Source organism: Lysinibacillus sp. FSL L8-0126, from assembly GCF_038630385.1.
GTDB lineage: Bacteria > Bacillota > Bacilli > Bacillales_A > Planococcaceae > Lysinibacillus > Lysinibacillus fusiformis_D.
This window is the reverse complement of the sequence record NZ_CP152028.1, coordinates 3,285,989-4,208,734: the sequence shown is the minus strand read 5'-3', so window position 1 is coordinate 4,208,734 and position 922,746 is coordinate 3,285,989. Positions and strand designations below refer to the sequence as shown.

At 37.4% G+C, this 922,746-nt stretch carries 860 protein-coding genes, 24 pseudogenes, 2 CRISPR repeat arrays, 14 riboswitches and 4 other annotated features (1 of these 904 running past the window's edge); of the genes and pseudogenes, 441 read left to right on the top strand and 443 right to left on the bottom strand.

What is annotated here, in order from left to right; genetic code table 11:
* From MHI34_RS20405 to topB, 8 genes are all read left to right on the top strand, one after another.
* On the top strand, positions 1–814 hold the 3' portion of the coding sequence (locus tag MHI34_RS20405; protein WP_249663923.1) for an AMP-binding protein. The gene continues 425 nt to the left of window position 1, outside the view; the window shows 814 of its 1,239 coding nt (coding positions 426–1,239); its start codon lies off the left edge, out of view; the stop codon is at positions 812–814.
* Positions 811–1,068 (top strand): petrobactin biosynthesis protein AsbD, encoded by a 258-nt coding sequence (gene asbD / locus MHI34_RS20400; RefSeq protein ID WP_036127419.1) that lies wholly within the window; start codon positions 811–813, stop codon positions 1,066–1,068. Before MHI34_RS20405 ends, asbD begins: the two co-directional genes overlap by 4 nt.
* Positions 1,069–1,081: 13 nt before the next feature.
* Positions 1,082–2,050, top strand: coding sequence for a DUF6005 family protein (locus MHI34_RS20395; RefSeq protein ID WP_089932327.1), 969 nt, complete (start codon positions 1,082–1,084; stop codon positions 2,048–2,050).
* A complete protein-coding gene (locus tag MHI34_RS20390) occupies positions 2,047–2,871 on the top strand; it encodes a sugar phosphate isomerase/epimerase (RefSeq protein WP_058844991.1) in 825 nt (274 codons plus the stop codon). Before MHI34_RS20395 ends, MHI34_RS20390 begins: the two co-directional genes overlap by 4 nt.
* Positions 2,872–3,452: 581 nt before the next feature.
* Positions 3,453–4,211, top strand: coding sequence for an ABC-three component system protein (locus MHI34_RS20385; protein WP_342503882.1), 759 nt, complete (start codon positions 3,453–3,455; stop codon positions 4,209–4,211).
* Positions 4,208–4,441, top strand: a complete 234-nt coding sequence (locus MHI34_RS20380) for an ABC-three component system middle component 7 (protein WP_342503881.1) — start codon at positions 4,208–4,210, stop codon at positions 4,439–4,441. Before MHI34_RS20385 ends, MHI34_RS20380 begins: the two co-directional genes overlap by 4 nt.
* Entirely contained in the window at positions 4,425–6,032 is a 1,608-nt protein-coding gene (locus tag MHI34_RS20375; RefSeq protein WP_342503880.1) for a DUF2326 domain-containing protein, read from the top strand. The genes MHI34_RS20380 and MHI34_RS20375 overlap by 17 nt, the downstream gene beginning before the upstream one ends.
* 1,765 nt (positions 6,033–7,797) lie before the next feature.
* Positions 7,798–9,927, top strand: coding sequence for a DNA topoisomerase III (gene topB / locus MHI34_RS20370; RefSeq protein ID WP_342503879.1), 2,130 nt, complete (start codon positions 7,798–7,800; stop codon positions 9,925–9,927).
* 146 nt (positions 9,928–10,073) lie between these two features.
* Here topB and MHI34_RS20365 read toward each other — a convergent pair whose 3' ends face one another.
* On the bottom strand, positions 10,074–11,021 hold the full coding sequence (locus MHI34_RS20365; protein WP_342503878.1) for a WYL domain-containing protein: 948 nt from the start codon (positions 11,019–11,021) through the stop codon (positions 10,074–10,076).
* Between the two features lie 111 nt (positions 11,022–11,132).
* On the opposite strand from MHI34_RS20365, the gene MHI34_RS20360 reads away from it, so the two are divergent.
* Positions 11,133–11,591, top strand: coding sequence for a VOC family protein (locus MHI34_RS20360; RefSeq protein ID WP_342503877.1), 459 nt, complete (start codon positions 11,133–11,135; stop codon positions 11,589–11,591).
* A gap of 43 nt (positions 11,592–11,634) precedes the next feature.
* On the opposite strand, the gene MHI34_RS20355 is transcribed toward MHI34_RS20360, so the two are convergent.
* Positions 11,635–12,246, bottom strand: a complete 612-nt coding sequence (locus MHI34_RS20355; protein ID WP_036117321.1) for a TetR/AcrR family transcriptional regulator — start codon at positions 12,244–12,246, stop codon at positions 11,635–11,637.
* A gap of 204 nt (positions 12,247–12,450) precedes the next feature.
* Here MHI34_RS20355 and MHI34_RS20350 point away from each other — a divergent pair, with 204 nt between their 5' ends.
* The 13 genes from MHI34_RS20350 (at position 12,451) to MHI34_RS20290 (ending at position 22,484) form a co-directional block, all read left to right on the top strand.
* Positions 12,451–13,203 (top strand): glucose 1-dehydrogenase, encoded by a 753-nt coding sequence (locus tag MHI34_RS20350; protein WP_036117323.1) that lies wholly within the window; start codon positions 12,451–12,453, stop codon positions 13,201–13,203.
* A gap of 599 nt (positions 13,204–13,802) precedes the next feature.
* Complete coding sequence (locus tag MHI34_RS20345; protein WP_036117325.1) at positions 13,803–15,164, top strand: aspartate kinase; 1,362 nt, start codon at positions 13,803–13,805, stop codon at positions 15,162–15,164.
* Between the two features lie 102 nt (positions 15,165–15,266).
* The gene (locus tag MHI34_RS20340; protein WP_036117327.1) at positions 15,267–15,452 is read left to right on the top strand and encodes a hypothetical protein; all 186 of its coding nucleotides are present in this window, start codon (positions 15,267–15,269) and stop codon (positions 15,450–15,452) included.
* A 202-nt stretch (positions 15,453–15,654) separates the two neighbouring features.
* Entirely contained in the window at positions 15,655–16,335 is a 681-nt protein-coding gene (locus MHI34_RS20335; protein WP_342503876.1) for an adenosylcobinamide amidohydrolase, read from the top strand.
* Positions 16,335–17,291 carry an adenosylcobinamide-phosphate synthase CbiB gene (cbiB, locus tag MHI34_RS20330; RefSeq protein ID WP_036117330.1) on the top strand — a complete coding sequence of 319 codons (957 nt, stop codon included), beginning with the start codon at positions 16,335–16,337 and terminating at the stop codon, positions 17,289–17,291. The genes MHI34_RS20335 and cbiB overlap by 1 nt, the downstream gene beginning before the upstream one ends.
* Entirely contained in the window at positions 17,278–18,372 is a 1,095-nt protein-coding gene (gene cobD / locus MHI34_RS20325; RefSeq protein WP_058845015.1) for a threonine-phosphate decarboxylase CobD, read from the top strand. The genes cbiB and cobD overlap by 14 nt, the downstream gene beginning before the upstream one ends.
* Entirely contained in the window at positions 18,369–18,977 is a 609-nt protein-coding gene (locus MHI34_RS20320) for a histidine phosphatase family protein (protein ID WP_342503875.1), read from the top strand. The genes cobD and MHI34_RS20320 overlap by 4 nt, the downstream gene beginning before the upstream one ends.
* A 13-nt stretch (positions 18,978–18,990) precedes the next feature.
* The gene (locus tag MHI34_RS20315; protein WP_271913121.1) at positions 18,991–19,566 is read left to right on the top strand and encodes a bifunctional adenosylcobinamide kinase/adenosylcobinamide-phosphate guanylyltransferase; all 576 of its coding nucleotides are present in this window, start codon (positions 18,991–18,993) and stop codon (positions 19,564–19,566) included.
* 21 nt (positions 19,567–19,587) lie between these two features.
* Complete coding sequence (gene cobS / locus MHI34_RS20310; RefSeq protein WP_342503874.1) at positions 19,588–20,364, top strand: adenosylcobinamide-GDP ribazoletransferase; 777 nt, start codon at positions 19,588–19,590, stop codon at positions 20,362–20,364.
* Positions 20,337–20,933: a histidine phosphatase family protein gene (locus tag MHI34_RS20305; protein ID WP_249645782.1), complete on the top strand. Its 597-nt coding sequence runs from the start codon at positions 20,337–20,339 to the stop codon at positions 20,931–20,933. Before cobS ends, MHI34_RS20305 begins: the two co-directional genes overlap by 28 nt.
* The gene (locus tag MHI34_RS20300) at positions 20,885–21,277 is read left to right on the top strand and encodes a bifunctional adenosylcobinamide kinase/adenosylcobinamide-phosphate guanylyltransferase (protein ID WP_036129029.1); all 393 of its coding nucleotides are present in this window, start codon (positions 20,885–20,887) and stop codon (positions 21,275–21,277) included. Before MHI34_RS20305 ends, MHI34_RS20300 begins: the two co-directional genes overlap by 49 nt.
* Positions 21,278–21,309: 32 nt before the next feature.
* Positions 21,310–21,804, top strand: a complete 495-nt coding sequence (locus tag MHI34_RS20295; protein WP_058845017.1) for an ECF transporter S component — start codon at positions 21,310–21,312, stop codon at positions 21,802–21,804.
* Positions 21,801–22,484 (top strand): hypothetical protein, encoded by a 684-nt coding sequence (locus MHI34_RS20290; RefSeq protein WP_231745128.1) that lies wholly within the window; start codon positions 21,801–21,803, stop codon positions 22,482–22,484. The genes MHI34_RS20295 and MHI34_RS20290 overlap by 4 nt, the downstream gene beginning before the upstream one ends.
* 198 nt (positions 22,485–22,682) lie before the next feature.
* On the opposite strand, the pseudogene MHI34_RS20285 reads toward MHI34_RS20290, so the two are convergent.
* Positions 22,683–22,811: pseudogene (locus MHI34_RS20285) on the bottom strand (daunorubicin/doxorubicin resistance ABC transporter ATP-binding protein DrrA); the annotation flags it as partial.
* A 206-nt stretch (positions 22,812–23,017) separates the two neighbouring features.
* Here MHI34_RS20285 and MHI34_RS20280 point away from each other — a divergent pair.
* From MHI34_RS20280 to MHI34_RS20255, 6 genes are all read left to right on the top strand, one after another.
* A complete protein-coding gene (locus MHI34_RS20280) occupies positions 23,018–24,751 on the top strand; it encodes an ABC transporter ATP-binding protein (RefSeq protein WP_342503873.1) in 1,734 nt (577 codons plus the stop codon).
* Positions 24,748–26,559 (top strand): ABC transporter ATP-binding protein, encoded by a 1,812-nt coding sequence (locus tag MHI34_RS20275; RefSeq protein WP_089932301.1) that lies wholly within the window; start codon positions 24,748–24,750, stop codon positions 26,557–26,559. The genes MHI34_RS20280 and MHI34_RS20275 overlap by 4 nt, the downstream gene beginning before the upstream one ends.
* A 41-nt stretch (positions 26,560–26,600) precedes the next feature.
* Complete coding sequence (locus MHI34_RS20270; RefSeq protein ID WP_036129019.1) at positions 26,601–27,020, top strand: DUF1801 domain-containing protein; 420 nt, start codon at positions 26,601–26,603, stop codon at positions 27,018–27,020.
* A gap of 464 nt (positions 27,021–27,484) precedes the next feature.
* Positions 27,485–28,465: an alpha/beta hydrolase gene (locus tag MHI34_RS20265; RefSeq protein WP_089932299.1), complete on the top strand. Its 981-nt coding sequence runs from the start codon at positions 27,485–27,487 to the stop codon at positions 28,463–28,465.
* 1 nt (position 28,466) lies between these two features.
* Positions 28,467–29,138, top strand: coding sequence for a response regulator transcription factor (locus MHI34_RS20260; protein ID WP_101966595.1), 672 nt, complete (start codon positions 28,467–28,469; stop codon positions 29,136–29,138).
* Positions 29,135–30,133, top strand: a complete 999-nt coding sequence (locus tag MHI34_RS20255) for a HAMP domain-containing sensor histidine kinase (protein ID WP_101966596.1) — start codon at positions 29,135–29,137, stop codon at positions 30,131–30,133. The genes MHI34_RS20260 and MHI34_RS20255 overlap by 4 nt, the downstream gene beginning before the upstream one ends.
* A gap of 33 nt (positions 30,134–30,166) precedes the next feature.
* Here MHI34_RS20255 and MHI34_RS20250 read toward each other — a convergent pair whose 3' ends face one another.
* Positions 30,167–31,036, bottom strand: a complete 870-nt coding sequence (locus MHI34_RS20250) for a DMT family transporter (RefSeq protein ID WP_101966597.1) — start codon at positions 31,034–31,036, stop codon at positions 30,167–30,169.
* 151 nt (positions 31,037–31,187) lie between these two features.
* On the opposite strand from MHI34_RS20250, the gene MHI34_RS20245 reads away from it, so the two are divergent.
* Positions 31,188–31,748, top strand: coding sequence for an XRE family transcriptional regulator (locus MHI34_RS20245; protein ID WP_036128998.1), 561 nt, complete (start codon positions 31,188–31,190; stop codon positions 31,746–31,748).
* A gap of 38 nt (positions 31,749–31,786) precedes the next feature.
* Here the strand turns inward: MHI34_RS20245 and MHI34_RS20240 are convergent, their stop codons facing one another.
* Positions 31,787–32,644: a LysR family transcriptional regulator gene (locus MHI34_RS20240; RefSeq protein WP_101966775.1), complete on the bottom strand. Its 858-nt coding sequence runs from the start codon at positions 32,642–32,644 to the stop codon at positions 31,787–31,789.
* Positions 32,645–32,788: 144 nt separating this feature from the next.
* Between MHI34_RS20240 and MHI34_RS20235 the strand changes: the two genes are divergently transcribed.
* From MHI34_RS20235 to MHI34_RS20215, 5 genes are all read left to right on the top strand, one after another.
* On the top strand, positions 32,789–33,997 hold the full coding sequence (locus tag MHI34_RS20235; protein ID WP_036128996.1) for an MFS transporter: 1,209 nt from the start codon (positions 32,789–32,791) through the stop codon (positions 33,995–33,997).
* A gap of 29 nt (positions 33,998–34,026) precedes the next feature.
* Positions 34,027–34,407, top strand: coding sequence for an SRPBCC domain-containing protein (locus tag MHI34_RS20230; protein WP_036128994.1), 381 nt, complete (start codon positions 34,027–34,029; stop codon positions 34,405–34,407).
* A 109-nt stretch (positions 34,408–34,516) separates the two neighbouring features.
* Complete coding sequence (locus MHI34_RS20225; RefSeq protein ID WP_230594005.1) at positions 34,517–35,239, top strand: toast rack family protein; 723 nt, start codon at positions 34,517–34,519, stop codon at positions 35,237–35,239.
* A 400-nt stretch (positions 35,240–35,639) separates the two neighbouring features.
* A complete protein-coding gene (locus tag MHI34_RS20220; RefSeq protein WP_036128993.1) occupies positions 35,640–36,164 on the top strand; it encodes a hypothetical protein in 525 nt (174 codons plus the stop codon).
* 26 nt (positions 36,165–36,190) lie between these two features.
* Entirely contained in the window at positions 36,191–36,919 is a 729-nt protein-coding gene (locus MHI34_RS20215; RefSeq protein WP_342503872.1) for an alpha/beta fold hydrolase, read from the top strand.
* A 196-nt stretch (positions 36,920–37,115) separates the two neighbouring features.
* Here the strand turns inward: MHI34_RS20215 and MHI34_RS20210 are convergent, their stop codons facing one another.
* The gene (locus tag MHI34_RS20210; protein WP_342503871.1) at positions 37,116–37,586 is read right to left on the bottom strand and encodes a hypothetical protein; all 471 of its coding nucleotides are present in this window, start codon (positions 37,584–37,586) and stop codon (positions 37,116–37,118) included.
* A gap of 1,055 nt (positions 37,587–38,641) precedes the next feature.
* Between MHI34_RS20210 and MHI34_RS20205 the strand changes: the two genes are divergently transcribed.
* From MHI34_RS20205 to MHI34_RS20195, 3 genes are all read left to right on the top strand, one after another.
* Positions 38,642–39,040 carry a hypothetical protein gene (locus tag MHI34_RS20205; protein WP_230594003.1) on the top strand — a complete coding sequence of 133 codons (399 nt, stop codon included), beginning with the start codon at positions 38,642–38,644 and terminating at the stop codon, positions 39,038–39,040.
* A 215-nt stretch (positions 39,041–39,255) separates the two neighbouring features.
* Positions 39,256–39,801, top strand: a complete 546-nt coding sequence (locus tag MHI34_RS20200; protein ID WP_089932291.1) for a histidine phosphatase family protein — start codon at positions 39,256–39,258, stop codon at positions 39,799–39,801.
* A gap of 488 nt (positions 39,802–40,289) precedes the next feature.
* On the top strand, positions 40,290–40,856 hold the full coding sequence (locus tag MHI34_RS20195; protein ID WP_036128987.1) for a hypothetical protein: 567 nt from the start codon (positions 40,290–40,292) through the stop codon (positions 40,854–40,856).
* Positions 40,857–41,579: 723 nt separating this feature from the next.
* Here the strand turns inward: MHI34_RS20195 and MHI34_RS20190 are convergent.
* The 3 genes from MHI34_RS20190 to MHI34_RS20180 are packed head-to-tail and all read right to left on the bottom strand — an operon-like array spanning position 41,580 to position 45,446.
* The gene (locus MHI34_RS20190) at positions 41,580–44,051 is read right to left on the bottom strand and encodes an ABC transporter permease (protein WP_342503870.1); all 2,472 of its coding nucleotides are present in this window, start codon (positions 44,049–44,051) and stop codon (positions 41,580–41,582) included.
* Entirely contained in the window at positions 44,051–44,866 is an 816-nt protein-coding gene (locus tag MHI34_RS20185) for an ABC transporter ATP-binding protein (protein WP_340834063.1), read from the bottom strand. The genes MHI34_RS20190 and MHI34_RS20185 overlap by 1 nt, the downstream gene beginning before the upstream one ends.
* Entirely contained in the window at positions 44,832–45,446 is a 615-nt protein-coding gene (locus tag MHI34_RS20180; RefSeq protein WP_330493900.1) for a sigma-70 family RNA polymerase sigma factor, read from the bottom strand. Before MHI34_RS20180 ends, MHI34_RS20185 begins: the two co-directional genes overlap by 35 nt.
* A gap of 106 nt (positions 45,447–45,552) precedes the next feature.
* Here MHI34_RS20180 and MHI34_RS20175 point away from each other — a divergent pair.
* The 15 genes and pseudogenes from MHI34_RS20175 to MHI34_RS20105 form a co-directional block, all read left to right on the top strand.
* Positions 45,553–45,792, top strand: a pseudogene (locus MHI34_RS20175) (hypothetical protein); the annotation flags it as partial.
* 149 nt (positions 45,793–45,941) lie between these two features.
* Entirely contained in the window at positions 45,942–46,379 is a 438-nt protein-coding gene (locus tag MHI34_RS20170; protein ID WP_342503869.1) for a hypothetical protein, read from the top strand.
* Positions 46,380–46,541: 162 nt separating this feature from the next.
* Positions 46,542–48,224 carry a methyl-accepting chemotaxis protein gene (locus MHI34_RS20165; RefSeq protein WP_342503868.1) on the top strand — a complete coding sequence of 561 codons (1,683 nt, stop codon included), beginning with the start codon at positions 46,542–46,544 and terminating at the stop codon, positions 48,222–48,224.
* A 71-nt stretch (positions 48,225–48,295) separates the two neighbouring features.
* The gene (locus MHI34_RS20160) at positions 48,296–49,252 is read left to right on the top strand and encodes a hypothetical protein (protein ID WP_036128965.1); all 957 of its coding nucleotides are present in this window, start codon (positions 48,296–48,298) and stop codon (positions 49,250–49,252) included.
* Positions 49,253–49,361: 109 nt separating this feature from the next.
* A CRISPR array of direct repeats spans positions 49,362–50,559; the repeat unit is 28 nt; unit sequence TTTAAATTCCACTTAGTTAATGAAAAAC.
* A gap of 888 nt (positions 50,560–51,447) precedes the next feature.
* Positions 51,448–52,185 (top strand): CRISPR-associated endoribonuclease Cas6, encoded by a 738-nt coding sequence (gene cas6, locus MHI34_RS20155; RefSeq protein ID WP_089932280.1) that lies wholly within the window; start codon positions 51,448–51,450, stop codon positions 52,183–52,185.
* Between the two features lie 12 nt (positions 52,186–52,197).
* Complete coding sequence (locus tag MHI34_RS20150; RefSeq protein WP_230593999.1) at positions 52,198–53,901, top strand: Cas8a1 family CRISPR/Cas system-associated protein; 1,704 nt, start codon at positions 52,198–52,200, stop codon at positions 53,899–53,901.
* Positions 53,894–54,772, top strand: a complete 879-nt coding sequence (gene cas7i / locus MHI34_RS20145; RefSeq protein WP_036128961.1) for a type I-B CRISPR-associated protein Cas7/Cst2/DevR — start codon at positions 53,894–53,896, stop codon at positions 54,770–54,772. The genes MHI34_RS20150 and cas7i overlap by 8 nt, the downstream gene beginning before the upstream one ends.
* Positions 54,773–54,784: 12 nt before the next feature.
* On the top strand, positions 54,785–55,519 hold the full coding sequence (gene cas5b, locus MHI34_RS20140; RefSeq protein ID WP_036128959.1) for a type I-B CRISPR-associated protein Cas5b: 735 nt from the start codon (positions 54,785–54,787) through the stop codon (positions 55,517–55,519).
* Between the two features lie 46 nt (positions 55,520–55,565).
* Positions 55,566–57,794, top strand: coding sequence for a CRISPR-associated helicase/endonuclease Cas3 (locus tag MHI34_RS20135; RefSeq protein WP_036128957.1), 2,229 nt, complete (start codon positions 55,566–55,568; stop codon positions 57,792–57,794).
* A 33-nt stretch (positions 57,795–57,827) separates the two neighbouring features.
* Positions 57,828–58,340, top strand: a complete 513-nt coding sequence (gene cas4, locus MHI34_RS20130) for a CRISPR-associated protein Cas4 (protein WP_036128955.1) — start codon at positions 57,828–57,830, stop codon at positions 58,338–58,340.
* Positions 58,337–58,927, top strand: a complete 591-nt coding sequence (gene cas1 / locus MHI34_RS20125; RefSeq protein WP_230593997.1) for a CRISPR-associated endonuclease Cas1 — start codon at positions 58,337–58,339, stop codon at positions 58,925–58,927. Before cas4 ends, cas1 (MHI34_RS20125) begins: the two co-directional genes overlap by 4 nt.
* Entirely contained in the window at positions 58,834–59,322 is a 489-nt protein-coding gene (gene cas1, locus MHI34_RS20120; protein ID WP_329808711.1) for a CRISPR-associated endonuclease Cas1, read from the top strand. The genes cas1 (MHI34_RS20125) and cas1 (MHI34_RS20120) overlap by 94 nt, the downstream gene beginning before the upstream one ends.
* A gap of 1 nt (position 59,323) precedes the next feature.
* Positions 59,324–59,587 (top strand): CRISPR-associated endonuclease Cas2, encoded by a 264-nt coding sequence (cas2, locus tag MHI34_RS20115; RefSeq protein ID WP_009371077.1) that lies wholly within the window; start codon positions 59,324–59,326, stop codon positions 59,585–59,587.
* Between the two features lie 287 nt (positions 59,588–59,874).
* Positions 59,875–61,660: direct repeats of the CRISPR family, unit length 28 nt; unit sequence GTTTTACATTAACTAAGTGGAATATAAA.
* Positions 61,661–61,929: 269 nt separating this feature from the next.
* On the top strand, positions 61,930–63,459 hold the full coding sequence (locus tag MHI34_RS20110; protein WP_230593995.1) for a right-handed parallel beta-helix repeat-containing protein: 1,530 nt from the start codon (positions 61,930–61,932) through the stop codon (positions 63,457–63,459).
* Positions 63,460–63,916: 457 nt separating this feature from the next.
* Complete coding sequence (locus tag MHI34_RS20105; RefSeq protein ID WP_036128950.1) at positions 63,917–64,108, top strand: hypothetical protein; 192 nt, start codon at positions 63,917–63,919, stop codon at positions 64,106–64,108.
* A gap of 62 nt (positions 64,109–64,170) precedes the next feature.
* Here the strand turns inward: MHI34_RS20105 and aac(6') are convergent, their stop codons facing one another.
* Entirely contained in the window at positions 64,171–64,605 is a 435-nt protein-coding gene (gene aac(6') / locus MHI34_RS20100) for an aminoglycoside 6'-N-acetyltransferase (RefSeq protein ID WP_036128947.1), read from the bottom strand.
* 122 nt (positions 64,606–64,727) lie between these two features.
* Between aac(6') and MHI34_RS20095 the strand changes: the two genes are divergently transcribed.
* Genes MHI34_RS20095 through MHI34_RS20085 form a run of 3 tightly spaced genes read left to right on the top strand, consistent with a single transcriptional unit; the run spans position 64,728 to position 66,602 of the window.
* Entirely contained in the window at positions 64,728–65,324 is a 597-nt protein-coding gene (locus MHI34_RS20095; RefSeq protein ID WP_036128946.1) for a class I SAM-dependent methyltransferase, read from the top strand.
* Positions 65,325–65,350: 26 nt separating this feature from the next.
* Positions 65,351–65,926 carry a DNA-3-methyladenine glycosylase I gene (locus MHI34_RS20090; RefSeq protein ID WP_036128944.1) on the top strand — a complete coding sequence of 192 codons (576 nt, stop codon included), beginning with the start codon at positions 65,351–65,353 and terminating at the stop codon, positions 65,924–65,926.
* On the top strand, positions 65,916–66,602 hold the full coding sequence (locus MHI34_RS20085) for a DUF1963 domain-containing protein (protein ID WP_036128942.1): 687 nt from the start codon (positions 65,916–65,918) through the stop codon (positions 66,600–66,602). Before MHI34_RS20090 ends, MHI34_RS20085 begins: the two co-directional genes overlap by 11 nt.
* Here MHI34_RS20085 and MHI34_RS20080 read toward each other — a convergent pair.
* The gene (locus MHI34_RS20080; protein WP_036128940.1) at positions 66,596–66,904 is read right to left on the bottom strand and encodes a hypothetical protein; all 309 of its coding nucleotides are present in this window, start codon (positions 66,902–66,904) and stop codon (positions 66,596–66,598) included. The two genes, MHI34_RS20085 and MHI34_RS20080, sit on opposite strands and share 7 nt — an antisense overlap.
* A gap of 72 nt (positions 66,905–66,976) precedes the next feature.
* On the opposite strand from MHI34_RS20080, the gene MHI34_RS20075 reads away from it, so the two are divergent.
* Positions 66,977–67,180 (top strand): hypothetical protein, encoded by a 204-nt coding sequence (locus tag MHI34_RS20075; RefSeq protein WP_170829805.1) that lies wholly within the window; start codon positions 66,977–66,979, stop codon positions 67,178–67,180.
* A 161-nt stretch (positions 67,181–67,341) separates the two neighbouring features.
* On the top strand, positions 67,342–67,641 hold the full coding sequence (locus MHI34_RS20070; RefSeq protein WP_036128937.1) for a hypothetical protein: 300 nt from the start codon (positions 67,342–67,344) through the stop codon (positions 67,639–67,641).
* 116 nt (positions 67,642–67,757) lie between these two features.
* Here the strand turns inward: MHI34_RS20070 and MHI34_RS20065 are convergent, their stop codons facing one another.
* Positions 67,758–68,282, bottom strand: coding sequence for a hypothetical protein (locus tag MHI34_RS20065; protein ID WP_036128935.1), 525 nt, complete (start codon positions 68,280–68,282; stop codon positions 67,758–67,760).
* A 237-nt stretch (positions 68,283–68,519) separates the two neighbouring features.
* Here MHI34_RS20065 and MHI34_RS20060 point away from each other — a divergent pair, with 237 nt between their 5' ends.
* The 4 genes from MHI34_RS20060 to MHI34_RS20045 all read left to right on the top strand — a co-directional run bounded on the left by MHI34_RS20060 (position 68,520) and on the right by MHI34_RS20045 (position 70,108).
* A complete protein-coding gene (locus MHI34_RS20060; protein WP_036128933.1) occupies positions 68,520–68,906 on the top strand; it encodes a hypothetical protein in 387 nt (128 codons plus the stop codon).
* 87 nt (positions 68,907–68,993) lie between these two features.
* Positions 68,994–69,614 carry an SDR family oxidoreductase gene (locus MHI34_RS20055; RefSeq protein WP_036128931.1) on the top strand — a complete coding sequence of 207 codons (621 nt, stop codon included), beginning with the start codon at positions 68,994–68,996 and terminating at the stop codon, positions 69,612–69,614.
* Positions 69,615–69,629: 15 nt separating this feature from the next.
* On the top strand, positions 69,630–69,812 hold the full coding sequence (locus MHI34_RS20050; protein WP_036128929.1) for a hypothetical protein: 183 nt from the start codon (positions 69,630–69,632) through the stop codon (positions 69,810–69,812).
* Between the two features lie 140 nt (positions 69,813–69,952).
* Positions 69,953–70,108, top strand: a complete 156-nt coding sequence (locus tag MHI34_RS20045) for a hypothetical protein (RefSeq protein ID WP_170829804.1) — start codon at positions 69,953–69,955, stop codon at positions 70,106–70,108.
* A gap of 183 nt (positions 70,109–70,291) precedes the next feature.
* Here MHI34_RS20045 and MHI34_RS20040 read toward each other — a convergent pair whose 3' ends face one another.
* Positions 70,292–70,492 carry a hypothetical protein gene (locus MHI34_RS20040; protein ID WP_036128927.1) on the bottom strand — a complete coding sequence of 67 codons (201 nt, stop codon included), beginning with the start codon at positions 70,490–70,492 and terminating at the stop codon, positions 70,292–70,294.
* 145 nt (positions 70,493–70,637) lie between these two features.
* On the opposite strand from MHI34_RS20040, the gene MHI34_RS20035 reads away from it, so the two are divergent.
* The 4 genes from MHI34_RS20035 to MHI34_RS20020 all read left to right on the top strand — a co-directional run bounded on the left by MHI34_RS20035 (position 70,638) and on the right by MHI34_RS20020 (position 73,604).
* Positions 70,638–70,973: a hypothetical protein gene (locus MHI34_RS20035; protein WP_036128925.1), complete on the top strand. Its 336-nt coding sequence runs from the start codon at positions 70,638–70,640 to the stop codon at positions 70,971–70,973.
* Positions 70,957–71,595, top strand: coding sequence for an O-methyltransferase (locus tag MHI34_RS20030; protein WP_036128923.1), 639 nt, complete (start codon positions 70,957–70,959; stop codon positions 71,593–71,595). Before MHI34_RS20035 ends, MHI34_RS20030 begins: the two co-directional genes overlap by 17 nt.
* A gap of 60 nt (positions 71,596–71,655) precedes the next feature.
* Positions 71,656–72,213: an isochorismatase family protein gene (locus MHI34_RS20025; RefSeq protein ID WP_036128921.1), complete on the top strand. Its 558-nt coding sequence runs from the start codon at positions 71,656–71,658 to the stop codon at positions 72,211–72,213.
* A 506-nt stretch (positions 72,214–72,719) separates the two neighbouring features.
* Positions 72,720–73,604, top strand: a complete 885-nt coding sequence (locus tag MHI34_RS20020) for an AraC family transcriptional regulator (RefSeq protein ID WP_342503867.1) — start codon at positions 72,720–72,722, stop codon at positions 73,602–73,604.
* A gap of 12 nt (positions 73,605–73,616) precedes the next feature.
* Here MHI34_RS20020 and csaA read toward each other — a convergent pair whose 3' ends face one another.
* Both csaA and MHI34_RS20010 read right to left on the bottom strand, forming a co-directional pair.
* Entirely contained in the window at positions 73,617–73,949 is a 333-nt protein-coding gene (csaA, locus tag MHI34_RS20015; protein WP_271913174.1) for a chaperone CsaA, read from the bottom strand.
* An 89-nt stretch (positions 73,950–74,038) separates the two neighbouring features.
* Positions 74,039–74,215, bottom strand: a complete 177-nt coding sequence (locus tag MHI34_RS20010) for a hypothetical protein (protein WP_036128914.1) — start codon at positions 74,213–74,215, stop codon at positions 74,039–74,041.
* A 242-nt stretch (positions 74,216–74,457) separates the two neighbouring features.
* Between MHI34_RS20010 and MHI34_RS20005 the strand changes: the two genes are divergently transcribed.
* From MHI34_RS20005 to MHI34_RS19985, 5 genes are all read left to right on the top strand, one after another.
* Complete coding sequence (locus tag MHI34_RS20005; RefSeq protein WP_342503866.1) at positions 74,458–74,742, top strand: DUF5316 domain-containing protein; 285 nt, start codon at positions 74,458–74,460, stop codon at positions 74,740–74,742.
* A 1,045-nt stretch (positions 74,743–75,787) separates the two neighbouring features.
* Complete coding sequence (locus MHI34_RS20000) at positions 75,788–75,997, top strand: hypothetical protein (RefSeq protein ID WP_230593831.1); 210 nt, start codon at positions 75,788–75,790, stop codon at positions 75,995–75,997.
* 105 nt (positions 75,998–76,102) lie between these two features.
* On the top strand, positions 76,103–76,411 hold the full coding sequence (locus tag MHI34_RS19995) for a hypothetical protein (RefSeq protein ID WP_036122729.1): 309 nt from the start codon (positions 76,103–76,105) through the stop codon (positions 76,409–76,411).
* A gap of 102 nt (positions 76,412–76,513) precedes the next feature.
* A complete protein-coding gene (locus MHI34_RS19990; protein WP_051891658.1) occupies positions 76,514–76,933 on the top strand; it encodes a hypothetical protein in 420 nt (139 codons plus the stop codon).
* Between the two features lie 103 nt (positions 76,934–77,036).
* On the top strand, positions 77,037–77,858 hold the full coding sequence (locus tag MHI34_RS19985; protein ID WP_036122725.1) for a DnaD domain protein: 822 nt from the start codon (positions 77,037–77,039) through the stop codon (positions 77,856–77,858).
* A gap of 133 nt (positions 77,859–77,991) precedes the next feature.
* Here MHI34_RS19985 and MHI34_RS19980 read toward each other — a convergent pair whose 3' ends face one another.
* The gene (locus MHI34_RS19980) at positions 77,992–78,669 is read right to left on the bottom strand and encodes an aminoglycoside phosphotransferase family protein (protein ID WP_342503865.1); all 678 of its coding nucleotides are present in this window, start codon (positions 78,667–78,669) and stop codon (positions 77,992–77,994) included.
* Between the two features lie 362 nt (positions 78,670–79,031).
* On the opposite strand from MHI34_RS19980, the gene MHI34_RS19975 reads away from it, so the two are divergent.
* Positions 79,032–79,808, top strand: a complete 777-nt coding sequence (locus tag MHI34_RS19975) for an N-acetylmuramoyl-L-alanine amidase (RefSeq protein WP_058843075.1) — start codon at positions 79,032–79,034, stop codon at positions 79,806–79,808.
* A gap of 106 nt (positions 79,809–79,914) precedes the next feature.
* On the top strand, positions 79,915–80,199 hold the full coding sequence (locus tag MHI34_RS19970) for a hypothetical protein (RefSeq protein WP_036122715.1): 285 nt from the start codon (positions 79,915–79,917) through the stop codon (positions 80,197–80,199).
* A gap of 41 nt (positions 80,200–80,240) precedes the next feature.
* On the opposite strand, the gene MHI34_RS19965 is transcribed toward MHI34_RS19970, so the two are convergent.
* The 5 genes from MHI34_RS19965 to MHI34_RS19945 all read right to left on the bottom strand — a co-directional run bounded on the left by MHI34_RS19965 (position 80,241) and on the right by MHI34_RS19945 (position 83,128).
* Positions 80,241–80,831 (bottom strand): copper amine oxidase N-terminal domain-containing protein, encoded by a 591-nt coding sequence (locus MHI34_RS19965; protein ID WP_058843076.1) that lies wholly within the window; start codon positions 80,829–80,831, stop codon positions 80,241–80,243.
* 364 nt (positions 80,832–81,195) lie between these two features.
* On the bottom strand, positions 81,196–81,387 hold the full coding sequence (locus MHI34_RS19960; RefSeq protein ID WP_271913183.1) for a DUF2975 domain-containing protein: 192 nt from the start codon (positions 81,385–81,387) through the stop codon (positions 81,196–81,198).
* A 5-nt stretch (positions 81,388–81,392) separates the two neighbouring features.
* Positions 81,393–81,548, bottom strand: coding sequence for a hypothetical protein (locus tag MHI34_RS19955; protein WP_342503864.1), 156 nt, complete (start codon positions 81,546–81,548; stop codon positions 81,393–81,395).
* A 100-nt stretch (positions 81,549–81,648) separates the two neighbouring features.
* The gene (locus MHI34_RS19950) at positions 81,649–82,356 is read right to left on the bottom strand and encodes a DNA alkylation repair protein (RefSeq protein ID WP_101966605.1); all 708 of its coding nucleotides are present in this window, start codon (positions 82,354–82,356) and stop codon (positions 81,649–81,651) included.
* A gap of 151 nt (positions 82,357–82,507) precedes the next feature.
* Positions 82,508–83,128: a hypothetical protein gene (locus MHI34_RS19945; RefSeq protein WP_101966777.1), complete on the bottom strand. Its 621-nt coding sequence runs from the start codon at positions 83,126–83,128 to the stop codon at positions 82,508–82,510.
* Positions 83,129–83,558: 430 nt separating this feature from the next.
* On the opposite strand from MHI34_RS19945, the gene MHI34_RS19940 reads away from it, so the two are divergent.
* From MHI34_RS19940 to MHI34_RS19920, 5 genes are all read left to right on the top strand, one after another.
* Positions 83,559–83,741, top strand: a complete 183-nt coding sequence (locus MHI34_RS19940; RefSeq protein ID WP_342504492.1) for a hypothetical protein — start codon at positions 83,559–83,561, stop codon at positions 83,739–83,741.
* Positions 83,742–83,926: 185 nt separating this feature from the next.
* Positions 83,927–84,145 carry a hypothetical protein gene (locus MHI34_RS19935; protein ID WP_080717073.1) on the top strand — a complete coding sequence of 73 codons (219 nt, stop codon included), beginning with the start codon at positions 83,927–83,929 and terminating at the stop codon, positions 84,143–84,145.
* 532 nt (positions 84,146–84,677) lie between these two features.
* Positions 84,678–85,715, top strand: a complete 1,038-nt coding sequence (locus tag MHI34_RS19930) for an aminotransferase class V-fold PLP-dependent enzyme (protein ID WP_342503863.1) — start codon at positions 84,678–84,680, stop codon at positions 85,713–85,715.
* A gap of 94 nt (positions 85,716–85,809) precedes the next feature.
* Complete coding sequence (locus MHI34_RS19925; RefSeq protein ID WP_342503862.1) at positions 85,810–86,361, top strand: DUF1697 domain-containing protein; 552 nt, start codon at positions 85,810–85,812, stop codon at positions 86,359–86,361.
* Between the two features lie 22 nt (positions 86,362–86,383).
* Positions 86,384–86,593: a hypothetical protein gene (locus MHI34_RS19920; protein WP_089932275.1), complete on the top strand. Its 210-nt coding sequence runs from the start codon at positions 86,384–86,386 to the stop codon at positions 86,591–86,593.
* Positions 86,594–86,866: 273 nt separating this feature from the next.
* Here MHI34_RS19920 and MHI34_RS19915 read toward each other — a convergent pair.
* From MHI34_RS19915 to MHI34_RS19900, 4 genes and pseudogenes are all read right to left on the bottom strand, one after another.
* A pseudogene (locus MHI34_RS19915) lies at positions 86,867–86,976 on the bottom strand (hypothetical protein); the annotation flags it as partial.
* Between the two features lie 38 nt (positions 86,977–87,014).
* Entirely contained in the window at positions 87,015–87,212 is a 198-nt protein-coding gene (locus MHI34_RS19910) for a hypothetical protein (RefSeq protein WP_340808884.1), read from the bottom strand.
* A gap of 124 nt (positions 87,213–87,336) precedes the next feature.
* Positions 87,337–88,209: a DMT family transporter gene (locus tag MHI34_RS19905; protein WP_342503861.1), complete on the bottom strand. Its 873-nt coding sequence runs from the start codon at positions 88,207–88,209 to the stop codon at positions 87,337–87,339.
* A 524-nt stretch (positions 88,210–88,733) separates the two neighbouring features.
* Positions 88,734–89,012 (bottom strand): DinB family protein, encoded by a 279-nt coding sequence (locus tag MHI34_RS19900; RefSeq protein ID WP_342503860.1) that lies wholly within the window; start codon positions 89,010–89,012, stop codon positions 88,734–88,736.
* 154 nt (positions 89,013–89,166) lie between these two features.
* Between MHI34_RS19900 and MHI34_RS19895 the strand changes: the two genes are divergently transcribed.
* Positions 89,167–90,138 (top strand): arsenic resistance protein, encoded by a 972-nt coding sequence (locus MHI34_RS19895; RefSeq protein ID WP_080717071.1) that lies wholly within the window; start codon positions 89,167–89,169, stop codon positions 90,136–90,138.
* Positions 90,139–90,229: 91 nt separating this feature from the next.
* Positions 90,230–90,373, top strand: a complete 144-nt coding sequence (locus MHI34_RS19890; RefSeq protein WP_342503859.1) for a hypothetical protein — start codon at positions 90,230–90,232, stop codon at positions 90,371–90,373.
* A gap of 268 nt (positions 90,374–90,641) precedes the next feature.
* Here MHI34_RS19890 and MHI34_RS19885 read toward each other — a convergent pair whose 3' ends face one another.
* From MHI34_RS19885 to MHI34_RS19875, 3 genes are all read right to left on the bottom strand, one after another.
* Positions 90,642–90,815, bottom strand: a complete 174-nt coding sequence (locus tag MHI34_RS19885) for a hypothetical protein (protein ID WP_186436082.1) — start codon at positions 90,813–90,815, stop codon at positions 90,642–90,644.
* A 1,018-nt stretch (positions 90,816–91,833) separates the two neighbouring features.
* Positions 91,834–92,481 carry a pentapeptide repeat-containing protein gene (locus MHI34_RS19880; protein WP_342503858.1) on the bottom strand — a complete coding sequence of 216 codons (648 nt, stop codon included), beginning with the start codon at positions 92,479–92,481 and terminating at the stop codon, positions 91,834–91,836.
* Positions 92,482–92,558: 77 nt separating this feature from the next.
* On the bottom strand, positions 92,559–93,494 hold the full coding sequence (locus MHI34_RS19875) for a bile acid:sodium symporter family protein (protein ID WP_036122672.1): 936 nt from the start codon (positions 93,492–93,494) through the stop codon (positions 92,559–92,561).
* Between the two features lie 1,117 nt (positions 93,495–94,611).
* Between MHI34_RS19875 and MHI34_RS19870 the strand changes: the two genes are divergently transcribed.
* The 8 genes and pseudogenes from MHI34_RS19870 (at position 94,612) to MHI34_RS19835 (ending at position 100,188) form a co-directional block, all read left to right on the top strand.
* Positions 94,612–94,764 carry a hypothetical protein gene (locus tag MHI34_RS19870; protein WP_244504817.1) on the top strand — a complete coding sequence of 51 codons (153 nt, stop codon included), beginning with the start codon at positions 94,612–94,614 and terminating at the stop codon, positions 94,762–94,764.
* A 12-nt stretch (positions 94,765–94,776) separates the two neighbouring features.
* A pseudogene (locus MHI34_RS19865) lies at positions 94,777–95,493 on the top strand (hypothetical protein); the annotation flags it as partial.
* 37 nt (positions 95,494–95,530) lie between these two features.
* Positions 95,531–95,980, top strand: coding sequence for a hypothetical protein (locus MHI34_RS19860; protein WP_101966611.1), 450 nt, complete (start codon positions 95,531–95,533; stop codon positions 95,978–95,980).
* A gap of 19 nt (positions 95,981–95,999) precedes the next feature.
* Positions 96,000–96,920, top strand: a complete 921-nt coding sequence (locus MHI34_RS19855) for a tetratricopeptide repeat protein (RefSeq protein WP_101966612.1) — start codon at positions 96,000–96,002, stop codon at positions 96,918–96,920.
* On the top strand, positions 96,913–98,199 hold the full coding sequence (locus MHI34_RS19850; RefSeq protein WP_342503857.1) for an ATP-binding protein: 1,287 nt from the start codon (positions 96,913–96,915) through the stop codon (positions 98,197–98,199). Before MHI34_RS19855 ends, MHI34_RS19850 begins: the two co-directional genes overlap by 8 nt.
* Before the next feature lie 480 nt (positions 98,200–98,679).
* Positions 98,680–98,934 (top strand): hypothetical protein, encoded by a 255-nt coding sequence (locus MHI34_RS19845; protein ID WP_340812693.1) that lies wholly within the window; start codon positions 98,680–98,682, stop codon positions 98,932–98,934.
* A 219-nt stretch (positions 98,935–99,153) separates the two neighbouring features.
* Complete coding sequence (locus MHI34_RS19840; RefSeq protein WP_342503856.1) at positions 99,154–99,549, top strand: pyrimidine dimer DNA glycosylase/endonuclease V; 396 nt, start codon at positions 99,154–99,156, stop codon at positions 99,547–99,549.
* A 15-nt stretch (positions 99,550–99,564) separates the two neighbouring features.
* A complete protein-coding gene (locus MHI34_RS19835; protein ID WP_342503855.1) occupies positions 99,565–100,188 on the top strand; it encodes an HAD family hydrolase in 624 nt (207 codons plus the stop codon).
* Between the two features lie 566 nt (positions 100,189–100,754).
* Here MHI34_RS19835 and MHI34_RS19830 read toward each other — a convergent pair.
* Positions 100,755–101,393: a hypothetical protein gene (locus MHI34_RS19830; protein WP_342503854.1), complete on the bottom strand. Its 639-nt coding sequence runs from the start codon at positions 101,391–101,393 to the stop codon at positions 100,755–100,757.
* Positions 101,394–101,624: 231 nt separating this feature from the next.
* Between MHI34_RS19830 and MHI34_RS19825 the strand changes: the two genes are divergently transcribed.
* Both MHI34_RS19825 and MHI34_RS19820 read left to right on the top strand, forming a co-directional pair.
* A complete protein-coding gene (locus tag MHI34_RS19825; RefSeq protein WP_342503853.1) occupies positions 101,625–102,002 on the top strand; it encodes a hypothetical protein in 378 nt (125 codons plus the stop codon).
* Between the two features lie 8 nt (positions 102,003–102,010).
* Complete coding sequence (locus tag MHI34_RS19820) at positions 102,011–102,391, top strand: hypothetical protein (RefSeq protein ID WP_230593824.1); 381 nt, start codon at positions 102,011–102,013, stop codon at positions 102,389–102,391.
* 35 nt (positions 102,392–102,426) lie between these two features.
* Here the strand turns inward: MHI34_RS19820 and MHI34_RS19815 are convergent, their stop codons facing one another.
* Together MHI34_RS19815 and MHI34_RS19810 are read right to left on the bottom strand one after the other, a co-directional pair.
* Positions 102,427–102,633 (bottom strand): hypothetical protein, encoded by a 207-nt coding sequence (locus MHI34_RS19815; RefSeq protein ID WP_340811007.1) that lies wholly within the window; start codon positions 102,631–102,633, stop codon positions 102,427–102,429.
* Positions 102,634–102,828: 195 nt separating this feature from the next.
* Positions 102,829–102,951 (bottom strand): YjcZ family sporulation protein, encoded by a 123-nt coding sequence (locus MHI34_RS19810; protein WP_139149510.1) that lies wholly within the window; start codon positions 102,949–102,951, stop codon positions 102,829–102,831.
* A gap of 266 nt (positions 102,952–103,217) precedes the next feature.
* Here MHI34_RS19810 and MHI34_RS19805 point away from each other — a divergent pair, with 266 nt between their 5' ends.
* From MHI34_RS19805 to MHI34_RS19780, 6 genes are all read left to right on the top strand, one after another.
* Positions 103,218–103,376 carry a hypothetical protein gene (locus MHI34_RS19805; protein WP_170829801.1) on the top strand — a complete coding sequence of 53 codons (159 nt, stop codon included), beginning with the start codon at positions 103,218–103,220 and terminating at the stop codon, positions 103,374–103,376.
* 225 nt (positions 103,377–103,601) lie between these two features.
* Positions 103,602–103,889 (top strand): RNA polymerase alpha subunit C-terminal domain-containing protein, encoded by a 288-nt coding sequence (locus MHI34_RS19800; RefSeq protein ID WP_058843090.1) that lies wholly within the window; start codon positions 103,602–103,604, stop codon positions 103,887–103,889.
* Between the two features lie 18 nt (positions 103,890–103,907).
* On the top strand, positions 103,908–104,468 hold the full coding sequence (locus MHI34_RS19795; RefSeq protein WP_058843091.1) for a DUF4256 domain-containing protein: 561 nt from the start codon (positions 103,908–103,910) through the stop codon (positions 104,466–104,468).
* Positions 104,469–104,642: 174 nt separating this feature from the next.
* Positions 104,643–104,876, top strand: coding sequence for a DUF3953 domain-containing protein (locus MHI34_RS19790; RefSeq protein WP_036122630.1), 234 nt, complete (start codon positions 104,643–104,645; stop codon positions 104,874–104,876).
* Positions 104,877–105,349: 473 nt separating this feature from the next.
* Positions 105,350–105,547 (top strand): hypothetical protein, encoded by a 198-nt coding sequence (locus MHI34_RS19785; protein WP_342503852.1) that lies wholly within the window; start codon positions 105,350–105,352, stop codon positions 105,545–105,547.
* A 125-nt stretch (positions 105,548–105,672) separates the two neighbouring features.
* Complete coding sequence (locus tag MHI34_RS19780) at positions 105,673–106,104, top strand: hypothetical protein (RefSeq protein ID WP_271913226.1); 432 nt, start codon at positions 105,673–105,675, stop codon at positions 106,102–106,104.
* 200 nt (positions 106,105–106,304) lie between these two features.
* On the opposite strand, the gene MHI34_RS19775 is transcribed toward MHI34_RS19780, so the two are convergent.
* Positions 106,305–106,637, bottom strand: coding sequence for a hypothetical protein (locus tag MHI34_RS19775; protein ID WP_340808897.1), 333 nt, complete (start codon positions 106,635–106,637; stop codon positions 106,305–106,307).
* A 579-nt stretch (positions 106,638–107,216) separates the two neighbouring features.
* Between MHI34_RS19775 and MHI34_RS19770 the strand changes: the two genes are divergently transcribed.
* The 4 genes from MHI34_RS19770 to MHI34_RS19755 all read left to right on the top strand — a co-directional run bounded on the left by MHI34_RS19770 (position 107,217) and on the right by MHI34_RS19755 (position 110,863).
* Positions 107,217–107,348, top strand: coding sequence for a hypothetical protein (locus MHI34_RS19770; protein WP_330494035.1), 132 nt, complete (start codon positions 107,217–107,219; stop codon positions 107,346–107,348).
* A 396-nt stretch (positions 107,349–107,744) separates the two neighbouring features.
* Positions 107,745–108,788, top strand: a complete 1,044-nt coding sequence (locus tag MHI34_RS19765) for an Ig-like domain-containing protein (protein ID WP_058843093.1) — start codon at positions 107,745–107,747, stop codon at positions 108,786–108,788.
* 359 nt (positions 108,789–109,147) lie between these two features.
* The gene (locus MHI34_RS19760) at positions 109,148–109,624 is read left to right on the top strand and encodes a hypothetical protein (RefSeq protein ID WP_342503851.1); all 477 of its coding nucleotides are present in this window, start codon (positions 109,148–109,150) and stop codon (positions 109,622–109,624) included.
* Between the two features lie 447 nt (positions 109,625–110,071).
* Positions 110,072–110,863, top strand: a complete 792-nt coding sequence (locus tag MHI34_RS19755; protein WP_342503850.1) for a toll/interleukin-1 receptor domain-containing protein — start codon at positions 110,072–110,074, stop codon at positions 110,861–110,863.
* Between the two features lie 1,344 nt (positions 110,864–112,207).
* Here MHI34_RS19755 and MHI34_RS19750 read toward each other — a convergent pair.
* Positions 112,208–112,360 (bottom strand): hypothetical protein, encoded by a 153-nt coding sequence (locus MHI34_RS19750; protein ID WP_342503849.1) that lies wholly within the window; start codon positions 112,358–112,360, stop codon positions 112,208–112,210.
* Between the two features lie 891 nt (positions 112,361–113,251).
* Between MHI34_RS19750 and MHI34_RS19745 the strand changes: the two genes are divergently transcribed.
* From MHI34_RS19745 to MHI34_RS19725, 5 genes are all read left to right on the top strand, one after another.
* Complete coding sequence (locus MHI34_RS19745; RefSeq protein ID WP_342503848.1) at positions 113,252–113,812, top strand: hypothetical protein; 561 nt, start codon at positions 113,252–113,254, stop codon at positions 113,810–113,812.
* Between the two features lie 21 nt (positions 113,813–113,833).
* Positions 113,834–114,751, top strand: coding sequence for a hypothetical protein (locus MHI34_RS19740; RefSeq protein WP_342503847.1), 918 nt, complete (start codon positions 113,834–113,836; stop codon positions 114,749–114,751).
* Positions 114,752–115,451: 700 nt separating this feature from the next.
* Positions 115,452–115,883 carry a BrxA/BrxB family bacilliredoxin gene (locus MHI34_RS19735; protein ID WP_036122610.1) on the top strand — a complete coding sequence of 144 codons (432 nt, stop codon included), beginning with the start codon at positions 115,452–115,454 and terminating at the stop codon, positions 115,881–115,883.
* On the top strand, positions 115,871–116,659 hold the full coding sequence (locus MHI34_RS19730; RefSeq protein WP_330494033.1) for a class I SAM-dependent methyltransferase: 789 nt from the start codon (positions 115,871–115,873) through the stop codon (positions 116,657–116,659). Before MHI34_RS19735 ends, MHI34_RS19730 begins: the two co-directional genes overlap by 13 nt.
* A gap of 727 nt (positions 116,660–117,386) precedes the next feature.
* A complete protein-coding gene (locus MHI34_RS19725; RefSeq protein WP_330494031.1) occupies positions 117,387–117,725 on the top strand; it encodes a hypothetical protein in 339 nt (112 codons plus the stop codon).
* Positions 117,726–117,894: 169 nt separating this feature from the next.
* On the opposite strand, the gene MHI34_RS19720 is transcribed toward MHI34_RS19725, so the two are convergent.
* A complete protein-coding gene (locus MHI34_RS19720) occupies positions 117,895–119,691 on the bottom strand; it encodes a UvrD-helicase domain-containing protein (RefSeq protein ID WP_342503846.1) in 1,797 nt (598 codons plus the stop codon).
* Positions 119,692–120,405: 714 nt separating this feature from the next.
* On the opposite strand from MHI34_RS19720, the gene MHI34_RS19715 reads away from it, so the two are divergent.
* The 19 genes and pseudogenes from MHI34_RS19715 (at position 120,406) to MHI34_RS19625 (ending at position 143,999) form a co-directional block, all read left to right on the top strand.
* Complete coding sequence (locus MHI34_RS19715) at positions 120,406–121,209, top strand: nucleotidyl transferase AbiEii/AbiGii toxin family protein (RefSeq protein ID WP_058843099.1); 804 nt, start codon at positions 120,406–120,408, stop codon at positions 121,207–121,209.
* Between the two features lie 470 nt (positions 121,210–121,679).
* A complete protein-coding gene (locus tag MHI34_RS19710; protein ID WP_342503845.1) occupies positions 121,680–123,635 on the top strand; it encodes an AraC family transcriptional regulator in 1,956 nt (651 codons plus the stop codon).
* Positions 123,636–124,211: 576 nt separating this feature from the next.
* Positions 124,212–124,799 (top strand): hypothetical protein, encoded by a 588-nt coding sequence (locus MHI34_RS19705; protein WP_342503844.1) that lies wholly within the window; start codon positions 124,212–124,214, stop codon positions 124,797–124,799.
* A gap of 309 nt (positions 124,800–125,108) precedes the next feature.
* On the top strand, positions 125,109–125,669 hold the full coding sequence (locus tag MHI34_RS19700; RefSeq protein ID WP_342503843.1) for a hypothetical protein: 561 nt from the start codon (positions 125,109–125,111) through the stop codon (positions 125,667–125,669).
* 847 nt (positions 125,670–126,516) lie between these two features.
* Positions 126,517–127,476, top strand: coding sequence for an ETX/MTX2 family pore-forming toxin (locus MHI34_RS19695; RefSeq protein WP_342503842.1), 960 nt, complete (start codon positions 126,517–126,519; stop codon positions 127,474–127,476).
* A gap of 505 nt (positions 127,477–127,981) precedes the next feature.
* Positions 127,982–129,028 carry a Fic family protein gene (locus MHI34_RS19690; RefSeq protein WP_058843103.1) on the top strand — a complete coding sequence of 349 codons (1,047 nt, stop codon included), beginning with the start codon at positions 127,982–127,984 and terminating at the stop codon, positions 129,026–129,028.
* Positions 129,029–129,739: 711 nt separating this feature from the next.
* Complete coding sequence (locus tag MHI34_RS19685) at positions 129,740–130,402, top strand: response regulator transcription factor (RefSeq protein ID WP_058843104.1); 663 nt, start codon at positions 129,740–129,742, stop codon at positions 130,400–130,402.
* The gene (locus MHI34_RS19680) at positions 130,395–131,840 is read left to right on the top strand and encodes a HAMP domain-containing sensor histidine kinase (RefSeq protein WP_342503841.1); all 1,446 of its coding nucleotides are present in this window, start codon (positions 130,395–130,397) and stop codon (positions 131,838–131,840) included. The genes MHI34_RS19685 and MHI34_RS19680 overlap by 8 nt, the downstream gene beginning before the upstream one ends.
* 85 nt (positions 131,841–131,925) lie before the next feature.
* Entirely contained in the window at positions 131,926–133,662 is a 1,737-nt protein-coding gene (locus MHI34_RS19675) for a methyl-accepting chemotaxis protein (RefSeq protein WP_342503840.1), read from the top strand.
* A 232-nt stretch (positions 133,663–133,894) separates the two neighbouring features.
* Entirely contained in the window at positions 133,895–134,974 is a 1,080-nt protein-coding gene (locus MHI34_RS19670) for an EAL domain-containing protein (RefSeq protein WP_342503839.1), read from the top strand.
* A gap of 643 nt (positions 134,975–135,617) precedes the next feature.
* Positions 135,618–135,740 (top strand): annotated as a pseudogene (gene rpmG / locus MHI34_RS19665) (50S ribosomal protein L33); the annotation flags it as partial.
* A 177-nt stretch (positions 135,741–135,917) separates the two neighbouring features.
* Positions 135,918–136,061 (top strand): annotated as a pseudogene (locus MHI34_RS19660) (GTP-binding protein); the annotation flags it as partial.
* 634 nt (positions 136,062–136,695) lie between these two features.
* Entirely contained in the window at positions 136,696–138,297 is a 1,602-nt protein-coding gene (gene nikA, locus MHI34_RS19655) for a nickel ABC transporter substrate-binding protein (protein WP_101966619.1), read from the top strand.
* A 5-nt stretch (positions 138,298–138,302) separates the two neighbouring features.
* Positions 138,303–139,241 carry a nickel ABC transporter permease gene (gene nikB / locus MHI34_RS19650; protein WP_101966620.1) on the top strand — a complete coding sequence of 313 codons (939 nt, stop codon included), beginning with the start codon at positions 138,303–138,305 and terminating at the stop codon, positions 139,239–139,241.
* Complete coding sequence (locus MHI34_RS19645; protein WP_036122528.1) at positions 139,241–140,047, top strand: ABC transporter permease subunit; 807 nt, start codon at positions 139,241–139,243, stop codon at positions 140,045–140,047. Before nikB (MHI34_RS19650) ends, MHI34_RS19645 begins: the two co-directional genes overlap by 1 nt.
* Positions 140,048–140,063: 16 nt before the next feature.
* Positions 140,064–140,924, top strand: coding sequence for an ABC transporter ATP-binding protein (locus MHI34_RS19640; protein WP_058843109.1), 861 nt, complete (start codon positions 140,064–140,066; stop codon positions 140,922–140,924).
* Positions 140,921–141,736 (top strand): ATP-binding cassette domain-containing protein, encoded by an 816-nt coding sequence (locus MHI34_RS19635; protein ID WP_051891653.1) that lies wholly within the window; start codon positions 140,921–140,923, stop codon positions 141,734–141,736. The genes MHI34_RS19640 and MHI34_RS19635 overlap by 4 nt, the downstream gene beginning before the upstream one ends.
* Positions 141,733–142,938, top strand: coding sequence for an MFS transporter (locus MHI34_RS19630; RefSeq protein WP_051891652.1), 1,206 nt, complete (start codon positions 141,733–141,735; stop codon positions 142,936–142,938). Before MHI34_RS19635 ends, MHI34_RS19630 begins: the two co-directional genes overlap by 4 nt.
* 452 nt (positions 142,939–143,390) lie before the next feature.
* Entirely contained in the window at positions 143,391–143,999 is a 609-nt protein-coding gene (locus MHI34_RS19625) for a YpjP family protein (RefSeq protein ID WP_036122522.1), read from the top strand.
* Between the two features lie 374 nt (positions 144,000–144,373).
* Here the strand turns inward: MHI34_RS19625 and MHI34_RS19620 are convergent, their stop codons facing one another.
* Together MHI34_RS19620 and MHI34_RS19615 are read right to left on the bottom strand one after the other, a co-directional pair.
* The gene (locus tag MHI34_RS19620; RefSeq protein ID WP_342503838.1) at positions 144,374–144,664 is read right to left on the bottom strand and encodes a DinB family protein; all 291 of its coding nucleotides are present in this window, start codon (positions 144,662–144,664) and stop codon (positions 144,374–144,376) included.
* Between the two features lie 628 nt (positions 144,665–145,292).
* Positions 145,293–146,036 carry a hypothetical protein gene (locus tag MHI34_RS19615; protein ID WP_342503837.1) on the bottom strand — a complete coding sequence of 248 codons (744 nt, stop codon included), beginning with the start codon at positions 146,034–146,036 and terminating at the stop codon, positions 145,293–145,295.
* Between the two features lie 981 nt (positions 146,037–147,017).
* Between MHI34_RS19615 and MHI34_RS19610 the strand changes: the two genes are divergently transcribed.
* Entirely contained in the window at positions 147,018–147,542 is a 525-nt protein-coding gene (locus MHI34_RS19610; protein ID WP_036122515.1) for a hypothetical protein, read from the top strand.
* Positions 147,543–147,671: 129 nt separating this feature from the next.
* Here MHI34_RS19610 and MHI34_RS19605 read toward each other — a convergent pair.
* Both MHI34_RS19605 and MHI34_RS19600 read right to left on the bottom strand, forming a co-directional pair.
* A pseudogene (locus MHI34_RS19605) lies at positions 147,672–147,827 on the bottom strand (alpha/beta hydrolase); the annotation flags it as partial.
* Between the two features lie 526 nt (positions 147,828–148,353).
* Positions 148,354–148,752, bottom strand: coding sequence for a hypothetical protein (locus MHI34_RS19600; protein WP_036122512.1), 399 nt, complete (start codon positions 148,750–148,752; stop codon positions 148,354–148,356).
* 664 nt (positions 148,753–149,416) lie between these two features.
* Here MHI34_RS19600 and MHI34_RS19595 point away from each other — a divergent pair.
* The 5 genes from MHI34_RS19595 (at position 149,417) to MHI34_RS19575 (ending at position 155,057) form a co-directional block, all read left to right on the top strand.
* A complete protein-coding gene (locus MHI34_RS19595) occupies positions 149,417–150,310 on the top strand; it encodes a TetR/AcrR family transcriptional regulator (RefSeq protein WP_089932218.1) in 894 nt (297 codons plus the stop codon).
* Positions 150,311–150,851: 541 nt separating this feature from the next.
* The gene (locus MHI34_RS19590) at positions 150,852–151,298 is read left to right on the top strand and encodes an HTH domain-containing protein (protein WP_342503836.1); all 447 of its coding nucleotides are present in this window, start codon (positions 150,852–150,854) and stop codon (positions 151,296–151,298) included.
* A 318-nt stretch (positions 151,299–151,616) separates the two neighbouring features.
* Positions 151,617–152,933: a spore germination protein gene (locus MHI34_RS19585; protein ID WP_342503835.1), complete on the top strand. Its 1,317-nt coding sequence runs from the start codon at positions 151,617–151,619 to the stop codon at positions 152,931–152,933.
* Positions 152,930–154,021 (top strand): GerAB/ArcD/ProY family transporter, encoded by a 1,092-nt coding sequence (locus MHI34_RS19580; RefSeq protein WP_058843117.1) that lies wholly within the window; start codon positions 152,930–152,932, stop codon positions 154,019–154,021. The genes MHI34_RS19585 and MHI34_RS19580 overlap by 4 nt, the downstream gene beginning before the upstream one ends.
* Positions 153,999–155,057, top strand: coding sequence for a Ger(x)C family spore germination protein (locus tag MHI34_RS19575; protein ID WP_089932215.1), 1,059 nt, complete (start codon positions 153,999–154,001; stop codon positions 155,055–155,057). The genes MHI34_RS19580 and MHI34_RS19575 overlap by 23 nt, the downstream gene beginning before the upstream one ends.
* Before the next feature lie 65 nt (positions 155,058–155,122).
* On the opposite strand, the gene MHI34_RS19570 is transcribed toward MHI34_RS19575, so the two are convergent.
* Entirely contained in the window at positions 155,123–155,776 is a 654-nt protein-coding gene (locus MHI34_RS19570) for a FusB/FusC family EF-G-binding protein (protein WP_342503834.1), read from the bottom strand.
* A 359-nt stretch (positions 155,777–156,135) separates the two neighbouring features.
* Between MHI34_RS19570 and MHI34_RS19565 the strand changes: the two genes are divergently transcribed.
* The 9 genes from MHI34_RS19565 to thrS all read left to right on the top strand — a co-directional run bounded on the left by MHI34_RS19565 (position 156,136) and on the right by thrS (position 163,557).
* Complete coding sequence (locus tag MHI34_RS19565; RefSeq protein ID WP_342503833.1) at positions 156,136–156,774, top strand: class I SAM-dependent methyltransferase; 639 nt, start codon at positions 156,136–156,138, stop codon at positions 156,772–156,774.
* Positions 156,775–157,417: 643 nt separating this feature from the next.
* A complete protein-coding gene (locus MHI34_RS19560; RefSeq protein WP_342504491.1) occupies positions 157,418–157,816 on the top strand; it encodes a MarR family transcriptional regulator in 399 nt (132 codons plus the stop codon).
* Complete coding sequence (locus tag MHI34_RS19555) at positions 157,816–158,163, top strand: DUF3147 family protein (RefSeq protein WP_036122492.1); 348 nt, start codon at positions 157,816–157,818, stop codon at positions 158,161–158,163. Before MHI34_RS19560 ends, MHI34_RS19555 begins: the two co-directional genes overlap by 1 nt.
* A gap of 15 nt (positions 158,164–158,178) precedes the next feature.
* Complete coding sequence (locus tag MHI34_RS19550; RefSeq protein WP_058843178.1) at positions 158,179–158,664, top strand: GNAT family N-acetyltransferase; 486 nt, start codon at positions 158,179–158,181, stop codon at positions 158,662–158,664.
* A gap of 48 nt (positions 158,665–158,712) precedes the next feature.
* Positions 158,713–159,177 (top strand): hypothetical protein, encoded by a 465-nt coding sequence (locus tag MHI34_RS19545; RefSeq protein WP_342503832.1) that lies wholly within the window; start codon positions 158,713–158,715, stop codon positions 159,175–159,177.
* A 134-nt stretch (positions 159,178–159,311) separates the two neighbouring features.
* The gene (locus MHI34_RS19540; protein WP_089932209.1) at positions 159,312–159,818 is read left to right on the top strand and encodes a hypothetical protein; all 507 of its coding nucleotides are present in this window, start codon (positions 159,312–159,314) and stop codon (positions 159,816–159,818) included.
* A 121-nt stretch (positions 159,819–159,939) separates the two neighbouring features.
* Positions 159,940–160,506: a hypothetical protein gene (locus MHI34_RS19535; RefSeq protein WP_342503831.1), complete on the top strand. Its 567-nt coding sequence runs from the start codon at positions 159,940–159,942 to the stop codon at positions 160,504–160,506.
* 12 nt (positions 160,507–160,518) lie between these two features.
* The gene (locus tag MHI34_RS19530) at positions 160,519–160,878 is read left to right on the top strand and encodes a hypothetical protein (protein ID WP_058843181.1); all 360 of its coding nucleotides are present in this window, start codon (positions 160,519–160,521) and stop codon (positions 160,876–160,878) included.
* Between the two features lie 762 nt (positions 160,879–161,640).
* Positions 161,641–163,557 (top strand): threonine--tRNA ligase, encoded by a 1,917-nt coding sequence (thrS, locus tag MHI34_RS19525; protein WP_342503830.1) that lies wholly within the window; start codon positions 161,641–161,643, stop codon positions 163,555–163,557.
* A gap of 129 nt (positions 163,558–163,686) precedes the next feature.
* Here the strand turns inward: thrS and MHI34_RS19520 are convergent, their stop codons facing one another.
* Positions 163,687–164,157: a hypothetical protein gene (locus MHI34_RS19520; RefSeq protein WP_058843184.1), complete on the bottom strand. Its 471-nt coding sequence runs from the start codon at positions 164,155–164,157 to the stop codon at positions 163,687–163,689.
* A gap of 174 nt (positions 164,158–164,331) precedes the next feature.
* Positions 164,332–164,502, bottom strand: a complete 171-nt coding sequence (locus tag MHI34_RS19515; RefSeq protein WP_036122469.1) for an aspartyl-phosphate phosphatase Spo0E family protein — start codon at positions 164,500–164,502, stop codon at positions 164,332–164,334.
* Between the two features lie 902 nt (positions 164,503–165,404).
* On the opposite strand from MHI34_RS19515, the gene MHI34_RS19510 reads away from it, so the two are divergent.
* Genes MHI34_RS19510 through MHI34_RS19500 form a run of 3 tightly spaced genes read left to right on the top strand, consistent with a single transcriptional unit; the run spans position 165,405 to position 166,905 of the window.
* Positions 165,405–165,992: an SMI1/KNR4 family protein gene (locus tag MHI34_RS19510; RefSeq protein WP_058843185.1), complete on the top strand. Its 588-nt coding sequence runs from the start codon at positions 165,405–165,407 to the stop codon at positions 165,990–165,992.
* Complete coding sequence (locus MHI34_RS19505) at positions 165,989–166,477, top strand: GNAT family N-acetyltransferase (RefSeq protein WP_051891650.1); 489 nt, start codon at positions 165,989–165,991, stop codon at positions 166,475–166,477. Before MHI34_RS19510 ends, MHI34_RS19505 begins: the two co-directional genes overlap by 4 nt.
* Positions 166,474–166,905 carry a GNAT family N-acetyltransferase gene (locus MHI34_RS19500; protein ID WP_271913291.1) on the top strand — a complete coding sequence of 144 codons (432 nt, stop codon included), beginning with the start codon at positions 166,474–166,476 and terminating at the stop codon, positions 166,903–166,905. The genes MHI34_RS19505 and MHI34_RS19500 overlap by 4 nt, the downstream gene beginning before the upstream one ends.
* Before the next feature lie 14 nt (positions 166,906–166,919).
* Here the strand turns inward: MHI34_RS19500 and MHI34_RS19495 are convergent, their stop codons facing one another.
* Positions 166,920–167,657 (bottom strand): class I SAM-dependent methyltransferase, encoded by a 738-nt coding sequence (locus MHI34_RS19495; RefSeq protein ID WP_342503829.1) that lies wholly within the window; start codon positions 167,655–167,657, stop codon positions 166,920–166,922.
* A gap of 530 nt (positions 167,658–168,187) precedes the next feature.
* On the opposite strand from MHI34_RS19495, the gene ccsB reads away from it, so the two are divergent.
* Positions 168,188–169,357 carry a c-type cytochrome biogenesis protein CcsB gene (ccsB, locus tag MHI34_RS19490; RefSeq protein ID WP_058843189.1) on the top strand — a complete coding sequence of 390 codons (1,170 nt, stop codon included), beginning with the start codon at positions 168,188–168,190 and terminating at the stop codon, positions 169,355–169,357.
* Positions 169,358–169,738: 381 nt separating this feature from the next.
* Here the strand turns inward: ccsB and MHI34_RS19485 are convergent, their stop codons facing one another.
* The 3 genes from MHI34_RS19485 to MHI34_RS19475 form a co-directional block, all read right to left on the bottom strand.
* Positions 169,739–169,939 carry a cold-shock protein gene (locus tag MHI34_RS19485; RefSeq protein ID WP_036122451.1) on the bottom strand — a complete coding sequence of 67 codons (201 nt, stop codon included), beginning with the start codon at positions 169,937–169,939 and terminating at the stop codon, positions 169,739–169,741.
* 228 nt (positions 169,940–170,167) lie between these two features.
* On the bottom strand, positions 170,168–170,794 hold the full coding sequence (locus tag MHI34_RS19480) for a response regulator transcription factor (protein ID WP_036122449.1): 627 nt from the start codon (positions 170,792–170,794) through the stop codon (positions 170,168–170,170).
* Positions 170,769–172,967, bottom strand: a complete 2,199-nt coding sequence (locus tag MHI34_RS19475; RefSeq protein ID WP_089932200.1) for an ATP-binding protein — start codon at positions 172,965–172,967, stop codon at positions 170,769–170,771. Before MHI34_RS19475 ends, MHI34_RS19480 begins: the two co-directional genes overlap by 26 nt.
* Positions 172,968–173,156: 189 nt before the next feature.
* Here MHI34_RS19475 and MHI34_RS19470 point away from each other — a divergent pair, with 189 nt between their 5' ends.
* The 12 genes from MHI34_RS19470 (at position 173,157) to MHI34_RS19415 (ending at position 183,770) form a co-directional block, all read left to right on the top strand.
* Positions 173,157–174,074, top strand: coding sequence for a hypothetical protein (locus tag MHI34_RS19470; RefSeq protein ID WP_101966626.1), 918 nt, complete (start codon positions 173,157–173,159; stop codon positions 174,072–174,074).
* A gap of 89 nt (positions 174,075–174,163) precedes the next feature.
* Positions 174,164–175,141, top strand: coding sequence for a thymidylate synthase (locus tag MHI34_RS19465; RefSeq protein WP_036122437.1), 978 nt, complete (start codon positions 174,164–174,166; stop codon positions 175,139–175,141).
* Between the two features lie 87 nt (positions 175,142–175,228).
* Positions 175,229–175,507 carry a hypothetical protein gene (locus MHI34_RS19460; RefSeq protein ID WP_244504823.1) on the top strand — a complete coding sequence of 93 codons (279 nt, stop codon included), beginning with the start codon at positions 175,229–175,231 and terminating at the stop codon, positions 175,505–175,507.
* Positions 175,508–175,552: 45 nt separating this feature from the next.
* On the top strand, positions 175,553–175,759 hold the full coding sequence (locus MHI34_RS19455; protein WP_036122432.1) for a hypothetical protein: 207 nt from the start codon (positions 175,553–175,555) through the stop codon (positions 175,757–175,759).
* 107 nt (positions 175,760–175,866) lie between these two features.
* Positions 175,867–176,280 (top strand): Rrf2 family transcriptional regulator, encoded by a 414-nt coding sequence (locus MHI34_RS19450; RefSeq protein WP_342503828.1) that lies wholly within the window; start codon positions 175,867–175,869, stop codon positions 176,278–176,280.
* Between the two features lie 70 nt (positions 176,281–176,350).
* A complete protein-coding gene (locus tag MHI34_RS19445; protein WP_342503827.1) occupies positions 176,351–176,980 on the top strand; it encodes an NAD(P)-dependent oxidoreductase in 630 nt (209 codons plus the stop codon).
* Between the two features lie 154 nt (positions 176,981–177,134).
* Positions 177,135–178,553 carry an aspartate ammonia-lyase gene (gene aspA, locus MHI34_RS19440; protein WP_036122404.1) on the top strand — a complete coding sequence of 473 codons (1,419 nt, stop codon included), beginning with the start codon at positions 177,135–177,137 and terminating at the stop codon, positions 178,551–178,553.
* Between the two features lie 174 nt (positions 178,554–178,727).
* On the top strand, positions 178,728–179,972 hold the full coding sequence (locus MHI34_RS19435) for a methyl-accepting chemotaxis protein (RefSeq protein ID WP_342503826.1): 1,245 nt from the start codon (positions 178,728–178,730) through the stop codon (positions 179,970–179,972).
* A 605-nt stretch (positions 179,973–180,577) separates the two neighbouring features.
* Complete coding sequence (locus tag MHI34_RS19430; protein WP_036122398.1) at positions 180,578–180,958, top strand: PH domain-containing protein; 381 nt, start codon at positions 180,578–180,580, stop codon at positions 180,956–180,958.
* Between the two features lie 217 nt (positions 180,959–181,175).
* Positions 181,176–181,649, top strand: coding sequence for an 8-oxo-dGTP diphosphatase (locus MHI34_RS19425; protein WP_342503825.1), 474 nt, complete (start codon positions 181,176–181,178; stop codon positions 181,647–181,649).
* A gap of 464 nt (positions 181,650–182,113) precedes the next feature.
* On the top strand, positions 182,114–182,314 hold the full coding sequence (locus tag MHI34_RS19420) for a GNAT family N-acetyltransferase (RefSeq protein WP_342503824.1): 201 nt from the start codon (positions 182,114–182,116) through the stop codon (positions 182,312–182,314).
* Positions 182,315–182,635: 321 nt separating this feature from the next.
* A riboswitch (cobalamin riboswitch) is annotated at positions 182,636–182,820 on the top strand.
* A 227-nt stretch (positions 182,821–183,047) separates the two neighbouring features.
* Positions 183,048–183,770 carry a hypothetical protein gene (locus tag MHI34_RS19415; RefSeq protein ID WP_342503823.1) on the top strand — a complete coding sequence of 241 codons (723 nt, stop codon included), beginning with the start codon at positions 183,048–183,050 and terminating at the stop codon, positions 183,768–183,770.
* 37 nt (positions 183,771–183,807) lie between these two features.
* On the opposite strand, the gene MHI34_RS19410 is transcribed toward MHI34_RS19415, so the two are convergent.
* Together MHI34_RS19410 and MHI34_RS19405 are read right to left on the bottom strand one after the other, a co-directional pair.
* The gene (locus MHI34_RS19410) at positions 183,808–184,182 is read right to left on the bottom strand and encodes a hypothetical protein (protein ID WP_342503822.1); all 375 of its coding nucleotides are present in this window, start codon (positions 184,180–184,182) and stop codon (positions 183,808–183,810) included.
* A 91-nt stretch (positions 184,183–184,273) separates the two neighbouring features.
* A complete protein-coding gene (locus MHI34_RS19405) occupies positions 184,274–186,211 on the bottom strand; it encodes a translation factor GTPase family protein (protein ID WP_342503821.1) in 1,938 nt (645 codons plus the stop codon).
* A gap of 182 nt (positions 186,212–186,393) precedes the next feature.
* Positions 186,394–186,581, top strand: a riboswitch (cobalamin riboswitch).
* A 162-nt stretch (positions 186,582–186,743) separates the two neighbouring features.
* Between MHI34_RS19405 and MHI34_RS19400 the strand changes: the two genes are divergently transcribed.
* The 3 genes from MHI34_RS19400 (at position 186,744) to MHI34_RS19390 (ending at position 190,524) form a co-directional block, all read left to right on the top strand.
* Complete coding sequence (locus MHI34_RS19400; RefSeq protein ID WP_342503820.1) at positions 186,744–187,736, top strand: ABC transporter substrate-binding protein; 993 nt, start codon at positions 186,744–186,746, stop codon at positions 187,734–187,736.
* A 50-nt stretch (positions 187,737–187,786) separates the two neighbouring features.
* Positions 187,787–188,464 (top strand): precorrin-3B methylase, encoded by a 678-nt coding sequence (locus MHI34_RS19395; protein WP_036122382.1) that lies wholly within the window; start codon positions 187,787–187,789, stop codon positions 188,462–188,464.
* Positions 188,465–188,535: 71 nt separating this feature from the next.
* On the top strand, positions 188,536–190,524 hold the full coding sequence (locus MHI34_RS19390; RefSeq protein WP_036122379.1) for a S9 family peptidase: 1,989 nt from the start codon (positions 188,536–188,538) through the stop codon (positions 190,522–190,524).
* Positions 190,525–190,621: 97 nt separating this feature from the next.
* Here MHI34_RS19390 and MHI34_RS19385 read toward each other — a convergent pair whose 3' ends face one another.
* Both MHI34_RS19385 and MHI34_RS19380 read right to left on the bottom strand, forming a co-directional pair.
* Positions 190,622–191,818, bottom strand: coding sequence for a class I SAM-dependent rRNA methyltransferase (locus MHI34_RS19385; protein ID WP_036126168.1), 1,197 nt, complete (start codon positions 191,816–191,818; stop codon positions 190,622–190,624).
* A gap of 62 nt (positions 191,819–191,880) precedes the next feature.
* Positions 191,881–192,798: an alpha/beta hydrolase gene (locus tag MHI34_RS19380; protein WP_036126166.1), complete on the bottom strand. Its 918-nt coding sequence runs from the start codon at positions 192,796–192,798 to the stop codon at positions 191,881–191,883.
* 161 nt (positions 192,799–192,959) lie between these two features.
* Here MHI34_RS19380 and MHI34_RS19375 point away from each other — a divergent pair, with 161 nt between their 5' ends.
* Positions 192,960–193,436, top strand: a complete 477-nt coding sequence (locus MHI34_RS19375) for a dihydrofolate reductase (RefSeq protein WP_036126163.1) — start codon at positions 192,960–192,962, stop codon at positions 193,434–193,436.
* 58 nt (positions 193,437–193,494) lie between these two features.
* Positions 193,495–193,989, top strand: coding sequence for a hypothetical protein (locus MHI34_RS19370; protein ID WP_058843199.1), 495 nt, complete (start codon positions 193,495–193,497; stop codon positions 193,987–193,989).
* Between the two features lie 13 nt (positions 193,990–194,002).
* Here the strand turns inward: MHI34_RS19370 and MHI34_RS19365 are convergent, their stop codons facing one another.
* Positions 194,003–194,638 (bottom strand): hemolysin III family protein, encoded by a 636-nt coding sequence (locus tag MHI34_RS19365; RefSeq protein WP_036126159.1) that lies wholly within the window; start codon positions 194,636–194,638, stop codon positions 194,003–194,005.
* Positions 194,639–194,913: 275 nt separating this feature from the next.
* On the opposite strand from MHI34_RS19365, the gene MHI34_RS19360 reads away from it, so the two are divergent.
* From MHI34_RS19360 to msrB, 5 genes are all read left to right on the top strand, one after another.
* Complete coding sequence (locus MHI34_RS19360) at positions 194,914–195,756, top strand: DegV family protein (RefSeq protein WP_036126157.1); 843 nt, start codon at positions 194,914–194,916, stop codon at positions 195,754–195,756.
* A 433-nt stretch (positions 195,757–196,189) separates the two neighbouring features.
* The gene (locus MHI34_RS19355; protein ID WP_230593921.1) at positions 196,190–197,119 is read left to right on the top strand and encodes a GDSL-type esterase/lipase family protein; all 930 of its coding nucleotides are present in this window, start codon (positions 196,190–196,192) and stop codon (positions 197,117–197,119) included.
* Positions 197,120–197,123: 4 nt separating this feature from the next.
* A complete protein-coding gene (locus MHI34_RS19350; protein ID WP_036126152.1) occupies positions 197,124–197,705 on the top strand; it encodes a YpmS family protein in 582 nt (193 codons plus the stop codon).
* 12 nt (positions 197,706–197,717) lie between these two features.
* Entirely contained in the window at positions 197,718–198,251 is a 534-nt protein-coding gene (gene msrA, locus MHI34_RS19345) for a peptide-methionine (S)-S-oxide reductase MsrA (RefSeq protein WP_058843200.1), read from the top strand.
* Positions 198,244–198,672, top strand: coding sequence for a peptide-methionine (R)-S-oxide reductase MsrB (msrB, locus tag MHI34_RS19340; RefSeq protein ID WP_036126147.1), 429 nt, complete (start codon positions 198,244–198,246; stop codon positions 198,670–198,672). The genes msrA (MHI34_RS19345) and msrB overlap by 8 nt, the downstream gene beginning before the upstream one ends.
* An 855-nt stretch (positions 198,673–199,527) precedes the next feature.
* On the opposite strand, the gene MHI34_RS19335 is transcribed toward msrB, so the two are convergent.
* Positions 199,528–201,369 (bottom strand): methyl-accepting chemotaxis protein, encoded by a 1,842-nt coding sequence (locus MHI34_RS19335; protein WP_342503819.1) that lies wholly within the window; start codon positions 201,367–201,369, stop codon positions 199,528–199,530.
* A 251-nt stretch (positions 201,370–201,620) separates the two neighbouring features.
* On the opposite strand from MHI34_RS19335, the gene MHI34_RS19330 reads away from it, so the two are divergent.
* Together MHI34_RS19330 and deoD are read left to right on the top strand one after the other, a co-directional pair.
* Positions 201,621–201,833, top strand: a complete 213-nt coding sequence (locus MHI34_RS19330) for a YozE family protein (RefSeq protein ID WP_036126142.1) — start codon at positions 201,621–201,623, stop codon at positions 201,831–201,833.
* Positions 201,834–202,046: 213 nt separating this feature from the next.
* Positions 202,047–202,754 carry a purine-nucleoside phosphorylase gene (gene deoD, locus MHI34_RS19325; protein ID WP_036126140.1) on the top strand — a complete coding sequence of 236 codons (708 nt, stop codon included), beginning with the start codon at positions 202,047–202,049 and terminating at the stop codon, positions 202,752–202,754.
* Between the two features lie 421 nt (positions 202,755–203,175).
* Here deoD and MHI34_RS19320 read toward each other — a convergent pair whose 3' ends face one another.
* The 3 genes and pseudogenes from MHI34_RS19320 to MHI34_RS19310 form a co-directional block, all read right to left on the bottom strand.
* Complete coding sequence (locus MHI34_RS19320) at positions 203,176–203,415, bottom strand: hypothetical protein (protein ID WP_036126137.1); 240 nt, start codon at positions 203,413–203,415, stop codon at positions 203,176–203,178.
* 311 nt (positions 203,416–203,726) lie between these two features.
* Positions 203,727–204,077 (bottom strand): hypothetical protein, encoded by a 351-nt coding sequence (locus MHI34_RS19315; protein WP_271913324.1) that lies wholly within the window; start codon positions 204,075–204,077, stop codon positions 203,727–203,729.
* A gap of 306 nt (positions 204,078–204,383) precedes the next feature.
* Positions 204,384–205,298: pseudogene (locus tag MHI34_RS19310) on the bottom strand (beta-propeller fold lactonase family protein); the annotation flags it as partial.
* A 521-nt stretch (positions 205,299–205,819) separates the two neighbouring features.
* Here MHI34_RS19310 and MHI34_RS19305 point away from each other — a divergent pair.
* The 5 genes from MHI34_RS19305 (at position 205,820) to MHI34_RS19285 (ending at position 211,474) form a co-directional block, all read left to right on the top strand.
* Positions 205,820–207,418: an AraC family transcriptional regulator gene (locus tag MHI34_RS19305; protein ID WP_036126134.1), complete on the top strand. Its 1,599-nt coding sequence runs from the start codon at positions 205,820–205,822 to the stop codon at positions 207,416–207,418.
* A gap of 118 nt (positions 207,419–207,536) precedes the next feature.
* The gene (locus MHI34_RS19300) at positions 207,537–208,505 is read left to right on the top strand and encodes an ABC transporter substrate-binding protein (RefSeq protein ID WP_170829868.1); all 969 of its coding nucleotides are present in this window, start codon (positions 207,537–207,539) and stop codon (positions 208,503–208,505) included.
* Between the two features lie 545 nt (positions 208,506–209,050).
* Positions 209,051–209,473 (top strand): GNAT family N-acetyltransferase, encoded by a 423-nt coding sequence (locus tag MHI34_RS19295; protein WP_342503818.1) that lies wholly within the window; start codon positions 209,051–209,053, stop codon positions 209,471–209,473.
* A gap of 77 nt (positions 209,474–209,550) precedes the next feature.
* Positions 209,551–210,204, top strand: a complete 654-nt coding sequence (locus tag MHI34_RS19290) for a DUF2306 domain-containing protein (RefSeq protein WP_342503817.1) — start codon at positions 209,551–209,553, stop codon at positions 210,202–210,204.
* A 232-nt stretch (positions 210,205–210,436) separates the two neighbouring features.
* Positions 210,437–211,474, top strand: coding sequence for a serine hydrolase (locus tag MHI34_RS19285; protein ID WP_089933647.1), 1,038 nt, complete (start codon positions 210,437–210,439; stop codon positions 211,472–211,474).
* Positions 211,475–211,910: 436 nt separating this feature from the next.
* Here MHI34_RS19285 and MHI34_RS19280 read toward each other — a convergent pair whose 3' ends face one another.
* Positions 211,911–212,216 (bottom strand): hypothetical protein, encoded by a 306-nt coding sequence (locus MHI34_RS19280; RefSeq protein WP_089933644.1) that lies wholly within the window; start codon positions 212,214–212,216, stop codon positions 211,911–211,913.
* Positions 212,217–212,428: 212 nt separating this feature from the next.
* On the opposite strand from MHI34_RS19280, the gene MHI34_RS19275 reads away from it, so the two are divergent.
* A complete protein-coding gene (locus tag MHI34_RS19275) occupies positions 212,429–212,953 on the top strand; it encodes a GNAT family N-acetyltransferase (protein WP_036126121.1) in 525 nt (174 codons plus the stop codon).
* A 28-nt stretch (positions 212,954–212,981) separates the two neighbouring features.
* On the opposite strand, the gene MHI34_RS19270 is transcribed toward MHI34_RS19275, so the two are convergent.
* Positions 212,982–214,151 (bottom strand): Ger(x)C family spore germination protein, encoded by a 1,170-nt coding sequence (locus tag MHI34_RS19270; RefSeq protein WP_340834195.1) that lies wholly within the window; start codon positions 214,149–214,151, stop codon positions 212,982–212,984.
* Between the two features lie 145 nt (positions 214,152–214,296).
* On the opposite strand from MHI34_RS19270, the gene MHI34_RS19265 reads away from it, so the two are divergent.
* Positions 214,297–215,091, top strand: a complete 795-nt coding sequence (locus MHI34_RS19265) for a PhzF family phenazine biosynthesis protein (protein WP_058844455.1) — start codon at positions 214,297–214,299, stop codon at positions 215,089–215,091.
* A gap of 326 nt (positions 215,092–215,417) precedes the next feature.
* Here MHI34_RS19265 and MHI34_RS19260 read toward each other — a convergent pair whose 3' ends face one another.
* Together MHI34_RS19260 and MHI34_RS19255 are read right to left on the bottom strand one after the other, a co-directional pair.
* Positions 215,418–216,794 (bottom strand): MATE family efflux transporter, encoded by a 1,377-nt coding sequence (locus MHI34_RS19260; protein ID WP_058844454.1) that lies wholly within the window; start codon positions 216,792–216,794, stop codon positions 215,418–215,420.
* A gap of 20 nt (positions 216,795–216,814) precedes the next feature.
* Positions 216,815–217,294, bottom strand: coding sequence for a DUF6530 family protein (locus MHI34_RS19255; RefSeq protein ID WP_058844453.1), 480 nt, complete (start codon positions 217,292–217,294; stop codon positions 216,815–216,817).
* Positions 217,295–217,583: 289 nt separating this feature from the next.
* Between MHI34_RS19255 and MHI34_RS19250 the strand changes: the two genes are divergently transcribed.
* From MHI34_RS19250 to MHI34_RS19230, 5 genes are all read left to right on the top strand, one after another.
* The gene (locus tag MHI34_RS19250; RefSeq protein WP_139149525.1) at positions 217,584–217,886 is read left to right on the top strand and encodes a hypothetical protein; all 303 of its coding nucleotides are present in this window, start codon (positions 217,584–217,586) and stop codon (positions 217,884–217,886) included.
* 453 nt (positions 217,887–218,339) lie between these two features.
* Entirely contained in the window at positions 218,340–218,678 is a 339-nt protein-coding gene (locus tag MHI34_RS19245; protein WP_342503816.1) for a hypothetical protein, read from the top strand.
* Between the two features lie 1,102 nt (positions 218,679–219,780).
* Positions 219,781–220,218, top strand: a complete 438-nt coding sequence (locus MHI34_RS19240) for a hypothetical protein (protein WP_036126107.1) — start codon at positions 219,781–219,783, stop codon at positions 220,216–220,218.
* Positions 220,219–220,308: 90 nt separating this feature from the next.
* Positions 220,309–220,824, top strand: a complete 516-nt coding sequence (locus MHI34_RS19235; protein WP_271913334.1) for a matrixin family metalloprotease — start codon at positions 220,309–220,311, stop codon at positions 220,822–220,824.
* Between the two features lie 51 nt (positions 220,825–220,875).
* Positions 220,876–221,457, top strand: a complete 582-nt coding sequence (locus tag MHI34_RS19230) for a hypothetical protein (RefSeq protein WP_342503815.1) — start codon at positions 220,876–220,878, stop codon at positions 221,455–221,457.
* Positions 221,458–221,557: 100 nt separating this feature from the next.
* On the opposite strand, the pseudogene MHI34_RS19225 reads toward MHI34_RS19230, so the two are convergent.
* Positions 221,558–222,905, bottom strand: a pseudogene (locus MHI34_RS19225) (IS3 family transposase).
* A gap of 345 nt (positions 222,906–223,250) precedes the next feature.
* On the opposite strand from MHI34_RS19225, the gene MHI34_RS19220 reads away from it, so the two are divergent.
* Positions 223,251–226,334 carry an ATP-binding protein gene (locus MHI34_RS19220; RefSeq protein ID WP_342503814.1) on the top strand — a complete coding sequence of 1,028 codons (3,084 nt, stop codon included), beginning with the start codon at positions 223,251–223,253 and terminating at the stop codon, positions 226,332–226,334.
* A gap of 20 nt (positions 226,335–226,354) precedes the next feature.
* On the opposite strand, the gene MHI34_RS19215 is transcribed toward MHI34_RS19220, so the two are convergent.
* Positions 226,355–227,293 carry a DMT family transporter gene (locus tag MHI34_RS19215; RefSeq protein ID WP_180957799.1) on the bottom strand — a complete coding sequence of 313 codons (939 nt, stop codon included), beginning with the start codon at positions 227,291–227,293 and terminating at the stop codon, positions 226,355–226,357.
* A 147-nt stretch (positions 227,294–227,440) separates the two neighbouring features.
* Here MHI34_RS19215 and MHI34_RS19210 point away from each other — a divergent pair, with 147 nt between their 5' ends.
* Complete coding sequence (locus MHI34_RS19210; protein WP_036126093.1) at positions 227,441–227,935, top strand: Lrp/AsnC family transcriptional regulator; 495 nt, start codon at positions 227,441–227,443, stop codon at positions 227,933–227,935.
* 134 nt (positions 227,936–228,069) lie between these two features.
* On the opposite strand, the gene MHI34_RS19205 is transcribed toward MHI34_RS19210, so the two are convergent.
* Positions 228,070–228,243, bottom strand: a complete 174-nt coding sequence (locus tag MHI34_RS19205; protein ID WP_170829867.1) for a hypothetical protein — start codon at positions 228,241–228,243, stop codon at positions 228,070–228,072.
* A gap of 84 nt (positions 228,244–228,327) precedes the next feature.
* On the bottom strand, positions 228,328–229,170 hold the full coding sequence (locus tag MHI34_RS19200) for a copper amine oxidase N-terminal domain-containing protein (protein WP_058844448.1): 843 nt from the start codon (positions 229,168–229,170) through the stop codon (positions 228,328–228,330).
* Between the two features lie 134 nt (positions 229,171–229,304).
* Between MHI34_RS19200 and MHI34_RS19195 the strand changes: the two genes are divergently transcribed.
* The 3 genes and pseudogenes from MHI34_RS19195 (at position 229,305) to MHI34_RS19185 (ending at position 230,798) form a co-directional block, all read left to right on the top strand.
* On the top strand, positions 229,305–229,469 hold the full coding sequence (locus MHI34_RS19195) for a hypothetical protein (protein ID WP_180957800.1): 165 nt from the start codon (positions 229,305–229,307) through the stop codon (positions 229,467–229,469).
* Positions 229,470–229,646: 177 nt separating this feature from the next.
* Positions 229,647–229,884, top strand: a pseudogene (locus tag MHI34_RS19190) (GNAT family N-acetyltransferase); the annotation flags it as partial.
* A 5-nt stretch (positions 229,885–229,889) separates the two neighbouring features.
* Complete coding sequence (locus MHI34_RS19185) at positions 229,890–230,798, top strand: DUF2268 domain-containing putative Zn-dependent protease (RefSeq protein WP_342503813.1); 909 nt, start codon at positions 229,890–229,892, stop codon at positions 230,796–230,798.
* 53 nt (positions 230,799–230,851) lie between these two features.
* Here MHI34_RS19185 and MHI34_RS19180 read toward each other — a convergent pair whose 3' ends face one another.
* Together MHI34_RS19180 and MHI34_RS19175 are read right to left on the bottom strand one after the other, a co-directional pair.
* Positions 230,852–231,331, bottom strand: a complete 480-nt coding sequence (locus MHI34_RS19180) for a DinB family protein (RefSeq protein ID WP_036126081.1) — start codon at positions 231,329–231,331, stop codon at positions 230,852–230,854.
* Positions 231,332–231,420: 89 nt separating this feature from the next.
* Positions 231,421–232,038, bottom strand: a complete 618-nt coding sequence (locus tag MHI34_RS19175; protein WP_036126079.1) for a LysE family translocator — start codon at positions 232,036–232,038, stop codon at positions 231,421–231,423.
* A 148-nt stretch (positions 232,039–232,186) separates the two neighbouring features.
* On the opposite strand from MHI34_RS19175, the gene MHI34_RS19170 reads away from it, so the two are divergent.
* From MHI34_RS19170 to MHI34_RS19160, 3 genes are all read left to right on the top strand, one after another.
* On the top strand, positions 232,187–232,426 hold the full coding sequence (locus MHI34_RS19170; protein ID WP_170829865.1) for a DUF3953 domain-containing protein: 240 nt from the start codon (positions 232,187–232,189) through the stop codon (positions 232,424–232,426).
* Positions 232,427–232,498: 72 nt separating this feature from the next.
* Complete coding sequence (gene fabZ / locus MHI34_RS19165) at positions 232,499–232,924, top strand: 3-hydroxyacyl-ACP dehydratase FabZ (RefSeq protein WP_249645693.1); 426 nt, start codon at positions 232,499–232,501, stop codon at positions 232,922–232,924.
* Between the two features lie 388 nt (positions 232,925–233,312).
* The gene (locus MHI34_RS19160; RefSeq protein ID WP_036126074.1) at positions 233,313–234,056 is read left to right on the top strand and encodes a polysaccharide deacetylase family protein; all 744 of its coding nucleotides are present in this window, start codon (positions 233,313–233,315) and stop codon (positions 234,054–234,056) included.
* 42 nt (positions 234,057–234,098) lie between these two features.
* Here the strand turns inward: MHI34_RS19160 and MHI34_RS19155 are convergent, their stop codons facing one another.
* The gene (locus MHI34_RS19155) at positions 234,099–234,365 is read right to left on the bottom strand and encodes a hypothetical protein (RefSeq protein ID WP_036126072.1); all 267 of its coding nucleotides are present in this window, start codon (positions 234,363–234,365) and stop codon (positions 234,099–234,101) included.
* Between the two features lie 728 nt (positions 234,366–235,093).
* Between MHI34_RS19155 and MHI34_RS19150 the strand changes: the two genes are divergently transcribed.
* The 7 genes from MHI34_RS19150 to MHI34_RS19120 all read left to right on the top strand — a co-directional run bounded on the left by MHI34_RS19150 (position 235,094) and on the right by MHI34_RS19120 (position 245,560).
* Positions 235,094–236,608, top strand: coding sequence for a S41 family peptidase (locus tag MHI34_RS19150; protein WP_249645691.1), 1,515 nt, complete (start codon positions 235,094–235,096; stop codon positions 236,606–236,608).
* A 68-nt stretch (positions 236,609–236,676) separates the two neighbouring features.
* A complete protein-coding gene (locus MHI34_RS19145; RefSeq protein ID WP_342504490.1) occupies positions 236,677–237,579 on the top strand; it encodes a CobW family GTP-binding protein in 903 nt (300 codons plus the stop codon).
* A gap of 444 nt (positions 237,580–238,023) precedes the next feature.
* On the top strand, positions 238,024–238,710 hold the full coding sequence (locus MHI34_RS19140; protein WP_036126066.1) for a CAP domain-containing protein: 687 nt from the start codon (positions 238,024–238,026) through the stop codon (positions 238,708–238,710).
* A 251-nt stretch (positions 238,711–238,961) separates the two neighbouring features.
* Positions 238,962–241,916: an EAL domain-containing protein gene (locus MHI34_RS19135; RefSeq protein WP_342503812.1), complete on the top strand. Its 2,955-nt coding sequence runs from the start codon at positions 238,962–238,964 to the stop codon at positions 241,914–241,916.
* Between the two features lie 119 nt (positions 241,917–242,035).
* Positions 242,036–243,469 carry a spore germination protein gene (locus tag MHI34_RS19130; protein ID WP_342503811.1) on the top strand — a complete coding sequence of 478 codons (1,434 nt, stop codon included), beginning with the start codon at positions 242,036–242,038 and terminating at the stop codon, positions 243,467–243,469.
* Complete coding sequence (locus MHI34_RS19125) at positions 243,466–244,494, top strand: GerAB/ArcD/ProY family transporter (protein WP_340834217.1); 1,029 nt, start codon at positions 243,466–243,468, stop codon at positions 244,492–244,494. Before MHI34_RS19130 ends, MHI34_RS19125 begins: the two co-directional genes overlap by 4 nt.
* Positions 244,484–245,560, top strand: a complete 1,077-nt coding sequence (locus MHI34_RS19120) for a Ger(x)C family spore germination protein (protein ID WP_036126053.1) — start codon at positions 244,484–244,486, stop codon at positions 245,558–245,560. The genes MHI34_RS19125 and MHI34_RS19120 overlap by 11 nt, the downstream gene beginning before the upstream one ends.
* Before the next feature lie 42 nt (positions 245,561–245,602).
* On the opposite strand, the gene MHI34_RS19115 is transcribed toward MHI34_RS19120, so the two are convergent.
* Positions 245,603–246,949, bottom strand: a complete 1,347-nt coding sequence (locus MHI34_RS19115) for an MATE family efflux transporter (RefSeq protein WP_342503810.1) — start codon at positions 246,947–246,949, stop codon at positions 245,603–245,605.
* Positions 246,950–247,121: 172 nt separating this feature from the next.
* Between MHI34_RS19115 and MHI34_RS19110 the strand changes: the two genes are divergently transcribed.
* The gene (locus MHI34_RS19110; RefSeq protein ID WP_036126049.1) at positions 247,122–248,198 is read left to right on the top strand and encodes an undecaprenyldiphospho-muramoylpentapeptide beta-N-acetylglucosaminyltransferase; all 1,077 of its coding nucleotides are present in this window, start codon (positions 247,122–247,124) and stop codon (positions 248,196–248,198) included.
* A gap of 81 nt (positions 248,199–248,279) precedes the next feature.
* Here the strand turns inward: MHI34_RS19110 and MHI34_RS19105 are convergent, their stop codons facing one another.
* The gene (locus MHI34_RS19105; protein ID WP_036126046.1) at positions 248,280–248,828 is read right to left on the bottom strand and encodes a GNAT family protein; all 549 of its coding nucleotides are present in this window, start codon (positions 248,826–248,828) and stop codon (positions 248,280–248,282) included.
* Positions 248,829–249,369: 541 nt separating this feature from the next.
* Between MHI34_RS19105 and MHI34_RS19100 the strand changes: the two genes are divergently transcribed.
* From MHI34_RS19100 to MHI34_RS19060, 9 genes are all read left to right on the top strand, one after another.
* Positions 249,370–251,397 carry a diguanylate cyclase gene (locus MHI34_RS19100; RefSeq protein ID WP_036126045.1) on the top strand — a complete coding sequence of 676 codons (2,028 nt, stop codon included), beginning with the start codon at positions 249,370–249,372 and terminating at the stop codon, positions 251,395–251,397.
* A 113-nt stretch (positions 251,398–251,510) separates the two neighbouring features.
* Positions 251,511–252,185, top strand: a complete 675-nt coding sequence (locus tag MHI34_RS19095) for a response regulator transcription factor (RefSeq protein WP_058844437.1) — start codon at positions 251,511–251,513, stop codon at positions 252,183–252,185.
* Positions 252,182–253,567 carry a HAMP domain-containing histidine kinase gene (locus tag MHI34_RS19090; RefSeq protein ID WP_342503809.1) on the top strand — a complete coding sequence of 462 codons (1,386 nt, stop codon included), beginning with the start codon at positions 252,182–252,184 and terminating at the stop codon, positions 253,565–253,567. Before MHI34_RS19095 ends, MHI34_RS19090 begins: the two co-directional genes overlap by 4 nt.
* Positions 253,568–253,799: 232 nt before the next feature.
* Complete coding sequence (locus tag MHI34_RS19085) at positions 253,800–256,625, top strand: 2-oxoglutarate dehydrogenase E1 component (RefSeq protein WP_249645686.1); 2,826 nt, start codon at positions 253,800–253,802, stop codon at positions 256,623–256,625.
* A gap of 94 nt (positions 256,626–256,719) precedes the next feature.
* The gene (odhB, locus tag MHI34_RS19080; protein ID WP_249645685.1) at positions 256,720–257,979 is read left to right on the top strand and encodes a 2-oxoglutarate dehydrogenase complex dihydrolipoyllysine-residue succinyltransferase; all 1,260 of its coding nucleotides are present in this window, start codon (positions 256,720–256,722) and stop codon (positions 257,977–257,979) included.
* Positions 257,980–258,321: 342 nt separating this feature from the next.
* A riboswitch (Lysine riboswitch) is annotated at positions 258,322–258,508 on the top strand.
* A gap of 118 nt (positions 258,509–258,626) precedes the next feature.
* Positions 258,627–259,484 (top strand): transporter substrate-binding domain-containing protein, encoded by an 858-nt coding sequence (locus MHI34_RS19075; protein WP_036126033.1) that lies wholly within the window; start codon positions 258,627–258,629, stop codon positions 259,482–259,484.
* Between the two features lie 170 nt (positions 259,485–259,654).
* Positions 259,655–260,380 (top strand): amino acid ABC transporter permease, encoded by a 726-nt coding sequence (locus tag MHI34_RS19070; protein ID WP_036126030.1) that lies wholly within the window; start codon positions 259,655–259,657, stop codon positions 260,378–260,380.
* Between the two features lie 12 nt (positions 260,381–260,392).
* Positions 260,393–261,124 carry an amino acid ABC transporter ATP-binding protein gene (locus MHI34_RS19065; protein WP_036126028.1) on the top strand — a complete coding sequence of 244 codons (732 nt, stop codon included), beginning with the start codon at positions 260,393–260,395 and terminating at the stop codon, positions 261,122–261,124.
* A gap of 264 nt (positions 261,125–261,388) precedes the next feature.
* Positions 261,389–261,586 carry a DUF6501 family protein gene (locus MHI34_RS19060; RefSeq protein WP_036126026.1) on the top strand — a complete coding sequence of 66 codons (198 nt, stop codon included), beginning with the start codon at positions 261,389–261,391 and terminating at the stop codon, positions 261,584–261,586.
* A 47-nt stretch (positions 261,587–261,633) separates the two neighbouring features.
* On the opposite strand, the gene MHI34_RS19055 is transcribed toward MHI34_RS19060, so the two are convergent.
* Complete coding sequence (locus MHI34_RS19055; RefSeq protein WP_342503808.1) at positions 261,634–262,701, bottom strand: toxic anion resistance protein; 1,068 nt, start codon at positions 262,699–262,701, stop codon at positions 261,634–261,636.
* Entirely contained in the window at positions 262,698–263,348 is a 651-nt protein-coding gene (locus MHI34_RS19050) for a 5-bromo-4-chloroindolyl phosphate hydrolysis family protein (RefSeq protein ID WP_342503807.1), read from the bottom strand. The genes MHI34_RS19055 and MHI34_RS19050 overlap by 4 nt, the downstream gene beginning before the upstream one ends.
* Before the next feature lie 406 nt (positions 263,349–263,754).
* On the opposite strand from MHI34_RS19050, the gene MHI34_RS19045 reads away from it, so the two are divergent.
* Both MHI34_RS19045 and MHI34_RS19040 read left to right on the top strand, forming a co-directional pair.
* A complete protein-coding gene (locus tag MHI34_RS19045; protein ID WP_271913365.1) occupies positions 263,755–263,964 on the top strand; it encodes a hypothetical protein in 210 nt (69 codons plus the stop codon).
* Between the two features lie 107 nt (positions 263,965–264,071).
* Positions 264,072–264,593: a hypothetical protein gene (locus MHI34_RS19040; RefSeq protein WP_058844433.1), complete on the top strand. Its 522-nt coding sequence runs from the start codon at positions 264,072–264,074 to the stop codon at positions 264,591–264,593.
* A 152-nt stretch (positions 264,594–264,745) separates the two neighbouring features.
* Here the strand turns inward: MHI34_RS19040 and MHI34_RS19035 are convergent, their stop codons facing one another.
* A complete protein-coding gene (locus tag MHI34_RS19035; RefSeq protein WP_342503806.1) occupies positions 264,746–265,027 on the bottom strand; it encodes an acylphosphatase in 282 nt (93 codons plus the stop codon).
* Between the two features lie 45 nt (positions 265,028–265,072).
* Positions 265,073–266,800 (bottom strand): methyl-accepting chemotaxis protein, encoded by a 1,728-nt coding sequence (locus MHI34_RS19030; protein WP_036126005.1) that lies wholly within the window; start codon positions 266,798–266,800, stop codon positions 265,073–265,075.
* An 88-nt stretch (positions 266,801–266,888) separates the two neighbouring features.
* Between MHI34_RS19030 and MHI34_RS19025 the strand changes: the two genes are divergently transcribed.
* The 3 genes from MHI34_RS19025 to MHI34_RS19015 all read left to right on the top strand — a co-directional run bounded on the left by MHI34_RS19025 (position 266,889) and on the right by MHI34_RS19015 (position 268,876).
* The gene (locus MHI34_RS19025) at positions 266,889–267,209 is read left to right on the top strand and encodes a DUF1033 family protein (RefSeq protein ID WP_342503805.1); all 321 of its coding nucleotides are present in this window, start codon (positions 266,889–266,891) and stop codon (positions 267,207–267,209) included.
* A 221-nt stretch (positions 267,210–267,430) separates the two neighbouring features.
* Entirely contained in the window at positions 267,431–267,631 is a 201-nt protein-coding gene (locus tag MHI34_RS19020; RefSeq protein ID WP_004230088.1) for a cold-shock protein, read from the top strand.
* A gap of 753 nt (positions 267,632–268,384) precedes the next feature.
* A complete protein-coding gene (locus tag MHI34_RS19015) occupies positions 268,385–268,876 on the top strand; it encodes a DUF1232 domain-containing protein (RefSeq protein ID WP_089933600.1) in 492 nt (163 codons plus the stop codon).
* A 52-nt stretch (positions 268,877–268,928) separates the two neighbouring features.
* Here the strand turns inward: MHI34_RS19015 and MHI34_RS19010 are convergent, their stop codons facing one another.
* Together MHI34_RS19010 and MHI34_RS19005 are read right to left on the bottom strand one after the other, a co-directional pair.
* Entirely contained in the window at positions 268,929–269,753 is an 825-nt protein-coding gene (locus tag MHI34_RS19010) for a serine protease (protein WP_342503804.1), read from the bottom strand.
* A 58-nt stretch (positions 269,754–269,811) separates the two neighbouring features.
* Positions 269,812–270,438, bottom strand: a complete 627-nt coding sequence (locus MHI34_RS19005) for a hypothetical protein (protein WP_342503803.1) — start codon at positions 270,436–270,438, stop codon at positions 269,812–269,814.
* Between the two features lie 169 nt (positions 270,439–270,607).
* Here MHI34_RS19005 and MHI34_RS19000 point away from each other — a divergent pair, with 169 nt between their 5' ends.
* The 3 genes from MHI34_RS19000 to fabF all read left to right on the top strand — a co-directional run bounded on the left by MHI34_RS19000 (position 270,608) and on the right by fabF (position 272,980).
* Complete coding sequence (locus MHI34_RS19000) at positions 270,608–271,078, top strand: DinB family protein (protein WP_342503802.1); 471 nt, start codon at positions 270,608–270,610, stop codon at positions 271,076–271,078.
* Positions 271,079–271,159: 81 nt separating this feature from the next.
* Complete coding sequence (locus MHI34_RS18995; RefSeq protein WP_058844428.1) at positions 271,160–271,717, top strand: TetR/AcrR family transcriptional regulator; 558 nt, start codon at positions 271,160–271,162, stop codon at positions 271,715–271,717.
* 27 nt (positions 271,718–271,744) lie between these two features.
* Positions 271,745–272,980: a beta-ketoacyl-ACP synthase II gene (gene fabF / locus MHI34_RS18990; protein ID WP_089933587.1), complete on the top strand. Its 1,236-nt coding sequence runs from the start codon at positions 271,745–271,747 to the stop codon at positions 272,978–272,980.
* A gap of 450 nt (positions 272,981–273,430) precedes the next feature.
* Here the strand turns inward: fabF and MHI34_RS18985 are convergent, their stop codons facing one another.
* Entirely contained in the window at positions 273,431–275,035 is a 1,605-nt protein-coding gene (locus MHI34_RS18985; protein ID WP_036125988.1) for an ATP-binding cassette domain-containing protein, read from the bottom strand.
* 333 nt (positions 275,036–275,368) lie between these two features.
* Here MHI34_RS18985 and MHI34_RS18980 point away from each other — a divergent pair, with 333 nt between their 5' ends.
* From MHI34_RS18980 to MHI34_RS18965, 4 genes are read left to right on the top strand one after another with little or no spacing between them, the layout of a single operon-like run.
* Positions 275,369–275,812, top strand: a complete 444-nt coding sequence (locus MHI34_RS18980) for a phage integrase N-terminal SAM-like domain-containing protein (protein WP_342503801.1) — start codon at positions 275,369–275,371, stop codon at positions 275,810–275,812.
* Positions 275,779–276,129, top strand: a complete 351-nt coding sequence (locus MHI34_RS18975) for a tyrosine-type recombinase/integrase (protein WP_342503800.1) — start codon at positions 275,779–275,781, stop codon at positions 276,127–276,129. The genes MHI34_RS18980 and MHI34_RS18975 overlap by 34 nt, the downstream gene beginning before the upstream one ends.
* Entirely contained in the window at positions 276,107–276,289 is a 183-nt protein-coding gene (locus tag MHI34_RS18970; protein ID WP_342504489.1) for a tyrosine-type recombinase/integrase, read from the top strand. The genes MHI34_RS18975 and MHI34_RS18970 overlap by 23 nt, the downstream gene beginning before the upstream one ends.
* A gap of 50 nt (positions 276,290–276,339) precedes the next feature.
* The gene (locus MHI34_RS18965) at positions 276,340–276,843 is read left to right on the top strand and encodes a phosphoribosyltransferase (protein WP_342503799.1); all 504 of its coding nucleotides are present in this window, start codon (positions 276,340–276,342) and stop codon (positions 276,841–276,843) included.
* Positions 276,844–277,124: 281 nt separating this feature from the next.
* Here the strand turns inward: MHI34_RS18965 and MHI34_RS18960 are convergent, their stop codons facing one another.
* On the bottom strand, positions 277,125–278,840 hold the full coding sequence (locus tag MHI34_RS18960; RefSeq protein ID WP_342503798.1) for a flagellin: 1,716 nt from the start codon (positions 278,838–278,840) through the stop codon (positions 277,125–277,127).
* A gap of 1,046 nt (positions 278,841–279,886) precedes the next feature.
* Between MHI34_RS18960 and MHI34_RS18955 the strand changes: the two genes are divergently transcribed.
* The 3 genes from MHI34_RS18955 (at position 279,887) to MHI34_RS18945 (ending at position 283,547) form a co-directional block, all read left to right on the top strand.
* Positions 279,887–280,180: a hypothetical protein gene (locus MHI34_RS18955; RefSeq protein ID WP_342503797.1), complete on the top strand. Its 294-nt coding sequence runs from the start codon at positions 279,887–279,889 to the stop codon at positions 280,178–280,180.
* Positions 280,181–280,826: 646 nt separating this feature from the next.
* Positions 280,827–281,066, top strand: a complete 240-nt coding sequence (locus tag MHI34_RS18950; protein WP_342503796.1) for a recombinase family protein — start codon at positions 280,827–280,829, stop codon at positions 281,064–281,066.
* 594 nt (positions 281,067–281,660) lie between these two features.
* On the top strand, positions 281,661–283,547 hold the full coding sequence (locus MHI34_RS18945; protein ID WP_036125984.1) for an FAD-dependent oxidoreductase: 1,887 nt from the start codon (positions 281,661–281,663) through the stop codon (positions 283,545–283,547).
* 166 nt (positions 283,548–283,713) lie between these two features.
* Here MHI34_RS18945 and MHI34_RS18940 read toward each other — a convergent pair whose 3' ends face one another.
* On the bottom strand, positions 283,714–284,904 hold the full coding sequence (locus tag MHI34_RS18940; RefSeq protein ID WP_036126019.1) for an MFS transporter: 1,191 nt from the start codon (positions 284,902–284,904) through the stop codon (positions 283,714–283,716).
* 138 nt (positions 284,905–285,042) lie between these two features.
* Positions 285,043–285,342, bottom strand: a complete 300-nt coding sequence (locus MHI34_RS18935) for a metalloregulator ArsR/SmtB family transcription factor (RefSeq protein ID WP_271913570.1) — start codon at positions 285,340–285,342, stop codon at positions 285,043–285,045.
* A gap of 113 nt (positions 285,343–285,455) precedes the next feature.
* Positions 285,456–285,674 (top strand) — a binding site (T-box leader).
* A gap of 38 nt (positions 285,675–285,712) precedes the next feature.
* Between MHI34_RS18935 and argS the strand changes: the two genes are divergently transcribed.
* The 4 genes from argS to recQ all read left to right on the top strand — a co-directional run bounded on the left by argS (position 285,713) and on the right by recQ (position 291,857).
* Positions 285,713–287,392, top strand: a complete 1,680-nt coding sequence (gene argS, locus MHI34_RS18930) for an arginine--tRNA ligase (RefSeq protein ID WP_342504488.1) — start codon at positions 285,713–285,715, stop codon at positions 287,390–287,392.
* Between the two features lie 151 nt (positions 287,393–287,543).
* The gene (locus MHI34_RS18925) at positions 287,544–288,719 is read left to right on the top strand and encodes an MFS transporter (protein ID WP_342503795.1); all 1,176 of its coding nucleotides are present in this window, start codon (positions 287,544–287,546) and stop codon (positions 288,717–288,719) included.
* Between the two features lie 254 nt (positions 288,720–288,973).
* Positions 288,974–290,077 (top strand): hypothetical protein, encoded by a 1,104-nt coding sequence (locus MHI34_RS18920; protein WP_058844425.1) that lies wholly within the window; start codon positions 288,974–288,976, stop codon positions 290,075–290,077.
* Between the two features lie 7 nt (positions 290,078–290,084).
* Positions 290,085–291,857 (top strand): DNA helicase RecQ, encoded by a 1,773-nt coding sequence (recQ, locus tag MHI34_RS18915; protein WP_058844424.1) that lies wholly within the window; start codon positions 290,085–290,087, stop codon positions 291,855–291,857.
* Positions 291,858–291,911: 54 nt separating this feature from the next.
* On the opposite strand, the gene msrA (MHI34_RS18910) is transcribed toward recQ, so the two are convergent.
* Positions 291,912–292,433, bottom strand: coding sequence for a peptide-methionine (S)-S-oxide reductase MsrA (msrA, locus tag MHI34_RS18910; protein WP_082673741.1), 522 nt, complete (start codon positions 292,431–292,433; stop codon positions 291,912–291,914).
* 174 nt (positions 292,434–292,607) lie between these two features.
* Here msrA (MHI34_RS18910) and MHI34_RS18905 point away from each other — a divergent pair, with 174 nt between their 5' ends.
* From MHI34_RS18905 to MHI34_RS18895, 3 genes are all read left to right on the top strand, one after another.
* Positions 292,608–293,558: an LCP family protein gene (locus MHI34_RS18905; protein ID WP_036126458.1), complete on the top strand. Its 951-nt coding sequence runs from the start codon at positions 292,608–292,610 to the stop codon at positions 293,556–293,558.
* A 64-nt stretch (positions 293,559–293,622) separates the two neighbouring features.
* The gene (locus tag MHI34_RS18900) at positions 293,623–294,822 is read left to right on the top strand and encodes an AI-2E family transporter (protein ID WP_058844423.1); all 1,200 of its coding nucleotides are present in this window, start codon (positions 293,623–293,625) and stop codon (positions 294,820–294,822) included.
* 91 nt (positions 294,823–294,913) lie between these two features.
* The gene (locus MHI34_RS18895; protein WP_340811108.1) at positions 294,914–295,279 is read left to right on the top strand and encodes a cupin domain-containing protein; all 366 of its coding nucleotides are present in this window, start codon (positions 294,914–294,916) and stop codon (positions 295,277–295,279) included.
* Positions 295,280–295,350: 71 nt separating this feature from the next.
* Here MHI34_RS18895 and MHI34_RS18890 read toward each other — a convergent pair whose 3' ends face one another.
* Positions 295,351–296,526, bottom strand: coding sequence for an aminotransferase class I/II-fold pyridoxal phosphate-dependent enzyme (locus MHI34_RS18890; protein ID WP_342503794.1), 1,176 nt, complete (start codon positions 296,524–296,526; stop codon positions 295,351–295,353).
* An 821-nt stretch (positions 296,527–297,347) separates the two neighbouring features.
* Between MHI34_RS18890 and MHI34_RS18885 the strand changes: the two genes are divergently transcribed.
* Positions 297,348–298,163, top strand: coding sequence for a hypothetical protein (locus tag MHI34_RS18885; protein WP_342503793.1), 816 nt, complete (start codon positions 297,348–297,350; stop codon positions 298,161–298,163).
* A 44-nt stretch (positions 298,164–298,207) separates the two neighbouring features.
* Here MHI34_RS18885 and MHI34_RS18880 read toward each other — a convergent pair whose 3' ends face one another.
* Entirely contained in the window at positions 298,208–299,002 is a 795-nt protein-coding gene (locus tag MHI34_RS18880) for an enoyl-CoA hydratase/isomerase family protein (RefSeq protein ID WP_342503792.1), read from the bottom strand.
* 366 nt (positions 299,003–299,368) lie between these two features.
* On the opposite strand from MHI34_RS18880, the gene MHI34_RS18875 reads away from it, so the two are divergent.
* A complete protein-coding gene (locus MHI34_RS18875) occupies positions 299,369–300,244 on the top strand; it encodes a site-specific integrase (RefSeq protein WP_342503791.1) in 876 nt (291 codons plus the stop codon).
* Between the two features lie 43 nt (positions 300,245–300,287).
* Here MHI34_RS18875 and MHI34_RS18870 read toward each other — a convergent pair whose 3' ends face one another.
* The 3 genes from MHI34_RS18870 to MHI34_RS18860 form a co-directional block, all read right to left on the bottom strand.
* The gene (locus MHI34_RS18870; protein ID WP_036126429.1) at positions 300,288–301,142 is read right to left on the bottom strand and encodes a transglutaminase family protein; all 855 of its coding nucleotides are present in this window, start codon (positions 301,140–301,142) and stop codon (positions 300,288–300,290) included.
* Positions 301,143–301,203: 61 nt separating this feature from the next.
* Positions 301,204–302,169, bottom strand: coding sequence for an alpha-E domain-containing protein (locus tag MHI34_RS18865; protein WP_342503790.1), 966 nt, complete (start codon positions 302,167–302,169; stop codon positions 301,204–301,206).
* Complete coding sequence (locus tag MHI34_RS18860) at positions 302,123–303,613, bottom strand: circularly permuted type 2 ATP-grasp protein (RefSeq protein WP_058844420.1); 1,491 nt, start codon at positions 303,611–303,613, stop codon at positions 302,123–302,125. Before MHI34_RS18860 ends, MHI34_RS18865 begins: the two co-directional genes overlap by 47 nt.
* Before the next feature lie 76 nt (positions 303,614–303,689).
* Between MHI34_RS18860 and MHI34_RS18855 the strand changes: the two genes are divergently transcribed.
* The 7 genes from MHI34_RS18855 to proS all read left to right on the top strand — a co-directional run bounded on the left by MHI34_RS18855 (position 303,690) and on the right by proS (position 310,765).
* A complete protein-coding gene (locus tag MHI34_RS18855; protein WP_271913417.1) occupies positions 303,690–304,103 on the top strand; it encodes a hypothetical protein in 414 nt (137 codons plus the stop codon).
* Positions 304,104–304,578: 475 nt separating this feature from the next.
* On the top strand, positions 304,579–305,541 hold the full coding sequence (locus MHI34_RS18850; RefSeq protein WP_036126422.1) for a tyrosine recombinase XerC: 963 nt from the start codon (positions 304,579–304,581) through the stop codon (positions 305,539–305,541).
* A 57-nt stretch (positions 305,542–305,598) separates the two neighbouring features.
* Positions 305,599–306,093, top strand: coding sequence for a DinB family protein (locus tag MHI34_RS18845; RefSeq protein WP_058844467.1), 495 nt, complete (start codon positions 305,599–305,601; stop codon positions 306,091–306,093).
* Between the two features lie 175 nt (positions 306,094–306,268).
* Positions 306,269–306,418 carry a hypothetical protein gene (locus MHI34_RS18840; protein ID WP_036126419.1) on the top strand — a complete coding sequence of 50 codons (150 nt, stop codon included), beginning with the start codon at positions 306,269–306,271 and terminating at the stop codon, positions 306,416–306,418.
* Positions 306,419–306,635: 217 nt separating this feature from the next.
* Positions 306,636–306,806 (top strand): hypothetical protein, encoded by a 171-nt coding sequence (locus MHI34_RS18835; protein WP_058844418.1) that lies wholly within the window; start codon positions 306,636–306,638, stop codon positions 306,804–306,806.
* 391 nt (positions 306,807–307,197) lie between these two features.
* Positions 307,198–308,904, top strand: coding sequence for a GGDEF domain-containing phosphodiesterase (locus MHI34_RS18830; protein WP_271913421.1), 1,707 nt, complete (start codon positions 307,198–307,200; stop codon positions 308,902–308,904).
* A 69-nt stretch (positions 308,905–308,973) separates the two neighbouring features.
* Positions 308,974–309,193, top strand: a binding site (T-box leader).
* Positions 309,194–309,328: 135 nt separating this feature from the next.
* Positions 309,329–310,765 carry a proline--tRNA ligase gene (gene proS / locus MHI34_RS18825; protein ID WP_058844416.1) on the top strand — a complete coding sequence of 479 codons (1,437 nt, stop codon included), beginning with the start codon at positions 309,329–309,331 and terminating at the stop codon, positions 310,763–310,765.
* A 27-nt stretch (positions 310,766–310,792) separates the two neighbouring features.
* Here the strand turns inward: proS and MHI34_RS18820 are convergent.
* Positions 310,793–311,171 (bottom strand): annotated as a pseudogene (locus MHI34_RS18820) (NUDIX domain-containing protein).
* Positions 311,172–311,351: 180 nt separating this feature from the next.
* On the opposite strand from MHI34_RS18820, the gene MHI34_RS18815 reads away from it, so the two are divergent.
* From MHI34_RS18815 to MHI34_RS18795, 5 genes are all read left to right on the top strand, one after another.
* Positions 311,352–312,038, top strand: coding sequence for a diphthine--ammonia ligase (locus MHI34_RS18815; protein WP_036126409.1), 687 nt, complete (start codon positions 311,352–311,354; stop codon positions 312,036–312,038).
* Positions 312,039–312,629: 591 nt separating this feature from the next.
* Entirely contained in the window at positions 312,630–312,956 is a 327-nt protein-coding gene (locus tag MHI34_RS18810) for a metalloregulator ArsR/SmtB family transcription factor (RefSeq protein ID WP_080717129.1), read from the top strand.
* Positions 312,953–313,363 (top strand): SRPBCC domain-containing protein, encoded by a 411-nt coding sequence (locus MHI34_RS18805; protein WP_036126406.1) that lies wholly within the window; start codon positions 312,953–312,955, stop codon positions 313,361–313,363. Before MHI34_RS18810 ends, MHI34_RS18805 begins: the two co-directional genes overlap by 4 nt.
* Positions 313,364–313,467: 104 nt before the next feature.
* Positions 313,468–316,635, top strand: a complete 3,168-nt coding sequence (locus tag MHI34_RS18800) for an ATP-binding cassette domain-containing protein (protein ID WP_340808995.1) — start codon at positions 313,468–313,470, stop codon at positions 316,633–316,635.
* Between the two features lie 163 nt (positions 316,636–316,798).
* On the top strand, positions 316,799–317,752 hold the full coding sequence (locus MHI34_RS18795; RefSeq protein ID WP_058844414.1) for a nucleoside hydrolase: 954 nt from the start codon (positions 316,799–316,801) through the stop codon (positions 317,750–317,752).
* 1 nt (position 317,753) lies between these two features.
* Here the strand turns inward: MHI34_RS18795 and MHI34_RS18790 are convergent, their stop codons facing one another.
* Genes MHI34_RS18790 through MHI34_RS18780 form a run of 3 tightly spaced genes read right to left on the bottom strand, consistent with a single transcriptional unit; the run spans position 317,754 to position 321,523 of the window.
* Positions 317,754–318,878 carry a Ger(x)C family spore germination protein gene (locus MHI34_RS18790; RefSeq protein ID WP_271913426.1) on the bottom strand — a complete coding sequence of 375 codons (1,125 nt, stop codon included), beginning with the start codon at positions 318,876–318,878 and terminating at the stop codon, positions 317,754–317,756.
* Positions 318,865–319,986, bottom strand: coding sequence for a GerAB/ArcD/ProY family transporter (locus MHI34_RS18785; RefSeq protein ID WP_036126393.1), 1,122 nt, complete (start codon positions 319,984–319,986; stop codon positions 318,865–318,867). The genes MHI34_RS18790 and MHI34_RS18785 overlap by 14 nt, the downstream gene beginning before the upstream one ends.
* 16 nt (positions 319,987–320,002) lie before the next feature.
* Positions 320,003–321,523 carry a spore germination protein gene (locus tag MHI34_RS18780; protein WP_101966651.1) on the bottom strand — a complete coding sequence of 507 codons (1,521 nt, stop codon included), beginning with the start codon at positions 321,521–321,523 and terminating at the stop codon, positions 320,003–320,005.
* A gap of 463 nt (positions 321,524–321,986) precedes the next feature.
* Between MHI34_RS18780 and MHI34_RS18775 the strand changes: the two genes are divergently transcribed.
* The 4 genes from MHI34_RS18775 (at position 321,987) to MHI34_RS18760 (ending at position 325,576) form a co-directional block, all read left to right on the top strand.
* Entirely contained in the window at positions 321,987–322,871 is an 885-nt protein-coding gene (locus MHI34_RS18775; protein ID WP_101966652.1) for a GNAT family N-acetyltransferase, read from the top strand.
* Between the two features lie 174 nt (positions 322,872–323,045).
* A complete protein-coding gene (locus tag MHI34_RS18770) occupies positions 323,046–323,588 on the top strand; it encodes a glycoside hydrolase family 73 protein (RefSeq protein ID WP_101966653.1) in 543 nt (180 codons plus the stop codon).
* Between the two features lie 12 nt (positions 323,589–323,600).
* A complete protein-coding gene (locus MHI34_RS18765; protein ID WP_342503789.1) occupies positions 323,601–324,239 on the top strand; it encodes a response regulator transcription factor in 639 nt (212 codons plus the stop codon).
* Positions 324,236–325,576, top strand: a complete 1,341-nt coding sequence (locus tag MHI34_RS18760) for a HAMP domain-containing sensor histidine kinase (protein WP_342503788.1) — start codon at positions 324,236–324,238, stop codon at positions 325,574–325,576. The genes MHI34_RS18765 and MHI34_RS18760 overlap by 4 nt, the downstream gene beginning before the upstream one ends.
* 477 nt (positions 325,577–326,053) lie before the next feature.
* On the opposite strand, the gene MHI34_RS18755 is transcribed toward MHI34_RS18760, so the two are convergent.
* The gene (locus MHI34_RS18755; protein WP_342503787.1) at positions 326,054–327,256 is read right to left on the bottom strand and encodes an MFS transporter; all 1,203 of its coding nucleotides are present in this window, start codon (positions 327,254–327,256) and stop codon (positions 326,054–326,056) included.
* 142 nt (positions 327,257–327,398) lie between these two features.
* Between MHI34_RS18755 and MHI34_RS18750 the strand changes: the two genes are divergently transcribed.
* Both MHI34_RS18750 and MHI34_RS18745 read left to right on the top strand, forming a co-directional pair.
* Entirely contained in the window at positions 327,399–327,953 is a 555-nt protein-coding gene (locus tag MHI34_RS18750) for an XRE family transcriptional regulator (protein ID WP_036126370.1), read from the top strand.
* Between the two features lie 562 nt (positions 327,954–328,515).
* Entirely contained in the window at positions 328,516–330,045 is a 1,530-nt protein-coding gene (locus MHI34_RS18745; RefSeq protein ID WP_036126369.1) for a DHA2 family efflux MFS transporter permease subunit, read from the top strand.
* Between the two features lie 519 nt (positions 330,046–330,564).
* Here the strand turns inward: MHI34_RS18745 and MHI34_RS18740 are convergent.
* Positions 330,565–331,479: a C40 family peptidase gene (locus MHI34_RS18740; protein WP_340834337.1), complete on the bottom strand. Its 915-nt coding sequence runs from the start codon at positions 331,477–331,479 to the stop codon at positions 330,565–330,567.
* 413 nt (positions 331,480–331,892) lie between these two features.
* Here MHI34_RS18740 and MHI34_RS18735 point away from each other — a divergent pair, with 413 nt between their 5' ends.
* Positions 331,893–332,216, top strand: a complete 324-nt coding sequence (locus tag MHI34_RS18735) for a DUF4304 domain-containing protein (RefSeq protein ID WP_330493315.1) — start codon at positions 331,893–331,895, stop codon at positions 332,214–332,216.
* Positions 332,217–332,221: 5 nt separating this feature from the next.
* On the top strand, positions 332,222–332,440 hold the full coding sequence (locus MHI34_RS18730; protein ID WP_342503786.1) for a hypothetical protein: 219 nt from the start codon (positions 332,222–332,224) through the stop codon (positions 332,438–332,440).
* 61 nt (positions 332,441–332,501) lie between these two features.
* Here the strand turns inward: MHI34_RS18730 and MHI34_RS18725 are convergent, their stop codons facing one another.
* On the bottom strand, positions 332,502–333,125 hold the full coding sequence (locus tag MHI34_RS18725) for a YitT family protein (protein WP_101966655.1): 624 nt from the start codon (positions 333,123–333,125) through the stop codon (positions 332,502–332,504).
* A gap of 124 nt (positions 333,126–333,249) precedes the next feature.
* Here MHI34_RS18725 and MHI34_RS18720 point away from each other — a divergent pair, with 124 nt between their 5' ends.
* Positions 333,250–333,768, top strand: coding sequence for a GNAT family N-acetyltransferase (locus MHI34_RS18720; protein WP_271913436.1), 519 nt, complete (start codon positions 333,250–333,252; stop codon positions 333,766–333,768).
* 48 nt (positions 333,769–333,816) lie between these two features.
* On the opposite strand, the gene MHI34_RS18715 is transcribed toward MHI34_RS18720, so the two are convergent.
* Entirely contained in the window at positions 333,817–334,434 is a 618-nt protein-coding gene (locus MHI34_RS18715) for an FMN-binding negative transcriptional regulator (protein ID WP_101966656.1), read from the bottom strand.
* A 168-nt stretch (positions 334,435–334,602) separates the two neighbouring features.
* On the opposite strand from MHI34_RS18715, the gene MHI34_RS18710 reads away from it, so the two are divergent.
* Positions 334,603–336,018 carry a PLP-dependent aminotransferase family protein gene (locus tag MHI34_RS18710; protein WP_101966657.1) on the top strand — a complete coding sequence of 472 codons (1,416 nt, stop codon included), beginning with the start codon at positions 334,603–334,605 and terminating at the stop codon, positions 336,016–336,018.
* Between the two features lie 219 nt (positions 336,019–336,237).
* Here the strand turns inward: MHI34_RS18710 and MHI34_RS18705 are convergent, their stop codons facing one another.
* From MHI34_RS18705 to MHI34_RS18695, 3 genes are all read right to left on the bottom strand, one after another.
* A complete protein-coding gene (locus MHI34_RS18705; protein ID WP_036126354.1) occupies positions 336,238–336,603 on the bottom strand; it encodes a hypothetical protein in 366 nt (121 codons plus the stop codon).
* A 229-nt stretch (positions 336,604–336,832) separates the two neighbouring features.
* Positions 336,833–337,570 (bottom strand): DUF3888 domain-containing protein, encoded by a 738-nt coding sequence (locus MHI34_RS18700; RefSeq protein ID WP_036126352.1) that lies wholly within the window; start codon positions 337,568–337,570, stop codon positions 336,833–336,835.
* A gap of 162 nt (positions 337,571–337,732) precedes the next feature.
* The gene (locus tag MHI34_RS18695) at positions 337,733–339,214 is read right to left on the bottom strand and encodes an Lsa family ABC-F type ribosomal protection protein (RefSeq protein ID WP_342503785.1); all 1,482 of its coding nucleotides are present in this window, start codon (positions 339,212–339,214) and stop codon (positions 337,733–337,735) included.
* Between the two features lie 554 nt (positions 339,215–339,768).
* A riboswitch (cobalamin riboswitch) is annotated at positions 339,769–339,948 on the top strand.
* A 178-nt stretch (positions 339,949–340,126) separates the two neighbouring features.
* Between MHI34_RS18695 and metE the strand changes: the two genes are divergently transcribed.
* The 9 genes from metE (at position 340,127) to MHI34_RS18650 (ending at position 349,553) form a co-directional block, all read left to right on the top strand.
* A complete protein-coding gene (metE, locus tag MHI34_RS18690) occupies positions 340,127–342,424 on the top strand; it encodes a 5-methyltetrahydropteroyltriglutamate--homocysteine S-methyltransferase (protein WP_342503784.1) in 2,298 nt (765 codons plus the stop codon).
* Between the two features lie 171 nt (positions 342,425–342,595).
* Positions 342,596–342,789, top strand: a riboswitch (cobalamin riboswitch).
* Between the two features lie 387 nt (positions 342,790–343,176).
* The gene (nikA, locus tag MHI34_RS18685) at positions 343,177–344,790 is read left to right on the top strand and encodes a nickel ABC transporter substrate-binding protein (RefSeq protein ID WP_340809006.1); all 1,614 of its coding nucleotides are present in this window, start codon (positions 343,177–343,179) and stop codon (positions 344,788–344,790) included.
* Positions 344,791–344,860: 70 nt separating this feature from the next.
* Positions 344,861–345,814 carry a nickel ABC transporter permease gene (nikB, locus tag MHI34_RS18680; RefSeq protein WP_342503783.1) on the top strand — a complete coding sequence of 318 codons (954 nt, stop codon included), beginning with the start codon at positions 344,861–344,863 and terminating at the stop codon, positions 345,812–345,814.
* Between the two features lies 1 nt (position 345,815).
* On the top strand, positions 345,816–346,628 hold the full coding sequence (locus MHI34_RS18675) for an ABC transporter permease subunit (RefSeq protein ID WP_036126340.1): 813 nt from the start codon (positions 345,816–345,818) through the stop codon (positions 346,626–346,628).
* Between the two features lie 11 nt (positions 346,629–346,639).
* Positions 346,640–347,413, top strand: a complete 774-nt coding sequence (locus MHI34_RS18670) for an ABC transporter ATP-binding protein (RefSeq protein ID WP_340809008.1) — start codon at positions 346,640–346,642, stop codon at positions 347,411–347,413.
* Positions 347,414–347,423: 10 nt separating this feature from the next.
* The gene (locus MHI34_RS18665; RefSeq protein WP_342503782.1) at positions 347,424–348,224 is read left to right on the top strand and encodes a dipeptide/oligopeptide/nickel ABC transporter ATP-binding protein; all 801 of its coding nucleotides are present in this window, start codon (positions 347,424–347,426) and stop codon (positions 348,222–348,224) included.
* Positions 348,225–348,496: 272 nt separating this feature from the next.
* Positions 348,497–348,862: a DUF2089 domain-containing protein gene (locus MHI34_RS18660; RefSeq protein WP_141904351.1), complete on the top strand. Its 366-nt coding sequence runs from the start codon at positions 348,497–348,499 to the stop codon at positions 348,860–348,862.
* A gap of 13 nt (positions 348,863–348,875) precedes the next feature.
* Entirely contained in the window at positions 348,876–349,262 is a 387-nt protein-coding gene (locus tag MHI34_RS18655) for a hypothetical protein (RefSeq protein WP_036126329.1), read from the top strand.
* A 9-nt stretch (positions 349,263–349,271) separates the two neighbouring features.
* Positions 349,272–349,553, top strand: coding sequence for a hypothetical protein (locus MHI34_RS18650; protein WP_036126328.1), 282 nt, complete (start codon positions 349,272–349,274; stop codon positions 349,551–349,553).
* A 55-nt stretch (positions 349,554–349,608) separates the two neighbouring features.
* Here MHI34_RS18650 and MHI34_RS18645 read toward each other — a convergent pair whose 3' ends face one another.
* On the bottom strand, positions 349,609–350,082 hold the full coding sequence (locus tag MHI34_RS18645; RefSeq protein WP_342503781.1) for an NUDIX hydrolase: 474 nt from the start codon (positions 350,080–350,082) through the stop codon (positions 349,609–349,611).
* A 248-nt stretch (positions 350,083–350,330) separates the two neighbouring features.
* Positions 350,331–350,526: riboswitch (cobalamin riboswitch) on the top strand.
* Positions 350,527–350,718: 192 nt separating this feature from the next.
* Here MHI34_RS18645 and mmgD point away from each other — a divergent pair.
* The 34 genes and pseudogenes from mmgD (at position 350,719) to MHI34_RS18475 (ending at position 390,335) form a co-directional block, all read left to right on the top strand.
* Positions 350,719–351,840, top strand: a complete 1,122-nt coding sequence (mmgD, locus tag MHI34_RS18640; RefSeq protein WP_036126326.1) for a citrate synthase — start codon at positions 350,719–350,721, stop codon at positions 351,838–351,840.
* 98 nt (positions 351,841–351,938) lie between these two features.
* Positions 351,939–353,372 (top strand): 2-methylcitrate dehydratase, encoded by a 1,434-nt coding sequence (gene prpD, locus MHI34_RS18635; protein ID WP_342503780.1) that lies wholly within the window; start codon positions 351,939–351,941, stop codon positions 353,370–353,372.
* 174 nt (positions 353,373–353,546) lie between these two features.
* Positions 353,547–354,461, top strand: a complete 915-nt coding sequence (prpB, locus tag MHI34_RS18630; RefSeq protein ID WP_036126321.1) for a methylisocitrate lyase — start codon at positions 353,547–353,549, stop codon at positions 354,459–354,461.
* Between the two features lie 44 nt (positions 354,462–354,505).
* Complete coding sequence (locus tag MHI34_RS18625; RefSeq protein WP_342503779.1) at positions 354,506–356,173, top strand: acyl-CoA dehydrogenase family protein; 1,668 nt, start codon at positions 354,506–354,508, stop codon at positions 356,171–356,173.
* Positions 356,174–356,189: 16 nt separating this feature from the next.
* On the top strand, positions 356,190–356,975 hold the full coding sequence (locus MHI34_RS18620; RefSeq protein ID WP_342503778.1) for an enoyl-CoA hydratase-related protein: 786 nt from the start codon (positions 356,190–356,192) through the stop codon (positions 356,973–356,975).
* 14 nt (positions 356,976–356,989) lie between these two features.
* Entirely contained in the window at positions 356,990–358,054 is a 1,065-nt protein-coding gene (locus MHI34_RS18615) for an enoyl-CoA hydratase/isomerase family protein (RefSeq protein ID WP_342503777.1), read from the top strand.
* Between the two features lie 135 nt (positions 358,055–358,189).
* Positions 358,190–358,378, top strand: a riboswitch (cobalamin riboswitch).
* A gap of 199 nt (positions 358,379–358,577) precedes the next feature.
* Positions 358,578–358,778, top strand: coding sequence for a hypothetical protein (locus tag MHI34_RS18610; RefSeq protein ID WP_036126310.1), 201 nt, complete (start codon positions 358,578–358,580; stop codon positions 358,776–358,778).
* Complete coding sequence (locus tag MHI34_RS18605; RefSeq protein ID WP_342503776.1) at positions 358,765–359,430, top strand: hypothetical protein; 666 nt, start codon at positions 358,765–358,767, stop codon at positions 359,428–359,430. The genes MHI34_RS18610 and MHI34_RS18605 overlap by 14 nt, the downstream gene beginning before the upstream one ends.
* Positions 359,431–359,713: 283 nt before the next feature.
* Positions 359,714–359,892: riboswitch (cobalamin riboswitch) on the top strand.
* Between the two features lie 113 nt (positions 359,893–360,005).
* Positions 360,006–360,230, top strand: coding sequence for a glutaredoxin (locus MHI34_RS18600; protein ID WP_271913469.1), 225 nt, complete (start codon positions 360,006–360,008; stop codon positions 360,228–360,230).
* Positions 360,227–360,586, top strand: a complete 360-nt coding sequence (nrdI, locus tag MHI34_RS18595; protein WP_141904342.1) for a class Ib ribonucleoside-diphosphate reductase assembly flavoprotein NrdI — start codon at positions 360,227–360,229, stop codon at positions 360,584–360,586. The genes MHI34_RS18600 and nrdI overlap by 4 nt, the downstream gene beginning before the upstream one ends.
* Positions 360,583–362,676, top strand: coding sequence for a class 1b ribonucleoside-diphosphate reductase subunit alpha (gene nrdE, locus MHI34_RS18590; protein WP_340811127.1), 2,094 nt, complete (start codon positions 360,583–360,585; stop codon positions 362,674–362,676). Before nrdI ends, nrdE begins: the two co-directional genes overlap by 4 nt.
* Positions 362,664–363,632 (top strand): class 1b ribonucleoside-diphosphate reductase subunit beta, encoded by a 969-nt coding sequence (gene nrdF, locus MHI34_RS18585; protein WP_036126298.1) that lies wholly within the window; start codon positions 362,664–362,666, stop codon positions 363,630–363,632. Before nrdE ends, nrdF begins: the two co-directional genes overlap by 13 nt.
* A gap of 11 nt (positions 363,633–363,643) precedes the next feature.
* Positions 363,644–364,081: a dUTP diphosphatase gene (dut, locus tag MHI34_RS18580; protein WP_330493306.1), complete on the top strand. Its 438-nt coding sequence runs from the start codon at positions 363,644–363,646 to the stop codon at positions 364,079–364,081.
* 380 nt (positions 364,082–364,461) lie between these two features.
* A complete protein-coding gene (locus MHI34_RS18575) occupies positions 364,462–365,919 on the top strand; it encodes a M1 family metallopeptidase (protein ID WP_342503775.1) in 1,458 nt (485 codons plus the stop codon).
* A gap of 202 nt (positions 365,920–366,121) precedes the next feature.
* Positions 366,122–366,796 carry a copper amine oxidase N-terminal domain-containing protein gene (locus tag MHI34_RS18570; protein WP_101966664.1) on the top strand — a complete coding sequence of 225 codons (675 nt, stop codon included), beginning with the start codon at positions 366,122–366,124 and terminating at the stop codon, positions 366,794–366,796.
* Between the two features lie 519 nt (positions 366,797–367,315).
* Positions 367,316–368,440 carry an ABC transporter gene (locus MHI34_RS18565; protein ID WP_342503774.1) on the top strand — a complete coding sequence of 375 codons (1,125 nt, stop codon included), beginning with the start codon at positions 367,316–367,318 and terminating at the stop codon, positions 368,438–368,440.
* 16 nt (positions 368,441–368,456) lie between these two features.
* Positions 368,457–369,668: an ABC transporter permease gene (locus MHI34_RS18560; protein ID WP_342503773.1), complete on the top strand. Its 1,212-nt coding sequence runs from the start codon at positions 368,457–368,459 to the stop codon at positions 369,666–369,668.
* 11 nt (positions 369,669–369,679) lie between these two features.
* Positions 369,680–370,606, top strand: coding sequence for an ABC transporter ATP-binding protein (locus MHI34_RS18555; protein ID WP_342503772.1), 927 nt, complete (start codon positions 369,680–369,682; stop codon positions 370,604–370,606).
* A 258-nt stretch (positions 370,607–370,864) separates the two neighbouring features.
* On the top strand, positions 370,865–371,371 hold the full coding sequence (locus tag MHI34_RS18550; RefSeq protein ID WP_342503771.1) for a MepB family protein: 507 nt from the start codon (positions 370,865–370,867) through the stop codon (positions 371,369–371,371).
* Positions 371,372–371,633: 262 nt separating this feature from the next.
* Positions 371,634–372,230, top strand: coding sequence for a hypothetical protein (locus MHI34_RS18545; protein ID WP_342503770.1), 597 nt, complete (start codon positions 371,634–371,636; stop codon positions 372,228–372,230).
* Positions 372,231–372,423: 193 nt separating this feature from the next.
* Positions 372,424–372,750 (top strand): hypothetical protein, encoded by a 327-nt coding sequence (locus MHI34_RS18540; RefSeq protein ID WP_036126277.1) that lies wholly within the window; start codon positions 372,424–372,426, stop codon positions 372,748–372,750.
* Positions 372,735–373,034, top strand: coding sequence for a hypothetical protein (locus MHI34_RS18535; RefSeq protein WP_058844398.1), 300 nt, complete (start codon positions 372,735–372,737; stop codon positions 373,032–373,034). Before MHI34_RS18540 ends, MHI34_RS18535 begins: the two co-directional genes overlap by 16 nt.
* A gap of 381 nt (positions 373,035–373,415) precedes the next feature.
* Entirely contained in the window at positions 373,416–374,876 is a 1,461-nt protein-coding gene (locus tag MHI34_RS18530) for a serine hydrolase domain-containing protein (protein ID WP_058844397.1), read from the top strand.
* A 325-nt stretch (positions 374,877–375,201) separates the two neighbouring features.
* Positions 375,202–376,552 (top strand): annotated as a pseudogene (locus MHI34_RS18525) (IS1182-like element ISBsp5 family transposase).
* A gap of 464 nt (positions 376,553–377,016) precedes the next feature.
* Positions 377,017–377,555 (top strand): annotated as a pseudogene (locus tag MHI34_RS18520) (GntR family transcriptional regulator).
* Between the two features lie 21 nt (positions 377,556–377,576).
* Complete coding sequence (gene accD / locus MHI34_RS18515; protein WP_340811133.1) at positions 377,577–378,425, top strand: acetyl-CoA carboxylase, carboxyltransferase subunit beta; 849 nt, start codon at positions 377,577–377,579, stop codon at positions 378,423–378,425.
* Positions 378,418–379,374, top strand: a complete 957-nt coding sequence (locus MHI34_RS18510) for an acetyl-CoA carboxylase carboxyltransferase subunit alpha (RefSeq protein ID WP_036126268.1) — start codon at positions 378,418–378,420, stop codon at positions 379,372–379,374. Before accD ends, MHI34_RS18510 begins: the two co-directional genes overlap by 8 nt.
* A 541-nt stretch (positions 379,375–379,915) precedes the next feature.
* On the top strand, positions 379,916–380,572 hold the full coding sequence (locus MHI34_RS18505; RefSeq protein ID WP_342503769.1) for a TnsA endonuclease N-terminal domain-containing protein: 657 nt from the start codon (positions 379,916–379,918) through the stop codon (positions 380,570–380,572).
* Positions 380,556–382,460 (top strand): hypothetical protein, encoded by a 1,905-nt coding sequence (locus MHI34_RS18500; RefSeq protein ID WP_342503768.1) that lies wholly within the window; start codon positions 380,556–380,558, stop codon positions 382,458–382,460. The genes MHI34_RS18505 and MHI34_RS18500 overlap by 17 nt, the downstream gene beginning before the upstream one ends.
* Positions 382,461–382,478: 18 nt before the next feature.
* Complete coding sequence (locus tag MHI34_RS18495) at positions 382,479–383,471, top strand: ATP-binding protein (protein WP_342503767.1); 993 nt, start codon at positions 382,479–382,481, stop codon at positions 383,469–383,471.
* 6 nt (positions 383,472–383,477) lie between these two features.
* Positions 383,478–384,863, top strand: coding sequence for a hypothetical protein (locus MHI34_RS18490; protein ID WP_342503766.1), 1,386 nt, complete (start codon positions 383,478–383,480; stop codon positions 384,861–384,863).
* Positions 384,864–385,385: 522 nt separating this feature from the next.
* The gene (locus tag MHI34_RS18485; RefSeq protein WP_342503765.1) at positions 385,386–386,972 is read left to right on the top strand and encodes a TOPRIM nucleotidyl transferase/hydrolase domain-containing protein; all 1,587 of its coding nucleotides are present in this window, start codon (positions 385,386–385,388) and stop codon (positions 386,970–386,972) included.
* Entirely contained in the window at positions 386,957–387,973 is a 1,017-nt protein-coding gene (locus tag MHI34_RS18480) for a hypothetical protein (protein WP_342503764.1), read from the top strand. Before MHI34_RS18485 ends, MHI34_RS18480 begins: the two co-directional genes overlap by 16 nt.
* A gap of 115 nt (positions 387,974–388,088) precedes the next feature.
* Positions 388,089–390,335: a protein kinase gene (locus tag MHI34_RS18475; protein WP_342503763.1), complete on the top strand. Its 2,247-nt coding sequence runs from the start codon at positions 388,089–388,091 to the stop codon at positions 390,333–390,335.
* A gap of 141 nt (positions 390,336–390,476) precedes the next feature.
* On the opposite strand, the gene MHI34_RS18470 is transcribed toward MHI34_RS18475, so the two are convergent.
* Positions 390,477–391,472, bottom strand: coding sequence for a DGQHR domain-containing protein (locus MHI34_RS18470; protein ID WP_342503762.1), 996 nt, complete (start codon positions 391,470–391,472; stop codon positions 390,477–390,479).
* 132 nt (positions 391,473–391,604) lie between these two features.
* On the opposite strand from MHI34_RS18470, the gene MHI34_RS18465 reads away from it, so the two are divergent.
* The 3 genes from MHI34_RS18465 (at position 391,605) to MHI34_RS18455 (ending at position 393,813) form a co-directional block, all read left to right on the top strand.
* A complete protein-coding gene (locus MHI34_RS18465) occupies positions 391,605–391,964 on the top strand; it encodes a helix-turn-helix transcriptional regulator (RefSeq protein WP_328017063.1) in 360 nt (119 codons plus the stop codon).
* A gap of 245 nt (positions 391,965–392,209) precedes the next feature.
* Complete coding sequence (locus MHI34_RS18460; RefSeq protein WP_342503761.1) at positions 392,210–393,274, top strand: NAD(P)-binding domain-containing protein; 1,065 nt, start codon at positions 392,210–392,212, stop codon at positions 393,272–393,274.
* A 92-nt stretch (positions 393,275–393,366) separates the two neighbouring features.
* A complete protein-coding gene (locus MHI34_RS18455; protein ID WP_342503760.1) occupies positions 393,367–393,813 on the top strand; it encodes a MarR family winged helix-turn-helix transcriptional regulator in 447 nt (148 codons plus the stop codon).
* A gap of 138 nt (positions 393,814–393,951) precedes the next feature.
* On the opposite strand, the gene MHI34_RS18450 is transcribed toward MHI34_RS18455, so the two are convergent.
* On the bottom strand, positions 393,952–394,371 hold the full coding sequence (locus MHI34_RS18450; protein ID WP_342503759.1) for a universal stress protein: 420 nt from the start codon (positions 394,369–394,371) through the stop codon (positions 393,952–393,954).
* Between the two features lie 12 nt (positions 394,372–394,383).
* Complete coding sequence (locus tag MHI34_RS18445; protein WP_342504487.1) at positions 394,384–395,820, bottom strand: SulP family inorganic anion transporter; 1,437 nt, start codon at positions 395,818–395,820, stop codon at positions 394,384–394,386.
* A gap of 89 nt (positions 395,821–395,909) precedes the next feature.
* On the opposite strand from MHI34_RS18445, the gene MHI34_RS18440 reads away from it, so the two are divergent.
* From MHI34_RS18440 to MHI34_RS18390, 11 genes are all read left to right on the top strand, one after another.
* Positions 395,910–396,458, top strand: a complete 549-nt coding sequence (locus MHI34_RS18440; RefSeq protein WP_099805675.1) for a recombinase family protein — start codon at positions 395,910–395,912, stop codon at positions 396,456–396,458.
* Between the two features lie 343 nt (positions 396,459–396,801).
* A complete protein-coding gene (locus MHI34_RS18435; protein WP_342503758.1) occupies positions 396,802–397,128 on the top strand; it encodes a metalloregulator ArsR/SmtB family transcription factor in 327 nt (108 codons plus the stop codon).
* The gene (arsB, locus tag MHI34_RS18430) at positions 397,121–398,179 is read left to right on the top strand and encodes an ACR3 family arsenite efflux transporter (protein WP_342503757.1); all 1,059 of its coding nucleotides are present in this window, start codon (positions 397,121–397,123) and stop codon (positions 398,177–398,179) included. The genes MHI34_RS18435 and arsB overlap by 8 nt, the downstream gene beginning before the upstream one ends.
* A gap of 12 nt (positions 398,180–398,191) precedes the next feature.
* On the top strand, positions 398,192–398,611 hold the full coding sequence (gene arsC, locus MHI34_RS18425) for an arsenate reductase (thioredoxin) (RefSeq protein WP_342503756.1): 420 nt from the start codon (positions 398,192–398,194) through the stop codon (positions 398,609–398,611).
* A gap of 1 nt (position 398,612) precedes the next feature.
* The gene (gene arsD, locus MHI34_RS18420) at positions 398,613–398,972 is read left to right on the top strand and encodes an arsenite efflux transporter metallochaperone ArsD (protein ID WP_089932857.1); all 360 of its coding nucleotides are present in this window, start codon (positions 398,613–398,615) and stop codon (positions 398,970–398,972) included.
* A gap of 1 nt (position 398,973) precedes the next feature.
* On the top strand, positions 398,974–400,743 hold the full coding sequence (arsA, locus tag MHI34_RS18415; RefSeq protein WP_342503755.1) for an arsenical pump-driving ATPase: 1,770 nt from the start codon (positions 398,974–398,976) through the stop codon (positions 400,741–400,743).
* Positions 400,740–401,021, top strand: coding sequence for a Fe-S cluster assembly protein HesB (locus MHI34_RS18410; RefSeq protein WP_036124835.1), 282 nt, complete (start codon positions 400,740–400,742; stop codon positions 401,019–401,021). Before arsA ends, MHI34_RS18410 begins: the two co-directional genes overlap by 4 nt.
* Before the next feature lie 71 nt (positions 401,022–401,092).
* Entirely contained in the window at positions 401,093–401,314 is a 222-nt protein-coding gene (locus MHI34_RS18405; RefSeq protein ID WP_342503754.1) for a hypothetical protein, read from the top strand.
* Positions 401,315–401,422: 108 nt separating this feature from the next.
* Entirely contained in the window at positions 401,423–402,778 is a 1,356-nt protein-coding gene (locus MHI34_RS18400) for an NAD(P)-binding domain-containing protein (RefSeq protein WP_342503753.1), read from the top strand.
* A 58-nt stretch (positions 402,779–402,836) separates the two neighbouring features.
* Positions 402,837–403,319: an N-acetyltransferase family protein gene (locus tag MHI34_RS18395; protein WP_342503752.1), complete on the top strand. Its 483-nt coding sequence runs from the start codon at positions 402,837–402,839 to the stop codon at positions 403,317–403,319.
* Between the two features lie 117 nt (positions 403,320–403,436).
* Positions 403,437–403,772: a helix-turn-helix transcriptional regulator gene (locus MHI34_RS18390; protein ID WP_342503751.1), complete on the top strand. Its 336-nt coding sequence runs from the start codon at positions 403,437–403,439 to the stop codon at positions 403,770–403,772.
* Positions 403,773–404,245: 473 nt separating this feature from the next.
* Here the strand turns inward: MHI34_RS18390 and MHI34_RS18385 are convergent.
* Positions 404,246–404,746: pseudogene (locus MHI34_RS18385) on the bottom strand (flavoprotein); the annotation flags it as partial.
* A 311-nt stretch (positions 404,747–405,057) separates the two neighbouring features.
* Here MHI34_RS18385 and MHI34_RS18380 point away from each other — a divergent pair.
* Together MHI34_RS18380 and MHI34_RS18375 are read left to right on the top strand one after the other, a co-directional pair.
* Positions 405,058–405,204 (top strand): YrzI family small protein, encoded by a 147-nt coding sequence (locus tag MHI34_RS18380; protein WP_080717122.1) that lies wholly within the window; start codon positions 405,058–405,060, stop codon positions 405,202–405,204.
* Positions 405,205–405,765: 561 nt separating this feature from the next.
* Positions 405,766–406,194, top strand: a complete 429-nt coding sequence (locus MHI34_RS18375; protein WP_036126241.1) for a HEAT repeat domain-containing protein — start codon at positions 405,766–405,768, stop codon at positions 406,192–406,194.
* A 724-nt stretch (positions 406,195–406,918) separates the two neighbouring features.
* Here the strand turns inward: MHI34_RS18375 and MHI34_RS18370 are convergent.
* Complete coding sequence (locus tag MHI34_RS18370) at positions 406,919–408,280, bottom strand: amino acid permease (RefSeq protein WP_101966689.1); 1,362 nt, start codon at positions 408,278–408,280, stop codon at positions 406,919–406,921.
* Between the two features lie 78 nt (positions 408,281–408,358).
* Positions 408,359–408,610: a binding site (T-box leader), on the bottom strand.
* 212 nt (positions 408,611–408,822) lie between these two features.
* Here MHI34_RS18370 and MHI34_RS18365 point away from each other — a divergent pair.
* Complete coding sequence (locus tag MHI34_RS18365; RefSeq protein WP_058843557.1) at positions 408,823–409,098, top strand: YqhV family protein; 276 nt, start codon at positions 408,823–408,825, stop codon at positions 409,096–409,098.
* 1,222 nt (positions 409,099–410,320) lie between these two features.
* A complete protein-coding gene (locus tag MHI34_RS18360) occupies positions 410,321–411,199 on the top strand; it encodes an epsilon-toxin family protein (RefSeq protein ID WP_036126233.1) in 879 nt (292 codons plus the stop codon).
* A gap of 100 nt (positions 411,200–411,299) precedes the next feature.
* On the opposite strand, the gene MHI34_RS18355 is transcribed toward MHI34_RS18360, so the two are convergent.
* The 3 genes from MHI34_RS18355 to MHI34_RS18345 form a co-directional block, all read right to left on the bottom strand.
* A complete protein-coding gene (locus MHI34_RS18355; protein WP_342503750.1) occupies positions 411,300–412,298 on the bottom strand; it encodes a hypothetical protein in 999 nt (332 codons plus the stop codon).
* Positions 412,285–412,635: a PadR family transcriptional regulator gene (locus tag MHI34_RS18350; RefSeq protein WP_036126229.1), complete on the bottom strand. Its 351-nt coding sequence runs from the start codon at positions 412,633–412,635 to the stop codon at positions 412,285–412,287. Before MHI34_RS18350 ends, MHI34_RS18355 begins: the two co-directional genes overlap by 14 nt.
* Positions 412,636–413,020: 385 nt before the next feature.
* Entirely contained in the window at positions 413,021–415,102 is a 2,082-nt protein-coding gene (locus MHI34_RS18345; RefSeq protein ID WP_342503749.1) for a serine hydrolase domain-containing protein, read from the bottom strand.
* A 574-nt stretch (positions 415,103–415,676) separates the two neighbouring features.
* Between MHI34_RS18345 and MHI34_RS18340 the strand changes: the two genes are divergently transcribed.
* Both MHI34_RS18340 and MHI34_RS18335 read left to right on the top strand, forming a co-directional pair.
* On the top strand, positions 415,677–416,198 hold the full coding sequence (locus tag MHI34_RS18340; RefSeq protein WP_342503748.1) for a YwhD family protein: 522 nt from the start codon (positions 415,677–415,679) through the stop codon (positions 416,196–416,198).
* Complete coding sequence (locus tag MHI34_RS18335; RefSeq protein WP_036126223.1) at positions 416,198–416,434, top strand: ferredoxin family protein; 237 nt, start codon at positions 416,198–416,200, stop codon at positions 416,432–416,434. Before MHI34_RS18340 ends, MHI34_RS18335 begins: the two co-directional genes overlap by 1 nt.
* Positions 416,435–416,695: 261 nt before the next feature.
* Here MHI34_RS18335 and MHI34_RS18330 read toward each other — a convergent pair whose 3' ends face one another.
* The 4 genes from MHI34_RS18330 to MHI34_RS18315 all read right to left on the bottom strand — a co-directional run bounded on the left by MHI34_RS18330 (position 416,696) and on the right by MHI34_RS18315 (position 419,501).
* Positions 416,696–417,514 (bottom strand): radical SAM protein, encoded by an 819-nt coding sequence (locus tag MHI34_RS18330; RefSeq protein ID WP_342503747.1) that lies wholly within the window; start codon positions 417,512–417,514, stop codon positions 416,696–416,698.
* 29 nt (positions 417,515–417,543) lie between these two features.
* On the bottom strand, positions 417,544–418,077 hold the full coding sequence (gene adaB / locus MHI34_RS18325; protein ID WP_342503746.1) for a methylated-DNA--[protein]-cysteine S-methyltransferase: 534 nt from the start codon (positions 418,075–418,077) through the stop codon (positions 417,544–417,546).
* On the bottom strand, positions 418,061–418,699 hold the full coding sequence (locus tag MHI34_RS18320; protein ID WP_342503745.1) for a bifunctional transcriptional activator/DNA repair enzyme AdaA: 639 nt from the start codon (positions 418,697–418,699) through the stop codon (positions 418,061–418,063). Before MHI34_RS18320 ends, adaB begins: the two co-directional genes overlap by 17 nt.
* 88 nt (positions 418,700–418,787) lie before the next feature.
* Entirely contained in the window at positions 418,788–419,501 is a 714-nt protein-coding gene (locus MHI34_RS18315) for a 2OG-Fe(II) oxygenase (protein ID WP_036126214.1), read from the bottom strand.
* 156 nt (positions 419,502–419,657) lie between these two features.
* On the opposite strand from MHI34_RS18315, the gene MHI34_RS18310 reads away from it, so the two are divergent.
* The gene (locus MHI34_RS18310; protein WP_342503744.1) at positions 419,658–420,569 is read left to right on the top strand and encodes a DNA-3-methyladenine glycosylase; all 912 of its coding nucleotides are present in this window, start codon (positions 419,658–419,660) and stop codon (positions 420,567–420,569) included.
* A gap of 157 nt (positions 420,570–420,726) precedes the next feature.
* Here MHI34_RS18310 and MHI34_RS18305 read toward each other — a convergent pair whose 3' ends face one another.
* The 4 genes from MHI34_RS18305 to MHI34_RS18290 are packed head-to-tail and all read right to left on the bottom strand — an operon-like array spanning position 420,727 to position 424,962.
* Positions 420,727–422,214 carry a sodium:solute symporter gene (locus MHI34_RS18305; RefSeq protein ID WP_036126203.1) on the bottom strand — a complete coding sequence of 496 codons (1,488 nt, stop codon included), beginning with the start codon at positions 422,212–422,214 and terminating at the stop codon, positions 420,727–420,729.
* Position 422,215: 1 nt separating this feature from the next.
* The gene (locus tag MHI34_RS18300) at positions 422,216–422,422 is read right to left on the bottom strand and encodes a DUF3311 domain-containing protein (RefSeq protein ID WP_036126201.1); all 207 of its coding nucleotides are present in this window, start codon (positions 422,420–422,422) and stop codon (positions 422,216–422,218) included.
* A 30-nt stretch (positions 422,423–422,452) separates the two neighbouring features.
* Positions 422,453–423,742, bottom strand: a complete 1,290-nt coding sequence (locus MHI34_RS18295; protein WP_342503743.1) for an amidohydrolase — start codon at positions 423,740–423,742, stop codon at positions 422,453–422,455.
* Positions 423,743–423,771: 29 nt separating this feature from the next.
* Positions 423,772–424,962: a MalY/PatB family protein gene (locus MHI34_RS18290; RefSeq protein ID WP_342504486.1), complete on the bottom strand. Its 1,191-nt coding sequence runs from the start codon at positions 424,960–424,962 to the stop codon at positions 423,772–423,774.
* A gap of 256 nt (positions 424,963–425,218) precedes the next feature.
* On the opposite strand from MHI34_RS18290, the gene MHI34_RS18285 reads away from it, so the two are divergent.
* Complete coding sequence (locus MHI34_RS18285; protein WP_340809038.1) at positions 425,219–425,686, top strand: MarR family transcriptional regulator; 468 nt, start codon at positions 425,219–425,221, stop codon at positions 425,684–425,686.
* A gap of 103 nt (positions 425,687–425,789) precedes the next feature.
* On the opposite strand, the pseudogene MHI34_RS18280 reads toward MHI34_RS18285, so the two are convergent.
* The 6 genes and pseudogenes from MHI34_RS18280 to MHI34_RS18255 form a co-directional block, all read right to left on the bottom strand.
* Positions 425,790–426,281 (bottom strand): annotated as a pseudogene (locus MHI34_RS18280) (Type 1 glutamine amidotransferase-like domain-containing protein); the annotation flags it as partial.
* Between the two features lie 750 nt (positions 426,282–427,031).
* Positions 427,032–427,241: a hypothetical protein gene (locus tag MHI34_RS18275; RefSeq protein ID WP_230593923.1), complete on the bottom strand. Its 210-nt coding sequence runs from the start codon at positions 427,239–427,241 to the stop codon at positions 427,032–427,034.
* A gap of 187 nt (positions 427,242–427,428) precedes the next feature.
* Complete coding sequence (locus MHI34_RS18270; RefSeq protein ID WP_342503742.1) at positions 427,429–428,868, bottom strand: PLP-dependent aminotransferase family protein; 1,440 nt, start codon at positions 428,866–428,868, stop codon at positions 427,429–427,431.
* A 133-nt stretch (positions 428,869–429,001) separates the two neighbouring features.
* A complete protein-coding gene (gene hemL, locus MHI34_RS18265) occupies positions 429,002–430,294 on the bottom strand; it encodes a glutamate-1-semialdehyde 2,1-aminomutase (RefSeq protein WP_244504838.1) in 1,293 nt (430 codons plus the stop codon).
* Between the two features lie 182 nt (positions 430,295–430,476).
* Positions 430,477–431,019 carry a pyridoxamine 5'-phosphate oxidase family protein gene (locus tag MHI34_RS18260; RefSeq protein ID WP_058843546.1) on the bottom strand — a complete coding sequence of 181 codons (543 nt, stop codon included), beginning with the start codon at positions 431,017–431,019 and terminating at the stop codon, positions 430,477–430,479.
* A gap of 421 nt (positions 431,020–431,440) precedes the next feature.
* Positions 431,441–434,554, bottom strand: coding sequence for an MMPL family transporter (locus MHI34_RS18255; protein ID WP_342504485.1), 3,114 nt, complete (start codon positions 434,552–434,554; stop codon positions 431,441–431,443).
* Positions 434,555–434,781: 227 nt separating this feature from the next.
* On the opposite strand from MHI34_RS18255, the gene MHI34_RS18250 reads away from it, so the two are divergent.
* Entirely contained in the window at positions 434,782–435,363 is a 582-nt protein-coding gene (locus MHI34_RS18250; protein ID WP_036126188.1) for a TetR/AcrR family transcriptional regulator, read from the top strand.
* Positions 435,364–435,741: 378 nt separating this feature from the next.
* Here MHI34_RS18250 and MHI34_RS18245 read toward each other — a convergent pair whose 3' ends face one another.
* From MHI34_RS18245 to MHI34_RS18235, 3 genes are all read right to left on the bottom strand, one after another.
* Positions 435,742–436,740, bottom strand: a complete 999-nt coding sequence (locus MHI34_RS18245; protein WP_342503741.1) for an NADP-dependent oxidoreductase — start codon at positions 436,738–436,740, stop codon at positions 435,742–435,744.
* A gap of 31 nt (positions 436,741–436,771) precedes the next feature.
* The gene (locus tag MHI34_RS18240) at positions 436,772–437,116 is read right to left on the bottom strand and encodes a metalloregulator ArsR/SmtB family transcription factor (RefSeq protein WP_036126183.1); all 345 of its coding nucleotides are present in this window, start codon (positions 437,114–437,116) and stop codon (positions 436,772–436,774) included.
* A 173-nt stretch (positions 437,117–437,289) separates the two neighbouring features.
* The gene (locus MHI34_RS18235) at positions 437,290–437,886 is read right to left on the bottom strand and encodes an SCO family protein (protein ID WP_036126181.1); all 597 of its coding nucleotides are present in this window, start codon (positions 437,884–437,886) and stop codon (positions 437,290–437,292) included.
* A 584-nt stretch (positions 437,887–438,470) separates the two neighbouring features.
* On the opposite strand from MHI34_RS18235, the gene MHI34_RS18230 reads away from it, so the two are divergent.
* From MHI34_RS18230 to MHI34_RS18210, 5 genes are all read left to right on the top strand, one after another.
* Positions 438,471–438,806 carry a DUF485 domain-containing protein gene (locus MHI34_RS18230; RefSeq protein WP_058843543.1) on the top strand — a complete coding sequence of 112 codons (336 nt, stop codon included), beginning with the start codon at positions 438,471–438,473 and terminating at the stop codon, positions 438,804–438,806.
* A complete protein-coding gene (locus tag MHI34_RS18225) occupies positions 438,807–440,360 on the top strand; it encodes a cation acetate symporter (RefSeq protein WP_342503740.1) in 1,554 nt (517 codons plus the stop codon).
* 481 nt (positions 440,361–440,841) lie between these two features.
* On the top strand, positions 440,842–441,180 hold the full coding sequence (locus MHI34_RS18220; protein ID WP_036125957.1) for a DUF485 domain-containing protein: 339 nt from the start codon (positions 440,842–440,844) through the stop codon (positions 441,178–441,180).
* Between the two features lie 8 nt (positions 441,181–441,188).
* Complete coding sequence (locus MHI34_RS18215) at positions 441,189–442,733, top strand: sodium/solute symporter (protein ID WP_342504484.1); 1,545 nt, start codon at positions 441,189–441,191, stop codon at positions 442,731–442,733.
* Between the two features lie 96 nt (positions 442,734–442,829).
* Complete coding sequence (locus MHI34_RS18210) at positions 442,830–443,006, top strand: hypothetical protein (protein ID WP_170829828.1); 177 nt, start codon at positions 442,830–442,832, stop codon at positions 443,004–443,006.
* A 23-nt stretch (positions 443,007–443,029) separates the two neighbouring features.
* Here the strand turns inward: MHI34_RS18210 and MHI34_RS18205 are convergent, their stop codons facing one another.
* The 7 genes from MHI34_RS18205 to parE form a co-directional block, all read right to left on the bottom strand.
* On the bottom strand, positions 443,030–443,779 hold the full coding sequence (locus MHI34_RS18205; RefSeq protein ID WP_141905741.1) for a TatD family hydrolase: 750 nt from the start codon (positions 443,777–443,779) through the stop codon (positions 443,030–443,032).
* Positions 443,769–444,518 (bottom strand): ABC transporter ATP-binding protein, encoded by a 750-nt coding sequence (locus MHI34_RS18200; protein ID WP_342503739.1) that lies wholly within the window; start codon positions 444,516–444,518, stop codon positions 443,769–443,771. The genes MHI34_RS18205 and MHI34_RS18200 overlap by 11 nt, the downstream gene beginning before the upstream one ends.
* The gene (locus tag MHI34_RS18195) at positions 444,493–445,266 is read right to left on the bottom strand and encodes an ABC transporter permease (protein ID WP_271909947.1); all 774 of its coding nucleotides are present in this window, start codon (positions 445,264–445,266) and stop codon (positions 444,493–444,495) included. The genes MHI34_RS18200 and MHI34_RS18195 overlap by 26 nt, the downstream gene beginning before the upstream one ends.
* Complete coding sequence (locus MHI34_RS18190) at positions 445,266–445,556, bottom strand: thiamine-binding protein (RefSeq protein WP_036125941.1); 291 nt, start codon at positions 445,554–445,556, stop codon at positions 445,266–445,268. The genes MHI34_RS18195 and MHI34_RS18190 overlap by 1 nt, the downstream gene beginning before the upstream one ends.
* Position 445,557: 1 nt before the next feature.
* Positions 445,558–446,553, bottom strand: coding sequence for an ABC transporter substrate-binding protein (locus MHI34_RS18185; RefSeq protein WP_058843539.1), 996 nt, complete (start codon positions 446,551–446,553; stop codon positions 445,558–445,560).
* Positions 446,554–446,706: 153 nt separating this feature from the next.
* Positions 446,707–446,817, bottom strand: a riboswitch (TPP riboswitch).
* Positions 446,818–446,936: 119 nt separating this feature from the next.
* Complete coding sequence (gene parC / locus MHI34_RS18180) at positions 446,937–449,375, bottom strand: DNA topoisomerase IV subunit A (RefSeq protein ID WP_058843538.1); 2,439 nt, start codon at positions 449,373–449,375, stop codon at positions 446,937–446,939.
* Complete coding sequence (parE, locus tag MHI34_RS18175) at positions 449,372–451,348, bottom strand: DNA topoisomerase IV subunit B (protein WP_036117619.1); 1,977 nt, start codon at positions 451,346–451,348, stop codon at positions 449,372–449,374. The genes parC and parE overlap by 4 nt, the downstream gene beginning before the upstream one ends.
* 559 nt (positions 451,349–451,907) lie before the next feature.
* Here parE and plsY point away from each other — a divergent pair.
* The 6 genes from plsY to MHI34_RS18145 all read left to right on the top strand — a co-directional run bounded on the left by plsY (position 451,908) and on the right by MHI34_RS18145 (position 457,156).
* A complete protein-coding gene (plsY, locus tag MHI34_RS18170; protein ID WP_036117616.1) occupies positions 451,908–452,510 on the top strand; it encodes a glycerol-3-phosphate 1-O-acyltransferase PlsY in 603 nt (200 codons plus the stop codon).
* A gap of 19 nt (positions 452,511–452,529) precedes the next feature.
* Positions 452,530–452,820, top strand: a complete 291-nt coding sequence (locus MHI34_RS18165) for a HesB/YadR/YfhF family protein (protein WP_036117611.1) — start codon at positions 452,530–452,532, stop codon at positions 452,818–452,820.
* Positions 452,821–452,972: 152 nt separating this feature from the next.
* The gene (locus MHI34_RS18160; RefSeq protein ID WP_036117608.1) at positions 452,973–454,514 is read left to right on the top strand and encodes a spore germination protein; all 1,542 of its coding nucleotides are present in this window, start codon (positions 452,973–452,975) and stop codon (positions 454,512–454,514) included.
* Positions 454,515–454,539: 25 nt separating this feature from the next.
* Positions 454,540–455,739 carry a Ger(x)C family spore germination protein gene (locus MHI34_RS18155; RefSeq protein ID WP_036117605.1) on the top strand — a complete coding sequence of 400 codons (1,200 nt, stop codon included), beginning with the start codon at positions 454,540–454,542 and terminating at the stop codon, positions 455,737–455,739.
* 4 nt (positions 455,740–455,743) lie between these two features.
* On the top strand, positions 455,744–455,977 hold the full coding sequence (locus MHI34_RS18150) for a hypothetical protein (RefSeq protein WP_036117602.1): 234 nt from the start codon (positions 455,744–455,746) through the stop codon (positions 455,975–455,977).
* A gap of 30 nt (positions 455,978–456,007) precedes the next feature.
* Positions 456,008–457,156, top strand: a complete 1,149-nt coding sequence (locus MHI34_RS18145; RefSeq protein WP_089932808.1) for an endospore germination permease — start codon at positions 456,008–456,010, stop codon at positions 457,154–457,156.
* A gap of 40 nt (positions 457,157–457,196) precedes the next feature.
* Here the strand turns inward: MHI34_RS18145 and metA are convergent, their stop codons facing one another.
* Positions 457,197–458,132, bottom strand: a complete 936-nt coding sequence (metA, locus tag MHI34_RS18140) for a homoserine O-succinyltransferase (RefSeq protein ID WP_036117598.1) — start codon at positions 458,130–458,132, stop codon at positions 457,197–457,199.
* Positions 458,133–458,241: 109 nt separating this feature from the next.
* Positions 458,242–458,352, bottom strand: a riboswitch (SAM riboswitch).
* 149 nt (positions 458,353–458,501) lie between these two features.
* Here metA and MHI34_RS18135 point away from each other — a divergent pair.
* Positions 458,502–458,927, top strand: a complete 426-nt coding sequence (locus tag MHI34_RS18135) for a nucleotide excision repair endonuclease (RefSeq protein ID WP_170829836.1) — start codon at positions 458,502–458,504, stop codon at positions 458,925–458,927.
* Between the two features lie 52 nt (positions 458,928–458,979).
* Here MHI34_RS18135 and MHI34_RS18130 read toward each other — a convergent pair whose 3' ends face one another.
* On the bottom strand, positions 458,980–459,366 hold the full coding sequence (locus tag MHI34_RS18130; RefSeq protein WP_330493291.1) for a hypothetical protein: 387 nt from the start codon (positions 459,364–459,366) through the stop codon (positions 458,980–458,982).
* 21 nt (positions 459,367–459,387) lie between these two features.
* A complete protein-coding gene (locus MHI34_RS18125; protein ID WP_089932801.1) occupies positions 459,388–460,170 on the bottom strand; it encodes a TrmB family transcriptional regulator in 783 nt (260 codons plus the stop codon).
* 126 nt (positions 460,171–460,296) lie between these two features.
* On the opposite strand from MHI34_RS18125, the gene MHI34_RS18120 reads away from it, so the two are divergent.
* On the top strand, positions 460,297–461,067 hold the full coding sequence (locus MHI34_RS18120; protein ID WP_089932798.1) for a TSUP family transporter: 771 nt from the start codon (positions 460,297–460,299) through the stop codon (positions 461,065–461,067).
* A gap of 42 nt (positions 461,068–461,109) precedes the next feature.
* On the opposite strand, the gene panF is transcribed toward MHI34_RS18120, so the two are convergent.
* The 15 genes from panF to MHI34_RS18045 all read right to left on the bottom strand — a co-directional run bounded on the left by panF (position 461,110) and on the right by MHI34_RS18045 (position 477,883).
* The gene (gene panF, locus MHI34_RS18115) at positions 461,110–462,555 is read right to left on the bottom strand and encodes a sodium/pantothenate symporter (protein WP_330493290.1); all 1,446 of its coding nucleotides are present in this window, start codon (positions 462,553–462,555) and stop codon (positions 461,110–461,112) included.
* Positions 462,555–462,818 carry a YhdT family protein gene (locus MHI34_RS18110; RefSeq protein ID WP_330493289.1) on the bottom strand — a complete coding sequence of 88 codons (264 nt, stop codon included), beginning with the start codon at positions 462,816–462,818 and terminating at the stop codon, positions 462,555–462,557. The genes panF and MHI34_RS18110 overlap by 1 nt, the downstream gene beginning before the upstream one ends.
* A 311-nt stretch (positions 462,819–463,129) precedes the next feature.
* Positions 463,130–463,672 carry a short-chain dehydrogenase gene (locus MHI34_RS18105; RefSeq protein WP_330493288.1) on the bottom strand — a complete coding sequence of 181 codons (543 nt, stop codon included), beginning with the start codon at positions 463,670–463,672 and terminating at the stop codon, positions 463,130–463,132.
* A gap of 48 nt (positions 463,673–463,720) precedes the next feature.
* Positions 463,721–465,193: an AMP-binding protein gene (locus MHI34_RS18100; protein WP_036117579.1), complete on the bottom strand. Its 1,473-nt coding sequence runs from the start codon at positions 465,191–465,193 to the stop codon at positions 463,721–463,723.
* Between the two features lie 13 nt (positions 465,194–465,206).
* Positions 465,207–465,938, bottom strand: coding sequence for a 3-oxoacyl-ACP reductase FabG (fabG, locus tag MHI34_RS18095; protein ID WP_101966704.1), 732 nt, complete (start codon positions 465,936–465,938; stop codon positions 465,207–465,209).
* Complete coding sequence (locus MHI34_RS18090; RefSeq protein ID WP_342503738.1) at positions 465,922–466,833, bottom strand: alpha/beta hydrolase; 912 nt, start codon at positions 466,831–466,833, stop codon at positions 465,922–465,924. Before MHI34_RS18090 ends, fabG begins: the two co-directional genes overlap by 17 nt.
* Before the next feature lie 12 nt (positions 466,834–466,845).
* The gene (locus MHI34_RS18085) at positions 466,846–467,850 is read right to left on the bottom strand and encodes a 3-oxoacyl-ACP synthase (RefSeq protein ID WP_342503737.1); all 1,005 of its coding nucleotides are present in this window, start codon (positions 467,848–467,850) and stop codon (positions 466,846–466,848) included.
* Positions 467,847–468,863, bottom strand: coding sequence for a branched-chain amino acid ABC transporter permease (locus MHI34_RS18080; RefSeq protein WP_342503736.1), 1,017 nt, complete (start codon positions 468,861–468,863; stop codon positions 467,847–467,849). The genes MHI34_RS18085 and MHI34_RS18080 overlap by 4 nt, the downstream gene beginning before the upstream one ends.
* Positions 468,860–469,732, bottom strand: a complete 873-nt coding sequence (locus MHI34_RS18075) for a branched-chain amino acid ABC transporter permease (protein WP_036117683.1) — start codon at positions 469,730–469,732, stop codon at positions 468,860–468,862. The genes MHI34_RS18080 and MHI34_RS18075 overlap by 4 nt, the downstream gene beginning before the upstream one ends.
* Before the next feature lie 15 nt (positions 469,733–469,747).
* Complete coding sequence (locus MHI34_RS18070) at positions 469,748–470,455, bottom strand: ABC transporter ATP-binding protein (protein WP_089932777.1); 708 nt, start codon at positions 470,453–470,455, stop codon at positions 469,748–469,750.
* Entirely contained in the window at positions 470,430–471,206 is a 777-nt protein-coding gene (locus MHI34_RS18065) for an ABC transporter ATP-binding protein (RefSeq protein WP_036117677.1), read from the bottom strand. Before MHI34_RS18065 ends, MHI34_RS18070 begins: the two co-directional genes overlap by 26 nt.
* A 61-nt stretch (positions 471,207–471,267) precedes the next feature.
* On the bottom strand, positions 471,268–472,506 hold the full coding sequence (locus tag MHI34_RS18060; protein WP_036117673.1) for a substrate-binding domain-containing protein: 1,239 nt from the start codon (positions 472,504–472,506) through the stop codon (positions 471,268–471,270).
* Positions 472,507–472,803: 297 nt separating this feature from the next.
* Entirely contained in the window at positions 472,804–473,337 is a 534-nt protein-coding gene (locus tag MHI34_RS18055) for a GNAT family N-acetyltransferase (protein WP_058843530.1), read from the bottom strand.
* 217 nt (positions 473,338–473,554) lie between these two features.
* Positions 473,555–476,740, bottom strand: coding sequence for a BTAD domain-containing putative transcriptional regulator (locus MHI34_RS18050; protein ID WP_342503735.1), 3,186 nt, complete (start codon positions 476,738–476,740; stop codon positions 473,555–473,557).
* A 162-nt stretch (positions 476,741–476,902) separates the two neighbouring features.
* A complete protein-coding gene (locus MHI34_RS18045; RefSeq protein WP_036117665.1) occupies positions 476,903–477,883 on the bottom strand; it encodes a diaminopimelate dehydrogenase in 981 nt (326 codons plus the stop codon).
* A 283-nt stretch (positions 477,884–478,166) separates the two neighbouring features.
* On the opposite strand from MHI34_RS18045, the gene MHI34_RS18040 reads away from it, so the two are divergent.
* Positions 478,167–478,484 (top strand): hypothetical protein, encoded by a 318-nt coding sequence (locus MHI34_RS18040; protein ID WP_036117662.1) that lies wholly within the window; start codon positions 478,167–478,169, stop codon positions 478,482–478,484.
* Between the two features lie 80 nt (positions 478,485–478,564).
* On the opposite strand, the gene yeiL is transcribed toward MHI34_RS18040, so the two are convergent.
* On the bottom strand, positions 478,565–479,227 hold the full coding sequence (gene yeiL, locus MHI34_RS18035) for a transcriptional regulator YeiL (protein WP_036117659.1): 663 nt from the start codon (positions 479,225–479,227) through the stop codon (positions 478,565–478,567).
* A gap of 97 nt (positions 479,228–479,324) precedes the next feature.
* Here yeiL and MHI34_RS18030 point away from each other — a divergent pair, with 97 nt between their 5' ends.
* The 4 genes from MHI34_RS18030 to MHI34_RS18015 all read left to right on the top strand — a co-directional run bounded on the left by MHI34_RS18030 (position 479,325) and on the right by MHI34_RS18015 (position 482,392).
* On the top strand, positions 479,325–480,476 hold the full coding sequence (locus tag MHI34_RS18030; RefSeq protein ID WP_342503734.1) for an MFS transporter: 1,152 nt from the start codon (positions 479,325–479,327) through the stop codon (positions 480,474–480,476).
* 325 nt (positions 480,477–480,801) lie between these two features.
* Positions 480,802–481,182: a hypothetical protein gene (locus MHI34_RS18025; RefSeq protein ID WP_036117654.1), complete on the top strand. Its 381-nt coding sequence runs from the start codon at positions 480,802–480,804 to the stop codon at positions 481,180–481,182.
* Positions 481,183–481,206: 24 nt separating this feature from the next.
* Positions 481,207–481,515 (top strand): hypothetical protein, encoded by a 309-nt coding sequence (locus MHI34_RS18020; protein ID WP_036117651.1) that lies wholly within the window; start codon positions 481,207–481,209, stop codon positions 481,513–481,515.
* Positions 481,516–481,882: 367 nt separating this feature from the next.
* Positions 481,883–482,392, top strand: coding sequence for a DinB family protein (locus MHI34_RS18015; RefSeq protein ID WP_058843526.1), 510 nt, complete (start codon positions 481,883–481,885; stop codon positions 482,390–482,392).
* 208 nt (positions 482,393–482,600) lie between these two features.
* Here MHI34_RS18015 and MHI34_RS18010 read toward each other — a convergent pair whose 3' ends face one another.
* Entirely contained in the window at positions 482,601–482,888 is a 288-nt protein-coding gene (locus MHI34_RS18010) for a hypothetical protein (protein WP_058843525.1), read from the bottom strand.
* Between the two features lie 156 nt (positions 482,889–483,044).
* The gene (locus MHI34_RS18005; protein ID WP_058843524.1) at positions 483,045–483,572 is read right to left on the bottom strand and encodes a GrpB family protein; all 528 of its coding nucleotides are present in this window, start codon (positions 483,570–483,572) and stop codon (positions 483,045–483,047) included.
* 375 nt (positions 483,573–483,947) lie between these two features.
* Between MHI34_RS18005 and MHI34_RS18000 the strand changes: the two genes are divergently transcribed.
* Positions 483,948–484,418 (top strand): DUF2975 domain-containing protein, encoded by a 471-nt coding sequence (locus MHI34_RS18000; protein WP_058843523.1) that lies wholly within the window; start codon positions 483,948–483,950, stop codon positions 484,416–484,418.
* A gap of 202 nt (positions 484,419–484,620) precedes the next feature.
* Here the strand turns inward: MHI34_RS18000 and MHI34_RS17995 are convergent, their stop codons facing one another.
* Both MHI34_RS17995 and MHI34_RS17990 read right to left on the bottom strand, forming a co-directional pair.
* Positions 484,621–485,805 carry an oxalate decarboxylase family bicupin gene (locus MHI34_RS17995; protein ID WP_058843522.1) on the bottom strand — a complete coding sequence of 395 codons (1,185 nt, stop codon included), beginning with the start codon at positions 485,803–485,805 and terminating at the stop codon, positions 484,621–484,623.
* A 225-nt stretch (positions 485,806–486,030) separates the two neighbouring features.
* Positions 486,031–487,464, bottom strand: a complete 1,434-nt coding sequence (locus MHI34_RS17990; RefSeq protein WP_058843521.1) for a PLP-dependent aminotransferase family protein — start codon at positions 487,462–487,464, stop codon at positions 486,031–486,033.
* 111 nt (positions 487,465–487,575) lie between these two features.
* Between MHI34_RS17990 and MHI34_RS17985 the strand changes: the two genes are divergently transcribed.
* The gene (locus MHI34_RS17985) at positions 487,576–488,178 is read left to right on the top strand and encodes a LysE/ArgO family amino acid transporter (protein WP_058843520.1); all 603 of its coding nucleotides are present in this window, start codon (positions 487,576–487,578) and stop codon (positions 488,176–488,178) included.
* Positions 488,179–488,798: 620 nt separating this feature from the next.
* Here the strand turns inward: MHI34_RS17985 and ileS are convergent.
* The 5 genes from ileS to MHI34_RS17960 all read right to left on the bottom strand — a co-directional run bounded on the left by ileS (position 488,799) and on the right by MHI34_RS17960 (position 494,859).
* Positions 488,799–491,891, bottom strand: coding sequence for an isoleucine--tRNA ligase (gene ileS / locus MHI34_RS17980; protein WP_342503733.1), 3,093 nt, complete (start codon positions 491,889–491,891; stop codon positions 488,799–488,801).
* A gap of 60 nt (positions 491,892–491,951) precedes the next feature.
* Positions 491,952–492,190 (bottom strand) — a binding site (T-box leader).
* A gap of 249 nt (positions 492,191–492,439) precedes the next feature.
* Positions 492,440–492,616, bottom strand: coding sequence for a DUF2785 domain-containing protein (locus tag MHI34_RS17975; RefSeq protein WP_231744999.1), 177 nt, complete (start codon positions 492,614–492,616; stop codon positions 492,440–492,442).
* A gap of 258 nt (positions 492,617–492,874) precedes the next feature.
* Positions 492,875–493,015 carry a hypothetical protein gene (locus tag MHI34_RS17970; protein ID WP_231744998.1) on the bottom strand — a complete coding sequence of 47 codons (141 nt, stop codon included), beginning with the start codon at positions 493,013–493,015 and terminating at the stop codon, positions 492,875–492,877.
* A gap of 54 nt (positions 493,016–493,069) precedes the next feature.
* The gene (locus MHI34_RS17965; RefSeq protein WP_058843692.1) at positions 493,070–493,717 is read right to left on the bottom strand and encodes a hypothetical protein; all 648 of its coding nucleotides are present in this window, start codon (positions 493,715–493,717) and stop codon (positions 493,070–493,072) included.
* Between the two features lie 698 nt (positions 493,718–494,415).
* Entirely contained in the window at positions 494,416–494,859 is a 444-nt protein-coding gene (locus MHI34_RS17960) for an Lrp/AsnC family transcriptional regulator (protein ID WP_036120896.1), read from the bottom strand.
* A 141-nt stretch (positions 494,860–495,000) separates the two neighbouring features.
* Here MHI34_RS17960 and MHI34_RS17955 point away from each other — a divergent pair, with 141 nt between their 5' ends.
* Positions 495,001–495,585, top strand: coding sequence for a DJ-1/PfpI family protein (locus MHI34_RS17955; protein WP_036120893.1), 585 nt, complete (start codon positions 495,001–495,003; stop codon positions 495,583–495,585).
* Between the two features lie 280 nt (positions 495,586–495,865).
* Here MHI34_RS17955 and MHI34_RS17950 read toward each other — a convergent pair whose 3' ends face one another.
* Together MHI34_RS17950 and acnA are read right to left on the bottom strand one after the other, a co-directional pair.
* A complete protein-coding gene (locus tag MHI34_RS17950) occupies positions 495,866–497,356 on the bottom strand; it encodes an S-layer homology domain-containing protein (RefSeq protein WP_058843691.1) in 1,491 nt (496 codons plus the stop codon).
* Between the two features lie 191 nt (positions 497,357–497,547).
* Positions 497,548–500,253: an aconitate hydratase AcnA gene (acnA, locus tag MHI34_RS17945; protein WP_036120887.1), complete on the bottom strand. Its 2,706-nt coding sequence runs from the start codon at positions 500,251–500,253 to the stop codon at positions 497,548–497,550.
* A 668-nt stretch (positions 500,254–500,921) separates the two neighbouring features.
* Between acnA and MHI34_RS17940 the strand changes: the two genes are divergently transcribed.
* Positions 500,922–501,125: a hypothetical protein gene (locus tag MHI34_RS17940; RefSeq protein ID WP_058843690.1), complete on the top strand. Its 204-nt coding sequence runs from the start codon at positions 500,922–500,924 to the stop codon at positions 501,123–501,125.
* Between the two features lie 106 nt (positions 501,126–501,231).
* Here MHI34_RS17940 and MHI34_RS17935 read toward each other — a convergent pair whose 3' ends face one another.
* The 7 genes from MHI34_RS17935 to MHI34_RS17905 all read right to left on the bottom strand — a co-directional run bounded on the left by MHI34_RS17935 (position 501,232) and on the right by MHI34_RS17905 (position 506,910).
* Positions 501,232–501,654: a hypothetical protein gene (locus MHI34_RS17935; protein WP_036116903.1), complete on the bottom strand. Its 423-nt coding sequence runs from the start codon at positions 501,652–501,654 to the stop codon at positions 501,232–501,234.
* Positions 501,655–501,663: 9 nt separating this feature from the next.
* Complete coding sequence (locus MHI34_RS17930) at positions 501,664–502,317, bottom strand: DUF4258 domain-containing protein (protein WP_089932753.1); 654 nt, start codon at positions 502,315–502,317, stop codon at positions 501,664–501,666.
* A 400-nt stretch (positions 502,318–502,717) separates the two neighbouring features.
* Positions 502,718–502,885: a hypothetical protein gene (locus MHI34_RS17925; protein WP_342503732.1), complete on the bottom strand. Its 168-nt coding sequence runs from the start codon at positions 502,883–502,885 to the stop codon at positions 502,718–502,720.
* Positions 502,886–503,270: 385 nt separating this feature from the next.
* Entirely contained in the window at positions 503,271–503,636 is a 366-nt protein-coding gene (locus MHI34_RS17920) for a phage tail tube protein (protein WP_170829827.1), read from the bottom strand.
* A 253-nt stretch (positions 503,637–503,889) separates the two neighbouring features.
* Positions 503,890–504,657, bottom strand: coding sequence for a hypothetical protein (locus MHI34_RS17915; protein ID WP_058843688.1), 768 nt, complete (start codon positions 504,655–504,657; stop codon positions 503,890–503,892).
* A gap of 66 nt (positions 504,658–504,723) precedes the next feature.
* The gene (locus tag MHI34_RS17910) at positions 504,724–504,960 is read right to left on the bottom strand and encodes a hypothetical protein (protein ID WP_036116996.1); all 237 of its coding nucleotides are present in this window, start codon (positions 504,958–504,960) and stop codon (positions 504,724–504,726) included.
* Positions 504,961–506,058: 1,098 nt separating this feature from the next.
* Positions 506,059–506,910, bottom strand: coding sequence for a LysR family transcriptional regulator (locus MHI34_RS17905; RefSeq protein WP_271910046.1), 852 nt, complete (start codon positions 506,908–506,910; stop codon positions 506,059–506,061).
* Positions 506,911–507,044: 134 nt separating this feature from the next.
* On the opposite strand from MHI34_RS17905, the gene MHI34_RS17900 reads away from it, so the two are divergent.
* The 4 genes from MHI34_RS17900 (at position 507,045) to MHI34_RS17885 (ending at position 508,779) form a co-directional block, all read left to right on the top strand.
* Positions 507,045–508,013 carry a DMT family transporter gene (locus tag MHI34_RS17900; RefSeq protein WP_342503731.1) on the top strand — a complete coding sequence of 323 codons (969 nt, stop codon included), beginning with the start codon at positions 507,045–507,047 and terminating at the stop codon, positions 508,011–508,013.
* Between the two features lie 23 nt (positions 508,014–508,036).
* Positions 508,037–508,171 (top strand): YrzO family protein, encoded by a 135-nt coding sequence (locus MHI34_RS17895; protein WP_080717008.1) that lies wholly within the window; start codon positions 508,037–508,039, stop codon positions 508,169–508,171.
* Positions 508,172–508,401: 230 nt separating this feature from the next.
* Positions 508,402–508,524 carry a hypothetical protein gene (locus MHI34_RS17890; protein ID WP_255358790.1) on the top strand — a complete coding sequence of 41 codons (123 nt, stop codon included), beginning with the start codon at positions 508,402–508,404 and terminating at the stop codon, positions 508,522–508,524.
* A gap of 138 nt (positions 508,525–508,662) precedes the next feature.
* Positions 508,663–508,779, top strand: a complete 117-nt coding sequence (locus tag MHI34_RS17885; RefSeq protein ID WP_082673696.1) for a YjcZ family sporulation protein — start codon at positions 508,663–508,665, stop codon at positions 508,777–508,779.
* A gap of 1,015 nt (positions 508,780–509,794) precedes the next feature.
* Here the strand turns inward: MHI34_RS17885 and MHI34_RS17880 are convergent.
* The 5 genes from MHI34_RS17880 to MHI34_RS17860 form a co-directional block, all read right to left on the bottom strand.
* A complete protein-coding gene (locus tag MHI34_RS17880) occupies positions 509,795–510,670 on the bottom strand; it encodes a cation diffusion facilitator family transporter (protein WP_101966709.1) in 876 nt (291 codons plus the stop codon).
* A gap of 354 nt (positions 510,671–511,024) precedes the next feature.
* On the bottom strand, positions 511,025–511,768 hold the full coding sequence (locus MHI34_RS17875) for an SDR family oxidoreductase (protein WP_342504483.1): 744 nt from the start codon (positions 511,766–511,768) through the stop codon (positions 511,025–511,027).
* A gap of 238 nt (positions 511,769–512,006) precedes the next feature.
* Positions 512,007–512,663 (bottom strand): hypothetical protein, encoded by a 657-nt coding sequence (locus tag MHI34_RS17870; RefSeq protein WP_058843683.1) that lies wholly within the window; start codon positions 512,661–512,663, stop codon positions 512,007–512,009.
* Between the two features lie 46 nt (positions 512,664–512,709).
* Entirely contained in the window at positions 512,710–513,183 is a 474-nt protein-coding gene (locus MHI34_RS17865; RefSeq protein ID WP_141905657.1) for a GNAT family N-acetyltransferase, read from the bottom strand.
* Positions 513,184–513,513: 330 nt separating this feature from the next.
* Positions 513,514–514,971 carry a methyl-accepting chemotaxis protein gene (locus MHI34_RS17860; protein ID WP_342503730.1) on the bottom strand — a complete coding sequence of 486 codons (1,458 nt, stop codon included), beginning with the start codon at positions 514,969–514,971 and terminating at the stop codon, positions 513,514–513,516.
* A gap of 137 nt (positions 514,972–515,108) precedes the next feature.
* Between MHI34_RS17860 and MHI34_RS17855 the strand changes: the two genes are divergently transcribed.
* Complete coding sequence (locus MHI34_RS17855) at positions 515,109–516,071, top strand: MBL fold metallo-hydrolase (protein ID WP_342503729.1); 963 nt, start codon at positions 515,109–515,111, stop codon at positions 516,069–516,071.
* A 236-nt stretch (positions 516,072–516,307) separates the two neighbouring features.
* Here the strand turns inward: MHI34_RS17855 and MHI34_RS17850 are convergent, their stop codons facing one another.
* The gene (locus MHI34_RS17850) at positions 516,308–518,125 is read right to left on the bottom strand and encodes a DNA ligase D (RefSeq protein ID WP_101966711.1); all 1,818 of its coding nucleotides are present in this window, start codon (positions 518,123–518,125) and stop codon (positions 516,308–516,310) included.
* Positions 518,126–518,232: 107 nt separating this feature from the next.
* Here MHI34_RS17850 and MHI34_RS17845 point away from each other — a divergent pair, with 107 nt between their 5' ends.
* The gene (locus tag MHI34_RS17845) at positions 518,233–519,054 is read left to right on the top strand and encodes a Ku protein (protein ID WP_058843681.1); all 822 of its coding nucleotides are present in this window, start codon (positions 518,233–518,235) and stop codon (positions 519,052–519,054) included.
* Between the two features lie 30 nt (positions 519,055–519,084).
* Here MHI34_RS17845 and MHI34_RS17840 read toward each other — a convergent pair whose 3' ends face one another.
* Complete coding sequence (locus MHI34_RS17840) at positions 519,085–519,606, bottom strand: AAA family ATPase (RefSeq protein ID WP_058843680.1); 522 nt, start codon at positions 519,604–519,606, stop codon at positions 519,085–519,087.
* 175 nt (positions 519,607–519,781) lie between these two features.
* Positions 519,782–520,312, bottom strand: a complete 531-nt coding sequence (locus MHI34_RS17835; protein ID WP_036117023.1) for a dihydrofolate reductase family protein — start codon at positions 520,310–520,312, stop codon at positions 519,782–519,784.
* Between the two features lie 100 nt (positions 520,313–520,412).
* Here MHI34_RS17835 and MHI34_RS17830 point away from each other — a divergent pair, with 100 nt between their 5' ends.
* The 3 genes from MHI34_RS17830 (at position 520,413) to MHI34_RS17820 (ending at position 523,807) form a co-directional block, all read left to right on the top strand.
* The gene (locus MHI34_RS17830; protein WP_058843679.1) at positions 520,413–521,363 is read left to right on the top strand and encodes a YafY family protein; all 951 of its coding nucleotides are present in this window, start codon (positions 520,413–520,415) and stop codon (positions 521,361–521,363) included.
* A gap of 97 nt (positions 521,364–521,460) precedes the next feature.
* Positions 521,461–522,501 carry a DUF418 domain-containing protein gene (locus MHI34_RS17825; RefSeq protein WP_058843678.1) on the top strand — a complete coding sequence of 347 codons (1,041 nt, stop codon included), beginning with the start codon at positions 521,461–521,463 and terminating at the stop codon, positions 522,499–522,501.
* A gap of 442 nt (positions 522,502–522,943) precedes the next feature.
* Positions 522,944–523,807 carry a PhzF family phenazine biosynthesis protein gene (locus MHI34_RS17820; protein ID WP_058843677.1) on the top strand — a complete coding sequence of 288 codons (864 nt, stop codon included), beginning with the start codon at positions 522,944–522,946 and terminating at the stop codon, positions 523,805–523,807.
* Between the two features lie 162 nt (positions 523,808–523,969).
* On the opposite strand, the gene MHI34_RS17815 is transcribed toward MHI34_RS17820, so the two are convergent.
* A complete protein-coding gene (locus tag MHI34_RS17815; protein WP_058843676.1) occupies positions 523,970–524,824 on the bottom strand; it encodes a hypothetical protein in 855 nt (284 codons plus the stop codon).
* 825 nt (positions 524,825–525,649) lie between these two features.
* Between MHI34_RS17815 and MHI34_RS17810 the strand changes: the two genes are divergently transcribed.
* Positions 525,650–525,895: a hypothetical protein gene (locus MHI34_RS17810; RefSeq protein WP_036117032.1), complete on the top strand. Its 246-nt coding sequence runs from the start codon at positions 525,650–525,652 to the stop codon at positions 525,893–525,895.
* Between the two features lie 54 nt (positions 525,896–525,949).
* Here MHI34_RS17810 and MHI34_RS17805 read toward each other — a convergent pair whose 3' ends face one another.
* Positions 525,950–526,342: a RidA family protein gene (locus MHI34_RS17805; protein WP_340834394.1), complete on the bottom strand. Its 393-nt coding sequence runs from the start codon at positions 526,340–526,342 to the stop codon at positions 525,950–525,952.
* Between the two features lie 680 nt (positions 526,343–527,022).
* Positions 527,023–528,036 carry an alpha/beta fold hydrolase gene (locus MHI34_RS17800; protein ID WP_249645996.1) on the bottom strand — a complete coding sequence of 338 codons (1,014 nt, stop codon included), beginning with the start codon at positions 528,034–528,036 and terminating at the stop codon, positions 527,023–527,025.
* Positions 528,037–528,165: 129 nt separating this feature from the next.
* Here MHI34_RS17800 and MHI34_RS17795 point away from each other — a divergent pair, with 129 nt between their 5' ends.
* Positions 528,166–529,050, top strand: a complete 885-nt coding sequence (locus MHI34_RS17795; RefSeq protein ID WP_058843672.1) for a LysR family transcriptional regulator — start codon at positions 528,166–528,168, stop codon at positions 529,048–529,050.
* Positions 529,051–529,251: 201 nt separating this feature from the next.
* Here the strand turns inward: MHI34_RS17795 and MHI34_RS17790 are convergent, their stop codons facing one another.
* The 8 genes from MHI34_RS17790 to MHI34_RS17755 all read right to left on the bottom strand — a co-directional run bounded on the left by MHI34_RS17790 (position 529,252) and on the right by MHI34_RS17755 (position 536,384).
* Complete coding sequence (locus tag MHI34_RS17790) at positions 529,252–529,809, bottom strand: GNAT family protein (protein WP_342504482.1); 558 nt, start codon at positions 529,807–529,809, stop codon at positions 529,252–529,254.
* Positions 529,810–529,969: 160 nt separating this feature from the next.
* Positions 529,970–530,251, bottom strand: coding sequence for a hypothetical protein (locus tag MHI34_RS17785; protein ID WP_036117048.1), 282 nt, complete (start codon positions 530,249–530,251; stop codon positions 529,970–529,972).
* 237 nt (positions 530,252–530,488) lie between these two features.
* The gene (locus MHI34_RS17780) at positions 530,489–530,674 is read right to left on the bottom strand and encodes a hypothetical protein (protein WP_036117050.1); all 186 of its coding nucleotides are present in this window, start codon (positions 530,672–530,674) and stop codon (positions 530,489–530,491) included.
* Between the two features lie 559 nt (positions 530,675–531,233).
* A complete protein-coding gene (locus MHI34_RS17775; protein ID WP_036117053.1) occupies positions 531,234–532,439 on the bottom strand; it encodes an EAL-associated domain-containing protein in 1,206 nt (401 codons plus the stop codon).
* A gap of 536 nt (positions 532,440–532,975) precedes the next feature.
* Positions 532,976–534,079 (bottom strand): hypothetical protein, encoded by a 1,104-nt coding sequence (locus MHI34_RS17770; RefSeq protein ID WP_058843669.1) that lies wholly within the window; start codon positions 534,077–534,079, stop codon positions 532,976–532,978.
* 14 nt (positions 534,080–534,093) lie between these two features.
* Positions 534,094–535,410 (bottom strand): SPFH domain-containing protein, encoded by a 1,317-nt coding sequence (locus tag MHI34_RS17765; RefSeq protein WP_340811311.1) that lies wholly within the window; start codon positions 535,408–535,410, stop codon positions 534,094–534,096.
* Between the two features lie 162 nt (positions 535,411–535,572).
* Positions 535,573–535,947, bottom strand: coding sequence for a DUF423 domain-containing protein (locus MHI34_RS17760; protein WP_089932718.1), 375 nt, complete (start codon positions 535,945–535,947; stop codon positions 535,573–535,575).
* 11 nt (positions 535,948–535,958) lie between these two features.
* The gene (locus MHI34_RS17755; protein ID WP_338651282.1) at positions 535,959–536,384 is read right to left on the bottom strand and encodes a thioesterase family protein; all 426 of its coding nucleotides are present in this window, start codon (positions 536,382–536,384) and stop codon (positions 535,959–535,961) included.
* A 796-nt stretch (positions 536,385–537,180) separates the two neighbouring features.
* Here MHI34_RS17755 and MHI34_RS17750 point away from each other — a divergent pair.
* Together MHI34_RS17750 and MHI34_RS17745 are read left to right on the top strand one after the other, a co-directional pair.
* A complete protein-coding gene (locus MHI34_RS17750; protein ID WP_342503728.1) occupies positions 537,181–537,432 on the top strand; it encodes a hypothetical protein in 252 nt (83 codons plus the stop codon).
* Positions 537,433–537,952: 520 nt separating this feature from the next.
* A complete protein-coding gene (locus MHI34_RS17745) occupies positions 537,953–538,579 on the top strand; it encodes a DUF4352 domain-containing protein (RefSeq protein WP_036117064.1) in 627 nt (208 codons plus the stop codon).
* A 789-nt stretch (positions 538,580–539,368) separates the two neighbouring features.
* On the opposite strand, the gene MHI34_RS17740 is transcribed toward MHI34_RS17745, so the two are convergent.
* Positions 539,369–539,602, bottom strand: a complete 234-nt coding sequence (locus MHI34_RS17740) for a DUF3953 domain-containing protein (RefSeq protein WP_036117066.1) — start codon at positions 539,600–539,602, stop codon at positions 539,369–539,371.
* A gap of 452 nt (positions 539,603–540,054) precedes the next feature.
* On the opposite strand from MHI34_RS17740, the gene MHI34_RS17735 reads away from it, so the two are divergent.
* Positions 540,055–540,570 (top strand): hypothetical protein, encoded by a 516-nt coding sequence (locus MHI34_RS17735; RefSeq protein WP_036117068.1) that lies wholly within the window; start codon positions 540,055–540,057, stop codon positions 540,568–540,570.
* Between the two features lie 312 nt (positions 540,571–540,882).
* Here the strand turns inward: MHI34_RS17735 and MHI34_RS17730 are convergent, their stop codons facing one another.
* From MHI34_RS17730 to MHI34_RS17720, 3 genes are all read right to left on the bottom strand, one after another.
* Positions 540,883–541,140, bottom strand: a complete 258-nt coding sequence (locus tag MHI34_RS17730; protein ID WP_230593737.1) for an N-acetylmuramoyl-L-alanine amidase — start codon at positions 541,138–541,140, stop codon at positions 540,883–540,885.
* A 692-nt stretch (positions 541,141–541,832) separates the two neighbouring features.
* Positions 541,833–542,342, bottom strand: a complete 510-nt coding sequence (locus tag MHI34_RS17725) for a ClbS/DfsB family four-helix bundle protein (protein WP_036117070.1) — start codon at positions 542,340–542,342, stop codon at positions 541,833–541,835.
* A 207-nt stretch (positions 542,343–542,549) separates the two neighbouring features.
* Positions 542,550–543,269, bottom strand: a complete 720-nt coding sequence (locus tag MHI34_RS17720) for a hypothetical protein (protein ID WP_340809108.1) — start codon at positions 543,267–543,269, stop codon at positions 542,550–542,552.
* A 398-nt stretch (positions 543,270–543,667) separates the two neighbouring features.
* On the opposite strand from MHI34_RS17720, the gene MHI34_RS17715 reads away from it, so the two are divergent.
* Both MHI34_RS17715 and MHI34_RS17710 read left to right on the top strand, forming a co-directional pair.
* The gene (locus MHI34_RS17715) at positions 543,668–544,471 is read left to right on the top strand and encodes a MerR family transcriptional regulator (RefSeq protein ID WP_036117073.1); all 804 of its coding nucleotides are present in this window, start codon (positions 543,668–543,670) and stop codon (positions 544,469–544,471) included.
* Positions 544,472–544,488: 17 nt separating this feature from the next.
* Positions 544,489–545,133, top strand: coding sequence for a DUF1295 domain-containing protein (locus MHI34_RS17710; RefSeq protein WP_058843659.1), 645 nt, complete (start codon positions 544,489–544,491; stop codon positions 545,131–545,133).
* A 542-nt stretch (positions 545,134–545,675) separates the two neighbouring features.
* Here the strand turns inward: MHI34_RS17710 and MHI34_RS17705 are convergent.
* Entirely contained in the window at positions 545,676–546,551 is an 876-nt protein-coding gene (locus tag MHI34_RS17705) for an aminoglycoside phosphotransferase family protein (RefSeq protein WP_342503727.1), read from the bottom strand.
* Between the two features lie 630 nt (positions 546,552–547,181).
* On the opposite strand from MHI34_RS17705, the gene MHI34_RS17700 reads away from it, so the two are divergent.
* Complete coding sequence (locus tag MHI34_RS17700; RefSeq protein ID WP_036117079.1) at positions 547,182–547,517, top strand: helix-turn-helix transcriptional regulator; 336 nt, start codon at positions 547,182–547,184, stop codon at positions 547,515–547,517.
* Positions 547,518–547,712: 195 nt separating this feature from the next.
* On the opposite strand, the gene MHI34_RS17695 is transcribed toward MHI34_RS17700, so the two are convergent.
* The 6 genes and pseudogenes from MHI34_RS17695 to MHI34_RS17670 all read right to left on the bottom strand — a co-directional run bounded on the left by MHI34_RS17695 (position 547,713) and on the right by MHI34_RS17670 (position 551,450).
* Entirely contained in the window at positions 547,713–547,856 is a 144-nt protein-coding gene (locus tag MHI34_RS17695; protein WP_340809110.1) for a hypothetical protein, read from the bottom strand.
* 557 nt (positions 547,857–548,413) lie between these two features.
* A complete protein-coding gene (locus MHI34_RS17690) occupies positions 548,414–548,782 on the bottom strand; it encodes a hypothetical protein (RefSeq protein ID WP_036117082.1) in 369 nt (122 codons plus the stop codon).
* 257 nt (positions 548,783–549,039) lie between these two features.
* Positions 549,040–549,519 (bottom strand): GNAT family N-acetyltransferase, encoded by a 480-nt coding sequence (locus MHI34_RS17685; RefSeq protein WP_342503726.1) that lies wholly within the window; start codon positions 549,517–549,519, stop codon positions 549,040–549,042.
* A gap of 579 nt (positions 549,520–550,098) precedes the next feature.
* The gene (locus tag MHI34_RS17680) at positions 550,099–550,299 is read right to left on the bottom strand and encodes a cold-shock protein (protein ID WP_004225195.1); all 201 of its coding nucleotides are present in this window, start codon (positions 550,297–550,299) and stop codon (positions 550,099–550,101) included.
* Positions 550,300–550,573: 274 nt separating this feature from the next.
* A pseudogene (locus MHI34_RS17675) lies at positions 550,574–550,687 on the bottom strand (short-chain dehydrogenase); the annotation flags it as partial.
* Positions 550,688–550,727: 40 nt separating this feature from the next.
* Positions 550,728–551,450, bottom strand: a complete 723-nt coding sequence (locus MHI34_RS17670) for an SDR family NAD(P)-dependent oxidoreductase (RefSeq protein ID WP_101966723.1) — start codon at positions 551,448–551,450, stop codon at positions 550,728–550,730.
* 296 nt (positions 551,451–551,746) lie between these two features.
* On the opposite strand from MHI34_RS17670, the gene MHI34_RS17665 reads away from it, so the two are divergent.
* The 3 genes from MHI34_RS17665 to MHI34_RS17655 all read left to right on the top strand — a co-directional run bounded on the left by MHI34_RS17665 (position 551,747) and on the right by MHI34_RS17655 (position 555,648).
* Positions 551,747–553,168, top strand: a complete 1,422-nt coding sequence (locus MHI34_RS17665) for a VanZ family protein (RefSeq protein ID WP_342503725.1) — start codon at positions 551,747–551,749, stop codon at positions 553,166–553,168.
* 129 nt (positions 553,169–553,297) lie between these two features.
* Entirely contained in the window at positions 553,298–553,810 is a 513-nt protein-coding gene (locus MHI34_RS17660) for a hypothetical protein (protein ID WP_342503724.1), read from the top strand.
* Positions 553,811–554,484: 674 nt separating this feature from the next.
* Entirely contained in the window at positions 554,485–555,648 is a 1,164-nt protein-coding gene (locus tag MHI34_RS17655) for a Ger(x)C family spore germination protein (RefSeq protein WP_036117094.1), read from the top strand.
* Between the two features lie 836 nt (positions 555,649–556,484).
* Here MHI34_RS17655 and MHI34_RS17650 read toward each other — a convergent pair.
* Both MHI34_RS17650 and MHI34_RS17645 read right to left on the bottom strand, forming a co-directional pair.
* Positions 556,485–556,697: a hypothetical protein gene (locus MHI34_RS17650; RefSeq protein ID WP_340809114.1), complete on the bottom strand. Its 213-nt coding sequence runs from the start codon at positions 556,695–556,697 to the stop codon at positions 556,485–556,487.
* Positions 556,698–556,983: 286 nt separating this feature from the next.
* Entirely contained in the window at positions 556,984–557,148 is a 165-nt protein-coding gene (locus MHI34_RS17645) for a hypothetical protein (RefSeq protein ID WP_244504829.1), read from the bottom strand.
* Positions 557,149–557,479: 331 nt separating this feature from the next.
* On the opposite strand from MHI34_RS17645, the gene MHI34_RS17640 reads away from it, so the two are divergent.
* The 4 genes from MHI34_RS17640 to MHI34_RS17625 all read left to right on the top strand — a co-directional run bounded on the left by MHI34_RS17640 (position 557,480) and on the right by MHI34_RS17625 (position 561,016).
* Positions 557,480–558,673 (top strand): Ger(x)C family spore germination protein, encoded by a 1,194-nt coding sequence (locus MHI34_RS17640; protein WP_342503723.1) that lies wholly within the window; start codon positions 557,480–557,482, stop codon positions 558,671–558,673.
* Positions 558,674–558,979: 306 nt separating this feature from the next.
* Positions 558,980–559,846: an effector binding domain-containing protein gene (locus tag MHI34_RS17635; RefSeq protein ID WP_036117097.1), complete on the top strand. Its 867-nt coding sequence runs from the start codon at positions 558,980–558,982 to the stop codon at positions 559,844–559,846.
* A 15-nt stretch (positions 559,847–559,861) separates the two neighbouring features.
* Positions 559,862–560,443: a GNAT family protein gene (locus MHI34_RS17630; RefSeq protein ID WP_036117099.1), complete on the top strand. Its 582-nt coding sequence runs from the start codon at positions 559,862–559,864 to the stop codon at positions 560,441–560,443.
* Between the two features lie 141 nt (positions 560,444–560,584).
* Positions 560,585–561,016 (top strand): hypothetical protein, encoded by a 432-nt coding sequence (locus tag MHI34_RS17625; RefSeq protein WP_036117101.1) that lies wholly within the window; start codon positions 560,585–560,587, stop codon positions 561,014–561,016.
* Between the two features lie 97 nt (positions 561,017–561,113).
* Here MHI34_RS17625 and MHI34_RS17620 read toward each other — a convergent pair whose 3' ends face one another.
* Positions 561,114–561,959, bottom strand: a complete 846-nt coding sequence (locus tag MHI34_RS17620) for an alpha/beta hydrolase (protein WP_342503722.1) — start codon at positions 561,957–561,959, stop codon at positions 561,114–561,116.
* A 591-nt stretch (positions 561,960–562,550) separates the two neighbouring features.
* Here MHI34_RS17620 and MHI34_RS17615 point away from each other — a divergent pair.
* Positions 562,551–563,036 carry a tetratricopeptide repeat protein gene (locus tag MHI34_RS17615; protein ID WP_058843653.1) on the top strand — a complete coding sequence of 162 codons (486 nt, stop codon included), beginning with the start codon at positions 562,551–562,553 and terminating at the stop codon, positions 563,034–563,036.
* A gap of 34 nt (positions 563,037–563,070) precedes the next feature.
* Here the strand turns inward: MHI34_RS17615 and MHI34_RS17610 are convergent, their stop codons facing one another.
* The 5 genes from MHI34_RS17610 to MHI34_RS17590 form a co-directional block, all read right to left on the bottom strand.
* Positions 563,071–563,289, bottom strand: a complete 219-nt coding sequence (locus MHI34_RS17610) for a DUF3955 domain-containing protein (RefSeq protein ID WP_330493275.1) — start codon at positions 563,287–563,289, stop codon at positions 563,071–563,073.
* 350 nt (positions 563,290–563,639) lie between these two features.
* The gene (locus MHI34_RS17605; RefSeq protein WP_340811333.1) at positions 563,640–564,683 is read right to left on the bottom strand and encodes a phosphotransferase family protein; all 1,044 of its coding nucleotides are present in this window, start codon (positions 564,681–564,683) and stop codon (positions 563,640–563,642) included.
* Between the two features lie 12 nt (positions 564,684–564,695).
* A complete protein-coding gene (locus tag MHI34_RS17600; protein ID WP_036117118.1) occupies positions 564,696–565,472 on the bottom strand; it encodes an SDR family oxidoreductase in 777 nt (258 codons plus the stop codon).
* Entirely contained in the window at positions 565,469–566,704 is a 1,236-nt protein-coding gene (locus tag MHI34_RS17595; RefSeq protein WP_342503721.1) for an acyl-CoA dehydrogenase family protein, read from the bottom strand. Before MHI34_RS17595 ends, MHI34_RS17600 begins: the two co-directional genes overlap by 4 nt.
* A gap of 673 nt (positions 566,705–567,377) precedes the next feature.
* On the bottom strand, positions 567,378–568,271 hold the full coding sequence (locus MHI34_RS17590) for a LysR family transcriptional regulator (RefSeq protein WP_036117124.1): 894 nt from the start codon (positions 568,269–568,271) through the stop codon (positions 567,378–567,380).
* Positions 568,272–568,411: 140 nt separating this feature from the next.
* Between MHI34_RS17590 and hutG the strand changes: the two genes are divergently transcribed.
* Together hutG and gltS are read left to right on the top strand one after the other, a co-directional pair.
* Positions 568,412–569,377, top strand: coding sequence for a formimidoylglutamase (gene hutG / locus MHI34_RS17585; RefSeq protein WP_340834431.1), 966 nt, complete (start codon positions 568,412–568,414; stop codon positions 569,375–569,377).
* On the top strand, positions 569,374–570,558 hold the full coding sequence (gene gltS / locus MHI34_RS17580; protein WP_058843652.1) for a sodium/glutamate symporter: 1,185 nt from the start codon (positions 569,374–569,376) through the stop codon (positions 570,556–570,558). The genes hutG and gltS overlap by 4 nt, the downstream gene beginning before the upstream one ends.
* Before the next feature lie 48 nt (positions 570,559–570,606).
* On the opposite strand, the gene MHI34_RS17575 is transcribed toward gltS, so the two are convergent.
* From MHI34_RS17575 to MHI34_RS17560, 4 genes and pseudogenes are all read right to left on the bottom strand, one after another.
* A complete protein-coding gene (locus tag MHI34_RS17575; RefSeq protein WP_342503720.1) occupies positions 570,607–571,869 on the bottom strand; it encodes a polysaccharide deacetylase family protein in 1,263 nt (420 codons plus the stop codon).
* A 474-nt stretch (positions 571,870–572,343) separates the two neighbouring features.
* The gene (locus MHI34_RS17570; RefSeq protein ID WP_342503719.1) at positions 572,344–573,180 is read right to left on the bottom strand and encodes a D-alanyl-D-alanine carboxypeptidase; all 837 of its coding nucleotides are present in this window, start codon (positions 573,178–573,180) and stop codon (positions 572,344–572,346) included.
* A gap of 128 nt (positions 573,181–573,308) precedes the next feature.
* Positions 573,309–573,470, bottom strand: a pseudogene (locus MHI34_RS17565) (histidine phosphatase family protein); the annotation flags it as partial.
* A 233-nt stretch (positions 573,471–573,703) separates the two neighbouring features.
* Positions 573,704–575,392 (bottom strand): AAA family ATPase, encoded by a 1,689-nt coding sequence (locus MHI34_RS17560; protein WP_342503718.1) that lies wholly within the window; start codon positions 575,390–575,392, stop codon positions 573,704–573,706.
* A 93-nt stretch (positions 575,393–575,485) separates the two neighbouring features.
* Here MHI34_RS17560 and MHI34_RS17555 point away from each other — a divergent pair, with 93 nt between their 5' ends.
* The gene (locus tag MHI34_RS17555; protein WP_342503717.1) at positions 575,486–575,917 is read left to right on the top strand and encodes a hypothetical protein; all 432 of its coding nucleotides are present in this window, start codon (positions 575,486–575,488) and stop codon (positions 575,915–575,917) included.
* 33 nt (positions 575,918–575,950) lie between these two features.
* Here the strand turns inward: MHI34_RS17555 and MHI34_RS17550 are convergent, their stop codons facing one another.
* The 4 genes from MHI34_RS17550 to MHI34_RS17535 all read right to left on the bottom strand — a co-directional run bounded on the left by MHI34_RS17550 (position 575,951) and on the right by MHI34_RS17535 (position 578,837).
* On the bottom strand, positions 575,951–576,877 hold the full coding sequence (locus MHI34_RS17550) for a WYL domain-containing protein (protein WP_342503716.1): 927 nt from the start codon (positions 576,875–576,877) through the stop codon (positions 575,951–575,953).
* Between the two features lie 707 nt (positions 576,878–577,584).
* Positions 577,585–577,899, bottom strand: a complete 315-nt coding sequence (locus tag MHI34_RS17545) for a YbjQ family protein (RefSeq protein WP_036117142.1) — start codon at positions 577,897–577,899, stop codon at positions 577,585–577,587.
* Positions 577,900–577,901: 2 nt separating this feature from the next.
* Positions 577,902–578,390 (bottom strand): nucleoside 2-deoxyribosyltransferase, encoded by a 489-nt coding sequence (locus MHI34_RS17540; RefSeq protein ID WP_058843648.1) that lies wholly within the window; start codon positions 578,388–578,390, stop codon positions 577,902–577,904.
* 12 nt (positions 578,391–578,402) lie between these two features.
* Positions 578,403–578,837: a GNAT family N-acetyltransferase gene (locus tag MHI34_RS17535; RefSeq protein ID WP_342503715.1), complete on the bottom strand. Its 435-nt coding sequence runs from the start codon at positions 578,835–578,837 to the stop codon at positions 578,403–578,405.
* A gap of 192 nt (positions 578,838–579,029) precedes the next feature.
* Between MHI34_RS17535 and MHI34_RS17530 the strand changes: the two genes are divergently transcribed.
* Positions 579,030–580,196 (top strand): immunity 26/phosphotriesterase HocA family protein, encoded by a 1,167-nt coding sequence (locus MHI34_RS17530; protein WP_342503714.1) that lies wholly within the window; start codon positions 579,030–579,032, stop codon positions 580,194–580,196.
* 113 nt (positions 580,197–580,309) lie between these two features.
* Positions 580,310–581,344, top strand: a complete 1,035-nt coding sequence (locus MHI34_RS17525) for a YdcF family protein (protein ID WP_089932684.1) — start codon at positions 580,310–580,312, stop codon at positions 581,342–581,344.
* Positions 581,345–581,405: 61 nt separating this feature from the next.
* Here MHI34_RS17525 and MHI34_RS17520 read toward each other — a convergent pair whose 3' ends face one another.
* From MHI34_RS17520 to MHI34_RS17485, 8 genes are all read right to left on the bottom strand, one after another.
* Positions 581,406–581,873 (bottom strand): hypothetical protein, encoded by a 468-nt coding sequence (locus tag MHI34_RS17520; protein WP_089932681.1) that lies wholly within the window; start codon positions 581,871–581,873, stop codon positions 581,406–581,408.
* Between the two features lie 19 nt (positions 581,874–581,892).
* A complete protein-coding gene (locus MHI34_RS17515) occupies positions 581,893–582,360 on the bottom strand; it encodes a DUF4259 domain-containing protein (RefSeq protein ID WP_036116920.1) in 468 nt (155 codons plus the stop codon).
* Positions 582,361–582,583: 223 nt separating this feature from the next.
* Positions 582,584–583,384: a hypothetical protein gene (locus MHI34_RS17510; RefSeq protein WP_036116923.1), complete on the bottom strand. Its 801-nt coding sequence runs from the start codon at positions 583,382–583,384 to the stop codon at positions 582,584–582,586.
* 13 nt (positions 583,385–583,397) lie between these two features.
* Positions 583,398–584,102 carry a DUF4274 domain-containing protein gene (locus MHI34_RS17505; RefSeq protein WP_036116926.1) on the bottom strand — a complete coding sequence of 235 codons (705 nt, stop codon included), beginning with the start codon at positions 584,100–584,102 and terminating at the stop codon, positions 583,398–583,400.
* A gap of 15 nt (positions 584,103–584,117) precedes the next feature.
* Entirely contained in the window at positions 584,118–585,779 is a 1,662-nt protein-coding gene (locus MHI34_RS17500; protein ID WP_342503713.1) for a DUF6138 family protein, read from the bottom strand.
* A gap of 68 nt (positions 585,780–585,847) precedes the next feature.
* Positions 585,848–586,909 (bottom strand): suppressor of fused domain protein, encoded by a 1,062-nt coding sequence (locus MHI34_RS17495; protein ID WP_036116930.1) that lies wholly within the window; start codon positions 586,907–586,909, stop codon positions 585,848–585,850.
* A gap of 277 nt (positions 586,910–587,186) precedes the next feature.
* Positions 587,187–587,735, bottom strand: coding sequence for a hypothetical protein (locus MHI34_RS17490; RefSeq protein WP_036116978.1), 549 nt, complete (start codon positions 587,733–587,735; stop codon positions 587,187–587,189).
* Between the two features lie 789 nt (positions 587,736–588,524).
* Positions 588,525–588,974 carry a hypothetical protein gene (locus MHI34_RS17485; protein ID WP_342503712.1) on the bottom strand — a complete coding sequence of 150 codons (450 nt, stop codon included), beginning with the start codon at positions 588,972–588,974 and terminating at the stop codon, positions 588,525–588,527.
* A 248-nt stretch (positions 588,975–589,222) separates the two neighbouring features.
* Between MHI34_RS17485 and MHI34_RS17480 the strand changes: the two genes are divergently transcribed.
* Positions 589,223–589,684, top strand: a complete 462-nt coding sequence (locus tag MHI34_RS17480; RefSeq protein WP_058843643.1) for a MarR family transcriptional regulator — start codon at positions 589,223–589,225, stop codon at positions 589,682–589,684.
* A gap of 21 nt (positions 589,685–589,705) precedes the next feature.
* Positions 589,706–590,887, top strand: coding sequence for an MFS transporter (locus tag MHI34_RS17475; protein ID WP_058843642.1), 1,182 nt, complete (start codon positions 589,706–589,708; stop codon positions 590,885–590,887).
* 337 nt (positions 590,888–591,224) lie between these two features.
* On the opposite strand, the gene MHI34_RS17470 is transcribed toward MHI34_RS17475, so the two are convergent.
* Positions 591,225–592,997 carry an oleate hydratase gene (locus MHI34_RS17470; protein ID WP_036116942.1) on the bottom strand — a complete coding sequence of 591 codons (1,773 nt, stop codon included), beginning with the start codon at positions 592,995–592,997 and terminating at the stop codon, positions 591,225–591,227.
* A gap of 1,138 nt (positions 592,998–594,135) precedes the next feature.
* Positions 594,136–594,609 carry a peptide-methionine (S)-S-oxide reductase gene (locus tag MHI34_RS17465; protein WP_036116946.1) on the bottom strand — a complete coding sequence of 158 codons (474 nt, stop codon included), beginning with the start codon at positions 594,607–594,609 and terminating at the stop codon, positions 594,136–594,138.
* 760 nt (positions 594,610–595,369) lie between these two features.
* Here MHI34_RS17465 and MHI34_RS17460 point away from each other — a divergent pair.
* Complete coding sequence (locus MHI34_RS17460; RefSeq protein ID WP_271910102.1) at positions 595,370–595,588, top strand: hypothetical protein; 219 nt, start codon at positions 595,370–595,372, stop codon at positions 595,586–595,588.
* Between the two features lie 719 nt (positions 595,589–596,307).
* Entirely contained in the window at positions 596,308–596,784 is a 477-nt protein-coding gene (locus MHI34_RS17455; protein ID WP_342503711.1) for a GNAT family protein, read from the top strand.
* Between the two features lie 218 nt (positions 596,785–597,002).
* Here MHI34_RS17455 and MHI34_RS17450 read toward each other — a convergent pair whose 3' ends face one another.
* Positions 597,003–597,296: an ATP-binding cassette domain-containing protein gene (locus MHI34_RS17450; protein WP_180957808.1), complete on the bottom strand. Its 294-nt coding sequence runs from the start codon at positions 597,294–597,296 to the stop codon at positions 597,003–597,005.
* A gap of 563 nt (positions 597,297–597,859) precedes the next feature.
* Between MHI34_RS17450 and MHI34_RS17445 the strand changes: the two are divergent.
* Positions 597,860–598,450 (top strand): annotated as a pseudogene (locus MHI34_RS17445) (phosphotransferase); the annotation flags it as partial.
* Between the two features lie 163 nt (positions 598,451–598,613).
* On the opposite strand, the gene MHI34_RS17440 reads toward MHI34_RS17445, so the two are convergent.
* The 5 genes from MHI34_RS17440 to MHI34_RS17420 all read right to left on the bottom strand — a co-directional run bounded on the left by MHI34_RS17440 (position 598,614) and on the right by MHI34_RS17420 (position 605,447).
* Positions 598,614–598,964: a hypothetical protein gene (locus tag MHI34_RS17440; RefSeq protein WP_036116956.1), complete on the bottom strand. Its 351-nt coding sequence runs from the start codon at positions 598,962–598,964 to the stop codon at positions 598,614–598,616.
* Positions 598,957–599,289 (bottom strand): YolD-like family protein, encoded by a 333-nt coding sequence (locus MHI34_RS17435; protein ID WP_089932669.1) that lies wholly within the window; start codon positions 599,287–599,289, stop codon positions 598,957–598,959. The genes MHI34_RS17440 and MHI34_RS17435 overlap by 8 nt, the downstream gene beginning before the upstream one ends.
* 13 nt (positions 599,290–599,302) lie before the next feature.
* Positions 599,303–600,562, bottom strand: a complete 1,260-nt coding sequence (locus tag MHI34_RS17430; RefSeq protein WP_340809134.1) for a UV damage repair protein UvrX — start codon at positions 600,560–600,562, stop codon at positions 599,303–599,305.
* Positions 600,559–600,780, bottom strand: coding sequence for a transcriptional regulator (locus MHI34_RS17425; RefSeq protein WP_342503710.1), 222 nt, complete (start codon positions 600,778–600,780; stop codon positions 600,559–600,561). The genes MHI34_RS17430 and MHI34_RS17425 overlap by 4 nt, the downstream gene beginning before the upstream one ends.
* A gap of 491 nt (positions 600,781–601,271) precedes the next feature.
* Positions 601,272–605,447, bottom strand: a complete 4,176-nt coding sequence (locus MHI34_RS17420) for a S8 family serine peptidase (protein WP_342503709.1) — start codon at positions 605,445–605,447, stop codon at positions 601,272–601,274.
* Between the two features lie 1,021 nt (positions 605,448–606,468).
* Between MHI34_RS17420 and MHI34_RS17415 the strand changes: the two genes are divergently transcribed.
* Together MHI34_RS17415 and MHI34_RS17410 are read left to right on the top strand one after the other, a co-directional pair.
* Complete coding sequence (locus tag MHI34_RS17415; protein ID WP_036129120.1) at positions 606,469–607,149, top strand: cupin domain-containing protein; 681 nt, start codon at positions 606,469–606,471, stop codon at positions 607,147–607,149.
* A 95-nt stretch (positions 607,150–607,244) separates the two neighbouring features.
* On the top strand, positions 607,245–607,721 hold the full coding sequence (locus MHI34_RS17410) for a DUF3231 family protein (protein WP_058844181.1): 477 nt from the start codon (positions 607,245–607,247) through the stop codon (positions 607,719–607,721).
* Between the two features lie 45 nt (positions 607,722–607,766).
* On the opposite strand, the gene MHI34_RS17405 is transcribed toward MHI34_RS17410, so the two are convergent.
* The gene (locus MHI34_RS17405; protein ID WP_058844180.1) at positions 607,767–610,373 is read right to left on the bottom strand and encodes a cation-translocating P-type ATPase; all 2,607 of its coding nucleotides are present in this window, start codon (positions 610,371–610,373) and stop codon (positions 607,767–607,769) included.
* 231 nt (positions 610,374–610,604) lie between these two features.
* Positions 610,605–611,795: an MFS transporter gene (locus MHI34_RS17400; RefSeq protein ID WP_036129111.1), complete on the bottom strand. Its 1,191-nt coding sequence runs from the start codon at positions 611,793–611,795 to the stop codon at positions 610,605–610,607.
* A gap of 74 nt (positions 611,796–611,869) precedes the next feature.
* Positions 611,870–611,969: riboswitch (purine riboswitch) on the bottom strand.
* Positions 611,970–612,129: 160 nt separating this feature from the next.
* Here MHI34_RS17400 and MHI34_RS17395 point away from each other — a divergent pair.
* Positions 612,130–612,333 carry a hypothetical protein gene (locus tag MHI34_RS17395; RefSeq protein WP_342503708.1) on the top strand — a complete coding sequence of 68 codons (204 nt, stop codon included), beginning with the start codon at positions 612,130–612,132 and terminating at the stop codon, positions 612,331–612,333.
* 34 nt (positions 612,334–612,367) lie between these two features.
* Here the strand turns inward: MHI34_RS17395 and lepB are convergent, their stop codons facing one another.
* From lepB to MHI34_RS17380, 3 genes are all read right to left on the bottom strand, one after another.
* Positions 612,368–612,928, bottom strand: a complete 561-nt coding sequence (gene lepB, locus MHI34_RS17390; RefSeq protein WP_338654622.1) for a signal peptidase I — start codon at positions 612,926–612,928, stop codon at positions 612,368–612,370.
* Positions 612,929–613,162: 234 nt separating this feature from the next.
* A complete protein-coding gene (locus MHI34_RS17385; RefSeq protein WP_036129103.1) occupies positions 613,163–613,273 on the bottom strand; it encodes a hypothetical protein in 111 nt (36 codons plus the stop codon).
* 323 nt (positions 613,274–613,596) lie between these two features.
* Positions 613,597–614,538: an LCP family protein gene (locus MHI34_RS17380; RefSeq protein WP_058844179.1), complete on the bottom strand. Its 942-nt coding sequence runs from the start codon at positions 614,536–614,538 to the stop codon at positions 613,597–613,599.
* 297 nt (positions 614,539–614,835) lie between these two features.
* Here MHI34_RS17380 and MHI34_RS17375 point away from each other — a divergent pair, with 297 nt between their 5' ends.
* Both MHI34_RS17375 and MHI34_RS17370 read left to right on the top strand, forming a co-directional pair.
* Complete coding sequence (locus tag MHI34_RS17375) at positions 614,836–615,924, top strand: aminopeptidase P family protein (protein WP_342503707.1); 1,089 nt, start codon at positions 614,836–614,838, stop codon at positions 615,922–615,924.
* 14 nt (positions 615,925–615,938) lie between these two features.
* Positions 615,939–617,141 carry an aminotransferase class V-fold PLP-dependent enzyme gene (locus MHI34_RS17370; protein WP_058844177.1) on the top strand — a complete coding sequence of 401 codons (1,203 nt, stop codon included), beginning with the start codon at positions 615,939–615,941 and terminating at the stop codon, positions 617,139–617,141.
* Between the two features lie 23 nt (positions 617,142–617,164).
* Here MHI34_RS17370 and MHI34_RS17365 read toward each other — a convergent pair whose 3' ends face one another.
* The 5 genes from MHI34_RS17365 to MHI34_RS17345 all read right to left on the bottom strand — a co-directional run bounded on the left by MHI34_RS17365 (position 617,165) and on the right by MHI34_RS17345 (position 623,722).
* Positions 617,165–617,938, bottom strand: coding sequence for an IclR family transcriptional regulator (locus tag MHI34_RS17365; RefSeq protein ID WP_058844176.1), 774 nt, complete (start codon positions 617,936–617,938; stop codon positions 617,165–617,167).
* A 726-nt stretch (positions 617,939–618,664) separates the two neighbouring features.
* Positions 618,665–619,099 carry a MarR family transcriptional regulator gene (locus MHI34_RS17360; protein ID WP_036120548.1) on the bottom strand — a complete coding sequence of 145 codons (435 nt, stop codon included), beginning with the start codon at positions 619,097–619,099 and terminating at the stop codon, positions 618,665–618,667.
* A gap of 25 nt (positions 619,100–619,124) precedes the next feature.
* Positions 619,125–619,880 (bottom strand): SDR family oxidoreductase, encoded by a 756-nt coding sequence (locus tag MHI34_RS17355; protein ID WP_036120550.1) that lies wholly within the window; start codon positions 619,878–619,880, stop codon positions 619,125–619,127.
* A gap of 369 nt (positions 619,881–620,249) precedes the next feature.
* Positions 620,250–621,983: an ABC transporter ATP-binding protein gene (locus MHI34_RS17350; protein WP_058844584.1), complete on the bottom strand. Its 1,734-nt coding sequence runs from the start codon at positions 621,981–621,983 to the stop codon at positions 620,250–620,252.
* Positions 621,980–623,722: an ABC transporter ATP-binding protein gene (locus tag MHI34_RS17345; protein ID WP_342503706.1), complete on the bottom strand. Its 1,743-nt coding sequence runs from the start codon at positions 623,720–623,722 to the stop codon at positions 621,980–621,982. Before MHI34_RS17345 ends, MHI34_RS17350 begins: the two co-directional genes overlap by 4 nt.
* Positions 623,723–624,440: 718 nt before the next feature.
* Between MHI34_RS17345 and crcB the strand changes: the two genes are divergently transcribed.
* The 3 genes from crcB to MHI34_RS17330 are packed head-to-tail and all read left to right on the top strand — an operon-like array spanning position 624,441 to position 625,491.
* Positions 624,441–624,803, top strand: coding sequence for a fluoride efflux transporter CrcB (crcB, locus tag MHI34_RS17340; RefSeq protein WP_330493260.1), 363 nt, complete (start codon positions 624,441–624,443; stop codon positions 624,801–624,803).
* A complete protein-coding gene (locus tag MHI34_RS17335) occupies positions 624,800–625,129 on the top strand; it encodes a CrcB family protein (protein WP_342503705.1) in 330 nt (109 codons plus the stop codon). Before crcB ends, MHI34_RS17335 begins: the two co-directional genes overlap by 4 nt.
* 14 nt (positions 625,130–625,143) lie before the next feature.
* Entirely contained in the window at positions 625,144–625,491 is a 348-nt protein-coding gene (locus tag MHI34_RS17330; protein WP_342503704.1) for a hypothetical protein, read from the top strand.
* Positions 625,492–625,797: 306 nt separating this feature from the next.
* Here the strand turns inward: MHI34_RS17330 and MHI34_RS17325 are convergent, their stop codons facing one another.
* The 12 genes from MHI34_RS17325 to MHI34_RS17270 form a co-directional block, all read right to left on the bottom strand.
* Entirely contained in the window at positions 625,798–626,553 is a 756-nt protein-coding gene (locus tag MHI34_RS17325; protein WP_036120565.1) for a class I SAM-dependent methyltransferase, read from the bottom strand.
* A gap of 14 nt (positions 626,554–626,567) precedes the next feature.
* A complete protein-coding gene (ablA, locus tag MHI34_RS17320; RefSeq protein WP_036120568.1) occupies positions 626,568–627,956 on the bottom strand; it encodes a lysine 2,3-aminomutase in 1,389 nt (462 codons plus the stop codon).
* On the bottom strand, positions 627,946–628,734 hold the full coding sequence (locus MHI34_RS17315; protein ID WP_342504481.1) for an alpha/beta fold hydrolase: 789 nt from the start codon (positions 628,732–628,734) through the stop codon (positions 627,946–627,948). The genes ablA and MHI34_RS17315 overlap by 11 nt, the downstream gene beginning before the upstream one ends.
* A gap of 2 nt (positions 628,735–628,736) precedes the next feature.
* Positions 628,737–631,934, bottom strand: a complete 3,198-nt coding sequence (locus tag MHI34_RS17310) for an AMP-binding protein (RefSeq protein WP_342503703.1) — start codon at positions 631,932–631,934, stop codon at positions 628,737–628,739.
* 22 nt (positions 631,935–631,956) lie between these two features.
* Entirely contained in the window at positions 631,957–636,813 is a 4,857-nt protein-coding gene (locus tag MHI34_RS17305; RefSeq protein ID WP_342503702.1) for an amino acid adenylation domain-containing protein, read from the bottom strand.
* Positions 636,814–636,835: 22 nt separating this feature from the next.
* The gene (gene fabD, locus MHI34_RS17300; RefSeq protein ID WP_342503701.1) at positions 636,836–638,089 is read right to left on the bottom strand and encodes an ACP S-malonyltransferase; all 1,254 of its coding nucleotides are present in this window, start codon (positions 638,087–638,089) and stop codon (positions 636,836–636,838) included.
* Between the two features lie 41 nt (positions 638,090–638,130).
* Positions 638,131–641,979: a beta-ketoacyl synthase N-terminal-like domain-containing protein gene (locus tag MHI34_RS17295; protein WP_231745075.1), complete on the bottom strand. Its 3,849-nt coding sequence runs from the start codon at positions 641,977–641,979 to the stop codon at positions 638,131–638,133.
* On the bottom strand, positions 641,957–643,270 hold the full coding sequence (locus MHI34_RS17290; protein ID WP_058844580.1) for an MFS transporter: 1,314 nt from the start codon (positions 643,268–643,270) through the stop codon (positions 641,957–641,959). The genes MHI34_RS17295 and MHI34_RS17290 overlap by 23 nt, the downstream gene beginning before the upstream one ends.
* Complete coding sequence (locus MHI34_RS17285; protein ID WP_342503700.1) at positions 643,267–650,670, bottom strand: condensation domain-containing protein; 7,404 nt, start codon at positions 650,668–650,670, stop codon at positions 643,267–643,269. The genes MHI34_RS17290 and MHI34_RS17285 overlap by 4 nt, the downstream gene beginning before the upstream one ends.
* Positions 650,663–651,385, bottom strand: coding sequence for a 4'-phosphopantetheinyl transferase superfamily protein (locus MHI34_RS17280; protein WP_342503699.1), 723 nt, complete (start codon positions 651,383–651,385; stop codon positions 650,663–650,665). The genes MHI34_RS17285 and MHI34_RS17280 overlap by 8 nt, the downstream gene beginning before the upstream one ends.
* Positions 651,386–651,875: 490 nt before the next feature.
* Positions 651,876–652,454 (bottom strand): TRIC cation channel family protein, encoded by a 579-nt coding sequence (locus MHI34_RS17275; protein ID WP_036120593.1) that lies wholly within the window; start codon positions 652,452–652,454, stop codon positions 651,876–651,878.
* Positions 652,455–652,705: 251 nt separating this feature from the next.
* Positions 652,706–653,626 carry a helix-turn-helix transcriptional regulator gene (locus MHI34_RS17270; RefSeq protein WP_036120596.1) on the bottom strand — a complete coding sequence of 307 codons (921 nt, stop codon included), beginning with the start codon at positions 653,624–653,626 and terminating at the stop codon, positions 652,706–652,708.
* Positions 653,627–653,788: 162 nt separating this feature from the next.
* On the opposite strand from MHI34_RS17270, the gene modA reads away from it, so the two are divergent.
* A complete protein-coding gene (gene modA / locus MHI34_RS17265) occupies positions 653,789–654,574 on the top strand; it encodes a molybdate ABC transporter substrate-binding protein (RefSeq protein ID WP_342503698.1) in 786 nt (261 codons plus the stop codon).
* 3 nt (positions 654,575–654,577) lie between these two features.
* Complete coding sequence (gene modB, locus MHI34_RS17260; protein ID WP_036120602.1) at positions 654,578–655,234, top strand: molybdate ABC transporter permease subunit; 657 nt, start codon at positions 654,578–654,580, stop codon at positions 655,232–655,234.
* Between the two features lie 36 nt (positions 655,235–655,270).
* Here the strand turns inward: modB and moaD are convergent, their stop codons facing one another.
* The 5 genes from moaD to MHI34_RS17235 are packed head-to-tail and all read right to left on the bottom strand — an operon-like array spanning position 655,271 to position 658,780.
* Positions 655,271–655,504: a molybdopterin converting factor subunit 1 gene (gene moaD / locus MHI34_RS17255; RefSeq protein ID WP_141903735.1), complete on the bottom strand. Its 234-nt coding sequence runs from the start codon at positions 655,502–655,504 to the stop codon at positions 655,271–655,273.
* On the bottom strand, positions 655,497–655,976 hold the full coding sequence (locus MHI34_RS17250) for a molybdenum cofactor biosynthesis protein MoaE (RefSeq protein ID WP_058844577.1): 480 nt from the start codon (positions 655,974–655,976) through the stop codon (positions 655,497–655,499). The genes moaD and MHI34_RS17250 overlap by 8 nt, the downstream gene beginning before the upstream one ends.
* Positions 655,973–656,491 (bottom strand): molybdopterin-guanine dinucleotide biosynthesis protein B, encoded by a 519-nt coding sequence (mobB, locus tag MHI34_RS17245; RefSeq protein ID WP_342503697.1) that lies wholly within the window; start codon positions 656,489–656,491, stop codon positions 655,973–655,975. The genes MHI34_RS17250 and mobB overlap by 4 nt, the downstream gene beginning before the upstream one ends.
* A complete protein-coding gene (gene glp / locus MHI34_RS17240) occupies positions 656,461–657,747 on the bottom strand; it encodes a gephyrin-like molybdotransferase Glp (RefSeq protein ID WP_304438528.1) in 1,287 nt (428 codons plus the stop codon). Before glp ends, mobB begins: the two co-directional genes overlap by 31 nt.
* A 16-nt stretch (positions 657,748–657,763) precedes the next feature.
* A complete protein-coding gene (locus MHI34_RS17235; protein WP_342503696.1) occupies positions 657,764–658,780 on the bottom strand; it encodes a thiazole biosynthesis adenylyltransferase ThiF in 1,017 nt (338 codons plus the stop codon).
* A 108-nt stretch (positions 658,781–658,888) separates the two neighbouring features.
* On the opposite strand from MHI34_RS17235, the gene MHI34_RS17230 reads away from it, so the two are divergent.
* Genes MHI34_RS17230 through moaC form a run of 3 tightly spaced genes read left to right on the top strand, consistent with a single transcriptional unit; the run spans position 658,889 to position 660,445 of the window.
* Complete coding sequence (locus MHI34_RS17230; RefSeq protein WP_036120634.1) at positions 658,889–659,383, top strand: MogA/MoaB family molybdenum cofactor biosynthesis protein; 495 nt, start codon at positions 658,889–658,891, stop codon at positions 659,381–659,383.
* Positions 659,380–659,970: a molybdenum cofactor guanylyltransferase gene (locus tag MHI34_RS17225; RefSeq protein WP_036120637.1), complete on the top strand. Its 591-nt coding sequence runs from the start codon at positions 659,380–659,382 to the stop codon at positions 659,968–659,970. The genes MHI34_RS17230 and MHI34_RS17225 overlap by 4 nt, the downstream gene beginning before the upstream one ends.
* The gene (moaC, locus tag MHI34_RS17220) at positions 659,963–660,445 is read left to right on the top strand and encodes a cyclic pyranopterin monophosphate synthase MoaC (RefSeq protein WP_036120641.1); all 483 of its coding nucleotides are present in this window, start codon (positions 659,963–659,965) and stop codon (positions 660,443–660,445) included. The genes MHI34_RS17225 and moaC overlap by 8 nt, the downstream gene beginning before the upstream one ends.
* Positions 660,446–660,494: 49 nt before the next feature.
* On the opposite strand, the gene moaA is transcribed toward moaC, so the two are convergent.
* From moaA to MHI34_RS17205, 3 genes are read right to left on the bottom strand one after another with little or no spacing between them, the layout of a single operon-like run.
* Positions 660,495–661,511 carry a GTP 3',8-cyclase MoaA gene (gene moaA, locus MHI34_RS17215; protein ID WP_036120644.1) on the bottom strand — a complete coding sequence of 339 codons (1,017 nt, stop codon included), beginning with the start codon at positions 661,509–661,511 and terminating at the stop codon, positions 660,495–660,497.
* Complete coding sequence (gene fdhD, locus MHI34_RS17210) at positions 661,512–662,330, bottom strand: formate dehydrogenase accessory sulfurtransferase FdhD (protein ID WP_036120647.1); 819 nt, start codon at positions 662,328–662,330, stop codon at positions 661,512–661,514.
* A gap of 12 nt (positions 662,331–662,342) precedes the next feature.
* Positions 662,343–662,690 (bottom strand): DUF2294 domain-containing protein, encoded by a 348-nt coding sequence (locus MHI34_RS17205; RefSeq protein ID WP_036120650.1) that lies wholly within the window; start codon positions 662,688–662,690, stop codon positions 662,343–662,345.
* 575 nt (positions 662,691–663,265) lie between these two features.
* Between MHI34_RS17205 and fdhF the strand changes: the two genes are divergently transcribed.
* The 3 genes from fdhF to MHI34_RS17190 are packed head-to-tail and all read left to right on the top strand — an operon-like array spanning position 663,266 to position 667,745.
* On the top strand, positions 663,266–666,202 hold the full coding sequence (fdhF, locus tag MHI34_RS17200; protein ID WP_036120653.1) for a formate dehydrogenase subunit alpha: 2,937 nt from the start codon (positions 663,266–663,268) through the stop codon (positions 666,200–666,202).
* A 4-nt stretch (positions 666,203–666,206) separates the two neighbouring features.
* Positions 666,207–666,686 carry a DUF1641 domain-containing protein gene (locus MHI34_RS17195; RefSeq protein WP_058844573.1) on the top strand — a complete coding sequence of 160 codons (480 nt, stop codon included), beginning with the start codon at positions 666,207–666,209 and terminating at the stop codon, positions 666,684–666,686.
* Positions 666,687–666,698: 12 nt separating this feature from the next.
* Positions 666,699–667,745, top strand: coding sequence for an Mrp/NBP35 family ATP-binding protein (locus MHI34_RS17190; protein WP_058844572.1), 1,047 nt, complete (start codon positions 666,699–666,701; stop codon positions 667,743–667,745).
* A 48-nt stretch (positions 667,746–667,793) separates the two neighbouring features.
* Here MHI34_RS17190 and MHI34_RS17185 read toward each other — a convergent pair whose 3' ends face one another.
* From MHI34_RS17185 to MHI34_RS17170, 4 genes are all read right to left on the bottom strand, one after another.
* Positions 667,794–668,084, bottom strand: coding sequence for a hypothetical protein (locus MHI34_RS17185; RefSeq protein WP_036126901.1), 291 nt, complete (start codon positions 668,082–668,084; stop codon positions 667,794–667,796).
* Positions 668,085–668,220: 136 nt separating this feature from the next.
* Positions 668,221–669,327, bottom strand: coding sequence for a PA2928 family protein (locus MHI34_RS17180; RefSeq protein WP_036126903.1), 1,107 nt, complete (start codon positions 669,325–669,327; stop codon positions 668,221–668,223).
* A gap of 23 nt (positions 669,328–669,350) precedes the next feature.
* Positions 669,351–670,181, bottom strand: a complete 831-nt coding sequence (locus tag MHI34_RS17175) for a CbrC family protein (RefSeq protein ID WP_342503695.1) — start codon at positions 670,179–670,181, stop codon at positions 669,351–669,353.
* Between the two features lie 30 nt (positions 670,182–670,211).
* Positions 670,212–670,520 carry an antibiotic biosynthesis monooxygenase gene (locus MHI34_RS17170; protein WP_036126906.1) on the bottom strand — a complete coding sequence of 103 codons (309 nt, stop codon included), beginning with the start codon at positions 670,518–670,520 and terminating at the stop codon, positions 670,212–670,214.
* An 87-nt stretch (positions 670,521–670,607) separates the two neighbouring features.
* On the opposite strand from MHI34_RS17170, the gene MHI34_RS17165 reads away from it, so the two are divergent.
* Positions 670,608–671,294: a winged helix-turn-helix domain-containing protein gene (locus tag MHI34_RS17165; RefSeq protein WP_058844570.1), complete on the top strand. Its 687-nt coding sequence runs from the start codon at positions 670,608–670,610 to the stop codon at positions 671,292–671,294.
* A 28-nt stretch (positions 671,295–671,322) separates the two neighbouring features.
* Here MHI34_RS17165 and MHI34_RS17160 read toward each other — a convergent pair whose 3' ends face one another.
* From MHI34_RS17160 to MHI34_RS17085, 16 genes and pseudogenes are all read right to left on the bottom strand, one after another.
* Entirely contained in the window at positions 671,323–672,189 is an 867-nt protein-coding gene (locus MHI34_RS17160) for a DMT family transporter (RefSeq protein WP_101966748.1), read from the bottom strand.
* Positions 672,190–672,403: 214 nt separating this feature from the next.
* Entirely contained in the window at positions 672,404–673,339 is a 936-nt protein-coding gene (locus tag MHI34_RS17155) for an alpha/beta hydrolase (protein WP_036126917.1), read from the bottom strand.
* A 166-nt stretch (positions 673,340–673,505) separates the two neighbouring features.
* Complete coding sequence (locus tag MHI34_RS17150; RefSeq protein ID WP_342503694.1) at positions 673,506–674,867, bottom strand: HAMP domain-containing sensor histidine kinase; 1,362 nt, start codon at positions 674,865–674,867, stop codon at positions 673,506–673,508.
* Positions 674,864–675,538 carry a response regulator transcription factor gene (locus MHI34_RS17145; protein ID WP_058844595.1) on the bottom strand — a complete coding sequence of 225 codons (675 nt, stop codon included), beginning with the start codon at positions 675,536–675,538 and terminating at the stop codon, positions 674,864–674,866. The genes MHI34_RS17150 and MHI34_RS17145 overlap by 4 nt, the downstream gene beginning before the upstream one ends.
* Before the next feature lie 157 nt (positions 675,539–675,695).
* Positions 675,696–676,484, bottom strand: coding sequence for a lipid II flippase Amj family protein (locus tag MHI34_RS17140; protein WP_340809829.1), 789 nt, complete (start codon positions 676,482–676,484; stop codon positions 675,696–675,698).
* A 619-nt stretch (positions 676,485–677,103) separates the two neighbouring features.
* Positions 677,104–678,042, bottom strand: a pseudogene (locus MHI34_RS17135) (phosphatidylinositol-specific phospholipase C domain-containing protein); the annotation flags it as partial.
* Between the two features lie 350 nt (positions 678,043–678,392).
* Entirely contained in the window at positions 678,393–679,517 is a 1,125-nt protein-coding gene (locus MHI34_RS17130; protein WP_036126924.1) for an HBL/NHE enterotoxin family protein, read from the bottom strand.
* 39 nt (positions 679,518–679,556) lie between these two features.
* Positions 679,557–680,786, bottom strand: coding sequence for an HBL/NHE enterotoxin family protein (locus MHI34_RS17125; RefSeq protein WP_340811405.1), 1,230 nt, complete (start codon positions 680,784–680,786; stop codon positions 679,557–679,559).
* Between the two features lie 46 nt (positions 680,787–680,832).
* Positions 680,833–682,146: an HBL/NHE enterotoxin family protein gene (locus MHI34_RS17120; RefSeq protein ID WP_058844565.1), complete on the bottom strand. Its 1,314-nt coding sequence runs from the start codon at positions 682,144–682,146 to the stop codon at positions 680,833–680,835.
* A 703-nt stretch (positions 682,147–682,849) separates the two neighbouring features.
* Complete coding sequence (locus tag MHI34_RS17115) at positions 682,850–684,115, bottom strand: MFS transporter (protein ID WP_342503693.1); 1,266 nt, start codon at positions 684,113–684,115, stop codon at positions 682,850–682,852.
* A 214-nt stretch (positions 684,116–684,329) separates the two neighbouring features.
* Complete coding sequence (locus MHI34_RS17110) at positions 684,330–685,517, bottom strand: MFS transporter (protein ID WP_036126945.1); 1,188 nt, start codon at positions 685,515–685,517, stop codon at positions 684,330–684,332.
* Between the two features lie 221 nt (positions 685,518–685,738).
* Complete coding sequence (locus tag MHI34_RS17105) at positions 685,739–686,608, bottom strand: metal ABC transporter permease (protein WP_089932599.1); 870 nt, start codon at positions 686,606–686,608, stop codon at positions 685,739–685,741.
* The gene (locus tag MHI34_RS17100) at positions 686,605–687,477 is read right to left on the bottom strand and encodes a metal ABC transporter permease (RefSeq protein WP_036126949.1); all 873 of its coding nucleotides are present in this window, start codon (positions 687,475–687,477) and stop codon (positions 686,605–686,607) included. The genes MHI34_RS17105 and MHI34_RS17100 overlap by 4 nt, the downstream gene beginning before the upstream one ends.
* Positions 687,478–687,488: 11 nt before the next feature.
* Positions 687,489–688,217: a metal ABC transporter ATP-binding protein gene (locus MHI34_RS17095; protein ID WP_036126951.1), complete on the bottom strand. Its 729-nt coding sequence runs from the start codon at positions 688,215–688,217 to the stop codon at positions 687,489–687,491.
* Positions 688,218–688,226: 9 nt separating this feature from the next.
* The gene (locus MHI34_RS17090; RefSeq protein ID WP_036126954.1) at positions 688,227–689,141 is read right to left on the bottom strand and encodes a zinc ABC transporter substrate-binding protein; all 915 of its coding nucleotides are present in this window, start codon (positions 689,139–689,141) and stop codon (positions 688,227–688,229) included.
* Positions 689,142–689,661: 520 nt separating this feature from the next.
* A complete protein-coding gene (locus MHI34_RS17085; protein WP_089932598.1) occupies positions 689,662–690,270 on the bottom strand; it encodes a TetR/AcrR family transcriptional regulator in 609 nt (202 codons plus the stop codon).
* A gap of 162 nt (positions 690,271–690,432) precedes the next feature.
* Between MHI34_RS17085 and MHI34_RS17080 the strand changes: the two genes are divergently transcribed.
* Together MHI34_RS17080 and MHI34_RS17075 are read left to right on the top strand one after the other, a co-directional pair.
* Positions 690,433–691,170: an SDR family NAD(P)-dependent oxidoreductase gene (locus MHI34_RS17080; RefSeq protein ID WP_089932596.1), complete on the top strand. Its 738-nt coding sequence runs from the start codon at positions 690,433–690,435 to the stop codon at positions 691,168–691,170.
* Between the two features lie 126 nt (positions 691,171–691,296).
* Positions 691,297–692,325, top strand: coding sequence for an S-layer homology domain-containing protein (locus tag MHI34_RS17075; RefSeq protein WP_036126958.1), 1,029 nt, complete (start codon positions 691,297–691,299; stop codon positions 692,323–692,325).
* A 22-nt stretch (positions 692,326–692,347) separates the two neighbouring features.
* Here MHI34_RS17075 and MHI34_RS17070 read toward each other — a convergent pair whose 3' ends face one another.
* The 4 genes from MHI34_RS17070 to MHI34_RS17055 form a co-directional block, all read right to left on the bottom strand.
* Positions 692,348–693,247, bottom strand: a complete 900-nt coding sequence (locus tag MHI34_RS17070) for a LysR family transcriptional regulator (protein ID WP_101966751.1) — start codon at positions 693,245–693,247, stop codon at positions 692,348–692,350.
* Between the two features lie 486 nt (positions 693,248–693,733).
* Positions 693,734–694,273 carry a flavodoxin family protein gene (locus MHI34_RS17065; RefSeq protein WP_089932594.1) on the bottom strand — a complete coding sequence of 180 codons (540 nt, stop codon included), beginning with the start codon at positions 694,271–694,273 and terminating at the stop codon, positions 693,734–693,736.
* A gap of 269 nt (positions 694,274–694,542) precedes the next feature.
* On the bottom strand, positions 694,543–695,169 hold the full coding sequence (locus MHI34_RS17060; RefSeq protein WP_340809157.1) for a nitroreductase family protein: 627 nt from the start codon (positions 695,167–695,169) through the stop codon (positions 694,543–694,545).
* Between the two features lie 26 nt (positions 695,170–695,195).
* Positions 695,196–695,600, bottom strand: a complete 405-nt coding sequence (locus MHI34_RS17055; protein WP_036126965.1) for an Ohr family peroxiredoxin — start codon at positions 695,598–695,600, stop codon at positions 695,196–695,198.
* A 144-nt stretch (positions 695,601–695,744) separates the two neighbouring features.
* Here MHI34_RS17055 and MHI34_RS17050 point away from each other — a divergent pair, with 144 nt between their 5' ends.
* Both MHI34_RS17050 and MHI34_RS17045 read left to right on the top strand, forming a co-directional pair.
* Positions 695,745–696,194 carry a MarR family transcriptional regulator gene (locus MHI34_RS17050; protein WP_342504480.1) on the top strand — a complete coding sequence of 150 codons (450 nt, stop codon included), beginning with the start codon at positions 695,745–695,747 and terminating at the stop codon, positions 696,192–696,194.
* 557 nt (positions 696,195–696,751) lie between these two features.
* On the top strand, positions 696,752–697,195 hold the full coding sequence (locus MHI34_RS17045) for a hypothetical protein (RefSeq protein ID WP_340809158.1): 444 nt from the start codon (positions 696,752–696,754) through the stop codon (positions 697,193–697,195).
* Positions 697,196–697,359: 164 nt separating this feature from the next.
* Here MHI34_RS17045 and ade read toward each other — a convergent pair whose 3' ends face one another.
* Positions 697,360–699,105, bottom strand: coding sequence for an adenine deaminase (gene ade, locus MHI34_RS17040; RefSeq protein WP_058844558.1), 1,746 nt, complete (start codon positions 699,103–699,105; stop codon positions 697,360–697,362).
* A 94-nt stretch (positions 699,106–699,199) separates the two neighbouring features.
* A complete protein-coding gene (locus MHI34_RS17035) occupies positions 699,200–699,622 on the bottom strand; it encodes a pyridoxamine 5'-phosphate oxidase family protein (protein WP_036123581.1) in 423 nt (140 codons plus the stop codon).
* Positions 699,623–699,787: 165 nt separating this feature from the next.
* Between MHI34_RS17035 and MHI34_RS17030 the strand changes: the two genes are divergently transcribed.
* The 3 genes from MHI34_RS17030 (at position 699,788) to MHI34_RS17020 (ending at position 701,440) form a co-directional block, all read left to right on the top strand.
* Positions 699,788–700,414 carry a membrane protein gene (locus tag MHI34_RS17030; RefSeq protein ID WP_036123571.1) on the top strand — a complete coding sequence of 209 codons (627 nt, stop codon included), beginning with the start codon at positions 699,788–699,790 and terminating at the stop codon, positions 700,412–700,414.
* Between the two features lie 110 nt (positions 700,415–700,524).
* Positions 700,525–700,848 carry a PadR family transcriptional regulator gene (locus MHI34_RS17025; RefSeq protein ID WP_058844556.1) on the top strand — a complete coding sequence of 108 codons (324 nt, stop codon included), beginning with the start codon at positions 700,525–700,527 and terminating at the stop codon, positions 700,846–700,848.
* Positions 700,835–701,440 carry a DUF2812 domain-containing protein gene (locus tag MHI34_RS17020; protein WP_058844555.1) on the top strand — a complete coding sequence of 202 codons (606 nt, stop codon included), beginning with the start codon at positions 700,835–700,837 and terminating at the stop codon, positions 701,438–701,440. Before MHI34_RS17025 ends, MHI34_RS17020 begins: the two co-directional genes overlap by 14 nt.
* Before the next feature lie 48 nt (positions 701,441–701,488).
* Here the strand turns inward: MHI34_RS17020 and MHI34_RS17015 are convergent, their stop codons facing one another.
* Both MHI34_RS17015 and MHI34_RS17010 read right to left on the bottom strand, forming a co-directional pair.
* Positions 701,489–702,124, bottom strand: a complete 636-nt coding sequence (locus MHI34_RS17015) for a 50S ribosomal protein L25/general stress protein Ctc (RefSeq protein ID WP_058844554.1) — start codon at positions 702,122–702,124, stop codon at positions 701,489–701,491.
* A gap of 147 nt (positions 702,125–702,271) precedes the next feature.
* Positions 702,272–702,976 (bottom strand): YjjG family noncanonical pyrimidine nucleotidase, encoded by a 705-nt coding sequence (locus MHI34_RS17010; protein WP_058844553.1) that lies wholly within the window; start codon positions 702,974–702,976, stop codon positions 702,272–702,274.
* A 276-nt stretch (positions 702,977–703,252) separates the two neighbouring features.
* Between MHI34_RS17010 and yfkAB the strand changes: the two genes are divergently transcribed.
* On the top strand, positions 703,253–704,365 hold the full coding sequence (gene yfkAB, locus MHI34_RS17005; protein WP_058844552.1) for a radical SAM/CxCxxxxC motif protein YfkAB: 1,113 nt from the start codon (positions 703,253–703,255) through the stop codon (positions 704,363–704,365).
* A gap of 442 nt (positions 704,366–704,807) precedes the next feature.
* Here yfkAB and MHI34_RS17000 read toward each other — a convergent pair whose 3' ends face one another.
* Together MHI34_RS17000 and MHI34_RS16995 are read right to left on the bottom strand one after the other, a co-directional pair.
* Positions 704,808–705,800, bottom strand: a complete 993-nt coding sequence (locus tag MHI34_RS17000) for an LLM class flavin-dependent oxidoreductase (RefSeq protein ID WP_036123551.1) — start codon at positions 705,798–705,800, stop codon at positions 704,808–704,810.
* Between the two features lie 75 nt (positions 705,801–705,875).
* Positions 705,876–706,301 carry a hypothetical protein gene (locus MHI34_RS16995; protein WP_036123548.1) on the bottom strand — a complete coding sequence of 142 codons (426 nt, stop codon included), beginning with the start codon at positions 706,299–706,301 and terminating at the stop codon, positions 705,876–705,878.
* A 215-nt stretch (positions 706,302–706,516) separates the two neighbouring features.
* Here MHI34_RS16995 and MHI34_RS16990 point away from each other — a divergent pair, with 215 nt between their 5' ends.
* The 5 genes from MHI34_RS16990 (at position 706,517) to MHI34_RS16970 (ending at position 711,578) form a co-directional block, all read left to right on the top strand.
* Complete coding sequence (locus MHI34_RS16990; protein ID WP_036123545.1) at positions 706,517–707,284, top strand: TSUP family transporter; 768 nt, start codon at positions 706,517–706,519, stop codon at positions 707,282–707,284.
* Positions 707,285–707,437: 153 nt separating this feature from the next.
* Complete coding sequence (locus MHI34_RS16985; protein WP_036123541.1) at positions 707,438–707,956, top strand: sigma-70 family RNA polymerase sigma factor; 519 nt, start codon at positions 707,438–707,440, stop codon at positions 707,954–707,956.
* A complete protein-coding gene (locus tag MHI34_RS16980; protein ID WP_036123538.1) occupies positions 707,949–708,839 on the top strand; it encodes an RsiV family protein in 891 nt (296 codons plus the stop codon). Before MHI34_RS16985 ends, MHI34_RS16980 begins: the two co-directional genes overlap by 8 nt.
* Before the next feature lie 148 nt (positions 708,840–708,987).
* Positions 708,988–710,112 (top strand): endospore germination permease, encoded by a 1,125-nt coding sequence (locus MHI34_RS16975; protein ID WP_036123536.1) that lies wholly within the window; start codon positions 708,988–708,990, stop codon positions 710,110–710,112.
* The gene (locus tag MHI34_RS16970; protein WP_036123533.1) at positions 710,112–711,578 is read left to right on the top strand and encodes a spore germination protein; all 1,467 of its coding nucleotides are present in this window, start codon (positions 710,112–710,114) and stop codon (positions 711,576–711,578) included. Before MHI34_RS16975 ends, MHI34_RS16970 begins: the two co-directional genes overlap by 1 nt.
* A gap of 55 nt (positions 711,579–711,633) precedes the next feature.
* Here MHI34_RS16970 and MHI34_RS16965 read toward each other — a convergent pair whose 3' ends face one another.
* The 3 genes from MHI34_RS16965 to MHI34_RS16955 form a co-directional block, all read right to left on the bottom strand.
* Positions 711,634–712,053, bottom strand: a complete 420-nt coding sequence (locus tag MHI34_RS16965) for an SRPBCC domain-containing protein (protein WP_036123529.1) — start codon at positions 712,051–712,053, stop codon at positions 711,634–711,636.
* 238 nt (positions 712,054–712,291) lie between these two features.
* A complete protein-coding gene (locus MHI34_RS16960) occupies positions 712,292–712,516 on the bottom strand; it encodes a PepSY domain-containing protein (protein ID WP_036123527.1) in 225 nt (74 codons plus the stop codon).
* A 121-nt stretch (positions 712,517–712,637) separates the two neighbouring features.
* A complete protein-coding gene (locus tag MHI34_RS16955) occupies positions 712,638–714,398 on the bottom strand; it encodes an ABC transporter ATP-binding protein (RefSeq protein WP_271910157.1) in 1,761 nt (586 codons plus the stop codon).
* A gap of 416 nt (positions 714,399–714,814) precedes the next feature.
* Here MHI34_RS16955 and MHI34_RS16950 point away from each other — a divergent pair, with 416 nt between their 5' ends.
* Both MHI34_RS16950 and MHI34_RS16945 read left to right on the top strand, forming a co-directional pair.
* On the top strand, positions 714,815–715,576 hold the full coding sequence (locus MHI34_RS16950) for a TerC family protein (protein WP_036123522.1): 762 nt from the start codon (positions 714,815–714,817) through the stop codon (positions 715,574–715,576).
* A 201-nt stretch (positions 715,577–715,777) separates the two neighbouring features.
* Positions 715,778–716,287: a ferritin gene (locus MHI34_RS16945; RefSeq protein WP_036123519.1), complete on the top strand. Its 510-nt coding sequence runs from the start codon at positions 715,778–715,780 to the stop codon at positions 716,285–716,287.
* A gap of 190 nt (positions 716,288–716,477) precedes the next feature.
* Here the strand turns inward: MHI34_RS16945 and MHI34_RS16940 are convergent, their stop codons facing one another.
* From MHI34_RS16940 to MHI34_RS16905, 8 genes are all read right to left on the bottom strand, one after another.
* The gene (locus tag MHI34_RS16940; protein ID WP_342503692.1) at positions 716,478–717,659 is read right to left on the bottom strand and encodes an iron-containing alcohol dehydrogenase; all 1,182 of its coding nucleotides are present in this window, start codon (positions 717,657–717,659) and stop codon (positions 716,478–716,480) included.
* Between the two features lie 17 nt (positions 717,660–717,676).
* Positions 717,677–718,531, bottom strand: a complete 855-nt coding sequence (locus MHI34_RS16935) for an N-acyl homoserine lactonase family protein (protein ID WP_058844592.1) — start codon at positions 718,529–718,531, stop codon at positions 717,677–717,679.
* A 12-nt stretch (positions 718,532–718,543) separates the two neighbouring features.
* The gene (locus tag MHI34_RS16930; RefSeq protein WP_342503691.1) at positions 718,544–719,965 is read right to left on the bottom strand and encodes an aldehyde dehydrogenase family protein; all 1,422 of its coding nucleotides are present in this window, start codon (positions 719,963–719,965) and stop codon (positions 718,544–718,546) included.
* Positions 719,966–720,059: 94 nt separating this feature from the next.
* On the bottom strand, positions 720,060–721,058 hold the full coding sequence (locus MHI34_RS16925; protein WP_058844548.1) for a LacI family DNA-binding transcriptional regulator: 999 nt from the start codon (positions 721,056–721,058) through the stop codon (positions 720,060–720,062).
* Positions 721,059–721,139: 81 nt separating this feature from the next.
* A complete protein-coding gene (locus MHI34_RS16920; protein WP_342503690.1) occupies positions 721,140–722,360 on the bottom strand; it encodes an RtcB family protein in 1,221 nt (406 codons plus the stop codon).
* A gap of 490 nt (positions 722,361–722,850) precedes the next feature.
* A complete protein-coding gene (locus tag MHI34_RS16915; RefSeq protein WP_342503689.1) occupies positions 722,851–724,701 on the bottom strand; it encodes a dynamin family protein in 1,851 nt (616 codons plus the stop codon).
* Positions 724,702–724,988: 287 nt separating this feature from the next.
* Complete coding sequence (rbsK, locus tag MHI34_RS16910) at positions 724,989–725,873, bottom strand: ribokinase (protein ID WP_342503688.1); 885 nt, start codon at positions 725,871–725,873, stop codon at positions 724,989–724,991.
* Positions 725,874–726,117: 244 nt separating this feature from the next.
* A complete protein-coding gene (locus MHI34_RS16905) occupies positions 726,118–726,558 on the bottom strand; it encodes an Lrp/AsnC family transcriptional regulator (protein ID WP_036128330.1) in 441 nt (146 codons plus the stop codon).
* Between the two features lie 236 nt (positions 726,559–726,794).
* Here MHI34_RS16905 and MHI34_RS16900 point away from each other — a divergent pair, with 236 nt between their 5' ends.
* Positions 726,795–728,003 carry an MFS transporter gene (locus tag MHI34_RS16900; protein ID WP_101966764.1) on the top strand — a complete coding sequence of 403 codons (1,209 nt, stop codon included), beginning with the start codon at positions 726,795–726,797 and terminating at the stop codon, positions 728,001–728,003.
* A gap of 376 nt (positions 728,004–728,379) precedes the next feature.
* Here the strand turns inward: MHI34_RS16900 and tnpA are convergent.
* Positions 728,380–728,855, bottom strand: a pseudogene (gene tnpA / locus MHI34_RS16895) (IS200/IS605 family transposase).
* Between the two features lie 588 nt (positions 728,856–729,443).
* Between tnpA and MHI34_RS16890 the strand changes: the two are divergent.
* On the top strand, positions 729,444–731,156 hold the full coding sequence (locus tag MHI34_RS16890; RefSeq protein WP_342503687.1) for a methyl-accepting chemotaxis protein: 1,713 nt from the start codon (positions 729,444–729,446) through the stop codon (positions 731,154–731,156).
* Positions 731,157–731,294: 138 nt separating this feature from the next.
* Here MHI34_RS16890 and MHI34_RS16885 read toward each other — a convergent pair whose 3' ends face one another.
* The 10 genes from MHI34_RS16885 to MHI34_RS16840 form a co-directional block, all read right to left on the bottom strand.
* Positions 731,295–734,525 (bottom strand): collagenase, encoded by a 3,231-nt coding sequence (locus MHI34_RS16885; RefSeq protein WP_342503686.1) that lies wholly within the window; start codon positions 734,523–734,525, stop codon positions 731,295–731,297.
* 506 nt (positions 734,526–735,031) lie between these two features.
* Positions 735,032–735,622: a 3-isopropylmalate dehydratase small subunit gene (leuD, locus tag MHI34_RS16880; protein ID WP_058844543.1), complete on the bottom strand. Its 591-nt coding sequence runs from the start codon at positions 735,620–735,622 to the stop codon at positions 735,032–735,034.
* Positions 735,623–735,653: 31 nt separating this feature from the next.
* On the bottom strand, positions 735,654–737,063 hold the full coding sequence (gene leuC, locus MHI34_RS16875) for a 3-isopropylmalate dehydratase large subunit (RefSeq protein ID WP_271910172.1): 1,410 nt from the start codon (positions 737,061–737,063) through the stop codon (positions 735,654–735,656).
* Positions 737,064–737,080: 17 nt separating this feature from the next.
* A complete protein-coding gene (gene leuB, locus MHI34_RS16870; RefSeq protein WP_342504479.1) occupies positions 737,081–738,181 on the bottom strand; it encodes a 3-isopropylmalate dehydrogenase in 1,101 nt (366 codons plus the stop codon).
* A 368-nt stretch (positions 738,182–738,549) separates the two neighbouring features.
* On the bottom strand, positions 738,550–739,584 hold the full coding sequence (ilvC, locus tag MHI34_RS16865; protein WP_036123296.1) for a ketol-acid reductoisomerase: 1,035 nt from the start codon (positions 739,582–739,584) through the stop codon (positions 738,550–738,552).
* An 85-nt stretch (positions 739,585–739,669) separates the two neighbouring features.
* On the bottom strand, positions 739,670–740,185 hold the full coding sequence (ilvN, locus tag MHI34_RS16860) for an acetolactate synthase small subunit (protein ID WP_036123293.1): 516 nt from the start codon (positions 740,183–740,185) through the stop codon (positions 739,670–739,672).
* Positions 740,182–741,948 (bottom strand): biosynthetic-type acetolactate synthase large subunit, encoded by a 1,767-nt coding sequence (gene ilvB / locus MHI34_RS16855; RefSeq protein WP_058844541.1) that lies wholly within the window; start codon positions 741,946–741,948, stop codon positions 740,182–740,184. Before ilvB ends, ilvN begins: the two co-directional genes overlap by 4 nt.
* Positions 741,949–742,431: 483 nt before the next feature.
* Positions 742,432–744,102 carry a dihydroxy-acid dehydratase gene (gene ilvD, locus MHI34_RS16850; RefSeq protein WP_036123280.1) on the bottom strand — a complete coding sequence of 557 codons (1,671 nt, stop codon included), beginning with the start codon at positions 744,100–744,102 and terminating at the stop codon, positions 742,432–742,434.
* 372 nt (positions 744,103–744,474) lie between these two features.
* A complete protein-coding gene (locus MHI34_RS16845) occupies positions 744,475–745,797 on the bottom strand; it encodes a D-arabinono-1,4-lactone oxidase (protein ID WP_342503685.1) in 1,323 nt (440 codons plus the stop codon).
* Positions 745,785–746,960, bottom strand: coding sequence for an amino acid deaminase/aldolase (locus MHI34_RS16840; RefSeq protein WP_342503684.1), 1,176 nt, complete (start codon positions 746,958–746,960; stop codon positions 745,785–745,787). Before MHI34_RS16840 ends, MHI34_RS16845 begins: the two co-directional genes overlap by 13 nt.
* Before the next feature lie 766 nt (positions 746,961–747,726).
* Here MHI34_RS16840 and MHI34_RS16835 point away from each other — a divergent pair.
* Complete coding sequence (locus MHI34_RS16835) at positions 747,727–747,984, top strand: GlsB/YeaQ/YmgE family stress response membrane protein (RefSeq protein WP_036123271.1); 258 nt, start codon at positions 747,727–747,729, stop codon at positions 747,982–747,984.
* Positions 747,985–748,019: 35 nt separating this feature from the next.
* Here MHI34_RS16835 and MHI34_RS16830 read toward each other — a convergent pair whose 3' ends face one another.
* The gene (locus MHI34_RS16830; RefSeq protein WP_058844538.1) at positions 748,020–748,718 is read right to left on the bottom strand and encodes a lytic transglycosylase domain-containing protein; all 699 of its coding nucleotides are present in this window, start codon (positions 748,716–748,718) and stop codon (positions 748,020–748,022) included.
* A gap of 204 nt (positions 748,719–748,922) precedes the next feature.
* Here MHI34_RS16830 and mscL point away from each other — a divergent pair, with 204 nt between their 5' ends.
* The 3 genes from mscL to MHI34_RS16815 all read left to right on the top strand — a co-directional run bounded on the left by mscL (position 748,923) and on the right by MHI34_RS16815 (position 752,528).
* Entirely contained in the window at positions 748,923–749,312 is a 390-nt protein-coding gene (mscL, locus tag MHI34_RS16825) for a large conductance mechanosensitive channel protein MscL (RefSeq protein ID WP_036123266.1), read from the top strand.
* A gap of 936 nt (positions 749,313–750,248) precedes the next feature.
* On the top strand, positions 750,249–751,364 hold the full coding sequence (locus MHI34_RS16820) for a methionine biosynthesis PLP-dependent protein (RefSeq protein ID WP_141903673.1): 1,116 nt from the start codon (positions 750,249–750,251) through the stop codon (positions 751,362–751,364).
* A 3-nt stretch (positions 751,365–751,367) separates the two neighbouring features.
* Positions 751,368–752,528, top strand: coding sequence for an aminotransferase class I/II-fold pyridoxal phosphate-dependent enzyme (locus MHI34_RS16815; RefSeq protein WP_340809164.1), 1,161 nt, complete (start codon positions 751,368–751,370; stop codon positions 752,526–752,528).
* A gap of 137 nt (positions 752,529–752,665) precedes the next feature.
* On the opposite strand, the gene MHI34_RS16810 is transcribed toward MHI34_RS16815, so the two are convergent.
* Positions 752,666–753,094, bottom strand: a complete 429-nt coding sequence (locus MHI34_RS16810; protein WP_036123251.1) for an NUDIX domain-containing protein — start codon at positions 753,092–753,094, stop codon at positions 752,666–752,668.
* Positions 753,095–753,166: 72 nt separating this feature from the next.
* Here MHI34_RS16810 and MHI34_RS16805 point away from each other — a divergent pair.
* Positions 753,167–753,649 (top strand): annotated as a pseudogene (locus tag MHI34_RS16805) (GNAT family N-acetyltransferase).
* Positions 753,650–753,683: 34 nt separating this feature from the next.
* Here MHI34_RS16805 and MHI34_RS16800 read toward each other — a convergent pair.
* From MHI34_RS16800 to MHI34_RS16725, 16 genes are all read right to left on the bottom strand, one after another.
* Positions 753,684–754,562 carry a YwqG family protein gene (locus tag MHI34_RS16800; protein WP_342503683.1) on the bottom strand — a complete coding sequence of 293 codons (879 nt, stop codon included), beginning with the start codon at positions 754,560–754,562 and terminating at the stop codon, positions 753,684–753,686.
* A 31-nt stretch (positions 754,563–754,593) separates the two neighbouring features.
* Positions 754,594–754,932, bottom strand: a complete 339-nt coding sequence (locus tag MHI34_RS16795; protein ID WP_036123245.1) for a cupin — start codon at positions 754,930–754,932, stop codon at positions 754,594–754,596.
* Between the two features lie 20 nt (positions 754,933–754,952).
* On the bottom strand, positions 754,953–755,489 hold the full coding sequence (locus MHI34_RS16790; RefSeq protein WP_340809167.1) for a hypothetical protein: 537 nt from the start codon (positions 755,487–755,489) through the stop codon (positions 754,953–754,955).
* 118 nt (positions 755,490–755,607) lie between these two features.
* Positions 755,608–755,760, bottom strand: a complete 153-nt coding sequence (locus MHI34_RS16785) for a YpzG family protein (RefSeq protein WP_004231380.1) — start codon at positions 755,758–755,760, stop codon at positions 755,608–755,610.
* Positions 755,761–755,889: 129 nt separating this feature from the next.
* Positions 755,890–757,872, bottom strand: a complete 1,983-nt coding sequence (locus tag MHI34_RS16780) for an AraC family transcriptional regulator (RefSeq protein WP_271910190.1) — start codon at positions 757,870–757,872, stop codon at positions 755,890–755,892.
* Positions 757,873–758,034: 162 nt separating this feature from the next.
* A complete protein-coding gene (locus MHI34_RS16775; RefSeq protein ID WP_036120141.1) occupies positions 758,035–758,352 on the bottom strand; it encodes a DUF3784 domain-containing protein in 318 nt (105 codons plus the stop codon).
* An 11-nt stretch (positions 758,353–758,363) separates the two neighbouring features.
* Positions 758,364–759,644: an alpha/beta fold hydrolase gene (locus tag MHI34_RS16770; RefSeq protein WP_340811434.1), complete on the bottom strand. Its 1,281-nt coding sequence runs from the start codon at positions 759,642–759,644 to the stop codon at positions 758,364–758,366.
* A 13-nt stretch (positions 759,645–759,657) separates the two neighbouring features.
* On the bottom strand, positions 759,658–760,662 hold the full coding sequence (locus tag MHI34_RS16765) for a DUF5808 domain-containing protein (protein WP_342503682.1): 1,005 nt from the start codon (positions 760,660–760,662) through the stop codon (positions 759,658–759,660).
* Between the two features lie 83 nt (positions 760,663–760,745).
* Positions 760,746–761,123 carry a GntR family transcriptional regulator gene (locus MHI34_RS16760; RefSeq protein WP_342503681.1) on the bottom strand — a complete coding sequence of 126 codons (378 nt, stop codon included), beginning with the start codon at positions 761,121–761,123 and terminating at the stop codon, positions 760,746–760,748.
* Positions 761,124–761,678: 555 nt separating this feature from the next.
* The gene (locus MHI34_RS16755) at positions 761,679–762,056 is read right to left on the bottom strand and encodes a carboxymuconolactone decarboxylase family protein (RefSeq protein ID WP_036120128.1); all 378 of its coding nucleotides are present in this window, start codon (positions 762,054–762,056) and stop codon (positions 761,679–761,681) included.
* A 204-nt stretch (positions 762,057–762,260) separates the two neighbouring features.
* The gene (argH, locus tag MHI34_RS16750) at positions 762,261–763,640 is read right to left on the bottom strand and encodes an argininosuccinate lyase (protein WP_342503680.1); all 1,380 of its coding nucleotides are present in this window, start codon (positions 763,638–763,640) and stop codon (positions 762,261–762,263) included.
* Between the two features lie 80 nt (positions 763,641–763,720).
* Positions 763,721–764,914 (bottom strand): argininosuccinate synthase, encoded by a 1,194-nt coding sequence (locus MHI34_RS16745; protein WP_058844532.1) that lies wholly within the window; start codon positions 764,912–764,914, stop codon positions 763,721–763,723.
* A 293-nt stretch (positions 764,915–765,207) separates the two neighbouring features.
* On the bottom strand, positions 765,208–766,017 hold the full coding sequence (locus MHI34_RS16740) for a type II CAAX endopeptidase family protein (RefSeq protein ID WP_036120119.1): 810 nt from the start codon (positions 766,015–766,017) through the stop codon (positions 765,208–765,210).
* 78 nt (positions 766,018–766,095) lie between these two features.
* Positions 766,096–766,890, bottom strand: coding sequence for a MerR family transcriptional regulator (locus tag MHI34_RS16735; protein ID WP_058844531.1), 795 nt, complete (start codon positions 766,888–766,890; stop codon positions 766,096–766,098).
* A gap of 108 nt (positions 766,891–766,998) precedes the next feature.
* Positions 766,999–767,754 carry an SDR family NAD(P)-dependent oxidoreductase gene (locus tag MHI34_RS16730; protein ID WP_058844530.1) on the bottom strand — a complete coding sequence of 252 codons (756 nt, stop codon included), beginning with the start codon at positions 767,752–767,754 and terminating at the stop codon, positions 766,999–767,001.
* A gap of 8 nt (positions 767,755–767,762) precedes the next feature.
* On the bottom strand, positions 767,763–768,752 hold the full coding sequence (locus tag MHI34_RS16725) for an MBL fold metallo-hydrolase (protein ID WP_342503679.1): 990 nt from the start codon (positions 768,750–768,752) through the stop codon (positions 767,763–767,765).
* A gap of 347 nt (positions 768,753–769,099) precedes the next feature.
* Here MHI34_RS16725 and proC point away from each other — a divergent pair, with 347 nt between their 5' ends.
* On the top strand, positions 769,100–769,903 hold the full coding sequence (gene proC, locus MHI34_RS16720; protein WP_101966769.1) for a pyrroline-5-carboxylate reductase: 804 nt from the start codon (positions 769,100–769,102) through the stop codon (positions 769,901–769,903).
* Between the two features lie 48 nt (positions 769,904–769,951).
* Positions 769,952–770,962 (top strand): NADPH dehydrogenase NamA, encoded by a 1,011-nt coding sequence (gene namA, locus MHI34_RS16715; RefSeq protein ID WP_340809179.1) that lies wholly within the window; start codon positions 769,952–769,954, stop codon positions 770,960–770,962.
* A gap of 50 nt (positions 770,963–771,012) precedes the next feature.
* Here the strand turns inward: namA and MHI34_RS16710 are convergent, their stop codons facing one another.
* Both MHI34_RS16710 and MHI34_RS16705 read right to left on the bottom strand, forming a co-directional pair.
* Positions 771,013–771,291, bottom strand: coding sequence for a DUF1450 domain-containing protein (locus MHI34_RS16710; RefSeq protein ID WP_080717045.1), 279 nt, complete (start codon positions 771,289–771,291; stop codon positions 771,013–771,015).
* A 112-nt stretch (positions 771,292–771,403) separates the two neighbouring features.
* Positions 771,404–772,285: a LysR family transcriptional regulator gene (locus tag MHI34_RS16705; protein ID WP_338651410.1), complete on the bottom strand. Its 882-nt coding sequence runs from the start codon at positions 772,283–772,285 to the stop codon at positions 771,404–771,406.
* 122 nt (positions 772,286–772,407) lie between these two features.
* On the opposite strand from MHI34_RS16705, the gene MHI34_RS16700 reads away from it, so the two are divergent.
* Together MHI34_RS16700 and MHI34_RS16695 are read left to right on the top strand one after the other, a co-directional pair.
* A complete protein-coding gene (locus MHI34_RS16700) occupies positions 772,408–772,605 on the top strand; it encodes a DUF2332 family protein (protein WP_342503678.1) in 198 nt (65 codons plus the stop codon).
* A 7-nt stretch (positions 772,606–772,612) separates the two neighbouring features.
* Entirely contained in the window at positions 772,613–772,957 is a 345-nt protein-coding gene (locus tag MHI34_RS16695) for a DUF2332 family protein (protein WP_342504478.1), read from the top strand.
* 60 nt (positions 772,958–773,017) lie between these two features.
* Here the strand turns inward: MHI34_RS16695 and MHI34_RS16690 are convergent, their stop codons facing one another.
* The 26 genes from MHI34_RS16690 to MHI34_RS16565 all read right to left on the bottom strand — a co-directional run bounded on the left by MHI34_RS16690 (position 773,018) and on the right by MHI34_RS16565 (position 796,462).
* Complete coding sequence (locus MHI34_RS16690) at positions 773,018–773,584, bottom strand: NADPH-dependent FMN reductase (RefSeq protein WP_342503677.1); 567 nt, start codon at positions 773,582–773,584, stop codon at positions 773,018–773,020.
* A 13-nt stretch (positions 773,585–773,597) separates the two neighbouring features.
* Positions 773,598–774,653: an LLM class flavin-dependent oxidoreductase gene (locus MHI34_RS16685; RefSeq protein WP_342504477.1), complete on the bottom strand. Its 1,056-nt coding sequence runs from the start codon at positions 774,651–774,653 to the stop codon at positions 773,598–773,600.
* Positions 774,654–774,669: 16 nt separating this feature from the next.
* Positions 774,670–775,611 (bottom strand): ring-cleaving dioxygenase, encoded by a 942-nt coding sequence (locus MHI34_RS16680; protein WP_036120093.1) that lies wholly within the window; start codon positions 775,609–775,611, stop codon positions 774,670–774,672.
* A gap of 52 nt (positions 775,612–775,663) precedes the next feature.
* Entirely contained in the window at positions 775,664–776,107 is a 444-nt protein-coding gene (locus MHI34_RS16675) for a MarR family transcriptional regulator (RefSeq protein ID WP_036120090.1), read from the bottom strand.
* A 98-nt stretch (positions 776,108–776,205) separates the two neighbouring features.
* On the bottom strand, positions 776,206–776,826 hold the full coding sequence (cdaS, locus tag MHI34_RS16670; protein ID WP_036120087.1) for a sporulation-specific diadenylate cyclase CdaS: 621 nt from the start codon (positions 776,824–776,826) through the stop codon (positions 776,206–776,208).
* Positions 776,827–776,916: 90 nt separating this feature from the next.
* A complete protein-coding gene (locus tag MHI34_RS16665) occupies positions 776,917–778,296 on the bottom strand; it encodes an MDR family MFS transporter (RefSeq protein ID WP_036120084.1) in 1,380 nt (459 codons plus the stop codon).
* An 83-nt stretch (positions 778,297–778,379) separates the two neighbouring features.
* The gene (locus tag MHI34_RS16660) at positions 778,380–778,961 is read right to left on the bottom strand and encodes a TetR/AcrR family transcriptional regulator (RefSeq protein WP_036120081.1); all 582 of its coding nucleotides are present in this window, start codon (positions 778,959–778,961) and stop codon (positions 778,380–778,382) included.
* A gap of 114 nt (positions 778,962–779,075) precedes the next feature.
* Positions 779,076–779,306 carry a hypothetical protein gene (locus MHI34_RS16655; RefSeq protein ID WP_036120078.1) on the bottom strand — a complete coding sequence of 77 codons (231 nt, stop codon included), beginning with the start codon at positions 779,304–779,306 and terminating at the stop codon, positions 779,076–779,078.
* Between the two features lie 305 nt (positions 779,307–779,611).
* Entirely contained in the window at positions 779,612–780,544 is a 933-nt protein-coding gene (rnz, locus tag MHI34_RS16650; RefSeq protein WP_036120075.1) for a ribonuclease Z, read from the bottom strand.
* A gap of 98 nt (positions 780,545–780,642) precedes the next feature.
* Entirely contained in the window at positions 780,643–781,479 is an 837-nt protein-coding gene (locus tag MHI34_RS16645) for a class I SAM-dependent methyltransferase (RefSeq protein WP_036120072.1), read from the bottom strand.
* Positions 781,476–782,975: a cobyric acid synthase gene (locus tag MHI34_RS16640; protein ID WP_036120068.1), complete on the bottom strand. Its 1,500-nt coding sequence runs from the start codon at positions 782,973–782,975 to the stop codon at positions 781,476–781,478. The genes MHI34_RS16645 and MHI34_RS16640 overlap by 4 nt, the downstream gene beginning before the upstream one ends.
* 277 nt (positions 782,976–783,252) lie before the next feature.
* Positions 783,253–783,789, bottom strand: a complete 537-nt coding sequence (locus MHI34_RS16635; protein ID WP_058844520.1) for a cob(I)yrinic acid a,c-diamide adenosyltransferase — start codon at positions 783,787–783,789, stop codon at positions 783,253–783,255.
* Positions 783,790–783,802: 13 nt separating this feature from the next.
* Positions 783,803–784,363 (bottom strand): nitroreductase, encoded by a 561-nt coding sequence (locus MHI34_RS16630; RefSeq protein WP_036120059.1) that lies wholly within the window; start codon positions 784,361–784,363, stop codon positions 783,803–783,805.
* Positions 784,364–784,397: 34 nt separating this feature from the next.
* A complete protein-coding gene (gene cobA / locus MHI34_RS16625; protein ID WP_036120058.1) occupies positions 784,398–785,165 on the bottom strand; it encodes a uroporphyrinogen-III C-methyltransferase in 768 nt (255 codons plus the stop codon).
* Positions 785,162–785,800 carry an NAD(P)-dependent oxidoreductase gene (locus tag MHI34_RS16620; RefSeq protein ID WP_058844589.1) on the bottom strand — a complete coding sequence of 213 codons (639 nt, stop codon included), beginning with the start codon at positions 785,798–785,800 and terminating at the stop codon, positions 785,162–785,164. Before MHI34_RS16620 ends, cobA begins: the two co-directional genes overlap by 4 nt.
* The gene (locus MHI34_RS16615; RefSeq protein ID WP_089934743.1) at positions 785,793–787,160 is read right to left on the bottom strand and encodes a cobyrinate a,c-diamide synthase; all 1,368 of its coding nucleotides are present in this window, start codon (positions 787,158–787,160) and stop codon (positions 785,793–785,795) included. The genes MHI34_RS16620 and MHI34_RS16615 overlap by 8 nt, the downstream gene beginning before the upstream one ends.
* Positions 787,161–787,171: 11 nt before the next feature.
* Complete coding sequence (locus MHI34_RS16610) at positions 787,172–788,293, bottom strand: cobalamin biosynthesis protein (RefSeq protein WP_089934741.1); 1,122 nt, start codon at positions 788,291–788,293, stop codon at positions 787,172–787,174.
* Complete coding sequence (cobM, locus tag MHI34_RS16605; RefSeq protein WP_036120052.1) at positions 788,286–789,071, bottom strand: precorrin-4 C(11)-methyltransferase; 786 nt, start codon at positions 789,069–789,071, stop codon at positions 788,286–788,288. The genes MHI34_RS16610 and cobM overlap by 8 nt, the downstream gene beginning before the upstream one ends.
* Complete coding sequence (gene cobI / locus MHI34_RS16600) at positions 789,071–789,778, bottom strand: precorrin-2 C(20)-methyltransferase (protein ID WP_058844517.1); 708 nt, start codon at positions 789,776–789,778, stop codon at positions 789,071–789,073. The genes cobM and cobI overlap by 1 nt, the downstream gene beginning before the upstream one ends.
* Positions 789,771–790,991, bottom strand: coding sequence for a precorrin-6y C5,15-methyltransferase (decarboxylating) subunit CbiE (gene cbiE / locus MHI34_RS16595; RefSeq protein WP_089934739.1), 1,221 nt, complete (start codon positions 790,989–790,991; stop codon positions 789,771–789,773). The genes cobI and cbiE overlap by 8 nt, the downstream gene beginning before the upstream one ends.
* Positions 790,948–792,081, bottom strand: coding sequence for a cobalt-precorrin-5B (C(1))-methyltransferase (locus MHI34_RS16590; protein WP_036120040.1), 1,134 nt, complete (start codon positions 792,079–792,081; stop codon positions 790,948–790,950). Before MHI34_RS16590 ends, cbiE begins: the two co-directional genes overlap by 44 nt.
* Complete coding sequence (locus MHI34_RS16585; protein WP_058844515.1) at positions 792,081–792,740, bottom strand: precorrin-8X methylmutase; 660 nt, start codon at positions 792,738–792,740, stop codon at positions 792,081–792,083. Before MHI34_RS16585 ends, MHI34_RS16590 begins: the two co-directional genes overlap by 1 nt.
* Before the next feature lie 12 nt (positions 792,741–792,752).
* Positions 792,753–793,514, bottom strand: a complete 762-nt coding sequence (gene cobK, locus MHI34_RS16580; RefSeq protein WP_089934737.1) for a precorrin-6A reductase — start codon at positions 793,512–793,514, stop codon at positions 792,753–792,755.
* Positions 793,511–794,404, bottom strand: a complete 894-nt coding sequence (locus tag MHI34_RS16575) for a sirohydrochlorin chelatase (protein WP_089934734.1) — start codon at positions 794,402–794,404, stop codon at positions 793,511–793,513. Before MHI34_RS16575 ends, cobK begins: the two co-directional genes overlap by 4 nt.
* 14 nt (positions 794,405–794,418) lie before the next feature.
* Entirely contained in the window at positions 794,419–796,086 is a 1,668-nt protein-coding gene (cobJ, locus tag MHI34_RS16570; protein ID WP_058844512.1) for a precorrin-3B C(17)-methyltransferase, read from the bottom strand.
* Between the two features lie 4 nt (positions 796,087–796,090).
* Positions 796,091–796,462: a (2Fe-2S) ferredoxin domain-containing protein gene (locus tag MHI34_RS16565; RefSeq protein WP_036120017.1), complete on the bottom strand. Its 372-nt coding sequence runs from the start codon at positions 796,460–796,462 to the stop codon at positions 796,091–796,093.
* A gap of 146 nt (positions 796,463–796,608) precedes the next feature.
* Positions 796,609–796,791, bottom strand: a riboswitch (cobalamin riboswitch).
* 257 nt (positions 796,792–797,048) lie between these two features.
* A riboswitch (cobalamin riboswitch) is annotated at positions 797,049–797,234 on the top strand.
* 142 nt (positions 797,235–797,376) lie between these two features.
* Between MHI34_RS16565 and MHI34_RS16560 the strand changes: the two genes are divergently transcribed.
* The 5 genes from MHI34_RS16560 (at position 797,377) to MHI34_RS16540 (ending at position 803,886) form a co-directional block, all read left to right on the top strand.
* A complete protein-coding gene (locus MHI34_RS16560; protein WP_036120014.1) occupies positions 797,377–798,123 on the top strand; it encodes an energy-coupling factor ABC transporter permease in 747 nt (248 codons plus the stop codon).
* Positions 798,124–798,126: 3 nt separating this feature from the next.
* Positions 798,127–798,399, top strand: a complete 273-nt coding sequence (locus tag MHI34_RS16555) for an energy-coupling factor ABC transporter substrate-binding protein (RefSeq protein WP_058844510.1) — start codon at positions 798,127–798,129, stop codon at positions 798,397–798,399.
* Positions 798,400–798,405: 6 nt separating this feature from the next.
* Positions 798,406–799,179: a cobalt ECF transporter T component CbiQ gene (gene cbiQ, locus MHI34_RS16550; protein WP_342503676.1), complete on the top strand. Its 774-nt coding sequence runs from the start codon at positions 798,406–798,408 to the stop codon at positions 799,177–799,179.
* The gene (locus MHI34_RS16545) at positions 799,176–800,012 is read left to right on the top strand and encodes an ATP-binding cassette domain-containing protein (protein ID WP_340809188.1); all 837 of its coding nucleotides are present in this window, start codon (positions 799,176–799,178) and stop codon (positions 800,010–800,012) included. The genes cbiQ and MHI34_RS16545 overlap by 4 nt, the downstream gene beginning before the upstream one ends.
* A gap of 373 nt (positions 800,013–800,385) precedes the next feature.
* Entirely contained in the window at positions 800,386–803,886 is a 3,501-nt protein-coding gene (locus MHI34_RS16540; protein ID WP_342503675.1) for a S8 family peptidase, read from the top strand.
* A 101-nt stretch (positions 803,887–803,987) separates the two neighbouring features.
* Here MHI34_RS16540 and MHI34_RS16535 read toward each other — a convergent pair whose 3' ends face one another.
* Together MHI34_RS16535 and MHI34_RS16530 are read right to left on the bottom strand one after the other, a co-directional pair.
* The gene (locus MHI34_RS16535) at positions 803,988–804,428 is read right to left on the bottom strand and encodes a GNAT family N-acetyltransferase (RefSeq protein ID WP_036119982.1); all 441 of its coding nucleotides are present in this window, start codon (positions 804,426–804,428) and stop codon (positions 803,988–803,990) included.
* Between the two features lie 115 nt (positions 804,429–804,543).
* Positions 804,544–805,632: a glycosyltransferase family 4 protein gene (locus MHI34_RS16530; RefSeq protein WP_058844508.1), complete on the bottom strand. Its 1,089-nt coding sequence runs from the start codon at positions 805,630–805,632 to the stop codon at positions 804,544–804,546.
* Between the two features lie 256 nt (positions 805,633–805,888).
* Here MHI34_RS16530 and MHI34_RS16525 point away from each other — a divergent pair, with 256 nt between their 5' ends.
* The 3 genes from MHI34_RS16525 to MHI34_RS16515 are packed head-to-tail and all read left to right on the top strand — an operon-like array spanning position 805,889 to position 808,401.
* Positions 805,889–806,488 carry a glycosyltransferase family 2 protein gene (locus MHI34_RS16525; RefSeq protein WP_036119976.1) on the top strand — a complete coding sequence of 200 codons (600 nt, stop codon included), beginning with the start codon at positions 805,889–805,891 and terminating at the stop codon, positions 806,486–806,488.
* Between the two features lie 30 nt (positions 806,489–806,518).
* Positions 806,519–807,547 carry a polysaccharide biosynthesis protein gene (locus MHI34_RS16520; RefSeq protein WP_058844588.1) on the top strand — a complete coding sequence of 343 codons (1,029 nt, stop codon included), beginning with the start codon at positions 806,519–806,521 and terminating at the stop codon, positions 807,545–807,547.
* The gene (locus tag MHI34_RS16515; RefSeq protein WP_058844507.1) at positions 807,544–808,401 is read left to right on the top strand and encodes a sugar nucleotide-binding protein; all 858 of its coding nucleotides are present in this window, start codon (positions 807,544–807,546) and stop codon (positions 808,399–808,401) included. The genes MHI34_RS16520 and MHI34_RS16515 overlap by 4 nt, the downstream gene beginning before the upstream one ends.
* 55 nt (positions 808,402–808,456) lie before the next feature.
* On the opposite strand, the gene MHI34_RS16510 is transcribed toward MHI34_RS16515, so the two are convergent.
* Genes MHI34_RS16510 through MHI34_RS16500 form a run of 3 tightly spaced genes read right to left on the bottom strand, consistent with a single transcriptional unit; the run spans position 808,457 to position 811,914 of the window.
* Positions 808,457–809,209, bottom strand: coding sequence for an alpha/beta hydrolase (locus MHI34_RS16510; protein ID WP_058844587.1), 753 nt, complete (start codon positions 809,207–809,209; stop codon positions 808,457–808,459).
* Positions 809,210–809,229: 20 nt separating this feature from the next.
* Positions 809,230–810,468 (bottom strand): DNA polymerase IV, encoded by a 1,239-nt coding sequence (locus tag MHI34_RS16505; RefSeq protein ID WP_036119957.1) that lies wholly within the window; start codon positions 810,466–810,468, stop codon positions 809,230–809,232.
* Between the two features lie 48 nt (positions 810,469–810,516).
* On the bottom strand, positions 810,517–811,914 hold the full coding sequence (locus tag MHI34_RS16500; protein ID WP_058844506.1) for a PLP-dependent aminotransferase family protein: 1,398 nt from the start codon (positions 811,912–811,914) through the stop codon (positions 810,517–810,519).
* Positions 811,915–812,042: 128 nt separating this feature from the next.
* On the opposite strand from MHI34_RS16500, the gene MHI34_RS16495 reads away from it, so the two are divergent.
* Positions 812,043–813,206: a PLP-dependent aminotransferase family protein gene (locus MHI34_RS16495; RefSeq protein ID WP_036119952.1), complete on the top strand. Its 1,164-nt coding sequence runs from the start codon at positions 812,043–812,045 to the stop codon at positions 813,204–813,206.
* 100 nt (positions 813,207–813,306) lie between these two features.
* Here the strand turns inward: MHI34_RS16495 and MHI34_RS16490 are convergent, their stop codons facing one another.
* The 5 genes from MHI34_RS16490 to bioD form a co-directional block, all read right to left on the bottom strand.
* On the bottom strand, positions 813,307–813,429 hold the full coding sequence (locus MHI34_RS16490) for a hypothetical protein (protein WP_255358819.1): 123 nt from the start codon (positions 813,427–813,429) through the stop codon (positions 813,307–813,309).
* Between the two features lie 371 nt (positions 813,430–813,800).
* Positions 813,801–814,796, bottom strand: coding sequence for a biotin synthase BioB (gene bioB / locus MHI34_RS16485; RefSeq protein ID WP_036119950.1), 996 nt, complete (start codon positions 814,794–814,796; stop codon positions 813,801–813,803).
* On the bottom strand, positions 814,793–815,386 hold the full coding sequence (locus MHI34_RS16480; protein WP_036119947.1) for a biotin transporter BioY: 594 nt from the start codon (positions 815,384–815,386) through the stop codon (positions 814,793–814,795). Before MHI34_RS16480 ends, bioB begins: the two co-directional genes overlap by 4 nt.
* Positions 815,379–816,755 carry an adenosylmethionine--8-amino-7-oxononanoate transaminase gene (bioA, locus tag MHI34_RS16475; RefSeq protein ID WP_036119945.1) on the bottom strand — a complete coding sequence of 459 codons (1,377 nt, stop codon included), beginning with the start codon at positions 816,753–816,755 and terminating at the stop codon, positions 815,379–815,381. The genes MHI34_RS16480 and bioA overlap by 8 nt, the downstream gene beginning before the upstream one ends.
* On the bottom strand, positions 816,736–817,440 hold the full coding sequence (gene bioD, locus MHI34_RS16470) for a dethiobiotin synthase (protein ID WP_249645928.1): 705 nt from the start codon (positions 817,438–817,440) through the stop codon (positions 816,736–816,738). Before bioD ends, bioA begins: the two co-directional genes overlap by 20 nt.
* Positions 817,441–817,704: 264 nt before the next feature.
* Between bioD and MHI34_RS16465 the strand changes: the two genes are divergently transcribed.
* Entirely contained in the window at positions 817,705–818,172 is a 468-nt protein-coding gene (locus MHI34_RS16465; RefSeq protein ID WP_058844503.1) for a hypothetical protein, read from the top strand.
* 305 nt (positions 818,173–818,477) lie between these two features.
* Positions 818,478–819,167, top strand: coding sequence for a response regulator transcription factor (locus MHI34_RS16460; RefSeq protein ID WP_058844502.1), 690 nt, complete (start codon positions 818,478–818,480; stop codon positions 819,165–819,167).
* Between the two features lie 30 nt (positions 819,168–819,197).
* Here MHI34_RS16460 and MHI34_RS16455 read toward each other — a convergent pair whose 3' ends face one another.
* The 3 genes from MHI34_RS16455 to MHI34_RS16445 form a co-directional block, all read right to left on the bottom strand.
* Entirely contained in the window at positions 819,198–824,333 is a 5,136-nt protein-coding gene (locus MHI34_RS16455) for an ATP-binding protein (RefSeq protein ID WP_342503674.1), read from the bottom strand.
* Positions 824,334–824,814: 481 nt separating this feature from the next.
* On the bottom strand, positions 824,815–825,843 hold the full coding sequence (locus MHI34_RS16450; RefSeq protein ID WP_089934716.1) for a beta-carotene 15,15'-monooxygenase: 1,029 nt from the start codon (positions 825,841–825,843) through the stop codon (positions 824,815–824,817).
* 99 nt (positions 825,844–825,942) lie between these two features.
* Positions 825,943–826,836 (bottom strand): AraC family transcriptional regulator, encoded by an 894-nt coding sequence (locus MHI34_RS16445; RefSeq protein ID WP_036119929.1) that lies wholly within the window; start codon positions 826,834–826,836, stop codon positions 825,943–825,945.
* A gap of 107 nt (positions 826,837–826,943) precedes the next feature.
* On the opposite strand from MHI34_RS16445, the gene MHI34_RS16440 reads away from it, so the two are divergent.
* Entirely contained in the window at positions 826,944–827,867 is a 924-nt protein-coding gene (locus MHI34_RS16440) for a DMT family transporter (protein ID WP_340809201.1), read from the top strand.
* Between the two features lie 154 nt (positions 827,868–828,021).
* Positions 828,022–829,074: a Cj0069 family protein gene (locus MHI34_RS16435; RefSeq protein WP_271910223.1), complete on the top strand. Its 1,053-nt coding sequence runs from the start codon at positions 828,022–828,024 to the stop codon at positions 829,072–829,074.
* Positions 829,075–829,103: 29 nt separating this feature from the next.
* On the opposite strand, the gene MHI34_RS16430 is transcribed toward MHI34_RS16435, so the two are convergent.
* From MHI34_RS16430 to MHI34_RS16420, 3 genes are all read right to left on the bottom strand, one after another.
* Positions 829,104–829,736, bottom strand: a complete 633-nt coding sequence (locus tag MHI34_RS16430; protein WP_036119920.1) for a LysE family transporter — start codon at positions 829,734–829,736, stop codon at positions 829,104–829,106.
* 117 nt (positions 829,737–829,853) lie between these two features.
* Entirely contained in the window at positions 829,854–830,597 is a 744-nt protein-coding gene (locus MHI34_RS16425; RefSeq protein ID WP_036119916.1) for a hypothetical protein, read from the bottom strand.
* An 87-nt stretch (positions 830,598–830,684) separates the two neighbouring features.
* Entirely contained in the window at positions 830,685–832,403 is a 1,719-nt protein-coding gene (locus MHI34_RS16420) for a methyl-accepting chemotaxis protein (protein WP_342503673.1), read from the bottom strand.
* Positions 832,404–832,605: 202 nt separating this feature from the next.
* Between MHI34_RS16420 and MHI34_RS16415 the strand changes: the two genes are divergently transcribed.
* The 3 genes from MHI34_RS16415 (at position 832,606) to nspC (ending at position 835,570) form a co-directional block, all read left to right on the top strand.
* On the top strand, positions 832,606–832,812 hold the full coding sequence (locus tag MHI34_RS16415; RefSeq protein WP_036119912.1) for a hypothetical protein: 207 nt from the start codon (positions 832,606–832,608) through the stop codon (positions 832,810–832,812).
* Between the two features lie 392 nt (positions 832,813–833,204).
* Positions 833,205–834,434, top strand: coding sequence for a saccharopine dehydrogenase family protein (locus MHI34_RS16410; RefSeq protein WP_036119909.1), 1,230 nt, complete (start codon positions 833,205–833,207; stop codon positions 834,432–834,434).
* On the top strand, positions 834,431–835,570 hold the full coding sequence (nspC, locus tag MHI34_RS16405) for a carboxynorspermidine decarboxylase (protein WP_036119906.1): 1,140 nt from the start codon (positions 834,431–834,433) through the stop codon (positions 835,568–835,570). Before MHI34_RS16410 ends, nspC begins: the two co-directional genes overlap by 4 nt.
* Positions 835,571–835,908: 338 nt before the next feature.
* Here the strand turns inward: nspC and MHI34_RS16400 are convergent, their stop codons facing one another.
* A complete protein-coding gene (locus tag MHI34_RS16400; protein ID WP_036119903.1) occupies positions 835,909–836,397 on the bottom strand; it encodes a CheW domain-containing protein in 489 nt (162 codons plus the stop codon).
* Positions 836,398–836,422: 25 nt separating this feature from the next.
* Positions 836,423–837,538: a M20/M25/M40 family metallo-hydrolase gene (locus MHI34_RS16395; protein ID WP_089934711.1), complete on the bottom strand. Its 1,116-nt coding sequence runs from the start codon at positions 837,536–837,538 to the stop codon at positions 836,423–836,425.
* A gap of 341 nt (positions 837,539–837,879) precedes the next feature.
* Between MHI34_RS16395 and MHI34_RS16390 the strand changes: the two genes are divergently transcribed.
* A complete protein-coding gene (locus MHI34_RS16390; RefSeq protein WP_342503599.1) occupies positions 837,880–838,386 on the top strand; it encodes a helix-turn-helix domain-containing protein in 507 nt (168 codons plus the stop codon).
* Complete coding sequence (locus MHI34_RS16385) at positions 838,371–839,225, top strand: IS3 family transposase (RefSeq protein WP_342504450.1); 855 nt, start codon at positions 838,371–838,373, stop codon at positions 839,223–839,225. The genes MHI34_RS16390 and MHI34_RS16385 overlap by 16 nt, the downstream gene beginning before the upstream one ends.
* 418 nt (positions 839,226–839,643) lie before the next feature.
* Here MHI34_RS16385 and MHI34_RS16380 read toward each other — a convergent pair whose 3' ends face one another.
* From MHI34_RS16380 to mce, 3 genes are all read right to left on the bottom strand, one after another.
* A complete protein-coding gene (locus MHI34_RS16380) occupies positions 839,644–840,597 on the bottom strand; it encodes a hypothetical protein (RefSeq protein ID WP_058844039.1) in 954 nt (317 codons plus the stop codon).
* Between the two features lie 107 nt (positions 840,598–840,704).
* Positions 840,705–842,252 (bottom strand): acyl-CoA carboxylase subunit beta, encoded by a 1,548-nt coding sequence (locus tag MHI34_RS16375; protein ID WP_340809203.1) that lies wholly within the window; start codon positions 842,250–842,252, stop codon positions 840,705–840,707.
* 5 nt (positions 842,253–842,257) lie between these two features.
* On the bottom strand, positions 842,258–842,671 hold the full coding sequence (gene mce, locus MHI34_RS16370; protein WP_141903613.1) for a methylmalonyl-CoA epimerase: 414 nt from the start codon (positions 842,669–842,671) through the stop codon (positions 842,258–842,260).
* A 125-nt stretch (positions 842,672–842,796) separates the two neighbouring features.
* On the opposite strand from mce, the gene prli42 reads away from it, so the two are divergent.
* Complete coding sequence (gene prli42, locus MHI34_RS16365) at positions 842,797–842,892, top strand: stressosome-associated protein Prli42 (RefSeq protein ID WP_155273190.1); 96 nt, start codon at positions 842,797–842,799, stop codon at positions 842,890–842,892.
* Positions 842,893–842,914: 22 nt separating this feature from the next.
* On the opposite strand, the gene MHI34_RS16360 is transcribed toward prli42, so the two are convergent.
* The 10 genes from MHI34_RS16360 to MHI34_RS16315 form a co-directional block, all read right to left on the bottom strand.
* Complete coding sequence (locus MHI34_RS16360) at positions 842,915–843,877, bottom strand: aromatic acid exporter family protein (protein ID WP_308221985.1); 963 nt, start codon at positions 843,875–843,877, stop codon at positions 842,915–842,917.
* Between the two features lie 199 nt (positions 843,878–844,076).
* Positions 844,077–844,517, bottom strand: a complete 441-nt coding sequence (locus MHI34_RS16355) for a BrxA/BrxB family bacilliredoxin (protein ID WP_036122837.1) — start codon at positions 844,515–844,517, stop codon at positions 844,077–844,079.
* A 148-nt stretch (positions 844,518–844,665) separates the two neighbouring features.
* Complete coding sequence (gene meaB, locus MHI34_RS16350) at positions 844,666–845,763, bottom strand: methylmalonyl Co-A mutase-associated GTPase MeaB (protein ID WP_036122834.1); 1,098 nt, start codon at positions 845,761–845,763, stop codon at positions 844,666–844,668.
* Positions 845,763–847,916 (bottom strand): methylmalonyl-CoA mutase, encoded by a 2,154-nt coding sequence (gene scpA, locus MHI34_RS16345; protein ID WP_036122829.1) that lies wholly within the window; start codon positions 847,914–847,916, stop codon positions 845,763–845,765. The genes meaB and scpA overlap by 1 nt, the downstream gene beginning before the upstream one ends.
* Positions 847,913–849,616, bottom strand: coding sequence for a methylmalonyl-CoA mutase family protein (locus MHI34_RS16340; protein WP_342503672.1), 1,704 nt, complete (start codon positions 849,614–849,616; stop codon positions 847,913–847,915). The genes scpA and MHI34_RS16340 overlap by 4 nt, the downstream gene beginning before the upstream one ends.
* 121 nt (positions 849,617–849,737) lie before the next feature.
* A complete protein-coding gene (locus MHI34_RS16335; protein ID WP_058844037.1) occupies positions 849,738–851,075 on the bottom strand; it encodes a dihydrolipoamide acetyltransferase family protein in 1,338 nt (445 codons plus the stop codon).
* A gap of 170 nt (positions 851,076–851,245) precedes the next feature.
* Positions 851,246–852,229, bottom strand: a complete 984-nt coding sequence (locus MHI34_RS16330; protein ID WP_008179931.1) for an alpha-ketoacid dehydrogenase subunit beta — start codon at positions 852,227–852,229, stop codon at positions 851,246–851,248.
* Positions 852,229–853,245: a thiamine pyrophosphate-dependent dehydrogenase E1 component subunit alpha gene (locus tag MHI34_RS16325; RefSeq protein ID WP_036122822.1), complete on the bottom strand. Its 1,017-nt coding sequence runs from the start codon at positions 853,243–853,245 to the stop codon at positions 852,229–852,231. Before MHI34_RS16325 ends, MHI34_RS16330 begins: the two co-directional genes overlap by 1 nt.
* Positions 853,246–853,331: 86 nt before the next feature.
* On the bottom strand, positions 853,332–854,759 hold the full coding sequence (gene lpdA, locus MHI34_RS16320; protein ID WP_036122819.1) for a dihydrolipoyl dehydrogenase: 1,428 nt from the start codon (positions 854,757–854,759) through the stop codon (positions 853,332–853,334).
* A 185-nt stretch (positions 854,760–854,944) separates the two neighbouring features.
* Positions 854,945–856,039: a Glu/Leu/Phe/Val dehydrogenase gene (locus MHI34_RS16315; protein ID WP_048392303.1), complete on the bottom strand. Its 1,095-nt coding sequence runs from the start codon at positions 856,037–856,039 to the stop codon at positions 854,945–854,947.
* A 386-nt stretch (positions 856,040–856,425) separates the two neighbouring features.
* On the opposite strand from MHI34_RS16315, the gene MHI34_RS16310 reads away from it, so the two are divergent.
* Positions 856,426–856,662, top strand: coding sequence for a DUF2627 domain-containing protein (locus MHI34_RS16310; RefSeq protein ID WP_004231186.1), 237 nt, complete (start codon positions 856,426–856,428; stop codon positions 856,660–856,662).
* Between the two features lie 46 nt (positions 856,663–856,708).
* Here MHI34_RS16310 and MHI34_RS16305 read toward each other — a convergent pair whose 3' ends face one another.
* The 15 genes from MHI34_RS16305 to nusB form a co-directional block, all read right to left on the bottom strand.
* Entirely contained in the window at positions 856,709–857,437 is a 729-nt protein-coding gene (locus tag MHI34_RS16305; RefSeq protein ID WP_058844035.1) for a glycerophosphodiester phosphodiesterase, read from the bottom strand.
* Positions 857,430–859,001, bottom strand: a complete 1,572-nt coding sequence (locus MHI34_RS16300) for a FapA family protein (RefSeq protein ID WP_058844034.1) — start codon at positions 858,999–859,001, stop codon at positions 857,430–857,432. The genes MHI34_RS16305 and MHI34_RS16300 overlap by 8 nt, the downstream gene beginning before the upstream one ends.
* A gap of 313 nt (positions 859,002–859,314) precedes the next feature.
* The gene (locus tag MHI34_RS16295) at positions 859,315–859,515 is read right to left on the bottom strand and encodes a hypothetical protein (RefSeq protein ID WP_342503671.1); all 201 of its coding nucleotides are present in this window, start codon (positions 859,513–859,515) and stop codon (positions 859,315–859,317) included.
* Positions 859,516–859,935: 420 nt separating this feature from the next.
* The gene (spo0A, locus tag MHI34_RS16290; RefSeq protein ID WP_036122798.1) at positions 859,936–860,727 is read right to left on the bottom strand and encodes a sporulation transcription factor Spo0A; all 792 of its coding nucleotides are present in this window, start codon (positions 860,725–860,727) and stop codon (positions 859,936–859,938) included.
* A 370-nt stretch (positions 860,728–861,097) separates the two neighbouring features.
* On the bottom strand, positions 861,098–862,045 hold the full coding sequence (locus MHI34_RS16285) for a SpoIVB peptidase S55 domain-containing protein (RefSeq protein WP_036122795.1): 948 nt from the start codon (positions 862,043–862,045) through the stop codon (positions 861,098–861,100).
* Positions 862,046–862,168: 123 nt separating this feature from the next.
* Entirely contained in the window at positions 862,169–863,860 is a 1,692-nt protein-coding gene (recN, locus tag MHI34_RS16280) for a DNA repair protein RecN (protein ID WP_058844032.1), read from the bottom strand.
* Between the two features lie 33 nt (positions 863,861–863,893).
* A complete protein-coding gene (gene argR / locus MHI34_RS16275; protein WP_004231170.1) occupies positions 863,894–864,343 on the bottom strand; it encodes a transcriptional regulator ArgR in 450 nt (149 codons plus the stop codon).
* Positions 864,344–864,443: 100 nt separating this feature from the next.
* Entirely contained in the window at positions 864,444–865,262 is an 819-nt protein-coding gene (locus tag MHI34_RS16270) for a TlyA family RNA methyltransferase (RefSeq protein ID WP_036122784.1), read from the bottom strand.
* Positions 865,262–867,163: a 1-deoxy-D-xylulose-5-phosphate synthase gene (gene dxs / locus MHI34_RS16265; protein WP_036122781.1), complete on the bottom strand. Its 1,902-nt coding sequence runs from the start codon at positions 867,161–867,163 to the stop codon at positions 865,262–865,264. The genes MHI34_RS16270 and dxs overlap by 1 nt, the downstream gene beginning before the upstream one ends.
* A 163-nt stretch (positions 867,164–867,326) precedes the next feature.
* Positions 867,327–868,208 (bottom strand): polyprenyl synthetase family protein, encoded by an 882-nt coding sequence (locus tag MHI34_RS16260; RefSeq protein ID WP_342503670.1) that lies wholly within the window; start codon positions 868,206–868,208, stop codon positions 867,327–867,329.
* 3 nt (positions 868,209–868,211) lie between these two features.
* The gene (gene xseB / locus MHI34_RS16255; protein WP_008179899.1) at positions 868,212–868,445 is read right to left on the bottom strand and encodes an exodeoxyribonuclease VII small subunit; all 234 of its coding nucleotides are present in this window, start codon (positions 868,443–868,445) and stop codon (positions 868,212–868,214) included.
* Positions 868,442–869,800 carry an exodeoxyribonuclease VII large subunit gene (gene xseA, locus MHI34_RS16250; protein ID WP_342503669.1) on the bottom strand — a complete coding sequence of 453 codons (1,359 nt, stop codon included), beginning with the start codon at positions 869,798–869,800 and terminating at the stop codon, positions 868,442–868,444. Before xseA ends, xseB begins: the two co-directional genes overlap by 4 nt.
* Before the next feature lie 232 nt (positions 869,801–870,032).
* Positions 870,033–870,848, bottom strand: coding sequence for an undecaprenyl-diphosphate phosphatase (locus MHI34_RS16245; RefSeq protein WP_058844030.1), 816 nt, complete (start codon positions 870,846–870,848; stop codon positions 870,033–870,035).
* Between the two features lie 133 nt (positions 870,849–870,981).
* Positions 870,982–871,836: a bifunctional methylenetetrahydrofolate dehydrogenase/methenyltetrahydrofolate cyclohydrolase FolD gene (gene folD / locus MHI34_RS16240; protein ID WP_058844029.1), complete on the bottom strand. Its 855-nt coding sequence runs from the start codon at positions 871,834–871,836 to the stop codon at positions 870,982–870,984.
* A 31-nt stretch (positions 871,837–871,867) separates the two neighbouring features.
* Complete coding sequence (nusB, locus tag MHI34_RS16235; RefSeq protein WP_036122758.1) at positions 871,868–872,251, bottom strand: transcription antitermination factor NusB; 384 nt, start codon at positions 872,249–872,251, stop codon at positions 871,868–871,870.
* Positions 872,252–872,673: 422 nt separating this feature from the next.
* Here nusB and MHI34_RS16230 point away from each other — a divergent pair, with 422 nt between their 5' ends.
* Together MHI34_RS16230 and MHI34_RS16225 are read left to right on the top strand one after the other, a co-directional pair.
* On the top strand, positions 872,674–873,534 hold the full coding sequence (locus tag MHI34_RS16230; RefSeq protein ID WP_058844028.1) for a MerR family transcriptional regulator: 861 nt from the start codon (positions 872,674–872,676) through the stop codon (positions 873,532–873,534).
* 167 nt (positions 873,535–873,701) lie between these two features.
* The gene (locus MHI34_RS16225; RefSeq protein ID WP_058844027.1) at positions 873,702–874,871 is read left to right on the top strand and encodes an MFS transporter; all 1,170 of its coding nucleotides are present in this window, start codon (positions 873,702–873,704) and stop codon (positions 874,869–874,871) included.
* Between the two features lie 99 nt (positions 874,872–874,970).
* On the opposite strand, the gene MHI34_RS16220 is transcribed toward MHI34_RS16225, so the two are convergent.
* Both MHI34_RS16220 and MHI34_RS16215 read right to left on the bottom strand, forming a co-directional pair.
* Positions 874,971–875,381 (bottom strand): Asp23/Gls24 family envelope stress response protein, encoded by a 411-nt coding sequence (locus tag MHI34_RS16220; RefSeq protein WP_036122753.1) that lies wholly within the window; start codon positions 875,379–875,381, stop codon positions 874,971–874,973.
* Positions 875,382–875,506: 125 nt separating this feature from the next.
* Positions 875,507–875,833, bottom strand: a complete 327-nt coding sequence (locus tag MHI34_RS16215) for a nucleoside triphosphate pyrophosphohydrolase (protein ID WP_036122750.1) — start codon at positions 875,831–875,833, stop codon at positions 875,507–875,509.
* A 105-nt stretch (positions 875,834–875,938) separates the two neighbouring features.
* Here MHI34_RS16215 and MHI34_RS16210 point away from each other — a divergent pair, with 105 nt between their 5' ends.
* On the top strand, positions 875,939–876,247 hold the full coding sequence (locus MHI34_RS16210; protein ID WP_271910251.1) for a hypothetical protein: 309 nt from the start codon (positions 875,939–875,941) through the stop codon (positions 876,245–876,247).
* An 832-nt stretch (positions 876,248–877,079) separates the two neighbouring features.
* Here the strand turns inward: MHI34_RS16210 and MHI34_RS16205 are convergent.
* From MHI34_RS16205 to MHI34_RS16120, 18 genes are all read right to left on the bottom strand, one after another.
* Entirely contained in the window at positions 877,080–877,844 is a 765-nt protein-coding gene (locus tag MHI34_RS16205; RefSeq protein ID WP_342503668.1) for a hypothetical protein, read from the bottom strand.
* 269 nt (positions 877,845–878,113) lie between these two features.
* A complete protein-coding gene (locus MHI34_RS16200) occupies positions 878,114–878,515 on the bottom strand; it encodes a hypothetical protein (protein WP_036122743.1) in 402 nt (133 codons plus the stop codon).
* Between the two features lie 372 nt (positions 878,516–878,887).
* The gene (locus MHI34_RS16195) at positions 878,888–879,100 is read right to left on the bottom strand and encodes a hypothetical protein (protein ID WP_342503667.1); all 213 of its coding nucleotides are present in this window, start codon (positions 879,098–879,100) and stop codon (positions 878,888–878,890) included.
* A gap of 74 nt (positions 879,101–879,174) precedes the next feature.
* Positions 879,175–879,387 (bottom strand): hypothetical protein, encoded by a 213-nt coding sequence (locus MHI34_RS16190; protein ID WP_342503666.1) that lies wholly within the window; start codon positions 879,385–879,387, stop codon positions 879,175–879,177.
* Between the two features lie 569 nt (positions 879,388–879,956).
* Complete coding sequence (locus tag MHI34_RS16185) at positions 879,957–880,682, bottom strand: site-specific integrase (RefSeq protein WP_342503665.1); 726 nt, start codon at positions 880,680–880,682, stop codon at positions 879,957–879,959.
* Positions 880,610–881,002, bottom strand: a complete 393-nt coding sequence (locus MHI34_RS16180) for a hypothetical protein (RefSeq protein ID WP_058844024.1) — start codon at positions 881,000–881,002, stop codon at positions 880,610–880,612. Before MHI34_RS16180 ends, MHI34_RS16185 begins: the two co-directional genes overlap by 73 nt.
* Before the next feature lie 52 nt (positions 881,003–881,054).
* Entirely contained in the window at positions 881,055–882,422 is a 1,368-nt protein-coding gene (gene accC / locus MHI34_RS16175) for an acetyl-CoA carboxylase biotin carboxylase subunit (protein WP_089934541.1), read from the bottom strand.
* A 14-nt stretch (positions 882,423–882,436) separates the two neighbouring features.
* On the bottom strand, positions 882,437–882,940 hold the full coding sequence (accB, locus tag MHI34_RS16170) for an acetyl-CoA carboxylase biotin carboxyl carrier protein (RefSeq protein WP_036116828.1): 504 nt from the start codon (positions 882,938–882,940) through the stop codon (positions 882,437–882,439).
* 200 nt (positions 882,941–883,140) lie between these two features.
* Positions 883,141–883,695 (bottom strand): SpoIIIAH-like family protein, encoded by a 555-nt coding sequence (locus MHI34_RS16165; RefSeq protein ID WP_036116826.1) that lies wholly within the window; start codon positions 883,693–883,695, stop codon positions 883,141–883,143.
* Positions 883,696–884,055: a hypothetical protein gene (locus tag MHI34_RS16160; RefSeq protein WP_244504886.1), complete on the bottom strand. Its 360-nt coding sequence runs from the start codon at positions 884,053–884,055 to the stop codon at positions 883,696–883,698.
* Positions 884,056–884,322: 267 nt separating this feature from the next.
* The gene (locus MHI34_RS16155; protein WP_036116822.1) at positions 884,323–885,234 is read right to left on the bottom strand and encodes a stage III sporulation protein AE; all 912 of its coding nucleotides are present in this window, start codon (positions 885,232–885,234) and stop codon (positions 884,323–884,325) included.
* 12 nt (positions 885,235–885,246) lie between these two features.
* Positions 885,247–885,624 (bottom strand): hypothetical protein, encoded by a 378-nt coding sequence (locus MHI34_RS16150; RefSeq protein ID WP_036116820.1) that lies wholly within the window; start codon positions 885,622–885,624, stop codon positions 885,247–885,249.
* A gap of 5 nt (positions 885,625–885,629) precedes the next feature.
* Positions 885,630–885,839 carry a hypothetical protein gene (locus MHI34_RS16145; RefSeq protein ID WP_012295089.1) on the bottom strand — a complete coding sequence of 70 codons (210 nt, stop codon included), beginning with the start codon at positions 885,837–885,839 and terminating at the stop codon, positions 885,630–885,632.
* Between the two features lie 89 nt (positions 885,840–885,928).
* Positions 885,929–886,933, bottom strand: a complete 1,005-nt coding sequence (locus MHI34_RS16140; RefSeq protein WP_036116814.1) for a nitronate monooxygenase — start codon at positions 886,931–886,933, stop codon at positions 885,929–885,931.
* 203 nt (positions 886,934–887,136) lie between these two features.
* Entirely contained in the window at positions 887,137–887,694 is a 558-nt protein-coding gene (gene efp, locus MHI34_RS16135; RefSeq protein ID WP_036116812.1) for an elongation factor P, read from the bottom strand.
* 17 nt (positions 887,695–887,711) lie between these two features.
* Positions 887,712–888,773 (bottom strand): Xaa-Pro peptidase family protein, encoded by a 1,062-nt coding sequence (locus MHI34_RS16130; RefSeq protein ID WP_342503664.1) that lies wholly within the window; start codon positions 888,771–888,773, stop codon positions 887,712–887,714.
* A gap of 2 nt (positions 888,774–888,775) precedes the next feature.
* Positions 888,776–889,210, bottom strand: coding sequence for a type II 3-dehydroquinate dehydratase (gene aroQ, locus MHI34_RS16125; RefSeq protein ID WP_036116808.1), 435 nt, complete (start codon positions 889,208–889,210; stop codon positions 888,776–888,778).
* Between the two features lie 122 nt (positions 889,211–889,332).
* Complete coding sequence (locus MHI34_RS16120) at positions 889,333–889,761, bottom strand: hypothetical protein (RefSeq protein WP_230593729.1); 429 nt, start codon at positions 889,759–889,761, stop codon at positions 889,333–889,335.
* A 147-nt stretch (positions 889,762–889,908) separates the two neighbouring features.
* Between MHI34_RS16120 and MHI34_RS16115 the strand changes: the two genes are divergently transcribed.
* Positions 889,909–890,841 carry a DUF1385 domain-containing protein gene (locus MHI34_RS16115; RefSeq protein ID WP_036116804.1) on the top strand — a complete coding sequence of 311 codons (933 nt, stop codon included), beginning with the start codon at positions 889,909–889,911 and terminating at the stop codon, positions 890,839–890,841.
* Between the two features lie 52 nt (positions 890,842–890,893).
* Here the strand turns inward: MHI34_RS16115 and MHI34_RS16110 are convergent, their stop codons facing one another.
* The 11 genes and pseudogenes from MHI34_RS16110 to MHI34_RS16060 form a co-directional block, all read right to left on the bottom strand.
* Positions 890,894–891,364: a hypothetical protein gene (locus MHI34_RS16110; protein ID WP_036116802.1), complete on the bottom strand. Its 471-nt coding sequence runs from the start codon at positions 891,362–891,364 to the stop codon at positions 890,894–890,896.
* Positions 891,364–891,570 (bottom strand): helix-turn-helix transcriptional regulator, encoded by a 207-nt coding sequence (locus MHI34_RS16105; protein ID WP_036116800.1) that lies wholly within the window; start codon positions 891,568–891,570, stop codon positions 891,364–891,366. The genes MHI34_RS16110 and MHI34_RS16105 overlap by 1 nt, the downstream gene beginning before the upstream one ends.
* Before the next feature lie 380 nt (positions 891,571–891,950).
* Positions 891,951–892,889, bottom strand: a complete 939-nt coding sequence (locus tag MHI34_RS16100; RefSeq protein WP_342503663.1) for an alpha/beta hydrolase — start codon at positions 892,887–892,889, stop codon at positions 891,951–891,953.
* A gap of 328 nt (positions 892,890–893,217) precedes the next feature.
* On the bottom strand, positions 893,218–894,774 hold the full coding sequence (locus tag MHI34_RS16095) for a hypothetical protein (RefSeq protein WP_330493202.1): 1,557 nt from the start codon (positions 894,772–894,774) through the stop codon (positions 893,218–893,220).
* Between the two features lie 665 nt (positions 894,775–895,439).
* Complete coding sequence (locus tag MHI34_RS16090) at positions 895,440–896,387, bottom strand: rhodanese-related sulfurtransferase (RefSeq protein ID WP_089934547.1); 948 nt, start codon at positions 896,385–896,387, stop codon at positions 895,440–895,442.
* Positions 896,388–896,690: 303 nt separating this feature from the next.
* The gene (locus MHI34_RS16085; RefSeq protein ID WP_089934549.1) at positions 896,691–896,963 is read right to left on the bottom strand and encodes a hypothetical protein; all 273 of its coding nucleotides are present in this window, start codon (positions 896,961–896,963) and stop codon (positions 896,691–896,693) included.
* Positions 896,964–897,294: 331 nt separating this feature from the next.
* Positions 897,295–898,422, bottom strand: a pseudogene (locus MHI34_RS16080) (ribonucleotide-diphosphate reductase subunit alpha); the annotation flags it as partial.
* Positions 898,423–898,781: 359 nt separating this feature from the next.
* Positions 898,782–899,435, bottom strand: a pseudogene (locus MHI34_RS16075) (ribonucleoside-diphosphate reductase); the annotation flags it as partial.
* 228 nt (positions 899,436–899,663) lie between these two features.
* Positions 899,664–900,545 carry a DUF559 domain-containing protein gene (locus MHI34_RS16070; protein WP_089934554.1) on the bottom strand — a complete coding sequence of 294 codons (882 nt, stop codon included), beginning with the start codon at positions 900,543–900,545 and terminating at the stop codon, positions 899,664–899,666.
* A gap of 93 nt (positions 900,546–900,638) precedes the next feature.
* A pseudogene (locus MHI34_RS16065) lies at positions 900,639–901,436 on the bottom strand (ribonucleotide reductase N-terminal alpha domain-containing protein); the annotation flags it as partial.
* A 198-nt stretch (positions 901,437–901,634) separates the two neighbouring features.
* Complete coding sequence (locus MHI34_RS16060) at positions 901,635–902,465, bottom strand: biotin/lipoate A/B protein ligase family protein (RefSeq protein WP_036122964.1); 831 nt, start codon at positions 902,463–902,465, stop codon at positions 901,635–901,637.
* 212 nt (positions 902,466–902,677) lie between these two features.
* Here MHI34_RS16060 and MHI34_RS16055 point away from each other — a divergent pair, with 212 nt between their 5' ends.
* Positions 902,678–903,064, top strand: a complete 387-nt coding sequence (locus MHI34_RS16055) for a rhodanese-like domain-containing protein (RefSeq protein ID WP_036122960.1) — start codon at positions 902,678–902,680, stop codon at positions 903,062–903,064.
* Positions 903,065–903,638: 574 nt separating this feature from the next.
* Positions 903,639–903,715, top strand: a riboswitch (glycine riboswitch).
* Positions 903,716–903,879: 164 nt separating this feature from the next.
* Entirely contained in the window at positions 903,880–905,217 is a 1,338-nt protein-coding gene (locus tag MHI34_RS16050) for an amino acid permease (protein ID WP_141905485.1), read from the top strand.
* A gap of 33 nt (positions 905,218–905,250) precedes the next feature.
* Here the strand turns inward: MHI34_RS16050 and MHI34_RS16045 are convergent, their stop codons facing one another.
* The 12 genes from MHI34_RS16045 to MHI34_RS15990 all read right to left on the bottom strand — a co-directional run bounded on the left by MHI34_RS16045 (position 905,251) and on the right by MHI34_RS15990 (position 922,591).
* Complete coding sequence (locus tag MHI34_RS16045) at positions 905,251–906,216, bottom strand: glutaminase (protein ID WP_058844017.1); 966 nt, start codon at positions 906,214–906,216, stop codon at positions 905,251–905,253.
* Positions 906,217–906,300: 84 nt separating this feature from the next.
* Positions 906,301–907,716, bottom strand: coding sequence for a M20 family metallopeptidase (locus tag MHI34_RS16040; RefSeq protein WP_089934562.1), 1,416 nt, complete (start codon positions 907,714–907,716; stop codon positions 906,301–906,303).
* 17 nt (positions 907,717–907,733) lie between these two features.
* A complete protein-coding gene (locus MHI34_RS16035) occupies positions 907,734–908,954 on the bottom strand; it encodes an MFS transporter (protein WP_089934563.1) in 1,221 nt (406 codons plus the stop codon).
* A 333-nt stretch (positions 908,955–909,287) separates the two neighbouring features.
* Positions 909,288–910,589, bottom strand: coding sequence for a hypothetical protein (locus tag MHI34_RS16030; protein ID WP_342503662.1), 1,302 nt, complete (start codon positions 910,587–910,589; stop codon positions 909,288–909,290).
* Positions 910,590–910,751: 162 nt separating this feature from the next.
* Entirely contained in the window at positions 910,752–913,619 is a 2,868-nt protein-coding gene (locus tag MHI34_RS16025) for a hypothetical protein (RefSeq protein ID WP_340811513.1), read from the bottom strand.
* Between the two features lie 180 nt (positions 913,620–913,799).
* Positions 913,800–916,859, bottom strand: a complete 3,060-nt coding sequence (locus MHI34_RS16020; protein ID WP_342503661.1) for a hypothetical protein — start codon at positions 916,857–916,859, stop codon at positions 913,800–913,802.
* Between the two features lie 216 nt (positions 916,860–917,075).
* A complete protein-coding gene (locus MHI34_RS16015; RefSeq protein WP_342503660.1) occupies positions 917,076–919,418 on the bottom strand; it encodes an ATP-binding protein in 2,343 nt (780 codons plus the stop codon).
* Positions 919,402–919,560, bottom strand: coding sequence for a competence pheromone ComX (gene comX / locus MHI34_RS16010; protein ID WP_058844011.1), 159 nt, complete (start codon positions 919,558–919,560; stop codon positions 919,402–919,404). Before comX ends, MHI34_RS16015 begins: the two co-directional genes overlap by 17 nt.
* A gap of 279 nt (positions 919,561–919,839) precedes the next feature.
* On the bottom strand, positions 919,840–920,232 hold the full coding sequence (locus MHI34_RS16005) for an SMI1/KNR4 family protein (RefSeq protein WP_342503659.1): 393 nt from the start codon (positions 920,230–920,232) through the stop codon (positions 919,840–919,842).
* Positions 920,233–920,267: 35 nt separating this feature from the next.
* Entirely contained in the window at positions 920,268–921,209 is a 942-nt protein-coding gene (locus MHI34_RS16000) for an ADP-ribosylglycohydrolase family protein (RefSeq protein WP_342503658.1), read from the bottom strand.
* Positions 921,210–921,854: 645 nt separating this feature from the next.
* Positions 921,855–922,238 (bottom strand): hypothetical protein, encoded by a 384-nt coding sequence (locus tag MHI34_RS15995; RefSeq protein ID WP_036125675.1) that lies wholly within the window; start codon positions 922,236–922,238, stop codon positions 921,855–921,857.
* Between the two features lie 203 nt (positions 922,239–922,441).
* Positions 922,442–922,591 (bottom strand): hypothetical protein, encoded by a 150-nt coding sequence (locus MHI34_RS15990; RefSeq protein WP_342503657.1) that lies wholly within the window; start codon positions 922,589–922,591, stop codon positions 922,442–922,444.
* Between the last annotated feature and the right edge of the window lie 155 nt (positions 922,592–922,746).

The following is a 922,746-nucleotide window of genomic DNA, read 5'->3' as shown; positions in this document are numbered from 1 at the left end:
TTCCTTGACAAATTCGGTTGTTGCTTGTCCAGTAACTCATTCCTATGGCTTCATTTGTGGTGTTTTGGCTTGCCTAAGAAGGGGAGCAAAGCCAGTTATTATTACAAATAATAACCCTAAGTATATTTTGAAAAAGCTAAAAGAATATCCTCAACACATACTCTATGGGGCCCCAGCGTTACTTTATACATTAAGTCGATTATTACCGATGGGTGAACAATTTGATCGTGTTATGACGTCAGGAACTTTGATGCCGCATAGCTGGCTGACAACATTAAGAGAGAAATCTCGCCAAGTACTCCAGCAGTATGGCTGCTCTGAAGCAGGCTGTGTTGCGATTCACCCTAATGTGGAAGATCCGAAAGAAATGGGCTACCCACTTCCTCATGTAAAGGTAACAGCCGGTGATAAACAAACACCGAGCGAAATTATTATTGAATTGTCGACACAAACGATTTATACGAAAGATCTTGGCTATATAGAAGATAATGTTCTGTCTTTTCTAGCAAGAATAGATGACACGATTAATGTAGCAGGCTTGAATGTGTATCCGCAAGAAGTGGAAACCGTGTTAATGGATGACCCAAGAATAGTCGAAGCAGTTGTATATAAGAAACAAGATAACCTGTCAGGAGAGCGGGTATGTGCACTATATGTGTCTACTGAACCAATCGATAATATGGAGCTTCGAGAATGGTGCCGAAAATTTCTAGCTCCACATCAAGTTCCAATAGAGTTTTTGCCTGTTCAAGAAATTGAAAAGCTGCCTAATGGAAAAATAAGTAGAAAAAAACTTGGAGGCATACCAGTATGACGCGACAACAATTGATTCAGAGCATCTATGATATTATGGAAAATTCATTAGAGTTGCCGACACTGTCTTCTTTCAATGAAGATGCCCGATTAAATGAGGATTTGTATATGGATTCCATTATGGTCCTTCAACTGATTCTTCATATAGAGCTGGATCTTGGCATTGCCATCCCCGATGAGGTTCTCGTTCCTAAAGATTTCAAAACAGTAGGAACATTAGCAAGCTTTTTAGAAAAACAGCAAAAGGTAGAATAATCGGAGGCCAAAAATGATAAAAGTTCATTGTTTTGTAAGCTGTGTTTGTGAGGTTATTAAGAAAACGAAAGGTGTCGATCATAGGCCCTACTATTTTGGGGTATGGGACGCTGATTTTGATGTGCTTGATAATGGTGTGCTAACATACCATTCGGATCAAATCGATCATGATTTCTTTCAAACATGGTATGAAATGCTCTATGGCATCAAGCTTTACAAATGGTATGACGAAAAGCAGTCTAAACAAGAAAATATAAACAAATTGCTAGGGCTAGTAGAGAATAAATCGCCACATCAGCATGTGATGGTGATGCTGGATTTATCGATGCTGCCAGAGCGAGAGAATAAATTTCATCAACGTCCATTCCCTCATTATGTGATGCTAGAATCGACCGAAAATGAAGAAGAGTGGTTTATGTATGACCCTGATTTTCGCTGGGAAGGAATTTTACCGAAGGAGCGAATTTTAGCTGCAATCCAAGAGCCAACTGTCAAAGGTGGCTATTACTTTGATTCTGAGACGATTATTGCTCCTACTACAGAGACGGTTGAAGCCTATTTTAATACATGCATCAAGCTTGATTGTAATCCGTTGACAGATGCCGTTACCGAAATTATGAAAAAGTCTATCGCAGGAAAAGAACGTCTGTCAAAACTACCGACGGCCTTAAAGCAATTGCCAGTTATCGCGATTAGAAAGTATGCATATGAGCATGCATTTGCATTTTTTTGGGAAGCACTTGGGCGAGAAGAGGAAGGCTTTGACACATGGTGTGATGAAATTGAGCGTCTAGTGACTGGCTATACAACGATTCAGTATCGAGCGATGAAGCTGGCGATGACGCAAGATTTGTTATTGGTGGAAAATATTTTTGTGAAGTTAGAAGAACAAAATCAGCTTGAGTTCAAAATCAAGCAAGGATTACAAGAATGTTTTCAAGCATGGTTAACATTACAGCACAAGAAAGAGGTCATGTTATGAAACTATCAATTTGTACAATCTCATTTCGGCACCATCTCCACTCGATGGAGCAATTAGCTCAATTTGCTAAAACACAAGGCTTTCAAGGAATCGAGCTCTGGGGCATTCATGCAAAGAACTTGGCAGATGAACCTCATTATGGAGCAGATTGGCTAAGCTCCTACGGTTTGGAAACGAGCATGCTTAGTGATTATTTGCCATTAGATGCACCCGTTTCGGAGATGATGGCTGAAACAGAAAGATTATCTGCACTTGCCAAGCGCTGGGGAACAAATAAAATTCGTACATTTGTAGGAAAGCAAGGCAGCTCAGACACGAGTAAGAAAGAAAGGGTAGAACTTATTGTCAGACTTACAATGCTCTGTGATTATCTTGAGTCACAAGGACAAAACTTGCTGGTAGAAACTCATCCAAATACATTAACAGATAATCTACCTTCAACCATGCAGTTACTTGAAGAAACGAATCACTCAAGCCTACGAGTGAACTTTGACGTTTTACATATATGGGAATCAGGAATGAACCCGATTGTCGCCATGAAGCAACTACGTCCTTATATCTCACATTTTCATTTTAAAAATATTGCCTCACGTGCTCAACTAGATGTTTTTTCACCAAACAATGTGTATGCGGCAGCAGGGTCTAGGGAAGGAATGGTTCCTTTGTTTGAAGGTGCTATTGATTATGGTGAATTCCTAGCAGAAGCAGTTTCAACGATGGAGGTAGATGCATCATTGGAATGGTTTGGATCGAATGTGATGAGCGTATTAGCAAAAGATAGTCAAGAGGTTAAGAAGGCGTTGCAGTTGGTGCAAATATAGTGTAAGGCTGTACTAGGTTTCCACGAGATAAAAATAGAGATTGGGACAGCCAAAGTTTAATAATCAAAACAATTAATCGAAGCCATGGAAAATCTAAATTAGATAACTCCATGGTTTTCTTTTTAGTAAACGACAGTAACTAAAGAAAATAACAGTTAATAATCAAACTACATTCCTCCTATCACTAAACAAGTAGATAGCCATTCAAATGATATTAAGTTTGTCAGGAATATGATTAAAATAGCAATCATGTGAACAATTAAAATAGTAAATTCGGTGATACTAAAGTAAAAACTTAGCTGTGTATATAAAGCTGTAAGTCCTCATTTTCTGCATTATATTTTAGAGATAGCTATGGAAAAGAGCAATATTATTTTCTATATTTTATTTAAGCAATATAAATTTTAAATCATACTTATAAGTGTTTAACTAATTTTATAGTAATTAGCAAGGTTGTTAAGGAGTAGGTATGACAGCCTAGTTCTTTATGTGGTATATTATTGTTGGAAAAAGAAGTATTTGGATGGTTTTTGTGTAATAATATATATTACTGTAGTTATAAAGGTGGTGCGATGATTTAAATGCCTGATAGAAAGAAGCTTACCCCAAATGAGAATGCAATATTACTTGCAGAAGTTGAAAATATGTGTCCTTTATGCACGAAGCCACTTATGTATGAAAAAGGTGGGAAAAAACATAAATTATTTGAAGGTGCACATATATATCCACTTAATCCCTCAAAACAAGAAATAGAATTACTGAAAAATGAGGAAAAAATACATGAGGATGTAAATAACCTAACAAATTATATTGCTTTATGTACTGATTGCCATACAAAATTTGATACTCCTAGAACAGTTGAGGAGTATAGGTTGTTATTGAGCATTAAGAAAAATATATTGGCTAAGAGTGAGACAAGAGCAAAATATGTTGATTATCAAATTGAATCAGAAATAAAAGAAGTCATTACAATGCTTGTAGAGGAATTTAATGAGGCTGAGCTTAAACCATTGGAATTACATGCTTTAAAGTTGGATGAAAAAGCAAATGAGACATTGGCAAGAATAACAAAAATGAGGATAAGAAATGAAATTACAGAATACTATTATTATATTAAAGAGCAATTCGCTCAATTAGATAGCCAATACCCAAGGTCATTTAATGCAATTGCCTCACAAGTAAGTGCATTTTATATAAGTCTTAGCAGGATTGAGCCCTCTCAAGAAGTTATTTACGGTCAACTTACTGAGTGGCTCTCTAAAAAGACTAGCAACAGTAATTTAGGTGCTTGTGGAATTATTATTTCTTTTTTTGTTCAAAATTGTGAGGTGTTTTCATGATAGTGCCTAACAAGGTAATTAATTTTAGTGAGTCAATTATTGGGAAAATGCCATTTATCCTTAAATGTTTATCAAAAGAAGAAATGACTGTAAAGGAATTGTTCTTTGATACACAAGATTACTTTGATGATATAGATGAGTTTATTTACGCACTTGATGCTTTATTTCTACTTGATGCGGTTACAGTAGATTTTGATAAAGGAGTAGTTACATATGTTAATAAGGATTAAGAGTGCAATATTTTCTGAGGGAACAATAGAGTTTCATGAGGGTTTAAATGTAATATTAGGTGATAATAATGGTTCTAACTCTATTGGTAAATCAACTTTATTAATGATTTTGGATTTTATCTTTGGGGGGAATACATACACTTCTCATAATAGTGATGTAGTAACAAACTTAGGACATCACTATTTTGGAGTCACTTTTAAATTCAACAACAAAGGGTATCATTTTGTTAGGGGTACAGAAAAACCAGATATAGTGTATAGAAGCAACAAAGATTATGAAAATCTCCAAGAAATCTCAATAAATGATTATACAAAGGAACTAAAGCTCCTCTATGGATTAGAATCAGACCAATTAACCTTTAGAGCTGCTGTTAGTACTTTTTCTAGAGTTTGGGGGAAGGAAAACTATAGTGTTAAAAAACCCCTACATAGCTTTCCACAAGAAAAGTTTATTCAAACTGTAACAAACTTGATTAAGCTTTTTAATAAATATGATGTTATTGAAATGCATGATAAGGAGGTAAAAAACCTAGAAGAGCAAAAAAAAGTCTTAAACAGTGCAGGAAAACATAAATTGATTCCTAAGATTACTAAAAAAGAGTTTACAAAAAATGAAAAAGATATTGAGTCTCTTCGAAAAGACATAGAGAGATTAGGAAAAAATGTCTATAGTCCATCAGGTGATATTCAAGAAATTGTATCTGATGAAATGATTAACATTAGAAAAGAGAAGAAAAAACTCATAGAGGAAAGAGAATATTATATCTCTAGATTAAATAGGACAACAAGAACTATAAAAAGAGCAGCAAATGCTGGTTTTGAGTCCCTCCTAGAATTTTTTCCAAGTGTAAATCTAGAAAAATTGCAGAATATAGAATCATTTCACCAGGGTATTAGTTCTATTCTTACTGAAGAGTTAGAAAATGCAAAAAAAGAGTTAGCAAGCAAAATAGATGAGTTAGAGAAAGAAATAAATATAACTATTGCAAAGCAAGAGCGGTTATTAAATCCTGATGAAGAACTTAATGTATTTATTGATAGCTTAATTGAATTGTCATCAAGGCTAAAGAACCTCCAACTAGAAAATCAGTATTACACAAAGCTATTAGGGATCAAAGGTAATATTGAAACCAAAAAAGGTGTACTTGAAGAGTTAAAAGAAAAAATAGTTAAAGAAATTAATACAGTTATAAATACCAAATTGAAAGAGATAAATGATTTAATACATGAGGATAAAAGAACTGCACCTGAACTAAATTTAACTTATAGTAAATATGAGTATGAATTTTTTGATAATACGGGTACTGGAAAAGCATATACCAATTTAATAATTTTTGATTTAGTTATTTTAACACTAACTAAAATACCTTTTATTATGCATGATTCTTTTCTATTCAAGAATATTGAAAAAGAAGCAGTTGAACAAATTATCAAATTATACAATTCAATGTCAAAACAAGTGTTTATTGCCATTGATGTTATTGATATGTACAATAAGGAAACTCAGGAGATATTAAAGGATAAAAAAGTAATCCAATTAACTAAAGATAAATTATTGACTACTTTAGACTGGAGAGATAACAAAAAATAAATATTAATGAGAACTAGTTAATCCTAATAAATTTGGATTGCCAACACTAACTGGATAAAATTTATGAGGGCTGTCGTTTGAATTCTACAGGCGTTAAATAAATAGCCCAGTTTCCCGAAAATACGGATGACAATTATCTAGTTAAAAAGCGAGCTATTCAAGGGACGTGAAATGTTGCGAATTTGGTTTCAAACACTTTAAATGTCCCTTCGGCTACAGCGATGTTATAAGGGTAGCCAAAAGTGAAATACAGCAGCAAGTTAGAGGGAGGGCACATTGCTTTTCCTTTTTTTATTGTTAATACATAGATGCATTGTATGTAATAAAGGCTTTCATAGGAGAGGGATGGGATGAGTTTTAATCAATTAAAGGTGGCGGAAATCGAAGGAATCTTTTTAAAATCTATGAGAATGCTTGTGAACTAATAGAGGAGGCCGAGTTTTTATATAATAATCAAGAGGTTATTTATGTACTTATATTGCTTTTGAAGAATTTGGGAAGTTACCAATGTTGAATACAGCTGTATTAAATGTTAATCAAGGAATAAAAACGGACTGGAAGAAACTTAGTAGGAGAATAAGAGGCAATAAAAAGAAAATTACTCAAAGTTGCACTGCAGTATTATATGTTTATAATCAGAATAATTAAAATTGAAAAGACCTATGTAATTGGAAATGAAATACAAATTAACCCTCTTGAAATGATGAATTATACTAAAAGCCCAGATAGGATTGAGGATATAAAAAACTCAGTATATGTCATTGTTATTAAATGACTATAAAAATAGCAGCTGATATACAAATTTTAATATAGGAATCTTTTTAAAGCCTAGTGAACGCATAGATAAAGAAACTTGTGAATATGGTTTAATACTTGCATATATTCAAAAAAATTCATATCAATGGTTAAAAGATTATTCGAAGTCTAATTATATTAAGAAGGAATGGGAAGAAATTCATAAGTATTTTAACTCTGTTAATATTAATAAAAATTAAAAAGAAGGAACTATTATTTGTTTCATCAGTTTTTGTAAAGATAATTACCTAATTATCCACCTTAAGGTAGTATTTTGCTTCTCTAATTAAATTTCCTCAAAGTTATCAATCTTCTCAATGGTTCGTGTAACTTTCTTTATTTGAGTAGAGGGATCCATGATCTCCTATCTATTTTTAACGATGTTAATTTCATTTTTACGAGCTGAGATTGTATCCTCTAAAACTTTCGGGATAAGGATGATATCAGTAGTTGGGTAGCAACAAACCTAATCTTGAAACCTGAAAGCCCGTTTTTTAACAAGGGAATGCTTACAGTTAAACGTAGTAAAGAAAAGAATATTACCTTACAAAATCTTTATAATATGGTTAAGCTTTTGACAAAAAAATCTATACTTAAGAAACTTCCGAAAGAGAAGAAGCTTAATTTATGTTTATTTTATTTCGATACAATCAAAGAGTTGTTCCCTGATGAATGGGATGATAATAAGCTTTATCGAATGGCACATATTTCATGTTTAAATGTATTAGCGTTAGTTAAATCACAGCCGCCTAATTCCGTCAAATTTTCAAGAAGCTAAACGAAATCGATTGGCTTGCATCAACCATTTGAAGGGTCCTTTTAGTTCATAGATTTTAATAAGTGATATTTTTAATTGTTTAAAGTAAAATAGTAGTAAGGTATTCACCATCAACTCAACTAATCTGATTAGTTGAGTTTTATGTTTTTATAGAAAAGCTACGAAACTATTTTAAAGAAGATGTGATGATCAATGGGGAAAATCGCCATTTTGGCAGAGAAGCCATCTCAAGCAAGGGCTTATGCAGATGCATTTAAAATAAAGAAAAAAGAGAAAACATTTATTGAACTGGAACCTTGTTCAACTTTTCCTAATGGTGCAGTCATTACCTGGGCAGTGGGTCATCTTGTTGAATTAAAGGAACCAAAAGAATATCAGAAGGAATGGGAGAAATGGTCACTGGGATCATTACCGATCATTCCACAAAAATTTGAAGATAAAGTTGTCTCTAAAATGTATACACAATTTCATGCAGTCAAAAAAATCTTTAATGATCCGCAAGTAACCATGATTTATAATGGCTGCGATAGTGAACGTGAGGGTTCAAATATCTTCTACTCCCTTTTAAAAATGACGAAAGTCAATAAGCCTGTTAAACGATTATGGATCAATTCATTAGAGGTTGAGGAAATTCGAAAAGGTTTTAATCATATGCAAAGTAATGAGCGTGATTTGCTCATGTACCAAGAAGCAAAAACACGTCAAATTAGCGATTGGTTAGTAGGGATGAACTGTAGTCGCCTCTATACGCTACTTTTACAAAAAAAGGGCTTTAGGGGCAGTATCTCCATCGGACGTGTGCAATCACCAACCGTCTATTTAATTTATAAAAGACAGCAGGAAATCGAACATTTCAAGCCTGAAAAATTTTATGAAATTGAAGGGGTTTTTACAGCACAAAATGGTGTATATAAAGGGAAGGCAAATTTAAAAACAAAAGAGCGTGCAGAGGCTGTGCAATTATTGCAACAGCATGGGATTGAACCGCTGGATACGGGTCTAATTACAAGTGTAACGAACAAAATGAAGCGGATCGCACCACCTAAACTACATGCGTTATCAACATTACAAGCTGCTGCCAATAAACGTTGGAAATACAGTCCATCGCATGTGTTGAAACTTACGCAATCACTTTATGAGAAAAAGCTCGTTTCTTACCCGCGTACCGATTCACAGCTCATTACACATCATGAGTTTGCCTATTTAAATGACTCATTGGCCAACTATCAGCAGCTCGTGGGAAAGTCATTTCATGCAATCAACCGTGGGAATAACAAACGCTACGTCGATAATGCCAACGTTGGGGAGCACTATGCTATTATCCCAACGAAAAAAGTGCCGACAGAAAAAGCGTTACAATCCATGAATGCGGATGAACGAAATATTTATTTTGAAATCGTCAATACGACACTCGCTATGTTTCACCAAGATTATCAATACGACGAAAAAACGATCATAACGAATGTCAAAAACGTTGCGTTTAAAACGGTAGGGAAAACAGAGCTCGTAAAAGGTTGGAAAGAATTGTTTTCAAGTGAGAAAGAGTTGCAGGAGCGTGAAGAGTCGTTACCTGTTGTTTTCCAAGATGAGATGGTACAAAGTATGGTTTCTATTTTAGAAGGCACGACAACGGCTCCTAAGCCTTATACAGAAGGTCAACTCATTACGATGATGAAAACATGTGGTAAATCGGTTGAGGATGAAGAGGAAATCGAGGTGCTGAAGTCGATTGAAGGTATTGGGACGGAAGCAACTCGTAGTGGCATTATCGAGACGATTAAAAAGCATGGATTTATTGAAGTACGAAAAAATATCGTGAGTATTACGCCTAAGGGTGCGCTTTTATGTCGAGCAATTGAAGGAACATTACTGTCAAGTCCATCGATGACGGCAAAATGGGAAATTTATTTACATAAAATTGGTCATGGAGAAGGGTCAGCCAAACATTTTATTGAAAGCATAGGCAAGTTTATTAATCAATTAATAGCGGAAGTGCCTAAACAGTTAGAGTCACTTACAATTGAAGCGGAGCAGTTTAAACCAGCTGTTGTGAAAGATATTGTGATGTGTCCGACATGTAAAGTAGGAAAAATAGGTTTGCGTAAAAGTTTTTACGGTTGTTCGAATTATAAAAATGGTTGTAAGCAAACGTTTCCAGGAAGGCTATTAGGAAAAAAACTAACGGAGAAGAATATTCATGATTTATGTAAGATTGGTAAAACAGCTGTGATGAAAGGGTTTAAATCAAAGAGTGGCAAACAATTTAATGCGTCACTCCGTTTGGTAGAAGGGAAAATTGAATTTGAGTTTAATGAAAAGTAAAGCGGGGGAGCTTTATGATCTATGGTGCAAAAAAACTGATCAATTGAATTCATTTTATAGCTTTTGCTAACGGTCTTATGTGGATCGAGCAATATAGACAGAAAACCCGAGCTAGTCAAATCATATAGTTCGGGATTTTTTATGGGCTAATGTGAGGTTAATTTTTGATAGTGATGAAGGAGATTCTCTACTTGGTCTTGGATTATTTGTTGTAATGCTTTGGGCTTCACGGAGATAATATGCTGACCATACCTCATAAAATAATTGCCGATAAATGTTTCTTCTCCTGGGTTGTAAAAGCCCTTAATTACAGTTTTATCATCCATTTCTAGTGTCATAGAAGGGTAATGTTCTTTATAAAAAATATCCTTTGCCTGTGCTGAAATTTCTACCTCAAATGCAATACGTTTCTTTGGTTGATCCATTTCTAATGACCGATTGATTAGTGCGTCTAGAGAAAAGTGCATGCTACTATCTATTATTTCAATGGACGTTATTTTATCACATCTGAAAACCTTCACTTTCTTCGTATCCACTTCTATGCCAGTTACATACCATTGCCCAAATTTAGCAGATATTTCGAAAAATTGAACATAGTAATCTTTTTGCTCATTATTTTTTTGATATTGAAATTGACAGCCATATTCATGAAGAATACTCATTAAAATCTTATCTAAAAAAAGACTAATATGATGATGTTGGTTAGCTTCAAATTGCAGGACTTTTTTCATTTGATGCATCTGTTCTACTTGATGTTTAGACAGACAGCTTTCAAATTTTTCATTTAATTGATTAACACTTAGATGAAAAGGTGTTGATTGGTAAGATTCTAATGTTAGCATAGCAAAGTACAAAGCATACACCTCATCCAATGTAAAAACAATAGGGGATAATAGCCTGTTTTTTAAGATGCCATACCGTCCATGTCTTCCATGTTCAGCAAAAATCGGCATGCCTAATTGCTCTAAAGAATGAACATCACGTAGCGCTGTACTTTTAGAAATGCTGTAGGTAGTCATTAAATCCGTTAAATTAAAAAATTCCCGACCATTTAAGTATCTAATCATATCATTAAGTCGTTCTGATTTTTTCATGGCTATCTCCTTAAAAGGTGTCATGTTTTGATACCTTTATATTCTAAAATAAGGGTTAGGTAATATCAATGGAGTTATTATCTAACTATTTTACTAAGGGAGATTGATACGATGAGTGCCACACTTGAAGTCGCTATTTTTTTATCCATGAACGGAAAGGCAAAAGAAGCTATCCAATTTTACAAAGAACATTTGAATGCGGAGGAACTGTTGCTTGTGACATATGAGGATATGGCAAAACGTGACAAGACAATGCGTCTTACAGAAGAAAATAAACAGCATATAGCACATGCTGTTTTATTAATTGGCAAAACAAAGCTAATGCTAGCAGAAGCTACAATGGATGTTACGGAACATTATGTAGTAGGAAACCATTCCTCATTATGTATACAGAGGGCAGACCTAGAAGAAATGGAGCATTTTTACAAGAGCTTAACGTCAGATGAAAGAGTAAGAATCATTGTTCCGTTATCCAGTAATGTTTTTAGTAAAGCTTATGGCATTATCGAAGACCCGTTCGGCATTCAAATACAATTAATGTTTGATGAAAGATTACTAAATGGCGCATAGGTAAGTCCTTTGGGTATGGGCTTAACCTATACCCAAATCTTCTTTACTTTTCAAAGGGGTTGTCAATATAAGGCCCTTTAATGGTAATACGCATGAGCTGGGTCGCCATAAATTTTGGTGTATACGGCATATCATGTTCCAACCACCAAACAATCACTTCAAGAAAGGCAGCGGCATAAAACCGTACAGCCATCTCACGGGGCACTGTTAGCTTTTGATCGTTAGGCTCCATTATTTGAATGCCACTTGAGACGAAATTGATAATAATGTTTTTCAAACCATCAGAGAAATAAGGGATATTCTTTTCCGTGAGATAAACCTTATAAAGCTTACTATTCAGCGCTATCTGTTCAAATAAATGCATAAATGTCTCGTGAGGCTGGTCATAATTTGGTAATAAATCAAAATCCTTTTTCTCCTCAAAGTTTGGACGAATACTACTGACAAGCTCATGCAAAGTTTCTTCTGAGCTTTGATAGAGGAGGTCCAGCTTATCACGGTAATGTAAATAAAAAGTGGCACGATTTAATGTGGCTCGTTGTGTAATATCTTGAACTGTAATCTTCTCATAGCCTTGTTCATCAATTAATTCCACCAGTGCATCTCTTAATAATTGGCGTGTTCGGATGACGCGGGGGTCCATTTTTTTCGACATTTTTATGCTCCTTGTATCAAATTTTCTATTTAAACAACAGATTTATTGTGAATGTTGTGTAAGCATCATAACAGGTTTTTGTGTTGTTTGCCCTTTTTAAATAGCGAGTTATAATTATATTAACGACACGGTGTCGATAATACAACTGGTTGTTAACGTGTTCACGAATTGTTCATTTATTATAGAAGGAAGGAAGTTTTTATTATGGGTCGTTTAAATGGAAAAGTAGCAATTATTACAGGAGCAGCGATGGGGATGGGTGCATCCGAAGCAAAATTATTCGCACAAGAAGGCGCAAAGGTAATTGCAACAGATGTGCAAATCGAGCCATTGCATAACTTAGTTAAAGAAATTAAAGAAAATGGTGGAGAGATTATGGGGCTTTCACATAATGTCACTTCAGAAGACGAGTGGAAAGCAGTAATTGCGGAGGCTGTAAAGGCTTACGGCAAAGTCGATATTCTTGTCAACAATGCAGGCGTTTCATCACCAAAAACGATGGCTGACATGGAAATGGCTGAATGGAATAAAATTATGGATATCAACCTGAATGGCTGTGTTATTGGTATGAAATACGTGATTCCTGAAATGCAAAAAGCGGGCGGCGGTTCAATCATTAATATTTCTTCCATTGGCGGAATCGTTGGGATGGCTGGTACAAGCCCCTATACAGCAGCAAAAGGTGCGCTGCGTGTACTTTCTAAATCGGCTGCTATCGAATACGGCAAAGACAAAATTCGCGTGAATTCTGTGCACCCAGGCATTATCGTCACACCGATGACAGCACCGACAATGGTAGAGGGAGGCGCACTACCATTCTATCAAACTTACACACAACTACCATATTTCGGTGAACCGGAAGATGTAGCCTATGGTGTAGTCTTCCTAGCATCTGACGAATCTCGTTTCATGACAGGCGCAGAGCTAGTGATCGATGGCGGCTGGACAGCCATGTAATCCAATAGCACAAGTAAAACTAGGCATCACATAACGTGAGCCTAGTTTTTTTATGTAGAGGAAGGCGGCTGCTCACGAAAGAGTGTTGCATCCAAGCAATTGAGCGAGAACTTCAATGATTAATAGAATACTCGCGGAAGGAAGAGGAATACTCGCGGAAGGAAGAGAAATACTCGCGGAAGGAGGAGGAATACTCGTGGAAGGGCAGGAAACTCTGTGAATGAGCGATAACGCCCTTGAAATCAAGCGTTAAAACTCTGCTCAAGTCGTCTTTTTTACATATAAAATAGCACAAACATAGTGGCTGTTTGTGCATATCATAGTTGGAGTAAGCGTTTTCTTCATTATATAGAAGAAAGTCAAAATGGAAAATTTCACGAATATGTGAATGTCACGAAAAAAAATTCATAAAAACCTTAACTATTTCATGCGAAATCCGTATAATAAATCAAACAGTACGAAAATTGTCCATATTTCTCGATAAATTGCGTGAATTTTTTAAATTGTATTGACGTAGGAAACGATAATTTGTACACTGTGTACATTCAATTGTTTTTTGGAGGAATACAATTAATTTGAAAAGTTAGGATTTGATAGATATGATCGTGTGTAAATTTGGTGGAACATCTGTAGCAAGTGCAGAACAAATTCAAAAAGTGGCAAACATTGTGAAATCTAATCCGGCACGTAAGATTGTTGCCGTTTCAGCACCAGGGAAACGTTCTGATGACGATATAAAAGTAACAGACCTATTAATACAATTAGCAAATGCAGCGTTACAACATGAGAATACGGAAGAAAAATTGCAAACTGTTGTGAATCGTTTTCGAGCGATTGCAGATGGTTTGGGATTAGACCATGCCATTTGTGACGTAATTGCGGAAGATTTACGTGAACGTGTACAAGGTGACAAAACGAACGTGGAATTATTCATCGATAGTATTAAAGCAGCAGGTGAAGATAATAATGCCAAGCTGATAGCAGCTTACTTTAATGCCATTGGTATGCCCGCACGCTACATTAGTCCAAAAGAAGGTTTAGTGGTCAATGATTTGCCTGAACGCACATTTGCTTTACCCGAAGCGTATGCTAATTTAGCCCCTTTAAAAGATACAAAAGAAATTATTGTGTTCCCAGGGTTCTTCGGTTACACTAAAGCGGGCGTATTGCGAACATTTGACCGCGGTGGCTCTGATATTACAGGTTCCATTTTAGCAGCAGCCGTTGAAGCGGAGCTGTACGAAAACTTTACGGATGTGGATTGTGTGTTCTCTGCGAATCCGAAAGTTGTCAATGATCCAGTGGAAATTAAAGAAATTACGTATCGCGAAATGCGCGAATTATCATATGCAGGCTTTTCAGTGTTCCATGATGAAGCGTTAATGCCTGTCTACAAGATTGGGGTGCCCGTTAACATAAAAAATACAAATAATCCATTAGCCCCAGGTACTCGTATCGTACCAAGCCGTCCTGCAACAGGTCGTCCCGTTACAGGAATCTCGGCAGACAGTGGCTTTTCAACTTTATATGTTTCTAAATATTTGATGAATCGTGAAGTAGGCTTTGGACGAAAGCTGCTCCAAATTTTAGAAGATGAGAATATTTCTTATGAACACACACCGTCTGGCTTAGACGATATTTCTGTCATCATGCGTTCAAATCAACTAACTCCAGAAAATGAAGCACGTATTATTAGTCGTGTGAAAGAAGAGCTACATGCTGAGTATGTAGAAATGCGTCACGGTTTTTCGATGATCGTGATTGTTGGCGAAGGGATGCGTCATAATACAGGTTTAGCTGCCCGTGCTGCCACAGCGATTTCAGAAACTGGCGCAAATATTGAAATGATCAATCAAGGTTCTTCTGAAGTCAGCCTCGTATTTGGGGTCCTTCAGGAATATGAAAACCGTATTTTACAAGCGTTATATGAAGAGTTTTTTGCTCATGCGAAAGCAAAATGACACAATCATCACTAATCCAAGTGTTTCTTGCTTGGATTAGTGTTTTCTTTTTGCTTAGAATACGGTAAAATCGAGGGCGTACATAAGTTGGGAGGGTTTTTCGTGAAGAATTTAACAATTGGGATGCTTTTCTCCATCCTTGGGATACTTTTTGTCTGTTTAACGATTATGGATATTTTACCGTCATCGACCAAAACAATGAAAATTGTTTACATTGGCATTGGCTGGGTCTTTATTATTATAGGCTCTGTGATCCGCTTTAAAAATCTCAAACAAAAGCAACAATAACGCCTTGAAATTGGAATTGTGACAATAGCCAAAGTTATGATACAATTTCAAAGAAAATAAATAATTTGAGTATTATGAAGTTGTTATTCTGTACATACGTTCAGAAGGTTCAAATTTGAATAAAGAATCGACAGTACAAATTCTTCTTTGTAAGAATTTGTTTTTTTTGTTCCGTAACTATCTCGTGCGAGGAGGCGATGAAATGCCTATACTGACGAAAGACCATATTCAACTATTTGATCATTATGTTGCTCTTCAAACAGCTTCACCTATGAAGGTCGTATCCTCCGCCATGCATAATCCAGGCTTTGGACATTATACGCATCTCATGAATCGAACAGTACCCATTACTTATGATGAACGGCAACCCCATCAGGAATTACAGCAATTTTTGCAGGCACAGGGCTTTCCGCTCCACAACACTGTAGCCATGATGACGGCCGTTCAGGCCCAATTTGCGACCATTCGCGACTTTACATTTGAAGGCATCCAACTTGTCATTATGATTACTGCGGGGCTAGGTAATGCGGTCGATATTACACGTGCTTTTCATCGGGAGGAGCAGTACCATGCAGGGACGATTAATGCATGGGTGCTCATCAACGGAAAGCTATCGGATGAAGCACTATTTCAGGCAATGATTTCAACAACAGAAGCCAAGGTGAAGGCGTTAGTGGATGAAGCTATTACAGACCCAACAACAGGTACGCAAGCTACAGGTACTTCTACCGATAGCTTGCTGATTGCCTCCACAGAAGAGGGGGACTACCATCAGTATGCAGGCCCCATTACGATGCTCGGCAAGGTCATTGGCTATGGCGTCTATGAAACGATGCGTGAGGCTGTAAGGAAATACAAAAAAGATAAAGAGGAGAGAGCTTGATGATTGCTATCGTAATTGCCTGTATCATAGGGCTTGTTTTCGATTTATTAGTAGGAGACCCTCCAAAGCTTTCCCATCCTGTACGCTGGATTGGACATTTGATTCAATCGCAAACAGCTCTATGGAATAAGGGCAAATGGCGAAAGCTGCGTGGGATGGTGATGGCACTTGCTGTTGTTGGGACGACCATGTTTATAGTGACATTGATTCTGCTCCTTAGTTATCAGGTAAGTATCATTTTTGGCATTCTAGTAGAAGGGCTTCTCATTGGGATTGGACTGGCACAGCGTAGCTTGAAGGAGGCGGCAATGGCTGTCTATGAGCCGCTTGTCAAAGGTGATTTTGCGGAAGCGCGTGTCAAGCTGTCGTGGATTGTTGGACGTGATACCGAGAAGCTGGATGAAGATGAAATTGTGCGTGGTGTGGTAGAAACGGTTTCTGAGAATACAAGCGATGGCGTGACAGCACCGCTCTTTTATGCCTTTTTATTTGGGGCAATTGGGTTATGGGGCTATAAGGCTGTCAATACATTAGATTCGATGGTCGGCTATAAAAATGAAAAATACAAAGACTTTGGCATGTTCTCTGCCAAGCTTGATGATGTGCTGAATTTTATTCCAAGTCGTATTACAGGCTTGCTAATTGTGCTTGGCACAAAAAATGAAACAAATTATTCGCTTGGCAAGCGTTTAAAGCGATGGGCACAGGATGCGAAAAAGCATCCAAGTCCAAACAGTGGCTATTTAGAGGCAGCGACGGCTGTGCAGCTCGGTGTACAGCTTGGTGGAAAAAATACGTATAAGGGTGTTGTCTCTCATCGAGCAATTATGGGAGAAAAATTAGTTCCTTTAACAAAGGAGCATATTGCTACATCTATTCTTCATATGCGTATTGCCACAGTTCTCTTTACGCTTGTCATGCTAGCAGTGGAGGTGTTCATTTATGCCATTACCTAATCACGGAGCAAATCCGCATAATGTGTATCAGCAATTAGGCTTAACTATGCCTGAAGTAGTGTATGATTTTAGTGAAAATGTGAATGCCGCGGGACCGCCATCCTTTGTGGAGGCACGGTGGCGTACATTTTATCCGCTAATTCAACGTTATCCAGATCCTGATGGAGAGCCCTTTTTAACGAAGGTTGCAGCTTTTCATCAAGTGGCAAAGGATACGATTCTATTAGGTAACGGGGCATCAGAGCTTTTTAGTGTGCTAGCAAGACGCTATGCGAAAAAGCGTGTCATCATTGTGCATCCGACTTTTTCTGAATATGAGCGAACATTGCGTGCAGTGGGTGCTGATATTGTGCCCGTTTTGGTGACAGACTTCATCGAGTACACATTACCTATGGAGCAGCTACAGCATGAAATGATGGAGGCAGACGCAGTTTATATTTGTACACCTAATAATCCGACGGGCGTCCTGCCGAAAAAAGAAGATTTACTTGCCTTAATAGAGCATGGAGCTGCCGTTAACTGTGAGCTTGTCATTGATGAAGCCTTTATGGATTGGGTAGATGAGGCGTATTCGCTAATTCATAATAGTACACAACAACCGCATGTCATTGTCGTACGTTCGATGACTAAAATGTATGCGATTCCAGGTTTACGTCTAGGTTATTTAGTTGCACATGCTTCCATTGTAAGCACTTTAAAGGACATGCTGCCGCATTGGAATTTAAATGCCTTTGCGCTTGTTATTGGTGCGAGCTGTTTAGATGAACAGCATTATTGTCAGCAAGCCATTAGCTATGCGACAGCGCAAAGAGAATGGCTGCATCGTTATTTACAAGAAAACGGCTGTCAAGTAACCAATAGCGTTACCAATTATGTGTGCTTCTCACTACCAAAAACACAGCAGGCAGATACCTTTTTCACCTATTGTCTAGCACAAGGTATTGTCCTGCGTCATACGAAAAATTTTCAAGGTTTACAGGGTGAATGGTTCCGTATTGGAATAAAAGATATTGCGGCCATGACTTCTTTACATAATTGTCTGCAAGCTTGGTTTAGCGCAAATAAGGGGAGAGAAAAGTGACAACTTTTTATCTAGTAAGACATGGGGAAACACAATGGAATCAAGAGCAACGACTACAGGGGTGGCTGGATTCACCATTAACAGAAAACGGTAGAGCAGCGGCTGAACGGCTACACAAGCAACTGCAACAGATCCCTTTTGCTGCTGCTTATTGTAGCTCAAGTGGTCGTGCGAGGGAGACGATGGCTATTCTCACAGCTAATCGCCAGCTGCCTATTGTCTATGAAGATGATTTACGAGAAATCTATTTAGGGGAATGGCAAGGTCATACCATTGAGGAGATAATGGCGACGAATAAGCTGGATTATGAGCTATATACAAACTATCCAGCACAGTTTGTTGCTACTCATACCGAAAGCTTCGGCGCTGTGACAGAAAGAGCGATGTTTACACTCAAAAAAATAGCAGCCCAATATCGGGATGAATCAATCCTTATTGTCTCTCATGCCGTCACCATTAAATGTATTATCAACGCCATTTTACAGCACAGCATTAGTGAGCTGTGGACAGCGCCATATATTCATGGGACGAGTGTAACAGTGATTGAACGACAAGCTCAACAATGGCTTGTCCAAGATATCGGTAATTTGCATCATTTACAATAGGAGGTGCCTGAAAATGCCACTCATTTTTATTACAGGTGGTGTGCGTAGTGGTAAATCTCATTTTGCTGAGCAAGCAGCGATGCAGCAATATCAAACGCAGTTTAGTACTGCAAAACGTTTGATATATTTGGCTTCTGGTCTTGCTGTAGATCGTGAAATGGAGAAGCGGATTCATCGTCATCAGGCAGATCGACAGGCACAGCCTATCCAATGGCTGACGGTGGAGGCCCCATATGCGATAGCAGAGGTGTTTGAGACACTTCAAGATGGGGATGTGGTGCTGTGGGATTGCGTCACAACTTGGCTGACCAATGCTTTTTATGAAGGCTATGACAGTGGGACACCGTGTGTACAACGGCCTGGGTGTTTAGAAAATAAGCTACAGATTGTTAAACAGGCTATTCAGTCACTACTAAAGAAGAACATGGCTTTTTTTGTTGTCTCCAATGAACTGTTTGATGAGCCACCTTATAATAGTGATGAAGTAGAATTATACCGACGAACACTCGGACAATTCCATCAATGGTTCGTTGCAATGGCACAGGAGGCCTATGAGATGAATGACGGTATTGTGAAGAGGTGGAAATAAATCGAGAAAGAGGGCAAGACGATGAAAAATTTTTGGCATAGCCTGCTATTGGCATTTCAATTTTTTACGGTTTTGCCAGTACATAAAGAGTTACCATTAACGAGGTTCACCATCACAGGCATGTTCGCTTGCTTACCGTGGATAGGGGCTTTGATGGGGACGACGGTGGCAGCCGTGCTGTATAGTCTCACGCAGTGGACCGCAAGCAGTGAAGTGATGCTAGCTTTTATTGTCATAGGGCTATTTGCTTTATGGACAGGTGGTTTACATTTAGATGGCTTTATCGATATGGGCGATGCCTATTTTTCTTATCGAGATCGAGAGAAACGATTGGAGATTTTAGATGATCCTCGTGTAGGGGCATTCGGGGTATTGTCTGTCGTGTTTTTATTAATGGGTAAATTTGTCATTCTACATGAGCTATTTGTACAGCAGCAATTCGCTTTATGGATGGTGTTATATGTGCCATTTCTAACGAGGGTGGGTATGAGCTTTTATTTTATGTCACTCCACTGCTCAAAGGAAAAAGGCCTTGCCTATTTTTTTAAGTCTCATATTAATGCCAAGCTATTGCAAATATGGTTGCTGTTATCGCTTCTCTTAGCTATGACGGCTGTATTTGTCTTTACTGAGTTCTCTCTGCTACCCATTATATTAGTGATCGTTTTAGCCATTGCGCTTTTTATTTTTCGCCAATTTACGTTGCGTAATTTTGGTGGCGTATCAGGTGATTTACTAGGTGCATCGATTGAAGGGATGGAGGTTGTGCTATGGGTGACATTGTTACTGTGTGCTTAATGAGGCATGCACCAACGAAAGAAAATTTAGAAAAGCGCTATCTTGGTTGGACGGACGCACCATTAGCAGCGACAACCGAGCTTGCTGTTGTAGATGCGAATGTCGATAAGGTTTATGGCAGTGATTTACTACGCTGCCGAGAAACAGCGGCTCATTATTTTCCGAATGCAAGCTACCAGACAGAGCCACGCTTTCGTGAGACAAACTTTGGTGCGTTTGAAGGGCAAACTTATGAGGAATTAAAAATGAATGCCCATTATTGTGCATGGCTTGACGATCCGATTCACACGCCCCCACCACAAGGCGAAGCGTTTGATGATTTTGTAACGCGTGTTATAGACGGCTTCAACCATTTACCAAAGGATGAGGATCATTATTATTTAGTTGTTCATGGCGGGGTCATTCGTGCGTTACTCGTTGCTTTTGCCCCAACAGAGCAGCCTTTTTGGTCCTATCAAGTGCCACATGACAAACAATTTGTTTTAACGTTTTCAAGAAAGGCTTGGGAGGAGGGAGCAAGATGCATGTCTTTATCGGAGGCGCCTATAACGGCAAAACCGACTATGTGAAGGGTTTGTATGAACAGCATCAGATGGTAATGCTTGATGGCGAATTACCAGAGGTGGCACCAGCCTGTGATGTCCTCGTCATAAAAAATTTAGAAAAATGGCTCGTGACACAAAATTTGGAGGAAGATGAACAAGTGGTTCAAACGGTGCTAGCAACAGTACAGACATTGGAACAACAATGTAGATTAGTGCTCATTGTCACGGATATGGGGCGTGGTGTTGTGCCGATGGAAAAGCAAGCACGTCTACTAAGAGATTCATGTGGTCGTTTATACCAAGCTTTGTTCAAGGAAGCAGAGCAAGTTGTACGAATTTGGTATGGATTGGCTGAACAGCTGAAATAAGGTAAACACTCAGATAGAAAAGAGGAGAAGGCATGGAACGACAAAGATTAAGGAAATGGATATTGACGGCAATGGTAGCGGCCATTTGTGCTGTAGGGGCAATGATTAAAGTGCCAACATTTATTTCAACGGCGGCTCTAGACTCGGCTCCAGCCTTTTTAGGGGTTGTCTTTTTATCACCGCTACTAGCAGGTGTCGCTGGGCTGATCGGTCATTTTATTACAGCGCTCACGGCTGGATTTCCACTAGGTCCTCTACATCTACTAATTGCCGTAGAAATGTTGATGGTTGTCTGGATCTTTGGTGTGATGCATAAAAAAGGCATGCATTTTTGGAAATGGCCCGTTGCCCTAGTATTAAACGGCATTGTGGCGCCACTTCCGTTTTATTTTATTATTAGCCCAGCATTTTTCTGGGGAGCGTTAGGGAGTATTCTGATGGCAACGGTAATCAATTTAGTGATTGTCGCTGTGGTTATGCCCGTTTTGTCAAAGGTTTTTGTGCGTAAGGAAGGTCGTGTACAGTGAGAAATGCGATGAAAGTAGGTTCGTTGGTTGCGACAATGGATAATGCGGCAGCCATTGGGGAAAAACCTCAGGATATTGTGTCTGCATCCGATCAATTGACAGCCTATATGACGGCACGTGTATCGTTTTTAGAGCAGCTTGCCGCGCAGGCATTGCCCATCCAAATACTACTTGCTAATTTTTCTGGTGATGCCGCATGGTCACGCTATGAGAAAGGCATTCAGCAAGTGTTTGAAGAGGCGGGTCTTACATGTCCAGCCATTGCAGGTAGTACAGAATCCAATATGCCCACACTGCAGTCAGGTTTAGCTATTACGATGCTAGGGGAGAGCCAACAGCGCTGTGCATTTGACCATGAACAGCTTAGCTGGTACACCTATGGCTTGCCACTTGTGGGCGAGGAAGTGTTGGCGCAGCCTGAAGATGTTGCACAGTTGCAGCCAATTTTTCAGGCATGGCGAGCGGAAATGGTTCAGCAAGTATGGCCCGTTGGATCAAAGGGGCTGCAAGGAGAATTCGCCCGTCTATTTAGGGGGCAGCGTGTTGAAAGTTCTATTGATTGTACAAAATCCGCAGGGCCCTGCACGGTCATTTTGCTAGGCATTGATCCTAATAAAGAGCAACAGGCACAAAAGCTTTTCCTGCAAAACTTCGAAAAACTACACATCACTACACTGTAACAGGGCTTGCTTCGAGCAATGGTCATCCTAAGTAAATGCAAGGAGCATGGCCAGGAAAACGCAGCTTTATTGGCATAACAATGGGAACGTCCACATCCGGGCGTTCCCTTGTTTTTTACAAAGCTTTTATTTTCAAGGTTTATGTCCTGCGCATATAAGCACGTAGTGTGAGAGGTGCCAAGATTGCCACCATCACTACACACCGTAGATGCTTCCAGCACGAACGTTCAAATCGACACCATCAGCAGCACGATTATTTCCAAAAAGCTTAACCAAACCAGTGGCTTCAATTGCCCACTCGACATTCGTTGCTAGTGATGCTCCCATGGAATTTCCCCTTATATCTACAAACAGATCATACATGACATCAATGAACTGAATATTAACTGGCTAAAAATATGCTAGATAGCACCTAACTTAAATGATTGATAGGGTTGTAAATATTACGAGACCCGAAAAATTATTGCCAAATGGGAATGATTTTTAGTTATAATGAGGAACGAATGGGATTTAAATAGAACGGAGACGAATGTATGCAGGTAGTTAAACAGTTAGGGCAGTATTTGGGGCCTTATAAATTTTTCACTTTGATTGCGCCGTTATTGATGGTGCTAGAGGTGACGATGGATTTAATTCAGCCAACCATCATGCAGCATATGATTGATACAGGGATTGTCAATGGGGATAATCGTTATGTATTGACTATGTTTGTCTGGATGCTTGGTAGCGCAGTGCTGGGGCTTATTGGTGGAGTCGGTTGCTCGTACTACAGCTCGAAGGCTGCGATTCATTTTGCATCGGATGTTCGACAGGCTCTTTATGAGAAGATGATGACGTATTCAGCCAAGGAGCGGGATGCGTTTACGACAGGGAAGCTGATTACGATTTTAACAAGTGATGTGGAAAGTATTCAGCGCGCGTTTATGATGACGCTACGTATTTTTGTGCGTGGGCCGTTGCTTTTTATCGGAGCAGTGATTATCGTGTTTGTGACAGCGCGTGAGCTTTTTTCCATCCTTCTCATTATCGTGCCATTGTTGATGATCGCCATGTATTTTTTTACGAAGTATTCAGGTGTGCTGTATCGTCGTGTTCAGGAGGCGATTGATGGGGTCAATACGAAGCTACAGGAAAATTTGGCGGGTATTCGTGTGGTCAAAGCGTTTCGTCGTGAGACACAGCAGGTGGCACAATTTGGAGAATTAAATGAGGCGCTGACAAAGCGTTTCATCACTGCAGAGCAAATCGTAGGGGTACTTGTGCCCTTTACGATGTTTATTGTCAATCTGGGCATTGTAGCTGCACTTTGGCTTGGGGCCATTAAGGTAGAGGCGGGTACTTTGAAAGTTGGGGTCATTCTGGCGTTTATCAACTATTTAACGATTATTTTAAATGGCTTAATGTCTTCTAGTATGGTGCTAATGCAAATTGCACGAGCATTGCCTTCAGGCGAACGGATTGTGGATATTTTAAATAAAGACATTGCGGTGAAGGAATCGGAACAGGCGATTTCTGCATCCATACAAGGTGCGATTGACTTCGATCAGGTGAGCTATCGATACTATGATACAGCAGAGGATGTCCTCAAAAAAATTTCGTTTTCTGTAAAGCCTGGGCAAACGTTAGGCATCATTGGAAAAACAGGTAGTGGTAAATCAACGCTAGTAAAGCTGCTTCCTCGCTTATTTGATCCAACAGATGGTGAAATTCGCCTAGATGGCAGACCACTCAAATCGTATGCCCTCGCTACATTACGTGCGCATATCGGCTTTACCTCCCAAAAAGCGTTATTGTTCTCTGGAACGATTGAAGAAAATATTCGACTCGGCAAGGATGAAGCGACAGCCGAGGAAATACAACAGGCAATAGAGGCAGCCTGTGCGAGTGAATTTGTGGAGCGACTTGATAAAGGCTTAGCCCATGAATTGTCACAGGGAGCTACAAATTTATCGGGCGGGCAAAAGCAGCGCCTTGCTTTAAGTCGTGCATTTATTCGTAAGCCTGCCATTCTAGTGCTAGATGATACTACCTCCGCGCTCGATAGTGCGTCGGAGCAGCATGTGCAGCAGGCTATTGCCACACAGTATCAAGACACAACGACATTGATCGTAGCGTCGAAAATTGCCTCGATACAGCAGGCTGATATGATTTTGGTCTTAGAGGATGGCGATATTGTTGGGCAAGGAACCCATCAGCAGTTACTACAAGCCAATACGCATTATCAAGCCATTTATGCGTCGCAGCAAAAGGTTGGTGAACAGGAATGAGTCAAAATCAACCAAAGCAAATGAATTTTGGACGTGGCCCACGTATCGGAGGGCCATCTGAGAAGGCGAAAAATCAAAGAGCAACACTGTTCCGAATATGGCATTATGTCAAACAGCAAAAAATAGGGATGTTTTTAGCCATCTTTTTTGTCGTTGCTTCTACCTTTTTAAGTCTAGCAGGGCCCTATTTGATTGGGCATATTATTGATGATTATATTATGAAAAAGGATATCGACGGCACGATCCGTTTAGGTATCGTCTTAGCTGTTATTTTTACAGTAGCATCTATTCTGACATGGCTGCAAACCTATGTCATGATTCATGTGGCGATGAAAACAATTCGGACATTGCGGCTGGAACTGTTTCATAAGCTTCAAACGCTCACATTACGATTTTTTGATCAGCGTGCACTTGGTGATTTAATGAGCCGTGTCACAAATGATATTGATAATTTAAATACGGCCCTTGCGCAAAGTGTGACGCAAATCGTGTCATCTATTTTAACTGTCATTGGTGTCAGTATTGCGATGTTCACATTGAGCTGGCAGTTAGCCATTGTGACATTGATTATTATTCCGCTTATTGTGTTCACGACCAAGCAAATTATTAAGCGCAGTAGTAAAAATTATGCAGCAAGGCAACGGGATCTTGGCAGGCTGAACGGCTATATTGAGGAAATGATTACGGGTGCGGAGGTCCTCACGCTTTTTGGGAAGGAGCAGCAAACGATTGATACGTTTCATCAGCAAAACGAAAATCTGCGAAACTCCGCCCAACGTGCAGAAATTACCTCTGGCTTATTAGGACCGATTAATAACTTTATGAATAACTTGGGCTTAGCCGTCGTTATCGGAACGGGTGCCTTTTTAGCCGTGAAGAGCATCATTACAGTTGGGATCATTGCCGCCTTCGTGACGTATACACGGCAATTTTTCCGTCCGCTTAATCAGTTATCGAATCTGTTAAATACCTTTCAGTCGGCCATTGCTGGTGCAGAGCGTGTGTTTGAGATTCTAGATGAACCATCCGAGGTAGTAGATCAGCCTCATGCCATCGAGGCAACATCGCTCAAAGGGGATGTTATTTTCCAGCAAGTATCTTTTAGCTATGAGCCAAATAAGCCTGTGTTAAAAAATATTCACTTCCATGCCAAGGCAGGAGAGACCATCGCTCTTGTTGGTCCAACAGGCTCAGGGAAAACGACGATTATTAATTTACTGACGCGTTTCTATGACGTGGATCAAGGGGAAATTTTGATTGATGGGCACAATATCGAACACTATCAAATGGCGACCATTCGCCAAAGAGTAGGCGTAGTTTTACAGGACACGTATTTGTTCTCTGGCACCATTCGTGAAAACATTCGCTTTGGGAAGCTAGATGCCACAGATGAAGAGGTCGTGGAAGCGGCGAAAATTGCAAATGCCCATCACTTTATTAAATATTTACCAGCCCAATACGATACACCTGTGCAGGCAGGTGGCGCTAATTTAAGTCAGGGACAACGCCAGCTCATCGCCATTGCTCGTGCTATTTTAGAGAATGCTGATATTTTAATTTTGGACGAAGCGACATCGAGTGTGGATACGCAAACAGAGGTCGATATTCAAAAAGGCTTACAGCATTTGATGCAGGGACGCACAAGCTTTGTCATAGCCCATCGTTTAAAAACAATCGAGAATGCCGATCAAATTCTCGTCATTCAACAGGGGGAAATTGTCGAGCAAGGTAATCACCAAACGTTAATGCAGCAGCAGGGCATTTATCGTCATCTCCAGCAAAAATTATTGTTAGAGCAGGTAGAATAGGGAATAATAAAGGTACATCTTCCAGAAAGCGAGGGATAGACATGTATGAATTAAAAATGAAAGAAACAGATGCAAGTGTCATTGAATTTATTGAAAATGTGGACCATCCACAAAAACGAGAAGACGCCTTTCGGTTATTGGACATTTTTACAGAGGTCACAGGCTATGAAGCCAAAATGTGGGGACCGAGTATTATCGGCTTTGGTAGCTATCATTATAAATACAAAACAGGCCATGAAGGGGATGCACCCCGTGTTGGCTATTCCCCACGCAAAGCAAAAATTAGCCTGTATTTTGCCCCAGGTGATGAGCGAGAGCAGCTATTACAGCACTTTGGCAAGCACACAACGGGGAAAGCCTGCGTGTATATTAATAAGCTTGCAGATGTGGATGAAGACATCCTAAAAGCCCTTATACAACAAACCATCGACTTTGTACAAAAAAACTATCCAGATGCTTAATACTAAGAAAACTGTCTATCTCAATGTAGGCAGTTTTTTTATGGAATCACTGAAACGTATATATACAGGAGACGTCTAAAAATACTAACAAAAAAGAGGGTGTAACATTATTGCGGCCTTCATTGTATTGAAATAAAAGGAAGTGGTAAGAGCGGTGATACTAGATATTACAGAGAAGTTAAAAAAAGTAAACAGATGATATTTAGAGATAGCTAGTCCAAATGCTTTAACAGTGTCCTATTATACTACTAATGATTTTACTATTGGAATAAAGTGTCCATTTAGACTACAGGTACTTATAATGAATCGTTCAAAGCTATGCAGCCATCTGGTGCCGATATTCAATCGGGGTCAGATGGCTGAGTCATTTTAGGAAGTGTGCAACTATAATTTTTCTCCAAAAATTAATTAGAAATTTATTTTTAATGTGTATCCTTGCAAGTATGAACGGAGAGGAGCTACGTATGAAGAAATTAAAGAAATTATTGGTATACATAGGAGCATTAATCATGCTTGGAATGGTGGTTGTTTGGATCTACCATTATTATTTAGTACAGAAGGAATCTGCTATTTTACAAAATAATGGCACACTAGTAGACGTCGACGGTCATCAAATTAATGTCTATCAGGAGGGAGTTGGCGAGGACACGTATGTATTTATGGCAGGCTCAGGTATTGCAGCCCCAGTGTATGAGTTAAAGGGGCTGTACCGTAAGTTTTCACAGCACCATCAAATAGCCGTAGTGGATCGAGCTGGCTATGGTTATAGTGATGTAGCCCATGATGCAAGAGACATTGAGACAATCCTAGCGCAAACACGAGAGGCTCTGCTACAAAGTGGTCTTCAGCCTCCTTATATACTCGTACCACATTCCATTTCAGGGCTAGAAGCCATTTACTGGGCACAAAAATACCCCGAAGAAGTAAAGGGAATCATCGCGCTGGACATTGGTTTACCTAGTCAATATGTAAAGCATCCAATGGGAACCGTCGATAGATGGATGGTGAAGGGGATGAGTCTAGCAACTAGAATGGGTTTACACCGACTTCTGCCATCACAGGTCTATAATCCGCAAGTATTGAAAATGTCCTTTTTAACAGCAGAGGAAAAGAAAATGTATCAGGCATTGTCCTTTAGACAGTTTTTTAATGAGGATATGAAAAATGAGCTGTTACAGGTCTATGAAAATAGTTTACAATCAGAACAGCTTCCAAAGCCGCAAAACACGCCAATCTTGCTGATTGATGCCATTGCAGAAGACAATAAAGATTCGCAATATACGAAGCAGAAAAGGCAGGATTATGCAGACTTTGCACAGCAATTCACCTATGCACAGGTGGAAGAGGTCAGTGGCACACATAGTATTTATCTTTATCAACCCGATGAAATCTATCAACTAGCCATGATATTTATGAAAACGAATGCTGATAAGAAAGGTCGATAATATGAAAGGATTTACCATTTTAATTGTAGAAGACGATCAAATGATTGGGGATTTGCTACAAAAAATACTACAGCGAGAAGGCTATGAAGCGATTTGGAAAACAGATGGTCGAGACATTATGTCACTCATTCAGCAAGTGGATTTAGTCATTATGGATATTATGCTGCCAGGAGAGGATGGCTATCAATTAAGCAAAAATATTAAACGATTAGGCTTAAATATCCCCATTATTTTTCTATCGGCACGAAATGATATTGATAGTAAGCTAGAGGGCTTAACGGTCGGGGAGGATTATTTGACAAAGCCATTTGACCCGCGTGAGCTTTTGCTTAGGATGCAAAAAATGTTGAGCCAGCAATATGGTACATTGACGCAAATCCAGCATTTATTTATTGATGGGGAGCGGCGTAAAGTGTTTAATCAAAATCTTCATGATGAAATTGCATTGACAGCGACAGAGCGGAAAATGTTCTTTTATTTATTTGACAATCGAGACAGAGTGTTAACAAAGGATCAATTTTTCGACTATCTTTGGCCACTGGATGAACGCAATCATAATATTCTCAATGTCCATATTAAAAAGATTCGAGCAAAGTTACATGATCCAGCAGGCGGCATTGTGCAAAATATTTATGGAGAAGGGTATCGTTTGAATACCTACATCAAAAAATGACCTTAAAAACGAAATACCGTACTTTATTATTTTTGGCGATTGCTAGTGTACCAATTGTGTTATTAAGCATTAGTGTGGCTATAGCTCTTGTTTATGACAAGGTCTTTAAATTGAAAAATGAAGGCATTCCGTTTCATGAATCCTTTGCCTATCCTATTATGCTCGTAGCGTTTGTGCTGTCATTAGGACTGTTAGCATTATTATTCTCAACAACTATCCATTCTTTATTGTCAAAAATCACGATGCTCAATAAAACGATACGGGAATTAGCTAGTAATGAACGGATACCAAATACGTTAACAATTAGTAGTGAGGATGAAATAGGACAGCTTATGCAGTCTGTCAATCTCTTAATTGAGCGGACGACTTACCGAGAATTAGAGTTAGCGCAGCAGCAGGAGCTCCAAAAAGAGCTGCTGCAAAAGTTACGACATGACATCCATACGCCCTTGACGGCCATACGTTTACAGTTATTTTTTCTAGAAGATCAATTACAAGGGCAGCCGAAATTGGTGGAATCCTTAAATGCACAAATCCACTATATAACGAATTTAACAAATGCATTTCAGTTACAAGCCTTTGATACAAGTGAAAATTCCTTTGTTGTCCAGGAGGAAATCCAGCTTGCACAGCTACTAGAAACGATGATGAAGAAGTGGCGTTATTTATATCGCATGCAAAACATAGCCCTGCATTTTCACCATGACGACCCACATGCTATTTGGATTAGCAATGAATTATGGCTACAACGTTTATTTGATAATGTCTTCCAAAATACATTAAAGCATGCCCAAGCAACTAAGCTAGAGGTTTCGATAAAGAATGGTCAAGTGTTCATGTGTGATGATGGAGTCGGCTTCGAGCCTGATGCCGATTATGCAGGACTTGGGCTCAAAATTATACAGGACATTGCCAAAACATTGAACATCGACGTTTCATTACAATCAAACGACACGGGGACTTCCTTTGGCTTTGCCCAAAAGTCCCTGCAATAACAAAACAACGGCAGCCTTTGCCGTTGTTTTGTCTTAATGAGATTTTCGTTGTTGCAGTAAAAAGAGCGCAAGTCCTAGTAAAATGACGATAATGCCGATCCCTTGTTGAATAGAAATCATCTCATCTAAAATAAAATAAGCTAATATACATGTACCGATCGTTTCGCCTAAAATGCTCATCGAGATAACGGTTGTACTTAACCATTTCAATAGCCAATTAAAAATGGTTTGCCCAAAAATCGTTGCAATAACGGCTAATCCTACAAGAGACCACCAAGTGGATGCTGAATAGTCGAAGAACGATTCCTGCATAAAGAGGGCGTATACCGCTAAGAAGATGGAGCTGCTTCCATAGCCAATGATCGAATAAGGAACAAGTGATAAATCCTTGCGAACAGATTGTCCGATAAAAAAGTAGGCCGTAATAATACCTGCCGCTATAAAGGCAAGGATATCGCCATAAAGAGCTTGTCCACTAATCTGGAAATCCTGCCAGCCGATGATGAAACAACCGATAATGGCTACGCAACAGCCAACAATTGCTCCTTTAGAAAAACGTTCTTTAAATAAAAAATAGCTTCCCACTAAAGAGAATAAAGGTTGTAGTGTTACAATGACTGTTGAACTAGCCACCGATGTGTAGTTTAATGATTCAAACCATAAGACATAGTGACAGGCTAAAAATAATCCTGATAAAATGCCCAGTCCCCACTGTTTTTTGGAGAGGCTCGTCATTTCCTGTCGCAATCCCTTTTGCGCTAATAAAAAGGGGAGTAGCACTAGTAGCGCAAAAAATAATCGATAAAAGGCCGTAATGGCTGGTGGCGCATCGGCAAGCTTGACAAAAATAGCTGAAGTCGATAATGCAAAGACAGCAAAAAATAAAGAGATGTAATAAAACATGATGAACTCCTATGTATTTGTTTATAATAATAAACAAGATTAATAATATTGCCTAACCTATTATAGTGTAGTCTTCCTCAATAAAATAGGGTTTTTAGAATATCAGCACAAAACTAGAAAAATACACATTATGATAAAAAGGAGTCGTGCCATGCAGTATCATCAATTAGGACAAACCGTACTAAGTTATCGGAAGAAAAATGGTATGACCATTAGAGAGTTTGCAGATTACGCAGGCATTAGTACTTCTTTAATTAGTCAAATCGAACGTGGACAAGCGAATCCATCGTTAAGTGTGCTGGAGTTAATTGCAAAGGCTTTACATGTACCATTGTTTACACTTTTTATTCATGATATCGATACAAGTACACTTATTTCACGCAAGCACAACCGCAAAAAAATATATCGAGAAAACAAGGATCATATTGTCTATGATGTATTAACACCTGACTTTATGAAAGCTCGAATTGACATGCTCATGATGGAATTAAATCCACACGCAGTGACCACGGAAAGTCATTATTGTCACAATGATAAAGAAGAGATAGCAGTGATGATGAGGGGGCAAGGCTATGTAGAGCTAGAAGGAGAAGAGTATGAGCTATTGGAAGGGGATGTTGTGCGGATTCCGCCGAATGTTCGACATCGTTTCCTCAATAAAAGCAATGACAGCATCCACGTATTATTCGTTCTAACACCTTCATTAATATAGAATAAGCAAGGACTAGCGAAGCCTTGCTGTATTCGATACTATTCCGTTTCAAGCAAGGACTCTATTACCTGCTTTAATTGCATAATAGAGGAATGCTTGCTGTCGTTTTCATGATAAATAAAGACCGTTTCAATTACTTTATTGAGATCATCCATGTCATAAAAGTGCAGGTCAGGGCAATGATAAAGTGCCAATAATTTCGTATTTAAGACTGCAATCGTATGCTCAATTTCTAAAAAATCAAGAATACTACTAACGGATTTAATTTCTTTCATTGTGAAAGGAACTTGCTTCATTGTTAGCCATTGTGCCAATGCATGTGTATACATACAGCCTTTACTTAAGACGAGTAGTGTTACTGGCGTTCGTTGCTCAAAATCGATGACATGAGAAGGGCTTGAAATGACCTCAAATGTTTCTGACGCAATTAGATCATAGTTTAAATCGGCATACTGTTTAGTTGGATTACTAGTCAGTGCACAATCCAGCTCAGCATTATGTACTTTGTGATTTAAAGATGTACTTGATTCGACAGTGAAATCGACATCAATTGGACTATGACTCGTTTGGAGTTCGTTCATAATGGATGCACCATAAATTTTAATGGTTGTATGAGAAGTTCCAAAATGGAGGCTCGTTTGAGCAGGTCCGATCATTTGTAAAAATTCTTCATAGTTTTGGGCAACCTGTTTTAAAAATTGTAAATAATGGCTACCTACCTCCGTCAGCTTTAAACCTTGTGGTGTTCGTTTAAAGATCTCCTGTCCAATTTCACTTTCTATTTTTTTTACCTTCGAAGTTAAGGCAGATTGTGTATAATTAGTGATTTCAGCGGATTTACTTAAGTTTTGCCTTTCTAAAAGCTCTATTTTTAAGGCAATGTCTTCAATGTTCATATTGTTCGTCACACACCTATTAAATTTTTTGATAGCTGCTATCATTTTCCTCCATTTTACGTATGCTATCAGTCAACGTAAACTCTAGGTAGCGACAAGGTATACTGCATAAATAAAGCGGTATCAACCTGATGGAGGGTTAACATGCATACATATTATCAATGGGTTATTTTACTAGTGGCTACACTGTCACAGACAGCTTCAACCTTTGTCACCTATGGGATGGGGCCAGTTGCCTCTTTTTATCAAATGGAATGGCACTTAACGTCCTTTCAAACTGGACTGATTGTTTCAGCCGTCAATATAGGGCCGATTTTCTCCATGCTGTTATTTGGCTACCTTATGGATAAAAAAGGAGAAAAGCGGATTATTGGATGGGGCTCCGTTATACTGGGCCTGTCAGCCTTCCTGTTAATACCTGTGAACCATTATACGACATTGCTCCTCGTATTAATAGTTGTTGGTATCTGGTATGGTAGTGCACAAACTGGCGGCAGTACCGCTATTGTGAAGTGGTTTCCAGATAAGCATCGTGGGCTTGCTATTGGTATTCGCCAGACAGGTATCCCCATTGGTGGGGCACTTTCTTCTATTGTACTAACGTATTTATATCAACAGCACCATCTGTCCACTGTGCATTTGGTACAGGGGTTAGTGGCGATAGGTGGGGGACTTTTATTTTTACTGCTGTATCATGAACCAAAACAGCACGTAACCGTTGCCGCAAATCCTATTTCCTTTAAAGAAAAGATGATGGCTATTCAACATAATCGAGCGCTCTATCCTCTATTTTTTGTCGGCATTGTCATGATGTCCTTACAAATGGTCATCATTGCTCATTTTATGAGCTATTTACATCAAGAGGGCGGCTATACATTAACAGAGGCAGGGAGCTATTTAAGTTTGATTTTGCTGGGAGGCATGCTAGGGAGAATTGTGCTTGCTTGGCTGGGTGACCGATATTTCGCTCATAAACGTGCGTCATTGTTAGTGCTTGTCATGGTTGCCACATTTATGATGATTGGCTGTTTGCCCTTTGTCATACATGGGAAGAGCTTGATGATTATTTTTTGTGGTGTGTTTGGTTTTTTAGCACTCGGCTGGTATTCCTTATATATTACCTGTGTCACCGAGCATTCTGATCCTCAAGCTGTGGGACTTACCGTGAGTGCAGCTTTAACGATTAATCAATTTTTTATTGTCTTAGCACCAACGTTGTATGGTTTTTTAGTTGCTGTTTTCTCAAGTCATCAAATAGCCTTGGATTTCATGGCCATGTTCATCATCATTGGGGCATTTCATTTATACCGAACATCCCAAAGTAGTCTATCGTTTGAAAATTCGGTAAAATAATGGAAAATAGAAAAAGGTGGTAATGGTGAATGACCAGTTCGATTTGGATTGATGCGAAAATAGATAGCGTGTGGCAAGCGATTACAGAGGAACAACTCCTCTCGCAATGGTATGCACCAGGCTCCACCTGGGATATCCCTAAACTCGCAGATGGTGAAAAGATAACGTTTACGTTAATGCCTAATGCGCATAATCAGCTATCTGAAAAGCTACCTATGCAGCTCACGATTCAGCACGTAAAAAAACATGAGGAGTTTTCCTTTTACTTAGAGGTGCCGGAAACGTTGATTGCCATTACGCTAGTACAACAGCACGAGGGGACAACTGTAAGCATTAACTCACCAGGCTATGAGGCTTCGCTGGCTAATTTAAAGGCATTGCTGGAAGGGGGAGATATCCCTTATCAGTAGCGAACCCTACGTCTTAGGTCTTAGATAAATTTCGAGCGCAGGGTCGTATTTTAAAAGGTTGACTCCTATATAATGAAATTATTGGTAGATTATATGGTGGGAGGAAATCATGTTGAAAAAATTAGTTGGTTTAGGTGTCATAATGGGTACATCTGTATTGGTCTTATCGGGGTGTTTCTCCTTTATTCCAAACAACAAGATGCGAGAGGAAGCCATCTTGGTAGAAAAGGATAAAGTGAAAGCATTAGAGGTAGACATTGATCTAGGTGTTGGTGAACTGACAGTATCGAGCGGTGCGAAGGAATGGGTAGAGGGCAAGGCCGACTATAATATTAAAAAGCTAGCCCCACAGGTAGACTATGATGTCCACGGCGATACGGGAGAAGTGGATATTCAGCATAAAGGCTCTACAAAGCTAGGAATCTCAAATATTAAAAACACTTGGGCAATCCAACTGAATGACAGTATCCCGATGGATTTGACAGTTGAAACAGGCGCATCCCTTGCAAACCTAGATTTACAGGGGCTCCAGCTGGAAAAGCTTGATATTGATGCAGGTGTCGGTGATGTAACGGTTAATTTAGGTGGCGATTGGAAAAAGAGCTTTAAGACATCGATTGAAACGGGCGTCGGTCAAACAACCGTTATTTTACCATCAAAGGTTGGTGTCAAATTAACGACAGAGAAGGGCATCGGATCTTCAAATATAGAGGGTCTTGTATCCAAAGGCCAGGGTGTCTATGTCAACGAAGCCTATGACAAGGCAGATGTTGTGCTAGAGGTTCATTCGGAATTGGGTGTCGGAGATATTACCTTTAAATTAGATCAATAAAGGAAAATGTAGTAGGCTACTTAAAATACAGTAGTCTACTTTTTGTATGGCCAAAAAAATAAATAAAAGTGAAACCTTTTGCTTGGATAAAAGACTCTAAGTATGGAAGGAGGGGAAACAAGTATGGAACAAAGCCTTTGATCCAATAGCACAACACGTTGAAAAATTAATCATTACGCCTTATGTTTCCATTCCATCAGGAGGTGGGAGCGTTCAAATAGACGCTGATGGCAAAGAAACACATATCCCATTCAATCCATCAGCCTATAAAGAAGTGAAGTTCCAACCATTTACAGTAGAAGTACCCAAACAATAATAGGAGCGTCAAATACATCCTTTGTATTTGGCGCTTATTTTATGGTAGCTTTAAGAAAGTTATTGTTTTGAAGGAGCGAAAGTCGTGAAAATTTATACATACAAGCAACCAGCAGCTATCGAGTCAACAGAGGCCATCCAAATTATCAATGAAGCAGGGGAGGTATCGTCCACTGTTCAACGTGTTTATTCCAATGCTCTAAAAAAAGCATTTGACCGCACGATGGACTATCGTTATTTTGTTCGCTTTGATGTCAATGATCGCAACGGTCGACCACTTTTTACGTGTAAAAAAGTATCCCGTCGTGGGCGCGTACATTTCAGAGGCAAGGATTTGGTGTCAGGCAAAGACTATATGATTGCCTATGATGGCTGGCAAATCATGATTCCTGATTTACTGATTACAAATGGTGAACAGCAAATCAAGCTCAACAAAGAAATGGAGGGCTGGTCTGTATTTACAGTGAATGAGCAGCCTATCGCACGTTGGCAAGCTACTTTCTGTGAGACGCATTTTGATATTACGCTAGAAATTGAAGACAGTAGTCCCATTCAGGAGGAAGCCTTTTTTATTGCGATAGGACAGGCAGTATTGTTTGTGGGAGCATAAACGAATTCGAGAAAGGGCTTGATTGTGTGCTGAAGATACTACCAGCGAAAGAAATTTATTTACAGGGAAACGAGCATGCCGTATTACTTTTACATTCTTTTACAAGTCATACAAGAGATATGAAGAAAGTAGCCACTTCATTACATGCACAAGGCTACACTTGCTATGCACCATTATACCGAGGACACGGTCATACCCCAGAACAGTTATTACACTATCAGGTAGACGACTGGTGGCAGGATGTAGTCAATGCCCACCAATTTTTATTGAATGAAGGCTATCAGAAAATTTCGGTCATTGGCTTATCCATCGGTGGCATTTTTACTTTAAAGCTTGCCCAATTCGAAAAGCTATCACAAATCATTGTCTTATCAGTACCAATTGATAAGGAGCCAGCGCAATTAAAACAAAGAATAATTGATTATGCCTACAATTATAAAACGATAGAGGGCAAATCAGCGTCTCAAATTTCACAGGAAATGGAGCCATTTCACCACATGGCGTTAGATGCTATGAGCGCATTTCAACAGTTTATCCAAGCAACGATGCAGCAGCTTGATAGAATTACCGTTCCTATCGCTATCTACTACGGTGAACGCGACGATGCATCATATGCACAAAGCGCTGAAACGATTTATCAACATGTTCACTCTTCCACTAAGCAGATGAGGGGCTTTGAAAACGCTAAACATTTGATGACATTAGGCCGGGATCGAGATGAAATCATACAGGAGATAATAGATTTTTTGGAATAAATGCTAATGGAGGAATGTTGCAGGACATACCAAAATGCCTTTTTGCCAAGCATCCTGAATATTTTTGAAAAATAATTCTATATTAAGGGGTTTTCAATAGAATACATAATTATTTTAAAAACATGTAATAGCTTTTGATAAAATTTGAAGGAAACCTAATTTTTGCGGGTTTCCTATTCTTATTAAGTAACAAATTTTACAATGTAACCACATTATTTTTAGACAGGATTAAATAGCAGTTATTTGATTCCCGCTTATAGTGTCCTACATGAAATTCATTCAGGTTTATTAAATCCTTTAAGTATTTTGGGACAGGGCAATTCCAATTGATATTTTCTATTTTTAGTGGAAAATTGTCTTCATTAGGATTGGGCGTATGAATATAGACTGAATCCAAACCACAATCTTCATCTACTAACTCAATCCACAATTGATATGGTTTTCCGAGTGTTTCAAGCTTTTCTAATAAACTGTTATGTAAGGCTATATAGGCTTTTATATGCGTTCTTCGTATTTTCAAACTGGTATTCCCCAATCCATAAAAATCAAGATGGGTGTGCCACAAATCAAACCAACCTTCTTTGCCAAAGTCTAAATCATATTGCTCTGCTACTGTTTCTTGCCATAAGTTACGGAAATAACGCTTTTTCCCACGAAACTTTTTCAAAATGATTGTTCCCCATTTAAACATGTTTTTAACTTTTTGAACCCCTCTACACGAATGCTTGTTCTTGTGTTGATTATAGCAAGGATTCGAGCGTGCATCCAATATCAAAATTTTCCTTGAACAGAGCATTTTGAAAACCTGATGTGCAATTCATAACAATGAACAGAAACGATTCTGTCTGCTATGGTGACGATATTGTAATTGGTTCTGGTGATAGAGGTTTTATCAAAAAATTGCAAGAGGAGACGAGCTGATTCAAAAAATGAAGTTTTAAATTATCATTATTTTTTCACTAGGCATTTTTAAAAATTGAAAAAACGGTTTCATGCTATTTCATCGTATTGACGGGACTTCGTATTGGGCCAAAACGTAATAGTTGTAGAATGGATTCATGTTCAGTTAATGGTGCACGCTAGTTGAAGAAATGGTAACTATAGTGTGTTCGATGTTTAGTTTATATAACAGAGTTTTGCGAAAATTATCGTTGTATGCTACATTCAAAATGCTCATATAACTTGTGCTGGTATCTTTAATAGTTAAAAACAGAGTAATGTTGCATAGTGCCTTCAATCATATTGGGGGCATTTAGGCGACACAGTTCCAAAAGGTTCCTATCAATTACTCGGCTACACAAATGTAGCTCTGCTCGTCATTCCAGAGGAAAATGTAGTAGCAGTAAGAATGTTCAACCGTTATGGTTCATCTGAAGGATACGATTATCTAAACGACATTCGGTCTTTTGGAGATACTGTTTATAAATGTTCCTTAAAGACAAGTACAACCCAATAATGGTAGGTGTTTCAGATTCGACGACAGCTCCCAAAAAAGGTTGGAAATTAATATTAGACTTTGGTAAATTAGAGCTTTTTTATTATTTTACTAAAGGTGGCATTAATTAAATAACAAGAAAGAGGTATCCATCTCATATGAGGTGATCTTTTTTATTTAAACGGTGTCAAGATGCAAGAGTTGTGGAACGGATTCTTATTCAACTAACGAAGCAGTTTAGTTGAATATGTAACTTTTGGTAGACAATTGGTGTCTATATAAAAGAGGTGGGTGGATTGAAAATAAAAAAATTATTCTATGGTTTGATCGCATTAGCTTTATTCATGATTACAGGATGCAATATTCAAGGAGGAACTACAACAGTATCAATTGACAGTATAGATGCCGAAGAAGTTTTAACATTAGATTCTGATGCTGATATTTTCCAGTATGATGGAGTTATCTACAAAACTAATATTGATTGGGTTGAAGAATTGTCTTTAACAAAAGATGTTCAAATCAGTGAAATAAAAACAAAAAATGATGCTAATACAGATTTTAGAGATGAGATGTCGAATAAACTTCCTGTTGGTACAAAGATTTTTTCTACCAAAGAACGAGGAGATATTTTAATTGTTGAATCTGAAGGACAAATCAAAAAATATCTTGCAATTGTTGAAGGGTAAGCAAAGTATCTTGTTCAACAAGCGTGGTGCGCTAATTGAATAGCTAGAATGATGTATCCATCTCATACGAAGTGGTCTTTTTTATTTATACATGGTCAAAACGTAAGAGTTGTGGCAACGGATTCTTGTTCAGCTAACGACTCGGGTTGTGTTAGAAGGAAAATTAATGACAATCATAGAAACTTACTTATAACACCTAATTGGGAGGGGCATGTATGACAAAGGAAATTTATGTTGTGAGACATTGTGAAGCAAGGGGACAAGCTGCTGAAGCACAGCTAACAGAACAAGGAGAAAAACAAGCAGAATTATTAGTGAGGTTTTTTTCCAATAAAAAAATTGACCAAATAATTTCAAGCCCATTTTTACGTGCTATTCAATCAGTTGAGCCTATAAGCCAGAAAAAAAACTTAAAAATAGAAATAGATGAGCGTTTGTCAGAACGTATCCTTTCTACAACAGATTTACCTGATTGGTATGAAAAGCTGAAAGAAACATTTAATGATGCAGAGTTAAAATTTGAAGGAGGAGAATCAAGTCAAGAAGCAATGAATCGAATAGTAAATGTAGTAGATGACGTTTGTAAAAGTGAAATTGAAAACACATTGATAGTTACGCACGGTAATATCATGTCGTTATTGCTAAAAAATTTTAATAATGACTTTGACTTTGAATGTTGGAAAAATCTTCGTAATCCAGATGTTTTTCAATTATGCTTAACAGAAAATGAAGTAAATATAGAACGAATATGGCAAGGTTAAACGACAATAAAATAGTAGGTTTTATTTCGCTAATGGGGCCTTTAACTGAATAGCTAGAAAGATGTCCCTATCTCATAATTAGAATTTTCACCTTTTCATCCAATGTCATTCTCAATTGTTAGGATAAAACCAATAGATGCACCCAATCGTTAGGGAAAATCTAATGACTGAGGTGCATGTTTCTTTCTAAATTAAAGGATCTTTTGTTTTTGTTTCTCCAGTTGGATTCTTTCGTATTCCACCTCTAATTCTCTGTGTTTAATCAAATACTCTTTTTTTATTTGATACACCTTAATCACACTGAAAATCGCAATAATAAAGGCAAATACAAGCATTAATAATTGTATATTTGAGAAATACAAAAAAACACCTCACTTTCTTTATATATTATACATTTATCTGGATATTATGTATAATGAAGTTAATATTACATTATCCATTAATGTAATATTTTAACATAAATAAATAAAACAAGGAGGTTTGCTGTGATGAAGAAGCTTCAATTTTTTATTTGCGGTTTGATTGTTACGTTGATTGTTGCTACAATTTTTCCGAATTTTGCGAATGCTAATGAATTTGGACGTAAAGAAAGTGCTTTAGCCGAATCCATCTACTATAACTTGGCTACACAAACATTAGAGTTTGATGAAGAAGCTGCCCAGGAATTATATCATTTCTCAGATGAAGAATTAAATTATTACGAATCTCTCGAATCACTATCTCCTAATGAGGTTCATCATAAACTTTTAACCTTTGGGCTAGACATGGAAAATTACGATGGTACAATCCTTTATAAAGAAAATGAAGATGGAGAAGTAACACCATATGCTGTTATCGCATGGCTTGCCGGAATTGGTTTGGTTTCTTTCATAGGCTATTTCTTCTGGGACCGATACTTGACACATAAAGAAAAAATGAATTACATGAATAAATGCTTTGCACAGGGTGGCAACCCCATCATTGACTCAAGAGATGATGCTGGTTTAAATGGACAAACCAATGCGACGGAGGCTAGAAAAATCGGTGGTTATAATTTTGCTTGCCAAAAACCATAACCTTCGATGGAATGGGCAACTCGTCGAAAAAATGACGAAACGAATGTGAGAGCCCTTCAAAATCTGAATTTTGAACAGCAAAGACAACGAGGCTGGGACATAACTCATTTATTTAGAAAAAGCAAAAAATGAATGTTATTTTTGTGATTTATTAAAGTTTATGTGTTCTAATTACGCAAAAAAATGTTAGACCAAACTTGTAAATGGTCTAACATTTTTTCTTTTGTCCCAGCCTCGTTTTCATAGTGTTGAAAAACAAAACTATCAATAGCATTTTTGTGAGAGGTGAGAGGTGAGAGGTGAAAAAGGATTTCCGTTGCAGGCTACTTGCTTTTTCTTGTGGGCGAGCGCCGAGCCGCTTCGTGCAGGGGATCGCCTGTCTCGCTATCCCACGGGAGTCAAGTAGCCTTCCACTTCAACCCACAAAAATGGTACCTTTTTAGCAAAGGTTTTCAACTAAAGTGAAAGTATTCATTACTCTTTATGGAAGGGTGTTGTCACGCATCACTTCTCCACATGGAAAATAAGAACCTATCCTTTCTCTCGTCATACAAATAATGGGCTATTTTGTTCACTACGGCTCATCGGACGCCCCCTGGAAAGGACGCTGGCGGAGCGGAAATCACCCGCTCACCTTGCCAAAGGTTCTTTTTCTGCTATTGACATCACCTTTTTTCAACAACAATAACAACAGCCCTTCTGATATAGAAGGGCTGTTGTTATTTAGATTTCCACGATTTCATTCGCTAATTTTTGTCGGCTAATCCAATAGCCTTGGAGCGTAAAGACAATAAGTGTTGCTATTAAGAAGGCGCTGCTTGTGATGCCTAATGTTAAGTAGTCATAGGACATCGGAGAGCTTTCATCAATGAATCCCAGCATTCTTGTTAAAATAAGTCCAATAAACGTGCCGACAGTGAGGCCATATAGCACAAACGATAGGACTTGCGTCAAAATAAGTTTTATTAAACCATTTGGTGATAAGCCTATCAATCGCTGAATGACATAGTCACTACGTTTAGTATAAATGGTATGCAGTAATGTTTGCAGTACACCAAGGACAGTAGCGACAATTAATAGTACAAAGACGCCGACAAATAGGCTCCAACGTTGGAAGAACATTTCACGGGATTGCTCCATCATGGTCACTTTATCCGTAAATTTCAAGGCTGGCCAGCGCTCTTCTAAGAATGACAGGTCAGACAATGCTTGCTCAGGGTTAGTCGTTTCGACCATAATGTCTTCAATGATTGTGTGGTCCTGAGAAGTGAGGAAGGATGACCAATCCACGATTAATTCTGCGTAGTGAAGAGGTGCATCAATAATTCCTATAATTTGTAATTCACCTGTTGGCCGATCCTGCTGTGCAGCAACATCATAGGAGCCTATTGTAATACGATCACCAACCGATAAATGATGACGATTCGCCAAGCTTTTTGTCACTAACAGTCCATCCTGTAAAGGGCCCTCGATTTTTGGCAACTTCCCTAATTGTCCAAATTTCTCGATATCAATGGTTGTATAGTTCTCTGGTAGCCATTCATCGCCGAGTTGCAGGGCAATGTACGCATTATTACTTTGTGCATAAGCATACTGCACGCTTGGCAAGGCCTCCATTTCCTTAATAACTGCGGGTGTAAGGGTTGGATCATTTAATTCATTATTGATTTTTACAGCGGTTTCGTATTGTGATTCGGTGAAGGCTAGGTCATTATGCTGTAACGTTTTCATTAACGAGCTACCAAAGGTTAAAATGACCATTAACCCAATAATGCTGAGCACAATCGGCCTATTTTTGCGTACTTGTGGCATGACTTGCTGGCACGCTAAATAGGCTTCCTTGCCAAACACTGCACGAATCGGCTTTAATGCAACCTGAAGGAGGGCTGTAAACAGATAGGGGATGAATAACAGTAAAATCCCACAAATCAAGATCGTTCCGATTAAAATCAAGAGTGCTCCTTGATTGCTTCCTGTTCCTGTCAGTTGTGCTTGCAACAAAAACAAAACAGCGATAATTCCTCCAATGCCGACCATGATCGTTTTCCATTTGGTCCAACGAAGACGTAAATTTTCATTGTCTGTTGCGATTTGTAATGGCAATAATCTGGCACTTTTTGCTACTTGCCATTGTGTCATTACCTGAAGAATCAAGAAGCTCGAAAGTGCGATCACAATCACAAAAGGAAGAGGAAGCTCTGTTCTAGCATTTGGTAAATGTAAGAGGCTAATCAATTGTGGTAGCCAAATTTTTATTACCAGTAAGCTCATCGTTGTTCCGAGCATAACCCCAAAGCAAATAATAAGTGATAATTGTAGTTTGACAATGCGCCTAACTTGCTGCACTGATGCACCGAGAGCACGTAAAATCATCAGCTGTTCTTTAATTTTATAAAATAATAGCTGGAAAGTGGACAGTAATAAAACACTTGCAATGAGTAAAATAAAGACAGCTAGGACAATCATAAAAATCATTAAGCTTTGTAAATTTCTTTTAAACAAATCATAATCACTCATGACATCTACACGAAGAGTTTCATCAAGTTGCTTGATCTCTGTGCCAACTGCCTTAGCAAGGCCATCCTCTGTTTTAATAAGTGCAAACATACCAGTAGTTTGTGGCTGACTATTATTCATCCATGTTTTCACAATGGTATTTGGCAACAATATGATATTAGGGCTATCCGTACCTTTCATCGTTGGTAAAATTTCTCGGACAATAAAATTCTTCGTTTGAATATGAATGGTGTCTCCGACGTTCTTCTTGAAAATACGTGCCACATTTTCTGAAATAATGGCATCGTTCGGACCAAGATTCATCTCGAAATGATAGCGGCTTTTCACAAGGTCATCATTTTCTACGCCAACGGTATAAAAGGTTGTGCTTTTTTCTTGCTCAACCTTTGTGTGAGCTAAAGATACATTAGACACTTGGGTGACACCTGCTAGGCTGGAAAGTAACTCTATTTGTTGTGTCGTTAACAGCTGATGTTGATCTGGATTATAGCCGACCATTATATCCATTTCTCCGTACAAGGCTTGGATGTCAGCCTTCATTTGATTATGGGCGTTTAAAGCGTAGACACTCATCGTCATCACAAGGCAAATGGAGATGGTTATAATGCTAATACTCGTTAGGACATTTGTCCAAGCGGCACGAAAAAGTTTTAGGGCAACGGCACGCATTGTAAACATTATCGCTCCCCCCTCGTAGCCTGCTTAAATTTCATTAAAATACAATCCAAATCCTCTTCATTTCGCTGGTTTTGATAGGAGTCTACAATCGCACCGTCATGGAAGAACAACACCCGATTGGCATAGGTAGCAACATAAGGGTCATGAGTGACAAGTAAAATCGTTTGTTGACTCTTTTTTTGAAGCTCAACAAGCAACTCCAATATCTCATCCGTCGTATTGACGTCCAGCGCTCCTGTTGGCTCATCAGCTAGCAAAATAGGCGGATTTGCGATAATGGCACGAGCAATAGCAACCCGTTGCTTTTGTCCTCCTGATAGCTCATGTGGTCGATGCTTTGCCCAAGCGCCGATTTTCAGTTTTTCCATCATGTGCTGCACGCGCACTTTAATGTCCTTACTAGAAACATCATTTAAAATAAGGGGGAGTGCAATATTATCTTCCACGGATAAATCTTTTAACAGATGAAAGGATTGGAAGATAAAGCCGATATTTTCTTTACGAAATTGCGATGCTTTGGGCTCTTGATATATATCCTGAGCCTCCTGACCAAATAAAAATAATGCCCCGTCTGTTGGTTCATCAATCGCACTAATCATATTCAGTAGGGTACTTTTACCAGAGCCGCTTGTCCCCATAATGGCCACCATCTCTCCTTGATAAATGGTGCAATGGATATTTTTTAAGGCGTTCACGGTGTGATGCTTTTGCTGATAAATTTTGGACATCCCTTCAACACGTAACACTTCCGTTAAACGTCCTTCAGGGATGGGTATTGCATTAATGACTTCTTTCAACGGATTGAACCCACTCATCAAGATATGCCCCCTTTAATTGTTGTCGTAATGCTTGCAAGCCACGGCGAATATGTGTTTTGACGGTGCCTTCAGGGCATTGTAAAATCGCTGCAATATCCTTGACGGAGTAGTCCTGATAAAATCGTAGCAATAACACCGTTTTATACTTTTCCTCAAGCTGGCAAAGAGCCTGCCATAAATCCAGCTCTTCCTCGATATATGTAGGAGATGTACTTTTTAAATCCTCTAAGGTTTGTGGTTCGACAAGCTGAACCTTCTTTTTCTTGGCTATATAGGTTTTACAGCAATTGATCATAATGCGGGTTAGCCAAGTGGTAAAATAGTGCGGCTCCTTTAATTGTGCTAAGCCCTCAAAGGCTCGAATAATCGTTTGCTGAAAAACTTCTACGGCGTCGTTTTCATTTTGTACATAGACATAAGCCATACGATAAAGCTTATGCTGCTCCTGCTCAATAAGCTGATAAAACGCTTGCTCATCGCCATGTTGGGCTAAGGCTACAAGAGATTGTTGCGTGGTTGTAATGAAAATCGCCTCCTTTTCGACTATTAGACTCGGCAAGTCGTCATTTCGATTCAAGTTTTTTATTTTTAGGAAGAAACTTAATAAGCATACCCATTTAATAGAAGGTTAGCAATTTACTGCTATAATGATAGTGGTTTAATCGAAAAAAAGGAGTGAGTTTATGAGCAAAAAACCTATTTATGTCGAGATAGCCATCCATGCTCCTATAGAAAAAGCATGGGATTATACACAAAATCCTCAGCTGCATGAGCAATGGGATTTACGGTTTACATCCATTACATATATACCGAAAAGAGCATCTGAGGAGCCACAGCGTTTTACCTATGAAACGAAGATCATACCAGGTTTACAGGTTAGTGGCTGGGGAGAAAGCAAGGGGGAGCATCATAAAGAAAATGGCATCATTGACCGCTTCGCATCGGATGACGATATGGGGGATTCCTTTTTTACAAATTGATTATCATATTGAAAGAAATAAGGTAGATTGGCAGGAAATGACTAGTTCAAACGAGAAGGTCCTTATAGAGTCAACTAAAAAGGAGTGATGGTTTGCGTTTAACAAAAGGAATTACTGGTTTTGATGCCGAGCATTTAATCGAGCAGGATATGCGTACGTTTCAGTCAATGGTGTACCATTTAGTGACAAGTGAACAGCGAGCAAAAGTAAGACAATTTATCGATGAACCTCCCTTTGTCTACATGCAGGCAATGGTGGACTTAGATGGGGAGAAGCTGACAATTCTTCATCATCGATATATGCCCTATATTGCGTTTGCGAAGCAGGATGAGGAGCTTCCCTTTACATTTTTATCAAAGCCTCGGCTACACAAATATTTCCCCATGCGTAAATGCTTAGAAGCGACTACTCTTATGACATTACTATCAAAGGATCAGGCTTTACATAGCTTATCAGTGACGGAATGGCAGTACATCGCTTATTTTAATAGCCAAACGATTGGCGACGTTATGTTTAATGCTTGGGATTGATTGTAGTCCAATATACTCAAGACGAAAGATGCTATAAAAAACACTATATTGACCAAGTTATTTCTGGAAATCTAGTGAAAATTCCTAAAGCCACCAATCCTTCTTGTTAAATGGTAGATTACTATTTATGGAATAGATATGGAAAATAAGGAGTTTTTGCAGATGAAGTTCAAAACAATCAGTCGACGCATTGTTTTTTCCTTTAGTATTGTCATCGCCATCATGATAGGCTACATTGCGTACAACTATTATGCCATCACACAAAGCAACAATGCGACAGAACAAATTGTTCAGCAAGAATTACAATTATTAATTGCAGATTTTGAGCAAGCACAAACAATCGATTTAAGAATAGCGGCAGTTAGAGGCTATGTACTGTCTGGTAATGAAAGATATAAAGAGATTTTCCAAGATAATGTGGCGAAGGCAGCCGACAACGAGGAAAAACGATCAGCACTCACAACCTCAGGTGAATTCGGGAAATATGCGCAAATGGCAAAGGAATGGAATCGTTATATTGAACAACAAGTATTTGCAGTATATGACAAGGGTCAAACCGAGCTTGCTATCCAAAATTTAACGAAAATGGATGACACGGCAACCGCGATTCGTGAGGGCTATGAAGGGTTAGCGGCGCAACGAAAGCAAGCCATTAATGAGGTAGGCACGGACATGATTGCTGCTGGTGAAAATAAACAGCTAATTGCGATTGTCGTAGGTATTTTCATTGTCCTGCTAGCCGTGATGATTGAACTACTAAGTGCCCGTGGTATTTCAAGACCCATTATTACATTAACAGAGCGTATGCAACGAATGACGAAGGGGGATTTAAGCGAGCCCCCTTTACCTATTCAATCAAAGGATGAAGTGGGCCAGTTGATGGAAGCGACCAACACAATGGCAGATATTTTAAATCAACTCTTGAAACATATTCAAACAGTGTCGGATGAGGTAGCGGCTCACAGTGAGGAGCTTTTGCAGTCAACCACGGAGGTAAAAGCAGGTACAGAACAAGTTGCCCATACTGTTACAGAAATCGCCAGCGGTACAGAACGACAGGCAAACCATGCAGCAGATGTCGCTTCCTCCATAAACGACTTTGCTGTCAAAGTAACGACTGTTCATGACGGCAGTAAAGACGTTCAACAATATTCGCAGGAAGTCAAAGCTTTAACAGAAGAAGGTAGAGATGCCATGACCTCTTCCACAAAGCAAATGGAAGCGATTCAGCAGATGGTAAAGGACGCGGTGGATCAAGTAACTGTTTTCAGTAAACAAACACAAAAAATTTCTAAGCTTGTAGCGGTCATTCAAAATATTGCGGCACAGACAAATTTATTAGCACTGAACGCAGCGATTGAAGCGGCCCGAGCTGGGGAACAAGGAAAGGGCTTTGCAGTAGTAGCCGACGAGGTTCGCGCATTAGCCGAGCAGGTGGCCTTCTCCGTTGATGATATTACAGCTATCGTAAGAGCTATTCAGGATGATTCAAGTACAGTGACCTCCTCATTAGAGCAGGGCTATGGAGAAGTAGAAAAAGGCACAGCGCAAATTGCCACGACCAATACAACATTCTATCGTATTGCAGATGCGATCGATGCCATTGCAGCAAGCATTAATGGGATGTCCTCCGATTTACACGGGGTTGTTCACAATACTGTCACGATTCACCAATCTGTCGATGATATTGCGGCTGTCTCAGAGCAGTCAGCGGCAGGTATTCAGGAAACATCGGCGACCATTGAGCAGGCTGCAAGCTCTATGGAGGAAATGAAACATAGTGCCGAGCATTTAGCAGAAATGGCCGAACAATTAAATGGCCTCATTCGTCGCTTCAAACTATAGAAAATTGCGCTTGATTTCAAACTTCCAACACATTTACGCTGTATACTATTGCATTGGAAGGTGGAATCATTTTGAGAAAATATTTACTTTTATTATTAATGAGTACTTTATTCATGGCACCAGTTGCCTATGCCCATACGATGGATAAAAGTACACTATTCACAGATGTCCCTGAAACAGCCTCCAATATTCAGGACATTATGGTATTACACAGTATTGGGCTTCTTGGGTACAATGGCAAAGATATGGCTTTAAACCCAACAGACAACTTATCACGCAAGGATTTTGCAGGCTGGGTAGGTGGCTTCTTTGGCCTAGCAGGATCGACTGTAGATGAGCTAGCACAAGCAGCACAAAAAGAGGATTACGTTTCTTCCTTAGAGGGGGACCTTACGTACAAAGAAATTAATACTGCCCTTTTTCATCATAAACTAGAACTAGCGAATCCAGATGCAACCATGACAAAAGAGGAGTACATTGCGTTCTTAACAGAGAACCTAACATTTGATATGGGTGGTCATACGCTTATTCAAATGGGCGGCTTTGCAGAAGGACCAACAGGTACTATTGAAGATGTCGTAACAGGTGACGAAACAGGGCTCATCATTGGTGGTAAAACATACATGCTGTCAGGACACCCGCGCATCTTTGCTGATTCAACAGATGCCAAAAACTGGGTAGGTCAACAACTGGAACGCTCTATTTTCACAACAGCAGGAGATCATCATCATGGTCATGACGGTGGTCAAGAAGAAAGTCACGGGGATCATGCAGAGGGGCACGGCGACAGCCATGAACACGAAGCAGCAGCCTCGAATGAAGCTACTCTACAATATGTGCAAATTAGCTCCGCACAAGTAGCAAAAGAGGACGCCAAAGAAGTGCAGTCAGCGAATGCCACACCAAAAGAACAACAAACAGCCGCAGCAGATGACACTACATCCAACTCAAATACAGTATGGATGATTGCCATCCTAGTAGTTCTAGCAGCCATTTTTGCTATTGTTTTTGTGAAACGAAAAAAATAAAGCAAATTTTAAGAACCAGCAATGATCGAGGAAATTCGGTTATTGTTGGTTTTTTTAACAGGGAATTTTATTTATACAATAAATTTTAAGGATTTAAAAAATTTTAAGGATTTAAATTCCGCTTAGGTAATAAAAAATATCGTCAGTTGGACAATATCTTCCTATCCTATTCTGATTTAAAACCCACTTAGTTAATGAAAAACTGTGATTCAAATATTTAAAGAAAAGACTCGTTTCTTTATTTAAAATCCACTTAGTTAATGAAAAACGAAGCTCGTACTATAGCACTTCGCACAATATCCATATTTAAAATCCACTTAGTTAATGAAAAACCTTTTTGCCATGCCCTGTTATCATTTTCAAATCCTTGATTTAAATTCCACTTAGTTAATGAAAAACTTTTCCTATTTCAGCTGAAGCTTGCAATATTAAATTTATTTAAATTCCACTTAGTTAATGAAAAACTTAAGAATACGTTACGATAAGTGAAGTCATACGTTCTTTAAAATCCACTTAGTTAATGAAAAACAACATACCAGGCAAAACGCACGAATTGTTTTATGACACTTTAAATTCCACTTAGTTAATGAAAAACCATATTGGAAAAGCGATCGCGCTAGGGCGAGCACTCTTTAAATTCCACTTAGTTAATGAAAAACTCTACAGTACCTGTTAATGCTATCGTTCAACCTACACTTTAAATTCCACTTAGTTAATGAAAAACGCCACTATTAAAGCTGTAGCAGCTGCTTATAGCAAATTTAAATTCCACTTAGTTAATGAAAAACGCGCGGACGTTGATGCATTGATGTTATTCATGGAGATTTAAATTCCACTTAGTTAATGAAAAACATACACGGTCGAGAGTTTAAGCGAAATGAAAACAAATATTTAAATTCCACTTAGTTAATGAAAAACCAAGTTGTGCGTGTACTTGATCAAATCGCTATCGATAATTTAAATTCCACTTAGTTAATGAAAAACCAGAACGCGGTGAGGTAGTCGTTGGTGAATTATAATTTAAATTCCACTTAGTTAATGAAAAACGAAGCTTATTCTTTAACGTCTCTAAGCTCAAAAAAGAATTTAAATTCCACTTAGTTAATGAAAAACTGCTAGTTCAGAACCTATTAAACATGATGTGATTAAATTTAAATTCCACTTAGTTAATGAAAAACGATTACGAGATGAATGGCAACAAACCTATGATGCAATTTAAATTCCACTTAGTTAATGAAAAACTTTACCTCGAAGGACTAACATGCCAGTAAACGCATCATTTAAATTCCACTTAGTTAATGAAAAACTCACCTTAATCATAATCAAAAAAACCTTATTTTTCAACGCTTTATCGGGTTGTATGTTGCGACCAATATCATTTTTTTGCAGTCAATCGGTAGTCCAGAAATTTTCCTTTGTCATTCAAGTGCCTCAACGCTCGGCATGGGAAGCTTTGAAGGGATTTAATGCTGTAAAATGATTCACTGCAATTTTATATAAAGAGGGGAGAATCCGTTCCATTCAAGTAATAGTTCATGACGAGCACATGCTCATAGGGGGTTTTGTTTCTACGTTAAATATTTTCATGCTTTATAAATTTGCCTTACTCGTGTTACCTCCCCATCATGAGAAATCGGCGTATACTTAGTGCTTTTACCCTTCAATGTGAATTTCATATTTGGGGAGGGATATAGGCTCTTGGTTGCTACTAGTTACTGTGAGTTTTTTATTAGATGTAGTTGAAGAGGGTACAGGAAGTTAAATGAAGTTTAGTTAGAATCACTAATCGTAATCAGCTAAGTAAAAAACCTACTCGAATTAGTCTCAAGTAGGCTCTTTTGCTGTCTTTTTTAAAGAAAGTAAGAAGTTGGAGTAAGTAAATTTCCACATAGTTAATATAAAATGAGATAATTCTCTGAAAAATTAAACCTTATTTGAAAATATATATTTAAATTCCACTTAGTTAAACGAGACTTTTCTATCTTATCAAGAATAGAGAAGGAATTAAATAAGAATAAAATCCCAAATTATATTTTAATCCTATATAGTTTCAATATAAGTTGTAATTTTCAAATAATATTGACTTGTTATAAAAAACAAATTAATATAAATGTAAGCCTACTCACGAATCCCCCTAAATTTAATTAAATTATATTTGCGAGTAGGCTACGAAAATAAAAAGGAGGTGAAGCCAGATGAAGTTGCAGATTACTATGGAAGCGGAGAAAATACCTAAGCATTATCACTTTTTAGCTGGGAGTATAGTTAAAGCTGGACTATCTTCGTTCAATCCAGAATTAAAGGAAAGTTTGTATAGCTTTGAGGAACATCAAGCTAACAAGGCGATGCGTCCTTTCACAGGAGCGATTTATTTAAATGGTTATACGCTAGAAGGTGATGAATTTATCATCCATCAAGACATTCGTATGACCATTTCTTCTTCTGATATAAATTTTATGATAACACTTTATAATGGCTTACTTGAGCATCAGCAAATGCAATATAAGTCATACACCGTACACATTAAGCATGTTAAATTTTTATCTGAAAAATTGCCTACAAAATCTCAAGCTCTATTTAAAACAAACAGCACCATCATTATTAAAGATAAAAACAATCAATATTTAAATATTGATGATCCTAATTACGAGAAGGAATTGAATTATGCGGCGAATGAATGCCTAAAATCTGTTGCTGGGCGAACATTACATGAGCCACTTGTTTTTACACCAGTCATGATGCATAAAAAAGTTGTGCAGTTAAAGCATGACAAGTTTAAAAATTTAAATGAAAAAGGAATTCTTTATTTGAATGGTTTTGAGGGAAGTTTTGTACTAGGAGGACATCCAGAAGATTTAGCTTTATTAACACAGACGGGTATCGGTTTTAGAAGATCACAAATGCTAGGCTGTATTGAAATGGTGAATGAATAGGAGGTGAAGTGAATGATTGAACTACAGTTAGATGAAACAATTTACAATGCAAGTATTTTGGGACTTTGCCGTGTATTTGACTATGCAAAACTAGAGTATAGTAAGAGCGATCATCAGACTATTAGTTTTCCAGAAAGCAATTTAACGAACTTTGAAGAACATTATTTTGCCTATTTATCTGCTCAATATGGACATGAAACAAATTACTATAAAATGACTAATCCTAATATTGTTGAATTTTTATTAAGAGCGAAAACTGATATTGGAGATGAAAAAAACTTAGAACGGCTCAATGCCCATATTGAAAAAGTGAAGTACTGGCTGTCATCGAATAGTTATAAGAATGTCTATCCATTTCTTTCTGCGATTCCATTTGATTTTTTGGAGGCTGCGAAAAGTTTAAAAAAGGTAACACAGAGGAAAAAAGAAACCTTGGAACAAATACAGCCGCAAATTGTAGATGCTGTGGACGCATTACTACAAATTGTCGAGCATTTAAAGCATAAGGATGCAAAGCGATCTATCATCCCACGTGTCCTTACATATCAAGTTATTCAAAGTTTTTGGTCCAATGTTTCCTTTCTAAATAGCAATGCGAGTAAAAAGGATCTCTATGATGAATATTTTAATTACTTCATCAAACCTGCTCAAGATTTTCTAACGTCAAAGAAAGATGAAAAAAAGTACGAAAAAAATAAATTAGCATGTGCGTGCTGTGACAATAAAATGAAGTCTATCTCAGAGGCATTTGATCTTACTTGGGTACAAAATTTAGGGGTTGATGGGGCAAGAAAGTCCTCGCATTATTGGAATCATCAGCGCAATTTATTTATTTGTCCAATCTGTAATATTGTGTATAGTTGTCTACCATTAGGTTTCACATTGAAAAATGGGATAGGTCTCTTTATCAATAGCAATCAATCCATTGTCGAGTTATTAGCTTACAATAAAATCCAGTTGCGCAATGATAGAGGAGAAGAATACACACGCGATAAGCTGGAGGAAATGGCCTATTCAAAAATTATCAATGAAATGTATCAACACGCAGAAAACAAGAAGAATGTAGAAATTGATAATATCCAGATTGTTAAATATGACAAAAATAATGAATCCAGACCTTATACATTCAATATGTTATCCCGTGACAAAGCACAGCAGCTATATGATAGCCGGAATGACTTCCATTACTTGACGGGGAAATTTGTTAAGGAAAAAGGAGACTATATAAGCCTCTATCAAGAAGTTATTCGACGTTTTTATAATGGACAGCGTTTTAGTGATTTACTCTATCGTTTAATACGTTTAGTAATCGATGATAAATATGCGGATACTTTTTCTATCTACAAAATTCTGAAAATTTCAAATCATGGGTTAAAGGGAGGTTCACATTATATGACAGATAAAGAGTTAAGAAGTATTCGGATTAGCGGCTACGAATTAAGAAAAGTATATCGAGGTCAAGAAACAAAATTAAATGCTATTTCGCACCGTTTGTTAAATGCGTTAAAAGTAAAAAATCCTAATAAATTTATGGAAACAATTGTACAGGCGTATAGCTACAAACGCCATGAAAAATTAGGTATACCCATATTTTTCACAACAACACTAAGTGATATTGAAAAATTCCAAACAATTGGCTACGCATTTTTAATAGGATTAAATGGAAAAGATTTCGAAAAAGAGGATATGGCAAAGGAGGAGCAAGTAAATGAATAAAAAAGGATTAACAGTCAGTATGATAGTTGAAGCAGAAAGTGCCAACTATGGTGAGGGTGTTGGGAACGTTGCTTCTTTGAAAAAAATTTCCCGTGGAGATCATGAAGTGTACACGTATATTTCACGTCAAGCATTGCGTTATAACATTGTCGATCAAATGGATATCAATCATACGCCATTGGGTATGGATGGCTCCGTTATTCAATTTCACCCAGAGGCAACAATCGCAGATTATCCTGAAATTGATTTGTTCGGCTATATGAAAACGGTAAAGCCAACGAAAACTCGTGCTGCCGTGGTACGCTTATCCAATGCTGTCGCATTGGAAAGTTATAATACAGATTTAGAATTTTTAACGAATAAAGGGTTGTTTGACCGCCATAAAAGTGCAACGGCTAATGAGGAATTAAGAGGTGGAAATATTGCACAAAGTGAAATTCATAAATCCTTTTATGCTTACACACTGACGGTGGATTTAGATAAGATTGGGATTGATACAAACGATCAAATCGAAATTCCATTAGAGAAACGTGCTGAGCGTGTGATTTCTTTATTACGTACATTAAAATTTTTATATCGCGATATAAAAGGGCGTCGAGAGAATTTAGCGCCAATTTTTGCGATCGGTGGTGTCTATGATTTAAAAAATCCATTTTTCGAAAATCGGTTAAAGCTTCAAAATAATAAGCTTGCCGTTGCAACGGTTGAGGGAATTTTAGCATTGGATTCACATATTCAACAACATACACATGTTGGCTTAGTCAAAGGATTATTAGCAAACGACGAGGAAATTGAGCAAAGTTTACAAGCCAAACCAATGGCAGACTTCTTCGCGCAGTTAGAGCAGGCTGTATCAGACTATTATAAGTAAGCAGGTGAACATATGAAGGGGATTCGGATTGAGGCTTATCAGAACCTAGTGAACTACAAAAAGCCTACGAGTTTTCAATTAAAGGAATCATATCCACTGCCCCCGTACTCGACTGTTATTGGCATGGTGCATGCGGCATGTGGCTTTACAAGTTATGTGCCAATGCAGGTGAGTATTCAGGGGAAATATCATGCAAAGGTCAATGATTTATGGACGCGCTATGAGTTTGCTGGTAGTTCGTATAAGCAAGGCCGCCATCAGTTGAAAGTGGAGTTATCAGATGGAAAAGCACATGGGATTATACGGGGTGTTTCCACAACAGAGCTATTAGTAGATGTCGAACTAGTATTGCATATTGTACCAGAGGACAAGCAATACATTCCAATCATTATCGACGCACTAAAATCACCTGCTGAATATTTATCACTTGGTAGACGCGAGGATTTATTACAGATTAATGTGGTGAAGGAAGTAGAAATAGAGATTCAAGAAATGGAAGAAGACAAGGAAGTTAATTTTGATATTTTTATTCCGCAATCGATGACCAAGAGTGATATTTATGGAAAAGTCGGTACATCCTATCGTTTAAATAAAACTTATAAATTATTAGAAATTGCTAAAGGAAAGCACATTCGTCAGTGGGAAAAAGTGGTTGTTTCCCATGTGCCAGCTTCTTCGACTAACTATCTTGCTGCATATGAAAAAATGCTTTTCGATAAAGATGGCTATACCGTATTTTTAGTATAAGAGTGGGGAATGTTCTCCATTCTTTTTTTTATAAGGAGGTTAGTAGATGTTTGAAAAGCTACTAGCAAAATCTGCAACAAAAACATCCGCCGCACAAACGATTATTGAGCATACGAACCATTTAATTAATAGATGGGAAACATTTCGTGAAATTTATCCAAATGCCTTGTCAAAGAAAGATTGGGACATTTTATTACAAGCGGTGAAGTACCACGATTTAGGGAAGGCAAATACCAAATTTCAGAATAAAGTACGCACAATGGAAGAGCATATAGTTGATTTATTTCCTGAAATAGATGAAATTCCTCACAATTACTTAAGTTGTGCATTTATGCCGATTAAAAATCTAATCACCCAATATGGTAAAGAGGATGCTAAGATATTAATTTTAGCTGTTTATTATCACCACGAACGGGCAGAGCAAAATATGTACGAGAGTGGTGATGAGATTGAAAAGGATTTACAAAAATATGTGCCGCTATTAAATGGTGATTTTAATATTCGTGAGGAACCTAAATTTGATTATCGAAAATTTACCGATCGAAAATTTCTTAGAAACCGTGAGCATCTTTATCGATTCGTCCGAATAAAGGGCTTATTAAATAAGTTGGATTATGCAGCAAGTGGAAATTATGAAGTTGAAATTCCTCTTGATGATTTGCCACAAAAGATGGAAACATATTTTAGTGATAAAAATCGCACTCGGAATAAGTTACAAGACTATCTATATGCTCGACAACAAGATAATCATGTAGTCATTGCGTCAACAGGTATTGGGAAAACAGAAGCTGCACTTTGGTGGCTGGGTGATGACAAAGGCATTTTTACACTGCCATTAAAAGTGTCCATCAATGCGATTTATGACCGATTGATTAATGAAATTGGCTGCAACAAGCAGAATACAGGATTACTTCATAGTGATATGCATGCTGAATATGTCAAACGTGTGGATGAGCAAGACCTTGATCTAATAACAATCACACATGCGAAAAATCTATCTATGCCGCTTACAGTAACAACGATCGATCAAATTATTGATTTTGTCGGGTTATATCCAGGCTTTGAAATGAAACTTGCCACATTAGCCTATAGCAAAATTATCATTGATGAAATTCAAATGTACAGCGCAAGATTAGCTGCCTTTATCGTATTAGGGTTGAAGTATATTACGGATATAGGCGGTAAGTTTTTAATTATGACTGCCACATTACCACCACTTTTCATAGAAGCGTTAAAACGATTGGAAGTGCCGTTTGAAAAACGAGAAGACCCATTTTTAAAATTCAATGGCAATAATCAGCCGATTCAGCGTCATTTTATGCAAATCGTTGAAAAGGATTTAACGCTAGAAGAAATTTTAAAGCATCCAATGGAACAAAAGGTATTAATCATTGTAAATACGGTGACGAAAGCCCAGCAATTATATAAAGAATTTGAAGAAACAGGGATTAAGGCTTCTCTTTTGCACAGCCGTTTTATTAGCAAGCACCGTCAAGAAAAGGAAGATGCGATTTTAGCATTAGGAAACAAAGATTGCCTAAAAACGGGAATATGGATTACAACACAGTTAGTAGAGGCAAGCGTTGATATTGATTTTGATATTTTATTTACTGAGCTTTCGGAGGCATCAGGTTTATTTCAACGGATGGGGCGTATTTATCGAACGCGAGATTATGTAAAAAACATACCGAATATTTACGTTTTTACAGGCGATCCATTGCCATCAGGTATTGCAAACAACAAAAAATCTGTTGTTGATTTTACAATTTTTTCTAAATCCAAGGAAGTGCTACTGCAATATAACAATCAGCTAATGGATGAGAAAATTAAAATGGAGATTGTGGAGCAAGTGTATAGTAGAGAAGCTTTAGGAGCAGAGTGCGAATATATTCAAACATTCGATGAAACATTAGCTTGGTATGAGGATTTATTACCTTATCAAGAGGAGAATAAGCCAACTTTAAGAGATATTCAAAATCAATTGGTGATACCATATGGCGTTTATAGGGAAAATGAATTCGAAATAGAGAATATAAAGAATGAATTATCTAAAAGATTGGCATGGCAGACGAAGATTAATTTGTTAATTGAATTGCAAAAATTTACAGTGCCTATCGCAACTTGGGCATATGATAATGCAAGAAAACGAAAAAATGGAGAGGTTACTTCAACAATTAGAGTTGATCGCTATACAGAATATCCAGTTGTGACCTATCAATATACAGAGGAATTCGGCTTAATTTTTGCAAATGATGTAGATGCCTTCTTTCAATAATTATGGAAAATACCATACAAGGGGTGAAAGCATATGCAATGGGACGATTTAAAGGCAACTGGTTTGCAAGTCCAATATTTGAAAGTATGCGAGCGCAAGCTATGGTTACATTCACATCAACTTGGCTTTGAGGATGAGGACGATAAAGTACAACAAGGGAAAGTATTGCACGATACGTCCTATCAACGCCAAAAGTCAAAAGAAGTTTTGATAGAAAATTTAATTCGCATTGATATGATGGACAAGCATTATGTAGGAGAAGTGAAATCTAGTAGTAAAATGGGACAGGCTGATAAGGCGCAGATTCTATATTATTTATTCGTACTTGAGCAAATGGGGATATATCGAAAAGGCAAAATACATTATCCAAAAGAAAAACGTGTTGATGAAATTGAATTAACGGAAGAGGATAGAGAGGCCATCCCTAAATGGTTAGCCCAAATCCAACAAATTATTCAGCTAGACAAGCCTCCTAAGAAGAAAAAATTAAGATATTGTACAAAATGTGCTTACTATTCATTTTGCTGGGTAGGTGAAGAGGAATGAAAAATGTATATTTATTTAATAACGGAAGGATCCAAAGAAAAGATTCTACTATTTATTTAGTATTCGAAGATGGTACGAAAAAAACATTACCAATAGAAAATACAGAAAATCTACATGTATTTGCGGAAATGGACTTTAACACCTCTTTTTTTAATTTGATGAATCAAAAAGATGTGAATATCCATTTTTATAATTACTACGGCTACTATTCAGGTAGTTACACACCTAGACGAAAAAAAGTGGCGGGCTTTGTTGATGTCCAGCAAGCAGCTCATGTACTTGATTTGAATAAAAGGTTGTATATTGCACAACAATTTGTCTATAGTGCTATTCATCATATGTTACGCAATATTCGTCGCTACAAAGATGAGGTAGAGCCATTCATCGATGAAATAACGCAACTAAAGAAACAAGTTGCAGATGCTACGGATATACAAACCTTAATGGGCATTGAGGGAAAATTCGCTTTACTTACTATCAATGCTTTAATGCAATTATTAAAAATCCTGATTTTCAATTTTCAAAGAGGGAAAAGCGTCCGCCTACAAATCCAATTAATGCACTTATTTCATTTGGCAATAGTTTAATGTATACAGCTGTATTATCTGAAATGTACAAAACGCAATTAAACCCAACAATTAGTTATTTACATGAACCAGGCTCACGAAGATTTTCCCTATCACTGGATATTGCAGAAATCTTCAAGCCGTTGTTAATGGATAATTTAATTTTTATGTTAATTAACAAAAAGATGATTCGTGCGGAACATTTTGAATATATCGAAGAACATATTTGCTTATTAAACGAAACAGGACGTAAAATTTTTATTGCTGAGTTCGAAAAACGAATGAGCACAACCATTAAACATCGAAAATTAAACAGACAAACCTCTTACCGATTTTTAATTCGTCTAGAATGTTATAAATTAATTAAACATCTGATTGGTGATGAAGATTATAAAGCATTGAAAGCGTGGTGGTAACATGTATGTGCTGATTGCGTATGATGTGGATGTAAAACGAGTGGGGAAAGTCCATAAAGTATTGAAAAAATATTTAACGTGGACACAAAACTCCTTATTTGAAGGAGAAATTACAGAAGGACTTTTAAAACAATGCCTAGCTGAATTAGCAACAAAGGCTAATCCGAATATTGATTCGATTTATGTTTACCGAATTGCCAATCCAAAAAACATGAAAAAAACTGTGTATGGAGTCGAGAAAGATTTTGAGAGCATGTTTCTATAGTCAACTATTATATTATCAAATGATTGGTCAAATAAAGAGAGAATCCATTGCATTCAAGGTGCTTCATCCAATTTCAATACAACAAATTCTCTCTTTTTTGTAGATTGCAGTGAATCATTTTACAACATAATATCCCTTCCAAGCATATCATATCTAGCTTTAAGGCACTTTGATTGCAAAGACAAATTTTTGAATCACAGATTGACTGCAAATATACCATATTGATCACAACGCACAACCTGTTAAAGCGTTGAAAAATAAGGCTTTTTTGAGTATGATAAAGGAGGGTTTTACATTAACTAAGTGGAATATAAATGTGTTTGTCCTATCACTTTTGCACCTGCTGCGATCAGTTTTACATTAACTAAGTGGAATATAAATGAAGACGATACTGTTGTTAGTAAAGCATTGGAAGCAGTTTTACATTAACTAAGTGGAATATAAATGGCTTTCATTTCCTCGTCGGTGTATTGCTCGACTTGCGTTTTACATTAACTAAGTGGAATATAAATCTTGAATGTGTTTTCCTCCATCATCTTCTACTACAGTTTTACATTAACTAAGTGGAATATAAATTAGTTGGTCATTCAAAGATACAATACTTTCATCCAGGTTTTACATTAACTAAGTGGAATATAAATTATCTATCCGGCAGCAGGCAAGACTCATGAAAGTGGTTTTACATTAACTAAGTGGAATATAAATATAATGTCTGGTGACGGATTAACACCTTGACCGAACAGTTTTACATTAACTAAGTGGAATATAAATGAAGGTATTTTTGAGTTAATTGCATCTTTGTCCTCGTTTTACATTAACTAAGTGGAATATAAATAATATCGAGTGCTCACTTTTGACATCGCGGCAGAGCGTTTTACATTAACTAAGTGGAATATAAATAATCGAAAATTAGGTGAGTTAGCAACCAAAACACTGTTTTACATTAACTAAGTGGAATATAAATAAATTGTTGGTTGCTTGATGGGGCTAGCAATCTACGTTTTACATTAACTAAGTGGAATATAAATTGATGGGGAGAGTTGCCAGCGGTTTAGGTGTTTTTCGTTTTACATTAACTAAGTGGAATATAAATATTAAAGGGGTGAGTGAAGTTGTACAAGCTGTCTAAGTTTTACATTAACTAAGTGGAATATAAATGGTTATTACACAACACGTCTTTACTCGGATCGTGAAGTTTTACATTAACTAAGTGGAATATAAATACAGAAACACTGGAATCGTAGTCTAAACAAGTAAACAGTTTTACATTAACTAAGTGGAATATAAATGTAGGGTCTTCTCTAACAGGTATCTCTGGCGCACTATGTTTTACATTAACTAAGTGGAATATAAATGTATACATTGTCAAATTACCCATATTAGCAGCTGTAAGTTTTACATTAACTAAGTGGAATATAAATCTAAGACCACCACTCGAAACCACTTTTTTATTCAGTTTTACATTAACTAAGTGGAATATAAATTAATAATCTATATCGTTCCCGATTGTCAACATATCGTTTTACATTAACTAAGTGGAATATAAATCTGGCTATCTTCTGAACATCATCTTTATCGGCCACGGGTTTTACATTAACTAAGTGGAATATAAATTGTATTCGTCTGCGTCTGTATCATTATTTTCATCGCGGTTTTACATTAACTAAGTGGAATATAAATGACATCAATATGACGGTCATTAATGCGCTTGTTACTGTTTTACATTAACTAAGTGGAATATAAACTATGCTTCTTCATACGGCTACAATAACACGGATGCTGGTTTTACATTAACTAAGTGGAATATAAACCTACTATTCGTCTTTATTATTTTCAGTTAGAATTTCTACGTTTTACATTAACTAAGTGGAATATAAACGACGGTACGAAAGAGGCTATTGATATTTCTATTGCAGTTTTACATTAACTAAGTGGAATATAAACTTACTACGGAACTGGATACTTTGCACTCCCCCCAGGTTTTACATTAACTAAGTGGAATATAAATCACGAATTTGCTCGGTGTAGCCGTTTGCCTGTAAACGTTTTACACTAACTAAGTGGAATAAAATTGAAGGTCTATAGAAGTTGATTAGTTATTAAAACTAAAATATCCTTACCCTATAAAAATGAACAGCGCCTACAATCGCTGTTCATTTTTTATTCCCCAAAACCGTACACATTCATTAAAATGTCAAACCTTTCATGTGAATGCATGCATATTGCAGCAATTTTGCACAAAATTGAATAACCCTAAGCATGTTCGGTATATAAATAGGGTACGATCATTTTTTAGGCTAAGGAGTGTGCAAATGGCTGTACTTGTGGTGAAGAGGAGTATTATGCATCGGTATCAAAGTATCGGGCAGGCAATTGAAGAGGCAATGCCTGGTGATATGATTGAGATTCGGGATGGGATTTATGAGGAGAGCTTGGATATTTCCAAGCGGCTGACGTTGTATGGGGTTGGGAATGTGACCATCAAGGGTGGCGTTTTTATTCGCTATCAAACCCATGTGGATATGCGGAATTTACGGTTTCGGCAAGGTCAAGGGCTATATATCAAAGGGGATTTACAGTTAGAAAACTGTATTATTGAGGAGCAATTGATTCGGACACAGATGATGGTGAGCTATGGTAGTTTGCTGATGAAAAATTGTGCTGTGCTGGCGACATCGCTAAATCATTTTGGGCTGCGGGTGGCAAATGGTTCAAGTGTGATCCTCGTTGACACGACATTTGAGCATCATGTGAAGGCCCAAATCATTGCCCAAAATTGTGAGCTGACGTTGACGAATTGTATGCTGCTGGAGGGGAAAAAGCATGGTATTTTTGCCATTCGTCATGTGAAGATGGTGCTGGAGGATTGTGAGATTCATGGGCATGCCAAGGCCCAAATTATTGCAGCAGCGAGTGAAATGGCTATGACGAATTGTCTGGTTCATCAGGGGCAAGGGGTAGGAATTCAGCTATTTGATGGCACAACTTTGCGGATGGATGGCTGTGAAATAAAAGAGCATCTCGATACGAATATGGTTGTCCACCGCAGTGAGCTAATGATCGCTGATTCAATCTTTTCAGATGGGCAAGGTCACGGTCTTTACCTTGGTGAAAAAACGGAAGCGAAGTTATATGATTGTCAATTTTATCGACATGTGAAGGCACAGATTTTGATTGAAAATAGCCAGGTAGAATTTCGTAAATGCCACATCCGAAATGGCATGGCTGTGGGTGTAGCGATTGTCGACGAAGCAGATGTTTCGTTGACGGAATGTCAAATTCAAAATCATCAGCAATTCCATATCATTGTGGATGCCAGTGGACTTCAGCTTCGTCAATCTACCATTCAATTTGGACAATCGGGTGGTATTTATGGCAATGATCATGCCAAGATTATGATGCAACATACAATGATTCGAGAGCTGCAAAGCCATCACATCTATATAAACAATGCCCGTTTGTTTACACAGTATTGTACCTTTGAACAAATGCAAGGAAATGGCATTACTTGTATTGATGCCATTTTTGAAGTAGCCCATAGCTATTTTAAAGACGGTCAAGAAAGTCCTTATGCCATGATTTGGTCAGATCAATCAATGGGACGTATTGAACATTGTACGGTGGATGAGGCAGCTCGACCATTTTTAGCATTGTCCAATAAATCATTAATGGAGATGCGTCATACGGATATTCATGCAGTAAAGGCTCCAGCTGTGGTCCAGGAAAATAGTCAATTATTTGTGCAAGGGCAAGTTCATACAGGGACATGGCAAAAGGATGCAGCGTCCAAGGTTTCCTCAATTGAGGGTATGCAGGTGATGAAAGACCATAAGATAGAAATCCCGAAACATGATATTAAAAAAATAATATAAAAGCCGATTATACAAATAAGATAAGTAGTTTCAATTTTGAAATTACTTTTTTTATGGAATGGAGAAAATAGGTTTTATTCATGTGAAAAGTGGGTAAAGGAATATGTTTGCACAGTTGAAAAACCTTGAGTTTGTGCAAAAGAACACGATAATTCGACAAAATGCATGATTATTTTTATAATAGAATAGATGTCATCCTGCGATTTCTGTAATATTTTGAATATTTTAATGGAAAAGCTATACAATTCCTTGTAAAAGTTATGATAAAAATAATAAAGTATAAATAAAATGTAAAAAAATTATTAAGTAATAATCGATAAGAGATTGATTATTTACGATGTTTTATCCTATAATTAGTAAAAATGGTTCATGTGATAAGATAATTATACGTTATTTGAGAAATGTGTGTAATGATTTTACAATAATAAAATGACAGAGATATTGGGGTGATATGTGTATGTTTGGGCTGACAAAGGAAGAAATTATGTTGCTGCTAGAGGGGATTGAGTTAGCAGAAAAGCAAAAGAATGTGATTGCTGATATCTTACATTTAAACAATATGCGAATCGAACAACAACTCGCATTAATGATCCATTTAATCATAGATGAGCGCGAACGAAATATTTCCAACAATACATATCTAAACTAAAAAGTATCGAAAAATCACAGGTGAGCTACACAAAGCACCTGTGATTTTTTTGTCAGCCATTTTTATAATTTTTTTGTGAAGCAGATAATGCGATTGGCTTCTGTAAAACCGAGTTGTAGATGGACGCGTAAACTTTCTTCATTATGCCATTCACAGTCACTAGCAAATGCTTGACAGCCTTTGTTCTTTGCCCATTGCTCACAGTGCGCTACAAGCTGTCTTGCATAGCCTTGCTGTCGATAATCTGCCATGACGAAAAGACCTTCTAAATAACCTACAGGGCTAGAGTTAGTACCTTCTACATAATCCGTTCGCAATTGGCATTGAGCAAATCCAATGGCTTTAGCCTGGTCATAGGCTAGAAAAATAGCGGCGTTGTCTTCCTTTAAGAGCTGAGCCATCTGTTCGGCAAATGCCTCTAGTGAATGATTGGGCCAAAGCAGTAAGGCTAATGTGGCTGTTGCTAGAGCATCCGGTTGTGTTGCTTGTTTGATCATACAATCCCCCCTGGAAAAAAATGAAACGAAACGATTTTTAGCACGTACAAACTAGTAAGAGCTTCCACTAATGTTACATTTTCTATTTTAACACCAGTACTGAAAAAGGGGGAATCTACTGAATGTCACTCTTACAAACGTTAATTGAACAAGCGAAAAAACCTAATGGCTGGATTGGCTCATGGATGCTACGGATAATGAATATTGCCCATCGAGGTATGTATGCATGGCTCATTCGGCAAGGCGCCATCAATGATGGGGATTGTGTGTTAGACATTGGATGCGGGGGCGGAAAAACGCTTCAAATTCTATCCAATTTGAATCCAAATGGTATAATCTATGGTATAGATATTTCTGAGCAGGCAGTGAAGGAATCCATCAAGCTGAATGAAGCACATGTCGCCAGTGGCAAAGTAGTGGTTAAAGAGGCGAGTGTGACAAGCATCCCATACGAGGATCAATTTTTTGATGCCATTACAGCCTTTCAAACACATTATTTTTGGCCATCATTAGAACAGGATGTCAAGGAAGTATGGCGGGTGCTGAAAAACGGAGGAAAATTTATTATTATAGCAGAGCTATATAAAATGAATTACCATATGGAAGCTTATCAAACACCAGCTGCTATGAAGCAATTATTAGAACGTACAGGTTTTCAAACAGTCTATGTTACGGAAAAATCGAGTAAAGGGTGGCTCTGTATGACAGCCATTAAGTAAGAGATACATAAAATGGAGGGAATAAAATGAAAAGATGTGATTGGGTCAAGTTAGATGAGCCTTTGTATGTGGCATACCATGACAAGGAGTGGGGAGTGCCAGTCTATGATGATCAGCATTTATTTGAAATGCTTTGTCTAGAGGGAGCACAGGCAGGGCTAAGCTGGTGGACGATTTTACAAAAGCGTGAAGGCTACCGTGAGGCATTTGATCAATTCGATGTGGAAAAAATTATACATTATACAGAGGACAAGCTACAGGCATTACAGCAAGACACACGAATCGTGCGCAATAAATTAAAAATTGCTAGTGTGGTGACAAATGCTAAAGCCTATCTACAAATCAAGGAAAAATACGGTTCATTCTCTGACTATATTTGGGGATTTGTTGATCACCAGCCATTGATGAATGAATGGGCATCTATAAAAGATGTACCTGTGACGACAGAAATTAGTGATCGTATGAGCAAGCAATTAAAGAAGGACGGCTTTAAATTTATCGGTAGCACGATTTGCTATTCCTTTATGCAGGCAGTTGGCATGGTGAATGATCATACAACGGACTGCTGCTGTCGCCAGAAGGAGCTAGCGCATGACAATTGAATATATTCGTGCGCAACTAGCAAAGCAGGCCACGATTTTTCAAACAGGTGGTATTCGACCGACACATGATTTATTGGAAAGCTGGATTGGCTATGTCGGCTGGTCTTTACCAGAGGAGGAACAACCACCATCTGGCTATCAGCCGCTTGCTACCTTCTTTTTAAAAGATCTACCCTATGTACCAGCAGCGCTAAAGCCTTTTCAATTAGTCACACTGTTTGTCGATGAACGTCTTTTGGATCATCTAATGGAGGATGATCTTAGTCCTTATTTTCATATTAGAACATACACGACATTGGAAGGTTTAGTAAAGCGTGAATGGCAGCATGATGGCATTCGTGCATTTCCTCTCCAACCAAAGCTTATTACGAATGACTATCCAGTATGGGATGGGGGAGGTATACCGCTTCAAATAGAAGAAGATATTTTGACCTTGGAGCGTGAAGAGGAGCTAGAATATTTTGAGGATATCGTAGAAGACCTTTATCCGCTTCATAAAATCGGTGGCTACCCAAGCTTCTGTCAGAGTGGCTATGATTTTGGAGAGGATACACCATTTGTCCTCCAAATTGCCTCGGATGCGAAGGCACGATTGAACATTGTGGATCATGGCAATTTTTATTTTTTCTACAATCCAACAACGCAGACTTGGCGCGTCTATTGCGATTTCTACTGAAGGGAAGAGGGCTTGCCTTTTTCACGAACGGTCCAATCGATGATTCGGTTAATCAAGTATAAGCCGAGATACGCTCCTGTCAATAGAAAAAGAGGGTTTAAGAAAACCGCATGAATCGTTGTCATAAAAACCGCATCCTCAAGAATAATGTGCGTTATAGAAGTAGCAGCAATCGTGCTGAAAAGTATGGCAGCGATGATTCCTACTATGTTGAACAGCAGGCGAAAGATCGCCCATTTGAGCTGTAGATAAACCATAAGGCTCGGGATCACAATGGTGGTAGCCAGCATGAAAATGGTCATAACATCACATCCTTTCTTTCAGGATGCCCTTGTTCGCTTATGCATAAACATCATTGACGATAGGAGGAAAACATGTTGCGCTGGCAAGATGGAGAGGTGAAAAGAACAAAGAAGGTGAAAAGAGTGGAGCATAAAACGGTCGTAAAAAATGGCATTGGCTTTGGTTCAGTTTTAGCGATAACGATTTCATGGAGTGTCCATCATTCGATTATTTGGGCAATCATCCATGGCTGTTTTAGCTGGTTGTATGTTGTATACTATGCCATTACGCGCTAAGCTTGTCTGTCAAACTATCAACGAAGAGGTTGTTTGAATAAAAATAACTGAGGGTACATAAAAACAAATGTTCATAATTTTTGATTTGCCCGCATAAATAACAAAGTGCTCTTTTTCCAAGGCCAATTAAACTGTATGAACGTAGAAGAAAGGTTGATAGTATGACACATCAAGTAACGGCTTTAAGTAATGTTAATGGAAATGCTACGGGAGTGGAAGGTATTTTACAAAATGTAGCATTTATTTTATCAACGTTTACGATCCCTTGTCCGCTTCGAGAATATGCGATCAAGTGTGAAACTCGTAAACCCTTCCAACGTATAAAGAAGCTGAACACAACTCGCCTCATAGAATGTATTCAACGTTTTGAGCCACGAGCTGTTGTAGTAGATGTTGATTATCTTGGCGATGTCAATAGAGGAAAACTAGAGCCCATTGTCAAAGTGATTGTGAATGCATAATAGAAAAAAATGTATTCTGCCAGGTTTGAGTCAAATAACCTGGCAGAAGATCAAATTTGCTAGTAGTGGTAGGATTTATAGTATATGAATTGGTATCCAACAGGGCGTTCAAACATTTACGCTAGATTGGCACTTCTAATGGCGATAATTTGTTGGCAATCGATGATGAGTGGTGACGCGGCTGCACCGGCTACCTCAAAGAATGTTGCACAGCAAGTTTTAGGATCTAAGCTGATAAAATAAATACCCGCGAAGCTACCGCCACCTGCTAAAATAACATCTACGAAAGCCCCAGTAGACAGGCATTTTAATTGATGACAAATACAGCCTTTACAGTGGTGATCTTTAGCATGCTCCGCCTCGTAGTAATAATCTTCTTCATCACAGTATTTTTCCTCTTTTTTGCAATGGCAGTGCTTATGCTTTTGTTCCCGCTGACATGGCTCATTTTTTTGCCAACACTTGCATCCATCCTGTTTATGTTCCCATTTATATTGGTCATATTTATGCTTGCACTTGCATTCTTCTACTTTGTGCTCACATTTCTTCTGTAAATGACAATTACATTTTACATACTGTTCACAGCACTTTTCTTTTTTCTTATTCCAATTCATATAATGGCTAAATCTACTATCTTGCATCTTTTAATCTCCCTTTTTGTTAGTTTTTTAGTAATGGTAGCGCTAACCTTTACACTTATAATCTATGAAATGATGAACGATACTTCTTGGTAATTGCCCCCTGCGACAGCTTAAAATTATTTTTTGAAAAATCAAGAGAGAGATAGCCATAGATAATTGTGATAACCCTAACAGTTTTCAGGAGAAAAGATTGCTAGACTTCCGCCTGTTAATTTCATGAAGAAATGGAGTGAATGTATGAAGAGAATACTGCAAATCTTCTTTCTTTTCATGTGCTTAATAGTAGTGATCTCATTGCTAATTGTACAAAGGCAGCCTTTAACCACAGCGACCAGTACGAATAGTCCAACTCCCTATGCAGAGGAGCTTGGCCAAAAATTACAGACTACAGATTTTACGAAAAAGGTGTTGCAGGCGATACGAGAGGTAGGCTACGCCCCTGATAGTACGGTTGGCTATTTAATAGACTCGCCAGAACATCAGGTCATCACGATTCAATTACACAATGGTGAAGAAATTGATGTAAGTACAGAAAGTGAGATTCAATCCATCATCGACGAGCTAGCCAGAAAAAACAATATCCCTCTATTTATGGTTAATGTCCAGCTAATAGAGGCTAAATGAGCTGAGAGGGAGGCACATGGGATAGTGTCTCCTTTTACATATAAAGGGAAATTAAAGCATGCTATAATAAGAAAAGAGGTGAGATCAATGAAAATCTTAGTATTAGGGGCGAGTGGACGTGTAGGTAGCCATCTAGTTGAGCTGGCATTAAAGGATCAGCACGAGGTCACTATATTGGTCCGTGATCCTGATAAAATACAGCAAAATCATCAACAGCTGCGTGTTATTCAAGGAAATGTTTTAAATAGGCAGGATGTTGAGCAGGCAATGGTTAATGTGGACGTGGTGGTCAGTGCATTAAATACAGATGGTCGCGATACATTATCGGCGAGTTTACCGTTGATACTTGAGGCGATGACACAACAACAGGTGAAAAGAATCATTACAATCGGAACAGCAGGGATTTTACAAAGTCGTGTTACACCGACGATTCTCCGCTATCAATCGACTGAATCTAAACAAAAATCCACGTTTGCCGCACAGGAGCACCAACATGTATTCGAACAATTACAGCAGTCTGATAGGGACTGGACGATTGTCTGTCCTACTTATCTACCTAAAGGAGCTTGGACAGGGAACTACCGAATCGAACGTGATTTCTTGCCAGAGGGTGGCACTCAAATTTCAGTAGCAGATACTGCAGACTTTGCCTATCAACAAATCTTTAGCGAGGAATTTTTGAAGACACGGGTAGGTATTGCGTATTAAAAAGGGGAATGAGAGATGAAAATTATTCATGCCATCATTGGTATGGTTATCATTGTCGTGGGACTTACATTCCTCAGTACAACGATTGAAGAGGCGTCTGTTAGAAATGTGATGCTGAAAATCTATGGCAGTATTCTAGTTTTTATGGGTACATTCTATCTCAAAAAAATTGCGAAATTTGGTAAGCAAATAGTCTAAATGAACTTATTGCTTTAACTTCTTTTCATACCAGCAGTCAATCCAATATTCAAAATGAGTGAAAAAATATACTGATATTTTCCTTTTTATAGAAGGTTTGCTATACTTTATGTCGAATATATCATTGAAGAGGTGATTGTATGGACAAAGAAATATCAAATAACTGTCAATATCCTCAACACCTAACAGGCCATGATGGAATCGAAACGACAGAATTATATGTCATCAAGATCACAAAGGAACAAGTCGATAGGTTGATTGAGGATATCGATCAAACATTAAAGGCGTCTACATGACGTCTTTTTTAATGGCAAAAAGGCCACCTTCAGGGGAAAGTGACCTCAAAACAGGAGAGCTTTGGAAAGGCTAGATTTGCTTTACACTACTATACATATGAAAAAGTAATTTTGTTCGCTAGCCATTTGCCCGAGAAATAGATTAGAATTTCTAGCATACCACTGCCTGCATTATGTACAACCTCAGTCCTTTCGACATGAAAAGGAATAATTCAATGCCAAATAATCTCGTACGATTTTTGGCTGGCCTCCATTTTCAAGACATAGCTTACTAGCAATCTTAATTTCCTGCTGATTATAGTGAGATTGTGCCCCAATCAAAAATATGCCTGACAGTATCAATAAAGTACCGATTCCCAAAACATATTTTATAATCCTTTTCAATCAACTGACCTCCATTTCCACCTGCCTATTTTCTAGCATATGTCTGACTAGCAAAGCAATATGTTAATTGACATTTCGTATACAAATGTATACAATTAGTTTAAATAAATGTATACATTTGTATACAAAAGGAGGATTTTTATTAATGAGAGGTTCTGGATTTAGAGAACATATGCGAGAAGGACATCACCGTGGAGGACGTCATAGAGGCATGGATGGTACAGCACAGCGAGGAGCGAAAACATTCCGACGAGGCAAGGCCATTTCATTTTTAGAAATGCTACATGTTAAGCGAGCAACGATTAAACAGCAATTAGAGCAGCCTGAGTTTCAATCGATTCAGCAAATTTTGATAGGGGAATTAAAAGCGATTGACATGGTCATCCAAGAATTTAGCCAGTTATTTGACATTCAGGAAGGTGAAACAACGGAAGCAGCTGACAGTCGACAGGAGGAAAATGTGCATGAAACAAATGAATAACTATATTGATACGGTATTTTATCAGCAGGATACGCTGTTAGAGAATGTTATTTCCTCGATTGCAGAAAAAGGCATGCCTGCCATTTCCGTGTCACCATCTTCAGGGAAACTGCTGACGATGCTTGTATCGATTACAGGGGCTAAGGCTTTATTAGAAATCGGTGCGCTCGGTGGGTATAGTGGCATCTGTTTGGCAAGAGGATTGGATGCAGAAGGTTCATTGACTTCATTAGAGTTAGATGAAAGCTATGCACAGCTTGCTGCTAAAAATCTTGCCAAGGCAGGCTTTGAGAAGCAGGTTACCTATTTGACGGGCCCTGCATTAAACAGTCTGGAAAAGCTAGTAGCAGATGGACGACGTTTTGATTTGTTCTTTATTGATGCGGATAAGGATAATTATGAAAATTATGTAACGGCGTGCATCAAGCTGGCAAACCCTGGTGCATTAATTGTGACAGACAATGTCCTTGCAGGGGGCAGTGTAGTAGACCCTGAGGCTACACCAAAGCGTTATACAGCCATCATGAAAAAATTCAACGTGACGATCGCTAATCATCCACAGCTTGAGTCCATCCTTCTCCCAATTGGGGATGGTATAACCGTTTCCAAAGTTAAAAAATAGTATAACTAATTTACTATTAATGGTAAAATATTGTTAGCAAACAATAAGGGAGAGATGCTTTTGAAGCAAGCACTAGTGGTGATTGATGCACAGCAAGAACTAATCGAGGGTAATCAGGATGAACAAGCCGTCTATCAGAAAAACGAATTACTGGAGACAATCAATGCCGTCATCCAGAAGGCCGCGGAAGCCCAGGCACATATTATTTTTGTTCGTGACCAAGATGTGGCAGGTGGCGAAGGGGAAGGCTTTCAAGTACATCCAGCGATCCAAGTTCCAACGACAGCTGTCTTCTTTGATAAACTGGCAACGAATGCTTTTTACAAAACAGGCTTACTGGACTATTTACAGACCCATGACATTAAACATTTAGTGATGATGGGCTGTAAAACCGAGCATTGTGTGGATACAGCAGTAAAAACAGCAACCGTTCATGGCTTTGATGTCACATTAGTGGCAGAAGGTCATTCCACTAACGGCTCCGACTGTTTATCACCAGAAGTTATTATTGCACATCATAACGACATTTTACATGGCCATTACAATGTGGATCATTTCTCACTTGTGCGCAACGCCGATGAAGCACTATTTAAACCAACACATAATAATTATCGCTAACAAAAAATGACCAAGAATCTAGGTTCTTGGTCATTTCATATTAGGATTGAAAATCATCCTACTACAGTACATACGATGCTAAAACGTATCAAACATAGCCCCTGAATATTCAAAGACCCCCTTAAATAAAGCGCATAGTATGCTTGAAAAAGGATCGCTTGGCTATATTTAATAATAGTAGTAAATGGCATGTACAGAAAATTTAAAAATTACATTGCATCATGAATTCTTCTATTTATAAGGGTGTTTTACAAATATTCACATGTAAGCTATTGCTGGTTACAATGGATAGGGCCACCGTGCGAGCAGTGACCCTAAGTATCAAGTCAGGAGGTGTAAGGCTAAAAAATTAGCTTTACACTATTATATATATGAGAAAATAGCTTCGAAAGTTAGTTATTTGCCTGTTCGATAGATTATTTTTTGAAAGGCGACTAAATGGTGCATCAATTGTCGGATGTCGTATTGTTATGCCTGTTAAGGTAGTGATAAGGAAGGTGATGGATATGGATTCTTTAACAAGATTAAATGAGGCAGTAGCTTATATTGAAGCTCATCTAACAGAAGAAATAGACTTAAAAGAGGCTGCAAGAATAGCTTATTGCTCGGACTATCATTTTAAACGAATGTTTTCCTTTCTAGCAGGGGTATCGTTGTCCGAGTATATTCGTCGTAGGCGGTTGACACTTGCCGCTCTAGAACTGTCTCATTCCTCTAGGAGAATCCTTGATATTGCCATTTGTTATGGCTATCGCTCCGCAGATGCTTTTACGAGAGCCTTTCAGCAAATGCACGGCATCACACCATCTGAGGCGAGGCAAAGTGGTCAAATCTTGAAAGCTTTTCCACGGATGACCTTCCAACTTACTATTAAAGGAGGTAGTGAAATGAATTACCGACTCGAGCAAAAAGAAGCATTTCACATTATCGGACTCATGAAAAGAGTACCCATTGTTTTTCAAGGAGAAAATCAAGCAATAACAGAGCTGGCTCGCTCTTTGACAATGGCGGACATTGAGCAACTGAAAAAGCTGTCCAATATCGAACCAAAGGGGATAATCCAAGCCTCCACCAACTTTTCAGAAGGGAGAATGGAAGAAAAGGGAGAACTCGACCATTATATCGGAGTAGCCACAACAGAAAAAGCTACCCACCACTTTACAGAGTTGGATGTACCTGCGTGTACGTGGGCCGTATTTGAAGCGGTCGGACCATTCCCGCAAACACTACAGGAAATGTGGGGCCGCATCTATGCCGAATGGTTCCCATCATCTGGCTATGAGCAAGTAGCTGGCCCTGAAATCGTACGCCATGCAAGCACCGATTTCTCCTCCCCAACATTTACAAGTGAAATATGGATCCCCATTTATAAAAAGGAGCCTTTTGCGTAGTGCAAAGGCTCTTTACTGTATTTTTGTGCCATTTGGTACCTGCTGATCAGGTGTTAACAGGATCACATCGCCCTCTACAGGCACCCCACCAATAACTAACACCTCAGACTTAAAACCCGCGACACGGCGGGGAGGAAAATTAACAATTGCCACTACTTGCTTCCCAATCATTTGCGCTGGTGTATAACGCTTGGTAATTTGTGCAGAAGACTGTTTAATGCCAAGCTCTTCACCAAAATCAATGGTCATTTTAATCGCAGGAACACGCGCTTTTGGCAATTCCTCTGCCTCTATAACCGTGCCAATTCGTATATCAAGTGCTATAAAATCTTCAATGGTAGCCATAATCATACTCCTTCTTCTTTTATGACAATGCTATCATTGAATAGAAAAATATTCAAAAAAAGAAGAGCACATGCAGCGCTCTTCTCTCATTAACGACGATGCTCTACCAGGTCAATAGCTCCTAACACAATGTGTGCTAGCCCAAAACCAAAGAGGGTATTGGCCACCATTTTGTTAGAGCCGTGCTTTTGCTTCATGGCATATCCAGCAGCAGTAACAGCTGACCCTAGGATAGTAGGGATTAAACCTTCACGAATTCCATTCATAAATTGATCCCTCCGTCGTATGATTCGATGTGAATTTCACACCATACTTACTATGAACGTTTGGCGATCATACTATACTAAGCATCAATCAAATAGCGTATTTTTGTAATAAAGGAAGAAAGCCTCCTGCAAAAAAAACGTAATAGGATGGCCACTCTCATTTACATAATGCATGTAATTTTTGGAATTATTGAAACAAATAGAAGACGTTAGCCGTATAATAAAATAAAGGGGGGCTGAAAATGAAGTATATAGGCATTGGCACGATATTATCGATTCTAGGTGTTGTATGTTCCATCTTCATATGGGGTACCGAGCAAGCGCATTTGCTCTCAGGGATACTAGGCGGAGTGTTCATCTTTGTCTCGATAGTAATGTCAGGAGCAATAGCGAGCGGAGATAGAATACGAGCCAATCTCGCTACAGAAACAAAAGAAGCTAGAAACGAACGCAATCGCATGATGACTAACGCGTCACTATTAGCCTTACCCAACATTATTGTAGCCATCTTCGCCTATTATCTCTGAAGCATCTATCAATCTGAACGAACACTCCATTCAAAGTAGTTCTATCGCTCAAAATAGTGGTTCGATTCACTTAGAGTAGTTCTATCAATCAAAAAAAGCGTTTTATCGATCAGTTTATGCATTTTATCCACTACATGTTGAATTCTATCCATCAAACTAGATGAACAATCCAATCATAGAAGTTTTATCAATCAAAAAAAGGTTTCTATCGCTCAATATATGCGTTTTATCCACTACATTTAGAGTTCTATCCATCAATTTGGATGAACAATCCACTTAGAGCAGTTCTATCGCTCGAAAAAAGAGTTTTATCAATCAAAATAAGTATTCTATCGCTCAATATATGTGTTTTATCCATCACATGTTGAATTCTATCCATCAATTTGGATGAACGCTCCGACCAGAGTAGTTCTATCGATCAAAAAAAGGTTTCTATCGATCAGTTTATGCGTTTTATCCACCACATTTAGAATTCTATCCATCAATCTAGATGAACGCTCCACTGAGAGTAGTTCTATCGCTCAAATAAAGGTTTCTATCGATCAGTTTATGCGTTTTATCCACTACATTTAGAGTTCTATCCATCAATTTTAGATGAACAATCCAACCAGAGCAGTTCTATCAATCGAAAAAAGAGTTTTATCAATCAAAATAAGTATTCTATCGATTAATATATGCGTTTTATCCACCACATTTAGAATTCTATCCATCAATCTAGATGAACGCTCCACTGAGAGTAGTTCTATCGCTCAAATAAAGGTTTCTATCGATCAGTTTATGCGTTTTATCCACTACATTTAGAGTTCTATCCATCAATTTTAGATGAACAATCCAACCAGAGCAGTTCTATCAATCGAAAAAAGAGTTTTATCAATCAAAATAAGTATTCTATCGATTAATATATGCGTTTTATCCACCACATTTAGAATTCTATCCATCAATCTAGATGAACGCTCCAACCAGAGTAGTTCTATCGCTTGAAAAAAGTGTTCTATCCATCAAAATAAGAGTCTATTCACCTCTAATAGAAAGGATGTCGCGTGCTATGGATGAAGAAAAAGATTATTACCCAGAAGCTTCTAGATACACACTTGCTGTTGTTCTTTTGACACTAATTATTTGGGGTATTTATGATTGGCGCAATGCACATGCAAATGGTTTTCAATTCCTGTTAATTAATGAAATTGTAATCACACTTGGGATCACGCGCTATATGTTGAAGAAGCGAGATCAAAGAAGGAAGCGCTCTCAATAATCGGTACATATAAAATTCATAAAACGTGTCACATCTACCCTAGGTGTGACACGTTTTATTGCATTTAATAGTGGATGAGTACATTTGTAATAGAGAGGTGGTACTATGCAATTAACAGATGGTACACGGACATTTGACACGGACATCATTGATGAGGCTGCCAGAAAGAAAGAGCGTGATGAGCAGGAGCGGGAGATGCTCAATGCCTTTGCACGTTATGCTTATCTTCGCTACAAGCAAATACGAGATAAAGTAAATCCACGCAAATGTAAATATATGTATATTCATCAAGTTCGCCAGCAAATCACATCACCTGCTAGGCTTCAACGTGTTTGTAAGCTTCTGACGATGACAGAGGAGGAAGTTCTGTACATTGTGGAATTTGTGCGAAAGTATTTGAAATATGTGAAGTAACCTCATCGATTGATGGGGTTTTTTTACATAATTTCTAGGGAGAATTATTTCTCAACGACCTGCTCCATATAGTATGATGAACGTGAGTAAAGGAGTGAGAATTTGAGATTCATTAAATTTCTAGTAGTGATGATTATTTTCCTTGGCGTAGCTGGGTATGGTGTGTTACATTTCGGCACAAAATTTGCCTCTGAAAAAATCGTAGATACGTTGTCAACGGAATTAGAAAGCAGCGGACAAAAGGAAGAAATCAAAAATACCATTGAAAATGACCCTCAGTTGAAAGCCTATATGGAGGAGGCAAAAACGGTCGACAGCAGTACATTGCCGTTTACGACAAAAGAAGAGGCGACTAAAGTATTAATTCAAAAAGTGGGGATCACGGAGCTGAACGACATTCGTGTGAAATTGCAAGATGGCTCGATGACACAAGAGGAAGCACTGCAAATGGTTGAAGGAAAATTGTCGGATGAAGAGCTTGCTGCTTTAAAAGTAATCGTTTATCAAGAGCTTTATCAATAAAATTCGGACATGCTGTTGTGGCATGTTCTTTTTTTATGTCCCTTTTTCGAAAAATTCCCTTTATATAATAAGAAAGGGAATTTGACAGAAAGAGGGGATCATAATGATTTATAGAGTAGCCAAAAAGGAGAATTTCGTTGTCTTGGACAAGGGATTTTTAAATGATGATCAATTAAGCTGGAAGGCGAAGGGGCTGCTTGCTTATATGCTGTCCTTACCAGATGATTGGTCTTTTAGTCTTGCCGATTTAGCAACCCGCAGTAAATGTGGACGAGAAGCGACTGCACGAATTGTAGACGAACTGATACAGACGGGTTATCTTCAAAAAATTCAAGAGAGAACAAAAGATGGTAAGTTTCGTAAGGTGGAGTTTCTCGTATATGAAGCTCCAGCACTTGCTGCCATGCCGTCAACGGGAAATGCGTCAACGGTAGCACCACAAACGGAAAAGCCCACACTACTAAATAATGAATTACTAAATAATAAATTACTAAAAAATATAGATGATGATAAACAATCTGCACCCTCTGTCTATCACTTTTACGAGCAACAAGGCTTTGGTGCACAAACTGCCCATATTGGTGAGAGAATTCATCATTGGCTCACTATTTTTACGGAGGAAATGGTTATACATGCGATGAAGCTAGCAGTGGAACACAATGTATTACGTTGGCGGTATGTAGAAAAGATTTTGCAAAATTGGTATAGCAAAAAAATAAAAAGCATGGAAGATATAGCCATCGAGCAGCAGCGATTTCAAGCACGTAAGCAACAGATGGCACGACAGCAAGTTAACAGACGTCAAGAAATCATTCCGAAGTGGTTTCATCAGCGTCATGAAGAGGAAGTACTATGTGATCAACAGCCAACAATGGATTTTGCAGCGGAACGTCAAAAAATATTAGCATTATTAGAGAGCATATAATCGTCCGAATACCATAAAGGTTTGGTTGATGAAAAGTCACCATGATCCTGTAATATCAAGTGAATTCTTGCTAACGCATCGTCAAAAGAACGTGGGTCATATTGGCGTGTCCAAACAATGGTGGAAAAGACCGTCATTGCCACATATAAGGCATAAAGCTGCCAAAATGTATCGTCTGGAGTAGCCGAAAAATAGCCATTGATTTGCCCGATGCAGTAGGGGATGCTGTGACGTCTACTAAATAAGGCAAGATTATAAAAGTCATGAGAAGGGTCACAGGTCGATGTTTTAGCAGTGGCAGATGCGCCTCAATAAAGCTTAATAGTTGTGCTTCCTGTGGTATGTGATAGGAACCTTGCTGGTATGCCTTCCAATAAGCAGAGAATTTCTTGCGCTGTGTCGCCTCCCAATTGAGCATTGGCGGAGCACTCACTTGATGGATTTTTCTCAATTGTTGCCCAGCAGCAAGACCGAGATGGAATTGCTCAAAGTCAGTGAATTGCTGGATGACATCATCCGCGGGTATTCCTTCTAAAAAACGAATGACCGTTGCGGTTAAATGGACTTCTTGCAGCACCTTATAGTCAATCGCTTTATGCGTTTTTACACCCTGTTTTTCTAATTCCTGTAGCAACATAAATTCATTTTTGCGTTTTTCACGATGCGCTACATTTGCTAATCGTACAAAAAAGCGCGTTTCTCCCACAGTTACGAGATACTTAGTATCAGGAGAATAACCTTTGTGGACTTCGGTTATTTGCGTAAAACCATCTAAGCTTGGTAATTGCTGAAATATATCTACTATACGCACATGTCATCCCCTCACTTTCAATATTTTAGAAGATACAAAATACTATAGGAAGCAATCTTTGTCAATGTCTTGGATAGTAGGAAGGGGTAAAAAAATCATATATAAAAAATAGTAAAAGAGCACAATTAACTAGAAATCACTGGTATGGGAGCATTTATTAACTATAAGTGAATGTCTTTGTATCATTCACACTCAGAAAGAGAGGTGAAATGATAGCAATAGTCGTATGCAAGAAAAGAACCTGTTAAGCCCCGTAAGGAATACCTCTGATTAATTATCGTTTTTCCCTGAACATCACAAATAGTAGAAATGGATAACATAGCTGTCATTCACGAAAAAATGATAGGAAAGGGTGGTGTAGTATGAGTTATGTTATTGAAAAACAGATCATGTCAGGGTTACCGAATCAAGCGCTCACGGCTATAAAATATGTGGTGGCGCATGAATCAGGTAATAGCAGCAATACTGGTCCAAACGCATTGGAAAACGAGATTGCCTATATGAATAGAAATAAAGCGAATGCTTTTGTATCCCACTGGGTAGGCGGTGGTGGACGAATCGTACAAGTAGCCCCCGTGAATCGTGTGCAATATGGCTGTGGTCCAAAAGGAAATCCATATAGCTATGCCCAGGTGGAGCTGGCACGGACTGCTAATAAGGAACAGTTTAAAAAGGATTATGCAGCGTATATTTGGCTGTTACGTAAGCTTGCCATAGAGGCAGGGGTCCCAACTGTTTTAGATGGCAATGGTAACGGCATTAAGTCACATCGATGGATTACGGAAAATCTAGGAGGTACCACACACAAAGATCCTTTTGCCTATTTAAAAAGTATGGGGATTTCAGAAGCACAGTTCCAGCTAGATATTAAAAATGGACTTGAGGAGGGATTAACAGTGTCACAATATAATGAGCTGAAACAAGAAATTGCGACGTTAAAAAGCTTATTAGCTGAAAAAGCTAGCCTACAAGCAAGCAGAGAAGTAGGAGCATCTCATAAAGAGGCATGGGAATGGGCCGTTAACGAAGGAATTATCCGAGGTGACGGCAGTCAGAACATGAATCCGGCAGGCGCTCTCACGAGGGAACAAATGGCGACAATGCTTAAACGTTATTACGATAAATTTATAGCGAATTAACTGGGGAGGATAGAGCTTGCAGGCAAAAGCGAGCTTTATCCTTTTTCATTAAATAAAGGTTTTTTCAAAGTTTTGTCGAATGTAGTAGAAGAGAGGAGGGGTTTTGATGTTAACGAAAATAAAAAAAGTGAAATTCGAGCAAGAAAGAAAAAAACCATTGTACAAGGTGATAATGGAATGTCCAGAGGGGAAACAATTATATGTGAAGTTTGATTATACTTATAAAACGGAAAATTTCTGGCCCTTAGAAGTGAATTATAATAAAAAGAACTATGGTGCGAAACTAGCATGGTATACAAATGAAGTCGAGAATATGACAGTGGCATCATTTTTAGAAACCATTGCTGGGAAAATCAATAAGAAGTACGACTTTGACTTTAAGCAACAATAAAAAACAGCATCCTGAGGAATGCTGCTGTAAAGCCCTATCCATTAATTGGTCGAGATATAAACAATCAATGCTGCCTCATCAAATGTTACATTTGCACCAAGTGCTTGACTGACAAATCTTAGAGGGACCATCGTTGTTCCTTGATAAATTTCAGCTGGATGGCTGAGGGCGATAGTGGATGTAGTACCATTTGCATCAACATAAGCCATTTTATTCCCCACACCAAGCACAATTTTTTTACTGCCCTTTGTTGCCGTTACTTTTTTCGTTGCACTTTCATAAGCAACAGTTGCTCCAAGTGATTCAAAAATGGCCTTCATCGGCACTAATGTTGTGCCATTTTTCATATAAGCGCCAGGCGTGTAATGTTGCTTTACATTATTTAAATAGACAGCAACTTTTGTCAACACTGGGGCTGTAGTTGCTTTTGGTGTCGGTGTAGATTGGCTTTGACCACCTGAGGAGGACCCTCCATTATGATAATGGTAGCCTGAACAAAGCCCTTTCGCTTTGGACTTGTCCGAGCAATTATGCCCACCATTGCCATCTAAACGCCCAGGATGCGCTTCCGCAATAGAGGCTGTAGCGAGAAATAATGTAAACATCGCCATTAATAAAACCAATTTCTTCATAAATACCCTCCTATTATTGAAATATGTAATTATTATACTGTTAAAAAGTAAATTTTGATATGTTTTTATAGTAAAATAGTTGTAAAAATTGGAGGGAACTAGAGCAATAGGCATGTGGCGTATAAAATGAAGCCCTTTTACGAAGAACTTTCGAAACAGCGGAAGTAGTAGGACATGTATAGGCGATAAATTGGCACTAACAATTAAAAGTTGTTAGTGCCAATTTATTTTGCTTCAGCGGGTGTTGAAACCCATGTCTTATGGCAAACCAATATCCTGTGCCTCTGACGGATGGCACTGGTTTTCGAGCAACTCGAAAAAATGTAGATGCAGCGTAAGCGATTATGCCGAATCGTAATGCCAGTTATGTCTTCCTTGTCAGTAAACATGATGATAGATGCTGCAATGCCAGTGCAAGAAAGAGAACAATCGTGAATGCACAATATTTGATAGTTCTCAAAGCCTTTACAGACGATGCCGAGAACGCTTTATGCTGGTCGGTGTTGATTAAGAGACGATATAACGTAATGTAGTAGGGAACACATAGAGCAGACACATAGATTAAAAAAGATAGGACAAATAAGCAGATTTGGGATGTGCTACTGCGTCTCGATTAGCCATGTCAAGTAACCAACATAGCCCTAAAGCTAAAGCAGAAATACCTAGCAGAATAGTGCCAATTTTCAAGAAAATGGTTGCCCTTTGTTTCTGTTTCATTCAAAGCACCTCATTGGTTACCTTGATTTTAAAATTCATTGTTTTCTATCTAAAAAAGACATCCATCCTTGTGGGAGGGATGTCTTATTAGACACGGTGTTTAACATCTTACATATTTTCGTTTAAAACCAAGTCTGCCTCGCTCTACTTCCTTTTGAATCGTTTCATAAGCATTTAGCGTAGTGTTTTTTTTGTTGTCTCTTTTCATTTCCACTGGACCAATTGCCTGTGCCGTTTCAATGGCTTGCTCATGAAGTGGTACATAGGAAATGGCCACTGTGTATAGAAAATTATTCATCGCAGATTTCGTGCGTGCTGGTGCATCATGAATTGTATTTTTTACCACTTCCAGCATGTTGGCTAATTTGCTTATAGAAAATTCGCTATCCTTGCGATTTCCTAAAAGCCAGCAATAGCAGCTCCAGCCCGCTGACATTCTTAGCTCCTCACCGCTGGCAATCCATGCATCCGCAACCTCCTGTGCAATAGGGGCTTCCGCTAACGTGACCGCTACAACATAATCAGAAAGCATATAAAAATAAGCGGCATCCATCCAACGATCAAAATCTTCCACAGTCATTGCTTTGGGATCAGCAATAACGCCTGCAAAATACATCGCATCATAGTTACCTGTAGCATAAAGTTCTTCTGCTAGAGCTTGATTGATTTTGATTTTCTTCGCAATAGGCTTCATAGCTCCTGTTGCCACACCAAACAGTGGCTCCTGTGCACCATTTGACAGATACATTTTTTTCGTCCGTTCCTTGCCTAGAGCCTCTAGCTCCTGCATCACCATTTCTGCATTCATCCAGTAGCACTTCCTTTACCTTTAATAGACACAAGCCCATTATCCTATAACAAACACTCATTTGTCATGGAGGATACAGATAAAATCGCCTAATAATAATGATTTTATGTTAGATGAATGCCTTTTGGGAGATTTAGCTTGGTTGAAGAGGTTAGAGCCTATTCCATATAAACATAAATTGGGCTGCATCGGATTCCAGCGCAATTCGATGATCGTCCGTCGACTGATCTTCAGTCAGCAAGCGACCTTTTTGCACGTTTAAAATGGCATGTTTAATAGTGTCAGGGTGTTCTATTTCGTAGTGAGAGTTTTTCAGGAGGGTTAAGGCAGATTGGCATTTATATTTATCAATGCGCTCATTTTTACCTTTGAAATACAGCTTAATCAAGTAGGGGATATCGTCGATGATTAAACCAAGTTCAGGATTGGAACGCACCGTTAATGCATCACTATACCAATTAGCCTTACCTGGTTCAAACCACTGAACATTTTTATTTTTTAAAAATTTTAAATAGGCTTTTACGACATCCTGATAATTTTTCTGACGTGCAGGGAGGGCATTATCGATCATATCGAGTAAATAATTGTCAGGCAAACCCTGTTCATGGTATTTTTTTAAACCATCGCGTAATGCCTTCCAATAATCTTTAATTGGATGATAATCTCCCTGATATTTAATATCTTTCACAAACTTCGTCTTGGCTGTACTTCCCTTCATCGTGAAGTCTGTAAATTGGGTTAAGCCAATGGATGGCTTTGTGATAATCGTCATCATTCCATCGCCCTTCTTTCCTTATCAATGACATGTTATAGATTATATTGGAAAGGGGGACTGTATATGATTTTCTGGCGTGTTAAAAGTTATCAATGAAAAGAATTCTACTAGGCATCGCTTTCTCGTACAATTGACATCTTTACAATGAAAAAACAACATTCTATAAAAGAAATGTACCGCCAAGAACACCTTCTATCGATGCTCATTGAAGAACATGAAAGGAATAGTCAATTTAAGCAAACCGCATGGATTCTTAATTGTGCTATACCAAGCAGCATAGCCTTGCGACCTACCATAAATTATATGAGCAACTGTATGACCATCTTTTGAACCAGCAGACAGTGAAATTAGTTTAGCTAGAAATAATCATTTCATACTGTACTGGGAATAGATCAAACCAAATAGGGCAATGTAAGACTACTTGGAGGTGATCATTTTGTCGAAGGGCAAGCAATATAAACGTCAGTCAGAGTTGGCAGAATTAGCGACAGATTTAAGTCCAGATGATTTAGATGTGCGTGAAGAAAATGTTTTAACACAAGAGCAAAAGAAAAATTCGAACGAAGGTACTCGCTCGAAAAAATCTGCAACACGTAAATCGCAATCATAATACTGACACCACAATCATCGTGATTGTGGTGTTATTTTATCTTTCATTTCACGTCCACTAGACCAATGCCACCTTTCTACAAAACACATTAGCAATAAAAGAAATCCAGAAACAATCCATAGTATACTGTAAACAATAACAATAAATGGTATAATATATAAAATGGTTGAGAGGAGTTGATATAAATGACTTTATTTATCTTGTTTATTGGGATCATCGTTGTCGTCGGTATAGTCAGTATGCTCAATCAACCGTACAATAAATCGAGCGAGCAATCACACCATAGTCACCCAACAAACGATTTTCTAACAAATGATGCACAGATTTCCTCACAGGAAAGCCATCATTGTGCTGATTATAGCGCATCCACTAGCGATTCCTCATGCGGCTCATCAGGGGAATGAAGGAATGGTTTAGGTAATTTGCTATATTTCCTTGGAATTCCGCTCAAAGGCAAAATCACAAGAAAACGCAGCCAAAAGCGTGTTATAAAATAACCGAATTGTCAGGAAGCATCTCAAAATCGGAGCATAAGCATCCACCACGAAAAAGCTGGAAACCGGTAGTAGACTGGTCTCCAGTTTTATTCATATGTAAGGTTATCTTAAATGTCTTGTTTCTGCATCAATCATCTAGTTTGCCAAATTGACACTCGGAGCGATAGTACTAAAGGAGTACTTGATGTTTACACAGGACGCGCTATGAATGATAGAGGAGCCAGTAAATAATCAATATTCGGAGCATTTGTTTCTACAATCTCTATTAATTGTGCAGAATCATCGGTGAATGCTGATAAAATGACGATTCATTTGGGACGAACAAAGGGACATCACAATGAGAAGCATCACCCTATCATAAGAACAAACAAATGGCGAAGATGGGGCAATATGGCGTAAGATAGAGTAATAGATAGAGAGAATTTTGGAGGGACTCAATATGATACGATTCGAAAATGATTATGCAGAAGGCGCACATCCACAGATTTTGCAACGATTAGTGACGACAAATGAGGAGCAAACACCTGGCTATGGTATGGATAAGCATTCGGAAACAGCTAGAGCTTATATTAAAAAAGCGATTGCAGCAGAACAAGCAGATATTCACTTTTTAGTCGGTGGTACGCAAACGAATACAATTGTTATCTCGTCTATTTTGCGTCCTCATCAGGGAGTCATTGCCGCGCATACGGGACATATTGCGGTGCATGAAACAGGTGCAATTGAAGCCACTGGTCATAAAGTGCTGACATTGCCGAGCGAGGATGGCAAAATAACGGCGGCACAGGTGAAAGCATGCTATGATGCTCATTGGGAGGATAGCACGCATGAGCATATGGTGCAGCCGGGCTTAGTGTACATATCTCATCCTACAGAAAATGGCACGACGTATAGCAAGGCGGAATTAACGGCTTTAAGTGAGGTTTGTCGAGAATGTGGCTTACCGCTATTTTTAGATGGGGCGCGACTAGGATACGGGCTTGTAGCGCAAGAGAGCGATTTATCCTTAGCAGAGATTGCGAAGCTTTGTGATGTTTTTTATATTGGTGGCACGAAAATGGGCGCATTATTTGGCGAAGCGGTTGTAATAGTGAATCCTGCGTATCAAAGGGATTTTCGCTACATGATGAAGCAAAGAGGAGGGCTGCTTGCTAAGGGGCGTTTATTAGGCATTCAGTTTGAAACCCTATTTGAAGAAGACCTTTATATGGCTATTTCTCATCATGCTGTAGACATGGCGATGCTAATTCGACAGGCGTTTATCGACAAAGGCTTTGCATTGCGCTATGATTCGAAAACCAATCAGCAGTTTCCGATTTTACCAAACGACATGCTGACGGCTTTGGCTGAGAAATATTCCTTCTCTACTTGGGAAACCTTTGATGACAACCATACCGTTGTGCGCTTTTGCACAAGCTGGGCCACAAAAAAGGAACAAGTAGATCGCTTGATAGAGGACATTCACCAATTAGCCTAATCAGTGAACTGCACCTGGAATAAAAGGGTGCAGTTTTTTCCTATTATTCCTTAGAGGTTGCTATACTAGAGGATGAAAGGAAAGGTGGAATGGCATGACGAAATATATAGCATTTTTAAGAGGCATTAATGTAGGTGGACACAATAAATTGAAAATGGCTGAATTAAGAGAAGCGCTTATACCGCTGGGATTACAAAACATTCGGACATATATTCAAAGCGGCAATATCCTGTTTGAATCAAGTGAGTCTGAGGTATACCTACAACAGCAAATACAATCAACCATTCAAACAGTTTTCCATATCACAAGTATCGTGATAATCAGAACAGCCGAAGAACTGCAATCAATCGTCCATAATTGTCCGTTTTCAGAGCAAGATATGGCTGAGGCAAGTACCACAGCTACAGGGGAAAGTCTCCATGTCGCCATGCTACCAGTTGCACCCACTGAAGTGAATGGTGCGAAGTTATTAGCCTACGAAAGTGAAAAAGAGCGTTGTCTCATCAAGGGCAGAGACGTTTATCTGTTATTTTACGAGAGCATCCGCAATGCCAAGCTGGGTCAACAGCTACACAAGCTGGAGATACCTGCAACGGTGCGCAATTGGAAAACGATGAACAAGCTTGTGACGATGATTGACCAGTAAGACGGATAATAGAGGTGTAAGATTGAGACGAGACCAAATAAGTTATTTTATCTATCCTTGTGCTTATTTCATTGTGAGAACGATCAATCAATGGAGAAAACAAGAATCGATTACATGGGGAGAAAATGTCATGATGATGATCGGCCTAATGTTCTTCATCTATCTGTTGATTCTCATGTGGAATTGGTCAAATAAGCCCTATCAATGGGGGAAAAAAGATAAAGAAACATAAAACAAGAGAGCCCTTTCATTTTCTTTTAAATGATTGCTCTCTTTTTTTCAACTCGTCAACATATAAAAAAACCTGCAGCGAAGTTAATCGCTACAGTTCAGAATTGGTTGATACCCTTTGAGTATTCTCATGTATTATAGCATAACTCTTTATTTCCTGTATAGAAATGTTTAAGTCTAAATCAATTTATGCAATTACTGCTTCATCATCACTTGAACGTTTTATAAAAATAGGACTCGATGTGCCGTAATCTCCTCCAAGCAATGCGACCAAAGATGTTATGGTTTGCTGAAGCGATTCAACCGTCAGCAATCAAGCAATTTTTGTGTAGCAGCAGCTTCACATGTCCAAGAATGTAAAAAATGGTCCATTGTCTGAAACATAAAATCCTCCCCAAAATAGCATAGGATGTTTTATTTTGCTATGTGCCCAAAATAAAAGCAATATAAAGTACCGCATAAAGAGGCAAGGCAATCGAAAGCATGATATACATGGTCCATTCACCAATTGTTAGTGTTCTTTGCCATTTCGTTAATTTTAGCTGTCGACGATATACCATACTGGCAATTAATATGACTAACAAAGCGAGTTCCTTTAAGTTATCGAAAAAGGTAATCATAGTATCAGCTCCTTTAGGCTTTTGCAATATATGAGCCTGCAATTGTCAACATGACTAGCCAAGATAGTGTCCAGATGTCAATATAAAAAGTGCGTCTCTATATAAAATAGAAACGCACGTCCATTTATTCATCTCGAATCACGATAAAAACACCACTCAATATGAACAGGGAGCCTAGCCAAAAGGACAGTCCTATCGTCTCTCCTAATAAGAGCCAGCCTAAAAATGTGCCGACAATGGGCTGGAAGAAGAAAAATAAGCCGCCACTTGACGCATTCATTAATTGAAGCCCTTTATTCCACAATAAAAAGCCACCCGCTGTAGAAACAATGCCTAAGTAAAGCAAGCCGCCTGAAATCGTTGGCTGCAAAATAGTTGTTAGCGCCAAATCCTTTAATCTTGGCAGGATAAAAGGTGTCAACAAAATCACAGCTACTATAGATGAATAGGTTGTCACGACAATTTGTGAGTAGTGGCTAGGCACTTTTTTTACTAATGCCGACATGAATGCCCATGTTAAAGCAGCGACTAGTAAGTAGAATCCACCTAATTGCTGTGTAATATCGATTTGGCCGTTGCCCACAATGATCCCAACGCCAATGGTCGCGAGGACGATGGACAAGCATTTTTTAATCGTAATGTTTTCCTGCAAAATAAAACGAGCGAAGACAACCATAAAAGCAGGGGTTGTAGCAGTAATCATCGCTCCCATTTGAGCAGTGGAGAGCATTGTCCCCATTTCTTGCGTGACAATCGAAATCGTATTTCCGATGAGACCAACAAGAAAAATAATCAACCAATCTTTTTTAGCGATTGTCCAAGATTGCTTCATCACGATGCCGATAATACCGAGTGCAATCACCGCAATCAAATAACGAATCCAAACAAGCTCCAATGGTGGCACAACCTCCACCACTACTTTAACTACTACATACATGGCGCCCCAAATACTTGCAGCAAGCGATAAAAAGATGGCGCCGATACTTTTATTTCTCATGTTTTTTCCTCCGTTTTCATAGATACCTATGCCCTTAACGGAGAAAAAGCACTTCTACCGTTAAGGAAGAAGGATTGCTGGTACGTCCTGTTCAAATAATGGAGCAAACATCATATTTATTACACCATCCTCTTGTCATTTTTTATAAGTATAAGGAAATCGTCATTATTTTCATAGTGGCGATTATGATTATTTAAAAAAGTAACGCATAATTCAAGCCATTCTAGACAACTTTACAACACTACAAAAAAAGCCAATCATTCCACCAATCAAGAACATATAGGCAACTAGCATGGACATCGCTACTAAGTTATTTGGCTCCTAATGTCAGTAATGCCAAAGCACTAACCGAGCTAAGTATTACTTTATTCTTATCAGTCAAAAAATCACCTCCATTGTCTTTACTTGCTTCCTATTTTTCCATTTTACGAATATAAGCGATATGATGGCCCACCATTCAGCCTGCACTGGATAGCCATTGACAATTGACAGTAGCTGCTCCTCCTGCCAGTGGAGTAATATGTTTAACATAATGCCAAGAGAGTGTCCTCATCTCTAACTAGAAAAGTATCCGCATTACCATTGATGGGTACACTGGCATGAACTTGATTTTCCTTATACCTTTCATTCCAATAAATGAGATGATGGACAATTTCAGCAATGCTATGGCTAGTAGCATCTGGCTTCCAAAATGCTTCTTTTTCAGATAGTCCATCCACTGCTTCAGAGAATGAGAGATACCACCTACGATCATTGGTATTCGCTAGTAATTGATCTAACAAGATGGTCTTAGCTTCCATCATCTCCTTTATATTCCCTTTTATTGAATAGTATAGCATGTTGGTCATATGCTTATAGATTGTTTTCAGAAAAGTAGAACAGCAATCTGTCATGCTATACTGATGGAAGGTTTCTTCCCGTAGAGGAAGACGGATCATCAATTAGGAGGAGTAAGCAGTGAGTATGACGAGGGAACAGCTAGAAAACCATCAAATTTGGATTTATGTTTTTTCTTTAATGATCGGTGGGCTATTAGGTTTCACAAATGAAGAATTCGGAGCTGCTTTAGACTGGATGATCTCACCATTAATAGCGATTTTAATGTACGGCATGTTTGCTCAAATTCCATTTTTAAAGCTACGTGAAGCTATTGCAAATCTTAAATTTATGGGTGCTTTATTAGTTGGGAATTTCATTGCAGTCCCAATGATTGTTTGGATCTTAACAGCATTGTTTCCACAATCAGCCCCTGTTTTATTAGGCGTTTGTTTGGTTTTATTGACACCGTGTATTGATTATGTCATCGTCTTTACGCAATTAGGGAAGGGCAATGAGAAATTAATGTTAGCTGCCACGCCAATATTGTTTGTCGTACAAATGATGTTGCTTCCTTTGTATCTATGGTTATTTATAGGGGAAGAGATGGTAGGAATCGTTCAAGTAGAACCCTTTTTAGAAGCATTTCTATTATTAATCGTGCTACCGTTGATTATTGCCGTTATTACACAGTTATGGGCTAAAAAGAACGAACGAGGTGAAAAAGTTTTAGAGAGTACAGCATGGTTGCCAGTACCATTTATGGCACTTGTATTAATTGTGGTCGTTGCGTCCCAAATTGGCAAGGTCTACAGTGATTTCGATGTCATTGTACGTGTCATGCCCATCTATATTTTATTTTTAATTATCATGCCCGTGGTTTCCCGATTGATCGGATTGACATTCAAATTGGATACAGGAGCAGGGAGAGCACTTATCTTTAGTATGGGAACAAGGAACTCTCTTGTTGTTCTTCCTTTAGCACTAGCTTTACCAGCATCATGGGCAACTATCGCCGCAGCAGTAATCGTGACACAAACGATGGTGGAGTTAGTTGGAGAATTAATCTATATGAAGGCAGTGCCTCATTTGATATGGAGAAACAGAGAATAGTAGGCAGTAAAACACCGTCTATACAACCGTGTCTCTCTAGAAATGGTAAGGATAAAAAAGGTTTATCAATCTGTAGAGTGGAAGAAACATAATGAACAATTCTTCAAATAAAGTATTTAATGCAAGTACATATCAAGTTTTCGCTGTAGTAGAAGGAAAAACAGTGGGCTTTGCCAGATGGAGTATTGAATGCCGCAATTTGTACATGATGCTTACCAAAGAGATGGTCGCCTAATTAGCGAGATACACTTTATCGATCTTTTTATCAATTTCCTAATAAAAAAAGCTGTAGTGTTGTGACACGCTACAGTTTGGGGTTTTGCAACTTTAATGGAAGTTACTTCTCCACGATCCTTACAAAAGCGAAAAATAAATGGGGATCCTGCCGAATAGGGTCCAATAGGTTTAACTAGCATCACCAACTTGACCGGTTGTAAAAGAATCATCACCACAAGCTTTACAAACCAATTTGTCGTTTTCCATAAAAAAGAACAGCTGAAAAATTATTTGACAGCTTTAAAAAGAGCTTTTCCCTTGTTGTATAGAAATCTTTCCCACCTAGCTAACAACCCATTTCCATTCTCGCCAATTTCTATTGTTAATGCGTGATTTTTATGGAAATCTTTGACCCGTTTATTATGTTCTTTTTGCCATTGATGCAAAGAATTATGTTTCATTTTCTAACCTCCTTTTAGTTACTTAAGTATATGGCTGAGTCGAATAAATTAAAAGTAATCTATATCATTTCTTCCTAGGTGTTATCCTCTATGGATTATCAATAAAGCATCATGTTAAATCAATTTCTAAAAGTTATTGAGAAACGATCATGACAATCATTCAACTTGGATTCAAAGTAGATGCATTTTTTCAACGAAAGGGCACATTTCTGGAGTAGAAAATCTATGAACACTTTATTTATAAAGCTTTACTGTTCCTTCCAAAAAGTTTACATATTTCGCAATAAAACTCTTTGGCTTTATAATCTTCACTTTATGACCAAATCCGGCTAAAAATTGATAGGCATATTGATTTTCAGGCAATTCAATTGTTGCAAGGTAACTTCTTGCAGTTTCTTTTATAACAACATTCTAAAAGTGCAGGATAAAACTAAAGAAGTAGCGGATAGAACGCTCAAAGTGTGGGATAGCCCTCAAATAGAAGGAAAGAATTCTAAAAGTGCAGGATAAAACAGAAAAAGTAGCGGATAGAACGCTCAAAGTGAGGAATAGCCCTCAAATAGAAGGAAAGACTTCTAAAAGTGCAGGATAAAACTAAAAAAGTAGCGGATAAAACATTCAAAGTGGAGGATAGCCCTAAATAGAAGGATAGAATTCCGAAAGTGCAGGATAGAATTAAAAAAGTAGCGGATAAAACTAAAAAAGTAACGGATAGAATACTCAAAGTGGAGGATAGCCCTCAAATAGAAGGAAAGAATGCTAAAAGTGCAGGATAAAACTAAAAAAGTAACGGATAGAACGCTCAAAGTGAGGGATAGCCTTCAAAATAGAAGGATAGACTTCTAAAAGTGCAGGATAAAACTGAAAAAGTAGCGGATAGAACGCTCAAAGTGAGGGATATCCCTCAAATAGAAGGAAAGAATTCTAAAAGTGCAGGATAGAACTGAAAAAGTAGTGAGCGCTATCCATAAAAAAGGATAAGCGCTTTATTTTTTTCTTAAACTTTTAAGCCCTCAAACTAGTATTTAACCTTCAAGCCTAGTAATGAAGCAAAGCCTATCGCTTGTTCAGAAGATACTTCACAGCCATTTAAACTTTCAGGAGTTACTTGCAGTCTTTTAAATTCACATGTACTGATGTCTACCCCTTTTAAGGAAGTTTGAGAAAAATCAACATCATTTAAATCACTTTCATGAAACGCCACTTTATTTAGTAAACAATCATAATAATTTGCACCCTGTAGGGAGGTGTTATCAAATAATACTTGTTTGAAACGTACTTCAGGGAAATTGCATAAATTTGCAATACAATTTTTAAATGAAACATTGCCAAGATTAGCTTCAGTAAAATTCAACCCTAATAATTTACAGTTTTTAAAAGCCACTCTATGAATGATGCCTTCACTTAAGTTTGAGTTAGACAAATCACAGTTTTCAAAAATGACATCCGTTAGATCAATTTTTTTAAAGGTACAATTGATGAATGTGACATTTTTAAACATAACTTTAGATACAATGAATCGTTCAACTTCTTCGTGATCAATGACCGTATCAGCAATCATGCCATTTGTTAAATACGGTTCTTCATCATAAAAAATATCCTGAAAATTTGCCTTTTTGAGATTAGTAGGTATTTTTGGTGATGTAATTTGGAAATGGAATGACATATCAGCACACCCTTCAAATGTAAAATAAAAAGATTTTCCTATTTAGTATAAATGTAAATCTAAAATAAAAACACCGTCTATACAACGGAGCTTTTTGTCACCAACTTACTAAAAACAGAAGCTAGCACCTGTTGAAAGAGCATACCGAACACAACAGGCATAGCGACTTTACCTGGAAAGTATGTTGTGGCAACAATGACCCCGACAGCTATATTTCTCATACCGCCCGTAAAGACAAAGGTCGCCATTTGAGGAGCGTCTTTTAAAAGCGTCCGACCAATTAGATAAGCAAAAGCATAGCCTGACACAGCAAGCAAGAACACTAAAAGTATGACGAAAAATAGTTGTAAGTTTATATTTTTTAAATAGGGTGAGATTGCACTACTGTTAATCATGATGACCGCAAATAAACATAGCTTTGAAAAAGGAGCCAGCTTCTTGCCATACTTTTTAGGTATTTCACCCTTGGAAAGCTCATTCACCAATATGCCTAAAATCGTAGGTAACACAATCATCAGCAATAAATTCACAATCAGTGAGGCTACATCCAATTCAATTTTTTCACCCGACACGATATAGAGTATGAAGGGAAGAATGAATGGAGCGAGTAATGTATCAATTAAAATAATCGATAAGCCTAACGGTAAATTGCCTCTACAAATATTAATCCAAATCACACTGGTTACACCTGTTGGGAGGGCGACAGCTAAGACAAAGCCAACCGTCAACAAATGGTCATCGAAAATAACGGTGGATAAAAAATAAGCCCATAAAGGCATCAAGAGATGAAGAAAAATGATGGAGAATAAAATGAGTGCAGGATGCTTGGTAAAAATCTTTACATCTTTAAATTTCATGGATAAGCTTCCTGAGAATGTCATGAATGCAAATAGCCATGACACAAGGAATAATAAATGATGTCCAACACTTTCTAAGAACACACCTACAATTAAACTTAATGGTGTCAGGAGCGCTATGTATTTTTGGAGAAATCTATTTAATTTTTCTAACATACAAAGACCTTCTTTTTTTATCTGATTTTATCACATTATTATAATAGTAATCATGGAATAGTAGGAGTATTTGTAGCAAAAAAAGCAGAAGGAATACTGCCGATGACTAACGTTTATGGGGTAGGGGCGGCCCTGTCCATCAATTGGGGATTCACTGACAATAGAAAAGCCATTTCTTAAATAACAAATCTTTGCCTTTTTGACATCAAAATGTGGATGTGTTGATGAATTGGTTTGCCATGAAAAGTTGAAAAGCGAAGAGAAGAAGTATTGTGAACCGCATTTGGATAGCAAGGTAGGGGAAATATGAAGGGATTTCTTTTGCTATCTTTAGTAAATCTTCTAATTTGATAAAATCATTTGTTGCTTTTCTCTTTTGTTTTTTATCACACGCGTTCCCTAGCCCGATTTTATGATCCTCACGATGAAGCTCCAAGATATATAAACCACCATATGTTTTCCTTATTTCAATTCAATAAAGCAGGGATATCATTTTGCTCCATCTGATCTTATTGCCATTTAAGTATAGTAAAAAACACTGCAATCTTTTACACCTAAGTAGGAAATTATACATTTAAAGAAATAGTTTCCAATATTAATAAATAAATGTATAATACAAAATGTCGAAGGGATATGTAATAAACTAGAAGGAGGCTGATGTATGCTTGCATTCACTTTAAACATCAAGCTTAAATGGTAAGAAAGTTGGCAAGACAAAAAGCTTTATCATACATAATTTAGTCATCGTTGCCTTTATTGGAGGTCTACTTGCTGTTACGATCATTGGGTTTATAAATGCACACGCACTCAAACTAGATAAGCATTACATCAGACTACTGATAGTAATCAGTATAATCCTCAATACAGCTACTATCATCTGCTATGCTTGCCTTCCTTTGTCCGCAGAAATGGATGTACTTATCAATCGATTACTGGCTGGAGTAAGTTATTTTATCTTTTTCATTATTCTAAAGAGACCTTATAAAGAACATTTAGTATTTGTAGGGGACACACAATCCTTGTACTGGCGAGGGATTATCTATTGTTTACTTTCCATCTTTATAGATGGTTTTCTTAGAGAAGGTGTCCTAGCTTATTAAGGAAGGAATTCATGTGCATGAACAGTGAAAAGGAAAATACACCTATGGCTCTTATTGAACATTATTTTACGCTTGGAAAGTACACAAATGTTATTGCCTTAGTGGAACAGGGAATAGCTGATGATATGGAAAATAAGGAATTGTGGTATAAACTAGCTGTCAGTCATTAGGCCAAAGGTCAATATGAAGAAGCGTTAGAGCCATTTCATAAAGCATTTCAGTTAGGTTATGATAAGAGCGCAATTTACTATTTTTTAGGCGGCATCTATGTGGTAACAGAGCAGTGGCAAAAAGCAGAAGAAGCTTTTTTGGAAGCATTACATAATAATCCAAATGATGCGGATGTTTATTCAGCGTATGCTATTTTGATGAACATGACGGATCATAGAAAAAAAGGCAGTTTATTTTTAGAAAAAGCTCTAGAATTAGATTCTAATAGCACAGTCGTTTTACAGCTCTATTCACTTACCGAAATGACTGCAAAAAAGGAAAAGCACAATAATGCACTAGCACTTTATATGAATTCGACAGATAGTGAGTTCGCAAAGTTAATTCATCTTGGCTGGAGTGCTGACTTTCATAATCGATTTAAGGAAGCTAGAGAATATTATCGCCAAGCCTTTGTAATAAAACCTGAGGATAAAAGAATTTTATCGAACTTAGAGGAATTGGAAATTAACACGCACCCACTTTTGCTTCCCAATCGTATAGTAGAGCGATTAGGCGGCATTGGCTTTGTATTAATGATATGGATTATACTATGTATCCTTCTTGACAAGCTTATTTCCAATGATAACTTTGTCAATCACCTACTTCGCTTTTCTATTTTTTTCACACTTTATTATTTTATATCTATTCCCATTGTAAAAGGCTTAAGAAAATGGAAGAGCCTTAAATAAGGAAGGAAAAAATTGAAAAGGAGACAACTAAGGAATAATGGAACATATTTATCAACCTAGTATACTAAACGAAAATGAGGAACGAACACGAAGTTATGTTGTAAACAATTTATTTTTCGTCGCTTTTTTTGGTGGAATTTTTGCCATTGTAGTATTAGGTATGCAAAATGCTAAGTGGTTAAAGCTTGAAAAAAAATATATCCGTATATTAACGATTCTTAGTGGTTTACTAATTATAGGAAAACTAATCATGGTTTATGCCATTGGACAAGGAATCCTAGCGATTGATGAAAACCACATTAAGATTTTTGGACGAATTATTGCAGTGGCGGGCTATTTTATTTTTTTCGCCTTTTTAAATAAGCCCTATAAAGATCATCTAGCTGTTGGTGGACAAACTGAGTCCTTATGGAAGCCTGGCTTTCTAGCATGTATGATTGCTGGGTTTATAGAATACCTCGCTATGGCATTCTTATTAGCACTTTAAAAAGGAGCTTTATTACAGAATGGTTAACTATGAAGATACTGAAGTAAATGAAAATTATGAAGAGTCATCATTTGAAGTAATAGAATATTATTTTAAAATAGAGAAGTATGCACAAACCATTGAACTTGTCCAGGAGAAGTTGGATGAACATATTGAAAACAGTCGATTATGGTATATACTGGGTTTAAGTCATTTGGCTATGAAAGAATATGATCAATCTGAAGAGCAATTGAAGGAAGCCCTGCGTTTAGGGTATAGTGAAGAATCTGTTTACTTTGGTCTTGGACATGTTTATTTGGAAACAAAGCGTTGGAAAAAGGCTGAGGAAGCTTTTCTCGAATCATTACGATTTAATCCAAACAATGAAGGAGTCCTGGCTGATTATGCGATTCTAATGAAAATAATGGGTCATCGAATAAAAGCGAGACGATTAATTAATAAAGCACGAGAACTAGCTCCTGAAGATGGTTATGTAGTACGTAAACATTTTATTATAGAGGGGGTGACTAGCCCTAAAAAACAGCAAGTCCTCGCATTGGAACAATATATGAACTCAAATGATAGTGAATTAAATAAACTAGTAATTTTAGGTAATCACGCATTCCTTCATATTAAAGAAAAGGAAGCACAAGAATACTTTAGACAGGCCTTTTTGCTTAATCCTGAGAATAAAAGTACATTATCTTTTTTAGAGTTTTTTGAATTAGGGGGTTTTGAATTGGGACACCCACTCTTAGCACCTAATCGCCTCATTGAACGTGTGGGCGGCCTTGCTGTTGCCTGGCTGATTGGAATTGTCATTTACTTTTCATTAATAGTTCTAGAATTTAATAGCGCAGCAATTCTATTTATACAATGCTTCTTTGTATTCGTACTATATACATGGATTTCACTTCCTCTTGTAAAATTAATAAAAATATGGAGAAACAAAAATGGATAAAATAAAATGGTTACAACAAATGGTAGATCAAAATGCTAATGATCCACAAGGGTATTTATGGCTTGGCAAAGAACTAGCTGATCAGCATCGTTGGCTTGAAGCGGTTCAAACTTATTCATTGGGTCTTTCTTTTTGCTCAGACGATGAGCTACGAAATGACATCATTCAGGAATTAACAAAGGCTAGTTTACAAATTCAACACTCTCCGAAGGATGCTAGCCCAGCTGGAATTGACGATGAAGACAAGGCTGAATTAGCTATCGTAGATAAGTGTCTAGACACAGTAACAGAGGTGGAACTGGATAATCAAGATAACATTCCTGACATACAGTTAGAAGATAGAAAAGTAAAAAACCTTGAACCGAAGTTTAGGGTGATTGATGGAGATGCACCTAAAAAGGCTATAAAAAAAATCGATGAAACAGTGACCTTTGCGGATGTTGCTGGTCTTGAGGATTTAAAAAAAACGATTAACTTACGTATTATTAGTCCATTTTATAACAAGGGATTGTTTGCAAAGTTCCGTAAAAAAGTCGGGGGTGGCGTTCTTCTTTATGGACCACCTGGCTGTGGGAAAACCTATATCGCTAAAGCGACAGCGGGAGAATGTAAGGCTAATTTTTATCCCGTTCATATTACAGATATTTTAGATCCCTATATAGGTGTAAGTGAACAAAATTTAAAAGCTATATTTGATAAAGCTCGTTTCCAAAAGCCCAGCATTCTGTTTTTTGATGAAGTAGATACCATTGGCATGAGTCGTTCACAAACGTCCTCCCATGTTCGTGGCATAATCGATACGTTTCTAACCGAGATGGAAGGTGTGGATACAAACAATGATGAGGTTCTGGTGATGGCTGCTACCAATACACCATGGGATGTTGATAGCGCTCTAAAAAGACCTGGTAGATTTGATCGGCTCATCTTTGTAGCGCCACCAGATGAAAAAGCAAGAGAGCAAATTTTTAATTTGAAATTAAAGGGAAGGTTCGTTGAAAATGTTGATACAGCCGTATTAGCAGCCAAAACGCCATTTTTCTCAGGTGCAGATATAGCAAATGTAGTGGAATTAGCTACTGAAAACGTGCTAGAAGAAATATTACTATCAGGTAATGAAAGGCCGATTACTACCGATGATTTAGTAATGGCACTACAAGAACTTCAGCCTTCTACATTAGATTGGCTGCGTACAGCAAAAAATTATGTCAAATACGCAAACCAATCAGGGTTGTACAATGACGTGGAAAAATATCTCCGAGCCCATGCACGTTATATATAAATGGGCACTTGCTCATTTTTGAGAACATTTCAGTAAACATAAATCCTCTTAATATAAACCTTCTAAACATTCATTGTTTGACAAAATATATGTTTAGAGGGTTTATTTACATATGAAAATATAATTTTCGGTCATGGATCAACCATTAAAGCCATACTTTACAGATGAAATAATTAATTTAATTATGTATGAGGAACGTAAGCTTTATTAATATGTCTAAAGTGACGAAAGGCAACAAATATTCATAACTAGCTTTTCGTTTCCTTTAAATCTCGTAATTGTATAATATATGTAAATAATAACATATTGGCACTGGGCATGGTGAAGAGTTTACTGGCAAAAACAAGCAGAGAGGAACTTATCTATTAATAAAGATTGCTCAGTTGCTGCTATTTGATAGTAAACCAAAAGGAGTTGTGTTAAAGGTTTAATTTAAATCAACGTAGAGTTTCGTTGAATGAAAGAAATCGGGGTGGAGTTGTGAGCGGGATAGATAAACGAAATAGGCTAAACGAAGAACCATTTACTTATCAAATCACAAAAAAAGGGACAATTGTTATTTATTATGAAGGTAAACAAATTAAAATTGTGAAGGAGAACGAGGCTGAGCATCTTCTAGCAAAAATTCATAAAGTGGAGGGTCAAACAAAGGAAATCCAGTTATTGTTAGCTAAAATTACGGGTAATTTTAAGCGTGGTAACGAAAAATCGGGGAAAAATAAAAGAACATTTTGAATGGGGGAATAACTTTTTAATATAAGAATTATGCAAATCTAGTATGAACATGCTATATCTAGTTGTCCTTTTTAAGGCAGAAGGTATGGGAGTTAATTCGAAGTTATTGAATGCACATAGTTCGACTCGCCATTTGAATCCAATTCCTTGACCTAGCTAATGTAATATTCATAATAAAAACATATTGATAGGATTGATTAATGGGAAGAGGAGAGGCAAATGAGGTTATGGCATGTAGATTTAATCGAGTATTTACCGAAAGGGCAGCTACTTTCACAGTGGAGAGAGCTAAATAGCATATTTGCTAAAGAAGACCAGCATATTTTGATTAATTATGTCTACGAATACCCTAAAGAGGACCTGTATGTGTATACCGAAAAAGTCATGGAAGAAATGAAGAAGCGCGGTTATCAAATTAGAACATATGAAAAAATGAATCGTTACTTTGATGGCTTGGGGCCAGTAAAGGATAGGAAACCGTTTCAACAGCATCATGATAAGGAATATCTTGAAATTTGTTTTTATAATTTAAAAGAGAAATATATTCGTGGTCAGAAGGATTATGCAGAGGAACTATATCAGCAATTATGCATGTATGTAAATAACGTGCTTTAACTAGGAGGAACACTCATGTTGAGAGCGATTATTTTTGATGTAGACGGGACGATTTTGGATACTGAGCAAGCGATTTTACAGTCATTGCAAAGAACGTTACGGGAAGAAACGCAAAAAGAGTATTCATTTGAGGCACTACGATTTGCTTTAGGCATCCCAGGGAAAGATGCCTTACAGAGGCTCAAGGTCGATAACATAGAGGCTGTTCATCAGAAATGGTCTGCGGCGGTTCTTGATTTTTCACACGAGGTGGCCGTCTTTGAAAATCTAGAGGCGGTCATCCAACAGTTAGCAAGAACATCGCTACAAATGGGCATTGTGACTTCTAAAACAGCTCAAGAGGTTGCAGATGAGTTTGATCCGTTTGGGCTAAGTGATTATTTCCAACATATTGTTAGTGCTAGTGATACGGAAAAGCACAAACCACATCCAGAGCCCCTTTTAAAATGTCTGGACACATTGCAGGTAGCTCCAGTAGAGGCTATCTATATTGGCGACTCTATCTATGATTTCCAATGTGCTAAGCAAGCAGGAGCCAAATTTGCCCTTGCCCTCTGGGGAGCCAAAACCACTACTGGATTTAAGAATGCAGATTACGTGCTACAGGAGCCAAAGGATATTTTGACACTCATTAGCTAAGAAAAAACACCCGAACTATGACAAAACACTTAAGGTATGGAGTGTTTTGTCATAATTCGGGATTTTCATTGCTTACAATTCTTTTGTTCCCGTCCCTTCGATTGCTTATGTAAAAATAGGAGAAACCTTTCTTGCGCTTGCTTATTCTTCATCATTCGCTTGACCCGAACATTACTTTGAAGGTATTTTCTGACATGGCGATTCGCAAAAAATAGGCTGCGGTATTGATCATGATGGTAAATGTCGTGAAACTAATCGCAGTGCTGTAGCCTTGCTATATTTTGATCAATTTTTCTTGTATGTAAAGTTGGTTGACCGACATAGGTATTTGATAAGAAATTGATAATAAATTCTAACATAAATCCACATCCCATAATGACGAATAAATTCTATCGTAATGGATGTCGTTGAAGTGTGCAATAGCAAAAAAATAGAAGGGACACTCGATAGAAGTGCCCCTTAGTAACAAATCGGGAGGTGCCATGTTAAACGAATTCGCTTAACACTACTATTTATATGATAAGATTACTTGGTTTTATAGACCATCATCCTGAGTAAGCTAAAATTTACACTTCGTATCGAAGAATGGCTGTTATCCAGTCTTTTACTAAACGTTCCCGCTGTAGCAGTGAGCTATCTAAAGGAAGAGAAAGACTTTGCAACTCTTTGGGGAGCAAGTGTATTTTGTGACGAATCATTTCATTGTCAGGTGATTCTGTATCGATAAATAAAAGATAGCGTCCGATTAAATCTTCCTTGTACATAGATGGAAAATCAAGAGCTTTTAATACACGTGTAGAAAATTCTACACCATTTAGGTTCACTTCAAAATGTCCCCGCACATTAAATTCACAGCGAATATGTGTACCAGGCAATCGATGTAGCGCTTGGACAAAAGCAGCTAATGTGTTTTCACTGATGAAATAGGTTTCAAAATAGTATTGATTCTCTGTATGAAGATTTGAATTAGCATCATATGTATCATATCTTATTTCTAGTGTGTCTTCTGCTGCGTCAGGTTTTTCCGTAGTGAGGTAATGCCGAACAATTTTTTTAATGGTGTGATGATCTAAGTCACATCCATAGCTGAGAATAGTTACTTGTCTACGTTGTGCTTTGGCGAATAACCACATTTCCAAATGTGCATCATCATTTAAATCCCAGCCATAGCGTGGGTTGTAATGGATACATTTCCTTTTGCTCATGGAGTCCTCCTTTTTGCCTTGTCTAATAATAGTATAAATAATTTTGTCTAATTTTCCTTATTTTTCTTTTTAAAATGAAACTTTTGGATTTTAAGTCTCGTATAAACTGGAAAATACTTTTTTAGGAGGTAAACATGGCACAATCCTTCTATGTACTTTGCTATTAACAGCCTGTACAGCGGAAACCGTTCAACCTAAAGATCAAATACAAGAAAAAACGATGAAAATATTGTGGTGACAAAGGATGGCAAAATAACTTTTGAGATTAAGAATGATATCAACGTTCCAAAAGAAAAAGTAGTTATCTTAAAAGATGAAATCCTTAAGGCGTATGATAACATTCAGCAATCCATACATACTTCCTATGTGCCATCTGACAAGATAACTATTTATCTTAAAGAAGACGATCAATCATGGGGCGTAGCATCAAAAATCAAGTTAACTGGCGTTAAAGAAGATATATATCCACTTGTCCATGAAATGACACATTCTTTACTTGGTTATGGCAATAATTTTGGATCTGACCATGGCTATTTTACGCAAGAGGGTTTTGCGAGTTATATGGAGGATCAATATGGAAAAAATAAATTATATTTGAAAAATACATGAAGCATTATATGGATTCAGACAAGTTAATTCCTATTAGTAAGTTAATTGATCCAAATCAAGATGATGCCTATTTTCGCCCAAAACTTTCAAATATAAAAGAGAATCAAATCCTTATGGAGCTGAGCTACACACATGCGGCTTCATTTACAAAATATTTAATTGATACCTACGGACTAGAAAAGTTTGAACAGATCTACAATGAGAAAGATTTAGCAAAAAAAGTAGAGGAAGTTTACGGAAAGAATAGCGGTGAGTTAGAAAAGGAGTGGTTAGCATTTATTCAAAATCAAAAAGGATTTACTCATGAGGAAAAATTTAAGTCGGGAAATTTTTATGATATGAATACAACTCTTATTCAATTAGATCTAAAATATTTTGAGAAGGAATAATTTTTTCTAAATCATCAAGCATACCCAAGTGCTCTTTATTTTGAGTTCCTGGGTTTTCTTTTGTATGAATGTGGATGAAATTGTCTATGTAATAAATGAACGCCCTGTAAAATGGACAGGACACCAATGATTCTTAATAATATATTTTTGAGCCATACCGTATCGTCAACCGTAATGGCAATCAACATAGGACCAACCATAATCAATGCGATTCCTAGTAATGCTTTTATTACTCTCAACATGTAGGGTTCACCTCAATTTGCCATTTCAGTTAGGTGGGATATTGTTACAAAGCTAATTCTTCTTCATTATCGCACGTCTGTCTGAAATATAAAAGGGTCACTAGGCTGGTAAAGCGACCCTTATAAAATGGTTAAAATGACTTCACACGGCTTTAGCAGCGTGTAAAAGGGTGTTCTAGGTGCTAGTTGGGATGATTAATACATGAAAGAAGCGCCAACGATAACTAATAAAATGAATAACACGACGATTAATACGAATGTTGATCCGTAATAGCCGCCACCGCCAGAGTCGCCGCCATAATAGCAGCTGTTGTTAATATTACCTACGTTTCCACTGTATCCCACTGAAAATCCCCCCTTTCTACAACATATAATATGTATCGATGCAGAAAGGGGAAATGGTATTTACCCTATGATTGCTTTTTTTCTTTTGATTCGCCAGAGATTTATATGACAGTATAAAACATAAATAGGAAAAAACCTTTATTTGTTGAGACACCTTTCAGGAAGCATGTTATTTGGATATGTTATGATTAAATTTGTGAAGAGATGTAGCATAGTTAAGTGAAACAGGAGGACAGAAGATGGATAACCAATATTTCGCAGGTTGGGGCACATTGGCGTTGATAAATGCTGGGCTTGCACAAGGGAAGAATAGATCGGGGTTAAATTGGTTTTTACTTTCTCTTGTATTAGGTCCATTGGCAACACTCATTTTGTTGTTTGTTGAAAAGAGACAGTAATACAGTAAAAGCACTATTCTTATGCGAAATAGTGCCTTTTTTGAATCCCTCTATTCTGTTTTCAGAGCCAATGCTATTCAATTTTACTAAAGATATTACATTTTTATTTAAAATGGTGTCGAAACTGAGTATGCAATTAGAAAATGTTAAACATAGTATTGACAATCGAGTTAGAGTTGTAAAGTATGTTAGAATTAGATGCGGGATTTGATGGGAGGACTTAATTTGGCTGCAGAAAAAAAGTTAAAAGTTTGTGAAAAAGGACATACCTTTTACAAAAGCACGGATTGTCCAAGTTGCCCTACATGTGATCAAGAAAATAAACCAACTAGTGGCTTCCTTTCAAAACTTAGTGCACCTGCAAGAAACGCTTTAGTACATGAAGGCATTGATACGTTGGAAAAGTTATCTACGTATACGGAAAAGGACATATTAAAAATACATGGTATTGGACCAGCCTCCTTACCCATTATGAAATCTTCATTGGAAGAAGAAGGCTTGTCATTTAAATAAGCGAGGGGGAAGACAAAGATGACAACGAAGGAATTATCACAAGAGCAACGCGAGGAACTAATCCATACTTTGCAAGTTCGTTTTGAGAAAAATACGTCTCGTCATGAAGGGCTTGACTGGGCTAATGTACAGGCTAAGCTAGAGACTAATATGGAAAAACTAGGGTCGCTCCATGAAATGGAAGCAACGGGCGGTGAACCAGATGTAGTTGGCTATGATGCAAATACAGACGAGTTCATTTTTTATGATTGTTCTGCGGAAAGTCCTAAAGGTCGCAGAAGTTTATGTTACGACCGTGAAGCATGGGAAGCCAGAAAAAATCACAAGCCAGAAAATACGGCGATGGATGTAGCCAAGGATATGGGCATTGAGCTTTTAACAGAAGAACAATATCGACATCTACAAGAGCTTGGCAAATTTGATTTAAAAACATCGAGCTGGGTACAAACACCCGACAACATTCGAAAACTCGGCGGTGCTATCTTCTGCGACCGTCGCTATGACACGATCTTTATGTATCACAATGGAGCAGAATCCTACTACGCAGCAAGGGGCTTCCGTGGCTCATTACGAGTTTAAGAAATAAAGGCATGCGTTCGATATACGGTCGAGCACATGCCTTTTTCTATGGGAAAGAGGGTTCACCCTAGCCTCTAATGCTGAAAACATAAGGAAACAATATTACATAAGAAGCCTCTCGAACGTCTAGTTATCTTACATTGTATGATAAACTAAAAAAGGGGGTGGAAAGTAATGTTAAATTGTTTGAAAATTATTTTCTCAATCATTGGTATTTCTCTCGCTGCTTATGGACTAATCACCCGTGATTTCCAACTGAATTACCTCATGATATTGTTCTTAGGTTTATTCTTGTTCACTTTAGGCATTCAAGAATGTCAAAAACAGAGGACCGTTTATGGGTGGTTGCTAATCGGGCTATTTTTATTTTCAATTTATGTGTCCATTCAAAGCTTTGTCTTGATTTAACGGAAGAAGTAAGGTTGTTCCAAGAATCAATTAGTTCGATTAAAGTAGGAATCACTTCTTCATTCAAATAATACATATCGTATAAATAAAACCTTCCTTAATCAAATCCTTCCAGTTTATATAATGGTTCTTCATCTGTATGAAGTTCTATTAAAATGTTGGCGTTTTGCAAGGCATTTTTAATTCGATGTTCACAGCATGTCGTATTTCTTGTCTATTCCCTTCACTATTTGCCCCTTTGTCCCGTCACCATTCATCAGGAAATGCAAACATTGTTACTCTGTTTTCATATTACACCCTACAAGTAATAACAAACTGAATAATAAGAACGTTTTGGTCCTTTTCCATTTGATTATATACATAATGTTGAAATTTTGAATGGACTGACACGATCCTCAGCGTTAGCTAGAGCGTGTAACGAGATGGAGTGATTTATGTTATAATTTACATTAATTACATAAAGAGGTGAGATAATGGGAAATGAAAAGTTAGTTTGCAAGGTTTGCGGTCGAGATACCTTTACAACTGGACAGGTTGGGGGTACGACGAGTCAAGGTAATATAAGACCTATAGGAGCAGTAATGGCAGTAGGGTCACCACTTTTGATGACTTTCTGTAAAAACTGTGGGGAAGTAGCTTCCTTTAAAGTGGTAAAACCAGAAAAATTTTAAATAATTGGTGAAAGGACCACTGAATAGAAAGTGACTCTTTTTATATAGTGAAAGTTTCAGATTACCAGATATAATCAGAGAGTCTCAATAAATTTTACTTTCACTAATGGGAGGGAGCAGGCTTAATGATTGAAATAATTTATGATACGAATTTACTCGAAGGTTCATGTTATATCGAGATTTTGCCAGATCAATACAGGGGCGAATGCTGGAATAGTTCTTCTATTTACTTTACCGAAGACAACTTCGGATACATTTTGCCTGCAATCGACAAGCATTACAAGAAATTCGATTATTTTGCTTTCAATGAAATCGAGATGGGTATATGGGATTTAATCAATCAGGAATTGGAAAGAATGAAACAATTTTTAAATAGTAAGCCCAATCCTAATTCATTAAAAGAGGGTATAGGATTTCTATACGGCTATTCAGAGCAGGAGTTCATAGAAAACTATGATACTAATGTCCAACAGCTAATTACTATGATAACTGAATTTCAATCTTGGATCATGCAAAAAAGGTCAACAACCCAGTTCATTTCTGTTTTGGGGATCTAATCTATAAGACAGGTGTGAAACGACACCAATTCAAGCATCTCGCCGTTCATTTCTCCTGAAACCCGCCCACTTGAGATTGAGTAATTAATTAATCGAGTCATATGTAGGCTATTCAAAGGGGGTTTGAAAATTAGAAATTCCACTTTGTAAATTTAAAAACACCCTCTAATTATTTGGAGGGTGTTTGAATGCTAATAAAATTAGATTGAATTTCGATAAGCGTTTAATGTTGAATTGTGCTTAGTGTTTGATAAAATTTTTTGGAGATTGTGTTTCCCCCATGGTCCTAATGTTTTAGCACTAGAGCCTAACAAACCATCCTTAGCAGCACTTTTAAGTGTTTCAATCTGTTTCGCAGAGAGTCTGGAGGTTTTGCTTTCTTCAATAATTTTACTCACACTGTTAATTCTCTCTTGACCCTTTGTAGAGGTGTTATTAGCTTCATTGCCAGTCTGTTTTGTTAACCCATAATACTTAGATGAAGACCGACGTGCCATTAAATACTGCATGTTTGAAAATTGAGAAGAGATCATAATTGAATTTACTCCTTTCTATTAAATAATTTATGAATCCATTTTGTTATCGAACAAAATCTGGAATAATTTAGTGTCAGTACATATTTTATAGACAAATATGTACATTTATTGAATTGATTTGAGCCTGGGCGTTTTTGTTTTAATGAAAAAGCAATATTGATTGTATAAATTCCATTTTTAGGTGTATGACGACCTTAGATAAAATAACCATCTGTTACACAAAAAAATTTGCATTTCTCTCTAAAGCTCATGAAATTGAATAATAAGTATGTCTTGTGCATTCGTAAAACCTTGCTAAAATATGCTTTGCGAATACATATGAAAGAGGGTAAAAGCATGAATGCTTATGATGAATATAAGCGTTCATGCTTTTTTGTTCATTGGTATATCAACGTTTGTATGGGATAAATGCAGTTTGATTTTGAAAAAATTCACGTAAATACATAGAGACTACTATAAAGAATATACATAAGAAAAACAGTCGTAAATTAGGTTGAAAGATATGCTCCAGAATCTTTCGAGCAACGTGCTATTAAGCTTTATGTATTACATGAACATGTAGTAAGAGTGGAAAAAATGCTGAATGAACTGTGCTTTCGTATAGGTAAACGCAAAGGTACTGATGTGTCGAATATCTTTCGAGGAAAGCAAACAGATGAATTACATGTCATAGCAGTTGAATTGTTTAAAAACTTAAAAAAGGGTTAAGAAGCGAGTGTAAATGGAAATCATGAAGAACTATGCAGATCTAGTAAGTAATAGCAAAATGCAGATTTAATTAATTGAGGAAGACAAAAAGAGGGAAATAAATTGGCAAATACAAATTGGAATCCAGGTTCACCAGCTATGAAAACTGAAACCGAAAACTATATCTGACAGGCTATGAAGGAAGGTATGTTTTACAAAGTGGAATAATGACAATTGATTGTTTTATAGGGTTGGATTTAGCGAAAATAAAGTAAATAGACTAATTAAAATTAAGATGCATTAATAAATTAGATGAAAAAAATGTTGAATTTTGTAATAAAATACATGATAATTATACCTGTTATATTATTTTTTACCAGGATTATTAACCTATTAACATTGATTGGGAGGATTACTATGAAAAAGATTTTAATGATAATATCAGCAGCTATAGCTATATTATTCAGTTTCTCATTTCTAGATATCGAGGGAAACAAAGCTAAAGCTTCTACTGTTGGAGAACAATTAAAAGAACCTGAGTCAGGCTGGCAGAGATTTGATGACACACATTCCGCAATTAAATATACCAATTTTCCATATCTGGGTTTCAAAGTAACCCATGCGTACAAAGGGACTACAAGCTTTAACGCCAGCTACTCAACTCAAGGAGAGGTACGATTTAAATTTAAAGGTAAGAACCTTAGAATTATTACACCTACAGGGGCTCCAGATTATAGAGCAAGTAGTGTAGACATTACTATAGATGGGATTACAGAATCTTTCTCGATGGTATTAAATAATCAATATATGAACCTATCATACGAGAAATTAGGGTTAGATGACACAGTTCATGAAGTAGTTATTGATAATTTCAAAGGAGGAAGAAGTGGATGGTCCTTATTCGGCTTGGATGCTATAGACATTGATGCTGATGGTACACTTATTCATCCAGATACGGAATTAGCTGAATCTCTAAAACTAAACAAAGAAACACTTGAACTAACAATAGGTTCTAGTGAAACTTTAGTAGCAACAATTGAACCAGAAAACACAATAAATAAAAATGTTAAATGGACAAGCGGCGATTCAGAGATTGCTTCAGTTGATGATAACGGCAATGTAATAGGGAAAAAAGCTGGTAAAGTAACGATAACTGCCACGACTACAGATGGAAGTAACTTAACAGCAACAGCTGAGGTTACAGTAAAAGAAACGGAAACAGGGGAAATTGGAACGAGAGCAATTTTAAGACTTACTATGACTAATAAAGATATTCATGAGTATGATTTATCTTTAGCAGAAATTGATCAGTTTATGAATTGGTTAGATGGTCGTGAAGAAGGACAAGGGAAACCGTATTATAAATTTAAATTAAATGTAACGACTGGAAATATTGTTGCAAGAACAGAATATATTATGTATGACAAAATTGTTAGTTTCACAGTTGATAATTATAAATAATATAGTATTTTACAGTTAGTCTTTTACAAATTTAATTTGGATATAGTTTATTCAAGCAAATTACAGGTGCTCATTATTAATGGAGTACCTGGTTTTTTTATTTTCATAAATTCATACTTGTCAAAAGGAAGCGGATGAAGTTGTATGATGAATTATGAACAACAACGATTGCTCCAAGTCAGTCCATACAAAGAAACACAAGTTTAAGAAGTACTATTAGATCAGAAAAAACTATGCACTCATTTAAAAGGGAGCACTTAGTTTTTATTTGAACTAATATTGGAATATTAAGTAATTAAAAGTATACTATTATAAAATGCTAGTGATGATCTGTTAATAATAAATTGGGAGCGATGAGCATGGTGAACGCTTTAAATTGTCCAAATTGTGCGGCCGTATTCAATCCAAAGGACAGCATTTGTGAATACTGTGGAAGTTACATCATCACATCTGAAGCAAAGCAAGTGACATACGATTTGAAGGAATTTAAAGCTACTTACAAAAAGATTTTCTTCCACGAAATTGAGATGGGTTTAAATGAATTACCAATGCGTTCTGGTCTGGCGAATATCTATTATAGTGCAACTAAATCTGATGGAGGCCGTTTGTTATTAACAAATCAACGTCTTATTTTTTGTGCTCATGTTTTAAACATTAATCCTAATTTATATTGGGAAATTAGTTTAAAGGATGTAGATCGAGTGGAGCTTGGTTTAAATCTTCTTATCTCTCAAAGAATTAAGGTTTTTGATGTGAAAGGTACTGAAACAACCTTTGTCGTTTATGGTGGGAAAAACTGGATAGCTGAAATTGAATGTGCTTTAAACCAAAATTAAATAGAAGTGACCAGGAACTTAATTAATTTTGAACTAGGTCATTTTTTTATTGCAATCACAAACTACACACAAAACCTTGCTACAAGCTTTGCTAATACATAGGAAAGAGGGGAAAAGCATGAACGCTTATGATAAATATTTGCGTTTATGTTTTTTTATTCCTTGATATATCGACGTCTGTAGGGAATATATGTGGTTGATTTTTGAAAAAAGTCACGAAAAGTAAACATTTATTCTTGTTTTCTCCTCTTAGAGATTAAGTCTATATTTTATATAAGTATTTTACTTTTTATTTGTTATTTAATTTAGAAAATTATATCAATAAATTGTATATTATGTGAATATTAACATTATAATATCCGACTTAGTAGAAATAAATTTACTATACTTTTAAAAATTGAATTGGTGTATAATATATATAGTAATAATTTGGAAGGGGAACCTATATTGAGTAGTATTTTTTTAAGCCATAATAGTGCAGATAAGCCGTTTGTAAGAAAATTAGCTAAAGACTTACAGAAAGAAGGATATTATGTCTGGGTTGATGAAGCTGAAATAAAATTAGGAGATTCTTTAATTGAAAAGATTAGAGAAGGAATTGACAAAGTAATGTATGTGGGAGTCATTCTTTCAAGTAATTCAATTGAAGCTCCTTGGGTAAAAAAAGAAGTAGATATTGCTATGAATCAAGAGATTAACGGAAAACAAGTGAAAGTATTACCCATTCTACTAGAAAATGTAGAACCTCCCGGCTTTTTATCTGGGAAGTTGTATGCCGATTTTACTACAAAAGAAGCTTACAGAAAAGGTCTGCAATTAATAAAGGAACGTTTGGATTCCCCAGTTGCTAATACTTCTGTTTATAATCAGACTCAAATGGAATATATATCCAAAAAATTAAAAGAGATGGAAGATATGTTGAACGTTTCAAAACAAGAAAAAGCATTATTGTTAGAACGCTTATCTATTGAACGTGCAAGCTTACCACAATCATTAATAAATGAAATTGAATCTGAAAGTAAATATTTCCCGAATCTAGATGATATTAATAGGAACTATTCCTTTATATGTAATGGAATGAATGTAACTGCTGGATATGTACTACATGGTATTCAAAAAGAGGCAATGAAAGGTGGGGGGCATGTTCTAGCAACATGGTGCTCTCTTAATGGGCAAGAAAAAGAACTTGCTCTATTAGTATCAGCGATCTATAGAAGATTAAATTCAAGTATAAAATAAACCAACGACTATAATTAAGAAAGAGATACTACATAACCATTGAGTATCTCTTTTACTTTTCAGCCCTTAAACAACCCTGTAAACTTATCATGCATTTTCTCAGTAGCTGCTCGCATTCCAGATGTAATATGCAACTAAATCTTCGTCGTTGTATCAGAGTTTTTATGGCCAACCTTATTCATAATGAAATTCAAGTCCACACCAGCCTCTGCCAATAAACTAATATATTTATGGCGGTAGGTGCTCCAAGTTGTCGGACAGTTTAGTTAAGTATCTTGACAGTAGGGTGGATGCCTTCCTTGTCACCAAATACAAAATCGGATTTTACCCATTCACGATCATCTTCACGCCATTGATAGAGCTGTTTCAATTTTTCTACTACAATATCATAAATATCAACGGAGCGGATGCTACCAAATGGTTTTTGTAGAGTGAGTTCGAAATTTCCTTGTATGCTTTTTTTCCATAAACAGTTTTGTAGATGTTAATAACCTTTTACTCTAAATCGACATCCTCATACTTTAAAGCAACAGCTTCTCCTGAACGCATACCAGTGAAGGCCATTGTGTATGTAGATCAATGTTCGATACATAATGTTACGGTGCTTGTCCACGTAACTTAAAAATTCCTTCAATTCATCTGTTTCTAGATAAAGCTTTGATGTTTCCTCTGTAGTAATTTCTTCTCATGTCATTTTCTTTGTTTGTACAAAAGAAGCTTCTACAGGGTTTATCTCAATTAATCCGACTTCTTTTGCTAGGCAAAATCATTTTGGCTCCATTGTGAGTGCCACGCAGTGTATTATATGCTGTACCAGATTCAAATAAATAATTAAGGACACCTTATAATTCAATAGTTGTGATGGCAGTCATTTTTTTACCGAGTAACGATTGAGTAGGGACAGACAGTAGGCACGATGTTTATTGGTCGTTTCCTTACTACCTTTCATTCGATAGAGCTTCAACCATTCTTGACTAAGCTCAACGTAATTGCATCAAAGTATATGCTTTCTTTAGCTCAGCAATTTACTCTTTTACGAGATTCGCCTTTACTTTTGCCACGACGTGTAATTGGACGACGTTTACCAGTGGAATGGATACGAGGGCCCTCACCAGTACAACACCATGTTGTCACCACCTTTATGAATTACATCCCAAATTATTCTTAGTTTCTCAACATCTTGCTCATTGCAGTAGGGGAGGTACTTATACAATTGCTGTAATGAGGTATTGTAAGTAAAAGGTTCTTTTAATGCTGGATTATAAGAAGGATCATCTGAAAAGTCTACTACTTCATCAACTTTAAGTAATCACATTTATACGCATTAGCGATTTGTTGCAATGTTTATGGTGTTGGTGTAATTGGATTACGAGTAGTACGACAATCTGTTCCTCTTTCAAGTATAGACAAGTAAGAATACGTAATGTTCATACGCTCGGCTACATCACGCAAATCTTCATCACCACGAAGTTCTTTCAACAACTTATCTAAGTTCAAATTGCTCACCTTCATCTCATTAGTTTTGAGTTCCTATATCTTTCAGCTTCTGACTATAAAATAGATTAACTTTATTTCCTATTCCAATTCAGAGGGATACAGGCATGGTACATAAAGTTGTTTGCCTTGTTTTCCTGGTATTCACATAATAGGGAGACATATGCCCTTGATGTCCAGTATGTAACAAGCACACTTGCTATTTCATGACAAAAATCTTGGTATTGTCGTTGATTCGTTAGATGTTTATTCAAAAAAATATAAGCAAGATTTTTTAAAATAGAGCTTGGTTCTTGCGAGTAAAATACTGAATTTCCAAGTTGCATCGCAATCATCTAAAAGTTTAGCTGTTGTGGTGTGAAAATGATCAGCTGATTGTATGGCCTCTTATATAATCCTCTGTCTGTGTTGTTGCAATTATAAAAACCCTCTTATTGACAGGTGGCGATTTTGAAGGTTTTAAAATTATCATGGCACAACGTAGCGTTTAACATCAAAGATCGTTCACTTAATTGGTGAGGGGCTTTTTATTTTGAGTATCTGAAACGCATTTTACTGTCAACAGATATTTAAGTACAAATTATTAATTTATGATTACAAAATGAATAGATATTACAATGTGTTTAAAGTCAAGGGGTATCTTTTAAAAACGCTGGAAATGAAACATTAGTATTACCAAATTAAATAGGAAGCGCCAAAAAATGGCGTTCTTGTTGGCGTTATGTGGCGGTCATTGTAAATTTAATGTAAATTTCACGCCAAAAAGTGGCGTGATTCAACAATGGAAATTGAAGGGTTTCGAATGATAGGATGTTAGTAACTCGAGGGTATGTTTACTATAGTAATCAATTTGTTAAGAGAATATTAAATTCGTTAATTTGGAGGGTAAATATATTGAAAAAGTTTATTATTAGTCTAATATCTACATTTATGTTGTGTGCAATGATTCTACCAAGCATAGCTTTTGCACAAGAAACTGAAATATCTGGTAATGGAAATGATGAATTTCCTGAAAAACTAAATTCTAACACTCTGATTGATAATATTGGGAATGATGAGACAGTACAACAATTTTGGGTAGGTCCTATATTTAGAGTCGTTTTACAAGCTGGAAAATATATTTCAACAATGAATAGAACAGGTAAGGTAATAAAAACTGCTAGAAATGTTGTAGCTACAGAAGCTCATATTTTTTCAAAAAAGCATCTTGATGGGGGTATACTGAGATTAGGAAAGGATAGACAGCAAATTGTAGACAGAGGGATTGATATAATTTCAAAAAATGACGACAACGGAAAATTGAAACAAGGGCATAATCAAATTTGGACAAATATTAATAATCAACCTGCCGAAGTAAGATGCTTTGTTAATAAAGATGGTCAAATAGAGAGTTTTGATATGTTCTTTCGTGCGGTAAGTCAGCCTAAACCAGGGGCAAATTTGATTATCGATTAAAAAAATGAGGATGAAAATTTCATGAAAAAATTGCATTTGAACGGACATTCACTTACACAAAATGAAAAGATATTATCTTTCGCAAGTTTTTCTGAAGATGAGAATAAAACTTACTATTATCAATATAATGGTGAAGATATAAAAGAAATATCAAGAGAATCGTATGCGAAAATTAAATTTGATAATAGATGGGGTATTATATCTAGTCAATTGGAAGTATCAAACTATTCATATATTGAAAGTATAGCAAAATGTTGGATAAGTGAAGGAGGAAAAAGAAAGTTAATTAGTCTTAGTGAATACTATAATAACACGTATGGTGAGGATTGGGGAGATAACTATGATTTTGATATAATACCAAATAATATTTTTTCTGATGTTACTAATTTTATGACATGTGCTATACGAAATGAAACGATTTGTCTTCTCTGGCCTCATAATATCATATTGCACTTTAATGAGCATGATCAGCTTGTGCAATATATTTTGTTGGAAACCTCTGACTATTATGATACATTACATAATATTTGTTCAGATGGACAAGCAGTCTGGAGTGTATCCCCGACTATGAATTCTGTTGTAAAATATAGATTTCCGAGTTTTGAAATAGAAAAAATCTACCGTTATACTACTGATGTAGAACTTGCACGAAATCCAGAAGCTATAAATGATGATCTCCATGTAATTTATTGTGAAAATGAGCTTATAGGTTTACAATACCCAGAATATATTTCTTATATTAATGAAGGATTTTATATTTGTGATATGGAAAATAAACGCATTGCAACTTTAAATCCTAACAGTGGGAAAATTGATCCATATATTGCTCTGAATTCTAAACCATTTGAATTTTTAAAATATAAAAATCAATTTGTTATTCAAACAGATACAGGAATATATCTATTGAATGAGAATGAAAAGAATGATTTTTTTGATTAAAAACTCATTAATTTGAGCTGATCCCCTTTTTGTAGACAATGTTACAATACTTACAGTCCGCTGTAGATAACATTTTCCTTAAAGGGGGTTTTTTCTATCTTGAGAAAAAGATACGCATTCAATTGAGTTGGAGAAGTAGTACAGGCTTATTTGGCGGGAGAAGAAAGGTATGCAAAAGATAGCATAAAAATACAATATTTGTAAGGTTTCACAAGTAAAGGTATGGGTGATGATTGGTAGCCATTCATAAAGGTAATTGCCACTATAATCCTGCATGGAATCCTTCTTCTCACATTTTAAAAGCGAGTGTTTGTAACTTTCACAAGATCAATCTAAAGACGAAATGATCCGAGCTGTTGAGCAGTATATCTACGTTTATAACTATAAAGCTCCCAATAACGACTCAACCACCTGACACCGATAGAATATCGACATCAGATGGCCACTTAATCTTTTTAAAACTGTCTACTTGACGGGGAGCTGTTCAGAGTACAAGCTTGGGCTTTTTTATTTCCATTAAGATTGTGGAAATTCATTTTTTAGGTAAGTAATGACTTTAAATAAATTCATTCTCTGTTACAAAAAAGTCACACTTCCCCCCGAAAACCCTCTAAGTTCAAACAAAAAGCATGTCTTTGTACATTCACACAAAACCTTGCTATAATAAGCTTTGCGAATACATAGGAAAGAGGGGAAAAGCATGAACGCTTATGATGAATATATGAAGCAGGTTGTGAAGCCGATGCGTGAGGAGCTAGTGGAGGCTGGGTTTACAGAGCTGACAACGGCTGATGCGGTGAATGAGTTTATGGCAGAGACGAAGGGGACTTCGTTAGTGGTTATTAACTCGGTATGTGGATGTGCGGCAGGACTTGCTCGTCCAGCAGCGCGCGAGGCAATTGCTGCGGTGAAGCCTGACCATCTTGTGACGGTGTTTGCAGGGCAGGATCCAGAGGCGACTGCAGCAATGCGCGGTTATTTTGAAGAGGTGCCACCGAGCTCACCGTCTATGGCGATTTTAAAGGACGGGGAACTGGCTTACTTTATTCCGCGTGAACAAATCGAGGGATTCCCTGTGGAGCAAATTGTCTCTCATTTAACTGGCGTGTTAGAGCAAACATGCGAGAACTAAAAACGATTGTGACGACAGCGGGCAGACCAGACGAAGTATCGATGGTGCTCGCTGCTTTTGCGTGTCAAACATTAGGTGCTACATTCGAGCCACGGAAAAAGCGCTCTGTTCGTAAGATTTCACAGGAGTTGCAGGCACATGTGATGGTGGCGGGGAAGAATCGCTATGAATATTATGCCTATGGGGCACAGGAGCCCTTTTTCTTTCATCCGAATTCTGCAGCGTTTCGACTAAAGCGTGTTGCTCGTGGTGAGGCAGAGCCCTTTTTGGAAGCGGCACAGCTTCAACAGGGTGATTCGGTGTTGGATTGTACATTAGGTCTTGCGGCAGATGCTATGTTAGCGGCTTATATCGTGGGGGAGACAGGCCATGTAGTAGGGCTGGAAGCAAATCCAAATGTAGCGTTTATTGTCAGTCGGGGGACGCAAACCTATGATACGTCCGAGTTACCATTAACCGCCTGTATGCGACGAATCGAGGTAGTTCAGGCTGAAGCGATTGCTTATTTAAAAACCTTGCCAGACAAGGCTTTTGATGTGGTCTATATGGACCCGATGTTTGAAGAGGTCATCGAAGAGGCGAATAATTTTCAGGCGTTACGGCTCGCGGGTGAGCACGTTACATTAACGGATGAATGGGTCTATGAGGCCAAGCGTGTAGCGAAAAAGCGGGTGGTATTAAAGGCTCATTTTCGTTCAGAGTGGTTTGCACAGTACGGTTTCCAGCAATTGACGAGAGTAACCGCGAAGTTTCATTATGGTGTGCTAGAAGTCTGACCGAGCTCCAAGAGATATAGAATATATGACAAAAGATGTCCAACCGTTCGAAATGTCTGACTTGGGCATCTTTTGTCATTTTAATTTTTGCGGAAGTGAAGTAGTAGAGGACATTATAATGCATCAGAATATCTGAAATGTGTGAGTGCTACTGAATATTGCTCTCCATGATCCTTGGATAGAGCAAGCCTTTCCACAATTTTAGCTTACGCAAATTTTCCATTAAGTTTTTTTGTTGAGATGGTTATTTATGAAGACTTAAAAAAGTTTATAATAGAATATATAAAAGCTTATGGAGGGATTGTGATGGAATTGAAGACATGTCCAAATTGTAATAGTCAGAACATTCATAAGGGTATTATTCGAGCTGGTCATGCTCCGCTCCACATGTTTCCAGAAGAATCATTTAACAAAAACGCACCACTTAATTCTCATCTAGGAAATTCCTCTAAAATAACCTCATACTATTGTCAAGATTGCGGTTATATTTTAGGTGCATTTGTAGATGAACCGAACAAACTTATTAAATAAGTTAAGAATGAAACTTTTTATGAAAATCTTAACTATAAAGAAAACTTCACTATTCGGGGCTTTTTGTTCATTTCACAAAAAATCTCATTATACTAAAATATACGAAATGAAGAACGGTAGAAATTAGCATTTCGTGATACTAGTTCACTAACTGACATTAGGCTTGATAATATGGGCAGTTCATTTGGGGGTATTTTTGGAAACAAACAGTGATGGTATCGCCATTCGTGGATTTACAAAATCATTGGCTGTTGGCAATTTCGTCTTTGCCCTCAATATTTTTGGCTATTATTTAGTCGGCTGGCTGATTGGTGCAGGGTTTTATCGCTATGGCGGCTTGTTTGGTCTAGCTTTTATAATCATGGCTTTCGTTATTGTTTTGGTACAGGCTGTTTTAGTAAGGGCTGTACTTGGTTTGCCATTAAACTCAGCGATTGTATCGTTTGATGTGCCTGCTGTGATTGCAGCCATAGGAATTTTAACAGTCATCAGCCTTGATCCGTCAACTAACAAAAGGGTTGTCATTAAAATGTAGAGTGGAAATGGAGTATGCAATAATAAAATCAGTATGCTAGGTGACATGTCCTACCATACTGATTTTTTGTCATATATCATGATGTGTATGTTGTATATAAATTTCCAATGTTTATCTACTTATAAACTGGCTTTTTTACAGAAATCACAGGTATTTGAGATTGTTCGATTTACTGAACAGGCACTGTTTGTTGAAGTAGAACTTTCATTTCCTGTGCATAGGATTCTTGATGGAAGTTTTCAGCGTGAATGTACAATTGTTCAGAGGCTCTTGTGATACCTACATACATAGTTTTTCGATATTTTAATGCTTCTTCTTTTACAGAAGTAGAGATAAATCGATCTGTATCCAATAAAAATACGATCGGAGCTTCTAATCCTTTTGCTGACTGATAAGTTGTCACAATAATTTTATGCTCAGTGGATGCTTTTTTATTTAATGATTCCGCTTTTGCTTGTAACACCTTTGGAAGTGTTTGGATGAAAGTGTTAGCTCTCTGCCAGTCTTTACAGAGTACCATTATTTCATTTGGATTATAGCCAGCTTTATAAATCAATTCCTCAATTCTTATGGCTACCTCTTCAAGTTCTCCTTCAATCATCTCGATACCATTTTCAACCGAATTTTCATACTCAATTTCCTTCATAGGGCAATAAAATTTTTCTACCTCGGCTTTTAATTTTTCATCTACACTTAAAAATTGTAGAGCTAAATCAATATGCTCATTGGCTGAACGATAGGCTTTTTTTAGTAATTTACTTCTGCCGCGCATGTCTAAAATAGGGTCAATTTCTGTCCAAGGTGTATCTGTTGAACGGTAGAGACCTTGTAAGCGATCGCCAGCTAAAAATAAATTAATGCTGTTTTTTTCTTCTTTTTTACTATCAATAGTTTTAAAAGTCTTACAGCTTTGAATGGCTAAACGAATCCAATCGTCTAAAAAATCTTGGTATTCATCAATTAAAATTGCATCATACTTCGGTTTAGCTTTTTGTAGAGACAAACTTGGCAAATCATAGTCCCACCATTTTTGCTGTTCATCACCAGATAGTTTTGGGACAGAGGCATGTGCTATATCTAGTGCAAACTTGTGGAAGGTACTGATTTCAATATTCTCAATATGTATATCTAAAAATGATAAATTTTCTGCTAAGCTTTTTACTTTTTGTTCTAGTTTTGTAGCTAAACTTCTATTGTATGTTAAAACGCGTATTTTCCAATCGGGGTTTTCTCTAATCAAATGAATTGCTCTTGCTAAAAGCATAACTGTTTTTCCACTGCCAGGTACTCCCGTCACCATATAATGACCGTATGAAATATTTTTAGCAAATCGTTCTTGCTCAGCATCTAATGCAGCAATTAGTTCCTGCGTGTGGTTTTCACTTGTAGAGAGAATTTGAATCTCCGGGAAGATAATTGCTCTGAGCATCTTCAAATACATAGGGCTTAAAGGCTTAATTTCTGAAAATAAGTCTGAGATTTCTAAACCGTTAAAATCCTCCGATAATAGATAGTGTGCGGGTTTCTGATTAAAAACATCTGCTAAGTGATTTTCTTCAAAGGCAGCTCTTTTTAAATGAGGCAAAATAGCAAAGGAAGAGAGCTTCACATCTAGTTCACCTTGCGTGTTGTATAATCTATCATCCATTGAAAATAAGCCTTCCAGAGATTTATAATATTGACCAGCTTTAAATACTGGATTAACTAGTTTTTCCCCATTGATATTTTTAATTTCTAGACGAGTCCAAGAGGCAAGGTAGTCAATACTCCAGTCCTTCACTTCTAAAATACTTACTCCTCTTAAACAATCAATTAGAATAAAATCTGGAATAAGATTTTTAATCTTGGGTTGAATATAGAGATAGGCATCACTTTGTTGTGTTTTATATAAATTTTTAATCTTATTGAGCACACTGCGCTCGCCCTTAGTTAATGTAGGAAGATCATTTGGTATGATATGTAGCAAAATATATTAACCTCCAAATATTAGTGTGTTATACAATATTTATAATACACTATATATTGTAAAAAACAACAACTTTAGTCTTGTGGTAAAAAAGCATTATTATAAGCTAAAACATTGGTTATTTAAAATAAGATCCTTTCTAAAGAGGAATTTTTATGAGTCTTTAGGTATATGAATTAGAAAGAGTAAAGAGTGAAAAAAGAGTGTGAAATTGTATTTTGTATAAAATATTTTACTTATTTAATTCACTGTGCTATAATAAGAGACGTGCTATTTTAGGTAGCATATTTCTGTAATCTGGCATTCTGCTTTTTGTTTTTGTAGATACTTATTCACACTGGCGCATGCTTTGGGGCTGCAAGGACGCAAAAGATGGTAGGGTTTGCGTTGCTTAAGTTAGAAGGCACACAGTGGAATTTTACCGCGGTGATGAAACGAATCTGGTTTCAAGATAATATTCCCCAGACGATTGGGTTGAGACTTTTACAATTTACGAGAATGTTACCTATAAATACTAAAGGGGTAGTTTCGCAATAGCGAGGCTGCCCCTTGTCTAATTTTCCCAGCCTGTCGTCCCTAGCTACAACAGGCTTTTTTGGTATACATTACCGTTTACTCTATACCTTAAATAAGTGATAATAAAAGCATGAATTTTAGTAAGAATCTAAATTCCGACATAAAAAAACTGAAAAATCAAAAAGGTGAGGGATATTTATGGAAACAATGAGCACACAATCCACGAATGTGTTTACACAAATAACAGAAATGGCTGCAGCACGGCAAGAAAATAGGGAACAGCTAGTATCACTTTATTGTCAAGAAAGGCTCCTTTATCGTTTATCTGTCTCATCATATAACGATCAATTTTACTTAGCAGGGGATTTATTATTATTTGCATTAACAGAGGGATTGGTGAAGCCCACAAAAGAAATCACACTGCTAGCGAAGCCGAGTGCTCGTCAACAGGAAATAGTGAAACAAGCATTGAAAGAAATTTGTTCGATTGCAGTACCAGAGGATGGCATTGAGTGGAACGCAGAAAAAATAGAGAGTGCTTTAACAGAAGACGGTATTCATTTCACAATACCAGCTACACTAGGCCAAACAACAACATACATAGAAGTAAGAATAACCTATAAAGAAAGTGTGCCAGTGACACCGAAAACCATTATGTTTCCAACCTTACTAGCCAGCGAGGTGGCTGTGCTTTATACATATCCAACGGAATTCGTGATAGCACAAAAATTTATCGAAATGTATCAATATCCAGCCTTAGAGAAAACATCAAAAGCAATGTTGGAAGTTAATCAACTGTTGCAAACCCAAAACATAGAAGGACGTATCTTACAGGCGTATATAGAAGCATTATTTGAGCGCCATCATTTTACAATTGAGCTAAACACTACACTCGAATTAACAGGCGTACTAAAACAATTTTTCAGCCCAATTCATGAAGTGCTATTGGCTGAGCATGAATTTTTCCAGCAGTGGCACTTTGACAATCAGGCTTGGCAATAACGATAGAAACCCGCGGACATTATGTTGTTCGCGGGTTTCTGCATAGTATGAGTAGTTATATGGGAATAGAATAAACATTTTTAGTTATCATCTAACGCATCAATGTATTAAGAAGTAGACATTATAAACTAAAAAAGGAGAGCGGATTTATCTATTATGACTGATGAATTTTCTCTTCTAGAATCACTAAGGGATTAGGTGAAGAATAGGATAAAGCTGGCTAGCTTATGTGTTCAGGAGATTGTTCAAACAGGCGAATTGCTGTGCAGCCGACAAAAAATATGTCTGAGGCGGGGAAAATTTTGCAAGAGGTATAGTTAGATAAAGTATTTTTGCTTGCCTTGACATCCTCAAATAGTATTTGTTATGTTGTAAATCTGAATGAGAATGATAATCATTGAAGCTGTATGATCTATGGGAAGGAGCAATCTAATGGACAGGATCAATAATGTTCATTTCGTGGCAATATTATGAATATAAGCGAAGAAATTCAACTGTGGAATCAAGTCGTCATTCGTGTACTGGACATTCGGGTAAAACGACTTGGGCGTGGTGACGAAATTCGTAATTATGTAACACCAGCAAGCACGTTTATGTTTGTGGCAAATGGACGGGCTGAGCTGTGGGTAAACGATGAAGTATGGCTATCCGAACGGTTTCATTTAATACATATCGGCAAGGGGCAGCGGATAACGGTTCAATCTACTGACTTTCTTGACATCTACATGATTTTATACAATGCTTCTTTGCCAGCTTCAGCATTGCGGGAGTTTCATATGATGATGCAAACAGACAATCCATTTATGAAAAGTTGGGCAGTGTCGCCATCCGAACCGCTCGTTATGTTGGAGAGGCTAGAAACAATGTTGAGCGATTGGCAACAAATAGATAATGGGCAGATAGACAAAGAGAAAGACATGAAGGATGTCCATGAATTAAGAAGATTGAAGGCTAAGGGGGAGTTCATCCGTTTCGTCCATGCAGCGTTACAGGAGCGGATGGAGCTTGCACACGCCCCAACGTTGGCTGAACAAGTTGTCCGCTATATCGCAAGGAATTATCGTGGAATGATTTCCATGGAGCAGTTGGCCCATCAAATGAATTACACCCCACAGTATGTTTCAAGGAAATTTAAAGAGCAGATGGGATGCAGCCCACTTGATTATACGATTCGATTACGCATAGACTTGGCACGAAATTTGCTGTGTGATACCGAAGCGACGCTACAAGAAATAGCTGCTTATGTTGGTTATCCAGACACAGTCTATTTTAACCGTATGTTTAAGAAACAAACAGGTATAACTCCAGGGGAATATCGCAGGCAATACCAGTTTGTAGGTTCGAAAGATACTATGAATTGGACAGATTTGTCCATTGTTGCTCCACATACAGCCATGTATCATTTAAACGGTAATGATATTCATTATCAATTAATGTTAGATGGAGGAAATGATATGGCAATGAGTAAAAAAAATATGTTAGCGATGACACTATTGTGTCTAACAATGGTTACATCGGCATGCGGGACATCATCAGAAGGGACAAAGGGAACTAGTGGCGCAGCCAAATCTGATCAATTGAATGCAGAAGCACCTGCCAATATCGAAATGCGAACAATTAAGACCGCTCTCGGAGATGTGGAAGTGCCTGCGCATCCACAACGTGTAGCAGCATCGGCATTTTTAGGTACCGTGTTGGCACTAGACGTCCAACCAGTGGCATCTGATTTTTTATTGATGGAAAGTCCGTATTTAGAAGGGATGCTTGACGGTGTCACTAATGTGGGAGATTCGCTTGAAGCACTGGTTGATTTGAAACCAGATTTAATCATTACAAATATTAATAAAGAAGAAACAGTGGACAAATATTCGCTCATCGCGCCAACAGTGGCTATGCCTTATAATAGCTTTGAAAGTATTCAGGAGGAAATGCGATATTTCGGTGATTTATTAGACAAAAAGGATGTCGCTGAACAATGGATTACCGATTTTGAGAGTCGCACAAGTAAGTTACATGATGAAGTTCAAGCTGTACTTGATGAGGGAGAGACCATCTCCATCATGCAGGAGTATGATGGAAAGGTATTCTTATTCGGGCCGAAGTCTGGACGAGGTGGGCGAATCATGTATGAAATATTGGGCGCGAATCCACCTGCTACGATTCCCGAACATATGCTAGCTGAATCATTTTATGAATTTTCACTGGAATTGCTTCCTGAATATACTGGAGATTATTTGGTTTTAACAACAGAATCGACATTGGAGGAACTACAGGCTGATCCGATTTGGGGTAACCTGCCTGCGATTCGCGATGGAAAAGTATTCTTGTGGACTGAAAGCCAGTCATGGTTTAGAGACCCAATTGCTGTAGAAGGGCAAATAGACAATTTAGCTAATTGGATTTTGGAAGCTGCCAAAACAAAATAGATATTGTAGCGTAAGAACTGACTTATTTAGGTCAAGTAGCTGAAAAATATTGTCTTCTTCATCATCTCGTTTTTCCTCTATTATTTAAAATGAATTTAATCTCTTTACAGATTCCTAACAAGGCTCTAGAAAGTAACCGATTAAAAGTTGCTTTCTAGAGCCTTCCCTTGTCGCAATTTCCTATGTATAGATAACTCGTCTGCTTTTTGCAAATTTCTTACTAATGTATGATGATAGGTAAAAATTAATAAATTGTGACAATTGATACTACCATCAATCATTTTATTGCATCCTTCTGCCCTAAATACAAAATAAACAATATATTTAGGGAAAGAAACGATTAAAAAACGATGAAAAACAATCCATATGTCTTTATAAAAGATAGTTTAAACCCTTTTTTGTGAAAATTAGTGACATTTAATATGATATGTACATTAGATAATCTATGAACGCCCCTAGCCAAAAGATCAAAAGTGTACACACTCATGGGTGATGGCGCGTTGTATGGATACGGTTAACGTTCATAAATGGGATAGTATAATCAGAAGTTCTATAGTATAGGAGGTCAAATGAAAAATGAATATTAACAACGTAAAAGGAATGATGAATTACAATAATGTATTACATGGTACAAATAATAAGTCTAAGTTCAATAGTATCTCGAATCAATTTAATCATTTCAAAGATGCAGTAGAACTCTCTAGTACAGGAAAAACAGTGATGGAAACACTTGATAAGGGCACAGCAATCAAAACGACACTTTATGTAGATTCCTATACCTATAACCAAATTTTAAACTACACTACCAATAATCCTGAATGTCAATGGAGTGAAATGGGCTTTGATGGTGAAAAACGTTGGGTTGTTGTGAATGGACAACGTTTCGAGTGTCCATTAAGCGAAAAAGAAAAAGCAGCTAGAAAAAGGGCGCAATTTACACTTTTAGATTACATGGAGGAACATAGATTACAGAAGGAGAAGACTAGGCTAAAACATAAAAAATATGAGCAAATAGACATTGATTTTACCGGCACATCTAATGCTAGTATCCTTGGAATTGATCCTAAAATCGATCATTTATTGAGCAATGAAAAAGCAATAAACATGCTTAAAGATATTTCTAAATATACAAATGGAAAGATCTCTTTATCGTCTAATATATAATTACTTTTTTAGACCGAATTGTAATTTAGGTAATCGTTGATAACTAAATACAGTTTTCTGTGGATGTCAATCAGAGCTAGTATACTTTAAAGCTTTTACAGTTTGGAACGCCTCTTTTAAAGGCGTGTCTATTCGCTTTTAACAATAAAATGAGTTCTACAAATACTAGTAACTATATGCATGAATCAATCAATGTAACAACTAGCTACTAATTTAGCTATAAGGTTCTTAAATACGAAGCATAAAATTTTCGATTCTATCCCATTCTTTGTGTATCAAAATAGTACTTAGAAAGGAAAGGAGATAAACGTGAATTTAAATTCCCTTTCTATCGAAAATCTACTTCTCACACAAACACTCCTTCAAGAATTGCCTGAAAATAAAACATTAAATTTATCAGAAAAACAAAAAGCTTCTTTCAAACAAATATTAACAGAAGCCCTTCTTAAGAGTTCAGATACAAAAAATTTATCTGATTTACAAAACCAACTGTTTTTAAAAAATCCTACATTATTTAATATGATCAATTTAAATAATCAGAGTGGTTTTCTAAATCTACTCGAAGCTCAATTAGATGAGGATCATTATCTATCCAAAGTGCAAAAACAACTATTAAAAAGTACTGATTTAACGAGCGAAGGATTTATCTCACCTTCTTCAAATATAGTTATTAACACGTTAGTAAATTCTAGATTAAAACCAAATAAAATGGCGGCTAAGTCTCATGTAGACAAACATAATACAGCTAAAGCAAAAGCATCATATCCACAACAAATCCCAATAATTTTAAGTACAAATATGGGTGAAATGTTCTCAAGAATTCAACAAATTACATCTAGTTTTTGGTTTAGAAATCCATTTTCTCTTTGAAGAAACTGAGGTTTAAATATCTTCTGTCGGTTGAAGAGGCGGTACACCACTGCCTTTTTCGAAGGTATTGGTTTTAACTTTTCTTAGCTTAGTAAGAGACGTTTAAGTTGAACAAAATAGACTGTTTCTTTAAAATTTGAATAATTGTTGTATGATAATAATCTGCTGATTCCAAAATAGCAACAAGTATTCGTCCTATTATCGATTGAATCGCTATTATATACCTCGTAAACTTATTCGATTTTTCACAATTAAGCTTTATAAGAGAATTTCCCTATATGAATCTCTTTTTTGAGAATCCTGCATCTTACTTCCCACTTAGCTATATTACTTCCTGCTACTGCACTCATTTTTTACCTCCTCTAACCACTATACCTTTGTTTGTTATACAAGATATACATCCCAACCAACCCGCAACATATTTTTACTTTCATTTTTGGAAAATAATAAATCAATCCTTATCGTTCAAGTTGAATTCATTTTTTGTGACATTTTACTATTTAAACGAATGGACTGATAAGAATTATGCGTATTTAGCTTCTATTTGTGCTGCGTTTATATAGAATAATAAGCGATTTTTTTAATTTCAGAGAAAAATCAAATCAATAAATTATGACAATTTATGCTAATTTTTGTTGTTTTTTATATCCTTCTGCCATAAATACAAAATAAACAATATATTTAAGGATAGAAACTATTAAAAAAATAGTAAAATCAATCCATATGTCTTTATAAAAGATAGTTTTAACCCTTTTTTGTGAAAATTTGTGACATTCGATATTATATTTATATTAAATAATCTATTAATATTAGATATTTAATAAAAAAATATTAGGAGGGTTTCACAATGAAAAATAAAATAATACTGTATGGTGTAGTAACGAGTACTTTATTGGCAGGCGGTCCCTTTTCTAATAATGCAAGTGCTTCTGAAAATCAAGGACTGACGGGGAATAATATTGGAGTTGTTTCAAGCAACATAAAAGCGGCTGAACAAAGTCAACATAAAAATAGTGCCTATCAAGATATTGATGAAAGAGTGAAAAAGATGTTGATCAGTGCTGCTTTTGATGGTACAGAATATAGATACCACCATATAAAAGATACCGAATTAAACGGTAATATTATAGAAGGGTCTATGATTGAAAACGCTCAAATTTTGACAATTGGAGAAAATATTTTAGAAAATAATCTAGGGCATGAGGTAACGTTATTTACTAGTGGATATGAGCATGAATTTAAGGAAATGACTAGTACAACCAATACTTCAGGTTGGACATTTGGATATAACTACAATGCAACCCTATCTGTAATGATGGTCTCAGCTTCGCAAAGTTTTAGTGTTGATTATAATATGTCCACTTCAAACACTACAGAGAAATCACAAGTTAGAAAGTTCACTGTGCCTCCACAAGGATTTCCTGTTCCAGCAGGGAAAAAATATAAAGTTGAGTATGTATTTGAAAAAATAACAATATCGGGCAGAAACAGACTGAATGCAGATTTATATGGGGACGCTACTTATTATTACAATAATTTACCGATGAGCCCTCAACTTTTATATTCTGCCATGAACTTTGCTTCAGATACTCAAGGATTTGAACGCGTAATTAGAGATAATGCAGAAGGAAATGATCGATTTGGAATTAGAGCGACGGGCGAAGGACGATTTAGCACAGAATTCGGTACACGTTTATATGCTAAAATAACAGATATTACAGATTCGAAAAAGCCCGTAACAATAGAAACAAAAAAAATTCCTGTTAATTTTGAAACCCTTTCTGTGGCTACTAAAATAATTGAATAAGAATAGGAGCATGCAATACCCTTAGCGTATTAAAAGTAAGGGTATTGCATTTTTATATTGCCTCTAAAAATTGGATAACATTTTACATTATCAAAATTTTTATAGCTATAGGTAAGTTACAATGAATGGCAATCGAAACGATAGATTATCAATCAACTTTGTGAACAAAACATTCTTGGAAAACACTAAATCAATCCTAATCGTTCAAGTTGAATTCATTTTTTGTGAAATTTACCCTAGGAGAAATACTTCCATATTCTTGCCTAAAGCATATGAATTATTTTTTGTGACATTTTAATATTTAAACGAATGGACCGATAAGAATTATGCGTATTTATCTTCTAATTGCGCTACATTTATACAGTGAATGAACCAATATAGAATAATAAACGATGTTATTTTTAGTATTTTTGTTTAATTTAATGAAGATTCGCAATTGAAAATAATAATCTGTATGATTGTAACAAAGGAAAAGCAACATGATTTCCAAGAAAGGAGGAACCACATGAGAAATTTTTTCGAAGATCAATATATAAATAGTGGTGAGCAACAAATAATAAACTTAGTTAGTGAAATTAGTGAATATAAAGGAAAGTTGACCGCTTACCAAGAGCAAAGACCTGATATGTTCACTAGGCTTGCAAAAGCGATGCCACTACAATATATAAAAAACTATGTTTCTGTATATGAGGATATAAAAGTTTCTAATAAGCGATTAAAAGAACTTATTTTAGAAGATATGATACCCCAATCGATCTCAGAAGATGCGATATTTTGTTATTATGAAACGCTGACACTTGTACATGAAAAATCTAGTGCTTTCTCTATTAGTCCAGATACTATACAAGAATTGCATTTTCAATTAGTTCATTTTATTACCTCTGACGGTGCAAAATGGCGCCAAAAGCCATTCTCTATCCCGGGAATTCCGGAGAAAGGGATGCACACGATTGTTTATCGTCCTCTTCCTCCTGAAAATATCCCAATGGCTGTAGAACAATTATGCAACCAGTACAATGTATTAAACCATAAAAAAGAGTTACCTACACTTATATTGATAGCTCGTTTTATATTCAATCTTTATTGTATAATCCCATTTAGTCAAGGTAATGGTAGATTAATGCTTATGTTAATGCAATTATTACTAGTAAAAAGCGGACATACATTTGTTAAATATGTTTGTTTAGATGAATATATCAAGAAAAGAGAGGCAGAATACTATGAAGCCGTCTATCAATCTTCGGTAAATTGGTATTGTAATGGGCATAATATGAGCTTCTGGTTAAAAACATTCTTATCTATTATTTTAGAGGCTTATAAAAATCTACATAACAGAATACGGGATTCTATATGTAGACATACTAAGATAGAGCGAATTCAGAATTTTATTCTTAACCAAGAACAACCCTTTACGAAAGAATACATTCGAAGTATTTATCCTGATATAGCCGAAAGTACAATTAGTAAAGCTTTAACTGATTTACAAGTAGGTGGTGAAATTAAACTGATTTCAAAAGGGAGAAATGCGTGCTGGATGAAAGTCAAATCTTGAAGTCGGAGGACTGCATAAGTCAGAAAAAACAGTAGTAATGCGAAAAGGAATATTGGAATTACACCGGCCAAGTCACTTATCCATGCTCCACGTTCGACCACTGTGCAAATGGTAGGAATGAAAACGAAATGTGCTAAAAACTAACTGAGAAAAATAACAAATTGTATTGGTTGTAAAACGTTGGTCATTTTATGTTATACCACCTCCTAATGATACTCCTCTTGTTTGATGCCATCTAATCTAAGTGGACATGTTTTAGTTTCTATTGACTCACATAAACTCCCTTATTATATCTCTAGATAAGAATTCCACGTTCTCCATATTGACGCCAAATAGGTCGAATTTAGTTGGACGATCAAGGCGATATGAAAATAAATTTTTTCAAACATACATTCAGTATTAGCAGAATCCACTCATATCTAGCAGGGGGCAACATCTCCTTTTCTTTAATGATTATACGAAGATGAAAGAGTTCTATTTTATAAAAATTCCATGTCATGATGAAGAATACATTCCTCCAAAAAAATCAGCAGATTCAAGATTAAGCCTGTGGATATTTGGGGGAATTTTATTCTATGATGGAACTTATTTTTATGAAATCTAAGTATGACTATAATCGTAGGGTTCAGTTATATTTTTTAGAAAAAACGAGGTATCTTCACATAAACTACAGATTGCGTGGTTATAATGGCTAACTAGGGGGAGATCTTAATGAACTACAAGATTCTTGTAATAGAAGATGATTTAGAAATTCAAGAATTAATTAAGCAGTTTTTGAAGACACAAAATTATACTTTAGCGGTGGCGTCAGATGGAGTAGAGGGAATAAAGAAATTAAATACTCAACCCTTTGATTTAATTCTTCTTGATGTGATGATGCCAAATCTAAATGGATTTGAAGTAGCCAAAATGATTCGTAGTCAATCTAATATACCGATTATTTTCCTAACGGCATTAGAAGAAGAACAAGATCAAATGAAGGGCTTTGATCTTGGTATTGACGATTATATAACGAAGCCATTCTCATTTCATGTGTTGATTAGACGTGTACAAGCCATTCTCAGAAGAAGCAATTATAAAAATCGGGGTAACGATTTACATTTTAATGAACTTAATGTTGATTGTGACGGATACAAAGCTTATGTAAATAAAGAGGAAATATCTTTAACGACAAAGGAATTCGAGATTTTACAACTATTACTTCATAACGAAAAAAAAGTACTTACTAGAGAAATCATTGTAGAAAAAGTTTGGGGATATGATTATTCAGGAGAAACACGGATGATTGATACACATATAAAAAATTTAAGAAAAAAATTAAATATACCCTATATTAAAACAGTCAAGGGTATTGGATATAAAATTGATGAGTAGGATTGTAGACATCATGAAGATGAAAAAAATAACCTATAAACTTTTTATGATTACTTCTCTTATATTGCTATCTTTTGCAGTATTAATTTATTTAACATTATACTTCTTCCTTCCAACATTTTACGAACAATATAAAACAAACCAACTCCAATCAGGTATGATCGACATCATTAAAAAATCAGAAAAAATAAAATTAGAACATGCAAAAAATCTTTTGGACGAGTACTCCAAAGAAAATAATGCCATCATTTACCTACAAGAAAAGGACGGAAATATTATCTACTCGCCTTCGTTCATGATTCAGGGAAATTCGCCGCCACCAATTATTACTGAAAAAACAACACCATTACAAAATGAAGAAACAGTAAATGCATTTCATAAATCTTTCCCCATTCAATTTCTAGATGAAGGTAATTTAATCGTGAATGTATTTGCTACATTTCAACCTATCGATGAAGCTTCACAGGTCTTAGTACGTTTTCTCCCTTATATTAGCATCATAGTAGTGGGTATTGGATTGGGCAGTGCCTATCTATATTCAAGATTTATTACAAAACCACTCCTTTATATAAATGAGCGTGCGCAAAAGATGGCAAACCTTGATTTTTCCGAAAATATAGTAGTTCGTTCCAATGATGAGTTAGAGGAATTATCTAATAGCTTAAATGAAATGTCGAATAACTTGCAAAAGACAATGAATGATTTACAAATAGCAAATGAGCAATTAAAAGATGATATTGAAAGAGAAAGAAAAATCGAAACAAAACGTAGGGAGTTTTTCACTACAGTTGCACATGAATTAAAAACGCCACTCACTGTCATGAAAGGTTATATAGAAGGGATGATTTATAATATCGGACCTTATCAAAATCGTGACTACTATTTAGAAAAAAACCGTAAAATTATTGAAAGAACAGAACAACTCGTCCGTGAAATTTTAAGTATGTCCAAACTAGAACAAGATACATTTAAAATTCAAGCAAGAGAAATAAATCTCCTAGATTTAATTGAGACTATTACGAAGGACCTCGCTTTTTTTGCATCTCAGAAAAATATTAGAATCATTAACAAAATCCCACCAGATAATTACGTATTTACAGACAGTGATTTATTAGAAAAAGCATTAAAAAATATTATCCATAATGCAATTATGTATTCACCACAGGGAGAAACTGTATATTTAGCATTGACGGAGGATTCAAAACAAAACCAGATTCAAATCCAAATCATTAATACAGGTGTACAAATAAAAGCAGACGAACTACAACAATTGTTTCAGCCTTTTTATAGAATCGAAAAATCAAGAAATAGGAACACTGGTGGAAGTGGCTTAGGCTTATATATTGTCAAACAAATATTTCAATCACTCTCTATTAATTATTCAGTGGATAATATGGAGAATGGTATTCAATTTTTAGTGACATTTCCTGAAAGGTAAATAATTGTTACGAAGGGCAGCTCAAATTTTAGAACCGAATGAAACAGGAATCTTGATTCACTTGAAGATGGGAGATAGATAGATAATGAAGATCAGGGCAAAGTTAATTGTGATTACATTAAGCCTCTTATTCATTCCAAGCTTAATTATCGGCGTAAGCAGTTATTATTCTGCTAAAGAGCACTTGGATGATATGGGAGAAAAAATGCTAAAAAATAATGTTGAAATGGCACTTCAGTTAATTGATGCAATGAATTATGCCGTTCAAACGGGAGAAATATCGTTAGAGGATGCTCAAGAAAAAGTAAAACAACATTTAATTGGGGATTTACATAGTGATGGTACTCGTGAAATAACTACTCATGTTGATTTAGGCGAGGACGGCTATTTTGCTATTTACGGATTAGATGGTCAAAGAATAGCCCATCCTTTCTCAGAAGGGAAAAATGCTTGGGAGAGCGTTGATAGTAACGGAATTTATATGATACAAGATATGATAAAAGCAGCAGAAAAGGGTGGGGGTTTTACATATTACGCTAGAGCATTACCGAACCAACCTGATACAGAAGAAGACAAAATAGCCTATAGTGCTTTAGATCCGAACTGGGGTTGGGTGGTAAGTGCTAGTAGCTTCATGGCATCATTTAATCACGGCGTTCAGTTAATTCAACATACGATTATGGTTACACTTGCTAGTAGTGTTGTTATAGGTTTAATCGTTATATTTTTATTTTCAAGACATTTAGCAATTCCAGTTCAGATGGTCACTGATAGTGTTCAAAAGATTGCTAATCAAGATTTAACCTTTAAGCATCTAAAAGTTCAAAATAAAGATGAGTTAGGTCATTTAGCGACAGGAATTAATACGATGACTACAAATTTAAGAGGTATGATTGAATCCGTTTCAAGTTCAGCCGAACATGTGGCAGCTACATCTGAACAACTCACTGCGAGTAGTGAACAAACAAGCATGGCCTCAGATGAAATTACTAAGGCTATTCAAGAAATTTCTACAGGGCAAGAAAAGCAACTGGCTGGTATGGAGGAAGCAAATCATTCAGTTTTACAGATATCATCAAGCATCACAGAAATTACGAAAAATATTAAAGAATTAAGCGATCTATCCATTGAAACTTCTAAGGTTTCTCTTTATGGTAATGAAGTCATTACACAGACAGTGGAACAAATGAATCAAATTAATAGCCAGAACATCGTGACGACTGAAGCAATGCAATTGCTTGAAAGTAAATCACAAGAGATTGGTGAGATTATTAATGTCATTACTAGCATTGCAGCTCAAACCAATTTACTAGCTTTAAACGCAGCAATTGAAGCAGCACGAGCAGGAGAACAAGGGAAAGGATTTGCTGTTGTTGCAGATGAAGTGAGGAAATTAGCAGAGGAATCAGGCAATGCAGCTAACAACATCTCTGCTTTAATAGGTGATATTCAAATGAATACACAAAATACAGTACAAACTGTCAATGAAGGAAAAATGGTAGTGGAAAAGGGGATAGATCATGTTGCGAATGCGGGGAAAACATTTGAAGAAATCGCATTTGATGTAGACCTGATTAACAATAAACTAGCATCTGTCTCTACAGAAATTCAAGATATTAGTGCGAATACAGACATTCTTGTAAATGAAATATGGAAAGTAAAAGATGTTAGCAATCAGTCATCAAGCTATACACAACAAGTCGTAGCGGCAGCGGAGGAACAATCTGCTACGATGATTGAGATGACATTTGCATCCCGTTCTTTAGCAGAGATGTCGCAGGAGCTTCAAAATTTAGTATCGAACTTTAAAACAGATGAATAAATAACGATGGTAAAGGCAGCCATTTAAACTAAATATAGTGAGCTAGCAAATTTCTTGAAGTGGTGATTTGTTAGCTCTTTTTTTGTGCAAGTAAAAGAGCTGAATTATCCACTTTTAACCAATTATTAGTGCTCCACATAAACTTCACATTCAATACACGCCAACTACAGATTCACTTTATAAAATATATTATATGTATAGTAATTTTTTGATAATAATTGGAGGAATTAGGATGGGGACTGGGATAACAAAATTTGAATCAAATCGTAAGTTTGTATTGACGAGTATTGAAAATAAAAAATCTTTCGCATTAGTATATATTACAATCATAAGTTGGCATAATGTAGATACTTTTAATTGTATAGATGAGGTTAAGAGAGAATTAGCAATGTATCAAACAGAGGTTGAATGTTACAGAGTATTTGATAAGGAATATATAGTAGTCTGTAATGTTCAGTCGCAGGCTCTTTCCATTATTAATGATTTATCACATATTGATTATGTAAGGACACACTATCTATATGTACAAGATAGAAGACTTCCAGCGTTAAATTACGTTAGACAAGTCTATTCGCAAAATAAGGATAGTTATGCTGTAAAAGCACCCATTTCACAGGAATGTTTACTATCGAAAGAGTTTGAAATCGTTTTCCAACCCATATTGCACAATGATAGGCAATTATCCTTTGAAGCACTAAGCAGGTGGAAATGCGAAGAACTAGGTTCGATATCACCAGGTGTTTTTATTCCGATGTTAGATAATGAGAGTTTGATAAAGTTAACTAAGAATATTATTAATAAAGCTGTTGATTTGTTGAAAAGATATAATGAGATAGTTTATGTCTCGATTAATTTAACCGCTTCATTAATCAATGATATCACTTGGCTAATGGAGCATTTGGATGACATTAATTTTACGAACAATAAACGAATTGCTTTTGAATTAACGGAGGAAACCCTAATGGGAATCGAGGCGAGAGAAAATTTAAAAGTTATTCGTGAACGTGGTCATATTTTATTAATTGATGATTTTGGTTCTGGCTATTCCAATTTTCAATATATTTCGCTGTTTCCTCTAGATGGGGTGAAATTAGATAGATTGTTTATTGAGAGCAACTCAAATAAAAAGGTAGTTGCATTGCTTACAAAATTTATCAAAACACTAGATTTAAAAGTGATTATAGAAGGAGTAGAAAGCGTTGAGCAGCTTAATTCCTTATCAGAGGCCGAATATGATTCAATACAGGGCTATTACGTATCTAAACCCCTCACTATAAATGAATTGATGCTATTTATGAATGCCACTAGATAGACAAACTATGAAGCAAAAAGGGAACTCCAGACAATCTCCAGTGTAGCTGCACATATAGGATTAACTTGTAAGACAAAATACACCTTAAAAGGAAATGAAATATTATAAAAAGAACATGAGATTGGTTGCTACAACTTTTGATACTATATTTTCTGCATTTGCAGCAAAGTCCCCAACTCAAATTATTGGAAGTAGTGAATTTGTGGTAGATCAAGTGAGTAACCAGCTAACGCTAATGAGATTTCAAAAGAGAAGGTACAAGTCATTTTTAACAAAGCAGAAGCAGAGACATTAACGAAAGAGGAAGCGATAAAACAACTAGGGCGCTTTTCTGAAATAAGAAAACTCCTTTCTCAAATAACGTAAACATTTCTAATATTTTTGTGTATTTATGATGAGAAAAGCGTAAGTTAATAAAATAACCTTTTTATTTATGAGGTTATTTTAAGGGATTTATCAAAATCTATATGGATTGTTAGCTTATCATTCAAATAAGTGACTGATCTAAAATTAATAAGAAACATCTATCAATTCCAATAAGAATTGATAAATTTTATGAAATATGAAATTAGATCCCTTGACGAAGTAATTATAATGAACTGCCATTCAAAGCGTAATCATTACTAATTATGAAGTGTTAGAAATGAGAGTCAATATTACTTTAGCATGTACAGAAACAGGTGATAAAAATTGTATTACGACTAAAAATAAACGAAATAACCCAGAACGATTAGAATTAAAAAAGTATTCTCCCCGACTAAAACGTGTACGTTTCGCCGAGAAACTAAATAATAAAGTAAAAACGCTTTTAGAAAGATTCGTCAGTAATTTTCGAGTCTTCTAAAAGTGTTTTTAATTTAAAAAAATACTTGCAATATGATTAGAAATATGATTAACTAAAATATGTTTCAAATCGTAATGATTACTATTTATTAGTTTTAACATGGATAAAATCACAGTTACATCATTAAGTGGTTATTTAGGGGCTGGTAAAACAACAATACTTAATAATTTGTTATCGAATACAAAAGATTTAAAAATGGCAGTCATTGTAAATGATATGAGTGAAATTAACATTGATGCCGATTACTTTTAGATAGCATTCATCTTACTTTTATACCCCTCATATCATTAAGCTTTGGAATCGTGTGAGATCCATGTAGAATCCTCTGTTATTAAGACTATGAACTGCTTCCCATTGTAAAATACCCATTTTAAAATAGAGTAATTTTTCTATATTTACATTTAGCTTAATAGTGAAATAACAGTCTAAGAGAGGTACATAAAAAGATTATGAAATAGAAATAAAATAAAGTTCCCAGTAGTATTGCGAGAAATGTTATGAAGGAATTTGACCTAAAGGTAATACTTATTGAAAAGAGGCAGTCAAATCATGAATAGAAGATACTAATTGAAATGTCTAATGGGCCTATTTGTTTGTTTTTTGGAAGATTAATAAATGAAATACAGAAACATAAAGACTTTGGGTGTTTGGAGTAGAATGAAAATAAATAAAAAAATATTGATAATAGTAATCATTACTATTTATAATGGTGGAGCGACCTGTTCAAAGCGTAATCATTACTTTTTGTGAATTTGAAGGAGGGAGGAATAAATAACATTATTTATAAAAAGAAATCAAATTAGAAATTACTTCTTTTTGTGTGGATTGATTTTAGCATCAATTAAATGGAATAACTATGAATTTAAGGAGACTAAACATGTTAAAGAGAAAATATTTTTTATTTATCCCATTATTTGTTTTACTTTTTTTAGTAGCTTGTAGCGATGATACAGCACCCAATGCTGGTGAAGAAAGTAGTGTTAATAAAAATACATTGAAAATGTCTTGGCCGTCAGATATAGGAGAGGCGAACCCTCATTTATATTCACCAAACGAAATGTTTGCACAGGCGCTGCTATATGATCCATTAGTTGCTTATGGAAATGATGGAACAATATCTCCAGGATTAGCTGAGAATTGGGATATTTCTGAGGATGGTAAGGAATATACATTTCATTTGCGAGAAGGAGTAGTATATTCTGATGGTTCTATGTTAACAGCAGATAACGTTAAACGTAATTTTGAGACAGTTATCGGAAATAGTTTAGCGCATAGTTGGTTAGAGGTAGTAACAGTTATTGATGAAGTTGAAGTAATTGATGAGTTAACAATAAAGGTCTCATTAAAAGAATCATATTATCCGTTTTTACAGGAGTTGGCTTTAATTCGTCCATTACGTATGTTAGGTGACGCTGGATTTCCAGACAGTGGCAATACAGCAGATGGAATCAAGAAACCAATTGGTACAGGGCCATGGATTTTAAATGAAGCAGATGAAAATCATGCTGTATTTACGAGAAATGAAAATTATTGGGGAGAAAAACCCTCGATTGAAAAAGTAGAAGTGAAATATATTGCTGATTCACAGATGCGTATGATGGCTTTAGAAAATGGTGAAATTGATTTAATTTTCGGAAGTTCCCAACTTACTCCAATTGAGTTTACCACATTGAGACAGAATGACGAGTATTTGACTGAAGTTTCAGACCCTCTATCAACTCGTATATTATCTCTTAATACCACTTTTGGTGTAACTAAATATAAAGAGGTACGATTGGCGCTTCAACATGCACTAGATCGACAAACTATTATTGATCATATTTTAAGTGGTATGGAGCAAGAGGCACACTCTTTATTTTCACCAGGATTCCCATATAGTGATATTGAAATTGAAGAATATAATTTTGATGTAGAAAAATCTAAAAAAATTCTAGATAAAGCTGGCTGGATAGTTGATGGAAAAACTGGGATTCGTTCAAAGAATGGTGAAAAGCTTGAATTACTAATGGCTTACAATTCAAGCGACCAAATTCATAAAGCAATATACGAGTATTTACAAGGAGCTTGGAAAGAAGTTGGTGCGGATGTGAAATTGGTAGCCGAGGATAATCAAGTGTATTATGCGCGAACAAAAGCAGGTGAATACAACATAGTAATGAATGATACTTGGGGCGCACCTTATGATCCTCATATGTATATACGTACTATGACAGGAGAGCAACAAATTGGTAACTATTCCATTATGGGAACAGATTCGAGTGACAAACTTATAGAGGAAATTACACGTGTTATTAGATCTACAGATGTAACTGAGCGGGCTTCATTATATGAAAGTATAATCCAAACAATTCAGCAAGAGGCTATCTTTATACCAATTTCATATAAGCAAAATTATCTTGTGGCAAATGATGTATTCAAAAAAATCAAATTCTCTCCTCAACAATTTGAGGTACCAATTAATTTATATGAGATGAAGTGATAATAATGGCAAAGTACTTTTTAAACCGCTTTTTTAGTATGACTATAGCAATGATTGGTTTAACGTTAATTGCATTTTCACTCATGCGTATTATGCCTGGTGATCCGATAGAGTCATATTATATGGCAAACCATATTCCAGTAACAGATGAAATACTAGAGCAAGCAAGAGAGGAGCAAGGGTTGGATAAGCCCTTGCTCACACAATATGTAACATGGCTTGGTGGAGTATTAAAATTCGACTTTGGAACTTCATATATGAATGGAAACGCAGTTAGTGAGGAATTATTGTCCTATTTTGGTGTTACAACTCAGTTGGCGCTCGTAGCTTTTCTATTAATATTAGTTATTTCTATTCCACTTGGGATTTTTAGTGCAGTAAAAAAGGGCTCTGCTTTTGATAATCTAACAAGAATGACTATATTTTTCATTGCCTCGATGCCTAGTTTTTGGCTAGGTTTCGTTCTGATTTATGTTGTAGCTTTTAAGCTTAATCTTCTTCCACTTATGGGATGGGGAAATTTAGATGCAATCATTTTACCAGCATTAACTTTAGCTTTGGCCAATGTACCATTTTACATTCGTATGATTCGTACAAATATGATTGAGCAAATGGATAAGCCTTTTATAACGTTTGCACGTGCTAGAGGTATAAGTGAGTCAGTCATTATTCGTAAGCATATTTTTAAAGCTACATTGACACCATTTATAACTTCACTTGCGATGACATTAGGGGTACTTATTGGTGGGGCTGCAATAGTTGAAATTATTTTTTCTATACCCGGCATAGGCCGTTATATTGTTACTGCAATAACAGCGAGAGATTATAACGTAATGCAAGGTTTCATTATGATTATTGGTTTCTTCTACATTATCATTAATTTTTTAGCGGATATAATATGTGCGTTTATTGATCCGAGAATTCGATTAAAGGAGGAATTGTGATGAGAAAAAAATGGGCATTTTACTGTAGTACGTTTCTTGTAAGCATCCTATTTTTTGTTGCGATATTTGGACCATTGCTTATGCCAAATGATCCTCATTTACCGAATATGGCCATGAAGCTACAAGGTTTTTCAATACAATATCCTCTTGGGACAGATCATTTAGGACGTTGCGTTTTATCAAGGTTAATCGAAGGTGCGAGAGTGTCGTTATTTGTTGCACTCATTGTACTACTAGTCACGCTACTAATTAGTATGGTCGTTGGTATAACTGCAGGCTATGTTGGAGGTTGGATTGATTTAGTCTTAATGCGTCTATGCGATATTTTGCTCGCAATTCCAAATTTTATTTTTGCGCTTATTATTGTTGGTGCACTTGGAGCAGGGATGGGAAATCTAGTAATTGCAATTGTCATTGTAATTTGGGTCGGCTTTGCACGAGTTATACGGAATATGGTTGTGAGTTTAAAAGAAACGAATTATGTGGTTTATGCCAAAATTTGCGGTGTCCCGACTTTGAAAATTATGTGGCGTCATATCGTACCGTTTGTATTTCCGCAAATGCTTCTACTAAAGCTAATCGGTTTAGGTTCAACGATATTAATGATTTCAGAGTTGTCTTTTTTAGGACTTGGGATAACGCCTCCAACAGCTGAATGGGGCATGATGATTAGTGAGAGTAAAACATACTTAATGATAAAACCTGAGTTAATGATCATTCCAGGTGTAATGCTTTCAATAACTGTATTAACTTTTAATGCATTTGGTGATTCGTTAAGAGATTTACTTAATCCAAAATCAGTGTGAGAAGAGGTGAAATAATATGTTAGAGATTAGAAATTTAACTGTATTTATCCATAATAAACAGGTGCTAAATCAAGTGAGCTTATCAGTTCTGAAAGGCAAGGTTGTTGGAATTATTGGGGAGAGTGGTAGCGGAAAATCTGTATTATGTTCGACGATTTTAAATCTTTACCGTAAAGAGCGATCTGCAAAGGGAAGTATTGAATTTGATGGAAAGAGTTTGCTTTCGATAGAGGAGAGAAAAATGCGTGAGGTGCGAGGAAAGGAAATTGGGCTCATTATGCAAAATCCAATGTCCATGTTTAATCCAATTGTGTCGATTGGTGGACATTTCATTGAAACGCTTCAAGCACATACAAAAATGTCTAAAAAGGAAGCAATTGAGAAAGCAAAGGAGCAGCTCGCACTTTTTCAATTAGGTAATGTAGAGATCTTAAACAAATATCCAAATGAACTAAGCGGAGGAATGCTTCAGCGTATCATGATTGCCATTGCAGCAAGCCTTGAGCCAAAGCTATTACTTGCTGATGAACCTACCACAGCACTAGATACTATGACACAACTTGAAATATTAAAGGAATTAAAAAAACTTCATGAGAAAACGGCAATGTCGATGTTGATTGTATCGCACGATTTAGGTGTTATTGCAAATTTAGCAGAAGAAATAGTTGTAATGAGAAGAGGGATTGTAGTTGAGCAAGGTCCCACTTCCCATATTTTATTGCACCCGATTCATCCTTACACTCAAACGCTTGTTGCAGCACGAGATGAGCATAGTAAGTTAGAAGAGCTTGCTGATAAGTATGAAGGTTCAGTATCAGGAGAGCTTGTCTTATATGATCAGAACCACTGGGTGAGAATGGAGGGGACAAACAGATGATCCAAGTACAGCAAGTATCTAAAAGCTATAGTCAATCACGATTTTTTAGGAAGAAAAATTCGATGGTAAAGGCAGTAGAAAATGTGTCGCTTAATATAAAAGAAGGCAGTTGCTTTACGTTGCTAGGACAAAGCGGTTCTGGAAAAAGTACGCTTGGTAAAATGATACTTGGAATTGAAAAGCCAGATGATGGTGTGATTTTATTTAATGGGATAAATGTACATAAAACAACTATAAATGAACGAAAACGATTGCAACAATCGTTACAAGTGGTATTTCAAGATTGTCATAGTGCAGTAAATCCTAAGCTTAAAATCAGAGACATTATTGTGGAACCAATACTAGTATATGAAAAGCTAGATATAAATCAAATAGAGGATCGTGTAGGAAAGTTACTAAAAATGGTTGGTCTGTCAGAAGAGGATATGATGAAATATCCTCAGCAATTCAGTGGCGGACAATTACAGCGAATTACAATTGCACGTGCGATTTCCACACAACCTCGATTGATTGTTTTAGATGAATCAGTAAATAGTTTGGATGTCTTGGTGCAAATTAGTATTTTAAAACTACTCAAACGATTACAGCACGAGTTAAAACTAACTTACTTTTTTATCACCCATGACATACATGTAGCTCGACTTTTGGCAGATGAAATCGCGATTATGCATAAAGGAAGAATTGTGGAACAACTACTGATAGATGAGTTAGAGAATGCAAAACATGTGGCCACAAAAGTATTATTGGATTCACAACTTAAAATCGATTCTATTCACCACCAATTGGACCTAAAAGAGGAGTTGGAATTATGAAAGTAAGTCCATTATCTTTTAGCATGCTACAAAACTACGGCTTGGCAATTTTTTATTTTACGGCTAATTCTGTATTAACTGTCATATTCCCTTTGCAGGCAGCTAATCACGGAATGAAAGAGGCAGAAATCGGTCTGATGATGGGAATCTATATGTTTGTTTGTATGGTGTTACGTCCATGGGCTGGTCAAATGGTATCAAAATACAGTGTCCATACAGTAATGAAATATTTATTACTAGGGCATGTAGCAGCACTCCTTTTGTATGTATCGCTTGGTGTTGAAAGTCTTTATGTTGTGCGCATTTTGCAAGGAATCGTGACGGCATTTTTCTCCATGTCGATGCAAATGGGTATCACGGAGACTTTACGAGATGAAGATAGAGGACAAGGTATGGCAATGTATTCTTTATCAAGTGTCATGCCAGGGTTATATGGACCAGCATTAGCAATGGTTATCTGGGTTCAAGGAGATGTATCTTGGCTATTAATTTTTATTACCTGCTTAGCTTTTGCACCTCTTATGTTTTTCATTAGATCACCATTACCGAAAGTAAAAAAAGAAAATGTATCGTTCACCTTGGAGGATATGAGAAAAGGAATGAAATTAGCTCGTGCGCATAAAGGGTTAATCGTTTCTTCGGGGGTAATGCTTATAGGTGCAAGTATATTTGGGGCAATCTCGACATTTTTACCTCTGTACTTTTTAACTACAAATACAGGGAATGTTGGGCTTTATTTATTTCTGCAGGCTCTAGTTGTTGTAGGGAGTAGATTTATTTTTAGAAAATATATTCCATCTGATGGAAAGTGGCATCCAGGTTTCATAACCCTTATATTGAGTAGCTCTATTATTGGGACAACGATGCTAGCGGCACTTCCTCTTATCGGATCGTTTGTCTATATTAGTGTTTTATTTAATGGAATAGCAGCAGCGATGTTATATCCTACATTAACCACATACATTTCTTTTGCAATTCCGGAGTCACATAAACATGTATTATTAGGGTTATTTTTAGCATCGTATGACTTAGGTTTTTCTTTAGGTGGGATGGTAATGGGTATTATCGTACAATTTGGTTCATATCCAATGATGTTTTCTGCATGTTCAGTAATTGGTTTATTGGCAATTATATATAATTTAACTGCTAGTGGAGAATATACTAACTTAGAACATTGTGATGCCCTTCAAAGGTCCAAGTAAAGAAGTCAATGAGAATGTCCAAAATACCTTCATTTTTAGCGTGACTTCGCTTCAACATCATTATATTTAATTTAAGATTGATTAGGAACTGATATTTTTTAGGATGGTTGAAAGAATGAATGATCAGATGGGTGCTATTTAAGGGCCATACCTAGTAAAGAAAAATGAAAAACCCCAAAAGACTGCATATAACAGGCTTTTAGGGCTTTGTAGGGTACATATTACAAAATAAAAAAATTAGTCCGTGAAGCATAAAGATGATAAGTAACCTAACATTAATAAAAGACCAATACCCATTACGATGCTCATGATTTGTACCTCCTTTAAAAAACCGACACATTATTCATAAATATTGTACAATGAATTATAGAAATATGAAACCTTTTAATGGCGAGAACGTATATAATAATAGGAGAATTACCAATTTGTACATAAAGAGTAGGTGACAAAAAATGAAAACGTGGGTTAAAAAAAGTATAGTTATCATGGTTGCGTTTTTAACATTTGGTTTAATAACGCCTACACATGAAATTTGGGAAGCATTTGATCACAATCCTTCGAACCGTGCATCCATCGGCCCTGAACCGAGGACAAGCACTGCTGTTGCTGCTGAGCATGATGATTATCAAGACGAACAGATACAAATTCAAGAAGAAGAGATCGATTATAATGCCTTACTCCTAGATGCAGCAAGAGAGCAATCGTACATAAAATTTGGCACAAAAGTCGGTCCGAAAATTAGCAATGAATTCGACAGCATCATCTTCCCAAAAATGGAGGAAGCAATTGCGATGACAGTGGCTAATCTTGGCGATCAAAGCGCTGCATCATTAACAATCTCTGAAAAGCCAAGTGGTCATTATGGTGAAAAAATTTTCAATGTCATTAACAATGAAACCGGAGCAGATGTAATCCGTTTCCATGTGCGTACAGAAAAAAGACCACAGGAAGGCTACTACTATAACTTCCACTATCACAGTGCCGAGGACGAATTCATGGTACACCACAACCTTGGCGATATCTATTGGGAAAAAAACACACCACCAAAGTGGTTGTCATAGAAGATGTGAAACACTCGTTTACAATGCGAGTGTTTTTTTATTTGGAAACATTGATATATCAACGTTTGTAGTAAATGTTTTTGTCATATTCTTTTAGAGATATACAGAGTGGGGGAGGTAATGAAATATATGTACCCTAAAATCATCATTTTTTGATTTCCTTAGATTTAAATGAAATCTAAAGTGATGATTTCATCGTTAAAATAATGCCTTTTGAAATCCATTAATGCGGATGATAAGCGAGATTTGTCCAACATGATATGCTTCATGCGTATACACATGATTAAACAGCCAATTTAGTGTAGGTACTGAAGGTGGCATCCATCCATCTGAAAATTTAGGAATTTCGACTAATTTATTGAGTTGCAAATCTCCTAATATATGTAATATGTCATCAGTATGTCTCTAATTTGAATATAGCTATCTAATATATCTTTAGGTGAACAAGCATCGTTAAGATTTAAAATACAACTTTTTTTAAGTCCAATTTCATTCACCCAATAGTCTTCGCTACTTGATATATGAGAAATTATCCAAGCTAGATTATTTGGATAGAAATCTGGTTTCTTAAACCAAAATTCCTCATCAAGATTGTTTAGGTAAGGTATCAAAATTTTTCTAAGATCATTACGATATGGAAGCAGCAAATCAATACATCCTTTCACTTATTAATATGTTTATTATAAATGAATTGATAAGAAGGCTTTTTAGAAATTATAAAAATACTTTATTTCATAGTTCAAGAAGTATATGGCTGGAGAATTAAATATTTGGAATGATCAATCGAAAGAAAATGTGACATAGTGAGGTGTAAATAATTGGACGAAAGATTGACTGAGAAATCAGTAGGTAATTTTAAATACGACTGAAAAACTTTAAACATAAATCGAATGAATTCAATGATTTTGATCCTTTCTTTGCTTATTGCAAAGCTGTTAAAAGGTTGGGAGAATTAGAAGGTGCAAATGAGTCAAAACTGATTAAAGAATGGTGCAAAGATGATGGAGATGTCTCTGGTGGAGTTTCCCTATAGTAGAACCACCGTATGGTAGAACACCTTTAGACAGCGACGTCTCTAATTAAGTCACGCATTCTAGGAGAATTGTGTTGCCAATAGGAGTAAATGAATTTGAATAGTTTAATGTCGCACTTTGAGGATGAAGGATAGCAAATGGAACATTATTATAAAAACCAGCACTCGGTTTTATTGGCACTATTTAGAACTCTATATAAAAAAATCCCCACTAATACGTTTTAAACGTCCTTAGAAGGGATTTTACATTTATTAAATTATTAGTGGATTAGACATACCATAACATGAGAACCTAAACAACTAGCACAAGCAACAGCACCTACAACATTTCCACCAAATATTACTGACGCACATGCAGCACTACATATTTGTTTTGTTAGTTCAGGGGCATCATACCAATAGTTTTTTAAGCATTCCCATGAATCACTCCAATAACCTGCTTTAGCACTATTGGTTGATAAAAGGGAAACTTCTGAATTTTTATCGAAATAAACATGTTTATCAATTACCTTATTTGTACTTGCTTCAAGAGTCATACCAAGCATGTCTTCGTTATTTAATGTTGCATAAGTAACATTGATTTCATCATTCTCTACATCTAGAGTTGATTTCATTATGATAAATTCACCGACTTCACCAGTTGTTTTATCATAAGTAGTCAGTAATCGTATATCAAAACTTTCATTGTTCTTTTTATAAGGAATCATCAAACCATCTTTATTCTTACCGTAATCCATATATTCAGTATTTTGCCAATCAAAGTCTTCTCTACTGTATTCACTATGTGTGAACTTCTCTGCAATATCTAAATCCTCTTTTACTTCATTTACGACTACTGAGTTATTAAGAAAACCATTCTTTTCAATTTGCAAAGGTGCTTGTTGTGAACAACTATTACAATCATTATGTTCATTTGTTTCTTTAGCCAAAGCACCTAAATTTACAGATAGGGGTTGAAATGCTAAAAGCATAATCATTACAAAAAGGATTAATTTTTTCTTCATTTACTACTCCTCCTAACTTTAAATTTACTTTTTGAAAAATTTGTACCACGGCGTACCTATAAAGAAAACAGCAAACAATAGGATGAGAAAATCATAGGTTTGTATCCCATCTGAAAAAAGGATTAGTAATACGGCTATCAATGCCAATACTCTAAGTAGGACTGATTTTTTCATTTAAGACCCCCATTCTTTTCTGATATTTCGGGAACAGTTTATACACATAAACCATTCATAGAAAATTTTAACATTAAAAATGAATGTTTTCCATATAAATTCCAAATGTTTTTCTTTTATATTATGAAATTTATTCTCCTCTATTAAATATGTGTAACATAAAGTTTCTGTTTTACATAAGCAGGTAGTAAAATTAAAAGTAGACAAGAAGAGTCAAAGTCTAGTTTTTTGAGAAAAGGAGTGTTTTTATTAGAATTTAAGATTTAATAGAGTGATAGATGTCAAAGGATTATTAAAATAAAGTAGCTTGTTTCTACATGTGTAAACATCTCTGAAAAAAGTAGAAAAAAGAGCATACATACCAATTTGAAAAATTAAAGCAGTTGACTTTTCAGAGTATGTTTATGCTCAGAAAGGACAAAAATTAGCGGTTAATAATGAATCTACAGGTCAATTTAACTTTATTACTCAATTGGTAGATTCTAATAATAATAATATAGGAGATGAAGTATATTTCACTGATACTCAATATAGGACTGTACCAAGTTCTGGTAATTACAGGGTGAAAGTATATTGTAGTGATACATCAATTAAGGAAAGATGTACTGGAAGAGGTTCAGTCTCCCAATAAATATAAAGAGTAAGGATTTAAGTTCAAGTGTTAGTGAACTTAGATCCTTTTTCAATTATATTTTGTAATACAGCTAAATAATTCATACTTTTATTGAAATACTAAATATCGAAGGGAGATTTATTGAAAACAGTTCAGAGATTAATGCTTTATTTTATTGATTGGGGTGTAGCAAAATGGTTAAAAAAGTTTGTAATATTTTATTTATAATTAGTTGCATTTTTATTTTTACCTTTAGTGTTAATGTTTATGCAAATACTCAATCGTCCTCTTTAGTGGATAAATATTCTGAAGGAGGATATAAATCCCTTGACAGTGCTGTTCATGCGTTTGAAAAATACTACAAAACTGAAGTAAAGTTACCAACAATTCCTTCTACCATTTCATTTACACACAAATTCGGTAAATTTTATGTAGATTCTGAATATAATCTGAATACCACTTTAAACTTAATTTTTGTAAATGAACATATAAAAGAGAATATATTTAAAATTGATATTCGGTCTTTAAAACATAAATTGGACTTTGAAGGTGAAAGTTATCCACTCAAAGATGGTAGTAAAGGAGTTTATTTTGAACATCAAATATATACGTTCTTTGTCTTTGAAAAAAATAATTTGCAGTATATGTTCGGCATTCATAAAAAAGGTGCCGATTCCATCAAACCAGAGTTACTTGTTGAAATGGCAAATTCAATTTAGCTTTAAATAAAAACCAGGGACTACTTGTGTACCTGGTTTTTTGAGGAATATCTACATCGTTTATTATCGAACATAACATTACTTCATTTGGTTATTTTTGGTATAAAACTATTCGTTTTAAGTAGAATCAAAAGGCTCAATCATTACAACTTTGTAAAATGGCGATAACTCTTCTACTAGCGGCTTAAAATCAAGTGCTGGTGTTCCTGTCCCAAAACCTGGTAGTAGCACGACTGTTTCTGTGCCTTGTCCTTGAATCAAAACATTCATATTTTTTCCATCCACTAATTTTTCTATCTTTTGAAAATTAATTCTTGATAGTCCTCCAAATGTTCAGTAATGGATAATGGATTAAACTACTATATGAATTTTGAGCGTCTAATTTGTAATAACAGTATACTTAGTCTTCATCTGGTTTGAGAATTAGTGTAAACGGAGGGGGAGGGAGGTTTACTTTAAATGCTGCATCATACCTAATGTTTAAATTCGGTTGAAGCTGCCTCTGTTGGAATTGCTAATGCTTAAGGTTTGCTAGCTGAATTTCAGGTTTGGCTACTTTAAATCAAGACACTTCACCACAATTTTTGCAAAACAACAAAATAAGTCGGGAGCCCGAAGCAATTAAAGATCTTATAGGTCTAACATTTCTATCGCAAGATAATTTTCATGACCAAGCTAACCAGTTGCAAAAGAGTTACTACTACAAGCTCTACAGATTTTCCATAATATCACCTCATTGGGTATAACGTGAAAAAAGCTATAGCTTTTGCAAAGGCTACAGCTTGAAGTCTTACAAACTCATCGCATTCTCCTAACTTTCAAAACTACCTAAAACCATAAAATCTACAATAACGCCACTTACTGGATTTTCTGAACCTAATACACTAATTCCTAATACTGTGACACCACTAATATTTGTAATATTAGCAGAGACATATTTTCCAGTACTATTCTTTTCTCTCATTTGTACTCTTGGTCTTGCATTGATCGATGAATTTGTAGAATATACACTTGCCACGGCATAGTCAATCGTTGATAATAGTGGATTGCCATTAGCTAATGCATTGTCTGTAAAATAAAACGTAGCTATACCATTTGCGTCTGATGTAGCTTGCCCATAAACAATGCGCCTTTCTTTTTTGGGATTCGACTCTCCCGCTTTAAACACATGCAATAATGTTGGTGCTAGTGTGATGAATTCAATACTCATAGCCTTACCCCTTGTTATATTTTGGCATTATTACTATACTATGAATTTTTTATTCGTTTATTACTTCTTCACTGTCCTTGATGATTCTTGTTTAGAGAGGAAGTTGAAAGAAATGATTGAGTGAACTACTTTGAACAGAATGTGCATTTAAAAGTATTTAGTATTACAGGTGGTGAGCCAATGATGGGTAAAAAATCTGTCTAAAATTAAAAAGCTGTAGCGTTGTTACACGCTACAGCTCAAATCGGTTAATGCTCTTTGTTGGTTTAGTCATATAGCATTATAACATACTGGAGAGCAAAATGGTGTTAAAAGGATAACAGGTAGCTACTACAGATCATTTATGGGTGATAATAGTAGCTATATTCATGCAAAGATAGCCATGTACGAAATCAAGAGGGATGCAAGTAATCAAGTGTTAATTACAGCAGCTTATTTAGTGGTCAAAATTATAAAATGAAGGCATACGAGCAAGCGATTGCAGAGTACAACAGATGCATCCATGATCCCACTTATGCAACTCATACTGTTAGTCAGTTCCTTGATTTCGCAGATTGTCTCCTAGTAGCATTCATGTTAGAGCTTATGCTAGATTTTGAGAAATTTTGTTTTACTAGTATAATTGGAATATATTCGTTATTGTGTTTTGAGATGGGAGAAATGTATGAAAGATCGTAAGCAAGTGGTCATCGAAGCAACATTGCAATTATTTACTGAAAAAGGGTATCAGCACACATCGGTTCAAGATATTTTAGATAAAGCCAATATTTCAAAGGGGACATTTTATAACTATTTTTCATCCAAAAATGAATGTCTTTCAGCTGTGCTCGAACAAAATCGTCTAGAAAGAAATGTTTTAAAAGAGGAAATTCTAGTCGGCAAGAAAATAGATGATATAGAAGTTTTAGTTGAACAATTAATCGCTTCCTTAAGGATTAAAGAAAAATATAACTTAATGCCTTTATTTCGAGAAATCTCTTTTTTACATGATGAAGAGTTGCAAAAAATTCTTGCTGAACACCGTTTTTATGAAATCACATGGCTAAAAAATAGATTTTATGATATTTATGGGGAGGATGGAAAGCCCTATTATTATGAGTGTGCAATCATATTTTTTGGTACGTTCCAGTATATATCCTTTTATTGGAATTTAGCAACTAAGACAACAATTGATATAAAAAAGGTAGTCTACAGATCGATAAAGTATGTAGAAAGTTTTCTTCCAGAAATGATTGAGAGTGGAGAAATATTATTAGAGCCAAATGATATGTATTTGCTTGAAATGGATTCAGCGTACAAGCCGATCACAAACGATCAAATTCAAAAGAAACTAGAACTGTTTTATAAAAAAATATCGACGGTTGAGCTTCAGCAAAAATCAACGGAACTAACGACGTTGCTTTTGGATGAAATGAGTAGAGAAAAGCCGCGCATAAGCGTTTTAGAACTCATTATCCAACCATTTCGTAGTTCTTTTTCTGACACAATTTATAAATATGAAGCGGAAGAAATCGCTAATCTTTGCTGGCTTTATATGAAAAGTCCAAACAAAGCATAATGACCAGACCAGCTTTTTCTCATAAAGTTGGTCTTTTTCGTCTATCCATGGCCAAATTAATAGGGCGTTGCAATTACTAATTCAGGAAATATTATTTGCATTTTACATTAGAGCTTTATGTAGAAAGGTCGTGATGAAAGTAAGGGGATTATGGTTAACCACAATAAAAGTATTGTTAGAATTAATAAGAATTGTTTTGATTTTTCTCATTTTTGGATGCTTGCTGTGGGGAGGCGTAAGGCTTATTTATACTACTTTACGAATAAATGTCGATGGTACTTACGGAGGCTGGCTAGGAGGAATCGCCATATGTTTTTTATTGTTTGTCCTCTATCGTAATAAACTACAATTTTCAGGTTTTTATGATGACCCAAAGCAACAAAAACTACCTAGAAAAATAACTTACATTTTAGTTACTGGCTCTATTTTTCTATTAATACTTCCGCTGTTGCTCTCGATTAAATAGCGTCTTGATTTTATGCATTGCCCCACTTTTACGTGGTATATAATGGATATGACTAAAAGTAAAGGAGTTAGGACGATGCCAGAATTTAAGAAGAGGGCAGAAGTATCTTTTATCACGAATATATCCCGATTTGATTACCTGAAAGAACAACTACAAGAAGTAGCTGGAAAATTTAATTTCAATCATCTTCAGCTTTCCAAAATAGTTGATTTACCGATAAATGAGCTGGAAAGTTTGCTAAATGGTAAGGGGAATATTACGACTGACCAGCAGGAAATAATAGAGCATAAATTAGCCAAGTTATGTTTTGGTTTTCAAGGTTTTGATGCAAAAGAAAGAGCAACATTGCTCTTGAATGATCTCGTTAAGGATTACATGTTTTCAACAGCAAGTATCGCAAAAATAATTCATGTAGAAGAAAAGGAACTCAACGATTTTAGACAAGCACGGGTAATGGATAGAGAGGCAGAATTGAAAATATGTGTGAATGTGATTCTGCTACATTTTGTTTTACATAACTAATAAGCCCACATCGCCTTTACACGGGAATTGCCAGAAGAGATATAGAAGGATATTATTATCCATTTCATTATGACGAAATGCAAAATGGTGTATTGACAGACAAACTTTGTATACAGATTAGCGGATGATATTTATATATCGAAATCCTACCCGTTAGTCTCGCGATGACAACCACTCCTTGAAGAGTGGTTTTTTGTTGTTTCCGACATAATAGTTATAGGCGCTTTCTGTATATTGAATGTAGACATAAGTTTTTGTATAAAAATATCGTTTAACTCTCAAAATAAAAGAAAATTTGATTGATCGTGGGGTACTCTAATGGAGAATATGATGATGGAACTGAGCTCTAAGTTTGCAGATCATGATGATTTTTTCGTGGAGGAGGAGCTAATAGATCAAACAACCATCTATCTTATGGGATTTAAAACATTGATTGATTTTGCCAAGTCCAATCTATACATTCGGCAAATGGCTGCTTCATCTGCCTCAGTAGGGGAGCTTTTTACAAACCTTAGTGATCAACTTGATATGGATATTGAACAAATTGTCAATGCTGTTTTGGAGGGGAAATTGATCGTCTTATCTCAAGGAGGACGCCAAAATGCGATAGTTGATCCTATTTCCATCAATTTAACAAGAAGTATTGAAGAACCGAAAAATGAAAGCCCTATTCAAGCTTCTATGGATGCATTTGTTGAAGATATTCATGTAAATGTTGGACTTATTCGAAAAAGGCTGAAAACGGCAAGGCTCTCTCATTGTACCTTTCAAGTGGGCGAGCTAGAAAAACGTAATTTGTCCATGTTATATATCAATGGAAGAGCATCAAGTGATCTTATTGAAAAAGTCAATCAGCAGTTAAAAGAAATTGACACGGATATTGAATCCATTGATGATTTGAACAAGTATTTTGGTGTTCGGAGAGGGAGTCCTGTTAGTCATTTTTTCCCGACAGAAGTGCCGATACAAGCCATTCATGCATTAAAAAAGAATAGAATTGTCCTTTTCTTAGACAATTACCCTTTCGCTCTAGTTTTTCCACATCTATTGCCAGATATGTTTAGTATTGTGAATGATCGAAACTTCCCGTATGTGCTATCAGTTATGCTTCGCGTTCTTCGGGTCGTAGGCGCTATACTGACACTCATTCTGCCAGCATTGTATGTCGCGTTAGTATCTGTCAATCCTGAGATATTCAAATTTGATCTTGCATTATTTGTGGCAAAAAGCAGAGAAGGGATTCCTGTTCCTGCTTTGCTTGAAACGATCATCATGGTCGTATTAATTGATTTAATATTAGAAGCGATTGTAAGACTGCCGAAAAGTATTGGACCGACCATTTCAATGGTAGGAGGCGTTATATTAGGCCAAGCAATGGTTGAAGCGAAATTAGTCAGTACCTTATTAGTAATTGTCATTACAGCCATTGTTATTTCAAGCTCGGTCGTAGCAGGTATTCAAAATTCGTTATACATTCGTTTATTAAAATATCCTATTTTAATTTTAGCATCTATTTTCGGCATTCTTGGTATATTTACTGGTTTAGCACTTACTGGCATTTATTTGGCGAGTTTAACTTCATTTCATATTCCATATACGACATTTCGCTTGAAAAGAGAAGGAGATACTAAGTGACCCATAGGTTTCAAATTGGTATAGTTTTTTTTATTATCCATTTAAGCTTTGGTTTTCTGCTTTACCCTGATCTCATCTATTCGTTGACAGATGCGGGGCATTGGTTAGTCATTTTGTGTCAGGGTGTATTGCAATTAATGTTAATTTCACTCTACATTAAAGGTTTGAATTTTTTTCCTAATCAAGATATTATTGATATTTATTTAAAAATGGGACGGTTGGTTGCATTCATCATCCTGCTACCATTTGTCCTGAATTTAACGGTACTTGTTGCGCTTAATATCCGTACCTATACAGAGGTAATTAATTCTTTATTTTTATTACGAACACCGCATTGGCCAATAGCTTTATTGCTTTATTTTATATCGGCTTATACGGCAACAAAAGGCTTAGGGACAATATTGCGATCTTCCGTATTTATTTTTTTTATGATTACTCCTTTCATACTGTTTATCATTGTCTCTTCCATAGTAAATTTTGATTTTCATAATGGATTCCCAATACGAAATTCATCGTTTGAGTTCTTACTAGATATCCATTTTTACTATCTCATTGGATTTTCAGCATTTTTATTTTTAGGATTTATGGTTTCTAAAAAACCATTGGTATTTCGAGATATTTTTATAGCCTGGTTTTCTGTCATCATGGTTTACTTAGCCTTTGTTTATATACCACTTTTTATTTTTGGACAAGAAACAGTTGTTACCATGTCCTTACCCTTTGTAGTAGCGGTGGACTCAGTTGATATTCGTTGGCTAGCTTTTAACCGCCAAACGATGTTCTTTGGTATTTCTTCAATTGGCTTTATGTTAATTTTTAATGCTGTGATGCTTTGGATGATTAGTCAAATTATGCAGAAATTATTCAGCAGGCTTCACGTAAAATCAGCATGGTGGATTATGATCTTTTCACTTATTGGATATACTGCAGGATTATTTATTCCGAATCAAGTTTGGACAAATACATTGATTTTGTTGAATAGAGGGGCTCAAGTTTATTTTATGCTTATGATCCCTGTAACGGTATATATCTATGGCATTGTGATAAAGAGAAAGGTGACGAACGATGAAAGAAAATCATCCTTGTAGCATGCTCATTATATGTATGTTTTTGCTATTACCTTTTCTTGGCGGATGCTGGGATGTGAAAGATATCGATAAAAGATTATTACCTTTGGTTATAGGTATTGCTAAGGAGAATGAGGACTATCATGTGACGCTGCAAATCCCCATTACACAAAAGGAAAATGAAGTATCAAGAATTGTAACAGGCAAAGCAGATACGGTTTTAAAGGTGCTAGGGGAAGTTCGTACAAACTCTGAAGAAGCAGTGGATTACTCCCATATAGAATTAATTGTCATTCAAAGCAACTTGGCGGCCGATCAAGCGGAATTAAGGGAGCTCATAAAATTTTTAATGGATTCGGAAGAAATCCCTTCGAGAGCATTGTTAACCATAACTGATGATAAAATCGACAAAGTCCTTTCCAACATTAACGATAAATTAGGGGTGAATGCGACTTCCATTTACAATTACTTTAACAAAGGGGCAGGGTGGGCACCTGAGATAACAAGCATTCATATTTGGGAAGTATACCGAAGTCTATTTTCTTATACAAAAGATATTACAGTTCCAGTTGTTCGTGCTGGAAATGATACAGTGTTAGTCTATGAAGGCTCTATGGTGTTGAAAAATGGTGAATTAATGGCAAGAATTAATTCAGATGAAAGCCAGCTAAGTAAGCTATTTCAAAACGCGAATGCAAAGGGGAAAATCGAAAGCCTTGATTTAGCGAGTATTATGGTGGTCAACAGTTCCCTTAAAAATAAAGCCTCTTTGAAGAACAATAAACCCGTCGTGGCAAGTCATTTAAAATTAAAAATCGATATTTTAGAGAGAAAAAAAGATGTGTCAAATGACCAAATTATGAAAGAGCTAACAAAGCTTATGGAAAAACGGTTTTATGATATGTTTGAACAAGCCCAAGCAAATGGGGTGGAGATTTTCGGATTTGGACAACTCTTTCGTGATCAGCTCTCCTATCAAGAACTAAGGAACTGGAGAGAAGGCTTTTATCCTTACTTGAAGGTGGATTTTCAGGTGAATGTGAGTGTAGACTCATAGCTATCTTGTGGCATAAGGAAGGGCAGAAATGTTGCTTGCACAACACTTCTGCCCTTAATCAATCGCTATTTTTTCGTAATGCGCTCAAAAAATTCGACGGTTTTATTCATATCTGTAATATGTTCATTGCACGTCTTACTATCCGCACAAATGTAATTGCTATGGGAGGTAAATGTGCCAATGACCTGTCCTTTGATCGAGGTAGTAAACAAGCCAACATCTGCATGGCGATTACAGATGGCGCAAATGCCACGTACAGTGCTGTTGGCAAATGTGCCTTTAATACCTGCTAGCTGTCCATTTTGATCAAGGACGACGTATTTTCGATGTGTGCCAGGGTCATCCCATGTAAGATAACAAATTTGCTGAAAATCGAGTGCTTCTAGATTTGGCAGCTTTAGCTTTTTCTCCTTTTTAAATAAGGTTTTAAGCGTACTGGCTGTCACTGGCTTGAACGGGATGACATATGGCTTTAATTGTTCTAAAAAGGCATCCCCTTGCGCCCGATCTGTTATAGCAAAAAGTTGTTCAATCAGCTTTGTTTCCGTTGCTGATAACTCTAATTTTGTCGTTACCTCTGTATCCACAAGGCCCCGAACTGCTAGGATGACGTTTTTATCGTTCGTTGTCGTAAGCGCATGTAAAATTTTATTTAATTGCTGTTCTAGTAAATGATAATTAGCGACCGTTAAAAACGGCTGAATTGTTTGTTGTTCCATTTGAAATCTCTCCTGTTTAGTAGGCTATTTTATAAACTTTTGGCCTAAAGAGATCATTCAATTTTAGGTTATTTGTATAACTTAATCTAGACCTCTTTGACCTAAAGAAGACGTTCTAGAGCAAGCATTACAAGTGAATGCGTTCATGTCGATTCCTCCTTGAAAGAAAACTACGATTATTATAACATCTTTTGACATTTTGATAAATGCTAAAGCTCTACTTATTTTCTGAATTGTTTGATAGGTAGAAAATTGGTATAATGGTCTAAATTGGTTGACAGAGGGGGACTTTTTATGAAACAGATGACTGCATGGAAAACAACGCTTACTTGGAGAATTTATCAATTGTAGGAGGCATTATGATACTCAATAAACAAGGCTTTGATTTATGGGCGGACGGGTATGATCAAACCGTGCAACTAAGTGAAGAAAATAATCAATATCCATTTGCAGGCTATAAAGTGATTTTAAATAAAATTTTTAATGAAGTAATGGAGGTTCCTGCTTCCACAGTTTTAGATATTGGCTTTGGGACAGGTGTATTAACAGCGAAGCTTTATGAACATGGGCACGCCATCAATGGCCTCGATTTCTCATCCAATATGATCGCCATTGCGAAGGAAAAAATGCCACAGGCCAACTTAATCGAGTGGGACTTAATGAAAGGCTTGCCACCAGCGCTATTACAGCAATCATACGATGCCATTGTTAGTACGTATGCGCTTCATCATTTTACAGATGAGCAGAAGATTACGTATATCACACAATTACTACGGCAGCTAACGCCAACTGGTAAAATATTAATTGGCGATGTTGCCTTTGAAACAAGAGCGCAGCTGGAACAATGCCGTCAAGACAGCAAAGGTTACTGGGATGATGATGAATTTTATTTTGTCCATGAGGAGCTAAAAGCCTCGTTACAGGATATTTGTCAGCTTATATTTTATCCGCTATCGCATTGTGGTGGGGTTTTTGTGATAAAAGCTATTACGAGATAAAATGACAGTTCTTCTCCACATAAAAGGAGCTATCGAATGGATAGCTCCTTTTATCTGTTAAGCAAACATCGACAAAATATATTTGCCAGATAGCATAGACAGCGGGGGCGCTCATGACAGAAAATGCTTGGTTTAAACCAGCTTGTTAAGAGAAAGGCTAGCATAGTAAATAACAGCATACCCACCGCTCCAAAAACGGTGTTTTGTAAGACGATATGAAAGGTATCTTCCTTCCTATTTTTCATTTGCATGCCCATATTAATAAGCATGAGAATGGGCAAGGCTGTAATGATGCCTGACAAAATCAAAACTTAGATTGGCTTAGTAGTAGCGCTAACACCATAATGGTGCCACCTACTAAAGAATAGAAAAAGTATAACATAGGATGCTTTCAATTAAATTCAGAAGAAAGTAATGATACTGTGGAAAATGCTTGTGTACAATTACCTCTTCATCCTATTTAGCAAAATATGCAGAAAGATAGGTGGGGACAAAAAATAGAGAGACTATTTCTGAGAAGGCGTGTCTCACTCAATCTATTCAAAAGAAATATCTGAAAATATAAACTTTAATAAGCTATCTTTTAATATATCGCTTTATACGATATAATCGCATAAAGCGATATATCAAAGGAGTTAGCATGATGATTAAAGAGATAAATGACTATTTTACAACGATATTCTATCATCTACATACAACACATGAGGATGTTATTTCCCATCAAAGCGTACGTATTTTACAGATGATTCAAAAGGAAGAGGAAGTCACGGTGCGTGATATTGCAGGATTATTAAATATTTCTCATAATACAGCATCAGAGCATGTGAAAAAGCTAGAGCGTCATGGCTGGGTGACGAAAGAACGAGGGCGTGACGACCAGCGTAAAGTGATACTTCATTTAACAGCACAAGGTCTACAAATGCTGAAGAAAAACTCGGAGTTAGATGATGCTAAGCTACAGCAAGCCCTTCATCAGCTAACTGAACAAGAACAGCAAACCATCCTCCAGGCATTTCGACGTCTAAGTGAGGTGGCAAAATAATGTATACATTTTTTAAAATCCTGAGCTCAGCAGCCATCATTGGTATTGTGACAGAGGTGGCACGAAGGTTTCCTACCTATGGCGGAATTATTGCCGCATTACCATTGGTCAGTATTTTAAGTATTATTTGGCTAACGGTGCAAAGTGAGCCAAGTGAGCATATTCAGCGCTTTACAGTGGGTGTCATCGTTGGTTTACCAGCAACGATGTGTATGCTTTTTGTTATTTATATGGCGATGAAATCCTCGATGCATATTGTACTCGCGATTGGTCTCGGTGTGCTGTCATGGGCTGTGTTCCTAAGCATACAAAAGGCCATTGCAGGTGTTTTTCATATTTCAATGTAAAAGGGGGAATTTTATATGACAATTATGGCTATTCATCAAGTGCCAAAACAAGAGGTAAACCAATTTTTTCAGGAGCATTGGGGTTCGACCGAGATGGTCATTTCCAGTGGTATTTATAACTGTAGTGAATTAGACGGCTTTGTTTTTGTAAATGAGCAACAAGCAATGATTGGTTTGATCACCTACATTATACGAGAAAGGGACTGTGAAATCATTTCATTAGATAGTACAGTCGAGGGCAAAGGCATTGGGACAGCTCTTGTGAAAGCCGTCGAACAGACAGCGGTGGAACAAAACTGTGCAAGCATCTCTTTAATTACCACAAATGATAATTTGCATGCCTTAAAGTTCTATCAAAAACGAGGGTATTGTTTAATAGAAATACTGCGTAATGCAGTTGAAAAAGCGAGGGTCTATAAGCCTTCTATCCCATTACTCGGCGATGACGGCATTCCGATACGAGATGAAATACGTTTACAAAAACAACTTGACTTCCAATAAGTCAGGTTGTTTTTTGTTATACTGTGGATGAGGAAAGAGAGGGAAAGCATGAAAAAAATACTATTTATTTTAGTACTGAGTGTGCTTGTGGTCGGAGCTGTTTTTATGATTTATCTCAAAAGTAATCCACCGCTCGCCATCGAAAGCTATACAAGTAAGCAGGGGAATGAGGCAGTCAAAATCATTGCACTTGAAAATAAGGGCTTGCGTGATATCAAGCTAACACAGCTACTTGTCAATGACCAGCTTCCTGAGAGTACAGAGCTTGTCATTAGTAAGTCAGAACCATTTGAGGCGGAAACTAAGCTAGAGGGAAATGAGCATCTATCCTTTCATAAGTTATCACAGCGTACGATTTTACCTCGGCAATACATAGATCCACAAGCCATTGGCAAGGAGCCTCAGCATTATGCGGTTCAAGTCCAAGCTCCTGATATCAGGAAAATAACGATTCAATATGAATATTTAAAAATACCCTTTACGCTAACTGCTGAGCTACAAGCAAACAAATAACCAATTGCAGAGCAAATTTTGTCTTATCCTTTATGCCTGTGTCAATTTCTAAGATTGTTTGATGAAAAGCACCTATTCCTCCTAAATCATGGTAATCTTATAGTAACAGCAATTGTGATACTAGGAGGGACCTAATGGCATTTATCATTTGTGGTATAGTACTATTTATCTGTGTTATCACTGTGGTTTTAGTGTTTAGGAAAAAGTTTTCAAAAAATGATATTATGCTTGACGTGACAGCCACCTGTGAAGGGAGAAATGAAGACAAACAAGCAATTATGAAAATATATTTTACGTATTCCATTGGTCGTCTTGTCACAAGGAAACGAGATATCATAGGTAGTATTGAGTGGTCTGAAGGGTGGATGCCTGTCAGCTATAACTTAAAAGAGCATGGTGTTTATCGTGAGGAAAAACTTCTCTATGCAACGAACGAGCAGTCTTATTCTACCTTTGAAATCAATGCGACGAATGCTATTGATGAACAAGGTCGAGGAGAGGGCTATGTTGTCCTTGTACTGGAAAAGCCGAATCCTTCTCATATGTCCAGAGCAGGTGTTGTACTAGCTGTCACTGCCAATATGGTTACCTATCAATTAGCAGACTCGACCAGCTGGCACAATGATGTGGTAGTCCATTAGCTATCCAATTTATTGGATAGCTTTTTTGGTGCTTAAAAGTAAATTTAGGCCGTTTATGGAACCAAATGGTGGGAATATCGTATAGAAAGAGGAAGGACTTGTAGGGTGAAGGAGGATATGGATGTCCAAATGTTCAAGCAATAGCTATGACTTAAAGCTAGTCGCAATCGATGAGCAAATATGTGCACTTTTACAGCAACGTAAAGAGGTATGCAGTCATACCCCAGGTTTTCCCTCAGATGAAATCATTTCGGAATGGGCACAGCAATATGGTTTCGATCACACTTTTTTAGCTATGTTCTTTCACTTAATGAGAAGAGAAAAATACTATAATCCAAAAGTAGAACCAACAGGCTTCCGTCACTATATCCCTGTGTTACAAACGGTAGAAAAGGGAGGGCGATTGTATACGCTTTCTTCTATTCGTCAATATGAAAATGCCAGTATTGTGCAGTTATTAGTTGATTGGGATGAGCAGCAAGAACCAGAGCAAACGATTCAACTCATTGATGAGTCCTATGAATGCCAAATTAGAGGTACAAGAGGCTCGAATGGACATGAAAGCAGTACATTTATAGTGACGCCACCCTTGCCAGAAGATATCCAAGGATTTGATTTTGTTTTTACACAATACGAAGATGTTTTTGAGGAAAAACCTACAGGATGGGCTGTCACCATACATGGTTAGGAGGAATGTTCAATGAAAAAATGGCTTTTTCCATTGGTCATCGTAGTCATTCTAGTAGCGGCCTGTCAAAGCCCTGAGCAAGAGGTGCACTATATTGCCAAAAGTGAGCATTGGAAAGCAATCTATCACAGTAATGGTGATGAGGGCTTACGCTTATTTTATCTAGGGAATCATGATGATCTAGGACCTTTAGAAATCACGATTGAGGGGACAAAAGAATCCCAAAGTTTAAGCGATGTTCAGTTAAATAAAGATGGCTATTATTCCTTCACAAAGAAAGAAAGTGAGAAAATTTTTAAACGAGAGACAAAGCCAATGGTTCATGTGCAATGGCAATCTGATAGCGAGACTTTAGAAGTGAAAAATCATTAGGAGATAATAAAAATATGCGAATTGAACAACGCGAGGATGTAGTCATCATAAATGGATTGGAGATTGGTGGATCTATTCAAAAAATGCACCACATGTCAAACTCAGATTATTTATGATGACACGTTCGATAGTTATTTTTGTGCAAGCTGTAATGAGTGGCTTGAGGAGGCATGTGAAGATCCGCATTGCACCTACTGCGTCCAACGACCAAACTCCCCATTGTCAGACAATCGCTAAATTTTTTTTATTTTCATGTTTGACAAAAAATCCACGATTCGTTATAGTAATTAACAATTTCATACAAAAATGAAATAAGCAATGATAAGGACAAGAGATTCGATTAACCATTTTCAGAGAGGGAAGCACTGGCTGCAAGCTTCCTAATGTTGTGATCCCATCTTACTACCTTGGAGCTGTGCTTGGAAACTTGCACCGTCTTTTGCTACGTTATAGCAAAGTCAATGAGCCACTAGCACATAAACTAGTGGGAATTTGGGTGGAACCACGGGTAATCAACACATACTCGTCCCTTCTTAGGGGCGGTTATGTGTTTTTTTATTTTGATTCAGCAAATATTTTTTGTATCGAAAGCATAGCGGCAGATATAGAAGACCCTTTCCGAAGGGGAACGGAATCAAGATAAAAAGCCTCTGGCGGATGTCCTAGATTTTGAAGAGTAGCTTTTCGAGCTTGCTTGAAAAAAATCAGGACACAATTACCCTGAGGCGTAAATGATTTTATAACAAAAAAGGAGTAGAGAACATGTCAAATCAAGATATTCACATTCAATTTCCAGATGGTCAACAGCAAACTTTTACAAAAGGCGTGACACTAACCGATATTGCGCAAGCTATTCGTCCTGAGCTTCGCAAAAAGGCAGTAGCAGGAAGTGTTAATGGAACCATCGTTGATTTGACGCACCCGATTACAGCAGATGCTCAAATTTCATTGTACGATGCAAGCTCGAAGGAAGGGATCGAGGTTATTCGCCATTCAACAGCTCATCTATTAGCTCAGGCGATTAAACGACTTTACCCCCATGCCCAATTTGGGGTAGGACCAGTGATTGAAAATGGTTTTTATTATGATATAGAGATTGCAGATACGCTAACACCGAGTGATTTGCAGCAAATTGAGAAAAAGATGAAACAAATTGTGCAGGAAAATGTCCCGATTCACAGGCGCGAAGTGTCACGACAAGAAGCCAAACAATTATTTGTGCATGATGCGTTAAAGCTAGAACTGTTGGAGGCAATACCTGCGAATGAGACAGTAACGATTTATGAGCAAGGAGAGTTTTACGATTTATGTCGCGGCCCTCATATTCCATCCACAGGTAAGTTGCAGCACTTTAAATTAATGCAAGTGTCAGGTGCGTATTGGCGTGGCGATAGCAACAATCAAATGTTCCAGCGTATTTATGGAGTAGCTTTTGCCACAAAAGAAGAATTGCACAATCATTTTGTATTTTTGGAGGAAGCGGAAAAACGGAATCATCGCAAGCTAGGCAAAGAACTATCGTTATTTATGTTTTCAGAGGAAGCACCTGGCATGCCTTTTTATTTAGCAAACGGTCAAATTTTACGCAATGAGCTGGAATCGTATTTGCGCAATCTACAAGCGAAGTATGACTATAGAGAAGTACGGACTCCACTGATGATGAACCAACGTCTATGGGAGCAGTCGGGACATTGGGACCACTATAAGGATAATATGTATTTTACACAGGTCGATGATCAGAGCTTTGCCTTAAAGCCTATGAACTGCCCTGGTCATATGCTGATTTTTAAAAATTCCTTACACTCTTATAGAGATTTACCCATTCGTATGGCGGAATTTGGGCAAGTGCACCGACATGAATTTAGTGGAGCCTTGAATGGTCTATTACGTGTACGTTCATTTTGTCAGGATGATGCCCATATTTTCGTAACACCACAGCAAATTGAAGATGAAATTGCCTTGGCATTAAACATTATTGATGAAGTGTACAACGTCTTTGGCTTCGAGTATACGATTGAATTATCGACACGACCAGATGATTATATGGGTGATTTGGCTTTGTGGGATCAAGCGGAGGGGGCACTGGAAAATGTCCTCAAGAATTTAGGTATTGCCTATACGATTAATGAGGGCGATGGGGCATTCTATGGACCGAAGATTGACATCCATATTAAGGATGCCATTCAGCGCAGTCATCAGTGTGCAACGGTTCAGCTCGATTTCCAGCTACCGGAGAAATTTGATTTAACGTATATTAATGAAAATAATGAAAAAGTAAGACCTGTTGTTATTCATCGGGCAGTGTTTGGCTCGATTGACCGCTTCTTAGGTATTTTAATTGAACATTTCAGTGGGGCATTTCCGACTTGGCTTGCACCACAGCAAGTACTAGTGATGGGTGTAGCAGACGCCCATCAAGCTTATGCTAAGCAAGTAGTAGAAGCTTTACAACAGGAACAAATTCGTGTGCAATTAGATGATCGTCAAGAAAAGCTCGGTAAAAAGATACGCGAAGCCCAATTGCAAAAAATACCGTATATTATTGTTATTGGTGATCGAGAGGTTGCCAATCAAAGTGTAGCTGTACGTAGACATGGTCAGCAAGATTCCACTGACAAAACACTACAGCAGTTACGAGATGAAATAAAGACAGCCATCCAACAAAAAAGTTTATCTTAATAGTCAGCTATAGAAAAGAAAGCTTGCTTTGAATGAAGAACATTCGAAGCAAGCTTTTCAATTATTAAAATTATTTATTTCTATTTTTTGAAATGACTACTAGAATCTACATGATGTGCATACAATGAATTAAAGGTGCTTGGTACTTTCTTGAAAATGCGAATGTCCCAGTAAAATTTCCTGGGTTTCAGCGTCGATGACAAGAAATTTGCGATAGGTCTCATCGGTATTGTGCTGAAAGGATGCTAAAAAATAAACTTGTCGATTGGGATGAATAAAAGTATGTTGAGAGAGGTCTATTGTTTCCTGTTTACCATCTGTTTGTAAATAAAAGCTCTGTGTCGCATTTGCTACATCTTTAAAAGCCATCTTTTGACGAATATTCAATGAAGCATTGGTATATTCCTCATAAATTGCACGATTAAGCTGCTGATAAAATTCGTCCTCATCACGAAACGATTGAAATTGGTTGTTTGGATATTGATATAGTGTGTTTATTTCAGTTGGTGTGCAAAGTGTGGGTGTTGTATGGTCTACTGAATGTTGAGGTGGCAATATTATTTTGGAAACAACCATAAAAGTTAAGAAAAATACGTGCATCGTTCAACCTCCAAATGTTTTCTTATCAAAAACATCGCCTAGTTTTTCTTACTCTATACATAAAAACGCTGGCTAGAGGGAATGCATGTATCATCCTGGATAAAACCAGCCAAAGAAAGTTGGTCTGGCTTTATCACTATCTATTCTTTCTTCTATATATATGCCTCGTTATGATTAGGAAGCTTGTGCTTGTTTTAAATATCTATTAAGTAGGACATCCAATTCTTGACTGTAATCTACTACGGTAGGGTGGGTGAAACCAAGATCCTTTGCTTTTTTATACATAATTCTACGTTTGATCTCAATTTCCGCCTTCAAGAATTGTTTAAGTAATAAGTTTACCAAGATATTTTCCTCCTAATTTTTTTATCCATATTCTTGAAATACATTTTTTATGACCTCGATTCAACTTTCTCATTGTATATCACTTATATTAAAAAAAATGTCATATTGTGTATCATTTCTCAAATTCGTAATTTAGTCATAGATAAGAACCTTCATCCTATTTGATTTTAAAGAAAAAATTTATCTATAATAGATAAAATATACTAATAATTCCTCCCTTTATTGAATTGAATATGAGACTTAAAACCCTATCGGCGGAAAATGGTGGGGTTTTTAGCTTGCTGTAATTTAGAAAGTATTAAGAGAAAAAATGAGAAACTTTAAACCTTTTATACTATGCAAAAAGTTGCTGTTAGAGATCGAATTTTCCGATAATTCAGCGTGTTATTCATATCTTGTCACATTTTAGCAAATTCCCTTTGATGTTGTTTAGAAATGTGGACATTTCATTTTGTATGGTGAAATGTTGAGAATTTTTGAAATTAATGGAATAATAAATGAGAGGCTTGAGGTGATGAGGAGTATGGTGAAAAACACGTTTATATCGTATTTTTTCAAGTTTACTAGCCGTATGTAAAAGAGAGGAGCCTTCACAGGAACCGATCATTGTGTATGACATGCAGACGATATAGCTGTGTAGCGGATTTATCCTTGGACAATAGGGAGCGCTATGATGCGTTTCTAAATGATGGGAGAGTAAACCTTTTCACCAGAGGAAATATTGCTAATAATGTTCGAGTTTGTGGAAGAACCTCGTGTTGGTAACTTCCCGTCTACTGCGTTTTTGCACTCATCGGCACAATGCCTTCTTCATGAATACTTACATAGTAGCAGGTAGCGTTTAGAGAATGGTAAATGTTTATGCTAAAATATGTCATAGATTACGAGAGAGAGGGATTACCATGCGTACCACTTATTTTAAAAACTTATTACAGCACTTACCTGAAGAAGAACAACAACAATTGCAACAGGCAAATGGTGCAACTGATGCACATATTGAATCATTGCTAGAGATATTTCCGCTTTGCCCGCAATCATTGCTGGAGCTATTACGGGATGTCAATGGTACTTATTATTGTCGGCATGGTCAAGAAACAATCTGTGCCCTTGTGCTAGGCTCTGATTTAGGGGATTATCCGTATTATTTAAAGTCAGTGGAGCAAATCGTGGCAGACTATCATGACAAGCGTGAAACGATTTATGAACGTTATCAAGATTTTTTAGATTATGTCGAAGTGAATGACAAGATTAATATGCATGTGCCGATAAATGAACGTTTATGCTTTGCTGATTGCATGAATAATGGTGGAACCTCTAGCCTGTATATTGATTTTTCGCCAAAGGAAGGTGGACAAGTTGGGCAAGTGGTCCGTTATGTGCATGACCCTGATAGTTTTGAGGTAATTGCCGCTTCCTTTGATGATTATTTACAGCAACTTGTAGAGGGAGGTTATGAATTCACTGCTATTTACGAGGAGGAATTCGAATGACCATGCTACTCATGTTCCATGAGGACAAAGCACAAACTTTAGTAGAACAATACACCCTAACAGAAGAACAGCTACGTTATACAAATTCCCCAAAAGATAGCATTGAACTTGCGAAGCAGGATAATAGTCGACATGCCATTTTAGCGCTGGTCAGTAACAAGCTAGTCACTTTTTTTGTCTTACATGAAAAAGAAGGAGTGAAGCCTTATTCCTCCAATGAACAGGCGTTGTTAATTCGCTCCTTTTCTACGGATTATTATGAGCAGGGCAAAGGCTATGCTAAGAGGGCACTCCAATTATTACCTGATTTTGTTCGCAAGCATTTTCCACATATCAATGAGCTAGTACTAGGTGTAAATGTGCCAAATATAGCAGCTCAGAAACTTTATAAGAGGTGCGGTTTTGTGGATGAAGGCAGACAGGCAAAGGGGATTCGAGAGGAGCTAAAAGTAATGAGCTATTATATGAAGGAGACTCAAAATTGAGCCATATAAAAGAGGCAAGAATGGAGCATTTACAAGCACTTTGCACAATCGATCAAAAAGTGATTGGAGATGCATCCAGAACGGAAGAAATTCAGCAAGCAATCGAAGAGAAACGCTGTCTGCTATATCAATCCACCGATAATATTGCGGGGTTTCTGCTATTTACCAATGACTTTTTTGGCTATAGCTTTATTTCCTTAGTCATTGTTAAGCCGTCAGAGCGCAGAAAAGGCGTCGCGTCTGCCTTAATGAAGGCTTATATGCAAATGGCTAAAACGTCAAAAGTTTTCTCCTCTACAAATCAGTCCAATAAGCGGATGCAACAACTTTTTCACAATTTAGGCTTTGTCAAAAGTGGTGTTATCGACAACTTGGATGAGGGAGACCCAGAAATTATTTATATGAAACAAGCCTCACCACAAGCATAGGGTGAGGCTTTTGTTTATTTTTTGACTTTAATAAATAAAAAGGATGGTCTGCGTAGCTCCTTTTCAATAGAAGGAAGCTGTTGAATGGCCTCTTTGCTTGGGATAGGTTCAACGATTTTGTCAATGGATAACCCGTGCGTAATTAAGGTATTCATCATCGTTGCTATCGTGCGATGATATTTGACAACGCCATCCACCAACCATGTTTGCTGACGTAAGCCCTCTTCATGGTAATGATCCACTGCGTAATGCAAACGGTTATGGCTTTCGTCATAAATCCAATTATCTACCAATGTGTGACGAGCCGTAGCAATAGGATGCTCCACAGAGAAAATAAATACCCCATTTGGCCGAAGCATTTGCGCAATTTGACTAATTACCTTATCGAAATCTTGGACATAATGAAGAGAAAGAGAGCTGGTTATACAATCAAAGCTATTTGAAGGCGCTTCATAATCCTCTATGGCTTGCAGCTGATAGTCAATGTGTGGATGAGCATGCTTCTGTTTGGCAATAGCTAACATATTGCTCGAAACGTCTAAGGCGGTCACATGCTTAGCGTGATGGTCCAGACAATATTGTGCGAATTCACCCATACCACAGCCAATATCAAGTATTTGTAAATTCGTTAATGGTGGTAGTAAGGACTTCATAGTGGGTTGTTCCAAAAGACCATTATAGTTATACGTTTTTTCTCGTAAAGCCTTGTATTGGTTGAAAAAAATAGGATTATCATAGATATTTTGTTTCATTAATAAACTCCATTTTGTGAAACATAACGTTATGTCAAGTGTGCGCATTATAATTGTCTCATGTGGCAATAAAAAGATATAGACTTTTATTACAATTCTTTGTAAGATGTAGATAGAGGCATATCATTTTTTGATAACAGTTAATTCCCATCTATTTACAAATTAGATGGTTTATTTTTTTAGAGAGCACTAATGAAAATTAATTGATGTCCAGTCTAACTAAGTCGAGCAGTTTCTCCAAGCTTCCTACATCATTTTTTTCTTCACTATCACTATTCTTTGCAGCAACTGAGTCACTACTTCTGTTTATAGTATCCACCAATGTCCATTTGCGAATGGGAGTGAAGTCCAGCATATGACAGGCTGATTTCATACCTTCTATGGATAGATTTGTTTTCCTTTAATGTCATAAAAATGTAACAATTCAAAAAAAGAATTGATTTAAAGGGAAAAGATGACACTTCTTGCAATCTATAACGTTCTTAATAGTTGGAAGCAAATTCCGAAATAGAGACGTTGGAGGGATTCGATTGAATCAAGAAAGCTTATTATCCATTAGTAGCAATGCTTTATTTATTGCCTTTATTCTCTTGCTTATAGCAATTGTGCCATTAGGGCTTGCTGTCAAATCAAAGAGGAAAATGTTCGGCAGGCTAGGTCTGCTTCTCACTTCTGTAGCCTTTGCCTTACAGCTTGTGTACTTTGTTGTGAGGTGGGTGGCGGTGGACCACGCACCCGTGAGTAATATGTATGAATTTATGACATTCTTTGGCATTATGCTCACAGGAAGTTATTTGATTATCCATTTTTTATATAAGCAGCTCGTCGTCGGCTTATTTACCATTCCTGTGTCATTAATCATCCTTGGTTATGGAAGCGTTTTCGCAAAGGAGGTATCACCGCTTGTGCCATCCCTACAAAGTCACTGGTTAACGATTCATGTGATGACGGTAGCTTTTTCCAGTGCCATTTTATCGGTCTCCTTTGCCACAGGTTTGATTTATTTACTAAGAACGTTGGATGTTTCTAAAAAATCCATCAGTACATATAGTTTAGAATTTGTCTTGTATTGTTTAGTTGTCGTAATTGGCTTTATTGGTGTATCAACTGTTTTCAGCGTTGCCGCAGAAGAGGTGCAAGTTCAATTTGACAATTCACAAGGACAGCAAGAAAAAGCCACCTACTCCATGATGCCCTTGATTGTTAACAAGGGTGCGGTCACAAAAAATGGTGAAGGAATAGGCATAGTAGAAATAACGAATAAAATAGATGCCAAGAAATTAAATTCAATTGTCTGGGCATTTATCGTCGGCACGATTTTATATGGTGTGATTCGATTGATTACAAGAAAATCGATCAGTGCCGTATTAAAACCATGGACAAGCCGTGTACAGCCACAATTAATGGACGAAATATCCTATCGCGCTGTCGTCATCGGCTTCCCATTATTTGCATTAGGTGGTCTTTTATTCGCCATGATCTGGGCCCAAATTGCCTGGAGTCGCTATTGGGGCTGGGACCCTAAAGAGGTTTGGGCATTGATTACATTTTTATTCTACGCAGCCTTTCTTCATTTCCGCCTATCCAAAGGCTGGGAAGGGGAGAAAACGGCTTGGTTAGCCATTATCGGCTTCGGCATTATTGTGTTCAACCAAGTGTTTGTCAATTTAGTGATTGCCGGCTTACATTCTTATGCGTAGGCAGGGTGAGCTGAGCCTTTCATGTGATTTTATGGAGGGGTTTTGGGTGACATGATTCTCGTTGTGGGAATGAAATGATCCTAGTTATGAGGGAATCGCTCTAAAGAGTGTGTCAAGTACTCAAAGCCACTCCAAAGTGTATGAAAAGCGCTTAGAAAACCCGCTCCATGGAACAGTGCTTATTTTATAAACTGGTGGTTTCATGGTTGGGCATTGTCGTTTTGTTTAGGGCACTGCCGTAGATACGGTGCTGTTTGCTAGGCAGTTTCCAATTGCCCATCAGGGAGAAATGTCTGTACCTGTGCAATCATAAGACAAACAAAAAAGAGACATCCGAAAATGGATGTCTCTTTTTATACGCACGTCTATGTTAAGTGAAGATTATAGTTTCACTACATTCGTTGCTTGAGGTCCGCGGCTGCCTTCTTCTACTCCGAATTCAACTTTTTGGCCCTCTTCTAAAGTTTTGAAGCCATCTGTTTGAATCGCTGAGAAATGTACGAATACATCATTGCCACCTTCAACTGCGATGAAGCCAAAACCTTTTTCTGCGTTAAACCATTTTACTGTACCTTGTGTCATGTAAACACCCTCCCAAAAAAATTCAACAATCAATTGCTTCCATCACATATAAAAACGTTTTCAAAAGCTCTTATACCAGTTGAATCTGCGTTTTTAATCATCGCAATGAAGTAATGTAATTATTAACTATATTATAGTACAGAATTGTTTGTATATCCAGTAAATTCCGTTTTTAGTAAGAAAAAATTTACATTTGTCATCTATTAGTAATATAACGATAGCGTCTCACTAATCTATCCATGCTTTTTCTTTGGCAACAATCACAGCCTCTGCGCGTGATTCTACACTTAGTTTCACAAATAGCTTTGATAAATAATTTTCTACAGTGCGCTGGGTGACACCGATAGCAGAGGCGATGGCTTTATTCGTACAGCCTTGGGCAACGAGCTGTAAAATTTCCTGTTCTTTGTCGCTCAGTAATACCTCCTGTTGAACATTAGGTAGGTTGGCTCGTTGCTGGACAAAGTCTAAGAAATCAGCTGCCAGTAATATTTCGCCTCTTAGCGCTGCCTGAATCGTTTGGATGACCTGCTCCTTTGTCGCCAATTTTGATAATAGACCATCAATCTTTTTTTCAATTAACAGCTCATAGTAATCAGAAAGCTCGTAGCCTGTATAAAGAATAATAAGTGCCTCAGGTTGCTTTTTCCTAATCATTTCTGATAGTTGAATGCCATTAATAGGCTTCATATTAATATCGATAAGAAATAATTGAAAGCTTTCCGTCTCCATTCTTGGTAAAACGGCGGCACTATCCTGCTCCGTTTTGATTTGAACATTGGCTAAATCCTGTAGCAATGTTTTCGTACCATCTAAAACGACAGGATGGTCATCTATAATAAGTATGTTCATCATATGAATCACCGTCCTCTTGTATTTGTATAAAAATATGCATGCCTTCCTTGTGGCTCGATTGGATGGTGATGTCACCATTAAAAGCACGGACACGTTCACGAATGCCATTAATGCCCATTGAAGCAGAGGACTGAATTAAATCGTCAATGTCACAGCCAATTCCATTATCATCATATTGAAGGATAAAGCCCTGAGGCATCGCCTGTAATTTTAGTGAAACCTCGGTTGCCTCGGCATGCTTGATTGCATTATTAAAAAGCTCCTGAACGAGGCGATAAACCACAAGGTGGAGCGTGACATCCTGGAAGTGCACCCGGTCAATTTGAGCGTCTAATAAAAAGTCAGCACGTATTTTTACCTTTTGAATCAGTTTTTTTAAGGCCATTTGTAAGCCAAAGGTATCCAGGAGTGGGGGACTTAAGTTCTCGCAATATTCCCGTAAGTCCTTTGTTGCATTTAATAGCTGTTCCCGAATAGCTAGTACGGTCTCCTTTTGAATAGTAGGAGAGCTAGCAAGAACATCGAGTTCTCTGGCTAAATGCAGTTGCTCCTGCAAAATGGTATCGTGTAATTCTTGTGCTAAAATACTCTTTTCCTTCTCAATAATATTCCATAGCAATTTATCGAGCCAAGGAAGCGGCGTATCACTGGTGTTTTTCATATGCTGAATTTCGCGTACTAAATCTTCAATTTGCTGTAAATTATTAATAAACATCGATACATACAGTGCCAGCAATTCTAACCAAAGAAGCTCTTCCTTTTGAAGGGCATGCCGTATTTCTAGTAAAATTTTTTCATCCCCAGCATCGTGCAACAACAATTGGGTATAGTTGCTACCAAACTTTGGAGAAGGGGTTTCTTCTGTTATCGTACAGATATGGAAGGCAGTTGTGCCTAGCTTCTCGGTAATTTCATATTTAAAACGATCCAATAACTCTTGTTGGTTTTTGGCTTTGCCCATACGTTGCACTGCTGCATATAGATTATGTACATAATTTCCAGTAGAAGAAAAGATAATTTTTCTATACTTAAAATCGATGCGTTCTTTAATATAGAAGCTAGCAATGATCACCATGAAAATTAGTAAAAATATACTTGTGACATGGACGATGGATAATTGACCTAAGAATAAGAGGGCAATCCCCGCAGTCGATAACAGAGCGCTGAAAAAGGCCAGTGTGGAATAATAGCGCAAACGTGATAATTGGTATTCAATATCAAATAATCGTTCGTTTACCTGAATGAACAGAAACGAGAACGGTATAAATAATAGAAATAACGCAGCAATTTCGGCATGTAGTAATGGCCTATGCCCTAAAATTTCAGGTGTGACGAAAAATAATAAAAAGGGTAAAAATGGTACAATAAAAGCAATGGCAATCAAGCGAATTTTCGCCAATTTCGTGCGTAAATAACTCGTTAATAAAATATAAATAGCATAAAGCACAAGAACCGCAAATAAGCTTAAGTTCAAGATAGGCATTATTTCACGTAAAGCTGGCACGTAGCTTTCAATAAGAGAACAGCCAGGAATGATAAACGGTAGAACATAAAGCCATTTGCTGTGAGGATAGGTCCATCTGATTTGTAAGTAACGGAAAAAATGCTGTAAAAAATGGATGAAGAGCACTAAACATAGCACAATACTAATGCCAATGGTAATCATTCCAATCAGATTGCCTCTTGCCGAAGCGCCAGTGCTTATATAGCCCATGGAGCAGGTTAATAAAAATAAGACCAATAAAAATGTCGGGATGTTATCTTGATTGCGTCGCCAGACATAAAGTGCAACGCTGAAAGCTAAAAGAAAATAAAAGATCGGAAAGAGAATTTGCAAATATAATTCTTCTGGCATATCACTGTGCTTCACAGCAATGCTTTCAATGGTCCCATCAGACTTTTGAATCGTTAAGGTATTGGCACTTCGAATGATGGCATATAACTGAACAAAGCGATTCTCCATGGCTGGTTGTCCATCAATGGCCACAACGATATCGCCTTTTTCAATATTTTTTTGCGCAGCCCAGTGAGGATAGTAGCTATCTATAATGACTGGTTGACCGTTTGTCGTATCGAGAGTGAGGCTAATAAAGGGTGTTTTGATAGTAACGCCTAATACATAAATGCCAAGTATTAAATATGTAAGAAAAATAAAATATGTCCATTTTTTCATTGGGAAACCTCAAATTTGTGTATGATAATAATCTCCTATATATTATCGCTAATTATTGATAAATTTGGAATACCGAAATAACGTGTTTCGGAAAACCACTATTGCCTTTTCGGAATAACGAAATAGTGTTTTCGGACATGGCTATGATACGGTGAATTTAATTATTGTGACGAACAGGGGGTCTATTGCGTGAAAAAAGGCATTTGTACATTTATTCTTTTTTTCCTCATCGCTATGATTACCATTCCATTGACCACGAAGGCCAAAATGGTGAATCAAGATAAAGTCGAGGTAGAAATCGGTCTCATTGGTAGTGATCATCATTTTGTCTATAAGATTCCGAAGCATTTACATAAGGATATGCCCTATACAGACATGAAAAACGGTATTCAAGCTTCCTTAGCTAGTCATTGGAACATTGAAGAGGCCCGTTACGAAGCCAATAAGTCGGATGTTGCCTATACCTTTTATATTCAGGATTTATTTCAAGAAAAGCGAGATGGCCAGCTAAAAGTAGCAATCCCATATCGTAATTTAGTAGGAATGTTTGGGGAGCAAGATCCCATTCAATTGCGTATTTTAGCGAGTAAATTATCGAGTTGGACTGTCAATACAAAGGACTGGACAGCGTTTGGCTTTATGGAGCCTTTTACTGTTTTAAGTGAGCGTGAATATGTTTATGAGGGAGCAGTTAATGATTTATTAAACCAGAGGGTTGGTCATTTTGATGGCACGATACAGAAAAGTCAATTGCTATTATACAGCATCATTTATTTTTGCTTTATGGCGGTCCAACTGCTTGCTTGCATGATTTTGTCTAGGCGTTTAAAAAGAAAAATCATCGAAAATCCAGACAATATGCACCAGTTCCGTAAACTTAATTATCTGTATCAATTGTTACCGATTTTGATTATAGTTGCCCAAATCGTATTCCTCGTGTTATCGGGCTTGATTACAGCATTCGGGCTTTACTTTAGCCCTGGCATTGATTTATTAGTCATCGTTGGACCGATTTTATTGAATATTATCTTACTGCCTACTTTTTTCGTCACAACCGAGAGTGAAATTTCACGGGAGCTCAATAACAATTCCTACCATTCGGGCTGATGACAGCTTTATTCAACATTTGACATACGAAAATCCGCTATGTAATGGTATAATGGTCAACAGCAAAAGTGAGGAGTTGTTGAACAAAAATGATGCATCCAGAAATGGCGTACTTAAATTTACTACAACATATATTAGAAAATGGCACGAAAAAAGAAGATCGGACAGGGACGGGTACATACAGTGTCTTTGGTTATCAAATGCGCTTTGATTTAAGCAAAGGTTTCCCACTTTTAACGACAAAGCGTGTCCCTTTTAAGCTGGTAGCGAGTGAATTATTGTGGTTCATTAAAGGGGATACGAATATCCGTTATTTATTGCAACATAATAATCATATATGGGATGAATGGGCATTTAAAAAATGGGTGGAATCAGATGCCTATACAGGACCTGATATGACCGATTTTGGCCGCCGCTGTTTAGTGGATGAGTCGTTTAATGCCTTGTATCAAAAAGAGCTGGCTTCATTTTGTGAGCGTGTCTTAACGGATGACGACTTTGCGCAGCAATACGGCGATCTCGGCAATGTCTATGGCAAGCAATGGCGTCATTGGACTACATCTGATGGCCAGAGCCTTGACCAGCTACAGGATGTTATTGATCAAATTAAGCATAATCCTGACTCACGACGTATGATTGTCAATGCGTGGAATCCTGAGGATGTTATCAATGCGGGGGCAAAGGGCAGTAAAGCGGCATTACCGCCATGTCATGTGATGTTCCAGTTCTATGTGGCGAATGGTAAATTAAGCTGTCAATTAATGCAACGAAGCTTAGATACATTATTAGGCTGTCCGTTCAATATTGCTTCTTACGCTTTATTAACGCATTTAATTGCACATGAGTGTGGACTAGAGGTTGGCGAATTTATTCACAGCATTGGGGATGCTCATATTTATGCGAACCATGTGGAGCAAGTGAAAGAACAGCTATCACGGGAGCCAAAGGACCTACCGACATTGCACATCAATCCAACTAAAACATCGATCTTTGATATAGAGCTTGAGGATTTATCCATTGAAGGATATGATCCGCATCCAGCTATTAAAGCACCGATTGCCGTATAATCCTAGCAGCAGCCGTCTTGGTTGCTGTTTTTTTCAAACGAAGCACTAGGTCTAACGATTTGTTTTACTAAATAGGTAAGCAGTTGGATGACTGGACGAATAGTAGTTGATTATAGTAATTATGGGATTACTAGCATTATTTGGAGCGAGTCAGTCCATTATCGTGTAGAGGTGAAAGTTGTGAAAAATACAATAGTACTTCAAGCAGATGAATGTGAGCGGCAGCCGAGTCATCAACGGCAAAAACAGGGTGCTACACAACAGGTGTGTTCTTGTAACACGACGAAATTATCACAGCAGCAAATTCACGAAATGATGCAAATCATCGAAGAAATTCGTTTGAAAGGCTATAAAGAAACACTATAAATGTAAGCGCCTTCTAAGCTATAATGGCTATGGAGGTGTTTTTTTATGAATGTAATTTTTGTCGATTCATTTTCTGGAGAAGAGTTATTACATACGGTGTCACATGATGTGGCTGGTATATTGGCTGCAACTCAGGGAGAAAGTGTGACATTTCCAGTCGGTCATTTCAAATATGAATTTCATAACTTAGATTTTTATGATGACAATGGACAAATACGTCAGGAATTAGTGATATATGTGAAGAAAATATAAACGGCGTATTTGATGTAACAAAACGGAGAAAATAAATACAGGTGACAAAAAGGGCTTGCTTTTTTTTGCACCTGTAACTATAATGGTTACAACAGGTGGTGATACATATGGTGAACAGTCGATTTTCGGTGGCGATCCATATTCTTTCTCTCATTGCTACAACATCTGATAAAAGCTTACTCACGTCCGACTATATGGCTGGGAGCGTGAATACTAATCCCGTTGTTGTAAGACGTATGATTGGCGTTCTAAAAAAGGCTGGCTTACTGTCATCACATTCGGGCATGGCTGGCTATGAGCTATTAGTCGAGCCAAAGGATTTAACACTTTTAGCTATTTATCAGGCGATGAATGGGCCAGAGCAGCTTTTTGCGATTCATGATGAGCCAAACCCAGAGTGTGCAGTAGGGCGGAAAATCCAACATACATTGGAAGGTGTCTATACATCTGTTTGGCAGGCAATGGAGGAGCAATTACAAGCACAGACGCTACAGGATGTGCTGGATCAACTTCGTACTTAGACGGAGATGGTCTTTTTGTATCCAACCTGTAACCAAAATAGTTACAACTAAAATCGAGGAGGAATAAATAATGAAAATTGCCATAATTGGTGCAACAGGGAAAGCGGGACAAAAAATAGTAGAGGAAGCGTTACAACGAGGTCATGACGTAACAGCTATCGTTCGTTCAGCAGCTAAAGTGACAGCCGCTATTCCAGTGCTTGAAAAAGATGTCTTGGATATAACAGCAGAAGATGTGAAGGGCTTTGATGTCGTTGTGAATGCATTTGGTGCGCCAGCAGGACAAGAACAGTTACATGTAAAAGTGGGCCGTCATTTGATTTCGATTTTCAAAGGGATTGCTACAAAATTAGTTGTTGTAGGTGGTGCAGGTAGTTTATTTGTGGACCCAGAGAAAAAAGTGCGTGTGATGGAAACACCAGATTTCCCAGCAATGTACTTAGCGACAGCGCAAAATCAAGGACAAAATCTAGAGGATTTACAACAATCCTCTATTACGTGGACATTTATCAGTCCATCAGCATTTTTTGATCCAGAAGGACCACGTACAGGTCACTACACAGCAGGTGTTGACCATTTATTAGTCAATGACGCGGGTGAAAGCTATGTCAGCTATGCTGATTATGCGGTTGCTGTCGTAGATGAATTAGAAAATCCACAGCATGTAAATAGCCGTTTTACAGTGACATCGAATAAATAATAAAGGCAACCGAGCGTAGGAAATGCGCTCGGTTTTTAGCGATTTCTTTGCTTTTTTGAAGGATTTTTTTCGTTTACAGAAAAATGACTGTTTACAATACGACTTTTATTAGCTACTATCAAGTGTGAGTATTACATAAAAGGAGACGACAATGATGTCAACACAACGTATAGAAAAAGATTTTTTAGGTGAGCGCGTATTACCAGCAGAGGCTTATTACGGAATTCAAACATTACGTGCAACGGAAAACTTCCCAATTACAGGCTACACAATTCACTCTTCACTTATTAAGGCGATGGGGATTGTGAAGAAAGCAGCGGCTTTAAGTAATATGGAAGTACACCTATTATCAAAAGAAATTGGTGAGGCAATTGTCGAAGCAGCACAAGAAGTAATTGATGGCAAATGGGATGCAGAATTTCTTGTAGACCCAATCCAAGGTGGAGCAGGTACATCCATCAATATGAATGCTAATGAAGTCATCGCCAACCGTGCCCTAGAAATCTTAGGGAAAGAAAAAGGTGACTATCACACAGTAAGCCCAAACAGTCATGTTAATATGTCCCAATCAACAAATGATGCGTTCCCAACAGCTATTCATATCGCTGTTTTAAATTTAATAGATGAATTATTAGTAACGATGGATTATATGCAATCGGTTTTCCATCAAAAAGCAGAGCAATTTGCACATGTCATTAAAATGGGTCGTACGCATTTACAGGATGCCGTGCCAATTCGCTTAGGACAAGAGTTTGAAGCTTATTGCCGCGTGATTAACCGTGATATCGTACGCATTCGTCAAACACGTCCAAATTTATATGACGTGAACATGGGTGCAACGGCTGTTGGAACAGGTTTAAATGCCTTCCCAGATTACATTAAATCCGTTGATGAGCATCTTGCTGAAATTTCTGGTTTACCATTAAAAGGTGCGACACATTTAGTGGATGCAACACAAAATACAGATGCTTATACAGAAGTATCAGGCGCTTTAAAAATCTGTATGATTAATATGTCTAAAATCGCTAATGACTTACGTTTAATGGCTTCAGGTCCTCGTGCAGGCTTAGGAGAAATCCTTTTACCAGCTCGTCAACCAGGATCTTCGATTATGCCAGGTAAAGTCAACCCAGTTATGCCAGAGGTACTGAACCAAGTTGCCTTCCAAGTGATTGGTAATGACCATACGATTTCACTAGCATCTGAAGCTGGACAATTAGAATTAAACGTAATGGAGCCTGTTTTAGTGTTTAACTTAATTCAGTCCATTAGCATTATGAATAATGTTTTCCGTGCGTTTACGGAAAATTGCTTAAAAGACATCGAAGCAAATGAAGAACGCATGAAAGAATATGTAGAGAAAAGTGTAGGGGTACTAACGGCTGTCAACCCACATATTGGCTATGAAGTAGCAGCACGTCTTGCGCGTGAAGCAATTCTAACAGGTCGTTCTATTCGTGAGCTTTGCATTGAAGAAGGTGTCTTAACAAACGAACAATTAGACTTAATATTAGATCCATATGAAATGACACACCCAGGTATTGCTGGCTCTAGTATCATGAATTTAAAATAATTCCAACATCAAGACTGTAGACATGCTTTACGAGCTGTCTATAGTCTTTTTTTATGCAGTCATCAATAGGCTTGTGTCTTTGTTCTTATAAAAGAGAGCGTATCCTTATGATTTTTAGGATTTTTCAACTATAATAATGGTATGGAAGACATATTTTAGTTGGGGGAATTTGGAATGAGTTTACGAAAAAAGAGTTTACTTGGCTTTGCAGTTTTAAATGTCTTAATGATTATTATTCTCTTTATTGATTTAGCCAATGTAACGACATTAGAATGGCTTTCGACTGTATTAACCATCGTAGGAATAGCCATTACATTAGCTTACACCGTATATGTTCATTACAAAGTGATACAGCCTATCAAACAATTAACAGAGGCTGCACAGGGTATTACGGCAGGCCAATTAGATACAGTTGTCATCGAGGTTCGTGACAAGAGTGAGATTTCTCAGCTAGCGCAATCCTTTTTAGAGATGCAGGAACAATTACGCACAATGACACAAAAAATTGCGCACAGCTCTACAGATTTATCAGCAAGCATCGAAGAATTATCCGCAAGTACGAATGAAATTACGGTAGCTGTGGAAGAAGTCGATCAACAAATGGAGAAAACGTCAGAGGGCTTGAAGCAAGCGGCACAATCTGCCAATGATAGTGCTAATGCTATGCAAGAAACTGTCGATGGAATCGGACGAATTACGGAAGCCACTCAGGATGTGTTTGATCATGCAAAAGATGCCAATGAGATTGCAGGAAATGGAGCGAATATTTTACATGTGGCGAAGGAACAAATGAAATTTATTTCTTCTTCAACCGAAAAAACGAGCGGACTCATGCAGCAATTATCCAATAAAATGACAGATATTAAATCGATGACTGAGATGATTACAGCTATTACGGACCAAACGAATTTATTGGCATTGAATGCCGCCATTGAAGCAGCTCGAGCTGGAGAACATGGGAAAGGCTTCGCAGTTGTGGCAGAGGAAGTGCGTCAATTAGCAGAGCAATCCAAGCATTCTGCTGCACAAATCGTGGACTTAGTAGTGGGCATTGAAACTGACACGAAACAGGTAGCATCCTCAGTGGAGGAGGATTTAAAAAATGTTCAGCAGGGTGTCTATGTCATTGATGAGGCAACAAAATCCTTTGGCACGATTTCACAGCATGTTAGTCAAATGACGAGCCAGCTTGAGGATATTTCAACAACAGCTGAACAGCTTTCTAGCAGTGCCAATGAAGTAGCTTCCTCTGTGACAACGATTGCTAATGGTATGGGTAAGCTATCGTATTATACAGAGGCTGTTTTACATTCAATGGATGAGCAAACAGCCTCAATGCAAGCTGTCAATCATGTGACACAGGATTTAAGCGTACAAGCTGATAATTTACAAAAGCTAACAAATCAATTTCAGGTTTAAGCAAGAAAAACATATTTTCAAGGTTTTTTAGCCCTGAATAGCTAGCTAAGAACAAGATGATTTTGCCTCCACAGATAGCTATGCACAAAGGTGGTTTCAGGCGATAGATAAGTAATTTGAAATGCACTTCCTGTCATTAGAATGGGAAGTGTTTTTTATTGGCGGACCAACGTAATTAATTTCTTAGTGAAATCCTTAGAGATCACGTAGATTGTATGCGTAACCTTAACCTACATTCAGCTACTGATTTGTCCTTTTTCACCTTACCAAAGGTGATAGCCATATTTGTTTCTAGCCGTATCCTCTATTTACACCATATTGACAACACCTTCATTTTTGACAGCTGTTGCCATCGCTTCTTGGAATAATTTGAGTGATTCTTCATTCCCATCCTCTTTAAAAAAATCGCTATTTACCTTACCAAAAGAGATGCTAACCTTAACTAGCTTGCCCTCTCTTCATCACAGCCTAAACAATAGCTAGTAGAGAGCCTATGATTACGTGCAATGCTTCGCCTTTATAGACTCAATAAAACCATTATTTCCTGTCGTAGCGCTATCTTCTTTGTAATACATTAAATAAATGACAATGAAAGGGGCCAGGAGATGGGCTTATTTGATGGATTAATCGGCAATGCGAGCGAGGTGAATTTAGAAAAATTACAGGAGGAGGTCCGTGATTTATTGATTCCAAACGAAACAATCAAAAATGCCTATAAAATTATAAGAGACACGTTTATTTTTACGAATAAACGATTAATCCTTATCGATAAGCAAGGGGTGACTGGCAAGAAAACCGAATATCATTCCATCCCCTATAAAAATATCGTTCATTTTTCAGTAGAAACAGCCGGGACATTTGATTTAGATGCAGAGCTCAAAATATGGGTGTCAGGTAGTTCGTTACCGATTCAAAAAAACTTCAACAAGGCGACGAATATTTACAAAGTGCAAAGTGTTTTAGCGCAGTATGTTTTGGGGACGTAATGTATGGTACTAAAAGCCCGCATTTATGCGAGGCTTTTTTGTTGTGCAAAGAAAGGATGATAAAGATGAGGAAATACCTTGTGAAGGGTGTAAGGGATTCCAGTTCCGATTACGAAACAGGCACATAATGTAGAGAAGGTGTTAAGAGATAATGAAGTTGTTTAACTAAGAAGGACACATATATGGTAATATTTATTTAAAAAAGATGGAGTGAATTATGAGTAATTCTATTAATTATAAAATATGGACGGTGTGTATGATTCAAAGTGAAGAGAAGGTTTTACTTCTGGATAGACAGCACGACAATTTCAAAGGTTTTATTCCACCGGGTGGTAAAGTTGAATTTCCTGAAAGTATTGTAGAAAGTGCTATCAGAGAAGTAAAAGAAGAAACGGGGTTAGAAGTTAGAAACCTTATTTATAAAGGGCTTTATGAATATGTTAATCCAGTCGCAAAAGATAGATATATGATATTTAATTACATAACAAAGGATTTCGAGGGTGAACTCTTGAAAGATGCTCCAGAGGGGAAAGCGGTTTGGGTAGATATAGAGAACGCATATAAACTTCCTATGCAGCCATCGATACGGAGAAGATTTCCTTTATTTTTTCAAGATGGAACATTTGAGATTCAAGTTGAATGGAACCACGAAGAAAATAAAGAAGGGAAAGTTACTATACGTCACACCTAAAACTTGTTATTGGACTGACAGGGGGCAATCGTTCAATAGAGCAGTCGCTTTTCAATAACATCGAGGTCAGTTCAATACATATATATGTGAAGAATAAATAATGGGGCTTAAATTTACCCACTTTGTTAAATAGTTTAACTTTCAATATCTAAATGGTAGAGAGGGATTAAGAATAGCTAGAGAAAATTCTAAAATAAAAGGTGCTTGACCGTCCTTTTGTTTATTTAACGAACGGTGCATATTGTTGAAGAAGAAATTTTATAATAGTGATTTATTAAAGAATAGGGAAGTGGCAGTAACCATGAACTACATAATCAGATTAGCGAATGAAAACGACTTATCGGGTTTATGATAGTAGAAATAATAAAGATCTATTCACGAATTATTTAAAGCAATTTGCAAAAAAGGAATAATATCAAGACGCACTTATATTAGGTTTTGGAGTTCTTAAATTAAAAGGTACTTTGCTTCCTAAATTAAGTGACCTATATGTAAAAGAGGATTATCGTGGTAATGGTATAGGTTCAGACTTAATGAGGTATAGAGAAAATATTGCAAAGAGTTTAGGACATTCTGAAATATTTGTGAGTGTTGACTCGATAGAAAATCCCAACATGATAAAGTTAATTAGCAAACACGGTTACGAACCTATCTCTTACCTATAATAAAACTACACAAGAATTGATTTCAGGAAGTTGTTGAACTAACGGGGCTAGTTGAACAAGATTTAAACAACTTTAAAGAGCCTTCTTAATAATATAATTTTTGTATTTTTTGATTAGAAATAACTTTATTATCACTTTACAGAAAGCAATTAAAGTGATGCTCAGTGTGACATGAGGAAAACCTAGTATTCTATGCATCCATTTTACATGGAATTATTTTGAAATAATTAGTATTTTTTAGCATAAATTGACTTTGGACATACAATACTTTACAATGATTAGCTAAGGAATAGAGAATTTTCGCAAATTTCCTTACCAACTGAATAGCGTGTAGTAATAGGTGTAAATTGCGTGCAATTTGCTTAAAAGGGAAGTCGGTGCGAATCCGACACTGTCCCGCAACTGTAAATGTGAGCGACTTTTCAGCAACCACTGTCAAATGATGGGAAGGAGAAAAGTGGCAATGACCATGAGTCAGGATACCTGCCTATTACGAGTACACACCAGTAACCTACGAGGAATAGGAGGTGGCATGTTGACAAAACAGAATGCTCTGTTCGTCACGGTACGTCAAACGCCCAAAGTAAATGAAGGGGTTCGCAATCGGGCTCATTTACACATACTTAGGGTTTGTTTGGCATTGGGTGATGAACGAAGATAAGCGAAGGATTTCCTCAAAAATGGTAGGAAATCCTTTTTGTTTTGACATTATGTACGTAAAGGGGATGCATGTATGACTTCTTTAGATATGACCATTTGTAAGCAGCCACGCACAGAAGTTGCCAAGAAAGCGAAAACAAGAATGGCGGTCGAATCATTGATTGACCAATTATTAGCAACGAAGCTGATCCGCAATGATCGCTTCTTTGAGCAAATTTTATATAATAAAGAAATTATTTGGATACAAAATGGGGATGTGGACGGGCATCTTTTCGCGAAGGCAGCGGTAACCGATCAACTGAAAACGAAGACCAATAGCTTTATGATGTATATGCCGACTAACCCGATTGTCTATGAGGTTAACGGGGAGTCATACCATTTAATTACACGCATTGATTCCACACGTGCCAAGCCCAACCTTGACCGCCTGTCACTGGAGCCAAAGCCTGTTTTAAGTGCAGCGCGTGTCAATGATGTATTATGCTCGATTGTGATGCGTTTTTATGAAACATATATCCACGATTTAGCGCCTCAACATGATAAGTTAATAGCCTTTGTGCAGCAGGAATATGCCCAATTTATTGAAGCGGTTCAGGCATTAAATGATTACCATTTCAACTGGCATCCACGTGGCAACGGTCACGAGCTATTGCTGCAATTAATTGATCAACTGCAAATTTTAAAAAGTTATCCTGGTAAAGTGCTAGTTGATTTCACAAACACGCATGACTACGTGATTGTCGAGCCTGCATACCTTGTGCACAGTCCTACAAAGAAAGCAGTAGGTGCATTATAAACTCAAGCCCTCCATCAAACGGAGGGCTTGTTTTTATTTATTTGAAGGGAGGGGGTAAATACTCTCGTTCGAGCAGCGAATACTCGCGGAAGCAGATGAAATACTCTCGTTCGAGCAAGGAATACTCGCGGAAGGAGATGAAATACTCTCGCTCAAGCAGCGAATACTCGCGGAAGGAGATGAAATACTCTCGTTCGAGCAAGGAATACTCGCGGAAGGAGATGAAATACTCTCGCTCAAGCAGCGAATACTCGCGGAAGGAGATGAAATACTCTCGTTCGAGCAACGAATACTCGCGGAAGGAGATGAAATACTCTCGTTCGAGCAGCGAATACTCGCGGAAGCAGATGAAATACTCTCGTTCGAGCAGCGAATACTCGCGGAAACAGATGAAATACTCTCGCTCCAGCAAGGAATACTCGCGCAAACAGGGTAAATATTCTCGCTCAAAGCAAGTAAACACCCGCGCAAGCAAACGGCTTCGCGCGGGCAGGATCACCTACTTACAGACAATGCATGGCTGCTTGTGCTTCGTGCCAAGGAACAGAATATCCTTTGCCCTTCGCACAAAAGATGCTGGAGGAGCTGTATTCTGGGTCGGCATTTTTATCGTAGCCAATGTGCGAAATAATTTCCTCTGCATTATGGCATACATCATAGCCATCAAATTGGAGTGTGAGTGCGCCCTTACCATTGGTATAGGCCGCAAAGGTTGTGCTATAGCTCATTAGGGTGGCGACGGGCGCTCGTCCCGTTAGCACAACATCTGTTTCGGATAAGATGGGGTCATCGAATGTACCAGCAGCTTGCTGTATGTCGCTCATCATGCGGCCGATAAAGTCGTTCGAAGCCTTCATTTTAAAGCGATAATAAGGTTCAAGCAGGATGTTCTGTGCTTGCTCAAGTCCTTGACGTAGCGCACGGAAACTAGCTTCTCGGAAATCGCCGCCCGATGTATGTTCATTATGTCCGCGACCTGTTAGCAGTGTAAAATGAACATCTGTCAGAGGGAAGCCTGTGAGTAAGCCATGGTGATCACGCTCAAACAGGTGCTTTTCAACAAGGCGTTGGTTGCCTACCGATAAATGATCCGCATGGCAGGCATTGCTAAATGTATTACCTATTCCTCGCGGATTGGGCTCCATTAGTAAATGAACTTCTGCATAATGCTTGAGGGGCTCAAAATGACCATAGCCTGTCACCGTCGTCACAATGGTTTCCATATATAAAATTTGGGGCTCGCCAAAGGAGACCGTTAATGAAAAACGCTTCATTAACACTTCTATCAGTACCTCCAACTGAATAACGCCCATAATGTGCACATGGATTTCCTGGAACTTTTCCTGCCAAACCACACGTAAGGAAGGCTCTTCTGCTTCTAGTAAACGGAAAATTTGTAACACTTCCTTGATATGCTGATGGCCCTCATATTGAACCTTTGCCTGTAGCGTTGGGACAAGCTCATAGGGCTGTGACAGCATAGTAGTGCCGATGCGGTCTCCAATATTGGCCTGACTAAGTCCTTTAACAGCAAAAATCTCTCCCGCTTCAACCTTTTGGACGGTATCAAAGCGACTGCCATTATAGAGGCGAATTTCAGTCACTTTTTCTGTCACTTCTTCAAACGAAAATTCATCCCGAACATGTAAAACGCCCTTGATAGCCTTCATAAATGTTAAACGCTGGTGGCCGTCATGACGAATTTTAAAAACCTCCCCCTCAAACGGTGCATTCACTTCAAAATGGGTGTCTGTTAATAGAGGGAGCTGGGCAAGCAATTCCTTGATGCCCTCATCCTTTAGGGCAGACCCTGTAAAGCAGAGGAAGGCACATTCCTTTTGAATCATGGTCTGTAGCTGAGTAAGACATTGCTCATGCTCCAATGACTCATTCAAAAAGGCATCGAGCAGCTCTTCATTACGCTCAGCCAACCATTCCATGATGCCGCTTGAAACATAATCAGTACGAAGCGGTTCATCGACGAACAGCACCTGCTGGGAACAATCCTTGCGGAGCTGTGTCATAACGGCCTCCACATTGGCTCCTTCGCGATCAATTTTATTGATAAAGAAGAATGTTGGGACATGGTATTTACGTAAAAGCTGCCACACGGTTTCCGTATGACCCTGTACGCCCTCGACCGCACTAATGATAACAATGGCATAATCCATCACACGAATGGCGCGCTCCATCTCAGGGGAGAAGTCGACATGCCCTGGTGTATCAATCAACGTGTATGTATCGTCGCCTATGTTCATGCGACCTTGCTCGGCAAAAATGGTAATACCACGCTTGCGCTCTAGCTCATGATGATCGAGAAAGGTATCCTGATGATCCACTCGACCACGAGCTTGAATGCTTTGTGTATGAAAAAGTACTTGCTCAGAGAAGGTTGTTTTACCTGCATCCACATGCGCAAGTACACCAATTGTTTTGTACATAACATATCCTCGTTTCTATCTATAGCTATCTTTTCATTGTAACAGAATACTAGCCTATATATTTCTTGTAAAATAGTTCGTATTTTTGTCGAAATAGTGCTAATATAATGATGATTATATATTTAGCAATATACTACTGATTGAGCTACAAATTTTCTTCTGCTAGTCTATCAATGGTATTAACCATTATAGAACGTATTGGTGCAAATGGCATTTGTCATTTGCTTAAAAGGGAAATCGGTGCAATTCCGATGCTGTCCCGCAACTGTAAATGGGGAGTCTGTACAGCATGCCACTGTAGTTTAACTATGGGAAGGCGTATAGATGATGAACCTAAGCCAGGATACCTGCCAGTATGTGTTTTTTGACTAAGAACCACGAGGATGGGGATAGTGATAAAGGTAATGTACCGTTTTTTCACTATGCTACTCTCTTGGCGACAAGAGGGTTTTTTTATGCCCTTCCCACGAATCCTGGTAGCAAAGAAGTCTTTGATTTCTTTCTATAGATGAACAACAAAGGAGAAAAGGACATGAAGAAATGGGAAAGTTTATGGCTGGTGATGGTCATTGCCTTGGTCGCTGTTTTAGGGGCTTGTAATGCAAAGGACAAACCTGAATCAGCAGCGCAAGATGAGAAGGTTGAGCCATCTGAGGCAGCAACGGAAGTAACCATTGACAATAATGAAACAACTCAAACATATAAGGAAGCACCTACAAAAGCGATTAGTTTAAATCAGCATGTGACAGAGATTATGCTAGCGCTAGGCTTAGAGGATTCCATGGTAGGCACAGCTTACTTAGATGATAAAATCTACGAGCCCCTACAAGAAGCATACGATAAAGTGCCTGTGCTTTCTGATCAATACCCAACGAAGGAGCAAGTAATTGATGCCGAGGCTGATTTCTTATATGCAGGCTGGAAGAGTGGCTTTGGTGAAAAGGGTGTTGGAACACCGGAAGAGCTTGAGGAGTTAGGCATTCATACGTATTTACATACGGCTTCCAATATGACAAAGCCAACACTAGAGGATATTTTCACTGATATTCGTAATATCGCAAAAATTTTCCGTATTGAGGATCGTGGAGAAGCCTTAATTGAGCAAATGACGCAAGATGTGGAGGCAATTCAAGCTAAATTACCAAAAGATAGTGAGAAATTACGTGTTCTCGTATTTGATAGCGGTGAAAAGGATGTCTTTACAGCTGGTCAAAACTTTATGAATGAACTAGTGTCAATCGCTGGTGGTCAAAATATTTTTGGTGATGTGGAATCAGGCTGGACAACCGTGTCGAAGGAAGATGCGGTAGACCGTAATCCCGAGGTAGTTGTCGTGATCGATTATGGTGAAACAACGGCCGAACAAAAGATTCAATTCTTAAAAAATGATCCAGCATTAAAGGAGATGGAAGCTGTTAAAAATGATCGCTTTGTCATCCTGCCACTGTCAGCTGCGTCTGAAGGCGTTCGTGCGGCAGAGGCTATTGAAATTTTAGCGAAGGGCTTCTATCCTGATAACTTTTAAAATTCCGAGCTAGCATTGTGCTAGCTCCTTTTTCATAAGGAGCGATATCAATGAATGCATTTCAGAAAAACGTACCAGATCAAACATTTGAAACACTTAATCGTCATGGCGAATTTACACGCTTAGCTGTCAGCCCGGGTATTATTAATAAGCATTATACGCCTGCACAATTTCAAAAAATAGCAGAGATTGCTGGCGAAAAGGGGGCGATTAAGTATTCGGCCTCCTATAGTATTTTAGTGTCCATTCCAACGAGTGCCGTGACAGAGGCTATGCAAGCCTTACGAGAAGTGGGTCTTTATGTTGCACCATCAGGACCCATCATCGCGATGAAGGCCTGTGATTTTTGTGATGGTGAAAAGATGGAGGCTGCTCCGATAACCGAACAGCTTTATCATGCTTTAGAGGGGATCGAGGTACCTGCAAGAGTACGTGTTAACATCAATGGCTGTGCGTCAGCCTGCTACAATGCAGTCTATGATGATATTGGACTCGTTTATCAGCAGGAGAGCTTTGATGTTTATTTAGGCGCTGTACCGATGGGGGCAAAGGCGCAGGCGGGCACGTTATTTGCGAAAAAGGTAGGTGTCGAGCACATTGAAGATTTTTTGCTACAAATGATGAACCTTTATAAGGAACATGCTCGTCCGAATGAACCCTTTTTTAAATTTTATCGCAGAACAAAATCAACCGAATATTGGGAATTAGTAAAAAAATCAATTAACTAGCAGGAATATTACTTAGGGTGTCGAAGTATTGTAGTAGAGTACAGAAAATGACAATACAAAGGAGCAAGAACATGACATCGAAACAAGGGATTCAACCAGAAGATCTTTACCACTTGAAATCAGTAGCCGATCCACAGCTCTCACCTGACGGGACTGAGGTAGTTTATGTTGAGACACGTGTTGATGAGAAGAAAAAAGATTATGTCTCGAATTTGTTTTACATAAACCTGAAGAACAAAACACCACAGCAATGGACATTTGGGGAGGATAGAATAAGTTCTCCTATATGGTCACCTGATGGTAGTCAAGTTGCGTTTTTATCCACTAGAACAGGCAAGTCGCAAATTTATGTTCTTTCAAAAGCAGGCGGAGAGGCAAAGCAGGTGACATATTGTAAAAATGGTGTGACATCACCTGTGTGGTCACCATGCGGCAAGAAAATGGCCTTTTCTATCAAGCTAGGTAAAGATGAAACGATTTTGGATAAGGTAACGGATGAAAAGAAAGAAGAAAAAGAACTAAAGCCTCTAGAAATAGACAAGATGAAACATAAATCGGATGCTGCAGGTTTTTTGGATATGGAGCAGTTTAGTCAAATTGCGATCGTCCATTTAGAATCGGGCGAGTTAGAGCAAGTGACGAAAGGAAACAATCATGTCCATCTTGGTACATGGTCACCTGATGGTCAATATATGACGTACTTAGCTGATGTAGCAGAGGATACAGATTTTTCATTTAAGAGCGATATCTATTTATTAGATGTAGAAACAAAGCAAGCGCGTCCGTTAACAGAGGGAACAGGTATGTATTACCAAACGTCATGGTCTCCAAACAGTCGCTTCATCTCTTTCATAGGTAGTGAAAGAGAATTTGAAAATGCTACACAAGCAAAGCTATGGCTCTATGATTTGCAACAAAATCTGCTGACATGTGTAACAAGTGAATTTGACGCCCCTATTGGGGATTTTGCAATCGGCGATTTTCTTCAAGGTGTGGTGTCACCACGTGTTCAATGGTTGAATGATAATCATAGCTTCTACTTCCAAGTAACAGATCACGGTAATGCTGCGATTTATTTCGGAAATATAGATGGTGAAATCTATCCAGCTATTCACGATGATCAATATGTCTATGGTTTTTCACTTGATGCACAACATGATCAAGCAGTCGTAGCCATTAGTACAACGACGAATCCTGGCGATTTATTTTTCGTCAACCTAAAAACGGGTGAAAAAGAACAGCTGACGTCCATCAATGAAGAATTTTTAAAGACGAGAGCATTAGCTGTTCCAGAAGCCATTGAATTTGAGGGAGCAGAGGGCTGGAAGGTAAATGGTTGGATCATGAAGCCAGTTGGTTATGAGGAAGGGAAAAAATATCCTCTAGTGCTTGAAATTCATGGCGGGCCACATGCGATGTATGCCAATACTTATTTTAATGAGTTCCAAATTCTAGCTGCACAAGGATTTGCGGTGCTATATACGAACCCACGTGGCAGTCATGGCTATGGTCAAACGTTTGTTGATGCAGTGCGTGGTGATTATGGTGGCAATGATTATGAGGATCTAATGGCGGCTGTGGACTATGTGCTGGAGCACTATGATTTTATTGATGCAGACCGTCTTGGAGTGACAGGTGGGAGCTATGGCGGCTTTATGACCAACTGGATTGTTGGCCAGACGAATCGCTTTAAAGCAGCTGTGACGCAGCGCTCTATTTCGAACTGGATTAGCTTTTACGGTGTCAGTGATATTGGGTATTACTTTACAGATTGGCAAATTCTTGCGGGACTTGACGATATCGAAAAGCTTTGGCATCATTCACCGCTGAAATATGTCAATAATATCGAAACACCATTGCTCATTTTACACGCTGAAAAAGACTATCGCTGTCCAATTGAGCAGGCGGAGCAATTATTTATCGCCTTAAAGCATCGAAAAAAAGAAACAAAATTCGTGCGCTTCCCTGAGTCCAATCATGAACTGTCAAGGAGCGGAAAACCAACTTTAAGAATCAATCGACTTGAATATATTCGCGATTGGTTTGTGAACTATCTATAAGTAGTATTCAGGGGTGACTTAAGAAATGAATTTCTTAGGTCACTTTTTTATATAAAAAGACAGAATCATAAAGAAATGATTCTGTCTTGAATTCCTGTTAATCCATTTTTTGAATAAAGACGACCTTCAAATAATTAAATTCAGGGTATTCACGTGAAACACGGAAATCCTTTGGTAAACCGTATTCCTCTACAATTTTATAGCGTGTACGAGTTTCTTTAAATGCTTGGTCAATAAAGCCTTTAAACTTTTTCATCCCAAAGCTAGCATTATTTGTGGAAGCGACAATGATGCCATTTTTAGCGGTAATAGCAATGGCATCCTTCAGTAATTTAGGGTAGTCCTTTGCTGTTGAAAATGTCATTTGCTTCGTACGGGCAAAGCTAGGTGGGTCTAATACAACAAGATCAAATTGTAAGGCGTGACGCTGCGCATATTTAAAATAATGGAAAACGTCCATTACTTTAATATCCTGTGCTTCATAATCAATTTGATTCACACTGAATTGCTCAATGGTTTTGGCAAGACTGCGTTTAGCTACATCCACACTTGTTGTTTTCATGGCGCCTCCTAGAGCAGCTGCCACTGAAAATGCTCCTGTATAGGAGAATGTATTGAGCATGTTTGTATGGTTTGCATAACGCTCACGAATAGCCAAACGTACCTCGCGTTGATCTAGGAAAATCCCCGTCATCGCTCCGTCGTTTAAATGAACTGCGTATGTCATACCATTTTCCTTCACCATGATTGGAAATTCACCAGGCGTGCCCGTCACAAAATCATCCTGTTCAATATACTGCCCTTTGCTATCAAAGCGTTTTTTCTCATAAATAGCTTGGTAGTTCACCGTCTCAGCAAGCGCCTCATATACGACATCTTTCAAGGAGTAAATGCCCTCACTATACCAGCTCACCATGTAGTAGCCATTAAAAAAGTCAATCGTGAGACCGCCGATGCCATCTCCTTCACCATTAAATACACGAAAGGCTGTTGTGTTTTCATTGTTGAAAAATGCTGCACGATTGTCGATGGCTTTTTTGAATTTTTTCATGAAAAAAGTCTTATCGATGGTTTCGTTCACGTCAGTTGTTAGCACCCAGCCAATCCCTTTATTTTGAATACCGTAGTATCCTGTACCAATAAAACGATTATGGTGATCCATGAGCTTGAGAAGCGTACCTTGCTCAGCAGGTAGGCGTCTTGCATCGACCGCATCCTTTGAAATAAGGGGATAGCCTTTTTTTAATTGCTCAGAATAGGGCAGTTGTATTTGTAATGTCATTGTTTGTGTCATCATGTCATCCTTTAAAAAACGTTTTGCTCTATTATCGCACTGTTTGAGCTGGATAGCCAAACTTATTTCAAGAATTCAACAATTTTTGCCACCGTTTCGTTTGTGGCATCTTCAAAATAATTCATTTTACTGAAATAACTATGAATTAAACCTGGCATTGTGACATGTTCTACTGCAACGCCACCAGCTTTTAGTTTTTCTGCATAGCTTAGTCCTTCATCATAGAGAACATCGGCCTCAGCAGCTATGATGATTGTTTTAGGCATGTTACGAACATTCTCTAGCTGAAGAGGGGACACGAGCGGGTTTGTAAAGTTTGCTTCATCTGTATAATGCTGAGAGAACCACTGCATGCCCTGTGCATCTAAGCCGTAGTTTTCACCAAAAAGCTGATAGGATTCCGTTGTAAAGTCGACATTTGTCACGGGATAGATTAGTGCTTGAGCTTGTAACGCTGGACCACCCAATGTAGTAGTTAAGTAAGCAACAACGGTAGCTAAATTTCCACCTGCACTGTCCCCAGCAACAGTTAAGCGATTGACATCTCCACCAAAGGCTTTGATATGCTCAGACACCCATACTAAGCTATCGTAGGCATCATATAAGGGAGTTGGGAAGGGGTATTCTGGTGCTAAACGATAGTCTACTGATACGACAATCGCCTGTGCTTGGTCTGCTAATAGCTGACAGCCTGCATCGACAGACTCTAAATTGCCGTAAACCCAGCCACCACCATGGTAATAAACAATGACAGGTAATGTTTTGTCAAGGACAGGCGTATAGAGACGAAGTGTAATGGCAGCTCCATCTCGCACCGTAATATTGTAATCCTTGATGGATGCTAGCTTTGGTCTGTGTGGTGATTGCCAAAGCGTAGCTGTGCGCATTGTTCTTGCTTCCTGTGGGGTAACTTGGTAATAAGGTGTGCCCGTATGCTGGGCTTCAATATAATGAACAGCTTCTTTTCTTAAAGTAGTCATCTTCATCATTCCTTTATCGTGACGTTGGATATCTCTATTATAAACTATTCATATAATTTTACTAGGATTTAATTTTATAAAAAGAAAATTCATTCATAAATGAGGTGAAATACGCTCATTATGTTTATAATAAAAAAGATGAAAGTATTTGGAGGGACAGTATGATTTCTTTAATTGTGGCACATGATGACAACCATGTCATTGGTTATAACAACGGGATGCCTTGGCATTTACCAGGAGATTTGCAGTATTTTAAAGAGAAAACAATGGGTAAGCCGATGATAATGGGACGTAAAACATTCGAATCCATTGGTCGTCCACTTCCAGGGCGTCGCAACATTGTCATTACGCGCGATGAGAACTACCAAGCGGATGGTATTGAAATCGTGACAAGCTTAGAGGAAGCATTAGCACAAGCTGGAGATGTACCTGAAATCATGATTATTGGTGGTGAGCAAATTTTCCGTTTAGTAATGGAGAAGGCAGATCGTTTATATATTACAAAAATTAATCATGCCTTCCAAGGAGATACCTATTTCCCAAGCTATGAGCAGGATTTTATTGAAATATCATCAGAAAAGCCTGAAACAGCACCAGAAGGCTATACATTCCAATATCAAATTTTTGAACGTAAATAGTGGTGAGACAAGCGCGGTTTTAGTAGACCGTGCTTATTCTGTGTTTAGGGGAGATTCGATGGGAAAAATAACATTATTGAGTGGAGAAATGGCTCATGTTGATTGTTTGAGCTGTGCAATCACAAGTGGACAAATTGAACCCAATGGAGGTGTTGTCGTTGAAACGGATTATTTTCACGCTCACCAGGATGTAGCGTACCCCATAAAGGGATTAGTCATTTTAGCTTCAAAACGTCATATTCATGGCTTCGATGAATTAAAAGAACATGAAAAAATGGACTATATTAACCTCTTAACAACAATTAGAAAGGCTCAAAGGGAAGTATTAGGTATAGAATATGTTTATTACTTTTACAATGAAGATACGACACACCACTTTCATACTTGGATGGTGCCTCGCTATGAGTGGATGAATGGATTTGGGCGTTCTGTTGAATCCCTAAGACCAATTTTACTGCATGCTAGGCATAAATTGAATGATGAAGAGAATGACAAAGAGGTAAAGGAAGCCATTGCGCTTTTACGAGAATCCATAAAAAAACGCTCCTTATGAAGGGAGCCTTTTTTTATAAATAGAAATAGACACAAGCATACATAGAAGCACAGCCCGCCAGTACAAAAAGGTGCCAAATCGCATGGTTGTAGGGTAGGGAGCGCCATGCATAAAACATTGCTCCAATGGTATAGAATAGCCCACCTGCTAGCAGCAAAGCAAAGCCATAAAAACCTAAGTAGAGATAAACGGGCTTAATGGCGAAAATAATTAACCAGCCCATACCAATATAAAAAATCAAGGAAAGTACTTCGAAACGATTAATAAAGAAACATTTAAACAGTACACCGAGTACAGCGAGTGACCAAATAATACATAATAATGTCAAGCCTAGTGTGCCACCAACAGCAATTAATAAAAACGGCGTATAGGTGCCGGCAATTAAAATATAAATGGACGAGTGGTCCAAAATAGCAAAAAAGTGTTTATATTTTCCTGGCATACTGTGTAGCAATGTAGACATTAAAAACAAAATGATGACAGACGCACCAAAAATGCTAAAGGTTGTAATATGTAGTGCATTTCCTGTTTGGACGGCTGCTAACAATAAGACAACCAGTGCCGGAATACTAACAACGAAACCAATACCGTGTGTAATGGCATTCCATAGCTCTTCTTTCCATGATTTATAGTCAAATGAATCCACCATTTGAAACACTCCTTTCGTTCATGTATTTACTATACCCCAATAATTTATTCTTGAACATTTACATTTGTCATATATTTCATATCAAAAATGTCATAAGGCTGTCATATTCTTTGAGGGGCATTGATAGACAAGAGGTGGGCGAAAACGCTATAGTATCCAAGGTAGCGTTTACATGCAAGTTAGGACAGGGCATTACCTAATGACAAATGTCATGTTTACATAATGATTCATTAGTCTATATAATAAATTTTAATGAAGTAAAAGGATGTGTCGAAGTGGGACGAATTCATATAATAACGGACTCAACTTGTGATTTAACAAAAGAAGAAGTAGCACAACATGGCATACATATCGTGCCTTTAACGATTCAAATTGATGGTCAAACATATACAGATGGTGTGGATTTAGAGCCGCAGTCTTTTTTAGGCTTAATGAAAAATGCGAAAAATTTACCGAAAAGTTCACAGCCAGCTCCAGGGAAATTTAAAGAATTATATGATGAGCTTGGAAAAGATGGGGATCGAATTATCTCCATCCATATGACAGGTGGTATGAGCGGAACAGTGGAATCGGCACGCCAAGCGGCACAAATGACAGACGCTGATGTAACAGTCATCGACTCACGCTTTATAGCGATTGGTCTCGCTATTCAACTACGTGAAGCCATCCGCATGCGTGATGAGGGCGCAACCGTAGAGGAAATTGTGGCACGTCTGGACAAAGTACGTGACAATACCTACCTATATGTTATTGTAGATACGCTTGAAAACCTAATTAAAGGTGGTCGAATTGGTAAAGGAAAGGGCTTTATCGGTTCACTTCTAAACATCAAAGTCATTGCCAACCTTGAAGGCGGCGTTTACAACCCTGTATCAAAAGTACGTAGCCATAAGCAGGTAGTCAATTACTTATTTAAACAATTTCAAGAAGACACAGCTGGAAAAACAGTCAAGGCAGTGGGCATTTCCCATGCAGATGGCCTATTAACGATGGGCAATCCATTAAAAGCCTTAATCGAAGAGACGGGTTTTAACGATGTAGAAATTGCATTCACATCCCCAATCATCTCGACACACACAGGCCCAGGAGCCATCGGTTTTATTTATTTTGCAGAATAATAGTGAGGAGCTACTACATAAGTAATTGTAGTGGCTTTTTTTCATGCTTAGATCATATTGGACACATTCGAGAGATGAGCGTTTTGTACGACTGCACTCTAAATAAGAGCGCTTTACCGCTAAAGAAGAGTAGCTTCGCATTTGCCTCAAGGCTGAGCGGCTTCGAATGAGGCATGGGCGCATTTGCCTCAAAGCTGAACGTCTTGGAATCAGATGAGGGTACTGCCATCAAAGGTGAGCGACTTTACTCGAAATAAAACACTTCACCACCAATCATGAACAAACACTAGCTATTCCTATTATAAAGCCACATTACCCAGTGAAGAAACTTGGCAGGAGCACAAAATTATGGAGAACTAAGGGTTAGTCACTTTTCATTGCGGCATGAACTATTCTATAATAGAAGTAATAGAAAGGGATGGAAGGTGGTCAAATGGACATTTGGCGATTTATGTTGTCGTGTTTGACCGTCTTAGTACTAAGTGGTTGTGCAATATCAATCGATGAACCGAATCCGCAAGCAGAACCTGACGGTGAGCAAGCAGGGACGGAGCAAGATATGACGCAGGATGAGCAACAAACAGAGGATGAGGAAAAACCCTCTAAGAATATGTTGACACAAATATTTGAACATTTTTTTGAGCCATCAGCAGAGGATTTATCGCAAATTGATGAAGAACAAGCAAAGCAACTACATTACTTGGCACTTGGAGATTCGTTAACAGATGGTGTCGGTGATGAGTATAGTCAAGACGGTTATGTTGGAAGATTAGCAGATTCATTGCTCGCATGGCCCTCGATTTCAGATGTAGATGTAGATAATCGAGGCAAACGAGGTAGACGCAGTGATCAACTACTAAAATTAGTGAAAAAAGGGCATTATGATGAAGAGTTGCAAGAAGCACAGCTAATTTCCTTAACAATGGGTGGCAATGATGTCATGAAGGTCGTCAAGCAGGATTTATTTAACTTGAAGCGGGACGCTTTTGATAAGGAGCTGCGAGCATATAAAGAACGTTACAGCAAAATCGTAGAAGGCATTCGTGCAAAAAATCCGACAGTGCCCATACTACTCATTGGTTTTTATAATCCATTTTCAATTGTAACCAATGAGGCGAATGAATTTGATACAATTATCACAGAATGGAATAATGTGATTGAAGAAGTAGCAAGCAAGGATTCCAATGCTTGCTATGTATCAGTAGAAGATTTATTTGATTCAAATGAAGAGCTCGTCTATCATACAGATTTTTTCCACCCGAACGCAAAGGGATATGAAAAAATGACAGAGCGTATATTAGCAGCAATGGAGCAGTGTGGTATGGAAAAAAAGATTAACAAGGCAATAGGCTTCGAGGAGTGACAAAATGAATAAATGGAAAGTCGCGTTTTTCGCCTTAGCAGGCACAGTGCTTTTTGCAATCCTCCTCGTCGTTTTTTTAGCAACTAGACCAGTGGATGGCGTCAACGTTGCGAAGAGTTCAGCAGGTGAAAGTGAAAGCAAAGGGAATGTACTCGTTGTGCAAACAACAACAAAGGAATTAGAATCGATATCGAAAAAGTATTTAAAGGATGCAGCGAAGGGCTCACCTTTACCGCTTGATTTTACAATTGGTAATGATATTCAATTACGAAGCACCCTAACGGCATTTTATACGGAAGTTCCGATTTCCATGAATTTTGAACCGATTGTAGATGACAAAGGCAATATTATTTTAAAGCAGACGAGAATGAATGTTGGACTACTGAAAATTCCACCAGAAACGACTATGAAAATTATGCGCGATTCGGTGGAATTTCCTTCATGGATTACGGTGCATCCGAATGAAGCGGAAATTTATATCGATTTATCCCGCATCAACATCGCTTCAGGATCACGTGTCCGTGCCAAAGAATTAGACTTACCAAATGATAAAATTCTATTGGAAATTATTGTTCCTGGTGAATAAGGAGTGAAAACAATGGCAAAGCAATACGCAACCTTTGCAGGGGGCTGTTTTTGGTGCATGGTCAAGCCCTTTGACGAAACACCTGGCATTGTCTCAGTGCTATCAGGCTATACAGGTGGACATGTTGTCAATCCTACCTATGAACAGGTATGCTCTGAAACGACAGGTCATGTAGAAGCTGTACAAATCGTTTTTGATGATGAATTATATAGCTACGAGCAATTACTAGCGATTTTTTGGACATTGATTGATCCAACTGATGCAGGGGGTCAATTTTTTGACCGTGGAGAGTCTTACACAACGGCCATTTTCTATCATGATGAGGAACAACGTGAGTTAGCAGAACGCTCGAAGGCAGATTTAGCAGCGTCTGGGAAATTTGATAAACCAATCATGGTAAAAATCCTGCCAGCCAGCACCTTTTATCCGGCGGAGGATTATCACCAGCATTATTATAAGAAAAATCCAATGCACTATGAGCGCTATTCGATTGGATCTGGTCGCAGAGCGTTCCAGGAGCATCACTGGGGGAATAAACATGAGTAAAGAACAACGTTTAAAAGAATTAACAGATATGCAATATTACGTCACACAGGAAAATGGCACTGAGCCCCCATTCCGCAATGAATACGATGATCATTTTGCAGAAGGCATCTATGTAGATATTGTTTCTGGGAAACCATTATTCAGCTCACTCGATAAATACAACTCAGGCTGTGGGTGGCCAGCTTTCACCAAGCCGATTGAAAAAGAGCAAGTAACCGAGCTTTTCGATACATCCCACGGCATGCGTCGTGTGGAGGTGCGCAGTAAAGAAGCGGATTCCCATCTAGGACATGTCTTCCCAGACGGTCCAAGTGAGCAAGGAGGCTTGCGCTACTGCATTAACTCAGCAGCGCTCCGATTCGTCCCCAAAGAAGATTTAGAAAAAGAAGGCTATGGCGAGTATCAATCGTTATTTAAATAATCCAATCCTAGCAAGGTAGCTCTTGCTAGGATTTTTTTGTTTTGTAACCTTAAGGTGATGAATTTACTGATGAGGAGGAACTTGCAAAGTGGAAGGATAGACTTTGCAGATTGAAGGATAGAACTCATAGATCGATGGATAGAAGCAATAAAGTGGAGGATAGCTCAGCAAAATGAGAGGAGAGTCAGCAGAGTGAAGGAGAAAACGCTCAGATCGGTGGATAGAACCAGCAAAGTAGAGGATAGAACCCATAAATCGATGGATAGAAGCAATAAAGTGGAGGATAGCCCAGCAAAATGAGGGGAGAGTCAGCAGAGTGGAGGATAGAACGCTCAGATTGGTGGATAGAACCAGCAAAGTAGAGGATAGAACTCATAGATCGATGGATAGAAGCAATAAAGTGGAGGATAGCTCAGCAAAATGAGAGGAGACTCAGCAGATTGAAGGATAAAACGCTCAGATTGATGGATAGAACCAGCAAAGTAGAGGATAGAACTCTCAAATCGATGGATAGAACCAATAAAGTGAAGGATAGCCCAGCAAAATGAAGAGAGACTCAGCAGATTGAAGGATAGAACGCTCAGATTGGTGGATAGAACCAGCAAAGTGGAGGATAGCTCAGCAAAATGAGAGGAGAATCAGTAGATTGAAGGATAAAACGCTCAGATCGATGGATAGAAGCAGCAAAGTGGAGGATAGAACTCAAAGATTGATGGATAGAATCAACAAAACGAAGGATAGCCCACCATTTCAACAGAGAATCCTTTATTTGAATGATCGAATCTTCAAATTGAAAGGATAGCTCCTCAAAATGCAGGAGGAACCAGCAAAATGCTGGATCCTCCTTCGAGTGACTTATACTTTAAATTCGCTCACTAGGTTACGTAAGCTATCTGCTTGTTGGGCGAGCTCGGTGGCTGCTGCGTTGATTTCCTGCATGGATGCGGAGCCCTGTGTTGCGGCTGCTGCTGAGGTTACCGTGTTGGCTGCTGATTGCTCGGCATAGGCATTGACATGCACGAAGTCACTTGCTACTGCATTGCTAGAGTCAAGTGTAGTCGCAATTTTATCTACCATAGCTGCGATAATCGTCGTTGTTTCCTCTGTATGCGTTAAAATATTGGCTAAGGATTGATTCGTTTCATTTGTTACTTCCACGCCTCGGATAACAGTTGTTACTCCTTCGTGATTTTGGGCAATGATTGACGTAACTTCCTGCTGGATGGACGTCACAATCGTTGTTACTTCTTTCGCTGCGCTTTGTGATTGCTCTGCAAGCTTGCGAACTTCATCTGCTACAACTGCGAAGCCTCGTCCATGTTCGCCAGCGCGTGCCGCTTCAATGGCCGCGTTTAATGCGAGAAGATTTGTTTGCTCAGAAATGGCTGTGATGGTGCCGATAATCGATGTGATGTCGGCAGATTTACGACCTAATGCTTCGACCGTGGACGTTGTGGAAGCCATCGTTTCTTCAATGGATTGCATAACAAGCGAGGATTGTTCCACAGAGCGGCTGCCTTCATCTGCTGCTTGCTGCATAGCGACAGAGGCACGATGGACGGCACTTGCTTGTTCATTTAATTGATGCACGGCATGCTCTAAGTCGCTCATCTTTTGCTGGGCACTATTCATACTTGAAATCGTATTGTCACTATCACTGGCAATATCAGCTGTGGCATCAGCAATATCCTGAATCGTTCGTGCATTTTCATCAGCTAACGACATCAGCTCCTGGCTACTGCTTGATACATGATCCGCTAATTCACTGACACGGCGAATTAAATTAGAAATTGACTCGATTAATGTATTCGTCGAGGCCGCAATGATTGAAAATTCATCACGATTACGTACTTTTACACGTCTTGTCAAATCGCCTCCTGCCTGTGCAATATCAAGGATGGAGTCATTAATAGCCTGTGTATTTCGTTTAAGTGATTTAAAGAGCATATAACCAAAAATGATGATTGCTAAAAAGCCAACAATTGACACGATAAAGAACGTAGTAATGGAAAGATTGACCTGTTGATTAAGCTTGTCTAATTTGGTTTTATTCGACTCGTCCATGACCACATTAATAGATTCAATATTGTTATCGATATGCGTTTTCATCGTTTCCCCAGTAGCACCCATCATGAGCTTACGGGCTTGTTCAAGTCCGAGTTCGTCGCGCATCGTCATGACTTTGTCTGAATAATCTAGGTAATTTTTATAATATTGCTCGATGGCCTGCATATGACTTAGCTCTACTTGTCGTTCTTGAAATTGTTCTTTTAAGGCAGACAGCTTTTTGTTAATAGTATCAATTTTCATATGATAAGAAGTAGAATAAATACCATTCCCTGTAATTAAATAGGATTGTTCTAAATTTGTTAGTCTAGCAATTTCATATGCAAGCTGATTGACAGTTAACTGCTCTTGGACGTTTTTCTTAGTAAAGTCTTCCATTTGCTGCTGCAAATTTTGTATATTGAAATAAGACAATATACCCATGATGCCGTTAATCACAATAAGCAGTGCAAACATAATAAGCACTTTGCCCCGAATTAAATGGTAAAAACGTTGTCGTTTTACTTTAATAGGAGGGGGATTGTTCCCGGGTTCCTCTTTTGTAGCAGCTTGCCTTTTCCTCAAAAAGCTAAGCATAAAGAGAGACGGGCGTTTTTTCGCTGTATTACGAGTTTTTTGAGTTTTTTTCATCGCCATCACCTTCCTATTTTTTTCAATAATCGATTTCAATTTTATCTTATTTTACTAGATATTTCTATTATTATTTCTAAAAATTTAAATTTTTCAGATAAAATACACCGTGACTAAAGTCAGTATTGTCCGAGAAAATAGTTCTAAAAGCATGAATAGGTAAAATATCTTAGTGGTGGGAATTATGACGAAAGCTATTTTTTTTGATACACTAGCGAAAAGCCAATGTTTTAAAAAGGGGAAATTGTTTCATGAAAAAAAGTTTTTATTTGTATGTATTAACATTCCGAGGAGGTGATTGGTCAGACCCTAAAGTCCGCTTTGCAGAGGAAATGTTTCAGGAGCATAATTTTCCAAAACAGAGCACAGACTTTCATGAGCTGTCCGACTATATTGAATCCTACGCTACGGAAAACTTAACAATCGAAACATTCGATACTTTATGGGCGCTTTATGAGGAATAAGCTTGCTTGTATGAAAAGATCGATGATGCCTCGGCGAATTGGCGTCCAGATTTTTCGGGCAAAAGAGTAGAAGTTATCCTAAGCGCTTCATGTTCTGAACTGCGTCGCTGAATCAAGATAAATATTTTTAGTTGCTAGACGTCTAGCATTGCGTAAATGACAGAAACACAGTATTATTTATAGTGATAACTGACAGAAAAGAGGGATTGTAGTATGAGTATTCATATTAATGCAAAAAAAGGTGAAATCGCTGACACAATTTTACTTCCAGGAGATCCATTACGTGCAAAATACATTGCAGAAACATTTTTAGAAGATGTAATTTGCTACAATGAAGTACGTAATATGTTTGGTTATACAGGTACGTATAAAGGTAAACGTATTTCTGTACAAGGAACAGGTATGGGTGTGCCATCTATTTCTATCTATGCAACAGAATTAATGCAAGAATATGATGTGCAAAAATTAATTCGTGTAGGTACTTGTGGTGCAATTCAAAAGGATGTTAAAGTGCGTGACGTCATTTTAGCGCAAGGCGCAACATCAGACACACGTATGAACCAAATCATTTGGGGTGGTGCTATCGACTTCGCACCAATCGCTGACTTTGACTTATTATTAAAAGCTTACAACGCAGGTAAAGAGGCTGGTCTTAACTTACAAGTAGGGAATATCTTCACAGCAGATTTATTCTACTCAGACGAGCACCAAAACGAAAAACTAGCACAATATGGTGTGCTAGCTGTAGAAATGGAATCAGCAGCCCTTTACACATTAGCTGCCAAATTCGGCCGTAAAGCACTTGCAGTTCTAACAGTAAGTGATCATATTATCACAGGCGAAGTAACAACTTCTGAAGAACGTCAAACAACGTTCAATGACATGATCGTGGTAGCGTTAGACGCAGCGATTCAAGACTAAGCTTACCAAGGGTTTATTGAATTGGACTAAATTTCAAAGGACTAACCTTTAAAGACTTATATGAATGGCCTATTAGGTGACTGAGTAAATCAGAGCCTAATGGGCTTTTTAAATCGAAGTGATTTGAGGAAGCATTACATAAGGACTTGTCTGTAACGACTGCTATTTTAATTTTTGGATAGGTTGAAAGTCACTTCTGATTACACTTTCATTTTTATCGCTTTACTAATTAGTAAAATTCCTAAAATACATAAACTCCCAGATAAAGCATGAAGGATTATATTCCATCCTTCACTGACATTCTGGAAATATTTGATAGATAAAGCTACACCATATAAGCATAATAATATACCCCAAATTCCTCTAAACAATTTCATATAATTCCTTCATCCTTCTTTAATTTTTAATAATGGCTATTACTTTAATTACTCTTATTTTGATTCGTACTAAAAATACTGATAAACGATACTACGCACAGCAGGAACAGTAAAAATAATCTTAACCAATCCATGGAATGCCAAAATTCTCCACCACTAACAATAGAAGGACTTGTACCATACTCATCAACATAAATACCTAAATTCCAAAATAATTTAAGCGAAATAAGTAATGAGAAAAAACTTAGTAAAAATACAGCGATTGATAAAATCGGTTTCTTCATTTTAAATCCCCTTTTGAATAAAATTATTAACTAAATACCACCTAATTTTACCATAAATAACCGTTGTATCAATAAGCTGGTGTGCTTCTTCTTTTTCAAGTGCCACAGAACAGCATTGAGCGAATCGAGATACATTAAGATGGATAATTAGTTACGTAATTTGCTCTCTGCTGTTACATTAAAACCTTGCATTAATGGCTTTATTGGATTGACACAGCAAGCGGTTTATGGACTGATATGTGAGAGAGCCTGTGCGAGCATAACAAAAGGACTTGCCATTAGCAAGTCCTGTTTAAATAATAGAAAACTCATTATTGTAGACCAAATTCTTCTTTCATGCCTAATGTACCGTTATAAAAAATTAATTGAGCAGAACCGCCACTAACTCCTTCATACCAATAGGTCTCTGTTGTAGCATTGGGTGTAGTCATATCTCCTCCAAATTCACCTATACCTAAAATGGATTCTACTTCCTCGAGAGACATTCCCTTCACAGTTGCCTTAACTGCGTTCACGATAAGATTTTGTGCTATTTCCACCCAAAATTGATTGGCTTCATCCAGTGCAGACTCTAAATAAAACTCGGATTCAAGTTCAGCAACAGCAACTTCTTCTTTATTAACAGCCTCTATTTTTTTAAAAAACCTATCAAAGAACCCCATTAATTGCACACCCTCTAATTTTATTGATAAATGATTTTAGTCATTCTGCTTATTTGCTAAATAAACATTTTGTCTATTATAGATGGTAACATAGAGGAACGTAAAATAGTATATAAATGGTAAAAACGAATGAGACTTACTACTATTCCAAAACTAGATGAGCATTCAACGTTTTAGCATTCGCTCATTACATCATGATATAGGCAACCAACTCTAGACGACCATTTGATTAAGATGGTCGTCTAGAGTCGGTTGCTTTTTCTTTAATTTGACTTGCTACTTCTTGTTCGCCAAGGGTGTCAAAAGCTAGTTGCAGATGGTGCCCGTTTTTATACCAGTAGGACCGTTAAATCCAGGGATTGTAGCAATGACCATATTGGTCACTATATCGATAACAGATACTGTATTGTCCACTTGGTTCGTGACATAGGCAAATGTTCCATCAGGCAAAATCGTCACTTGGTCAGGAGATGGTCCTACAGGAATTGTAGCAATCACCGTATTAGTAGCTATATTGATAACCGAAACCGTATTGCTACCTTTATTGACAACGTAAATAAGTGTTCCATCTGGTGTAATGGCTGTTCCTACAGGTCCTGTGCCCACAGGGATTGTAGCAACTACTGTATTGGTTACAGCATTAATGACGGATACGATGTTGCTATTTTCATTTGTCACGTAAGCAAACTGTCCACTCAATGTGAAAACAATGGATCTTGGGCGAATGCCGACAGGGATTGTAGCGACCACCGTATTCGTAGCTGTATTGATAACAGATACTGAATTTGAATTTTCGTTTGCAATATAAGCAAACGCGCCATTTGGAGTAAAAGCAATGCCTTGAGGCTGGAGCCCTACTGGGATAGTTGCGGTTACAGTATTAGTGGCTGTATTGATGACAGATACCGTGTTAGATCCATGATTGGATACATAAGCAAGTGTTCCATTCGGTGAAATGGCGACACCTAAAGGATTAACCCCTACTGGAATGGTAGCGATTGGTGTGTTTGTGACAGTACTAAAGACCGTAACATTATCCGAGAAGAGCGCTGGAACATAACCAAATGCTCCGTTTGGTGTAATCGCTACTTCGAGAGGAGCAGATCCTACGGGTATGTTTGCGACTATCGTATTTGTCGCCGTATCAATCACAGATACTCTATTATCAGGCGATACTAGCTGACCAGCGTCTGTCACATATACGAGATAGTTACAACTTGGTGGTATCGGTAAAAATGGTGGTTTACATTTACAACGACAACAAGGACAGCAACAACGACAATGACAATTTGGATTTGATTTTAGCTTGAATTTTTTTAAAGATTGATGTTTTTTCTCCACACGAACACCCTTCCTAACATATAGTGATACTATATGCGTACAGAATTGGGCTTACTGTACGTTTACCTAATCCAAATACTTCTGAAAAATGTGGTGGTTGTATAGGATGGTTTGATGAAAGTGATAAAGATAAACTTCCAAAATCAGCATTTTGCCTATTAGGTGAAGGGATTTCTTTCAGTATAATGGCCTTGTATTTCCTTCTAGCAGTATGCCCATCCATGGTGTCACCTTATTATTAATAACTGGTTTTGTTGAAAAATTCCAAATATCAGGAATATACCATATATAAGCAAAGCTGATTGATTTTAAAAGCCTTTTGGATTTTTTATGGTAGATTATAGTTTAGTTGTTTTAAAATAATATTCAACACTATATATGACAGGGGAGGGTCTAGGAAAATGCTAACATATGAGCTTCTGGATTTAAGACTTCTAGCGGACGAGGGAACACTGAGTCCCGCTACGCTGACAGGGTTATTTCCAATGATTATCATTCCTACACAACCGATAGTTATTCGAACAGGGCAACGTACTTGTCGTATAGGAAAAGGGCAATTCGTCTTGCTTTTGTACCCGGAGAAGGACAGCCATATCGTCCCGAGCACTAGCGAAGGATTTATGCCTGTTTACAGCATCTCGTTTAATAGTTATCGATTGGCTAAACGTGAGAAAGAAGCGTTATTATATGTGATTGATACAGCCCATTTGCCTGCGCATGGGCAGGTCATGGAATTTCCTCGATATGCGGTAGGGCTGCTGAAAAATTTGATAGGGCAGTTTTCTCAAACGCAGAAACTAAATGCTGCCCCTAAGCTCCATTTGCTTCTGCACGAGTTCCTCGATACGATTTTTGAAAGAAAGAGTATTGATAACAGTTTTGTGACGAACGATCAAGCTATTCAGCAGGCTGTTACATATATCAAACAACATTTTGAAGCACCGCTAACACGTTCTTTTATGGCCAACATGACAGGCTTTAACGAAAGCTATTTCTCCTCGCTGTTTAAGAAGGAAACAGGGTGGAGCTTTGCTGAGTATGTGAATCAAATTCGGGTTGACCAAGCGAAGCTTATGCTACTTGGAACAAATGACAAATTGCAGGATATTGCGTTGAAAACAGGATTTGCAGACGGCTCGTATTTGGGAAAAACGTTCACCAAGTATGTTCATCTTTCACCTAGTAGCTTTCGCAAGAGGAAGCAGAGCAACCGTATCGTTAGTATACAATTTCTTGGGGCATTACTCGCATTGGGAATTCAGCCTCTCGCTACAACACGAGAGCTGCTTCAATCATCCCAGCTATTGCACAGACGATTGCCGAACATAGTAGAGATAGAATCTTTTGACCAAATAGAAGTGATACATCAACTAGCCCCGGAGTTAATCGTGGCACCAACCTATTTTTATAACTACCCTGAAGTAATGAAAGCACTCGAACAAATTGCTCCTGTTCTGACGATTCCATGGGGACAGTTAGACAAGCTTGAAGAGGTGCGACTGCTTGGGACACTCCTTGGGCGAACACAAGAGGCTGAAGATTGGATTGCGCAGCTACAGCAGTCCGCCATAGAGGCAAGAAAAGTCATCACACCATTTCTTCAGTCAGGCTCAACAGCAGGTATCTTTGAATTAAGTCACGATAACTTATGGCTGATCCCTTATCTATCGGTGCGCTCCGCCTACACTTTATACCAGCTATTAGGACTACGAGCTCCTCAGACCATTCAACAGGAGGTACTTCAACCTGGTAAACATCTGAAAGTTAAAGAGCAGGATTTGCCCCTGTATGCGGCCAATCATATGTTTTTGATCGTACCTACTGATGATACAGAATCTTTCCGCACCAAACTGATGCAGCGTTCCGTGTGGCAACAGTTAGTGTATGAACAAGGCTGCCAATTACACTTACTTAAGCTTAATGAATTTTGGTTTGATGATGGTCTGTCTTTGGAGATTCAACTTGATGTAATAGTAAAATTGTTCACTAATCAAAGTTAAATCCAACAATTTTCCCTATGCAACATCCAATTTATAGGCGTTGTCCTTGTATAAGACTGCCTCTATAATGAATATATCATCGCGAATGATAATCATTATCAAACAAGGAGGTACAATCTTGTACTTACATAAGGTGTTAAAATCAATAGTATTTCTTGCTTTACTCGCTATACTGACGGCTTGTGGCAATGCCAATGACAGCGCCGATTCCAATACTAATAAGGACATTTCCAAAACAGCTGAAACAACAGAATCAGCTACAAAAATAATCAAAACACAACGTGGTGATATTGAAATACCACGTCAAGCAAAGCGGATTGTAACAGACGGCTATTTACCAGAGTTACTTGTGTTAGGTATCAAGCCAATCGGCTCTACCCAATGGGATTTGGAGAACAAAGTAATTCAAGATCAGATTGATGGCATTGAAACCACTGGGGAAAGATCATTGGAGACAATCGTTCAGCTGAAACCGGATTTAATCATCACTTGGGTGGGTGATGAAAAGATTCTTCAGCAGTATGAGAAAATCGCACCTACGCTTGCGCTCCCTTATAGCTCTTCAGGTGATATTTATGAAATAATGCGTCTTTTGGGCGATGCTTTGGACAAAAAAGATGAAGCCGAGCAATGGATTAAGCATTTAGATAAGACCGCAGAGGAAGCACGAGCACAGCTTGCGAACATTATTAAACCCGACGATACTTTTGCACTTATGGGCGTTTTTGTAGTAGATAAAGGATTTTATATTTATGGTGACGGAGGCTATAGGGGTGGTGAAGCCATCTACAAACATCTTCAATTAAAGCCACCAGCGAAACAACAGAAGGAAATGATTGGGAAAGAGGCATATCGACAAGTTTCGTACGAAGTCATTCCTGAATATGCTGGCGATTATATTTTCATCGATCAGGGAGATTTAATCTCAGAAGTATGGGGTGAGAGTGAGGGACTTTGGAAGTCACTAGACGCCGTGAAAAATGACCGAGTGTTCAAGCTGGACCCAGATTTATTCTGGGGCAATGATCCAATATCATTAGAGCTGCAAATCAAAGAAGTAGTAAAAATGTTAACTAATAAACAATGAGAATGACATACATCATTAAAGGCCGCTCGTGATGAGTGGTCTTTATTGTTGTTAGATAAAAAATAAATATACATTTATTTGTAAAAAAAATGAAGCTTTACGGTACAATGAAAAGAGGCTTACTAATAGCAACTCTTTTGGCAGTAAGTGCAATCTTTATTTATTGTAATAAATTATTTTATCCTCCTTTGCCAATCGACTCCCTCACATCAAAGGAAGCCATACAAAAATTAAATACATTTCCCTTTGATTTAGTGGCGCTCTTCGATGATAAGAATGTAACTTGGTACATCCCAGCAAAAATAAGAATGACAAACAATAGGTCCATCATACACCTTCTTTCTATTTTTACGATCATTGTAACAGGAATTTAGTAGTTAGATGGAGGTGCTTTTAATGGAGAGAGACGGTTGGTCAGGAGCTGAATTCATTAGATAAACAACGGTTTCGTATAGATAAAATAGATGACTATTAAAATGGTAGAACATGATAGTAATTGACACATTATTCAATGACTACTGATAGAAATAGAGAGGTTGCGTTTTATGAAACAAATTCAATCAAGCAATATCCAACCCGAAGTGAAAGTACTATTATCCTATGCCACTTCAGACAAGAAAGTAGCTAGAGAGTACCAATTATATATGGAAAGTCCAGAAAGAGTGTTATATGGCTATAGCATCGAGCAAGAAATGGTGGGGTGTATCGGAATCGCAAAGAGGGATGGAAATCACTGTGAAATTAAACATCTTGCCGTATCACCAACGAATCGTGGAAAAGGGATTGGACGTGAAATGATTCGATATTTGAAAGAACACTATTCATTTTCTACGATTTATGCAGAAACGGACGAAGAAGCAGTCCATTTTTATGAAAATATTGGGTTTCACATTACAAGCTTAGGTGAAAAATACCCAGGTGTGAAGCGTTTTGCCTGCCTTTACAACTGCACTACTAGTAGTCTGTAACGGCTACTTTTTAGACCACTTTTATGTCAGAGCGTAGTCAATTGCAATATTAGGTTTCAAAAGAAAGGAGCTACAGAATGAGAAAAAAATGGTGGTTTATTGTAAGTGGCTTGGCGATAATGATAGCGGGCTATTCGGTCGTTCAATATATCGTATTCCATGCACAACAGGCTGGGTTTGTTCAATTAAAGCTCATGCTTAGCGCTACATTGAATTCCTTTTGGTATAGTATGCTTTACATTCATATCATTTTTGGTGTATTAGCCCTCGTAATCGGCCCTTTTACATTGTCCTCCACCTTAAGAGAGAAAAATATGAAACGTCATAAACGATTAGGTAGCATCTACATGATTAGTATTTTGTTCGGTGGTGTGGCAGGACTTTATTTAGCATTTCACGCAACTGGGGGATGGGTAGCACAGCTAGGCTTCGCTTTATTATCTATAGGCTGGCTCATCACAATGTTTCAAGCACTGGCTAACATTAAACAAAGAAACATCCAAGGACATCAAAAATGGATGCTAAGAAATTATGCTTTAACCTTTGCGGCAGTGACATTGCGAATCTACCTCCCCTTATTTACTGTATTATTTGGCTTTGAAAATTTCCAATATAGTTATGCCGTCATCGCGTGGTTGTGTTGGGTGCCAAATTTATTCGTGATGGAATGGTATATTCAGCGCAAGCTTCATGTCTTTATAGACAATCGGCATGTAACAAAGACGACTTGATTTGCAATAGATTAAAGAGAATGTAAAGCATAATGAATTCAATAATCACTAGTAATAATTTTTGTGCTTGTAAAGATAGGATACCAGCAATTGACCCTTTAGCCATTCCTCAGTATGCACAGCCTTCTCCTCATAATTATGCGAATATTCTCGACAAGGTAACAGTAGTAGAGTATTGTTTTAGTAAGAGAAGTTATTATTTAGTTACTTTGGAGAAATAAGGGGAATGACTATGCATACAAAATTGCAAAATATTATAGTGGACATACAACAGAATCTTGATTTTTCGGGAACAATTCTAGTGGAAAATCAAGAGAAGGCTGCCTTAGTCAATCAAAGCTTTGGCTATGCAAATCGCTCGGAGCAAATTGAAAATAACACAAAAACGCGTTTTGGTATTGCATCTGGCTGTAAACTTTTTACTGCAATTGCTATTTGTCAGCTTATCGAAAAAGGAAAGCTTTCTTTGGATAGTAAACTAAGTGACTGTTTAAACCATCATTTTAAGCATTTGGATGAGCAGATTACTATTGAACATCTGCTAACGCATACTTCAGGAATTGCAGATTATTTTGATGAGGAAGAAATGGAGAATTTTGAAGAATTATGGGTTGAAAATCCAATGTATCAACTTCGAACATTACGTGATTTCTTACCTTTATTTCAGGATCGGCCGATGAAATATAGAGTAGGGGAGAGATTTCATTACAACAATGCCGGGTATATTTTATTAGGCTTAGTTATTGAGCATATTTCTGGTATGAACTTTTCTGACTACATTCAAAAAAATGTATTTGATCCAGCGAATATGAAGGAATCGGGCTATTTCTCGTTAGATTCTCTACCATCTAATACCGCAATAGGATACATAGATAACCCGGATGGTACATGGAAAACAAATATCTACTCCTTACCTGTAAAAGGAGGTTCGGATGGAGGAGCATTTGTAACAGCGAGGGATATGTCAAAACTTTGGCATGCGCTGATGAACTTTGACCTTTTAAGTGAAGCTGTCACAACACAACTGCTAACGCCTCATGTTGAGATGAATGAAAGTGATAGTTACGGGTATGGTGTATGGATTAAGAAAAACAGTGACCAATCTATTTTAAAATATCATGTGATGGGATATGATCCAGGTGTGTGCTTCCATTCAGCTTATTATCCTGACTGCTCAACCAAAGTAGTTGTCTGTTCAAATAAATCGAGTGGAGCTATGAACATCATGAAGGGCATAGAAGCAGCATTATTATCAGCTCAACCCTTATAAAATAAATAGAGCCTATGTGGAAACGGCTCTAATGTTTAATAGCATTGGTCGAATATCGCCCTTGTGTGTAAGTGCTTTTTCTTCTCATTACCTATGAAGCTATTGACTGCTTGCGAGTGTATAACTAATACTCCAAACAATTAATATAAAGGTTATTATGACAATCCTCGATTCAGTCGTTGTCGTGTATTGTCCCTTACTGAATTTTTTGAGTAGCTTAATAAGGTAATAGCTAAACAAAAAAGCGTAGAGGGGCATTAAATAAAAATTACTAAAGAAAAAGAACATTTCCATAGCTGAACAACCTTTCTTATCTTTATTAAAAATTACAGGATTATTGTGCAAACTGATTAAAAAGGAGCTACTTTAATAAGTAGCCCCAAATTTGTTAATATTAGTATATTATTTTGTCTCTATTCCTGCAATCGCTACATTCTTATGGATCGCTATGTTTCTGTTTTTGGAATTTCTTTTGTTTGTAGGTAATATAAGATGTTTTCAATGAAGCGTAACTACCAATGGCTGCGTAGCCATAAAACCAGCCCATGAAAAGCCCAGCAAGAAGGTTGTGGCGATGGCTGATGAAAATGGAAATGAATAAGCCGACGATTAATGCAATGGTCGGAACCCAAAAAGGTTTGATATGACCCAATTTCTTAATTAGTTGCGTAACAATCATCACGACAGGGACTGCAATGACGGCATCCCAAAAATTTGTATGTATTAGCGGAAAATGCTCCATACCTCTCACCTCAAGTAGACTGACTTAGAACTTATTGTGGACATGAAGTAAGATTTTATGCAAAAGGAGATGAGGAGCGCTTGTAGGAATAGGCAAGCAAAAGAACATGATAATTAGCTTTGTCCTTTTAAGTGTCATCAAATGGAAATAGAGATTGAAATAGTTCGTCGAAAAAAATTTGTTTAACAAATCCATGATTAAAGAGGTATGCTATGTTTCCTATATTACAAACTGAACGATTAGTATTAAGAGAATTAGGGAGTCCTGATGCACAAGCTCTTCTTGATTGCTTTTCGAATCCTGAAGTTTTGCGCCATTATGGGCAACAACCCTTAACGAGCTTAGTACAAGTGCAACAAATCATTAAAAATTTTGCAAACAATTTTACCGAAAAACGTGGTATTAAATGGGGTATTGCATTAAAAGAACAAGAAGGCATTATTGGTACACTTGGCTTTCAAGAGTGGTCAATGGAGCATCGAAGAGCAGAAATCAGCTACGCACTATTTCCTGACTATTGGGGAAAGGGCTATGCTCAGGAAGCTGTGAAAAGAGCCATTTCCTATGGTTTTGAAGAGATGGATTTAGTACGTATTGGTGCTATTGTTTTTACAGAAAATGAAGCTTCTCAGCTACTATTGCAAAAAATAGGTTTCGAACAAGAAGGATTATTAAAAAAATATATGCATCAAAACAATATGCCACATGATACATATATGTATTCACTCATAAAATAAAAATTTTTTTAAGACCAGATTCCCTAAGTTAGGGCTTCCGGTCTTTTTTTATAGTTTCTGTGAATGTTTTGCGACCTGGATTGATTTTAGCTACTTCCACATGAATTTTACTGATAGAATCCTCTGTTAATGGAATTTTTCCATCCTTTTCTAACCTTTTCCATGCTTTGACGTTGTCCCGATAAAGAGACTCTGATAATCGATAGATATCAACATCTAATTTTAAGCCTTCATTGAAGGTTTCATGGATTTCCTTTTTCACCTGTGTGATTATATGTTTTTCCAGCTCTTTTTCCGTTGTTTTTCCTTTAAAGCCATTAATGGTCGCATTGATTTTTAATTCGACTTCAAATGAAACATCTTCCTTTTTGACATGTGGTTTCACAGCGACATGAATTTTTTCAATACTCACGGTTAATTCTTCCTGACCATTTGTTTTTAATTGGAAGGTAATCTCACCGCGATTTGTATAGTTATGCATCCATTGATTGCCTCTTGCTGCATTGTCTTGCAAAAATCCTTTAAAGCCATCTTTTGATAGGACACCAACCCCTGAAAAATAAGTTTCTTCTGTTCGATCCTCATCTGTTTGCCAATCTTCTTTAATGGACACATATGGGATGGTCACTTCATGGCTTGGTTCATTTAAACCAATGACGATATCTCTTATATTTTTGGGTTCAACAAAGGTTTCTTGTTCAGTTGGGTTAATCGGGTTACTTAATTTTGATGAGGACAAAGAATTTCTTAGGATGGGTGTGACAAGCAGCACTTCATCTACCGGATTTTTTGTACAGTACACCCAAATCTGGTACCTTGTATCGCGAAAACGTATCAATGTATCAATGACTGGAATAAAATGTTCATTTTCCATGGCCCGCTCTGAAAAGAGAAGAAACCTCATATGACCCCAAAATATTTCCTGATCGGAGGAGCGATACAATTTGTAAATCGCTTCTTCTACTGTTTTGCCAGTGGCACGACCCACCTCCGCAGGAGCCACATCTGCACTAGGCTGAATCGATTTCGCAACATCGGCAAAATTAATCACCTGTAAATAGACAACATATTCATCGTTTTCATAGTCTACACCTACTGCATTAATATAGTACATTCTCTGTGGTTCAGTAATATCCCAGCATCCAGCGAGTAAGGTCGTCAATCCAATAATCATTAAAATTTTGAAATATGGTTTCATCGTTTCTCCACTCAAAAGCTCTACCATTGTATTTTATAATGTTAGCTTAGACAAAAGGTGGTTATTTTATAAAATGATTATTTGTTTGAGTGTGTCTATTCAGCACTTGCTTGTTTGCGTTATGATGAGAGAAGAGGTGAATAAGATGACGACTATTTCCTATTCTATAATAAATACCTTTACAACAGAGCTATATAAAGGGAATCCAGCAGCAATATGTCTTGTAGATGCAGATGTTTCTGAAGAGACGATGCAAAAAATTGCACAGGAGGTACCTGTCCCGACAACAGTCTTTATTGAAAACAAACAGCTTGATTTTTCGATAAGATGGTTTACCCCAGAGACAGAAATCCCGATTTGTGGTCATGGCACCCTTGCTAGTGCTTTTTTGCTTTGGCAGCAGGGGATCGTGCCTAAGCATCAGACCATCACATTTCAATCAACAAATGGCCCTTTGCAGGCAAGATGGCAACAGGAGCGAGTGGAAATTGCCATCAAAACGTATCCAATTGATGAAATAGTGTGTCCTCTAGCATTGGAAGACTGGTTAGGAAGTAAACCGATCTATGTAGGGAGTACCGAATTGGATTATATCGTGGAACTAAGCAATGAAGACCTTATTGCACATTTCGAGCCAGATTTTTCTGCGATGGAACAATTTCCTGTTAGGGGGATATGTGTGACCAGTAAGTCGAGGGAAGAGGGCATTGATATAGTATCCCGCTTTTTTTCTCCAGCACAAGGAATTGACGAAGATCATGTTAATGGGTCTAGTCATGGCGCACTTGGGCCATACTGGTGTGAAAAACTATTGAAAAACCAGCTAGTAAGCAAGCAACTTTCCAAACGGGGCGGTATTTTATACGTAACACCCCAACGCGAAACAGTAGCGATAGCGGGTTCAGCGGTTCTCGTGTTGAATGGAAGATTAAGCATTTAAAAGCCGCTTAGATAAGAGAGATGAATGAAAGTTTACAAAAGGATTGTTATTTGCATCCTATTCATAAATACCAACGCCTTTTTGGTGTTTGTCAATTTTTATCAACTGACGATGGTTTGCACTATTTGCAGGAAAGAACTAAAAAAATTTTAAATTGGTTGTAACTTTTCGCAATGCTATACGACTACTCTATTAGTAGAATACAAAAAACTAAAGCAAAATAGTAACATTCACTTTTCACAAAATGACCAGGGCTCAATTTCTGAGTGCCTGGTTATTTTGTTGGATACAAAAAGGACATGCATTTGTTGCATGTCCCGTGTCATTTATTCGCTAAGCATCGCTTTTAATGTTCGCTTTTGCCAGCCTAGCTTGAAGTAGGCATATTGCATAATGAAATGGACGCAGAAGGTAATTGGATAGGCTAACCAAACACCGTTTAATGCGAGTGACGTATGGTGGGACAAGAAGTACGCTAATGGCACTTGCACGACCCAAATCGTTATGACTAAGAAGATGGTCGGCCATAGTACGACACCAGTGGCACGCATCGTAGCGGAAACGGTTTGCGTATGTCCAAATATTAAATAGCTCCAAAAGGCGATATATAAATAATTTTTGGCAATGAGCACAGTATCATGTGAATCGATAAAGAAAGCCAAAATTGGCTCTGCAAACAGATACATGATGAGAATGATTGCGCCACCTAAAAGATAGTTAATACGCACACCCATTTGACGAATTTTTTTAATCATTTCTGTAGAATTCGCTCCTAAAGCCTGTGCTACGAAAACGGATGTAGCAATAGCAATACTCATCGCAGGCACTTGTGCATAGCTAGCTACCTGATTGACAACGCCATAAGCAGCAGTGGCGTCAGATCCATAGGCATTGACAAAACCAATAACGGCAATTTCTGCAACTGAGATGGCAACCATACTAATACTTGATGGAATCGCTAGTTTTAATAATGATGTTAAAATATCTTTCTTTAATTTAAAATGCTGTAAGATGGATTTATCAAAACGTAGTAAATGCTTTGTTTTATGCAAATAAGCTAATAATAAAATCATGGTCACTAAGTTTGATAACACAGAAGCATAGGCAGCACCATTTAAACCAAACGCGGGTAATCCGAACCAGCCGAATACCAGCGGTGGGAGGAAGGCAATATTTAACACCACACTAATTACTAAAAAGAGAAAGGGTGTTTTCGAATCACCGACGCCGCGCATAAAGGTTGTATACACTAAATACCAAAACATAATGGGTAATGTGAAAAATAAAATTTGTGCATAGCTAATACTCATGTCTAAAATATTTGCTGGTGTTTGCATAAAGCGTAAAATCCATTCAATGAAAAAGCCGCCAAAGAGCGCCACGATAATCGATAAAATCGTAGTAAAGGCAAGGGTTACCCCAACTACCTCTTTCATCTTTTCATGATGACCAGCCCCAAACGTTTGCCCAACTAAAATAGAGCTTCCCGAACCTATGCCAATCGCGAAGGCCATTAAAAAGAAGAAAAACGGGAAAAATGCGGAAATGGCAGCGAGTGCATCGACACCTAAATTGCGCCCGACGATAAACATCGCAAATACTTGGCCAACAGATTGCAGTACATTCGCTAGCATCACCGGGATTAAGAAATTAAAAAAGGCCTTTCGTAGTTTTTTATCATCCTGTAGCATTTGTTCATTCATCGTTAAAATCCTCTTGAGTTTTAATAACCCATTTCTTTTAAGATTCGTGATAGTGTGCGAAGGCGTTCACCGATTAGCTCACCATCATTATTTAATGCTTGCTGAAAAAGCTGAATATCCTCTTTAATTTGTTCATTTTCTGTGCATACTTCCACAGTCATAGCATCACCTTGTAAGCCTACTCGATTAATAACAGGGTTTGCTTCATCATATAAGTGCTCGTAGCGGTATGCATCCTTAAAATAAAGTTGTGTCTCACATACTAGAATAGCGAGGTCAAGCACACGATGGAGGGGTAGTTCTTCCGACTGACGTGACCATTTGCCACCTGTATGTCGCCAAACCTTCGCAGAAATATCAACCTTTCCTCGATCATTCCATTGTGCCAACCCAAGTGAAAGTCCTTGTGTATCAGTTTGATAAGCTGTACGCCCATCGATATTGGCATAGTTTTCAGCAACGATTACAGGTTTATGTTTTAAATGTGTTGGAATTTTCATTGTTAAGCACTCCTTGTTATTTGAATTTAGTAATTTAGTAAATTACTACTTTAGTAAATTTAGCATTCACCTAAACAGAAGTCAATAGAAATGGCAGTGTAACTTTTTCTGCTAGGCTAAGTCTAATATGTAAGATGATGGAAAGGGTGATGTGATGAAGGGCTATCTGCGGATGTTTTTGTTTTGTATAGTATGTCTCGTAATAATACCTGTGAACACTGTCGCAACAACTTGGGTCTATCCTTTCGTAGTTTGGGATGGTTATATATATGAGGTAACGGAGGAGAAAGTGCACGCAGTTGAGAATGAAATAGGAAAGGTAACGAAGTATTCAGATATGGAGCAACATGGAGGCAATTTTTCAAATGCATATCCAAAAGGAACCAAGTACTTTGCGATAAAGGGAACCGATACAAAGGTCGCCATCGCGGTACAAGTTGACAAAGGAGCATACCTTAAAGCGGTGAATGATGGAGAATATACGTATCAACGTAAAGCAAACATTGCCTTATATCTTTATAAAGCATTAGGAATCCTCGCCCTGTTCATCGTTATTTATCTATTGTTCACGAGTTTACGCAAGAAGCGTTAAGCAGCAAATTCGTACTTTATGTAGGGATGTTGCTTCTCTATACAAGAAAACGATTATTGCTACTTTGCTTGTTTTTTGCGGTATCGTATTTTTGAAGGAGTTTAACTTTAAACGGTTCAAAGAATAACAGAAGTATGATAAACGTGAAGGGTTAATTTTTTTCAAAATTCCTTCAAAAACCTGTAACCTTTGCAAAGCTGACACGACTACTGTAATAGTAGAATACAAAAACTAAAGCAAACTAGTAAGTTTCACTTTTCACAAAAAGACCAGGACTCTATTTTTCGAGAGTTTCTGGTCTTTTTGTGTGCTGGAAATAACACCGTTTTATAGTTTATGTTCTTAAAAAAGGGATTTCTTAATCTCTTATTGACAATATATTTAGAAAAATGAAACTTTTCCCAATAGACATGCGTAAAACTAGTAAAAGAATAAGGAAGGGAGCTCTTAAAAATGCGTTGGAAACACTTTATTATGATGGTTATTGCCTGGATTGTGGAGATAGCGTTAACCTATTGGATTGCCACAATGTTCTCTGTTCGATTTATAGAAGTGATGTTTTTCACTGGTGTTGCCTTTATGTTAGGCACATTCTATTTTTCCAGCAGTGGTGGAGCCATGTCTAGGCTTTATGCATCTCAGGTCAGTGCACAAACAGGAATCATTCATGAGCGAGAACGATTCCAGGTAAAACTTGGTCCCATGTTTAAAGCCTCGTTCATATTTTTCCTCATTGGTTTGGTGTTCTTTATTTTACTTGTAACAGGCATCATTCCACCTCAAAGCATGTAATATCTTGTGTAGGTTTGATTTAACTGCTCTTATACCTTTAAAGCTTCAAATAAAAAGTCGGCTATTCCTTATCGGAGTAGCTGCTTTTTATTATGCACAATTTTTCTTAAAAACTTATTCTATTCCATTTTTACTATAGTTTTATGTGAGGTGTTAAAAGGGGAGTTCAAAATTACAAATTCCTGACTGAGGTAATACTTGGTTAGATTAGAATATGTAGTTCAACATTTAGTGTAATTATCAATTGAATGTAAAAAAATCCTTACATTCTACCTCAACAATTATAAAATATTATTTGGAACTTGATTTGCTTGAGTTAATAACAATTATGATGCTTTTGTTATGATATTATTTTTAATGAAGAGCATCATTTCTTTAGCCATATCAGTATCACGTATTTGTGATTCAGCAGCTTGAAAATTTTCAGATGTGTTGAAGTTAGTATTAAAAGCCGCTTCTAAGCGATTTACTAGTTTTGAATGTTCGTTCGATAAAATTTCTGTGGAATTATCGAGGGAATTTAGGGAGGTGGTTATTGCATTTAAACGAAATTAAACAACTTTATTATGCATTTTCAGTATCACCTAAGTGATACACCTGTAAGATAAATTTAATCCCAAATCCGTATTCTTGAAAATCTTGTCATTCTTAAGTAATCCAGCTTTGGACCGTATGTACTGATCACGATATACGACACTTAGAAAAATTCCCCTTAATCTTCTTCTATACCGAGAATGTGGCGTCTAAAATCTTTTTTTCTAATTTTCGTTTACAATTCTAGTTCTAACATTATTCAGAATTGCTACCCCAACAGCTAAAACTGTAGCAGCAGTACTTAATCTACCAATAATCTTTTCATCATTTTCCTTTAGGTCATTAAAAGACTCAATAAGCCCGTTCATATCAACATTTTTCCATAGTATGAATATCCATGAAGCAGAAATAACTAAATTACCAAATCACAAACCTTATCTCGTTCAGTCGGCTCCTTGCTTCTTCATATGCATTTAAATTACAAAAAAATAATTATATGGTAAAATAAGTTGATAAACGGAATATAAGACTTTTTCTTAATTTCAGAATACTAGTTTGGAGGGTTTATATGAAAGGCATAAAGATAAGTATAATTACTTTATTTATTATCGTATTTGTGTTGATTATCATGTTACTTAATGCTGGTCCCCCTAAGCCAATTGTATTGTCAGGAAATAATAAGATAACAATAGTACAAGGTTCTTATTGTTGGAAAAAAATAACTGGCACTGAATGTGTTGATAAAATTTCACCACCAGAAATTCTTGATAATAATAAAATTGTCCCTTTTTCAGTATCCCCTCAAAGTAAAATAAAAATCAATTTTAAGAAACAACCTGAAAAAGTAGAAGTTGAGAAATGGATGAATAACGATGAAAGCGAAAAAGTAATAGTGGAAGATAATAGTATTTCTGTACCGAACGAAAAAGGCAAGTATATATATATTATCTCTGGAAGATGGGACAAAGGGAGTTCTTCTTATATCTTCAGTATAAAAGTAAAATGATACCAAATTACCCTTTATATTGTATTTTATTATGTTTATAATTTATGTGTGTTAGTTCCATGAATGTAAAAATAAAGGGGAGTTGGTAAAATGAAGTGGAAATTTAAAGGCTTTTTAATTATGCTATTACTTTGTGTTGTATCTCTACCAATTACAGCTGATGCTTATCAATTACTAGGATTTAAAAAGAAGGATAATTTAGATTTGTATTACAATATTAGTCAAGAGCTAATTGATATGGGTTATAAGCAAGATATTCTAAGAGGATTTACTGCGTGGCATTCAACTAATAAAGTTAAGTTTACTAAAGAGGTCTCGGTTAGTGGAAATGTTAATGTTGATTATGTAAATAGTAATTATGGTGATGCATATGCTACTCATCGTAATGGTTCCTCTACTTTATCAAACATAACAATGTATAAATCATGGAAGGGATTAGATCAAACTCGTAGAAGGGAAACTGCAGTTCATGAAGTAGGGCATGCTTTAGGTCTTGATCACACTCAAACAAAGAATAATTCCATATCTGTTATGAGGACAAAGGGTTTTAATGATAAAGACTGGCCGTTACAAGACGACATTGATGGTATAAAAGCTTTGTATTAATTACATAAGGCTATTACTCACACAAAAATTGTCGACAAAGGGGCAGGTAGTATGAAAAATAGAAAGTTTCAAGTGTTTAGCTTTTTTTTAGTGTGTCTTTGTTTAATATTCTTTATAAGCATTAAAGATAATAAAAAAATAGAGACTATTAATTTTGAAGGTAAAACTCTAGGTTTTGATAATTTAGAAGAGATGGAAGAAGCATCACCTGTAATTGTTCTTGGTACAAAAACAAAAGAAAATGATACTGAAGTTTTTAGATCAGACATTAATAACGATGTAATTGGTGGATATACTAAATCAAGTTTTTTAATTTCAGAAGTTTATAAAAATAACGATAATAAAGAAGATATAAAAACAAATTCTCAAATTACTGTGTCAGAAATGGCTTTTTATGATAAAGAAACAAATGCTATGTATACTGTGAATGATTATGAGAACATGGAGTTTGATAAAGAATATTTACTATTTTTGGTTCCAGTAGATGATGGTATGTATGCCCCTAGAGGTGTAACTACTGGTAAAGTGCCAATGTTTGGATCTAACTCTTCTCTTAACTCTTTAAATACTGTAGATAGTGATAATTCTGATCTAGCCATTATGAGAGATGCACAGCTTAAGTATAAAAAATAATAAAATTTCGTGGTCTACTAAAATGTAGCGTATTTATATCATTTAAAAATAAGCAGCCTATGAGTGAAGTGACCCCTAAAAGTTAGACACGGTTATTTCATTAGGCAGCGGTTAGGGCATGGGTTCGATATTGTATCGGACTCATGCCTTTTAATTTTGCCTTAATCCTTTTTGTATTGTAATACGTTATATACTTTTCTAATTCAGTTTTAAAATGGTCTACACTTTCAAGTTTTTTGAAGTATAAAAACTCAGACTTCATAATCCCGAAGAAATTCTCCATTACAGAGTTGTCGTAACAGTTTTCTTTACGAGACATACTTTGGAGAATACCCCTTGATTGAAACGCATGACAATATTGCTTCATTTGATAGTGCCAGCCTTGATCTGAATACATGAGAAGCTGATGGTCTTCTGGTAGACGCTCTAAAGCTTTATCTAACATCTCTGAAACAAGTGAATAAGTTGGTCTAGAGCCAATTGTGTACGTAATAATTTCACCATTAAATAAATCTAAAACAGGTGATAAATATAATTTTTCGCCGAATAATTTAAACTCCGTAATATCGGTTACCCATTTTTCATTCGGTGGGTCCGCTGTAAATTGGCGGTCTAAATGATTAGGCGCAATTTTACCGACTGTTCCTTTATAGGATTTATATTTTTTCATACGCACAAGGCACTTTAATCCAAGTTCTTTCATGATGCGTTGGATCTTCTTGTGATTTACGTTCTTACCACGATTAGCTAGCTCATCACGAATACGACGATAGCCATAACGTCCTTCATGTTCATCGTAAATTGAATTGATTTCTACTTTTAAATCGGCATCTGGATCTATTCGGTTCATTTTCTTTACTAAATCATAATACGTGCTACGTGGAATACCAGCGAGTTTCACAAGCGCCTTCACCGAATATTTATGCCTTAACTCAAAGACTACTTTTGCTTTGTCTTGTTTCATGATTTTTCCTTGTTTTGAACTAAGGCATTCAACTTTTTTAAATACTCGTTTTCCATTTCAAGTTGTTTAATACGTGCTTCTAGTGCCTCGACAGATCCTTCAGCCAGGATTGTTTCGTCGATTGTTTTTTCATCGATGGACGCCCCTTTTGTCTTGATTCAAGGGCATCTAAACCGCCAACCTCCATTTGTTTTTGCCAAGTATACACTATTGTATAACTTGAGATTTTAAAAAGAGCTGCGGTATCCATTAATGACGCACCAGATTGAACCATGTAATTTAATACGTCTAGTTTAAATGGTACAGAATAATTTGTATAGGTATTCCTAAACCCTTCATCTCCATGTAATTCATATAACTTTAACCAATATTGAAATTGTGCTCTTGTTACTCCCATCTGTTTTGCATACTCTTGTTGAGAAAAAATCTTTGAATTAAAGCCTTGAATAATCTTTAACTTTATCTCGCTCGTAAATTTAGTCATAAAAAAACTACACCTCCAATTGTTAAATGCTGTGTCTAACAATTGGGGTGCAGTTCATTCCTTATCGGAGGGGCTGCTTTTTTTATGGCAAAAAGTTCTAAAAACCCGACTTTACTTACAGGCATTGGATAGAAAGGGTTGTGGAAGTATATGAAATGTTTTGGCGAAATGGCTCAACCAAATCAGAGCCTGTTGTTCGATTAGGACTATATTAAGAATTTGTTCAGAATTTGTAGAGATGTGCTTGGTAGAATTGGAAGGTTGTAAGATCATTACTCGATCAAGACCTAGGAGGTGGCGTTCGCAAAGGAGAAATACTATGTTGCCCTTTGACGAGATTCACTTATGAAAAAGAAAAAAATAGCGATCATTATTCTCTTATTTTTTATTTTGTTAACGAGCACACGCATATTGTGGTTGCATTTATTTACTCAGCCAGACCAACCCTACGCAGAAAAAGGGCAAATCGATGTACGGGATTTTGATTTTCAACAGAATGCTTTGACACTGGATGGTGAATGGGCATTTTATTCCTCTCACTGGTTGATGGATAGTAATCAACCACCTTTCCCCCCCACGTACATACAGGTTCCAGATGGTTGGGATCAAATTTTTCAAGAAGGTAAGCTGACGCCATATGGCTATGGCTCCTATCATTTGAAAATACAGGTTAATCCAGAAGAAACAAAAACATTTAGCATAAGGGTGCCTAGCATTCGTAGTGCAGCAGAAATATATGTAAATGATCGTTTAGTTGCGAAGGCTGGTGAGCTAGGTGAAAATCGAGCGCAAACGATGGCCAAAAATGTTCCATTTACAGCTTCTTTTGACACAAAGGGCCAAAGTGAAATCGACATTGTTGTGCAAGTGGCTAACTTTCAAGATCCTCGTAATGGGGGAATTGTGCGGTCTATAAAATTTGGATATGAAGATGTTATCTATCGCGAAACACAATTGTCTATTACCATGCAGCTATTAGTGGCAGTCGTTTTACTTTTACATGCCCTTTACTCGATCATCCTATATTTAGTTGGAAATAAGGAAAGACCTTTACTGTTCTTTTCACTCTTAACCGTCAGTATCATGTTTTATTATCTATTAGGGAGTGACGATAAGCTTCTCTCATTTTGGTTTCCAATCAATTATGATTGGGGGTTTATATTGGTTCACCTTTCGATGATTGGCATTGGCTATTCCCTGCTACAATGTATCGATCCATGGCTACCGCGCCATTTTCACCGTTATCAGCAGGGATTTGCCCTTGTATGTGCCTGTGCAGCTGTGTTGGCTATTGTACTACCAACACGATATGTAGTGTCGATACAAAGTGTTTATATTGTCATTTTAGGCGTTCCCATTGTGATCACCATGATGATGATGCTAGGAAAGGCGCTCAAAGATATCCGTCAGCATGTTTTTCTACTTTTAGCAATCCTTGCATTTATCAATAGTATTCTTTGGGATATTTTGCTACTGATTTCAGGAATCAAGGTGATTTCATATCCCTTTGATTTGATAATGACCATTGCTTGTTTAGCGACATTGTGGTTTAAAGATTACGCAAAAGTGCATGCGGATACAAAAGACCTTGCCCAAAAATTGCAAGAGACAGATAAACTAAAGGATGAATTTCTGGCAAGCACCTCCCATGAATTACGCAATCCGCTTCATAGTATTATCAATATGTCCAAGGCTGTTTTAGAGCGTGAGTCCCATGCACTTAGTCATAAAAGCGTCCATGATTTAGAAACGGTGCTGTCTGTTGGGCAACGAATGTCGCATTTATTGAACGATTTACTTGATGTGATGAGCCTAAAGGATAATACACAAAAATTGCATCTGACCCCGGTTTCCATTCATACCATCGTGGCTGGCGTCTTCGATATGCTACGTTTTATGATTGAAGGAAAGCCGGTTCAGTTTGTTCAGCAAATTCCAGCAGACTTTCAAAAAGTACTGGCAGATGAAAATCGGGTAATCCAAATTATTTTTAATTTGGTACATAATGCCATGAAATTTACTAATGAAGGTACTATTACGATTTCGGGCTATACCGAGGCTAGCATGGCGAAGATTGTGGTGGCAGATACGGGCATTGGCATAGATGAGGAAACCATGCAGCGATTATTTGAGCCATATGAGCAAGGTACTGTCAGTAAGACGATAGTAGAGGGCGGATTTGGGCTAGGGCTTAGTATTTGTAAGCGACTGGTTGAACTACAAAGGGGAACATTGGACGTACAATCAGTGGTGGGACAAGGCACCACCTTTACCTTCACATTACCACTATCTGACGAAGCGGAAGCTCAAAAGGTAACGCTTGCACAGCAGGCTCATCAAAAACAGGAAAGCCCTGAGGTACAGCAAGATGGAATGAACGATGTAGGAGATGCGTGGAATCAACCACGAATTTTAGTAGTGGATGATGAGCCCATCAATTTAAGAGTGGTGGCAACCCTCTTGGCGAATGAGCAGTATGATGTCGTCACGGTGACAAGTGGTTTGCAGGCACTTGAATATATACGGTCCCAGGAATGGGATTTAGTGATTTCAGACGTAATGATGCCGAAAATGAATGGCTATGAATTAGTACGAATCATCCGTAAGCAATTCTTCATGACGGATTTACCCGTACTATTACTAACTGCACGTAGTCAGCCACATGATATTGAAAATGGCTTTTCAGCGGGGGCCAATGATTATGTCGTCAAGCCTGTTGATGCCTTAGAGCTTCGATCTCGCGTTGAGGCATTAACAAAGGTGAAGCGATCTATTCAAGAACGACATCGTATGGAGGCAGCGTGGCTTCAGGCACAAATCGAGCCCCATTTTCTCTTTAATACATTAAATGCTATCTTAACGTTAAGTGAATTGGACAGTGAGCGGACAGCTAAATTAGTAGAGGCATTAAGTGATTTTTTAAGAGAATCCTATAATTTTCAAAACGTAGAAGCGCTTGTTCCATTAGAAAATGAACTTCGGTTAATTCAAGCCTACCTCTATATTCAGCAGGAACGTTTTGGTGAACGTATTCGCGTCGTATGGGACTTAGATACAGCGACGAATGTATGGATTCCATCGCTAACCATTCAACCGCTAGTTGAAAATGCATTAAAGCATGGTATTTTAAAGCGTGTTGAAGGGGGAACCGTTCACATTCGTATCATTAATTGTGGTACTCATATCGAAATTAGTGTCTCAGATGATGGCGTTGGTATGGACGAAGAGCAATTGGCGAAGCTACTACAGCCGAACAAACGTCCATCCAGAAGTATTGGCTTATCGAATACCCATAGACGTCTGCAACAGCATTACGGTCAAGGCTTACACATAACAAGCAAGCTGCATGAAGGAACTGCTGTTTCATTTGTTGTATTACCAAAGAAAACAACTAATCAATTAGATGCCTTCTCCCACAGCGAATACTGAGAGGGGGAAGGCATCTTATGTTAATGACAAACTTGATTCTGTGGCATTTTGGTTTTAAAGTGCGTAAATAAATAACAGCCTATAATAACGATCAGTCCTCCAATGCCTTGAAGCCAACTCAGCTTTTCACCGATAAAGAAGAACGCGAGCAGGGCAGTGAAAATTGGATTGAAGTTTAGGAAAATGCCAGAGGTTGTGGCTCCTAATTGCTGTACGCCTATATTCCAAAAGACCATACAAACGACAGTAGAGATAATCCCTGTATACAGAAGAGAAAGGATGAAAGACGGATTGATATTAGAGAAGGTGAATTCCGTACTGGTGAACGGGACAAGAGTAAGAATACCAAACACTCCCGCATACAATGTAGCCATTAATGGAGAGGTTGTTTTCATAGCCCACTTACTACAAACCGAGTAAAGTCCCCAGACACAAACCGCAGCTACCATCCATAAATCCCCTGTATTCAATTGAAAATCCAGTAACTGCTGCAAATCTCCTTTCGAAAGGACGAGAACCACCCCCATGAAAGAAAGAGTCATAGCCAAAAGCTGCAAGCCATTTATTTTTTCTTTGAGAAAAGCAAATGAAAAAAGGGCTATGGACATCGTATTCATCGTTGAAATAAGGCCTGCATTCGTGGATGTTGTTCGCTCCAACGCTAAAAATTGAAAAATATTAAACAAGGCGACACCTGTAATACCCATGAACAATAACGGCACAAGAGCTGCTTTTGCAGGGACTAGCTTCTTTTCTTTCCACCAGACTAATGGGATAAGGACAATCACCGCGATGAACCATCTTGCCATCGTTAAAGTCATCGGAGAGGCATGCGCCACAAGCGTCTTGGCCACAACAAAATTGCCTCCCCAAAGTAAGCTTGTGACGAGCATTAAGCCCATATAAAATTTGACCAAGGTATGTAACCCTCCTATGATTTTATGTATATTAAGAATCATAGCATTATTGAGGTTTTAGCTGTATAATATTTTGTATAATTGTACTAATTTGAAATAATTAAAATAAATTTAATAAATTTCAGAAGAATATTCTGAAATAGAGTCTAATATGTACTTGCCGAATAACAATCAAAAGGAGAGATAACAATGGAGGAGATTAAAAATAAAGCATTAGACAGTGTGGATCTTCAAATTTTAGCGATTTTGCAGAGAGAGGTGCAACTCAGTAATGCAGAATTGGCTAGACGAGTAAACTTGTCTCCGCCAGCAACTCATACAAGGGTCAAACGCCTTGAAACAGAAGGATATATCGATCAGCAAGTGGCTATTTTAAATCAAGAAAAGCTAGGATTTGATTTACTGTGCTATGTCTTTATGAGCACTAATATTCACCAAGCGAAGGAAATCGAGGAATTGGAGGACAGCTTAAAAACGATGACCGAAATCATGGAATGTCATTGTTTAACAGGTGCATATGATTATTTGTTAAAGGTTGTCATTCGAGATCGCAAAGAATTAGATCAATTCATCCGCAAATTAAATAAGCTAGGGGTTTCTAGAATTCAAACGAACTTATCCTTGAGGGAAATTAAATATTCTACTGTGTTACCTATAGAAGAAAACAGCAAGTGTGAGTTTTAGGCTCAAACTTGCTGTTTTTTTAGTTTTCAGGATGACCTATTAAAGGTTTTCTACGATACTTGTGGCATACTTTTTCAGGTTAGACAACGATAGAATTTTATAGAAGCGTGTTTGGATGCTCTCTACTTTTCTCGTTATTCATCCTTTGCTGGGAGTTGGTCATATCCCAAAGTATTCAGGTTTTCTTGTGGCTGCGCATTGACGGTTTGTTCTTTAGCTTCCGCTTCTTCGCTAGGCGGAGCTTCTTCCGCAGAACAGGCAGCTAAGAGGGAAAATAGCACGCAACTTAATAACAGTAGCTTCTGCATGAGGCAAACCTCCATATATTCGATGTTGATATGAATATTTTGTCCATTTTCATGCAGAATATGTTGAACATCGCTTACAAAAAATTATGCTACTGTATTACTAATAATGGTACTAAAGCCATTAGTGGCAGCATTGTTTATAAGCTGTTTTATAGATTGAACTGCTTGATCTGTGAAAATATACCAGCTATCTTCAAACACATCATGCAGTAGATGATGGGGATGACCTTGTAATAGTTCATCAGGGAATGCAGTATTTAATGAATAAATATCAAATTGTTTGACTGTGTTCGTATCATCGCTCATAAAACGATATTGCCCACGTTTAGAATAGGAACCAGGTATGTCTAAATTAATTTGCCATGAATATTCTTTAGGTGCCTCTACTTTGTTTCCTTTTTGCTGGAAAACTTGATAAAGCGCTTTATGATAAGCATTGCCTTTAATGTCTTGAATAACACCACCCATTGTCATTTGATATTCATAGCGGAGGGCTTTTATTTTTTTATTGTCAAGTAGTAGTGGTTCAGAAGTGATACTGACTGTACCTTGATTGTATTGGACCTGACTGCCAAATGTTTCCGCAATAAAGCGAATCGGTACATAGGTACGATTATTTTTCATGTATGGCTGTACATCCAATTGCTCTGTTTTGTCATTTTTCATGACAGTCTTGTTGTTGAGATTTAATACAATCAATGTTTTATTCATGGCAAGGGTAATTTGTGAATCCTTCCAATGCACTTGCGCACCTAGATTTTCACTGATCACACGCAATGGCACCATGATTCGATTGCTTCTTTGCTCAGGTGCTGTATCAGATTTTACTATTACGTCATCTATTTTAATTTGTGTAGTGGCAGCATCAGCCGGAAAAGCCACAAAAAACATAGATGTTAACAATAGTCCAGTGAAGACTTTTTTCATGGTAGTCAACCTCCTATATTCGAGTTTTTAGCATCTTCAATATTTTACCATAGTTATTGGCTATTGGTCGCTAATTTTTTACAGCTATATTCCGTAATTGTTCTCGAATACTAACGGTGAAGGGAGGTTTTTAAATGAAATTATTGACCTGGGGTATTGTTGGTGCAGCACTGTTTGCTGCCATGAAAGGCTATGGGAAATCAAATCAAGGACAGAAGGATAGCTTTCAACAAACGACGACGCCTGTACAACTAGTTGCCAATGCGAATCCACTGACAGCCAATACACCGAAACAGTAAAACGAAGAGAAGCTTATAGATTATTTTGATCTACAAGATTTCTATAATTTTACATAAATATCATATCATTGGTATAATAGATTGGGAGAAAAGGGGTGTATAGATGCTTGATTTTACAAACTATCATGACGATTTAGAAGAAATTCTGCAATTATTTAACGAAACCGTACATACTTTTATGTCCATAAGGATTTTCAAAGACAGGGGATTGCAGCAGCCTTAGTAGATTTACTAGAAGCGGACGCAAAAAAGCTTGGTCTTACCCATATCTACACAGATGCTAGTCTTACAGCGAGACCCTTCTTTGAACGAAAAGGATACCAAATCATTCAAAGACAAACCGTCGAGGCGTCAAGGCATATTGTTCATGAATGTTAGCATGGGTAAATTATTTATTGATGAAAAGGACGGATGAAAAGGATGCATTATGTAAAGGGTTTTGTCGTATTAATGATGCTATGCTTCGTGTTTAGTGCCTGTGCACAAACAGAAAAGCCTTCCCATAAAAAACCAGATATTGAAAGTATCACGGTTTCATTCGAACATCCAGAAACGAAGCAACCATTTAAAATAGTTCATGCTTTTGAGCTTTTTCAAAACTATACGGAAAAGGTAGAAAGTAATCCAGATCGTTCACCATTGGACATCTATCGAGAAGAGGTCATTGATCCCGTTTATAGTGCATGTTTTGAGAATGGTGAATATATAAACATGGCTGAGACGGTGTTAAATATCACGACCAAACAATTGAAAGAAAATCAATTATTAAGCGAAAAAATTGATAGGGAAGCAACAGAAAAGAGTATTAAGGAAGGTCTGTTCAAATCTTCTGAACTCCTTCCCACTAAAAATGAAATGACGGTATGTGTTTTTCCAGCCACAGATGTAAACGCGAATATGGTAACGATTGGTGCAGGTAAAATAACAGCCCTCTATAATAAATATTATACAAATGAATTTATTAGGGCTGTAATTGCCCATGAATATCATCATAGTGTTGCAACTGAAAAACGCCCGCGTAATGAGGGGACAGTGCTAGATCATCTCATATTTGAAGGAAGGGCAGTGATGTTTGAAAAATTAGTTTATCCTGATTTAAATTTTACGCGAATAGATTTGGATTACAACAAAGTTTATTGGTCTGATGTTGCAGCGGATTTGGAAAAGCATAACTTGATTCGTGCCCTAGAAATAATTAGAGGTGGAAATGGTCTACCCTTTAGTTATGGCTACAGCGAAGGCTATAAAATGGTTAAATCTTTTCTCGATTTGCATCCCAATGTATCGATAGAGGAGTGGACTGCCTTAAGTCCGAAAGAAATTTTTTAAAAAGGAAAGTATCTCGAAAATTATCAATAAACAAATAAGCAACAGACCCTGTATTAAACTCGGTCTGTTACTTCGTTTAGGCATCGATGAATGGTGACAATTGCTTGTAAATGCATACCTTCATGAAAGATGGTACGTAGGAGTACTTGTTCAATGGTCTGCATACCCATGTCGATAGGTGGGAATTTCTCAGCCAATCGATGACCGTATCGTTCCTTTATCTGTGAAGGCTGCTGAGCCAAGTACTTTTTTAACTCCTCGAATGTGGGCGTTTTTTCGTCAAAATGCTTAGGCGACGTACCAAAGCTAAACCATTTCATGAGAGCTACTAATGCTGTATCCTTTTCTTTTGTTAACGCCTCTAGCCATAAATATTGATCGAGATAAAGATGGCCCATATTCCAGCGAATATTATTATGAAAACCAGCTGGAATGATATTTGCCTTTTCTTCTGACACATGCTCTAGCAAATGGAGTAACTCGCTACGGTAATGTGCTAACTGCTGAAATAAATTTTCTTGACGTTCATTCAAGTTCACCCCTCCTTTTTAGTATGTATTGGCTAAAATTCTCCATTTTCCTGCAAAAAAAAGAAGAACACTCTTTTGTGTTCCTCTCCAGATTATCTACTTTGTGTCTGTAGTGCTAAACGGACACCGAGACCGATATAGACAAAGCCGACAGTTTTTTCAAGCCAACGTGAGCTACCACTTGTTTTCGTAAAGATTTTTTCACCAATGAAGCTTGTAATAATTGCTAGTAGTATTGTATACAAAGCACTCATCACAACAAAGGTGATGCCTAGTGTTAGCAATTGGCTTGTGACAGATTGCTCGTTGTGCTGTACAAATTGTGGTAAGAAAGCAAGGAAAAATAAAGCTGTCTTGGGATTTAAAATTTCTGCTAAAAAGCCTTGGCGGAATGATGTACTAGCAGGGCTTTGTTCCACAGTTGGTTGTTCAATTTTTTTTGGTTTTGTGAGGAGCATCTGAATACCTAAATAAACAAGGTAGGCCACCCCAATATATTTCACTACCTCAAAGGCTGTGGCTGATTTCATCAAAATAGCAGAAAGACCTAAAACAGCCGCTAACGTATGAACTAAATCTCCAAGACCGATGCCTAAAGCGGTATAAATACCATTCTTTTTGCCACTTTTTAATGTTTGTGTAATCGTGATAATAACAGCAGGACCTGGGATTAAAAATAATAAAAGTACTATTGCGATAAAAGATAACATGCGAAACCTTCCTATTCTAATAAACTAATCAATCTAAGGTAAATGCATGGAATATTATATTCCAGCGACTATAGGGCTGTCGATAAAGAAATATTGAAAAAGGAATGAAAAAAAATTCAGAAAATAATTTAGTGAGGAGATGATCGGCATGAAATGGTCCTATTGTCTACAACTATTCATATTTATCCCAATTGTGGTGACGAGTATGTATGGTCTTATTACAAAAGATTTTTCGTTCTTACCAGTTACTTTCATGTTATTAGGTTGTACATTTTTACTCATTGGTATGAGAGAGTGGCAAAGAGCCAAACGATCTACCATTAGTATTCTTTCTTTTGGTACGGCCATTTTTCTATTTGTCATTGTCGGACAGTCATTTTTTGACTAACTTCATTTTTATTACTAAGTACTAATATTTAGTGTTAGAATAAGGTTATAAAAATGCTGTGGAGGAATCAATATGTTAACAAGTCAACAATTGCAAGGAATATTACCACATCGCTATCCGTTTCTTTTAGTAGATCGTATTTTGGAATTAGAGGAGGGGAAGCGTGCAGTCGGATTGAAAAATGTGACAATCCATGAGGAGTTCTTTCAGGGACATTTTCCACATTATCCTGTCATGCCAGGTGTGCTCATTGTGGAAGCGTTAGCGCAAGTCAGTGCAGTCATTATGCTGACAAAGGCAGGGAATGAGGGGCGGTTAGGCTTGCTTGCGGGCATTGATCATTGTCGCTTTAAAAAACAAGTAAAGCCTGGTGATCAGCTACGGCTTGAGGTAGTAATCAACCGTGTGAAAGGGACAGTCGGTAAAGGAAGTGGGGTTGCCACAGTGAATGGAGAAATCGTTTGTGAAACAAACCTTGTTTTTGCTTTTGGCCAGTAAAAGGAGGTCCTTTTATAAATGATAGTTTCATGCATAGTGTTTTTGTCTTGACTTTGCTTGATGACGTACTACATACCCATCTTATCCTCATGATTCAACTGAAGACTCCCTTCTCTATAGGGGCAATGAATACTTTTTGGCGGGTGAGCGCCACGTGGTAATAATGGTGAAAGCATGTCACAGGATGTAACGATCGGCAAAAGTGAAGCGTCTGCGACAAATACACCATGGTGTGATTGAATGTTGTGGACAAGCTTCAACAAAAAAATTATATGAGCCTGGAAAACATACGTCATGATAAATTTTAATGAAATAAAGCTAAACATAAGCATTTTTTTATGAAATCCACAAATAATAAAGTACGAAAATTATTTGGGGACGTGAAAATGTGAAAAAATTTTTACTGTTTTTACTACCACTTTGTTTGATCACGGTGTCGTTTTTTTATGTCAAAGTAAGTTCTTCTGAAAATAAAGGGAGAAAGTATTATGAAGAAGCAGGACAAATTCTTTGGGAAATCCAAACAGAGGAAAAAATCATTGCCTTAACGTTTGATGATGGTCCACATCGTACCTATACAGCGGATGTTCTTGATGTATTAGAGAAATACAATGCGAAAGCTACTTTTTTTATTGTTGGTCAAAATGCAGAAAAAAATCCTGAATTGATAGCAAGAATGTATGAAGAAGGGCATGAATTGGCCAATCATACCTTTACACACCCTTTAAAAACAAATGTACCTAATTTAATGAAGGAAATTCAACAAACAGATGAGGTAATTGCAGGAATTACGGGCTATCAGCCAACCTTATTTCGCCCCGTTGAAGGGCAATATACCGATGCCATGATAGAGGCGATTGCCAAAAAAGGCTATAAAGTCGTTATGTGGTCTTGGCATTTGGATACGCTCGATTGGAAGAATCCTGGGGTCAATCGCATCGTTAATACGGTTTTAAAAGGCGTAAAGGCTGGCAATATCGTGCTGTTTCATGATGGTGGCGGAAACCGAGCCCAAACCGTCAAAGCATTGGAGCAAATCTTGCCAGAGCTTGAAAAGCAGGGCTACCAGTTTGTGACGGTTTCTGAATTGATGGAACTACAAAGGACTCATCAGAAGATAAAAAAACAGTAGTGTGGTAGGTATTTGGCTTCCACACTACTCTTTATGTAAAGGTTATTTTAACATTTTTTTGATTTGCTTTAGTTCAGCAATTAAATAATCGATTTGTTTCTGCATGTTATCGACTTTGGCTGTTTGATCACCATTATTTGTTGGAGAAGAATCGTTCTTCGCATTTTGTAGTGCCTCTAGGGCTAGACCAGCTGCGATGGTCTGAATGCCATCCCCTAAAGTTGAAATGGCTGTGCCGATATAGGCTAACTTTGCAATATAAATATCCATTGAATCATTGTTCTGGTTCTGTTTATTATTTCTTCCCATTTTCCTGCCTCCTTACAATTGTCATTACTTGCATCATATGCGACAACAATGGAAAAGGCGATTCACGAGGCATTTGAATGATTCGCTAAAATGGTAATGTTAACTCAGCAAAATTATTGGAGGAAAATAGCATGGGCAAATGTAGAGCTTGTTGAAATGGATAGTGCGTTGCTAGAGGGAATGGGCAGGAGCGATTAGCAAACTTTCAATCTTCCTATGTAGACGTTGCGACGGAAACATTCAAATGGCTGCACGAAAGTTAGGATTGTAGCCTAAGTTGATTGAGCTTCAAGAGATGAGCTAATGGAAAAAGCGCCTACACTGTATGGTAATTTTTCAGTCGTATATAAAGGGCAACTGCTTTCCTTCCGTCGATTAACTGTTCATACGGTCTATAAAAAAGGTGAAAAAGAATGAATAGTTGCTAAGGAGCTGCAACTTTTTTCGTCACTTGTACGTTATATTCTTATAGCATTTCTATGATTCTTTGAGTTTTTGGTTGACTGCAACTAGGAAATGAGTAAAATTAAAAGGCAGTACCATTATATACCTAAACTTAACAGTATGATGAGTAAATAGGTGCTAGGATGCTAGATAGGATGAAGCATGATAGGTTAAGGTTTGTCATGAAGTTTTGGCAGTCTTTTTCTTTTCGTCTTCTGGATAACCTGTTAAGATGGTAGTAGTGTGACAACAAGTTAGTGTATATGAGAGTGGTGACAATCAAGATGGATGAACAGAAAAACGAAAGTACAGAACAGCAGCAGGAGCCGACTCCAGCAGAAGTAAAGCCGGCAGGACAATTTATACAACTGAAACCGTTTAAATTTATCATGCTAATGTTCTTTACAATCCTTATTACGGCAGGGTTAACGATTTTTGCGTTAACGTTTGGTGATAAGAAAGTAGTAGAAGTGAAAGTTCCGACTGAACGTGAGGAATTTACAAAATTATATGAAGCATTTGATTTACTGAAAAATAACTATTACCAAGATATTGATGATGGAAAAGTAGTCGATGGTGCTATTAATGGTATGTTCGATGCATTAGGCGATCCTTATTCTGACTTCATGGTAAAGGAAGAAGCAGATCAATTTAATTCTGGTTTATCTTCTAGCTTCCAAGGAATTGGAGCGGAAATCCAAGAGCGTAATGGTTATATTACAGTTGTGTCACCTATCAAAAATTCTCCTGCAGAAAAGGCAGGCTTATTACCAAAAGATATCATCTTAACGGTTGATGGGAAAAGCATTCAAGGCTTGAGTGCAACAGAAGCGGTTGCTTTAATTCGCGGTGAGAAAGGAACACCAGTGAAATTAACGGTGAAACGCGGCGAAAACACAGAGGCTATTCACATGACCATTGTTCGTGATGAAATCCCAGTAGAAACAGTTTATGGGGAAATGCTTGATGGCAATATTGCCCATATTCAAATTACATCATTTAGTGAACAAACAACGAAAGAGCTTGAAAAAATCCTTGCTGAGTATGAAGGCAAAGGAATGAAAGGCATTGTTTTAGATTTACGTCAAAATCCTGGTGGCTATTTAACGGCTGCTGTCGATATTTCTAATTTCTTTGTACCAGAAGGAAAAGCGATTGTTCAGGTACAAGAAAAAGATGCAGAGCCTCAGATTACTAATGCCATTGCAGGTAAAAAATATAACCTACCAATTACAGTACTTGTCGATAGTGGTAGTGCCTCTGCCTCTGAGATTTTAGCAGGTGCATTAAAAGAATCTGTAGGTGCCAAAGTTGTAGGTGAAACATCCTTCGGTAAAGGGACTGTCCAAAATGTAACACCATTAAAAGACGGCTCTAATCTGAAATTTACAACAGGTAAATGGTTAACACCGAATGGGAACTGGATTAACGAAAAAGGCATTGAACCTGATGTCAAAGTTGGTTATCCATCGTATGCTACTTTACCTTACTTGAATGCCTCTTTAGAAATGAAGACAGGCTTACAGTCGGACTCTGTAAAAGCAGCGGAGGAGATGCTTCAAGTGCTAGGGTATGAGCCTGGTGAAATAGATGGTATTTTCGATGACAATACTGCACGTGCTGTAGAAAAACTACAAGCAGCGAATAACCTTGAAGAAACAGGTATTTTAACAGGCAATACAACGTATGCGTTAATGGATGCTTTACGTGCAAAAATGAAAGCCGATGATCCTCAGTTATTAAAAGCGAAAGAGCTTCTTTCAGGAACAGCCGAAAAAACAGAGGACACAACAAACTAACAATGTAGCTGTCGCAACGGTCGTCTTTCACGGCATTTGCGACAGCTTTTTTTATAGGAGGAAAAATGATGAAAGATGTATACCTATTTAGTGGCTTTTTAGGGAGTGGCAAAACATCCATGCTTACGGATGTCATTCGCCAATTAAAAGAAAAGAATCTAAAGCCTGCCGTTATTATGAATGAGCTAGGAAAGCTGCCATTTGATTCACAGGCAGTGGAGAAAGATATCCCGCTCAAGGAGATGCTAGAGGGCTGTATTTGCTGTTCAGGTGCTGAAAAAACGGAGGCACAAATTCAATCTCTTCTATTAGATAGTGATTTTGATGTATTAATTATTGAAACAACGGGAGCTGCTCATCCTGTGGAAGCATTAGATGCTGTGTATTCACCACTTTTTGCAGATCAGTTAAATGTCAAAGGCATTATCACAGTGGCTGATTCCAAGCTCTGGCTGCACCGTGATACGTTAACACCGCAAGTACGCTCTTTATTTATGGAGCAAATTCGACATGCGCACTTATTATTAGCAAATAAAACAGATTTATTAACAGAGGCAGAGCAAGGACAAGTGGTCTACGAACTCCAAGGCTTAAATCCACATGCCTTTATTTTGCAAACAACGAATGGGCGAGTCCCACTTCACTTACTTGAAGGCTTAAAGGCAACGGCACAGGTTGATAAAGCTGACATTGTCAAAGCGCCAATAGCCTCCATGCAGCTTGGCTCACGCTTAGTGGAATTCACAGATAGCGAATTTACACAGGAGCAATTTGAAGATTGGATTCGTACATTACCAGAAACGATTTATCGTATGAAGGGCTATGTGCCGATTGAGGGCATTAAAAATCCAATGCTGTTTCAATATGCTTATGGAATGGTCCAATGGCTTCCTGAGTATATCAAAATACCAGCAAAACTTGTCATTATTGGAGAAAATGTCAGTTATTTACCTATCATTGGGGAACAATGAATAAATTTGATAATCTGCGAAATGTTGCATATGTACGTCATATGTAGCTTTACGCAGGTTATTTTATTTTTATGTAAATGAATTGTAATGCCTTTGTAACACAACTGTAATATTGAATAGCAATAAACACGCGACACTAGCTATCTCTAGGTCTATTCCATAATTGAAGGTAAGAAAATAGGCTGAGAATCTAGTGCATAAAACCATCATTTTTTATTCATTTTAGATGCGTATTTTCGAAAATAGTAACGAGTTTAAGAGGGGTGTCAACCCTCTTTCAAACGTAAGTATTTCATAGATTGGCGAAAACTAGTAAAAAATAGTGCAAAAAAAACGCGATTTTTCGCGCATTTCTTTCTTCGTTGGAGACGTTAGCAAATGTTGGTAAGATTTTTATGAAAATCATCCTTTACGATTAGTTGCAGAGAAGGAGGAATTGCAAACATGAAAAAAACACTCACTGCAATTTGTGCAACAATTCTTTTAGCAGCTCCAATTCAAATAGCTTCAGCTGCTGCTAATACAACAGAAGGGGATTCTGTACAGCAATCAACGAACTGTAAAGTTTATTATTATAAATGGTCAAACAATCATAAGTGGAATATCAAATTACCACAGGCATCTACACCATCTAAAGAGGTGCCAACAACAAATAATAATACACAACCAACGCCAAATAATAATCAATCATCACAAAACGAAAAACCAGCAACACCACCAGCTACTTCAACACCATCAACAACAACTTCAGATGTGAACGCATTTGAACAGGAAGTAGTAAAATTAACAAACGCTGAGCGTACAAAAGCTGGTTTATCACCACTTCAAACAGATGCGAAATTAATGGCTGCAGCTCGTGAAAAATCACAAGATATGCAAACAAACAAGTATTTCTCACATACAAGTCCAACATTCGGTTCACCATTTGATCGTATGAAAGCTTTAGGCATCACTTATAAAGGTGCTGGAGAAAACATTGCTCAAGGTCAACGTTCACCACAAGAAGTAGTACAAGCGTGGATGGACTCACCAGGTCACCGTGCGAACATTTTAAATGGTAAATTTACGCACATCGGTGTAGGTTACGTGAAATCAGGTAACTACTGGACACAACAATTTATTCAAAAATAATCACTGCTTACACAAAAGATACCTGATAAGTCTCTAATGGCTTATCGGGTATCTTTTTTTATTTGCAAAAGTTAAATGCTAATGGACTGTTTAATTATTGAGCAAATCACAGGCTTCATCACTCATACATCAACCTTTATCGTCCAACTTTTAAATTTTATCGTCTAACCATCAAAATGATAGTTTTTAAACTATGTTTTTGGGGAATTACTAAATTAGTAGTAGGTAAAAAGTAGGGAAGGGTGAGGTTGATGAAAAAGCCGAATTTATTAAAGCAATTTTTTGCAAGAGAAGAAAGTACACAGGCAATAGCGCTAGCTACAGTTCAAGATCATCGTTTATTCTCATATGCCATGTCCTTTGCGAAGTATCACCCTGATATGATGATTGTCTTTGCAGCGGATGGAGAAATTATTTATGTAAATCAAGAGGCACTCTATCAACTATTACACTATCGACCAAGCCATGCAGAGGATTTTAAGCGAATTTTGACGGTCCCTGATTATAAGCGGCTAAAAAGAGCATTCAACCAAACATTGCGGGGGAAATCGGTCAAAATTGATATAGAAAGGCTACAGCATCAAGGTCAACAGCTAAGCCTTGTACTAACATTTATACCGATTAAAAATGGTGAGGATCAGGCAGAGGGGCTTTATTTAATTATTGAAGATATGTCTACCTATTCTGCGATGAAGCATCAATTATTGCTTCATGAAAAGCATTTAAATTATGCTCAGCATATTGCCGCAGTAGGGAGCTGGGAATACTTTATTCAGCATGACAAGCTGTATTGCTCCGATAATTTTTATCAAATTTTTGGCTTTAGCCGTTCAGAAAACGACGGTATTGATCGAGCTTTCCAATTCATCCATCCAGATGACCATGAAAAGACCTACGATGCATTTAACAATGCCCGAAAAGGCATCAACTTGAATAGTGAATTTCGAATATATCATGGTGAAACTCATGATTTGCGTTATGTACAAGCAGCGGCAGAAGTAACTTGGAAGGATAATAAGCCCTTTAAGATGGTTGGGGTTGTAAAGGATCAGACAGCTTTTAAACTGCTTGAGCAGGCATTAAATGATACACTCGCCAACTATCATTATATTTTTAATCATTTAGATGCGGGGATTTGGATGCGAGATTCCATTCGAGGAACAATGCTTTTTGCCTCAAAAGGGCTAGAGGGAATTTTAGGCATTCCACTAGCGAAGCTTTACGAAGACGCCGAAGTATGGATTAACATGATTCACCCTGCACATCGCGAGGAGGTACTAGCGTACACCGATTATCTTGCTATCGGCAAGAGCTACCAAGTGATTTATCGTATTTTTACAGGTGAAAACCAAACAAAATGGTTGCTTGAGCAAATTGTACCGAGACTCGATGAGAAGGGAGAAGTAAATCAAATTTTTGGCTTAGTAACGGATATTACAAAGGAGGTTGAACGAGAAAAGAAGCTCAATTATTTAGTGTACTATGATGAATTGACAGGCTTACCAAATCAATTGAGCTTGCATGATAAAGTGGACACGCTCTGTTCGGCAGGCGAGCCATTTGCCCTTCTCTATATTTCCATTAATCGTTTTCATGTGCTAAATAATGCATTAGGTTCACAAATCGGTGATGAGCTTCTTCGAGTGGTGACCCAGCATTTTGCCAAGCTTCTCGATGATACTAGTTACTTGGCACGCCTAGACCATCAGCATTTTATTTTGATAATGAAAAAATATGTGAGTAAACAGCATATTTACGCATTGGCTAATCGTTTACTGAAAATCTTTGATACCGCTCTGACGATTAAAGACTATCAATTGCATCTCTCTGCTAGCATTGGCATTGTTTTTTATCCTGAGGAAGGTAGAAAGAGAAATATCTTATTAGAAAATGCTTACTCTGCTTTGTGCTATGCGAAGCAACAAGGGCGCAATCGCTTTCATATCTATGCCTTTACAGAAGATATTACTTCCTATAAGCAATATGTGCTAGATCGTGATATGCGTCAAGCGATGTTAAATGAAGAATTTGAGCTATATTTTCAGCCATTGGTAGAGCCACAAAAAGGCAATATTTATGGAGCAGAGGCGTTAATTCGTTGGCATCATAAAGAATGGGGGCTTGTGTCACCTGGTGAATTTATCCCTTTAGCGGAAGAAAATCATATGATCCATATTATTACAGATTGGGTCATTAAAAAAGCATGTGCTTTCTTGCGGAAATGGCAGCAAGATGGGCATGTACTGCGTACGATTAACATCAAAATTTCACCTATTCGTTTGATGAAAAGGGGCTTTGTCCCATTTCTTCAAGAGCAATTGCAGCTCAATGAAATCCCTGCTCACTATTTACAATTAGAAATTACAGAAAGGACCATTTTAAAAAATAGCGCAAGTGTTATGACGGTATTAAAGGAATTGCAAGAACTTGGTGTCAAAATTGCTATTGGTGATTTTGGAACAGGCTATTCATCGTTAGAATCATTGCGCACGTTTCAGCCAACAACGCTTCATATCTATGAGGCGTTTATTCGGCAAATTCGCCATGATCATCCTGTTGAAAATGGGCTTATCTCAACAACGATCTATTTAGCAAAAATGCTAGGCATTCAAGTAGTGGCAAAAGGGGTCGAAAGCTATGATCAATATATTTTTTTAAAGCAGCATGAATGTCATTATCTACAAGGAAGCATCTATTCAAAAGCAGTTCCTGCGAAGGCTTTTGAAAAAATGCTAGCTAAAGGCTTCTTAGAACCGCCGAAAGCGATTGTCCATCACAAGCCAGCTGTGGAGCGTCGCAAGTATTTTCGCTTTCATTTCCCAGCCTATGTGAAGGGCTCTATGACCATTATTGAAATGAACCAGCAAAAGCTTGCTATCGGTCATACGCCAATCGTCATTGAAAATATTAGCTTAGGGGGAATGAAGATTCGCTCTACACTGAAGCTACCAATCAATCAAACGATGAAGTTTCAATTTAACTTTGTGTTGATGAACCAGTCATTTACTATAGAAGGTACATTTAGATGGACATTAGAGGAAAAGTATCAAATTTATTCATACGGAGTAGCCTTCAATCTAACGCAGGAAAATGAGGGGAAATTAGCGCCTATCATCAATCGTATGACAGCTTTGCATAATCAGCATGAAAAAATAGAGGGGACGCCCTTTATCTATGAAGATATTGAAGCTTATTTTAAAAAATAATCCATTTAAAGATGCCCCTCTGTTTTAACGGGCATCTTTTTTATGGCTATGAATCCCACTATGCAAGCGTTTGAAAATGGAGAAAAATGTTTATACTCTCCAATAGAGGGGGGCGTTTTATGGATAAAGTGGAGTATATGATGAAAAGCCTACAAAAAGCATTCTACCATTCCTCGGATTTGACAGTCAGACAAGTAGATTGGCATGAAGGGGATACGGCTATTTTATGCTTTTACGCTTCTCTAGTTGATGCGAAGGAAGTACAAAAAGTACTGGATACCATTTATGCCCGTTTAGATACAGATAAACCTTTTTGGAGTGAAACGTTAATTACGACATTGCAAGATTTTTCCTTACCGCAAGCGATTGAAAGAGTCTGTCAAGGGGAAACGATCGTGATATTGCCTGAAAGGGGAGAGATGCTGACACTTAGCATCATAAATGAGGTGCGTCGAAATCTCGAAGAGCCGATCAACGAACATATTCTTCGAGGCTCGCATGAGGGCTTGATTGAGCGTGCAGACACCAATTTAGCTTTGATACGAAAGCGAGTGAATAATCCCGCACTTGTCGTAAAATCTTTTTCGATTGGCCATCAAACGAAAACAAAGGCCTATTATCTGTATATGGATGGGGTCATACAGCCTGAGATCTTACAGGAGGTTGAAAAGCGGATTGCAGCGATTCAGATCGACTATTTTTATAGTATTGGTCAATTAAGCGATGCGTTAGAGGATTCGGTGTTATCGCCCTTTCCACAATTGTTAAATACAGAGCATCCAGATCGTGTAGTAGCCAATTTAGTGGAGGGCAAGGTCGTGGTCATGACAAATATTTCACCATCTGCCTTAATTGGTCCCGTGACCTTTTTCTCTTTCTATCAAACACCCGATGATTATAATGGTCGGGTTGTTGTTGGCTCCTTTTATAAAATCGTCCGCTTACTGTCGTTTATAACCGCGGTTTTTTTACCAGCTTTTTATATTGCAGTAGTTAGCTTTCATTTTGAGGTACTGCCACTAGAACTAAGTAATCAAGTGAAAAACGATGTGAATGAAATCCCTTATCGACCACTAATCGAAGCGCTCATTCTTGAAATTATTATGGAGCTCATTCGAGAATCGAGTATACGTTTGCCGCAATCTGTAGGGCAAACAATTGGAATCGTTGGGGGGCTAGTAATAGGAGATGCCATCGTTAATGCAGGGTTAGTGTCTAATTTAATGGTCATTGTCGTTGCCTTAACGGCTATTTCAAGCTATGTCGTTCCATCCGTTGAATTGAATAGTACCATACGTATGTTACGCTTTCCGTTTATGGTCCTAGCCTCATTGTTTGGGTTTTTAGGGATTGTCATAGGGGTTGTTATTTTACTCATTCATCTAATCAGTTTAACTTCTATTAAACAGCCGTATTTTTCACCCATCGTACCTTTTCAGCCAAAAGCGGTGTATAAAATTTTTTTACGCTGGCCATTCATTAAACCGACTGTGCAAGTTACTTCCTTTGACCCACCAGAGGATGAACAGCTAAAAAATGAGGATACGCCATGAAGTTTTCGCTATCTAAGGCTCAATTTTTTTTAGTACTATTTATTATTCAAACAGGTGTCGTCTATATTGCCTTCCAAACCCCTTTAATCATTTACAGTCAACATAATGCTTGGCTCGTTTTTATTTTAGCAAGTGTCATTCATTATGGTCTGTTGCTCCTGTTTGAACGCTATTATGCCTACTTTTATTTAAATCGATTTTTTCGCTGGGTCTATCAGCTTTATTGGATTTTATTAGCGGCTGTACTGATTGCCTATATGGGATATGTTTTGGCCACATGGGTATTACCACAAACCCCTGAATGGCTCGTTGTTGTACTGATTGTCGCACTATCCTTGTATGCCAACCTAGTAAGACCAGAAACGGTCATTAACATCGGTGTCATGCTCATACCAATCATTTTCCTTTTTGTGCTTTTTTTAATGCTGGCGATTCCCGATTTAACATGGAGTAATCTATTTCCTATTGAATGGAATCATATGAGACAAATCATGGGGGGCTTGATTCATAGTACCTATGCTTTTTTTGGCATTGAAATGTACCTTCTTTATCGACCATTTCTAAAACAAGATACACAGGTGAAAGGGCGGCCTTTATTCATCTACCAACTGGTCATTTTTGTATTTTATTTGATTTCCGTGCTTTTTACGCAAATGTTCTTTGCCTTAGATGAAATCAAGTTGATCCCAGAGCCGATTATGTATATTTTAAAATCACAGGAAGTGACATTTGTTAAACGACTTGATATTTTCTTCGTCTATATTTGGCTATCATGGTCTATTGTCACGGTCATGATTTTTGGTCTGTCCTTTCGAGTGCTGTATCTTTCAAAAAAAAGGAAGCATCCGAAATGGAGTATTATTATCTACCATCTTTTACTGGCAATACTACCGCTCTTTATGATGCAATTTCAGCGCATTGAGTTTATTAAAAATTCTTTGCACTATGTATTATTCTTTTTTACTTTTCTACTACCGCTCATCATTATCTGTTGGAATAAATGGAGGGGAAAACGTGTATCGTAAAGGGAGTATAATCATCTTATCTATAGTGCTTTTAGCGGGATGTTGGGATGAACGCCTTTATAAAAATGCGTCTGTCGTAACACTCGTTGGTGTGGAAGGCTATGTTGGGGAGTACAAAGGCTATTATGCTTATCCGAATACAACAGCACAGCAAAATGAAGTGATTGAAGCGGAAGGGATTTCACCGAAAGATGTACGCAATAACGCCAATTTGAAAGTCGAGCAAACGCTTGATCTATCGGAGCTATCAACGCTCCTAATAGCGGATCAAACAGTGAGAGAGCCCATTTATGATATCTTGGATATTTATTTTCGCGATCCTCAAAATCCGATATCCATCAAAGTGGCGATAACAGAAGGGGATGTCAAACCATACGTTGACTTAACGAAGGATTTAGCTGGAAGCGCAGGCGTTTATTATGAACGCTTTATCGAAAGTACAGAGGAAAATACCTTTTTTCCGAAATTAGATTTACAAACGATTGGCTCGATGTTATTTGAACAAACAATCGATATCACGCTACCGTATATTCGGCTAGGTGAGGATAAAAAGCACGTTGTTGCGGCTGGTTTAGCTTTATTTTCAGGTCAAACCTTTACGGGCACAGTATTAACGCCAAAACAATCCCTCATCATGCTCATTTTAATGAATCAAACTAATAAGCAAGCACGTATGAGTTATATGTGGAAGCATGACGGGAAAGAAATGCCGATTACGGCAGATGTTATCCATGTGAAGCGTAAATGGATAGTGGATGAGGAACTGAGACGAATAACGATGGATTACCAACTCGAGGTCGGAATTGAAGAATTCGCCCAAGATCATTTGTATAAAGAAACCATTTTTAAGGATGTTCAACAATTGATTCAAAAGCATTTGCAGGCGGAGTTTGAGGAGGTCTTACGTATACTTCAAAATCAAAAGTCTGATACATTAGGAATTGGTCGCTATATTCGTGCCTATCACCCGAAGATGTTTAAGGACGACTGGCATACGGAATATACATCCTTACAGCTCGTGCCGTCTGTTCAAGTGAAAATCATTCGTACAGGTGTATTACGCTAAAAAATCGCCTTTCTCAAGAGGGAGAAAAGCGATTTTTTGTCGTTAGACGGTAACTCTTTTTTGAACAATTAGCAGACGGATAAGCAGGGTGATTGCGCCCATTGTTAAACCAGCAACAAGTCCAATCCAATATCCAAATGGACCAAAATCAGTATGCGTAGCAAGGATATAGCCCACGGGCAAGCCAATGATCCAATACGAGATAATTGCCATCATAAATGTGATCATAACATCCTTATAGCCACGTAATGCCCCTTGTACGGGTGCTTGAATCGCATCCGAGAGCTGAAAAATGGCTGCATAAACTAAAAATTGTACAGCATACTCAAGTACTATAGGATCTGTTGAATACATATGAGCTACAGGCTCACGTAAAATAAATAAGATACAAGCAGAAATAAAACTAAATAAAATGGCTGTGCCGACACATAGATAACTATAAATACGAGCATCCCGCATGCGACTAGCACCAATTTCAAAGCCTACTAATATGGTAACACCCATGGAAATACTAAGCGGCACCATATAGAGCAGGGAGGTGAAATTTAAGGCAATTTGATGAGCAGCAATAATTTCTGTACTAAAATTACTCATCATCATGGTAACGGCAGAAAAAATGCTTGTTTCTGCAAATAAGGAGATGCCAATTGGCACACCAATCAGTAAAATTTCCTTCCATCGAAGCCATTCCAGCTTCGGCCAATGGTGGAACAAACGGAAACGTTCGAACGGTACTCGTTTGGCGATAATCCATACAGTAATCAAGAAAATGAGCCAGTACGTAATTGCTGTTGCGACACCTGCACCAATCCCGCCAAGCTCTGGTGCGCCGAATTTACCGAAAATAAAAATGTAGTTAAGGACGATATTAATCGGCGTTGTCAATAATGTAATAATCATTGTGACACGTGTCTGCCCAAGGGCATCAATGAAACAACGCATGACAAAAAATAAGAATAAAGGTAAAAGACCAGCACACATCGCATAGATGTAGCCTTTTGCAATGCTATGTACAGCAGATTCTAAATTCATCTTGCTAAGTATCCAATCGATGCCAAAAAAGAGCCCTGTGAAGATGATGATTGCCAGCAAAATGGCTACATAAATACCTTGCTGAACGGCCTTTTTGGCATCCATCTCTTGTTTCGCTCCGACCAGCTGTGAGACAATCGGTGTAATGGCAAGGAGAATACCCGACAGTCCTGTATAAATCGGCATCCAAATGGAGGAGCCGATTGAGACACCTGCTAAATCGGCGGTCCCATAGCGACTGGACATTAAAATATCAAAAAATGAAATAAGATAAATGGCTACTTGTGTTACTAAGATGGGAACAATCATTTTTAAAAGTAGTGCATATTTTTCCTTAATTGTGGATGTTTGGTACATATTTGATACTTCCTTCGTGAACATAATGAACAAGTATAGCATATGTAAAGAGAGAAAAGCTTGAAATTTTCGTGCTTCATCTATATCTTTTCTTCAGCATATAGTAAAATAGAACACTGTAAACAAAAAGTAGTGCGGACTACAATGGTTTTTAAGGAATAGGAGAATTAATGTGAAACAACAAACTATCATTTTAACCGGTGGTGGGACAGCTGGCCATGTGTCGTTAAATCAAGCGATACTCCCGTCTTTACTTGAACTTGGTTATGATGTCCACTATATTGGTTCAGAACAAGGTATTGAAAAAGAATTAATAGGCGAGGCTTTCCCCGATGTTCCGTTTTATGGCATTGCGAGTGGTAAATTGCGTCGTTATTTCTCAATGAAAAATTTTACAGACCCATTTAAAGTGCTTGCTGGAATGATGCAGGCTTTTCGTATTATTAAAAAAGTAAAGCCACAGGTTGTCTTTTCAAAGGGTGGCTTTGTTTCAGTACCTGTTGTTATGGCAGCAAAACTGGCAGGTGTGCCTGTTGTTATACATGAATCTGATGTGACACCTGGTCTTGCCAATAAAATTGCCCTGCCTTTTGCCTCTCATGTGTTCACGATTTTTGAAGAAACACTAAAGCATTTACCACAAGAAAAGGCAACTTGCACAGGCTCCATTATTCGTCCGGAGTTGTTTGAGGGCGAACGGGCAAAAGGGTTATCATTCTGTGGCTTTTCAACATTAAAGCCTGTTTTACTAGTGATGGGCGGAAGTTTAGGCTCTGTTGTTCTAAATGAGGCATTGCGTCAAAACTTACCAGAGCTTTTAAAGCAATTTCATATTATTCATTTGTGTGGGAAAGGGAACTATGACCAAGCACTAGAGACAATGCCTGGCTACAAGCAATTTGAGTATGTGACAACAGAGTTACCTGATCTATTGCATGCAGCAGATTTTATCGTGTCACGAGCAGGCTCTAACTCCATTTTCGAATTTTTGGCACTACACAAGCCGATGCTATTAGTGCCGCTATCCGCACAAAAAAGTCGTGGGGATCAAATTTTAAATGCCAACTTGTTTAAAAAACAGGGCTATGCGGAAGTGCTGCAGGAAGAAGAATTAACAAAGGAATCTTTTATGAAGTCGGTTCATACATTAACAGAGTGTAAGGCAGAAATGGTAGAGAAGATGTCAAAAACGCAAAAACCAAAAACACCAGACGAAATGGCAACATTAATTTTGCACTACAAAAAATAAAGGCTCTTTGAAAAAAGAAAAGAAGCTATGAGGCAGGTCAAAGATGACAAAACCTTATAGCTTCTTATTATATATGACACATTACATGGCTTGCTCTTCGCCTTCTTGCATTTGATGTGCTGTTATTAAATAGAATAAATCTTTTTGAATTTTGAATAAATTAAATTGAGCTTCACCGCTATTGACCTGTGCTAATAAAGTCGGATGACTTTCATTGGCACTCACCACATAAGGTAGCTTTAATGCGGCACGCTGTGATTTTAAATTTTCAACTCGTATACGGAGAAATACCGTATGGAAATTATAATCAAAAAATAACTCATTCAAAAATAGCATTTTTGCCTTTTGATTATAGCCTTTACCCTGGTAAGGGAGTCCAATCCACGTTCCTAAAAAGCCTGCACCGTCCTCCACATCGTGAATACTAATGGTGCCGATTGGTTGACCCCAATCATCAGTAATGGTCCTCGAGATAGCGAGTCCTCTCGCTTCCTCTTCAATCAGTTGTTTTGTCATAAACCAATACTCATCAGCGGATGTGGCTTTCTGACGGACAAAAGGGAATACAGAAGGGTGTGATAATAGCTCATAAAGCTCTGTACATTCATGCAGGTCTCGATGTTTAAGCATACGAAACGCCTCCTTTACTAGGGTAGTTAAAACAATTCCGTTGAAGCATAAAGAAGAAAACTAAAATTCGTACTGGAATTAAAACCCAAAGAACTAGACGTTATAACTATGATATTCCATAATCTCCCGCTGTCTTACTGATTTCGACCATACCGAAAAAAGGCTAGTTTTTTAAATATAATATAACACGAAAGCTGTTTGATGCAATCATTTTGCTCGAAAAAAACAAAATTTGAGTTTAGTAGTCAGTAAATTCTGACAAAAGAAGAGGCGTTGGCGAAAATATTGTTGTTTTTTAGCATTAAGTCTATCCTATCAATTTTATCTAATATTAATCATTTATACACTTCTTTAGTAGGATTTAAATGTTTCTACAATAGGTAATATATCAAAAAATATCCTAAAAAGGATATAATTTATCTTATTCTGTAAGGGTAATTTTTGATTTTTATGTTATAATAGTAGTATTATATAAAATCGAACAAAACATACATACTAGCATTTTTATCATGATTGCAATGGCTTTTCTGGAGGTGACAGCATGGAGTATCTTTTAAGCGAAGATTTTTTTAATTCATTATTTATTGGCAAAGATTTTGCTTTTCTCATGAAAAAAGTAGAGGATGATTATCAATATATTCGCTTAAACCAAGCAGCTCGTGACCTGTTATCAAATGAGGCGATTGGAAAAATGATTTCAAGCGTTACCTCAGAGCGCATTTTTTCGATCATTCAGAAAAACTACGATCAAGCGATTAGGGAGCATAATCAGGTTGACTATGTAGATTATGCGTATTTTCAGTCGGAGGTTCATAAATACGAAACGTCTGTCAGACCGTTGAAATATAATAATGAAGACTATATATTAGCCATCACAAAGGAAATCCTCTATGACCGCAATATTGAGGATAAATTTTTATTTATGCGGTCCATGTTTGACCATGCCTTTTTCTCCACGGTCATTTTATCGGCCGAAGGTATGGTATACGAAGTGAATTCTTGCTTTATGGAAGATTTCCAATTAGATAATGAAACTGTCAAGCAAAAATTGTTTGTTGATTTACCGATCATCCCGAAAGAAGAGGTTGAACACATTGAAGCTTGTTTACAAAAAGCAGCGAGAGGGGAAAACCTTGATAAAAAGCTGATCAAGCTGTTTACGTCAGAAGGTCAGGAGCGCATGTATTTAATGTCCCTATCGCCTGTAATGCAGGATGATAATTCGTTTGCTATCTTTCTAATCATGCAGGATTTTACTCAATTTACTTTACAAAAAGCAGAATTACGTTCGAAGTCTCATGGTTTAGAAGTTTTTAAGTCTGCCTTAAATTCAGCTACAGCCATTGCTGTATTGGACCATAAAGGCTATATTACGGAAGCAAGCGATATGTTTTTACAGGCTTCTGGCTACACTGCGGAGGAATTAATAGGTCAGCCCTATTCATTAATGGAGCCAAGGTTCAATGCGCAAAACTTTTTACAATTAATCGAAGGCAAGCTGGATACAATGGAGATTTGGCGAGGAGAACTGTGCTATCGCACAAAATATCATGCCGATTATTGGGTGGAGGCAACCATTGTGCCGTTAAAAAATGAGTTCGGTAAAATCGAACAAATTTTAACCATTAACTATAATATTACAGATAAGAAAAAAATGTTCACAGAATTAAAAAATATTGAACGTACTTTCCGACTCATTACGGAAAATACAAATGATTTAATCGTGATTACGAATGAAGATGGCATTATTCTTTATGCGTCTCCATCCTATGGGATTTATTTAGGGTATGAAAATGAAGAGCTACTTGGGCAGTTTTACAGTGATATTTTAGATCAAGAAAGTAAAAACGAATGGCAAACATTTTTAAACAATTTTACAGGTCAGCCAGAAACACAGTTTGAGCTTTTACTAAAGGCGAAGGACGGTACACCGATTTGGACAGAGGGCAATGTCACGGTTGTACATGACCCTGAACGTGAAAAGGTTTCACAAATTATGATGGTGTCTCGAGAAATTACTCATCGCAAAGAAAGAGAAAATGATTTGCTCTATTTAGCCTATCATGATGCGTTAACACAGCTACCTAATCGACGTTATTTACAAAAAGAGTTTCCGAAAATACTGGCAAAAGCAGCTGAAAATCAAACCTGTGTCGCCATGCTCTATCTAGATGGCGATGATTTTAAAGAAGTCAACGATCGTTTTGGTCATGACACAGGGGATGCGTTTATTCAGCGCTTTGGTAATGCCTTAAATCAAACGGTTCGCAGTCATGACATGGTCATTCGAATTGGTGGCGATGAATTTATCGTCATCCTAACAGGTTTAACAAGAGAAGCTGATAAAAGGCATGACCAAATTATGCATATTATTCGTCGAATCCGCGATGAACTAGCAGAAGGCTGGATGATTGAAGACCATCATTTTACTCCTACAGCCTCAATCGGTATTGCCTATTATCCAGATCATGCACAAACTTTGGATGAGTTAATGGATTTAGCCGACCGAGCTTTATATCGATCAAAAGAGTTGGGAAAAAATAATCTTTCCATTTCGGGAATACAATAAAAAAGTCTGTCCACAAGGTTTCCCTTGTGAGACAGACTTTTTGTTTGATGTTATGCTAGAACGTGAGAGGGATAAATATCCTATATCGTTATTTTAGAATAGAAGGTGATACAATGCCTAAGAAGATATTGTTGGTAGAAGATGAGAAGCATATTGCGCGTTTTGTTGAACTAGAATTACAGCATGAGGGCTATGAGGTGAAAACAGCCTTTGATGGACGGGATGGACTGGCTTTGGCCACTACGGAAAATTTTGATGTTCTCTTATTGGATGTGATGCTGCCAGGCATTAATGGCATTGAAATTTGCCGCCGTATCCGAACGCAGTCACAGGTACCAATTATTTTATTAACGGCGAGAGATGCTGTAATGGACCGTGTAGCGGGCTTAGATGCAGGAGCCGATGACTATATCGTCAAGCCTTTTGCTATTGAAGAGCTGCTTGCTAGAATACGGACGATTTTACGTCGTGTCACACCAGAGCCTACTAGCAGCGAATCTTTATGTTTACGAGATATTGAAATAGATGTGGCAGCCTATGAAGTTTTTGTTCAAGGGAATAAACTTGACCTAACAAAGACAGAATATGATTTACTAAAACTATTAATCGAGCACAAAAATAGAGTGTGTACGAGGGAGCATATTTTAACGTCAGTTTGGGGCTATGATACGGATATCGAGACCAATGTAGTAGACGTTTATATCAGACATTTACGCACAAAGCTCCCTGGTGATATGAACGCTTATATCGAAACTGTTCGTGGTGTTGGGTATGTGATGCGTGAATGAATAAATTAAAAAATTATGTACGTCACCAATCTTTACAGAAAAAATGGATGCTGACATCAAGTAGTGTCATCTTTATTAGCTTTACAATTATTTGTATAGTCGTTTATCTTTCGCTTCATACATGGCTCTTAAACGATGAGGAAGGTAAGGTCAAACGTACAAGTGACGATATTATCTCCTTTTTAGAATCACAAGGTCCTAATGTTACCATTCAGCAAATACAACAAAATACAGGTTTGCTCAAATCCATTGCCGATCGCGATGAAACGGTCAGAATATTTAATAGAGATGGAGTGGATATTTTACGTATCAATGATACTTCAGCTGCTGCACCGCTACAATCGATGCAAGAAGTTCTGGAAATGACCATCGATAAGAAGGATGTACTCGTCATCAATGAACCGATACGGATCGGCTTTTTTCAAGGCTATATCCAAGTTATTCATCCTTTGACTAGCTTTCAATCCCTTATGCATTACCTTCTGACAGCGATGCTAATAGCGGGGATAGGGGCATTGATACTATCAGGCTCCATTGGCTATTATTTGGCCAATTATTTAATGAAGCCATTACATGAATTGCGTGCATCCATGAAGACGGTGGTAGACCAAGGATTTAATCAGCCTATCCAGCTAACCTATACATCACAGGATGAGATTGGTGATCTGTTAAAAATGTACAATGCGATGATGAATGAGCTGCAAATTTCCTTTACCCAGCAGCAACAATTTGTCGCAGATGCTTCCCATGAACTGCGAACACCGATTCAAGCCATTGAAGGGCATCTCTCCTTGTTAAAAAGATGGGGCAAAGATGATCCAGCCATTTTAGAAGAATCCATTGATACTTCACTAACGGAAATTGCTCGGATGCGTAAAATGATTGAGGAATTATTAGAGCTTGCACGACGTGAGGAAAAAGATGAGGCAAGTGAGGCAAATGCACTAGTAGTAATAGAAGCCGTCATGGAGGAGCTACAGCTTGTCCATCCACAAGCACGAATATCGCTGTCGAAAAATGACGAAATCGGTCCGTTATTTATTACCGAAAATGCACTAAGTCAAATCGTTCGTAATATAATAGAGAATGCAATTCGTTATTGTGAAAAAATTCCTGAGATTGAAATTTCTCTTACAACTGCTGGAAAAATTGCATGTTTAGAAATTGCTGATAATGGTATAGGAATAGCAGAAGAGAATATGCCGTTTATCTTTGATCGATTTTATCGAGTGGATGAAGCAAGAAATCGTCAAATTGGTGGAACTGGCTTAGGACTTAGCATTTCGAAGATGTTACTTGAAAAATACAATGCGACAGTAGAAGTCAAGAGTGAGGTTAATATTGGAACCGTTTTCTCGCTAAGAATACCGCTAAAATATTAAGAAAAATTCACGCTTTATTTCATTATTCTATCCTTTGCGAAAAAAATTGCTTAATTTGCTAAAAAGAGTTGTATTTTTTGTGAAGAGTAGTAAGATTGAGATGGAAAAAACGTTCTTTAAAATATGGAAAAGTAGTGTGAAACTTTCTTTTAAAGAACGGCTAAATATTATATAATTAATTGTAATTTAATTAATGGAACTGCCGAAAGGCAAAATTTGGAGGTCATTTTTCATGTCGAACAACGTTACAACTGTAAGTTCTCCATGGTCAGCTTTCTCTGGTCCTAACCTAGGATATGTGATGGAGCAATACGACTTATTCTTACAGTCTCCTGAAGAAGTAGAACCGGAGTTAGTTTCTTTATTCCAACAATTTGGTGCACCAGTAGTAGTAGAAGGTGAAGTAGCTGTAGTTAGTCATACAGCAGCGGCTCCTGCTGGCGATTACAAAAAAGTGTTAGCCGCTGTGAAATTAGCAGACGCAATCCGTTCACACGGTCATTTAGCGGCAGATATTTATCCTCTGAAAAACCGTGAACTACAAACAGCTCAAATTGAAGAAAGCGCGTTCAACTTAAGCGCTGCGGATTTAGCTGAAATTCCTGCAGCAATCTTCTTCAAAGATGTGCCAGCAAACGTGAAAAATGGTAAGGATGCAATCGACTATCTAAAAGCTGTTTATACAGATAAAGTGGCATTTGAATACGGTCACGTAGTAGCTACAGAAGAACGTGATTGGATTCAAGCGCAAATTGAATCAGGCTTATTTAAACAAGCATTATCTTCTGAAGAGAAGAAAGCCTTATTAGATCGTTTAACTCGCGTTGAAAATTTCGAAAAATTTATTCATAAAACTTTTGTAGGGCAAAAGCGTTTCTCTGGTGAGGGCTTAGATACGCAAATCGTTCTATTTGATGAAATCGTTAAAACAGCAGAAACCAAAAATGTAGAAAATGTACGTATTGGTATGGCACACCGTGGTCGTTTAAATGTTTTAACACACATCTTAAACAAACCTTATGACATGATGTTCTCTGACTTTGCACATGTTTCAAATGAGTTATTTATGCCAGAGCATGGCCGCCTTGAAATTACAAAAGGTTGGACAGGTGATGTGAAATACCATATGGGTGCTTCTTACAACCGTGAATCGGGTATGAATGTTAAATTGGCTTACAACCCATCTCACTTAGAAGTTGGCAATCCAGTTGTACTTGGAGCTACTCGTGCAACACAAGATGATACGTCTAAACCAGGCCAAGCGGTACATGACCGTACTAAAGGCTTAGGTATTTTAGTGCACGGTGATGCTGCATTCCCAGGTCAAGGGATTGTGACTGAGGTTTTAAACTTTGCTAAAACAGAAGGCTTTACAACAGGTGGTACAATCCACATTATCGCGAACAATATGATCGGTTTCACAACTGAGCATTATGATTCTCGTTCTTCTGTGTACTCTTCTGACCCAGCAAAAGGTTACGAGGTACCAGTAATCCATGTCAACGCAGATAGCCCAGAGGCAGTAGCGCAAGTGGGTCGTTTTGCTGCTAACTACCGTCAAAAATTCGGCAAAGATATTATTGTAGACTTAGTTGGTTACCGTCGCCATGGTCATAATGAAACAGATGACCCAACTGTGACAAACCCAGAAACATACAAATTGGTTTCTAAACATGAAACAGTGCGTGCTTTATACGGAGCACAATTAGTGGCTGAAGGTCTTCTATCTGCTGAAGATGTAGCTGCCTTAGATACAGCAATCTATGCAGAAATGCAAGCAGCCTATGACCATGTAAGAGAAATGGCAGATAAAGATGATCATCAGCATTTAGAAATGCCAGCAGAATTAAAAGTAGAGTTCCCACAAATTGATACAGCAGTTGGTGCGGAACGTTTAGAAAAAATCAATGAAGAGCTTTTAGTGTTTGAAGAAAACTTCGAGCCACAGAAAAAGCTTGGCAAAATTTTAGAAAAACGTCGTGATGCCTATGCATCAGCAAAAATTGACTGGGGCCATGCAGAAACGTTAGCATATGCGACAATTATCCAAGACGGCACACCAGTACGTTTTACAGGTCAAGATGCTCAACGTGGTACATTCTCTCAACGTCACTTAGTACTTCACGATAAAAACAATGGGAATGTCTTCACACCGCTTCATCATATTTCTGGTGCGAGTGCATCCTTCTCAGTACACAACTCTCCACTGACTGAAGCGGGAGTAGTAGGCTTTGAGTATGGTTACAACCTAGAAAATAGTCATGTTTTAACAGTGTGGGAAGCACAATTCGGTGACTTTGCGAACATGGCACAAGTGATGTTTGATAACTTTATTTCAGGGGCACGCTCTAAATGGGGCCAAAAATCTGGATTAGTGATCCTTTTACCACATGGTTATGAAGGTCAAGGTCCAGAGCACTCTTCAAGCCGTATGGAACGCTATTTACAAATGTCAGCTGAAAACAACTGGTTTGTAGCGAACTGTTCAAACGCAGGTAACTACTATCATTTATTACGCCGTCAAGCAGCGTTATTAGGTACAGAAGGGGTACGTCCACTTGTAGTCGTATCACCAAAATCACTATTACGTCACCCATTAGCTGCGGCGAATGCTGAACAATTAGCAAATGGTTCATTCCAAGAAGTGATTGAACAACCAGGTTTAGGCGCTAAACCAGAAGCTGTAGAGCGTATCGTTTTAGGAACTGGTAAAGTGATGATCGACTTAGCGGATCGCGTAAAAGACGGAGAAGGCTTCGATCATTTACACATTATTCGTGTAGAACAACTTTACCCATTCCCAAAAGAGCAAGTTGCTGGTATTATTGCTAAGTATCCAAATGTGAAAGAAATTGTTTGGGTACAAGAAGAACCTAAAAACCAAGGCTCATGGAATTATGCATTAGAAACATTATATGAACTTTCAGAAGGTAAAAAACTTCGCTATGTAGGTCGTCCTGCAATGAGCTCAACTTCTGAAGGGGATGCAGATTCTCATAAAGCAGCACAAGCAGCATTAATTGAAGCGGCAGTTGCTGAGCCAGTGAAGGTTAAATAATCACATATAAATTTTTGAAAAAACCGGGCTACTTGCCCTCAAGCAGTAGCCCTTTTATGTGCGTCATGCACGTTAATCAAAGGAGGAAATGAAAGTGGCTGAAATTAAAGTCCCTGAATTAGCAGAATCGATTACAGAAGGTAGTATCGCACAGTGGGTAAAAAAAGTGGGCGATCGCGTTGAAAAAGGTGAATTCATCGTTGAACTTGAAACAGATAAAGTAAACGCTGAAATCATTTCTGAAGAAGCAGGTGTATTAACACAAATTTTAGCTGAAGAAGGCGATACTGTACTAGTTGGTCAAGTTATCGCAGTAGTAGAAGCAGGCGAAGGCGCAGCACCTGCACCTGCAGCGGCTCCAGCTGAAGCAGCTCCGGCTCCAGCAGCGCCACAAGCAGCATCTGCACCAGTAGCAGCGGCTCCAGTTGTAGAAGAAACTTCTGGTGAGCGAGTAATCGCCTCTCCAGCAGCACGTCGTCTTGCTCGTGAAAAAGGTATCAACCTTGCAGCAGTATCTCCAGTAGATCCACAAGGACGTGTACGTGTACAAGATGTAGCAGCTCATGGTACAGCTCCAGCTGTAGCACCAGTAGCAGCACCTACATCAGTAGCAACTTCAGGTGGCCCAGTAGTATTTACACCAGCAGCTAATTCTGACCGTGTAACAGTTGAAAAAATGAGCCGTCGTCGCCAAACAATTGCTAAACGTTTATTAGAAGTGAAACAATCAACAGCAATGTTAACAACATTTAACGAAATTGACATGACAAATATCATGGCACTTCGTAAACGTAAACAAGAAGAGTTTGTAAAAGCAAACGACATCAAACTTGGTTTCATGTCATTCTTCACAAAAGCTGTTGTTGCGGCACTAAAAAAATACCCATACGTAAACGCTCAAATCTCTGGCGATGAAATTCATTTAAATAACTTCTTTGATATCGGTATTGCTGTATCAACTGAAGAAGGTTTAGTTGTACCAGTTGTACGCGATGCAAACAGCAAAAACTTTGCAGAAATCGAAAAAGATATCGCTAACTTAGCGACAAAAGCTCGTGATAAAAAATTAGGCTTAAATGACATGGCTGGTGGATCATTCACAATCACAAATGGTGGTGTATTCGGTTCATTAATGTCAACTCCAATCATGAATGGTACGCAAGCTGGTATTTTAGGTATGCACTCAATTGTTAACCGTCCAGTTGCAGTAAATGGTGAAGTTCAAATCCGTCCAATGATGTATGTAGCACTTTCTTACGATCACCGTATCATCGATGGAAAAGATTCTGTAGGATTCTTAAAAACAGTTAAAGAATTAATCGAAAATCCTGAAGATTTACTATTAAATTCATAATGCCATTCAACCCTGCGAACAATGTTCAGCAGGGTTTTTTTATGCATGACGAAAGATTTTGATCGATTCTATGTTTGAAAGAGTACTAATGTTATATCGTTTAGAGGAGCAAAAAAGACATAAACACAACTTTTCTCACATAGAGCACATACTCTATAATAAAAATTTGTTTTAATTTTCAGAAATATCGATAGAAGCTTAACGATTTAAAATGAATAGAGAACGAACAATATCCTAATATTGTCATTAGTCAGAAAAATGTTAAAACTGTCTTGACGAGTGTACTAGTTTTATAGTAGTATCTAAATATCAATTAAATAAACAAACCTCACTAACGTTTACCAGTGAGGTAGAGGCGCGGTATTTATTAGTTCATTGTTGAGTTCAAGCAAGCGAAGACGCAATGAAGAAGGAAATATCGCCGAAGTATAAAAGGAGCTCGTACTTTTATGCTGGGTCTGCAGTGAATAAGTGCAGGACTGTCCTAGTAAATGGATTTCCAGATTTACTAGGTTGTGCTATCTCGGAAAATGGAAATTATAGTGAGGATTTGGGCAACTGTCATACAAGGTAAGACCTAAGTTCAATATACTTAGGTCTTTTTTATTACAGTTGTCTTATTTTTTTACAGAAAAGGAGAGTTTTTTATGAAAAGAAAATGGTTGTTAGTAATGATCTCTATCATGACAGCAATTGTGCTAGCTGCATGTGGCACTAGCGACAAAAAGGATGGCGGTTCAGGTGATGCTGGTGCTGACAAGGAAGCAAGTGGCGGTGAATTCCGAATCGGAATGGAGGCTGGCTATCCACCATTTAACTGGACACAGCAAGGTGATGCTAATGGTGCAGTGAAAATTGCTGATAATGCAGAGTATGCAGGCGGCTACGATGTCCAAATGGCAAAAAAAATTGCTGAAGGCTTAGGCAAAGAGCTAGTCATTGTCAAAATGGAATGGGACGGATTAGTACCAGCGCTACAATCTAACAAAATTGATGCGATTATCGCGGGTATGTCACCAACTGAAGAGCGTAAGAAAACGATTGATTTTACAGAAAACTACTATACTTCTGATTTCGTTATGGTTATTAAGAAAGGTAGCAAGTATGAAAATGCAAAATCGATTCAAGATTTCTCTGGTGCTAAAATTACTTCACAATTAAATACATCGAACTACAACGTTATTGATCAAATTAACGGTGTAGAAAAACAAACAGCAATGGAAAGCTTCCCCGCAATGCGTGTCGCTTTAGAGGCTGGCAAAATTGATGGCTATGTAGCAGAACGTCCAGAAGGTATTTCCGCTGCTGCTGCCAACGATAAGTTCACATATGTCGCATTTGAAGAAGGCTTTGATACGGATCTTTCCAATACTTCGATTGCTGTAGGCTTACGTAAAGACGATGCAAACCGTGAAAAAATCAACGAAATCCTAAAAGGTATTTCGGAAGACGATCGTCAAGCGATTATGGAAGAAGCGATTTCTCAACAACCAGCAGCACAATAATGACAAGGCACGGGCTAGTTGCTGGTCCGTGCATGATCATTTCATCATTATCAAAATGAGAACCTCTCTACATAATGATAATGTCCTAGCGTAACAAATCATAGAATAGTAGAAATAGCTAGGACACGAAGGAAATAAGCAAGCAACATGACATTGTTAGGAGGAACATCATGAGTCTTGAATGGATACTTTCAATTATTGAAAACAACTGGCAAATGTTTTTACGAGGTGCGTATTATACGTTACTGATTTCGATTATTAGTACAATTATTGGTGCATTCATCGGATTTTTCATTGGAATTATGCATACGATTCCAGTTCGTAAAAAAGGTTTAAAATTTTATAGCTTAAAGCTTATTAATTTTATCCTGACATGCTATGTTGAATTTTTCCGTGGTACACCAATGATTGTACAGGCTATGGTAGTCTACTACGGACTAGATATCGCATTTGGTATCGATATGCATTTTATTACAGCAGGTATTTTAGTCGTTTCCCTTAACACAGGGGCCTATATGGCAGAAATTGTTCGAGGTGGTATTGTCTCGATTGATAATGGTCAATACGAGGCAGCGTCGGCAATTGGTATGAATCACTTCCAAATCATGCTGCATGTTGTTTTACCACAAGTAGCACGCAATGTCTTGCCGGCGACAGGTAACCAATTAATTATGAATATTAAGGATACAGCCGTATTAAATGTCATTGGGGTAACGGAATTATTCTTCCAAACAAAATCAATTTCAGGTAACAACTTCCGTTATTTTGAATCATTCTTTGTTGCATGTATTCTTTATTTTATCATGACATTTACCGCATCTCGCATCCTTCTCTATGTTGAAAAACGTCTAGATGGACCTGATGCCTATCAAAAAGAACAAAAAGAAGCTGTATAGGGGGACGCACAAATGGCAGTGATTAAGATTGAACATTTAAGTAAATCATTTGGACGTAACCAAGTGTTAAAAGATGTAAATTTCCAAGTAGAAAAAGGCGAAGTCGTTTGTTTAATTGGCTCTTCTGGTTCTGGTAAATCGACATTACTTCGTTGCATCAATTTATTAGAAACGCCAAGTGGTGGTCAAATTATTTATAAAGGGGAAGACATTTTAGATGATAAGCACAATATTCAAGAATATCGTACACATCTAGGAATGGTATTCCAGCAATTCAATTTATTTAACAATCACAATGTGTTAAACAATTGCACAGTGGGCCAAATCAAAGTATTGAAGCGATCAAAGAAAGAAGCAGAAGAAACGGCGCTTAAATATTTGAATATCGTTGGTATGGATCAATATGTGAACGCCAAGCCTCGTCAGCTTTCAGGGGGGCAAAAGCAGCGTGTGGCTATCGCTCGAGCATTGTCAATGAATCCAGATGTCATGCTATTTGATGAACCGACTTCGGCATTAGACCCAGAAATGGTCGGTGAGGTATTAAAGGTGATGCGACAGTTAGCCACTGAGGGGAATACAATGTTAATCGTGACACATGAGATGGAGTTTGCCAAAGAGGTGGCAGATCGTGTCGTCTTTATGGATAAAGGCATCATTGTCGAGGAAGGCCCGCCATCACAAGTATTAGTAAACCCTCAGCATGAACGGACAAAAGAATTTTTAAAGCGGACATTAAAATAAGCATAGAAAAAGTGAGTCCGATTTATTGGACTCACTTATTTTCTAGAATTCCATTCTGCATAAAGAACAAAGCAGATTGCAAATGCTACAGCAATAATAAAAAACCATTGCGGTACACCACCAAAACTCATCATAACACCTCAAATAGTCATTTTTTTTGGATAGAATAGCTATAGTCTTTCTTTTTTCTCCACAAAAGCCCAAAAATATTATAAAATAAGCAATAGACATTAGCTTCGGCTAGTAAAGAGAGGTAGAGAGAATATGTTACATTTAAAATGGAAAGATGCGCCAACACTACGAACGATAACTTGCAAACATACAAATGCATCAAAATACTTAGTGTCCAATGTATTAACAGTAGGGAAAGAATATGAAGTAAAAAATGAAACAGAAGAGTTCATTTTTATCATCGATAATACAGGTAATGTCGGTGGCTACTATAAAGATTATTTTGAATAACATAAAACAGGGTGGTTCAGATTATATGCTGAGCCACCCCTTTTTTGTTAATCGCGCTGATAGCCTCTGGCACCTGCCACATCTTGTAGCTGTTGTTTTTCTTGTTCAGTTGCTGTATGCAGGGCAAACACATCTTTAATCGCGGTTTGCAGTTCTCGCTGCGTTTCTTTAAATTTCGAAACCTGTTGTTCAAACGATGGACTAGAGAAGCGATCATGTGCCTGAGCTAATCGTTCTTCTAGCTGTGCATAGTGATGATCCATATGCATAGAAAGCATCATCGCCAGCTGATTTTTCCAAAGAGGAATCAAAGTGACAATCGAAAATTCAATTTTTTCCGCTAACATTTGATTCGCCTGTTGAATCATGCGTATTTGAGGAGCCGTTTGCAGCGCTACTTGCTGTGATACTTGTAAATCATAAATACGTTGATCCAACCTTTCAATTTGTGCGGCAAAGTCATTGAGCTGCTGAATAGCAAGCGGTTGTTTCGTTGCTTGAACACTCGTTATTTGTGTGGGTAACTCAACCTCAATGGCTTGCTGTTTTTTCATTTGACCTGCTGCAATGGCAGTAGCCAGCTCCTCAAAAAATCCACGATTATGAGCATAAAGCGCTTCTAAGTTTTCGACATCCTTGATCAACTGAAGCTGTGCACGCTCCAGCTGAACGCCAATACGTTCCACCTGAATACTAATACGCTCAAATTCTGTTAATGTTTGCTTCACAGTCGGCTCTGTTTTTCCAAAGATTTTTTTGAAAAAGGTTTGTTTCTTTGGTTCTAAAGCCGTCGGGTCTATTCGATCTAACGTGTGCATTAAGGAATCAAGCATTTGACCGATTTTTGAGACGTCCTTTTGCTTTACTTGCGCAAGCATGCGATCAGCAAATTGAGACAGGGCTCGCTGTGAATCTTGCCCAAGGGACAGCAATGATTCAAAATCTGTCAAATCAATTTGACTAGCATAAAGTAAGGCACGACTTTGTGCAAGAGGCGATAGCGTTTCATAAGTCGCCATCGCCTCATTTTGTGGAGTTGTTTCTAAATAGGATTGGACTAGTGGAGAAAGCCCTGGTATGGTATTCAGTTGAAATGCGTGTTCATTTGCTGTCATTTATCGTCCCCTCGCCAATCCAATTGTTCTCTACGTCTAAGATTAGAACGATTTGCGAATTCAATCTCCATTTGTAGGGTATCAATATCATTAGCAAGCGCGTCCTTTAAATCAATTTGAATCGTATCATTTAAATCAGTTAGCGTTTCACGTGTTTTTGATAATGTTAATTGAATTTCTTTATCCTTCACAGGCTGCTTCGAAAGCATTGTATACTTATCCGTTAATTCCACAGCAGAAGGTAAGTGTGCATAGAAAAAGGGCTCTACATTATAAAATTTTCGTGGGTCTGTCTTCACAATTTTGACGATATTTTTAGAAATACGCGTCATTTCAAGTAATTGTTTAAACGCAGATACAGAACGTACGCGTAAATAGTTTTGACTTAATGTTTGAATATGCTTATTAGCTGCTGATAATTGTGTTTCAATATGCTTGAATTCTTCTTTTGTAATACCTGCTATTTGCATGACTTTCTTTTTTTGTCTATGTTTCAGCAACGCTATACTCGTCGCGTAGGAACCCGCAAACAGTAAACCACCAAGGAAGAATCCAGGATTTGCCGCAATTGCTGCGATAGAAACGGTCGTAAGCGAAATAAGAAAGCTGGCAGAATGTCTAGAAAAAAACTGTCCGACACTAAGCATTGTTTCATCCTCCTTGCTTTTCAATATGTCTATCTTCTTATACGAAATAATCGACATAAAGTTTCATTGAAAATGATCCCTTACATAAATTTTACTGCTATTTGTTAACTTTCTCAATGATAATACATAGAATAAGTGAATTGTTTCTCCAAATGCGTCGATTTTGTCCTCCTAATGAACGATTGTGGCATTGGCATGAGCGATTCAACGGTCATTTCCCCATATCAGTACTAATAACCATTCAAGCGTTAACTAAAACAGTAGCATCCATTCATAAATAGGATGACCCAACCCCAAAAACATTATGAATGGGAACAAAATGATAGGTCTTAGCTCAAGGGCACGTCTTTTTTAAATTGAAACTTTACCCAAATAAATTCGTAAAATAGTTAAAGGGGGAAAGAGCATGACAAAAATTTATATGATGTCGATTACTAAAAATATAGATGAACAAGTATGGGAGCAAAAGGTGATAGAAAAGATCTTTGAGAAAAAATCAAAGCTAAAAGCGTATTTATGCAAAGAGGGATATTTGAAGGAATCCAAAAATCAATATGTGAAAATCAATGAAGCATCTATCTATGTTGCGACGATTCAAAAAATAAAAATTAAATAATCGTCAGAAGTCTGAACGTGGCTTTTTGTTGCCTTTTATAGTTCTTACAATAATGCGGTGTAGTATTAATTTAATAGAAGTAGGAAGAAAGGTATGGAGATTATTTGATGAAGAAAGATATTCAAGAGTTGCTTGATGATCACAATTTATTTGCGAGACAAATTGCTAATGTAAGGTTATCGAATTTATCATTTGATGTATATGAATTTAGAGATAACTATGTTATGCAAGTCGATTTAATATTTGCAGAAAAAAGTCAATTTGATACTATTCAAGAGGCATTTTCAGCGATCTTTAAAAAGGAATTGTTTGATGGAGAGGAGTGGGAAGTTAATGATGACCCAGACCCTTCAGATGAACAATGGATAACGGCGTTAGAAATGGGCTGGATTAATGAGTATTACCCCAAAAAATACAGTTATATGGAGTTAGTGAACAAAGATGATTTTATCAGTAGATTTAAAAATGAGTTAGCATACCTTAATGCTCAAGAGGCCATTGTAAAAGAACTTTTAACTAGATTGAATAATGTCGAAATTATTCAAATAAAAAAGGGACATACATATGATTATATATTTGGAAAATCTGATAGTCATTATTTTTTATTTGAATGGGGAATATATGATTAGTATGTTGTTGACTATTACGAACATTAAATAACGCTCAAATGAAAAGATGTTCCTAGTTTTGGGGAATGTTTCATATCAATGTATGGCGAAAAGGGAATGCTTTCTTTACTCTTTTTGACGTCCCGTATAACAGTACAAAAAAAAGAGCCAGACTAAACAATGTCTGACTCCATACGTACATATCCTTTTAACTCATCAAACAATTCTAATGAAAATGAATTGGAATCAGCTTGAGGGCTGACGCCTTTTTGGACAAAAAGGAGGAATTCATTAAGCGCTTTTTCAGAGCCTTCCACTTCCACTTCAATTTGCTCTGCGTCATTCAATCGGCAGTAGCCTTTTAACCCTAATTCAATAGCTTTTTGTTTGATGAAAAAACGGTAGCCTGTGCCGTAAACATCACCAAAAAATTTGATACTTGCTCGTTTGTTCAAGGGAATACCTCCTAGCTAATGGGGGGGAGGGATGAGCCTCTCCGTTTATTGCATGACACGTTCTTTTTCTAAATAGGCAATTAAGTTATTAATATAATAAAGAACATGCTTAGATGCCTCATCTACTTCCTTTAAATGGACATCGGCTTGCTCGATATGGCCAGCTTTATGGGCTTCTGCAGCAAGCTTCGCTGATTCATGGACACGTAAATGATAGCCATCCAACTCATGATAGTCCTGTAAATGGCCGAAACGTTCTACTGTCCGTGGCGCTGTGTACCATTTGCCAAGTCGGCAATCTCGATGAGAAGAAACATCGCTTGGTTCCACTTTTTCTAGGCCAAGGAACATATTATAAATGCGCCATTTCCATAAAATATGATCAGCCTTCGATAATTGTAAAAGAGCAATAGATGAAAGCTGCACATTATTGTTGGCAATAATATCATTACGGAAACGGTTAATTTCTTTCCCTAATAAATGAATGTCACTGGATGTATTATGGCTATAATCACGAATATCTTCCTGCAAACTTGAAATTTCAATCATTCTCGCAGAGACTTCATCAATTGCAGCTGCTTGTTGTTGTGAAATGGCTGCTGTATTTGTAACATCTAAATTAATGCCTTCAATCGCATGCACAATGGCATTTAATAATGGTAATGAATCTTTTGCCTCGACAGTAGCTTCTTTAATGATGGCTGTCGTTTCTGTAATGGAATGAGACACATCATTGGAATAACTCTTTAAATGATGAACATTCGCAGATACTTCGCTTAGAGCAGAGACCGTGTTTTCAGCTAGCTTTCGTACTTCTTGTGCTACGACCGCAAAGCCTTTTCCATGTTCACCTGCACGTGCGGCTTCGATGGAGGCATTGAGAGCAAGTAAATTCGTCTGATCTGCAATTTGGTTGATTAACGTGACAACCTGCTCAATATCATTTACCCGCTTTTGCAATTCTGAAAATGATTCTACGATAGAAGTAAACGTTTCTTCCGTTTTAAAAATTTCTGATAAGGCATGCTCAATCGCATTTTTCCCTTGCGTTGCATGGTCAACAGATTCAGTCGTTTTCTCAGATATATGAGAAGACATACGCGCTACCTCATTAATAGAAGCGGCAATCTGTTCTGTTGCAGCAGTGGAGGATTGAATTTCCTCATTTTGTTTATCTAAGCTAAAGACCAAATCTTTCATGTACATAATTTTGGCATTAACATCCATTAAAGAGGATACTTCGCCCACTACATTTTCAATAATGCGTTCCGTCAAGACTTCCACTAATAATTCTTGATCGACATTGACAGCGGATTGGAATGATTTCATAAATTGAAATGCCTTATTCGGCTTGATACCAAAATTGTGTAAAATATATGTCGTAATATAAAATGCGAATTGATTAAATACGACAATTAGTTTACCAGGCTCATATTGATGCTTGCGAAATAGATTGAAAAATTTGACAGTTTCGTCTACATAATTATCATCACGTGTTGCTAAGAAAAATTGTGTTAAGTATTGATTGATATTTTCTTCACTAATGGTTAATTGAGAGGTAGGGGATATCTCGCTTAAATAATGATGAAAAATGGCATTCATGGAGGGGGTAATATCTTTTAGCTTTTGATAGAGTGTCCTCAAATGCTCCTCATCCTGTGAATGAAAATGGTTGAATGCCAGTGTTTGATGGAATCGGCCTGTTGCATGCAAATCCGTACCACGTTTTAGAAGCTCTTCTAACTCTGCTTTAGGTCGAATACTTGAAAACATAAAAATTCCTCCCAAAAAGTATGTATAATAAGGTAATAATAGCATAATTCAGGTGGTTTTAATAGACATTTCAGATGTGTTTGCTAAAATGAAATTATCTAATGACAGCAAGGAATGGGCAAATATGTATACAATTATTTACATGAAAGCGGACTACGAGCCTTGGTGGAAATTTGAAGGCTGGGAAGCTTTTATTCAAACACAAGATACATTTGAAACGAAGGAGCTTTTTGAAAGTGCATTACAGCAAAAATTAGCACACTTTCGTTCTTCTCATGACAATGAAATGACGAAAGAAGGGCAGTATTGGGCTTTTTGGTCTGATGACGAAAGCTTCTATTGTGAGGCTTGTGATGACGATGCACAAGTTTATCATGGCATTATTGCCTGTAAAATCGAAGAGTTGTAAAAAGATTTTGAAATAAAGTAAAAAAACAATTTCTTTATTTGACAAAATTATGAATGGCGGTTATACTTAGGTTAACAATTTAATTGCTTCACCGGAAACATGAATTCACATATTACAAAAAGTGATCGCGTTAGTTCGGTACTCTTTGTAATATGTGAATTTTTTTCATTCCTTGAAGAAATTACATATTGTTCACTTTTATTTTTTGGAGGTTTTCTTAAATGAAACAAGGTACAGTAAAATGGTTTAACTCAGAAAAAGGTTTTGGATTCATCGAAGTTGAAGGTGAAAACGACGTATTCGTACACTTCTCAGCTATCCAAGGCGAAGGTTTCAAAACACTTGACGAAGGTCAAAAAGTGGAATTCGAAGTTGTAGATGGCAACCGCGGACCACAAGCTGCTAACGTAACTAAACTTTAATTCTCAGTAATTAAAAAATACTTTCGTTAAACCCAGACATCCTATGCAAATAGGATGTCTTTTTTTGTAGCATTTAAAAGTTTAAGGGATTACAAATCATTATTTAGGTTATATATAGAGTAGTGGATAGAATGAGCAAAGTGAAGGATAGCCCGCAAAATTGGAGAGCATCTGAGCAAAGCGGTGGATAGGATAGCAAAAGTAGCGGATAGACTGCGTAAAGCGAAGGATAGCTTTATGAAAGTAGTGGATAGAATCTGTAAAGTGAAGGATAACTCGCAAAAATGGAGAGCATCCGAGCAAAGCGGTGGATAGAATAGCAAAAGTAGCGGATAGACTGCGTAAAGCGAAGGATAGCTTTATGAAAGTAGTGGATAGAATCTGTAAAGTGAAGGATAGCTCGCAAAATTGGAGGGCAACTGAGCAAAGAGGTGGATAGGATAGCAAAAGTAGCGGATAGACTGCGTAAAGCGAAGGATAGCTTTATGAAAGTAGTGGATAGAATCTTCAAAGCAAAGGATAGCCCGCAAAAATGGAGAGCATCTGAGCAAAGCGGTGGATAGAATAGCAAAAGTAGCGGATAGACTGCGTAAAGCGAAGGATAGCTTTATGAAAGTAGCGGATAGACCACACAAAGCGAAGGATAGCCCGCAAAATTGAAGGGCAACCGAGCTAGTAGAGAAAAGACTGCACTTAATAGTAGCGAATACCATGGAAAAAATTCTAGATTGTTTGTAATAATGAAGGAGGCAGATGGATTTGCAGAATGTAGAAAAATTGCCTGAGGAACAGGAGCAGCAAGATTTTTATCAGAAGTTGCGTATGAAATTAGTAGCTTTTCTTGGATCGAAGAAGGGGAAAAAGAATAAATTTGCGCCTTATTTAATGTTTGTGCCTGATTTATTTCATTTATTAATTAAAACAGTAACCGATGCGGGTGTAGATAAGAAAAGTCGAGCTTTAATAGGGGCTTCTATTGCGTATTTTGTGCTACCGATTGATCTAATGCCAGAGGGATTATTAGGCTTTGGTGGCTACTTAGATGATGTGGTGTTGGCGACTTTTGTGATTAATACGATCATCAATAAATTGGGGCCAGAAGTAGTGGAAAAGCATTGGACGGGGGATGATAAGCTGTTACATGTGCTACAAAAAGTTGCAGAAGTGAGTGATGAGGTAGTCAGTAAGATTCCTGTGAAATCGCCAATCGCTCAGTTTGTGAAGCAAGAAAGTAAGGATAAATAATATTATTATGTAAACTATATTCCCCGAAAAAATGAACCTGCTTACCACAGGTTCATTTTTTATGTTGCGCTTCTAGTAAATGATGGAGCTGTTGAACGGGTACGAACAGGCCGACACGACCAATCGGCTCATGTTTCATCGTCGCAAAGATAATGCCAATGACCTTCCCCTGTTGGTCGATTACAGGGCTACCACTATTCCCTCGATAAACCGGGGCTTTCAGCATCATAACGGGCTCCTGCCAATCCTCTAATTGAATGGATTCTAGTAGTGTCCCTTCATTCGCAATACCTGTAAAGGCGAGAGGGTTACCAATAAAATAAATATGTTCATCCGCAGAAAAAGGTGGATCTTCTGCTAGTGGGAGATAGGGGAGTTGCTCGGCCTCCACTTGTACTAGAGCTAAATCTACTGCTGGATAACTTTCGATTAACGTTGCCTCCATCAATCCCTCGTCTGGAAATACAACAGATAATGAAGTGGCATCTTCTACTACGTGGGCATTGGTGACAATAAGCCCGTCAGGAGAAATGGCAAAACCAGTGCCTTTGCTAGAGCCAGTCGAGATTTCAACGACTGCCTTTTTATAGGTTTGTATATCCTCTTGTGCCGAGAGCCGGGTTGAAACTTTGATGAATTCAATCGCTGGAATGGAATAAATTTGAAAAACCAAGGCGAATGTATTGAAAAATAGGACCATTGCCATGCCCCACACCATCCAGCGCACAAGAGGTTTTTGTTTTTTGGGCTTTTTTCCATGAAGCCGTTCTTCTCGTTCTTGTGCTAATGCTTTTTGTTGTTCTTCGAGTACGAGTTCAATGAATTCTTCTTCCGTCAATTCTTCTTGCTTGGATGTTGCATTATGTATGTCACTCATATAAGACCCCCTAAGCTAAAATAACAGGTGCCCAAGCTGGACGCCTGTTATCATCAAACTATTCTATTTTTTGCAAGGTGGATGTTACAACAAATGGTTCATCTTGATCTGTCACCATCGTATCCTCTATGCGAATTAGGCCTATATCTTTCACAAAATATTTGGTCGTCGTCATTTGATCTTTAGAGCGGGTTAGCTGGATCACATCTTGGTAAATGTTTGTTCCTGTATCAACAGTGGCGGTCGTTGATTGAATGGTCCAGCCTTGAAAACTTGTCCCAACTTGTAATGGCTTTTGAAGAATTGTTTCCAGTACAGGATAAGAAGCTGCCTCTGCTGCACTTGGCAAACTTGGATTGCTGTCAACTGGTTCCCGATAGACAAGATCAATATTTGTATCCGTTATGCGATAGATTTTTAAGAGAGTCACACCACCATTATCCTCTATTTGTGCAATATGCTGTGGATCGAGATAGGTTGTACGCAGTGTGAAGCTAGCAAACTCATTTCCTTCTCCTTGAAAATAGGCCGTAGACCCATCAGCTGGAAAATAGGAGAGAAGCGATGTTTGTTTCTGCTCAACAGGCTGTTTGTCCTCCGCAGTTGGCGTGGGCTCTACATTTCCTTCTTCATTACAACCGGTGAGTAAAAATGCAAGAGAAAATACTAGGACAAAGTGTCTCATAGGCATACTCCTTCGCTATTTTCTTTCATTATACGTGAATGCGAGACGTTATACGAGTGATATGAGGTTAATATAAATAATTATATTATGTAAACTATAATCAGAAACTTGTCTCCCATGGGAAAATTAACTATGATAGAAATGAAGTTGAAGAGTGGGGGGCAAAGATATGTATAGACAAATTGATGATTTTTTACAGGAATGGTCGAATGCATCTAAAGGAACACTGCAAGTATTACAGGCTCTAACAGATGATAAGCTAAATCAAAATATTGTGGAGGGCCACAGTACACTTGGCTGGCTAGGCTGGCATTTAGTTGGGGCTGCAGGCTATTTTAGTTATCTGGCAGGCTTAAAGGTGCCAACGATTCGACAAGAAGATCCCGTACCAACGACAGCTGCTGACATTGTGACAGCCTATGAAAATATTGCCAACGGTATTAAAGAGGAAGTGGCAAAGCTTTCTAACGAAGATTTACTAGAGGTAGTCGATGGCTTTACAGCGCCAATGCCAAAAGGGGCTTTATTACGTGTATTGATCGACCATCAAACACATCATCGTGGACAAATGACGGTTCTGCTACGTCAAGCTGGTTTACCAGTACCTGGTGTGATGGGACCAACAAAAGAAATGCAATAATTATGCAAGCGGCAGATAAATCATTTATCTGCTGTATTTCTAAAAATTGACACTTACCTACTAGTAAGTTAGTATAAAACCATGACAAATAGAAAAACGCAAATTATAGAATTATCATTGAAGCATATTCAGGAAAAAGGTTTCACATCATTTAGTTATGACCATTTAGCTAAAGAGCTTGGCGTTACGAAGGCAAGTATTCATTATCATTTTGAAAAGAAAGGAGACTTAGGAGTTGCGGTTTGCGAAAGGATTCAACAAGGGCTAGAAGGGACGTATAAAACGATTCAAGATTCCGCTATACCAGTGGAGGAAAAACCTTTTGCTTTTATTTTGCAACGAGTAAAATGCCTAGAAAAAGAGGGTGTTTGTCCTATTTCAGCTTTACAGGCAGATTATCAAGAATTACCACAACGGATGCAAGACAAGCTACAACAGCTTAGTCAAATGGAAATCGATGTTTTTATAGCCCTATTGAAGGAAGCCAAACAACAGGGTGCACTCCAAGCGACGGATGATTTAGAGTCTCTAGCCATATTGCTTATTTCTAGTACAAAGGGTGCGTTACAATATAAACGCGTTTTAGGAGAAGCCTTTTTTGTAAAAATGCTGGAGCAATTAAAGGCGTTATTAAAATAATTTTCTAAATAAGAAGGAGAGATGTGCATGGTACGAAGAGTCGTTGTGACTGGATATGGTGTTGTATCTCCATTAGGGAATACAGTTTCAGCCCTATGGGAGAATATAAAAACTGGGAAATCAGGAATTCAAAAAATTCAAGGAGAGCAATTCAGCGGTATTAATACGCAAATTGCAGGGACGATTACAGATTTTGACGCAACACAGTATATGGATAAAAAAGAAATCAGTAAGTATGATTTATTTGTGCAATATGCAGTTGCCGCTTCTCAACAAGCTTTAGAGCAAGCCAATTTAAATATGGAGCAGATCGATAAGGAGCGTCTAGGTGTTTATGTTGGCTCAGGCATTGGTGGTATTGAGACGATTTTAGAGAATCATCAGGCAATGCTCGATAATGGGCCTAGAAGGGTGTCCCCATTCATGGTGCCAATGATGATTAGCAATATGGCCGCGGGAATACTAGCGATACAAACGGGCTTTAAAGGGCCAAGCTTTTCACCTGTCTCAGCCTGTGCAACAGGAAACCAAGCGATTGGAGAAGCCTTCTTAGCTATACGACATGGCTATGCGGATGGCATTTTAGCAGGTGGAGCAGAGGCGCCCATCAATCCACTTAGCTTTGCAGGTTTCTCACGAATGAAAGCAATGTCCACCAGAAATGATGAGCCAGCAAAAGCAAGCCGTCCCTTCGACAGTGAGCGAGATGGCTTTGTCATGTCAGAAGGAGCTGGCATCGTATTCTTAGAGGAATATGAACATGCCAAACAAAGGGGCGCAACGATTCTTGGTGAGATTGTAGGCTATGGTGTCACAACAGATGCTTACCACATTACAGCACCTGATTATACGGGCGCTGCCAATGCGATGAAATTAGCCTTAAAAATGGGCGATATAGATGTATCGACTGTCGATTACATTAATGCGCATGGTACTAGTACACCAGAGGGCGATAAATCCGAAACAAAGGCAATTAAAAGTGTCTTTGGTGAACATGCCTATCACTTAAAGGTGAGCTCTACAAAATCGATGACAGGGCATCTCTTTGGAGCGGCTGGGGGCATCGAAGCCATTGTTACATTGAAAAGTATAATGGAAGGCATCATTCCGCCAACCATTAATTACGAAACACCAGATCCAGAGTGTGATTTAAACTATGTGCCGAACAAGGCACTGCAACAACCTGTCAATATTGCGTTATCCAATGGTTTTGGCTTTGGAGGTCATAATGCCGTACTAGCGTTTAAAAAGGTGGAGGAATAAAAATCGAGTAATCGTGGATGAAAAGAATGGTAGGAGCATCCAGCTTCTTACCATTCTTTTATTTTTGCCCCTCCTAAGAAATCGTTTCAATAAGCTTTTCTTATAATAAATCAATCAAAAGCTATATTATGGAAATTGGAAGAGGTAGAGAATTATCAGCAGAACAAGCAAATCTCCATGTCGTGGGGGAGTGGATGTATCAGGGGCTTTTCAAGATTTCGATCAAAACTAGTTATTATCACCTAAACAAAAAATTCTTTCAATCTTTCTTAATCAAATGTCCTTTACCACTGCCTCTAATGCTGTTTTATTTCCGTGTACATCCGAAATAATTGCAATTTTGCCCCTCCTAAATCATCTTTTGTATCTTAATAGCATTCTATAAATTATGACAGCATCCGCTACAAAAAAATCCTCTACCTAATGCTGGTAGAGGATTTTTGGTAGAAATTAGCTTAAGCCTTGGCTGTCTTTCCACTCTAAGAATTCATCATATGTTAATTGTTTATCTAAAATTGAGCCGTCTTCACGGATTTCGATGACACGGTTGGCGATTGTTTGGATAAACTGATGGTCATGTGATGTGAAAATCATGGCACCTTTGAAACGAATTAAGCCTTCGTTCAATGCTTGAATGGATTCAAGGTCAAGGTGGTTCGTTGGTTCATCAAGTAAAATCACGTTTGCTGTCGCAAGCATCATTTTTGATAACATACAACGAACTTTTTCGCCTCCTGATAGAACAGCAGGGGATTTTTTCACTTCTTCACCAGAGAATAGCATACGTCCTAAGAATCCACGTAGGAAGCTTTCTGTTTCATCGTCTGGAGAATATTGACGTAGCCATTCCACTAATGTTTTCTCAGAACCTTCAAAGTACTTGTCATGATCGTTTTCGAAGTAGCTTTGAGATGTTGTGACACCCCATTTAAATGATCCAGCATCTGCTTCTTTTTCTTCCATTAAGATATCAAGAAGGGCTGTTTTCGCCATTGGGCTACCAAGTAAAACGATTTTGTCTTCTTTGTTCATAGAGAAGCGAATGTCTTTGAATAATGTTGCGCCTTCATGACTTGCTGTCAAATCTTCTACTGTCAGTACATCATTACCGATTTCACGACCGATTTGGAAGTTGATAAATGGATATTTACGGCTTGATGGCTTAATATCATCGAGCTCAATTTTATCCAGCATTTTTTTACGAGATGTTGCTTGTTTTGATTTAGAAGCATTCGCAGAGAAGCGTGCGATAAACGCTTGTAATTCTTTAATTTTTTCTTCTTTTTTCGAATTTTGATCTTGCGCCATTTTTTGCGCTAATTGAGAAGATTCATACCAAAAATCATAGTTACCTACATATAATTGGATTTTAGAGAAGTCCAAATCCGCAATATGTGTACATACTTTGTTTAAGAAGTGACGGTCATGGGATACTACGATGACTGTATTTTCAAAGTTAATCAGGAATTCCTCTAACCATTGAATTGCCTTTAAGTCAAGGTGGTTGGTAGGCTCATCGAGTAAAAGGACATCAGGCTGACCAAATAGTGCCTGTGCAAGTAAAACTTTGACTTTGTCAGAACCTTCAAGATCGCCCATTAGCATGTAATGAAGATCATCTGAGATACCTAAACCGTTTAATAATGTTGCAGCTTCTGATTCAGCTTCCCAACCGTTTAGCTCGGCAAATTCACCTTCTAGCTCGGCTGCACGCATGCCATCTTCATCTGAGAAGTCTTCCTTTGCATAGATAGCGTCTTTTTCCGTTTTTACATCATAGAGGCGTTTATTCCCCATAATAACTGTGTCGAGCACTGTATGCTCATCGTATTCAAAGTGGTTTTGTTTTAGGACAGATAAACGTTCGTCCTTGCCCATTGATACGTTACCTTCTTGGGCTTCAATTTCACCAGAAAGGATTTTTAAAAATGTTGATTTACCAGCACCATTTGCCCCAATTAAACCGTAGCAATTTCCTGGTGTGAATTTTATATTTACGTCTTCAAATAGTTTACGATCGCCATAGCGAAGACCTACATTACTAACTTGAATCATGCAAGTTCCTCCTTTTTTCACAATGGCTCTAGTATAGCATGAAATATGTTCCATAGTCTATAAACATTATTAAATCAAGGTTTGGCGGAATGTGAATGTATTGAACGAGTGAAAGAGGTACGGGGAGTAATGTAAAAAATAGATTGATCAAAATGTTCCATTTGTATTTAAACGTTTCTAAGGTAAAGAACAGGGTAGTAAATAAAAATGTTTTACCTCTAATTTTTATTGAAGGGAAGATGTTAAATAACTAAGAAGATAAAAGAATTAAGAATAGATGATGTAGTTTTTAAGGCAAATTTAAAAACTTTGCAAGCTGAGGAAGAGGTAAAAGTGCAAAAGCCTAATCCATTGTCCATAAGACAAGCAATCGAAATAGTTAACCGTCAAATGAAGCTGCAAGGACTAAGGCATAAAACCTTGTTAACATATAATCACACCATAAATAAATATGTAGAGTTATTAAAACTTAAGACAGTGGACGACATTAATAAAGAGGGGCTTATAGAATGGTTAGAGTCGCTTAATGGTTTAGATAATACAACAAAAGCGAATAGATTTAGATTTATTTCAGCAATTTTTACAAGGTTTTATGAGAACGGTTGGATTAAAGAGAAATTTTGGAAAGACATTAAAATTAAAGTAGATAAAAAAACGAAGCAATTAGCACAAGAAAAGGAGCTAGAGATTTTATTATCAGTAATTGATACAACAACATTAATCGTTTTAGAGATGCTATTGTTGTGCTTTTACTTTATAGGACAGGTACTAGGATAAATACTTTAGCAAGTTTAAAAGAGGAGCATATTAATTTTGAGGATAAAATGCTAGTTTTATCTGGTGATATCATGAAGAATCACAAAGTATTGAAGTTACCGTTAGATGATGAATTATTCGCATTATTAAAAAGGTTAATTCAGCAAAATGATGTAGTACGAAAACGCTATAAAGAAAAGAATGACTACGTTTTTATTACAAAGTCAGGTAAAACCACTTTAAATCCTTATGCTCATAATAATGCCATATCTAAACGTCTATACCATTATGCTAAAAAATATGGTCTAAAAAACTATCAAACCACACAACATTCGTAGAAGTTATGCAACGAATCTATGTCGTAAAGGGGTTAATGTAGCAGTTATAAGTAAAGCTTTGGGTCGTAGTTCGTTAGTAGTTACAGAGCGATATCTTGAAATTGATGTTGACCTGCAAACACGAAAGGTAATGTTACTGCTGATGAAAGAACTATTGTAGAAGGTTTCCGAAGTCTGCTTAAATATGGGAAGGGTAAATACTTTGCAGCTTTGGATTATCATTTTTTAGCATCACTTATTTATACTGAAGAATTTAAGGATGTTGATATTTGGGGCGTAATGCCTTCGTCTTCGGGTACATATAATGATGATTTATTTGCTGTAAAGGAAAGAGCTAGAATTTTAATGGGGAAAAAGCAAAAAGAAAATATATTAGTAAGACATACTAGGTTAGTAAAAAGTCATACTATAAGAGACAACAATGAAAGACTGTATTGTGACAGACATCTCACAAGTATAAAGTTGAATCCGTATTTTAAAAAAGGGAATAAACTTAAGGGAAAGACGGTATGTATTATCGACGATTATTTAACTAATGGAACCTCTTTTGAAACGGCAAGGAACTTACTTCTAAAAGCGGGAGTGAGAAAGATTATATTTATTTCACTTGGTAAATTTAGAAGGTTTAGTGGTGTCGAGTATTATAAGCAAGATTATGAACTTATTGGAGATATCTATTCGGATACATTTAGTTTTAACTTCTTAAATGAGTAGAATTTAAGAGGAATTTATAATGATAATGCTAAGAAAGATATTGAAAATCTGTATGATATTTTATTTTACTAAGACATTAAAATAGTAGATGTTGCAATTGAATGAAAATATGGTGTAGAAATATAATTACCATTATAACAATTTAATGGGAGAAATATTTGATATGAAAATAGGATCTGGATATCAAGTCCTCTTTGTAATAGACAAGAAGATATAAAATCATTCTTTTATTATTAATTTATTGATTAATAAAAGAGGGCTATTCTAAAAACCCTCTTCTATTATTGAAGTAATTGCAATACGCTATTTGGTTGCTCATTGGCTTGAGCAAGCATTGCTTGTGATGCTTGCATCAAAATATTATTTTTAGTAAAATTCATCATTTCTTTCGCTATATCGGCATTACGAATACGAGATTCAGCTGATTGAAGATTTTCAGATGTATTCATTACATTACTATAGTTATGTTCAAGTCGATTTTGATATGCTCCAAATTTACCTCGTTCTGAAGATACTTTCGCTATAGCTACATCAATCTTTGAAATTGCAGTTTCTGCACCTGACCTTGTTGAAAGGTCAATATTATCTATACCTAGTTTTGTAGTTCTAACATCAGAAAGATCAATAGCGAACCCTTCCCCATAGTTTGCACCAATCTGTAAAATAATTTTATCTAATGAATCATTTGTATGATAGCGAGCTTTTGAGAGTAAGAATTTCCCGTCATATGTAGTAGCAATAAATTCATTATTAGCACTATTATATTCAATATCTAATAATGTCGAGTTATTGATTACGTCTAAACTTTCCCATTTTTCCCCATCTGAAGAAATATAAAAGTTTTTCTGTGAACCTAAGCCAAGTCCTCCAATAATAAAAGAATTATTACTTTTTGAGATTGTATCAAAACGATATGTATCTAGAGGTGTCTCTAGATTCCAATTAATACCGTCTACTGAAGAGACTAAAGTACCATTTAATCCCACTGCTACAAATTTATTATCTAACCATTCAATTCCGTTTAAATCTTCTGTAGTTTTCGAATCACGTTGAATCCAACTTATACCATCATTTGAAGTTGCTAGATTACCATTATTCCCTACAGAAACATAAATATTTCCATTGTAAGTTATGTCTTTAAAAAAACCTCCATTAGCTATAGGAGATTCAATCCAATTTATACCATCTGCTGATGATAATGTATGTCCTTTATCAGTAACTAACTTAAACTCGCTACCGTCCCAAATTCCGTTATTTATTTGATAATTAGAATATCCTTCAAGCATAGGAGGATTCTGTTTGTTCCAATTTATACCGTCATTTGAGATGAAAAGAATTCCATGACCAAAAGCAACAAGTTGCGAACCGTTTGAAATAATATCATAGAAATCACGAGTGACACCAACATTTATAATGTCCCAATTAACTCCGTCTAGAGATGATAAGATATTTCCATCTGCCCCTGTGGCAAGATATTTTTCTCCATATTTTACTACCCCAGATATTGGTTTAGAAAAACCAGTTTCAAAAACTTCCCACTCATAACCTGCTTCTTTTGTATCTTGAGTTGACTCTACAGTACTATTTAATAAGTTAATCCCATTAAATTCAGTATTATTAGCAATATCATTAATACCTTGCTTAATCTGTTCAACTTCTTTTTGAATAAGTTGTCTATCGGCATCTGTCAAAGAGTCGTTAGAAGATTGTATAGCAAGTTCTCTAAGTCGTTGAAGGTTGGGGTCTTGAATATTACTCAAACCGCTTTCGGCTGTCTGAATGAGAGAAATACCATCTTGAATATTCTTTCCAGCCATATTCAATCCACGAATTTGTCCTCTCATCTTTTCAGAAATAGCAAGACCAGCTGCATCATCCCCAGCTCGATTAATTTTAAATCCTGAAGATAACTTTTCTAAGCTTTTTTTAGTTTTTTCTCTATTAATTTCTAACTTGTTTTTAGTGTTTAATGATGAAATATTATGTCTAATTCTCATAAAGAACATCCTTTTTCAAATGGTTTTTCAAATATTCATTGTAAAAAATAGAATTATATAGTATTTTACGTATATAAATCATAATATCAATTTAATGATGTTTTATCTAGATATATATTCCAATATTTAAGTATATTAAATATCTAATGAACTATTAAATTAGCTAACGGATCATTTTAAATTACGGAAAGAAATATAAAGTATTTCTAAGAGTGAGGTTGATTCGATTTTTGATGAACTTATAGGTTGATTCTAGTATTGATTGGAGCTTCTGTTAGGGGGCGTAGTTTCCGATAATACGATAGGTTATCTTTCTAGTAATATGTGACCTGTTATACTCACACCACCAAATGAAGTAGTTCACGAAACGATTTCATTTAATAAACAAATGATATACAATGGAATCAGTAAGGTCTTTGAACCAAGTTCGTAAATGTGTAATACTCCCTAGTGGAGAAAATCGTTAAATAGATAAGTATGAAAGTTCTCAATCGCTTGCAGCAGTTAGTGTCGGCATAATGTTACGTGAATCGTAAATAGGCAAATTACACGCGTAGAAGCTGAAGTATTTGAGTTTCTGGACGCGGGTTCGGCTCCTGATATTATTATGAGTATGAAATGAATGAATATATGTATTAGGCAAGCGTTATAAAAAATGCTATTGAATTTGTAATTAGATTATTGAAATAAAATATTGAAATGAAATTGAATTCACTGGGAGCCTTTTTAAGGTTCTCTTTTTTATATTGGTTTGAAGCTCCTTTCTTTTTGGGAATTTGAAAGATAACGATAGATTATAAAATGTTTCTACACTAATTTTACTTAAAAATTGAAAAAAATAGCTGAAATGTATCAATATAAAATTCATCTTTATAAATATTAAATATATAGATCCATTCTTATAGAACATTTATAGGGAAATACTCCTTTGTATGATATAGTTATTTTAGTTAATATTTTGTATTTTAGGAAGCTTTATAAAACCTGAATTTTTAATAACTATAGCTGGACTATTATTTATAGTTGCTTGTGGAACTACATATCTTGTGTATGGTGCATACAGTAAGTATAGTGATGGGAAAAAAACAATTAATAAACTAAATAATGTAGAAATAGAAAGGACAAGTCAAGATGTTCCTGCCTCAGAAAGATATGCTACTGAATACGTTAATCCAGAAATAAGTTTAACTGCTAAAGAAGTATATGACTATGGTCAAAGTGAGTTTAATAGTTTAACAAATTTTGGTGAAAACTATATTCCTGAAAAACATGACGAATTAGTAATACAAAAAACTGCCGACTATTTTGGAATTCATACCATCTATCTTACAATCGGATGAAGAGGTATTCCCAAAAGATGTTGGAACTATTGAAAAACAAAAAATAGACGCTAAAAATAATGAACCAAAAGTTTTTTTAACATTCTATCCCTCCTTTTTGTATTTCACTCATATTATAATATACTTTTAAGGTATATTATGTAAATAATAAAATATACAGGAAAGAGTTTGGTGTTGTTGAAAAAAATTTTACTTTCTGGCTATTTCATAATAATTTTTTGCATTGGTATATTGTTCGTACCTGTGTCATTAAAGTGGGGGCCTCATCTTGAATTCTATGATAAAAGGTATGTTCCTTTATGGCAATTACACACGAAGGAATTCCAAGTTGATGAGTATTATCCAATTTATGAGCTTGATATTATGCGAATAGTATATGAGATTGGCATAGTATCTTTATTAATCTTTATATTGTATTTAATACTGAAGGAAGTCTAAGCTCGTAGTTTAGTAGACGATTTGAAGACGGAGTGTAAGTTAACGTTTACACTCTGTTTTTATATTGTTTTCGTCTATAAAACGTATAAGTAAATGGAATAGAGGGGTATGATGGGAAGAGTTATTGGTTATAACCGTGTAAGTAATGAAGATCAAAATTTAGATATGCAAGAGCAAATACGCTAAAGGAAAAAATTTAGAACTACTTATGTATGTTGAAAAGATTTCTAGTCGTAAAGAAGAAAGAGAAGAACTTAAACATGCAATGAAAGCAGCGACAAATGGAGATGTTTTAGTGGTATTTAAGCTTGATCGTTTAGCAAGAAGCACCAAAGAGCTATACACATTAACAGAGCAACTCAAGGAAAAGGGTGTTGAATTTGTTTCGATAAACGATTCATTTGATAATACAATACCTACTGGCAAAGCTACAATGGCTCTAGTATAGCATGAAATATGTTCCATAGTCTATAAACATTATTAAATCAAGGTTTGGCGTTCTTTCAATAGTTTTTGTTAAACAAAAACTGAATAAAGATACATTTTTAAAATTTTTCTTGCTGTAACTTTCTTTTAGGATGAGACGTCTACATTGTAGTGTGATTAACTGTTTTTGCAAAAGAATAGAAAAATGACATCATTTTACCACATGGATATTGTTTGCTTCTTCACAAAGCTATCAACTAAAATAATGCTGATTGTTTACATTCAAGGAAACAACGTCCTGATCATCACTGGTGTGTAGGCACGTCATCCCCGATTTGATTGCTAGCCGATCGTTCCTTTCAATCATCCTAGTTTTCGCAACTAGCATTGTCTAACAGATGGACAAAAAACATCCAATCCTCAAAAAATGATTACATTCATGAGTTTAGGTGAATCCTTTCAAACCAAAGAATTCCGTAGATGAGGCGTTTTAGTTAGCTTTACAGACATGCTTTCATATGGATGCACAGAAAATAGGACATTCAGCTCTTCCAAGAGGCGGAAATGATGATAAAATAAACATGTTTGTGGAAATATTAGTTATCGGAGGTACTTTATGGGTAAGGGCTTATTATGGACAGCCACTTGTGTAATAGTAGTTTTACTTGGGTTTGGAAGCTACTATTTTATAAAAGAAATGACGAACTCTATGGCATACAATAAATTAGTGGATGAGTATAAAAAGCCAGAGCCAATCAAAAATATAGAGACAGAGTATGATGTCATTGTCATTGGTGGTGAACCTGAGGGAGTAGCTGCGGCAGTGGCTGCGGCACGAAATGGTGCTAAAACTTTATTGGTAGAAAAACGACAAGAGTTAGGTGGATTATTTACATACGGTATGTTGAATTTCCTTGATATTCCGCGTGATGGTCGTAACAACTCAATTAGTGAAGGTATTTTTAAGGAATGGCATGAGCTGGTGACAGGGAAAGATGCGTTTGGCATTGTTGGTGCTAAGGCTGCCTTTAAAAAACTGATCGATGAAGAACCTAATTTAACCTTGTCGGTGCAAACCGAGGTCGTGAAAGCGAATGTTCATCAACAACAATTAACGTCAGTGGAATTAAAAAATGAGTACGGTACATATGTAGTGACAGGGAAATCATTTATAGATGCCACGCAGGATGCTGATTTTGCGGCCATGTCCAACGTTCCTTTCTTTGTGGGAGGAGAAGATATTGGCATAAAAGATAAACGCATGGCTGTGACATTAATGTTGCATTTGAAAAATGTCGATTGGGATGAAGTAAAAAAAGCGGCTAAATCCGATGTGTTTGGCGGTGCTAATTTGAATCATACCGTGATGTGGGGCTTTACAAAGCTCCATGATGAATACAAGCCTTTGCAAGAGGGTACACGATTAAGAGGGTTAAACTTAGCTCGTGTAGATGATGAATATTTTATTAATGCATTACAGATTTTTGGTATTGATGGCTTAAATGATAACTCGAAACAAGCTGCTATTGTCGCAGGAAAGAAAGAAACGTTACACATTCTAGAATATTTACAAGCGAATTTTCCAGGGTTTGAAAAGGCTGAAATTATTAGTTATCCAGAGGAACTTTATGTAAGAGAAACGAGACATATTTGGGCGGAATATCAATTAACGATGGCTGACCTGTGGAAAAATAGTGACCAATGGGATAGCATTGGGATTGCTTCTTATCCAGTCGATGTGCAAGCACAAACGCCGCATGATTATGGGTATGTCATTGCAGCGCCAAAGCAGTATGCTATTCCTTTCCGTTCATTAGTACCGAAGGACATTGATGGCTTATTGGTGGTTGGACGCTCTGCAGGGTATTCATCACTGGCGGCAGGTAGTGCGCGCATTGTTCCGACAGGGATGGTGACAGGTGAAGCGGCCGGGACTGCGGCTGCACTAGTCATGAAAGAGGATGTAACCTTTAGAGATATGAGCAAGGATAAACAGTTAATTGCTACGTTAAGAAAACAGCTCGACAAACAGGGAGCATATGTTGATTCATTTTCTATGGAGTACCCATATCAAGGGAAATGGTATGATGAAGCTATTCAAACACTCATTAACTATGGCCTAGTGGTGGGTGGTTATGATAATGATTTAAAAGTGGACAGCCAGGCGACAAAAATAAAGTTTGCTAAAATGTTAAAAGAGAGTATGCTACGAGCTGGTGGAGAAAGTGCAGCAGGTATGAGTGATCAGCTCGAAATTGTCATCAATAAAGTTTATAATAATGGCGAAGAAGCCATTGAACGTGATGAGATGGCTCAATATTTGGCTGACGTCCTCATTGGTGAATCCAATGCGACTAGCTGGGATACATTAAAGGAAAAAGGAATTGTCACTGAAAAAGTAGCAAAGAAAATTTCAGACAATAAGAAATTAAAATTAAAAGAGATGTACGCCATCATGGCTGATGTCATTCATTATGTAGAAAAGAAGCATTCCTCTTCTTGAGGAATGTTTCAGACTGTAGACAAGCTCGAAAAATTTGAGCGTTTGCCTACAGTTTTTTTATTTTACAATAATATAAAGCCGTTGATTTCCACTATGGGCAGCCTCACTCAGTCAGAGATCTCCTTTTGTTTCAAGCAACCTTTACATATAGTGTTAAACGGAAGTATTAAATTTGATCCTTTTGATTTAATCTATAGCTCATGAATGTTAACACTGAGGCTATGAGCGCTAAGATTCCACCAGCCCACGAAAGTTTGTCTAGACTGCCAGAAGCTACGACAAATCCTCCTATTGCAGAACCTAATGCAATCCCCACATTAACAGCAACAGGGGTTAATGAGGATGCAAAGTCTTTTGCAGAGGGAGAATATCTTTCAGCTAAATCCATGAAGTAGAGTTGGACAGTTGCATTAACAGCATATAGCATGACAGCCATTAACATAATAGTCAGTAGCCCTAACCACATAGAGGACATCGTAAAATACAGAGTAAATAAGATAATGGCCTGAATAATGAACGTATAGCGCAATCTACCTAAACCGTTATGCTGAGCAATCTTGCCAGCTAAAAGATTACTAAAGATTGAAAAGAAGCCATAGATTAAGAGAACAATACCTATGTATTTCGTTTCAATACCAAGTTTTTGTTGTAAAATGGGCGTAATAAAAGTATAGATTGTGTATGTTCCAGCAATCGTAAAAACAGGAATGAAGAATGCTAGAATGATTTTAGGTTGCTTAAATAAACTTAATTGCTCTGATAGTGAACTTTTTGTTGCTTTGATATTTCGAGGTAGCACAAACATGCTGATGATAAAGGCAATCCCGCCTAAAGCTGCCGTTAACCAAAATGTCATGTGCCAATTACTCCATTGTCCAACCATTGTTCCTAGAGGTACACCCATGACGTTGGCAATGGTAAAGCCCACAAATATGAAAGCAATGATAGAGGATCTTTTTTCTTTTGGCATACTATCATTCGCTATGGACATGGCTAATGCTGTAAGTACGCCGCTGACAACAGCCGTAACAACTCTGGAAGTTATTAAAATACCATAGGAACTAGAGAGGGCACTTACAATATTTCCAAGTATAAAGAGGGAAATCAATACTAACATGAGTGGATATTTTGCAAATCTACTAACAAAACCGGTTAAGATGGGTGTACCAATCGCATAGGCGATAGCAAATCCAGAAATCAAGGAACCAGCTGTGGCAATTGGTATACTTAAATCTGTAGAGACCTCCGTTAATAATCCTACAATAACAAATTCACTTGTTCCCATGACAAACGTTAATAAGGTTAATGTGAAGGCTAAAATTTTATGTTTATTGCTAAATGCATTTTCTTTATTCATAATCAAAAAACATCACTCCTTTATATCAATATATCGAGAAATTTCGATATATTGTGCAAATGTATACGAAACCTAATAACTATAACGTATCTATTTATCGTGAATAATCGATATGCCATTTTAAACAGAAACCCAATTTTAATCATTTTGGGTATCTGATACAAGAAACGAGGCAATTTGATGAATCGTTTCTTCTTTTAATTTATAATATGTCCATTGACCATGACGAAAAGATTCGAGAAGTCCAGCCTTTTGCATCATATTTAAGTAGTGAGAAACGGTTGATTGAGAAGTTTGAGCTTTCTCCTGAATATCACCAACACATACGCCTCCTTCGATACTCACTTTTGGGAAATGTTTCTCAGGTTCCTTCAGCCACTGTAAGATGTTTAGCCTAGTCTCGTTTGATAACGCTTTGAAAATTTCAATTGGTTCCATATCGCAATAATATATCGAATTATCTCGATATGTCAATTGCTAAGTACCAACATTATATTTAAAAAATGGTTGACGCCAATAAGGAAGTCCTGTAATATATGTCAAAATCATAGAAAAATTCGATGAAGAAGAGAGTAATTGATGGACAACTGGCAAGCGAGTTAGGGTTGGTGTGAGCCTAATGCAGAAACCATGAATGAAGCGCACTTTGGAGAAGATTCTCGAACAAGTAGTAGAGAATAGCGGGGCGTCACCTCGTTAACAATGGAAAGTGGTCATATTAAATGGCAACTAGAGTGGTACCACGGGATTATGATGCTCTCGTCTCTAATTTTAGAGACGGGGGCTTTTTTATTTGGACAGGAGGAGGATCAAGATGAATAAACAAATCGCTGAAAGTATGGCAGAAGTAGTAAATCATCAATTAACAGCAGATGATATTGCGTCATTATTAGAAAAACCAAAAAGCTCGGAGCTAGGGGACGTGGCATTTCCTTGTTTTACCTTAGCAAAAGAATGGAAAAAGTCACCACAAACTATTGCAGCGGATATAGCAAGTCAATTAAACAATGACAATATCCAGCGTGTGCAAGCTGTTGGAGGCTATGTCAATATTTTTCTAGATCAACAAAAAGTGACGCAACAAGTGCTAAGCAACATCATGCAAGCAAAACAATCATATGGAACTAATCAAACGGGGATGGGAGCTGTCGTCCTAGATTTTTCATCTCCTAATATTGCGAAGCCATTCTCTATGGGGCATTTACGTTCAACAGTCATTGGGAATGCTTTAGCCAATATGGCAGAAAAAAATGGTTATCAAGCAATTCGCATCAATCATTTAGGGGACTGGGGTACACAGTTCGGTAAGCTTATTGTGGCTTATCAACATTGGGGTGATAAGCAAGCCATTACAGCGTCCCCAATTGAGGAGCTATTAAAGATTTATGTGCAGTTTCATGAAGAGGCAGAGCAAGACCCAGCACTGATTGAACAGGCACGTGCCGCCTTTAAAGCATTGGAGGATGGCGATGCAGAGGCACTGGCATTATGGCAATGGTTCCGAGATGTATCATTAGTAGAATTTCAATCAATATACGAGTTGCTAGGAATTCACTTTGATGCTTTTACAGGAGAAGCCTTTTACAATGACAAAATGATGCCTGTTGTGACAGAACTACAAGAAAAAGGGCTCCTAGTGGAATCAGATGGGGCGTATGTTGTGGAGATGGAGGAAATGCCCCCATGCTTAATGACGAAAACAGATGGAGCCACGCTTTATGCGACACGCGATTTAGCTGCTGCCCTGTATCGCCAACAGCATTACCAGCCAGAAAAGATTTTCTACGTTGTTGGCAATGAGCAATCCCTCCATTTTAAACAACTTTTTCAAGTCATCGAAAAAATGGGCTATGCTTGGGCCAAAAATCTACAGCACGTCCCATTTGGGATGATGCTCAAGGATGGCAAAAAAATGTCGACCCGTAAAGGCAAAGTGGTGTTATTAGCAGATGTGCTAGCAGAGGCCATTGCGACGGCGAAGCGTAATATCGAAGAGAAAAATCCCCATCTTCCTAACAAGGAGCGAGTAGCCCAGCAAGTTGGGGTTGGCGCAGTTATATTTAATGATTTGAAATACCATCGCCTCAATGATATTGAATTTTCGATTGAGCAAATGATGAATTTTGAAGGTGAAACAGGTCCTTATGTACAGTATACGTATGCCCGTCTTTGCTCCATTTTAGAAAAAACAAACGCCCCAGCTGAAGTGATGACCTTCCAGCCATTAGGAGAGCAGGCTTGGCCGATTGTTTTATTACTGGAGCAGTTTCCGAAAGTGGTAGCTATGTCTTTTGATCAGGTTGACCCGTCCCAAATAGCGAAATATGCTTTACAATTGGCCCGTTTATTGAATAAATATTATGCCCAACAGAAAATATTAGCGGATGATGAATATCAAGCGTCACGTCTAGCACTTTGTTCATGTGTTGCGATTGTCTTAAAAGAATCATTCGCCTTATTGGGCATTGAATTACCTGAAAATATGTGACATCTACTGAATCAAGATAAAAAACAGCCATTTTCAAGAAACTGTCCCAAGATTGACCGTCTATCGAAAACATGGTAAAAGGAGAGAGGAATAAATAAACAAACTCTTTCAGCAATGAATGTTGAGTGGCAGTAGAGAGGATATTGAATAAATGGCAAAAAAACAATGGACCCTTTCACTTATACTAGTGGTCATCAGTATATTTTTTGTTGCACTCAATATGAGACCTGCAGTAACAGGGATTGGCCCACTTTATAATGTACTGATGACATCCTTACATGTCTCCAATACAAGTATGAGTTTTCTGACATCCATCCCCGTTTTTTGTATGGGTTTATTTGCACCTTTGGCTGTACCGCTTCAGCGAAAGGTTGGCACGAAATCCGCCATAACATTTTTAGTGGCTATTCTCATCCTTGCCAATGGACTACGCCTTTTACAAGAAAGCTACGCTTTGCTCATTGTGACAAGCTTTGCAGCAGGCTTAGCTATTGCGATGATTGGTCCTATTTTAAATGCCTTTATTAAGAAAAAATTTCCACAGCGTTTTACGACTGTGATTGGCATTTATTCCTTCGGCATTGGCGTAGGTGCTACATTAAGTGCGGCCTTAACGGTGACATTTTATCAAATTTTCGGCAATAGCTGGACCGTCGCTCTGGGGATATGGGCTCTACTTGCATTAGGGGCGCTAGTTATTTGGTTATGGGCCATACCATCACAGCAAAATGAACAAGTTCTAAAGATAACGACGACTGAACATGCTCGTAATCCTTGGACATCTGGACGTGCTTGGGCGATCTTACTGTACTTTGGCTTACAAACCTCGCTGTTTTTCTCGATGATGGCGTGGCTTACACCGCTGTTGCAGGATAAAGGCTTATCACTAGAAACAGCAAGTGCTATGCTGACGTTTATGTCTATTGTGCAAATGATCGGCAATATTGCAGTGCCGATGCTCATGGAAAAATGGCCAAGTCGAATGGTATGGATACTGGCACTAGGCTTTGTGGGATTAATTGGTTTCACGTTATTATGGCTTACGTCAGGTGCCTATTTATGGCTTGCTGTTTTATTAATCGGCATTGTTCTAAGTGGTCTATTTCCAATTGGCTTATTGTTACCGCTGGATGAAGCCAAAAATGATCTGGAGGCTAATAGCTGGTCATCCATGGTGCTATCAGGTGGCTTTATGCTGAGTGCAATTATTCCCATTATGATCGGGGTTTGCTATGATATCACAGGTAATCATACATGGACTTATATCATCTTTTTACTGTTGATGGTGGGCATTATCGTATCGACAGGACTGTTAAGAAAAAAATAATCGAAGAAGACATGTGAAGCAATGCGCATGTCTTTTTTAGTGAAAATTATTTTTAGGTCCAGTTATCCTCCAATCCTCATAGCAAATTTCGTATTTCATAAATAATAATAGGTAGAATGAAATATATTTAGCGGTGTTGTCGCATTTCCCTAACATTATTATAGAAATAATAATATTATGTAAACTTGAAACATCACAAATCCTTGATTATGATAGATAATAGAGAATGATGAATAGAAAGTTTTGGTGAAGGTATGTATAAAAAAATGCTCGTGTTAGGAGCGACAGCTTTCCTCGTTACAGGCTGTGACAGTCAAATAGGCACAGGCTGGTTTCAAAGTAAAAATGCGGAGGTTCAAACAGAGGGGGCAGTGACCAAGCAAGAGGAAAAAATTGTCCCAGAGGTCAAAGTCATCGGAGAGTATGGTGTTGGAGCAGGTATTATTATCAAGCAGCAGGATAATCAGCTGTATATTTTAACAAATGGTGCATTAGTTGCTTCCAAACCGACGGCCCTTGTTCAGTTTGGTCAGGACAAGCTAATGGCAGCAAACGTACATGTCATGTCAACAGCTCATAATCTAGCACTTCTGCAAGTAACGTATAAAGCGAATGTGCATGTGCCAAAAACGTATGAAGGTGAGCTGAATCAGCTAGCCGTTTATGTGAATGGCTTGCCCTACACGATTCAGAAGTATCAAGATAAGGTAGCGGCCTATTATATAGATGTGAAACAAGCTATGCCTTTAGGAAGTCCTGTGATGGAGGCTGAAAATGGAGCCATTGTTGGACTATATTTTAATCGTCAACAGCAAGGAGAGTCCCAGCCATACATATTGCCGATGAAGGAAATCCAATCATTCGTGGATAAATGGATTGAGGATGGCATGAAAGCCAGTGTACGATTGTCCCAATCCAAAAATTTATATCCCTATATAGAACAAGGTGACAAAGAAGCTGTACAGCAAGCAATCGAGCAATATGGTGAGAATGTGTTTGCGTATAATACAGATGAAATCAAGCTGTTTTTAGATACGTTCCATAAGCATTTAAAGGCGGCTGTGGCCATTCAGGATGCGAGTGTCATGAAACCAATTGTCGGAACAGAGGATTTACAAGAGACCTTGAATAGCATGGTTGCTTATTATGCTTCCAAACAAGCTAAGATCCATTTCTCTAATACCGATATTCAAGCTATTCGTATAGAAGGCCAGCATCTTATTCTACGTGCTAAAACGGAATATGTTTTGACGAATGCTGCAGGGCAGGAGGCACTTGCCCATTCCATCATACTGTATGAAATCGAAAAAAATGAACAGGGCGAGTACATGCTACTTCGTCTAACAAACGAGGAGTGAACTTTGCATGGAGCAAGCAAGACAAATGCTACAGCATCATTTTGGCTATGAAGCCTTTCGCCAAGGACAAGCCCAAATTATAGAACAAACATTACGAGGGCAGTCGAGCCTGTGTGTCATGCCAACTGGTGGAGGGAAATCCATTTGCTATCAAATTCCTGCATTAATGCTAGATGGGTTAACTATTGTCATTTCCCCCCTTATATCTCTGATGCAAGATCAGGTGGAGGCTTTACGTGCGGCGAACATTCCTGCCGCCTATATTAACAGTACGTTGTCGGCACAGGAAGTAGATGAAACGATGCAACTAGCGAGCGCAGGTTATTTAAAACTTCTCTATATTGCGCCTGAGCGATTGGAAAGTGTATCCTTTCTGCAAGCACTATCCTATTTACCTGTGCCGTTAATAGCGGTAGATGAGGCACACTGTATCTCGCAATGGGGGCATGACTTTAGACCAAGCTATCGCTCCATTCAAAAGCTGTTTACACTATGGTCACAAAAGCCCACGGTTTTAGCGCTGACAGCCACTGCGACACCAGCTGTCTGTGATGATATCCGCCAATTACTAACAATTGATGAGCAAGCGACAGTCATGACAGGCTTTTCACGTGAAAATTTGGCGCTGTCCGTACTAATTGGTGAAAATAAAGAACGTTATGTAAAAAATTATGTACAACAAAATAAACAGGAAGTCGGCATTATTTACGCAGCCACTCGAAAAGCAGTAGACGCGATTTATGACATGCTGAGTCGCTCTGGTGAAGCGGTTGCGAAATATCATGCGGGTCTGTCAGAGGACTTGCGAATAGCTGAGCAGGAGCGGTTTTTAAAAGATGAAGCACGTATTATGGTAGCAACGAATGCTTTTGGTATGGGGATTGATAAAAGTAATGTGCGCTTTGTGTTGCATTATCAAATGCCTCGTAATATGGAGAGTTATTACCAAGAAGCGGGTCGTGCAGGACGTGATGGTCTGCCGAGTGCCTGTATTTTATTATATGCTTCTGGGGACGTCCAAACACAGCGTTTTCTAATTGAACAAACACAGGATGAAGCACGTATAGCCCAAGAATTAGCCAAGCTCCAAACGATGGTCGATTATTGCCATACAGAGGGCTGCTTACAAAATGCGATTTTATCCTATTTTGCTGAAGAGCCAGAGGAGCCTTGTGGGCGTTGTAGTAATTGCAATGATGGGCGAGCAGTGACAGACGTGACTGAGGATGCACAAAAGGTGTTAGCCTGTGTGGTACGCATGGGACAAAAATTCGGCAAGACCATGGTGGCTCAGGTGTTGATTGGCTCCAAAAATCAAAAAATAACGGAATTTGGCTTTGCACGTTTATCGACCTATGGCATCTTAAAAGGAAAATATGCCTCAAAGGATGTTTCGAACTTTATTGAATTTTTAATTGCGGAAGGTTTACTTGCTGTGAAGCATGGGACATTCCCAACCATATATGTATCAGCGAATGGCAAGGAAGTACTGCTTGGCAATCGACAGGTTATGCGCAAGGAAGCTGTAGCAGTGAAGAAGCTGGTGGACAACGATCCTTTATTCGAACATTTACGCGTATTGCGCAAAGAGATTGCAGATGAAGAAAAGGTGCCACCATTTGTAGTGTTCTCTGACAAAACATTGCGTGATTTATGTGATAAGAAGCCAGCCGTACTGGAGGATTTACGACAGGTGAGCGGTATTGGTGAGGTGAAATTTGACAAGTACGGTAAGCGATTCTTTGACGCATTACAATCGTTTTTAGAAGCTTCCGTGTAAAAGTGCTTATTACGTAGAAAGAGGTGTCTCTCCATTGTGAGGCACCTCTTTTCATTATTGTTCCCAGTGCTTTGTTATGAATGTATCACGGCCAGAAATGGCACGATCTTGCTGATAGTGTTCCGTCTCTTTTTTATAATAATCTTGGTGATAGTCTTCTGCTGGATAGAAGCGTTCAGCATCGCGAATTTTGGTTACAATAGGTTTATCAAAGCGTCCACTATTGGCAAGCTTTTCTTTTGAGGCCTCTGCGATTTGCTTTTGCTCATCTGTGTAGGTAAAAATAGCTGTTGTATAGGATTCTCCACGATCATGGAACTGTCCATAAGCATCCGTTGGGTCAATTTGCATCCAGTAAATATCCAGGAGCTGCTCATAACTAAAAATAGCAGGATCGAATTCAATTTCGACCACTTCTAAATGGCCCGAAGACCCTTCCTTAACATCTTCATAGGTTGGGTTTTCTAAATGGCCGCCCATATAGCCAGAAGTCACTTTATGTATACCGTCCCACTCGACGAATGGCTTCACCATGCACCAAAAACATCCGCCAGCAAATGTAGCTTTTTCGATCATTTACATCATCCTTTCTTTTGTGAAAATATTATAGCATTGTTTTGCTCGAAACTGAGTAATTAGGTGTAAAATAATGATGAGATAGAAAAACATGGAATAGCTGATTGCCAAAATGAAACTTTCTAGCTAATCAATCGTTACATTAACTATATCAAAATAGAGGAGTTAGTTGTTATGGAAGAGCAAGATTATACGAGACGCTCCCAACGTCCTAAAAAACGTAAATTACGTAAAGGGAGAGCAATTTTTACACTATTATTACTGTGTATCATTGTCATCGTCGGATATGCTGTCATGCAATATCGCAGCGGGCTTGAGCTGGCGAATGATACGAAAGTAGCGCAGGAGGATTTTTCTGGAGATACAATCAAAGGGGATATTGAGAACTATTTAATTTTAGGAGTCGATACACGTGGCGAGGAAAAATCTCGTACGGATACGATGATGGTATTATCCTGGAATAAAGCAAACAATGATATTAAGCTTGTGTCCTTTATGCGTGATATTTACGCAGATATCCCAGGCTATCAATCCTATAAACTTAATACCGCTTACTACCTAGATGGTGTACAGCTATTAAAGGATACATTGACAAATATGTTTGGCTTACCGATTCATCATTATGCCCTAATTGATTTTAAAAACTTTGAATCATTAGTGGACATTTTAGCGCCAAATGGTGTGGAAATGGATGTAGAAAAGGATATGTCTGAAAATATTGGGGTAGAGTTAAAGCAAGGTGTTCATCATTTAAATGGACAGGAGCTATTAGGCTATGCACGTTTCCGTCACGATGCTGAAGGAGATTTCGGTCGTGTTGCCCGTCAGCAAAAAGTCATTGAGGCTTTAAAAACAGAGCTATTAACGCCTACGAACATGTTAAATTTACCAAAATTTGTTGGAGCTGCACAGGGCTATATAACAACCGATTATTCATCTGCTGAGGAAATGCAGCAAGTGCTTAAATTGCTATCTAAAGGTAAGGTCAACATTGAAAAAGCAACGATTCCCATCGAAGGCAGCTATCAATTCCAAAACTTTAGTCATGCGGGCGATTCCATCGTCATTGATGTGGAGCAAAACAAAGCCTTTTTAAGTGAATTTTTAGGTATTTCACTGGAGTGATGTTTCGCAAAAACCAACATTATCCTGTAATATAAAGGTAGAGCATTTGGATTGGGGTGGATATATGGAAAAAGAAAGACCAAAAGAGCGTTCAAGCCTATTAGCAACCAAGTTTATTCGTTTTTTAGGTGGTAGAAACCTATTATTTATGCTGGTGATTTTATTACTAGTTGCATGTGTTATTTTTATGTTTAATCAGGTTTCCTTTATCTTTACCCCGTTACAAGTATTATTTGAAGTAGTGATTTTACCAGGGGTACTAGCCGTCATAGGCTACTATTTATTGCGTCCATTGTTGGCGATCTTGGTCAGATGGCGAATCCCAAGAATTTGGGGGATTTTAATACTCTACGTTGCGGTTATTGGTGTCATTACACTACTCGTTGTGTTAGTTTATCCATTTTTACGCGACCAGTTCACGAACTTAGCACAGGAATTCCCAGAGTATTTCATGAAGTTTACACAAAATATCGTTGCATTCTTGAACAATTCACGTTTTAACGATTATTTAGATAAAATTAATTTTGATTACAATGAAGTGGTTAAAAACTTCACTACAGATATGGTGAAAACTGTAAGGGAAACAGCTGCAAATGTAGCACAAGGTGTGGCCACAGGTATTACGGGCTTCCTTTCAACCTTAACGGGTATTGTGCTATCACTTGTAACGGTGCCATTCATTTTATTTTACTTATTAAAAGAGGGCGAAAAATTACCGAAATTTATGCTGAAAGTGTGCCCACCACGTATGCGTAAAGAAGTCACTGAAATTTTCCATGACATGGACAAGCAAATTAGTTCATACATACAGGGGCAAATTTTAGTATCTATGTGTATTGGAGCAATGGTGACCATTGGCTTTTTAATCATTGGCATGAAATATGCTTTATTGCTTGGATTCCTAGCGATGATTACAAGTGTAGTTCCTTATTTGGGGCCAGTCATTGCCATTACACCAGCCGTTATTATTGCCCTTGTCACATCTCCATTGATGTTGATTAAGCTGGCGATTGTATGGACGATTGTTCAATTAATCGAAGGAAAATTCATTTCTCCTCAAATCATGGGGAAATCACTCAGTATTCACCCAATTACGATCATTTTCGTCTTATTAACGGCAGGCTCATTATTCGGTGTTCCTGGTGTTATTTTAGGGATTCCAGGCTATGCGATCTTTAAGGTGCTGGTGACCCATTTATTCAAGCTCTTTAAACAGCGTTACAACCGTTACGAAGATGATGTTCATCAAAAATATGATGTGTGATAAAAACAGCTACTGCCGTTTGACAGTAGCTGTTTTTTTAATGTGTGTTATCCTTATTAGTAGATTCATCAAAAGGATGGGGGAAAAGGGCATGACATACATACCGATTAATTTTCAAGAAAAATTAACTAAGTTTCAAGAGCATTGGTCTCCGAAAGTGATTGCTGAAATGAATGATTATCAATTTAAATTAGTTAAAGTACAAGGGGATTTTGTTTGGCATAAACATGATGATACGGATGAAGTGTTTATCGTCATTGAAGGGCAGCTAATCATCGAATTCAGAGATGGAGAAGTGCGTTTAAATGAAGGAGAGATGTTTGTCGTACCACGCCATGTTGAACATAAACCTTATGCGGCTTCTGAGTGTAAAATTCTACTTGTAGAGCCGATGGGGGTTGTCAATACAGGCGAAGCACAATCAGAGCTAACTGCTGAAAATGATGTGTGGATTTAACATTCCTGAATAGTCATAGTAAAACCCTTCTAACAGACAAGGTTAGAAGGGTTTATTATTTTTCAAAAGCACTAGCTTTGTGCCAGTAATTGCACTTGTGCTAAGCGATCAACAGCTTCTTGAAGAAGTTCCTTTGGTTGCACCAATGCTAAACGTAAATAGCCTTGTCCAGCCGTACCAAATACGGTTCCAGGAACGGTTACAACGCCAACTTGTTCAATTAATTGAAAGGCTAGTTCTGTACAGTCCATATCGAACGGATATTTTGCCCATACGAACATTCCACCATCAGATGGTGCGGCTTCCCAGCCTAATGCTTGTAAGCCGTTCATCAGGGTTTTATGACGTTCTGAGAATGTGGCACGTAAGCTTTCCGTAATTTCTTCTGCGTTATCAAGTGCGACGACAGCTGCATCTTGAATAGGCTCAAAAATACCGAAGTCTAAATTTGATTTTAATTGCTTAATAACGGCGATCATTTCAGCATTTCCTGCGATATAGGCAATACGCGTTCCTGCAAGACTAAAGCTTTTGGAGAGGGAGTTAATCTCCATGCCGACTTCTTTTGCACCTGGTGCTGCAAGGAAACTAATCGGACCGTCACCTGTAAAATAAAACTCGGAGTATGCCGCATCATGAAGGACGATAATATTATATTTTTTGGCAAAGGCAATGACTTTTTCAAAATACGCTAAGGACGGCATCGCTGGTACAGGATTCCCTGGTAAGTTTAAAATCAATAGCTTTGCTCTCTCAGCAATTTCTTCTGGGACAGCGTCTAAGTCAGGTAAATAACCATTATCGGCCGTTTGAGGCATGTAATAAGGTGTTGCCCCTGCTAAGTGAATTCCTGCATCATAGGCAACATAGGCTGGGTTTGTGGATAACACGATGTCTCCTGGGTCACAAAAGGCTATCGGTAAATGGACAAGGCCTTCTTGAGAGCCAATAGTTTGAATAATTTCCGTAGCGGGATGTAAATCGACATGGCTACGACGCTTATAGTAGCGACTAACGGCTTCATAAAAACGCTGTGTGCCTGTCAGTGTGTAGCCGTAAGATTCAGCTAACCCTGCGCGATAAGAAAGATGCTCACGTATTTTGGCATGTGGAGGAAGATCAGGGCTTCCTAAGCTTAAGTCAATCAAGGTCATGCCCTTTGCTTGCTGCTCACGGGCAAAATTTTTCAAATCTCCGAAAATTGCTGGTGTAAATAATGACATTTTTTTAGATGGTACGATTTTCAAAACTAGTACACTCCTTATCGTTGTATAAAGTGCAACGTCAATCCGTAGATGATTCTCTTGTCTACGCTAATTGTTTGTTTGCACAAATCGGGCTTTAACAGACCATTGTTTGCTTACGGGCCTGTTTATGCGAGATAACAGAATAGTAGTACACATTTTATCATACTAAAGCACAGAAATGGGAAGATATTCTGAAAAAAGAAAATATTTATATAATGTAGAGGATGTGTGCATAGGCTAGCGAAAATAGATTGTCTGATGTTGGGATAAGCGACTATAAATACCTTCAAAGAGAAAATTGTATTATACTGAGTATAAAGTTTTTCAGGTGGGGAGAGCATGCATCTTAACGATTGAATAGCTGACTCAGTAGTGAACGATATGTTGCAAGATTTCACTATTGTCTGCGCCGTAACAGAAACAACCTCCTTTTTACAAGATCGGACATAGACTTTGCTTACAGCTATACATACTGAATAGTATTAAAGGATAGCCATCGTATTGATGTTCCCCTATTATTGACAGTGGCAATGCTGGATGAGTAGGGGCAAAACAAACTGCCTATGCAAGTGTACGACGAGGCAGTCTTTACAAAACATGATGAATCGTTCAGCATTACGATTTTCAATTGTCTACAGCCAAGATAGGGAGGTATTAAAAAAGCTATATGCCAGCGGACTAGCGGGCATTGTATGTAAAAACCTACGCAGCTGCTGACTATGATACTATGCGGAATACCATAGTTGCGGCATGCACACTATTTCGAAGCATGTATGATACTACCTGATACGCAAACCATTTAGTAAGGGAGGGAGAGGGCAGTGAAGGTATATTCGTTAAGTGGACCAAGCGGCACAGGCAAAAGTACGAGTGCCCTTGCCTTTGCTCATAAATTAGGAGTGGAGGCTATCATTGATGATGGTCTTCTCATTGTCAATGGAATAAGAGTTGCTGGCATTTCTGCCAAATTCGAAAAAAATACAATTACCGCTGTACGACGTGCCATTTTTACGGAACAGGAACATCGTGAGGCTGTCAAAAAAGCGTTAGCAAGTCATAAGGTGCAGTCCATTTTACTGATTGGGACATCCACTAAAATGACGAATAGTATTGCTAAGCAGCTAGATCTTGGACCCATTGAACATTATTACGATGTGGAGGATGTTCGTTCCTTTAAGGAAATTCAAAAAGCTCGTTTTATTCGTCAAACGCAGGGCAAGCATGTGATGCCAATTCCTTATCGACAAGTGGAGCAAAACTTTTTTAAACGATTGGTACAAAAGGGCATGGAGATTTTTTCATCAAAGCGCGAAAAAATCGGGGAAACAACGATAGTGCGACCTGATTTTCAACGGGAGTACATTGAAATTAGCAAGCATGTTTATGTTCAGCTACTGACGTATTGCTGTAGTCAACAAGCAATTGTACAAAAGGTGGAACAGGCCCAATTTTTGTTAGGAGATCAGGCTCAAGCTATTCTGACCATACAAGTAAAGCCACCGATAGATTATCCATTAGCAGCGCGTTTACTAGAGCTACAGCAGGCGGTGCAGAAGGCGTTTTATTTACAATTTGGCTATGAATTAGATGCGATTCATGTTCATGTCAAGACGGCTATACAAAAGAAAAAGTCGTGAAAAACAGGTACTCCCAACGCACTTTGCGACGAGAGTACCTGTTTTTATTTTGGTTGACGGCTGAACTGTGGCTGACGTTTTTCCACAAAGGCACGACAGCCTTCGGCGAAATCGCTGCCTACAAACGGTGAAGAGCCTTGCCATAAGGTCGGCACACTATCGAGACATTCTTGAACGGATTGCTTCACAGCAAGCAAGGACTCTGGTGACATGCCTGCCACAAGCTTGCCCATGCGAATCATATATTTATTTAAATCCTTTTCGGCTACTAAGTAGTTAAGCATCCCAAGCTTGAAGGCTTCCTCCGCTTTAAACATGCGTCCTGTAAAGACTAAGTCCTTTGTGGTCGCAGGGCCAACGAGCTGTACTAAACGTTGCGCAAATTTATTGTTTATGGTGATGCCTAATTTTCCGACAGGAATGCCGAGCTTGGCTTTGTCTGAGCCAATGCGGATATCACAAGCTAATGCCAATTCTAAACCAGCGCCCATCGCAGGCCCGTTGATGACGCCGATTGTTGGAATCGGAAGGCGCTCAATTGTGGAAATGGTTTTTTCCATATGTACAAACGCCTCCTCGGCTTGTTCAAGTGAGATGGCATCGAATTCTTTAATATCAGAGCCTGCGGTAAAGCTTTGACCAGAGCCTCGTAAAATGAGTACTTTATTTTTCGGATTGTCTAATACTTGTAGGGCAATCTTTGCTAATTGATCCCACATGTTTGCGGTTAACGCATTTTTTGCCTGTGGTCGGTGAATCGTAATTATCGCTAGTCCAGCTGTTTCTTGATAAATGATTTTTGCATCTTCTGCTTCCAATCGTGTCGTCTTTACTTGCATAGTGGAAAGCCTCCTACGTATTAATGTCTATCTTTATTATATAACACAATCAACTATAAACACGAAATGATATGAATTTTCACATAAAATTGCGTTGTTATACAAGAATGTAGGGAATAGTTAGCATTTATTGTTCTATAACAGGGGAGCGGAATTTACTATTGTAAGAAAGCAAAAGATATGAGAAACTACTGTAGGAACATACGTTTCTTATGCACGTAAGGGGCATTTGAAGACTGGAAGCGGTTTGTGTATCGATATTACAGATTATCCGACACTAAACTATTATAAAATGAATTGAAACACACGCACCCAAAATATAGTAAAATAAAATGACATGACGCACAGCAAACAAGGAGGGGCAATATGGTCACACTCAAGGAAGCATGGAATAGTTACATCTTACTGCTGCAATCATTGAAAAAAAGTGCTGCCACAAAAAAGCAGTACAACATAGATGGACAGCAATTTTTAACGTTCGCCCATGAACACCAATACTTGTATGTGGATCATCAATTAAAAAATCTATTACAGCTTTATTGTGACTATCTCAAGGAAACCTACTGCAATATCAATACATTTAACCATAAAATAGCGACATTGAGAGGCTTTGTAGACTTTATTTTTTTACGAGAATGGGTGACACCTTTTGATTATCAGCCCATTTTACAGCCGAAAAAAAGGCAAAAAGAGGTGCTGCAAGTACTGACCAATACGCAGATTATGCAAATTGCCAACGTCTGGCCAACCTATTTTCAATATGCAAAAACAGAGGAGCATGCTTGGCTGGCTAGACGCAATGGCTGTATAGTCCAAATGTTGATGGAAACAGGTTGTAAGCCTGCAGAGCTTGTGCGAATGAAATGGACTCATTTTAACGAAGGAAAGGCAACCCTTTTTATTGCGAATCGAAATGGCCGTCGAGAAATAAAATGTTCTCCTGTACTAATGGACATGCTAGCTCAGTATAAACTAGCGACAACAGTTTTACATGGGCAAGAGGTAGGGGAATGGGTTTGGGTAAGTGAGGCAAGTATTGTGAAGCCAATTTCAACGAAGACGGTGGAGCGTATTTTTCAAACGATGTCACAAGATATAGGAAAAAACATAAGAGCAACCGATTTGCGATATACCGTTATGCAACGGGCTTTTCAGCAGGAAAAAACGCTGGAGCATATCCAACAAGAAATGGGCTATGTGAGGAAATGGGTGCTGACAGAAAGACAGCAACGCTTCGAATAAAAGCGTGCAGTAATCGCGATTTATCACCATTACTGCACGCCTATTATAAATGATTCAATGCTTTGACACTCACTTTGACCGTTAAATCATGCTTGCCTCCACTATAAACACCTTCAACAGGGCTAATATCACTATAATCGCGACCTATACATAAAATAATATGATTTTCTAAAACTTCTACATTATTTGTTGGATCAAGACCAATCCAGCCAATACCTGGTATCATGACTTCCACCCAGGCGTGTGTAGCACTATCACCAATGAGGGCTGAATTTTCATCCACATATAAGTAACCACTGACATACCGAGCGGGAATGCCTTTAGCTCGCAAAACAGCTAGCATGACATGGGTGAAATCCTGACAAACACCCCGTTTTAATGCAAATGCCTCACTTGCTGTTGTCGTTACAACTGTCGCTGTAGGATCATACTCAAAGCTAGCATATAAATATTGCATTAAATTAAGTGAAAAGAGCACTGGATTTTCAGCATGACCAATCGCATGATAAACTTCCTCTAATTGCTGATCGGTCATAAAAGTAAAATGAGTTGCTTTTAAATACGGTAAATAATGCTCATAAAATAGCTGTGAATGGAAAATGGTCTGCATTTCGGGCGAATATTGAATACGATGAATAAATGGTGCACGCTGAATACTAACAATCGAAGATGTATGAATTTCGAGTATTTGATGCTGCTCCGGTATATAAAAAGAACCAACTGTATTACCCCAAATATCCGTATGCTCACGGGTCAATGAGGAGGGCGTAATGGCAATTCGATACGATAATAATCGCTGCCGCTCATCACTGCGAGGCTTTAAACGAATCGTATTCAAGCTTTGATCGACTTCAGACTCATATTGAAAAATATTGGTATGCTGAATTTCAAATTTCATCGTGTCCGCTTCCTTCTGCTTACTGACTTGCCTGTTGAAAGGGAGCTGTGGTGGGTTCCTTTCAAGGTTGTATGCTGGGTTCATATAAATGATAAACTGTCGAAAAGGTATCACTAAAAGCTATACATTGCGACAGTCTTTCCTCCATTATAGTCATCGTTTCTTCAAGAGTCATTTGCCAAAAATCAAGATGATTGATTGCTAGGATGAGGCTACGAATGCTTGTATGCAGTGTTAAAAATCTTGAGGATAAAGAATCATGTTCAATCGCCGTAATAGCTTCCTCTATTTTCTTTAGACAAAACATCACAGAACATGGGAAATGCTCATCCTGTACTAAATAGCGAATAACCGCAAGTAAATTCGTCTGGCAATGTTTCCGCATATAAGACTCTCTTGCTGCTGTAAGCGCCAATAAAAAGCTACCATCATCCTCTAACAGGGATAGGCCAGACAGCTTCTGTTGTTCCACTATACTTAACGTCATCCGCAACGTCTTTTCTGCACGTTCAAGCCATTTACCAACCTGCATGAAATAAAAGGGAAGATCACGATCCATTGTGCTCTCGATTAACCCGGTCTCCATCCATAGAGTTTTTCTTACTTCCTGTAAAAATGCTTGAAGTTCAATAAGTGGGATTGGGCGTTCTCTTGTCAGTATGGCCTGTTGCTTCGTTAAATAAAAGGCATTTTGTATTTCCCATAGCTCAGTTGGTATACTATCACGCGTAACCCGTGCATTTTCTCGTATGGCACGTAATGTAACGTGGAGGGCATTGCCATTTTTCTCGGAAAAAAGTAGATAGTCAATCAATGGGTTGACACGTATGGCTGAGTAATTCGCTAAATATTCCTCCTTAGAGGCACAAATAGCTAAGACAGCCTCCCAATGATCAAGATAAGCATGTTCTTGCCCCGATTGCTCCAACATATTCAACAGCTGTACCTGTAATATATGTGCATTTGATTGTGTGCGTTCACTATACCGTGCCATCCAGTACAGCGCGTCGGCTACTCGACTTAGCATGCTGCAACTCCTCCTTTAGTATCCACGTATCCTTAGCACCACCGCCTTGTGAGGAATTTACGACAAGTGATCCTTCTTGTAGTGCCACTCGAGATAAACCGCCAGGCAACACATAACAATCCTCACCCTTCGTGACATAAACTCGTAAATCGACATGACAAGGATAAAATCGTCCATTTTGAAAGGCAGGGGCTCTAGACAATTTAATCGTTGGTTGTGCAATATATTGAAATGGCTGCTTGCTAATTTTTTGCTTAAACAAAGCAATTTCTTCCTCACTAGCATGCGGGCCAATCAACATATCATAGCCGCCAGAGGCACTCACATTCTTAATGACTAGCTCTTGAATATGTTCTAGCACCCATGCTCGTTGCTTATCATCTCCTAAATGATAGGTTTTCACATTCGGTAAAATAGGCTCCTCCTGCAAGTAATACCGAATCATCTCTGGTACATAGGCATACATTGCTTTATCATCAGCAACCCCGTTGCCAACAGCATTTAAGATGGCGACATGCCCCGCTTGATAGGCAGCCATTAAATGAGGAACACCCAATAAAGAATCCTCACGAAAGACAACAGGATCTAAAAAATCATCATCAATACGACGATAAATTATATCTATTTGCTGTAGACCATAAATGGTTTTCATATATACCTTCAAATCCTGTACCACTAAATCACGACCCTCTACGAGCTGTATATTTAAATGCTGGGCTAAAAAAACATGATCGTAATACGCTGAATTGTACATGCCAGCTGTTAGTAGCACGGCTTTAGGCTCTCTCTCTGCTTGCATGGAAGGTGGGCGGTGCACAAGAAGTGCTTTTTTCATATAAGCGATGTGTTTATCAAGTGGTTGGATGGTATGCTTAGAGAAAAATTCAGGATACACTTCCTTCATGACATCACGATTTTCAAAGACATAGGAAATGCCAGAAGGGTTGCGTAAATTATCTTCCAATACATGATAATCACCCTTTTCATCCCGTATTAAATCAATGCCTGCTAAAAATATATGATTCGCAATCGGTACTTGGAAACCCATCATTGTTGCTGTAAAATACGGATTATTTTCAACAAGCTGTCTTGGAATAAAACCGTCTCGAATAATCCTTTGTTGCCCATAAACATCCTGCAAAAATAAATTGAGGGCTTGCACACGCTGTTTGACGCCTGCCTCAATCATGGCCCACTTCGTTTGAGGAATAATAATGGGGACACAATCAAAGGGCATTGTACGCTCAGTTCCATCTTGCGCTCCATAGACCGTAAAGGTAATTCCTTGTCTGAGAAAGCTTGCTTGTGCTTGTCGATACTTTTCTTCAAGTTGCTCCTGAGAAAAAAAGGATAGCTTATGATGAAAAGATTGATAATGAGGCTTCGGCTGATTGCCATCAAACATTTCATCGAAAAACAGACTAGAATCATATAAATTCATCATATGGATCGCCTCCGAATTCAAGTAGTAGTGAAAACATGTTACACTGTGAATAAATACATATAAGGAGCTAACAATCATGACCATCATTAATTTAATGCAAGCTTATGAATTAGATAAACTATCTAAATTAAATTTTTCAGAAGAAGAGATCTTAGGCGCTTTACGTACGGGGGATGTATCAGCTTGGCAAGAACAAGTACCAAACTATGAATTTAATGAGACAATGGCTCTTTATAAAGAAGGGGAACAACAATTCATAGAAGCGTACCATGGCCATTATCGAATCAAGTATGTAACATTGCCAGGCATCCAACGTTTATTGCAGCTTCGCTTTCAATTAGAAGAAGGGAAGGATTACCAACTGTTAGAAACAGGTATCCAGCATTTAACGTGTAATGAGGAGACAGTCGCAAGACTTCAGCAAATGTTATCGACAAACTGGTCACTAACAAAACAGGCAGACGGTGCTTATTCAGTTTTTGTAAAATAATACCATTCGTGTTGTGAGACGAATCGACATGGGTAGTGACCCATCTTCTATTTTTTCAAAGCGTCTCACAGGGCAAGCGAATTGCGACTTCTCGTAACTTTGTTTTCAAGTAAATAAACAATACTCAAGCTACCAAGTAGAAGTTACTTGATATTAATCACTCCGATATTGCCATAAGACATAGCCCTTTTTGACGGTTTAGTAGAAGGTGGGCAAGACAAGCATTTAAGCTGAATCAAGATGAAGTATACTAGATTTTAATATTCATTTAACGTGAACTTTATGACTATTTTCCTGCAACTGTCACAAAAGATTTAAAAGGAAATCCTCTTTTTTAAAAAAGGGGATTTTTTTATCGCTTAAAAAGAACATTTGTTCTATATCGTGAAAAAGGGCATTTTTTTCAATAAAGTTCCCAAATTTATATTTGGGAACGTTTTTTCATGGTAAAATAGAGCAAATAGAGGTGATTAGCATGCAAAATACCAAGCAACCGAAATTCATGAAGGATTTTCTAGTTTATTTAACGACCATCAAAGGAAAATCACAGCGCACAAGAAAAGAATATGAATATGACCTAACCTTATTTTTCCGTTTCCATAAAGCAATCCAGGAGGATCTGGATATAGAAAATTTAGTAGCCATTGATATTGCCACTATTACAATAGAAGAAATTCGTGATATTACATTAGAGGATCTTTATTACTTTATGGAGTACTGTGAGGTACAGCGAGGAAATTCTGCTGCTTCGAGGGCACGAAAAGTGGCGACATTAAAATCCTTTTTCAAGTACTTGAAAGGAAAACGTCGACTTATTGAGGAAAATCCAGCAGAAGAATTAGAAACACCAAAAATTGGCCGAAAAAGACCAATTTATATGAATCTTCAAGAGGCTACTCAATTTATTGATGGAATACCAACAAATCAGGCATCACCAAGAAATTACTGTATGATGATGTTTTTCTTAAATTTAGGAATACGTGTGACGGAGCTTTGCCAGCTCAATAAAACATCTATTCAAGGACGTTATTTAACGGTTGTCGGGAAGGGCAATAAGGAGCGTACTGTCTACTTAAACGATAGCTGTTTGCAGGCACTCGCAGATTATGAAAATAGTGGGAAAACGCCTTATAAGGGGGACGGGGATGAGCCTCTTTTCGTCTCACAAAAAGGAACACGCTTTACGCGCCAAACTGTTGCCAAAATCGTGAAACGTATTAATCAACAATCAGGTCTTCAAAAGGAACGACTTACACCACATAAGTTGCGTCATACATCTGCGACTATGATGTATAAAGCAGGTGCAGATATTCGGAGCTTACAGCATATCTTAGGACATTCAAGTGTAGCGACGACTCAAATTTATACGCATATAGAGGACGAGCAGCTACAACATGTTTTAGAAAATAATCCCTTTAATATTGTGCGCGAGAGATGATTTTTACCCCTCTCTGTCGAATATAGTAGTATGCCAAATGAAGGGGGTTAACTTATGATGTTAGTAGCAAAAGAACAATTCGACGCAACAAGGGCGCAATTACTTCAAACGATTCAAAACTTAGACAATACAAGCTTTAATGACAAACCAGATGCACAAAGCTGGAGTGTAGCACAAATCTGTCATCATCTTGTGTTAGTAGAGGAAGCAGCCAAAAAAGCCATTACATGGGGATTACAAGCCCAAGAACAATCATCACCTGCAAGAAAAAATGTTCAGCTTGTTGTTTTGGATAGAACAAAAAAATTTCAAGCACCAACTATTGTGGAGCCAATAGATCAGCCTTTTACCGTTCAGGAGATGCTAGATTTACTAGCCACATCAAGAATGAATTTTCTCGCTTTTTTACAAACAATCGAAGAACCTGAAATTTTAACAAAATATGCTGTGAAGCACCCAGCCTTAGGTACATTGCCACTCGATCAATGGATTGAAATGGTTTATTTACACGAGCAGCGTCATATCGAGCAAATACAAGAAATAATGAAATAAACATATGGTAAGTAAGTATAGAGGGATTTGAGCACACAAGTGTGAGCCAAATTCCTTTTATTGTTATATGTTTTTTCTATCATAACCTCTTGACGTGCTACATAATCTGTTATATATTAAATAAAAATAATAACAACTGTTATAAAACAGTTTTCAAATCAAGGAGGAATTTTTAATGACAAAGTATCGAGACGGCTATGAATTTTATTGTGAAATGTGTGAGCGTTATGGATTAGAGCCAATTTCTTTCCGCTATTATGTATTACAGTTATCACAGCAACAACTGTCTGCTTATAACATGCAAGCAAAACAATTAGGCATTTAAAGGACGTGGTTATGACGGAAGCCGACGTGAATATTTTATGAAAAGCCCAGCCATACTAAATACAATGGTTTGGGCTTTTGTGATTTATAAAAGAAATTTCAGATAATTTATTGACAAGCATCATACTCTGTTATATATTTTTAGAAAATAATATTACTGTTATATAACAAAAATCAAAAACCACATTTAGTAGCAATCATGAAAGGAAGTTAGAAGGGTGACAGATTATCGAGAGGGTTATGAATTTTACCGCCAAGTATGTGAGGAGCACGGACTCGAGCCTATTAATTTTCACTATTATATTTTAAATTTATCGCAAGAGCAGTTACATGCATATAACCAATATGCAAAATCATCAGAAGAGTCAATCGAATATGAGGTTTCTTAACTTGTAAAATACCTTATTACCTCTGTGGGTTCGTAAGGTATTTTTGCTTTCACAAAAAATTTACATAGCTGCATTCTCTTTATCTAGCATAATTGAAATTTGTATTTAATAGATAAATAGCCTAAAGAAAGCACTTTCAATAGTACAAAAGTATCAAAAAACTTTACGATTAGGTAAATTTAGGGTGTTTATAACCGCTATTTTTTGGCTATTTTCTCATAAATCCTCAAATAGGGCTTTAGATGTTTTTGATATTTGGGTTGAATTAACTGCTTTTCTAAGACTATAATATAATTACATAAAAAAGGGCGATATACCACAACTTTATACCTCGCTGTAAGATAAAGCAAAAGTACCAAACCCTTCATATTTTAATGAACGGAGAATGAAAATGATGAATATCACGCCTAATAGCATTAATCAAATGAACTATAGTCTAAAAGAATTACAAGATATCTTTTCCGCCATGAATAGTTCCATCATTGTAGCGATTACCGATCGTACCGGGAAAATTACGTTTGTTAATGATCATTTTTGCAAAATTTCGAAGTATACGCGTGAAGAATTATTAGGTCAAGATCACCGTTTACTTAACTCAGGCTTCCATCCTAAATCTTTCTTTAGAGAGATGTGGAGAACAATAGGTAATGGTGATATGTGGAATGGCGAGGTGTGCAATCGTGCGAAAGATGGCAGTTTATATTGGGTAAAGACAACGATTTTCCCATTCCTTGATGAAAAGGGAAAGCCTTATCAATATATCGCCATTCGCGTCGATATTACAGCGCAAAAGGACATAAAAAAAATTACCCATATTGCCTATCACGATGAATTAACAGGACTGCCAAATCGTCGTAAACTAGAACAGCGTTTAGAAAATGAATTCCATCAATCTCGACGTACAGGAGATAAATTTGCGTTATTTTTCATTGATGTGAATCGATTCAAACACATTAACGACGGGCTTGGTCATATTATCGGCGATATGTTTTTAGTGGAAATGTCGAATCGTCTACGAAATGTTGATTATACATCTAATTCATTCTATCGCCACAATAGTGATGAATTTGTCATGATTTTAAATGACGTCAGTCGCATTGACGAAATGGCCAAAGAAATCATTAATGTCTTCAATGAAAGTTTCATAGTCGATACCTATGAATTTTATGCAAGCATCAGTATCGGCATTAGTATATTCCCAGATCATGCAAACTCTGTAGAAGAATTATTGAAAAATGCGGATATTGCCATGTATGCAGCAAAATCTACGCGTGGAAATCAGTACCGTTTATACCGTGACAATATGGATGAAGCCAACGATAAATGGCTTCTATTAGAAACAAAATTACACCAAGCATTAAAACAGGACCGCTTAGAATTACATTACCAGCCTAAAATTGATTTAAAAACAGATACGGTCATTGGCATGGAAGCCTTGCTACGCTGGTATGATCCTGAATTAGGTCATATTCCACCAGATCGTTTTATTCCATTTGCAGAAGAATGTGGGCTTATTAATGATATCGGTGTTTGGGTATTACATAAAGCCTGTGCTCAAGCTCGTTTTTGGAATGAAGCACATAATTTAACATTGCGCGTAGCCGTCAATATTTCTCCGATTCATATTAGTACAAGTAGCTTTGTGGACATGGTGTGTGAAGTCATTGCAGAAACAGGCATTGACCCACACTTATTAGAAATTGAAATTACGGAAATGAGTATGCTTGATTATACGGAAGATTTAATTGATACGATCAAGCAATTACGGGCATTGGGCATTACGATTTCATTAGACGATTTCGGGACAGGCTATTCATCGTTAAACTACTTAAAAAAATTCCCTGTGGATGTCCTTAAAATTGACCGTGCCTTTGTCCGTGACATTGTGCCTGAAAAATCAGGGATTGCGATGATTTCAGCTATGATTTCCTTAGCACATGCTTTAAATCTTCAAGTAGTTGCTGAAGGTGTCGAGGAAGAAGCTGAATTGAACGTACTTCGTGAGCATGGCTGTGAGTATGTGCAGGGTTATTATTTCAGTAAGCCATTGTCTGTAGATGATTTTACAGATTTAATCGTTAATTCTGTGACAAAATAGACCAGTTATGAATTGCTATTCCTGAATGATTTTGCTAAAGTGGGATAAAGCCAAACAGTTCAGACAATATTCAATTTGATGATGTGGCCAAGTAAGTAAGAATTGTGAGACAGAAAATATAGCAATTGCTGAGAGCTATATCACCGCTTCTTTACTGAACACCTACCACGGAGATGTTATGCAAACATAACCGAGTCGTTTTCGTTACCAAACGTGAGAGGGTTTTAAGTTCTACTTAAAGCTAAATCAAGGTGGTACCACGTCTATCCAGCACAAAGACGTCCTTATTCAGAGGACAGCTTTGTGCTTTTTTCATTCAGCTTGATAGTAACAGCTCGCTGAAACAAGCTAAACGCCCTGGTAGATGGCACTGTTTTTCTTACACCAAGGCAACAATGATTTAACAAAAATTGGAGGAGATCACATGTCAAAACAATTAGAAGATTTTTCGAAATGGTATATTGAGACTATCCAAAAAGCTGATTTAATGGATTATACACCTGTTCGTGGCTGTATTGCCTTTAAACCTGATGGCTATGAGATTTGGGAGCATATTCAAGAGGAAATGGATCGTCGCTTTAAAGAGACAGGGCATCGTAATGCCTATTTCCCAATGCTTATTCCTGAATCTTTCTTCCAAAAAGAAAAGGATCATATCGAAGGATTCTCACCTGAGCTACCTTGGGTAACAGAGGCAGCAGGGGAACAATTAGAAGAACGTCTGGCACTACGTCCAACGTCTGAAACGATGATTGGCCATCTTTACTCCAATTGGATTAAAAGCTACCGTGACCTACCCGTTTTGATTAATCAATGGGCAAACGTCTTCCGTTGGGAAAAGAAAACTCTTCCTTTTATTCGCACATCTGAATTTTTATGGCAAGAAGGACATACAGCGCACGTCGATGAAGAGGATGCTCGTCAAGAAACGATGCAAATGCTTGAAATCTATAAAGAAGTTGTAGAACAAGTACTAGCAATTCCAGTTTATGACGGACAAAAAACCCCTTCTGAACGTTTTGCAGGTGCTGTCGATACGTATTCGATTGAGGCGATGATGAAAAATGGCAAGGCTGTGCAAGCTGGTACATCTCATTATTTAGGTACGAAATTTGCAGAAGCCTTTAACATTAAGTATTTAAATAAAGCGAACCAGCATGAGTATGTACACACAACATCTTGGGGTACATCTACGCGCTTAATCGGCTCGGTAATTATGGTACATGGTGATGAGCAGGGGCTTGTTTTACCTCCACGTATCGCGCCAACTCAAGTTGTTTTAATTCCAGTGGGACCATGGAAAAAGAACCCTCAAATTATGGAGCATTTAGATGAAATTTTTGTCGCTTTAAAAGCGAAGGGCATTCGCGTACGCCTTGACGATTCGGACCAATCACCAGGCTTTAAGTTTAATGAATGGGAGCTAAAAGGGGTGCCAGTTCGCATTGAATTAGGACCGCGTGATCTTGACAACAATCAAGCTCTACTTAAAGCCCGTGATGAAGAGGAAAAACGAACAATTGATTTAGCTACGATTATCACAGCCATTGAAGAAGAATTAACAACCATGCAAGCGCGCTTACTCGAAAAAGCACGTCAGTTCCGTGAAGCAAACACACATACAATGATTGATTCATTACCACAATTACAACAGCATATTGAAGCAGCCAAAGCAAACGGTACAATTCCTGGCTGGGTACTAGCTGGTTGGTGTGGAGAAGATGCATGCGAGGAAAAAGTGAAGGAAGAAACAAAATATACATCTCGTAATATGCCGTTTAATCCACCAACAACAAAAACAACATGTATTGGCTGTGGAAATGAAGCTAAACATACGGTTTGGTTTGCACAAGCCTATTAATAACGACTACAACAGCCTCCTATTTAATTAGGAGGCTGTTGTTATGAGGTGGCGATCAATTAAATCCTTTGCTTTCGGGAAGTAGTCCAATTTTAAGCTTGCGCCATCCATCATAGTGAGCCTTCCATCTGTCTGATCAGTTAAAAAGACTGCCGTTACGCCGAATACCTCATCCCCATTAGGATATTTAAAATAGTCCTGTCTCTTCATACAGCTCTCGTTTCGCTGTTTCTTCAAGGGTTTCCCCTGGCTCCATTGCTCCTCCAGGTAATCCCCACATTTCGATATCAGCACGAAATTGAAGTAGAACTTTTCTCGTCTGATTTAAGACAATTACTGTAGAACCTACTAAAATAACAGGCATTGTCCCAACTAGTTGTCTTAATTTGATAACATAATCACTCATAGCGCCCCTCCAACATAGTTAGCCAAATTTTTATTCTACTTATGATAAAATGAAGGGGTGTTATATCTTGAAAATTTCCTGAAGAAATGGGGATATAGCGATTAAAAATGATGCTACTATCTATGACTCAATTTTTTGATAAGGATGCTAACAGACTATTTTTGACAAGGAGATAAGGGAATGACAGATACAACAGGCTGGAAACAGAATGCACAAGATCGTCCATTTATTGCCTCATTTAGTGGTGGAAAGGACAGTACTTTAGCTTTATATAAAGCATCCCAGGTAGGTCAGGCTGTAGGACTGCTTGTGATGCTAGAGGAGGAAGGGAAACGTTCGAGGTCACACGGCATGCCACCTGAGCTTATCCAGGCGCAGGCTGACTCGATCGGATTGCCTGTCTTTACGGCTGCAGCTAGTTGGGCAGACTACGAAAGTGTCTTTATGCACCTTTTAGAAAAGGCAAAACAGCAGGGGGCAGAAGTGTTAGTGACAGGTGACTTAGATATGCCTGCACATGGCTGCTGGCATGATAAGGTCACAAAAAATGCTGGGTTACAGCTAGGCATGCCATTATGGGAAATGGACCATCGCGAAGCAGTCGATGAATTTATTAACTTAGGATTTATCACGATGATTGTCACGGTCAACTTATCCTTAGGCATGACTGAGGATGATTTAGGGCGAATACTTACCCCTGAATATGTATTAGAACTAGAAGCTCGTAAGATTGACCCGTGCGGGGAGGGAGGAGAATTCCATACAACCGTCATTGATGGCCCTCTTTTTCAGCAGCCAATAGCTGTGCGCAAATGTCCAATTATAAGAGATGGAGACTATGCATTTTTACCTTTAGAACTAGCGTAAATCCACAGCCTTTCTTGTGATGATCATGGTTTTTCCTTTTAATGTATATGGTCGTGTGTAATAAAATGATTACAGAGGAAAAATACATTAAATGGGGATGAATTACTATTAGTATTAAGTGCTTTGTCAAATCCTTATCGTTGAAAAATGATTGCCACTCTTCATCAAGAAAAGCAATATGTTAGCTGGCTAGCGCGAGAGTTAGGGAAGCTAAATTGATTAATGGTTATCACGAAATTTCTGAAAGTGGCAAAGCATTGAAAAAATACTGAAACAAGTTGATTAGGCAAATGAGCGTTTCTTAAATAAACGATTTCGAGTAATAGAGAAAACAATGAGTCAACATATAGGCTTACTACATACTCTGGTTTTTATGGCTCGCATAAAAAATTTAAAGAAATAGATACTAATAAATAATAATGAACGAAAAGTACAAAGGCTCTCACCTCTGTACTTTTTTTGCATTTGGCTGTTTCTTCTTTATAGGTATAGAATCCATCTCATTTTGTCCAAAATAATCATTGACTGGACACTAAATGGTGTCATATAATTAAGACACCATTTAGTGTCCTATTAGAAAGGGTGGTGGTTTTGAATAATAATCATCAAGAGCGTGACGTTTATGTAGCCATTGCTGACCCTACAAGACGAAAGTTGATTCGTTTACTGGCAGAGACAGATGAGTTACCGCTTCACGAATTAACCGCTCAATTTGACATGGGGCGTACCGCTGTTTCGAAACATTTAGCCATCCTGAAAGATGCAGGTCTTGTCGTTGCTCGCAAGGAAGGTAGAGAGACAAGGTATCGGCTGAATGCGGCCCCGTTGAAAGAAATACAGGATTGGGTATCGTTTTATGAAGGATTTTGGAAAGAAAGAATCGCTAAATTACATCTATTATTGGAGGAAAAAAAATGAAACCAGATGTATCATTAGATTTTACATTTACAAGTTCAATCGAGCAGGTTTGGCATGCTTTAACCGATTCAGATACGCTAGCAAAATGGATTTGGAATAATGACTTCCAACCAATCGTTGGGCATAAATTTCAATTTCGTGCTGAACCAAATGAATGGTGGGACGGCATTGTAGACTGTGAGGTACTTGTAGTAGAAGAGCCTCATACATTATCTTACACTTGGACAAGTGCTGGTGAAACAACGACTGTTACATGGACATTAACACAAGATTCAGATGGCACGACTCAGCTTCATCTTGATCAAAGTGGCTTTAGCGAAGAAACAAAAGCTCGTCAAGGGGCAATCGAAGGGGCAACATATGCTTGGACGAATATGAGCACACAGCTTGAAAAAGTACTAGCCTAATACAAACCAAACGATAACAAGGAGAGCGCAATTCCGTAGCAAGAATTGTGTTCTTTCATTTTCACTCAAATTTTTTAATTTTCTAGACATGGAAGGATAACTAAATGAAGATCAATCAACTAATTGCCAACAATATCAACCGTTTAGATGTCGTCTTACCAGAACATCAATCATTGGGTATAGCCGGTTTGTCTGGCTCAGGGAAAACGACATTTTGTCAAACGATTGGGGAAGAATCCAAAAAACGTCTCGTTTCTTTATTACCTAAGGCGGAGTATCAATATTTATTTCCAAACATTATGGAAACGAACTTCAGTGCCATCAAAATGGAGGATATGCCCCTCGTACTTTTTTTAGGAAAATCCTCTATCTCCAGTAACCCACGTTCAACGATTGGTACTCATACGGGTGTTTTTAAAGAAATTCGTAATCGACTGGCGGATGAATTTCAACTTTCTCCAGAGATGTTTTCCTTTAACAATGCATTAGGCTGGTGTCCTGCATGTAAAGGACGTGGCACGACGAAAAATGTAGAATGTAAAAAATGCTCAGGTAAACGCTATAGTTCTGAAGTGGAGCAACATAAAATAGCTTTATGGAATGAATCATACAGTATTTCTGATATTCACAATTTCAGTATCGAAACGATCTATTCCTTATCAAAAGAATTAAATATAAGTGAAGAGAAGCAACATATTCTTCAAAATATTATCCAGATGAATATTGGCTATTTAACATTAAATCGTATTATGGGGACATTGTCGGGCGGAGAATTAACAAGACTTTACTTAGCAGAATTCATGGCTACTAGCGAAAACACGGTCATTATTGTCGACGAAATTTCTGTTGGTCTTGACCATGACACATTACTAAAAATCTTAGAGCAAATCCAACAGTTGGGCACTAAAAACCAAATTTGGCTTATTGATCATTCAGATACGGTGCTAGATACGGCAAATAAGCACCTATTCTTTGGACCAGGGAGTGGGAAATACGGCGGTAAAATCGTGGAAGAATCTCCTCGACCACAGCCTATCTATTCAGAACGAAACCCATCAAAGCCAACATCCTTTTATCAATTCCGAGACTTATATTGCCGCAATATACAAATGGACGAAATAACCATTCCGCAAAACCGACTTATTACTTTTACTGGGGAGTCTGGCTGTGGGAAATCAACGCTTGTGAATGAGTGTATCGCTAAAGATTTTGTCAAACGCTATCCAAAGGACAAACTAGTGATGGTCGGGCAGGATCGGAATCAGTCCATTACTAGTCGATCAACTGTCGCAACTTTCCTCGATATTAAAAAGAAACTAACCAAATATAGCGAGGACATTGATGCTATTTTCCAACGCTCGATTGAAGACATTATTGATGAACTTCCTCATGAAGATATCGCCCATAAACGTTTAAGCTTACTAATTAAACTAGGGCTAGGCTATTTGACACTGGAAAGAAAAACACAATCGCTGTCGACTGGTGAATTCCAATGTGTGCATTTAGTATCGGAGTTATTTGCGAACTCCCGAAATCCACATACACTGTTTATTTTTGATGAGCCTTCTAAAGGATTATCTCAAAACATTTTAAACCAGTTTATTGATAGTGTAAGGGACATCCTTGAGGATGAAGCTATCTCTATCATCATGATTGAGCATAATACCTATATGTTAGAGAGCTCTGATTTCATTGTAGACTTTGGTAAAAGACAGCAGGAGCCTGTGACACATCTTGAGGTAGTTTGTCATGAGGACTATTATAATCAGGTTAACTATACAAAAACGGCTCCATTACAAATCGCGTCTACGCTCGCATCAAGAAATGGTATTCAATACTTAGAAGACCAACCTATAAGCTATTTTAAAAAGGCTGAAAATATTTATAAAGGTGGCATTTTAAAAAGCCTATCTTCAATGGCACGTCTCATTTACGGTGACTACGAATCCAATAAAATAGCGCCTGTTATTGCGATCGACTTGGAAAGACATTTATATAGTCAGTATAGTTTTCTGTATGAAATGGGTGGTCTGATTAATCATATTGTCGCTGCACACCCAACGAATAAGGATACAAGAAGCTTCGATTTCTATAGCCAAGACAATCATTGTCCAAGCTGTTCAGGGAGATTGGAAATTTCCAAATTCGATTTTGATCTAGTCGTACAAGATAAAAACGTGCCATTTTGGGATGGCTTATTACACCCAGATATTATGGAAGTCTTAAAATACTATCAACATGCGAAGCTGGAATTTCTTTTTGAAGAAATTAAAAATGAACTTGGTCAAGACATTAGTAAAAGTTACAATGCTATGACTGAGGAAGAAAAGCATACATTTTTATATGGGTATTGGGATAAGTCCTTTTATGATAAGGCAACAAAATCTTCGAAGAAATGGGAAGGTTTTAACTTTATCATTGGTCGCTATATCGTCATTTCAAAATCCTTTATTAAGGAGCAAATGAAGGAAACAAGAGAGATGATGCCTTGCCCAATTTGTCATGGCACTGTGCTTAACCACCAGAAAAAATTACAATTTGGGGACACAGATATTCGTGACTTGATTCGTCAACCTCTTGATGTGGTAATAAAAACTGTAGGGAACTTACCACAACTTGAAAAATTGAAAGCCATTGTAGGGGGTGACATGTCACTTCTACAAGATGTCTCCTTATTGCCAAGAGAAATACAAGTAGCGTTGAAAATGCTGGAATTAGAGCTAGCAAGCTTTGTTGGCTATGAAATGGTCCTACAAAATGCACTTCCATTCTGGGACAAAATCCAAGATTATATAAAGAACATCAGCCTAAAAAACCAAGTAACCATCTGTGATTTTGCCAATATTTACGAGACAAGAGAAAATATCATCGACCAGTATTTTACGAATGGAAAATACAAAAAATTAACGTATGTTTATGAAGCATTTGGCTATAAAAAAATTGTCACTCAAATCAATAAAGTAAAAGCTAGTCATAGTTGTCCATTCTGCAAAGGGAAAAAGGTGCTTTCAGAGGATGGATTGCATGATGGGGTCCATAAATTAACCGTTCCATGTGTCAACTGTGGTGCAAGTGGTATAAACGATGAAGGTCGCCAGCAAATTGTTGATGGCATTGATGTGGAAACGTGGCTAACTGGTACTGTCAGTGATGTAGTAATAGAAGGCTCTCATCTTGAGGCAGTTGCCAATATTCCTATTTTCAATCGCATTCGTGAGCTGAATAAACAGGAAATGATGGCGGTTTATCAGTTCTTACAGCATAATAATTAAAGCCAATATGTTAGAAAGCCCATTTGCACTGAGCAGATGGGCTACTTTCATTTGACTAGAATCACACACTAATTTTTCCAAAAACATTCAAATCTGTATCGTCTTTGAGCTTTTCATCGTACTATAGGAATAGCCAGATTGGCAGGAAAAGGGAGGATATTCTTTGGTAAAAAAAGTGCTGTTATTTGGGGATATTGGCATTGATGATACCGTAGCATTAATTTATGCCAGGCTCAATCAGGAAATAGAAATTGTTGGGTTAGTGGCAGACTACGGCAATGTATCGCGAGAAGATGCGGTATCCAATATTTATTATGTCATGAGATTGTTTAACTTCCCTCAAGGGATTCCCGTTATTTTAGGAGCAGAAGTACCTTTAACTGGTGAACAGCCGACTTACTATCCAGAAATACACGGCGAACGGGGATTAGGACCCATTATTCCAAATGATGATCATGAATTAAAAATTGAAAACTTTTTTGAAATCGTCAATATTATAGAAAGATATAAAAATGATGAACTAACAATTGTTAATATTGGGCGATTGACCTCGCTCGCAACGATGTTTATCCTCTACAAAGAGCTTATGAAACATGTCAAGGAATTTTATATTATGGGTGGAGCGTTTTGGGTTCCTGGCAATGTCACAACAGTGGCAGAGGCAAATTTTCATGGTGATCCGTTTGCGGTTAATATCGTGCTTACCTATGCAAAGAATGTCACAATCATTCCCTTGAATGCTACACAAAAGGCGATTGTCACGCCAGGTATGGTAGACTATATTGATTCATTTGGACAAACAAAAATCCTCAAGCCATTAATGGAATACTATACTCGCTTTTATCAAGAACGGGACCCCTCACTTTTAGGGAGCCCTGTGCATGATGCGTTAACGCTGATGGCTATAATGGAGCCTGACATGTTTATATATGAGTCCTATCCCGTAACTGTTGTCGATAAATTAGAAGGCCCTGCAAGAGGGCAAAGCATTGCTGAAACACGGCCTTATGAAAGTATAAACAATGGCGAGAAAAAACATCGTATTGCCTTTGATATCCAATACGAGAAATTTTTCCACCACTTTTTGACGATCATGACAGGGCAACCATTGCAGTAGCTTATTCAAAAACACCGTTCCGTAAAATCACAAAATCAACATGGACATTTACTTTCATATCTTTATACATCTTATGCCATTTTTCTTTAGTGAGTTCAGAATGTCTCACAGAGCTTCGGTATTTTTCACCGAAACCAAAAATATCGGATTCGACTTCCTGACTATGGGCAATCACTCTTGATACTTCCTTCGACAATTTTTTCTCAATCGCTTTTTCTAGTGCCGATACACTTTTTGGGTCACCTTGGTTAATATCTGGGTACACTTCTAATACTCTTGACTTGATTTTGATGTTTAGGTCAAATGTTGGTTTATCCGCATCGATTAATTGTATTTCTCTTTTCGAATGAATCGCATCAAAGGCTACTGTGATTTTGTTGGCTTTTTTTTGAAGGATCTTGGATGGAACATCTTCGTTGTCCAGTATAGTTTCATATAGTCCCACTTTGAATGTGTCTCGAACGATTTTTACGTAAAAGCTATCTTTAACTGGTAGGGTGCTGACCATTTTACTTCCTTTAAAAAGAGCGACACCACTTAACTCCACTAGCTCATCATCTCTTTTTAATATGGGCATAGCTAAATCTTTGCCAATTGAATAATAATCGTGGGCAATTTGATGAAGCGTGGACGAAATCATATATTCCTGCTTGACGTTTTGTTCGATGAGCCTAAAAATATGCTGCCCAATGTCCTCGATATTTTTGTATTCGTATTTCAGTAATGGTGCTGCTTCGCCTTCCACAACTGCCATAAAGATTCCATTGCTGACACTTGCATTTTCTAGATTTGTATCAAGATAATAACGAAGATCCTCTTTCGCAAGTTCTTCACCGAACAAAATTACCCTCATTTGACCAACCATGATTTTTTTCGAAAGCTTGCGATTGGCTTCCATTCGATTCCCTTTACTTGTATCGTTTTCTGTTGTTAGAACTTCCACATTACTTTGGAATTCAGGATTTACCTCACGTATGACGGCTGTCGTTGCAATTTTTTCTTCTTTTCCTATATCGTAGCCGACTAAAGTGGTTAATCCTACTTTATCCAAAATATTCGTTTGGGCACATCCATATAAAAAAACAATCGATAGAAGAACCAACCATTTTCCTTTAAGCTTGTTCATTCTTTTTCACCTTCTTTGATGTGAGGTTCTTCTTCAGTAGGGCGATTGGCCATAGCACAAGAGGGTAGACAAAGATCACAAAAAATGCCACTTGTCCAAACACCGTGTTGATTGTATTGATCTGTGTGCGTGTTTGAATAAGTAATGTTCCAATGAAAACAAAGAACGAAAGTATCCAGACAAAAGTCGTTCCACTTATATTGACTAATCGAATTGCTCCCCGATAGGCCGCCCATAAATACAGACAAAGATTAGGTAAAATAATCAACATCCAAAAACAAACGGCTACAAATTCAAAGCGTTCCATGAAAGGGAAGCTAATAAAGCTAAACAATGTCAAAGTTGCCCAAATTGTTTTCAGTAGTTTGCCTTCACTGTAGTAGGTGATAGACACCAGCATGACGGCTAAATAGATGACCGTTGAAGCTAATAACCCTAAATGGACAGGTTTTCTAACATTTTCCTTGTCTTTCACAAAGGGATAAATCACGTTCAAAATTTCAAAGCCAATGATGGTAAAAGTCATTGAATGGGCACCCTTTAAAATCGAGCGAAAGTCGTTTTCTAAAATAGGAAAGAGACTTTCTGCTGAGGAATACTTCAAAGGGAAGGCTAACATCGGCATAATCCATAACGATAGGATGATACTAAAAAAAGACACCCCAACAATTACTCGAAGCCCACCCGTAAAGGCATAAATAATAATGATTAATAACGTAGCAGATAGAAACCATGTCCCAATACTTGGGAAAATCCATGCTTGTATAACTTCTATATAGTTTCGCAAAACGGAAAAGAATGCTACAGAACAATAGATGACATACATAACATTTAAAAAGTTGCCAATCCATTTGCCAAAAATATCGATTTGAATTCCATATAAATCATTGGAGCCATAGATTTCTAAAGTTTTAATCATACAAAATGTGACGATATGTGTAGCAATACCAGCCAGTAGAACTGAAATCCATGCATCTTGTCTTGCATCTTGATAGATAATGCGTTGAAATCCCTGTATACCAACCCCAATTTGTGCACCGTGTACCACAAAAAAAAGCAAATAAGCATTGATCATATCTTTAGGGCTAAGTTGTATAGGTTTTGCCATTTATCTCACCTTCAGTTCAACTTTTTTCCGGTTTTACAGGCTCAGGCTCGAATTTATAATCATCTTTCGGTCTTGTTAAAGCTGGTCTTTTTGCTGTTAAGGGAATGGGCATTCTGATAATACTATCCCGCATTTCCTTCAATCTTGGTGGGTAGAAAGGAGACATATATGGTGCCCCCAAGCTTGTCTGGCGTAACAGATGAATAAGAATAAAACAAAAAGCCAGCATGATGCCGTAAAAACCCCAAAATCCTGCAAGTATAATAATGGGAAAGCGAATAAGACGAATCACATTGCCCATCATATAACTCGGTGAGGTAAATGATGCTAAAGCACTTAGTGCAATAATAATCAGTAAAATATTACTTGTTATACCTGCCTGTACAGCTGCTGTCCCGATAACGATACCGCCAACGATACCAATGGTTTGTCCAATTTTAGTTGGCAATCTGGCTCCAGCTTCTCTCAGTAATTCAATGATAATTTCCAGCAGTAAAGCTTCAAATATCGGTGGGAACGGAACCAAAGCCCTCGATTCACTTAATGGTACGAGGAAGGCTTGCGGAATTACCTCGTAATGAAAGGTCAAAGCTGCCACGTAAAAAGGTGTTAAATAAACGGACAAAAAGAAGGCAGTAAGCCGTAATAAACGAAGAAATGTGGCAATTTGCCATCTTAAATTTTGATCTTCTTGACTTTGGAAAAATTCAGTAAAGGCTTGGGGGCCAATGATGGCCATTGAGCTACCATCTACAAGAACGCCCACCTTACCATCTAAAACCGCATCACAAAATCTGTCAGGTCTTTCCGTCAGCAGCATCTGTGGGAAGACTGATAATGAATTATCATCAATCATTTCTGCTAGAACCGCACTATCGAGCAATTCATCGATCGTAAGGTCTGTAATTCGCTGGCGTAACGTCTGGATCATTTGATCATTAGCAATCCCATGCATATATAGGAGTGAAACAGACGTATTGGTGCGCGTGCCAACTTTTATTTTTTCATTGCAAAGATTCGGACTTACTATGTAGCGACGAATTAAGGAAATATTCGTTGAAAGACTCTCATTGAAACCAACCTGTGTACCAATTACTTGTGATTCATTTTCAGGAGCTGACAAAGCTCTAGATTCTCGGCTAGCAATATTGCCTAAAATCACTTGTGAGCTACCGTCTACATGAATCACAACAGATCCATTGACCATTGACGCTACAGTTTCCTTTAATAAACTGGCTTGACTAACTTCAGCAATAGAAAGGGCCATCACAATGTCCTCTGGTGTTTCATGTGGCTTGTTCTGTAAACAGGCGATAATATCATTATTCAAAGATTGATCATCAATTAAGTTATCGATATAAATAAGGGTCAAGTTTGGAGGAAGTGATTTAATAATTAAATCAGCTGGATCATTTGTTGCATTTTTGATTGATTGAATAAAATGTTCTGTTGTATGTGCAACCCTCACAAGATTTTCTTTAGGTGCCTCTTTGATGGAAGGTGGCTGTTGTTTATTGAAAGGTAGTTTAAATTTCATGATGAATTGTAGGCTCCCTTCATTGCTAACTTCTTTTATAGAATTGTCTTGAAAGGGGTATTCTATACTTATTTCCTTCATTTTCATCATCAAGTAGACAGTACTTAACAAAAAGTGGTAGTATAATAGTATTCTTAAAAACAGAAGGGAGATCAGCCGTTTATGCTAAAACTAATTATCGCAAATTAAATTCCAATGAATTTAATAAAGGGGCTATTCTATAATTTTTTGTGAATTATAGGGTTTATTTAGTATGGCCCTCTTGCGATAACGAAGAGCAGCATAATCCTGTCTGATCCATGTAAACAGAGATCATTGGTAGTTACTTAAGTGGCTAGCATTATTTTCTGTATATAACAAAGGACTTTATGAGTTTGTTCTCATAAGGTCTTTTTTCTGTTTTTAGGAGGTGAGTATTCCCACAATAATGAGCTAATAAAACATAAAATCGGAGGGAATAGACGTGATAAAATATGAGTTAGTGAGTAATTATCGTCATGATGAAAAATTGAAGGCCAGCTTTAATGATTTAGCCATCGAAACATTCGGCTTAGATTTTAGAGGCTGGTACAACAAAGGCTATTGGAATGATCGATATATTCCGTATTCTTTTGTTCAGGGAGGAAAAGTGATTGCCAATGCCTCTATTCATAAAATGTCTGTACTAATAAATGGTCAACAATTAAAAGGGATTCAAATTGGTACGGTGATGACCGATGAAAAGTATCGCCATCAAGGTTTGGCTAAGCAGTTAATGCAGCATATTCTCAAGGAATACGAAGATGCCTGTGATTTTATGTATCTTTTTGCCAATGATACGGTACTAGATTTTTATCCAAAGTTTGGCTTTACACGAATTCATGAAAGCGAATTTAGCTTAGACCTCACGGAAAAGCCTATTCCACTGAGGGAGGATGCCATCGTCCGACAGTTGACAATTGAACAGGATCTAACACTCCTTGAAAACTATGCGAAAAATCGTCATATCCTTTCAAATATTGTAGATGTTGAACAAAACGAGAGTTTATTAATGTTTTATTTCACCCTAGTATTCCAACATGCCATTTACTATTTAGAAGATTTAGCAACCATTGTGTTAATGGAGGAAGAGGACGGGATATTAAATATTTACGATATCATCTCCCAGCAGGCAATCAATGTGGAGGCTGTGTTAGCAAGCATTGTAAAACAAACAACGAAAAAGGTGGTATTTTATTTCACACCTAACTTTGCGATGGACGACATGACAACAACCATCACACCAAATGATGACGACGCCCTATTCATCCTATCGAAAAACCCACTCCTACAAGGTAACTTTATGTTCCCTTTAACATCCCATTGTTAGTCTGGACATGAGTGCTTTTAACAAAAATTCATCAAAGCAAAAATAACATGAATACTAGCTCGTACCTTCAAAGGTGCGGGCTTTTTTTAGCCATTTATGATATTTTGTCAAATGGCTGTAACATTGTTGTTTTACGATACAAGCATCACATGAATGGAATTGAGGTTAAACACTATGAAAAAAATAATCATCATCTTATTTGCAGTAATGATAAGCTTGTACGTAGCCAAACTATGTGGGCAGGACAATAACGATGAAATGAAATTTGTCGACGACATTGCGCCAATCGCTGTTGCATTACATCAACAAAACGGAGAGATATTGCCTAGTATAACAATCGCGCAGGCTATTTTAGAATCCAATTTTGGACGGAGTGAATTGGCTGTCAATGCCAATAATTTGTTTGGGATAAAGGGACGGTATCAAGGGAAGTCCATCAAAATGCCGACAATGGAATATCAAAACAATAAAAGCTATACAACCGAAGCTGAATTTCGAGCCTATCCTGATTGGAAAAGTGCATTAAAGGACCATCGTCAGCTATTATTAAATGGAACGAGCTGGAATGCCCATCAATATGATGAGGTGCTGAAGGCAACCAATTATCAAGAGGCAGCCTATGCCTTAAAAAAAAGCAATTACTCGACAGACCCTTTATATCCTGAAAAATTAATTGCGATTATCGAACAATATCATTTAGGAAAATATGATCAATAGGAGTTCTATAAAATGAATATACTCATTGCTGATGATGAATTAGATATGTTAAAGATTTTACAAAGCTATTTTCAAAGGGAGGGATTCACTGTCTTTACTGCTATAAACGGGGAGGAAGCACTTGCGATATTTTATCAACAAAAAATTGATTTAGCGATTTTAGATTGGATGATGCCTAAAATAGATGGCATTACAGTTTGTCGTGAGATGAAAAAAACACAAAAAATCAAGGTTTTAATGCTTACAGCAAGGGACACTGGTGAGGATGAATTTCAAGCGCTAGCAGATGGAGCTGATGATTATGTCCATAAACCATTTTATCCAAAGGTAATCATTATGAGGGTGAAAAAATTGCTGCACATAGAGTCTGTCCAGCAACTAAAGGAAGTATCCTTCGATATCGCTAGCAAGCGCGTTTGGCGAGCAGGGACAGAAATTGAGTTAACCAAAACAGAATTCGAGCTGTTACGCGTTTTTAGCCAGAATCGCAGACAAATCTTAACGAGAGATCAGCTCTTAGATTTAGTGTGGGGACTGGAATATGTCGGAGATCCTCGTACCGTCGATACACATATTCGACGATTACGAGAAAAAATAGGAGAGGACATTATCCAAACACATAGAGGTGTTGGCTATAGTACAAGCGAATGAAGCAAAAAATTGGCACTAAATTAACCATTTATATCACATTCGTTGTGATTGTCACGTTTACGATTTCGCTTGTCGTCAGCCAATTTTTTCTGCCTAAATATTATCTCTATCAGTTAAATAAAAAAGTAGCAGACGCTTATGAAACGTATCAGACCAAGGATGAACCTAGCCTAGTGGAACGACAATTTGATGTCACAATCATCACTGTGCCTCTTGAAGGCTCTATCGATAATCTGAACGAAAATTTAAGACTACAGCTGGCGAGAGAACAGATCGCTCTTAATAAATTTTGGGTTTCAGAAGAAGTGCTACAAGACATAGCTGGAGAAAAAATAGTAGGCAAACTGTATGATCAAGGAAAACAAAAATCGAGCTTTCTTGTGCATTATGCCAAAGAGGGAAACCAGCTTATAATGATTGGGGCCTCTATGGCTCATTTTACGGATATTGCTTCTTTTATCAATCGCTTTAATTTCGTCTTTTTAATTGCCAGTATTTTAGTAATTATCATGGTGACAGCCCTCTTATCGCGCAAGCTGACCAATCCATTAAATAAGCTACAACAAGTGGCACAGGAAATTGGCGCACTAAATTTTCAGCAGGCAAACATTCAAACAGGTGATGAAATCGAAGAATTAGCCAAAAGCATTAATAAAATGAGTCAAACACTGGAATCAGCCCAACAGCAATTAACGCAACGAAATCTGGATTTGAAGCAATTTATGGTAGGCTTAACACATGAGTTAAAGACGCCTCTTGCCTTAATCAACGTATATGCAAGTGGAATGGAAGATGGGATGGATGATGGAACCTATTTAACCGTTATTCATCAGCAAATAGATCGAATGGAAAAAATCATCACAGATATGCTTTATTTCGCTAGAACTGAAGAAAACGATTCGAAAGTATCCAGCTTTGATGTTATTCAGCTACTGCAACAAATCATTCATAGCTATCAGCCGCTGCAGGGAGATAAACAAATTTTTCTTCAATCAGAACTAACCGAATTCATGCTAAACACCGAGCAAGAGAAAGTCCATTTTATTGTAGAGAATTTGATCAGTAATGCTGTCAAATATACCTCTGGTCGTGACATATTCATCTGCTTCGATTCACATGGGAGGCTAGAAATTACGAATGATACTACACTGCCAGATATCTCTAAAATATGGCAGCCATTTTATGTAGGGGAAAGCTCTCGAAACAAGCATATTTCAGGAACTGGTCTCGGTCTCGCCACAGTGAAAAGTCTTGCTGAACAATTAGGTTACACGACTAAATCCACATTAGCCGATGGGAAAATCACCTTTACAATTGATTTTTGGCAGAGGGGATAGTGCCTTACTCTTTACAATGATGTAGAGGGGGACTATTTCCTCCAATAGAGGAGTTAGACAATGTTTTCCACGAGGATTTTCTTTACATGTAGAGGTATTTGTAACAGAGCAAAGTGGGGTAGCCATTATCTATGCTGGTTGAAACTCAATAAAAGTGGTATCTTTTTAGCAAAGGTTGCACAAATAAAATGAAGGTGTTCATCCCTCATTTTATCGATGGCTGTTGTGACTAATACTTCTTCACATTGAAAATAAGAGCGTATTCTTCTCCTAATGATGTGCTATTTTATTCATTACTACTTACTAGTAAGAAAGACAAAAAGCCACTTTAGATTGGAGTAGAGCAAGCATCACTCTTAGGGGATTAGCATCATAGATGAAGTAGCTTATCGGATGCTGACGGAACAGAAATCAAATTAACATCATCTTTCAACATGAAAAGGGGGAGGTCACATGAAGTGACTCCCCTTTTGTTTATTAGGAAAGTATACGAATAGTTGAATCGGTTTTTGTTCTCACTTTTAACGTTAGCAGCATGAGAACAAACATTACCACTAATAGGGCGAAAAGGGCAACGTCAAATGTATTAGTGACATCTTTTATGACCCCAACAAGCATCGGAATAATTCCACTAATAATATAGCCACCAAATTGAATCATGGCTGTCCATTCGCTTGCAGCTTTTGGTGTAGTCGTTGCATCTAAAGGCAGAATCATAGCTAATGGGAATAAACCACCAGCACCTATCCCCGTTAATGCGGCACAGAGAATTGGGGAAGTCCCGCCAATTATTAATAATAGGATGCCGATAAAGGAGCTGAAAGCACATAGTAGCATCCAAGGTTTTCTCTTCACACTATTATTAATGATAATTGGAATAATAAAGCTACAAATCATTTGCATAACAGAAAAAATAGTAACCGTTGTTGCGGCATATGCATCACTATAACCCATGTCCTGTACTTTTGGCGCAAGCCATGTTGCCAAGGAATAATAAACACCCGATTGTAAACCAAACATCACCATCAAAAGCCAAACATAACGATTTCCCCAAGGTAGTCGGCTTTTTTGACTGACAGCTTGCTCTGCTATGTTTTGTGATTGATGTGATTTTTTTATAATAGGAATCCAAACGATGATTCCTACTAGTGCAAACAAAGACCAGATCGCTAAAGCGATGTTCCAAGATTGGTGAAAAGCATGCATAACAGGCACGACTAAGCCAGCACTTAAAGATGCACCAATCCCCATGCCAGCTGAATAAACACCAATCATCGAGGATGAGGATTTAGGAAAATGCTTTTTAATATAACCAGAAATTAGTGGACCTGTAATGGCAATGCCTATTCCGCTAAAGACAGCTGTCAATAATAAAAGAAAAGGGAAAGTCGCTACTAAACGTAATGCAGTTGATACGCCAATTAATAAAATCGATAACGCAATCGTCAGCTCAATGCCCCACCGTGCACTTAACTTTCCAGCCAGTGGTGCAAAAAGCCCCATACAAAAAACGGGTAAAGCCGTTAGTAAACTGACGACAACACTCGACATCTGTAAATCGGCCTGGATATTTTTCAGCACGGGTGAGATGGATGTAATGGAAGCTCGTAGATTCATAGAGAGTATGAATAAAGAAAAAACGCTCCAAATAATATATAGATTTTTTGATTTTGCTATCATTGAAAGCACACCTCTTTTTGTCAATATAGATGATTATTTGATATACTATAATTAACTTTTTATTTTAAAAATAAACTATAATTTATCGACTTGTATACTATAATATACTTAATATACAAAGTCAATGAAAGGGGTGCGCATAATGAATGAGGAAAATATTGACTTATCTGGTCAAGTCGGGGTTAATCTAAGAGAAATTCGAAAAAACAAAAGGATGAGTTTAGAGGAGCTAGCGAATGTCAGCAATGTTAGTAAATTGACATTAGGGAAAATTGAAAGAGGGGAAACAAATCCAACCGTCAATATCCTTTGGAAAATATGTAGAGGACTCAATATTCCACTCGTTTCTTTATTAACATTTGAAGAACATACAGAAGTCCATCGATTCGGCTCGGAGTATCAATTTGCAGGACATAATAACGACTGGTTTGTCGAACCATTATTTAAAACACATGGATCAGAGTGGTATAGAGGCTGTATCGAGCCAAATAGTAAGTACAGTGAATGTCACTTAGCAGGGTCTGAAGAAATTGTACTTGTGTTAAATGGACAATTAGAACTGAAGGTCGGAGAAAAATGCCATCAGTTAAACCAATGGGATGTCATTAAATTTAAAGGTGAAGAACTTCACACTTACATCAATCGCTCAAATGAAAAAGTACATTTAATGCTGTCGTTAACGTATACAACGCCCTAATTATCCCACAAAAACTAGGCAGAAACCTGACTCTAAAAAGGTTGATGTAAAAAATAGAAAGAACACACTTTTAATAAAGAGGTTATACAAATACACAACAAGTATCATTAATTTTCTCAGTTATACCTGTTCTAAAGCAACCCCTTATCAGTATCGCCACAACCATTTACGAATGAACGGGGGAAGGCTTAATAAAAATATTATAATGAAAAAAGTCGCATTCCTATAGTTTAGGAATCGACTTTTTTGTGAAAATAATTATGTAAAACACATTGAAATAAAGCATGTCTTATGATAAATTTATATAGATAGACATTGTATATTTATTATACAGCGCATTATCCCTATTTTAATTATATAATACATTCTATTCTTTCGTCAACACTTTTAATAGTCTTTTTTTTGAGGGGTGGTTTTGATGAAGTCAACAGGGGCAAAACAGCAGATTGGGGGAAAAATGAACGAAGCAGTTCAAATCTTTTAAGGACTTAAAGGTAATCGAAAGGCTTCCTAAACATGTGAATGAAATTGAAAAAGATAAAGAAAGTAGGACTGATACTATATGTCAGAGAAAACCATTTCAGTTGAGACAAAAACGCCATACGGCATGATTGCCATTTTATTTATTGGGGCTTTTGTTGCTATATTAAATGAAACTTTACTAAACATTGCGCTTCCAGCCATTATGATTGAATTCGATGTGAATGCAACGGCAGTACAGTGGCTTTCAACAGGTTATATGTTAATTAACGGTATTTTAATTCCCGCCAGCGCGTTCTTCATTCAACGCTTTACGGATAAAAAATTATTTATTACCGCGATGGCCTTGTTCACATTGGGTACATTTTTAGCTAGTATTGCACCTGCATTTGGTGTGTTACTAGGGGCGCGAATGATTCAAGCTGCAGGATCAGCGATTATGATGCCTCTATTAATGAATGTTATGCTGACTGCATTTCCGGTCGAAAAACGAGGCGCTGCAATGGGGATGTTCGGTCTCGTAATGATTACAGCTCCAGCTATTGGACCGACTCTTTCGGGGTGGCTAATTGAGCATTACAGTTGGAGAATGTTATTTGATCTTGTACTACCAATTGCCATTCTAACATTAATTTTCGCAGCCTTTAAATTAAAGAATGTGACGCCACAACGTCCTATTAAGCTCGATGTAATTTCACTTATTTTATCAAGTATTGGATTTGGTGGCTTGCTTTATGGCTTTAGTTCTGCTGGAGAAAAAGGATGGGATAATGCCCTTGTATACGGAACGATCATTATTGGAACGCTCGCTTTAATTACCTTTATCCTTCGTCAGCTACGACTGGAGGAACCAATGCTTGAGTTTCGTATTTTCAAATATCCAATGTTTGCCTTATCATCAGCCATCTCCATTGTCATTTCGGTGGCAATGTTTTCAGCTATGATTTTAATGCCGATTTACGTTCAAACAATCCGTGGTATTTCACCAATGGATTCAGGTCTACTCATGCTACCTGGTGCGATTGTGATGGGGATCATGTCACCTATTACAGGGAAGCTTTTTGATAAATATGGGGCAAGAAGCTTGGCCGTATTTGGCTTGATTATCACCATTGTGACGACGTATTACTTTAGCAAAATTAGTATGGATACGGCTTATTCTACACTAGTGGTGCTGTATACATTACGTATGTTTGGGATGTCCATGGTAATGATGCCAGTAATGACAAATGGTTTGAATCAGCTACCAGCGCATAATAATCCACATGGAACAGCGATGAACAACACATTACAACAAGTTTCAGGCGCAATAGGTTCAGCAGTATTGATTACGATTATGAACAATAAAACAACTGTCAAAGCAGAGGAATTAGCTGCAAGTGCGATGAACAATATGAGTGCTAATGCAACTCAAACAACGTCACAGTCTGCTGCGGAATTAAAGCAACAATTGATGAACGAAGCCATGCTACATGGTATAACTTATACTTTCTTCCTGTCAACATTGATTGCAGCGATTGCACTCGTCCTTGCCTTCTTTATTAAGCGAGTTAAACCTAGTCATGAAAATCATGCTAGTGGGGAAGTTAATGAAAAAATAGTGGAAGAATAAATAAACGGGCGTTGCTAAGCTTGAGCAACGCCCGTTTTTATTTGGATAAAGGGGATTTATAAAAAAAATTATCGATACAACTCAATAATTTGGCTGGCTATCTATTCAGAGCTAAAATGACTCCCATCTTTGAGCAACTCCTAGTACAGAAGAAGCAAGAATATCCATTGATAATGTTATTTCTTTAGGATTCGCAAACTCTCTCTATCACGATCAAGTCTGGTAACATCATATAAACTTTTCTTTTGAAGCAAGGGTGTCAATCTGCAAAGTCAGCGTTATTTTTACCGACAAATCGTTGGAAATATCGTACACTACTTGTTTTAATAGATCGTTCATATCTATAAAATGCAAATAAAAAGTGGCTCGATTTAGCTCTGTACGTTCGGCTAATATAGCGTTTATCTTAATCTATTTATATAATTTTGATGTGAATATAATTAGTGCGGCTTTGGAGGTGGGGAGCTACAGAACAAAAAAGGCGTCTCATCCATAGATGAAACACCTCTTTGAAGTTAGTTATTGAGCTAATCGTTGGATAAAAGCATCTAATTGTACGAGTGTAACATTGTCATTCACCCCAAATACATTGTCACCTTTACCAACTGTAACTTTATTGGAAGCGAGGATGGATACATAATTGTTTGCCCAATGCGCACTTGGAACATCGACAAATTGTTCTGCCGCTCCTTGTTGTTTTAAATGAAATGCTTCCACTAAAACTTTCGATAATTGACCGCGTGTCATAGGAGAACCTGGATTGAATTTGCCATTTTCATCCCCCGTAAAAACGCCGATTTTTTTAAGTGCCTCAGCAGCACCCGCATATTTAGACGATGGTTTTACATCAGGAAAACTTGAATTGGTGCTACTAGTATCTAATTGTAATTGCTTAGCCAGTTTAAGAGCTACTTCTCCACGTGAAGCATAAACGCTAAAGTCGATTTCAGCATCTTTTACTTCTCCAAACTCATTTTCAGTGAAGTTCGCCACGCGTTTTGCCCCTACGTAACGAGATCCCCAGTAATAAGGGTCATTGATGTTATCAATTTTAACACCAGAACTTGTAGTAGCTGAAATAAAACTGCTGTCACCTATGTATATGCCGACATGGGAGATACCACTTCCCGAAGTATTAAAAAATACTAGGTCACCAGTCTTCAATTGATCTTTAGCAATCGAAGTACCTTGCTGATATTGAGCTTTGGATGTACGTTCTAGTGAAATCCCTAGCTTTGAAAAAACAATTTGTGTAAATGCAGAGCAATCCACACCTGTCTTAATATTTGTGCCCCCGTATTGATAAGGAACACCTATATATGCTTTTGCTGTATTTGTTATATCTGCTATTGTTGCCGCTTTCGCTTCATGAACACCTATGCCTGTGAAGAACATAAATGAGGCGAAAATGGGTAGTAACCATTTTTTCTTCAATTAAATCTTACTCCTTTCAAAAAACTTTCGCTTTTGAACTAAAGTAAGAATAGCATGAAAGAGACAAGCGTTATTTTTCAATAATATTACCGATTACCCCTAAACAGCTAAATTGAAACCTTAATTTTAACTGTGTAAAACTTCTGCAATAATCACGGGTAATTTTACCAAAAATATATGAAATTATTGGATGTGTAGGGATATAAGTGCTATTTTATATATTTCATCTATATTAAAAAACCAAAAACCATTGAACAAAATATAAAAACATAGAATTATGACAAATGATTTGGGAAGAATTAGTCGATAATCAAGAGGTGAAAATTCCATTCAAAGAGAGGGACATCATTTTAACAGGAAATGAAATTAATCTGTGAACCTCATTACTTAATAACCTGATAGGAGGGATTCTATTGCAGCAGATTTTTAATAAGTTAATAAAACAGAACATCAAGCCATTTCTTTCGATGCTTGGCTACAACAAGAAAAGTTTGAATTTCTATAAAACAACCGACAATCTTATCTATATGTTCAATTTCCAAAAATTCGCTAATAATGTCATGTTTTATATGAATTGCGGTATTTACGCAACCGAGTTGGCACACGTTCAATCGAAAGAGATTCTGACAGCATCAAAAGAAGCAGAATGTCACTTCCGAGCAAGAATTGAATCAATTGTCGAAGGTACATTTAATCTCGATTTTCCATCCATCCTACTACGAATATGGATGGTCTAAGAAAAATGCTACTTCGTGGGATGAAAGAGGCTCATCATTTCTTTGAATCGATGACTAATGCCAGATCCATTATAAACTATTACACGTCTGGCCCATTTCTACATTTAAATGATGTAACAGCAGCTAAGCGTTATTATCATGAATGGCAGAAAAAGCATGGAACTGAACAGCGATGGGCCATTTTCGAAAAAAATATAAGGCTATCTTCAATCAATTTGGTGTGAAACTTGATGAAGAGTAGCTATCATAAAACTAGAATTCCTTCTTCATCGAATAGCCGGTTTTTTATTTCAGTTTCCCATTTTGATCATTTACAGTCGTATTCAGTAGAGTATCTAGTATTCTTCCAGTAATGGGCATAAAGAAATGCAGGATAAAGCCACCTAAGCAAACCGTTAATAATGTACCGACACCGATTGGTCCTTTACACAACATCGCCAACACTAAGAAAAAGAGGTAAATAACCGTTCTTGAGAAAAAAATCGATTTGTTTGTTAGCTCTTTTATAATTAAGGTTAGTCGGTCTACAGGAATTGGCGCAAAATTTGTATGTAAATAGGTTGCCGTTCCTAATCCTGTCACAACTAGCCCTATGCCAAAATAAACCACCTGATTATACCATAGTATTGCTAAATCATTTAATAGCAGTAACCACATATCAATTCCTATACCTGTGATAAATGCTGTGATCAGCCCTACTATTTCAGGCTTTTGTCTAGCTAATATGGAGTTACTACCGACTAATAGGATAGCCAAAATGATTTCCCAGCTTCCTACAGTTAGACCTACATGATTAGACAATCCGACTAAAACCGCATCAAAAGGGGAAGTCCCAAGGTTGGAATGAATTGTTAGAGAAATACCTAGCGTTAAAATGAAAATGCCTACTACATAAAAGATATATTTCAAACAAAAGCCCTCTTTTCATTTTTATTGCAAATACAATAAAATTACGTTAAATTGACTATATACTCTTTTTGTTGCATTTGCAATATAAAATCTAGAAAGAGTTCACGATAAGGGAGTGGAAGCAATGACCGTTAAATTAGAGGAATGTAGTCTAGCAAACTTAAAAAAGCTTCAAGAAATAAGCATCGAAACATTCAATGACACGTTTAAAGACCAAAACTCGCCTGATAATATGAAAGCTTATTTAGAGCGTGCATTTCATGATCATCAGCTAGAGCAGGAATTGACCAATGTCGATTCAGCCTTCTATTTTATCTATGATGATGAAGAAGTAGCTGGCTATTTAAAAGTAAATGTCAATGAGGCACAATCCGAACAAATGGGGGATGAGTCACTCGAGGTGGAGAGAATTTATATTCGACATAAATTTCAAGGCAAAGGGCTCGGTAAATACCTCATCAATAAAGCAATGGAAGTAGCTATTGCACACAACAAAATAAGCATTTGGCTAGGCGTTTGGGAGAAAAATGACCATGCTATCGGTTTTTATAAGAAACTTGGCTTTGTTCAAACAGGTGCTCATTCTTTTTATATGGGGGATGAAGAACAAATGGATCTCATCATGACCAAAACGCTCGAATAAAGTGATAATGGCAGAAACGTTGATAAAACAACATTTCTGCCATTTTTATTAGTCATTTCTATTTTTCTTCATGGCATCTGCCAATGCATCAGCTTGAGGTTGTTGTTCTTTATAAAGCTCGCTAATAATATTGGCATAATCATTAGCATTACGATTTTGGCTTAATTTATAGGCAGCCTGCACTTCGTCTATCTTTATTTTAAATCCTTTAATCCCTTTTATTTCTTGCTGTAAAAGCTCAGGCGATAGTTTATCCCACAAAACAGAGTTTTCACGGAATTTCTCATATTTTTCTAGTAAGCTAGTCAAATCTTGCTCTAACTCTTTTCCGTTCATAAGGCTTGCTTTTCCGTATATATGGACAGCTTGATAATTCCAAGTTGGCACATTTTCATGCTCATACCAAGAGGAAGAAATATAGGCATGAGGCCCATTAAATATGACGAGAAGGTCATTCACGTCCTCAAAGGTCTTCCATAAAGGATTTCCATAAGCTAAATGACCTGTCAGGTAATAGTCATCCTGAATTTTATTCAGCAGTACAGGGATATGGGCTGCTATTGGTTTACCTTTTCTAATTGAAACAATTGTCGCAAAGGCATTGTTTTGAATAAAATCTTTGATTTCTTCAAAATCTGTTATTTTGTAGTACTTTGGAACATACATGCAAACCTCTCCTTATCTCATCAAATCATTGTGAGCTTTTTGAATAAACAAACTATTGTGATTACACGTCTTTACATTTTCCCCTCTACAATGTAGATTTTATTATAATCAATCACTGGTACCTCTTAAAAGTGCCAGTAAAGCTATTTTCAAAGGAGCCAATAAGCCATGCTCGAAATGACACCTAACTTGCATAATGAAGAACCACTTTATCTTCAGTTATATAGCTATATAAAAGCTGAAATTCAAAATGGAAATATTTTAGCTCAAACCAAATTGCCGTCTCAGCGCAGCTTAGCTAAACATTTACAGATTAGTCGCAACACGGTTGATGCAGCTTACCAGCAGCTCCTTGCAGAGGGCTATGTAATTAGTAAAGAACGAGAGGGGCTTTATGTTGTAGAACTCGAAAGGGGCTATTTTCAAACAAGTTCTAATCATTTTGAGCCGCAGTTAGCAACTCCGCAAGAACAACAACTACCTTCAATTAGGTACAACTTTAATTATGGAGATATCAATTTAAAAGATTTCCCCTATAAAATATGGCGTACATTAACACTGCAAAGCCTGAATGAAGAGCAGGCTCATCTGCTTTTATATGGAGATCCGCAAGGGGAGCTTGAATTAAGGAATTACATTGCAAGCTATCTTTATGAAGCAAGAGGGGTACAATGCCAAGGAGACCAAATTGTCATTGGTGCAGGTTTGCAATTTCTAATGGGCATCGTATGTCATTTAATTGGAAGAAATGAGCTTTTTGCTATGGAAGATCCAGGGTATTATCGCGTTCGTTACTTGTTTAAGGATCATGGTATAAAGGTGAAACCTATCCCTCTCGACGAACATGGCATTCATATCAGCCAGTTAAGAAATAGTAGGGTCAAGGCTGTTTATGTCACCCCTTCCCATCAATTCCCCATCGGAACGGTCATGCCGATTTCAAGAAGACTAGCATTATTAGAATGGGCCAAGGATGAAAATGCTTATATTATTGAGGATGATTATGATGGGGAGTTTCGATATGCAGGTAAACCTATACCTGCTCTACAAGGATTAGATTCGAATGACCGCGTCATCTATATGGGCACTTTTTCAAAATCATTGATTCCTTCCATCAAGCTAAGCTATATGGTTTTACCAAGGGAATTAACCCTTTTATTTAATAACAACAACTACTATGTTCAAACTGTATCGAGACTTCATCAGCATACCTTACAGTTATTTATGGAAAGTGGGCATTGGGAGAGACATTTGAATAAAACACGAAATGGCTATAAAAGAAGATATGAGGCTTTACTAAAGTCCATTCATCAAATATTAGGGGATAACGTGAAAATACATGGGGCTAGTAGTGGCTTACATATTCTACTCGAACCAAATAATAAAATGTCTGAAGAAGAACTAATTGAAACAGCAAAACGGGTAGGTGTAAAAGTATACCCAACCTCTATTTTTTACGCCAATCCTTCCGTCATACAGCACGCAAAAGTTTTGCTTGGATTTGCAAATTTAGGGGTAGAAGAGATTGACAAGGGGATTAAGCTATTAAAACATGCATGGTTTGATAGCCCCAGCATGTTGTGACTGTCTTTGAAAGCTCTATTTCTATAGATCAGGACTTATGCATGTAACAGCAAAAGTTATGTTAAATCATATTATTGCGGAATCAGCATATTTTATTGGCATTGCACAAACCATCTTTTTTCAACATAAATGGTAATACTTGGCGAGTTAAAAAATGGAGTTTGGTAGAAGAAACTCTTACCAAATTCCATTTTTTATAACGCTATCTCTGTCACAATATTAACTATTCGGAATTTTCTCTTTATACTTTAAGGAAAGAAGGCTTAAAGAATAATTCTTAAGTGTATCTGTGTTAATAAAATCATTTAGAATACCTTCAATGGAACTACAATGCTGATTAATTAAATTGATTTCTTCTATATAATTTGAATCAATCGAAGCTTCTCTTAACGTTTTAAACACTACTTTCTGTTCATTAAACAAATAGACCAATTCAAACCTAGCATTCAGTATCAAAATAGTAATCTCTGGAAAAACAATTCGATCTTTTAAAACTTCAAGAATGCAATCGACAGACTTTACGCCTTCTATCGCATGCAAAGATGAAAAAACACCATGTAATAATTCTTCAAAATCAACCTTCATTTAAATCCTCCATCAATCATAAATCCTTTCTGATCATAACACTTTCTCAGAAAAATTTTAATGCTTAATATTTTCCTTCAATAATGTGGAATGGACTCATGCAAACGATAAAGATAATAAAGATTTAGCATTAAGGAGTTCCCACAAATGGGATGATAGAAAAAATGTTAATTATAAAATTATTTAACAAAAGAAGAAGAATCGGAAAAATTAAATTTCCCATTCTTCTTTATATATACCAGGGTAATTGATGCTGCATTTTCTTACCTGGCTTACTTGCTTTATTTATTACGGTCCATGTGCCGTCTTTCTTTTGCAGCTGATAGCTTACATTGGTCCCATCTGCCCTTTTAAAGAGCATATAGCCTGTATTGTCTTTGATAAAGGTGACAGGGTCAACTACATTTTTATAGGGTATCTTTCGCTCAGGAAATAAAATATTGTTTGCTATTTCATCTGCAATCGTAGCAAGAGGCTTCATTTCATTATTTATTTCAGCCTTGTATTGCAATTGATTGTATCGATAGGAAATGAACGAGGCTAAATTCAAATTAAAGCTCTGCTGTATGTCTAAAAGTGTTGTGCGATAGAATGCATCTATTGCTTTTTCTACATTATCTGCCTCATGTTTATAGTGAAGGGTGTTCACATCAGTTGGACTGATTTCAAACGTAATGATTTCCTTGCTATACGGTGGGGAATGGGCATGTTCAAAAGTAGTAACTTGAACGTTAACCCTAAAGCTAAACTGACTTTCCCTAATAACGTTCAAAATGTTCGCATCATACAAGCCATACTGCTTAGGATAGCCGTAGTAATGGTCAATTTCCTTTTCTATAAATGGATTAAGGATTGTTATCAATGTATCAGTGATGAGTTTCTCATCAGCTTGTTCGCTTTGTGCATAAATCTTACTGGGCATAATCAAAATAGTGACTATAGTCATTAAAGTAGCGATTTTTTTCATGGGATTGCTAGCCTTTCTATAAAATATTTCTTTATAGTGTGCGTCGATCACAGAAAATTATTAAACGTTTTATAGTTAAAGATAAAAATAATAAAGGTGTCACTTGGTTTCATTAAAAAGAAGAATCCATTTTGAAAATGGACTCTTCTCTAAATGATTCCTTTATGACAAAGCTATTGTTTTCGTTGCTACGGTTTGTTGAAAGGCTTGGTCATGCTCCACAAAAATCATTGTAGGATTAAAACTTTGAATAAGCTCTTCAATCTGCATGCGCGAATAAATATCAATAAAATTTAAGGGTTCATCCCAAATATAGAGATGTGCTTTTTCACACAAACTTTTGGCAATCAACAGCTTTTTCTTTTGCCCACCTGAATAATGTGAGATGTCTTTATCAAATTGAATCCGCTCAAAGTCCATCTTTCGCAGAATAGATTTAAATAACGTCTCATCTATAGCATGCTCTTCAATAAAATCCGATAATGCTCCCTTCAAATGAGCAGTATCCTGTTGAACATAGGAGATAATAAGGCCAGCAGCTAAATGTATAGAGCCTGTATGCTGTATAGGCTTGCCAAGAAGCAGCTGTAGGATACTACTTTTTCCGCTTCCATTTTTGCCATCGAGAACAATGCGATCACCTTGCGCCACTTTGAAGCTAATAGGCTGATTCACAAAGTTGTCGTCATACTGAATTGATACATCCGTTACAACAACCATGTCTTTTGATGGAAATGCTAATGGTTGTACTTTTAAAGATTCCGTTTTTTCAACATTTTTTAGCAGTTTTGATTTTTCATCAATCGCTTTTTGCTGCCTAGATTCCAAGTTCTTTGCTCGCTTCATCATCTTGGCTGCTTTATGTCCAACAAAGCCTTTATCTAGCTTAGAACCCGAATTCGTAGTTCCATTTTTGGAAGCCTCCACTTGATTAGACCAACCTACCGAACGCTTGGAAGACTGCGTTAAACGGTCGATATCTTTTTGCAGACGTTGATTAGTTGCTTCTTCATGTTCCTGCTGTCGATCAAAATTTAACTTCCAAGTTGAGTAGTTACCACTTTGAACATCAATATTGGCTCTATTGATCGATAAAATATGATCAACACAGCCATCTAAAAAGGCTCTGTCATGCGAAATTAAAATAAATCCTTTTTTCTTGCGTAGATAATCAGAGACCGTCTTTCGTGCATCTGTATCGAGATGATTGGTTGGCTCATCAATTAATAGAAACTGTCCCTCTGTTAAAAAGAGCGCTGCAAGCAACACCTTTGTTTGCTCTCCATTAGATAATGTTTGAAAAGGGCGATACATGACCTCAGCATCGACATCTAGATAGGCTATTTCACGAATATATTCCCAATCTTCTGCCAGAGGGCAAATTTCTTCAAAAATTTCGTACGTATATTTATTTGGGTCTGAAACAGGATAGGGGAAATAAGTAAATTCTACTGAAGAAATGATGTTCCCACTATACTCATAATTCCCTAATAGCAAATTAAAAAATGTTGTCTTCCCACGACCATTCCTACCGATAAATCCAAGTTTCCAATCTGTATCAATCTGAAAGTTGACACCCTCAAAAATATAATCAAAGCTGCTTGGGTAAGAAAACGTTAAGTCTTGTACTTGTATCATTGACATGATAATTCCTCCTTTGTATAGCAAATCATTTTTCTTTTATACAAAGTCGGTACATCCATCTATGCTAAATTTCTCCGTATAAGTTGATGGATGCTAACGACTTATACGGAGCATCACATGCGTCACAATAGGTTCAGAATCGCTCATTTTTTTCTCTCCTTTATTAGGTAGATGAAAGATACAGAATAAACTATGAGAGCAAGAAAAAATCCCCCCATTGGATATTGGAAGGATTAGTCTCTCACTGAATAAACTTTATTTGCCAATGACATCATGACAAATAAACGCAAACTGATTGTTAAAAATGGATAGACTAATCCTATATTTTGTCGTTTGAAGTGATTCATTTCAAATAAAAATATAGATTAGTTCATCATTGTCCATTCATCAGTCCTCTCATAATTGTATTTTTATAGTAACAAATTTTTTTATGGAATACAATGTAGCCTTATCTTCTTAAACCAATCCCTACAATAATTATAGAAATAATTTAGATAATCGTATAAAAATTATTTCTACTATTCTGAAAGATATGTTATAGTAGGAGCATAATTGAATAATGTGTAAGAATTGGTGCCAAATGAAAGTTTGGCTTAAAAGGGAAGTCGGTGCAAATCCGACGCTGTCCCGCAACTGTTATTCGGAGCAAATCACAAAGGCCACTGGGAAACCGGGAAGGCTGTGAGGCGTGTTGATGAGAAGCCAGGAGACCTGCCAATTTCTAGTACACACCAAATACCTACGTGGAAATAGGTGGTGAAAAGTGACCAAATCGGCACTGTGCGATAACAAATGATTTATGCGAAAGTAGATACTTTTTTCGTATTGTTTTAGCATTAAAAATTTCAACTAGCAGCCATTCTCCTCCTTGGAAAATGGCTTTTTATTTTTTTCTGAAAAGGAGATATAAAAATGACCTATACAAGCACACTCATTGGTTACCCGTATATCGGGGAAGATCGCGAATGGAAAAAAGCATTAGAAGCATTTTGGCGCAACGAGCTTTCTGAAGAGGATTTTGAGGATAGTTTAAAAAAAATCCGTTTAGCTAGAATTGACAAGCAGCTACAGCTTGGCATCGACATGGTGACAGTTGGCGATTTTACGTATTACGATAGAATGTTAGATACAGCATTAATGTTTGGTCTCATCCCAAAACGCTTTAACTGGCAGGGAGGGAAAGTAGATTTATCTACCTACTACAGCGTAGCAAGAGGGAATAAAACAGCTGTAGCTAGTGAGATGACAAAATGGTTTAATACAAACTATCACTATATTGTTCCTGAATACGAGGGACAGGCCTTGAAACTAACAGAAAATAAAGTGTTGGCCGATTTCTTAGAGGCGAAAGAAACGTACGGTATTATTGCAAAGCCAACATTGATTGGTCCCTATACATTCTGCAAGTTAACAAAAGGCTATAGCAAATTCACACAGGTTGAATACTTATTAGCTCTAATACCGCTCTATACACAAGTATTAAAAGAATTAGTAGATGCAGGTGCAAATTGGATTCAACTAGAAGAGCCATCACTTGTCACAACCCTTGATCCAGCAGACATCAAGCTTGTGCAAGAGATTTACGACCAGTTAGCCGTTGCGGTTCCAGAAGCGAAAATCATGCTGCAAACTTATTTTGAAGCATTATGCAACTATGAAACATTGATTACATTGCCTGTAGAAGGATTTGGCCTAGACTTTGTTCATGGCTATAAAGGAAATATGGCGTCACTTCGTCAATATGGTTTCCCTCAGGACAAAGTATTGGCAGTCGGGGTTGTTAATGGACGTGATATTTGGCGTTCCAACTTAGCGGAGGTCAATGCTACAATTCAGGCAATTGAGCATTTAAGTAATGCAGCAGAGCTATGGATTCAACCATCCAGCAATCTACAACATGTACCGATCACAACTGCTCTTGAAAATGAGATTGACCCTGTTCTGAAGCATGCCTTAGCCTTCGCAGATGAAAAGATTGTAGAAATCACGGAGCTAACTAAATGTAGACGAGATACAGAGGGTATCTTACAGCATAATTTTTCTGAAAGTATGAAGGCAATTGAGGCTCTAAAAAACCATCCAATCCGTCAAAACAAGTTGATCCATCAAGCAGTTCAAACTGTGACAACGCAAGATTTTGAACGACATAGTGAATTTGCTCAGCGTCAAAAGATGCAGCAGCAAGCGTTAGCGTTACCGCTATTCCCAACAACAACAATCGGAAGCTTCCCACAATCTGATGAGGTGAAAAGGAATCGTAATGCTTGGCGTAAAAAACAATTATCGAATGAAGCCTACGAGGCATTTATAGAGCAGGAAACAAAACGCTGGATTACGATACAAGAGGAACTAGATATCGATGTACTCGTTCACGGTGAATTTGAGCGTACAGACATGGTCGAATACTTTGGTGAAAAGCTAACTGGCTTTGCCTTTACAAAAAAAGCATGGGTCGTTTCCTATGGCTCACGCTGTGTCAAGCCACCGATCATTTATGGAGATGTTGCGTGGTCTTCAGCGATAACTGTAAAAGAGTCAGCCTATGCTCAAAGCTTAACAAAGCGATTTGTAAAAGGTATGCTGACAGGACCAGTGACGATATTAAATTGGTCCTTTGTACGAGACGATCTGTCACGTAAAGATGTCGCTTATCAAATTGCATTAGCACTTCGCAAAGAGGTTGAGGCACTCGAAAACGCAGGTATTTCAATTATTCAAGTGGATGAGCCAGCTCTAAGAGAAGGTTTACCGCTACGAAAAGAAGAATGGGGAGCTTACTTAGAATGGGCTGTTAATTCCTTTAAGCTGGCTACAGCTAGTGTCAAAGATGAAACACAAATCCATACACATATGTGCTACTGCGAATTTAACGATTTCATCGAACCGATTAGTGCACTTGATGCAGACGTGATTTCCATTGAAACATCAAGAAGTCACGGGGAGCTCATTACATCACTGCAAGGGCAACCTTATCAAAAGGGCATTGGCTTAGGCGTTTATGATATTCATAGTCCTCGTGTGCCAAGCAATGAAGAAATGCTAACTATTATGAGAGATAGTTTACAGGTGTTAGATCCCCATCAATTTTGGGTGAACCCAGATTGTGGTTTAAAAACAAGAAAAGAAACTGAAACTGTTGCAGCTTTGGCTAATATGGTTGCTGCAACGAAAACATTACGCCAGGAAGTACAACAATCTATCTCGAGATAACGACATCATTTTATAAATCTACTACAACTACTACATCTTCTCTCCGAAATACAACAAAGACCAGGAAAAAAATGGACCTGGTCTTTTGTTGTTTTATTCTTTTAAGATTTTTATTATATTCAGAAAATAAAATTGACGTGAACAATCGAGCATGTTATGTTTATAACGAATTTCATAGCGATCATTACAAGTTTGAGTGAAAAAGACTTTCATTCAATTAAAAGGAAAATGGGTGTAAATCCCATGCTGTCCCGCAGCTGTAAATGAGTAGTTTTGTTTCAAATACCACTAAGTGATTACTTGGGAAGGTGAAGCAAAATCATGATTCATGAGCCAGAATGCCTGCTTGTAAGGAGATTCATTGATGATCTACGAAAGATAGGGAGATGGATGGAGGCTTACTCATTGTAAGTTTTTCTGTCCTTATTCTTTTTTAGAATAAGGTTTTTTTAGTTTGATTCAGCAAATGTTTTTGTAGTGGCACATACAGAAGACTTCTTTTTCTATAGAAGAAGATAAATAGTCAATGGCTGTTTAAATGCCCTCTGAACGTCAAGAAGCACCACGTCCTGTGGCAATGTCGGTGTGTCTAAAGCCTCTAGCTGATATCACAAACTTTGAAAAGGTGTCTGCACAATGCAAATCAACTTCTACTCGTTAGCTCGAAAAATTTGAACGCATTGTTGATACCTTCTTTCCATCTATCTATAACTAGATTCATTTGTACCACGAATAGAGATAGGAGACAGAAAATGAGATTGACTAAGTATGTACTTCCCTTCATCCTTGTGTTAACTTTCAGCGTACTTGCTGGTTGTACAAGCACAGATCAAGAAAAGGGAGAGACAGGAACACAGCAAACAAACGAAAAAATGATAACAATTGGGTGGCCATTAGATGTCGGCCCATTGAACCCCCATACATATTTACCCAATCAAATGACCGCACAAGCGATGGTCTATGAATCCTTGGTGGAATACAACGACGATGGAACTGTTAGCCCAAAGCTAGCAGAAAGCTGGGACATATCAGAAGATAAAACGACTTATACTTTTCATTTAAGAAAAGATGTTAAGTATTCAGACGGAACTGCGTTTAATGCAGATAATGTGATTCGTAATTTCAATGCAGTATTAGCGGATCGGGAAATGCATTCTTGGATGGGTATGGTCAACCATATGAAAGAGGTTGTGAAAGTGGATGATTTTACAATTCGCTTGCAATTAGATGAACCTTATTATCCTGTCTTAAACGAGCTTGCCTTTGTAAGACCATTCCGTTTTTTAGGGGATAATGGATTCCCAGCCGGAGATGCGACACAAGATTCGATCAAGGCACCTATTGGAACAGGTCCATGGGTATTAACCGAGTACAAAAAAGATGAATATGCTTTATTTAGTCGCAACGAAAACTATTGGGGAGAAAAGCCTCTCGTAAAACAAATTAAAGTTAAAATTATCCCAGATTCAGAATCGATTTCATTAGCATTTGAAAACGAGGAATTAGATTTAATTTATGGTCGTGGCATCATTAGTTTAGATAACTATACGTATTTAAAAGATAGCAGTAAATACAAAACCGCTACCTCTGAGCCTTTGTCTACGAAAGCGTTACTCTTCAATACTCAGTCGGGTCCGTTAGCCGAATTAAAGGTTCGTCAGGCCATTCAATATGCTATCAATAAGGAACAAATGGTTGACAGTATTACACATGGTACAGAACAAGTGGCTAACACATTATTTTGGGATGCCATTCCTTATGCCAATATAGAGTTAGCGCCAATCTTATATAATCCTGAAAAAGCGCAGCAACTACTAGATGAGGCAGGGTGGACGTTACAGAAGGGCGAAAAAATTCGTTCGAAAAACGGGCAACCATTATCATTAGATTTAATCTACATCGCAACAGATGCAATCCAAAAGCCAATGGCGGAATTAATGCAAGGTGAACTAGCAAAAATAGGGGTACAGTTGAATTTAGAAGGTGCAGATGTGATGGTCGGTCTTCAAAAATTAATGGATGATCAGGTGGATATTAATTTCTGGCGTACAAACGGACCACCAACCGACCCACATAGCTTTGCAAATGAGTCAGCTACGCCAAATGCTAGTGGTGTTTATGAGGCAAAATTAGGCTTATCTAACGCTACAGACATCGATACGAAAATCCATCAATTATTAGTGGGAACAGATGAAGAGGAACGAGTGCAACTTTACACGGATATTTTATCCATATTCCATGATCAAGCACTTTTCTATCCTATCTCTTACGAAACAAATAATGTAATTTATCAACCATATATGAAGGATTTTGCTCCACGTGCATCTGAATATGATATTCCCTATGCACAAATGGATAAAGAGTAATAAAAAAGAGAGAGTATGTCTTGCACAGACAGCTCTCTCTTTATCATAGGAGTGAGTAGGAAGTGACAGCATGTATGAATCGACATGGATGTTTTGTTTAAAAAGAATTTTGACTTTGCCGTTTGTCTTACTAGGAGTTTCCATCCTAACCTTTGTATTTATTCGTTTTGTACCGATAGAGCCTGCTGAGGTCATCCTACGATTGGCAAGAGTTGCTCCAACCGAGGAAGCTGTTCAGGCATTACGCGAAGAACTAGGGACGGACAAACCTTTCGTTCTTCAATATTTGCTATGGGGAAAAGGCGTTTTACAGCTAGATTTTGGTACATCCTTTGTGAGTAAATTACCAGTAGCACATGAGCTATTCGCGAAATTACCTGCAACAATTGAATTAGCTCTTGCCGCATTTGTCCTCATTTTAGTATTCAGTATACCATTAGGGATTATGAGTGCATTGTCTAAGTATGCCATCATCGATAAAATCATTAGATTCTTTAGCATATTGAGCGTATCCATTCCAACATTTTGGTTAGGTTTCCTACTGCTCTATCTATTTAGCTTAAAATTAGGGCTCTTTCCGACAAACGGAAAGGGCACACTCGCTCATTTAGTTTTACCAGCCTTCGCACTAGCATTGCCAACCATTGGTCTGTTCATCCAGTTTATTCGTTCCACTATCCAGGAAGAATTACAGCAGCAATATGTTCAATATGCGCAGCTAAGAGGATTAAAAAATTCTGTAATCCTCATACGTCATGTGTTACGAAATGCTGCCATACCTTTGACTTCCTTATTAGGTATGACGCTCGGTAGTTTACTAGGTGGAGCTGTAATTGTGGAGCAAGTTTTTAGTTGGCCAGGACTCGGTAGGTATTTAATCGAATCCATTACGAACAGGGATTACCCCGTTGTACAATGCTATGTATTGATTATTGCTGTGATCTATGTGTTGACCAATCTATGCACAGATGTATTGCATCGTCTATTGGACCCTCATCTGATGATGAAGGACAGGAGAGATTGACATGAAGCGATTACGAAAAAGAAGAGATCCTATTCTAGGGTTATTTAGCTTATCCCTCCTTGTAATCATTGTCTTACTGGGATTGTTTGCACCCATTTTAATGCCACATGATCCGTTAGCTGTCGATATAACTAAGAAATTTTTAGCCCCTTCCTGGGATTACCCATTCGGTACAGATCACTTAGGAAGATGCGTCTTTTCTCGCATGCTTTTAGGTATTCGCTATTCATTAGGATCCGCACTCTTCATTCAAGTCGTTGCTATTGTTTTAGCTGTCCTACTTGGTGCCTTTGTAGCGTTGAAAAGAGGTATAATCGATGTGGTATTTATTCGAATATGTGATGTTTTATTAGCTTTTCCGACACTGGTACTTGCATTTGGACTTTTAGGTGTATTAGGCCCTAGCTTAAAAAATGTTTTAATAGCCCTTATTTTTACACAGCTTATTTATTACTCCAGAATGGTTCGAAGTTTATGTATTGGGATGAATGAAAAAGACTTTATTCAAGCTGCTAGGATTACTGGCACTACAGGCATTAAATTAATCATTCGCCATTATATCCCTAACATACTGCCAGCTATTGTCACGATTGTGGCGTTAGATATCGGGAAAGTCATTTTAGAAATCGCTGGCTTTTCCTTTATAGGTCTGGGCGTGCAGTCGCCGATTCCAGAATGGGGCATGATGGTAAATGAAGGGAAACAATATATCCGTCAGCATCCCGATTTAATGCTTTATCCTGGGCTTGCCATTGTCCTAGTGGTGTTATTCTTTAATCATTTAGCCAATCGTTTAAAGAAGTTTGATTCGTGAAGGGGGAAGTTATGGAGAAGGTTTTAGAAGTGAAAGATTTAAACGTCAAAATTGGGGAGAAAAATGTATTATCCACTATCAATCTGACAGCCTATAAAGGGCGTGTCTTAGGAATCATAGGAGAAAGTGGTAGTGGCAAGACCATGCTTTGCCATGCCATCATGCAAACATTACCATCTATCGCACAGGTGACACAAGGGGAGGTTCTTTATCAGCAGGAAAATTTAATGAATGTTTCAGCTACTCAATTAAGAGCATATCGTGGGCGGCATCTTTCGATGATTTTGCAAAATCCATCCGCTGCCTTCGATCGTATCCAAACGATTGAAGGCCATTTCAGAGAAACATTAAAGGCACACTTTAAGCTGACCAAAAAAGAAATGAGACAAATAGCTCTTGATGCCTTACATAAAGTGCATTTACCAAATCCAGAGCAGATTTTACATTATTATCCTTTTCAGTTGAGTGGTGGCATGCTACAGCGAGTGATGATTGCCTTATCATTGGCGCTACAAGCCTCCCTCTATATTGCTGATGAACCAACGACAGCTCTTGATACGATCAATCAAAAACAAGTATTAACACTATTTGATCGTATTCGCGTAGAAACAGAAGCTGCCATACTTCTTGTTACACATGATTTAGGTGTTATTGCTGAACTAGCTGACGATGTGGCTGTTATGTATCAAGGAAAAATCATTGAGCAAACGAATGTCTATGATTTCTTTGATGCACCTCAGCATGCCTATACAAAGAAACTATTACAAGCAAGAATGCTATTTTAGAGGTGAAAAAATGACGCTGCTAGACGTGAAAAATATTGATATGCATTACGCTCAAAGACCATTTCTATTCCAGCGTAAGCAGGAAGTTCCCGTATTACAGAAGGTGTCATTCTCACTTCAGGAGGGGGAATGTCTAGGAATAGTCGGTCAAAGTGGTTCAGGAAAAAGCACATTAGGTCGTATTATTTTAGGAATCGAACGACCAACAAACGGGGAGTTGCTCTTTCAAGGTGTCAATTTATACGAAGCACCAAGCAAGCATAAAAAAAGAATACGTAGAGATTTACAGGCAGTTTTTCAAAATAGCTATCATTCATTTAATCGGAAGCAGACGATTTTTGAAATACTCGAAGAACCGTTTCTGAATTTCGAGCATTTTAGCAAAACAGAGCGACAACATAAAGTAAGGGAATTACTAGACTGTGTAGAGTTAGAGAGGGCAATGGCTCAAAACTATCCTTCGCAGCTTAGTGGGGGGCAACAGCAACGAGTCAACATCGCTAGAGCTCTTGCGCTAAAGCCAAAATTAATTGTCTTAGATGAAGCGATTAGCAGTCTTGATATGATTTTACAAAAAAAGATTATACAATTACTACAAACACTTCAAAAAGAGCGACAGCTTGCTTACATTTTCATTTCGCATGATTTACAGGCAACACGTTTTATGTCAGACCGTATCCTTGTCATGCAGCATGGTCGGCTAGTGGAGGAGATTGGCAAGGATGGAGCATATGAGCATCCTGCTTCACAACAATTATATCATGCTATTTTGCCTTCACACCCGCGAGAAAGAAAACATAAAACGAAATGATCATAATATAGAAAACACGTATACAATGGGCATGGAGGTATGGGCTGGTAATGATAGAGGCCAGTTGGATTACCTCATTTGCTCCAAACATTAGTAAGAGTCATCTATTAAAGAAACGCCATTTTGCATTAGAATGGTGTTTTTCTTTTTATTAATAATATTAATCAGGTAATTAACTTTATTGATATTTTCATTTAATAAATTAATTTTATTATTTACTTTTTTAAATTATTTGGTATATAATCAATTTAACTTAAAGGAAGGAGTTCACTATGGCTTATCAAGTAATCACAAATTGTCCTGTCTGCAGTAAAACATTGAAAATTACGAAGTTACAGTGTTCTCATTGTCAAACGACGATTGAAAATGAGTTTGAATTGTCGAAGCTAGCATCCTTATCACAGGATCAGCTTCATTTTGTGGAAGTATTTTTAACATGTCGAGGGAATATTAAGGAAGTAGAAAAGGAACTGGGCATTTCGTACCCAACTGTGCGAGGCAAGCTAAATGACATTATCTCATCCCTTGGCTATGTCCAAAAGAAGAAAAATGAAGTAGACGAGAAAAAAATTGTAAGCATGTTGGAAAATGGCGAAATCACAACTGATGAGGCCATAAAGCTCTTAAAAGACGAATAGGGAGGAATGCTACATGAAAGAGGAAATTACTAAAGTGTTAACCATGATTCAAGAGGGAAAAATTGATGCTGATAAAGGGTCAGAGCTGATTCAAGTGTTACAAGAGAAAGAGGAGTCAGGTAATAAATTTCTGGAAAAAACGAAGTATTTAGATAAAACGTTAAAGGTTCGTGTGGTGTCCACTGAAAATGATAATGTCACTGTGAATTTGCCTATAAAACTTGTCAAGGCTGTGTTAATGGCTGGACACAGTATCGCTGCGAGTATTCCGCAATCGGAAAAATACGTGAAAGATATCGATATCAATCTTCTTCTTGAAGCCATCGAAAATGAATTAGATGGACAAATTGTGGACATAAAATCGGCAAACGGAGATACCGTTTCAGTTTTCATTGAGTAGAGGCGACTTATGATGCATGTAAAAGTGAAAGCAAAAGACGTTCGTTTTACCGTTCCTGTTCCATATGCTGTGCTAACCATTGTTCTTTCCATTTTGACTTCAAAATGGATTCAGCAAAGTGTCAACAAATGGACAAAGGCATACTTCGACAGAAAAAAAATCGACTTTTCCTTTCCATTCATTGACAAAGAAATGCTCAAGCCTATTATCAAGGAACTACAAAATTATAAAGGGCTCGTGCTAGTAGATGTCAAGGCACAAGACGGTACAGAGGTTAAGGTTAGACTGTAATAACCTAATAGTTAAGATGGGAGCATGTTTTCATAAAAAGCATGCTCTTTGTTATTTAAAGAGAATTCTTTGCAAAAGAACTATCTAAATTCCACAATTTGTCCTCTAGATTGTCTAAGAGTGTTTTTGTTCTTTTCTCAAGATGATCTGGTAGCTCATTTTTACTGAAATAGGTAAGATTCAAACTCTCACCATCCCTCATCTCTAATACATCACTGACATTTTTCGCACTATAAAGATGAATAACTGTATAGATTTCATCCCCATTTGGATATTGAAAATAATAATTTGGCCCTGAAAAAACACCAATCAAGTCCAATTCATTCGCTACCAGTCCTGTTTCTTCATGAAGTTCACGGGTAGCAGTTTCATTCAGTTCCATTGAGCCACCAGGTAATCCCCAATCCAACGTATCTGAACGATGTTGAAAGAGAATTTTCTTGTCATCGTTGACTACAAGAATTGTCGCCCCGATACTGATAATCGGTCTACTACCGATGTGTTTCCTTAATTCTGAAATATAGCCCATATGTGCTCCTCCTCTATATTATAAAAAAACTATTCGCCTTTTTTATTATAAAGACCTCTATTTCACTTGTAATCCTTGAAAATGGAGTTATTGGTATAGATGAACAATCTTTTTTTGTACAAAATAATGCTCAAAAATGCAGAATAGTCAATCAAAAATGAAAAATAGCTTTTTATAATCAGTCTTTTCTGAATTTTACCTATATTGATTGTTTTGAAAACTCTATGTTAAGGTAAATAGACAAATTGAATATGCTAAATTTTGGTGGTTCAAATGGAGTCCATTCCATTTGATTAAAAGGGAAGTTGGTGAGAGTCCAACACTGTCCCGCAACTGTATTTAGGAGCTCGATAACAAGGCCACTGTTTTGTTTGTCAAAATGGGAAGGTGTTATTGAAGTGTTGATTATAAGTCAGGAGACCTGCCACAAAATAAGCATCAATTGACCTACGAGGATAGGGAGGTGTTAGCTACTGCATGATTTTTGTGAATTCCTGTAAATTCACTGTTATTTGGTCTGTCATGCTTTTGTAGATTAACAACTTCTAAAAAGGGGTAGAAGTTGTTTTTTTGTTGTTCTTTCGTGTTGGAATGGTAACGCTTACAAGAATAATTAAACAAAGGGGCTGTCATTGAATGGAGTTAACTTATTCACCAGGTCTTGATGGGGTCATTGCTGCTGAAACAAAATTATCTTTTTTAGACACTGTAGGAAGTCAAATTGTTATTCGAGGCTACGACTTGATTGAATTATCACAAAGATATTCGTATTTAGACATTGTCTACTTGCTACTGCATGGCGAAATTCCTACTGCCGAGCAACAGGCTGACTTACAGGACAAATTAAAAGCACATTATCAGGTTCCGCAAGAGATCTTCCAAATCTTCAAGCTCTTGCCTAATGAAACACATGCGATGGATGGACTGAGAACTGGAATTTCTGTTTTAGCAGGCTTTGATCAGCACATCAATGATCGTTCTACTGAAATGAACTTGACGCGAGCTTATAGACTTTTAGGCGGTATGCCTAACATCGTAGCCAATAGCTATCGTGTCTTAAACGGACAAGATGTTGTGGAGCCAGATAGTCAGCTTTCCTATAGCGCCAATTTTTATTACATGATTACTGGTAGAAAACCAACGGCGTTAGAAGAAGAAATTTTTGATCAGTCTCTCGTTTTATATAGTGAGCATGAGATGCCAAATTCAACGTTTACGGCTCGTGTTATTGCCTCTACACAATCTGATTTGTACGGTGCTTTAACTGGAGCTGTCGCATCATTGAAAGGAAATTTACATGGAGGGGCCAACGAGGCAGTCATGTACATGCTTCTAGAAGCCAAAACAGTAGCAGGCTTTGAAGCCTTGCTGAAAAATAAACTGCAAAATAAAGAAAAGATTATGGGCTTTGGTCACCGTGTTTATATGAAAAAGATGGACCCAAGAGCACAAATTATGAAAGAGGCTTTGCATAAATTATGTTTGGCACAAGGGGATGATCGCTTATATCACATGTGTGAAGCTGGTGAGAAGGTGATGGCACAAGAAAAGAGCTTGTACCCAAATTTAGATTATTATGCAGCACCAGTATACTACATGCTTGGCTTGCCAATTGAAATCTATACACCTATCTTTTTTGGCTCACGAACGATTGGCTTATGTGCTCACGTCATTGAGCAGCATGACAATAACCGATTATTTAGACCTCGTGTCCATTATATTGGCGAGCGTCATAACCTTGAAGAATTGTCGGTATAATCAAGTTTTAACAACTCGCCATAGAGCTGATGGGCATTCTGACCAATGCCTATCAGCATACTAGTATATCAAATTCATGCCTTGAAAGGAAGATATAGATGATTAAAACAAATGACATATCTAAGACAGATCAATTACTTACAGATATTGCGGATTACGTAGTAAATACAACTATTACAAGTGAAGAAGCATACGAAACGGCACGCTATGTATTATTAGATACATTAGGGTGTGGCATTTTGGCCTTACAATATCCTGAATGCACGAAACTTCTTGGCCCAGTAGTACCAGGCACAGTCGTTCCCAATGGTACACGTGTTCCTGGAACTTCTTATGTTCTTGATCCTGTAAAAGGTGCCTTTAATATCGGTTGTATGATTCGTTGGCTGGATTACAACGACACTTGGCTTGCGGCTGAATGGGGACACCCTTCCGATAATTTAGGGGGCATATTAGCTGTGGCTGATTATTTGAGTCGCGTGTCTGTTGCTGAAGGGAAAGAGCCACTTAAAATGAAAGACGTATTAGAAATGATGATACAGGCCCATGAAATACAAGGTATTCTCGCATTAGAAAATAGCTTAAATCGTGTTGGGTTAGACCATGTACTGTTTGTCAAAATTGCGACAACAGCTGTTGTGACAAAGGCATTAGGTGGCACTCATCAGGAAATTGTCAACGCCTTATCAAATGCTTGGATTGATAATTCGAGCCTACGAACATATCGCCATGCACCGAATACGGGTTCTAGAAAATCATGGGCTGCTGGTGATGCAACAAGCAGGGCAGTACACTTAGCCATGATGGCTGTGAAAGGCGAAATGGGCTATGCAACGGCCTTATCTGCACCTGGCTGGGGCTTCCAAGATGTTCTCTTTAATAAGCAAGAATTAAAGCTTGCTAGACCACTAGCATCTTATGTGATGGAAAATGTTCTATTTAAAGTTTCTTATCCAGCTGAATTCCATGCACAAACAGCTGCCGAATGTGCCGTTCATTTACACAATGAAGTGAAAAATCGTTTACAGGACATTGAACGCATTCAAATTACGACCCATGAATCCGCTATACGAATTATCGATAAGGAAGGACCTCTTAATAACCCAGCTGATCGTGATCACTGTCTTCAATACATTACAGCAATAGGGCTTATCTATGGCGATATTACAGCAGACCACTATGAAGATGAAGTGGCTGCAGATCCACGTATCGATAATTTAAGAAATAAAATGGTGGTTGTGGAAAAACCCCAATATACAATTGATTACCTAGATCCTGAGAAACGTTCGATTGCCAATGCTGTTCAAGTTTATTACAAAGATGGCACATCATCTGAGCTTATTGAATGTGAATATCCTTTAGGACACCGTTTCCGTCGTGAGGAAGCATTCCCTCAAATCATCGATAAGTTCCAGCAAAACATTAGCACCCATTATTCTCAAAAACAATACAGCAAGATTAATGAAGTTTGTGCTGATCAAGCACTTCTTGAAAATAGTGCTGTTCATGAATTTGTTAATTTATTTGTTTAACTTCTTTCAGGAAATTAAAGCCTCTGGCGAATGTCACGAATCGGGAAGGAGTTAATAAAGGATGTTAGCCTAAAATCCTCCCATCCTTGCGATAACGGCTAACTGACCTGCATCACAGCCACTTTCGGACGTAAATATGCCGAGGCATCATTGATTATTAGGAGGTTTTTATAGATGGCGTGGATTGTAAATGAAGCAATAGCACAAAAACAATTGGCTGAACAATTTCGAACACTCATTACTCGTTCAACGATTTTACAAATCCCAGGAGCTCATGATGCAATGGCTGGCTTAATGGCTAAAAAAGTTGGCTTTGAGGCATTATATCTTTCTGGCGCTGCCTACACTGCCAGTAGAGGCTTACCTGATTTAGGCATGATTTATTCAAATGAAGTTGCACAGCGTGCGAGCGAAATTATTCGTGCGACTAATTTACCGCTGCTAGTGGATATCGATACTGGCTTTGGTGGTGTCTTAAATGTTGCCCGCACAGCTCGTGAAATGGTAGAGGCTGGAGTAGCTGCTGTACAGCTAGAGGATCAAAATCTTCCCAAAAAATGTGGTCATTTGAATGGGAAAACACTCGTTGCTCAAGAGGAAATGATACAAAAAATAAAAATGATTAAACAAATAGCTCCTACGTTAGTAATTGTTGCCCGCACAGATGCAAGGTCTGTAGAAGGTTTAGAGCAGGCTATTTTAAGAGCTAAAGCTTATGTGGCAGCTGGGGCAGATGCCATTTTTCCAGAGGCTCTCCAAACAGAAAAGGAATTTAAACATTTTGCTAGTGAGCTAGATGCTCCGTTATTAGCCAATATGACTGAATTTGGACAAACACCGTATTATACGGCTAAGGAATTTGAAAAGATGGGCTATTCGATGGTTATATATCCCGTTACATCGATGAGAGTAGCAGCCAAAGCCTATGAGCAAGTGTTTGGCTTAATAAAAAAGACAGGGACTCAAAAAGAAGCTATTGAGGATATGCAAACAAGAAGTGAATTATATGAAACCATTTCCTATTACAAATTTGAAGATTTAGATAGTGAACTGGCGAAAACCATCTTACCTAAAGAGGAAATAAAGTAGGAGAAAAGTTTACTTTTCTCCTCTTTCTTTCAAGGAGGACTAGCATGGATACATTAGAAAACAAAATGACCATTTTTACACCTGAGGACTTTCAGGAGGAGGAAGGGCTCATAGCAAAAACCGCAGAGCTGTTCATCAAACAAGATGTCGCTACTAATATGGCAGCTATTGAGCAGCATCAATATGACATCACTCGGCGGTTATTTCAAAAAGCTGGTGATCTTGGTTTACTAGCCATCGAAATACCCGAGGCCTATGGAGGGCTAGAACTTAATAAAAAAATTTCCGGGTTAGTTGCAGAAAGAATGGGCTATGGCAGCTCATTCAGTGTATCTTACAATATTCACGCAGGAGTCGGCACATTGCCCTATGTCTATTTTGGCGATGCGTCCCAAAAGCTGAAATACCTACCAAAGCTGGCTTCAGGTGAATGGATTGGCGCCTACGCTCTGACGGAGCCAGACGCAGGCTCAGATGCACTACATCCCAAAACAAATGCCATTTTAAACGAGGACGGCTCTGCATGGGTAATAAATGGTGAAAAGCAATGGATTACCAATGCACAGCTAGCAGATCTCTTTGTTGTTTTTGCGAAAACGAGTGAAGGCATGACTGCATTCATTGTAGAACGTACATTTAGCGGTGTATCTATTGGACAAGAAGAGGAGAAAATGGGCATTAAAGGCTCCTCGACTGCTACGCTTATTTTACAGGATGTTGTCGTGCCGAGGGAAAATGTTCTTGGCGAGGTTGGAAAAGGCCATAAAGTAGCGATGAATATATTGAACATGGCACGCTTAAAGCTAGCTTTCTCCAACATCGGCACTTCCAAACAGGCACTTCAGTTAGCTGTAACATATGGTAGGGAACGGAAGCAATTTCACCAGCCAATCGTTCATTTTACCATGATACAGGAAAAACTTGCGGATATGGCGACCTCCATCTATGGGGCGGAAAGTGCTGCATACAGGACAGCAGGAGAAATAGATGATGCGATGGAAGTTACGGATAAAGAGTCAATGGTTCAAAAAATAGCTGATTTCGCTCTGGAATGCGCACTCAATAAAGTCAATTGCTCAGAAGTGCTTGGGGAAATTGTAGATGAAGCTGTACAAATCCATGGTGGCTATGGCTATATGCAAGACTACGAGGTTGAACGCTTATATCGTGACGCTAGAATTAGCCGTATTTTTGAAGGAACAAATGAAATCAACCGTTTAACAATGGCGAAGCTATTATATAAGAAGTATTCACAAGCAACCTCTACCGAAAATGCTCCAGTAGCATATCAACCAGCAGAAAAGAATCAGCAATACATCCGTCTTTCCAAGTACTTAATGCAAATAGCCATCGCTGTCATTGCTGACGCACAGATTCAATTGGAGCAAGAGCAGGAATATATGCGTCTGCTAGCTGATATAGTAAAAGATATTTATGTTATGGAAGCTTCTTTACTGCGGACGGAAAAGAACGCATGTGACAATATGAAGCATTTGATGACAGATATTCTTTGTCAGGAAGGCTATCGTAAAATAGAAAAAAGTACAATCGACATTATTTGTGCTGCTGAAACAAATGAACAAAAGCGAAAAACAAGGCTAGATCATATTCAGCGCTTAAACATCCCACTCCATCAGAATCTCTTTATGAAAAAGCGAGAGATTGCAAGAGGGATCATCAACAATCCAAAATCGATCAGTTCATTATCATAAACAGGAGGGAAAAATCATGGTTGATACATTTGCCAATGTTAGTAAAGAAGGTTCCATCACACTTATTCATTTAAATCATCCACCAGCAAATACGTTGTCATCAGCTTCTATTGAACATCTTCGTGTCATTTTTAAAGAATTAGCTGAGGATGAAGAGACGAGAGCCATCATTGTGACCAGCTCTGGACGATTTTTTGCTGCGGGAGCAGATATAAAGGAATTTGTTGCTGCCTTTGGGCAACAGGATAGAGCATTACAAATGGCTGAAGCAGGCCAAGCGCTATGTGATGAAATTGAAGCCATGAAAAAGCCTGTTATTGCTGCTATTAATGGGCCAGCCCTTGGAGGAGGACTAGAGCTAGCGTTAGGCTGTCATTTCAGGATTGCTTCAAGTAATGCCATTGTTGGTTTACCAGAATTAAAGCTTGGCTTACTGCCGACATTCGGAGGCACTCAACGACTGAGCAGAATAACAACGCAAGCAAAGGCTCTACAATTAATTTTAACAAGCCAGCAATTAAGTGCTGACGAAGCACTACAACTAGGTATTATTCAAGTGGTGACGGAGCCAGATGAGCTTCTGCCAACTGCCAAAGCCCTTGCTCAGTCTTTTGTTGAGGGCAAAAGTATGACAAGTGTATCCCGTACAATTGAATGTATAATTCAAGGTGGGAAGGATCATCTCCAAAAAGGGCTGGAATTAGAACGAACACGCTTTGCTGAGTTATTTTTAACAGCGGATGCTAGAGAAGGCGTTCAAGCATTTATTGACAAAAGACAGCCCAACTTTAAACATTTGTAAGGGAGGAAACTACTATGACAAATGAAGTAATATTTTCCGTCAGTGAGGGTGGCGCAGCAAGCATTACGCTGAATCGTCCTCAAGCTTTAAACTCACTTTCTATAGAAATGCTAAAGCCCATTGGTGAGAAACTAAAGGAATGGCAGGCGAATGATCAAATACACTTGATAATTCTAAGAGGTGCTGGCGAAAAGGGCTTTTGTGCTGGGGGTGATATTAAAACACTCTATAAAGCTCGCTCCAGTCAGGAAGCTTTCCAAAATGCCGAAATCTTTTTTGAGGAAGAATATCACATAGATAGGGCAATCTATCACTACCCAAAGCCTATCATTGCTTGCCTTGATGGCATTGTCATGGGAGGTGGGGTTGGTTTAACGTATGGGGCTAGCCACCGAATTGTGACAGAGCGAACAAAATGGGCTATGCCAGAAATGAATATTGGCTTCTTTCCTGATGTTGGAGCTGCCTATTTTCTAAATAAAGCGCCTGGCTATGTAGGATATTACTTAGCTTTAACAGCTTCGATCATCCAAGCTGCAGATGTTCTCTTTGCTAATGGTGCAGATAGCTATATGACGAGTGATCATTTACAAGCATTCCTCACAGGCATTGAACAAACGGACTGGCATACAGTGGAGACTAGCACAGCTCTAAAGCAATTAATAGAGGACTATTCAAGTACACCAACAGCAAACAGTGAGCTTGCCATCCTTCAAAATGAAATCGATCAACATTTCTCAAAACATACAGTGGAGAAGATAGTCGAATCCTTAGACAATGACCCAAGCAAATTTGCACAAGAAACAAAGCAGTTGCTTCTATCTAAATCTCCATCATCCTTAAAAATTACATTAAAGCAGCTGATAGATGCCCAACATAAAACGGTAGAAGAATGCTTTGCGACTGATTTAATCTTGGCAAAAAACTTTTTAAATCATGAGGATTTCTATGAAGGGGTTAGGTCTGTCGTCATTGATAAGGATCGAAATCCGCGTTATATCTATCAAACATTCGCTGATTTTACAGATGATATACTTGAAAAATTCTTTCAAGATAGGAGTGAAATCGTAAAGAAGTAAGAATAATGACAACTTCGCTCAATAAAGGCTGAAACCATCTACTTGTTAAGAGGTAGGTGGTTTCTTAAGTGTTTTTCTGTAGATTTTCATAGGGTTTTGTCAGAGAAAATTGAATGATATGTTATACTATAAAAAACGGAATAAAAGGATAAAGGTACAAATTCAATAGAATTTGTTTAAAAGGGAAGAACGGTGAAAAACCGTCGCTGTCCCGCAACTGTAATTAGGAGCACATTTTAAAAACCACTGTTATGTAAGTAATGGGAAGGGAAAAATGTGTGATGATCATAAGCCAGGAGACCTGCCTTTATCTAGTACAGCCAAAACCTACGCGGATAGGGGGTGTTGAGTGTGACGAATTACCTTCATCATACTCATAGTGCGACAACCAAAAAAAGAGTCTCTATTCAATATAGACGACTTATTTTATATTGGTTGAAGAACTATGAAGTATGTCAGTCATAGCTAGCATCTTCCCATTAGGGCAAGATGTTTTTTTTATGAATAAATAGGGGTGAACAAGATGACATCACATTCAATTTCATTTTATATAAATCAGTTAAAGCAGCAAATTATGAACAACCTTTCTGGTGAGCATATTAGGCCATTACAGCTTTATATTAGGAAGTTAATAGAAGAAAACCCAAATGATTATACATCTATTAATGATGCCTATTTAACGATCAAGCATGAATTAGTCGAGACATGTCATGATAGTAGATAAAAAATCTGAAGACATAATGGACAACATAGATATGAATCAAAAAGTTTTATATAGAAAATTGGATCATTTTGAAATGGAAAGAGGCTTGGTATTAGAAAGTTTAGACATTTTTCTAAGATGGAATCAACAAACACAATACCTTTCTGAAGACAAGCTTCAAAAGCTTTGGATGAAACTGGTAAGGAAGTATAAATTCTCTCTCGATGAATGGGAAAGAACTGCTGGTCATACAAATATCCATGCTTATCTAGTGAAGGAGCAAGGACATGGGTTACAAAAGTTGATGCGCTTTTACAAAGATCGCCACGGCATAAAATGGTTGGAAAATGCATTTCATTATGGAATGTCATTGCTCATTGAAGTTGGAAAAATGCCTGGATTAGAAATGTTTTTCCTAACAAATTTAATATGTTACAGATGGGAAAAGGATTATTTAGAGGATGCAGATGTTCAACAGTTTTTTTGTCATTCAATAAATGGTAAAGTGAAGGAGGTCTATGAAAGTTTCAGGGCTTTCGATCAAGAACAGAATCTGTTAACCGCAACTACTCTCTATAAACTTTTATCAAAATATAATCCTCATTTTCAAGTGAATTCGGCAGCAACGCCTGAATTTTATAAGGAATTGTCCTTATTTGTCGAAATCGAGTAATCCATACGTTCGACATGTCAAACAGTCTATTATTCTTTAGAATATAGGCTGTTTCTATGTGAAATACGCTAGTATATTTAATGCTCATAGATCCGTAGTAACAAAAAATCTCGTACATAGTTTAGATACACAATGAATTAAGATATAAGTAATAGATGGTGAAATTCCTTCGAAAGTTATAATTGAAAATAATGAATAATCAAAAAATAAAGAAGTTTAGAATCTAGATTTACTTTTTATATGAAGGATGGTACACTTAAAACTATTGAACAACAACTATATATTGTGTTCGTTTTATATAGGTGCTACTATATGTAGTTTAAAAGGGAAGTTCGGTACAATTCCGACGCTGTCCCCGCAACTGTGAAGCTGACAATGATTACAACCACTGTGCATTCGCATGGGAAGGGAATCAGAGGATGAAGCAAAGCCAGGAGACCTGCCTCTATAAAACAATTAATCATTTCTTCGGGGATTAAGAAATGGGAACGTCAGTATTTTTGGTATGGTAACGTTTCCATTTAGCTATCTCTCTAGAGGAGATAGCTTTTTATTATATGAAAAGAGGGATTTCTATGAAACTTTATACGAAAACAATCTGTCCAAAATGCCTTTGGGTAAAATCTGAATTACAACGTGCAGGACTTGATGCAGAAATTGTCAACATTGATCACGATGAACAAGCTAAACAAACAATAATCGATGCAGGTTTTTTAAGTGTGCCTGTTTTAGAAATGAATAATACATTTATAGGAGATGTTAAGGACATAGTTTCTCATATTGAGATGATTGTTCTATGATCGTTTACGCAAGTCGTACAGGAAATGTCCGGAATATTGTTTCCAAATTAAGGGCAGAGTCTGTTGAGCTCTCTGAGGAATTACAATTGAATAAGCCTTATCTTTTAATTACTTATACTGATGGCTTAGGCGATATCCCTGCAAAAGTGGAACGTTTTTTAGAAAAAAACAGAGATTTTTGTAAAGGTGTAGTTGCCAGTGGGAATAGTAACTTTGGGCACAACGTATTTGGGGCTGCTGGCGAGAAAATCGCTGCTACCTATCATGTACCCTTAGTAAGAAAATTAGATTTACGAGGCAATCAAACAGATTATGAAGCCATACAAACGTTTTATGAAACGAGGGTAATAAGATGAAAACCTATTTAAAGCTAAATAATGACGTACTGAATCGTTATAGTTCAACTGGGCTACTTGAATTAGAAAAGGATCGTGAAGCTACACGCCGCTACTTTTTAGAGTATGTCAACGTGCGTTTACGTTACTTTATTGATATTGAAGAAAAAATCCGTTATTTAGTTGATGAGGGCTACTACGAGAAAGCATTTATCGACATGTATGAAATGGAATTTATTAAGAAGTTGTACAAAAAAGCATATGATTATAATTTCCGCTTCCCATCCTTTATGAGTGCAAGTAAATTTTACGATAGCTATGCTATGAAAAGTCGTGATGGAGAAGAGATTTTAGAAAAATATGAGGACCGTATTGTCATTATCGCCTTGTATTTAGCACAAGGGAATACGGTGCTAGCAGAACGTTCTGTCGAAGCAATGATGGAAGCTTATCAGCCTGCTACACCAACAGCATTAAATAGTGGTAAAAAAGCACGTGGTGAATTAGTGAGCTGCTTTAAATTATCGATGGATGATTCCATGAATAGTATTGCTGAAAATATTGGTTATTGCTTAGAGCTATCAAGACTTGGCGGTGGGGTTGGAGTTAACTTAACTGATTTACGCCCTTTAGGTGACCCTATTAAAGAGATTCTAAATCGTGCCAGTGGTGTCATCCCAGTTGCTAAACTGTTAGAAAATTCTTTCAGTTATTCCAATCAACTAGGGCAGCGAAATGGCTCTGGTGTTGTCTATTTAAATATTTTCCATGCAGACATTGAAAATTTCATTTCATCTAAAAAACCGAATGCCGATGATAAAATTCGCCTCGCAACATTATCAACAGGAATAATTATACCAAGTATTTTCTTCGAACTTATGAAACGTGATAAAGATATTGTCTTGTTCAGCCCATATGATATTTTCAAAGAATATGGCAAACGCATGTCTGAGATTTCCATTTCAGATATGTACTATGAGCTACTTGATAACCCTAAAATTCGTAAAATTAAACGTTTGAATGCACGTAGGCTGTATACAGAAGTGAAAAAAGCACAATTTGAATCGGGCTATCCGTTTGAAATTTTTGATGATAATGTCAATGAAGTGCATCCTTTAAAAAACATCGGTCGCGTAAAAATGTCCAATCTATGTACCGAAATCCTGCAAGTTCAAGAAACAAGCATTATTACAGATCAAGATCAACCGAATGACTATGGATTAGATGTATCCTGTAACTTAGGGTCTATTGATATTCATGCAGCAAGTAAGGTCAATGATTTCGAAGCCTTAATCGATACGGCTATGCACCTATTAACAAATGTGTCGCAAATGACGCACATTAAAAATGTACCGTCTGTTGCAAAAGCCAATCAATTAATGCATTCAGTAGGACTTGGTTGTATGAACCTCCACGGCCATCTTGTGACGGAGGGCATTTTATATGGCTCTAAAGAATCGATTGATTTCATGGATCGTTTTATGGAAGCAATGAACTTTTATTCACTCAAATCATCGATGGAAATGGCTAAAGAAAAAGCTGCAACTTTTTATCGATTTGAGGACAGTGATTATGCATCAGGTAGCTACTTTGACCAATATGTCAATAAAATCGACGAAGAACTATCACCCGTTGTGTTAAAAGCACTTGGCAATGTTCCAATCATTACGAAAAACATGTGGGAAACGCTTAAGCAAGATGTGATGCAATATGGTCTATTCCATTCCTATCGTTTGGCTATTGCACCAACTGGCAGTATTTCCTACATACGTAGCTGTACGGCTTCTATTGCGCCATGTACTGAGCGTGTAGAGGTTCGTGATTATGCAGATAGTAGAACGATTTATCCAATGCCTCATTTAACAAATGATAACAGTCATTTATATGTAGAGGCATATGATGTTAATCCGTATGATTTAATTGATTTGTACTCTGCTTCTCAAAAACACGTTGACCAAGGTATTTCCATGACGCTTTATGTAACAGATAATTGGACAACTGAACAATTAGCTAAAGTATACATTTATGCATGGGTAAAGGGCATTAAGTCCGTTTACTATGTTCGTCAACGATTACAAAGCTTAGAGGAGTGTGTAGCATGTCAAATATAATTTATGAGGCGGTCAATTGGAATAAGGCAACGAGTGAACTTGCCCAAATATTTTGGGACCAGCAATGGAAGCAAATTTGGTTTCCTGAGGAAATTGCGGTCAGTAAAGATATCAAACAGTGGAAAAGCTTTGAGCATCAAGACACGTATAAAAAAGTGTTCGCGGGATTAACGTTACTGGATACAGTTCAGACCAATATAGGGATGAATCGTGTGGCCGCTTATACAGACGATTTACAAGAGAAGGCTGTCCTAACCGTTTTTGATGCATTTGAGGCAATCCACGCCAAATCCTATTCTTATATTTTTACAACGCTTTGTACAAACGAAGAAATAGATGAGTTATTTGAATGGGTCAAAAAAAATGAGTTTCTACAATATAAGGCCAATAAAATTGCGGATATTTATAATAGTATCGAAGAAAACGATCCAGAAAGCTTATGGAAAGCGATGTTCTCCTCCGTTATGCTCGAATCTTTCCTTTTCTATTCTGGCTTTTTCTACCCGCTGTACTTAGGAGGACAAGGCTTCCTACGAAACAGTGCTGAAATTATTTCACTTATTTTACGCGACGAATCCATCCATGGTGTCGCAGTTGGATTTTTTGCTCAAAATCTATTCAAGCAATTTTCAAAAGAAAAACAAGAAGAGCTAAATTTATGGGGCTATGAGTTATTATTAGATTTATATCAAAATGAAATGAAATATACGGATGATATTTATGCGGAAACAGGATTATCACCTGAAGTGAGAGCCTATGTACGATATAATGCTAATAAAGCCTTAATGAATGTTGGTTTTGAAGCAATGTTTCCAGAAGAAGAAGTCAATCCGATTGTGATGAACGGTATTCGTAATGAAGGCTCCACATACGATTTCTTTTCACAAAAGGGAGCTACCTATGCTAAAGCAAAAGTAGCGCCAATTACAGATGACACATTTAATTTTAATCGTTAGGATGGAGAACAATGAACGTAGAAGTAAAAATCAAAAGAGTACACGCGGATGCAATACTACCAATGCAAGCCAATCCTGGTGATGCGGGCATGGATCTCTACTCCATTGAAGCAGTAGAAATACCAGCAGGCGTAGCCAAACTTATTAAAACAGGTATACAGATTGAATTACCTAAAGGAACGGAAGCCCAAATTCGACCAAGAAGTGGACTAGCATTAAAGCATAGTGTAACCGTACTGAATAGCCCAGGCACAATTGATGAAGGCTACAGAGGGGAAATCGGCGTTATTTTAATCAACCACGGCCAAGAACCGTTTATCGTCGAAAAATCTATGCGTATCGCCCAAATGGTCATTCAATTTGTTCCATCCATTCAATTAGTAGAAGTAGATGAATTATCACAAACGATCCGAGGAACATCTGGATTTGGAGCAAGTGGTACTAAATAGAATTGATTAGTTTAAAAAGATGACAAAGAAATCCTGTGTGTATATACATGCAGGATTTTTTTGTTGTCAGTAAGGATAGTCTGTTTAAAGCTTAGCAGAGCTACACATGAAAGCAATGGACATTAAAAAAGATGACGTCGGTTACTTACCAAAGTCATCCCATTACGGCATAATCAACAACTACATCTAAAAATATAAACAGCTTTTAATTTTCATCTGTCTACCTAATAGGCAGCATATCACCACGAATATGTGCTCTTCTTTCTTTGTTCATCTTAGTAATTAACTAGATTCCAGATGAAAGATCGAAAGTATATGGTTTAAATTGGGATAATAATATAAAATTTATATATATACCATTTTTATTGTAGCTAATAGTGTTGGGATTGGGGGCGGAAGTTATAAAGAAGAAATTATGGAGTACAGGTTTATTACTAGTATGTATTTTTCTCGTTGCTTGTGAGTTCAATCAACAGGAAGGGAAAGAAGCGTCTACTATTGCTCAAAAGGTGAATACAGAAGAATTTATACCAAAGGCGATAAGCCCTGGTAATTTTAGTGAATATGATATGGCACTTAAGATGGATAATGACGGGAAATTTCAGCTAGAATCAACCGTTGTCGTTAAAAACCTCTCTACCGATGATTGGGAACAATTGATATTTTATTTTATACCTAATATGTTTACAAAAGCTGTCTCACCCGAACTGGAGCATCCATCGACCATTGCGTTCCATAACATTACCATTGATGGAAAAACGGCAGCTTACACCCTTGAAAAAGATTCACTCAACATTCAGCTTCAGGAAAAATTGAAACCTCATCAAGAAATGAAAGTTTATTTTTCCTATGAGTTCACTCTGCCTGAAGAGGGCTTAAGATTTACGAAGAGTAATGGTAATTATCATTTAGCTCAATTTTATCCGATGCTTGCCACATATAGAAACCATCAATGGAACAAAGAAGATTATCGTTTTAGAGGAGAGACGTATCATACTACATTCAGCAATTTCAAATTAACCTATGACATTCCTCAGGAGTACACGTTGGTGTCTTCATTTGATCAAGAGGCATTTCCAAGCCCAAACAAAGGGTTACTTGAAGTTGAGAACGTGAAGGAAATATTTGTTGCTCTAGTAAAAGATCCAATACTAGTGGAAAAAGACGAAGACATCGCCATTAGAGTATTTGGATTTGAGGAAAATAAAAAGGAACTATATCAAGAAATAGCAGACGAGGCTTCAGCTGTCATAAATTATTTTGAAGAAATAATGGGGCCGTATCCTCTCAAACAACTAGATATTATCATAGATGGAATGGGCATGGAGTACCCAGGAATTGTAACAGCCCATACGATTTACAACAGTGGTCCTAGTAGTTCTGAGCAGATTAAAAGTACAGTGGTTCATGAAATTGCCCATCAATGGTTTTACGGGGTCATTACCAATGATCCTTTTCATCATGCCTGGTTAGATGAAGGCTTCGCGGTATTTGCTACAAATCTATTCAACTTTAAAAAATTGAATCTGAGCAAACCCTATACGATTTACAGCATTGATCCAGACCTAGTGCTTCCAGTCAATTTACCACTTGATCAATACCAATCTGATATGAGTGCATATGTCTATGGAAAATCGCCTGCAATGCTCTTGAATTTATTTGATGATAATGAAGAAATCAAAGACATTGAACAATTTTTAAAAAGTTATTATCAATTTTATAACTATAAAGAAATCGATTCCACAGAATTCGCGCGATTCACAAAATACTATTTTGATTTAAAGGACGATTCTATATTTGAGGGATGGTTAGATCTAGATAACATTAAAAATGAATGATTTAGCAATAGGTTCTCCACGAAAGAAAAGGGATATTGTGCAAGCAGTATCTCTTTTTTTATGTTCAAAATATATCAGCTTCACGATCAGGATTTAACCACCTTTTAGAGAAAAAAACATAAATTGAAAATTAAGTATTCTCTTAACGCTAATAATAAACTATACTTACAATTAATTATAGTTATAGAACAGGAGAATTGTCATGCTAAAACGGTTATTTTTTGTAAGTTTTGTATTTTATCTATGCTCTTTGATTTATGTAGAGGATAGTAGCTATGTCCATGCAATTAACAAAGATGTAATATTTTTTGATAGTGGTACTGCTATAAATGGTAGGACGATGTTACCAATGAGAAATATATTTGAATCATTAGATGCAACTGTTGCCTGGGATTCCTCAACCCAAACCATAACAGCAAGTAAAGGGAATACAACTATTCAATTAAAGGTAAATTCGTATAAAGCAATTGTTAATGGGAAGGAGACTTTTCTAGACAACCCACCTACCATTATGAACTCAACTACAATGGTACCCGTAAGGTTTGTTAGTGAGTCTTTAAAACTACCTGTTGAATGGGATTCAACACTAAGAGTAGTTAATATAATCACAGAAGGGAAAAATATTTTTATTTATGTTAATGATCCTACAATAAATACAGATAAGAATTCTAAAATTAATAACTATAATCAATTGGTTGATTTACATAATAACCTTTTATTTGTACTACAAAATTTGGAATATGAAAAATCGTTGTATCCTAATTATTCACAAGATTACCGTAATATACTAGAGAAACAGTTAACATTGTCTAAGCTAAAATTAAAGGTAATGCAAAGAATGGAAGTAATATTAACGGAAATTATAAGACAAGGATAGACAGACAATTATTCAATCAAACGGATCCTCAACTGACATAAAAGAAGGGTTGAGCATTTGGCTTTGTTGTTAGGTATGTAATGAAACGTTAGAAGTTTATAAGGGGAAACTAACTCTCCATTCGCTGGCTATGAATTTTAACGCTAATTTGTTAGATTGAAGTGTGATAAGAATTCATTTTGATTAACCATTTCTGCAAAATGGACTCAATAAAGAGCATAGACTTATCAATGATTTGAGTGAAGAATGCAGCTATTTCTTAGTCATTGATTCAACTTAAAGTAAGAACTAATTATTAGCGAATATTACATTGGAAAGGCTACTTTAATATAAAATCCATGAAATTTTTTGACCATTTGAGGACTGTAAATAACAGTCCTCTTCTTTTTGTCGCTTACACGCGTACCAAACTTGAATAATGGTAAGAAGTTTTAAAAGTTAAAAAAATTTAAAAATTGAAAAAATATCCACAATATCTTATCATAGTAATGTAAAAGCTTACATTGAGAAGGGAGGCGGATGCCGGTGTTACGTGCATTAAAAGTAGGACTAGTAATTGAGCGAGCCAATCGGAAAAATTTAGTTGCGTTAGTCGCTGTTGCCATTATCGTTTTCGGCTTTATGTTTTATTTAAAGGCACAGGCCGTTGGTAATCAAATCGTTGAAAAAAAGGGTGACTATTATTCCATCCAGGCTGTACTGTCAAAATTTCAAGTGAAAGATGCTTCAGAATCAGGGGATGGCAGCGATTTATATAAAAATTTAACTAAACAAAAAAGCAAAATTGCTTTACAAATAGCAACATTAACAATGGATAGACAATCTATGTATTATGAGGCTTCACTTCAACTCGCTAAATTAAGGCAAGAGGCATTCGAATTAGAAGGATACGAAAATATTGCCGAGTTGTTACCCTCTAAATTACAAAATTCGATGGACTACCTTTATTTTAAATGGATGATAGATGAGGGAAAGGATACACGATCTGATCTATTTCAATACATACCGTTTTTATTATTTTTATTTAGTCACGTAGGTGCAGGCTGGTACATATTTATTAGCTTCCATACGAGTTCTATCTTACTGGATGACTTTGAGCATTCTAGTTTAATTCAAGGCTTTCCTGTGCGGTTTGATACCTATATTTTATCTAAATGTCTTATTTCTTTGTTATCCATAGTGACTAGTATTTTACTCATTTTTATTTGCGCAAGTCCGTTATGGATACTAAATGGACTTGGTAACCCACTAGAGCCTGTCGGGATTTATCTAGGAAATGCCACATTAATATCTACGCTTCAATATATCGCCATAAGTGTTGGCTATATGTTCGTCATTTCAATTTTTGTCATGCTGTTGTCGATTATTTTAAATGTGCTACTGAAAAATATGTATTTAACACTATTTGTACACTTTATTGTATTCTTTTTACCGATGATTTTTCCATCTCTTATTAGTTTATTCCCCTATAATCCTTTTAATTTCATGAATTTTAATGATATTTTACGAGGGGTACCGGTAGATTTAGCAGAGCCTGTTGCTATTACGATGAATCTAGGCTTAATCATCCTATGTTTAAGTATTATTTTAATGTTGTTTGTAATTAAAACATTCTTCTCAACAGGAAAAATCAATAGGGCATAGGGGAGGGAAAATAAGCATGTGGAGTTATTTTAAATTTGAATTCAAGCAATTTTTTTTGAATAAGAAAAACTTAGCAATCTACTTTTTACTTGCTTTTGCAACCTTTTTTTATGTATTTAAAATAGCACCAGCTTACGATCCGATTGAAAGTGTAGACTCTGAGGAGATTGAGGCGCGCTATTTAACACGTCAGGAATTTTTAGATCATATGGAAGGAAGAAAATTACATGGTCTGCATCCTGCCGTTATTTTTGCTATTGAAATATTTAGCGAGATTAACCCTATAGATAAAGCAAGATTAGATGCATTAGAAAAGGGCAATTTAAAAAAATATGCAGATTTAACGCGTGATTGGTACTACTTTACCAATGCGATTACCTATAAAAGTGATTCATTTTCATATAACTCAAAGTATTTTATAAAAAATAATGAGTATGCAGAAGATGATGCCTTTTATGCTTATTTAGAGCATGCAGTCCGTTATGATGCATATTCGAAAGCAGATTATGAATTATCAACGGAAATATTTGAACAACGCACGGCACTACAAACGCTCGAACGCTTATTAAAGGGTATACTGCCCATTATATTGATTGTCTGTGTGCTACTTTTAGCAATTGATATGGTTGCCAAAGATAGACGCCATCCATCCATTTTGAAGGGGTTTCCGATTAATGATTGGAAAAAGCTCCTGGTGAAAATGGTCGTTGTGCTACTAGGTAGTGCCGTATTATTTATACCACTTATTGTTGGCTTCTTTATTGTAGGACTACAATCTGGCTTTGGGAATTTCCATTTGCCCTCTCCAGTATATGCGCCGCATCTCGACTGGCGTATGGAAGGTAAATTTGAAATGATGACATTAGGTACGTTTTTAGGACAATCGCTGGCTTTGCTTTTTACCTGGTTCATCGTCATCATCAGCGTTGTACTATTATGCAGTATGCTATTCCGCAATGAGATGGTCAATTTCGCTGTTGGCATACTCCTTATTTTTGGTGAAAATTTTTATTTCAGCCGTTACGTTGGCTTTTTCTGGGACGTTCAAAATTATCCAACATCCTATATTCAAGTCGGACAAATTATTTCAAAACAGCGGAATTTTTATTATATGAATGAACATTTAGATTTTATATTAGGATTACAGCTATTACTTGGATTAGCTGTTATGGGTCTGTTTTTCATCATACTGATTGCAACGAACAGGCGATATAAGCTAATTAAATAGGGGTGGTAAAGATGATTGATATTCAAAATATTACCGTGCAATTTGGGGACATGAACGTGTTAAATAATATTTCCATGACATTTGAGCAAGGCGAAATGATTGGGCTTGTTGCACCAAATGGAACGGGAAAATCTACATTTATGAATGTCTTGATGAATTATGTGAAACCGATAAATGGCAAGATCGTTTTTAAAGATGGACTATGCTACTCAACTAAACAAAATGAAGTGAAAATCCATACATTCGTGTCAATGATGCCAGACCAAAGTGACTTGTATAATCATTTAAGCGGGCGAGAGCATTTAAAAATGTTTGCTACGATGTGGAAATCGGATTTAAAACTGATTGACGAAACAATCGAAGCATTAAATATGGGGCATTATGTGAATAAAAAGACAGGTACCTATTCTCTTGGGATGCGCCAGCGTCTATGCTTTGCCATGCAAATTGTTACAAATACAGACATTATGATGATGGACGAAGTGATGAATGGGCTTGATCCAAATAATGTGGAAATTATTTCGAAAATATTATTAAAGAAAAAGGCGGAAGGGAAAATTATTATTATTGCCTCCCATTTACTTGATAATTTAGAGAAATATGCAGACCGAATTTTCTTATTTAACGAGGGAAAACTAATAGATACCAATCAAATAATCGAAGATTTTAGTCAAGCACATATTAAAACGATTCGCATAAAAAATATGGAAAGTAATACGAAAAAACAGCTTCATGAGCTATATCCAAATATCAAACTTCAAACACTGACAAATGACATGACACTCATCCATTTACCAAGTTCTGAAGCCAGCTTATTAAGTTCACTCACATCTTTTTTAGTTGAGAGAAACGTAGTAGATTTTGCTTTTGGAAAGGTTACATTAAATGATTTGTATGCAATGTATTATCACGAAGAAAGCAATGTGACAGCTAGTTAAAGGGGAACAATCACTTTTATTGTTATAATTAGTTCTTGCTGTAAAATATAATGATTATTTACGGAGCTGCTTTTGACTTACTCTAGTTTCCAAAAACATAGTATTTACTACCTTTTCAGTTAAGATTACATCCTCAGATAATTATTTGTTGTTTGGTCATCATTGTAAAATAATGTGAGACATACGATTGAAAAATTACGGTGACAGGTCCACAGGTGATATACTGGTATATCTTAGTATAAGAAAAGGGGTAAAACTATGAATAAATTTAATAAGACATTAGCATATATAAATGAATTACTTTATGAACCTAATAATTTAACAATAAAAGATATCCATGAAGAAACTCAAAACTCAGATTATGGGGCTGGGCTATTTCAGTTAAATTCTAAATCGGTTAGATTTAGAGTCGCAAAAATAACACCTAACAAAATAGGACAGTTTGTTTCCTTTTGGGAAAAGGATGAAACTAATAAAAACCAAGCATTCTCATATGATAATGCCACTGATTTATTGGTAATAAACACTTTTAATGATAATGGTGATTTTGGCCAATTTGTTTTTCCAAAAAAAGTTCTTTTAAAACAAAACATCCTTAAAACCGTTAATACAAAGGGTAAAATGGCAATTAGAGTTTATCCTAGTTGGGATACTCCCACTAGTCAACAAGCGCTAGCAACACAAAAATGGCAATTACCTTATTTTATTAAAATTGACCATGCTAGTAGTTCAATACACGAGCTATTAAAATTATATTCCAACTAATTTTCTTAAACAAATGAATAAGCAACAGATTTATTACAGAAATTGCGCTATTCATATTTACTGAACAGTTTGAGGGAAGCAATAAATAAGGTATCAACTACTGATTACGATTATCAAGATTTTGAAAAGGATCTATTTAAAATAAGAGCCTTTCTACGATAAGCAAACACAGGGACGATTATTCAATTAACGCAGTCTCTTCTTATATTACCAGGGCAGTTTAGTTATTCTTTAATATTACGTGAAGCAAGGATGTGATTGCATGTTTCAAGATGGATTTCCCAAACATTTAAATGAGGATGTGACGACAGTGGTTGGAATGATTCCTCATAAAACTTATAATCATGTCACGATTGCTGTGTCTGAGGATACTATCCACTATTTTCAAAATAATACCGTGATTAGATTTCCTTATCGTACCTACTACATTGATGGTTCAGATGAAGTTATAGAAAAACTAAGTCTACAACAAAAAATGATTTTGCATTGTATATATTCAAGAAGTTGTAATGGGTTTGTCCGTCAAAAGCATATTTATTCGTTGCTACAGATGGATTACGAAGACTGGGCTATTCCTTACATCGTCAAAATATGTGATGAATATGTCGTAGAGATAATAGAATTAGCCTATGCTATTTTAAAAGAGCAGGATACAGAACGGATTAAGAAATTTTGTCTTGAAAATATTGTGCCATTTTGCAAAAGCTATAATCGAATGATTAGCTATTGGAACGAATTTTACCGATATAGATACAATCATTTTCAAACATACATTGGCAGGAAGTTATTTAGAGATTGTTTTGGTTACTCTAAATCAATGGAGCGCAGGGCAAAGAGAATTGTGGAGCACTTAACCTAAAGTAACTGGGGCTTTAATTGAATAAGACTCATTTCATTTTACGAACGGGCCAGATTGTTGAGGAACATTTTCAACAAAATTGATATTATTGTTGAACTATCGAGTAAGGTTGTGAAGATTATTACTTAAACTAACGGCTCAGGATAGTTAAAGTATATTTAGGGCACGTTACTTCAAAAAAGGAGTAATCTAAATGAAAAACCCATTCTTAATTAGTTCATTTGTGTTTATATTTTTGTTCAGCTTTTCTATGTATTTAGGAAGTCCAGTTTATTCACAAACTACACCTTCAGATAAAAATGAGTATTTACATCCTGCAAATAAGGAAAAAGTTATTGATGAAACTGTAGATGAATTTTATCTGGCATTAAGAGACCTAAAATATCCTATACATCAGGAGGTTTTTCAAAGATATAAGCAGAAGTCAAAGCAACAGCAAAGGCATTTGGATACTGCTCTTTTTAAAGAAATGCCTGATGCATCTGTAAATGTTAGAAAAAAATATTGTTCAATGAGGTAGAAAAATTAAATTATATTACTTTTGATGGAAATAATCTTCGTACCTACCCTAATATAGATATTAACTACCATCAGACCGTTAGCCCCGATAGGCAAGTTTATTTCTTTTATTCCTTTAAAGACACTGAAAAAGAATTTAAAGGTAATTATGCAATTTATGATGTGGAAACAAAAGAAATGGTGGCAGGTGGAAGTACTTATATGCCAAAGCTCAATCTTACAATGAACACTTATGATAAAGAAAGTTTAGAGAAAGTTGCAAAAGGGATGTATTCGTCTAGTTGAACTAACTGTAGCGATAGTGCAACTTCCTATAAGCAATTTTAGACATACTTTAGTTATTTCATTAAAGGCGCAATTCTGCAGCAAGAATTGTGCTTTGTGTAGAATTGAAATAAAGTTGCGATGTTTTAAAAAAAGATACGATGTTTATAAATTATCAAGACCTAATTTTAAAAAAGATAGAAAAATTAAAGGGTTCTACATATTAGATATGACTAATATGTAGAACCCTTTCTTCTTTTACTAAAGCACCCGTTAGTTTAAGTGTAACTCTTCACAATTACTTGATATTATATAGTTAAGTAGAAATATAAATTAGAATTTAGTTTATAGTTATAAAAATAAGTTTTTTATACTCTTATAATTCTTCAAAAAGGAGAGTTTATGAAAAAGACTATTGTTTTTGTATTAACGATACTTATATTATTCTCGGGATTCGCAACACAAAGTTATGCGTTGTCAGATTCGAAATCTGTGGCAATACAAGCGTTGCTAGATGATGCCTCTCGTACATCAGGTGTGCCTGGAATGTCAATCTCAATACTTGCTAATGATGAAGTGTTCTACTTTTCTTCTGGGTATGCAGATCTTGAAAAGGGGTTGTCTGCAAGTGAAAATACACTCTATGAGTTGGCCTCGGTGAGTAAAGCTTTTACTGGTATGGGGATTCTGCTATTGGAAGAGCAAGGGCTGCTATCAATGACTGACCCTATCCAAAAATATTTACCTTGGTTTACGTTAAAGTATCAAGGTAAACCTGTTGATATGCAAAGCCTTACACTAAATAACTTCCTTCACCATACCAGCGGCTTAACAAATATTAGACATACTCAAAATATTCCACAAGGCAATACGCCTGATATGTTGCAAAAGACTGTGGAAACGCTGGTAGATGCTGAATTGGCGTTCTCTCCCGGTGAACAATATAACTATGGAACCGTTAATTATGACGTATTGGGTTTGGTTATTGAGATTGTATCACGACAAAGCTATGAAGACTTTATGAGGGAACAGGTATTTCTACCCTTAGGTCTTCACCAGACGTATGTTTATAAAGAAGATGCTCAAGCCACTGGACAGTTAGCACAGGGCTACCGTTCTTCCTTTTTCATAACAACTCCATTTAACGCTCCGGATTATGCTGGGAATAAACCTGCCGGCTATATCATTTCTAATACAAAAGATATGGCGCGTTGGATGGGCATACAGATGGGTATCGTGCAGGACATACCCGAAATATTTCACAGGGTTATCGAAAAATCACATAGGGGTGATATGTCTGTTTCGGCTGTCAACGATATGTATTATGCGGCAGGTTGGTCGGTAAACGCCGAACAAACGTTTATAGAACACACTGGGGGTAATCCGAATTTTAGAACCGAAGTAGCCATACTGCCAAATGAACGAACAGCCATCTGCTTACTGAGCAACGGCGCAAATACCAATATAAACCTGGTACTAAAAGTTAAAGATATATTAGACGGCAATCTAACTCAGTCATATGAGATAAGCGGCACACAGCTTTTGGACATCATTTTGTCGTCTACCACAATTATTCTTTGCCTATTGGCCGTTCTGTTATTTCTCTTAGGATTAAGAAAAAGGAAAACGAATGAGCAGCAGCCAATTACAAAAAAGAGAACAATCGTAACAATTATTTTCCTAATCGCTACGATTGCCCAGTGTATAATGTTTTTTGCCTTCGATTGGTCAACGATACTTATTTGGCAAACATATAGTGTTCTTACAGCTTTGATTTCGTCAACATTATTAACAGCAAGCATTACTTGGTATATACTCACCGATAAGATGCCTCGCTCCGAAAATAAGTATAATGTTAAGTAATTAAATTCCACTTTATCAATATTCTTAATTAAAAAAACATAAGACACCTCGGTGTCTTCTCAGACTGTAGACAAACTCGATGAATTTTGAGTTTGCCTACAGTCTTTTTTCTTTTACAATGAAATAAAGTAAAGCCGTTGATTTCCACTACGGGCGGACGCTTTCCGCGGGCGGGGTCGAGCTGCTTCCCTCGCTTCGCTCAGTCCAGGATCTCGACTTTCCCGCTTTTCCCGCAGGAGTCGCCGCCCTTCGTTCCAATCAACTTCTACATAAAGAATTCCTTATTCATTTATTGATAAAAAGTAAACTTTTGAGGTGATCAACCATGATGACGAAGAATCAAACCAATGAACGTGAACAATTAGAAATGTTAACGATTGATCAATTAGTTCCCAACGATCATTTAGTGCGAAAACTAGAGGCTGCTATTGACTTTTCATTTATCTATCCTTTAGTAGAACATCTCTATTCACCTAATGGGCGTCCAAGTATTGATCCTGTTGTTCTCTTTAAAATGACGTTTATTCAATATGTTTTTGGCATTCGCTCCATGCGTCAAACGATCAAAGAAATTGAAACGAATATGGCGTATCGTTGGTTTTTAGGATTTGGCTTCCATACAGAAGTCCCGCATTTCTCTACCTTCGGTAAAAATTATGTCCGTCGCTTTCAAGACACTGATATATTTGAACAGATATTCTATCGTATTTTAAAAGAGATTATGCATCAAGGACTCCTCCATGCAGACCATCTATTTATTGATTCTACGCATGTGAAAGCGAGTGCCAATAAACGGAAGTATGATAAAAAGGTCGTGCGAAAAGAAACACGGGCTTATGAAGAAAAACTTCAATTAGAGTTAAATATGGATCGTGAAGAACACGGAAAAAAAGCCCTTTCCCCCGGAGAAGTTTGAAAAGGAAGAATGGAAAGAAATAAAGGAAAGCACGACAGATCCTGAAAGTGGGTATTACGTGAAGGATGAACGTACGAAACAGTTTGCATATTCCTTTCATGCAGCCACAGATGAAAAGGGCTTTGTCTTAGGTGCCATTGTGACTCCGGGAAATGTGCACGATAGCCATGTATTACAGCCACTTGTGGAAAGGGTCATTCAAAATGTTCAAAAACCAATCGCTGTTGCGGCAGATGCAGCCTATAAAACACCAGCGATTACGAACTTTTTGTTAGAGAATCAAATGTTGCCTGTTCTTCCGTATACACGTCCTAAAACGAAAGATGGATTCTTCCGAAAGCACGAGTATACATATGACGAGCACTATAATTGTTATCTTTGCCCACAAGGGCAGATATTGAAGTATGCGACAACGACGAAGGAAGGATATCGCCAATATAAATCGAATCCTTTGATTTGTGCGAAGTGTCCAAGCCTTTCCCAATGTACAGAAAGTAAGCATCATCAAAAACTCATTCAACGCCATATTTGGGAGTCGTATGTGGAGGAAGCTGAACATTTACGCCATTCCTATGACATCAAACAAATTTATGCAAAGCGCAAAGAAACGATTGAGCGTGTCTTTGCCGATGCAAAAGAAAAGCATGGTATGCGATGGACAACCTTAAGAGGTCTAAAAAAATTGTCCATGCAGGCGATGCTTACTTTTGCTGCCATGAATTTGAAGAAACTGGCTACTTGGACGTGGCAAGTAGCTTAAGAGAGCAACTAAGCTCGAAGAGTATGTTGAATTTGGTAGTATATTACCAAATGTTAAAAATAAAATAGGAAGAAAAATGACAAAAACCATCGAGAGTGAACTTCTCGATGGGCTTTTGTCTACAGTCTGGAAACTGCATAAATTTTTATGCAGTTTTTTCTTTACTTTCAAATAATTATTTTGTAAGATAAAGCCAACTTCAAAAGTGGCCAGACCACTTTTGAATTCATTCAGTAAGAGACGCCATCATCTGAAGGTGGTGGATTTTGTTTCTTTTTAGTAGGTACCCAAACACCTATTGAATGAAGATAAAGCCTTTGGATGCATTGTTTATCTGCGCGAAAGGAAAGCGACAGCAATAATTATTCCAAGGCAAATAGATTGACCGAGGAGTTGATCGTATGGATAAAAAAACCGAACAAAAGAAAGTGTTTTTAGATATCGTCCAATAATTACGACAACTTATTAAAATAGAAAAAACACAGGCTGGTGAAAAGTCACCTTCCGAAAGAGTCTTTTCAGAACGTCTAGGTGTCAGGCGATCCTCTGAGAGAGAGGCATTGCGAAGTTTAGAGTTATTAGGTCTTATTGAAACGAGACATGGGGAAGGTATGTTTCTAGCTTCTACATAAAAGCATCAGCTCGTAGAAATATTGTCGATGTTTATATTAGAAGACATGAAAAGGAAGCCATTCGCATTATAAGTTGTACAGAAACTCTGCAAACACTACCAGTGTGGGGCAGTTTTTTTGTAAAGCTAGAGATAGAAAATACGATTAATTGTCGGGATGTTTTACGAGAAATAATCATCACGTCAGGAAATCGTCTTTCACTAAAAGTCTAGTTTCAGTTAGCAGTTTATGCTGATGACCGTTTAAATCGAAACTCAACAGAAGAAGAAAAATTAATCATTCAAACTATGTTGAAATCGATGCAGCTTGGCTATGAAAAAGAAGCATTAAAAGCTTACCAACAGTGGATGAATGCTGAACAAGGCATTTAGACAACAAAGGGGGAGTAAAACATGGTAATACGTAGCTTATTTAGTAAAAAGAAAGAGGACGGACAGGAAAAGGGATTTCCAGAAGGACTTATGACAAAATGTCCAGAATGCCGTCACATTCAGTTAACAAAGGAATTAGAAAAAAATCATAAAGTGTGTACAAAATGCGACCATCATTTCAAAATGACTGCACAGGAGCGCGTAGCATATTTCTTAGATGAAGGTTCATTTGTTTCAATGGATGATCATTTACAAACAAGTAATCCACTTAATTTCCCTGATTATGTAGAAAAAATTTCAGTGGCTAAACAACAAACGGGATTAAGCGAAGCTGTACTGACTGGGTTAGGAACTCTTGATGGAGAAGAAATTGTTGTAGCCATTATGGATTCTCATTTCCGTATGGGCTCAATGGGCTCCGTTGTAGGAGAAAAAATCACACGTGCCGTTGAAAAAGCTATTGAATTACGTGTACCGGTTATTATCTTTACTGCTAGTGGTGGAGCGCGCATGCAAGAAGGTATTCTATCATTAATGCAAATGGTAAAAACGAGTGTGGCATTAAAACGTCATAGTGAAGAAGGACTATTATTTATTTCGATCATGACGCACCCTACATACGGTGGCGTTTCAGCAAGCTTTGCTTCTGTTGGAGATATTAATATTGCTGAACCACAAGCATTGATTGGCTTTGCTGGTCGCCGTGTCATTGAAGAAACATTAAGAGAAAAATTACCAAATGATTTCCAAAAATCAGAGTTTTTACTAGCACATGGTCAGCTTGATGCAATTTTCCATAGGAAGGATTTACGAAACCAAGTAGCAATACTTGTAAAAATGCATACAAAAGGCGGTGTGCAACATGTCTAAAAATTTAGCTTTTGAAGAACCAGTAGTACAATTACGAGAAAAAATTGATGAATTAAAAACGATTGCTACAGAGGCAAATGTAGACATGACAGGCGAAATCGAAAAGCTTGAAACACGTCTAACACAGCTAGAACAATCTATTTATGCCAATATGAAGCCATGGGATCGTGTACAGGTTGCTAGACATCCAGAACGACCAACAACTTTACAATATATAGAAGCTATGTGTGAAAACTTTATTGAGTTACATGGAGATCGTACATTTGGTGATGATGCAGCTATTCTTGGAGGAATTGCTCTCTTTGAAGGACAGCCCGTAACAATTGTTGGACATCAGCGCGGAAAATCAACTAAAGAAAATATTAGACGAAATTTTGGTATGCCACACCCTGAAGGATATCGTAAGGCATTACGCTTAATGAAGCAAGCTGAGAAATTTAAGCGCCCAATTATTTGTTTTATTGATACAAAAGGAGCCTATCCGGGTAAGGCAGCCGAGGAACGCGGCCCAAGTGAAGCCATTGCTAGAACTCTCTCTGAAATGGCCATTCTAACAGTACCAGTTATTAGTATTGTTATTGGGGAAGGCGGAAGTGGAGGTGCCATTGCATTAGGGGTAGCTAATCGCGTCTTTATGTTAGAGAACTCAACGTATTCGGTTATCTCGCCTGAAGGGGCTGCATCGATCTTATGGCGAGATGGTAGCCTAGGGAAGCAAGCTGCAGAAGCAATGCGGATAACAGCACCTGACTTAAAAGAGCTTGACGTTATTGATGGAATAATCCCTGAAATAACGGGTGGAGCACACCGCAATGTTGTGAAGCAAGCATTTTATATAAAAGAATGTATAAGCGTCACACTAAAAGCATTGAATTCCCTAAATGGCGAACAATTAATTGAAGATCGCTATGAGAAATTCAGAAAGATTGGACAATATACAGAAGCTTAAATTCATTTTTAGGTTTTTGGACATGTGAATTTGTTCGTAAAGAGAGAAAAATTGTTTCTTAGATAAATTAATATCCCAATGATGGAAGAAAAAAGAGTTGTATTTTGTAATATAGTTTGAGAAAAATAATTTCGCATTTAAATAAAACCCACGCATTTTGATAAAAGTTTGATCAAAATGCGTGGGTTTCTTCTATAAAATCAACGTTTGCAACAAACTTTTAATCAAACTTTATTCCAAACCAACATGAGCTAATATCGATTCTATTTAGAAAATCGTGAATTATTTTCAAAAGTTTAGACTTTGATGTCTATGTACAAGTCATTTGTAAAAGGACACCAAAGTCTAAACTACATAAAACCAATAAAATAAACATATTTGATGATTTAGTTTAGACTTTACTGTCCAGAAAATTAGACAGTAAAGTCTAAACTTTTTAATTTTGAAGACATCTAAATATAAACTACTCGTATTTTTGGACATTAAAGTTTAAACTATTTATAATATTGAAAATATTATGGATTACGAAGGAGTGGTTCATGTGTATAAACCTCTTGTAACGAATATTTCCAATAAGTATGGAAATAATCGTTGGAAATCAAAAAGCCTTAAAATAGATAGAGAAGTATTTCTTTATAGCGATTTGGAATATGATAATTGGTTGACAGTGGAATGTAATCCATCTATCGTCAACTTTTGCGAACAACCATTTCTAATTAAAATTCCCTACAATAATACTATCAGAACTTCTATACCGGATATGTGGATTCTTTATGATAATGGTGATGAAGAAATAGTCGAAGTTAAATACTCTAATGATTTAACTAAGAATAAAGTAAAAGAGCAAATAGAGATTCAACAGTTATGGGCTACAAAAAATTGTATTAGACATAGAATAGTAACTGAAAGAGAAGTTCGTGAAAACCGTTTACTTTTATCAAACTATAAGTCTCTATTAAGCATTTTAAAAAATGTTGATATAAAGGAACTCGTTGCATTAGATGGTTACCTAGATATTATAAAAGCTAAAGAACGACTGGAAATTTCCGAATTTTCAGATTTACTTAAAGTAGATAATACTGTTGTCCTAAAAAATATCGCTTTTTTATTGTATAGGGGACAAATAAACGCGAACTTAGATACATGTTATTTTGGAACTAAATTGGAGGTGTCACAGATCAATGGGGAAATACTCTAATAAATATCAAAGCATAAGTAAATCAGATATTTTAGAGTGGCCAAGTGTACTAGAAGATAGTCTTACTGCTAAACAGAAAGAAGTCTACATTAATCGAAAACAAGCTGTTGTTGCGTATATTGAACGAAACGAAACGATTGATAATATTTGTTCAAGGTATGGAATTAAAAAATCTGAAGTCTATAGATTACTTAAGAGATGTTTAGAAACACATACGGATGGTCGATTATTCGGTTTCAGAGCACTAATTCCATACATGAGAGTTCAAACAACTATTAATGCACCTTTCGAACAATTATTAGAAGAACACCCTAGTCTTAAAGACCAAATTGAAAAAGATTTCTTAAACGCATATAAAAAGGGTGAGGTAAGGGAAAGAAATTTAAGCACTAAAACTATTCATCAAAGGTTTATGAGAAATTGTATTAAACTAGGTATTGGACTTAATCAGTATCCATTAAATACACAAACGAAAGCTTATAAATCTGTTGAACGCTATTTAAAATCTCTGTCAAATAAACATTTTGTTGCTGTAGCAGCTCGTTCCGGTGAAGAATCGAAAATGTTAGCTAAAAATACTGGTGCGAATTTCACAGAATTTCAAGCACAAACGCCAATTCGTCCTTATGAAAAAGTAGAATTTGATGGACATAAAATAGATGTTGCATTATCTATAAAATATACAACACCTGCAGGAGATGAAATAGTTGATACCTTAAATAGAATTTGGATTTTATCAATAATAGATGTTGCTACCCGTTGTATATTAGGCTATCACTTATGTCTAAATAAAGAATATTCTTCGGACGATGTTTTAATGTGCATTAGGAATGCTATAAAACCATGGAAACCAAAAGAACTTACTATACCCAACTTAAAATATAGTGAAAGTTCAGGTTTCCCCTCATATCTTGTACATGAAGCTGCATATGGAATTTGGGATGAATTTTGCTATGACAATGCGAAAGCGAATTTAGCTAAAATTGTACAAGATCAACTAAATAATTTTATAGGTTGTTCAATTAATATGGGACCAGTTGCTACTCCGATTAGTCGACCTCACATTGAAAGGTTTTTTAGAACTCTTGAACAAAACGGTTTTCAACGTATGGTGTCTACTACTGGTAATAATCCTAAAGATCCTAAAAAGTTAAAAAATAATGAAAAAATTGCAGTTAAATATAATATATCCGTAGAACATATTGAGGAACTAGTGGATGTACTGATTGCGGAATACAACACTACACCTCATTTTGGATTATCCAATATAACACCTTTAGAAGCCCTAAAACAGCGAATAGAACGTGGGATGAATATTAACACCTTATCTGAGTCTAAAAGGGATGAATTTTTGTTTTTTACGACAAAAATACAGCGTGTCATTCGTGGCGATGTTAATGGGGGGAGAAGGGCGTTTATAAATTATGAGGGGGTTAGATATACAAATGATATTCTAGCAAACAGCACGTATTTAATTGGTAAGAAAATAACGATTTTAGTAAATATAGATGACATTAGATTTATCAAAGCGTTTTTAGAAGATGGAAGTGAACTAGGTAAGTTGTCAGCAATCGGAAAGTGGGGAATCAGAGCACATAGTCTTCGAGATCGAAAATCCATAAATAAATTGCATAAATCTAATAATATTCAGATACCTCATAATGAAGACCCTATTGATATTTATCATCAATATCTAAGCTCAAAAGCGAAATCCAAAGACGGTCGTAATAAGTTAATTGGATTTGAAAAGAATCAAGAGAGTAAGAGATTACGTTATACACAAAACGATGAAATTAAAAATAAGGAAAGCTCTAAAGAAACAGATAACAAAAGTGAAAACAATCATAACAAACCAAAAAAGAAACTACGTAGAACCTTACAGACATAATACAATGGGGTGAGAAACTTGGATAGTAATTCAAATATATATTCTAAACCTATAATTTCTGTTAATACACATCCGATTACAAATGGTGATTATTATCTTGCAACAAACGAAATAAGTAGGCTATATGAATACATTACAAAATGGATTAGAAATCGATTACCTGGAGCAATTGTTTATGGATACCCTCGTATGGGGAAAACTCGAGCTGTAAATTATGTAAAAACTATTCTATTTGAAGAACTTGGACCTAGTTTTCCGATACACCATATAACTTGTCGCACTAGAAAAAATCCTAATGAGAATTTCTTTTTTGAGGATTTGTTAGTAGGAATCCAACATGAATTGGCTTTAGTAAGTAACAAAGCCAATGTTAAGCGTAGTAGACTTTTGAATTCATTAGTGGAACAAGCTGAAGTAGCTGCTACAAACAAAGTTATTTTTTTCTTAGATGATGCTCAAAATCTATTTGAAATAGAATATAAATGGTTGATGGACTTGTATAATGAATTGGCTTTATATAATATTCAATTAATTACATTTTTAATTGGACAAAAAGAATTGATGTATCAGCGTACTGCTTACCGAGATGGCGGTAAATATCAAATTGTTGGTAGATTTATGTCCCAAGATTATGAATTTAAAGGGCTGCAAGATTTGGAAGATATTGAAGACTGTTTAAGTGGCTATGATGAATATTCTGAATACCCAGCCAATAGTGGTTGGTCATATACAAGATTTTACTTTCCTCAAGCATTTTCTGCTGGATTCCGTCTATCCCAACTCGCGCCAATTATTTGGGAAGTAGTTAGTGATTTAAGACGTAAAAACCAACTTAAAAGTACATTAGATATACCAATGCAGTACTTTGTTTTATTAATTGAAAACATTTTATTACAATATGGGGCTGATTCAGGGGCAGAGTTTGATATAGAACATATTTCAAAAGAACAAATAGAGAATCTTTGGTTAGATACTGGCTATATAGAATGGGAAATTCACGGAAGAAACTAGAATGGGGTGAATTTTATTTTAAATTTAACATGGAATTCCGAGTGGATACAAACCAATGAATCTTTATGGGGGATGGTTGAAAAATTCAAATTTGCAAATGTAATTAATGGAAAGGAGTTTTTTGAGTATTTTGCCATTCAACCAAACACTATATTTGCAAACCCAGATACTCCAAAAGGAACATTTATAGGGTCATCATATCTAACAAAGGAAAAAATACTTGAAACTTTTAATATAGATTTTGATAGGTATTTAGATGACTATATTTCAACAGTAGGAATATTAAATTTTAATTTACCAACTTTACATTCTGAGTTATTTTTCTGTAAACGGTGTATTGTAAAAGGGTTTCACAGTATGTATCATCAAACGACAATAATAAAGAATTGCCCATACCACCCAACTGAAGTTTTAACAAATAAATGCCCTAATTGTAATAGTGTCTTTAGAAAATTTAATTTAGGTTATAAGGAAGATGCATTTTGTTGCAAAAATTGCAAAAAGAATATTTTAAATGAAGTGCAATTTCATATAATTTCTTCGAAATGGAAAACTAAGTTTATCATTTATGATCAGCTTATTAAAAGGTTAAATGCAAAAATTCCAAATGATAAAGAATTATATTTTGTTTTCCCTACCAAATTCGATAGAGAACATATAAAAAAGATAAAAAATACATGGATAACTCATTTATTAGATAACTTAACTTTCAAAAGTTTTGTCCCTACTTCATATAATAATCAAAGCAGTTTTCAGTTACAATATCCTCAAAGAGGAAATACAAACAATAGTTATTATTTACGGAAGCTAATTGCTGAAGATAAAGAATATGACCTTGGATCACCTAGATACCTAAGGGAACATTTTATAAAAGTAAGGTTAAATTTAGAACTATTTAAGCAATCTAAAGCAATTATGAAATCTGTTGAAAGATTTATATTGAAACAGCTAGATAAAAAGACCCGCGCTGAAATCAAAAAAGCATACAATAAATATGGTTATGATTCTTCTCAGAACATCACAGGTCCATTTATTGAATGGAAAAATAATTGTTATGGGGATTGGCTGTTTAATGTTAAATTAGGTCGAACTTACCCTTCTTTCAACTTTAAGAGTTACGATTATTATACTCAAATATTTCCTTATTTCCATTATAAAGATAAATTTCAATCCGATTTTCAATATTTCTATAGAAAGGTGAATTCTTATAGTTTATTAACGAATATTTTTAGTAAATTGTTATTTAGTTATCTTTATGCAAGTTTTCTAGAACATTATAATGATTATTCTGAGCATCATATCTTAATTAATCCATGTGTGTTTATTATTACAGAGAAGGAAGGTACAGTGAAAAATATTAAATTTATTTGTGATTACCCAATAATTAGATGAAAATTTTTAGTTGTAATTTCCAAGATTTATTCCTTTTATTTATACAACCTTTTTGTTTTATATTAGGAAATTATGTCTCTTGTTTATGGATTATACGATTGATAAAGGCGGTTGCCGTATAAAACGTTGAGAAATGGAAAGACGAAACTGACTTTGTTTAGATATTATCTGAATTTTTTATATGAAGATTAATTTCAAACAAGCTAGGTTTTTAACCCTGCTTGTATTTTTTTTGATGGTTTTCATATGTATTGGTTAATTTGCGATATCTACACCTATACTAAAACTCTTGATTTAGTTTAAAATACATTATTTTTTTGATATTTGTGTATAAAAGAAGGGTTTTTTAAAAGGTTTTCTGATGAGCTAATATTGATTCTATTTAGAAAATATGAATTAAAGCCTAAAATATACAAACTGTAGAATTATAATAATTCTACTATATTGGTTTATTTTGTATTTCTGATGGTTTATTATTAAAATAAAATCAACTAACTATTTACCTATAATGGAGTGATAAAATTGATTCAACAAATTCGATTACATAATTTTAAAAAATTTAAAGAAACTACAATCCAATTTAATAATGGTAGGAATATTTTAATTGGAGAAAACGGGGTTGGAAAATCTTCAATATTGTTAGCCATTACTTGTGTTCTAAGTGGTAGTTATTCAATGATAGAGAAATTAGGGCTACATACTCTTTTTAATGTTGAAGCTATAAATGAATTTATGAATGGCGAAAAGGGATATAACAATTTGCCGATTATTGAAGTTGAATTGTTTATAAGTGATGACGTTATTAATCATGAAATAAATGGTAAGAAAAACTCTGCTAAGGTTGAAAAAAATGGTTTAAAAATGCTGATATGTCCTAATGAGGAGTATTCTGAATTAATCAAGGAATCCTTAAAAATCACAAATATTTTTCCTTTTGAATATTACCATGTCGAATTTAATACCTTCTCAGATCGTTCATATAATAGCTACAGAAAGTATCCAGATTATATAAAATATTCATATCTTGATAGTTCAAAAGTCAATTCAAATTATGCAATGAAGGATTATATTAATCGTATATATGAAAGTAAAACAGATCGAACTTTAAGACAAAAGATTAATAATAGATATAGAGATACAACACAACAATTTTCAGATAATCTTTACTCAGAATTTGCTCTAGAAATTACAGATGATTTAAAAATTAAATTGGATACACAAGGTGAAACTAGCTTTCAAGAAAACATTACAGTAGAAAAATCTGGTATTTCCATCCAAAACTTAGGGCAAGGTGAAAAAATTTTTATAAATACTGAATTTTTACTCTCTAATAGCTCTGAAGATTCTAGAATAATACTAATTGAAGAACCCGAAAATCATTTAAGTTACCTTAATATGCATAAATTAATCGACAAAATTATTGCTACAGGTGATAAAAAGCAGACATTTATTGCAACACATAGCAATATGATTGTATCTAAATTGGATTTACAAAATGCAATATTTTTTAGTGAAAATGCAATTACCAAATTAGATGAAATTAAATTAGAAACAGCCAAATTTTTTGAAAAAGCTCCAGACAATAATGCTTTGAATTTCATTTTATCAAGACGAGCTATTTTAGTTGAAGGAGATGCTGAATATATATTAATGAATGAATTTTATAAACATCTAAATAATAATGAACCATATAATGATGATATAACTATAGTTTCTTGTGGAGGTAAGACATTTAAAAGATATCTAGAAATTGCCAAAATCTTAAATAAAAAAGTTGTTATTATCACAGATAACGACCATGACTATACTAAAAATATTATCGAGAGCTATATGGATTATGTCTCAGAGTATGTAAAAGTTCTCGCAGATAGTAATAACTCCTTGCATACTTTTGAAGTTTGTTTGTATGAAAATAATAAGTCTTTTATAGATACTTATCTAGCAAATGCATATATGACTACAGGTGTTCAAAATTATATGTTAAAAAATAAGGCTGAATCAGCTTTCCGACTATTATGCTTGTTTACCAGTGAAGATCCTGAAACAAGTTTAGATAAATTTAAAATACCTACTTATATTGAGGAAGCGATAAAATGGATATCGGAATAAATAATAATAGAATTCTTAATGCTGTAGCAGGTTCTGGTAAAACAAGTTATATAATTGAACAATTAAATGATAGTAAGCGAAGTTTAATTATTACATATACAAATGCTAATCAAGAAAATTTAAAGGAAAAGGTTATTAATAAATTTGGATTTTTTCCACCTAATATATGTGTATATGGATATTTTGAATTTTTATTTAAATTCATTATTAAACCATTATGTCCATACACTGTAAAGGAAATATGTTTTGAAAATCCTGAAAATTTTAGAAACCCTAATCCATTCACAAAGGATAAATATATGATTTATTCAAATAGAATGGCTAAATATATATTAGATGATTTATCGGATTATAAACAAAGGATAGACAGATATTTTGATGAAGTTTTTATTGATGAAATGCAAGACTTATCTTCTGATGATTTTAAATGGATGTTATCCTTAGCAGATTTGAAAATTCCTGTTACTTTAGTAGGCGATTTTTATCAATCAACATTTGCATCTAGTAGACGTGGAAATCATCTTAAAGATTTGTACAAAGATTTCGCACTCTATAAAAAGATTAGCGAAGATGCAGGATTTTATTTTGACACCTCAACCCTAATTACCAGTCATAGATGTACTATAACTATTTGTAATTTTATCAAACAAAAACTAGGGATAGATATTGAGTCAGCCAATGGTAAAATTTCTGAGATAAGACTTATTAGAGACTCTGAAGAAATTATACAAATTCTTGAAAATAACAAAATAAAAAAACTCTTTTATCAGGGTTCAAAAAAATATAATGTAAATGGAGATAACTGGGGCAATTCCAAAGGCATGACCTTTAATGATGTGTGTATAGTTTTAAATGATACGACTTTTAAAAAATATAAAGAAAATGAATTAAATGATTTAGCACCTCAAACAAAATCTAAGTTCTATGTAGCATGTACTAGATCTAGTGGGGATTTATGGTTTATAAAAGAGAAAGATATTCCCTTTGATTATATTATTTAAAATTCCTATTTATGAATATTTCAAAACTAATAACGGAAGTCAACTATTTTACTTACGACTTACGTTACAGAAATAACACTCTGATAGTTAAATAATTCTTTTGTGATGGTGATTTATGATGATAAAAAATTTTGAGGATCAATATATAAAAATAGATACGTTAGGTAGTGGGGGCAACGGCATAGTATATGAGGTTAGAGATATAGAGTCTGATAAACACTATGCACTAAAAAAATTACACACATCTGTGTTAAAGAATAAGAAAAATAAATCGAGGATAACACGTTTTATCAATGAGATTAAAATAGTTCAGGAAGTTCAAAATGAAATTCCAGGTGTATTACCTATATTAAATTTATATTTACCACCATTGGAGCAAATAACCAATGGTGATTCTCCGTTTTATGTGATGCCCATTGCAACACCATTAAAAGATACTTTAAACGGAAGTGAGATAGAAGATAAAATAAAATGTATATTAGATTTAAATAGTATCCTAATTGAATTACATAAAAGGAAAATCGCTCACAGAGATATTAAACCAGAAAATATATATTTTTTAGATGGGAAATGGTACTTAAGTGACTTTGGATTAGTAAAGTATCCAGATAGTGAAGAACTCACCCGAACGAAAGAATCTGTAGGCCCTTGGACAACAATAGCCCCCGAAATGAAAAGGAATGCCCAAAGTGCCAACCCATACCCCGCAGATATTTATTCATTAGCTAAAACATTCTGGATGATTCTAACAGAAAATTATAAAGGATTTGATGGACAATATAATTACAACAATAACTACGTATCATTAGAAAATCATTATAGTGATAATGTTCACTTAACTACTTTAAACTATTTATTAAATATATCTACTTCGGATGATCCAGATGAACGACCAAATGCTGAGCAATTTTCAGAAATACTAAAAAAGTGGTATGAAATAAATTATGATTTTGAGGAAAGATCTAGGGTTGAGTGGGATTTCATACTAAAAGAAATTTCTCCTTCAGATGCAGATAGCATAACCTGGAGCAGACTAAATTCAATTAACACAGTTTTAAATAGTGTAAGTAAATTAAAATCACTTAACCATACTTTTTTACCTGGCGGAGGTGGATTGGATTTACAAGGATCTGAATTATCGCTTCAAAAAGGTTTTTTAGAATTAAACCTAGATGGCTCTATAAGAATTATTAAGCCTAAGAATCTTAAGTTAGAAACCTTTGAAGATTCACAATGGAATTTCTTTTTCTTAGAAAGTGAGCCTATAAATCCCTCTGGAATTTATGATTTTGAAGAAAATAGGTTTGAAGAATATTTACTAGAAATCTCTCCAGGCGAATACATCAATCCGTACCATAAAAATTATGGAACATATAATGGTAAAGTACTTCCTTCTAGTACTAGAGAAATATTTTTGGGGTTAAGAGGTAATTATGTTATCTTTCCAAAACACTCTTTTTATAATTTAAATATGAATAGTTATGGAGCCTACCAAACTAAATATAATACATCTGAAAAATTCCGAAACTTTATCCAAGAAACTATACAAACTATTGATTGGTCTAGAAATAACCCTGAAAAATATGAAGAAATAATTAAAAACAAACAATTAAAAAAAGAAAAAGAACGGGAAATTTGGTTAGAAAAATATGAAAAAGAGAAACAGTTATTAATCGAATTTACGAATTCCTATGATTTAAGTTCTTTAAAACATATAACTCAAGATTCTAATGCACAATTTAAATATTTTCTTATTTTTGACTGTGACTTAAAATTCTACCCTTCCTCCAATTTTAAGATGGTAATAAAAGACGATGATGATTTTAACATAGAGGAACTACTTTCAACAAATAAAAATAAATATAAAGATTATTTTGTGTTTAATTCTTGGCAACAAGCCAAGAATTTTTCTAACACAATCTTAGAAGTATATAAAAATAAAATAAAAGGTTTTGAAATACTTAATTCTATCTCCTATAGAATTAACTTTACGAGGAAAAATAGACCAACTCACTTATTCTCGAAAGAAGAAATTAGAGAAGTAATATTTAAAGGTAACCATCAATTAAATAATAGATTAATTATTAACCAGGAAGGAAGAGTAGAATTAATTTTAGCTAACTCAGATGAAATTGAAAAACATCCTGTTATCGGAGAGAGATTTTCTGCTTTTAGCAATACGGTAGGACATGAAGCTAAGTATTCAGATGCAGAAATGGATATAATCTATTTGAATTTACTAGATGCTTGGTATAGACATCTTAAAAGTGGTGAAAGAAAATATATATATGACTATATAAAAAATGATAAGGAAACTTTGATAAAAAAAATTAAAATAGAGTCTGAAAAATATGTTGATTAATTTTGAATGAAAGGTATATCGCACTTGATCAGTATTTTTTTTCAATATATTTGAAGAACAAGAAACTACATTTCCTAAAAATATATGCTATTCATTAAAAAAAACTAGCCCGTAAAATTTGAGGCTAGTTTTTTTTAATATTTAGCTTTTAAGGCAGCTTAAAATATCTTCTGCTAACATTTTAGAACCTGCAGCTCCCTTAATGTATTTCAAATTCCCAGTAGATAACCAATCAATCTCTTTTAGATTACTTAAAAGTTTCGTTATTTTAATAGAATCCGGTTGATGGGATTTAACTGAATAATTTTCATTAATTATTTTATTTCCTACAATCGCCAAGGCGTTTAAACATGTAATATGTGTCATTCTATATAACTGATTGTCATCCCACTGTTCTGGAAACAACTCTTTTATTGAGTTGAAGTAAAATAAAGCTAAGTTTAGTTTTCTTTCTTTTGATAGATTTGCTAAAGTAGATTTTTTAGTTAATAATTTTATGATGTTGTACAGATTTTGTAATGTTACATTTTTTTCTTTTGTTCTTCTTCCGATTAATGTTCCTTTACTAAAGAAGGGACTCTCTGGCTTAAGTATTAAGTTTGTAGCAACCCAGCTAATATCATCATTATCCCTATTTAAATAGCGACTTAGTGATGTACCTATACCCTTAGCTTTTGAATTGATTACATCAAATAATTTAATTTCTTCATCCTCATCTAAATAATGAAAAGCCAAAAAGGGAACGTTTAATGTGCTATCTGTTTCATTTATATATTCACTAATCCCACCTAATCTATGCTGCCCATCCATCAATGTAGCTTTTTTTGTACATATTAATCTCCCAAAATTTCTTCTCTGACCATCATATGCATGAAACTCCCAATTTCCTGAAGCATTTAATAAAATCGGTGTGTAAAGTGCCTCTTCTCCTTGAGAAAGATAATTTGCAAAATCTTTACATCGTTTTTTATCTATAGGGCGTTGATATCCTTTGCCAGAAGGATCGTTATAAAGTTTGGAGTATGAAAAATTGACTGCAATTTGAGATGAGACAAAGCCCTGGTAAGTAACACGACCGCGCATCTTAGATTGTAATACATTTTCTATTGCTATATTTGAAGGTAAGTTATTATTCATAATAAAAACTCCTTAATAAAATTTAATACTCAAACATTATAGTACTTATAAGTACATATATCAATCAAATTTATACTATATGTAACTGTAAGATAGTACAAACCTCACATAGTCTAAATGTGAGGTGATTTTGTGGAAAGTTTAGTCAAATTAATTGGTAGCAATATCAAAGAGATCCGAAAGTTGAAGAAACTTACTCAAGAAGAATTGGCTGAAAAATGTGGTCTCCAAACTTCGTATGTGGCTGGGGTTGAACGAGGAGATAGGAATATTACCATACAGTCCTTAGAAAAGATTATTGAAGGCCTAGAAGAAACGCCAAGTAGTATCGTTAATTTTGATACACTGAATTTTAATAATAAGTATTTTGAAAAAAAAGATTTGATTATGATATTACAAAATCTAGTAGAGGATAGAAATGAAGCTGAAGTTCGGTTAATAATAAATATTGCGAATGAAGTATTTAATACGTATGAAAAAAAAGAGAAATAATCAGGAAATTAATTATAGTTGAGACTTCAATAATCCACTCAGTAGAGTGGTTTATTTTTTTATTATTTTAGTTGCACTTTGCAAGTAATTACGTTATAAATATTTTACAAAGCCTTTAACTTAAAGTGTTATGTTAAGACAAAATAAGTATATTGAACACTGTTTATTCAACATTTGAGGGAAATGTATATCTACTTTTTTACATTAATACTTGCAAAATACAAATAAATAAGGGGGGGATAAGAATGAAAGAAATACTTGATACAATCGTTATTGGGGGAGGGCAGGGTGGACTTGCAACAGGTTACCAATTACAAAAAAGTGGTCTAGAGTTTTTAATATTAGAGGCAAGTAATCAGGTTGGAGGATCTTGGCCAAGTTATTATGACTGTCTAAAATTGTTTTCTCCAGCAAGTGTTTCCTCTTTGCCCGGAATGAAGTTTCCTGGAAATATGAATCGTTATCCAACAAGAGATGAAGTTATTCGATATTTGCAGGAGTATAAAAATAAGTTTCAATTACCTGTTTTAGTTAATCAGAAAGTAGTTTTGATCGAGAAAAATAAAATAGGTTTTACTGTTCGAACTGTCTCAGGCGATACATTTCAAGCTCATACCATCATTAATGCTACAGGCTCATTTAATAATCCTTTTATTCCTAACATTCAAGGAAGAGAAATCTTTCAAGGGAAAACACTTCACTCTTCAGAGTATCGAAATACACAGCCCTTTCACAACCAAAGGATAATCGTAATTGGAGGAGGAAATTCGGCTGTGCAGATTGCTGTTGAATTGTCTGAAGTTAGCAAAACTACTCTTTCAGTACGACAACCAATAAAATTTGTAAAACAACGTTTACTAGGATTGGATATACATTACTGGTTGAAAATAACTGGTTTTGATACATTTCCTTTCTGGCGCTTTGGAAAAACGGCACCCAGATCAAATGCCGTGAATGATACAGGAGGATATAAAGAGCGAATTAGTAAGGGGAATCCGGAACAACGTTTAATGTTTACTTCTTTTTATCAAGATGGAGTTATTTGGCCGGATGGAGAAAGGGAGCCTGTAGATACCATTATCTATGCTACAGGATTCAGACCACATTTACCCTATATGAAATTACTTGGTGCATTAGATAGGGAAGGAATGCCTTTACAAAAGGCAGGTATTAGCAGTATCCCTGGATTATATTTTGTGGGATTAGAAGGACAACGATCATTTGCATCTGCGACTTTAAGAGGTGTGGGAGAAGATGCCGAGTATGTTGTGAAAAAGTTACTTCACCACTTGAAAAGTAAAAACTTTTGAAGGTGGAAAAACATCTTCAAACAAAGTTAAATATATTTTAGTTGCATTTTGCAAATAAATAATATATATATGTCTTAATAGGAGATGATTAAATGGATAATAAACGTGAACTTTTTCAAGTTTTAACTCAAAAGTTTGCTTTACTAAATAAAACTTGTTGTACTGTAGGCTCGATTGATATCACGCCAATACAGAACCATATCCTATATGAGATAGACAAACAAAATAACCCCTCTATGCAACAAATAGCAGAGGCAATAGGAATGGATATTACTACATTTAGTAGACAGATTCAATCTCTTATTAAGATGAATCTTGTCAAAAAAAACTCTCTACAATCAGATAAAAGAGTGTACATTTTATCATTAACCGTTGAAGGTACATTTGTCGCCACTACAATTGATCAAATGATAAACAATTACTTAAATGAAGTCTTTTCACACTTAAATGATTTTGAAAAAGATACGGTTTTACGTTCAATTGAATTATTAAATAAAGCAATGGCGAAATCGAATATTTGTTGTACACCATCTTCGTGATTATACTTTTTATGTATGAAGTAATTTAATCTTTTATTTAGCATTTCAACAATCCTCATATAAAACAAAGGGATTGTTGAAATGACTAAAAGAATCAACTATTAATCCATTAGAGATGTCACTAAACTATATTGCTTTTTATTTAACTATTAAAGCAGGGCAGTTAACACGTTTAATTACCTTATGACTAACACTACCGAGTACCATTTCTTGTAGACCATTCAGCCCACGACTGCCAATAACAACTAGATCAACTTTTGAATTATTTGCATATTTAACGATTTCTGGACCTGGTATTCCGTGTAATATTGTTACTTTATGATTAACATTGGCTTCGGTTAATAGCTTTTCAATGTTTTGAACCTTTTTACGACGTTCAAAATGTAAAGCTTCGCTAGAGCCCGCATGTAAAACATCAGATTTAGATTTTTCAAAGTCTGCAACGTAGACAATATCTATTAACGATTCCTTATTATTTAAGGCGATTTTAACAGCTTCTTTAGCTGCTCGTAAGGCGTTCTCTGAACCATCTGCAGCTAATAAAATGTGATTATACATACTTTTCCTCCTCTAATGAGATGATGACATTCCGTCTAATCGATCCATAACTTTTTGACTTGCTGTATCTAGTCCTGTAACTTCGATAACAACTCCTTTTTCTTGCAGTAAATCTTTTACTTTAAACAAAGCACCTACTCCTGAATCATCCCAAATATGGCTATTTGAAAAATCTATCGTGATCTTAGAAGAACTAAACTCAGCATTTTTAAAGTAATTAATAAAGTTATCAGTAGATGCAAAAAACAATTGCCCTTCAACAATATAAATATTCCCATTTTGTAAAATTTTCAATGTTGAGATTTTTACTACAAAGAAAATTGCACTTAAAATAACGCCTGCAATAACTCCTTTTGATAAATCATGTGTGTAAACAACAATGATCACGGTAACTAACATAACAATAGCATCAGTCCGAGGTGCCTTTACTAAATATTTAAAGGAACTCCAATCAAAAGTACCGATACTTACCATAATCATGATACCTACTAATACAGGCATTGGAATCTTTACAACCAAATCGCCTAACACAATGATTAAAAAGATTAAGAATAATCCTGCTACCAGGGTAGATAAACGCCCTCTACCACCAGACTTCACATTGATAACAGATTGACCTATCATTGCACAACCAGCCATGCCACCAAAGAACCCGTTAATAAAGTTAGCAATCCCTTGACCCCTTGCTTCTTTGTTCTTTTCACTTTCAGTTGCTGTCATATCATCTACGATTTGTGCAGTTAATAAAGATTCAAGTAGACCGACAATCGCTAACGCTAATGAATATGGGATAATTATTTGAAGTGTTTCAAAAGTAAAAGGCACATTAGGGATGAGAAAAGTAGGTAGTGATTTTGTAATGTTCCCTAAATCTCCGATGGTTCTTAATTCTACCCCACTAAAAATTGCTACAGCAGTTAATACAACGATTGCTATAAGTGGTGCTGGAATTACCTTAATAAACCTTGGTAATGTATACACAAGCAAAAGGGTAACTGCTACAAAAACATATGTCATTGTAGAAATGCCAATGAAATGAGATACTTGTGCTAAAAAAATTAAAATAGCTAATGAGTTAACAAAACCAATCATCACAGCATTTGGAATAAATTTCATTACCTTAGCTACCTTGAACAAGCCGAATAGTATCTGTATAATGCCTGTTAAGATAGTAGCCGCTAGTAAATAATCAAGTCCATATTCTTTTACTAAAGGCACCATTAGAAGAGCCATGGCACCCGTGGCAGCTGAAATCATACCTGGTCTACCGCCGACAAATGCTATAATGACAGCGATACAGAATGATGCATATAACCCTACCATAGGGTCCACACCTGCAATAATTGAAAAAGCTATGGCTTCGGGTATAAGTGCAAGTGCCACGACGATTCCTGCCAATATATCGCCTCGGATGTTTCCGAACCATTGTTGTTTTAAACTTTGCATGATATTCTCCTTTATTATTAAATTCTATGAGTATCTTAACATCTATATTCCTAAAAGGGAACCTTTTTGGGAATTGAACTGGAGGTAAATTGATGATTTACGGTTATATACGACCTTTATATGATGATGAAACATGTGAAAAACAGATTAAAGCAATGCCTAAAGAGTGCAATAAAATTTATCATGAGTTACACGGCAAACCCAAAAAAAGAACTGTATTAGAAGAGATGCTTATGGTATTGAAACCAGGAGATACTATAATTGTTGAACGTATGTTTGTTTTAGCGGATACAACCCGACACCTAAATGATCTAATAAAATTATGTAAAAAAGATGGGGTAACTATTCAGTTTAGAAACGAGGAAATCTGTAATAACCAATCTTTAACTTGTTCATTACAAGAAATGATGGAGCATTATATGCGATTCCAAACTGACGTAGCTAAACAGTCAGCAAAAAATGGGATAACAAATGCGAGAGAGCAGGGCAAGGCAATTGGTAGACCGAGAAAACCTGATGAAAATATCCAAAAGGCTGTCTCTATGTACCATTCGGGTAACTTTACATTGCTTGATATTAAAAATGAAACAGGAATAAGTAAATCAACACTTTATAGATACTTAGAATCGTTAGAAGAATAAAGTAGATAGCTTAAATTAAACATTTTGAAGAGTACGTTTAGATAGCCTCTAAGCGTACTACTCATATTCTATTTACCGATTTAGAGACTGTAGATACAGTGACTTTAAGTGAATCGAATATCATGTAAAAGGCAAATGGAATTAGATGAAAATCCTTTTTCTAATAAAATGAAAGCAACACTAAAAAGAATTTTTCAAAATAGGTAAATACCTATTGCATTTTAAAAAAATAAATCATAATATAAGAATATAGTTATATAATCATTAATTCACCTTTTCTTTAACGAGGTGATTTTATTTAAAATAATATATAAGTAAATAGTTATATAAGGAGAGAAGATAAATGGAAAACACACTAATTGAAAAACAATTAAAAGCAGCAGCTGATTTGAATCGCATTAAATTACTTGCATGTATGAAGAAAGGGGAGGTTTGTGTATGTGACTTTGTGGATGTGCTAGGCATATCTCAACCAGCCGTTAGTCAGCATTTACGAAAATTAAAGGAGGCAGGCATTATTACGGAACGTAAAGTAGGGACTTGGAAACATTACCGTTTAGTAGAGGATCAAACGCCACTGATGAAGGGCATCTTAGAACAAATTCAGCCTTTAAACGGGTGCAATTGTGAAACCAATTGCTGCCATGTAGGGGGAAATATAAATGAGTAATGAATCTTTAACAAAACAGCTTTCTTTTTTAGATCGTTATCTTACCCTTTGGATATTCGTTGCGATGGGAATAGGTGTTGTATTAAGTATCACCATGCCCAATGTTGGTGAAGCGTTAGAGTCCATGTCTATTGGCACAACGTCCATACCGATAGCTATAGGGTTAATTATCATGATGTATCCACCATTAGCGAAAGTAAAGTATGAAGAAATGTGGCGCGTGTTTAAGGATTGGAAAGTGCTATTACTATCACTTTTACAAAACTGGTTACTAGGCCCATTCCTCATGTTCTTTTTAGCGATTATCTTCTTACATGATTACCCAGAATATATGGCTGGACTCATTATGATTGGCTTAGCTCGTTGTATTGCCATGGTGATTGTGTGGAATGATTTAGCGCGTGGAGATCGTGAATATGTAGCTGGTTTAGTTGCATTTAACTCTATTTTTCAAATTTTAACATATTCTATTTTTGCTTACTTTTTCTTAAATGTATTACCTGGTTGGTTTGGTTTAGAGAATTTCAATGTATCCATTTCTATGTGGGAGATTACAAAGAGCGTTCTAATTTACTTAGGGATACCATTTGCTGCAGGGTTCCTCACACGATGGAAAGGAATTAAAGCAAAAGGAAAACAGTGGTATGAAGAAAAGTTCTTACCGAAAATTTCACTACTTACTTTAATGGCACTGCTGTTCACGATTGTGATGATGTTTGCTTTAAAGGGGGAGCAATTAGTAGAACTGCCACTTGATGTAGTGCGAATTGCTATTCCATTATTTATTTACTTTGTGATCATGTTTGCTGTGTCATTCTTCTCTTCCCGGAAAGTTGGGGCATCTTATCCTGTCACAGCAGCTCTTTCTTTTACAGCTGCAAGCAACAACTTCGAGCTAGCGATTGCGGTTGCAGTGGGTGTGTTTGGCCTGCATAGTGGCGTGGCATTTGCCGCTGTTATTGGACCACTAGTGGAAGTACCAGTCCTCATAGGACTTGTATGGGTTGCCTTACGTTGGCAGAAAAAATACTTTAAAACCATTAAATTATAAGGAGCAATTACGATGACAAATACACTTTATTTCCTATGTACAGGGAACTCATGCCGTAGTCAAATGGCTGAAGGATGGGCAAAGAAATTGCTACCTACAAATTGGACTGTAAAAAGTGCTGGTATTGAAGCACATGGCGTAAATCCGAATGCTATTAAAGCTATGGCGGAGGTAGGGATTGATATTTCAAATCATACATCAGATTTAATTGATTTTGAGACATTAAACAACGCCACGTTAGTTGTCACGTTATGTGGGGATGCCGCTGATAAATGTCCAATGACGCCTCCTCATGTTCGTCGTGAGCATTGGGGATTTGAAGATCCAGCGAAAGCGACAGGTACTGATGAAGAGAAGTGGGCTGTATTCCAAAATGTTCGTGATGCAATTGGTAAACGCATTGAACAATTTGTAGCTGAGGAGCTGAAATAAATTGAAAAAAATTCATATCTATGAGCCAGCAATGTGCTGTTCTACAGGCTTATGTGGACCCTCTATAGACCCAGAATTATTGCGTATGTCATTTATTATGAATAACTTAAAGAAAACAAACATAGAAGCTGAAAGATTTAATCTTACAAACGAGCCAAATGCTTTTGTAGAAAATGAAGCAATTAATCAACTATTAATGTCAGAAGGAATGGATGCCTTGCCTGCAACGTTTGTGGATGGAGAATTACTTTGCAAAGGGATCTATCCAACAAATGAACAATTTTCACAGTGGTCAGGACTTTCAGAAGACGAATTACTACAAAAGCCAAAAGTACGCTTGTCACTAAAAGGAGATGCGTAAGATGGAACGCTTTACAAGAAGTCATTTCCCAGACACCCCATTCCTGTTTTTCACAGGGAAAGGGGGCGTTGGGAAAACATCGGTTGCGTGTAGCCTATCAATAGCCATTGCAAAGGAAGGGAAAAAGGTACTTTTAATTAGTACAGACCCCGCCTCCAACTTACAAGATATTTTTGGCCAAACGCTTTCTAATAGTCCGACAAAAATCGAAGGCATAGACAATTTATTTGCGATAAATTTGGACCCTGAACAGGCAGCACAACATTACAAAGAGCAAATGGTTGGTCCGTACCGTGGAAAACTACCTGAAGTGGTATTACAAAATATGGAGGAACAACTTTCTGGTGCTTGCACAGTAGAAATTGCTGCTTTTAATGAATTTGCTTCACTATTGACTGATACTTCAGTGATTGGAAATTTTGACACTGTCGTGTTTGATACAGCCCCTACAGGGCATACGTTACGATTATTACAGTTGCCTTCTGCATGGTCTACGTTTCTAGACGATAACACGACTGGCACTTCATGTTTAGGTCCTTTAAAAGGGCTAGAACCACAACGTGAAGTCTATAAAGAGGCAGTTGAACGTTTAAAGAATGCTAATCAAACAACGTTAATGTTAGTGACACGCCCAGAAGAAAATCCTTTAAAGGAAGCTGCACGTGCTTCTCACGAATTATTTGAAATAGGCATTCAAAATCAGACTCTACTAATTAATGGATATATGAGCAATGCCAATTCTACTGATGATATCGAAGAGGCTTTCATTGCACGTCAAGCTGATGCAATAGCAAGAATTCCTGAAGAACTAAATCAATTTGAGCATTTCTACTTACCTTTTGTACCGTACTCTTTATCAAGTATTGAGCGTATGCAAGCATGGATGACTGACCAAGAAGTTGTATATGAAGATGAATCAAATGAAGAAACTAAGATTCCTGAGATAGAAGAAATGATTGCGGATTATTTAGAACGTAAGCCGAAACTCATTTTTACGATGGGTAAAGGTGGGGTTGGAAAAACAACTGTAGCTTCTTATATTGCATTACGATTAGCAGAAGAGGGTACTCATGTACATTTAACTACAACAGATCCTGCCGCACACCTCGATTGGACATTCGGTGATGACAACGTTAAAAATTTAACGATAAGTCGTATTGATCCAAAAGCAGAAGTGGCAAACTATGAAGCAGAAGTGCTTGCAAAGGCAAGTGAAACGATGAATGAGGAAGGTTTAGCATTTGTGAAAGAAGATTTGGCTTCTCCTTGTACAGAGGAAATAGCTGTATTCAGAGCATTTGCTAACGTGGTAGAAAATCATCAAGATGAAGTCATTATTATTGATACCGCCCCAACAGGGCATACGTTGCTTTTACTAGACGCAACAGAAGCTTATCATCGGGAATTAAGCCGTTCACAAGGGGATATTCCTCCAGCTGTTTCTAACCTGTTACCAAGGTTGCGTGATGCCTCTTATACAAGTGTTGCCATTGTAACTCTTCCTGAAGCAACACCTGTTTATGAAGCTTCGCGCTTACAAGAAGATTTACACCGTGCTGGATTATCTGTTGATTGGTGGGTTGTTAATCAGACATTTTCATCTATCTATATAACAAGTCCAACATTAATTCAAAAACAACAAGCTGAAACAAAATGGCTAAAAGAAGTTAGATCCATCAGCAATAATCAATTTGTGGCCATTCCATGGGTAAAAACGCCACCGGTTGGAACACAAGGCTTACATGAATTAAAAGGAGAGAATAACAAATGAAAATGAGTCCAGAAGGTAAAAATTATTTAGAACAGGTATTAGCTGATTCAGAGGTTAAAACGCTTCGTTTCTTTGGTATTGCAGGCTGCTGTGGAGTTAATTTAGGTGTAGGCTTAGAAGCACCAGCAGAAGAAGATGCAATTCAAACAATTGAAGGTATCGAAGTCGCAATTCATCCTGATATTGCACCGCAATTAACAGATGTTACGATCCATGCAGAAGAAGAGAATGGTGAACTAGGTTTAGTATTAGTTGGATACTCACCAACATCTTGCTAACGGGTGATCCTGATCCTAAATATACTGTCTGTCGTAACAATTATTCAATCCGTTGAATGGAGTATACAATAATGACAGTAAATCATGCTAGCGTATTAACTAAAGATTATTTTATCGCTTATTTAAAGTTAATTATGAATAGTAGAGAATACACATTGATACAGGCTAAAGAGTTTGCTTTTGATTTCTTCTTTAAAGGGGATATGGATCGTTACAGCACTTCTACATGGTTGCAATTTGAAAAAGCTATAAAAGAAATTGATAAAATCATGTGTGAAATTGAAGTGTGTTAATAACTATCACAAAAGCTTAAATAGATTACGTCTAGCTTACTGCTAGACGTAAAAAATATATTTTATATAAGGGAATGCTTATATAGGGAAAAAAGAGGAGAAGTTTATATGAAAACACTAAAAGTAATCAATAAAAATCAATCTTGTTGTACTCCTGCTCAGGACATTGAAGTCCAAGAGACTGTTAATAATTCCAATAAGAATTTACCGATTGTCATCATTGGTGCAGGTCCTATCGGGTTAGCTGCTGCTGCTCATTTAGTAGAGCAAAACCAGTCATTTATTTTACTTGAGGCTGGCAATGAAATAGCACACAATATTCGTACTTGGGGGCATGTCACATTATTTTCCCCATGGCGCTATAACATCAATAAAGCTGCTAAATCATTATTAGAGGGATCTGATTGGGTAGAACCTAACTTAGAAACAATACCTACGGGGCATGAGTTAATTGATCTTTATTTAAAACCTTTGGCAGAGTTAACACAAATAAAACCAAGTATCCGATTGAACTCAAAAGTAGTAGGTATTTCACGACAATTAAATGATAAAATGAAATCAAAAAATCGATTCAATCAGTCCTTTAATATATATGTCGAAAAAGAGGGTGACATCGATATTATTGAGGCAAAAGCAGTTATTGATGCAACTGGAACATGGGGGAATCCAAACCCAGCAAATTCTACAGGTGTTTGGCTGAAAAATGAGAAAGAATTAGTAGATCACATTGAGTACGGTATTCCAGATATAAATACGAATCCAAAGAGATATGCAAATAAGAAGATTGCTGTCATTGGTGGTGGTCATTCAGCAATCAATACCTTATTAGCTTTGGCTGATTTACAAAAAGAAAATCCTTCAACAAAACTTGTGTGGATAATGCGTAAAAGATCTGTAGAAGAAGCTTATGGTGGTGAGGAAAAAGATGCGTTGGCAGCACGTGGCGCACTCGGTATACGCATCCATGAATTGGTAGATACAGGTAAGATTGAAGTAGTGACACCTTTCTATATATCACAGGTGAAAAAAGAAGAAAATATCCATATCGTAGGTACTATAAACGGAGAACAAAAAGTACTTACAGGATTCAATGAACTTATTGTTAATGCAGGAAATAGACCTGATTTTACAATGAACAATGAACTGCGTTTATTTATTGATACAGCAACAGAAAGTGTGCAAGCATTAGCGCCACTAATTGACCCTAATGAGCATAGTTGCGGAACTGTAAGAGCGCATGGAGAAGAAATACTAAGACAACCAGAAAAGAACTTCTACATTGTCGGTGCAAAAAGTTATGGACGCGCACCTACATTCTTAATGGCCACAGGTTATGAACAGGTTCGTTCAATAACAGCTTATTTATCAGGAGATGAAGAAGCGTCGAAACGTGTGGAATTAGAATTACCAGAAACAGGCGTATGTAGTATTAATCTTGTCAATCAATCCAATTCATGTTGTTAAAAATTTGACTGTTAGCGCAAGCTAGCAGTCCTTTTAAAATATTCAAGGGGGAAATGGAATGGACACACTAATTACTCGTAAAATGGAAAAGAAGGATTTACAAGAGGTATTAAAGATTTATAAAGAAGGAATCGAAACAGGGATGGCAACCTTTGAAACAATTGTGCCAAGTGAACAGGTATGGGATGAAAGACATCATGCGACCATGCGCTTTGTTGCAGAAGAACACAATAGAGTGGTTGGTTGGATTGGCATTTCACCCTTCTCTACACGCTCCGTCTATTCTGGAGTTGGAGAAGTTAGTGTTTATATATCGAGTGAAAGTAAAGGGAAAGGTATTGCCTCTAAGCTATTTAAAGTACTAATTGAAGAGAGTGAAAAGGAGGGGTTTTGGACACTCCAATCATCCATCTTTGCGATCAATTCATCAAGTATCCAATTACATAAAAAGATGGGCTTTAGAATTGTTGGTACGAGAGAAAGAATTGCTCAGTTACATGGGAAATGGCATGATACAGTTTTAATGGAAAGAAGAAGGTAGCTTTGAAATAAAGTTTCAATTTTTATAATACTTCGGGTATTTCCATTGAATGAATAAAAACTTTATGGATGCCTATATAGAATGATAAGATTTTTATAGATAGGTGGGGAGTATGATATGAAAACTAACGAAATTGTAATTAACAAAATAATTAATTGGTTAGAGGCTGAGGATAAATCTTATGAATGGCTAGCTGAACAATTAGGTGTAAGTAAAGTACTTGTAGGATTTATATTAAAAGGAGATTGTACTCTAAAATCGGAACGCATTGAACAATTTGCTAGGATAATGGGGATTACGACAAAAGAATTGGTTCACACAGATGCAATAATAGAAGACCAATTGAGTGTTAATTTGCTAGGTGAATTATCTAATCGTCGCTCTAAGAGAGAGCTGGATTCTTTATTATTTGCCATTAATGACTATCTTGGATTAAAAGCGCAGGTGAAATGATTGTGGCTTTAGTTGAATAAGGCTCATTTATTTGATCGATTTTTTTAACTCTAAATTAAAGCTTTAATGATCATTATTAAACTAAAAATTATCTTTAAGGTTATTGCTTTAGTGTTGTTTTTCCTTGGATGGCTTACGCTATGTTATGACTAGCAGTTTAAAGTGATACCGGGGCTGCATAATAAAGAAGACACCAAAGTCTAAACTTTTTTGATAATGAAGTAAAGTTTAGACTTTGGTGTCTTTAAAGTTTAGACTTTGATGTCCATGTACATCATTTCGTCTCACTATTATTAGTATACTTTTCAATGAAATATAACTTCCTATAATTTATATTATGTAAACTAAAATTATTTGGCGTGGAGGAGGGCTTAGACACGTCAACTACTCATAAGCTGTTGTATATATGGACAAAACTGTCTCCCCCTTTAGTGAATTTGTTTAATTGGCAAGATTTATACTGCATATACTGTTTAAGGTAACTCCAACTCCACACGTTTTGACGCTTATTCATCATCTGATAAATAAGCTGTTATTGAACGAACTTGTTCGTAGCCAGTTGCCATTAAAAATGTTGGAGCGCGTCCATAACTTTTAGCTCCGACTATATAGAAGTCCTTTTCTGGTTGGCGCAGATTTTTTTCTCCATGCGCTCTTACTGTGCCACCACAACTATGCTTCACCACCATAGGCTTCTGCTACAAATTTTTTACGCATAATCCACACTAGCTTTGTTGCAGGATTCTCTGCTTGTAATTCAGCGAGTGCCAATAATGTATTACTAGCCGAATGACCACCACTAATAACTGCAATTTTCTTATTGACATATCTCTTAGTCTTCTTATTAATGTATAGGATACCATATTCAATGTGATCTACTAATGCTTTTTCATTTTATAGCCATCCCCCTGTAGAATTTGCTGGGTTTGGATTTCCCCATGCACCCGTTGCATAACAGCTCTCGCTTCAATAATCAGGAAATCTTAGTAAAAGATGTTTACAAACAACTTAAAGAAAGATATACTTACAAAGTAAACAAAAATTCTTAAGGAGGTCGAATGAAATGATCGTTAAATTAATGTCATTGGTAGCTACAACTTCAGTAAAAATGAAAATCACACATTCGACCAGATCGGAATGGATCGCTTAAGTTTTTTGTAATTAAGCATACCCATACCGCAGGGAGAAGTGTGCCCCTGCGGTATTTTTGTGCCTTTTTTTACCGTAGAGGAGTCTCTCTACGGTTTTTTTCATTTTTCATGGTAATTTAAGGAGGTGATAATAAATGATATTAAACATTTTTGCTCTCACGATAACTATTACAAAACGTAAGATCTCTCGTGAGCAAGCACTTCATAATGAAAATGTGAAAAAAATCTTTGAAGAGAACCAAAGAAAAATTGAAAGTTATATTCGTATTCGTCAATATTAATTTTGTTAATTAAAAAACATGGAAGGTGGGAATTGAAATGATTTATATGATCAAAAGACGTCATGCAGTTTTATGGCTGGAGAAAGACACAACCACCAGATGAAGTAATATAAAGTGACAATACAATATAGCTATTTAATTTTATAGTCTCAGTAAAGCTAACCCGTTCTAATCTAGAACGGGTTAGCTTTAGGAGGCACTTTTTAAGCGATGTTTTATACATACAACTTGATGTAATTTAAGAAAATGCGGAATTCCTCGATACTAAAATTGAACTTGGCAATTTTTATCTTAATTCCATTATTCCGTTAGCCATCCATGTAGCGCAAAAACAGCGCCCCATTGTGGAAGATCATAAGCAGATGTCTTCTTAAATTAAAGCCCTCGTTAGTTTAAGATAGTACATAATTATGATACGGTTCACCTTAATGTAGTTAGTTTCCATTATATATATATCCTTACCAGCGATTTATCGCTATTTTCATTAAGACAACGTATAATAAGAGAAGCAGAAGAAAAAGAATTCATTTTTCCTCTAGTTAAAAAAAGAGGTGCAATTATTTGAAACAGTTTGAAACAGCATTACCTGAGCAGTATGAAACATTAAAAAAACAGGCAAATTATACGTCTAGCTGGCGAGAGCGTTTAGACGCAGTCGAAAAGTTATCGGCTTATCAACATGACAAAATCATAGATTTATTAATAAATCGTATGCAACATGATACTGTCTACAAGGTGCAAGTAGCAGCCTATGAAGCACTTGCGGCGCTTGGCGAAGACGTAGAGAAGCCATCACCTGCACGTTTTGATATTATCAAAGGAACAGACAAAATTTTCCTGCGGGTTAAAAAGAGCTTGCCGAAGGATCATACAGTGGCAGACTTTGCGGATAAACTAAAACGTATGCGTTTAGATGTCTTTGATGCGTATGAAGGCGATAAAGGTGTACAATTTATGAACTGGTTAGAGGAACGTTGGGCAAAATTGTAATCAGTAGTTTTGCGATTTATGAAGGAAAGTCATTCTCTCCACTTGTGGAGGGAATGGCTTTTTCTTATCTTACGCTGCGGTTCATCGAAACTAATATTAACTTGTATTACTTCTTTTCTTTGATCATCTATCTTCTTTATTGTTTAATGATAAAACAAACACCTTAACAATTTTCTTTAAATATGTTACTCAAGAAAATGGCCTGATTATGGAGTAACAAGTTAAACAACACTCTTCAACTAAACTGCCCCGTTAGTACAATAATAAAGAAAAAGATGGTTGCCTACCCTACCCAACTTGAAGTCGTTGCTAGTTCAAAAAATGTTGGCAGATGACATTTAAAATTTTCTTAGAAATTAATCAAATAGCCTCCATTTTTAGAGAGCTATTATTTATCAATATATTAAAAAAGGGTAACCTATCACCCATAGAACCCCTCCAATTTCTTTTTACAATCATTTTATTCAGATAACATACTCTGCATAATTACTATCGTAGCCCTTTGCATAAAAAGCTGTAGAAACAATATTCAAAGGAAAATCCAAGAAATGTTAGTTTAATAGCATTTCTTGGATTTCGGTTTCTTTCCAAACTTTCATTTAATATTGTTATTAAACGTTTACTAGTGGATAAAAATTATTAATCTTGAGATAGGTGTAACCAATCAAGTAAACCAAAAGGACTGTCTCCGTTGAAGAAGTATCAGTTAAATGCAATGATTCAACTACTTTTTAATATTTCTTACTTTATATCCAATAAATAAGATTAAAAACCAAACTGGAGCGACATATAGGGCAACCCGCATATCTGGAATAAAGGCCATTAACACAATAACCATTAATAAGAATGCAATGGCAATGTACGTAGAAAATGGATAAAGCGGAATTTTGAATTTCAGTTCAGCTACTTCCTCTTTCGTTTTTGACTTTCTAAATTTCAATTGTGCTAATAAAATAATCATCCAGCTTGTAATGACTGCAACTGTCGCAACAGCAGAAATATAGATGAACACTTTTTCAGGTACTACATAGTTTAAGACAACCGCCATTAATAATACGGCTGAAGAAAATAAAACGCCTCTATGTGGACTACCGTTTTTGCTTACTGTTTTAAAATATTTCGGACCATTTTTTTGTACCGATAAGTTGTGTAGCATACGCCCTGAACCGTATAAACCACTATTAAATGCAGACATTGCTGCTGTAATGACAACAAAGTTAATAATGTGAGCCGCAGCAGGGATGCCGACATAATCGAAAATTTGAACGAACGGGCTACCTTCTGAACCAACTTCATTCCAAGGATAAATAACCATCATAACGCCTAATGCACCAATATAGAAAATTAAAATACGCCAAACGATGTTGTTAATAGCTGAAGGAATGGATTTGCTAGGATTTTTAGCTTCTCCTGCAGAAATACCAACTAATTCAACCCCACCAAATGAGAACATAACCAATACTAGTGACATTAAAATACCATGGAAACCGTTTGGCATGAAGCCACCGTGTGCCCATAAATTATCGAAGCCAATTGCTTCACCATGGTTGCCAACACCGAAGAAAATAATGGCTAATCCTAGAACGATCATACCGATAATCGCAACAACTTTAATCATCGCAAACCAGAATTCAAATTCTCCGTAAGCTTTTACATTTGCTAGGTTTACAAGCGTCATAATAACAAGGACTACAAGAGCAGTTACCCATTGTGGAATATCAGGGAACCAGTAGTTAATGTATACACCGACTACTGTTAATTCTGCCATGCCAACGACAATCCACATGAACCAATACGTCCAACCAGATAAGAACCCCGCAAAGCGTCCTAAATATTTATTCGCGTACGTACTGAACGAGCCTGATACTGGTTCCTCTACTGCCATTTCTCCTAATGCACGCATAATTGTGAAAATAACTAATCCACCAATTAAATAAGCTAGTAGAATAGATGGTCCAGCCATTTGAATTGTTGAACTAGAGCCATAAAATAAACCGACCCCAATTGATCCACCAAGTGCAATTAATTGCATGTGACGAGTACTTAATCCGCGCTTTAGCTGTGAATCTTGATGATTATCTTTCATAATGTCTTACTCCTAATACGTTTAGATTTTCAAATACTTGCTCAAAAAAGGAATAAAAAAACGCCCTTTTGGATTAACCAAAAGGACGATTCAACTCGTGTTACCACCTTTAATTTATAAGCAATTCACATTACTTACCTTAAGAAGTACGGTCATTTGACGATACTCTCGCACATGATTACGGGTGCTTACCGACGTAGCCTACTTAGAATAATCTTTTCGGTACGCAGCTCCAAGATGAATTCCCAATCGTTTTACATGCACCTCTCATCAACCGGTAACTTTCTGTTCGTAAAAATAATTGATACTATTTCTTTTCATAGCCTTTGTTCTATGACAAATATTTTTGAATTATTTTTCATTTTACACAAAAAAAATATTTTGTCAATAAAATTTTTCAATTAAAGCTATAAAGCATAATATAACAAGAATATTTGATATGAATCATACATATATTGATTTTAATATTTCATTAAAACAGAAGTCTATTATGATCCTAAGAAGGATTTATAATATATGCGAGAATTATCTATAAAGATAGGATGATGACAATTATTGAAAAATCGGTTCTTGCTATGGTTATTTTACGTGTATTGTCTGGAAGTATTGAAGTAAGTGCTGGCTTATTGATGCTAAAGTTGAATAATTTAGAAAAAGCATTCTATATTAATACAATGCTTGCATTGGTTGGTCCAACAGCTTTAATCGTAACGACAGCAATTGCACTATTTGGACTAGCTGATAAAATTCCTGTGACGAGAATCATTTGCTTATTTACGGGAATAACACTTATTATTATTAGCTCACATATTAAGTAATATAGACATTCCGCGTTCTAATGCTAATTAAACTCTTTCTTACAAACATCACATTTATGAGGCATACCTTTTCGCCCTTTTTAAACAATATCTTTTAGCTTATTTAGTTTGCTGTAGCGTGTGACGACGCTGCGTTTTTTTTTTATGTATAAGTAACCACTACCTGCACAAATTTATATTAAGTGTATCGCACGCACTTATTCGGTTGTGGCGTTGGTTGACCGCCACAACCTCCCTCATTCAGGGTCACCGTAACTCAGTGACCCTTTTCTAATTTCTATTGTCAGATTGTTTAGTAACATTACACTGCATCAGGCAGTTTTCTACTTGAATAAAGAATGTATCTATAAAGCAATTTCTTTCGGCTTAACAACGATCAACAATATTTCTTGACCTCTACCCATGTAGATAAATAAGTTCTTCTATCTTTGTCTTTGTCAGTGTACTCTGCATCTTGCCTAGTGCCAAAATCCCCTTAAATTATTGATTCCAGTAAATTAAACTTCTGCGATACAATCCCTGACCTCTACCTCTTATATACACAAAACTCTTCTAGTACTTCTTTTCTTGTTTTAGCTTAGGTTAGATTTTGTCTGACAATTGAAAGTGCTATTAATTGTTACGTTGAATATTTAATTCATCTTAAGGAGAATCTAGATTAAATGATAATTATTATGTAAACTAAAGTTATTTTGCAGTGAGAAGAGTCTTGCTTACAATCAAATTCTCTTATGTACATGACATCTGTATATTGTAAATGGACAAGAACTTTCGGACAAATTTATAAGCAATGCTCATCTAGTATTTTGAGTGTCAGACAATTAAAATTCAACATATTTTGTCATTACCCATGAGTATGTCCTATAAAGGTTCATCCCCTGATAATGCCACTATTTCATTTGTAATTTCTTATATGTTTTATACATTTTTTGTGACAAAAAATGAGTCTCGTGGTTTCTTAAAAGTATAAAACATAGTACCAAACTCCCGTTTTACATATTTTTTTATAATTTCAATATAAATATATAGTGTAAATATGCTTGATTTAGATGTATTTAGCTACATTAACAGCATATTTGCTTAGTTATGTGATTGATATTATTATCTTCGTGAAAGGAAAAAACAGCACTTACTGTAGCATCATCTAGAGTAGGGCAAATTAATCATTATAAAATTGGACGCTTCAAGAATTAAAAAATGAGATATTGGAGAGTGAAGAAAAATGAAAAGTAACAAGATAATTTTGTGTGCTATGATGACAAGCTTTTTGTTTGTAACCGGTAATATATATACAGCAAAGGCTACTGAAATTCCTGAAAATACCCATAATATTATTAAACAACAAGGTGTATCAATCGAAGATATTGATAAAAAAATTGATAATATGATAGCTAGTATCCCACCACTTTTTGGCTTTTTACCATATAATCGTTTTCCTTATATGTTTGGAGAAAGTGTTGATGTTTCGGGGATAAATATAGAGAACACTAATGTTACTAGTGTCGTTCCGCTGTTTATTGGTTCAAATACATTTGAAAATAGAACTGATCGACTAATAACCTATAATACTAGCTCTTTTAGTAAATCAATTACAGATTCAACAACTACTCAAACCCTACACGGTTTTAAGACAGCCTTTGAAGCATCAGGTAAAGTTGGAATTCCCTTAGTAACTGAAGGGCAAATTAAAACGACGCTTGAGTATAATTTTTCTAATACTGATTCTACCACAAAAAGTGTGACTACAACTTACACAGCAACTCCACAACCTATTCCAGTACCACCATATACAAAAACTAGAACAGATGTATACTTAAATCAGGTATCTATCTCTGGAAATGTTGAAATTTATGCAGATGCTATTACAGGTATAAAAGCTGAATCTTCTGGGACAGTAATTTCAATTGGTGCTGGTCTTGATTTAGCTAGTAACACTTATGGGCTAATTAGATCTCCAAAAGACCCAGATCGAGTACGGGCAATAGGGAGTGGGAAATTTAACTTAATTCATGGGGCAGATTTTTTTGCCATAACATATGACATAACATATGGGGAAGCATCTGCAAGAATAATAGACGTCAGAGAATTTTCTTTAAAATAATATTAAACTTTACTTAAAGGTGGGATTCCTATGGCATCCCACCTTTTTTAAGTAGTTCTATTTTGGAATAACTAACTACTCTTTTATAAACAAAAATGAATTAACGGATTCGAGCCTTACGGAATCCATCGAAGATACTGAGTGTTGCAGATAAAATGAATACGATGATGACGCCACCGACTATCCATATTTCCAATTGCTTAGTTGTTATGGTAAATAATTTACTCATGTACGTTATAAATTCTTGGTTCATAAAATTTGGATTGCTTAAGATAACAATGAATACAACGGTTGCGAAAAGTTCAACAATAGTATTAAAGATTGCCATTTTTTTCGTCCATTGTCCTTTCAATAATTTGTAGAGAGCTAGCCCAATTTCGAGAGCGATGACAGCGATAACAATTGGCCAATAACGAAGTAAAACATCCTGATTGAAAGCTGGCATTACGAATTTGAGGCCATCACCACCGCCTTCATATATACCTACAAGGTGATTTGCATAAAAATAAAGAGTTGCCCAAATCGCCGTCCACATTAAATAGCCAAATACTTCAAGCTTCGTAATCGCTTTTTTCTTTGGAATATAAATAATGTTTTTCAAATCTTCAGGGGTCCATTTTGTTAGGTTTTCTGACAACGGATGCTGATCTTTTCCTTTATCTGTTCGTTCAATAATGACGAATACGAGTGTTAGCCAGAAAAAGACATGTATTCCTACTTCGATGATTCTCCATATTCCTTCACCCATAATCGTGAGGACGGCATTAATAATCACTTCTTCCCCACCAAAACCAATAAAGTATTCGGCAATAATCGAAATTAACGCAATGACAGCGGCAATTGGGACAATCATTTTTAATAACGATAAATATACATCAAAATAGCGTGGGCCAATTAAATGCATTGGTTGGTCTCGATAGCCACTCGCTAATGCTGCTGGGTTCCCTAATTTTTCAAGTACATCCTTTACATCATCCTCACTGTAATCGTCAGGTAGCATATCCTCAATGGTTGATCGTAACTCAAGCGCGATATCCTCACGATTTTTTTCAGGCAGCCTCCGAGTGACCTCTTGAATATAAATCTCAGTCAGATTCATCTTGATCATCATCTCCTTGTAATAACTCATAAAGTTCTTTTGAATTGTTAATCCATTCTCTTTTTAATTGCAAAAATACCTCTAATCCATAGTCACTTAATACATAATACTTACGCGGTCTACTCTCTGATGTATCCCAGCTGCTCGTCACTAACTCTTGTTTTTCTAAACGGCGAAGCAATGGATATAAGGTACTTTGATCGATGTTAATGCCCGCTTCCTCTAATAATTGAACAAGTGAATACCCATACTGGGGTGTTCGTAATTGACTTAAAACGGCTAATGTCAGCGTTCCTCTCCTAAGTTCTGTCGTTAATGAATTCAGTAACGTACTCATTTACTCACCTCAATTCCACTTACTATATGACATACACTGTATAACTTATACTATGTATCGTACACTATTATTGTTACAACAACAAGCAAATTCAAATACCCTTGTAAGAAATAACATGAAAATGATTTAAAAGAGTGCATAAAAACAATGTTTATATTCTTTGTTAAGAAAACTAAAAAAGCCCAATTTCTCTGAATTGTAGGAGAGAAATTGGGCTTTGACTGCTACACAAAACTTGCCGAACTGTTGCATAAGATAGTCGAGCTTAGTTTAAAATGATCAGTCTTTATATAAAATTATAGAAATGATAGATAAATAGCATACGTGATTCGGATCGTCCTGGCTTCATCTAGTCAATATTAAACATTTTTGTGGAAGTCCATAGTTAGTTCAGTGTGATAGCAAACTCCGAGTTCGGCGCACCAGCAAATACAACAGTTCCATTCTTCGGTAGCTTTACTTTGTTATTGCCGCTTACAACGGTAAAATTCACGCATACGCCCTTCTCATCATAAACCGCAAACGAACTGTTCGATGGCAACTCCACGTTCATTGTTTTCCCAGCTATCGCTTGTGGGATCGTAAACCATTTCGCATGTCCTTTTGCTTGCAACGTTACTTTGGATGACTGCCCTGTATAAAGCGGTTTTACGTTAGTTCCACTTACGTATAAAAATCCGGACATTTCCATATATTCATTCCCGCCTTCCGTATAGAAACGAGTCTCTGTCATATCACGGCCATTCATCACTGGGATTTGAAGCTGATGCGCCGACATGTTTGGACCTATAATTTTTCTGCCCTCCCAATAGCCCGCTAGGTCTTCCTGACGATTAATTTGTTTGGTAAGCAGCATTGGTACGAGATATTGAGCAGAACTATATTTTTCGTTCACAAGATAGAACTTCACGCCCTCCCGTTTCTTCCATGCAGCAGCAGTCTCCTTCGATAGTACATTGTCTTCAAGCTTCTCAGCTAAATATTGAGTCATCGCAACTTGCCCAAAACCTGGTGCTGTTTGATAGGCGCTCTCTTTTAAATAAGTACGTCCGTTCTTCTCAGTGACGAAGTTGAGCTTGGATGTACCCTCCTCATTAATAAAGCTTCCGTCCGCAGTATATACATACTTTTCTTCGGGATTAAGGGATAAGAACAGTTTTCCGTTCTTCATAATTTCAAGTTTGAAATGACTGAAACTATTCCCGTAAAAGCCTGCTTTCTCTACTAGATCTTGAGGCATCTGAGTCGTTACTGGCTTGCCAAAGGATTTGTTTGGCTTAATATCCTTAATTGTGCCCTTCTCTTTAAGTGCAGCAAGCAGTAAGTCAGTCGCCATCAGTTGATTTGTAACACTACTACCGCCGGATGACACCACAGCAGCGGCCATCTTCTGTTCTGGTAGAACGACCAGTGTCGCATGTTGTAATATTGTGTCACCGCCCTTAGCCAAACCCTTTATCCCATATTCACTAAATGGGTATAGTTTCACACTATCCCATCCAAGACCATAGTTGAAAATATTATCTCCATCCTCTGGCCACATTCCTTTTTTATATTCCTCTTGCTCCATAGCCTTGACTGCCTTCTCAGAGAGAATCTCTTTTCCCAGTCCCATAAACAATTGTGAGAACCTTACCATATCTTCTGCTGTCGAAGAAATCCCTCCCGAACCAATCAAATTCACTGATTCAATAGGAAGTTGCCCTTGATAGGATGGAAAATAAAGTTCAGCCCGTTTATCGTCTGCCCATTTATCCTGCGATGTTTTCGTATTATTGAGCTCTAGGGGCTCTGTAAAACGTTGATGTAGAAATTCGGTGAAGCTCATACCGCTAACTCTTTCCACCAAAATCTCGGCCAGCGTATAGCCGTCATTACAGTATACTGAGAACGCGCCAGGGTCTGCCTTTAAGCTCTGGTTTGACAACTGCTGTAACAAGGTATCATGGACATAGGTATCATTATCTTTAAATAAAATTGCATTACTATACACAGTTCCTTGTAAGCCGGAGGAATGGTTCAACAGCATACGCGGTGTAATGCGTTTGTATCGTTCATCCTTCATCTTAAAATCAGGAAGATAGTTAACAACAGGAGTATCTAAATCGACTTTTCCTTCATCGACCAATTTCATCATAGCCGCTGCTGTATACACTTTACTGACCGATCCAATTCCATATTGGGTATCTTTGGTTAGAGACTGTTCCCCTTTTAAATTGTCCTTGCCTTTCTGTCCCGACAAAATTAGCTTGCCATTATCAATTAACGCATATTGCACGCTAGCCGTCCCATAGGATTCCGTGAGTAACGCAGCCTTCTCTGCTGCAATCTTCTCCAGTTTTTGATTAGCTACAACTTGATTAGCTACAACTGTAGTCTTATTGTTAGAAAACGCCATTGCCCCTGTTGGCAGGAACATCGTTAGCGCTAATGTAGCAGCTAATACCCCAGATAGTTTACTTTTCATAACAGAATTTCCTCCTTAGATAAGCAATTGATTTCATCGCTTACGGTTATTTGGACCAAAGAGTTCTCTTTGTTGTCCTTATTAGCAGTATACTTCAATAAAACCAAATTTAGGAAAAATAAAGTAAACAAAAGGTAAAATTTATAGTAACTGCCTTTCATTTATTAAAGGATGAATAACTGTATTATAGTTAATTTACCAGTACATAACATTTCAGACGTTAGTCTGAAGACAAGTAATGAGATAAATTGTATATTTTATTTATACTTTTTAACTATAAAAGTATTAGGAAAAATCCTAGACAACCATTACGTATAGATAAAAAATACTACTAAAACGTTCAAGTACATTTATTTGTACAAAACTATACGTAATGCGTTTGTTCTATTGGCATCAGAAAAATTATCAATCTGTATAAATTAAAGTCCAATGATTTTCTCATGTCGTTTTAGCTTTATGCAAATATTCAGACCGTTGACTAAATTTATCTGTCAATCATTGATGTTTCTAAATTGGGGCATTGTATTAAACATTTGTTAATGAAGGGATATAAAAGTGTGTAGAGGTGATTTCTATGAAAAAGAAAATGCATTTTACAATTTTAAGTAACAATTCAACAGACGGAGATGGCGGTTACGGAGTAGGAACCCTTGATTTAAATAATGTAACGTCGATTATTATAGATTGTGAAAAAGAACAGGTGTTTATAGATTTAGAAGCCTTACATGGACGAAGTATAATCGAGAAAAAAGTTCGTTTTTCCTCTGATTTAGCTCATGCTAGTGACGATTATTATCGTTATTGGATAGTTTGGGTAGCTATTCAAATTTCTCAAAATGGTCCTTATTATGCGGGATGTACTGCAAGTGAAGTACGGGTATCAAAAGAAGTACGACGTATTAAACTTGGCTATAAATCTTTGCCAGAACAAGTAAATTATTTAGATAAGGCACTTAAAGGGAAAGTTCTCTTGAAACATGTAGATAGTAATTCAAAAAAACTACTTTATCAGTTTTTATCTGAATTTAATGAAGACTATTGGAAATACTCACCTGAAGAATTAAAACAACAATTGTCTGGATGGGAGGATTTATAATGGCATTTGTAATTACAGAATTATGTAGGGATGAAAAAGCGGCTGTCTGTTTGGATGTCTGTCCAGTAAATTGCATTGTTATGACAGATACCCAATATGTAATTAATCCTGATATTTGTATTGATTGTGGAGCTTGTGAATTAGTTTGTCCAGTAGAAGCTATTTTTTTTGAAGATGAATTGCCTGCTGAATATGATTCAGCAACCCTGCTAGCTCTCAATCATTTTCGAAACTAAAATGGATTAGGATTTTATAATTCATATCATAATAGTGCCGTTTGCCCAAAAAACCCTCCAGACTTTTTTCCCCTTTACAATATTATGCTAAGCAATTTCCTATCTAAAAAAAGTCGGATTCCTAGACAATAAGAAATCGACTTTTTTATATGGCTATTTACAATACCTGCAAACTAATAGTCGTTCGCATGAATGAATTATTAGGTACAACAATAAGGAAAAATATTAAAAAATGCTGGTTTCCTTTTACCCATCTTAACGCTAGGGTTCAAAACCCTTTTGGCTAATGAAAAGTTCTTCTTCCGAAAAATACTGCCTCATTCGTTTATAAACCATTTGATAGACGGATGGATGATACCATTCTTCCATTTCCAGTTTTCTATATAGCGCCTGTAAGCCCATCTTGTGTGTGCGTTTACCACCGCGTCCGTCCCCCATAAAATAATCGTCAATACATACTCGGTTAACCAAGGGACGCAATATTTCTGCAAATCGCTCAGTACTTGGTAGTAAGGGGGCGATGGCAACCTGTGCAGGAATACCAAATTCAGCAAGCTGTTGGAGTGTTTTAAGCCTTGCTGAAATAGGTGGAGCAGAGGGCGTAAAATGCTTGCGAATATCTTCCCTATCCGTCTCTATGGTCATACTTACCCGCACTTTATCTTTTAAAAGTTGCAGTAAATCGATATCTCGACTTACAAGTGGGCTTCTAGTCTGTACTAATAGGAAGTCAGGAGGATTCTCTACCATAACTTCAAGTAAAGATCGCGTCACTTTTTCCTTATGTTCTATTGGTTGATACGGATCTGTACTTGATGACATAAAAATGGTTACATTCCCTTTTGCTTTGGCCCGATGGAGTTCCTTTTGTAATACATGCGCAGCTCCGTTTTTAACATCGACCCAATGCCCCCACTCACCTTCCCTGAAAAGAGATACAGGCATTTCGCGAACATAACAATAGGAACAGCCAAATGAACAGCCTGTATAGGGATTTAGTGAATGCGTATAGCCAGACAGAAAGCCAGTTCCTTTATTTAGAATGGTTTTCGGATTTTTATAGAATATTTCATGTTTCATAATGGCCCCCATTCATTGTACGGCAATAATTATTCATTATTTGATGAAGCTCGCTTTTCAAGATCCAGGAGCAATGTCTTCATTTCTAATCCACCCCGATAGCCAGTTAAAGAGCCATTCTTCCCTGTTACGCGATGGCACGGTACCGTAAGTAATACTGGATTAGCCCCAATAGCCGCTCCTACAGCACGAACAGCAGCTGGTTTATTTATAGCATTGGCAATATCGGAATAGGATTTCGTCTGCCCATAAGGAATTTCACAAAGTGCATCCCAGACGGCTTGCTGAAATGGCGTACCTACGTACTCAAATGGAACAGTAAAGGTTTTCCGTTTTCCTTCTAGATACTGAGTAATTTCAACAACATAAGGTGCAAGCATTTCATCATTTTCCACAAGAGTACTTCCTGGAAAGCGTTTTTTTGCCCATTCGACTAATTCCTCGAATGGTTTGTTCTGTGAACCTACAAAGACAAGCCCCTTTGAAGTTGACGCAATATATAATTGCCAATCCTTAAACTTTAGTAAAGACCAATATAGACTTGAATTATTCTTTGTTTCCATTGTACCTCTCCTCCACTTTACTCATTTGACGAAATTGTGCTGGCGTCTGTCCCGTTTTCTTTTTAAATAAAGTAATAAAATAAGGCGTATTAGCCATCCCCACACATAAAGCAATATCTCCAATCGCTTTATTTGACTGAATCAAATACTTTTTAGCTACGTGTACTCTAACTTCCTGTATATATTCAACTGGCGTCATACCTTTGATCTTTTTAAATGTTCGATGCATATGATACGGACTTCCATGACAAATATTTGCTAACGATTCTAGCGTTAATTTTTCTGTGAAATTTTTATCAATGTATTCCGTAATTACATCCACCCACTCGCTATCAGGCAGATTTTCATTAGTGGGCTTGCAACGTTTACAAGGGCGAAAATTTGCTTGGAGGGCTTGTTCTGCGTTTGAAAAAATGCATACATTTTCTTTTTTCGGAACGCGAGATTTACAGGATGGTTTACAAAATATCCCTGTCGACCTTACAGCGTAGAAAAATTGGTTATTGTACGCTGCATCATTATTTATAATGGCTTGCCACTTTTCCTCTGTTATCATTTCTACTTCATTTATCATTCTAGGATGATGGCTCTCTCGATGTCCGTTATCGATACTATCCGACATTTATCTCACCTCTCCTTACAATATACTCTCTATAAATTCAGAATGGACAATTCTAGGAATAGAATAGCAAGATATTGAAGTTTAATTTTTACTTAGAATCGTGAAAAATGATTCCAAGTCCGTAGCGTTCTCCAGCAGTAACTGTGCTTACTCCGTGACGAACCGTATTTTTGTAATATCCTTTTTTACCTAAAACAGGTCGATGGTGAGTAGGAAAGATTAGCGCACTGCCTTGTTCTAAAGTAATGACATGCCCTCTACTCTGAGCACGCGGAATTTGTTCCACTAATAGAGATTCACCACCACAAAAGTCTTGATCTCGTTGATTTAATAAAAATACTACTTGAAACGGGAAAAATATATCACCATATAAATCTTGATGTAAACAATTAAATCCGCCTGTTTCATACTTTAATAGTAAAGGTGTTGGTCTCGTTTGATTATACTCTTCACAGGTGTTCAAAAAATCTTGAAGTTGTTCTGGATACTGTTCTGTCTTCTTTAAATAGCTCAGCCACCGATTAGCTGTTTTTGCTAATGCCAAATAAAAAGCCTCTCTTAAATGTTGGATGATGTCAGGTAATGGATAAGAAAAATATTTGTACTCCCCATTCCCAAAGCGATATCTCGTCATATTGATTGTCGTTCTGTATGACTCTTCCACACCATACATGTCTATGAAGAATTCACACTCCTCCTTTGTTAAAATCACAGGAAGCTTTGCAAATCCTTGCTCATCTAATTCATGTTGAATGGTCTCCCAATCTAAGCTCTCAACACGTGTTTTTATATGTTGGACCATTTTTATACCCTCCTTTACATTCCTGATAACTAACACTATAACCTCATAAATAGAAAAAAATAAGGAGTTGAGAATGTAAGAGCAAGATAACAAAATTAGTAAGGGCTATGATGTGATAAAGTAAAATTACTCTTAATAGGACGAGGAGAATGAAAAGTGACATGGTATGAAGTCAATGATGATATTGTTATTACATTACCTACAATTTTCGACATGAATGCTAACCTAGGTTATTTAACAAGGGAAAAAAATGAATGCATGTACGAAATAGAGAACAATATTATGACAAAAGTTATAACAATTGGGAAAATTCAATCCTTAGTACAAATAAGCATAATCAATAATAAACAAATGGTGATTCAATTCCTAAATGATTCTAAACCTATTGAAAAGTGGAAGCGGCAAGAAATTGTAACATATATTCATGAATGGTTTGATCTCGATAATGATTTAACGTCATTTTATGAAATGGCAAAAGCAGACCCATTACTTAAAATACCTGTCCAAAAATTTTATGGATTACGAGTAATCGGCATTCCCGACTTATTTGAAGCTTTATGCTGGGGAGTTTTAGGCCAACAAATTAACTTAGCCTTCGCGTACACCTTAAAGAGGCAATTTGTAGAAAAATTTGGCGATTTCATTGAATGGAATGGTAAAAAATATTGGGTGTTCCCTTCATACGAACGAATTGCACAATTAACCCCTGCTGACCTAGCAAATATTAAAATGACGGTGAAAAAAAGTGAATATATCATTGGCATCGCGAAATTAATGGCAAGTGGAGAATTATCGAGGGAAAAATTAATGGAAATGGACTTTAAAGATGCTGAAAAAAACTTAATGAAAATACGAGGAATCGGCCCTTGGACAGCCAATTATGTTTTAATGCGCTGCCTTAGGTTCCAAACAGCCTTTCCAATCGATGATGTAGGACTTATTAATTCGATAAAACTATTACAAAATATGAATCGAAAGCCGACAAAAGATGAAATCATGGAATTATCGATGCCATGGAAAAATTGGGAATCCTACGCAACCTTTTATTTATGGCGTGTCCTTTACTGAATAAGTTTAAGATGAGAACAATTATAAAGAGCATGCTTTGAAACAAATGAATCAAAACATGCTCTTTTCAACTATTCTTTGCGAGCTTTCATATAATCACAGGCTCTATTATAAATGTAAATCTATCCTACAATTCATCAATAATATCAATGTGTTACTATGGTAAACTCTCCACGATTTCCTCGTTGGAAGCCCCATCATGCTTTATGAAAAGTTTTCTTGTAAATGCACTAACTGCTAAACTCACTACAATATTAACGCCTAATGCAAGGAACCCAATGTTGATATCTTGTATAAATGTTGGCCAATTCGGGAAAAGGGTACTTAGATTTGCGCCTGTAGCGGCTTGCCAACCTACAATCATAACGCCAACAATTATCCCAGCGAACACACCTTGTAACGACAGTGGATTTTTTTTCATGAAACTACAAACAACAGCAGGTGCAAATTGTGTAACTAATCCATATCCCATTAAGAATAATAGAGTTATAGCACCACCACCACTAAAAGTAAAATAAAGGGCAATTAGGGCAACCAATGGAACCGTATAACGAGCAATAATACCAATTTGTCGATCCGTAATTTGAGGACGAAACGGCTTTATTATATTTTTTGCAAAAAGTGTAGCTGCAGACATCAAAATTAATGAGCCTGGAACAATTGCCGTTAACAGCCCTGCTGCTCCAATAAAGCCTACTATTACTGGGCTAAACGTTTGTGTGGAAATTTTGAATAATGCTAAATCAACATCGCCTCCCGATAAATTCGGGACTTGTAGAATAGCTGCTGCTCCGGTAAATAGGACAAATAATATAAATAATGCATAGATAGGTAGAATAATCGCATTTCTTCTTAGGGCATTTCCACTTTTAGCTGAAAAAGTAGCAACAAAGGTGTGGGGCCACATGTAAAATCCTAATGATGTCAGCATCATTGTTGAAACATACCAAGACGCACTTAAACCTGAGTCTGGAAGTGTTAAGAACCCTGGATTTGTGGCTTCAATAGCTTCCCACATTGGTTGAATACCACCATAATAATGAAATGGTAAGTAGATTCCTAGAAATAAAACAACACCAAGTATAAGGAAGTCTTTAATGACTGCTGTCCAAGCTGAGCCATGAATACCTGAAACCATGACATAGACAATCATCGCAATGGTTCCAATCCAAATCGTGATTTTGGAGTCAATGGCTCCATAAGAAGCTTCAGAAACAATAATGCCAAGACCTTTCAATTGAATGATTAAATAAGGAATTAAAGCCGCCAAACCGACTATTGCTACAACCATTCCAAGCGCTTTACTTTTATATGCCTTCTCAAAAAAATCAGATTGAGAAAGTAAATTATGTTTCTTTCCATAGCTCCATATTTTTGGCGTTAACCAGTAAGCAATGACATAGTTCAGCATCATGATGTTGTAGAATGCTGCTCCACCTTTTCCATACATCCAACCACTTATCCCTAAAAATGCACTTGTAGTATAAATTTCTCCGGCCATTAGCAAGAAAATGAAAATAGAGCCAAAACCCCGACCGCCAACACTCCATTGCTCTAGGCTCATATCCTTCCCTCTACTCGCCATAATGCCTAAAATTAATGCAATTCCTAAAAACACAGCAATAATACCAATAGATATTGTCATGTTACTCCACCTCTGCTTTGACGTCTGGATTTAAGCGATGTACTAAAAGCATGATACCTGTCCCTAATAAAATCCAAAGAACCATCCAAAATAACAAAAGCGGAAGTCCCAAGATATAAGGTTCGGTACTTTTAATAAAGGGAACTCCCAAAGGCATTCCAAAGTATGCAATGAATGATAGTAAATAACAAAGTCTTTTTCGAGTCATTTTATCTATCTCCTTCTTTTATAAGATGGCCTATTGTTTTATTAATTGGGCAAATCCATTATCAATAAACAAGCTTTTGACATCCCTTTTGTCAGCCGCAAATACGATTTGATGTTCATTATTTAGAAAATCAATGGTGTATTGTACAGTGGAAGCGACACCTAGCTTGAGAGCATCTTCATCTAGATCGAAGAAATCATTATGATGCTCTGCCCCAACCCCTTTTTCAAGATTTTTTATTCCAACGAAGGCAAATACACCTGGAAAGTATTTTTCATAAAACGCAAAGGATTCTGAGCCCATCCATGCTGGTGAAGAATATAACGTATTTACACCTAATGCCTTTTCTACAGCAAGTGATGCTATGTGTGCGCAATCATTTTGGTTGTAAACAAATAAATCCGATTCAATGGGCTCTGTAATAAATTCATATGTGCAACGATGTAGGTCGCAAACTTTTTCTAGGATTCGTTTAAATTCGCCTGCAGCATGTGAACCTTGATCATCATCTAAATATCTGGCAGTTCCTGAGAATTGTAAGCTTTCTGGAATGATATTTACGGCAGAACCGGAATGAATCATGCCAATAGAATAGGTAATGGTTTTAAAAGGATCTAAAGTATTTATTCTCATAGCTTTTAAATTGCTGTAAAAATCCGTAAAGCAATCTAATGGAGCCACCGATAAATCTGGTCTGGAGCCATGTCCACTTTTTCCTTTCAATAGCACATTAAAACTAAAGGAAGCAGCCATTCTTGGTCCTGGTTCAACAGATATTTTCCCTGTTGGAATATCAGATTTTAAATGGATGCCCCAAATGCCGTCAGCCCCTAATTCATATAAGCGTGTTAAAAGATTGTAAATGCCTCCGCCCATTTCTTCTCCTTGCTCAAAAGCAAGAAGTACTTTTCCTTTTACCTTATCTTTATGTTGAACCAAAATCTTCGCTGCCCCTAGAAGCATTGCTGTATGTCCATCATGACCACAAGTATGAGCAGCTTGACTAGTACTAGAAACGACTATTTTTTTCATTTTTAAATTATTTTCGTTTTCTTTCATCGGAAGTGCGTCTAAATCAGCTCTAAGTATCAATGTTTTCCCTGGTTGTTCCCCATGAATAAATCCAATAATTCCACCATTCGGGACGATCTCGTAATCAATGCCCATTTTAGTTAATTCCTCTGTAACTACTTTAATAGTCCGTATTTCCTGTAACCCAATCTCCGGATGCTTGTGAAGATCTCTTCTTATATTAATGACATAGCCTTCGATTTCTTCTGCAGCCTTTAAAGCATTAAGTTCAAACTCGATTGTTGTCATTTTATACACCCCTATTTTAATGGATTATTCTATTCCAAATCCTGAAATTCAACAGCAATCCGTTCAAGTGCTTGCTTTATAAGTGGTCTTGGCGAAGGGACACAAATTCTTTGAAAACCTTCCCCTTCTTTTCCGAACATCCATCCATCTTCTAGTAGAACATTCGCTTTATTATAGATACGATGATGAATCTCTTGATCGGAAAGACCATATCCATTAAAGTCCATCCACATCACATATGTGCCGTCTGGAATTCTTACTTTAACTGTAGGCATGTTTTCAGCTAAAAAGCTTTTTACAAACTCCATTGTGCCGTCAATATATTGCGTAACTTGTTCCAACCATTCATCTCCCTCGTTATAGACGGCTATAAGAGCTGCAATGGTAAACGGTGACGGTAACTGCATCCCCATTATGTCATTAAAGTTTTTTCTGCGTTCGGGGTTGGAAATGATGACATTTGTACAATGAAGACCCGCAACATTAAATGTTTTGTTAATGGCTGTACAAGTGACAATATGATCAGTATTTTCTACAACCTTACAGATTGGTGTAAATCTTTTATTTTTCCTAATTAAGTCACCGTGGATTTCATCTGCCACAATGATTACATTATGTTCCTCGCAAATTTTTGAAAGCCTTTTCAATTCTTTATTGGTGAATATATTTCCAGTTGGATTATGTGGATTACAAAGAATAAACATGGTTGTGTTTTTATCCTTTGCTTTCTCTTCAAAATCTACGAAATCAATTGAAAAAGATCCATCTGATTCACATTTCATTGCGTTATTTTGAACAATTCTACCATTACGCTCTATCGCAGTAGTGAACGGTGGATAAACTGGCCGTTGTATAATGATTCCTTCCCCAGGCTTAGTAAATGCTTGTACAGCTATATTCAAAGCATGAACCGTTCCAGGACTATATACGATTTCCTCTCTTTTGATCACCCAATCATGCCTTTTTTTAAACCAATGCTGAATGGATTCAAAGTACTCATTCGGAAAAATAGAATACCCAAAGATTCGATGATCAACCGTTTGATGAAGTGCATCTATCAAAGGCTGCATGACGGGTAAATCCATATCAGCTGTAAATAATGGAATCGTTTCATAATCATATCTTTCTGTATAACCGATGTCTTTAATTAATTCTTCCCCGTCCCACTTTAACGAATAAGTACGACGTCGACTAATTATTTCATCAAAATCATATATCATTCTTTCTCTCATCCCCCTTCCTCGTCATTGCTCGAAAATACGTTTTTTCCGTACCTGAGCAATTATTTTCATCAGTTTAGCACCTTAACTGTAAAATCGTCAATAAAAAAATAGAATTTTCCGAAAATTAAAATTGGGATGTTTGATCCCCTTCACAAAAATTGATTGGTTGTTGAAGCTTCATGATTAATTGAAGGAAATTATTTATGAATATGTTAAAATAAAGGGATGTTTGTTTACTAAGGGGGAATGATCTGTGGAGAAAGAAGAAATCTTTTATGAGCTAATGGAGACACTTTTTGAAACATCTCGATCCATTAGTACCTATGAAAGTATCCCGAGAAAGTACGGTACGGAAGATGAACTATATATGATAGAGGCTCACACACTCAATTTAATAGGTGATAAAATCAAAACAAATACTACTGAAATTGCAGAAATCACACACCGTACAAAAAGTGCAGTTTCTCAAATGATGGATAAATTAATAAAAAAAGAATTAGCATTTAAATATAGAAATCCTAACAATTATCGAGAATTAACGATTGAATTGACACCAAAAGGTCAACTGGTATATGAATATCATAAAAAACTCGATAAAGAAGAGTTTGGCAATTACTTAAAGGATTTGGAAAGATTCACCATTGAAGATTTTCAGAAAATCATTACACTTCTTAACCTAATTAATGAGCGAACAAAAAGTACACTTCATGAAAAAGCCTAAACCTTTTGTTGCCAAGGTATGATCAAATTGATACTTTTAAAAAAGAAAAGAGCGTGTTTTGGAAAAAAGATTGATTCAAACACGCTCTAGCTATTCACCACAGCTAGAGCGTCTCATCCAATTTCTGAATTTTGGAGTGGGAAATTAAATAGACATAGCCTAAAATGTCGATGTTGCCTCTCTTTACACGTACAGCGCAATCTTTGTTCGACGTATAAATATCTATTTCTTTCGATAAAGGAGACAGCTCATCTTGCACCAACTCCATGTTATTTTCAAGATCAAAATGCGACAGGACGGAAAAATTGTCAAGACCGATTCCTTCGTATAAAAAGCTTTTTTCAACTGGATAACCAAAGTTTTTCGAGCATAACCATTTAGCGGACGTATTGATTGCTCCTGCGCTTGCCCCCATTACAACAGCTGTGCTTTTTTTAATCAAATCCGTCAATTCATAGTCTATCAAAAACTCATTCTGTTTAAGAGTATCTCCACCTAACAAGAAAATAGCTGACGCATTTTGAAGTATGGTTTGGGCATCTTCCTTCTGTACATGATAATTAATTAAATGATAGTCATCGAACATAATACCTGATAGATGTCTATGATTTCATTTTTAAATATAAAATTCAGTTTTTCAGCCTCTTCCAGAAACAGTTGAATCCATTGCTCATCGTACAAACTGACTACTAGTTTTCGTAAAGTATTTCCTCCTAATCATTTCATTAACAAAGCTTTATCTATAATGTTCGTTTTTTACGCAAAAGTAAAAGTATCCAGCCAGTGGATGATTCGCATTTCACCGTTAAAAACACGAACGATTAATTAATTCTCGAATATTAACATACGTTTTTATTCTCTTTACGGATTTTCACCAATAATTACTCCCAACTATATATCTCACTCTACATACCTTATTGATTAAATAGAGTCAACCAAAACAGCATTGTACGTGTTCACGATTTTAAAGGTTAGCTTAAGAATGAGTTTTTAAAAAGTGTATAAATGGTTGTTCGATTAGATCGGATTTCCGCGAGCAAATATATAAACTTTGCTGAATATCTGCTTGCTGAACAGACACTTTCTCTTTTATTATTTTACTGGCATTGTTAATTGGGGAATTGCTATTCCTGTTTCAATTGGCTATATTGTTGGCTCTTTCTTAGGCTTAAAGATTATTCCGTACATCCAAACAAGATGGGTTCAAATTATATTACCAATCATTTTTTGTTCTTAATTGGTCAGGTCGTTTCGGATTTAATAAAATAAATCACCCTTATTACTAAGATACCAAGTGATAACAACATACAGTTTAATAATTTAATATGATTTTAAAAAGGGTATGTTAAGAAGCGATTGCTCTTATTGAACAATCGCCTCTTCCCCTTACCTGTATGTATTGGAAAAATGAAACACTATAATGAATCATCCATTTATCTTGTTTTATTGCCTCAGCAATTTTTTTGATTAATTCTTCAAGTTCTGCTGATTGATATTCGACATTGGCTTCACTCACCATATTTAAAAATTGTCTATGAAAGCTCGGTGGTGTCAAGGTTATTCCCCAATAGACGAGACTTTTAAACGGTCTATTTGTGTTGTGGGCGAATGTTTCAACGTGATGTATTTTTTACTAAAAACCTTAGAAAGTTATACAAGAAATGATTCCAAACTCGTGAATGTATGGCATAGTATCACTCCACCCCATTTCTATAATAATTTCCTTTATGACCCGCTAATGATTACGTTTCTTGCAAGAGGATTTTTGCGAGACGAAAAATACCTTCCTCAATTGCTAACTCATCCATTTTAGCAAATCCGAGTACCCATCCTTTTCGATTATTTTCTAAGCAATACTTACTAAGTGGATAAACACGTATCCCCTTTTCGAGTGCGAGGCTCGTCATTGCTTCTTCATCAAACGATTCTTCCGCTTCAAGAAGCATATGCAAGCCCGTTTCAATGCCACTTAGCTTGAAACGTTCCGCTAGTCCTGACGCTATGATTGCCTTCGTCATAGCTTCATGTCTACGTCGATAGACATTTCTTGCTCTCCTCATGTGACGCATAAAATGACCGTGCTCAATAAAATGAGCAAGTGTTAATTGCTCCATAATTGGGAGATGTCGATAAGTTAATTGTTGTACTTGCGCAAGTTGGCGAATGGCATCTTTTGGACCAATGACAGCCGAAATTCGTATGCCAGGAGCAACCATTTTAGAAAAACTCATCATATATAATGTGTTTTGGGGTTGTTGGCTAAACAAGGTAGGAAGCGGGCCACCCCGATACCTAAATTCACCATCATAATCATCTTCTACAATCCAAAATTGATCTTTCACAGATTTTTGCAGCAATTGTTGTCGGCGTGGCTCAGACATAATGACACCAACTGCACATTGGTGAGAAGGTGTAACAAAAACGAGCTTGGTTTGTGGATGAATAGAATCCACTTGTATTCCGTACTCGTCAACAGGCACAGCAATAACATTCATGCGCCGATATTTCATGGTCATCCAGGCAGCAGGAAATCCAGGATCTTCAACAGAAACTGTTTCTCCTTCCTTTAAAAGAGCTTGGGCAATCAGATCGATGCTATGCTGTGCGCCAGAGGTTAAGATGATTTGGTCAATATCTACATGTACACCTCTTTCAAATGTCAGGTAACGTTGAATCTGTTCACGTAGCGGTGTAAAACCGTAGGCATCGCCATAACCCCAATGGGTCAGATCTGTTTCTGCTGAAGCCTGTAAAAAAGATTGTCGCCAATTTTTTCGGAAATGCTCGTCCAAATACGGCTCATGGGGGCAAAAATCGATTGCAACGTTTTGATTTGCTTTACCTCTAAACCAACTGTTTAACTCATCAACTGCCGAGTTTAATAAAGGTAATACTGGCGTAGATGGTCCCTGAAGAATGACCTCTTCTGACGAGTTCTTTTTATATCCCCATTCACTTACCCTTGTTCCACCACGCCAATTTGTCACGGTATATCCACGACTAAATAATTCCTCATAAACAATTTGTATAGTTGAGCGTGAAACACCTACTAATAAGGCGAGTTCTCGGGATGGAGGAAGCAACTCCCCTGGTGGCCATTTTCCTGTTGTAATATGATGAATAGCTTGGTCAAGTAACTGCTGCCATATAGGATTTTTATCGTCTCGGTTAACTTTTAACATTCAATTCACTTCCAATTAGAATAAAGATTGTTAAATTAAGTGAAAATTAATAGTTTCGTACAGTCAATCATTATTATACTATCAAATCGATAATTTTATAGGAATAGGATGGTTTTAGTATACTTTGCTTCATCTAAACAAATGCTATTATTCTTTTAAATGCTACTTCTGCAGCATGAATCGTTCTATCAATATCATGTATGGAATGGGCAGTCGATATAAATATGCTTTCATATTGAGACGGAGGTAAAAGTATACCCTGTTTAAGCATTTCCCTATAAAAACGACAAAACATCTCGGAATCTATTTTTTGAGCATCATCAAAATCTTGTAAAGGATGATCGATGAATGCGTATCCAATCATTGTCCCAGCTTTTGTTGTTTTAAGGGGAATATTATAGTTATGAGCTACTTTGGATAAGCCTTGAATAAGCCTATTAGATAACCTTTCTATATACTCGTAACTGTCAAGATTTAATTTATTTATTGTCGTATACCCCGCTACCATCGCTATTGGATTACCTGATAAGGTTCCAGCCTGATAAATATTCCCTTCAGGAGCGATTTGATTCATAATCTCTTTTCTTCCACCATATGCGCCAACAGGCATCCCCCCACCAATGATCTTACCTAAACAAGTTAAGTCTGGTTTTATGTTATAAAGCCCCTGAGCAGAATGATAATCTATCCGAAAGCCAGTCATGACCTCATCAAGTATAAATAGCCCACCATATTTTGTAGTGAAAGAGCGTATCGCTTGAAGAAATTCAGGATTAGCTGGTATTCCTCCCATATTGCCTGCAAATGGTTCTACTATAACGGCTGCAATTTGTGAGCCATATTTATCAAATATTTTCTTCAAGACTTCGATATTGTTATAGGGAATGGATATTGTATTTTTAGTTATTTCTAAAGGTACACCTAGACTATCAGGGAGGCCTAATGTAGCAATTCCTGAACCTGCCTTTACTAATAGATGATCACTGTGTCCATGATAGTTTCCATCAAATTTCACAATCATGTTTTTGCCAGTAAAGCCTCTAGCTAGTCTAATGGCGCTCATTGTCGCTTCTGTACCTGAGTTAACCATTCGAATCTTCTCTATGGAAGGAATACGAGTAGTTATTAATTCAGCTAGCTTATTTTCTTGTAAAGTTGGCAATCCAAAACTTGTCCCACTATGAATGGCTTCAAGAAGTGCACCTAAAACCTCCTTATCTGCATGTCCATGAATTAATGGTCCCCAGGAAAGAACATAATCTATATAACTATTGCCATCAATATCATAGATTTTCGAGCCTTTCCCATGGCTAATAAAAATGGGCTCCATCCCAACCGATTGAAATGCTCTTACTGGGCTGTTTACGCCACCAGGCATAAGCTTTTTTGCTATTTCAAAGGCTTCTATTGATTTCATCGTATTTATTTTAAAAACCGCCTTTCTTATTGAACGATCTTAGCATAACGTATTACGGATTGATAAAAAACATCCAAAAATGCGAATTTTAACAGTCCATAAAGTAGGTACACTAAAAAACCACTAACCCTAGATGACTAGGGTTAGTGGTGCTTACAGTGATTTGATTTAACAAGTTCTGAAAACCAGTACTATGTATGTGGGATTTTTTCAATATTGAACATTTCCCCTAGTGCAATTGGATTTTCTTTCGCGGTAATATGTTGCGGAACAATTCGGTAAACTTGAACCGGCCCTCCGAAAACAGCTGATCGATATTTGTCCACATGTTGCTGGGATAAGGGACGATTATAGTAACCAGGTACATATTTATTTATCATTTCTTGCAACATATGTGTCGCTTCATTTAGATCGACGATAGGTTGAGCCTTACCAAAAACCATGACACTCATATAAGCGGTGTCCGTTTTAGCGGGTACTGGATTAGTAATCGTTCCATATTCTTCGCAAACTGTAAAGCAGACCTCTGGATTCTCTTCCATCACTTGATTTCGTCTCCCACCAGTGGCTCCATGGAAATAAAGCACCCCATTTGTCCACACAAAATTAAGTGGGATAACATATGGCAAATGACCGTCAACCATACCTAGATGCCCAATGCGAGCTTGCTGCAAAAATGTATCTATTTTGTTCTTGTCCAACACTTCTCTTACTTTGTAACGTACCTTAACCATGGTTATCACTCCTACTTGTAGTATGATGTGATTTTATCAGCCTTTGGATTGAATAAAAACGTCCATAATTATAGCAATCAAGCAATCCATTTTCAGAGGAGCGTTAAATTTTAAAAATTATGATTAACTATTAGCTGGTATAGTTCAAAGTTTTATTATGTGTAAAAGAAATGAGAGTGAAATAATGCTCAGTCCTTTTGCCATTATACAATTGAAATTCACAGAAAATTCTAGAACTACAATCGCATGCTAAGAAAAATTATTTATTCAAAAAAGTGAAATGAAGTTTGCTCTCTATTTCACTTTTTTATCATTTAATTAGCTAAATAGGTCTCCACTTGCCTTCCCCGTCAGCACCAGAAAAAAGCTGTCTGAAATGGCAGCTTTTTTTCTGGTGTAACTATGGTTTTTTATAAGTTATCTATTGCTTCCTTTCCTTTCTTCCAATATTGCGAATTCGCCCCACCCCGCTTAACAAAGCAGGAATTAGAATTGGCAACATGACAAAAGTAAGTAGAACAAGCCCTAGAATAACCGTTATGGCTATTTCAATAAGCGTTATGACACCTGAAGGCATTAATGCCGCAAATGTACCTCCAAGAATAATCGCTGCTGATATCACCACACCTCCAATATGACGTGTGGCATCGATAATAGCTTTTGTCGAATTCCCCTCCAGCTCTCTATAACGCATCATCAAGAAGATACTGTAGTCTACTCCTAGTGCAACAATCATGATGAAACTAAAGAATGGTACATTCCACGCTAGTTCACTCATATTGAGAAATTTAGCGCTTATAATACTACTCATACCTATGGCAGTATAGTACGTTATGATTAAAGAGGCTAAAATAAAAATTGGTTTTAGGAAAGAACGAGTAATAATGATCAGAATGATACCAATGCCTATTAGCATGATGGCTGCTGTTCGAGTGAAATCCCCACTCGCAATTTCTTCAAGATCCACATTTTGCGATGTTCTTCCACCGATTGCTACCTTCGCATCACGAAACTCACTACTTTTAATGATCGCTTGTAGCTCTTGCTCAATTTGGTCAACAATTATCATGGCTTCCTTTGAATAAGGATTCACATCTAAAATGATGCCCATCTGAGTTATTTTCCGATTATCGGACATATACATGTTCAATGATTTTTGGAACTCATCACTCACTAAAACATCCTTTGGCATATATAACTTTTCAGAAGCCTCTGATTCACTAAGACCTGTTAAATAATCTTGCACATCTGTTAAACCTGTGCTGACGTCTTGTAAACCTTTTGTGCTTGCTGATAATCCTGATTGTAAGGTTGCCATTTTATCAGCTAAATCCGTTAGTGCTGTTTGCAGTTGCTTTTGTCCCTCGTTAATCGTCATTAATCCTGATTCAAGAGAGGGTACTTGGCTTGCGATTTGGTTAGACCCCTTTGCTGCAGATTGCAAACCATGCGTTAAGCTAGAAGATGCTTCATATAGTTGATTCACACCTGTTTGTAATTGGGAGAAGCTACTGTTCACTTTGGCAAGTGAAGCATTTACTTCCCTAAATGATGTCATGGCCCCTTCGAATTGAGCTGTCACTGTGTGTAATTTCTCTGATAATTGCTCTAATTGCTGCCTTTCAGTTGATGCAATGCTAAGCGTTGTTTGTACATTCATATCATTAGCTAACTCTGGTTTTGACTGTACGAGTGCATGCATTGCACTTTCAATTTGTCTATATCCTTTTTCTGCACTTTCAATCCCTTGCCCAATGCTGGTAAAATTCGTACTAAATGAGGACAAACCTTTTTCAAGTTCCGTATAACCATTTAATAATTGTGACATCGAAATGGATAAAGTGTTCGTATTTTCTTTTACAGAAGCTAAACCATTTTCTAGTTCTTGGACGCCATTTGCTCCTGCACTTACGCCGTTTGTTAATTGATCAATAGCAGTCCCTAAACTCGAAACACCTTTTTTCATTTCATCTGTTCCTTGAATTAATGCCTGAACATTTTGAGCAGCATTTGTATCTGTTTGTTGGAATTGTTGCTCAGCTGAAGACAAACCATTACTAATCTTACCTACACCTTCATTTGCATCACCTAAGCCACTCTTTATTTGTTTAGATTGCTCCGTGATGTATAGGTCATCCATTTTTTCTCCAACTGGTCGTGTAGCTGTTAATACTTTAGATATACCGTCAATCTGCGAAATCTTTTCAGCTATTTCATCTAATGCTTGTAATGATTTTGCATTATCCAGTGCTTCATTTGACTGTAAGGCAAGTGTAGTAGGTGATGAAAAACCTGCTGGGAAATGCGCTTCAATCACATTAATCCCTTGCTTTGAAGCATAACGATCATCGATTTCCAACAAGTCATTATAGCTTAGAGAATGACTAGAATTCATGATAAATGGAACGCACAAAATCGCTGTAAAGACTAATGCAACGAAAGGTCTTAAAACAGATAGCCTTGCTAAAAATCCCCAGATTTTACTGTCATTATGACCAGTAAAAGTTTTCGCTGGCCAGAACATCTTTTTCCCCAGTAAAGCCATAAAAAAAGGATTTAAGGTCAATAAGACCAATAAGAGTACAGCTACGCCAATTGCTACAGCTGAACTTGCTCTGTATAACCCGAATTCCGCCAAATAAAGAGCCATAAATCCAATAAACACCGCAAGCGCACTATACAGAACCGTTTTTCCAGCTGTTTTATACGTGCTGCGCACTGCTTTCCAACGATCTTCCTGCTTCACCAGTTCTTCCTTAAATCGAGTGAAGAGTAAGATATTATAATCTGTGCCGATACCGAATAAAATAACAACTAAAAATACTTGAGTAAAATTCGAAAATGGGTAATTAAACTGATCTACTAAGTGTGCAATGATTCCTAGTGACACTAAGTAAGCTACTCCAACCGATAAAAGAGAGACGAATGGCACTATTGGTGATCGGAAAACAAGAATGAGCACAGCGATAATAAAGATAATCGCTATTATTTCTGTTTTCTTAATCCCCTCTTGTGTGGATTGAACGAAATCTTCCATTACCAGACTGTCTCCTGTTAGATAGGTATCTACATTTTTACTATCTATAATTTTAGTAAGCTCCTTTGTTATCTCAGAAATTTCTCTATTATTCTGCTCAATAGAAAGCTGGGCTAGAATGGTAGTTCCATCTTCAGAAATGAGCTGTTTTTTCGTTTGCTCATTATCTAAATGAGTCATAATCTCCTTCATACCAAGCTGAGTTTGTTCTTTTTTTAATTCTTTAATGATTTTTCCTACTTCTTCTTTTTGTTCCTTTGTTAATGCTTGATCATTACCACTATTGAAGACAGCAATAATTTGATACCTTTCCCCACTGTCATTATCCATTTGATTAAGCAGATCTTCTGCAATATTGCTTTGAGCACTTTCGGGAATAGTAATTTGCCCTTTTTCTCTAACCAATTGATCTAAATTAGGCATCGTCACGACCATAAGGACTGCCATGACTATCCATAAAACGAACGATGCTACTCGCCAATTCATGATTTTTTTCATCATCATTTCTCTCACTTTCACTTTACTAAATTAATAATTATCTAGAGAATGCTAGCCTCTAGATAAACGATTATAAAATCATACAGGTGTATACTTTTATTCGTAAATCAAGTATACTTAGCCTCAGAAAACGGGACAATGTTCAATTTTCGTCTATATGTACAACTTTGAACATTGACATATCAATGTGTTCAACTTTAGAAAAATATTTTAGGAGTGCAAAAAAAATGAGTGGGAAAGCAGAATACAAAAGCGCAATTCGCTCAAGAAAAATGATTAGGCACGCATTTGTAGAATTAGTGCTGGAGAAGGATTTAGAAAAGATCACCGTAAAAAATATTGTTGAACGAGCTGAAGTAAGTAGAGGAACATTCTATGCTCATTACTCGGATATTTTGGCGGTTATTGAGGAAATTGAAAATGAACTAATGGGCAAAATGGTAGAGTTTCTGAATGATTTTAAAGCGGTCGAAATCATTCAAAATCCGATGCCTTTCTTTTTAAAAATGGTGGACTTTTTACAACAAGATATTGAATTTTACCGAAAGTTAATCTTTGTACAGGGGGCCTCTTGCTTTGTCGTGAAATTAAAAGACATTCTGATCGAGAAAATCATTAGTTTTCAAGAAACTATTCATCCCAGTCAAGAACGTCAAGAATTTGTATTACGTGTCCATTTCTTAGTAGGTGGGCTAATGTCGATGTATCAAGATTGGTTAGCAGGAAAATTCGATTGTTCATTAGAAGAACTCACAAAGTCCATCAGTCGAATGATGATACAAGGGCTACAATCTTATACGTTCAAATAAAGTGCTATTTACTGCAAAAAAGAAGCTGCAATCACAGCTTCTTTCATATTTACCTCTATACATCAGCTAGCTTTTGGCCATAAGCACTTGCATAAATTGCTTAATGAATTTGAGCTTGTAAGAGGAAAATCTATTTATGCCAAAATATTCAATGTAAATTCAGCGAAAAAACAACGAAGGAATCATCAAGATCGAAATATCATTTTCTAGCATAGGCATTTTTGGAAGCATGTGCCAACACCATTATATTTCCTTCACCATGTTCATATTAAGCGTGGTCACTCCGAAAACTAGTTAAATTGGCCATTAAATAAGAAGGAAACACCCCTCTATACATTTAATAATTTAGATCAATAGCAACCAAGATAGCTTAGATGACTACTTGATTTTCACAATTATCTTCCCCTTTGCCCTTCCAGACTCAGCATATTCCATCGCTTTTTGAGCTTCTTCAAATGTAAAAGTTCGATCAATGACGGGTTTGATTTTACCAGATTCAATATAGTCCGCAATTATACGTAATTGATCACCGCTTGGCTTCATAAATAAAAAGGAATATTGCGCATGATGCTTCTTTTCAAGTGCAGTCAGTTTATAACTTGCTGCTGAAAATAATAAGGTTTTGAAAAATCCTGAACCATTTTCTTTAGCAAAACGGGCATTTGGCATGCTAGAAACAGAAACAATTTTCCCTCCATTTTTGATGATCCCGAAAGATTTTTCAAGCGTCTCACCCCCAAGTGTATCAAAGACGGCATCATAATTTCCCAATATCTCTTCAAACTTCTCTGTCTTGTAATTGATCACTTCGTCTGCACCAAGAGATGTGACTAAGTTTGCACCAGCTTCACTAGCAGTTGTTGCTACTGTAGCACCCATTACTTTAGCCAGTTGAATAGCAAAAGTACCTACACCACCAGACCCTGCATGAATTAAAATCTTTTGTCCTTTTTGTAAGTGCATGATGTCATGTAATGCTTGATATGAAGTCAACCCAACGAGAGGGATGGATGCAGCTTCCTCAAAGCTCAAGTTTTTAGGTTTTAGGGCTATATCATCTTCATGTATTGCGATAAATTCGGCAAAAGTACCGATTTTACTTTTACGTGGACGTGCATATATTTCATCGCCCACTTTAAAACGAGTTACTTTTGTGCCAACCTTTACCACAACTCCCGAAAAATCATTTCCAAGGATTAGAGGCATTTTATATTGTATTAACAACTTCACTTTCCCATCGCGTATTTTAAAATCAATAGGATTAATACTAGCGGCATGAATTTCTGCAAGTATCTCATATTCACCAATTTCAGGTGTAGGTATTTCTGCTAACTGCATCGGGGCTTTGCCATATTGATTGATAACCATTGCTTTCATCGTTTATTCCTCCAAATAACTTATCGTATTCTCAATAAAATTCCTTTAATAGCGTCTCAATATCCGTAACAAGTGTTTTTAGTAAACCTAATTTTGTGCGTATATCTATATAATAAAAGTTTTTTGTCCCTTCTTTACGCATTAAAATAACACCGGCATCACGTAAAATTTTAAGGTGATGTGACACAGCAGGTCTAGAGAGATGGGTTTGTTCTGTGATTTCGCCTACACGTAATCCTGTTTGACAATCCGTAGCCATTAACACAAGTAAAATAGATTGACGTGTTTCATCACCAATGGCCAATAGTACCTTTTGACAGTTGATAAAATTTTCTTTAATGGTGTGTAGTTGGTCCTGTTTAGTCATGTAAATAATCCCTCCTTTAATTAGTTGAATAGTTTAAGTTATTGAACCATCCTATGGATACAACCATAAAGTACAATGCTATTCTGTGCAATATTGAGAAAGAAAATCGAGACGAATCCAATCTTTGGAGGTGAATTCTTTCTCGACAACAAAAAAACACAGAAGTCACATGGACCTCTGTGTTATTTGCTTTCCTTAATGAGTGCCTTCATATCTCCAACAATAGTTTCAACTGGTACGTTTGTCGCGCCATCATAGTCTTTTACAACTGTGCCGTCTGCGTTCACTAAATAATAGCTCGACATATGTATGACTTGGTCTGAGTTTGGATCATTTTTGACTAATGAATTGAATGATTTACGTGCAAATTGTTCGATAAATTTTTGTTGATAGCCCGTTAATAGCTGCCATTTGCTTTCATCGACAACATTATACGTATTTAAATAGTTCGTTAATACCTCAGGCTTATCCACCTCTGGATCTACACTAAATGCGACAATTTGATAATCCTCAAGGCCTTCATCCTGTAGTGCTTGCTGGACCTCTGTCATATTAAATGTCATTGGCGGACAGATCGTCGTACAGTTTGTAAAAATAAACATTGCTAGCCAAGGCTTACCTTTTAAATCATCTAGGCTCACTTGTTCATTTTTTTGATTCATTACATTGAAATCTTGGACCTCAATGTTTACAGATGGCTCAAATTTGTAGCTTCCGCAAGCAGCTAAAATGCTGCTGAATGCTAGAACTAAAACGAGCAATATACTTTTCTTTTTCATTTGTGGTACCACTTCCCTTCATTTCATCATCTTATTTTATTCATTCTAGAAGCCAAATACAAGATAATGGACTTACCCCCAGATTGCTATTTGTATAACATGTGAACATTAACTAATTCTGGTATTTCATTACACTACATCTTCCAAATGACACATCCTTTTCAAAATTTTTTTGAAAGCTTTTTTTTATTATTTTCGTTATTTCCCAAGAGAAAGAACAGTTGTTATATAACAAACTAGTTCTACCTTTTACACTTCTCTGGGTTTTAATAGAAGAATAATAAAATACAGAAAATTCTCTTTTGTGAGTATATTTTCTCCTACATTCAACTTTATCAGCAACAAACTATTTCAATAATATTATTTCACTCGAAATTCTCGTTCTCTTTAATACCATTTTATTCTATTAAACACTTAATATTTCTATGTTATTTCTACGTAACTAAACTGACTAAAAATTATAAAAACTCAAAATTTAGTATTGCATTATAAGAATATCCCCCATAAAATAAGTGAATATAACGACGAAAGAAAAAGAAATATGTCGTTTAAAACAGAAATATATAACTTTAGGGGGAATAATAATGGCGAATGTTTCTAGTGAAAAACAGGCTCAATCAATTGATTATCATGCAATTGAGGCAATGGAATCGTTTAATACCTTTGTGAAAAAGAAAAATACCTTTCTTTTCTCGATTACAGCAGTGTTTCTAATTCTTTATATTTTGCTTCCGATCCTTGCCTTCCAACCTGTACTACAACAAAAATTATTCGGAAATATTACGGGTGTATGGGTATATTCTGCAGGGTTATTTATCATGACCATTGTGCTCTGTACAGTATATGTAAAAAAAGCTGCTTCATTCGATAAAGCTGCGGCTGCTGTGCTAGCCGAGTATCATGCGAAAGGTGGTAACTAAATGAATATTGTATCTGTAGGTTTCTTTTTAGCCATTGTTGGATTAACACTTGTCGTTACCTATATTGCAGCAAAACGCACTTCCTCGGCTGCTGATTTTTACACAGCCGGTGGTGGATTAAAGGGGTGGCAAAACGGCTTTGCGATTGCTGGTGACTATTTATCAGCAGCTGCCTTTCTTGGGGTGTCTGGTGCGATTGCCTTAACTGGTTTTGATGGTTTCTTCTTCTCTGTTGGCTATGTTGTAGCAAATTTAGTGCTTCTTTATGTCATTGCTGAGCCTATGCGTAATTTGGGGCGTTACACATTAGCAGATATGTTAACGGCTCGTTTTAATGAAAAACGAATTCGTGGCGTGGCTGCATCAGGTACGATTATTATTGTGATTCTTTACATGATTGCACAGCTTGTAGGTGCTGGTGCATTAATTAAACTACTATTTGGAATTGAATATTGGATTGCTGTGTTAATTGTCGGCGTTATGATGACAACATATGTATTGTTTGGCGGCATGACAGCAACTTCGTGGGTACAAATTATTAAAGCAAGCTTGTTATTATTTGGGACAGGTCTATTAGCGGTATTAGTGTTAATGAAATTTGATTTCTCTCTTATGAAAATGTTTGACACAATTGCAATGGATCATGGGGAAGAATTCCTTGTGCCAGGGATTAAATACACAAGTACAATCGACTCCGTTTCGATGATGATGGCGTTAGTTTTAGGAACATCAGGTTTACCACATATTTTAATGCGTTTCTTTACCGTAAAAGATGCCAAGACAGCACGTTCTTCTATTTCTTGGACAACTTGGATTACAGCTATTTTCTTCTCACTAACGATCTTCTTAGGGTTCGGTGCGCTAAACTTTGTTGGATTAGATCAAATTCTTGCTGAAAGTAAGGCTGGTAATACGGCTGCCCCACTTCTAGCGCATTATTTAGGCGGAGATGTCTTGATGGCATTTATTGGCGCCGTAGCCTTTGCGACGATTTTAGCTGTTGTGTCAGGCTTAGTGTTAACGGGGGCTTCTGCTATTTCTCATGATATTTATGGAGAAATCATAAAAAGAGGGAAATTAACTGAAAAGCAACAGGTTGTAGCTGCACGTACAGGCTCTATTTCGATTGCGATTGTGTCTATTATTCTTGCATTGTTTGCCCAAAGCTTAAATGTTTCGTTCCTAGTATCCTTTGCCTTTTGTATCGGTGCCTCAGCCAACCTACCTGTGATCCTTTATACAATCTATTGGAAGAAATTTAATTCCACAGGAGCTGTAACAGCTATGGTAACGGGTTTAGTGTCCTGTTTAATTTTAGGCGCAATGGGACCGAATGTCTGGAGCCCCGTTGAAGGTGCAGCCATCTTTGTTGGTCAACCGCTTGTACCACTTGCTGTTCCTGCGATTATTACGATTCCATTAGGCTTTATTGCTGGGTACCTTGGTACAGTTTTGACAGCTAGCAAAGTACCACAGGAAGAAGCTGAACGTATTTATCAAGAAATTCGTGTGAAAGCGAATACAGGCGTATCTGTTTCTGATATTTCTCATTAATATTTATTCACCTCTTGCATAATGAATTCCAATTCAAAAAATGCAAAAAAATAGGCAAAAAATTCGATTTTTCATCGAGTTTTTCGCCTTTTTTGTTATTCAATATCTACTAATTTATTTATTGAACAATACTATTTCTCTTCCAAAAAACAGAAAAAATCCAATTCCCACTAGGTAAATGGTGTTTAATTTTAATTGAAAAAACAAGATTTTCTTGTAAATTTACCCTTCTATTTTTGTCAAGAATCTAGATTTCCCTTTGCTTTATTTATTTATCTGAATTTTCTAAAACCCCCTATATTCTTGAGTTTGTGCCATTTTTTCTCTCTCAGGACTATTTTCTGAAAAATTTTTTTTGCATAATTTTTCTGAAATGTATTGCAATTTTGTGAACTGTTTCATAAAATGAAAATGTGAATTCACTAAACTAGCAAAATCAAGTCTTGAGGTAGAAAAAATATACACAAAATGGGGAATGTTAATGGCGAACAATCAGGCAAAAAAAGGTATCGTGATTGACTATGATGCAATTGCAAACCAAGAATCATTTAAATCTCTTGTACGCAGAAAAAATTCTTTTCTTTGGTCTATAACTGTCATATTTTTATTGGCATACATGTTGTTACCAATTCTGACATCGTACACGACAATTCTACATCAAAAGGCATTTGGGGAAATTACTTGGGTGTGGATCTATGCAGCGGGGCTATTCATCATGACATGGGGGTTATGTCATTTATATGTAGCTAAGGCAAACAACTTTGATAGAGAAGCAAAAGCGATTATCGCTGAATACGAAAACGGAGGTGGCCGCCGATGAGTAACGGAATGAGTTTTACAGCCATATTCTTCTTCGTAGCCATAGTTGGTTTAACATTAGTTATTACATGGTGGGCATCTAAACGTACATCTTCCGCAAGTGATTTCTACACGGCAGGTGGTGGCTTAACAGGCTGGCAAAATGGACTAGCTATCGCTGGAGACTATTTATCAGCAGCCTCTTTCCTAGGTATCGCTGGTGCAGTCGCATTATTTGGATTTGATGGATTCTTCTTCTCTATTGGTTATTTAGTAGCTTACTTAGTGGTGTTATACATCGTTGCTGAGCCATTACGTAACCTTGGGAAATTTACATTAGCTGACATGATTACAGCGCGCTTCAATAATGCAAAAGTTCGTGGAACAGCTGCTTTAAGCACGATTACAATTGTTTTATTCTACATGATTGCACAACTAGTTGGTGCAGGAGCACTTATTCAATTACTTTTAGGAATCGATTACTGGGTCGCCGTGTTAATCGTAGGTTTTATGATGACAACTTACGTATTATTCGGTGGTATGACAGCGACATCTTGGGTACAAATCATTAAAGCTTGTCTGTTAATGCTTGGTACAGTGATTATTTCGTTCTTAGTATTAAAAGAGTTCGGCTTCAGTATCTCAACAATGTTTGCAGAAATGACAACAGCTACTGATAGTGGTGCTGCGTATTTAAATCCAGGTTTAAAATACACAAATGGACTTGATACAATCTCTATGTTAATTGCCTTAGTATTGGGTACTGCGGGTCTTCCACATATTTTAATGCGTTTCTTCACAGTAAAAGACGCAAAAACAGCTCGTTCATCTGTTATTTGGGCAACTTGGATCGTAGGTATCTTCTACGTTCTAACAATTTTCTTAGGTTTCGGTGCAGCAGCATTCGTTGGAAAGGAAGATATTATCGCTGCAAACGCTGCTGGTAACATGGCTGCCCCACTGCTTGCAGAAGTACTTGGTGGCGACATCCTATTCTCATTCGTTTGTGCGGTAGCATTTGCAACAATCCTAGCGGTAGTAGCAGGTCTTGTACTTTCAGGTGCATCTGCCCTATCTCATGATATTTATGGACAAATTATTAAAAAGGGTAAAATTACAGAAAAAGAGCAAGTTCTTGCAGCTCGTATTGGTTCCATTACAATCGCTGTTATCTCTATCCTATTAGCACTTGGCGCACAAACATTAAACGTTGCATTCTTAGTATCTCTAGCATTCTGTATTGCGGGATCTGCTAACCTTCCAGTTATTATCTATACAATTTATTGGAAACGCTTTAATACAGCTGGTGCTGTAACGGCGATGTTAACAGGTTTAATTTCTGCATTAGTGTTAGTTGCTATTTCACCAAACGTATGGAATCCAGTTGAAGGTAAGGCGATTTTCGTTGGTGAACCACTAATCATGTTAACGAACCCAGCCTTAATCTCTGTACCACTTGGTTTCCTTGGTGGTTTCATCGGCACATTACTTTCTAAAGAAACGGATGACGCGAAGTATCGTGAAGTTGACGTTAAAGCAAACACAGGTATTTCTGTACAGGACGTATCTCACTAATCACTCAACACCCTCGTAAGCATCTCGCTTACGAGGTTTTACTTTTTCTTCCCTATTCGCTACTATAGAATGAGAAAAAGATTGGAGGTTATGCTCATGTCACAATCAAGGGCTAAAAAGAAACGGATGCATGTTAAACGAACTGTCGGCAAGGATGTTGAAAAAAACCGTCAATCTATATCCTTCAGTACACACGAGCGCATAACAAAAACAAAGAATGAGAAACTCGATCATGATTTCACAAAACATAAAAAGCAGTATAAGGACGACTAACGTTCCCTATACTGCTTTTTCTTTTAAAGCCGATAGAAGGCATTGGTGTTTTGCGTGATAATTTGAGCCACTTCCTGTGTCGACAACCCCTTGATGGACGCTATGACCTCAATGGTCGAATGCATCATCCACGGAGATGTACGCTTATTTGTAAACGGTCCTTCAAAAGGCCAAGGACCATCCGTTTCTACCATCATTAGTTCAATGGGATAAGCTTGTATCAACTGTTGAATTTCTTGTTCATACAAACAATCAGGGGTGATCGAAATAAAATAGCCATGCTGAATCATGCGTTTCACCACAGCCTCATCCCCTTTAAACCAATGAAAATGTGCTTGGCGAAGCTGATGTTTGTCAAGTAAATCACAAACGATGCTAGCATCCTCATAGACAGCGTGTAACACTATTGGCTTATCCAATTCCTTTGCCAAGACTATAAAACGCTCTAATAGAGCCACATAGAGTCGGTCATCTATCGTTTGCTGTTGTCTTAAATAATAAGGTAAACCGACCTCACCAACAGCTACCATATGTTCTTTATGTGAACGGATCCAATCAAATAATGCCTCCTCATCGCTTGGATTTGGTAAAGGCTGTTCTGGATGAAAGCCAAAAGCGGCTTTCACTGGCTGATAGTTATTCGATAAATGCAATGTTCTTTTACAGGACGACAACTGCATGCTAACCGCAATCACCGTCTCTACCTCTTCAAGTAAGGCTGGAATTTCCTCATCTCGATACTGATCCAAATGAATATGAGCATCAATCAACAAACATATCACCCTTTTCTTCTTGTAAGTACATAAATAATTGTTGCTTTAACTCGGTGAACGTTGCTGAATGACGAATTTCCTCTTTTCGGGGTCTTTCAAAAGGCACAATGATTTCCTTTTTAACCGTCGCAGGACGTTTGCTTAAAACAAGGATCCGATCCGCTAAAAAGAGTGCTTCCTCAATACTATGCGTGACAAATAGTATTGATTTACGATAGGCTTCCCAGATGGATAATAGCCACGCTTGCATTTCCAGTCTGGTGAATTCATCCAGTGCAGAAAATGGTTCGTCTAAGCATAAAATCGGCTTATCACTGACCATCGCACGTATAAAAGATACACGCTGTTGCATGCCGCCTGACAATTCGTTTGGATAAGCATGGATAAATGAACCAAGCCCCACCTTTTCAAGCCACTCTATAGCACGTTCAGCATTTGGTTGATGCTGTAATTCCTCTACGAGTGTGACATTCTCTAAAATCGTGCGCCAAGGTAGTAGACAAGGCTGCTGAGGCATATAACCAATCGTTCCTCTTTTTCGCTGAATGTCCTCTTCATTTAATAAAATGGACCCTTGATCAATCGTAGAAACGCCACCAATTAATTGAAAAAGGGTACTCTTACCACTGCCAGAGGGACCAACAATGGCCACAAACTCTCCAGCTTTAACGTCAAAGGATACATCTTCAAGCACTTGCAGGGTATCAAAGGATTTAGCGATGTTTTGAATGCTGAGCATGATAGCCTCTCCCCTTCACCATGAATTTTTCAAGTAAGCGAATACTGCTAAACAACAGTAAGCTTAATAAAACAATCGCAAAAATGGCTACGAATACACGATCAGTGCGGAACGAGGACTGTGCTAAGGTCATATAAACGCCTATTCCTTTTTTTGCACCAAGCCACTCCGCAATAACAGCGCCCATCACACTATACGTCGCAGCAATTTTTACACCTGAAAAAATCGTTGGGTATGCATGAGGCCATTCGAGCTTCCAAAAAGTTTGCGCCTTTGTAGCACCAACCATGGCAAAATAATGCTTTAACTCAGGTGCTGTTTGCCGAAATCCGTCCATTGCCGCAATAACAATGGGGAAAAAGCACACGAGGCAAATAATGATGAGCTTTGGTAATAAACCAAAGCCAAACCAAATAATGAGCAATGGCGCTAAGACAAGAATAGGGATATTTTGCGACATAATTAAAATCGGATAAAACAACTCCCGAATAAATGTAAATCGATGCAAGACAATCGCCACCATTAATCCACAGGCAATGCCAATGGCAAGTCCTAATAAGGCTAATTGCATCGTAGCCCAAGCATGTGGTAAAAAGGTTTGATAGGCTTTAAAAGCTTCCAACAAAATACTACTTGGTGCAGGTAATAACCAATGAGGAACTTCAGCCACATGCACAATGAGCTCCCACACGAATAAGAGGAAGGCGATAAAAATAATCGTCCTTCCCTTTTGCAAAGCTTGTTTCATTACTGGTATTTCTCCGTTAATGTATCCATTGTTATACCAGTTGGCTGATATAATATTTTCACTTGTGTAATGACATTGATAGCACCAAGCTCAATCATCTTGTCATTCATTTTTTCAATGATTTGCAGCAACATTGACAGCTCACCTTCCATCGTCGTTTCCAACGGATGTACCTCATATTTCACACCAGCAGCATCTATCACAGCAATCGCCGCATCGACATACGGTATAACATCCTCAAATTTCTCTGTTTTTGGAATGATTTGAACACTGATTAATGAATTCGCCATCTTATTTGGCCTCCTTTTTAGGTAAGAAATCATTTGTAAAGGCTTGTTTCGCATTAAATTCGCCCTCTAACACGTTGTTGCTAGACATCCATTTTGCATAGTTTTCCCATACAGAAAGCTTTTGCTCTCCCCATTGCTTGGCATCATCCTGATATTTATCGGCTAGCCATTCCTGACTTTTATGCACTAACGCTTGATCTAAATCGGGAGCCGCTTCTATTAAAATATCAGCCGCCTCACTTGGATGTGCTATGGCGTATTCATAGCCCTTCGATGCAGCCGCCACAAACGCTTGAACTAGGTCAGGATTGTCCTGGATCATTTTTTCATTTGTAGCTAGAACAGGTGTATAATAGTCCAGCTGATCACTATAATCTGTTAAGTACAGCATATTAATCTTTTCACCCCGTAGCTCAGCTTCAATACCTGTCCACGCGTAATAAATCCAAGCAAAATCAATATCCTTTTGCATCATCGTGAAAAAATCTAAATCTCCTGCATTGACGATATCTAGTTTATGAATGTCTGCCTTTTCTGTTTGCATCAATGATTGTAGGACAGCTTGCTCTAGTGGAGCCCCCCAACCGCCATAGGTTTTACCTTCGAAATCCTTTGGTGATGTAATACCTTTTGATGCAATAGAAGCAAAGCCAGATGTATTATGTTGAATAATAGCAGCAATGGAGACAAGAGGCACATCTTGCACACGAGCCTGTGTAATCCCTTCCTGATAGCTCACACCAAACTCTGCCTTTCCAGAAGCAACAAGCTGATCGGCTCCTGCCTCCCCAGGCATAATAATGTCAACATCTAAGCCCTGCTCCTCAAAATAACCGAGTTTTTTTGCGACATACAGCCCTGTATGATTCGTATTTGGTGTCCAATCTAAGACCACTGATACTTTTTTCAGCTGATCAGTAGCCTGCTTGTCCTCCTTGTCACTACAGCCCACTAACGTTAAAAGTGCAGCCACTAGAATAAATAACCATTTTTTCATGCGAAGTCCTCCCAGTTGATAATGTGAAAGTGTTCATGGTTGAATGTTGTCACCAGAAAGAAAGCGTATGCGTTTGGCAAGATATTGCTTGAAAACATAAAAAAACGCCTAGGATTCCTCCCAGACGTATTGCAATCAATCTTCAAAACTTTGCTTTTTTGAATAGATGTTCCCTACGCTGGTACGAGCCAAATCAGGTTCAAAGGGTCAGCGTCTATCGGACACAATCTCAGCTAGCAACTACTAGCCCCCCTACATTCTTGTGCTATGAACTTTTCGTTGATTATTATACCCATAGTTACGCTAAAATGACAAGATGCTATTTTTGACTAACGACTGCTCTCGTAAAAAAACCCAGCACTCCTAAGAGACTGGGCTTATCATTAGCTTAGTTTCTGTTCTTTTTTAGCCGTTAAAACATGGGAAATAGCCCCATCTGTTGCAATATCCACTTTAAACGAACCGTTGGAATGGCGATCAGCACGCGTCAATGTTTGGACATCAATGAGCTCTTGTACACCTTTTTCCGTTTCAATCACTATTTGCTCCTCATTCGTTGCTTGAATAACTGCCACAATACGGTGAGGATTTGCTTTTAATTCTGTTAATACTTTTAGACCACGTTTTGCACGACTTGCCACTTCAACTTCTGCAACATTCATTTTCTTCACGGCTCCACGCTGTGTGACGATTACCACATATTGTGTAGCATCAGGCTGTAGCACATTGACACCGACTAAGGCTTCTCCATCCTTTAGCGTGATGCCTTTGACACCGCCTGTTTTCACCCCTGTAACTGGTAATTCTTCCAGTGGGAAACGAATCGCATAGGCTGTATCCGTTGTTAACATCAGTTCCACATCATCTGTCACAAACGATGCAAAGATCATCGCATCGCCCGCTTTAACATTCATTGTTTTTATTGGCTTCGAATAACGCGTCACCGCATAATCTGCCAGTGGGGAGCGTTTAATTTGACCATCTTTTGTAGCTGTTAAAATATACGTATTTGGCTGTTCGAATGTTTCAAAGCCATACACTGCAATAATAGACTCATCTTCCCCTGTTGGCACAATACTTGAAATATGCTGTCCAAGATCCTTCCAGCGAATATCAGGTAGCTCATGAACAGGCTGGTAAATATAATTGCCTCGATTTGTGAACAGTAACAGATGATGCTGTGTATTTAAGGTTGCTTCATACAATAAGTAATCCGAATCCTTCATCGCAAAATCCTGACCATTGGAAGCGGCATGTGAACGTGTGGATGTACGTTTAATATAGCCATCCTTTGTCACCGTCACCACAACCTCTTCACTTGGCACAAGGACATCTAGCGTAATTTTAATTTCTTCTATTTCCTGCTCAATTTTCGAGCGACGTGGCTCTGTGAAGCGTTTCTTAATCTCTAGTAACTCTTGTTTAATGACACGTACAAGCTTGGCTTCACTTTGTAAAATTCCTTCTAGCTTCGCAATCAACTTATTTAACTCGTCTTGTTCTTGACGAAGCTCTGTAATGTCTGTATTCGTTAAACGATATAATTGTAAGCTAACGATCGCCTCGGCTTGTACCTCTGTAAAATCAAACTTCGCTTGTAAATTAAGCTTCGCATCCTTCTTATCGTTAGAAGAACGGATTGTCGCAATCACTTCATCTAAAATGGAGAGTGCTTTAATTAACCCTTCTACAATATGAGAACGATCCTTTGCCTTTTGTAAATCATAAATCGAACGGTTCGTCACCACTTCTTTTTGATGCGCAATATAGGCATCTAGCAATAATGGCAATGTCATCATCGTTGGACGACGATTATGAATAGCAATCATATTAAAATTATAAGCTACCTGTAAATCTGTTGTTTTAAATAGGTATTGTAAGATTCCTTTTCCCGGAACATCTTTTTTCAGCTCAATTACAACACGTAAGCCTGTACGGTCTGATTCATCTCGGATTTCCGCAATACCCTCTAAACGTTTATCTACACGTTGCTCATCAATTTTTTTCACAAGATTCGCTTTATTCACATCATATGGTAATTCCGTGATGACAATTTGCTCTTTGCCACCCTTGATCGGTTCTACTACGGCTTGCGCACGGACAATGATTTTACCTCGACCTGTTTCATAAGCCTTTTTGATGCCATCTACCCCTTGGATAATCCCACCTGTCGGGAAATCCGGCCCTTTAATCACAGTCATCAACTCATCTACTGTCACGTTCGGCTTGTCTAAGCGCATTAACACAGCATCTAGCACTTCATCTAGCGCATGCGGGGGAATATCTGTTGCATAGCCAGCCGAAATCCCTGTAGAGCCATTGACTAGTAAGTTTGGAAAACGTGCAGGTAAAACAGTCGGCTCCATATCTTGATCATCAAAGTTTGGTACAAACTCGACCGTTTTCTTGCCAATATCTCGTAGCATTTCACCAGCAATAGCAGACAGTCTCGCCTCTGTATAACGCATCGCAGCTGGAGGATCACCATCAACCGAACCATTGTTACCATGCATCTCAATAAGCATATGACGTGCCTTCCAGTCCTGACTCATACGTACCATTGCTTCATAAACAGAGCTATCACCGTGCGGATGGTAATTACCGATTACGTTCCCGACAGTTTTTGCGGATTTTCGAAACGGTTTATCCTGTGTATTGCCTTCTGTAAACATTGCATATAAAATACGACGCTGTACTGGTTTAAGACCGTCACGTGCATCAGGCAACGCGCGGTCTTGAATAATATATTTACTATAGCGACCAAAACGATCACCCATCACTTCTTCTAGCGGTAAATCTTGAAACTTTTCTGTACTACTCATGCTTGGTCCTCCTCTTGTTGGATGAATTCATTTTCTAAAATATTTGAATCATCCTCCATACCGAAGTCAACATTGGCTTCGATCCATTTACGACGCGGTTCTACTTTATCACCCATTAACGTCGTGACACGTCTCTCTGCACGTGCACCATCCTCGATTGTGACACGAATTAATGTCCGTGTCTCAGGGTTCATTGTCGTATCCCATAGCTGGTCAGCATTCATCTCACCAAGACCTTTATAGCGCTGCAATATGTAACCCTTTCCAACTTTCTGGATGGCCTTTTGTAAATCGTTTTCTGTCCAAGCATATTCAATCACTTCTTTTTTACCAGTACCTTTTGATACCTTATAAAGTGGTGGTAAAGCGATATAGACTTTGCCTCCTTCAATGAGTGGACGCATATAACGATAGAAGAACGTTAAGAGCAAGACTTGAATATGTGCCCCGTCCGTATCCGCATCCGTCATAATCACTACTTTATCGTAGGCTGAATCCTCCACAGCAAAATCCGTGCCAACACCTGCTCCAATCGCATGGATAATCGTTGATATTTCTTCGTTTTTCATAATGTCCTGTAGCTTGGCTTTTTCTGTGTTGATGACCTTACCGCGCAAAGGCAAAATCGCTTGGAATGTACGATCACGACCTTGTTTGGCAGAACCACCTGCAGAATCACCCTCAACTAAATACAACTCATTCTTGGCCGCATTGCGAGACTGAGCTGGTGTTAATTTGCCTGATAGAATCGTACTACCTTTTTTGCTTTTCTTGCCATTCCGAGCGTCCTCACGCGCTTTACGAGCCGCTTCTCTTACTTGCTGCGCACGGATTGCTTTACGTACAAGAGAAGCCGATAACTCTGCATTTTCCTCTAGCACATACAAAATTTGCTCAGACACTACGCTATCTACGGCAGAGCGAGCCTCACTTGTACCAAGCTTGCCCTTGGTTTGTCCTTCAAATTGTAATAAATGCTCTGGAATACGAACAGACACGATTGCTGCTAAACCCTCACGAATATCTGTCCCTTCAAGGTTTTTATCCTTGTCCTTTAGCAAGCCGATTTTTCTTGCATATTCATTAAATACACGCGTCAATGCCGCTTTTGCACCCGTTTCATGTGTGCCGCCATCACGAGTACGTACATTATTAACGAACGACAAAATCGTTTCTGAATAACCATCGTTATATTGGAAAGCGAATTCTACTTCAATATCATCTTGTATGCCTTCTACATATTTCACAGGATGAAGAACATCCTTTTCTTCATTCAAATACGCAACGAAAGCTTCAATGCCATTCTCATAAAAGAATACATCTTGTTTGCCTTCCTCGCGCTCATCGATTAATTCAATTTTTAAGCCCTTTAATAAAAAGGCTGATTCACGTAAACGTTCTGCTAACGTATCATAATTGAATTTTGTGACAGAAAAAATCGTTTCGTCTGGTAGGAAATGAACAAGTGTACCTGTTTGCTTCGTTTGCCCAATTTCTTCAAGTGTTGTGACAGGATGTCCACCATGCTCAAAGCGCTGACGATACTTTTTACCATCACGATGGATCGTCACCTCTAAAAATGTTGATAGTGCATTAACTACAGAGGAACCTACACCATGCAAGCCACCACTTGTTTTATAACCACCTTGTCCAAATTTACCACCTGCGTGTAGCACCGTAAAAATAATTTCAGGGGTAGGTTTACCCATTTTATGCATACCTGTTGGCATCCCACGGCCAAAGTCGCGCACACTCATACTTTGATCCTTATGAATTGTGACAATAATATGAGATCCAAAGCCGGCCAGTGCTTCATCCACCGCATTATCTACGATTTCATACACAAGGTGATGAAGTCCACGGCCATCCGTTGAACCGATATACATGCCAGGTCGTTTGCGTACCGCTTCTAATCCTTCTAATACTTGTATAGCGTCATCATTATAAACGCTAGTTGACTGTTTATTCGTCAAAAAATTCCCCTCCAAAAAACAAACACATGTTCTATTTATGTTCTCATCCTAATAATAATAGCATTTCCTGTCAATAGCTAGCGACAGGTCCATTAAATTTTTAAAATTTGCTCACAGTTTTGATCATCTTTATCAATAGTAAACATCTGCAACAGTTGCTTAAAATTGGTATTTAAGCAGGGCAGACTGCTACTAGTATCCATAAACGTTTGACGCATAGTAGCCGATTTAGTTTCAGCATACATAGAATCTAGTTCAGTGTAAACGCTACAATGTTTATTACGGTTAAACTGGATAAAGTTAGACTTCTATTCTACCAAAGGAATGAAGGATTGACAAAATTGCCTTTTTGCCTATATTTTTATAAAGGCTTTTTTTCACTTTCTAGAATCTCATGTCTGAAAGCCTACCCCTTATTAATAGGTTTTCTTTTGTATTGAATTCAAGGCTCCTAATGAAATCTCCTTCATAACATTGTAGATTAGCAAGAAAAAGTGTAAAATACTTGTTACAAACTATTAGTACCAAGTGATGGACTATGAATGAAAGGAGTCCAGCTATGATCAATGGACTTATTATTTTATGTGCTTATCTAATCGGCTCTATACCTTCTGGATTATGGATAGGTAAAATTTTTTATAATACCGATATTCGTGAACACGGGAGCGGTAATCTTGGTGCAACCAACACATTCCGAACATTAGGGAAAAAAGCAGGTATTGTTGTAACCGTAATGGATGTGCTCAAAGGAACAGCTGCGGTTTTATTAGTAGCACTTCCCGTTTTCTCTGACAGCACACTGCATCCCTTATTACTTGGTCTTGTTGCCGTAATCGGTCATATGTTTCCAATCTTCGCCAATTTCCGTGGTGGAAAAGCAGTGGCAACATCCGCAGGTGTTTTATTAGGCTATTCGTGGCCACTCTTTGTCCTATTATTTATTACCTTTATTGTGACATTAAAAATCACAAAGATCGTCAGCCTAACATCGATGATAGCCGCTTTAGTAGCACTTATCTATGCAATCGTTTATTATTTTGTTACGGGTGACTTTGCATTAGGCATCTTGGTAGCCTTTTTATTTACCTTTATTATTTATCGTCACCGTGCCAATATTACACGTATTAAAAACGGCACTGAGCCAAAGGTAAAATGGCTTTAGGAAGAGAGGAGCATTCGAAATGAACATTGCATTGACAGATGAAGCACTCCAGTGGTTCAAACACGAAATGGAAGTAGAACCAGGTGATACGATTCGTTTTTATGCACGCTATGGTGGCTCTAGTCCTTTTCATGAAGGTTTTTCACTTGGCATGACTCGTGAAGAACCTATTGCTATAGGCGTACAGACAGTGGTTGATGATGTAACCTATTACATTGATGAGAAAGATCTCTGGTTCTTTAACGATCACAACTTACATGTTGACGTTGATGCTAGTAATGATGAATTGCAATATGACTATCGTACATAAAACAGTCTATCCTTTCAGTCCATGAAAGGATAGACTGTTTTTTTATTTGGCTCCATCATGCCAATAGTTAGATTTTCACCCTCACCTCGTTTATCTCTCAAAAAAATTGTCCACTCTATAAATAATGAGCGTATATTTGAGGAGGAAAACACATGTCTATGTCTAACAATATCGATACCTCCCCATCCCATACAAACGATTTGTTGTATACATCCCTAGCTAAAAATAAAAAAATCATTGAACAGGCGCTTGGTCACAGTAATGACATCATCATACGTGAAATCACAATTGGTGAATCTACCCCTCATAACATCGCTATCATTTCGATTGATGGCTTGTCAGATAAAACGACAATCTCCGATTCTGTTATTGATAAGCTTATGGCAAATATCGAGGAAGAACAAGACATTGAAATAACGACCATTAATCAATATGTACGAAACTCCTATTTAACAGTTGGGGATGTGTCGAATATCGAGCATTTCACAACACTCTACAATGCCATTCTCAATGGGGAAACGGTTATTTTATTAGATGGGTTTGCAGAAGGGATTGTGACAAGTACCAGAAGTGCAAAGGATCGAGCCGTTACAGAGCCATCGACTGAATCTGTTATTCGAGGTCCTCGGGAATCCTTTACAGAAACCATACGTACCAATACAGCGCTCATCCGTCGCAAAATAAAAAGCCCGAATCTCTGGATAAAGTCACGAGTTATCGGTGATGTGACACAAACAGATGTAGCGGTTATGTATATAAATGGCATTGCCAGTGACAAAATCGTCGCAGAGGTATTAGCCCGATTAGACCGCATTAATATCGATGGCATACTGGAAAGTGGCTATATAGAGGATTTTATTCAAGACTCTAAAAACTCTATGTTTCCAACAGTTTACAATTCAGAACGTCCAGATGTTATCGCTGGTGAATTATTAGATGGCAAAGTGGCGATTCTAGTTGATGGTACTCCCTTTGTCTTAGTAGTACCAGCGTTATTTACATCCTTTTTGCAATCAGCGGAGGATTATTATCAGCATTGGATGATTAGCTCACTTGTACGCATACTTCGCTTTTTTGGCATCGGTCTGGCATTAGTCGCGCCATCCTTATATGTGGCTATAACTACCTTTCACCAGGAAATGCTGCCAACACCAATGTTGATTAGTATTGCTTCACAAAGAGAAGGCGTTCCCTTCCCCGCAGTTGTGGAGGCACTCATTATGGAGATTGCCTTTGAGGTATTAAGGGAGGCTGGGCTTCGTATGCCTAGAACAATCGGCCCAGCGGTGTCTATTGTCGGTACTTTAGTTATTGGTCAAGCGGCAGTTGATGCGGGTGTGGTATCTGCTGTAATGGTCATTATTGTAGCTTTAACAGCAATTTGTAGTTTTCTTTTCCCTGCCTACGGTTTGTCGAATACGATTCGTGTGTTACGTTTCCCATTAATGATTTTAGCAGCTATGTTTGGTTTATTTGGTGTTATGTTCGGTATTATGGTCATTATTCTCCATTTATGTAGTATTCGTTCATTTGGTGTACCTTATTTAAGTCCATTTGCACCGTTAGTTTTAAAGGATCAAAAGGATGCCTTTCTTTTGTTCCCTCGTAGAAAGTTACTAACACGACCTCGTTTAGTTAATCAAAAAAATATTGTTAGAGGACATAAATATGTCAATGTAAAGGGCAGGAAATAACTACTGGATAAATGAGGAATGGAATATGGCAAAAATAAAAGTGATTTGCTTACTATGTATCCTCACTTTACTGTTAAGTGGCTGCTGGAGTAAGCGTGAATTAAATGAATTAGCCATTGTCGTAGCACTGGGTATTGACAAAATAGACGAAGAATATGAGATTACCGTTCAAATTGTTGATCCAAGTGAAATTTCGATGCGACAGGCTTCCACGCAACGCTCTCCTGTCGTTAGCTATCATTCGAGAGGCGAGACCATCTTTGAGGCAATTCGAAAAATGACAACCAACGCTGCCCGAAAACCGTATTTTGCCCATCTTCAAGTGGTTGTTTTAGGGGAAGATCTAGCAAAAGAAGGAATTAGTGATTCACTTGATTTAATTGTAAGGGACCATGAATTTCGTAAGGATTTCGATGTCATTATGTCTCATGAAGCGACAGCGAAGGAAGTGTTAAATGTACTAACGCCCATTGAAAAGATACCCGCTAATAAAATGTTAAATTCCCTTGATGTCTCTGAAAAAGCTTGGGGCGCCACAATAGCTGTCAATATAGATGAGTTAGTCAATACATTAACGAATAAACATAAAGGGGCATTAATTACTGCTATTGAAGTACATGGTGATAAGAAATTAGGTGTAGATCAAACAAATGTGCAACGAGTTAAAACGCCTGTGCTGTTGCAGTATGCAGGATTAGCGGTCTTTAAAGGGGATAAATATATTGGGCTATTGACTGAGGGAGAAAGTAAAAGCGTTAGTTTCCTGAATGATAAAATACAGAGTACGATCGAAATCATAGCCTGCCCAAAGAAAGGAACTCTATCATCTGAAATCACTCAATCCACAACAAAAGTGAAAGGGTCTTTTGATAACGGAATGCCGAAAATTGATGTCCGTATTAATGTTGAGCAGAACATAGGAGAGGTCGAATGTGATATCGATCTTACAAAAAATAAATCCATTGATTATGTCAATAAAAAAACAGCTAAGGGCATTGATGAACGAATTCAAAAAACATTGGAGAAAATACAACAGCAATATGAGGTTGATGTGTTTGGTTTCGGTGATGCCTTACATCGTGCAGATCCAAAACAGTGGAAAAAAATTAAGGATGAGTGGGCTTCCATCTTTCCAGATTTGGCGGTAGATGTGCAAGTGAAAGTAACGACACAAGGTTTAGGTACGATGCAAAATTCATTATTAAACAAGCCAAAGGAGGAGTAACGAAATGGTGCTAGCTGTAGCCATCTTTATCATTTCAATGATCCTAGCACTTATTTTTATACCAAAGCTAAAAAAGCAGCATGATTCAAAAACCATTGTCGTATTTTCTATTTTGCTTCTCATCGGAACGGCTTTGAATATGGGAAATGCGCTAAAAATCCATATTCCAAGCCCATTGGATTTGATTACCTTTATCTTTACACCAATTAAAGATTATATTGTGTCATTAACAAAATAGATAGAAGGATAAAAAATGGAGGGTTGCTCGATGGAAAAAGAGATTATTAGTTCAAGACAATTTACAATCATTACATTCCTCTATTCTATCGGAACGGCAATTTTAATTATCCCTTCTAGTATTACGGGTGCCGCTAAGCAAGATGCATGGATTGCCGCCTGCATTGGAGTTGTCCTTAGCCTGCTGGCCGTTAAATTATTTTTAACACTAGCCAACCAAACACCGTCACTTAATTTTGTAGAGGCAAATGAAAAAATTCTTGGTCGTTTTTTTGGAAAAATCACAGCCAGTTGTTTCCTAATCTTAACCTTTCTATCTGCTGGAGAATTACTCTATTTTATCGGTATTTTTATGAAAACCGAAGTCATGCCGGAGACTCCGACATTAGCATTTGCCTTGATGTTTAGTATTATCATTATGTACGCTGCTTATTTAGGCATTGAGACCTTTGCCCGTTCAGCAGAAATTATTTTTCCAGCATTTGTCTTTATTTTTATTTTTTTTATGGTTTGTATTACGCCTCAAATTCATTTTGAGAACATTCAACCCTTATTAGAAGCAACCAAAACATCTATGCTTTATAGTATTGCACGCTTTATGAGTATCTTTTCCTTTCCATTACTGGTGTTATTAATACTGTATCCTGCTGGTGTCAATGTACAGCCATCTGCACAGAAAGGGTTATATTTTGGGACAATCCTCGGTGGCATCGTCTTAATTACGTTGATTGTGCTATCGATTCTTGTTTTAGGACCTGAGAATACGTCATCTAGAACATTTCCTAGCTATGCCTTAGCGCAAAGAATATCGATAGGGAATTTTTTGCAGCGCATTGAAATCATCATGGCCTTTATGTGGATTTCATCCATTTATATTCGCACATTTATGTATTTCTATACGACTGTTGTCGGTCTTGCGCAAATTTTAAAAATCAAGGATCATCGCCCTCTCATATTACCGATGGGTCTAATTGTCATTGGGCTTTCTCAAATTATTCATCCAGACATTGTACATTCAACCAATTACAATAATGAAATTTGGCCAATCTTTTCTTTTATAATCACCATTTTATTACCGATACTTTTATTGATTGTCGCAGTTATACGAAATCGCAAAACCAAAGCTCAAAGTACCGAAACGCCTAATACAGAAACAACGAATGACAATCAAAAAGTCTAATTTCTTTTATGGTGAGAAAAGAAATTAGACTTTTTATTAATTAAATATGATATTCAATTTCATCTACAAAATCCCATTCGTATGGTGTTTCTTGGTAAACATAGTAGTTCAACCAGTTAGAGAATAATAAATGCGTATGGGCACGCCATGTATTCATTGGCTCCTGTGATGGATCATCATTCGGGAAGTAATTCACAGGAACAGCGATATCTATGCCCTTTGCGACATCACGGCTATATTCATCGGCTAATGTTGTCGCATCATACTCCAGATGCCCTGTAATCATAATGTTTTTATTATCTTTTGATTGGACGATGAACACACCTGCATCCTCTGAATAGGATAATAATCGTAAGTCTGGATGATTGCGAACCTCGTCGATCGAAACAGAAGTATAGCGTGAATGTGGAGCGGTAAATAAATCACTGAAGCCACGTACTAAATCCACTGTTAAATCGGTGATTACATGGGAATAGACACCTGAGCATTTAGCTGAAAGTTCTACCTTTCCTATCCCATAATGATGATACAGTGCCGCCTGTGCCCCCCAACAGATATGTAAAACGGATGTCACATTCTTTTTGGACCAGTCCATAATTTCTGAAATTTCCCGCCAATAGTTAACTTCTTCAAAGGCCATTTTTTCTACAGGTGCTCCCGTAATAATCATCCCGTCATAGCGACGGTGACGAATTTGGTTGAACGTTGTGTAAAATAGCTGTAAATGTGATTTACTGACGTTTTTCGACTCATGTGTGGCCGTATTTAAAAAGGTGATATTTACCTGTAGCGGTGTATTCCCTAATAAACGTAGTAATTGAAGCTCCGTTTTTTCTTTTTCAGGCATTAAATTCAATATTAATATGTTTAACGGACGAATTTGCTGTGTTTTCGCACGGTCCTCTTCCATGACGAAGATTTTTTCCTCACGTAAATGTTCTCCAGCTGGTAAATTTTTCGGAATATTAATTGGCATCTTGCGTTCCCCTCTCTTTGATCACTCTCTTTTAGCAAACCTTGCTGACAAATTAAAAAATCCTCCTCATTCCATACGAGATAGAATGAGAAGGATTTTTTCACGTCCACTCTTATCTCTCAAAGGAAAAATCCTTCGCTGGAATTAGCACCTTTCTAACAATTGTTAGAGGTTGCTGAAGCGTCATCGGGCCAAATCCCTCAGCTTCTCTTGATAAGATTATTTAATTACATCGAATTGTAGCATGAATTAGTTAGAATATCAATAATTCATAGAATATTTTGTGATTCAAATGCATGTTCCTCGTTTATTTGATGTACACTAAGCTTGCTATAAGTAGTGTTTCTACATTTAAAATTTATGGTAAACATGCCGTATTTATGTTACCATATAACTTTAGTAACAGAGAGGAACGTGAATACTTTGATTAAAATTGAATTTCCAAAACCTGATGTAGTCATCCGTCAACGTGAACAAGAAGTAAAACCTGGTGATGTGCCTATCACACCATACTTTGGTTTTATTGACTTCCATAAAATCACACGTGATAAAGGCGGCATTTTTTTATTCTATAATGACAAGAATGAGCTATTATTTGTCGGCAAAGCACGTAAAATTCGTCAACGTATTAAAAAGCATTTCGAGGACAATGTATCTCCGATGAAAAATCATCGTGATGAAGTGTTCAAAATTGAGGTCTATGAAGTAGAAGATCCAATGGAACGTGAAATTTACGAAACATATGCGATTAACACTTTCCGCTCCAAATACAATGTAGAGAAAGTCTTTTATTAAGATATCTTGTAAAGAAACCGAAATCTCATTTAATGGGATTTCGGTTTTTGTCTTATATAGAGGTTACGCGATCTATTGGCGTACTCTCGCCGTTTATTCGCAAATCAATCGTGTATAGCTCAGGATCTTTGGTGATGATTTTATATACATAGGGTTGAGCCACTTTTCGTTGCTCGCTACCTTCTTTCAGTTGGATGACTTGACTATTTTCTTCAGCCGCAATACTTGCCAGCACATTCCCTTTCGAATAATAAACAAGATAATACGTAGAGTCATCTTCATACAATAATTGAATCTTATCATTAGCCTCAATTTTTTGTTGAATATTGTCTGGAACGACAGTTAGCTCATGAATCATTAGTGATTTGGTAGGCGTTTTAGCGTTACATGCTCCTAACATTAATAAGCTCATTAAACCTAGCAACACGAATTTTTTCACGTTACTCCCCTTCCCTTATGACTATTCTAAGAAAAAAGCTTTACGCTCCTTAGCAATCCAGTCTTCTAATTCCTGATCATCACGTTTTACCAATCGATTGATAAGGACGTCATGCCAAACATAATCCTCTAACAAATAAATATGGACAGGGTCATTGGTGATAAAGGCCATTTCTTGCGTAGATGGAGAGTGACCATAAATCATTTCCTGACCATCTACCGATAAAATAAACCAATGTGGTGTAGACGTTTTTTTCGTGTAGTGTGTAGCTCTATGCTGGTCAATCGACTCTAGCTGTTCCCCTACATATAGGGTAATACCATGAATAGGAACATGCTGTGCCACTTCTTGAATATCTCCCCTTAAAGTATCATACATATCTTCCCACATCGATAGAATCACTTTTTTCTTGGCTTTTTTTAAAAGTGACTGGCAATAGTTGATGATCGCCTCCTTGCCCTTTAGCATGACTACTTTTGGCTCCACTTCCTGCACTTTTTCCTCTAATTTTTCTAATTTCGTACTCATGGATGTAAAATTCGATTGCCAGCGCTGCTGCATTTGCTGTAAAAACACAGACACAGGCATAGCCGCATAGGTCGTTTGTTCAGCCGTTTCTTCTTTTAGCACAATTCCCTTTTCTACAAGGACGTTTAAAATATCATAAATTCTTGCGCGTGGTATACCAGAATTTTTACTGACCTGATAGGCACTAACATGACTTTGCTGCACAAGTGCCGTATAGGCCTTTGCTTCATATTCTGTAAAGCCCATGTCTTTCAACTGGGCGATTAATTCCTCCATGTAATCCCTCCATTATCTTTATTATAGGCTACTGTTGTGAAGATTTGCCAATGAAAAAATGAGGGTTTACAGCGTAATTAAAATTAGTTACTATTTCAGTAGTAACTAATTTAAAAGAGGTGTAATATGTTTTTTGAAGTCGATGTACATATTCTTATCCTGTTAATTTCATTTGGATTTCTGGCGGCTTTTGTCGACTCAGTAGTGGGAGGAGGCGGTTTAATTTCATTGCCAGCTTTATTGTTTGCTGGCCTCAATCCAGCCGCTGCTGTTGCAACCAATAAACTTGCCGGGACAATGGGCTCACTGACATCTTCCATTTCCTTTTATCGTTCTGGTCAGCTTGAAATACGATCCGTTCTCAAATATTTCCCGCTTGCCTTTGTCGGCTCCTTATTTGGTGCATGGACCGTGCATTTAATCAATCCAGCATTACTAAAGCCATTAATGCTCGTGATGCTGGCAGCCGTTGCGGTTTATACAATTTTCAAAAAGGATTGGGGCGCTGTCTCTAGCGTAAAAACTCTCTCTAGAACCCACTTACTATTATTTATGGGATTATTATTTGGCATTGGTTTTTATGATGGGTTTCTTGGACCTGGTACAGGCTCTTTTTTAATCTTTAGCTTCTTGTTGATAGGCTTTGATTTTTTAAAGGCGGCAGGAAATGCAAAGTTTTTAAATTTGGCAAGTAACGTGGCAGGCCTTTGTATGTTCGCCTACTTAGGTCAAATCCATTTTGTTTATGGCTTCGTGATGGGCATTGCTCAAATTGGTGGCGCTATGCTTGGTTCCCGAATGGCGATCAAAAAAGGAAGCGGTTTTGTTCGTACGCTCTTTATCGTAGTGACAGTGACATTGCTTGCGAAAAATGCCTATGATTTTATGATTCATTAAACACAAAAACGCCACAGACTTGTATCTGCGGCGTTCTTTGATTTAAATCATGAGTTGCTCATTTTTGAATTTATGACTTGTGGCTAAGCTAACGAGAATAAAAATAATGAAGGATGCAACAATGGGAATCGTAACCGTGTGCATACCAAAGACGGAAGGATAAAAGCGATCAATCATAATATACAAGGACATGCCTGTAATCATGGACGCCATCGCACCATATTTATTGGCTTTTTTCCAATACAATCCTAAAACTACTGTCCAGATAAAGACAGCCTCTAGCCCACCAAAAGCAAATAAATTCAACCACACTAATAAATCGGGTGGGTTGAGCGCAAAGATAATAACAGCTAAGCCAATAACCGTTGTCACAACAAAGCTTGCACGTTTAATCTCTGCATCACTAGCTTGTGGCTTCATGTAATTTAAATAAATATCTTTGACAACCGTGGAGCTGACCAGCATAAGCAGGGCATTGACAGTTGACATGGTAGCAGCCATTGGCGCAGCTAAGACGATCCCCGCTAAAAATGGTGGCAATACCTTTAATGTCAGAAGCGGCATTACTTTATCACCAATCTCAATGCCAGGTAAGACAGGTCGTGCTAATACACCAATTAAATGCATGCCAAACATGATTGTCCCGATGGCAATCGTGCCAATAATGATGGCTAAGTGCATACTTTTAGAATCCTTATAGCTCATGGCACGGACAGCAATTTGCGGAAGCCCTACAACCCCTACACCAATTAAAATCCAAAATGTCGAAACATACAATGGTGTTAAATCTCCTTGCGCTCCAAATGGTGACACAAAATTAGGATTTTCAGCGACAAGTGAGGCCATAATATTATCGATGCCACCACTTGCAATAATAGTGCCGATTAATAGAATAATTGTGCCAACGACCATAATCGAACCTTGCACAGTATCCGTTAAAGCAACAGCTCGGAAACCACCAATAATGACATACACTAGCACTGAAATCGCAAAAATAAATAGTGCCGTTGTGTATTTTAAGCCTGTTAATGACTCAATTAAGCGTGCACCACCTACCCATTGCGCCATCATAGCCGAAAATAGAAAAACAATGATACTAATGGCTGATAAAATGACAATGACATGGCTTTTGTAGCGCTCTCGTAAAAAATCGATTAACGTAATAGCTTGGTAACGACGAGCAATAATAGCAAATTTCTTGCCTAAAATCATCAGTACAAAATAACCTGCAGGCAGCTGTGCCATTGCCAATAACACCCAGCCAAGCCCTTTCGTATAGGCCACACCAGGTCCTCCGATAAAGCTGCTCGCACTGCCGTATGTAGCAATCATTGTCATCGCCAGGATAAAACCACCCATTTCACGACCACCAAGAAAATACTCCTGTAGGAATGAATTAGAGGACCGAATATGCTTATTGGACCAAACACCAATTCCGAAAATAATAATTAAAAATAATAGCAATGGAAATACAACTTGCCAGTGCATTAGCGATCCCCCTCCTCATCATCAAATGGCACCTCTTTGAAGAAGAGCTTCATTACAACCCAGATGAGTAGGATCATAAAGCCTGTCCCTGCAATACAGCTATAGAAAAACCAAGCAGGGAAACCAAAGACATATGAATAATTTTTGGGGTCTCCCGAACCTAATCCATAGGCAAAGCCAAACCAAATCGTAAAGTTGACAAGGACTAGTCCTATCCCAATAAGCGCCTCTCGATGCGCTATTTTAAAGCGTTGATCTTTCACATGCAATCCCCCTAACCTTCTCTATTTTACTGATATGTTGGTCTGATGGGAAGAGATGCGAAAAAATTAGGGTAAGCTTACAAGAAAAATCTGTCTAAGGAAATCAAAAGTAAGAGCCCTAAGATGAACATGCATTCTTCTAAAAGCTTAGTACGCCACTATTTGAATCAAAAACAATGCATTTTTTATGTAAAAATATGGGATATTATTTTACATCCCATATGACATCTAAATGCTTTTCAACACAATCGTTTATGATGATAAAAAATAATAACCTTCGTCACACTAGTTGGACGAAGGTTATTTCCTATTTATAACGGGCGTTGTTCCCAAGGCTGTAGCGTGCCAACGATATTGATAGATCGATCATACTGAATAGCATCGATGACTCCTTGTGAAATTTCCTTATGTGTAAGCCATCTTGACTGACCGTTTTCCATTATGAAACCTGGCTGGACTTGACGATAGTGAGTGATATCAAGTAGATGGATTTTATCTTTGATTTCATTTAGATTAGCGCTACTGCCTAATACATGAAACAGCTTCCATATTCCTGAAATTTCACTAGCTATGCTCTCTAATACAGTTTCAGCATAGGAGTGAATCCAAGCAATGACCAATTCAATGGGTCCATTATGCGCTATCGTTTCTTCTAGCTTCTCTTTTAATAAGGCTATATCAAGATAATCAACTAAAATTGGTGTGCCACGTGATGGATTTGATGATTTACTTATGAAACATTCCATTCGATTGGCATTACGTCCAATTACCGAAACGTCATATCCGTTCTTCACTAACCAAAGGGTTGTGTCAGCTAACATTCCTGTCCCACCAATAACTAATGCGTGTGCCATTCATTTGTTCCTCACTTTTAATTCTTATTTAAGAGAGACTCATCATACTTAGCAGGTGGAATCGACTAGCCTATGCAATGCCTTTTTATCAATTTTACCAACACTTGTTTTCGGTAGTTGGTCTAAAAAAATGATTTGTTTCGGAATCTTATAACATCCTAATTGTTGATGACACAGTTCGTTGAGCTCATCTAAGATAGTCGCTACTTGATGACAACAAACAATAAATGCGGTTACAATCTCACCCCAATAATTGTCTGCTACACCAATCACGGCAACCTCCTGTACGTCCGGATGCTGCAGCATACATTGCTCCACTTCCTGAGGGTAGACATTTTCACCACCGGAGATAATCATCTCTTTTCTACGACCGACGATATAAAAATCACCATCCTCATCCATCATCGCCAAATCACCTGTTTTTAACCAGCCATCTTGTAGGATATTGGCGGTTTCTTGCTTGTTATTCCAATAAAAACGGAACATATGCTTACCTCTTACTAGCAGCTCGCCCACTTCACGAGGTGCACAACTTTGCCCAGCTTGATTAATGATTTTCGCCTCATTAAACTGCATGCTTTTCCCAACAGCCCCTTTTTTCGCGTAAGCATCTTCTCTTGCAATATAAAAATTATTAGGTCCCGCCTCTGTTAAGCCATAGCCCTCCTTAAAGAATAACCCCTTTTTATGAAAGACATCATAAATGGGATGTGGGCATGGGGCACCACCAGATAAAAATACGTTCATCGAGGGGAAATGATTTTCTCGAAAGTATTCCGTAGCAATCATCGCTTGATACATCGTTGGGACAAAAAGGGAAATCGTCGTTTGATATTGATTCGTTGCCCGCAGTGCGGCTTCCGCTTCAAACTTATCGCCAATGATGACGGTTCCTCCCACCATAAGAAGAGGTATGCATAAAGCATTTAAGCCACCTGTATGAAACATCGGCATATAATTTAATGTCCGATCTTTCTCCTGTAAACCCCAGCTAATAATTGTATTGATTGCGTTCCAATTGACCGACTGAAAGGATAGCACAACACCCTTTGGACGACCTGTTGTGCCTCCGGTATAAATCATTAGCCATGGATCATTCAAGTCCACGTCTTGCCTACTTGGTAGCGTTGCCTTCTCGTGCTTGATGAGATGAAGTGGAAACATTTTTTCTACCACCAAAGAACAATGACTCTCTTCTTCATACAAGAGAATGGAAGGGGTCGCATCCTCCAAAATTTGTGTTAATTCCTCTCTACTTAATCGCCAGTTTAATGGCACATAAATAAGCCCTCGTAGCCCACAGGCAAATAGAATAGCAAAAAGTTGGATATGATTTCTCGCAAAAACTGCGACTCTACTGCCTTTTTTTAGCTGCTGACGCTCGAAAAATTGACTCCATTTGCCGATTTCCTCTGATAATTGCTGATAGGTCCATTGCTCCTCTGACGCTAGATTAATCAAGGCGATGTGATGAGGCGTTAAGGCGGCACGTTTTAAAATCCATTCTTGCTCAACAAACATCTTGACACCCCCATCACATCATAATGGCGCCATCTACATGAAGCGTATGACCATGAACATACGATGCCTCATCAGATGCTAAAAACAAATAGGCATTGGCTATATCCCGTGGGGTTCCTAAACGTTGTAACGGCACGATTGCCCGCATTTGAGCCAAAATATTTTCAGGCATCTTTTTGACCATAGCTGTTTCTGTAAAGCCAGGTGCCACTGCATTGACATTGATGCCTTTACGCCCTAATTCCTTTGCCCATGTTTTGGTCATCCCTACAATGGCAGCTTTCGTCGCTGCATAATTCGTTTGACCAACATTGCCATAGACCCCACTAACCGATGATGTATTAATGATTTTGCCACCTCCAGCTGCCACCATATGGGGAATGACCTCCTGTGTGCAATGAAAAACGCCTGTCAAATTGACATCTAACACCTGCTGAAATTGGTCATCTGTCATCTTTGTTAGCATTGCATCTCTTGTAATACCTGCATTATTCACTAAAATATCAATGCGTCCAGCCTGTTCGATCACTGCTGTCACCAGCTGGTTAACGCTCTCTCTACTTGCCACATCCACCTGTATAAATATAGCGTTTCCTCCTAATTGTTGAGCTGCGAGATTCCCTGCCTTCTCATCGAAATCAGCGATAAACACCCATGCCCCTTCTTCGATAAAACGCTCGGCAGCCGCATAGCCGATGCCATTGGCTGCACCTGTAATAATGGCTACTTTATTGTTTAAACGCATACTGTCTTCCTCCAATTTCTAAAAAAGCCTCGATTTCAGCTGTTAATTGTGCTAAATCATCCATCAATGGTGAATGCCCACAATCTTTTAAGCTAACAAACTGTGCCGTTTTGCCTAAGTCTTGCAGTAATTCCGCATTCATTTCCTCTGTAATAACTAAGTCACGATCCCCTCTCAGTACTAAAATCGGTATCTGGAGTAGGAGAGCTTCGTGTGACCCTTTTGTCACATCATTGTCAACAGCACTTATATTAAATGTATTGAGTGCATGATACACCTCTGCTAAGTTGCGCTGTGTTAGCATATCCTCTATATATTCTTGGTATTTTTCCTCGTTTGGTTGCTGATGGGTATAAATTAAAGCATTCCATATCGACCGTAAACCTTCGCCGTTTTTTGTGTCATAAAAGCCTTGGATAAGCTTTGTTTTCGATGTATCCACAAGTACATCTTCATAGTTATAGGCTCGCTTAAAGCAGGCTGGATCGCCTGTTCCTAAATCCGTATAAAATGGATAGCCACGTGTAGAAGCGGAGGCCAGTAAGATTAATTGCTGGCAATAACCTGGATAATTGGCTGCAAACTGCATACAAACAGCTCCGCCAGTTGACCAGCCAATCATGTCAAAGCTTTGCAATTGCATCGCATCCACAAATAGCTTAACATCATCACTAAAATCTTTAATGGTATAGATTGGCTGATGATAGGATGAACCTCCAAAGCCTCGTAAATCGATTGCATAGATGGTATATTTATCATCTAAAGCATCTATCAGCACATCCCAATGCTTAGAGGAAGTCATATTGCCATGAACCAACACTAAAAGATGACTTCCTCCAGCTCTTTTGCGATATGCCATCGTCTCACCATTTGCTAGTTGAATTGTTTGTAACATACCATTTCCCCCTTATCCCCAACGTATTGTGATAGCCCCCCAAACATAGCCAATGCCTGCACTCACTAGTGTCACAAGAGCACTTGCTTGAATACGATTTTGCTCCTGAGCTAGCTGTAAGGACAATATTTGATCGATTTGCCCAATATGTCCATAGTCTTGTAAGTAAATAGACTGTTCCTGCTGTAAGCCAAGCTCTGCTAAAATATAATCATGTGCAGACCTTTTCATATGCAGCATCGCTAAGTAGTCGAGCTGTTCTTCACTGTATCCACTTTTCGCTAGAGAACGGCGAATAACCTTCAAAAAATGGCTTAATGATTTTTGTTCTAACCTCTCCTTCATCCCAATCGGGTCCAAAACGTCAAGCTGATATAAATTTTCTGTTAAATGGAATGGTATTAACGGTGTTTTCGTACCTCCAACTGGTACAACTACATCCTCTGAGAAAGAACCATCTGTCATAATTTCCGCCTCTAAAAGCTGATTTTTTTCATAGTTTTTTTGTAGCAATATGGCACCTCCACCAGCCGCCAAATTGTACATAAAGCGCGTTCGTGGATTGCTGTAATCGATAAAATCCACATTGCGATAGCCACCTGCTAACAGAATGGTATGAATTGTGTCATCTGATGCCATTAAACTTTTCGCTACTTTCAATGCCATGATCGTCGTACCACAGCGCAATTGCACATCAAATGCCCATGCATTAACCGCACCAAGCTCCTCTTGCATTTTGATGGAGGCTGTCCATAGTGGGTATTCCTTATGCTCTTCACCCATATAGATGATCACATCAATATCTTTCGGGTCCAGATTTGCTTTTTTTATCGCATCCTGTGCTGCCCATATGCCCATTTGCACGGTATGATCATGCTCACCAGGGATTGGCTTTTCATGAATACCCATTTTTTGACGGATAATGTCCTCTGGAATATTTGAAAGAGCCGCAATGTCCTGCGAAGTCATTTTATTTTGAGGTAGATAGATACCTGTACTGACAATACCAACAGTCATTCAAATCGCTCCTTTTCCTGGGGCAGAGCTACGGGCTTTTTTCTTTGCTTTAGCTTTGCTCGCCATTTCCAAAACAGCAGTCTTAGTGAGTCAATAATACCTTTCGGGAAAAAGATAACGGCTAAAATATAGAGAATCCCAAAGAAGATAATCCAACGTTCAAAAATAGGGTAATCTCGTGCTAGCCCTGATAATGCATGCTGTGCATATTCAATCACTGCTGCCCCTAGTAATGGCCCTACTAAAGTGCCGACTCCACCAATAATCGTCATTAATAGCGCATCGAGTGTAATATCCATCGCCATCACACTTGTGTTAACAAAGCGTAAAGAAATCGCATATAAGGAGCCTGCAAAGCTCGCAACAATGCCTGCAACAACGGAGGCAACCACTTTATAGTGCAAGGTATTAAAGCCTAATGATTTCGTCCGTTGTTCATTTTCCCGAACAGCAATTAGTAGTCGACCTGTCGGCGAGTTAACAAAACGGTGGAGCGCTAAAAAGATGACAACTAAGCTTGCTAACACAAAGAAATAGAAGGTCATCCGATCTCTAAAAATATCTGGTGCTCGAAATGTAAAGCCATCATTGCCATACGTGACAGAGCGCCACTTTTCAGCTACTACTAAAAATAACCCCGAGAAGGCTAGTGTGAGCATCGCAAAAAAATGACTTTTCAAGCGCAAGGTTAATAAACCTACTAAAAAACTAACAAAGCCTGCTATTACCATGCCTATCACGATGGACAACAGAAAGATGAATAGGGTGTTATCCATTTGCTTGAGCATGACCGCTGTCGTGTAAGCGCCAATACCAAAAAACATAGCGTGCCCAAAGGAAACGATTCCTGTATAACCGAGCAAAATATCATAGCTCATCGCCAGTATGCCAAAAATGAAAATTTGTGTCAGTAAAATAAGCAGCGTCCTTGAATCATTGACAAAAGGGAGTACGATAAAAATCGCCAATAGCAGGAAAAAAGCGATAGAGCGTAAGGACATTTTCTTGTTCATGATGTTCGCTCCTTTCGCATCGTAAACAGCCCCTGTGGACGGAAAATTAAAACGATGGCCATTAAAATCATATTGACTGCTAGTGATAGCACAGGCACATAATAAGCCATAAAGCTACCTGCTAGCCCTACTAAAATAGCAGCCAACAATGAGCCTGAAAAACTACCCATTCCGCCAATGACGACGACAATAAATCCTAAAATGGCGTACTCCATGCCCATCTCCGCATAGATGACGCCCGAATACGGAGCCATCAACATTCCACTAAGTGCCGCAAGAGCCGCACCCACCATAAAGACATATAGAAATACACGCTTAATATGAATACCAAGAGCCTGTGCCATTTCCTTATCCTGCACACCAGCTCGAACGATCAACCCAATCTTCGTGCGTTTCAGCATATATTGAAAAACACCAAAAATCACAAACCCTATAACAATAATAAATAGGCGATATTTGATGATAATCACGTCACCAAATTCCCAGCTTCCCGCTAAATAGCTCGGCGTTTTCACGGCCACACCATTTGGACCAAAAACCACCTTGATGAATTCCTGCAAAACGAGCATAAGCCCTAACGTAATTAAAATTTGCTGAATATGATTGCCGTAAACAGGCGTAATAATCAATTTCTCTGTAAGCAGTCCAAGTAACGCGCCCGTCACAAGCGCACCTATAATTCCTACGATAAAGCTTTCTGTCCACATATAGGTAAAGATTCCCGCATAGGCTCCCCAAACAAATAATCCACCATGTGCAAAATTCAACACATCCATTAAGCCAAAAATTAACGTCAAACCTGCCGCCAGCAGAAAGATCAGCATCCCTGTTGCTAAGCCATTAATGAGTAAATTGATGAAAAGCTCCAATGATGGTCACCTCCTTTATCCAATTCCTAAATACTTGCGTTTTAGTTCTTCATTGACAATCAGATCCTCCATCATGCCCGAATTTACTGTTCTGCCATCATCGATCAAAGTATAGGTATCACCAATCCGGCTTGCCATCATAAAGTTTTGTTCAACAAGAACAATGGACGTTTTCTTTTTCATTTCCATAATCGCTTCCATCACCTTCTCCACCACTATGGGCGCAAGCCCCTTGGAAGGCTCGTCAATTAATATTAATTGGCTATCATTGATAAAGGCTCTTGCCATGGACAGCATTTGCTTTTGCCCTCCTGATAAATGCCCGCCAGCCTTTTTCCAAAACTTCTTCAAATCGGGAAACAGCTCCAGCACATATTGCTGTCGCTCTAACGTGGCAGTATCCTCCCTATACATGGCTACCTTCATATTTTCCTCTACCGTTAAATCTGCAAAAATCCCTTGATTTTCAGGCACATAACCTATCCCTAATTTAGCCACCTTGTATGTTGGGCTTTTTTTAATGGAGTGGGAGCGAAAGGCGATTTCGCCATTTGTCGCAGGTGTTAATCCCATAATTGTTTTCAAGGTCGTTGTTTTACCTGCACCATTTCGTCCAAGCAGTACGCTAACCTGTCCCTCCCTCGCTTCAAAATTAACTCCCTGCAAAATGTGATATTGGCCGATATGCGTGTGAACCTCATTTAATGTCAGTAAGGTGGTCATCGTACAGCCCTCCTAAATATGCTTGTTGTACGGTATCATTATTCATAATTTCCACGGGTGAACCATCTGCTAGTAGCTGACCATTAAATAACACCATAATGGAATCCGATAAATCTAAAATCATATCCATTTTATGTTCAATGAGCAGAATGGTTTTATTCCCTTGATTTTTAATGGTCCGAATGACCTCTAAAATCGTAGGTACTTCCTCTAAAGACATACCAGCTGTTGGTTCATCGAGTAGCAGAATTTCCGTATCCAACGCAAGTAGCATGGCAATCTCAAGCTTTCTTTTCTCTCCGTGTGATAGGATCGTTGTCAGGGCGTCCCGTTTATTGTCGAGTAAAACGAGTGATAATAGCTCCTCCGCTTTGTCGGTAATCGCCTTATAGCTTTTGTAGTGTCGAAATAGCTGATAACGAATCTTTTCCTTTGACTGCACGGCTAAACGAACATTTTCGAGAACCGTTAAATTTGGAAACACATTCGTGATTTGAAAGGATCGACCCAACCCCATACGTGTTCTTTCGATGGCCGACTTTTGGGCAAGTGATTGCCCTTTAAAATAAACATCACCCGCAGTTGGTTTTAGCTCTCCACTAATCAAATTAAAGAATGTTGTTTTCCCAGCACCGTTCGGCCCTATAATGGACTTTAAATGCTTTTCAGGCATTTGAAAATTAACGCAATCCACCGCCGTATGTCCCCCAAACTGAATCGTTAAATTGTCTGTGTGTAGTATTGGCTCCATCCTCTACTCCCTTCTCCTCTAATAGTTATGTAGAAAGACAGCCATGCTGCCTCTCATTTGTTTAATTCATAACAGGTGGTGCTGTTTCCTCAGGACTTAACTCCCGAATAAGTACGGGTACTGGATAATCCACGCCATCCTGTTGCTCTAAGCGAATTGAATACATCGATTGAAGGGCTTGATGGTCCTCTTCACGGAACGTCATCGTACCTTTTGGTGTCTCAAATGACATCCCCTCCATTATGCCGATCAGCTTGTTGGCATCTGCATCTCCCTCCGATTTTTTCAATGCCTCCATAATGGCAATCGCCGCAGACATGCCGCCAGGTGTAAATAAGTCAGGTACTTCATTGAAACGTTTTTGATGTTCCTCAACTAACCATTTATTTACATCATTTTGCGGTAGTGTGTGGTAATACACCGAAAAACCTTCCATACCAACCAATGGATTCATAAATTGAAGCGCTATAATATCAGGTGCTCCCGTTGAAATTTTAATGCCCTTTTCTTGAATTTTAAGATCTGCGATTTGATTCCATGGTGAATTTGCTCCTGCCCAGACAACGAATAAATAATCAGGCTTAGCATCTAGCACCTTTTGTAAATTAGACGTAAAGTCTGTTGCTGCTGGGTCTGCATACTCCTCTAACACAATGTCAGCACCTAATTTCTCCGCTGCCGTTTTAAACGCATTCACCCCATCCCAGCCAAACGAGTAATCTGGGGCAAATGTAGCAATCTTCACACCTTTACCAGCAATAGCCGCCGCGGCTGCATAGGCATCCTGTGATGAATTACGACCTGTACGGAAAATATACTCATTAAACTCAGAACCTGTAATACTGTCAGCCACCGCAGGCTCCACCACCATAATTTTTTCATACTCCTCCGCCAGCGGTAGAACAGCAAGGGTATCACCAGAACTTGAAGAACCTACTAAAAAATCAACCTGGTCATCTTCTAATAGCTTTGTTGCTTTCTGCACGGCCACCTCTGGCTTTGTCTCCGTATCCTCATACACAACCTCGATTTTCTTACCATTGACCTCCATCGTCCCACCAGTCGCATACTCAATCCCTAAATCAAATCCCCGCTGCGTCTGCTTCCCATATGATTCAAGCGCCCCCGTTAACGAAGCAAGCACCCCAATCTTAATCGTGCCTCCTTCCGCCGTCACCGCTTTTGTCTCACCATCGGAGGAATCTGCATCTGTTGCATCATCCTTCGTATCCTCCCCACTACAAGCTACCAGCACCACAGCCAACATTACTAAAAGAAACCAATACCACCGCTTCTTCATCCTATAACCCCCTTTAAAATAAGCTCCATAGAAAGCGCTTTCTTGCTATGACAACACTATACAAAAGTCCAGTTACAAATTAGTTACAAAAAATGCTTTGCACAAAAGTACAAAGCATTTTTCTGTATCGATGTTATGGAATTATTTATTAAAAATTTAAAAGTGTTAAAAGATTTATCGCTACGCTACTAATTACATCAGGTAAAAAGAAAGACAAAAACGTTGAATATACAACATTTTTGTCTTTTGTATTAGGAACTATTTTTTAGTGTTTCAAACTGCATTCTGTAGTACGCTTCATGAAGACCATTCCTGCTTCAATACACTATACAAGAAGGAATCTCGCCAAATACCGTCTTTCATTAACATATTTTCACGTAATATTCCTTCTTTGGCCATTCCAACCTTTTCTAAAACCTTTGATGATCCAATGTTTCTTGGGTCACATGTTGCATAAATACGATGGAGCTTTAATGTGTCAAAACCGAAAGTGATCACTAATTTAGCACTCTGCGTTGCTACTCCCTTCCCCCAATAGTCAGGGTTAACAATATAGCCAATTTCCCCCACCTTATTCGTGAAATCCCTAATCATTATCTCAACCGAACCTATTAAAGTTTCTTGATAAATAATAGCAAAAACATATCTTTCCCTTGGTGTTTGTCTTGCTTCATCGAGTGCATCCTGAATGAATTCTTTTGAATCCTCCTCTGTATTCGGTCCCCATGTTTGATACCTACAAACAATCTCCTGTGAGGCATATTTATGAACATCAATCCAGTCATGTGGCGTGAATTCCCTTAAAAATAATTTTTCATTTGCAAGTATCACTTTAATTCATCTCTCCTTCTACACGATTCAACCATTCACTCATCTTGTTCAATCTGCAAATTGTGGCCAGCCTTTTATTTGTCTGACAAAATGGCATTTAAATATGTTGCTTTTTTTAACTTGTTCATATAGTTCATTTCTACTTATGAGTGGCTCTCCCTACACTACAAAGTAGTACCACCCGAATAAGATTCCCTCATTTAAACGACGGCACTAGCTATCCCATAATTAAATCATAGACAGCCATGGTCGACTCCATAGGGGTTGTATTTAATTCGCTCTGTAACTGCTGTACACATTTTTCGTACCATTTGTATGCTAGAGAACGGTTTTGGAGTTGGTAGTAGCTGTACATAAGCAGGCGATAGCCCTCCTCCCATAGTGCATCCTCTCCAATTATTTTCTCTGCATAGTGGATGGCTTTTTTATATTGCTGCTGCCTTGTGGCATTTTGTGCCAAACGTTCTAGAACTTCTATATATAAAAATTGTAGCTTTTCGCGATCTTGAGTAAGCCAGTCGATTTGCTTTTTTTCTGCATATAAGGCGTCTGGATAACTCGCTTCCGCTAACAGTAGCCATTCATCGGACAACTGTGGATCAAATTCCTCCATTCCTAGGTTGTAATAATAGTGAAATCGTTCCACGTCAATTTGGAGAAAGGCAATATTTTGCAACTGATACATATTATTCTTACGTTGAATAAAAAAGCTCTCCTGCCTTGCATGTCGTTGTGGCTCCAACACTTTTAATAATGTATTTAAGACCACTTTAAAATCCCGATCTAAAGACTCGACAGTGCGGTCTGGCCATAATGCCTGCGCTATTTCTTCCTTTGGTGTAAAACGATTGCGATGACAATATAGATACACGAACAATTCCTTCGATTTATCACGTTGCCATTCTTTATCTTCGAGCTTTCTTTGTGCTCGAATTAAACTTAAACTCCCAAAAAGATTGATTTGTATTGCATCATGCGGATAATTGATACTGTCCTCCACTTGAAAATAGCTTCGTAATGTAAGAATGGCTGCATGTTCCACACCTCCTGTTTGGCTAAAATGCAATAGCTCATAGAAAATCATTCGATCACTTGGACCAAGTATCATTTTCCTTTGTAAAAAATAGTCATAGCCATTTGCCAAACATAATTGCGCAAACTGTTGAAAATACGGATGAAATTGGTCTCTATTATTTTCTTGAAACGCGATAACGGATTGATAGAATAGAACATGCATCAAGCCATTGCGATCTCCGCATTCCTGAAATAGTTGTTGTGCCTTCCTTACTAATTGCTTCGCTCGTTCTGTTTCTTGCTGGGAGAGAATGATTTTCACTTCCGCTAAAAGAATGAGGCCTGTCATCCAAGCATCTTGTACTTGCTCGGTTTCTCGTAAGCCCAATGCCAAGTATTTCTTAGCCGCTACTATATCTCCTAAATAATGTTTAGCAATCGCTAGCCCCATATAAGGTTCGGCCTTAACTCGAGAAATATTAATGGCATTCAATAAAGTCAACGCTTTTTCATAGGCTTGACATGCCCCTTGATAATCTGGGAAATCCATTAATAGTAGCGCATGTGCTTTTCTGATATAACCAACCGCCTCTATAAAAATAGACTTCTCTCTTAACCCCCTGCGTATCCCATGCTGGGCTGCATACCAAGCTTCCTTTCCTTGTCCTAACAATGCATAGACAAATGCTGCTAGTAGTTCACTTTCACGATGGGTTGCCACAAGCTGAGGTGGCAATTCAAGGCGCTGTGCTAATAATTCCTTCGCCTCTCGTAATTGCCCAGTCCGTAGTAAAACTCGGACATCCACATTCGCTCGTTGCATGACATCCGCTGGCAATGCCACGTCCTCCATAAATAACTGTGCACCCTTGGCCTTCCCTAAGTTCACTAAGTTTTCAGCATATTGCCGTTGAAGTTCTAATAATTCCTCTTTTAGTAAGGGGGTATATTTGGCAAGCTCTAATGCTTTTTCTAAATAAGGCTCTGCTAATGCAGGCTGTATAGTGTCTAAGTAAATATGTGCCAAACCTGCTTGAGATTTTGTCATAAATAGGTGATCCTGCTGCTGCTGTGCGATCATTGCACACTTGTCGTAGGATTGTTTCGCCCTTTCATAATAAGCACGGTAGCGATGGCATTCGCCATCAAAATAATATAATCTATAAAATGTATCTTTTTCTTGTACAGTAAATCGATTGATTTTTTCTAATAACCATTCAAATTGTCCAGCACGTACTAATGGCTCTGCATGACGCTGTAATAGCTCTCCACAAAAATCATGGTCATTCGTTTTAAAGGCATGATAAAGCACAGCTTGAATATTATGCCGTTCCATATAATAGAATGCCGCTTGTTTATGAAGGTCCGTATAGCAACTTGTATGCTGACGCCATTTCATTTCTAAAAACCGACTAAACAAAGCATGGAAGCGGTATAAACCATCTGTTGTCACTGGTTGAATAAATAAATGACGCTGTGATAAAGTATTCAACATTTGTGCCATTTCAAAGCCATAAAAATCTTCCAATAGCTCCGCTGAAAATGTAGGAAAAATAGCTAGTTTTAAAATGGTCTCTTGCTCCGTTGCAGTCATCCTACTATAAACCTCTTCTGACAAATAGGTGAAAAGATCATTCGGAGAAATCATTAGCCAATAATCTAAAGAAACATGATGCCATTGCTCTGCTAACAAGGAAAGACTGATGGCCCAGCCTTCTGTGATCTCCAATATCTTGGCCATTTCAGCATCGGATAAATGCACGTCTACATATTCTTCAAAAAAAACAGCAATTTCCTCAGTTGAAAAGGCCAGCTCGTCCTCGTTGATCACTAGCCACTTCTTTTGCAGCTTTAATTTTCTCATAATATCCCAATTCGGTAATGTTCTAGATGCGATAATAAAATGAATCGCTGGTGGAGCAAATTCAATAACTTTCTCCATAAAATAATTAATTGGAAAGACGTGGTCCACTAAATGAAAATCATCAATGACAATTAGAAATGGCTCCTCTATGCTACATAGGCAATTGACAAAAAGCTTATACCAGCGATTCAGCTCCTCCATTTTAGGGAAGCGTGACAATTGATTCCACTCATCGAATGTAGGACCAAAATTCGGCACAGCTCGCTGTATGCTAAAAAAAAGATGTCTTAAAAAGGGTAATAAATTATCATCTTCTTCGGAAATACTATACCAAGAGAATTTATTCGCTTCGTTCGAGAGAAATTGTGTGAGGATGGTCGTTTTACCATACCCTGCACCACTATGAATAAATGTACAAGTATGGTGATGGCTCTTCTTTAATGTCTTCATAAGTGCGGCTCTATTGATACAATGAGTGGATGGACTTGGTGCCATACATTTTGATTGAATAATAATATCTGTCATGTTAATGATAACCTCCAAATTTGTGTAAGGTTACAATAGCTCCATTTTTTCACAAAAATTCAGATTATTAAATTATTGACAGTTTACCATATTTTATCGAATGAATGGCAAAAATAAAAAACCCGATAATCAAATGAATGATAATCGGGTGATTTTCTATGATTATAGTAATTCTTTACGTAATTCAGCAGCTGATTTTGGTGAAAGCAGACTGAATGGAATATCAAATACTGTTTTCGCTCCTTTATCACCAGCTTGACTTAGACGATGCGCAGCGCGTGCATAAGCCACTAATATACTAGATGTGAAGTTTGGATTACTTTCAAGTTTTAATGAGAATTCGAGAATTTGTTTATCGTTTGCTCCACTGTCACCACTGCGAATGACAAAACCACCATGTGGCATACCTGTGTGGTTTGCTGTAAATTCATCTTCAGAGATGAAGTTAACTGTTGTGTTATATTCATCGAAATAGTTAGGCATTGTGACAATTTCTTGTTCCACTTTTGCAGCATCTGCACCGTCTTCTAACACAACCCAACATTCACGTGCATGTTTTTCACGTGTTGTTAATTCAGGGTTTTCACCATTACGTACACGTTCTACAGCTTCTTTAATTGGCAATGTGTATTGAACAGCATTTTTAACACCTTCGATACGACGTACTGCATCTGAGTGACCTTGACTTAAACCATCGCCCCAGAATGTATATGTTGTACCAACTGGTAATACGGATTCTCCTAGTAGACGATTTAAGGAGAATAAACCTGGATCCCATCCAACTGAGATAACAGACACTTTACCAGATTTTTGTGCAGCTGCGTCTACAGCATCGAAAAATTCAGGAATTTTCGCATGTGTATCGAAGCTATCAATTGTATTAAACCATTGTGCAAAATGTGGTCCTTGTTCTGGTAAATCCGTTGCAGAGCCACCACATAAAATCATGACATCAATGTCGTTTTGGAATTTTTCGGCGTCATCTACTAAATATACGCTCGCATTGCTTGCTACGTTTACTGTTGAAGGATCACGACGTGTGAACACCGCTACTACTTCCATATCTGGATTTTGTGAAATAGCATACTCCACACCACGTCCTAAATTTCCATATCCTACAATACCTACTCGAATTGCACTCATTAAAATTCCTCCTAACGATTTCGTGACTTTGTGAAAACTTTCACGTTAAATCTAATTACAATAATACTTTGTGTTAGAAAAATTCACAATAGTTTGAGTATGAGTTTTTCAAAAAGAATTTATATCAGTTTTCTATGGTTTTTATCCAAAAACGGTATGAATGCGGTTACAAATTACTAAATATTCCATGAATCTTAAAGTTATTGTAAAAGCCTTGTAAATAACGGCTATTTTTCCAACCAGTCTTGTACAATAAATGTAACGACAAAAGGGGGCATGTTGAATGAAAAGTACTGGTTACTCATCAAGCACGGCATTGGCACAAGGAGAACTACTTGCATTCCATATGACACAAAATAATACGGCGAACAAGCACCTTGAAGCGAAACAAACTGTTCGTAAACCACATGAAAGTCTTTTACCAAACAATCCTTTATGTATCGGTGTTTTACCTTTTGACGTTATGGAAAACACGCTAGACATCACCATCCAAAAAAATAAGGTGCATGAGGTAGACTTCTACCATAGTGGTAAGGACATCGCTCGCTGGTTCATTAAAAAAAGTGAATACAACAAGCCAAACCCAGACTTCTTTATATGAAGTCTGACATGGTACTTCGTAAGCGTTCTGCTAACTTAATCGGGCGCTTCCTTCTAGCACGATCTCCTGCAAGTCCATCGCTATTGTATCTCCTGAGCCAACTGTGCAAGACGCTTTTCATCAATAATATGGTAGCCTGTCTTACGTTTTTCTAATATCTTCTCTTCACAAAACTGTGCCAATACATATAATAAATGGCGATAAGAAACCCCTAAATACTCACAGATTTCCGTATGCTTTTCCTTATAGACACCTTGATCAGCAGATAATTGAATAAAGGCTGCTAAGCGATTCTCAAACGGATATGCTTGATTTTGTGTATATTTAGATGTCATGTTCGTGGCTTTTTCCCCTAGAAACACACAAAGTCTACGTAAAAACAAGGCATCCACAAGTAACTTTTCCTTACATGCCTGTGTAATGGAGTAACAAATTGTCTTGGTAACAGTTTGTATCCCCTTTGTATACCTCGCCTCATTAAGCAATTCAATTTCCCCCATAAAACGAGGAGCTTCCAAATATTCAATTAGTGAAACCTTGCCATTTTTATGCGTCATATAGAGCTTCGCCTTGCCTTCTATCATGTAATACAATGTATCTGGAAAGGAGCCTTCCTGAAAAATCCACTCTCCTTTGTCAAATTGACACACTTCCAGATAAGGATCGATAGCAAATGAGAAAAAATCATCTATCGGATATTTTTCAAGATATTGGGTACGTGCTTCAGCTGTTAGAATATGCATTTTTTACTCTCCCCTCTAAAAAATATGAGATATCTCACATTATTGTAGCGATGAACATGCTATTATTCAACTTAGTTAATGGAGGTACGGTAATTATATGAACAATCAACGATGGCTTTCTCAGAATTTCTTTACATTTTTCATCACCTGGGGCATTTTCTTACCCTACTGGACAGGTTGGCTTGTGGATGCAAAACATCTGACAGTATCGCAGGCAAGTGTTGTAATGGGCTGTGGGCTACTAGCTCGTGCCACGTCCAATCTTTTCTTCTTTCCAACCCTTGCAAAATATGTACACAATAAACGTCTTATTACGATTTTAGCAGTAGGTGCTCTACTAACTGCATTACTTTATATTCCAAGCACTGGCTTTATCGCATTATTAATCGTGACCATTTTATTTAGTGTCTTTTATCCAGCACTATTACCTGCTGTGGAAAGTAGTGCAGCAACGCTTGTCCAGCATGGCAATATTCACTACGGCAAAAGCCGTTCCTATGGTTCCTTCGGGTTTGTGATTGCTGTATTAATTATTAGTATGTTGACGGGCGTTTTCGGCAAAAACATTATCTTTTGGAGCATGATTATTGGGTTGATTGGCATGTTACTTATGCAGCAATTAGCCACTCCAAAGGAATTACTTGTTTTGCCAACAAAAGAACAACGTGCGAAATCATTATCGATGAAGACTTTATGGACTATCAAGGGCTTCCCGATTGTCTTATTTATCGTAATTTTATTACAGGGTGCACATGCCTCTTATTATAGCTATGGTTATATTTATTTAGAAGACTTACAGGTTGACCCATTCTATATGGGCATGATTATTAACATCGCAGTAATTTGCGAAATCCTATACTTTATGAAGGCCGATACATTATTGATGAAGTGGCGTTCATCGTCATTATTGCTCTTAGCAGCAAGCGGCTCTTCCCTGCGCTGGTTACTTATCTTTATGTTCCCGAATGTCTGGGTATTTATTGCTTCACAAACCTTGCATGCATTATCCTTTGCACTAGCACATTTCGCTTTTATCCGCTACTTAACGAAAGCTCTACCAAAGGAACAAATTCCAAATGCACAAGGTCTCTATTCCGCATTAGCCATGGGCTTAAGTACAGCAATCCTTACGTTTTTAGGGGGATATTTATACGAAATATCTCCTGGCCTGTCCTTTGCAGCCATGCTTATTTGTACAGTGCCTGCCATCGCTATTTTGCTGCTGACGCGCAAAAAATATCAATATTAACAAAAAGCAGGTGAGAATAAATATAGAACTTAATTATCATGTATTTTATTAAAATATCACACATTATAGTGGGTAAAAAAAGGATAGATGAACAGGAATTATACCTGTTTACATCTATCCTTTTTGGACAACATAGAACCCATTTACTACTACAACATCTACCACAATACTACAATAAATAATCATTGGCTTCTTCCATGATCGCGCCAGATTGTGGAAGATCGTTATTGAACTAAAGCACTCCGTTAGTTTAAGTGAATTTTCTCACAAATTTATGATATTATACAGTTGAATAGAAAGACAAATTAGAATTTGGAGGTTCACTATGAAAAATGAAGATAAACAATATGCTTTAACTGTTATTACTAATATATTAAAAGTAATGCACAATAAAGAATATGAAAACATTTTAAATTATGTGGATGAATGTGAAGTGGATGATATTGGTGAGTTATTCTATTATGTTCAAGAAACATTAAACTTAAATGGATTTGATTCATTTGATGAATATGGCGCTCCATGTAATTTCCACCCAAAATACGAATATTCACAAATCAACTTCTATGAATTCAATGATAATAGTGGATTTGCTGTTGATTATGCTTTAACTTCAAATTCAAAATTGGCAGATATGTGTTTACAAATGGAGTTTTTATATACGGATGACGGATTAAAAAGTGTTTTTATCACAGTTGACCCACAGTAAAACAATATATTAAAAGGAGAACATATGGAAATATACAATATTAATTTGAATATTCATTATTCTGCTCCACAAGAAGTTTGGGATAAGTTGGAGCGTTTATATAGAGAAATGCCTAACTGGAACAACTTTGTAAACGGCTGTCCACAGTGGTATGGTTCAGATGATAAATTAATAGAAGTAAGTATTGAATCAAGTGGATTACAATTCTATGCTAAGTTACCATCAGAAGAATGGGATGAATGGATTACAATATTTAAGAATAGAGCTACAAAATTATTGGGATATGAAGTTGGCGAACCAGAAGACGGTTTTGAATTTCACTATTATGATTAACCCCACAAATTCCAAGTTGTCCATAAGCTTAATTTGAAAATACATATGACACTTCGGTGTTTTTTTATATCATCTCCAATTCTTCCAGTCACACCTAATTGCTATTCAACTAAATGCATCGTTAGCTTAAGTACATTGTTTCACAAACTCAAATCAAGATTAACATAAAGCCCCATTTTTAATTCAATTAAATGGCCCTATTAATGAAAAAGGCACAATTCCTTTTCAAGAATTGCGCCCGATTATTTAATATGTCTTCGAAATAGCGGTAATGAAAATAAATAAATATTATATAAAGGAAATATCCGCTTGAAAGTAGAATATTACCCTACAACCATAATTAACTATTCCGATGAGGAGGATTCATGTGCGTCCACGACCATTATTTATTGAAAATCCAGAGCATGATAGGTATGTTAGTCTTGTGCCAGATGGAGATATTGAAGAAATACTTAATAAGCAACAAGCTAAGACCCTTACCCTCTTAGGCAGCGTATCAGAGGAGTTAGCAAGTAAGACGTACGCACCAGGGAAATGGACTTTAAAAGAAGTGATTGGGCATATGACCGACTCGGAACGTGTGATGTCGTATCGAATACTTGCCATTGCACGAAATGAAATTGCACCACTCCCAGCAATGGATCAGGATCAATACGTTTCTGCGGCAAACTTCAACAAATTATCTTGGGAACAGTTACTAGCTGGTTTAGACACCGTACGCTCCAACACATTAAGCCTGATTTCAACTATTGATGAAGCTGCGTGGGTTCGTAAAGGAACTGTAATGAACAGTCCAGTTTCAGTAGGAACCATTGTATATGGCATTGTCGGGCACGAGTTACACCATATGAAAGTGATTAGCGATAAATACTTATAAATCTCTTTCTATTATTGAAAAAAACTAATTTTTCACTTCATACTGAGAAATTAGGTTTTCTCATAGTGAACCTTACTTAGCGTTATAAATCCGCATTTTCCTGACGTTATCCCTATTTATACATTATAATTTCTTATTCAATTATATGTCCCTATAATGATCGAGCACTGATCCTTATTACAGAACCACGCCCGATGGTGGAAGAACTTTATCTACTATATGAAGTCCAAATTCTATACATTTTTTTACCGTCTACCTCCATCTTATCTCTATGCATTGTAACATATACATTCATGTATTCCGCCCATTGTGGTATTAGTTCCGTTAAACAATCAATGACCTTTATATCAGGAGTTGCATAACCGATATTTTCTTTTCTCAAAAAGCCATTGGAGAAATCTTGATATAATGAGTCCGTCCATTCATAAACTTCAAACTGAGAATCAAAAATCCGCTCATCTTCTTGATATTGTCCGTTTACCCAGTATATTTCCATAACAATGCCCCCCTAATTAAATGCAGCGTTCCATAACACTTTGTCCTATAAAGACACTTTCCTAGTTTTCCATGAAAGCGCCCGATTGCTGAATAGCAAGACGGTGATTTGTCTTTTGCCTGTTAAAGTAAAGCATACTGTTAGCTTAACAAGAAATTATTTCCTTTTCTCATAGATTCCTTTTACGAATTGTTCCTTATAATCTGTGTATTCATTGATCCCACCATTTTTCTCTTCTACAAATTTCATTTTCAGTTCTCTGTACTCTTCCCTTGCTGTTTCGTTTGAATTTAAGTAGTTCCTAAAAAAGATTAAATTTTTCCAGAGTTCTTTGTTGTATTCTACTAAGTGAATAAAGTGTGTCTTTTCCTCATAATGATCATCATTAAACTTCGCAAGCACAATTTCATTAGGGCGTTCCACTTTGAGCTTTAAAAAACCAACTTCCCTCAGCCCTTGAAATATCGATTTATCAACATTTTCAATATTATCAACACCAACGACTAAATCCAATATTGGTTTGGCAACGATATTCTTTATGGCTGTGCTACCAATGTGTTCAATTCTATTCTCTTGAATTGGCGTTGCATTTAAAATATCCTGTTTCACCCTAAAAAACTCTTTTTTCCACTCATCACAATGTGCTTCTAACCTTACCTCATCTCGTTTTAACCCTAATCTCATTTAGTCACCTCATTTTCAATATAGTTAACTAATTCGTTCGATGATTTCTTTATCCTTCTTAAACTCAACTGCAGTGTTAGTTTAAATACACTACTTCACAAGCTAAACTGAATTCTAATGTAATTTTGCCGAATTTCTTTACTATTTTAATCGCCCTTTAGATGATGAAAGACGCATTCCCAACTTTAACAATTGCGCCCTATTGTTCAGTACCTCATCATAAAACTTACCATAACGGAAGTACGATTCCCACATGATTTTTAAATAATCATTTGAATAACAACAATAATATAATAAAAAACGAAATAAATATATTGATAAACGATAATAAATAGACTAATATCATATTATCATTAAATCGGTGAGGTGCTTCAAATGAATGTTAAACTAAGTTCAACTTTTTTCTTAAAGATCATTGCTTTTCTTATTGGAATTGCGGTACTTGTTGTGTGTATCTATTGGTTACCTCAAGCAGCTTTACGAGATGCCAAAGTGCGTCCAGGAGATTACTCGATATATCCATTGTTAATATGTGCCTATGGAGTATGCATTACGTTTTCTGTTGCATTGTATCAAGCCTATAAACTATTGAGTTATATCAATATAAACAATGCTTTTTCTGAGCTATCCCTTAATTCCTTACAGATTATAAAAAAATGCGCTTTGACAATTATTTTCTTCATTTTGTTTTTAATAGTTTACTTAAGGGTTTCTGCTCTGTTCACGGGTGAAGACGCAGCAGGTCCGATAGCACTTGGTCTAATAGGGATTTTAGTAACAGCTATCATCGCTGCCATTATAGACGTACTTCAAAAACCCATAAAAAATATCCTAGAAAATATGTAGGTGTTTCATAATAACCATTTTTATAAAACTCCCTTCGTTGTTGTAGTAATAAATGAGGTCTACTAAATAAAAAAGTACACCACTACTATATAAGTGATGTACCAACTATCCTATAATGTGTGACATTAAAGATAAGTTACTGTTTTAAAATAAAAACATGCGTTCACTTATCTTTAATTTTACAAAGTATTCACCTGCATTCTTATTTTGGATAATACGAAAAACCAGGGTACTTCACCACTGGCCATTTTTCCTTTCTAAGAGCCTGTAGCAACTCAGGGCCAACCTGCAAATTACTTTGCACCAATTCTGTTGGCGTTAAGGCCATCCATTGATTTAAAGATACATCCTGGAATCGGTCACTTTTAAACATTTCTAAAAACCATAATGGCTCTGTGCCAGTATTTTCAACGTAATGCCCCGTCGCAAACGGCACATAGCCAACATCACCTGCACGATAATCAAATGTTCGTGCTGTTCCATTCCCTGTGAAAACAGTCATTCGCCCTTTTCCTTGTAGATAATATTGCCATTCATCGTTGTTCGGATGCCAATGTAATTCGCGCATCGCCCCAGGCTCAATTTCTACCAGTGCCGCTGCGATATTTTGGGAAATCGGAAAATTAGTTGAATCCACAATACGCACACTGCCACCTGGTGTTTTCAGTGGTGGCTGTGCTAATAAGCGATGCTTAAAAGTTTGTGGAACCTGCCCATAAGGAGACTCCACTTTTTGTGAATTGATGGGACCAGGAACCTGATCCTGATAAATATACACTTGCTCATTCGGAATATGATCAAAAGCACTAATTGGAACCCCAAAATTGGCAGATAGCACATCCTTCGGGGTGTGCGCAAACCAATCTGAAATCGACAATGTATTCAGATCTGAGAAATTGCCATCATCAAACACTAATAAAAATTCACAGCCATCCTCTAACCCCTGAATTGAATGAGGAATGCCAGGTGGAAAATACCATAAATCACCTGGTCCTACATCGGCAATAAAATTACAGCCATTTTGATCAACTGCCGTAATCCGAGCATGGCCGAGTAGCATATAAGACCACTCCGCCTGCTGATGCCAATGCAGTTCACGCACGCCTCCCGGTGTCAAGCTCATATTTACACCCGCCAATGTCGTAGCAATCGGTAATTCACGAACCGTAATTTCCCGTGACCACCCACCTTGATTTAATGTCATATGCGTGTCTGAAAACGAGAATCGTAGGTTAGGGATCAAACCCGCATCTGTCGTTGGTGGCACCAGCATATCCGGATTTTCTAAATCCCTCATAATATCGCGTGGCCCCTTATCCACCCCTCCAGCTCCATCATTCCGAATAGGCTGAGGCACTTGAAAATAACCCGGCGGCAAATTGTCCAATCGTTCACCTCTTTATCGTAGAAATTTAAAAAATACTTTCATCCTTCTAAATGTATGGGCACACAGCTTGTACTATTCACTTGCTTTTCTGTTGGGCGAGTGCATGAGAATGGCTATTTGGTTACGAGGAATGATTACTTTTTTGACCGCTTTCCTCACATTATGGAGCGGAGGCATCACTCCTCTAAACGTAGAGCAAATTCATTCCCATGAAAACATAATCAGTCACTGTAGCAAAGCCTCCACTACACATTTATGCAAGATTTGGAGGCCTTCCTGCAATTCGTCATATGTTGCATAGGCATAAGATAGACGAATATGATGATGATCTTGTGGGTCATAAATATAGCCAGGATTGATTAATACTTGTTGCTGCAATAGCTTCATAAAGAATTCTTTGTCTATAAGTGGCTCATGAAACTTGAGCCAAATATAAAAGCCTCCCTTTGGTTTGCTCCAAGTAGCAATGTCTTTAAATTTTCCCTGTAAAATTTGCTCAGTGAAATGGGCTCGATCCTGCAAGTGCTGACGTAAAGATGCAAGATGCGATTCATATTTTCCTGATTGTAGCCAATGTAGGACAATTTCTTGTGAGATAGCACTTGAGCCATAGTCCGTTTGCATTTTTATATCGGCTAATCGTTCGATGACGGTGGTTGGACCAATAAGCCAGCCAATGCGTAGCCCAGGGCTTAAGGTTTTGGAGACACTCCCAATATAAAGGACTTGTCCGCTGCTATCCATTGCTTTAATAGGAGGAGAGGTCGCTTCAAAAAGTAATTCATGATAGACATCATCCTCAATAATTGGAATACGTGATGCCTGACAGGCTTCATAGAGCTGCTTTTTTTCCAGAGATGTCCATACTTGGCCCGTTGGATTATGTAAAGTTGGGATAGCGTAAAATACGGCTTGTTTTTTCCGTTTCCTTTGAGACAATGTTTGGGCAAGCTGTTCATCGCGGTGAATGCTCACCATTTGCATCCCTACTGATTGAAATGGATGGACAGAATTTAAATAGGAGGTTGGCTCCTGAAATACAATAGACCCTTGTTCTAGTAAACCAACGGCAATTAACTGCAATGCCTGAAGTGCACCTGAGACAATGCAGACCTGTTGAGGCTCAGCAACGATGCCTCTTTTTCGTACATAGTCACAGATAGCTGCACGAAGGTGATCATTACCCTGTGGTGAGGAATAGCCCAATGCTTTGGGCTGAAAAGATAGCTCCCTTAGTGAAGCTTCTATGGCCTCTGTGGGCAATAAGCTTGGTGCTAGCTCACCCGTTCCTAAACGAATGACATCCTCACGCTGCTCGTATTCATTAATTAATTGGATAGTGTGATAGTTTGGCTTATGGATACTTGTTTCGATATAGGTTTGCCAATTCGGCTGTGTTTGTTGAATTAATGCATGCCATGAATTATGCGTAACGTAAACCCCAGAGCCTACCTTTGATTCAAGGAGACCTATTGCTTTTAATTCCTCTAAAGCCTGTTGAACCGTGCTACGATTGACGCCAAACTGCATGGCTAACTGTCTTTGGGTGGGCAGTTTTGTTCCTGCTACCCAGTCTCCTCGTTCCACCAGTGCTGTTATCCATTGCACAATTTGCTGTTGTAATGAGGTATCTCTTTGTCTATTTGGCTGCCAGTTCATTTATCCATCACCTTTCCTGCTAGAAAATTGGGTGGATAAAAAACCATCCAATTGGTCGTTTTCTTTTAGTTATACCATATCTAAAATGAGTAGTGAAAGGAGGGATGATTGTTGGAAGCTTTTCTTCATGGCATCATTTTAGCATTTGGACTCATTTTACCTTTAGGTGTACAAAATGTTTTTGTTTTTTCTCAAGGTGCTACACAACCCAATTTATTACGCGCCCTGCCAGCAAGTGTAACAGCTGCCCTCTGTGATACAATGCTAATTGTGCTTGCGGTATTCGGACTATCCTTAATTGTTTTACAATTTGAGTGGCTACGTATCGCTTTAATGACTGTTGGTATTGTTTTTTTACTTTATATGGGCTATACCATCTGGCGCTCAAATCCGAGCACTACAAAAAAAAGTGAACCACTGCCCATAAAAAAACAAATTCTCTTTGCCCTCTCTGTGTCGTTACTTAATCCACATGCTATATTAGATACAATCGGCGTCATTGGTACGAGCGCATTAAAATATAGTGGTACAGAGCAAATGATTTTCACGGTAGCCTGCGTGCTAATTTCTTGGCTATGGTTTTTCGGTCTCACGTTGACTGGTGCCTCGTTCAAAAAACTTGATAGCTCTGGTAAGTTGATGGGCATCTTGAATAAATGCTCAGCCATCTTTATTTGGGCAACAGCGTGTTATCTCGCAAGTGGCTTACTGTAGCCTACATAGAAAATGCTCAGGATTCCTCCTGAAGCATTTCATGTTGTTGAAAAAAGATGATGTCAACGGCAGAAAAAGCAAATTTGCAAGGTGAGAGGTTGATTTCCGTTCCGCCAGCGCCCTTTCCAGGGGGCGTCCGATGAGCCGCTTCACTCACTTACGCTCGCTCCAGGGTCTCATCTGTGACGCTAAATCCCCTAGGAGTGACGCTGGCTCCACTCCAATCAACCATTCTGCAAAGTGTCTTTACTTTTTTTCATAGTAGTATAGCGATCAAATAGCCCATTATCTGTATTCTTAGAGGGGATAGGCTCTTATTTTCAATGTGGAGAAGTGATGCGTGACAACACCTCTCCATAAAGAGAAGTGAACACCTTCACTTTATTTAAAAACCTTTGCTAAAAAGGTAACACTTTTGTGGGGTGGAGTGGAAGGCTACTTGACTCCCGTGGGATAGCGAGACAGGCGAGCCTCTAAACGGAGCGGTAGCGGAGGAAGCGGCTCGGCGCTCGCCCACAGGAAAGCAAGTAGCCTGCAACGGAAATCCATTTCTCCCTTTCAATTGACTGTTTTGTTTTTCAACACTAAGAAATGCTCAGGATTCCTCCTGAGCATTTCTTTTAGAGTGAGACAAATACCGTGAGCTGTTCATTAAACAATGTTGTTTCAACGGATTTCGCTTTAGACCACGCTTCACCATAATGAATAGCCTTGACTAATACATTCGCTTGTAATATTGCTTCATGCTGTCGGATGATAGAAAGTACCTTTGTACTACCGTTAAAGGCAATCGACACATATTGGACCACTGGTAGCTGCCATTTTTTCCTTGCGTCTTGAATTGTGCGAATTAATTCTCGCATTTGCCCTTCTTGTAGCAAGCTTTCTGTTAGTTGAACATTCATCAATACACGACATGTGCTATCCTCAGCTAACCTATAATACTCCTTCACAACCGCTTCAGCAACAACATGGGCTGCTAATAATGTTAGCTGTTGTCCTTCCATCTCAAAATTAATCGAACCATTATGCTGAAGCTTTTGCTTTTCTTCATTCGTTAATGCCATCACATATTCTTTTACTTGATTAACCTTTGCACCAAATGCAGCTCCAGCAGTTTTAAAATTCAGCTTATATTGGATGCTTTCATAGGCTGAAAAATCATGCGCCCACCTACAGACTTTGATGTTTAACTCATCTTGAATGAGCTCACTATAGACTTGAAAATCCATCAGGTCTCCTTTTACGGCAACAATGAGTTCACTTAAAGGTTGCTTAACCTTCATTCCCTGACTATTGCGAATGCTGCGTCCAAGTTCCACTACTGTTAAAACCATTGCCATTTCTTGTTCAAGCTTGACATCCACTAATTGTTCGTCACATGCTGGGTAGTTCTCCAGATGAACACTTTTCCCACATAATTGACGGTAGATGTCTTCAGCAATAAATCGCGTAAACGGTGCTACCAATTGACAAATAGATGTAAGCACTTCATAAAGCGTACTAAATGCACCTCGTTTATCTGCTGTCAGTCCATTTGCCCAAAATCTAGCTCGTGAACGGCGAATATACCAATTGCTTAACTCCTCTACCAACTGAGCAATTTCTCGTGTAGCCTGTGTAAATTGATAATCATCCATGAACGTTGTGACAAGTTGGATAGTGTGATGGAGACGAGACAAAATCCAATGATCTAGAGGTGATCGACTCCCTTTATTTGTAGCATCATACGTAAAGCCATCGATATGGGCATACATTGCATAAAATTTAAACGTATTGTCAAGTGTATCCACTAGTTTCGATTTCGCATCTAAGATAATTTTCTTAGAAAAACGCTTCGGATTCCAAGGGGAGCTGTCGACTAAAAATGCCCACCGTAAAGCATCCGCTCCATATTGCTCGATTAATTCAACAGGCTCTAAAGCATTATCTTTACTTTTTGACATCTTCTGCCCATGCTCATCTAAGACATGCCCTAACGATAGAACATTTTTATAAGGTGGCTTGCCTGTAAATAACGTCGATACCGCTAATAAGCTATAGAAAAAGCCTCTTGTTTGGTCGATTCCCTCAATGACGACATCTGCAGGGAACTGCTGACGAAAAGTCGTGACATCTTCAAAAGGATAATGCTGCTGGGCAAATGGCATCGAGCCACTGTCAAACCAAACATCAATAACTTCTGGCGTCCGCTTCATGTCTCCTTGACAGACAGGACATGTACAGACAATGTCATCAATAAATGGTTTATGAAGCTCTAAATTTTCATCGAAAGCCCCTTTAGCTAATTTTCTTAATGCTGCAACACTACTTGGAGCCACCTCATGAGCACACTCCCGACAAACCCAGACATTCAATGGTGTACCCCAGTAACGATTACGGCTAATATTCCAATCCACTAAATTTTCTAGGAAGTTGCCAAATCGACCGTTCTTAATATGACCTGGATACCATGTCACTTGCTGATTATTTTGTAAAAGCTGCTCCTTTAATGCTGACATCTTGATAAACCAGCTATCTGTTGCGTAGTACAGCAAAGGTGAATCACAGCGCCAGCAATGTGGGTAGCTATGCTCATATTTCTCTTTAGCAAATAGAAGTTTTTTTGCCGCTAGCATTTTAATGATATCAACATCACAATCTTTTACAAAGCGTCCGACAAGCTCAGACACAGCTTCTGTATAACAGCCTTTTAAATCAACTACATTGACAAAGGACAAACCATTGTGCTGTACTGTTTTATAATCGTCCTCTCCATAGGCTGGAGCAATGTGCACAATTCCTGTTCCACTATGCTCCGTCACGTAATCCGCCATAACGACAACTTGCCCTTTTTCGACCGTTACATAAGAAAATGGTGGTTGATAGGAAACACCCGCAAACTCTTGCCCATCATGCTCACTTAGTACTTCGATAGGCTCTGTAAAAACCTTTTCTACCAGTGATTTAGCGAGGATGTATATGTTATCTTCGTGCTTTACACGTACATATTGAAGAGATGGATTCATAGCCAAGGCTACATTAGCAGGTAATGTCCAAGGCGTCGTTGTCCAGCCTAAGAAATATTCGTCGCGATCCCGAAGCTTAAACATCGCTGTAACGGATAAGTCTTTGACATCCTTATACCCCTGTGCTACCTCATGTGAACTTAAGGATGTTTGGCAGCTAGGGCAATAAGGTGAAACACGATGCCCTTTATATAAAAGTTGTTCCTTGTGTACATGGCTTAAAATATGCCACACAGATTCGATATAATCATTGCTTAGTGTCAGATAAGGATTATCCATATCAAGCCAGTAGCCAAGCTGCTCGGTAAAGGTACGCCATTTTTGCTCATAGGTAAAAACGCTCTTTTTACATGCCTGAATAAATCGCTCTACCCCATAATTCTCAATTTCCTGCTTCCCAGAGATGCCTAATGCCTTTTCTACTCCTAATTCCACAGGCAATCCATGTGTATCCCAGCCTGCTTTTCGTTCAACGAGATAGCCTTGCATCGTTTTATAGCGTGCCACAACATCTTTAATTGTTCTGCCAAAAGCATGACCAACATGTGGTAAACCATTCGCTGTTGGCGGTCCCTCGTAAAATACAAAGGGCTGCTGTCCAGCACGATTGTTGATGGACTTTGCCAAGGTTCCTTCTTGCGCCCACAACGCACGAATCCTTGTTTCTCGTTCAACCACTGTTTCCTTCTTTTGTTCTTCCTGCATATGAGTTCCTCCTATACAATCCATTTTGTATAAAAGGCATACAAAAAACCCCGTCCCAAGGAAAGGGACGGGGTTAACCGCGAATACCACCCTAATTCTATTGACACAATGGTCAATAGCGCTCAGCAACGTACAATCATACGTGTTCTTTTTAACGGTAGACACCCGGATTGGCTTACTCTATTCAGCCAATCTTCTCAGAGAGGATTTTCATGTAACACCTGCACACCGACTTCCACCAAATGTCGGCTCTCTGTAGAACAAAATGAAACACTACTCTTTCTCATCAACGAATTTGTATGCTTTTATTGTCACTCATCGTAACAAATTACCAATTGTCTGTCAACAGTGGACAACCTTAAAAAATTTCGTTGAGACAAGTGACAATACTTTGATGGAGAGTCATATATTAAGATTGCGGATTGGTTTGAATAAAGCTCTTCAGCAATATTTTGACATTAAATAGCCCGATATAAAAGTTTACTTCATCCAATTGCCCCTTTAATGTGGCTACTGTTGACAGTGTTTGCTGCAATATTTGGATGATTTCATTTTTCCAACATAGCGAAAATCAGGACTAACAACCTTTCCTCCTCATCATGAATAAATACATAAGCAGGTTGTAAATAGAAAAACCAAAGTGCATGTAACATAGCGACATAGGCTGATCCATTCATTTTAGGATTTTTCACTAGTTCATCAATAGCATCCGATACATGTGCCACACTATGTGCCCATCCTTTGCCAGGTACATAGCTTCTTACATCCTTTTCAGATGATATGTAAGTTCATAACTTCGTTTGACAAGCCTCATGCTATCCTTAGATAAAAAAATATCTGTGTAGATCCCTAGCTAAAATAAGTACGAGCAATAAGATTGTAAACGAGTGAGTAAAAAACCCAATCAGATTCCTTTGAATAATAAATGGTTTAAGCTTTAATCCCAAAGTTCAATGAAGCAACGATGATTCAGCAAATTTTTTCTAAAATCCATTCATAAAAGCTGCCCTAAATCCATGTATCTCGTAGCTCACTTCAGTAGAACCGATATGTGCTAGCATGGCATGCAAAACCTGCTGTTGATGCTCTTGCTGCCAAGTAGCCTGACCCTTTTTCAATGCCATTAATCTAGCCTTTAATTCATCTTCCTTCAATACAACTGGCTAATTCCACTTTGCTTATTCATTGTGATACTCCGTACTACTTTCTCGGTATAGCCCATCCAGCTTCCATCCATTATAAAAACGGACATAGGTCAATTCCTTTTGCCAATTATCTAGGTGCACAATCACCTTGCTGCTCCAAGGGAAAGTGGCTGCATAAACCCGACCTCTGCGTACCTCAGCTATGTCATCCGCTACACCAAGAAGTGTAGAAGGTGCATTCGCATTATACATTAAATAATGCTGTCGATCTGAACTGATCTCAAGTTCTTCCATGACCTCCTGATGAAAAACAATCACTTGCTCATTTGCCTGATGAAGTGAATAGATGAGAGCTCCCCCAAATAGCACCATCAATGAAGCCACAATGAGTACATGCTTTTTCTTTAATCCTATGTAAAACGCCCACTGCTTTTCCTTATTGTATAAATGAATATATATTGCTAGACTTATTGGCCATAAAAATAATAACTGCCAACAAAGGACAACCCAAAAAATCTCGCCATCCGAGACAAAATATCGAATGACATTGTAATTCAACAACCATAAAGGCATCGACCACCGCCATAAGGATTCTTCCTGCGGTATACTTTTTAAATAAATCAGTAGAAGAGGTAAGCTTAGGAAAAAGGCTGTCGCATTATCTAATAGAGCAAATACCAATTCAACACCTCCTGCATAGAAAAATGTTACAACTATTGTATTTTAATCCAATTGTACAGAAAAGGCTAGACATTCTAAAACGTTGAATATCTAGCTTCCTTTTATTGAAGTTCCTCCACTATTTTCATCTCTAGGAAAATCGATGAGAGGTTGAGAGGCATTGTTCCCAATCACCTGGCTATATTGTACTTTGATAGCGTTTTGGGACATCCACTAAAGGAAAACGTGTACCATTGCTATGTTTTTGCACCAATTCATCTACAGATAATTATATCCACCACAGACATTGTTTTAAAAATGACCTCACGCTGCTTGAATAGGAGTGCTAGAATCACATTTTCAATCAAAATGCGTTCGTCTTGCTGTACAAGTATATCCTTCTAGTGGTAGTTTGCTTTGCAAAAAGCTTCTGTTGTACTTGAATTTTGCAATAGGCCCAACTGCGTAAATCTTTGCCTCGATGCTTCGATAAATAAGCCTTTAGCTCGCCACGTTCCTCATAGTTTTGTTGGTTATCATAAAATTTAATTAAGACATCCTGCACGATATCTTCTGCACTTTGTCAATCTCTTCCATAGTAAAAGGCAAGACGAATAAGCCTCTCTGTATGCTGTTCCATTATTCTTTCTAGTTCGTAAATGAGCCCTCTCTTTCCTATAAACGGTGCTCATAGCTTCGAGGTTTGCTTTTTTTGTCATTTATTCTAAATCATTGTCAGCAAACGGGCTAATAACCTTTTTTTCCGTTGAAGATAACACGATATTGGTAGAAGGTGTACCATAGGGCATAGCTGCATCAATAAACTGCTCTAATGTTTCTACTGAATAAGTCGCTAGTTTGACAATATAGCTAATTTCCCCCGCCACTCGATAGCACGCCAAGACATCAGGATGAGCCTTACAAAATGCAGAGAGGCTTTTACAATCAATGGATTTAAATAAAATAATGGCCTCAATAGTGCGCTCCATCTTTTTCAAATTCACCCTTGCATGATACCCTTCAATCACACCTTGTTCCTCCAGCTTTTTGACCCGTTCAATAACAGCGGGAGAAGATAAATGAACAATTGCTGCTAATTCCTTCATCGAGATTTTTGCATTGTGCTGTAATTGCTGTAATATTTGTATATCAATTTGATCCATGGTCCTTCACCTTTCTAAATCAATTATTTTTTCTATAATACCTTTTCAAATAAAGTTTTTTATCCAAAATACATTATACAGCTTCTGTTAACATTCAGCTCTTTTGATTACAATAAAAGCAATAAAGGAGGCAGAATCAATATGAAAAAAATATTATTACTTTTAGCAAATGGCTTCGAGGCCGTGGAAGCCAGTGTTTTTACAGATGTGCTTGGCTGGAATAAATGGGAAGGCGATGAATCAACAGAAGTCATTACAGTCGGGTTACATAAACAATTGCAATGTACATGGAATTTTAGCGTCATTCCTGAAAAATTGCTGCATGAAATTGATTTAAAGGATTTTGATGCTTTAGCAATCCCAGGGGGCTTTGAGGAAGCAGGCTTTTACGAAGATGCCTTTAGCGAGGAATTTCAAACAGTTGTGCGTCATTTTGATGAACAGAAAAAGCCTATTGCAACAATCTGTGTAGCCTCCCTAATATTAGGGCATAGCGGTATTCTACAAAATAAGAAGGCGACAACTTATAATCATCCAACAAGTAAACGATTAGAGCAGCTTCAATCCTATGGTGCAAATGTTGCTAATGAACGAATTGTCTACACAGAGCACATTATTACATCTTCGAACCCAGGCACTGCATTCGATGTCGCATTTGGCTTACTTGAAATGCTAACATCACCTGATAATACATTGAAAGTAAAGGATTTAATGGGCTTTAAATAATTTTATAAAGCTGTCCAAAAGAGTTCATTTTGGACAGCTTCATTATGTACATTTGTTTTCTGATATTGATTGTAATAACTTCACTCCTAACTCTTTACTTCTTGAAACTAATGATATAGTTCTGATTAAGGATCAATATATAGGTGTCAATCACGAACCGCTAAGGCACTGACTACCAGTTTTGAGTTAGTAAACATCGTTTAAACATGATTTACAGCAGGATAAAAAGCAGGCTTACACCAAATATTATGATGTAACCCTACTTTTTACTTTATTGCTATTATTTTTCTAATGGTGCTGTTTCTGATGTGTTAAAATCCATTTCCTTCGCGTTGTCTAGCACATCTTTTGGAATCGTAATCGTTGTTACCGCATTGAAATCATGATATTTAATTGTAGTTTGCTGTCTTGTTTTGATCGAATTGCCTTCCACTTTCATCTTTAAGGTCATATCCATAGCAATTTCTTCTACATCAAATGTTTCTTTATTAATCAATAATTTATATGTGAGACTATCAAAGGACATGTTACCTAATTGTGCCTCTAGATCAGCATCCATTCCTAAATTCATTGCGCCAAGCTGCTGCTTCACTAGCTCTGTGAATTTATCCCCAGCACCCTTTAGTGTTAATTCATAACGGTTTGCTGTTTCAACTAATGTGAAATCTTCAGCAAATGCTTGTAGCATCTCCAATTGTTCTGTTGCATCTGGCTGTATCCCTGTTTGGCTAAGTACATCCTCAAATAATTGTTTCGGGAACTTTACCCAAGCCTTTTGCTCTGCCTCATACATATACATACCATCTTTAGCCGTCATATACATTTTAATCGGCAAATTAATCGCTTCACCACTTGTTGGATCTGTTAGCGACATTGTACCATCAGCAAAGAATTGCATCGGCTCTGTAACAATTTCCATCTTCATGTTGCCTTTAGAATCCATTTTCATGGTTTCCTTGCCATCGTTTGCCTCCACTGACTGAGAGATGGTCATGGTAGCCTTCATGCTTTTTAGCTCTTTTTGCTTGGCTACTGTTTTAGTAAATACTTCCTCTAACAAAGCACTATTTTTTGTTGTAGTAGACTGTTCTTCCTTTACCTGCTCCCCTTTAGGGTCTTCCCCTTTTTCTTCCGGTATAGGCTGTGTATCCACAGGTAAGTCTAATGCGTTGACGATAAATGTTGCTAACTGACCACGCGTAACATTTTTATCTACACCAAATTCTGTGGCAGAAACCCCCTTCGCAACGCCTGCCTCATACAGTGCTGTTACTGCCTCTGCAAATGGACTATTTTGCTGTACATCAGTAAATGGGCTTTTGCCTTTCGCTGTTAAACCTGCTGCCTCTGCTACCATTATCGCCATTTGACCACGTGTAATCGTGTCATCTGGACGGAATGTATCATCCTCATAGCCTTGTACAACCCCAAGATTTACTAGTGTAACTATCGCCTTATAGTATGGGCTAGATGAGTCAACATCCTTGAAATTCGGATTTTCTACAGTCAAATCCGTTGTTGTTAATTGAAAAGCACTTGCTATCATCTTTGCCGCCTGTCCACGTGTTACGTCCTGTGAGGGCTTAAATGTACCATCTGGAAAACCATGAATAATATCTGCTGCATGTAATGTGGAAATACCGTTAAAATATGCATGATCTTCGCTCACATCTGAAAATGGACTAGCAGCCGAAACAGGTACTACTGCAACAGCTGTAACCGCCATTGCAGCTGTTGCCGCCGTATAAAGCTTATGTTTTTTCTTTGTCATAATTAATCGTCCCCCCATTTATGTAAAATGTAATGCTTACATATTAATTTTATCTAAAGATTTGGGAAAATGCTAGGTTAGTTGGAAATTAAAATATAATTATCCAATATATCCGTCATTTGGTTCGATCTAATTTTTATCCTCCATATAAAAAAACCGACCTCCTAAGAGATCGGTTTTTATGATGATGATTACTCAGCAGCTTTTGCGCGTAGAACCATTTGTAGGATACCACCGTGACGGTAGTAGTCTACTTCTACTTCTGAGTCGAAACGAGCTAAAGCTTGGAAAGTTTTAACTGTGCCGTCTTCAGATTTAGCAGTTACTGTTAAGATTTCACGTGGTTTTACGTTGTCAGTAATGTTAACAGAGATTTCTTCTTTACCAGTTAAGCCTAGTGTCTCAGCAGATTCACCTGGCATAAATTGAAGTGGAAGAACACCCATCATTACTAAGTTAGAACGGTGGATACGCTCGTAAGATTGTGCGATAACAGTTTTCACGCCAAGTAGGAATGTACCTTTCGCAGCCCAGTCACGAGAAGAACCCATACCGTAGTCATTACCAGCAAGTACGACTAAGCCAGTACCTTGCTCTTGGTATTTCATACATGCGTCATAGATATACTCTACTTCGCCTGTTGGCCAGTAAGTAGTGAATCCACCTTCTGTACCAGGAGCCACTTGGTTACGGATACGGATGTTTGCAAATGTACCACGCATCATTACTTCGTGGTTACCACGACGAGAACCGTAAGAGTTGAAGTCACGGATTGCAACACCGTTTTCAATTAAATATTTACCTGCAGGTGTATCTTTACCGATTGCACCAGCTGGAGAAATATGGTCAGTTGTGATTGAGTCACCGAACTTCGCCATAATGCGTAAGCCGTCTAAGCCTTGGATTGCTTCTGGCTCTTTTGCAAGACCTTGGAAGAATGGTGGGTTTTGGATGTAAGTTGATTTATCATCAAATGTGTATAGAGACTCAGTTGATGTTTCAATTGCATTCCATTTTTCGTTCGCTGTGAATACTGTTTCGTATTCTTTTTGGAATAACTCACGGTTAACAACAGTACTTAATACTGCATTAACTTCTTCTGTTGATGGCCAAATATCCGCGAAGAATACTTCATTACCATCTTTGTCTTTACCGAATGAATCTTTTTGTAGATCGATATCCACTGTACCAGCAAGTGCATAAGCAACAACAAGTGGTGGAGAAGCTAAGTAGTTAGCTTTTACAAGTGGGTGTACACGACCTTCAAAGTTACGGTTACCAGAAAGTACAGAAGTTACGAATAAGTCATTTGCTTTAATTGCATCTTCGATTTCAGGAAGTAATGGACCTGAGTTACCGATACATGTTGTACAACCATAACCTACAGTGTTGAAGCCGATTGTATCAAGGTACGTTTGTAAACCTGAATCTTCAAGGTAACCAGTTACAACTTTAGAACCTGGTGCTAAAGAAGTTTTTACCCATTTAGGCACTGTTAGACCTTTTTCTACAGCTTTTTTCGCCACTAAGCCCGCAGCAATTAATACGTATGGGTTAGATGTATTTGTACAAGAAGTGATCGCTGCAATTGCAACAGCACCTGTTGGAATTTCTACATCGCCTTCAGCGAATTTCGCTACAGAAGTTTTTGCGAATTCATCTTCTGTTAAACCGAAACCTTGTGTACCTTGTGGTGCCACCACTGCTTCTTTGTAACGAGAACGCATTTGAGATAGTGGAATTAAGTCTTGTGGACGTTTTGGACCAGAAAGGTTTGGTTCGATTTCAGCTAAGTTTACTTCTAAAACATCAGTGTAAACTGGCTCTAATGCTGGATCGAAGAACATGTGGTTTGCTTTAAGGTAAGCTTCAACAACCGCGATGTGCTCTTCGTCACGACCAGTTAAACGCATGTAGTTTAATGATTCTTCGTCGATTGCGAAGTAACCACATGTAGCACCATATTCAGGAGCCATGTTTGAGATTGTCGCACGGTCAGCTAGTGGTAATTTAGATACGCCAGGTCCGAAGAACTCAACGAATTTACCAACTACGCCACGTTGACGTAATACTTGTGTTACTTTTAATGCTAAGTCAGTAGCAGTTGTTCCGTTTGGAAGATCGCCAACTAATTTAACACCGATAACTTCTGGAATTGGGAAGTATGAAGGCTGACCAAGCATACCTGCTTCGGCTTCAATACCACCTACGCCCCATCCAAGAACACCGATACCGTTGATCATTGTTGTATGAGAGTCAGTACCTACTACTGAATCTGGGAAAGTTTCGAATGTGCCGTCAGCATTTTCGTTTACGTGTACAACTGGAGCTAAGTACTCTAAGTTTACTTGGTGAACGATACCTGTTGCTGGTGGTACAGCACGGAAGTTATTGTAAGCAGTTTGAGCCCATTTTAAGAAGTTATAACGCTCAGCGTTACGTTCAAACTCAAGGTCCATGTTTGCTTGCAGTGCAGATGCATTACCGTATTTGTCAACTTGTACTGAGTGGTCAATTACAAGGTCAACTGGAATAGCAGGGTTGATTTTGCTTGGGTCACCGCCCATTTCCTTCATTGCAGAACGAAGTGATGCAAGGTCAACAACTACTGGTACACCAGTAAAGTCTTGTAATACAACGCGAGATGGTTTGAATGGTACTTCTGCTTCAGGGTCAGCACCATTGCCCCATTTTGCTAATTCGTTTACATGTTCTTCTTTAATTACATACGCATCATATTGACGTAAAACAGATTCTAATAACACTTTAATTGAGTAAGGAAGGTTTGAAACTTTTGCAACGCCAGCTTTTTCAATCGCAGCTAAGTCATAGTAATTGTAAGTTTTACCATTCACTTCGAATGATGCACGGCTGTTGTGTAAATTACCTTGTGCCATTTGCGGATCCCCCTAAATATATCTTTTTGAAAAGGCTTTAAAAATGTGTAGCATCTTTTCTCCAATACCCATGATAGCGCATTTATATTCATAAGTAAATTACATTAATATTATCTTTTTTGATAAGCATAACTTATGACCTTGGTTTCTACCCTGATGTTTTTAATTTTTTGATGTGCATAATATCAAGGGTTTGTATTAATGTGGGTTTCTATACCTATCTAACGAAGCATATCTAAATGTATTTAACTGTGGTACAGATTGCGGTACGAGCTGCGGTACACGAACTTTTTGTAAAAAGTGTACCGCAGGAATAAATAGTAAATAAAAATTCATCCGGACACGTATGAGTAGTAGAAAAAATCAATACAACAACTTTTACTTTTAGATTATTAACTTCTTTATAATTAAACATTAAAGAAATGATGCAACTATTTTAATAACTATATAATATACATATACACATATGACAATACCTTACAATTTGTTTCTTTTTGGATAATCAGTTCTGCTTTAATAAAAAACAAACCAGGTGCACATTTGAGCGTCTGGTACCATTCATATGATTAACCAACAGTTTTTCAACTTGTGTTTTTTAAATGTAAATTGGGGAAAAATTTAGGTACTTCTTTTTAAAGACATCGTACTATATTAAAGAGGAGGATTTAATGAAGAAAAATCCGCAGACTGAGGCGAATAAACGTTGGCAAGCGAAGAATAAAGAACGTGCTAAATATCTTAGTGCACGATCTGGAGCACGTAGCTTTATAAGAGACCACGCCTTAGAGGAAGATTTAGACGAGCTCATGGAATTAATATTAGAACGTAAACAAGTATTATTAGAAATGAAAATAAACCAAGATGGCATGTAGCTGTCTTGGTTTATTTATTTTTGTATTTTATTAAGTAATTAATTTGTGGAAATAAAAAAAACCAGGTACTCATTGTTGAATGAGCGCCTGGCCTTTGCTTTAAATCCTAATCAAATTCTTTTTTTATCTGTAATGCAAATTGTTCAATAGATTTTCTATCTTGATAAATTGTAATACCAATACCGGAACGAGTAGCTCTATGAGAGTTATATTCTCCTGCATCAATCCAAAATTGGAATTGATAAATCTGTTCATCAATTAGGTCACTATTATTCGCTAAAATAGCAAATGAAAAAGATGGATCCGTTGAGTCCCATACTTCTGCTTCCAATAATTCGTCCCAATTATTTAATATCAGCGTATGTAGCATTATAAGATCACTTCGTAAAACCAAAAACTTAAAATCTAAATGATGTTCACCACAATTAAATTTAATCAAAATATTACTGGAAACAGTATCACTCTCTATATTAACCACTTCTAAACTTGTCTTTGATGCATCAAATGATCTATCGTATAAGGTTGCCATAATTAAATCTTACCATCCCCAGTTACTACTAATAAATTTCTTAGCGATTTCCCCACTATCAGGTTTGTAAACCGTTACAACCTCTTTTGAATTCCCTATAAACACTACATTAATATTTTGATCTTTATCATAAATAGCTCTAGCACGTGTATGTTTATCCATGAATTTTTTTCCATTTACAATTGCATCAGCAACTTGTTTGGAAGAAAGTTGACGTGCATTAGCCTGTATAACTGCGTGTGAAGAAAATTTCACTGTTGCTTTTGGAATTTGTTTTACAACTAGTTTAACACATGTAGCTGCAACGAACCATACAATCGGAGCGACCCTCGGAGCAACAATAAATTGTTCAGATTCCAGTGAATTCATAAAAGGAGTTCGTGCAGTGTTAATAGAATCCCAAAAATATTGTCTTTCAACATCGGTAAATGATTCATATAGTTCCTTAAATTCTGGATGCTCATTTATATAATTTTCAGTATCTAAAATGTATTTATTATATTCCTCTGTATCTAGTTGAGGAACTAATAATTCAGTTTCCGAATATAAACTTTCATTTTGATCATTATCTGTGAATTCCATTGCTGAGGCAGCTGATGGAAATACAATGCTAATTAATAAAGTAAATGTTAGTAAAATACTAATAATTTTTGTATGTTTCATGATTTATCCCTTCAAACTTGTATTTGATTCACTAGCAAATCCTTACCTCGAGTTAATTATTATCCTATCATTGGTAACTTCCCCAATTCAATATTATGTTCACGCCACTTTTTTGACGGTGTGAACGCCATTAATTTGGCGCTACTCAAAGGAAATTCGTCAAGTCCGCCAAATCACGCCACTTATTCCCATCTTTTTTTAGTGGTATCGGTATTTTTTTAGTGCTATATATACATTTATAGCGTTAACTCCATTTTATGCTTGATATTTTCAATAAAAACAAAAAAATATTGCTAATAACAAGTTCACTAATTTGACTATTGACATATTATTTACATTACTATTCTTATAATATTTTTATGAAATGCCCATTACCGATTAAGGTAACAGGCATTTGCTGTTAAACGCTACGTTGTGCAATGATAATCTTCAATCCTTCAAAATCACCACTTGTCATAGTTCCATTATCGAATTTTTCAAGCCATGACTTATCAATCACCTTTTTGTCTACGGCTTGTTGAATGTAATCACGTACTGCAGCTTTTGCGGTTGTGCTTGTGAATTTCATAGTATCATCCTCCTTTTGTTTTTGTGTATCCTCTACAATGAGTTGTACCTTTATGGCACTACTTGAGGGCACGATTACTTGTCCTTCAAATTTATAACCTGCAGGCATCTTCCATGTTGTAGGAATTTCAAAATGAGGTGCATCATACTGACCTACAGGCCAATAGCCTCCCCTAGTGATTCCTAGTTAGCTATTGCCCCAACCTTTGAAAGAGTAGAAATATCATATAAATTTCTTGGCGGTGCTACAGCAATATCCCAAGCTCTACGCGATGTATGATTACTATTTCGTGTCCAGGTAACTACTTGCCCTGGTCTTGTTCTACCTTGCTCATATAGATAGTTTTGGCGAGCTTGGCTACGATATTTCTGTGATGAAAACAAAGTCAATACCTGCCTTGTAGCACTCTTGAAAGAGTAGTCGGCAGGCTGTTTGTGCCATCTTCTCCAGTGTCTTTATAACGCTTCAATAATTTACGGAAAATAGATGTATTGAAATAGAATGTGGCACTTTCTGGATACTCTGCACCTGTTGATCTATTCCCTTTAGCTACACGACCCATAATAGGGACTTGTGTTTTGGTTTTGTCCATACGTGCCTCTAGGTTGATTAGCTGTGCAAATAAATAACGTTTTCCTTCAACCCTCACATACGCTTTCCCTTGTGCACCATGAATAGCATCACGAGCATGCATGGTTGTGTCTGCAAAGTACTGAAGATTCAACGGAATCACTGGTTTCTTTTGTTCCAATTTATTGCCCTCCCCTCTGCTACTACCGTTGTGATATAGAGCTGAGATATAGCCCTGTTACGTTTACAACTTCGCTCGTAACAACAGATTTCAGACAACAGTAAAGTTGACGAATTTAATGTTTTGTTAAATGATTCTGTATTAAAATAGAAAAATAACCAGGTACTCATTCGAGCGCCTGGTTTTTTACGATAAGATGATACATTAAACAGTCATATTCAGTTAGTGCAGAGCTCTTAAAAATAAATGTTTCTTATCTCATAGGTTTATCTTGGAACCACCAATCGCCAACATTATCAACAGCAAAATCTATTTTCCAAGGTCCAATTGTTAGCGATGAATTAATATCTTGATAACGAAACTTGTATTGATATTGATTTATAGAACCTGGGTACCCAGTATTAAATTTATCTTTTGTTCTGACCAAATCCGCTTTCCATGTGCCGCTCACCTGTCTTTCTACTATTAGAGCTGTAACACCAATTGCGCCTAATGCTTTTGATACTTTATCAGATACTAATTTATTAGGAAGCTTTACTCCTAACCATGCACCTATAACAATTACACCTGTCATTAAAGTGGCTACATCACTAAATGATGTAGCTACACCTTTAAAAGAAAGACTGGCTGGAGCTACATAAACATAATCAGTAGCATAAACTGACATATCTGAATTTGTATCTGCATTAAAGTCAGGTTCAGTTATCTCAAGATTAATATCTTTACCATTTAAAGTAGCAATACCAGTAGAACTATTATAAATCAAAGTACTTTTTTCATTTCCGTTATTGAGTGAGTTTACTACAAAACCATCGTCAGTATATTCAACATTAATATCAATATTATTTAAAGAATTAACTAGATTAAAATTAAGCGAACTATCCGTAGTTACAGAATCTACTACCCTATACTCTGTTGGAGCAATTTCTGAGGCATATGCATTAGGAATACATACACTGCTACTTGCAAATAACATAGTTGAACAAAGAGCACTAGCAATTATTTTTTTTGAATTTAACATTTCATCACCTCATAATGGTATTTTTGGTACTATTTTACACTAACTTAATTAGGTATTTATGTAAAGTTATAATTTTCCGTCTCCTTTTTTTTCCTTTCTACTATAATAACTTCTAACAATTAAATTAAAGACAAAAGTCATGATTATCAAATATGCTGGAACTCCCCAATGACCTGTCGTAAATCTATCATAAAACCCCCAAACTAGGACGGATGTAAATAAAAAGACTACTGTTAGTCTTTCTGATTTTGGATAGATTTTATATTTATGCTTTTTTTCCACATCTTTAATATTGTTATTCATTTTTTCGTCACCCCTTTAAATTTTCTTATTAGTATTATATTCTCCAATTAGGAAAAAAATCCCTCTTTCATTTGTTTCTTAGTACTTGGATTCTTGTAGAAAAGCTTCACCCCGTGGATTTGCAACTAGTTATTCATTTATGCATTTTTAATTCAAATGGGGACATACTCATTCAACAAAGGTAGCCCTTCATGTAATACATTTTGTAAGACTACGAATTGAGCTGAAACTCCCCCACCCCTTTGATATCATAGAGTAAATATTTAATAAATACACATACCGATGATGGCTATAGACCCTTTTCAGAAGGGGCATATCAATTAAATTGGAAAGAGCCCAATACATTGGTCATAAGGTACGCGTTTGATTATACGTCTCTACACAGGTAGTTTCACTAAAATATAATTAGTACTTTTGAAGTTTGCACTAGAACTATGCTAGTAAAGGGTCACTACTCGCAGCGTGATCCTTTATTATTTTCTAACCCCACCATGAAACCCATTTAGTGTACAATTTCTTTCAAAAACGATGCCGTTCATGCAATAATTCGATTTCATTATTAATTTTCATTCACATAGCCTGTTTTATCCTCAAAATGTGAAGTAACATAAAAGCTCTTAAATCGGAGAATATATTCAGTCCTTTGGGATGAATAATAAAAAAATTTGTAACATTAACATTCGTAACACCAATCATTTCAACTCGTTATCACGTTGATATAACTATTTTTTATCTACGGGGCTTGAAAATGGAAATTTATATGCGTTTAGAATTGTTTGTACAAAATTTGAAAAGGTCTATTGACTTTTATAAAAATACAATTCAATTAGAGTTATATCCACAAAATGAGACTAGCTTTAAATAGAAAAACCTTAATGTACTTTTAACGCAATAAAATATTCTTTCAAAGGACCATTATTTCAGCAATATTAATACCTGGCGAAAAGGATATACGCGCTCTTTATATTTATTCTTTCCCAATTGCTCCTGTATCTTTTAAATCTTGCGATTCACTTTGGATTCAATGCCCTTAAAATCGCTAATACTCGAAGGACACTATTTAAATCAGTATCGGGACGTCAAAACAAACCGTGAAAGTTATTGGTGCTTAACAATTTTTTTCAAAAAATATTCCATCGATTTTGTCATATATGCATCTTTCCGTCGTATAAAGACGGTTGAAATAATGCCGTATTTATCTGGGATTGGATGACAATAAACCTTGCCTGTAGTAGAAAGATGTTCAACAGTTGATCGCGGAACAATCGTAACTCCTAGACCAATTGCAACACTTTTTAAAATGGTTTCTAATATGTTAAATTCAATGATCCTTTTAGGGAGTAAGCCCTCGTCTTTAAGCCACTGCTCTAGCTTCGCTCGATAACCGCAACCTTGATTTGACATAAGAATTGGTGTAGTCATAAATTCCTCTATATGAAAAGTTTTTTTGGGGGTTATAAGAACGAGTTCTTCATTACATACATCATATTGTTCTAAAAGTGGATGTTTAATGGGCCCGGTAATAAAAGCCCCGTCTAATTGGTGATCTGTTACTTCTTTAATGAGTTCTTCAGTTAAACCAGCTTGCAGTGTTAAATCGACATTGGGACACTCTTTGTAATAAGAAGCAAGAATATTTGGCAATATATTCACCGTTTCAACTGTACCAATTTTTAAAGTACCTGCTGGTGAATCACTATCTAAAAATACTTGTTTCAATTCTTCGACATCCTGCAAAATTTTATTAACATATACTAGCATTTTTCTTCCTTCTGCATTTAATGTCATCCCCTTTTTATGGCGGTAAAAAAGCGATGTTTTGAGCTCCTTTTCTAATAGCTTTATACGCGCAGTTACATTAGATTGAACATAATTTAATTCCTTTGCTGCATGGCTCACACTTCCGTGATTTGCGACGCTCTTAAAAATCAACAAGTCTCGTAGTTCCATTAAGTGCTCCTCTTGTAAAATATCATTTTAAATGTTGTTATTAATCGTTTTCAATCATTATACATGATGCATATTCTTTTTTATAATGGCTATTGCGGAATTTAAAAAGAATTGGGATATACGGAGTGATAAATGTGAAAAATGTTCAATTATTAAAAGGCGCAGTGGCATGTTTAATAGCAAGTATGTCATGGGGAGCAATGTTTCCAGTCGCAGATCATGCTTTGGCCTACATAGATCCATTCTATTTTTCAACTATACGATATGGAGCAGTAGCTATTATACTAGTCATTTTCTTATGGATAAAAGAAGGAAGACAGGCATTTCGTTTTGAAGGAAAAGGAAAGCTGCTAGTCTTCTACGGAACGATGGCTTTTACTGTATATAATGTGCTAATTTTCTATGGCCAAATGTTAATGGGAAAATCAGGTATTATGGTAGCTTCTATTATGGAGGCGCTCATGCCGATGATTTCAATTGGCGTTTTATGGGGATTTAAACATGTGAAACCGAAGAAATACATGATGATCAGTATGGCTATTGCTTTTATTGGTGCAATTTTTGTCATTACAAAAGGTGATATAAGCTTCTTACTTACACTTAAGCATAATCTGTTTTCACTCGCATTTATCCTCATTGGTGTTGTTGGATGGGTGATTTATACGATGGGTGGAGCATCATTTAGTGATTGGTCTACCCTTCGCTATTCAACATTGACATGTGTTTTTGGAACAATTGTAACAGGTTTCTTAACAGTGTTATTTACAATCCAAGGGCATGTGTCTATGCCAAACATAGTAACGATTTCTGTAGTTAAGTATGATTTATTATTCATGATGATATTACCAGGTTTTGTGGCATTACTTAGTTGGAACTATGGCGTAAAAATTTTATCGTCCGTAAATGCAATTTTATTCATTAACTTCGTCCCAATCACAACATTAGTCATTATGATGATCCAAGGATATAAAATAACAATTTTTGATGTTGCAGGGACATTGCTTGTTATTATCGCCCTCATGCGAAACAATGTATATCAGCGTAAAGAAGAAAACGAGCATCAGAAGAATTTACTAAAGGAACAGTTGAGTAAGGTTATTTGATTTAAACGTTTGGAGGTTTTTATATGTATGAAAGTTTATTATTCTTCTTTGCTGCTGCAATTGGCTTAGAGCTTGCTGCAATTAATCGAAATGGTCGTAAAAAAATAGAACAGCAGGCTGAAATGATACAGCTATTAAAAGATGTACTTAGAAAATAATTAAGTTTAATAAAGGCATTATTAAGAATAGTGATTACTATGTATCTTCAATGTGTTATAGTGCGTATCTGACTAAGCCATCGACGGGCATAAACCAATTCGAGCTGTGGCGTATACAAACGCTGCGGCTTTTTCTTTATTTATCGCCTTTAAACTATTTGAAACCTTTGCCAGTTTCATCCGTAAATTAATGCAGACAGTTTTCCTTTATCATCATTAGGAGGTTTCCGATGAATACTTTTGCTTTAATAGCTTTTCTATTTGCATCAGTTTCTTTTGCTTTTGCTTCATCAGCTGATGCTAAGATTAAAAAGCTAGAAAAACGTATCGAAGAACTTGAAAAACACAAGTAATTACTTTAATACATAAATAGGTTAATAGAGTGATTAAATTATTTTTTTACGAAAGGAAGGAATGATTAATTAGATGAATAGCATCTCTCCTATCTATAACTCTACATATTCTAGATTATAGAAAGGGGGAGATTTAATATGGGAAATGAAGTTTATAGTACAGACTATGGCAAACATGATAATTTATCATTTGCACTAATCGTTGTCCTATTTATTCTTTTAATTATTGTTGGCGCTCGTTTTATGCATAAGTAACACCTTTATTATTGGCTACATCCATAAACGCCTTCTTTAAGCTACCATAATCTAATGCTATCTAACATCCTTCTACACACTTATTATGATCAAAGGGTCTTCCCCCACCCCAGTGACCCTTTTATTAATTTCTTTTCTTCACCTGCATATATTGTCACAACTCGTTTACTGAACACTTCTTTCAACTATTTCCTTATCTCATTCCTATAGGCTTAACTTCCCTTTTGTCAGCACTGGCTTAGATAATACTTTCACTGTATTCAGCTTCCATGCATAACAACCACCCATCAAATCACCAAAGTGCAGTTCATCGACCTCTAATTACTTCTGAATTCAATGACCATTTAACTGATTTAGAAGTTAAATGACAACACCCATTGGTAAATTTACATTTCCAATTCCATGCTTTTGAAGCGCTTTTTTAATTGGAGGGACATTCACAATATCCTATGTCCATTGTTTTACCAGCTTGGATAGCAATTGGATCAAGGTGTTGTCCTACTACATGTTTCAATTTTTTCTCACCAAGAGTGATTAAGCTCACTCAAGGTTGCTTAATTGTGGTAGCCTTCATCAGACAATCCCCTTCTAAAGCAAGCTCAACTGCTCATATATTTTTCGACAGGTATGTCTCAAACATGCTATGCACTGTTTCTACCATTTCAAGCAGAACGAACAACTACTTCTGCTACTCCAAAGTGTTCTAACAGCTCTTTACACTACATTAACCTTCATCATTTCGACAGTCTTTTATTTAAAAGATATCCATTAGCTTATGAATATCATTTAGACTGTCTCCAAAACAACATGCTACTACGCAAAAGAATGAAGAGTAAGATATCAAAAGAAAAAACTGTGACAAACATTGTATTTGCCACAGTCTAAAAGCCCCGAATTGAATTGTAGGTGCTATTATAAAATTTTATCCTTACAAATTTAATTATTATTGAATTGGACAGGAATGTACCAAAACTCCTCAAACTTGATGAATGTTCATCGTAACTGCTATACCCGACTATGCTTCCTTGGGTTCAACATGTACATGCACTTCATAAACGCCTTGTTCTTCAACCATATTTTTTTCAACAACAGACGCGACATCGTGAGCTTCCGTTATATCTAAGTTTGCATCTACAAGAATGACGACGTCTATCACCTCGTTGTTGCCATAATTTCTTCCTCTGATTTCTTTTAGCCCTTTGACTCCCTCTATTTTTAAAATAATATCTTTGTATGTTTGAAGAATTTTCTCATCAAATCCATCAGAAAGTTCATGAGAAGCTTCTTTAAAGATGTCCCAAGCTGTTTTACAAATGATGAAACCTACCACTATAGCAGTTACCGTATCCAACCAAGGCATATGTAGTTGTGATCCTAAAATCCCTACAGCAGTGCCAATACTTACCCAAGCGTCTGACAAATTATCTTTAGCGGCAGCCATGACTGCTTTACTGTTTATCTTGTCAGCCAATTTTTTATTGTAACGATAGACAGCATACATAACCACTGCTGATCCTAACCCAACATAGGCTGCGATCATATCTGGAGATTCTTTTCCACCTTGAAAAATGGACGTAAAAGCACCCACTAATACTTGAATACCAACCGCCATCATAATAAATGAAGCTACCATCGATGCAATGGTTTCACTTTTCCAATGACCGTATCGATGATCATGGTCTGCAGGTTTTTGAGAAAGCTTTAGCCCTATAAGTACTGCAATAGAGGCAATAATATCGGTCGTATTATTTAGCCCATCCGCCTTCAAAGCTTCTGAACCCGTCATGTATCCCATTACAACTTTTATAATGGACAAAACTATATAGGCAATAATACTGATGATTGCACCACGCTCACCTAATTTAAGATTATTATATCTTTCTGCTTCCAATTCACTTACCTCCCACTTACGTACATTTTTATAATAACAACTCAACATCGAGTGGGTCTACAGCAACCTTTTTGCCTTACTATACATAAGTAGGAGGAGTATAAAAGTGTTGATTATGGGAAAAAATACAGCCTTGAGGAAGAAACTTAGTCACTGGTTGAAAACCTAGAAATTATTATTTTAAACGAATAAAATAATATAGAATCTGTTCTTTAAGATTTTTTCCTCCAACGAACACACCTTACAAAACTTGGTCATTTCCATATTTGGGAGTGACCCTTTTTATGTTAGGTCATTTGCTGACATACAAAGAGCCTGCCCCAATGTCTAGCAAGACTCTTAATCTCAACTTTTCTATCCTCGCAAAAACCCGCCTTCTGAATGAATGATTTGTCCAGTTATCCATGTAGCCTCTTCACTTGCAAGAAAGCTAATGGTTTTCGCCACGTCATCAGGCGTACCAATCCGACCCATTGGAAATTTCGGTAACAGATAGGTTCTAATGCCGTCATTCATCCAAGTAGAATCTGTTGGCCCTGGATTGACAGCATTTACGGTAATATCTAAGGGAGCGAGTTCTTGAGCTAAGGACCTTGTAAACGCTGAAATAGCTCCTTTCGTCGAGACATAGGCTAATTCTCCAACCATTGGACCTAAATCCTGACCTGATGTCATATTAATAATTCTGCCTGCTTTTAAATTGGCCTTTTTCCAAAGTCGGGCAAATTCAACAGAAAGAAGAAAAGTTGACCTCATATTGATTGCGTAATGTTGGTCGAGTGTTAGCGCATCTAACTTTAAATAGCCATCTTGTGCTGAATGAGCTGCATTATTTACTAGAATGGAAGGTACGCCTAGTTTTTCAACAACCTTCTGACATATCGTTTGTGCTGCCAGTGGATTTGATAAATCAATCGTCATATCTTCACAAGAGACCCTCATACTCTCTATCTCCATTTGGAATTCATCAATCCAAGCAGGATCAGCTTGCCAGTGTGTGAAAAAAATATTTACCCCATCCGCAGCCAATCTTCTGCAAATAGCTGTACCAATATCTCTTGGATGACTTGCACCTGTAACGATAGCTATTTTATTCATCATTCTTAACCTCCATTTTATAGGATATAGAGGTGTTCGTTGATATAAAAAAGGAGCATAACCAAACTGGTCTGCTCAGTCTTTAGTATTAACGTACAACCTCACCCTAAATAGGCTCTCCTCTCTATATAAGAGGGATGTGCTACTATTTATTTCATAGATTGTTTATGCCAGAGTTTTTCTATACAGCTCTTTCCTAATCAATGATCTGCATTTAAAAAACTTTTGTCATAACCCTTTAATCTAAAATTTTGATATTATTTTGAACATCGATAGAAAATTGCTCTACATCATAATGATGTTTCTTAATCATGTCTTCCGCTAGCTGATAAACCTGCTTTTGTATCATGTTATTTTTCTCTTGTGTTAAATTAATCCTTATCTGAATTTCCTCAGATGTAATACTATGATCGATACTGAAGATGCCATAATTTTGGTCAATCATTTCTTCAAATAGATTGGCGAGGACATCATTATAGCTTAGTCGCGTTGAGCTAGGCTCTGCTGGTTCGTAAAGATTTTTTAACGTTAATTGAAAAAAAACGGGATTTAAATTATTTTCTTTCAACACATTCAACATAATTTCTTCTATTTTTTGTTTGGTGCTAGTATCAGCCTTGTCTGGTAATGACACGAGAAGTTCGATTTTGTCATTAGGCAGAACCCCGTAATCTAATTGAAAGCTATAATTTTCTTTGCGCAAGGCATGGGAAATCTCACTGATTAAAAATTGATATTGCTGAATATAACCCAATAATTCATTATTGCTGGGCTGTGGCACTGAAACATTGGATTTTTCAGCATATTGAATAGGTGCATTCGCCAAAAGGAAAAATCCACTACAAACAATAACAGCTAGTAGAAACCATAACGTAAATACCTTTTTGATAAACATTTATAGCCCCCTTATTCGGGACTATATGCAAGTTCTGTAAAGCTAATTACGGTAGAATCTTATAAAACAACACACGATCTTGATTTTCGCCACCGTAATTGCTGTGGACGGACACCTTATCCATCTCTTTGTCACCCTTTTCCATTCTAAAGCCCATATTCGTATGAAAGGCTATCGAAATTTCGTTTATAGGTGACGTGACACATTTCACAATATTTCGATGATATTGCTTCACTACATGAAAGAATACGTCGTATAACCTTTTTGCAATATTCTGTTTTCTGTAATCAGGATGGACCCCAACAAAATGGATAAATGCTTCATTTGAGTTAGCCTGCGATAAAAACCCTACAAGAAAGCCAATAATTTCGCCATCCTTTTCCATAATTAGGCTAGTATTCGTAAAATGATCAAAAAATAATTTGGGCAGCTTATCTGACATATTCCTACCTCCCCACCACTCATTAATCAATGGAGATAAAATATAGTAATCTGAACTTTTTAAGCTACGAATGTTCATGGAATCCCTCCTCTATTTTCAACTCATCCTGTAACATTGGCAACGGATCAGGTGCTACTACAATTAAATAAATCGTTACAATCACCATGGCAAACACGTTACCAATACGTATGAATTTGATTTACAAATCAGATAACTTCGGCGTTTCTTTATAGCGCCAACGTTCAAAAAATAAAACTTTCCTCTGGATTATATAAGCTCCATATACAATAACCATAAACAGGTATGGATAAAACAATGCTGATGAATAACATCTATATACCCTCCATCTACAATGTTAAATCATATTCTCATTTTACCCTACCATTTATTTCAATTTCAATGATTCAATCAAACCTTTGCCATCACTAATGATTTTAACGTATCACTTAACGTCTGAATGCGATTGGTCGTATCGGTCATCCTCACCAGTAGCTGATTTTCATCTTCCACTGAATGTAAAATATCGCCAGTGGACTCAGCATTTTGCTCAGTCATTTTATTAAGTCTTTCAATTTGCACTTGGATTGTCTCGAACTGTGAAATCGCACTGCTTAATTCATGCATTCCCCTAGTTAAATCTGTATTGGTTTGAGCAAATGAATCCTTCAAGACATTTAAGAAATGACTGACTTCCTGCAACAATTGTTCCCCATGCTGTAAGGCTTTCTCACCATCGTCAGAACGTTGATGTGCTGCTGTTGATTTTTCAAACAAGGTTTTCGTCACATTTGTAATACTTACGGTAATCGCCGCGCTTTCCTCTGCTAGCTTGCGTACCTCATCTGCCACTACGGCAAATCCTTTACCATGCTCCCCTGCTCTGGCCGCCTCTATGGCCGCGTTCAATGCCAATAAATTGGTCTGCTCTGCAATATGCGTAATTCCCTTTAATAGGCTATCTACCGTTTGCAAGCTGTGCTGTAGCTCATTTACAGTTTCTGCAATTGAGCTCATCGCATCACTCATCACGCTCATCTGGGCCATCGCCTCCTGCATTTTGTTCCAACCTGCCAAAACCTCCTGCTGCAGCTCAGTTGATTTTCCTACGGTATCCTTTGATATGGTCAAAGTTTCATTCACGAAATGAACGGAATCGCCCATTGTGCCATGAATCACTTGCAGACTAGAGGCTTCCTGCTGAATACTTGCCGAAATAGCCTCTGTCGCTAGCAATATTTGTTTACTAGTCGTTTGCTGGAATTGCGTGACATGCTCATCTAAGGCCTGACTGCTTTTTTCAATTTCAAGAAAGGTATTTTGTAACTGATTGAAGGATGCTTGTACCTCATTTTGCTGCGCCTTTGCATGTTCAATCAGCTCATTCCCCCATTTGGCTAGCAAATAAAAGACAATAATCACGCCATTCATAATCGCTAGAAGTGTTACAAAGACGATGATATCATCAAATGGGCCCAACAAGGATGACGAGTTGACCATATATAAAATGAAAAAGCTAAGATTTGTTAGAATACCAAAGAAGACAATTAATTCTTTTTTAAAATACAAGGCAATAATGGCCACCGTGCATAGTAAAATATAATGCTTATTTAATGAAAAGCTATCAAGCAAAAATAGTGTAAAAACAACACTTGATGGAATTAAGCCAAAGATAAAACCTTTGACATACGTTTTGATGGGTAATAAATAATTACAAACTGCCAATGAAATGACAGCAAGCCCAATAAATAAAAAATGTATTCCTTTCGATAGAATCATTGGTCCGCAAATTAAAATGGCTAAGATTGAGATGATAGCCAAATTGACACGGTGGACTTTCCGTGTGTCGTAACGAATTTTATTCTCCATTTTTATCCCCCTAAAAAATGAATGGACATTCAGTTTAATTTTCTATTATTATATAGTATAACTACTACTTTTTGTAGCTAAATATTGCATTCGAAAGCATATTTTAGTCATTTTTGAAATAAAAGGGGGAAATACATTTGACTAATGTCCAACAAATCGCACCAAATTTCTATTGTATTGACACACATGATTTAAATCGTGTGCAGCGAACGAGCTCCTATTTATTAATGGATGAAAAAATTGCCTTGATCGAAACTTCTGCAAGCCCTTCCGTTCCTTATATTATGGCAGGATTAAAGGAATTAAATATTGCATTAGAGGATATTCACTATGTAATCGTGACACATATCCATTTAGATCATGCTGGCGGCGCAGGTTTATTTTTACAAAGCTGTCCTAATGCCAAATTAGTAGTCCATCCACGAGGGGCGGCTCACATGATTGATCCAAGTCGCCTTATTTCCAGTGCAAAGAGCGTTTATGGTGCTGAATTTGATAAACTCTTTGATCCAATTGTGCCTATCGATGCTACGCGAATTATTGAGGTTAGCCATGAACAGCGTCTATCTTTAGGACAACATCATTTAACGTTCTTTCATACAGAAGGTCATGCTAAACATCATGTTTCAATGCTTTATTCTGCTACAAATGGCTTGTTTGTCGGGGATACAACAGGCGTTCGTTACCCAGAAATGGATGGTGAAGCGATTGATTTAATCATTCCGTCGACTTCTCCAAACCAGTACGACCCAGAAACAATGGAGCTATCTCTTCAATTGTATGAAAAGCTCCATGCAAGTGAACTATATTTCGGCCATTACGGTGCGTATAAAAATCCAACAGAGGCTTATCGTCAGGTGCGCTATTGGACGCCTCTCTTTCTAGCAGAGGGCAGAAACGCACAAGCGGCATCAAGTGACTTCCAGCAGCAAGTTCGCTATCTAGATGATCGCTTAAAGACGCTTTTATTCAGCTATTTACAGGAAAACGACATTCCCACAGATCATCCAGTCTATCAAACAATCCCGTTCGATACGATTGTGTCATCAATGGGCATACTGGACTACTTAGAAAAAGTAAATACCCAGGCGTCACGCTAACAGTAAAAAGAGGTGTCTCTAGTGATTTTGGAGACACCTCTTTTCGGGGCCACAAGGAAACTTGCGAAACGCTTAGCTTCTCCACTTGCATCCCTATAAAGGGGACTGCTGCTAATGTAGTCAAAACTAGCCTGTTTTTCAGTAGGATTGCTTTTTTCCTACTAGCTGATGCTTGCTTATTCTTTTTACTAGGTTTAGAAGGGCCATGTATTCACCTAGATAAATTTGAAAAGGAATCATTCTTTTAAACGATCCAAAGCAGCTTGAAAATCCTGTTGCTCCCCCACCTCACGAAATGATTGAAAGGGGTTACTCCCTTTTTTCATACGTTCCATGACAGCAGGAATCGTGAAGAACTCTGGTGATAGACTCTCATGAACTTCCCCCCAATGCAGAGGTGTTGCGACTAAGCCCTGTACATTGCCACGAGTGGAATAGGGAGCAATAATGGTTTTACCCTCAGCATGCTGTAAATAATCTAAATATAATTTTTCATGACGATTCTTTTTTAAACGCTCCATTGTATATAAATTCGGTTTTTGCTGACATAAAAAACGACAAACAAATTCAGTAAACACACGCACCTCTTCATAGCTAAAAGTATTTTCGGGTAATGGAATATAAAGCTGTAAGCCTTTCCCGCCCGATGTTTTGACAAAAGATTGTAGATTAAAAAAGTCAATAATGTCCTTTAAATCAAGTGCACCTGTAATAGCTAATGAAAAATGCTGTGCTGAGGGAGGATCCAAATCGAAAACAATTTCTGTTGGATAAATGGAATGCTGTGTCTGAAATGGAATGTGCAGCTCTATAGCCAGTTGATTTCCTAACCACAAAAGGGTTTCCATATTGTTACATATTATAGTATCAATATGATCCATCGCCGTCGTTGCCACAAAATCAGGCAGTTTTTCTGGTCTACTTTTTTGGTAAAAGCTTTCTCCTGGAACACCATGTGGAAATCGTATTAATGTTAGTGGACGATCCTTTAGAAAAGGTAATAAATAGGGCGCGATGCTTTGTAAATAGGATAAATAATAATCCTTTGTTATACCCATTGCAGGCCACACTGGTTTCTCTGGATGGGTAATGGGTACTGATTCGGGGATTGGAAAAAGCTGCCGCTGCATATGCTGCCATTGACAATCTTCTGGTGATAGCTCTAATCGGAAAGCATGAAATCTAGGCTCTCGAAGCTTACTGCCGTCGAAATCTATACATGCGATATCGACACAAATAGAAGGCTCTAACTGCCATAGTCCTTTATGGCGCTGCCCATTTGCCTGAAAGAATGCGACAAGTGTTTGCTGTTCTTCTTCAGCCATGCCATGCTTAAATGTAACGACTTCTCGTATTTGTCCCTCATCATAAATTGAGCCATGAAAATAGCCATTGACCTGATCATACTGCGTTACTATGACCGTCACATAACGCCAATTTTTAATTTTTAACCAATGACTAGAACGGGTGTTATCCAGCCATTTACTTGTTTTCTTCTTCGCCACCATGCCCTCACCATTGTAAACCTTGATGGCTTGCCATACATTCTCTCTGTCCTCATCACCTTGGATCATTTGTATAGACCTTGGATCCTCATAGTCGACGCTTGGCAGTTTTAATCTTGTTGCAAGCTTGGACAATTGCTCTTTACGTGTTTTTAAATAGCGGTTTTGCAGTGACACCCCTTTGAAAACTAGCACGTCAAACACAAGATAGCGAAAAGGAAAAGCTTTTGCATGTGTCTCAATGGCATCTTGATTTTGCATTCTCCCTCTTTTTTGAACAATGGCAAATTCGCTTTTGTATTGATTGCGTAAATAAACTAACTCCCCATCTAAGGTTAGTGGTAAAAATGCTTGAATGGACGCATGTATTTGCTGACAAAAAGCCAAAATTTCAGGAAACAAGTGGTTTAAATTTCGACCATTACGGCTAATGAGCAGCGGCTCTTCATCCCAAACTAATATACAGCGAAAACCGTCATATTTCGTTTCAAATAACCATTCACCGCCACTAGGAATATCATTTGTTTCCGTTAAAAGCATTGGTTTCATTTCACCATACCTACTTTGCTTTTTATTTTCAGTGTTTGATGATTTCAATTTAAGATACATAAAAAGCATCAAAATATATCATAGTAAGAAAAACGAGGTGACAAACAATGCATACAGTGTGGAAAGGCAGTATTTCCTTTGGACTGGTTAATATCCCTGTGAAACTACATGCCGCTACTGAAAATAAAGATGTTAAATTGCGACAGCTTCACAAGGAGTGCCATACGCCGATTAGCTACAAAAAGGTTTGCGAGGGCTGTAACCAAGAAGTAAAAGATGAAGAGATCGTCAAAGCTTATGAATATGCCAAAAATAAATTTGTCGTGTTGGATCAAGAGGATTTAGAAAACTTGCGTAAGGAAAATGAAGATAAAGCTGTGGAAATTATTGATTTTGTGCAATTAACTGAAATTGACCCCATTTATTTTGAGCGCACTTATTTCCTCTCTCCTGATGCAACCGGAGCTAAGGCCTATTCCTTATTACTTAAAACATTAGAGCAATCAGGAAAAATTGGCATTGCTAAAATTATTATTCGATCTAAGGAACAGCTTGCCATCGTGCGCGTTTATCAAAATGCCCTCGTGATGGAAACCATTCACTATCCAGATGAAGTGAGAAGTGTTGGGGATGTTCCAAATATTCCAAGTGAACAGGATGTTGTACCAAAGGAGCTTGAAACAGCTCTATTGCTGGTAGACCAATTGACGACTACATTCAACCCTGAAAAATATACGGACGATTACCGCAATGCTTTACTAGAATTAATCGAGGAAAAGAAAGGTACGAATACGATAGCGACCAGTGATAAACAACGTCCAATTCCTGATAATGTCACAGATTTAATGACAGCACTACAGGCTTCCTTAGATAAAACAAAAAAGCCAGCTACAAGAAAGCGTACTACACGCACAAAGAAAAATGCTTAAAAAAAGCGTATCCTTTTATCGGGATACGCTTTAGAATTGTTGAAGGAAGTGATCCAAATCCTTTTTATGCTGAACTACTAAAATTTTATTTAACAGATCGCTTTGTTGTTTAAAAAATTTAGGTTTCCCCTTCTGCTCAAAGCGTTTATTCCAACGAAACATTTTAAAGAAAATCGAAAATGTTGGCTGATAATGGGCTTTTTCGATACCGATTTTTTGTTTCATAAACCGCTTCATAATACGGAAGACACGAATAGGATAAGGCGTATTGAGAAAGATGATGCAATCAGCTTGTTGGAAGCTTTCAACAACCCACTCCTCTTGATGAATTCCTTCAATAATCCAAATGTTCGTTTGGAGAATGCTTTGTAAGTGCTCCTTTTTTTCTTCATCTGTTCGCCTAATATCCCCTGAATACTTTCGAATCCATGCCACATTATCTAATTCATAAAAAGGAATCTGATAGGTTTTAGATAATTCCCTCGCTAATGTCGTTTTCCCACTGCCAACAGATCCAATAATATGTATTCTTTGTGGAAATCCTATCGTCACCGAATCATCTCCCATCTTATGTATCTTTGTAGAAATATTCCCTTTATTATACAATAATTTCAACAATGGTAAAGAGGAGGTTCCTATTTCTTACCTCCATTTAGAAAGAGACTTTATCATCATATTTGATACAGTCGAATGTAAATTCTCGCATCTTCGGATAAAGAGGCTCGATTTAAGCCTCTTTTCTCACCTGATAATGCATTTGCACCATTTGACCATATCGCTTTGTCTCCAGTAGCCTTAAATTTTCGAACGGACGTGGAGATTTAAACAAAGATATCCCTGCACCTAGCAAATGGGGAGTAATGGTAATAATCCATTCATCAATTAACTGTTCCTGTAAAAAGGCGTCTAGAATCCCCGCACCACCAACCATCCAAATTTTTGCACCTTGTTGTTCTTTTAATTGCTTAGTAAATGCGACAACATCCTCTTGAACAAACGTCACATGTTTATCTTTCCCAGATTGAGATGTTGTAAACACATAGCACCTTTTATCAGGATATGGGAACGTATCGCTATGCGCTAAAATATAATCGTATGTTCGTTTGCCCATAATAACAGTATCAATAGTTTGATACATATCGGAGTAGCCATTATCTCCTTCCCCTTCTGTTTCTTCAAGCCACTGCAAATCATCATTTTCCTTGGCAATAAATCCATCTACACTTAATCCGATAAATACCACTATTTCTCGTGACATCTCGTCAACTCCTGTTCTTTTGAAAATCTCTTGTACAATCTCTATACTAGATATAAAACATGACAACTATTGGCATGATTAAATAAAAAGGTGAAAAAATATGTCCAAAGCCAAACGATTAATTGATATTTTGTTATTTGTCAGTGCTAAAAAGAAATTTACAGCGCAGGAAATTGCCGACACATTCAATATTTCGGTGCGAACGGTGCATCGTTACCTTTTAGATTTAAGTGACATGGGGCTACCTATCTATGCGGAGCAGGGCAGACATGGCGGCTATACAGTATTGTCAAATGCGATTCTCCCCCCTATCTTATTTACTGAGGAAGAAGCGGTCTCTATTTTCTTTGCGTTCCAATCTTTGCATTATTATCGTGACTTACCTTTTAATACCGAAATGAAGTCTGTTTCTCAAAAGCTTTATGATTCCTTACAGAAGGAGGCCAAGAAAAAGGTGGATACGCTGCAATCCTATATGGCCTTTTGGAATCCTAAAAGGGCCATTACAACACCACTCTTAACAGACGTTTTAGAGGCAATCATCAAGCAATCACAATTGCATATCCAATATGAATCAAAGTCTGGTATCACTTCAAAGCATGTCCAGCCTATTGGTGTGTACGCTCATGATGGCTTATGGTATATGCCTGCGTTACTATTATCAAACGAAAAAATTTTACTCTTTCGTGTTGATCGTATCCATGCCATTGAAGCCAGCGATGAAAGCCATAAGACGACTATGAATTTGCAGCAATGGCTCGAAAGTGCCTATGAACCTCAACATCCTATTCGCTTATATGTAGAATTATCAAGTGAAGGGGTTCGTCAATGTTTAAGTGAGCCACATCTTGAAAAAGCTGTTGTCCTACTTAGTGATGGTACAGGCTATATTGATACGATAATCGATCAAGGTGAACTTCAATTTAATAGCTCCCTTTTCTTTCGCCTCGGTCCACATGCGATTGTCAAAGAACCCCAAGCATTAATTCAACTATTGCGTCAGCATGCACACGAGCTATTAGAGATATATCCAGAGCCAAATGAAAGCTAATCTGTTAGATGACAATTTCGTCAGATTCGTGTAACCTTCATCGTTACTACTTTTTAGTAAACTATCTTATACTTGGCTTTGAAGGAGGAGATGACCGTTGCAACCAACCGACAACAACAAACGAATTGATACATTAGATTATTTAAGAGGATTCGCTCTACTTGGCATTATTTTAGTTAATATTCCCGCATTAATGTGGATTGAACCCCCTACATTAACGAGCGATATCGCCTATAGTCGCTTTTTAACTCTTTTTATAGAGGGTAAATTTTTCATCATTTTTTCATTTTTATTTGGTATAGGATTCTATCTTTTTATTTCTCGTGCCCTTGCAAGAAATGAAAAAGCTTATTCCTTATTTAGTCGCAGACTTTTGATGTTATTACTTATGGGGATTGTCCATTTCTATTTCCAACCAGGTGAAGCCTTAACGGTCTATGCCATTTTTGGCTTTGTAGCCTTGCCATTTTATAAAATACGCAAACAATTCAATCTAATCATTGGATTAATCCTATTAGCTATTACTGCTTATTGGGGCCTTAAAATTTTGATGCCCTTTCCACTTATTTTGCTAGGTCTAACTGCTGGTCAATATCGCTTATTTGAAAATATCTCAATTCATCGAAATAAAATCATACTAGTAACGATTGTTATGGGCTGTATAAGTATTGCTAGCTGGATTTATCAATGGCAGTATGTCCCTGATGCAATCGATACGATGGATCAGCTGTCTAAGGATCAGCTAGACGTCCATATTACAAATATCGAGCAATTTGCATTAATCGGATTACAGTTTAGCCCATTCGCTTCGGCATTTTACATGGGGACAATCATTCTATTACTACAAAACTCTTTATTTCAACAACTGTTATCACCATTAAAGGCATATGGACGAATGGCCTTAACCAATTACTTGGGGCAAACCGCACTTATTCTAGTAATCGGTCATGCCTTCCAACTCATTGGACAGCTTCGTTACATTGAGTCTTTGTGGATTTGTCTAGGTATTTATGTTTGTCAATTGCTCTTTAGCAAGCTATGGTTACATTTTTTCCGCTTTGGCCCTATGGAATGGCTGTGGCGAATGGGTACCTATTGGACAGCCCCTCCCCTACGCCAAAGCAAAAAAGGGCACTAATTATTTATCGTCAATGATAAACACCTATCAGTAGTGGATTAAACGTCATATATTGGTAATGTACCCTACTCGCTTTCCATCTTTGCTCATATCTTCAGCAAGAAACACATCCCCATTTTATTTGGTCACTTATTGCATACATACGATTACGGTCAGAAATATGCAGATGTGACTAATTTAAAAACAGCGTAAGCCCAGTGCTGACGCTGTTTTTTTATTTTTATAAAATAGCTATTAAGAACCGAAAGTAAACATTTGGGACACTTTATAGGAAACAAAAGAAAATAAATCTAGTGACTCAAACTGTAGATAAACTATTTCTGGAGAGTTCAGATGCTAAAAATAGTTTGTCTCTTGCTTTATAGCAAATTTATCCAACATCATTTATACCTAGTGCTTTCTATGCTACAATTTACTATAAGTGAGGAAAGAAGGGTGTCTTATGAAAATATCTGTTTATGTTGCAAGTGCATTTAGCAAGGATCATAAAGGCGGAAATAAAGCAGGAGTGGTATTTATTGAGAATACATTGACCACTACTCAAAAAATGGCAATAGCCAAACAACTGGGCTATGCGGAAACCGCATTTATATCAGAATCTGAAATTGCTGATTATAAATTTGAGTATTTTACACCAAAAGAAGAAGTTGATTTATGTGGTCATGCCACAATTGGCTCTTTCGCGATACTGATGCATTTAAATAAACTTTTCAGGAATAGCTATACGATTGAAACGAACAGCGGTGTCCTTACTATTACCATAAAAGATGACATCATATTTATGGAACAAAACAAACCGAAATTCTATGATATTGTATCTCCAAACGAGTTCATCGACTGTTTTGACATTAAAGATATAGACAATAAATACCCAATTCAAATTGTCTCCACAGGCTTAAAAGATATTTTAATTCCTATAAAAAGCGAAACACGATTACATGCACTGCAACCTAATTTTGAAAAAATTAAAACAATCAGCAAGTATTATAATGTTGTCGGGATGCATCTATATACTTTTAATGACAATCGAATTATATGCAGAAATTTTGCTCCACTATACGACATCAATGAAGAAGCAGCGACTGGAACTTCAAACGGTGCATTAGCTTGCTACCTTTATGAAAAGCACTACTTGCAAAAAGAAGTCTATGTATTTGAACAAGGGTATTCTTTACACTCACCTTCTGAAATATTAGTTAAATTAGCAACCAATAGCAAGAATGAAATAGAAAAAGTTTATGTTGGCGGCAAAGGCTATTATTGTGAAACTAAGTGTTTAAATGTAGAAAATATTGAGTGTAACTAAAAAACACCGAATAAAAAGGTTGAGAAAATAATTTCTCAACCTCAGACTGTAGACAAAGTATCTGATTATTCGATGCTTTGTCTTTTCTTCTTGGTAAAATGCAATCAAATATACCGCTAAAAAAATAGTTGTTCGTCATTCTTATAATCCTTGGACTAACATCTATATACGCGTTAATGCGCCATTAGGCTTTGGTAACTCTTGGGCTGTTATTTGATTCATTTTACAAAAATGTTTAAAAAATTGTTGTGCCAGCTCTCGTTCATTTGTGTCACTTTTTAATGAAACTATATCAAGCAAAATTTGAGCCATCCATAAATTTTCAAAATAACGATATTTACCTGTATTCCATGTCATTTTTTCGGGGAATTTTTCATTGATATAATAGTGCCAGAAAAGCAGCTGATCCGATTCCTGTTCTGTAAGTTGAATTCTGTATTTTGAATGAGCTGGAATATATCCATCTTCACAAAGCTTGCCGACAAAGTTTTCATTCACCATATAGACACCTAAGATACGTCTGTCTTTTTCAAGCATGCTGGAATCTTTTGCTGTTAAGAGGACAGCGCTATTTTGGTGCAAACGGCTCGGTTTGTTTGGCTTTCCTTTGTTATTACCACTTTTTAATATGCCCGAAAAAACTTTCCACTCTGAAAAAGAACTATCCTGTTCTTCTGTGTCACACCAAAAAACCATTTGTGATGCAGGATGAAGTTTATGGTTTTGCATAAGTTTTTCGTGTTCCAAACGAAGTACCAGTTTTTTTCTTTGTAGTATTTTTTCCTCTTCCTTCTTCCATTCTTCCTCTTTTCGCTCAATTTCCTTTTTTTGTATAATCTCTTCAAGTAACTTAGCATCACTTTTATCATGTATTTTTAGGTGCTTTCCAAATACATCAGGGAAAACAAACCTTTTATTTTCCGATCCGAAATGTATTTCAATACTAGAATCATTATGCTTAACTATACTACCTATGCCAAAACGCTTGTGTGTAACTTTCTTATTGATTAGATTCATTATTCTAGTCCTCCTTAAGGAATAAAAACTCGGTTACTATTAGATAGTAAATTAATCATTTTATTCAACTAACTTCCTTTAAAGCACACATAACTGTTTTGATTTTTTCTTCGGCTTAAAAAAGGATATTAAAAAAACGTACCCAAATTCTATCTGTAAAAAAGGACATCTGAATTCGAAATACGATTTTAAAAAAGTAATTGTAAGACTATTATAACATTTTTTAAAAAAATTACAAATTTATTATTGACATCATATTTTACCATAAGGTAAAATAATTATTTATTCTTTGAATTACCTTGAAATAGCTATGTAATAAAAGCCTCCAAAAATCGCAAAATTTCTGGAAAACGCCTCTTTAAATAACCACTTGATTATTGGTGCTAAACATAGGAGGGCTTCATGAAATCAATGATGTTCCCTATAAAGAGACCCCACTGTTGCAAAAGTTATTTGTAAGGGTTTGGTTCTAACAAGCTTCTTACCTTCCTCTGTTTTAGATAGCAGCTTATTTAATTGTGGTCGGTCTGCTTTCGCTCCAGTGAATTTCTCTTTGTTAATAACCGTTGCCCTTCACTCACCACTATTATTCAAAACCTGTCATTTAAAAAAATGCATTTTATACGCCTCTTTGCTTGCAGGATCAACAACCACTCCAATCAGAGCTAAAAAACGAGCCCAGTGTTATATTGTTGTAGGTGGTTTTCTATTGCCTCTTTGCCAACATCAGTAACCTTTTAGGCTATGTATGCCAAATGATTCTTCACCTGTCACTTATCCTAAACATATAATGCAAATAATACCCTTTTTTGTAGGGAGGATTTTATGAAAAATAACAAGGGCTATAGGAATAGCGAGGGGATCGAATCAGTTAGCCAAGCAGCTAAGCTGGCGGTCATTGCAGGAGCCATTACAACACTCGGTGACGCAATAGCAACTATTGCGGCTGGTCTTGCTTTAGAGGATGAGTTGAAGGAAAATGAAAGCAATAGCAATGATATTGACAAACTACAAAAGCAAATTGACGAATTAAATTATGAATTGAAGCAATTAAAAAGGATGTTACGTTAGAACAGTATTTATACAAAAAACGACAATATCTTTTGGATATTGTCGTTTTTTAGGCTATTTAGCAGCCCAAAGATCAATCTCTATTTTAATATCTGGTAGCCCTAAAGCCGTAACATAAGCAACAGTCATAGAGGGATAGGAATCACCAAACATGGCTTTCCATTGCTGATCGAAATAAGCCCAATCAATCTCCTCTGTTGCCCAAATGTTAGCCTTGACTACATGACTAGCATCCAATTCCTCAGCTGCTAAAATCGTTTCTATATTATTAAATGTATTGGTTATTTGTTCCTCGAATCCTTGAGGCAATTGATCATCTTGACCGATACCTATTTGTCCTGAAAATGCATACATTGTTGCATCTTTCGGGATGATTGTTACATGGCTATATTTTCCGACTGGGTAAGGCACCTGCATTGGATTTTTACGCACTATTTTTACTGGCATCTTCCATACTCCTTTAGGTTCTTATTTTTCTAAAAAAGGGCAAACTTATCCCTTGTTCAACGATTTTAGAAAAAAACAGCCGTGGAGAACCCTATACCCATGCTTAAAAAACGAATAGATCTTTTTTTCATGTAAATTCTCCTCCTGTTCCCTAAAGTTATTTTCACTTTACCATTTCTATCCTAGCTAATCAAGGAAGCGTAGAGACGATTTATGAGTTTCTTTATTATTATTTCTCAGGCAATTAACTATATAACCATAACGAATACAGCATATAAATAATAGTGTAAAGCGAAATTAGCCTTACACCTCCGAATTTGTTACCAGGGTCACACCATCCCAAGTGACTCTTCTCATCTTAAAAAACTAGGCTCTCCTAATCGGAGCACCTAGTTTTTTTGTTCCTATGCGTGTTCATTACTAAAATAGCATAGCATCCTCAACAAATTCTGAACAGACTATCTAAAATTGTTGTATTCATAAATGCCATAATGGTTCTATACTGCACTTCATTTAATTTTTAACTTACCTATTACTGGAGAGGCATAGATAGTCACTTCTTTTTTGGAGGGTGTTTTTCGAATTAGGTTCTATTAAAGGTGAATTGATTTTATACGTTTAGCCCTCTTCGCAATATGAATGCCAAATAAAAATTCACTTTTACTCCATACATAAATTTGCTATACCAATTGTAAAAACTGTTTCAATTGGTTGTCTATCTCAAGAGAATCCTGTTCGTTTTGTCCAATTCCGAAGCAATGTCCCCACTTAGATTCGATTGGTCGATAAACTGCATTAGGCATGTGCTTTACTTCATAAGTATTATCCTCTGGCGGAAAAAAAAGATCGGTCGACCCTGACATAACAAGGGCTTGAGCAGTGATACAGTTTAACGCTTTTTCAAAATTTCTGTTGTCTTGAGGATTAGCACTTATATCTCCGTTAATACCTGTTCGTAGCATGGCAATCAAGTCGTTTGCATCAAAGGAAAGAAACACTTTATCCCAATAATCTTCTAGATATGCCTTTAATGTCATGTACCCTTCTTCTTGATAGAGCTGTTCTAAATAGTAGGCTTGAGAAAATCCCCATGGCGCATAGGCGCGTCCCATCGCAGCAAGTCCTGCTGTAGGCTGATTAGTGTAGAAGCCTCGCTTCCAGTTGGCGTCTGCTTGCAATGCTGCGATAAGGCTCTCAAAAACAACTTGTGCATGTGGTCTGGTCTTTGCTGTTCCGCCAAACGGTGCAATCCGTTCGACCATCTCAGGATAACTTCTTCCCCATTGAAAGGTTTGCAGCGCACCGAGTGACCATCCAACGACTAGAGCAATTTTCTTAATACCAAATTTTTCAGTTATGAGTCGATGTTGTAACCGAACATTATCATAGATCGTTACAAGTGGAAAATTACCTTTATCCATAGGAGCCTGTGTATTGCTTGGAGAGGAGGATAATCCATTCCCAAACATATTAGGCACGATTATAAAATATTTGTCTGGATCAAGTGCTTTGCCAGAACCAATCAACCACTCATTATCCGTATGCTGGCCAGCAAACCAAGTGGGATAAACAATCACATTTGATTTTGCAGTATTTAAAGTTCCATAGGTTTTATAAGCAAGAAAAGCTTGAGGCAATTTTTGTCCCGATTGTAGCAAGACATCTCCAAGTGAATAAATTTCGTAATCTTTCATAATTCAAATCCCCTTTTATAAAATTTTGCGTGTAGCTTGATTTTTACTCTACGATACTGTTACCATCAAATCAACGAAACGTTTTTGAATATAACGTTCATTTTTTTTGAATTAAGAGGTGCTGTATCAATGGAAATCCGTCAGCTTAAAACATTTTGGACGCTTGCTTCCACTCGCAGTTTTAGTCGCACTGCCGAAGTGTTGAACTATGTTCCGTCTACTGTAACCATGCAAATCAAGGCGTTAGAAGAAGAATTGGGCGTCAGGTTATTGGATCGCTTGGGCAAGAGTGTCGTATTAACAGATGCTGGCCACCAGTTGTTGCCCTATGCTACCAAAATATTAAACGATATAGAGGAAGCCCGTTGTGTCTCCAGTCAGAACGGAGAATTAACTGGCACAATTATCATTGGTGCAGACGAAGTACTCTGTACATACCGTTTACCAGCATTACTCAGAGATTATCGTCGACAATATCCCCATGTTCGTCTGCTTTTTAAGCCTTTGTCTGGTCAAAATTTGAAACAAAGTCTAAGAGAAGGAGATGTTGATGTGGTCTTTATGCTAGATGAACCGATCGTATCATCAGATCTTCATACAGAAATTTTATTGGACGAACCGTTTCTTATGGTTGTTTCCCCCGACCATCCATTAGCTTCTCGTGCTACATTAAGCATAGAAGATTTTAATAGAGAGCATATTCTATTAAGTGAAAAAGGTTGCTCTTATCGGACTTTCTTTTATCGTACTTTGGTAAAGAATGGGGCAGACAGCTTGACTGAACTTGAGTTTAATAGTGTAGAAGCCATTAAACAATGTACAATGGCGGGACTCGGTATTGCCTTATTACCAAAAATGGCGCTAAAGGGAGAAATGGAGCGAGGTGAGCTGATCCCTCTACCTTGGGATTTATCTGAAATACAATTTGCCACTCAAATGTTGTGGCATCAAGAAAAATGGATTTCTCCATCGATAAAAGCCTTTACAGATTTAGCAAGAAATTTACTACAGTAATATTCTTAGGAGGAAGGGGCGGATTCAGAAGTTAATGATACTGAATCGACCTTTTTCTAAAGAAAGGAAACAGACTCAAATTAGTGCACAACGGACTTAAAAAATGTGACTACAACATCAAATTAAGGCTGCTTGAGGCTATGTTCAAAGCAATAAAAAAAGCCACCTCCCATTACGGAGCATGACTTCTTCCTAAATCTCTTAATATTCACTTTTCAATATTGAAAAAATGGCAAGATCAACATACTTCCCTTTTTCAAGTTCGTGTTGTCTCAAAACACCCTCTTGACTAAAATTTAATTTTTCCAACAATCTTATAGATGAATTGTTTTCTGGCTCTATTTTCGCTTCGATTTTATTTATTCCCATCGACGTAAAAGCAAAATGTATAATCTTACTTAAAGCCTCTTGCATAATACCCTTTCCCCAGTGTTCAGGTTTTAAATCGTAGCCGATTTCTATGCGGTTATGTTCTTTCTCATAATTCAAATAACCACAAGTGCCAATCACTTTTTTGGTCTTAGCTTCTTCAATTACCCATCTTAAGCCAGTTTGTTCTTTGAAAATTTTATCATACCAGTTTAATTCATGTAATGCATCATCAACTGAAGCAAATAATGTTAATGGCAAATACTTGACCACTTTTTCATCAGAATAAAGTGCAAAAATATCTTTGCAATCATCAACTATACCTTTTCGTAAGATGAAGCGTTCCGTTTCCAATTTAGGAAAATCTTTAAATTCGAAATTTATACTCATCATAACTCCTTTTTTCACCATCATTAGCATTATTCATAAATAAATAGTAACACATTATATTCAGAAAATTATCATAACTATTCAATTTGTACATGCAACTCTTTTTATCATTACAAAAACAAAAGCCACATCTATTGGATGTGACTCAATAATTGATTATTTATAACAAAGTTCGAGACTTAGCACTATTGCCAGATACAATAAATTTATCTGTTTCTTCGTCAAAAGCTATAGTGAAACTAAATTCATTCATTAAGCTTCCTGTATAATCACTAAGACTTAGTGTAGGACTAACCCAAAACACAACTTCATTTCCATCAACCTTCCAGCCGCTCTCAAAGCCTTTGTGCTTATCTTCAAGACGCTTTCCGATAGTTTGTCCGTTATTACTAATGGTATTTTTCACTAAATCAATAAATTTATTTTGTGTTTTTATTTCCATTTAATTCCTCCATTCATACTAATAATAGCTTTAATAGTATTATATGGTTATGAATAGCAAATTAAAACATTTTTGATGCCTAATCTCTAAAAAAAGCAAAGGAAGCTCTCTCTGACACACTTAATATCTCTTTCTAAAATTAAAGAGCATCATTCCTTACTTGAATGATGCTCCACTAAATTAAACTAAGGATTTCCCCTTATTTTCCCAACCATTTGTTAGTGGTACTATGATTTATTATAATCGCTCTAAATCCTGGTATTCTTTCATGTAAGGACCATCTTCTGCAACAAATGAATGATACAATGCCTTTACTGCGAAGTTTTTCTCTAAACCCATTTCAGATTTTAGCTTTTTTAATTCATCATGCAACGCTCGATGTTCATTGATAAGCTTTAGCATTGTTGTTTTATTATATTTCATTACCTCCGTCCTTTTTGTTTATAACTTGAATAATAACTTTAAAATAGTTAAATTCAGGGGAATTATGTGGAACTGCAAAATCCTCGGGCATCTGATGAAGTTTTATTATTTTTTGACGTATATCTGGCCATTTAAATACTTTATCAATAAACGTTTTAAATTTTTTCATGTCAAAGCTCGGGTTATTTGTTGAAGCTATATTACACCATTATCACTCATAATCGCAAGAACAACTTTAAAGATGCAACAGATACTTTAGTACAACATTACTTTATCACGAATATTTCATTTTCTACACTTCCCATTAATCTACCACCTATTTTCGCTTGATTTGACCATTTGAAATTATGTGGTATATATTTCCATACAAAAAGCCTCCATCCTAAGATGAAAGCTTTGTAAGTTAACAAAAGTCTATGGCATAAATTCATGAAAACCTTCTTTAAGAGAACTATTCGTAAAGGTTAAGTTAAATTCGGATAAAGCACTTTAATCTTCAACTTTGGGGTACAATCATAAGTTACGCCCCATAACCCTTGATAGGTAAGCATTTCTAGGCTTACCTAAAAATACTGTGCTCATAAAGATAGTCATAGGAAAGGTCAACAAACAAATATTCATGTTCGTTGATGGCGATGGAGAATGTTCTAGTAATTTCCCCTGTTTCAATATCACGGTATAATTCTGAGATTTCCCCACTTTGATCATTCCGCATTTTAATAATTGTTTGGAGGAAGTATGGGCGCCAGCTCCAGTTCTTATTAATGGCTCTTGGCTGTACTTCCCAGTTACCATCAATTCGCATAATATTAGGTGTTAATTGGAAACCATCCTCATTACATATATAGAGTCGGAAAGAGTAATTATCCAATAACTCGGCAAGATATTCTAGCTGGGATACATTGTCGCTCGTTGGTTTCACACGGTGAACAATTGCCTCTAATTCCTCTCTTAATTTTTTCAACTGCACATATTGCGCCTCTAGCATTTTCTTTTCAGAAGTAATGAATTGCTGGCATTCCTTTTTAAAGCGTTCCTTTAACACATCTTTATCGACAAAGGTCATTGCTGGATTCGCTAGGTACGGACCTTGATAAAATCTACCGCCGTTTTTCCAGGCAAATTGTAGCTGGTACACCGTTTCGATATCTTCAAATAAAAGATTGGCACCAATTTTATAGGCAAGGCTACCAATAGCGGAAATCATGTCCGATTGGGCTGACCAAGAATCATAATTTAAATCACGTGTATTAACCTTTAAAATATGAGGTGCCAATAAAGCAATATGCTCTAAATGACTTTCTGCTCCAACTTCCTGCACAGCGGTTTTCACCCCAAAAGTCGTAAAATAACGCAGGGCGTGGTGTAATTTATTTATATCTCCTAAAAAACGGTGCTCTGATACAACCAGTACGATACGGCGTAAATCCTCTTCAGCTATATATTGTTGGATAATATTAAAATGACTTTCACCAAAATCTTGCATTAGTAAATTTGGATTACTTGGAATGTAAATATCTATATCAGATGCAATCTCATCAATTTTGGCTAATGCCGCATGTAAAATTTTATGCTCCATATCAATTCGATATTCTTCTGGAATATCTTCATTATTGACGAAATCCTTTAAATTAATTTGTTGCCCTTCAATTTGGAGATGTCCGGAAATTTCGTAGGCAATCACCGTATGCGCGTCTGCGCTAAATATCGGTTGATAATACCCATGTATTTGATCTAAATTTGTTAACACTTCAATTGCGTCCATCATCGAAACCTCCATTATGAATAACTTTTTATTGTTATTCAAAAATAACATTATATAGTGCATTAATAGCTTAAAAAATGCTCTCTGACTGTATAATAAGTGGTTTAAAGTAAAATCGCAACTTCACTTATCATAATTAATGGAAAATCTAACCTAAATTTTTGCCTTTTCTTCGCTTTAACCAGTGTTTGATTTTCACCATTTCTAACGACTTTCAGACAGAATAGGTTGCTTTCTCTACTATCTGATCATTTTTAAACCAGTAAAACATTTTTTCAAGGCTGTACTCTCACTATAACGTATGCAGCATACCGCGGAAACAGCCATGACAATACATGATAATAACCCTATCTATACTAAATAAATCAGTCATTTACCCAGCAATTCAGGACAATTTTATGTTATTTCAACCTTCAATACTTATTGTAAAAAAATCTATGTCCAATAGCCCATCTGCTCGAAAAATCTAAACAGTCTGTCGCCCAGAAGTCAGGGATGAAAAAAAGCAGCATTCCAAATTGGAGTGCTGCTCATCATTATTCAGACAGGAAGAAATACCAAATGATTGCTAGTACCATTAACGATAACAGAACAGCTATGGTTACGCGAAGTGGTGAAATTGGCGCATTGCCGCCTACTCGCCCTGTTTGTCCGTTCACCATAAAGCGATAAATCTTTTCCTTATAGCGGAAGGAGGATAGCCAAATCGGTAACATTAAATATTTGTATGTAATATCATCATGATTTGTGGAAAAGCGTAAATTTGATACTACATCCGCACGATTTTCCCAACGAATTTTGGACGTAATTTGTGCATGGAGATGATCATGGATTTCATTTTTTGCTTGGCTCCATCCATCCTGCAAGCCAATACTGTAACGCTCTGATAAAAATCCAGCTACATATTCTGGTTTATAGGCTTTATTATTTAAAAGATTAAAAGGTTCAATCTTGCGCATCATGTCGCGATCATATCGGGTCGTTGCACTGACTAAGTGATCATCGATAAACTCCTGATAAAAGCCACTTGTTGAATACCAATCGGTTTCCGTGTGCGTTTTCCCATCTTTATCAGTAACTGTTCGATGACGTCCATATCTAGCAGAATATCTAGAGCTTGTTTTGGAGTCAAATGTCCAATATGGAAGATATACTCCTTTAAAAGCATCGGGTCTTGCACTAGTTTTAGCAGCTTTCGGTGTAAACCATCTGCCTTTAATCCATTTTTGAAAATGTTCTCCTGCTTGCTTATCTGTTACTTCAAAAGCACATACCCCATTCGGTGCAAGTGTATTTTCAGCGCTAGCCTCCATAACCTGATTGGAACCACAGTAAGGGCAACTATCTGCAACCTGCAGAGCATCATATATCGTTTCAGCAGCACAGGCTTTACAAATGACCGTTTTTTTCTCCACGCCCCAATTGAAATTCCCACGTTCTTCTGCGTTGAAGAAGTCCATTTCCTGGGCAACTTTTTGTTCCTCCTGATCAGGCGTTGCTATTTCAGTCTCAAAGCCACAATACGGACAAGTCAGTTTACCCGTGGAAGGATTAAATTCAATTGATGCGCTACATGACGGACATTCCGCATCAAAGTCAAGCTGCACTTGTTTGACATTTTCAACATCTTGCGTTGACATCAGTCTTCATCTCCTTACTTGACGTCATTCTCATCAAAAACATCGCCACATTCTGGACAGAATTTAGGCGGATTCACTGGGTCCTCTGGTGTCCATCCACATTTATCACATACATAAAGTAAAGCGCCAGCTGGTTTTTTTGCCCCACACTCACTACAGAATTTACCTTTATTGACCGCACCACAAGTACATGCCCAGCCCTCTTCCAATGGTTTTGCCGCACCACACTCTGAACAGAATTTCCCCGTGTTTTCATGACCACATGCACAAGTCCATGTATCAGTTGCTTTCGTTGCTTGATTTTGCATCGCAGCTTGCTTATTTTGCTCATTTATTTGATAAAGCTGACTAGCATTGACGCCACCAGCTTGTGCGGCCATATTCATGCCCATAAATCCTGCCATCGCACCGCCCTCATTGTTAGCAGCTGCTATCATAGCCTCTGCCTGCGCACCCGTTAAATGGGCAGCTGCCATGCCTGGATCACGCATAACGGCACTACGTTGTAGCTGTTTAATCATGGCTTCATCTTCATCAGAAGCCTTGAGCGTACTGATACCAAATGACACAACAGCCAAGCCACGTGTTGCAAGCCATTTTTCTGATAATACCTTATTGAGTGCATCTGCTAAAGCAACTGTATGAGCAGGTATTTCACTATAACGAACGCCACTTGCTGAAATTTGCGCGAAAGCAGGCTGTAATGCTGTCATTAATTCCGATTTTAACTGGCTATCAATTGCTACTCTTGTGAATTCATGCTCTACATTGCCACAAACATTTGTATAGAATAATAATGGATCAATAATTTTATATGAATATTCCCCGTGACAGCGAATTGCAATGTCAATATCTAAACCAATATTGCGATCGATGACACGGAATGGAATGGGTGCAGGTGTTCCATATTTGTTCCCTACAATTTCCTTCTTATTAAAATAGTAAACTCGCTGATCTTTCGCAGGCTCTCCTCCAAAAGTGAAACGCTTGCCTATTTGCTTAAACGTTTCCAGAATACCTTGCGACAAATCTGAATCAAACATTATCGATGGTTCTGTTGACGTATCATAAACATATTCTCCAGCCTCTGAAGAAAATTCAACAACTTTCCCCTGCTCAACAATCATCATACATTGCCCTTCATTGATGGCAATAATCGAGCCATTGCTAATGATATTGTCATTGCCTTTATTTGAACCTCGTTTAGAAGTACGTTTCACACCCTTTGTTACAAGAACATCTGCAGATAATGCCTCACAATAGAAATACTCACGCCATTGATCCTCTAAGACGCCTGTTAATGCCCCAACTCCTGCTTTTAATAAACCCATAATTTTTCCCACCTTCATATTAATGTTTAGCTTATTTTATCATCTATCAATACTATGTAATACGCAAAATCAGACAAATTGTTTCATTTTCTTCGTATAATTAAAAAAACGAGCAGCCTCTATGAAATGAATCATAAGAGCTGTCTCGTTACATTTTCGTTATTAGGATAAGGCAGCTATTATAACAAGCACCCATGCGACGATAAATAACATTCCGCCAATTGGTGTAATCGCCCCTAGCTTTTTCACACCTGTCACGGCAAGCACATATAAGCTACCAGAAAAGAAAACAATCCCTGTAAACATCAAATATACTGCCCAAGAAAGCAGACTAGAGCTTCCTAAAAGTGCCTCATTAGAGAGAATACCTAGCCCCATAATCCCTAAAGCATGATACATCTGATATTGCACAGCCGTTTCCCAAATCGCTGCATAATGCGGTGAAGCAAACTTATCCTTCAGTGCATGTGCCCCGAAAGCACCTAAAATAACACCAAGACCTGCCAAAATCGCACCTAACACTAAAAACATTTCCATCTGTTGCTCTCCTATTTTGCCTCAACAGCAATTTCTTTATATTTGGCATCCCAAGCAGGATCAATTTTACTTAAAGAGACCGGGCGCAATGTATCCTTATGCGCAAGAATATGTACGGATTGAGCTGTGGCTGCCACCGTGCCATCCTCATGTAAAATTTCATAGCCATAGGTTGTTCGTAAACGATCATGCTTCTCCACCCAAGTACGTACTGTCGCTACTTGTCCATAATGCATGGCTGCCTTATACGAAATCGATAAATCCATTACTGGCGAAACATAGCCATCTTTTTCTAAAGCAGCATACTCAAAACCTACATCATTCACCAGCTGCGAACGCCCAATCTCCATCCAAATGATATAGTTTGCATGGTACACCACGCCCATTTGGTCGGTCTCCGCATATCGAATCTCAATCTGTTTTTCACTCACAAACATTTTCTTCACCTCGTCCTACATTATAGCGTAAAAGTATTGATTTGGTGGGGTTTTTGCTCTATGGAAATTGGAACGTTGAAAAATAGAGGGAAGCATTTCTTAAATATCTAAAATATATATGGATTTTTCTAATATGAAATATAATTCATATAAACACTGGGGTACCTCTTTATGATTAATAAATAAACATGCACGAGCAGTTACACTAATCTGTATTTACACACAGTAGGTTACTCATTTCATTCAAATAAGTGACCTATTTATTATTTATAACGTACTGACAACATCAAACAGGATTGATATAGTTTTCTTTTATTACCAACATTCTATATGGAAAGACGAAGTTAATTTGAATATACAAGAACAAATAAGAGTTTATTTATAGCCAGCTGGTAAACAGGTTATTTCGTTTGTTGAAGAAGATATAAATATTTTGTCAACTCATATTGAGCATGATGAACAGATAATATCTGCGACAACCGCTTCAAAAAAGTTAACTTATTTTTTATTCTTGTTAACTACTAAAAGATTGCTTACATTGGAAAAAGATAAAAAAGGAAAATTATTTGTTTCTTACGATGTAATTGCTATTAGTAACTAAATCGTCAACAGAAAAATATTAGCTGTAGAAGTTGATTTCACCTATTTAAAGAATGAGATTAAACTCAAACTAACTAATGATAATGCAACCAAACCTTTCGCGAATGAATTTGAAAATATCTTCAGCATTCCAGAAAAAACAATACCTCAAAAGAAAGAAAAAGCACCTAAAGCAATCAAGCTAAACATGACCATCTTGAATGGAAAAGAACAGATAAAAGAAAGTGGTTTTAATTACGTTTTACAACAACCTAAACACGGTTATATAGATATTGTTGTAGACTTCAAAGAACCAGAAACTTTCAAATTAATTAAATGGGAACGTGTAGAAAATGTCCAAAAGAGTACTTCAAGTAAAGTTGGCTGGACAGTAATCAGAAGTAAATTCGGTAATGCGGGAGCTATAGCTGGAGCAATGGGAGCTAATATCGGGAATATAAATCGGTAGCTACCCTATTTTTAAAACGAGAAAACGGAGAGAAAGTGCCTTTAGAGATGGTGATGGATTAGCTTGTGATAAATAACAAAAGAAAGTCACTCATTATTTTAAATGGGTGACTTCTTATCTTGTTTATATAAAACTGTTCTGTTCTTGGCCACTTTAGTTTCAGTTCCATGATACTTTTAAACTCTTATCCCCTGTTTGTGAAACAGTTAAATTAAAATCAGTATTTCCTTTATTAATTGCCATAAATAATTTCCTCCTTGTGTTGTTTAATTGGTACATCTCAATAATAGGCTTCCCACGATGTTCAAAACTCTGTAAAATATACATAATTATTCTAGTGAATATCTATCAAAACTCTATATAAACAAATAAAAAACCAGGTACTCTGTTGAGCACCTGGCTATTTCTTTGAGTGATTTACTAAGCTTGAACCATATTCTAGTATAATAAGTTTACATAACATGGTAATATTGATATAATTTAATAGTACTAACAACATATACAAAGGAGACTATTTTACATGAAAAAACCTTTCTACAAAAAATGGTGGTTTATTTTAATTGTTGCCATCATTGTAATCGGCGCCATTGGTAATATGGCAGGAGGCAATGATACAACAAAGGAGAAGGATTCTAAAGATAAAGTTGAGACTTCTGCAAAAGCGCCAGAAAATAAAGATTCATCAAAAGATGATGAAAAAGCTAAAGAAAAAGAAGAGATTGCCGTAATTGATACTCCTTTAGAAGTTGGAGATGCAGTGTTTACTCTAAATGGAGTTAGTTTAACAGATCAAGTAGGGCCTTCTGTATTACCTACAAAAGCAAGTGGTACATATGTTGTGTTAGATGTTACTTACAAAAACAATGGAAATAAAGCTGTAACAATTGATGCTAGTTTCTTCAAATTAAAACGTGGTGAAAAAACATATGAATCCGATAGTGTTGCTAGCATGTCAGCAAACCAAGGTGAAGATGGTAACATTCAAAATAGCTTCTTCTTACAAGAAGTAAACCCTGACATGGAGATTAAAGGTAAAGTTGTATTTGACCTTGCTCCAGAAGTAGCAGAAGCAACTGATTTACAACTGCAAGTACAAACGGGTATTTTCGGTACTGAAACAGGTATGATTAATCTAAGACATTATTAAAGTCACTCAAATGAGTGGCTTTTCATATTTAGCTTTTATCTACAATTCTTCCACTAGCAGTCCATTCGTACTCACCTTCACCAGACATTATATGTCGTAATTTTAATAATTCTTCAATTACTATATCTAAACTCTCGACTTTATTAAAACCAAGTGTAACAGGAGCATCATTTAAATTTAATATTTTAGTAGCTTCTAATTTCGTTCAAACAGGTTCTAGGTCAATTTTAGTAAACTGAATAGCTCCAGAATCTCTCTCCTTAACCCTCAAACAAGAGTGCTTTTCTATAAAAATTATAGAATATCTTTTGATATTATTACGCGATTACCCTTACAATATTTTTTGTTTACTTCTGAAATTCAGTTAACATTAAATAGTCCATTAATTATATCTGTAATACTATAAAAAATAATTGCAGACATAGTTAAAGAGCAGAGCATAACATATTGGATATTGGTGGGTTCATAAGTTGATAAAAAATACCTGCTACCAATCATTGATTATTGGCTAACTACACATCGGCGTATTGTTCTAGCTCTTGTATGTTGTTTAATTCCATCTTTCCTCATCCTTTCGAATACATAATAAAAAGCCTCCATCCTAAGATGAAAGCTTTGACATTGTGATAACCCTATTGTCGAGAGCTCATTTGCGACTCGTGGTAGAACACACCACATTATTTTGTAGCAAATTGTATTGGGTGCTTTTCCGGGCATTTTGTTGCTGTAGTAAGTTTAACTGAAATAAATGGAAAGTGGAGGAAGTTCATTTATAAACCATTCCTTTATTTATCTCCATATGAAACTTTGAATTGATGCATATGTTGAAAAGAAAAATACTCCTATTAGAAACAAACCATAAGCTTTTCTCTTACTTTGAAATTCTCTAATTCCTAAGGTTAACATAGATAAACCCAAAAAGAATATCATTAGGAAATTCAGCTGGTAATCACGTGTAATAAGTCCATAAGTTGAAAGAGATATTGCTATGATAGCAAAGGCAATTGGTAAAATTTTCAGCATAACCTTCTACACCTCTTTAAATTTCATATTTATTTATCATACTACAAAAAAGAGTAAATGTAAATAAATGTAAATAAATTACCTTTTATATTAATTAATAAACCTAATCTCTTAAAAATATAGATCGACCGTGTATGTCATGCTCCGACAAGTTTGCTCAGCGCTGATCGATCCTCTATCTGTTTTTCCCTAATATTTAGGTTTTGATAAATACCAAGGGAGGAAAACCTTACCTCACCGACCTACCTCCGATTGTACATTATTATTTTCAACTCCCCTAATGTCGAGGAGATTTATGGAAATAAAAAAAGACTAGGTACTCATGTGAGCGCCTGAACTTGATTAATAACTTGCTGTTGATAATTATGTTGGTTATTTGATGGGTATTAATTCAAATCATTTTAAGAGATTAGAATATAATACTAAACAAACTATAAAGGAGGAATCTAGAAATGTTTAGTAGGCATACACAAACGAGCTGTTGTCAAAGTGAAGCGAACTACTTCCCTAAAATTGTTGCTACTCCTGGCCCCGTTGCACCTGTCACTCCTGGCGTATTAGGTTATGGGTCCCTGCGAGGAGATACATTAGATTTTTTATCGCCTGTATCGACACCCGTTACATTTGAGCAAGTGGGCCCTTTATCTAATGTAACTGTCAGCCCATCTGGAAATGAATTAGTAGTGCAAAACAATGGCGTATATCAAATTACTATTTCAATAAATGCACAAGCAACAGCATTACCCGATCCAGATCAACCGTATTTCACTGTCAGCATTACCGTAAATGGACTACCTATTTTTTTAGAAGGAATAGCTATTTTTAATGTACTAAATAGAAGTAGTTCAAGCTACATTGTCCAAGCTACTTTATCTGCCGGAGACTTAGTAGGAGTAAGTGCCTCGTCGGATTCTCTAGTCGCTGGTTACGCCAGTCGTTCTTTAACCGTTATTCAAATAGGTGGTTAAAAAACATTAAGGTAATTGACCTTTGCTGTTAAACACTACGATGTGCAATGTTAATTCCCTTCAAAATCACTTCTGGTAAGTGTACCAACAGCGAATTTATCTAGATGTGATTTATCGTTGGGCTTTTTATCTACTGCGATTTTAGTTAGCTTGTTTGTGAATTGCATTATGTCATCATCCTTTTCTGTTGGTATTTCAGATTTCTGCTGGCTTCATCGATGCCTTAATTCATTTCAAAAAACGATTCCAACGATCTTCATTTAAAATTCATTGCGGACAATACGTGCCGTTCCAACCCTGGTGCTTCTTCACTTACTTAATACCCCAACCGAATTGTTTTAAATGCTTCGCAATGTGTTGAACAGCGTTTTCCTCTGCAACTCGATAACGTAATCCACTACTTTTGCTGTGACAAATTTTGATATCAATAGAAAGCCAGTTTCCTTTCTTTATCGCATTAGGATCAGTACTACCCCCACAATGCCAAACATTTCGATTAAAAGGTATAGCCTGAATGCTTTCTTTATCATCCACAGTAACATGATAAGACACCTGATTGTTGTTGCTAATCCTATATGAAATCTCATTAGCTGTGTGGCCTTGTTGCGTATAGTGATAAATTGAGGCGCCATTGTGTATGGTGCCTTGATTGGATATTTGTTTATTGGTAGCAAGGACTGCTTAAAGCATATGTCATTTCGCTTTTTTCTTCTTTGTATTGAATATCTCTAATGCTCTCTTAACTGGTACATACATATTCACACCGAGTTTTGCTGAAATTTCGCCTAAGCTAACTAGTTCGTTTAAGATAAACATTACTACAACAGCATCTGGAATAATCTGTCCAATTGTAAATCCTTGATCTTGCAGCACTAAATAGATGAGATTAGCTACGATTCAAACCAACATCATGCTTTTTTTGATGATGCCTTGATACCGACGCTTACTGTTAATCGTTCCCCAGTTAGCTGCCATTCCAGATAAAATCGATTGCATTTAAAATAAAATGTACTGTCATAAACCTCAGCCGCCTACTGTGCTAAGTAAACTTAAATGTTTGTTCCATTTATCTACAATCTTTGCCCTTTTTGAAAGTAAAAAGCCATGAGGCAAATCGAGAATATTGTGTACCGTTGCCCATCTCCATTAATAATCATAGCGCATAATAAAAGCCCTCCATGTTTGTGGAAGGCTAAAGAATATCCATACCGCCTGTTACTAATCAATATGTACAAAAAACATCACTTCTTTTTCAAAAATATTTAAAGGTTAATCTTCTTCCATTTACGAATTTTGGTTCTAAAGTTTGTAAATGGGGCAACTGAATTAATGTGAACCCATTTCCAAACAGGCCAATTAGCTTGTGTTTTTGCCCATCGCCTTTGATCAACTTCAAATAATTCCTTCTCAGATAGAATATTTAACCACTCACATAAATTAGTGACCGCCTCATCAAGCATTGATTGTTGTTCTTTCAAAGAGTACGCTCCATATTGTTCATAAAAAGAATTGTACAATCCACCTAGATTATTCCACTTATAGCCTTCTGCTGGCGTGTGTACTTCTTCTCCCTGTTGTTCTTTTTGCTCCCAGTGAAGCAAAAGATTTATCCATCCAAGTTGATAAGAAAGGTTTTCAGATGGAGTTTTATCCACTTCCTCAATCCGTTTGTTTTTCAAGACTTCTGGTATATCATTAAATTCTGCAATATATTTTTTATACTTGTCGTTAATCGTACTAATCAATTCTTCCTTGTTTGCATACTGCCTCACTTTACTCCCCTCTCTTCCATTTATTAGTTCAGCAAAATTGAATGATTTCCTTCTAAAAAATGAAATTTAAAATAATGCTTACCTATCTGTTTGAGTGGCAGATAATGACAGTACACTCAATTATGTTGTGTTTATTCAATGATAGCCCCACTATATTCACAAAATTAGTGATCATTGGTCTACAATCTATAATTGCTAATGCGCTCTTTAAAGACTTGTAAATCTTCTTTCGTTATTGGAGAGATTGTAATAATTTGAATTAAATAAATTTGCATTAGGTTCATTCGTGACTTCCATAGATATATATTTTATTTCACCATTCTTTTCATAAGCAAAAATTAAATACTTCTCTATGATTGTGCTCGTTTTTTCCTTTGCCTCTCCACCAATTATAGCACCTAATGAACCAAAAAGATTATTCCCTGCTATAGCTTTACCAGCATCACTTACCCAACTTTTTTGAATTTCAACATCTGTTTTTATTAGAATATCAATCACTTTATTTATATTTAATTCAATTGTGGCTTGACTTCTTTCAAACACGATTTTATCTTTGCATCTGTAAACAAATATCTCAGCACCTTCGGCAACTGGTAATCCAGCCATATGTTTTACTTTAATACATAGATCTGCATTGAATAGCTGTTGTCGAGATTTAGAACCAAGTACTTTACTCTCTGCCTCGAACTGTTGTTTCTTTTTCGCAGCTTCTCTTTGTTTACGTGCTTCTATAGCTTCAGCGCTATAGGCTCGTTTATAAAGTTTAATTAGAAATCCCTCAAATAAAACAATAAGTACCAATAAAATGATAGAAACTAGATAATCAGCACCTTCATATCCTTTGCTATTTAAAAACATGTTAGTTAAGCCGTACAAGAAATAAAATCCAACTAATGCAATAGCTATTAGATGAAGAACTTTTTTCACCAATATCCCTCCTCCTATATAAATATACATATATAATGAATGGGATTCTATTACAATTTTTAAAATGCTACTTTTATCGACTCATGCACCGTATTATCATGGCTAAAGCTTTTCAGTGCCAATAGCTTTTGACTATAAACTTGTGGTATGTGGTGGTGTGAGAATCATAGATATTTTAATAAAGAAACTCATCTTAGGTTCAAACTATTTAATACTAGAATGCTTAGGCCAACCTGGCTAGGCTCTTAGATTTCTTATTAACTTCTAAAATATTTTTTCGATGCAGTCATGTTGCCCATGTTGAATGCCAAAAACTTTAAGAAAGCTTAGTTTATTGATTTGACCCTCCCCTTACAGGATGCTTTATATTTAAAGTAATTTATAAGGAGGTGATTGTTATGCTGACCATTGGTGAATTTTCGAAAATATCTCATCTTACACTGAAAACGCTTCGCTACTACGATGAAATCGGACTTTTAAAGCCTGCTTTTGTTGATGCTAGAAATAACTATCGTTATTACAATGTTCCTCAATTAGAAACTGCTTTATCCATCTCGCGATTGAAAAACTATTTATTTTCTTTAGAAGAAATCAAATTTATTTTAACTAATTGGGATGATACCGAACTTCTTAGTTCTAAATTGAAAACAAAACAAGAAATTCTTACACAACAACTTACATTTTATGCTTCATTGTTAAATGAATTAAAACTTGATATTCATGAGCTTGATAAAAAGGGAAGTATCATGGGCTATTTAAATGAGATTGAGATTAAACTTGTGGATCACTTACCATATGATATCTTATCTCAGCGAAAGACAATAAATACCGATGATTTTCTAAAACACTTTAATGAGTTGTTTAGTAAAATTATGTTCAATAATTTATTACCTAGTGCAAAACCACTTGCTATTTTCCATAGTGCCGAATATGAACCTGATAATTATGATGTAGAAATGGCCATACCACTTACAACCGCCACGAATGAAACAAGATTATTTAATCCTGGTCTTTGTGCAATGGCTACGCTTATTGGTTCTTATGATAAACTACCTTCCATCCATACAAAACTACATGTTTGGATAACCGAACATAACTATAAACTAAATGGTGCACCGTTCGAAGTTTATCAAACAGATCCCTATAGTACACAAGAGGATAATAATATCACAGACGTATTTTTTCCTATTAAATATAAATAACAAAGGAGTGCCTTACTTTGTACGGTATAAATAATTCTACGATAAAAGAAAAAATCTTCATTTTAGTTGCTGAGATTATCTATTTAGTTATTGCATATTATTTACTTTTCAATACATATGGAAAATCTGCCATTTCTCTAGGGCTTTATATTGCTTTAATTATTACAGCTTTGCGATTAACAGCTATGATGTTTATTTGGTTACCTAGAGGTATTGCAATGCAGGAAGCTATCATGAACAGTATAGCTTTTGGGATTTATTATTTGGGCTTTCCCATTTTAATGATTACGAGCAAACAGGATCCAAACATAACAATGCTAATTGTAGGCTGGCTATTATTTTTAGGAGGAAGTATATTAAACACAGTTTCAGAATTACTTAGAAAACCTTTCAAAGACAATCCTGAAAACAAAGGTAAGCTCTATACGGGAGGTTTATTTAAATATGCGATTCATATTAATTACCTCGGAGACTGCCTTTGGGTACTAGGCTTAGCACTAATCTCTAACAATATTTATAGTTTGCTTATCCCTCTTAGTTTATTCTTCGTATTTGTTTTTGGCTATATCCCAAAATCAGATAATTACTTACAAAATAAGTACGGAGAACAATTTACAATATATAAACAAAAAACTAAAAAGCTAATCCCTTTCATTTGGTAAATAAAAAACATCAGGTTCACCTATTATAGGGTGATCTCAGACTGTCGACTTAAGGAATCGAAAAGTTCACCCTCGATTCCTTTTATCTTCTTTCATTATGTTTAAATATGATAATATACCACCCAATAAAACAGACTCTTCAAGCAAAAGAACTCTTTTAAACAACTTGCCTAGCCAATTTCTTTAAATTCATGGCAGCAAAAATAAGCATCGCCTACCTGGACAATTTATTAAGACCTCTTAAGCTTGTCCATCATATTCCACACTTTTCCTTTGCATCCACAAAGACACGCTCAATACTTTCTTTATTGGATGTCATAGGAAAAGGGCGTACATTTCGAACATGTGGTTGAGCGATAAAATAAATGGCTTGATCACAAACTTAGCATTAACTTCTCGTGCTATAAATTTGTAATAAACCTTAATATGAGAACAATAAAGAGCGTGTTTTGAAAATAAAAACTGTCCAAAACACGCTCTTACTATATGTAGAAATTTGAAGCCCTTGTTGTACTAAAGCACCTATTAGTTGAGCAAGTAATCTATCTATAATCTTTAATGCCATCTTCAAAAGCCTGTCTATCTCCATTCTCAATTCCGTGCAATGCCTCTTGTAAAGCAAATGTACTTTTATAAAATTTAACCCGTTCAAATATTTCATCACCGTTAGGATATAGGTTAATACACATATCCAAAAAATCCTCGCCATAGCTAGAGAGTATTCCAGCAAAGTCATACGCTGGATCTCCTAAACCCGAACCACCAAAGTCTATTATCCCTGAAATCATACTTGTTTCTGGATTCCATAATATGTTAGATGCTCCGAAATCTCCGTGTATAAGTGTTATATCTAAATTAGAGAATGCCTTCTCTTTTAGAAACGTTTCAAAAGATTGTGAAATTTCCTTTTGAGCGTCGCTTCTGATAAAAGGAAATACATTATTTTGAATCTTATCATACAGGCTATACATCTCTTCACGTGGGTTACGAACCTTTAGTTTCAAATCTCGACTTGCTTTTTCCCCTGAAATAGAGTGGAGTTCTACAAGAAAAGAAACAAGTTGTTTGGCCAACCCCTTAACCAATTCAACACTATTAACACCTGTTAAGCTCTCCTTCCACAAAGGAACACCATCTATTAGGTTATAGCCGGTGAAGACTTTACCTGGTTTTAACTCTTCAAAAGACTGATAAATTGGATTCGGAATAGGGGTTGAGATGATACCTTTAATGTATTTTAAAATTTCCGTCTCTCTTCTTAATTGATTGATTCCATTTTTATATTTTGGAAATCTAAAAACCAAAGATTTGTTTACAATGAACACATCATTATTCTGTCCAATTTCATTAGGATAAAAGTCTTCAATGGAAAGGTCAGAATAAAGCGACTGAATGGTTTCAATAAAGTTATTATTCATTTAGTAATCCCCCTTTCGATCACTTTCTATTGTGTTGATCCCCAAATGCTTGTTGAACTAATTACCCGTTTGTTTAAGTACATGAAGCGTTCCTAAATGTAATTACCAATACTCATTGTTTTTATGATTTTTTAAATAAACATATTCTTCATTTTTACTTATCAATCACACAATTCCCACCTATCAATCGATTTTTCATCATAATTTATATGGTTTATTTTACCATGTTTTTAATTTTTACACAAAGCCAATTTAGCATACATACTCAACAACAAGATCACCTCTAAGAAAAACTAACGAGATGATTTTATCAGCTTTATTTCGAAAGCCTTAATTAATTTTTTATATAATACTTATAATTCCTATCAGCATTAATATAATTATATAGAATCACTACCATAGACACAGGATGCTACAAATAACCTATTCTCTAATTTGCGATTTAGGAAAAAATACTTTTTAATCCAATCTTTACAAAACAATATATAGAAATATTATAAATGAATGGATATAATTTTTTTAGTAATCCTTTTACTATAAAGAATTACTAAAACTCATTTATTAGACGAGCTAAAATGTCTAATATTAACCACTCTATAAATAGTAGAGATTAATAAAGAGGTGTAGCAATTGGAAAATTACTCAATGAGAATAATACCAAGAATTTTTCTTCGCTATTATGAATTAATAGAAGATGAAATGATTTCTCAAGATGAAAAACAGCTAATTAAATTGGCTTTTACTTTATTAAATAAAAGAATAGAAAAAAATATTAGCCAAGATGAAATGGCTGAGAGAACTGGTCTATCCAAAAGTGTTATTTCGAGAATGGAAACCTTTAGCTCTATTCCATCCTCTTTAACCTTAACTAAATATGCAAGTGAATTAGGTATGGAATTAGTCCTTGTTGATAGAGAGCTTTATAAAATGTGGAATACAAAAAATAAATCGATAATGGAAAAGTGAGTTAATGTTAACCTTTTAAATAGTGAGCACTCCGCAAGTCCCTTACAGAAAGGTTGCAATTTTACTGATTACCATTATTCCTTATAAAATCAATACATCATTAAACATGCCCAGGTACTCATTTAAACTATCCTCAATTGCTAGACACTACCTAAACAATTACGGTACGTTAACTGAATATCTGGGCTTTATAATTTATTCTGATGAACTTAATAAAATTGTGAGCACAGTACCCCACAAGAAAATCACACCATAATAAAGTCTTTGTAATAGACCTGCTGGCAATGGAAAGAAAAACAAAAGAATGATGAGGTGCAATTGAATATGTATACTTTCCACACGATGTTACTCCTAGATCACTCATAGCTTGTTGCATAAAATTATAGGGTACAAGTGCAGTCATAATAAAAATCGGCTCTATCACAAAATATAAAATGGTCACAACCCAACTTACTATTCCTATTTTTTAGATATATGTAACAATATTTTTCCTCTCTTCTCTATTTATATATTTGATTTCAAAATAAATTACTGCGTTAAACGATAATGAGTTTTAATCCTGCAAAATCTCCATGGATCATTATTCCAAAAGCAAATCTATCTATTCATATCTCATATTTAGCTCCTCTAAATCTATTTATTTCAAATAAAATTCAATTTTGGTAATCCTCTTATTCATAGTTAGGAAAAAAACTAGGTGATGCTGTACTTTTCGGAGGTGCTACTTCTCCAACAGCCCCTACTGCACTTGCTGCTCAATGTTACTGGGTAGGTAAAAGCATAGACATGTGATTACTTAATAATAAAATTATATTTTGCTTTATCTCCCTACGACAATATACTAATTGCTTTGCAAAATAAAAGGACATCCCTCTAAGTAAGGAATGTCTAAGTATTTATCTATACAAATCCAACAGATTTAACAGATATCTTTCTAATTCATTGATTGCAAACAATACTTCCTTATGAAGTCTATCTTCAACTACGCTATTATCAGTAAAAACCTCTAAATATTTATTTACTTCTACAAAGAATTTTTCATATTTCTCTAAAAACTCATCAATTGTTTGATCACCAGGTGTTACAGATAAGTAGATAGTTTTGAATAGATTAAAGTCACTATATGCATTACTTAAAAAATAGATTGCCAGTGTTCTATCGCTATTAATATACAATTTTACAAAAGATAGGTTTTGTTTTATTTTATTCAATGCATTGATAAGATTTGTCGTCTGTTTAAGCATATTTGCCGTATTACTATACATCTCATACTCACCTCCATCATAAGCAGCAAATCGGTACATTTCAATATTTTTCCGTAATCCCAGAAACACAGCAACTCTGGGTCGGCCATGTTGTCATTTCTTCGCTGAAAGTTTACCTATGTAGACAATCGTCTATCTTTCCCTACTATTAAAGTCATAAAAAATATCAAGGGAGGGAAATCTTTTCGCAAACTTTAAAAAATTTAATCCTCAAATATAAAATTAGCTCTGGTGACGATTTTATTTGTGATCTAACTTTATTTTATTAATTGTCTCATGATGATTTCTTCGCCGATTCGTCCTATTAGTCTCTCATTTGTATCTTCAAATCCTACTTTAAAATATAGTTTTTGTGCTGGTATATTATCTTTGTCTACAACTAAAACAATTTCATCGCAATTAGGGAATTCTGCTTCCACAAACTCAACTAGTAAGGTCATTCCCTGTTTTGCGTAACCTTTTCCTTGCTCTGTATGGTTAATTGATAATGCAGTTAATAACATTGCATTCAAATTAGTAGAGTATTTCTTTACTCTTTCATTTGCATTGAGAAGGAAGAAACCCACTGGTGTATTATCACTTAAAATGACAATACGATACTGTCCTTCATTAATTTCTCCAAATTTGCTTGGAAGAGCAGAAAATTGTTTTTGTTCTTCTGTAAGTACAAAAGAGTTCAATTCTTTCATATATTCACTTGAAAAATGCTTTAATTCAACCCTTTTCCATTTTTCCATAAGATCATTCTCCATTCATTTTTCTATACTTTACCACTTAATTAGGTTTTGGTCATTCATTTATTTGAAATTTCCGAAATATAATAACGACGTAAAAATTTTCTTATTTAACAGTGGATTGTTTCGCTTGCTGGATTCTGTGATGGGACACGTCTCAGAATATGATATTGCTTAATTTAGAGAAGGTTCAGTACTGGAGAAATGCGAGTATTGTAACACGTTTAAAGAAAACGGCATTGTACGAGATATGAGTACTAATTCAAGATATCTATTCAACCTGAAAAAAAGACGATTTTCCATTTTTATTTCATTAATTATTTATTTTATTCTTTTGTTAATTGTCCTGAATTCATAAACTTTTAAGAATTTGTGTGTTTCAACTTTAGAAGAAATAACGAAATTACATAAAAAGGGATTTTTGATTGAAGAGGAGTATTTAGCAGAGGTAAGATAGTTGATAAAAGATAGCTGCTTCACGATTTTAGTTTCGTTTATAAAAAAGACTGCTGACAAACATCAAATTTGAGTTTGTCAGCAGTCTGATACTACTCAATTAAGAGTGGTATGTTTCATTAAAAATTAAAGTTTTACGATGTTAGCAGCTTGTGGTCCGCGTTGACCTTCTTCTACTGTGAATTCAACTTTTTGACCTTCTTCAAGTGATTTGAAACCTTCACCTTGAATAGCTGAGAAGTGAGCGAATACGTCTTGTCCGCCTTCAACTTCGATGAAACCAAAACCTTTTTCTGCGTTAAACCATTTTACTGTACCTTGTGTCATGTAAATGACCTCCATTAATCAAATTAAATAAAATCACATTCATAAAAAAACACATATCACAAAAAGCATCTATCAAAACACGATTACTTTTTGTAATATGTGAATTCATTGCATCTTTTTTTTCGGATGATTCTATTGAATACAATATACCATGTAAAATCACCTTTGTCTAGTCCTAAACTGTTTAAATTTTGGAATATCCATTTTTTCTTGAGGTTAGGCATGAAAAGCAATGTTTTTTCCCCTTATCGGAACTTCACAGTATTATTGCGTTTTATAAACGAAAATCATCAGAAACATTTATTATCCAGCTGCTATCAGTGGAAGCCAAAAACGTTACTGCATCGGCAATATCCTCTATTCGCCCTATTCGATTGCAAATAGAAGATTAACTCCCGCTACAATGCTTTCTGAGCAACAGGCGATCATCAAGCATTCAAATCCGTTATTGCAGGAATAGTAATTTCCTTTACACATGAAACAGGTGATAAATGGATGACACATTGCACAATTGATACAATATCTTGTACAGGAATACGAGTCCCTTCATATAAATGAATTGCTTTCTCTGCCCCTTCTTCATAAGGTACTTCTGCTGCTAGCTCCCCTGGGTTAATACATGTGACAGAAATTTTATCTTTTCTTAAATGTTCACGAAGGGCATTTGTAATGCCACGTAAGCCGAATTTAGATGTAACAAATGAAACTTGTGCATTGTTCGTGTGATCTAAGCCTGCTGTTGAGCCAATTAAAATCACTTTTCCATTTTCCGCTTGTCTTAAATTTGGTAAAAGCGCTTGGATATATGTAATTGTAGAAGTTAAATTTATATTGATTATGTTTGAAATATCTACGACCTCATCCAAATCAAATGTATAGTCATCCTCGAATCCACGCTTTTCCCATACGCCAACATTGTAAATTAATACATCGAAAGGAATGTCTTTTACCTTCTCTTTTAAAGTTGGAATTGATTGCTGATTGGACAAATCAATAGCGAGCCAATGACGATTGACACCATCGTTGAGATTTAAGCTTTTAGGTCGAGAACGTGACACGATCCATACAGAGTCTCCCATGACGGGTAAACCTTTGACAAATGCATCACCCAGTCCTTGACTCGCTCCAAATATAATGAAATTCTTACTCATTCCACCATCTCCTTACCAGTTATTGCTATTCATTATAATAATTACAGAGTTATACAGCAATGAAAGTGGTTTATTGCTATGACAAACGTAATTTGACTTCTGCCTTTTTTGCTCTTATATTAACGACGCCACACTAGGGGATTAAAATCAGCACCCTAAGCCTGTATAGCTGATGCAAAATCTTAAGAAATCTTCATAAATATTCTCAATAATTATTAATAATTTCCATTTACAATAAGGAAAGTCGACAATATTACATCAAGGAAAGCTAAATCATCAGTTAGGAGCGTTTTAAATTGGGCGTAACAGAAATTATCAATAACATTCAATCTTTAATGCTGCCAGTAATGATTATTATTGGTGTTGAGTTTTTACTCATTGCATTCTATTATTTCTTTTATAATAAAAAGGAACCATCCGTTCGGAAACGAAACCACGTAAAAAAACTTATGCTTGGAGCACTCTTCATCGGCTATATTGTTTTTGTTTGTGAGTTAACAATTATTGGCCGAGGCTCTTCTCATTTTCTGCAGATGAATCTCCAACCATTTAGTGGTTATATCGATGCATGGAAAAAATATTCGTTACGAGATCTTCAAAATTGTATTTTTAATATTTTAATGTTTGTACCATTAGGCGTTTTCTTGCCCCTGCTTTTCCCTAAATTTAAACTATTCAAGTGGCTTTTTCTCGTAGTCGTCAGTGCTACATTATCCATTGAAACATATCAAACACTTACAGGAGCGGGAATTTTCGAGCTTGATGACTTAATCAACAACTCAATTGGTGGGATTATCGGATACCAGTTATATAGACTTGTGGCTTCCATTGTTCAGCATAAAAAAGTAAAAATAAAAAGTCTAATTGGCAATCTGGCCATCCCACTCATAATGGGTTTGATTTTTGTTGGGATGATGATTGTCTACAACCAACAAGAGTTTGGTCATCTTGCAATAAATGCCTATACAAAATCGAATATGTCAGGTGTTGATGTCTCCACTTCATTGGACTTAAGTACAGCACCCACAGTTGCCCCCGTGTATAAGAAAATAATGAAGAATGACGAAGTTGAAACCTTGCTGCAAAAAAAACTAGGTTTATCCGTAACGAGTACAACGGAAAATAGAGGGGATCGCGAAATTTTATTGGCAGACAACGCAGGTAATCCTTATACATTATTTATCAGTTCACAGGGCAATTGGTCATTAACAGAGAATCTGTATACACCTGACCAAACTACAGCAGCAGGACAAGATTCTGTTAACAAGGCGAAGGCAATAATGGACGAACTTGCTCTCCTCCCTCAAGAGGCAGAGTTTACTGTATGGGAGAATGGTGAATTAGAATGGACACTTCCAGATTGCGCTAATATCAACAAAGATTATTGGCTTGGGGAAGTAAGTCTTGGGCTGAAACCAGATGGCGATGTATATTCCTTATCATCTAATCTACGTAACCATCAATTTATAACGGAAGTAAACATTTTGTCCCCTACAGAAGTGTATGAACGTATTAAGAATGGCGAATTTCCACAAATAAAATATAATGCACTCGTAACAGACGAAGAACTTACAATAAAAAAAGGCGATCAACTGTCTATAGAATTAATAGAGCTTACGCATATGTATGATACAAAAGGTTTCTATCAGCCTGTTTACAATGTTTCCGGAACATTGAATGGCAAAAGCTGGTTCACCTTGATTCAGGCAAGAAAATAGCTTTTTATATTCTCCAAACATGAGAAAAGCCCAGGCTCGAATATGAGTAACTGGGCTTTAGGTGTTCGTCCAATTACTGAATTAAGTGTCGAATATACTACCTTTAGTAAATAAAAAGGAGGGTGGTTAATGTCTTATAAACATATAAATATGGGCTGTTGTCAAAAAGAAACAAACTCTTTCCCCAAAATTATTGCTATTCCTGGTCCTGTTCCCACACCCAATATTGGTGTCTTAAGTTATGGATCCATAAGAGGTGACTCCTTAGAAATTATATCCCCTATTGCGGCACCTATTCCATTTCAGCAAGTGGGCCCTTTATCTAATGTAACAGTAAGTCCATCTGGAAATGAATTAGTAGTGCAAAGCAATGGCGTCTATCAAATTGCGATATCGATAAATGCTCAAACAACAGTAGAACCTGATCCATTACAATCCTATTTTACAGTTAGTATTACCGTCAACGGACAACCCATTTTTCTAGATGGTCTCGCTATTTTTAATGTGTTAAATAGAAGCAGTTCTACCTATGTTGTTCAAGCTTCATTATCCGCAGGCGATCTAGTAGGAGTAAGTGCCTCATCGGCCAATCCAATCGCTAACTACGCGAATCGTTTCTTGTCCATTATTCAATTGAGTTAATTGGAGCGTTCATAATATCTATTGAATTTTTCAAATAGCCATAACTTAACTGGGTTACAACAGCTGCGATACCATAGGAATTTAGCTCTCATATCTACTTTTTTAGAGATGGGAGCTATTTTACTGGGTTTGTAGTGTATAAAAAATTTGTACTAGCTGAGGATCTTTCTGAAAAATGCTGCAAAAAGTTCAGGAAAAACGAATGTTCCTCTGTGATAATGTGTCGTGAAGTTACCGAAAATATCATCTTACACTGTCCATGCATTCCACTGCTTACTTCAGACAGTATTAATAATCAGTTTCATGGAAGAACCAGAGGACATACTAATATATTCTTGCAATGTAAGATAAACTAATGGAGACCCATGTTTTTAATCATATTAATAGAGAATAAATAAGTAAACGATGTGTGTTAATGCGACTTACATTAACACATTCTCTTATATTGTACCACGCTATAAGTTATTTACTCCGTTCGTGAGTATTTCACTCCTCTTCGCGAGTATTTCACTCCTCTCCGCGAGTATTTCACTCCTCTCCGCGAGTATTTCACTTCTCTTCGCGAATATTCATATCCGTCATAGCCTATTCTCTATTCAACATTCATACTTATAAATCCTTATATTTTTGTCAAAACTATTTGATAACTAACCAAATATAAAAGTAGGGACATGATGACAAAAAAACATATCGTATTTCTCCTATTCATTTTAACGTCTGCCTTTTTTATGACCGGTTGTTGGGATGTGACGGAGCCTCAAAGAATGTATTATGTCAATGCCGTTGGGGTAGATTATGAGGATAATCAGTACAAGGTTTATCTACAAATTATTAATTTTGCTGATGTAGCGAAATCCGATCAGCCTAGTGGCAATGTTGCACCTGCTGAAGTAGGCTTTGCTGAAGGTAAAACCGTGGAAGAAGCAATTTATAAATTGTATCGTTCCTCTGACCAGGAGATTTTTTGGGGGCATATGAGGTATTTGCTCTTTACAGAACGAGCCATGGAAAATGAACGAAGTATCCCTGTGATTGATACGTTCATTCGTTTTCGAGAGACTCGTTATCATATTTGGGTCTACAGTACAACGGACCCTATTAAAGATGTCATGCTTATCACACCGATTTTAAGAAATTCTCTGACTTCTTCAAAATTAAGTAATCCTGTCAATACAACGCAACAAGAATCCTTTATTGAGCCTCAAAACTTAAGAAATTTAATTATTGGTTTAAATGAACCGAGCCATGAGGTCAGTATCCCCTACGTGTCCATCATGAAAGATTGGGAAACGATGGATGAAGAAGTTGAAGAAACAACGTTCTCAGGTGTAGGAATTCTCTCAAAGGATGGCTTTAAAGGCTTTATTAAGAATTCTGCAGCAAAAGGCAATCAATGGATGCATAATGAAACTAGTCGCGGAGAGGTCACCTTTAAATTAGAAGGTGGCGAAAGAGATTATCTAACCGCTGATTTAGATAAATTAGATGTCAAAGTGAAGCCTGTCATTAAGAATAACCAAGTGACATTTGATATTACGATTCATTTGCGTGCTACCTTGAATGGATTTAAGGGAAAAATAAACTCTGATGAGGTGAGAGCCAATATTATAAAAGAAGTAAAAAAACAAATATTGACAACCTATGAGGAAGGTTTAAAGTTGGACGTTGATATTTATCGTTTTTCAGAGTATCTCTATCGCTCCAACGTCAAGACGTGGAAAAAGTTAGAGAAAGATGGAAAAATCCCTTTAACAAAGGATTCCATTGGGGACATAACGATCCAAGTAACAAAAATAAACCCGGGTCGTAAAACGTATGAAGAAACCATTGAAGAATAAGATCCCTATACTTGTCAATCAAAACATAGTTCCCAGCAGACAGTATATATGATGAAAAGCTATATAGCCTGTTTTAGAATGATCGGAGGCATCATATGTTCTGACGGATTGATTTGTTGTCTGTATGCTTACTACAAATTAAAAATCTCAGCTAATATGAATAGTTGACCGCTAAAACAAAAAACCAGGTGCTCATCTTTGAGGAGCATCTGGTTTTATTGTGAAAGTGAATCTTACTAATTTGCTTAGTTTTGATTCGTTATAATACTACGATAAGTTGGAGCACTGAACAAGTTAAAATTTTTTCCAATAAACTTTTAGGGGGATTTAATGGTTTTTCGAGAAAATAAATTGCCCTTTCAAATTTTATAGTGTTCATTCTATAAAATACTTTGCAGAGCAAGTAAACAAAAGGACCAGTCACTCTCCATGAATGCTGGTCCTCTCATATTGTTGAAAAAGATGATATTTCACTAAAATTCTATTGCTTGTTTTGTTTTTCAACACTATGAAAATCTCCTTGATCACTATAAAAACATACAAAAAGGACTAGATCCCTACATCCTCATGTGGGTCCTAGCCTTTTTAGTGAAAGTGAATCTTACTAATTTTTGCTTAGCTTTTGATTCAATTAAGAATACGTCTAAATTCCGTAAAGGTTTCATTTTTTCGTTAAAAATAGATAATGCTACACAAAAAGACCAGGAAAACACGAAAAATGTGCTCCTGGTCCCTTTGTGAAAAGTGAATGTTACTAGTTTGCTTTAGTTTTTGTATTCTACTAATGAGTTAGACGAGTGATGTTTTAAAAAAGTTACATCTATTTTAAAAAGTTTTTATTCCACCAATTTTACAGCAAAATCAAACATGCCCTCCGCACCATCTATCGTAATAATGGACATAGAATACATTCCTTCTGGCATAGTATAGCTTCCTTTTTCCAGTATTGCCGTATGTGCTTTTCCAGCTGCTAATGTCCCTTGAGCCCATAGCTTGCCATCTGAGTCAATCATTTTCCAACTAAATTGTTGTGTGCCTTTATTTTTCACACTGTATTGAATGCCTAGCTTTTCTGGTGAATGGTTACATAAAAGATTTCATGAAACTCACCATTTCCAATTGTTACATCCACATAACTTATAGAAAGCCTATGGTACACTGCCCTTCCTTCTTTTGGGGTTGAACAGCATTTTATATAATTCTCAATTTTCTTTCTATTTCCCAGGCAATTAACTACTTCCATATAGAGAATCAGTATACTATAGTAGTGTAAAGCTAATTAGCCTTACACCTCCAAGACTTGTTACTAGGGTCACTGTTCATGCAGTGACCCGCTTATGATTGATAAACCCCTAAAGGATTTCCATCTTTTGTTTTTCCCTCCCCTCCTAGAGCATTGACTTTCACATCATGATCCACTAAAAATTGATAGGTCTCTTCAATATTGCGCGACATGTAATTAAAATTACCAACCCAAAATATTTCTCTGGAAAACATCATGGCTGATGTTCCTTTGCTTTTACTAAGCAAGTGACGGTTGGACATTGTTTAGCGATTATCATGACAGCTGCCCCGTCCTATATAGAAGCTTAAAAGCAATATGTCCTCATACCATTTTGCCGATAATTTGGGTTCGAGATAAAAATAGCTTCTACACCTATTACTATTTCCTTCATTGCCATTTCCTCCATTTCCCCGCTTTTATACATACAGGTTCCCTTTCCATACTTTACTTTCCTCCAAAAAGAATCTCGTCGATATCGATTATTTTGCATGGCTTTTGCTTATCCTTAATAGTATCGGAAATGACTTAGCCCTTTTCCTAGAGGAGGTGCCCATCATCAAACACACACTATTTTTCATCCTACTGCTTAGCGTGATTCTCTTGCTAGGTGGCTGTTGGAATAAACGAGAGTTAAACGAATTAGCCATTGTTACGGCTGTTGGGGTCGATAAATCAGACGAGCTTGTTGAAATCTCCGTTCAAATCGTTAACCCTAGTCAAGTAGCCTCGAACAAAGCAACCAGCTTTCAAGTTCCTGTTTTCACCTATCACGCAAAGGGAAAATCCTTATTTGATGCCATTCGAAAATTAACAACGCTAACGCCAAGGAAGCCTTATTATGCACATGCTCAGATCATTATTATTGGAGAGGAAATGGCTAAAGAAGGAATGAATAGCATTTTGGATTTATTTCAAAGAGATGCTGAGGGTCGGAGCGAATTTAACATTATCGTTACCCAAGAATCGACTGCACAAGAAATTTTAAGTGTTTTAACACCGCTAGAGGATGTTCCTGCCAGTAAAATGTTTAAATCCTTAAAGGTTTCAGAAGCTGCATGGGGAACGACAGAATCTGTAATTTTAGATGATTTAGTCCAATCTTTAGGTGGTATTGATCATAGTGCCGTATTACCTTCTATTCAAATACTCGGAGATGCGGATATTGGAAAATCTATTAGCAATATAGAAAAAATTGAGAGCCCTGTACAATTACAATATGGTGGAATGGCCGTTTTTAAAAATTATAAGCTAATTGGCTTTTTAACCGAACAAGAAAGCAGAGATTATAATTTTTTAAACAATCATATAAAAAGCACGTTTGAAAATATTGCCTGCCCTGAGCAAGGAAAAATATCGACAGAAATTATCAATTCTTCAACAAAAGTGACGGGCCATTTTCAAAATGACAGCCCTTCCATTACGATTCAACTTGATATTGACCAAAACATAGCTGAGGTAGGTTGTCATCTGGATTTAACGAAACCTGAAACTATCGATGTATTAAATAAAGAGACGAGTAGACAAATTAAAGAGAGCTTAGAACGCACGCTTCATACGATCCAACAAACCTATCAAGCCGACATTTTAAAATTTAGTGAAGTGCTACACCGAGAGGACTACCATGCATGGAATCGAATAAAAAAAGACTGGCCAACCCTTTATCCCGAGCTAACTGTTCGTATTAAGGTCGATGTTCATACAAAAGGAATCGGGACTGCTACAAAATTAAAACTAAATTAAGCAACCAAAAATGACCAGACTCTTTTTCAGAGTGCTGGTCATTTCCATTAACAGCCGCTTCAAATGTAATGAGTGACGTTTCTTGATTAGGTTGTTTTAAGATACGTGTAATTCGCTGAACATATTATGCCAAAGAAAAATGGGAACATAGAGCTAACTATCATTATCTTGTAAATTTGAATTGAACGTTTAATTCAATATTTCTATTGATTTCATGTTGATGACCATTTAATGTACAAATTAGCACAAATTATCAAAAAATACTTTCGCTGAAACAGTACTATTAAGTCGAGAAAGGATGATGGTATGGATTATTTTGAAAGAATACAAAACGCCATAGAGTTTATTGAGGACAATCTACAGGAAAAGTTAACGATCACAGCTATTTCTTCCCAATCTTACTTTTCTGCATTTCATTTCCAACGACTTTTTCAAGCTATTACAGGATTTTCGGTACAGCAGTATATTCGCAACAGAAGGCTTTCTGAAGCGGCCTCTCTATTAGTAACTACTCCCAAGAACATACTGGAAATTGCGATCAACTTTCAATATGGTTCTCAAGAGGCGTTTACACGAGCATTCGTTCAATATTTTGGCGTCACACCTGCTAAGTACCGAAAAGAAGCCAACTCCATACCACTTCTAACCAAAATGAACTTTTTGGATTATAAACTGGAAGGAGAACTCCCTATGCAGCGACCAGAAATACTTCAATTACCTAAAAAATGTATCACTGGCTATGAATACAAAACGTCCTTACAAAACGATCAGTATTATGCAGACATCCCAAGCTTTTATTTAGATTTTGGCCAACAGCAGTATTATGAGCGAATCTCACATAAGGTAGCCCCTAATATGGCATATGGCATTTCTACAGGTTTTCAAGAGGATGGTCAATTTTCCTTTATTGTAGGAGAGGAAGTTCATTGCTTTGAGGAGCAATTAGAGAAAGGCTTCGTTCACCTTGAAATTCCTGCTGGTAAATATGCGGAATTCACATTGAATAGCACTGCGGAAGGAATTCAAAATACAAGACGTTACATTTACGGAGTATGGCTACCAAACTCTAATTATGAGCGAGATGCAGGCCCTGATTTTGAAATAACCGATGTCATGCAATCTATCTATCCACATGATATGAAGATGACAATATACATTCCCATTAAAGAATAAAAAGGAGCAACATCAATGATTATTGAAAAAGTATTTAAACAATTCCCAATCTTACATTCAACAACTTTGGAATTAAAAAAAATAGAAGAATCCCATTTACAAGAATTATTTGCCATTTATGATAATGACAAAGTATTTGAGTACTGCGGAATCATCCCAAAACACAACTTACAAACTGTTCAAAAAATGATTGCTCATTTTGAACGAGATTATTCGAAGAAAAGCAGAATTAAATGGGGTATTTTCGAAAAATCACAAAGTGAAAAACTAGTAGGTATTATCGAAGCAATGGACTTTAATCAAAAAGTAGATATGGTAACAATTGGTTACTATTTAGCTGAGACATCTTGGGGCAAAGGCATCGCTACAGAGGCAGTCGAAATCATTGTGAAATTTTTATTAGAGGATGTAAATGTTAATCGAATTCAAGCTGAGGTCATGCCGTTAAATGAGCCTTCGAAAAAAGTCCTGCTAAAAAATGGCTTTTTAAAAGAGGGTCTATTGAGACAAGCTTCATTATGGTCTGGTAAAGGAGTTGTCGATTTAGAAATATATAGTTTATTGCAAGGCGATTGCAAACATGATCTGCAAAGCTAGACTCTACTTGTGAGTCTAGTCTTTTCTTTTATTCTACAAACAATTGGACATTTTACCATCTCCCAAATGCTCTTTGACATAGATTAGAAATAGGTGCCTCGTGCTAGCAAGACATTCAAACCATAAAGGAGCGTTTAAGGAATGGATGAAAACAGATCTTTAACACGAATGAATTGGGAGTTTAATAATTATCATAAGTTTGCTAAATGCTATTGTGCCTCAAAGAATTTTTGCTCAGGTTACTATTCTGACATCGATCATCATGTGGATGAGGAAGAGTCATATACAATCAAATACTATAATAGCCCCCAATATGAAAAAACATATAAGAAGAAGGAGCAAGCCAAAAAGCAGTGTGACAGTTGTATTTGCCATCATTTAGAATATTTTAAACTTGGAACTTTAGTCGATGTATACCTCTCGAACGGCTGTCAATTTTTAAGTATTTACTTTATCTATCTTGATTCGCAAAGTTGCTGTGGGTATTTCCTTCAAATAGATGATCAAGCCGTTCCTGTGATGATTGACTGTCGACAAATTGATGCGATACGCAAAGCTTGTTCTGCAAGCTAATACTTTGGCTCTTCCCTTTTGGGAGTAGCCTTTTTTATGGTTAAAGAAAGGAAAAAGGCTGGTTATTTGCTATAAAAGCATCACCAGCCAAAAATAACTATCCTTCGTTTATCCATGCAATTAATTGTTCATCAAAATATTCAGGTTCTTCCAGCATAGGATTATGACCACTTTTTTCAAAAATAACTTTCTTTACATGAGGAGTACACTCCATTGCATCCCATAATGATACAGGCGCAACTAAATAATCATACCTACCTAGACCGACAAAAATCGGCATGTTTAAGTGATGTATTTGCTGTAAAAGGTTCTGCTCAGCAAAAGCTACACCCCAAAGATAATCAATGATTTCCATATTCGGATACACGCCATCCCATGTAGAGGTAGCGTTGAATGTGTAATCATAAAAGCTATGTGCACCCATCCGAATACACATATGAACAAAACGTCGTTCAGGTTCTCTCTTTAGATCCTGTTCCAATAAAGCAATATCCTGCTGAAATTGATGTTTACGCTTCGCACTTGCATATGCCTCAAAATAAGACAAACTTTGTTGCTGTCTCTTTTGGCTGTTCGTTGTTGCTGTATTTAATAGGATCATTTTTTGAACATGCTGAGGGTAGGCTTTGGCATACGCCACCGCCATAAATGCATGCCCCGAATGCCCTGCAATAATTAAGTCATCTAGCTTTAGGATTTGTCTTGCATGCTCTATATCCCCCACTATTTTATCCAATCTATAATCAGCTTGTTTAAATGCACGAGTTGGCTTGCCAAATCCTCGATGATCTAAAAAAATAAGCTGAAAATGTTGGGAAAAGTTTTCAGAGAACAAACGCGGATAATAAACACTGCTACCCACCACCAAAATCGGCTGACCTTGCCCTTTTATACAATAATTTAATTCAAATCCATCACAAATTATTTTTTGATAAGTCATCATCTTAATCCTCTTTTCTTGTTTTGTTTAATCACTTCCTTTCCTCTTGATGTTCCCGTGTCTTTTCCATTGAACGCTCTAGCATTCTATCACCTCATGAATGTTACTATGACATAAACAATACCATTCCTACAGGTTTCTAGCAATTCGAGATCATGTTTAATAAACAAAAGGATCAGCATTCCTTAGTAGGCACTCCAGCTAGCCAAGAAGATCAGCAGCAACCTCATGTACAATTTCATGCTGATTATGTAACATTCATTGAAATATTTGGGGGTGCCTATGCTGGAATAGCAGTTCATGCTTTTTCTAATGGCTCTAGTATTGGAAACGAAACCGTTGTCGATTTAACTAACCCTGGATTTTCGTCACCAATACAAAGATGTTCTATCTCCAAACATTCTAGACACTAGCTATGTCTTTTCAATGGATGGTGAGGGCAATCCCATTTTTATCGATTCATCAGGTAAGGTTTTCATTTGTTATCATGAATCGGGAGAAATGAGGCTATTAGTAGATTCATTCGAATTGTTGATTGAAGATTATTTTCGCGAATGGTAATTTATTATAAAATATAACGAGAGGGTTAATAATATGGATAAACAAATAGCACATCTTATCACATTGAGAAAAAACGGACAGCTTGAGGAAGCAAATCAATTGATGGTGGGACTAGTCAAGGAACATCCTGAAAATGCTTACTATCAATTTCAATGTGCCTGGACCTTTGATTCTTTAGGAAAAGAAAAGGAGGCAGTCCCCCATTATGAAAAAGCGATTAAATTAGGACTGGAACCAGATGTTTTAATAGATGCTTATCTTGGTTTAGGTAGCACTTATCGGACATTAGGGCAATATGAGCAAGCCGAACAAATCTTTATACAAGCCATTCACGAATTCCCTGAAGCCGAGCATGTCAAGGTCTTCTATGCCATGACACTTTACAATCTTGGCAACCATGTAAAATCGATGGAGACATTACTTCAGACATTATTACGCACAACCAATCATCAGGGCATTCAAGATTATAAAAAAGCTATTCACTATTACAGCGATAAACTTGATCAAATATGGTCGTAAAAAAACAGGCTCCTATTTAGGGCCTGTTTTAGCATTATTTTGCGACATTCATATTTTTTATTTTTGAAAAAAGGGCCATAAATAAGAATGTCAGTATGCCACTAAAGAAAAATAGATAGCTTAATGGAATGAAAAAGAAATTCTTCTCCACGATCGTTCCATCCGCTAATATTTCATCACCAATAATCCCCTTTATAAATAAACATAAAACCCCAAGTATCATTGGAATTGTAGCTAGTAAATATTTTTTCATTGTTGCTTCCTCCATCTATTTGTTTAAATTTGTATTTGATCAATTATCAAGCACCTATTCACTATTGTTATAATAGCTTTATACACATTCTAAGTCAACAACTATTTATCGATAAACAATAAAATATTGTTGTTTTATATAAAATCCTTTTTTTTCGCAAAAAGAAGGCATATGTGATAAAATAAGAACATACATTCCATCTCTCTTAATTTTTTTTACGTGTGTTGTTTTGGCTATTAAGAAGGGCTGGTGCGAGTAGCTATAAATAATTATATTTTATAATGTCGGATAATCTGTTATGAAGGCAATAAAAAACAGTTACTTAGTAAAAAGCAACCGTTTTTTAGAATTTATATCGATTTAGAAGCCTGTTGTATGAGTGCAGCGACCATTTTATCCAACTGAGCAAAGCGGTCGTCCTGTGTTTGCCCCTTAGCATAACGATAATAAATTTGCTGACAAATAACGGCTAATTTAAAATAAGCAAATGTACAGTAATAATGAATAGTCGAAATATCTCGCCCACTTTTCTCCGCATATCGTTCAATAAACTGTTGTCGCGTATAAAAGCCTGGTAAAATGGTTACTGGTGGTTCTCCCAGTGCATATAACAACATTTTCGGGTCATCCGCATGCATCCAGTAGCTCATTGCTACACCAACATCGGCTAATGGGTCCCCTACCGTCGTCATTTCCCAATCAAAAAGGCCAATCATTTCGGCATAGTCCTCAGAAAACATCGCATTATTCAATTTATAGTCATAATGAATAATGGTTGCCTCATTATTGGAAGGAATATGATTTTTTAACCACTCTGTCAAAATAGCTACTTCCGCATGTTCTGCTGTTTTGGCCTTTTCATAGCGCTCTATCCAGCCATGAACTTGTCGTTCCATAAATCCATCAGGCTTCACCATATCCTTTAACGCTGTGTCCTCGTAGGGAATGGCATGAAGCGCCACTAAAGAGTCTACCATCATTTCGGACAACTGACGGGCTAGCTCCTCTGTTGGCTCTGTCCCATTTGGAAAATGCGTATCGAGGACAATACCTTTTTTGCGCTCCATTAAAAAGAAGTCGCTGCCAATAACATCTCGATCCTCTACATAGACATATGGCTTTGGAACCGCTGTTAAAAACGGATGCAATGCTGATAAAATTGTAAATTCACGCTTCATATCATGTGCTTTCTTGGCTACTGGTCCAAGCGGTGGACGACGAAGAACGACTTCGAAATCAGCTATTTTTAAACAATACGTTAAATTGGAATGCCCTGCACTAAATTGCGAAATTTCAAGTTCACCCTGTGGTAGCTCAGGAAAATAGCTTGCCAAAAAGGCATGTAATTTGTCCACATCTAAACGCTCACTTGCCCTTACTTGCATCGTATCCATTTTATTCCCTCCCTAAATGATAGAGCTCATGCCCCCATCTACAACAATGACATCACCTGTTACATAGTCTGAAGCTGGTGCTGCTAAAAATAACGCCACACCTTTCAAATCATTTTCTGAGCCTAAACGTTTTAACGGTGTAACGTCCATCAAATAGTCTTGTCCTCGTTCAATTAAAACATTGGACATTTTCGTTGGGAAAAATCCAGGTGCTATCGCATTGACATTGACACCATGTGGTCCCCATTTAACAGCTAAATCCTTCGTTAAGGTTATAACGGCCCCTTTACTCGCATTATAGGCAATGGTATCCATAAAGGCGGGAAGTGTGCCCCCCAGTCCTGCGATGGAAGCAATATTAATAATTTTGCCGCTTTTCTGCTCCAGCATAATTTTGCCCACTGCTTGGCTCATCAAAAAGGTCCCGTTGACATTGACATCAAATACTTTTTGCCAGGCTTCGTAGGGCATATCAATGGCAGGTGTCCCCCATGAAGCACCACTATTATTGACTAAAATATCTATTTTACCGAATGTAGTAATCGTTTTAGCCACCACATTAGCAATATCCTCTGGTTTTGTGACATCACAGGCTAGTGCTAATGTTTGAACACCTAACTTTTCAAGTGCTATGGCAATCTCCTCACACGCTTCCACTTTTCGTGAGCATAAGACGACATTGGCTCCAGCCTCTGCAAAACCTTGAGCAATTTGCGCTCCGAGTCCGCGTCCCCCACCTGTCACTATCGCTGTTTTACCTTTTAAGCTAAATAACTCTAGGACCGTCATTTCATCAGCTCCTCTTGTTTTTTCGCGTGCTTTTTCAATTCTAATTTAGCAATGGTATTACGATGTACTTCATCAGGACCATCTGCTAAACGTAATGTTCGTGAGTTTGCCCATTGTGCAGCAAGCGTCGTATCTGGCCCAACACCAGCCGCACCAAATGCTTGGATGGCTCGGTCAATAACCCTTAGTGCCATATTTGGTGCCACTACCTTAATCATAGCAATTTCAGCTTTAGCCTCTTTATTGCCTACTGTATCCATCATATAGGCTGCTTTCAATGTTAAAAGTCTTGCTTGCTCAATATCCATACGAGATTCAGCAATACGCTCACGCATTACTCCTTGATCTGCCAACGGTCGATGAAACGCCTGTCGCTCCTGAACACGCACACACATTTCCTCCAATGCGCGCTCCGCAGCACCGATGAGACGCATGCAGTGATGAATTCTTCCCGGTCCTAGTCGACCTTGAGCAATGGCAAAGCCTTTTCCTTCTCCCCATAAAATATTGTCCACTGGTACGCGTACATTGGTAAAGGTAACTTCACCATGACCCTCTGGTGCATGATCGTAGCCAAAAGCAGTCAGCATACGCTCTACTTTTACCCCTGCTGTATCTATCGGTACGAGAATCATAGACTGTTGCTCATGGATAGGGGCATTTGTATCCTTATGTTTCCCCATAAAAATGGCCACTTTACAGCGAGGATCCCCAGCACCTGTCGTCCACCATTTATGGCCATTTAAAATGTATTCATCGCCATCTCGCTCAATGCTCGCCTCTATATTGGTAGCATCACTAGATGCAACAGCGGGCTCCGTCATCGCAAAGCATGACCGTATTTCTCCTCGTAACAATGGTTCAAGCCATTGCTTTTTTTGTTGTGCTGAGCCATAACGTACAAGCACTTCCATATTTCCAGTATCTGGTGCATTACAATTAAACACTTCTGGTGCCAGTAGTGAACGTCCCATAATTTCACATAAAGGGGCGTATTCTAAATTGCTTAATCCTGCCCCATATTCACTATCTGGCAAAAATAAATTCCACAATCCCGCCTGTTGTGCCTTCTGTTTCAATTCCTCCATAATGGGTGGAATCGCTCCCCAACGATCCTCCATAGCCTCTACCTGCACTGCATAAACAGCCTCATTTGGATAAATGTATTGCTCCATAAAATTCGTTAGCTTGTCCTGTAACTTCACAACTTTTTCACTATAAGAAAAATTCATTGGAAGATACCCCCTTTGCTTGAACTTTAAAAATGAATGAAAATTCATTTTCATCGTGTTGAAAAACAAAACCATCCATAGCATTTTTGTGAAAGGTGAAAATGGATTTCCGTTGCAGGCTACTTGCTTTCCTGTCGGCGAGCGCCGAGCCGCTTCCGCTCCGTTTAGAGGCTCGCCTGTCTCACTATCCCCCTTCCACTCCAATTCATATAAATGTTTCTTTTTAGCAAGGTTTTCAACTAAAGTGAAGTTATTCACTACCCTTTATGGAGATGTGTTGTCACTTACCACTTCTTCACATTGAAAATAAAGGGCTATTTTGTTCACTACGGCTCGTATGAAAGAGAAGGAAAAGACACTTTTACCACATGGTTGATTGGAGTGGAGCTAGCGTCACTAACGTCACAGGTGAGACCCTAGAGAGAATGCAGTGAGTGAAGCGGCTCATCGGACGCACGCTGGAAAGGACGCTGGCGGAACGGAAATCAACCCTTCGCCTTGCCAAAAAGTCTTTTTCTGCTATTGCCATAATCTTATTTCAACAACATAAAATGAATGAATATTCATTTTCATTCTTACATTAAATGTTACCGCTATTTTTCTAGTAAAGCAATGTTCTATTATGAATTTTCTAATAAAACAGAAAAAATATGACTTAAGGATTGCTTGCAAGTTATAGCATCTTATTTTCAAAAGAATGCAAAATATCTTTCAATAATTGTCGGATAGCCAATGGTAAATGACGATTTTTTAAAGATACTAAATAAACATTGCGACTTAAATTTGCACCTTCAATCTCTTTTTTTACAATGGTTTTGGCTGTTGGTCCTTGCAAATAGTTTTCAGGTAATATCGTTATCCCTAACTGTTCACGCACTAGTGAGACAGCCGTTTCAAAACGTTCGATTTCAAATTGTATGTTGATGTTTTCCCCAGCCTTTTCAAACATCGTTAAAATATCGTGTCTTGTTTGAAAGCCCTCGGTACTAATAATAAATGGCTCTTCACTAATATCCGAGATGGTTAAAGTCTCTTTCCTGGCTAACGGATGGTGTAAGGGTAACACTGCAACCAACCTCTCTTCATATAAGGTTTGGACTTCCAACTCTGGATCATCCATTAACTGATTCGTTATGATTAAATGGGTTTTATAGCTTTTTAACGATTTCTTCACACGTTTACTGCCTAAAATATCGACTAAATGAATCTTCATTTGTGGATAATCCTTTTTATAGTTAGCGATTACTTTAGGCAACCAATGCTTGATCGATTCCATAACACCAATGGTGATGTCCCTCGTGCCATGAACAATGACTTCATCCATTTCAATTTTCAATACTTCCATATTTTTCACAATAACTTTTGCCCGTTCAAAAAGTAGCTCTCCAGCTTCTGTTAATTGCAGATTTCTAGTATTTCTCTCCAATAAGGGGGAACCAATCTCTTGTTCTAATTTTTTGATAGCATTACTTAAGGAAGGCTGCGAAATATGCAGTCTTTCTGCGGCTTTCGAGAAATTCCTTTGTTCTGAAACAGCAATAAAATAGTGTAGTTGTTTAATATCCACTTATATAATCCTCCTTCATTTATAGTTAAAAGCTATAAGTTAATATTAATTATATATTAGTAATTATAATTATGTGAATATATAATGAATTACAACAATACTTTTTCTACAATAATTTTAACAATGGGGTGAATAGGATTATGTACACACTGACAGATCAAAAACAATGGAAAGGCCGTATAGATTCAACGACAAATACAAGCAGTTTTCGTTTACATCAACAAGTAAAAAGATTGGCGATTAATGATGTAAGCGCTTCAGATAAGAAAAGGGCTGCACTCGTTGGTTTTATTTGCGATGAAGGGGTACGTCGAAATCAAGGTCGTCTAGGAGCAGCCAATGGACCGAACGCACTACGGGAAGGACTAGCTAGTCTACCGTGGACATTTGAAGATGATCAACAAATCATTGATGTTGGCAACATCGTTTGTCTTAATCATAATTTAGAGGAAGCGCAGCGTGAGCTTGGTGAAATTGTCGGAACAGTATTGCAAAAAAAATGTCCATGTATTGTGCTTGGCGGCGGTCATGAAACACTTTATGGCCATTATTTAGGTGTTCGCTCAGCATTATCAAAGGATGCTAAAATCGGCATTATTAATATAGATGCTCATTTTGATTTACGACCATACGATGAACAGTCTTCTTCTGGTACTATGTTCCGTCAAATTTTAGAACAGGATCCATATGCTGATTATTTTGTTGTCGGTATTCAACGCTATGGCAATACAAGAGAACTATTCGAAAAAGCGGATGAATTACAGGTAAAGTATGTGTTTGAAGATCACATGACAGTAGCCAACCAACAGCAATTATTGGATGAGCTACAACACTATATGGATCAACATGATTATGTTCTTTTAACCTTATGTATGGATGTCTTGAATGCAGCGTTTGCTCCAGGTGTAAGTGCACCTTCACCGTTTGGACTTGACCCATCAACTGTACGCACGATCCTACAAAAAGTCACTGCACATCCTCATACACATTCATTTGATGTTTGTGAGGTCAATCCGTTATTAGATGAAAATGGACGAACGGTTAAATTAGGTGCTTATTTTGTGTATGAAGCACTGAACAACTTACTTAGGGGGCAAGGCTCATGATCGAAATTAATCAAATAACAACGGTGTTTTTAGCCGTCGCACTCTTTGCATTGGGAAGCTTTCTTATTAATAAAATCGGATTTTTAAAGCGATTTTGTATTCCAGCTCCGGTGGTAGGTGGTTTATTGTTCGCTGCTCTCGCTACCATCTTAAAAACAACTGGTGTTCTAGAAATATCGCTCGATACGTCCTTGCAAAGCTTATTTATGATTACGTTCTTCACAACGATTGGCTTAGGGGCAAGCTTTAAGTTAGTGAGACTCGGAGGAAAATTATTAGTTATTTATTGGCTAGCCTGTGGCTTCCTTGCTTTAATGCAAAATGTCATTGGGGTATCACTTGCCTCCCTCATGGGGATTCATCCTTTAATCGGAATGATGGCTGGTGCTGTTTCCATGGAAGGTGGTCATGGGGCTGCTGCCGCATTTGGACAAACATTAGAAGATTTGGGCATTTCCTCAGCCATGACGATTGGGGCTGCTGCCGCAACTTGTGGTCTAGTTGCTGGTGGATTAATTGGTGGTCCGATTGTCAAATATTTAGTCGGTAAATACAATTTAACACCTGATGAACAAGAAGCTGAAGCAGTCGAATATGAAAATAAACACGAACAAATTACATCTGACTCGTTCTTTACACAAGTCTTATTGATTACGTTCAGTATGGCTGTCGGCACATATGTTGGGACATTATTCTCAGAAGCAACAGGCTTCGTCCTGCCAGGCTATGTAGGCGCTATGTTTGTGGCTGTATTAGTACGTAATATTATGGATAAAGTTAAACCTCAAGCAATTAATATGAAAAGCATTTCATTAATTGGGGATGTAACATTAGGCGTGTTCCTTTCAATGGCATTAATGAGTATCAAATTATGGGAAATTGCTGATTTAGCGCTACCATTATTCATCATCGTTTTTGTGCAAGTATTCTTTATTGTCGTATTTAGTATCTTCGTTTTGTTTAAGCTACTCGGCAAAAACTACGATGCAGCTGTGATGGTAGCTGGTTTTGCAGGACATGGTTTAGGGGCAACACCAAATGCCATGGCAAATATGTCAGCTGTTGTGCAACGCTTCGGACCTTCTCAAAAAGCCTTTCTTGTTGTACCAATTGTCGGCGCCTTTTTAATCGACGTGTTTGGGATTCCTATTATTATTACAACCATTAATTTATTTAAATAAAAAGAGCTGTGCAGTGGTCTTCTAGAAGACAATTGCACAGCTTTTCTATTATTGTAATATCTCACTCACTGTAACAAATTCATAGCCTTGTTTCTGTAAATAAAGAATGACATTTTCTAAACCATTCGCTGTCGTTTGATGAATATCATGCATTAAAATGATACTGCCATCTTTTACAGAGGCTTTCACATACGCTAAAATTTTATCCGCATTATGATGTTTCCAATCTAGTGTATCAATCGACCATAAAATCGAAGGGATCGTCATGAACGAGCGCACTTGATCATTTGTCGCCCCATACGGTGGACGGAAAACGGTTGGGTATTGGCCAATGGCTGTATAAATCGCATTACTTGTGCCATTGACTTCTTGTTTAACCTCCGCTATGGATAAAGCCGTTAATTTTTTGTGATTCAAGGTATGGTTGCCAATTTCATGCCCAGTCTCATAGACTTGCTTGACGATAGCAGCATTTCTTGACACATTTTTCCCTACCATAAAGAATGTAGCCTTCGCATCGTATTTATTTAAAGTCGCCAATATTTGCGGTGTTACCTTGGCGTTAGGCCCATCATCAAATGTTAAAGCTACACGTTTTTTAGCACCCTTCACTACTGGCACACCTTTATTATACACTTTATTATCGGTTAGCTGAATATTGGCTAGCTCAGAAGCTTTGACATACCCTTTTTGGTCGCCCGCTTCTACATAGGCCCAGCCTGCAAGCGTTATGTAATACTGGACAGCTGTATTATTGGCAAGTGTACCAAGAACTTCTCCATGCGGGCTAGCAGTTAAACGTAATTCAGCACCAGCCACAGCGTTGATTCGTTTCTTCGTTGGAACAGGTTTTTTTAAAGCATTTGTTGCCACATATCCTATATCCTGCCCATATTGGACGAAAGACCAGCCTCCAGGTGCTGTGCCATACACATAAATCATGCGTCCTTCATAAAGCGATCCTGCCTGCTGTGCATTTTGGCTTGGCGCAGTAAATAGCGTCGCACCACCCTTTTGAATGACTAAATAGCCGACAGACTTCAACTTGACTAAAACATCAGATGGCACAAAGCCTGCCTGCTCTGGCGTTTGAATATGTGTCCACCCTTTGCTTGCTTGCGTCACTGTGACAAAGTGTCCCTTCGCCAATTCCCCCATCTCATTGCTAGTTTTGGAAGGCTTTTCATAAATGACCGTATCCTTCATCACTTTTTGAATCACTACTGGCCCTTCAGCACTTGCTGACAATTGCCCAGCAAATAAACACATCATCAATGTCAACACGATTGCATAGGATAAAAATTTTGTCATTGTTCTTCACCGTCCTTAGATGTCTTCCCATGTCGTTTGCTAAAAAAATGCTAAGAATTAACTATCATTATAGAGTAACCATTCAGACCAGAAAATAGTAGTAATCGACTAGATTCCATCTTCCAAGACCCTTCACATCTGTATAATATTAACCTTACTACATTTCTCCTTCCCTTTTTTCTATAAAACTATGCGTAGATTATGATAATGACATGTTGAGCCCTCCTTTTTGTGGAGTGATTGAGTGGCTCGCTCCTATTTTGGAGCGAATTCCCCAGAGCTTCCCCAACCATGAGGGCATCTTCCCCGCATCAATAAGCAAAGGGCTACAAAAAGTAATCGTTTTGCTTGATCCAGGAGAGACTTCCCTCAAAAATGGATTATCTAGCACCATCGCAAAACAAGAAATGTCTTCCTTTCAAATAAGACGTTGGAAACGATGAAAAAGTTGAGATGTTTTCATCTTTTTTCCACTTACAGGGCATCATAGGCAGTTAAAGCATCTTCGATATGAGGGGGTGGCGTCCAAACATAGGTCGGGGCATTGGTTGTAATGAAAAGAAATGATTTTCCTTCTTTTTCGATAATGGACGCCAGACAGAGCCCTGCTTCTGGTGTATATCCTGTTTTCCCTCCTAGTATGGGGCCATCTACACTAGGCACTTTTGTAAACAACGAGTTTGTGATAATTAATTCATTAGGCACATGGGTTGTATAGCTTTTCGAGGTAAATATTTGATAAAAGATAGGGTTTTCTAACGCATAGCGTAGAAGCTTACTGATATCCCGCACGCTAGATACATGTGCCTCATCATGTAGGCCACTGGTATTAACAAAATATGTATCATGCATGCCTAATTCCTGCGCCTTGTTATTCATCAAAGCGACGAATTTGTCCTCACTGCCTGCGATAGTATCTGCAAGAGTTCCTGTTGCATCGGCACCTGAGGCAAGGAGTGTGCCATATAATAAATCCTCCATTGTAACAAAGTCTCCTGCTTGAAAGCCTGCCATCGAAGCATTTTGGGCCGTATAGTTGGCAATCGTTTGAGGTTCTACAATTGTTTGTCTTTGTAAATCCTCTGTCATCTCTATGGCAACGATGGCTGTCATAATCTTGGTTAAGGAAGCTGGATAAATAATAGCATCTGCATCTTTTTCGTATAATACTTCGCCTTGTTCATTGAGCAATAAAGCATTATGACTATGTAATGATGGCAGTTCTAGCTGAGCGCGTTCATATATTTTGTTTGTATAATAAAATAAGAAAACCACGATACAAATACAACAACATAACATCCATTTTTTCATAAAAAAACGCCTCCTACACATTATAATAGGTGGCATTTCTGAATATTCCTTGAGAACAATGTGATGAACTCAAATATCTTTATATGTACTAATCATCTTCGATATTAGAACAAATTCTTGAGATTTCTTTATTGGTTGACTTGAATAATACATCTTGAGTGCCTTTTTTTATTAAGTCCTGCATAGACACCCTGTAAAATTCGCCCAGTCAGACCATGCGAGACAATAATCACTTTTGGGAATTGTTGAATCCCGTCAAGCCAAGATGTTAGTCTGCGCACAACAGTCTCATAACTTTCTCCATCCGGTGCACGAAAATACCAATTAAAGGCATCCGTGTTCGTTAACGATAGCGTATATTTTGTATTATATTACCATATCAAGCATAACTCATTAACTTTTATTGTTTTTATGGACATTTATATGATTATTTACTGTAACATGAATCGTTATTATCCGTGGTAAAATACAAGCACACACTAAAATAATGGCAAACCATTTTTTCATTCGTCTACTCCTTATCTTAAAAAGTGTTATCAAATAGCTTTTCTGATAGGCCCTGTAAAATATCTTGCTCCTCAAAAGTCATCAATTCTTCTTTCGAGATTGTTGCCTGTTGAATCAATCGGTTTGATTGGATCGTCACCAATTTTTCAAACAGGTTTCGAATATAGCGACCATTCGAGAAATTAGGAATTGTTTCAATTGGCATTTGGCGTAGCTGCACTTTCATATGTTGGGCAAATGCTTCTCCGAATTGATAATCATTCGTTTGACAAAGCATAGCAAAAATAGCAAAGAGTTCATCGGTGCTAAAATTATCGAACTGGACAAAATGATTAAAGCGAGATTTAAAGCCTGGATTAGCTTGTAAAAACTCCTCCATAAGCTCTGTATACCCAGCAACGATAATTACTAAGTCATCACGTAGATCCTCCATTGCTTTTAATAAACTGTCAATCGCTTCCTTACCAAATGCATCCTGTTTATCATGAATTAATGAGTAGGCTTCATCAATAAAGAGAACCCCACCCTTTGCTTTGTTAACAACTTCCTGAACCTTAAGTGCTGTTTGCCCTACATATCCAGCGACCAATCCTGCGCGATCTGTTTCAACAAAATGTCCGCTTGATAACACGCCAAGATGCTTGTAGATTTGGCCAATAATGCGTGCCACTGTTGTTTTACCTGTCCCTGGATTGCCTGAGAAAACAAGATGATACGTAATTGGAAAGCTTGTTAATCCATGATCGACACGCAGGCTTTGGATTTTAATGAAGTTTATTAAATTATGTAATTCTTTTTTTGCGTTCGGCAATCCTACAAGACTGTCCAATTGCTTTTGTAGTTTAGTAATCTCCTGTTCGATTTCAGGTGTAATGCGCAATCGTTCATCATTGATAAATTCACCACTGTAAATGATTTTGCCATCTTCATTAAAATAATCGCCTCGTCCATGTTTTTTGCCATGAACCAATTCCCCTCTATAGGAAGCCTGTCCATTGGCATAATAAAGCGTTCCATGCCCTGTCATCTTATCTTCTTTAAACTGTCCTTCCGCTTCCAGCATACCCTGCCTAGAAAAAACTTTCCCTTTGCCATGTTTCAGATCTTCAAAGAAATGACCCTCATAGTGGCATGTTGTGACACCACGGGCAAGCTCTTCAGCCGTTGGTGATTCTGTCGGATAATAGAGCTTACCAGCCCCTTGCATATGATGCCAAATAAAATCACCCTCATATTGTAAAAACCCATTTGGATAATATTGCTTGCCTTTTCCTTTTTTCATGCCATGTACAAAATCACCCTCATACTGTGGCTGATTTAAATGAGGATATTGTGCTCGCAATGCTTGATAAGGAGCCGTCACATCCTCTTCATAATATAAGATGCCATAGCCATCCATTAAATCATTGCGAAAATGACCCTCATAATGCTTATGGCCATCCTTATATAAAATGCCGTGACCCTGTTTTTTATTTTGAATGAATTCTCCCTGATAAATAAGTTGCCCTTTTAAATACATGATGCCATTGCCTTGCTTCATATGATTGACGAATTCCCCCTCGAATAAGAGCTCGCCATCTTGATCAAAAAGCATGCCTTTCCCATCATAGATATCATGGCCAAAATCATTTTTTTTGACGCCGCCTCGATACATAATTGTTCTATCTGGATAAAATAGTTCTTTTTCTGCATAATTATATGTCATTTTATTGCCTTCCTTTATCATTTCAGTATATGCTCAATTATAGCGTGGAAAAGAATACATATGTGCGAATTTTTAGAATTTAAGGAGACGAGTATGAAAAAAAGATACAAACTACTTCTAGGCATTTTACTACCATTACTTATTCTGTATATCTCAACGATGCTACTAACAAGGGACACCGATTTTACAACAGAGGTAACAGAGCGTCTCGATTTGAAGGAAATTCATGAAATTGAAGTCATTCGTTCTTCGGATGAAAAAACGATCATGCTTACAAATAAAGCAGAAATCGACCAAATAATGCAGCCATTAGAAGACCTGCCATTAAAAAAAGTATGGTTTGCTAAATCCGATTTTAAAGAAGCTTATTGGCTGACGTTATCGATCAATGATGACAGGGAAATCGGTTTACGTATAGATGATAATCACCATTTATTCGTTTATTTATATGAAGAAAATTATATGAAAGATTACAAGCTCAATCATGATGTCGATTTGACATTCATTGAACAACTTTTTCAGTAATAGTAAAACCCGTGCTTAAAATTGCGCGGGTTTTTAAATACAATGATAATTTTGCTGCATTGCCTGTATAGTTTCTATCATCTCTTCTCTCAGCTCGATTGGCTCCAATATCTCTAGATCTGCTCCCTGACTTAAAAACCACCTATTGATGTCGTGTCCAAACACGTTTGCTTCAAATAAGTAGGCATGATCATTTTGCGATACGAGCTTGGCTGTCGGAAATCGATTGAAAACAGTTTGGGGGTACTTTCCTCTATAGAGAAATCGTATAGGCTCACTAACATCAATCAATGGCTGATCCTTGTGGAGCTCACCTATTTGAAATGTTTTATCCTGTTCACGAAGATGCTGAATACGATCCATTCGGTAAACAGTTGGACTATCTTGATTATCTGCTAGAACATAAAAATAGGGTGCTGAAAAGATCACAGCTAGAGGCTTCACCATCTTTTCGGTGGAGATACTTTCTCCCTCAGCTACATAATCAATTGTCATGACCTTGTTCTTTTGAATGGCTTCTGAAATGCTCCAAATGAATGGTACTAAGGATTGGTTATGTTGTACATCTACCTCTACCGATTTTTCCTTTAATAGTATTTGAGCATCCTGATTTGCTGCCACAATAGAAATAAGCTTCTCCAACAGTTCATTCATCTCAGTCTTACTAAATGCTCTTGATTGAATTAGTATTTTAATAATAACTAATACTTGTTCTTTAGATAAACGATTATGATCTGTTTGTATTAGTTTATATACTTTTTCTGTACGGACATATTGTAAGCGGCAATTGAGTTTAGCCTTTCTCAGATATGTACGAATTTCGTCGATATCCCGTTGTATGGTTTTTTCACCAACCTGATGTGTCAATGCTTCCTGCTTCTTGTTGATTCCTTGGCCATCCATCAATCGATCAAATATCGAAAGAACACGATAGCCTTTGCTTTGTTGTGAATCTACCATATATCCCACTCTTTCTTCTATCATGCCCAACAGATTCTAAGTTGGGCATCATTAACCTTTACTACCATAACCATTATACCTTATCTGTATAATAGGTATTATACGCATCTTATAATAAAACATCATTAAAGCAGTACAATAGACTGTATTTCTAACATAATTAACTAAAATTTTACAATAAATTCGATAAACGCAGCATTTTTGCAATAAAATAAAGTAAAGCCATTGATTTCCGCTACAGGCGCAGTCAAGCTATTTCCCTCCGCTTCGCTTTCACACAGAAAACGTCCTCTCAGTCCAGAATCTCAACTTCCGCTTCTCCCGCAGGAGTCAGCGCTCTTCATTCCATCAGCTTCTACATAAAGAACTCCAACTACATATGTTGATGAAAAGCAAGCGTTTGAGGTGACCAAGCCTACCAAAATGTACAGAAAGTAAGAACTCATTCAACTTCCTATTTGGGGATTCTATGTGAAGGAAGCTGAACATTTACGATAGTTCAATAACATCAAACAAATCAAAGAAACCATTAAGCATGGTTTTACGGATGCGATGGGTAACTTTAAGAAGTCTAAAAAAATGTTCATGCACGCGCTCTTTTGGTAATAGTTTACCAAATATTGAATATGAAAGAGAGAAAAAAATGACAAAAGCCATCGAGAGCATATCAAACTTCTCGATGGCTTCTATCCCCCAGTCTGAAACTGTTATTTAAATCTCACAGCCGTTCCATATACCAACACTTCTGATGTGCCATCCATTACAGATGAAGTCGCATAACGGACACCTACAATGGCATCTGCTCCCATTTGTTGGGCTTCCTCTATCATTGCCTGTGTGGCGATTTCGCGAGAACGCACAAGCATCTCAGCATACTCTTTCATCTCGCCACCCACAATATTACGAAGACCAGCTATCATGTCTCGACCGATGTTTCTTGATTGAACAGAATTTCCTCGCACTAGTCCTAAAGTGTCGATAATGTCTTTTCCTGCTATCACGTCTGATGTAGCTAACAGCATGATTATGCCTCCTCGTTGTTCAATTTTTGTACGGCTTCCACAGCCTCTTCAATGGAAGACGTTATAACGCCATTACGTTTAATTAACCCCACAACAAATAGATTACGGTAAACGAACTGATTCTCTAGCCCATCTCGGATTAGCGCCTCTATTTTTTGCATATTGTCTCGTCCTTGCTGACGAACATCTGTCAGTACACCAATAATAGGACGATTCAGCATAGAGAACGCACCAATTTCAGCGGCCACACCTGAATCAATTTCAACCCCATCCAATACAGCTATCAATACATCACTATTTTGCAGCATTTCTAAATCTGCTTGAGCAATGGCTAAGCTATCTGCATAGGCTGATTTATCATTGATAGCATCGTTTTCCTGTGGTACGTATAAAGCGATGTCTGGCACGGCCTCCCGAATAGCTGCTGCCAATTGCTCATTGACGAAGCGATCTCCTAAAGAAAATAATCCGTTTGCTAAATATGCTTTCATGTTTAAAACTCCTTAATCGAATGTTTTTTCAAATATAATTTTATGTCTTCCTTTTTCATCAAGAAATGTTGAAACGATATCAAAGCCATGTTTGAGATTGGTAATGAGCATGGCTTTGCGTGTATTTCTACCATATGTACGAACTTTTTGAAATCCTACTTCCTGAATAGCCGCATGCTGCGCCTTCATTAATTGACTAGCAATACCTCGCTCCCGCATTGTCACATGAACACCACCCAACCAACTATAAAAAACACCATCTGGATGTGGATAGCCCAGTTTAAAGCCGAATAGCGCCTCATCTTCAACTGCCAATAAACAAAGAAGACCTTCTTTCTTTTCTAGCTTTTCGACTGGCAGTTTGGCACCGTCAAAGACGTGAGCATGAATTTCCTGTAATGCCTCAAGCCAAGCATAGGGTATGCCTTCAATCGTCAAAATATGCATGTTCATCACCTCTGTCTGTCATTATAACAGTTCTATAGCCTGATGAAAAAGGCGGCCTTCTGCTCCGAAAGCAATCGTTGCTATCACATAAAAGCAACTATTTTAACCATTTTTCACCCATCCTATTTTCGTCATCCGTCAAATTCAGTATACTTGACCCACATAACAAACATACGTAAGGAGGAAGTCTTATTGACATTATTTACTAGTTGGCTAACAAATTCACTACGCCCTTATTTCGGTCTACATATGCTAGAAAATCATTGGGACACACATCAAATTCGAGAAGATTACTTTATTTGCTTCGAGGGGGATGTGATTAAAAAAAGAATTTTCGTTAATGAGCATAGCTACCAGGAAGCTGATGTGGACATTTTAACACGTAATCGTGAAATGATTGTCCCACAAACCGCACGTGGAAAGGAAAAGAAATTAAATTACACAACGATTTCTGCCGTGAAAGCAACAGGTGTTATTTTTTCTGCTGGTCTAGGCAATGAACACCAGCCATCAAGCTATATTACAGCTCGCAATGCAAAAACATATTATCAGCTTCCGCTTACAGGTTTTGAGCATTTAACGACTAAGTCGGCGATCATGGATTGGCTACTGCAATTTCCGACTCAGCTTCCTACAGATTACGCAGACAAGCTAAAAAAGCTGACAAAGATGAAAAGTTTACGTTATAAGGCTATACCAGGCGATATTTTTCGTGTAGAGATTGATCTATTCGTCAACGGCTATGTGCTGGTTATTGGCGATTTACGGCAAATGCAAAAAGATCAGTTATTTGCAGAAGATAGTATTTGGCATAATGTGATGACTATGCCTTTATTTATTCGTCCCTATCTGTTGACCACGACAGAGCGTTTGCCTTCTCTTGAGGAAATTACCGCTGCTCCATTAGCTTCCCAAACACAAATCGTCATGGACGACAATTTTATGAGGGGCTGCTATGAAAAGCTTGGTCATAAAACGTTAACAGAAGACGATATTTTATTCCCTCTAGGTTACGGACAGACTCTCCACTATGGGAAGGAGCCTCGTTACCGTCTTTCATGGGGCACAGGAACGATTAGCAAGCCAGCATCTATCACTACATTTCAAACAGGCAATCGTTTTACAAACCACGGTGTCTCTGCAGGCGTTGCAACTGATTGGTTGAAATCAGAGGAAGAAAATGTATCTAGATCACTGGCTCATCCGTACTATCATAAAGAACATCAACAGGCATTCGCTGAATTTGGCTTACCAGCAGATATTACTTATGATGAATTTAATCGTCAAACTGGCGGATTAACGCGTCATGAATATCTTCATTATCTCCATAAATCCGAAAATCGCTCACACAAAAAATAGAGGGAGTATCGTCAGGCTCCCTCTTGTCATTTTGTCGATGGTTGATTTCGCCCAATTATGACTTATAATATAAAGATATCATCAACCACTCCATCACTAGAGGTGCATTTTGTATGTATTTTGGCATTATTCCACTCATTCTTTTTGTCATTTTTCTCATTTCTTATTTAAAAGACCCAAGAAAAATGATCAATGGACTATTATTTAATCTATTTATTTGTTCTTTTCTGTTATTCTGCGTCATCGCATCTTTAGCATCTGACCATTACTTTTTAAGGCTCATTGTTATTATCCCTTTTATTGCCCTATTTATCTTGATTCCTTTTGGCATTCTTGCCTTAATGTTTGGTTTATTTTTAAATGCGAGAGTATTGATGAAGCGAGAAGGTCGACGTTTGGCCAATTCTTTAACATTACTGGTCGCCATAGGCATATTGCTATTTATCCTCTTACCGATTATCTATCCAGCGAGTGTGTTTTCAATCCACCTCCAACCGATCTTTGGTGGGATCTCGCTGATCACGTTTTATTTCTTTATCCATTTATCTAATTTTTTGTCCGCCTATTTTCTTTATCAATTCAATCGACCAAAGCTGAATCAAGATTTTATCATCGTGCTAGGAAGTGGCTTGATCAATGACAAAGTACCGCCGCTGTTAGCTAGTAGAATTCAAAAAGCAATGGATTTCTACCATAAGCAAGCGGCTGTTACTACGCCACCAACCATTATTTTCTCTGGTGGACAAGGTCCTGACGAGAATCTACCTGAAGCTGAAGCAATGCAACGATATGCGATTGAAAAAGGCATTCCAATTGAGCATACTTTACAGGAGAACCGCTCTGTCAATACCTATCAAAATATGTTATTTTCTAAACAACTGATGGATGATCGGAAACAAGGTAAGGACTATAACAGTATTTTTACGACGAATAACTTCCACCTATTTCGCGCTGGTATTTATGCAAGACTTGCGGGCTTGAATAGTCAAGGCATAGGATCAAAGACAGCCTTTTATTATTGGCCAAATGCCATGATTCGTGAGTATGTGGCGATTGTTGTGATGGGACGAAAACGACATATGAAAATGATTGGACCTATTGTTGGCATTTCCATCATCTTATCTTTATTTAGTTTTTTCTTTGTATAATGTCTTTCATATGGATTCGCGCACTTTCTATAGGAAGTGTCACGAATCCTTTTATGATTGGTCACACCATATAGTTCTTCATTTTTTGCTCAAATACCGTCTCGTAGTAGTATTTATGAGGATAGCTTTGTTCCTGCAGTACCTGATAGAGAATAGATTGACCTTCCTCGTAGCGAATGCCCTCATCACAATTGTCAAATAGTTTCCGAGATAACTGTCTTACTAGACAAACATCCTTCGCTGCCACCCTCCAACCAAATCGAATTAAATCCTGCTGATCTAGTGGATCACGATAAGTATCAAGTACAATACAGGCATGCGGCAGATGCTTATTAGCAAATACTAAAACATGCCCTGTATGAATGGACTGATCAAAAAAACGTTCGTAAATTTCTTTTATTGGCACTTGGATATTAAGCACATCCATAATGGCTTGCAACGTTGGCTGAGGAATATAATGATCATTTTCCTCATCTGGATAGTCAAGCAATTCCATGATGGAAGCCATTATCCAAAAATCATAGGTCACTTCCAATGACCTCCCTTTTTTATTGCTGCAAACAGCTGATTTCTTGTTCAATCCTTTGTATCAGATAGGCTAGATTCGACTGCCATTCCAGCCAACTCTCGGACTCTCTCCATAGTTCTGTCATTTCTCTCCCTCCATGCTGATCAGGCTTTTCATCTTGAATGTCCTTTAGATACTGTAAAATAAATGTCAAAGAGTCTTCATTTGCTGTCCAGTGCACTTGTACATTCTTACTTTCGTAACCATAGATTTGACCTGTATCAAGATATTGGCAATAAAGCTCTGCCAGTGCCATAGCGCTAATATCGTAGAAAAAATCGATATCCTCAAAGTTGTCTCCAAAAAAGCCTTTATTTTTCATCATCTGGACAATGCTCCACAAGGTAATCTGACTCGATTCTTTGTGATGCTTCATAAAATCTTGTAAAAAGCCCACTACATCTAAACCTTCGTCACTTTCCAATGCTTTGTATCCCCATGCACCCATTTCCCTACACTTCTCCCTTCATCTATCTAATTAAAGCTTTTCGCAACCATTTGTATTTAAAATTAGCACACCATCAGCGCACATTACTAGGGGGCGTCTCCCAATGAACATGTCAACAGCAAACGATCAAATTAGAAGCATGCTAGAGCTCGTTCCATATGGTTGCGCTATCAGGATTGTCTAACAGAATATTGTCTTATGAGTTGGCGTAGCTAGTCCAAATTTACAGATAGGAGCCAAAGTAAAACTGCATCTTATCTTGCGAATAGCCATCTTGTCCTCTCCAGGTAGCCATTGACATAAAATCCGTTCCACGTCCACGCTCCTTGCGATAATCATCCTGTGATACTAGTAAACCAGCATAGCCCCAGATTTCCATCACAGCATCTCGTTCATATTGATTGGACTTAAATACATCCTTCCAGCGCTTCTCAAGCTGTCTAGCTGCATCCGTCTCATTACAGGATTCTATTGCCGCTATCATCTGTTTTACTATCATTATATCTTCCTCACACACCGTAAACGTCTCTTGTTCTTTCACTAAACATTCTAAATCTAGCAAACAATATAAGAGCCAATTGAGACGAACACCTCCCCACTTCATTCGTTCAAAATTAAGCACATTTAAATCTTCATTTACATATTCTTCATTTGACATGATTTTCTGCTCATTACAGTACCCACAGCCACTATAGGATACTAATGTAACAGGTCGCTCATGATACGTGTGGATTAGTAGGTCATGGGTAAGAGCCCAGCTGGATAAGGCACTGCGCAAATATACTTTACGCGTCGATAAGCTATGCAAAAATGCTGTCACCACAAGCTCCTTTGTTACACCTTCTTCATGAAGATGTCGTAACCTCTGTACACATTCATCATGAGTAATGGTTAATCGGTCAAACATCAAGCCCTTACTTTTGGCATACTGAAAATCTTCTTCTGTATAAGTATATCCGCCTGACCGCCATCTACCTGATTGCCAATAGGTTTGCATTAAAATTTTTTTTGCTTTCTGATCCATTGCACATTCCTCACTATCTATCACAGAATTTCAACTTTTCCTGTAGTATTTCTGCCATCTCTTTCCATGGTCGTTTCCAATAGGAGCTCGCTAGTTCTTCTTCTGTTTGTTCTAGCCAATACTCGCCTTCCATCAGTTCAAACATGTCCATCATGGTTATAGGTGCACATACTGGATTGGCTAACGCTGCAAGCATGGGCTCTGGTCCATCATCCCAATTATAGCCATTCACAATGGCATGCAAAATGACAGCTGATGACACCTTACTTATTTCATGGCACATTGTATCAAGGGATTCCTCATATAAAATGGACTCCACTTGCAGCTGTTCTGCTGCCTGCAAGGTCAGTCGAATGGCTCCAGGTGTATCCAGCAATAAATCCGCAATCCCTCTATGGTCTCTTGCTGCATACCAAGCTGTAGCGGTAATCCCCTCAGGCGCCTGTAAATCTACACCCTCAGCAAGTAGTAATGAAAGTACCTCTGCTTGCTTAAATTTTACAGCCTTTTTAAGCGCCGTATCACCTAGCTTATCCCGTACCTCTAAATCAATATTTTGTGCCAATAGCAGCTTGATTGCTTCAAGTGGCATTCGATTTGTTAGGAAAAGCATTAACGGCGTTCTCCCACGTACATCCCGCTCATTGACATCCAGCTTGCTTACCGCCTCTCGCACGCGCTCAATATCCTTAGTTTTACACACCTTCGCCCATTCCATTTAACTGCCCTCCTTTCATAAATCCATCCATTGCAATAATTTCTGCAGCTCATTTTTCATCGGTGCTTCTTCTTGCTTTAGACGTTGTGCGATCTTCTTGGAACTACCAAATATTCGATATAAAATAAATGCACGCTGGTAGTCTTCTTTTTTCTCCAGTTCTTGCACAAGTGCCGTAAGTAAGTCTAACCCCTTGATGTCCGTGCCCTTTAATGGCTTAGCCGATTCACTCCCACCTAATAGAATAGCTACGAACACAGGCATCACCTCCACTGCTAGGCCATGTACCTCCTGAAAAGCCTCGGCATAAGCATCCTGCACAGATTGATGCTCTGTATCCACTAGTGCCATATAATGTTCAACGAGCGGGAAATAAGCCTTACTATAAAGACCTAAACCAAAGACCGCATAGGTGCCAGGCATCGCTGATTTTTCGCTCGGCTCGACATCCTGATACCATGCAAATTCCTCCATAGCAATCTGTGCATAATTCGCTACTAACGGAAAAAGGCTAGGATATTCAAGGCAATTGGCAAAAAACTGATGGAGCTTTGACTTGGCTAACTTTTTAACAGGAAGGTAATTTTTCACTTTACTCTTGAAGGTTAGCTTATAGCCCTTTGGAAAACCTTCCTGCAACAGTTGAATGATATAATGAAGCGCTTCACGATAAGCCGCTTCCTCTTCAACTATTACTCGTATATCAATTGTCTGTAAAACATCATTTGCTTGCCCTTGGAACATCTCACGCTTCCGCATACTTTCAAAACGACCGCTTCCTTTTTGCAAATAATCAACAGCTTGCTGTGAGCCCAGCTGTTTGGCAAGCTCAAGATACTCTAAACGGGTAGCTGGCTCTTTTTGACCAATTTTCAATGCTACATAAAGAAAGAAATTTAGCCTTTCCTGCTCCAGTTGCTGTACCATATCCTCAGTTTTCAGCACCCACTCTTGGATATAATCCCCTGTTTGTTCAAAATAGTACGGTAAAAATTGTTTCTCTGCCCAGTGCTTAAACGCCATTGTATAATAATGAATCCATTGGTCTAGACGCTCTTTATTGGCACGATGTTTTACTTCTAGTTGACGAATAAGTGGTTCGATTTCACTGGCTGACTGATGAAAAAAATGTGGATTGACTAAATACTGTGCAAAGAAAAATTCATCATGATCACTTGGTCGTATAGGTAGCTCAGCCATTACCTTTGTTTCAATAAATGTGGCCAGCTGCTCTTTCACTAACGCTAGCTTATGATCATGGAGAAGCTTTTTCTGATAGCTAAGCATCGTCCCGTCATGCTCAAATTCAAGGACTACTTGAAAATGGTAATCAAAAAATCGGAAACCATATTGCTCGGATTGAAACAACGTCTCCATTTTTGTACAGAGAGCCGAAAAAAGCTCCTCTATCTGATTTACTTTGGTAAACTCCTGTATGTATGGACCTGCTTCTACCCTATAGGCACTATCACTCCAACTAAATGGCTCATAGACATCAATAAAGATATTGCCATTAGGACTTTTCCCTTTTTTCCAGGCAACTTTTAAATAATGAAAGACACCTGCTTGTAATTTACTTTGTTCTTTTAAGTCCATTATCCGTTTACTTTCTTGTTGATAAGCAGCTGTGAGTTGTTCCCACACAGCTGCTAGAAAATGTTCTACACACTGTTGCAATGTCTCACCCTCCCTTTCTACTTTTAGAGAAAAATCTCCCGCTAAAAAGCCTTAGCGAGAGATCAATCTTATCCGATTGTTTTCACAACCGCTCCTTCTTGATTTTTAATATGTGTTTTCAAAATTTGAAAGCTTACACCTGCTAAAGAAGACACAGTGAATTGGCTTTCTTGTGGCACTAGCTTTTGACTTAATTCTTCTACCGCTGCCCTGTTCAATGAAATGGTAATTTCCTGTCCATCCTCACGATAGCCAACTTGGGAATCCGCTTTAAATTGGATTGTTATTTGTTGTCCGACTAAGCTTAGGTTTTTATCTTTTAAAATACGCCCACGTAGTAATTTACTAATGACCTCTGCCTGTTTCGCCCCGAGTTGAATAACATTGGACTGTTTGTTAAACCAACCTTTTTTCCCAATCTCCCAAGCGAGCTGGTCTACAAAAAGAAAACCCGTATTGGAGCCATCTTCCTCCATTCCGTGCTCAACTGCTGCGACAACTTCTTGATTTTGCAGGAGAGAATTACGTGTTAAATCCGTAATATAGCTTGGTATTTGCTCAATACCAGCCTCTAGCACCCCAAGTGTATTCCACGTCTGCATCGCTTCTAGCTCGTCCTCTGAAATACCAACCATTTGAATAAACTCCATTTTTCCATTTGGTGTATTTATTTCAGCAAGCTGTGGATCATATGTGAAGGCGAGTGCGGTTAATTGCGTGTCAGCATCAAGACAGATGGGTCCATTTGCATCTAAATAATCCCCTGCTCTAAAAACATTGCCACTATTAAAGACATATCTGCCCATATTTTGCAGTAAATTTAAAGCCCAAGCAGGTGGCTCCTCTTCATTCTCGTTGCGTACTAAGCGAAATGTCAGCTCAAATCCATACCCACTATATTCTTGATTGTCAAATTCTTTTTCATATAATTCCGAGAAACCATATGTAACAAAATGCCAATGCGGAATCGGGGTTTCACTTTTATAGGCACTTATCCCATCTAAAGGATCTTGTCCTCCTAGCGAGTAGGGAATCATGGTTCCGTAATGCATTGGCTCCTGCTCACTATACACCTGTCTTAATGCCTGATCAATCGCATCCCAACCAACTGCTGTTAGTTCTTCACTCATCTATATATCCTCCTTGCTGATGATTCAATCGTTACACATACGTACCTAATATTTATGATAGCAATTTTATGGTAGTACTTTAACAGGAATAGGACTTATTTTCAGCTTTCCAGCAATTAGGTGTATGGTCATCCTATATGAGGTAAATATTACTAATAAAAAATCAGCAGGCAATCTTCTATTTTACGAAAAAATAAAATGGAAGATTGCCTACCTGATTCAATATATTGATATTAATACGTAATGAAAGGCATTTATAGATTGGAGTATGTCTTCGTTAGCCATACAGCATAACTGGCTCACGAGTAGCTTGTAAATAGTCTGCTAGTTTTCCAGCAAACACTTTTTCTAAATATGGTAATTGTGCTAGGCAATGAGGCGTCATTAATGCTGGATTTTGATAGATTTTTAGACCACCCACTTTTAATAGCGTCGCTACAAATTGGGAACAAAAATAAGCACGCTCACGTCTCACTTCCTTTTGCATCACCACACCAAAAAGACCGATAAAATTATATTTATAGCGATCCCGATTCCAATACATATAGCGCACAATTTTCATCATCTCTAAATATTGATAATGGGATATCCGACAACGATAAATGACACAATCGGCAGACTCAAATAGGCCTCTTTCTGCATCCTCTCGTAAAAAGCCCCCACTTAACGGATTGTTTAATTGCCTTCGACCAAAGCTATACATCTCAGACAGCCCCTCATCAAAGGCTATGGATGCATGATTCATCTCTTTGCCCGTATACATGCCTATCGCTTTCGATAGTAATGTCCCTGTTTTAGTTAATACTATGTAAATCGTATGTGCCATATCTTCACCTACTCCAATATTCTCTCTCCTACTACCAATACGTTTTAAATCTTCAAATGGTTTCGTGAATTTCCTTTTTTTAATAAGTATACACAACGAATCTTAAATATTTCCTTAGTAGAACCTGAAGTTTTTCTTAAGATTTAGTTTTATGGGGGTGTATTTAGAATTGAATAGGTACGTTGAAATCAAGATTTCTATGATTTTTTTACTACCTTTATTTATATGAATTTAATTGTATTCTTATGTGGGGTATATTTGGAATCCGGAGACTTAATGCGGTTGCGATTTCCTCTAAGTCAAGTTCATCTCCCTTACATAGAATGTTCGTTCGCACATACGATAGAATAAGTATTAGCAAGATAAAATTTATGGAATTAATTAAACCAGGTACTCAATTTAACGAGAACCTGGTTTTTTAATATTTTCATATTTAAATTTAAAATACATATGTAGAATAACAGAAATTATTAATCCTGCTCCGTAAACTATGTAATTGAATGTAGATGATAATGAAAAGATTTTTGAAACTATAAAAAAAACTACAAAATATAGTAATATAAAAATTGAAGCTATTTGCCTACCAGTACTCATAAAAATCACTTCCTAAAATTAATATCGTTCAAATTTCTAAATTAAAATTGAAATTTTTTTTCGTAAAATGACTATTCTTATCTTTTCCATAGTCAATTTTATAGATTTTGTATAAAACGGCTTTTGAATCTATTATTTTATTTTGATGAATCAGTTGAAAGGTCCAGGTACCTTCTAATAAATTAGGCGTAATTTTTAATCCTGCATAATAAATTCGTTCACCATTTTTTTATTCCTCATTAAGCACTCACAGTCCACAAAATACAATTTTCCTTCTGGGTTAATTATTTGAAAAATAACCGCAGAGTCCTCGGTTATATTTTTTAAGTTTGCCGTATAACAAATTGCTGAATCTAAGTTTGAAAATACTTTTGTTTTATTTACTACTTCAAAAGTGTTATTATTCAAATCTTTTCCTGTACTCGAATTGTTTACAACCACTTTATTTATTGGCTGGGTTAATAAGTCTTCAATATACGAAAAATTCATCTCATCAATAACATGAATACGATAGCAGTTAGGATCACAAACCCAAAATTGATCATTAATAATAAAAGAAAAGTATTCAACCTTACTTAATATTGAATTTTGGTATGTAGGAATTAACCAAAGTAGACCATTTTCACTAACTAATTCTAAAGTCACTCAGATGCAGTGAACCATAAAGTTGAACTATAACTACAATGAATTTCTTCATTTTATTTTAGTTGACTGCACTACATCCAAGTTTCACTAGGCATAGCTACGGTCAAATCGCTAATATCAACCTTATTATTAACTGATTAACTATTAAATAACCTCGTTAAATACACCTGTTGACATAAATAAAAATAAAATATAAAATTGAAATTGTTAACCAGTTAACTAAAATAAAATAAGGCTAGGTGACACAAATGGAGAAAAAAAATGATGTTATAGAAGCTTTGCAACGATTAATTACAGAAAGAGAATCGGCTGACAGAAGAAGAAAAGGAATGAAAGTCAGTCAGGAGGAAGCAATTGTTTCAGATTGGACATTGACACAATTACACATTGTTGCAGCAATTAAAGAGAAAGGAAAGGCGAATAACATCACACTCTCAGAAACTTTAAATGTTTCGAAACCAGCGATTACAAAAGCAGTAAAAAAGCTATTAGAGCATAATATCCTTGAAAAAATGCAGCAAGAAGATAATAAAAAGGAAGTATATTATATGCTAACAAAATCAGGGGAGATGCTTGCGCTTATCCACCATCAATTACATGAGCAGGCAAAAAATCGTTACTTAAGTATCCTTAATGATTTTAACACTTCGGAATTAGAGACAATTATTCGATTTTTAAACGCTATTACCGAAAACATGAAGTCACATTAAAGCTGTAAAAGGAGAATGTATATGTCTCGACTAGCTCAAACGAAAATACTTGCATTGTATTTGTTAAGTATAAGCAGTTTCTTCGCTTCTTTAAATCAAAATATTTATACGCCTGTCATTCCACTCATTCGGGATTCATTTAGCGTATCTATTAATTGGGTGAATTTCACTGTCAGTAGCTTTATTTTTATCATAGCCATGGTTCAAATTTTTTTAGGTGCAGTAATAGATACCCAAAATCAAAAACGGTTGTTGATCTTTAGTTTCTTGTTAATTAGTATCTCAACCATCGTCTGTGCATTTACAACCAACTTTTTAGTATTTATGGTCTTTAGGGTTGTTCAAGCCATTGGAGCTGGTGTTATTCCCTTGGTTACGATAAATATGATTTCACACTTATTTGATGGTGAAGCAAGGGGGAGCGCAATGGGGACGTATCAAATACTACTTTCCCTGGCCCCAGCAGTTTCTCCAATAGTAGGTGGAATATTAGGCGAATATTATGGCTACCAAGGTATTTTTTTATGTCTATTTCTTATTGCAACCCTATTACTTGTGTTTATTATGCTGGCATTTCCTAACAACGGAAAAAGAAATAACGGTCAAGAAAATGCTAGTAGCTTTATCCAAATCTATCGAGCCATTTTTTTGAATCGTGTCGGTTTAATGACGATGACGGTAAGCTTTTTTGTCTTCTTTATTTACTTTGTCATTCTAGTATTTTTACCGATCTTGCTCCACGATCATTATCATATATCGTTACAAAACATTGGATTATTATACTTACCTTTAACTGTTAGTATGATTTTGGGGAGTGTTATCTTTAAAAAAATACAGAAGAAAGTGACGTTGAAAAAGCTATTTATCACTGTTTTATTTTTCCTCCCGTTGTTAATTATAGCTTTTGGTTTCCTACATACTCAATCAATTATCGTATTAAGTACCCTGTTATTTGTGTATGGCTTAGCAATTGGATTTGCCCCTCCACTATTTTCAACGATTATAAGTAATGAATATAGCGAATATAGAGGAGCTGCCTTAGGACTGTTTAATTTTATTCGCTATTCAGGTATGGCAATCGGTGGTATGTTTTCTGGATTAAGTCTTGTTCTGCCAAGTACCCTCCTCTTTGTTTTTTTGGGTGTTTTATTTTTTCTTATTTCGCTATTTCAGTATTCTAGTTTAAAGCATTGTACTATGTAATAAATATGGTTGCTAGTAGGTTGAGCTATCTTCAAAAATTGGCCGCTTCCCCCATAATTATTATGGTATAATAAACCAATAAGGAGGTTTTCATACAATTATGGAATTATTACTCGGCATTATCCCTGTTTTTCTGCTATTATTTTTTTATCTTGTCCCAGTTGTTTTCATTGTTTGGTTCTTACTTAAATTTATTAACTTACAAAAGGAACAAACTGAAATATTAAGAAATATTTCCGATAAGCTAAATAATTAAAAAAATAATAGACAAAGTCCGAATTTCGACTTTGTCTATTATTTTTTTGTGCTGATTCAAATTGTTAGGATGAGCTATTTTTTATATCAATTTACTTTCTTTTAGTAAATCATAAATGATTGTATCCTTTGTTTTATGAATACCTAATTTACCGATTTGTTTTAAGATAAATGGCGCATCTATATCTGTCAATTTTTTACCATCTAGTAAGCGAGCCGTTGACGCTAATAACGTACGAATATCAAAGGCAGAAGCAAATACTTCAGGAACCCCTCGGTCAATTGCTAATAATTGATAAACCGCCTCCATTGCTGTTCTTACTGAATATTCTGTTGTGAATACGGTATCTCTTTCAGTTTCACTAAAATTCCCTATAAAGGCTAGGTTTACAGATCCTTTTGGGACAACTAACGGACGATCGCCTATTGCTCTCGGCATAAAGTAAGATGTGATATATGGCATATAGCATGGGATTGTCTGACAAGAATTTTGCGCTAAATCTGGAATATCCTCAACAGGTACACCCATATGGTACAACCACTCTTGTGCTATCTCACTGCCACTACATTCCGTAATACTTTTTTTAATAAAATCCCCTGGCTTATTAGATAGTAAACCATAAATCCAAACAACTAATTGATCTTTTGGTTGATTTTTAAAATGAGGTTGTCGATTCAATGTATAGCTTAGCATCCAATTCGAATCTTTTGCTGTTACAATACCACCCGTAACGACCTTCCCCGCATATGGATCTCTTTTACTAATCTTTTCAATATAAGGTGCTACTCGATCATCTAATGTAGTGAGTGTTGCTGAAACAAACCAACTTTCTTTCGGCAAATTATCACAGAATTTTTCTGGTCTTCCAAACGCAGCATCTTGGGCAGCGATGTTTTTCCAAAGAGACCAGCTTCCTCCTAAGTCAGTTGTTTCAGGGGCTGGTGTGTTATTGTCTCCATACGTTGTACTTTCCGTAATACTACCATTTGTCACAAAAACCAATTCATTTTCGGTTAGCTCTATATTTTTTTTCTCACCATTTTGCTTTAACACTAATGTATGAGCTACCTTTTTATCTCCAACATTGTCAATTAGAACATTTTCGACAACCGTATTATATTGGAAATCAACATTATGTTTTTCTAAATAGTTGATCATCGGAAGTACTAGGGATTCATACTGGTTATACTTTGTAAATTTCAGTGCAGATAAATCTGGTAATCCACCAATATGATGGATAAAGCGCATAATGTAACGACGCATTTCCATAGCAGAATGCCATTTTTCAAAGGCAAACATCGTGGACCAATACAGCCAAAAATTCGATTCAAAAAATTCATCAGAGAAAACATCTGTAATTTTTTTATCCTCTAGCTTCTCTTCAGGCGTAAAGAATAATTTAATCATTTCTTCAGACGATTGATCGGATAATGTGAACTTTCCGTCATCCTCTAATCTTTGTCCTCGATTCTCCATTAATCTACATTTTGAATAATTAGGATCTTCTTTATTTAACCAATAAAATTCATCTAAAACCGAAGCATTTTCTATTTCTAATGATGGAATGGAACGGAATAAATCCCATAAGCATTCAAAGTGATCTTCCATTTCTCGACCACCACGAATAATAAACCCTCTTGTCGGATTTAAAATTCCGTCAAGACTACCGCCTGAAATATCTAACTCTTCAAGAATATGAATATTCTCACCTTTCATTTGGCCATCACGAATTAAAAAACATGCGGCTGAAAGTGAGGCAAGCCCCGAACCAATCAGATAGGCTGATTTTTCATCGACACCCTCGGGTTTTTTCGGACGTGCGAAAGCTTCATAATTACCATTACTGTAATACATAATATCGCCTCCATAATTATTATTCCAATATAGAATAACACTCATTGGCACCTAAATGGGAAAAAGAAAGATAAATTAACAAAAAATTCAAATTCGATAGCATGTCTCCTAAATGGATGCTCGTATCATTTGACATCACATCTTCTTGTATTTTTATAAATCATTTCAAAAAACCCTTTTTTAAAAAGGAATTATACAGTATCTACAAATTACATAGCTCCATCTCGATAAAGCATTTATACACTGTTCCATGCTCATTCATTATGCTATACCAGTGGGATAATTATACAATTTTCCGGTTGTTAAATTTGCATAATTATTATATTAAAAAATCTTTTTATAACTAAAAACACCTATTCACTGATCATTCTTTTTTCGGATCTCTCATTATCTCGTTTAAAATGACCTGTAATAGCTAATAATAATGGGACTTCTTTGATTTTATCCTGCTACTTTCACTGACGCTACAATTTACATACATTACAAATAGAGGTGTTTAAATTGACTACATTCGGAAAATCTATATATATCACATTCATTATCGTTGTATTTTTATTATCAACAGGATGGGATTATTTTAAAAATGGGCATTGGGCGTTGCTTGAAAATCTTTTCTATTCGTTATGGGTGGCAAGCTTCTTATTCCTGACATCATTTATACTTAGAAATAAAAAAAATGACACAAAAAACCAAAGCTGATGGCGTTATTTAATAGGTTACCCATTAAAAATCACTCATGATATTGGCATGAGTGATTTTTTGATAAATCTATCTAGATGGATAACTCCAAGAAGCACATTGAATAAATGATAAATCTTGAAAACGTTTTTCTAAATTTGTTTGGAGGACGATGTTCAAAAACAAGTGTATATTGTTAATATCCAAATTAAGTACTTCTAATCTGCCCCTTTAGCACAGGAAGCGAGTGTACTAAATTGAACAATTGCTACCCGTTAGTTTAAGCAAATTTTATATTTCTCTTGAAAGAATTTTCCACCAAAGCATAAAGTATGCCTGCAATACCAAAAATAATAATAGAACTAATCATGCTAAAATTATATTCTTTTATAAAACGGGCATATAACGTGCACTATTAGTTTAAAAGAAAAAAAGAGCTGCCGATGCAACTCAATGTTCTTCAATACTTATACTTATTTAATATTTCTTTTGGAATATGACAATAATCATTTGGACATCTAGCTAACCTATCTTGATGTTCTTCTGCACTTCTTACATAGTTTGTAAGAGGTAATACTTCAACAACTATAAGATCGTAATCATTTCTCTCATCAAGAAACGCCTTCGCCTCTTGTAAGTGTTCAGGCTTTTCACTATATACTCCCGTTCTGTATTTCTCGCCAATATCCTGTCCTTGTTGATTCAAACTGTATGGATCAATGATTTCAAAAAAATATCCCATTAATTCCCTGATTGTGACAATGGTCGGATCAAATTCCGTTTTTACACATTCGGCGTACCCATCATAATCGCCCTCCAGTGTATGACCTGTGCCATTAGCTCTTCCTGCTTCTGTAAACGTAACTCCAGGTAAAGTTTTTATAAAAGCTTGTACTCCCCATAAACATCCACCTGCAAAATATACTATCTCCATACTGACTCTCCTTTTTATTTAAAAAAATTCATTTCAAGTAATATAGGAAGAACAAATGTAATTACTAAGTCTATTACACATTAAAATAATGACAAATTTTATTATGTCACATTATGGTCCGATTGTTGAACACAAGTCAAGCAACGCTCTTTAACTAACTGCGTCGTTAGTAAAAAAGCGTCTCTGTGTATGGTGGGAGATTATTAGACCAGCTATGGTAGGAGGCTGGTCGCGATTAACCTTTTTTACTTACAGTAATCATCAAAAGACATCATTACTTTAAAGAAAATTTTTCGTTTTTTCTAATTTACACACAGTGGTAATGTTTATAACCGTTTACACATACATTAATGGCGGGATAGCACCTTTAACATCGCCCCCAAGATGTTTTTGTACAATGCTATCCCTTTTGTATGCAATAAAGAATAGATCAACATATCACTACATTCTTCAGTAACATGGTTGCATTCATATTGTCTTAAATAGCCTTCTTCTTATAAAGTTGAATTTTATCAGTAACTTCCTTGCTGCTTTGTTTTCTTCTGTGAATAGTTTTTATCTTTACTTAAAAGAACCCCCTCTTGCTTTTTTATGTAAATCAATATTCCCACTGAAAATCAGAAACCCAATTATAACTCCTATTCCTTTAGGATAATGGCAATTTAACAAATAACAGAGGCTACGATTTAATGAAAGTCACTTTATAGGCAAGAACCTCTAGCCACCACCTTCATATATTATAATGAAAGGAGTGGCTATTGTGCCTTGGCAACATAAAATTGCTTACTTAATCGGTCAGCCTGTCGGTGTTTCTTTGACAAATGGTCAAGGTACTTCAGGTGTCCTCTGTGGTGTTTCAGATGGGAAACTACTTGTCCTTGAATATTTGTATCAAAGTCAATTCGCCTTAAAGCAATATGATTTTCATGTGATTCAAGATGTCAACGGCTTTCCCCCTTGTCAGCAGCCGTTATACTAAAAAACATCCGTCTAGGATGTTTTTTAGCTTCTATTCCTTTATAGAAGGCTAAGGAAACAACTCCCGCAGCCTTCTCTTAGGTTTTTCTAGCTTTTTTATATGGACTTATAATTAAAAGCTAGTGTCTGAGATAGATAACTATCTTCAACAACTAGCTCAGGCATACTAATAGTAATGTAAAGTTCTTTCAACTTTACGTTATACTCCTTTATGGTACTTGAGGTCACTTTCGTCCAAGTGACCTCCTTTTACACCTACCCTTTTGTTTGTTTCATCCTTTTACCCTATCAAACGGAATCATTGGCACATCGATACGACAAATTCGTTTTTGTAGGAAGGAGGGAAACAATGGGAATTAATTTAAACTTTTGGTCATTTATTTTTTCTTTAGGTTGTACCCTACTATTTTTTCTATCAGGCACATTGAAAAACTTTTTTGACACCTACCTTCATGTTCATCCATTGACATTGACACTACTTTTGTCCATTGTCTGTTTCTATCTTAGCCTTATGGGCATGAAAGATGTAAGAAATTTAACGACCTTGCTTCGGGGAATATTGACAATGGTTATCACACTTATTTTGATTATTAGTATTTCTTTCATTTTATTTTTCGGTCACTTATTAAGTTAAAAAGTCCCAACTTGCGTTATTTTTATACAAGCCTCCTTGACGAACATTTGTTCTGTAGTTAAAATAATAAAAAAGGAGGCTTTTTTATGCAAACAACAACGAGCATTGAATTAGTACATTTCTCTGAAGACTATGTGGAGCAATTAAACAGCTTTGAACTACCTGAAGAACAACACCAGTTTACAGCCCTTCCAAAAGAAATTACGATCGAAAAGGTTGGACAATATCCTATTGTCATTTTAAGTAATCATGTGCCAGTTGGTTTTTTTGTTCTTCATGCAACGGATAGAGTAAAAGAATATTCCAGTAATCCCCAAGCAATGTTACTAACCGCTTTGTCTATCGATTATCAACAGCAAGGTAAAGGTTATGCTAAAAAGGCCATGTTTGCACTAGCTGATTTTGTCAAACAGGAATTTAAAGAATGTAACGAAGTGGTGTTAGTTGTCAATCATAAAAACACGGCTGCCCAGCATCTATATGCCAAAGTTGGCTTTGTGGACCACGGAGAAAGAAAAATAGGCCCTATTGGTGAGCAAATCGTTATGAACTTGCCGCTTTGAAGTAAACGTCACTCATTTGCATTGTTCAAATGAGTGACGTTGCTATTTTTATGGTCCTTTCCTTATAGAACTAACACTTCATCACAAATAATGTCTATAAAATCCTAATCATGTGTAATGATAAAAACAAATTTATTTTGATTTGCCATGTGCTACACCCATTTTTGCCCCATCTAACCCGCTAGTAGGCTCATCCCGTGGTACAATTTGTGCATCAGCTACAGAATACTGCTTGCTGCTAGTGTTTCACGCTGTTTTTCTCCACCTGATAGTGATGCAGGGTGTCTGTCCTTTAGTGGGACAAGCAAAAAATTTTCCAGTGCTTCGATTGCCTTGTTTCTTAGAGTCTCTGTTACTTGCCGACCTAACATGATTTCATTCCCAACACTTGCCGCATAAAGTGGATAGTCTGGGTCCTGCATGACAAAATAGGTTAGCTTACTTCGCTTTGATGGTGATAACACTTTATCCTTTAAAAGAATTTGTCCTTTTTGCTGTCTGTATAGCCTCACTAATACCTTACAAAGCGTGGTTTTCCCTGCCCCATTTGAATGGTGTCTCCCCATTGTCCATAATTAGCCTGCTCCCATATAGTTAACATAATATCGTTATGTTGTACGAATGCATGTGTGATGGTTTGTTGTAATTTTTCAAGCTCCCATTCAGCGCATTGCGACTATAAGAGAGACCCAAGCTAACAGTCCACCCTACTCTCTTGGATGTCGCATCACGTCCCCACATATTTCTAACAGCACAACCGCAATGTATTTTTATGTGTGATAATCCTTCATCAGCATCTGGTCCTTCCCAAGGCTTAGCCCGCATTGCTCACTAATGGCTCACCCAATGTAGAAAACAATGCCTTATGCATGATAATAGTATTAATTCCCCAAAGCGCTTTGCTAATTCCGTTCCATCTGCATGGGCTACCCCCAACTGTTTGGATGCACATTGTATTTAAATTGTCTTCCATATGTTTGTAATTTAGTTAAATAACAGAGATTTTCCATATGGTATAATCAGGGAATATACAGTGTTTTTTATCATAATGACAATTTTGACAATGTCTAATGCACAAATTGGTCGTTTACATCGCCTATCAAAAACATTTGAAAATATAGAGACCGTTAAATACATTAACGATTGGTATGAGAATGAAGAATATGCTTTTCTGAAATATATCCCTAAAGAAGAAAATATAATTAGAGAAATTGCAGATGAGGTTTTATCCTCAATAAAGGATATTCCGAAAAAACAGTCAGATTATGGTTTGATACACGGTGATTTATGGTTAGAAAACATATTGGTAGATAGTCATAATAATTTTACGATGATTGATTTTCAAGATTGCGAAAAAAACTTCTATATATTTGATTTAGCTGTTCCAATCTATAGTGCGATGGAATATTCATTTGTAGGAAACAGTAATATTGTTGACTATGGTCGTTCTATATCTAACGCAATAATTGAAGGGTATCAGGAAGAAAATTCTATATCATCAGAGATGTTAGAAAAACTCCCTCTATTTATAAAATTAAAGGAAATTTTTGAATACAGTTTAATGCATATGTATTGGGACATAGAAAAATTAACTGAAGAACAAATACGAATAATGAACCATTTCAGGATAAGAATTGAGCATAAACACTCCCTTCTGAAAATTTAGGTGAATTTTGTCTATTCAACTAACAGAGCTTTAGTTGAATAAGGCTCATTTAATTAATCAAATAAAAATCTCATACTTAACTCCATTTTGATCAATATTTTTTCAAAATGGAGTGTTTTTACGTTTGCTGATAAATGAAGGAAAAATTTTCTTTAATCAATCTTTATTTTAAAGCTACATGTATATGATGCATCAACAATTTTTCCACCTGTGATTTCAGAGCTTGATTTGCATAACGAAGTACTACATCATTACCTGCAGTGGCAACTTGTACGTCACTAAAGTATTCATCTACTAGTTGCCAGCCTACTACTCGTATACGTTTTTGTGCAAGTTCTCCTTTGAGGTGAAAATATTCCTGTCTTAGATCCTTTAGCAATGAATCCATCATTGGAAGAAATACCGTTTTCATTTTAAACTGCTCCAATCTACAGTAGTCAACCTGTAATGATTTAACTGCTAGCTCTAACAAAAGATATTTATGCAGTAACTGTCTTTCGTTGGCTTTAATCATAATAATCAGCATCCAGTTGAGCTGATTGAATACTTTGAATTGGAATACGTTTCGTTATAAGTAGTGTTTCAAGTATGAGTTCATTAGTATTAATCGATTTAATTATTCCAGTCCATTGTGTGATTTTGTAGTCCTCCCACACTTCTAATTTTATGTGCAATTGCTGATTAAAAGCTTGATCAATTGCTTTTTGTAGTTCTTCCAGTTCCCACTCAGTCAATTCTCTTGGCTGTTCTGGATGCGCTTGTTTATACTCTCTAAGAAGCTCTAAATGCTCCGGCAACATCATCGACGCCCATTTAATATGACCTCTGTCTTGTATCATTAATAAATCACTCCTATGCCAAATGACCACCAACTAAGCGATCGCGCTTAATAGCCGTCCCAGCTTTTGTGAAAGAAACTGCTCTTAATATTGAAGTAGCTCCAAACCTGTTGCGTATTGCATCCATTGTAGGACCGATTATTTGACGCTGTGGCTTACGATCATCGAATAAATCTAATTGGATACTATGCTCTCTTTCCAGGTTGGATATTCGGACAGCTATTTGCCGAGTTGGTTCACCTGTAAAATATTTATCCAGTAATTCAATACAAGTTTTATACATCACAAGTGTTTCACTTGTCGGTACTGCAATTGTTTTAGATCGATGGAATCCTTTGGTCAGAGCGTTTCGACTATAAGAAAGACCAATACTAATTGTACGACCAACATAACCTGCATCCCGCGTTCGCTTCATTACGTCCTCACACATTTCAAGAAGTACTACAGAGATTTCTTTACGTGTATGGTAATCCCTCATCAGCATTTGGCCCTTCCCAAAACTTAACGCTCCGTTTGTTATTAACGGCTCCCCTAATTTGGATAGATCTATTCCCCATGCATGGTAATAGAGTTGATTGCCCATTACACCAAAGCGCTTTTCTAATTCTTTTAAATCTGTATTAGCCAAACCACCGACTGTTTGTATCCCCATAGCATTTAGATTTGCTTCCATCTGTTTACCGATCCCCCACATTTCAGAAAGGGGTTGAACTGGCCATAATTTTTTTGGAATATCTTCATATGTCCATTTAGCGAAACCTGTTTTCTTTGCTTCAAGGTCTAAAGCTAATTTGGCTATTAACATATTTGGTCCCATACCTACTGCACTAGGTATATTAAATTGGTCAAGAATAGCTCTTTGTATTTCCTTAGCCGTTTCCTCAGGTGAACCCCAAAGCTTTTCAGTGCCAGTTAAATCAACAAAACTTTCGTCCACACTATACACATGTATCGCATCAACTGGTACATAATTAGAGATTAATTTAGTAATCGTCATCGACATTTGAATAAAGAAACTCATTTTAGGCTCAAACAATCTAATGTCAGGATGTTTTGGTATCTCATAACGTCTACTTCCAGTTTTGATTTTAAATTTCTCTTTCATCAATGGTGATGCCGCAAGCACTACGCTACCTGGTTGGTCAAAATTTGCTACTACGGCAACTGGCGTTTTTAAAACATCTAGCCCATGTAACATCGCCACGATACTGGCATAAAAGCATCTCATATCGATACACATAATTGGTCTATTGGGCATACCCTCATAATTCATATAACTTCACGTCCCTTACTAACAAAAGGAATAACAGCTAGAACATTCCTAATCAAAAAAGTACGTTTTGCATGTCTTGTAAAACAAAACGCCTGGAATGAATCACCAACAATTTTAATGACTTTTACACGCCTTTTTGTTATGGAGCCATCTTTTGCTAGATACATCATATTCACTAATTGTTTATGCTGCATAGCTTTAATCAGTTGTTCTCTCATCTTAGTTTCCTCCCATTGCCTCTCGTAATTTTTTGAAATGATTGTTATTTATTATTAGCACAATGATTTTCCCTTTTACCTATATTACGTAAGAACATTTGTTTGTATACATAATAGAACGAATGTTCTCATCTTGGCAATGTTCAATTTTTGGAAAAAGACCAAGTACTCAAATTTATCCCTGTCAAGTAGAAAGTTGTAAAAAACTAAGCAGCCATCTAGCATTGATATTCTATCAGTGCCAGTGAGCCCTTTTTGGAAATGTTGTATCATCTGTGATTAGGGAATAGGTAAAAAAATCTTGATCAAGAAGTGAACTATGAATGGGAGAAATAAAGAGGAACTGATTTATATCAAATATGGCAAGAAAATTCGAAAGAATATGTCACAGTTAGTTTAGTAGGAGATAATTTTTTAAAAGGGACTTCTTTATAAATAATAGTAAAAAGAGAAATTGCGAGGTGCAATTTCTCTTTTTACTTGAACTGAAATTAACTATAAATCATCCACGGTGACTTTATTATTATTTGATTACCGTTTCCATTTCCGTTTCCATTTCCATTTCCGTTTCCGTTTCCGTTTCCGTTTCCATTTCCGTTTCCGTTTCCGTTTCCATTACCGTTTCCGTTTCCGTTTCCGTTTCCGTTTCCATTTCCGTTTCCGTTTCCATTTCCGTTTCCGTTTCCGTTTCCGTTTCCATTACCGTTTCCGTTTCCGTTTCCGTTTCCGTTTCCGTTTCCATTTCCGTTTCCGTTTCCATTTCCGTTTCCATTTCCGTTTCCATTTCCGTTTCCATTTCCGTTTCCGTTTCCATTTCCGTTTCCGTTTCCATTTCCGTTTCCGTTTCCGTTTCCATTACCGTTTCCATTACCGTTTCCGTTTCCATTACCGTTTCCATTACCGTTTCCATTACCGTTTCCATTACCGTTTCCGTTTCCATTTCCGTTTCCATTTCCGTTTCCGTTTCCATTACCGTTTCCATTACCGTTTCCGTTTCCATTACCGTTTCCATTACCGTTTCCGTTTCCATTACCGTTTCCATTACCGTTTCCATTACCGTTTCCGTTGTCATCACCTTGCTTTACAAACACACCAAATGTTAGTGTGTGCTCACCATACGTTACCGTAATCGTCGTATTACCTTGACCTTTTCCTTTTACCACCCCTGCTTTTACAGTAGCTATTTTATCATTCGCTACTTCGTAGGTTGCAAGCTTTGTAACATCTTTTTCTGTTGTTTTCCCATCAAAAGTGGTTACTTCAGTAATCTTCACGGCAACTTCCTTACCTATACTAGTTTCAACCTGAGATTGGTCAATTTCTAGTGTTACTACTTCTACAACAGGTGCTTTAACTGTAACATTTACAGTAACTTTATTATCACCATATGAAATAGTAATAGTAGTCGTGCCCTCACCTACTGCAGTGACTAATCCATTTGCTACTGTTGCAATGTTTTCATCTCCAACCACATAAGTAGCTTTTGTAGTTACGTCTTCCTCTGTTGCATCACCTTTTGCAGGCGTTGACGTTTCTGTTACCGTCAGTTGTGCAGTTTCTCCAGCTTTTAGGTCTAGCTCAGTTGGATTTACAGAAAGTGCTGTTACTACTTCATTTTCATATATCTTTGCTTCACCAACATTTCCGGCAGCGTCAGTAATTTTTACTGATACAGCATTAGTTTCTGCTGTTACTGGGAATGTAAAGCTACCGTCTTGATTTAATTCAAAAGGAACTGGTGCTTGTACTTCACCATTTATCGTCGAAATATAGGAAGCTTTTAATTTATCATTTAAATTATAATTTAAATCATATAAATCTAACTCTTCATTGTAGTCGATATACTTATCTGTTACCTGTCCTGTAGCGACACCATTAGCTACTGAACCTGTAATTTCTGGTTTAGTTGTTTTCACAACAATTGGCCCAACATAATCGGAAACTGCTCCTGATGCTGCAAGACCAGTGAAGTCAATTGTATACAGGCCATCTGGAATCGTTGTGGCAGGTTCTGATCCCCATGGTTTGTACTGCCCACCAACATTTAGCGTATAAGAGCCTTTTCCTAGCGCAGTACCTGCATGTAGATAACCAATGTAGCCGTCTTCGTATTCTCCACCTTCAGGATTCATAATATCCCAAAGCTCGATATAGTTAGTTGTTACGTCTCCAGTTAATGTGAATGAAAGTACAGCTGAATCTTTCACTCCATCGCCGTTAAAGGATAGGTCTGTTTCTGTAATCTTATAATCTTTAATTTCCGTTACTGCCTCGCCACCTAAGTCAGCTGCAAATGGTAATGAAATTTCTGTAGATCCTCCATTGATATAAATATACCCTAATATTTCAGAGCCATTTGGTGCCGTAGCTTGTGAAGCAGTTAATGTAATATTTAACACTTGCTCACCAACTAGATTAAATGTCGGCTGATCTACTGTAACAGTTGCATCACCAAATGTTTTTGTCACATCAATCGATACGTTATAATTGCCGCCGTTCCCTTTAATATCTTTTACTAAAACTTGTTTCGTTACAGAAATATCCTGATCTTTCAATGATTGTGGACCGAAAGTAACTGTCCCTTTCAAGTTTTCTGTAACTGCACCCGTACCATCCAAAATTGCGCTATCAAGTGCATAGGCAAGAATTTCTGGATGAGCTGCTGCATAAGCATTTACACGCCCTGCACCCTGAGAAAACACATCGTATTTTGTTGTATCTAAAACCTGTGCTGTATTAGAAAGCGCCACTTTTACATCGAACGCGTTCCAACTAGGATTTGCTTGTTTAACTAATGCAACAATACCTGCAATATGCGGTGTTGCCATAGATGTTCCTGTTTTACGACCATAAGCTTCCCCATAATCTGCATCAGGGAAATCTTTTTTATACATTGGAATCGTTGACATAATATTTGTTCCAGGTGCACTTACATCTGGTTTAATATCAAAGTTTGGTGTAGATGGTCCGCGCGAACTGGAAGAGTTTACCTCATCCCCAAGTGTCTTTGTGGAAGCGAATTTACTAAAACTTACTTTTCCAGTTCCGCCTGCTAATGCAGCGCGAATTGCATTACCATCCGTTTGAGACATGTCGAATGTTGGCAGAAATTCAAATGAATCACCAAGGAATGTGCCTGAAATGTCCGGTGCATTTGTTCCGCCAGCAAAGTTATGAATTATTGTTGCGACAGCTCCATTTGCCTTTGCATTCGCAATTTTATCAACAAATGCGATACCGCCACGGGAAATCAATGCCACTTTCCCTTCTACATCAATTCCTTCAAAGTCTTTTACTTCTCCGTTTCCAGGAACAGCAACTAGGTCAAATTCTCCTTGAAGCTGTTTTGCTACATCTTTCCCAAAAGTCGTTCCCATTAATGGAAGCTGTTTTGTTAAGTTGTAATTGCCAACTGTAACATTCACTTCCCCGTTATACATTGTTTCAGGATTTGTTGTGTTACCAACAGCAATGCCTAAACGAGCTGTTGCAGGAGTACCCATTGTTCCGCGATTTGGACCAGAGTTTCCTGTTGCAACTACTCCGATTGTTCCAGCCATCATTGCATTATTAATAGCAAAAGAACCAGCATCCGTTTCAGAATTGGCTCCCCCGCCAAGTGAAAGGTTGATAACGTCCATTTTTTCTTTTACAGCAGTTTCAATTGCTTTAACAATACCAGATGTAGCTCCACTTCCGTATGCTCCAAGAACACGGTAAGCATAAAGGTCTACTTTTGGCGCAATTCCTTTAATACCAAATTCGTTAGCGCCGATTGCTGCAATTGTTCCAGCAACATGTGTACCATGAGAAGTATAGAACGAGCTTCCTTTTTCATTAAATTCAGGTGTCCCGACTGGACGCTCTGAAGGTAATGTTTCCGATGCATCGTTATCTGCTCGAGGCTTCGTGTAAGTAGAAGAATTTGGAATGAAGTTTTTTCCGCCTTTATAAATTCCAGCGAATTCAGGGTGATCTGCATCAATACCAGTATCTAATACTGCTACTTTTATTCCTTGTCCTTCAATTCCTTCCTTCCAAAGCTGTTCGATACCAAGGAAAGAATTACTTGTATTCATTTGAGCTTCTACTGAATCTTTCTTCATAAGTTCCGATGATTTCATCGTATTATCTTCTGATGCGTAAACAATTGCATCAGGTTCAATTAATGTAATTCCATCAACTGTAAGCAGTTTTGGGAGATCCTTTGCCTTCACAGTTGCTGCAAAACCGTTTAAAACAGTATCAAATGTGTAACCTTGAGTCATCTCCACATTTTTAATAGCTAACTCTTTTTTAACTTCTGCTTGTTGTACTTTTACATTGGAACGAACTTCTTTTGCTTGGGCATTAGAGAATTTTCGGCCTTTGACTTCACTTATTCCTTGCTCTAATGCAACAGGCTTTTCGGATAAATGAACGATGACTGCAACCTTTTGATTGCCTGATACATTTTCTAAGCTTTCATGGAGGGTTGGACCATCTTTAGACAAGCTTAGCTGTTCAGCAATAGCCGCCTTTAGTTGAATTATACTTTCACTTTGACTATCTTGCTTGAATGGTTTCGATTCTTCAGCACTAGCACTCGACAATGGAACTAATAGAGAAAGCACCATAACGAAAACTAGAATACTACTTAAAAACTTCATAAACTTAAAATTTTTCAAATCTCATTTCCTCCTCTTCCTTTAATTGTCACACTTTTCAGTTTAGTGTGATATTTCCAATTTATCACAATGGAACTAATTCGAGAATCGGAATATTTAAATATTCTGAAATATTGATAATTTGTATCAATTTATGAAAAATAGATTAAATCTATTTTCCTAGTAATTGTATAAAAAAACAGAACTTTCAAACCATAAATAACTCACAGCAATTCATAATATTTCCAGTTAACCCAATCAAGGCATCAGTGGCAGATACAGTCAGTGATGTAGTTGCTTATAGAAAACTAGGAGGGCTGTAAAAGGAGGGATTGGAAGGGTCGGTTTATATGTAATCTAGGAAATTAAAATAGCCAGCGACTGTTTTAAAAAGGCCGCCTGCTAATAGATTGTGGATCAAGTGCATCAGTTTTACAGTAATAAGAACGGTATTTTGTTTATCTAGATTCCTTCTATGCCCTATAAGAGCAGTGTAAATTTCATGATTGGATAGGTGAATCATAGAAGAGGTGTATAGGTAAAAAAAGAGCAGTTATAATATCCATAGAATACTATAACTACTCCATATAAAAACATTCCACATCAATATAAAAAATATCTTTTATGACCTTAGACTCTCGCTGTAAAATGGGCAGCATGGCTAAAATATTGTTTATAGGAAACGTACACCCCTCTTGCCTTGTAAAGTAAAAGATTCACCTGTTATGTTGATGATTTTTACACACCTTTTTGTAATGGCACCTGATTTCTCTATCTACATCATATGGACGATTTGGTGACGCTACCGATTCTTTCCTGTTGAACGCCCCTTTACAGCTCTGCATATGCCTTTTACACATTTACAATACTTTATATAAAAAGAACAAATATCTACTTTTCTTTACACGTACATACATTCTTAATTAGAGGTGGTAATTTTAGCTAATTTTTAAAAAGATACGTTCCGTAGCTGCTCTCTAGGCATCTGTGTAAGCCTATATGCTGTTGAAACATAATCTATGATGATGAATATCCCACTTTCATGAGAAAGGATGTAAGTATTAGCTCAAATATCGACTATACCTCTCCCTCTACAGAATTCACTTTTGATGTTAATAAAAGTACGCTTTTTAAAAAGGATTCACAAAATTACATTAATATTCTTAGTGTGGAACAATTAAATACAGTAGAAAATACATCTTTACTCGATATTTTTTTGAGTAAAGAAAATATCGTTGAGCCACACTACCATCAAAATGCCGCTGAGCTCGTCTATTGTATCGCTGGGGCAGCGACGGTTTCCATCTTGAATCCCTTTACAAAGAAAATACAAAACTATCCCATTAGACCTGGGCAAGTTGCCAATATACCGCAAGGCTGGTGGCATTATGAAATAGCAACAGCAGATAATACTCATTTACTTGCGATTTTTGATGCACCAACGCCAGAGGTCATTTTAGGTTCCGATATATTGAAATTTACACCAGCAAATATTATGGCGCATACGTATTGTTTAGATGAAGAACAATGGAAGAAAACAATTGCACCGATTGTTCCATCCACTTATATCGGACCACCAAAAGGCTGTCATCGTGTCCAGTCAGCAACCGATCAAACTCCGTCAAAACAAACAATGCCGCAGCACTACATGAAGCCATGTCCATACCCTTATCCATATCGCTACCCTAATCCTCACATGTCTCCTTATGGCACCTATTATTAAAGGCTCGTTAGTAAACTTTTATTGTAAAAGATGAATAGAATGTCATTTCCTGTCCATCCTAATCTTAGATAAACTAAGAGTTAGGAAGTGCCATAATGATAAAGGACAATCTAGCATCGTTACAATTTAAGGAAATTTTCAAGCTTTGGTCACAGCTTGGTGTCAATCAAAGCTATATTGCTTCAAGCCATGCCTTTTTTAAGCATACACGTGATAAACATTTAAAAATCATGATCTTGGAGTTTATTCAATGTTTAAAAGAGGAAAATAAGCAGTTGACATTATTATTAAAGGAAAATGGCATGTTGGCACCCACTACAGCAATCGAGTACAGTAAGATGAAACTAACGGATCTTCGTGGAAAATCGGCTATTAATGATGGCGAAATTAGTGCTATTTTATCCATGAATATTGCCTCATCTTTAATTGCTGTAAGCCAAGCACTGGATTTGTCAGTAAAAAAGCTCCACTTAACTAAATATGGTGAACTTCATATGCGTTATGCACTATTAGGGGCAAAATTGATTGACCTCAGTAAGCGTAAAGGTTGGATAGTAGCACCTCAAAGCTAAAAAGAAGCATCCGTTTTATCTAACGGAAGCTTCTTTTTTGACCTACTATCGATTTCTCACGAACAGTAGCTTATACCATTGGTTCACTAGGAATGGTAATACCGATAAGCTATAAATAAAGCCTAGCTGAGCTGTCGTTAATGGAGCTACCTCAAAAACTGTTGTGAGCATTGGCATAAACAAGACAATGTGTAAGCTAAATACACCGATGATAAAGGCAAGCCAAGTATATTTATTCGAAAATACGCCAATAGCAAAGATTGATTGTTTGGATCTGGAGTTAAAGCCATGCACTAATCTTGATAGGCATAATGTGGTAAAGGCCATTGTGCTGGCTGTTAACGTATCACCTGTCGATAAACCGATTTGAAACGCAATAATGGTGGAAATGGCGATTAATATACCTTCAAGCACTACTTGTGTTGTAAAGGCTTTATTTAATAAAGGAGTATGGATATTTCTAGGCTTGTCCTTCATTGTTTTCTTATTATTTGGCTCTAAACCGATTGCGATTGCTGGTAGACTATCTGTCAATAGGTTAATGAATAATAGATGCACAGGTGCAAAAGGAACAGGTAAGCCTAAAACAGTGGCATATAACACGACAAAAATAGCACCCGCATTTCCTGATAATAAAAACAGAATCGCATTTTTAATATTCGTATAGATGCTACGACCATTGGCAATTGCCTTGACAATCGTCGAAAAATTATCATCAGTTAAAATCATGGACGAGGCATCTTTCGCAACCTCTGTGCCTGTCACGCCCATTGCTACACCAATATCGGCTTGTTTCAGGGCTGGCCCATCATTGACACCATCCCCTGTCATGGCGACAACATGCCCTTTATCCTGCCAGGCTTTGACAATTCGAATTTTTTGTGCTGGTGTAACACGAGCATACACAGAATAATCATGTATTTTTTCTTGTAGCTCTTGATCGGTTAAACCTTCGAGTGCATGTCCTTCTATAGCTTCTGCTGGATTTTGTAAAATACCAATTTGTTGAGCGATAGCTGTTGCTGTAATTTTATGGTCCCCTGTAATCATGACGGGCTTAATACCTGCTTTTATACAGCTTTCCACAGCCTCTTTCGACTCTTTTCTTGGAGGGTCCATCATCGCTACTAAGCCAACAAAGATTAAATCTCGTTCAGCTCTTGTATCGACTTTTTGTAGAGGCAATACCTCCTTATAAGCAATAGCTAACACCCTTAAACCATTCATAGAAAAATCACGATTCACTGCTTCAATTTTCTGGCGATGCTGCGCAGTCATCTCAAAAATACCAGTTGTTGTTTTGATTCGTGTCACTTTTGGTAAAAGTACATCTAAAGCCCCTTTAGTAATCATGATAGGTTGCTTGTCCATCTGATTAACAGTACTCATGAGCTTTCTCGCTGAATCAAATGGAATTTCAGCCAGTCGAGGATATTGCTCGCGAACTGTCAATTCATCTAAACCATATTGTTTCCCTAATTTCACGAGGGCAATTTCTGTAGGGTCACCAATTTCTTTTTGCTCACGCTCGACAGCGTCACTACATAGAAGCGCTTTTACCATCAGCTCTTTTTCCACTGGGTTCGTTGGATTCAGCCAATCGTGTGGAATCTTTTTCTGGTCGACGAAAACTTCCTGTACGACCATTTTATTTTCGGTTAAGGTACCCGTTTTATCAGAGCAAATAACCGATACACTTCCTAAGCTTTCAACAGCATAAAGCTTGCGGATGATCGCATTTTCCTTCGCCATTTTCTGGGTGCCAAAAGCTAATACAATGGTCACAATGGAGCTCAATGCCTCTGGGATCGCTGCAACAGCAAGGGATACAGCAAACATAAAGGATTCCACTAAGGCCCTTCCTCGAATAAGGTCAATCGTAAAAATAGCTAAACAAATTAGGGTAATGCCTAGTGCTAATTTTTCACCGAATTGATCAAGACTAATTTGTAATGGTGTTTTCTTCTCCTTGGCCGTATCGAGTAAATTCGCAATTTTTCCGATTTCGGTCTGCATTCCGATCGCAGTAACCATCACGATGCCACGTCCATTAGTCACAAAGCTTCCTGAATACACCATATTTTTCTTATCCGCAATCGTTACATTATTTTTCCGAATAGGGTCCGTACTTTTTGCTACAGCAATCGATTCGCCTGTGAGCGAGCTTTCATTGATGTGTAAATTATGGCTTTCCAGTAGCCTGCCATCCGCATTGATGTAGTCGCCTGCCTCCAACATCAGAAGATCGCCTACCACAATTTCTTCAGAAGAAATCTCCACTAGTTGATGATTACGCATGACTTTGGCAATCGGAGAGGTCAATGCTTTCAGATTATCTAGTGACTGCTCTGCCTTCACATGCTGCACCGTGCCTAAAATAGCATTTAAAATGACCACGATCATAATCACAATGGTGCTTCCCACTTCTCCTAGTAGAAAGGAAACGAAGGCCGCAACGAGTAAAATAATGACCAATAAATCTTTAAATTGACCCATGAAAACAGCCCATGTACTTGTTCTTTTCCCTTCCTCTAATACATTATAGCCATAGATTTGTTGTCTTTTTTTGACGTCATCATCGGTCAAGCCTTGTGTGGTGACGTTCAATATTTTCATGACTTCAGCAGATGATTGTTGATGATATTCAGTCATTGGGTTCTCCTTCCATTTACAAGATTTGAAGGTTTCCTTTAAAAAGTAGTATTTACACTTAAATCTCAAACTCCTCAAGTCTGTAAATTCATTAACTACAACAATCTATTCCATAGAGAATTGGAGTATGCTAAGAAACCATAGAGAATTTAATTTTTGAAACGATTCGAAAATAGATTCAAAAAAAGGTATTGGGATGGCTTTCCCAATACCTTACAGGCAGTTGTTCTATTACGAGTTATGATGTGCTGATGAATAATCTACGTGCTGCTCCTGACCAAGAGGTGCTCTTTTGATAGAGAAGATGGCACAAGCTAATGCACAGAGAACTAGAATCGTACCAAAGCTTGCTAAGTGCATAACGGACCCTGTCCAAGCAAACATAGCGCCTCCTACTGCTGATCCGATGGAGATCCCGATTTGCAGGGCAGCTGTATTTAAGCTTTGCTGAATATCAGATGATTGAGGATCTGCCTGAATTAAATAATTTTGTAATGGTGGTGTCAAAGCCCAGCTCAACGCCCCCCATAAAACCGTAAATACTAAAAACAGTGGCAGGGCAATAACTGTATAAGGAATAGTAAATAACACAATGGCAAAGGCAGAGACGATTAAAATAATAGCCTTGCTTGTGCCAATTTTATCACTCACCCAGCCTCCTATAGCGTTCCCGCTAACAGAGGCAATACCGAAAATTAAGTAGCAAATACTAATCCATGAGGCACTCAGATCAAATGCTTCTACTAAAAATGGTGTTAAATAAGCGTAGAGCATGTAATGACCCGCTAACATAAACAGCGTAGTTAACTGTGCTGTTAGGATTTTCAAATTCGCCAATGATTTGATTTGTGCCTTCAGTGGCACTACTTCTCCGATTGGCATTTTTTCAAGCAATAAGGCAATTAAAACCATTGAAATCGTTGACAGGATACTAATACCTAAAAATACAGCACGCCAGCCAAACGCTTCTGTAATAAAAATACCCATTGGCACACCGATTACAAGCGCGGAACTTACGCCCATAAAAACAAGCCCTAATGCTTTGGCACGGTGGCGAGGCTCTACGATTTTAGTAGTAATCGTTAATGATAATACGATGACTAACGCTGTACTCATCGCTGTGAAAATACGAGCAATTAGCACAATGATGAACGTTGTACTAAAGAAGGTCATTAGATTCCCTAACGTGAAAATAAATAAAGAAATAAGGAATAAGCGCTTCCGTTCCACCTTGGCTGTCAAGGATAGTAGGACTGGCGCAGAAATCGCATAAACCAGTGCAAAAATTGTGATTAATTGTCCTGCTGTTGCTAATGATACATGTAAATCCTCTGCAATATTTGGCAGGATTCCACCAACAATTAATTCAACTAACCCTACTGCGAAGGTTGTCACTGCAAGAATATAAACTCTCCAATTCATCGTAATCTCCCTTTCATTACACTTCCATTTTTGTAGGAGATTCTTTTAAAACATAATAAAAAAATCCTGACTACAAAAATGAAGCAAAGTTTTGTAGTCAGGATTTTATGGTTCCTGGTAGAGACCCTCAATCCATATTATTGAGGTTATACAGATCAAATATTTACTTTAGCTATAGTAGCACATCAAAATTTCATTGACAATAGATTTTTTTCATAGAATGAACGCCATCATAAAACCGTGGAATCGAGAGAAAATTTTGAATTTCTGCTTATATTTCGACGAATTTGACCATACATATTAACATACAATAACTATTTTAAGAGGTGATTGTTTGCGCATAGTAGGATTTGTTTGCTATTTTTTAATACTATTTTATGGCGTAGAATTAGTAGTAGAAGAGTTCACGATTGAAGAACCAGCAATCCATTCTCCAGCAAAAAGTAGGCTGTCGCCCATTAAAGAAACCGTTGAAAATTCAAGAATTTGTGTCTATTATCCCACGTATAAAAGCTGTACAGATTTACCCCAAAATTAAAAAGAGGCTACTCAAGGGAGTGACCTCTTTTTCATCATTTTGAACCAATATGAAAATGGCTAAATGGATATAGTATTAATTTTGATTCACCGTAAACTGCATCCTCGGAAATTAAACCATAATGGCGACTATCACTACTTTTTAGGCGATTGTCACCAAGCACAAAAAACATTCCCTTTGGCACTTCTTGTTCATTCACTAATTGTTCCAACGTAAAGTTTTCCGTAATGCGTAATTGATTAGGATCCTCTGTTTGGCGATTGACATAATCTTCTTTGTACGCTTTGCCATTGACATACAATACATCATCTTTCATTTCGACTTTATCTCCTGGAAGACCAATTACACGTTTAATATATAACTCATCCTCTACAGGTGATTGGAAAACAATTTGATCGAAACGTTCGATTTTACTTGTTTTACTTACAATAATAATATCCTTATCATGATACGTCGGATACATCGATGCTCCCTGCACTTTGATCGGCGCAAATAAAAATTGCTTACAGCCAAAAACGACAACTGCTGTAATGACAATAATTTTAATGTAGGATATTATTTCTTTTTTAAAATTAGATGTTTTTTCCTCTTGCATGCTCATTCCCCGATACTGTTTTTTTATATAGTATAACATTTTCTCTATACTATTGACGAATGAATCACATAAATAGTTTCCAATTTATCGACTATGCTTTCGTATAATTGCGTCCAGATTTTTTCATGCTGACGAGTAAAAATGAACCTGTGACACCTGTTGAAATAACATAAAAAAATAGACAAGGCTACAAGGTAGCATTGTCTAAAAATGAACGTTTTAGTTGTTTGGTCATTATGAATGGTTAGATAGTGTAGTAGAGTGACGCTGCTCGTTTAATAAATCTGCTGCTAATACGATACCCACTGGTAATGCAAATGCTAATAAAATTGTGCCTATAATCATCACAATCACTCCTTTAACCATTTCTAATGTCAGTATACACTTAATTTTCTGACATTTCAAGAAATATTGAAAAATGATTGATGAAGCCATAAAAAAATCATTCAACTAGGCATGCGCCCTACCTGAATGATTTTTTATCTCTTACATAAACAATTTTAAACACAATACTTGTAGGCCTCTTATCGCTGATTGGACTGGATTTTTTCGCACTTTACGTTTAGGTACATAGCTTTGCATGCAATGATTCAGTGCTGTATACCTAAGCACCTGGGTCCTCCCATTCATTCATCTCCCTCCCTTCATGGCCCAAAGTTGTAGCTAACTTACTTACTTTTTTGTAAATGATTTTTTAAATCCGTTTGTATTTCTTCAAGCTCTACCTCATTCGGAATGTAGTACCAAATATGGTTAATCCTTTGACCATCCCCCTCGTCAAATGACAACTGTTCAATATCTGCATCCATCTTTTTATAAAGACCTTGCAGCTGAATAAGATCTTTGACAGAAAAGTTCATACGCACATTATCACCTAGAACATTCAGCATATCTGTTGCTTTTAATAACGTAGATGGTGTAGAAGCTTTTTTCATTACAGCTTCAATAATTTGGCGCTGACGAATTTGGCGACCAAAATCACCGCGCGGATCTTCGTAACGAATACGTGAAAAAATCAGTGCCTCATTACCGTCTAACGTAATTTCTCCCTCTGGGAAATGATATTCATCAAAAGTTAAATCCATATCATTATTGATGGTTACGCCCCCAAGCGTGTCAATAATTTGTAGAAAACCCTCCATATTAATAAACACATAATAATCAATAGGTATATTTAGAAAATTTTCCACTGTATCTACAGCCATCGGAACGCCACCAAAGGCATAGGCATGATTAATTTTATCAACGGTATCATGACCAATAATTTCTGTACGTGTATCACGGGGAATACTAAGCATTTTCATTGTCTGTTTTTCAGGATTCACAGTAATCACAATCATAGTATCGGAACGGCCGCTATCATCTTTTCGTTCATCGACCCCAAGCATGAGAACCGAGAATGGTTCTTTTTTGATCACTGTTTTTTCTTCGAGTTGTGCAGCATCAGTTGTTTGAATAAGTGGTGTATTTATTTTATTCATAGTTTTTTGGATGGTAAAGTAAGCAGCACCTATAAAAATTAAAAATATTGCTAGTAGGCTACCGACTATCCACAGCCATAATTTTTTCTTGCTCTTTTTCTCTTTTGAGCGTTTCATATTTTTTTCCATACATTAGTCCTTTCTTGCTTAACAATTTTGCCCCTCTTTTTGACGTATTAAGTTGGAAAAAAGTTTATCTAGTCTACTTATATGCATAATGGACGAAAAAAAGACGTACACTAGTATTTACTAAATTAACAGCATACTATTCCCTCATTTGTAAATTCCCTTCCTATTAGAGCCACCTATTAGGCTGACATCCACTTTATTTATTGAAAATTCATTATTATTAATATATAATTTTAAGATACGCTGTATCTATAATAGAAACAATTAATATAACTTATTTTTAGGAGGAATGACCCTATGTTTCAAAATAGAAGAGAGAAACTAGTTTCCTATATGCAGCAACAGCAAATTGATGTGGCGATTCTTGTACCTGGGTCGAATATGTCTTATTTTACAGGTCTCCAGTTAAAGCAAAGTGAGCGCTTAACGTTAGTGGCTATCACGGCTAACAATCAATTATATTTTCTAGTACCACAAGTAGAACTAACAAAAGTTGATACGGAGTGTGCGAATGCTATCGTATCTTATTCAGATGAAGAGGGACCGACACAGGCCATCTGGCAATTAAAAAAAGAGCTGGGAGCGTCGCAAACACTTGGTGTGGAATTTGACACGATGCACGTAAAGGAACAAAAAGCAATCGAACACCTTACATATAACAATTTATGTGACATCGGTGAATCCATTCGTGAACTCCGTATGAAAAAAGAGCATCATGAAATAGCCTTGATGCGACAGGCTGTGCAAATTGCAGAAGAAAGTCTTGAAGCAACATTGCCAACGATACGAGCTGGTGTTTCAGAAATGGAAGTCGCTGCACAATTAGAATATGAAATGAGACGACGTGGTTCAGAGGGAACACCTTTTGGAACCATTGTGGCATCAGGTTACCGAGGAGCGCTTCCCCACGGCAGAGCAAGCATGAAAAAAATAGAGACAGGCGAATTGATCGTCATAGACTTTGGGGCCATTTATAAGGGCTATGTGGCAGATATGACTAGAACGGTAGCTTTAGGGGAGATTTCTCCAACTTTAAAAAAGATTTACAGCATTGTTAAACAAGCCAATGAAACGGCAATAGAAGCGATCAAACCAGGCATGACAGCACATGACATTGATGCTATAGCAAGAGGCATTATTCACGCCGCAGGCTATGGTGACAATTTCACACACCGACTTGGCCATGGTATTGGTTTAAGTGCACATGAGGAACCTTATATCATGCAGCATAATCAGCTAGTATTAAAACCTGGTATGGCATTTACAGTGGAGCCAGGTATCTACGTTCAGGATGTCGGCGGTGTTCGTATCGAGGATAATTTAATTGTTACAGAAAATGGTTATAAGAATTTAATGACCTATTCGAAAGAATTAATCATTTTATAAGGCTGGTGCGCACAATGTTAAATATGATGAAAATACAAAAAGATATGCCGCTACTAGAGCACTATATTTATTTAAACACGGCTGCTGCTTCTGCCATGCCCCAGCCAGTAGTGGATGTAATGACTAGCTATCTTCAAAAACAAGCGAGTATTGGTCCCTACTTACCCTCTTTTCGTCAAGAAATATATGCACAGGTAGAGCGTATACGAGAGAAAAGCGCATTATTTATCGGCGCCAAAAAAGAAGAAATTGCCTTTGTGCCAAACGGTTCAATGGCTATTAATTATATAGCAGGGGGCTTGCAATGGGAACAAGGTGATGAGGTCATTGTGCTCGATACAGAAATGTTAAGTAACTATGTGCCTTGGCTTGCCCTTCAGCAACAAGGTGTTCAGTTAAAAGTTTTGAAAACTAATGCGGAGTATCTAGTTGATTTACAAGAGCTGGAGCAACTCATCACGCCACACACAAGATTGATTGCCTTTGCCCATATGTCCAATGCTGCTGGTGCACTCCAGCCCGCCAAGGAAATTTGTCAGCTGGCACAGCAACACCATGTATTAACATTGATTAATGCCAATCAAACTGTTGGTTTAACACCGATACATGTTGCAGAGCTTGGCTGTGACTTTTTAGTTGCCTGTGGCCGAAAATGGTTGCGCGGCCCTGAGGGTTCAGGTATTTTATATGTGCGCCAAGCGCTTATCCCAGCACTCACACCTATTATGATTGGCTGGGGTAGTACCCAGTGGGATTATCAAAACGATGAGTATTCTTTTTTAGTAACAGCGAAACGTTTTGAGCCAGGCTGTCCAATCATCCCAAGTATTTTGGGATTGGGAGCAGCGATTGACTATGCCAACGCTATTGGTATTCACTCTATTTATGAAAGAGTACAACAATTAACGAACTATTTAGTGGAACAGCTCTCAACCATCCCAGGTATTGTGTTATATGGTCCGCAAAATAGTGCACATCGATTATCCATTACGCCGTTTAATATAGAAGGGATTTCTCCAGATGAGCTAACGAATGAATTAGCAGAACGTGGGGTCATTATTGAGGCTGGCACATTTATGGCCAATGCCATTATGGAACGTAATCAGATTAGTCAAATGGCTCGTTTTTCCCCACATTATTTTAATACGTTTGAAGAAATAGACACGGCTGTATCGTTCATGAAGGAAATCAGAGCAAAGGCCCAAGATAGATATTAACTATCTTGAGCCTTGTTTCAAGCTTATTCATGATACAGCTTAAAGCTATACTGATCGAAATAACGTTGAATATTCATCGCTCCATATTGAAGAACATTCACCATTTCAGGTAACTTTTCCTCTGTTGGTTTACGATAAATAGGTCCTGCAATCGTTAAAGAAGCAATTACTTCTTTTTTGCTGTTAAAAAGAGGTACACCAAGCCCAAAAACAGAATGAGCATATTCCCCCGTCGAGAAGCACCAGCCTTGTTGTTGAATTTTTTCTAAATCGGCTATCATTTCTGCGGGGTCAGTAATCGTTTCTGGGGTTAATCTTTTCATACCATGCTCCATAATCTCCTTCTTCCGATCCTCAGGTAGATAGGCCATGATGACTTTACAAGAAGCCCCAATATGTAGTGGTGTTCGTGTGCCCATTGACACCGAAAACTTAATTGTTTGAGAGCCTTCAGCTATTTCCACGGTGACGCCATCTTTGCCATCTAGCCAAGTTAGAAATACCGACTCTTTAATGGTTTCTGCAAGATTTTTCATAATTGGCAAAACAAAATCAGAAAGATTTAATTTATCTTTCACCATCTGACCATACTCTAAAAAACGAAGCCCTAATTCATATTTTTTTGTCTCAGGATTTTGAATCAGAAATCCATGACTCTCGAATGTAACTAAAATTCGATAAATAATAGAATGACTAATATTCATCTCCTTTGCTAATTCACGCACACCCCATGTAGGATTTTCTTTATTAAAATATTTTAAAACCTCTAATGAGTTATCTAATGTTTTTAATGTCATTTCACACCTCGATTGTCTCTATAATAGAACCGCATCTTGATTATAAAATGAAGCTGGACAATTTTCAATAAATTCAACTATTTTACAATTAGATTTTAAACAAAATATTGAGTTCGGGGGCCCTATCTGTTTAGAGTGATTCTATTCGAGCAAAAGGTGCGCTCTATCCACTAGTTTTCCTGTTCTATCCTTCACTTTGAGTATCCTATCCGTTCAAAGCCATTCTATCAGGCAAAAGGTGCGCTCTATCCACTAGTTTTCCTGTTCTATCCTTCACATATTGAGTTCTATCCTTCACTTTGAGTATTCTATCCGTTCAAAGCCATTCTATCGGGCAAAAGGTGCGCTCTATCCACTAGTTTTCCCGTTTTATCCTTCACATATTGAATTCTATCCTTCAGTTTGAGTATCCTATCCGTTCAAAGCCATTCTATCAGGCAAAAGGTGCGCTCTATCCACCTGTTTTCCCGTTTTATCCTTCACATATTGAGTTCTATCCTTCACTTTGAGTAATTCTATCCGTTCAAAGCCATTCTATCGGGCAAAAGGTGCGCTCTATCCACTAGTTTTCCCGTTTTATCCTTCACATATTGAGTTCTATCCTTCAGTTTGAGTATCCTATCCGTTCAAAGCCATAGACTTCCACCACCTATGACATTAATATAAATATCCAGCAAAAAATCAACTCACCTCTATAAAATTTCTTAGAGGCGAGTTGATAATTAGCTAGTCATTTTTCTGTTGAATTCCCTGTACTAATTTCTCTTGAATCAGCAAATATTGGGCAATTTCCTTGTCATCTAATACTTCAAAAAGCTGTACAAAGACCTCTTTCCCGATGGATTGAGCCTTCGCCAAAGCTACTTTCCCCTCTTCCGTAATTTGCAAGCGAATGGTGCGACGGTCAGATGGATCATAAAGTCTTTCCGCTAATCCAAGCTTAACCAATTTTTCTGCAATGCTTGTCATAGCACCTTTCGTATAGCCAATGGTTTCAGCTAATTCTGCTTGTTTTTGAGGGCCTTTAACATGTAGTTCGTTTAACACTAAAATCGGTGAAATTCCTAAAGGATATGGAAACGCTTTTGTAAAGCGTATAATATTGGCATTATTCACCTGTTCAATCATATGAATGAGTTTAAAAATATTTGTCTGTTTCAAAAAAATCCTCCTCGAACGCCGCGAACTAATGAAGCATTAGTGAACCTCCATCCACCATAATCGTTTGACCCGTGATGTATTGGGAATCGTCAGAAGCTAAGAAAACAGCTACTCGACCGATATCTTGCTCAATATCACCAAAACGACCAAGTGGAATTTTACTTCTAACCGCTTCATAATATTCTGGTTGTGCTTTTGCCCATGCCTGTACACCTGGTGAATCCGCAAGTGGACTAATGATATTGACATTGATACCAAAACGTCCCCATTCATTTGCGGCAACACGAGAAATACCGCGGATTGCTTCCTTAGCTGCGGCATAAGCTGCCTGTGTCTCATGGCCTTGAATACCTGCCCCAGATGCAAAGTTAATAATATTGCCCTTCGTTTCTTTTAAATGTGGGAGTGCTGCTTGCATTAAATAGAAGGTTGGATAAAAACCTGTCCCAAACGATAAATCAAGATCTGCCTGTGTTGTTTCTTCTATTGTAACTTGTTTCGCAGCATGAGCGTTATTAACTAGCACATCTAGTTTACCGTATTTTTCTACGACTGTATCAATAATTTTTGGTAATTGATCGCGTTCCATTAAATTCGCCTGCAAAAACATAGATTTTGGTGAGATTTCTTGCAATTCTTTTGCCATTACCTCACCCGCCTCTGCATTTAAATCAACAATTGTAACGACAGCCCCTTCCTTTGCCATTGCTTTTGCCATCCCACTACCGATACCGCCTGCTCCCCCAGTAATGATAACCACTTTGTCTTGTAGTTTACCCATCGCTAACACATCTCCTTTTCTTTCATTCCCAAATAGTTTAACATTAAACTATTTGATTTTAAACTAAATTGCTTTACCTTTATCCGTCACTACTATCACTTTATAATCATTCAACTAGCTATTATTTTTTGTTAAACGAATAAAAAGAAAAGCCTATTTTGGAGAAAGGTTAATCCAAAATAGGCTTTTCAAAATTCAATTAACCCTGTCTGCATTCAACGCCGACTATCCAATAAAATTTTTATTGTAAAACCATTTAAATGCTTTTTAAGTTATCTATTTTCAATCAGATATTACGACACTTTTAATGTATGTATATCCTTGTAATGACAAAGCCCCACTTTTATGAAGTGGGGCTTTCCATAGATTTTATTGTAAGGAATTCGCTTGCATTTGATACATTTTGTTATAAATACCGCCAAGTGCTAGCAGTTCATCATGCGTGCCATTCTCTATAATTTGTCCTCGATCAAGTACAAGGATACGATCGGCATTTTTAATCGTAGACAGTCGATGGGCAATAATAAATGTTGTTCGTCCTTTTTTCAGGACATCCATTGCATGCTGAATAATTTCTTCCGTTTCCGTATCAATATTCGATGTCGCTTCATCTAAAATTAAAATCGCTGGATCGAAGGCAAGTGCCCGCGCAAACGAAATCAGCTGACGTTGCCCTGAGGATAACGTACTACCTTTCTCAATCACTGGCTCATCATAACCATTAGGTAAGTTCGATAAAACCCGTTCGCCTCCTACAGCATTTAAAGAAGCTTCTATTTTTTCGGATGATATATTAGGGTTGTTTAAGCCGACATTTGAAGCAATCGTACCTGTAAATAAGTAAGGATCCTGTAGCACTATTCCCATATGTTCACGCATCGTTTGACGAGGAACAGAGGTGATATCAATGCCATCAATGGTAATTTTGCCTTTTGATGGATCATAGAAGCGGAATAACAAGTTCATAATGGAACTTTTCCCAGAGCCCGTATGACCAACTAAGGCAATCGTTTCACCTTGATGTGCCTCAAATGATAGGTTTTTCAGCACGTATTCATTGTCTTTATAAGCAAAGGAAACATCCTCGAATACGACATTGCCTTTATATCGTGGGAGGCTTTTTTCAGAGACAGGCTCACCGTCTGTATCTAGCACCTCGAAAACACGTTTCCCAGCAATTAGAGAACGCTCAAGCTGAGAAAATTGGTTCACGATGTTCGTAATTGGATTAAATAGCTTTGTTAAATAATCAACAAATGCATACAAAGTACCCGCTGAAATCACTTGGGTAGCTGTAAATGATTGCGTACCAAAATAAAAAATAAAGACCGTAAACATAATCAGCCTTAACGTATTCACAAGGTTAAAGGATGTGGCTGAATCGAGCACTAATAGCTTACGTTCGTATGCATAATGCTCATTATTCATGTCATCAAATTCCTTCGTCATTTGCTGCTCACGACGGAATGCCTGAATAATAGTCATGCCTTGAATGGATTCATTAATCATGGCATTAATGTCAGCGATTTTTGTACGAATGACATCATTATACTTTGAGGCAAATTTTCGATACAAAATCATCCATACGTAAACAATAGGAATCATCGTTAAAGCTAGCATTGCCATTTTCCAGTTTAAAATAAAGAGTGCGATATATACACCAATGATGGAAATAAAGCTCGTAACAAAATTGGATAGCACCTGTACATATAAATTACGCACCGCTTCTGTATCATTTGTTACACGCGCAACAATTTTACCTGCTGGTAAATTATCGAAATACTGAATTGGTAAAGTTTGAATATGCTCAAAAACATCCTTACGTAATTTTTGAATGACGCGGTTTGCACCAATTTGTAAATAGATATACATAAAATAGCGTAATATAGCCGTTGCAATGGCTAACAGTAAATAAACGAGTAGTAGCCATGTAATCGGTTTGATTTCAATATGACCAATTGTCATGTAATTATCAATAATATGCTTGGCAATAAATGGCCCAACAAGCTCCGTAAATACGGCGATTGTAAGGAAGAATAAGCCTAGTAATATCGGCTTTTTAAAATGCATCGCATAGCGTGTTAAACGTTGACTCGTACTCATGAGGCACCCCCTTCTAGCTGCTGACGGTCAAATTGCTCTTTATACCATCCTTGTTGCGAAAGAAGTTCCTCATGTGTTCCCTGCTCTACGATTTGTCCATCATCCAACACGATGATAACATCCGCATGCTGAATACCAGATAGGCGATGCGTAGTAATAATCGTCGTTTTCCCATGACGTTCACGCTGAATATTTTCAATAATTCTTGCCTCTGTCTTGGCATCGACAGCCGAAAGCGAATCATCAAGCATTAAAATTTCAGGATCTTTAATCAATGCACGAGCAATAGATACACGTTGTTTTTGACCGCCTGAAAGAGATACACCTTTTTCCCCAACAAGTGTTTCAAGGCCCATTGGTAAATTTTCTAAATCTTTTTCAAAGTATGCGGCACGAATCGCCTGCTGTAATTCAGCTTGTGTCGCATCTTCTTTCCCAAATAATATATTTTCACGAATAGTACGTGAGAATAGCACATGATCTTGCGGCACATAGCCTATCCAATCAAGAATCTGCTCCTTGGTTTGAGAGGTGATGTCGATACCGTCAATGGAAAGCTGCCCCTGTCCGATTGGATACTCTCGCAATAATTGGCGAAGGAAGGTTGTTTTTCCCGCACCTGTCTTGCCGACAATGCCCAGCGTTTGACCTTTTTCCAGTGCAAGTGAAATTTGCTGTAAGTTTTTCACCTGACTCATTGGATATTGGAATGTTAAAGCATCAAAACCAATTGCATTAGGTGTCGCAATCATTTGTGGATTCGGAATATTTTGAACATCTGCATCATAGTTCAATGTTTCCTGCACACGATCCAGCGAGGCATTCCCTTGCTGCATAACATTGATGAGCTCTCCAATCGCAAAGATTGGCCAAACCGCTAATCCTAAATACACATTAAATGTGACCAGTTGCCCAACCGTCATTGCCTCTATCGCCACTAAATGAGCCCCGTAACCGAGTGCTACAACATAGCTAATACCTGTTCCGACTTTCGTAATCGGGCCGAATAATGCATTAATTTTAGCTGTATGAATATTTTTGGCATACACAATCTCACTCATATCCGCAAAATTAGCCTCATCCTTTTTTTCCTGCACATAGGCGCGCACCACTCGAACTCCTGCAACAGATTCCAGTACACTATCGTTCAGCTCACCAAAAGCGTCTTGAGCCTTCATATAGCGTTCATGAACAATTTTACCTAAATATTGTATGAGGATGGCCATAATAGGAACTGGTAACATCGCAAAAAATGTGAGCTTCCATGAAATCATATAGCCCATCGCAAAAATGATAAAGCCCATATAAATCGTTGAATCAATCAACGTCATAATGCCAAAACCAGCTGTCATGGATACGGCATTTAAGTCATTTGTTGCTCGTGCCATTAAATCCCCTGTACGGTTTTTCTCATAAAACGTTGGAGTCATGCGTAAAAAATGCTGCATTAAATTTCGACGTAATATTTTCTCAAGGTTAATAGCTCCTTCAAATAGTCGGAATTGCCACACAAAATTTAATAGATAGCCCCCAATAATAATCCCAATAAAAATGAATACATATTTTGTTAAAATAGCTGGTGTCATTTCTCCTGTAGTCAATAAATCGATAATGGAGCCTAATAAATATGGAGGAATGACCTCTAATCCACTGGCAATCATGAGTACCACAATGGCAACCGTATATTGCTTCCAGTATTTTTTAAAGAACCAGCCTAATTTACTTAACACATCAAACATACATTATAACCTTCTTTCTTCCGTGCTGTTGTGGATGACTACCCACTTTCTAGAAATTCCTTTTTGAAAATCATTCGTTGTACTGTGTTTCTCATATACATACACTCCCTTTTAGTATTCACTACAACCTTTTTGGCACGAAAAAAGACACATACCCTAAAAAGAGCATGTGTCTCTTATAAAAGGCAGGATTGAACCCATACCTTTTTATGCAATCTTAAATAAGCGTTAGGCATGGACAATGTATGTAACTGTAATTGAATTTGATACTGATAAAATTAACATTGTCATGCCCTCCCTTGGTTTATTTGTTATAGTGTTCTTGAAGATTATCACACTATAGAAATATTTGTCAACTATCACCCTGTTATTTTTTTATCATTTTCAGGAAATAGTTAGTGCTTTAAAGCGTTGAATTATTGAAAAGAACCAAAGGAAAGCATAGGCATAAGTGGTTGATTGACTTTAACATTACAGTAAATGTTAGGTCGCTTATATTGACCAAAAGGATGAAATGAACAAAAAGGATAGAGAGAAAGAAGGCTCCTTCACAAGATTCAAGCACTCAAGGCTTGTTTCTTTTACAAAGCTATTGGTCATAACAAAACGATTATTACACGAAATCATTTTATAGGAAGGCTAACAGAAGAAATATTTCTAAAATTTTCATCTCATGATACACTTTCAATATAGTCATTTTTAGTAAGGGGTCTTTACGTTGAAGACATTTTTAGCAGTTGGGATCGGCGGATTTTTTGGCGCAATCAGTCGATATGGTCTTAATCTGATTTGGCCAAGCACGAACGGTTTCCCTTATACAACACTTTGTATAAATATAGTTGGATGCTTTTGCTTAGCATGGCTTTTCACCACTTTTATAAAACGCACACCGATTGTAGTAGGACTTGGAACTGGCTTTTGTGGTGCTTTTACTACTTTTTCGACATTTTCCTTAGAGACACTGCTCCTCCTTGAAAATAATGAGTGGCTACAGGCTGTACTTTATGTTGTCGTAAGTGTTTTAGGAGGACTAGCAGGTGCATGGCTGGGGATACGACTTGCAAGGGGGCGCATGGTATGATTTTGGTCGGGATTGGGGGAATTTTTGGCGCTTTGTCAAGATTCTATTTAGGAAAATTACTTGTACATCCATATCCATGGGCAACTTTTATCATTAATTGTACAGGCTCCTTTGCACTTGGTTTTTTATTCGCCCTGCATGTCAGTGACTGGTTATGGCAGTTGATAGGCATAGGCTTTTTAGGAGCCTATACGACATTCTCTACGTTTGGGTTTGAAACACTACAGTTTATAGAGCAACAAAAATGGAGACAAGCCATTAGCTATATTGCCAGTACCTTGCTAGTTGGAATTCTATTTGCTGCTATCGGTTATCTTGTTGTATAAAGAGGTGATATGTATTGACACAGCCATCAAATGAGCAACTCCAAGAACTTGAAGCTGAAATAGAACAAACACTCTATTCACTTATTGGGCTAGAATTAGAAGAAAATTATGCCGCAATGAATACACAATTTGCCTATTTACTAGCAAAGATTCAGGCAGCACAGCTAATTGATTACAAGCTTGATGTCCTCGTAGAACCTCAAGCTTATACAACGGAAACTTGTATTCTGCTACAAAGCTTAATAGAAGCTAAGACGAGGACAAATAAAAGGCATAGATTATTAACACATCGTATGATTTTAAAAATATGGTTACGTAAAAATCAACGATTCATGAGGGAATTTTTACCTCAAATGTTTTAGGCGCCTCTTTTAAATGTATACGTTCTTTTCCAAATAAAGTTGTCTGTTGTAAAATATCTAAATTAATATAGATGTTTTTCCTTCTATCATCATGGGCAGTTTTGGTTGACGGGATATACCTCAAGGCTCGCCCCATCGCATGCTGTTGCCCTTAACCTACTGAAAATAGGAAGTCCCTACTACTTTCAGCAGAAAAGGAAAAAGTTCGATTTGGAAAACGAATCGTTCTCCAATCGAACTTTTAAGGGCTTTAAGAACAACCTTTTTTTATGTTGAGGTTCTATAATTTAAAGTCGTTATTAACTGCTATTTTTTTATAGCTTCATACGTAAATACCTCTGAACCATTTGTTGGATATTTATTATACTCATAATCCGCAGAAATCGTAACATCTTTAAATCCAATATCTTGTAAAATTGCTCGAAACTCTTCTACTCCATACCACTTTAATGGGAAAACTTCTAACTCAGTGTCAATTAGTTTCGTATTTTGCCATTTCTGATATTTATTGTGAGTAATAGTAAATTGATTAATGTAGTCCACATCTACCAATACTTCTTCCAACGTTATAGAGTCACCGTCTTGATTCTTTAATATTCTAGTTGAAACATAACCCTTCTCAAACGACTCAGGAAGAAAAGTATCTACTATTAAGCGGCCTCCATCCTCTAGGTGATCATAAAAACACTTTAAGGCTTTTAAAGAATCTTCTCTTTGATGCAATAATAGGAACGAGCCAGTCGGAATAATAATCGCCTCATATTTTTGTTCCAAAGAAAAATTGCACATATTTAATGAATATAGATTTGGTGAAAGCTCTCTTTCTGCACAATTTTTTTTGCATAATCGTAACATGTCATCAGAAAGGTCAAAACCTTCAATATTTAGCCCTTTATGCAATAGAGGTATTAAGATACGTCCATTACCAACGGCAGGCTCTAATATCTTTCCCTTAACGCCTTCTAACCTTTCTGAATAATACTCTACATCGCCAAATGTTTTACCAATATATTTATCTATATCATATAATTCTGTAGATAAACTACCATAAAAACTTACCATCTCTAGTCTCCTATCTAGCATTTATTTATTTTCTGTGCTTGTACTATTTTCTTTTGTTTTAAAAGATCTCTATTTTCTCTTTTATCCTTTAATGTCTCTGCCCCCTCTTCTTTATATCTTTCTCTTAATTTATATCGCGGAAGATTTGTAGGTACTAAGCTTTTCGAAGGTTCAGCCTCTAAAAGCTTTGAAACGCCTGTTGATTCGTATGATTTTAAATCATACACTTCAGAGAAATAACTATCGGCTGTACCTGACTCATAGTGCTTTATCTCTGGATAAGAAGAAATAACGCCTTCATAATTTCTTAAAACGACTTTCTCAGGACTGTGAGAAAGTATATAATTTGGCTGTAAAGCTATCTTCCCACCTCCGTTTGGTGCGTCTACTACGAATGTTGGTACAGCATAACCAGAAGTATGTCCTCTTAAAGATTCAATTATTTCCAATCCTTTAGAAATAGGCGCTCTAAAATGGCTAATCCCTTCAGACAGATCACACTGATAAATATAGTATGGTCTAACCCGGATTTTAACTAAATCATGTACTAATTTTTTCATTATTGGCACGCTATCATTTATGCCTGTCAGAATAACAGATTGATTCCCAACTGGAACCCCCGCATTGACCAATTTCTCACAGGCTTCTTTCGCTTCATCGGTTAATTCTATCGATGTATTGAAGTGTGTATTTAGCCATACAGGATGATATTTCTTTAAAATCGTACACAAATCATCCGTTATTCTTTGAGGAAATACTACTGGTGCTCTAGTACCAATTCGAATGATTTCAACATGCGGTATGTCTCTTAAACTGCTTAAAATATATTCGAGAATTTTGTCATTAATTAATAAGGCATCTCCGCCCGATAATAAAACATCTCTGACTTCTTTATTATTCCTAATATAATCAATAGCTCTATCAAGCTGCTTTTTAGGTACTGCCATCCCCACCTGTCCAGAAAACCTTCTTCTTGTACAATATCTACAATACATGGAGCATTGATTGGTTACCAAGAACAATACTCTATCAGGATACCTATGAGTTATACCTGGTACAGGAGAATCTTCATCTTCATCCAACGGATCTTCTAGATCATAGTGACTCTTCATAATTTCAGCAGATAATGGAACAGATTGCATGCGTATTGGACATCGTACATCATCTGGATTCATTAAAGATGCATAATAAGGAGTTATATTCAAAGGTATTGTTTGTAGAGAAATTTTCACTCCTTCTTCTTCTTCAGCAGTTAAGTTGACAACTTTCTTTAAATCATCTAACGTTTTAATAGTGTTCGTTAATTGCCAATGCCAGTCATCCCATTGCTCTTGGGTAATATCTTTCCAAAGTTCAATTTCCCTATAATGTCTTCTTTCACCTGGTTTAAGTTTAGTCTGCATGAATCACCTCTCCTTTGATGTTGGTATAAATAGTCATGAGTTCCTTTGTCAATTCTTTCGCAGGCTCCTCATTCTCACTTAAGTAAAAATGACCACCATTAAAATACTTACACTTATAGTCATTGAGCGTCATTTTCTCCCATAGCTTCACTTCCTCATCAGGAACTGCTGAATCTTGTGCACCTAGCCAAAGTTCCATTGGATAGTTGATAAATGCTTTGTCATCGAATTTAAATGTATCAAGTAAATGAAAATCTCTGCCTGTAACATCAACGATTGAATTAAACAGCTTCGAGTCAGACTCAAGCTCATTTGGCACTCCACCTAGCCTTCTAATATCTGCTATGACACTTTCCCTCGTTCGCCTCGTAAACGGAGCTTCAGGATGCGTCGCATTATTAGATACAGTTATAGGGGACCTAGCAGCTGAAATAATTAATTTTTTAATATATTGACTTTTATCATCCAGTAAACTTGATAAAGCATAGACAAATAGTCCACCTAAACTATGACCAAATAAAACGGCTGGGCGATCAATATAATGAAATACTGTTTTAAAAAGATATTCTTTTGCCTCACAAAATGTTGATAGAAACGGTAAATCATTAGTCATTCCCCTACCAGGTAATTCGAACAAACATACTTCTATATCTTCAGATAAATCTCTCACTAAAGGAACCATCGAAAGTGCCGAACCTCCAGCATGATGAAAACATAGCAATTTTAATTTTGCATGTGGATTTGGGTTATATACTAGATATCCTTTTTCTTGTTTCATCTTCACAATCTATGACCACCTATTATTTTCATAGCTTCCTCCACTGAAAGCTCGCCTTGTTTCACTTTTTCAAGTACTTCAATTTTGCTGTAAGATGGAACAGTACTTTCTTGGATAGGCACAGCTTCTTTTCTAGCCGTAATTTCTTCTACAAACCGATTAATCGTTGGATATCTGAAAAGATCACCAACTACAAACTCATACGAAGGCAACACTTTTCTAAGTAAGTTATATAATTTCAGTACAATTAAAGAATGGCCACCTTGATCGAATAGGCTACGATTCAACTGTACCTTTTTTCCTAAAACTACTTCCCATGTCTCTCTTACAATATCAACCATATCTCCTGACATTGAGATAGTCGATGTATCGGTTAACTGATTAAGTAATTCTTCAGCTTGTTTCCTTAGCAAAACTCTATCAATCTTGCCATTCGTATTGCGGGGTAGCCTTTCTAAAGGAACAATAATATTCGGAATAGCAAAATCCGGAAGTATCTTAGAGATACTACTATTAATGGTCTCAATACTTTGGTCTGTTCCACTTATAAAGGCAATTAAAGTATTTTCACCGTTATTACTTGGAAGACAGATAACAAAACATTCCATACCTGGTTGAAGGGATAATAACGCGTTCTCTACTTCTCCTAATTCTAATCGATAGCCTCGAATTTTTACTTGCTGATCACTGCGCCCATAAAATTCAATCACTCCATTAGCGTTCAACCTAACTAAATCACCAGTTCGGAAGTAGTTAACATCATTCAGAGTATAACTATTTGAGGTAACTAAACCCTCCTCGGTTACATAGCCTTTTGTTACTTGTTTCCCTCCAATGTGTAGTTCACCTATCATGCCAGGGGCTACCGAATTACCTGATTTATCAACAATTCTCACCATTGTTCCTGGTAATGGTTTACCTATTGGACAAAGTCCGGATTTAGAACTATCATGATCGTTATTACACGTATATACTAGAGACTCAATTGTACATTCACTTAGACCATAACCATTGTAAAAATTGACGCCTCCCCAAAGCATGTCACATATTTCATTCTTTTCTTCAAGTCTGAACGTATCAGCACCTACCACTATCGTTTTTAAATCTTTTAAGATAATATTTTCCTCATTTAAAAAGTGAATAAATTCCCTTACTAAAACAGGTGTTGACTCCAAAAATGAAATTTTATATTTAGCTGCCATTTCTGCTAAATATGCCATATCAATTCTTTTATCTTCCTCGCAAACAAACAAGCAGCCATTCGTTGACCATGCCTTCAGCAAATCACCTAAAAAAACATCGGATGTCCAACTCCCTAGTTGAAGAACATGTTGTTCACTAGAAAGGTCATAAAATCGTTTCCAGCTTTGGATTAGTTGTGACAACCCTTCTGCTTTTAATGAAACAATTTTAGGTTCCCCTGTACTACCAGAAGTAGAAATATAATATGCCACATCTTCCGAGTTAAATCTGTAAGCCTCGCTCATCATTTCTTTTTCATCCGCACTACGTTCAATAATGGTTGGGATGTTATCTAGGAATAATGATGTTTTTGGCTGCAATATGTCTAATGTACGTTTAGTTCTTGCTTCAGGTATACTCGTATCAATAGCACACCATGCCGCACCTATTGTCCAAGCAGCAAAAATACCGATCGCTGTTTCAATACTTTTCTTTCCTACCAGTGCAACTGTATCCCCGCTCTGTACTCCTTCTTCGAGCAGTTGATTTGCCACAATATTGCTATATCTTTTGACATCACGATAACTTAAATTTCTTTGACCATCTGAAATGGCTAAGGAATCATCCCTGTGGTCTCCTAAAATGGATTGAATTGAAAAATTTTCAGACGTAGTAGGAAATTCTGTCGTCAAAACATTTTTTAAATATAGCTCTTCGCCTTGTGTTAAGTTAATATTTTGGACCAACATATTATTATAGTTATCTATATTTTCAAATATATACTCAAGAGAATCTAGAAGTCTTAGAAGCTCCGTTTTCTCATAACGTTGTTGATCCCAACCTAATCGTAAGCATATGGAGTCTTGCGTAATATCAAATGTTACCGATAATGGATCAGAGCTTGTTCCATATTGGTGAACCAAATCACCATTCTTTTTATTATTTAAAGTTCCCTTGAAATTTTGGAAAATGACAGAGGTTTTAAAGATTTCTGTATCTCCAGACACCCCACCAAATTGTAATAATTTAGAATACGGAACCCCGCTGTTTTCAGAAACATCTTGCAGATGATCCATTGTCTGTAGACAGACTTCTTTTAATGTTAGTTCATCTTCTATATCTATTTTGACGGGTAATGTGTTTATAAGCATTCCATTCATATCACTCGACTCTATTAATTGATATGGTCTTAATGCAAAAGTCGATCCTACGTATAGCTTATTCGTATGTTGATATCGATTGATTAACACGCCCCATATTGTTAAAGCGATACTTGAAGTTGTAACTCTATTCTTTATGCTATAGGCATGAAGATTTTCTGCTGCTCTCTTGCTTAACTCTTTATCGATATACATGAATAATGGCTTTTGAGTGATATGTTGTGACTTTTCTATAGCTAATGTTTCGGCTTCAGCTAAATCACTTAATACATTTCCCCAATATTTTTCCAGTCCTTTTTGATACATTGGATCACTAATATAATGTAAATAAGGTTCTATATCTGGACGAATGGCTAATGAAGTGACATCCTTATTTAACAGCTTAAAGAAATCTTCAAGTGTTTGAGCAATTGACCAACCATCCATAATGATATGATGATGCACCCATACTAATAAGTTTTTAGATGGTTTCCAATTTTGAATAAGATAAAATTGTTGCGTCTTATTCAGCATCGTTTGCTGTAGCCTACCAATCTCACTTTTAAACCAATTCTCTATATTCATAAATTCATCTTGAATCCTTAAATAATTAACCTCTACTACATTGATGTCTTCTACATTGTTTTGAATAATTTGGATTGGTTCTATCTCTTGCTCCCACTCAAATTTTGTTCTTAATGCCGGGTTGGCTTTGGCAGTATTTAACCAAGCATCTTGAATCTCTTCGAATGTAAATGAATTAGGAATTTCATAAGATAAAATTTGCCAATATGCATCTGATGTTGGATCCTTTAACGTTTCCATTAACATAACTAGCTGCAATGGTGTTAACGGGAGTTTCTTATCATTTTGTAGCATTCTATACTAACCTCCTTCCATATTATTTAAGTATGAGAGACATTTCTGATACCGTCGGGTGCTTCAAAAAGTCTTTCGGAGTAATGTCAATACCATTGGTACGCAATTTAGATACTATTTGAAGAGATTTAATGGAATCTCCACCGATTTCAAAAAAGTTATCATCAATACCTATTTCATTAACCTTTAGTACTTCAGCCCATATTTCTACAATTGATTTTTCCAGTTCAGTTGTTGGCTCCCTGAAATTATTTTGAGCACCATCGGAAAGGTATTGTGAAGCTTCTAAGCTAAGTAGTTTTCTGTCTCTTTTTCCGCTAGATGTTAATGGTAATCTATCTAACTCAACGAACATTGATGGGATATACGTTGCCGGTAAATCTTTAGAGACAGCTTTTTTCAAGTCATTTCTACTTAGACTATCTTTTAAATTTAAAGTGTAGAAGCAAACTAAACATGGTTTGTTATTTTGATCATTCCCTAATACTACCGCTGCATCATTAACTTGTGGTTGCTGTATTACACATGCTTCAATTTCTTCTATCTCAATCCTTACACCGTTTACCTTAACTTGTGAATCCTTTCTTCCTAGAAAATCTAAACTGCCATTCGCTGAAATTTTTACCAAATCACCAGATTTGTAAAAGGTTTTACCATTTCGCTCTACAAAAGCTTTGCTCGTTTCTATTTCATCCTTGAAATAACCTTTTGCTAAAGAAGGCCCTCCAATCATTAATTCACCTGGAAAACCTTTTGGAACTGGTAGCCCAGCTTCATCGACAACTTCTATTTCTACATAAGGTAATGGAAAACCAATATTATAGTGATCTTTTGTTACCTGTTGAACAGTAACTTCAATCCCTGCCTCAGTTGGACCATATAAATTGAATGCTTCGACTTGTGGTAACAACTCATTTATTTTTTTAGCTAATGGAGCTGGCAGAGCTTCCCCACTTAAATGAAGATATTTTAATGGTAAATTGTAATCTTTTTGAGAGTCCATTTCATTGAGCATTAATTGCAACACAGAAGGGACAAAATGACACAAGTCAATTGACTTATCACTAATAAAATTCAATAAACCTAAAGGATCCCGATGCAAGTCTTTAGGAGCAACAACTAACGTAGCACCTGTACAAAGGGTATAAAATATTTCCCAAACAGATACATCAAATGTATATGGCGTTTTAAACAATGTTTTATTACCAGGTTTAATCTTATTTTGGTTTTTTTGCCATTCAATGCGTAAAGAAGCCCCTAAATGTGGACATACTACACCTTTCGGCTCACCCGTCGATCCAGAAGTAAACATAAGATATGCTGGATCATGGACAGAGACACTCCTCATTGCTTTTACATTATTTTTAAAGCTATTTTTTTCTAAAGTATTTACAATTTCCCATTCTCCATAGGGTATTTCATCTATTGTATTTACCATTAAAACTTTTGGATTTAATCTCGCTAATAATTTCTGTGTTCTTGCTATAGGATGCTCCGTATCTAAAGGAACGTATACTGCGCCTGCCTTCAGAACACCTAGTATTACCGCGATGACATCAATTCCCCTGTCCATATAAATAGGCACATAATCGCCTTTTGCAATACCCATTGATAGCAGTATTGAAGCATATTTTTCTGCTTCTTCATTGAGTTGTTCATATGTTAAAGCTCTATCCAGCTCTTGAATGGCAATATAATCCTTATATTTTCTCGCTGCCTCTTCAAATTGACAGTGTAGTGGCTTAGCCTTTTGTATTAGTCCTCCATTATCGTTAGCGGATATAATGGAACCTTTTGTAAATGCAGAACTCCACAAATTATCTGGTTCATTAATTAATGAAGCAAGTAATCTAAAATAATTCTTCACCAACAATTGAATCTCTACTTCTGTGAAATGAGCAAATGAATATTCTATATGTCCTTTTACTTCTCCGTTCTCCACATTGAAGAAACAACTTAAAGGAAATCTTGATCCACCAGTATCTTGCTCGATAAAACTTGTGTTGATATTCTTTAAATCCATTTCAAGATTCACTTTAAGACTGAATGTATTATTTACTACATCAAAATACTCTCTTTTATCAATGTTAGCCGCAATATCAACAATAGAGAAATCTCCATGAGCAATATTTTCATGTACAGTGTTACTGATTTCATGCAGAAGCTCTTTAAAGGAGGCATTTTTATTTAATGAAAGCGTTAAAGGAACTAAATTAACAAACATGCCAACATCATTTAAATTTTCATTTGTCCTACCATGATAAGGAACTCCTATCGTTATTGTGTCCTGCATACAATATTTTGCTAAATTTAGTGCCCAAGCAGTTAGTAATATTGTAAACTGACTCAATTTCATCTCCTGCGAAAATTGATCAATTTTTTTACCTAGCTCTCTAGTGCTTTCAATCTCAAAAATCTTTCCAATTCTTATATATTCTTCGGATTTCTCTCGAATAGGCAGTTGAGCGAGTTTAAATGTCTTAGATTGCTCAACCCAAAAATCCTTTAAATTTTGATCCTTTGATTTATTAACCAATTTATTTATATTATTATATAAATTTTCAGAACTACTTGATTTGATGTCATCTCTAGTAATTTCCTCATTATAAACTTTAGCTATATTTTGAAGTATATTTTTTAAAGATAAGCCATCACATACAATATGATGAGAGACAAGTACAAAAACGGCTCCAGCATTCTCTGTATGAATGACTGCCCCTCTAAACAATACATCGCTCTCTAACTGGAAAGGTTGATTATAAATTGTCTTTGCAAGTGAGCGTGCCTCCTCCATATTTTTCACCTGTAAGATTTGAATGTGATGATCCACGTGCTCTGCTATATCATCTATATTTCTAATTTTTTGTTCAATTCCATAGGAGGCATTTTCTCTAAAATTCACAAAAAAGGCAGCATTTTTCTTAATGTTTTGCACAAAGGCACTATAAAACTTACGTTCATCGAAAAGTCCGTTAATATGAAAAGTAGCACCTACATTATAAAATGGATTTCCTTCATTTGTTTTCCATAAATACCAAAGCCCTTTCTGCATACTCGTTGCAGGGAACCACTCGTTTTTATTATATATAGTAGGTTCATTGTTTGTTGATAGGGCTGGTAAAGTAGAAAGAATATCCAATAAATTACATGGTTTTCTCTGTTGCTGTACTTGCCATGGTAAACAATCAACATGAAACGCTTTTGACACTTTCACAGCAATTTCTGCCGCATCTAAGGAATTTCCTCCAACTTCAAACAAATCTGTTTGTGATGAGCATTTTAAGTCTAAGGTAGAAGAAAAAATATCAATAATCTTCTGCAAAGACTCACTTATATTCGTTGAAGATTCACTTAATTGTTTTCTGTTGAAATAGTCAATATGCTGTTTGTTCAACAATTCTCGATCTATTTTCCCGTTTCTAGTCAACGGTAAATGTTTATGAAAAATAAGTTGAACTGGTATCATATTGTTAGGCAGCTTGTCTTTTAAATAGCTAAATAATTCGAGTTCTGAAATAGAGGATTCCTCTTCTAATACAATGGATGCTGTCAATAGCGTATTTGAAGCTATATGTATTGGTAATGCTATAGCTTGACTTACTCTATTATGTTTTTGAAGAGTACTCTCTATATCCCCTAATTCAATTCTCACTCCATTAATGCTTAATTGAAAATCTTCCCTACCATGGAAATGAAAATTTCCTTGAAGATCTCTGCTGACGACATCCCCAGTGTTGTAGGCTCTTACATTTTCACCGTCAATGTCTAACTGTTTAAATTTTTCATTTGTCTCATGTGGCAAATTAATATATTCTCTTGCTAATCCCTCACCAGATATCCATAATGTTCCTTTTCTATCAACTTCATGAATGATTTGTAAATTTCGATCTAAAATAAAACACTTTACATAAGGTAAAGCAGAGCCTATATGAGGTAGCTTTTTCGCCTTGCCATCCGCTCTCTCCACAATTCCAGAAGTACTTACAACAGTCCCTTCACTTGGTCCATAATTGTTTACTACATGAAAAGGTAAATCTTTTGAAGGGTACTTTGTTAGTTTATCTCCCCCTACCAAAAGATATTTTAAAGCTACATGACTATGATCCCAGTCGAGTTCCATTAGTCGCTCTGCAATTGGCGTAGATACAAATGAATGCGTTACTTGATGTTTTATCCAAGTATTTTTTAATAGCTCTGGGTTCAGTCTTTCATCTTTTGTCGTCATATAAATAGATGCTCTTGAAGCTATTGCCCCCCAAATCTCCCATATGGAAGCGTCGAATCCAGGTGAAGAGGTTAAAGATACTATTGAAGCTTTTGTCACATCAAACGTTTTTGTATGCCAATCGATTAATCGATTTAAAGATTGCCACTCAACGACTACACCCTTCGGTTTGCCTGTAGTACCTGATGTAAAGACAATATAAGCAGCTGATTTTACAGAAAAATGAATATTTATGTTAATTTCCTTATGATCCAAGTTAAAATGTTGAAGAGCATCATCAAGCTTAAAAGTGATCTGATCTTGAAAAGCATTTGCCTTATAAATATCCTGATGCGTAATTATTATGCTAGGTTTGATATCGTCAATGATGTTGTCGATTCTGTCCTTTGGTGTCTCTGGATCGATACAAACAATAACTCCACCAGCAATAAATGTGGATAAATGTGCAACAAGAAGAGCTGGTGACCTTCTAAGAACAATCAAAACATTTTGTTCAGCACCCGGTTTAATCCCCTTCTCTTGCATTGCGGTTGCTAATTTAAACGCTTTATTAGCCAGTTGTTTTAAACTGTATTTATTTTGATTGAACCATAAGCTTTGTTCGTCATAGTAATTGATTTCTTCACTAAAAAAACTTTCATAGAAATTTGACATTCTATTACCCCAATCTAACAAATTATTTAGAAGCATTAATTTTTAGATATTTAGAATATAAATTTGGATTTGCGATTGATAATTTTAGAAATTCCAGTGTTTCATTTTTAGGAAACCCTTTATGCATTAAAATGGAAAAAAATTGTTGAGATAAACTTGCAACTCTGTGAGATTCCACTGTCATTTGTTTGCTCTCTTTCATCTCTTTTAATTCCTGTTTAATGATCTGATAGGGAGAATGGATTTCTTTCTCAAAGTCCTGCTTATCGATTTTCTCTTTAAAAGGAGTCCCAATAATAACTCTTAAACACGCTTGTAAAAAGTGGATAGTTTCTTCTACTTTGAATGTATTTTCATTAAGATTATTTAAAATAGAATGGATGCCATTTTTCTCGTTAACAGGTATTGCACGATAGTCAGGATATTCCATCTTCATAATATCCGTTAGAATCGTTTTAGGACCCATCTCAATAAATGTGCCAACGTCTTTATTAATGAGCACGTCCATAACTTTTGGCCATCTCACACTTTCCGTAAGTTGTCTACTTAATTGATCTGCTATTTCGTCAGCCCTACTATATAGTTGACCTGAAGCACAGGAAAATATAGGATATCGACAATCATTCATCTGTGTTTGTTGCAGAGCTGCTTGAAATCTTTTTTCTGCTGGCTTCATGAGTCTACTATGAGCAGGAACACTAACAGGTAATATCTTTGTAACCGCTCCCTTTTTCTGTAACTCAATGGAGGCCTGCTCCAATGCATTTTTATGACCACTTAGTACGATTTGATTTGTCGAATTAAAGTTTGCAACAGTTACATGATTATTGTCAGTATCTATTCTTTGACATACTGCCTCTACTTCTTCTCCAATAAGTCCAAAACAAACAACCATACCACCATCTTGAGTACATTCACTCATAGCAGTTGCACGAAGCTTTACTAATTCAACTGCCTTGGCAAAAGGGATTCCGTCGGCAGCAACTACTGCCGACAGTTCACCTAGACTATGTCCAGTTAAATAGAGTTGTTTTACATCATTATTTTTTTTAAATATCTCCCAGCAGGCAATGCTATAAACTAGAATTGCAGGCTGAACTATTACCGTATTACGAAGTTCTCCATTGTTATTTTCACATGCTTTCAATAAATCATAGCCTAATATATCGCTAGCCTCATTATACAGATCACGAGCTATTTGATAATTTTTGTATAATTCTTGTCCCATAGAATCGTATTGTGAACCTTGACCCGGAAATACAATTGCAGTGTTCAAACGATATCCCTCCCAATGTTAATAGTCATTTTCCTTTCAACTCAATGCTTATTCAATAGTAGAGATAGTGCCTCTTCTGATGAAATGTCATCACTTTCAAATGCCTCAAGAATATCGCTTAATTCATCTTTGGCATTATAAAAATGATCGCAGTATACAATTTGGTCTTGGAATGTAGGATTACTATATAAATCAGATATTTCAAATTTTAAATCAATGAATTTATTTTTAAATAAATGAACAAATCTTAAAGCACTTAAAGAACTTCCTCCTAAACTAAAGAAATTATCAATTTCTTTAATCGTTGAAATACCTAAAACTGTTTTCCAAATTTCACGTATACTCGCTTCAATCTCAGATAGTGTAAACTCACTTTTCACTACTACTTCTTCCGTTGAAATACTTTCGTTTTGATTGTTTTTTGACTGATTAAAGCGCTCTACTTCGTTCCAAAAACGCTCGCCAAATGGAATTTTAATAACTGGTTTAAGATAATGGACTTGCTCTAAATCAAAACGTGAAATCAGACTCCATTCATAGCCTTTAGTGAAAAATAAGTTCAATGAATTTTGGAAATCTACAAAATCAATTGGAGGTATGGCCGTATCACTCCCAAAATCTTTTTTATCGTCTAGTATTAACGTAAAGTTCATCGTTTTGCCGTTGATTCCTTTTTGATTCAAATACCCAGCCATTGAGTCTAAATATTGATTCACAGCGCAGCATTCACTTGCAGATTTTGTACCCATTAAAGAAGAGATTGAAGAAAATAGGATAAAGAAATCTAATGGCTCTGGATTTAATTCTTTTTCCACTAAATAAGTGCCGATTACTCGGTTATGAATACCTTTTTTGAATTGACTAAGCGTTAATTCTTTTATCCATAGATGGTAAAGTTGTTTGACTAACATGAACGCTCCATTGATTTCACCAAAATCCTGTCTAATTTTCGCAAATGTTTCTTTAACAGCATGTTCATCTGTCACATCACACTGCAAGATTGTAACTGTAGAACCTCGACTTTCAATCTCCATAATTGACGTCAGTTTATAAATCAACATTTCATCTTCTGCTTGATTATTCTCAATAATCTTTGCCCATTCCATTCGGTCTGGTAATAAATTTCTAGCTAATAAAATTATATTGACATTTTGCTTTTCACTTAAAAACTTCCCTAATTGAACACCTAAATATCCTGTACCACCTGCAATAACATAGTTTCCATTCTCTCTTACTATAATTTCATTACCATTAAAATCATCGCTTTGTCTTTCAATAACTTTTGTGTATCTTTTTGATTTTCTAAATGCCACTAACTCTGGGCGAAGCTCTTTATCTTGTTGTAACTCTTTTAATAATTGTGTAGCAATGTCTTGAGAACTTCCGTCTAAATCATGATCGATCGAATAGGATGAAATAGTCGGCTGTTCCTGTGAGATAACTTTCGCTAAGCCAAAAGTTGTTACCCTAGCAGGAATTATTTTTTCATTGTCCTGAACTTGCTCTGTTAATGACGACATGACATTTAATTGAATTGGATGTGTAACTTCAAACTCTAATAACATCTTTGTTATATTGAATAGTGAGAAAATACCTTCTTCTTGGGATTTCTCCATATTTTCTTTTGTTTCCATTGTTTCATCTAAGTGCTTGAATGTGTAAGAATGGATAATCCCTTTTAAATTCCTTAATTCATCCACACCTATATTTTCAAACAGCTTATACATATCTTTTTCGGAATTTATGTCAATACCATATTGTTCCGTTGTATATTTTACAAATTTGTCTGATTCAAGTACTTCAATTATTTTTATACCTAAAGCAGCCATTCTGTTTTTTAGCTCAACTATATTTTCATCATCTTTATTCACAAAGAAAAGCCAAGTTGATCCTGCTTTTAATGCTACATCAGTAGTCGTATTATCATAAGGATAATATAACCATTTCTTTTCGAAAAATAGCTCTTTCGTCTGATTTTGGAATGCCTCTTTACTAGATGGCCATATTCTTCTTGTATTAAAAATACTGACTGGCAACGGAAGTAATTGCCCATCTTTAAATAATTCACGACATTCCTCTGTAACATTGTTACCTTCTAAGTATCGCTGCATTAGCGCTTTATCTGCTGATGATGAAGCGGTAAATTCATCTAGATTTTTAATACTATCAACTTGTGTTTCATGTTCATCAGCTAAAAATATGCCTTGTGTATAAAAATTCTTCGGGACCTTTTCGAATGTTCTTACATTTAATAATCTTTCGACTTTTCGAAGTAGTTCATGACAATCGCTTGCAAAAATACATACTCTAGACTGTTCATGGCTTCTTCTATTATTTAATGTATAGGCTAAATCTTGAATACTGTAATTTTCATTATTTTTAAGATGACTAGCTAAGGTTTTTATTTGATCCCAAAGCGCTCTACGAGTTTTACTTGAAATAAACAACGGTGTCAGTTTTTCAGTTACTTGCTCCTGTTTATGATGTCGATACTCCTCTAGTACCACATGAACATTCGTGCCACTTATGCCTATTGAATTAACACCTGCTCTTAAAATTTTATGCTCATCAAACGTTTTATTTTCTGAGCTGACTTTGAACGGTGTTTCTTTGAAGCTTATTTTAGGATTTTCTGCTACAAAATGATTAAGACCTGGAACTGTTCTTTTTTCGATGGATAGTACAGCTTTTATTAATCCTGCAATACCTGCAGCATCACCCATATGGCCAAAATTCGACTTAATTGAACCTAATTGACATTCAACAGTCTTATTTGATTTTTGTAGATATGCCTTTTTAAGTCCCTCTACTTCGAGTAAATCACCTACTTGAGTACCTGCGCCATGCGCCTCAACAAAATCAATATCATTAAATGATAACTTTGCATCGTCCAGAGCATCCATGATTGCTTTAGATTGAGCGTCAGGATTCGGAACTTGCATCCCATTTGATGCACCATCGCTACTTATACTTGAACCCTTTAGAACAGCATGAATGTGATTATTGTCGTTTATGGCATCAGATAATCTCTTTAGAACAATAGCAGCAACCCCTTCACCTCCGATAATTCCATCTGCACTTTCATCAAATGGTGAACATCTATATTTTGTGCTTCTTACAACATAATCAGGCGCTTCCTCTTCCCAATAAGGGAATAAATTCAAATTCACTCCAGCGACTACCGCTAAGTTACAATCCCCCTGCTTAAGCGCATTTTTAGCAACATGAACAGCGGCTAAAGAAGAGGAACAACTCGTATTAATTGTCATAACTGGACCTTTAAGATCGAATGCATATGATAAATGGTAGCCCAGATTAGCAGGTATATTTGAAATAAAAGCCCGCTCATCTTTTTCTTCAAATAAATTTAAATAATCAAATGCAGGATGAGGAGTATGCGCTATAAATACGCCAGTATTTGAATCCTTTAGATGATTTTCCTTGTATCCTGCCATGTACAAGGACTCTAATGCAACCTGTAAAAACAAACGCTCCGCTGGCCCCATAAATTGAGCTTCATGTTCATTCAATCCGAATTGTTCAGGGTCAAACTGTTCAATGTTCGTTAGCCATGAGCCATACGATCTTGGATCATTCGTTAAATTATTTTTCAAATGGTTATACATGTCATGCAATTTAGGGTTAGAATTAACAATTAAATCAAAACGCTCTTTTGAAAATTCAGTCACAAAATCCTTTTTATTTATGAGACCTGTCCATAGATCATCCAGGTTTGAGACATTAGGAAATCTTAAAGACATACCAACAATTGCGAGTGGTTCACTTGTTTCTTTTTCCATTTCATCTAGTAAATTTAATGCTAAATTTGTATCCAACTTATTTTCTTCTACTAAACTTAATATTTTTTTAGACATTGTGCTGTACATCATTTTCTTCTCTCCTATCAAAGTCTTTAATGTATTTTAGTTGAGCGAAAATTGCCACAGTTAATATAATTAAGCCTCCAGCTAGTAAGAGTAGTGTCCCATACACTCCTCGTTCTCCACTACCTAAATAAGGGATAATATTTACGTTTGAGGCAACTAATTTATCAGCAAGTATTCCTCCTAAAATGTAAGCGACGGGTAATGAAATCCAAGCGAATGTTCTAGCAATTGAAAAAACTCTTCCTAATAAATTGGGCTCCGTATGGAGTTGAATTAAAGTTAGTGTACCTGTATTAACCACTGGCAGTAATAACCCTAAACCACCCCAAAAAACGGCAATTAATAGCATATTATTGAATAACCCTGTTAACGTTATAAAAACACCAATACCAAAATTCGAAATTAGTACTAACCATATGATGTGTTTCTTCAATTTGATGAATGACATTAGTATTCCGCCTAATACCATCCCTCCTCCATATATAGAGCTTAGTAAACCAAATTGTTCAACAGTTCCAAAGCTCAATATATACGGCTGTCCAACTACTTGATTGAACCCTAGTGCAAAATTTAAAACCGTAAATAGTAACACTAACGTAAGAAGTGATTTATGCTTGATTAAATAATTGAAACCATCTTTTAGATCACCTAAAATGGAGTTATTCTCATTGCTATCTTCATTGTCACTGTTCTCTTTCACGCTTAATTTTGTCCAAAGTATTAAGAGAATAGGAATGGCAATACAATAAGTAACTAGCTCTGCCCCAATGATATAGATAATACTTCCAAATCCCATTATTACACCACCAATAACAGGACCCAGAACATCACTAGTCGATGATGCCATGGAAAATACACCATTAGCTCTAGATAACTTTTCCTTTGGCACTAGGTTAGGTGCTAATGTTTGTAATGCTGGTGTTTGCATAGAGCTAACTATAGAAAGAGATATAGCACCAGCAATTACATGAACCATACTTATATTCCCTAGTAAAAGGGAGGAGAAAATTATTGAAGAAATAATTAGTCCAATAATATCTCCTAGTAATATTAATAATCGTGGACCTTTCCTATCTATCCAAATTCCTATAAAAGGCGATAACACAATTGCTGGTAGAAATCCCGCAACTAAAACGACCGCAAAACTAGATACTTGACCTGTACTTTGGTAAGCCCAGACACCAAGCCCAAACCTTGCAACAGAAGAACCTAATAAAGATATAAAATGAGTAGCTACAACCATTAAAAAGATTGTAAATCCTCTGTTTGTTGGTTTGCTAAAATAAGTTATCATGTACTTTGGGGCTCCTTTGCATTTCCACTACATTCAACCAAAGCTTCTTCAAACTTAGATAAGAGATGTTGAGCTTTTTCATTACTAATCACTTGTGTATCTACCTCTAAGCTTAGATTAAGTTTTCCATCCAAAATAAAGATGTTTATTTCCAAAATATTAGAAAGTTCATTATCAGGATGAATAGCAGGGGCCTGAGGAAGATTTGAGGAGTACTGTAGCACTCCGTTCCCTCCATTTTTACTATTTGTGGAAGTACTAATATCGTTATCAAAATCCCCTAAATAATTGACCAATATTGATGGTTGAATATGCGTAATGTTGTTATTTTCTTTGATCCACCTTGCTATCATAAAGTCCAGTCCACTGCCAATTTCGCTCAATGCTTGTCCAACTGTGTAAAGCATTTCTTCGACAGTATTTATTGTCACCTGTAGCGGATACATCGTAGTAAACCAACCTATTGTTCTACTAAGATCTAATGCTGATTGGCGACTATCTCGTCCATGCCCTTCAAAGTTAAATAACACATCTTTTTGACCGAATAGTTGACTAAACGCTTGAGCAAATGTTACGGCAATAAGAACATCAGGTTTATAAATTTCTGAATGTTTTCTAGCATTTAAAAATTGCTTTGTACTTTCTTCACTTAGCGTTTTCGTTACATGATATCGATCCTTAAATAAATAATCTTTTCTGACAGGCTGAATGCATAATGGATGTACATTTTCCACATCTATATTTTCCCAATAAGAATAATTCGTGTGTAATTCTTTTTTATACAATTCTCCTATCCAATCCGAAAATTGCGTCATAGGGAAGCTGATCTTATCTTCACCATTTACAATAGCTACATAATTATTTTCTAATTCCTCTAATAGAACCCTCCATGAAACTCCGTCAACGACTAGATGGTGAATAAAGAATGTTAAAATAGGCTTCTTAGATGTTAGGAACACTACTGCTCCTATTGGTAATACCTTTCCAAAATTAAAGTTATTTTGTAATTGGAATTGAATCTTTTCAATTTCTTCTTTTAACATACTTGGAGGTGTTAATTTTAGATCTTTCACAATTAGCTTAAATGTGTTGACTAAGCTTGGTTCAACAAAAGCCTTTGGTTTGCTCTCGTTCACATCAAACCATGTCAGCAAGCTCTCATTAACCGAAATAATTGATTGGAAAGACTTTTCTAAAGCAGCCACATCCACTTTCTCAGGCAATTCTACTGACATTAATAAGTTCCAATAGTGGGCATGTTTAAATGTTTGTTGGAAGAACCATCTTTGCATTGGAGCAAGTGGAATCTCCTTAGAACTTAATTCCTGCCATTCTTTTTGAATGTCCATTTCTTTAGTAGTGTTCATAGCGATTTTTCGAATACTTCTACAATTAAAGATATGGTCAATTTTCAAATTAATATTTTTTTCCTTTGCCTTTGAGATAAACTTTAATGCCTTGATGGAGTCTCCTCCAATTTTAAAGAAATCAGAATCAATGTTAAATTGACGGTCACTTAAAATCCCTTTTAGTATAGACAGCAACTCTCTTTCAACCTCTGTCAAACTACTAATATCATCTGTCTGAACTATTCTGTCGTCGTATAATTCAGGGCTTGGCAGTGAAAGTCTATCTACTTTTCCACTATTAGCCATTGGAATTTGTTCTATTTTTTGATAATACGTAGGAATTAAAGATTCTGGTAAATATCGTAAAAGGTACTTTTCAATATCTCTTTGATTAATCTCTTGTTGACTGACTAAGTAAGCACACAGCTGTTCACCAGATTCATTTTTATATAATTTAACCACAGCATCTTTAATACTTGGGATTTCTCGCAAATATCTTTCGATTTCTTCTAGCTCCACTCTATGGCCACGAATTTTAACCATATTATCTTTACGTCCATAACAAACGATTTTTCCGTTAGGCAATACTTGCCCCAAATCACCTGTCTTATATAAATAGCCTGAGTGTAAATGTTTAATATGATTAGCTATAAACTTAGTTCTAGTTAAATTAGGCTCTCCCAAATAGCCTAGGGCAACACTCTCACCACTTAATACGATTTCACCAACACCATATGAAGGGACTAGCTGATTCTGATTGTTCAAAATGTAAACAGAAGTGTTATGAATCGGTAATCCGATTGGCGCATGGATATAATCTGAATGTAAATCTTCTTCTGTTACTTCATGATAAATCGTTCCAACAGTAGCTTCAGTTGGCCCATATTCATTAATGATACGAGCATAAGGGAATTGATCTCTCAACGTTTTACATAATGATATATCTAAAGCTTCTCCCCCTAGGATGAAGCACTCTACATTTGGTGCAAATCTCTCATCCTCAATTAAATACTGGATCTGTTTAGGTGTGCCTTTTATCGTTATTGTTTCTTTTATTTTGGCTACACTTTCAAAAGCCTGATCGATTTCTCCTTCACAGCATATTATTTTTCCACCCGTTATTAACGGAATAAACATGGAAGTAATCGTTAAATCGACAGATATTGAAGTGAAAAATGGCATATTTAACGATCTTCCAGTAGATGAATAGTATGCAGTCGCCCAGTTCAAATAATTATTAAGGTTTTTACCTGAAACAACTACACCTTTTGGTTTTCCAGTACTACCGGATGTAAAGAGAATATATGCAGGAGAAGTTTTAGCAAAAGAATTTAACTCAATCTCTACATGCTCGTCTAGATGAATTGCTTCACTTAGCATATTTTTAGAGCTGCTTTGTTTATATTTTTCGCTCTTCTCTTTAACAATGATGACAGCATCAAATCTATATTGATTTAGCTCATTGCTTACAGTGTATGTCTTCTCAGAACATTCAATTTGTATATCAGCACCGATATCACTGAGAAGCTCTTTTAAAATTTCTTCATTAATAAATAAATCTGTATCCCAATCTAATTTAGTATTCTTATCCATATTTTCTTCTTTAAATGCTTGTAAAGAAGAGACAAATTCATCTTTTTTATCGATATTTAATAAATCTCCCAAGAAGATGATTCCGCCCTCTTTTAAAGAGTCAATAGCTTTTTGAAGTACCACCTTTAAATAGCCATAGCTCGGGAAACAATGAATAACACTATTAATGACAACCGCATCTAATGCTGTTTCAAACTTCTTAAAGGCATGAGCCTTGGAAATGTCAAATTGAATATTGTTAAAGTTAGATTTTTGGGCAATCTGTTTATTCCTCTCGATAATGGAGGAAGATAAATCCATAGCTGTATATGTTTTCGTATATGGAGCAAGAGCAAAAGTTGTCAAACCTGAGCCACATCCAAGCTCTAATACATTTGAATCTTGAGGTAAATACTTTCTTATTTTGTTTACTGCATTTTCCGCATACTCTTGCATTTCTAAGGAACTGAAAGCTTCACCTGTATAACTACTATTCCAACCACTAGCCTCTATTTCTGTTTTCTGCCCTTCTGCAAAATAGTTCCACAAAGATTCGTTCATTAATTCACTTGAATCAACAACAGCACACTGATCTAAATCTGTTTCTCCTAACACCATAACCGTTTGAATATTGTCATTTTCAAATAACAGCCTATTACACAATGAATAGAATTTCTTTTCTGAAATAATAACGTTAGCTTGACTTTGTTTGATAATAGATTCAATTCTTGCTTTTGGATTTTTAGGTGATACAGGTATAAATGTGACATTACTCATTAAACAAGATAAAATACCTAAAATGGCTGTTCTATTATTGTCAGAAATAATGACAATATTTTTGATTTCACTGTTGCTGTTCAATAATTTTCTTGCTATTGATTTACTTCTATCTACCAACTCTTGATATGTTAATGAACCTTCGTTATCTTCTAATGCTGTTTTTTGTGGGTTCTTTTCTGCCATCATTAAAATGGTATTTAAAAAGTTTCTGCCGTCTTCGACAAATTGACCATTTATAACACTTTTACTATTTTCTACATCGGTGTTATTTAATTCATGCTCATGTAAAACCATTTCCAGTATTTGTAAATACGTTTCAATTAATGAATCAATAAATTTAGATGAATATACACCGTCATAATACTCAAGGTTGCAGAATAACTCTCCACTTGGTAATTCAACGAATTCGAATTCAAGATCCCATTTACTAGTTTTGTGTTCAGAAACAATAGGTGTTAATTCTGCATCGTCAAAAGCTGATGTCGTATTTTTAAATTTAAAATTTTGAAGTGCCACGTTTATATTAAATAAAGGTGAACGACTAGTATCTCGAGGTAAATCTAATTTCTCCACTAATAAATCGAAAGGATATTCTTGATGCTTAAAGCTATCCAATAACATGGTCTTGACATTTCTTAATAATGTAAGGAAATCATCCTGTTCTTCATAATTAATCCTTAATGGGATAGTATTTGTGAATAAACCAATAATTTTCTCTAATTCTTCATTCAATCTTCCAGATACTGGTGTCCCGATCACCATATCCGTATCTCCAGTCATCTGATTAATAAGTTTAAATACACTTGAAACTAAAACCATGTATAATGTACTTTCATTTGTATTAGCAAAAGTTCTTAATTGATCTGCTAATGTAGCACTAATATCAAACCTTTTTAGCTTTCCTGTATAGCGGAAAGTACTTGGTCTTAATTTATCGCCTGTGATTTCGGTAATCGGAAGACTTCCGCTTAATGTATGAAGCCAGTAATCTTCATGTTGTTTAAATCTACCACTTTCTATATTTTCACGTTGCCATGCAGCAAAATCTACATACGTATTTTCTATTTGTGGCAATGTTTCATGTATATTATTACTACTATTGTACAAAGTGAAAAGTTCATCCGATAATAGCGATAATGACCAGCCATCTACTATAATATGGTGCATCATTAAAGCAAACAGACTTTTATCTTTTCCTGTTTTATACACAAATACTCTTAAAAGGGGTCCCGTTTCCAAATCATACGGAGTTTCTTTCCAACGATTTATTTGATCCATAGCTTTTGCTTCAGCATTATCTTCTAAATGAAAATCTTTGTATTCAAATAAATAGTTTGGTTTTTGCAGTATTTTCTGTTTATTTCCATTCTCATGCTTTACAAAAACTGTTCTTAACGATTCATGTCTCTGTGAAAGTAAATCGAATGTTTGGCGTAATCTCTCAATGTCAACTAACCCGTTAACTTTAAAAATAAACGGAGTATTGTAAACCATTTTTTGATCTGTTAATTGTTCTATAATGCTTAATCTGTTTTGACCGTATGATAATGGATATTCATGATTTTCAACACTAATTTGAGGTATTTCCTCTGTTGATTTTGAATGATCATTGTTTAATTGTTTACTTAGTTGTTCAAATGTAAGGAATACATCATCTAATACAAAGTCTCTCTTAAATTGTTTTTTCAAACGAGTAATAAATTGTAGCCCTGAAAGAGAATTTCCACCTACTGATATAAAACTATCCGTCTGCTTAATATTCTCTGTTTCTAGGATTATTTCTGCTAAACGAATGATTTCTTCAAGATTTGTTTTTCCTTTTACCTCTATAGCCTTTACGCCAGCCTCACTCTGTAACCAATAAGATTTCTCATCAAAGTAGTATGTAGGTAAAGAAATTTTATGATTCTTCTCATCTTGGAATTGTTTATGCCAACTACATTTTTCACCTGTAATAAAATCTTCTGCCAATTTTTTGATATTGTGATCGTCATGGGTTGTCATATCAATAATTTTTTCCCAATTAGCCATATCAAGATTGATTAAATTTTTACATGCGGCTATTAGATCGTCTATTGTCTCAGCAATAATGGCTACTCTTATTTCATGATGCTCCCTACCTGTACACATCGTATATGCTAAATCACTTATATTAATCATATCCCCAGTTAAATTGGAGAAATGTTCAATAGTGCCTCGCAAAGATAATTCAGATTTAGCAGAAAAAGGAATAACATATGCTTTTTTATTATGATCTTTCTTATGGATTTCAGTCTTCGTTGGAGCTTCCTCTAATAGTAAATGTACATTTGTACCATTAAAGCCAAAACAACTTACACCAGCTACAATAGGTTCATTTTCTTTTTTATTTTTTTTAATATTAAATGGTAATGTCGGAATAAAAACTGGAGAATTGACAAAATCAATATGTGTATTTGGTTCAACTAAATTTATTGTAGGTGGAACTATCCCTTTTTTTATTACATGTAGTGCTTTGATTACACCCGATAAACCTGCAGCTCCATCAAGTAAGTGGCCAATATTTCCCTTCACAGAACCAATTGGCAAAAATTGTTTATCATTATTACTTCGTTCAACTGCTTCTTGAAGGCCTCGTATTTCAATAGGGTCACCTAAATGAGTACCTGTCCCATGCGCTTCAATATAGTCAATTTGCTCAGGCTTAATGCCAGCTAAATCCCAAGTTTCGGCTAATAAATCTGCATGTGCTTTAGGATTTGGTGCGGTAATACCTGCTGAAGTACCATCATTATTTACTTTAGAGGCAATTATAACAGCGTGGATATTATCATTATCTTCTATTGCTTGATCTAAAGGTTTTAATAACAGCGCTACTGCCCCTTCTCCTCTTCCTATCCCACTTGCTGAGTCGTCAAATGGCTTACACTTTTGTTGCTCAGACATAATACCCGCAGCATTCATAAAAAGTTTTTCACTATTTATTGGATAAGGAAAAATATTAACACCACCGACTAATGCCGTTTCACAATCATTATTCATTAAACCCACACAGGCTTCGTGAATTGCCAACATTGAAGAGGCACAGGTAGCATTCACAACATAAGACGGTCCTTTTAAATTAAAAATATAAGAAATTCTTGAGGCCGTAAAAGCAGGAATATTACCTGGAACACTTAATGGTGTGAATTCAGCCAATCCTTCAGAGTAATTGGTCATAGCTGCTGAAATGTAAACACCTGTATTTGAATTTTTTATACGACTCCCTGCATAACCAGCATCTTCAAAACATTGGTATGCAATTTGAAGGAATCTACGCTGTTGTGGATCCATCACTTTTGCTTCAGCAGCTGAAATATTAAAAAATCCAGCATCAAATTTATCAATTTCATCTAGCCATGCTGCATCCCAAAACGGCTTCTCCTTTGAAATTTTAAGTTTTTCCATATTATTAACAAGGAATCCCTCACACAACGCTTTCCTACTATCACTTAATTCTGTTATTTTGTCCTGTTCATTGCTTAAAACATTCCAAAATTCATCAAAATTTTTAGCACCAGGTAATTCCGCAGAAATTCCGATAATTGCGATCTTTTTATCTACTTTCGGTTTAGACTCACTTTTAATTTCATTCACCGATTCAATGATTTGTTTCGCTGCATTTTTTGTTAGTTCTTTATTTTTAAGAAGATTTAAAACTTGAGGTATTAATTTACTCATAATATTTATCCTCCTCTGATATCAGATTATTCAAAAAATATTTTTCTAAGGCCGAAAACTCTTTTATCTTTAGTTGTTGCTCTGATGGAAATTCATTCATTTTACTGCATACGGAAATTTTATAACCATTAATCAAGTTATATTGCTTGAAATAATAAGGATAAGGACTAATATTTTGTTCAATTGAAATTTCATTATTACTAGTCTCTATGGAGAAAGAATCTAAAGGAATGCTTAAACCTAATCCAATATTTTTCACAAAAGCTTCCTTCAAAGTCCATAAATCATAAAAATGTTCTTTTTTCCTTTCAGTTGGCGTTTGATTGTACGAAGCGTATTCTATACGTGAAAAATAATTTTTAATTATTTCATCATCGTAATTAGCTTTCATCTCTTCAATATCAATTCCTACATCACAATTGCCAATGACACATATGACCCATTCACCTGAATGAGAAATGTTAAATTCATAATCTCCATTGATACAGTATGGCTTCCCATATGTATTCGTTTGGATATTTATTTCAGAAGGATGACATTTTAAATGCTTCATCAATAAGTATTTCATCAACAATTCAGCTATTAAGGATCTATATGCATCTATTTTATTTAAGTAAGCTTCTATTCTTCTTGCTTTTTTTGTACATACAAAATTCATTAGTTCAGAATAATTTGAAATATGTACAGGTACTTTAATTAAACAAATTTCTATCACATATCACGCCCCCAAAATGTTCTCCACAACCCCAGAGTAAAAATTCCTTAAAATTACATTAAAGGATATTTACTTATAAAAACAAATCTATTTTCCAATTACAATATTAAACACCCTGGAATAAATAGTCAATAAATAACCTGCCTTATTTTATAAAAAATACCAATTATGTTATATTTACCATTCGTTGTTCTTAGTCTATGAGTATTTACATAGAGTCTTGTTAGAACTACTAAAAATCATAAAAAAAAAGGATTCTTCCCTATAGAAGTCCTTTTAAAACAAAATTATACTATGTTGATATGTATGTTTATTAGGAAGTTTTCTATACCCAACACATTCAATCACTCAGATTAATTTCCAAATACAAATCAGCAGAAGAATATTCTTCATAAAGAAACACAACATACTAAATTGAACAGCTTAAAACATTCCTTCAATCACCTACTTTCAGTATCCTGCTAAAAAACTTGGACAAGTCCAACAATTTTTAAGGAAGCTTCAATTTATTATTCACAGATAACATACGGATGATCACAATCAAAATAACAATGACTGACAATTGAAGTGGGCTGCTCCACCCTGCCCAGATGCAAAGCCCACACAAAAATGTTAAGACAGCATGGATTTCTTCTCTTAGTGCGAGCGGCGTTCTCCCCGCTAACAAATCTCGGATCATGCCACCGCCAACACCAGTAAACATAGAAGCTAGAATAATAATACCTAGATCATGATGGAGGCTTTGCGCTAACAATCCTCCTTGTATTGCAAAGGAAGCAAGGCCAATCGAATCAAAGAAATAGCCCCAGCGGTTCCAGTGATGAATCCAATTCCTTTTGACAAATAAAATAGTCGTCAGCGTGACTAAAACAACTAATAAGGATTGCCGCTCCCATATATCTGATACTGGTATATCCAGTACGACGTTGCGAATAATGGAACCTCCATAAGATGTAGTAAGTCCAAGCACAAATATACCAATAAAAGAATATTTGGCCTGTAACGCAACAAATGCGCCACTTATCGCATAAGCAATAATACCAATGACATGTAATACTGACCAGGTCACATGATTCAACTCCTCTTTTTTATACCTATATACATAAAAAAGCCCATCATAAAATAGTTGCGTGGTTACTACGCAAGCTATTTTATGATGGGCTAATATTCTAGCAGTTTTACCTACTAATTTATCCATCTCACCATATATACGTTCAAAATTCCATAGAAGCTATGCAATATTACTATGACATAACGACCATAAAATTTCCCAGTAAAATTATAATCGATTTCGTTGTTAAACTCAATATAAAATTTTGATTACAGTGTTTCATACATAATTTGGCCCATTTGGGAAATGTCATAATCACCTAATGCAGCCACCTCAGCTTGGAAATCTGGTGCGTTTAAAATTTCCTTCACCGCCTCAATTAGTTGTTGATTTTCAGGCGTTTTTAATAACACAATGTCGTAACGCTCTCTGACAGCGGGTATAAAATCGACAGGGATGAGCTTGGCGATTTTTTCAATCCCAATTCCAACGTCTGCATATCCATTTGCTACAGCAGAGGCAACGTCGAGGTGGCTCATTTCTTCATGGGTATACCCTTTAATCATGGATGGTGCGATTTCATGAATACGCAATTGCTCGTCTAGTAAAGTGCGAGCACCTGAGCCTTTCTCACGATTAATAAATGTAAATGACTTTGTTTTAAAATCTTCAAATGTGTGGATTTGCAATGGATTCCCTTTTTGAACATAAAAACCTGCTCTACGTGATACAACATTGATGAGGACAAAGGCATGACTCACAAAGATTTTTTTTACATAAGGCGTATTATAATCTCCTGTATCTCCATCAAACATATGTAAACTCGCAATATTACAGTCGCCATGATACATCGCCATGACACCATTAAAACTACCTTCATGTGAACGTAATACTTTCATTGTTTGTCTTTTCTCAAGATATTTTGCTACTATATCCAACACTAAATCTTGGCCACTAATAATAATTTTCGACTGATTTTTAGGTGAAGTAGCTACAGGGGACATAGCTGGAGTGGTACCTGTTTTACGTTTTTGTATATAGGCTTGCAAGTCCGCACGATCTACTCGCATTTGCCGCCCCACACGGAAAACTGGCAAATCTCCCTTTTTCACCAAATCATAAATGGTTAATTTCGAAACCTTTAATAATTGTGCAACTTCTTCAATCGTATAGGATTGATCTTGTGACATATAAACATTCTCCTCCTATAAACCTCTCTTTACATGGTAACGCATTTATAGCTTGATGAACATCTTGAAATTTTCTTCCAACACTATCTTTCTTTTTTACTTATAACTGATTATAATTAGCTATGTCTTGTTATAACGAGTTATAAAAGGAGTACAATCATAGTGAAAAAATTTTATAGTTTATTTGCGACACTATTATTACTAGTTGGTCTATTAGTAGGCTGTGGTAACCAAGAAAAAGAGGTGGCAGCAAACAAACCCGTTGAATTAACAATTTCTGCAGCAGCAAGTTTACAGGATGCCTTAGAAGAGCTTAAAACAACTTATGAAGAAGAGCATGATACGATTAAAATCCTCTATAACTTTGGTGGTTCAGGTGCATTGCAACAGCAAATTTTACAGGGTGCTCCTGCAGATCTTTTCTTTTCTGCAGCGGAAGATAAATTCGATGCACTTGTAGAGAAAGAAATGATTGATCAAAAGCAAGGAATGGATCTTTTAGCGAATGAATTAGTCTTAATCGTGCCAAAAGACAATGAAAAACAAATCCAATCCTTCGAAGATTTACAACAAGCAGGGAAAATCGCGCTCGGTACACCTGAAACGGTTCCTGCTGGACAGTATGGTGTGGACACATTAAAGCATATGCAACTTTGGGATTCACTTGAATCTAAAGTGGTGTATACAAAAGACGTACGTCAAGTACTTACGTACACAGAAACAGAAAATGTGGATGCAGGAATCGTCTATAAAACGGATGCCCTAGTATCTGATAAAGTCGATGTCATTGCAACTGCAGATGATGCTACACACGCACCAATTATTTATCCTGTAGGTGTGCTAAAAGCGAGTAAGTATGCGCAAGAAGCAGAAGATTTTTATCACTTTTTACAAAGTGATGAGGCTATGAATGTCTTTAAAAAGTATGGGTTTAAAGGAGCTCAATAAAAAATGAGTACCGATTTCTGGTCTCCACTTAGACTTTCCATTGAGATTGCCTTCGTCGCAGGCATTATCGCGATCATAGCAGGTATTTTCATGGGCAAATGGATGGCAACCCACCATTTTAAAGGCAAGCTAGTACTAGAAACCGTATTATTGTTACCCTTAGTATTACCTCCTACTGTAGTAGGCTTCCTGCTCATCGTCATTTTCGGGAAAAATAGTCTATTAGGAAATTTTATTATTTGGCTATTCGATCAGCCCGTCATGTTCACATGGTGGGCGGCGGTTATCGCTTCTACCATTGTTGCCTTTCCATTAATGTATCAATCGGCTAAAACAGGCTTTGCCTCTGTTGATCGCGATATTGAACATGCAGCACGTGTGGATGGGGCTAATGAACGGCAGGTCTTTCTTTTTGTATCAATTCCTCTTGCATTAAAGGCACTCGTGTCTGGCGGGATTTTAAGCTTCACTCGAGCTTTAGGTGAATTTGGGGCTACCTTAATGTTTGCGGGGAATATTCCAGGGAAAACACAAACAACACCACTCGCTATTTATATGGCGATTGATGCGGGTAACATGACCCTTGCCTGGACATGGGTTTTGTGCATGATGGCTATTTCCTTCCTTTTGCTACTTAGCATTCATCTTCTAAAAGTATAAAAGAGGTAGTTGGTTCAATCCAACTACCTCTTTTTCTCATCCCCCACTGATAGGTGGAATAAAAGCGATTGTGTCACCAGACTTAATGATCGTTGTATCCGTTGCAAATTCCTCATTAATCGCTGTCATCATTTGCTGTAATGATAGCTGTGGATAGTGCTGTTCCATCCACTCTTTCAATTCAGCCACTGTCACATCTGACAGCTCTACAGTTAGCTTAGGCGCACCAACTGCTTCCTGCAAGTGAGCAAATAATAAGATATTAATCACGATTTTCCTCCTTCTGAATGCCTGGTTCCCCTTGCGGATAGGGGACATTTTCTAATTGATCGCCAATCCATTCCGTACCGTCCTCCCAATGCTCTTTTTTCCATATTGGCACAATTTGCTTAATACGGTCAATCGCATACTCATTCGCCATGTAAGCGACTTTACGATGTGGTGATGATACGGCAATGACTACAGCAATATCAGCAATATCTAAATGACCTACACGATGGGTAATGGCTACTTTCGCTTCTGGCCACTGCTCTTGTATTTCCTGCGCAATTTGTTCAAACATTTTAATGGCCATCGCAGGATAAGCTTGATATTCCAAGTGCAATGTTTTTTTACCATTTGTGATTTCACGCACGGTGCCAATGAACAGTGTAATGGCTCCAGCATTTCGACTCAGAACCTTTTGTCTAACTTCCTCTACATCAATGGGTTTATTGATAATTTCAAATAACGCTGTCGTCATGATTCTCTCCTCATTTCCTTCCATAAAAACTCCATATATTGCGCTTCTTCATGTATCGAAAAGGCTGGGACAGTGAGTGAGGAATCCAGTGGATAACTTGGCCAATAGAGCACACAAATGATCTGAGATACTTGCTGTAGTAAAGCTTGATCCTGTGCAGTTCGTACGAGCACAACCTTCGGATAATGTTCATTTTTATACCCTTCAACCAGAATGATATCCATTGGAAGGGACGCATAAAGTGCAAGTATTTGAGACAGTTGCCAGCTATTTTGCTGAATACTCATACGTAAAGTACCCTCCCCCTCCACTGCTGTGACACTCGCACCTGCCAGCTCATGTCTACTACTATCCTTCGAAGCTTCTATCATCGGCACACCACCGTGACCATGATGCTTGATGGTTCCTACTCGTAACCCTTCCGTTGTCGCTCTCTTAATCAATTGCTCCATCAATGTCGTCTTACCACTATTTTGATAGCCAACTATCTGTAAGATTTTTCGATGTTGTCCCAAGGCCACTCACTTCCTTGCAAATCTTCTAACAATAAGACCGTTACTGACATGCCTTTTTCATAGCCACGCGAGCCACCTGGTAAGACGATGAACGCATTAGCTGATGCTAAAGAGGAAACTGCACTCGACTTATCAAAACCAGATGGCACAGCCACTAACTGACCTTTTTCATAATAAGCATGTGCTCTTACAAAGCGTGTAAATGGATTAGCCTTTGTGAAATCCTTACCTAAAATAGCTTGCTCTCTACGTAAATGGGGCTGTGAATTACTGTAGGCAGTGCGAATAATCGGACGTACAAAAAGCTCAAAGCCAACATAGCAAGCTGAAGGATTTCCAGAAAGTCCAAATAATAATTGTCCCTCTCGAGCAGCTACTGTAGTCACACTACCTGGGCGCATTGCCACTTTGTTAAACAATACCTTTGCATTTATCGCTTCATAAATGGCTGGTAAGTAATCGTAATCCCCAACGGAAACGCCACCCGTTGTAATTAACATATCAACTTCCTGTAAAGCTTTTTCAACATTCTCAATACATAATTCAAGATCATCGCTAAACTTGCCAAAATATTTAACTTCTGCTCCAGCGCGCTCAATTTGAGCCATCATCATATACGCATTACTATTGCGAATTTTGCCTGGCTGTAAAGGTTCACCGGGATCTAGTAATTCGCTACCAGTGGCCATCACACCAATGACTGTTTTACGAAAAACAGGTACTTGTTCATAACCAAAAGTAGCGAGTAAGGCCATCACCCCTGGATTAATATATTGACCTTTTTCAATGAGAACAGCGCCTTGCTGCACATCTTCCCCTTTATACGAAATGTTGGTCCCCGCTTCAAAATTCCGTTTAATCGACATACACATTTGTTGATTTTCTTCGAAAGTATGGGTTAATTCTAGCATGACTACTGCATCACACCCTTGTGGGATTGGCGCACCTGTCATAATGCGGACAGCTTGTCTATGACCAACTACTTCGTCATAGACATAGCCTGCGCCAATTTCCCCCACAACCTGAAAGCGGACTGGATGTTCTGCGGAGGCTTCTTTACTATCAATGGAGCGAATAGCGTAACCATCATAAGGAGAACGATCAAATGCGGGCACATCATGATCAGCTCGAACAGCTTCTGCTATAAAACGTCCATGGGCCTGTGTTAATGGTACAAGCTCTTTTTTTGCTGGGAAGGCATAGTCCATTACACGATGAACCGCTTCTGCCACAGGGATTGGTTGTCTTTTTTCTATCATTTGGCACACTCCTTTATCCTAATAAACGATAATAAATGCTTTTCGCTTTTTCTATATTTTGTATACCATGTATCACTACGCGCCCATCCTGGAAAATCACAATTCGGTAATCGTCAGCTTGGCAGGAAAGCAAATAAGGATTTACCTGAATTTCACCATAGGGACGAAGCTGATTTGCCAACTGCTCAAACGAATAGTGAATTGGCTTCGGAGGGCGTATTTGTACTGCGTCTCGTCCACAAAGTATCTGTAATTTAGTTTGATTTTCATAGGATAAATAAGGGTATGTTGGTTGATTACCACAAGATGGACAATCAGCTTGCCGTATTTTTTCCACATTGATTTCATAGTGTTGATTTTGCCAAACATCAAACGTTAAATAGCTTTTTCGCAAGGCTTTCTCATCACCAACGAGCAATTTTAAAACCTCTGCCACTTGATAAGCTGCAACGATTTGAACTGTTGGGCTAATAATACCTACCGTATCACAAGTCATTCCTGTATGTGGCATGACATGTAACAAGCAATGCAAACATGGTGTTTTGCCTGGTACAATCGTATAGGTCGCACCATAACTACCAACGCAAGAACCATATACCCAGGGAATACGAGACTTTTGTGCAAGGTCATTCATGAGAAAACGGACATCAAAATTATCGGTTGCATCGACCATCACATCGACATCTTCTAATAATGGCAGCAAGGACTCTGTACAAGCGTCCATAATAGCAGTATTGATTTCTATCTCTGAGTTGATGCTGTGAAGTCTTGTTTTAGCTGCGATGACTTTTGGCATTTTTTCTTGTGCATCTAGCTCTGTATATAATTGCTGTCTTTGTAAATTACTCCACTCTACGTAATCACGATCAATGAGGGTCAGCTTGCCAATACCAGCGCGCACAAGTGCTTCTGCGTTAGCACTCCCTAATGCACCTACACCAATGATTAGGACGTGTTTTTGTTGAATGGACTGCTGCCCTGTTTGTCCGATGGGATGAAATAATTGTTGTCTAGAATATCTATTTTGCATAAGTATGAGGCCTTTCTTTCTTTGAATTTTCGTTTGACCTTTTCATTTATAGCATTATAATAAAAGCAATGTTTTTCAGCAAAATACGTTTGAAGGAGGTCTTTTACTGTGCATCCCACACATCAACAGCAACTAATCCAAGTAGCTGTTTTAACGGTCAGTGATACACGCACTAAAGCAGATGATCATGCTGGTCAGCGCATTCAATCCTTACTTCAAGAAGCTACATTTGAAGTAGTCGACTACCAGCTAACAAAGGATGAACCACTGGATATTGCCAATCATATCAAGAAATGGTGCAGTGATCACACAATCAATACCATTATCGTCACGGGTGGAACAGGATTTACACCAAGAGACCAAACCTACGACACCATTCTGCCTCTTTTTGAAAAAGAAATGATGGGGTTTGGTGAATTATTTCGAACTCTCAGCTATGAAGAAATTGGCCCAAAAGCAATGTTTAGTCGAGCCACTGCTGGAAGCCGTCAGCAAACCGCTATTTATGTTTTACCAGGTTCTACAAATGCGGTGACATTGGCTATGATGAAGCTCATTCTTCCTACTGTCCAACATTTTGTCGGTGAGTTGAATCGCCTATGAAAATTGCTGGAGTTGTATTAGCTGGTGGTCAATCCTCTCGCTATGGTCAGCCTAAAATGTTTGAGCTGTTTGCTGGGCAGCCTTTATATAAACATAGTCTCACAGCCTTGCAAAAAAATCGGCTAGATCCTATCATTATTGCTACGAACGCGCACTTACAACATCAATTTGGGCAGGAAAACGTCCAATGGATCATCGAAAAGCAGCCACATCAAGGCCCACTTTTTGCTTTGCATTCTATCATGACAGCCTACCCTGATGTGGAATGGTTTTTTGTCGTAGCGAGCGATATGCCTTATATGAATGCCAATTTTATCAAAAAAATAGTAGGGCTGATTGATGACGCCTATGATGCTATTGTTCCTACGCAAGCGCTACGGGATCAACCATTGGCGGCATTATATCGACGTACAGCTTTACCAAGGGCAAAGCAATTAACGGAACAAAACAAGCGAAGTATGAAAGTGCTGTTAGAGCAAATTCGTGTTTGCTACGTTCCTTTTGATGACAATAGCCCAACATTTGTCAATATCAACGCACAACAAGATTGGTCACAAACGACTAAAAAGGAGTTTAACGATGAATAATTTTACACATTGGAACGAAGAAGGTCGTCCTAAAATGGTCGATATATCTGCAAAAGAAATCACGACACGTACAGCTATTGCTCGCAGTACGATTATTTTATCGGATGCAGTCTATGAAGCCATCCAACAAGGTGGCATTAAAAAAGGTGATCCGACGCAAGTTGCTCAAATTGCAGGGATTATGGGTGCTAAAAAAACGGCCGATATCATTCCTATGTGCCACCCTATCATGCTACAGGGCACAGATTTCCAGTTTGACTATGAAAAGGCGGAGAATGGCTATGAGCTCCATATTCAAGCCACTGTCAAATGTAGTGGGAAAACTGGTGTTGAAATGGAAGCCCTTACTGCTGTGTCGATTGCTGCCTTAACTTTTTATGATATGTGCAAAGCCGTTGATAAAACAATGGTCATTAAAGAAACCTATCTTGTTGAAAAAACAGGTGGAAAAAGTGGCACCTTTGTGCATAAATAAACAGAAAAATTCGGCATCGTTTTGCCGATTTTTTCTGTTTTTTTACACACTACCCCCCAATGTGAGACATTTCAATTTTTGAATTTTTCCTTTTTGCCATTGTTTGTTCATTGCGTTCATCTGAATAACGATCATTTCTTGTTTCCCAAACGTTCGTAATACATTTGATGATGGCTGCATCATCTTGCCCTGATCGTAACAGCTCTCTTAAATCAGTGCCTTCAGTTGCAAATAAACAAGTGTATAATGATCCTTCTGCTGAGAGACGAGCACGGGAGCAATTGGAGCAGAAAGAATCTGTCACAGACGAAATCACACCAACCTCACCTTGTGCATCTTGATATTGAAAGCGCGTTGCCACTTCCCCCCTGTAATTTGGAGCCACTGGCTGTAATGGAGAAAACTGATGGATATGCTCAATGATATCTTTTTTGGACACCACATCATCTAAACGCCAACCGTTCGAATTCCCTACATCCATATATTCAATAAAGCGTAAAATATGCTGTTTTTCTTTAAAAAATTGAGCCATTGTAACAATGTCTTGGTCATTCTTGCCTTTTTGAACAACCATATTAATTTTTACTTGTAAACCCGCTTCTGCTGCCTTTTCAATTCCCTCTAACACCGGCAATACCTTGCCCCGATGACCATTCATCTCGAAAAAACGTTCTTCATCAAGTGAATCTAGACTAACTGAGACTCGAGATAAGCCTGCTTGTGCCAATGGCTGTGCATATTTTTTTAATAAAGAGCCATTGGTTGTTAAAGCAATATCTTCTACACCCTCTATATGGTGAATACGGGCAATTAATTCGGGCAAATCACGACGTAGCAATGGCTCGCCGCCCGTAATTCGCACCTTTTTCACGCCTAATGAAACAAAGATTTTTACTAATCGTTCTATCTCATCAAAATTTAATATTTTATCAGACGGTAAAAATGCATAATCTGGACCAAATACCTCAGCTGGCATACAATAGCGGCAACGAAAATTACAGCGATCTGTTACGGATATTCTTAAATCTCTTAACGGTCTGTGTAATTGGTCTTGTAGATTCGTCATTTAATCTCCTTCTTTCAGTACATTCTGAGCTGGTAATAGGATGCGGTGTGGATGTGTATAAATATTCAATGAATGCTGTCGGATAAAGCCTACCGTCGTAATGCCAAGCTGCTCAGCCAATTGCAAGGCTAATTCAGTTGGAGCTGATTTAGACAGCACAATGGCACAGCCTATTTTGGAGACTTTGAGTAAAATCTCCGACGATATTCGTCCGCTAAAAACAATTATTTTATCTTGCATACGGATGTTATTGCGTAAGCAATAGCCGTAAATTTTATCTAAAGCATTGTGGCGTCCAATATCCATACGACTTAACACAATGCCATTGACATCACATAGTGCAGCATTATGCACACCACCCGTTTTCTTAAAAATGTCGGCACCATCCTGCATCGCATGCATTAAACGGAAGCAATCCTCAGTCGACATTTGCACCTGAACGTCTTCCATTTTTTTTGCTGCTAATGCATCATTCGTAAAAACAAATCCTTGTCGACTCATCCCACAGCAAGAGGTAATATAGCGTTTGTTTTGCGTCTGCTGATAATAAGGATTGACATGCTTTGTTTTAATATGCACAAAGCCTTCTTTTTCTTGGTGCCAAATTTCCTCAATATCCTCAAAGCTACGAATCACTCGTTCAGAAGCTAAATAGCCGATGACCATATCTTCTACATACTCTGGTGTACATACCATCGTGACAAATTCTTGCTGATTAATTTTTACGGTCACCGCGTATTCTGAGACGATTAAATCATCCATTTCTTTCACTTGCTGTCCTTCAACTCGCACAATTTTCCTTGTTATTGCTCGCTCCATAAGGCATCCCCTTTATTCACTGATATTCTTTTCAAAAACAAAGACGGAAATCGCAAAATCCTCTTCAATTTTAATATCTGAAAATAGGTGGAGTAGTTTGCTACCCATCAATTCTTCCATACCCTCTGGTGGTGATTGCGTATATAAATCCTGAATCATACTCGTCCTTGCAGCATGCACCATTTTTAACCCTTCTGGTGTACTGGCAATAAATTTTTCTGTCGGTGTGATATTACCGTATAAAGTAGATACAGCCATATTCTCGACAAAAACGGTATGAATACGTTCAGGTCCTTTACCAAATACTTCCTTGCGTAACTTTCGAATCATGTCATTAAATTCGTGTATTTTTTTAGACATAGCAACGATTCTCCCATCGTAATTAAACTTTTTTAGGTAAATGGTTATGAGGGTCACCCTTACAGTTTGTTAATGATATAGCAACTTTTAAAAAAATAAAAGAGAAAATACTTTTTGATAATAATTCTCATTTAATAAATTTTATGATAAATATTGTTCATTTTGAAGGAAAGAGCTATAATATTCATATCACAAATGGAATTGATTTATTTTGATCCCTATGTCACGATGTTGCATAGTGTTTTTAATATTTAAATTCTATTGTTATTAAAAAATAAAAGTAGATTGAGTTTTTAGCAAGGCCTGCTAAGAATTTTATCCACCATGAATCATTAGCATGTCTTGGACATGTTATTTCATGGTGGATTTTTTATTTTTTTAAAAACCGAGACATGGATAACTTGTTATGATCTAGCAATTTGCCTATTTTGAGGTAGCTTCAAGAACAATTGGGAATTACAATGATAACAAGACAATCTTTTCAAAAATAACCAACTCGATTTGTTATTCCCTTTTTGTCTTAAGCTGCAACATGTTGTCCGATTAGTCTCAAAGTGCAAAAGGAGGAAGTTATCTTGACTCAAATTAATATTAATGGCGTATCGTATGATGTAAAAGAAGGAGCTACAATCCTTGATACCATTAATCAGCATGACATTCCGCATCCACAGATCTGTCATGTGCCTGCTGTTGATCCAATCGAAACATGTGATACATGTATCGTGGAGGTGAACGGTCAATTAGTTCGTTCCTGCTCCACAAAGGCAGTAGACGGCATGAATGTTTTATTAACTTCTGACAAAGCAAAAGCAGCACAAACAGAAGCGATGGATCGTCTACTCGAAAATCATTTACTGTACTGTACAGTTTGTGATAATAACAATGGAAATTGTGCATTACACAACACGGCTGAAATGATGGAAATTGAGCATCAAAAATATCCTTACCAACCGAAAGTGGAACCTCATGAAGTGGACATGTCACACCCGTTTTATCGATATGACCCTAACCAATGTATCGCTTGTGGTCAATGTGTAGAGGTTTGTCAAAATTTACAGGTGAATGAAACATTATCCCTCGATTGGGAAGCCGAAAGACCACGCGTCATATGGGATACTGGCGTAGCAATTAATGATTCTTCCTGTGTAAGTTGCGGTCAATGTGTAACCGTTTGTCCATGTAATGCCTTAATGGAAAAATCCATGCTTGGAGAGGCTGGATTTATGACTGGTCTGAAACAGGATATGTTAGATCCAATGATCAGTTTAATTAAGGAAGTTGAACCGGGCTATAGCGGTATTTTTGCCGTTTCTGAAGTGGAAGCAGCTATGCGTAGTAAACGTACTAGAAAAACAAAAACAGTATGTACTTTCTGTGGTGTAGGTTGTTCATTCGAAGTTTGGACAAAAGACCGTAAAATTTTAAAAGTACAACCTTCCGAAGGTCCCGTTAACGCAATTTCTACTTGTGTCAAAGGGAAATTTGGTTGGGACTTCGTTAATTCTGAGGAACGAATTACTAAACCTCTTATTCGTAAAAATAATGAATTTGTTGAATCATCATGGGATGAGGCACTCGATTTAATTGCCACAAAGCTTGGTGGTATTCAGCAGCAATTTGGTCCTGGTTCTGTCGGCTTTATCTCATCTTCTAAAATTACAAATGAAGAGAATTACTTAATTCAAAAAATGGCACGTCAGTTATTTGGAACAAATGATGTCGATAATTGTTCCCGTTATTGTCAATCCCCTGCTACTGACGGTTTATTACGTACAGTAGGTTTAGGTGGTGACGCGGGTACGATCAAAGATATTGCCAAGGCTGGTCTTGTCATCATTGTTGGGGCTAACCCGGCTGAAGGACACCCTGTTTTAGCAACACGTGTGAAACGTGCACATAAATTACATGGTCAGAAATTAATTGTTGCGGATATTCGTAAACATGAAATGGCTGAGCGTTCTGACATCTTTATGCGTCCGAAGCAAGGTACTGACCAAGTTTGGTTAATGGCCGTTACCAAATATATCATTGACCAAGGTTGGCACGATGAAGCCTTTATTCAAGAAAACGTCCTTCATTATGATGATTTTAAACAAGTACTTGAAACATATACACTTGATTATGCGCAAGAAATGACGGGTATTAGTAAAGAAACATTGATCGAAGTGGCTGAAATGATTCGTGATGCAGATGGTACATGTGTGCTTTGGGGCATGGGTGTAACACAAAATACTGGTGGCTCTTATACATCCGCAGCGATTTCAAATTTACTTTTAGCAACTGGGAACTATCGTCGTCCAGGTGCGGGTGCCTACCCTCTTCGTGGTCATAACAATGTGCAAGGTGCCTGTGATATGGGTACACTACCAACTCTCTTGCCAGGTTATCAAAAGGTAACAGATGAGGCAGCGCGTGCAAAATTCGAAAAAGCTTACGGTGTCCCAATTCAGTCGCAACCAGGTCGAACTAATATGCAAATGTTAGATGCGATTATGGAAGGTAAAATGAAAGCCATGTATTTAGTGGGCGAAGATATGGCGCTTGTTGATTGTAATGCCAACCATGTAGATGAGGTGCTTTCACAACTAGACTTTTTTGTTGTCCAAGATTGTTTCCTATCACGTACAGCACAATATGCAGATGTGATTTTACCTGCTGCGCCTTCCCTTGAAAAAGAAGGTACATTCACGAATACAGAACGTCGTGTTCAACGCCTCTATCAAGTATTACCAACACTTGGTGAATCGAAAGCAGATTGGGAAATCTTGCAAGCGGTTGCTCGTCGTTTAGGAGCAGATTGGCATTATGATCATCCAAGTGACATCTTTGATGAAATGACCAGCCTGTCCCCCCTCTTCTCACAAGCTAACTATGATGTCTTAGAAGGCTGGGGTAGCTTCTGCTGGGGTAGCCATGATGGTAAAGATACACCTTTACTATATGAAGATGGTTTCAATTTCCCTGATAAAAAAGCTCGTTTTGCTTTAAATGATTGGGTGCAACCTGTGGAATATGAGGCACAGTACGATTGTCTTATTAATAATGGTCGTATGCTTGAACACTTCCATGAAGGAAATCTAACAAATAAATCAAAAGGTATTCAATCGAAAGTACCTGATATTTTCGTTGAAGTATCACCGGAACTGGCGAAGGAACGAGGTATTGCAGATGGAGCCTTACTTCGTTTAGTATCTCCTTATGGTGCATTAAAGCTAAATGCTCTTGTCACAGATCGCGTGCAAGGAAACGAATTATTTTTACCGATGAACTCCGTTAATAAAGATTCAGCTATCAACTTCTTAACGGGCCCTGCAGCAGATGTGAATACATCAACACCAGCTTATAAACAAACAAAAGTACGAGTTGAAGTGCTAAAAGCAAAAGGAAAATCACCACTTCCTCGTACGAACCCACGCTATAAAAAGCGTCATCCTCAAAATGGTGTTGAGGTTCATCGGAAATGGAATCGTCCTGGCTACGTTCACTTAACAACTATTAACGAAAGAGAGTGAGAGCATGGCTGTACCTATTACAAGCATTAAAAAACAACAATTGACGGAAGAACAACTAAAGGAACAAAAATTAGACAATCTAAAAGAACTGCTTTCTGATAATGAAGAAGCCGTTAATCAAGTGTTTAGTATTATGGCTGAATTGAATGATATAGGTGCACTAGAAGCAGCAATGAAGCTACTAGAAGCGAAAGAGGATGTGGCCCATATTGCACTTGGACAATTAACTCGTAAGCCTGTAACCAATATTATTAATAATTTAATGGGCGTTGCAGGAGCATTGACGGAGCTCAATCCAGAAACAACGACTAAGCTAATTGACGGCTTAAATTCAGGTGTAGATGAAGCGAGCAAAGCACTTGAATCCAATGAAAAAGTAAGTGCCTTTAAGCTTATGAAAATGTTAAATGATCCAGATGTCAATCGTGCGCTCAATTTTGGAGTCCATTTCTTAAAGGGACTTGGCAAAGGCTTAAAAGAATAAGGTGGTTCCGACATGTTAGTAAAAGAAGATGTTATCAACGCATTACAACAAGTAGAAGATCCAGAGCTTCATCAGAGTATCGTCAAATTGAATATGGTGCGTAATATTCAAATAAACGGCACCCATCTATCGCTGGATATTATTTTAACCATTCCAGGTTGTCCTTTAAAAGCGAAGATCCAGCATGATGTGGAAAAAGCATTACAAGCGATTGGTGCCTCCAGTGTTGCCATTACCTTTGGGGCTATGACAGATCAGGAACGTCGCACATTAACTGCGTCTCTACAAGCGAAAAATGTGACAGAGCAAGGAATGCCGAATATGCTACTGCTTAATTCTGGTGTGCAATTCATTGCCATCACAAGTGGTAAAGGCGGTGTTGGGAAATCGACTGTGACCATTAATTTAGCAGTCGCCCTTGCCCGTCTCGGCAAACGGGTAGGAATACTTGATGCGGATATCTATGGCTTTAGTATTCCTGCTATGATGAATATTGACCAAAAACCTACTATGCTTGACCAAACAGCTATTCCAGTAGAAAGTCATGGGGTTAAATTAATGTCGATGGGCTTTTTTACCAATGACAACCAGCCTGTTATGTGGCGTGGCCCCATGCTCAACAAATGGATTCGTAATTTCCTTGTCAACACATTATGGGGAGACTTGGACTATCTTCTGATAGATTTACCACCAGGGACAGGCGATGTGGCCATTGATATGGCAGCCATGATTCCTCAGGCACAGGAAATCATTGTAACAACACCACATCTTGCTGCTTCTCACGTCGCATCCCGTGCAGGCTTGATGGCTCAACATACGAAACATACTATTCTTGGTGTTGTTGAAAACATGGCTTATTTTGAAGGAGCAGATGGTCAAAAAAACTATCTGTTTGGACAAGGTGGAGCCGATCAGTTAGCAGATTTACTGCAAACACAAGTAATCGCCCATGTTCCTTTTGCTCAACCTGAAGAAAATACAGGCTCATCAGTATATGAGGAAGAAACGATTATCGGTGAGATATTTACTAACCTAGCAGAAGATTTGCTTTACCAATAAAACAAAAATCCCTTGATTTGCTTTTACACAAATCAAGGGATTTTTCTGTCACAAATAGCCTGCCTTTTTTAACACTTGCATGAAATAAAAACGGTACGTATTTTGAACGAAGGTATCTAAAGGTAGTCCAACATTGACCTGATATTTCGTAAAAATAAAATAAAACCGTTTATCCCATTTTAAATGCAGGAGCTCCCCTGCCTCTTCACCATATTTCATAGTAAATTCCTCAATCAAAGGCTCAATCATCTCATAACAATAGTCTTTTAAATGGGCGAGTGCTTCAATATCTTTATCCCTTTGAAAGCGTATAATCCAATCCACTAATTGCTCATTCATGTTTGTACGTCATCCTTTTACATAGAGTTTCTTCCTATTAAATTATACTCCTTTTTTACAGAATCGAAAAATGAACAGTTTTTTCAAATAGATGGTTTTAACTTGTTGTCAAAAGGATAAGCATTGGCATTCGCCACTAATCAATAGGTCGATTCCACCGCAGATGATATTGAACATTCCTATTTTTCGTTTCTTTATCCAATACTAATAATCTGTCACCTGCTTGAATAACATAGGTCTCCTCTAATGTACGTATACCAGGTTGTTGTTGGTCAGGATTGATAACACCTATATTTTCTTCCCACAATACTTGATGATTATTCATATCATAAAACAAAACCATATGGTCAGCACTTTCCCGCTGTGTTTGACGATAAGACACGAGAGCTGTTTTTTTTGCGATATCCACATCAATCACTTTAGGTTCTAAATTTTGGTAGGCTTGAATGGCAGGCTCTGTTAGAACAGCCTGACTAAAATCTTGAATTACCTGATAGTCCTCTACAGACTGTGGGTGTGTGGCAAAATATCCAGGCAACCCTGTCTCAATGAAGAAACGAGCTGTTAGGAAATCTTGAGCTTTTGGGTTCTCACTTAAAGTTTCACCATCAAAGTGATAGAATTTGCCATCGACACCCTCCAAATATAAATTATTTTGTAAAATAACCATCTGATGTGCACCATTACTTAATTTATCTATTAATGGCTGATATTGCTGACGAAATTCTTGTTCAGAAAGTATTTCCTTTCCTGTTGCTATATCTAACAGTGACAATTGACCAAACTCATCATCACGATGATGAACAAGAAGACCACCCATAAAATTCCCAATCAATGTATCTTTATGGGAAGCTGATTTTGTCCATTGCTTTTCACCTGTCTCTAAATTCACAGCCACAATGAGATAATGAGCAAGCAAATGCGTAATGCCATTCGATGTTCCATTATTTTCAGAGCCCTGCACCATTTGGACAGCGATGTGTTGTGAATCATCTGTATAAATGGGCGAATCAGATTTTATAGGAAAGCTTCTCCCCGCTAAGCCAAAAACAATCATGACTAGATTGCTAACCACTATAAATACAACTAGTAAAATGCTAGAAATAACAAGGCTTTTACGTTTAATGACGATAAACAATAACAGTAAAAATCCTAATCCCAACACGATACATAAAAAAATATCATGCATCAGCCAGCCATTCAAACGCCATGAATACATATATCGTTGAAGAAATTGTTCCACCTCTCTACCTCCTCTAACAGCGATTAACTAAAATCTGAATAGAGCACATAACGGTCACATTCCAAGCACTGAAATAAATAGCCTTGATGATGACCATTGTTCATTAACGATGCTGAAAGCTCCTCTTTCGAAAAGCCTGTATAATTATCAAATTGATCCTCAATACCTAGCTCCACTATATCACTCCAGTCAACATAGCCGATAAACGCACAATAGTCCGAACAATGAGCTACCCAATTATTGCCCTGCCAGCTTACGTAGCCGGGCGTTCGATAGAGAATTTCTTGTACAAAGGCAGGGTTAGTAACCTGTTCATCATCCATTAAATCTTGCTGGAAAGAGCCATCATATTTTTGGGCAGCCTCTCCACTGTGGATGCAAGAAGGACAAAGATAATCTACATCCTCAATAGCGTAAATACCTCCTGTGTAATAGACATCCACTTGCTGTTGACAGCAATCACAGACAACGATTTCACCTGTTTCAAAAATTTTCGCCTCAAGCGGTTTAGGAACATATTTAAAGGTTGGAATGATTGTTTGAGTTGGCTGTTGGTCGTTTATTTTTCGTGGTAGCAGAGGATTCACCAAATTTGGTTGATTTATGTAGGTTTGCAGAACACCATATTTTTTTCGATCTTTTTTATCAGCTTTATTCATAATGGTCGTAAAAAGCTGATAAGCCTCTAGGTACATCCTAAGCAAGCAATAGACTTCTACTAGTAGCCTTAACGTTTCTTCCGTTTGCTGCTCCTGCTTTAATCGCTCTTTGAAAACATGCATCTGATTAATCGTTATCGGATCTGAAGGATGAAATTTTTGTCTTAGCTCATGCCATTCCTCAGCAATTGTCATAAAAAATAGACCTCCTTCTCACTCGTCATTTTATTTCACAAAAGAGTAATCTTTTATCATTTGGCAAATTTCCACCTTATAGTTCGCGTACCATTTATCTTGTCCCAAGTGTTGTGCGGTTAAATGTTTGGCATTATCTTTCCATGCTTGAATAGCCTCTAGCGATTCCCAATAGGACACCGTAATGCCTTTTCCTTCCTCGTTCCTGACACTTTCAACACGCAGAAAACCAGGCTGTTGCTGTGCTAGGGCATCGATGAGGTCAGCCATTTTGCCATAGCCCTCCCCATCCTGTTTAGTTCTTTGAGATGTAAAAATCACTGCATAATAGGTTTCCATTTATTTCTCCTCCTCTATTACTTTTATTGTAAACGATAATGAAATTAACTAAAATCAAAATATAGAAAACTGAAAGGATTGTGACATATGGGAATTAATCCAAACATGGCGGAGGTAGCGGCACTTCTTGGCGAAAGGTCAAGAGCAACCATTCTTGCTAGCATGATGGACGGGCGTTTTCATACAGCTAGTGAACTGGCGTATATGGCTGCCATTAAACCACAAACTGCTAGCTTTCATCTTGCTAAATTAGTAGAAGGAAAGCTGATTAAAGTTGAAAAACAAGGGCGGCACCGTTATTTTCAATTAGCTGGTGAGGACATTGCTCAATTTCTTGAGTCTTTTCTCGTCATCTCACCGCCACCTGAAGTACGTTCTTTAAAACAATCTAGCCAAATGAAATTATTGCAGGATGCTAGAACTTGCTATGACCATCTAGCTGGTAAATTAGGTGTCCAATTAACAGAGTCAATGGTGGATGCAGGCTATCTAAAATTAGAGGACAAACAATTTATCCTGACAGATGAAGGCACTTTATTTTTTACTACATTCGGGATGGATCTAGCTGCTTTAAAAAGAAAACGACGCTCCTTTTCACCTGCTTGTTTAGATTGGAGTGAACGACGTTACCATTTAGCAGGTGCACTAGGCCATGGTCTATTAAACCAATTATTAAACCTCGGCTGGCTTACACGTGTACCATCTATTCGCGCCATTAAAGTGACTGAGAAAGGTAAAAGAGGTTTTAAAGAGGTATTTCATTTAGACAGCTAGAAGAATAGAGGGCTTTTGGATTGCCCCACTAGCCCTTTATTCTACTAAAAGTACGATTTACTAAATAAATCCCACTAATGATAAATAACCCACCAACCACTAACGATTCATGTAACGTTTCGTCTAATACTACCCATCCTGTTAGCACCCCAAAAAAAGGTGCTAAAAATAAATAGGCACTTGTTTTTCCTGGATCACTATTTTGAAGAAGATAGTACCAGCCTGCAAATTGAATGATGGAAGAAAAAATACTAAGCCATAACAAAATCAATAATGACTGTGGATTGACAATAAAGTATGGTTGCTCTAACACGACACTTCCTAGCAAAAGGAGTAAGCCCCCAAACAGCATTTGATAGGCTGATAAAACCCATGTATCAAAGAACATTCCCCATGTTTTCACTAAAAGTGTTGCAATCGCCCAAAATACAGCGGATAAAAGTCCAAATAGAAGACCTATTTTCAATTCAACTTGTGCCCCCATTGTAATGATCACTCCGATTAAGCCAAGCACAACCCCGATCCACTGATAGAAACGATAGCGTACTTTGGTAAAAATGGTGGCAAATATGACAACGAGTAAAGGGTTTGTAAATGTTAAAATAGATGATTCACTTGCTGTAATGGTGCGTAGACTTAAAAAAATACACCCCATTACACCAGCCGTTTGAAATGCTCCGATGATGCATAGCTTGAGCCATTCTCTCTTTGAGGTCGGATGAGGTCTTTTGAAAATCATGACAACAATGACCATTAGAATCCCTGCCAGCATAAATCGAAGGGCAGCCAATAATAATGGTGATGAATACGGTAATCCTAATTTTACGATAGCAAACGATGAACCCATTAAAAAGGTTGTTACTACTAGTAAAGCAATAAATTGATAGTTTTTCATACAAGATACTCCTAACCTGTTTCATTAATCACTACTATCTGATTATAAACAGGAAGCTATTCAACGCTTATCGAAGTATGGATTACATCCATGTAAAAGAATGGGACAATTAGATTGCTACTTAAAGCGACTTCATTGGGGGAGGTATTTTATTTTCATGAATTTCAATAAAAAATCTTACCTCTAACAACAAAGAGGTAAGATGCTATAACTATCAGTTATCCATAAATTCTTTTAGGTTTTCAACAATTTCTTGTGATCTTGTATGGTGTAAGTAATGGTCACCGTCCAATGTGATTACTTTTCCATGAACTGAATTTTTGACTTGCTCTTCATGCAATGGTATCCAATTTTTTTCAATGCCTTCACTTTTCGCCTGAACAAATAACAAAAGAGGTAAATCTTTAGGGAAAGTTACGTTTTTGGCTGCTGTAAAATTCATTTCTATATTTGTTAATTCATTGGAAGTGCTCGTATTATAAAAGTTTTTGTTTGTAATCATCCGTATTTGTTCTTTTGTGTCATCATCATACGGTAGGCCAGCATATGGATCATCTGAAAATTTTATAAGAACTCTAGCGATCCCGGTTTTTTTGAGAAGTTGTAACGACTTAATTGGGAATTTCGTATCCATACCGTCTTGAGTAGGCACACTGCTATCAATCCCGACAAATGCAGTCACCTCATTCGGATATTGATTGACATAATCGAGTCCATAAATACCTGCTATGGAGTGTCCCATGAGCATATAGCGGTCAATTTTCAACGCCTGTAAAGCTTCATGAATCTCACTCACTATGTTGTCGGTGCTTCGTTCTTTATCGGTATCATCACTTAAACCATAGCCAAAAGGCTCTATTGAAACGACTCTGTAATGAGGAGTCAGTTCTTCGATAAGTGGCTTAAAATCAAGTGTTGGTGCTGCTGTTCCGAAGCCTGGTAGTAGGACGATTGTTTCTGCCCCCTTCCCTTGGATGGTAACATTCATTTTTCCCTCATTCACAGTAATGAGCTGACCATAGTGTTCTATTTTCCCTTGCTCTATTTTGTTGCAAATAATGTTTACAATAAACACAATAGCAAGTAGCAGCACTATCGTTAAACCGATAACAGCTATTGTTTTAAGTAAGATTCGAAAAAATTTTTTCATTTTTATGCACGAGGTTCATCTTTGCTCGTGCTTTCCTCCCTTACAACCGTTATTCCAGCTAGCTTACTTAGCTGTTATTGATCAGTGTAAAGGACGAAGATGTCTACTATATGACGGTAATATGAACGCAATATGAACAACAAAAAAATTTCGCTATCTCACGCATTTACTGTGTGATAAGAGGTAATTGGATAATAATGGTCGTTCCTTGTCCAAGCTTACTCTCTACTTGAATGTCTCCTTGATGCAATGATACGATTTGCTTAACGATTGCGAGACCCATTCCACTCCCATCATATTTACGACTATGTGAACGATCCGCCTTAAAAAACCGCTCAAAAATACGCTTCTGATCCTCTAAAGAAATCCCAATGCCCGAATCACTTACTCGTACTATCACATGATGAGCGTCCTGCTTCATACTGACCTCAATCATACTACCTTCATTGGAAAATTTAATACTATTAGTAAGAAGATTGGTCCATACCTGATTTAATTGGTCATAATCAGCCATTATATGAACAGCCTGTAAATGAAGATTAAACTGGATGTTGCGAGCAGACCATTGCGGCTGAATGGCAATAATTACTCGCCTAATTTGCTCATCCAGACTAAACGTCGCACATTGCATTGGCTGTGTCTTCGACTCGAGCAAACTTAGCTTTAACAGGCTATCACTCATCTTAGACATTCGCTTTGCTTCCGACATGATAATATCAAGATAGCGACTTTTCTCCTCGTCTGTAATATCTACTTGCTTCAATGCTGCTGCATAGCCTGATATGGAAGTAAGTGGTGACTGAACCTCGTGTGAGACGTTCGATACAAACTCTCTCCGCATTTGCTCCAATTGCTGTAACCCCTCCGCCATGTCCTCAAAACTTTTGGCCAAGGTACCTAGCTCCCCTGATTGTTTAATATTTAACTCGACATTGAAATCTCCACCTGCAATATGCTTTGTTGCTGTTGTCAATTTTTTTATTGGCTTGACGAGAAACCTAGCAGCCACTATAAACACGACACTGCCAATAACAAGAGCATAAGTAGCAAAATTCAATATCAATTTTATAGCAAAGGAAGTAGAAGGGAGGGAGATGGGTTCGATAAACATCGCCTTAGTCCCCATTGCAGTTTGTAGTGGCATTCCTACAAAAATAGACGAAACACCACCCGGATTAACTTGAATGACTTCCCCATCCAGTACACTTTGAACTTGTGTCATTGTTACATTGGCCAGTGGAACACCCTTTTGCTCTCCGTAGGATTTGAACTGCCCCTTTTCTTCATAAATGCGGATATAGTAGGATTCAAGCTGATGCATTTCACGAATAAATTGTTCTGCTTCATTAAATGGCAATGTCTCAAATATATGGACAATGTCCTGACCAAAATTCACTAGGGGGATTTGTAAGTTTTCATTCAATTTATCTTCAAATACCCATGTTGCCATAAAAAAGGATATAGTTGTGCCACCAATTACGGCAACTAGAAATGTTAAAACGACACGCGTATATAATGATTGAATCATTCGTTAACCTCAAGTCGGTAGCCAAGACCTCGTACTGTCTCAATCTGAAATTCAGTTGTTGCAGTGAAGCGCTCGCGCAGACGCTTAATATGTACATCGATCGTTCGATTATCGCCAGCATAATCCATTCCCCAAATTTGATCGATCAGCTGCTCTCGTGTGTAGACCTGCCCAGGTGTTTCCGCAAGCTTATATAATAATTCAAACTCCTTTAGCGGCAGCGAAATAGACTCTGTTCCATTTTTAATTTTATAGGTCTGACGATCCAGCATGATTTGACCAAGTTGAATGATCTGTGAGTAGCCAATCCTGTAGCGCTTTAGAAGAGCCCTTACTCGTACCGTCAACTCTAGTGGGTCAAAAGGCTTTGTCAAATAATCATCTGTTCCGAGCTCAAAGCCCTTCACTTTTTCCCATGTTTCCCCCCTTGCTGTTAGCATCAGTAAGGGAAGCTCAGCATTTACTTTGCGCAGCTCCTTACATAATGTCCAGCCATCCATCGTCGGCATCATAATATCCAGCACAACAAGATCGACAGGCATTGAGTGATAGATGGCTAGAGCTTCTTTGCCATCCTCGGCCTCCACTGTTGTGAACCCGTCTTTGCGCAGAAAAAGGCAAACAAGTTCACGAATATTCGCATCATCATCCGCAACAAGTATCGTCGGCATACGTTCGTTCCCCTTTTCCAATGTATTATTCACATACATTATACTATATATCTGCTTCACTTCCCTTTTACCACACACTGTTATCAATAGCTGACGTCCCCAAAATAAAAAACCCCCTTCCTCTATACGAAAAAACGATAAAGGAAGAGGATTCTATTCAAGCAATCAGCTGTGCAAACCACGCTACATAATGGGCGCCAGGAATCAATAATAGCTGTGCCACAATCGTTCCTAAAAATCTAGAGAACATCATCATAACGGAAGCTTTTTTTAATTCAAGATAACTTCCTCTCTTATTGATAACATCATCGGCCAGTATGGATATTTTAGGATCAATAAATAGAATCAAAAGTATCGTCGCTATGCCATTGATTAATCCAGATGCCATAACCGCAGTAGTCTTTAGTTCTGGTACTAACAAAGTGGCATACAAAGCAGATAAAACGCCAATGGTATAAATCGCTGTTATGACAATATTGATAACAAATAATTTCATTGGTATATCCCGTAAGCTAATACCTTTTAAATAAGTAAAATGAGGTTTATGAATGTGCTTCATACCTCGTCTTACATATTCAAACGTAAAGCCCTTTTTCAATAAAGCGGGGATTGAGCCTCTTTCCTCTGCCAAATGGACGATAGCCCTTGAAAAAATAGCTATGAAGGTTGGGATTAGTAAGATCCCTAGTAATGTTCCAAGTGATGCCGCTCCAATAATCACTCGAAATTGGTTTTCTACATGTATCAAAGCCTGATCGGCTGGTGCTGTATCAACAAGACTTCCTGTAAATGGTTGCTGCATCATATTCGCCAGCCTCGACACCATGACCATCACATTAAAAAGAGATAAAGCCGATGCTAGTAATTTAACACGTGCCCCTGATAAACGTACGGCATAAGCAAGTGTTTCAATAGCATGAATGATTAAAATGAATAAAGCAATCATGATTAATTTATCTGTGATTAACTCCACTTCTATACCTACTCTTCGCTTTCCTACAATTTAACATTGTGACGCTTCTCCCACAAAATAGTTCCGATTGAAAAGATCTTACCCTAAAAAGATATGGGTAAGATCTAAAAAGCGCTTCTATACAATTGTACTACGCTGCACTTCTAAACCAAATCACAGCTGGAACATTTATCTTTGTTCAAAGATGACGCCACTTAATTTTCTAGGTGGAGAAATCACCTTATAAGGGATAATGAACTTGTCCTTTTTGTCATGCACAGCGTGACATCAACGCTAGTAAGAGTGGCAGGTCTAAGATTATACGCTTATAAATACTGTTCGTATGATAATCTTAACGAATTAGTTTCCACGTATAGGCTGACATTTTGTCATTGAAGTTATAAGACGTTAAATTGAATAATTGTGCTGAACCAGTTGTGTTTGCTATCGTTACACTATTCCCTGTAAAATTACTATGCTCATAGATAGTTATTTCTGTATAAGGTTTTAATAAAATGGATGACACTTGATCATTCCATTGAGAATGTGGAAGATAAGTCAAATCTATTCCCTCTCCATCTATATGCTCAAATAAGTGTGGCTCATCAGTTGGTAGATTGCGAAAATTAGAACGTATTATCTCTTCATGTAATTTCGGATTCCATCTATCACCTATATAGTCCATAATGATCCATCCAGCTTTTGTTTCAAGATTCTTTAGATGCTCTAATCTCACTTTAGCCGCAGTAATGCTATTCAAGTAGGAAGCATAGTAATACGGACTACTCCAAGCCGTACCACCCGAAGACAAACTCGTGAAATTGATATGAATGTGATTTGGGTTATCTTTATTTAATGCTGTCTCTTTTAGCATACTATCAATTGCTGCTTTCTTTTCCTCATAGTTCACATTATATTTATCTTGTACCGTTATTTTCACATTACCATTTGTCATAGAAGTAAATGTTGCGTTATCTTTCCACGCAAAATTTTTATATCCACCAGTCATCGTACTACCAGAATATCTTCTTAAGAGTACGATTTTTCCACGAGAATCCCCTAAAGTTATATTCCCTTCTGTCTTCAAGAAAATAGAATCTCCAAAATACTTATTTTCAAAGGTTCTAGCAAATGACTCTTTTGCTCCTGGCATGGATTCATACTCTTCTTTTAGAGACATTATAATGGTTTCACTTGGATGACTTTTTAAAAATTCTTTGGCTTCATTAATAAATTGCTGGAGTGTTACATAAAGATAAACAGGTCCATGATGTAGAACAATTGTATTATCATCTGTTACACGTCCTCTGATGTCAAAAAATCTGACACCTTGATCCATTTGAGAGCGAAAGTCATTTTCTTGCGTTTTTGCCCATACGGATTTTATAGGATCCTCCAGTCTGAATGTACCACTATCATGGGTTCCTGGAATAGAAATTTCTGCTAATGCGCGAGAGTTAGGTATTTCTCTCATCCACTCTGATAAATTTAGATTATTTTGTTCGGAAGCTGCCAGAGAAGTTAAGTGGACACCACCTAAAGAAAAAAGCATTGTAAAGAAAAAACATATACTTGCGATTACTTTCTTACTTTTTAATATCACCATAAATACAATCTCCTTCTCTTTCACTCACTAAAAACTACCATTTATCCAATTTTAGTTGAGGTGAGTATGTCAGATCTAACAAAAGCATTCTATTATACTCCAATATCCAATGTTTTCAAAAAATGGATAAACAAGCTATAAAGAGTAGCTTCAAAAAACGTTTTTCCCAATCTACCTCTTTTAAAATATAAGTCTTATTAGATGAAATTAACAGGTGCATTGCATCGTTTTTTATATCATAAAAAACGATGCAATAGAAATTCATACCAATTATCAATAGCAAAAAGTAAAGTAATCTACTTTGAAGATTCTAGATTTAATTCTTTTATTCCCTCTTTTAATGTGACTGCATCTATTTTTAATGTTTTCCAGCTGTCTTTAGCTGCATTCAAGTTAGGAAGTAAAAATTTAAATTTATTTTGTTCGGCCTTGTCAGCTGCATTCTCAATATGTCTGAGTACTCCTGTATATTGAGAATCTAAGTCATTCCATTGTGCAGACATAAAAGTGAGAGCATTAATCGCATCATCAAGTGCATTATACATCTCACTAATACTATTATGCGCAACTCCAACTACGCGATTTAATGTTAATTTATAATCAACTGTCTGTTGTAATTGTTTTAATAACGGTTCTAATTGACTTAAATTCTCTTTTGCAATCCCCAACATAATACCGCCGGCAATTAGTGTAGGAATAGTAGGCACCGCTATTGTTATTATTCCATCAGATTCTAATTTTTTATAATAGTTTACTGATTCTAAAACTTCATTTAAGCGTTTTTGATCATCCTCAACTGCTGCCCCTTGGTTTTTTAAAATTGACTGTAAGAGCTCTTTGTTACTTCCAAATGCTCTGACATCTTTTCCAATATTGTCTCTTAATTCCGTTAACGCTTCTATTAATTGTTGTGCACATTTTTGATTTTCTTGAATTTCTTCTCGTAAATCTGTAATTCCTTCTATTAATGTTTCTCCATCATTTGCATTTATTGCATATACAATGACGTCATAATAATTTTCAAATTTGGTATCGTATTCAATAATCCCCGTCAATGTATCAATCAGCTGTTTTTTTACTTTTGTATCCCATGTAAGGGCGTGTGCTCTTGCATCCTTTTGGTCTTGTACAATTTTACCCGGTAAATCCTCGTATCCATTAATATTTATTCCTTCAAAGTTCACATCTGGATTTTTGATCAACATATACGAATAAGCATTCATAGATTTTGCAAAAAGCCCAGCCTTTTGCAAGGTTTCTCTCATTTTGGCTTCATTTGCTGAAAGAGACGTATCATCATAGTTCGTTTGCTCCATTTTGCTTGTAGTTGCATAAGCGGTTACTGGTGACACTATAGAAGTGGATGTCAGGGTTAAAGCGGCTGATACAGCAAGTAGATTGTAAAGAAACTTATTATTCATTTTATATTCCTCCCTATATACTTTTTAAGTTTTTGTGCATTAGTCTTGTGTGAAAGCAATGTCTTTTGCAATAAATTCCGCATCTTTATGAATATCATTCCAACTTTGTTTAGCTGCTTTTAAATCATCAGGTATTAAAGAGAGCTTATGATCTTGCATTTGATCGATATTATCATATAAGTCTTTATAATTTGCCCCCATTGTATTCCATTGCTTTTGGATGTTTGTTAGAGACATGATTGCTTGATCCACTGTTTGATACAAATATGTCAACGTGTCTTTTGTGTTATTAAGTGCAATAACGGCTTGGTTAGCAAGATCAGCTTTCGTGCTTAATTCCCCTATTTTATGGGAAATTTCGTTATAGGCATTCATATGATTAGATGCCATAATACCGGATGCTGTCCCTAAACCAATACCAGCTGCACCGAGTGCTGTAAGGCCACCAACAACAACCGGCGTTGCTGTTCCACCAGTCACAACAATTACTACCCCTCCTGCAATCGTTCCAATAACTAAAATAGCTGCTCCCAATCCTCCTCCAATTGACCATGCCAATACATTGTTAAAATGGTCTTTCTGAGTGGAAGATAGCTGCTGAATTTCAGCATGAAGTTGTGGAATCAATGCTTCTTTTCCAGCTAATATGGCCGTTAATCCACCCTTCCCATCTGGACCACCGACATTATTTTTAAAATCAATTGAATTTGTATAGAGTTTCGTTTTGAAATTTTCTAATATGTTAATTACTTCTGTCACTTCTTTTGAATTTGTATGAATTGAACTGATTAGATCACCTATGCCTTCTTTTAGCCCCTCCCTATCTTTTTTTTGGACAATGTCTATTAATGTGTCGTAATAATTATTAAATTGTTCATCGTAATTCACGATATTACGTGCTGTCTTTTGAATTTTTGGCTTCGCTGTATCTAACCAATAATTTGCATTGATTCGAGACAGATCCTGATTAAGATGAATATTTTTGATTAATTCTCCCCCTTCTGACCCTAGATCAATATTGGAGAGATTTACATTCGGTTGCTTAATCATTGTTTTTGCGTACAAATCCATTACAAGAATATGAGATCCCGTTTCCGCTAACGCCTTCTTCAGTCCCTCAGGTCCTAATTCATAATTATCCTGTTTTTGAACGACCTCTTTTTGAGCGCTCCATTCTTGTGCAAATGCATGAATAGATGTACTATTATTAGCAGTTAAAAGCGTTGTCAATGCAGCCAAGGTTAACACCTTATACGAAAATTTCTTCATATTTTTTCCTCCCTACTTTTCGATAGGTTTTTACAAATTTTAAGCATCAAAATTTATTAACCTGTTCCTCAAGTTGATTGATTATATTTTTTAATCTTCTTAATGTATCTTGTTGAGACAGTTGATTTGCCGCATCAGTTGATAATTTTGTTATATTATTTTTTATTAGGTTCAAATCTGCTTTATAGCGTTTCAATAGGTCAATTTCTACATCTACTTGACTAGCAAATGTATGCAAATCATGCTGCATAAGAAGAAGCATGGATTGTTGTAAATCTGCTATTGTTAGTTTCTTTGTTAAATCATATAGTTTTTGATTTTGGATCTCTAAATCATCTAAATATGCTCTTTGTTCAGCCATTAGTTTGTTAACTTCAGCGAAGGTATTATATGTTTTTTTGATTTTTTCTGGGTCAATTGTTTTCATAAGGTCATACTCTTTTGATTTTGTAGCAGCGGCTGCAGCAATTTCAGCTTGTTTATCTTTCTCAATTTTTTCACGAGCCTCTTTTTTAGCTGCTTCAATCTCTAGAATAGATTTCCCCTGTTCTTTTGCTTCTTGCTCTGCTTTTTTCTCTGCTTCTAGAATAGCGTTGTTAATTTCCTTACCTTTGTTATAGGCTGCCACCGCTATTTGAGCTGCTGGTTCAATGATATCTTTCGAAAGACTATAAATCTCTTGGAAAATATTGAGTCCCTGTTCATTTAAAGCTCCTGGTATCAATGCGATTTGCTGTAAATCATTGTGAATTGATTTTTTTGTATTTAGTAATTCAGCCTTTAGCTTGTCTATTTTCCCTGTTCCCTCTGCGCTTAGTACCTCCTGCGCTTTTATCACATCAGTATCGAGATTTTTTAGTTTTTTATCAAGCTGTAATTTAAGATCTGTTAGCTCATTCATTTGGTATTGAACACTTTCTTCGTTTGTCAGAACCATTTCTTGAAGAACTTCCAATCTATCCAAAAAGCCTTCCTTATTTTCCTTAGTGTCTACAAATTCTTTTAATGTAGGATAATAGGCCTGAAATTTTGTTACAAAGCCTTTACTTTTTGAATTGAGTAAAATTAACTTTGGATAAAGTTCCACTGCCCACTCTTTCATATCTTGTTTTATTAGAAATTGCTCTGTATTTAAAGCTGGTACTTCCTCTAACTGTACATTAGGGTTCATTAAAGCTTTGTCTATATACATTTGAATCAACTTTGATTGTGCACCTAATTTTCTTAATGATGAGGACAGAGCTACGTTCTCCTCTTGCATTTCTACTTGCACTATAGGCGTTGCAAAAGAATGGATAGGACTCACTCCAGTAGCAACAATCGATGTTATTATCAACCCTGTAATTATTTTCTTTTTCATTGTTTGTACCTCCCTACATAGATTGCCACACTATTTTTATTACAATTTGTTCTACATTTGTACACCTCTAATCTACTATTGATATTAGGAAAGTTCTTAATAAGAATAGACATCCCTAATAACATAAATTTTAGAGAAAGACACATATTTTGGCAAAAAACAACATAAATAGGCTATTTAATGATGAAAATAGATTTTTATGTCGTTTATTTTTTTGAAAAACCACTAAAACAAACTAAATAAGTCTATATTTGTTACATTTTTCTAATAATGAGTGGATTTAGGGATCAATATTGACATATTTTTTACTGGAAAACTATATTTTGTATGAATAGATAAACTTAGAAATTCTAATTTTCCTGCTTATTTTATAGAGTTCACGCTATTCACATTTCAACTTCTTCCATTTTCACACTGGATAAAAACTTTTGTCCCCACAGAAAAACACCTTCACGTTGATTTGATAAGTTTATCAACGAAAGGTGTTTTTATTTGTCTTGTTAGATTTTTACTTTGAAAAATGAGAGGTACAGCTTTCGTCTGCTTTTTCACCATTAGCAGCCATTTTTTTTTATTAAAATACTATTTATCGAGAAAGAAAATAACTATAGGAAATGGTTCACTTTTCTTTGAAGCAACTCTTTAAACTTTGAAACTATCCCCAAACAAGATTGTTTCGTAACCAATGTAGTTTATACTATGCTCAAGCTCTTTTAGACCAAATCACTACGGGAATGAGCAGTAAAGACAATAGCCCTCCTGCTAAGGACAATGCCGCATAACTAGCATTCGCTACGACCATTCCTGATAGAGCACCACCAGATGCCCCCGCTAGTGCAACTAAAACATCCATTTTCCCTTGTGTTTTTGCACGTGTAGACGGCTCGGTCGCATCAACAATTTGTGCGGTACCACTAATTAAACCGAAGTTCCAGCCTAACCCCAGTAAAGAAAGTGCTACTATTAATAAAACCATCGAATCGCTTGGAGCGAATGCCGCTAATAAACCCGCTAGTAGCAAGGTAACACCGGCGGCGATACTCATGGCTGTACGTCCAACTTTATCAACAAGAATACCTGTTACAAGCGATGGCAGATACATAGCCCCTACATGAAATCCAATAACAATGCCTACTTCCGATAATCCATGTCCATGATGTTTCATATGTACTGGTGTCATCGTCATGATTGCGACCATGACAATCTGTGTCAGAACCATCACCGTTGCCCCTACTGCTAGCCCTCTTTTATTGCCAGCTGTATGCAAGGATGGTGCTTTATTATCTTTGTTCATTTTTTGCTGATGTGCCTCAATGGCCTTAGCTATTTCTAAAGGATCAGGACGCAACATAATAAATAACACAAGCCCTGCGACAATAAAGGCAACCGCAGATAATAGAAAAGGACCTGCAAGAGCTGGAACACCAATGGATAGCGCCACTCTCCCCATCATTTCTACTAAATTCGGACCTAAAACAGCACCGAACGTTGTCATCAGCATAGTCGTACTAATCGCCGTGGCACGTTGTTTATCATTGGCTAAATCCGTCCCAGCATAGCGAGCCTGTAAATTCGCCGCAGTGCCAGCACCATAGATTAATAGAGAAGCGAACAAAACGATCACACTATTCATTATAGCGGCCAAAACGACACCTATGGCCCCTATTCCACCGACTATAAAACCTGTTGCTAAGCCTGTGCGACGGCCATATCGCTGCGACAGTTTCCCTACAATGAAAGCTGCCCCTGCAGAGCCTAACGTAAACAATGCAGACGGTACACCTGCATAAGCATCTGTCCCTAGCATTTGTTGGGCTAACAGAGCACCTACTGTAATACCTGCCGCAAGCCCAGCTCCACCAAAAATTTGAGATAGACTGACAACGACCAACACACGCCTATATAAGTTTTTTAGTTTCTCTGGAGACGCTATATAGGATTCTATTGAACCTTGATCTTTTACAACCATTTTTCAACCTTCCTTCTCTAAATATAATGTATTCTCTATGTAAATATCCCTTTTAAAGTGCCATCATCTTCAAGGTATTCTATGCATACCAATCAAGATTAATTGAATCTATAAAATAAAGAAGGAACCGTCCTCATTTCATAGACAGTTCCTTTCATCTGCCACCACCCTTATATCGCTAGAGGTATTGGTGTAGAGCATGGGTTACATTGAATTAATACGCATGCATAACCACTTTCTTCTTTTTAGAATAGAGTAAGAAAGTAGTTGTTAAACCTAAGCTAATAATCCCGAAAATAAGCCCCATGCCACTTAAACCGATTAAATCTAGCATCATCCCTGTAGATAAGAGCACGACTTGGAAGACGACCGAATCAATCATATTACGGAATGAGAAAAAACGTCCGTGGAACTGTTTCGGTACTTGTTTCTGGAAAATAACCATCGTTGTCGGAAAAAAACAGCCGACTGAAAAGCCAAAGACCCCAAATGCCACTAAAGCAAAAAAAGGAATTTCCGCCAGTAATAATAATAGCTCCATTGAGCCGATAATAAAGGCTAATGAAAAGAGCAGTGTGCCCATGTGTACACGTTCAGCAATTATTTTTAAGCCTGCAGCACCTAGCATAAAGCCAATGCCTTCGACTGTATATAACAATCCTGAGATGGTTGTTGATTGATGGATTTCAGAAATTTTCATAATGACTAAATTGAAAGAGCCTAAAAATAATGTGGGAATTAACATTAAGACGAGTGTCATCAGGACGACCGGATGCTCCTTCACCATAGGCCATACTTCTTTAAAGTTTCCTTTATCTTTGTGTGTCAGTGTTGCATTTGTCGTTTCATCTAATTGCAGTAAGCTTGTAATAACAAACATGATCACATAGACAATAAATGAAATAATATATAGCCATTTTAAGTCAAAGAAGCTTAACATAAACCCTGCTGCGGCTGTGCCAACAATTCTTGAAATGGTTCTGGCATTCATTTGCCAAGCATTAAGCGTAATTAAATCTTGTTCCTTCGCAATCATTGGAATAATCGATTGCAAGGCAGGCATATAAAATGCGGCTGCTATTTGCAACGTAATTAAAAAAAGAATCATCCAAATAACCGAATTGGTATAAAGTGCGATAAACATAAATAAAACACTAATGATTCGTCCGATACTTGCCATTTGGACAACCGTTTTTTTCTTCGATTGGTCAATGATGCGTCCTGCCATTGGACCGACGACCAAGCCTGCTAAAATACCACAGGAAATAATTAATGATTTGTGAAAGTCTGAAGGTACTACCTCTTGCATAAAGGCTAGATTTCCAATAATGCCAGCCCATAGGCCAAGTCCGACGACAAATTCACCTAATAAAATAATCCATACGTTTCGATTTCTCCACATGCTGTTCTCCTTGTTGTTTCTTCAATAAAATTTATCGTAACAAACTATTAAATATTCGTACATAAAAATATAGAAAAATTTGTTAGAATCTAAGCCTTCTCTTTCTAGCATTTCTTAATGAGTATACTATTTTTCCTAACTGAAATACTCATCCAAAAGTTTGAACTTCCATCTATAAAGAAAAAACACCGTTTGATGAGCGCATCAAACGGTGTTTTTCGTTAAGACATTTCTAGCTTATGAACAAGTGCTTTTTTTCTACGTTCGATTATTTTTTGGCTGATGAACGTCACAATAAATATTAACCCTACCGTTGTCGCCATCATACCAGCTATAGAAGTATCCCAAAACTTCGCTAAATAATAGCCGATAACAGAAGCAGCAGCACCAAAGAGCATACTATAGACAAACATTTGCTTAATCGTCTTACTAATTAAATAGGAAGTGGCGGCTGGCCCAATTAACATGGCCACTACTAAAATGGCCCCTACACTATCAAATGCCGCAACAGTCGTGAACGAAATGGATGTCATAAAGCCATAATGAAGAAATACAACGGGAATCCCAATAGTAGCCGCATACACAGGATCAAAAGTGGCAAGCTTCATTTCTTTAAAGAATAATAGCAAGAAGGCAATATTAATTACTAGGACGAGTAACAACATCCACACGGCCTTAGGCATCGCTAGCCCAAGCAGTGTCCATTTATCCCAAGGTACAAAAGCAATTTCCCCCATTAGAACATGTTCAACGTCTAAATGGACATTGCCGGCATATAAGGTGATCAGAAGGACACCTGCCGCAAACAAGGAGGTAAAGACCACCCCTATTGCGGCATCTTCTTGAATGCCAGAAGAATGCAATAGTTGCACAAGGTAGGCTGTTAAAATTCCTGCAAACGCAGCGCCTACAAGCATCCAAAAGCCATTTAATGTCTGGGTAACAAGATAGGCCATCACAATACCAAAGAGCACCGTATGACTGATGGCATCTGCGATCATGGACATTCTACGCAAGATGAGGAAGACACCTGCAATCCCACATGTCACACCAACTAATAATCCTGTGAATACAACCCAAAATTCGATCATCCTACATCACCCTGCTTTCGAAATTGCATTTTTCTACGATATTTACTAATTTGACCTGCAGGACTAATAAAATACGATATAAAGAATATTCCTGCTGCTACTAAGACGATAATCGGACCAGTCGATAACCCTGTTCGAATCGCACTAATAAAAGTTCCTGTTATGCCAGCAATTCCGCCAATCGCGGCACTCAAAATAAGCATCGTGCTTAATTTTTGTGTCCATAGCTTGGCACTTGCAGCAGGAATAATTAATAAAGCAGACATTAATATGACGCCGACAGCTTGTATACCTGTGACAATTGTCATCACAATTAAAACTGTTAAGGTTGCCTTTAAAGCCTCAATCGGTAAGCCAATCCCTTTTGCATATACAGGATCAAAGATGAGTAGCTTCCATTCCTTATAGAGTAAGAGGCTAACCATTATAATAATGGTTGCACTAATAAACAGCCACATTAAATCCGCTTTGGTCATCGTCGCTGCCTTGCCAAAAATAAAATTATTCAGACCGCTTTGATTACCAAGTGGACTACGGTTGACAACTGTTAAAAATACTACACCAACACCAAAAAATACAGTGAGGACTAAACCAATGGCAGCGTCAGCCTTCATTTTTGAAAACGATACAATCCATTGTATACAATACACAGATAATGCAGATGTGATGCCCGCTCCTAGCATTAAAACTGGCAATTCCTTTTGACCTGTTAGCAGGAATGCGAGCGCAATACCTGGTAATGCTGCATGTGCCGCAGCGTCACCAACTAAGCTTTGTTTTTGCAAGAAGGAGAAGGTGCCTGTTATACCAGCTGCAATGCCCAATAGCATTGTTCCACTAAGTACCCACAATAAATTACCACTTAACATTGTGTCCCTCCTTACGCATGCTGCATCATGAATAGTTTACCACCATACGTTTTTTGTAATTGTTCTGGTGTAAAAACATCTTCTGTTGCACCTGATGCTAAAATCGTTTTGTTTAATAGAATTGTATAATCAAAGTATTCTTTGACGGTTTGAAGATCATGATGGACGACAAAAATACTTTTTCCCTGTGCCTTTAAATCTTTTAAAATATCAATAATGGTTTTTTCAGTCGCAGCATCTACACCTGCAAATGGTTCATCTAAAAAATAAATATCTGCATTTTGAGCAAGTGCTCTAGCTAGGAATACACGCTGCTGCTGACCTCCTGACAATTGTCCGATGGAGCGCTCTGCAAAATCCAGCATCCCAACGCTTGCTAACGCTTGTCGCGCAACAATTTTATCTTGCTTGGATGGTCTTTTAAATAAACCCGTATGGCCATAACGTCCCATGAGCACTACATCCAGCGCATTTGTAGGAAAATCCCAATCCACAGCATTACGCTGAGGGACATAGCCAACAACTAAACTTTTCGGCTCAAACACCTTCCCTAAAATTTCAACCTTTCCTACTTTATTAGGAAGTTGATTTAAAATGGCCTTTAAAAAGGTTGATTTCCCTGCACCATTCGGACCAATAATGGCCGCTAGATGACCTTTAGGTACCGTCACACAGGCATTCTCTAATACTGTTTTTTTATCATATGCTACTGATAGATTTTCTACTGTTAATGCATCCATACCATTCACCTACTTTAATGCATCGACGATTGTGTCGATGTTATGTTGATACATACCAATATATGTACCTTCCGTTGTTCCTTCAGCACCCATGGCATCTGAGAATAATTCCCCACCGATGACAATGTCGTGACCTTTTTCTTTAGCCCCTTCAATAACAGCCTTCATCGCTTTATCGGATACACTCGATTCTATAAAGAGAGCTTTAATCTTATTTTCTACTAAAAAATCAACCATTTCCTGAACATCCTTAACACCATACTCTGAATCTGTACTAAGCCCTTGTAAACCACGTACTTCAAACCCTTGGCTTCTACCAAAATAATTGAACGCATCATGAGCAGTTACTAAGATTCGTTGCTGTTGTGGTATTTCGTTCACACGGTTTTGAGCATAGCTTTGTAAATCATCCAGCTTCTTTAGATAAGATGCTTCATTCGTTTGAAAATCATCTTTAAATTCAGGGTATTCTTCCTGAAGTTGTGTACTGATTGCTTTGACAACGCCTTTCCATAGCTCAATATCAAACCATATATGTGGATCATGTAGCATCGAATCATCGTCACTTGCAAGGAGCTGCTTTTCATCTAATGTCTCGCCTACTGCTAAAACCGTTTTGTCCTTCGCCATTTGTTCAAAAATATCGAGCATTTGGCCTTCTAAATGTAAGCCATTGTAAAAAATGACTTCTGCTTTATCCAATTTCGATAAATCACTTTGTGTCGCCTTGTATAAATGGGGATCTACCCCTGGGCCCATCAATGCTGATACTTGTAAATGATCGCCACTAATTTCTTTGATTGCATCGGCTATTTGTCCAGTTGTTGCGACAACAATGCCTTCTTTCTTTCCCTCTGTTTCAGTTGAACAACCGAATAATAGAAGGGAGAGTGATAGTACCATTACACCTAACCATTGTTTCATTTTTTTACCTCATCTTTCTCTTTTTTAGTGATTGCTTGAAAAATAGCTAATATGTACGAAGTAGTGAGTTAGCGGACAAGCCATACCTTTCCTGTCATGCCCGCCTTTTAGCAACTGCTGTCGTTCACATCACCGATTTTTCTCATACAATCGCTTAATTTATATTCATTTTCCTAATAAGCTGGCGCCAGCTCATCCAGAAAAGTATTAACACTATGCCTGCCCCTACAGAATCTGTGAGTTTCCATAGTATTGCCAGAAGGATTAAAATGACCATTGGAAAAATTGTCAGTTTGATATCACCTAAATCTTTCATACACGCACTCTTCTTTCTCTGCAGATATTTTGTTTCCCTTAGGAAAAATATATGCTTAAAACAAAAATAATTCAACCTTTTTATGAAAATTTCTTTTGAAAATTTTTTTTCATTAAGAAAATATAATTTCGCCCAAACAAAAAAATCCCTAATTATTTCATTAGAGATTTTTTATAAAAATGCAAAATATATTATACAAACCTTTCACTCTTCTTTTTCCAGTGGCTTCCCTATAAATTCAAATGCATAAATATGAGTTTTAGTTAGTTCGATAATATCCTTAATTAAAGCGTCTTCCGATTTTTCATAACCACTTGCAATCCATTGCATCATCAATCCATAAAAACCGTATGAAGTATAATGCTTGAACATGTCCATATTGACTGGCTGCTGATTGATCGTTTCAAATTTAAATTGCTCTTGATATATTTTTGTAATGGTTAGGGGCATACGTGTATGCAATCCAGGAATTGTATCTTCAACATTCAGCAGCTCGAAAAATAGTCGATGCTTGTAAATATAATGAATAATATTAAAGGACGGTGCTTTCAATTTCGTCGTATACACCTTTTCCCCATATAAATAAGGTTCACCTACTGCGACTTCCAGACCATTCAACATCTGTTCGAGCAAATTTTCCGCTAACTCAAATTTATCTTGAAAATGCACATAAAAAGTACTACGGTTATAGCCAGCTCGTTCCACAATATCCTTCACTGTCAAGGCTTGAAACCCATGCTTTTTAATTAATTCGACAAACGCCTCATAAAAATGACGACGGGTTCTTTCCTGTCTTTGTGTCCATTTTGGCAATTTTACTTCCTCCCCTTTAGACATTTCGGGCAAATATGTCTACTAGTTAGACACTTGCTACGACATTAATGATTGTTTCCAATTTCAAGCGTTTTACAATAAAAGTACACCGTCATTTACGCAGTGTGCAAGAAAAAATTATAATTTAAGGGAGTGTCATATATGGGGAAATTACAAGATAAAGTCGCAATCATTACAGGTGGTGCTTCTGGTATTGGTGCCGCAACCGCTCAATTATTTGTAGCAGAAGGCGCAAAAGTAGTACTTGTGGACTTAAACGAGGAAAAAGGCCAAGCCTTTGCTGCCGAATTACAGGCAGCTGGTGCAAAGGCTATATTTATCAAAGCAAATGTAACAGATGAAAATGAAGTAGCAGCTATTTATCAAACAACAATTGAGACATTTGGCAAAATCGATGTCCTTTTTAATAATGCTGGAATTGGTCGTGTCACACCAACTGAGGAGCTTCCTTATGCGGAATGGCGTCAAACTGTCAATGTAGATTTAGATGGTGTATTTTTAATGGCGCAGGCTGCCATTAAAGAAATGCTGAAAGTGAATAGCGGTACAATCGTTAATACGGCTTCGATGTATGGTTGGGTTGGCTCACCAGGATCAGCCGCCTATAATGCAGCAAAAGGGGGCGTTATTAATTTAACGCGTTCATTAGCATTGGAGTTTGCTACTCGTGGTATTCGTGTCAATGCCCTATGCCCGGGTTTTATTGATACACCGATTATTCCAGAAGAAAGCAAGGAGCCACTACGTCAAGTAACACCTATGCAACGCTTAGGACAACCAGAAGAAATGGCAAAAGCTGTTTTATTCATGGCTTGTGATGATTCAACCTTTATGACAGGTAACACATTAACTGTAGATGGTGGCTACACAGCCCAATAATTACATCGTAAATAATCGCTTCCCCACAAGGGACAGCGATTATTTTTTGTGCTAGAAAAATTTGCAGTTTTTATCCATTTCCTGCAAACTATTACTAAAGCGAGCAAGAAAGGATGAAAACGACGAATGAAAAAATTAGTATGTACCTTATTATTTTCCATTCTGATTGTAGCCAGTGCAGGCAATGTACAAGCTTCTGGCTTTCGAGATGTATCAGAGGATCATTATGCCTATGAAGCGATTGTATGGGCAGAAGAGTATGATATTGTCAACGGCTTTACAGATGGTACATTTAAACCAAATGCCACGATTACTGAACAGCAGTTGGCCAAATTGCTAGCTAATTTTTATGAGCTTGAATCACCCATCGATGAGTTAAAGAAACAGACCCCTACGGCAAACTGGTCGGATGAATTTTATAACCAACTCGCTAGCTATGGTGTACCTTTAAATGGTTATTTTGATAACCGAATTCGAGCGGCTACTGTGAAGCGCGGTGTCGTGGCACAAGCAATTGCTCATTTAGCTAGCGGGAAGAAAGGGTTAGATCAATCTATTCAATTTTTACTTGATACCTATATTTCTTCAGGGCAAAATCCACAGTATGAAGATCGAAATTTACAGAAGTTTTATGGCGTAATGAACAATATGACACGTGCACAAGTTGTCACGATGCTCTATCGTATGGATGAACGAAATTTTTATGAAATTTCAGCGGACGCACAGTCCATTCATGATAATGCCAACAATGTATCTTTAAGTACAAGAGCGAAAAATGCTCAAAACCAGCTCGATAAATCATTACAGCAAAATACCCCTAGTAAGAGTGCCTGGGAAGGCGTTTATACGTATTATTATAAATGGGGAAAAGGAACAAATGATTTTAACCGCCGCGATGCCATCATTTCCAATGCCACAAACAACAGCTTTTCTCTTGCTTTAACAGCGAATGATGGCACTGCTTCAGGTAGTGTCAATGGTACCGCCACGATCACAAGCAGTACGAAAGCCATCATGAATAAATCCTCTAATGGCAATCGTTGTGTCGTCGAGGTAGAGCGTTTATCTAATAACGCCCTGAAAGTGTCCGAGATTGATTGCCGTGCAGAGCGTAATGAAAGCACTAATTTCTCTGGTACATTAAAGAAGCAATAGCTTGCAACAGAGTCTGATTCATTCAGGCTCTTTTTTCATTGCCAAATGCTTCATAGCAAAGCTTGGCTATAGCAATAAAATCCTGTAAATAGGCATGCATATGCTTATCTTTATGCCATGCAATATCTGTATAAATGGGCGCTAGGTCGATTGAGGACGGTAGCTCCACTAAATTTCCACTTTTCAACTCTTTTTCTACAACCATTTTAGGCAAAAACGTGATACCTAAGCCTGCCATCACACATTGCTTTATCGCCTCAATACTGGCAAACTCAATCATTTGTGAAGGCAAGACACCTTCTTGCTGTAGCTGTGCTTCTAAATGGTTCCGATAGGAGCAACCCGTTTCTGTTAACAGCATAGTTTCAATTGATAGTTGTTGAGCAGATAAAGGCTGCCTGATTTCTTTAGAGGCACTGACAAAAACAAGCTGTTCTTGAATCAATCGTTCTCGCTGTAGCATGGCGGTTTCCTGATATGTATCTGTTATAAATGCAACGTCGAGTTTGCCTTCTTGTAATAATTCCTTCGCAATGTCTGTCGTATGCACTGGCTTAAAAATGATTTTCACATGCGGGTGCGCCTGTTGAAATTGTTGTAAAATAGTTGGCAGTCGATAGACACATTGGCTCTCCTGTGCCCCCACTTTTAAGACAACTTGCGCCTGTTCGTTGGACATCGCTTTTTTCATATCATGATCTAGCTCTAGCATTTTTTTTGCATACTGTTGGAGATGTTTCCCCTCCTCTGTCAGGACAATGCGTTTTCCTAGCCGCTCAAAAAGAATAACACCCAATTCTTGTTCTAATGTTTTAATTTGGGCTGTAATACTGGACTGGGCATAGTCGAGACGCTGTGCTGTCTGGGTAAAGCTTAATGTTTCAGATGCCGTTAAAAACGTTTGGAGCTGCTTCATATCCATTCACTTAATCCCCTTCATTCGAATTTTCCGATAGATTTTACCGAAACATTCATAAAAATCGATAGTAAAATCCAGTTTACACTAGTTAGTAGTTGAAAGAAAGAAGTTGCGTCTCATGATTCATCGTAAATTCTGGACAACAAAGCAATGTCGAATAATGAACAGATATCATGTTAGCAGGTGTATACCACACGACAATTTATATAGCCAAGGATTTACACATTGAACCTATCTATGATTTACGTCACGACGTTATGACTTTCTGATGCTCGAGAGAATTTTAAAAAACATGGTAATCGATTTTGTCAAACCGAGCGACAACAAAAGAACCTTTAATCAAATAAAAAGAAACGGATTTGGAAGCTACATATCGTCCAAATCCGTTTTTAAATCGCGGGAGAAAATTTTGTTCTATTCTTTATATGTCTTTAACATAAGAGCATAAATGATCTTTTTTAGTAGCTAACATACATCAGAAACAAAATGCTATTGTAATTCTTTTCGAAGACATTCAGCTGCAGACAACGCTGTTAAATCTTGAAGGATATCTCCTGGTTTGTTTCCTTCTCCTAAAATATACCCTTCAAAGGTTGTGCCAATAAAGTCAAAGATATGTTGAAACTGCTGAATCATTGGTAAACCTTTCATATAAGGTTGATCTCCACCAACTGCAATTACATAGGCTTTTTTAGAAGACATCATTGCTTTGAAATTGGGATAATTTGGGTCTCTTAAAGTTTGTGACCACCGATCAATAAAGTTTTTCATCGCCCCTGTCATGCTATACCAATAAATAGGGGTCGAAAAAACAAGAATATCATGCGGGAGTATACGATCTATGATGGCGTTATAATCATCGTTTACTTCGGAAAATCCCCCCTCTTCATGTCGCTTATCTATTATTGGTTGAATGACATAATCCTTTAGATAAACTTCTTCAACATTTAAGCCTTGCGTGATTAATTTTGTCAGTGTCTCTACATTCCCATTCGGACGATTTCCACCGTAAATAACTGCTATTGACATATTGATTATCCCCTCTTCCTCTTCCTTAAAATTCCCTACTATTGTTTCCGAATGCTTATATCTTATTATGATTTTACAAATCGATAAAGATGATTATTTCGATAAAATAGATCGAAAAAATTGATTATAAAGAGGTTGCTAAATGGAAAAGAAACAAGTATTACTTTCAAGCACGCTAAAAGGAGAGCTTTCACCCTCCCCTTTTAAAATCAAATCATATTATGAAGCCTTTGTTTTGGCTATTTTTTAATGTGAGTCGTTCTCTAACATTATTTATTAAACCTTACAATGTGATCAATTGAAAGACGTGAAGAGCCATAAGCTGGTGCAGCTGCTTCACCAATTGCTAATAATAGTATAGGTACTTCATTCGCAGGTAATTCCATGTACTCAGCAAATTTAGCTTTATCAAACCCACCCATTGGAACTGTATCATAACCCATTTCTTTCGCCAATAGCATTATTTGCATAGAAACTAAGCCAGCATCAAAGTGTACGATATTTTCTAATGTTTTTGCCGAAGCTGAGCCATACATTGTTAATGCGTCTTGAGCAAGCTTATTGGCAATTTCTTCTGGCATATAGCCTAATTCCACATTTTTTGCATAGATTTCCTTTGCATTTAAATACATTTCAGTATCACCAATGACAGCAATAATGGCAGAGGCTGTTTCGATTTGCTCTTGATTAAACGAAAAGAAATTAATATTCTTTTGAATTTCCCTATCATCAATGACAATAAATCGCCATGGTTGCATGTTACTTGAAGAAGGCGCTGAAGTAGCATCTTGCAACAGTTGCACTATTGTTTCACGAGAAATTTTAGTATTAGCATTGTATTTACGAACTGATTTTCGCTCCTGCATAATTTGTTTTAATGGTGTAGTTGATAACATGTCATTTCCCTCTTTTTCAAAAAAATTTAAACTGCTTTAATTATTACATTGATATTTCCCATCGTTGCCTTTGAATATGGGCACACTGTATGTGTTAACTCTAATAATTCCTGTGCTTCTTCCAATGCTAATCCTTCAATATGTCCTTCGATGTCAACAGCAAGCACATAGTCAAAAGTAGCTTGTTCCATTAATTTGACTGTTACTTTAATTGTTGATGCGTTGTTTAGTTTTTTTTGGCGTTTAATTAAATCTAATGCACTATTAAAGCAGGCACTATAACCTGCCGCAAATAATTGCTCTGGGTTTGTCACATTAGCTAATTTTGAGCCTGGTGGTGCAATTTTTAAAGAGAGTGATTGATCCTCTGCATATGATGTGCCACTACGCCCACCATCATTAATCATTGTAGTTGAGTATAATTCTTTCATAACCGAAAACCCCATATCTATATTAGTATTTTAAATTGTACACAATTTAATTTTTACAAATCGAATTGTACACAATTTAATTGCGTTTGACAAGTAGGAACTTTATTTTTAATATAAATGTAATGAGAAGAACTTAAAGAGGGGATTTTTATGCCTAATCATTTAGATAATCAGCTGTGCTTTCTTTTGTATGCCACATCAAAGGAAATCATTCGACAATACACATTATTATTAAAGCCATATGATCTAACTTATACAGGTTATATCTCTTTATTAGCCTTGGAGGAAAACGAACAAATAACAGTGAAAGAATTGGGACAACGTTTATTTTTAGATTCAGGTACATTAACACCGTTGCTCAAAAAGTTAGAGGCGAAGGGCTATATTTGTCGTGAGCGTTCCAAGGATGACGAACGACAAATGCAAATTTATTTATCAAAAGAAGGCAGTAATGTCCGTTGTATGCTACCAGAAGTGTCACGACAAGTAATGCAACAATCAAATATCTCAGAGCAGCAATTTATACAACTGAAAAATGTTCTTCAAGATATTATGCACAACGACTGGACAATGAAAGATAAAAAAATAAAGTAATGAATATTGTAACCCTAAAACTTTTGATTCATGCTATAGCGGCGGTATCACGTAACAATAATTTTATATAATCAACATAAAGAACCGTATTTGGAATTTGCTTATCTTCCAAATACGGCTCTAGGCATTTTATCAGATGCCATTAACAATTTATAAAATCACTGCTTAACTACCATTTCCCGCAATTCCCCTTTTTTAAGAATTTATCTCTGTGCCAATTACACAAACAAATCCAATAAAAATCCTATTAGAATACCTTCCAGAGCTACATTACTCCCTATCACCATAAAATCAAAAACTAAGTACACCTAATCTAATTGGTGTTGAAGCAATCATATATTTCGTCATTACTTTATTCCTTCATTTAACTATTTTTAGTGTGCAAAATTCAGATCCTGCCACCTACAATCAGAAGCTTAAAATATATTCTAAGACAATTATTTTTTATCGAAAAACAATATTTTTTTATCCTTTATCAACTATTTTATTATTGACATTTTAAATTTCAAATTATAAAATGACCAAAACCTTATATATAAATATGGAAGGGTGATTTGATGAACTATGAGGATTTGATACAGCAAAAAGGTTTTGTTTTTTTAGATAATATAGTAGAGCCTGGTACGAATTCATTGAGAATTTCTATTAAAAGAGCTTCTATCAGTTCTAAAAGCGAGGATGTAAATGTTGGTGAATATACATTATATGATGTCAACCCAATTGAAATTGATAAGACATTACCAGTGATACATATAGAATTTGATTCGTATGTAGCCTATTCTGTTTTCGATGAGTCATTTCATTTTGTAAATTCAGAAGATAAATTTATTGGTCATTCAGTACGTTTATTCTCAAAGTCTACCTATTTAGATTTTGTAAGTAATGGAACAATTGCTCAGGAAATATACTCCTACAAAGACCTAATTCATTACCAAATTGTTTGTCTTGACCATATAATAGATATTGTTTCTTTCGATAAACCTAGTGTTTTAAAAGAATAATAGATCCTAAAACAGTCAATGAAATATGTTGTCTGTTTTTTATTTTTATCAAAAAGATTACTAAATATATAATTATCGGAAGTATAAAAGATGTCTCAGAGCTACTTAGATCAACACGAAATACAAAAACGACCTAAAGCTTTAAGCTATTAGGTCGTTTTCGTCTATGCTTCTACAGAGATGTGCTGGAAGGTTGTCACATCAAATAATCCTGTATCTGTTAGTTTTAGTGCAGGAATGACTGGTAATGCCACAAAAGAAAACGTCAGTAGAAAATGGAAATCTAATGTTGGGTTGAGCGTCTTTAATGCACTATGCAAGCCTGCTAGCTGTTCCTTTGCTTGCTGAGCAGGGGCATCTGTCATCAAGCCGCCAATGGTTAATGGCATCTCCGCTAGAATTTTGCCATCTGCTACAATCACAAAGCCCCCTTGGATTTCTTGAATGCGTGCAAGCGCAAGTATCATATCCTCATCGTTTGTCCCTACGACAAGGGCATTATGTGAATCATGTGCTACGGTTGTGGCTACTGCCCCTTTTTGTAAACCAAAGCCTTTGACAATGCCTAGGCCTGTCGTGTGTAAATGATGGTGTCGTTCAATTACGGCCAATTTCAGTAAATCTTGTTCTACAGATGGTTCAAAAACGCCTTCTTTCACAGGTACATCCATTACTACATGATTGGTAATGAGCTGATTTGGAACAATCTCCATAACATTAGCCTTCGTACCCTTTGTGAAAGCTAGTTGTAGCCTATCCTTTGTAATGGCTGGTAAATGCACTGATTGGTGGATATGAGCAGGAACAATTAGCTCTTGACGACTTGTCAGCATTTCTCCATTTTCAGCAACCTTTCGACCATTTTTCCATACAGCCTTTGCCTGCATCGTCGACAAATCCTCGACTAACACAAAATCTGCCTTATAGCCTGGGGCAAGTACCCCTCGATCAAATAAACGATAGCATTCTGCTGTGTTCACAGTTGCTAACTGGATTGCCTGTAATGGTGTCATCCCTTCGGCTATTGCCATAGCTATATCATAATTGATGCTACCTTCATCGATTAACTCATCCACATATTTATCGTCTGTACAAAAACCAAAGCGACGAGCATTATGTGGCTGAACAGCCGGTAATAAATCACGTAAATTTTTAGCTGCTGAGCCTTCTCGAATCAGTACATACATCCCTTGCTCTACACGATCAATGGCTTCTTCGGCTGTCACACATTCATGATCTGTCAGTATGCCTGCAGCGCGATAGCCTGTAATTTGTTCGCTCTGTAAGCCAGCACAATGCCCATCGATTACTAGGTTTGCTTGCTGTGATAATAAAATTTTCTGAAGCATGCCCTCTTCCCCATTTAATACGGCTGGAAAATCCATGACTTCTGCCAAGCCACGAACTTGTTCATGTTTTAGAAATGACGCCAAATCCTGAGCTGTTAGTGTTGCACCTGCATTTTCAAACTGTGTACCAGGTACGCTTGATGGCAGCATCACAAAAATATCCATATCCGCTTTTTGTGCATCATCGAGCATAAATTGGATGCCTTCCGCTCCTGCGACATTGGCGATTTCATGTGGATCTGTGATGACTGTGGTAATACCATGAGGTAGTAAAACTCGACTAAATTCCCCCGGCGTTAGCATGGAAGATTCTATATGTATATGACCATCAATTAATCCAGGAATGACGTAGCTTCCTGCTGCATCCTGTTCCTCTTTTGCCTGAAATTTGTGGTTGTGATCCAGTGCCACAATCGTACCATTGTTCACAACAATGTCTGCCTTTTTCCACGTTAACGTATAAACATCGGCCACTTGAGCATTTCTCAGTATGAAATCTGCCTCTAATTTCCCTTGAGATGATAAGATATTTTGCGTTAACTTCTGTAATTTTGTTGTCATAGCCTATACTCCTTTTTCTTTTAAGAACTATCATGCCTGAAAAATACCGATCATTGCAAGTATTTATAGTAGTACAGTAAAAAACGACCATCCATCAATGGTCGTTCGAAAATTCTAGCTCTTTTGGTGGTTGCCCCTTTTTATTCATCAAGCGCATGCGAATAGGTTCAATTTTCAAGGTCACCATTTCGTCTTGATTACCAACGAAGATACTCGTAAAAAATTCAGCTAGTTTATTTTTTAACCCCTCTTCATGGACTTCCGTAAGCCGGCCCTCTATTTCAACATACGTATCCCCAAAGCCTTCATTTTCATAGCCATATAAAATATGGGTATAGGGATTTTTACGAAGTTCTTCCATTTTCTCTGAATGTTTATTCGTTACCGTATATAATACAAAGTCCTCATGTTGAAACGTCATGTAACGAGAGTACGGTTTTCCATTTTCTACAGTCGCCATCGTTCCAATCTTTTCTCGATTTAAAACTTCTAAAATTTCATCACGTACAGAAGTCATTTCATCCCATCCTTTCATCTACATATTTATTTTGCCCTCTCCTCAAAAAGCTAAACCGCCTTTTTTTGAAAAATGTGAAATGACAATTTTCGGCCATATTGAAAATTTATTTGTTATACTAATTGGATGGATAATAGGAATTTTCGGATAAATGAGGGTTAAAAAATGAAACAAGCTTTCTTTACGCGCTGTTTGTTTTTCATAACAGGCATTATCGTGCTATCTTTTGGCATCACATTAACAATTAAAGGGCAGCTTTTTGGCGTTGGCTCTTGGGATGTACTACATATTGGCTTAACAAAAACAGTGGGTTTAACAATCGGCACTTGGTCCATTATATTGGGACTTGCCATTTTAGCATTTGATATGCTGATCACAAAAAAATTTCCATTACCAGGGACCTTTATTGATATGTTTTTAGCAGGCATTTTTATTGATATATTTAATTATTGGTTGCCAGATATCGATGGATTTTGGATGCAACTTGTCTCCTATCTTACAGGGTTAGTTTTATTAGGCTGGGGTTGCGGTATGTATATGGTAGCCAATTTGGGAATCGGTCCACGTGATACGTTAATGTTAATGATGGTCCATAAGCTTGGCTGGAGTGTTACACGTTCTCGTACAACAATGGAAGTGACTGTCGCTGTTATTGGCTTTTTACTAGGCGGTCCTATTGGAATTGGTACAGTCATTATGGCATTTGGGCTTGGACCCATTGTACAATTTGCCTTAACCTATAATGAAAAATTATTTATGAGATGGACTGGCGTGAAAAGCGCTGTCGTATAAGCTTACAAGACAATGCAAAAATGCATTGTCTTTTTTTATACAGTTGCAATATACAGTCCAACTATATATAATCAAACTATATAGTTAAACTGTATAGTTGAGGTGACCTAATGAAAAAACATAAATTACTGCCTTTATCAGAAACCATGCATTATATTTTACTTGCTCTACGTGAACCGTTACATGGCTATGCCATGATGCAAAAAATCGAGGAAATGAGTGCTGGCAGTGTGAGAATTGCTGCTGGCACCATGTATGGGGCAATAGAAAATTTGTTGAAATATCATTGGATTACTCCTGTTGCAACCGAGGATTCTAGACGCAAGGTGTATCAAACAACCGCTGAAGGGCTAAATATATTAGCTGCCGAGCAACAGCGATTGCAACGAATTTTATCTTTATATGAGGGAGCTGATGAACATGATAAAGTTTAAAATCTTTTTTGATATTGAAAAGGAAGAACAATGGTTAAATCAAATGTTATCCCAAGGCTTAGTTTGCACAAACATAAACTCAGCAGGCTTTTATACATTTAAACATACTACAGATCTTGAACAAGTTATCCGAATTGATTATCAGCAAGATCTTCGAAAAAAAGAGCAACCCAACTATAAGCAATTACATGAGGATTTTGGGTGGCGCCCTTTAAAAGAAAAGTCGTATGATGGAACCTACTATTGGTTAAAAAGAAAAGATGGCAACGATGAATTATTTTCGGATAATGATTCGTATATTGCTAAATATAAACGTTTAATGCAGCATGCAAGCCATTGGGCGTTACTCTCTTTTCTTTTGTTAATGATTTTGTATGCCAATGATGACTTCGATTCCTTTTTCAGTATAAAAGCTGCCTATTATACACCTGGCTTATGGGAGAAAGAAGGTTTAGCATTCCTTTTGGCTTTTTTATTTGAAACACCCTTTGCCCTTATGCGCTTTATTCCACCTTGGCTATTTTTAGCAATATGTGGGATGTATGTAGTCGTTTATTATCGTTATCGGAAATCTATACAGCAGCTGTTATAGAAAATACCAAGGAGCCACTTACGTAGCGTAAAATGGCTCCTCTTTCCTCTATGCTTCTGGTTCAGCACCGTTTTGTCCTGTTGCTTCTATCACTTCTGGTGTACCATCCACAGTATCTTCTTCTTGTACATTTTCAGCAGGTGGTGGTGTAATTGTTGCTAATGTGAAGTCATCCTCTTGTAAAATTTCAAACGAAAACTGCTGACGAATATCTCCTACATAAAGAGACGTGCCGATCGCTACATTCGTAACATCAATTTCTATAGTTTCTGGAATTTCAGTTGGCTTCACTTTGATGCGTACCTCACGATTTGGCTGTAGCAGGAAACCGCCATCCGCAACACCGACAGCATGACCAGTCACTGTTACTGGAATGTCCACTTCTAGCTCCTCTGACATATTGATGGACTTAAAATCAACGTGTTTAACATTGCCCTTTAATGCACAACGTTGTACTTCTGTTAATACGGCATTAATTCGTTTTCCTTCTACATCTAGTTGAAAAACACTTTTCGTACCATGTGCTGCTAACAGTTTTGCAAAGGTTCTAGCATCTAACGTAATCGCTGTTGATTCCATTTGAAAGCCGTAGACAACACCAGGAATGTCCCCATTTTGTCGAAGCTGTGTTAATGAAGATTGTCGTCCTTTTTGACGTTTACTGGCAGTTAAAACCATATTCATCGAATATTTCCCCTTTCATGGAAACTAGTCTCATAAAAGGTTTTGCCTTTTCTGTTGTATTTTATACCTACATTGTTTGATGAAAAAACGGATGATAAACTAAAAAACACTTCCTTTGTCTAGATAGCAAAGGAAGTGCCGTATTTCTTAATACAGAGCTATTTTTTTATTTAATAACCCATGTAATTCATGCAATTTTTTAATTTCATAATGTGGTTCAATGTCGCTCGTGTTTTCAACATTACGGATGTTAAACCAGCATGTATCGATCCCTGATAGTAAACCACCTTTTATGTCTGACGTCAAAGAATCACCGATAATAAGCGTTTTAGCTTTATCAAAATGATCAATCCGTTCAAAAACATAATCAAAAAAGGCTGGCATCGGCTTTTGATAGCCCGTTTGCTCCGAAATAAAGATACCCTTAAAATATTGTGCTAAATTGGCATCCACTAATCGTTTATTTTGTGTCATCGTGATGCCATTTGACACAACATATAAATGATGACTTTCGGCTAATTGAGCAATGACTTCATAAGCCCCATCCACATAATGATGTGCCTCCTGTAAATATTTTTGGAACAGCGATTCAAAGTAGACGCCATCAACCTCTATCCCAAATTCTTTTAAAGCAATTGCAAATCGTGTATTATGTAGTGTATTTTTTGTTACTTCCCCACGCTCAAAAGCTCGCCACATCGTCTCATTTATCTCCTTGTAACGGGCAATCATCTCTGGCGTAGTAGCTATGTTTTCCTCTTTAAACATGCGGTCCAGCGCCGCATTTTCAGCTAAATCAAAATCTAGTAACGTATCATCCACGTCAAACAATAGTGTCTCATATTTCGTCATATCTGTTCCCACTTTCTTCGATGCATTGTGACTATTTACTCTCTACCATGATAACGTTTTTTATAAGAAATAACAGTAAAATGTCCTATAACAGAATATTAGGACATCAATGCGCTTTAACTCTTCAATTGCTAGCCATATGGAACGGTGAACATTTTCCTATATTGGGTAAAAAAATGTTCGTCTAGTCCTAAAATAGTCCGTTCGGTAATTTCATATTTGAAATTTTCGATGAATATGAGACAATAGAATGCTAGAAAGGAAGATGTACGAAAGATGACGACCTTACAAAAAATAACACCTGTCTTTGATCCATGGGAAGCGTATTTAGATGTGGAACAGCATGGACAAATGACACTATCAAATATTGAATTTACAACTACTAATCTTTGCAACATGCGCTGCGCTCACTGTGCAGTAGGCTATACATTACAAAATAAAGACCCTGAGGCATTACCTATAAACTTAATTTTACAGCGCTTAGACGAGATACCTCATTTAAAAACACTCAGCATTACAGGTGGAGAACCGATGATGAGTAAAAAGTCTGTTCAAAACTATGTATTGCCGCTTTTAAAATACGCACACGAACGAGGCGTACGGACACAAATTAACTCCAACTTAACATTAGAGCCAGCTCGTTATGTATTGATTGCCCCTTATCTAGATGTCCTTCATATTTCTCATAACTGGGGAACGATTGATGAATTTGTAGAAACCGGCTTTGCCATGATGGAGCGCAAACCAACTTATGACCAACGTGCAGCTTTATTCCAACGCATGATTGATAATGCTAAAATGCTAGCTGAGCATGGTGTTATGGTATCTGCTGAAACGATGTTAAATAAAAAAACATTGCCTTATTTAGAGCATATCCATCATCAAATCATTGAGGAAATGAAGTGTGCGAGACATGAGGTACACCCAATGTACCCATCAGACTTCGCAAGTGCACTTAGTTCTTTATCATTAGAAGAAACGCGTGAAGCCATTCACCATCTACTTGATATTCGTGATGAAAATACATGGATGCTATTTGGCACACTCCCATTCTACCCTTGCAGTAGGAATGAAGAGGATCAAAAGTTGCTGCACCGTCTGCGCACAGCGAAGAATGTCACAATGCGAAATGACCCAGACGGTCGTTCTCGATTAAACATCAATATTTTCACAGGCGATGTGATCGTTACAGATTTTGGTGATACACCAGCACTTGGCAATATTGTGCATGACGAGCTACCAGCTATTTTTGACAAATGGATGGCAACAGACTTAGCAAAATCACTCAACTGCCACTGTCCAGCAGTCAAATGCTTAGGGCCAAATGTTCTTGTGAAAAATATGTATTATCAAGATGCCGCATTTGTGAGTGGCTCTGCTCGCGTATAAATGTTTTCCAGTAAGTACAAATAACTTTAAATAGATAACCTCCATATTGACCAAAGTTTGATCCAAGAAGAGTTTCACTAAATTGCTTATTTACTTAATTTATATTTTTTATAATTTGTTCAACAAGGTATAAAAAATAATGAATGGTCTATACTATTAAAGATTTCACTTCAAATCCAATGACTGGGAGGGTTAACCCGATGAGTGCGATTGATCGATAACTCAGAAGGACCATCAAAGCTGAGTAAAGTACAGTTTTCTTAGGAATATCTTAAGATCCTATACGGAAGCGAGGCAGTGTGTCATGGAGAAAAAAATGTAGTGGTAATCAGACCCGGAAATTTATTTCCGGGTTTTTCTATGTTGTGTGCAAGCCCATGGCCAATAAAAAATCACCTCGACGACTACATACACGAGGTGATTTTATCAAGCTTTATTTGTTCTATATTAATTCCTTTGCCAGGAATTTGTAGGTATTCAAACGACTTTCTAGTTCATATTGATTACAATTCAGCATGACTTCATCGAAACCATACTTCTCTTGCTCAGCAATTAAAAATGCAGCAATGTCTTTTGGTGTCCCAACAAGATTCGCCTTACGGTTATTATCAATTGTCATTTTATCCATTTCCGACAACGGATAATCCTTTGCTTCTTCTGGTGACATCGTTTGAATGATTTGCCCCTTCATCAGTTGAAGACGAGAGATATCAATTGGTTTTGCCAAATATTCCGCTTCTTCTAAAGTTGGTGCAACCGTTGCTGCATATGTCACAATAATTTGTGGCTTTTCCATATAATAAGAAGGCGTAAAATAGGATTTATAGGCATCAAAAATATCCTTCGACATATTGCCAGTGAAGAATTGTGCATATGAATAGCCTACTCCAAGCTGTCCAGCCTGCATAGCACTTTGTCCACTCGATCCTAGTAACCAAGCCTCTGGTAATGAAATATGAGCAGGGGCTGCGATGACTTGATCATAGACATGCTCACCTGTTTTTTGATTATTCATCAGCTTTAAAACAATTTCGAGCTTATCATACTGTTCCGTGAAGCGTTGACGTCTTCCCTCTGCTAATGCATAAATAGCGGCATGGTCGCCACCTGGCGCTCTACCCACACCAAAATCAATCCGATTCGGTGCTAAACCAGATAATGTCTTAAATACCTCTGCTAGCTTATAAGGCGAATAATGCATCATCATAACGCCACCTGTGCCAATGCGAAGACGTTTTGTTTTCGCAGCTAAAAAAGCGGCGGTCACTTCAGGAGCTGAACTTGCTAGTGACTGACTATTGTGATGTTCAGCTAGCCACATACGATGATAGCCAAGTTCTTCACCTAGTAGTGCCAGTTGTTCTGTACGTTGGAAGGCTTCCTCTGCAGAATGACCTTTTGGAATGGGCATTTGATCTAACATACTTAATCTCATTTAAAACATCCTCTCTGTCTCTAAGCTCCCCCTTTTACTGTAATACAGTTTGGATGATTTACAAAATAAAAAACCTTACTCATAAGCTAGTTGTTTCTTTTCCCATGTTTGATAGACCATGCCGACTAGCTTTTGTTGTTGCTGCTGGTTCAATACTACATCTTTAAATTTCATCGCCTGAAGTGAGAATTGCTGCGTTTGTTCGTTGACAACAAATTGTAAGATAGCATGTCCTTTTTCACCTTGAAACGTAATATCACCCGATAATTCAACAACCTGCTCCCCTGTTTTTGCTTGATAATAACGCCAGTACGGTTCAAAAAAAGCATAATTAAACGCATTTCGAACTGTGACATCTGAAAAATTCTCCAAATAGCCTTCTTTTACGGTATCAATATAATCATGGTCTGTTATATCTTTTTTTGCATTAAAGACATATCCTACAAGCATTCCCATAAAAACCACACAGAGAAATACGCGTAGATGATTTCCTAAACTCATGTCATCACGTCCCCTTTACGTAAAAACACCATCATTTACATAATACATCAAAATAATGACTTCAAGTAGAAATTATTTGAATAATGTAGCAATTACATTCATTTTCTATAAAACCTCTCCATGTACTTAAGCCCAAAAATAATCGATAGTATATTTACAGCTTATCTTCAGTTCGCTACTATCAGATTATTATGATAGAAAAGAGATGACCTGTTGTGCCTTTTGAATTAGATGTAAATATTTTAATGATCTTACTTCTTTTTGGTTTTTTAGCAGCATTTATTGATTCAGTGGTGGGAGGCGGTGGCCTTATTTCTTTACCCGCCCTTATGTTTGTTGGTCTTCCACCCTCTGCTGCAGTAGCAACAAATAAATTAGCAGGTACGATGGGATCACTGACTAGCACAGTGACATTTTATCGCTCTGGCAAGCTAGATATTAAAGCCGTCTATAAGTTATTCCCCTTTGTCTTTTTCGGCTCTATGTTAGGTGCTTGGATTGTCCACTTAATGGACCCCAGTGTTCTCAAGCCACTAATGCTGATAATGCTTGCAGCAGTGGCTATCTACACCATTTTCAAAAAAGACTGGGGAAGTATATCGAGCTATAAAACATTAACACCAAAACGTTATTTCATTTTTGTTATGGTGATCACACTAGTTGGATTTTATGATGGCTTTTTAGGTCCTGGAACAGGCTCATTTTTACTTTTTGCTTTTCTTATGGTTGGTTTTGACTTTTTACAATCAGCAGGAAATGCAAAATTTTTAAATTTTGGCAGTAATATAGCTGCCCTTCTTATGTTTATATACTTAGGACAAATAAATTATGCTTATGGTCTACCGATGGGACTTGCACAAATTGCAGGTGCTATTGTTGGCTCTAAATTTGCGATTAAACGCGGCAGTGGCTATGTACGTAAATTATTTATCGTTGTGACCATTCTATTACTCTTGAAAAATACATATGACTATTTTTCATAATCAGCATTATGCTTATGTATGCCGATACTATTGAAGGATAAAACTTATCTCAATCGAGGTAAGTTTTTTTCTTGGATTAAACTTTTTCCCTCTACTCGCACGTCTAGATAGTGTATACAATTTGACAATGTTAAAAAAGGAGCTTCTTTGGACATGAAAACAAGAAATGCATTTCAACATGAAGAGGTGTTTGTCCAATTCATTCGTGAACAAAAAGAGCGTTTTTATATGCTCGCGTATAGCTATACAAAAAATGAACAGGACGCACTAGATGTTGTACAGGACAGTATCCAAAAAGCCATGCTCTCATTAGATCGACTTGAAAATGTGACCTATATGAAAAGCTGGTTTTACAAAATAGTTGTCCGTACAGCCATTGATTTTTTGCGTAAGCATAAACGCTTACAAGTAACAGATGATGATACATTACAATATTTAACGCCAGCTCAAGAGGATGTTTATGAGAACGTAGACTTGGAGCATGCGTTGGATGAGCTCCCACAAATGTATCGTGAGGTTGTCATTCTCCATTATTTTGAGGATTTAAAGCTCGCTGACGTAGCGAACATCCTTGATATTAAGTTGAGTACAGCCAAATCGCGTCTTTATAAAGCGTTAAAACTATTGAAAATACAATTGGAAGATGTGAAGGGAGAAACTGCACATGGATAAAAAATTACAAAAATTAGAAAAACAATATATGGAGGTTCCTATTCCAAAGGAGCTAGACTTTGTGGTTGAAAGCGCACTAAAACAAGGTCGAAAAAAGAAAAAAAATCGCACACCACAATGGTTACTTGGATCAGCGGCTGCGGCTATGCTGTTTACAGCTAGTTTAAATGTTAGCCCTGCAATGGCACGAACACTTTCTGAAATCCCTGTTGTTGGTAGTGTGGTGAAAGTATTAACTTGGACTGAATATGAGGTGGCAGAAGATAATTATGATGCCAACATTCAAGTTCCTTCCATTGAAAATTTAGAGAATCAAGAGCTTGCCAATGCTTTAAATGAAAAATATCGTGCAGAGGGGAAAGCCCTTTATGATAATTTTATTGCTGAGGTTGGAGATTTAAAAGCTAGTGGTGGTGGACATTTAGGTGTTGATAGCGGCTTTGAAATCAAAACAGATAATGACCAAATTTTATCGATTGGCCGTTATGTGGTGAATACGGTTGCTTCCTCTTCAACGGTCATGCAATACGATACAATCGACAAGCAAAATGAAATTTTAATTACACTACCAATGCTCTTTAAAGATCAACAATATGTTGAGACAATTAGTGAAAATATTAAGGAACAAATGCGTACACAAATTGCAGAATCTAATCAAGAAAAAATTTACTGGGTGAAAGGCGCAGGCCTTCCCGATGAAGAATTAATGGAAGCATTTACAACCATTAAACCAGATCAACCATTCTATATTTCAGATCAAGGGAAACTAGTGATTTCCTTCGATAAATACGAAGTAGCACCAGGCTATATGGGAGTTGTAGAATTTGAAATCCCAACAGATGTGCTAAAAGGAGATCTAGTTAGTACGAAATATATTCACTAATTGAGCTTACTATTCATAGGACGAGGTATTTGACGATTGAATCATCAAATACCTCGTTTTTTCATGAGGTCATGCCATTTTTTGCTTATAAAAATGACTTTTTTTGTCTAAGCTAGTATGTATCAATCAATGTTAGAGGGTTTTCATCATGAAAGGTGTAGGATCAATCAGTATTTTACATGTCATCTTCCTATCTATGACTGTTATTGGCTTAAAAAATCATGTAACGATTATTCCCCCGCTGTTAGATGTAGCCAAAAGAGATGGTTGGCTATCGGTTTTACTTGCTGGAGGAGTCATTTTCTTTTGGCTATTTCTATTAGTATATATTCAATCGAAGTCTAAACAGGAACCCATTCGAGACTGGTTAAACGAAAAAATCGGAAACATTGGCTCTTCTATTGTCATTTATACAATTGTCATTTTTATAATGATTATTACAGCTTTTACGATGGTTGAAACCTTGCAATGGGTTAACACAACATTTTTACCGCAAACGCCCGTTATCATCCTATTATTTATCTATACCATTTTGTGTATTCTTCTGGTGACGACGAGCTTGCAGACAATTGTGATTTTAAATGTCTTTGTGTTATTCGGAGTTGTGGTGTTTGGCTTTTTTGTTGCCTTTACCAACCTACAAGTAAAAGACTATGATTTATTACGACCGTTTTTTGAACATGGTTTCCAGCCCGTTTTTCGAGGCATGATTTTCCCAGCATCAGGGTTCATAGAGCTTTTAATGCTACTATTTTTACAACATCAATTTAAAGAACGAATTCGGTGGTATCACTTTGTCATTATGCTATCGATCTTAGTGGGACTCACATTAGGGCCATTAATTGGAGCCATTACCGAATTTGGACCAAGTGAAGCGGCTAAACAACGCTATCCTGCCTATGAAGAATGGGGTTTAGTGACAATCGGGCGCTATATTGAACATCTAGACTTTTTCTCTATTTACCAATGGCTAACAGGGACCTTTATTCGCGTTAGCTTCCTTTTGTATATCGTGGCAGATTTATTAAAAATGACCGGCAATCCGAAGCGAATATGGCAAATGCTTGCTCCTCCCTTCTTTATACTTTGCTTGCCACTCATTATGTTAAATGAAAATTTATTTTTAAAGGTAAAAGGAAATTATATCCTAACTTCTACGTTTATCTTTTTCTTTGCCCTGTCAATTTTTTTCGTAATCGTAGCTTTCTTGTCGGATAAATCTTCTAAAAAGGGGAAAACTGAAAAACAAGACATGAAAAGTGGTGAATCGTAATGCCTCAGCACGAGCAGGCGCTAGATCTTAGTACGCTCAGAAAATTATTTCAAAAATCGGCAGATATTCAATTTCAAGAATACACCTTTAATCAGCAAAAAGTACACTTCATTACATGTGATGCGATGATTGATCAACAAATGCTCAATGAAGTGATTATTGAACGTATTCAATATTTATTTGACCATTTGGATGAGGTCCCCCTTGAAGAGAATATTGCTAGGCATCTTCATATTCCGAGTATTCAAAAAATAGAAGACAAGGAACAGCTAATTACATTTGTTTATAGTGGTTTCCTGTTGCTGTATTTTGATGAAGATAATCTTTTATATGCTAGTAATATTGCGCATAAACCTAATCGTCAACCTGAAGAAACGCGCATGGAGGTTCTTGTTAAAGGACCGAGGGATAATTTCATTGAAGATATTCGCGTCAATATCGCACTGTTACGAAAACGATTGCCAACCAATTCCTTTTGTGTAGAAAAAATGGAGCTTGGGAAACGTTCAAAAACAACGGTTGCTATACTTTATTTTGATGATATTGTGGATATGGATATTTTACATGGGATTAAAAAGCAGCTAGCAGCCGTAGATACAGATATTGTATTTAGTGGTGATTTATTGATGGAACGGGTCAATAAAAATTCTAAGCTTTTTCCAAAGTTTGATTACACAGGGCGACCTGATTATGCCGTTCAAGCCTTAGCAAGAGGTCGATTTATAATTTTTGTTGATGGTGTTGCCTATGCTGTCGTTACACCAGTCAATCTGTTTTTATTACTTAAATCGGCTGAGGATAATGAATATCCTATTATCTTCAGTTCCCTCGAACGATTATTAAGGATATCAGGTATTTTAATCGGCTTACTACTGCCTGCATTTTGGCTAGCTTTAACGACCTATCATCAAAATCAATTACCGTTACAGCTACTCGCAACCGTTGTGCAGGCTAAATCGGGCTTACCGCTCCCCTCTTCGCTTGAAATGCTCTTGATGTTGCTAATGTTTGAATTGTTTCGTGAGGCAGGCTTACGTCTACCCTCTGTTATTGGTGGGACCATCAGTGTGGTAGGCGGATTAATTATCGGAGATGCTGCCATTCGAGCAGGGGTAACAAGTCCTGAAATGATTGTTGTGATTGCTATTTCTACTATTGCCTCTTTTACATTGGTCAATCAATCGCTTGTTACATCCGTTAGTATTTTAAGGATTGCCTTTATTTTTGCCAGTGCCTTTTTTGGACTGTTTGGCTTCTTTGTTTCATTATATTTAACACTCCTTTACCTATGTAATATTCGCATTTATGGCTACTCCTACATGAATCTGGCAACAGATTTAAATTGGGCTACCATTAAAAAATCCATCTTTCGTTTATCACCTAAGGGTTATACAGAGCGTAACAAAGCACTTGCTCCTCAGGATTATACACGAACATCAAAAGGTCACGAAAACAAAGAGTCCTAAAAACAAAGCAAATAGCATCCCTTCAAAAATGGTAGGGATGCTATTCTTTGTACACTCAAATAGTTTGTGCCCTTTCTTTGATACTGTCTAGCACGCTTTCCCAATGACGTTTCATTTCTTCTCGTACAGTCTGATCAGAAAGATGCTCTTGATGAAAGCTAATCGTCGTTTTATGTCGTTCTTTAGGTAGAATACGGATTTGTACAGTGGATGGTCTTGACCACGCTTCTTTTTGCCACGTAAGTCGAAGCTGCTCTAATGGTTTAACAATCCTGATTTCCCCTGTCCCTGTCCTTGAATGGTATTTATGCCCAGCTTCAAAAATAATCGTAGTACCTTCTCCTAACCAGGAATGTACTCCTTCTGCCGTCGTAATAAGCGCCCATGCTTGCTCCTGTGAAATTGGAAATGTCCTTCTAACCCCTACTTGAAAGCCTACACTTTTTGTTTGACCAATGATTTGTTGGTTATCCATTACTTCACCTCATCTATTTCATCATTTTTACTAGTGATTGTTCTATTCGATTTTTTTGCGTATTATTCCTTTCACCATTCAAAAATTTTGCTAACCTATCTAATCCCGCTTCAACATTACTAATTATTTCTATACTAAGTGTGCTTTTAATCAACGAGCTGAGGCCTTTTCATGATCAATAAAAAAACCCAAGCTCAAAATCATTTGAGTACTTGAGCTATGCTTATTAAAACAAGAATTAGTCGTAATCATTCTCTTCTTCTATTTTTCGAATGACACCTGTCTTTGCATTTACTTCAACTTCATAAATCTTATTTTGAGCAGTCAAAATAAATATTTCATAGACCAAAGTCCCGTTTTCCATATCCATGCCATAATGTATGATTTGACCTGGTACTCTTTGTACAGCAATTTGCATGGCTTGTTGAAGAGATATCCTTTGATTATTTGATGGCATAACCATTCAATCATCCTCCCCTTGTTACATAAACCTATACTATGCATGTATGTGTTTTTATGACAATGCTTGAGAATATGTGTCAAATAGAAAAGGGAGATTGTTTTAAAACAATCTCCCCATTTCTCTACGTTAGTTCAACAAAATCTTGTTGTTTGTTTTGTTCCGATTGTCCCTTACGAAATTGAATATGATGAAGCTTCGCAAAAAGTCCATTTTGAGCCACTAGCTCATCATATGTACCATCTTCTTCAATACCGTTCGATGTCACAACTAGCACGCGGTCTGCATTCCGAATAGTTGCCAATCGGTGAGCAATAACTAATGTTGTGCGATTTTCAGCTAGCTCTGTTAACGATTGCTGGATAATCATTTCTGTTTCTGTATCTAATGCAGAAGTTGCCTCGTCTAAAATTAAGATCGGTGGGTTTTTCAGGAACATACGAGCAATTGCTAATCGTTGCTTTTGACCCCCTGATAATTTCAAGCCACGTTCACCAATTTGCGTGTCGTAGCCATCTGGCAGCTCTGCGATAAATGATTGTAAATGGGCCTTTTTCGCTGCCTCTCGAATTTCTGCTTCACTTGCGTCTAATTTTCCGTAGGCAATGTTTTCACGAATCGTCCCTGTAAATAAAAAGACATCCTGCTGTACGATACCAATTTGAGCACGTAATGAAGCCTGCGTCATATTGCGAATATCAATACCATCTATCGTAATAGCACCTTCTGTCACCTCGTAAAATCGAGGAATTAACGAACAAATCGTTGTTTTACCCGCACCTGATTGTCCAACAAAGGCAATGGTTTGTCCAGCTTTTACATCAAATGATAGATCACGTAAAACCTGTTTCGATGCATCATAATTAAAATGAACATTGTTGAATGCGATATCACCTGCTAAGTGCTTGATAACCTTGGCATCCTCACGATCTTGAATTTCTGGCTCCTGCTCAATTAATTCACGGAAGCGCTTAAAGCCAGCCATCCCTTTAGGATAAAGCTCTAATAATGCACTAATTTTATCAATTGGTTTAATCAAAACATTCGTATATAAGACAAAGCTTACTAGTTCACCGTAAGAAAGCTTTCCATTAAAGCTTAACCAAGCACCGACAACAAGTACCACTAATGTTAAAAGGCGTGTCATCATGTAGATACTGGAGTGTGTTCCTGCCATTATTTTATAGGCATATAATTTTGCCGCACGGAAAAATCCATTCTGTTCTTTAAATCGGCTAATTTCAAAAGCTTCATTAGTAAAGGATTTTACGACGCGCACACCAGATACACTGTCCTCCACACGTCCATTGACATCAGCAATTTTTCCGTACATCGTTTTCCATGCATTATTCATTTTGACATTACTAAAGGTCACTAGCCATGTTAAAAACGGCACCATAATCACTGCAATCAAAGCGAGCGTTGGGTTCACATTAAACATAATAGCAAAGGCCCCAATAAAGGTCATAATCGCTATAAATAAATCCTCTGGCCCGTGATGAGCAAACTCCCCTATATCAAATAAATCGTTAGTAATACGACTCATAATATGACCTGTTTTTGTATTATCAAAGAAACGGAATGATTGTCTTTGTACATGTGTAAATAATTCCTGTCGCATATCTGTTTCAATATTAATGCCAAGTTTATGGCCTAAATAGTTGACGATAAAGTTCAAAAAAGTACTAATGGCATATACAAGCAGCAATAACACACTCACTTTTACAATCATGCCCCAATCGCCTGATGGCAACAGTTCATCGATAAACCACTGTACAGCTAACGGAAAGGCAAGCTCTAAAATGGCTACAATAATAGCACTCGAAAAATCGATGACAAACAATCGTTTATGTGGCTTGTAATAGGAAAAAAATTTTCTATACATGTTTGTCTCCTTTCTAAGTTGTAAAAATTTCGCCTATCTTTTAATAGTACCATTTGTGCAATGGTAACGGAAAAGTATTTTTTCCCCATAGCAGTATATTTTTATTTACTTTCATTTTGTCACATGCTATTATAAAAGTAAGAATTGAATAGCTTTTGACTTTATTGTCAAAGGGGAGTAGCTAGCAGATGCGATCGATGCATCTGATTTCACATTCGTCATTACATGGTATCTTACCATCGGGTGTGTTGGCATTTTTTGTCACACAGAATTTATTCTGTGGAATGAACAGTTAATTGCTTAGCAAGACCTTTGCCTGTTTTTTAGGCAGAGGTCTTTTTCTTTTGCTTAAAATAGGGAAAGAATAAGTTAGCAAGCCATTCATTTCTGTTCAACAATTAAAGGAGGAAATACATTTGGAGGCAATTATTTTAGAATACGCATGGGTACTTGTCGTATTAATCGTACTAGAAGGTTTGTTAGCTGCTGACAATGCTGTCGTAATGGCTGTTATGGTTAAGCATTTACCAAAAGCTCAACAACAAAAAGCTTTATTATATGGATTAGTTGGGGCATTTATTTTCCGCTTTGCCGCACTATTCCTTATTACAACACTCGTTAATTTCTGGCAAATTCAGGCAATTGGTGCTGCTTATTTATTGTTTATGTCAATAAAGCATATTTATGATTCCCGGAAAGCCTCGCAAAACTCCGAGGAAGTACAAGAGCCTAAAAAGAAATCTGGCTTCTGGATGACAGTTGTGAAAGTAGAGCTTGCTGATATTGCATTCGCAGTAGACTCTATTTTAGCAGCGGTAGCGATTGCTGTCACACTACCACATATCGGTGATTTTGATATCGGTGGCATTAATGCAGGTCAGTTTGCTGTTATGTTCTTAGGTGGTATTATTGGTGTGATCATGATGCGTTTCGCAGCTCGTTGGTTTGTGAAAGTTCTTGATAAATTCCCATCACTTGAAACAGCTGCCTTTCTAATTGTTGGTTGGGTTGGTGTGAAACTAGCTGTGTTAACACTGGCACATGAGAAATTAGGCGTGATTCCACATGAATTCCCGCACTCGACTATTTGGAAAGCAATTTTCTGGATTGTTTTAGTTGCTATCGCACTTGGTGGCTACTTAATCGGTGTCAAAAACCAAAAGAAACAAGAACAATAAGACAAAAAACATCGCTTCGATTCATGTCGAGGCGATGTTTTCGTATTTCCTTCAAAGGAAAACGTACAAATTTTCTAATTGAGAACTAATATCAATTAACTTTTGCACAATTTGCCTCGAAAATTAAATTTTTTGTATGTAACCCCCTTTACACTGTATACTAGTAAAGAAGTCATTTACTGCAAAAGGAGGAAAACTTTTATGTTATCTGAAAAATTACACACAGCTCTTAACGAACAAATGAATTTTGAATTTTACTCTGCCCATGCTTATATGGCAATGGCAGCCTATTGCACAGACCAAGATTATGATGGCTTCGCTAACTTCTTTTTAGTCCAAGCCGAAGAAGAACGCTTCCATGCCATGAAATTTTATAATTTCTTAAGTGATATGGGCTATCGTGCAACAATACAAGGCTTTGAAAGCCCAGGTAATCATTTTGATTCGATTTTAGACGCCTTTAAAACAGCTCTATCGCACGAAAAAGAAGTAACACGACGCATTTACAATTTATCAGACATTGCTTTAGATGAACGTGAGCATGCGACTATGGCATTCTTAAAATGGTTTATCGATGAGCAGGTAGAGGAAGAATCAACATTCGATACATTAATCCGCAAAATTGAGCGTATTGAAAATGACTCCAATGCTATCTTTATGCTAGATGCAGAATTAGCTTCGCGTACATTTACACCTGATGCTGAAGCATAAAACATAGTTTTTTTAAAAATCATGAATCATTAGCTAAGAAATGACAAAAGCTACGAAGTTTCATCATAGAAGCTTCGTAGCTTAATTTTTGTACTACAGACAGCTAATTCTGTAGGTGATCGTAATAGGAATAAAAATCATAATCTGCATAAAAAAGAAACGTCAAAAATCAACGTTTCTCTTTTCTTAATTATGATTGTTTAGGCTCTCGAACTTCTCCATCAAATGCAGCTCGGTAAATAGCATAGATATCTTCTCGTTCTAGTAGCATCGGGCTTCGTGCTAAAATTCTTGTTTGTTTCGTTGCATCATCCGTTAATTGTTCTAAGGCTTGTTCTGGTATATTAAATCCTTTTAATGTGGAAGGAATATTAACATCTTGAACGAGTTTTTGTAATGCGTCGATGCATTTATAGGAAGCCTCTTCTTGCGATAAATAGGCAGATGCTATACCCATTGCATCTAAAATATCTTTCAGACGTTTTTCACAGCTTTGACGAATATAGCCCATAACATATGGCAATAGCACTGCATTGGAATCACCATGTGCAATATGGAATTGGCCGCCAAGTGGATAAGCTAACGCATGGACACCAGCTACACCAGCATTGAAGAATGCCAAGCCTGCTAAATAGCTGCCATAGCTCATATCTGTTCGAGCCTGCTTATCTTGCCCCTCATGGACAGCCGTTCGAATCGAATGACTAATTAATCGAATAGCTTGCAGGGCAAGGGCATCTGTTACCTCGTTCGCATTCACTGATACATAGGCTTCAATGGCATGTGTGAGGGCATCCACACCTGTAGCAGCCGTTACCTTTGGTGGTAAAGAAATCGTTAAAGCTGGATCTACAATTGCTACATCTGCTAATAAATAATCATGTGTTACGACATCCTTCGTTGTGTCGAGTGATAGCACAGAGATATTCGTTACCTCTGAGCCTGTCCCAGAAGTAGTTGGAATTAAGATTTTGGGCAGCCCTTTATTGTCCAATGTTTTTGTCCCTGTTAGGTTTAAATAATCTGCGACTTGTCCCTCATGTGTTGCTAATACAGCAGCGAGCTTTGCTAAGTCTAATGCACTTCCCCCACCTACACCAATGACTAAATCGAACTGATGATTTCGAGTAAAATCTACAAGCTTTTCGCCAATGGCAAGCGGTGGCTCTGGTGCAATTTCCGTATAAATAGTGGTTGTATACCCCTTTTCAATTAAAGGTTTTTCAACATGATCTGTTAACCCTATTTCTTTTAATAATGGATCTGTCACAATCAAAATATTGCGCGCGTTCAATTTCTCTACCTCTATCAGGAGCTGACTTAAGCTTCCCCAGCCGGTATAGCTTGTAGGTGTAAAGGTTAATTTATGCATGGCTTCTCTACTCCTATCTATTCATAATAACCTTCTGTTGATTTTCTAAATGATTTAAATTGGACAGGATCATGGCCAAACCATACTTGTGAATTCGTTTCATTTGCTAATCTTCGAATCCGTTCAACCGTCGCATTATAGCCTACAGAGTCATAGATAATGCCTGGTGGCTTAACGGGAGGACCAAAGCTTTCAGCCGTATAAATAGCATCCGAGGCTAAAATGATGCCTCCTGTATCGGGCATCTGTATATGCAAACCGAGCATACCCCAAGCATGGCCACTACCAAAATTCAATACTTGGATTCCTTCTGCTAGCTTCACTTGATCCTCGCCACGCTTAATTAGGCGCCATTGTAGATTGTTTTTAATCCACATATCAATGTCACCCCAAACATACGCACCGTCTTTGACGTTTCGTGCATAGGTTTGTAATGTACCGTTAAATTCGTCTTCTTGCACAATAATTGTTGCATTTGTGAACAATTCTAAGCAGCCTGCATGGTCGAGATGCAAATGGGATGCGACAACATATTTGATGTCCTCTGGACGAACGTTTAATTCTTCTAAGCGATGATGCAAATAGCATTCTTCTGGCATATTAATAGGAAATGCCTTTTGCGTAAATTCACCCCAACGGCCTTCTGGCCCCATAGAATTTGGATTACACGCTGTATCAAAGAGAATTTTACCCTCTGGATGGTCAATCAGCACTGTATAAACAGGGAATTCCACAAATTCATTTGGTTGGTTTGGATGATCGATCGTTGCTGGATTATGCATGGCAATCATATAGTTTTTATCCATTCGCATCGTACCATTGTCCATTACATACAATTTTGGGTGTTGTTTGATCATTTTCATGTTTCCCATCTCCATTCGTGATTATTGGTTATTCCAAATTACTAGCTTCATTTCCGTCATTTCCTCTATTGCATATTTAATGCCCTCACGACCTGTGCCACTTTCCTTCACACCACCGTATGGCATATGATCTACACGATACGTCGGAACATCATTAATAATGACACCGCCAACCTGTAATAATTTCGTGGCTTGGAAAGCAATCTCAATAGAAGGTGTAAAAATCCCTGCCTGTAAGCCATAATGGGAATCATTGATAGCTACTATCGCATCCTCTATCGATGAGACTGTATTCACCGTAACGACAGGTGCAAAGATTTCCTCACAGGACACACGGCTTTGTGGTTGAGCATTATATAAAACAGTAGGTAATAAAATGTGATTCTCAATGCGACCACCAGTTATAATCTGTGCCCCTTCCGCAACTGCCTCTTCAATCCATTGATAGGCTCGCTGTTGTTCAGCTCGTGAAATCATCGTCGCTAAATCCGTCTTGCTGTCCAGTGGATCACCCATTATTAGCTGTTCTATTTTTACTTTCAGCAGCGATAAAAATTCGTGAATCATACTCTCCATAACATAAATACGCTGCAATGAAATACACACTTGACCTTGATTTGAAAAAGCTCCCATCACAATGCGATCCATTATACGGTCGAGTTGGACTCCTTCATCAATAATAACGCCTGCATTCGAGCCTAATTCTAATGTTACTTTTTTCAAACCAGCTCGATTACGTAAGGAAATGCCTACTGCAGGGCTTCCCGTAAACGTTATCATTTTAACGTGTGGATGTGCTAAAAACATATCCCCTACTAATTTGCCTTGTCCAGTTACAAGATTAAATGCTCCTGCTGGTAAATTGGTTTGGGCTAATAACTTGGCTAAAAAATGAGCAGATAATGCTGTTTGTGTGGCAGGCTTCAACACAATGGTATTGCCTGCCGCTAACGCTGGCCCTACTTTATGGGCTACTAGATTTTGCGGAAAGTTAAATGGCGTAATCGCTGCCACTACACCTATTGGTTCCCGTAATGTATAGGCAAAACGCCCCTCTCCATTTTTCGAGGCATCCATCGGAATCATCTCACCCGTAAGTCGCTTCGCTTCTTCAGCCGCAAATTTATAGGTTTCAATGGTGCGATCAATTTCTGCATAGGCATACTTTAACGGCTTCGCTGATTCCAATGAAATAATGCTTGCTGCTTCTTCCCGATGTTCCGCAAACAGCGTGGCTAAATGTTCCAATATCTCTGCGCGTTGAAAAGCGGTTAAAGCAGCCATTTGAGGAGCTGCAGCCTGCGCACTTTCAATGGCCTCCTGTACATCCTGTTCAGTAGCCATCGCAAATTGTGCAATCACTTCCTGTGAGTAAGGAGCTTGCACCTCCATCCAGTCAGCGGTCATCTTCCATTCCCCGTTGATCCATAAGCCCTTTTTCAAAACTTGTGTCACTCCTTTCTTTATGGTTACGTATTCATTTCAGAAAATAAAGAAATGAATACGTAACCATTTTAGTGTAAAAAACAAACTGACATTACATCAGTTCATTTTTACACGTTGTATTTCTTGGGAAAAGTTTAACAGACTCTGTTTGCTGGATGCAAGTACTTTTTTTTTCCATGATCTCAAATAATTTTTCGATGGCCATAAAACCAAGGTTTTCCTCTGTGGTTAAACCAACTGTTGTTAAAGCAATAGAATGATGTTTACTCAGCTCGACATTATCAATACCTATGACATTAAAATCCTTCGGAACCTGAAAGCCTCTTTCCAAACAAAGATTTAATATTTCAATAGCGATAGCATCTGTAGCTGCGCAAATAGCTGTTGGTCTACTAGCGAGTTGTAAAAGTTCCTCAAAGGCACGTTCAATATCCTTTTTATTAGTATTCGTTAAAAAAGTAGGCACGGCTTTGGCCTCTATCCCATGTTCCTTTAAGGCCCGTTCAAATCCCTGATAGCGCCCATAAAAAGTACTCATTTGATGGGGCCCACCTATCCAGCATAAGGATTGATGCCCTAACGATAAAACATGATTGGCTGCAAGATAACCAGCATGCACATTATCAATCTCTACAAAATGTCTATTTTCTTGATGCTTACGATTAAACATAATAAACGGGATGCCTAGTTTTTCTAGTTTAAAAAACAAATCATCTTGGTACAGCATAGAAGATAAAATGATCGCGTCTGCTTTCGTTTCCAAAACCGCATTATAAATTGAATGTAAATTATCCTCTGTACCAAAATAGACATTGACTTTATAGCCACGTGCATTAACATAATTCACGATTGCTGTTGTTGTATCAACAAAAAAAGGGTTGTGTAACGGCCCCGAAATCAATGTTATAATGCCTGTTTTTTTCTGAACAAGCGATCTTGCTATATCATTTGGCACATAGTTTAGTTCCTCAATCGCCTTCATTACTTTTTCAATTGTTTTTGGCTTTACCAGCTCTGGCGTATTCAACACCCTAGACACGGTTGTTTGTGAGACACCAGCGTGCTTTGCCACATCTTTTGAAGATACCAAAAAAAACCACCCATTTCATCATTGTAAAGCTATATTATAGCATTTATAGCATAATGGTAATAGTGATGACCAATTATTGGTTTAGCCCTTTCGTTCATAGGGCTTAGCTGCTTCACTCGCTTTAAAATTGTAGACGGGTTGAATGACTTTTACAATATCCACTGTTTCCCCAATAGCAGCTGTAATTTCTGCCATTGGCTTATAGGCCATTGGTGCCTCATCCAATGTTTCTTCGTTAACGGATGTTGTCCAAACCCCTTTCATCGTATCTTTAAAATCTTCCATATTCAACGCTTTTTTAGCCGCTCGACGTGAGAACATGCGCCCTGCTCCATGCGGTGCTGAATAATTCCATTCTGCATTGCCCTTCCCAATACAAATAAGAGAACCGTCTCGCATATTCATAGGGATGACAAGCTTTTCTCCTTTATTAGCACGAACAGCTCCCTTACGAAGGGTCATTGTTTCTGTCTCAATATAGTTATGGATCGTATCAAAGGTATCTACAAAATGCCAATCCATCTGTTTAGCAATCGTTTCTGCAATCATCCAACGATTCATACGTGCAAACTGCTGTGCAATCTTCATATCGTGAATATAGTCATGGAAAGCTTCACCTTCTAAATAGGCTAAATCTTTCGGAACTGACGGGTGTTGTTCCTTATAGACTTGAATCATCGTTTGAATCTCCTGTTCCCGTCCTTGCTGCTTAAGCTCTACTATCTTTTCAGTCAAATCTTGTCGACGTAAATTTTCATACGCTCTCTTTTGATGCCAATTGGCAACCTTTGCCCCTACATAGCGTGAACCTGTATGGATTAATAAATAGTAATGATTGTCTTCATCCTTTGCCAATTCAATGAAATGATTGCCTCCACCAAGTGTCCCTAATGATAGGTTGGTATAGTCATCTTTCAAGCCGCTTGCTCGAAATTGTTTACCTTCAAACTCTAAAAAATGTCGATTGGGTGATACTTCTTGATGAATGTCATGTCCACTTGGTATATGTGTTCGAATAATGGTATCAAGCTTTTCATAATCCACTGTCGATACATTTAATTGAGCGACTAATACACCACAGCCAACATCTACACCGACAAGATTTGGTACAACACGACCCTGTAATTGAATGGTTGTGCCAATAACACAACCTTTCCCCGCATGATAATCTGGCATAATCCGTACCTTAGTACCTGCCATGAAAGCCTGATCTGTCAGCTCTTGAATTTGCTCGATGGCAGTTTGCAATGCCGTTTGTGCATAAATTTTGGCCTCTGTGTAACGACCTTTAATGTCAATCATGTCTATCCCTCCTTCCTATTTATACGTAAAAATGGAATGAAATGTTTCATAGTGTTGAAAAACAAAACCATCCATAGCATTTTTGTGAAGGGTGAAAATGGGTTTCCGTTGCAGGCTACTTGCTTTCCACTCCATAAAAATGTTTCTTTTTAGCAAAGGTTTTCAAATAAAGTGAAGGGTATTCACTACTCTTTATGGAGGGGTGTTGTCATTCATCATTTTTCCATATTGAAAATAAGAGACTATCCTTTCTCTAATCATACAAATAATGGGCTATTTTGTTTACTAGGGCTTGGATAAAAGATAAGAAACAGATACTTTTACACATGGTGAGTGAAGCGGCTTATCGAACGCTCCCTGAAAAGGACGCAAGCAGAACGGACATCAATCCCTCGCCTTTCAAAATGGCTGCTGCTGCCATTGACATCATCTTTTCTCAACAACATGAAACGTTCTAAAAGATTATACTTTTAGAACGTTTTGCGAAGGCTTATTCTTCATACTGAATAGCTAATTTCTTTGGTATTTCTGGTATATCGTTTGATTTTACATCTTCTTCTTTTAACGTAAGCCTTTGTAGTGCGTACTTTTCTTGCACATCAAAAGGTATTGCAATACTTTCCATTTTATTATGCATTTGACTTCGTGCAAGTAAGCCTTTGTTGGATAAATCAATAGCTAGAATAGCCTGAACAGTTTCCTCTAGCATTTCAAGATCCTTCGTTTTCAGCGGCATTTGCTCGTTCATTAAAAATGGTTGAAGCTGCTCTTTAATATAACCCTGCGCTTCAATTAAGCAAGAAAATTCGTTTAACTTTTCAGCATAACGCTTTAATTGGCGCTTCTCTTTTGCACGTTGTTGATTTAATTCTTGTACTTTTTGTTCAATACGATGCATGCGCTCTTTCACTAAATCCACTAAATAGGCTTGTATACCTTGCATCATTTGTAATACAGTGGCTTCCGCTTGCTGTACTTTGTCATATTGAGCGACACAATCCAATTGCTGCTCATTTAATTTTTGAACTCGCTCTTTGAAAAATTCATTTTGTGTATGCTGACCAAAAATAGCTTTCATAAGCCCTTTGCCATGAATTTTTTTATGCTGCGCATCCAAACGCTCATATTCACGGGAATATTCACTATGCATGTTGCGATATTCCCGTAACATTTGTTGGTAATACACAGCCATTTCAGTAAACTCTTCCACCTTATCATCCTGTAAATAATCATGTAGCGAGATCGTTTGTAACAGCTGATATAATGTTTGAACTTGTTTAAATGTATTCGCTACCTGCTCGTATTCTTGCTCATATTCTTTAACAATTGCTAAATCCCGTTGATAGCGAGAAAATTCATATTGGGTATCGCCTGCATATTTCTCAATATTCTCTACAGCAGATTGAAAAGGATCACGTTGTGGAATTACAGTTAATTCGAAGCGGAATCGTTCAAGCCATTGCAAGAAGCGGATTAAGATGGCGTAGGTTTTTTTATCACTATTTTCAGCCACACGATGGATGTGGGCAATTAAATGATCGTACTGGCTTTTTTGCCAAAGCTCCTGGTTGTCCGTTTGTTTGGCTTCTAGTGCATTGGTTGCTGAAACCGCTACAAAATCACTCATTAAATGACCAATACGTTGTTGTTCTGAGCTCATAAATGCTGTAGCACGCTCATCGATATCAATGCCATTGATGACACATAAAGGTTCTACCCCTTTATTTTTTAATGCATCGATCAATAATAGTTCGGCATCAATCGCCATAGAACTCGCACGCAGCACCCAGAAAATTTCATCGACACGGTTCATAAGCGCTTCTGAGAAATAAGCCATTTCGCCTCCACCTGCTTCTAATGAGACAGAATCGATAATAGTTACCGATTTTAATAAATCATTTTTCAAATAGACTTCAAGATAATCTAAATGTTCCCGTAAAATCTGAGAGGCAAACGTATCACCAGTTGTCAGTAGCTCTAGTTTACTCATATCAAATATAGCTACAACGCCATCTAAAAAATAGGCTTTAATCTCTTCTTGTTCACCATAGCGTATAAATGTATTTACACCTGTTGGATGCTGATCATCAACTGATAATATTTCACGTCCAAGAAGCCCATTGACAAGTGTCGTTTTGCCCACTCGCTCTTTTCCGACTACTAAGATCATCGTTTGGTTATTGGCATCTTGAATAATCCGATTTAAATGTTTCGCTGTATCTTTCACATATGTATTTTGCACAATGATGCCATACAAATGTCGCAGGTGATCAACAAATTGTGGCAAAATATTATTCGCTGAGGTTGTATATTCGATTGGCGTGTTGTCAATGTTCGTCATCCTCAAAACCTCTTTTCGTATGTATCTATAAAACTATTATAAAGGAAACCATGGCTTTTCTAATACATGGATTGATGAAAAGAGGACAATGTACTTATGTGATTATATAGTAAATAGGAATTCATCCTTATACTTATTCGATGTCTGCTCCATATATGAGCGGTTACTCGGACTAAAGGGAACAGCGTACCCCTCTGAATTCTACTAATTTTAATAGAAGTATGAGGTATTATCATTTTTATTTACCTCTGTTTTTCTATTGCAATGACCTTTCTCCTAAATGAAGTCTATTCCTCTACTCCAGCCATCCGAGCGTAAACAGCGCCAAGTGTTGGCATGCCGCCTTGTGCACCAAATTTTTCTACAGACAAGGAAGCAGCAATATTGGCGAAGTATACGGCCTCATCCAACGATTGTCCCTCTACTAAAGCATAGGCTAATGCCCCATTAAACGTATCTCCTGCTCCAGTTGTATCCACAGCTGTCGTCATATAGCCTGGTACATGGATTGGATAGGAGCCATCGAAATAACATGCACCATCACTACCTCGTGTCAAAATTATTTTATTAGGATACTTTTTTAAAAGCTGCTCGAACGGCTCATTAAAAATTTCAGCACATTCTGTTTCATTTGGCGTTAAATAGCTAATATCCTCCATCCATTGCATATCAAAATTGGCTGCTGGTGCAGGATTTAATAGGACAGAAACACCTGCTTCTTTACATAATTGAATGGCGTAGGCTGTCGTCTCCTTTGGGATTTCAAGCTGTATGATTACCATTTGACTTTTTTGTATCAATTCCTTAGAAGCTTCAAGGTGAGATGGGGATAACGCATAGTTTGCTCCAGGTACAACAACGATTCGATTATCGTCATTGTAAAGAAGAATATTGGCAATACCTGTAGGAGAAGAAGTACTAGTTACAATCGCATCTGTCTGAATCTGCTGCTGCTGTAAAGTGGCTTGTAATGCCTTACCAAAATAATCCTCACCTACACAACCAATCATTGCCACTTCACTGCCAAGACGAGCTGCCGCAACTGCTTGATTAGCCCCTTTTCCTCCAGGGACCGTTTGAAATGCATTGCCCAGAATGGTTTCCCCTTGTTTTGGAAAAGTATCCATGTGTACAACTAAATCCATATTTAAACTTCCGATCACTGTAATCATCAATTTCACTACCTTTCTTCTTTTTGATTAGCAGAAAAAGCTGAAATGAACACAATATTGTATTCATTTCAGTAGCTAATTTTATAGTAATATATTTGCAAAAACCGAAAAATCATCTAGATACTTTTCTAATATATCCAATGAAATCACTTGATAAGCAGAAACAGCAGTAATTTGAAATCCTGCATGTTCATTAAGTTTTCTATTGGAGCACCCTGGAAAAATTGAAAAGCCTCTCTACTTGTTACTCAACACTTAAATTTGGTATCAATGACTTGTTTTCAATAGGTGATGATAAGGAAATCAATGTAGTGGAATCGCCATACTTCATACTATCATTTTCAAATAATTCAAGTTCCTTTGTTGATTCAACTACTACTTTAATCAAATAATTGTATTCTCCGCTAATTCGGTGACACTCTACTACTTGTGAGGCCTGCTTACAATAATCAACGAAATTATTGCACTTTGTAGTCCGGAAAAGGACAAACGCAACAGTGGATTTCCCAACTTTTTCATTCGAAACTATAGCTCTGTAGCTCTTAATCACTTCTTGTTCTTCTAGTCTTTTTACCCTCTCTGTTATTGCTGGTTGAGATAATCCTATTAGTTTTCCAAGGGAAGTCATTGACAACCGAGCATCTGATTGTAAACGCATTAGTATATCTGCATCAATACTATCCATTTAAGCACCCCTTCATTTATACGATACTGACATTTCACAATTAATAGCTAATTTAACTAATCCTATTGGAAGGTGTCTATGCCTCCTACATTATTATATTATACTTCAAATGCAATATCATCAAAATACATTAATTTTATAGCTAAATACACAATAATACCTTTATTATCAAATGTAAAATCAAAAATGACATTAGTATAATTAATTCTATCAACTAATCAGGAGGTCTTTTATAAATGAATAATAATGATTTAACTAAACAAAATGAAAAATCTGTTGCAATACCTTCAGAACGTCTCCCTTGGGCCGGTTTAATTGCACTAGCTATGGCAGGGTTCATATGTATCCTTACCGAAACTATACCAGCTGGTTTATTAATACAGATAAGTGAAGGACTCGCTGTGTCCGAATCTCTTGCAGGTCAACTTATTACAGCTTATGCTCTTGGCTCACTAATTGCAGCTATTCCTATAACCACTGCAACACAAGGGTGGCATAGGAAACCCTTGCTGCTTTTATGTATTATTGGGTTCCTTGTATTTAATACTATTACAGCCCTTTCTTCTAGTTTTACCTTAACTATAATAGCTCGATTCTTTGCGGGTGTAACGGCAGGCGTCCTGTGGGGAATGAGCGCGGGATATGCACGACTTATGGCGCCAGAGTTACTTAAGGGAAGGGCAATGGCAGTGGCCATGATTGGTACTCCTCTTGCATTAGCTTTTGGTGTTCCTGCTGGGGCATTTCTCGGTTCCCTTGTTGGCTGGAGATCTGTTTTCGGAATAATGTCACTCTTAGCAGTATTATTGATTTTATGGATTATCTGGAAAATCCCTGACTTTCCTGGGCAAACATCTGAAAAGCGAATGACCCTGCTCAAGGTTTTCATTACCCCTGGGGTTCGTCCAATTTTATTTGTTGTATTAGTTTGGATACTTTCTCATAACATACTTTATACTTATATCGGACCATACCTCTCCGAAGCAGGTCTTGCGCAACGAGTTGATTTGGTTTTACTCGTTTTCGGTATTGCATCTTTAGTTGGAATTTGGGCTATTGGTATATTCATTGAGCGTATACTACGTACTTTAGTGTTAATGAGTCTAGCCGGATTTGGATTGGCATCATTATTATTAGGTATCGGAATTAGTCACCCTACTATCATTTACATTGCTGTAGCTTTATGGGGTTTAACTTTTGGAGGAGCAGCAACACTTACGCAAACAGCAATAGCAGATAATGCTAAAAAAGGTGCAGATATTGCCCAATCAATGCTAGTTACTGTTTGGAACCTCGCTATCGGTGGAGGGAGTGCAATTGGAGCAATCCTGATGGAATCATTTGATGTAGTATCTTTTCCATGGGTAATGTTTATCCTCATTCTTCTTGGATTTCTAGTAGCGTTTCGCGCAAATGTTTCTGGGTTTCCTCAAACAAAACAATGATTAAATCAGGATATTCCTTGAAACACATAGCCATTTCGTTGCGGCTTTATTTCAAACATCTTATCTTTTTTTGTAAACACTGCAACTTTATTTCAAAGCTATATTGTATTGCTATTTAATCAGAGCGGCTGGGACAAAAGAAAAAATGTTAGACCATTTACAAGTTTGGTCTAACATTTTTTTGCGTTATTAGAACACATAAACTTTAATAAATCACAAAAATAACATTCTTTTTTTGCTTTTTCTCAATAAAATGAGTTATGTCCCAGCCTCTTGCTCTGCGCGTGAAACGCTGGGGTACTGGCCCATGTCTAAAGACATTCTGAATGGTCTGCCAACCGCACTCCGTTTTCAAGCTACCACTAAAGTGGTCTTATTATTTTCGTTTGTTTGCTTTTATTTCTTCTCCTGTAAAAGGATCGATGAATTCTTTCATGGTCATTTGATCCTCAAGAATATCCTCTTGTAATTGATTTTTTATATATTCCTGAATGATTTTTCTGTTTCTTCCCACTATATCTACATAATATCCTCAACACCAAAACTTTCTATTTCCATATTTGTATTTCAGGTTCGTATGTCGATCGAATATCATTAAACTACTTTTCCCTTTCAAATATCCCACAAACGATGAAACACTTAGTTTGGGTGAAATACTCACCAACATATGAATATGATCAGGGCAGGCTGTTGCTTCTATAATTTCTACTCCTTTTTTTCACATAACTGGCGTAAAATTTTACCTATGTCTGCTTTGATTTGTCCATAAATAATCTGCCTTCTATATTTTGGCGCAAAGACAATGTGATACTTACAATTCCATGTTGCGTGTGCTAAACTTTTATTATCCATTTGGATCTCCTTTCGTACGAAGTCGGTTGACCAGACCTGAATTCATTGTACGATTGGGGTTTTTTTCTTGTCCATAGCTAGAAGCTCTTTAGAACCCCTCGCATAGCAAGGGGTTTTCAAAAGATACAATAAAACAGCTTCGATTTCTCGGAGACTGTTCAGACTGTCGACAAAAGGAAGCGAGAAGTTCATACTCGCTTCCTTTTGTCATTTTTCATTATGTTTAAAAATGGTCATTCACTACATAATAAACATACTCTTTAAGCATAAAAATTCTTTTAAGCTGCCTGCCATGTTTAACATAAACCATCTCACCTGTAGTAGCGTTCCTTCATTTGTCCATATGTTAAATTTTCAAGAGATAGTTGATATAAGAGGGTTTGCGGTAAGCCTTTTTCAAATACGAAAATGAACAGCTAACAAAACCTAGAAAATAAGGAAGTTCACCAACTAAGGTAATATTTTTAAAACAATGAAAATGAAAAAGCTATAGTAATACCCTTGTTCTAAATCATATTGATTAACTACAACTAAAGTACTATAATTAATTTTAAAATAGAGATAATAAAAAGAAGGTGGTAAGTGTCTATGGGTCAACAGCAGAAAAATGGTAGAGTCAGAAAAGGAAGCTTAAAAAATCGTATTATTGGAATATCACTTTTACTGTTTATTTCGATTATCAGCATCAGTTCCTATTTAAATATTAAGACAGTTAAAGAAAATGTTTCAGATGCTTTATTAGAAAAGAGTATACAGCAGGTCGATGAAATTGCACGTCAAGTGGAGAATATTCTAGTTTCTAACTCTAATCCTACAGTGGAACTGCAAAATTTCGTTGAAAACAAAGTACAACAAAATGGAATTGCTTATGCAGTTGTCATTGATAAAAATGTTACGGCAATTGCCCATAGTGATAAGGAGAAAATAGGTAAAAACTATGAAGATGATTCCTACTCTGTAGATGGAGCGAAAAATGGGAAAACGATGACTAGTAGATTCTATGCGGATGTTCAGAAAAGTTGGACGTTCGATATAATGGTACCGATTTATATAAATAATACGCTTTACGGATCTATGGATGTAGGTATTTTCGAGGGTGACATCACAAAAGTTACGAATGCCATTTTACTAAAGGAAATTATTACAGTTGCTGTTGGCTGTATTTTATTCATTATTTTAATGATTTTTATTTTAAATAAAATGTTCAAACCTTTACTGTTAGCAGTTGATAAATGCAATGACATGGGAAAAGGAGAATTCACTGAGTTAATCCCCCCAAAATATACAACTAGAAACGATGAAGTAGGTAAGCTTACATATGCTTTAAATGAGATGCAAAATCACTTTGTTGATTTACTTAATGAAATCAGTCTAACTTCGAATAAGGTTACTGCATCATCTGAAGAACTGCGAGATGCAACCAGTACTTCTTTAGAGTCTTCAAAGGATTTATCATCTGCTGTTGAAGACATTGCTAAGGGAGCTGTGGAACAAGCAAAAGATACCGAATACGGGACTGCAAGTATTGGAGAGCTAGGAGAATTAATTGAAAGTAATCAGGATCATTTAGAAAATCTGAATCTATTTGTCGATGAAGTAAGCCATATTAAAGATGAAAGCTTACTCATATTAAAAGAGCTTGTTGCTAAAACAGAAGAAAATAATAAGGCAGCAAAAGAAATTTATGACATCATTCTCACGACAAACGAAAGCTCTGGGAAAATTCAAAATGCAAGCCAGATGATAAGAACCATTTCGGAACAAACGAATTTATTAGCTTTAAATGCGGCTATTGAAGCATCTAGAGCTGGCGAAGCTGGAAAAGGGTTTGCAGTTGTTGCGGACGAAATACGAAAATTGGCGGAGCAATCAAATCAATTCACTAAGGAAATTGCCACTGTTATAGGAGACTTAACAGCAAAAACTGGACAAGCTGTTCAGACTATCCAAGAAGTGAATCATATTGTCAATTCTCAAGCTACAAGTGTTAATACTACGAATGGCAAGTTTGAAGATGTTGCAAACTCTATTGAAAAAATAAAAACGGTCATTGAGGAATTATATAACTTAGGCAATAATATGGGTGAAAAGAAGGACGAAGTAATAGATATTCTACAAAACTTATCTGCCATATCGGAAGAAAATGCAGCTGGTACGGAAGAAGCAGCCGCATATTTACAAAATCAAACAAACTCCATTTATGAAATTGCCAATTCCAGTGAAGAATTAGCAAAGTTAGCTAATAAAATGCAGGAAAATGTCTCAAAATTTACGATTCAAACAAACTCAACTCGATTGTAAGAACAAAGCCCAATTTCTCTATTTAATTACAGAGAAATTGGGCTTTTTAAACTAGGAATGTCTTACGTACACTATTTAGTTTTCAATGCTACTCGTCACACTAAAAACAAGAATTTTCGTTTATCTTAAAAAATAGTATTAGTGTACATTAACAGTATATGTTCCATTTTCATTATCAAATTTATAAATATATAAATAATATTTTCCTGGTTTTGCATTTAATTTTCCTTTTATAATACTTCCATCTTCCTGTCCATAGGAAGTGTAATTTTGCATATCAGACTCATGATAAAGTACCCATGTCATGCCAATTTGATTTTCATTTACGACAGAAATATCTATTTCTTTTGGAGATGTAACATCGAATTGATATATATCCGTATTATCATCATCAAGCAAGCTACCTTTTAGAAGCATATTAAATGGCATCATAGTCGCTTCTTCGGGATGATTATTTGGTTCTATCTCTGTTTGCGCTCCATTCCGTACATTTACTGTATATGTCCCGTTTTCATTATCAAATTTATAAATATATAAATAATATTTTCCTGGTTTTGCATTCAATTTTCCTTTTATAATATTTCCATCTTCCTGCCCATAGGAAGTGTAATTTTGCATATCAGACTCATGATAAAGCACCCATGTCATGCCAATTTGATTTTCATTTACAACAGAAATATCTATTTCTTCTGGAGATGTAATATCGAATTGATATACATTCGTATCCTTATCAATCAAACTACCTTTTAGAGGCATATTAAATGGAATGATAGTCGCTTCTTCGGGATGATTATTCTCTTCTGTCTGCTCCCCTCTCCGTACAGTTACAATTGTTTTAGCTTTACTTGCTATTCCCTTATCATTTTGCACTGTTAATATCACATTGTATGTTCCTTCATCTTCGTATACATGAATAGGGTTTGCCTCTTCACTTGTTTTTCCATCACCAAAATCCCAAAGATAAGAAACGATATCTCCATTGTGATCTTTTGAACCATCGCTTTTGAACTGGATTTTTTCATTTTTGATTCCAGTATATGGACCATTTATAGTTACAAAAGGCGCTTGATTTTCTCCCTCATCCGTCGCAATGCCATGGAAAACAACATCATATTCAAACTGGTTTGCCGCATTCACACGGTAGTTTACAAAATACGCTGTCGCTGTTTTATAGCCGCTCCATTCTTTTTGCGACAGTTGCTCCAATACTTGGTTCACTTGCTTACTCATCGTTTTCCAATCTTGAGATTCACCTTGTGTTTCACTACCTCTATACGTGCCTTCGAGTGTAAATGTATTAAAAAATTGAGATTTATGTTTTGTCATATTTCCATCTTTTAGGTTAGCAATATCGACAATTTCTTGCTCCACTTCGTCTAACGCTTTTGGTTGATGTTGCACTAAATAATCTTCTGATACTTGTGGTACCTCGTATTTTTCTTGATTATCAATCAATTGCTGCATATAGGCTTGGTATTCCGCATTTAGTTGTGGATCTTTACTTAAAGTGTCACGATACGCATCATAATTTTTCACATCGTTCGCTCGAATTAAATCTTGAATCCTATCAAATGTATCAAATTGGTGATTATACATATAAGACTGCAATGCAAATGAATAGTTATAAAAATCCCATGATCCATATTTTGCAAACATTGTTTGTTCAGCTGTATAGCGTTGTGATGGATCCTCTGATAAGCCACTAATAATACTCTTACGTGGAACAATGTCATTTGTACGCGTTGATCCTGCGAAAAATTCTGCATTTCCTTCCTGGAACCATGTTAGTCGCTCGTTTTGGTACATATCACCTGTTCCGAATAAACCTGGAACCTCATACCTACCCTGTAAATAATGTGTATATTCATGACGGAACAACTCTTCTAAACTATAAATACTTTGCTCTGGCGTCCGTTCATATGTAAAGAACGTTCCATTCTCTTCAATATAAATACCACCATTATTTGTTTCATATCCATACAATTGACGGTTTAATCGATATTGATCTGGAGAGTTATAAATAACTACTGTTAAGACATCGTCAGCATTACCTGGTTCTAATGCTTTATCATTCCCAATTACACGATGATATTGTGCTTTTACTTCTTTTGCAGCCCAGTATAATCTTTGAATTTTGTCTTCTGTTACTTGATCTCCCGTTTTAAATACAATGGATCCATCATCAAATGTATATGTTTTCGGTAGATACTGCTCCTTTCCTTCTTCACGTACTTGCTGTAAATCTACTGTCTTTCCACTATAGTCTTTTCCACCATAATTTGTAGTAATTTGCTCTACTGCTACAAAATAAGCTTCACTTAAATATGGATACATTTGCATCGCTTGTGTAACAACTTCTAAACCTTTATTCGGATTACTATGGAAGCCTCCTAAACGCCCTGCATAATAAATGCCATTATTGATTAACCAACTATTGTTATCTGTCACATTATGTATAAGAGCAATTTTATTAACTTCATTTATGAAGCTATCAATTTTGCCATACCACATCGTCGTATCAGCTTCTTTACGAGTATCATATAAATACGACTGTAAGTCATAATCAATGCCATGTATTACATCGTATATAGCTTGTCCTTTTGACGACTCGTCTTCAAATGTAGAGAGATTTTCGTTATACTGCTTTAAAATCTTCGTAGCAAGTTGAACTGTTTCCGCATCACTAGAAGCATTACCTATTAATTTCCCATAGGCAGATACTACTTTATCTTGTTCAGCTGTACCTAGTTTAAAGTTCGGATTCTTAGCTATTTCTTTTAATGCTGGTAAACACTTATCTTGGAAACTTCTCTCGTTTAAATAACCTAGTTCGTTATTATAAAATGCTACATAAAAAGCCGAACGCAATAGCTCAACAAATGTTTCAATCCCCTTTGAATCATCTTTCATAAAAGAACTTCCTCTTTTCCCCAATTCATTAATAATCACTTGCATGCGTTCTTCATTTTGATAGAAAGCTTTTGTTTCCTCACTGAATTGGAACAAGTCTGTTATTTGATACCACCGAATATTTCCTAGCGTATCAATTAGCTCACGATCGTTCATTTTATTAAGCTCTGCCATCGAGTACTTTTCCTGCAATTGCTTCGTATCAGCCTGTTCTATAATTGGAGCTGGATGTTGCGAAAAATCTCCAATTTCCAAACGTTCATCAAATGATAATGTTTCATCAGCCTTTGTAGAGTGTACAATTTCATCTTTCGACGTTTCTATGCCAATTGGTTTCATTTGTAATACATTATAGGGCGTTTTTTCTGCTGCTGATGCTTCTGCTTGTAACCCTCCTAACGACAGTGCCATTGTGCTAATCCCAATTAACACTTGATTGAATTTAAATTTTTTCTTCATAATAAGTCCTCCTATAGTACTACATTACTTATTTGGTAATATATTTATTATTTGGTACTATATTACCCATTTTAAAATAACATATTATGTAAAAATATCAATAGATAATGTTATATTTAGGAATTTTTTCTTTTATAATTTGAACACTAAGACACAATTAGACCATAGAACTTAGTACCTTCCATTTATATATGAGTATGGGGAAGCTAAACATTTCTTTAATAGACAAATCACCAGAAACTCATTCAACATCATATTTGGGAATCGTCTGTGGAGGAAGCCGAACATTTACGACATGAGAATGAAGGGATTAATACTTGGATGTTAGGCTGAAGAGAGGTTTTCTACTAGATAAATAAACGAAATCAATAGCAGTCTCTAGTTTTCATACTAAATGATCTTTGGGTGCTAATTGATCCATCAGTAGTGGAAATCAACAGCTTTACTTTATTTCACTGTAAAAGAAAAAACTGAAGACAACATAAAGTTGTCTTCAGTCTATCAAGTTAATAGGCTATCCGCTTTGCTTCATAGGCAGCAATATGGTCTTCGTATTTAAAGGTTAAGGCGATTTCATCCCAGCCATTGAGTAACGTTTCCTTATAATACGGATCAATCGAGAATTGATACACTGTACCATCTTCACCCGTTACAGTTTGCTCTGCCAGATTTACTTCCATTGTGTACGGCTTTGCCAAACCTTTAGCCAGAATATTATCGCATTCGGCTTCTGTTAGCTTAATAGGTAAAATTCCATTTTTAAAGCAATTATTATGGAAGATATCTGCAAAGGAAGGTGCTATTACTACATTAAAACCATAATCTAAAATGGCCCATGGTGCATGCTCACGAGATGAGCCACAGCCGAAATTATCTTGTGCTACTAGAATTTTTGATGCTTTAAATTCAGGTTTATTTAATACGAAGTCTGTTACTTCATTGCCTTGCGCATCATAGCGCCAGTGATAAAATAAATACTGCCCAAAACCTGTGCGCTCAATGCGTTTTAGAAATTCCTTTGAAATAATTTGATCTGTATCGACATTTTTACGATCAAGTGGTGTGATGACACTATTGACGATATTAATTGGTTCCATTTTTACTCATCCCTTCCGTGTAAAGCAAGATTTACACAGTTTCCTTGACAAATTCACGCACATCAACAAAATGACCTGCAATCGCAGCGGCTGCTGCCATTGGTGGTGATACTAAATGTGTACGAGAACCCGCGCCCTGACGTCCTTCAAAGTTGCGGTTAGATGTAGAAGCACAGCGTTCACCAGCTGGTACGACATCATCATTCATGGCTAAACACATGGAGCAACCTGACTCCCGCCATTCAAAGCCAGCTTCCATAAAGATTTTATCCAAACCTTCTGCCTCCGCTTGCTTTTTCGTAGTATGTGACCCTGGCACAACGATCGCTGTGACCTTATCGTGCACCTTGCGTCCTTTGATGATATTAGCTGCCGCACGTAAATCACTAATTCGTGAATTTGTACAGGAGCCAATAAAGACATGCTGGATGTCAATGGATGTTAAGGATTGCCCTTCCTCTAAGCCCATATAAGCAAGCGCTTTTTGAAGTGCCGCCTTATCAGAGTCATCCTCGTAATCTGCCTGTGTAGGCACATATCCTGAAACACCCGTACCCATCGAGGGATTGGTACCCCATGTAATGATAGGTTCAATTTCTTCTGCTTGTATGATACGAACTGTATCGTACGTAGCATCCTCGTCTGAGGCAAGGCTTAGCCAATAAGCAGCTGCTTCCTCTAATTTTTCACCTTGGGGTGCATATTTGCGACCACGAATATAATCGACGGTTGTTTGGTCAGGTGAGATGAGCCCTGCTTTTGCTCCTGCCTCAATCGACATATTACAAATCGTCATACGTTCTTCCATTGATAATTTGTGGATTGCCTCTCCAGTGAACTCCACAATATGTCCTGTACCAACGCCAATGCCGAACTTCGCAATAATGGCTAAAATAATATCTTTAGCTGCTACGCCAACTTGTAGCTCCCCTTCAACACGAATTTCCATCGTCTTCGGCTTATTTTGCCATAATGTTTGCGTCGATAATACATGCTCTACCTCTGATGTACCAATCCCAAAAGCAATTGCCCCAAAGGCACCGTGAGTGGATGTATGTGAGTCACCGCAGACAATTGTTTTACCTGGCTGTGTTAGCCCTAGCTCAGGCCCGATAACATGTACAATGCCTTGGTCAGGGTGACCCATCCCTGCTAGCTCAACGCCAAATTCTTCAGCATTTTTAGCCAATGTTTCGATTTGATTGCGTGCAATGGGATCATGGATAGTCGGTAAATTTTTCGTTGGTACATTATGATCCATTGTCGCAAAGCTTAAATCAGGACGACGCACTTTACGTCCATTCAAACGTAGCCCTTCAAAAGCTTGCGGAGATGTTACTTCATGAATTAAATGAAGATCAATATATAACAGGTCCGGTTTGCCCTCTTCCTGATAAACTACATGTTTATCCCAAATCTTTTCAATTATATTTTTACCCATTGTCTTCACCTATTTCTTTAAATATATGTTGTCATAATGCTTTGTGAAACAAAGCTAGTATCAATTTCATTAATTACTTTATCTGTCCATTCATTTGTCGAAAGAATACGATTGCCGTCACGGGCTAGATCTGCTGTAAAGTAACCATCATCAAATACCGCACTAACAGCACGCTCAATTTCTGCTGCCTCTTCTGTTAAACCAAATGAATATTGTAGCATCATAGCGACAGAAAGAATGGTTGCTGCAGGGTTTGCGACTCCTTGCCCTGCAATTTCTGGTGCTGACCCATGTACTGGTTCATATAAGCCAAAATTATCGCCACGGATAGATGCTGATGGTAATACACCTAAAGAGCCAGTAATGACAGAAGCTTCATCGCTTAAAATATCACCGAACATATTTTCAGTGACTACAACATCATAGTGTCCTGGGTTTGTAATAAGTTTCATCGCCACAGAGTCTACTAGATTATGTTCTACGATCACATCTGGATAATCTTTTTTCTTAGCTTCTACGACTTCTCGCCATAAGCGACTTGTTTCAAGCACATTCGCCTTATCAACAGAGCATAATTTGCCGCCACGTAAACGTGCTAGCTCAAAGGCATTTTCAACAATACGTTCCACTTCTACTTTTGAGTAGACCGTTGTATCAATTGCGCCATTTTCAGTACGCATACGTGGTTCCCCGAAGTATACGCCGCCTGTTAGTTCACGGACAATCATTAAATCAACGTTTTCAGCTACTTCACGTTTCAGTGGTGAAGCATCTAGTAAACTCGGGAACGCCTTTACTGGACGTAGATTTGCAAAAAGATCGAAGTGTTTGCGAATTCGCAATAACCCTTTTTCCGGGCGTAATTCAGGTGGATTCTGATCCCACTTTGGACCACCTACAGCACCTAATAAAATCGCATCACTATTTTCACACATCTCGATTGTTTCTTCTGGTAGTGGATTATTATGCTGGTCGATAGCAGCACCTCCAATTGTTGCATACCCTAAATGAAAAGTATGATTAAATCGTTTACCAATCACTTGTAATACACGTACAGCAGAAGCAACAACCTCAGGGCCAATCCCATCACCAGGAAGTACTGTAATTTTTCTCTCCATCATCAAAACACCTTTCTTTGTATAGCGCATTCGCTAATTTAGTAAAGACGCCCACCTACCATTAATTTAGGTGGGCGCATTCATTACGTCTACGCGTAATTTTTTGTGAATGGATACAATACGCCATATCATCATTGCATCCGACTTGTGAATGGTATGTCATACGATTCACTACCTTTAAAACCTATACAGGATGTGCTCCCGAAGGCATGCTATTAAATGACGGTTAATGGCATTTAATAGCAGCTTCTAAACATCTTGAGAGGAGTTACGGCCGGTAGTCGATATATCCTCATAGTAAATTTTCAGCTGCGGTTAAGTAGATCTCAGCCAATTGTTCACCATTGTGAAGCGCAGTATCGAAAATATTAATTTTTCGCACTTGCCGCTACTTCTCGCACAACTTTTTCTTTCCCTTCGTTGATGAATGGCATCATAGCACGTAATTTCGCGCCAACTTCTTCGATTTGGTGGTTCGCACCAGCTTCCTTGAATTTTGTATATTCTGGACGACCATTTTCATTTTCTTGAATCCAACGACGTGCAAATGTGCCATCTTGGATATCTGTTAACACGTCTTTCATACGAGCCTTTACAGTTTCATCAATAATGCGTGGTCCTGCCACATAATCTCCCCACTCTGCTGTATCAGATACCGAGTAGCGCATTGTAGCCATACCACCTTCAAACATTAGGTCTACAATTAATTTAAGTTCATGTAGCGTTTCAAAGTAAGCTAGTTCTGGTTGGTAGCCAGCTTCTACTAACGTTTCGAAACCTGCTCTTACTAGCTGTGTTGCACCACCACAAAGTACCGCTTGTTCACCGAATAAATCTGTCTCTGTTTCTTCTTTGAATGTTGTTTCAAGTAAACCACCTCGCGCAGCACCAATTCCTTTCCCATAAGCAAGTGCTAAATCTTTTGCTTGCCCAGTAGCATCTTGATGGATAGCGAATAGACCTGGTACACCAGCACCTTCTTGGAATTGACGACGAACTAAATGTCCTGGTCCTTTTGGTGCTACTAAAAATACGTCAACATCTGCTGGTGGTGTAATTTGACCAAAATGGATATTGAAGCCGTGCGCAAACATCAGTGCTTTACCAGCTTGTAAATATGGTGCAATTTCTGCTTCATAAACGGCTTTTTGACGCTCATCTGGTAATAAAATTTGAATCACATCTGCTTCTTGTGCAGCCTCAGCCACAGTTTTCACGTCAATACCATCAGCTTTCGCAGCATCGAATGATCCACCTGGGCGAACCCCAACTACTACGTCAAAGCCTGATTCTTTAAGGTTTAGTGCATGTGCATGACCTTGTGAGCCGTAACCGATAATAGCGATTTTTTTTCCTTTTAATACGTCCTCGTTGATGTTTTGTTCATAGTACATTGTAGCCATAGTTTATTTCCTCCTAGAATTTGGTTTGGTTTTCATAGCTTTAGCAACTTGCTGTTTCAATAAAGCTATCAATTTTATATGCAAACTATTTTAAAATAGAGAGCTGTGGGTTTGAGATTTTTTGCGTTTCACGCACAGAGGCAGTGGCTCCTGTACGTGTCAGTTCTTTAATGCCATATGGTCGAATGAGTTCGATAAAGGCATCAATCTTTTCTGGGTGCCCTACTACTTGATACGTCACAACATTTTTGGCTGTATCAATAATTTGTGCACGAAATGGTTCAACAATCGAATTCATTTCCAAGCGTAGATTTGGTGGTGAAATAACCTTTACTAGCGCCAGCTCTCGCAGAACAATTGATTTGTCGGTAATATCATTGACTTTTAACACATCAATTTGCTTGGATAATTGTTTTACTAGCTGCTCGATTTTGCGTTCATCCTCAACATTGACAACAAAGGTCATCTTAGAAAAATTTGGTTGTTCAGTATGCCCTACTGTAATCGATTCAATATTGAACTGTCGCTTCATCAACAAACCTGTCAATCGGTTTAATACACCACTTTGGTTAATCACAGTTACAGTAATTACTCGTTTCAATTCTTTTTCACCCCAATCATTTCATGTAAGCCTTTGCCTGGTGCTACCATTGGGTAAACACATTCAAGCTGTTTCACTCGACAATCAATTAATACTGGCTCATCAGAAAGTAGTGCCTCACGGAAAATATTCTCCGCCTCATCGATTGTGTTAATACGATAGCCTTTAATATTATAGGCATCCGCTAATTTAACAAAATCTGGTTGGATTGGCATCAGCGACGATGAATAACGTTCTTCATAGAATGTTTGTTGCCATTGGCGCACCATTCCAAGACAACTATTATTCAAAATCACTATTTTTACTGGTAAGTTAAATTCCTGTAGAATAGATAGCTCCTGTGCCGTCATTTGGAATCCAGCATCTCCTACAATCGAAATAACTTTTTTGTCTGGCTTCGCAAACTGAGCCCCAATTGCGGCCGGGAAGCCGAAGCCCATCGTACCAAGTCCACCAGACGTTACCCATGCATGATCATTATTTAAATGGTAGTATTGTGCTGCCCACATTTGATGCTGCCCTACATCTGTCGTTACAATGGCATCACCCTCTGTAATCTTGTGCACTAATTGCAATGCCTCTTGTGGTAAGATTTCTTGCGTATTGGCATCTTTGCAATACCACAATGGGTATTCATTCGCATGATTATTTAAAAAGGCTAGCCAGTCTGCTGTATCAGGACCTTCGAAATCCTTTTTCAACAATGCCTTTAACGCCTCTTTTGCATCCGCAACAATCGGAATATCTGTCGGTACGTTTTTACCAATTTCAGCAGGGTCAATATCGATATGGATAATCGTTGCATTTGGTGCAAATGTGGCTAAATTTCCTGTTAAACGATCATCAAAACGTGCACCGATATTGAGTAGTAAATCTGTTTTTGTGATGGCTGTATTTGCTGTAACCGTACCGTGCATTCCTGCCATTCCAAGGAATAAATCATGTTCCCCATGAATGGAGCCTAGCCCTAGCAATGTATTCGTTACGGGGATACGGTATTTTTCAGCAAAGGCCGTTAATTCCTCACGTGCGTCAGCAAAAAGAACACCTGCACCAGCTAAAATAACTGGATTTTTTGCCAAAGAAATTGCTTGGATCGCCTTTTGAATTTGTAAATAGTTTGGTTTATAGGTTGGTTGATAGCCTGGTAAATAAATTTCATCTGGTGCTTGTGGTGGATTCTCTACATCAAACAACATTTGTGAAACGTTTTTTGGAAAGTCCACAACCACTGGTCCCTTACGTCCAGTGCTTGCAATATGGAATGCTTCCTTCACAATACGTGGAATGTCATTGACATCCTGCACTTGGTAATTGTGCTTTGTGATTGGTGTCGTAATCCCCATGATATCAGCTTCTTGGAAAGCATCTGTTCCAATGACAGATGTAGCAACCTGACCTGTGAAGACAACTAATGGGATGGAATCAATCATGGCATCCGCAATACCTGTTACGAGGTTTGTTGCACCAGGTCCACTTGTGGCAATGACAACGCCTGTTTTACCTGAGACACGTGCATAGCCTTCAGCCGCATGAATAGCCCCCTGTTCATGTCTTGTTAAAATATGGCGAATCGGATTTTTATACATCGCATCATAGATTTGTAATACGGCTCCACCTGGATAGCCAAAGATGATTTCAACACCTTGATCATGCAAAGCCTGCACTAAAACATCTGCACCGTCCTTCGCTTGATAGGTTTGTTCAGCCGTTGCTGTTGTTGCTAATTGTTCTTGTTCATTGATTGAAACATTCGCACTCATCAATTTATGCCTCCTTCATTTCTTTCAAAGTCATACATCAGTGTTCTAGATTAGTAAAGTGCCACTAGCTGGTAAGTCTACCTCTCTTCCTTTTCATTGAGAGTTTGCTCATTACGTCGTGAAAATAATAAAAAAGCCCTTTTCTCCACACGCAAAGAACTACCTTACGTAGGGATGAAAAAGACTTTCCATGGTACCACCCTTTTTTATAGCAAATAATTGCTACCTCGCGAATAAATGACTGCATTTATACACCTATGCAAAAAATTTCACATCCAATAGGGTGTCATAAAACATTTATTCATTAATAACGAGCACTTTCGACTATGCCCGGAGCTATCTAATGGTGTAAACACGTTTAATAGCCCACTCCGAGGGGATGTCGGATCTAGTTGTATCGCCGGCTTCCAGCACGACCGGCTCTCTGGTAGATACAAGGCTCTAGAACCTTTAACCTCATCAACGTTTTCATTTATCTAGTTGTTAAATTTTCATTACGCCACCAGTGGAAGCGTTCGTCACTAATTTTGAATATCTTGCTAACCAACCACGTTTGATTTTTGGCTCAAAGACTGGTAATTTTGCACGACGTTCAGCTAAAACTTCATCTGAAACTTGTACATTAATCGTACGATTTGGTAGATCAATTTCAATAATATCTCCGTTTTCTACTAAGGCGATTGGACCGCCTTCAGCAGCTTCTGGTGAAATATGACCAATTGAAATACCTCGAGATGCACCTGAGAAACGACCATCTGTAATTAATGCAACCTTTGTACCAAGACCACGACCTTGTATCGCAGATGTTGGTGCAAGCATTTCAGGCATCCCTGGGCCACCCTTAGGTCCTTCATAGCGAATGACGACTACATGGCCCTCTTTCACTATTCCATTATCAATGTTTTCCTGCGCTGCTTCCTGGGAATCAAAGACGATTGCCTCTCCCTTGAATACCTTGATAGAAGGATCAACTGCACCTACTTTAATAACGGAGCCATCAGGTGCAATGTTACCAAATAACACCGATAACCCACCTACAGCACTATAGGGATTGTCTTTTGTTCGAATGACTTGATCATTCGTGATGTGATAATCTTTGACAAGCTCACCCATCGTTACACCTGCAACGGTTGGGCGATCTGGATGAATAGCTCCCGGAATGGATGTTAATTCATTAATAATGGCACTAACACCACCCGCTTTATTGATATCATCCATTGAAATATCGGATGCAGGCATAATTTTCGCTAAATAGGGTACTCGCTCTGCTACTTTATTAATATCTTCAATGTTGTAATCTATTTCTGCTTCATTGGCAATGGCTAATGTATGAAGAACAGTGTTTGTGGAGCCTCCCATTGCCATATCAAGAGCAAAAGCATCATCAATTGACTCTTTTGTAATAATGTCGCGTGGCTTAATGTCTTCCTTGACCATACGAATTAATTGTTTAGCTGCTTCTTTAATCAGCTTGTGACGCTCTTCAGAAGTGGCAACGATTGTACCATTCCCTGGTAGAGCAACACCGAGCATTTCCATTAAACAGTTCATCGAGTTGGCTGTAAACATCCCTGAGCATGAGCCACATGTTGGACATGCATTATTTTCAATATCTAACAACTCTTCAGATGACATCTTTCCTGATTTATGGGCTCCTACGCCTTCAAAAACAGAGGTTAAAGAAAGCTGCTTGCCTGAAGCAGAAGTACCAGCCTCCATTGGACCACCAGAAACAAAGATAGATGGTACGTTTGTGCGAACTGCTGCCATCAGCATCCCTGGTGTAATTTTGTCACAGTTTGGAATATAAAATACACCATCAAACCAATGTGCATTAATAACTGTCTCTGCTGAGTCTGCTATAATTTCACGACTTGGTAATGAATAACGCATACCAATATGCCCCATTGCAATACCATCATCGACACCAATTGTATTAAATTCGAATGGAATACCACCCGCTTCAATAATGGCTTCTTTCACTACATCAGCGAACGTACGTAAATGAACGTGACCTGGTATTATGTCGATATATGAGTTACAAACCCCAATAAATGGTTTGCCTAAATCTTTTGCTTTTACTTTGCCTGTTGCATATAAAAGACTTCGATGTGGCGCTCGATCTACGCCTACTTTAATCATGTCACTTCTCATTTTAAACGCCCCTCATTGCTATCCATACTATGTTCGTTGCTATAGACAAAATGTTCTGTCTTTTTAATTTTTGTTTATAGAGTAGCAGCCTACTAGATGGCTACTGCTGTAACGAACGTGTTAAATTGTTGTTATCATAGTACGAAAAAAAGGTCTCGTCAACAGTATTTTTTGAATTGTTCAAACAATTAAAAAAATCTGTCAAAATTGAAATCGTTTACATGCTGATTAAGCATCAGTTTTATCTCGCTTTGATAAAAATTTTGACATTTCGTTCAAATTTTAATTTTTCAATAATAACCAACAATGTAAGAGGCCATTGATTCCCATATTTTCGGACAAGTTGAATCATCTTATCTATAGAGATAACGCTTACAATAGAAACAATTTTTTTAAGTAGCCTGTAAAAAATACTTGATCGGGATCATATTGGTGTCGTATTTTTAAAAACTTTTTGATCTCTGGATACAGTTCGTAGACGGTTTGTGCTGTTAAATGGTGTTGTTTTCCCCAATGAGGTCGGCCATCATATTTTTGCATCAAAGTATGAACCCATTTAAAATAAGGCTCTTCTGACATCCCTTTATACATATGAAAGGCTATAAAAGCAGACTCGCGCCCCTGTGTTGGACTTAAAAAGCCTGTTTCCCCCGCAGTTGTTCGACACTCTAATGGAAAATGAACATTAAAAATCCCTTTTTTAAAGGTTGTATGAATTTCCTCCACGCATGCTTCAAATTGAGCGAGTGGAATGGCATATTCACTTTCTTGGAACTTCACACTACGAGGAGAAGGATAAATTTCATAGCTTATACCCACTTTTTCACTTTCCACGACATTTGCGGCTGCTATTTTACTCATAGCACCACTTAACGCTGGTTTCCACTTACAAAGTTCTGACATGGCAAAGAAAGCACCATTTTCAACAATTTGGAGCTTTAACGTTTCTATTTTTTTATTCCATTCACTTTGATAGATGGGTGCTACAGCATTCATCCGTTTTACTTGAATCGTCTCACTGCCAGGGAAATAAAACCATTCCACATGGCGATGTTGGCGAATATCCTCTGCGAATAGTGTGAGACCATTGCTCAAAGTTTCTCTTGCCCCAACATAATGCAAGCTATAAAGTGGCATGACTTTGATCGTTACTTTGACAAGGACACCAAGCATACCGAGCGATACATGTAGTGCTTCAGATAAATCGTCCATTCCCCTCCTGTGCTCCTGATATGTGCCAGTGCCATCTACAAACCCCCATGTCATGACAGCAGACGACAGAGAACCAAGTGTAATCCCTGTACCATGTGTACCCGTTGATACTGCTCCTGCAATCGTTTGCTCCTGAATATCCCCCATATTGATTAAAGCAAAGCCGTACTTCTCCAGCATTGGTCCAATTTCATATAGGTAGGTACCAGCCCATAATGTTGCCTCCTGCTTTTCCTCATTCACAGCGATTAATCCACGCATATTATGTAAGGAAATAGCGATATGCTCTGGCATAGCCACAGCGCTAAAAGAGTGAGCTGCCCCTGTAACCCGAATCGTTTTTCCCGCTTCACGTGCATGCTTGACAATGGTTGAAACTTCTTCAACCGATTGTGGTAAGTACATTTCACTCGGATAAGAAATAACATTCCCCGCCCAATTTGTCCACTTTTCACCATTACGCCATTTTTCTATAGAAAACATTGTCCATCCCCCCTATATGTTGTGTAAGGCCCCATATACTTGTCCTCTCGAATCCCATGGAGTACTTGAAAACGCTCACAAAGCTCCCCTGCTTTTGCATGTCTAAAATAGATCGTATCACCAATATTAATATGTTTTCCTTTGACCTTTATAGGCGTTTGTACTTCTCCTGCTCCTTCTAAGCTAAGATATGCAAAATTGCTAGGTTCATAGAATACAGGTAAGCGATCCAACCCAATTGCTCCAGAAGCCGTATAACCACCACCATGACAAACAACAATATTTTTTTCAGGCTTTCTCGTTACACTCAAAGCAAATCCAGCTGCCTTTTCTAGCTGTAAATGTGTAAATTGATCGAACAATGCAGGTGCATAAAAAGCGGAGCCTACTGTAATTTCAGTCACTTCTTTCTGCTGATTGGTATATAACATGCTCCCTGAGCCTCCACCATTGACGAAGCGTAAGTTTGGAAAATACGCCTTGATATGGGCTATCGCTAAGCGACGAAATTGGGTTACTTGTTTTTTAGCTTGTACTTGCATTGCCTCAATCACTTTGCCTTTTATTGCATTCGCAGGACGATTGCCAACGCCTGCTATTTGAGCCTCATAGCCCATTGCACCTACAACCTCAATCGCTGATGTTTTTTGAATCTCTTGCAAAAAAGGTGTCAGCGTCTCAAGAGAATACAACGATGAACGTTTAGTCCCGAAATACAGTACTTTAAAATCATTCGAAACATTAATATCAATGCAAACCTGTACACGTACACCTATTTCTAGTCCCAGCTTCGCTAATAGTTGGATATGTTCTGGCCGATCCACCATAAAAGTAACGCTCTTCCCGTCTTTGACGAAATGTAGCAAGCGACGAATAGCTGCTTCCTCCATTACTGGATAGCCCAGTAATAAATCATCAAATTGCTGCTGTAGTAAAAAAATGGTCTCTGCCGCTGTGAATGTCATAAAGCCTACAACATTAGCAAGGTTTTTCTGAACATAACGAAGCACTTCAACAGAACGAATCGATTTTGTCGCAATACGAATTTGCTTGCCACCACAAGCCTCTTGCACAGTTCGTATATTTTTATCCAGCGCATCTAAGTCCAACCAAGCAAATGGTCTTTCCAAATCACTAAACGCTCGATCCAATCTTGTCGTCATTTAATCCCTCCTGTATATACTATGTATTTGATAATTTACAGAATAATTTTGTTATTCATGAGTCAAAATAAAAACAACCGTGCGCTTTTTATTCAATAAGTCGACACAGTTGTTTTAGAATGGGACAAACATTTCATTCACCTTTCTATTCAATTGGTTACGATGCGTATAAGAAATCGGCTGCAAGATTTAGCAGCACTAACAAATGCAGACCAGCAATCAGAAAACCTTGACGATTTAAACGTTTCATAACAGCCATATTCATATGCAACACGCTCCTTTTTTCTCATTATAATCCTTTTAAACAGAATTTTCAAACTATTAAAAGGTGAAAATTTAACCATTTTCCATTCATATAAATAAAAAATGAACAACCGTATAATTGATTGAAATTCTGCTTCAACAAAAAATGCATTTTTTCATGGATAAAAAGGTGGTTTTTGCAAATATTTAGTCAAACGGCTGATTTTGGAGCGTTCCATCTATTTTTGGTACGAATTGAATGCGTGAACATACTATAGAAGTAAGCGAAAATCGGTGTATGTACAATATAGAAGTAATTGTAGTTAATGTGGACATTTTCACAATCATTTATGCAGTTGGAGTTACGTTATTGTGGGCATGATGAAAGAGCTGCATTCATTTGTCTACAGCCATTATTACAGCATGTAATAATTACTAAACAAAATCGCAGTGTTTAATCTACTCCATTCAGGGTATAACTAAGTAATCGCCATTATATCTTAATTTTAAGGAGATGAAAATAATGATTAGTTTCATTTGGTATTTAATCATCGGAGGAATTCTTGGATGGTTAGCTGGCGTAATTTTAGGTAAAGATGTACCTGGTGGCATCATCGGGAATATTATTGCAGGGATTGTTGGTTCTTGGATCGGTAGTATGGTTTTAGGGAACTGGGGTTGGAGAGTAAGTGATTTCTACGTGTTCCCAGCACTGATCGGTGCCGTTGTGTTGATCTTTATCGTCAGCCTTATTTTAAAAGGTATGCGTAAAGCAACTTAAATATGTAATAAAGAGCCATCCATGGTGATGGCTCTTTATTTTGCTTCATTTAGTAAAACGGTTGCTCGGAGTTCATCGTGATAATTATTATACAATTGGTAGTAATACAATACATTTTCTACATATTCTTCACTATGATTGTATTGATACACAGCTTTCTTAATATTACCTTTGGCAGCGCCGTATTTAGCTAAATAATTAGCTGCACTAAATACCGCATCCTCAATATCATAGGGATCGGCTATACCATCCCCATTCGCGTCTACGCCATATCCTCCATATTTAGCAATTGTCTCTGGATTCATTAATTCAGCCTTCGTGATGTTTCCTTTTCCTAGTCCTGAACAAGTAGGATGCTGCCAGCCAACGAACGTGCACGGCATAAATTGCATATGCCCTTCTGCCCCGGCAGATGAAACCATTGATTTCACTGTAGAAAATCGCGTTTCAATTCGATGATGTGCAGCAAGCAATGTCCATGGCACACCATATTTCTCCTCCGCTGCTACATATACCGGAATGTATTTCTCTGGAATGTCCATATCGAAATGTTGTTGAATCTCCTCAATTGCCTTTTGCTGTGCAAGCTTTTCGAAAATCGGTAATGTTTGAAGTTCCTTCCACGCAAAAAATGTCAGGACATACACCGTTATCGCAACGGGAATCAATAATGCTATCATACCCAATTTTGTAGCGGGTGATAACATGGCTTTGTTGTTCTTTTTCTTTGTCATACGTCACACCTAATCTAGTATTCTTTTTCTATATTACCAAATTTTTCGTTATATGTAGTAAATCTTTTAATTTTTGTAAGATAGAAACTTCCAGTTGTAGGTTGCTATTCATTTTCACTATAAAAGCAGTTGAAAGGTTTGCTAAAAATATAGTAAAATACAGATTGATTCATTATATTGGATAATAATAGGGAGGCATTTATTTTGTGGAAAGACTTTAAAGAATTTGCAATGAAAGGCAATATTGTCGATCTAGCAGTAGCAGTAGTCATCGGTGGTGCTTTCGGTAAAATTGTTACCTCCTTAGTTGAAAATATCATTATGCCATTAGTTGGTATTTTAACAGGTGGTGTTGATTTAACAAAGAGCTTTGTTTTTGGCTCTGGTGAAGCCCAAGTCAATTTAGGTGTATTTCTACAATCAATTATTGATTTTTTAATTATTGCATTTGCCATTTTTATGGCGCTCCGAATTATGACGAAGCTTACACGTAAAAAAGAAGAAGCAGTCGTTGAAGAGCCAGCTCCTGAATTAGATGCAAAAGAAGAGCTCCTCAAAGAAATTCGTGATTTACTCAAAAAAGAACAAGCCTAACATATGACACCAAAGGATCTGCCTTATTCGAAAGAAGCAGATCCTTTGGTTTTGTATCCTTCTCTTTGGCTGTTCTATCCGCTACTTTCCTTATTCTATCCACCAACTTTATGCGTATCCTTCTCTTTCTCTGTTCTATCCATCTCTTTCCGCATTTTATCCACTACTTTCCTTACTCTATCCACCAGTTTTATGCGTATCCTTCACTTCCTTTGCTCTATCCATCTCTTTCCACGTTTTAACCGCTACTTTCCTTATTCTATCCACCAACTTTATGCGTATCCTTCTCTTTCTCTGCTCTATCCATCTCTTTCCACGTTCTATCCGCTGCTTTTCTTATTCTATCCACCAACTTTATGCGTATCCTCCACTTTCTCTGCTCTATCCTTCTCTTTCCACGTTCTATCCGCTGCTTTCCTTATTCTATCCACCAGTTTTATGCGTATCCTCCACTTTCTCTGCTCTATCCTTCTCTTTCCGCATTTTATCCACTACTTTCCTTACTCTATCCACCAACTTTATGCGTATCCTTCTCTTTCTCTGTTCTATCCATCTCTTTCCGCGTTCTATCCGCTACTTTCCTTACTCTATCCACCAACTTTATGCGTATCCTCCACTTTCTCTGCTCTATCCTTCTCTTTCCGCGTTCTATCCGCTGCTTTTCTTATTCTATCCACCAACTTTATGCGTATCCTCCACTTTCTCTGCTCTATCCTGTTAACTTAACTAGAAGCTCCCACACATTGTTGCTCATAATTTAATAATCAATCTCCTACTATTCCTACGTGATTAACCATAAATAATCTAGCTAATTTTCAGAAAACACCCTTGTTCTTCTTTAGTATCCATGTTAAATTGGTAACAATTATTGAGAATACTAATAAATTGAAAGCGAAAATTGTCGCTTTTAATAATATTGGAGAAAAGAGTGACGTCATGACATTAAACAGAAGTATTGAAACAAAACTTGTACAACTAGGAAATTTAAGTGACCCCATAACAGGTGCTGTGAGCCCACCGATCCATTTATCGACTGCTTATAAACATGCTGGAATTGGTGAATCTACTGGCTTTGACTATACACGTACAAAAAATCCTACACGTGCTCTTTTAGAAGAAGGGATTGCTGATTTAGAGGGTGGCGATATGGGCTTTGCCTGTAGTTCAGGGATGGCTGCTATTCAATTGGTGTTATCCTTATTTAAACCAGGCGATGAGTTAGTCGTGCCTGATGATTTATATGGCGGTACCTATAGACTATTTAACTTCTTCCAAGAAACCTATAATATCAAGCCTGTTTATTCAAAGTTTGAATCGGTTGAACAGGTGGAAGCATTAATAACTGAAAATACTCGTGCGTTATTCATTGAAACCCCAACAAATCCACTTATGCAGGAATTCGATTTACAAGTGTATGCAGAGTTAGCCCACAAGCATGGAGCCTGGTTAATTGTAGATAATACCTTCTATACACCATACTTCCAACGCCCTATCGAACTAGGAGCTGACATTGTCCTTCACTCTGCTACAAAATATATCGGTGGTCATAATGATGTTTTAGCTGGTTTAGTTGTGGCTAAAGGTAAGGAATTAGCTGAACGCATTGGCTTTATTCATAATGGCAGTGGTATGGTGCTAGGCGCTATGGATTCGTGGTTACTTATTCGCGGTTTAAAAACTTTACATCTTCGATTAAAACAGCATGATGCAAATGCAAAAGCCATTGCTGCTTATTTAGAGGAAGAAGCATTAGTGACTGATGTACTTTATACAGGAAAAGGTGGCATGCTGTCATTCCGCTTGCAAAAACCTGAGTGGATTGACCCATTCCTTCGTAACTTAAAGTTAATTACTTTTGCTGAAAGTCTTGGCGGTGTGGAAAGCTTTATTACATATCCTGCCACACAAACACATGCAGATATGCCATATGAAGAGCGTGTTGAACGTGGCGTTTGTGATCGTTTACTTCGATTCTCTGTCGGTATTGAGGAAGCAGAAGATTTAATTGCAGACTTACAACAAGTATTCGATATCCTAAGAAAGGAGGCATAATTTATGAAGCAACGTATTGAAACGAGCCTCATTCATGCAGGTGTTCGTGATGGCTATGGTAATAAAAAAGGGGCTGTCAATGTTCCCATGTATCTGTCCTCTACCTTCCATCAAGAAAGTATGGATGAGTTTGGAGAATATGATTATGCTCGCTCAGGCAACCCTACGAGAGACGCATTAGAAAAAGCTGTGACAGAACTTGAAGGTGGTGTTCGCGCTCATGCCTTTTCTTCGGGCATTGCAGCGGTATCAGCAGCGTTAATGCTGTTATCCCAAGGGGACCATATCGTCATGACCGAGGATGTTTATGGTGGAACCTATCGTTTTGTGACAAAGGTGTTACCACGCTTTGGTATTTCCCATACATTTGTAGATTTCACGGATCTAGCAGCAGTAGAAGCAGCAATAACGCCAGCTACGAAGCTGCTTTATATGGAAACACCATCAAATCCGACATTAGGCATCACAGATATTCGTGGCGTGGTGGCACTAGCGAAACAACACCAATGTCTGACGTTTTTAGATAATACCTTTATGACACCGTTACACCAACGTCCACTAGAACTTGGAGTTGATGTCGTCATTCATAGTGCAACTAAGTTCTTATCTGGTCATTCTGATATTATTGCTGGCTTAACAGTTACAGCAGATGACAAGCTAGGACAAGAGCTATACTTTATCCAAAATTCTTTTGGCAATATTTTAGGTGTACAAGATTCTTTCACACTGCTACAAAATATCAAAACAACAGATGTGCGCTTTAGTCGCTCTGCTGAATCTGCACAAAAAATTGCAACATTTTTAACTACAAATCCACTGGTTGAGCAAGTCTACTATCCTGGACTTGCCTCACATCCAGGGTATGACATTCATCAACGTCAAAGTACAAGTGGTGGGGCTGTATTGTCTTTCCGTTTACCGAATTATGCAGCCGCAAAAGCATTAGTCGAAGCAATGACAATTCCTGTTTTTGCGGTCTCTCTTGGGGGTGTGGAATCAATTCTTTCTTACCCAGCAAAGATGAGTCATGCTGCTATGGAGCCTGAGGAGCGTGCAAAACGCGGCATCACAGATGGACTTTTACGATTTTCAGTGGGACTTGAGCATGTGGATGATTTAATTGCTGATTTTGCACAAGCCTTAGAGATTGCGGCCAAGGCTTGATTGAACCAACCTGAAAGAGACCGTTAAAAAACCCTAACTATTTTACGAAACACTCATTGCGTGTTTTATCATAGTTAGGGTTTTCTATTTGTTAATAGCTAAAGTAGTCATGCCACCGCATCTTTATAATCCTACGTTCAATTTTTCACCTTTCCTAACACACGGTATAAATAATCACCATGCCCCTTTGCTAGTAGCGCTTCTTGCTCAGCAGAAATCCAATAAAATGAAAAAATTAAATCCGCTTCATTTAAGCCCGTTGGATGATGTTGCCATGAATCTTGTGTTTCATCGGATGTTAAATGATAAAAATAACGTTTCTGTAAAATACCTGACGGATGATTAAAATAGTCCTGTGCAATTAACCTCTGAACGACAAGTGTTGTTAGACCAGTCTCCTCCAACATTTCACGCTTCACAGCTTCTAAAGGTGTTTCGCCCTCTTCTACTGTACCTTTGGGCACTTGAATACCTGCACCAACTGAATTCTGTTCAAATACGAGCACTTGTAATTGTTCTTCATGCTCTCTCGTAATATAGCCAAATGCTTTTTCCACTACTTGCATGAAAGTGACCCCCCATTTCGACTGATTGAATGTTACAATAAAGATAAAAATTGGAATTTCAGGTGAAAAGTGTTGACATTTATTATACGACAGATGCTAGAAAATGACATTACATTTGTACAAGAAATTGCTAGAACAAGCTGGCACCATACATATGAAGGAATCATCCCTCGTGATATTCAAGATCGCTTTTTACAAATGGCGTATAGCAGTAACCGTTTAACACAGCGCTTCACTACTAGCCTATTTTTAGTCGCAATCGTCGATGAATCGCTAGTAGGCTTTGCTAATTTCTCAAATGTTACACATGGTGAGGCAGAGCTGCTTGCCATTTACTTGCATCCTGATAGCCAGGGGAGTGGTATCGGTTCAGCTCTTTTACAAAGAGGGCTAAACATGCTTCCCAGCCTATCGTCATTATTTGTTTGTGTAGCAAAAGAAAATACAATTGTTTATCAGGCAAAGTGATTCCACAAGCTAGTAGAATTCGATGAGTGTTTCGATGGTTATCCGCTTAAAACAGTGAAAATGGTGAAACAACATGAAAAAGGATAACGGTTGCTTTGACAACCGTTATCCCCCTTTGTTTTTAAAAGCATTGTAAGACAACCCATGTCTGATCAAAGCGGGTCTTTTGGCAATCATCCTCACGAATCCAAAAATACAATCTACCGCTATCTCCCCACATATATCCAAGCTCTTCTTCTGAATCAAGTTGAAGCAATAATCGCCAGTCTGTTGCCCCAGCCTCTAATTCCCTTCGAAGGAGATCATTATAGCCAGTTGAATCGCCACAATATAAGCCATTGGAGACAAGCTGACATTGTAAGTACATATCCCCTTGAATAGCATCTGGAAAACCGTCTATGCGATGAACGGCTCCATTTGCATCAGCTTCTTCCATCGATTCATATGCAAGGTCTCTCAAATTATCTGCTTCCTCTTCCGTTAGAGTTTCTTCTAAATCATCCCAAAATGGAGATTCCCAGGGCGGGAGTGTCCATTCATTTTTAAACTGCAGACTTGCACTGGCAATGTCGCCATGTTTGAGTAAGATAGCAGGTATTTTTATTCTTGTAAGGCTACTAACTGGTTCTGTGAAATAGAAAACATTGAAGCCATCATAGTCTTTCGGATCGTATCCCCATGGTTGCTCGGCTGCATCATAGAAAAAGGACAATAATCCATCTGTAGGTAATAAATTGTTGGTATCGTAAGATTTGATATCCTTTACATGTAGTTGGCAAAGGAAATACAACGGTCTCTTATCGTTCGTATATGGCCACACAAAATCTGTGGGAACATCCGGACAGCCACCTATTTTTGAATGGCCAATCGGAATTTCTTCATCAGCATTTTGCTTAGCTACCATACGTATAGAGCTTCTAGTATAAGCTGCTATTTGCTCAGCCTTATGTGCTAACCCATAGTCTTTCAACCATTTGTTCCATTTTTCTGTGTTGCTCAATGCCTTCCCCTCCTACCGTTACACACGTTTTTTATGTAAGATGTATATGCTCAGCTTGGATCACAAGTGCTGTCAAGCCTGTCGTACTACCAGATTCATGCGCCTGTCCTTGATGCCAAAGCACACCCTGTCCAGATTTTATGGTGATTTTTTCATCATCTTCACCACGAACCCAGCCTTCGCCATGCATCACGATAAAAAGCTGAGGAACAGGGGCTTCATGCATACCAACTACCCCATTTGGCTCAATATAGATAAAACCGATATTCACTGGCTCTTCTGTTTTCATAATGTTCCGATAAAATGCATTGTTTGATTGATATTGATGAATTTGCTTCGCTAAATCTTGTGTATATGAGATGAATTGCATTTTTCTATGTTCCTTTCATGCTAGGCTAATTCTTCCTGTGCAAATGCTAGCAGTGTACCATCTTCTGATTTGCCATAAAAAGCAAAGGCATCATAGCCAATACTTTTTATCATCTCCCAATCTGCTGTTTCTCCGTTGAGTAGCTGTACATTGCCATGTTCATCTACCTCATAGTCTTCTGCTTCTTCGTCATAGTCAATATTATAGAAAAATGATAGGACAACTTCTGTTGTGGGCAAAAGATATTTCCGTAGTGGACGATGGATACGCTGCTCCTCCGTAAATTCATCACAAAATAGCGCATTATAGCCATGTAAGGTTGCATCAAATAGCAAAATTTCCTCCGCCGTTAAAGGGTCTTTTGCAACGATTCTAGCGGTTGCTCCAGTAATGAAAGGCAATGCCTCACCTTCGATTGTTAGTAAATCTCCATAGTACCAAATTTCAAACTGTTTATTCCCTGTGCTGGAACAAAGCTGTAACTGTGATTCAACTGCCTCTAGCTGTTCAACATTTTCTGCATATGACTGTAAATAAGTTGGAATAGTAATATTCATAGCCTTCCTCCCCTTTTCTTCCTTATAACGTATTATAATACATTCCGCCTTCTATTTTTATCCATAAAAAAACCCAGAATTTTTTCTGGGCTTGATGACACTTACTTTTCTAACATGATTAAAACTGACGGGCCTTTGCTTCACTTCGCAAGAGGCGATTATGGAGAGTTATCTCCGTTTCACCATTTACTTGCGATTTGGATCGCTTAATCCTTGACCAGTTGCGGTGGATTTTTTGAGATTTTGGATCTAATTGTTCGAACCTACTCATTTTTCATCCTCCTCATCATTATAGATTTCATAAGTGAAATCTTCTTTATTATGACCAGCTAGGATGAATTTATACAAACGGCCATTCATCAGAAAATAGCTCTACTTTATTGCAAAATGAATGCAGGTTTTACTTGCTTTTTATTTTTTTCTCCAATAAAACTTTGACAATTTTCTCAAGTTGTAGGTCTAAAGAGTAAGGATCTTCCATGACAAACTCATCATCGAACTCACCATACATATAAACATTGCCATTTTTAACAGCAGGTGCTCCCTGCCAAATCGGACTATTCAAAATTTCTTCTGCATCTTCTTGCGAATTGACATAGACAAATACATGATCGCCTAAATACTGTGGCAATACCTCTAATGAGATATTTTCAAAGCCCTCTTTCATGTTTAAAGCTTGCTCTGTTGGAGGTAATTTCAACATCTGATAAATGGTGTTACTACCATAATTCCCTCCCTCAGCAGCTAACACAAATAAACCTGTAGGGCTTAATTGCACGACTGATACCGTTTCACCTTCTTTAATGATGCCATCGATTTGTTTTCGAGCATCTTCTACCCTCTGTTCATATTCTTCTATCCATAACTCAGCTTCTTGCTCTTTTCCAAATACTTCAGCAATTCTTCTAAATTTTTCTAATGGTCCAGCCGTCGAAAGCTCTTCCCAGTAAGGAATAAAAACAGTAGAGCCGATTTTTTCATATTGTTCAATATTTTTCTCAATCGACCCAATGATTAAATCGGGCTCTAGCATAATGAGTTTTTCAGGATTCATTGGGAAGCCACCTAAATTCTCGATTTTAGCGAGCGTTTCTTGAGGAATCCCCGCTTTCTCAATCCAACCTTCCGTTAACATGCCTTCGCGGACACCAACTGGAATAATTCCTAACTTTAAAAGCTGCCCCATATATTGATCAGCCGCTACACGCTGTGGCTGAGCTGGAATTTCTACATCACCTCTAGGCGTCGAAACAATTCTTGTCTTTCCTTCTTGTACAGCCTCTTGTCCACTATTCGCTTGTGATTCCACTTGATTTGTCGATGATGAGGCTCCATTTGTATTTGAGCATGCTGCTAGCAGCAATGATAGGCACATAAACAACGTCATAGCCTTTACTTTCATATTTTTGTACTTCGACATTTCATTTACTCCCTTTCGTTGATAATGATTTTCAATTTCATCATCAATATAACACTCGAATTGTTTTGGGAGAATAGCATATCTTCTTTTCCAAAGTGGCAATTCTTCATCTTCCAGTTGCCGCTTTTGCCTCCATGCCACTTTAAATTGTGCTGGAGATACACCCTTGTATCGTTTAAAGCTTCGGCTCAAGGAATGACCGTCAGGATAACCGACATGCTCCGCAATTTCCTGCAACGTAGCATCTGTTTGCACGAGTAATGCCGCTGCTTTATTGACACGCATTTCACCTAAATAATGAATCGGGCTTGTATGCATTTTTTCTTTAAACAGTTTTGATAAATAACCAATGCTACAGCCTAACTCTTGCGCTATGATGTCTAGTGTTAGAGGCATATGCGCATGTTCCTCTATATAGCGAACTGCCTGCGCCACCATATCTGGCTTTACGGGATGAATTCCCTGTCCATGCATTTGCCGCAATAATTCATAGATAAATTGATAGAATAATGATTTTATATGTAAATTTTTCAGCTCTTTGTCATGGGCCTGTTGCCAAACTATCTTCATCTGCTCTGCTCTGTCAAGTAATGCAAGAGGATGAGCTGGCACAAAAGCATATTGATAGTGGAAAGGATTATGATTTTCCATCAAGGCTACCATTTCTTGGCGATGAGGTAACGGAAGTATTGCCTTATAGAAAATCATAAAGTATTCAAACTCTTTCTCCGCTACAATCTCTACATCCACCCCTTTTCCTGCATGCAGGACGTGAAACGGGTGTACCAGATGTCTGTTTTTATCCAGCCAGATTTGAGCATTCCCTCTTTTTGTATAGAGAAAGGCACTGGTCGGCAATCGATAGGGACCAAAATCCTCTCCCTGCTCCATCATTGTCAATCGTACATCCATAATTTTGATGTATGCGTGATTCCATAAAAGTATATGATCACTTAATTTCATCGAGCTCAAGCACTCCTTCTAGTTTAACCAATAGCATGTCTCTAGTTTAACAGAAATCCCACTAATTGATAATAATTCTCATAGATAAAATGCATTTCCTTCAAATGTAGCCAAACAAAATGGACTTGTCATTGCATTGACCAAGTCCATTTTATATCCTTCTTATTTTTTGAAACGATTGCCTGTGTTCACATAGATCATTAAAAAGATCGTCAATGCTACGAAAAGAACAAGTCCGATACTAAAAAATAACCACTGTGTATGAAAAAGTTCATTAAGAATCCATAAAAGCACACAAAAGCAGTAGCCATACATCATTTTCCCCATAAATCTCGCCAATGCTTGCTCATCATACTGCTTTTTTTCTTCTTCTGGCATCGTATTAAATCCTGCGATTAAAAACGCTCCTTTCCCTTGGGACAGCACAATGGCAAAGGTCAGAAATAGCAGCATGATAATTCCATATACAAAGATACTCATCGTTCATCATCCTACTCTTCATTAATAAATTGCTGAATCGCTGGTAGTAATTTTTCATGTAATGGCAATGAAGGGTCTGAATAGGTTGCTAAGTTTCCTGCACGATCTGCTGGAGCCTTTTTCAATACATGGTTCATACCCTCCATATAAAGTAGCTTCGCCTCTGGTTTGCCTTTCTTTAATGCCTCGGCATCGACTTCCTTTACTTGTAAATCCGTTGTTCCTTGTACGATTAATACACGGCTTTTTACTTTCTCCAACTCGTCAGCAGGATGGTACTTTAGCAAGGAAATCAGGAAAGGCTGAACAGATGGACGGAAGAGGGCTTGCAGCTCTGGCGAAGCAGTTGTCACCTGCTTGCCTTGCTTTAAAGCTGTCAAAATATCCGTTGATTCATTGTAAAGCTTCGGTGCTAACTGACCTTTTAATTGCTCTAAGAGTACTACGTCCAATGGTCTTCCAGCACCTGCGATAGAGACGAAGGACGCTACCCCTGTTTTTTGAGCTGCTAGCAAACCAATGAGTGAGCCTTCACTATGACCAATCACGTGTACACTTGTATAAGCTTTATCCGCCATCAATGTTTGTAGGATTTGTACTGCATCATCCACGTATTGATCAAACGTCCCATCTTCTTCCTTTGTTAAGAGCGCTTGATTATCACCAAGTCCTCGCTTATCATAGCGAACCGTCGTAATGCCCTCTTGTGCTAAACCTTCCGCCAGCATTTTTAAGCTATTATTTTTACCAGCTAGAGCGGAATTACCATCTTTATCAGTTGGCCCAGAGCCTGCTATAATGAGAGCCACAGGCGATGGCGACGTGCTCGCTTTTTGTAAAGCAACAGTTAAGTCTCCCTGTTGAACAGGAATTTTTAGTTTTTCATAGGTAACGGGCTGCTCTTTATAAGCCGTTAAAATTAGGGGGAAATTCCCACCATTTTGTTGAAATGTAGCCTCTATTTGTCCATTTTTTAATATGCCGTTTATCGCAATAACAGAGCCGTTCAAATGAATAGATACTTTCACATTGTCATCTGTATACTTGACACTTTGAAATGGAAAATTAGATAAACCTTGTGCTGGAACAGATAATGTACCACTATCCTTCTGTAAATCGACGATAATTGGCAGTGCTCCATTAGGCGTTTCAATATTTCCCTCCCATTTTCCGATAAACTGTTCATTCATTGCACTTTGCCCCTTTGTCTCTTGATTGTCCGCAGTGACCTCTTTTTGCCCACAGGCACTTAAAAGTAACAATGTGCAACATAACAATAACCATTTTTTCATCCAATCTTCCTCTCTATATGAAGATCACCAATAAAATTGGCAATAAGGTAATACCGATTATGATGTAGCTCCATTTATTCGCAAAATTGACAGTCCATCCGATTCCAAATTTTTTCGGCACTAATAAGGATGGATCGTTTTTGTTACAATAAAAAATCCCCCATTTCCAGTATTGATCATCTGCCGCAGCTGTTTCATTTGTATGTACCTCATCAAAACGTTCATTGCTTTTACTGAGCTTCCAAATTAATACTAGTAAGCCACCTAATGTAACGATATTAAAGACAAGAAAAAGGGGAAAAAAGTATGGGGCTGTTTGGTCATGTAAAATAACGGTTGTATAATGTAAAACAATAAATAGAATCGTCATACTAAAATTAATCGCTGCTAAATACCAGCTACCATATTTGCGTTGAGTCAGTTCCCGATGAACTGAGGCTTCTCTAGCCTGTGCACTCAATTGAATTTTGGCACTTTTCATCCCTTGGCCCATGATGAAAAAGCTAATTTGTATCGCTAATAATATCAGTGGCATACTGATGACGGAGAGCCTAGTTTTTTCAGTCCAACCATCCGCCTCCCCTGCACCATTCCAATGCGTGGCAAAAATTGCTGGAATGGTGTCATAATTCATGTACGTAAAAACAATCAATGCCAGTGTCATGATGATAGGTAAACTAAAAAATAAGGGCGATAGTGTTTCATCTTTTTGGCGGATTGTTAAGTCTGTTACATGCACCGTTTTAATGTTTGTTTCCCATTGTTCCTGTCCCTTTAAATTTTTCGTTTTAACATGGTAACTCATGTAAAGACCAGATGATAGCAGGAGCATGACATACAAAAGGATAAAGGAGATTAAAGACGTCTTCTCCTCCTGCATAGGCGACAAAGAGAATCCGATTTGACCTAGTAAAAATAAGCCTGCAATTCCTCCGATAATTTGACTATAACGCTTCTTCCAAAGCTGTAATTGAGGATGCTTGACATAAAGGTTCTGGTATCGAAACACCAAAAACATTAGTTTTTCTTGTTAAATGTGGTGTCATGGTTTCCAAAATACCGAGAATGATAAAGATGCCTACTATTATAAGCATACTACCCCTACTTCCATTGTTTTAAAATTCGCTGGAACAAACTTGTTATTTGTTCTTTTTCAAACCCACGTGCAAAAGCTTCCGCCATAATTGGCTTTAAAGCATTTTCCACTTTTTCAACCTCTGTTTCTTCCAGCTCTCGCTTTTGCCCACCAATAATGACTGCCTTCGCTTTCGGTTTTAATTCGATTAACCCTTTTTCATCGAGTTCATGGTAGCTCTTACTCACTGTGCTTACATTGATACCTAAATCCGTAGCCATCGCACGCACCGCTGGTAATGTATCACCATTTTTCAGTTCACCTTTTGCGATGAATTCAATTAATTGATTGGCTAATTGCTTATAAAGCTGCAATTCACTATTTGGATCTAACCGTATTTGCATATCGCTCCTCCAATCTGTATTGTTAATACCCAAACAGAATCTGTTATGTATAGAGTAATACAGATTTCTCAAAATGTCAAATGAAGGTAATGATGAAGGTGACTAACTCACCTATGTGAATGTCTTATATGATGTTTTACCTTTGAAAGGGGTGGAGTCTTGGCTTGGGTGAGTGCATTTTGCCTTCCTTATGAATTTTATTACCCTAGTAGGAGCGCCTTTCTCTCTGCTTCTCACCCTCAATTAGATTGTTAACAGTGAACCACAAAAAGGATCCAGAATAATTCTGGATCCATGGACACTTATTGCTTCTATTTGATTTTTTACTAGTAGGTTTACGCTTCAACTTAATCTACAGCGAAGCAGATCAATTCTGTTTCACCTTTAGGCTTAAGTTTTAAGAAGCTTCAACCTTAACCAGTTGTGGCGGACTTTCCTGAGATTCTTGGTCTTTGGGTGTTTGACTATTACTCATTCTGCATCCTCCCCATCATATTAGATTAATAAGTGTTTCCGAACTTATTATGAACCTTTGCCTGTTTTTTTATTCATGCTTCAAATTTTTTCTGCAAAGACTTGCTGTGCAATGGTTAAGGCATTTTGCACTTTTGGAAAACCGATGTAGGGCACTAATTGTAACAGAGCCTCGACAATTTCTGTCTGTGTTAAGCCTGCATGGTATCCTCGTTGGATATGGGTTTTTGTTTGCGGCGCAGCACCTTGTGTGACAACTGCTGTTATCACGACAAGTGCTCGATTTTTGGCCTCCAATCCTGGTCGTGCATAGACATCACCATAAGCAAATTCAATAATCATTTTGCGTAAATCAGGTGCCACATCGGCTAATGGATCGGATGTAATCATCTGTGTTACTTCTTCCTCAGTCATATATTGTTTGATTGTGTCAAGCCCCTTTGTAAAACGTTCATTCATTTACCGGATTCCTCCCACCATTTTCTTATACAAAAACCCCAATTCCGCGTCTCCAGAATTGGGGATTGTCCTTCACGTATGTAAGGGTCTCTTTTTCACGTCACCCTCTGGCTTAGTTGAAAAAGGATATAGGTTTTCATAGTGCCTCACTGGACAGCTTTAATGAATATCTATGCAAAAGTCACAAGGACATGCACGCAACAATTAATGTTTTACAAGACAGGCTTTTGCTTTGTCAATTTGGATCTTCACTTGTTCGAAGCCGGTTCCACCTAAGGAATGACGGCGTCGAACAGCCGCTTCTGGCGCTAACACATCATAAATATCTGCTTCAATTAGTGCACTTTCCTGCTGCATTTCTTCCAGCGGTAAATTTAATAAGTAAATCCCCTTTTGAATACATGTGAAAACAAGCTTCCCTGTCACCTCATGTGCCTCACGGAATGGCATACCTTTTGTCGCAAGATAATCTGCTAGCTCTGTTGCATTTGAAAAATCAGCATGGACAGCTTGATGCAAACGTTCAGTATTGACGGTCATTGTACGAATCATGCCTTCAAAGATTTTCAGTGAACCAAGAATGGTATGCACAGTATCGAACATGCCTTCTTTATCCTCCTGCATATCTTTGTTATACGTTAAAGGTGTGCCCTTTAACACGGTTAATAAGCCCATTAGATTCCCGTAAACGCGCCCTGTTTTCCCACGAATGAGCTCTGCCATATCAGGATTTTTCTTTTGTGGCATAATGGAAGAACCTGTAGAGAAGGCATCATCCAATTCAATAAATTTAAATTCATCTGTAGACCAAATAATAATTTCCTCTGCAAAGCGTGATAAATGTGCCATTAACAAGGATGCATTACTTAAAAATTCCACAATAAAATCACGATCACTCACAGCGTCCATAGAGTTGGCATATACCTCACTAAAGCCAAGTAATTCTGCGGATTTTAAGCGGTCGATTGGGAAAGTCGTTCCCGCCATAGCCCCTGCCCCTAATGGCAAAATATCAATGCGCTTGATGGATTCTGTAAAGCGTTGTTTATCACGCTCTAGCATCCAAAAGTACGCCATTAAATGATGCGCAAAGGATATTGGCTGGGCACGTTGTAAATGTGTGTAACCAGGCGCAATCGTTTCAATATGTTCTTGAGCCTTCTCTACTAATGTTTGTTGAAACGTCACGATTAAATCAATTGCTTCCTGCACACGCTTTTTCAAGAAAAGATGCATATCCGTCGCGACCTGGTCATTACGGCTACGACCTGTATGTAGCTTGCCACCAACAGGACCAATTAAATCAATCAGCATCTTTTCTAAATTTAAGTGTATATCTTCATTGGCAACGCTAAATTCAAGCTCACCTGCGATTGCCTTTTCTTTTAATTGGGCAAGACCACCTAGTATGGCCTCTACGTCAGCTACAGGTAAAATTCCTGTTGTACCAAGCATTGTGACATGTGCAACACTACCTTCAAGGTCCTCTAGCACAAGTTGCTGATCAAAGCCAATGGATGCCCCAAATTCGTCTACCCACGCTTCTGCTGATTTTTGGAAACGTCCACCCCAAAGTTTTGTCATGTCAGCTCACCTTTTCCTTTATTTCTTATTGAAAGGTGTAGTGAAAGCATAATGCCTTCCCACACCTCGCTTGTTAAATATTATTTTTTATTAACAGATGAGTTCACTACGGTTGGTAGACCCCATAACTCGATAAAGCCTACAGCGGAAGCGTGATTGAATTGATCTTCCTTCGAGTATGTTGCTAGCTTTTCATTGTATAGTGAATTTGGTGATTTACGTCCTTCTACAATCGCATGCCCCTTGAACAGTTTCACACGTACTGTACCATTTACATATTGTTGTGATTGCGCAAGGAATGCTTCAAGTGCATCACGTAATGGCGAGAACCATAACCCATCGTAAATTAATTCAGATAATTTTTTCTCAATCACTGGCTTGAAGTGTGCTAATTCTTTTACAAGTGTTAAATCTTCAAGCTCTTTATGCGCTGTTAACAGCACTTTTGCTCCTGGGATTTCATAAACCTCACGTGATTTAATACCAACGAGACGATTTTCTACATGGTCGATACGTCCTACACCATGCGCACCTGCTACTGCGTTTAATTCTTGAATTAAATCTGCTAGCTTCATTTCTTTTCCGTTTAATGCTACTGGTTTACCAGCTATAAACTCGATCTCCACATATTCTGCTTCATTTGGTGCATTTTCAACAGAAACAGTTAAGCCGTAAGCTTCCTCTGGTGGAGATACCCATGGATCTTCCATAATTCCTGCTTCATTGGCACGTCCCCATAAATTTTGGTCAATTGAAAATGGTGAATCCAATGTTGCTGGAATTGGTACATTATGTTTCATCGCATATTCAATTTCCTCGTCACGACTCCAGCCCCATTCACGTACTGGTGCTAATACTTCTAGATCAGGATTTAATGCTTTAATAGACACTTCAAAACGAACTTGGTCATTACCTTTTCCTGTGCAACCATGTGCAACGGCATCCGCACCGACCTGGTTCGCAATCTCTACTAATTTTTTTGAGATTAGTGGGCGAGAAAGTGCTGATACTAATGGATATTTTTGTTCATACCAAGTATGGGCTTGTAATGAAATTAATGCATAATTTTCAGCAAATTCATCCTTTGCATCTACCATATAAGATTCAATAGCTCCTACTTGAAGAGCTTTATTTTTTACGAATTCAAGGTCTTTCCCTTCACCAACGTCAAGGCATACCGCGATTACATCCCAACCCTGTTCTTTTAACCATGGAATTGCTACCGAAGTATCAAGTCCGCCTGAGTAAGCTAATACAACTTTTTTATTTGCCATTAAAAATGCGCCTCCATTGCTCTATCTATATGTATTTTTATACATTCATTTAAAAGTTTATACACGAATAGTATCATGTTATAAAAATAAATACAAGTGTATTTTTATAAATTCATAGACATTTATTTTACTAGTTAAGCGAACGTCAACCAATCCATCAAATCATTGGAGAAAGTATGAATATTTACTCGAATAAGCGTTTTTTCACTAAAGGCATAAATGTATACTATATAAATGTATACTATATAAATGTATCAATAAAAAAGAACCCCGTAGAAAACGGGATTTTTTTTTCACGATTTAATTGATTTTGTCTTGTACAATGCATTCTTTGGATTAATGATGATCAATAACAGGGCGGCTACTGAATATAAAATGGCATTATACATCATTAAATCAACGAGATGCCCGTTCACTAAACCAATAAAAAAATTAAAGAATTGGTGAATGATGATGGGGATGATTAAATTCTGATTGATGTTATAAAATCCTGCCATAATAATACTCGTCGCTATGATGGCTATCATAAAGAAGCCACTATATTGGAGTAAATCCATGCCCATAAAGCCAGTCGTAAGCCATATCGGTAAATGCCATAGCCCCCACCAAAACCCGATGATGATAGAGGCGACTAATGCGGAATACTTCTTTTGAAGCTCCAGCAGGGCAAAACCCCTCCATCCCAATTCTTCACCTAATGGTCCTGATAAAAGATTTCTAAAAAAGTAATAGCTCAGTATAACCCAAGAAGAGATTGTAAAAATAGAATCTGTTTGATGATTATTCATAACTAGACTCAAAATAATAATAAAAATGACGACTTGAATCGTCAGCACTGAAAAAATCACCGATCCGTTCAACCTATTCTTAAATTTTTGTTTCACAAAGTGTAGAAAGCTCTGTCCAGGATATATTTTCGGAAATAATATAGCGAAGGCAAAGGTTGATGACCATGCTGATAGACAGCGTATTACATCGAAAACCCACGTTGGAAACCCTAACAGCTTGACAGCTCCTACAAGACAAAAAAGCGGCCAAAAAATGACATTGGTTAAGACAATAAAACTCGCTACAGGTCTTTTTAGCTTCTTATTTCTATTCATGTTGATCCCCCATTTCATTGCACTGAACTTCAGCATAAACCTGGGGGTTGCTCACAGGTCAATCATCTATCTCTATTTTTACTTTATTGGCACATACATTTCTAAAAAAATACGTTCCAGCCCTTCTTCATACGTAACTAGCAGTAGATTGATATACACAAGCCCTAACAGCTCATAGCCCATTTCCTCGGCTACTTTTCTCATACTGGCTTCCACTTGATCGTCCGTATTTTTACCACCTGTAGACCATCTACCATCTTCAATGATTGTATAAAGACATTTTGGATAGGCTCGAATTTCCCCAGCTATTGCCTTGTCATCATCTTCAACTTTTCTGGTAATTATAAATTGTTCTTCTAGTATCCCTTCATCATTAAACCGTATTACTCTTCTTAATGATGTAAGGACCACTGCTTTTTTAAAATTATCGGTGTTTTCTTTTAGAATGTCATATTCATCATAAGCGGTATAATGATCTATTTCTCCCATTATCTCTAGTGGTTTCATTTCTTTTATACTGTATGTTCCTAAACATTGCTTAATTTTTTCGCAATCTTCCTTGACCCTTTGTAACTTTTTTAATTGTCGTTTTTTATAGGCAATCTCCTCCAACATTCCCTGCTCTTTTTCTTCTAATAATGAGCGAATGCCCTCGATACTCTTGCCTCTTCTTAATTCCTGTATTATTTTGATTTCCAAATCAATTTCTCGATAAAAATTGACCGTTGTTAGGTCATAGATATCAAAATGGGTATAGCTTCTGTAGCCATTTCCTTTATTTTGCTGAGGCTTTACCAATCCCTTTTCTTCGTAAAATTTTATCGTATCTCTAGAAATGCCTAAAAATTTAGCAACTTGTCCAATAGTGTACATTGTATTCTCCTTTTTTAGCTTCATCTTCCCTACTATATCAACAATTTCAGGTAAGTATGAAAAAAACTGTCGCCATACATAGGGAGCATGGCGACAGTCTGATTATTGCTATTTTTTATTGAAAAATGATTTGCCTAGAAATTCAATGGTTGCAGGTGCGAGTGCATATAATTTACTCGATAATCCCATGATCCTTGGTAAATTTACCTCACGAACTGGACGGTCAATTGTTTGAACTGTAGCTTGTGCCACTTCTTCTGCGGATAATAAAAATCTTCCTAAGGACTCTCTGTAGCCACCTGCATCATTTGCCTTATCTAAAAATGGTGTATCAATGGGACCTGGGTGGATGGCGGTTACTTTCACATTGTATGGAGCTAACTCCATACGAAGTCCATTCGTGAAACCGACAATGGCATGCTTGGTAGCAGCATAAACACTCGCTTTCGGTGTTGCTACCTTTCCTGCCTGTGACCCAATAAAAATTAGATGACCATGCTGTTGTGCCATCATTGCAGAAGCTAATCGTTTGGCAAGGTAAATCGGTACACTTACATTCAATTCAATCATTTGAGCAATATCCACATCCTTTAAAGCGGGGGCTACAGCAAATTTCCCTACACCTGCTGAAAGAATCGCCACATCAATGGGTGGGAGCTGTGAACAAACATCATCGAGTGTATGTAAATTGGTTAAATCAGCTTGGATAACGTGAGCTCCTAAACGTTCTAGCACCTTTAGTGCAACAGCATTACGACCCGTGGCATAAACTGTATGCCCTTGAGCTACAAGTAATTCTGTCGTTTTTAAACCTACACCACTTGTTGCACCTGTCACGAAGATCGTCTTTTTATATTTATTCATGTGTAAACCTACTTCCTTTGAAATAAATAGATACCTGCTTCGGTCTTCGTTGATTTAATATAATCATTGGCTTCTAAATAATCTAAATGCCCTAGTGTTTTGGACAAGGTTAATCCTAGCTGATGCTGGAATATGGCTGGATACAAGCGTTTTGTTACTTGTACAACCGTTAATTGATCGTCACCTAGCAACTCATTAACTTTCAATGATTGCTGATGCTGGCGCTCTAATCGTTTATCAATTAAAGAAGGAATATCCTCTAAATCGGCCCCATGCCCTGTATGCATCATTTTGATGGGTAATTGGCGTAGAATTTCGAGTGATTCATTGTATTGCAGTAAGGATTTTGGACGTCCTAATGTACGATCTAATGGTGGCTCGATTAATGGATTGGGCGTTATTTTTTCGAGTAATAAATCGCCCCCAATAACATGATGCGTTTTTTCATCCCAGAAAATAAAATGGCTTTGTGCATGACCTAATGTTTCTATTGCCTTTAATCCTGGATGACCGGGCACTTCGTCTCCATCCACCAAAATTTGTGTCAATGGGCGCTCACCCACAAGCTCTAATTCACGACGAACATGTACACTTTTTGTAATATATTCTTGTGGTACCCCATGCTCTAATAAACGCTCACTGTAAAATTGCTTGTGATAGCTTAAAAACGCTTCATCATGACGAAGCCATTTATCATTATAGGCATGCCCCAAAATTTCTGCATGTGGAAAGGCATCGACCCATCCTGCATGGTCAGGATGATGGTGGGTTAACACAACCTGTTCAATATCTCGCATGTCAAAGCCAGCTGCTCGAATTCCCCATTTCAAAGCATCATAGGCTTCCATCGTTTTTGGTCCAACATCAAAAATGCTGAGTGCATCGCCCTTTACAATAAATGCATTGACATCTCCTACTTCATAGGGTGTTGGAATTTCTATTTTGACTATAGACAAAGTTGTCTCCCCCTTTTTACGAGCTAGTGAATACTGATTCATTCTATTTTACAAGTTTTTTCTGTTTTCGTCATCCTCCTGTTGACAGTTTGCTAATTCCTCACTATAATTTTGAATAATCTAATTATTTTTGTGCGTTGAAGAAGCCGAGTACGTAACTGGTGAAGGTGTTAGAGAGTGTTACATTTGCTGAGAGTAACATCACCCGCTCCCATTACCGAACCTACTTCTGAGCAGTTATGCAAACATAACCGTTTCCCTTGCGATAAGAGGGCTAAGAGTTGTGCCAACAATTGGCAAACAAAGGTGGTACCGCGGAAACGAGAGCGTTTTCGTCCTTCAAGATAAGGACGAGAGCGCTTTTTTATTTTGAACTGGAGGTTTTGTTTATGAAAAAAATAGTATTTATCGGTGCAGGCTCAATGGCAGAAGCATTGATGCAGGGCTGGATAAAACAAAAGGTGTTTACACCACAGGAAATCTATGTCACCAATCGCTCTGACAAAGAACGTTTACAGTTCTTACACGAAACATATGGAGTCCAGTGCCTGTTTGATCAAGCCATTTATCAACAGGCAGATCTTATCATTTTAGCAATGAAGCCAAAGGATGCTGTTGCAGCCATGCGCGATCTAAAACCTAAAATGACAACGCACTCTGCCGTTCTGTCGATTCTAGCCGGTATTGCTATTGAGACGATTACTAAATTTTTAGGAAGTCGTCCAATTGCACGGGTGATGCCTAACACATCTGCCACAATCGGTATGTCAGCAAGTGGGATAGCATTCAATAATGAGGTGTCGGCGGCACAGCGTATTCTTTTCCTCCAGTTATTAGAGGCTGTCGGCTCCGTTATTGAAGTCGATGAGGATCAATTACATGCAGTTACAGCCCTTTCTGGTAGTGGTCCTGCGTATATTTATTATTTAATGGAAGCCTTTGAAAGAGTAGGAACAAAAGTTGGTCTTTCTAAAGATACTGTACGATTACTAATGACTCAAACACTGGCAGGTACTGCTGAAATGCTCAAGCAATCGGTAGATGAGCCGGATGTTTTGCGGAAAAAAGTAACGAGCCCTGGCGGTACGACGGAGGCTGGTATTCAGGCACTAGAGCAATATCAATTTAATGAAGCCATCGAAGCATGTATTAAAGAAGCGGAAGCTCGATCTCGTTCACTTGCAAATGGTTAATATTATGTGCAAAATAGAGTGTATCACTAGGAATTAGGGGGCTTTATTTTGAGTAAATTATTCGAACCATATGCATTACAATCCATTTCCTTAAAAAATCGCATTGTTATGGCACCTATGTGCATGTATTCAGCGCAAGACGATGGCATGGTGACACCTTTTCATTTAGTCCATTATGCGACACGAGCAGCTGGTCAAGTTGGGTTAATCATCTTGGAAGCTACTGGTGTTGTGCCAGAAGGCCGCATCTCCAATAAAGATTTAGGCATTTGGGATGATGCACATATTGAAGGATTAAGTCAACTAGTTGAAGGGATGAAGGCTTACGGCGCTAAAACAGGCATCCAGCTTGCACATGCTGGTCGCAAAGCAACGGTGGATGGCGAAATTTTTGCTCCATCAGCTATTGCCTTTAGCTCAGACTATAAAACACCAATAGAAATGACAGAAGAGGACATTCTTTATGTAATAGAAGCGTTTAAACAAGCAGCTGTTCGTGCCACAAAGGCTGGCTTTGATGTGCTCGAGATTCATGGGGCACACGGCTATTTAATTAGCGAGTTTTTATCACCTGCGACAAATAAACGTCAAGATCAATACGGTGGTTCACAGGAAAACCGTTATCGTATCCTTCGTCAAGTTATCGATGCGATTCGCAGTGTGTGGGATGGGCCATTATTGGTACGTGTATCTGCAGAAGATTACGCTGAAGATGGCACAACAATGGAAGATTTTATTGTTTTTAGTCGCTGGATGAAATCTCAAGGTGTTGATTTGGTTGATGTATCAACAGGCGGTGTTGTACCAGCAGCTATTCATGTCTTTCCAGGCTATCAAGTATCGCATGCAGAGGCCATTAAGCATGGGGCAAACATCCCTACTGGCGCAGTTGGACTTATTACAACAGCTGTTCAAGCGGAAGAAATTCTCCAAAATAATCGCGCAGATTTAATTTTCTTAGCACGCGTTTTATTACGAGACCCTTATTGGCCACTTCATGCGGCTAAAGAATTAGGCGAAGAAGTACAACCTCCCGTACAATACGTGCGCGGTTGGTAAATTGATTTGCAGTAAAAAAACAGCTTGTTATCCCGCAAGCTGTTTTTTCATTAGAAAAGTGGGTTTTGTTTTAATTCTTCATCAATAGCCTGCACCAATGTCTCTGCGTCCTCTGCTGTCACGACTTCTCCATTAACTAGCGCAAAAATACTTTGCTCACAGATTTCACAGTGAGATGTACAACCAGATTCCTCTATCTCAATATCATCCCGTTCTACTAATTCATCATACGCATCTGCCGCACCAAGTGATAAATTAGTGATACAAAACTCCACTCTATTTTTTAGCTGCTGTTGTTCTTTCTTTTTTTTAAATAGAGAAAATACCATGTTTATTGACCTCCTACTCTTTAAAAACGATCATACCACAATTCGACAAAGTCTATGAAAACCCTTACACTGAACAGCATCATTTCAAAATCATTTTTGACCATCTTGTGAATTATAAATAATTTCTTGTTTGCAATAAATCTAATAATCCATCTGGTACTTGTGTAGATTCCTTATAAAAGAGGTATACGGGTACACTCGGTAATGGGAAATCTTCAAAAGGAACTATATTAAACCGTCCCTCCATCCGTTCTTTTCTCACAATCATACGAGGTAAAAACGACATCCCCAACCCATCCTTTATTAGCCTTTTTACCACATAAGATTGAGAAATGGATACTTGCTTCGTTAAAATATATGTTTCTCTTAATTTACGTAATAGCTCTCCCCAAATTGTTGGATGATGATGCGTAAATAAAGTATACGTTTGAAATAACTCCTCATAATCAATATAAGTGCCTGTTTCATCATCATAGGCATCTAGGGGGATTACTAACTCTAATGGACTATCAATCAGCAGCTCTTGATGCCAATGTCGATAACGTGTTGGTAATAATGAAATACCAATATGAGCTTGATCTTGATTGACTAAATCCTCTATTTTAGCTGAATCCTCTACTAAAATTGATATCTCAAGTGAAGGATTGTCATTGATAAATTGATAGATCACATGCGGCAGAATCGTTTCAACCATTAACGGGGTCATAGCCATAATGATTTTTTCTTGAATACCTTTACTTGCTAATCGAATACGTTCAATGCTTTGTTCCCACTGATTGACCATTTGCTGTGCCTCTACTTGAAAAAGCTTTCCAGCGTCTGTTAATTGCACACGATTTTTTTCGCGCTTAAATAATTGTACATGCAGAAATTCCTCTAACTGCTGAATATGAACCGTAATACTTGGTTGAGATAAATGAAGTTGTTCCGCTGCTGTACGAAAATTACAAGTCTGGGCTGCGACGATAAAAGATTGTAACCATTTATATTCCAAAATTTCACCTCAGTGATTAAAAATATTAATTAAATTTATTAAATATATTTAATTTACTAAATTATACAATAAGAATAGACTGATGATGAACTTGATTATGTATGTAAAAAGGAGAGAATCATATGCCGCACACTATATTAAGTCGTCAATTTCAGATGTTTGCTCAACAGGAATGTCAAGGCTCAAGCCCCCTTTATGAACATTTAGCTACTAAAATTGCCAATGATGAAGATTTGTTAGACATTGCCTCCTCAATCCCACAGGATCAGCCTGCGCCCAATTTATTGTTGGCAGCAGTTCATTATTTATTAGCATCATGAACGTAGAATATTATTCCAACAGGCCCTCCCCATCATCAATCAATTAGATATTCAGTTAATAGAAGGGGATGCGATTCAACTGATTAAAAAGCTTAGTCGAATAATTGAGCAAGAGGCGATGTTAGTGATTTATCATACACATGTCGCAAATCAAATCCCCATTGAATTACGTCATAAATTAATAGAGCAATTAAAAGAAATTAGCATGGGGAGGCCTCTTTATCATAGCTATAACAATTTATTTGATACAAAACTTCATCAAGATTTTATAGATCAAGGTACTATCATATCCATACGTACAATGCCGCGTCCAGATGGGCATGCACGATGGTTTGAATGGTCAAATAGTTAGCTTAGACGCAAAAAGAAACGCTGTGTCAGACTATTTACACAGCGTTTCATCTATTAATCTTTAAAAATCATATTCTGCATCTTTTTTTGCCCGAATTTCTGCAAAGGCATCTGCTACCATGACTGTATCCTCTGCTAACCGTGCTAGTCGGAAAAGGACATCATCGTTAACAATTTCTTTGCGTAAAAAATCCTTTTCTTCTATAAATACATAGGTCGGAACGATGTGTGCTTTCATATAAGCTAGTATCGGCTTTAGTTGCTGTTCCACCATTAAATAATGCTTGGATGTACCCGCTGTCACAATGACACTGATGACTTTATCGTGGAAGGCATTGACAGGTAAAAGGTCAAAGATATTTTTTAATGTCGCTGGAATCGATGCTTGGAATGTTGGCGTCCCAATAACAATTGCATCTGCAGCCATAATGGTTTCTGTTACATATTTTGTATCGCCTTCGTAGTCGAAGTAATTACGTCCATCACTAAAAACTAGTTGATAGTCAGCAAGATCCAGTAATGTTACTTCATGCTGTGGATATTTTTCTTGTAACATCTCAACTATTTTCTGTGTTGCTGTTCTTGTTTTAGAGCCGACAATAGAACCTGCAAGCGCGACAATTTTCATGATGAGCCACTCCTTATTTTTCTGTATATTTTTTCATCGCTGGAATAATATCCTGACCGATGATTTCAATATTTTTCATAATTTTATCGAATGGTACGCCACCAAAATCGATTTGTGCCATAAAGCGTTGCATGCCATATAGCTCGTACTGATAAAGTAGTTTTTCAATAATTTGCTCTTTACTGCCAACCATTAAAGCATCACGTGTATCGGGTGCTTGAGCAAATTGTTGCTTTGGATAACCTCCGCCACGAATGGCTTGGAAACCACCATTTAAATGTGGATACATGCCTTGCAATGCCTCTTTTGTTGTATCTGCTACATAAAACAAGCTTGTTGTGGCAATAGGTAATTCATTTGGGTCAAAACCTTTGCGTTCTGCCGCTTCTCGATAGGCATCAACAGATGGTTTAAAATTGATAGCAGGTCCACCTAATGTTGTAAGCATCATCGGAATTCCCATATATCCTGCTTTTATAGCGCTGGCAGGTGGACCACCAACTGCTCGCCAAATCGGTAAGGAGCCGTTTTTGGGCTGTGGTAAAATTTGTGCATGGTGAAGTGGTGCTCGAAATTGCCCTCCCCATGTCACCAGCTCCTCGTCATTGATTTTCATAAGTAGCTCTAATTTTTCCTCAAAAATTTCTTCATAGTCCTGTAAATCAATACCTAGCAATTGGTAAGCTCCTACACGTGACCCACGTCCCGCTACAATTTCTGCTCGACCATCTGATATTAAATCAATTGTGGCAAAATCCTCATAGATACGTACTGGATCTGAAACACTTAATACAGTTGCTGAGCTAGATAATTTAATAGTGGACGTTGCCTGTGCAATAGCCCCTAACACGACTGTATGTGCCTGTGTTGTAAAGTACGATTGATGACTCTCACCAATACCGAATACATCAATGCCTGCTTGTTCAGCCAATTGACTAGCCTCTACTAGCTCTTTTAGTCGTTGCTGAGCAGAAATACGTTCGCCTGTTAATGGGTTTGGAATATGATCCCCTAAAGAGTACAGCCCAAATTCCAATCCTTTTGAATGATCGATACGATATTTTTCCATCATGTTTCATCTCTCCTTATTCTAGTGGTTCTAAAATGGCTTCAATTTCTGCACGTTTCTTTTCTAAAAAGGGTGGAAGGTCTAGCTCTTTTCCAAGATCTTCGACTGCTGAATCCACAGTAAACCCTGGACCCTCTGTCGCCATTTCAAATAAAATACCGTTGCGATCTCTGAAATAAAGACTTTGGAAATAATAACGATCGACGACACCTGTACTATCCAAACCCTGTGCCTTAATTTTCGTATCCCATTCCTGTAATTCCTCGACCGTTGCTACACGTAATGCAAGATGGTGAATACTGCCTTTACCAGGTTTCTCGCTTGGCCCTTCTAATTCTTTGACGACAATTTCTCCAAGCACTTCTCCTTCTATCGATTGCAGAATCGTTTCTTTGTCCGTTTCTGCAACAACTGTATAGTGAAATAAATCTTGTAGTAAATTCACGGTTCTTTGTAAATAGCGTACAGTAATTTCAACAGTCCCCATACCTAAAATACGATGTTCCTCCGGTATATCATTGCCATCCCATGCTTGCCATTGTGCAGGCGTATCATGCCCCTGATGATTTAACAGCACCATTCGTAATCCCTCATGATCTTCAAAAAACAAAGCCTCTTTGCCTGCATAAGTAGTGATATCGCTATGTTCTACCTCTAGCTGTTGAAAGCGTTCTTTCCAATATAGTAAGCTTTCGGAGCTAGGTACAAGTAAGCCAATACGAGTAATAGCATTCGTGCCCCGCACTGTACGTCCTGCAACGGGCATTTCAAAAAATGTTAATTCTGTACCAGCTGCTCCAGTTAAGTCACCATAAAATAAGTGATACATAGATGGTGAGTCTTGATTCACTGTTTTTTTCACACGTCGTAACCCTAAAATAGTTGTATAAAAATGATTATTCTGTTTGCCATTTTTCGTTAGCATGGATATATGATGGTGTCCATTTAATTTATTCATCCTACTGTTCCTCCTTTTTCACTTGACTAAGCAAGTGATGTTGTAAAAAAAATTACACGGGCGGCAATTTTTTTTCTCGGCTATGCTTTTCAAGCTTTGTCATCACTTTATATAAAGATTTTATTTCTTCATCTGATAATACTTCTTCAAAAAATGAGGATTGGAAGTGAAGTTGACTTGGTGTTGCTGCATCAATCATTTGCTCCCCTTTTGCCGTCAATGAGATAGCTTTGGTCTTCCAATTTTGTTTACGCTCGATTAGTCCCTCTTTTTCAAGTCGGGCAAGCATGCGAGACATGCCACCTTGTGTAACTGTTACTTTCTCTGCTAATTGAGATTGAGTGATCGGTGCATACGTTTGGATTTGGATTAACACATCGAATTGTGCCGTTGTTAAATCGAAACGCTTTAAAAATTCATTCGATAACTGGTTACTTTGCGTTGTAAAGCGCATCATACGAATCCATGTTAATGTGCCTAATGTATGATTTCTCATGACTTCATCCTCCCTTCAGTTATCACTTTACCACGCAAGTGATAACATTGCAAGAACAATATCTCGAATTTGAGATATTGTTTTACAGAGGAGAGTCCCTATATGATGCCAGGTGATGTAATCGGGTATAAATTTCCCTGAAAAGCAAAAGAAATCCTACCTGTTTCTTCTGAGACGACCATCACAAGTGCATCACTTACTTCACTTAATCCTAACGCTGCACGATGTCTTGTTCCTAATTTTTTTTCACCAGTCTGACGGTCTGATAATGGCAGTACATTCGCTGCCGATTCAATTTGATTTTGATTGACGAGTACCGCTCCATCATGTAATGGATTACCTGGAAAGAAAATGGATTCTAATAAGGAATGCGTTAAATCTGCCCCAATATGAATACCAGGCTGCATCAAATTCACTAACGAATCCTGTCGTTGGATGACAATTAAACCACCATGTCTTCTCAACGACATATTTTGCACACTATGTGATAATTCCGGATACTTTTCTGTAAACGGGGAAAGATAACAATTTAAATAAAACGTCGCGGCTTTCATTTCAATTGTCATAAATCTCTCTTTAATTTTCTCAAAATTGCCAAGGAGACAATTTGCATCTGTATCCATTTCTTGCACACTTTGCTGTAAGGACATAATCACTTGGAGAAGCTCATCTTTTAATGTTTCTTTCATTGGTGAAAAATCACAATTTATTGGATTCATAAAAAGCACCTCTCTTTTCTAAAATTGTGAAGCTTCTTCTTCCATTAGTTTCTCTCGATAAACTATTTTTATGCGTCATGGAGATGGTGGCTATTTGGCATTTGGCTTCTTCTTCATATATAAAGACAGTAGTAGTCCCACAGCACTTAAAATCGTTGTGACAATAAACGCTGTGCGAATGCCATTTAGCATAGCATCAGCAACACCCATTTCTTGCTGTAAAGTAGTTACCGTACTCATGATGGTTACAAGTAATGCCGTTACTAATGCACCACCGACCATACGCAATGTACTATTCATCGCTGTCGCATGTGCCATCAAATGGGTAGGTAAGGCATTCATGCCAGCGGTTGTCAGCGGCATCATAATCATTGAAATCCCAAAGGAAATCATCGTAAAGAGACATGCCAGTAGCCAAAGTTTTGTATGCATTGATAATGCTATGAAAGCACCTGAACCAATTAAGATACTGGTGAACCCTACCAGTGCTAAGCCTTTTCCACCCACTTTATCGAAAATCTTCCCTGTCACTGGCGACAATATACCCATTACAAGCGCACCTATCAATAAAACCAGCCCTGTTTCGAGTGCCGACAGCTGCCGTACATTTTGAATATAAAATGTGATAAGTATTTGTGTACCAATCATGAGGGCATAAACTAAACTCGATAAAAAAGTTGTAATAGAGAACATGGAGGATTGAAATACACGAAATTCAAGCATTGGTTTAGGCAATTGAAGCTGACGTCTAATAAATAGAAACAGCGTAATTCCTCCTACCATTAATGATGCAAGTACTGGCATTGATTGAAATCCAACAGCTCCTGCGATGCTGAAACCATATAACAGGCCACCCCAACCTAAAGAAGAATAGACGATAGAAAGAGCATCTAGCTGCCCTTCTTTTTTTGTCGTGACATTTTTCATAAAAATCGTGGCCACAGTCAAAACAATAACTGAAACGGGTAAGACAGTAAAAAACAGATGTCGCCATGTAAAATGTTCTAAAATCCAGCCTGATAATGTTGGGCCTATTGCTGGTGCAAAACCTGTTACAAGGCCAGCTAGCCCCATAATGGAACCTCGCTTTTCTTTTGGATACATCGTTAATAAAATCGTTTGCATTAAGGGCATGATCACCCCTGCTCCAGCCGCTTGAATAACTCGAGCCATAAGTAAAACCGTAAAGGTTGGGGCAAAGGCGCCTAAAAATGTACCCATACTAAATAAAGTGAGAGCCACTATTAACAGTAATCGATTGGAAAAACGACCAATCAGAAAAGCTGTAATAGGTATGAGAATACCATTCGTTAATAAATATACTGTCGTGAGCCATTGTGCTAAATTAGCATCAATCTTGAAATCGTTCATAATTGGTGGCATAGCTATGAGTAATAATGTTTGATTGAGAATAGACACAAATGCTGCAGATAGTAGAATTGCTACTATGACATTTCTTTTTTCGTTCATGAAACTTCCCCCTAAATAGTATGTTAGTTAGTGATAACTAACATCTTACTTAAAAAATATATGCAAACTATGTGAGTGAACCATTAAACACAGACTCCGCTCACAAAAGTAGCAACTAAATGTTGAATAAAAATTTCTTGTTGATCTTTTAGAAAATGTTGGTCCCATAGCGCATTGGAAACAAAAAAACCAAACAGGCTCGTTAAAAAAACAATGGCTTGTCCGTTTGTATCTATTTCCTTCATCTTTCCTTGTTCAATTTGAGATTGAAAATAAACGGCCAGTAAGCTTAGTAATTGTTTAGTTTGGTTATCCGAAATTGTATCCATTAACCCTGGTAGCATACTTCTATCTTGTGTAGTAATGAGAAAAATTGGTTTATTTTTTTCCATAAAGGCTAGATATGTGTTAGCAATTTGCTTTAAATCATTCTCTAAGTTTCCGGATAAATCTTGTGCAAATAAATGTTCAAAGTATGGGATATATGAGTGGCTTTGCAGGACAGCATGAAGAATTCCTAGTTTTGTTTCAAAATGACGGAAGACAGTCATTTCACTAACACCAGCAGTGGCAGCAATATCTTTTACCGAAACATTCGAATAGCCCCTTTCTGTCATTAGACTTGTTGCTGCATCAAGAATTTTATCTTTTGTGCCTTTTTTCATTGTACACGCCTCCAAAATGTTAGTAATGACTAACAAAAATATAGATGATAGGGCCCAGTTTGTCAAAAAAAATATGTTGTTACTAGAATACATTCTAATAACAACACGGATGAGCTACATATGACCTGCCCGAATTTTCTTCACAATACTAAAAGTCGTGTAAGCAGCAGCAGGTGCTAATACGATAATAAAAATAATCCAAACGGTTAAATTATTTGTTGCTTTTAGCGTTTCATAATTCGAGATGACAAAAATAATTAATCCGAATAGTAATAAATAGCTCAGCACATTTGGAAAAATAACAATTAATCGCAATAGTGCTGGCGGCATCTTTTGTTGATTCAATTAAACCACACCCCTTTTTTCAATTATACGGGAAGTGAAGGATCGATTGTACTATATTTTTCCTTTTAAACGCTATATTTACCTGCAAATCGTTGGCGTTTTTCTACTGTTGTATTTAATTGGTTGATCAATGTAGTTATGCTTTTCATATTTTCCGCTTGATGTATAGCCTTCTGAGCAAATATCTTTCTCCTTGGCTAGTAACAAACATTCCATGAGTCGAACTGAAAATAGTGATAGTAAGAACTATATATAAAAAACATCTATTAGTTGCATGTCAATCAATAGATGTTTTTTAAATTAGTTTAGATTAATTTATTATTTTGCCAAGTAAAAATGGCTTGATCGGATGTCAGTAATGTTTGGGGGAAAATTGCCTGTGCTTCTGCCAAAAATTGTGGTAAATCCTGTGGAAGAAAACGGGCACTTAAATGATTTAAAAGCAAGTAGTCTGCGCCAGCTTGCTGTGCGACTTTTGCTGCTTCCACATTGGTAGCATGACCATAGCTGGCTGCTAAAGCAGTCAGTGTCCCATCAAAGGTCGCTTCATGTACAATGATGTCAGCATCCCTTGATAATTGAATGGCCTCTTCGCAATATTTCGTATCGCCCAAAATCGTCAGTGTGAAGCCCTTTTTTGAGGGGGCAACAACGTCTTTTGCTTGAATCACATGCCCATTTTCAAGCACGACATCGTAACCATTTTTTAATTGACCAAGCAAAGGGCCTTTAGGAACACCAAGTGCCTGTGCCTTGTCGATTAATAATTCACCAGGTAAATCCTTTTGTTCAATACGATACCCATAGCATGGTACAACATGGCGCAATTCCTGTGCATAAATTGTAAAATGAGTATCCTCAAAAATAATCCCTTCTTGCACTTCTATAAAATACAGTGGATACGTTAAATGGGTTTTAGATAAGGCTAATGTTTGTTCAATCCATTGCTGTAAACCTGGGGGACCAAAGATCGTTAAAGGCTCATCCCCTCCTTGAAAGGAACGAGAGCTTAAAAACCCTGGCAATCCAAAAATATGGTCGCCATGTAAATGTGTAATAAAAATTTTTGTTACTTTACGGGGCTTTAACGATGTGTGTAGGATTTGATGTTGTGTAGCCTCCCCACAGTCAAATAGCCACATTTCGCTCACTTCATCTAATAACTTGATCATCAATGCACTCGTATTTCGCTCTTTTGAAGGCATGCCTGCGCCTGTCCCTAAAAAATGTAGTTGCACATATGCCACCTCACTTCTTGTTTCTATCGTTTTATTGTACCTTAACATACCCAATAAGAAAAACCCTTGGTGAACAGATTTCTCCAAAGGTTTCTCTTTTATTTTGGTTGCCATGAGACAAGGGCTGCATGAAAGTCATGACGATAATAATAGCGTCCCTCTTTTTCTTCAATAAAAGGTGAGAGAGCTTCTTCCACATGTGCTTGCTGGACATTTGCCGTTAAAATTTTTTTACTTTGCGTTGTAACAAGCTGTTCATAGCTTTCATATTCATAGACACGTTCCAAAGGGATAATTTGACAATCCGCATAAATATTCATCTCATACAGTAGATTTAAAAATTCTATATAATCTCTACGAGGAAACTTAATATCATAGCCATACTTTTCATATAACCGCTCATAGTGAGGCTGAATAGGACCTGTCGTCATGCCAATGATAGCACGCTTTTTCGCAAGCCGATTCATATGGGATAAGGCGGCTTTAATTTCATACATCCGATAAAAACAATTCACGCCCAAAACGATATCATGTGGCTCAATTTCATCACTTTCTAGACTTTCCCATTTCGCATGAACATATGAAACATGCTCCTGATGAGGCATACACTGTTGTAAGTAATGCAGCATGCTTTCAGAGCTATCCACACAGGTTAGCTTGTCCACTCGCTCAGCCAATGGAAACGTATAATTACCCCATCCTGGCCCAATTTCTAATACAGAATGCTGTGGCTCAATACTTTTTTGAAGCTCCTGAAAAATGCGTTGGGCATAAGGATCAGTTTGTCCTATTTTTTTACGTGCAACGGATTGAGCCCAAAATTGCTCCTCTAACTGATCATTGACCATGCGCTCCGGCATCATTCCATGCCAGTCTTTCATGCCCTCCTGCCATAATGCCTCATAATTAATGGCTAATGGTCCTTTTCTTGTCATATAGATACCTCTAAAGATAAAATTTCATATATTTTTTTCATATCCAGATTTGCTCGAACATGGTCGGCTAACATATTATAGGCGTCCTCTCTTCGTTCTGCATCACTTTTTACATCATTCGGTAAAGCCATTAACCCTTTTTTCACTCGTATTTCATTGACAAGCTGACGAGTAAAGGTGCGATTATGGAACACGCCATGAAAATACGTACCAATCACTTGCTCATCATGACTCACTGCGCCATCTTCTCGACCATCCTCTAGCAGTAGAAAAGGTGATACTTCATCACGTAAAATTTTCGTACGTCCTAGATGTATTTCATAGCCCGTCAATGTATCCTGCCCTCTTGTTCCTGTCATTTGTACCGTTTTTTTAGTGCCTACAAAAATCGTTTCCATTGGCAATAGCCCAAGACCATTTGCAGCTTCACCATTTCCCTCCACTGCTTCAGGGTCTAGTAATGTTTCACCAAGCATTTGGAAACCACCGCAAATGCCAATAATTTTTGTGCCGCGCTCACGTAAATGGGTAATAGCTTGATCGAAGCCCTGTGCTTTTAACCAAGCTAAGTCATCCATTGTACTTTTTGTTCCTGGCAGTATAAGCAAATCCGGTGTGCCTAGCTCATGGACATTGCCAATTAAACGTACACCTACTTCTGGCTCATCGAAAAAGGGATCAATATCAGTGAAGTTTGAAATACGGGGTAAACGAATCATCGCTACATCGACAGTAAATTCGCCTGGTTTTGGCTTTTTAAAGCGTAATGACGATAATGCGAGGGAATCCTCTGCTTCAATATTGATATTGACATAAGGAATCACACCAAGCACCGGGATACCTGTTTCTCTTTCCACCCATTCAAGACCATCATCTAATAATTCACGCATGCCTCTAAATTTATTGATGATTAATCCCTTAACACGGGCGCGCTCTTCATCATCTAGCAACGCCAGTGTACCAACAATCGAGGCAAAGACCCCACCACGATCTATATCAGCAACAAGCACTACCGCTGCATCTGCTAAATGTGCCATTCGCATATTAGCAATATCGCGATCCTTTAAGTTAATTTCAGCTGGGCTACCTGCCCCCTCTAGGACAATGACATCATATGTATTTTGTAGCGTACGGACAGATTTTTCAACGATTGGCATTGCCTCTTGCACAAAATTATTGCGATAGCTTTTGGCATCCATATTTAAAAAATGCTTACCATGGACGATGACCTCAGACATCATATCTTGCTTCGGTTTCAGCAGAATAGGATTCATATCAGTCGTCGCAATAACACGGGCTGCCTCTGCCTGCACCCCTTGTGCACGGCCGATTTCGCCACCATCCTTCGTAACAAACGAATTAAGAGCCATATTTTGCGATTTAAACGGGACAACACTTAGTCCATCATCCGAAAATATACGACAAAGTGCCGTACAAATCATACTTTTTCCAACATCGGAAGCCGTTCCTTGAATCATAATCGATTTAGCTGGCATAGTCACTTTCCTCCGTCATTATTGGTGTAACGCAGTATATTGTATTAGAGCTGTGCGGGTTTGCCTTCATTTCGGGAGTATTCTCGGAGCAAGCACGAGTATTTCTCTCCGCTCCGCGAGTATTCTTTAGACAAGCGCGAGTATTTCCCTTCGCTCCGCGAGTATTCTTTGGGCAAGCGCGAGTATTTCCCTTCGCTCCGCGAGTATTCTTTGGGCAAGCGCGAGTATTTCTCTCCACTCCGCGCGTATATTTTTCACCCAGCAATGGTGAAGGGCTTTAAAATTCTAGCCCTTTCACCGCTGGGATGCCTTCATCATAGTAATGCTTTGTTGCGTCGATGGTTGACACTAAATCAGCCATTGCCGTTAAGGCAGGGTTCGCGCTTCGACCTGTGACCACCAAATGCATCGTCGATGGACGTTGCTGGATCGCCTCTATGACTTCTGTTAGTGGAAGGACATCATCGATAGGAAACTTGGTGATAGCCAATGCATTGTTTAATTCATCTAGCACCAATAAATCAATACTGTCGTCTTGCAGGGCGGCCTTCGTTTTTTTCCATGCTTTAGCTAAGGCAGCACGATGCTCTTCAGGTGTCTTTGTCCATGTAAAGCCGATACCCATTTGCTCCATTTCCACACCTAACTTGCGAAGGGCAATTTGCTCACCGTACGTACGCTCAGGTGATTTAATAAACTGCATATAGCGCACATTTAAGCCACGGCCAACTGCACGTAATGTGACACCTAGAGACGCCGTTGTTTTGCCCTTTCCTTCACCTGTATATACTAAAAACAAGCCTTTTCTTGCCATGTGAGTAGCCCCCTTACAGCCATGTTGTCTTTTCTGCAAATGGTGTACGCTTTTTGTCGCTTTGCTCCTGCTCTTGTGGATAGCCAATAAATATCGTACCGACTACTTTTTGAGAGGCACTTGCACCAATAAATGCATGCATACGTGAATCATGCACGAGCCCAACACCACGTGTACGCCAAACAAAACCAAGACCTAGCTCATCTGCAGTGAGCCACATGGACATAATGGCACTACATACGGCAAAAACATTATCCTCTGTCGCATCAGTATCACCTTCGACAATGTCTGCAGTAACAACAATGGCTACAGGCGTTGTTTGCACAACCTTTAAAGAGCTTTCCACTAAGTTCGGCTTTGTGGGGAAACGCTCTTGTAAATAGGCACTCGCCATTTCTTCATAACGCTTCATTGCCTCATCTTGAATAACATAAAAATGCCAAGGCTCACGCATACGGTCATTCGGAGCATAGGTGGCTGCTTGTAAAATTTGCTCAATTTTTTCTTTCTCTACTGGTTGTGTTGTGTAATTTCGAATGGCTCTACGCTTTTTTAATGCTTCGATAACGGTCATGTTGCTTCCTCCTTGTGCCTCTTCTAAGAAATGATTATGAAAATGTTAATCCCTGCTCTTCAAACCATTGAATTTTCTCACGTACATTGACTACCTCTCCCACGACAATCATCGAAGGATTATGATACCCTTCACGTTCAATAATGGCCGCTATCTCATCTAGCTGTCCTGTAATCGTGCGTTGTTGAGCAGTTGTTCCCCACTCAATGACCGCTACTGGCGTTGTGGCCTGACGTCCGTTTTCAATTAATTTGCGAGCAATGTAGGCAATATTTCCAACACTCATGTAAAATGCGACGGTATCAATACCTGTAGCCAATGCTGGCCAATTCAAAAAATCCTGTCCTTTTTCTTCACGACCATGCCCCGTCACTAGGGCAAAGCTTGTCGCGAAGTCTCTATGTGTCACTGGAATCCCTGCATAAGCAGCTGCAGCAATGCCGGCTGTAATACCAGGAACGATTTCATAGGTTATGCCATGATTTTTTAATATTTCTGCTTCCTCAGCACCACGTCCAAATACAAATGGATCGCCACCCTTCAGACGTGTCACAACTTTACCTTCTTGTGCTTTTTCAACAAGTAAGGCATTAATTTCATCTTGAATAAGGTGGTGCTTACCTGGAAGTTTACCGCAATAAACGAGCTCTGCATCCTTTTTTGCAAAGTCGAGCAATGTGGGATTCACAAGACGGTCATAGGCAATCACATCAGCTTTTTGAATACATTCCAGACCATACACAGTGATGAGCTTCGGATCCCCAGGACCTGCACCAACGATATATACTATTCCTTCCTTCATTGCTTCGCTCCCATCAAAAGTTGTTGTAAATAGGCTTCACGTCTATCAATCTCTCCATGACGTGTCCATTCCAGAATGCTTGGCTCTAGCAATGCTTGTAATGCCGCCCGTCTTTGCGGACCTTTATCATACTTAGCAGCAATCATTAATCGTGCTTGCTGTAAAAAGCATACATAGTCATCATAAGCATCATCGAATTGATCTTCTAAATCTGCTTTGATCTTGCGCGCTAGACTTGGGCTTGCTCCCGATGTCGAAACAGTTAACACCAATGGGCCACGACGAACAGTAGCAGGTGTAATGAAATCACTTTCACTTTGTCTATCCGTTCGATTGATTAATTGCCAATGCTGTGCCGCCTCTTGAACAGCTTCGTTTACAGCCGTCACATTCGTTGCAGCAATAATGAGAATCGCATCATCCAAATCACGTGGTTCAAATTCCTTCTGCTTCCAAGTAATTTGCCCCGAATCGGCAAGTGGCTGTAATGTATCATGTAGGGTTGGACTGACTATGACAATATGGGCCTTTGCGGGTAATAGAGAGGCTACCTTCTGCGTTGCCACGTGTCCGCCACCTACAATCACTACGGTTTTATATTCTAGATTGATATGAATAGGAAAATAATTAGTCATCATTTTTCACCTTCTTACAAGCTGTTAACCAATTGTCAACTAGCTTTGGGTTTGATACAAAATGGAAATGTGTATAACCAGCCACCAAATTCCCTTTTTTATAGCCTTCTTGCTTTTTGCCAAAACGACCAATCGTCTCGTAGGCTGGTGTGTTGTGGGTACCACTATATTTAGAATAATGGAATTCATGGCCCTTCGCTTCTTGCTCCACACCAATTAAGAAATTATCTGCTGTGCCAAAAATTTCACGATAGCCTAGTGCTGCAAGCTTTGTCTGCATGGCCACTTCCCCTGGAATCACACCTACCATTTCATAGCGTTCACCCTGACTATTTGTAATAGCCTCTGTTAAATACATAAAGCCACCACATTCCGCTAATGTTGGCAGTCCTTTGGCAATAGCGTCTTGAATAGAGTCTTTCACGACTGTATGTGAAGCCAATGTCTCTGCGAATTCTTCAGGAAAGCCACCACCAATATAGAGGCCATCTGCTTCTGATGGTACAGGCTCATTGGCAAGTGGAGAGAAAAATTGTAATGTCGCGCCTTTCGCACGTAGCAAAGCTAAGTTTTCTTCATAATAAAAATTAAATGCTGCATCCCTTGCAACCGCTATACAAATATTTTGTGAAGGCTCCTCAGCAAATAAATGACCTGATTCATGTAGGATAGGGGCTTTTGTTAAGTCAAGTAATTGATCCAAGTCAATCGTTTCTGCCATAAGGTCACCTAGTTTATCAAAAAATGAATCTAGTTCTCCCCTTTCAATGGCGGGTACTAACCCTAAATGACGACTCGGAATATCGATGCCTTGTTCACGTTTTAAATAGCCGATGACAGGAATGCCACATTCTTGTTCAATAGCCGCCTTGGCGATTTCATAATGACCGACACTGCCCACTTGGTTCGCAATAACGCCAACGATCCTCGGTTTATCTGACAAAACTTGAAAGCCTCTTACAACAGCTGCTACACTACGCGCCATACTTGCACAATTAACAATTAAAATAACAGGGCTCTCTGTCACTACACTAATATCTGCGGCAGAGCCAGCATCTGATAAAGGACTTTTGCCATCATAGAAGCCCATCACACCTTCAATAATGGACACATCCGCATCCATACTTGCGCGTGCCACAATATCACGTACTGCTTCATGGGAGAACATCCAGCTATCAATATTGCGTGATACTCTACCTGTTACAGCCGTATGATACGTTGGATCGATATAATCAGGGCCACATTTAAAGCCCTGCACTACTTTTCCTTTATTTTGTAGTGCTTTCATCAGTCCAATGGTGAAAGTAGTTTTGCCTACCCCACTACCCGTACCAGCTAGTACAAAACGATTTGTTTGCATGGACTTCCTCCTTAAAATAGGTATCTCGCAACTGAGATCGTAGCATTACCCGATTTCTTCTTTTCTAATAGGAGTGACTTGACCTGTGCATAACGCATAGCCGCTGGTTCACTCACACCATAGGCACCTGTATATTTAAAGACTGTTTCAGAAGGGGAAGGAAATTCGATTTGATTTAATTCCGCCGGGGTATAAGTGACGAACTCCCAATCATATTTCTTGGTAATATCTAAAAAACATTGTTCATCTTTTTTTAAATCAATCGTGCATAATGCCTTCACACTTTTTTTCGAAAGCTTTAGCTCTGCCAAGGTTTCATCAATCACTTGTTCAATTTCTTCCACAGATGTCCCACGATTACAGCCCATACCGAGCACAATAGATTTTGGTCGATAAATAACACCGTTTTCTAGAAGAATCTCTTCCTCTTGTTCTATGATTCGATCCGTTATTAATAGCGTGGCATGAGGTTTAGCCTCGATGGCTGCCTGTGTGGATGGATAGATTTTGATTTGCTCTGGCATGGCAGTATCACGCATCCACCAATCGCGCTCACCCGTTTCCTGCACAATGGCCACACGCTCCTCATTTACAACGGAAGCACTCACTGGTGTCAATTTGTCGGCACTATCCCATACCCACCCAAAACGGGCGCCAAATAAGTCAACAGGAATCGTCTTTTGCACATCAGAAGCTGTTGTAATAATTGGATTTGCACCAAGTGCCGCTGCCACCTCATGCGTTAGCTCATTGGCACCGCCAAGATGCCCTGATAATACGCTAATGACATTGTCGCCTCGATCATCAATTACGACAACGCCAGGGTCTGTCTTTTTATCCTTTAAAATGGGCGCAATCATGCGTACGACCGCACCGAGCGAAATGATTAAAATCAACCCTTTATATTGTTTAAATAGCGTTGGCAATAACAAGCGCACGGTACCTGTAAATAATTGAATATGCTTTTCTGCTTCATCGCCTTGCTCAAATTTACTCATATAATATAAATCACTCGCTGCAAAGGTTTGTTGCAGGCGACGTCCAATTTGAACACCATGCTTCGTAATGGCGACAACCGCATAAGGATTGCGTTGATCAACCTCTGGTAATACACCTTCCTGTAACTCAATCACTTGTCTTCACACCTTTTCTAAAGCCATGTGTAAAGGTTGCATCATATAACTTCGAACGATATTGATCCTTATCATGAATGTTCGGGTCTAATGCCCAACCAGCTAGAATCATTGCATGCTTACGAATACCATTTACACGCATTGCTTCATCTAATTCGATTAAAGTCGTACGCACGATCTTTTGATCTGGCCATGAAGCACGTTGAATAACTGCTACTGGCGTATCATCAGCCCAACCAGCACTTTGTAATTCTTTAACAATTTTTTTTGTAAGTGTTGCACTAAGGAATAAAGCAATTGTACAATGATGGCTCGCCAAGTCACGCAGCTTTTCAAATTCTGGGACAGGTGTACGTCCTTCTGCACGTGTTAAAATGAGGGTTTGTGTTAAATCAGGAATTGTGAGCTCTGCACCAATTGCCGCTGCTGATGCAAAAACAGAGCTAACCCCTGGAATCACTTCATACCCAATGCCTTCCTTTTTCAATAGAGCCACTTGCTCCATGATGGCACCATACATCGCTGGATCACCTGTATGCATACGAGCTACTGTTTTCCCAGCATTAACACGCTCCACCATAACGGCCACCATTTCCTCTAAATGCATGCCAGCAGTTCGAATGACCTCTGCATCAGGTTTGGCTTTCGCAATAAGCTCTTCACTCACTAATGAATCTGTGTACATGACAACGTCTGCTGTTTGCAGCATATGTAAACCTTTAACTGTAATTAAGTCTGGATCACCTGGACCAGCGCCAACTATATAGATTTTCTTCATTATTTACGCACCACCATTAATGTTAGATATTCTAATTCCACACCATCCAATTCACGAACATCCCAAATAACTTCTTCATCAGAAGTGACCTTCGTCACGACAGATGCTTTATCTAATAAATCTAGATCACGTAGCACCTCAAGCATTAAATCGATCACCTTTGCCACTTTAATAAAGACAACGGCATCATGACTTTCAATGGCTTCACGCATTGCTTCATAATCATCATGGGCAGGAATAATGGCCACTCGGTCATCGCCATCAGCTAAAGCAATCCCTAATCGAGACGCGGAGCCATTGAACGAAGAAATCCCTGGCACCGTACGGATTTCTACATCTGGATGCATGTCCTGCATCAACTTCATCATATGAATAAACGTACTATATAGTAACGGATCTCCCTCTGTTACAAAGGCTACATCCTTACCAGCTTGTAGTTTTTCGTAGACAAGTTCTACTGATTTTGTCCATTCACGTTCAAGGACAGCCTCATCTTTGGTCATAGGGAATACAAGGCCAAGCATATCTTTTTCGTCTGGATTAATATAAACATCGACAATGCGATGGGCATAGCTTTTACTACCTCTTAGCTTTTTTGGATAGGCAATAACAGGTGATTCCTGAATCACACGAAACGCCTTGACTGTAATTAATTCTGGATCGCCAGGACCAACGCCCAAGCCGTATAGTACACCTAGATTACTCATTATTTTCTTCCTTTCGATAAGCCGAAATAATATAAATTGGATTTAATGGTACAAAGCGTGTCATATCTAAAATAGGTTTGCTGCGCGCAAGCTGTGCCTGTAAAATATCAACCGCAAAGCCACAAGCCTTAAACGCTTCCACCGCTTTATATAAATTTTCAATGGTCGCTGCATTTAAGACAATACGACCGTTTGGCTTCAAACGACTACAACATAACTGTAGTAACTCCACCATTTCGCCACCCGTACCACCAATGAAAATGGCATTAGGATCTGGGAAGCTGTCTAATCCCTCTGGTGCTTTACTATGAATCGCTGTGATATCAACACGGAACTTTTGCTGATTTTGAAGACAGTTGTCTAAATCAGGTGCATTTTTCTCTACAGCAAATACTTGACCCTCTGACGCAAGTTTTCCTGCCTCAATCGCCATAGAACCCGTACAAGTACCAATATCCCAAATAATGCTATTCTGTTGAAGCTGCATGGCCTGTAAGCTTAAAACACGTATTTCCTTTTTCGTGATCAGTCCTTTATCTGGCTTGCGTTGTGAAAACTCTTCATCATCAATCCCAAGCGTGTAACGTTTCGGTTCCATTATTTGTTGTAAAATCACGACATTTAATGGCGAATAATGAGCGCTTTCCATTTCATCTAACGAATACCAGCCACATTTTTCGTTTTCGCCCTGTAAATTTTCTGCAACAAACGCTCGGTATTCTGTCATACCAAAATGCTTTAAATAACGAGCGAGCGCATTGGGGCTATTATCAGCATCCGTTAAAAGCGCTACTTTCTTCTTCCCATCGATACGCTGTGCCAAGCCTTTCATTGGTCGTCCATGAATACTTGTGACATAGGCATCCTGCCAGCTTTCTCCCATCTTCGCAAAGGCCAGCTGAACAGAACTCATATATGGATAAACCTCAATATCTAGCTTTTTAGCTAGATAGCCCCCAATGCCATAAAATAATGGGTCGCCAGTGGCAAGGATTACCGTATTTCTTGTTTCCTTAGATAATCTTTCAACAAGTGCTGAAAGTCCCCCTTTAATGCTGATTTTTTCACCTGTAAAGTTCGGGAAAAAATCCAGTACTCGCTCACCACCAACAAGTACCTCACAGTCTTCAATCCACTCGAGGTATTGGGGAAATAAGCTTGCTAATCCGTTATCCCCGATCCCAATCAATTTCATCGATCGATGCAATGTCATCAGCCCTTCCTAATAATTGTCCCTGCATCGAATAAATCGATGTGGAAAGTGTTAAACCACCTTTTATATGATGGATAGAGGAATAACAGCACGCCTCACATAAATGATGAAAGAATGCATCATAGCCCTTCTCCATCATGATTTCACCTACTTGTGACGCTGTATTTGCCTCACGTACTTGCGCTATTGTTTCTCCATCTGCTCCTGTATCCTCTGCAAGTTGTGCTAAAAAGTTAAAATCGATTGGTGCACTTTTGGAATGAACCATCATGACACCTTGTGCCACCTTAGAAAATTTCCCCATCATACCGACAAGAGAAACTTGTTTGATACCGAGTCGCTTACAATGTTTTAAAGTAAAGCCGACAAAGTCGCCCATTTCAATAAAAGACTCTTCTGGTAAATCGGGGTATTGTTTCATCGCAAATTTTTCGCTGCGACCGCCTGTCGTTACCACTAAATGCTCACAACCAGCTTCTTTAGCTACACTAATGGCTTGTACAATACTTGCCATATACGCAGAACTCGAAAAAGGCACGACGGTTCCCCTTGTGCCTAAAATTGAGATGCCTCCAAGTATACCAAGTCGTCCATTTAACGTTTTTTTAGCGATTTCTTCTCCTTTAGGTACGGAAATCACTACGTTCACGCCTCGTGTAATGTGAAATTCGTCTAATACCCCTTGAACCGTGCTATGAATCATTTTACGTGGTACAGGATTAATGGCTGCCTCGCCAACAGGCACTGGTAAGCCAGGCTTTGTAACACGCCCGACCCCAATCCCTCCATCTAAATGAATTCCAGGTGTATCAGCCCAGCTCACTGTGCCAACAATAAGCGCCTGATGGGTCGCATCAGGATCATCACCAGCATCCTTAATCGTTTCACAGCTGACAGCATTTTCTTCAAATATGCATTTTTCAATTGTAAAGGTTGCATCCCGACCAATCGGTAAATGAATGGTACTCGTCTCCTGCTCTTCCTTTGTAATCAGAGCGAGCAATGCAGCCTTTGTTACCGCAGTTGCACAGGCTCCCGTTGTATAACCGTGACGCATGTCCTTGGGATCCTTTTTTGGCTTCCGCTCCATTATTTTTTCGCCTGTTCATCCGCTAATAGTGAAATGGCATTTAACGCGGCAACCGTCACTGTACTACCGCCTTTACGACCAACATTGGTAATGTACGGAATCCCTTCGAGTTTCAGCAATTCTTCTTTTGACTCGGCTGCTGACACGAAACCGACAGGCATACCGATAATTAAATCTGGTTTTGCTAAGCCTTCTTTAATTAAACGAATCAATTCTAGTAAGGCAGTTGGCGCATTACCAATTGCATAAATCCCACCTTCATGTAATTTTGTAGCCTTTTGCATGGAAATGATGGCACGAGTTGTATTTTGTTTTTTCGCTTCTACTGCGACATCTTCATCCGCTATATAACAATGTAAATCGCCACCATGCTTTTGGAAGCGTTTTTTACCAGAGCCACTTTCAATCATTTGAACATCTGCAATGACATGTCGTCCGGCAAGGATGGACTCAATCCCTGCTTCAATTGCACCAGGTGTAATGATGACACTGCGACCTAGCTCAAAATCCGCCGAAGCATGGATAATACGGCGCACAATCTTCCACTCGTCCTCTGAAAAATCATGATCGCCCATTTCCTCTGCAATAATCGAGAAACTATAATCGTAAATTTTATCTGGGTCTACCGTTAATGGTTTGAAATCTGTTTTAAAATCCATGGATAATGCCTCCTAAAGTGTATGTTGTACAGCCTGTAATATTTCTTCAAATGTTGAATATTGTTGGCCATATTGAATGGTTGGTCTTGCAATAAGAATCGTTTCAATATGACAGGCAAGAGCTGCCTCAAGCTTCTCATCAACTGAGCCAACTTTACCGCTTTCTTTGGTGATCATCAAAGTTACTCCATATTGACGAAACAATGCTTCATTTAATTCCTTTGAAAACGGACCTTGAATAGCTACAATATCTCGTTGTGCCACACCAAGTGCCTCACATTTTTCCATATTGTCCAGTCGTGGAAGCATGCGAGCAATTACTCTCGTATTTTCTAAGCCTTGTAAAACCTTTGTAAAAGTAGCAAGTGTTTTGCTGCCTGTTGTCAGCATGATGACACCTCGCTTTTTTGCCGCTAATTGGGCAGCCTCCTCATAATCCTTCACTATCGTAATGAGAGGATGCGCATAGTGTTCATGGGCACGCTCATAGCGAATATAAGGAACTTGTGCCTGTTCGGCCGCTGCCATTGCATTTTTAGAAGCTTCCTCAGCAAATGGATGAGAGGCATCAACCACCATTTGATAGCCTTGCTCTGTTATGATGGCTGCCATTTCCTCAGCTGTCAGTCGACCTATTAAATGTGGTAGGCCAACGTCAGCAAGACTAGAGGCTGCCGAATCAGTCACGACGGTAGCTGTTACCGCATGTCCTGCGCTTTGCAGGGCAAGGGCTAGATCCCTTGCATCACTCGTCCCTGCTAACATGAAAATCATTTTACTGGCTCCTCTTCATGGTGGTGGTCATGGTCATGATGGTGGTCGTGTCCGTGATCATGATGATGGTGATGATGGGCATGTCCATGAACTGCCGCATAGGCACGATAATTTTCTAAATCTTGCATGCCTGTAGATGTACCATTTATCGTTTGTTCAATACGCTCTAATAAAACATTTTGTAAACGTTCATGGTAGCCAAAATAATTGGCAATTTGAACAGTACAATCTGGATATTGTTCATTAAACTTCACACACATATCATTCATACGTTCCATTAAAATACCTGTGAATAAAAAGTATGGGAGCATGATGATTTTTTTCGCACCTAATTTAACACAGCGTTCAATACCTTCTTCAACACGTGGATCTGTTACGCCCATAAATGCACTTTCCACATATTTAACAGGTAATTTTTCCCATAAAAGTCGTGTAATTTTATAAAAATCACCATTTGCAGATGGATCACTGCCACCTCGTGCAATCAATAAAATGGCTGTATCTTGTTGCTCTTGTTCTGAATGAAAACCAATTTCCGCTAGACGATCTTGTAAAATCGCAAATATTTCATCATGAATGCCAATGGTTTGACCATAGGTAAATGTAATGTTCGGATAATGCTCACGCGCATGCTCGATCTCTGCTGGAATATGCAGCTTTGAATGGCCTGCATGAAGTAAAATAATCGGAATTACATGAACCTCTGTAGCCCCTTTCTTCACACAATTCGTAATGCCTTCTTCGATGTTCGGTGAAGCAAATTCTAGGAAACATGTTTCCACTAAAAATTGTGCATCAATACGCGGTGTCATTTGTTCAATAAATGTACGTACCTCATCATTTCCTGCTGCTAAACGGCTCCCATGGCCGACAAATAAAATAGCTTTCATCTCTTTTCTCCTCACTAGTCGCCGCACGGAGCTGGCTCTACTTTTATTTTGGAAGACATATCTTGATACGTAAAATGCAATATCTTTTTCACACGTTTAAAATATTTAAATAAACGTTCATTTGGGTGAGCATTTGCTTTATATTCTTCAATAATATCTGTAATTAGTGGAATCAGTTGTTCAGGCTCCAACCCTTCTACAACAGGCTGTGCTGCATGGGCCGTACGACCAACTGGCTTCGCCCCAATAAAGACATCAAATTTACTTTTGCGATAGACAATACCAATATCATCAAATACAGCCCGGTAACAGGCCATACCACAGCCGTTAAAGCCGATATTTAATGTTTTCGGCAAAGACATTCCACCTAATTTTTGTTGTATTTCTTCTGCATAGGGAATCGAATCGGCCTTTTCACCATAGCAAAAATCACAAGCCTTCAAGGATAGCACATCACCAATCGGCGCTAATAAAAAGCCTACTTCCTGTAATTTCTCCGTGATACGTTCAGGGGCAGTCGTTGGGATTTTCAAATGGATTTGATGGTCTGGTGTATATTCCATCGTCCCCTCTTCCCCAACGACCTCTGCTAACGTCATCATTTGCTGAGGTGTGAAAAACTTATTCACCACTCCTGGGCTTACAGCTAATTCAAAAATGGATTCTATTTTTTGCTGTACAAGTTTCGGCGTTACTTTGACTGCACTTGTTCCTTTCACCATTGCGAGTGCCGCTGTAGCCATTTCAAGTGCTGTTTTTTTTGGCTTTGGCGTAGCGGCTACACTGGGTTTATTAAAACGCCCTGCATTAGGATCTGCTGTAAAGTCTTGTCGTGCAGTCCCTGTCTCTTGGTTCATTGCCCAAGGTTCATTTTCTTCACGTAAACGTTGATGTGGACGTAAGGGTTGTTTTTCTTCACCCAATGTATATTTACGTTGATAGCCACGTGGTGTAATCATTTTATTGTCATAGAAAAATGTCGACGAATTACCAATAATGACTGTCGTCAGCATTCCAATGTCATGCTCCAGCATTTCGGCTAATGTTGTCATCGTCACTTCTTGACGATCGCGGTAAGCACTTTTCACAAGTCCTACTGGTGTGTCAGGCGAACGATATTCTAAGAGAATGCGCTGTGCTTCGACAATTTGTCTTGTTCGGCGACCGCTTTTTGGGTTGTATAAAGCGATTACAAAATCCGCCATAGCGGCTGCCTCGACGCGCTTGGCAATTAAATTCCATGGTGTTAGATGGTCACTTAAACTAATCGTACAGGCATCATGCATAATCGGGGCACCAAGTAAGCTAGCACATGAATTGATGGCAGAAATACCAGGGACAATTTCTACCTCAATCCCCGTTGCTTCTGTCCAGCCTAGCTCAATCAATACCTCATACACTAATCCCGCCATACCATAGACACCCGCATCACCACTTGAAATGACTGAGACAATGCTTCCAGCCTCTGCTTGGCGCACCGCTTCCTGCGCACGGGACACCTCTTCGGTCATTCCAGTACTGACAATCGACTTCGCACTGACTAAATCTTGAATCAACTCCACGTAGGTTTTGTAGCCTATGATCATATCACTTTGTTGTAATGCCTCTACCGCCCGTGTCGTAATATGCTTAAAGTCTCCAGGTCCAAAGCCCACTACGAAAATTTTTCCTTTTTGCGCCATGTTGTTACCCCTCTTTCACCTTTTCGATCCCTTTAATGGCTGTCGTTTGTGCTGTACGCTGTAATGTACCTTCACGAAGTGTAAAGACATGTTCGTTGTATAAGGATTCATGATGTAAATCTTGTACAAGTGTTCTAGCATGCTCTGTTGATGGTACACGATACCAATTCCCTTGCGGATAGGCGATGACCACACAAGCATCCTTGCATCGTCCATTACAGCGCGTTCTTGTTGTATGTATCTCTTGATCAAGTGCTTGCTGTTGTATTTCTTCTCGAATAGCTAGGGTAATTTCCTCCCCACCTTTGTTCATGCAGCTACTACCATTACAAATAAAGAGATGTGTTTTCATCCCCTCTAAATTCCATGTTGTCATCTTCTGTCTCCCCTCATTTGCTTTCTGGAAAAAGAAAAACCTTTACTCTAATTACGAAGAGTAAAGGTTTTGTAGAAGCCAAATAAAAACGAATAAAATAAAATACAGGTACTCGCTCTTGCTTCAACTTCTCCCTCCGAAAAGTTTGCATGCACAATCAAATAAGCAGGTTTCCTGACTTAAGCTTCATTTTACTATCGCACCTTCCCAAGTTTGCACCAGTGGCTTTGCGATTTCATCAGCTATTACAGTAGCGGGGGCTGTATTGGATTTTCACCAATTTCCCTATTATCTCGAGTTATTCGAGCACTTATCGACGTTTTATATGAAATTTATTATCTTCTTAATAGAATAGAAAACTGTCTCTATCATATCTCATTATTTTAAAATTTCAATATTTCTATAAAAATTTATGACAATTTTATCAATTTTGTGTGTAGACCGGGTATAAAAATTATAATATCTCCCTATTTATGACAATTCAGTAGTTATCAGAATCTTCTCTATTGACCTTCAATTGAAAATATTTTTAAAAAAAGTATAGCATATTTATGGAAAATCATGTTACACTTTGTCGTGAAATCTCACAACTTAATGTTTTTTCGGTGTAAAATACTTATCATTTTGCTTAAAAGGGAAGCCGGTTTGAGTCCGGCGCGGTCCCGCCACTGTATTAGGGAGCTTTATAGAACATGTCACTGTCCAACGGATGGGAAGACCTATAAAGTGTTGAACTAGAGCCAGGAGACCTGCCGAAAAATATGTGATCGTTTCAGCCTACGAGGATAGGTGTGCGGCTTAGCAGATGAGAATGTTATTTGCTTTTTTAGCTATGCACTTTTCCAACAACGGAGAAGTGCTTTTTTATTTACGCACGCTACATTCTAAAAATCTATTAGTAAGGAGGAAAGCTTTTGAAATTTTCATGGTGGAAACTTAGTTATTTTTTATTGGCCTTTTTACTCGTGCCAAAACGTGCCTTTGCTATGCATATCATGGAAGGTTTTTTACCAATCGAATGGGCTATTTTTTGGTGGGTCATCTCTATCCCATTTATTATTCTAGGATTGCGCTCCATTCGCAAAACAATTGAAGAAAACCCTGAAACCAAAATGCTTTTAGGTCTTTCAGGAGCCTTTGCTTTTGTGCTGTCGGCGTTAAAAATCCCTTCGGTTACAGGTAGTTGCTCCCACCCAACTGGTGTTGGACTTGGAACGGTTTTATTCGGACCTCTCGCTATGAGTGTCATCGGAACGATTGTTTTATTATTCCAATCTTTATTATTAGCACATGGTGGGATTACCACTTTAGGAGCGAACGCCTTCTCTATGGCGATTGTAGGCCCATTTATTGCTTACTTTGTCTTTAAAGGGGCTCAAAAAATAGGGTTGTCATTTTCACTAGCTGTTTTTTTTGCTGCGATGCTTGGTGACTTAGGTACATATGTTGTGACTTCTGTACAGTTAGCATTAGCCTTCCCTTCAGAGGTTGGCGGCTTTATGGCATCGTTTACAAAGTTCGCAGGTATTTTTGCCTTAACTCAAATTCCGTTAGCGGTGAGTGAAGGAATTTTAACGGTCATTGTGATGAATTTCTTGAAAAAGTACAATGTCAGCGAATTAAAAATGTTGCGTGTTTTCTCAACAAAGGAGGCACATTAGTAGATGAAACGAAATTTATTACTATTAGCGATTGTTGTGCTGTTAGCTATCATCCCATTGTTTATACAAAAAGGTGCAGAATTTGGTGGTGCTGATGGAGAGGCAGAAGCAGCCATTGGCGAAATCAATGCAGAATATGAACCGTGGTTTGAAAGCTTATGGGAGCCACCAAGTGGTGAAATTGAAAGCTTATTATTCGTGCTACAGGCAGCTATTGGAGCTGGTTTTATTGGCTACTTCATCGGCTATATGCGCGGCAAGCATAAAGAAGGTTAACCCGTTATGTTACTCATTGATAAGTATGCGTATCTTAATAAGCTAGCGTCCGTTCATCCGCTAGAAAAAATGATACTTTCAATTGGTCTACTTCTCGTAACGCTCATCATGAGAGATGAACGACTTTCACTCATTACATTTTTTGTAATGAGTGCTTTTATCATTTTAGGTGCAAAAATTCCGCTTACCTACTATGTTAAGTTATTATTGCTACCTGGATTTTTCTTACTAACAAGTCTTGTATCCATCTTGCTGTCAATCACACCAGCAACTCATGTATTACCTGCCCATCTGTGGTCTTTTACGTGGATGAATTGGACAATTTTCATCGGAAAAGCAAGTGCCCTGTCCGCCCAACAATTGTTCTTTATTGTCCTTGGCAGTAGTAGTTGTTTATACTTTTTAATTTTGACCACATCCGTACAAGGGATTTGCTATGTGCTCCGACAATGGCGACTGCCCTCTTTATTGGTTGAGCTTATTGAACTAACCTATCGTTTTATTTTTATATTTTTAGAAAGCATGTACAGAATACATCTTGCCCAGCAAGCGCGTCTTGGCTACCATTCTCCAATGCAATGGCTACGCTCCGTATCCATGCTTATTGTGGCGCTATTTGCTGAAATGTTTCAGCGTAGTCGTGAGCTTAATAATGCCATGCAGTCACGGGGTGGCGAAGCCGTCTACTGGCAAGAGATGGGCTCCTATAGCAAGAAAAATTGGCTAGGCATAGCGACACTATTCCTATTCCTCATTGTATATGGAGGGTACTTCTCATGACAGCATTCTATTTTGAACTAAACCGCTTGTCCTATGCCTATGCAGATGGTACGAAGGCATTGTCAGACATTACTTTACACATTCCAAAAGGAAAAAAAATTGCCATCCTTGGTCATAATGGCGCTGGAAAATCAACATTGTTTCAGCATCTTAATGGTATTTTACAACCGTCAGCTGGGACGATTGTTTTTGATGGCAACGAGCTTCAATATAGTCGAAAAGCTTTAAAGGCACTTCGCCAGCAAGTTGGCATTGTTTTTCAAGATGCGGATCATCAACTTTTTTCAGGTACTGTCAAGCAAGATATCGCATTTGGACCACTAAATCTTGGCTGGTCTACCGAAAAAATCGAAGAAAAAATAGCATGGGCTGTTGCGCAAACGGAAATAGGCGATTTACTCGAAAAACCTATTCACTTTCTAAGCGTAGGTCAGAAAAAGCGTGTGGCGATGGCAGGTGTTTTAGCGATGGAGCCCTCTGTCCTCTTATTAGATGAGCCAACAGCAGGCCTTGACAATTATTATGCTACCCAAGTTCTACAGTACCTAGGTAAATTAGAAGACGGCGAAAGAACCATTTTACTTGCTACCCATGACATTCCCCTTGCTTATGAATGGGCGGATCAAATCATTGTCATGGAGGCAGGGAATATCATTTATAACGGAGACCCGATCGAGTTGTTTTATGAAGAAGAATTGCTGCAACGTGCACATCTCGAACGTCCATGGGTTTTTGATATGTTCATGACATTACAAAAAAAGAAGCTATTGCAGGAAAACATTACACCCCCCCGCTCCAAGTGTGAATTACAACAATTAATAGAACAATTGTAGACAAAAGTCATCGAGAAATTCTCTCTCGATGGCTTTATCATTTTTTATTTTCTTTCATATTCAAAAATTAGTAAACTACTACGAAATCAAAAGATTCGATTTATGTTAGCGATACGTCAAATTCGTTGCGATGTCTTTGATGGTTTGGCATGCCAAAAACATATTGGATAAACGTAAAAGAACGAAGCGTGCAATACTTGGAAGTCCATCAGCTGAATAGAGGCTTTCTACTAAATTAGTTGTAAAACAAAAAACTTTAGACAATTCGAAGGAAAAAATAGTGAAAAATTTTCCTCCTTTACGAAACTTTTCTAATCTTTATCCGTATTAATAGAGTCGAGACTTAATTTATAACACCAAGGAGAGATAACAATTGAAAAGTTTGTTTAAAAAATCAGTCGCTATTGTAGCATCCGCTACACTAATGGTTCCAGCTGCTTCTGCCTTTGCTGAAGTACCTCAGCATAAAGCCAAGAATGTACTGGCAAGTAGTATGAAACAAACAGAGCAGAATGAAGAAAAATGGATGAGTAAGGATAAAATTGTTATCAAGCATTCAGGACTTGATAAAAATGTACATAAAAACATTGGCTCCAAAGTCATCCGCTCCATTCCTTCATTAGGCTATGATGTGGTACAACTGAATAAAGGCGTATCAATAGAAAAAGCAGTTGCTTACTATCTAAAGCAAGATGGCATTACAAGTGTATCTCCTAGCTATGTGTATCGCTCTTTTCAAACAGAAGTCGATCCAAAGAAACAAGAGATGTATCATTTAAACCTACTGCAAATGGATAAGGCACTAGAATTAGCGGGTGAGCATGATGTGACAGTCGCTGTCATTGATTCTGGTGTAGATTTTAAACACCCCGATCTAAAATCTCAAGTACTCCCACCCTATAATGCAGCAGCACCAGCGAATACTACTTATCCAGGTGATCACGGAACACATGTAGCTGGTATTATCGCCGCAGCTAAAGATAATGGCATAGGCGGACACGGTGTGAATCCGAAAGCGAAGCTACTACCCATTGACGTATTTAATGGCAAAGAAGGTGCAAATGATTTCATTATTGCACAAGGCATTTTGTATGCTATTGAACAGGGTGTTGACGTCATTAATATGAGTCTAGGAGGCTACGGGGAATCTCCACTGATGAAAGAAGCCGTTCAGAAAGCCGTTGACAGTGGTATTACAATTGTGGCAGCCGCGGGCAATGAATCAACAGATGAATACTCCTTCCCTGCTTCTTATGAGGGTGTTATTAGTGTAGGTTCAACGAATGAGCGCAACAAACTATCAAGCTATTCAAATTACGGACCGTCCGTTGATGTTGTTGCACCAGGTGAAGAAATTTATAGTACCGTTCATGATGACAAAAAAGGATCATCCTTCGTCAAATTCAGTGGTACATCCATGGCATCACCTGTAGTAGCAGGCGTCGCCTCTCTTCTTAAATCAAAATATCCACATTTAAAGCCGCATGAAATAGAGGCAATTTTGGAAATGACGGCACAAGATTTAGGAGCGAAAGGCTATGATCTTACCTACGGTCATGGACTAATCGATCCAGTCAAAGCATTGCAATTCGATTTAAATAAACTACCTAAACACTATTCAGAGTCGAAAGAAGAACGCATACAAAACGCTAAAGTTCTTGCTAAAAATACGTTAAATATCGAACACGGCGCTTTCGAGCAGCAAGATGAAAAGAAATGGTATAAAGTCGATTTAGACGCAAATGAATATGCTCAGCTAACATTAAAAGGTGCAAACAAATATGATTATGCCTTTGATTTATATTTCTACCCAAATAATCATAAGGGTGAAGTAGAGCCGATTCATGTCAATGATGTTCGCGTAGGAAAAAAAGAAGGTTATTTATTTAAAGCAGATCAAAAAGGGACGCTTTTAATTGCTGTCAAAGATCATAATGGTAGCTATAGCTTAAAAGGCAAATCTACTTACACGTTTACAGCACAAACGACGAAGAGCTTGCCAATTGATACATTAGATAAATCTACTATGGCGCCGATAAATAAGTTCCCTTATAGTACGGCAGGCAAAAACTATACCCTTCTGTCAAAAGATCAACAACGAGATCAAGATTATTTCACATTCTCTGTAAAAGAACCAACGACATTACAATTCGACCTGTCGGGTATTCCAGGTGTCACAGCCTCTATGGAGCTTTATCTTAAGGATGACTTTCAGCCGATACCACCAGAAGAAGCTGAGCAAGCTAAAATTGATGACAGCGAGGAAGAACAAGCCTATCCTATGCAAACAGCAAATGGTACAGCGAAAGGTGAAGCAGTTAGCATGATTATCGATGCTGTACCGGATCAGGAATATGTTTTAAGTGTCTCTAATGACAGTAATAGTGAGTTTTCTATGGAAATGTTCTTTAGTGGTGGTATTGAAAAAGAAGAAACGGTTAGTGAATCGATGATTCCTTACACATTAAAAGGTGAAGTGGTTACCCTTCCACCAGACGAAGATGGGCTACCGCTAAATGAAGCCATGTTAGAAGAAGGAATGCCAGAGGGACAATTACCGATTACACCAAGTAAAACTAAAAAACGCAATGAAATTGACAGCCTAATGGGTATGCTAATGAATCCAACGGCGTCAGGGAATCTAGAAAATGTTGAGCCGATTATAAAACAGGCTATACGCTTTGAAATTGGTGAAAATAAGAAAGCTTATTTCCAAACAGACTATGATGAGGATTATTTCTTATTTAAAACGAAGGAAGATGCCCTTTATAGTTTCAGCTTTATCAAAGGGATGAACCAAAAGCCTGCTGGTACCGTATTTGAATATGATGAGGAAGCAAAGGAATTAATCCCTGTTTCTTCCTTAACAAATGACCTTGGATTACTAGCACTACTGCTTGGTTCGACTGGAAATGAAAATGATGCAAAGGTCATCCCATTGAAAAAGGATAAAACCTATGTGGTCGCTGTTGTCAATGCTGGAGAACGATCTGCTGAACCTTATACGTTGAAAACAAAAAAAATCGGTGATATTCCAGCAGATTACAATCCAGACAATCATGAGGAAGCAAAAGCGCTGAAAGTTCAGCCAGGTACGACTTATAAAGACCATCTTATTTATCAAGATGATGTAGATTATTACTACTATAAGCAAGAAGGCAATGATGAAGTGATGAGTCTGCTTCTTTCTTCTACCCCATTTACAAATGAACAATTAGCTCAACTACCAAAAGAGCTTCAAAAAGAGTTAAAATTTGCTGGCTCTATTATAGAAGATACGAACGGCAATAAGAAAATTGATCCGAAAGAAATGGAAACAGAAATTCCATTTGGACTAAGCGATAATATTCTTGAATTATTACTTGGAATGGGTGGAACAACAGATGTAAATACATCCTTCAAAGCCAAAAAAGACCGCGGTTATTTTATCCTTGTCAACAGCATGGGTCTTGGTCAAGTGTCTGTACAACCGTATACTTTAACGATGTTCAACCATCAGCAAGCAGATGAAGATGCAGATTCTGAATTAGTGAATGGTGTACCAACAAAACCATCTGCCCTGACAAAAAAAGATGATAAATGGGTTGCAACTCAATATTTAAATGCAGGTATTCCTTTCGGTGATAAGGACTATTTTGAGTTTAATAATGTCCAAAAACGCGATGTCGTTTTTTCACTTCAAACGGAAAAAGCATTAGATGGTGTGATCCGAGTGATTGATGCGAACGGAAAAACCGTTAAAACCTTCGATCTTTACGGAGCTGGCGATACTGAAGTTGGTACAGTTGAACTACAAGCTGGTAAATACTATATTGAAGTCAGTGAGTATTATGGCAAAGCAAGCACACAACCATATACACTTGAAATTAAATAAGTAACATCAAGCAACATCCCCTAGATACTATTTGCTATCTAGGGGATGTTTTGATAAAAAAAAGCATCTTCATCCGAAGACGAGATGCTGGCAAGTTCCACCTACATAAAATATTTCACATAATTACAATATTCATCTTGCTTCATATGAAGCTTTTCATAGAGTTTACGTGCATTTACATTATCAGCCGCCGTTTGCAGTGTGACATAGCGAGCACCTTGCTGCTCACAATATCGAAAAACCTTTTCCATCAATGCCTTGCCCACCCCTAGGCCTCTAGCATCTTCTGTTACATAAATATCATTTAAAATATAGGCACATTGTAAAGCGATGGATGAAAATGTTGGATACAATTGTGTAAATCCAATCATCTTGCCATCTACCAATGCTACAAAAATGACAGACTCTTTTAAAGCCAATCGTAATTGTAAAAATGCCTTGGCGCTGCTTATATCTGGCTCGATCCCATAAAATTGACGATATTCATCAAACAGTTTCGATAAATCCTCTAGTTCATGCATTGTCGCTTGTTGTATTTCCATTCCTGTCTCCCCTTGTGTCTTCCCATGATTGTCTAACATGATGAATCTAGTTTTTATTATATAGGAAATAATGGTATAAAGAAAAGAATAGTCTTCAAAATCGAGAGAGGATTGTTTATTCATTTAAATATTCAGCAACCCTTTTCACAATATGGCACCAATTTAATTCCTTTCTAGCAAATGCTTGAAGCTGTACACAAGTATCGGCCAGCAATGATTCCTGTGTGGCAACTTGCTGCAATGTCCGACCAATCCCCTCCCAATCATGTGTCGGATGAATTGTACCGAAGCGTTGTTGCATTGTAATATCAGCAGCCCCATCAACATCAGTAGTCACGATATAGCAGCCATTTTTAGCAGCCTCTGCAAAAACATGGGCATAGCATTCTACTACAGATGTTAAACAAAAAATTTTAGCCTTACGGTACTCTTCTTCTAATTGCACCTTATCATAAATAGGCCCTACCATCGTTACTTGAGCGGCAGTTGGATGGCCATCTAGCAACTGCCTTAGCTCCTCTTGATAGGAGGCAGACATCGGTCCTACTAAACGAAGCTCCCAGTCTGGAAGCTGGGCAGCTAGAAAGGCTTTGACTGTCAAAATCGTTTGCTTCTCTGGTGCATCTAAGCGCCCCACTGCTAAAATTCTATTTTCCTTGTCATGAAAGGACACGGGTGCTGTGGGAAAATGCTCATAAAAGCCATTGGGGATATGTTTAATCGCTAATTGCGAATACACTTGAATAGCGGTTTGAATGGACACACATTCGGAGGATAGCAGATCACATAATTGCAGTAGCTCTAAAAAGTATGGATAGGATTTTAATCGATGTAACCAAAATCGATTTACATCTAACTTCATATAAATTTTTCCTTGCGGATTATAATGCTTATAGGTTTTCAGAATGGCTAAATAAGATGGATACGGCCCTATGGCAAAGGCAATGTCAATGTCCTTGGCATGCTTGGCTAAATAAGCATTCATATTCGCCACATAATCCTTCTCAAATGGTATGGACTCAAATTTTACAGTTGGAAAGGCCTGTTGAAGAAGGGCTTCATTCATCTCTGTTGTCACAATACTTACTTCATAGCCTAATTCCTCCCCTAGCAAAATAGGCACGAGACACAAATCTTTGAAAATATGTGCATCAGACAGTTTATAAGATTCCACGCTACAAATAAATGCGATCCTTTTTGACATTGTATCCCTCTTTCTAAAAAAGCGCTCTAGCTAGTTTATGACCCTTCCTGCTAAACGTGCATACCTTAGTAAATTTTTGCCCCTATCCTGCTTGTTCTCTAGTAAACAGAAATCGTATACAGAAAAGCGTCTCTCTTAAAAACTTCCTAAAACAAGCAATTGCCTACAATAGCTCTATGTCCACGCATATTGTATTAAAGAATCTGCTCAGTCACATAGAAGAACTCTACTACTAGATAAAGAATGGAGGGATAAAATGAAGATAAGTTTTTTATCACCTGCGTTTAATAGCGAAGAATGGATCTTAACAATGCTTGACAGTATTCCTAAAGAATATGCCTATGAAATTATCATTGTGGATGATGGTTCTACTGACAATACATTAGCCATTTTACAGGACTACCAAAAAAACTGTGCAGCTTTAAAAATCATCGTGCATCCAACGAACCTTGGGGCTAGTGTTGCTTATAATCGCTGCATTGCAGAGGCGACAGGAGACTATATAGCCATCATCGATAGCGATGACCACTACTTGCCAGCTATTCGCAATGTATTAGCACAAGTGGATGGCACATTTGATGTTTACTATTACAACATGATCATTAAAAATGGCTTCGCCTTTATTAAAGATGAATCGAATCGCTATTCCTTACCCGGACAATTTAAAATCATTCGAAGAAGTTTAATTGGGGATGCAAAATTTACAATACGCAAAGATATAGCAGGAGATTGGGATTTTAATTGTGCCCTCATGGATAAAAATCCGACAAGTAAATATACAAACGAATTTGCTTACTGGTACAACTATCCTAGAGAAAACTCAGAATGTGATCTACACCAAAGAGGATTGAAATAAAAGCATGCAGGAGGTGTAATGAACCATACAATGTTTACAAATAAAATATTACTGATTACGGGAGGCACTGGCTCTTTTGGTAACGCTGTACTAAAGCGCTTCCTCAATACGGATATTAAGGAAATTCGTATTTTTTCAAGGGATGAAAAAAAGCAAGATGATATGCGCAAGCTCTATCAGCATAGTAAAATCAAATTTTATATCGGAGATGTCCGTGATATTCAAAGCATCCATACTGCTATGTATAATGTGGACTATGTGTTCCATGCCGCTGCTCTTAAGCAAGTTCCCTCCTGCGAATTTTTCCCTTTAGAAGCTGTGAAAACTAATATTTTAGGAACCGATCATGTCCTAACAGCTGCCATTCAGGCTGGTGTCAAGAAAATGATCTGCCTCTCTACAGATAAAGCAGCCTACCCTGTCAATGCCATGGGAATATCCAAAGCGATGATGGAAAAAACGTTTATCGCTAAATCCCGAATGGTTGATCCTCATCATACGCTCATTTGTGGCACTAGATATGGCAATGTTATGGCTTCACGGGGCTCTGTCATTCCCTTATTTATTGAACAAATAAAAGCTGGAAAGCCGTTAACGATTACAGATCCAAACATGACACGTTTTATGATGACTCTTGATGAGGCCGTTGAATTAGTATTGTACGCTTTCTCACATGCACAAAATGGAGATATTATGGTACAAAAATCTCCCGCAGCAACAATAGCCAATTTAGCTCAAGCATTACTTGAGATTTTTCAGGCAAACAATGCCATCCAAATTATTGGGACACGGCATGGGGAAAAAATGTATGAGGTATTATGTACAAAAGAAGAATCGGCAAAAGCCGTTGATATGGGCAATTTTTATCGAATCCCTGCAGATAATCGGGATTTAAATTATGGAAAATACCTCGATGAGGGCTCTCCTAAAATTACATTAACCGATGAATATAACTCCAACAATACACAACAATTAAGTGTGGCTGACATCAAAGAAAAATTATTAACATTACCGCTTATTCAAGAAGAGCTTCTTTATTGGACTGGAGGAACGCCATGAAATTCTTAGTGCTCGGCGCTACTGGCATGGCTGGCCATACCATTGCCATCTATTTATGTGAACAAGGGCATGATGTGACAACTTACGCTAGAACCCCTTTCCCATCTGGGAACCATATAATGGGCGATGTGATGGACGCTATATTTTTACGGTCGTTGTTAGTAGATCATGATTTTGATGTCGTCATTAATTGTATTGGTGTCTTAAACGAAGCTTGTACGGTATATCCTGCACAAAGCATTTGGCTGAATAGTTATTTACCGCATGCCATTGTCTCTCTCCTAGAAAACCGACAAACTAAGCTGATTCATCTAAGTACTGATTGCGTATTTTCAGGGAAAAATGCCCCCTACTATGAAACTAGCATAGGAGACGGTGAAACTTTTTATGATCGCACAAAAGGCTTGGGGGAGATTGAGCACAACAAGCATTTAACATTTCGTAACTCGATTATTGGCCCTGATTTAAAAAACGATGGCATCGGACTATTCAATTGGTTTATGCAACAAAAAGGTCCCATTCACGGTTATACGGGGGCTATTTGGACTGGAGTAACTACACTTACATTAGCAAAAGCCATTGAACGGGCTGTCCAAGAAGATTTAACAGGACTCTATCATCTCGTCAATACTACGAATATTTCAAAATACGACTTACTTCAACTATTGAATAAACACTTTATGGACAGCAACATAAAAATTCTTCCTCATCGGCTCGTTAATGTCAATAAAACATTAATGAATACTAGAAATGACTTCTCCTTTGTTGTCCCTGGCTATGAGGAAATGATTGTAGAGATGAAGGACTGGATGTTACAGCATAAAGATTTATATCCTCATTATTTTCAAGCTTAAATACACTTTTCCTGTCAACTCCATTATGAGTTTGAATATTCATAATGGAGCCTCCCTATTGAATCACTGTCCCCTCAGGTAGTTGACCATTCTTAATCCAATTTTCTACAAAATGGTTGAAAAATGCAGGTTGGGCTAATGATACTCCATGACCAATGTTGTGCAATATGACACCATGACTATTTGGATGACTTTGAACAAGAGCTTTAGCTGATTTTTTCATAATGCTTTTCTCTTTAGCTCCTACCGTTATTAAAATTTTCCCTTGGGCTTTATGAAAATCATGCGGGATGGAAAACAGCATATTTTCTCTCAAAATTTGAATCAATGTCTCTACTTTCATCGTAGCACTCTCTTGATAATAGCGTTCAAAATCAAGATCATTGATGTATAGGGCTTTAGCTTGAAGTTTCGCAAATGTTTTATTTTTTATAAGTGGAAATGTCAGCCGAATGAACGGTTGAAGCATCCATTCCATAGCTGGAGAAGGTATTACAAGTGCACTATTGATAATGGTAAAATCGATTAAACTAGGCTTTATACTTAGCATTTGAATAGCGATTTGTGCTCCTAAAGAGAATCCAATCAGTATGACGGGCTTTCCAGTCGCCTTTTCTTCTAGAAGCTGGAGAAGCTCTCTGGCACTCTGCTCAATGGAGAATGCATCTTGTGACAACAGCTCTGGAACAACACAGTGATAATTAGAAAAATGCTGAACTTGTTGTTCCCACATCCAGCCACCGACTCCACCTCCATGAATAAACAGCATTAGAGGATTATGGACATCTCCATATGTTTTGTATCGCATGTATACACCTGCCTTCATTTTCAATCATGGTCATCTAAAAAATCCTTACTAAAGCTTGTTTGTGATTGATAGGATGAACGTTTCCCTAAATCTACACCACGTTTTATAACCCCCTTCCCAAAACGTCCCTCAATTTCATCCACGATTTTGAGAATAGGTTCATCTTTTACATGTTCTTGAAAATCAAATATCGATAATTGTTGCGAGTAATCCTTACGATCCACTACATTAGAAACCGTCACGCCTAAAAGCCTTACTGGAGACTCATCCCAATGCTTATCAAACAAGGCACAAGCAATGTCATAGATATCTTCAAAACGATAAAGAACATTAGACATTGTTTTTGATCGTGTGTGATTATGCCAACTTGCATCCCGTATTTGAATACTTACAGTGGAGCCCGCTAACCGTTTTGCCTCAAGTCGTTCAACCACCTTTTTACACAGACCTTCTATTGTTTTATGTAGTGCACGGACATCTGTTACATCTTCAGGTAAAGTTGTTGAATTTCCTACGCTTTTCGTATCAAAAACCGCTTCAGGATCGACCATACGTTGATCCACCCCATTAGCTCTTGCCCGCAATCGCACACCATTCTTTCCTAAAATTTGCTTCATCCTAAACTCTTCCGTTTTCGCCAAATCACCAATCGTAAATATGCCATGTACATTTAATTTTTTGGCCGTACTAGCTCCAATTCCATGCATATCAACAACCTCTCGATGCCAAAGCTGCTGTTCAATATCCCGTATTCGTAGTACGGTAATTCCCAACGGTTTCTTCATATCAGAAGCTGTTTTTGCTAAAAATTTATTTGGTGCAATACCGATAGAGCAAGGTAAATCAAGCTCAGCTAAAATGCGCTCTTGTATTTCCTGGGCAATACTTAATGCATGTTGCTCCTTACTTAACGCTGTCACATCCATATAGCCCTCATCAATCGAAACAGGCTCCACTAAAGGAGTGTAGCTACGAAGAATGGTAAACATTTCTTTGGATGCTTGACGATATTTTTTAAAATCTGGAGGCAATAACAATAGTTCAGGACATTTACGCTTCGCTTCATGGACAGTCATTGTTGTATAAATGCCAAGCGCTCTTGCTTCATAGGAACAGGTTACTAAAATGCCACGTCGCTCTTTTGGGTTGCCCGCAATGGCGATTGGCTTCCCTTTTAAGCTTGGATCATGTGCTTGCTCTACCGAAGCATAGAAACTATTCATATCCACATGAAAAATAACACGCCCTTTATGCGTCATGTCCATCACCTCTTCTCTCTCTTAGCTTTATTATACGCTTGATGACCTTTAGTCAACAAATGCATAATCACCATTACTTTCTAGCAGATCCTTTAAAATAATTAAAGCTTGCTCCAGTTGAGCTTCTGGCGCTGCAATCGCTAAACGTACGGCATTCACTGGCTTTGTATTGCCTACAGCAAAACGTTCCGCTGCATAGACTTGTACGCCGGCTTTGGAGGCTAGCAATTCAAATTGAACTCCCGTAAATTTATCAGGCAAGTATAACCACCTAAAAATACATTCCTCCTCCCCTAAAATGTCGTAATCGCCTAAATATTTATTAACAAGCGCATTTTGCTGCTTCGCATATGCTCGGTGCTTTTCTAAAATCGTTTGTGCCACGCCTTCATGAATCAATCTTGCTGCTAGTTCCAGCATGAGCGGTGACACTGAAATATTGATATTATAGAGCGTTTCCATTATTTTTTTCCTTAATGCTGAAGGTGTCACAAGGAAAGATAAGCGTAAACCTGGCGAGAGCGTCTTGGACAGGCTAGCGATATAAATAACCTTATCGGGTGCAAAAGAAGCAATGGGTGCAAGTGGCTGTTCTTTAAGAAAGCTATAAATCGCATCCTCAATCACAAGCAAATCCTTCTGCCTAGCCACTTCAGCAATCATTTTTCGTGTCTCCACCGACATCGTATGTGTCGTTGGATTATGAAAATCAGGGATCACATAGATTCCTTTAATATGCTCATTTTTACAGGCATATAGCAATCCTTCTCTGGTCATTTCTCCTTGACATTGTTGAATAGCTACAAGCTGTATACCTAACATATTGGCTGCTGTTTTAATACCAGCATAAGTAATGGGATCTGTCCCAATACGGTCGCCTGGCTGAAATAAAGCTGCCAGTGTGCCCACAATGGCATTTTGTCCCCCTGCACCGAGCAAAATAGGCTGATCTGTTTGAAAATTCACCAATTCGAATAGCTTCATCACGGCTTCATTTTGCCAAGCATTGCCCTCAGGCCGACCATACTGAAATAGCTTGCTAAAACTAGGCTCGTTCAACATCTTTTTCATAAAGCGTGCAATATCATCATTGACCAGGTTGTCTGGTAAAACAGAACCCATTTCAATCATAGGTGTTGCATGATTGGCTGGCAGTAACATTTTATTGCTAGCCGCATCTGTGGAAACAAATGTCCCGCTGCCAATCGAGGCATAAATGAATCCTTTTTGTCCACACAGCTTAAAAGCTCGTGTAATGGTGCTTAAATTCACATCTAAAAAATCAGCTAATTCGCGTTGTGGAGGAAGTTTCGTTCCTGGCATTAGCTTTCCATCTTTTATGTCTTGTTCCAGTTGGTGCGCAATAGCTATATATAATGGGGCAGAAATATTGCGAATATCTGGCTTCCAACTCATTGGATACTCGTCAAATGAATTAATAGGCATTCACTAAGCCCTTCTTTCTCTTAATTTGCATACAATAGTTTAATTGTCTTGCATACAATGATAATATTGTATGCACACGATGACAATGATATAATTTTTAAAAAATCAGAAAAAAAGGACCGATCATTATGCAATATTCTGAAAGAATCTTAAAAACACCATCCTCATTTATTCGAAATATTTTGAAAGTAACAGATGCAGAGGATGTTATTTCCTTTGCAGGCGGACTTCCAAATCCCATTTCTTTCCCTATTGATGCGTTAAGAGCATCCGTAGATCATGCTATTACGGAAAATGGTAGCCGACTATTTCAATATTCTTCCACACAAGGTTATGCACCATTACGTGAGTACATTGCCGCAAAGTACCAACGCGTGCATGGGCTTGATGTACAAGCTGAAGATGTCTTTATTACAACAGGCTCACAGCAAGCTCTTGAACTGATTAGTAAAGTACTCATCAATAAAGGCGATGGCATTATCATCGAAGAGCCTGGATACTTAGGAGCCATTCAAGCCTTTACATTAAGTGAGCCTACTTTCTATGGGGTAACACTTGAAAACGATGGTCTTAACTTAGAAGAGTTAGAACGTGCGCTACAACAACCAAATGTAAAATTCATTTATACGGTGCCTAACTTCCAAAACCCAACAGGGCTCACATACTCGAAAGAAAAGCGTGAGCAAATTTGCGAAATAGTGGCAAAATACGATGTTGCTTTAATTGAGGATGATCCATATGGAGAGTTACGTTTCCAAGGAGAGCCGCTTCCATATATCGGTGCTGGAAAATTAGATAATAGTATTTTACTAGGTTCTTTCTCTAAAACGGTCACACCTGGTATGCGACTTGGTTTTATCATTACAAAAAATAAAGAGCTTTTACAGCATATTGAAACAGCTAAGCAAGCGTCTGATCTGCATACAAATATTTTCTCGCAATATATCATCTACGATTATTTAGCAAGTAATGACTATTCGGAACATGTCAAAAAAATTATTACATTATATAAAAATCAATCCGAAGCGATGCTTGATGCGATGCAAGAGTTTTTCCCTGCCCATGTAGAATATACAAAACCTGAGGGAGGCATGTTCATCTGGGCAACAATGAAGGATGGTACATCAGCCCTTGATGTATTCCAGAAAGCGATGGAACAAAAGGTTGCCTTTGTGCCTGGAGATCCATTCTATACATCTAAAACGAATGTCAATACAATGCGTCTCAACTATACAAATGCAACACCTGAAGTCATCCGAGAGGGGATTAAACGTTTAGCAAGTATTTTATAAAAATAGCAACCGTATAAACGCTTTTCATAAACGCTTATACGGTTTTTTGTTGTTCATAAAAAACAGCCCTCTATCAGGAGAGGGCTGTCTCAAAAGCAATTTATTTTGTATATGTTAACACTGCATTTTTCTTGAATTTTGCTAAAGCTTCTGTTGCCTCATTTTTGTTTGTATACTCAAAAATTCGGACATCCTTTTTATCAAATACTGTAATAACCCACATATGAAAAGCTCCCTTCTCCCATTATTTTTGTAATATAACAACCACCAAAATTTGTGAGACTACTTATCAACTGTTTTATAACAATTCCTTACTTGATTCTTATTTTACGCTGTTTTTTTCAAAAAGAAAGCTTTATGTGAAGTTCTTCACAAACTGTTCAATTTCAAAACGCTTTCATTGAACAATTTGTGAAAACCTTTCTTTTATAGGTATAAAAACAGCTAGTGATATCAGATCTATCCATCATTTTTTTATTTCTATCCACTGTTTTTTTGATGTTTATCCACCACTTTTTGATTTCTATCCACCTAAAGCAAAAAACCGCACAGAAGTACGGTTTTGCTGTAGTAGTAGATTTTTCTTTCATAAGCTTAACAAAATGCTTTTTCTTGCTGTTGCGTTAATTCAATCTCGAAGCCTAAATCCTCCAACATACGATAATCACTATTTGCTTCTTGACCAGCTGTTGTTAAATAATCCCCTACAAAAATACTATTGGCTGCATAGAGACCAAGTGGCTGAAGTGAGCCTAGATTGATTTCTCGCCCTCCAGAAATGCGAATTTCCTTTGTCGGATTGATGTAACGAAATAATGCTAAAACCTTTAAACAGTAGCGAGGATTTAATTCCTTTGTTCCTTCCAGCTTTGTACCATCTATTGCGTTCAAAAAGTTTACAGGAATAGAATCAGCATCTAATTGATGAAGGGCACGTGCAATCTGGACAACATCCTCCTTCGTTTCCTTCATCCCAATAATGGCACCAGAGCAAGGTGAAATTCCATGCTTTTTCACTATCTCCACCGTATTAACACGATCCTCATACGTGTGGGAGGTTGTGATGAAGGCATGATGGCGCTCTGATGTATTTAAATTATGATTGTAGCGATCCACTCCAGCTGCCTTTAATTGCTGTGCCTGCTCTTCTTTTAATAAGCCTAGACAAGCACAAACCTTCAAGCCATACTTTTCTTTAATTTCCGCAACTGCCTCGCTCACTACATTGACATCCTTACGTGTTGGCCCTCGACCACTTGCAACAATACAATACGTCCCAATTTTATTGTCAAACGCTCGTTTAGCACCAGCCAAAATTTCCTCTTTTGTAATAAAAGGATATTTTTCAATAGGAGCAGTTGATTTAGAAGATTGAGAGCAATAACCACAATCCTCAGGACAATAGCCACTTTTGGCATTCATAATCATATTCAGTTTTACTTTTTTACCATAATAATGCTTCCGAATGACAAAAGCACCGTCCATTAGCTGTAATAGCTCATCATCCTCACTATTTAAGAGAGCAAGTGCCTCCTCATTGCTAATGATCTTGCCAGCAATTACTTCTTGTGCTAATTGGTAATAATTCATCCTATCTTCTCCCCCTCCACGTGTGAAATGTTCACAGTTCTTGCCGAATGAAATACTTTATACATTCTTTCTGCCAATAGGGCTGATGTTATTGCTAAGCAAACATCAGCGATAATACTACTGAAAAAGCCGATGACAAAAACATGTGACCAGCTTGATTTCATATCTAACCAGAAATTTAATGCTATATATAAATAAGGAATAGCCACCATATAAATAATGATAAGTCCTATAATCGTTGCTCCAATAAAATGCTTTTTCGTTGGGTTCTCTATTCTTTCAATGATGAACCCAATGACATAGGCAGCTAGGGCAAAGCCAATTAGATAACCAAATGTTGGCTGTAGGACATACGTAAAGCCACCGCCCTGTGTAAAAACAGGTAAGCCTACTAAGCCCACACCGATATAGACAAGCTGACTATAAAAACCATTCCGACTACCCAACAAACACCCTGCTAAAAATACAACAACAATTTGTAATGTAAACGGTACAACAGGCAATGGAATTTTAATAAACGCCCCAATCGCTGTTAGTGCTGCAAACATGGCGATCATGACAAGTGCTAATGTCTGATGTCGCTTAACCAACCTTAGCCCCCCTATCTTGGAAAAACTGTTCGATCGTTTCTTTCGTTGTTTGAATCATGAAGGACATTTCTTCTTCAGAAATAATATAGGGTGGCATAAAATATAAAACATTGCCGAGAGGTCTGATGAGTAGACCTTTTGCTAAAGCTCGCTGATAAATGTGATAGCCGATCCGTTCCTCACTAGCGAATGGTTCCTTTGTCTGTCGATTGGCGACAAGTTCAATAGCTCCCACTAAACCAACTTGTCGATACTCCCCCACATACGGAATATCATGAAAGGCTGCCATGGCTAATTCTCGCATTTGTTGTCCTTTGTGTTGAATCATCTCCATCACTTGCTCCTCTTCAAACATTGTTAACACTTCAAGTGCGACACGACAGGCCAAGGTATTGCCTGAATAACTATGTGAATGTAAAAATGCCTTCATCGTTCCATAGTCGTCATAAAAAGCGTTATAGATTTGATCGGTTGTTAAGACAACAGATAACGGTAAATAACCGCCTGTTAATCCCTTTGATAAACACATAAAATCTGGGGTGATGTCCGCCTGCTCACAGGCAAATAACGTACCTGTCCGACCAAAACCGACAGCAATCTCATCCGCGATGAAATGGACCTCATAGTGTGAACATAATGCTCGCAAGCGCTGCAAATAGATAGGTGGATACATTTTCATACCTGCTGCGGCCTGAATAAGCGGTTCAATAATAACGGCCGTAATTTCCTCATGATGTGCTTGAAGCTGTTCCTCTACAAATTGACTACATGGCGCTTGGCAGCTTGTTGGCTCTTCCTGAAATGGGCAACGGAAGCAATCTGGCCCTTTGGCACGAACAGTATCTAATAAAAGAGGTTGATATACTTCATTGTATAGCCCTACCCCTCCTACCGATAAAGCACCAATGGTTTCCCCATGATAGGCATCTGTCAAAGCGAGGAAGCGCTGTTTCGCTGGTTTTCCTGTCTGCATATGGTATTGAAAGCTCATTTTCAATGCCACCTCAATAGCAGACGAGCCATTATCTGCAAAAAAGACTTTATGTAATTCTTGAGGTGCTAAAGCTGCTAATTTTTCAGCTAAATTTATGGCTGGTTCATGTGTGAAATTAGCGAAAATTGTATGCTCTAATGTAAATGCTTGCTCACTTAAAGCTTGGCTAATTCGCGGATTGGCATGTCCAAATAAATTAACCCACCAAGAGGATACAGCATCCAAATAACGATGATTATGTTCATCATAAAGCCACACACCTTGCCCTTTTTTTATGACGATTGGCGGAAATGCTTCGTAATCCTTCATCTGTGAGCACGGATGCCAAACATGTCGTAAATCTCTTGCCTGCAAGTCAGTTAATGCTTGATTCATAGTGAAAGAGCCTTTCAAACAAAGTAGTGTGTGTCATGGCATAATCCATTAGCTGTGACTTGTCCTTCAGCTGTGGAATAATGGCATAAGGTATAGGATAGTACTGTAAAATTGTTTGTATATTGTCTTGTTCTATACTGCTACCCGTGTCTCCATTAAAGACAATGCCAAGAATATCAATTTGACGAGCGCGCAATGCCTCCATCGTTAACAATGTGTGATTGATCGTCCCAAGTGATGTCCTTGTGACCAACACGACTGGCAGCTTGCTACTGACAATAACATCAAGCAGAGTCGTACCATTTGGAGCAGTGAAAGGAACAAAGAGCCCACCAGCCCCCTCGCATATCACGATATCGTAAGCATCTTGTAAAAATTGAATTTGCTGTAATAGCTCTTTGACATCAATTGACTGTCCCTCTAGCTTGGCAGCATAATGCGGTGATGCCGCTTCCTTCAATGAATAGCTATTAATATGCTCTTGTTGCAGCTTTTGTAAAGAATGCTTTTCATACATAGCTGTATCATGATAATAGCCATGCCCATTTTCGTATACCTCACCTGTTTGCACGGGCTTATAGGGTGTGACTTGCAAACCCTGCCTTTGCAAATGACACATCAACATAGTAGTGACCATCGTTTTACCAACATCCGTATCTGTGCCTACAACCCAAAAATGTCGCATTGTTAACCTCCCCCTCTTTGTGTTAACTAATAACAATATAAAAGTTAACACATTTAATTTCATTTTGTAAATGCCTATTTGCATTTTCTAAGAAACTCGTTTTAAAAAAGGGAATTTTGCGATAATTTATGTAAAACTAAATCATTACCTCCTAAATCCTACTCGAGGCTACTTATTCATAAAATAAAAAGGATTGAAAATAACGCTGATATTGAAAGGAGTTTCATCTCATCTTGTAGTATTACACTGTATGGGGGTGGTTGTATGTTTGGCATTTTTAAAGAATCCGAGAAGATCATCGATACATATGAACAAGTGCATTCAATTTTAAAATCTTTACTGACCTATGAACTAAAAGAATTACCGACCCGTTATGAATTTTGGTATCGTGTGGCGATACGTCTTGAGGAGTTTCGCACATTACAGATGGAGCATCGAACTAAGATTTCGATGACCTCATCTGTTGGACGCTTTCATCAAACACAATATGAGACCATCACACAAAAATTAGCAAAGTTTGAGCGATTAGCTGATATCTATAAGCTATTTTGTATCGAAGAAGAACGAGCAGGATTAAATCATCGCCTTTATTTTCATCAAGAAGCTATTGCTGCTCTCTATGAGCATATACAACATAAGGAGCTTTACACATATTGTGACGATGTTCAACAGCAATTTTGGGAGGCCGTCCGTGATGACATGCTAAATGCAATCGCACACCTCGATTCATGATGTTGGAGGAGGCTGGGACAAAAAGAAAAAATGTTAGACCAAGATACAATCGGTCTGACATTTTTTTGATTTAGGAAGAAATATTTAACTCAATGAGGCGAAAAAACTATTATCTATTTTCGCTATTTTTCAAAATAATGGAGTTCTGTCCCAGCCTCTTGCTGTTTATTAGCCATAAACAGTCCTCCCTGATTGCTTTGCTCTATAGGATATTGCAGTGTTAAAATGACACAAGCGCTAAACCTTCTCTTTCCCATCCGAGATAAAAGTTGGTATATTTTATAATAGGAAGGAGATTTAGTGATATGGTGAACGAGAAGATTTTAATAGTAGAAGATGACATAGATATTATGGAAGTTTTATCGCTAACGCTAGTGAATGCTAACTATACAGTATCAAAGGCACCCTCCCTATCCACTGGTTGGCATCTCGTTGGCACGCAACAACCCGATTTAATCTTGTTAGATGTTAATTTACCGGATGGTACAGGCTTTGAGCTAGCCAAAAAAATCCGAGAAGTATCGGATGCCATTATCATCTTTGTGACCGTCAATCATTTAATTGAACAAAAGCTTGAAGGCTTTGAGGTTGGGGCAGACGATTATATAACAAAGCCATTTATTCCGAAAGAATTATTGGCACGTGTTCAAGCCAATTTAAAAAGAAGAATCCCATCTAAGCAAAATCATGTTGTACATATTGATAATTTATCTATTCATTTTGACGAAAAAAACGTCTATAAAGATGGTCAGCTTCTAAACTTGTTCACAAAGGAAAAACTGCTCCTCTTTTTTCTAATGGAGCATGCAAATCAAGTGATTAGTGTTGACCAGCTCATTGACCATGTTTGGGGCTATGACGGTGTCACCGATTTGAAAACTGTCTCTGTCCATATTAGTACCCTTCGGCGCAAAATTGAAGATGTCCCCTCTAAACCAAAATGGATTCAAACGGTGAGAGGATTTGGCTATCAATTCGTCTATAAAAGAGAGTGATGAGCATTAAGATAAGGCTCATCACTCTTGTTAACTATTTACCAATACTTTCGCTAATGGTAATGTAAAGCTAAATATGCTTCCTTCATTTTCAATGCTTTCAACAAAAATTTCGCCATTATGCTGGTGCACAATTTGCTTACAAATGGCTAATCCGATCCCATGTGAATCGGATGCATGGATATGGGTAGCTCGATAATAGCTATCAAAGATAAAAGGTAAATCCCTCTCAGCAATACCAACACCACTATCGGCTATCGAACAAATCAAATGCTTGTCCTCCACATGCATGGACAATTGAATACCACCACTTGATGTATATTTCATCGCATTAGTCATCATATTTTCAATCACCTGGTTGATTCTTGTCTCATCAATCAGTAGCTGTGCTTCCTGATGACCATAAAAGTGAGCACTATAGGTTAATCCTGACCGTTTGATGTCATCCTTATATCGATTTGCCATTTGTTGATATAATTCCTTTGCCTTTACCTCTGTATAAGAAAATTCTGCTCTACCCGCTTCTAGATTCGCTAAATCAAACAAGTCTTGAATTAAGCTGTTTAATGATAGTAGCCTTTCCTTACTTCTTAGTAAGTATTTCTCTTTAGCCGCTTCCTCCACGATAACGCCCTCAAGCATCAATTCTATATATCCTAAAGTAGAGGTTAGTGGGGAACGTAGCTCATGAGAAATACTATGCAAAAGTTTTTTGCGTTCCAGTTCATTTTTTTTTAAACGTTCATTCATTTTTTTCAAGTGCCGATTGGTTTCATCCAATTCCTTTGTACGTAGCTGTACTCGCTTTTCTAAATCCCCATATATTTTGGCATTTTCAAAAGATACGGCAATTTGAGCAGCTATGACTTTCAGAAGCTGGACATGAGATGGATGGAAGGCATTTGTCAGCAACGTATTCTCAAAATATAAAATCGAAATAATTTCATTTTGATGAACAATCGGTAAGCAAAGAATAGATTTCGCCGTTGAATAAGATAAAAGAGGATGCTGTGTCTTTTGAGCATTTTGAATAATCACATGTTCTTTGCTTTTAAGAACATAGCGTATAATAGACTGCATATTCGCACTAAAGTCCTCTATTTTTTGTTGCTCATACAGCGTAAAGGCATTTTCCGCAGCTTCTGCCTTTGCCAACACCAGTAGTTGCTGCTGCTGTTTATGAATAAAGTAACCACTATCTGCCCCTACATGCTTTAACAGGGAAAACAATATGTTATGCAGGAGATCCTCCATGCGAATGGCTGTTGCAAAAGATTGGGTCGTCTCAAATACAGTCATCATATCAAACGTAAGTGATTGTCTACGCTGACTTTCTGGTTGGCGATTTACTTGATAATCACTTTCCCATCTTCTAGCAATCGTTTCGGCTCCCCATGCTTGCATGCTTTGAATACCATTTAATATATAGTGTCTTGCTGTTTTCATTTGCTGTTTGGCGCGATAATAGTCTGCTGCTCGTTCATAAGCAAGTGCCACATCTTGGATAAAGCCATTCATTTTTGCTAATTGTATAGCTCGGTCATAATAGAGCTCAGCATCTTTTTCTTTGTTGTTGGAACGGTAATTTTCTGCCATTAATAAGATATAGAGATGCTCGTAATTGGCAGGAGAATAACTGGCCCATTTTTTAAATTTTTTTATGCTTTGCTGTATGTCAGATAGATATAAGCGTCGCTCTTGTGCTTCACCATTGAGGCGCTGCAGAAAATGAAATTGCCACATAGCCCGATAAAAATAATAAACGGTAGAAATCGGTAATGTATAGGTTTCTTTACTTAATTCCTTTAAGTCTATCAAAATCGCTTTTCCTTGCTTTTCATCGCCTAATAAAAAGGACATTTGTAAACGTACTGAATAATGCATGATTTTAATAGCAGGTTGATCCTGTATCGTAAAGGAGTACCCCCAATGTACAGGATGATGTGGATCGTGCAGAGCATTCATCCATCCTCCCATTTCAGCTAAAAAATCAATCGATAAAGTACTTGCATGTATGGAAAATTCATCTTGTTGTCGCCTAATTTCCTGCTGTAAATCTTGAATGGAAGCCCCCTGAATAAGTCGAATAGCGACAATAAAACAAGAGGCTGAGGATACTAAATGATATAAGCCGAGCTCTTGGCTTTTTTGTTGAGCCTCGTTAATATATTGAATGCTGGCTTCATACGGCTCTGTCCAATGGCTGATAAACACCCCATACACATAATAAGTATGTCCTTTGATATAAATACTCTCTTGCGTATCGGCAACGGTGATGGCCAGTTTTCCAAAGCGAGCAGCTTCTTTTATATTGCCAAATCCCGCATTTAAAAGCATGGCATAATTAATCAATACCATGGCACTTTTCGGTGTCGTACCATACTTCAACTGTAGGCGCATGCCTTTCATTAAAAGAATGCCCGTTAAGTTAGGATTTAACAGGAAAGCACTTGCCGTCATATTAATAATTAAATGAATTAATAGATCAATTTCCTTACTATTTGTTGCAGATTGTTGCAATAAATCCTGGTCAGACATATGTCGCAATGCTAATTTTAATAATAGATATTCTTTGAGAAGCTGTGATTTTTTAGGAGCTGCCGTAATTTTCAAATTTGCAACTTGTAACCCCGCCAAGCCTGCTTCTAGACCAATACTAGGATTATCAGATTCAATATATAATATCGTTTTTAAATTATTAATCATCAGCTTTTCTAACACTGTCTCTGAATGCTGCAAAGCTTCTGTTAAATGTATTTCAGAGCGTTCATAGTGCCCTGCAATATATTCACATTCTCCTAAGTTCGCATATAATTTAACAGACAGTTCTCTCCTAGTTATCCAATGATCCGGTGTTAATAGTTCTTTACTAGTTGTAAAAAATTTAAGCGCATTATCAAACAACCCTATTCTTTTAGCCTCTATTCCTAGTTGATAATTCCAGAGAGCCAACTTCTGTTTTTCTTCCCTCGTCAATAATTGCCGGCTGTAATTAAAATGCATAACCATTTCGTTTAAACGATCATGGTCTGCAATCGTTGGAGAATTCTCAGTTAGTAATTGGCCAATTTGATAATGCAGCTTGATGCGCTTTTGTAACGGAATTTCTTGATAGGCTACTTGCTGAATACGATCATGGACAAATTGGAATTTTGTCGAAAATGTATGCAAAATTCCTTCATGTTCAAATGTACTCGCCCATTTATAATGTGCATCTAACGGAATAATAAAACCATTTTCCACAAGTGTTTCTAAATATTTCAATAATGTTTGAGCAGGTAGGGAGACAAGCTTTAAGACATCACTAAATTCAAAACGCTGACCAAAACATGCGACAAGTCGTAAAATAGCATGGACATCGGTCGTTAAATTAGCCATTCTATTCTCAATGAAAGCAAGTAGCTCGTTATTTAAACGAGATAAATTGAATTTCTGACGATTAAACTGCCACTCTTTTGTTGTCGTATTAAAATAAATCGTGTTATCTTGCTGGAGTGAACGGTACACTTCTTTTACAAAGAGTGGATTCCCTTTGGTCAAATTAAATAATTGTTTAGCAATGACCTGTATCGTTTGCGGCTGAGCATTGAAAGATGCCTCAAGCCATTGCTGCACATGTTGTTCCTGAAGAAGGGGTAAAGGAATATGGTGACAATTGGAAAAAACAGTGGTTCTTTGCTCACTTTTTTCCTCTGTGCTGTCCTCATTCACTCGGAATGTCCCAATCATCATAAAGTACCCCGCTCGTTGCTGCTCATAAATTTGTGCCATAATTTCAAGCGTACTCTGATTGGCCCAGTGCAAATCATCAACAAACCATACAACCGGTTTCTTTTGTATTGCAAATGTTAATAAAATTTTTTGAATAGATATAAACGTATAGGAATGGAGCTGTTTTGTATTTTGACGAACCTCCTTTTGAAAGCCTACTTCTTCCTTCACAAACCATTTGAGTTCAGGTAATAAATGAATAAGCTCATCTGTCACAACTAATTTGACTTCCTGGAATAATTTTTTCCATAATTGTACGGATTTTTCACCTTCCATATAAACCAATTTCAATAAATTTCTTAACGGATGAACCACAATGGTATAGTCATTTTCTAATTGTAATTGCTCATACTTTGTTGCAATAAAATAGCCCTTTGCCGCCGCAATTTCACCCTTCAGCTCTTGTACTAGCTTGGATTTTCCATATCCTGCTTGCCCTGAAATAGTGACCATTTTTTTATCACCTTTTGTGACCTGATAAAAGTGAGAGGAAAGCTCTGCAAATTGCTCTTCTCTGCCGTAAAGCTTAGTAGACAATCCCGAATTCAACTGTAAATCCTGTTGACCTAGTGGGAAGTCGTCAAGTGATTTATTTGCCGTAAGTCTATGTTGGATAAAGAGCAAATCCTCTTTCAAACCCATTGCACTTTGATAACGATCAACCGGATTTTTAGCTAAAAGCTTGTCAATAATCTTCCAAAGGAGAGGATGACAACTATTTTGAAGGTTCATCAAGGATTCTGGCTTTTTGGTTAAGATTTCGTAAATTAAATCTACAGCATCCTTTGCTTGAAAAGGTAATTGACCGCCCAATATTTTGTAAAAAATCATACCAAGTGCATATAAATCCGTACGATAATCCACATCTAAATGAAGTCTGCCCGTCTGTTCAGGTGCATAATAAGGTAACTGATCCCGTCTTTCATAGGGATTTTCAATTACAACTGGCGATTCTGCATCATATTTCGAACTAAACTCGGAGCTTAATAATTTTATTTTGAACGAATTTGGATTGATTAATATTTGATCAGGATGAAGGTGCAAATAAAGTAAATTACTTTGTTGCATTTTAATACAAATATTCACAAGCTCAATCGCTATTAGTAGAAATTGATGTAAAGAAATAAGGTTATTTCCGAGTTGCTTTAGGGGCACACCATTAAAATTTTCATAGATAATCGCATATTGTTTATCTATATAATCCATAGCAATCGGCTTCAATAGCCAAGGATTTTGCTCATTGGAAAACAAGGTAAATTCATATTGCAGTTTGGCTCTTGTCTCAGCAGAATTTTGATGAATACTTTTTACGAGTACCAGATTGTTAAATTTCTTCATATACATTCTTTGTAAGTGCCAATCTTGATTAGACTGCAAAAGGATACAATCATTCACAAACGAACCCCCTCTTCTATCTAGTTATACTACCTTCATTTGTTAATTAGAAATCCAACGAAACTAAATCACTATTTATATTTATATACATTTATGCCAAAAATCGAGGTTGTTTTTCAAGCACATTAAAATGAGGTATACAAGAATGTAAATCTTTAAGATACATCCAGAAATTGTATATTAGTGTATAAGCTTATTATACTATTTTTCTATTGAAGGTTCTTCACCTTTTATTCAATACTCAGAAAATTTCACAAAGCTCTATCTAGTTTGGACACGACCTTTACATTCCCTTTCCTCCTACTTTTGTATATGAAATACTATAAAAAACGAAGGTTAAAATTTGGTTAAATAATATTATTATTTTTACAGGCTATACATAAGCCATCTTTATAGAATGGAACATCTTACTTTTACAGACTTACTTTGAGCGATTCATAAAACGGGTGCACGCATATTAGGAGCACCCGTTTTAGGATAGTTATTTTGTTATTCCTTGTTCAAGCATTTGTCTAAACTCTTGTACTTGATCAACCTTGATGGCTACTTGATTATAGCGCTTTTTTATTCCTAGCATAAATGTCACTTCTACAGGCTCTTTCATTTTCAAAATGAATTGTGGGTAGGCTTCAGCAAAATCACGGGCTATAAAATCAATCGTATCTTTTGATAATTTTCCTTCTAGCTGCTCCTTATCTTCCACGATTGCTGCAATTTGAGCAAATGGAATGGCAGTTCGTTTCATTAGTCCAAGAGATAAATACAATGTATCATTTGTTACGTAAACAGGATTTAAACGAATGGCCTGCATATCTGCTAAAAAGAAAATCACTGAATACATATTAAAAAGGAGCAAAACAATGGAAAGTACTATTGATTTTTCGTGTAGCCACCAGTGAATACCAATCGTTTCAATGGCAATGCCATGAATAATCATGAGCTGAAAAGCGATGTAGCTCGAATTTTTATGTAAAGTTAAGCCCTGACGTTCTTGTCTTTTCCAACTTGCAAAACCATAATATAGCACTAGCATATCCGCACAAATCATCTGAATGATAGCATGCTTGGGTACATGATTTTCTACAGCTTTTGAAAATGAAAAGAGATCTGGCAATGAACTCCTACGCACTTCCATCAGGATTTGGGGCAAATATCGCACGAGTGTTGCTAGTACGACAATTTCTAATAAAATAATAACTGATTCCATCACAAAACCTGCCCATGTCACAGCCACAAATGGCTGAAGATGCTCCATGGGAATCATAAAGCGTGCGGCAATACAGCCTGATGCGGCTAATAAAATGGCGTGCTTGAACGAAAACCTTCCTTTATAAAGCATCCATAATACGGGCATCACCACAATAAAGTCGATCAATGACCCCATGACAACCCCATTCGTTTCGATTGGTAAAATGGATACACCCAATCCAGTGTTATAGAGTGTATAATTGCTGGCTAACACGATTAATAACAAGCCTAGCCATATATTTTGCTTACTTTTTAAAACCATCCTTCCCTATCCCCCTCCTTATTGCTAATTTTACTTTATTTCAAATGGTTAATTTTGTATATATTTTGAGTATAAAAGATGATCTTTTTCCAAACATGTTCAATTATTTTTCACACTTAGAAACTTTTTACGGTAAACATGTGGCGAGTAGCCAGTGTATTCTTTAAATTTTTCGATATAGTAACTGACCGTACTAAAACCTGTATCACCAGCTATTTCGGTTATAGATAGCTCACCATTCCGCAATAATTCTATGCTTTTGCGCAGTCGGTATTGTAATAAATAGCTAAACGGCGTCATACCCACTATTTTCTTAAAAAAGCGACTGCATTCGGCGCGACTTATATAGACATGACTTGCTAAATCTTCTAACGTTACTTTTTGTTGATAATGTGCATGTAAAAAATCCAACATTACTTTTGCTCGTTCATGCTGTACGATGGAGGATTGATCCATCATTTCTTCTGTCAGCAAGGATTGAGTTAGCATCGATTCCCAAATGAATAGGAGCTCTCTCCAAAACTTTAATTCAAAAAATACGTCTTGTTCCCGCATCAATGCTGCAATCGATGCTATTTTCTGTGCTAACTCCCCCGTCAGCTTGACATAAGGCACTCGATTTTTTGTGATATAAGGCTCAACATATTTTGGGGCAAAGATACTGCCCTCATGACCAGCTATCAGCATTGGGTCCACATTGACACAATAAATCAAAGCTTGTTCAATTTCATAAGGCTTCGCTTCATGCAATACCGAGGCATTGATAAAGAGCCCCTCCCCTTGTTCTAAAATAAATGCATCTCCCCCTACTCGATACTGAGCTCGTCCACTTTTTAAATAAACAAATTGAATTTCCTTATGCCAATGGAGTGGTAGGAAATCCAACCTCTCTAATTGCATGACCGTTTCATACAAGGCAACGGGAAATTCTTTTGTCCCGTGCAGCGTTAATTCTTGTAAATCCTTTGCTATTTTAATATGCGTCAACGGCATCCTTAACACCTCAATATATTGATATTTTTATACGATTAAATCGATATTTATTTGCAATTCTCTCCTTTATAATCACCTTATATTGATAGTTTAGGAGATGTGAACAAATGAATCAAATCATCCAAAGAAATCGTACTATGGGCTTCCTTCTTGTTATATTAGGGGCAAGTTTTTGGGGAATAGGTGGGACCGTTGCCCAAAGGTTATTCCAACAAGACGATATAGAAGTGGGCTGGCTTGTATCTAGTCGGCTACTTTTGGCTGGCCTACTGCTACTAGCTATTTATAAAATAACCTACCGTCATGACTCAATTTTTGCCATATGGCGCACGAAACAGAATGCTTTTAAACAAATTTTATTTAGTTTACTCGGCATGCTCGCTGTCCAATATACCTATATGATGTCTATCGCGATTGGTAATTCTGCAGTAGCCACCTTATTACAATATTTAGCACCGCTGTTTATCATGGCTTATTTTTTACTAACGAGGCAAAATCCATTGACAAAACAAGATGGGATTGCCGTCACACTTACACTTGTAGGAACATTTTTATTATTAACAAATGGCTCCGTTTCAACCTTATCAGTTCCTTTTATGGCTGTGCTGTGGGGCGTGTTATCAGGGCTTTCAGTTGCCTTTTATACTCTCTATGCGATTCCACTTTTGCAGCAATTTCATTCATTACTAGTTGTTGGCTGGTCAATGATTATCGGTGGGGCAGTAATGAGTATTTTCCATCCACCTTGGGCGATTGATGTATCAAATTGGACCTTTTCCACTGTTGCTTATTTTCTCTTTATCATTATTTTTGGCACAATGCTCGCTTTTTGGTTTTATATTGCTAGTTTGCACTATCTCTCCCCTAAGGAGTCAAGCTTACTAGGAAGCCTTGAACCATTAATGGCTGTTATTACGAGTGTCTGGTGGTTAAAAATTACCTTTGGGGGCTATCAGTTTATAGGCACATTACTCATTCTTCTTATGATTTTATACCTCACAGTCTTTCAGAAAAAACAGGTTGAAGCGTAACTTATTCAAAATGTCCCGAAAACAATAGTAAATACCTCCTAAAACAGGACTAGTAATATATAAATTTATACATAAAATTTACATATTTCATCTATCTTTTTTCCTGATTTGTCTACTATACTGAATTTAATAGCAGACAAAAGGAGGTATTTTTATGGATAAAAAAGTTATTTTTTTCGAGGTTGAGGGTGGCACAGATAAAGGACCCGACGGCTATCGCCCAGACACCCTACCGATGGTGGATGCCCTAAAGGAACGTGGGCAAGATGCAGAGGTGCTATTTTTTGATGTCACAAAAAAACAGCAAATCTTTGACTATGTGAAGGAACATGGTGTTGCCTATGTATCGCGTATAAACCCTGGTAACTTACAGCATGAGGAAGCGTATTTTACCATGCTACGAGAGCTGTGCCAGGCTGGAATTATCGGAATGCCACATCCTGATGCGATGATTAGCTACGGCTCGAAAGATGCTCTATCAAAGCTTACATCAACGAATTTAGTACCTGATGATACATATGCCTACTACACTATAGAAGCATTCAAAACGCAATTCCCTATCTCCTTAGCTTCGACAGAACGTGTTCTGAAGCAAAATCGTGGTTCAACTGGTGAAGGTATTTGGCGTGTACAATTGGTGAATCCGCTTGCCAAGGGCATCACTGAAGTGCCACTTAATGCACAAATCAAATGTACAGAAGCGAAAGATAATCATGTTGAATATTGGCAGCTTGGCGAGTTCATGACATTTTGTAAGCAGTATATTACAGGGATGAATGGTATGTTAATCGATATGCGATTTCTTCCGCGAATTACAGAAGGTGAAATTCGCTTATTCATGTTAAGAAACCGTCCTATTTATGTAGTACATAAAAAACCGGCAGATACTGAGGATGCCTTTAGCGCCACACTTTTCTCAGGTGCCCAATATCGCTATGACCAGCCTGCAGATTGGCAAGAGCTCGTACAAAATTTTTTAGCACAACTCCCACAAGTGACGAACCTATTAGGCAATTATGATTTACCATTGATTTGGACGGCTGACTTTATGTTAGATACGAATGAGGCTGGAGAAGATGGTTATATTTTAGGTGAAATGAATTGCTCCTGTGTGGGCTTTACTTCAGAACTATCGCTAGCGCATGAAGTAGCGGAAGAAATTATCGCCTGTATCCATGAGCATCAAGCAGCACTGATGGTACCATAAAAAAAGTGCGATCTAGAAGATCGCACTTTTCATATATAAATCTTAATTGCTTGAATAAATTCATATATAAAATAACCAGCAAAACCAATCAATAAGAATCCTGCAACAATTGTAAATGTCTTAATCATCTTACGGTTCATAGCTTTTCGAGTGACTGACACAATGGTCAGCAAACCGATGTCGTGGAGTAAAATACCGCTAAGAACGCCAGCAGCAATAATTAAAAAGTTTGTCGGCTGTCCTTGTCCATAAGATTTAGCTAGCACTACACCAAATACATTGACCCAAAATACAAGATTACCAGGCGAAATTGCGACCAATAAGCCATTAAAATAAGAGGCAAAAAACGATTTGGTTACTTTTTCTCCTGCTAATGTAATATCATGGTCTGCATTCTTGATAGAATCATAGCCTAACAAGAATAAAAAGCCTGCTCCAATAATCCACATAGGAAGTTGGACCATCGGCATAGCCAAAATAGAGGCTAGTCCCATGTATAAAGCAAAAACTAATACAATGTCAATGGTCATGCCACCAAGCCCTACAGCCCAGCCATGCATAAAACCATTTTTGAGTCCTTGCTTTGTCATTTCTACAGTAATAGCTCCTACAGGCATGGCAATGGCAAGTCCTACCAATACATACGCTACATATAAACTCAAAAAAACACTTCTTTCATGTAATCGATAAGCTTCATACGTCCGTTTATCTTTTTATGATAGCATAAATATACTTAAAATCAAATAATTATTAATGCTTTGCTAGACAGTTTTTAATCGTTATAGCATTTGCTTTTTCCATTGTGTTAACAGATCACGTGACTTTACAAGATCCATTTTCAATGCAACTTGCTTAGCGCTACACCGTTTTTCAGCTTTGTTCCACGCCTCTTCTAATGCAGGTAAATAGCTTAAATTTTTCGTCGCTGCTACTAGCTGTAAAAAAATATTGCCTTGAATATAGTGCCAACGTGGATTCATCCCATCTAGTAGAATAGCTTCTTCAATTAATCGTAATGCCAGATAGGGGCTGCCCTCCTGACGATTCAAAAACTGGGCAAAAGCTCCCCAATAGAGCGCCTTATTGGGCTGCAATTTGATTGCCTCTGCATACTGTGCTGTTGCCTTGTCTCGTTCTTCAGCAAGAACAAAGTATTCCGCCATTGTATAATAAGCATTCGCCTGTGCTTCAATAGACCCTGCTAATAATTCATCGATTACTTTTCCAAATTGCTCATCATCCTGACTCCCAATATAAGCCGTGAGAACATCTCGTTCTGGATAAGAACCATCTGTGCGTTCTACACTTTGTTTCACCTTTTCATCAGTGGGGTGAGGCATACTCGCATACCCGTTCGCCTCTAGCATGGCCACATGCTGTTGGATGAATTGATAGGCCTCCTCTTCAACCACTGCATGATTCATTATTATTCTTTTAGCCAGTTGATAGCTTTCCTTTACCTGTCCACTCAAAAATAAGTCATTAACTTGTTGAACTTGCTCATCCAGTTGTTTTACCACCATTTAAATCCTCCACTTCACAAAAGACAAATCTTATAGCTAGTGTACCATCTTCGCAATAGAAGCAAAAGACAACTTGTCCTAATCTTTCTACAATTCTTTTAATTTAAACGCTTTTACATGCTGTTCAAGTGTATGAGCCATATGATTTGTTTCATTAGAACCTTGTGCTACCTCATCAATACTTGCTGTTGTTTGCTGTGCTGCTACCGTAATCATATTCATCGTTTCTTCTATATCTCTAATGGATTCTGTTAATTGTTGAATCATTTGAACAATACGAGCTGATTTTTCATTTTCAGCGGTCATAGCATGAGAAAGCATAATCATTTCTTCTACCGTTGTGGCTACTGCTGTGGAAATATTGCCTAAAGATTGCGCGGTTAAACGCACTGTCTCTGTGCCTTTTTCGATATATTGCGTATTATCATTCGTAGATGTCATCACTTGCTGAACATGTTTCATAATGTCTTGAATTAGCTGTTCGACTTGTAAAACCTCTTGATTGGACTGCTCGGCAAGCTTGCGTACTTCCTCAGCAACAATGGCAAAACCCTTCCCATGCTCCCCTGCTCTAGCCGCCTCGATGGAAGCATTCAAAGCTAGTAAATTCGTTTGGGAGGCTATAGTAGCAATAGAGGTAGTAATCGTTTGTATTTTGGTTGCTGATGTGACCAAGTTTTCGACTGTTTGTCGAACTTCACCTGAACCGTTATGAATCAATGCCATATCATTACTTATATCCTTCGCCAGTCGCTCACCCTCTGTTGCTAATTTCATTGTTTGTCGAGCATTCTCAGCACTGTCATTGGCATTGTGCTGTATCATTTGAAGGTCCTCTGCTAAAGATGTCAGAACATCTGTCGCATTTTCAGCATGATGCATCCCTTCCGTCACAGCACTTGTGACCTCTTCGATATTGTTCGCAACACCTTGAATCGTATTACTCATATCGTGCAACGTGGAAGCGGTTTCATCTGAGTTATTAGCTAAAGTATTTGAAGTGGAGCGCATCGTCATAATCATATTTTGCAAATTAGCGGTCATTCGATTTAAGGTATTTGCTAAATCCTCTACTTCATCCTTACTATGAATTTTTGTTTCAGGTACAGCTAAATTCCCATTCGCAATTTCTTTAGCCTGCTGAATTAGCACACTAATCGGTTTCACTTTTTGACGAATTAAAAAGCCTGTAATGATCGAAGCAATAAGCATAGGGAAAATACTTATTAAGATACCATTTCGCACGACATCCCACGTTCGTTCTTTTACGATATTGGCATCAAAATCGATGACACTAATTGCAATGATTTCTTTACTAGAATCATGGTCTTTAAAAATAGGTGCATAGCCTGATAAGCGATCCATACCAGCAAAATTATAGGGCTGTGAGTATGTTGGATGCTTATGTGTCAGCAACATATCAATGGCTTCTTTATCTAAATAAAATGAATCGCCAGGTGCGAGACCTTCCTCAGCTAAATGTTCATCCAGCGCTAATAATGTGCCATCGAGTGCTAAAATATATTGCGTTTGAAAAATGTCCTTATGGCCCGTTGTCCAGTTTAAATCATGTCCAATACGCACCTGTGCATCTTGATCGCCCTGAATGGCCTTGTCCATTAATGCTGGATCAATTAAACCTGTTGTGATATTGGCACAACCATAGGCCTCCACGCCAGCAGCATCATATAGTTTATTGTAAGCAGTTATGTATGTAGCGAACGACGTAATCCCTAGCATCACCACTAAAATACCAGCAATAATCGTCCCAAGTTGAAAAGTTAATGAATTGCGTAATTTCACCATTCATCCTCTCCCCTTTCTAATAATCATCTATGAATATTCCCTATTATTCCTCAATCATACTACAAAAAGATGTATTTAAAAAGCATCTTTAATATTACTAATATAATAAAAGCGATGGATAAAAGTTCTGAATTATGCGATAATTGAAGCGAACTCTCTTCATCATGGAGCATTACCTTATCATCTAATAGGAGGGCTTGCTATGAATAAACGCTTTCATTTTATATCGCTTGTTACAGGAAATTTGTTAACGATAGGAGCTATTTTTATTTATGCTATGCAAAGTCAAGTGCATGTAGCCCTCAGTACGTATGCTCTTGTGATGGGGTTTTTAAGTACATTACTTGTGGTTTTCTTTTATATATGGGGAGAAGAAAAACAACAGATACCCAATCGCTTTTTGAAATAATTAGCATAAAATTAGCCTGTTTTGACACACTAAAACGATTGAAAGCAGTTGATTTTATTATGCTGTACATCCCTTTTACCTTATAGGGTGAAAGGGATTTTTTATGTACAGCTCAAAAGGTGAGAAAAATAAAGCACATGAAATTCTATGATGAGAGGCTAGATTAGTTTGAACAACTTCATCTAACAAAATCTACAAATGAGCTCAATAAATTAGTCTTTTTCATACACAATTAGCTACTTTCTCGAGGTATTCCCCTCTGATTACGTCTAATTATTGTAGTAAAATAAAAATTTTTGTAGAAATTTTTAAAACAATGATTGAGTAGTATATCAATTTTCTGTATAATCAGCTTGTTTGACAATACTTTATATGAACTTGGGGGTAGACAATTGGGTAAAGCATTGATTATCGGAGCTGGCGGAGTTGCCAGTGTTGTGGTACACAAGTGTGTTCAAAATTCGGACGTATTTGAGGAAATTTGTATCGCAAGTAGAACTGTTTCAAAATGTGACGCTCTAAAAGAAAAACTAGACGGCGGAAAAACAAAAATTCATACTGCACAGGTAGACGCGGATAATACAGAAGAGGTTATTGAGCTTATTAAAGCTTTCGGACCGGATGTTGTGATTAACGTGGCATTACCTTATCAGGACTTAACGATTATGGATGCTTGCTTAGCGACAGGTGTGCACTATGTGGATACTGCAAACTACGAGCCACCTGAAACGGCAAAATTTGAATATAAATGGCAATGGGCTTATAAAGAGAAGTTTGAAAAAGCCGGCTTAACTGCATTACTTGGTAGCGGTTTTGATCCAGGTGTAACAGGCGTTTTCACAGCTCATGCTCAAAAACATGAATTTGATGAAATTCACTATATTGATATCGTGGATGCGAATGCGGGAGATCATGGCTATCATTTCGCAACAAACTTTAACCCAGAAATTAACATTCGTGAAATTACAGCGAATGGTCGTTACTGGAAAGAAGGCAAGTGGGTTGAAACAGCACCACTTGAGAAAAAAGAAGTGTATAACCTTCCAGAAATCGGACCAAAAGATATTTATCTTCTATACCATGAAGAGCTTGAATCACTTGCAAAAAATATCAAAGGTTTAAAACAAATCCGTTTCTGGATGACGTTCTCTGAAAAATACTTAACACACTTAAAAGTATTAGAAAACGTTGGTATGACATCTATTGAACCAATCGAATTTGAAGGTCAAATGATTCAACCAATCCACTTCCTTAAAGCGGTATTGCCAGATCCAGCTTCTCTTGGACCACGTACAAAAGGTAAAACAAATATCGGTTGTATCATACGCGGTCTAAAAGATGGGCAAGAAAAAACGTATTATGTCTACAACGTATGTGACCATGAAGAGTGCTATAACGAGGTGGGTTCACAAGCGATTTCTTACACAACAGGTGTACCAGCTATGATCGGTGCTATGCTTGTGATGAATGGCGAATGGCGTAAACCAGGTGTTTGGAATGTAGAAGACTTCAATCCAGATCCATTCATGGATGCACTAAATAAATGGGGTCTACCATGGCAAGAAAGTCATAACCCAGAATTACTTGACCTTGATTTAGATGCAAAGGAATTAAGCCGATGAAACCAATTGATTTTTCAAAAGTTCCATCCCCTTCTTATGTAGTGGATGAGCGATTATTAACAAAAAATCTTGAGCTTTTAAAATCAATTCAAGATCGTACAGGCTGCCGCATTTTACTAGCCCTAAAAGGCTTTTCCATGCATTCAACATTCCCATTAGTTGGGGAATATTTAGCAGGTATTACTGCTAGCTCCTTGCATGAAGCACGTCTAGGCTATGAAAAAATGGGCAAGGAAGTACACGTCTATGCTCCTGCTTATATTGAGCATGAAATGGACGAGCTTCTAGGCTATGTGGATCACATCGTGTTTAACTCATTTAACCAATGGGCTCAGTTCAAAGAGAAAGTAAAATCTGCTGGAAAAACAATTGAATGTGGTATTCGTGTGAATCCTGAGTACTCTGAAATTGAAACAGCACTTTACGATCCTTGCTACACGAACTCTCGCCTTGGTACAACTTTGGCTAACTTCGATAAATCACAGCTTGACGGCATTGATGGCTTACATTTCCATGCGATGTGTGAACAAAATTCCGACACGTTAGAACGTATTATTGAAGTAGTAGAAGAAAAATTTGGTGATGTGTTACATCAAATGAAATGGTTAAACTTCGGTGGTGGCCACCATATTACGCGTGCAGATTATGATGTCGAAAAACTTGTTAACATCATTAACTATATTCAAGAAAAATACAACCTGCTTGTTTACTTAGAACCAGGCGAAGCGGTAGCACTTAATACAGGCTATTTAGTCGCTACAGTACTTGATATTCAAAAAAATGGCATGGACCTTGCTATTTTAGATACGTCAGCAACATGTCATATGCCTGATGTACTTGAAATGCCGTACCGTCCAATGATTATCGGTTCTGGTCAAGCAAATGAATTCGCGCATACGTATCGCTTAGGCGGACTTACATGTCTTGCTGGTGATGTAATTGGTGATTATTCATTTGATCAACCATTAAAACCAGGCGATCGTCTTGTCTTTACAGATATGGCTCATTATTCTATGGTTAAAAACCATATGTTTAATGGTGTCAACTTACCTTCTATCGTTTCTTATAACGATGAAGAAGGCAGTAAAGTCATTCGTGAATTTAAATTTGAAGACTACAGTGGTCGACTGTCTTAATAACAAACGAAAAGCCCTTCCCAGTTTGCTGGAAGGGCTTTTTATTATGACCATATTGTCAACCTATGAAAAAAGACGATGTCCATAAACATTTGGTGAGACGAGAGGTTGATAGCCGTTCCGCCATGTTGCAAAGGTGTCTTTTCTTTATCTTATGCCTTTATTTAAATGTGAAGGGATTAGTCACAACAAGGCTACTTGAGTCCCGTGGAATATGGAATAGCTAGCCCCTAGGTTTTGCTCTGCGCGAAAGCAATGCGTCAGCGACAAGCCTTTTCGCCGTACACAAAATCCTAGTGATTGTGTTGTTTTTTCAACACTAAGAAAACTTAGAGTGCCTATGCCTCCACGTTTTCTTTTTCATTTTCAAGCATTTTGTGTAAATAATCGATAATCTCACGAATGCCATCTAATGAATTGACCAATATTTTTGGATCGACATAAGTAATCATACGGTTCTCAAGATTAGCTACAGCCGTAAAGTAGCGTGTTTTACTGTAATTAACAAGGCCCAATTGTTGAAGTACTGAATCATCAAAATCAAGAATTTCTCGAGCTTCTGTCACCAGTAATCCATAATTAACCACGTCTGTATTTAAAACAATAATACGAGCAGTTGCTGTATTAGATGAGCGGTTGTACAATATTCGTTCAAAATCAAGAACAGGTACAAGCTCACCACGAATTCTTGTAAAGCCTAAAAGATAATTAGGTAAATGAGGGATAGGTGTTACATGCTCTAATTTTTCAATTGAAATTGCTTGCTCCACAGGCACTGCGTATTCCTCTGTCCCACAAGCAAAAACGACTGCTTTGACACTTTCCATGCGGTCACATCCTTCTATTTGACTGTTAGTTTTTCGCCGATTCTTTGACGATTTCTACAAGTAAATCTGCTAATTTTTCTAATTCTTCTACTGGTATTTTTTCATTTGTTGTATGAATGTCTTCATAGCCAACTGATAGATTAACGGTAGGAATGCCAAAGCCAGCAATCACATTCGCATCCGAGCCGCCACCTGAAATACCTAATGTTGGTGTACGATCAATATTGCGTGCAGCTGCGATGGCTACTTGAACTACTTTATCTGTTTCTGTTACACGGAATCCTGGATACATCAGCTTCACTTCTACTTCAGCACGTGCGCCTAGTGAAGCCGAAACTTGCTCAAAAGTTTCCTTCATATGCTTTGTTTGTGCATCTAATTTAGCTTGGTCAATAGAGCGCGCTTCTGCTAAAATTGTCACTTCATCACAAACAATATTCGTCGCTTGTCCACCCTCAAAACGTCCAATATTTGCAGTCGTTTCTTCATCTAAACGACCTAGCTTCATTTGAGCGATACATTTTGATGCCACTGTAATAGCGGAAATACCCTTTTCAGGAGCCACCCCTGCATGTGCCGTTTTGCCAATAATCTTCGCAAAAATTTTCGCTTGGAATGGTGCTGCAGTCACGATGCCTCCCACTTTCCCATCACTGTCTACTGCAAAGCCATATTTCGCCTTAATCATGGTTGGATCTAGCTCTTTTGCTCCAACAAGCCCACTTTCTTCACCAGCCGTAATAATAAATTCAATATCTCCATGTGCAATATTTTGCTCTTTTAAACATTTTACCATCTCTAAAAGTGCTGCTAGACCAGCCTTATCGTCAGCACCTAAAATCGTCGTGCCATCTGATACGATATAACCATCTTCACGTAGAGAAGGTTTAATACCTTTCCCTGGAACAACTGTATCCATATGAGACGTAAAGTAAATTGGCTCCACATCTAATGTGCCTTTTAATGTAGCAATAATATTACCTGCTCCATGTCCATTACGCGTATGAGCATCGTCTTGGATAACTGTAAAACCAAGTGCAGTTAATTTTTCTACAAGAATTGGTGCAATTACTTGTTCATGTTTTGTTTCTGAATCAATTTGAACGAGCTCAAAAAACTCTTCTACTAAACGACTTGTCATGTTGTAAAACTCCCTTAGTTTACGTGTTTTGCCACGTTATAGTATATGTACTATTTTAGCACAAGGTCAGAAGAGTTGAAATCATTGAACAATCCTACCAAACTAAAAAGTCTGAGAAAAATTCTCAGACTTTCCCATATTGTTGAAAAAAGGTGATGCCAATAGCATAAAAAGAACCTTTAGCAAGGCGAGGGGTTGATTTCCGTTCCGCCAGCGTCCTTTCCAGGGGGCGTCCGTTGAGCCGCTTCACTCACTGCGTTTCGCTCCAGGGTCTCACCTATGACGCTATGAGCTGCACCCAAAATATTGGACTTAAAAATCTACTATAGGGGGTGCAGTTAGTGATTTCTGATGAACAAAAATTAGCCGCAGTTCTAGCTTACTTTGAAGAAAAAGAAAGTACGTATCAGATTGCCAATCGATTACAGAGGGATCGACAGTACATTCGATTATGGATTGAATTATATCGCTATCATGGCATCGAAGGAATTATTCGTCCTCAAGGGTTCACGAATTACGAAGATTCTTTTAAAATAAAAGTAATTCAACACCTGATAGAGACGGGCGATTCGCTCCTTCAGACTGCTGCGAAGTTTAATATTCCTTCCCGTGAAACCATTCGGAGATGGAAAAAACAATCGATGTCAACGGCTGGTGAGGTGCTCTATCAAGTAGAAAAGGAGCGCCAATCAATGCCAAAAAAACAACCACCTTCGTCCGATTTAAATGGAAAAACAACGGATGAGTTAAAAGCGGAAATTGAGTATTTACGGATGGAAAATGCCTATTTAAAAAAGTTGAAAGCCTTAGTTCAAGAAAAGGATGCCTTCAAATCCAAGAAAAAGTAAGAGCTGTCTATGAGCTAAGGTTGGATTTTCCTCTTCAAGCTCTATTAAAAGTCGCGAAACTTAAGAAAAGTACGTATTATTATCATCTCCAAAAATGGGTAAAACCAGATAAATATCAGGCGATCAAAGAACGAATTCAGACGCTTTTTCATTACCATAAGGGGCGTTATGGCTATCGTCGTATTTGTTTAGCCCTCCGAAATGAAGGGTTTTTCATCAACCATAAAACGGTCCAACGATTGATGCAAGAATTGGGCTTAAAAGGGACGGTACGCCCTAAAAAATACCGTTCGTATAAAGGGACAGTCGGCTATGTCGCAGAGAATGTCATCCAACGTGATTTTGAAGCCACTGCACCCAATCAGAAATGGGTAACCGATGTAACGGAGTTTAAAATAAACGGTCAAAAAATCTATATATCCGCTGTATTAGATTTATTCAATCGAGAAATCGTTGGGTATGAGGTATCAAAATCACCTAATTTTGAGTTAGTTCAACAGTCTTTTAAGAAGGCATTTACGTATACAAAGTTATCGAAAAAGAGTGGCTTAATCGTCCATTCTGATCAAGGATGGTTATATCAAATACCACGTTTTAAAGCGTTATTGGCAACACATGAAATCAAGCAAAGTATGTCACGGAAAGGAAATTGTTTAGATAATGCCGTGATAGAAAGCTTTTTTGGCATTATGAAATCAGAATTTCTATACGCAACAACGTTTAAGAACTACGAAGCATTCAAAAAAGCGTTAGTAGGCTATATCCACTACTACAATCATGAACGGATAAAAATAAAACTCAACGGAAAAAGTCCAGTTGAGTTTCGAAGAGTTTCTTAAAAGTTCAAATTTTTGGGGTCAGTTCACTAAATCCCTAGGAGTGACGCTGGCGCCACTCCAATCAACCATGTGCAAAAGTGTCTTTTCCTTAGCTCATTATTTGTCTTATTAGAGCAGGGATAGGCTTCTATTTTCAATGTGGAGAAGTGATGTGTGACAACACCCCTCCATAAAGAGTAGTGAATACCTTCTCTTTAATTGAAAACCTTTACTAATAAAGAAATATTTTTATAGATTGGAGTGAAGGGCTACTTGACTCCCGTGGGATAGCGAGACAGGCGAGCCTCTAAACGGGGAAGCGGCCTGGTACTCGCTCACAGGAAAGCAAGCGGCCTGCAACGAAAATCCACTTTCATCTTTCACAAAAGTTCTGTGGTAGTTTTATTTTCCAAAACTATGAAAAATTCCCAGACTTTCCTTAGGCATTGACAATAGCCTCTTTTTCTTTTTCTATAGCTTGTAGGTAGTTATTTGCTTTATTTTGTTTATCCTGTAAGCGCCAAATGGTATTATGTACATCGTCCTGAACCCGTGAAACTTGTTCTCTTGCTGTTGAAATTTTAGAATGGACAGACCATGCAGAAAAAATATCATCAAAGAAGTAGTCAGCAAACTTCACAAACCCATCTGTTTCTACATGCAGCGATTTCGTTGACATCTCATGAACATCCAATAATTCATTATGAAAACGTTGCAACGCGATTTGAGCCCGATGTAAATAGTTTTCTGACTGATCGAGTGCATCATGCTTTAAGTGAGTGGCAATCAGCCCGCCACCAAAGAAAGTATCCCAGGAGGAATAGCCACTAGCCGAATGAAGAGAAGCTGCTGCTTGCCCTAGCTTTGTTAGAGCTACTTCCCCCGCTTCCTCAGCCTCTTGAATTTCTGTTATGAGTTGCTTTGTTACCATTTCCTCATGTGCTAAATGCTCTAGCTTCTTTGCCTGAGCAACATCATGAAGCTGTAAGTACTTTTTCTTTTTCGCATAGATTTGTTGAAGTTCTTGTTGTAACGCCATTTCATCAAATTGAGCTAGCTTATTGGTTACTTGAACACTATCTTCTGTTAAATCCGCTTGCATTTTCTTCGCTTCACTAATCTTTAATTCAAGAACTGCTGCTTTATCAATTTTTTCAGCGCGTAGTTCATCTTGTTGTCCAGTCCACGTACGAATCATATTCATAAATGAGAAGCCATCCAATTTATCAAGTTTTGATCGAATTTGGTTGAGGGCTGTCGTATGTTTGTCTATTTCCTGTTGTGTATAGTGAATCTGCTTATGCAATAATTCGCTTTGCTCGTTTAATCTTGATGCCTTTCTTAGTTGTGCATGAATCTTTACTTGCTCTGTTTGCAATTGCTTCCATTCCATTCATCTCAACTCCTCTTACTATATCAGTACGGATGGCAAGAAAAAATGTTTCACTTTTTAGCAATGAAAAACCTAGCAACTCATTAGCTACTAGGCTTGTACTCATTTTATAGAGGAATATTCCCGTGCTTTTTCTCAGGACGTGTTTCGTGTTTATTTGAAAGCATATCCAGTCCTTGAATCAGCTTCATACGTGTATCTCGTGGATCGATTACATCGTCTACCATGCCGCGAGATGCTGCCACATACGGGTTGGCGAATTTTTCTTTATATTCTTCAATTTTTGCTGCACGTGTTGCTTCTGGGTCATCTGATTTCGCAATTTCACGGGCAAAGATGATGTTCGCTGCGCCAGCAGCACCCATAACAGCAATTTCAGCATTTGGCCATGCAAATACAAGGTCAGCACCGATTGATTTAGAATTTAAAGCAACGTAAGCGCCTCCATAAGCTTTACGTAAAATCACTGTAATTTTTGGTACTGTAGCTTCTGAATATGCATAAAGAATCTTTGCACCGTGTCGAATAATACCGCCATGCTCTTGTTTAACGCCTGGGAAGAAGCCAGATACGTCTTCAAATGTGATAATTGGGATATTGTACGCATCACAAGTACGGATGAAACGAGCTGCTTTATCAGAAGAATCAATATCTAATCCACCAGCAAGTACTTTTGGTTGGTTACAAACAAGCCCTATTGATTCACCAGCAATACGTGCAAAACCAACTACTACGTTCTTCGCAAACTCTGCATGTACTTCCATGAATGAACCTTCATCCACTACCTGCTCAACTACTTTGCGAACATCATATGGACGTGTTGTTTCGATTGGCACTGTATCCACGATTTCTGGACGGTAGTCATCCCCTTCAGGTCGAGCTTGTCGAGGTGCCTTTTCTTTATTGTTTTGTGGTAAATAGCTTAATAGTTTTTTAATTTCTTCAATTGCCTCTTCTTCAGATGGCGCACGGAAATGAGCATTCCCACTTACCGCATTATTTACTTTTGAACCACCTAAATCTTCAGCAGAGATTTTCTCACCTGTTACAGTTTCGATGACTTTAGGTCCTGTTATGAACATTTGAGATGTTTTATCCACCATTAAGATAAAGTCTGTGATAGCTGGCGAATAAACCGCTCCACCAGCACAAGGTCCCATAATAACAGAAATTTGCGGAATCACGCCTGAATAAATCGCATTGCGGTAGAAAATATGACCGTAGCCATCTAGAGACAGAACACCTTCTTGGATACGTGCACCACCTGAATCATTAATACCGATAAATGGTGTACCGTTTTTAGCAGCTAGATCCATCACTGTCGCCATTTTTTTGGCATGCATTTCACCAAGCGCCCCACCAAACACTGTGAAATCTTGGGAGAATAAGTATACTGGACGTCCGTTAATTTTACCGAAACCAGTAACTACACCATCACCAGGGCCTTCCATTTTATCCATCCCAAAGTCTACTGTACGGTGAGTAATAAATGGGTTGATTTCGAAAAATGTCCCTTCATCTAGTAGCAAATCAATACGCTCACGAGCTGTTAATTTCCCTTTTTCATGCTGTTTTTCGATGCGCTCATAGCCACCACCAAGTTCAATTACAGTCTTACGGTCATACAAGTCATTGATTTTGTCGAACATATCCATAATGATCACTTATCCCCTTTTCCACTTTTATCACATAATTCATATAACACCCCGAATGAGGATTTAGGATGCATAAATGCAACCTCTGCACCTCCAGCACCAGGTCCTGGCTCTTCCGATAATAGACGTACACCCTTTTCACGAAGCTCTGCCATACGCTCACGAATTCCTGTTACACCGAAGGCAACATGGTGAATTCCCTCTCCACGTTTTTCAATAAATCCATAAATGGCACTTTTATCACTCATTGGTTCTAATAGCTCTAATTTCACGTTACCTGCGTCGATAAATGCCACACGAACCTGTTGAGATTCTACTTCTTCTACTTTCATCAACTTTAAGCCTAAAGTTTCTGTATAATATGTAATGCGTTCATCAAGATCGCGCACTGCAATCCCAATATGGTCTACTTTCTCCATGGTGACATCTCCTTCTGTTATGGTACATACTCTATTTTACAGATTTTTTTGTCAAAACTCTACTACTTGAGAAATTTTTCAGATTTGCTAAACTATTTATAAGAAAAGAAGGAGCGAACGAGCATATGAGTAATAAAAAATTTCAAAAAATCGTTGTTTATAGCATGATCGCGATTATGCTAATCTCATCTCTAGCATTCGGATTATCCATGTTAGTTTAAGGCAAAGCCCGAGGCGTCCACGTTACTGTGGGCGCTCTTTTTTAGCCTTTAAGCCCTTAAATGACTGCTTTATTTCTAAATACCTGTCCATCTCCTCGATAAACTGATAGAGAGCGGCTTGAGCGATAAATTGTTCATGGTTTTGCGGTAAAGGCAGCTGAGAAAAATCACGTTTTACATGTTCTAATTTTTCTCGATAATGACTTGCCGTATTCCCCGAATGAACATGCTCACCGAGGTCTTGTAAAAAATCTGCCACAATTTCAGCCTCTTGTACTATAACAGGTAGTGTCGTCACTTTTGGCAATACTCGTTCGATAATTTCTAGCTGCTGCTCACGCATATCAAAATACACATAGTAATCATTTTTAAGTCTCATAAAATGGTTTTCAACATCTTTAAACGCCAATGATTTTGCCTCTTCTAGCGTTCGGATTGCTTCAATGATTTCATGTCCATTCCATAGCGTGTCTCCTTGACGTAAATAGGTGGCAATTTCTAAAAAAATCTTGCTGTATAGCTCCTCAATTTTAACTCTGTAGTAATTTAATTCCTTTTGTATGTCTGGCATATACATATTAATGGCAATCCCTGTGCCATAACCGATTGCCATCAACGCTAATTCATTATAAACAAGTGCTAATGAAAAACCTTCAGCAGCATAAATATGCATTATAATTACAACACTAGAAATAAATCCATCTGCTACCTTTAATGATACAATGGTTGGAATGAATAACAGGAGCATGCCTGCTAATGTAAGCGGATGATAAGTAAAAAATTCAAAGCTTACAAAGGCAAAAAGCATTGCCACAATACTCGCGACCAATCGTGTATAAGCTGCATGAATAGATTTTTTTTTCGTTGGCTGCACACATAATATGGTTAGAATACCAGCAGATGCATACGAGGCTAAATCAAAATACTGAGCAATGGCAATAGCGATGGCCGCACCAATTGCTGTTTTTAAAGTTCGATAGCCGATTGAAAATTTCTTCAGGCCGACTGCCTCCTATCGTTTAGTACTCTTCACTCTTTTAGCTAATTATTTAGCCAATATTACAAAAATTTTAGTAATAATGAAACTATCTATACATGATGATAGTAGGAAGCCTACATAGATTCTGTGATCTATGAGGCTTTTCTACTTCATTTGAATTCATTTTTGTTATGCAAGAATAGAATTAAAGCTCATCACAATATTCTTCAAAGTTTGCTTGTAAGTTTGTCACAACGGACATTGGATCATGCCCTTCAATTTCATAGCGACCAACTTCTGCAACTACTTGTCCATCTTTTAATAGAACGAAAGATGGTGAAGAAGGTAGGTGATCTTCTCCAAAATGATAACGTGCCGCTGCAGTCGCTTCTTTATCTTGCCCTGCAAACACTGTAACTAAATGATCGGGACGTTTATCATAATGAACACATTGTGCCGCTGCTGGACGAGCGATACCGCCCGCACAACCACATACTGAGTTCACCATTACTAATGTTGTACCTGGGCGAGTAAACGCCTCTTCAACAGCTTCTGGTGTTTGTAGTTGTTCGTAACCCGCTGCCTCAATTTCAGCACGTGCTGTTTTTAAAATTTCCTGCATAAATAAATCGTAATCCATATTCATATAGCGATAGCTCCTTTCAAGTTCGCGTCCATTCAGCATGATTGCCTATAAAAATTTTTTGACGCTCATCCATCTCTTATCATAGCAGTTTGCAACGAATTTGTGCACCTACTTGCTCATCACAATTCAGTTGAATACTAAGATTCGTTTACTTGTCTTCCTGCTCTTCGTTAAATAAACGATCGACACCTTGTGTGACAGTCAGTTGTCCACTTAAAATTTGACGTTCAAGTAGCAGTACCTGTGCTTTACGCTGTGGATTCCCATAAAATTGATCAATTAAATGGTCGGTAATCATCGATTGAAACCACTCTTTTGTTTGTTGTTGTCGACGAGTAGCCCAATAGTGATTGGCTTCAACAATTTGCTTGAAATCTCCAATTGTCTCCCAAACCTTATCAAGTCCCCGTTTTTCTAATGAACTAACAGGCATTGCTGTAGACATCCAACCGAGTGTAGCGGGCTGTAAAAAATGCAAAATTTGCTTATACTCTGCAACCGTTTTTTTGGCTAAACGAACATTATCGCCATCTGCTTTATGCACGACAATGGCATCCGCTAATTCCATGATGCCTTTTTTCATGCCCTGCAATTCATCTCCTGCCCCTGTTAACACAAGGAGTAGAAAGAAATCAACCATCCCACGGACGTAGGTTTCGCTTTGCCCTACACCAACCGTTTCAATTAAAATCACATCATAGCCTGCCGCCTCACAAACTAACATTGTTTCACGGGTCTTTTTGTGAACACCCCCAAGGGTACCTGCCGATGGAGATGGGCGAACAAATGCAGTAGGCTTCTTAACGAGCTCTTCCATGCGTGTTTTATCGCCAAGAATACTCCCACCTGATAAGGAAGAACTTGGATCAATCGCAAGAACAGCTACTCGTTTCCCCATGTCACAAAGCATTGTTCCGAAAGCCTCAATGAATGAACTTTTCCCCGCTCCTGGAACTCCGGTAATGCCAATTCGAATACTATTTCCTGTATGCGGAAGAAGCTCCTGTAATAATTCTTGTGCTTGCACTTTATGAGTAGCGTTGGCACTTTCAATGAGGGTAATGGCTTTTGATAAATGTGTGCGAGAGCCCACACGTACTTGTTGAGCAAGCTCTCCTACATTCATATTGTCTGCCTTTTTCTTTCGGAATTTTTTAGGTGTGCCATACTGCATACCGTCGTGAGTTGCCTCGACTCCGTCCATGACAAATAGCGCACTGTCTTCCATTCCTTTGTTTTTGTCCATTATTCAGACACTTCCTCATAGCCTAAACGTTTGTAGATTTCTTCAATAATTTTTTGTGCAGATACAGGAATCACTGTACCTGGTCCAAAAATGGCTACTGCACCAGCATCGTAAAGGAAGTCATAATCTTGCGCTGGAATAACACCACCAACAATAATGATAATATCTTCACGACCTAGCTTTTCAAGCTCCGCAATTAATTCAGGCACTAATGTTTTATGACCTGCTGCTAGTGAAGATACACCAATGACATGGACATCATTTTCAACAGCCATTTGAGCAGCCTCAGCAGGTGTCATAAATAATGGTGAAATATCTACGTCAAAGCCTAAATCAGCATAGCCCGTTGCGACCACCTTGGCACCGCGATCATGTCCATCCTGTCCCATTTTTGCTACTAAAATACGTGGACGACGTCCTTCATTTTCAAGGAATTCTTCTGTCATTTGCTTCACTTCCGCAATTTGCTCCTCATCTGAGAAATTGGCAGAGTAAACACCTGAAATAGAACGAATCACGGCCTTATGACGACCAGAAATCGCCTCGATAGCATCAGAAATTTCACCTAAAGAGGCACGCGCACGTGCTGCATCCACCGCCACAGCTAGTAAGTTCTCCTCACCATCTTGAGCAGCTTTTGTTAAGCGAGCTAAATGTTTTTGAACTTCTGCTTCATCACGTGCTGCCTTCATCGCTTCTAAACGTTCAATTTGTTTTTGACGAACAATTGTATTATCAATATCCAAAATGTCAATTGGCTCTTCTTTTGCTAAGCGATATTTATTCACTCCTACAATGGTTTCTGTTTTAGAGTCAATTTTTGCTTGGCGTTTGGCTGCGGCTTCTTCAACCTTCATTTTCGGAAGTCCTGTTTCAATCGCTTTGGCCATCCCTCCAAGTGCTTCAATTTCTTCGATCAATGCCCAAGCGGATTGCGTAATTTCTTCTGTTAGTTTCTCCACATAGTACGAACCGCCCCATGGATCAATCACTTTCGTCATCGCTGTTTCCTCTTGTAAAAATAACTGTGTATTACGCGCGATACGTGCCGAGAAATCTGTTGGAAGTGCAATCGCTTCATCCAGTGCGTTGGTATGGAGGGATTGTGTGTGTCCCATTGAAGATGCATTCGCTTCGAATAATGTACGAGCCACATTGTTAAATGGATCTTGCTCCGTTAAAGACCAGCCCGATGTTTGAGAATGGGTACGTAATGCTAATGTTTTCGGATTTTTCGGATTAAATGTTGACATCATTTGTGCCCAAATACGACGTGCTGCACGCATTTTAGCTACTTCCATGTAATAATTCATACCGATTGCCCAGAAGAACGATAGACGAGGTGCAAAGGCATCGATATCAATTCCTGCTTTCAATCCTGTACGTACATATTCCAAGCCATCTGCTAACGTATAGGCAAGCTCAATGTCATTTGTTGCGCCAGCTTCTTGAATATGGTAACCAGAAATTGAAATAGAGTTAAATTTTGGCATATATTTCGCTGTATATTCAAAAATATCTGCGATGATTTGCATTGACATAGCTGGTGGGTAAATATATGTATTACGCACCATATATTCTTTTAAAATATCATTTTGAATTGTACCTGCTAATTTGTCTGGTGTTACCCCTTGCTCTTCAGCTGCCACAATATAGAAGGCAAGAACTGGTAAAACTGCTCCATTCATTGTCATAGAAACGGACATTTGATCTAACGGTATTTGATCGAAAAGGATTTTCATATCCTCAACAGAGTCAATAGCAACACCAGCTTTCCCTACATCCCCTGTTACACGTGGATGATCTGAGTCATAGCCTCGATGCGTCGCTAAGTCAAACGCTACAGAAAGACCTTTTTGCCCCATTGCCAAATTTCGTTTATAGAAGGCATTGGATTCCTCAGCCGTTGAGAAACCTGCGTATTGGCGAACGGTCCAAGGACGTGCTACATACATAGTAGGGTATGGTCCACGTGTATTAGGTGCAATACCTGCTACATCGTTTAAATGTTTCGCATCTTTAATATCTTCCTTCGTGTAAATATCTTTAATTTCAATCCCTTCATTTGTCATAAACTTGTCGTCAGACGCTTGTGGGGCTTCAGCTGTTAACACTTTTTCTATTTCTACTACATTAAAATTAGGCTTGCTCATCGTTGGACCTCCTTCATGCTCGCAAACACGGACTGTAATTTTTCAATGATGTTCTGTCCTGCGAAAATAAAGCCGTTTAAACCATTTGCTAACCATGCTTCTTCTTCATCTTTAAATTTACCTGCAACATCTATAAGCACATTTGCTGGTTGTGCAGCTAAAATAGCCGGTACAAGTGCCTTTGTATCATCGTCACTGCCTGCAATTACAACATACTTAGCCTCTGTAGCCTGCAACCAAGCAATCGCCTCTTCAGCAGTTGCCACTGGCTCACTTTTTTCTGGAACAAGACCAACTGTATTTAAGAAACCAGCTACAAAATCTGCACGTGGCTTAGAGCTTTTTAATGACCCTAATGCTAAAATACCTGTTTTCACATCAGCTGCTGTCATTTCTGCACGCAACTTCTCAAATGGAACAGCAATACGTTTGATATCAGCAAATAATGGGTTTGTATCCTGCTCAAGTACATCTGCTGGATTTGCATAAATATTCGTTCCAATTAATGATTGCTTACGTGTTGATGCAGCTTTGATTCGAGTATGATAAGTGGTTGCCACTTCTTCCGCAAGCTTGCCAGACGCTATATATTCATCCATCCCGCCAGCAGCCTCGATATCTAAAAATAATGCCCATGCTTCTTTTACAAAGTCTGCTGTTAACGACTCAATAAAATAAGAGCCTCCTGCTGGATCTGTCACTTTCAAAACATTTGTTTCTTCTTTTAATATTAATGATACATTCCGAGCGATACGAATCGATTGTTCCGTAGGCTTCGTTAACACATCATGCGGATGAACAGTAAAGAGATCAGCTCCACCAATTAAACCAGAAAGCGCTTCATTGGAAGAACGTAATAAATTGACATACACATCTAATTTAGAAAAGCTTCTTAGTGATGTTTCAGCAACCGTTGGGATTTTTACACTGTCTGTCACACCATAAGCAGATGAGAACGCTTTCCAAAGTACTTTAAAAGCACGAAGTTTGGCAATTTCCGTAAAGAATTGTGTATCAATGGCAAAGATTACAAAAAACTTCTTCGAGAATGCTTCAAAGCTTTCTTCCTGTTCTGCAAACTTGGCTGCTAATGCAAGTGCATAGGCTAGCTCTTGTACTGCGTTGGCACCTTCATTGTGATAAACGGTCGTGTCAGCACTGACTGAGCGCACGTTCGGAAATGCGTTGAAAGAGATCGGGTCCTTAGAAACAATGAAACCTTTAACGGCTTCACGTTGATCCTCTGCAATATTGTCAAATACTGCTAATAATGGGTCTTTTGTATTTTTAATAGTAATTTTAAATGAATATTCTGAGAAATATGATGCTAATTTGACCAATACTTCTTCTGTCCAATCAAACTTCACACGACTATCCACTGTAATCACTTCATTGCCTCGCGCTAAACTATCTTCAAGCTGTGCAAAAAATGCTTCACTTGTATCAGCGTGAATTTGCTGTGCCACCTGAAACGCTTGACTATTTTGTAGGGAACGGATTGTGGCAACTTGTAAATCAAGCTCTTCTCCAAGCTTAGCTACTAAACTTTCTTGCGTGTAAAGCGGCTGTAATGTAACACCTTCATTTGTTTTGGAAAATAGTGACTCAAATGGTTTCCCTTTTAAAGCTTTGATTGCTGCATCTTGCCAGTCTGAATAGGCTGGTTTTTCAAATTCAATATTTTTCATGTTGTTTGACATGCGGACGCTTAATCAGCTTCCCCCCTTAGTAGTTTCTATTTGTTATTCTACATGACAAATTGCGACTCGAAAAGCATAAAAAAAATCGGAAACCCTTATACAGCAGGTTTCCGACGAGTCATCAGTAGACTGACGTTGAAGATTTATTTGTATTTTCGAGTATTTCTTTCACTCTATTTAGGAATTTACCACATACAAGTCCATCCAACACACGATGATCTAATGATAAACATAAATTCACAATATCACGTGCAGCAAACATTCCACCTGGTAAAACGACTGGTTTTTTTACAATGCTTTCCACTTGAAGAATCGCTGCTTGTGGGTAATTAATGATCCCCATCGATTGAACAGAGCCAAATGCTCCCGTATTATTAACAGTAAATGTACCACCAGTAATGTCACCCATTGCCAATTTACCTGTACGAACTTTATTGGCAAGTTCATGGATTTCTTTAGCAATTCCTTTAATGGATTTTTCATCTGCGTGTTTTATAACAGGCACAAATAGGGCATCATCTGTTGCTACTGCAATCGAAATATTGATGTCATGCTTTTGGATAATTTTATCTTCCGCCCACATTGAATTCAGCATTGGGAATTCCTTTAATGCTTGAGCAACTGCTTTTACAAAGAAGGCGAAATATGTAAGATTAAAGCCCTCTTTTTGCTTAAATTCATTCTTTAAGCTATCACGATAAGACACTAAATCTGTTACATCCACTTCCATCATCATCCAAGCATGTGGTGCTTCATGGACACTTTTTACCATATTATTTGCAATCGCACGACGCACTTTTGTCACTGGAATTTCAATATCTCCAGGATGAACAGGTACAGGTGCAACTGCTTTTTCCACTTGTTGCTGTGGTGCTGTCGGTGCTGGCTCAACTGTAGGTTGCACCGTTGATGAAGTTGGTGCGACATCATTTGCTGTAGGGATATTGCCAGTTTCAATTAGCTTTATCAGGTCTTTTCTTGTGATACGACCACCTTCACCTGTGCCCGTCACTTGATCGAGTGCAATATCGTGCTCCTGTGCAAGTCGAAGAACGGCTGGTGAGTAGCGTACTTTATCTTTACGCGCCTCTTTTGGTGCAGCTGCTGGAGCTGCCACCTGCTGTGGTGCCTCCTGTTTCTTTTGAACACCAGCATTTAAAATAGCTGTGCTTACTGCTGATTTTTTTTCAGCTGGTGGAGGTGGTAATTCGCCCTCTCCAGCTATTTCAATCGAGCATACGACTGCCCCAACTGGCAAGGTTTGACCTTCTTGCGCAAGAAGCTCCGTAATAACCCCTTCAAATGATGATGGGATTTCAGCATTTACTTTATCTGTAACAACCTCTGCTAATGAATCATATTTTTTAACTGTATCTCCAGGCTTAACAAGCCATTTTTCAATTGTACCTTCTGTTACACTTTCGCCGAGCTGTGGCATTGTAATATTTTGAACTGACATCCTTTATTCCTCCCATCAATTAAGCCTAGGCGTCCTTGTACCTGATGCAGCGCTAAAATCATTAAACGTAGATAGGCAATTAGACAAATTTTGACTTACCTACACGTAAGTCAAAATCTGTTTATCCGTCTGAGGCTTTTCGTTTTTTCATTCAGCCTTATTGTGATCTGTTAGAACGCAGCAAGTTCTCGCATTGCACGTTCAACTTTATCAGGATTAATCATAAAATATTTCTCCATTGTTGGTGCATATGGCATGGCTGGCACATCAGGTCCTGCTAGACGTTGAATTGGAGCATCAAGCTCAAATAAACAATGTTCTGCAATAATCGCGGCAACTTCACTCATGATACTGCCTTCTTTATTATCCTCTGTGACAAGTAATACTTTGCCTGTTTTACTTGCAGCCTCAATAATCGCTTCTTTATCAAGAGGATAAACCGTACGCAAATCAAGGATATGAGCGGAAATACCATCTGCAGCTAGACGTTCAGCCGCTTGGAGGGCAAAGTGAACTGCTAAACCATACGTAATTACTGTTACATCGTCCCCTTCACGTTTCACATCTGCTTTACCAATTGGTAATGTGTAATCATCTAGCGGTACTTCACCTTTTATTAAGCGATACGCGCGTTTATGTTCGAAAAATAATACCGGATCTTCATCACGAATCGCCGCTTTCAGTAAACCTTTTGCATCATATGGTGTTGATGGTATGACAATTTTCAAACCTGGTGTCCCAGCAAAAAGTGCTTCAACGGATTGTGAATGATAAAGTGCACCGTGGATGCCTCCACCAAAAGGAGCACGGATGACCATTGGACAAGTCCAATCGTTATTGGAACGGTAACGAATTTTCGCTGCCTCCGAAACGATTTGATTGACAGCTGGCATAATGAAATCAGCAAATTGCATTTCTGCAATTGGACGCATACCATACATTGCAGCACCAATTCCAACGCCTGCGATGGCACTTTCTGCAAGTGGTGTATCTAGCACGCGATATTCGCCGAATTGATCGTATAGTCCATTTGTGGCTTTAAATACCCCACCTTTACGACCAACGTCCTCTCCTAAAATGAAAACACGCTCATCACGTTCCATCTCTTCTTTCATTGCTAATGTAATCGCATCAATATAAGACATAACTGCCATTACATGTCACCTCCGTCCACTGGTGCATAAACATATTTAAGTGCATGCTCTGGTTGTGCATATGGAGCCGCTTCTGCATAATCTGTTGCTTCATTTACTTCAGCCATCACACGTTGTTCCATTTCAGTGCGAATCGTTTCTGTCATAACGCCAGCATCCATCAGATACTTTTCAAATAATAGAATCGGATCTTTTGCTTTACCTTCTGCAATATCTTCAGCCGTACGATATTGACGATCGTCATCATCTGAAGAATGGGCTGTTAAACGATATGTCACCGTTTCAATTAAGCTTGGACCTTCTCCATTACGTGCACGGTCTGCTGCTTCTTTTACCACTTTATACACTTGTAATGGACATTTACCATCCACCGTCACACCCGGCATACCGTAACCAATACCACGATCAGATACTTTGGCACAGCCTAATTGACGTTCAACTGGCACAGAGATAGCATATTGATTGTTTTCTACCATAATAATAACGGGTAGCTTATGAACACCAGCAAAGTTTGCTCCTTCATGGAAATCTCCTTGGTTAGATGAACCTTCCCCAAGCGTAACGAAAGAAACAAAATCTTCTTTTTGTAGACGTCCAGCAAGCGCAACACCAACTGCGTGCGGAACTTGCGTTGTGACAGGAGATGATCCTGTTAGAATACGATTTTTCTTTTGACCAAAGTGACCTGGCATTTGACGACCACCGGAGTTTGGATCTTCTGCTTTTGCAAATGCAGACAACATCAGTTCTCTTGGTGTCATACCAAAATGTAAAACCACACCCATATCACGATAATACGGTGCAATATAATCCTTATTATTATCAAGTGCAAAGGCTGCTCCAACTTGTGCTGCCTCCTGGCCTTGACAAGAAATAACAAACGGAATTTTACCAGAGCGATTTAATAACCACATACGCTCATCTAATCTTCTGGCCATTAACATTGTTTCGAACATAGCAAGTACATCTTCATTTGACAAACCTAAATCTTCATGTTTGATTTGTACATCTTGCATACGAACACCCCTTTCGTATTATAGAGAAATAACTATCTTATCCTATATCCCCACATTTGGATACGTTAGTTATGAAATTCAGAAAATTAAAAATGGATAGCACGATCATCAACCGCTAAAGCAGATTCCACTAAAACCTCATTTAACGATGGATGTGGATGAATAGCCTGACTAATTTCCCATGGCGTTGCATCTAATACTTTCGCTAATGATGCTTCCCCAATTAAATCGGTCACATGAGGCCCTACCATATGAATACCCAAAATATCATCTGTTTCTTCATCCGCAATAATTTTGACAAAGCCCTCTGCCTCACCATTAACTAATGCTTTCCCAATAGCCTTGAATGGGAATTTACCAATCTTTAATGAAAATCCACGTTCTTTTGCCGCACGCTCTGTCAAGCCAATGCTGGCAACCTCTGGATATGAGTAAACACATTTTGGTACTTTCAAATCATCCAATTTCTCTGTTTTACCTGTTGCAATATGTTCAATAGCTGCCATTCCTTCATGAGAAGCAACATGTGCTAATTGTAAGCCACCAATCACATCTCCTATAGCATACATATGGGATTCCTTCGTTTGATAGGAATCATTCACCTTAATAAAGCCATTTTCAACTTCGATTTCTGTATTTTCTAAGCCAATACCTTGCGTATTCGCCTCACGTCCTACACAAAGTAATAGTTTATCTGCTTCAAAAATTTCTTCTTTATCATCCACCGTCGCTGAAATGAAAACGTTATCATTTTCAATTTTGAATGTACTCGCATCTAGTCGAGCATTTGTCACAATGCGAACACCTCGTTTTTCAAGCTGTTTCGTCACTTCTTTGACAATATCTGCATCTTCTGCTGGTAAAATCGATGGACCGTATTCGACGATCGTTACATACACACCAAAATCGCATAGCATAGATGCCCACTCAATTCCGATGACACCGCCACCAACGATTAATAATGATTTTGGTAATTTTTCTAACGCTAAGGCATGATCTGAATTCAGCACATATTGCCCATCAACCGTTAAGCCTGCCATTCCACGAGGCTTTGAACCCGTTGCAATGACAACGTTTGTAGGAACAAGCATTTCATTTTCATCACCATTGGACATCTCTACAGAAATAGTGCCTGGCATAGGAGAGAAAATAGATGGCCCTAAAATTCGCCCTGTACCCTGATAAACATCTATTTTGCCTTTTTTCATCAGTGTATTCACACCTTGACTTAATTGCTCAACGATGGCTTGTTTTCTAGCCTGAACTTTGTCAAATTGCAATGTCACACCTTCAATATCGACACCATAGTCACTAGCTGTTTTATTAGCCATGCGATATACTTCCGCACTTCGAAGTAAGGCTTTACTTGGGATACAACCTTTATGCAAGCAAGTTCCGCCTAAGCGTTCACGTTCTACAATAGCTGTTTTCAAGCCCAACTGCGCAGCTCGAATGGCAGCAACATATCCGCCTGTACCTCCACCTAAGATGACAACATCATAATTTTGAGCCATGTTTATTCCCCCTTTTGAGAAAAATGCTAAAGTAATCTATCTATTAAACAACCAACTTACCAATTTTCCAACGGTTAGTTCTTGCTTTAGAAGAGCTTTAGCTTCACTTCATCGAGATCCTTATTTCTGGTTGAAAATAGAAGAAGTCGACAATGCGACTTCTCATAATGTATCAACCATGTCGATTAGCGACCGTGTAAAATATTTTTTTCATTTTTTAAGAATTGGCTGCGAGATTTCGCTACACGAGCGATACGTTCCTCAGCTAAGCGATTCGCTGCCACATATGTTGGAATGCCATCTCGTTTAGAAATAGCAAAGATTTTTTCAATACTATCATAAATACCATCAACGCGTTTCATTGCACGTTCACGATTATAACCATATAATTCATCTGCAACGTTTATCACGCCACCAGCATTGATCACATAGTCTGGTGCATAGACGATACCTAATTCATGCAAATAGTCACCATGGCGAGAATCTTTTAATTGGTTATTAGCAGATCCAGCAATCACTTTCGCTTTTAGTTGTGGAATTGTTTCATCGTTTAAAATAGCGCCTAATGCACATGGTGAGAAAATATCGACTTCCTGCGCATAAATTTCATCGGGTGCCACTGCAATAGCGTCGAAGTCATTAACAACTCGATCAATGGCCGCCTGATTGATATCTGTTACAACAAGTTTTGCCCCTTCATTATGTAAATACTCGCAAAGCTTGTAGGCTACATTTCCTAGACCCTGTACAGAAACTTTTAATCCTTCTAATGAATCGGAACCAAATGCTTCTTTTGCCGCCGCTTTCATACCACGGTAAACGCCATACGCTGTTACTGGAGATGGGTTACCTGAAGAACCAAATGCAGGAGAAATTCCTGTTACATAGTTTGTTTCTTCATGGATTAAATCCATATCCGATACCGTTGTACCTACGTCTTCGGCTGTAATATAACGGCCATTCAATCCTTGGATAAAACGACCTAATGCACGAAACATTTCTTCATTTTTATCTTTAAATGGGTCACCTATAATGACCGTTTTTCCACCGCCAAGGTTTAAACCAGCTGCAGCATTTTTGTAAGTCATACCCCTTGCTAAACGTAACGCATCTTCAATTGCATTTTCTTCTGATGCATATGTCCACATACGTGCTCCACCTAGTGCTGGTCCAAGTGTCGTATCATGGATAGCGATAACCGCTTTTAACCCTGATGCTTCATCTTGGCAAAATACCAATTGTTCATAATCATACTTTTCCATATACTTGAAGATTTCCATGAAACTCGCCCCTTTGCTTTGGAAAGTGCATCCCCAAATGCCCATCCAATCAAGTTTTATCTAACAATCCTGTCTCCATCGCGTTGCCATCTCAGTAAAACTGAGCCCCTCTTATTCAGTAGGTGTTTAGACCCCAATGTATGAAGAAAAAATTGTTTAGTAATGGATAATATTGCTCCACTTATTTTTACAATACTGACAAATTCACAATTTCGCAACTATTATTACATATTCTTATTTAAGTAAGAATTTTCTAAACATTCTGTTACAGCCGCTACTTTATGTCCTTCCTCGTTTTTATTTAAAAATATTATATTGATTTCTCCCTTCCTTGACATTCCATCATCCACAGGTACAATTAATCATAGGAATAAGGAGGGGTATGCATGGCCCGTTTAGCTGCATTTATTGTAATGCTTATTCCAGGTCTTATGGCTGCAGGTGGCATTAAATTTATGCGTGATACATTATTTGGTAAACTCATTTCACCATTCCCATTTTTATGGCTACAATTTGTAGTAGGTGTTATTTTCTTTGTAATAGGCTTTGGATTTTTCGCAGGATTTTTACTACATCGCGACCGAAAAAATGGAAAAGTAGCACCACGCTTTCAGAAAAAATAAAAATAGCTATCCACATAAGTCTCACTGACTTACTGGATAGCTATTTTTATAGACGCTGCTGTGCTGCGATGACTCTATCAGGATAATCTGTAATCCAACCAATCACAGCATGATGTGGATTTGTTAAGAAAGGCTCTGAGCCATCTATTGCATAAAAACGGCATGCTTTCTCACTTGTGACACAAGCCTCTAAGTATCTTGGTTTATAATATCTTTTATGCATATGGACACAGTCAGCCCCTTGATAATCAGCTAGCAAATCCCATTTTATTTTTTTCGTGGCAATAAGAGCTGTTTCATATTCAGGTCTATGCGCTTTCACAATCTCTAGAAGCTCGTAGTGAAAGGACGAAAAATGACTTCCCGTTGGCAGAACTAAGCCTCGAAGGAAGTTAATCAGACCACTTCTATTGTCCAGGATCGTTGATTTTAATTCAATATTCAATGGTAGCTGCTGTTGATTTGCCCATGCTAAAACCGCATCAAATGCTGGTATTTTATACGATGAAAATAGACGTCTCCAAGGCTTTCCTAGTTTAAAGCGCAGAAGCTCCTCTATCGTACAATCACTCACCAGTTTATTGGTGCCGACGAGTCTTGATAACTGTGGATCATGATAGATTACAGGTAATCCCTCTTTTGAAAATTGAATATCTAATTCAATCCCGTCCGCCCCTAGCTCTAATGCTTTTTCAAAAGCCTGAAAGGTATTCTCCAATGCATAAGCAGATGCACCTCGATGTGCAAAGACAGGGATACATGATGAATTAGACATTTAACTCACCAAATTCGAGCAGGAATTTACCATTCGTCATTTTGCTTAATAACGATGATTTTCTACCAATTTGAATATACGTACCAGGATGTGCCTCTTTTGTTACAATAATTTCTTCTTTTCCGACATGACGCATTTCATCCATTAATATTTTAACTTCACGATCTAATGTTAAGGCTTCAGCCTTTAATTTTGTTAAAGCTTGCTTTGTCTCTTCAAATGAAGCCGTTTGTTCTTTGGACATTTGATTGAGAAATGGCAATAAGCTTTTCATTTTCATCTCATGGGCAGAAATTTCCGCTTGAATTTCTTTTAGCTGTGCTGCTTTTTCTTGCATGACAGAATTATTTTCTTGCTTATTGATGCTTTCAATTATCAAATCAGTTCGGCGCTCTAAGCGATTGCCTGAAATGGCCGTGACAATAGTATTTTTAGCTACCGCACGTCCCCCAATAATTTTACCTTTTCGTTCGTCCACATAAATGGAATGGGCAGAAAGCTGTGAGCCTAGCGCATAAAAACCAATATGAATACTATCACCTGCAAATAAATTCGCTTCATTCACATGCTTTACAAATATATTGCCCCCTGCTTCCACTATTGTTGAACCGAGTCCAAAAATGCCCCCACGAATATAAACGTCACCCTCAATGGATTTAATAAGCTTGGCACCGCTTACACCCTCTGCACCATCGATGGAAATATCACCAGTCGCAATCACTGTATAGCCACTTGTCACCGTTCCTTTAATACTAAGTGAACCATTAAATTCGAGATTGCCTGTTTCCACTCCAACATCGCCGTTTATAGGAAGGTGTCGGTTTACACCAATCATCCCCTTAACATCATCTAAAACACCAGCAATTTTCGAGCGGATTACAACTTTTCCGTCCTCTTCCACTTCATAGGCAGATTTTGTATCGTATTTTATAGGAAAATCTCGCCCCGGTACAGCAGCAACTACTTCACCTAGCACATTTTTCCCTGCTTTACCTAATGTAGCAGGAATCTTTTCACCTAGCCATGAGCCTTCTGAAATTTCTGAAATGAAATTCATATCATAGTAATCTGCTTTACCGTCGTCACGAATGACCGGCTTTCTCTCTGGTTTAGGTAAGTATGTAATTTGTGCATCCATTCCTGCTACAGGTGGTTCTCCTTGAGCAATTAAAAATGCTTTTCCTGGCTCAGCCTTCGAAATATCAAAATCTAATATTCCATGTACAATGCCTTTTTCTTCAAGTGTTTCATGTACTTGTTGTGTCAATTTTTCGTGATTATTTTGAATATATTCGAGCGTTTCATATATAAAAATAGAGGCTGACATTTTATCACGTGCTATTTCAGCTTCCACATTCGGAAGCCAGCGACCAATTTCAACCAGGCTTGTATTTTGGGTTGACAACACGGTTTTTAAAATTGAAAAATTAGATAATTTAAGTCGTGGATGACTACGTAGAATGCTATCAAATTCTTTTAATGGGAAACCGGCATTAAAAGTAAGCATAAATACCTTGCCATTTTCTTCAGAAATTTCGAAGTTTTCATTTCGAACTAGAATCAAGCTACCTCCTCCTTCCCTCTACATGTAAGTATATACAATCACCTTCCATTTGTTTAGAGACCATTGTCACTACCTAGAAAGAAAATAGTACTACTAAACCATTAATATATCCGACAATATTTTATTTTTTAAAAAATAAATTAGTTATTTAACACTATTTTTCTGCTTGTTTTTGTGTTTTTTTATTATAATTGCTGATATTTTCTAAGTTATTCCATTAGATTAGATTGAACAATCGTATTCCTAGAACAGGTAGTAAGGGGTTGCATCGCACTTAATCATAGTTCTTTTTAGTTCTTTTATACTACATTTTTTAATTTTTCAATAGGTCATCAATACATATTTGGCTATTTTCAATATAGTAAGTGGAACCAATTTGTTTCAATTGCTCACGATTCATATAATTCATACTTATTTTACCATTTAATGCGACACGCACCTCAAATAAATTTTCCTCTATTTGTGTGATTTCTAGCGAATTCATTCCATCCAGTTGGAAATTTACAGTTTTCATTTTGAACACCTACTTTATAATTACTTCTCAATCAATGAATGCAATAAAAAAATACCCCAAACGGACGGGGTAGAAAAAATAAACTATTACCAAGCAGTATAACCAAAGTCATAAGTAAAATCTACTGTTGCCTTATTTGCCTATATTTTTATTTGATGTTTATAAAGAGGCGTAGCATTATCTTTTGCTTTTTTGCTGAAATTAAGGCTTAAGGTAACAAAGTTTAAGTACATGAGGGTACATTTTATAGAAAATAAACCAAGGCTTTTTTGCGGAACAATCCAACCCATTTCGATTATAAGAAACATAAAAATACGCCTTTCTAAACAGTGGTTAAACTGTCTAAAAAAGGCGTTATAAAAATACGCAGTATAATTGCTATAATCAGTTTTTCTGTCAATGTCCGCTAAGATTAGGCGTTTAGCTAGCCATCATATCAATGCGGATTTTGTCTGCGATCATGGCAATGAATTCGCTATTTGTTGGTTTGGATTTTAAGTGATGCACAGTGTAGCCAAACATCGACGAAATGGATTCATAATTGCCACGATTCCACGCAACCTCAATGGCATGTCGGATGGCACGTTCCACGCGAGATGGTGTCGTATTGAATTTTTTCGCGATTTCCGGATATAAAATTTTTGTCACAGATCCTAGTAACTCAATATCCTCAAAGACCATTTGAATGGCTTCACGTAAATAAGAATACCCTTTAATATGTGCAGGTACACCAATTTCTTTAATGATGGCCGTAATCGTGCTGTCTAATTGATGCTGATTTAATTTTTGAGGTACTGTCGGTTGTAACACGCTTGTCTTTTTCGGAAGTGTCGCCTTCTGTCCAGCACAATGTAGAATTTTTTGTACCAATTGATCGAATTCAAATGGTTTTAGCATGAAATAGGAAGCCCCTAAATCGACCGCTTGTTTCATGACATCTTCCTGGCCAAAAGCTGTTAGCATAATGACTTGGATGGATGCCATTTTCTCATTTTGATACATGGACTCTAATACAGCTAAACCGTCAAGATGAGGCATTATTATATCTAGAAGTAAAATATCTGGTGTGAATTCCTCAAGCATTTGTAGACAAACTTTCCCATTTGAAGCAGTTGCAATAATTTCTATTTCGGCATGTCCTTGAAAATACTGCTCCATTGTTTTTAATAACTCACGATTATCATCTGCAATCGCTACTTTTACCTTTGTCATTTCAATTCCTCCTTCTGGACTTGCTTTGAACACCTCAAAGCGTTAACCTAACCCCTAAATGCCGTTTTTGGCACACTGTGGAATTTTCGACATTTTTGTTTTAAAAACCTTTTCTATTTCCAAAAATGAGTATGTAGTCCGATACTTTCTTTTTATATCGACAAGTTACGCTAAATAGCTGCAACCTGTCGAATGCTCTTATTACTTATTTTAGATAAAAAATGTAGATAAAACTACAGTTTTTTTAAATATCATGACTCCTTCAGGAAGTTATCAGAAATACTTGTTGAAAAGGTAAAAATCCGCGTAGCTTCCTGCGGCTCTTGCTATGCTCACGGAAAAAAGCGGATTTTTACCATTCATCATTTTTTTAGGAAGATCTTCTTAACATTTCTGCTACAGTTAGTGCTGCTCCTTTTTTCGGCTCCTCCACAAACATATGTGTCACAGCACCGACAAAACGTCCGTCTTGAATGATAGGACTGCCACTCATTCCCTGCAAAATACCACCAGTTTTTTCGATGAGCTTTTTGTCAGATACTAAAAATTCAAGGCGTTCATTTTCAACTTTTGTAATTTCAATCGTAAAGGATTCCACCTTACTGCCTTCAATGGCTGTATAGATTTCAGCTTTCCCAGCTTTTATATCTTTTTCGTGCATAATTTCTATGGCTTTGGGCAATCTTTGTTGATAACCCTCTTCCCAACGGCCAAAAATACCATAAATAGTATTTTTATCTATACTGCCTAGTCGTTCTTGGTGCTTTTCAATGGAGGAAATTTTATAGCCTGGTTGACCCGGTGTGCTTTTACGAATTTGTTGGATGGAAGCTAAAAATATGGAGCCTGCTTTAAAAACAGGGGCTTCTTGTAGGGTTGAATCGACAATTTGATGACCTAGTGCACCGTAATTTTTTGTCTCTGGATCAATATAAGTCAGTGTTCCTACTCCATCTGTTTCATCTTTTAAAAAGGAAATGACATGCTCTGCTTCTTGGTCTTGTAACTCCAGTGTAATTTGTTGGCCACCACTATTGATCGTCCATTTCTGTTGGCCATCCTTTGCCACAGCTTGTTTGGCATCAGCAAGAGATTTTACTGGGACATCATTTATTTTTTCAATCACAGCACCTCCCTTCATCCACTGATTGGAAGCTAACAGTACATCATGTGCTACAAATACATGTGATAATTGAAGTTGAATTCCAATCGCTTCGCCCATTGGTATAAGCTTTTTGGCGGCAAAAGCTTGTATAGGCAACACTAACAAAAAGATGAGCATAGGCAAAATGACTAATTGACGCCAATGACGATTCATACGACACCTCCTTTTCATTTTTGTCTTTTTACTATGTGTTGTTGTGCCATTCTTATAAGCGGTAAATATTTGTGCAAAATGAAAAAAGCCAGAAACAGCAGACACTGTTCCTGGCATAAAAATTTAACGCATCTGTTTTTTTCGTTCATCCGCCATTTTTAAAAGTTCCGTTGCATGCTGTAATGTTAAGGCGGTAATTTCTGTTCCGGACATCATGCGACTTACTTCTTCAATTCGAGCATCTTGATCAATCTCTGATAAAGATGTAAATGTTCGATCATGCTCCACTTCTTTTTTTATAAAGTAATGATGATCAGCCATAGCAGCAACTTGCGGTAAATGTGAAATACATAAAACTTGAGAATTAACGGAAATCGCGGCTATTTTTTCTGCAATGGCTTGCGCCACACGGCCACTGACACCCGTATCAACCTCATCAAAAATAATGGATGTAATGCCATTAGAAGAGGAAAAAATGGTTTTTAATGCAAGCATCATGCGCGATAATTCTCCGCCTGATGCAATTTTTGGTAAAGACTTCGGCGGTTCTCCAACGTTTGTAGAGATATAGAAAATGATCTGATCTTTCCCGTTAGCATCAAAATATGGTAATTCATCGAAATTGACAATAAATTTTGCTTTTTCCATATGTAATTCACGTAACTCTGCCATAATTGCTTCACTTAATTGCTGGGCGGCAGCTTTACGTACAGTTGAAAGTTCACTCGCCAGATCACTGAGCACAGCTTCCATTTCTAACACACGTCGTTCTTTCACTTGCAATATTTCATCACGATTCAACAGCTCATTTAACTCTGTTTTAATTTTTTCGTAATACGCTAAAATTTCTTCCACTGTTGAACCATATTTGCGCTTTAAATTTTGCAATAACGCTAAACGTTGCTCAACCTCATTTAAACGAGCTGGATCAAATTCTAATTCATCTAATACATTTTTGACCTGATAGGCTGCATCCTGCAAGGCATAAAACGCAGTTGTCACCGCTTCAGAAGCTTCTTTAAATTGTTCGTCAACTGTTGCAGCATCTTCTAGCGCGCCCATAGCAGCACCAATCCAATCGAGTCCTTTCGATTCGCCTTGAATGGCCTCATAAGCTGCACTAGAGCGTTCAAAAATTTTATTGAAGTTCATAAGACGGCGACGTTCATCTAGGAGCTCGTCTTCCTCACCTAGCTTTAAATTAGCTTCCTCTAGCTCTTTTATTTGGAATTGATACAAATCAATCCGTTGTGCCATCAATTGTTCATCGATGGATATGGAGGCTAAGTCTTTTTTGAGTAAACGGTATTCCTCATAGTGAGTACTATACGTTTTTTGAATAGGTGACAGCTCTTCCTCTGCAAACTGGTCAAGCAAATTAATATGCTGTTTTTCATCCATCAACTCTTGATTTTCATGTTGACCATGAATATCAATGAGACTTGCCCCAATATCTCTTAAAACGGATAAGGGCACAAGCTTTCCATTTACACGGCAAATACTTTTACCAGAATCATTTAAATCACGGCGTAAAATAACGGTATCTTCTTCTATTTCAATGCCTGCTTCCTCTAATTTTTTCAGAACGGGATGAATGGAACTCGAAATTTGAAATAAGCCACCCAATTCTGCCTTTCTTGCGCCATGACGAATAAATTCAGTATTGCCTCGTCCCCCCGCAAGTAAATGCACAGCATCAATGATAATGGATTTTCCAGCACCCGTTTCCCCTGTGAGTACAGTTAAGCCTTCTGAAAAACTCACTGTCAAATCCTCAATGATAGCAAAGTTTCGAATACTAAGCTCTCTTAACACAAATTGTCACCTCTGAATCAAATTCCCCATTTTTTAAAGCATGTCTAATAAGCGATTTTTTGTATTTTCACGCTCATTTTCATTTCGACAAATAATTAAAATGGTATCATCTCCAGAAATTGTACCTAAAATTTCTGGCCAATCTAAATGATCAAGTAAGGATGCAATCGCATTCGCATTCCCTGGGAGAGCTTTCATCACTAAAAAGTGAGATGCGCCATCAATACTTACAAATGCATCTGCTAATGCACGATGTAATTTTTGGACTGGGTTGAAACGCTGATCTGCGGGCAGACTATATTTATAGCGACCATCCTGTAATGGTACTTTTACTAAGTGTAGCTCTTTTATATCGCGTGATACCGTAGCTTGTGTCACATTATAGCCTGCTTCTTTTAAAAAATCGACTAAATCATCTTGTGTTTCAATTTCATGATTGGCGATAATATCCCGAATCCGTATATGTCGTTGTCCTTTATTCAACGAAATCACCTCTTATAAATAATAGTATATGTGTATAATCACCCTACCATTTTCAACAAAAAAGCACAAGAAAAAACACGGCTCAATAAGCGAGCACGTGTTATTTTAAAGAATTATGCGCTTCTTCAACGAGTGCATTAAAAGCTGTATATGCAGGGATGACTTCTTCTCCAATAGGATTCACTAAATGGAATAAAAATTCAATATTTCCTTCTCCACCTGTGATTGGAGAGAAAGAGGCATCCTTCACGACAAAGCCAAGCGTTGTCGCCATAGTGGCCGTCTTTTCTAATACTTCTAAATGTACTTTTTTATCACGAACAATCCCTTTTTTACCAACCTTATCTTTCCCCGCTTCAAACTGAGGTTTCACCAATGCCATAACATCACCACCTGGCAGCAATAATGTTTTTAAGACTGGTAAAATCAGTGACAACGAGATAAAGCTAACATCAATTGTGGCAAAAGCAGGTAAGCCTTCTGATAAATCAGCTGCCGTGGTATAGCGAAAATTCGTTTTTTCCATGACCGTGACACGTTCATCCGAGCGAATTTTCCAAGCCAATTGGTTCGAGCCAACATCCAGTGCATAGCAATGTCTTGCGCCATGTTGTAAGGCACAATCTGTAAAGCCGCCTGTAGAGGAGCCAATGTCAAGCATTAGCTTCCCTTCTACAGACATATCAAAAATTTGCAGGGCCTTTTCTAGCTTCAGACCACCACGACTTACATATTTTAAATCAGAGCCCTTTACTTGTAGCGGTGCATCGACGGCAATTTTCTCGCCTGCCTTATCAATACGTATTTCATTCGAAAAAACAAGTCCTGCCATAATGGAACGTTTTGCTTTTTCTCGTGTTTCACATAATCCACGCTCTACAAGTAAAATATCTACTCGTTCTTTTGGTTGTTTTGTCATTATTTATTCAAACCTACTTGCTGTTTTTGTTGAAGTAATACATGCATACGTGCAACCGTATCCTCTGCAGTCATATGAATTTCTGCAAGAAGCTGATCGACGTTACCATGCTCGATATATTGATCTGGAATTCCCATACGATCAATGAGCGCATTTAAATAACCATGGTCGTGAGCAAATTCTAATACACCACTACCGAACCCACCTTGTAGAACTGCTTCTTCAATCGTTAAAATCGGTTTATGATCGGCTAATATACGGTGCAGCATATTTTCATCCATCGGTTTGATAAAGCGAGCATTGACTACTTCAATGTCGATCCCTTGCTGTGCTAACATGTCAGCCGCTGCCATTGCCATTGGAATCGTTGTTCCAAATGTCAAAATCGATGCATCTTTCCCCTCACGCAATACTTCCCAACTACCAATCGGTAATGCGACAAGCTCATCATCTAGTGGCACACCTATACCGTTTCCTCGTGGGTAACGAAGAGCAATAGGACCACCATCATAATCAATCGCTGTTTTCACCATATGCTGCCCTTCATTTTCATCCTTTGGCATCATAATCGTCATGTTTGGAATATGACGAAGGAACGCAATATCAAATACACCTTGATGTGTTTCTCCATCTGCTCCCACTAAGCCAGCACGATCAATACCGATAAAGACATTTAAATTTGGGCGAGCAATATCATGCAATACTTGGTCATAGGCACGTTGCAGGAATGTAGAATAAATTGCTAGAAATGGCTTCATCTTCTGTGTGGCTAGACCTGCTGCCATTGTTGCTGCATGTTGTTCAGCAATTCCTACATCAAAGAAACGATTTGGGAAGTCTTTTTGAATGCCTTGTAGCTTGGAGCCAACAGGCATAGCGGGTGTAATGGTCACCACACGCTTATCCTCATGAGCAATTTTACGTACCGTCTCAGCAACTAAACTACTCCAAGCTGGCCCCTTGGCCTCAGACTTGACAAAGGCACCGTTTTCAATTTTATAAGGACCTGTCCCATGCCAATTGCCAATAGTATCGTCCTCAGCAGGTTTATAGCCTTTCCCTTTTTTCGTAATCACATGTAGAAGGACTGGGCCTTTCACTTTTTTCGCATAAGATAAAGTCGTTTCAAGAGCCTCGAAATCATGTCCATCAATCGGACCAAGATATTTAAAACCTAGCTCCTCAAAAAACACTCCAGATACCACTAAATATTTTAAGCTGTCCTTCAAACGTTCAGCTGTAGAAGCAAGCTTACCACCTAATACAGGAATTTTATTAATGAGTGATTCTAGCTCTTCTTTCGCTTTGGAGTACTCCTTGGCTGTACGCAAACGACCTAAAACACTGTGTAAAGCACCAACATTTGGTGCAATCGACATTTCATTATCATTTAGTATGACAATCATATTCGTTTTCGCATGCCCAATATGATTTAAAGCCTCCAGTGCCATACCACCAGTTAAAGCGCCATCACCAATGATCGGGATAACATAGCTTTGTTCTTTTTTAATATCACGTGCTGCTGCCATACCCATGGCTGCTGATAAGGAAGTCGAGCTATGACCTGTTTCCCATTCATCATGTTCACTCTCCACGCGCTTTGGAAATCCACAAAGCCCTTTGAACTGACGCAGGGTGTCAAATTGACTCGCACGACCTGTTAAAATTTTATGCACGTAAGCTTGGTGGCCAACATCCCACAAAAACTTATCTTTTGGACTGTCAAACATTTTATGCAGCATTATCGTTAGTTCAACTACGCCTAAATTCGGCCCGATATGCCCGCCTGTGACAGAACATTTTTCGATTAAGAAGGTACGAATTTCTTGAGCAAGTTGCTCAAGCTCCTTCCTATTTAAGTTTTTTAAAAAGGATGGACTAGTTATTTTATTTAAATCCACCTTTCTCACACACCTTTTCAATAAAATATTCACCGCAATTGTGTTTCCACCATTATAACAGTGTTATCAATATGCTAAAAGTACGAACACTCCATTGTTTGCATATTGCAAACGTTCCCACCTATTCTAGCATATTCTTTTCCTTCAACGCCTTAATTTTCTCTTAGTTTTTACGATGAACAATATACGCAGCAAAGTCACGTAACAAGCTGACATCTATTGGTAATTGATCAAGTGCATTAATGGCATGTTGATAATGCTCAGCAAGCTTTTCTTTTGCTCCCTCTAACGTTAATAGTGCTGGGTAGGTGCTTTTATCACTAGCTACATCTTTCCCAGCTGTTTTTCCTAGTTCTTCTGTCGTTCCTTCAATATCTAAAATATCGTCTTGAATTTGGAAAGCAAGACCGATATGATGCGCATATTCCTTCAAAGTAGCACGGTCCTGCGCTGATACATCTGATAATACAGCTCCCGCTTCAATACTAAAGCGCAATAAAGCACCTGTTTTATTGACATGGACCTGTTCCAGTTCAGCTAAATTCAACTGACGTTGCTCCCCTTCCATATCAAGTACTTGACCACCAACCATGCCTTCTGCGCCTGCTGCTACGCTAAGCAATTGGACAAGTTCAATGCGTTTTTCAGCAGACACTTCCATACGTGCTAAAATGCCAAATGCCAATGTATTTAGAGCATCTCCAGCTAATGTAGCCAGTGCTTCTCCAAACACCTTATGATTTGTTGGCTTGCCTCTTCTGAAATCATCATTATCCATGCTCGGTAAATCATCATGGATTAATGAATATGTGTGAATGATTTCAATTACAGAACCGACAATCAAACCGTCCTGTAGATTTTTACGGTAAAGCTCAAGCACAGCTAAGACAAAAAGTGGACGAATACGTTTACCGCCTGCCTTTAATGAATAAAGCATGGATTCCTTTAAATCCGCTGGTGCATCAATTTTTTCAACAAGTGCATACATAGTTTCTTCAATTTGTGGTATATTGCTTTCGATAAAGTACTTTAATGGCTCATTCATTTCCTAATTCTCTCCCTTTAGTGGATCAAATGCTGTTGTTTCACCAGTTTCTTGGACAATCGATACAAGCTGCTCTTCTGCATGTTGCAGCTTACTATGGCAAAACTTTGATAGCTCCATTCCTTGCTTGTATAAATCAATCGCATTTTCCAATGGCACATCGCCTTGCTCTAGCTGGCGAACGATTTCTTCTAATGCCGTCATGGCTTCTGCAAATGTTTGTTGTTTTTCTGTCACAACGATTCCCCCTCATTCTTTGGCAAGATATTCGTCACTTCAGCCACTACCTTTCCATCATGGAAAGTGAGCGTAAGCTGATCCTGCTTTTGCACCTCAGTGGATGATTTAATCATTTGCTGATCTTTATATGCTACTGTAAAGCCTCTAGTTAAAATGGATAGTGGATTTAAAGCTTCTAATGTTCTAACAGTTGCCTCGAATTGTTGTTGCTGCTTCGCCACATAATACGTCGTAGCACGAGATAATTGTTGGATGCGTGCTTCAAGCTCCCGTTGATGGAAGGCTAGTGCTTTTTTTGGTGAATGTTGCTCCACCGTACTATGTAATTGTTGAAGCTGGGCGCCTTTCTTCATCAAATCCACTTGCATCGTTGTCTGCAATCCGGACTCAAGCTGTGCTAATCTTTCCGTAAAAGGTCGATAAAGTCTTTCGGGCATGGACAATGGATAAGACTGTTGGAGTTTATTTAGACGTTGACGTTCAGTCATAAGTTGCGACCTAACCATCTGATGAAGTTGTGATTTTTGCGAAAGCACACGTTGAAATAATTCCGCCTGATCTGGTACAGCCATTTCGGCAGCTGCTGTTGGTGTAGGTGCACGTAAATCAGCAACATAATCAGCAATTGTCGTATCTGTTTCGTGACCAACTGCGCTAATAATAGGGATTCGACTGTCGAAAATAGCCCGTGCGACTATTTCTTCGTTAAATGCCCAAAGATCCTCGATTGAGCCTCCCCCTCGTCCGACTATCAACACGTCACAGCTTGCCTCCTGATTAGCACGTTGAATATTTTGCACAATATTCGGGGCTGCTTGTGCTCCTTGAACGAGTGTTGGATAAATTAAAATCTCAGCCAGTGGGTATCGTCTCTTTAACGTCGTACAAATATCTCGAATGGCAGCACCGGTTGTCGATGTTAACACACCAATTTTTTCAGGAAACTTTGGAATCGGCTGCTTCCACTCCGGTTTAAAAAGCCCTTCTTTTTGCAATTGCTCTTTTAATTGATTAAAGGCTACAAATAAGCTTCCAATGCCATCAGGTTGCATTTCCTGCACATAGAGCTGATAGGTTCCATAGCCTTCGTAAACGTTTACATCACCGCGAATAAATACTTGCATACCTTCCTTTGGCTCAAATGCTAACTTCGCGGCCGCTGTTTTAAACATGGTAGCCGCTATTCGGGCACCATCGTCCTTTAATGTAAAGTAAATATGACCTGATTGATGAATTTTAACATTCGATAGTTCACCCTTTACATATACTTCGCGTAAATGTGGATCGGCATCAAATTTTCGTTTAATATATTTTGTTAACGCTTTTACAGTTAAATAAGAAGCAGAGGACATGTTTTCGGCTCCTTTACTAAAATCAAGTTTTTCACAAAACTACACCTATCATAACATTTTTTACGGTCGTTGACGTGACTAAAATGCAGTTTCGCTAGAAAAAACGACGATGTTTCCTCTATCGAAAAATAACTATAACATATTCCTACACGTTCTCACTATTAGAAACCGTATATTGTGATACATTACAAAACAAAGTCCCATAACATGAGTCGTTATGAGACTTTATATTTTAATAGAATAGTAATAAAAGGGTCCCTACAATAAAGCAATAGTACGTAAAATAGCTAAGTTTACCACTTTTCATAATGCCCATAAACCAACGCATCGCAAAATAAGTCATAATGAGTGTTGCTAGGAAAGTAGCTGCATAGGGCAACGCTAATGTACCTTTATTCGGTTCGTCTAAAAAATCTGTAATCCCTAGGACAACCCCACCCAAACTTACAGGAATATAAAGCATAAAGGAGAAACGTAAGGCAGTATCCTGCTTCATCCCCACAGCTATAGCTGAAATAATTGTTGCTCCTGAACGGCTAATGCCTGGCGTTAAAGCAACCGCTTGCCCTAATCCAACAATAATGGCATCTTTTGCACGTAAATCTGCATCTTTTTTCTTGCCACGCATATTACGTATTAACCATAATGCGGCCCCTGTGACAAATAACATGAGCGCAATCGTTGTCATACTGACGTTATCAGCTATGACATCACTTAATAACACCCCTAAAACGCCAGCAGGGATCGAACCAATCACGATATACAAAGCAAAGCGAAAATCTGCATGATACCGTTTTTCACGTGTCTTCAGATAAAGAAAAAAATGGGTAATAAGCCGAACAATATCCTCACGATAAATATACATAATAGCAAGTAGCGAAGCTGTATTTGTTAAAATGGCAAACGTAAATCCTTGCTCCCCAAGTCCAAGTATTTCACTGGCGATCATCACATGTCCACTCGACGATACAGGGATGGGTTCTGTGAAACCTTGGACAAGACCAATGATGATATGTTTGACAATTAACACAATATCGATATTTTCCATAAAAACCTCCTTCTAAGTATGTATGTCCCAAACGTTACATTAGACGTCAAAAACAGCATAAAAGTTCTGAATTTACGTCACATAAAAAAGGCATCTCAAAACAATGTTGAGATGCCTTTTTTCGTAAGGTTATTTATTGTGCAAGCTTATTTTCAGCTGCTTGCACAGTGTTGAATAGTAACATAGTGATGGTCATTGGGCCTACGCCGCCTGGTACAGGCGTAATATGAGACGCAATTCCATCCACTTCTACAAAGTTTACGTCACCGCATAATTTATTGTTGTCATCGCGATTAATCCCTACATCAATGACAACAGCCCCTTCTTTCACATGCTCTTTCGTAATAAAGTTCGCACGTCCAACAGCGGCAATTAAAATATCTGCTTGTTTTGTAAATGAAGGCAAATCTGGCGTTTTAGAATGCGTATAGGTCACCGTTGCATCCTTTTGCAATAATAGTTGTCCCATTGGTTTACCAACGATATGACTACGTCCTACGATGACTGCATGTTTTCCAGCGATTTCAATTCCTGAATACTCAAGAAGCTTCATCACGCCAAACGGTGTACAAGGTAAAAATGTTTCTTGGCCAAGCATCATTTTCCCAACACTGACAGGTGAGAAACCGTCGACATCTTTCTCGACAGCTATCGTTGCAATGACTGTATCCTCATCAATATGTTTTGGGAGTGGTAATTGTACTAAAATACCGTGAATATCCTCACGTTGATTTAAACGTTGAATTTGTGCTAATAATTCCTCTTGCGTTGTTTCTTCTGGTAATTTAATGAGTTCTGAGAACATACCAATTGCTTCACAAGATTTTTGTTTATTTCTCACATATGTAGCTGAAGCTTGGTTGTCTCCAACTAATACAACCGCTAAACCAGGTGTTAACCCTCGTTCTTTTAAACGAATGACACGCTCCGCCACAGCATTACGAATTTCTTGACCAATCTCTTTACCATTAATAATTGCACTTGACATAAACCTTCGTTACTCCTTCCAATTCAACACATTATTCTTGTTCTGTAAATTTAGAAAGTACACCATTGACGAATTTAGATGAACTATCTTCGCCAAATGTTTTACATAACTCGATTGCTTCGTTTAGTACTACTCTTTTTGGTGTTTCAGGCATGTATAACAGTTCGTATACAGCTAGGCGTAATACCGTTCTTTCAATTTTGGGTAGACGGGCAAGTGACCACTTTTCAAGATGCTGTTCTAATGTAGCATCGATTTCCTCCAAATGTTCAGCTGTTCCATTCACAATCTTTTCATAGAAGGCATTGGTAGGTTGACCTTTAATATGGCCCATTGCTTCTTCAACTGTTAGATCCGTGTTGTCTAGCTGAAACAAAACTTGCAACGCTTTTTCGCGTGCTTCATGTCGTTTCATGTAAAGCTCTCCTTCTTAAGTGGCATTAAGGTTTATAATAGCATAAAATCGCCCGAGAAACACGATTTCAAGCAAGTTTTCAATAATCTGAAACCTTTTCCAAGGAACTTTTTGCTTCATTTAGCCTTTCATTCAATTGGAGCTCTCCTCTAATCAAATATGGTTATTCAAAAATGAAGGTTTCATTTCCATAATGGTATACTAAAGAAGAAAATAAAAAGAATCTTCAGAGGTGTTGACAATGCAATATGAGGCTGTATGCACGAGCTGTAAAAAACCATTTAAATTGATGGAAGGTGAGGAGCAATATAAACAAATGAAGGAACGAAAATCTCGCCTATTTTACTGCGAGGATTGCAAGCATAAAATTCGATTTGATGCCATTCGGAACTTCTTTAGCTATTACTAGTGGAGGCCATTTTATGAAGGAACATTATTATACCATTGGTGAGGTTGCCAAACTTTCAAATTTATCGATTCAGACGTTACGTTACTATGATCAAATTGATTTATTTAAGCCTGCTTATACTGATCCCTACACCCATTACCGTTATTATAAAGGCAATCAGCTTTTCTATTTAGACATTATCAAATCGCTTAAATATATCGGCGTTACGCTCGAAGATATAAAAAAAGCACTGACATTAACTTCAGAAGAATTGCTTGCTTTTTTAGCACAGCAAGAGCTACGTATAAACGAAAAGATTTCACGTTTAAACGAAGCCAAAAATACGTTACTGAAAACGAAAAAACAATTACAGGAGCAAATTGATATCCCGATTTTTGGTGAGGTCTATATGCAGATAGAAGAAGCTATGCCCGTTCTGCAAGTGACAACAACTGAATTAACACCAACATCGAGCACGAGTACATATTATGCAACATTAACTAAAATCATCGAAAAGGAAGGCAGTGTCTTAAATAGTCGATATGGTTGTACATATCCTCTTGTGCCCTATAAAGATGTCAATGATATTATTTATGATGCTGTCTTCACTCCTCTTTTAACGGAGCGCACATTTTCGAAGCTTTCACCCAATGTACAGCAAACCATCATCCCTGCTGGTAAGTATGTATGCATTGCCTTTATTTATGACCCCGATACTTATTTTTCGTTCTATGAAAAATTGAGAAATTATGTGTTGGCACAGCAAGAAATTTTTGAATCACAAGTGTATGAGCTATATATGCCAGCAACTCTAACGATGGAGAAAGAAAAGAAATTTATTGTAGAATTAAAGATTAGGCAAAAACAAGAAACAATGATTTCTGCGAAAAAGTAGCTACGGATTCGTATAACTCCTCATGAAAACTTCCAAACTAATAAAAACTTTTAAAAATGAAAACAAATCTTTTGACCCTATAGTTACTATAGGGTTTATCGTATTACATGGAAATAATCTAGTAGATTTAATACAAATGTATCGTGAACAAATAGAAGGAGTACTTTATGAGCAAGAAACAAAATATAACTTTAGCCATTTTACTGTCTAATCTTTTCATTGCCTTTTTAGGGATTGGCTTAGTCATCCCTGTTTTACCAACGATTATGAATGAGCTTCATATTTCGGGCTCTGTCGTTGGTTATATGGTGGCAGCCTTTGCTATCACACAATTAATCGCATCACCAATTGCTGGTAAGCTTGTCGATAATATTGGCCGCAAAATTATGATTGTTGCAGGTCTTTTTATTTTTGGACTTTCAGAGTTTTTATTCGGCTTTGGTCGTTCAGTTGAAATACTCTTTGTCTCCCGTATGCTAGGTGGCGTGAGTGCAGCTTTCATTATGCCAGCCGTAACTGCCTATATTGCCGATATTACAACATTGGCACAGCGTCCAAAAGCACTTGGTTATATGAGTGCAGCCATCAGCACAGGGTTTATAATCGGTCCTGGCATCGGTGGTTTTTTAGCTGAATATGGTACACGTGTACCATTTTATGCAGCTGGAGTACTTGGTCTGTTCGCGGCTATCCTGTCATTTATGTTTTTAAAAGAACCGACACGTGCTACAGACAATGAAGAATCGGCACCATCTATTGTTGGTAGTGTCAAGCGAGTTTTTAGCCCGCTCTACTTCATTCCATTCATTCTTATTTTCGTTCTGTCATTTGGCCTCGCTGCATTCGAATCGCTATTTAGCTTATTCGTCGATCACAAATTTGCGTTCACACCATCTGATATCGCCATTATCATTACAGGAAGTGGTATTGTAGGTGCCTTGGCTCAATTAATACTATTTGATTGGCTGACAAAGAAAATGGGCGAAATTAATGTTATTCGTTACTCACTAATCCTTTCAGCAGTTTTAACATTCGCCATGACGATAGTGAATCATTATTTTGCCATCTTATTTGTTACATTCTTTATTTTCGTAGGCTTCGATTTAATTCGTCCTGCAGTTACTTCCTATTTATCAAAAATCGCTGGAAATGAACAAGGATTTGTTGGTGGAATGAACTCTATGTTTACAAGTCTTGGTAATATTTTCGGCCCTATCTTAGGTGGTATATTGTTCGATGTGAACCTGAACTATCCATACTATTTTGCCACAATCGTCTTAGTGCTTGGCGTCATTCTTGCATTATTCTGGAGAAAGCCAAAGCATATCGAATTATAAAAATGAACGATACACACCTATACAAATGAATCCTAGAGAATCCTCCTAAAAAAGGATTGCCCTTGCGATGAACAAATCATCGTTGGGCAATCCTTCTTTTTATTCATGTACTACTGTTTCTTCTTTTTCGAAATGAATTCCTGTAATATGCACATTCACTTCTGCTGTTTCTAGTGCTGTCATATTCAAAATAGCTTGTCGTATTTGGGTTTGAACTTCCTTCGCTACCTTAGGAATGGCATATCCATATTTCACAGAGCAAAATACATCAATAGCAATTTCGCCAGTTTCCGTTACACCTGATTTAATGCCTTTATTGTGTACTTTTTTACCGAAACGTTCAGCGACACCCGTCGCAATATTTCCACGAGTTGCAGCAATGCCTTCAACTTCATTGACAGCAATCCCAGCTACAACTTCGATCACCTCTGCTGCTACCTCAATTTTTCCAAGCTCTTCTTTTCCAGAAGGTGTTGGTTGTACGAAAGATTGTCCTACTTTCTCTGCCATACAAATATCATCCTTTCCCTTACACATCACAAACAAGTGCTGTACTTACGTTCATTATACTATAAAAAGGAAGGTTTGGCTGTCGAAAGCCGTTTTAATTTATCGATAGAATCGTTGAATTGGAATTATTGATCCTCGACATCTATTAGGTAAACCCCATTTTCAAATCCACCACGTATTATTTTCTTATACTCACGAGTCGCATCTAGCTCTTCATAGCTTACACCTAACACTCTTATGGCTGCATGAATAAGCTCAAGTATATCCGCTAGCTCCTCCATATTTGCTTGTCTATCTTTTGCGTCATGAAATTCTGATGCTTCTTCTATCATCTTAGCTTTTATTGCATTCAATAGCTCATTAGATTCTAGGGCTCGCGCATGATAAGATAAACCCTTCGCTTGAATAATGTCTAAAATCTTATCTCTCACAAGCTTATTGTATACAGGCATCTATTGATTAACTCCCATTCATCCAAAAGTTTTGTACTATCACCAACTTCTATTATATAGTATCATTTCTATAATATAGAAATAGTTTCAGAATAGAGGTGTAGGATGTTACGAAAATGGTTGTTGGGTATTGGGGCGGCTGTCATTATTTTTACAATGCTTATTTTATTATTAGGAAATAGAGCTACTGAAGATACCTTGCTCGCAAAAAATATAATGGAGCAAGCTAATGGTGGCTCAAAAATCGTTTCACTAAATCAATTGACTACTTTTGATTGGGAAAAAGCACAAGTTTATGGACCTTATTTTAAAGTTCCCATAAAGAGAATGAAATTTAGTGTGACAACCATTACACAACGTTACCGCATTTGCTACATTTGTTCTTCCCTCATTATACCAATGATAACCGTCTAAATGATGCGCAACTGGATTTCCACCCTTATTATCAAAACAACATTGGCATGTGTAATTGTCACGACTATAAACATACTTTCTCCAAATTCCGTATCCCTCTATTAATCTTCCTTTCTCTCTTTCTTCCTCCGTTTTATATGGCTTGTAGTTCGGGTTTTCTTCTCCAAATCTTCGCCTGCCATACATAGGATTTTTTTCCTCTAAAATCTCTTTCTTTATTAATGTACGATGATGGTTAATGAAACGTACATTAAATTCTTCTAAAACTTTTTCTTTATTACATTTAGCGCAATACTTGTAACCATCTCTAGGTTTCAATGGTAAGGGTTTTTTCGTCTTGAAGTGTTTAAACAATCCTTACATATAGTAGAATAAGTTGCTTTTGTTTACTTGACCATTCTTACAAGGGCTTTTGTTTCTCCGCATTTATTGCATTTCTTTGACATTTCAAATCCCCTTTAACATCAAATTAATTCAAAATATATTTTTCTCATATAATACAAAGTTACTATTTTTACCACTCGCAATCAACAAGCAAACCATTAATTAGGTTTGCTGATAAGAAATCATATATCAAATCTGTTCAATCAATGTACGCTCATTCTATGTCGTCATGACATGCTTCGAAGTGCGTGCGGAATGTTTTCCTTTGCTCCTATCCACCTCTAGTATGGCTCTCATGAAGTCCCATTGAAACTGTCAACCCCAATATGTCATTGCTTCATCAAAGTATCTTGTAGCGTGACTATGGACTTCTAACAGGGAAAATAAAAAAGATAGAGCTGTTTGCTCTACCTTCAAATCATTTTAATACTATGCTAATTCCCAAACCTCAACCTTGTATTGTCACCAATATTCCATCTTCAAAATATAAATATTTCCCGTAAGCTGAATACACCCATTGTTCCGATGTTCCATATGAAGTAATTGTTCTGTTAATATCATCGGGTTCACCCCAATTTGTAGCAAGTACCTGCTCTTTTGTCATTCCTATGTATACTCGATTTTTGCTTTCTTCAATTCTCTTAGCTTGTTCTTTTGCTTCTCGCTCAGCACGTTCAGCTTTATAGTTTGCAATTCTTTCACGAGTTTCATCTTTCCCTTTTTGTATAAATGCTTCAATTTCTTCTATATCTGTTGAGAACTTTTGATATATAAGTGATGTAACATTTTCATTTAACTTTTCCATATCTAAAGATAAAAGGATGTAATCGTAATAATCGAACGTTTCGGCTTTTTCAAAATATTTTTGAACAGCAAGATTATATAGTTCAATTGTTTTTTCTGTTGGTTTGATTTCACTATCAGCAGTTTGAATAAACGTATTTTTATAATGAGTAATTGCATCTAAGTAATTTTCTTCTTCGATAAGCTTAACAATGCTTTTTTCTACTGTTTCAGCTTTTTCTTGACGCTTTTGGTCTTCGACTGAAATTTCTTCTGTTTGCTTAGTTTCAATTAATTCTTCATTTTCTTCTAACTTTTTTTTAGTTTCTTCATTAGTACAACCAACAAGAGTTAATAGGCATAATGTTAACATTATAAGCTTTTTGTATTGATTACTTACTTTCACAACATTTACTTTGTTTTTCCGCAATTTAATTCCCCCAAAACTAATACTATGGACTACAAGACTATTTTACTACACTTATTGCCATATAAGTATTAAAATATCAAAATAGTTCCATCTTTAATATCGATAACCTAAGTTCATCAGAATATTTCGGTATAAAACTATGCGAAATCATTTAGCTACTAGAAGACGAACGACCTTAAAGCAATCTATGTAACCAAGTATCTATCTAGCTGTTTCTCGAATCGTCTAAGAGCAGTTCTGAGAAGTTGGCAACAGAAAAAGTACACCAATTAATGATGTGCCAACTGTTCTTGATTAAACTCTACCTGTCCATGGTTACCAAAACCTGAAGGAATTAGCTCACTAATAAAAGCTCTTCGAACCATTGCTTCGTATTCTTCATCTGTTAGGTTAGCACTTTTAGTAGCCTCATGCTCGGCTACTAAAAGTGTGTATTCATCAGGATAATCCTTATAATATTCCTTAAGCTCTGATACCTTTGAATTAACTTTACTCCATTCATCGTTTAAAAGTTCATCATACTCAATAGTTGGATTCATTACCTTCATAAAGACCAAATGAGCTAGATAATGAAATTTTTTATCATAAGAAAGTCCATTTTCATAAGTCGGTTTCTTCACTTTATCGATTAACAGCCTTGAGAAACGCTCTAAACATGCTCTTGCTATCACACTATCGCTTTGAGACTCACATGAAATGAAATCACCAAGAATTTCAATCTCAATTGCTTTATAATACCGCTCAATTCCTAACTTTTCCTTAACAGCTTCAGAAACTTCTTCTCTAACTGCTAAGATTTAATCAGGTACATGATATAAGACAAAATACTTTTGATAAGCTTTATACTCCATTCCATAGGATTGTACTACCTGCTCCTCTAGACTTTTTAACTCCTTTATTTCCAAGGGACTTAAAGTATAGTAAGCATAATCTTTCTCTTTACCTACGGAAACATATCTAGCTTTGTATATTGAAGTTATTGAGATATACTTTTGTTTTTTCAAAGAATCCAAAAGATTTTTAAGAGTGCTGACAAGATTTAATTAATACGATTCCCAAAGTTTGTTAGCAATTCCCCTTACCTTCTCCTTTGGAATAATTGTATCTTTTAGTGTGGAAAAAAGCTCATTTACGAAAACAAGTTTCTGTTGACTATTTTCTGTTAAAAAGAATTTTTGTTTTGCTAACTCTTTATAGGTAGTCTCATACTTTCCACTTGAAGCTAATTCATTCAATTGCTTAATCACGTAAGGCAATAAAATAGCTTCCTCTTCCATTTTGCGTCCATTACGATTATCTATTTTTGGTAATGGTGTATCCCTAAGCCCAATTAATGTATATCTGCGTTTTTCCCCCTATGCCCGTTAGATTTCACTTCTTCAAAGTAACGCTCTAACTTACTTATTAATGACTTCAGCGTGTTATCAGGCTTTAGACACCCACGATTTTTCCAAGAAGCACTATCAAACTCAGAACCACTTTCCCCTAGTTCTATTGACAGCTTAATTGCTTCTTCTTTAATATCATAATAATTCTTTTGCAAACTCCTGTTGCCACTATCCTTTCATTGTTTATTCCGATTGACGAATTAAACAGTATTACCTTGACTTAGTGCCTACGCTTCACTTCGTCACTGCAAATGCAACACTATTGTAATTCATCAATCGGTTTCCAGAAGCATCATGAAGCAGGGAACAAGTCCGTTACTCCACTCTTGCTCTTCGAAAGCGAAAATATCTTCTCTAAATCACTTTGTCACATTTCAAAAATACAATTAATTTATTAATATATTGTGTTTTAGAAATGTGACAAAACTATCCATTAATAAAATATAAGTGCAAGTTAAAACCTGCACTTATATTAGGGTTTATTTGTCATTCTCCTCTTAGTTGATATTTTTATTCATTTATCAAATAAGAATGTTATTAAAGTAATTATATCACACAAATTACAATACTTAAACATTTTATAGTTCTTTAGAACTTATCATTATCTACCTTTATACTATAAATAGTCCTTTACACTCATACAAATAATTACTAACTATTAAATGAATTGCGAAAAGGTACTCCCCTAAATTTGATTCGATTACATGGATAACCCGTAGTAAGTCTACAAGTAATCCCTCAGTCCCTTCAATACATCATCAGAGCTTATCCCTAAGTATCTCGTTGTGGTTGATAATGATTTATGAGAAAGCGCCTTACTAATTAAAACAACATCCGCCCCCTTCTTCCTTAAGTTAGTTGCGTACAACCTTCTAATAGCATGAGCACTGATATTGTTTAACTTGTATTTCTTAGCATAGTAAGAAAGCCTCTTAGTAATTGCACATGGTTTTGTTTCAACATCTAGAGAATCACCAAACTTACTTAAAAACACAACTTCATTTCGTTTCTTATAATGTTTACGAATGATATTATTTTGAGTTATCAAACGTTTCAAATACAGTGCTAGTTCGTCATCGAATGGCAATTTCAATACATCATGGTTCTTCATAATGTCACCCGTCAGTAGCAATGAATTAGTCTTAAAGTCAATATGCTTCTCTTCTAGCTGTATTAACGTGTTCATTCGAATACCTGTCTTGTATATAGTCAGTATAGCCACCGCATCACGAAACTGAATGAAATTCCCCATATCAAGTAATGACAATAAGATTGACAATTGCTTCTCATCAGCAGGAAGTTTAATCTTGGTATCAACACGTATACGAACGTCTTTCCAAAAGTTTCTCTCTATCCATCCGTTATCGTAAAGTCGATTTAAAACAGCTTTAATGACACGTAGACGGCTTTGTTTCGATACATCTGAAATATCCCTAAGCTCGCAAGCCAACCAAATATAGACTCCAATTTAATGTCATCTACATATTCAATTTTCATTGCATCTACTAAACGTTTAAAAGTATAAATATATTCACTGATCGTCGCTTTACGAACGCACAGACGCATCTGCTCTTTCACAATTAACAAAGCATTATTAATTTCCACACCTTTCTTACCCTCGTGTAATTCGGCTACATCAATCATTAGCTTTGGTGGAGTAATCAGTATCGTATCTTTCTCTTTAAACGTACCCTCAAAACTTGGTAGCTGTATAGCTTCTGTTACATCTTCTAAATCAAAAATCCCTGTACGCTGACCTTTTTTAGCCAAATAAAAAACCTCCTAACTAATAAAAGTTAGAAGGTTTTAAAATTGCGAACGCTTACTTTGCTTTTTCTGCTACACCCAATACATCATTCTCTTCAAGGAACTTCGTATTGAATTGTGCTGATTTGAAGACGTCATTGTTCATGAGTGCTTGGTGGAATGGAATGGTTGTATTGATCCCAGGACCAGATACTTCGAATTCACTTAGCGCGCGGTTCATTTTCGCAATCGCTTCTTCACGTGTATCCGCATGAACAATGAGTTTTGCTACCATTGAATCATAATATGGTGGGATTGTATAGCCTGCATAGACAGCAGAATCAATACGTACACCATAGCCGCCTGGCGTTACATACGTATCTACCGTTCCTGCTGATGGCATGAAGTTTTTATAGGCATTTTCTGCGTTAATACGGCATTCAATAGCCCAACCATTTAATTGAATATCATCTTGTGTGAATGGAAGCTTCTCACCAGATGCGATTTTTAATTGTTGTTGTACAAGATCTACACCAGAAATCATTTCTGTAACTGGGTGCTCCACTTGAATACGAGTATTCATTTCCATGAAGTAGAACTTGTCTTCTTGATAATCATAAATGAATTCGATTGTACCGGCACCTTCGTAGTTACATGCTTGTGCCGCTTTTACTGCCGCAGCACCCATTTCAGCACGACGCTCAGAAGATAGTGCTGGAGATGGAGCTTCCTCGACTAGTTTCTGCATACGACGTTGAACTGTACAGTCACGTTCGCCTAAATGCACTACATTGCCATAGCCATCTGCTAAAACTTGGATTTCACAGTGACGGAAATACTCGATGAATTTCTCTAAATATACGCCAGGGTTGCCGAATGCAGCAGCTGCCTCTTTTTGCGTAATATCAATACCTTTTACAAGGTCTTCTTCTGTACGAGCTACACGGATTCCTTTACCACCACCACCAGCAGTTGCTTTAATGATGACAGGATAACCAATTTGAGCAGCCCATTCTTTACCTGTTTCGATATCTGGCACAATACCAGTACCAGGAACAAGTGGAACGCCTGCTGCTTCCATTGTTGTACGTGCAACGTCCTTGATACCCATAATTTTAATTGAATCAGAGGATGGACCGATAAATTTAATGCCAGCGTTTTCACAAGCTTCAGCAAAATCAGCATTTTCCGATACGAAGCCATATCCTGGATGGATACCATCTGCACCTGTTTTTTCAGCTACACTAAGCAGCGCTGGGAAGCTAAGATAAGAATCTTTTGATAGCTTTGGTCCGATGCAATAAGCTTCATCTGCTAATTTCACATGTAATGCGTCCGCATCTGCTTCAGAGTAGACAGCAACCGATTGAATGCCTAACTCTTTACAAGCACGAATAATACGCACAGCGATTTCGCCGCGGTTTGCAATTAAAACTTTTTTCATTTGTTTTGCACTCCTTACTCAGCTTTTACAAGGAATAGTGGTTGGCCATATTCTACTAAGTCGCCATCTTTCACAAGAACTTCAACGATTTCCCCTTGCACTTCTGCTTCGATTTCGTTGAATAATTTCATTGCTTCTACGATACATACGATTGTTTCATTTCCTACTTTATCACCTGGTTTTACGTAAACTGGTGAATCTGGGTTTGGTGCTTGATAGAAAGTACCGACCATCGGAGATACAATTTTATGTAACGAAGGGTCGTTAGTTGCTGATGTAGCTGCAGCTGGAGCTTCTTCCACTTTAGCTGGTGCAGGTGTTACTGCTGGAGCTTCTGCTGGTGCAGATTGTTGTACAACAGGGGCTACTACTTCTTTTTTAGGTGCTACAGTTTCTGTAACAATAACATTATTCTTTTTTAGTTTTACTTTTGCGCCATCTACTTCGTACACAAACTCGTCAATTGAAGAAGAATCTACTAATTTAATAATTTCACGAATTTCTTGAATTTTGAACATTTCTAACTCTCCTTATGAAATAAAATCTACTACAATAACTATTCTATATTTTTTCGTATCAATTTGAAATAGTTAAATGAAAATTAAGTAAATATGAACAAAATAAAAGGCTTTCCTTTACTAAACGAAAGCCTTTTCATAACGCTGATATATAACAACTATTTTCAAATTAACTAAATATTTATTTTTTTCTATATTTTTTAATAATTATTTGCACTAAACTTTACTTGCACATCATTTGCGCCTTCCATCTCTGTTTTCACCAAGTAAATAATTTCGTTTGCTTGTGCTTTTGACAATTCTTCAGCCATCACTGTAACAGAAACTTTTTCCCCTTCAGCGCGAACAAACGCATCTGAATAACCTAATGATTTAACAAGCATTTCAAGCATTGCTTCGGCTGATTCACGTTTAATCAGACCATCCATTTCATTAAATGCCTCATTTTTTTCTTCAGCAGAGGATTCCTCTGCAGCAATTTTTTGCGTTAACTGTTCACGTAGCTGACTTCTCTCATCACTTACCTGCATACGCATTTCTTCAAATAAGTGACTCGGTGAAGATACTTCTTGTGTGATATCATTTGTCGCTTCTTTATCAGTAACGCCTGTGACAGCTGTCTGTTGTAGTGTATCATCTGTAAAAATAGTTAGACCATTGAACTGTTTTGCTGGATCAACCAAATAATACACTGAAATGACTGCTACTAAACTTAATAATGTCATAAACCAAACTGTTCTTCTACGTACGCGCATTTACTTTTCCTCCTTATTTTCCATCGGAACGATTATGATTCGATGAATCGGTAACTGCATCACTTGACTGACGACTGCACGAATTTCATTTTTCACAAAGATATCGGATGCACCTTCTGAAACAACTAGCATTCCTGTTACGTTTTTCGCGCTTTGCTCAGTCCCTCGAAAATATTGGCTGAATAGTTTATTGGCCTCTTGGTCATTTGTCATCTCTCCATAATAAAAATAGACTTTAACCTCCCCAACACCTTGCATTGACTTCAAAGTTTGTTCAAGTTTTTCTTCATTGGTGAGTGGTGAACCTTTGTCGCTTGTTGAATTCGTCTGATACATAGGTAAAATGATGAATATTCCCATGGAGGCAGCTATCAAAATTAAAACCATCAATGACGTTGTTTTTTTTCGTGTCTTTTCCACATCACTTGTACATTGCCTCCCTTCATCTTCTCTTTTTCAAGTGTATGTACGCTTGTTTCTTCCTATGAATTGATAAATGGAATCTTTAATAGCAATTGCAAAAATACTAACGTGATGACCAATTTTGTTAGTGAAATTATTTCCTTATCATCCGTTAGAAACACAAATATCTGACATACAAAGAGCAATGCCAATAAAAGAATCAATCTATCTCCCCCCTGCCATCACTTGTACGAATACAATGAGGAAAAAACAAGAAAACATAAATGAAAAAGCAATGAGAAATGATACAGCACATAATGTAAATAGCGATTTACTAATTTGTTCTAGTAGTCTACAAATATCATCAAAGGCGATTGGTTCTAAAATAGCCGCCAACAATTTTAATGAATAAGCACTGACAACGAGCTGTACAGTTGGGATAAAGGACACTGTAATGACGGCGATAAAGGCACTAATACTAGTAAGTGAAGATGTAAATTGTGTCATATGCTGAAACATTGAAAAGCTGTCTACAATAAAAGACCCAACAACTGGAATATTTTCCTCAATTAATTTTTTGACGGGTTCCGCTACAGCAGCATTGACACTAAATGCTGCCACACCACCTGCAGTCATCAACAGAATATAGCAAATAACGGAGGCAGAAACGATACTCATAATCGTAAAACGAATCAACTCAGCGATTCGTGTAAAAGAAATTTCCTTGACTATGACACTGCACACATCAAAGACAATGGCTAAAAGCACACCTGGAATAAGCCACTTACTACTAATAATGGTCAGGACTTGTACAAAAAACAGTAAAAAAGGCTGCCAGGAAGCAATCGCTGTAATACTACTTGATAGAAGAAAGCTTGAAGTTAAAATGGGATAAAATGCTGTAAATAGATGGGCTAGTCCTTGTGCAATTTCATCAATTAATGTAAAAGACTTAACTACAACTGGACCAATCGTTGCTAAAACAATCAGAAAAAAGAGTATCCTTGTCCCTTTTTCAAATTCTGGTAATACCATGTTCACAATCAAAACAATGATGACGTAGCTGCAAAGCATGAGCGTCATCTTTAGCAAGAGAAAGAATGGGTCGATTAAAAACGATAGTATTTGCTCCTGCAATGGCTTCGCTCCTTAGTTTAGCCTTTTTAAAATGGCCGACACCTCCTGTAAAACAGCCAAAAATTCTTTGAACCAATACAACAAAATCACGATTTTTACTGCAGCAAAAACGATGTTCCCGAGCACCTTATAATTATGTTCTGCCAGCAGTAAAGACATCCACTGCCCGACATAGAACATACTTGCACTGATTAAAATAGCTTTCGCATAAGGTAAAAAGGCAAGTGTTTCTAACAGCTGTTTGACGAAAGGCATTAAAAGTGTCGAGAACAACATGCCAAAAAGCAAGAACGAAAACATCACACTTATTAGCGCATGGAGTGGCTGTATAACTTCTTTTATCAGCAATAATAAAAGCAGCATGACAACAGCAACAATCACAATTTCCATTTACATTACCCGGAAGATGTAAGCCATTGGAAGAATGTTAAAATCTCATTAAAAAATAGACGTAAAAATCGAAGTAATTCTGCTGTCATATATAAGTAGGCAATGAAAAAGAGGAAAAATGAAAACTCCTTCTTCCCTGTTTGATCAAAGAAAACATGAAGAAGCGCAACGACTAGTCCCACTCCAGCAACTCTTAATACGTCTTGTAATTCCATTCCTACGCCCCCTCGTGTACAGCAATATATGTCGCTCTACCAAAAAAAAGACCTCTATACATATGTATAGAGATCTTTATTGATAAAATTTATAGAAGCTTTTCTACAATGCTTCTGACAGTGCCAGTTTGCTGTACGAGATAACTCTTTTCGCCCATCCACATCGATAAATATTCCGCATTACCTTGCTCGGCACTTTCTTTACGAATGGTAGTCGTTAAATAGTTTTGTAATGGATAAGGAGCTACTATCGCATCTTTCATACGTTTTGTAAAGTCATTCATTAAGCCTCTTGCTGGTTTACCCGTAAAGGCGAGCGTAATCGTTGTTTGCTGTTCTTTCGAAGCTAACACAGCATTTTTATAAAGTGGCGAAATTTCGCATTCATCTGCCACTAGTAACGCTGTACCAATTTGAACAGCCTGTGCCCCGCCCTTTAACGCCCTTTGAATATCCTCTTTCGTCACAAGTCCACCTGCTGCGATAATAGGAATCGCAATTTGTCCAGCTACTTGTTGTAGTAAATCATATAACGGTATTAATTGCAGTGGGGCCGAAAAGGAGCCTCGATGACCGCCAGCCTCTCCTCCTTGTAGTACAACTGCATCCATTCCTGCTTGTTCTACTAGTATAGCTTCCTCTACTGTCGTAGCGGTACCAACCGTATAAATACCATTGTCTTTTAATTGCTGCAGAACCTCTGGAGAGGGCAACCCAAATGTAAATGAACAAATTGCTACCTGTTCCTCGATCACCGCCTGAATTTGACCTGCAAACACTTCCTTCGAAACAACACTTTGTACAGGTGATAATCCTAGTTCATCGTAAAAAGGTTGTAGTGCCATACGGGCTTGTTGTAAAACCTCGATATCAATTTTTGGTTCTTCTTGAACAAACAGATTGACCGCAAAGGGCTTTGCTGTTAACTTCTTTACTTCCTGAATAAATTGCTTTGTTTGTGCACCATCTAAGTAGCCCGCTCCTATTGAGCCTAATAGCCCAGCCTCAGCGCAAGCCGCCACAAATTTTGGGGATGTCACGCCTGCCATTGGTGCTTGAATAATGGGATATGTCATATCAAATGTTTGTAGCATACCTTTCACTCCTTACGATTATTGTAAACAATTCTCCCAGCAATGACCATCTATCTGATGATAGAATCTTGATGGACTCTTAGTAAAAAAGAGTACGTGCTTCTATCTATTATCACATTAAATGAAATGTTTGGCAGGATATGTATAAGAAAAAAATAAAAACCTACCCTTTTTTTAAAGAGTAGGTTGGCTATTATTAATTATTAAGCACGAGAAACGTAAGAGCCTTCTTCTGTGTTAACGATTAAAACATCACCTTGGTTAACGAAGAAAGGTACTTGTACGATTAGACCTGTTTCAAGTGTAGCAGGTTTTGTACCGCCTGAAGCTGTATCTCCTTTGATCCCTGGTTCTGTTTCTGTAACTTCTAATTGAACAGTATTTGGTAATTCAATACCTAACATTTCACCTTGGTAAGATTGAATATGCACTTCCATATTTTCTTTTAGGAATTTTAATTCATATTCAATAGCAGCTGAAGCAAGTTCAGTTTGCTCGTAAGATTCTAAGTCCATGAATACATGCTCGTCGCCTTGTGCATATAGGTATTGCATTTTACGGTTATCAATTTGTGCTTTCTCTACTTTTTCACCAGCACGGAATGTTTTTTCATTCACTGAGCCGTTACGTAGGTTACGTAATTTAGAACGCACGAACGCAGCACCTTTACCTGGTTTAACGTGTTGGAAATCTAACACGCGGTATAATTGGCCATCAACAATAATTGTTAGACCTGTACGGAAATCGTTTACTGAAATCATTTGTGTTCCTCCAAAGTTTATAAAATAATGAGTTCTTTTGACGAATGTGTTAGTAGTTCATTACCCGTTTCAGTGATTAAAATATCATCCTCGATACGGACACCACCGATTCCTGGTAAGTAAACACCAGGTTCAATCGTCACGGCCATACCTGGCTCTAGCACTGTCTCTGAACGCATCGATAAGCCAGGGCCTTCATGTACTTCAAGACCAATACCATGTCCTAAAGAATGACCAAATGCGTCGCCATATCCTTTTTCTTTTAAGTAGTCACGTGCAATCGCATCCGCTTGAATACCTGTTAATCCAGGACCCACTTTTTCAAGTGCTAACAGTTGAGAAGCAAGGACTGCATTGTACATATCTACTAATTTTTCAGATGGTTCTCCAACAGCCACAGTACGTGTGATATCCGAAATATAGCCATTATATAGCGCACCAAAGTCTAAAGTAACAAAGTCGCCTTTTTCAATCACTTTATTCGTTGCAACGCCATGTGGTAATGCTGAACGAAGACCAGACGCAACAATTATGTCAAATGAAGACTGAGTTGCTCCTTGTTTACGCATGAAAAATTCTAATTCATTCGAAACCTCAAGCTCTGTTTTACCAGGCTTGATGAAGCCTAAAATATGTGTAAATGCGTGATCTGCAATTTCACACGCAACCTTAATAATATTAATCTCTTGTTCCGTCTTAATCAAGCGAATTTTTTCAATTAGCCCAGAAATCGGCACTAAATCTGCTTGAATGTTTGATTTATACAGTTCATATGTGCCATAACTTACAGTATCTTTCTCAAAGCCCAATAATTTGATGCCCATATTGCTTACTTGTGTAGCAATTTCTTCAATGATTGTTGCTTCATGTTTGACAATGCGGAAGTCCTGAATTTGTGCAGCAGCCTGCTCTGTATAACGGAAATCTGTAATAAACACAGCATCATTTTGAGACACAATTGCTACGCCTGCTGTCCCTGTAAAACCAGTCATATAACGTCGGTTATACCCATTTGTGATTAAAATGCCATCGATGCTTTGTTCTTGAAGTGCTTTACGTAGCTTTTGTAATTTCAACATAATCAATTCTCCCTCTCGATAAATGTACGTAGTGCCAGTTCATAGCCTTTCGTACCTAGTCCACAAATTTGACCAAGGCAGGCCGGAGCAAGATAAGAATGATGACGGAAAGCCTCACGTTTGTGGATATTGGAAATATGTACTTCGATAACCGGCACAGAAATTCCTGCAATCGCATCATGTAACGCGATGCTCGTATGGGTATACGCACCGGGATTAAAGATAATACCATCATATTTTTCGTCCTCTGCTTCATGCACCCAATCTACTAGTACCCCTTCGTGATTGGATTGACGAAATTCAACCGTAGCACCTAAAGAAGCCGCAAGATTTCGAACATTTTCTCTAACATCATCCAATGTTTCATATCCATAAATATGTGGCTCTCGTTTGCCAAGTCGATTTAAGTTCGGTCCATTCAAACATAATAACTTCACGCTTCTATTCGCCTCTTTCTATGTACTTGCCATTTATTTTATCATACACCGTGCATTCAGCAACTAATTTCAATTGATGGTTTCATAAATATCCCCTCAAACAAAGGGGATATTTTGTACCATTAACTGCCTTTTTGTGCTGTATGCTCCTTCTGATGAAAATTGGCCGTTTCCAACAAGAAACGTAATAGACAGACAACAATCACTATAAATGGAATGGACAGTTTTTTAAAGGACGTCAGTTGTAATGGTAGATCTAAAGCAATCCACTCCAATGTAATAGTCACAAGAAGACCTAGCAGCAGTGACGAAAAGAAAGCTGGAATGATATAGACATAGCGCATGGTCATATATAAAAATAAGCCGATGATAAACAGCAGAAAGATAAAGAAGGTCCATTGAAATAATTTAGAGCTATCTTCAAACCAATTCCACTTTTTATAAAACCCAATCGGATGCCATTTAATAAGATGGAAATAATGTAAACCCTTTAAGCACAGCGCTAAAACAAGCGCATTTACAAGTGCGGTAATCGTCGCTACTTTCATCATCTAACCTCCTTTTTGCACACTAATGTTTTCCTGAAATGTACGATTAGTGTAGCCATATAGAAAATTTACTATGCGTAACTGTAGAGGTTTTTCACTAAATTTAGTACAATGGTACAGTTGAAATATATAAAGAGAGTGGTGTTAGCCTTGAGCAATTCACCTGTATACGGGGGACAAGCACAATTAGAAGGTGTGATGTTCGGAGGAAAGGAACATACTGTTACAGCCATTCGTCGTAACGATGATTCCATTGATTATTATCATTTTAAAAAAGTTCAAAAGCCTATTTTACAAAAGCTCAAAAAAATTCCATTTGTACGAGGCGTTGTAGCGCTCATTGAGTCGGCTGGCTTAGGCTCTCGTCACATGCAATTTGCAGGGGATCGTTATGATGTGACACCTGGCGAAGAAGAAGATCATAAAGAAGAAGGTTCTAAACTTCAGATGATACTTGGAGTTGCTGTAGTAGGTATTCTTTCCTTTTTATTCGGAAAATTTGCCTTTACATTAATTCCTGTTTTTATAGCAGATTTTTTCTCAAAATGGATTGAAGGGAAAACGGGACAAATTCTACTAGAGAGTGGTATTAAACTCCTTTTACTGCTAGCCTACTTATACTTTATCTCATTAACCCCTCTGATTAAGCGAGTATTTCAGTATCATGGTGCCGAGCATAAAGTCATTAACTGTTATGAGGCTGGCTTAGACATCACAGTAAAAAACGTTCAAGCTCAATCACGTCTGCACTATCGTTGTGGCAGTAGCTTCATTCTGTTCACAGTGTTTGTCGGCATGTTTTTATATTTCTTTGTACCAACTGACCCACTGTGGCTTCGTATTTTAGATCGGATTCTATTAATTCCTGTTGTACTCGGTATTTCATTTGAAGTATTACAAGCGACAAATGCTTGCCGCAATATCCCAGTGTTGCGTTTCCTTGGCTACCCTGGCTTATGGCTTCAATTACTGACAACTCGTGAACCAAAGGACGATCAAGTAGAAGTAGCAATTGCTTCCTTTAATATGCTACGTCAAGTAGAGCAGCAACCTGAAATTGCTGCAACATTGAACCATGAATAATAGAACAGGCAGTCCCAACAAGTGTTGAGGCTGCCTGTTTTATATTATTGCTCTATTTAGTATAAATAAGTGCAGTAAACAGCCCTATTAAATTTGGTAAGATACTGAAAACTAAAAACAGCCAATTATTCGTCATGATGGAGATGCTTGTAAAAATAAGAATGGACGCAGCAATAATACCTATGCCCAGCTTCACTCGAGAAAGCTGAAACGGGATGGGACTAAACATGTTGATGGTCAAAACTCCCCCAATTATCCCCCAACTCCCTAAGTGCACTAAAAGAATACTACCTAAAACCATTGCTGCATTCAATTCAATGCCAAATACAATGAGTGTAAAGAAAATATAAATCGCCGCTAATGTCACATACCACGAATAGGATTTCGCTTTTTGCCAAATATAGTCGTGTAGCTCATCTAAACCTCTATTTTTCTTCGCCTTACTCCGTCCTAACCACCAGCCTAAAATTCCACAAGTCATTCCCCCATACAATCCGATAATTCCTCCGATAGAAATCTCCATCACTCCGTCCCCTCCTCTTCGAATATAAACACTTCTTCAATTGTGCAATTGAAAGCTTTTGAAATATTGTAGGCGAGTTCTAAAGATGGATTGAATTTCTCCGATTCAATTGCAATGATTGATTGTCGCGAGACGCCAACTACTTTAGACAACTCCTCCTGCGTAATCTTTTTCGATTTCCGCAATTCACGAATTCTATTTTTCATAAAGCCTCCTCGTTAAATGTAAAGTAAACTGTACATTTTTTTGATAAGTAAAGTTTACTTTACACCATTTCATATGTCAAGTTGACTTTACAATTTAGTTTTCGTTTAAACAATACAGGAATTCTTATGAAGAACGATCAGGAGACATAGTGAGGGCTATAATTAGAAAAGACACCACATGCTAATTTTGAAAAATGTAGTCAGTTTGTGAAGAAAAGCATCCACCTCCATTTAATAGTTCCACCTCTATCGTACCTATCTACACTGTGAAATAAAGTTAAATTCCAAAATAAGGAATATAAAAAGCGTGTTTTGAATGATGATCAAAACACGCTTTTTTATAGGATTTTTCCGCACCTTTTCCTTTAGCGTTAACCCGCCTATTTCAACACTCGACTATGAATTATATTCATAATTTTCTGTTGAGCATCTAGAGCTTCAGGGATAGGCATCACAACAAACACATGATTCATTTGAGGATAAACAAAGGTAGTGATGTCAATGCCTTGTTCGGTTAGTTGTTCATCAAATTTTATGGCATCTGGATATAAACTTTCATGTGTTCCAATAAAATGAGTAATCTTCCCAAGTCCTTGAAAATCACCGTAAATAGGACTAATCAATGGGTCCTTTAGATCTTTATCAGCAGCCCATATCTTTGTAATGACTTCCATTCCTGCACTAGCTAACATTGGGTCCTTTTCTTCATATTCAAGTATCTGAGGATTTTCTAAACTCATATCAACACATGCTGATAGTAAAATAATATCTTGGGGTTGAGGTAGATGATTCTGCTTCAAAAGTTGGACCAGACCAAGTGCTATATTTCCACCTGCCGAATCTCCGATAATGGTCAATTGATTAGAACTTTCAACCGTTTTTAAAATTTCTTTATAGAAATTGAGCATTTTTTGGAAGGTGTCATGATGGTTAAAATGAGGCACTTTCGGATAAATGGGCGCAATAACTTTTGCATTTAACAATTGTGCCATCTTATCCATGAATAACCAATGTAAACTTAAAGGCTGATTCGTCCAAGCACCACCATGTATATAGAGAATAACTTTTTGCTTCAAGGACTTTTGGTCATTTAAAGTGAAGACCTGCATAGCCTCAAAGGTTTGCTCCTCCATATCACTTATAAATTGAACATCTTCCCCTATAACATAAAGCTGACTATTTTCAGTTCCCCTCTCCTCAATAAACTGTTTAGCATTTTCAATACTAGAAAAACTCTTTTTATTACTTTGCGCAAATAGCCATTTTTCAAATTGAACACTTTCTTCAGAACGATCTCCGCTAAAAATTTCTACAGTCATTTTTTCTCCCCTTTAAGTTTCATCACGCACATAGATTGATAAGAGCCATGTATCAGAAGCTTTCACACGTACTATAATCTATACCGTATCATAGAGACAAACCTGCATCCGTTAAATAAAATATTTTTTTCGTACTCTATGTTAATTCCACAGTATGTCGTATACTCCTTCAACATCCATCGTATTTAAATGAAAATAAAAAATACCATGCTGATTGCCAACATGGTATTTTCATCTTTATTTAAACAAGTAACTCATTAATAATTTTTTAACTGTCTGATTATCAATTTGGCATCCAGCCGTTGCTAAAGATATGTTTTCAAGTTTTTTATTTTATATACTTAGAACGAACAACGGTCCTTTTGTATGGCTCACCTTGTAACGTTTCACCTGAAATATTTAAAGTTATATTATATACACCCGACTTTTTATTTTCTGGAAAATTCACCATAAAGTTTTGCTGATTAACCTTTTGCGTCTGTAGAGAAGAAGCAATATCTTTCCCTGTTGGATCCAGTACTCGTACATCGAAGGTAAGTTTTTGTAATTGGTCATTAGCTTGCATTGTCACGATATTATTCGTTTCTAATGATACTGTTGGAATACTTACCTTAATCAAAGATGGGCCCCCATGTTGAACTGCCAGTAAAAACGCATTATCTTCTGCCTGCGTGCTTATATTTATCTTCCATTCACCAATCTCAGAAATAACGCCGGTAAATGTATGAGGTACTACGCCATTAAAGAAGGAGGCTTCATCCAATGATTGGATTGTTTGGTTGGTATATTTTTTTTCTGAAGGAGATACTAACTCTATCTTATCGCTAGTTAACCCTGTCCATAATTTAACATTATCGAGCGCAGTATCCACATAAAAAGAATGTGTCACATCATTTGACGATTGTAACTTCCCTCCGTAAAAATAATGAGAAACATCCAACTCTTGAAACATATCAGATTGAGAAAGGTATTCTTTGTTCATCATGATACGATCTGTAGAAGCAGACTGTAGATACTGTTCCAATCTTGAAAATACCGCAGATCCCATTCGAATATTGTCATGGTCAAGTGAGGGATCGGTAAATAAATGTGTTCCGTAAGATAATTTAGTGCTTGCCTCTTTGACTAATCCATCATTTGGATCGGAAAGATATAGACCTCCCATCCAGAGTGCAGATAGAAATGGTCCTGTATTAGTACCAGCCATTGTATAATAGTTGTTCTTGCTAACATTGGGGTGATTGTCTATTAGTGAGCGAAAATATTCCATTTCCCCAACTTGAAGTGAATAAGTTCCATCATCTTTTTCACCGAGTAATGTAGCTAGCCAACCTGCCCACCAGCTATATGCAAGATCAGCTAACTCTGATCCATAATGAGGGGATCCTAAAGTAAACACCCTCCCAACGTACGGATGAGCATTATGAAGAACTAATGCTGCTTGGGTATCAGGCCCACCCTTGCTATGGGCAATTATATTTAATTTTTTTCCGTGAAAATGTTGACTGATTTCTTTTAACATAGAGGCTAATAATTTTCCATTATCGTATTGACTATAAGAACCTTTACCTGCCGAATCGTATAATTGAACAAATACCGTTTGATATCCTGCTTCATAAGCTTTTGTATACATATCATTAAGACCGTGATATTCTGTATTGCCATACCAACTTGTAGAGTTCCCGTTTTTCCCTTGAACGAAAACAAGAGGTGGTTTATTCAAATCAACATTAGGTGGAGTATTTCCTAGAAACCACTCTCCAGGTGTAAAGCTTTCACCTGGTGGCTTCAATCCATAAGGTTCAATCGTGTTTGAGGCAAAAACATCTGGAGTAGAAAAAAGCATAATTGTAACCATTACTAATAAAGAAAGTATTTTTTTCAAATTGTTTTCCTCCTAATCATTATAGATCAAGTGCGTAAAGCTGTAGAAAAGCAATTTATAATTCTAAAAAACTGGTGTTGAATAACAGCTATTAATGCTAATTTTCAAGCAGCAACCAACTAACCCCACCTTCCCTTTATACTAATATTCTATAAAAAGGGAATAACTTCCTTCTAATTTAGACAAAAAAATATCATTATCTTACTTCGGTTAAGCCTCACTTAAAGAAGTAGCGAGATAGACTGTATTAGCAAGTAAAATAGCATAGAGCGAAATGACCAATATTCAACACCATATGTTCATATAAACGAACCTAAGTCCTTAATTCTCATTTATTAACACCCTCTTCTCGCGCAATATGATGGATGCTTTCTTGTCCATTTATATAACGTAGTACGGTTTTTATTTTCTTATTGATCATCAAAACACCCTGTAAAAGCTAGATTTTGTGTCTAGCTTTTACGGGTCAGAAGGTACTAGATTGTATTATTTCAACATATATGTACCAGTTAATAATAAACCTCCATCAAAGAATAAACACCCTATGTAAGCATAGCAAACTAGTCCAATTTTGAAATGGCTAGTTTGAACACTTACATAGAGTGCTTTAGGTCCCTCTAAATAGTTGGTTGAGGTTATGGAAGCTATTTAATTTAGAGAGTTTTTCATGCTAATTCTTGTAACGCCTCAATTGCTTGAGCTACTTGCTCTTCTGTTAAATTGTGACGCACGATGTAGCGGTTGCGCGCATGCTTTGTACATTCGATTGTACAGCCACCTAAATGCTTTGCTTCATTTTCTTCAGATGCAATGATTTGTTTGTTACATTCAGGGTTTGCACAGTTAATGTAACGTTCACAAGGTTCACCGTCATAGTGATCACGACCGATAATCACATGCTCTACTTGATTGATTGGCACCGTTAAACGCTCATCAAATACGTACATTTGACCGTCCCATAATTGGCCTTTCGCAACAGGGTCTTTTCCATATGTTGCAACACCGCCATGTAATTGACCAACATCGCCAAAGCCTTCACGTTTCATCCAGCCCGAAAACTTCTCACAGCGAATCCCGCCCGTACAATAGGTTAAAACATTTTTCCCTTCGAACAGCTCGCGATTTGCACGTACCCATTCTGGTGTATCACGGAAGTTTTGTACATCTGGTCGAATCGCACCACGAAAATGGCCGACATCGTACTCATACGTGTTACGCACATCTAATACTACTGTATTGTCATCTTGCATTTCAGCAAGAAATTGTTCTGGTGACAGGTAGCGACCTGTTAATTCATGTGGGTTCACGTCTTCTTCTAAGCCTAAGTTTACTAACTCAGGTCGTGGGCGTACGTGCATTTTTTTGAATGCATGCTCTTCTACTGCATCAATTTTGAAGACTATACCTTCAAATAATGAGTCAGCTTGCATGTTTGCCATGTATTGCTCTGTCTGCTCAATCGTACCTGAAACAGTACCGTTAATGCCCTCGTTGGCTACTAAAATACGACCTTTTAAACCGATTTCTTTACACATGGCTAAGTGCGTTGCTGAAAACGCAGCTGGATCTTCAATCTTCGTGTAATGGTAATATAATAAAACTTGATAATTCATTGTTTTCCACCTATCATTTCAATATTTGCAGGATATTCCTGATAGTGTCTTTTACGACCTATTAACCATAAAGGATAATCATTGAATATGCTATCGGTAATTAGACTGAAATGGGCATAAATATTATTTTTAAAGAATTTGTGAATTGGTCAGTGGACTTTTTTTTATAAAAAAGTGTTATTCCACAATCTGGTCCTTAAATGGAAAAAGACACACTCCTTATGAAAGAAATGCACCTGTTAACGGAGGATTGTTAGCCAACTTCAGTACTAAGTAAACTGAGAAATTGAGTAATGCGTGCTTTTATTCAGGGAATCCCCAAATAGAATACATCGCGTATATACTCAAAAATATACCAAGCAAAAAGAATCCCGATTTTATGATATTTTCCTTTTTGAAGGAAATTTCACTGTATTCGGCATAGCTTAATATCATATAGATAATGGCTGGTGTAAAGATGACTATTGCCACCCAATGTTGCTGAAAATTAACTCTTAACGCAGGGTTAAATACAGGCAAAAAGAATAATAAACCTAATAAAGCCCCTAAAGTATAGCCTTTTAAATATTTTTTCATCAAAGTTTGTCCTTTCTTATAGGAATTTTTTAATTGCCCCTTCAGAATCTAGATGCTTTGCTTCAAGCAATGTAGTAGAGCCTTTTTCTACTTAAACTAAACCACTCTTTCTATAGCAATTAAAATTCGGCAGCTATAATTTGATAATTACTTTTCAATTTTGGGGATGAAAATGCTAAAGAGAAAATATGCACAAGCATTTCTTGATACTAATGAAAGGTCCTTTAACGGAAGAACCTTTTCACGATGAAAACACCCCTTTAGATATATGAATATCCAAAGGGGCGTAGCTTCGTAACATTTTTATAAATGTCGTGACTTTAATTCAAATCTACAGACCACATTTTAACTGTGCACCACAGTTTGTACATGTATTACAGCCACCCATTTCTTCGACTGTTCCTTTACGACAAACAGGGCATGTATTCCCTACATCTGAGCCGATAACCGTTGTAGACTCTAATGCTTGAATTGTATCTACTAATACGACTGGACGTTTTGTATGCTCTTCTACTAATTCTTCTTCAAATGATAATTGATCCATATCATTTTCTTCCGCTTTTAGTGTAAGAACTTGTGAATCACGGCTACCATCCACATAGACCGTGCCACCTTTAGCGCCACCTTTATATAGTCGCTCGTATACTTTTTCTACTTGCTGTACTGTATAGCCTTTTGGTGCATTCACTGTTTTAGAAATGGATGAATCAATCCATTTTTGAATAATACATTGAACATCGGCATGTGCTTCTGGTTTTAGCTCCATTGCTGTGACAAACCATTCAGGAAGCTCTTGCTCATTTACTTCAGGATGATGATCTAAATATTCTTTTACAATTTCAGCCTTGACCTCAATAAATTTACCTAAACGACCAGAACGGTAGTACGTGAAGGAGAAGTATGGTTCAAGACCTGTCGCTACGCCTACCATCGTTCCTGTCGAACCCGTTGGCGCAACAGTTAGTAAATGCGAGTTACGAATACCAGTCGCTAGAATTTGTTCTTTGATGTGAGCAGGCATTTTTTGCATAAAGCCTGTCTCTGTAAAGGCTTTACGTAAACGAGCTGTTTCTTCGTCAGTAGCACCTACTAAGAATGGGAAGCTACCACGTTCCTTTGCAAGCTCTGTAGACGCCTCATAGGCTGTTTCCGCAATTGTTTTAAAGATTTCATCGACTAAAGCATTACCTGCTTCTGAACCGTATTCCTTTTCACAGTAAATAAGTAAGTCTGCTAAGCCCATAACCCCTAAACCAACACGACGCTCACCAAGGGCTTGTACACGGTTCTCTTCTAGGAAGTAAGGAGTCGCATCAATAACGTTATCCTGCATGCGAACACCCACACGAACTGTTTCACGTAGTGCTTCGTAATCAACTGATTGATTTTCTTTATTCGCAAACTGTGCAAGGTTCACAGCTGCTAAGTTACACACAGAGTATGGTGCAAGTGGTTGTTCCAATAATTGTTATCCTAAAGGCTTTTTATCCTTTAGTTCTTACAGTTCAATTCCTGCAAGTTCAGCATACATTTTCATTACACATGGCCTATGCATACTCATAAGAGCTTCTTAAATAATGTAATTTATAAAAGCCTGCATAACCTCTATTCATTTCTATCACAGCCTTTCTTACATTAGGCAATTTTGAATTTTTATGAATGTGTAATGTTGCGGTCTCGTGCCCGGGTTATAGTCTACTAAGTAGGATCACCGGGTATGCGTTGCCCCTGACTAAAGCTTTACCATTAGCCTTCGGTTCGGATTAGCATCTCAGCCTTCCCGCTTTATCCCGCAATTTTTAACGTGAGGCGAAGTCCACCACACGGATTTGTCGCTACAACACTTTGACCATATGCCTTTGCATTTGTCATATCATTCGCGTTGTCGATGAAGAAAATACCTGGCTCTGCTGAGTATGTTGCACATACGTTTATTAAATTCCATAATTCTTTTGCTTTCATTGTACGGTATGTGCGGACTTTATAGCCCATTTTTTCCCATTCGCGAACATCGCCCACTTCATGCCATTTCGTATTGTACACGTTCATTTCTTCTTTTGTATATTCTTCCACAGCTGGGAAACGAAGCTCAAAGTCAGCGTCCTTTTCTACTGCTTCCATAAATTCCTTCGTTAATGTCACGGAAATGTTGGCACCTGTTAAAAACTCTGGGTTATGAACTGTGTATGTGCCACCATCACGTAATTTATTTTCAGCCTCACGAATGATCGCTGTATCGAATCCACCTAAGCCTTCAATGTTTTTGTAGTTCACGATGCCTTGATACATCGCTTCTTCTTGCATAGAAAGTGGCTTGAAGTTTAATTTTTCTTTTGCTAGACGAATGATTGTTTCATCCGTTGTATTTTCGATCAGGTAACGCAGAATACGTGGATTTTGCATTTTCGAAATAATAAATTCCACAATATCTGGATGCCAATCTGCTAGCATAATCATTTGTGCCGATTTCTTACGCGGGTTCGCTACACCCACTCTCTATGTCACCATAGAAGTTGAGACCATATCTTACATCCAATTAGATGCCCTCGCACTTCGGAGTGGCTTCACTCCTACTCTACTCACTTCCGCTAACTTAGCGTGCTTTCGATGGTCGTTGAACCTTCCCCTTTAAAAGGAGCTTGGCTGCTGATTGTCTTTATCCCACTGCTATTTTCAAGCATTCACGTTTACCGTTTCCGATTACGTTGTAGCTAGCAGTGCATTTATAATGCGTTTTTTAACATTTTCAAAATCATTTTTTATCTCATCTTCCCAAAAACGGAGTAAAGTGTATCCATTAGCTGCTGCAATTTGATTTTTTTCGATAACCCTAGCTTTTATTCTCTTTTGTACCTCATAAAAAGAGGAATAAAATTTTGGATTCCCATGCCAAAAATCACCATCACATTCAATTAGAATATTTGTCCCAACTAGTAAGAAATCAAATTGTGCACCTTCAAATATAAAGGAATATTTGTAGGTGATTGATTGTTCAACTAAGAAATTCTCTAAAGCTGTTTCAATACTAGTTTTTCTAAACGTTTCCCTCTCTATTTGCTTTAATGCAGCTTGTCGAATCTTTTCAATGGTTTCTTTACTATAAACCCCTGTCTTACCGCTATTCCATGAAGGCGTTCCATTTATTTTTCTAGTTTCAGCTGTTTTTGAAATGATATTTTTAAAATGAAACTTTTTTTGTTCATTTGGTATGTCATTATGCCACTTACCTGTATTTTGTGATCGAAGTCTACTCGCACACTCTTTACTACAAGTTTTAGTCTGCCGATGTTTTTCATCGAATAGTTTTCCACAAATTACACAAGTTAAAGGCTCACCTTTTCCTCGACAGCTTCTACTACAAAATTGATTTGGAATACCTCGCCTCAGTTTAACCTTTTTATTACATAAAATATATTGGCAGATCACCATTTCTATTGGATAAAAATAAGATATTAAATAATTATCTAATGTTAAGTTATGCTCATTTTTCAAATGAGACGTAAACCATCCTTGTTTATTATGATTTATTGTAAAGCCACATATTAAACAAGTTTGTGGTTGTATCGCATCATAAACATCCATATTTCCCACCTCGATTAAAGTGGCAATATTTCCGTTAAAGAGTTCCCAGCAATTCACGAGGTTTGTTTACGCAGAAGCACCTAGATTATGCTTACCTCTGCGGCTACCACCTTGTTCGACAAGATGAGTCAGCTTCGCAATATCATCTAACCATGAGACAGAACCAGATGATTTACCATTTACACCACGTGCTAACGTGTTGCGTGGACGTAATGTTGAACCATTTGTTCCTACACCACCACCACGACTCATAATTTCCATTACTTGCTTACGGTGATCACTGATGCCTTCACGTGAATCTGCGACAAACGGCATTACGTAACAGTTAAAGAAGGTTACATCTGTTTCAGATCCAGCTCCATAAATGACACGTCCTGCTGGAATAAATTTCAATGAAACTAATTGCTTATAAAACTTCTCAAACCACTCTTGGCGTTTCTCTGGAGTTTTTTCAACAGCGGCAAGGCCTGTTGCATTTCGTTTTGCGATTTGTTCATAAAAAATTTCAAGAGGCTTTTCTAGCACGTCAATTGAACGCGTAATTACACCCGTTTCTTGCTCTTGCGGATCGTCTAATGCACTGCGGTAATCTTCCTCAATCAGAATATCTGCTGTTTTTGTAGACATGTCCAGCTTTTGAATTGTCCCTAAACCACGTGCAGGGAATTTTGGATCAGCTTTTACTGTTAAAACAACAAAGTCACCGGCTTTCAGTGTTTTCTTTTCTGTGTCTTTAAACGAGTAGCGATCGATCATAACAAGTCTAGATACGCCTTTATGCGTAATATGCATATCAGACGTTACTGGGTGTACTTGTGGGAATTGTTCGATATCTTTGTTTAACTGTTCAAATTGATTGTTTACTTCGGGTTGATGATTTGTGATTACCATCGTTTTGCCTCCCTTGTTATCTTCATTACAAAATAAATACACAATATCATGTGCCGTTAAACACTACATATTGTGTACATGTCTTTAAAAAAGATACTATATATAGTTTTTTAATTCAACTCTTGCTTTTTTAAATAGAATCCGAACTACTTGTTATTACTAGGGTCGAACGTTAAAAAATTTTTTTCATACCATTTTTTACTTTTTAAAGTTCCATTCATCATTTGCATATTTTTTTTCTTCTAATGCACGAACATATTCTAACTGCTCCTCAGAAAGTGTAAATGGTTTTAATTCAATTTGCAACGATTTTGCAAACCCATCACGAAAAGCTGTTACACATTGTTCAACTGTTACTGGTTCTTTAACAAGACTGTTGATGGCAACCGCCTTTTCCGGTAACTTTCTGCGCATACGATTCTTCGCTTCTTCGCTTGAGAAATTAAATACGGATAATAGTTTCTCCTGGTCTAAATCTAATAAAATGGCGCCGTGCTGTAAAATAACACCCTTTTGACGTGTTTGAGCACTTCCCGCTATTTTTTTCCCTTCAACGACCAGCTCATACCAACTTGGCGCATCAAAGCAAACAGCACTTTTCGGACTCTTGAGGTCAGCTCTTTTCTCCTCTGTATCAGGTACACTAAAATAAGCATCCATCCCAAGATTATGGAAACCTTGCAAGATTCCCTCACTTAATACACGGTATGCCTCTGTCACAGACTCTGGCATATCCGGATAGCTTTCCGTAACGATGACACTATATGTGAGTTCATGCTCATGCAAGACAGCTCGTCCACCCGTTGGACGACGCACAAAGCCTAAGCCTTGCTCACGTACAGCATCTAAATTAATATCTCTTTTAGCCTGTTGAAAATAACCAATCGATAGTGTCGCAGGCTCCCACTCGTAAAAACGAATCACTGGTGGAATTAACCCCTCACTATGCCAGTCAAGTAATGCTTCATCTAGTGCCATATTAAAAGAAGGACTACATTTCCCTGAATTTAGAAAATACCAAGTTGTCATATGTTCATCTCCTACAAATATAAAATGATCCCTCAGGCCCCACCTGTGGTTCAAACCTCTCAAAAATTAGCTACAGTGTAAGTTGCTAACGATGTACTTTCGTAATGATATAGCCGAATTCGCCACAACCTAGTTAATTTTATCAAACTCATTGGACTATCGCTAGCGCATCTTTTATAATAATAGAGAAGATAGAAAGGGGTAAGAAAATCTTGGACATACTTATCACAATCGGTGTCGTTTTAGTAGTCATAATTGCATATATCGGTATTAATGCACTACGACTCAAAAAAGCCGTAACCAACTTAACACAAGAGCAATTCATAGAAGGCTATCGTAAAGCCCAGCTAATCGATGTACGTGAACAAAAAGAATTTGATGCTGGTCATATTCTTGGTGCACGAAATGTTCCTTCCACAACACTACGTCAACGTTATAAAGAAATCCGCCCAGATTTACCAGTATATCTATACTGTCAAAATACAGGCCGTAGCTCACGTGCTGCACTATTTCTTAAAAAACGTGGGTACAACCAAATTTACCAACTTCAAGGTGGATTCAAAACTTGGACAGGTAAAATAAAAGCAAAAAAATATTAATGTCTACATGACAAAAGCCGTCTCAAAGAACTATGAGACGGCTTCTTTTTTAAAAAATTCAGAGTTTCTACTATATTATATCTATTGCAAATGATTAAGTACTAGCTTTTTGTTCACCAAGTCTCTAATCATGCATTGGACAGAAAAAAAGGATAGCGATGAGAGACAAAATATATAGCTCATTCTTACTAACAATTCCTGACTGTAAATGATCCGTTCTTTGAGCGAATTAATGTCACTTAGGAATCGGTTCCCCCATAGCCCCCCTTCTACACGTTAGGAGTGAGCTCCCTACAAAATCAACCACGCCAACACTATCTTTATGCAAATCTTCCACGACACTGATTCATTTTCACCTCATTTTAAATGGCATCCCATCAAATATTTTGTATGTTCAAAAATACTATTTTTCGTTAGAGATTTAGCATATTGCGTCCTATTCTGCTATTTTTCTGAAAATAGTCAGAATTTATTATTGAATAATGGGACGAGCACTGATAGGATGTATAATATCTTACAATAATAATTGATTATGAAGTTAATAAGCTATGAATGCTATGGATTAAACTATAGCAGGAGCAGTTCTGGAGAGAGCGCCATGTGCGTCGCCGAAGGGTTCACTATCTCAGGCAAAAGGACAGAGGAGTAATATCAGCTTTTATTAGCGATGTCACACGAATAGTACATCTATTTCGTGTAACATTCGTGACTAAATGGTATTTGTTATTCTGACGTTTTTCCGAGACTAGTGTCACAACTAGTCTCTTTTTGTTTTTCCAGTCATAGTTTTTTATGTATCTTTGAGGGGGATTAACGTGGAACAGCAACAATTAAAACGAGATTTAAAAAATCGCCATGTGCAGCTTATTGCCATTGGTGGAACAATTGGGACGGGTTTATTTTTAGGCTCTGGCAAAGCCATTGCCCTTGCAGGCCCTTCTATCATCCTTGCCTACTTAATTGTCGGTACCGCCTTATTTTTTGTGATGCGTGCATTAGGTGAGCTGCTATTATCCAATGCAGGCTATACATCATTTACGGATTTTGCATCCGAATACATAGGTCCTTGGGCAGGTTATGTGACAGGTTGGACATATTGGTTCTGTTGGATTATGACAGCCATGGCGGACATTATCGCGGTGGGGGTTTATACACAATATTGGTTTGATATCCCCCAATGGATGCCAGCCATTGGTTGCTTAATCTTGTTATTACTACTCAATTTATTAACCGTTAAACTTTTTGGTGAATTGGAATTTTGGTTTGCCATCATTAAAGTGATTACGATTGTGGTTCTTATCATCATCGGACTGATTATGATTGTAACAGGCTTTCAAACTAGCTCAGGAACGGTAGCAGTGGAAAATCTTTGGGCACACGGTGGTCTATTTCCAAATGGAATGTACGGCTTTTTAATGGCTTTCCAAATGGTTGTGTTTGCTTTTGTTGGCGTGGAATTAGTGGGGGTTTCAGCAGCTGAGACAGCAGATCCTCAAAAAAATATTCCCTCTGCCATTAATAAAATTCCATTTCGTATTTTACTCTTTTATGTAGGTGCATTGTTTGTGATTTTATGCATCAATCCATGGTATGAAATGTCTGCCTCAAGCAGTCCTTTTGTACAAGTATTTACACTGGCTGGTATTCCGATTGCTGCGGGTATTATAAACTTTGTTGTACTCACTTCAGCCGCTTCAGCAGGTAACAGTGGTTTATTTTCAACAAGTCGGATGCTCTTTAATCTTGGAAAAAATAAACAAGCATCACCTACATTTGCCAAGCTCAACAAAAACAGCGTGCCAAGTAATGCACTCGTTATTTCTGCTATTGTTGTATCAGTAGGTGCATTGCTAAGTAAGCTGATGCCAGAAAATGCCTTTAGTATTGTGACGACGATTAGTGCGATTTGTTTTATTTGGGTGTGGAGCATTATCGTTATTTCTCACATCATTTATCAACGAAAAAATCGTGCCTTACATGAAGCATCGAAATTTAAAGCACCACTGACACCTTTTATCAACTATGTAATTCTAGCATTCTTTGCCTTTCTCTTACTTGTAATGTTTATTTCTGAGGCTACACGTACAGCTCTACTATTAACACCAATTTGGTTTATCGCCTTATTTATTCTTTATAACATGAAAAAAAGATGACCTCAGCCTAAGTGCTGAAGTCATCTTCACGCATTAAAAAATAGTCATATCCCATTCTGTCGCTAAATGCTTTAGTAACTGCACACCAGCCACACTGTTTCCTATTGGATCGATTGCTGGACCATAAATACCGATACCACAGCCAGTAGGAAATGGGGAATTCAAGCCTGCATGACCTGGAACAGCTGTAAGAATCGCACCGGAAACACCACTTTTAGCAGGCAGGCCAATAAAGGCGGCAAACTTTCCTGAAGCATTGTACATACCGCATGTCACCATCAAGGCCTTCGCTAATTTCGCCACTTGTTTAGGAAATAGCTGTTTCTTTAACAATGGATGGTAGCCATCATTGGCAATGACTAAGCCAATCATCGCTAAATCTGATACATTGACTTCAATTGCACATTGCTTCAAATACACCTCAAGTGCCGCCTCTACTGGACAATCTAGGAAGCCTGAATCCATTAAATAGTAGGCCAATGCTCGATTACGATTGGCGGTTTGCCATTCTGATTGAAATACCTCTTCATTAATACTTAATTGCTTGCCAATGATTTGTTCTAAAAATTGTAGAATTTTTATGACCTTCTCTTGCGGTGAATGACCAGCCAGCATCGAGGACACCGTAATGGCCCCAGCGTTTATCATTGGATTAAACGGTTTCCCTGGTTGATGGCTTTCTAAGCGAATAATAGAGTTGAACGTATCCCCTGTTGGTTCCACATCTACTCTTTCTAGTACATAAGGTAAACCTCGATCCATACAGGCTAATATAAATGTGATCACTTTAGAAACACTTTGAAGTGTAAATAGTTCTGTAGTATCTCCTGCTTTGATTTCGCTGCCATTTGAACCGATTATCGCAATCGCTAATTGGTTCGGATCTTTTTTGGCTAAAGCAGGGATATAGCTAGCACATTGACCTTCTTTAGCAGCAGTGCGAAACTGCGATACCCATTGTGTCATAAGGTGATCCTGCTGATGTGGTTGTATTGACATGTTTGTGTTCTCCTTTCAAAAATGAGGCAAAAACAGAGCCTTCATAGTTCTCCTATGAAGACTCCATCCAATGTCGCTAGCCTTTTATAGCTTAGGAGGCTGTGTTCCCTCTGGAATTAATGATACATATGTTTCTCCATCAAGACGTTCCTGCCATTCCTTTTTCGCTTCCTCGATATAGGCTGGATTATTAAGCACCGCAATAGCCGTACAAGCCATGATTTTAGCCGCCTGTAGCATCCCTTTATGCGCGATTGGCATAACTCCTTGAGAGACAACCTGCCATGTATGTAGTGGTGTTCCTAATGCCATACATACCGTTGTACATTGTACAGTTGGTACATTCCAGCTGACATCTCCTACATCTGTTGAGCCACCCATAATAAATTCGGGTAGCATGCCTGGAACGTGATCAGCAATCACTTTTCCCTGTAATTGCTTGACATCTTCTTTACGCAAGCCTATTAATGAGGCAGCTTGTACTTCAGGAGTAAACGTATTGAAAATAGCCTGTGCATACTGCTCATCCTCTATTGTATAGTGTGGCATGCCAATTTCAAGTATTTGTTGATACATCACATCATAAAGCGTTTTATTAGTAATCAGATTTGAAGCAGCACCTTCAAAATCAACTTCCACTGATGTGCCTGTCATCAGTGTGGCACCCTTAGCAATATTTTCAACGCGCTGATAAATTTCCTGCACTTGCTGCTTTTTAGGTGCTCTAATCAGGTACGTTACCTCTGCATATGGTTGTACTACATTCGGTGAAGTTCCACCTGAATTCGTAATAGCATAATGGACACGAGCTTCTGGAATGATATGCTCTCGTAAATAGTTTACCCCAACATTCATAAGCTCAACAGCATCTAAAGCGCTTCTTCCAAGGTGCGGTGCGGCTGCGGCATGTGCACTTTTGCCTGTAAACTTAAAAGTTGCGGCATAGTTTGCTAGAGAGCTACAAGTCATAACCGTTGAAAATGTACCTGGATGCCAAGAGATTGCAATGTCCACATCGTCAAAAAGACCAGCTTTCGCCATATAAGCTTTACCAGATCCATTTTCCTCTGCAGGACAGCCATAAAAACGGATTGTTGCTGATTGATGATTTTGCTCTAAGTAATCCTTCACTGCAACAGCAGCTGCAAATGCACCTGTTCCTAATAAATTATGACCACAGCCATGTCCGCTTCCACCATTCTCAAGAGGTTCATGTTGTGTCGCCCCACCTTTTTGACTCAAACCGGGAAGTGCATCATATTCACCTAAAAAGGCAATTACAGGCTTTCCACAACCAAAAGTCCCAACAAGCGCCGTTTCAAGTCCAGCAACGCCAACCTCTGTTTGAAAGCCCTCTTTCTCTAACGCCTCTTTCATATATTGCATGGATTTTTTCTCTTGAAAATGAAGCTCAGGCACAGCCCAAATAGCATCACTTAATGCTACACTTGCCTCTTGTTTGGCTTCAATTAACGCAGAAATTTTTTCATGAAAACTCATTTTTATCCCTCCAATTTTTATGCTTTCAACAATATTCCTTTTTGGTCATTTAGGGTGACAAGCGACACAATACAGATAAGCGCAAAGCCAATTAACATCCAAAAGGCTGCATCAAAGGAGCCATTAAAGGCATCGACCATAAATCCAATCGCCATTGGCGTGACAAAGCCCGCTAATTGCCCCCCTGTATTCGCAATCCCCATTGCCGAGCCTGTAATAGAAGAGGGTAATTTCTTCAGTACAATAACAGGTAGTAATGTAATGACAAACGCAATAAAGATAGAAACAACTGTTTGATAACCAATAAATAACGTCACTGTTTTTGCAGTAAACATCAAATACAATAAAAGACCAATAACTGCACAGGAGATGGAGCCTAACACTTTCTCCATTCCTTTTGGTAGCTTATCAATGATATATCCACTACCATACACACCAATAATCGTTGTAATGGCAGGAATTGTTTGTGCCCAGCCAATGGACATTAGATCCAATCCGCGATTTTTTTGCAGATAAGTCGGAATCCAGGAAACCAAGCCCCAGTTCACGGCATAAATACAGAAATAAGCAATAATTAAATTCCACATCAACGGTGTTTTCAATAGTTCTTTAAAGTTCACTTTGTGTGCAGGATTTTCTGTACTAGCATCTTCTGCTTCGTTTTCTGGAAGTTTAATATATTTCCAATATAAAAAGGCAATAATAGCGCCAATAGCTCCAATAATGATAAACATCATGCGCCAGCCAATCGTCCCTAATAAATAAGCTGCTAGCAGCGGCACGATGAGTGAAACAATGCCACCAGAAGTAAGCATGATGGACATCGCTCTGCCTCTTTCCTCTTTTGGGAAGATTGTGGCAATAATTTTAGAGCTTGCTGGCTGAAATCCACCCTCGCCAATCCCAAATAAAAATCGAATCACAATCATCGCTGTTAATGACCAAGCAATCGCTGTTAGACCCGTAAAAATAGACCACATAATAACAGCCATCAATAAAATTCTTTTAGCGCCAAATTTATCTGCCAACCAGCCACCTGGTATTTGCATAATGGCATAGCCTAAAAAGAAAGCGCTTAAAATGATACCCGTAGAAGATGCATCCAGTTGCAAATCACCCGTAATCGATACAACTGCATAGTTCATAATGTAGCGATCTAAATTACCTAAAGACCAACCTAAAAATAATAGTGCAAGGATGACATTTCTAGATTTTTTCGTTACTTCATTTGCTGTCATTCATATCCCTCCCATTGATCAGAAACATTTTCTTGATTGCAATGTTTGCTTCATTGCTCTTATTGTTCTTGATGATCTTTGCCCCCTTGCCATAACTAGTAAAATCAACACCCCTTTTATATACCGACATTTTCGTTATATATTCGTATAATAATCAAAGTTCTATGAAATGACAATATTTTTTTGAAAATTTCTAATAGATAATCGTCTTTGATTTACTAAAAAGGTGTACAATTCGTTGATGTAGCTGGGTTGCTCAAAAAATGCCTAATTCTAAAAATAGCAAAAAAATGCCCCAAACCATTTAATGGTTTGGGACATTTTTGCAAAATTCTAAACAAGCTGATACATTTTTATTGGTCTACCACGTGTATGCTGTAACTCTTCTCCACAGATTCTCGCTAAATCTACATTACATAAATCAGCTACGATCCGTTGGGCATTTCTTTCGCTCATTTGAAGCTGTGTCGCTAAATCCTTTGTTGTGAAATGCTTCCAGTGCATTTTCTGCACGAGTGCATTTATTTTCATATACGTTTTAATACTAATATTACCCTTTTTTAGTTTTTCTAAAATATAAGGATCTTCTGCTCGATAGGAATAAGCAAGCTCTTCTACATTCCCAACCGATTCAATAATCGTGCCATCATCCTGAATCATGACAATATCAATCGCTTCATTTTCCTTTGTCTGTCTTAGTCCTCGATGTGCATGTAACTCGGCATTAAATACCGTTTGAGCAAAGCCAATGCCTGCTGTCACCTTTGCTTCCATTTCGATCGACAGCTGGTACATTTTTTCTTGTAAAAATTTTATTTGTCCTTCGATGGCTCCCCTTGTACTAAAAATAGTATACTTTCCATTTCCCTCTTCAATAAGAGAGCCATCTATCTGTTCACAAAGCTGGAGCAAATATTCCTTCGTGCGCAATTCTAAATATTGAATGCGATAACCTTGCTTCATGCGCTCTTTCAATGAATCGAAGTCCTTTATTTCAAGCATAACTGCACCAATTTGTGTTTCTTTATAGTAGGATGTTTTGATTTTTTCAGTAAAAAGCTGAACGGTATGATAAATTTCCGTTTTCGTCGGTGAAACCCAATAAGATGGAACACCCTGTTTCCTCAGCTCTTCATCAACAGAAGGATAGCAAGTAATGGCAAAATCAATCTTTCCTTCCTGCCAGAGACTATAGTGGAAATTAAATAACTCCTGCGGATCAATGGCCACATCGAATTCCTTTAAATACATGTGATTTACATTGTGCTGAATCTCCGCGAGACTCTCTGACGCCATTTGAGAAGGGGATGGGATGATATCGATACTAACATTTTCAATAAACTTTTTTTGTTGATAGGACTGCTCTAAAAATCCACGATAAATGGCAGCCTCTGAAAAAATAATATGAGCCAATTTCTCCTGAGTAACATTCGTTTGACGAGCAAGCTTATAAGGGATATAGCCAGAAAATAGCCAGAAATCCACGTCCTGATTATGTTTCTCTACTAGATGCTTTGTTTCAGTTGCTACTTCATAAACATACGGAATAAATTCCATATCCTGTTCAATTTCCCGTGCTAATGCAATAATTCTTTCAACGGATTTAACGGGACCAACAACACCTATTTTATACATCTTTCGTTCCTACCTTCTTTGTGCAACTGCAATCGTTATGTAAAAATTTTCTTTCTCTGTTGTACATAGTATAGCGGACAATTAAATGACAAGACAAATAAAAATGGCTTCCTGTATAAAGAAAAGCCCCGAAAATAGGTCGGGGCCATCTTTGAATAAAAATTATTTTTCAGTTGGATACATTTTTGTATAAAGTAATTCTAATTTTTTGGAAAGCTTACCATAGGCAGTTTGCCATGCCTTCCGAGCCGCATCATCGCCATCTGCTTTGTATAAAGCATGGACTTCTGCTACCTTTTTCAAATCATTTTCAGCCTGAGTTAGCTTCGAATAATTTTTAACAATTTTCTTATCAGTAGCACTTAATTCATCATACTTGGCACGAATTTCTTTCACTTTGTCCTCTAAACCATCCACATACTCGCCTTTTACAAGTAGAGAATTTATGGATTCAATTAACATTAAAGCATTTTCATTCGTTTGTTGCTGACCTTGTTGCTTCTCCATAATTAATTGTCTAGTCGCCGCATCAATAAGACTCACTTGTTTAGACGTTAGCTTTTCAAATGCCTTAATGACTGTGCTCGGATTACTACTAAACGATTTTTCATAGGTCTTCATAAAGGATTCTACTTTTTTCACATCAGCTATTGCAGCTTTTAAAATATCATAATTCGTAATCAGCTTTTTATCACTTGAGCTAAGGCTACTATATTGTGTAGAAAGATTTTGAATTTTTTCCATTGAAACGGTATAGAGATCATTTGAAACGATTGTTGCAATTTCATTATTTAGCTGTGTGATATTCGGTGCATTTTCATCGATAATTTGATTATTTAATAAAGCTTCATACTGTTCTTTTGCTAAATGCTGCTGATTTGCAGGTAATTTTGCATAAGCCTTTTGCACCGTTTCAATTTTTTTAGCTTGTTTCGCAGCATCTGTTTCTTCTCTAGCTGTCTGTACTTTTTTATGGAATGATTTTACACCTGAAATATCCTTCTTCGCCGCTGTTAATAAGTAATAATTCGTCACGTATTTTCTTCCACCAGAAGATAGTGCTTTATAGGATTCTGATGCTGTATCAACAGCAGATTCCAATTGTTTAAATGTAAATGTAGTAACATTTGCCAATTTCGCGATATTCGCCTTTAAAGCCTCAGCTGCTGCCTTATCAGCAGGCACTTTACCATTGTCATCAATCGAAACTTTTGGCGTATTCAGTAAAAAATCATCTGCATTATATACAAGAGACTGTTGTAATGTCGTCAGCTTATTATAAGCTTTTAACGCACTGGAATAACTTGAAGTCAATTTACTTTCCTTAACACCTGTTATGCCCATCAACTTCTGATAAGCGTCCATATCTTTTATTACTTTTTCAGCCGTTTTCAAATCCTTTTGTAGCGTGACAAGATTATCATATCCAATAATTTGTGCTGCTGACGCTTTCGTTAAGCTCTTATATTCTTTAATCATTCGATTAACATTATTGACATGACTTTGCCATGAACTAGCCGATGGATTGATTGGATAGATATCATCGCCAATATAGCTGTCTATATCATGATTTAGTGCAGCAATTTGACTTTCTTCAGCACTTTCTGCAACCGTTAAACGCTGCAAATACGTATCTGATACTAATTTTAATTGCTTATATGTTAATTTTTCATAGGCAGAACGAATGGACTTGGCAGCCGTAACTTGCTTATTCGGCGTATTGTTTGGTGATAATTTATCAAATGACTTAATAAATTGCTCAACCTTTTTAATATCCGCTTTAGCTTCCGTTAAAATAGTCTGATTTTGAATAGCGCCTCGGTAATTTTGGGATAGCTTTGCGATATCCGCTTCAATGCTAGTAACTAGCGTTTGTAGGGCATCCTTATCTGAAGGTACATATTGCGCGAGAGAATTCTCGTAGGATAGTAAATGAACAATTGCTTGATTTAGTCTTCGTACTTCTGTTATTTCCTCAAGGTCATTTGGCTCATTTAAAAGATCTTTAATGTTTGTATATAGGGTATCATTCACATCTAAGCTACGTTGTAACTGATCGAGCTTATTATATGCCTCTTCAATTTCTTGAATATATTTAGGTCTGTCTTTTTCATTAACGTCCTTTATTTTATCGACTTTTTCTTCTAATTTACTGACTAGTTCCACATCAGCAAGTGCTCTCTTTAGGACTTCATAATTGGACACATTTGCTTTAGCTGGTACTGATAAGGCTTGATATTTACTTTCTAATGCTGTTAGCTGTCCCTTAAATGATTCTAGGCTCGATACATTGTATTGATTATCATGCACCAGTAAGGCCTTAATATCATTCATTAACGTATCCGTTGGTTCTTTAGATACAGTAATAGCGGTAGAGAAATCTGACTCCACAAACGCAGTGCCTACCTGTGCTTTTACTTTGACAATAATATCTTTGATGCCCTTTTCAATGGCATCCTTTGGTATTGTATATGTGCCACCAGCGGCTCCCTCAATAATGGTAAAGGAACTATCACCAAGTTTATAAAACCATTGATAACTATATGTAATTTGGCCACTCTGTAATTTCGCGCCTGCTTTATCCGTTACAGTAACACCTGCCACTTTAACGGTTTCCCCAGGTGCAACAAAATCAGAAGCGGAATAGCCCTCCAGCGTTGGAGCTGTTATCTCAAGATCTAATTGATTAATCTTACGTGTTTCACTTTGAAACTTTTTACCATCAGTTGTAGTAGCCTCCACGAAAATTGATTTTCCAGCCGCTTCAACCGGTACTTTTAAAGTAGACGATGTAGCACCTGAAATTGGCTTATTCGTCGTATTTTTTGAACCATCTTCACCATCAATTTTCTCTAAATAATACCATTGATAAGCATTAACTACTGTATTTTCTGGCAATTTATCAACTGTTAATGTTTCATTGACAATATTTTGTCCAGTAATGATAACCGTTTCTGCTGCACCTGCTACGGTTGGTACAATAAGTGCTACAGGAATAGCTGCTGCTGTTAAAAATAATTTCTTATTCAAATCGATTAACCTCCTCTATCCATCTAATGAATTATATCGACCATAAAGCCATAATTTCCTTTGTTCTGCAGAAAGAATTCTAAAAAGTGTATATTCTCCTGAATTAATATTTATACAATAATAATATTTTGACTAAATAATAAAAAATCTAGCAGCGATGCTCTGCTAGATTTCGGTTTATTATAGCGTTATCGATTCATATAGCTGTTCTAATTTCTTGGATAATTTATTATATGCCTTTTGCCATGCTTGCTCATCACCCTCAAGTAATTTTACTTCTCTCACTTTTTGTAAATCACTTTCAGCCTGTGCGAGCTTGCTATAATTTTTGACAAGTTTTTGTTGCATAGCTGTTAAGCTATTATAGTTGTCCTTTATAGCGATCAATCGATTTTCTAAGTCGGACACATAATATCCATCTACTTGCAATTCATTGATTGAATCAATGATCTTTAATACGACATCATTGGCTGTTTGCTCACTTGTTTCCATTTTTTGAAGCTCTTCCAATAAACTTGTTAACTGTCCATTCATCTCGGCCTCATAGCCCTCTAATAAACTAATCTGTAGCGTTGTGAGCTTTCGAAAATCTTTCATAATCGTCGATGGATTTTTTTCTAGATTCGTCTGGAATTTCTTAATGAAGGACTCAACAGCTTTGACGTCACTTATTGCTTGTTTAAGATCCTGAGCATTGGTAATTAGTTTTTTCTCAGCAGAGGAAAGAGCATTGTACTTGTTAATCATATCCTTTACTTCAGTTAGCGAAAAAATATAGCCGTTTGCATCCATAAGTTCTTTATTTAAGTCGTTATAATTCTCTGTATATTCTTCGATTTTATTGCTGATTTTTACATAAAGAGGTTGAGCTAATTCTTGCTGAATTGCATTTAATTTGCTGTATGCTTTTTGAACAGTCTGTAGCTTCGAATATTGTTTAGTGGAATCTGCTACAGATAATGCCTCATTGACCTTCTTATCAAAGGATCTGACCGCTCTCACATTGGCTTCGGCAGCTTTTAAGTCTGCATAATTTATCACATATTTCTTTACGCCTTTAGGCAACTCTTTATATTTATTGACTAATTCGTCCACAGCTCTAGCATAGCTTTCGAAGTCAGATGAATCGTTAAGAGCATTTTTAATGTCATTACTGAATTTCTTACCTACAGTTGCATCGTTACTTGTCTCACCAGGAATCTCATTATTCGTAGGAATTTCATTCAAAAGAGTAGCATTATAAACATACTTTTGCTGAGATATAGTTAATTTATTATACGCTTTTAATGCAGAATGAAAGGCCGACTGTATTTTGTTAAATTTCGTTTCAGGTTTCAATAGCGCATTATATTTTTCTATTTGGATAATGACTTTTTCAGCTGCCTTTAAATCCTTTTGCATTTGAAGCATTTCGTTTTTTGTCGCCATATCATTATAGGACTTTAAACTTTTTTGCAGTGAGATAATGGTATTAACTTTCGATTTAAGTGTTTCCCATTCATTCGCTAATCCTGCTGCCCCTTTCACCTCGGCTAGCAATTGCTCCAGCTCTTCGATTGTCGTACGTTCTGCGTTTTCAGCTTCCACTAGGAGGGGTAGCTTATATTCTACCAATCCTTGCTGACGTAAGTTCAGCTTCAAATAGGCTGACCGAATGCTTTTAGCTGTTGCTACCTTTTGTTTAGGCGTCTGTCCTTGCAATTTATCAAATAGCTTTTCAAATTTTTGTGCACTTTTTAAATCTGCTTTTGCCATTGTTAAAATGGCTTGATTTTGCACAACCGTTTTATACTCCGGTAAAAGGGCATTAATTTTAGCATCTATATCTGCTATTTTTTCCGCTAAGATACTCGTTGTTTCTGAAGCGTATTGTGGGATCGGATCCATACCGTCTCCCAATAACTCTGTAATCAGTCTATTGATTTCACCAAGCTTTGCAAGCTCCTTTTGACTATCTGGATTTTTCAGCAATAAATCTACTATTTGCTGATAAATATTACCAGCATCTAAGCTTCGTTGTAAATAATCCAGTTGATCATATTCAGCCTTTAGTTGTTGAAGCTGTTGGAGGCTACTCTTTCCATCTAATGCTTTTATTTGCGCTGCAAGACGCTCTACTTTGGCAATATCAGCTACAGCACGCTGCAATATCGAGTAGTTTGTCACCTGTGCCTTTGCTGCTGGTGTTAATTTTTGATATTGATTGTCTATCTGAGATAGAACTGACTTTATATCTTCTCTATAGATAACACGTTTTTGGGTATCCATTGTGAGCAACGTGGCAATTTGTTTTTCAATAGCTTTTATGTGATTGTCTGAAATACGGATTGGCGTTACGGCAATACCAGAAATCACTTGATCTCCCACTTTTGCAGTAACCTTCACCACAATATCCTTCATTGCTGAATCCTGTGTATCTTTAGGAATCATATAGGAAGGAGTGGAGGCATTGGGGATGATAGAATAACTACTTCCTACCTTATATAGCCATTGATAGGTAAACGAAATTTGTTTCGACTCTAACGTGATTTTTTGTGAAGTATCCGTTTCTGTTGTAACGACAGGGATTTTCACTTTAAGCGTATCTCCAGGCACGACAAAATCTCCACCTGTGAAGCCTTCAAATTCAATTGCTTCTATACTTAAATTCAGCTTCTGAATCTTTTTATTCGGACTTACATATACCAATCCATCTTCTGTTTTGGCCTCCATAAAGATCAGTTTATCAGCAGCTAAAGGTGGTATAACGAGCTCTAATTTCGTTTCATTTGCAATGGGTTTCGCCTTATTATCTTCTAGGACATACCATTGAAAATTAGTAAATACAGTCGGTTTATTTGTGTTACTTGATAAACCTTCAATTTTAGCGACTAACTTACCATTCACATAATCATTGCCTTCAGTCAAAAGAGTTCCTTTAACAACGATTTTTTTACTTTCATACATTTTCCCACGGTCATCTGTAACCTTAACAATAATGGATTTTCCTAATGCATCTGAAGGTATTAAATAGATGTTGCTAGTTTGTGAAGAAAGCAGCTCCTCTACGCCCGCTTTCACAAAATACCATTCGTACTGATAATTAGCATCTTTTGGTAAGGAGGTGATATCAGCCTTTAATTCTGTCCCTACCATACCACTTCCTTCAATAGTTACCTGCTCTGAAGCAGCATGTGCATCGATAGGCATAATAATAGCTGCTGGGGCTACTGCCATTAGTAAGAATTTTGCCTTAGTCATTCAAAATCCGCTCCTTACATTATGTATATATCACATATTATAGCAATACTTTCCACCTACTAGCAATGACACTTCAAATAATGGGATCTCTAATGAGAGCGTTTCACTAGTATAAAATGTTATGAAAAAACAAAAGCCTTCTAATCCACATTCGTAGCATCGACGAAGAGATTAAAAGGTGAAAAAAGTATGCCTATGTGCTTCTGCTTCATTTGCTTATCCACGAATCATATAAGTTGGACGGTTCAGGGTACTATACGTATAAGAGTGTGTATGATTCGTTTCACTTACGATAATTCGAATGGTCATCCCTTCTCCTACTTTGCTGTCTAAGGTGAATTTCCCATTAAAAGCCTGAACTCGCTCTTGCATACCTTGAATGCCCATAGAATCGGCAAGTAAAATATCATCTATATGACAACCCACCCCGTCATCGGTATACAATATTTCAAAGCCCTCTTCGGTACCCAATAAATAAATTTCTACTGTATGGGCATACGAATGCTTTAAAGCATTGTTTAATAATTCTTGGAACAGTCGATAAATCATTAAATTCAAACGCTCATCCTCTAAATAAAGACGGTCAATGGTATAGATCAAGACAAAATCAGCGCGTTTATGGATTTTTTGTATAAGCTTCTCAAGGGCTGCATTTAAACCCAATGTATCTAAGAGTGGAGGCTTTAAATTTTCACAATAGCCCCTTAAATCATTCAATGAGGTAAGCATATGTTCATGAAGCTTCATAAGTTTTGTGGGGATCTCCTCTTTTTCCTTTGTATGCATGAGAACACCCATTTCTCTGGCGATATGAAGCTGTTCTTGTAAAATCGTATCATGAAGTTCTTGAGCAAGCTGATATTTTTCTTCCTCGAAGCGTAGCCAAAGTAATTTGTTGAGCCATGGCAGCTGTCGATTATCAGCCTCTTTCATATGCTTTAACTGATTTAGTAGCTCCTCGACCATTTTTGTATTTTCGATAAAATTATTTAAATAGAGCAGCAGCAATTCGAGCCATAACAATTCCTCATCCTTCAGATAAATCGATTTATTATGATCCACAACAAGAATGCGTTTATAATTTGCATCTTGATGAATAAAGGCGATATAGAAATGGTCTGTTTTTTTAATATCCCCTAAACCTAATCGTTCGACTAGAACCTCATCAATCTGATGCTGCGTGTATTCTTTGGATTTGTTCGTCAATGTCACTTGATGTGTTTGAAAATCATAAGTTAAAACATATACCCTTTCCATTTCAAGCTGGAGCACAACCTCCTGCACAAATTTCTCCAATAAATCCTCAATCTTTACAACTCTCCCAATACTATCGACAGTTGTATACAAGCGGTGGATGTAATCCCCTTTTGTAGAAAATAAAATTTTCCGCTTACGATAATCAATCCGCTCTTTTATATAAAACAAAGCCATTAACGATAGAAAGGCGAAAAAGAAAATCTCCGTCATGCGCGTAATGGATAGATCGGTCAATAAATATAAACCGGCTAATAACCAAATTGTAAAGCCAAAGGAAAAATTAAAATAATAACGTAATCGAGAAATAAAATACTCCATATCGAAAATACGTTCAGTTAGTTGTGTGAATATGAAGCTAAATGGAATAAGCATTAAAAAAAGTGAACATACGTCACCAGAGAGTATATGTTTATGAAAGAAAATTTCTGGTATTGCAAACAAAAAAAGAAATGGTAAGAATGGGATAATAATGCTCAATAAAAAAAGCTTTAACTGAGGTGTTTTATATATTATATAACCTCTTCCTAGTATAGAAAGAATTACTACTAGTAAAATTAAAAATAACAATAGAGTAATTTTTGAGAATAATGGATTTGTAGATGGGTAAATAATACTCAATATACTAAGGAAAACAATAGTTAAAGGTATTGAATATAATATTTTAATTTTTTGAATAAAACCCCATTTTAAATTCAAAAATAAAAAATAATTTCTTAAAAAATGTATTAAAATAACAAGACAAAGTAACATGCTACTTCGATTAACAACTGTACCAACACTATTTAGCCTTCCTGATGCACCAATACTCACATAAGCCAAAGAAACAGTTAGAATAAATAAAATAAGTAAATTAATTAAGCTTGTGTTCTTTTGTTTATAGTATAGGTAAATTGAGATAAGTAAACTTAATAAATAGAAGCTTCCTGGTATTACCAATACATATAATAGTTGTTCTGGGATGTCGAATGGGGCAATATGTAAATGTATAATTTCCCCGTGTTTTTTCAACAGTGTTAATTCTTTAGCAACTCTAATGACAGGATTATAAGTAATATTCTCCAATTCCTCGATCTTTTGACCATCAATTTCTAGAATAATGTCACCAGAAGCAATTTTTTGCTTGTCTGCCCATTCTTTATAGTATGGATCAATTATTAACCATTGATCATTTTTTTCTTGTAATTTGATGCCCAAAAAAGGTGTGCTATAAGTGACATAAAGTAAATAAATCCCCAAAATTAAATATGCACTTATAGCAAACCATAACCATTTATTTTTTATTAACTTAGTACCAAAGACCATTTTCTAATCGAACATCTTCATCAAACGAATCCAAGATTGCCTTTTGTTCAAGTGCTGAAATACCAATAAGAGAAGCTTTTTTTTCTTTTAACAATGTTACCAACGACGGATTTTGCTCTAAATATTGAATAACGTTAATCATTAAAATCTCCTCATTTCATTAGTTTTTTTAAGATCACAGTTACAAGTATTTGCCAATAAGTTCTTTATTAAAGTAATTATTAACCATATATGTAACTATATTTTCATTATACTATCTCCCTCCAATAATTCAACATAATTTTCTAAAAAATACAAAAAATCAATAGGATATGTAATAATTTTGCTATATTCCTCAAATCAAATTCTCCAAAAATAGACATAAAACCAAATAAAAAGCCTATTCCCAATAGCAGGAATAAGCTTCTAATAGTTTGCATAGCTATACTGTTTCTAACTGACAGCCATCTTGTAGCCACTTGTTTAAATCGGATGTGATTAACGTAGCAAGTTGGGGATTCATAACACCACAATCCACCGCAAAAACGTGACCATCCTCTCCTTGTCTATTCATTAGAAAAACCATTCCACCTCCATCATCACCAATGGCTATATAGCCCTTCGCATATTCTGCTACTTCCCAAGTCTCGTTTCTTTCTAGCAATTCTACTGTACCGTAAATTAACACGCCGTTAGTGAACGATAAACCATTCATCTCTTTTAAGACATATCGATAAACTTGAGGGAGATGGAAAGTCAGGCCCTTCTCCACATGTAGAATTTCGTGCTCTGTAGCAGGTAGATTGGCCGCCGCACTATTATGTAGTGGGTACATTTCGTCACCATCCTTTCGTTTGAAATAGCTTACACCTAAGCTGCACAAAATTCGTAAAATGCCATGATTAAGTGGTCAATCTCTTTTTTCTTAATCATTTTATCCAACCATTCATGTGGAATTTCATCCATATTCTTATACATACCCGCAATAGCGCCCGTAATGGCTGCAACGGTATCTGTATCTTCTCCCAGATTTACAGCCCTTAGAATAGCCTCTTTAAACGTTGTAGAATTACCTACACACCAGATTGCTGCCTCTAGTGAATGGACAATATAGCCGCTTGAGCTAATCTCACGCTCTGGAATCTTTAAAAAGTTTTCCTCAAAAATCCTTGCATATGCATTTAGCTCCGCTCGCAGATCATCCTGTAAATGACTTTGGAGCAATGAATATACCTCCTTTAAGGCTGCTTCTAGCGTATTATTTCGATACAAGCTTAATAGCAATTCAATATAAATGATGGACCCAACGATTGAACGTGGATGGGCATGCGTAATTTCTGTATATTGTTGTACCCACGCTTTTCTTTTATCAAAATCTAACTCATTCATCACCACAAATACGATAGGCGCTATCCTCATAAGGGTGCCATTGCCATTATCAAACTCGCCCGTTTTTCCACAATGCTCAGGTAAAACACCATTTTTATAGTTCGTAACGGCTTCAGCAGTCGTGATGCCTATATCAAACATTTCTCCAAATGGTGTAAGATAGCCCTGCTCCATGTATCGTACAAACTTATTCATTAAGGTTTTCGTATCGCCTTTTTCAATGATATTTTCGACTAAACATAACGTTAAAGAAGTATCATCAGACCAAGTACCTGGTGGCTGATTGTAAGTACCATACCCGGTCACATCCTGCACATGGAAAGTCCCTCTTTGCTTAAACTCAACAGGTACTCCCATTAGATCACCGATAATCCCACCATATAATGTTGCAAACACTCGTTCCTTCAAATTTGTATCTACCATCGGATGTCACTTCCCCTTTCTATGTCAAACATAATACAAAAAAGACGATAATTGAAGATGTGAATCTTCCCCCATCGTCTGTCCTATAAAGTGGACTTTATTGATATTTTTTCATAAATATTTATGTTTAAATTAATACCTCAAATGACTTTAGCAAAAACATATCTTTTATTTTCATGTGGACACAAACAGAAGAGCATTTAACTGTTTCCAACAAACTACTTGTAATAAATTATAAAATTTTCGATAATTTACTACCGACAAACGCATTTCCCCACCCGTTATTCGAGCCTATTGAAAATATAGTGTTTTTCTATGCCAAATTCCATATATGTAATATCCAAACTTTCTTCTGAAACCTGATATTCAATATAGTAATAATCAAATCCGATTTCTTTAAACAGCTCACTTTTGTCATCAAAACATGCTGGTCACATTTCTACCATTCCATCCATTACCAGTATCATTTTCGCTCGTTTGAAAAAGCATACACATTTCTCGTTCTTTAAGAACCTTTAAATCTCTTAATTATAGTATTACTGACCCTAAGTGTCTCCTATTGCTTTTACACGAAAACCAACGAAGCATAAAAAAAACTATTGGTAGACAGTTAAGTAGTATACAAGCACCTCTGAATTCAAAACATTAAAGCTCTACTTCACCTGCTTGATCTTGCTCTAGATGAACAAGTGGAACAGGAGAGTAAATAAACGTATCCCCGTCGTCTTCAAGCTTATACATGATACAAAACAAAGCTGAACCTCGCTGATTGCCACTCGGTATAGAGAAAATCATAGCTGGACAACGCAGCTCAGCAGAATGAACGCTTGCACAAAGATCTTTATAAGTAATAGTAGCAAGGTTATCGATATCTACAAGATGCTGTTGACAATCTCCCATAACTAGCATGTAATACTCTATATTCTGATTATACTTATTCACAAAGCTCTGCTTATACTCCTCAATGCTAAGAAAGCAGCACTCCCAATCCAAAGGTGGGAAACTTAACACATAACGATAGAACTTCAATTCCTTATTCCTCCTCTTTTTGAAATCAAGCTACTCAGAATAATTAAAAAGGGGAATTTTTTTGATAACCCCTTTTTTAACCTTTTCGATTTCTTCAATGGCTTTTCGTTTCCATTGCTTCTTTACTCTAAAATCTCCATCATAAAAAATCACGTTATGAAGCCCTATTAATATAACGTCTCTATTTTTTCCCCTTTCCCGTTCTAAGCCTGTATATAATCAAATATCATGGCCCAACCATCCATTGGGCTGCCATATCCCCATAGAGGGCCCGTCATTTTTTCCAATTGATCGATCTTTTCCTGATATTGCTTCACCATGGATTGACGTTCTTTTTGCGTGTACGCGTCCAAATATTCGTCACTTACTTTAAGTCGCATATTGTGCAGGAATTTGATCATGTCATAATAAAGAAAATTCTTCAAGAGAGCTGGCAATATTTTTTAGTTATCATAAAAAGGACTTTGTTCACCATCTGTTAGTTTTATTGAAAAAGGCACAGACTCCC

Excerpts from the sequence above, each read along its gene's own strand:
- asbD (WP_036127419.1), top strand. The coding sequence starts at position 811 with ATGACGCGACAACAATTGATTCAGAGCATCTATGATATTATGGAAAAT.
- MHI34_RS20395 (WP_089932327.1), top strand. The coding sequence starts at position 1,082 with ATGATAAAAGTTCATTGTTTTGTAAGCTGTGTTTGTGAGGTTATTAAG.
- MHI34_RS20390 (WP_058844991.1), top strand. The coding sequence starts at position 2,047 with ATGAAACTATCAATTTGTACAATCTCATTTCGGCACCATCTCCACTCG.
- MHI34_RS20385 (WP_342503882.1), top strand. The coding sequence starts at position 3,453 with ATGCCTGATAGAAAGAAGCTTACCCCAAATGAGAATGCAATATTACTT.
- MHI34_RS20380 (WP_342503881.1), top strand. The coding sequence starts at position 4,208 with ATGATAGTGCCTAACAAGGTAATTAATTTTAGTGAGTCAATTATTGGG.
- MHI34_RS20375 (WP_342503880.1), top strand. The coding sequence starts at position 4,425 with ATGTTAATAAGGATTAAGAGTGCAATATTTTCTGAGGGAACAATAGAG.
- topB (WP_342503879.1), top strand. The coding sequence starts at position 7,798 with ATGGGGAAAATCGCCATTTTGGCAGAGAAGCCATCTCAAGCAAGGGCT.
- MHI34_RS20365 (WP_342503878.1), bottom strand. The coding sequence starts at position 11,021 with ATGAAAAAATCAGAACGACTTAATGATATGATTAGATACTTAAATGGT.
- MHI34_RS20360 (WP_342503877.1), top strand. The coding sequence starts at position 11,133 with ATGAGTGCCACACTTGAAGTCGCTATTTTTTTATCCATGAACGGAAAG.
- MHI34_RS20355 (WP_036117321.1), bottom strand. The coding sequence starts at position 12,246 with ATGTCGAAAAAAATGGACCCCCGCGTCATCCGAACACGCCAATTATTA.
- MHI34_RS20350 (WP_036117323.1), top strand. The coding sequence starts at position 12,451 with ATGGGTCGTTTAAATGGAAAAGTAGCAATTATTACAGGAGCAGCGATG.
- MHI34_RS20345 (WP_036117325.1), top strand. The coding sequence starts at position 13,803 with ATGATCGTGTGTAAATTTGGTGGAACATCTGTAGCAAGTGCAGAACAA.
- MHI34_RS20335 (WP_342503876.1), top strand. The coding sequence starts at position 15,655 with ATGCCTATACTGACGAAAGACCATATTCAACTATTTGATCATTATGTT.
- cbiB (WP_036117330.1), top strand. The coding sequence starts at position 16,335 with ATGATTGCTATCGTAATTGCCTGTATCATAGGGCTTGTTTTCGATTTA.
- cobD (WP_058845015.1), top strand. The coding sequence starts at position 17,278 with ATGCCATTACCTAATCACGGAGCAAATCCGCATAATGTGTATCAGCAA.
- MHI34_RS20315 (WP_271913121.1), top strand. The coding sequence starts at position 18,991 with ATGCCACTCATTTTTATTACAGGTGGTGTGCGTAGTGGTAAATCTCAT.
- cobS (WP_342503874.1), top strand. The coding sequence starts at position 19,588 with ATGAAAAATTTTTGGCATAGCCTGCTATTGGCATTTCAATTTTTTACG.
- MHI34_RS20305 (WP_249645782.1), top strand. The coding sequence starts at position 20,337 with ATGGGTGACATTGTTACTGTGTGCTTAATGAGGCATGCACCAACGAAA.
- MHI34_RS20300 (WP_036129029.1), top strand. The coding sequence starts at position 20,885 with ATGCATGTCTTTATCGGAGGCGCCTATAACGGCAAAACCGACTATGTG.
- MHI34_RS20295 (WP_058845017.1), top strand. The coding sequence starts at position 21,310 with ATGGAACGACAAAGATTAAGGAAATGGATATTGACGGCAATGGTAGCG.
- MHI34_RS20280 (WP_342503873.1), top strand. The coding sequence starts at position 23,018 with ATGCAGGTAGTTAAACAGTTAGGGCAGTATTTGGGGCCTTATAAATTT.
- MHI34_RS20275 (WP_089932301.1), top strand. The coding sequence starts at position 24,748 with ATGAGTCAAAATCAACCAAAGCAAATGAATTTTGGACGTGGCCCACGT.
- MHI34_RS20270 (WP_036129019.1), top strand. The coding sequence starts at position 26,601 with ATGTATGAATTAAAAATGAAAGAAACAGATGCAAGTGTCATTGAATTT.
- MHI34_RS20265 (WP_089932299.1), top strand. The coding sequence starts at position 27,485 with ATGAAGAAATTAAAGAAATTATTGGTATACATAGGAGCATTAATCATG.
- MHI34_RS20260 (WP_101966595.1), top strand. The coding sequence starts at position 28,467 with ATGAAAGGATTTACCATTTTAATTGTAGAAGACGATCAAATGATTGGG.
- MHI34_RS20255 (WP_101966596.1), top strand. The coding sequence starts at position 29,135 with ATGACCTTAAAAACGAAATACCGTACTTTATTATTTTTGGCGATTGCT.
- MHI34_RS20250 (WP_101966597.1), bottom strand. The coding sequence starts at position 31,036 with ATGTTTTATTACATCTCTTTATTTTTTGCTGTCTTTGCATTATCGACT.
- MHI34_RS20245 (WP_036128998.1), top strand. The coding sequence starts at position 31,188 with ATGCAGTATCATCAATTAGGACAAACCGTACTAAGTTATCGGAAGAAA.
- MHI34_RS20240 (WP_101966775.1), bottom strand. The coding sequence starts at position 32,644 with ATGAACATTGAAGACATTGCCTTAAAAATAGAGCTTTTAGAAAGGCAA.
- MHI34_RS20235 (WP_036128996.1), top strand. The coding sequence starts at position 32,789 with ATGCATACATATTATCAATGGGTTATTTTACTAGTGGCTACACTGTCA.
- MHI34_RS20230 (WP_036128994.1), top strand. The coding sequence starts at position 34,027 with ATGACCAGTTCGATTTGGATTGATGCGAAAATAGATAGCGTGTGGCAA.
- MHI34_RS20225 (WP_230594005.1), top strand. The coding sequence starts at position 34,517 with ATGTTGAAAAAATTAGTTGGTTTAGGTGTCATAATGGGTACATCTGTA.
- MHI34_RS20200 (WP_089932291.1), top strand. The coding sequence starts at position 39,256 with ATGACAAAGGAAATTTATGTTGTGAGACATTGTGAAGCAAGGGGACAA.
- MHI34_RS20195 (WP_036128987.1), top strand. The coding sequence starts at position 40,290 with ATGAAGAAGCTTCAATTTTTTATTTGCGGTTTGATTGTTACGTTGATT.
- MHI34_RS20190 (WP_342503870.1), bottom strand. The coding sequence starts at position 44,051 with ATGTTTACAATGCGTGCCGTTGCCCTAAAACTTTTTCGTGCCGCTTGG.
- MHI34_RS20185 (WP_340834063.1), bottom strand. The coding sequence starts at position 44,866 with ATGAGTGGGTTCAATCCGTTGAAAGAAGTCATTAATGCAATACCCATC.
- MHI34_RS20165 (WP_342503868.1), top strand. The coding sequence starts at position 46,542 with ATGAAGTTCAAAACAATCAGTCGACGCATTGTTTTTTCCTTTAGTATT.
- cas6 (WP_089932280.1), top strand. The coding sequence starts at position 51,448 with ATGAAGTTGCAGATTACTATGGAAGCGGAGAAAATACCTAAGCATTAT.
- MHI34_RS20150 (WP_230593999.1), top strand. The coding sequence starts at position 52,198 with ATGATTGAACTACAGTTAGATGAAACAATTTACAATGCAAGTATTTTG.
- cas7i (WP_036128961.1), top strand. The coding sequence starts at position 53,894 with ATGAATAAAAAAGGATTAACAGTCAGTATGATAGTTGAAGCAGAAAGT.
- cas5b (WP_036128959.1), top strand. The coding sequence starts at position 54,785 with ATGAAGGGGATTCGGATTGAGGCTTATCAGAACCTAGTGAACTACAAA.
- MHI34_RS20135 (WP_036128957.1), top strand. The coding sequence starts at position 55,566 with ATGTTTGAAAAGCTACTAGCAAAATCTGCAACAAAAACATCCGCCGCA.
- cas4 (WP_036128955.1), top strand. The coding sequence starts at position 57,828 with ATGCAATGGGACGATTTAAAGGCAACTGGTTTGCAAGTCCAATATTTG.
- cas1 (WP_230593997.1), top strand. The coding sequence starts at position 58,337 with ATGAAAAATGTATATTTATTTAATAACGGAAGGATCCAAAGAAAAGAT.
- cas2 (WP_009371077.1), top strand. The coding sequence starts at position 59,324 with ATGTATGTGCTGATTGCGTATGATGTGGATGTAAAACGAGTGGGGAAA.
- MHI34_RS20110 (WP_230593995.1), top strand. The coding sequence starts at position 61,930 with ATGCATCGGTATCAAAGTATCGGGCAGGCAATTGAAGAGGCAATGCCT.
- MHI34_RS20105 (WP_036128950.1), top strand. The coding sequence starts at position 63,917 with ATGTTTGGGCTGACAAAGGAAGAAATTATGTTGCTGCTAGAGGGGATT.
- MHI34_RS20095 (WP_036128946.1), top strand. The coding sequence starts at position 64,728 with ATGTCACTCTTACAAACGTTAATTGAACAAGCGAAAAAACCTAATGGC.
- MHI34_RS20090 (WP_036128944.1), top strand. The coding sequence starts at position 65,351 with ATGAAAAGATGTGATTGGGTCAAGTTAGATGAGCCTTTGTATGTGGCA.
- MHI34_RS20085 (WP_036128942.1), top strand. The coding sequence starts at position 65,916 with ATGACAATTGAATATATTCGTGCGCAACTAGCAAAGCAGGCCACGATT.
- MHI34_RS20080 (WP_036128940.1), bottom strand. The coding sequence starts at position 66,904 with ATGACCATTTTCATGCTGGCTACCACCATTGTGATCCCGAGCCTTATG.
- MHI34_RS20075 (WP_170829805.1), top strand. The coding sequence starts at position 66,977 with ATGTTGCGCTGGCAAGATGGAGAGGTGAAAAGAACAAAGAAGGTGAAA.
- MHI34_RS20070 (WP_036128937.1), top strand. The coding sequence starts at position 67,342 with ATGACACATCAAGTAACGGCTTTAAGTAATGTTAATGGAAATGCTACG.
- MHI34_RS20065 (WP_036128935.1), bottom strand. The coding sequence starts at position 68,282 with ATGCAAGATAGTAGATTTAGCCATTATATGAATTGGAATAAGAAAAAA.
- MHI34_RS20060 (WP_036128933.1), top strand. The coding sequence starts at position 68,520 with ATGAAGAGAATACTGCAAATCTTCTTTCTTTTCATGTGCTTAATAGTA.
- MHI34_RS20055 (WP_036128931.1), top strand. The coding sequence starts at position 68,994 with ATGAAAATCTTAGTATTAGGGGCGAGTGGACGTGTAGGTAGCCATCTA.
- MHI34_RS20050 (WP_036128929.1), top strand. The coding sequence starts at position 69,630 with ATGAAAATTATTCATGCCATCATTGGTATGGTTATCATTGTCGTGGGA.
- MHI34_RS20045 (WP_170829804.1), top strand. The coding sequence starts at position 69,953 with ATGGACAAAGAAATATCAAATAACTGTCAATATCCTCAACACCTAACA.
- MHI34_RS20035 (WP_036128925.1), top strand. The coding sequence starts at position 70,638 with ATGAGAGGTTCTGGATTTAGAGAACATATGCGAGAAGGACATCACCGT.
- MHI34_RS20030 (WP_036128923.1), top strand. The coding sequence starts at position 70,957 with ATGAAACAAATGAATAACTATATTGATACGGTATTTTATCAGCAGGAT.
- MHI34_RS20020 (WP_342503867.1), top strand. The coding sequence starts at position 72,720 with ATGGATTCTTTAACAAGATTAAATGAGGCAGTAGCTTATATTGAAGCT.
- csaA (WP_271913174.1), bottom strand. The coding sequence starts at position 73,949 with ATGGCTACCATTGAAGATTTTATAGCACTTGATATACGAATTGGCACG.
- MHI34_RS20010 (WP_036128914.1), bottom strand. The coding sequence starts at position 74,215 with ATGAATGGAATTCGTGAAGGTTTAATCCCTACTATCCTAGGGTCAGCT.
- MHI34_RS20005 (WP_342503866.1), top strand. The coding sequence starts at position 74,458 with ATGAAGTATATAGGCATTGGCACGATATTATCGATTCTAGGTGTTGTA.
- MHI34_RS20000 (WP_230593831.1), top strand. The coding sequence starts at position 75,788 with ATGGATGAAGAAAAAGATTATTACCCAGAAGCTTCTAGATACACACTT.
- MHI34_RS19995 (WP_036122729.1), top strand. The coding sequence starts at position 76,103 with ATGCAATTAACAGATGGTACACGGACATTTGACACGGACATCATTGAT.
- MHI34_RS19985 (WP_036122725.1), top strand. The coding sequence starts at position 77,037 with ATGATTTATAGAGTAGCCAAAAAGGAGAATTTCGTTGTCTTGGACAAG.
- MHI34_RS19975 (WP_058843075.1), top strand. The coding sequence starts at position 79,032 with ATGAGTTATGTTATTGAAAAACAGATCATGTCAGGGTTACCGAATCAA.
- MHI34_RS19970 (WP_036122715.1), top strand. The coding sequence starts at position 79,915 with ATGTTAACGAAAATAAAAAAAGTGAAATTCGAGCAAGAAAGAAAAAAA.
- MHI34_RS19965 (WP_058843076.1), bottom strand. The coding sequence starts at position 80,831 with ATGAAGAAATTGGTTTTATTAATGGCGATGTTTACATTATTTCTCGCT.
- MHI34_RS19955 (WP_342503864.1), bottom strand. The coding sequence starts at position 81,548 with ATGAAACAGAAACAAAGGGCAACCATTTTCTTGAAAATTGGCACTATT.
- MHI34_RS19950 (WP_101966605.1), bottom strand. The coding sequence starts at position 82,356 with ATGAATGCAGAAATGGTGATGCAGGAGCTAGAGGCTCTAGGCAAGGAA.
- MHI34_RS19945 (WP_101966777.1), bottom strand. The coding sequence starts at position 83,128 with ATGACGATTATCACAAAGCCATCCATTGGCTTAACCCAATTTACAGAC.
- MHI34_RS19935 (WP_080717073.1), top strand. The coding sequence starts at position 83,927 with ATGACTTTATTTATCTTGTTTATTGGGATCATCGTTGTCGTCGGTATA.
- MHI34_RS19930 (WP_342503863.1), top strand. The coding sequence starts at position 84,678 with ATGATACGATTCGAAAATGATTATGCAGAAGGCGCACATCCACAGATT.
- MHI34_RS19925 (WP_342503862.1), top strand. The coding sequence starts at position 85,810 with ATGACGAAATATATAGCATTTTTAAGAGGCATTAATGTAGGTGGACAC.
- MHI34_RS19910 (WP_340808884.1), bottom strand. The coding sequence starts at position 87,212 with ATGATTACCTTTTTCGATAACTTAAAGGAACTCGCTTTGTTAGTCATA.
- MHI34_RS19905 (WP_342503861.1), bottom strand. The coding sequence starts at position 88,209 with ATGAGAAATAAAAGTATCGGCGCCATCTTTTTATCGCTTGCTGCAAGT.
- MHI34_RS19900 (WP_342503860.1), bottom strand. The coding sequence starts at position 89,012 with ATGATGGAAGCTAAGACCATCTTGTTAGATCAATTACTAGCGAATACC.
- MHI34_RS19890 (WP_342503859.1), top strand. The coding sequence starts at position 90,230 with ATGAACAATTCTTCAAATAAAGTATTTAATGCAAGTACATATCAAGTT.
- MHI34_RS19885 (WP_186436082.1), bottom strand. The coding sequence starts at position 90,815 with ATGAAACATAATTCTTTGCATCAATGGCAAAAAGAACATAATAAACGG.
- MHI34_RS19880 (WP_342503858.1), bottom strand. The coding sequence starts at position 92,481 with ATGTCATTCCATTTCCAAATTACATCACCAAAAATACCTACTAATCTC.
- MHI34_RS19875 (WP_036122672.1), bottom strand. The coding sequence starts at position 93,494 with ATGTTAGAAAAATTAAATAGATTTCTCCAAAAATACATAGCGCTCCTG.
- MHI34_RS19870 (WP_244504817.1), top strand. The coding sequence starts at position 94,612 with ATGAACAGTGAAAAGGAAAATACACCTATGGCTCTTATTGAACATTAT.
- MHI34_RS19860 (WP_101966611.1), top strand. The coding sequence starts at position 95,531 with ATGGAACATATTTATCAACCTAGTATACTAAACGAAAATGAGGAACGA.
- MHI34_RS19855 (WP_101966612.1), top strand. The coding sequence starts at position 96,000 with ATGGTTAACTATGAAGATACTGAAGTAAATGAAAATTATGAAGAGTCA.
- MHI34_RS19850 (WP_342503857.1), top strand. The coding sequence starts at position 96,913 with ATGGATAAAATAAAATGGTTACAACAAATGGTAGATCAAAATGCTAAT.
- MHI34_RS19840 (WP_342503856.1), top strand. The coding sequence starts at position 99,154 with ATGAGGTTATGGCATGTAGATTTAATCGAGTATTTACCGAAAGGGCAG.
- MHI34_RS19835 (WP_342503855.1), top strand. The coding sequence starts at position 99,565 with ATGTTGAGAGCGATTATTTTTGATGTAGACGGGACGATTTTGGATACT.
- MHI34_RS19830 (WP_342503854.1), bottom strand. The coding sequence starts at position 101,393 with ATGAGCAAAAGGAAATGTATCCATTACAACCCACGCTATGGCTGGGAT.
- MHI34_RS19820 (WP_230593824.1), top strand. The coding sequence starts at position 102,011 with ATGGATTCAGACAAGTTAATTCCTATTAGTAAGTTAATTGATCCAAAT.
- MHI34_RS19815 (WP_340811007.1), bottom strand. The coding sequence starts at position 102,633 with ATGTTGAGAGTAATAAAAGCATTACTAGGAATCGCATTGATTATGGTT.
- MHI34_RS19805 (WP_170829801.1), top strand. The coding sequence starts at position 103,218 with ATGGATAACCAATATTTCGCAGGTTGGGGCACATTGGCGTTGATAAAT.
- MHI34_RS19795 (WP_058843091.1), top strand. The coding sequence starts at position 103,908 with ATGACAACGAAGGAATTATCACAAGAGCAACGCGAGGAACTAATCCAT.
- MHI34_RS19790 (WP_036122630.1), top strand. The coding sequence starts at position 104,643 with ATGTTAAATTGTTTGAAAATTATTTTCTCAATCATTGGTATTTCTCTC.
- MHI34_RS19785 (WP_342503852.1), top strand. The coding sequence starts at position 105,350 with ATGGGAAATGAAAAGTTAGTTTGCAAGGTTTGCGGTCGAGATACCTTT.
- MHI34_RS19780 (WP_271913226.1), top strand. The coding sequence starts at position 105,673 with ATGATTGAAATAATTTATGATACGAATTTACTCGAAGGTTCATGTTAT.
- MHI34_RS19775 (WP_340808897.1), bottom strand. The coding sequence starts at position 106,637 with ATGATCTCTTCTCAATTTTCAAACATGCAGTATTTAATGGCACGTCGG.
- MHI34_RS19770 (WP_330494035.1), top strand. The coding sequence starts at position 107,217 with ATGCTGAATGAACTGTGCTTTCGTATAGGTAAACGCAAAGGTACTGAT.
- MHI34_RS19765 (WP_058843093.1), top strand. The coding sequence starts at position 107,745 with ATGAAAAAGATTTTAATGATAATATCAGCAGCTATAGCTATATTATTC.
- MHI34_RS19760 (WP_342503851.1), top strand. The coding sequence starts at position 109,148 with ATGGTGAACGCTTTAAATTGTCCAAATTGTGCGGCCGTATTCAATCCA.
- MHI34_RS19740 (WP_342503847.1), top strand. The coding sequence starts at position 113,834 with ATGAAAAAATTGCATTTGAACGGACATTCACTTACACAAAATGAAAAG.
- MHI34_RS19735 (WP_036122610.1), top strand. The coding sequence starts at position 115,452 with ATGAACGCTTATGATGAATATATGAAGCAGGTTGTGAAGCCGATGCGT.
- MHI34_RS19730 (WP_330494033.1), top strand. The coding sequence starts at position 115,871 with ATGCGAGAACTAAAAACGATTGTGACGACAGCGGGCAGACCAGACGAA.
- MHI34_RS19715 (WP_058843099.1), top strand. The coding sequence starts at position 120,406 with ATGGAAACAATGAGCACACAATCCACGAATGTGTTTACACAAATAACA.
- MHI34_RS19710 (WP_342503845.1), top strand. The coding sequence starts at position 121,680 with ATGAATATAAGCGAAGAAATTCAACTGTGGAATCAAGTCGTCATTCGT.
- MHI34_RS19705 (WP_342503844.1), top strand. The coding sequence starts at position 124,212 with ATGAATATTAACAACGTAAAAGGAATGATGAATTACAATAATGTATTA.
- MHI34_RS19695 (WP_342503842.1), top strand. The coding sequence starts at position 126,517 with ATGAAAAATAAAATAATACTGTATGGTGTAGTAACGAGTACTTTATTG.
- MHI34_RS19690 (WP_058843103.1), top strand. The coding sequence starts at position 127,982 with ATGAGAAATTTTTTCGAAGATCAATATATAAATAGTGGTGAGCAACAA.
- MHI34_RS19685 (WP_058843104.1), top strand. The coding sequence starts at position 129,740 with ATGAACTACAAGATTCTTGTAATAGAAGATGATTTAGAAATTCAAGAA.
- MHI34_RS19680 (WP_342503841.1), top strand. The coding sequence starts at position 130,395 with ATGAGTAGGATTGTAGACATCATGAAGATGAAAAAAATAACCTATAAA.
- MHI34_RS19675 (WP_342503840.1), top strand. The coding sequence starts at position 131,926 with ATGAAGATCAGGGCAAAGTTAATTGTGATTACATTAAGCCTCTTATTC.
- MHI34_RS19670 (WP_342503839.1), top strand. The coding sequence starts at position 133,895 with ATGGGGACTGGGATAACAAAATTTGAATCAAATCGTAAGTTTGTATTG.
- nikA (WP_101966619.1), top strand. The coding sequence starts at position 136,696 with ATGTTAAAGAGAAAATATTTTTTATTTATCCCATTATTTGTTTTACTT.
- nikB (WP_101966620.1), top strand. The coding sequence starts at position 138,303 with ATGGCAAAGTACTTTTTAAACCGCTTTTTTAGTATGACTATAGCAATG.
- MHI34_RS19645 (WP_036122528.1), top strand. The coding sequence starts at position 139,241 with ATGAGAAAAAAATGGGCATTTTACTGTAGTACGTTTCTTGTAAGCATC.
- MHI34_RS19640 (WP_058843109.1), top strand. The coding sequence starts at position 140,064 with ATGTTAGAGATTAGAAATTTAACTGTATTTATCCATAATAAACAGGTG.
- MHI34_RS19635 (WP_051891653.1), top strand. The coding sequence starts at position 140,921 with ATGATCCAAGTACAGCAAGTATCTAAAAGCTATAGTCAATCACGATTT.
- MHI34_RS19630 (WP_051891652.1), top strand. The coding sequence starts at position 141,733 with ATGAAAGTAAGTCCATTATCTTTTAGCATGCTACAAAACTACGGCTTG.
- MHI34_RS19625 (WP_036122522.1), top strand. The coding sequence starts at position 143,391 with ATGAAAACGTGGGTTAAAAAAAGTATAGTTATCATGGTTGCGTTTTTA.
- MHI34_RS19615 (WP_342503837.1), bottom strand. The coding sequence starts at position 146,036 with ATGAAGAAAAAATTAATCCTTTTTGTAATGATTATGCTTTTAGCATTT.
- MHI34_RS19610 (WP_036122515.1), top strand. The coding sequence starts at position 147,018 with ATGGTTAAAAAAGTTTGTAATATTTTATTTATAATTAGTTGCATTTTT.
- MHI34_RS19600 (WP_036122512.1), bottom strand. The coding sequence starts at position 148,752 with ATGAGTATTGAATTCATCACACTAGCACCAACATTATTGCATGTGTTT.
- MHI34_RS19595 (WP_089932218.1), top strand. The coding sequence starts at position 149,417 with ATGAAAGATCGTAAGCAAGTGGTCATCGAAGCAACATTGCAATTATTT.
- MHI34_RS19590 (WP_342503836.1), top strand. The coding sequence starts at position 150,852 with ATGCCAGAATTTAAGAAGAGGGCAGAAGTATCTTTTATCACGAATATA.
- MHI34_RS19585 (WP_342503835.1), top strand. The coding sequence starts at position 151,617 with ATGGAGAATATGATGATGGAACTGAGCTCTAAGTTTGCAGATCATGAT.
- MHI34_RS19575 (WP_089932215.1), top strand. The coding sequence starts at position 153,999 with ATGAAAGAAAATCATCCTTGTAGCATGCTCATTATATGTATGTTTTTG.
- MHI34_RS19570 (WP_342503834.1), bottom strand. The coding sequence starts at position 155,776 with ATGGAACAACAAACAATTCAGCCGTTTTTAACGGTCGCTAATTATCAT.
- MHI34_RS19565 (WP_342503833.1), top strand. The coding sequence starts at position 156,136 with ATGATACTCAATAAACAAGGCTTTGATTTATGGGCGGACGGGTATGAT.
- MHI34_RS19560 (WP_342504491.1), top strand. The coding sequence starts at position 157,418 with ATGATTAAAGAGATAAATGACTATTTTACAACGATATTCTATCATCTA.
- MHI34_RS19555 (WP_036122492.1), top strand. The coding sequence starts at position 157,816 with ATGTATACATTTTTTAAAATCCTGAGCTCAGCAGCCATCATTGGTATT.
- MHI34_RS19550 (WP_058843178.1), top strand. The coding sequence starts at position 158,179 with ATGACAATTATGGCTATTCATCAAGTGCCAAAACAAGAGGTAAACCAA.
- MHI34_RS19545 (WP_342503832.1), top strand. The coding sequence starts at position 158,713 with ATGAAAAAAATACTATTTATTTTAGTACTGAGTGTGCTTGTGGTCGGA.
- MHI34_RS19540 (WP_089932209.1), top strand. The coding sequence starts at position 159,312 with ATGGCATTTATCATTTGTGGTATAGTACTATTTATCTGTGTTATCACT.
- MHI34_RS19535 (WP_342503831.1), top strand. The coding sequence starts at position 159,940 with ATGTCCAAATGTTCAAGCAATAGCTATGACTTAAAGCTAGTCGCAATC.
- MHI34_RS19530 (WP_058843181.1), top strand. The coding sequence starts at position 160,519 with ATGAAAAAATGGCTTTTTCCATTGGTCATCGTAGTCATTCTAGTAGCG.
- thrS (WP_342503830.1), top strand. The coding sequence starts at position 161,641 with ATGTCAAATCAAGATATTCACATTCAATTTCCAGATGGTCAACAGCAA.
- MHI34_RS19520 (WP_058843184.1), bottom strand. The coding sequence starts at position 164,157 with ATGCACGTATTTTTCTTAACTTTTATGGTTGTTTCCAAAATAATATTG.
- MHI34_RS19510 (WP_058843185.1), top strand. The coding sequence starts at position 165,405 with ATGCGTACCACTTATTTTAAAAACTTATTACAGCACTTACCTGAAGAA.
- MHI34_RS19505 (WP_051891650.1), top strand. The coding sequence starts at position 165,989 with ATGACCATGCTACTCATGTTCCATGAGGACAAAGCACAAACTTTAGTA.
- MHI34_RS19495 (WP_342503829.1), bottom strand. The coding sequence starts at position 167,657 with ATGAAACAAAATATCTATGATAATCCTATTTTTTTCAACCAATACAAG.
- MHI34_RS19485 (WP_036122451.1), bottom strand. The coding sequence starts at position 169,939 with ATGACACAAGGTACAGTAAAATGGTTTAACGCAGAAAAAGGTTTTGGC.
- MHI34_RS19480 (WP_036122449.1), bottom strand. The coding sequence starts at position 170,794 with ATGATGAACATACTTATTATAGATGACCATCCTGTCGTTTTAGATGGT.
- MHI34_RS19475 (WP_089932200.1), bottom strand. The coding sequence starts at position 172,967 with ATGAAAAAATGGACATATTTTATTTTTCTTACATATTTAATACTTGGC.
- MHI34_RS19465 (WP_036122437.1), top strand. The coding sequence starts at position 174,164 with ATGATGCATCCAGAAATGGCGTACTTAAATTTACTACAACATATATTA.
- MHI34_RS19460 (WP_244504823.1), top strand. The coding sequence starts at position 175,229 with ATGACTGGACGAATAGTAGTTGATTATAGTAATTATGGGATTACTAGC.
- MHI34_RS19455 (WP_036122432.1), top strand. The coding sequence starts at position 175,553 with ATGAATGTAATTTTTGTCGATTCATTTTCTGGAGAAGAGTTATTACAT.
- MHI34_RS19450 (WP_342503828.1), top strand. The coding sequence starts at position 175,867 with ATGGTGAACAGTCGATTTTCGGTGGCGATCCATATTCTTTCTCTCATT.
- MHI34_RS19445 (WP_342503827.1), top strand. The coding sequence starts at position 176,351 with ATGAAAATTGCCATAATTGGTGCAACAGGGAAAGCGGGACAAAAAATA.
- aspA (WP_036122404.1), top strand. The coding sequence starts at position 177,135 with ATGTCAACACAACGTATAGAAAAAGATTTTTTAGGTGAGCGCGTATTA.
- MHI34_RS19435 (WP_342503826.1), top strand. The coding sequence starts at position 178,728 with ATGAGTTTACGAAAAAAGAGTTTACTTGGCTTTGCAGTTTTAAATGTC.
- MHI34_RS19430 (WP_036122398.1), top strand. The coding sequence starts at position 180,578 with ATGGGCTTATTTGATGGATTAATCGGCAATGCGAGCGAGGTGAATTTA.
- MHI34_RS19425 (WP_342503825.1), top strand. The coding sequence starts at position 181,176 with ATGAGTAATTCTATTAATTATAAAATATGGACGGTGTGTATGATTCAA.
- MHI34_RS19415 (WP_342503823.1), top strand. The coding sequence starts at position 183,048 with ATGACTTCTTTAGATATGACCATTTGTAAGCAGCCACGCACAGAAGTT.
- MHI34_RS19405 (WP_342503821.1), bottom strand. The coding sequence starts at position 186,211 with ATGTACAAAACAATTGGTGTACTTGCGCATGTGGATGCAGGTAAAACA.
- MHI34_RS19400 (WP_342503820.1), top strand. The coding sequence starts at position 186,744 with ATGAAGAAATGGGAAAGTTTATGGCTGGTGATGGTCATTGCCTTGGTC.
- MHI34_RS19395 (WP_036122382.1), top strand. The coding sequence starts at position 187,787 with ATGAATGCATTTCAGAAAAACGTACCAGATCAAACATTTGAAACACTT.
- MHI34_RS19390 (WP_036122379.1), top strand. The coding sequence starts at position 188,536 with ATGACATCGAAACAAGGGATTCAACCAGAAGATCTTTACCACTTGAAA.
- MHI34_RS19385 (WP_036126168.1), bottom strand. The coding sequence starts at position 191,818 with ATGACACAAACAATGACATTACAAATACAACTGCCCTATTCTGAGCAA.
- MHI34_RS19380 (WP_036126166.1), bottom strand. The coding sequence starts at position 192,798 with ATGACTACTTTAAGAAAAGAAGCTGTTCATTATATTGAAGCCCAGCAT.
- MHI34_RS19375 (WP_036126163.1), top strand. The coding sequence starts at position 192,960 with ATGATTTCTTTAATTGTGGCACATGATGACAACCATGTCATTGGTTAT.
- MHI34_RS19370 (WP_058843199.1), top strand. The coding sequence starts at position 193,495 with ATGGGAAAAATAACATTATTGAGTGGAGAAATGGCTCATGTTGATTGT.
- MHI34_RS19365 (WP_036126159.1), bottom strand. The coding sequence starts at position 194,638 with ATGGTGGATTCATTTGACTATAAATCATGGAAAGAAGAGCTATGGAAT.
- MHI34_RS19355 (WP_230593921.1), top strand. The coding sequence starts at position 196,190 with ATGGACATTTGGCGATTTATGTTGTCGTGTTTGACCGTCTTAGTACTA.
- MHI34_RS19350 (WP_036126152.1), top strand. The coding sequence starts at position 197,124 with ATGAATAAATGGAAAGTCGCGTTTTTCGCCTTAGCAGGCACAGTGCTT.
- msrA (WP_058843200.1), top strand. The coding sequence starts at position 197,718 with ATGGCAAAGCAATACGCAACCTTTGCAGGGGGCTGTTTTTGGTGCATG.
- msrB (WP_036126147.1), top strand. The coding sequence starts at position 198,244 with ATGAGTAAAGAACAACGTTTAAAAGAATTAACAGATATGCAATATTAC.
- MHI34_RS19335 (WP_342503819.1), bottom strand. The coding sequence starts at position 201,369 with ATGAAAAAAACTCAAAAAACTCGTAATACAGCGAAAAAACGCCCGTCT.
- MHI34_RS19330 (WP_036126142.1), top strand. The coding sequence starts at position 201,621 with ATGAAAAAAAGTTTTTATTTGTATGTATTAACATTCCGAGGAGGTGAT.
- deoD (WP_036126140.1), top strand. The coding sequence starts at position 202,047 with ATGAGTATTCATATTAATGCAAAAAAAGGTGAAATCGCTGACACAATT.
- MHI34_RS19320 (WP_036126137.1), bottom strand. The coding sequence starts at position 203,415 with ATGAAGAAACCGATTTTATCAATCGCTGTATTTTTACTAAGTTTTTTC.
- MHI34_RS19315 (WP_271913324.1), bottom strand. The coding sequence starts at position 204,077 with ATGGGGTTCTTTGATAGGTTTTTTAAAAAAATAGAGGCTGTTAATAAA.
- MHI34_RS19305 (WP_036126134.1), top strand. The coding sequence starts at position 205,820 with ATGCTAACATATGAGCTTCTGGATTTAAGACTTCTAGCGGACGAGGGA.
- MHI34_RS19295 (WP_342503818.1), top strand. The coding sequence starts at position 209,051 with ATGAAACAAATTCAATCAAGCAATATCCAACCCGAAGTGAAAGTACTA.
- MHI34_RS19290 (WP_342503817.1), top strand. The coding sequence starts at position 209,551 with ATGAGAAAAAAATGGTGGTTTATTGTAAGTGGCTTGGCGATAATGATA.
- MHI34_RS19285 (WP_089933647.1), top strand. The coding sequence starts at position 210,437 with ATGCATACAAAATTGCAAAATATTATAGTGGACATACAACAGAATCTT.
- MHI34_RS19280 (WP_089933644.1), bottom strand. The coding sequence starts at position 212,216 with ATGGAGCATTTTCCGCTAATACATACAAATTTTTGGGATGCCGTCATT.
- MHI34_RS19275 (WP_036126121.1), top strand. The coding sequence starts at position 212,429 with ATGTTTCCTATATTACAAACTGAACGATTAGTATTAAGAGAATTAGGG.
- MHI34_RS19270 (WP_340834195.1), bottom strand. The coding sequence starts at position 214,151 with ATGAAACCATATTTCAAAATTTTAATGATTATTGGATTGACGACCTTA.
- MHI34_RS19265 (WP_058844455.1), top strand. The coding sequence starts at position 214,297 with ATGACGACTATTTCCTATTCTATAATAAATACCTTTACAACAGAGCTA.
- MHI34_RS19260 (WP_058844454.1), bottom strand. The coding sequence starts at position 216,794 with ATGAATGAACAAATGCTACAGGATGATAAAAAACTACGAAAGGCCTTT.
- MHI34_RS19255 (WP_058844453.1), bottom strand. The coding sequence starts at position 217,294 with ATGAAAATTCCAACACATTTAAAACATAAACCTGTAATCGTTGCTGAA.
- MHI34_RS19245 (WP_342503816.1), top strand. The coding sequence starts at position 218,340 with ATGCGTTGGAAACACTTTATTATGATGGTTATTGCCTGGATTGTGGAG.
- MHI34_RS19240 (WP_036126107.1), top strand. The coding sequence starts at position 219,781 with ATGAAAGGCATAAAGATAAGTATAATTACTTTATTTATTATCGTATTT.
- MHI34_RS19235 (WP_271913334.1), top strand. The coding sequence starts at position 220,309 with ATGAAGTGGAAATTTAAAGGCTTTTTAATTATGCTATTACTTTGTGTT.
- MHI34_RS19230 (WP_342503815.1), top strand. The coding sequence starts at position 220,876 with ATGAAAAATAGAAAGTTTCAAGTGTTTAGCTTTTTTTTAGTGTGTCTT.
- MHI34_RS19220 (WP_342503814.1), top strand. The coding sequence starts at position 223,251 with ATGAAAAAGAAAAAAATAGCGATCATTATTCTCTTATTTTTTATTTTG.
- MHI34_RS19215 (WP_180957799.1), bottom strand. The coding sequence starts at position 227,293 with ATGATTCTTAATATACATAAAATCATAGGAGGGTTACATACCTTGGTC.
- MHI34_RS19210 (WP_036126093.1), top strand. The coding sequence starts at position 227,441 with ATGGAGGAGATTAAAAATAAAGCATTAGACAGTGTGGATCTTCAAATT.
- MHI34_RS19205 (WP_170829867.1), bottom strand. The coding sequence starts at position 228,243 with ATGCAGAAGCTACTGTTATTAAGTTGCGTGCTATTTTCCCTCTTAGCT.
- MHI34_RS19200 (WP_058844448.1), bottom strand. The coding sequence starts at position 229,170 with ATGAAAAAAGTCTTCACTGGACTATTGTTAACATCTATGTTTTTTGTG.
- MHI34_RS19195 (WP_180957800.1), top strand. The coding sequence starts at position 229,305 with ATGAAATTATTGACCTGGGGTATTGTTGGTGCAGCACTGTTTGCTGCC.
- MHI34_RS19185 (WP_342503813.1), top strand. The coding sequence starts at position 229,890 with ATGCATTATGTAAAGGGTTTTGTCGTATTAATGATGCTATGCTTCGTG.
- MHI34_RS19175 (WP_036126079.1), bottom strand. The coding sequence starts at position 232,038 with ATGTTATCTTTTATCGCAATAGTACTTTTATTATTTTTAATCCCAGGT.
- MHI34_RS19170 (WP_170829865.1), top strand. The coding sequence starts at position 232,187 with ATGAAATGGTCCTATTGTCTACAACTATTCATATTTATCCCAATTGTG.
- fabZ (WP_249645693.1), top strand. The coding sequence starts at position 232,499 with ATGTTAACAAGTCAACAATTGCAAGGAATATTACCACATCGCTATCCG.
- MHI34_RS19155 (WP_036126072.1), bottom strand. The coding sequence starts at position 234,365 with ATGGGAAGAAATAATAAACAGAACCAGAACAATGATTCAATGGATATT.
- MHI34_RS19150 (WP_249645691.1), top strand. The coding sequence starts at position 235,094 with ATGGATGAACAGAAAAACGAAAGTACAGAACAGCAGCAGGAGCCGACT.
- MHI34_RS19145 (WP_342504490.1), top strand. The coding sequence starts at position 236,677 with ATGAAAGATGTATACCTATTTAGTGGCTTTTTAGGGAGTGGCAAAACA.
- MHI34_RS19140 (WP_036126066.1), top strand. The coding sequence starts at position 238,024 with ATGAAAAAAACACTCACTGCAATTTGTGCAACAATTCTTTTAGCAGCT.
- MHI34_RS19135 (WP_342503812.1), top strand. The coding sequence starts at position 238,962 with ATGAAAAAGCCGAATTTATTAAAGCAATTTTTTGCAAGAGAAGAAAGT.
- MHI34_RS19130 (WP_342503811.1), top strand. The coding sequence starts at position 242,036 with ATGGATAAAGTGGAGTATATGATGAAAAGCCTACAAAAAGCATTCTAC.
- MHI34_RS19125 (WP_340834217.1), top strand. The coding sequence starts at position 243,466 with ATGAAGTTTTCGCTATCTAAGGCTCAATTTTTTTTAGTACTATTTATT.
- MHI34_RS19115 (WP_342503810.1), bottom strand. The coding sequence starts at position 246,949 with ATGTACCAAACATCCACAATTAAGGAAAAATATGCACTACTTTTAAAA.
- MHI34_RS19105 (WP_036126046.1), bottom strand. The coding sequence starts at position 248,828 with ATGCTTAAACATCGAGACCTGCATGAATGTACAGAGCTTTATGAGCTA.
- MHI34_RS19100 (WP_036126045.1), top strand. The coding sequence starts at position 249,370 with ATGGAGTATCTTTTAAGCGAAGATTTTTTTAATTCATTATTTATTGGC.
- MHI34_RS19095 (WP_058844437.1), top strand. The coding sequence starts at position 251,511 with ATGCCTAAGAAGATATTGTTGGTAGAAGATGAGAAGCATATTGCGCGT.
- MHI34_RS19090 (WP_342503809.1), top strand. The coding sequence starts at position 252,182 with ATGAATAAATTAAAAAATTATGTACGTCACCAATCTTTACAGAAAAAA.
- MHI34_RS19085 (WP_249645686.1), top strand. The coding sequence starts at position 253,800 with ATGTCGAACAACGTTACAACTGTAAGTTCTCCATGGTCAGCTTTCTCT.
- MHI34_RS19075 (WP_036126033.1), top strand. The coding sequence starts at position 258,627 with ATGAAAAGAAAATGGTTGTTAGTAATGATCTCTATCATGACAGCAATT.
- MHI34_RS19070 (WP_036126030.1), top strand. The coding sequence starts at position 259,655 with ATGAGTCTTGAATGGATACTTTCAATTATTGAAAACAACTGGCAAATG.
- MHI34_RS19065 (WP_036126028.1), top strand. The coding sequence starts at position 260,393 with ATGGCAGTGATTAAGATTGAACATTTAAGTAAATCATTTGGACGTAAC.
- MHI34_RS19060 (WP_036126026.1), top strand. The coding sequence starts at position 261,389 with ATGTTACATTTAAAATGGAAAGATGCGCCAACACTACGAACGATAACT.
- MHI34_RS19055 (WP_342503808.1), bottom strand. The coding sequence starts at position 262,701 with ATGACAGCAAATGAACACGCATTTCAACTGAATACCATACCAGGGCTT.
- MHI34_RS19050 (WP_342503807.1), bottom strand. The coding sequence starts at position 263,348 with ATGCTTAGTGTCGGACAGTTTTTTTCTAGACATTCTGCCAGCTTTCTT.
- MHI34_RS19045 (WP_271913365.1), top strand. The coding sequence starts at position 263,755 with ATGACAAAAATTTATATGATGTCGATTACTAAAAATATAGATGAACAA.
- MHI34_RS19040 (WP_058844433.1), top strand. The coding sequence starts at position 264,072 with ATGAAGAAAGATATTCAAGAGTTGCTTGATGATCACAATTTATTTGCG.
- MHI34_RS19030 (WP_036126005.1), bottom strand. The coding sequence starts at position 266,800 with ATGTTTTCAAGTATTCGACCTAAAGCAGAGTTAGAAGAGCTTCTAAAA.
- MHI34_RS19025 (WP_342503805.1), top strand. The coding sequence starts at position 266,889 with ATGAAATTATCTAATGACAGCAAGGAATGGGCAAATATGTATACAATT.
- MHI34_RS19020 (WP_004230088.1), top strand. The coding sequence starts at position 267,431 with ATGAAACAAGGTACAGTAAAATGGTTTAACTCAGAAAAAGGTTTTGGA.
- MHI34_RS19015 (WP_089933600.1), top strand. The coding sequence starts at position 268,385 with ATGGATTTGCAGAATGTAGAAAAATTGCCTGAGGAACAGGAGCAGCAA.
- MHI34_RS19010 (WP_342503804.1), bottom strand. The coding sequence starts at position 269,753 with ATGAGTGACATACATAATGCAACATCCAAGCAAGAAGAATTGACGGAA.
- MHI34_RS19005 (WP_342503803.1), bottom strand. The coding sequence starts at position 270,438 with ATGAGACACTTTGTCCTAGTATTTTCTCTTGCATTTTTACTCACCGGT.
- MHI34_RS19000 (WP_342503802.1), top strand. The coding sequence starts at position 270,608 with ATGTATAGACAAATTGATGATTTTTTACAGGAATGGTCGAATGCATCT.
- MHI34_RS18995 (WP_058844428.1), top strand. The coding sequence starts at position 271,160 with ATGACAAATAGAAAAACGCAAATTATAGAATTATCATTGAAGCATATT.
- fabF (WP_089933587.1), top strand. The coding sequence starts at position 271,745 with ATGGTACGAAGAGTCGTTGTGACTGGATATGGTGTTGTATCTCCATTA.
- MHI34_RS18985 (WP_036125988.1), bottom strand. The coding sequence starts at position 275,035 with ATGATTCAAGTTAGTAATGTAGGTCTTCGCTATGGCGATCGTAAACTA.
- MHI34_RS18960 (WP_342503798.1), bottom strand. The coding sequence starts at position 278,840 with ATGAGAATTAGACATAATATTTCATCATTAAACACTAAAAACAAGTTA.
- MHI34_RS18950 (WP_342503796.1), top strand. The coding sequence starts at position 280,827 with ATGTATGTTGAAAAGATTTCTAGTCGTAAAGAAGAAAGAGAAGAACTT.
- MHI34_RS18945 (WP_036125984.1), top strand. The coding sequence starts at position 281,661 with ATGGGTAAGGGCTTATTATGGACAGCCACTTGTGTAATAGTAGTTTTA.
- MHI34_RS18940 (WP_036126019.1), bottom strand. The coding sequence starts at position 284,904 with ATGAATAAAGAAAATGCATTTAGCAATAAACATAAAATTTTAGCCTTC.
- MHI34_RS18935 (WP_271913570.1), bottom strand. The coding sequence starts at position 285,342 with ATGGAACCAATTGAAATTTTCAAAGCGTTATCAAACGAGACTAGGCTA.
- MHI34_RS18925 (WP_342503795.1), top strand. The coding sequence starts at position 287,544 with ATGGCAAAAAAACAATGGACCCTTTCACTTATACTAGTGGTCATCAGT.
- MHI34_RS18920 (WP_058844425.1), top strand. The coding sequence starts at position 288,974 with ATGTATAAAAAAATGCTCGTGTTAGGAGCGACAGCTTTCCTCGTTACA.
- recQ (WP_058844424.1), top strand. The coding sequence starts at position 290,085 with ATGGAGCAAGCAAGACAAATGCTACAGCATCATTTTGGCTATGAAGCC.
- msrA (WP_082673741.1), bottom strand. The coding sequence starts at position 292,433 with ATGATCGAAAAAGCTACATTTGCTGGCGGATGTTTTTGGTGCATGGTG.
- MHI34_RS18905 (WP_036126458.1), top strand. The coding sequence starts at position 292,608 with ATGGAAGAGCAAGATTATACGAGACGCTCCCAACGTCCTAAAAAACGT.
- MHI34_RS18900 (WP_058844423.1), top strand. The coding sequence starts at position 293,623 with ATGGAAAAAGAAAGACCAAAAGAGCGTTCAAGCCTATTAGCAACCAAG.
- MHI34_RS18895 (WP_340811108.1), top strand. The coding sequence starts at position 294,914 with ATGACATACATACCGATTAATTTTCAAGAAAAATTAACTAAGTTTCAA.
- MHI34_RS18880 (WP_342503792.1), bottom strand. The coding sequence starts at position 299,002 with ATGCAAGTAAAGACGACACGATTGGAAGCAGAAGATGCAAAAATCATT.
- MHI34_RS18875 (WP_342503791.1), top strand. The coding sequence starts at position 299,369 with ATGGTCACACTCAAGGAAGCATGGAATAGTTACATCTTACTGCTGCAA.
- MHI34_RS18870 (WP_036126429.1), bottom strand. The coding sequence starts at position 301,142 with ATGAAATTTGAAATTCAGCATACCAATATTTTTCAATATGAGTCTGAA.
- MHI34_RS18865 (WP_342503790.1), bottom strand. The coding sequence starts at position 302,169 with ATGCTAAGTCGAGTAGCCGACGCGCTGTACTGGATGGCACGGTATAGT.
- MHI34_RS18860 (WP_058844420.1), bottom strand. The coding sequence starts at position 303,613 with ATGATGAATTTATATGATTCTAGTCTGTTTTTCGATGAAATGTTTGAT.
- MHI34_RS18855 (WP_271913417.1), top strand. The coding sequence starts at position 303,690 with ATGACCATCATTAATTTAATGCAAGCTTATGAATTAGATAAACTATCT.
- MHI34_RS18850 (WP_036126422.1), top strand. The coding sequence starts at position 304,579 with ATGCAAAATACCAAGCAACCGAAATTCATGAAGGATTTTCTAGTTTAT.
- MHI34_RS18845 (WP_058844467.1), top strand. The coding sequence starts at position 305,599 with ATGTTAGTAGCAAAAGAACAATTCGACGCAACAAGGGCGCAATTACTT.
- MHI34_RS18840 (WP_036126419.1), top strand. The coding sequence starts at position 306,269 with ATGACAAAGTATCGAGACGGCTATGAATTTTATTGTGAAATGTGTGAG.
- MHI34_RS18830 (WP_271913421.1), top strand. The coding sequence starts at position 307,198 with ATGATGAATATCACGCCTAATAGCATTAATCAAATGAACTATAGTCTA.
- proS (WP_058844416.1), top strand. The coding sequence starts at position 309,329 with ATGTCAAAACAATTAGAAGATTTTTCGAAATGGTATATTGAGACTATC.
- MHI34_RS18815 (WP_036126409.1), top strand. The coding sequence starts at position 311,352 with ATGACAGATACAACAGGCTGGAAACAGAATGCACAAGATCGTCCATTT.
- MHI34_RS18805 (WP_036126406.1), top strand. The coding sequence starts at position 312,953 with ATGAAACCAGATGTATCATTAGATTTTACATTTACAAGTTCAATCGAG.
- MHI34_RS18800 (WP_340808995.1), top strand. The coding sequence starts at position 313,468 with ATGAAGATCAATCAACTAATTGCCAACAATATCAACCGTTTAGATGTC.
- MHI34_RS18790 (WP_271913426.1), bottom strand. The coding sequence starts at position 318,878 with ATGAACAAGCTTAAAGGAAAATGGTTGGTTCTTCTATCGATTGTTTTT.
- MHI34_RS18785 (WP_036126393.1), bottom strand. The coding sequence starts at position 319,986 with ATGGCAAAACCTATACAACTTAGCCCTAAAGATATGATCAATGCTTAT.
- MHI34_RS18780 (WP_101966651.1), bottom strand. The coding sequence starts at position 321,523 with ATGAAATTTAAACTACCTTTCAATAAACAACAGCCACCTTCCATCAAA.
- MHI34_RS18770 (WP_101966653.1), top strand. The coding sequence starts at position 323,046 with ATGAAAAAAATAATCATCATCTTATTTGCAGTAATGATAAGCTTGTAC.
- MHI34_RS18765 (WP_342503789.1), top strand. The coding sequence starts at position 323,601 with ATGAATATACTCATTGCTGATGATGAATTAGATATGTTAAAGATTTTA.
- MHI34_RS18760 (WP_342503788.1), top strand. The coding sequence starts at position 324,236 with ATGAAGCAAAAAATTGGCACTAAATTAACCATTTATATCACATTCGTT.
- MHI34_RS18755 (WP_342503787.1), bottom strand. The coding sequence starts at position 327,256 with ATGATAGCAAAATCAAAAAATCTATATATTATTTGGAGCGTTTTTTCT.
- MHI34_RS18750 (WP_036126370.1), top strand. The coding sequence starts at position 327,399 with ATGAATGAGGAAAATATTGACTTATCTGGTCAAGTCGGGGTTAATCTA.
- MHI34_RS18745 (WP_036126369.1), top strand. The coding sequence starts at position 328,516 with ATGTCAGAGAAAACCATTTCAGTTGAGACAAAAACGCCATACGGCATG.
- MHI34_RS18730 (WP_342503786.1), top strand. The coding sequence starts at position 332,222 with ATGCTACTTCGTGGGATGAAAGAGGCTCATCATTTCTTTGAATCGATG.
- MHI34_RS18720 (WP_271913436.1), top strand. The coding sequence starts at position 333,250 with ATGACCGTTAAATTAGAGGAATGTAGTCTAGCAAACTTAAAAAAGCTT.
- MHI34_RS18715 (WP_101966656.1), bottom strand. The coding sequence starts at position 334,434 with ATGTATGTTCCAAAGTACTACAAAATAACAGATTTTGAAGAAATCAAA.
- MHI34_RS18710 (WP_101966657.1), top strand. The coding sequence starts at position 334,603 with ATGCTCGAAATGACACCTAACTTGCATAATGAAGAACCACTTTATCTT.
- MHI34_RS18705 (WP_036126354.1), bottom strand. The coding sequence starts at position 336,603 with ATGAAGGTTGATTTTGAAGAATTATTACATGGTGTTTTTTCATCTTTG.
- MHI34_RS18700 (WP_036126352.1), bottom strand. The coding sequence starts at position 337,570 with ATGAAAAAAATCGCTACTTTAATGACTATAGTCACTATTTTGATTATG.
- MHI34_RS18695 (WP_342503785.1), bottom strand. The coding sequence starts at position 339,214 with ATGTCAATGATACAAGTACAAGACTTAACGTTTTCTTACCCAAGCAGC.
- metE (WP_342503784.1), top strand. The coding sequence starts at position 340,127 with ATGACCTATACAAGCACACTCATTGGTTACCCGTATATCGGGGAAGAT.
- nikA (WP_340809006.1), top strand. The coding sequence starts at position 343,177 with ATGAGATTGACTAAGTATGTACTTCCCTTCATCCTTGTGTTAACTTTC.
- nikB (WP_342503783.1), top strand. The coding sequence starts at position 344,861 with ATGTATGAATCGACATGGATGTTTTGTTTAAAAAGAATTTTGACTTTG.
- MHI34_RS18675 (WP_036126340.1), top strand. The coding sequence starts at position 345,816 with ATGAAGCGATTACGAAAAAGAAGAGATCCTATTCTAGGGTTATTTAGC.
- MHI34_RS18670 (WP_340809008.1), top strand. The coding sequence starts at position 346,640 with ATGGAGAAGGTTTTAGAAGTGAAAGATTTAAACGTCAAAATTGGGGAG.
- MHI34_RS18665 (WP_342503782.1), top strand. The coding sequence starts at position 347,424 with ATGACGCTGCTAGACGTGAAAAATATTGATATGCATTACGCTCAAAGA.
- MHI34_RS18660 (WP_141904351.1), top strand. The coding sequence starts at position 348,497 with ATGGCTTATCAAGTAATCACAAATTGTCCTGTCTGCAGTAAAACATTG.
- MHI34_RS18655 (WP_036126329.1), top strand. The coding sequence starts at position 348,876 with ATGAAAGAGGAAATTACTAAAGTGTTAACCATGATTCAAGAGGGAAAA.
- MHI34_RS18650 (WP_036126328.1), top strand. The coding sequence starts at position 349,272 with ATGATGCATGTAAAAGTGAAAGCAAAAGACGTTCGTTTTACCGTTCCT.
- MHI34_RS18645 (WP_342503781.1), bottom strand. The coding sequence starts at position 350,082 with ATGGGCTATATTTCAGAATTAAGGAAACACATCGGTAGTAGACCGATT.
- mmgD (WP_036126326.1), top strand. The coding sequence starts at position 350,719 with ATGGAGTTAACTTATTCACCAGGTCTTGATGGGGTCATTGCTGCTGAA.
- prpD (WP_342503780.1), top strand. The coding sequence starts at position 351,939 with ATGATTAAAACAAATGACATATCTAAGACAGATCAATTACTTACAGAT.
- prpB (WP_036126321.1), top strand. The coding sequence starts at position 353,547 with ATGGCGTGGATTGTAAATGAAGCAATAGCACAAAAACAATTGGCTGAA.
- MHI34_RS18625 (WP_342503779.1), top strand. The coding sequence starts at position 354,506 with ATGGATACATTAGAAAACAAAATGACCATTTTTACACCTGAGGACTTT.
- MHI34_RS18620 (WP_342503778.1), top strand. The coding sequence starts at position 356,190 with ATGGTTGATACATTTGCCAATGTTAGTAAAGAAGGTTCCATCACACTT.
- MHI34_RS18615 (WP_342503777.1), top strand. The coding sequence starts at position 356,990 with ATGACAAATGAAGTAATATTTTCCGTCAGTGAGGGTGGCGCAGCAAGC.
- MHI34_RS18610 (WP_036126310.1), top strand. The coding sequence starts at position 358,578 with ATGACATCACATTCAATTTCATTTTATATAAATCAGTTAAAGCAGCAA.
- MHI34_RS18605 (WP_342503776.1), top strand. The coding sequence starts at position 358,765 with ATGATAGTAGATAAAAAATCTGAAGACATAATGGACAACATAGATATG.
- MHI34_RS18600 (WP_271913469.1), top strand. The coding sequence starts at position 360,006 with ATGAAACTTTATACGAAAACAATCTGTCCAAAATGCCTTTGGGTAAAA.
- nrdI (WP_141904342.1), top strand. The coding sequence starts at position 360,227 with ATGATCGTTTACGCAAGTCGTACAGGAAATGTCCGGAATATTGTTTCC.
- nrdE (WP_340811127.1), top strand. The coding sequence starts at position 360,583 with ATGAAAACCTATTTAAAGCTAAATAATGACGTACTGAATCGTTATAGT.
- nrdF (WP_036126298.1), top strand. The coding sequence starts at position 362,664 with ATGTCAAATATAATTTATGAGGCGGTCAATTGGAATAAGGCAACGAGT.
- dut (WP_330493306.1), top strand. The coding sequence starts at position 363,644 with ATGAACGTAGAAGTAAAAATCAAAAGAGTACACGCGGATGCAATACTA.
- MHI34_RS18570 (WP_101966664.1), top strand. The coding sequence starts at position 366,122 with ATGCTAAAACGGTTATTTTTTGTAAGTTTTGTATTTTATCTATGCTCT.
- MHI34_RS18565 (WP_342503774.1), top strand. The coding sequence starts at position 367,316 with ATGCCGGTGTTACGTGCATTAAAAGTAGGACTAGTAATTGAGCGAGCC.
- MHI34_RS18560 (WP_342503773.1), top strand. The coding sequence starts at position 368,457 with ATGTGGAGTTATTTTAAATTTGAATTCAAGCAATTTTTTTTGAATAAG.
- MHI34_RS18555 (WP_342503772.1), top strand. The coding sequence starts at position 369,680 with ATGATTGATATTCAAAATATTACCGTGCAATTTGGGGACATGAACGTG.
- MHI34_RS18550 (WP_342503771.1), top strand. The coding sequence starts at position 370,865 with ATGAATAAATTTAATAAGACATTAGCATATATAAATGAATTACTTTAT.
- MHI34_RS18545 (WP_342503770.1), top strand. The coding sequence starts at position 371,634 with ATGTTTCAAGATGGATTTCCCAAACATTTAAATGAGGATGTGACGACA.
- MHI34_RS18540 (WP_036126277.1), top strand. The coding sequence starts at position 372,424 with ATGAAAAACCCATTCTTAATTAGTTCATTTGTGTTTATATTTTTGTTC.
- MHI34_RS18530 (WP_058844397.1), top strand. The coding sequence starts at position 373,416 with ATGAAAAAGACTATTGTTTTTGTATTAACGATACTTATATTATTCTCG.
- accD (WP_340811133.1), top strand. The coding sequence starts at position 377,577 with ATGGTAATACGTAGCTTATTTAGTAAAAAGAAAGAGGACGGACAGGAA.
- MHI34_RS18510 (WP_036126268.1), top strand. The coding sequence starts at position 378,418 with ATGTCTAAAAATTTAGCTTTTGAAGAACCAGTAGTACAATTACGAGAA.
- MHI34_RS18500 (WP_342503768.1), top strand. The coding sequence starts at position 380,556 with ATGGGGAAATACTCTAATAAATATCAAAGCATAAGTAAATCAGATATT.
- MHI34_RS18480 (WP_342503764.1), top strand. The coding sequence starts at position 386,957 with ATGGATATCGGAATAAATAATAATAGAATTCTTAATGCTGTAGCAGGT.
- MHI34_RS18475 (WP_342503763.1), top strand. The coding sequence starts at position 388,089 with ATGATGATAAAAAATTTTGAGGATCAATATATAAAAATAGATACGTTA.
- MHI34_RS18470 (WP_342503762.1), bottom strand. The coding sequence starts at position 391,472 with ATGAATAATAACTTACCTTCAAATATAGCAATAGAAAATGTATTACAA.
- MHI34_RS18460 (WP_342503761.1), top strand. The coding sequence starts at position 392,210 with ATGAAAGAAATACTTGATACAATCGTTATTGGGGGAGGGCAGGGTGGA.
- MHI34_RS18455 (WP_342503760.1), top strand. The coding sequence starts at position 393,367 with ATGGATAATAAACGTGAACTTTTTCAAGTTTTAACTCAAAAGTTTGCT.
- MHI34_RS18450 (WP_342503759.1), bottom strand. The coding sequence starts at position 394,371 with ATGTATAATCACATTTTATTAGCTGCAGATGGTTCAGAGAACGCCTTA.
- MHI34_RS18440 (WP_099805675.1), top strand. The coding sequence starts at position 395,910 with ATGATTTACGGTTATATACGACCTTTATATGATGATGAAACATGTGAA.
- MHI34_RS18435 (WP_342503758.1), top strand. The coding sequence starts at position 396,802 with ATGGAAAACACACTAATTGAAAAACAATTAAAAGCAGCAGCTGATTTG.
- arsB (WP_342503757.1), top strand. The coding sequence starts at position 397,121 with ATGAGTAATGAATCTTTAACAAAACAGCTTTCTTTTTTAGATCGTTAT.
- arsC (WP_342503756.1), top strand. The coding sequence starts at position 398,192 with ATGACAAATACACTTTATTTCCTATGTACAGGGAACTCATGCCGTAGT.
- arsA (WP_342503755.1), top strand. The coding sequence starts at position 398,974 with ATGGAACGCTTTACAAGAAGTCATTTCCCAGACACCCCATTCCTGTTT.
- MHI34_RS18410 (WP_036124835.1), top strand. The coding sequence starts at position 400,740 with ATGAAAATGAGTCCAGAAGGTAAAAATTATTTAGAACAGGTATTAGCT.
- MHI34_RS18405 (WP_342503754.1), top strand. The coding sequence starts at position 401,093 with ATGACAGTAAATCATGCTAGCGTATTAACTAAAGATTATTTTATCGCT.
- MHI34_RS18400 (WP_342503753.1), top strand. The coding sequence starts at position 401,423 with ATGAAAACACTAAAAGTAATCAATAAAAATCAATCTTGTTGTACTCCT.
- MHI34_RS18395 (WP_342503752.1), top strand. The coding sequence starts at position 402,837 with ATGGACACACTAATTACTCGTAAAATGGAAAAGAAGGATTTACAAGAG.
- MHI34_RS18390 (WP_342503751.1), top strand. The coding sequence starts at position 403,437 with ATGAAAACTAACGAAATTGTAATTAACAAAATAATTAATTGGTTAGAG.
- MHI34_RS18380 (WP_080717122.1), top strand. The coding sequence starts at position 405,058 with ATGATATTAAACATTTTTGCTCTCACGATAACTATTACAAAACGTAAG.
- MHI34_RS18370 (WP_101966689.1), bottom strand. The coding sequence starts at position 408,280 with ATGAAAGATAATCATCAAGATTCACAGCTAAAGCGCGGATTAAGTACT.
- MHI34_RS18365 (WP_058843557.1), top strand. The coding sequence starts at position 408,823 with ATGATGACAATTATTGAAAAATCGGTTCTTGCTATGGTTATTTTACGT.
- MHI34_RS18360 (WP_036126233.1), top strand. The coding sequence starts at position 410,321 with ATGAAAAGTAACAAGATAATTTTGTGTGCTATGATGACAAGCTTTTTG.
- MHI34_RS18355 (WP_342503750.1), bottom strand. The coding sequence starts at position 412,298 with ATGAATCTGACTGAGATTTATATTCAAGAGGTCACTCGGAGGCTGCCT.
- MHI34_RS18350 (WP_036126229.1), bottom strand. The coding sequence starts at position 412,635 with ATGAGTACGTTACTGAATTCATTAACGACAGAACTTAGGAGAGGAACG.
- MHI34_RS18345 (WP_342503749.1), bottom strand. The coding sequence starts at position 415,102 with ATGAAAAGTAAACTATCTGGGGTATTAGCTGCTACATTAGCGCTAACG.
- MHI34_RS18340 (WP_342503748.1), top strand. The coding sequence starts at position 415,677 with ATGAAAAAGAAAATGCATTTTACAATTTTAAGTAACAATTCAACAGAC.
- MHI34_RS18335 (WP_036126223.1), top strand. The coding sequence starts at position 416,198 with ATGGCATTTGTAATTACAGAATTATGTAGGGATGAAAAAGCGGCTGTC.
- MHI34_RS18330 (WP_342503747.1), bottom strand. The coding sequence starts at position 417,514 with ATGAAACATGAAATATTCTATAAAAATCCGAAAACCATTCTAAATAAA.
- adaB (WP_342503746.1), bottom strand. The coding sequence starts at position 418,077 with ATGGAAACAAAGAATAATTCAAGTCTATATTGGTCTTTACTAAAGTTT.
- MHI34_RS18320 (WP_342503745.1), bottom strand. The coding sequence starts at position 418,699 with ATGTCGGATAGTATCGATAACGGACATCGAGAGAGCCATCATCCTAGA.
- MHI34_RS18315 (WP_036126214.1), bottom strand. The coding sequence starts at position 419,501 with ATGGTCCAACATATAAAAACACGTGTTGAGAGCTTAGATTGGGAGACC.
- MHI34_RS18305 (WP_036126203.1), bottom strand. The coding sequence starts at position 422,214 with ATGACAATATCTATTGGTATTATTGCTGTGTTTTTAGGAATTGCATTA.
- MHI34_RS18300 (WP_036126201.1), bottom strand. The coding sequence starts at position 422,422 with ATGACTCGAAAAAGACTTTGTTATTTACTATCATTCATTGCATACTTT.
- MHI34_RS18295 (WP_342503743.1), bottom strand. The coding sequence starts at position 423,742 with ATGACAACAATCGAGTTTGAACTTAATGCTTTAAAGGCTGCAGAAGAA.
- MHI34_RS18290 (WP_342504486.1), bottom strand. The coding sequence starts at position 424,962 with ATGATATATGATTTTGATGAAATAATTAGTCGACGTCGTACTTATTCG.
- MHI34_RS18270 (WP_342503742.1), bottom strand. The coding sequence starts at position 428,868 with ATGTTAAAAGTTAACCGAGACGATAAAAATCCTATATGGCAGCAGTTA.
- MHI34_RS18260 (WP_058843546.1), bottom strand. The coding sequence starts at position 431,019 with ATGGTTAAGGTACGTTACAAAGTAAGAGAAGTGTTGGACAAGAACAAA.
- MHI34_RS18255 (WP_342504485.1), bottom strand. The coding sequence starts at position 434,554 with ATGAAAAAAATCATGAATTGGCGAGTAGCATCGTTCGTTTTATGGATA.
- MHI34_RS18250 (WP_036126188.1), top strand. The coding sequence starts at position 434,782 with ATGAGTGGGAAAGCAGAATACAAAAGCGCAATTCGCTCAAGAAAAATG.
- MHI34_RS18245 (WP_342503741.1), bottom strand. The coding sequence starts at position 436,740 with ATGAAAGCAATGGTTATCAATCAATATGGCAAAGCCCCGATGCAGTTA.
- MHI34_RS18235 (WP_036126181.1), bottom strand. The coding sequence starts at position 437,886 with ATGAAAAAGAAAAGTATATTGCTCGTTTTAGTTCTAGCATTCAGCAGC.
- MHI34_RS18230 (WP_058843543.1), top strand. The coding sequence starts at position 438,471 with ATGGCGAATGTTTCTAGTGAAAAACAGGCTCAATCAATTGATTATCAT.
- MHI34_RS18225 (WP_342503740.1), top strand. The coding sequence starts at position 438,807 with ATGAATATTGTATCTGTAGGTTTCTTTTTAGCCATTGTTGGATTAACA.
- MHI34_RS18220 (WP_036125957.1), top strand. The coding sequence starts at position 440,842 with ATGGCGAACAATCAGGCAAAAAAAGGTATCGTGATTGACTATGATGCA.
- MHI34_RS18215 (WP_342504484.1), top strand. The coding sequence starts at position 441,189 with ATGAGTTTTACAGCCATATTCTTCTTCGTAGCCATAGTTGGTTTAACA.
- MHI34_RS18210 (WP_170829828.1), top strand. The coding sequence starts at position 442,830 with ATGTCACAATCAAGGGCTAAAAAGAAACGGATGCATGTTAAACGAACT.
- MHI34_RS18200 (WP_342503739.1), bottom strand. The coding sequence starts at position 444,518 with ATGCTCAGCATTCAAAACATCGCTAAATCCTTTGATACCCTGCAAGTG.
- MHI34_RS18195 (WP_271909947.1), bottom strand. The coding sequence starts at position 445,266 with ATGAAACAAGCTTTGCAAAAGGGAAGGACGATTATTTTTATCGCCTTC.
- MHI34_RS18190 (WP_036125941.1), bottom strand. The coding sequence starts at position 445,556 with ATGGCGAATTCATTAATCAGTGTTCAAATCATTCCAAAAACAGAGAAA.
- MHI34_RS18185 (WP_058843539.1), bottom strand. The coding sequence starts at position 446,553 with ATGAAAAAATGGTTATTTATTCTAGTGGCTGCACTTTTAACGTTAGTG.
- parC (WP_058843538.1), bottom strand. The coding sequence starts at position 449,375 with ATGAGTAGTACAGAAAAGTTTCAAGATTTACCGCTAGAAGAAGTGATG.
- plsY (WP_036117616.1), top strand. The coding sequence starts at position 451,908 with ATGATCAATGGACTTATTATTTTATGTGCTTATCTAATCGGCTCTATA.
- MHI34_RS18165 (WP_036117611.1), top strand. The coding sequence starts at position 452,530 with ATGAACATTGCATTGACAGATGAAGCACTCCAGTGGTTCAAACACGAA.
- MHI34_RS18160 (WP_036117608.1), top strand. The coding sequence starts at position 452,973 with ATGTCTATGTCTAACAATATCGATACCTCCCCATCCCATACAAACGAT.
- MHI34_RS18155 (WP_036117605.1), top strand. The coding sequence starts at position 454,540 with ATGGCAAAAATAAAAGTGATTTGCTTACTATGTATCCTCACTTTACTG.
- MHI34_RS18150 (WP_036117602.1), top strand. The coding sequence starts at position 455,744 with ATGGTGCTAGCTGTAGCCATCTTTATCATTTCAATGATCCTAGCACTT.
- MHI34_RS18145 (WP_089932808.1), top strand. The coding sequence starts at position 456,008 with ATGGAAAAAGAGATTATTAGTTCAAGACAATTTACAATCATTACATTC.
- metA (WP_036117598.1), bottom strand. The coding sequence starts at position 458,132 with ATGCCAATTAATATTCCGAAAAATTTACCAGCTGGAGAACATTTACGT.
- MHI34_RS18135 (WP_170829836.1), top strand. The coding sequence starts at position 458,502 with ATGCCGTATTTATGTTACCATATAACTTTAGTAACAGAGAGGAACGTG.
- MHI34_RS18125 (WP_089932801.1), bottom strand. The coding sequence starts at position 460,170 with ATGGAGGAATTAATCGCCCAGTTGAAAGACATGGGCTTTACAGAATAT.
- MHI34_RS18120 (WP_089932798.1), top strand. The coding sequence starts at position 460,297 with ATGTTTTTTGAAGTCGATGTACATATTCTTATCCTGTTAATTTCATTT.
- panF (WP_330493290.1), bottom strand. The coding sequence starts at position 462,555 with ATGCACTGGCAAGTTGTATTTCCATTGCTATTATTTTTAATTATTATT.
- MHI34_RS18105 (WP_330493288.1), bottom strand. The coding sequence starts at position 463,672 with ATGGCACACGCATTAGTTATTGGTGGGACAGGAATGTTAGCTGACACA.
- MHI34_RS18100 (WP_036117579.1), bottom strand. The coding sequence starts at position 465,193 with ATGTTTGTTGAGCAAGAATGGATTTTAAAACGTGCCGCCTTAACGCCT.
- fabG (WP_101966704.1), bottom strand. The coding sequence starts at position 465,938 with ATGCGTTTAAACAATAAAGTAGCCATTATTACAGGTGCAGCCAATGGC.
- MHI34_RS18090 (WP_342503738.1), bottom strand. The coding sequence starts at position 466,833 with ATGTTACAAACAATTCAACTAGCAAATGGTGAGACGATGGCATATCGC.
- MHI34_RS18085 (WP_342503737.1), bottom strand. The coding sequence starts at position 467,850 with ATGACTGTTGGTATTGTCAGTACAGGTATCTATCTACCTCAAAATAAA.
- MHI34_RS18080 (WP_342503736.1), bottom strand. The coding sequence starts at position 468,863 with ATGAACAAGAAAATGTCCTTACGCTCTATCGCTTTTTTCCTGCTATTG.
- MHI34_RS18070 (WP_089932777.1), bottom strand. The coding sequence starts at position 470,455 with ATGACCACCTTACTGACATTAAATGAGGTTCACACGCATATCGGCCAA.
- MHI34_RS18065 (WP_036117677.1), bottom strand. The coding sequence starts at position 471,206 with ATGGAGCCAATACTACACACAGACAATTTAACGATTCAGTTTGGGGGA.
- MHI34_RS18060 (WP_036117673.1), bottom strand. The coding sequence starts at position 472,506 with ATGAAGAAGCGGTGGTATTGGTTTCTTTTAGTAATGTTGGCTGTGGTG.
- MHI34_RS18050 (WP_342503735.1), bottom strand. The coding sequence starts at position 476,740 with ATGACAGATATTATTATTCAATCAAAATGTATGGCACCAAGTCCATCC.
- MHI34_RS18045 (WP_036117665.1), bottom strand. The coding sequence starts at position 477,883 with ATGAGTGCAATTCGAGTAGGTATTGTAGGATATGGAAATTTAGGACGT.
- MHI34_RS18040 (WP_036117662.1), top strand. The coding sequence starts at position 478,167 with ATGAAAAGTACTGGTTACTCATCAAGCACGGCATTGGCACAAGGAGAA.
- yeiL (WP_036117659.1), bottom strand. The coding sequence starts at position 479,227 with ATGCATATTCTAACAGCTGAAGCACGTACCCAATATCTTGAAAAATAT.
- MHI34_RS18030 (WP_342503734.1), top strand. The coding sequence starts at position 479,325 with ATGAACAATCAACGATGGCTTTCTCAGAATTTCTTTACATTTTTCATC.
- MHI34_RS18025 (WP_036117654.1), top strand. The coding sequence starts at position 480,802 with ATGAAAAATGAAGATAAACAATATGCTTTAACTGTTATTACTAATATA.
- MHI34_RS18020 (WP_036117651.1), top strand. The coding sequence starts at position 481,207 with ATGGAAATATACAATATTAATTTGAATATTCATTATTCTGCTCCACAA.
- MHI34_RS18010 (WP_058843525.1), bottom strand. The coding sequence starts at position 482,888 with ATGGAAATATACTGGGTAAACGGACAATATCAAGAAGATGAGCGGATT.
- MHI34_RS18005 (WP_058843524.1), bottom strand. The coding sequence starts at position 483,572 with ATGAGATTAGGGTTAAAACGAGATGAGGTAAGGTTAGAAGCACATTGT.
- MHI34_RS18000 (WP_058843523.1), top strand. The coding sequence starts at position 483,948 with ATGAATGTTAAACTAAGTTCAACTTTTTTCTTAAAGATCATTGCTTTT.
- MHI34_RS17990 (WP_058843521.1), bottom strand. The coding sequence starts at position 487,464 with ATGAACTGGCAGCCAAATAGACAAAGAGATACCTCATTACAACAGCAA.
- ileS (WP_342503733.1), bottom strand. The coding sequence starts at position 491,891 with ATGCAGGAAGAACAAAAGAAGGAAACAGTGGTTGAACGAGAAACAAGG.
- MHI34_RS17970 (WP_231744998.1), bottom strand. The coding sequence starts at position 493,015 with ATGGCATTGAAAAAGGGTCAGGCTACTTGGCAGCAAGAGCATCAACAG.
- MHI34_RS17960 (WP_036120896.1), bottom strand. The coding sequence starts at position 494,859 with ATGGATCAAATTGATATACAAATATTACAGCAATTACAGCACAATGCA.
- MHI34_RS17955 (WP_036120893.1), top strand. The coding sequence starts at position 495,001 with ATGAAAAAAATATTATTACTTTTAGCAAATGGCTTCGAGGCCGTGGAA.
- MHI34_RS17950 (WP_058843691.1), bottom strand. The coding sequence starts at position 497,356 with ATGACAAAGAAAAAACATAAGCTTTATACGGCGGCAACAGCTGCAATG.
- acnA (WP_036120887.1), bottom strand. The coding sequence starts at position 500,253 with ATGGCACAAGGTAATTTACACAACAGCCGTGCATCATTCGAAGTGAAT.
- MHI34_RS17940 (WP_058843690.1), top strand. The coding sequence starts at position 500,922 with ATGAAGAAAAATCCGCAGACTGAGGCGAATAAACGTTGGCAAGCGAAG.
- MHI34_RS17935 (WP_036116903.1), bottom strand. The coding sequence starts at position 501,654 with ATGGCAACCTTATACGATAGATCATTTGATGCATCAAAGACAAGTTTA.
- MHI34_RS17930 (WP_089932753.1), bottom strand. The coding sequence starts at position 502,317 with ATGAAACATACAAAAATTATTAGTATTTTACTAACATTTACTTTATTA.
- MHI34_RS17925 (WP_342503732.1), bottom strand. The coding sequence starts at position 502,885 with ATGAAATTCACAAGCACAACCGCAAAAGCTGCAGTACGTGATTACATT.
- MHI34_RS17915 (WP_058843688.1), bottom strand. The coding sequence starts at position 504,657 with ATGTTAAATTCAAAAAAAATAATTGCTAGTGCTCTTTGTTCAACTATG.
- MHI34_RS17910 (WP_036116996.1), bottom strand. The coding sequence starts at position 504,960 with ATGAATAACAATATTAAAGATGTGGAAAAAAAGCATAAATATAAAATC.
- MHI34_RS17905 (WP_271910046.1), bottom strand. The coding sequence starts at position 506,910 with ATGGAACTACGAGACTTGTTGATTTTTAAGAGCGTCGCAAATCACGGA.
- MHI34_RS17895 (WP_080717008.1), top strand. The coding sequence starts at position 508,037 with ATGTATGAAAGTTTATTATTCTTCTTTGCTGCTGCAATTGGCTTAGAG.
- MHI34_RS17890 (WP_255358790.1), top strand. The coding sequence starts at position 508,402 with ATGAATACTTTTGCTTTAATAGCTTTTCTATTTGCATCAGTTTCTTTT.
- MHI34_RS17885 (WP_082673696.1), top strand. The coding sequence starts at position 508,663 with ATGGGAAATGAAGTTTATAGTACAGACTATGGCAAACATGATAATTTA.
- MHI34_RS17875 (WP_342504483.1), bottom strand. The coding sequence starts at position 511,768 with ATGAATAAAATAGCTATCGTTACAGGTGCAAGTCATCCAAGAGATATT.
- MHI34_RS17870 (WP_058843683.1), bottom strand. The coding sequence starts at position 512,663 with ATGTTTATCAAAAAGGTATTTACGTTATGGTTTCTACTAGCTGTTATT.
- MHI34_RS17865 (WP_141905657.1), bottom strand. The coding sequence starts at position 513,183 with ATGAACATTCGTAGCTTAAAAAGTTCAGATTACTATATTTTATCTCCA.
- MHI34_RS17860 (WP_342503730.1), bottom strand. The coding sequence starts at position 514,971 with ATGGAGAATAAAATTCGTTACGACACACGGAAAGTCCACCGTGTCAAT.
- MHI34_RS17850 (WP_101966711.1), bottom strand. The coding sequence starts at position 518,125 with ATGAAACCAATGCTTTTAACGGAAACAAATGATATTCCTAGTGGCGGT.
- MHI34_RS17845 (WP_058843681.1), top strand. The coding sequence starts at position 518,233 with ATGCATACAGTGTGGAAAGGCAGTATTTCCTTTGGACTGGTTAATATC.
- MHI34_RS17835 (WP_036117023.1), bottom strand. The coding sequence starts at position 520,312 with ATGTCACGAGAAATAGTGGTATTTATCGGATTAAGTGTAGATGGATTT.
- MHI34_RS17830 (WP_058843679.1), top strand. The coding sequence starts at position 520,413 with ATGTCCAAAGCCAAACGATTAATTGATATTTTGTTATTTGTCAGTGCT.
- MHI34_RS17820 (WP_058843677.1), top strand. The coding sequence starts at position 522,944 with ATGAAAATATCTGTTTATGTTGCAAGTGCATTTAGCAAGGATCATAAA.
- MHI34_RS17815 (WP_058843676.1), bottom strand. The coding sequence starts at position 524,824 with ATGAATCTAATCAATAAGAAAGTTACACACAAGCGTTTTGGCATAGGT.
- MHI34_RS17810 (WP_036117032.1), top strand. The coding sequence starts at position 525,650 with ATGAAAAATAACAAGGGCTATAGGAATAGCGAGGGGATCGAATCAGTT.
- MHI34_RS17805 (WP_340834394.1), bottom strand. The coding sequence starts at position 526,342 with ATGCCAGTAAAAATAGTGCGTAAAAATCCAATGCAGGTGCCTTACCCA.
- MHI34_RS17800 (WP_249645996.1), bottom strand. The coding sequence starts at position 528,036 with ATGAAAGATTACGAAATTTATTCACTTGGAGATGTCTTGCTACAATCG.
- MHI34_RS17795 (WP_058843672.1), top strand. The coding sequence starts at position 528,166 with ATGGAAATCCGTCAGCTTAAAACATTTTGGACGCTTGCTTCCACTCGC.
- MHI34_RS17790 (WP_342504482.1), bottom strand. The coding sequence starts at position 529,809 with ATGAGTATAAATTTCGAATTTAAAGATTTTCCTAAATTGGAAACGGAA.
- MHI34_RS17785 (WP_036117048.1), bottom strand. The coding sequence starts at position 530,251 with ATGGAAATAAAAACACAAAATAAATTTATTGATTTAGTGAAAAATACC.
- MHI34_RS17780 (WP_036117050.1), bottom strand. The coding sequence starts at position 530,674 with ATGAAATATAATAAAACAACAATGCTAAAGCTTATCAATGAACATCGA.
- MHI34_RS17775 (WP_036117053.1), bottom strand. The coding sequence starts at position 532,439 with ATGGACGCAATTGAAGTGTTAACAAATTTAGATCAAATACATGGGTAT.
- MHI34_RS17770 (WP_058843669.1), bottom strand. The coding sequence starts at position 534,079 with ATGTCAACGCAAGATGTTGAAAATGTCAAACAAGTGCAGCTTGACTTT.
- MHI34_RS17765 (WP_340811311.1), bottom strand. The coding sequence starts at position 535,410 with ATGGGTTTATTAAAAGCAGGAGTTGGGGCATTAACAGGCGTCTTAGAG.
- MHI34_RS17760 (WP_089932718.1), bottom strand. The coding sequence starts at position 535,947 with ATGGAAATGTTTTTAGTGTTAGGTGCGATTTTGGCAGGTCTTGGTGTT.
- MHI34_RS17755 (WP_338651282.1), bottom strand. The coding sequence starts at position 536,384 with ATGTTTGTGAGTGAAAAACAGATTGAGATTCGATATGCGGAGACCGAC.
- MHI34_RS17745 (WP_036117064.1), top strand. The coding sequence starts at position 537,953 with ATGAAAAAACCTTTCTACAAAAAATGGTGGTTTATTTTAATTGTTGCC.
- MHI34_RS17740 (WP_036117066.1), bottom strand. The coding sequence starts at position 539,602 with ATGCTGAAAATTTTACCAATTGCCTTTGCTATCATAGCAATATCTCTT.
- MHI34_RS17735 (WP_036117068.1), top strand. The coding sequence starts at position 540,055 with ATGTTTAGTAGGCATACACAAACGAGCTGTTGTCAAAGTGAAGCGAAC.
- MHI34_RS17715 (WP_036117073.1), top strand. The coding sequence starts at position 543,668 with ATGCTGACCATTGGTGAATTTTCGAAAATATCTCATCTTACACTGAAA.
- MHI34_RS17705 (WP_342503727.1), bottom strand. The coding sequence starts at position 546,551 with ATGAATAATAACTTTATTGAAACCATTCAGTCGCTTTATTCTGACCTT.
- MHI34_RS17690 (WP_036117082.1), bottom strand. The coding sequence starts at position 548,782 with ATGTATAGTAATACGGCAAATATGCTTAAACAGACGACAAATCTTATC.
- MHI34_RS17685 (WP_342503726.1), bottom strand. The coding sequence starts at position 549,519 with ATGGAAAAATGGAAAAGGGTTGAATTAAAGCATTTTTCAAGTGAATAT.
- MHI34_RS17680 (WP_004225195.1), bottom strand. The coding sequence starts at position 550,299 with ATGACACAAGGTACAGTAAAATGGTTTAACGCAGAAAAAGGTTTTGGT.
- MHI34_RS17670 (WP_101966723.1), bottom strand. The coding sequence starts at position 551,450 with ATGAGTAAGAATTTCATTATATTTGGAGCGAGTCAAGGACTGGGTGAT.
- MHI34_RS17660 (WP_342503724.1), top strand. The coding sequence starts at position 553,298 with ATGTCTTATAAACATATAAATATGGGCTGTTGTCAAAAAGAAACAAAC.
- MHI34_RS17655 (WP_036117094.1), top strand. The coding sequence starts at position 554,485 with ATGACAAAAAAACATATCGTATTTCTCCTATTCATTTTAACGTCTGCC.
- MHI34_RS17645 (WP_244504829.1), bottom strand. The coding sequence starts at position 557,148 with ATGATGTTTTCCAGAGAAATATTTTGGGTTGGTAATTTTAATTACATG.
- MHI34_RS17635 (WP_036117097.1), top strand. The coding sequence starts at position 558,980 with ATGGATTATTTTGAAAGAATACAAAACGCCATAGAGTTTATTGAGGAC.
- MHI34_RS17630 (WP_036117099.1), top strand. The coding sequence starts at position 559,862 with ATGATTATTGAAAAAGTATTTAAACAATTCCCAATCTTACATTCAACA.
- MHI34_RS17625 (WP_036117101.1), top strand. The coding sequence starts at position 560,585 with ATGGATGAAAACAGATCTTTAACACGAATGAATTGGGAGTTTAATAAT.
- MHI34_RS17620 (WP_342503722.1), bottom strand. The coding sequence starts at position 561,959 with ATGATGACTTATCAAAAAATAATTTGTGATGGATTTGAATTAAATTAT.
- MHI34_RS17615 (WP_058843653.1), top strand. The coding sequence starts at position 562,551 with ATGGATAAACAAATAGCACATCTTATCACATTGAGAAAAAACGGACAG.
- MHI34_RS17610 (WP_330493275.1), bottom strand. The coding sequence starts at position 563,289 with ATGAAAAAATATTTACTAGCTACAATTCCAATGATACTTGGGGTTTTA.
- MHI34_RS17605 (WP_340811333.1), bottom strand. The coding sequence starts at position 564,683 with ATGGATACGATGCAAGTAAGGGCAAGTGAGCGTTTAGATGTGGACAAA.
- MHI34_RS17600 (WP_036117118.1), bottom strand. The coding sequence starts at position 565,472 with ATGACGGTCCTAGAGTTATTTAGCTTAAAAGGTAAAACAGCGATAGTG.
- MHI34_RS17595 (WP_342503721.1), bottom strand. The coding sequence starts at position 566,704 with ATGAATTTTTCTTATAGTGAAAAAGTTGTGAAGTTACAGGACAAGCTA.
- hutG (WP_340834431.1), top strand. The coding sequence starts at position 568,412 with ATGTACACACTGACAGATCAAAAACAATGGAAAGGCCGTATAGATTCA.
- gltS (WP_058843652.1), top strand. The coding sequence starts at position 569,374 with ATGATCGAAATTAATCAAATAACAACGGTGTTTTTAGCCGTCGCACTC.
- MHI34_RS17575 (WP_342503720.1), bottom strand. The coding sequence starts at position 571,869 with ATGACAAAATTTTTATCCTATGCAATCGTGTTGACATTGATGATGTGT.
- MHI34_RS17570 (WP_342503719.1), bottom strand. The coding sequence starts at position 573,180 with ATGAAAAAATGGATGTTATGTTGTTGTATTTGTATCGTGGTTTTCTTA.
- MHI34_RS17560 (WP_342503718.1), bottom strand. The coding sequence starts at position 575,392 with ATGACATATAATTATGCAGAAAAAGAACTATTTTATCCAGATAGAACA.
- MHI34_RS17555 (WP_342503717.1), top strand. The coding sequence starts at position 575,486 with ATGAAAAAAAGATACAAACTACTTCTAGGCATTTTACTACCATTACTT.
- MHI34_RS17550 (WP_342503716.1), bottom strand. The coding sequence starts at position 576,877 with ATGGTAGATTCACAACAAAGCAAAGGCTATCGTGTTCTTTCGATATTT.
- MHI34_RS17545 (WP_036117142.1), bottom strand. The coding sequence starts at position 577,899 with ATGCTGTTAGCTACATCAGACGTGATAGCAGGAAAAGACATTATCGAC.
- MHI34_RS17540 (WP_058843648.1), bottom strand. The coding sequence starts at position 578,390 with ATGAAAGCATATTTAGCAAACGGATTATTTTCTTTAGGAGATCGCTTC.
- MHI34_RS17535 (WP_342503715.1), bottom strand. The coding sequence starts at position 578,837 with ATGCATATTTTGACGATTGAAGGCATACCCTATGCTTGGCTTGAGGCA.
- MHI34_RS17525 (WP_089932684.1), top strand. The coding sequence starts at position 580,310 with ATGTATTTTGGCATTATTCCACTCATTCTTTTTGTCATTTTTCTCATT.
- MHI34_RS17515 (WP_036116920.1), bottom strand. The coding sequence starts at position 582,360 with ATGGGTGCATGGGGATACAAAGCATTGGAAAGTGACGAAGGTTTAGAT.
- MHI34_RS17510 (WP_036116923.1), bottom strand. The coding sequence starts at position 583,384 with ATGGATCAGAAAGCAAAAAAAATTTTAATGCAAACCTATTGGCAATCA.
- MHI34_RS17505 (WP_036116926.1), bottom strand. The coding sequence starts at position 584,102 with ATGGAATGGGCGAAGGTGTGTAAAACTAAGGATATTGAGCGCGTGCGA.
- MHI34_RS17495 (WP_036116930.1), bottom strand. The coding sequence starts at position 586,909 with ATGAGTGAAGAACTAACAGCAGTTGGTTGGGATGCGATTGATCAGGCA.
- MHI34_RS17490 (WP_036116978.1), bottom strand. The coding sequence starts at position 587,735 with ATGGCACATACGATTTACATAGTATTAACTAAAACAGGGACATTACTA.
- MHI34_RS17480 (WP_058843643.1), top strand. The coding sequence starts at position 589,223 with ATGGAGAAAAAAAATGATGTTATAGAAGCTTTGCAACGATTAATTACA.
- MHI34_RS17475 (WP_058843642.1), top strand. The coding sequence starts at position 589,706 with ATGTCTCGACTAGCTCAAACGAAAATACTTGCATTGTATTTGTTAAGT.
- MHI34_RS17470 (WP_036116942.1), bottom strand. The coding sequence starts at position 592,997 with ATGTATTACAGTAATGGTAATTATGAAGCTTTCGCACGTCCGAAAAAA.
- MHI34_RS17465 (WP_036116946.1), bottom strand. The coding sequence starts at position 594,609 with ATGGAGATAGTATATTTTGCAGGTGGATGTTTATGGGGAGTACAAGCT.
- MHI34_RS17455 (WP_342503711.1), top strand. The coding sequence starts at position 596,308 with ATGCAAACAACAACGAGCATTGAATTAGTACATTTCTCTGAAGACTAT.
- MHI34_RS17440 (WP_036116956.1), bottom strand. The coding sequence starts at position 598,964 with ATGATTAAAGCCAACGAAAGACAGTTACTGCATAAATATCTTTTGTTA.
- MHI34_RS17435 (WP_089932669.1), bottom strand. The coding sequence starts at position 599,289 with ATGATACAAGACAGAGGTCATATTAAATGGGCGTCGATGATGTTGCCG.
- MHI34_RS17430 (WP_340809134.1), bottom strand. The coding sequence starts at position 600,562 with ATGAATTATGAGGGTATGCCCAATAGACCAATTATGTGTATCGATATG.
- MHI34_RS17425 (WP_342503710.1), bottom strand. The coding sequence starts at position 600,780 with ATGAGAGAACAACTGATTAAAGCTATGCAGCATAAACAATTAGTGAAT.
- MHI34_RS17415 (WP_036129120.1), top strand. The coding sequence starts at position 606,469 with ATGAGAAAGGATGTAAGTATTAGCTCAAATATCGACTATACCTCTCCC.
- MHI34_RS17410 (WP_058844181.1), top strand. The coding sequence starts at position 607,245 with ATGATAAAGGACAATCTAGCATCGTTACAATTTAAGGAAATTTTCAAG.
- MHI34_RS17405 (WP_058844180.1), bottom strand. The coding sequence starts at position 610,373 with ATGACTGAATATCATCAACAATCATCTGCTGAAGTCATGAAAATATTG.
- MHI34_RS17400 (WP_036129111.1), bottom strand. The coding sequence starts at position 611,795 with ATGAATTGGAGAGTTTATATTCTTGCAGTGACAACCTTCGCAGTAGGG.
- lepB (WP_338654622.1), bottom strand. The coding sequence starts at position 612,928 with ATGCAAGAGGAAAAAACATCTAATTTTAAAAAAGAAATAATATCCTAC.
- MHI34_RS17385 (WP_036129103.1), bottom strand. The coding sequence starts at position 613,273 with ATGATTATAGGCACAATTTTATTAGCATTTGCATTACCAGTGGGTATC.
- MHI34_RS17380 (WP_058844179.1), bottom strand. The coding sequence starts at position 614,538 with ATGGAAAAAAATATGAAACGCTCAAAAGAGAAAAAGAGCAAGAAAAAA.
- MHI34_RS17375 (WP_342503707.1), top strand. The coding sequence starts at position 614,836 with ATGTTTCAAAATAGAAGAGAGAAACTAGTTTCCTATATGCAGCAACAG.
- MHI34_RS17370 (WP_058844177.1), top strand. The coding sequence starts at position 615,939 with ATGTTAAATATGATGAAAATACAAAAAGATATGCCGCTACTAGAGCAC.
- MHI34_RS17365 (WP_058844176.1), bottom strand. The coding sequence starts at position 617,938 with ATGACATTAAAAACATTAGATAACTCATTAGAGGTTTTAAAATATTTT.
- MHI34_RS17355 (WP_036120550.1), bottom strand. The coding sequence starts at position 619,880 with ATGGGTAAACTACAAGACAAAGTGGTTATCATTACTGGGGGAGCAGGC.
- MHI34_RS17350 (WP_058844584.1), bottom strand. The coding sequence starts at position 621,983 with ATGAGTACGAGTCAACGTTTAACACGCTATGCGATGCATTTTAAAAAG.
- MHI34_RS17345 (WP_342503706.1), bottom strand. The coding sequence starts at position 623,722 with ATGTTTGATGTGTTAAGTAAATTAGGCTGGTTCTTTAAAAAATACTGG.
- MHI34_RS17335 (WP_342503705.1), top strand. The coding sequence starts at position 624,800 with ATGATTTTGGTCGGGATTGGGGGAATTTTTGGCGCTTTGTCAAGATTC.
- MHI34_RS17325 (WP_036120565.1), bottom strand. The coding sequence starts at position 626,553 with ATGGTAAGTTTTTATGGTAGTTTATCTACAGAATTATATGATATAGAT.
- ablA (WP_036120568.1), bottom strand. The coding sequence starts at position 627,956 with ATGCAGACTAAACTTAAACCAGGTGAAAGAAGACATTATAGGGAAATT.
- MHI34_RS17315 (WP_342504481.1), bottom strand. The coding sequence starts at position 628,734 with ATGAAACAAGAAAAAGGATATCTAGTATATAACCCAAATCCACATGCA.
- MHI34_RS17310 (WP_342503703.1), bottom strand. The coding sequence starts at position 631,934 with ATGCTACAAAATGATAAGAAACTCCCGTTAACACCATTGCAGCTAGTT.
- MHI34_RS17305 (WP_342503702.1), bottom strand. The coding sequence starts at position 636,813 with ATGTCAAATTTCTATGAAAGTTTTTTTAGTGAAGAAATCAATTACTAT.
- MHI34_RS17295 (WP_231745075.1), bottom strand. The coding sequence starts at position 641,979 with ATGATGTACAGCACAATGTCTAAAAAAATATTAAGTTTAGTAGAAGAA.
- MHI34_RS17290 (WP_058844580.1), bottom strand. The coding sequence starts at position 643,270 with ATGATAACTTATTTTAGCAAACCAACAAACAGAGGATTTACAATCTTT.
- MHI34_RS17285 (WP_342503700.1), bottom strand. The coding sequence starts at position 650,670 with ATGAGTAAATTAATACCTCAAGTTTTAAATCTTCTTAAAAATAAAGAA.
- MHI34_RS17270 (WP_036120596.1), bottom strand. The coding sequence starts at position 653,626 with ATGTCACAAGATCAATCCTATACGATTGAAGAAGTTGCACAATTATTA.
- modB (WP_036120602.1), top strand. The coding sequence starts at position 654,578 with ATGAGTACCGATTTCTGGTCTCCACTTAGACTTTCCATTGAGATTGCC.
- MHI34_RS17250 (WP_058844577.1), bottom strand. The coding sequence starts at position 655,976 with ATGACGACAGCGTTATTTGAAATTATCAATAAACCCATTGATGTAGAG.
- MHI34_RS17235 (WP_342503696.1), bottom strand. The coding sequence starts at position 658,780 with ATGCAAAATAGATATTCTAGACAACAATTATTTCATCCCATCGGACAA.
- MHI34_RS17225 (WP_036120637.1), top strand. The coding sequence starts at position 659,380 with ATGAAAATTGCTGGAGTTGTATTAGCTGGTGGTCAATCCTCTCGCTAT.
- moaC (WP_036120641.1), top strand. The coding sequence starts at position 659,963 with ATGAATAATTTTACACATTGGAACGAAGAAGGTCGTCCTAAAATGGTC.
- moaA (WP_036120644.1), bottom strand. The coding sequence starts at position 661,511 with ATGACGAATCTACAAGACCAATTACACAGACCGTTAAGAGATTTAAGA.
- fdhD (WP_036120647.1), bottom strand. The coding sequence starts at position 662,330 with ATGGAGCGAGCAATAACAAGGAAAATTGTGCGAGTTGAAGGACAGCAA.
- MHI34_RS17205 (WP_036120650.1), bottom strand. The coding sequence starts at position 662,690 with ATGTCTAAAAAAATACACGAATTTAATGACATGATTCGAAAGTTACGC.
- MHI34_RS17195 (WP_058844573.1), top strand. The coding sequence starts at position 666,207 with ATGGCTGTACCTATTACAAGCATTAAAAAACAACAATTGACGGAAGAA.
- MHI34_RS17190 (WP_058844572.1), top strand. The coding sequence starts at position 666,699 with ATGTTAGTAAAAGAAGATGTTATCAACGCATTACAACAAGTAGAAGAT.
- MHI34_RS17185 (WP_036126901.1), bottom strand. The coding sequence starts at position 668,084 with ATGAATGAGCAATTAGTGGATTGGATTATACGCTTTCAAAGGGATAAA.
- MHI34_RS17175 (WP_342503695.1), bottom strand. The coding sequence starts at position 670,181 with ATGACAATTGCTGAGGAATGGCATGAGCTAAGACAAAAATTTCATCCT.
- MHI34_RS17170 (WP_036126906.1), bottom strand. The coding sequence starts at position 670,520 with ATGGAAACCTATTATGCAGTGATTTTTACATCTCAAAGAACTAAACAG.
- MHI34_RS17165 (WP_058844570.1), top strand. The coding sequence starts at position 670,608 with ATGGGAATTAATCCAAACATGGCGGAGGTAGCGGCACTTCTTGGCGAA.
- MHI34_RS17160 (WP_101966748.1), bottom strand. The coding sequence starts at position 672,189 with ATGAAAAACTATCAATTTATTGCTTTACTAGTAGTAACAACCTTTTTA.
- MHI34_RS17155 (WP_036126917.1), bottom strand. The coding sequence starts at position 673,339 with ATGAAAAAATTTTTTCGAATCTTACTTAAAACAATAGCTGTTATCGGT.
- MHI34_RS17150 (WP_342503694.1), bottom strand. The coding sequence starts at position 674,867 with ATGATTCAATCATTATATACGCGTGTCGTTTTAACATTTCTAGTTGCC.
- MHI34_RS17145 (WP_058844595.1), bottom strand. The coding sequence starts at position 675,538 with ATGCCGACGATACTTGTTGCGGATGATGATGCGAATATTCGTGAACTT.
- MHI34_RS17140 (WP_340809829.1), bottom strand. The coding sequence starts at position 676,484 with ATGATTGCTTTATTCATTTTAATCATTCATGCTATTGAAACACTTGCT.
- MHI34_RS17130 (WP_036126924.1), bottom strand. The coding sequence starts at position 679,517 with ATGAATAATAAGTTTCTTTACAATCTACTTGCTGTATCAGCCGCTTTA.
- MHI34_RS17125 (WP_340811405.1), bottom strand. The coding sequence starts at position 680,786 with ATGAAGAAATTTTCGTATAAGGTGTTAACCTTGGCTGCATTGACAACG.
- MHI34_RS17120 (WP_058844565.1), bottom strand. The coding sequence starts at position 682,146 with ATGAAAAAGAAAATAATTACAGGGTTGATAATAACATCGATTGTTGCT.
- MHI34_RS17115 (WP_342503693.1), bottom strand. The coding sequence starts at position 684,115 with ATGGTTGTAAAAGATCAAGGTTCAATAGAATCCTATATAGCGTCTCCA.
- MHI34_RS17110 (WP_036126945.1), bottom strand. The coding sequence starts at position 685,517 with ATGTGGAGAAATCGAAACGTATGGATTATTTTATTAGGTGAATTTGTC.
- MHI34_RS17105 (WP_089932599.1), bottom strand. The coding sequence starts at position 686,608 with ATGATCGAATTTTGGGTTGTATTCACAGGATTATTAGTTGGTGTGACA.
- MHI34_RS17100 (WP_036126949.1), bottom strand. The coding sequence starts at position 687,477 with ATGTTAAGTGGTAATTTATTGTGGGTACTTAGTGGAACAATGCTATTG.
- MHI34_RS17095 (WP_036126951.1), bottom strand. The coding sequence starts at position 688,217 with ATGGATGCATTAACAGTAGAAAATCTATCAGTAGCATATGATAAAAAA.
- MHI34_RS17090 (WP_036126954.1), bottom strand. The coding sequence starts at position 689,141 with ATGAAACAATGGTTAGGTGTAATGGTACTATCACTCTCCCTTCTATTA.
- MHI34_RS17080 (WP_089932596.1), top strand. The coding sequence starts at position 690,433 with ATGGGGAAATTACAAGATAAAGTCGCAATCATTACAGGTGGTGCTTCT.
- MHI34_RS17075 (WP_036126958.1), top strand. The coding sequence starts at position 691,297 with ATGAAAAAATTAGTATGTACCTTATTATTTTCCATTCTGATTGTAGCC.
- MHI34_RS17070 (WP_101966751.1), bottom strand. The coding sequence starts at position 693,247 with ATGGATATGAAGCAGCTCCAAACGTTTTTAACGGCATCTGAAACATTA.
- MHI34_RS17065 (WP_089932594.1), bottom strand. The coding sequence starts at position 694,273 with ATGTCAATAGCAGTTATTTACGGTGGAAATCGTCCGAATGGGAATGTA.
- MHI34_RS17060 (WP_340809157.1), bottom strand. The coding sequence starts at position 695,169 with ATGTTATCAACTACACCATTAAAACAAATTATGCAGGAGCGAAAATCA.
- MHI34_RS17055 (WP_036126965.1), bottom strand. The coding sequence starts at position 695,600 with ATGAAAGAATTATACTCAACTACAATGATTAATGATGGTGGGCGTAGT.
- MHI34_RS17045 (WP_340809158.1), top strand. The coding sequence starts at position 696,752 with ATGAACTATGAGGATTTGATACAGCAAAAAGGTTTTGTTTTTTTAGAT.
- ade (WP_058844558.1), bottom strand. The coding sequence starts at position 699,105 with ATGACAACAAAATTACAGAAGTTAACGCAAAATATCTTATCATCTCAA.
- MHI34_RS17035 (WP_036123581.1), bottom strand. The coding sequence starts at position 699,622 with ATGACTTCTGTACGTGATGAAATTTTAGAAGTTTTAAATCGAGAAAAG.
- MHI34_RS17030 (WP_036123571.1), top strand. The coding sequence starts at position 699,788 with ATGAAACAAGCTTTCTTTACGCGCTGTTTGTTTTTCATAACAGGCATT.
- MHI34_RS17025 (WP_058844556.1), top strand. The coding sequence starts at position 700,525 with ATGAAAAAACATAAATTACTGCCTTTATCAGAAACCATGCATTATATT.
- MHI34_RS17020 (WP_058844555.1), top strand. The coding sequence starts at position 700,835 with ATGATAAAGTTTAAAATCTTTTTTGATATTGAAAAGGAAGAACAATGG.
- MHI34_RS17015 (WP_058844554.1), bottom strand. The coding sequence starts at position 702,124 with ATGAATATGGTTTTAACTGCCAGTAAACGTCAAAAAGGACGACAATCT.
- MHI34_RS17010 (WP_058844553.1), bottom strand. The coding sequence starts at position 702,976 with ATGACGAAATATGAGACACTATTGTTTGACGTGGATGATACGTTACTA.
- yfkAB (WP_058844552.1), top strand. The coding sequence starts at position 703,253 with ATGACGACCTTACAAAAAATAACACCTGTCTTTGATCCATGGGAAGCG.
- MHI34_RS17000 (WP_036123551.1), bottom strand. The coding sequence starts at position 705,800 with ATGAGATTAAGTATGTTAGATCAAATGCCCATTCCAAAAGGTCATTCT.
- MHI34_RS16995 (WP_036123548.1), bottom strand. The coding sequence starts at position 706,301 with ATGAGTTTAGGAAATCATCTACGCGTATTTCTCTGTGTGGTTTTTATG.
- MHI34_RS16985 (WP_036123541.1), top strand. The coding sequence starts at position 707,438 with ATGAAAACAAGAAATGCATTTCAACATGAAGAGGTGTTTGTCCAATTC.
- MHI34_RS16980 (WP_036123538.1), top strand. The coding sequence starts at position 707,949 with ATGGATAAAAAATTACAAAAATTAGAAAAACAATATATGGAGGTTCCT.
- MHI34_RS16975 (WP_036123536.1), top strand. The coding sequence starts at position 708,988 with ATGAAAGGTGTAGGATCAATCAGTATTTTACATGTCATCTTCCTATCT.
- MHI34_RS16970 (WP_036123533.1), top strand. The coding sequence starts at position 710,112 with ATGCCTCAGCACGAGCAGGCGCTAGATCTTAGTACGCTCAGAAAATTA.
- MHI34_RS16965 (WP_036123529.1), bottom strand. The coding sequence starts at position 712,053 with ATGGATAACCAACAAATCATTGGTCAAACAAAAAGTGTAGGCTTTCAA.
- MHI34_RS16960 (WP_036123527.1), bottom strand. The coding sequence starts at position 712,516 with ATGGTTATGCCATCAAATAATCAAAGGATATCTCTTCAACAAGCCATG.
- MHI34_RS16955 (WP_271910157.1), bottom strand. The coding sequence starts at position 714,398 with ATGTATAGAAAATTTTTTTCCTATTACAAGCCACATAAACGATTGTTT.
- MHI34_RS16945 (WP_036123519.1), top strand. The coding sequence starts at position 715,778 with ATGTTATCTGAAAAATTACACACAGCTCTTAACGAACAAATGAATTTT.
- MHI34_RS16940 (WP_342503692.1), bottom strand. The coding sequence starts at position 717,659 with ATGCATAAATTAACCTTTACACCTACAAGCTATACCGGCTGGGGAAGC.
- MHI34_RS16935 (WP_058844592.1), bottom strand. The coding sequence starts at position 718,531 with ATGGGAAACATGAAAATGATCAAACAACACCCAAAATTGTATGTAATG.
- MHI34_RS16920 (WP_342503690.1), bottom strand. The coding sequence starts at position 722,360 with ATGATTGACATTAAAGGTCGTTACACAGAGGCCAAAATTTATGCACAA.
- MHI34_RS16915 (WP_342503689.1), bottom strand. The coding sequence starts at position 724,701 with ATGACGAACATTGACAACACGCCAATCGAATATACAACCTCAGCGAAT.
- rbsK (WP_342503688.1), bottom strand. The coding sequence starts at position 725,873 with ATGATTACAGTGATCGGAAGTTTAAATATGGATTTAGTTGTACACATG.
- MHI34_RS16905 (WP_036128330.1), bottom strand. The coding sequence starts at position 726,558 with ATGGATAGTATTGATGCAGATATACTAATGCGTTTACAATCAGATGCT.
- MHI34_RS16900 (WP_101966764.1), top strand. The coding sequence starts at position 726,795 with ATGAATAATAATGATTTAACTAAACAAAATGAAAAATCTGTTGCAATA.
- MHI34_RS16890 (WP_342503687.1), top strand. The coding sequence starts at position 729,444 with ATGGGTCAACAGCAGAAAAATGGTAGAGTCAGAAAAGGAAGCTTAAAA.
- MHI34_RS16885 (WP_342503686.1), bottom strand. The coding sequence starts at position 734,525 with ATGAAGAAAAAATTTAAATTCAATCAAGTGTTAATTGGGATTAGCACA.
- leuD (WP_058844543.1), bottom strand. The coding sequence starts at position 735,622 with ATGGAACCAATTAATATCGTCAATAGTGTCATCACACCACTTGATCGT.
- leuC (WP_271910172.1), bottom strand. The coding sequence starts at position 737,063 with ATGGGTAAAAATATAATTGAAAAGATTTGGGATAAACATGTAGTTTAT.
- leuB (WP_342504479.1), bottom strand. The coding sequence starts at position 738,181 with ATGGAGAGAAAAATTACAGTACTTCCTGGTGATGGGATTGGCCCTGAG.
- ilvC (WP_036123296.1), bottom strand. The coding sequence starts at position 739,584 with ATGGCTACAATGTACTATGAACAAAACATCAACGAGGACGTATTAAAA.
- ilvB (WP_058844541.1), bottom strand. The coding sequence starts at position 741,948 with ATGAGTGCGAATGTTTCAATCAATGAACAAGAACAATTAGCAACAACA.
- ilvD (WP_036123280.1), bottom strand. The coding sequence starts at position 744,102 with ATGAGAAGTGACATGATTAAAGTAGGCGTAGATCGAGCGCCACATCGA.
- MHI34_RS16845 (WP_342503685.1), bottom strand. The coding sequence starts at position 745,797 with ATGTTTTCTATAGAAAAATGGCGTAATGGTGAAAAGTGGACAAATTGG.
- MHI34_RS16840 (WP_342503684.1), bottom strand. The coding sequence starts at position 746,960 with ATGACGACAAGATTGGATCGAGCGTTTAGTGATTTGGAAAGACCATTT.
- MHI34_RS16835 (WP_036123271.1), top strand. The coding sequence starts at position 747,727 with ATGATTAGTTTCATTTGGTATTTAATCATCGGAGGAATTCTTGGATGG.
- MHI34_RS16830 (WP_058844538.1), bottom strand. The coding sequence starts at position 748,718 with ATGACAAAGAAAAAGAACAACAAAGCCATGTTATCACCCGCTACAAAA.
- MHI34_RS16820 (WP_141903673.1), top strand. The coding sequence starts at position 750,249 with ATGACATTAAACAGAAGTATTGAAACAAAACTTGTACAACTAGGAAAT.
- MHI34_RS16815 (WP_340809164.1), top strand. The coding sequence starts at position 751,368 with ATGAAGCAACGTATTGAAACGAGCCTCATTCATGCAGGTGTTCGTGAT.
- MHI34_RS16810 (WP_036123251.1), bottom strand. The coding sequence starts at position 753,094 with ATGCAAGTAGTGGAAAAAGCATTTGGCTATATTACGAGAGAGCATGAA.
- MHI34_RS16795 (WP_036123245.1), bottom strand. The coding sequence starts at position 754,932 with ATGCAATTCATCTCATATACACAAGATTTAGCGAAGCAAATTCATCAA.
- MHI34_RS16790 (WP_340809167.1), bottom strand. The coding sequence starts at position 755,489 with ATGAATATTACTATTCCAACTTATTTACAGTCATATGCAGAAAATGTT.
- MHI34_RS16785 (WP_004231380.1), bottom strand. The coding sequence starts at position 755,760 with ATGAGTAGGTTCGAACAATTAGATCCAAAATCTCAAAAAATCCACCGC.
- MHI34_RS16780 (WP_271910190.1), bottom strand. The coding sequence starts at position 757,872 with ATGAAATTAAGTGATCATATACTTTTATGGAATCACGCATACATCAAA.
- MHI34_RS16775 (WP_036120141.1), bottom strand. The coding sequence starts at position 758,352 with ATGAGTATCTTTGTATATGGAATTATCATGCTGCTATTTCTGACCTTT.
- MHI34_RS16770 (WP_340811434.1), bottom strand. The coding sequence starts at position 759,644 with ATGAAAAAATGGTTATTGTTATGTTGCACATTGTTACTTTTAAGTGCC.
- MHI34_RS16765 (WP_342503682.1), bottom strand. The coding sequence starts at position 760,662 with ATGTTTTTGGTGTTTCGATACCAGAACCTTTATGTCAAGCATCCTCAA.
- MHI34_RS16760 (WP_342503681.1), bottom strand. The coding sequence starts at position 761,123 with ATGCAAATACGGTTAGATCCAAATAGTGAATTGCAGCTTTATAAGCAA.
- MHI34_RS16755 (WP_036120128.1), bottom strand. The coding sequence starts at position 762,056 with ATGAATGAACGTTTTACAAAGGGGCTTGACACAATCAAACAATATATG.
- argH (WP_342503680.1), bottom strand. The coding sequence starts at position 763,640 with ATGACAAAACTTTGGGGTGGACGTTTCCAAAAATCAGCAGAAGCGTGG.
- MHI34_RS16745 (WP_058844532.1), bottom strand. The coding sequence starts at position 764,914 with ATGGCAAATAAAAAAGTTGTATTAGCTTACTCAGGCGGACTTGATACT.
- MHI34_RS16740 (WP_036120119.1), bottom strand. The coding sequence starts at position 766,017 with ATGAATAGAAATAAGAAGCTAAAAAGACCTGTAGCGAGTTTTATTGTC.
- MHI34_RS16735 (WP_058844531.1), bottom strand. The coding sequence starts at position 766,890 with ATGTACACTATTGGACAAGTTGCTAAATTTTTAGGCATTTCTAGAGAT.
- MHI34_RS16730 (WP_058844530.1), bottom strand. The coding sequence starts at position 767,754 with ATGAATAAATATAAAAAGACGATCTTCGTGACAGGTGCAACAAGTGGT.
- MHI34_RS16725 (WP_342503679.1), bottom strand. The coding sequence starts at position 768,752 with ATGAATCAGTATTCACTAGCTCGTAAAAAGGGGGAGACAACTTTGTCT.
- proC (WP_101966769.1), top strand. The coding sequence starts at position 769,100 with ATGAAAAAAATAGTATTTATCGGTGCAGGCTCAATGGCAGAAGCATTG.
- MHI34_RS16710 (WP_080717045.1), bottom strand. The coding sequence starts at position 771,291 with ATGGTATTTTCTCTATTTAAAAAAAAGAAAGAACAACAGCAGCTAAAA.
- MHI34_RS16700 (WP_342503678.1), top strand. The coding sequence starts at position 772,408 with ATGCCGCACACTATATTAAGTCGTCAATTTCAGATGTTTGCTCAACAG.
- MHI34_RS16690 (WP_342503677.1), bottom strand. The coding sequence starts at position 773,584 with ATGAAAATTGTCGCGCTTGCAGGTTCTATTGTCGGCTCTAAAACAAGA.
- MHI34_RS16685 (WP_342504477.1), bottom strand. The coding sequence starts at position 774,653 with ATGGAAAAATATCGTATCGATCATTCAAAAGGATTGGAATTTGGGCTG.
- MHI34_RS16680 (WP_036120093.1), bottom strand. The coding sequence starts at position 775,611 with ATGAATAAATTAAATGGACACCATCATATATCCATGCTAACGAAAAAT.
- MHI34_RS16675 (WP_036120090.1), bottom strand. The coding sequence starts at position 776,107 with ATGAGAAATCATACATTAGGCACATTAACATGGATTCGTATGATGCGC.
- cdaS (WP_036120087.1), bottom strand. The coding sequence starts at position 776,826 with ATGAATCCAATAAATTGTGATTTTTCACCAATGAAAGAAACATTAAAA.
- MHI34_RS16665 (WP_036120084.1), bottom strand. The coding sequence starts at position 778,296 with ATGAACGAAAAAAGAAATGTCATAGTAGCAATTCTACTATCTGCAGCA.
- MHI34_RS16660 (WP_036120081.1), bottom strand. The coding sequence starts at position 778,961 with ATGAAAAAAGGCACAAAAGATAAAATTCTTGATGCAGCAACAAGTCTA.
- MHI34_RS16645 (WP_036120072.1), bottom strand. The coding sequence starts at position 781,479 with ATGACAAGAAAAGGACCATTAGCCATTAATTATGAGGCATTATGGCAG.
- MHI34_RS16640 (WP_036120068.1), bottom strand. The coding sequence starts at position 782,975 with ATGCCAGCTAAATCGATTATGATTCAAGGAACGGCTTCCGATGTTGGA.
- MHI34_RS16635 (WP_058844520.1), bottom strand. The coding sequence starts at position 783,789 with ATGGCAAGAAAAGGCTTGTTTTTAGTATATACAGGTGAAGGAAAGGGC.
- MHI34_RS16630 (WP_036120059.1), bottom strand. The coding sequence starts at position 784,363 with ATGACCGTTATCGAAGCATTAAAAAAGCGTAGAGCCATTCGAAATTAC.
- cobA (WP_036120058.1), bottom strand. The coding sequence starts at position 785,165 with ATGAAGGAAGGAATAGTATATATCGTTGGTGCAGGTCCTGGGGATCCG.
- MHI34_RS16620 (WP_058844589.1), bottom strand. The coding sequence starts at position 785,800 with ATGACTAATTATTTTCCTATTCATATCAATCTAGAATATAAAACCGTA.
- MHI34_RS16615 (WP_089934743.1), bottom strand. The coding sequence starts at position 787,160 with ATGCAAACAAATCGTTTTGTACTAGCTGGTACGGGTAGTGGGGTAGGC.
- cobM (WP_036120052.1), bottom strand. The coding sequence starts at position 789,071 with ATGAAGAAAATCTATATAGTTGGCGCTGGTCCAGGTGATCCAGACTTA.
- cobI (WP_058844517.1), bottom strand. The coding sequence starts at position 789,778 with ATGAGTAATCTAGGTGTACTATACGGCTTGGGCGTTGGTCCTGGCGAT.
- cbiE (WP_089934739.1), bottom strand. The coding sequence starts at position 790,991 with ATGACATTGCATCGATCGATGAAATTGATTGGGATCGGGGATAACGGA.
- MHI34_RS16590 (WP_036120040.1), bottom strand. The coding sequence starts at position 792,081 with ATGGAGCGGAAGCCAAAAAAGGATCCCAAGGACATGCGTCACGGTTAT.
- MHI34_RS16585 (WP_058844515.1), bottom strand. The coding sequence starts at position 792,740 with ATGGATTTTAAAACAGATTTCAAACCATTAACGGTAGACCCAGATAAA.
- cobK (WP_089934737.1), bottom strand. The coding sequence starts at position 793,514 with ATGATTTTCATGTTAGCAGGGACGAGTGATGCAAGGGATCTAGCCCTT.
- MHI34_RS16575 (WP_089934734.1), bottom strand. The coding sequence starts at position 794,404 with ATGAAAGCTATTTTATTTGTCGGCCATGGGAGCCGTTTAGCAGCAGGA.
- cobJ (WP_058844512.1), bottom strand. The coding sequence starts at position 796,086 with ATGGCGCAAAAAGGAAAAATTTTCGTAGTGGGCTTTGGACCTGGAGAC.
- MHI34_RS16565 (WP_036120017.1), bottom strand. The coding sequence starts at position 796,462 with ATGACAACATGGAATTTAGAGGGGATGAAAACACATCTCTTTATTTGT.
- MHI34_RS16555 (WP_058844510.1), top strand. The coding sequence starts at position 798,127 with ATGAAACGAAATTTATTACTATTAGCGATTGTTGTGCTGTTAGCTATC.
- cbiQ (WP_342503676.1), top strand. The coding sequence starts at position 798,406 with ATGTTACTCATTGATAAGTATGCGTATCTTAATAAGCTAGCGTCCGTT.
- MHI34_RS16545 (WP_340809188.1), top strand. The coding sequence starts at position 799,176 with ATGACAGCATTCTATTTTGAACTAAACCGCTTGTCCTATGCCTATGCA.
- MHI34_RS16535 (WP_036119982.1), bottom strand. The coding sequence starts at position 804,428 with ATGGAAATACAACAAGCGACAATGCATGAACTAGAGGATTTATCGAAA.
- MHI34_RS16530 (WP_058844508.1), bottom strand. The coding sequence starts at position 805,632 with ATGTCAAAAAGGATCGCATTTATTTGTAGCGTGGAATCTTATAAACTG.
- MHI34_RS16525 (WP_036119976.1), top strand. The coding sequence starts at position 805,889 with ATGAAGATAAGTTTTTTATCACCTGCGTTTAATAGCGAAGAATGGATC.
- MHI34_RS16520 (WP_058844588.1), top strand. The coding sequence starts at position 806,519 with ATGTTTACAAATAAAATATTACTGATTACGGGAGGCACTGGCTCTTTT.
- MHI34_RS16515 (WP_058844507.1), top strand. The coding sequence starts at position 807,544 with ATGAAATTCTTAGTGCTCGGCGCTACTGGCATGGCTGGCCATACCATT.
- MHI34_RS16510 (WP_058844587.1), bottom strand. The coding sequence starts at position 809,209 with ATGCGATACAAAACATATGGAGATGTCCATAATCCTCTAATGCTGTTT.
- MHI34_RS16505 (WP_036119957.1), bottom strand. The coding sequence starts at position 810,468 with ATGACGCATAAAGGGCGTGTTATTTTTCATGTGGATATGAATAGTTTC.
- MHI34_RS16500 (WP_058844506.1), bottom strand. The coding sequence starts at position 811,914 with ATGCCTATTAATTCATTTGACGAGTATCCAATGAGTTGGAAGCCAGAT.
- MHI34_RS16495 (WP_036119952.1), top strand. The coding sequence starts at position 812,043 with ATGCAATATTCTGAAAGAATCTTAAAAACACCATCCTCATTTATTCGA.
- MHI34_RS16490 (WP_255358819.1), bottom strand. The coding sequence starts at position 813,429 with ATGTGGGTTATTACAGTATTTGATAAAAAGGATGTCCGAATTTTTGAG.
- bioB (WP_036119950.1), bottom strand. The coding sequence starts at position 814,796 with ATGAATTATTACCAATTAGCACAAGAAGTAATTGCTGGCAAGATCATT.
- bioA (WP_036119945.1), bottom strand. The coding sequence starts at position 816,755 with ATGAATCAAGCATTAACTGACTTGCAGGCAAGAGATTTACGACATGTT.
- bioD (WP_249645928.1), bottom strand. The coding sequence starts at position 817,440 with ATGCGACATTTTTGGGTTGTAGGCACAGATACGGATGTTGGTAAAACG.
- MHI34_RS16465 (WP_058844503.1), top strand. The coding sequence starts at position 817,705 with ATGTTTGGCATTTTTAAAGAATCCGAGAAGATCATCGATACATATGAA.
- MHI34_RS16460 (WP_058844502.1), top strand. The coding sequence starts at position 818,478 with ATGGTGAACGAGAAGATTTTAATAGTAGAAGATGACATAGATATTATG.
- MHI34_RS16450 (WP_089934716.1), bottom strand. The coding sequence starts at position 825,843 with ATGGTTTTAAAAAGTAAGCAAAATATATGGCTAGGCTTGTTATTAATC.
- MHI34_RS16445 (WP_036119929.1), bottom strand. The coding sequence starts at position 826,836 with ATGCCGTTGACGCATATTAAAATAGCAAAGGATTTACAAGAATTAACG.
- MHI34_RS16440 (WP_340809201.1), top strand. The coding sequence starts at position 826,944 with ATGAATCAAATCATCCAAAGAAATCGTACTATGGGCTTCCTTCTTGTT.
- MHI34_RS16435 (WP_271910223.1), top strand. The coding sequence starts at position 828,022 with ATGGATAAAAAAGTTATTTTTTTCGAGGTTGAGGGTGGCACAGATAAA.
- MHI34_RS16425 (WP_036119916.1), bottom strand. The coding sequence starts at position 830,597 with ATGGTGGTAAAACAACTGGATGAGCAAGTTCAACAAGTTAATGACTTA.
- MHI34_RS16420 (WP_342503673.1), bottom strand. The coding sequence starts at position 832,403 with ATGGTGAAATTACGCAATTCATTAACTTTTCAACTTGGGACGATTATT.
- MHI34_RS16415 (WP_036119912.1), top strand. The coding sequence starts at position 832,606 with ATGAATAAACGCTTTCATTTTATATCGCTTGTTACAGGAAATTTGTTA.
- nspC (WP_036119906.1), top strand. The coding sequence starts at position 834,431 with ATGAAACCAATTGATTTTTCAAAAGTTCCATCCCCTTCTTATGTAGTG.
- MHI34_RS16400 (WP_036119903.1), bottom strand. The coding sequence starts at position 836,397 with ATGGAAAGTGTCAAAGCAGTCGTTTTTGCTTGTGGGACAGAGGAATAC.
- MHI34_RS16395 (WP_089934711.1), bottom strand. The coding sequence starts at position 837,538 with ATGACAAGTCGTTTAGTAGAAGAGTTTTTTGAGCTCGTTCAAATTGAT.
- MHI34_RS16380 (WP_058844039.1), bottom strand. The coding sequence starts at position 840,597 with ATGGAATGGAAGCAATTGCAAACAGAGCAAGTAAAGATTCATGCACAA.
- MHI34_RS16375 (WP_340809203.1), bottom strand. The coding sequence starts at position 842,252 with ATGGATATGTTCGACAAAATCAATGACTTGTATGACCGTAAGACTGTA.
- mce (WP_141903613.1), bottom strand. The coding sequence starts at position 842,671 with ATGGAGAAAGTAGACCATATTGGGATTGCAGTGCGCGATCTTGATGAA.
- prli42 (WP_155273190.1), top strand. The coding sequence starts at position 842,797 with ATGAGTAATAAAAAATTTCAAAAAATCGTTGTTTATAGCATGATCGCG.
- MHI34_RS16355 (WP_036122837.1), bottom strand. The coding sequence starts at position 844,517 with ATGAATATGGATTACGATTTATTTATGCAGGAAATTTTAAAAACAGCA.
- meaB (WP_036122834.1), bottom strand. The coding sequence starts at position 845,763 with ATGGACAAAAACAAAGGAATGGAAGACAGTGCGCTATTTGTCATGGAC.
- scpA (WP_036122829.1), bottom strand. The coding sequence starts at position 847,916 with ATGAGCAAGCCTAATTTTAATGTAGTAGAAATAGAAAAAGTGTTAACA.
- MHI34_RS16340 (WP_342503672.1), bottom strand. The coding sequence starts at position 849,616 with ATGTCAAACAACATGAAAAATATTGAATTTGAAAAACCAGCCTATTCA.
- MHI34_RS16335 (WP_058844037.1), bottom strand. The coding sequence starts at position 851,075 with ATGTCAGTTCAAAATATTACAATGCCACAGCTCGGCGAAAGTGTAACA.
- MHI34_RS16330 (WP_008179931.1), bottom strand. The coding sequence starts at position 852,229 with ATGGCAGTTATGTCTTATATTGATGCGATTACATTAGCAATGAAAGAA.
- MHI34_RS16325 (WP_036122822.1), bottom strand. The coding sequence starts at position 853,245 with ATGCAAGATGTACAAATCAAACATGAAGATTTAGGTTTGTCAAATGAA.
- lpdA (WP_036122819.1), bottom strand. The coding sequence starts at position 854,759 with ATGGCTCAAAATTATGATGTTGTCATCTTAGGTGGAGGTACAGGCGGA.
- MHI34_RS16315 (WP_048392303.1), bottom strand. The coding sequence starts at position 856,039 with ATGGAAATCTTCAAGTATATGGAAAAGTATGATTATGAACAATTGGTA.
- MHI34_RS16310 (WP_004231186.1), top strand. The coding sequence starts at position 856,426 with ATGGCCCGTTTAGCTGCATTTATTGTAATGCTTATTCCAGGTCTTATG.
- MHI34_RS16305 (WP_058844035.1), bottom strand. The coding sequence starts at position 857,437 with ATGTCTAATTCATCATGTATCCCTGTCTTTGCACATCGAGGTGCATCT.
- MHI34_RS16295 (WP_342503671.1), bottom strand. The coding sequence starts at position 859,515 with ATGAAAACTGTAAATTTCCAACTGGATGGAATGAATTCGCTAGAAATC.
- spo0A (WP_036122798.1), bottom strand. The coding sequence starts at position 860,727 with ATGACAAAGGTAAAAGTAGCGATTGCAGATGATAATCGTGAGTTATTA.
- MHI34_RS16285 (WP_036122795.1), bottom strand. The coding sequence starts at position 862,045 with ATGAATCGTCATTGGCGTCAATTAGTCATTTTGCCTATGCTCATCTTT.
- MHI34_RS16270 (WP_036122784.1), bottom strand. The coding sequence starts at position 865,262 with ATGACAAAACAACCAAAAGAACGAGTAGATATTTTACTTGTAGAGCGT.
- MHI34_RS16260 (WP_342503670.1), bottom strand. The coding sequence starts at position 868,208 with ATGAATGAGCCATTAAAGTACTTTATCGAAAGCAATATACCACAAATT.
- xseA (WP_342503669.1), bottom strand. The coding sequence starts at position 869,800 with ATGTCCTCTGCTTCTTATTTAACTGTAAAAGCGTTAACAAAATATATT.
- MHI34_RS16245 (WP_058844030.1), bottom strand. The coding sequence starts at position 870,848 with ATGGAAAATATCGATATTGTGTTAATTGTCAAACATATCATCATTGGT.
- folD (WP_058844029.1), bottom strand. The coding sequence starts at position 871,836 with ATGTCAAGTGCAATTATTAATGGTAAAGAGATTGGTCAAGAAATTCGT.
- nusB (WP_036122758.1), bottom strand. The coding sequence starts at position 872,251 with ATGAAACGACATGAAGCACGCGAAAAAGCGTTGCAAGTTTTGTTTCAG.
- MHI34_RS16230 (WP_058844028.1), top strand. The coding sequence starts at position 872,674 with ATGAAGGAACATTATTATACCATTGGTGAGGTTGCCAAACTTTCAAAT.
- MHI34_RS16225 (WP_058844027.1), top strand. The coding sequence starts at position 873,702 with ATGAGCAAGAAACAAAATATAACTTTAGCCATTTTACTGTCTAATCTT.
- MHI34_RS16220 (WP_036122753.1), bottom strand. The coding sequence starts at position 875,381 with ATGGCAGAGAAAGTAGGACAATCTTTCGTACAACCAACACCTTCTGGA.
- MHI34_RS16215 (WP_036122750.1), bottom strand. The coding sequence starts at position 875,833 with ATGCCTGTATACAATAAGCTTGTGAGAGATAAGATTTTAGACATTATT.
- MHI34_RS16210 (WP_271910251.1), top strand. The coding sequence starts at position 875,939 with ATGTTACGAAAATGGTTGTTGGGTATTGGGGCGGCTGTCATTATTTTT.
- accC (WP_089934541.1), bottom strand. The coding sequence starts at position 882,422 with ATGAAAAAAGTTTTAATTGCAAACCGCGGCGAAATCGCTGTGCGTATT.
- accB (WP_036116828.1), bottom strand. The coding sequence starts at position 882,940 with ATGTTCAAAATTCAAGAAATTCGTGAAATTATTAAATTAGTAGATTCT.
- MHI34_RS16165 (WP_036116826.1), bottom strand. The coding sequence starts at position 883,695 with ATGCGCGTACGTAGAAGAACAGTTTGGTTTATGACATTATTAAGTTTA.
- MHI34_RS16160 (WP_244504886.1), bottom strand. The coding sequence starts at position 884,055 with ATGGGAATATTCATCATTTTACCTATGTATCAGACGAATTCAACAAGC.
- MHI34_RS16150 (WP_036116820.1), bottom strand. The coding sequence starts at position 885,624 with ATGGAAATTGTGATTGTTGCTGTTGTCATGCTGCTTTTATTATTGCTG.
- MHI34_RS16145 (WP_012295089.1), bottom strand. The coding sequence starts at position 885,839 with ATGGAATTACAAGACGTATTAAGAGTTGCTGGAGTGGGACTAGTCGTT.
- MHI34_RS16140 (WP_036116814.1), bottom strand. The coding sequence starts at position 886,933 with ATGCTACAAACATTTGATATGACATATCCCATTATTCAAGCACCAATG.
- efp (WP_036116812.1), bottom strand. The coding sequence starts at position 887,694 with ATGATTTCAGTAAACGATTTCCGTACAGGTCTAACAATTATTGTTGAT.
- MHI34_RS16130 (WP_342503664.1), bottom strand. The coding sequence starts at position 888,773 with ATGTTGAAATTACAAAAGCTACGTAAAGCACTTCAAGAACAAAGCATC.
- MHI34_RS16120 (WP_230593729.1), bottom strand. The coding sequence starts at position 889,761 with ATGATGAAAGTAGCGACGATTACCGCACTTGTAAATGCGCTTGTTTTA.
- MHI34_RS16110 (WP_036116802.1), bottom strand. The coding sequence starts at position 891,364 with ATGGAGATTTCTATCGGAGGAATTATCGGATTGTATGGGGGAATGACT.
- MHI34_RS16105 (WP_036116800.1), bottom strand. The coding sequence starts at position 891,570 with ATGAAAAATAGAATTCGTGAATTGCGGAAATCGAAAAAGATTACGCAG.
- MHI34_RS16100 (WP_342503663.1), bottom strand. The coding sequence starts at position 892,889 with ATGACTGTAGAAATTTTTAGCGGAGATCGTTCTGAAGAAAGTGTTCAA.
- MHI34_RS16090 (WP_089934547.1), bottom strand. The coding sequence starts at position 896,387 with ATGAATTATCAAGTTTTATTATATTACCATTACACGAAGATTGAAGAT.
- MHI34_RS16085 (WP_089934549.1), bottom strand. The coding sequence starts at position 896,963 with ATGAAAAAATATTTAAAAGGCTATACTTTAGGGGCTTTATTAGGTTTA.
- MHI34_RS16070 (WP_089934554.1), bottom strand. The coding sequence starts at position 900,545 with ATGGATGTTTATGATGCGATACAACCACAAACTTGTTTAATATGTGGC.
- MHI34_RS16060 (WP_036122964.1), bottom strand. The coding sequence starts at position 902,465 with ATGACAACTTGGTATTTTCTAAATTCAGGGAAATGTAGTCCTTCTTTT.
- MHI34_RS16045 (WP_058844017.1), bottom strand. The coding sequence starts at position 906,216 with ATGTCAATACAACCACATCAGCAGGATCACCTTATGACACAATGGGTA.
- MHI34_RS16040 (WP_089934562.1), bottom strand. The coding sequence starts at position 907,716 with ATGAGTTTTCATGAAAAAATTTCTGCGTTAATTGAAGCCAAACAAGAG.
- MHI34_RS16035 (WP_089934563.1), bottom strand. The coding sequence starts at position 908,954 with ATGACAGCAAATGAAGTAACGAAAAAATCTAGAAATGTCATCCTTGCA.
- MHI34_RS16030 (WP_342503662.1), bottom strand. The coding sequence starts at position 910,589 with ATGTATAAAATAGGTGTTGTTGGTCCCGTTAAATCCGTTGAAAGAATT.
- MHI34_RS16020 (WP_342503661.1), bottom strand. The coding sequence starts at position 916,859 with ATGACTAAGGCAAAATTCTTACTAATGGCAGTAGCCCCAGCAGCTATT.
- MHI34_RS16015 (WP_342503660.1), bottom strand. The coding sequence starts at position 919,418 with ATGGTCTTTGGTACTAAGTTAATAAAAAATAAATGGTTATGGTTTGCT.
- comX (WP_058844011.1), bottom strand. The coding sequence starts at position 919,560 with ATGATTAACGTTATTCAATATTTAGAGCAAAATCCGTCGTTGGTAACA.
- MHI34_RS16005 (WP_342503659.1), bottom strand. The coding sequence starts at position 920,232 with ATGTACCCACTACATAATAGTGCGGCGGCCAATCTACCTGCTACAGAG.
- MHI34_RS16000 (WP_342503658.1), bottom strand. The coding sequence starts at position 921,209 with ATGGTAGATACAAATTTGAAGGAACGAGTGTTTGCAACATTATATGGT.